Raw genomic sequence first — 913880 nt, forward strand, 5'->3', positions numbered from 1 at the left:
TGTCGTGCGCGCAGAGTCGGGGCAGTCCGCGCTCGACGCCCTGCGTGAGCTGAAGCTGCGCGGCGATCTGGTGGCCGTGATCCTGGCCGACTACCGCATGCCGCAGATGAACGGCATCGAGTTCCTGGAGCAGGCCCTCGACGTATACCCGGGAGCCCGCCGCGTGCTCCTGACCGCCTACGCGGACACCAACGCGGCCATCGACGCGATCAACGTCGTCGACCTCGATCACTACCTCCTCAAGCCCTGGGATCCGCCCGAGGAGAAGCTCTACCCCGTCCTGGACGACCTGCTGGAGACCTGGCGGCACACGGACCACCGGGCGGTGCCCATCACCAAGGTCGTCGGCCACCGCTGGTCGGCGCGCTCGTCGGAGGTACGGGAGTTCCTGGCACGCAACCAGGTGCCGTACCGCTGGTACTCGTCCGACGAGCCGGAAGGACGACGGCTGCTCTCCGCCGCCGGCGCGGACGGTCTGCGGCTCCCGCTCGTGATCACTCCGGACGGTACGCCGCTCACCGAGCCCGGGGACCAGGACCTCGCCGCCCAGGTCGGCCTGGCGACGACGCCGGCGGCCGACCTCTACGACCTCGTCATCATCGGCGGCGGGCCCGCCGGGCTGGGAGCCGCCGTGTACGGGGCGTCGGAGGGCCTGCGCACCGTCCTCGTGGAGCGCTCGGCGACCGGCGGCCAGGCGGGCCAGAGCTCCCGGATCGAGAACTACCTCGGCTTCCCGGACGGAGTGTCCGGGGCGCAGCTCACGGACCGGGCCCGGCGCCAGGCGGCGAAGTTCGGCGCGGAGATTCTGACCGCGCGCGAGGTCACCGCACTGGAGGTCAACGGAGGGTCACGCACCGTACGGTTCTCGGACGGCTCCGCGATCGCCGCGCACTCCGTGATCCTCGCGACGGGTGTGTCGTACCGGCAGCTGGACGCGCCCGGCGTGGCCGAGCTGACCGGATGCGGGGTGTTCTACGGCTCGTCACTGACCGAGGCCCCCGCATGCCAGGGCCATGACGTGTACATCGTCGGCGGCGCGAACTCCGCAGGACAGGCCGCCATGTACCTGGCCCGCGGCGCCAAGTCGGTCACCATCCTGGTGCGCGGGTCTTCCCTGACCGCTTCGATGTCGCACTACCTCGTACAGCAGGTCATGGACGCACCCACGATCTCAGTGCGCACCACCACGGTCGTCGAGGCAGCCCACGGCTCGGACCACCTGGAGCAGCTGACCCTGCGCGACACGACGACCGGGCACACCGAACTCGTCGACGCCCAGTGGCTGTTCGTGTTCATCGGCGCGGCCCCACTGACCGACTGGCTGGACGGCACGGTGCTCAGGGACTCCCGCGGCTTCATCCTGACCGGTCCAGATCTGACCCCCGACGGGCAGTCGCCGGTGGGCTGGGAGCTGGACCGGCTGCCGTACCACCTGGAGACGAACGTCCCCGGCGTGTTCGTGGCGGGCGACGCACGCGCCGAGTCCGCCAAGCGCGTCGCTTCCGCCGTCGGAGAGGGAGCCATGGCCGTCATGCTGGTGCACCGGTATCTGGAGCAGTCGTGAACGGGCAGCCGCTGCCGTGTAGCCAGGAGGAGCTCGGCTCCCTGTTCCTGTTCGAGAAACTGGCCCCGGACCAGCTCGCGCGGCTGTGCCGGGAAGGCCGCGTGGAGCGGTTCGAGCCCGGGCCCGTGTACACAGAAGGCGACCCGGCGACCTGCTTCTACGTACTGCTCCAGGGCACGGTCGTCCTCTCGCGCCGTGTCAGGTCCTACGACGTGGAGACCGGCCGGACCTCCACCCGCGGCGTGTACTCCGGGGCCTTCCAGGCATACCTCGGCGACCGGGTGCCGCAGGTGTACAACAGCTCCATGCGCGTCACCGAGCCCTCGCGGTTCTTCGTGCTGCCCGCGGACACGTTCGCCGCCGTCATGCGCGAATGGTTCCCCATGGCCGTACACCTGCTGGAAGGGCTCTTCTTCGGCACCAAGAACTCCCAGGAGGCCATCGGACAGCGAGAACGGCTCCTTGCTCTCGGCTCGCTCTCCGCCGGCCTGACCCATGAGCTGAACAATCCTGCCGCCGCGGCGGTGCGGGCCACGTCGGCGTTGCGGGAGCGGGTCGCCCACATGCGCCAGAAGCTCCGCGCCATCGCGAGCGGCCCGTATCAGCGAGCCAGCCTGGAAACGCTCATCGAGGTCCAGGAACGCACCGCCGAGCGGGTCGCCAAGACCAATACCCTCAGCCCGCTCGAGGCCTCGGACCGGGAGGACGCCATCTCCGACTGGCTGGACGACCACGGCATCGCGGGCGGATGGCAGCTCGCCCCGACGTTCGTCCAGGGTGGCCTCGACACCGACTGGCTTGACCAGGTCGCGGCAACCGTGGACGAGGGCACCCTCGAAGGCGCCGTGCGGTGGCTGAACTACACCGTCGAGACCGAGCTCCTCATGAACGAGATCGAGGACTCGACCACCCGCGTCTCCAGTCTCGTCAACGCGGCCAAGCAGTACTCCCAGCTCGACCGGGCGCCCTACCAGGTCGCCAACGTTCATGAACTGCTCGACAGCACCCTGCTGATGCTCTCCGGCAAGATCGGCCCCGATATCACCGTCGTCAGGGACTACGACTGCAACCTCCCCAAGATCCCGGCCTACCCCGGCGAGCTCAACCAGGTGTGGACAAACCTGATCGACAACGCGGTCTCCGCAATGCACAGCACGGACACCGACGCCCAAGGAACACTGACTGTCCGTACCGCACTCGATGGCGACCACGTCCTGGTGGAATTCGGGGACACCGGACCCGGTGTGCCCGAGGAGATCCGCGACCGCATCTTCGACCCGTTCTTCACCACCAAGCCGGTGGGCGAGGGCACCGGGCTCGGCCTGGACATCTCCTGGCGCATCGTCGTCAACAAACACAACGGAGACCTCCGGTTCGAGTCCGTCCCCGGCGACACCCGTTTCCAGGTACGCCTGCCCCTGACCACCGGGGGCCCCGACGCCCCACAGGAGCCCTCATGAGCACCCCATACGGAATCGACCCCTACGCCCCGCCGAGCGGCACCGGATGCGCCGAGTGCGAAGCCTCCGGTGGATGGTGGTTCCACCTGCGGCGATGCGCGCAGTGCGGCCACATCGGCTGCTGCGACTCCTCGCCGGCGAAGCATGCGACCGCCCATTTCCGGGCCACCGGACACCCGATGATCCGCAGCTTCGAACCGGGCGAAGGCTGGTTCTGGAACTACGAGACCTCCGAGATGTACGAATCCGGTCCGGAGTTGGCTCCGCCCGAATGCCACCCTGCCGATCAGCCCGCACCCGGCCCCGAGGGACGCGTACCGGCAAACTGGGCCGACAGTCTGGACTAGCCGCCACGCTCGTCCGACGGATCTGGCGCCGACGAGCACCGACGCGGATCAGGGCCTATAAGGGATCTGGATCTATGAGGACGGTCGGATCACGACCTATGAGGACAGTCGCGATCAGGACCCCTGAGGACGGCAGCGCGTCAGGAGTCGTCGGCACGTTTGCGGCGCATCCACCTGAGCAGGCCTCTCGACTGCTTGGCATCGGGCAGATCGCCCAGCGCTTCGCAGGCCGGACTCGCCCGCTGCTCCGGCGCTCGTGGAACAGGGATGCCTCCCCCTGACGCCGGCCGCGGCGCGGGCCGGTCCTCCCGGGCTTCGGCCAGGGCCCGTGAAAGGTTCGCACGCACCCACAGGATCTCGTCCGGGTCGTCCGCCGTCATGATCCGCTCGGTCAGCTGCGCCGCCGGGGAATCGGGCGCGCCGTGTCCCGGTGCTTGGGGCCGCAGACGGTTGAGGTAGGAGCGTTCGTAGGGATCCGGGACGATCTCGGCGATCTGGACCGGGTCGAGCAGCGAGGCCACGACCGCGGCACGCTCCCATGTGTCCTCTGTCCGGCGCAGGAACAATCCGGTGTAGCGGCCTCGCCAGTTGCGGGCGCGCACGTCGACGCCCTCCGCGAGCTGTTCCCGCAGCGCGGTGGACACACGGCCTCCGAGCAACGGGGCGTTGGCCTCTTCCCCTGCGAACTGCTCCAACTCCTGGGCGAGATACAGCCAGACGACCGCGCGATAGCGGTTGAGGTAGAACCTCACCGGCACCAGCAGCCCCAGGCGGGCCAGCTTGGTGAACCTGGCCGAGCTGATACCCATCAGCTCAGCCCCCTCGGTCGTGCCCACGACCCTGATCTGCTGCCGCAGTGAGTCGGGAAACCCTTCGGCGGTGCGCACGCGCTCGAGCTCCTCCACGGTGACGCGGCGGCGCCCGCCGGCTTCGTCCGGCACGGTGCGGATACGCCCCAGCAGTACTGCCAGGTCGAACTCGCTCCTCTTCAAGCCGAGTTCGCGGGCCGCGCGACTCTGCGCAACCGGCGGCCGGTCACTGTGCGCAGGGCCCTGAGCGCCCGCGGCCGTCGTCAGCGTGTTGCCTGTCATGTCGGTTCTCCCCCGTGAGACGTGGCTGGTGACTGCTTCCGGGGAAAACCGTAGCCCGACGCCCGCACTCTGCGCCGATCCTGTGGATAACTCTGACGGCAAGCACGTATGCCCAGGTCAGAGGCCGTTTCCAGGGGAGCCATCCGGGCGCCGTTCGTCCACGCCGAGGTGCTCTCCGACGCGGCTCACGAGCAGCGTCATCTCGTAGGCGACCTGGCCGATGTCGGCCTCAGCGGATGTCAGCACGCACAGGCAGCTGCCGTCACCGGCCGCCGTGACGAAGAGCACCGCCTCATCGAACTCGATCATCGTCTGGCGCACGCCTCCCGCCCCGAAGTGGCGGCCCGACCCCTTGGCCAGACTGTGCAACCCCGATGAGACAGCCGCCAGATGCTCGGCGTCCTCCCGCCGGAGGCCGGTGCTCGAACCCGTGACGAGCCCGTCGCTGGAGAGCACCAGCGCATGGTGTACCGAGTCGACCCGGTTGGTCAGGTCGTCGAGCAGCCAGGCGAGTTCCCCGTTCCGCGCCATGATCCGTCTCCCCGTTCCCGATGCGGTCGCCTCCGGTCCGGAGGATCCGAATCGTCAGCCTTCCCCACCGCCGGGTCCCGGGCAAGCAGGATGGAGGCATGGCACAGAAGATGACCGATGATGAATGGCGGGCCTTCGTCTCGCAGGGCACCCGCACAGGCAAACTGTCGACCGTCCGGGCCGACGGCGGTCCGCACGTGACGCCGATCTGGTTTCTGCTGGACGGAGACGATCTGGTGTTCAACACCGGGCGGGAGTCGGTGAAGGGACGGAATCTGGCACGCGACGGAAGGGTGGCGCTGTGCGTGGACGACGACCGTCCGCCGTACGCCTTCGTCATACTGCGCGGACATGCGGAACTGTCCGAGGACCTCGACGAGGTGCGTCACTGGGCGACGCGGATCGGCGCGCGCTACATGGGGGAGGACAGGGCCGAGGAGTTCGGAGCGCGCAACGGCGTGCCGGGCGAGCTTCTGGTACGGATGAGGATCCATCAGGTCGTCGCCCTGGCCGGGGTCGCCGACTGATCAGTCCCGACGTCAGGATCCCTGGACGCCAGGATCAATCACTCACCTCACGGTCGGCCGTCGTCACCCGACCGAGTCGAGCAGCCGGGCGGTGTGCATCCGCCCGGCGTACTCGACCAGCCGGATCAGCACCTCCTTTCCGGAGTCGCGGTCGCGGGCGTCGCACAGCACCACCGGCGTGCCCCGGTCGAGGTCGAGGGCGCGTGACACGTCCGTGGCACCGTAGGTGCGCGCGCCCGGGAAGCAGTTCACTGCCACCACGAACGGGATGCGCCGGTGCTCGAAGTAGTCGACGGCGGGGAAGCAGTCCTCGAGCCGCCGGGTGTCCGCCAGCACGACAGCGCCGAGCGAGCCCTGCGACAACTCGTCCCACAGGAACCAGAAGCGGTCCTGACCCGGTGTGCCGAAGAGGTAGAGCGACAGGCCCGACCTGATGGTGATACGGCCGAAGTCCATGGCGACGGTCGTCGTGGTCTTCTGGTCCACGCCCTCGGTGTCGTCGACCGACTGGCCGGCCTCGCTCAGCTGTTCCTCGGTACGCAGCGGACGTATCTCGCTGACCGCGCCGACCAGGGTGGTCTTGCCCACCCCGAATCCGCCCGCGACCAGAATCTTCAACGCCATCGGGGCCGTCGTGCCGCCACCCGCGGACTCAGAGCGCTCGGAGCCCATTGATTACCTCCCTGAGGATCTTTTCGTCGGGGAGCTGGGCGGGCGGCACGGGTCGGCTGACCGTGACGCAGCCCAGCTCCAGGAGGTCGCCGAGCAGCACCCTGACCACGCCCACGGGCAGATCGGCACCGGCGGCCAGTTCCGCGACCGACTGGGTGTCGATGCGGCACAGTTCGATCAGCGCACGGTGCTCCGGCCCGAGAGCCGTTTCGTCATAGCGCGGCGCGTTCTCGTCGAGCGTGATGAGCGCGATGAGGTCGAAGTACGCCCCTGCCGGGCCCGGCTGGGTCCGGCCGCCCGTCATCGCGTACGGGCGGACGAGAGGCCCCGCCTCGTTGTCGTACCACCGGCCGCCCGGCATCCCCGGGCCGACGGGCCTGTCCTCGGTCATGTGCGTCGCCGCCCTCGGTCATCCGCCGGCCGGCGGGCGCGCGGGCACGCGCGCGGGAGTGTGCAGATGCTCGCCCACCCGCTTCACCAGCCGGGCCATCTCGTACGCCACGAGACCGATGTCGGCCGTCGCGGCGGTGAGAACGGCGAGGCAGGAGCCGCTGCCCGCGGCGGCGACGAACAGGAAGCCGTCGTCCATCTCCACCATGGTCTGGCGTACTCCGCCGATGCCGAACTGGCGGCCCGCGCCCTTGGCGAGGCTGTGGAAGCCCGAGGCCACGGCGGCCAGATGCTCGGCGTCCTCGCGGGTGAGGGCGCTCGAGGCGCCGACGGCCAGCCCGTCGTTCGACAGCACCACGGCATGCCGGACTTCGGCGGCGCGAAGCACCAAGTCGTCAAGCAGCCAGTCCAGTTCACCGGATCGCTGGGCGGCCCCCGTGCTCGGGTCCTGGATCATGCGTGGTCTCCTTCGCTGCTGTCTGCGCCCGGCCCGGAGCCGGGTCTGCGGGGAGCGGAGCCGGTGCCGGGCGGCCGGCCGCCGCCGCGCGCCCAGCCGTCGCGGTACGCCGCCATGCGCTGACGCACCTGCTCCGGACTGCGCTCGTGGTTGTCCTGGGGGCTCGTGGCCGGTGCCGGTTCCTCGGCGCGGTGTTCGCGCAGCTGGGGGGCGAGGCTCGCCTGGCGTATGCGGCGAGGCAGCCCGTCCGACCCGTGTGCGTCCGAGTCGTCCCCAGAGGGCTGCCGATGGAGGCGGAGGGTTGCGACGCCCGGTGGAGGCGCCGGTTCTGAGGGGATGTCGGACGCCTCCACGGCGGCCTGCACCGGTGCGACGAGCGCGGGGCGGCGCGCGCGGTCGCCTGGGACGGAGCTGTGGTCGCCATGCTGCAGGCCCGGCTGTTCCTGCACGCGCGCGTAGTGCCGCTCCTCGCCCGCCGCCGTGTCCGCCGTGAGGGCTGTGGGTGGTTCGGCCGCGCCGGTGTGCAGCAGTGCCGTGGGCAGCAGAACGACCGCGGTGGTGCCTCCGTACGGAGACGTACGCAGGTGCACTTTGATGCCGTGGCGGGCCGAGAGCCTGCTGACGACGAAGAGCCCGAGCCGGTCGCTGTCGAACAGGTCGAGCGCCTCGGACTGTGCGATGCGCTGGTTGGCCTGGTCGAGGGTCTCCTTGCCCATGCCGAGCCCGCGGTCCTCGATCTCCAGGGCGTAGCCGTTGCCGACGGGCTCGCCGTTGATCCGCACCTTGGTGTGGGGCGGCGAGAACTGGGCGGCGTTCTCCACGAGTTCGGCGAGGAGATGGGTGAGGTCGGCGACCGCGGAACCGATCACGGAGGCGTCGGGGAGGTGTCGTACCTCCACGCGCGCGTAGTCCTCGATTTCGGAGACCGCCGCGCGCACCACGTTCGTCAGCGAGACGGGCATCCGCCAGGCGCGGCCGGGTGCGGATCCCGAGAGGATGATCAGGCTCTCCGCGTGCCGCCGCATACGGGTGGTCAGGTGATCGAGGCGGAAAAGGTCACTCAGCTCGTTCGGGTCCTCGGCCCTGCGCTCCATGCTGTCGAGGAGGTTGAGCTGGCGGTGGACGAGGACCTGGCTCCGGCGGGCGAGGTTGACGAAAACACCGGAGATGCCGCTGGCGAGTTCCGCGCGTTCGACCGCGGCGCGCAGTGCGGCCCGGTGCACCGTGCTGAGGGCTTCGGAGACCTGACCGACCTCGTCCTCGGCGGGCGGCCCCGGCGGGGCCTCGGCGCGGATGTCGATCTCCTCGCCGGAGCGGAGCCGCCGCATGGCGTGCGGGAGTTTGCGGCGGGCGATCTCCAGCGCGCTGTTGCGCAGGCTGACGAGTTCGACGACGAGGCCGCGTCCGATGCGTACGGAGATCACGAGGGAGGCTGCCACCGCTGCGAGCCCGAGGAGGACGGCGGCGCCTGCCGACGTGAGCAGGCCACGGGTGAACGGATCGGCCCTGTCCGCGGCCCAGCCCGCCGCATCCGACTGGATGGTGAGCAGCTCGCCCTGCACGGTCGCGTGCGCCGGATCCCACGCTGCCGCCGGGGCGGCTTCTGCCGCCTTGCGGCCGGCCGGCGCACGAAGGACCTTGTCCTCGACGGCGGTCATCGCGGCGTAGGCGCTGCCGTCCGCAAGGTCGCGCCAAGCGGCCCGGTCGGGTCCGCGCAGATCCGCGGCCGCCGAGTCGGTCAGGGTCCGCCTGGTGTCGACAGCGCCGGTGAACAGCCGCAGCCGCTCACCGTCGAGGGAGCCGGTGAGACGCGCGCTGGACAGCAGCGCGTCCTCGCGTGCCAGCATCTCGCCGGCCTGGGAGAACTCGAGCAGCACGCGTGCGTCGGAGCCCAGTTCTGCGTCCTGGATTCCGGTGAGGGAGCCGCCGACCCCGAAGGCGTTGGAGATGGTCTCTGTGTACTGCTCGTACGTCTCAGCCCAGCCCGCCCTGCGCTCCACCACCGCGGTGCGCAGGGTGCGCAGGCGCTCGGCGCCGTCGACAAAGCTGCTGAGACGTTCCGCCACACCGGTGGGCAGGTCGGCGCCGTCGGCGACTGTGTGCCCTTTGCCGAGTCGGAGCTTCGCCACGGCTCGGTCTGTCCGTCCGGCGAGTTTCCTCAGCTCGACCTCGCGTCCGGCGGAGGGTTGGGTTGCGTACCGGGCAGCAGCGGATCGTTCCACCTGGAGGGCGGCGACCGCGTCGGCGACCGGGGCACGGACCTCGGCGTCGACGCGCTGCAACTGGCGCAGTCGCGCGACGTCCTGGGCGGTGCTGACGGTGGCGTGTGCCCACAGGGCCAGCAGGGACATGACCGGCACCATGAGCAGGCAGACGATCTTCGCTCGTACTGTGCGGGGCCGCATCCGCCATCCCGCGCGCGCGGGAGGCGAGGGGGCCTGAGGTGATGCCTCGACGCCCGCGTTCATGTCGGGGTGCTCGTCTGCGGGTGGTCCGGCGTGGGCGCGGCGGCCCCGGGCCGGGGGCGCGGAACGGGGCGGTGCGCCGGTCGTCTGGTTCCTTCGGGGTGTGCGCATGGCCTCCTCGCTCGTCAGGGTTCGGGGCGTGCCTGCCGGACCGTCGCCGGCCCGGACCGCCGCTATCGGGCGAGGCTCTCGACCGGCCGCTGGGCCGACGCGGAGGCCTCGCGCTCCCCCGCGGTGGGAGACAGCGCGACAAACGCCGAGGTCAGGAACAGGTAGGAACCGAGGCCCACGGCGAGGGGGAAGATGAACTGCATGACCGTGGCCCCGGGCAGTGCGGAGCTGGAGGGGGCGACCTGCACGCTCACCGCCATCATTCCGGTGTAGTGCATGCTGCTCACGGCCCCGCCCATGACGAGGGAGGCCACGGCGACTGCGATGGGCGACTTGATGTTGAGCGCCGCCCAGAGTGCCGCGGTCGCCGCGACGACGGCGATCGCGACGGAGAGCCCGACGAGCAGCGGGTCGTAGTTCACATCGCCGTGCAGCCGCAGGGCCGCCATGCCGAGGTAGTGCATGCTCGCGACGCCGAGTCCGGTCGTCAGGCCGCCCAGTACGAGCGCCCGGCCACGGTCACGGCTGTATCCGACGGCGAAGACGCCCGCGCCGACGACGATCATCGCGACGATCAGGCTGAGGATGGTCAGCGGCACGTTGTAGCGGATCTCCGTGCCGCTGACGCTGAAGCCGAGCATCGCCACGAAGTGCATCGTCCAGATCCCGGTACCGATGGCAGATGCGGCGGTGATGAGCCAGTTGCGGCGTGAGCGTCCGGTGGCGGCGAGCGCGCGAACGGTGCAGCGCAGCCCGAGGGCGGCGCCGATACACGCCATCACGTATGACAGCACGGGGGTAAGCCAGCCGAAGGCGGCGTGGTCCAGGTGTCCCATGACCCAGGGACGCTAGCCCCGGCCCGGGCGCACAACGGGCGCACAGTTCGAAAGGTGTTGGAATATGACAGAGAGATGTACCTGAACGATCGCGTCACGCTCGAACATGTGCATGGTCCAGGCGTGCGCGGCGGTGGAGGATCATGGGTGCATGAGCGATGACCACACACGCGTTCAGGAGTTCTTCACGGCCCGCGCGGCCGACTGGGACGCGCGTTTCCCCGACGACGGTCCCGCCTATCGCGCCGCCGTCGGAGAACTCGGACTGCGCCCGGGTGACCGTGTTCTCGACGCGGGATGCGGCACAGGACGCGCACTGCCCGCGCTCCGGGACGCCGTGGGGCCGACCGGGGTGGTGCTCGGCGCCGACGTGACTCCGGCCATGCTGGAGGCCGCCGTACGGGCAGGCCGGGACCGTGCCGGGCGCCTTCTCCTCGCCGACGTCGCACGGCTGCCCCTGAAGGCGGAGTCGCTCGACGCCGTGTTCGCGGCCGGCCTGATCGCGCATCTGCCGGAACCGGCCGAGAATCTCCGGGAGTTGGCGCGGGTGGTGCGCCCCGGCGGTCTGCTCGCGCTTTTCCACCCCATCGGGCGGGCGGCTCTGGCCGCGCGGCAGGGCCGCCGGATCACGCCGGACGACCTGCGGGCCGAGAACAATCTCCGCCCGCTGCTGGCCGGCTCGGGCTGGCACATGACGTCGTACGCCGACGAGGACGCCCGCTTCCTGGCGCTGGCCGTGCGCAGGGCGTGAGAGCGCGAGGACAGAAACCCCCGGCCCGTCGGCCGAGCGCCGAGCGTCTGCGATGATCGCGCGGATCGGCAGCCTGGACCTCTTCTGCCGCCCGGCTGCGGCCTTTACGTTGAGCAGCACATATGAGCGACCTATGGTGGCGGTCCGACAGGGGGAAGGTGGCCACATGTTTGACAGGCTCCGGAAGTTCTTACGCGGCCAGGCGGCAGAACCGGTGCAGAAACGTACGCACAACGTCTTCGAAGCGGCGGCCGTCTACGTCTCGGCATGTGCCGAGGACGATCAGGACCAGATCGACGAGGCGGCTGCCTGGGTGTCGCCGGAGGCCCTGTCCTTCGGCGTCAGAGAACTCGCGTGCCGCGCGGTCATCGCGCTCGCCCGGGAGCGTGACGAATCCCCTGAGGCCGTCGCTCGTACGCTCCTCGGCCTGCCTGCCGCCTGACATCGGTGTGGGTGGGGTCCGGGCACACCAGAGCGGCACTCACGGAGATGCCCGTCTCGGCGGCGTGCGCGAGCCGTTCACGCACCTCGCGAACAGTGCGCGGACGGTAGCCCGGGCCGCAGCCGCAGCAGGACTGGCGGAAGCGGACACCTGATATGAGGACGGCAGTCAGGGCTCGCCATGCCCCGGTGTCCCGGCGCTTGGGCACGGCGAGCGCCGTACCCGCGTTCAGCAACTGGCCGCCGCACCGCGGGCAGATGTCGACCCGCACGCGCGCGTGGTCGGGCGCCTTCTTGAAGGACACGCGGCACGGCAGGCAGACGAAGTGCGTACGGGATCCGGACATGTCCGTGATCGTAGGCGCCGACTGGCGTCGACCACGATCGAATTCCTGTCCATAGGCCCTCGACGAGTTCCTCGGCGAATGGTTAGGGTGCGCCGACGAACGAAGCGATGGGGAGGCTGGGATGGCCGGGACGGACGAGGCCGTCGCCGCTGCCGGGGACGACGCGCTGTACGTGCTGACCGCGGTGCTGCTCACGCCCGCTCAGTTCCCGAGCGTGCTGGGCGACGACTACCCGGAGGCGTGCGGGGCACTGGGCCTCGCGCCACTCGCCGACGGCTACGGCCTGGTGCTCGGTCAGGACGGCGAGGGTGCGCGCTGGACGGTGGTCGTCGACGACGTGTCCCTGGTCGCCGTCGCGATCGCGTCCTGGGACTGCGGCATGGAGTACGACCTGTCCCCCGACGAGCGCTCCGTGGTGGCGGCTCTGCCGGGCTGGCCCCTCGCGGTCGCGGTCGCCGCGCCCGGCGTGCCCGCTCCGCACGATCCCGAGCCGGACCCCGGACTGGCCGACCGGCCGCCGCTCTCACCGCCCGACACCAGCACCTGGGGTCCGGCGCAACGACGGCTCGGAGCGGACGAGATAGCGCTCCAATGGGCGGCCTGGCGGGAGCAGATCGACGACGCCGACTTCGCGCCACCCAGCGCGCCGGTCGGCGACGACGACAGCGACGAGGCGCCTGCCGGGGCAGACGGCCAGGAGGACGGCGCGCACAAGGCACACAGCGGCATCCGGCGGGTCCTCGCGGAGGCGCGTGCCTACGTGGACACTCCGCCGCCCCTGGGACGCGTGCGTTCCTCCTTCGCGTCAGGCGATGCGCGCACGCTGCGTGCCGACGGCCCGGGCTGGTCCTTGGTCGCCCGGACCGACGACATCGCCTTCGTACTGCTCGACGACGAGCCCGGAGAGGTGCTTCCGGTCGGCCGCGGACCTGAGCTTCCCGGACTTCTCGAGGCGCTCGACAAGATGGCGGTACGTCCCTCCTGAGGCACACCGGGATACGCGTCCCACACATAACGCCCCTGGCCTATAGAGCCCGAACCCATAGCTGCCCTCTGACGACGACAGCACGATGAGGCCGCCCACCCGCTGCTTCTTCATGCCGTGCCACGGAGGCTCTCATGCGTGTGTCCAGAGGTGTTCCGCTGCTCGCCGCCGCTCTGCTGGCGGTGGTCGCCACGGGCCCGGCCGCCGCCGGGTCAGCGGCCGACCGCCCGTCGGATCCCGGCGGTGCTCACTGCGACAGGCAGGAACACGTCCGGGTCCCGGGCGCCGAACACCAGCAGCTCGCCTGCCTGCCGGACCTGACGACGGCCGCCCTCGCCGGAACCCCGTACACGGACACGGCAGACCAGGCCGGCCTCACCGCGGCGGGCACCCGCAACCCGTCCGGGGTGCCCGGTCTGCAGATCGACGGGTACTTCCCCGACACCTCGCACTCCAACGCAACGCACGGCTGGCAGCACGACGCGCAGTTCGTGATCCGCCTCCCCGACCGCTGGAACGGGGGTCTCGTGGTGACGGGCGCGCCCGGCACCCGCAAGCAGTACGCGACCGACAAGGCCGTCTCCGACCATGTGCTGTCCCTGGGATACGCATACGCCGCCACCGACAAGGGCAACAGCGGGCCCGACTTCTACCGCGACGGCAGCCGCCCGGGCGACGCCGTCGCCGAATGGAACACACGCACCACCCAGCTCACGCGCGCCGCACGGCAGGCGGTGGCGAAGCGCTACGGGCAGGCCCCGCGGCGCACCTATATGACCGGGATCTCCAACGGCGGCTACCTGACGCGCTGGCAGCTCGAGAACCACCCGGAGCTGTACGACGGCGGCATCGACTGGGAGGGCGCACTCTGGACGGCGGACGGCCCCAATCTGCTCACCTCGCTGCCCACGACGGTGGCCCGGAGCCTCGGGAAGGCGGGGGACGAGGATCTGTACGCCGTGGGCTTCTCGCGCGGTTCCGAGTTTCTGTGGCCGTATCACGAGAAGGCGTACTGGGGGGTGACGCAGAAGATCTACCGTGCCGAGTTCGACCCGGCGTACGACCCTGAGTGCCCGGGCTCCTCGGCCGGTTCGACACCGCAGGAGATCCTGGCGCCGTGCGCCTCCGACGCGGCGTACGACTACGCGTCGCGCCCCGCTTCCGTCCACCGTGCCGTCGCCCGCGTGGCGCTGACCGGCCGGATCGGCAAGCCTCTGATCACGCTGCACGGCGATCTCGACGCGCTGCTGCCGAAAGCCGCCGACTCCGACGTCTACGCCCGGATGATCGACAAGAGCGGCCGTGACGGTCTGCACCGCTACTACACCGTCGAAGGCGGCACGCACACCGACGGCCTGTACGACACGTATCCGGACCGGCTGCGGCCCATCCTGCCGTGCTACCGGGCGGCCTTCGGCGCGCTCACCGCGTGGGTCGAGGACGGCTCCACGCCGCCCGCGGACCGTACCGTCGGCAGGCCCGCGAGCGGCGATGTCGTCAACTCCTGCGATCTGTAGGCCGGTCCTGCGATGTGCAGGGCAGTTCGACCGGCAGCGGCCGTGTCAGCGGCCGAGCTCCTTGCGTGTGACACGGCGCAGCCTGCGCCGCTGCGAGGGGTCGAGGGCCAGATACGCCGCTGCCGGCACCCCGAGCATGATCAGGAAGGCGGCCCACCAGGGCAGCCAGATCAGCAGGATGAGCCCGGCCGCCACACCTCCTGCGGCGATCTTCGCGTTCTTCGACATGTGTCGCCTCCTTCGCGGCTGCTGCCGCTCTCTGCCTTGAGAACGGCCTGGTGCTCCCGGCGGTTCCAGGTCACCACCCTGATACGACCCTGACGTGCATCCCCTACTCGATCCTGAGGGGCTCCCCCACCTCGTGCATGTGGGCCAGCGCCTGGCGGTAGGAGTCGACGAGCCCGGTCTCGGTGTAGGGGATGCCGAGGTCACGGCAGTGGGCTCGCACCAGGGGCTGGGCGAGCCGCAGGTGGGGCCGCGGCATGCTGGGGAAGAGGTGGTGCTCGATCTGGTAGTTGAGCCCGCCCAGGAACCAGTCGGTCACCGGGCCTCCGCGGATGTTGCGCGAGGTGAGCACCTGGCGGCGCAGGTGGCCCCAGCGCTCGTCCGCGTCCGGGTCGGGCATGTCCATGCCCTTGTGGTTGGGCGCGAAGGCCAGGCCCAGGTGCAGTCCGAACAGGGCCTGGTGCAGCGCCGCGAAGGCGACGGCCTTGCCCGGGGACATCGTGGTGAGGAGCAGGGTCGCGTAGCCCGTGACATGCGCCAGGAGGAGGAGTCCCTCGACGGCTCGCTCGCGCGGCGGTTGCCGGCGCAGGTCCCGGAAGCCGTAGATCTTCAGGGCCAGGCCTTCGAGAAGCGTCAGCGGAAAGAAGAGCCAGGCCTGGTTGCGCGTGAGCCACCGGCGGAAACCGGCCCTGGTGCGTGCCTGGTCACTGGTGAAGACCAGGACGTCGGCGGCAACGTCCGGGTCCTTGTCGATGTGGTTGGGGTTGGCGTGGTGGCGGTTGTGCTTGTCGTTCCACCAGGCGTAGCTCATCCCCAGGAGCAGATTGCCGTGGACGAGGCCGATGGCCCGGCTCAGGGACCGGTTGGCGGTGATCTGCGCATGGCCGGCGTCGTGGCCGATGAACGCCGTGCGTGCCGAAAGGACGGCGAGCAGCGGCGCCAGGAGGAGCGTCCACCAGCAGTCACCCAGCAGCACGACGGCGGTGACCGCGGCGCCCAGCGCGAGTGCATTGACCGCGATGCCCAGCGTGTACCAGCCGGTGCGGCGGTCGAGCAGCCCCTGGCCCCGGACCGTGCGCAGAAGGGGCGCGAACTCACTTCCGGCGGGCGGTTTCCCGGCAGCGTCCGGGAAGCGCTCCGCAGTGGCTGCGGCAGCCTGGATCATGGCAGGTCTCCGGTCTCTCGCTGGTCGTCTGACCTCATGAAACGTACGGATCGGTGACCTACGGCGACCATGGAGCCACCACCCGTGCTGAGCCTGGGGCAGGCCCGCATGACATGGGGTGCTGACCACACCCCGGGGGTGGGGCAGTCCGGACGGCCGCGGCGAACGCCCTCCTCGGGGTCCGCGAGTGAGGTACCCTCGACGACTCCGGTCTCAGTAGTCAAATTTGAGGAATGTGGCATCGCTGTGCATGAGCCGCCCGCAGCAACACCCTCCGAGATCTCAGAACTGTCCCGCTGTTCCGTCGTCTTCGTACCCGCCGATCCCGCGCGTGGCGGCAGCGTCGCCTTCTGGCACGCCGACCAAAGCGCGCCGCCGAGTGCGGCCGGGGGCTCGGTCGAGCATCTGACCGTCGCCCTGCCCGGTGATGACGGCATCGAGCTCGTGGGCGTACCCACCCTGGTGATGCCCGTGCGGCAGGCCCTGCCTGTGCTCACACGCGCGCGTGCCCATGCGCAGGCGCATCCGGCGGCAGCCTTCTGGGGAGCGGCAACGGTGCTGGCGCTGCAACTCGTCGCACGCGGGCTGCTGTTGCCCGGGCTGACGCCGGCCGACCACGACGCCTGGCGTGCGGGTCCGCTGCGGCCGGAGGACCTTCAGCGGCTACGCGACCTCGCCGCCTCCATGCCCCCGGGAGCCCACGCGGTCCCGATCGACGGCGCCGGGCCGCCGCGGCTGCCGGACCCCGAGCACCTGCTGCGCGCCTTCCTCGACGCCGTGGCCGACTCGCTGCCGCGCTCCCCCGCCGCTCCGCTCGCGGCGGGCGGTCCGGCCTTCGCGGCGCAGTGGCCGCAGCACATCCCCGAGCACCGTGCCTGGGCCGCCGATGTGGCCGCGGGGCACGACGCGGGCGTACGGATCTCGCTGCGCGTCGAGGTGCCGGGCCTCGCGTCGGCGGCCTCGGACGACACCGCACTCGCGTTCCGGGCCGTGCTGCAGATACACAGCGTCAGCGATCCCACGCTCGTCGCGGATGCGGCCGAGGTGTGGACCGCCACGGGCGCATCAGCGCGTTCGTTCGGGCCCCGCGCGCGGATGGACGCCCTGCTCGCGCTGCGCCGCGCGGCCCGCGCCTGGCCGCCGCTTGCTCCTCTGCTGTCGGCCACCGTGCCCGACGCCGTCGAGCTCGCCGACGACGAGGTCACCGAGCTGCTCGGTGAGGGCGCCCGGCATCTCGCGGCCGCGGGCGTGGAGGTGCGCTGGCCCCGGGAGCTGGCGCACAAGCTGACCACACTCGCCGTCATCGGCCCTCCGGACGACGGCGGCACGTACAACACCGGACGAACGGACGCCGGTCGAACGGGCAGCCGCGCGAGAAACGATGATCGAGGCGACGACCGGACGGCCCGGAGCACCTCCCTCTCCGACGCGCCGTCGTTCCTGTCGGCGGACGCCCTGCTCGCCTTCAACTGGTCGTTCGCACTGGGCGACCAGCAGCTGACCCGTCAGGAGCTGGACCGTCTCGCCGAGGCGAGCCGTCCCGTGGTGCGGCTGCGCGACCAGTGGGTGCTCATCGACCCGGAGGAGGTCCGGCGCGCCCGGGAGCAGCAGGACCGCAAGGTCACCCCGATCGACGCTCTGGGCGCCGTCCTGACGGGTTCCACCGAGGTCGACGGGCGGCGTGTCGAGGTACGGCCTACGGGCTGGCTGGCGACCTTGCGCGAACGGCTGGCCGACCCGGAGGGCATGGAGCCGGTGGGGCAGCCGGCCGCCCTCGATGCGACGCTGCGCGACTACCAGCTGCGCGGCCTGAACTGGCTGGCCCGCATGACCTCACTCGGTCTGGGCGCCTGCCTGGCCGACGACATGGGCCTCGGCAAGACGATCACGCTCATCGCCCTGCATCTGCACCGGCAGACCGATGAGGCATCGGCCGGCCCGACTCTCGTCGTCTGTCCGACGTCACTGATGGGCAACTGGCAGCGGGAGATCGAGAAGTTCGCGCCCGGCTGCCCTGTGCGCCGTTTCCACGGCGGGCGCCGCAGCCTGGAGAGCCTGGCCGACGGCGAGTTCGTGCTCACCACGTACGGCACGATGCGGCTCGACGCCGAGCAGCTCGCCGGTACGCGGTGGGGGATGGTCGTCGCCGACGAGGCGCAGCACGTCAAGAATCCCTACTCCGCCACCGCCAGGCAGCTGCGGACGATCGGCGGGCACGCGCGCGTGGCGCTCACCGGCACACCCGTGGAGAACAACCTCTCCGAGCTGTGGGCCATTCTCGACTGGACCACACCCGGACTGCTCGGCCGGCTCGGCACGTTCCGCAGCCGCTATGCGCAGGCGGTCGAGGGCGGCCAGGACCCGGCCGCCGCAGAGCGGCTCGCCAAGCTCGTCCGCCCGTTCCTGCTCCGCCGCCGCAAGTCGGATCCGGGCATCGCCCCCGAACTGCCGCCCAAGACCGAGACCGACCGGGCCGTGTCCCTCACCACGGAGCAGACCGGACTGTACGAGGCCGTGGTGCGCGAGACGCTCGCCGAGATCTCGGGTGCCGAGGGTTTCGCGCGCCGCGGGCTCATCGTCAAACTGCTCACCGGGCTCAAGCAGATCTGCAACCACCCGGCGCAGTTCCTCAAGGAGGATGATCCAAGGATCGCGGGCCGTTCCGGAAAGCTGGAACTGCTCGACGAGCTGCTCGACACCATCCTCGCCGAGGACGCGAGCGTGCTCGTCTTCACCCAGTACGTCCGGATGGCCCGGCTCATCGAGCAGCATCTGGCGTCGCGCGGTGTGCCCTCGCAGTTCCTGCACGGCGGCACGCCCGTGGCCGAACGCGAGGCCATGGTGAACCGCTTCCAGGAGGGTGAAGTGCCGGTGTTCCTCCTGTCGTTGAAGGCGGCCGGCACGGGGCTGAATCTGACCCGCGCCGGTCATGTCGTGCACTACGACCGCTGGTGGAACCCGGCCGTCGAGGCTCAGGCGACGGACCGCGCGTACCGCATCGGGCAGACCCAGCCCGTGCAGGTGCACCGGATCGTCGCCGAAGGCACGATCGAGGACCGCATCGCCGACATGCTGCTGCGCAAACGCGCACTGGCGGACGCCGTGCTCGGCTCCGGCGAAGCCGCCCTGACCGAACTGACCGATGCCGAGCTGGCCGATCTGGTGGAACTGCGAGGGGGCGACCGATGAGCCGCAGGTACGAAGAAAGCAGCAGCGCGGACGACGAGTACGGCCACACGCACGACCATGCCGGCGAAACCCTGAACGAGCCCACCCTTGAACGCACCTTCGCCGCGCTGCCACCCGCGCGCGGGCGTGGCTTCGCAGTGACCTGGTGGGGCCAGGCCTGGCTGAGGGCGCTGGAGGACACGGCTCTCGACACCGAGCAGGTGAAGTCGGGCCGCAGGCTCGCGCGCATGGGCGCGGTGGGCGCGGTGTCGGTGCGCCCCGGCCGTATCACCGCGGTCGTCCAGGACCGGGACCGCACCCAGCACCGCTCGGACGTACTGCTGCAGCAGTTGAGCGACGTGGAGTGGGACCGCTTCCTGGACATGGCCGTCGAGCGTGCCGGGCACATCGCGGCCCTCCTCGACCGCGAGATGCCACCGCATCTGGTCGAGGACGCGGCGGCCGCGGGCGTGGAGCTCCTTCCGGGCATCGGCGATCTCGAGCCGGAGTGCGACTGCGGGACGTGGGACCACTGCGCGCACACCGCGGCACTCTGCTACCAGCTGGCGCGACTCCTGGACCAGGATCCGTTCGTTCTGCTGCTGATGCGCGGCCGCGGGGAGCGCGAGCTGCTGGACGAGTTGCAGGGCCGCAGTGTCGCGCAGGCCTCCGCGACGGCGGCTCCCGAGGAGGCACAGGAGGAGGCTCCCGAAGGCGTCGACGCCCAGGAGGCGTACTCCGCCGGGCAGATCCTGCCGCCCCTGCCCGCACCGCCACCCGCACCGCAGGAGCCCGGGGTTCCGCCCTCCCTCGACACGGAGGCGGAGCCCGCGCCCGGTCTTGATGTGCTCGGCCTGGAGTTCCTGGCGGCGCAGGCGGCTGCCGAGGCGCACCGGCTGCTGACCGACGCCCTCGCCGCCGGGCACGAACACCAGCCTCTCGCATCCGACCTGACAGTGGATCAGGATGCCGTCCGACTGGCTGCCGATGCCCCCGGGACAGAGATCACGGCACGGCTCGCGTCCGCATCGGGCCGGGGCCGGGACGGCCTCGCCCTCGCCGTGCGTGCCTGGCGGTACGGCGGGGCCGCAGCGCTCCCGGTGCTCGACGAGGAGTGGGCGCCCGAGGGGGAGGGGGAAGCACTGGCACGCGCGCGTGCCGCCCTGGAGTCGGCGTGGGAGGACGACGAACGGCCCGAGCTGCGTGGCGTACGCAACGCCTGGACCGTGGTCGGCACGCAGGCGGTCGGCGCGCAGGCGCAGCTGCGTCTCGGGCGCGACGGCCGCTGGTGGCCGTACCGCAAGGAGCGCGGTCGCTGGGCCCCGGCGGGCCCTCCCGCACACGACCCGGCGACGGCTCTGGCGGTGGCGACCGGCGGCGAGTGAACCGGCGGGCCTGGACGACCACGCCCCTCAGACCAGCGGCTTGGTCAGCTTCCGGTCGCTCGTCCCGTCGTCCGCCGCGAGGCTGCAGGCGACTTTGTCGATGCCCAGCTTGTATCCCGTGGTGTCCGGGTACTGCACGAGGGTGCCGCGTACCGAGCCCGCGGGCTGCTTCTTCGCCTTGGCTGCGAGGGGCTCATCGCAGAGCTCCGTGGCCGCCTTCTTGAGGGCGGCATCGGTCGCGTACGTGCCGTTGATTTCCGCCACCTTCACGACCTCTGCATCGTGCGGCCGGCGGCAGGAGCGCTTCGCCGCCTGGCCGGGCTTGCTGTCGTCGGCGTCGAAGCAGTCCCCGGCGCTCAGCATGTAGTACGGCACGTCGTCGCCCACGGCAGACGGGAGCAGCGACTCGATGTCGCTGGGGAAGTCCGAGGGCGGGGAGGGCACTTCGGTGGGTACCTGGGTGGGGAGCTCGGACGGAACACTCAGTGACGGGGTGGGGGTGCGTGCCGTGCTGCTCTCCGCCGGTGTCTTCCTGTCCGGCGAGTCGTCTCCGCTGCCTGCCAACAGGACCACGGCTGCGACGATCCCGAGGGCCACGATCACCACCAGCGCGATGAACAGGCCGCCCTTCCGCCGGCCCGGCTCTCCTGGCGGTCCGGGAGGCGGCGATGGCGGCCAGCCGCCGCCTGAGGGAGGCAGGCCGCCGCCACCAGGAGGCCAGCCGCCCCCGGAGGGAGGCTGCCCACCGCCCTGGGACGGTGGGCCGTATCCGCCGGAAGGCGGACCGTAGCCACCAGCAGGCGAGCCATACCCTCCGGGATGCGTGCCTCCAGGCGGCGGCCCGAAGCCGCCGCCCCCAGAAGGCGGTGTGTCACTCGGCGGATTGGGAGGCTGAGGCGGTACCGGCGGTATGGCCATACCGTCAAGAGTCGCCTCGAACCGGTCAAGACGCGACCCCGGGGCGGAAGTTGGCGCGCATGGCACGCATACCGGTCACGGTGCGACCGATTCCGGGCTCTTCCGCCCAGACCTCGCGGCCTCCCCTCCCCCGGACAGACGTTCAGCCCCGCGCGCCCAGCAGGTGGTCCATCGCCAGCTGGTCGAGGTGCTCGAAGGCCATGGAGCGGGCGGCGGCCGCCTCCACGTCGAACTCCTCGAACGAGGCGCGGTCGGCGAGCAGCGCGGACAGGCCGTCCTCGGCGGTGGGCTTGGCCAGCTCGTCGAGGCGCGACGCGCGCAGGGCCTCCTGGACTTCCGGGTCGGCGCGGAAGGCGGCCGCGCGCTCCTTGAGGATCAGGTAGTTGCGCATGCAGCCCGCGGCCGACGCCCACACACCGTCGAAGCCCTCGGTGCGCGGCGGCTTGAAGTCGAAGTGCTTCGGGCCCGCGTAGCCGGCGGACTCGAGCAGGTCGACCAGCCAGAACGCCTGCCGCAGGTCACCCGCGCCGAAGCGGAAGTCCTGGTCGTACTTGATGCCGGACTGGCCGTTGAGGTCGATGTGGTACAGCTTGCCCGCCCACAGGGCCTGGGCGATGCCGTGCGGGAAGTTGAGCCCCGCCATCTGCTCGTGGCCCACCTCGGGGTTGACGCCGACCAGCTCGGGCCGCTCCAGGCGCTCGATGAAGGCGAGAGCGTGGCCGATCGTGGGCAGCAGGATGTCGCCGCGCGGCTCATTCGGCTTCGGCTCGATGGCGAAGCGCAGGTCGTAGCCCTGGGTGGTCACGTACTCACCGAGGAGGTCGAAGGCCTCCTTCATCCGGTCGAGCGCGACGCGTACGTCCTTCGCCGCACCGGACTCGGCACCCTCGCGACCGCCCCAGGCGACATACGTGGTGGCGCCCAGCTCGACGGCCAGGTCGATGTTGCGGATCGTCTTGCGGAGCGCGTAACGGCGCACGTCGCGGTCGTTCGCGGTGAACGCGCCGTCCTTGAAGACCGGGTGCGTGAAGAGGTTGGTCGTGGCCATCGGCACCTTCATGCCGGTGGCGTCGAGCGCCTGACGGAAGCGCTTGATGACCGCCTCGCGCTCGGTGTCGCTGGACCCGAACGGGATCAGGTCGTCGTCGTGGAAGGTCACACCGTGCGCGCCGAGCTCGGCCAGGCGCTGGACGGTCTCGACCGGGTCCAGGGCCGGCCGGGTGGCGTCACCGAAGGGGTCCCTGCCCTGCCAGCCGACGGTCCACAGACCGAAGGTGAACTTGTCCTCAGGGGTGGGCTGGTAGCTCATGCCGCGGCTCCTTGCTCGCTCCGACTATTTCGTCATGGCGCTTTACAAATTAGTATGCCAGGGCATCTCTGGGAAGACGGGCCTCGGCAAGACCGGCGGATTCGGTCAGAAAACGGGAACCCCGGGACTCGTCAGGGATGCGCAGAGTCCCCCAGAAACAGCGTCGGCCCCCGGTGGGCCCGGCGCGAGCCGCAGAAACGGAGAGCCCGATGTCAGCAGCGGAGGGACCGCTCGTTGTCGGAGTGGACAGCTCGACGCAGTCCACCAAGGCCCTGGTCGTGGACGCCGCCACCGGGCAGATCGTGGCGAGCGGGCAGGCCCCGCACACCGTCACGTCGGGCGCCGGCCGCGAGAGCGACCCCGAGCAGTGGTGGAGCGCCCTGTGCGAGGCGCTGCGCCAGTGCGGCGACGCCGCCCACGAGGCCGCGGCGGTGTCGATCGGCGGTCAGCAGCACGGGCTGGTCACGCTTGACGCGCAGGGCAAGCCGGTGCGCCCCGCGATGCTGTGGAACGACGTGCGGTCGGCGCCGCAGGCCCAGCGGCTGATCGAGGAGCTGGGCGGGCCCAAGGCGTGGGCCGACCGATTCGGCAGCGTGCCGGGGGCGTCCTTCACGGTCACCAAGTGGGCGTGGCTCGCCGAGCACGAGCCTGAGGCCGTCCGCGCCACGGCCGCCGTCCGGCTGCCGCACGACTACCTCACCGAGCGCCTGACCGGCGAGGGCACCACCGACCGCGGCGACGCCTCGGGCACCGGCTGGTGGGCGTCGGCCGGCGAGTCGTACGACGAGGAGATCCTCGGCCGCGTCGGCCTCGACCCGGCTCTGCTCCCCCGCGTCGTACGCCCCGGAGAGGTCGCCGGAACCGTGCGCGGCGGTGACCTGCCCTTCGCCAAGGGCACGCTGGTCGCCCCCGGCACCGGCGACAACGCGGCCGCCGCCCTCGGGCTCGGGCTGCGTCCCGGCACGCCTGTGCTCAGCCTGGGCACGTCCGGCACCGTCTACGCGGTGTCGCAGCGGCGGCCCGCCGACCCGTCCGGCACCGTGGCCGGCTTCGCCGACGCGCGCGGCGACTGGCTCCCCCTGGCGTGCACCCTCAACTGCACGCTCGCCGTCGACCGCATGGCCACGCTGCTCGGCATCGACCGGCAGGCCGTGGAGCCCGGCGGCAGCGTCACGCTCCTGCCCTACCTGGACGGCGAGCGCACGCCGAACCTGCCGAACGCCTCCGGCCTGCTGCACGGGCTGCGCCACGACACGACGCCCGGCCAGCTGCTGCAGGCGGCGTACGACGGCGCGGTGCACTCGCTGCTCGGCGCCCTCGAGCTGGTGCTCGACGAGGACGCGGACCCGACCGCTCCGCTGCTGCTCATCGGCGGCGGCGCCCGCGGCACGGCCTGGCAGCAGACCGTACGGCGGCTGTCCGGCCGGGCGGTGCAGGTGCCGGAGGCCAAGGAGCTGGTGGCTCTCGGCGCGGCCGCGCAGGCCGCCGGGCTGCTCACCGGCGAGGATCCGGCCGCCGTCGCACGGCGCTGGGGCACCGCACAGGGCCCCGTCCTGGACCCGGTCGAACGCGACGAGGCGGTGCTCGGCAGAATCGGCCGGGTACTGTCCGACGCCGCTCCGCTGCTGGACAGGCGCCCGGACGGGTCCTGATCCGGGGCCGCGGCCCCAACCGGGACCGCGACCGGCCGCGACCGCGGGCCCGGGCCCTGGACCCGCCTCGGCCCGGCCGGCCCCCGGAAGGCGAACCGCCCGCCCCCGGATGCGAAACGACGACAACTGAGGGAGACGAGGACTGAGCGAGGCATGACGGCACCACTGCACGACGCCCGCCGGGGCACGCCCGACACCCAGCAGGGCATGCGTCGCCGCAATCTCTCCCGGGTGATGCACACCGTCGCCGCGGAGGGCCCGCTGTCGCGCGCCGCGGTCGCCTCCCGGATCGGGCTGACACGCGCCGCCGTCTCGACGCTGGTGGACGAGCTGATCAGGGCGGGGCTGCTCGACGAGCTGGGACCGGAGCGCCCCGGCCGCGTGGGCCGAGGCCGTCCCGGCTCGGCGCTCGCGGTGAGCGGCCGGGGCCCGGCAGGCATCGGTGCCGAGGTGGGTGTCGACCATCTCGCGGTGTGCGCGGTCGATCTGCGCGGCGAGGTACGCGCGCGTGCCGTGCAGTGGAGCGACAACCGGGGCCGGGCCCCGAAACCCGTGATCGAGGAGCTGGCCGCGCTGGTCCGTCAGGTGACCGGCGAGGCGCAGAGCGTCGGCCTGCGCCCGGCCGGGCTGGCGGTCGCCGTCCCCGGCCTGGTGGAACGCGGCACCGGGCTGGTCGTCCGGGCACCGAACCTCGACTGGCACGACACCGACCTCGGCGAGCTCCTCGCAGGGGAACTGCCCGTGACGGTGGACAACGAGGCGAACTTCGGCGCGCTGGCGGAACTGTGGCTGGGCGACGGAACTCCCCCGGACTTCGTGCATGTGTCGGCGGAGATCGGTATCGGTGCCGCGGTGGTCGTCGACGGCCGGTTGCTACGCGGCACACGCGGGTTCGCGGGCGAGCTGGGCCATGTTCCGGTGCGCCCCGAGGGCCCGAAGTGCCGGTGTGGCGGGCGCGGTTGCCTCGAGCAGTACGCGGGTGAGGAGGCCGTCCTGCGTGCGGCGGGCCTCGGCCCGGGCGAAGGCCGCGTCGGGCTGCTCGCCGAGCGTGCCGCCCAGGGCGACAAGGACGTACGGCGGGCGCTGCGCGGCGCCGGCACGGCGCTGGGCATCGCCTTGACCGGTGCCGTCAATCTCCTCGACCCGCACACCGTGGTCCTGGGCGGGGCGCTGTCCCGGCTCGCACCCTGGCTGCTCCCTTCGCTGGAGCGTGAGCTCGGGAGCCGTACCGCGAGTCTCGCCTGCGGCGTCGCCGTGTCCCGCCTCGGTCCGGAGGGCCCTCTGCTGGGCGCGGCACACTCGGTCGTACGGGCGGTGCTGGACGATCCGGCCATGGTGGCCAACGGGGTCTGAGGAGCCCCGCTGCGCCTGGACGTTCGGCGGGGCACCACCTGTGGCGCGCAGTGCTCCGGGCACCTTCTGCCGGTCGGAGCCCGCGTACGCTGGAAGGGGACGTTACCTGGAGCTGATCCGGGGAGGCCGCGATGCGCAGCCATTTCCGCTTTCATCTGGATCAAGACGGTCACTCTGTCACCGTCGAGGTCGCACGGCCGTCCGGGACGTCGGAGGTCCTGGTCGACGGAAAGGTGGTCGCCCACCACCGCGGCGGCGGTCACGGTCCGACTGTGCTGGAAGCGGAGCTGCCCGGTGACCCGCCCCAGCCGATCAGTATCACCATCGGTGATCCCCCGGACCGCGACGCTGCCCCTCTGTGCGTGATGGACATCGCCGGCGTGCGGTACTTCATGCCCCTCACACCGCTGACCGGCGCGCACCCCAGCCCACCCGCCCGCACGGCTGGACGGGCGAGGCGGCTTCGCCGCCTGCGCCGGCATGCGCGCCGTATCGTGGCGCGGCTGGGCGCGTAAGACGCCCTGGGGCTGTTGGGCAAGTCCAGCGCGATGACGCCGACCGCCCGGGCCGCTCACGGATCGAGGTGGCTGACGATCTCCGCCGTCGCCGAGAGGCCCTCATAGATGGTCGGCGCCATGCTCGTGCTCGCGAGATAGAACCCGAGCAGGATGCACACCAAGGCATGCGAGACCTTCAGCGAGCCGTTACGCATAAAGACCACCGCCAGGATCAGCAGCAGTAGCACCGCAGAAATTGAAACAGCCATCGCCCGGTCTCCTCCGCCACGTCGACACCCGTGGCCTCCGGCCGCAAGTCTGGCGTAGCGGAGGGACCCTCCCGGCGACTGGCGTGTCCCCCGAAAGTGTGTTGACTCGCTGTGATGGCAAAGCCCTGAACTGGGGGACCGCTCAATTACGCCTTGTCGTGAGCGTCCAGGAACGCCTCGAGGCCCGCCAGGTCGTCCGTGTTCAGGTGGTCGACGTCGGCGGCGACCAGCTCGCTCCACACCGCGTCGCGTGCGGGCCCTGCCAGGTCGGGAGTGGCCCAGAAGCGCACGCGCTGCCCGCGCGCGTGGGCGGTGGAGACGATGCCCCGCAGCTTGTCGCGCTCCGCCGCTGGGAACGGACCGACTCCCTGCCAGGTGAAGTTGTTGTTCCAGTTGTCGCTGATCAGCGGGATGAAAGAGGCGGGCGCCGACGATCCGAGGTCGGCCAGCCGGCCGTCGTAGAACGCGCGGCGCACCTGCTGCGCCTCCATCGGGACACGGGCCGCCCGGTCCCCGGAGATCACGGCGGTCACCGCCTTCTGGTGCACGGTGCCGTGCGCGTACGAGGTGAAGATCTGCCGGTAGCGCTGGAGGCGGCGGTCGAGTTCGAGGTACGTCGAGGCGCCTTCGGTCTTGATGTCGATGAGGAGCTGCAGGGGCGCGCGATAACCGCGGTACACGGAGCCGTTGTTCGCCCGGATGCGGGCCAGCAGTGGGTCCAGGTACAGCGATTCGAGCGTGCGGGACGGGTCGAGGTCCACCGGGTCGTGCGCGACGAGCAGTTGGTCGCCGACGAGGTAGATGTCGGCCTCCACGCTCGTGAAGCGGTGGTCCAGTGCGTCGAACAGGGGCCGGGGGTGCTCGTAGTCGTTGTGCGCGTGGGCGCGCCGGAGCGGTCGCGGCCCGCGCTCTCGCTCACTCGCGCGGGCATGCGCGGCGGGAGCGGCGACGCTGCCCGCGAGGGCGGCGCCGAGGGTGATGAGGGCTCTGCGGCGGGTGGTAAGGGCCATACTCAGCCTCCCGGAAGTGCGGTACGGGACACCGGCGAGTATGGGGGCCCGGGATGCGCAACCGGCATGACTGCGCACTGAGTTGGCTGGACTGCCGCCCTGCGTTCACTTCGCGACGGAGCCGCACCTCGCGTTCACCCGGCGAGCATGGCGAGCGGCAGCGAGGGCACGGCGTACTCGTGGCGGTTCGCCGACAACCGGCTCAACCACCGCCGCTGCTGCGGGGCCGACTGGTTACCGGCGGGGGCGATCCCAAATTCGCGTGGTCCAGGTCTTCCGTGCCTAGGGGTCCGCCTTCGAACGACGGATCTTGCCCAGAGCAGAACGATGCGCGGGCGACCTTGACCTTCTCCGGGCCGCCCGCGACGCCGATGACGGTGGCGCCCGCCGCGGCGCCGTGCTCGTGGCGCTGCTCGGGCTCGCGGTGGTCCTGGCGCCGGGTGAGGCCGTCGCGCCGGGCATCGTCCTCCTGGTCTGCGGGGTTTCCGTGGCGGTCCTGGGGGTGGCGCTCATCGTGCTCGTGCTGCGGATGCTGCTCGCTCAGGCCGTCGCGCGCGACATCGAAGCGGCGCAGATGCAGGCCGAGCTGGCAGAGGTGATCTGATGCCGATCGCCGTCGACATCGACGTGATGCTGGCCAAGCGGAAGATGTCCGTGGGCGAGCTCGCGGACCGCGTCGGGATCACGCCCGCCAACCTGGCAGTACTCAAGAACGGCCGCGCCAAGGCGGTGCGCTTCTCGACGCTCGCGGCGCTCTGCGAGGTGCTCGAGTGCCAGCCGGGAGACCTGCTGCGCTGGGAGAACGAAGACGTCGCCGACGGGTGACGTCAGCGGCATGGCGCGGGCTGTGCCCGTCGCGCAGGGGGGTCCTGCGCGACGGCACGGTGTGGCTGCCCCCGTCAGGCGATCGCCGCTCCCCCAAGGCCCGGGACGACGGCGATACGACCGGTCGTGACGCCGTCGGCGACGCGCTGCACGGCCTCCGCCGCGCCCTCCAGCGGCACACGGTCGCTGACGAGGGGCTTGATCGCGCCCTTCGCGGCGAGCTCGGTCAGCTGCTCGTGGCAGTGCAGGACCGCCTGCGGGTCCTTCGTGTTGTACAGGCCCCAGTGCAGGCCGAGGATCGAATAGTTCTTCACCAGCGCGTGGTTGAGCGCGGGCGTCGGAATCGTGCCGCTCGTGAACCCGACGACGACGATCCGACCCTCGAACGCCACGCACTTCGCCGACTGCGCGTACGCGTTGCCGCCCACCGGGTCGTAGATCACGTCCGCGCCCCGGCCGCCGGTGGCCTCCTTGACCGCGGCGACGACGTCGTCCGTGCGCCGGTCGAGCACGAGATCGCAGCCGAGCTCTCGGGCGACCCTCACCTTCTCCGGGCCGCCCGCGACACCGATGACGGTGGCACCCGCCGCCTTCCCGAGCTGCACGGCCGCGCTGCCGACGCCGCCCGCGGCCGCGTGCACGAGCAGCGTCTCGCCCGCCTGGATACGGGCGCGGCGGTGCAGGCCGAACCAGCCCGTCTGGTAGCCGATGTGCAGCGCCGCCGCCTCGGCGTCGTCCAGCGCGTCGGGCGCGGGCAGCAGGGCGGCCGCATCGGCGACGGCGTACTCGGCGAAGCCTCCGTACGGGAGCGCGGGGTTCGCGATGACGCGGCGGCCGTCCTCGGTCTCGCCGCAGATCTCCACGCCGGGCGTGAACGGCAGCGAGGGCCGGATCTGGTACTGCCCGCGGCACAACAGGGCGTCGGGGAAGTTGACGTTCGCGGCCCGCACCCTGAGGAGGACCTGCCCGTCGCCGGGTACCGGCTCGGCCGTCTCCTCGAGGCGCATCGCCTCCCTCGGCTCGCCGTTCTCGTGCACCTGCCATGCCTGCATTGCGGGGCCTCCACGGGACTGTTCGTAGAACCAGGCTCGGACACGCATACTAAGCGGTCGCTTGGACATGTGGGAACAGTCGCGTCCATCACTGTCCGCGTGAGTTCCCCTGCGCGCGTCGCGCGTCCCGTCGGCCTCAGCGGCCGAAGACCTCGAACGCCACCGCGGGCTTTCCGCCGAACCGCCGACCCGTGGCCTCGGCGTTGTCGAAGAGGAAGGTGCGGCAGTACGTCTCCGGATCCTCGTCTGTGAGCGCCTCGATGTAGGTGCGGTGTTCCAGCAGGGAGCGGACCGACCGCTCAAGACCCGGGGTGGCGTCCACGGCGTGGGTCGGCTGTGCGGATCCGGCGACGGCGACCCAGCGCACCCCGTTCCACGGCTCGAGGCCCTCGTCGGCGAGCTCCGGGAAGATCCAGCGGTTGCCGGCGTCCGCCGCTGCGTCGAGGGTGGCGCGGCCGACGGCGACATGATCCGGTGTGTTCCAGGCGACGCCGCCCCAGGTGTCGCGGTGGTTGAGGGTGATGACCAACTCGGGCCGGTGGCGCCGGATCGCCGCGGCGATGTCCCGGCGCAGCCGGAGTCCGTACTCGATCACGCCGTCCTTGTGGTCGAGGAACTCCACACTCGTCACCCCGACGACGGCGGCGCTCGCCCGCTGTTCCTGTTCCCGCAGGGGGCCGCACTTGGCGGGCTCCAACGTGTCGATGCCCGCCTCTCCGCGGGTGGCCAGGACGTATGCGACCTCGCGGCCGGCGTCGGTCCATGCGGCAACCGCGGCCGAGCAGCCGTACTCGAGATCGTCGGGGTGGGCCACGACGGCGAGGGCGCGCTGCCAGTCGGTGGGCATGGGTTCGAGTTGCGGCTCGGTCGTCGGGTCGGTCTGCGGGTCGGTCATGAACGGGAGCCTATGCGTCGCGGCCTGGTCTGGAGTATCTCCCGGCTCCGGGTAACATCCGCCTCCGCGTAGCCTGAACATGGGAGGAAGTCGGTGGCACCGCACTCGGAACCCGGCGTGCTTGCCCGGATGGCCGATCTGCTCGGTGAGACGCCCCCGGAACAGGGCGGAGCACTGTGGCGGCTGGCTGCCCGGGAACGGCAGTTGGACGCGAACGTGGTGCGTCTGACGCCTGGGGCCGATGTCGCCGCGCACACGGAGCCGGATCTCGACGTACTGCTGTACGTGACCGACGGCGGCGGGCAACTCGACGCGGAGGGCAGACGGCACACGCTCGAGCCGGGAAGCCTGACGTGGCTGCCGCACGGCACCCGCCGGTCGCTGTCGGCGGGCCCGGACGGCATGGCCTATGTCACGGTGCACCGCCGCAGGCCCGGCCTCACGATCCGCTCGGCCGCACCTGGGCGCGAGCCGCAGAGGGGGAGCGAGAGCGAGCCGCAGGCGGAGGCCGCGCCACAGCCCCCGCGCCGGCCACACCCGAGCGAGCCCGTGGCACAGCCGGAAGGCGGCGATGCCGCCTGTCTCCTGCACCGTGTCTGCCCCGACTGCGGGCGTCTCGCGTCGGAGCGCGACGCCCTGTACTGCAGCCGGTGCGGCACCCGCCTCCCGTCGGAGGAGTGACCGCCCTTCCGACGTCGGCCCGACGTCAGCGCGTGGCCAGGCTCGAGCGGCGCACCACGAGCTCCGGCTGGAGCACGACCCGCTTGTGCTCGTGCGGCGCCGACGCGGTCTCGGCCTCCGTCTCCTCCAGGAGGAGCTCGGCGGCGAGCGCGCCCATGGTCACCGCGGGCTGACGCACCGAGGTGAGTGGCACGGCCGCGGCGGCCGCGAACTCGATGTCGTCGTACCCGACGATCGCCAGGTCGTCCGGCACGCTCACCCCGGCCGCGAACATGGCCTGCAGGACGCCGAGCGCGAGCAGATCGTTGGCGCAGAACACCGCCGTCGGGCGCTCGGCCAGCCCGAGCAGCCGGGCCCCGGCGTCACGGCCCGCGGCCACATCGAGCCGCTCGGTCGGCAGTTCGCGCAGCGCATCGGGCCCGAGCCCCGCCTCGGCGAGCGCATTGAGGGCTCCCGTCCGGCGGTCCCGGACCTGGTTCAGCCCGGGCGGCCCGCTCACATACGCGATGGAGCGGTGCCCGGCGTCGACGAGATGCCGTACGGCCAGCGCGCCGCCCACCACGTCGTCGACCGAGACCGAGCACTCGGTGGTGCCCTCGGCGACCCGGTCGACGAGCACGAACGGGATGCCGTGGCGGCGGAACGTCGCGATGTTGCGTCCCGTCGCGTCGGCGGGCGTCAACAGCACACCGCGCACCCGCTGCTCGGCGAAGAGCGACAGGTACTCGGCCTCCTCGCCCGCGCTCTGCGCGCTGTTGCAGACCATGACACCAAGACCGGCCTGGCGCGCGGCCCGCTCGGCGCCGCGCGCCACGTCCACGAAGAAGGGGTTGCCCATGTCGAGGACGAGCAGACCCATGATCCGGCTACGGCCGGCCCGCAGTTGTCGTGCGGACTCGCTGCGGACGTAGCCGAGCCGGTCGATCGCGGACAGCACCCGGGCGCGGGTCTCGGTGGCCACCGTGTCCGGACGGTTGATGACGTTCGAGACCGTGCCCACGGAGACTCCGGCAGCGCGGGCGACGTCCTTGATACCCACCGACTGGGCCATCAGGCTGGGACCTCCTGGGGGACGAGAAGCGGCGGGCATGCCCTCACATTATCCGTGCACGCGCCGAATGCGCCGGTCACGAGGGAAGCCGGAAGTCGACGACATGGAGCGGCGAGGGGGTCGTACCGCTGGACTTCTCCTGGTACATGACCGACAGGACCCCGTCCTGCGCGACCCTCGGCTCGTCGATCACGACCTCACCGAAGGCGTTCAGGCCGCTGCCGTCGTACAGCAGCTTCCAGTCCGTGTATCCGGAGGACTTGGAAGCGCCGGCGATCCTGCCGAACGGGAAGATCGCGTACGCGTTGTCGTACTTGTCGAGGATCAGCTTGGTGCGCTGACTGGAGTTCAGTACGACCGGGATCTCGGTCTTCTGCCAGGTGCCTGACGAGTTCTTGCGGACGTGGAAGGCGCGGCCGTTGTTCGTCCGGTCGGTGACGTAGTTGGTGGTGCACTGGCCGAAGCGGCCTGGCACATAGCTGATGATCGCGTGGGGCAGTCCGGCCGAGTCGGTGAACTGGCTCTCCTGGTTCATCAGCGAGTGGTCGGGGTTGAGGGGGTCGACGACGAGTCCGGCGTCGGTGACGGCGACCTTGTCGGAGCCGCCGGTGGTGCCGACGACGGTGCCCGCGTTGTTCCGCCAGGTGCGGCCACGGTCGTCCGAGTAGACGTAGCCGGTGTCGTGGTTGGTGATGCCGCCGCTGTTGCACATCACGGAATTCGACTGTTCGCGCCAGGTGAAGAAGGAGTGCAGTCGGCCGTTCTTGTCGTAGTCGATGCCGTGCAGGTACATGTTGCGGGCGGTGCTGGAGCCGTGCTCGCTGGCGTACGTGCCGGTGGAGCTGCTCCACTCCCCCAGCGCGGTCCACTTGGTTCCGTCGTACTCGGCGAGTGCGTTGCGGCCGTTGCCCGAGATCCCGACGCGGTAGCTGAGCTGGAGCCTGCCCTCGGGCGTCGAGACGAACTGCGGATACGTGAACTGCGAGGTGAGCGCGAGTCCGTCGAGGGTGGACTGCGGCGCGCCGAAGCGGCTCGCGGTCCAGCTCAGTCCGGCCGGGTTGTCGAGGAGGCCCGCCACCGACTTGACGTAGGTGAAGCCGTCGCTGTGGGAGTCCATGTTGAGGTGCAGCCGGCCGTCGGTCTTCGACACCCCCATGGAGATGACGTTGTGGGAGTCGTTGTAGCGGAGCGTGTGGCCGACCTTGACGGTCGACCAGGTGCTCGCGCCGAGCGCGCGGCGGCCGACGACGGCGTTGCGGTCGGCGGTGTACCAGGCGGCGTACTGGTAGCCCTTGTACGTGAACAGCCCGTTCTTCTGGAACGAGTTGTTGTTGACCAGGCCGTCGTAGGAGACGAAGAAGATCGCTTGGGAGTCGAGGGTGGTGTTGCCGGTCAGGGTGACCGAGGGGCCGGGATCGGCGGCGCGGGCCGTGCTAGTGACTGCCACGGCGCTCAGTCCCGAGGCGAGGGCGGTGGCCAGCAACGTGCGTCTTCTCATGTCCGCATGCTCCTGAGATGGGGGGTGTGTCAGGCAAGATGGAACACTTCGGTGAGGGGTTTCATGGCCTCGTCGGGCCGGGCGCCGTCCAACGACTCGAAGAACGGCGCCATCTCCGCCTGCCAGCGGGCGTTGACGTCGGTGGCCTCCATGCCGGCCTGGGCGGCCGCGAAGTCCTCGGTCTCCAGATAGCCGACCAGCAGGCCGTCCTCGCGCAGGAACAGCGAGTAGTTGTGCCAGCCGGTGGCCGAGAGCGCTTCGAGCATCTCGGGCCACACGGCGGCGTGCCGCTCGCGGTACTCGTCGAGGCGGTCCGCACGGACCTTCAGCAGAAAGCACACGCGCTGCATCAACGACCTCCAGGTACTAGAAGTTGAACTGGTCGATGTTCTTCTTGTCGAACACGGTCGGCTTGCCGAGGCTGATCACGCCGTCCTTGCCGATGGTGTAGGTGCCCATGTCGCCGGCCTTGAAGGTCTCACCCTCCTTGCCGGTGATCTGCCCGGAGACCAGGGCGACGGAGGTACGCGCGGCGAGCTCGCCGAGCTTGGCCGGGTCCCACAGCTCGAACGCCTCGACGGTGCCGTTCTTGACGTACTTGCGCATGTCGTTGGGGGTGCCGAGGCCCGTCAGCTTGACCTTGCCCTTGTACTTGGAGCCGGACAGGTACTGGGCCGCGGCCTTGATGCCGACCGTGGTCGGGGAGATGATCCCCTTCAGGTTCGGGTACTCCTGGAGCAGGCCCTGGGTCTGCTGGAAGGACTGCTGGGCGTCGTCGTTGCCGTAGGCGACCTTCACCAGCTTCACGTCCTTGTACTTGGGATCCTTGAGCTCGTCCTTCATGAACTCGATCCAGGTGTTCTGGTTGGTCGCGGTCTGCGCTGCGGACAGGATCGCGATCTCGCCCTTGTAGCCGATCTGCTCGGCGAGCAGCTGCACCTCGGTGCGGCCCAGGTCCTCGGCGCTGGCCTGCGACACGAAGGCGTTGCGGCAGTCGGCCTTGGTGTCCGAGTCGTACGTGACGACCTTGATGCCGTTCTTCATGGCCTGCTTGAGAGCGGTGCACAGGGCGCCCGGGTCCTGCGCCGAGACGGCCATCGCGTCGACCTGCTGCTGGGTGAGCGTGTTGACGTAACTGACCTGGCTGGAGGTGTCGGTGGCGCTGCTCGGACCGACCTCCTTGTAGCTGGAGCCCAGCTCCTTCAGGGCGGCCTCGCCGCCCTTGTCGGCGGAGGTGAAGTACGGGTTGTTGACCTGCTTGGGCAGGAAGCCGACGGTCAGGCCCTTCTTGAGTTGCGCGTTCGGGTCGGCCTTGCCGGCCGAGGCGGAGGATCCGCCCTCGTCCTTGACGTCGTTCTTGGTGGTGCCGCCGCACGCGGTGGCGGCCAGGGCGAGCGAGGTGACGGCGGCGAGGGCCGCGCAGGTGCGGCGGATCGAAGACTTGCGCATGACGGGGTCCTTTACGGGTGAGTGGGTGCGCCCCAAAGGGGCGCGGGGCTGTATCGATATGCGGCTCCGCCGCGATGGGGGTCCCCCCTGTTCTGGGGGTCCCCCCTGCTCGAGCGAAGTCGAGAGCTTGGGGGAGAAGCCGAGAACTTGGGGGAGCGACCAGCCACAGACGGCCCGCAGCTTTCAAACGGCCTATCCAGCGGAGCGTGCGGCCCTCGCGACCGAGATCTGGCGCCCGACCCGGGGGCCGAGCACCGAGACGACGAGCAGGACGCCGGTGACGACGATCTGTGACTGGGCGGAGACGTTGACGAGGCTCATCACGTTCTGCAGTGCGCCGAGCAGGAAGACTCCCGCGATCGCGCCGCCGAGCGTGCCCTTGCCGCCGTCGAAGTCGATGCCGCCGAGCAGCACCGCGGCGATGACGGCCAGTTCGAGGCCGGTGGCGTTGTCGTAGCGGGCGCTGGCGTAGTGCAGCGCCCAGAAGACGCCGGTGAGCGCGGCCATCAGACCGGTCACGGTGAACAGGATCAGCTTCTGCCGCTTGACGCGGATGCCCGCGAACCGGGCGGCCTCCTCGCTGGCGCCGATGGCGAACAGCGAGCGGCCGAACGGCGTGGCGTGCAGCACGACCACGGCGATCGCCAGCAGCACCAGGAAGGGCAGGAGGGCGTACGGGACGAAGGTGTCGCCGATGCGTCCCGCCGCGAAGTCCAGATACTGCGTGGGGAAGTCGGTCACGGCGTCCGAGCCGAGGATGATCTGGGCGATGCCTCGGTAAGCGGCGAGCGTACCGATCGTGACGGCGAGAGACGGCAGCCCAAGCCGGGTGACGAGCAGGCCGTTGACGAGCCCGCACACCGCGCCGAGCAGCAGGCACAGCGGGATGATCATCTCGATAGTCATGCCCTGGTTCCACAGCGCGCCCATCACCGCACCCGACAGACCCGCCGTGGAGGCGACCGACAGGTCGATTTCGCCGGACACCACGAGCAGGGTCATCGGCAGGGCGATCAGCGCGATCGGCAGCGTGTTGCCGATCAGGAAGGACAGGTTGAGAGCGTTCCCGAAGCCGTCGACGAAGCCGAAGGACAGCAGGAGTACGACGATGAGGAGGGCGCCGACGACCGTGTCCCAGCGGACGGCGCGCGCGAGGGGCGAGTCAGCCATGGCGGGCGTTCCTCTTCTTCAGGGCGGACGCCACCCGCAGTGCGACCACGCGGTCCACGGCAATGGCGAGGATGAGCAGGATGCCGTTGATGGCGAGCACCCACACGGAGCTGACGCCGAGGGCGGGCAGCACGCTGTTGATGGAGGTCAGGAGCAGTGCGCCGAGCGCCGCGCCGTAGACGCTGCCGGAGCCGCCGGTGAAGACGACGCCGCCGACCACGACCGCGCTGACCACGGTGAGTTCGTAACCGTTGCCCGTGCCGGAGTCCACGTTGCCGAACCGGGCGAGGTACATCGCGCCCGCGAGACCGGCCAGGCCGCCGCAGAAGGTGTACGCGGCCAGGATCCGCTTGCGGACGGGGATGCCGGCGAGCCGCGCGGCCTCCGGGTTGGAGCCGAGCGCGTAGAGCTCACGCCCGCTGCCGAAGTGCTTGAGGTAGTAGGCGGTGGCCACGAGCACGGCCAGCGCGATCAGCGCCAGATACGGCACCGCCGAGATGCCGCCGGAGCCGAAGTCGACGAATCCGCCGGGGAGATCGGCCGCGGTGATCTGCCGTGAGCCGACCCAGATCGAGTCGATGCCGCGGATGATGTAGAGCGTGCCGAGGGTGACGACGAGAGCGGGCACCTGGCCGAGGCTGACGAGCAGGCCGTTCAGGAGGCCGAAGCCGACGCCGAGCAGCACCGCCAGGGCGATCGCCACGACGGAGTTCCCGCCGCCCTGCAGATAAGTCCCGGCCGCGAAGGCGCTGATGCCGAGCGTCGAGCCGACCGACAGGTCGACGTTCCGGGTGATCACGACCAGCGACTGGCCCGTGGCGACCAGCACCAGGATGGTCGCGTTCAGCAGCAGGTCCTTGATGCCCTGCTCGGAGAGGAACTCGCTGTTGCCCGCCTGAGTGATCGCGATCATCACCAGGAAGACGACCAGGATGGCGAGTTCGCGCATCTTGAAGACCCGGTCGACCAGGCGGGTGCCGCTCGACTTGGGTATCTCGGCTGCGGGTGCGGGGTTGGGAGCGGTCACCGTCATGCCGCCCTCCCGGTTGCTGCGGCCATCACGGATTCCTCGGTGGCTTCGGAGCGTGGGATCTCGGCGGTGAGCCTGCCCTCGTGCATCACGAGCACGCGGTCGGCCATGCCGAGGATCTCGGGCAGGTCGGAGGAGATCATCAGGACGGCGACCCCGTCGGCGGCCAGCTGGCTGAGCAGCCGGTGGACCTCCGCCTTCGTACCGACGTCGATGCCGCGGGTCGGCTCGTCGACGATCAGCACCTTGGGGGCGGTGGCGAGCCACTTGGCGAGGACGACCTTCTGCTGGTTGCCGCCGGACAGCGTGTTCACGGTGTCGGCGATCCGGGCGTACTTCACCTGGAGCTTGACCGCCCAGTCGAGGGAGCGGCTGCGCTCGGCGCCGCGGTCCATCAGGCCGGCCTTCACGGTCGTACGCAGGCCGGTGAGGCCGATGTTCCGCTCGATGGACATGTCCATCACCAGGCCTTGGGCGCGCCGGTCCTCGGGGACGAGGGCGAGCCCGGCGGCCATGGCGGTGGACGGTGCGCCGTTCGTCAGCGCCTTGCCGTCGACCTCCACCTCACCGGCGTCCCAGCGGTCGACGCCGAAGACGGCCCTGGCGACCTCGGTGCGGCCGGCGCCGACGAGGCCGGCGAGGCCGACGATCTCGCCGCGCCGCACCTCGAAGGAGACGTCGGTGAACACGCCCTCGCGAGTCAGGCGCCGCACACTCATCGCCACCTCGCCCGGCTGCACCTCCTGCTTGGGGTACAGCTCGTCGAGATCGCGCCCGACCATCCGTCGTACGAGATCGTCCTCGGTCATGCCGTCCAGCGGCTCGCTGGAGATCAAGGCGCCGTCCCGCAGAGTCGTGACCCGCTGGCAGATCTGGAAGATCTCCTCCAGGCGGTGCGAGATGAAGAGCACCGCGGCGCCCTGCTCGCGCAGGGTGCGGACGACGCCGAACAGGCGCGCCACCTCGCTGCCGGTCAGGGCGGCGGTGGGCTCGTCCATGATCAGGACGCGTGCGTCGAAGGAGAGCGCTTTCGCGATCTCGACGATCTGCTGGTCGGCGATGGACAGGCCGCGCGCGGGGCGGTCGGGGTCGAGTTCCACGCCGAGGCGCTGCATCAGGGCGGCGGTCGCCTCATGCGTGGCCTTGTGGTCGATGCGGCCGAGGGCGCGCCGGGGCTGGCGGCCCATGAAGATGTTCTCGGCGATCGACAGGTCGGGGAAGAGCGTGGGCTCCTGGTAGATCACGGCGATGCCCGCATCCCGGGCGTCGGCCGGACCGTGGAAGACGGTGGGCTCGCCGTCCAGCAGCACTTGACCGGCGTCCGGTCGGTGCACCCCGGCGAGCGTCTTGATGAGGGTCGACTTGCCCGCGCCGTTCTCGCCGGCGAGTGCGTGCACTTCGCCGGGGAACAGTTCCAGGGATACGTCCCGCAGGGCGCGTACGGCGCCGAAGGACTTGGAGATGTCCTTCAGCGCCAGCACGGGGGCCGGACCCGTGTCGGACCGGTGGGTCATGGGGGCTCCTCAACGACGCGGGCAGAGCCGCCTCACGACGTCGTGAAAGGTTTCAACTAGGTTGCCGGGACGTTAGGCATGCCACGCAGGTCGCGTCAATGGGTCCGTGTCGAAATTTTCGACGCCAAATAGTCACGACAGGGTCACGGCGGTCAGTCTTTGTCCGAAGGGTTGACAGCCCTTCGGACGGCTCATAGCTTCGCTCTCTGAATCGATTCAGAATCTTTCAGTACGCGTCTTTCAGACCCGATGTCACAGGAGCCCCGAAGTGACCGAGCTCGCCGCGGTGAAGGCCGCGCTCAAGACCCAGGCCGTCGAGACGCCGTCGTGGGCGTACGGGAACTCAGGGACCCGCTTCAAGGTGTTCGCCCAGCCCGGGGTCCCGCGGAATCCACGCGAGAAGCTGGACGACGCGTCGAAGGTGCACGAGTTCACCGGGGTCGCACCGACCGTCGCCCTGCACATTCCCTGGGACAAGGTCGACGACTACGCGGCTCTTGCGAAGCACGCGGAGGAGCGCGGCCTGAAGCTGGGCGCGATCAACTCCAACACCTTCCAGGACGACGACTACAAGCTCGGCAGCATCTGCCACCCGGACGCGGCCGTGCGCCGCAAGGCAGTGGACCACCTCCTCGAGTGCGTCGACATCATGGACGCGACCGGTTCGAAGGACCTGAAGCTGTGGTTCGCGGACGGCACGAACTACCCCGGCCAGGACGACATCCGCGAGCGCCAGGACCGCCTCGCGGAGGGCCTGGCCGAGGTCTACGAGCGGCTCGGCGACGACCAGCGGATGCTGCTCGAGTACAAGTTCTTCGAGCCGGCCTTCTACACCACGGACGTCCCCGACTGGGGCACGGCGTACGCACACTGCCTGAAGCTGGGCGAGAAGGCGCAGGTCGTGGTCGACACCGGGCACCACGCGCCCGGCACCAACATCGAGTTCATCGTCGCCACGCTGCTGCGCGAGGGGAAGCTCGGCGCCTTCGACTTCAACTCGCGCTTCTACGCGGACGACGACCTGATGGTGGGCGCCGCCGACCCCTTCCAGCTGTTCCGGATCATGTACGAGGTGATCCGCGGCGGCGGCTTCACCCCGGATGTCGCCTTCATGCTCGACCAGTGCCACAACATCGAGGCGAAGATCCCGGCGATCATCCGCTCGGTGATGAACGTGCAGGAGGCGACGGCCAAGGCTCTGCTCGTCGATCGCGACGCGCTCGCCGCGGCCCAGCGGTCTGGTGACGTGCTGGGCGCCAACGCTGTCCTCATGGACGCGTACAACACCGATGTACGGCCCCTGCTGCGTGAGGTGCGCGAGGAGATGGGGCTGGACCCCGACCCGATCGCTGCGTATCACGCCTCCGGCTGGGCGGAGAGGATCGCCGAGGAGCGGGTCGGCGGGCAGCAGGCGGGCTGGGGAGCCTGATTTTCGTCTGCCGGGTCCGGTCGGCTGCAGTCTGCGGGCCGTGTCTGGCTGGTCGCGCAGTTCCCCGCGCCCCTTCAGGGGCGCCAGCGCCCCCTCAGGGCGCATCTGAGCACACGTACCCACGTTTCATGAAGGACTGATCACACCATGGCACCCCACCCCGAAGCCGCCGCCCTGCTGGCGCGATCTCACCGGCTCGGCGCCGACCCCCGCAACACCAACTACGCAGGTGGCAACGCCTCCGCGAAAGGCACCGACACCGATCCCGTGACCGGCGGCGACGTCGAGCTCATGTGGGTGAAGGGCTCGGGCGGCGATCTCGGTACGCTCACCGAGGCGGGACTGGCCGTCCTGCGCCTCGACCGGCTGCGGGCTCTCACGGACGTCTACCCGGGCGTGGAGCGCGAGGACGAGATGGTCGCCGCGTTCGACTACTGCCTGCACGGCAAGGGCGGTGCGGCGCCGTCCATCGACACCGCGATGCACGGTCTGGTGGACGCGCCGCACGTCGACCACCTCCACCCCGACTCCGGCATCGCGCTGGCCTGCGCGGCCGACGGCGAGAAGCTGACCGCCGAATGCTTCGGCGACAGCGTGGTGTGGGTGCCGTGGCGCCGGCCCGGCTTCCAGCTCGGCCTGGACATCGCAGCGGTCAAGGAGGCCAACCCGCAGGCGATCGGCTGCATCCTCGGCGGGCACGGCATCACGGCGTGGGGCGCCACGGCCGACGAGTGCGAGCGCAACTCGCTGCACATCATCCGCACCGCCGAGACGTTCCTCGCCGAGCGCGGGAAGGCGGAGCCCTTCGGGCCGGTCATCGGGGGGTACGAGGCGCTGCCGGAACACGAGCGCCGTGAGCGGGCCGCAGCCCTGGCGCCGTACATCCGGGGCATCGCATCCCAGGACCGCCCGCAGGTCGGCCACTTCACCGACGCCGACGTCGTCCTCGACTTCCTCACGCGCGCCGAGCACCCGCGCCTCGCGGCCCTCGGCACCTCGTGCCCGGACCACTTCCTCCGTACGAAGGTCAGGCCGCTCGTGCTCGACCTGCCGCCGACCGCTCCGCTCGATGAGGCGGTCGCGCGTCTGAAGGAGCTGCACGCCGAGTACCGCGAGGAGTACGCGGCCTACTACGAGCGGCACGCCGAGCCCGAATCCCCCGCGATGCGGGGCGCGGACCCGGCGATCGTGCTGGTCCCGGGCGTGGGCATGTTCTCGTTCGGCAAGGACAAGCAGACGGCCCGCGTGGCCGGCGAGTTCTACGTCAACGCGATCAACGTGATGCGGGGCGCCGAGTCCGTCTCGACGTACGCGCCGATCGAGGAGTCGGAGAAGTTCCGCATCGAGTACTGGGCGCTGGAGGAGGCCAAGCTCCAGCGGATGCCGAAGCCCAAGCCGCTCGCCACGCGCGTGGCGCTGGTGACGGGGGCGGGCAGCGGTATCGGCAAGGCGATCGCGCACCGGCTGATCGCGGAGGGCGCGTGCGTGGTGGTCGCCGACCTGAACGCGGAGAACGCGGCAGCCGTGGCCGAGGAGCTGGGCGGTCCCGACAAGGCCGTCGCCGTCACCGTCGACGTGACCAGCGAGGAGCAGATCGCCGGGGCCTTCAAGGCCGCGCTGCTCGCCTTCGGCGGCGTCGACCTCGTCGTCAACAACGCCGGTATCTCCATCTCCAAGCCGCTCCTCGAGACCACGGCCAACGACTGGGACCTGCAGCACGACATCATGGCGCGCGGTTCGTTCCTGGTCTCCCGCGAGGCGGCGCGCGTCATGCGGGACCAGGGCCTCGGCGGCGACATCGTCTACATCGCCTCCAAGAACGCCGTGTTCGCCGGGCCGAACAACATCGCCTACTCCGCGACCAAGGCCGACCAGGCCCACCAGGTGCGCCTCCTTGCGGCCGAGCTGGGCGAGCACGGCATCCGCGTCAACGGCGTCAACCCCGACGGTGTGGTGCGCGGCTCCGGCATCTTCGCCGGCGGCTGGGGCGCGCAGCGCGCGGCGACGTACGGCATCGAGGAGGAGAAGCTCGGCGAGTTCTACGCCCAGCGCACCATCCTCAAGCGGGAGGTGCTTCCGGAGCACGTCGCGAACGCCGTGTTTGCGCTGACCGGCGGCGATCTGACGCACACGACCGGGCTGCACATCCCCGTGGACGCGGGTGTCGCGGCCGCCTTCCTCCGATGAGCGCGGGGACGGCCGGCTCGTTCGCCGCGGTCGACCTCGGCGCGTCCAGCGGACGCGTCATGGTCGGCCGCGTCGGCCCCGGCACCCTGGACCTGACGGAGGTCCACCGCTTCCCCAACCGGCCGGTGCGCCTGACCGAGGGCCTCCGGTGGGACATCCTCGCCCTGTACGCGGGGGTGCTGGACGGGCTGCGGGCGGCCGGGCAGGTCGACTCGGTCGGCGTCGACAGCTGGGCCGTGGACTACGGACTGCTGGACGCGGACGGCGCGCTGCTCGGCAACCCGGTGCACTACCGCGACTCCCGTACCGAGGGCGTCGCGGAGAAGGTGTGGGCGACGGTCCCGGCCGAGGAGCTGTACGCGGCGACAGGGCTTCAGTACGCGCCCTTCAACACGCTGTACCAGCTGGTGGCGGCCCGGGACACCGCTCAACTCGCCGCTGCCGAGCGCCTGTTGCTGATCCCGGACCTGATCTCGTACTGGCTGACCGGCGAGGCGGGTACCGAGCTCACCAACGCCTCCACCACCCAGCTGATCGATCCACGCACGCGTGACTGGTCGTACGACACCGCGGCCCGGCTCGGTATCGACCTCAGCCTCTTCGCGCCTCTGCGGGACCCGGGGGACCCGGCGGGCCGTCTGCTCCCGCACGTCCTGGAGGAGACGGGGCTGACCGGACCCGTGCCGGTGACCGCGGTCGGCTCGCATGACACGGCCTCCGCCGTCGCCGCGGTCCCTGCGACGACCGAGCGGTTCGCCTACATCTGCACCGGCACCTGGTCGCTGGCCGGTCTGGAGCTCGACGCTCCGGTGCTGAGCGAGGCGAGCCGTACGGCCAACTTCACCAATGAGCTGGGCCTCGACGGCACGGTCCGCTATCTGCGCAACATCATGGGCCTGTGGCTGCTGCAGGAGTGCCTGCGGTCGTGGGGCGACCCGGATCTGGCCGCGCTGTTGCGGGATGCGGCCGAGGTGGAGCCGCTGCGGGCGGTCGTGGACGCGGGTGACGCCGCGTTCCTCGCGCCGGGCCGGATGCCGGAGCGGATCGCCGACGCCTGCCGGGCGACCGGCCAGCCGGTGCCCGGCTCCCCCGCCGAAACGACTCGCTGCATCCTCGACTCGCTCGCCCTCGCCCACCGCCGGGCGATCACCGAGGCCCAGCAGCTCGCCGACCGTTCCGTCGATGTCGTGCACATCGTCGGCGGCGGCGCACACAACGAGCTGCTGTGCCAGCTGACGGCCGACGCGTGCGGGCTGCCGGTGGTGGCGGGACCCGCGGAGGCCGCCGCCCTCGGGAACGTGCTGGTCCAGGCGCGGGCCCGGGGCCTCGTCGGCGACCGCGCGTCTATGCGTGAGCTCCTGGCGCGGACACAGCCGTTGCGGCGCTACGAGCCGGCCGGCGATACCGCCGCATGGCGTGCGGCGGAGGCCAGGATCACCGCACCGTGACCCGGGGAACAGGAGGGGACGGCGGGAGGGTGTTGCGGGGCGTCTCCCCGGGCACCCTCCCGCCGCGTACTCTGCACTCATCCGATGATCCAATACGAAGGAACGCGAAGGAGCCGCAATGCGTGTCGCACTGTTCCTGACCTGTGTCAACGACACGCTCTATCCGGACACGGGCCGCGCCGTGGTGAATCTGCTGACCAGGTTGGGTGTCGAAGTCGACTTCCCGATGGCGCAGACCTGCTGCGGGCAGGCGCACTACAACACCGGGTACCGGCACGAGGCCGAGCCGCTCGCCCGGCATTTCTCCGATGTCTTTCGTGACTACGACGCGATCGTGACGCCGTCCGGCTCGTGCGGGGCGATGGTGCGTGAGCTGTATCCGCGGATGGGTGAGCGGGCGCGCGCGGAGGGCCGCGGCGACGGACTCGCGACCGCACTGGCACCCGTGGTCCCCAAGACGTACGAGCTCACCGAGTTCCTGGTGGACGTGCTGAAGGTGACGGACGTCGGCGCGTACTACCCGCACAAGGTCACGTACCACCCGACCTGCCATGGCCTGCGCGGCCTCGGCCTCGGCGACCGCCCCCGCCGGCTCCTTCAAGCGGTCAAGGGCCTCGAGCTGGTGGAGCTGCCGGGCGCCGAAGAGTGCTGCGGCTTCGGCGGCACCTTCGCCCTGAAGAACGCCGACGTCTCGGCGGCCATGGGCGCCGACAAGGTGCGCAACGCCGAATCGACGGGTGCCGAGGTGCTGTGCGCGGCGGACAACTCGTGCCTCATGCATATCGGCGGCACGATGGGACGGCTGCGTACCGCCATGCGTCCCGTCCACATCGCGGAGATCCTGGCGAGCACGGAAGAGGAGCCCCTGGCATGAGCGGGACGTTCGTGGGCATGCCCGCGTTTCCGAAGGCCGCGCACGACGCCGTGCGCAACAAGACCCTGCGCGGCAATCTGCGGCACGCGACGCACACCATCCGCGACAAGCGCGCCCGCGCCGTGACGGAGCTGGAGGACTGGGGGCGGCTGCGCGAGGCGGGCAAGCAGATCAAGGACCATACGCTGCGCCATCTCGACCGCTATCTCGTGCAGTTGGAGGAGGCGGTCACCGCGGCGGGCGGCACCGTCCACTGGGCGGCCGACGCCGACGAGGCCAATCGCATCGTCACGTATCTGGTGAAGACCACGGGCGAGACCGAGGTCGTCAAGGTCAAGTCGATGGCCACGCAGGAGATCGGTCTGAACGAGGCCCTGGAGGCCGAGGGCATCCACGCCTACGAGACCGATCTGGCCGAACTCATCGTGCAGCTCGGCAAGGACCGCCCCTCCCACATCCTCGTCCCCGCCATTCACCGCAACCGGGGTGAGATCCGGGACATCTTCAAGCGCGAGATGGGCGAGTGGGGCCGACCGGCGCCGGAGGGACTCACCGACACGCCCGCCGAACTCGCCGAAGCGGCCCGTCTCCATCTCCGCGAGAAGTTCCTGCGCGCGAAGGTCGGTGTCTCGGGCGCGAACTTCATGGTCGCGGAGACCGGCACCCTGGTCGTCGTCGAGTCGGAGGGCAACGGCCGGATGTGCCTGACCCTCCCCGAGACGCTGATCTCGGTCGTCGGCATCGAGAAGATCGTGCCCACCTGGCGGGACCTGGAGGTCTTCCTCCAGACACTCCCCCGCTCGTCGACGGCCGAGCGCATGAACCCGTACACGTCCATGTGGACCGGCACCACGGACGAGGACGGCCCTCAGACGTTCCACCTGGTCCTGATCGACAACGGCCGCACCGACACGCTCGCCGACGAGGTCGGCCGCCAGGCGCTGCGCTGCATCCGCTGCTCGGCGTGCCTCAACGTCTGCCCGGTGTACGAGCGGGCGGGCGGCCATGCGTACGGCTCGGTGTATCCCGGCCCGATCGGAGCGATCCTGAGCCCGCAACTGCGCGGCACGGAGAGCGAGATCGACGCCTCGCTGCCGTACGCCTCGTCCCTGTGCGGCGCCTGCTACGAGGTGTGCCCTGTGGCGATCGACATCCCGGAGGTGCTGGTGCATCTGCGGGAGCGCGTGGTCGAGGGCGGCCCGGTCACGCGTCAGGGCGCGAAGGTGGTGCTGAAGCCCGCGAAGGGGCATGCCGCCGAGCGGGCGGCGATGCGTGCGGCACGTTGGGCGTTCAGCCACCCGGGGGCGCTGCGCACGGGCCAGCGGCTGGCGTCACGCACCCGCCGGCTCCATCCGCGGTCGCTGCCAGGCCCGGGCCAGGCGTGGTCCGCGAGCCGGGACATGCCGGCGGTACCGGCGGAGCCGTTCCGCGACTGGTGGCAGCGTACGCACGGTGGAAAGGACGCCCGGTGAGCAGCAGCAGGGACCTGATTCTGGGCCGAGTGCGTCGCGCGCTGGCCGACGTACCGCAGGACGACATGCCGTACGAGCAGGCCGTGGACCGCACGTATCTGCGCGAGCACGGCGACCGTACGACGGAACAAACCGTCGACCTGCTCGCCGAGAATCTCGCCGACTACCGGGCGATCGTGCACCGCACGGACGCCGACGGCCTCTCCGGTGTGATCGCGCGGCTGCTCGCCGAGCGCGGCTCGCGGACCGTCCTGGTGCCGGAGGGCCTGCCCCCGCAGTGGCTGGCCGAGGCGACCCGCCTCCCCGACCGGGCCGCGAGCACCCCGCACGAGCTGGACGAGATCGACAGCGTGGTCACGGGCTGCGCGGTGGCCATCGCGGAGACCGGCACGATCGTCCTCGACGGAGGCCCCGACCAGGGCCGCCGCCGCATCACCCTGGTCCCCGACCACCACATCTGCGTCGTACGCGTCCCGGACCAGGTCGTCGCGTCGGTCCCCCAGGCGCTCGAACGCCTCGACCCGACGCGCCCGCTCACCTGGATCTCCGGTCCGTCCGCGACCAGCGACATCGAGCTGGACCGCGTGGAGGGCGTGCACGGTCCGCGGACGCTGGAGGTCGTGCTCGTCAGCGGGGAGTGACGACGCCGCCCACCGCGACGTCCCGGCAGCCGACGGTGATGTTGCCCAGCGACCACCTCCGCGAGGGGCAGTGCGGCGCCGGCCCGCTTCGCGGTTGAGGTACACGCCCTGCTAGACCCGGCAGGGTGTGTACGCAATACCGGCGCGACCGAATGTGCCACTCTGGTGTGTAGGTGCCCTACCAGTCTGGACGGCTAGTCCACCAGTGCAGGATTCCCTCACCGTCACCGTGTGTGTCCGGCTCTAGCTGCCGATACTTACGGCATCGGACGGGAGGCAGATGGGATGTGTCCAACCCTCTCTCTCACCGCGGACCCACAGCGAGTCGCCGTGAGCGCCATCTCGGCGTGCGCCTGCCCGGCCGCTGAGCGATGCGGGGGTCCTTGACATGAGGACCCGCAGATTGAACGCCATCGCCGTCGTGACCGCGGGACTCATGGTCACAGCCCTGGCAGGCTGCGGTGGGAACGGTGGGAACGGTGGGGCGGGCGGTGACAGCTTCACGATCGGCCTGCTGCTTCCGAGCTACGGGCGCCCTCGTTTCGATCACTTCGACAGGCCCCTGATCGAGAAGAGGCTGAAGGAACTGTGCGCCCATTGCAAGTTCGAGTACGCCAACGCCGGTGACGATGCGGCGGTCCAGCGGCGCCAGCTCGACACCATGATCACCAAAGGGGCGAGCGTCCTGATCCTTGACGTCGTCGACCCGAAGGCGCTCCGTTCCTCGGTCGAGGCGGCCCGCAAGTCGGGGATCCCGGTCGTCGCCTATGACCGGCTCGCCCAAGGCCCCATCTCGGGCTTTGTCACCTTCGACGGTGCGCAAGTCGGCAGGCTGCAGGGTGAGGCTCTGCTCAAGGCCCTCGGTGACAAGGCGGACCGCAGCCAGATCGTCATGATGAACGGCGATCCGAGCGGCCCCAACGCGGAGTGGTTCAAGAGAGGCGCACTGTCCGTCCTCCAGGGCAAGGTGAAGATCGGCAAGTCCTACGACACGGTCGACTGGCAGGCGGAGAACGCCCACGCAAACATGTCCGGCGCCATCGCATCCCTGGGCCCGGGCGGGATCGACGGCGTCCTGGCGGCCAACGACGCCATCGCCACCGGCGTCATCGCCGCTCTCAAGGGCGCCCGCCTCACACCGATGCCGCCCGTCACCGGTCAGGACGCCGACCTGGATGCTGTGCGGCGCCTCGTCAACGGTGACCAGTACATGACCGTCTACAAGCCCTTCAGGGACCAGGCGGGTGCCGCAGCTGCCATGGCCGTCGCCCTGGGGCGCGGGGAGGACGTGGGCGGCATCGCCACAGGCACCATCGACAGCGCCACCACCGAAGACATCCCGACCGTACTGCTCACCCCCGTCTCCGTGACCGTCCGCAACATCAAGGACACCCTCGTCAAGGACGGCGTGTACACGATCGACCAGATCTGCATCCCGAAGCTCCGCTCCGCCTGTGACAAGGCCGGGCTCACCTGACGCCGGGCTCATCCACGTGAGACCGGTCGGCACCGGTCTCGTCGCCATCGGGGTGGTCTTCGTGCTGATGATCGGCGAGATCGATCTGTCGGTCGGCTCCGTCAGCGCGGCCGCGGCGAAGTACCGCGCCGGCTGACGGGAGGCCGCAGACGCTGGCAGGCAGGCGGAATCACGACGCCGTGCCGGCCGCGGGGTCAGACGCCGGGGTTCAGGCGGCTCCTTGCCAGCCAAGGGCCGGGCCGAGCTTGGTGGCGAGGTCGGTGAGGATCTGCACGTAGTCGTCGTGCTCGAAGGTGAACGGCAAGGCGAACGCGACCTCGTCGATCTCCCGGAACGCGGCATGGGCGTAGAGCCGCTCGGCGATCTCCGCGGACGTTCCGACGAGATCGGGCGCGAACATCATGCGCGCCGGGCCCTGGGGCGTGGCGGTGCGCGGCAGCCGCTTCTCGGCGTAGGCCTCGTACTTCGCGCGCTGCTCCGGCGTGGCGGAGTCGGTGGGGATGACGACGAGTCCCTGGGAGACGCGGGCCCGGTCGCCGTCGGGGTGGTGGGCGCGGAAGGTCCGGATGTGCGACAGCTGGGTCTCGGCGAAGTCCTCGGACTCCTCCGCCTTCACGACGCTGCTGGTCAGGAGGTTCATGCCGTGCTCACCGGCCCACTGGGCCGACCGGAGACTGCCGCCGCCGTACCACATACGGCGGCCCAAGCCGACGGCCTGGGGCTGGACGCGGTCCGAGAACACCTCGAAGCCCTCGATACCGCTGAAGTCGGTGGCCGACTTGCCGCGCACGAAGTCCAGCAGCCGCTGCACACGGTCGTAGCTGAAGTCCTCGGCCTCGGCGGTGTCGGGGTAGAGCGCGTGCTTGACCTGGTCGTAGTGCATCGGCGGGCCCACGCTGACGCCCGGATTGAGGCGGCCCCCGGACAGGATGTCGACCGTCGCCAGGTCCTCGGCAAGGCGCAGCGGGTTCTCCCAGCCCAGCGGGATGACCGCTGTGCCGAGCTCGATGCGGCTGGTGCGCTGTGAGGCGGCCGCCAGGACGGCGACGGGCGAGGAGATGCCGTACTGCAGGTGACGGTGGCGCAGCCAGGCGCTGTCGAAGCCCAGCCGCTCACCCAGTTCGATGATCTCGAGCGTCGACTCGTGGCCGCGGCGAGGGTCGGCCTCGTCGAACAGCCCGATGGTCAAGAAGCCCAGCTTTCGCAATGGTTCCGAGGTCAGCGGCACGGGCTCCTCCATCGTCCGCGGCATGTTCTGCCGTACACCAGTGCTGGCCCGATTCTCCCAGGCCCTCCCCACGGGGACCCGCGTGGGATGCCCAAGCATCTGTTCTATTTCATGCAATGCATGGTTATGCGTGTCGCGGTGGTGCATCTCCGGGCGCGGTCGTAGCGTCGACACAGGAGCCAAGCTGTGGAGGGGAGCCGACATGCAGAGACAGAAGCTGAGGACAGCGCTCACGGTCTGTGCCGCTGCAGCGCTCGCAGCAGTGGTACCGGCATCCACCTCCGCAGGGGCATCGTCACCATCGCCCGAGCCCGACCCGGTCGTCGTCGACTGCTTCTTCGACCCGCAGGTCCGCCCCGACGACTTCATCCTGGCCTGCGGTGACGGGAACAACCGGCTCGTCGATCTCCGGTGGACCTCCTGGGGACCGACGTTCGCCGAGGCCCGCGGGACCGATCTCGTGAACGACTGCCAGCCCTACTGCGCCGTGGGCAAGTTCCACGCCTACCCGGTCACCGTGAAGCTCGACCGCCCCAAGCCCTGGAAGAAGGATCCGAACCAGGATCACTACACCCGGATGCGCCTCGTCTACAGCCACGACAAGCCGGCGCAGGCGCAGCAGGAAGAGTCGTTCAAACTCTGGGACTGACGCACGTCTGGGACTGACGCGGTACAAGGACGGGCGGTCAGGGTGAGCCCGGGGTCGAGACTGCGCGCTGTGCGGCCGCGGCACGGTGGCGGAAGACATGGCGGTACGCCTGCGGCGAGATGGTCGTGAGGCGCCCGAAGTGGTGCCGCAGGTTGGCGGCTGTGCCGAAGCCGGTGCGCCGTGCGATGTTCTCCACCGGGTCGTCCGTGGTCTCAAGAAGTTCCTGGGCGAGCCGTACCCGCTCCTGCAGGATCCACTGCAGCGGGGTTGTGCCGAGCGCCTCGCGGAAGCGGCGGGCGAAAGTGCGCTCGCTGAGATGGGCGGCGCGGGCGAGCAGGGCGACGGTCAGCGGCTCGTGCAGGCGCTCGCGTGCCCATTCCAGTACGGGGGCGAGGGTGTCGTTCTTGCGTTCGCGGGCCGGCGGCTTGGCGTACTGGGTCTGCCCTCCCTCGCGGTGCGGTGGCACGACCATGCGGCGGGCGACCTCGTTGGCGACCGCCGAACCGTGGTCGAGCCGGACCAGATGGAGGCAGAGGTCGATGACGGCGCCGGTGCCTGCCGAGGTGTAGACGGTGCCGTCCTCGATGTAGAGCGCGGTCGGGTCGTACTGCACGTCGGGAAAGCGGTGGCCGAAGTCGACGGCGTTCATCCAGTGGGTGGTCGCCCGACGGCCCGTGAGCAGCCCGGCGGCGGCGAGCACGTAGGCGCCGCTGCACAGGGACACGATGCGCCGGCCTCGCTCGTGTGCCGTGCGGACCGCGTCCACCAGCGGCTGCGGTGGGGCCGTCTGTACGCGGCGGGAGCAGGCGGCCACGACGACGGTGTCGGCTTCCACAAGGTCGTCGACGCTGTACGGGCTGTCCAGGCTCAGTCCGGCCGTGGTGCGCAGCGGGCCCGGTTCTGCGGCGCACAGCCGCAGGTCGTACCACGGGTCGGTGATGTCGCTGCGGTCGACGCCGAAGACCTCGTAGGGCACGGCGAGTTCGAAGGTGGGGGCGGCGTCGGTCACCGCGACGGCCACGACGTGCCGGTCGGCGCTCACGGCAGGGACGTTCACGGCAGGGGCGTTCATGGCAGGAATTTAGCGCATGTGGGCGTTTCTGCCGATGGCCGGTGGGGGCGGCGCCCGCGAGGCTGATCGGCATGCAGAACAAAACGATCAGTGCCGCGCGGGGGCGGCTCACCGCGGTCCAGGGCACCGCGCTCTACGTCGGCGCGGTGCTCGGGACCGGTGTCATCGCTCTGCCCGCGCTCGCCGCCGAGGTCGCCGGTCCGGCCTCGCTGCTGGCCTGGCTCGGCCTCGTCGTCCTCTCCGCGCCGCTTGCCGCGGCCTTCGCCGCCCTGGGGGCGCGCCATCCGGACGCTGGAGGCGTGTCGACGTACGCCCGGCTGGCGTTCGGTGAGCGGACCGCCGCCGTGGTCGGCTGGTGCTTCTACCTGGCGATACCTCCGGGCGCGACGGCCGCGGCTCTCTTCGGCGGGTCCTATGTGGCCGCGGCTCTGGGCGGCGGGACGGCGACAACAGCGGTCACGGCGGGCGTGCTGATGACCACCGTCACGGCGATCAACATGTCGGGGCTGCGGATGACCGGCCGCCTGCAGTCCGTGCTCTTCGGACTGCTGGTCACCCTGCTGGCGGCCGCCGTCGTACTCTCCCTGCCGCACGCGAAGGCGGAGAACCTCCAGCCGTTCGCGCCGCACGGCTGGGCGGCCGTCGGGCCCGCCGCGGTCCTGCTGGTGTTCAGCTTCGCCGGATGGGAGGCGATCACGCATCTGGCCGGGGAGTTCCGCGACCCGGCCCGCGATCTGCCGCGTGCCACGGCCTTCGCGGTCGTGATCGTGGGCGTGCTGTATCTGGCCGTGGCGTTCGCCGTGATCGCGGTGCTCGGCAGCGGCGCTGCCCGGTCCGACGCACCGCTCGGGGACCTCATGGCCGGTGGCCTGGGCGGCGGCGCCCGTCCGCTCGCCGCGCTGGCCGCCGTACTGCTCACCCTCGGCACCATGAACGCCTACTACGCCAGTGCCGCCAAACTCGGCGCGGCTCTCGGCCGGGACGGCGTGCTGCCCGGCTGGTTCGCGCGCGGCAGCACGGCGGGCGAGACGCCGCGCCGCAGCCTCGGCTTCATCTCCGCCCTCGCTATGCTCGCCCTGCTCACGGTGACGGTGACGGGTGTGGGCGCCCGGCCGGTGGTGCTGCTGTCGACGGGGTCGTTCGTCGCGGTGTACGCGATCGGCGTGGCCGCCGCGATCCGCCTGCTGCCACGGGGCAGTGCGGGGCGCGCGGCGGCCTGGGCCGCTCTCGCCGCCGTGGCTCTGTTGCTGGCCCTGTCGGGCGTCTATCTGATCTGGCCGCTCCTGGTGACGGTCGCCGCACTGCTGTCCCTGCGCCTGAACCGCAGCAGGCGGCGCCCGCTTGTCGACGCCAGCGCCGACGTCCTGCCCTGCGCCGACGGGACAGTTGGCAGCGGTCCGCCGGAGAGCGTCAGGCCTTTTGGTAGAGATTGACGATGTTGCCGTCGGGATCACGCAGCCAGACCGATCGGCGTCCCCAAGGCTGGGTTGTCGGCGGCTTCAGGATCTCAACTCCCTGTCCCCGCAGTTCTTCATGGCGCTCGTCGACGTCAGTGACCTCGAATTCCACGGTGAAGTTCCCGCTCGCAGCGGTGGACATCGCTTCCGGCACCATCGACTCCATTGCCCGGGCCGAGAAGAACGACAGGACGGCGCCAGGAACGGACACCGTGGCGAAGGGGTCTGCGCCCTGGACCTCTGCGTCCAGGACAACAGCGTAGAAGGCGGCGAGTGATGGAACGTCGTCGGTGAGCAGACAGGTGCCGGTGAAGTGTGGCTGCATCCCGGCATCGTAGGCAGGGTCCAAGAGCGTGGGCTCACCGTTCCGCCGGGCTGAGCCCACGCTTCTTCCGCAAGCTGGTGACCGCGCTTCGGCGGCACGATGCTGACGACGTGCGCCGGGGGCGCCCGTGGAGCCTGCGACTAGAGGACCGGGTACTGCGGTTGCCTCGTAGTGGCGCACAGCGCGGCAGCCGGCGTTGGGAGTCGCGTTCGGCGGCGTCTTTGCGGAACTGCGCGGCCAGGTCGGCGGCGACGGCGAGGGCTTCGACATCGTCGCCGATCACGGCCGCGGTGGGGCGCGCGGTGGCGGTCCCACCCGTGGGTTCGGCGCTCACCCGGCGGCCGCCAGCAGGGGCGTACGCGACGGGCGGCCGCCGAGGACGACGGAGAAGCGGTCCACGACCTGCTCCAGGGCGTCGGCCGACCCCGGGGCGATGGCCAGGGAACCGTCGTCGCCGACCGTGATGTCCTTGTCGAGCGTGAACCAGCCCTGGACGATGTGCCCGGCGCCCATGGAGTTGAGCACGGGCCGCAGCGCGTAGTCGATGGCCAGGACGTGGGCCGTCGTACCGCCGGTGGCCAGCGGCAGGACGGTCTTGCCCTCCAGGGCGTACTGCGGGAGTAGGTCAAGGAGGGACTTCAGCAGGCCAGAGTAGGCGGCCTTGTAGACGGGGGTGCCGACCACCACGCCGTCCGCCTGCGCGAACAGGTTCGTGGCCTCGACGATCGCGGGGTGCTTGAAGTCGGCGCCCAGCAGCGCCTCGGCAGGCAGCGTGCGGACGTCCAGCGGGATCACCTCATGTCCCTGGGCCCTGAGCCGGGCGTCCAGGTGGCGCAGCAGGCGGGCCGTGCGGGAGGTCGCGGAGGGGCTTCCGGAGACGGAGAGGATGGTGGCCATGAGGGTTCCTTCGGGTTGAGACGTGTATGCCCACGCTGTGTGTGACCAGCCGTCAGATAGTCACCGGCACGGACTCGCGGGGCCGGATCGGACTCGCTGGCCGTATCGCGGCCGTGCAACGTGATCTGAATTCCCGTACGTCGGCGAAACGACCGGTCGATCCGGGTGATCGACATCGATGGGTCGCAAGAATTCAGATGCGCTGCACTACGGCAGTGAGCGGAGGAATCGAAGAATCACGGCGCCGGAATTCGACCGCTACCGGATTTCATGAAGGTGGACGACCTGCGGCCCGTACGATCGACGGCTCGGGAGGCGTCCGACGTATGCAGCGAGTTGGAGGGTTTCCCTCAAGTCCGCTCAGGCGCGACAGCAACAGAAGGCGCTGGAAACACGCGCAAGGTCGACGTGCCGTCGCCGCGTGAGATCCTGTCGCTTCATGTCACCGATCCAACCAGTGGGAAGTCCAGCCGGTCAAGAAGGCCTTGATGTGATTCCACATCCCGGACACGGGTTGTGCTGCGGAAATACCGTGCACCCATAGGCGGGATCACCGGCGATGTCTGCCGAACGACGAGTCGGTATTCGCGAGGTCGTGATAGCTGCCCTTGAACACGGCGGACGCCCGACCCTGTCGGCCGCTCGGCTTGCAAACTGAGGCGGGATCAGGCAGGCAGGCGCGGCACGCTCTCCACCAGACGACGGGTGTACGAATGGGCAGGAGCGCCCAGCACCTGGGCGGTGTCGCCCTGTTCGACGATGCGGCCGCTTTCGAGGACCGCGGTGCGTTCGCACAGCGAGGCGACCACCGACAAGTCGTGGGACACCATGACGAGTGTCAGGCCACGCTCTTGCTTCAACTCGCTGAGCAAATCGACGACTTTGACACGGGTCGTGACATCGAGTGCGCTGACGGGTTCGTCGGCGAGCAGCACCCGAGGGTCGCAGACGGTCGCGCGGGCGATCGCGATGCGCTGGCGCTGGCCGCCGGAGAACTCGTGCGGATAGCGCTCGGCGGCGTCGGCGGGCAGCCCGACCCGCTCCAGGGCGTCGGCCACCTTGGGCATGGCCGCCCGCCGGCTGTCGATGCCGAGGGAACGCAGTGGTTCGGACACGATGCTGCCCACGCGCTGACGCGGGTCGAGCGACGAGTACGGATCCTGGAAGACGCACTGCACGCTGCGCCGGAAACGGCGCATCTGCTCGCGGTGGCGCAGGTTCAGCTGGTCGCCGTCGAAGCGGACGGCGCCCGAGGTGGGGCGGGCGAGCCCGAGCAGCAGCCGGAGCAGTGTCGTCTTGCCCGCGCCCGACTCGCCGACGAGGGCGAGGCTGTGCCCGGCTTCGACGCCGAGGGAGATGTCCTCGACGACGGGTGCCGCGTGCCCCCGGTAGGCGAAGGACGCTCCGTCCAGCTCCAGTACGGGCGTCATCGCGCGCTCCTCAGGTCAAGAGCCGATTCCAGCTGCCGCGCGCTGGCCACCAGCGCCCGGGTGTACTCCTCGCGGGGGGCCCGCACGATCTCGCGCACGTCGCCCTCCTCCACGGGACGGCCGTCCTTCATCACGAGAACGCGATCGGTGACCTTCGAGACGACCGCGAGATCGTGGCTGACGAAGAGGACCGCCATGTCCCGTTCCCGTACGAGGGTGTCGAGCAGCTCGAGCATCTCGGACTGCACGGTGACGTCGAGCGCCGTGGTCGGCTCGTCCGCGATGAGCAGGTTCGGGTCGCAGGCCAGCGCCATGGCCAGCGCGACCCGCTGCCGCTGGCCTCCGGAGATCTCGTGCGGGAAGGCGCGGGCGATACGGTCGGGCTCGGGCAGCCGCACCTGCTCCAGCGCTTCCGCGACGGCCCGCTTCAGCGCGGCGCCCTTCAACGCCCGCCTCCTGGCCAGCGGTTGGGCGATCTGCTTGCCGACGCGCATCAGCGGGTCGAGTGCGGAGAGCGGCTCCTGGAAGACGATGGCCGCGTCCCGGCCGCGTACGCCGGTGAGCTGTTTCTCGCTCGCGCCGACGATCTGGGTGCCGGCGAGTTCGACGCTGCCGGTGGCCGTCATTCCGTCGGGCAGCAGGCCGAGCACGGCGAGCGTGGTCAGCGACTTGCCGGAACCGGACTCGCCGATGAGGCCGAGTCGTTCGCCGGGCGCGATGCTCAGTGAGAGGCCGTCGACGAGGACGCGCCGGTCGGCCGTACGGATCGTGAGGTCGCGTACGTCGAGGATGTTCACGCGCGCCTCCGCCGGGCCGCCGGGTCGAGGGTGTCGCGCAGGCCGTCGGCGATGAGGTTCACGCCGATGACGAGCAGGACGAGCAGGATGCCGGGGGCCAGCGCTCCCGCCGGGGCCGTGGTGAAGGTGGCCTGTGCCTCCTGGAGCATGCGGCCCCACGATGCGTTGGGCGGCGGCGCTCCCAGACCCAGATACGACAGGCCGGCCTCTGCCAGCACGGCGAGCCCGAACTGGAGCGCGAGGTTCACCACCAGCGTCGGCCAGATGTTGGATAGCACATGCCTGCTGACGATGCGCGGCCAGGACGTACCCGAGGTGCGGGCGGCCGTGATGTAGTCCTGCGCCAGGACCCGCTTGACCAGGATGCGTACGAGCCGCGCCACGACTGCGCTCTGTGCGAGGCCGATGGCCAGCACGGCGGAGCCGAGCGTCGCCGAGCGGGCGGCGACGATGAGCATCGCCAGCAGGAGCGTCGGGAAGGCGATAAGGATGTCGAGGAACGCGGAGAGCGTGTCGTCGAGCCAGCCCTGTGCGAACGCGGCCAGCACGCCCAGCGTGACGCCGACGGCGGCAGCGATGAGCACCGATCCCAGGCCCGCCTCGAAGGCGATCCGGGAGCCGGTCATCAGCTGGGTGAACAGATCGCGGCCGAGCTTGTCGGTGCCCAGAAGATGGTCTCCGTCAGGGCCCGTGAGCCGGCCGCCGGACGTGTCGTCGGGGGCGTACGGGAGCCAGACGACCGAGACCAGCGCGAGCAGGGCGATCAGTCCGGTCAGTACGCAGCCGACGATCAGCGTGTAGGAACGCCTGGCCGAATGCTTCGGCTGCGGCGTCTGCTTAGTCGGCTCTGTCTGTTCCATTTGCTCTGTTTGCGTCATCGGGCGCCTCCCGACAGCCTGCCCCGCAGCCGCGGGTCGATGATCCGCTGGACGAGGTCGGCCGCGAAGCCGATGAGCAGCACCGCGAGCGTGGACACGAACAACACACCCTGGATGACGGGGTAGTCGTGCTGGGCGATGCCGGTCGCGAGCATGGAGCCGAGGCCCGGCAGCGCGTACACGGACTCCACGACGACCGCGCCGAGCAGCGTGGACGCCAGCTCGATGCCGAGGATGGAGATGACCGGCACCGATGCGTTGCGCAGCCCGTGCCGCCACATGGCGCGCCCGAACGACGAGCCCAGCGCGCGGGCGGTGCGCAGATAGTCGCTGTCCAGGACATCGAGCGTGGCCGACCGCACGTAGCGGATGAGTGAGGCGCTCATCACGAGCGCGATCGTGACGACGGGCAGGACGAGCGAGCGGACGGCCTCGGCGGGCTGCGCCCAGCCGTCCGGCGGGAAGCCGCCCGCGGGGAGCCATCCCGCGTTCAGCGCGAATACGGCGATGAGGATCATGCCGAGCCAGAACACGGGCACGGCGATGCCCAACTGGGACACCCCGCTGAGCAGCGCGCCGTACCAGGTCCGTCGCTTGTACGCGGCGACGAAGCCGGCCGGTACGGCGATGAGGACGGCCAGCACGAACGCGGCGAGCGTGAGCGGGACCGTGACGTTCAGCCGCGAGCCCACCTCCGGTCCGACCGGCAGCGAGCTGACGAACGACGTGCCGAGGTCACCGGTCGCCAGCTGCCCGATCCAGTGCGTGAACTGCTCGGGCAGCGGCTTGTCGGAGCCGATGGAGTGCCGCGCCGCCGCGATCTGCTCGGGGCTGGCGCCCACCGACGTCAGCGCGTTGGCGGGGTCGCCCGGCAGCATGCGCAGCAGCACGAACAGCACGACGCTCGCGAGCGCCAGCGACACCAGCAGGAAGGCGAGGCGGCGCAGGAGATACCGCGCCATCAGCCCTTCTTCTTGATGTCGTAGGCGAAGAACTGCGAGTTGAGGCCGTTGACCGGGTAGCCGGACAGCTTGCTGCTGGCGACGACGATCTGCGGGTACAGGTACAGCCAGTCGCTGGCCGCGTCCTCGGCGGTCTGGCGGTTGACCTTCTTCAGCAGCTCGGTCTGCTCGGCGGTGGAGGACGCCTCCTCGGCCTGCTCGACCCACTTGGTGACCTGCTTGTCGTCGTAGCCCCAGTAGAAGTCGGGGTTGCCGTACCAGACCAGGTCGCGGTCGTTGACGTGCTCCTGGAGCGTGGCCGTGAAGTCGTGGTTCTTGTAGACCTTCGTGTACCACTCGTCGGGCGTGATCGTGTTGATCTCGACGGTGATGCCGACCTTGGCGAGCTGCGACTTGATGAAGGTCGCGGCGGTCGGGTGCGGGTCGTAGTTCGGGGTGTCCAGGGTGAAGCTGAAACCGTCCTCGTAGCCGGCCTCGGCGAGCAGCTTCTTGGCCTTCGCGGTGTCGTACGCGTCGACGCCGGTGAGGTCCTCGTACCACGGGTCGGTAGGCGGCACCATGGACCCGATGAGCTTGCCGTAGCCGCCCCAGACGGACTCCAGCAGCTTCTTGTCGTCGATGGCGGCGGAGACGGCCTGGCGGACCTTGACGTCCGTGAACGGCTTGGCCTTGTCGTTGAAGGCCAGCAGCAGCTTGGTCGTCGAGTTGCCGTCAGTGACCTTGTAGTTCTGGTTGTTCTTGAACTGCTCGAGGGCGTCGGGCGACTGCTCGCTCGTGACCACGTCCACCGCGTTGGTCAGCAGCGCGTTGTTCAGCGCCGTGGCGTCCTTGTAGTAGTGGAAGACGACCTGCTTGCTGGCGGCCGCGTCACCCCAGTAGCCCGAGAACCGGTCGAGGCTGAGGGCGGAGCCGCGGGTCCACTTGTTCAGCTTGTACGGGCCGGTGCCGTCCTCGCTCGTCTTCAGGTCCTTGGCCTCGGAGTTGATGATCCAGACGTAGGAGAGGTTGTAGACGAAGGAGATCGACTTCTTCGACAGCGTGATCTTCACGGTCTTCGCGTCGGGGGTGGCGACGTCCTTGATGACCTCGAGGTTGCTCTTGCGCGCGGACTGCGAGTCCTCCGCGATCACCTTCTCCAGGCTGTACTTGACGTCGTCGCTGGTGAGCGCCTTGCCGCTGTGGAACTTCACGCCGTCGCGCAGGGTGAAGGTGTACGTGAGCCCGTCGCCGCTGACCTTGTAGTTCTGGGCGAGCAGCTTCTCGACCTCGCCGTCGTCGGTGAGCTTGAACAGCCCCTCGTAGACGTTGCCGTTGAGCGCCTCGGTGACGCCCTGGCCGCCGCCCGCGGTGTTGTCGAGGTTCTGCGGCTCGTAGAGCGAGCCGATGTTGATCGTGGCGTTCTTGTCGTACGTCCCACCGGAGGCGCTGCTGCCGTTGGACCCCCCGCCGCAGGCGGTGAGGGCCAGGGCGAGGGCGGCGGCCGTGGCGGTGCCGTACACGGAAGTCTTCTTGATGCTCATGGAGGAATACGCGCTTTCGTGCTGCGAAGAGTGCTGCGGGAAGGTGAGGAACCGGGGGTGAGCCGGGATGATCAGTGCTGCGCGAGGAAGCCGTCGTGGAAGACGGGGCGCTTCTCGCCGGCCTCGACGGGCAGGTGGAAGCGGTTCTGCCGCCGCGGCATCGGACAGTTGTACTGGTCGGAGAATCCGCAGGGCGGCACGAAGGCCCGGTTGAAGTCGAGGAGGACGCGCCCCTCGCCGGTGCGCGTGACGAAGAGGAAGCGCCCGGCACCGTAGGTGGTGTCGCCGTTCGTGGGGTCGCCGAAGACGAGCAGCAGGGTGCCGTCGTCGTCGAAGGCGCTCAGCGTGTAGTCGCGGCCGTCCACGGTGAGCGAGATGTCGCCGGGCACGACGAGGTCGCGGGTACCCCCGTTGTCCCGGATGTGCTCGAAGGCGACGCGCCGGGCACCCGGCACCGGGGTGTAGGCGGCTTCCAGAACCCATGCCGGGTTGTACGGGAAGCCGTCGATGCGCTCGAAGTTCTTGATCGCCGCCGACTGAGCGTCCCAGAAGCGCAGGCCGTACTCGGGCTCGCCGGTGACCAGGTCGATGCGCTCGACTGTGGTGACGGTCACGGTCTCCGGCTGGCCGGCACGGGCGGCGTCGAGGTCGGGACGCTCGCCGGCCGGGAACCAGCGGGTCTCGACGAGGGCGAGGTTCCCGGTGGGTGAGGTGACCGAGCGCAGCCGCTCTGCGCACCACGACTGCCACTCCCCTGCGGGGTCTGTGAGCTGGTCCGGGGCGGCGGGGTGGGACACGGTTTCACTCATTCACGTAGTCGTTCGTCGGCGGTCACGCACGACTGTCACGCTGCGTGAATCGATGCCCAAAGCACCTTCTTTATCTTCCATAAGGCGAGCTAATGTCAAATCAAGTACACCGAGTACGACGACCTCCACACCGCATGCCGCCCGCCCGGACACCGCCACCCGGGCGGGCGACCTGACCCCCCAGGAACCGCCATGCCCTCCTGCTGCGCCCCCGGCCACGGCCACGACCCGGTCGCTCTCACGATGACTGGGCCCTCGGCCCCCGCCCGGAGTCCGGCAGCGCTCAGGGCCGCCGCGCAGCTCCTCGGCCTCCCCGGTGGCCGCTTCCTCATGGGGACCGACGACCCGGACGGCTTTCCCGCGGACGGCGAGGGTCCCGTCCGTGAAGTGACCGTCGGGGCCTTCAACATCGCGCCGACGACGGTGACGAACGCCCAGTTCGCCTCCTTCGTGAAGGACACGGGCTACGTCACCGAAGCAGAGGAGTTCGGCTTCTCCTACGTCGTCGACATCTATCTGCCCGCCCATGTCGCGAACGTCTCCGCGGCCGTACCGGGAACTCCCTGGTGGCGAGCGGTGTCCGGCGCGAACTGGCGCCGCCCGACAGGCCCCGGCTCATCGTTCGCGGACCGGCAGAACCATCCCGTGGTCCACGTCTCCTGGAACGACGCACAGGCCTACTGCGCCTGGTCCGGAACCCGGCTGCCCACCGAGGCCGAGTGGGAGTACGCGGCCCGCGGCGGGCTGGAGCAGGCCCGCTACCCGTGGGGGGACGAACTGACCCCTGACGGGCGGGACATGTGCACCATCTGGCAGGGCGACTTCCCCGTACGCAACACCGGGCCGCACGCCCGGACAGGCACCGCACCAGCCAAGTCGTACCGGCCCAACGGCTACGGCCTGTACAACACGGTGGGCAACGTCTGGGAATGGTGCGCCGACTGGTTCAGCCCCGACTTCCACCGGACCGGACCGCGCCAGGATCCGGCCGGCCCGGCCACCGGCACCGCCCGCGTCATGCGCGGCGGCTCCCACATGTGCCACGACTCCTACTGCAACCGCTATCGCGTCGCGGCCCGGAGCTCCAATACGCCCGACAGCTCGACCGGGAACATCGGGTTCCGTGTGGCGGCGGACGCCGTCGACGGCCCGCACAGCTGAACCCTGCCCCCTGGTCGTCATGCATGTGCACGTGGTTTTCGGGACCGAGTACCGGCACAAGGTGCTCAAGGATGCTCACCTTCGACGCAGGACTTCACGACGCCGCCCGCTCACCCGGCACGTCGGCGTCAGGGTGGGCCAGGCCGAGGTGGTCGCGCAGGGTCGTGCCCTCGTACTCCGTGCGGAAGACGCCACGCTCCTGCAGGAGCGGGACGACCTTGTCGGCGAAGACGTCGAGGCCGCCGGGGGTGATGTGCGGGACGAGGATGAAGCCGTCGCTGGCGTCGGCCTGGACGAAGTCGTTGATGCTTTCGGCGACCGTGGCCGGCGAGCCGATGAAGGCCTGGCGGTTGCCGGTCTCGATGACCAGGTCGCGGATCGACCACTTGTTGGCGGCCGCGAGCTCCCGCCACTCCCGGGCGATGGCCAGCGGGTCGCGGTACATGCGCACCTGGGCGCGGCCGCGGGCGATGGTGTGCTCGCCGAGGTCCGGGTCGATGTCGGGGAGCGGGCCGTCGGGGTCGTACGCGGACAGGTCCCGGTTCCAGACGAACTCCAGGTGCTTGATCGCGGTGGCACCGCTGACCTGCTGGCGTCGTACCTCGCGGGCCAGCTCCGCCGCCTCGGTGTCCGTGTCACCGAGGACGAAGGTCGCGGCGGGCAGGATCAGCAGCTGGTCGTGGGTGCGGCCGTACTTGGCGAGGCGGCCCTTGACGTCCGTGTAGAACTCCTGTCCCGCCTCGAGGGTGCTGTACCGGCTGAAGATCGCGTCGGCGTCGGATGCGGCGAACTCCCGTCCCTCGTCGGAGTCGCCCGCCTGGAAGATCACCGGGCGGCCTTGCGGACTCCGTGGAACGTTGAACTGGCCCTCGATGTCGAAGTGTTGGCCCTTGTGCACGAAGGCACCGGCCTTCGCATCCCGTAGGAAGGTGCCGGTCCCCTGGTCGGCGACGATCTCGTCGCCGCGCCACGAGTCGAACAGTTCGTTCGCGGTGGCCAGGAACTCCTTGGCCCTGGAGTACCGCTCCTCCTGCGGGAGGAAGCCACCGCGGCGGAAGTTCTCGCCGGTGAAGGCGTCCCAGGAGGTGACGACGTTCCAGGCGGCGCGTCCGCCCGAGAGGTGGTCGAGACTGGCGAACTGGCGTGCCACCTCGTAGGGCTCGTTGAAGGTGGAGTTGATGGTGCCGGTCAGGCCGAGGTGTTCGGTGACGGCGGCGAGGGCGGTCAGGACGGTGAAGGTGTCGGGGCGACCCACCACGTCCAGGTCGTAGATCTTCCCGCCCTGTTCGCGCAGCCGCAGCCCCTCGGCGAGGAACAGGAAGTCGAACTTGGCGCGTTCGGCGGTCCGGGCGAAGTGGGCGAAGGAGCTGAACTCGATGTGGCTGCCTGCCTCGGGGTCGCTCCACACGGTGGTGTTGTTGACGCCGGGGAAGTGGGCGGCCAGATGGATCTGCTTCAGCGGCTTGCTCATGGTCGTACGGTCCCTCCGGCTCAGGCTGTGGCGGTGGCGGTGGCAGCTGGGGGTGCCCCCTGCTCGAGCGAAGCCGAGAGCTTGGGGGAGTAGCGGTTGGCGGGGCGGGAGAGTCCGAGCAGCCCGCGCAGGGTGTCGGCCTCGTAGGTACGCCGGAAGGCGCCGCGGCGCTGCAGTTCGGGCACCAGACCGCGGGTGATCGCCTCGAGGTCGTGGCCGATCACGGCGGGGCGCAGCCGGAATCCGGTCAGTCCGGCCTGCTGCCACTGAAGGAGCAGGCCGGCCAGTTGCGCGGGCGTGCCCGTGAACACCTTCGCGTCGCTGGTGTACGCATGACCCGCGAGGCCGTCCAGGCGGTCTCGGCGGGCCGCCGCCGCCTCGGGGGTGTCATCCAGGAACACCACCAGATCGCCGAAGATGTGCAGGGGCGCCTCCGCACGCCCCGCCGCGGCCTGTTCGGTGCGGATCTCTTCGACGATGGCGCGGGCGTGGTCGGTGTCGTGCGGGGTGACGTATCCGATGTCGGCGGAGCGGGCGACCAGTTGGTAGGGCACTGTCTGGTGTGCCAGGGCGCTGACGACCGGCTGTCCCTGCGGTGGCCGGGGTGTGATCGAGGGGCCCTTGACACTGAAGTGCCGGCCCTGGAAGTCGATGTAGTGCAGCTTGTCGCGGTCGATGAAGCGGCCGCTGGCGACGTCCCGGATCTCGGCGTCGTCCTCCCAGCTGTCCCACAGGCGGCGGACCACCTCGACGTAGTCGGCGGCCTCGTCGAAGAGTTCGGTGACCAACTCCCGTACGCCCGGGTCGTCCAGATCTCCGATGCCGAACTGCGGGAACTCACGGCGGCCGAAGTGAGCCGCCTCGTTCTGCCGCGCCGACACCTGGATGCGCAGGCCCGCGCGCCCGGTGCTGACATAGTCGAGGGTGGCTATGGCCTTGGAGATATGGAACGGCTCTGTGTGGGTGGCCACCACGGTCGGTATGAGGCCTATGTGCCGGGTCAGCGGGGCCACGCGCGCGGCGATGAGTACCGCGTCGAGCCGCCCGCGCACCTGGTCGGTACGACCGTCCGGCTCCGCGAAGTGTGAGGACTGGAGCCCGAGGCCGTCCTCGAAGGTCACGAAGTCGAGCAGGCCGTGCTCGGCCTCCTTGACGAGGTCGGCCCAGTATCCGGCGGTGAACAGGTCCCGCGGGCGGGCCTCCTGTTCGCGCCATGCGGCCGGATGCCAGCCCGCGCCGTCGAGCGCGACGGCGAGGTGCAACGGAGCGGAAGAAAGGGGTGAAGGAGGGGGTGAAGCGGGCAGCGAAGAAGCTGAGGACACGGGCAGGTGCCTTCCTGATCGACCGTATGAGGGAGCCGAACGACATCGGAGGTTCGGCTTCGAGACAACAGGTCAGGAGCAACAGAGCGCGCCGGCCACGCGCTGAAGGTCGATGTGGGGCCGCGAGTACAGGCGGACACGGCGGCGCGGGGCGAGAACCATGACACGCGTCCGGGACAGGGGTGCCATGACTGTCACCTCCGCCCTTCCGACTCGTGGGCCCGAGGCCGCCGCCGCGCCGACATCGCCCATGCGCAACCGGGGTCCGGCGAGCGGAAACCCGGCGACCGGCACCATGGTGCCGTGACGTACAACGCTTCGGCTACGCCGCCTATTCCGCCTGCTCGATCCAGGGGCGTACGCGTTACGGGTGCGACGGAGCACGGCTGCCTTCCGGGCCGGCCGGGCGGCCGCCCGGGGCACGGACCAGCAGGAAGTCGGTGTAACGGCGCAGCGTGAAGCCGATCGACTCGTAGAGCCGGATCGCCCCCGTGTTCGCGGCCGAGGCGTGCAGGAACGGGGTGTCTCCGCGTTCCCTGATGCCCGCCGCGACCGCGCGGACCAGTCGGGTGGCCAGGCCCCGGCCGCGGTGCGCCGGATCGGTGCAGACCGCGCTGATCTCCGTCCAGCCCGGCGGGCGCAGCCGCTCGCCGGCCATGGCGATCAGCCGGCCGTCGTGCCGTATGCCGAGGTAGGTGCCGAGTTCGACGGTGCGGGGCAGGAAGGGCCCCGGCTGGGTCCGGGCGATCAGCTCCAGGATCTCCGGTACGTCGGCCGGGCCGAGCCGCACCGCTTCCGGTGCGGACTCGGCACGCAGCGACGTGTCGACCAGCTGCACACCCTTGATCCCGTCCACGAGCTCCCACCCGTCGGGCGGCGCCGTCACTCCTGGGACCGCCGTCTCGCCTCCCGGACCCACCAGCGCGGCCAGGTCGTCCCAGGCACGCGGGTCCGCCGGATCGGCGAGGGCCGTGAACGGTGAGACGTCCGCGGGGTAGCGGGCGGCGCGGCCGACGCGCTCGGCGAACCGGGCGTGCGGGCCGGTCAGCGCGGCCCAGGCCGGATTGTCCAGGATGTGCGGAGCCGCTGGGCTCTGCGGCTGGGGCTCGTGGACACTGGTCGACATGTCGGTTCGGGATCTCCGTCCGTGATCAGGAGTTGTTCTCGGGCAGCCCGGGCGGGTTGACCTCCGCGGTGCTGACGGCCTCGTTGGACAGGTTCCAGGCTGCCAGCCACTTCGCGTACTGACCGTTCTTGATCAGGTAATTGACAGCGTCCGCGACGGGCTTCGCTATTCCGCTGTCCTTCTTCGTGGTCGCCGCGATCAGGCCCTGGAGCGTGGCGCCGGCGCCGGAGTAGGTGCCCGCGCTGCGCGTCGGGTCCGGGGACTTGGCGGTCTGCGTGACGTGGTACGCGACACCGGGGTTGGCGGCGAAGTAGGCGTCGATCTTCCCGCCGGTCAGCGCCAGGTAGGTGCTGTTCTTGCTCGCGAAGTGCTTGACGGTGAGCTGCTTGCCCTCCTCCTTCAGCTTGGACTGCCACTCGAGGAGGATCTTCTCCTGGTTGGTGCCGTTGTCGACGGCGACGGTCTTCCCGGCGAGGTTCTGGTAGTCGCCGTCGAAGTTCCACGTGCTCTCCTTCAGCACCTCGAAGCCGACGTTGTCCTTGCGGTAGGAGGCGAAGTCGTACTTCTTCTTGCGCTCCTCGGTGTCGGTGATGTTGGAGAAGGCGACGTCGACCTTGCTGCTGTCGATGCCGACGAACATGTTCTCCCACGTCGAGTTCTTCAGCTCCGGCTGCAGGCCGAGGACCGCGGCGACCAGGCGGCCGAAGTCGGGTTCCGCGCCGGTGAGGGTCTTCTGGTCGGAGCCGACGTACGCGAGGGGCGGGAAGCCGTCGGGCAGGGCGCCGACACCGATCACCAGCTTGCCGCTCTTGCGGACGGACTCGGGCAGCCCGGCGCTGATCGACTTCACCTCAGAGACCTTGAGCTCGGTCTCCTTGGCGGCTCCGTTGGACAGCCGGCCCACGGTGACCGTGCCCTGGGCGTCGGCCTTGGCGGTGGCGGCGTCGCTGTCGCCTCCGCAGGCGGCGAGTCCGGTGGCGAGGGTGGCGACGGCAGTACCTGCCGTGAGAGTGCGGATGAGTCTGTTACGGAGGCGGAGGGTACGCATGGCCGTCCTTGTTCTCGGTGTGCGGAGGTGGCGGTTTCTTTGGGGGGAGTTTCGAAGGGGAAGTCAGAGCACCTTGCTCAGGAACTCCCTGGTCCGCTCGTGTTGCGGGTTGTCCAGCACCTCGGACGGCGGCCCCTGCTCGACGATCCGGCCGCCGTCGAGGAAGACGATCCGGTCGGCGACCTCGCGGGCGAAGCCGATCTCGTGGGTGACGATGACGAGGGTGGTGCCGCTGGTGGCCAGGTCCTTGATGACGGCCAGCACCTCGCCGACCAGTTCCGGGTCCAGCGCGGAGGTGGGTTCGTCGAAGAGGATGACGCCTGGCCGCAGCGCGAGCGCGCGGGCGATGGCGACCCGCTGCTGCTGGCCTCCCGACAACTGCCGCGGGTAGGCGGCGGTCTTGTCGCCGAGACCCACCCGGGTGAGCAGCGAGCGCGCCAGCTCCTGGGCCTCGGGCTTCCGCAGCAGACCGGTCGCCACCGGAGCAGCGGCCACGTTGTCCAGCACGGTCAGATGCGGGAAGAGGTTGAAGTTCTGGAAGACGAAGCCGATCCGGCTGCGCTGGGCGAGGATCGCGCGTTCGCTCAGCTCCTTGAGCCTCCCCCAGCCTTCGGCCGGGGGGATCCCCATCTCGCTGCGCTCACCGTGCCGGCGTACGCCGATCAGCTCGCCGTTCAGGCTGACGTAGCCGATCTCGGGCTTCTCCAGGTGGTTGATCACCCGAAGCAGGGTGGACTTGCCGGAGCCGGACGGTCCGAGGATCACCGTGACCTCACCGGGCCGTACGGTCAGGTCCACGCCGTCCAGAACCCGGTGGGTGCCATACCACTTGTGCACGTCGTGGACCTCGACCGCGGCGGGCAGCGCCTGGGAGACGGTGGTGCTCTCCGTGGTGGTCATATCGCCGCCTCCCTCTGGACGCGGGCCCGCAGATCGCGCACGCCGGCCCGCACCTTCTGCAACGGAGTCGGCGGGAGGGTGCGCACCGCACCACGCGAGTAGTACCGCTCGACGTAGAACTGGATGACGGAGACGATGCTGGTGAGGATCAGGTACCAGATGGTGGCGACCAGCAGCAGCGGCACGATGTCGCCCGGATAGGTGCTGCCCATGCTCTGCACCGAGCCGAACAGGTCGAGGAGCGAGACGTAGAAGACCAGCGAGGTGCTCTTGATCAGGCCGATCAGCTGGTTGACGTAGTTCGGCGTGATGGCCCGCAGGGCCTGCGGGAAGACGATCCGGGCGAACTGGTAGCGCTTGGGCAGACCGAGCGCCGATGCCGCCTCGTGCTGACCCTGGTCGACCGACAGGATGCCGCCCCGCACCACCTCGGCCGCGTAGGCGGCTTCGTTGAGGCTCAGTCCGACGACCGCCACGACGATGTCGGTGGCGAGCCGCGACTCGTCGAAGGTGAAGAAGGCGGGCCCGAACGGCACGCCGATGCTCAACGTCTTGTACAGCGCACTGAAGTTGTACAGGAACAGCAGAACGACGATCAGCGGCACCGAGCGGAACAGCCAGATGTAGACCCAGCTGACCGCCCGCAGCACCGGGCTCCTGGAGAGCCTGCCGAGGGCGAGCAGGATGCCGCCTAGGAGACCCAACACGGCGCTGTAGGCCGCCACTTCGAGGGTGATGACCAGACCGTCGAGGATCACCGGGCGTACGAACCAGTACGCGAAGCGGTCCCACTGGTAGAAGGGGTTCGTCACCAGCCCGTGGGCGATCTGGGCGACCAGGACGAGGACGACCGCGGTGGCGATCCACCGTCCGGGGCGGCGGAGCGGAAGCACTCGTTGCGCCGAGAGCGGCCGCGGTGCGGAGTCGCTGTCGGATCGCTTGGAGCCTTCGTCGGGTCCTTCGATCGGCTTTCGGGAGCGTACGGAAACCGGCACGGCCTGGGAGGCCGGGGAAGGTTCGGGGCGGGGAATCGCCTGGGCAGGGGGTGCTGAGCCGGAGGACACAGCAGAGCCGGGCGGTTCACTCATGGAGGACTCCAGCAGAATCGGGCACCCGGCCGCGCAGGCGACGAGGTCGCAGCAGAGCGGGAACAGCTCTGAGGGACGAAGCGCACTGGAGCGGGCGGAACGGGGTGAGGCGGGAGAGAGAACGCCGACGACGGCGGCGAACCTCAGGGATTCAGAAAGCCGTCAGCCTCGACGGGATGGAGAAAAGCCGTCAGCCCTGACAGAGGGCGCGGCAAGAGACGCAACACAGTGCACTGTTGACCCGGAGCAGATCGACGGGACGGTTCGCACACGTCGTGACGCGACCGTGGCGCCGCCATGCGGCCATCCCCGGAGCTGCGTACATCGCCGTCACCGTTACCGTTCCGCCCCCGCGGGGCCTCGCGCTTACCGAAAACCAAGATCCGGTCCGGTCGTCACCTGGGGCACCCCACCGCGGTGCGAGGGTTGCCGGCCAGCGAGCCAGGGCTTGTCGCTGACACTCATGACCGTTCTGCGCCGTAAGGTAGGCAGCCAGCGGCGGGAATGTCAATGCGCGCCAACCGGCTTCGTACGGCCCGGCGTCGTCGCCGCGTCCGGGACACATCCGGCATGGTGGCCGCCCGATGCGGCCGACTCAGCGGTACACAGCGCGAATGGCCAACTTCCAAGGAAATGGCGCCATTCGGGATGAGATATCTTTCTCGTGCCAGCCGTCGGATTCGTCATGGAGCGGCGCTCACGCCAGCTGCTTGACAGGGACACGTATCTCTTGGTTTTCTTCCCGGCATGTATCCGGGAGTCTTTCTGACGGCGCGGCGCCATGTCGACTTGGTTCGCCTGTCCGCCAGCCTGTGTCGACCCCGGATGGCCTGCGTCGACGCCGCGCGCACGTCCAAGTCCCGCGCCTGACCAGACCTTTTCCCGCCGCGTGACTGCCCGCGACTGTCCAGGTAATTCTCAGTCGTGGGCTGAGCGATCTTTTTGCCACCGCACCGCATCACGGCACGTAATTCGCCGGGCAATTTCCACAGTTCTCCTCTTCTGCCGACAAGTGTGCCTTACGGCAGTCGGACGGGACGTTGCCCGGAGCCGCCATGCCGCCATGCCGCCATGCCGCCATATCCCGACTTCCCCTTCCAGGAGACCAGTTGTCCTCCGCCCTTCACTCCCGTTCCCGGCTGCGCACAGTGCTGGCGACCGCCCTCACCGCGGCGGTGGTCTCCGTCGCCGCGTCGGCGGCCCCCGCGAGTGCCACCGGCTCGGTGTTCACGCCGGTGCCCCCGCACAACCCCTACGCCGGCCCGGACGGCACAGCCACCATGCACGGAGACACCGGCTCCTCCGACACCACACCGCTGGCCGGGCCGGGATCCGGCACCCTCACCTCGAAGCGGGTGGCGCTGGCGTCGGCCTGCCCGACCGTTCTCGTCGGGTCCGACGGCTATCCGGTGGTGCTGTGCACGCCCATCTTCGGGCAGGTCCCCACGGTCCATCTGCTCGACCCGGACGACGGCAGCTCCATCGCCGAACTCGCCCTGACCAAGGGCTCGTTGCTGGGCGGCGTGTACGCGTACATCGATCAGGAGGACCGGCTGGTCGTGATCGACGGCAGCAGGTCACTGCTGCGGGTCGGCCATCACCAGGACGCGGACGGCGACTGGAAGCTGACGATCGACAGGAGTCTGTCGCTGACCTCAGTGATACCCGAGGACGACGCGGTGACCGGACTGTCCCCGGACTGGCGGGGACGGGTGTGGTTCGCAACCGGCAACGGGCTGGTGGGCACCGCCGACGACCGCACCGGCACCGTACGCACCCTGCGACTGCCCGACGGCGAGAAGGTGGCGAACAGCATCTCCACCGCGCCCCAGGGCACCCTCGTCACCACCACCCAGGCCACCTACCTACTGACCGCGACCGCGGACGGCACCCCGCGCATCTCCTGGCGCCAGGAGTACGACCGCGGTTCGGCCCGCAAGCCGGGCCAGCTCAGCTGGGGCAGCGGCTCCACGCCCACCTTCTTCGGGCCGGGTGACGGCACCGACTACGTGGCCATCGTGGACAACGCGGACAGCCAGGTGAAGCTCCAGGTGTACGAGACGGCGACCGGCCGCCGGATCTGCTCGACACCGGTGCTCGTGTCCGGTGGCGCGGGCAGCGAGAACTCCCCCATCGGCGCGGGCCGCAGCGTCTTCGTGGCCAGTACGTACGGCTACCCGTATCCGGCCGTGCCGGCCGACGCCGGGGACAGTGTTCCCGCATCGGCGGACTTCAAGGGCGGTCTGACCCGGGTGGACGTGCGGGCCGACGGCACCGGCTGCGATCTGGTGTGGGACAACACACTGCGGTCGGCGGCGGTGCCCAAGCTGTCCCTGGCGGACGGCAAGCTGCACACCGTCCTGCGGGATCCCCTCATCGCGGGCACGTACGGCACGAGCCTCCTCGACCCGTACCGCTACGCCGAGATCGACCCGGACACCGGGAAGGTCGTCCGCAGCTTCCAGGTCGGCGTCGGCTCCCTGTACGACTCGCTCCAGATGGCGGGTACGGCGGCACCGGGCGGCGTCTACTACCAGGGGACGGTGACCGGCGTTCTGCGGATCACCACCAAGTGACGGGCTCCTGAGGGCCCGGCGGCTGCGCGCCGCCGGGCCCTCTGAGCTGCGGTCAGAGGGCCGCCATGTCACAGGACCTTGGAGAGGAAGGCGCGGGTGCGCTCATGACGGGGAGCGTCCAGGACGTCCGAGGGCGGCCCCTGCTCCACCACCACTCCCCCGTCCATGAACACCACGGTGTCGGCGACCTCGCGGGCGAAGCCGATCTCATGGGTCACCACGATCATGGTGGTTCCGGTGCGGGCCAAGTCCTTGATGACGTCGAGGACTTCGCCGACCAGTTCCGGGTCGAGCGCGGAGGTGGGCTCGTCGAACAGCAGCACCTTGGGTTCGAGGGCGAGCGCGCGGGCGATGGCGACGCGCTGCTGCTGGCCGCCGGACAGTTGGCGCGGGTAGGCGTCGGCCTTGTCGGCGAGACCGACCCGCTCCAGCAGCCGCCCGGCCGCCGCCACGGCGTCCTTGCGCGGACGTCGCAGCGCTGACACCGGCGCCTCGACAAGGTTCTCGAGCACGGTGAGGTGCGGGAAGAGGTTGAAGTTCTGGAAGACGAACCCGATGTGGGTGCGCTGCTTCAGAACCTCCTTCTCCTTCAGTTCGTGCAGTTTGCCGCCGGACCGGCGGTAGCCGATCAGCTCCCCGTCGATGCTGATCCAGCCGCGGTTCAGCTTCTCCAGGTGGTTGATGGTGCGCAGCAGCGTGGACTTGCCGGAGCCGGACGGGCCGAGGATCACGGTGACCTCGCCCGCCCGGACCTGCAGGTCGACGCCGCGCAGCACCTCGAGCGGCCCGAAGCTCTTGTGGACGCCGTGCACGTCCACCATGACGTCGCTCATCGGCCGCCTCTACTTCTGCTCGGGTGGGTTGATCCGCGACTCCTCTATCGCGGAGGCGCCGGTGCCCCACTTCTTGAGAATGCGGGCGTACGTGCCGTCTTCGATCAGCTTGTTGACGGCGGCCTGGAAGGCGGGGGTGAGTTCGGAACCCTTCTTGAAGGCGAAGCCGACGTCGAGCCGGTGGAACTCACCGAGGAAGGTGGTGCCGGCGGCGGGCTGGGCGGCCTGGTAGCGCAGGCCGTTGATGGTGGACATGATCACGTCGATGCGGCCCTGCTGGAGCGCGGTGAGCGTCGCCCCGTTCTCCGAGAAGACCTTCACGTCGTACGGCTTCTTGCCGGCCTTGGCGCACACGCCCTTCTGCGCCTCGAGGGTCGCCTCGAACGTGGTGCCGGCGCCGGTGCCGATGGTCAGCCCGCACAGCTGCGTCAGTTCGGTGACCTTGGTCCCGAGCTTCGTGTTGCCCTTCTTCACGGCGAAGCCCTGGCCGTCGTTGATGTAGGTGACGAAGTCGATGGTTTTCAGGCGTTCGGTGGTGACGCCGAAGTTGCCGGTCCCGAAGTCGTACTTGCCGCTGCCGAGGGCAGGCAGGATCGTCTCGAACGAGGCGTCCTGGCGTTCCAGCTTGACGCCGAGGACCTTCGCCACAGCGTCCGCGAGGTCGATGTCCTGGCCGGCGGGCGGCTTGCCGGTCCCGTTCGGGTAGTACGCCCCGGGCGGGAACCCGATGGAGCTGCCGACGCGCAGGGTGCCCGCCTTGCGTACGTCGGCGGGCAGCAGGGCGGCGACGGAGTCCACCTTCTGTATGGAGGCGACCGGGTTGTCGCTCGGCGCGGGTGAGGCCTTGGCGCCCACGGGAGCGCTGTCGTCGGCCGTGCCGGAGCCGCACGCGGTGAGTGCCAGGAGGGGCAGCAGCGCGACGGAGGCGGCGGCGAGACGCAGACGGGTTCTGATGCCTGGGAGGTTCACGGGCCGAGGCCTTTCAGGTGCGTATGTCGGTGGCGAAGTGGGCGGAGAGGTGCTTCTCGAAGGGCAGGGGGCCGATGGTCTCCGGGTCGGCGTCCGTGTCGAAGAGGGGTGTGTAGCCGGTGACCAGATACAGGCCGCGGACCTCGCGCCGGCGTGGTCCTGTGGTGAGGTGGATCCGCCGGTGGCCCCCGGGCGCGGGCCTCCCGCTCGTCCTCAAGTCCTCAAGTCCTCAAGTCCTCAAGGGATGGTGAGCCGCACGCGGGCACGGCGGAGCAGCCCCTGTCACGTTCGTATGTGACGGTTCTTCAGCTGAACGCGCGGGTGCGGCATCAAGAAAGGGTGATGAGTGATGACGCCAGTGGCATGAGGCCTCGGGCGGGAGGGGGGCGGCGGCAGCGTGCGTCCGGGCTCGCAGAACCGCCGGTACGCCTGTCAGCGCACGTGTACGGCGATGGTGCGAGGGTGGAACTCGGCCCGCGACGGGTTCAACCGAGGGAGGGAAGGGCCGGTCAGACAGCCCGCTGCCGGGTCAGGCGCAACACGCTGCGGACCACACCCGACCGAAGTCGATGTGATCGCGCGTGACCAGACGCTGACCGGCATTCATGCGGTCAATTGAGCAGTACATTCGTTATTCCGTCAACCAGTGCCCGGATGCCGGACGGGTGTTGGCCGGTTCCCGGGCCCTGTTGACACATCCGGGCCGGTGGCACATACGATCGATGGCGGACCGGCTCCCCTCGTGCGGAGCCTCTCCGGCCGCGTTGAGGGACGCGGCGAACGTGATGACGCCAGGACCCGGCCGCACACCGTGCGCGGGCAGTGTCGCCCGCACCGTATCCGCGCAGTGTCCGACTGCTCCGATGTCGGCTCCGCACCCGCGCGATGCCTGCGTACGTGTGCCGCCCGAACGGTCACCCACGCCCCGCAACTCCCTCTTCCGGAGAGCCTCCCGATGGTCTCGCCTTCCGAAGTCACCACTCCTCAGGCCGGATTCGTCCCGCCCGACAAAGAACCGGCCGACAAAGAACCGGCCGCCAAAGACGTTGCCGCCGAAGACCTGCCGGCCATCGGTTCCGGTCGCGACGACCTGCCGCGCATAGTGCCGCGCCGCCGCGTCGGCCGCTGGCTGGCGGCCGCCGCGGCGCTGCTGGTCTTCGCGATGGTGCTGAATTCCGTCGTCCGCAACCCCGCCTTCCAGTGGGGTGTGGTGGGCCGGTACTTCACCACGAGTGCCGTGCTCGACGGGCTGCTGCTGACGCTCTGGCTGACCGCTGCGGTGATGGTGCTCGGCTTTCTGCTCGGCACGCCGCTGGCGGTGATGCGGCTGTCCGGCAACCCCGTGCTGCGTACGCTCAGTTGGGGCTATGTGTGGATCTTCCGCTCCACTCCGCTGCTCGTGCAGCTGCTGTTCTGGTTCAACATCGGCGCCCTCTACCCGACGCTCGGCCTGGGCATCCCCTTCGGCCCGGAGTTCGTCACCGTCAAGACGGTCAATCTGTTGGGCCCCGCCCTCACAGCCGTGATCGGGCTGACGCTGCACGAGGCCGCGTACGCCGCGGAGGTGGTGCGCGGCGGCATCCTCTCCGTGGAATCCGGCCAGACCGAGGCCGCGCAGGCCCTCGGTCTGAGCAGAACGCGCACACTGCGCCGAATCGTGATCCCGCAGGCGATGCGGTCCATCGTGCCGACGGCCGGGAACATGCTGATCGGCACGCTCAAGGGCACCAGCATCGTCAGCGTGCTCGCGGTGCACGACCTGCTGTACTCGGTGCAGTTGGTCTACAACCAGACGTACCAGGTCATCCCGCTGCTGATGGTGGCCACGCTCTGGTACATCGCCGTCACGACCGTGCTGAGCGCGGGTCAGTTCTACGTCGAGCGGTACTACGCGCGCGGCAACGCCCGGGAACTGCCGCCCACCCCGCTGCAACGGCTGCGCGGGCAGTCCGCCGCCGTACGCGCCCGGCTGCGTGCGGCGACTGCCGCCGACGCCCGGCCCGCAACCGGCGGTGACCGGTGACCGACGCACCGGTGATCAACGCACCGACGACCACCGCACCCGCTGCTGTCCTGGCCGTCGTCGGAGCGGGTCCGCGCGCCACGGGCGTACTGGAACGCATCGCGGCCAACGCGTCCGAACTGTGGGACGGCCGACCGCTGCACATCCATCTGATCGATCCTCACCCGCCGGGGCCCGGCAGAGTGTGGCGGCATGAACAGTCGCCACTGCTGCGGATGAACTCCATGGCCGAGGACGTCACCATGTTCACGGACGAGTCCTCGGTGATCGAAGGTCCGGTACGGCCAGGCCCCACGCTGGCCGAGTGGGCCGCCCAGTTCTCCGGTGGCGAGGTGCGTTTCGCGCCATACGCGGAGCCGGCCGACCCGGACGTGCTCACCGAGCTGCGCGAGCTCGAAGGGTCCGACTTCGCCACCCGACGTGCCCAAAGCGCCTACCTGGACTGGGTGTTCCGCAGAACGCTGACCGAACTGCCCTCGCACGTCACGGTCGAGTGGCACCCCACCACGGCGACCGCCGTCACCGGCCCGCCGGACGGGCCGCAGCAGGTGCACCTGGCCGACCGGGCCACGCCGCTCACGGCCGACCTTGTGCTTCTCACCCAGGGGCATCTGGACACCGTGCCCGGGGCAGGGCACCGCGAACTGTCCCGGTTCGCCCGCCGCCACGGGCGCTTTCACCTTCCGCCTGCGTTCTCTTCCGACGTCGACCTGTCGGGCCTCCGGCCGGGCGAGCATGTCATCCTGCGCGGCTTCGGGCTGGCCTTCGTCGACCTGATGGTGCTGCTGACCGAGGGGCGGGGCGGCACGTACCGCTCCGAGGCGGACGGCAGCCTCACGTACATGCCGTCGGGGCGTGAGCCCGTCCTGTACGTCGGGTCGCGCCGTGGCGTCCCGTACCACTCCAAGACCCGCTACCAGCTCCAGGGCCCGCGGCCGCCGCTCCCGCGCCACTTCGGGCCCGCGGCGGTGGACGCCCTGCTCGCCGAGGGCCGGCCGCTCGACCTGCGGCACGACGTGTGGCCACTGATGGCCAAGGAGATCGGCTTCGCCCACTACCACGAGTTGTTCCACGCCGACCCGGAGCGCACCGCCCTGCCGTGGCGGGACTTCCTCGCCGCCTACGACCGCCTCGGCTGGTACTCCGACGAGATGACGGCCCTGGTCGCGGGGGCCGTGCCCGATCCGGCTGACCGGCTGGGCTTCGAGGCACTGGACCGCCCGCTGGACGGCCTGGCCTTCCCCGCGCCGGACGCTTTCCAGGAGCATCTGCGCGACTACATCGCCCAGGACGTCGCCCGACGCGAGGACCCCGCCCACAGTGCCGACCTCGGCGCCTTCCTCGCCCTGCTCTCCGTCTACGGCCAACTGCCCCGCCTCGTCGCCTCGGGACGGCTGACCGCCCGTTCCGTCGCCGACGGGCTCGACGGCTGGTGGCACGGCTTCTTCAGCTTCCTTGCCTCCGGCCCGCCCGGCTTCCGGCTGCGCGAGCTGCTCGCCCTGTCCCGGGCGGGGATCGTGCGCTTCCTCGGCGCCGAGCTGCGGGTCGGCACCGACGAAGACAGCGGCACGTTCACCGCGTCCAGCCCCACGGTCCCCGGGCACGCCGTCACGGCGACCGCGCTGATCGAGGCGTACCTTCCGGGCGCGTCCCTGGGCCGTACCGAGGACCCGCTGCTGCGGGGCCTGCACGGCGCGGGTGCCCTGAGCGAGGAGGTCATCAGCGACCCCACGCACACTCACCGTTCCGGTCTGCTGACGGTGACGACGGACGGCGCGAGCCACGTCGTCGACCCCACGCTCGGCGGCCCGCACCCCCGGCGGATCGCACTCGGTGCCCCGACGAACGTCCGCGGTGTCGCGGCCTTCGCCCGCCCCCGCACCAACGCCCCCGCCTTCCGCCAGAACGACGCCGTGGCCCGCGCGTTGCTCAGGACGCTGGACGCGGCAGTCGGCGGAGAGGCGCCGGCCTCGCGTCCGCCCTCCGGAAGCGTGGGGAGCGGACGCTGAGGCGGATCCCACGGACGGATCAACGTACGGATCACAGGTCTCAATGAACGGATCACACGTCTCAACCTACGGATCACACGTCGGCCAGCAGGATCTCCGGGCGTTCCACGCAGTCGGCCACGAAGCGCAGGAATCCGCCCGCCACACCGCCGTCGCAGACCTGGTGGTCGAAGCTGAGGGAGAGCTGCATGACCTTGCGGACGGCGAGTTGGCCGTCCACCACACCCCGTAATTGTTGAGGGTGAAGGTCCCGCCGGTCAGTGACTGCGGCGGCAGGCGGTCGGAGACGTCCAGCAGGTCGTCGCTCACCGCGCGGACCGTACGGTCCTCGACACGCAGATGACGGCGCCGCCGCAGTCCCATCGGGTGGACGGACGTCGCCGCGTAGAAGGGCCGCGCCGCGTCCGCGCGCCAGTCGACGCGCAGCGGCAGGTCGCGGTCGTCCGTGTGCAGGCCGAGCCGTCCGATCCCAGCCGCCCCGCTGGCCGGGAGCCACTGCAGAATCGGCTACCAGGCACGCCCAGATGGTCAGACGCCCTTATTGGACTTTGATGAGAGTGACCTTCATGGATGGTCTGTAGGTCAATCCATCATCGGTGCGCTCGTGCAGGACGGTCTGGACGCGGTGGTTGTCACTGAACTCCACGGTGGAACGAGTGGTGTCGCCTTGGTAGGTCCACGTGTCGCCACGCGCGACCAGGCTGCTGACGGTCACGTTGCCCTGGCTGTCGAAGAAGTGTGACCTGTAGTCGCCACTCGTCTCGTCGTACCCGATGATCTCCACGCCGCCGACATCGAACTCTCCGATGCGCCCGTATGCCGAATGGACGACGAAGAACCCACCAGGAGCCCACTCGTACACGTCAGAGGTTGTGATCGCCGCCCCAGGGCTTCCGTCATCGTTGATCATGTGGCCTTCGTTGATCCACCTTCCCACCCAGGCGTCGAGCGCATCGTGCTGGGGTCCCCGTCTGGATCCCTGACTGTCGGCGTACTCTGCGCCTCGGTTGACTGCCACTACTCGTGGTGTCGTCTCCTCCGTCATGCTTGCTCCCCTTACGGTCGTCCCCCGTCGCACTTCGTCCTTCGTGTAGATACACCGAAGGGGTGAACTGCACTCGGCTGGGTTACTCAGGTCCGGCTGCGATGCGCCACAGCGGCGGCGTGTACTGCTCCGGACGCCTGCTGATCAGAAGGCGGCGCAGGTCCTCGCGCAGGGAACCGCTGAGGTTCAACGCCTCGGTGATACGGGCGAACGTCGAGTGGGTGACTCCGCGGTTCCGGGCCTCGGCCTCGAACTGGTCGAGCCGGAGCAGCACGGGCTCAGGGTCGAGCCTGACCGGTGGCTGCTCCTCGAGCCGTGCGGCCTGGTCGCGTTCGTCGTCGATCTCCGAGTGGCCGCAGACTTCGCGGCTGTGCGCCTCCACCTCGTTCAGAGTGGTGGTCGCCATGATGGCGCGGGCCAGCTGGTTGCGGCTCAGCGCCTCGTCCAGGTCGACTTCATGGACTGTCGGGCCTTCGTCGGTGAGGGGAACGGCGGGCCCGGCGCCTCGTACCTCGCAGGTGCCGCGTACTCCTCGGGCCGTTGCCGCCAGCATCCCGGCTGCCTCGGACGGGTGCCACTCCAGGACCGAGTTGATCGGCTCCACGTCCTTCGCAAGGAAAGGGTGGACAACACGGCCGAGGATGCCGCGCAGGTCGTCCGGCGAGAGTTCACCGTCGAGACCAGGGCCTGCGACCAGGAGTCGGATGGGCGCGTTCACCTGGCAGCACGCGGAGAGCGTGAGGGCGTCTGCAAGCGGGCTCTTCAGCGTCGGTTCGTCGCCACGCGCAACGATGTCGCCACCCACGTCGAGGAGATCGATCGACGTCGGTGACAAGCGGCTCACGAGCTCTTCGAGTTGGCGCGTGATGCCCTCAGCCCCGTGATGCGGGTCGATCAGCGCGAACGTGTGCGGGAGCTCTGCCGCGAGTCGGGGGAGGGTGGAACGTGCCGGAGCGATCGTGCGGGCCTCGGGCGGCACTGCCCAGACTGCTGGGGTGAGCTGTTCGAGGCCGGTGAAGTTGTCCGGCCCTCTGGGGCCGGGCACTGGGTCGACCAGGAGGCGATCCCACGCGTACGTGAGGATCACCGCCTGGTCCTCGTCGCCGTAGAGGGCGTCGTGAAGCATTGCGGCGGCGACTGCGTCGCCCCCTCCCCCAGCCGCGACGATCAACCGCGTCATGCGCTCAGCCTACGGGATCGACGATTGACCGCTCACGCTCAGTGTTCGCTGTGACGTGCCGAATCTGAGCCCGGCGAGATCGGGCAGACGCCCTGCGGCTCACGCCGGAGTGGCGTCTGTGCGGTGCTGGATCGGGGTGTCGTTCGACGGGGCAAGGCACCAGTCGAGGAGTGAGGGCCAGGATCCGTAACCGGCTTCCAGGTCGAGGTGGGCCGCGCCGGGCAGGACGTCGGCAGGGAGGCCGAGACGTTCGCCGTACACGGAAGCGGCACTTTCCGGGAAGTAGGGATCGTTGTCGCTGGCGACGAGTCGGGTGTACTTGGCGGCGGAGGAGAGTTGCCCGGCCGTCACCGGCGGCGGGGTGAACTCCGCGACCTCCGCGTACTGTTCCAGCACGCCCGCAGATGGCGGGGCGACGAGGAGGACCCGGTCGACGGGGACCGGCACGGCGTTGCGGGCCACGGCGTGCAGCCACAGCAGGCAGGCCAGGCTGTGGCAGATGACCGTGCGTTGCTGTCCGCGCAACTCACCAAGGCGGGTGCGGAGTTCAGTCAGCCACTGTTCCAGATCGGGGTCGTCCGGATCGGGCAGCTGGGGATAGTCGACAGCGTGCCCGAGACCTGTGAGCCGGTCCGCCAGCCAGTGCTGCCAGTGTCCGGCGGGGCGGTGGTTCTGCCAGCCGTGGAGCACCAGGAAGCCGCGTTCGATCGTGGTTTCGGTCATGGTCTCTCGCATTCAGAGGGGACGACGCGGCCGCAAGGCCGGGAAGCTCGAAGAGATTGTGGGCGTGGCTGATCATGCAGGTCTTGCCTGGGAGGAGGGACGCCGCAGCGCAGTGACCATCGAGGCCGTCCCCGGCCCCTCTCGGACACAACTGAACCCGCCGTCGAGGTTCACGCCGAAAGTGCCTGATCATCGCAGTCGCTGTCCTGCACGCAGGCAGCAGCCAATGCGTCCAGGGACACCTCCAGCGCTGCGGCCAAGGCCGCCACGGTGAAAAACGCGGGGGTCGGCGCCCGACCGGTCTCGATCTTGCGCAGCGTCTCCGCCGACACTCCCGCCGCCGCGGCGATCTCCACCATGCTGCGATCGCCGCGTGCCTGACGCAGCAGCGCGCCGAACCGCTCTCCGCGCCGCCGTTCCCATGGAGTCAAAGGAGTTCTCACCATGCCCGTGATACTAATACCGGTATAAGAATTGGATGCCCGCGACTGAGAAGGGGATCGCTGGACATGGTGGAGATCAAGACCGACGCGGCGCTGGACGCGATGCGGGAGGCCGGGCGTGTCGTGGCCCACGCCCTCGCCGCCGTCAGGGAGGCCGCGGGCATCGGGGTGTCCCTGCTGGAACTGGACGAAGCGGCCCGCACCGTCCTGATGGAGGCCGGGGCCCGCTCGCCCTTCCTCGGCTACCGGCCGCCCTTCGCCCCTGTCCCCTTCCCAGCGGTGATCTGCACATCGGTCAACGACGCCGTCGTCCACGGCATCCCCACCGGCTACCGCCTGCGCGACGGCGACCTGGTCAGCGTCGACTGCGGCGCGGAGCTCGACGGCTGGACCGGCGACGCCGCCATCAGCTTCACCGTCGGCACCCCACGGCCCGCCGACGTGGATCTCATCGCCGCCACCCAGCGCGCTCTCGACGCCGGCATCGCCGCAGCCAACCCCGGGAACCGGATCGGCGACATCTCCCACGCCATCGGCACCGTCGCGCAATCGGCGCGCTGCGGCATGCCCGCCGACTTCGGCGGCCACGGCATCGGCCGCCGCATGCACGAAGACCCCCACGTCCCCAACCGAGGACGCCCGCGCCGCGGCTTCCCCCTACGCCCCGGCCTGACCCTCGCCATCGAGCCCATGCTCATGGCGGGCGGACGCGACGACTACCGCACCGGCAGCGACGGCTGGACCCTGCACACCATTGACGGCAGCCGAGCAGCCCACATCGAGCACACTGTCGCCATCACCGAAGAAGGCCCCCGCATTCTGACGCTGCCTTGACCATTCGCGGCCTTCGCACCCCCGATATCACCCGCGCGTTCGCCACGAACCCACCAGTCCACACTCGGAACCAGCGGCATCGGACCCTCAGATTTTACTGACCAGCGTTCAGTTTTCGCGTACTCGCGGGGATCCAGGCCCTGGACTGCCAGCGCTCCCCCGAGAGGCGAAGTAACGTTCGGCACAGACGCCCGGCGGTCACGCGCCGGGGCCAGCCTGGGCCGCGGAGGCGGCCTCGGCCATCTCGCTGCGGCGACGGCGCCCACCCGGGCAGGCGAGCGGATGCCCAAGGCTCGCCCCTCATGGGGGCGGATATCGACGGCGTGATCTCGTCCGTTCGCCGCCCGACCGTGGCGTGCTGCAGGCGACACCCTGTACTCCACGAGGTCGGCTTGGCGCAGCGGCCCCACAGCACCAGTCGTCGATGGCCGGTTACGCTCGCCCAGGGCGCAGACGCAGAGGCGAGGAGACGAACACCATGAGCGCGCGGGTCACGGCTGTCAGCTGCAATGGGACGTACTCCTTCAGCAAGCCGAACCGGGCAAGCATCACTCTGCTCACCGGGCTCGGCGTCGAGGGCGACGTCCACGCCGGCGAGACCGTCAAGCACCGCTTCCGCATGAAGCATGAGCCGCAGCAGCCCAATCTGCGCCAAGTGCATCTCATGCACGAAGAGCTCTTCGACGAGCTCGCCGAGAAGGGTTTCAGTGTCGCCGCGGGTGAGCTCGGTGAGAACATCTCCACGCGTGGGATCGACCTGCTCGGCCTGCCCACCGGCGCGTTGCTGCACATCGGTGCGGAGGCGATCGTGGAGGTCACAGGCCTGCGTAATCCATGCTCGCAGATCGATGCGTTCCAGAAGGGCCTCCTGAAGGAGGTCTTCGAACTGGACCCGGACACCGGTGACTTCACCTTCAAGTCCGGAGTCATGAGCGTGGTCCGGCAGGGCGGGGTGGTGCGTCCTGGCGATCCGATCAAGGTCGAACTTCCCACCGGCCCGCACCGGCCGCTGGAGCGCGTCTAGGCAACGTGGCGCCTCACGGGCGAGCCGGGCCCCGACCAGGCAGCCCGGCCCTCGACGCGGGATCCCTCAGGACGACAGATCAGCCGGAGAACCCGTACGAGAGGCGATGACGGCGGGCTCGGGCTCGGGCTCGGCGCCAGTGCGTACCGGAACGCCGCGCCGTCCGGCCAGCCGGCACCCGAGGCAGCCCACGTGCCCCTCTGGCGCGGCACGGTCCCGGACCCGGAGGCCCCACTGGTCGGCAGACCGTGGGCCAGGCGGTTTGCCCCAGCCCGCGAGGTGCAGGCCCCATGTGACCAGCACCGCTAACGCCATGACACCGAGCCCCAACCAGATCCCCGGGCCCCAGCCGCAGATGCCCACGCCGGTGACCGCGGCCCCGGCCGTGGCAACAGCGCAACCGACCCATCCGGCGACGGTGTGGCCCTCGTCGTGTTGTCCGCTCACGTGCCTGCCTCCTCGCGCCGCCGGGCCGGTGCCGCGGCATGCCGCGGCCTCCACCGGCGCCGGACTACGATGCCTTAGCAAGTGAGGAATTTATCTTACGCACTAAGGAAATTCAATGGAGGGCAAACCCCGCCCGGCCGCATCGCCCTCGGACGCGATCAGCGCGATGGACGACCTCATCGCGACGAGCATGGTCGGCCAGCAGGAATTCGCCCGGAACCTGGGGCTGAGCGTCACGGACCTCATCTGTTTCGCGTACGTCCTGGAGGCCGGGGACTCGCCGGTGACCGCCGGCGACCTGGCCGCCCGCGCACACGTCACGACGGGGGCGGTGACCGGCATCCTCAACCGGCTGGAGCGCGGCGGCTTCGTGACCCGAGAGCCTGACCCCGCCGACCGGCGCCGGGTGCGCGTCGCCGCCGTCCCGGCCGCCGCCGAGCGGGTGCGGACCGTCTACGAGCCGTACTACGCGCGCCTCGCGGAGCTCTTCGCGGACTACACACCGGATGAGATCGCCGTACTCGCCGACTGGTTCACGCGTGCCGGTGCGCTGGCGCGCGCTTACCTGGACGAGTCGTGCGAGACATGATCTTCCGGCGGCTGAGGACGAGGGGCATGGAACATCGACCGGCACCCGCGGTCACCGTCACCCTGGCCAAGGGCCGTGGAGGGATCCGGACCGACCGACTCCATTCGACTTCCCGACGATGGGTCGTATCAACCGATTACGCAGCGTTTATTGGGGTAGGCGCAGTTCAGTAAAGCATCATTTGGAGGCCGCCATGATCGTGCTCGGCGTCATCCTGCTCGTGATCGGGCTCATTACCGGGATCAGCATTCTGTGGACCATCGGAATCATCCTGGCAGCCGTCGGCGTCGTCCTGTGGCTGCTGGGCACAATGGGCCACGCAGTAGGCGGCCGCCCCCACTACTGGTGACTGGTGATCTCCGTTCCGATCAGCGCGACTGCCGGTGATCAGCTGCACATGGCGCTACAGCGTCGAGCCAGGTCAGCTCCTGTGCGGGACGGGCACGCAAACCTCCGGCGAGTCAGAACCCCGGCCTCCTGCGAGGCCGGGGTTCACTGTCGTGGCGGGCACAGCTGACGTGTCATGCCCGCCGGTCGCCCGTCAGCCATGGCTGGTGTCGATGACACAGAAACGGTTGCCCTCGGGATCGGCGAGCACGACGAAGTCGGCGTCGTCCGGATAGAGGTCCCAGTCGACGCGCTGAGCACCCAGGGACACCAGCCGCTCGACCTCAGCGGCCTGGTCGGCAGCGTCCCCGGCGTACAGGTCCAGGTGGATCCGGGGATGCTCCTGGACCGGCGTCTCGCTCAAGCCGAGCGACAGCTGGACCCCGACCCCTTCCGCCGGCACGAGCACCACCCAGTCGTCTTCCATTTCCTCGCGCGGGACGTATCCCAGGGCCTCCATCCAGAATGCGGCTGCTCGAGGCACATCCGAGACGCCCAGCACAACGGATCCGATTCGCAGCATGCGCCGATTCTGGCGGATAGCAGAGACCCACATGGTCTCGCCACCGGCCGTTTGCAAAACCCTGCCAGTCGTTTGGTAGCGGACTGCTCAACAACCCTTCAGATGCGGAACATCGCCACTTCGCCGCCCACGGAGAACGTCTGCCGGTCACCCCCATCCGACACAAAGGATCCGCATCTCACACGAGTTACGAGAGTTCCGGCCACATCTCCCGGAGAACCGTCATCGCCGGCGCAGCCACGACTGCCGCGGCCCTGACGGTTCCGTTGGCGGCGGGGTCCGCGCAGGCCGCCACCACGACCACTGGTGCCGGCCCGGTCGTGGTCGTCTCCCCGTGCGGGCGTGTTCGAGTGACACTGCGTCTGGCCTCCGGCACCCCGACGTACTCCGTTTCCGTGGACGGCGTTGAGGTCGTCCCGCCCAGCCCGCTCGGGCTCACTCTGGAGGACGCGGACTTCACGTCGCGTCTCACGCTGACCGACCGGGGCCGTCCGAGGAGGGTGAAGGTCGACTACGGTCGTGAACCGCTCGTCGGGACTCTCACCAGGTGTCACCTACCGGTTCGCCCGCCAGGCGGTGAAGCCCAGCAACGCCTCACGGCAGTTTCCCGGACGGCTTGACGCGCTGGCCACCCCGAGGGTCAGCCCTGGCGACACCACCGTGAAACCGTCCAGGCAAATGCGTAGCCGAATCCGTTGACGGCCCAGTGCAGCGCCGCGGGTGCCAGGAGACTGCCCGTGCGGCGCCGCACCTCGCAGAGGACCACCCCGGCGGCGACCGTGGCGGCGATGGCTGCCGCAACGGTCGGCGCCACACTGGCCGACCCGCTTCCCAGAGCCGACTGGACGGCGGTGTTGGAGCGGTTGAGCCCCCGTGAGGGCAGCAGATGCCAGAGCCCGAAGAGCAGTGACGACACCGCGGTGGCCCACCTGGTTCCCCGCCGACGCCTGATCATGGCCCACAGGACGCCACGGAAGGCGGCTTCCTCCAGCAGCACGGTGCCCAGCGGCACACGTACCAGCACCCTCCACAGCAACTGCTGTACGGACAGGCCTGCGGCCCGGGCGTCACGGAAGGCCTCCCTGCCCGCCGGTACGGCCAGGACGAGGAGGAAGACGACGAGGACGGCACCGACCAGGACCGCCGCCCACCGCAGTCCCCGGCGCAGAGCCACCGCGTCGAGCCCCACGTCGGCCGGGGTGAGGCCGTCCCGGCGGGCGATCAGGAGCAGCACGGCGGCGGCGATCCCACACGTGAGCACGTAGGCGCCCGGCGCGAGCCAGTTGTTGAGCAGGTTCGCGGCAACCAGGACGACGACGACAGACAGGATCCACATCCTTCTTCCAGGATCCCCCGTCACCGCCCGAGCGCGAGACCCGCGACCCCGCAGCCCTGCGGCGCCGCGAGGACGGCGGGGTACCGGCGCCCCGCAGTCCCACGTCTCACGTCCCGCAGTGCCGCGCCCGCCGTCCCGCGCTCCGCGCCCCCGCGCCCCCGCGCCCCCGCGCCCCCGCGCCCCCGCGAGGAGCATCCGCCGATCACAACCGGACGATGATCAAGGCGGTGTCGTCGCGGCCGCCGCCCGCCAGGCCCAGTCGGGTCAGCAGGGTGTCGGCCAGGTGCTCGGAGTCCAGCCGGCAGCACTGGCCGAGGATGTCGGTCAGCCGGGTCAGGCCGGCGTCGAGGTCTTCGCCGCGGCGTTCGATCAGGCCGTCGGTGTAGAGGACGAGGGTGTCGCCGGGGCCGTAGGTCGCACTGGCCTGGGGGCGGGGGACATGCTGCGGCCGAACCGCGAGGGGCGGGTCGGTGGCCCGGTCCAGCAGCTCGCAGGAGCCGTCGGCGTGCACCAGGACCGGGGGCGGGTGGCCGGCGTTGCTGTAGATGATCAGGCAGCTCACAGGGTCCACCAGCGCCTGGACAGCGGTGGTGTTCAGCGCGCCCTCGACCGAGCGGGCGTACAGGCCCAGCACCTCGAGCGCCTGCGCGGGCCGCTCCAGGGCGCGGATGGCGGCGCTCAGCGCGCTGCGGAGCATCCCCATCACGGCGGCGGCCTCCAGGCCGTGGCCGACGACGTCGCCGACGGCCACGGCGAAGCGGCCGTCGGCCAGATCGACCATGTCGTACCAGTCGCCGCATACGTTCAGCGATCCGGTGGCGGGCAGGTAGCGCACGGCGACGCCCTGGTGCCGAGCCAGGTCCGGGACCTGCAGCATGGCCTCCTGCAGGGCGACGGCCACTTGGCGCTCGCGAGTGTGGGCCTGCCGCAGTTCCTCGTTCAGCAGCTGCAGCTCCCGGGCCCGCGCGTACAGCTCGGCCTCCAGGACCTCACGCTCGACGACCGGCCCGGTCGGCGGTTGGGCGCGGGAGGCGCGGGTCTTGACGAATGCGGTGACGTCCTCCACCCGGTGGATGATCCAGGCCACCGACCCGTCCGGACCGAGAACCGGAGTGTTGATGGGCGACCACCACCGCTCCTCGAACACATCCAGCCGTCCCATGACCGGGATGTCGTACTTCTGCAGCGCCATCGTGTCGGCCTGCCTCAAGGCCAGGACCCGCTGCAGCGAGGTGTTCAGGTTCCGCACCCCGTCGGCCTCCGGGTCGGCCGGATTATCGGGGAAGGCATCGAAGATGTGCTGCCCGATCAGGTCTTCCCTGGTCCGCCCGGTCGCGTCCAGGTAGGCCTGGTTGACCTCCACGATCACCAGGTCCGGGCCCAGCACCAGATAAGGGCTCGGCGTGGCGGCGAACAGCGCCGCGTAGTCGATCCCGGACACGGCCACCGTCCTCCCCCTCCCTTCCGTCTTGTCCCCTTTGCGGACCCGCCCCTCCTCTCACGCTAGGGTCCGCCCAGCTCACGCGCCCGTTACGACAGCGCCGGTCGCTTCATTCCTCCTCGGCGACTCGGTGGGCTCTGCTGCTTCAACGGTCCTGGGACAGGGCCAGAAGCTCCGCGAACAGGCCGCCGGCGTGGACCAGGTCGTCGTACCGCCCCTGCTCGGTAACGCGGCCCTGCTGCATCACAACGATCCGGTCGGCGATCTTCGTGTTCTCCAGGCGATGCGTCACCACGATCGTGATGCGGTCCGCCGAGATGGCTTTGATCTCCTCGAAGATGTCGTGCTCACCGCGCGGGTCCATCTGCGAGGTCGGCTCGTCCAGGATCAGCAGCGGAGGCCGCCGGTACAGGGCACGCGAGCAGGCAAGGCGCTGCCACTGCCCGCCGGACAACTCCGTGCCGCCGAACCACTCCCGCGCCAGCAGCGTGTCCAGGCCGTCCGGCAGCTCCTCGACGGCCTGCCGCATGCCGACCGCGTCGACCGCCTCCCACACGGGTCCGTCGTCGTAGGTGCGGGGCTGCCCCAGCGTCACGTTCTCGCGAACCCGCAGCGGCCACTGCGCGAACAGCTGCGGCACCAGCCCGGTGCACGCCCACACGCTCGCCGGGTCGACGGCCGCGAGGTCGGCGCCGTTCCACGTCACCCTGCCCTTGTCCGCCAGGTAGATGCCGGTGAGCAGGCGGGTCAGCGTCGACTTGCCCGAGCCGTTCTCCCCGACGATGGCGAGGATCTCGCCCCGGCGCAGCCTCAGGGAGACACCATCGACAGCCGGCTTGTCCTTGCCCGGGTACTGGTACGCCACCTCGTCAAGACGAATCTCCTCGATCGGCGCGGCCACCCTCACCTCACCGCGCTTGGGCGCCTTCTGTCCGGCGTCGTCGAGGAACCTCTGCATGTCGGTCAGGTACAGGCTGGTGTGGAAGACGGCGGCCCCGTTGATGACGACCTGGCCCAGTGCACTCAGTGTGGTCTGCACGGCGACGACCGCGGTGGCGGCGATCGCCACGTCGAGCCGGCCGGTCGCGGCCAGCCATGCGAGCGCCGCCCAGACGACGATGAGGAAGAACCCACCCACCAGCGAGGCGACCAAGGTGATGACCAGCATCCGCGGTGCCGCCCTCAGCGTGCGCCGGTCGATGCGTTCGGACAGCGACCGGTACCAGAACAGCAGATAGCCGGTCATGCCGTTCGCGCGCACCTCGTCGGCGAACTTCGCGTTGGTCGCCCACCAGCGCATCATGTGCCGGATGTTGCGGTCCCCGACGTTGCCGTAGTGGACCTCGTAGTCCACGCGGGCCGACAGCACAGCCCCGACGCCGGCGGGCAGCACCGCCAGGATCAGCAGCGGCAGCATCAGCGGTTGAAGGACCGACAGCACGCCGCTGGCCGCGACCATCCGGACGAGGGCGGACATGAAGCGCTGCGCGTCGCTGACCATCACGTGGGTACGCACCACGCCCATCTCCGCCGCTTCCTGACGGTCCGCGAACCCGTCCGCCGCGTACGCCGAGGCCTCCACCCGGCAGACGGCTTCCACCAGCGCCGAATCCGCCTGAGTCGTCAGCGGAGGAGTGATCCGCCCGTCCGCGTACGAGGACAGCGCACCCGCGATCCGCACCAGAGCGGCCGCACCGCCCACCACCAGCAGCGCGGGCAGCGCCTCGTGGAGCCGGTCGGAGACCACGCCGCCGCCGAGGATCGACTGCATCGCCCGTGCCGTGGCCGCCAGCAGTACGGCAGAGGCCACTCCGGTGACCAACTGGCATCCCACGAGCAGCATGACCGCGCTACGGTCGATGGCCCACGCCATCCCGGCGATGCGGCGCAGCACGGACGGCAACCTCGAACAGAGGCGCCTGAACGACGCCTCGCCCAGCGGGTTGGTGGAGTACTGGCCGCTGTAGGTGAACTCCGCAGGCGGCGGGGGTGGGGGCGATCCGGCGCTCTCATCGATGGCATCTACGGACGACAACTGGGCTCCTCCGACAGGTCGTTCGCGAACGGGTTGGATGACGCCCCGGTCAACGACGGGCCCGCCGATATCGAACACACGTATTTGAGACGGACCAGAATCCGTGCGTCCTCACGGCACACGCACCGTGTGCGATACATCCACCCGCACAGCACGAGGCCTCACCGGCACCCACGGATGGCCGAAACGCCGCGCGCGGATACGCATGTGGCAGATGGGATCGAAGCCATCTCGAACGAAGTCGACCTCCACTCCGTCGGTACTCATGAGACCGGACACATCTTCGAGCTGAAGGTCCTGGCAAGGGCGATGTTCTCGGCTTCCGCAGGATCAACCGAGCCGGAGCTGAGGCTCCGGGAAGAGGGGTAACGATGTCAGCTGTACTCCCGGTCGGCCGGAGCGGGCACGTGTGGGCGCTGCTGGCGGCGGCCACCGTCGCGATGTCCGCCTCCTGCGCGTCGCCGAGTGGTGGCGGCGGATCCGCGTCGTCCTGTGCGTTCCTGGTCGAGTACGAGAACCGTACGTACTCGGGCATGGCCAACGTCGACTTCACAGTCGGGGACAAGCTCGGCTCCGCCACCCTTCCGCCGTGCGACGACACACCGAACGACGATGACGACGGCAGGACGGCGCCTGCTTCGACGACTGCCTACGCGGTCGAGGGACTGGACCCCAGCATCGCCATCGCGGTGGGGGAGATATCCAATGATGTCCTCCTCGTCGCCGTCGACTCCGGCAAGGAGCTTCCTCCTGAGGTCAAGAGGCTGATCGACGGCTCGTGACACCGAATGCGGGCGCCACGGCCGAGGTGGCGCTGATACCCCCGCTCTGGGCCCGGTGCAGGCATGGCCGCCATGCCCGGCACGCGGCCGCTGCTCGGCTGGGAGCGTGAGACATCTATGTCTCACGTGGGATAGCATTGTCTCATGCCTGTAGATCGCGAACTCGTGCTGCGCAGCGCCGCGGCCCTGCTGACCCGCAAGGCGACCGCCACCATGGACGAGGTCGCCAAAACGGCCGGCATCAGCCGCGCCACGCTGCACCGCCTCTTCGCCGGGCGCGACGCCCTCGTACGAGCGCTCGAAGGGCTCGGTATCGAGGAGTGCGAGGCGGCGCTCGACGCCGCGCGACTCGATGACGGCACCGCGCAGGAGGCGCTGCGAAGACTGGTGAAGGAGATCGAACCGGCGGCCGGCCTCCTCTCCTTCCTCGTCACGGAGAACCAGCTCTTCGAGGGCGACGAGCAGAACGAGGGCTGGGCCCGGCTCGACGCCCGTATCGCCGCACTGTTCCGGCGCGGCCAGGAGAGCGGCGAGTTCCGTATCGACCTGACGCCCGCCTGGCTCACCGACGCGCTCTACGGGCTGATCAGCTCGGGCGCCTGGGCCGTCATGGACGGCCGCGTGGCCGCCAAGGACTTCCCATTCATGATCGTCGAGCTCCTGCTCGGCGGCACACTACGGAGAGTGGAACCATGACCGGCACCAAGCAGCGGACGGCCGTGACGGAGGTGGTGGAGCCGCGCCCCGGACGCTGGCTCGCCCTCTCCGTCCTCGTCCTCGCAGTGCTGCTGGTGGCCGTCGACGCGACCGTCCTCGGTCTCGCGACCCCCTACATCAGCGAGGACCTGAACCCCTCGGGCACCCAGCTGCTCTGGATAGGGGACGTCTATTCGTTCGTCATCGCCGGACTGCTGGTCTCCATGGGCAGCCTCGGCGATCGCATCGGACGCAAGAAGCTGCTGCTCGTCGGCGCCACGGCGTTCGGCTTGATATCCGTCTTCAACGCCTATGCCACGACACCGGAATCGATGATCCTGGCGCGGGCGCTGCTCGGCGTCGCGGGTGCGACCCTGATGCCCTCCACCCTCGCCCTCATCCGCAATCTCTTCCACGACCGGCGCGAGCGCAGCATCGCCATCGGCATCTGGGGTGCCGCCGCCTCGGCGGGTGCGGCGGTCGGCCCGATCGTCGGAGGCTTCCTGCTCGAGCACTTCTGGTGGGGCTCGGTCTTCCTGATCAACCTTCCCGTGATGGCGGTCCTCGTCGTCGTCGGCATCAAGCTGCTGCCCGAGTCGCGGAATCCGGATCCCGGCCCGTGGGACCTGATCAGTGTCGGGCTCTCGCTCGTCGGCATGATCGGCATCGTGTACGCGGTGAAGGAGGCCGCGTCGCACGGGCCGACCGGGGAAGCCCTGGCCGCAGGGCTGCTGGGCGCCGCCGCGCTCTACGGCTTCATACGACGTCAGCTCTCCATGACCAGGCCGCTGCTGGACATGCGGCTGTTCCGCGACCGCGGGTTCTCCGCGGCCGTCGTCGCGGATCTCCTGACCGTCCTGGGCATGTCCGGTCTGGTCTTCTTCCTCTCGCAGTACCTGCAACTCGTGCAGGGCAGGCGGCCGCTCGAGGCAGGGCTCGCCGAACTGCCCGCCGCCATCGGCGCGGTGGCGGCCGGTCTGGTCGCGGGCGCCGCCGCACGCCGGTACTCGGTCCGTGCCGTGGTCTCCGGAGGCCTCGCCGCGGTCGGCCTGGCACTCGCCGCGCTCACCGTGCTGAGCCAGTCCACCGGCTATCCGCTGCTCGGGGCGGCGCTGCTGGTCGTCGGCGTGGGCGCGGGCCTCTCGTTCACCGTGACCGCCGACGTGATCCTCGCCAGCGTGCCCAAGGAGCAGGCGGGCGCGGCCTCCGCGGTCTCCGAGACGGCGTACGAACTCGGCGCCGCCCTCGGCATCGCGCTGCTCGGCTCGGTGGTCACCGGTGTCTACCGGAACTTCACGGGACCGGCTGGCACCCCGGCCGAGGCCCGCGAGTCCCTGGGCGGCGCCGTCGAGTCGGCGGCCGGGCTGCCCGCGGACACCGGGGACGCCCTGCTCGCCGCGGCCCGCGAAGCCTTCGTCGACGGGCTCACGCTCGCGGCGGGCGCCGGCGCGGCGGTGCTCCTCGCCACGGCGGTGGCGGCCTGGTTCCTGCTGCGGGGCCAGAAACTGGAGGCGTAGGCGTACGAGCTGAAGACGGTAGGCGTACGAGGGAGGAGGCGCCCGGCCGGCACTACTGCCGGAGCGGAGCAGGAGGTGGCACGGGAGCTGCACTTGGCGCTACCCACGGTCAAGACGCACGTGTCACGCATCCTGACCCGCCTGGATCTCGACAACCGAGTCCGGATCGCACTCGTAGGAATTCCGCCATGCCGAAAGGGTGGATCTGGAAGCTGGTCCACGACGCGACCACCTCGGAGGACGCCTGAGGCAGGCCCAGGCGTCCACTTCCTGCCCGCGCCGCGACCGATAAGGCCGTCGTCACTGCCCGGGGTGGGACAGGTGGGCCTTGGCGTCGTCATAGGTGGCGTCGCCGGTCGACTCGGCTGGGGCATAGACCAGGTTCAGCACCCCGGTTGTCACCTTCTCGGCCGTGAACGACCGAGCTTGTCTGCCCGGTTGTTCGCACCTCGTCGCGCTCCCGACTGCCCTCTACGACAGGACGGTTACGGGTCGCATCTCCCCACTGTTCCGGGCCTGTTCAGGCCAGGGCGGGGACGGGCATGGTGACGAATGCCCACGCCGAGCGTGCACGGTCGCGCACGTTGACCCCGGCGACGACATCGGCGGGCCCAGCGAGGCCGCACCGACGACAGGAAAAGTGGTCCCGATCGGGCCGGTTGGTCTTCTCGGTATGGCCGCAGCGCGGGCAGCGCTGCGAGGTGTAGGCCGCATCCACCTCCAAGAACGCCACCCCAGCCTGTCTCGCTTTGTAGGCGAGGTGCTGCCCGAGCTGGTGGAAGGGCCAGGAGGAGAGGGTGCCCCGCTGGTCGCGTCGAAGCCGTACCCGCTCCCGGATGCCGTCGAGTACCTCGACGGCTACTCCGCGACCGGTGCGTTGCGCAACGGACACAATCTCCTTGCTGATGCGGTGATTTACGTCGGTGGCATGGCGCTGTTCCTTCTTGGTGCGGCGGGCCAGGCGGCGGGTGGCCGAGCGGCTCTGCTTCTTCTGCAACTCCGCGCGCTTGCGGGCACACCAGTTGCGGTAGCGGGCCAGACCCCGGCCCTGGTAGTTCGTGCCGTCAGAGGTGGTGGCGAGATTGACGATGCCGCGGTCCACACCGATCCAGTCGACCGACTCGGAAACCTCCGGTTCGGGAATCTCGCAGGTGGCGCTAAGGAACCACTTCCCGCCCCGCTGCACGAGATCGGATTCGCCCCTGCGGTACTCGGCCAGCACCTTCAACTGATCGGCGGCGCCGGTGTAGCGGACGCCACGCATCCGGCCATCCACCGTCCAGATCGACACGGTGCGGGCATCGGTCTGCCAGGACAGGCACCGGTCGTCGAACGGCTGCACCGCCTCCGGCCGGAAGGAGACCGGACTGCCCATCGCCTTGCTGTAGCGCTTGGCGGTGGTCTTACCCCAAAGCCCGGCCTTGGCCTGCGCGGCCAGCGTGCTGTAGGCATCCACGACCTTTTTGACCACCCGCACCGCGGGCTGCGCCGACAGCCCGAACGTGGCTTTCACGTCCGTGTACAGGAGTTTCTGCAGCCCGTTACGGTCCTTCACGCCCCGCTCGAAGGCGATCGTCGACACATAGGTGGCGGCCCGGTTGCAGGCGCGCAGGGTCGCCTCCAGCGCCGCCGCCTGCTCGGGCGACGGTAGCAGCTTGATCTGCACCACCAGCTTCACAACACCGACCGTAGGCATCCCCGCTCACACGCGTGCACGGTTCTCGCGCACCCGTACGCGAACCAGTGACAGCCTGGACGGGTGTTCGCATTGGCCCGGCTTCGCCGGGCTGGCAGTGGCGGGCGCTCTCCGCGCCCCGGCTGGTGCGGGATGCGGCGACGCTCCGCGTCGCCAGGACGGGAGACGATTCCTCCCCGGCGCGAACGCCGGGGCCTCCTCGCCAGAAACAGGTGAACTCTGCGTGCTTGTCAGACTCCGGGAGCCGGAGGAACTCATCGGCGGCGTCCAGAAGGCGCGGCGTAACCGGCGGGGCTTCTGTTACACGGTGTGCCGGACATGGACGGCGTGTGGCGCAGGCTCCACGGCGAGCCTGGATGAGCTGAGTACGGGTACTCACGACACTGCCGCGGTTCCACGCCGACCATGGAGGCAACAACGACCCGGGGGAAGAACCGATGAAATCTCGCCTGATACCCAATCTCGTACGCCTGATGTTCGCCAACCCCGCCTCGGCGGTGTATCTCGGTCTGGTCGGCATCTCCGTCGTGATCGCCGCGACCGAACCGCTGTGGTCCGACCACGGGGGCGAGTCGTTGATCTGGGTGTGGCCGGCGTTCTTCACCAGCCCCACCTTCTTCTTCGTCGTACCGGTCGCCGAGGCGGTGTGGGGCCTTGATCTGCCTGCATGGTCCCTCATCGGCGGGATCATCGTCTCCGCCCTGATCCAGTCCCTGGTCCTCGGACTGCTACTGGAGGCCCTGCGCGGGTGGCGCCGGCGGCACGCCCATCCGTACGGCGGCTGAACCGCTCCGGCCCCATCGCCGGACGGAGTGGTCGATCGGCAGCAACTGCCATCAGGAATGACATCAACAGGTCGGCGGATGACGTCAACAGGTCCGCGGCCGACGCAGGCTGGACGGGCGCCGCTCCCGGCGCGGCGAGGCCGTCCCGGTAAAAGCGGTTGCCCGCAGGACGGACTGCTGACGATCATCGCCAATGGATGGCTGGTGATCTTTCTTCTGCGGGGTCTGCGGTGACGATGGTGACGAGGGCTGACGGCTTCGATCCGGCTTGTCTGGAGGAGGCCGTTTCAAGTGTGGCGGAACGAAAGGGGTTCTCCGGCACGGTCCGTGTCACGTGGCACGGGGAGCCGGTGTTCACCCGCGCGTTCGGGATGGCGTCACGGCGATGGTCCGTACCGAACACGTGCGGAACGCGCTTCCGTGTGGCGTCGGTGTCCAAGGCGTTCACGGCGGTGGCCGTCCTGCAGCTCGTCGAGCGGGAGCAGGTCCGCCTGGACGACGCTCTGGTGGGCTTCGTGAATGACCACATGCCCCAGCTCGATCCGCGTGTCACGGTCCGCCACGCCCTGACGATGACGTCGGGCATCGGCGACTGGTTCGAGGAGGCCGGCGACGACTGGGAGGCCGAATGGGCCGCATTGACCTCCTCCCACCCCCTGTACCTGCTGCGGAGCAACAAGGACTACCTGCCGCTGTTCGCCGGCAAACAGCCCCACTTCCCTCCCGGGGGGCGTCATCTCTACAACGGTGCCGGCTACATCCTGCTGGGCCTGCTCATCGAATCGGTGACCGGCCGCGCTTTTGAGGAGGTCATCGCCGAAGACGTCTTCGCCCGTGCCGGTATGAGAGGGGCGGGATTCCCGGCCCTGGACGACCTGGGCCCGGACATCGCCGAGGGATACCTCACCACCGCCGAGGGCCCCACCCCGTACCGGACCAACCACTACGCGACCACCCCCGGCGCCGCCGCCGACGGTGGGGCTACCTGTACCGCCGCCGATCTGACGGCCTTCGCCCGCGCACTGCGCCACGGGCGGCTGCTGAACGAGGAGACCACGCGCCTGGCGCTGACGCCGCAGGTCGACGAGCGTGAGGAGAAGGTCCGCGGCTACCGGTGGATGTACGGCTTCGGCCTCACCCACATCCTCGACGACGAAGGAACCATCGTCCGCTGGGGCCACACGGGCGAGGAGGACGGGGTCAGTGCCCGCCTCTACCACTACCCGCAGCAGGACCTGGACGTCGCCGTGCTCGGCAACATCAGCTGGTGTGCCGGCGACATGGGATGGGCCGTCCACGACGCCCTCGTCTGAGACAGCCGTGTGCCGCGACGGCGCTCGGGCAACTGCCTCACCCCGCTTCCTGGAAGGTCCGTGCCGTGCTCGGTCCTGGCGACCGCCCGAGCAGACGGCCGAGACGGTGAGTTCGCCGTCCCAACCAGTTCGCGCATCCCTCTTGACACGCTCGCCACACATTGGGAGCTTTTATCGATACAAACGCGCGGGGGCGGCGGCTGCCGTGGTGGCGGTTATGGAGGCGACGAAGTCGCCCACTGCCGCCTCATCTGCCGGTGGCCCACGTCCGTACCAACCGCACCCGTCGCCGCTCAAGCACCCACCCAAGCCACGCTGGAGTACCGCCGTGCCCAACGCCACCGCGATCATCAATCTCGACATCGACGGTCCGAAGATCAGTCGCCACCTGTACGGGCACTTCGCCGAGCATCTGGGCCGATGCATCTACGGCGGTTTCTGGGTCGGAGATGACTCGCCGATACCCAACGAGGGCGGCATCCGCCTGGACGTCGTACAGGCCCTGCGCGCCCTGAACATCCCCAACCTGCGCTGGCCCGGCGGCTGTTTCGCCGACGAGTACCACTGGATGGACGGCATCGGCCCCAGGGACCAGCGTCCCACGATGGTCAACACCCACTGGGGCAACGTGGAGGAGAACAACCACTTCGGCACCCACGAGTTCATGGCGCTGTGCGAACTGCTCGGCGCCGAGCCGTACATCAGCGGCAACGTGGGCAGCGGTACCGTCCGGGAGATGAGCGAGTGGGTCGAGTACCTGACCCGTGACGGCGACAGCCCCATGGTGCGGCTGCGCAAGGCCAACGGCCGCGAGGAGCCCTGGCGCGTGAAGTTCTGGGGCATCGGCAACGAGACGTGGGGCTGCGGCGGCAACATGCGCGCCGAGTACTCCGCCGATCTGGCCCGCCAGTACGCCACGTACTGCCGCGACCACGGCGACAACAAGCTATACCGCATCGCCTCGGGCGCGTCCGACGCGGACTACAAGTGGACCGAGACGCTGATGCAGCAGATCAACTGCTTCGGCTGCGAGGCCACCCCGCGCACCTTCTTCCAGGGCATCTCGGTCCACTACTACACGCTGGCCGGCCCGTGGGAGGCGAAGGGCAGCGCCACCGGTTTCGACACGGACGACTACTACCGGACGATGGTCTCCGCCCGGAAGATCGACCGCATCCTCACCGGCCACTCGACGGTCATGGACTGCTACGACCCCGGCCGGAAGGTGGGTCTGGTCCTGGACGAGTGGGGCACCTGGTGGGACGTCGAGCCGGGCACCAACCCGGGCTTCCTGTACCAGCAGAACACCCTGCGCGACGCGCTCGTGGCCAGCACGCACTTCGACATCTTCCACAAGCACGCCGAGCGCCTGTACATGGCCAACATCGCCCAGACCGTCAACGTCCTGCAGGCGATGGTCCTCACCGACGGCGACGCATTGGTCCTGACCCCGACCTACCACGTGTTCGAGATGAACAAGGGCCACCAGGACGCCGCCTCGCTCGCCGTCCACCTGCGCACCGACAACGCCCGCCGCGCGGTGGGGGACGCAGAGCTGGACACCCTGTCCGCCTCGGCCAGCGTCAAGGACGGAACGGTTCTGATCTCGCTGTCCAACCTAGACGCCGAGGAGCCCGCCGAGGTGACGCTCGACCTGCGCGGCGGCTCCCTCGGCGAGGCGACCGCCCGCATCTTGACGGCCGACCGGCTCCAGGCCCACAACACCGTCGACACGCCGGGAGCAGTCAGCCCGCGCACCTTCGACGGCCTGAAGGTCACCGACCAGGGCCTGTCACTGACGCTGCCACCCCACTCGTTCCTCACCGTCCAGGCCCCGCTGGCCTGACCGGCCGTCGCCGTCCGGCTCCCGGCGTAGGACGGGCCGTCCACGGCGTCCGCCGGCGGACCGTCCTCGCCGCGCCTCCAGGAGCCACCAGCCGGTTCGGGCCCGCCCCGGCCGCCCCCGTCAAGGACCGGCTGTCCGGGCCGGTCCGCGACATCCCGCCGTACGCCTTCACCGTTCTCCGCGTCCACCCGTCCCGTACAGGAAACGATCAACCATGACCCGACCCGCACGTCCGCTCCCCGAACGCCACCTGCGTCCGCCGATGGGCTGGAACAGCTGGGACTGCTACGGCACCACCGTCACCGAGGATGAGGTCCTCGCCAACGCGACGTTCATGCGGGACCGCATGCTCGCGCACGGCTGGGACACCGTGGTCGTGGACATCCAGTGGTACGAGCCAACGGCCCGCGCCCACGGCTACAACCCGGACGCCCCGGTGCTCCTCGACGACCACGGCCGCCAACTGCCGGCGCCGAACCGGTTCCCCTCGGCGGCGGACGGTGCGGGATTCGGGCCGCTGGCCGACCAGGTGCACCAACTCGGGCTGCGTTTCGGCCTGCACATCATGCGCGGCATCCCGCGCCGCGCCGTCGCCGCCCGCCTCCCCGTGGCGGGCACCGACTGGACGGCCGACGAGATCGCCGACACCGGCTCGGTGTGCCCCTGGAACAGCGACAACTACGGCCTGAACCACGACCACCCGGGCGCCCAGGCGTACTACGACGCGCAGGTCGCCCAGTTCGCCCGGTGGGGCGTGGACTTCATCAAGGCCGACGACATGCTCTTCCCGTACCACGAGCGGGAGATCGCCGCCTACGCCCAAGCCATCGCCCGCAGCGGCCGGCCCATCGAGCTGAGCCTCTCCCCCGGCACCGACGTCTCCCTCACCCATCTCGACCACCTGCGGGACAACGCCACCATGTGGCGCGTCTGCGACGACCTCTGGGATCGGTGGGAAGACGTCGAAGCGCAGTTCGGCCGCATGGCCCGGTGGGCACCGTGGCAGAGCGAACGCGGCTGGGCGGACGCCGACATGCTGCCCCTGGGCCGTGTCGGTATCCGGGCCGAGAGGGGCGACGACCGCCTGTGCGCCCTCACCCGCCCCGAGCAGATCAGCCTGCTGACACTGTGGCTGATCTCGCGCTCCCCGCTGATGATGGGCGGCGACCTGCCCACCAGCCCGGCGGAGACGATCGAGCTGCTCACCAACGACGAGGCACTCGAGGTCCTGTGGCACAGCAGGGACAACCGCGAGGTCCTCCGCGAGCGGGACCTCGTCCTGTGGATCGCCGGCGACACCGACGGACGTACCCGCTACGCCGCCGTGTTCTCCCTGGCCGACACCCCCGCCCGCGTCACCGTCCCGCTCGGCTCCATCGGCGCCCGCCCCGACGACCGCATCCGGGAGCTGTGGACGCACACCGACACCCCGCACGACGGCCACCACCTGCGCGTCGACCTGCCCGCCCACGGCGCGGCCCTCTACCGGCTCACCCCCTGAGGTGTACGAGACCGGTGCCGCCGCCGGTGCCGTGCCGCAGCCGGCCGGCACCGGGGGCGGCACGACATACGTGGGCAGGGACGCGAGACATACCATGATGCCGGGTGAGTCCTGAGACCGCAGACCGCAGACCGGGGGGCGAACGTGGCAACGATCCAGGACGTGGCGAAGGCGGCCGGAGTCTCACCGATGACCGTCTCGAACGTCATCAACGATCACCCGAACGTGCGCCCGGCGACGCGCGAGAAGGTTCTCGAGGCGATGGCCCGGCTCGACTACCGCGTCAACGTGGCGGCCCGCAATCTGCGCACGGGCCGGACCGGTACCGTCGGGCTCGCGGTCCCCGAGGTGAACAGCCACTACTACGGCCGGCTGGCCACGGCCATCATCACCGCGGCCCAGCGGCACCACCTCCGCGTGAGCATCGAGCAGACCGGCGCTTCACGGGAGAACGAACTCGACGCGCTGTCGCTGTCGCGCAACCGGCTCTACGACGGGCTCATCCTCAGCACCGTCGGCATGGGCCCGGCCGACGCCGAGCTGCTCAAGGTGGACTACCCGGTGGTCATCCTGGGCGAGCGGATCTTCGGTGGTCCCGTGGACCACGTCGCCATGCCCAACGTCGAAGCGTCGCAGGCGGCCACCCGCCATCTGATCGAGCGGGGCTGCCGACGTATCGCGATCCTGTGCGGGATGCTGGGCGAGGAGACCGACGTGTCCAGCCTCCGCCTCATCGGCTACCGGCAGGCGCTGCAGAGCGCCGGCCTGCCCGAGGACCCCGGCCTCGTACAGAGCGTGGAGACGCTCACCATGCACGCGGGTGCGCGACGTGCCCGGGAGATGGTGGAGAGCGGGCTCGACTTCGACGGCGTCTTCTGCGTGACCGACACGGCGGCCATGGGCGCGCTGCGCGGCCTGGCCGATGCGGGGGTAAAGGTGCCGGAGCAGGTCAAGGTGATCGGCTTCGACAACGTCCAGGAGAGCGAGTTCCTCATCCCGTCGCTGTCCACCATCGACCCGGACCACGACATGATGGCGCAGCGGGCGGTCGACCTGCTGGCCAGGCGGATCCAGCAGACCGAGCCCGGGGCAGACCGCGAGGAGTTCGTCAGCCACTTCTCCGTGGTGGTCCGGGAGTCCACGGGCGGCTGACCGTACGCGCGCCACGCTGACAGGGGTCCAAGGGGCCTTGACATCGTTCAGGCGACAGACGCGCTCCCCGCCGCGGCATCACAAGAACATGTGGCTGACCTCCGGCGGGCCAGAACCCCGGCCGCCAGCGAGGCCGGGGTTCATCATGCCCCTGTGCCGCCGCAGCCTCCGGTCAGCAGAGAGATCCGACGTCGATGACTTCGAGCACGTTGCCACGGGCCATGTACTCGACCCAGCACTGCTCACTGAACGCTGCTGCCCTCACCCCCGCTCCCGGGGCCGGCGCCTGGGCCACGGCGACAAGGATCATGATGATCTCCTTGCGCGCGTCGGCAGGGACGTCCCACAGCACGTCGGCGGCGCGTCTGATCATTTCCACTCGCATTGCACACCCCTTGGCAGGAGCAGCGTCGTACGGCGGAGAGCCCAGGATCCCGGATGGACCTGCGGGCCACGGGCCCCTACGACAAGGGTCGCTCGCACCCTCAGGACATGTACAGAGACACAGCCAGGCGATCGGCGCACGCCCGCTCGGGCCTGACCCGATGATCAGGTGTCGGTGACATCGATCCAATTGGATCAGGGCATCGTGGGTGAATGGGTGCTCTTCTCGCACTGGCATCAGCAGCCTGCTACGGGATCGTCGACTTTGCCGGCGGACTGCTGTCCCGTCGAGCTCACTTCGCCGTGGTCACCTTCCTCGGGCAGGTCGGCGGACTGCTCTTCACACTTGCGGCTGTGGCCCTGATGCCTGCCGAGGCTGTCCGATCCACAGACCTGATGTGGGGAGCGTTGTCCGGGCTCGGAAGCGGGAGCGCCATGCACTTCCTCAACCGCGGCCTGAGCCGCGGGGCCATGAGCATCGTGGTACCGGTGAGCGCCGTCACCGGGGTTGCGCTGTCCGTGCTGTGCGGCGTGCTCTTCATGGGTGACCAGCCCGCGCTGTCAGCCTGGCTGGGAATCTGCATCACCCTGCCCGCGCTGTGGCTCATCTCGAGTGGCGCAAGGCCAGGCCGCGGCGGGGGGCAGGCACGGGAGCGGCAGGCGTCGGTGGACGGCCTGATCGCCAGCCTGGGGGTGGCCCTGCAGTACATCGGTCTCGCTCAGGCGGACCCCGCCAGCGGCCTGTGGCCCGTGACCGCCGGTCGCCTCGCCGCTGTCCTCCTTCTGCTGCCGAGCGCCTGGCGGCATGTTCCCCGCTTCCAGCAACCCGCAAGGCTGCTGGGCGAAGCGGCCCTGGTCGGCGCGGGCGCGGCCTTTGCTCTCATCCTCTATCGCTGGGCTGCCCAGGAGCAGATGCTGGCCATCGCTGTGGTACTGGCGTCCCTGTACCCGGCGGTCCCGGTCATCCTCGGGCTTGCGGTACTCCGCGAGAAGGTGACCCGGACACAGATGACCGGCCTGGTGAGCGCGGCCGCCGCGATCGTTCTGCTGACCCTGGGATGAACAGTCGACCCCGTTGACGCTGCGGCGGCCCGGCCTCGGTGGCTGTCAGGTGCCCGCTGGCGTGGCCGTGGACGGTCAGCGGCCAGGTGAAGGGCATGGTGGCGGGGCTGCTGAAGGCGTAGCGGACGATCGAGGCCGTGGGTGCCGCGGCCTCGGCGAGGGCGGGCAGACCGGGACGGCCGATCGGGGCGAAGAACAGCTCGCCGCCCTTGCCGCCGGTCAGCCGCCTGACCTCCTAGAGTCACCTCCTCCTGCGTGGCGATGACGTGGGCCGCCCCCGCGGCCAGGAGTGCTTCCCGTTGGCGCCGGTACGGGTGACGGCGATGGGGACGGGGCCGGCGCGGGCTGCGATCTGGAGGGCAGCGGTTCCCACTCCGCCGGAGGGCGGCCGTGATCAGGACGTGGCCGCCGGGGGCGAGCCCGCCTGCCTCCAGCAGTCCGCCGTAGGCGATGGAGTGGGCCACCCAGGCGGCCGCACCGGTCACCGCGTCGGTCGCCTCCGGGCGCGCCACCACCGATGCCTGGACTCATGAAAGATGTGAGCTGACGGCCTCACGCCCGCCCAAGAGGACGGCACCCTCACCGTCGAGGTGGAGGAGAACACACCGTCGTCGCGCGGCTCTGTGCGCGTCAGCCGGCCTCGCGCCACAAGGAGAGGGCCAGGCCCAGACCCGCCAGGGCGATGGCGATTCGCAGCGGCTTCTCGGGGATCCGCCGCACGACGACCGGCCCGACCCGGCTCCCGACCAGGCATCCGAGGCTGAGCGCCGCCGCGGCTCCCCAGTCGACGGGCGCGAGGAAGGCGTAGGCGATCGCCGCGGTGACGTTGGCCGCTCCGGTCGCGATGTTCTTCACGGCATTGGTCACCCGCAGCGGCTCGTTCGCCGACAGCGACAGCACCGCCAGCATGAGGACGCCCGCCGCGGCGCCGAAGTAGCCGCCGTAGAGGCCGACCAGAAGCACCGCGCAGGTCAACGGCAGTCTCGCCCGCAGTCCGCTGCCCCGCTGCGGGCGGTTCTCGGCCAGTCGGCGGAGCGGTTCGCGGACCAGGATCAGCACCGACCCCAGGGCGATCAGCCAGGGCACGACGCGTTCGAAGGCCGAGGTCGGGGTACCGAGCAGCAGTGCCGCGCCGACCGTACCCCCCGCGGCCGCGAGGAGCGCGAGCCGCATCAGACGACGGCGTTGGCCGCGAAGCTCCTCCCGTGAACCGGCCGCGGTACCTACCGTGTTGGAGAACAGCGCCACGGTGTTGGTCACATTGGCGGCCACCGGGGGGAGGCCGGCAGCCAGCAGTGCGGGGTAGCTGAACAGCGAGGCCAGACCGGCGATCGACCCGGCCAGGCCGGATGCGACGCCCGCCGCGGCGAGCAGGAGTACGGAGTCGGCCCCCACGCGGCCTTCCTTTCTGACTTTCTGAGCGAGGAAGCCACATCTTCCTATGCCGCTGTCCCGTATGAAAAACCGTGTCTATATATGGAGACAGCAGAGGGGGCAAAGAAGAGCTAGTCGGACACATCCTGGTAGCGGCTCGTGTCGGACTCGTTCGTGCGCCGCAGATGGATGCCCGGCACGCTGAGGGTGACGTCCTGCGAGAGAGTGGGCATCGCTGAGGAGGTCCAGGAGCGGGGCCACGATGGATTGCTCGTAGTTGACCTCGTGGGCGGGCAGCCGCTTGCCCATTCGTACGAACTGCCTGGCGCCCTCGACCAGTTGGGCCTGTAGGGCTTGGGCGCGGTCGGTCTGCCCGGTGGCGTCCAGGCTGTCGCAGATGGCCAGCGTCGTCGGGGAGAGGCCGATGGACAGGTGCATGGCGCCGCCGAGTTCAAAGCTGCGCTCGATGATGCGAGCCGCCTGGTCGAGGTCGGCTTCGCGGCCGTGGGCACGGTGACGGTCGTGGAAGAACTGGGCCAGCCACGGGGTGTCGTACAGCCGGATGTGGTTGTCCTGGGAGCCGCGTCGCGGGGCGTTGCTCTCGTCGAGCAGATGGCGGCGGGCGAACTGGGACCAGCCGTCCAGCAGGGGGTCGATCTCGTCGGGGTCCGCGAGGCCGCGGGCGGCCGCGGCCTGGAGCAGCAGCGGCATCGCGATCCGCTCGGCTCTGTCCGTCCAGTCCTGCCAGCCGTTGGTCGACTGGGTCAGGCCGGTCCGGGTGTCCACCGGCACGAAGGCATGCGCGAGCAGACCGGGCCGCTCCCGGGCCCGCTGGTGCTGCGGCGGGCGCGTGCCAGCGGGCCCCGCCCCGGTCCGTGACCAGGTGCCCCGACCCCCACTGGTGCTCCACCGAGTGCCACACGGTGACATCAGTGTCGAGCAGGTACCGGCGGGCCTGATCCTGCTCATCCACGAACTGCACAGGGGCACCCGTGACCGGGTCGAGCGCCGCACAACCGGAGCCGAAGACGAGGGGCATCCGGAACTTGCACACCAGGTTGCAAGGGACTTGATCTTCTATGCGAAGTACGAGTGTTCGTTGTGGGGGGCGCTGTGGGGGTCGCTGTGGGAGTCGCTACGGAGGACCGCCGCGCCGTACGGTGGAAGGCGCAGTTGGCCGGTGGCGGCTGCCGGGGTGTCAGGGTTCAGGAGGTCGACGGGGTGGGACATGTCGGGGCCGAGGTCGACGGTCACCTCGTCCGTGGTGTGGTTGAGCAGGAAAAGGTGGTTGGTGCCGTCGGCGGCGCGGCGGCGGACGGCTTCGACGCCCCCGGGGGTGCCCATGACGGGCGTGACTTCGGCGTGGGTGACACAGTCCAGGACGAGGCGGCGCATGGTGTCCTGGTCGGGTGAGGTGCCGAGGTAGGTGGCGGTGCCGGTGCCGAAGCTGTGCCGGGTGGCGGCCGGCCGGCCCTTCAGTTCGCCGTCGGTGTAGGTGACCAGTGGCTCGGCACCGTCCAGTTCGATGACGTCCTGCCAGTCGACGGCGGTGCCGGTGTGTCCGGCGTGGTGCAGCGTGAGGGTGGCCCCCGGCTGGAGGGGGTTGAACTCGTCGATGTCGATGCCGAGCAGCTCACGGAAGGCGCCGGGGTGGCCGCCGGGCCGTATCCGGTCGTGCTCGTCGACGATGCCGGAGAAGTACGACATCAACAGGTGACCGCCGGCGTGCACATAACTGGTGATGTTGTCGGCGCCGGCGTCGTCCACCAGGTACAGGTTGGGCACGACAACCAGGCGGTAGGCGCTGAGATCGCTGTGCGGGTGGACGAAGTCGACGGGGACGTTGGCGCTCCACAGCGGCCGGTAGTGGTCGAGGACGCGGGTGGCGAAGTGCACGTCGCTGGAGGGGTGGTCGGGACCCTCCAGCGCCCACCAGTTCTCCCAGTCCCACACCACGGCCACCTCCGCCGGGTCGCAGGCCCCACCCGTCAACTCCGCCAGCCGCGTCACGTCCTCGCCCAGGGCGACCACCTCGCGCCAGGTACGGGTACGAGTGCCTCCGTGGGGCACCATGGCCGAGTGGAACCGCTCGGCACCTGCCCGGGAGGCGCGCCACTGGAAGAACATCACCGCATCCGAACCCCGGGCCACCGCCTGCAGCGCACGCACGCGCAACTGACCGGCTGGGCGGGCGGAATTGCGGCCCCCTGTGAGGTTGTTGCCGGTGGCCGACTCCAGCATCAGCCACGGCCTTCCACCGCGTAGCGAACGCATGAGGTCGAAGTTGTACGCGGCGAGCAACTGCCCCTCCGGGTCCCACGGCTTGGGGTAGATGTCGATGGAGACGACGTCTTCCTCTGCCGCCCAGCGCCAGTAGTCCAGGTTCTTGAAGGACCCCATGAAGTTGGTGGTGACCGGCAGGTCGGGAGTGTGGCGGCGGACGATGTCACGTTCGGCTGTGAAGCACTCCAGCGACGCGGCGTCGGAGAAGCGGGCGAAGTCCAGCAACTGGCCGGGGTTGGGGCCCGATATCAGCCGGCTCCGGGGAGCAGGGGTGGGGATGTGGTCGAAGGAGTCGTAGCGCTGGCCCCAGAAGGCGGTGCCCCACGCGTCGTTGAGGGAGTCGATGCTGCCGTAGCGGTCGGCAAGCCAGCGGCGGAAATGCGTGACGGAGACGGGACAGTGGCAGCCGAACCCGATGTACTCGTTGCCGATGTGCCACATCGCGAGTGCGGGATGACCGGCGTAGCGCTCGGCCAGCCGCTCGGTGATCCGTGCCGCGTAGTGCCGGTAGACCGGTGAGGACGGGCAGTAGTGGAGGCGGGCGCCGAAGGCGAACGTGCGGCCCTCGCCGTCCACGGGCAGCATCTCGGGATGCTCGTGGGCGAGCCAGGAGGGCGGCGCGGCGGTGGGTGTGGCCAGGTCGACGCTCACCTTTGCCTCGGCCAGGAGGTCCATGACCTCGTCCAGCCAGCCGAACTCGAAGACGCCGGGCCGGGGTTCCAGCAGGCCCCAGGAGAACACGCCCACGGTGACCAGATTGACCCCGGCCTCGCGCATCAGGCGGATGTCCTCGCGCCAGGTGTCGGCCGGCCACTGCTCGGGGTTGTAGTCACCGCCGTACGCCAGGCCCTGCAGTCGCTGCCGGAGGCCGGCCAGGCGTTCGTCGGCGGGATCGGGACGGGACACGGATACTCCTTCAGGTGATGATGAGGTCGTTTTTGGTGGCGGTGCCGACCTGGAAACTGAGACCGTCGACGGCTGTGTGGTCACCCAGCCGCTGTGGTCACCCAGCCGCTTGACCAGATCGCGCACCTCAAGACCAGGCATCCGAAAACCTCCGTCACACCGCCAACGATCGAGCTCTGGGGCGGCAAGGTACGCGACGCCCGGCCCGACCGGGAAGAGCTATGACAAATACGAAAATTTCGCTCGCTGTCCGGGTGGGCGGCGGTGCCCGTGCATGCGGATTGCCGGCGAGCCCGGCCGGGAGCGAAGGCACCGGTCATGCGCCGCACCCGGACCAGTCCGCGCTCGGCGTCCACGGCCGCCTCGGCGAACTGGTCGCCGAAGGTCATCATCGCGTACCCGGGGTCTCCGGCCGGCGGACTCCACGCACCGGACGCCTCGGCGTCCGGCTGGAAGTTGCGCCGCAACAGGCCGTGCAGGGTGCTGCGACGCTGGCTTTACCCGGAGGCGCAGGGGCGTATCGCCGCCTGCGACGGTATTGGCGCAGTTGTCGCTCCCTTGCTGCGCTCGTTGGTCGACGAGAGCGGGGACCGCCGCCGGACGTACGCCAGTTCGCCGACCGAGCCAAGGGCACGATCATCCGGGGGACATTTCCGGGCCCGCAGCGATGTGTCGTGCCCGTGACGCGTAGGCCTTCGCCGCTTCCGGGCGCCCTCCAAATGGCGGCACGAGTGAGATTTGCGTGCTTTCCAACTTGCTCTCTGACAAAGTGCACTACTGCTTGGTCATTTCGAGCGAAAAGGAAAGCAGTCATGGGGAAGCCGACGGGTCTCACTGCGCTGTATGCCGTGGGCGTATTGTCATACGTGACGTTTGTGTCCACGCTTCTTTCGGGGCCTGCCGTCTCTGTTCCGCGGGATTCAGAAAGGGAATCGGAGCAGAAATCAGCCAGGATCCCCTTCACGCAGCGCTATCACTCGGTACAGCACGGCGGGATTGTCCGGGCCGCCAACTCCGCCATCACCTGTCAGACCGCGTCTCATCCTGCGGCCGCCTCGTGCGCGAAGGTCCAGCGAGGCGCACAGGGGGGCGTCAACGGCGACTTCGACATGCTCTACACCGATGTCGACGACGACCCCAACACCTACAACTCGAGCCGCGCCGAGCTGGCCCTGCCGGCCCACTCTCGGGTCAGCTACGCCCGGCTGTACTGGGGCGGCAATCTGCGGGTCGGCGAGCAGAAGCCGCCCAGGGACAACGGGCGGGTGCTCTTCGCCGAGCCGGGCGGGGAGTACAAGGCGGTGCTGGCGGACACCCCTGTCGCCCACCGCACAGCCGATGGCAGCGATGCATTCCAGGCCTCTGCCGATGTCACTTCGCTGGTACGCCAGAGCGGGGCAGGCCAGTACACCGTGGCCCAGATCAATGTCGCCAAGGGGCAGTCGGCGGTCGGCGCCTGGGGCGGCTGGACGCTCGTCGTCGCCTATGAGAACGAGCAACAGCCGCTGCGGAACCTCGCCATCTGGGACGGATTCGAAACGCTCGGCGCGGCCCGCAGGACTCAGTCCCTGAAGCTGGCCGGTCTTGACATCCCCGCCGGGGCAACCGGTCGGGCCGGCGTCGTCTCGTACGACGGGGACCGCTCCATGAAGGGCGACGCGCTGAGGGTCACCGCAGGTCGGTTCGGATCGGTCAGCCTCAGAAACTCTGCAAATCCGGCGAACAATGTGATGAATTCGACCATCACAGATTTCGGTCGCTCTGCGTTCAAACGGCAGCCTCATTATGTGAATACCCTCGGATATGACTCCGACGTATTCGACCTGAAGCCTGCTCTCTCCCATGGCGGGGACAGCTTGAACTTCCACTTCTCCGCCGGAAGCGGCGAGTACTTTCTCGGCGCACTCTTCGTGCAGGCGGATTCGCGACGCTGAAACGTTTCTCCTCGCGCTCCTCGGTGCCCGATCGCCGGGCCAGGTACAAAGAAAGCCGCACTTGTTGCCAAGAACCAGAACCGCGAACCACCGGCTGACGGTTTTTCACCTCGTTCAGCCGGTGGAAGGGGGAGTCGCTCGCGTGGTCACCGACCTCGTAGAGGCTCAAGTCCTGGAAGGAATCAGGGTCGTTGCGGCCTGTCCGCCGGGCACCGGTCTTTCATCGGCGCTCGCCGATGCGGGCGCTGAGGTCCACGCATGGCAGGCCGGCCGCGCCCCGGGCCCCGGACTGCCCGGGGAGACGGTGTCCGCCTCCCGCCTGATCCGCGCGAGCCGGCCCGATGTGGTTCATGCGCACAGCTCCAAGGCCGGTCTCGCCGCGCGGCTCGCCGTGCGCGGGCGTATCCCGACGGTGTTCCAGCCCCACGCCTGGTCCTTCGATGCGGTGGGCGGCACGACAGCGCGCGTTGCGCTGGCCTGGGAGCGGTACGCCGCCCGGTGGGCGGAGCGCATCCTGTGCGTCAGCGAGGCCGAACGCAGAACCGGCGAAGCTGCCGGAATCGCCGCCCGCTGGGCGGTGATCCGCAACGGTGTCGACGTGCGTTGGTTCGGTACCGATGACACCACGGCGCCCCCTTTAGAAGAAACGATTCTGCTGCTGTCCCGCACCCCCGCGCAGGGCCCCGTGGTCGTCTGTGTCGGCCGCCTGTGCCCGCAGAAGGGCCAGGACGTACTCCTACGGGCATGGCCCGAGATCACCCGTGCGGTTCCCGACGCCCGTCTGGTGCTGGTCGGCGACGGCCCCGACCGCGAGCGACTGCGGACACTCGCCTCCTCAGGAGTCCTGTTCACCGGAGCGGTCGACGGCACTCGTGACTGGATGAGGGCCGCCGACGTCGTCGTCCAGCCCTCCCGCTGGGAAGGCATGGCCCTGGCCCCGCTCGAAGCCATGGCCTGTGGCCGCCCTGTCGTCCTCACCGACGTCAGCGGGGCCAGGGAGAGCCTGCCACCGGGCCATGACCGCCACTGCCTCGTACCGCCGGACGATCCCGGGGCGCTGGCGGATGCCGTCGGCCGGCTGCTGGAGAACCCTCAGCTGCGGGACTCTCTGGGCCGCCAGGCCCGCTCCCATGCACGGGCGAATTTCGATGTGCAGGACACGGTCACCGCGGTCTCGGAGCTGTACCGGCAGCTCCTTGGCCTGCCCCAACCCACGACGACGGAGCGCATCACCCGATGACGATGGACAGCACACGTGCTCCCCATGCAGGCCAGGTCGGTGGTCAGGCAACTCCGGTACGGCGCCTGACACCCTCGGTACACCCGCCGCGCAGATCCTCCGACAACCGGCTGCCCGAGCCCCTGAGACGCAGACGGCTGCGGCATCGCCGCACTGCCTTCCCTCTTTTCGCCGTCGACGCACTCGCGCTGGTCCTCACCGTCGCTGTGATGCCAGGGCCGCAGCGGCCGGCGGCCGTGCTCGTACCGCTGCTGATGCTGCATGTGGCGCTGCACACCCGCCGAGGTCTCTACCGGCGACGGCTGTCGCCGTCGGCGCTTCCGGAACTTCCCGCGCTGCTCAGCCTTGCGCTGATCCTGTGGTGCACCGCGGCAGCGGGCCTCGCGGCTGTGGGACCTCAGCACGTGCTGGGCTGGGAGGCGCTGGCCGCCGCAGTGACCGCGCAGACGCTCATCGGCTGCGCGGGCCGGAGCGTTGTCCACCAGTTCCAGCGCTGGGCGGACGCCCGGCACAACCGGTCCACGCTGATCGTCGACGGTGGAGCCACCGCCCAACAGATCAGCTCACTCCTGCGCGCACTCGACGGATACGGGATGCGCCCGGTGGGCCTGGTGGGATCCGGCCCGGCCGCCGCCGGCAGCGAGGCCTCGGTACTGCCCGTCCTGGCCACCTATGAGGACATCGGCAGGGCCGTCATCCAGACCACCGTGCGTCACGTCCTCTTCGTGCGGCCCGCCCACGCCGAGCCCGAAGACCCCGCCCTCGTCCAGCTCTTCAACGAGCACGGAGTGCAGATGTGGCTTGTCGACACGGCTCTCCCCGCACAGCCGGCCGCGCTGCCGGACCACCTGTGGGGCTTCTCCGTACGGCCCCTGCAAGCACGCCGCCACCACCCCGCGGCCCGCTGGAGCAAGCGCGCACTCGACATCTGTCTGGCCGTCCTCGCCCTGCTCGCGACCGCGCCCGTGATGGCGCTCTGCGCCCTTGCCGTCCGCATCTCCGACGGGCCCGGCGTCATCTTCCGGCAGGAGCGGACCGGGCAGGACGGTCGCGCCTTCACGCTGCTGAAGTTCCGCACCCTGCGCCCTGCGGACGAGTACGAGTCCGCCACCCGCTGGAGTGTCGCCATGGACCACCGGATGAGCTACGTCGGCAATCTGCTGCGGCGGCTCTCCCTCGATGAACTGCCGCAGCTGTGGAACGTACTGCGCGGGGACATGAGCCTGGTCGGACCCCGGCCGGAACGCCCGTACTTCGTCTCGAAGTTCTCCCGCACCTATCCGGGCTACCGGGCCCGGCACCGTATGCCCGTCGGCATCACCGGTCTCGCCCAGGTCAACGGTTTGCGCGGCGACACCTCCATCGAGGACCGTGCGCGCTTCGACAACCACTACATCGACACGTGGTCGCTCTGGCATGACGTCTGCATCCTGCTCCGCACCGCGGGCTCCCTCTTCCGGCCGGGGGGAAGCTGACCGTGGCCATCGTGTCGACCGCTACGCCGCTATCGGGGCAGCGGATGTCCTCCCTCTCGCGCTGGTGGCCGCTCGCACCCGCGATCGCCCCCGTGCTCCTGTTGGCCGTACCCGTCGAGTACGGGAACGGATCGAGCACGTCCGCCCATGTCTCCGTCGCCGATGTGGCGTCGGCGTTCCTGGTGCTGTTCTGCGCGGTACGTCTCCTGCGCCACCGGGCCCGCCCGCTGACGCCCGTCGCCGCCGCTGTCCTGGGCATCCCGGCGGTCGGCTTCGCCGTCGCCACCATCACCGCCGCCGATCCGGTCGCCGCCCTCCCGGGCTTCGTCCGCTACCTCCAGGTCTTCGTGGTGGTACCGGCCGCCGTCGTACTTCTGCTCAGGGACGCCAGGGACTTCCGGGTGGTGGCGGGATCCTTCGTCGTACTCGCCCTGATCCAGGGGACCTTGGGCGTCCACCAGTACGTGACCGGCACCGGCGCCTCCTACATGGGCTCGGACATCCGGGCGGTGGGCACCTTCGGGCCCACCGACGTCATGGGTATGGCGACGGTCGTCGCCTATGGCCTGGTGATCGCCACCGGTCTTGCGCTCCGCCCCGCGCAGGGCGCGCCCCGCTGGCTGCGCCCCGCAGCCGCCTCCACCGCCGTGGCCCTCGCCCTCCCCCTTGTGCTCTCCTTCAGCCGGGGAGCGTGGATCGCGACGCTGCTCGGGAGCGTCGCGGTCATGCTGCTCGCCGGCCTGCGCCAGGCGGCGCGCGCGCTGGCGGCGGTGGTCGCCGTAGCGGTCGTACTCGTCGGCGGCTTCGGTGTCGGCTCCCAGGCCGTCTCGGCGCGGTTCAGCAGCATCACGCAGGTCACCGACGCTCCCGACCAGTCGGTCACCGACCGGTACACCATGTGGGCCGCCGCAGTGAGCATGTGGCGCGAGGAGCCCGCGACCGGAGTGGGCCTCAAAGGGTTTCCCGCGCACCGCGACGGCCATTCCTCGCTCGGGCTCTCCTCGGGCAGCGACACCGCGGGAGCGGGCCGGGCCTTCCAGCGCCAGCCCCTGCTCTCGCCGCACAGCATGTATCTGCTCGTCCTCAGCGAGCAGGGCCTCATCGGCGCCACCGCGCTGTTCGGCAGCTGGGCCGCACTGCTGGTGGGAGGGGTACGCCGGCTGACCGGAGCCCGTAGGGCCGAGGTGGACTGCGGACTGATGGCCATGGGGCTGATGATCTGGCAGACCGTCGACTTCCTGTACGCGGACATCGGCGGTCCTTCGACCGCCCTCACCGGCATCGTGTTCGGGCTCGTCGCATGGTGGGCGCTGGCTGAGCCCGAGACGTCGAGCAGCGTATGAACGAAGCGACAGCGGGCATCGGCCCGGGCGCCGACATCCGTCTGACAGTGCCGCCCCCGGCCGTCGTGCTCTACCCGTCGAAGGGCCGGCAGGAGCCGCAGGGCCCCCAGGGGCCGCCACGACTGGGACGGGTGCTGGCCAGGGCCGCCGCGGTCACCGCCGCTCTCACGGTGGCCGGATCGCTGCTGGGCCTGGTCCGCGACCAGACGATCGCGCACCTCTTCGGCGCGGGCAGCGACAGCGACGCGTTCCTGGTCGCCTGGACCGTGCCGGAGATGGCGTCGACGCTGCTTATCGAGGACGCGATGGCGCTGGTGCTGGTTCCGGCCTTCAGCCATGCGCTCGCCAGGCGTGCGGCGGGGGCCTCCCCGGACCCCGTACGCAGCCTGGTGTCCGCCACGCTGCCACGGCTGTTCGTGCTCCTGTCGTGCGCCGCCGGAGCGCTGATCCTGGGTGCGCAGGTGGTCGTGGAGATCCTGACGCCGGGGCTCGCCAGTCCCGAACTGGCCGTGAGCTGTACCCGGTTGACGGCCGTCACCGTGCTCACCTTCGGAATCAGCGGCTATCTCAGTGCGGCGCTGCGGGCTCACCGCAGCTATCTGCCGCCGGCCGCGATCTACCTCGCGTACAACGTCGGCATCATCGTGACCATGGTGGTGCTGCACTCCCTGTGGGGTGTGCGAGCCGCGGCGGCCGGAGTCGCCGCAGGCAGCATGCTGATGGTTCTGGTCCAGCTGCCTGCCTTCGTGCGGCATGTGAGGGTGAAGCGCCGCCGGAGAAAGTCCCGCCCCCATGGTGGCGGTGCCCCGGTCCGTACCGCGCGTCCTGCCCTCCTCGGTCTCGGCGTCCTCGCGCCCGTCGTCCTCTTCGCGGTCTGCCGCCAGTCCCAGGTCCTGATCGAGCGCTTCCTCGCGTCCTCGCTCCCGGCCGGAGCCATCTCGCATCTGAACTACGCACAGAAGGTCGCGCAGATGCCCATGGTGCTGTCCTTGATGATCTGTACGGTGACCTTCCCCATGGTCGCCCAGGCAATGGCCGACGGGGACGAGGACCGGGCCCGCCGCCGGGTCGAGCAGGATCTGGTACTGGCCGCAGTCGTGGTGCTCGTGGGCACCGCCCTCGTCGTCGGCTATGCGCCCCAGCTGATCGAAGTGCTCTTCCAGCGTGGTGCGTTCGGTGCCCAGGACGTCGCCACCACCGCCTCGGTCATGCGTGTCTACGCACTCGGACTGCTGGGCCACTGCCTCGTCGGCGCGCTGGTCAGGCCCTTCTTCTCCGCGTCGCGTCCCATCTGGTACCCGGCCGCCGTGATGGCCGCCGGACTGCTGATCACCACCGTCGTCGGTGCCTTCGCGGTCCAGCCCTGGGGTGTGTACGGCATCGCCGCAGCGAACGCCGTCGGCATCACCATGACGGCAGTGCTCCTCCTGAGCGGTCTCGGCTCGCGCGTGGTCTCCATCCGTGTGCGCGGGGTCACCGCGGCCCTCGGCCGGCTGACCGTCGCGGCCACCGCGGCCGGCGCCATCGGCTGGTTGCTCGCGCCGCTGGTGCCGGGCCCGCTGCTGAGCCTGGGCCTCGGGTGCCTGCTGGTGCCCGGCGTCTTCGCCGTCAGCGTGCTCGTCCTGCGCGGCCCGAACGTCGCCGAACTGCTCGACCTCACCAAACAAAGGTTCCGCCATGCCCGTTGACACCGCGTCGCGCGACGCCGCCCCGCTCGCACCGGCTCCCCGCGCCCCGCACCCACAGCCCTGGATCCTGCTGTACCACTCGGTGGGCGACCCGACCGACGACCCGTATGGCATCACCGTCGCCCCGGAGCGCCTCGAGCATCAACTGCGCTGGCTGCGCCGCAGCGGACTGACCGGCGTCGACGTCGGCACCCTGATGCGCGCCCGCGCGGCCGGCCGCGCCCGGGGTCTGGTCGGGCTGACCTTCGACGACGGCTACACCGACTTCATCGACCATGCGCTGCCGCTGCTGCAACGCCATGACTTCACCGCGACCGTGTTCGTCCTGCCCGGCAGGCTCGGCGGCGACAACGCCTGGGACCCGCTGGGCCCGCGCAGGCCGCTGCTGACCGCGGCGGGAATCCGCGCCGTGGCCGCCGCGGGCATGGAGATCGGCTCGCACGGCCGGTACCACCTGGATCTCACCGCGGCCACCGTGGACGAACTGCGCAAGGAGACGCGCGGGAGCCTTGAACGGCTCCGCCAGATCACCGGCGTCGCCCCGCAGGGCTTCTGCTACCCGTACGGCGCCGTCAACCAGCGGGCCGTGGAGGCCGTACGCGACGCCGGTTACGCCTATGCCTGCGCCATCACCCCGGGCCCGCTCGGCAGCGACCACGCCCTGCCGCGGACCCACATCAGCCACGCGGACCGCGGCCTGCGGCTGCGCACCAAGCGGCTGCGGCACCGCTTCCGGCAGCTGACCCGCGGTGACCTCCGGTGAAGGCCCTGCACATCATCACCGGGCTGGGCGTCGGCGGCGCCGAACAGCAACTGCGCCTGCTGCTGCGCCATCTGCCGGTCCACTGCGACGTGGTGACGCTCACCAACCCGGGACCCGTCGCCGAAGGGCTGCGTGCCGACGGTGTGTCCGTCACGCACCTGGCGATGAACGGCAACCGCGACCTCGCCGCGCTGCCCAGGCTGGCCGGGCTCATCAGACGGGGAAGGTACGACCTGGTCCACACCCACCTCTACCGCGCCTGTGTGTACGGGCGGATCGCAGCCCGTATGGCCGGCGTCCGCACCACGATCGCCACCGAACACTCCCTGGGCGAGCGGCAGATCGAAGGGCGGCCCCTCACCCGGGGGATCCGCGCCCTGTATCTGAGGACGGAGAAGCTCGGCTCGGCGACCGTGGCCGTCTCGGCGACCATCGCCGACCGGCTGCGCACCTGGGGGGTGCCCGCCCAGCGCATCCACCTCGTACCGAACGGGATCGACGCGGAGAGTCTCCGCTTCGACCAGGGAACCAGGCTCGCCACCCGCGCACAGCTCTCCATCCCGGCAGGCGCCTTCGTCGTGGGAGGCGTGGGCAGGCTCGTGCCCGGCAAGCGCTTCGAGCTGCTGGTACGGGCGGTCGCCGCCATCCCCGATGCCCGCCTGGTGCTGGCGGGGGACGGACCGGAGCGGACCGCGCTGCGTACCCTCGCCCGGCGGCTCGGCGCTGCCGACCGTATCCGGTTCCTCGGCGAATGCGATGCGCTCGCGGACGCCCCCGATCGCGGCGTCCCCGCAATCCCCGCCGTGCTCAGCGCACTTGACGTCTTCGTCTCCGCCTCTGAGGAGGAGTCGTTCGGGCTCGCCGCCGTCGAGGCCCTCGCCGCCGGACTGCCGGTCCTACACGTCTCCTGCCCCGCCATCGAGGATCTGCCCGCAGCACTGACGCCCGGTGCCGTCCGGGTCGCAGGCCGTGCCGACGCGCTGGAGGCGGCGCTGCGGATCCAGATGTCCACGGAAGCGCGCCGCCTTCAGCCGCCCCCCGTTGTCAGCCACTACGACATCGCGCGCAGCGCCAGAAGCCTCCTGGACGTGTACGCGCGCGCCGTCGCCTCCGCCCCGTCCACCGACCCGACGAAGAAGTGAGCACCACCATGGCCGAGTTGTCCCAGGAAAAGCCCCCCCTTCCCCGGCGGTCCAGCCCGCGCCGGAGGAAGTTCATGTTCCTGCCCGCCTGGTGGCCGCTGGTCCTGTTCATCCTCATCGGGGTGGCGGGAGGTGCCTCCTACAGCGTGCGCGCAGCGCCGGAGTACGCGGCCACCACCTATGTCGTCGTGGTGCCCGCCAAGGGTTCCGACCCCGCCACCGCCCTCGGCTTCGCCCAGGCCTACGGCCGCATCTCCACCAGCTCATCCATCCTCGCCTATGCCCAGACCGCGGACGGCGTACCGGACAAGCTGCCCGCCCGGCAGGTCCAGGCCCAGACCTCGCCGGATTCACCGGTGATCGAGATCACCGGGACCTCCACCAGCCGGGACGAGGCCGCCAATATCGCCAACGCGGTCGCCGACTCCCTCATGAACAGCGGCAACGCGGCAGCGAAGGACACCGGCGTCCGGCTGGTGGACTTCTCGGCGGCCATCGCGCCCGCCAAGCCCGTCTCCCCGTCGCTTCCTGTCGACATCGCCGTCGGCGGCTGTGCGGGCGGCGTCATCGGCGCTCTCGTACTGCTCGTGCGGCCCCGGCGCGAGCAGTGGACCGCGAGGACCCCGGTCCCCGCTCCTGCCCGGTCGGGAGAGGCCGCCGCCAAGGCGAAGGAACACATCTGATGGCCACGGCGACCGAAGCCGGAACGGGCTATGCCGCGACGCTGTGCCGCGACGACCGGCAGTTCGCGGAGCTGGAGGAGGAGTGGGGCAGGCTGCACCGCCGCGGCGCAGCGGCCACCCCGTTCCAGAGCCACTCCTGGTTGCACTCCTGGTGGCTCTCGTACGGCACACCGGGCCGGCTGCGTGTCGTCCTCGTACGGCGCGGCGGGACACTGGTCGGGGCCGCTCCCCTGATGCTCGTACACCGTCCGCTGCCGCTGCTGGTTCCGCTGGGCGGAGGTATCTCCGATTTCTCCGACATCCTCGTCGACGACTCACACGCGCCCGGCGTGCTGAACGCGCTGGCCGATGGACTGCGCCGCACCGGGCGCCATGCGGTGATCGATCTGCGTGAGGTACGTCCCGGAGCTGCGGCGGAGCAGCTGTTCGACGTCTGGCCGGGGGCGCGGCGCAGGCTCAGCGACTCGGTCTGTCTGGAGCTGCCCGCCCAGCCCATCGAAGAGCTGATGAAGCGGCTCGCATCCTCGAGGGCCCAGCGCGTACGGGCCAAGTTGCGCAAGGTCGATGCGCTGCGCATCGAGGAGCACGCCGTTGCCGAGCACGAAGTCCCGTCCACCATCCGCGAGTTGCTGCGCCTTCATGAGCTGCAGTGGCGCGGGCGGGGTATCACCCCCGAGCACCTCCAGCCCCGTTTCGCCGAGCATCTGACGCGCGCCACCCGGCGCATGGTCAGGGACGGGGACGCGGCGCTGACGGAGTACCGGCTGGACGGCGCGGTGGTGGCGGCCAATGTGACGCTCCAGTCCGCGCACCTCACCGGCGGCTATCTGTACGGCGCAGACCCGGAACTCCGTACCAGGAAGGTCGACGTCGCGACCATGCTGCTGCGGCGCGACGCACAGCATGCGGTGGAGACGGGCCGGAGCGTCATCAGCCTGCTGCGCGGCACGGAACCGTACAAGACCCATTGGCGTCCGGCCACCGTCACCAACCAGCGGCTGCTTCTGGCCCCGTCCGCGCTGGCGCCGATGCTGAGCCTGTACGCGGCGCAGCTGGCCGGCCGCGACCGGGCGACCGAGGTACTGCGCTCGCTCGTCCCCGCGGTGCGGGAGTGGCGCGTCAAGCTCAACAACGTGCGGGCGGGTGGCGGGCGGTGACCCACAACCAGGCGCAGTGCGCCGCCTCCTCAGCCGTCCCGCCGACGGACGCGCCAACACATCGTGCGGGGCTTCGCCCGCCTCCCGGCCCAGTCATCCAGATCGACCGGTACGCACCCCACGGTCGTATTGACGTCCGACGCTGCAGGGTCCTTGCCCGGCACCGGCTCGGGCTTGGCCGACTCGGACATCTTGGCGCGGTAGACCCTCGAGGCGTCGGGGTTCTCGTCGCACTGCCACACACCGTGCGGGCAGTAGTCCGTGATCGACTGGTAGAGCGGCTTGTGTGCGTCGAACCATTCGAGCATCCCGCGCATGTACACGGCATTGTCACCGTTGCGGAAGAGACCCCATTCGGGATAGGAGATCTCCTTCTTGTGCGCGGCCGCGAAGTCGATCTGCGCCTGCAGCCCGTACGGTCCTTTGACGTGCTCCTCGAAGGTTTCGGCCGGGGGCTGGTCGTACGAGTCCATCCCGATGATGTCGACCGTGTCGTCACCCGGATAACACCGGGTCCAGGCGATCGCGTCCGTTCCGCGGCTGGGTGCGAAGTCGAATGTGAGTTTCTGCCCCGGGACGGAGCGCATCGCGTTGACGATGCGATTCCAGTACGCCTTCCAGGACTCCGGGTCCGGGCCGCAGCGATGCGTATAGGTGGTCCCGTTCATCTCCCAGCCCAGGACGACGATCGTGTCGGGTACTCCCAGACGCACCAGCCGTATGGCGAGCTTGCGGAAGTGGTCGTCGAAGTCTCCCCGCGCGCCCTGCCTGAGGAGCGAGCGGACCTCGTCGTCGGAGAGGCCCTCCTCATTGCGCTCGAGCATGGGCACATTGAGCACGAACATCCGGTCGTCCTGGGCCCGCCGCCAGCGCGCCCAGGCCTGCAGATAGCCCGGCCGGCCCTCGATGTTGGACCAGACGTCACCCGGCAGGTAGGTGTGGCCGACCCGCAGGTTCGCTCCCCCCAGCCAGCGGGACAGCTCGCCCATACGCTCCACACCGGCCGGGCCGTAGTCCAGGTACGCACCCACGGCGGGCTCCGAAGCCCGCGACGGGGCCGGCTTCGGAACGGGGGCGGACTCCGCGGGCGGCGGGACGGGTGGCGCCGGATCTCCGAGCCCCACTCGGACGATGAGAAGACCGGCGGCCACGGTCCCGATGCAGGTGACCATCAACCGACGGCGTTGGTGAAGCATTGACTTCTCCCCCTGAAGGCCGGCGAATCAGCGGATTCATGAGCCTTTTCTCAAACAATCCTATTAATGGGCGGCTTGGGCACTCTGCGGAGCCCATTGGCGACTTTTATACCCCGTCCCATTCCATCCAGGTGAAAGACGTGACGTGAATGCCACCGTTCTGCGCCGGGGTACCCACCCTGCTCCTTCGACTGGACCGGAATCCCCTGCACCACGGCACCCTTGGAGCGGTCAGGTCACTGGGCCGCGCAGGAGTGGAAGTCCATGCCGTTGTCGAATCGGCGGACAGCCCGGTCACCAGGTCCCGATATCTGCACCGGTCGCACCCCAGGCCGGAAGGCGCCATCACGCCGGACCTCTTTCACCGGACGCTGCTTCAGATCTCCGATGAGATCGGGAGACCAGCGGTGCTGATCGCGATGGATGACATCAGCGCCATCCATATCGCGGCACTCGCTCCGCGTCTCACCGGGCGCTATCTCCTTCCGGAGCAGCCGCCGGACCTGCCGGGGCGCCTTGCCGACAAGGAGGAACTCGCCGGGCTGTGCAAGCGTCTGGGGATCCCGCATCCGGCCATGGTCATCCCTGCCAGCGCTGCCGAGGCCGCGGCGGCGCCCTGGGAGCTGGGGCTTCCCATGGTGGCGAAGTGGAGCCGCCCTTGGCTGCTCACCGCCGGATCAGGGCTGCGCAGCACGACCCTGGTGCACACGGCGGCCGACGCGGCGCGGCTGCACGAACAGGGCGATGCGGCGGGCAGCCGCCTGCTGCTCCAGCGCTATCTGCCGTACAGGCCGGACAGCGACTGGTTCTTCCACGGCTACTTCGGGGACCAGGACCGCTGTCTGGTGGGCGGCACGGGCCGGAAGGTGCTCTCCTGGCCGCTCCGTACCGGACTGACGGCGCTGGGCAGATGGCAGCCCAACCCGGAGGTGGAGAAGGCCGCCCTGCGGCTCGCGGCCCATGTCGGGTACCGCGGAATCCTCGATCTCGACTTCCGTTGGGACGAATCCAGCGGCACCTTCCACCTGCTGGACTTCAATCCGCGCCTGGGCGCCCAGTTCCGTCTCTTCACCGACCGGGACGGCCTCGATGTCGTACGGGCCCAGTACCTGGACCTGACGGGTCGTCCCGTGCCCAGGCCCCGCAGCAGGCCGGGACGGGTCTTCGTCGCCGAGAACTACGCCCTGCTCTCGCTGTTGGCCTCCGGGGGCCGCGCTCGACCCTTCAGGACCGCGGGGCCGGACAACAGCCGGTCCGCCGGGTGCCCGCCTGACGGCGCCGGCACAGCCAGCAGGCGCGGCGGCACCGAGAGCGCCTGGTTCGCGGCCGATGACATCGCCCCCTTCCTGTCCATGGCAGCGGTGTGGTTCGGCAGGGGACTGCGCAAAGGCAGGAACCGGCTGCGAAGACCGGGCGTACGGACTCCCCGCCGACGCGGCAGGGCCATGCCCGTCCCCCGTGCCGCGCCCGACGGCGGCTCCGCGTCACACCCCGACAGCGCGTCCATGCCACGATGAGAAAGGCGAGATCGAATCATGTACGACCTGGCAGTCATTGGGGCCGGCCCTTACGGGCTGTCCATCGCTTCGCACGCGGCCGCGGCCGGACTGAGGACCCGGGTGCTCGGCAGACCGATGGCGTCGTGGCGCGATCACATGCCGCGGGGCATGTTCCTCAAGTCGGAACCCTGGTCGTCCAATCTGTCCGACCCCTCGGGCAGCCACACCCTCGATGCCTACTGCGCCGCCCGCGAGTTGCGGCCGAGCCACGGCAAGCCACTGGCCATCAGCACCTTCACCGAGTACGGCATGTGGTTCGCCGAGCGGGCGGCGCCACCGGTCGAGGAGCGCACCGTGACGCGGGTGTCCCCTGGCCGCTCCGGATTCCGTGTCGAGACGGCCGAGGGCGAGCGGTTCTCCGCGCGCACCGTGGCCCTCGCGGTGGGGGTCATGCCGTTCCTCAACATCCCCGAGCAGCTGAAGGGCCTTCCCGCCGACCGCTACTCCCACAGCAGCAGCCACCGGGACCTGAGCCGCTTCAGCGGCAAGGAGGTCACCGTCGTCGGAGCCGGCCAGGCGGCGCTGGAGACCGCGGCCCTGCTGGCCGAGCACGGCGCGCGGCCGCGGCTCGTCGCCCGTGCGGGCCAACTCAACTGGAACACCCCGCCGCAGCCGCTTCGCCGCGGACTGCTGCGCTCGCTCCGCGAGCCGCACAGCGGGCTGGGGACAGGCTGGACCAGCTGGGTCTGGTCCGAGATCCCCGCATTCGTACGGCACCTTCCGGGCGACGCCCGTGCCCATATCGCCGCCACGGCGCTCGGGCCCGCGGGCGCCTGGTGGCTGCGCGACCGATTCGAGCAGCAGGTGCCCGTAGAGCTGGGGCAGGAACTGCTCGGGGCCACCGAGGCGGGGGATCGTATCCGGCTGACGCTCATCGCTCCCGGTCGCGCGGGCATCCGCACTGTCGAGACGGACCATGTCATCGCGGCCACTGGCTTCACGCCCGACCTCGGCAGGCTGGAATTGCTCGACGACCGCCTGCGGCGCTTGCTCGGCACTGTCGGCCGCAGCAGGTCACCGGAGTTGAATGCGGGATTCGAGTCCTCGTATCCCGGGCTGTTCTTCGCGGGACTTCTTGCCGCGCCGTCGTTCGGCCCTTCCATGCGCTTTGTGTACGGGGCCACCTTCACGGCTGGACGGCTGGTACGCGGGGTGCAGCGCCGCCTGACGTCGTCCCGGCCACTCCGCTGGAGTCGGCGGAGCTGCGGCCAAGGACGGAACTGAAGGCGAGCATGGGGCGACGCCGCCGCCCCATCCGTACCCGGCGAAGGGCACAGTCGCCGAGGGTTCACTTCAAACCCGGGGTTACTTCAAGCCCGGGGTCACTTCAAGCTCGGCCGTAATTCCGGTCGGCGATGGGCGACTTGAAGGATCTGACGGCCAGAGATCCTCGAAGCGCAAAGAAAAGATTGCCGAGTCGGTGCCGTTTCCTGCTGACGGCATGAAATAACGTTTCTCCCGTCGCAAGCAGTCTCTGTGAGGTTCAGGTCGTATGAATGAATTCTCCGGCACCCCGCAATCGAGCCTGCCTGTCAGGCGGAGGTGGGGAATCCCAGGCTGGACCGTTGCCGTCACCGTGCTCACTTCGGTGCTCGCGCTGGGCGCATTCCAGACAGACGACGTGATGTCGTCGGCAAAACAGCCTGCCCCGAAGAGCCGCGCGATGAATGTGCTGCTTGTGGGAACTGACAACCGGGACACCGTCACGCAGGAGGAGAAGAAGCGGTACCGCCTCGGCAGTATCGGCTGCGGGTGCACGGACACCATGATGCTGGTCCATATCGCGCAGGACCGGAAGAGGGTCAGTGTCATCAGCCTTCCCCGCGACTCCCTCGCGCGGATTCCTGCATACACCGACCGTACGGGGAAGAAGCACAAGAGTCACCTTGCAAAAATCAACGCGGCATACGCGGAAGGCGGCCCGGGCCTTAGCATGCGTACAGTCGAGAACATGACGGGCGTAAAGATCGACCGGTTCCTGGCCGTCGACTTCTCCCGCTTCATGAAGACCGTCGATGAACTGGGCGGACTCGATATCTGCACCGACCGCAGGCTCAAGGATCCGGCGACCGCTCTCGACCTCCCTGTGGGCACGCACCACCTGGGCGGCGGCGAGGCGCTGCAATACGCACGCTCCCGCAAGGTGGACAATCTTGCCGACTTCGGCCGTATCCAGCGACAGCAGAAATTCCTCGTCTCCTTCATCAAGGAGATCTCGAGCGATGGAACGCTGCAGAATCCGGTCCGGCTGGCGAAGCTGGGTTCGGTGCTGCTGCCCGCCACCCGGACGGAGCGGGCCTTCACGGTGAAGGACATTCTGTCGCTGGCCAGGGAACTGCGGAACATCGGCCTCAGCTCGCTCGAATTCGCCACCGTTCCCATCAAGGGATACGCCGACATCAAGGGCGTCGGCTCCACCCTCACGTGGGACGAGGCGAAATCCGCGGCCGTGTTCAAGGCCGTGCGTGCGGGCAGGTCACTGGCGACGGCCAAGGCCGCACTCCCTGCCGGAATTCACACCACCCCGAGCATGGGCGAGTTCGTCCCCGTCAAGGGAACCCGACTCGCCTGCAGTTGACGGCGACTGTCGGCGCGCCGCTGGGACAAGGCTCGCCTGGCCGCAGCGATAACACTCGTTCGGCCGTCGGGCGAATGCCCTCTCCCATCTGCGGGAGCTTCTCCTCCAGAGGGAGGACAAGCTGCGAGCGGTCGCACACCAGGCGTCATTCCGGCTGCCTGAACGCCGGAACTACGAGAGGTAGCTGGTCATGAGGGTCCCGGCGCAGACGGCCGAGCGACGCACGCCACAGCCGCACGAGGTGAATCTCGCCCACCCGTCATTCTGGCAACTCCCGCAGGCCGCACGCTTGGACGCCTTCGCGGCGCTCAGACGCCTCGAGCAGCCGGCGTACTTCATGGAGCGTCCCGCCTCGTGGCGCCGACCGGAGCGGGGCTTCTACGCGCTGGTGAAACACGCCGATGTGGTGCGGGCCAGCCGGCTTCCCAAGGTGTTCGCCAGCGCTCCGGCCGTCACCACCCCGGAGCCCGCCAGGTGGGTCAGATTCCTGTTCGGCGAATCCATGGTCAACCTGGACGACCCGCACCACGCCCAGCTGCGGCGGGTGGTCTCGCGCGCCTTCACCCCGCGGCTGCTCGCTGCCGCGGAGGAGGACATCTGCCGAGTCGCGGGCCGCATCGTGGACGACATGATCGCGCAGCGGCCCGGCGAGTTCGTGTCGTCGGTGGCTTCCCGTATGCCGTTCGAGGTCATCTGCAATCTCATGGGCATCCCGGAGCACTACCGGCCCGAGATCGCAGGGCAGATCAATCACGCGTCCGAGAACGTGGGCGTCAAGCGCACCCTCGGCGCCAGGCTGCGGATGCCGGGACGGGGCCTGCGGGCGCTGGCCCGCATGCACCTGATGATGGCGGCGCTGGGCCGCGAACGCCGCCGTCAGCCCACGGAGGACCTCATCTCCGCCCTGGTGTCCGCAGACGTCGACGGCCAGAAGCTGAATGCACGTCAGCTCGGCGCGTTCTTCTCCCTGCTGATGGTGGCAGGCGTGGAGACCACACGTAACGCCATCGCCCATGCGCTGACGCTGCTGACCTGGAACCCTGAACAACGGGCCCTGCTCACCTCCGACTTCGACCGGTACGCGGATGGGGCGGTTGAGGAGGTCGTACGTCACTCGACGCCGATCATTCAGTTCCGCAGGACGGTGACCGCGGAGTACTCGCTGGGCGGGCGTACCTTCCGCCCCGGCGACAAAGTGGTCCTCTACTACGCATCCGCCAACCGCGACGAGGCGGTCTTCACCGACCCTGACGCCTTCGACATCACCCGCACCCCCAACCCGCATCTGGGATACGGCGGCGGTGGCCCGCACTTCTGCCTGGGCGCACATCTGGCGCGCCTCGAGATCAAGGGCCTGTTCCGCGAGCTGCTGAGCCGACCGCGGGCGCTGCGCGCCGTGGGCATCCCCGAACTGGCCGGCTCGAACTTCGACAACCGGGTGCGCGCCCTGCGCTTCACCTTCGACCCGCCGGTCGCCTGACAGCGCGTCCCGCACACCCGCTCATCAGGTCGGCGACCAACAGTGCGCAGGGGGTGGCGCCCGTTGCCCGCGTGGGTGGCGAGGAGGTCGGTCAGGGCAGGGGCAGTCGTCGGTGATCCGGGCGCGGCCCACGAGGCGGCGCCGCACCGATCAGGACGACGTCGTGGTGATCGCCGAGCACCTGAGGTAGAGCGCTCTACGTAGCCGATTCGCTGAGCAAGATAGAGCGCTCTAGGCTCCGCGTCAATGGCAAAAATAGAGCGCTCCAGGAGGCAATCTCGCCTGCCTCTCCTAGAGCGCTCTAGATCCACCGGCACAGCGTCCCTGACCTGCGGAAACTCCATCTCCTTTCAGCCGGGGCGAGATATCCACGCGCGCTCGGGGCTTGGATGCCCTACTCATTCGGCGCTCCGTTACCCGCTTGTTGGGAACGATGTGCGGACATTCTATTGACACCTCCCTTCAGGTGGGCGTTACATCTGCGCCACAAGGTCGGCCACCGCGCCGGCCCGAGGCCCAGGCCACATCCATCCCACACCGCTCGAGGACTCCTCGGCTGATTCCGCATGCCCCAATGCGGGTCTGCGGTGCCCTCGAAGGAGAGGTAAGACCGTGCCGCACTCCACGCCTTCGCCCCGTAGAGCCCGCCGGGTCACCGGCTGGCGCGCCTTCGCTCTCGTCCCCGCTCTCACACTGCTCGCGGTCGGCTGCTCCGCCGGCTCCGGCGACGACTCGTCCTCGGGGTCCTCGAAGGGGACCTCGCTGAAGTCCGGTCTCGGCAGCGAGGCCAAGGACCGCAAGGTGACGTTCCTGCTGGCTCAGGACCCGGGGGATCCGTTCTGGACCACCATCGCGCAAGGCGCCAAGGATGCCGCGCAGTTGCTCGATCTCGACCTGAACATGCAGACCAGTTCGGGTGACCAGAGCAAGTACAACGACCTGATCGGCAGCGCCGTCGCCGACAAGCCGGCCGCGCTGGCCGTCGTGCTCGACGACCCCAACAAGTACACCGAGAACGTCTGTGCGGCCCAGAAGGCCGGCATCCCGGTGATGGCCTACAACATCACCCAGAGCGGCAAGGTCGGCAAGTGCACGCTCGGCTTCGTCGGCCAGGACTTCGAGGCGGTCGGCTATCTGCTCGGCAAGCGCCTGCTCGCCGACCATCCCGACATCGGCAAGGGCGACACCGTCCTCACACCGGTCGAGTTCCCGGACCAGGTCTACGCGGTGCAGCGTCATGCCGGTGTGCAGCGCGCGCTCGACGAGGTCGGCGCGAAGTCGGACATCCTCGGCACGGGGATCGAGGACTCGGCCGCGCTGGACAAGATCACGCAGTACCTGCTCGGCCACAAGAAGACGGCCGCGATCGTCCCCCTGGGCGGCACTCCGCACCGCAACCTGCCCAAGGCCATGGAGGACTCCGGTGTGAAGGTCCCCGTCGTGGGCTTCGACCTGGCTCCGCAGATCGTCAACGGCATCAAGTCCGGCGCCATTGACGCCGCGGCCGACCAGCAGGGCTACGTCCAGGGCTTCCAGACCGTCATACAGCTCGGCCTGCTCCTGGACTTCGGCCTGAGTCCGGCCAGCATCAACTCCGGTGGCAGTGGTCTGGTCGACAAGTCCAACGTCGGCGTCGCCGAGAAGCTCGCGGGCAAGGTCCGCTGACGCTCCCCCCACTCACGTCAGCCCACGACCAGTTCGGGGCGGTCTGCCGCAGCAACGGAAGACCGCCCCACCCCACCGAAGGAAAGGCAGTACGAGCATGAGTGAGCGGAGCGGTCAGGTGACCGCCGAGAGCACGGCGGCGGAAGCCGCCATCGTCGCCGTGGAGGGCGATCCGGCCGTAGACGGCGCCGCCGTCCACAAGCGCAACCTGGCGGACTCGGCCCCCACCAGCACCACGGGGCGGCTGACCGAGCGGCTGCGCCAGATGCGCGGGCGCGGGGCGATGGAGATCGGCGTCATCTTCGTCCTGCTGCAGATCGGCTGCGTCGTCTACTACCTGGTGAACCCGCAGGGCTTCCCCTACCTGGAGAAGGCGAACTTCAACGTCCTCAGCCAGAGCATCCCCGTACTGGCGATCCTGGCCATCGGTGCCGGCATCCTCATCATCGCCGGAGAGTTCGACCTGTCCCTCGGCGCCAACTTCACCTTCTGCGCGCTGGTGTTCACCCGGTGGTACTCCGACGGTGCGAGCCCCTGGACCGCCACCGGCATGGCCCTCATCACCGGTATCAGCATCGCCCTGCTGAACGGCATCCTCACCACCAAGGCGAAGATCCCCTCATTCATCGTGACGCTGGGCATGATGCTCTTCTGGGAAGGCGCCGCGCTCTTCTACAACGGCACCACGGCCACCCTGATGGTCCCGAGCGAGACCATGAAGGCCATCTTCGCCGGTGACCTCGGCTTCTTCCGGGGCCAGGTGATCTGGCTCCTCGTGCTCGGCGGCCTGTTCTGGCTCATGGTGCACCGGCACCGGCTGGGCAACCACATCTTCGCCGTCGGCGGCAACCCCGCCGCGGCCCGCGCCATCTCCATCAACCCGGCCCGGGTCAAGATCATCGCGTTCTGCATCCTCGGTCTGTGCGTGGCGATCGCCGCCATCCTCACCGCCGTCCGCACGGGATCCGTGCAGCCCGGCAGCGGTCGCGGTCTGGAACTGCGGGCGATCGCGGCGGCCGTCGTCGGCGGCGTCTCCCTGTCCGGCGGCCGGGGCAGCGTCCTCGGCATGGTCCTCGGCGCGGCCCTCATCCTCACCGTGCAGGACATCCTGCTGCTCGGCGGTGCTCCGGGCTTCTATCTGGACCTGTTCGTCGGCCTGATCATCGTCGCCGCGGCCTTCTTCAACCGCATGATCGAGGGGAAGGCCGAATGAGCGCCACCGCACCCTCCGCCGAGCCCGCCGGAAACGGAGCAACCACCATGTCCCCCACCGCCACCCAAGAACGTACGGGCGAGGTCCTGCTGGAACTGTCCGGCATCACCAAGCGGTACGGGCCGAACACCGTGCTGGACGACCTCAGCTTCACGATCCACCAGGGCGAGGTCGTCGGACTGCTCGGCGACAACGGCGCCGGCAAATCGACGCTGGTCAAGACGATGTCCGGCGTCGTACTCGCCGACGAGGGCGAGTACCTCTGGCGCGGCGAGAAGCTGGGCACGATCAATCGCCAGGAGACCGAGAAGCGCGGCGTCGAGACGATCTTCCAGGACTCCGCTCTGGTGCCGTCGATGACGATCACCCGCAACATCTTCATGGGCCGTGAGATCACCAACCCGATCGGCCTGATGAAGATCAAGAAAATGAACGAGATCGCCGCGCAGATCCTCGACAGCGTGGTCACCATCGAGGGCATCAAAAGCCCGAACCAGCTGGTCGGTTCGCTCTCCGGCGGCCAGCAGCAAGCAGTGGCGATCGCCCGCGCGGTGCACTTCAAGCACAGTCTGCTGATCCTCGACGAGCCGACCAGCGCCCTGGCCGTGCGCGCGACCGAGGCGCTGCTCAACTACCTTCTGCAGCTGAAGAAGGAGGGCGTCAGCTCGGTGCTCGTCACCCACAATCTGCACCACGCCTTCCAGGTCTGCGACCGGCACATCGTGATGAACCACGGCCGCAAGATCCTTGACGTACGCCGTGAGGACACCAGCGTCGAGGAACTCACCGCGGCGGTGGTGGAGGGGCCTGAGGGACTGCGCCGACACCGCGAAGGCATGCCGCTGGCCTGAGGCGATCCACTCCGTCCTGCCCGGGACCGCGTACGGCCGGGCCCGCCCCTCCCCTGCCCTGGCGGGCTCGGCAGCGGACCTGCTCTCATGGGGACGCACCCTGCGCCGGCCGAGCGTGCGGGGACTGGTCGTCGGCCGCGCGTTGCTGTACGAGATGTCCTTTCCCCTCGGCTCATTCGCTCCGGGGCGGCCCGCTCGTCTCACGTACCACCAGCTTTGGATCCAGCACCGCCTCACGCGGCTCCGACTCGCCGCTCTCCAGCCGTTCCACAACGAACCGCACCGCGTACTCGGCGATAAGGACGGCGTCCTGACGAACCGTCGTCAGCCCGATCGGCATCACATGCGAGAGATGACTGTCGTCGTAGCCGACGACCGACACCTCGCCGGGGACGTCCACGCCCGCCCGGGTGAGGGTCATCAACAGGCCCATCGCACAACGGTCGTTGCCCGCGAGGACCGCGGTGGGCAGGGAAAGTCCCCGGTCGCGCTCGGCGAGCAGCAGGCGGCCGGCTTCGATGCCCGCGTCCTCGTCATGGGCGCCCGGGATCACCCGGATCTCCTCGGCCAGGCCGTGCCGACGCATCGCGTCGCGGTAGGCGCGGCGTCGCTCCACCGAGCCGGACTGCCTGCCGCCGTCGACGTGCACGATGCGCTTGTGGCCCAGTTCGACGAGGTGGTCCATGGCCTGCCGAACGCCCTTGTTCTCGGCCGAGTGGACGCTGTCGACATGCGCGCCCGGCACCCTCCGACCGACCGAAACGGTTGGCGTGCGGCGCCCCAGGGCGTCCAGGTCCGCGGCGTCGGACGCCGGGCCCAGCAGGATCAGCGCCCCGCAACGGTGGCTGAGGAGTGCCTCGATCGCCTTGGCCTCGTCGCGGCCGGGTGCGTTGGCGGAGAGCAGGACCTCGTAGCCGAGGCGCTCGGCCTCCGGGTAGATGCCCTCGACGAGGTCCGCCTGAAAAGGCTGGTGCACGGTGAGCATCACACCGAGCGTGCGGCTACGGCCCCGCGCAAGCAGCCGGGCAGCGCTGTCCGGGCGGTAGCCGATCTCGTCGGCGACGCGCAGCACCCGCTCGCGGGTCTCCTGGCTCGCCCCCGGCTGGTTGCGGAAGACGAGGGAGACCAGCGCCCTCGACACCCCCGCCCTCACGGCGACGTCCATCATCGTGGGCCGCTGCCTACCCGTTGAGTCCACCTGCGAACCATCCTCCCGACCCACTGGCACCTGGTCGACGCCCTCTCCAGGAAGTCTGCCGCACCAGCTACCAGCGGCCTACGAAATCTCCCAGCAACAACCTATTGACATGACATTTGAACCAGGGTCATCGTACTCCTACTAGAGCGCGCTAGTAGAGCGCGACAGAGACCCGGGATCATCCCCGTTTCCGCCCCCCATCCCGATGAGGCCGGGAGAGTGAAGGGACGAATACTGATATGTCGTTCGATGTGTTGACCATCGGCCGTGTCGGAGTGGATGTGTATCCGCTCCAGACGGGCGTGGGGCTGGCGGAGGTCACCTCGTTCGGCAAGTACCTCGGCGGCAGCCCGACCAACGTGGCCGTCGCCGCCGCCCGGTACGGGCGCACCGCGAGTGTGATCACCAAGACGGGCCGGGACCCGTTCGGGGACTTCGTCCGCACGGCCCTGGACGGCTACGGCGTCGACACCCGCTTCGTCGGTACGTCGGACATCGCGCCCACCCCGGTGACGTTCTGCGAGATCTTCCCGCCGGACGACTTCCCGCTGTACTTCTACCGGCTGCCGAAGGCACCCGACCTGGACATCCGGCCCGGTGATCTGGATCTGGGTGCGGTGCGTGACGCGCGGATCTTCTGGATGACGGGCACCGGCTTGAGCGAGGAGCCGAGCCGCTCGGCCACCCTCGGGGCCCTGGAGCACCGGGCGAAGGCGGGGACGACGGTCTTCGATCTGGACTGGCGGCCGATGTTCTGGCAGGACCCGTCGGCGGCGCGTGCGTACTACGCCGAGGCCCTCCGGTTCACCACGGTCGCCGTCGGCAATCTCGACGAGTGCGAGGTGGCGACCGGAGAGCGCGAGCCGTACGCCGCAGGCAAGGCGCTACTCGCCGCCGGTGTCGAGCTGGCAGTGGTGAAGCAGGGGCCCAAGGGCGTGCTGGCGATGGACCGAGGCGGCGCCACGGCCGAGATCCCGCCCGTCGCGGTCGACGTGGTGAACGGTCTCGGCGCCGGTGACGCCTTCGGTGGCGCGCTCTGCCACGGTCTGCTGTCCGGCTGGGACACCCGCCGCACGGTCGCCTTCGCCAACGCTGCGGGCGCTCTGGTCGCCGGCGAGCTGGCCTGCTCGGACGCCATGCCGACGGAGGCCGAGGTGGAGGCGAAGCTCGCCACCTCGAACGCCCCGCATCACGGCGAAACCCCCCACAACGAATCAACCCGAGAGGTGTGAGGCAGTGCTGTCCGACAAGGTGAGCCGGATCGTGGACGCCAGGGTCAAGGATCCCGGTGCCATTGCGGCGGCAGCCGCCCGGCGCGTCAGGGCCGCCTCGCCCCTCGGCGAGCACGGCAAGGCGATGATCATCGCCGCCGATCATCCGGCGCGCGGCGCCAACGCGGTGGGCGACGATCCGTCCGCGATGGCCGACCGCTTCGAGCTGCTCGAAAGGATGTGTGTCGCCCTGGAGCGGCCGGGTGTGACGGGTGTCCTCGGCACCGCCGACATCCTGGAGGACCTCCTGCTGCTCGGTGTACTCGACGGCAAGAGCGTCTTCGGCTCGATGAACCGCGCCGGACTCGCCGGCTCGGTCTTCGAGATCGACGACCGGTTCACCGGTTACGACGCCGAGACGATCGCCGCGATGGGCTTCGACGGCGGCAAGATGCTCATCCGTATCGCGCTGGACGACCCGGCGACGCCGTCCGCCCTGGAGAACACCGCCCGCGCCGTCGACGCACTCAACGACCGCCAACTCATTGCGATGGTCGAGCCGTTCATGTCGGTCTGGCGGGACGGCAGGGTCCGCAACGACCTCTCCTCCGACGCCGTCGTCAAGTCCATCACCATCGCCTCCGGGCTGGGCCGCCGTACGGCCTATACGTGGCTGAAGCTGCCGGTCGTCGACGGCATGGAGCGCGTGCTCGCCTCCTCCACTCTGCCCGCGCTGCTGCTCGGCGGCGAAGTCACGGACCCGGATGCCGCGTTCGCCTCCTGGGGCAAGGCCCTCAAGCTCCCGACCGCGCAGGGTCTGGTCGTGGGCCGTTCCCTGCTCTACCCGTCGGACGGCGATGTCGCCGGCGCGGTGGACCGGGCGGTGAGCCTGCTGTGAGTGACACGAGCAAGTACCACCTCCCCAAGGGCCAGGCGGCAGAGGGCCCGTACGACCTCGTCATCACGCCCGAGTCGGCCGGCTGGGGTTACTCGGGTCTGCGGATCGTCACCCTCTCGCCCGGCGAGACGCACGCCTTCGGAACGGACGACTGCGAGTTTCTGGTGCTGCCCCTGAACGGGTCGTGCACCGTCACCGTCGCGGGCGAGGAGTTCCAGCTCGTCGGCCGTACAGGCGTGTTCGACTCCACCACCGACTTCGTATATCTGCCGCGGGAGTCGGAGGCCGTCATCAGCAGCGCGCAGGGGGGACGGTTCGCGCTGCCTTCTGCCCGTACCGAGCGGGGCGGCCTTCCCGCCCGGTACGGGCGCAAGGAGGACGTGCCCGTCGAGCTGCGCGGCGCCGGGGCCTGTTCCCGGCAGGTCAACAACTACTGCCTGCCCGGGACGTTTGAAGCCGAGCAGTTGCTGGTGTGTGAGGTGCTCACGCCTGGCGGCAACTGGTCGTCGTACCCGCCGCACAAGCACGACGAGGCACGCCCCGGCGAGGAGTCCGAACTGGAGGAGATCTACTACTTCCAGGTCGCGGGCGAGGGCGGCTTCGGCTACCAGCGCGTCTACGGAACGGCAGAGCGGCCGATCGACGTGCTCGCCGAGGTCCGCTCCGGCGACACCGTCCTCATCCCGCACGGCTGGCACGGCCCGTCCATCGCCGCACCCGGCTACGACCTCTACTACCTCAACGTCATGGCGGGCCCCGGCCAGGACCGCGCCTGGCTGATCTGCGACGACCCCGCCCACGGGTGGGTCCGCGGCACCTGGGAGACCCAGGACATCGACGACCGGCTTCCCTTCGAAGGGCTCAACGAACGATGAAGACCGTCCGACTCACCACGGCCCAGGCGCTCGTACGTTTCCTCGCGAACCAGTACAGCGAGCTTGACGGGCAGGAGCAGCGGCTGATCCCCGGGGTGTGGGGGATCTTCGGGCACGGCAATGTGGCCGGGATCGGGCAGGCGCTTCTCCAGGCCGCGGTCACAGGGGAGGCGGATCTGCCGTACTACTTGGCCCGTAACGAGCAGGGCATGGTGCACGCGTCGGTGGCGTACGCGAAGATGCGCGACCGGCTGGCGACGTTCGCCTGCACGGCATCCACCGGGCCCGGCTCGACGAACATGATCACCGGTGCGGCGCTCGCGACCACCAACCGGCTGCCGGGGCTGCTGTTGCCCAGCGACATGTTCGCCACCCGCGCCGCCGACCCCGTGCTGCAGCAGCTGGAGGACACCCGCGGCGGAGACGTCACCGTCAACGACGCCTTCCGCGCCGTGTCGAAGTACTTCGACCGCATCTCGCGCCCGGAGCAGCTGATCCCGGCGGCGCTGGCCGCGATGCGGGTGCTGACCGACCCGGTGGAGACCGGCGCCGTCACCCTGGCGCTGCCGCAGGACGTGCAGGCGGAAGCCTACGACTGGCCCGTCTCCTTCTTCCGGCGCCGGGTGTGGCACGTGGGACGTCCGGTGCCGGAACCCGCCGCCGTCGAACGGGCCGCCCGACTGCTCCGCAATGCGAAAAAGCCGCTGATCGTGGCCGGTGGCGGCACCGTCTACTCCGGTGCCGAGACGCAGGTGCGTGCCTTCGCCGAGGCCACCGGCATCCCGGTCGCGGACACGCACGCCGGCAAGGGCGCCGTCCCGTGGGACCACCCCTGCGCGGTCGGAGGCATCGGCTCCACCGGCTCGTTCGCGGCGAACGAGCTGGCGAAGGAGGCCGACGTCGTCCTGGGCATCGGCACCCGCTACAGCGATTTCACCACCGCCAGTCACACCGTCTTCGGCAACCCCGATGTCGCGTTCGTCAACCTCAACGTGGCCCGCCTCGACGCCGTCAAGCACTCCGCCGAGCCACTGGTGGCCGACGCCCGGCTCGGCATCCAGGCCCTTGCCGCAGCGCTGGTGGACTGGGAGGTCGACCCGTCCCACCGTGCCCGCACCCGCGAACTGATCGCTCACACACGGGAGATCGAGGAGGCGTGCTGTGCGCCCGACCGCAACACCGGCGACCTCCCCGCCCAGACCCAGATCCTCGGCGCACTGAACGATGTCCTCGGTGACCGCGACGTGGTGATCAACGCGGCCGGCTCCATGCCCGGCGACCTGCAGCAACTGTGGCGGGCGCGGGATCCGAAGGCCTACCACGTCGAGTACGCCTACTCCTGCATGGGCTACGAGGTCGCCGCCGGTGTCGGCGTGAAGATGGCCGACCCCTCGCGCGAGGTCGTCGTCCTCGTCGGCGACGGCTCGTATCTGATGATGGCTCAGGAGATCGTGACCATGGTCTCCGAAGGCCTGAAGGTCATCATCGTCCTCGTCCAGAACCACGGCTTCGCCTCCATCGGCTCACTGTCCGAGTCGCTCGGTTCGCAGCGCTTCGGCACCAGGTACCGCTTCCGCGACGGCGATTCCGGTCTCCTCGACGGCGATGTGCTCCCGGTCGACCTGGCCGCTAACGCCTCCTCCCTCGGTGCGGACGTCCTGCACGCCTCCTCCGTGGAGGAGTTCCGTACGGCGATGGAGAAGGCCAAGGCCGCGAGCCGCACCACCGTCGTGCACGTCGAGACCGACCTGTGCGGGCCGAACCCGCCCGGACACGGCTGGTGGGACGTGCCGGTCAGCCAGACCTCCGCCCTGGACTCCACCCGAGCCGCCTACGAGACCTACGCCGCCCACAAGCGCCACCAGCGGCACTACCTGTAAGGACACCCTCACGTGAAGACCATCCAGCACTGGATCAACGGCTCACCCGCCGCCGGCACGAACCCGCAGACCGCACCCGTGTTCAACCCCGCCACCGGCCAGGAACAGGCTCAGGTCGCCCTGGGCTCAGCCGCCGATGTCGACGCCGCCGTCGCGGCCGCATCCCGCGCCTTCGAGACCTGGTCCGAGTCCTCGCTCACCCAGCGCACCCAGGTGATGTTCGCCTTCCGCCAGCTCCTCGTCGACCACGAGGAAGAACTGGCCCGGATCATCTCCGCCGAGCACGGCAAGACCGTCGACGACGCACGCGGCGAGATCGTACGCGGCCGCGAGGTCGTGGAATTCGCCTGCGGCCTCGGCGACATCCTCAAGGGCGGCTTCTCCGACCAGGTCTCCCGCGGCGTCGACGTGCACAACTTCCGCCAGCCCCTCGGCGTCGTCGCGGGCATCACGCCGTTCAACTTCCCCGCCATGGTGCCCCTGTGGATGCACCCGATCGCCGTCGCGACCGGCAACACCTTCATCCTCAAGCCCAGCGAACGCGACCCCTCCGCCGCCAACTTCGTCGCCGACCTGTACAAGAGGGCCGGCCTGCCCGACGGCGTCTTCAACGTCGTCCACGGCGGCAAGCCGGCCGTCGACGCCATCCTCACCCACCCCGGCATCGAAGCCGTCTCCTTCGTCGGCTCCACACCGATCGCCAAGTACGTCCACGAGCAGGCCACCGCCCACGGCAAGCGCGTCCAGGCCCTCGGCGGCGCCAAGAACCACGCTGTCGTCCTCCCCGACGCCGACCTCGACTTCGCCGCCAACCACATCACCGCCGGCGCCTACGGCTCCGCAGGCGAACGCTGCATGGCGGTCTCGGTGGCCGTCGCGGTCGGTGACGCCGCCGACGGGCTGGTCAAGGTGCTGGAGCGCAAGGCCCGCGAGGTGAAGGTAGGCCCCGGTGACGCCCCCGGCACCGATATGGGCCCCCTCGTCACCAGGGCCGCCCAGGAACGCATCGAAAGCGCCGTCACCACCGCCGCCACCCAGGGCGCCACCATCGTCGTCGACGGCCGCGGTCTGAAGGTCGACGGTCACGAGGAGGGCTTCTTCACCGGCCCGTCCCTCCTCGACCACGTCACGGCCGAGATGGACGCCTACAAGGAGGAGCTCTTCGGCCCGGTGCTGGCGATCGTCCGTGCCGAGTCCCTCGACGAGGCAATCGCGTTGATCAACGCCAACCCCTACGGCAACGGCACCGCCCTCTTCACGGCCTCCGGCGAAGCCGCCCGCCGCTTCCAGCGCAAGATCAACGTCGGCATGATCGGCGTCAACGTCCCCGTGCCCGTGCCGATGTCGTACTACTCCTTCGGCGGCTGGAAGGACTCCCTCATCGGCGACTCCCCCATCCACGGCCCCGAAGGCATCCGCTTCTACACCCGTCCCAAGGTCGTCACCACCCGCTGGCCCCAGCCCACCCAGCAGACGACCGCCGGTTTCAACTTCCCCACCTCCAGCTGAGCGAAAAAGGCACCTCCGTCCCCCATCTCAGAAGGATTCCGACCATGGCAACGGCGCCATCCCCACTCCGCACCACCGCGGGCAACCTGTGCCTCGGCTCCGCCCCCGACTCCTGGGGCGTCTGGTTCCCCGAGGACGAGCACCAGGTCCCGTACACCCGCTTCCTCGACGAGCTGGCAGGGGCCGGCTACGAGTGGCTGGAGCTCGGCCCCTACGGCTATCTCCCCACCGACCCGCAGCGCCTCAAAGAGGAGCTGGACGCCCGAGGGCTCCAGGTCTCCGGCGGCACCGCGTTCGGCGCGCTGCACCGCCCCGAGGCGTGGGACGAGATGCTCGCCCACGTCCGGCAGGTGGCCACGCTGACTGCCGCCGCAGGCGCCCACCACCTCGTCCTCATCCCGCCCATGTACCGGGACGAGAAGACCGGCGCGTTCACCGAGTCACCCGAGCTGACCGCCGAGCAGTGGGCGGGCTTCGGCCGGGCCGCGGACCGGCTCGGCAAGCTGCTCGTCGACGAGTACGACGTGCGGCTCATCATCCACCCGCACGCCGACAGCCACATCCAGACCCAGCCGGAGATCGAGCGGCTGCTGGGCGAGTCCGACAGCCGCTACACGAACCTCTGCCTGGACACCGGGCACGTCGCCTACGGCGGCGGAGACAACCTCGACCTGATCCGCCGCTTCGGCGAGCGCGTCGGCTACGTCCACATCAAGCAGATGGACCCGGAGATCCTCGCCCAGGTCGCCGCCGAGGACCTGTCCTTCGGCGAGGCCGTCAAGCGCGGCGTGTGCGTCTCCCCGCCCGCGGGGGTGCCCAGCCCGGCCGACGTGGTCGACGAACTCTCCAAGCTGGACGCCGAGTTGTTCGTGATCGTCGAGCAGGACCTGTATCCCTGCGCCCCCGAGGTGCCGCTGCCCATCGCCGTCAGCACGCGTGAGCACCTGGCCGGCTGCGGCCTGACCGGAACCCGACGCCCGAACAACAACCGTTAGGAGGCGGCCATGGACGTCAGGGACGACGCGCATCAGGCTCCCACCGCACCCTCCGCGCTCATCGACGACGCCCCGCCGGCGGTCTCCCGGCGGCTGCGGCTCATCACGATCATCGCCACCTTCGGCGGACTGCTCTTCGGCTACGACACCGGAGTCATCAACGGCGCGCTGCCGTACATGACCGACGACCTGGGCCTGACCCCCTTCACGGAGGGCATGGTCACCAGCTCGCTGCTCCTCGGCGCCGCGCTCGGGGCGGTAGTCGGCGGCCGGCTGTCGGACGCGCGCGGCAGGCGGCGCAACATCCTCCTGCTGGCCGTGCTGTTCTTCGTCGGCGCGCTCGGCTGCACGCTCGCCCCGACCACCGCGGTGATGGTGGTGGCGCGGTTCGTGCTCGGCCTCGCGGTCGGCGGCGCCTCGGTGACCGTTCCGGTCTACCTCGCGGAGATCTCGCCCGCCGAACGGCGCGGCGCACTGGTCACCCGCAACGAACTCATGATCGTCAGCGGTCAGTTGCTGGCCTTCACCTCCAACGCGATCATCGCGCAGGTGGGCGGCGAGTCCGGCGGCATCTGGCGCTGGATGCTCGTGATCGCGACGATCCCGGCCGTCGTCCTCTGGTTCGGCATGCTGGTGATGCCGGAGAGCCCGCGCTGGCTGGCCTCCAAGAGCCGCTTCAGCGAGGCCCTGGAGGTGCTGAAGCAGGTCCGGTCACAGCAGCGGGCCGAGGCCGAGCTGCGCGAGGTCACCGCGCTCGCCGTCAAGGACGAGCAGGAGAAGCTCGGCGGCTGGCGGGACATGAAGTCCGTACCGTGGGTGCGCAGGCTGATGTTCGTCGGCTTCGGTATCGCGATCGTGCAGCAGATCACGGGCGTCAACACGATCATGTACTACGGCACGCAGATCCTCACCGACGCCGGGTTCGCCGCGGACAGCGCGTTGACGGCGAACATCGCCAACGGTGTGATCTCCGTCCTCGCCACCTTCGTCGGCATCTGGCTGCTCGGCCGGGTCAACCGCCGACCGATGCTGATGACCGGCCAGGTCGGCACGACCGGCGCGCTGCTGTTGATCGGAGTCTTCTCGCTGGTGCTGCCCTCGGGTGACGGCCGGGCCTACGCCGTGCTCGCCATGACGGTCACGTTCCTCGCCTTCCAGCAGGGCGCGATCTCGCCGGTGACCTGGCTGATGCTCTCGGAGATCTTCCCGATGCGGATGCGTGCCTTCGGCATGGGGGTCGCGGCGGTGGTCCTGTGGCTGACCAACTTCGCCATCGGTCTGGTCTTCCCCTCGCTGGTCTCCGGCATCGGGATCTCCGCGACCTTCTTCCTGTTCGTGGTGGCGGGTGTCCTGTCCATCACCTTCGTCAAGCTGTACGTCCCCGAGACGCGCGGCCGCACGCTGGAGGACCTGGAGACGGAGCTCCGGTCCCGCTACTCCTGAACCCCCTTCTCGGCAAGGTCTGCAAGGTCTTCGAACACCCCCTCTGCTTCCGTGCCACGCCAGGGCCCGGGAGCCGTAGAAAGGAATACCCATGACTGTGCGCGTGGGAGTCATCGGCGCCGGCTGGATCGGCCAGGAACACATCCGGCGCCTCACCGACGTCGTCACCGGCGCCGCGGTCACCGCGGTCACCGACATCGACGCCGCGCGCGCCGAGGAGGCGGCGGCCCGGGTCGGCGCACGGGTGTACGGCACCGGCGCCGAGCTGATCGCGGCGGACGAGGTCGACGCCGTGCTCGTCACCTCGTGGGGGCCGACGCATGCCGAGCACGTGCTGAACGCGATAGCCGCGGGGAAGCCGGTGTTCTGCGAGAAGCCCCTGGCCACCACGGCCGAGGACTGCCTCAGGATCGTCGAGGCCGAGATGGCGCACGGCCGCCGCCTCGTGCAGGTCGGCTTCATGCGCCGCTACGACCAGGGCTACCGGCAGATGAAGGAGGTCATCGCGTCCGGCCGGATCGGCGAGCCGCTGGTGGTGCACTGCGCCCACCGCAATCCGACCGTGCCCGAGTCGTACACCTCCGAGATGGCCGCGCTCGACACGGCGGTTCACGAGGTCGACGTACTGCGCTGGCTGCTCGACGACGAGATCGTCTCGGCCCAGGTCGTCACGCCGCGCGCCACGAGCAAGCGGTTCGCGCACCTGAAGGACCCCCAGATCATGCTCTTCGAGACCGTGAAGGGTGTCCGGATCGACCTCGAGGTCTTCGTCAACTGCCAGTACGGCTACGACATCCAGTGCGAGGCGGTCGGCGAGGAGGGTCTCGTACGGCTGCCCGACCCGTCCTCGGTCGCCGTGCGCACGGCGGGACAGCACAGCGCGACCGTGCTCACCGACTGGGTGGGCCGCTTCGTGGACGCCTTCGACACCGAGTTCCGCGAGTGGATCGCGAGCCTTGCGGCAGGCAACGAGCCCACTGGCCCCTCCTCGTGGGACGGCTACGCCGCGACCGTCATCACCAGCGCCACCGTCGAGGCCCTCGATTCGGGCCGCATCGTCGGTACGGACATGAAGCCCCGCCCCGCCTTCTACGGAGGTGCCGTATGAAGATCGCTCTTGATCCCTACATGTTCCGCGCGCTGCCCATCGACGACATGGTGCGCACGGTCGCCGAACTCGGATACGAGTACATCGAGTTGTCGCCGCGCGAGGACTTCATGCCGTTCTTCCTGCACCCGCGGGCGGACGACGAACGCATTGCCGCGCTGAAGGAGTCCCTGCGCACGCACGGTGTCCAGCTGTCCTCCGTGCTCCCGCTCTACAAGTGGTCCTCACCGGACGAGACCGAGCGGCAGGCGGCCGTCCGCTACTGGAAGCGGATGATCGAGATCACCGCGGACCTCGAATGCCCGCTGATGAACTCGGAGTTCAACGGCCGCCCGGAGCGCGCCGCCGAGAGCGAGGCCGCGTTCTGGCGTTCGCTGGAGGAGCTGCTGCCGCTGTTCGAGCGGGAGGGCATCGCGCTGAACCTGGAGGCGCACCCGGACGACTTCTGCGAGGAGAACACGCCCGCGGTCGATCTGGTCCGCGCGATCAACAAGCCCTGGGTGAACTACCTCTACTGCGCCCCGCACACCTTCCACCTCTCGGGCGCGGCGCAGGTCGGCGCGGACATCGCGTCGATGATGCGCTATGCGGGCGACAAGCTCCGGCACGTGCACATCGCCGATTCCTTCAACCACAAGGGCTCCAGCGGGCTTCGCTACATCCTCAACCCGCCCGGCACCACGGCCCGTATCCATCAGCACCTGGACGTCGGCCAGGGTGAGGTCGACTGGGACGCCTTCTTCGGCACCCTGCGCGAGCTGAACTTCGACGGTGTCGCCACGGCCTGCGTCTTCGCCTGGGAGGAACGGGCCAAGGAATCCTCCGCGTTCATGCTGGACCGCATCACCAAGGAACTCTCACGATGATCCTGACCACCCGTCCCAGGTAACGGAAAAGGCCGGCTCGACGCCGTTGGCGCCGAGCCGGCCTTCCGGTGGTGCGTCCCCTTGAGGGCCGGCCCTTCCGCCCGACTGGGCTGGTCAGTCCGTGCCGGACTCCATCGCGGCGCGGTCCAGCATCTCGTCGTCGGCGGAGATCTCGCCGCGGGAGGCGATGGCCTCGGCTCCGCCCTCCGGCATGGCCGGCATGGTGCCGATCAGGCCGGTGGCGGCCGCCTGGGCGGCACCGATGGCGGGGCTGCCGGTGCCGATCAGGCCGAGCCCGGCGTACTGCTCCAGCTTGGCGCGCGAGTCGGCGATGTCGAGGTTGCGCATGGTGAGCTGGCCGATCCGGTCCACCGGACCGAACGCGGAGTCCTCGGTGCGCTCCATCGACAGCTTGTCCGGGTGGTAGCTGAACGCCGGGCCTGTGGTGTCGAGGATCGAGTAGTCCTCACCGCGCCGCAGCCGCAGGGTGACCTCGCCGGTGATGGCCGAGCCGACCCAGCGCTGCAGCGACTCCCGGATCATCAGCGCCTGCGGGTCGAGCCAGCGGCCCTCGTACATCAGCCGGCCCAGGCGCCGTCCCTCGGTGTGGTACTGGGCGAGGGTGTCCTCGTTGTGGATCGCGTTGACCAGGCGCTCGTACGCCGCGTGCAGCAGGGCCATACCGGGCGCCTCGTAGATGCCGCGGCTCTTGGCCTCGATGATCCGGTTCTCGATCTGGTCCGACATGCCTATGCCGTGGCGGCCGCCGATGGCGTTGGCCTCCATCACCAGGTCGACGGGGGAGGCGAACTCCTTGCCGTTGATCGTCACCGGGCGGCCCTGGTCGAAGCCGATCGTCACGTCCTCGGTGGCGATCTCGACCTCGGGGTCCCAGAACCGTACGCCCATGATCGGCTCCACGGTCTCCACGCCGGTGTCCAGGTGCTCCAGAGTCTTGGCCTCGTGGGTGGCGCCCCAGATGTTGGCGTCGGTGGAGTACGCCTTCTCGGTGCTGTCGCGGTAGGGCAGGCCGTGGGCGAGAAGCCACTCCGACATCTCCTTGCGGCCGCCGAGCTCGGTCACGAAGTCCGCGTCCAGCCAGGGCTTGTAGATCCGCAGGTGCGGGTTGGCGAGCAGGCCGTACCGGTAGAACCGCTCGATGTCGTTGCCCTTGAAGGTCGAGCCGTCGCCCCAGATCTGGACGTTGTCCTCGAGCATCGCCCGGACCAGGAGGGTGCCCGTCACGGCGCGGCCGAGCGGCGTGGTGTTGAAGTAGGCACGCCCGCCCGAGCGGATGTGGAAGGCCCCGCAGGTAAGCGCGGCCAGGCCCTCCTCGACCAGTGCCGCGCGGCAGTCGACCAGGCGCGCGATCTCGGCACCGTAGGTCTTCGCACGGCCGGGCACCGAGGCGATGTCGGGCTCATCGTACTGGCCGATGTCGGCGGTGTAGGTGCACGGGACGGCGCCCTTGTCGCGCATCCACGCGACCGCGACCGAGGTGTCGAGGCCGCCCGAGAAGGCGATGCCGACGCGCTCGCCGGCGGGGAGGGAGGTGAGGACCTTGGACATAGGAAGATTATGCATGGATTCGCATGATCATGCAAAGGCGGTCCTACGTCACGCCTCCCTTGGTTGTCGGCAAGGTGACGTGCAGGGGCATTCACGCCGCAGCGATCCCGGGCCGGCTCCGTACGGCCACCCACGCCCTCGCCCGGCTCGACCCATCTCCTGCCGAGCCGCTTTCCCACGTCGGCCGTGCGGATGTCTGCCCGCCACGGCCGCCGCGGCGATCTTGAAGTTGGTGGGACGGTGCACCGAAAGGTGCTCTACATGCGGTGTACCTGTTCTGCCTGGGGTCCTTTGGGCCCCTGGGTGACCTCGTACTCGACTTTGTCGCCCTCGTGCAGTTCCTTGAAACCAGTGGTCTGGATGGCGGAGAAGTGGACGAACACGTCAGGCCCGCCGTCGTCCTGCTGGATGAAGCCGAAGCCCTTATCGGCGTTGAACCACTTCACAGTGCCAGTTGCCATCGTCCGGATCCCCTTTCGCGCCGTGACACAGCGCCTCCTCGCCGAGCAGACCTGTAGCGGCCGCGACTCCGAACCTTGCCATCCCGCTTTGGCTTCTGTCAGTGAACGCACCGCCTGAGTCGCCCGGGCAGCCGGTTGGCCAACGGGGCATCATCAATTCGGACGTGCGCCTCTTCAGCCATGTGGTCTGCGGCAGCAGCGCACGGTGGCGGTTCGGAAACAAGAATCCGCATATCGCTGCTCGGCGGGAACCGGCAATGGCCCGGCGTGCTCACAGCTCTGTTTGCGTGCAGCTGTTACAGCGGCCGTCAGAGGTCGAAGATCCGTCGCGCGTTTCCGTGCAGGAACAGCTCGAGCGTCTCGTCGTCCAGGCCCAGGTCGTCGAGGTGTTCCAAGGCCTGGGCGGGCGTGATCATCGGGTAGTTGGTGCCGAACAGTACCTTGCGCCTTCCCCTGCCCCGCAGATAGTCGACGAGCTCGCGGGGGTAACGGTGAGCGGCGTAGGCACTGGTGTCGATGTATACGTTGGCGTGCTTGTCCGCCACCGCGATCATTTCCGTCGTCCACGGGTAGCCGATGTGCCCGCAGATGATCGTCAGGTCAGGGAAGTCGAGCGCGACCTGATCGATGTAGGGAATGGGACGGCCCGTCTCGGAAGGGCGCAGAGGGCCGGTGTGTCCGACCTGCGTGCAGAAGGGGATGCCGAGATCGACGCAGGCGGCGTACAGCGGGTAGTACAGCCGGTCGGTGGGCGGCAGCTGCCACAGCCACGGAACGATCCTGAGGGCCACGAAACCGAGTTCCTGCACCGCACGGCGCAGTTCCCGTACGGCCTGGACCGGTCTGGTGAGGTCCACGCCGGCAACCCCGCGCAGCCGCCCGTCGGACTGGGCGACGAACTCCGCCACCTCGTCGTTGGTGATCAGCGGCCCCTGTGGCCCGTACCAGGCCGCGGAGAGGCCGATCTCCACATCGGCCACGGCCATCGCGGCCAATGTGGCCTTGACCGGCAGCGCCTCCTCGAGAAGCCCCTGCCCGGTCCAGCGGCGCAGCGAATCGAAGATCTCGTGGTTGGAGTGACGGAGCGTGGGGTGCTGCATCCACGCGTCTACGACCGGCACGTGTCCTCTGCCTCTCTGTTCCTGCCGCCGGCTTCTTGCTCAGCGACGAAGGCCTAAGCGATCGCTTACCCCGGCAGCGTAGCGGTCCATGCTCGACGGCACCACCGTGGAAACAGGCCGGCTCTGAGCACCAAGCACAGTCGACACGGGCGCTCCGACCCTGGGCGTCCGGCGGTTCAGGCCGTCAGCACCATCACGCTCATCAGCGGCACCATGACAGGTCCGCCCAGCCGGACGAGGCGTGCCCTCCAGGGGTCCCGGTCTGTCGTACGGGACGGGGGCGGCAGGGTGCCGGCGAAAAGCGCCGCGCGTGTGCCCGCCCAGGCCAGCGTGACAGCGACGGTGGCCGCCACGGCGGCGCCGGGCAGGGTGGCGTGGCCTGTGGGGCCGGCGGGCGCAGATGCTGCCCAGGCGGTCAGGGTGAGCAGCACAGCGCAAGCCATCAGGTCGGCGCAGGTGTACCAGCTGACGGTGGCCGGGCGGGTGGCCGGCCAGGCCGACCACACCGCCACCGCGGCCAGCGCCGCCGCGCCCGCCCAAGGCACGACGGCACCGGCGTTCGGCAGGCAGGCAGCGGCCATGACCGTCCCCATTGCAAGATGGGGCAGCCAGCACCGGGCGGTGTTGCCGCACCGCCCGGACCACAGTGCGGCCAGGGCGCAGACCGCACCCAGTAGGGCCATGACCGCCATCAGCACGGTGTGCAGCGCTGATCCGTGCCCCACGACCGGTCCGTGGACCGTCGAACTGTGACCCGCTGCCCCATGCATCGCCGCCCCGTGCAGCGCGGCGTGCGTCAGTGGCACGTCGACTCCTGCCCGCCCCCGTGGCAGTGCCCGCTGTTGCTGCTGCGCGGCACGTCGAGAGTGGGGTTGCGGTCGAAGAAGCCGACCGGCTTGAGGGCGAAGCCCGCGTAGTCGACCGGCATGACCGGCCAGTCCTCGGGACGCGGGAAGTGGGTGAGGCCGAAGGTGTGCCACAGCACGATGTCCTCGCCGTCGACGCTCCGGTCGGCGGCCGTCCAGGCGGGCAGTCCCGCGCCGCCCGGGTGCTGGTTGACCAGGTCGCCCGCCGGGTAGCGCTCGTCGTCTGCGTGGCGGGTGACCCACAGGTGGCGAGTGGCGAAGGCCGCCCGGGAGGTGACGGACGCCGAGTCGTCGGCGAGCAGTGTCGGCAGTCCCTCGGGGACGAGGGCGTAACCGACGGGTTGCCCGAGCCGGTTCGTCACCTCCGGGTTGACCACGTGCCAGACCCTGCCCCGGCTGCCGTCGGCCTGCCGCTGCGCCTCCTGCTCGCTGCGCAGGCGGGTGACCTGCCGTCCGAAGGCGTTGCCGTGCGGGTTCTTGTCGCTCACGGGCACGCGTACGGCATCGATCTCGTCGACGGCGTTGAACTGCCCGTCGACGGCCATGTCCAGCCGGGCGGAGAAGAGGTGCTGGTGGAAGGGTGCGCCCAGGCCGGGGGCGATCTCGGTCGCGAACTCCCGTCCCTGCTCCGGATATCCGGAGGTGAAGACGACGCCGGTGGCCTTGGACTCGCACTCGATGGTGCCGTCCAGATAGAGGTACCAGTAGAAGCCGTAGTCGTAGTTGCCGACGGTGGTGAAGAACGAAATCACCAAGCGGCGCTGGCGGCGGGTCTCGTTCGAGCCCGCGAAGAGGTCGGAGTGCTTCCACAGCACGCCGTAGTCCTCCTCGTGCATGCAGATCGCGTTCCGGATGGTCCGCGGCTCGCCGTTCTCGTCGGCGACGACGACGTCCGTGTAGTGGATCTCTCCGAGGCAGTCGCAGCCGAGCTCCAGGGAATTGGTATAGCGGCCGAAGAGGTACTCGCCCTGGTCGAAGTAGTTCTGCCAGAACCGCACCGGGGACGGATCGGCGTAGGGGACCACCATTTCCGCGATCGAGGCGCGGTGCACGACGGACCGTTCGCGGCCCATCTCGCGGTCGTGGAAGCTGATGTGGTGCAGCGTCAGGCCCTCGCGGACGTTGAAGCCGAGCCTCAGGGTCCAGTTCTCCCAGCGGACGACCCCGTCGTCGACGGTGAAGCTGACGCCCTCGGGCTGTGTGATCTCGATGGGCTTGAGGGTGGTGCGGGCCGGTCCGGTGTACGCGGGGTCCTGGAAGTTGCCAGGCTCCTCGGGCACAGGGACCAGCTCGTCGTCGATGACCTGCACGACGGTACGTGCCGTCAGGTCGACGTACGCCACCAGGCCGTCGACCGGGTGGGCCCAGGGGTGGTCCTGCTCGTGATCCTGATGGAATCCGAAGCTCCGGACGATACGGCGGCCGGCCTCGCCCTCATAGCCGTAGTGGCCGGCGGAGAGCGGGACCGCCCGTACGGTCGAGACGTCCAGCCCCCGGCGGGCCAGCGACCTGCGCCAGGTGTCGTTGGCGTCGAGGATCTCCTGAACGGTCTCGAACTCCTCGTCCAGGATCGGAAGTTGCCCGGACACCGCGGTGTCGATCTTTTCGAAGTGGTCCACGGCGCCGCGCGTGACGGAGACGATCGTGTCGTACGAGGCGCCGTTCGCCCGGTCAAGAAGCAGAACCCGCAGCCGCCGGTCCACAAGGCCGCCAGGGGAGAAGGCGAGCAGCTCGGCCTTGGCCGGCTCCTCAGGGACCATGGAGACGAAACGCACGTCATCGCCGAGGTGCCCGGCCGCGTCCAGGACGGCGCGGGCGGCGCGGATCTCGTCGGCGGTGAGCATGGCGAGAGGGTGCGCGGGCGGGGGCACGGTGAGGCCCGCTGCAGCAGCCTCGGGGACGGCACCGTCGGTCACGGTCATGTGTGTACTCCTGGATCTCGGGTGGTGCAGGTGGTCAGGGACGGAGGAACGGGGAGGGCGGCGCTTTCAGGCAGCCATGGCAACCGCATCGCCACGGCGTCGGCGTTCTCGTACGACACCGACGAGGAAGGACGCGGCCGGCACACCGAGCAGCACTGCGGCCAGGACGGTGGAACCGCCGATCAACAGCGGGAAGTTGAGGACGGTGAGGGTCAGCAGTACGGCCAGCCCGACGCCGCCGAGGGCAGGCGCCCACCGGGTGTGCCACGCCCGGGTGTCGCTGCCCGTGCGGCGGAAGAACACCAGCACCGCGACACACGTGAGCAGCATCAGGACATCGACGCCCGCGGTGGCCACGCCCGCCATCCACGTGAAGATCTGGGTGATGGGATCCATCCCGGCGAGCGTGAACACGGCGATCAGTGCGGCGGCGCTCGCCGTCTGCACCACGGACGCCGCGTACGGCGAGTGGTGGCGCGGGTGGGCTCGGCCGAGCTGTGCCGGCAGGGCCTCGCGCTGGGCGAGCGAGTGCAGATAGCGGGCGATGACGTGGTGGAAGGAGAGCACACAGGCGAAGAGGCTCGTCACGAACAGTGCCTGGGCGAGGTGTTCGGCGAACGGCCCGAGGTAGCGGCTCACGGTCGCCATGAGCATGCCCTCGGGGTCGCGTCCGGCAGCAGCCACCGCCTGTTCATCGCCCCAGGCGGACACCAGGGCCCAACTGGAGAGCGTGTAGAAACCGCCCACGAGAGCGAGGGCCAGATACGTGGCCCGGGGAATGGTCCGGTCGGGGTCGCGGGCCTCACTGCGGAAGACGGCCGTGGCCTCGAAACCGATGAACGCGGCGATGGCGAAGGTGACCGCGAGGCCCGGCGATCCGGAGGTGAGCTGCGAGGGAGTGACCAGCGCGGTGGACAGACCGTGGTCGCCGCCGGTGCCGACCACGGCCGCGTCCAGCGCGAGGACGATGCCGACCTCGCCGATCAGCAGTGCACCGAGCACCTTGCCGCTGAGGTCGACGTGCCGGTAGCCGAGCACGCCGACCAGGGCGATCATGGCACCGGTCCACGCCCACCACGGGATGTGCGGCCCGCCGTAGGACTGGACGAGGCCGTCGAGGGCGACACCGATGTACCCGTACACCGATACCTGAATCGCGGTGTAGGTGACCAGCGCGAGGAACGCGGAGCCGAGTCCGGCGCGTGGGCCGAGACCCTTGTCGACGTATGCGTAGAACGCTCCGGCTTGACCCACGTGTCGCGCCATCGCGCAGAAGCCGACTGCGAAGAGCAGCAGCACCACGCAGCAGACGGCGAAAGCGGCCGGATACGCAGGGCCGTTGCCCAAGGCGATGCCCAGGGGGACGGCTCCGCCCACGACGGTCAGCGGGGCGGCGGCCGCCAGGACCATCAGGACGATCGAAGCGGTGCCGAGGGAGCCGCGCAGACCCGGGCGCGTTGCGGCACCCTCGCCGGGCTCGGTAGCGGATTCTGGCGGTGAACTCGCCGTACTGCTCACGGTGGCCTCCAGATGATCGGTGGAAGTTGGCCTGCGCGGCAGTCTCAACGCCTGGAGTTGCCGGTCCGTCACACCGGAGTCACTGTCAGCGGCACGCCGAACGGGAACGTCGGCTGCGGGCTTTCCCGTTTGCGAACACTCCCGTGTGACCTGGTGATCATCTGGCGGAAACGTGCCGCCCCTACCGTGCCGCACGGCACCACCGGCACCAGGTCTTGTCCGAGCGATCAGGGTCGGACAAGACTCAGGAGGACTGCGATGAGCGCCACCAGCACGTCGGCACAAGCCTCTTCAGCCCAGGCGCTGCGCGGCCGCTCTCCCGTCGCGGGCCTCGACAGGCGCTCACTCGGCCCGCTGCCTGTGCTGGCCCAGTCCGTCTCGGCCGTTGCCCCTGCAGCCGCGATGGCCACCACCCCCGCCCTGGTCACCGTACAAGCGGGCACGTCGGCACTGTGGTCAGTGGCGCTCGCCGCACTGCTCGCACTGCTGGTCTCCGCCTGCGTACGCACCTTCTCGATCCGGATGGCCGCGCCCGGCGCCCTGTACAGCTTCACCGCAAAGGGGCTGGGTCCGGCCGCGGCCTTCGCCTGCGGATGCGCCCTGCTGATCGGCTACGGCGTGCTGGCGATGGGGGCACTGACCGGCGCCGGACTGTATGCAGGGCTGCTCTGCGCCCGGCTGGGTCTGACGGCTGAGCTTCCCGGACTGCCCGGACTACCCGGACTGCCGGTCGTGCTGACGCTGTCGGCTGCGGGCGCCCTCACCGCCTACTTCCTCGTGCGGGGCGTGCGGCTGTCCGCCGGCCTCGCTCTCTGCCTGGAGGTCGCGTCCATCGTGCTGGCCCTGGCGTTCTTCGCCGTGCTCCTCGTACGCCAGGGGCCCCATCCCGACATGCGACAACTGGCGCCGCCCGAGGCGAATCCCGAGGCGCTCGCGTCGGTCGCCGCGGGGGCGCTGCCCGCGTTCGGAGCGTTCATCGGGTTCGAAAGTGCCACCGTGCTGGGGGCGGAGGCACGCCGCCCGTTCCTCGTAGTGGGACGGGCCGTGCGCTGGACCGTCGTATGCTCCGCCGCCCTGTATCTGCTGGCGACCTATACCCAGGTGCTGCCAACGGGCGGTGACGGCGTCCCGTCCCCGCTCGACGACCCAGGTCGCCATCCCGCCGTACGGCTGCCCGTCCTGCTCGACCTCGGTATCGCCATCTCCTTCTTCGCCTGCGCAGTCGCCTCCGGTACTGCTCTGGTGCGTCTGCTGTTCTCCATGGGCCGCGAACGCATGACACCCCGCCGACTGGGCAGCACGCACCCCAACCACGGCACGCCATACATCGCGGTCCGCCTGGTGCTGCCCTTCCTGGTACTGGCCCCGCTCGGTCTGCTCGCCGCGGGCCTCGAACTGCGCACGGTCTTCACCCTGTTGCTGAGCCTGTGCACCTACGGGTTCCTCACCGCATACGCCCTGGTGTGCCTGGCGGCACCCGTCTTTCTGCACCGCATCGGCGAGCTGACCCGCGGGGCCGTGGCCACGGCAGCGGTGTGCGTCCCTTTCCTGCTGCTCGTCCTCGCTGCTCACGCCCGGCTCAACCTGTCCGACGGCAATGCGCTTGTGCCCGGCCTCTTCACGCTGCTGATGGGGGCGGGAACGGTCTGGTTCGTGATCGCCCGGCGACGCGACCCGGAGCGTATCGGGAGGATCGGGGTGTACGACGAGACGAGCGCGGCCGACGTCCTGCACAGTGCGAGTGCCACCCTCCTGCACCTGCCGGTCGATACCGCGCACCAGCAGACCGGACCACCAGCCCGGCAGGCACGGTGAGCGGTGACACGGTCGCCCTGAGCGGGCGCCAGCCACGCGCCATACGCAGCGCACTGGCCGTGCTGCGGCATGTGGCGGCAGCCGGGCCGGGCGTCACCGCCAAAGGGATCTCCGCAGCCCTGGGGTTGGCGCCCGCGACAACGTACCGGCTCCTCAATCTGCTGGTCGAGGAGGAATACCTGGTGCGGATGCCCGATCTCCGCGGCTTCGCCCTAGGGCGCAGGGTCGCCGAGCTGACCGGGCCCCGCCCGGTCCCCGCCGTGCCGGCTGCCGCGCATTCCGCGGTCTCGCGGCTGCGTGACCAGCTACGGTTCGGGGTGCATCTGGCCGGATACGCCGACGGCCGCATCGACTTCACCGATCCGGATCCGGATCACCCGCCCACGGACGCCGCCTTCCTGACCCGCCACCCACACGCCTCGGCTCTGGGCAAACTCCTCCTCGCAGACGCACACACCATGCCCTCCCACCTAGCCGCGTTGACAAGGCACACCATCACCACGCACGAAGCCCTCGCTGCCGAACTCGTCCGCGTCCGTACCGACGGCGTCGCCATGCAACAGTGTGAGCTCGATCCACTCCAGGCCTGCCTGGCCGTACCCGTCCACAGCGAGACCACGGGCCGCCTGGCAGCCGGGCTCGCGGTCTGCGGCACGCCCGATCGGATCGGCACCGTCGCCCGCCCCGGGGAGCAGAGTGCCCTGATCGGCCAACTGCGGGAATGCGCACGGCAGCTGGCGCCATTGGTGGTCTGAGCCGGCGAGTACCTCGCCTCCCCGTACCAGCCCACCTGCCGGAAGATCTTTCCGCCGCCATGCAGCCCGGCAACTTCGAGAAGAACGTCGAGGCCGTCAACCGGCTCAGCGACCTGGCCGCGTCCAAGGGCATCACCGTCTCCCAGCTGGCCCTGGCCTGGCTGCTCACCCGCGGCGAGCACGCCGTGCCCATCCCCGGCACCCGCAGCCCGAAGCGCATCGAGGAGAACGCCGGCGCCGCCGATGTCACCCTGACCGGGGCCGACCTGGCCGCCATCGACGAGATCCTGCCCCACGGCGGCTTCGGCGCCCGCTACGCCGAAGGTTACGAACCCACCTGGATCTGACCCCCTCGGGCGGGAACCGCCCACGCCTCGCACGAACACCGCCGGGCCCTTGTCCGGAGGGCCCCGGCAGCACCTCACAACGGGCGTCCACCTGAAGGGCGAGGCGGTATGAGTCGGCGCCGGTCTCAATGATGTTGCCGCCAACAGCATGACTACCAAGTGGGCCCACGAACTCCTAGCAACGCCAGGCAGTCGAGGACTGCGGATCGACGAGGAGGCCTTCGAGGACTGCCCCGCGCTTGAGGTGCGCTACGCCTACGGACCCCCGGCTGCTGCAGGAAGGCCACGTGCAGAGGGCGAGGAAGCGAACCGTCATCGTGCTGTCCTCCCGTACCGGGCGAGGACGGCGGCGCCGGCCCGCTCGGCCGACCGGCACTCCAGGTACGCGGGCGGCCCGCCGGCGGGAAAGAGCCGCTCGCCGGTGCCGAGGATGGTGGGGAAAGTCAGCAGCCGGTACTCGTCGATCAGGTCCTCCGCCATCAGCGTGTGCACGACGCTCAGGCTGCCGGTGGTGATCACGTCGCGCTGCTCGTGCTTGACGGCGTCGACGAGGTCGCCGTCGATGACCCGCGAGTTCACCCATGCCGAGACATCGGTCAGCGTATGGGAGGCGACCAGTTTCGGCACGGCGTTCATCCGCGCGGAGAACGGGTCGTCGCGTCGCGGCCACAGCCGCGAGAAGAGCTGCCAGGTCTTGCGCCCCAGCAGCATGACCCCCTCGTCCAGCACGCTCCCGAGCAGGAACTTGTCCCCGGCGACGGTCTCGGGGCCGTGCCGGAACGCCCAGCCGCCGGTCGGGGTGCCGCCGGATCCGTCCGGATCGGACACGATCCCGTCCAGGGTGATGAACTCGATGACGATGACGCTCACGATGGGTGTCCCTTCAGCCGATGCTCACCGGTACATACCGGCGGCATCGAGCCGACTCATCGCGGCCGGCGATACTCGTGGAGAGAAATCTGCTGGGGCAGGTCGAATGCCTCGAACGCGCGTGGATCGGCGAACACGACGTTGCTGGCGACCCGGCCGCCGGTGACTGTGAGGACCTGGAGCGTGTGCAGCCGATGTCCGCCGCCGGGCTCCGGCGCGTATGCGGCGAGCGCGGGCTGCCCGTTGGCGGTGAGCTGCCTGAGACGCCAGCCCGTCCCGCGCATCTCGAAAACGCGGTCCATGAACCGGCCGTAGTCGCCGCTGCCCCGGTACCACAGCGGCACCGGCGGCATCTCCAGGACCGCCTCGTCGGTGAGCAGCCGCACGAGCGCTGGAACGTCTGCCGCCTCGAAGGCCCGCACGTAGCGTTGGATCACCGCGCGTGTCCCGGGATCGTCCGGCTCGGCGACCTCGCCCGCATCGCCCAAGTCCGCGAGGGCGGCGCGGGCCCGCTGCAGTGCGCTGTTGACGGCCGGGACAGTGGTCCCGAGTTGTGCGGCCACCTCGGCGGCACTGAACTCCAGTACCTCACGGAGCACGAGCACGGCCCGCTGACGTGCCGGCAGGACCTGCATGGCCGCCACCAGCGCGAGCCGCATATCCGCCCGCACCCCCGTGTCGAACCGCGCATCGGGAAACGGCTGCAGCCAGGGGATGTCGAACGCCGGTGTGAGCGGCGTCCCGGGATCGTCGCTCGGCGCGCCCAGCCCTGACGGCAACGGACGCCGGGCACGCCCCTCCAACGCAGTCAGACATGCGTTGGTCGCGATCCGGTAGAGCCAAGTCCGTACGGACGCGCGCGTGCGGTCGTACCGGTCGCGGGCCTTCCACGCGCGCAGCATCGTCTCCTGCACCAGGTCCTCGGCCTCATGAAACGAGCCCATGATCCGGTAGCAGTACGCCACCAGTTCACCCCGGTACGGTTCGAAGTCCACCGAACCATCATGACGTGCGACGGCTGCGGACGGCCCCTGGTGACGTTACCCAGGGCGATCCAGGTCGGACGATGGGCTGTACCGATGTTCCCTAAGGCGGGAACATTTTCACTGGCGACTCGTCGTACGTGCGACGTTCTGGGGGAAACATGAAGCGCAACGCGAAGAGACGACGGCTGTTGCTTCTGGCCCTTCCCGGTCTGCTGGCCATCGGCTGCGCAGGCATCGGCGGAGGGCGGGCGTGCACCGAGATCGGCGGAGAGTCAGGGGTCGCCGTGGGCTGGGAGCCGGCTGACTTCTCCGACTCGTTGACAGGGGGTTCGGACACGGACTCGGGCTCGGGCTCGCTCGTCGCTCGGCTCTGCGTACAGGAGGACTGCGAGAGCAGGACCGTGGCGAACAGTGACGATCCGGCACCTCTTACGGACGTGGTGCTCGACGAGGACATCGGCGAGGTGACAGTGCCCGTGCGGTTCACGGTCACCTCGCGAGACGACGGCAAGCGCATCCTTTTCGACGAGCGCACGGATGTCGAGTTGCGCAGGTTCCAGCCCAACGGGGAGGGCTGCGCCCCGACACTCTTCCGGGCCACGCTCACGGCCGACCTGGAGCGGGGACAGCTCCGGCCAGGTTGAAGGTCAGGTGACGAGAGACAAGCTCCTCAAGCGGGCTGGATACGGCCGAGCCGAACTTGATCTCCTCCTCCAGCCCACATCCGTTGTGGAGCGCACGGTCAGCGTGGGATCAGCGAGCCCTCTGCCGTGACCTTCAGGCGCGCCTGGTGGCCGCCTGGCGAGCAGTTGCGGCCGTTGGGATAGGTGGGCTGCGGGGTGATGGTTATCTGTCGGTCGAGCACGGTGGCGCCCCGCTGGTTCTTGAATACCAGCGTGACGTGTACCGGCTTTCTTGGGAGGTCACGCACGACCGCGAAGCCAGGCCAGAGATAGGGCGCGGGGGTTGGGCGGGTTCGCGCTGCCGGGGTTTCTGTGGCGGTAGCGGATTCCGTGGTCATCACGGGGTTCCCTGGGGTCGCCGGTTCTTCCGACCAGGTCCCCCGCAGTGGGCGCTTCCGGCATGTGCCGTCCCAGCAGGCCGTAAGGGTCGCGTCGGCCACCCTCTTCGCCAGGTCCGGGTGGACCTCGACCTGGATCCCGGCGGGCGCGTACGTCAGGGTGCAGGGATGGGTGCCTCCCGCGGAACCCCCGCACGCGGTCAGCAGCGCCAGAGCCGCCAGGGGCACGGCCATTCCGACGTTGTGTCTCACGCTGGCTCCTCGGCAACCGTCTGCGTCTTGATCATGGCCGACCGTCTACCGCGTCCATGTCCTTTGGGCGCTCCTCAGGCCTGCTGCAGTGCACGGGCGAAGACCCCGTCGAGCGCGCAGCGGCGGAAGCGGCTGTACACCGTCTTCCACGGCCCGTAGGATTCCGGGAGGTCACGCCAGGAGATCCCGGTACGGATCTTGCGGACCATGCCGTTGATGACCTGCCGGTCCTCGTTGCGCGGCCGTCCCGTCAAGGCCCGCGGTATCAGCGGAGCGAGTAACTTCCACTCGTGATCGGTGAGTTCGTGGCGGCATATTACCCCACCATGATCGGCATCCCACACGGGCCGATGAAGCGCCGGGGCTCGGGCGGACGGCCGGGCAAGGGGAATTGACGGCGATGCGCCCCGGGCCCATCACCGCAGTTCAGCGCACCCTTCCCCCGTGGTTTCAGCGCCACAGGCGGCAGTTCGGGAGCAGGCAGCCGCCGCCGTCGTACCCCTTCACCTCGCCGAAGCGGCTGCCCGTCATCCAGTCCGAGCGGGCCTGTTCGCTGGTGCTGCCACGGTGCCGGTGGTGAAGCTCTCCGGTATGCCGAACAGGTCTGGTGGCTGCGCCAGCGCGCCGGCCCCCGCGTCGATCGGCGGCGGCGCACCGTCCGGCCAAGCTGTGCGCTCCAGTCGTCCCCCTCGTCGTTCACGTTCCATACCCTGACCGCGATGTCCACCACTGCAGGAGCTGCCGTGGGGGCTCAGCCCGGGAACGGGAACCCGTGGGTCCCCAGGAAAATGCCTGGTCATGCGCACATCCGTGGACCGTCGACCGGAGTAGAGTGAGTGGCACCGGGAGTACTTCGCGCACCGGCTCCAATACTGGTGTCGTTCTCGGCGAACAGACACCGGGACGTCGAAGACGAGCCTGGGGACGGGTCCGCGTCATGACCGCGACCATCGAACGTACGATCATCAATGAGTGCCTGCCGTCGCAGCCGGTCCGCCTGTCCCTCACCCCGGCGGGGTCGGTTCCAGGTCTCCTCGACGGTGCCTGGTGGCCTCGCTCACGCGATCTCTCCCATGAACTCCGTGCCCTCACGGACGTATTGGACGCGCGCTGGGGCCGGATCACTCGCGTCACAGTCAACCCGGCACACTGGCCTGTGATCCCACGCAAGGTGCCAGTGACCGGTCACACGGTGCACGTGGGCTGGTTCGCCGACGAGCAGGACCCGAACAAGTTGATCCTCCTCTCCTACAACTCGGGCCGCTGGGACCTCCTGGTGGTCCCGCCGGAGACGGGAGCGGCTGCCGCCGCGCGGCTGATGTCGGCCGCAGCCACCCCTGGGGCCCTTCTCACCGCCAGCAGTCTGATGGCGAGCGAGGACACAACCCGTGACGCGAGGGATGCGCTGAGCAGGGAAGAGGAGTGGGAGACCGACGGCGGCGCCGCCTCGGCGGCCGGGAACCCTGTTGGACTCCTGAACACCGCCCGAGGGATGTGAGGACGTGGAGACCGTCATCACCCTGGCCGCGATCACTCGATGATCCTCATAGGAATGCTGCTGATCCATCTGCTCAATGGCCGGCACGACGAACGGATCGCAGCATTCCACTACAGCGAGCCATACCGGGAATCGGCCGACAGAGCCGGAAGAGCCGACGGCCGGCAGGGCCTGCCGGATCGCCCGTCGTCACCACCCACCGCGAGAACGGCGACCGGGGGCCGCAGGTGACGCCGACTTGCCCTGGCTGGGGCGGTGGGTGTGGCGCGACGGTGTCACACCCACCGAACACGACGTCCCGGATGAGCGAGGTCACCATGAAGCCGACGGAACTGCCCCCGGCTTGGCGCGCGGACGTGCGCATCGTCGCCGCGTCACCCGAGGCCGCCCGCCAGGTCGCAGAGGCTCTCCGTCGTTGCTTCGCCTCCACCGAACAGCGCAGCTACCCCGCAACCGGTGAAGGCGGAACCCGCCTCCACCTCACCGTGGACACCACGCGTGTTGCAGGGCCGGCTCAGTCCTGGCTCGTCACCAGTCAATCCTCCGGCGAGGATCGCACGCAGATGGACGAAGTCTGAAGCGATACCCCTCGACGGGGCGGCGGGCGTCGCCACCCCGGTCCCCATGGGCTCCGAGTCGATGCCCGGCACGAGTGGGCGGCAATCATGGCAACACTGCACGAACGGAAGCACTTCCGCGAGGCGATCATGAAGGCTCTGTACGAGGCCACGGAAGGCAATCGTCTCCTTGGCGTCACCGGAGCGAAGCTACGCGACGACCTCCAGGTCCCGGAGCAGGATCTGGCCGCCGCTTGCGCATATCTGATGGGCGAGGGGCTCATCACAGTCGACTGGTCACGAGGAAACACACCCGCGATGGTCACGCTGACGCACCAGGGAATCCGGCTCATGGAGGCCGAAGAGGAGGATCGAGCCTGACGCGACATCGGGGTCGTTGGCGGGCCCCGATGGGCCGTATGGCATAAAAACATCACTAATGCCAGAAAAGCGCCTTAGGCATACCATGAGAAGTGGGTCGCCGCACTCTCACGTGCAACGACCCGGAAGGGCGGCCCCGGTGTGTATACGCCGGGGCCGTTGTGCCACCATCGCCGCGCCCACAGGGAGCAAGGCATGATCCATTCAGCCGACATCCGCGAGTGGCGCAACCACGACGTCGTCGACCGTAAGGGACACAAGATCGGCGCGCTGGAAGCGATCTACGTGGACACGACCACCGACGAACCGGCCATGGCCACCGTCCGCACCGGCCTGCCAACCCGCCAGCGTCTGATCTTCGTCCCCCTCGACGAGGCGATTCTGGGACCGGACTACGTCAAGGTCGCGTACTCCAAGGGACTGGTGAAGAAAGTCCCGTCAATCGGCACGGACGACATCCTGCCCGCCGAGCAGGAAGAAGCGATCTTCAAGCACTACGACATGGCCTACCAGCCGGGCGCAGGCGGCGAACGAAAACTCGCCCGCCGTTGACCACCCGAGCCTCGCGCCAGAGGGGTGTTCTTCGCATGGCGATCTTCCTGTTCCTGCTGCTCGTGGCCGTCGTCCTGGGAATCATCGGCGCACTGGCGGAGGGCCTTTTCTATCTCTTGATCATCGGCATCGTGCTCGTCGTGGCCGACGTGGCCTTCATCGCCGTGCGATCGACCCGGCGCTCGCGTCGGCACCCCCTCCGATGAAACAACCGCGCCTCGCCCGCGGGCGTCCTCGGACGCGGTCGACGGTGGCCACGACCGGCACTGGACGCAAGCGCCGTCGCCGTAAGCGTCGTTGGCCCTGCCGTGCAGGCTCAGCGCACCGCCCGTCTGCTCCACGCCTCCAACTCGGGTTGGCCACCCGCGGGCGGTCCATCCTGTCCCGCCCCAGCCCCTGGACTCGTACACGGCCCCGGCCGCCGCGTTCGGCGACCAGAGGGTGTCGATGAGCGGCTGCGCATCACCGCGGGCCTGCTGCAACGGGCCGAGTGCACTGAGCACCAGGTCGGCCATGGCCTGCCGGTCGCGGGTGAGGACCGGGTAGACGAGCAGGTCGGCAGCGCGCAGCACAGGGGCTTCGAGTTCCAGCCGTTCGGCCAGGTCGAGTGCGTTGAGTGCTTCCTCGTACGACTGGACGACACCGCCCGCGCCGGGCTGTGCGCGGCCGATGGCGACCCGCCCGCCGTTGGTGGCGGCATACGCCTGCTTGGCGAAGAAGGCCAGGACCTCGTCCTGGTCGCCGGGGCCGATGCACACCAGGCGCCCGTCCTTGGTGGTGAGCAGGATGCTGCGGTCGCCGAACCGGCCTATCAGTGCGCGTTCCACAGCGCGGGGGACGGCATCCCCTTCCTCGTACGCGGCGTTTCCCTGGGCCACTGCGACGGCGTGGGCGTGCGACAGTCGGAGTCCGAACCGTTCGGCGCGCTCGGCGAGCCGGCCCAGGTCGCTGCGCCCGTAGAGCAGGTCGTCGATGAACTCGCGTCGCCGCTTCTTCCTGGCGTACGGCGAGGCGCTGGGCCCGCTCGTAGCCCTCGGCGAATGCGTCGACGGCCTGCTGGACCGCGGCGAGCACGCTATCCGTGGCAGCGGGGTCCTTGGTCGGCCAGTGGGGCGCGGGTCGCGGCCAGGTGAGCGCCGACCAGCGCACGCAGTCCGTGTCCCGCGTCTGCGGCCTGCTCCCCAAGGGCTCGGCGGGAGGCGAGTTCGTCGCGGGTCAGCCTGCGACGCGTGGCGGCGGCGTCGGCGAGGATGCGGGCGTATCCGTCGAGGTACTCCTCAGATCCGTCCCGCCCAGCCATGCGTGCCCCCAGTCCACGAAATCGACGACGCCTTTGTAACGCATGCCAAGGGGATCCATGCCACTGGGGCCCGTACGTGCTGCCGGAATCCGGCAATCCGAACGGACGACCGGGCGAGGGCGACGCCATCATGGACGCGCCGCGTGACGGGCAGCCGGGTTGGCGAGGGCGTGGCGAGGGTCGGTGGCGCGGGTGATGGCGGATTCGACGGCGGCCACACGGTCGGCGAGCAGGCCGAGGGCTGCCACGATGGGGGTCCCCCCTGCTCGAGCGAAGCCGAGAGCTCGGGGGAGGGTGACCGGGTCGTCCTCCGGGCCGCCGCGCGCCTGCGTGCGGACGTACGCAGACTTGATCTCCGCCCAGCGTGCGGTCTGCTCGGGTGTGAGCATGCCGCGCAGCTCGGCCAGTTGCAGAAGATTGGCCTCGGTGCCGGTGGTGAGGGTCTGGGCCTCGCCCGTGAGCTGCGGGGCCAGCTCGAGGTCGGTCATCGCCAGTACCGCGTACGAGTCCACACCAGATGGAAGGCCCGGCTCGGGACATCGCCGGGCAGCGCAGGCCGGGAACGGATCTCCTCGGGGAGATCAGAACCGTCGGCCGCGGCCAGGAGCACGCGGCCAACGCCGCCCTGAAGTAGATACGGGAGCACTGCGCCAGCAACGGCCTGGAGCTCCTTCGAGTGCAGAACTTCAACGACCGGTACCCGGAAGATCAACGGCCGTGCTTCTCACTCGTCCGCTTCATGATCGCCCGATCTGAGGCTCCGGGCGTCGACGGATGGGAGCTTCGGCAGGGCCTGCCCTCCGGCGCGCGAGGGGGCGCCCGCCGAGGTCGTGGATCACGCCGTGCCCGGAATCGAAGATGGTCCCGCCGAGACCGATAGAGGGTGTGGCGCCACGCCCCACCCGGCGGCAAACGCGAGGCACGCGGGCCGTAGGGGGACGTCCGCCCCGAGGAACCACTCACCTATATTCCCCCAGGTCAGCGCACCCTTCCGCGCGGTTTCAGCGGCACCGGCGGGAGTTCGGGAGCGGGCAGCCGACCCCCGTCGTACCCCTTCACCTCGCCGAACCGCGTACCTGTCATCCAGTCCGAACTGGCCTGCTCGATCTCCTCCTGCGTACGGCCGATGAAGTTCCACCACATGTCAAGCAGTTTGACTGTCTCCGCAGGTCAGACGCATGAATGCCCATCGAGGGTCAGCAAATGGTCAGCATCGGAGTCAGATGGTTCCCGCCGAAACATCGCACCGCTGCACGCCTCTGCATCTCATCCGTCCAGCCCCACACCAGCGCGGCCAGCGAGAGGCGGACCGTGCCGGCGGCGGCGACGTGGACGACGGGGGTATGCCCCGCTTTCCCCAGGTGCGGCCCTTGGGCGGCCTCAGCCCTTGCCCGGCTTCGTCTTCGAAGCAGAGCCAGGCGCCCAGGTCCGCTGCCTTCTTTTTATGGTGGGCCACTGCTCGGCCTTCCACTCGGCGATCTTCTCCTCGTTCCGCTCGGTGGCCCGCTGGGAGGGGACCTGCACGCTCCAGCCGAGGCGGTGCAGCAACAAGTCCACCCCGGCCAGGGTGTACGTGGCCCGGAAGCGCTGGTGGATCAGCTCCGAGATCCGCGCCAGGGTCCAGCGCTGGTCCTCTGTCCAGCCGTGCGCGGCCGGACCTGCCTGCAGCAGAGCTTCCAACTCGCGTAGGGCGGTGGTGTGCTTGCATGTCGCGCCGCCCGGCCCCTTGGAGGCCAGGGCCTCTCGGCCCCCGGCCTTGAACGCGCGATGCCATCGGTTCACCGACATCCGCGAGACACGTAAGCGCTGGGCCACTTCCCGCTCGGACGCACCGGCAGCGAACAGGTCGGCGGCCTCGAACCGCACCCGCTCCCGCCGAGCCCGTTCCTCGGCGGTCAGACCGCCCCTCATGCTTCCGGCATAGCCAACAAGACGTCAGATCAGCGGCGCAACCCGGCGCATAACCCCAGCACTTGAAGCTCTCTAGTCTGCGGGGCATGGATCTGGTGGAGCGGCTGGTGCCGGACGAGTTATGGGAGCTGTTCCAGCATTTCACTCGGCATCTCCGGCGCCAACCTGCACGACAGTCAGGCCCTCCAGCCGTTGGTGAAGGGCATACCGCCGATCCGCTCCCGGCGCGGACCGCAGCACGCCGTCGGCGCCCCGCCAAGCTGCATGCGGACAAAGGCTACGACTACGACAACCTACGCCGCTGGCTGCGCCAACGCGGCATCACCCACCGCATCGCCCGCAAGGGCATCGAGTCCTCGCAACGGCTGGGCCGCCACCGTTGGACGGTAGAGCGCACAGTGGCCTGGCTGGCAGGGTGTCGCCGACTGCACCGCCGCTACGAGCGCAAGGCCCAGCACTTCCTCGCCATCAAGGGACAGCAGCTCCAGGCGAACACGCGGGCCAGACAGGACGAATGGGCGCAATGGAAGCACCCGATGAGTGTGCCACCAGCCGCCTCGGGACGAGTTGACCACACCAAGTCCCCGAGGTCACCGCCCCTGCCCCAAATGAGACGACCTCTTAGCTGGCCCGAGCAGTCCTCCCTGAAGAGAAGCAGCAACTCGCATCACGTCAGCGCGTTCGGTCAACCAGCTTCGGGAGCCTTCGCGGTGGACCTAGGTGTTGCGGGTCATGACGTTGTTGACGTGGCGTCGGTCAGCGGCTTCTGGGGGTAGGCGCGGAGCACGAGGGATGTGGTGACAGGGCCGTAACGGGCAAGTGCGTCGACAACTTCTTCGAGTCGTCCTGCCTGCTGGCAGTAGACGTCGAAGATGAGGCAGTCTTCCCCCGTGACTCTGAGGGTGGAGGCGATCTCGGGGGTCCGGGAGGCGAAGTCCAGGGCGCGTGAGAGCTGGGCGTGCGTGGTGCGCAGCCGGATGACCGCGTGAATGTTCAGACCAAGGGCTGCCGGGTCGACCACGGCTCGGTAGCCGGTGATGACGCCGTTCTTCTCCAGCCGTTGGATGCGCGCGCTGGCCGCGGGCTGCGAGAGTCCGACGCGGCGCCCTACCTCCGCGCCGGTCAACCGGCCGTCGGTCTGGAGCAGGGCGAGGATGTCTCGGTCTATCCGGTCGAGTGATTCCATCGTTGTCCGCACCACTTTCTTTGAGATCACTTGCGTCACCGCCGCTGCTCTGATGCATCCAACAGAATCTGCGCCAGGCGCTCCCGTGATCGTAGGGAGCGACGAGTGAAACGGTGGTGGGCAGTGGTCGCGTACGTCATCATCCCGGGTATCGACGGCTCGGACGGGCAGCACTGGCAGACCTTGTGGGAGCGGCAGTGGGGCACCTCAGCGGTGAGGATCTCCCCTGCCTCGTGGTCCGCCCCCGATCTGGATGACTGGGTCGACGCTGTCCAGGAGGCGTACGACGACGCTTCCCAGCAGGACAGCCACGTGGTGCTGGTGGCCCACAGCCTGGGCTGCTGGGCTGCGTCCACCTGGCTGAACAAGAACCCCTCACGCCCGATGGGCGGCGCATTCCTGGTCGCGCCGCCCGACCCGCACGGGCCGGCCTTCCCACGCCAGGCGGCCGCGACGTTCATCGAGGTGTCCGCACAACCCTTGCCGTGCCCGGCCCTGGTGGTGGGCAGCGCCAACGACCCGTACTGCACCCCCGAGGCAGCCGCCGACTTCGCGGCGCGATGGGAGGCGCGATGGCACCTGGCGGGCGCGTGCGGACACATCAACTCCGACAGCGGCCTGGGCTCGTGGCAGCACGGCCATGAACTCCTGGACTCGCTGACCCAGCAGTGATCAAGCACCGCATGGGACGTATAGCCACCTGGTACCGCCCTGCGGTTCCCCTTCGAGCAAGGAAGTCTGCCCGTTGACGCACAAGAATGCGCCGCTGTCCGTCGAAGGTCGCCGTCGGCTCATCGAACGGTGCCGGACGCGGCCCATCGCACACGTGGCAGCCGAGATGGGCATCTCTCGAACGTGCGCGTCCAAGTGGGTCAACCGCTACCGACGCCACGGTGACCTCGGCCTACTCGATCGTTCTTCGGCGCCGCATCGTCAGCCGACGACCACGGCTGCCGAAACCCTCGCCCGCATCGAGGAACTCCGACGCACTCACAAGTGGTCTGCAGCCAGGATCGCCTTCGAGCTCACTCAGGCCGGCATCCCGATCAGCCGCAGAACAGTGAGCAGGCACCTCGCTGCGGTCGGCCTGAATAGACGGCGATTCCTCGACCCCACCGGCGAGGTCAACCGCACTCCTCAGCGGATCCAGGCCCGCCGCCCAGGGCACATGGTCCACGTCGATGTGAAGAAAGTCGGCCGCATCCCCGACGGCGGCGGCTGGCGGGCACACGGGCGCGGCAGTGAGCAGTCCAAGGCCGTCAACCGTCGCAAGAAGAAGACCGAGCGCGGCGGTTACGTCTACCTCCACTCGGCGATCGACGGCTACAGCCGACTGGCCTACACCGAAGCACTCCCCGACGAGAAGGCCGCCACCGCGATCGCTTTCCTACACCGAGCCCGAGTCTGGTTCGCTACGCATGGGATCAACCACATCGAGCGGATCGTGACGGACAACGGAGCCTGTTACCGCGCCGACGCCTTCGCCCGAGCGTTGCTCGGAGCACGGCACCAGCGCATAACGCCGTACACACCCCGGCACAACGGCAAGGTCGAGAGGTACAACCGGATCCTGGCCGAAGAGTTCCTCTACGCCCGTACGTGGACATCCGAATCTGACCGCGCTGGCGCCCTACGCCAGTGGAACATCCATTACAACTACCACCGGCCCCACTCCTCTGCCGATGACCAGCCGCCCGCGTCTCGGCTGCGGACCGGTGTCACCAACGTCATGGCCTCCTACACCTAGGCGTCCTCGGCGGCCAGGTCGGTGGCGTGCTTGAGCTTACTGCGGGCATCCGCCCGCTCGGCGGGAGCGATCTCGGCCCACAACGCGTCGGTGACGATCTTCTCCGCCAGCTCCCGCTCGCGCATCCGCAGCCCCTGGACGGTCTGCTGCTCGTCCTCGCTCCAGCCCGGCGAGACCGATTGGCCTCAGCATCGGCTCGACGCGACCTCGCCACCGACACCGTCTCGCAGGGCCCGAGTTGTTGCCGTGTCGCGGGCGCCTTCTCAGGATCCCTGGCGCGATGTTCCTGGGGAACGGAGCGGGCTTAGATCGCGGAAGTGATCGAACTGTGTTCGCAGCCAACGGTGCTCGAGGTCGCGGTCGTTCGAGGGATGCCACCAGAACGCCAGGACCATCGGGGTGAGCGGAAACGGTGGTGGCACCACACGCAAACCTTGTCCACTGCCGATCGCTCGAAAGAGTCGCTCTGGGATGAGCGCGATCCGCGGCGTCGCGCGCACGAGCAGCGGCATCTCGGAAAACCTGTCGGTGACCACGGCAACCCGCTGCGCGATCGATGCCCACTCGCTTCGCTGGAACGAAGCAGGGGTAACCCGTGCGGTGTCGAAGGTCGTGACCCAGGGAATCTCACTCAACTGCTGCACGGTGGGCGGAGAGCTGAGCCTGTCGTTCGCGGCATCGGCGATGATCACCCAGCGGTCCGCGATGACGTCGACGTGCGGCATGTCTTCCGGAAAGAGCCCGTGTGGGGCCAAGACCCCGTCGACGTCCCGCGTTCGGACTTCGTAGGGCGTCAGGTCGTCGACCGCGAACGATCGAAAGACGAGGCGAACACTCGGTGCGCGTCTGGATACGTGCGCACTCCAACGCGCACCGAGAGCACCGATCCCGTAGTCGGAGGCGGCGATCACGAACCGTCGCGACGAGGTGGCGGGGTCGATGGATCGGTGTGCGGAGAAGACCTCCTCCGCAGAACCAAGAGCCTCAGCGACCAACGGCCGGAGTCGCAGCGCCAGCGGAGTGAGCTCCATGTCCTTACCGGTCCGGCGCAGGAGCTCGTCATCGAAGTGCTTCCGAAGACGCGCGAGCGACTGCGAGAGGGTTGGCTGAGTGAGGTTGAGGCGTTCCGCAGCCCGAGTCACATTCGCTTCGCGGAGCAGGGCATCGAGCGACAGCATCAGGTTCAGGTCGAGTCCACCGACGTTCACCCGACCATTCTCTCTCCGGATTGGCGGATCGGCGAACGGCTGGTGGGACCCCGCGACGACGACCAGCTCGGAGCGGCCCTTTGTACGGACGTCGCTACTACCGATACGGGCCAGAGAATGACGCCCGCAGGGCAGAGCCTGGCGGACCTGCGGAGACGCTGTATGGGCTGATCTTGCTGCGGGTCGAAGTGTGAACGGCCTTCGACTCCGCCGGGGCGAGAATGCCGTGTTTGTGCGCCGCCGACAGTGGGGTTACGGGTGGGCTCGCCAGCCGCGACAGGACGCGAGGTCTTGGCGTTGAGATGCCTGTCGAGATGTAGGCACGTATCGGGGAGCGGCCGGCGCCGCGGGCTCAGCGGAGCAAGAACAGCGTGACCGATCTGGTGGCAGCGAGGGTCAGGGCGACCTCGGGTCGGATCGGCGCGTAGCGGCTGCTGCCGAACGAGCGACCGGGCACGAGGGATCGGACCGCAACCTCCGCCGCCTGGTGGCTGATGCGAAGCGGGACTGGCGCACGGTCAGGCCTGTGCCGGTGGCCGCCATCCGAGGCCGTCACCGGCCCTCGGGTGCACGTGTTCTGTGCGGCGCCGGCCTGGTCGCGGTTCCGGTTCGTCCGGTTCGCCGACGACGCCCGGGCGCTGCGTGTTGTCGAGCCGGTCACCGGCGAGGTGCACACCGAACACGTCCTGGGCGCCCCGGGCGAAGTCAGCATCGACGATGCCCACTACGTCCGGGCCCGGCCGAGCACACCCGGTCGGGTCGGACCGCCGAAGACCGAGGTGGAGCGGGAGTTCCTGGCGTCGGGTCCGGTCGCCGAGCGGTTCCTCACCGGTGCTGCCGCGGCCGGAGTCACCACGCTCAACAGCGAGATCGGCGACCCGCTCACGCCGGCTGCGGCCCACGGCGGCCAGGAACTCCTCGCCGCGTTGGAACGGGCGTCGCCTTCGGCGGGTGGCGCGCTGATGAGGTCCGCTCGCTCCTGGGCACCGACGGCATCGCCCCGCACCCGCGGCAGGCCTCCGGACATTCGCCCGGCACCGGCCTGCATGACACGTGGGGAGCAGCGACGGAGCAAGTCCGACCAGTCCGACATCCTGGTCGGGGCTCTGATCGCGTCGGCGCATTGGTCATTGAAGAGGCCGATAGGCCACATTGCGTGCACGAATCCCCGATGCGCCTCGCCGATGACGACCGTCACAATCATCGACGGCTCGGGGAGATCGAACGTCCCGTCAGTTTCTGGCACATCCAACACCGCATCGGGCGCTCCCCGGTTGCTCCGAAATCCAAGACTGAAGCCTGAGAGGTACACCGATGGCACATCCCGTTACTCAACCGGGGCGAGGGTGGCGGTCTGCCGCCGTCGCCATGAGCGGAGCCCTGACACTCCTGGCCGGATGCTCGTCGGAGGGGGCGTCGACCGACGCGGTGACGAGTATCAGCCTGGTGACGTCTTTCTCCGGCGAGGGAAAGTCCCCGGCTCAACAGATGGCCCAGGCCTACGAAAAGGAGACGGGTGTCCACATCGAGGTCAGAAACGTGCCTCCGGATTCGTACGACCAGGTCGTTCGCACCGAGCTCCAGGGGGGCTCCGGCGCCGACATCATCGGGGCGACACCGGGTGCGCTGTTCCCCACATCCGTCGGTCCGCTCGTGGAGGCCGGCATGCTCGCGCCCATCACCGACCCTGCCGTCGCAAAAGCCATTCTTCCGGGCTCGGAACACCTCTACACCTATGACGGCAAGGTGTACGCCGCGCCGTCGAGCATTGTCGCCACCGGGCTGGTCGTCAACGACCAGGCGTTGCGGTCCGCCGGAGTCACGTCGGTCCCCACGACGTTCGAAGGATTGCTGGACAGTTGCGAGTCATCGACCGGAGACACCGCAGTTGTAGGGATCGCGGGTTCAAATCCTTCCAGCACCGCCGTGCCGGTCGCGGAACTGGCCGCGAACTACGTCTATGCCAAGGATCGTGACTGGAACCAGAAGCGGGCCGCGGGCGAAGTGACCTTCGCTGACAGCGAGGGTTGGCAGCACGTCTTCGAGGCGATCGAGGACATGGTGTCCGCCGGATGCTTCCAGGACGGCGCCGCGGGCGTCGGATTCGACCAGCTCGTGAAGGACCTGGTCTCGGGCAGCACGGCCACCGTTCCCATCCCGTCGCTCGCTGCGGCTTCGATCAGGCGGGCCGCACCCGACGTCGACGTCTCGGTTCATGCCTTCCCGCCGGCGGAAGAGAGCGCCGGCCTCCTCATCGCGGGTCCCAGCTTCGGCTACGCCATCAACGCCAAGGCGAAGCCGAGCCACCAGAAGGCAGCTCAGGAGTTCGCCAGCTGGCTCGCCGACCCGGCGAATGCCGAGATTGTCGCCGAATCCGAAGGTGGAGTACCGCTCTCGGTGGTCAACGGCGATGCGTCGGAGGTACCGGACTACTACGCGCCCATCGCTAAGGCCGTCGTCGCTGGGGACATGATGTACATGCCCAGCTACGACTGGGACAACCCCGAGGTCGCCACTGCGATGGGAACCGGGGTTCAGTCACTGCTGACCGGCCAGGGCACGGTCAAGGAAGCGCTCCAGGCCATGGACGCAGCTTGGCGCGGGGCCGAATGAGTGTGGACGAGACAACCATCCCTTCGAGCAAGGCGCGATGGAGGCGGCATCGGCCGCCAGCGGCGGAGACAGGAAAGCGGCTGATGGTGCGGAGACGGTCACGCCCTCGGCGGCCGGTGGGCCACGTCGGTGGCAACGGCGGCCAACTGATCCGATTCGGCTACTGGTGGTGGGCACTCCCGGCCATCATCGCCATGGCCACCGCGCACTACGGCGCCACCGCGGTCGGCGGATTCTTCGCCTTCACCGACTGGAAAGGCCTCGGAGGTTTCAACTTCGTCGGCCTCGACAACTTCCATCGCGTCTTCGACGACCCCAAGATGGTCACGGCACTTGTCAACACTCTCGTTTTGGCAGCGGGCTTCGTCATCGGCACGAACTGCATGGGACTTCTTCTCGCGCTCGGGCTGAATCGGGGCGTCAAGTCGCGGTATCTGTTGCGCACGCTGCTCTTCATGCCGGTGGTGCTCAGCCCGCTCGCGGTGTCCTACCTCTGGCGATTCATTTTCGACTTCCACGGCCCACTGAACAGCTTCCTCAAAACCATTGGCCAGGAGGATCTGCAGCGCATCTGGCTGGCCGACCCGACATTCTCCCTCTGGGTGGTGATGTTCGTCATGGTCTGGCAGGGAGCCGGTATCGCGATGGTCGTCTACCTTGCCGGGCTCACTGCCGTTTCAATTGAGGTCGAGGAAGCGGCGGTCCTGGATGGAGCGGGTACGTGGACGCGATTCCGGCACGTCGTTCTTCCGGCGATCCGCCCCGCCGTCACCATCTCACTCACCCTGACCACCATTCAGGGTTTGCGAGCCTTCGACCAGATCTTCGCGCTCACGGGAGGCGGCCCAGCGGGGGCGACGGAAACCATGGCAACACAGGTGTACAAACAAGCCTTCACCCTGGGCAACTTCGGGTTCGGCGCTGCCATGGCCCTGCTCCTGACTCTTGTCATCCTTGCGTTCGCGATCATTCAACAGAGCGCCTTGCGCCGAAGCAACGAGTAGGGAAGCCGATGCTCACATACACGAAGGCGACGGCCGTGCGGGAGGCGGTCCTCTGGTGCGTCACCGCTCTGTGGCTCTTTCCTTTCTACCTCCTCGTCCTGACAGCCATGAAGTCCAATGACGAGGTACTCGAAACCAGTGCCGTCGCCCCTCCGTCCAGCCTCGACTTCTCGTCCTTCACGGACGTGCTGACCTCGGACAACAATCTCGGGCGGGCGCTGATGAACAGTGCGATCGTCACCGTCGGTTCGATCGCCGGTCTGGTGCTCCTCGGCTCGCTCTGTGCATACGTCATTGCGCGGCGGACCAGCACGTGGAGCCGTGTGACGTTCTACGCGGTCCTCGTCGCCATCCTCCTACCGACCCAACTTGGCACGCTGCCCCTCTATGTGGGCGCCCGATCGCTCGGACTCGTCGGATCGGTCTGGGGTCTGACGATCCTCTGGATCGGACTGCTTCTTCCCTTCTCGGTATTCCTCTACTCAGTGTTCCTGCGTGGCCTCGGGACGGAGCTGGAAGAGGCTGCGGCGCTTGATGGCGCGTCACCCACACAAGCATTCTTCCGAATAGTTCTGCCTCTTATGAGACCCTCGACAGGCGCTGTCGCGATCCTCACCGGAATGATCATATGGAACGACTTCTTCACCTCCCTCATCTTTCTCAGCGGGTCAGGCGCACAGACGATTCCGGTGTCGATGTACTACTACGTCGGCGGCACCGTCACCGAGTGGAACAAGATTTTCGCGATCGTGATCGTCTCCATGCTGCCTATTCTCGTCCTGTACGTATTCACCCAGAAGCTTTTCATGGCGAGCTACACAGGCGGACTCAAAGGGTAGTACTGAACGGCCACCCGGCACCTCTTCACGGCCCCATAGAAGCAACCAATGACGGCCATTCAAAGCTTCGATCTTGCTTCGCCCGACCGGAATCAGTTGGTACGAATAGACCAACGCACCGTTAATACGGGCAGTTCATGGGTCGCCGCTACGGCGGAATGGGCAGGATCCCCGAGGTAAAGGAGCACATAGATGGCATGCGTTTCGAGCGGACTCATCGTGGGAGGGGGAATCGCCGGCCTGGCGTCAGCCATCGCCCTGCAACAGATCGGGGTCGACTGCGAGCTGGTCGAGATCGGCGACCTGCGTCCCGTCGGGGCGGGTATCGGGATAGCCGGTCGCGGACCCAACGCGCTCGTCGAGTTGGGCGTCTACGACGAGGTCGTCGCGACGGGGTCGATCCTCGGAGCACCCGCGCTGTACGACGCGGCGGGCTCGCTGACGGCCGCGCCGCCTCCGGAGAAGGAGATTCCGAACGGCAAGCCGGCGTTCGGGGCCTACCGGCCGGCCATCGCCGAGATCCTCAAGCAGAGGGCCCTCGAACTCGGCGCCCGCATCCACACCGGTACGTCGATCGAGTCGATCGAGGACAGCGACGACGGAGCGGTCGTCCTCCTGACCAACGGCGAGCAGCGGAATTACGACCTGGTCATCGGGGCGGACGGGATCGACTCCCGGACGCGGTCGATCGTCTTCCCCGAAGCGCCCGAACCGCGGTACGCGGGCCAGATGAGCATCCGTTGGATGATCCCCGGCGGACCGATCGACGGGGAAGGCTGGTACAACGCGGGCGAGTTCGGGCGGATGGGGTTCTTCCACCAGCCGTACCCCGACCTGATCTACGCGCCGATGAACATCAACATGCCAAGGGAGCGGCTGTCGCAGCAGGGGGCGTACGAAGTCGTCAAGCGCCTGACCGACATGTACACGGCGCCCGCCATTGTGAAGCTGCGTGAGTTCCTGACCCCGGAGTCGATCCTGATTCCTCGGCCGTACGACTGGTTGCTGCTGGAGCAGCCCTGGTACCGGGGCCGGACCTTGCTGATCGGGGACGCGGCACACGCGACGACCGCCCACATGGGGATGGGGGGTGTGATGGCGCTCGAGGACGCCGTCGTGCTCGGGCAGTGCCTCGCGGACGCCTCGTCGCTCGCGGAGGCCTACGAGAGGTTCATGGTCCGCCGGTTCGAGCGCGTGCGGACGGTGGTCGAAACCAGCGTCGCGCTGTCCGCGCGCGAGCAGGCGAACGTCCCGCCCGGCCCCGAGTCGGCGAGGCTGATGGCCGGTGCGATGGCTGCGCTGGCGGATCCCTACTGAGCACGAACGGAGCACATTGCGTTGAGCGAACATGACACGTTGATCGGCGAGCTCGCCGACCGCCTGGCGATTCAAGACCTCGTCGTCCAATACGCCAAGGCGCGCGACACCACCGATCCTGATCTCTACCGGCAGATCTTCACCGAAGACGCAGTCGTACAGCTCGAGAACGGGCTGGTGCTGTCGAACGGCCTGGAAGACATCTTGGCCAAGGTCGCCAGCGACCAAAAACGCTTCAACCCGGACAAGGCGCGAGGCGTGAACAGCTACGCGATCATGCGCCACGAGGTAGGGAACGTCACCATCACCGTGTCCGGCGACTCGGCCGGCAGCGACTACTACATCAACACGCTCGCGTACAACGAGGCGGCCAAGCGGCCCGAGATCCTCGCCTGCGGGCGCAACGAGGACGAATACATCCGGCGGGGCGGCCGCTGGTGGATCAGCCGGAGCACCTTGTTCTTCGGATGGGACAACGAGGAGCTGGGCAAGGCCCTCCAAGTGGGCCCGTACTCCCCTCCCGAGTACCTGCCGCCGATCGCCGGTATTCCGACGGCACCGACTGACCAGGAGGGCGTATGAAGATCGACGGGACCTGGCACATCACGGTCCAGACGATTGACGGCGACGTGCACAACCAGCTCGTGGCCACCAGCGACGGACTCGGGTTTGCCGGCACGCTGACCGGACCCGGCGACGAAACGCAACCGATCTACGACGGCACCTTCGACGGCAATGCAGTCAGCTGGGCGGCATCCATCACGAAGCCGGCTTCTCTGACGGTCACCTTCACGGGAACGGTCGACGGCGACCAGATGACCGGGAAGGTGCAGACCGGCACCTTCCCGGAGGCGCCTTTCACGGCCTCGCGCGAGGCCCACTCGTGACAGCGCCTGCAGAACACGGTGCAACGTCGACATACGAGAGCGAGAGGACATGGTGATGACGCAGCCACAACAGCCGGCAGAGCCCGGTGAGGTAGCCAAGAGCGAGCTGGCCCGCACGGCCCAGACCGTCTTCCTGCGGCTCGGCTTCGCCGCCGCGTCGCTGGACGAGGTCGCCGAGGAGGCCGGCTGCAGCAGGGACGAGCTGGAGAAGAGTTTCGCCGACAAGTACGACCTGTTTCTGGCCGCATTCGCCGAGCGTTTCCGCGAGCGGATGGATGGGTATGGCGAGGCGATCTTCGCCCACGAGGACATCGAGGACAGCTTCCGGGCCCTCGCGCGATTCTGGCGCGAGGGCGCCGAGCGCGACCCCGAGTGGTCGCGGATCCTGATCGAACTCCTCCTCCACGGCTCCCGCGACATGTCGATCGGCGCCCCGATGCAGGCGAAGCGCGAGATAGGCATGCAGGGACTTGCCGCGGTGTTCGACACGCTCGCGGCCAAGCACGGCATCGAGTACACGCGACCCACCGTCGAGATAGCGCTCGTCACTGGAGCGCTGGGCCGCGGCCTGGTGATCGAGCAGTTGCTCAACCCCGATTTGCCGGGCGATCTGGTCGAGGAGGCGTACGTCGCGTACCTGCGCGGGCTGACCAAGCGGTCCTGAGGCGCGACGACTGCAGAACGGTCGCTGACAGGGTCGCGGCCAAGGGCGACATCAAGAGAGAGGAAAGGCAGTTATGGGCGATTCACGAACTCCGGATGAGGTGTTCGAGGCATACGTGGCAGGTGTCAACAGCGGAGACATCGACGCGGTGATGGAACTCTTCGACGACGAGGTCACGGCTGCGGAAATGACCCGCGCCATTTGGGGAAAAGCCGGCGACAGCATGAAGGACGTGCTCCGCAATTACATCAACTCGGCGGTCATTCAGTCCGATGGATCGATCAAAGTCCTCGGAGTGGTGACGGCCGACGCATGGGTGTACGGCGTACTCGAGCTCCGGAGTCAGTTCGTGTCGTCGCTCGGTATCGAGCGCATCCGTGGGATCGACGAACTACAGGTGCAGAACGGGCTGATCACGGCATTCCAGTTCATCCCAAGCGTGAACGACGAGCAGACGATGGTGTTCAGCCGCGCCGCCGGAGGTGGTGACATCCCTGGCCCTCCCGCGGAGGGCCAGGCATAGCGCACGGCCGTCGTATTCGGGTTCTGCTACATGACAGAGACCAGATCCTTGTGACGGCTGCTACGGCGAGGTGAGTCGTCACGGTGTTGATGCCGCACCTGATCGAGTGATTCGGGTGCTCTGTTTTCGCGGGCGATGTCGAGGCGGTGGCGGTGACGCCGCGGCCGGCCTGCGTCGGCTCTTTCCACTGTGTCCTGGTGGCGGCGTCGCCGGCTGGGTGGTCAGGTCGTGATCGCGTCCGGTGCGCCTGGGAGGTCGCCCAGAGCGACCTCCCAGGCGAGAGCTCACGGACAGTGCTGTGCAAGGTGCAGCACCAGCCGTCGGCCGGTGGTAGCGATCCGGCGGGAAGGTTGATGGTCGGCGTGTGCACGGTCGCCCGCCGGGCGGTTCTCATTGCGGCGGCCACCGCGGTGGCACGGGCAGAGGTTGACCCGCGGAACCATCGCGCCCGTCACGCTGGCCGGTCATGGGTCGCAGTGCGTTGTCGGCGGACCTGTGGCAGTGGTAATCCGATCCCCTGGCCATGACCTGTCCGGTCGCCCCGGATGCGCGGGCGGTGGCGACCGCTTGCGCGAGCAGCCGGCCGTCACCGGTGTTCGAGGCGGTCTTGCCGTGCAGTGGCAGGCACGCGTGATCGCCAGTGCTGCAGTCGGCCTGTCACCTGGCGCGAAGGCGTGTACGACGAGGCGATCCGCTAGAGGCCCTCGGTGCCGTCGCGGCTACCGAGTGCACCGTGGCGGCGTACAGGCCATGGAGAGACGGCCAGGCATGTTGCGCACACCAGTCCGCATCGGCGTCAGCACGCCGAGCGCCCATACCGCCTGCCGAAAATCGCTCTGACCTCGGATGGCGGGCCATTTTCAATCAAGGGAAAAATATGTTCGCCGGTGCCGATGTCCGCCGATGCGGAGATGTCCTGGATAAGAGCAGTTGGATTGCGTCGGCCACCTTCCTGCCCATGCACCGCGCTTATGCGGCGGATCACCAGGTTGGGGTTCCCTGATCGTGACGGGCACCACAATCATGGGCTGCGTTCTCAGTAATCAGATCGGGAGTTTGCCGTGCCTGCTGTCCAGTCCGTGTTGGTCATCGGTGCCGGTTCGGCCGGATGTGCCGCTGCCATCGCACTCGCCGAAGCCGGCGTATCAGTCAATCTGATCGAGGCCCAACCAGAGGTCAATGCTCTGGGGTCCGGCATCACGCTTCAGGGCAACGCGCTGAGGGTGCTGCGACAGTTGGGCGTGTGGGAGGACGTACGGGCCGCCGGCTACGTGTTCGACACGCTCGGCCTGCGAGCTCCCGACGAGGCCGGGACACTGCTGGTCGAGCTGGATGACATCCGGATCGGTGGCCCTGACCTTCCGGCCACGATGGGCATGTACCGCCCGACGCTCGCCCGCATCCTGGTCGACCGGGCCGTCGCCGTCGGGGCCAAGGTCCGCTTCGGCACCCGATGCCAGAGCTTCGCCCAGGACGACGACGGCGTCGACGTGATCTTCACGGACGGCTCCGTGGAGCGCTACGACCTCGTGATCGGTGCGGACGGCATCCGGTCGCAGACCCGTCGCGCGATCGGCATCGACGTCGAGCCGGAGGCCATCGGCATGGGCATCTGGCGGGCGTTCGTCCCACGGCCCGCCAACGTGAACAGATCCGAGCTGTACTACGGCGGCCCGGCCCTCATGGCGGGCTACACGCCGACCGGAGAGAACTCCCTGTACGCGTTCATAGTCGAACCGCTCCAGGACCGCTCGGCCCTGACGCACACCGAGCGAGCCGCGGTGATGCACACGCTGGCGCAGGGCTATCACGGCCCGTGGGACGAGATCCGCGACCATGTCGCGATCGCCGACTCCGTCAACTACACGGCGTATGAAAGCCACTTCGTCCCGCTGCCCTGGAACCGGGGCCGCGTCGTCATCATCGGTGACGCCGCCCACAGCTGTCCGCCCAGCCTTGCCCAGGGTGCCGCGATGGCGCTGGAGGACGCCTCCGTGCTCGCCGAACTGCTCACTTCCGCCTCGAATCTGCACGAGGTGTGGCCGGCCTTCAGCCTCCGCCGGGAGGAACGCGCCCGCACCGTCGTACAAGGGTCGGTCCAGATCGCCCAGTGGCTGCGCGACCAGGAGCAGGGTGACGTACCGGCCCTGATGGCCCGCGTGGCCGGCCTGCTCTCCCAGCCCGCCTGACCAGAAAGTTCCCTGCGATATGACTCTTCTTCTCGACGACAACGCGGTGCGCGAGGTCTTTGACTGGAACACGGCCGTCGAGGCACTGCGCGCGGCCTACGCTTCGCCGCCCGGCGAACAGCGGTTTCCCGGTCGGTCGATGGCTCGAGGCGACCGCGCCTGGCTCAGGACGCTGAGTGGCGCACCCGGTGACTCCGGCCTGATGGGTGTGAAGTCCATCGCGGTGGCGCTCGACGTGCGGCGGGCCAGCTACCTGATCTCGCTGTTCGACCAGTCGACCGCGGAGCTGGTCGCGTTGCTCGACGGCCATTCGGTCACGGGCTTCCGGACGGCGGCGACATCGGCGTTGGCCGCAGACATCCTGGCGGTGCCGGGTGCGCTCACCGTGGGGGTGATCGGGTCCGGCTTCGAGGCGCAGAACCACCTACGCGCGATCGCGGCGGTCAGGAGCATCCAGGAGGTCCGGGTCTTCAGCCCACGGGCGGAGAGCCGCGCGAGGTTCGTCGAGTCGCTGTCCGACCTCAACCTGCGGCTGGAGGCCGTGGACACGGCACGCGTCGCCGTGAGCGAGGCGTCACTTGTCGTCTGTGCGGCCCGATCCCGCGACGAGTCCCCGACGCTCCAGGGCGACTGGCTCGCCCCGGGTGCCACCGTCGTCTCGATCGGGTCGACCCTCCCCGAGCAGCGTGAAGTCGACCCCGAGGTGATCCGCCGTGCGGACCTCCTGGTGGCCGACGAACTGCGCGAGGTCCTCGACGAGACCGGCGACGCGATCGCCGCACGCGCCGCCGGGATCGATGTCGAGGCGAAGTCGGTCTCTCTCGGCGATCTCGTGTCCGGGCGGGTCGGAGGCCGGGTGAAGGACGACCAGATCCTGCTCTACAAGTCGGTCGGCTCGGCGGTGCAGGACCTCGCCGTGGCCGCCATGTGCGTGACGCGCGCCGGCGAGCTGGGACTCGGATGTCCGCTGCCCATCGAAGTCCACCCCGTTCAGAAGTGACAGAAGTGAGAAGTGATGACGCTCCAAGCTGCCCAGCCGGATGCCACCGCACATGCTGCTGCTCCGCGGCACGAGCCGTACGTGAACGGGGCGTGGGTCAGCGTCGGTGACGCGGGCACCTACGACGTCGACAATCCCGCCACGGGCGAGGTGATCGCGGTCGTCCCGGCACTGAGCCGGACACAGGTTCGCGACGCGATCGTCGCCGCGGACCGGGCGCTGCCGGGCTGGCGCTCGCTTTCCGGCAAGGAGCGCTCGCGGATCCTGCGCGCATGGTTCGACCTGGTGACCGAGAGCGCTGACGATCTGGCCCGGCTGATCGTCCTCGAAGAAGGGAAGCCGCTCGCGGAGGCCCGCGCCGAGGTGGCATACGCCGCCTCCTTCATCGAGTGGTTCGCCGAGGAGGCCAAGCGTGTCAGCGGCGAGGTGTTCATGGCCCCGCAGGCGGGGGGCCGCATCGTCGTCCTCAAAGAGCCGGTCGGCGTCTGCACGGCTATCACGCCCTGGAACTTCCCCGCTGCGATGATCACCCGCAAGGCCGCGCCCGCGCTGGCCGCGGGTTGCACGATGGTGGTCAAGCCGGCGGAGCAGACCCCGCTGACAGCCTTCGCCCTGGCCGAGCTCGCCGAACACGCCGGCATCCCGGCTGGCGTGTTCAACGTCGTGACGGGACCGGCTCGCGAGATCGGTCCCGAACTGACCACGAACGAACTGGTCCGCAAGATCAGCTTCACCGGCTCGACGGAAGTCGGCCGGCTCCTGCTCGCTCAAGCCGCGGACACCGTCAAGAAGGCGTCGATGGAACTGGGCGGCAACGCCCCGATCATCGTCTTCGACGACGCGGACCTGGAGACGGCGCTCGACGGTGTCATGACCGCCAAGTTCCGCAACTCCGGGGAGTCCTGCATCGGAGGCAACCGGGTCTACGTCCAGGCCGGCATCTACGAGGAATTTGCCGCCGCTCTCGCCGAGCGGACGGCCGCCCTCCAGGTCGGCGCCGGTCTCGACGAGGGCGTCCGGATCGGCCCTCTGATCGACAAGGCCGCCGTCGCGAAGGTCGCCGAGCACATCGCCGACGCGGTCGAAGGCGGGGCCCGCGTGCTGACCGGTGGCGGCGCACATGCCCGCGGAGGCCTCTTCTTCGAGCCGACCGTGCTGGCCGACGTGCGGCCGGGCATGCTCGTGACCCGCGAGGAGACGTTCGGGCCGGTTCTGCCGCTCCTCGAGTTCCACGACGAGGCCGAGGTCGTCCGGTGGGCCAACGACACGGAGTTCGGTCTCGCCGCGTACCTCTTCACCAAGGACGCCGAGCGGACATGGCGCGTCGCCGGCGCCCTGGAGACCGGGATGGTCGGCATCAACACCGGCCTGATCTCCAACGAGATGGCCCCGTTCGGAGGCATCAAGCAGTCCGGGCTGGGCCGCGAGGGCTCTGTCCACGGCATCGACGAATACCTCGAACTCAAGTACCTCGCCTGGAACAACGCCCGGACATCGCCCGGCGCCCACTGAAAGCACCGTCCACCCACCGAACGCCCCGTCCGCCCACCGAGGAGTCGCCATGCCCGTCTACACCCGAACAGAGGCCCGCGAGTGGGCCCGCGAGAAGCTCGTCGGCGCGGTGAACTGCACCATCCCGTCGTTCACCTCGGATCTGCGCCACGTCAACGAGAAGGCGATCCGCCACGACGTCAGGCTGGCGCAGCGGCACGGATTCCTCGGCACCCTCGGAGTGTCGGAGATCAGCATCACGCTGCCGGAGTACCTGGAGTTCCTGGGCATCGTCAGGGACGAGGCCGCGGACGACTTCGTCGTCGTCCACCACGGGAGCTGGAGCAACCTCGAACAGAACCTCGAAGCGGTCAAGGGCGCCGAGAACGCCGGTGCCGACCTGGTGCTGCTGTCGTATCCGCCGAACTTCTACCCCGAGTCGGAGGAGGAGATCTACCAGTACACCAAGGCGTTCTGCGACGCGACCGACCTGGCGGTCATCCTCTTCCCGATGTACCTGTGGGGCTTCAGCCCGCGGATCCATCCCTCCGACATCCCCGCCGGGCTGATCCGCCGGCTGCTCGACGACTGCCCCAACATCGCGGTCATCAAGGCCGAGGGCGGTTTCCCGTACATCCAGGGCATCGTCGAGTGCCACCGGCTCTTCGGCGACGAGGTCGTGATCTCGGTGCCGATCGAGGGCGACCTCGTCCCGCTCGGTCAGCTGATGCCGATCCAGCTCTCGGCGACCAGTGATCACGAGTACTACGGCGCCACGGTCCCGCGCATGATGGAGCTGCTCCGCGACGAGAAGTACGACGCCGCCGGCCAGCTGTTCTGGCAGGTCCACCCGGCGCGCAAGGCCAAGGCCGCGTTGGCGCCGTCGATGCACGGCGGGGCCTTCATCAACCGTCAGATGTGGAAGTTCCAGGGCTGGTTGCAGGGCTACAACGGCGGCCCGCTCCGGATGCCGACGCAGCGCATCCACGATCCCCAGATGGCCGCCTTGCGCAAGGGCCTCATCGACGCCGGGCTCGAGCCGAGCATGGACCCCTTCCGCGACTTCTTCATCGGTCGCAACCCCGCCTGACCGGTCCGCTCCCGCAACCTCCCTGTTAACTAGTCAGAAAGGACAACATGTCGGATCTCAGAGACGGCGACGCCCAGGGTTACGACGGACTCACGAATGACCTTGTCGGCCGCTCCTCCAAGGACGTCCCCGAATCGGGGATCACCTCGGTCGACCGCCTCCCGGCGTTTTCCCGGCGCCTCGACGAAGCGCGACGCCGCCTCGTCGAGGCGCTCGGCGACGACGCCGTGCTCACCGAGCCAAGCGCGGTTCGGGAGTACAACGACCCGTACGCCGCCATGAGCGACACCCGATTCCGCCCGTCGTTCGTCGTCCAGCCGTCGGACGTCGACGGCGTACGCGCCGTCGTCACGATCGCGAATGATCTCGACGTGCCGATCTGGACCTCGTCGCAGGGTCGGAACTACGGCTACGGCGGTTCGGCGCCGGTCGTGGGCGGCTCGATCGTTCTGAACCTTCGGAGGATGAACCGCGTCCTGGAGCTTGACGAAGCCGCCGGCTACGCCCTCGTCGAGCCGGGGGTGTCATTCCTCGACCTTTACGAGGAGATCCGCCGACGCGGGCTGAAGCTGATGATGTCGGTCCCGGACCTCGGCTGGGGCAGTCCCGTCGGCAATGCACTTGAACACGGGTTCGGCTATACGCCGTTCGGCGAGCACGCGACAGCGGTGTGCGGAATGGAGGTCGTCCTTCCGAGCGGCGATGTCGTTCGCACCGGCCTCGGCGCGATCCCCGGCAGTCCGCTATGGCAGCGTCACAAGCGAGGCTACGGGCCGTCGATCGACAGCCTGTTCATGCAGTCGAACTTCGGCATCGTCACGAAGATGGGCCTCTGGCTGCTGCCGGAGCCCGAAGTGATCTGCACCGGCTCGATCGTCGTTCCGACCGCGGCCGACCTTCCGATTCTTATTGACACGCTCCGCCCCCTCATGCTCGAAGGCACGATCCATGGATTCCCGCTGATCGCGAACACCCCGCTACGCCCCGGAGCGTGGTCCGCGCGGATCGGCCTCTGCGGGCCGGCCGCGCTTGTCGATGCTCGTGAGAGCGTCGTCCGGCAGGCTTTCGCCGGTGTACGCGGCACTGAGATCGAGCTGCGGCGCTACCCGGGCGGGGTCGACCCGTCCCAGGTCCGACCGGAGGACCTCGTGCCCGCCGGAATCCCGAACATGGTCCTGCTCGACGTCATCAGACGGGTCTGGGGCGAGAACTTCGGGCATCTCGACATCGCGCCGATCACCCCGTTCGACGGAGAATCCGCCGCCTGGCTTGCCGAGGCGTACGCACGCGTGCTCGCGGAAGAGGGGCTGCGTCCAACGCCATGCGCATGGATCGCGACTTCGCGCTCGCTCGTCGCGGCGAACATGGTCGCCTTCGACACGACGAACGAAGAGGAGGTCGCCGCGGCCGAGCGCGCGGTTGCGCGACTCAGCGACCTCTTCCTCGATCGAGGCTGGAGCGACTATCGCTCGCATCCGGCGTTCGCGGATCGGATCACCGACCGATACTCCTTCGGCGATCACTCATTGCACCGCCTGTACTCGACCATCAAAGACGCGGTCGACCCGCGCGGGGTGCTGTCACCGGGCAATCACGGCATCTGGCCATCGGCCGCCGCTCGGTAACGGAGGATTCAGCCCCAGATGCCGCGGAGACGCGGAGCAGGCGGGGTCTCGTCACGACCCCTTCCGCGATTTCTTCATCGGTCGCAACGCCGCCTGACCGGTCCGCTCCCGCAACCGCACCACGCACCGATCCCCGGTGGTGCGTTCACGACCCACGTGCGTCAGCGGACACCCGCGCGGCCGCTTCCTTGAGCGCCTCCCGGAGCCACGCATGGGCCGGGTCCGAACGGTGGCTGGGATGCCACCAGAACGCCTCAAGGAGTGGCACGACTTGCCAAGGACACGTCAGTACACGCACGCCGGCCGCGTCGGCCAGCCGCATGGCGACCAGCCTGGGCAGCACGGCGATGCGCCGAGTGCCCGCCACGAGGAACGGCACAGAAAGGAAGGTTTCCACGACCACGTGGATTTCCGGCTCGACACCGATCATCGTCAGTTGCCTCGCCGCGAGTGTGAACGCCGTCGGCTGGTGGTGCGTGACCACCCACGGCAGCTCGGCGATCTGATCGAGGGTGGCGACCTCGCCGATGTCTTCGTTGTCGCGAGAGGCGACGAGCACCCAGTCGTCCCTGTAGAGATCGAGTACCGGCGTCTCCGACAGGAATCCATGAGGGAGAACCATGCCGTCGACGTGCCGCAATGACTCCGGCGCGTTGTCGACTGCCGTGTACGTCTGGGCTTCCAGACGTAGTCGTGCGCCCGGCGCCCGCTCCGCCATCACCGTGGCCACATGGTCTCCGAACACCGTCGCCGCGTAGTCCGACACGATCAGGGTGAATTCGCGGCTGGAGGTGCGCGGGTCGAAATCGGGCGCGGCCTCGAAGACCCGCTTCACCCCGACGAGGGCACCAGTTGTGCGTTCGCGCAGGCTCTCGGCGAGTGGGGTGAGCTCGTATCGGTTGCCGGTACGCGCGAGCAGTTCGTCCCCGAAGTGCCGACGCAGCCGGCGCAAGGCCGCCGACACGGCGGGCTGACTCACACCGAGTCGGGCCGCCGCGCGCGTCACGCTGCGCTCATTGATCAGTGCGTCGAGCGTCACCAGCAGGTTGAGGTCGAGGTTGCGCAATGGGTTCCCAGCCACCTCGGCACCATAACTGCTACGGATACTCGGCCAAAGCAATCTTGAAGACAGTGAAGGGACAGCCCCTCCCGTCGCGCCGCTCGCGACGGGGGCGCCCCAAGCAACTGGGAGAGGCGATGGCGAAGGTGCGCGTAGCAGTGAACCCCATGCGACAGATACCGCCCCCACATTACTGAGCCTTATGACCGCTATAGAGAACCCGCTCTTCCGTGATGGGTCGGCAGCGCTGCACAGTGGTCGTCGTCACACCCGCCGGGACTCGGAGGTCGCGATGCCCGCCGCTACTGGCCAGCACGCTGGCGTCTCCCAGGGCCTGCGCCGCGCCATGGGCGAGGGTCGACAGAAAGCTGTGGCGGTGTGGCGCGTCCCGGTCTCATCCTGATCAAGGAACGCGCCGTGCTCGGCGTGAAGGATCGCGGCGGCCGTGTCGGCGGCTCCTGCGCGAACGACAAGTACGGAACCGTGGGCACCTCCCACAGGATCACCGGAGCGGGCCAGATTGCGCTGACGGCGTGCCCACCCACGCCTTCTCACCAAGGAGAACCATGACCGAGATCGTCAACGACGCGCCGGCCTCGGAGCGGCTGATCACCCATCTCCGGCACATCGACCTGGCAGTCCCCGACTACCAGCGGCAGTTGGGGTTCTACACCGATGTGTGGGGCCTCAACCCCGAGACGACCGACGAGGGGATTGCCTTCCTCGCCGCCGAAGGATCCCCGGAGCAGTACTCCGTCCGGCTACGGAAAGCCGAAGAGAAGCGCATCGACCTGATCGCGTTCGGTGCGGCGAGCCCGGCCGACGTCGATGCGCTCGCCGAACGGCTGGGCCGCGACGGTGTCCACATTGTCAACGAACCGCACAAGCTGCAGACCCCTGGCGGTGGCTATGGGTTCCGGTTCTTCGACAACGACGGGCGCACCGTCGAGGTCTCTTCCGATGTCGCCGTCCGCCGGCACCGCAAGATCCAGGAGGGTGAGTCCGTCCCGGTCAAGCTGTCCCACGTCGTGGTGAACTCGCCGAATCCGGAGGCGACAGTCGCCTTCTATCGCAAGCACCTTGCCTTCGCCCTGTCCGACACTCTGACCCACCACCAGATGGGTGACGTCATGTGGTTCCTGCGCACCAACGTGTTCCACCACAGCCTCGCCATCGCCAAGGGTCCGCATGTCGCCTTGCACCACGCGTCGTTCGAGATGCGTGGGATCGACGAGTACATGAGGGGCACCGGTCGGCTGCTGCGCGGCGGCGTGGAGAAGGTGTGGGGTCCCGGTCGTCACATGGCCGGCAACAACACCTTCAGCTACTTCCTCGACCCGCACGGCAACACCGTCGAGTACACGACTGAGTTGGAACAGCTGGACGAGGACAACTGGCATCCCCACCTGTACGACTTCAGCGACCCGAGCGTGTCCGACCAGTGGGGCACGGCGAACCCGATGGACGAGTTCGTCGCGGCAAAGTCGTTCAACGACCCGGACCGCGGCTGCTTCGTCGCCCCGCCGGTCTGATGCGGCCGGCCACGTTCGTCGACCCCGGCTCGGGCGAGCCCCGGCTCGGGCGAGCCCCGGGTCGGGGTGGTCGAGAGTTGCCGGGTTCACGCGTTCCCGGCAACCCTCGACATGCGCCACTGGTTGGCGCGCGACGTGCAGGGACGCGAGATACACGTCATCCTCGGCCTGCCGGCCCCACCTGGCGGGCCAAGTGGGGCACTGCAGGGCCACTACCCGGCCGCCGCCCACACCGCCGGCAAGCGGTCGCTGCGCGGCCTGACCCATGCCGCGGCGCTCGAACTCGCGCCTCGCGGCATCAGGGTGAATGCCGTGCACCCGGGCTACGTCGATACGCCGATGACGGCGTCCGCAAGGGCAGCGTTCCGTAACACGTCGATCGCCGTCACGCCGAAGAGGTGCCCGTCGACGGCGGCGCCGGCCCTCACGGGGAGCCACGGCGTCCGATGCGCTCCGTCCCCAGTACGTTTCACCGGCCGGCTGACACCGGCCGCCAGTTGTGACATGAGGAGCGTGATGTTCGAGTACTTCCCCGCGAACGTCCGGAACCCGGGCGTCGCCATGCTCAACTCGGGCGGCCTGCCAGACAGGGCCGACCACACCGACCTGACGCTCAAGTCGCGTGAGCTTCCCGCCCCGCGGGCCACGAAGGCCGGCCACCGGCCGTCACCAGCGGTCCGCGACCTGACCGGAGGGCCGATCAAGTGAGGCCGGACGAGCTGGACCGCACCGACCCCGAGGGCGCCATCGCCGCGACGGCGAAGCGGGTCTCCAACTGGGGCCGATGGGGCCACGACGACGTCCGGGGCACGATCAACTTCCTCAGCGAAGCAGATCGCCGTGAGGCGGCCGCGCTGATCCGCAGCGGCCGGTCCTACTCCCTCTCGCAGCGCTTCGATATGAACGGCCCGCAGAAGGGCTGGCGGCGGCGCACCAACCCCGTCCACACCATGCTCGACACCGGCACCGACGCCGCGGCGGGCAACCAGGGGTTTCCTCACGGCATCGGCGGCGCCGACGACGTGATCGCCATGCCGCTGCAGTGCTCGACGCAGTGGGACGGGCTCGGTCACATCTTCGACCACGGCGTCGCTTGGAACGGGCGACGGGCGGAGAAGGTTGTCACCTCCGACGGCGACCTCGTCACCGGCATCGAGCACATGGCCCCGCACGTCGCCGGCCGCGGCGTACTCCTCGACGTGGGCCAAGTGATCGGCACCGACGGCGAGTTGCCCGACGGCTTCGCCATCACCGAGGAACACCTGGAGCAGACCGCCCAGGCCCACGGCGTGAGCGTCGGCCGCGGCGACATCGTCGCCGTACGCACCGGACGGCTGGCCCGCGCCCGCCGCGAGGGGTGGGGCGAGTACGCCGGCGGCGACTCCCCCGGCCTCTCGTTCACCACGGCCGCCTGGCTGCACCGCACCGAGATCGCCGCGATCGCCACCGACACCTGGGGCTTCGAGGTCAGGCCGAACGAGTTCGAGCACGCCTTCCAGCCGCTGCACCAGGTCGCCATCCCCCACATCGGCCTCCTCATCGGCGAGATGTGGGATCTGGACGCGCTCGCCGCCGACTGCGCGCGCGACGGCGTGTACGAGTTCTGGCTCACCGCCGCACCCCTGCCCATCACCGGAGCCGTCGGCTCCCCGGTCAACCCGATCGCCGTCAAGTAACCGGCGGAACAAGGGAGTTCCCCATGAGCAATCCCCGCACAGTCCTCGTCTTGAACGAACTGATCGCCAAGGAGTCCTTCAACGACGTCGACCGCGGCGTGTTCGTCGCCCCGCCGGTCTGATCCTTCGAGTTCCGGGGGCGCGGTGACCCTGTCAACTGCCTTGACTCCTATCGCCGCGCCCCCGGTCCGTCTCTCCCCGACATCGTCGGAGCTGGAGCCGCACATGCGTTTCGCCACCTACGAACACCAGCACCAACGCCGGGTTGCCGTCGTCGATGAGGACGGCACCATCCATCCCGTCCCGGGCACGCGTTCGCTCACCGATGTGATCCGGACCTGCGACGGCCTCGACGCGCTGCTCGACGTGGGCGCCGCCACCCTCGACGTCCCGGCAGGACCTCACCTCTCCGAGGTGCGGCTTCTCCCGCCTCTACAGCCCCCCACCGTGCGGGACTTCGTCACCTTCGAGGAACACGTCGAGGGCGTACGGCGGTCCGTGGACGGCGTCGGCGGGGTGCCCGAGGCCTGGTACGACGCCCCGACCTTCTACTTCACCAACCCCTACGCGATCGTCGGCCCCTACGACGACGTGCCCGTGCCGCCGGGCAGCGACGTCCTCGACTTCGAACTTGAAGTCGCCGCCGTCATCGGCCGCGAGGGCCGCGACCTCACCCCCGAGCAGGCCCACGACCACATCATCGGCTACACCGTCTTCAACGACTGGTCCGCACGCGACCTCCAGTCCCGCGAGATGAAGGTCAACCTCGGCCCCTGCAAGGGCAAGGACACCGCCGCCACCCTCGGCCCGTACCTCGTCACCGCCGACGAACTGAACGGCTACCGCGATGCCGACGGCTTCCTGCGCCTCGCCCTCACCGCGTCGGTGAACGGCGAGGTGGTCGGCAAGGACCTGCTGTCCAACATGAGCTGGACCTTCGAAGAGATGGTCGCCTACGCCGCGCGCGGCACCGTCGTCCGCCCCGGCGACGTGCTCGGCTCGGGCACCTGCGGCAACGGCGGCTGCCTGGCGGAGCTCTGGGGCGTACGCGGTGAACCGACCCCGCCACCACTCAGGCCCGGCGACACCGTCACCCTCACCGTCGAAGGCATCGGCACCACCTCCAACACCGTGGTCGAGGGCGCCGATCCGATACCGCTGCCCACCGCCCGCCGCCGTACCCGGGAGCGGCCGTGACCGACCCGCACCCCAAGAGGCTCCTCGGCAAGGTCGTCGTCGTCACCGGCGCCGCCCGCGGTCAGGGCGCCGCCGAGGCCGAAGCACTGACCCGCGAGGGCGCCCGCGTCATCGCCACCGACATCCAGCCGGCAGACGGCTGCCGCCGCCTCGACGTCACCAGCGACCAGGAATGGACGGAACTCGCCGCGGAACTCAGGGAGTCGTACGGCGCGGTCCACGGCCTGGTCAACAACGCGGGCATCACGTGGCGCGCCCGCGTCGGCGACGTACGGCCCGAGGACTTCGCCCGCGTCCACGCGGTCAACGTCACCGGCCCGCTGCTGGGCATCCAGCGTCTCGCCCCGCTGATGCCGCCCGGTTCCTCGATCGTCAACGTGGGCTCGTCGGCGGCGCTCACCGGCCACTACCCGGTCGCCTACACCGCGAGCAAATGGGCGTTGCGCGGCCTGTCGAAGACCACCGCGACCGAGCTCGGCCCACGCGGCATCCGCGTGAACACCGTCCACCCCGGCTTCATCGAGACGGAGATGACCGCCTCCGCGCACCCCGCCTTCCGCGAGGCCAACATCCGCGAGACCCCGCTCGGCCGCACCGGAACCGTCGACGAGGTCGCCCCGCTCGTGGTCTTCCTCCTCTCCGACGAGTCGTCCTTCATCACCGGCGCCGAGATCCCGGTCGACGGTGGGCTCACCGCGCACGGCGGCGTCAAGTCCCTCTCGGACGCACTGCTTTCGGGGGCGTCATGAGGCGGCTGGAAGGCAAGGTGGCCCTCATCTCGGGTACGGCCCGCGGCCAGGGCCGTGCGGCGGCGCTGCGCTTCGCCGCCGAGGGCGCGATCGTCGTGGGCGGCGACCTGCTGCACAAGGCTGCCCTGGAGACCCAGCGGCTGATCGCACAGGAAGGCGGCACGGCCCTCACGCCCGGCCCGCTGGACGTCACGGACGAGGACTCGGTCCGCGCCTGGACCGAGGAGGCGGTGGACGCCTTCGGCACGATCGACATCCTCTACGCCAACGCCGGCGCCGTCCGCTTCGGGGCCGTGGACACCCAGCCGTACGAGGACTTCGCCTTCACGATGCGCGCCGAGCTGGACTCGGTGTGGCTCGCCGCGCACGTCGCCTGGCCACACCTGGTCGCGAGTCGCGGCTGCGTCCTCACGGTCGGCTCCACGGCCGGCCTCACCGGCTCCCTCACCAACCGGCGCACCGCCCACTCGGCGTCCAAGGGCGCGGTGATCGCGCTGACGCGTCAACTCGCCGCCGAGGGAGCCCCATACGGCATCCGCGCCAACTGCATCAGCCCCGGAATGATCGACACCGAGGGCTCCCGCGGGGACCTGCTGGCCGACGACCACCCCATGCGCACAATCGCCCGTCACATCCCGCTCGGCCGCGTCGGCCTGCCCGACGAGGTGGTCAACGCAGCCGTGTTCCTGGCCTCCGACGAGGCCTCGTACATCACCGGCGCCAATCTCGTCGTCGACGGCGGCTGGTCGTCCGTACTCCCCGGCTGAAGGGCCCCTTCGTGAACAAGGTCTGCGCGAGCGCCACGGACGCGGTCGCCGACATCCCCGACGGCGCGTCGCTCTCGGTCGGCGGTTTCGGCCGCGGCGGCGTGCCCGAGATCCAGGACTGCCTCGACGGGAAGGGCATCAACCGGCGCGGGTACAACCCCGGATTCGGCTTCCTCGACCACCGCCATCGCGTTCTGGCCGCCATCCTGAGCCGCCGCAACACCGTCACACTCACCCTGGCTTGACCCCCAGCATCGTCCAGCGCCCCCGACCGGGCGTGCGTGATGTCGGTCAAAGGTGACGACGACCTCCACGGCGGCGCCGGAGGTGATCGCCGTTCTGCGGGAGCGGTACGGGAAGGTGGCGATGGCCCGGTGAACGTCGCTTCCGCGGGGGCCGCCGCCATTGCCTGGCAGCGGCCCCCGCAGGCGGATCCGGTCAGCCGGTGTAGGCGTCGGCGGGGCGCCGCCCCCCGCTCCAGGATCCTTCCGGCTCCGCGGCCGGAGTCACCCCGACGCCGTCGCCGGAGCCATCGCCTCCGCTTCCGGAGTCGCCGTGCCCGCCACCGCTCTCGCCACGGCCGTCACGGCCACCTCCCAGGGCTGCCGTCCGCTTGTCCCGGCGGGCCATGAAGGCGTCGATGACCACGTTGAGGACCAGTCCCGCGGCGCCCCAGACACCGATCGTGAGCAGGTCGCGGCCGATGCCGACGCCGTCGAAGTAGAGCGTGCCGCGCAGGGCGTCGACGGCGGCCGACAGCGGCAGTACCTCGTTAAGGCCCCGGAAGGCTTCCGGAACCATGTACAGCGACATGCCGCCGCCCGAGGCGGGCACTCCGGCGAGCATCAGGACCAGCATCACCGGGACGATGCCCGGTATGCCGATGGTGCGGGTGAGCACGCCGGTGACGAGCGCCATGCAGAAAATGGTGAGCACGCCGATGCCGATCACCGTCCAGGCGTGCCCGGTGATCGCGCCGATGAGGACGTCGAAGAGGAACCACAGCCACACCGCCATGCCCACAGCCCAGCCGACCAGCTTGGGCAGGAACTGACGCAGCCGCCGCACCTCGGGCGCACCGCCCCGCAGCACCGTCATGATCATGAAGCCGGCCATGATCCACGCCATCGCGACGTACATGGCGGTGGTGCCCATGGTGTCGTCGTCGGTGAGCGGTGCGATGTCGGTGGTCTTCAGGTCGGTGTCCGAACCCGCGGCGACCTTCTGGAAGATCGTCTGCACGGCGGTCTGCTGGCTCACGCCGGCGGCGGAGGAGGTGTAGAGGACGGCCTCGCCGTCGGCCGTCGTCGGCAGCTGGTAGACGGCCACGACGGTCCGGTCCATGATCCGGTCGGTGGCCCGGTCGAGGTCGGTTCCGGCCCGCAGGTCGAGCACGTCGCCCAGGCTCTTGTCGAGGCCGTCGACGGCCTGTTCGGCCTGGGCCGCAGTCGCGCCGACCACGACGACGGGCATGTCGCTGACGGTGGGCTTGTGCATGGCCGAGCCCATCAGGCCGACCATGCACACCAGGATCGCGAGCGGGAACAGCGGGACCACGACGTACCGGTACCACTTGGAGCGGGCCGGGCCGCCGGGGAACGCGGGCAGCGCGGCGTCACCGTCGGTGACCTGCGGCGCCGCCGGGATCGCGGTGCCGGACCTGCGCTCCTTGAGCAGGCACAGCGCCAGCCCCGCCACCAGCCACGCGGCGAGCGTCAGCAGGTGGCCGCCGAGGCCGCGGCCGTCGAAGTAGAGCAGGGAGCGCAGCGCCTCGCCCGCGGCCGGCAGCGGCAGTACGTCATGCAGGAAGCGGAAGAAGCCCGGCATGGTGTGGATGGACAGGGCGAGGTTGGACGCGGGCGTGCCGAAGGCCATCCACAGCACGATCCCGATCAGCACCGCCAGCGGCCCCACCAGTTTGGTGAACAGCAGCTGCGCCGCAGCCACGGCGCAGGTCGCGAGCATGCCGACGCCGAGGAACTGCAGGTAGTGTCCGTCGACCGCGCCGACGACGGGCCCGAGGATGGTCCAGATGATCGTGCTGGTCAGTGCCGACCAGCCGATCATCAGCGGGACGAACCGCTTGAGGGCGAGCAGGAACGGCAGGCTCATCGTCATCAGGCTGAGCGGGACGTAGCCCGCGAGCAGCATGCCGAGGGCGGCGAACATCGCCGCGATGCCCGCCGAGTCGCCGGCCGGGAGCGGCGCCACGTCCTGGGTGTCGACACTCCAGTGCTGCGCGGTGGCGGCCGGGGCCATCAGCTGCTGGACGGTGGCGGCCTGGGAGGCGCCGCCGGCCGAGGCGGTGTAGAGCGTGGCCGTGTCCCTGCCGTCGGCGGGGAGCGCCAGGGCCCCGGCGATGTCCTGGTCCTGGAGCAGGTCGGTGGCCTCCTGCACGGTGCCGACCACCCGGACGTCCAGCGCGCCGTCCGCGGACGACTCCAGCCCGTCCGCCAGCTGCTCGGCCGCCGCCCCCGACCCGACGACCGCGACCGGCATGTCGTGCGGGGTGGGCGCATGCATGGCCCCGACGTACGTCGCGTACATCGCTGTGACCATCAGGAACGGCATCGCGAAGAGCGCGATCCAGCCGATGATCCGCGCCTTCTTCGCCTGCTCGGGCCGGGGGACGCCGGCGGCACCGGAATCCGGGGCGGACGCAGGAGTGGGGTCGGGTGCAGGGGGGTGTTTCACGAGGGAGCTCCTGGTCAGGGTACGGGGCGTCCGCGGGGCGCCGTGTGACGGGGGGACGGTCCGGGCGCGCCGACACGGCACTGGATCGGTGCACCGACCATCCACCCTCCCCACCATAAGTCATGTGTCTTACGAACTGCCGACCAGTTCCCGCCCCCGGTGCGGGGTGGGTTAGGTTTCTGCTGGTGACAGGGGCCGTCACCACGCAGGCTCCGACAGAGGGAACACGGCAGCAGATGACCAGAGCGGACAAGGCCCGCGAGAAGCTCCTCGACGCGGCGGAACGCCTCTTCGCCGAGGAGGGCCTGGCCCAGGTATCCAACCGGAAGATCGCCGAGGCGGCGGGGAACAGCAACCACTCCGCCGTTGCCTACCACTTCGGCAGCCGGGAGGACCTGCTGCGGGCACTCCTGACCCGGCACCTGGCCGCGGTCGACGAACCGGCCGCCGCCCTACTCGAGTCCTCCGACTCCCTGCTCGGCGACGTCCGCAGCCTCGTCCTGCCCACCACCCAACTCCTGGCGGAGCTGCCGCAACCGACCTACCGCGCCCGCTTCCTCAGCGCCGCGCTGCACGATCCAGCCGGGATGGCGGTGGCACGCGAGGTCTCCGCCTCGACGCCCTACAACGCCCGGGCCATGCGCTCCGTGCTCAGCAGGCTCGACCACATCCCGCCGGACATCGCGCGGGGGCGCGCGGCGCTGATGACGCATGTCCAGCTGTCGGCGAACGCGGAGAACGAGGAGCGCGCCGCCAGACTGGGCCACGATCCCAACTGGATCTCGATGGGCTACTTCCTCGCCGACTCCATCGCCGGCCTGCTCACCGCCCCGGTCAGTCCGGACGGCGCCGGCGAGCCGGGCCGGCTCGCCGAACCCTGGGGGCCCTCCTCAGCGGGCTGAGCCTGACATGCCCGCATGGCCGGCTTCGCCGCCTTGGCTCGGCGCACGGCCCACAGGGGGTGAGCGGAAGTCGGTCACCGTCACGTCATTCGCCCACGAGAGAGGGTTGCACACCGATGTGACAGTAGGGCAACATTTGTTCAAGTGTCTAGCGGCCCGAAAAGGATCACGGCACAATCATGCAGACAGGGCCCATTCCCGCAGCCGACGAACTACTCCACGAGCGCGAAAGGCCAGAAAATGAGCGACGGGTTCGACGGGTTGCGGAGAGCAGCCGATCCGCTGAGGTCCGCCAGAAAGTCATCCGGAAACGGCACCTTCGACAAGGCCACCGAGGAACGCATCCTCGAGGCCGCCGGCGATCTGCTGAGCCGGCTCGGCAGGAACAAGGTGAGCATGTCCGACGTCGCGCGCACCGCCGGCGTCGCACGCGGAACCCTGTACCGGTACTTCGATTCCCGTGACGTTCTTCTGGACGCACTGTCCAAACGCAATGCCGATCACTTCTTCGACGATCTGGCGCGCGCCATGAAAGACCATGAGCTGCTCTCGGACCAACTCGGCGAATTCTCCGAGCGCATCATTCGCTCGATCCAGCCGAGCGACGATTTCCCCTCGTCGAACAACCACATCGCCATGCTGCACATGCTGGCCACCCAGAGCAGTCTCGCGCTGCTCCGCACGGCGAAGTTCCTGCGCCCGTACATCGAGTCGGCGCGCGAACGCGGCGAGGTCCGCGCAGACATCGACGTCGACGACGCGAGCGAGTGGCTGGCGCGGGTCCTCCTGTCCTTCACCGTTTTCCAGGCGTCCGTCTCGCGCGACACGGACACTCCCCAGTCCGTCAGCTCCTTTGTCCAGCGTTATGCGATCGACGGGCTGGCCTGAGCGGACAGCGCACCGGCGCCGTCCGGTGCCGGTGCATGCCTTTCACGCAGGCTCGTCGGTGACGTCCGCCGGTGGTTCTGGTTCTTCCGGCCGGTAGCACAGAGCCAGCAGCGCAGCAGCCGCTACGCCTCCCACGCCTGCGGCGGCCAGTGCCTGTGCCGTGCCGCCGGAAGGGCGACGGAGCAGACCGTCGAGCGAGTACCGGCCGTGGCCGAGAGCGGAGAGGGCCACGGCGGCGCCGGCCACGACAGCCGTGTACTCCCAGCCCCCCTTGAAGACGAAGAAGCCCTTGCCCCGGTGGTCGGTGCGGGCGGCCACCGCCATCAGCCCGACGGTCGCCGCGGCCGGGAGGGGGTTCGCCGCGCCCAGGACGAGTCCCGCTCCGGCGGCCATCTCGGTGGCGGCGGCCATCCTGGCGTGCACCGCTGCCGGCTTGAGGCCCAGGGACCGGAACCATCCGGTGGTGCCCTCGAGTCCACCTGGTCCGCAGACCTTGTTCCAGCCGTGCGCGAACAGCATCGGCCCCACGGTGGCACGCAGCATCAGCGCCGCGGCGTCGCGGCTGCCGCCAGAGTTGAGCACGGGGCGTCGGGTGGATGTCGGCATGCTTCTCCTTCGTAGGGGATGGGTCACCGCGCCTGTGACACGAGGGCCGAGCCCTGCACTACCCCATGTCACGGGCGCGGTGGCGGGTCCGGCAGCGTCAGCGAACCGTGTTCGGGCCCGGTTCGCGCACGTCGACGAAGCCACGCCGGGGTCGACGTGCGGCGAGCCGCAGGGCGGTCCGCTCGGCCTCGGCCCGCAGTGCGCCGAGGGGGACCACGGTGTCGACGAGGCCCGACTCGAGCGCCTGGGCCGCGGTCGACGCCCTGCTCAGCTGGGGGCGCGCCGCGTTGATCGGCTGCTGGTCTGCCACGCTGTCCAGCGGCGGGTGTGCCGCAGGCCGTGCGCTGATGAAGCGCGCGTGCGCGGCCGCGACCACCGCGTCGGCGGCGCGCACCAGGTCGAGTGCCGCACCGCAGGCCATCCCGTTGACGGCAACCACCAGCGGGATGTCCAGCGGCGGCGGTGTGAAGCTGCCTCGGGGAGCGGGGACAGCGCCCGGGGCGTGGTCGATCCCGGTGGAGAACGCCTCGGCCCCGGCGCCGATCACCACCACCGCGGCGAGATCCGGGGTCTCCGACACACGTGACCACGCCTGGTGCAGAGCGGCTGCCGTCGAGTGATCGAGGGCGTTGAGCGCACGGCTTCTGTTGAGGGTGATCCACGCGCAGCTTCCCGCCACGTCGAAGAGAACGGTGCGGTTCATGCCCATGGTGACGGTCTCCTCCATCTCGTACATCCGGCTCCCTCCGCTACCGAGTTGACGCCGTTGAGGGGTGACCATCACCCCGGGAGGTACGTCATCGGAGGTCGTCATCAGGCGGGCGAGGCGGTCAGCAGGCGGGAGGAACTGCCGATGTGCCGGCACACCGGCAGTCGGGCCTCGTCGACGACCGCCCGGAACGGCTTCACACGCGGAGAGTCCGGTGACGTCCCGCACGCTCCTCCCCCGCACCAGCCCGCTGATCAGCGGGCCTCGAGTCGAGATCGGCTCAGTGGTCGATACCGAGCAGGTCCAGGACGTTGGTGCGCATGACCTGGTCGGTCTCGGACTCGGTGAAGCCCTTGAGCTCGTGCTTGAAGTCCGTCGGTTCGGCCAGGCCCTCACCGTGCGGCCAGTCGGAGCCGAACAGGACGCGGTCCGAGCCGACGGTGTCGGCCAGCTTGCGGATGTCCTCCTCGTAGTAAGGGGTGACCCACAGGTGCTTGTGGATCGTCTCGGCCGGGTCCTCGGCGAACACCTGCGGGGACTGGTTGGCCTGCTTGCGCAGCCGCTTGATCAGCAAATGGACCCAGTCGGAGCCGTTCTCGATGCTCGCGACCCGCAGTGTGGGGTGGCGGGTGAAGACGCCGTCGATGATGAGGCTGGCCATCGTGTCGTGGATGGCACGGTCGGCCACCAGGACCTGGTTCAGCGGGCTCGGGTTGCGGAACGGGACGAACCGTTCGGGCCCGCCCCAGGCGGCGCCGAACGTGTTGTAGCCGCTGTCGCTCAGGTGGAAGCCGACCGGGATGTCGTGCTCGGCGAGCTTGGCCCACACCTTGTCGTAGTCCGGGTGGCCGAACGACCGGGACCGGCCGTGGCCCATCGGCACGGGGGCCGGGCGCACCGACACGATCCGCACATTGCGCGCGACCAGCCTGTCGATCTCCTTGACGGCCTCGTCGGGATCGGCGAACGACAGCATCGGCGCGGCCATGATGCGGTCCTGGTACGAGTAACCCCAGTCCTCGTCCAGCCACTTGTTGAAGGCGGTGAGGCTCGCCATCGTCGCTCCGACGTCGTCGCGCAGGGCCTCCTCGACACCGCAGCCCAGCGTCGGGAACAGCAGGACGCCGGACATCCCCTGCTCGTCGACCATCTGCAGGCGCAGGTCGCGATTCTGGTAGGCGGGGTTGAGCGGCTCGACCTTCATCAGGCTGCGCGGGTCGACGCCCTCGGGGATCTGACCGCGGAACAGCAGGTCCTGGCAGCCGGGGACGATGACCGGGTCGAAGGTCGGGTTCGGCACGAACTCCAGGAGCCGGCCACCGGCGAGCAGCTGGGTGTGCTTGCCCTTCTGAATGACCTGGATGCCGCGGTGCTTGAAGGCCGGGTCGAGGTGCCGGGTGAAGGCGTCGATCTTCTCGTAGTAGTGGTTGTCGCTGTCGAAGGGCAGCGTGTACTTGCCCTTGACGGTCTGCTGTTCCGAAGCGGTGATGGTCACTTGTTTTCGCCTCCGTTGAAGAAGAAGCGCTCGGCGTTGCCGTACAGGTAGTCGTCGAGCACCTCGGGGTCGAGGTCGAGCTGCGAGGCCTCGGTGAGGGTGCGGGTCATGGACAACACCGGGGAGTCCGAACCGAAGATGATCTTCTTCTTGCCGCGGGTCCGCATGTAGTGCAGGAGCGACTCGGGCAGATATTTCGGCGACCACGCCGAGGTCATCAGGTGCAGATTCCGGTACTTGCCCATCAGCCGGATCGCCATGTCCCACCACGGGTCCGCGCCGTGGATCATGCACAGCTTGAGCTCGGGGAAGCGCTGGCACACCCGGTCGAGGTGGATCGGGTTCTGCGCGTCGCCCGGCAGCGGCGGCCCCGGCAGGCCGGTGTTCACAGCGACGGGCAGTTCCAGCTCACACGCCTTGGTGTAGAGCGGGTAGTACACGGCGTCGCTCGGCGGGTAGTTGCCGTCCCCCCAGAAGCTGGGCCCCACGGCCACATAGGAGACCGGGGCGTTGGCCACGGTCTCGGTCAGGATCCGCAGGCTGCGCATGGGGCGCAGCAGGTCGAGCCCGCCGATGCCGAGCGAGAAGCGCTCCGGCGCCTTCTCCACGAACTCACGGGCCTTGGACGAGGCTCCGGTCCGCACGTCGTCCATGAGGATCGCCCGCCGGACGCCGAGCCGGTCCATCTCATCGACGAGCTGGTCGAAGTCGGCGTCCGCCAGGAACGACTCCCCGCCCTTGAAGTAGTCCTCCTTCACCCGCACCAGCCAGTCGGGCGGGTCGTCGCCGGTCACCATGCTCACGTTCACCAGGCAGTCGATCGCCCTGTTCGCCATCGTCATGCGTGTCCTCTCCGGTTCCGCTCCGGTCTCGCTCGGGCCGCACCCGGGCCGCCGGTGCACGGCATACAGGGGGAGCCGGTCGCCGTCGCATCCTTCGTCGGCGGCGACCGCTCACCCCCCGGTAGGACAGTAGGGCAGGATCTGTTCAAGTGTCTAGCCGCTCGACAGGGAACACCTCGCCGGGAAGCGAGCGCACGCCGGCGTTCAACTCACCCTCCCCGCTTCGCAGTACGCAAGGCGGCGACCCAGGTGACGGATGTCGACGCCATCCCTTGCCGGAACCAGAATCGGACTTTAATATCAGCCGCCGGACCGCCGGTGCGGCCCACCTGGATCGTGATCGTCCGTACCGGCGGAGAGAGAAAGCGGCGGCCGCGCAGACCACGCACGTACCTGCCGGAAGGCGTGCGGTTCAGGGCCAAGGACCCGGCGAACTGTCGGTCGCCGGCCGAGGCGCTCGGCCGCACCCGCCCGCATGCACCGCAGCACGTCACGTCCCCCACTCCGCCGTATCGGGACCAGGACGGCACACCGCCCGGTCGCGGATCGGGCGACGGAACACCACGCACCGCAAGCTGCCCCGACAGAGGCGAAAGCCGGATCCGGCCCGCGACCGAGCACGGCACGGGCCGGACGACGAGCAAGGAGGCAACAAGGATGAGCGACACCCTGATCGAGCGGTTCGACGGCGTCGTGCGCGTCACCTTCAACCGACCGGAGAAGAAGAACGCGCTGACCGCCGACAACTGGCTCGCCCTGGAACGTGTCCTGGACGAGGTCGCCAAAAATCCGTCCGACCGGGCCGTGATCCTGACCGGGGCGGGTGGATGCTTCTCCGCCGGCGCCGATCTGTCGGGCGGCCTGGACGACTCCCGCAACGGAGAGCAGCGCGGCCTGACCGGCGGGCCGGTGCAGTCGACCCTGCACGAGATGCGCGCCGTCAACGAGATCATCGGCCGGCTCAAGAGGTTGCCCAAGCCGACGCTCGCGGTCGTGGACGGTGTCGCCGTCGGGGTGGCACTGGGACTGGTCCTCGCCTCCGACCTCATCCTGGCCAGCGACCGGGCGCGGTTCTCGGAGGTCTTCGTCAAGCGCGGGCTCGCCCTGGACGGCGGAAGCTCCTGGACGCTGCCCCGGGCCGTGGGCATCCGGCGCGCGAAGCAGATGGCGTTCTTCGGCGACATGATCGGCGCCGACCAGGCTCTGAACTGGGGCCTCGTCAACGAGGTCGTGCCCGCCGACGACCTCCAGGAGGAGGGCGCCCGGTGGGGCCGCCGCCTCGCGGCCTCACCCACCACGGCGGTGAGCCTGATCAAGCGCCTCCTCGACAACAGCTCCGAGACGAGTTTCGAGCAGGCCATGGAGGACGAAGCCCGCTCCCAGCACATCGCGTTCACCACCAACGACATGCACGAGGGCGTCGCCGCATTCCTGGAGCGCAGGGAGCCGCGCTTCACCGGAGTCTAGGGCGCCGTCCCCACTCACCAGCGATTCAGCAGACCAGGAGACCAGGAGCCATGAGCATCGACCTGTTTCCGAAACCCACCGACGAGCAACGGATGATGCTCGACGCGACCACCCGGATCCTCGATTCGGACAGTCCACTGGACGCCGTGCGAGCGGCCGCTGAACGGTCCGAGCCCGGCAGCCCGGCCCTCAGGCGCAAGCTGGGCGACGTCGGCTGCTTCGGCCTCCTGGTCGACGAAGCCCAGGGCGGCGGCAGCGCCTCGGACAACGGCGTGGTGGACGCCGTACTCATCGCGGCCGAACGCGGTGCCAGGCTGCAGCCCGGTCCGTTCACGGGAACGAGCGTGACCGCCCACACCCTGTCCTTGCTCAACCCGCCGGCGCACCAGGATGTGCTGAAGTCGCTCGTCTCGGGGGAGGCGGCGGCGACTTGGGCCGCAGACGGGCTGATGGGCCGGCCGGCCGGTCTGACGGTCCGCACCTCGGAAGACCAGGTGGTCCTGACCGGCGTGCTCGAAGCCGTCCAGGACGTTGACGAATGCGAACACCTGCTTCTCAGCGCGCCGTTGGCGGCCGGCGTGGTCCACGTCCTCCTTGCCCTGTCCGACCCCCGCATCCGGACGGTCCGGCGCGGCGGTCTCGACATCACCCGACGCTTCCACGACGTGCACCTGGACGACGTCGCCATCCCCCTCGACGACGTACTCGCCGAGGGCGAGGCGGGGCGTGCCCTGCTGGAGCGGCAGACTGCCGTCGCCGCCATCCTCAGTGCGTCGGAGTCGATCGGAGCCATGGACAGCGATCTCCAGCTGGCCGTCGAGTACGCGAAGACGCGCATCGCCTTCGGGCGTCCCATCGGCTCCTTCCAAGCGGTGAAACACCTGCTCGCCAATACCGCTCTCCTCCTGGAAATGGCGAAGAGCCTGGTCGTCGAAGCGGCGGTCGCGGTCGGCCGGGAGACGGACGACTCCGCCGTACTCGCCGGCGCGGCGAAGTCCTTCACCGGCGAGAAGTCCATCGAGCTCGCCCACAACTGCTTCCAGGTCTTCGGCGGAATCGGTTACACCTGGGAACACGATCAGCACCTTTTCCTGCGCCGGCTGACCTCCGAGGCTCATCAGTTCGGTTCGCCCGCATGGCATCAACGCCGCATCTGGGAGCAGGCGTCCAACAACCGCAGTGACCGGAGGACACATGTCTGAGGACCTTCCCGAGATTGCGGACTACCGCCGCAATGCCCGCAGGTGGCTCGAGTCCCACCTCGAAAAGAGGACGAAACCGGCGCAGCGCAGCCGGATCACCGACAGCGGCGACATCTCCGAAGCCCACCTCGCCGAACAGCGCGCACTGCAGCGGAAACTCTTCGACGCGGGCTACGCCGGCATTTCCTGGCCGGCGGAGTACGGCGGACAGGGCCTGCCGAAATCCTACGAGCGTGCCTTCGAAGAGGAATCGCGCGATTTTGTGATGCCGGACTTCGGCATCGCGGGTGGCACCACGTTCGGCGTCTGCGCGATGACCATGCTCGCGCACGGATCGCCGGAATTCCTGAAGCACCACATTCCCAAGATCCTCGCCGGGGAGCGGCTCGTCGTCCAGTTCTTCTCCGACCCCGAAGCCGGATCCGACCTCGCGGGGGTGCGCACGCGGGCGGTCCGCGACGGTGACCGGTGGATCCTGAACGGGTCGAAGATCTGGAGCAGCGGCGCCTACTACGCCGACTACGGAATGTGCCTGGCACGGACCGACTGGGACGTGCCCAAGCACCGCGGGCTCACCTGGTTCGCCGTACCGATCGGCGCCGACGGCGTAACGGTGCAGCGCATCAAGCAGATCAACGGCGACGCGGAGTTCTGCCAGGAGTTCTTCGACGACGTCGTGCTCTCCGACGCCGACGTCATCGGCTCGGTGGACGACGGCTGGACGGTCGCCCAGACGATGCTCTTCTTCGAGCGCGGCGGCGCTGCGAACGAGACGGCTCCCGAGACCGCCCCCGATGCCCGGCTGCTCGCCCCCGATCTCGTCGCCCTCGCCGACAAGGTGGACCGCCTGGACGACCCGAGGGCCCAGGAATCCATCGTGCGCGCCCACATGGACGACCTCGCCCGGCGGGCCCTGAACAGCCGCATCGGAACCCTGATGAGCGTGGACCCGCTGCGCGCGAGTTCGTTCGCCTCCTACAGCAAACTCGCGTCCGGAACGTACGACCCGATCCGCGCGAACATCGCGCTGGAAATCGCCGAGAGCGCGGCCACCACATGGCCCGAATCCGAGACCCCCGACCAGGTCGCACTCGACCTGTTGAACAGCCGGTTCATGTCCATTGCCGGCGGTACGAACGAGGTACAGCGCAACAGCATCGGCGAGCGCGTCCTGGGGCTTCCACGAGAGCCGTCGTTCGACACCCAGAAGCCTTTCCGAGAAGTGATCCGGGCATCGCAGAACTGGTCGGGAAAGGTCGGCTGACCGCGCTGACCGCGCCCACCGGCACCTGTTCAGGAGAAGCACGGAACCCGCGGAGGCGAATTCGATGGCTGGCACGGATGCGGAGAGGGTCGAGGCCCAACTCACCGGCCCTGGTTCGAAGTTCGAGATAGGAAAGGAGGTAGTACGGGGCAACCAGATCACAGTTTTCAAGAACCGTCTGCACTCGCTTCGCGAGCTGGTTGAAACGAGTCGCCGGTTCGACGACCGGACCTTCGTGATCGAGGAAGAGCAGCGGATCTCGTACGCGCGGCACCTCGACCATGTGGATGCCCTCGCCGCAGCGCTGCAGGAGGAATTCTCGATCGGCCCGGGCGATCGGGTCGGCATTTACGCCGCGAACCGCTGGGAATGGATCGTCTCCTTCTGGGCGGTCGCCAGCATCGGTGCCATCTCCTGCGGGATGAACGGCTGGTGGACGCCGGAGGAGTTCGCACACGCCGCCGACATCGTCGAGCCCAAGCTCGTCATCGGGGACACCCAACGCCTCGCCCGGCTGCACGGCCGGCACTGGGACTTCCCCCTGCTCGACCTGAACGAGGACGTCACTCCCCTCCTCCGCCGGCACGAAGGTGCGGCCCCCGTGATCCCGGCGGTCGCCGAGGACGACGTGGCACTCATCCTCTTCACCAGCGGCACGACCGGGCGGCCGAAGGCGGTCTCGCTCTCCCACCGCTCCGTCATCGGGTTCACGCAAGTGAACGCGTACACGACCGCGGCGGCGATGGCGGCCATGGGAGTGCCGGTGCCAGGACGGGACGAGCTGCCGCCGCCCTCCGACGAGGTCGCCCTGATCACCTCACCGCTCTTCCACGTGTCGATGCTCCAAGGCGCCATGATCCCGGCCCTCGCCAAGGGCGGCACCATCGTCCTGCTGCCGGGCCGGTTCGACCCCGAACGCGTCCTGCGCACGATCGAGCAGGAGCGGGTAACGGCCTGGTCCGCGCTGGGCAGCGCGGCGCCCAGGACAGCGGCCTCTCCGGCGCTCGGCCGCTACGACACAAGCAGCATCGTCAGCCTCGGCCTGGGCGGGGCCCCCGTCAGCCCGGCGGTGCAGCAGCGCTTCCTCGGCGCCTTCCCGAGCGCCCTGAGCCTCGGCATGGGCTACAGCAGCACCGAGGGTGGCAGCGTCATCGCCTCGATCAGCGGTCCGGACTTCGCCCAACGGCCGACCTCGACGGGCCGGCCCTGCATGACGGTCGAGGTCGAGCTCAGGGACCCGTCCGGCCGGCGCGTCCCGGACGGGGAGTACGGGGAGGTCCACATACGCAGCCCCTACATCATGACGGGCTACTGGAACGACCCCGATGCCTCGGCCGCGGTCCTGAAGGAGGACGGCTGGCTGGCCATGGGCGACATCGCGCGCCTGGACGACGGCTACCTCCACATCGACGCACGGGCACGCGACCTGATCCTCGTCAACGCCGAGAACGTGTCGCCGGTCGAGGTCGAGTTCGTCCTCGACTCCCACCCCGAGGTGGACGAGGCGGCCGTCTTCGCCGTCGACGACGAGGCCACAGGAGACGCGGTCTGCGCCGTGGTCATCCTGAAGCAGGGAGCCGAGACGGCGTCGCGGGACCTCGAGACGTGGTGCCGCAGCAGCCTCGCCCACTACAAGGTGCCCACCCGGTGGTACCTGGGCAAGGATCCCCTCCCCCGGACGCCGACGGGCAAGGTCATGAAGAACGAGATCCGCTCGCGGATCGAAGCCGCACTCCGCAAGCCACCGGACGGCCCGGCCCGCCCCTGAACCGGCTGTGGCGCCGGCGGGCTCCTGCCTCAGGCGCCCGCCGGCGCACCTGCTTCCTGGAAGATCACGGCGACGGCGTCGTCGATGTACCCCAGGACACGCCGCATGGACAGGTTCCCCGTCGACCACTTGCGCAGCAGTCCGCCGAGCAGCGAGGTGGCCAGCAGTACGAGGACTTCCCGGTCCCGCTCGGCGGTCTCGACGAACAACTCGCCCAGCGTGCGCTCGAAGCTCTGTGTGTAGCCCGCGAAGACCTCGCGCGCGGCGACGTCCGTGGTGACTTCCAGGAGCATCGTCAACTTGTAGAAGTTCGGGTACCGCCCGAAGGCGCGCACGATCCGGCGGAGCAGGGCCCGGAGGCGCTGCGCGTCGCTGCTGAGATCACTGTTCGGACCGCGGACCCTGCTGTCGAACGTCTCGCCCCAGGTGACGAGGGCGTAGGCGTACAGCAGTTCCTTCGACGGGAAGTAGCGGTACACGGTCGCCAGGGCGACGTCCGCGTTCTCGGCTACTTCGCGGATCTGGATCTGCTCGTACTCGCGTTCTTCGAGGAGCTGGACCGCAGCCTTGAGGATGCCGTCCCGGCGCGCGCGCTGAGACGAGGTACGGGCCTCGGCCGCCACGGCCACCTGCCCCTCGGCTTGCGCCGCACGATTCCTGACGCTGGACAGATCGTCCTCCCCGTACGCGAACGAGGTGGCACGGTCCGCCGCCGCGAAGGGCAGGCGCCGCACACACCGCCATTTCCAGAACCGAACTCTAGCATCCGCGACTCGAACGCCCGATAGCCCGCCGGAGGGGGATCCGGCGGGCTGTCAGGCTGCGGGCCCCGGGCTGCGGGCCCCGGGCTCCGGGCTGCGGGCCCCGGGCTCCGGGCTCCGGGCTCCGGGCTCCGGGCCCTTATAGGGTCCGGGCTCCTGCGAGCCCCAGGTTGCAAAGTGAGTGCCGCGCTATGACGCTCCGGCGCTCTTCGCGGCGATCCGGCGTTTCGCGGCCGTGAAGGGAGGCTGTGCGAAGCGCAGCGCGTCGAGGAAGAACCCCTTGCGCAGCACCGGTTTGCGGTGGCTGAAGATGGTGACGGAGTACTGGCCGTGGTAGGCGCCCATGCCGCTTGCGCCGACGCCGCCGAAGGGCAGGCTGGGCGCGCCGGCCTGCAGGAGGGCGACGTCCAGCCCGACGCCTCCCGACGACGTCCCGTCCACGAAGAGCTCGCGGGTCGCCGCTGACGCGGTGAAGACGTACAGCGCCAGGGGCTTCTCGCGCGCGGCGATGTAGTCGACCGCGGCATGCGAGGAGGCGACCGGGACGATGGGCAGGATGGGTCCGAAAATCTCCTCCTCCATGACCGCGGGGCCCTCCCCGACCGCGTCCGGCCCGTCGACGTGCAGGATCGTGGGGGCGACATAGCGGGTCGCCGCGTCGTACCGGCCGCCGAACGCGACGGTGCCGTCGGCGAGGTATCCCACGAGACGGGCGTGGTGACGCTCGTTGACGATCCGGCCGTAGTCGGGGCTCTCGGCGGCGTCCTCGCCCCACATCTCGGTGACGGCGGCGGCGATCGCCTCCGTCAGCGGGGCCACGCGGTCGGGCGTGGTCAGGATGTAGTCCGGGGCGATGCAGGTCTGGCCGGCGTTGGTGAACTTGCCCCAGGCGAGGCGGCGGGCGACCTCGGCGAGGTGGGCGTCGTCGTCGAACCACACGGGGCTCTTGCCGCCCAGTTCGAGGGTGACCGGCGTCAGATGCTCCGCCGCCGCCCGCAAGATGACCTTGGCGACCTGTCCGTTGCCCGTGTAGAAGATGTGGTCGAACCGCTGGCTCAGCAGCTCCGTCGTCTCATCGACGCCGCCCTCCACGACCCGCACGACTCGCGGATCGAGGTACTTCGGGACGAGCTCCGCCAACGTCGAGGAGACGTTCGGGGCAAGTTCGCTCGGCTTCAGTACGACGGTGTTGCCGGCCGCGATCGCTCCGACCAGGGGCGCCAGCAGGAGCTGTACGGGGTAGTTCCACGGGGCGATGATCAGGACGACCCCGAGCGGTTCGGTGACCAGCCGGGCGCTCGCCGGGGCCAGGCCCAGCGGGAGCCGTGCCCGCCGGGGCCGGGTCCAGCGCTTGAGGTGGCGCTTGGTGTGCGCGATCTCGGAGAGGACGACGCCGAGCTCGGTGAGCTGGGCTTCCGTCGCGCTCTTGTGGAGGTCCTGCCAGAGGGCGTGCTCGATGGCCCCGCGGTTCTGCGTGAGCAGGGCGGCGAGAGCGTCGAGCTGCGTGGTGCGCCAGGCGAGCTCGCGGGTGGCACCGGAGCGGAAGTACTCCCGGGCGTCGGCGACGGTCGCGGCGATGTCGGTGCCACCCAGGGCGGTGATGGCAGTCGGCATGTCGTACTCCCCGTGCCTCAGTGCCCGGTGACCGGGCAGCCGACGGGCCGGCCGGCCGCCGGATTGTTCTTGTCGGGGCCGAGGTCGTCGACGGTCCAGCCGTGCGGGTAGACGCGCTTGGCGAGGACGTCCAGCGGGTGCTCCTCGCCCGTGGCGGGGTCCGGCATCGGCTTGGAGCCCATCTTCTTCATCATGGCGTTGGACAAGGCCATCCGGAACTTCCCCGGCAGCTTGAGGCCACAGGCCTTGAGCTGGCGCGGGTCCACCTGCGCGACCAGCAGCCAGACGATCAGCTTGCCGATCCGCGGCGGCATCATGCTGGGCATCCAGGCCAGGAAGGCCTTCGCGACCTGCTCGTTGTAGGGGTAGTAGTAGACCTTCTCCTCGAGGTACTTCTCGTAGAACTCCTCGACCTCGGCGAGCGAGTCCGGCAGCGGCTTGTGGGAACCGAACAGCCGCGCCTCCTTGCTCTGCTGGATGCGGTACGCCTCGCGCTCCTTGTCGGTGACCTTGCGCCAGCCGAACTTGTCCGCGATGCGGACCGGGGTGAGGGTGTTGTCCGCCGCGACGGCCAGGTAGTCCTCCTGGACGATGTCGTACTGGCGGTGCATCTCGTTGACCTTCTTCGCCGCCACGCGCGAGGGCCCGGGGCCAAAGCCGTTCTGGTGGACGACATGATGCATCAGCGCGGTGTCGATGCTGCGCTTCTCGGTGTTGCGCTCCACCTCGCGGGCCACCTCGTGGACCTTCGACATGCTCGGCGCGGCGAAGGTGATCATATTGCCGGTGATCATCTGGATCGCCAGCAGGGCACCGAAGTCCTGGCGGAACAGGTCCGTGATCCGCTGGTGGTCGGTCTCGGGATCGAGCGTCTCGATCTCACGGACCCGGCGGTACCGGTCGTCTTCCTGGCGTGTGCGCCGTCCCATCTCTGGCCTCTCGATCTTCCACAGGGGTAAGGAGTGCGGCGGCCCGGAGGACCCCCGCCCGCAAAACAGTACGGCGTTCTATTTTTGCTGGCAAGGGTTCGGCGACGGTTAGGGTGAGGCCATGCCACCAGGTCGGAAGTACGCGAAGGGCGCTGCCAAGCGCGAGGAAGTCCTCGACGCGGCGCTCGAGCTCATCACGCAACGCGGCTGGGACGCGGTGACGATCCGGGAGCTGGCCTCGATCGTCGGGCTGAGCCCGACCGCCCTGGTGCACCACATCGGCAGCAAGGACGAACTACTCCTCGAACTGCTCCGTCGCCGTGACCGGCCGGGCGGTCAGTCATACGAGGAACTCGACGCCGACGAGGGCTTCCGCCTCACTCTCTCCGGGCTCCGGGAAAACCGGCGGGTGTCCGGTCTGCGCGAGCTCTACATCCGCCTGTCGGCCGAAGCCACCGCACCGGACCACCTCGCCCACGAGTTCTTCCGGGACCGGTACCGCGCACTGGAGAAGGCCGGGGCGCAGGCATTCGCAGAGGTCAAGGACGTCGGACGCCTCCCGGACGGCATCGACCCCGAGACGGCCGCACTCATGGTGATCGGGGTTATCGACGGCCTGGAACTCCAGTCCTTCTTCCGGCCCGACATCGACGTCGTCACCCAGGTCCAGGCCGTCCTGCGGCTCCTCGGAGTCGACGTGGACCGGCTGCTGGACGATGACTCCTCCGCCGAGGAGGCGGACGTGGCCTCGGCCGATGCCGGCCCAGAGGCGCGACCGGAGTAGGCCGGACACGGCCCGCCCCTCACGGCCGGGGCACACCGGATCCTCCCGGCCGCTTCCGGCCATGCCGCCGCCGGGGCCATCGCGCCGGGAAGGCCGCAGTCTGTCCGGGCCCCGGGTATGACGTCTACGGCTGTCCACCGCCCTGCCCCAGGCAGTCGGCCACCAGCTCAGCTCCGTCCCCCAGTTCGGCCGCACCACCCTCCGCCACGACGCGCCCCGCGAGCACCACCATCCCTCGGTCGGCGACCGGCAGCCCGACGGCGGTGTTCTGTTCCACCAACAACACCGGCATCTGCCGCCGGACCTGCGCGAGCGCCTCATGGACGGCCGTGACGACCACAGGCGCAAGCCCGAGCGAGGGCTCGACGAGCATGAGCAGGCGCGGGGAGGCGAGGAGGGCGCGGCCGATGGCGACCATCTGCTGTTCACCGCCGGAGAGCGCCCAGCCGAGGCGTCGGCGCAGCGGAACGAGGGCCGGGAAGAGGTCATAGACGTCGGTGCGGGTGAAGAGTGCGGGGCGGCGGCCGCGGGCGGTGGCGCCGACGCGGAGGTTGTCGTCGACGGTGAGGGTGCCGAAGACGTGGCGGCCTTCGGGAGCGTGGACGAGGCCGCGGCGGGCGATGGCGTCCGGGGCCATGCCGGTGAGTTCAGTTCCGTCGAAGCGGATGGAGCCGGTGCACGGCACGAGGCCGGACAGGGCTCGTCGACGCCTCGCCCGCTCCGTTGGCGCCGAGCAGGACGAGGGTCTCGGCGTCGGCGACGTAGAACGTCACGAGCCTCGGTCAGGACACTTCCATAACCAGAACCCAGTTCTGTAAAGTCCGGACCCGGGGCAAGGATCCGATCCGAGCCCCGCCGATTCGAGGAGCAGGAGGCCGCCGCATGTCCATCGCGCTCACCGCGGAACAGCAGGAACTCGCCAGGTCCGCACGGCAGTTCGCCACTCGGCACGCGCCGGTGGGGTCGACCCGCCAGGCCTTCGGAGCCCTCGCGGCCGGGGAGCTGCCGGCCTACTGGCCCGCACTGGTGAAGCAGGGCCTGCACGCCGTCCACCTGGCGGAGGAACACGGCGGTCAGGGCGGCGGGCTCATCGACCTCGCCGTCGTGGTCGAGGCGGCAGGCCGTGGCCTGCTGCCCGGCCCGTTCGTGTCCACGGTGACAGCGAGCGCCGTGGTCTCCCTGGCGGCACCCGGCCCGGCCCGGCCGGCGGTGTTGCGCGATCTGGCCGACGGCGCCACGGCCGTCGTGGTCCCGCCGGGATCCGGCCTTGCCGGCACGGCCGGGGACGACGGCTGGACCCTCACGGGCACAACCGGTCCGCTGATCGGACTGCTGTCCGCGGAGCTCATCGTCGCCGGGGTCGACACCGCCGCCGGGACCGTGTGGCTGCGGATCGACCCGGCAGCCGCCGGCGTGCGCCGGATCTCCCTGGAGAGTGTGGACCTCAGCCGGGACGCCGGACGCCTGGAGGCCGATGGGCTCTTCATCGAGCGCACGGCGGAGATCGGTGCGCTCGACGCCGGCGCGGCCCGGTCCGTGCAGGTCGCGCTGCTGGCCGCCGAGGCCGCCGGCGTGATGGGCTGGTGCCTGGAGTCGACGGTCGCCTACGTGTCGGTCCGTGAGCAGTTCGGCAAGCCCGTCGGCTCCTTCCAGGCCGTGAAGCACAAGGCCGCGCGCCTGCTGGTGGAGGCCGAGCTCGCGTCCGCCGCGGCGTGGGACGCGGCGCGCAGCTTCGAGCAGGACGCCGCGCAACGCAGGCTCGCCGTCGCCGTCGCGGCGATCACGTCGCCGGGATCGGCGGTGGAGACCGCGGTCGAGGCCCTCAGCCTGTTCGGCGGGATCGGCGTCACCTGGGAGCACGACCTGCACCTGTACTGGCGGCGGGCGATGAGCATCGCGGCGCAGGCGGGCCCCGTCGGGAGCTGGCTCACCGAACTCGGCGGCGCCGCTCTGGACTGCGAGCGGGAGGCCGGGATCGAGCTCGATGACGCCGACGAGCGGTTCCGCAGCCGCATCGCCGCCGCGCTGGACAGGGCGGCGGCGCTGCCGCCGGACCCCCGTGACGGGGAGCGCACGGTGCGCGTCACCGGTCCGCGCCGCGATCTCCTCGCCGCGGAGGGCCTCATGGCGCCGCACTGGCCCCGCCCCTGGGGCCTGGACGCCACACCCGTCGAACAGCTCGTGATCTCCGAGGAGTTCGCCGCACGGAAGCTGGCCGCCCCGTCGATGGCGATCGGCGAGTGGATCATGCCGACGGTCCTGACCCACGGGACCGACGCCCAGCGCGAGCGGTTCGCCGGACCGTCGCTGCGCGGCCAGATCGTGTGGTGCCAGCTGTTCAGCGAGCCGGGGGCCGGCTCCGACCTGGCCTCGCTCACCACGAAGGCCGTGCGGGTCGACGGCGGCTGGCGGCTCACCGGACAGAAGGTCTGGACCTCGCTGGCGCACGAAGCAGACTGGGGGCTCTGCCTGGCCCGCACCGACACCGAGGCGCCCAAGCACCGGGGCCTCACCTGCTTCCTGGTCGACATGTCCGCCGAGGGCGTCGAGGTGCGCCCGCTGCGCCAGCCCAACGGCCACTCGGAGTTCAACGAGGTCTTCCTCCAGGACGTGTTCGTTCCGGACGACTGCCTGCTCGGCGACGTGAACAACGGGTGGCGGGTGGCCACCACCACCCTCTCCAACGAGCGGCTGTCGATCAGCGCCACGATGAGCGGCGGCCACAGCGAGCCGATCCGGGAACTCATCCGCACCGGCGCGCACGGCGGCAGCGCCGAGGACGCGCTGCGCGCCCTCGGCCGCGTCAACGCCAGGGAGACGGCGCTCGCCGCGCTCAACCTGCGCGAGACCCTGCGCCGGCTCGGCGGGCAGCAGCCGGGACCGGCGACCAGCATCGCCAAGGTCGCCTCAGCCGAGCTGCACCGGGACGCCGCGCACGCGCTGTTCGGGCTGCTCGGCCCCGAGGGCGCGGTGCGCCACGGCGCCGACGATGCCGCCGAGCGGGAGCTGTCCGTCCCGACGCATCTCATCGGCGGCGGCACGGTCGAGATCCAGCTGAACGTGATCGCCGAGCGGATCCTCCGGCTGCCGCGCGGCCAGTGACCTGGCTCGGAGCTTCGCTCGCCGCCACACGACCGGCGGCGCCCAGCCGAACCGTCCACACGGCCGCCCCACTTCGCCGCCCCACCTCGCCGCGCCTGCTGGGCGGCGACCCATCGACCCCGACAAGGAAGCGAATATGTCTGAGATTTATATCTTTGATCACGTGCGCACACCGCGTGGGCGCGGGAAGCCCGGCGGCAGCCTGCACGAGATCACTCCGGTCCAGCTGGCCGCCCAGACCCTCGGCGCGCTCAAGGAGCGCACCGCCCTGCCGGCGGACGGCGTGGACGAGGTCGTGCTCGGCGTGGTCAGTGCCGTCGGCGAGCAGGGGCCTTCGCTCGTCCGGATGGCGCCGATCATGGCCGGCTTCGCGGACCGGGTTCCCGGACTCCAGGTCAACCGGTTCTGCGCCTCGGGCCTGGAGGCCGTGGCCATCGGGGCCGGGAAGATCGCGCTGGGCTCCTGCGACATGGTGATCGCGGGCGGTGTGGAGAGCATGTCGCGGGTGCCGGCCGGCTCCGACGGGAGCGGCCCGTGGGGCATCGACCCTGCGCTGACGGCGGACCACCCGATGGTCATGCAGGGCATCGGCGCCGACCTGCTGGCCACCCTCCTCGGGCTGAGCCGCAAGGACCTGGACGCCTACGGGCTGGCCAGCCAGCAGCGCGCCGCCGAGGCATGGGCCGAGGGCCGCTTCGACCGGTCGATCGTCCCGGTCCGCGACATGCTCGGCACGGTCGTCCTGGAACGTGACGAGCACCTGCGCCCCGACACCACCGCGGAGGGGCTGGAGGCGCTCAAGCCCGCGTTCGAGTTCTACGGCACCCAGCTCGGCCACGACTCGGTCGCCGTCCAGCGCTACCCGCAGATCGAGAAGGTCGAGCACCTGCACACCGCCGGCACGAGCTCGGGCATCGTCGACGGCGCCGCCGCGGTGCTGGTCGGCACCGCCGAGGCGGGCGCACGCCACGGGCTTTCCCCGCGCGCCCGGATCCGGTCCACCGTCTCGCTCGGCTCCGAGCCGCTGCTCTTCCTCGACGCCCCTCCCGCCACCTGCCGCCGCGCGCTGGACAAGGCCGGCATGGCGGTCGGCGACATCGATCTGTGGGAACTCAACGAGGCGTTCGCCGCCGTCCCGCTCCACCTGATGCAGGAACTGGACATCCCGCACGAGCGCCTGAACGTCAACGGCGGTGCGATCGCGCTCGGCCACCCCCTCGGCGCCACCGGCGCGATGATCCTCGGCACCGTGCTCGACGAGCTTGAACGCCGCGATCTCGGCACGGGTGTCGCCGCCCTGTGCGCGGCGGGCGGCCAGGGCATCGCCATGGTCATCGAACGCATCTGAGAACGCCTCTCAGAACGCATCCGAGAGCACATCCGAGAACCCATCTGAGAACGTCTCTGATTACGGAGAAGCTGTGGACGAGTGCGTGACCAGCGTCATCGACGCTGACGGAGTCTGTACGTTGACCCTGGATCTGCCCGGCCGCCCGATGAACGTGATCGGCGTCGAGCTCCAGGCAGCGCTGGCGGCCGCGATCGAGCGGGCCGCGGCCGACCCGGAGGTGGCGGGCATCGTCATCGCTTCGGGCAAGCCCACTTTCGTCGCCGGCGGCGACCTCAAGGAGATCGGCGGCGGCACCGATACCGGGCAGTCCCCTGCCGAGCGCGTCGCGGGGGTGATGTCCCTGTCGCTGGACCTCCGCAAGCTGGAGACCTGCGGAAAGCCGGTCGCGTGCGCGATCAACGGGACGGCGCTCGGCGGCGGCCTCGAGATCGCCCTCGCCTGCCACTACCGTGTCGTCGCCGACGACCCGGCGATCCAGCTCGGGCTGCCGGAGGGCAAGCTCGGGCTGATGCCGGGCGCCGGCGGCACCCAGCGGCTGCCCCGCCTGATCGGCATCGAGGCGGCACTGCCTCTGCTGATGCAGGGGGCCACCATGGGCCCCGCCAAGGCGCTCGAGACCGGCATCGTGCATGCCGTCGTCCCCGCCGGGGACCTGCTGGCCGAGGCCAGGCGCTGGGTCCGGGAGGAGGGCGATCCCGTCGCCCCCTGGGACCGCAAGGGCTACCGGATCCCCGGCGGCGCCGGGGCGCTCGTCCCCGAGATCCGCAACTTCTTCAGCGCGACGAACAGCGTCGCGCGCGGCAGCAGCTTCGGCAACCACCCCGCCACGGGCATCGTCGCCGCAGCCGTGTACGAGGGCACACAGCTCCCCATGGACGCGGCGCTGCGTGTGGAGGCGAAGTACTTCGTCACCCTGCTCGACAGCCCGGTCTCGCAGGCGATGATCAAGACGCTGTTCATCGGCAAGGGCAAGGCGGACAAGCTGGCCGCCCGGCCCGCCGGGGTGGAGAAGGCGCGCTACGCCAGGATCGGGGTGATCGGCGCGGGCGTCATGGGCGCCGGACTCGCGCTCACCGCGGCCAAGGCCGGGATCGAGGTCGTGCTGCTGGACCGCGACCTCGCCACGGCGGAGAAGGGCAGGGCCTACGCCGAGTCCCGGCTCGGACGCGACGTGGCGAAGGGGCGCAGCAGCGCCGAGAAGGCCGCGCGGACCCTCGCCCGCATCCAGCCCGCCGACTCATACGAATCCCTCGCTGACCTGCAGATCGTCATCGAGGCGGTGTACGAGGACCCGCAGGTCAAGCGGGAGGTGATCGGCCGGCTCGACGCGGTGCTGCCCGCCGGGGCGGTCATCGCCTCCAACACCTCGGCGCTGCCGATCACCGACCTCGCGTCCTTCGGGAACCGTCCCGATGACTTCATCGGCATGCACTTCTTCTCCCCCGTGGAGCGGATGGGCCTGGTCGAGATCATCCGCGGCGACCGGACCTCGGACGAGACCCTCGCCAAGGCCCTCGACCTGGCGCAGGCGCTACGCAAGACGCCCATCGTGGTCAATGACAGCCCCGGCTTCTTCACCTCGCGTTTCATCGGCTCCTTCATCAGCGCCGGTATGGACATGGTCAACGAGGGGGTCACCCCGAGCCTGGTGGAGAACGCGTCCCGGATCCTCGGCATGCCGATGGGTCCGATGACCGTCTCCGACTCCGTCGGGCTCGATCTGGGCGTTCGTGCCGGTCTGGCCCGCGCGAAGGAACAGGGGCTGCCCGCACCCGACATGGGGATCTCTGGCCGGCTGGTGCTGGACCACGACCGCCTGGGGCGCAAGAACGGCAAGGGCTTCTACGACTACACCCCCGACGGCGGAAGGTCCCTCTGGCCCGGCCTGGCCGGCCTGCTGCCCACCCTCGACGCGCAGCCGCCCGTCGAGGAGGTGAAGGCCCGCATCCTCTACGCGCAACTGGCCGAGGGAGCCCGCTGCTTCGCCGAGGGAGTACTGCCGTCGGCGCTGGACGGAGACCTCGGCGCCGTCCTAGGCGTCGGCTTCCCTGCCTACCTGGGGGGTCCGTTCACGGCGATCGACACCATCGGGCTGCCTGCCTTCGTCGAGGAGTGCGACCGGCTCGCCGCGGCGTACGGAGAGCGGTACGCCGTGCCGCAGCTTCTGCGGGACATGGCCGCACAGCGCCTGACCTTCCACGGTGCGCGGGCCGTCGACTCGCCGGGCGAGAAGACCGCCGTCCCCGCCGCCTGACCTTCGCCGTCGGCCCGCGCGCTCGCCTCGCCCGGGGAGCAGGCGGGCCGCCCCAGGCCTTCCCGCAGAACGGCCTCCATTCCGATCAGCCGCTCCATCCAGTCAGAGAGGCGAACCGATGCCTTCGGTCGATCAACCCGGCGACGCACCACTCCCGCTCGGCGCCTACGCCATCGCGGCCACCCACCCGAAGCGGATCGCGATCATCACCCCCGACGGCGAGGAGATCACCTTCGGCGCCCTCGGTGAGACGGCGAACCGTGTCGCCAACGGGCTCCGGGCGCTGGGCCTGCGCCACGGCGATGTCGTCGCCACGTTGCTGCACAACTCAGCCGAGCATGTCGAAGTCACCCTGGCCGCCCACCAGATCGGCCTCTACCTCGTCCAGGTGAACGTCCATCTGACGGCCGAGGAGATCGCCTACATTCTGGCCGACTCCGGAGCCGGGGCCGTCATCGCGCACGGCGACCTCGCCGGCGCACTCGATCCCGACGGAAAGAAGGGGGACGGTCTGCCCGAGCACCGCTTCACCGTGGGCGAGCGGGTCGCGGGCTGGGCGGACTACACCCGCTGGCAGCGGCAGCACCCGTCCGATCCGCCGCCGGACCGGCGGACGGGCCTGACCATGGGGTACACCTCTGGCAGCACGGGACGGCCGAAGGGCGTGCTGCGCCCCCTGCCGCCGGTCTCCCCGGAGGACCTGATCGCCGGATCGGCGGCCTCCGTCGAGGTCTACGGTCTCAGGAGCGGACCCGGAGTGCACCTGGTCTGCGCGCCGCTCTACCACACGGCCCCCTCGGTGTTCTCGCTCAACACCCTGAACCTCGGCCACACGCTCGTGGTGCTGCGCCGGTTCGAGGCGGAGACGGTGCTCCAGGCCATCGAGCGGTACCGGGTCACCAACAGCCAGATGGTGCCCACGCACGTCCACCGCCTGCTCCGGCTGCCCGAGGACGTCCGCGCGCGGTACGACCTGAGCAGCCTTGAAGTGCTCCTGGTCGCCGGCGCCCCGTTCCCGCCGGACACCAAGAGCGCCGCGCTCGCCTGGCTCGGGCCGGTGGTCTGGGAGTATCTGGCGGCGACGGAGGGGATGGTGAGCTTCGTCAGCCCGGCCGAGGCACTGGAGCGGCCGGGCACCGTCGGCAAGCCGGCCGATGTGCTGATCCTGGACGAGGCGGGCGAGCCGGTTCCACAGGGGGAGTCCGGCACCATCTACTTCCCCATCGGACCGCTGCCCTTCACATATCACAACGCACCCGAGAAGACCGCCTCCGCGCTCGGCCCGGACGGGTACGCCACCGCGGGCGACCTCGGGCGGCTCGACGAGGACGGCTACCTCTACCTGCTCGACCGTCGGGACGATCTGATCATCTCCGGCGGAGTGAACATCTACCCCGCCGAGATCGAGCAGCGTCTGTCCGGCCACCCCGACGTCGCCGACGCCGCGGTGATCGGCGTGCCCGACCCGGACTGGGGCAAGCGGGTCGTCGCCGTCGTCCAGCCGGCCCCCGGCGTGGTCGGCGACGACCGGCTCGCCGTCGCCCTGGACGCCCACTGCCGGGCGGGGCTCGCCGCGCTCAAGTGCCCACGCCACTACGAGTTCCGCGACGATTTCCCGCGGACCCCCTCGGGCAAGCTGCTACGCCGGGTGCTCCGCGAAGAACTGGGCGGCTGACCGGCCGCGTCCGGCTTCGCGCGGAGGCGCGGGACTGCTTCTTCTCCCTGTCCGCGACGCAGTACTGACCCGCCTGTACGACCAGGTCGGCCGGTCTCAGCCGGCCTGCCGCACCGTGCCGTCGAGCATTCGCTTGCGCAGGACGAACGCCGGCCGGACGTGATCGGCGCGGACGCCGACGCCTTCCGCAAAGCCGCCGGGTTCGCGGGGGCGCTCGGCGCCTTCACCGACCACGTGTTCACCGGCCCTGGCCGCCTGGCCGACATCCCGGTCAGCGTCGTGTGGGGTGCCAGGGACCGGCTCCTGCCCGCCGCCACCCAGGCGCGCCGGGCCCGCCTCGCCCTGCCCGACGCCCACCATGCCGTACTGCCCGGCTGCGGCCATGTCCCCTTCCACGACGACCCGTTGGCCTGCCTGATGCTCCTGCTGCACACCTGGCACGAACCGCACCACACCCCCACCCCCACTCCACGGAGGACTCCATGAGCACAACCGCGCCACCGCGGTCCCCAAGCGTCGTCGTCATCGGCGCGGGGTTCGGCGGCATGTCCGTCGCCCTGCGCATCGGCCGCACCGGCCACGCCGTCGACGTCCGACGCGACGTGCACGACACCTTCAACGCCGAGCTGCGCGACCGGCTGCCCAAGACGGTGTTCTCCACCGGCTGCCCGGGCTGGTACGCCACCGCGGACGGCAAGCTGACGACGGTGTGGGTCGGCTCCCACACCCGCGGGTTCCTCGTCAACGGCGTGGACCCGTCCGCCGCCGACGGGGACGGGTCGGACCGCCCCCTCGCTCTGGCGGAGGGACGGTGACCGGGCCCCTGACGGGCGTCCGCGTCGTCGAACTCGCCGGCATCGGCCCCGCCCCGTTCGCCGCGATGCTCCTCGCCGACCTCGGCGCCGACGTGGTGCGCGTCGAGCGCCCCGGGCCGCCCGGCCTCGTCGACGGACCCGGCCGCGACCTGCTGACCCGCGGCCGGCGCAGCATCACCGTCGACCTCGCCGACCCGGCCGGGCGGGACATCGTCCTGCGCCTCGTCGAAGGCTCCGACATCCTCCTGGAGGGCTTCCGGCCCGGGGTGACCGAGCGCCTGGGCCTTGGCCCGGACGACTGCCATCGCGTCCGCTCCCAGCTCGTGTACGGGCGGATGACCGGCTGGGGCCAGGACGGCCCGCTCGCCACCGCCGCCGGACACGACATCGACTACATCGGCGTGACGGGGGCGCTCTGGGCGATGGGCCGCCCGGACGCGCCCCCGGCCCCGCCGCTCAACCTCGTCGGCGACTTCGGCGGGGGCGCCATGTTCCTCGCCCTCGGAGTCGTCAGCGCCGTCCTGGAAGCCCGTACGAGCGGGCGCGGTCAAGTCGTCGACGCCGCCATGGTCGACGGCACGGCCCTGCTCACCACAATGTTCTGGTCGATGCGCGCGGGCGGCCTGTGGAACGACCACCGCGGGGCCAACGTCCTGGACGGGGCCGCACCGTTCTACGACGTCTACGCGTGCCAGGACGGCAAGTACCTGGCCGTGGGCGCGATCGAGCCGCAGTTCTACCACGAGCTGGTCGAGCGCACCGGCTTCGACGAGGACGGCGCATCGCAGTGGGACGTGGCGAGTTGGCCCGCGCAGAAGGAACGATGGGCGGCGCTCTTCGCGACCCGCCCCCGCGACGAATGGGCCGCACTCCTGGAAGGCACCGACGCGTGCGCCGCCCCCGTGCTCGACTGGCAGGAGGCGCCTGAACACCCGCATGTGAAGGCTCGGGGCACCTTCGTCGACGTGGACGGGGTACGGCAGCCCGCCCCGGCACCCCGATTCAGCCGCAGCGGAACCCGGCCCGTGACCCCACCCCCGGAGCCCGGCGAACACACCCGCCAGGTGCTCGCGGAACTAGGGCTGACGGAACCGGAGATCGAATCCCTGTTGTCCCGGGGCGTCATCAAGACGCGCCGCCCCGACCAGCGAAAGGCAAGGTGAAGGCCGGTGTCCCGGCAGCGAGTCATCGTGGTGGCCGGCGGTCACAACGGGCTGGTCGCGGAGTGCTACCTCAGGTCCGGCCCACCTTCCACGGATCCGAGATGCGAAGCCGCTTCTTCCTCGACCAGGCCCAACTCCTCGACCTGCCCGCCCACTCCCTCCCCGGCCGCGGCGCCCCCTGCTCACCGCCAAACCCGCCCGCACACTCGGCGACGCCGCGGTCCCGCGCATCGCCGCCAAGGCCCTGGGCCCCACCTTCGGCCCCGACCTGCTCTACCACTGCGCAGCCGAAATGAACCACCTCGCCTCCTTCCTCCCAGCCCTCCACGAGGAGTTCGAAGGCACCCCCTGAACCGACGACGAGCAGTCGTCAGCCGGGCGTGGACCACATGCAGCGGGCGGGGGCGCTGACCCGGCCACTCGCCGGCGCCCCGGTGTGACGACCGTGCTCGTACGCGAGAACGTGATCACCGCAGTGCGCCGCGCCTCCACCACCCTCGCCCCGGTGGCGGCGACCGTCGCCTTCGCCGTATTGATCTTGCGGGGCTTCAGTTGACACGGCCTGCTTGCCAGGCGGTCCCGTACTTTCGGTGAGGTGCGGCCCTCCGGCCATCGGCTGGGGGAGCAGCGGTCATGCGCGGTCGGACGGTGCGGCATCCGGGGCGCGGTCCGGCGCGCTGCGCCGGAAGAGGAGGCCGCAGACGACCATTCCGGCGGCATAGAAGGCGGCCGACCAGCCGAAGGCGGTGGAGTAGCTGTGCAGGGCGGACTGGGCGAGCGCCTCCTCGGTGGCCCTGTGGTCCGCGAGGTAGCCGGCGGCGGCGCCGGCGGCCAGGGTGCTGAGAAGGGCTGTGCCGATGGACCCGCCGACCTGCTGCATGGTGGTGACGGCGGCGGAGCCGACACCGGAGTCGCCCGGGTCGACACCGGTGGTGGCGGTGCTCATCGCCGTACTGATGGTCAGTCCCGTGCCGATGCCGAAGAGGACGAGCGGCGGCAGGATTCCGGTGGCGTAGCCGGAGTCGGCCTGCAGGGCGGTCAGCCAGACGAGGGCGGCAGCGGACAGGGTCATGCCGCACGGCACGATCAGTTTCGGACTGCACCGCGGTACGAAGCTGGAGAAGGCCGTGGAGGTCAGCATGATCGAGCAGGTCATCGGCAGGAACGCCAGGCCGGTCTGGACGGGTGAGTAGCCGAGCGTCTGCTGCAGGTAGTACGTGAGGAACAGATTGAGGCCGAACATCCCGATGGAGGAGGTGAAGATCGTGATGAGGGCGGCTCCGCGGTTGCGGTCCAGCAGGATCCGCAGGGGCAGCAGCGGGTGTGCCCCGCGGGCCTGCAGCCAGGCGAACACCGCGATCAGCGCCGCACCTGCCGTCAGGAAGACCCAGGTGCCCGCCGCGCCCCAGCCGAGCGTCTCGGCGTTGGCGCACCCGTAGACCAGGGCGAACAGGCCGGCCGTCACGGTGACCGCGCCGGGGAAGTCGATCTTCACGCCCTTGGTGCGGCCCTGGCGCGGCAGCAGCACCGCGGCTCCGACGAGGGCGACCGCGGCGAAGACGAGGTTGATGTACATGCACCAGCGCCAGTCGAGGTACTCGGTGAGTGCGCCGCCCAGGATCAGGCCCACGCCCGCACCTGCACCGGCCACCGCGCCGAAGACGCCGAACGCCCTCGCCCGCTCTTTGGCGTCGGTGAACGTCGTGGTGAGCAGGGCCAGCACGCTGGGCGCCAGCAGTGCGCCGAAGACGCCCTGGAGCGCCCGTCCGACGACCAGGACCTCGAAGTTCGGTGCGGCGCCGCCGAGCGCGGAGGCGCAGGCGAAGCCCGTGAGGCCGATCAGGAGGGTGGTCTTACGGCCGACGAGGTCGCCGATGCGACCGCCGAGCAGCAGCAAGCCGCCGAAGGCCAGCGAGTACGCGGTGACGATCCACTGCCGGCTGTCGGTGGAGAAACCCAGGTCCTGCTGGGCCGACGGCAGCGAGATGTTCACGACCGTCGTGTCGAGGGTCAGCATCAGCTGCGATATCGCGATGACCGCGAGGATCAACGTGCGGCGGGTGCGCTCCCCGGCCGCGGCCTGTCGCGCCTTCGGCGGGCCGGCGTCGTGGGCGGTGGTGGTACTCAAGGCTCTCTCCGTGGGTTCCGGCTCGGCTGCTGTGTGCATACGTCTGTGGGTCGGGCGGCTGCGGGTGACTGCGTGGTGACTACGGGGACGCGCCGTGCCGTCAGTGCGCCGCCGCCTCTGGCTCGGCGAGGCGGCGGAAGCGGCTGCCGTGGAAGACGAGCGGGGCGGTGTCGGGGTCTGCGTACGCGGTGTGCACGGCGAGCACCACGATGAGGTGGTCCCCGGCCGGCACCTCCTCCTGGACGGAGCAGTCCAGCCAGGCCGTCGAGCCCTCGATGAACACGGCGCAGCCGTCGGAGATCTGCCAGTCCACCCCCGCGAACCGGTCCCCGCTCTTCTGCGAGAGGCTCCGGCAGACCAGGTCGTGGGCCTCCCCGAGGACGCTCACCCCCAGGCGTGCCCCGGCCCTCAGCCTCGGCCACGTCCTGGAGGTGTTCTGCACGCAGAGGGATACGAGCGGTGGATCGAGCGAGACCGAGGTGAAGGAGCTCGCGGCCATGCCCTCGGGGCGGCCGTCGACGAGGCCGCAGATCGCGGTGACGCCGGACGGGAAGCAGCCGAAGGCCTGCCGCAGCCGTGTGGGGTCGTCCAGTGGAATGGTCTCGAGAACCATCGGTTCCTCCCTGGTCGTGGGCGGCGCCGAGCGGGCGGCGCTGTCGGTGGAAGCCCGGGCCCGAATGCCGAAGGTCGCGTGCACGGGCACGGGGCCGGATGCGGGCACGGTGGGGACCGGTGGTGCCCTCGGGCATGGAAGACCGGCGGATCGGCGGGGAAACGGGGAGCACGCGCCGTCCGCCGTACCGCCTCGGGCACGGTCGGTACTCACCGTAGTGGGGGCCCCGGGGCGCGGTCTGTCCGCTTGGCGCCGGGGGCATCCGCCGTGCGCCACATCTTGCCGCCCCGCGTCACCTGCGGGGAACCGCGGGCTCGGGGACTTCCGGGGCTCCCCCCGGCGGACGGGAGAAACGGTTGCGTTTCTCCCGTCCGCATGCCAGGATCAAATGAAACGGTACCGTTTTTCCGGAGGGAAGCATGGCTGATTCCGAGCACGCAAACGACTCCCGCGTCATCAGGCGCCCGCGTATGACCCCGGAGCGGGAGACCGAGCTGCTGCATGCGGCGCTCGACGTGCTGCGCGAGGCCGGCTACGAGGGGGTGTCGATGGAGTTGGTAGCCGCCCGGGCAGGCTGCAGCAAGGCCACCCTCTACCGGCAGTGGCAGTCCAAGGCGGGACTGATCGCGGCCGCGCTCCGCGCCTGCCTGCCGGTCGCGGACCTGGCCATCGACACGGGCTCGCTGCGCGGAGACCTGCTGGCGATCACGGAGCAGCAGCTGAGCGACAGGGCGGACGCCCTCCTCCTCGCGGCCGTGCACCACGCCGTCCTGACCGACGAGGACATGGCCACAGCGATGCGGACCGCGCTCCGCGCACCTGTCGCCGCGTCCCTGGAGCGGTTCGTCGACCGAGCCGTCGAACGAGGTGAGCTGGCAAGCCGGCCCGCCTCCGCCGACTTCCTGCCCCAACTGCTGTTCAGCCTGGTGATGGCCGGTCCCGTCGACGGTGTCACGGTCGACGCCGCGTTCCTCGCCCGCTTCGTCGACACCGTGCTGCTGCCTGTGCTGCAGCACGGCGGCAAGTGACCGCGACCCGCCCCGCGCAATCTGCCCCCGGACCGGCCATCACCGGTCCTGCCGACCGACGAAGAGGTGAAACAGTGGACGTACACGAGGCACTGGTGCCTCCGCTGGGCCGACGTTTCGAGGTGCTCCGCTCCTCCAAGCCCGAAGAGGTCCGCGCCTGCGTCGCTCACTGGCTGGCCCCGCACCGGGTCACGCCGGTGCACGGCGCGACGGAGGTGACGGCCGAGGTCTCGGCGGTCCGGCTGGGCCCGGTCTCGCTCGTCCACCTGCGGCACGACGGCGACAGGCTGCGCGTGAGGCACACCGATGAGGTGCCGCACTACGATGTGGCCCTTCCGGTCGAGGGCGCAGCCCGGCTGGAGTGCGGCGGCGAAGAAGCGGACCTCGGCGAGCGGTCGGCCGCGGTCATCTCCCCTCAGACGCGCGCGGAGATGGAGCTCGCAGACGGCTACTCACAGCTCCACCTGCGGATCGACAGGACCGCGCTGGAGCGGCACCTGGAGGGAATGCTGGGCCGGCCCGTACCGGGTCCAGTGCGCTTCCGGGTGGGCATGGACCTGGCCGGACCGGCCCTGGCGTCGTGGGCCCGCACCGTCGGCGTACTGGTCAGGGATCTCAACGAACCCGGCGGGCTGAGCGCCCAGGGGGACGCCGCCGACCTGTGGACGGAGTTCCTCCTCTCCGGCCTCCTCCGCGCCCAGCCGCACAACTACAGCGAGGCGCTCGCCCGGCGCGACGCCACCCACTCGATCCCCGTGAGGGTGCGGCGGGCCGTCGACCTCATCGACGACGAGCCGGCCGCGGACTTCTCCCTTGCACGACTCGCGGAGGCGGCCGGCGTCGCCCCGCGCTCGCTCCAGCGGGACTTCCGGTCCTACCTGGGGGTCTCACCCCGGCAGTACGTGGAGCGCACCCGACTCGCCCGGGCCCGCGCGGACCTGGTCGCGGGGGCGGGAGCCACCGTGGCCGACATCGCCTACCGCTGGGGCTTCAGCCATGTGTCGCGGTTCGCCGGGGCCTACCGCAAGCAGTACGGCGAGACGCCGTCCCAGACGCTGCGCACCACGGCGGACACCGGCCGGGTACGGCTCGCGCGGGCGATGTAGCCCCCGTGCGCACTGCTGCAGGGGGCGGCGGCGCAGCTCGTGTCGCCAGCCGGACGGACTTGGCATTCGCCGGATCGGTGATCAGCCGGAGCACTCATAGCGTGGAGTTCGCGAGGCGCCGGAGAACGAAGGCGGGGCGCGCATCCGGCAATTCAGCCACCACCAAGGAAAGGTCAGACCGCAGCATGAGCGCGATCAGCAACGAGCCCGAGAAGCTCAAGTTCATCCACACCTACGGACCCGGGCTCCACTCGCACGAGCCGGACCCCGACGTGCACGACCCGAAGTGGCAGCAGCGCCAGATCGACGAGTTCGTGGAGTTCGCGGTGCTGGCCGAGGAACTCGGCTACGACGGCCTGACCGTCACCGAGCACCACCACCCGGCGATGACCTGCCCCTCGCCGCACCTGCTCCTGGCCGCTGCGGCGATGCGTACCAGCCGTATACGGCTGGGGACCGCGGTCACGGTGCTGCCGCTCCACGACCCCGTACGGGTGGCGGAGGAGGCCGGCACCCTGGACCTGCTGAGCGGGGGCCGCTTCGAGCTCGGCCTCGGCAAGGGTGCGCCCGGCGAGCGCTTCGTGTCCGTCGGCCGGGAGCTGACCCGCGACGAGGCGGGCCGGGCCTGGCTGGAGGCCGTCGAACTGGTGTGGCTGCTGCTGATCGAGAAGGACGTCACCTACGACGGCGAGTTCTTCACGGTCGAGGCTCCCAGGACGCTCTCGACCCGTCCCCTGCAGGACTCCCTGCCGGTGTGGCTGGCCGGGGCCAGCCACGAGACGATGCAGCTGGCCGGGCGCCACGGCTGGAACATCATGCGCAACCTCGGGAGCAACGCCGAGCACCGCAAGGGCCTGGACGTCTACCTCGAGACCGCCGCCGCACACGGGCACGACAGGACCGGCGCGAACCTGATCGTCGAGAAGTTCGTCTGCATCGGCAGGACCGAGGCCGAGGCCGCGGAGTCCATGGGCCGGTTCGCGACCTCCTTCAAGCGCTTCGCCGCCGCCTACATGGCCGGCGGCAAGCGCGAACTCCCCAAGACAGACGGAGAGTTCGCCTTCGACAAGAAGGACAAGGACAAGCCCGCGCTGGCCGTCTTCGGCACGGTCGACCAGATCATCGACAGCCTCCAGCAGACCATCGACGAGACGGGCGCCCGCCGCCTGCTCGTCGAGACGTTCTCCGAAGCCGAGTCGCGCCTGCTCGCCGAAGAGGTCATCCCGGTGCTGCGGGAACGCAACGACCCGAAGGGCACGCAGCCCCAGGCCTCCGCGCAGAACGGGGCGCAGGCATGAGCGACACCGCAGTGCACCTCGCGGACCAGGGCTGCTTCTGGGTCGGAGTGACCTACGAGGAGCGCCAGGGCCAGCACCTCGCCGACGGCACCCAGTTGTACGTCGAGTACCAGATCCCGGCCGAGCAGACCCAGCCGTACCCGGTCGTGCTCGTCCACGGGGGCGGCGGACAGGCGACGGACTGGATCAGCACCCCGGACGGGCGACCCGGCTGGCGGACCCTGCTGCTGCAGCGCGGGTACGCGGTCTACCTGGTCGACCGTCCCGGCCACGGCCGATCCCCCCGCCACCTGGCCGAGACCGGGGCACCGGCCGGCCCCGGGGCAGGTCCACTCCCGTCGGCGGAGGCTCTCGGGTCCCTGTTCGCCGGGCGCGATGACCCGCTCCACACCCAGTGGCCCGGCACCGGGGACCGCGATGACCCGGCACTGGCCCAGCTCCTCGCCTCCCAGCGGCAGACCCCGTACGATTTCGGGCCCCACCATGAGCTGATGCGCCGACGCGGCGCGGAGCTGCTCGACCGCATCGGGCCCGCCATCGTGATCACAAGCTCGGCCGGCGGCCCCGCCGGCTGGCTGATGGCCGACGAACGCCCGGGACAGGTGCGGGCGATCGTGGGTCTTGAGCCCATGGGCCCCAGCGGCCCCATGCCGATGGCCTGGGGGCTCGCCGCTTCCCCGCTCACCTACGACCCGCCCGTCGCCGAGACGGCAGAACTGGCCCTGGTGAAGGCGCCGGGCCCGGACGGCGCCATGGTGACGATGCAGGCCGACCCGCCGCGGCGGCTACCGAACCTCGCCGACGTACCGATCGCCATCGTCTCCGGCGAGCGCTCCTTCGTCCGGGCCGCTGATGCCGGCACCGTTGCCTACCTGCGCCAGGCGGGCTGCAGCCGGGCGGACCACCTGTCACTCGGCGAGCTCGGAATCCCAGGCAACGGGCACCTGATGATGCTCGAGCGCAACAACGAGGCAGTGCTCGACATCGTGACCGACTGGCTGGCCAAACAGGTCGGATAGGCGCATGGGATGTGCGCATGGGATGACCGCCCCCGCAGGGCGATTACGTCGACTCGACGTGCGCGCTTTCGTAAGAGTTGAATCAACTGGAGGATGCAAGACTATGAGTAAGAAAATGTCGCGGCGCATTTTCCTCGGAGCGACCGGAGCTGCCGCGACGGCGGCCGGACTCGGGACGTGGGCTGCTGAAGCGACCTCGGAGACGGAAGACGCGGCCGAGGGCCAGCTCTTCGCCTACGTGGGCAGGCAATGCAAGGAGGAGAACGGGGAAATTTCGGGGATCGGGTCAACAAAGGGCGGCGGCATCGACGTCTTCCGTGTGAACATGACCGACGGCTCGCTGAAGCTGGTCAGCTCGACCGGAAAGGAGTCCGCCGATCTGAACAGCGACGGCATCTGCGCCTCCGAGGATGGGAGTTTCGTCTACTGCGTCAACCGCACGTCGGCGCTCGGGCAGGTCCCTGGAACCGGAGGCGGGGTGTATGCCTTCGCCATCAACCGCGAAGACGGATCCCTGAAGCACCTGAATACCATCCCCTCGATGGGCTCCATGCCGGCCTCTGTCGGGATTGACAAGACCAACTCACGGGTCGTCGTCGGAAACCACGGTGCCACCTCCAGGGTGGCGCTGGTCAAGAAGAAAAATGGCGTACCCGTGATCGAGCGCCCGACAGACAGCGCTACGGTGGCGCTCTTTCCCGTGAACAAGGATGGCTCCCTCGAATCGGCCACGGACGCAGGTGTCTTTACCGATCCGCCTGCGCCGGGCGATGAGGACCTTGCCTCCCGCTCACTCTCGATGCCCCTGGGCCCGCAGGCGGGATTCCAGATCGGTCCCGCCTGCCACGGCATCGTCCTCGACCGCACGGAGCGTTGGGTCATCGCGACGGACAACGGATACGATCGCCTCTACGTCTACGGCTTCGACCCCGCCTCGCGTCAATTCAAGTCGGGCAAGTCGTACCCGTTGCCGCCTGGAAGGTCGCCGCGACACATCGTCGCGCATCCGCGCGTGCCGTACCTTTTCATGACAAACGAGAGCCAGCCGAGCGTCTCCGTATTCCACTTCGATTCCAGGACGGGTGTGCCGGAGCTCATCCAGACGGTCGCCACGATTCCGGGAGGCGATACGTCCGCGCCGCCCGCCAAGGCCCCAGGATCCGATTCTCCGGCAGGGCTCGGCAAGGAGGTATCGCCCACGGATATCCGCATCCACCCGAACGGGAAGTTCGTCTACAGCGCGAACCGCCACCTCAACGGTAAGGACACCATCGCCGTATTCGAAGTCGATGAGCGTACGGGGCGTCTGACGAGGGTGGATGTCGTGGAGACCGGCGGCAAGGGAAATAGGGAGTTCAATATCGAGCCCTCCGGTAAGTTTCTGTTCTCCTGCAATTCGGACTCCGACGACGTCATCTCGTACTCCGTGGATCCTAAGACGGGCAAGCTGACCCAGACGGCGAAGACCACCGTTCAACGTGTGTCTGTGATTACCTTCGCGATGATCTGAGGCCCATTCAGTACTCGAGAGCATCGGGCTGGGCCGGGCTCGTGACGGCTCAGCCCGAATCCACCGGAGGACGAGCATGGACTTCAATGTCGAGACCGCGACCGCGGCAGTCGTGGAGAGCTTCAGCGACGGAGTGGGAGGCCGCGACGCCGGGCAACGGACGCGGTCTCTTCCGCACCGACGACCAGGGCCGCTACTGGTTCCGTACCGTCCTCCCCTCCCACTACCCGATCCCCACCGACGGCCCGGCGATAAGGAGGACGCCGAGCGCTTCGGCACGACAACCCCCTTCGTCCACGCCGTCTTCGACATCGTCCTCGCCCCCGCCCCGGAGACAGCACCGTGACCGCACCGCCCTCGGTGCCCCCTCGCTCCCTGGCCGCCCTCGGCCTCACCGGGAGCGAACTCGCCCACGCAGCCGCCCAGGCGGAGCAGCAGCCCTGCGCCAACCCCCGCCCGGTCACCGGCGAAGCCGTCCACTCCCTGCTGGCAGAAGCCTTCGCCGGCACACTCACCCCCTGAAGAGATGAGGAAAGGCAGTCATGAACGTTTCGCGAACTCCGGTCGAGGTGTTCGAGGCATACGTGGCAGGTGTCAACAGCGGAGACATCGACGCGGTGATGGAACTCTTCGACGACGAGGTCACGGCTGCGGAAATGACCCGCGCCATTTGGGGAAAAGCCGGCGACAGCATGAAGGAAGTACTGCGCAATTACATCAACTCGGCGGTCATCCAGTCCGATGGATCGATCAAGGTCATCGGAGTGGTGACGGCCGACGAGTGGGTGTACGGCGTACTCGAGCTCCGGAGCCAGTTCGTGTCGTCGCTCGGTATCGAGCGCATCCGTGGGATCGACGAACTACAGGTGCAGAACGGGCTGATCACGGCGTTCCAGTTCATCCCAAGCGTGAACGACGAGCAGACGATGGTGTTCAGCCGCGCCGCCGGAGGTGGTGACATCCCTGGCCCTCCCGGGGAGGGCCAGGGATAGCGCACAGCCATGCGGGCGACCACCAGGCTCGGTGTGCCCATCGAGCCGACCCCGGCCTGTGCGGACAGGAGCAGCGGCCGTGGCTGATGGGCGCCGAGGTACGTCAGGCCGGGGCGCCGCCTGGTGGCACACCACCGCGTTCACCTGGTGGCGCAGTGCGCTGGTGGGTCGTTGGAATGGTGTGCGTGACGTCAACGAGCTTGTAGATGTGGTGATTTCGGGTCTGTCCCCGCTTGTCATCGAGCGAGTGGCCGACGAGGCGAGCTGATTGTGGTGCGGGCACGGACACCGCAGGACCCAGTGCCGTGCCCGGGCTGCGGGGTTGCGTCCGGGCGCGTGCACGGCTGTCACCTGCGGACGGTGGCCGATGTGTCGGTGGACGGTCGGCGGGTGGTGGTTCGTGTGCGGGTGCGGCGCCTGGTGTGTCGCACGCACGGCTGCCGTCACACCTTCCGCGAGCAAGTGCCCGGGGTGCTGGCGGGAACTCCTTCTCCTCCCTGTCCGCGACCCAGTACTGACCCGCCTGCACGACCAGGTCGGCCGGGATCAGCCGGCCTGCCGGACCGTGCCGTCGAGCAGTCGCTTGCGCAGGACGAACTTCTGCACCTTGCCGGAGGCGGTGCGCGGGAACTCGGCTGCCTCGTACAGGAATTCGGGCCACTTCTGCCGGGCGAGGCCGGCGGCCGCGAGGTGCCGGCGGATCTGGTCGAGGGTCGGGACGGGATGCCCGTCCAGCGGGCGCAGCACGGCTGCGGTGCGCTCGCCGAGCCGCTTGTCCGGGATACCGACGACACTCACCTCGGCGACCCCGTCGAGGGTGGCGACGAGCTCCTCTATCTCCTTGGCGCCGATGTTCTCGCCGCCGCGGATGATGATGTCGGAGACCCGGTCGGTGATGGTGAGGTAGCCGTCGTCGTCCAGAACGCCGATGTCGCCGGTGTGGTACCAGCCGTCGGCGTCCACAGCGGCGGCGGTCAGTTCGGGGTCGGTGTAGCCGAGGAACAGGTCGGGGCCGCGGCTGAGGATCTCGCCGTCGTCGGCGAGGCGGATCTCGTTGCCGGTGAGGGGGCGGCCGTCGGTGCCGAGCCGCTTCTCCTCCGGGTCGTCCAGGGAACAGCCGGTGATGGTGGGGTGTTCGGTGGAGCCGTACGCACGGAAGACGCCGACACCGAGGGCGGTGGCGCGGTCGGTGACGGCGCGCGGCACGGTGGAGCCGCCGAGCCCGGCGAACGGCATCAGCTTGACGTGCTCGGGAGTGAAGTCGGGGTGGTCGAGGAGGCTGGTGAGGAAGTAGGTGGAGCCGCCGTTGACGCCAAGGCCCTCGCCGGTCATCAGGCGCAGCACCTCACCGGGCTCCCACACGTCGATGAGGCTGATCGGCAGTCCGCGCCGCAACGGTACGACGAAGCCGTTGAGCAGGCCGGTGAAGTGGCCGACGGGGGCGCCGGTGAGCTGGGGCGGGCCGCCGTGCGGGTACATCTCATCGAGCTGGCGGGCCTCATGGCCGAGCGAGCGGTGGGTGTGCACGACGCCCTTGGGGTCGCGGGTCGTGCCGGAGGTGAAGCCGACGAGGGCGGGTGCGTCGGGGTCGACGGCAGCGGGCTCGGCGAGCGGATCCGCGTCGAGGAGATCAGCGAAGGGGGTGGCACCACGGGGCAGGGCGGCGGCCGGGGTGTCGCCGACGGTGAGCCAGAGGGGGCCGCCGTCGCCGGGCGCGGGCAGCAGCCGCCGGTACGTCTCCAGGTAGTCGACGCCGCGGAACCGTTCCGCCGTGACGACCAGGGACGGCCGGGTGGACCGCAGGATGTACCCAGCCTCCTTGGCACCGTAGAAGTGGACGATCGGGACGACGACGGCGCCGAGGTACGCGGCGGCGCAGAACGTCACGCCTGCCTCGGCCCAGTTGGGCAACTGGAGGACGATGACATCGCCGGGGCCGATGCCGCGGGCGCGCAGCGCTGCGGCCAGGCGGCGGGCGCTGTCGTCGATGTCGCGGCAGGTGCCGCGCCAGGGCCGGTGGGCCGAGTGCACGGTGAAGGGGGCGGACCGCATCCGGTGCATGCCGTCGGCGACGGTCCGCCCGAGCGTTACGCCGGTCCACCAGCCCTCGGCGCGGTAGCGGGCGGCGAGTTCGGCCGGTACGGTGCGCAGCTTCCACTCGTGTCCGGTCCGGCCGACGCCGTCGGAGGGTGCCATCACTTCCTGCCTTCCGGTGTGAGCGCGTTCCATGCCGCGACCTCGTCCAAGGGCCGTTCCGGGAGCGGGTAGCGGCCCACCAGGGTGCGCAGCAGCGTGCGGTCGCCGGTGGCGGGCAGCGCGTCGAGCTGGGTGGCGGAGCGGCGGCAGGCGAGCAGCCGGGTCAGCTCCCAGTCGTCGGCGAGCCGCACCTCCAGGGCGGTGGCCGGGCCACCGATGACGACGTCGCTCGTCGGCGTCCGCAGCCGTACCCCCGGGCCGTCGTCCCCGAACGGCCGGAGCCCGCTGACGTGATCGACGAGACACGGCAGGACGGCGGTCAGGCCGGAGCCGTGGTCGGTGGCGGCCGGGCCGACGGCGGCACGCAGGTCCTGCTCGTGTGTGACGGCGTCGACGACCAGGCCGGGGCCGACCCGGCCGCGCAGACGCTCGCGGAGCACGGGGAGCGTCAGCGCCCACTCCTCCCCCAGCTCGTGCCAGGAGTGCCGTTCGCGCTTGCGGACCTCCTCGTCGATCCAGCCCTGGATGTCCTTGGGCAGGGGCTGCGCGGAGGCGAGCCAGGACGCGGTCCCGACCACGTGCGCGACGAGGTTCCGGGCGGTCCAGGCGGGGCACGCCGGAACGGGCAGCGCGGGGTCGGCGCTCGTGCTGGCCAGGCGGAGCAGCCGAATGGCGGCGTGCTCGTACGCGCTGAACAGGGCCTGGCCGTCCGGCAATTCGGGGTCTGTCATGGGGGCCTGCTCCTTGTCGGTGCGGTGGCTGGGCGGGGGGCTCACGCGGCGGGCGGCCTCCTCGGGGACGACGGGGTGCGGTGTTCGACGACTCCTGCTGGCTTAATTTTCTAATCTTAGCTATCTATGACGTAGTTGCCATCGGCGTCAACCCTTCCGACGCCGCTGCATCGCCCCGTCCGACAACAGGAATTGAGGGACCGCCATGCGCTTCTACGTGGACCACCCCAACCCGGACGGCGACTGGGCCGATCCCGCCGTCATGGCCGCCTTCGCCCGGGCCGCAGAGGAGGCGGGCGTCGAGGCGATAGCCGTGAGCGATCACCCGGCCCCCTCGCGCAAGTGGCTCGACCACGGCGGCCACAGCACGTTCGACCCGTTCGCCGCCCTGTCCTTCCTCGCCGCCGCAACGTCCACCATCCAGCTGATGACCAACCTCACGGTGGTCCCGTACCGCAACCCGTTCCTGCTCGCGAAGTCGATGACCTCGCTGGACGTCCTCTCCGGCGGGCGAGCCCGGTTCATCCTGGGCACGGGCTATCTGCGCTCGGAGTTCGCGGCGCTCGGCGTCCCGTTCGAGGAGCGCAACGCACGGTTCGACGAGGGTGTGCAGGTGCTGCGCGGACTGTGGGCCTCGCCTTCGGAGTTCCACCACGACGGGTCGGACGTCACCGCGCGCGGGGTGACGCTCTCGCCGCCACCGGTGCAGCGGCCGCATCCGCCGCTGTGGGTGGGCGGCAACGCGCGGCTGTCGCGGCAGCGTGCGGCACGCTGGGCGAGCGGCTGGGCGCCGCTCACGAACGGCGGGGCCGCGGTGGCGACGACGGCGCGGACCGCCGTGATCACCTCGGACGCGCAACTCGCTGCCCAGATCGAGGAGATCAGGGGTTGGGTGGGCGAACAGGGCCGCGATCCGGACGCTTTCGACGTCGCCTCGTCGGGTGTGGCGGAGCCGCAGCCGGGCGCGAGTGCGGACGAGTGGCTGGACCACCTCGCCCGACTGGAGAAGCTGGGCGTCACATGGACGCCCGTCCCGGTCGACACGTCCTCGCCGGGCGCGGCCACGGACGGGCTGCGGGCGTTCGGCCGGGACGTGATCGCCCGGGCACGCTGACCCGGACGCAGGGACGCAGGCCGTCAGCGCCGGAATGCCGCCTGCCCGCCGCGCGCCTTCGCCAGCTCCACGAAGGCGCGGCCCTCGGTGCGCAGGACGGCGTCTGGATCGGACTCCAGGGCGTTGTCGCGGAACATGCCCTTGGTCAGGCGTACTTGGCGGGCCGGGAAGCCCGCGATGGTGTCGGCGATCCCGACTGCCGCCTCCAGCAGCTCGTCGTCGTCCACGACGGACGTCACCAGTCCGATCCGCTCGGCTTCCGCCGCGTCGACGGTGCGTGCCCGCAGGCAGAGGTCGACGGCCCGTCCCTGGCCGACGAGGCGCGGCAGCAGCGCGGAGCAGCCCAGCTCCGGCATGACGCCGAGCCGCAGGAAGGGGAAGGAGAAGGTCGCCGAGCGGGCCGCGATACGGATGTCGGCGGCGAGCAGGTGGGTGACACCGAGCCCGACGGCCGGGCCGTTGACCGCGGCGACCACCGGCTTCGACTCCCGCAGGAGATGCAGCCAACTGTCGCCGGGCGTCATGGCGAGGGAGCCTACGTTCGGGCGCCGGCCGCTCGCGTCCGGCGGCTCGGGCGGGGCTTTGACGTCGACGCCGGCGCTGTAGTGCGTACCGGTGGCGGTCAGCAGCAGCGCGCCAACCGTCTCGGCGGCGTTGGCACGGCGGACGGCGGCGACCACCTCCCGGTAGACGGGCACGCTCCAGGCGTTGCGGCGCTCGGGCCGGTCGACCGTGACGATCGCGACGCGGCCGCGCTCGGTGTAGCGGATGTGCTCGGGCTGGTGCGTGCCGGTGCTCATGTGCCCCCCGGGGTGCCTGCTCGATGGCCTCTTGCGGCGGCCACCAACATTAGTCCATCTTATCTATGATAGACATCATCGCCCTTTCGCGGGGATGCGAGCCCGCCGCGAGGCAGCCAGCTGGAGGAAGCCCGTGCCCGACCCCGACTTCGGCCGCATCACCGACGAGAAGATCGAGCGGCTGCGCAGCCGTATCGGCGTCGACCTCGACCCGGCGAACTTCGAACCGCCTGCGTCCGGTGAAATCCGTCCAGATCACACGGAGTTCACCGGCTTCAATCACCAGGTCACTGCGGACGGCGTCCGTCACTTCGTGCACGGCTACGGCGACGACAATCCGCTGTACTGCGAAACCGGCCACGCGGCGAAGACCTCCTGGGGCACCCTTATCGCCCCGCCCACCTTCGCCTGGACGATGTATCTGCCGCCCGCCGACACCGACGTCACCTACCGGGGTGGCGACGAACCACCCCGCCGACTCCGACCCGAGCTCCAGCCGCTCTTCGACGGCGACCCGCTGCGCGGCACGGGCGCGCTCCAGTCCCGCCTGGAGTACGAGTTCTACCGGCCGCTGCGTGAGGGCGACCGGCTGTTCGCCAAGCGATCCCTGCTCGCCGTCGAGGACAAGCGCAGCAGCTGGGGTGGCCGGGCCGTGCACGTCACCTGGGGCCTGGTGACCTGGAACCAGTACGGCGAGACCGTCCACCTGCAGCGCGGCACCTGGATCCGCGCGGAACGCCGGCCGGCTGGGTCGTCCGCCGGCCGCAAGTCCGTACAGCCCGCCGCCGAGCCCTACACCCAGGAGCAGCTCGACGCGATCGACGCCGCCTACGCGGCCGAGGCCGAGCGCGGGCGGCGCGGGGCGGTGCCCCGGTACTGGGAGGACATCGAGGTAGGCGAGGAACTTCCGCCCCTGGTCAAGGGGCCGCTGCGGCTCACCGACGTCATCCTGTGGCACGCCGGCTTCGGCCAGGCGTTCCCCACCTACGCCTTCCGCCGTGCCTGGGAGAAGCGGCGCCAGACGCCGGGCCTGTACACGCCGAACGAGTACAACGTCCCGGACATCGTGCAGCGGATGCACTGGGACGCGGACTGGGCGCGCAAGGTCGGCGCGGCCGAGCGCTACGACTACGGGGCGCTGCGCGAGACCTGGCTGTGCCAGCTGCTGGGCGACTGGGCGGGCGACGAGAGCTGGGTGAGCAGTCTGGACGTCGAGCACCGCAAGTTCAACTACATCGGCGACACGACCTGGGTGAAGGGCAGGGTCACCGGCAAGACGCGCACCAGCGCCGGGCTGCGCGTCCAGCTGGAGGTGTGGTGCGAGAACCAGCGCGGCGAGGTGACCTCCCCGGCCACCGCGGAACTCGCCCTGCCGTCCCGCACAGCACCGCTGAGGCTGCCGTCCCCGGGCCATGACGATCCCCTGGACCTCCTGCGCGCGGAGACCGAGCGGCTCGGCCCGGCCGGCCGGGGCGCGTGAGCGTGTGGTGTGCCGCGCCCCCAGGCGGCGCGGCACACCACAGCGGTCCCCTCGCCTGCCCCGTACCGCCCCTCGTCGTTTCGGGGGCCGCTCAGCCCAGCGGTGACGTCGCGAACGGGACGGGGTCCTCGCCGTGGGTGTCGGAGCGGAAGATGCGTTTCCTGAAGCGCCAGCCCTGCTCTGTCCTTACCAGGTAGTCCTCGTAGACGCCCGAGCCGGACACCTCCCAGGGCGCGTCGGCGTTCGCCCGGGACACCCAGAACATGTAGCCCGAGGCGAGGGCGCCCTCGTCGGTCCGCTGGATCACGTACGAGGTGTTGAAGTGGCGCATCCCCTTCGACTGGCTGTCGCGGAGTTTCTCGTAGAACCCGACGAGTTTCTCGCGCCCTTCGAGGGTGTAGTGGCCGATGATGTCGAAGACCGCGTCGTCGGTGAAGAGCCAGGACGCGTTGCGCGGCGAGCCGGGATCGACGTCGCGGGCGTAGAGGCCGTAGAGCTGGCTGATCTCGATGTAGTCGGCGGGCGGGAGGCCCGGGTCGCCGGATGCGGGCAGGGTGTCGATGGCCATCGCTGTCGTGGTCCTTCCTTCTGGGATCAGGATCAGCCGATCTCGCCGACGACGGTGCCCACCGGGTACGTCTCCTCCGGCTGGGCCTTGATCGTCAGAGTTCCGGCGACCGGTGCCTCGATCTCGGTCTCGGTCTTGTCGGTGGCGAGGACGTAGACGGCCTGGCCGGCCTGGACCGTCTCGCCGTCCTCGACCAGCCACTCGGTGAGTTCCCCCTCGGTCATGGCCACCCCGAGCTGGGGGATGGCTAGCTCCGTCGCCATGCACCGTTCCTTTCGGTCGACGTGCCGACAGGGCGGCCACAGCACGCCCTCGGCGCCTGGTTCTCCGGCTGCCGGGGCATGGCGACCCCCACTAGGTCAATGATATCTATGTTAGATATCACGAACTCTGACGCTCACCCTGATCGCTGTCAAGGACGGGGAACGGACCCGGAGTTGACCGCATCGACACCGGACGGAGGGCCTGATCCGCTTGAACGTGTACGAGCTGCGCCGCAACGATCCATCGCTGGACGAGGAACAGCAGGCGGTACGCGAGGTCTTCGCGGACTTCTTCGCCCGCGAGAGCCCCACCCCGGTGGTCCGCGCCGCCGAACCACTCGGCTTCAACCGCGGACTGTGGTCGAAGCTGCTGGGGCTGGGGGTGGCCGCCATGGGCCTGCCGGCCGAACTCGGCGGCGACGACGCCACCTTGGTGGACCTGGCGATCGTCGCCGAGGAGTGGGGCCGGCGCATCGCCCCGGTGCCGCTCGCCGGACACATCACCGCGACCCGCCTGCTGGGCCGCCTGGACGCACCGGCCGACGTGCTCGACGAGGCCCGGAGCGGACGTCGCATCACCACCCTGGCGCTGTCCCCGGTGTTTCCGGGCGGGCCGGCCCAGCTCGTCCCGGACGCGGCCGCAGCGCCCGACGTCATCGCGCTCGCCGGCGACGAACTCGCCCTGCACCGCGCGAGCGAGCCCGCCAAGCACGTCCCGAACCAGGGCTGCACACCACTCGGCCGCTGGTCGCCCGAGGATGCGCCGGACGGCCGGACCGTCCTGGCCGGCGGCCCCGCCGCGCACGCCGCACACGCGCGGGCCGTCGCCGAGTGGAAGCTGCTGACGGCCGCCGGGCTCGTCGGCCTCGCGGCCGAAGCCCTCGCGCTCGGCGTCGAGTTCGCCAAGACCCGCGAGACGATGGGCGTCCCGATCGGCACCCTGCAGGGCGTCGCCCACCCGCTCGCGGATACCGCCATCCAGATCACCGGCGCACGCACCCTCGTCCACAAGGCGGCCTGGCTCACCGAGAACGAGCCGGGCACCCACCCCGGCCTGCCCCTGATGGCCCACATCACCGCCCGCCGCGCCGCCACGCTCGCCACGACGACGTCCGTGCACGTCCAGGGCGGCCTCGGCTTCACGACGGAGGCGGACGTCAGCCTCTACTTTCTGCGGGCGAAGGGCTGGGGTGCCCTCGCCGGCGACCCGACGGCGGACTTGACGGGCATCGGAGCACGGCTCGTCGCGGCAGCGGCGCTGGGCGTCTGAGAGGAGACGGGCATGGACTTCGGAATCGTCGAACTGACCGAGGAACAGCTGGCGTTCGCGAGGGAGCTGCGGGCCTTCCTGGACGAGACCGTCACGGATCAGGTGCTCACCGAGGAGGCGGAGACCGGGGCCGGATTCAACGAGCAGGTCCATCTGGCGCTCGGCGCGCGTGGCTGGCTGATGCCCGAGCGGCCGCCGGCAGAGGGCGGTGCGGGGCTCGACCCGGTCTGCTGCCGCCTGCTCGAGCTCGAGCTGGAGCGCTACCGGGTACCGACCATCACGGCCGGGACGACCGGGCTGGTCTGGCAGGCCGTCGAACGGTACGCGCGGCCGGAACTGCGCGAGGCCCTGCGCCCGCGCGTCGCGGCCGGCGAGGTGCGCTTCTGCCTCGGTTACACGGAGCCGGACGGCGGCTCGGACATCGCAGCCGCCAAGCTCAGGGCCATCCGGGACGGCGACGACTGGATCCTCGACGGCTCGAAGATGTTCACCACCGGCGCCCAGAACTGCCAGTACACCTTCCTCCTCACGCGCACCGACCCGGACCGGCCCAAACACAAGGGCCTGACGATGTTCCTGGTCCCGCTCGACCTCCCGGGCATCGAGATCCAGGGCATCCGCGCCTTCAGCGGCGAGCGCACCAACCTCGTCTACTACGACGGCGTGCGCCTGCCCGACCGCTACCGGCTCGGCGAGGTCAACGAAGGCTGGACGGTGCTGCACGGCCCGCTCGACGCCGAACACGGCCAGGGCGCGCCGACCGGGCTCGGCGATCTGTCGCGCGGCGATCCCTTCCTCCGTGTCCTCGCCTGGGCACTCGACGACGCCGCCGCATGGGCCGCGCGTCCCGGCCCCGACGGGCGGCGCCCGGCCGACGACCCGACCGTACTGCTCCGCCTCGGCGAGGTGGCCACCGCCCTGGAGGCCGGCCTGTGCACGGCCGGCCCGGAGGGCCGGGTCAAGGGCTCGGAGGTCCTGATCGAAGCCTCCGCCGAGCTCATCGACCTGATCGGACCGGCCGCCCTGCTCCCACCAGGCACGGACGGCGCCCCTGGCGACGGCGCGATCGAACACGCCCACCGCTTCGCCCAGGGCACGGCCACCTACGGCGGCACGCTGGAGGTCTTCCGCAACGTCATCGCCCAGCACACCCTCGGCCTCCCCCGCCCGTCCTACCCCGGCAGCCGGCGCTTCCTCCCGGCCGGGCGCCGCGCGGAATGACGCCCGCCCCACGACGAAAAGGAGTCCTGGCCATGCCCCGTCTCTGGAGCAAGAACGGCCGCCCGCTGACGTTCGAGGGCAACGAGGTCTGCACACCGTCCGGCGCGCCGGTGGGCCACGTCAAGGGCGACCGGGTGTTCCGCCACGACGACGGGACGTACGTCGGCACGTTGGTCGGCGAGCGCCTCGTCTACCGCAGCTACGACGCCGACGGCCCAGACCGCCCCTACACCCGCACCGTCACCGAGCCCGCGACCGACCCCGCTCCCCCGTCCCGCACCTGGGGCGACGAGCCGATGCTGCCCGAGTGACATCGGGCCGAGGCAACGCCTCTCGCCCGCATGGACAGCACACGGATCGGCAGAACACGGATCGGCACAGCACCGGTCGCCGGCACACGTATTGACAGCACACCACCGCACTGCAAGATTGCAATCATAGATATCTTAGAGATCCTTGGAGGGGGCGATCGGGCATGGCTGAATCGACCGAGCGAGCGACCGGGACCGTGTCACCCGGGACGGAACCGGACACCTCGAAGGTGCCCTACCGGATCGAGGACGATCTGCTGATCCCGGCCGAGCGCTACTACGACCCGGTGTTCTTCGAGGCCGAGAAGAAGCTCTGGATGCACTCCTGGCAGCACGCCTGTCACGAGTCGGAGATCCCCGAGCCCGGCGACTTCACCGAGTACCGCATCCTCGATCAGTCGGTGATGCTCATCCGCCAACAGGACGGCAGCGTCAGGGCGTTCTACAACGCCTGTCGGCACCGCGGCACCGCGCTGGCCTGCGGCACCGGCACCTTCCAGGGCGACCAGGTGGTCTGCCCCTTCCACGGCTGGCGCTGGAACCTGGACGGCACCAACTCCTACGTCTACAGCCGCTCCGGGTTCCGCCCCGACACCGTCGAGCAGTCCGAGCTGGACCTGCCCGAGATCCGCACCGGCCTCAAGTGGGGCTTCGTCTGGATCAACTTCGACCCCGACGCGATCTCGCTGGAGGAGAACTTCGCGGGCGCCGACCAGGCCCTGGACCCGCACGGCTTCGAGAAGATGCACGTCAAGTGGTGGCACCAGATCGAGTTCCAGGCCAACTGGAAGATCGCCCACGAGGCGTTCCTCGAGGCGTACCACATCATGCAGGCCCACCCCGAGATGGCGCTGTTCCTGCGCGACGACGCCTACAACGCCTACCCGATGGCCCGTTACGGCGCGAACCCGGCCCGCGGCCACATGTGGACGGACCCCCGCAAGCCGCTGCTCGGGACGGAGCCGGAGCCGGACGGGCCGCAGCCCTCCCCCGCGCAGCACTTCGTCGCCCAGCTCCGGGTGCAGTGGCAGGGCGCGCGGTCGATGGCGACGGAGCAGCAGCTGGAGATCGCCGAGGAGCTCGTCGACAAGCTGTCGTCCGACGAATTCTTCGCGGAGTTCTTCAAGCGCGTGTACATGGACGCGGCCGCGCGCGGCATCCCGATGCCGCCGCGCACGGAGGAGATGACCGGGCACTGGGCGACGTTCCCGTCCTTCACCGGCGTCGTCGTGATCGGCACCGCGCTCGCTTACCGCGCCCGCCCGCACCCCACCGACCCCAACAAGTGCGTCTACGACTTCTGGGCGCTGGAGATCCCGCCGGAGGGCACCGAGGTCACCCGGCCGCAGATAGCCGCCGATGACGCTCCCAGCTGGGACGATCTGTGGTTCGTGCAGCAGGACGCGAGCAACATCGAGCGGATGCAGATCGGTATCCGGGCCAGGACACACACCCACAACCGGCTCGGCATCGACCTGGAACGCATGATCACCAACTGGCACCGGCACCTGGACCGGCTGCTGGCCGAGCACCTGTGAACCCGCAGCCGCGAACGGCCCGGCCCACCCACTCCGTGCGGGTGGAGCCGGCGGGTGTGACGGTCGAGGTCAGGCGCGGCGAGACTCTCTTCTCCGCCGCGCTGCGGGCGGGCTACGACTGGCCGTCCATCTGCCTCGGCCAGGCCACCTGCACGCACTGCCACGTCCGGCTGCTCGCGGGCGCGGAGCACGTCCGCGAGGGCGCCGACGACAACGAGCGGCGGGTGCTCCAGCGGGTGGCGCGCCGCCTCTACGGAGGAGAGGCGGACGGCGTCCGTCTCGCGTGCCGGCTGCGCACCGACGGCGACCTCGTCGTCGAACAGGCCACGTTCCGCGGGGAGAAGCGGACCGGCGGCTGAGCCACCGGACCACTCGCCACCGCAGGAAGCCCCCGATCGAAGCGACAGGGAGCACAGGCATGGCACACACGTCGGCCTCGTCCGGCTACGACGTCATCATCATGGGTTTCGGCGCGACGGGGGCCTGTGCGGCCATCGAGGCCGCCGACGCCGGGGCCCGCGTCCTCGTCCTGGACCGCGGCTACGGGGGCGGGGCGAGCGGGCTCTCCGGCGGGGTCGTCTACGCCGGCGGCGGCACCGCCCAGCAGCGGGCCGCCGGGCAGGACGACAGCCCGGAGAACATGTACCGCTATCTGCGGCAGGAGGTGCGCGACGTCGTGAAGGACGAGACGCTGCGCCGGTTCTGCGAGCAGAGCGCGCCGACCGTGACCTGGCTGGAGCGGCAGGGGGCGGAGTTCCGGGGCACGCTGTGCCCGTACAAGACCTCGTACCCGACCGACCGGCACTACCTCTACCACTCGGGCAACGAGAAGGCCTGGCCGTACACGGAGGAGGCGAAGCCCGCCGCGCGCGGCCACCGGCAGGTGGCTCCGGGGCTGGCCTCCGGCCAGTATCTGCTGCGGGCGCTGATGGGTTCGGCGCAGCGCAAGGGGGTGGAGTTCCGGCCGCAGAGCCGGGTGCACTCGCTGATCGTCGAGGACGGCCGGGTGGCGGGCGTGAGTTATCGCGGCGCGGACATCGGCGGCCGGTTCGGGGAGCGGCACCGGCAGCTCACCAAGTGGGCGGAAAAATTCGGGAATTGGTACCCGCCACTGGGCGCGAAGTTCGCGGCGCGGGCCGAAGCGCTGTGGCAGCGGGAGGCCACCGAGCGGGAGGCGCGCGGGCGGACGGTGATCCTGGCCGCCGGCGGTTTCGTCTTCAACCAGGAGATGCGGCGGGAACACGCGGGCGGCTACCGGGACATCCAGCCGCTCGGCACGGTCGGCGACGACGGCACCGGGATCCATCTGGGCCTCGACGCGGGCGGCAGCGTCGCCCACCTGGAGCGGATGACGGCCTGGCGGTTCCTGTCGCCGCCGAGCGCGATGCTGCAGGGCATCACGGTCGGGGTCTCCGGGCAGCGCATCGCCAACGAGGACCTCTACGGCGCGACGCACTCGCACATCATGGTCACCGAGCACGCCGCGCAGGGCCGCCTGATCCTGGACGCCCGGCAGTGGAAGCTGGTCCGCTCGCAGATCAGGGAACAGACGCTGAGCTTCCAGCGGGCGCAGACCATCTACCTGATGACCAAGGGCCATGTGAAGGCCGGCAGCATCGAGGCGCTGGCGGCGAAGACCGGCGTCGACGCCGCGGGCCTGCGCCGCAGCGTCGACGCGTACAACGACGGCATCACCTCCGGAAAGGGCGACCCGGCGCACAAGGCGCGCGAGCTCTGCTCCCCGATCGTCGAGGCGCCGTTCTACGCCATCGACATCTCGGTGAAGAACGCCCGCTTCTTCCCGGCCCCCGGGCTGACCCTGGGCGGGCTGCGGGTCGACGAGGAGAGCGGGGAGCTGCTGGACACGCAGGGCGGAACGGTGCCCGGCGTGTACGCGGCCGGGCGCACCGCCGTCGGCATCTGCTCCAACAGCTACATCAGCGGCCTGTCCCTCGCCGACTGCGTCTTCTCCGGCCGCCGCGCCGGGGTCCACGCGGCGGCCACCGCCCAGGCAGACAAGGCGGACAAGGGGGACGGGCAGTGAGCGAGGTGTCCTTCGGGCGCCGGTTGAGCCTGCTCGCAGCCGAGGCCCCGGACCGGGTGGCGGTGGTCTTCGCCGCCCGGAACGGCTCCGAGATCCCGGTGACGCTCAGCGAACTCGACCGGCGCTCCAACCAGGTGGCGCGCGCGCTCGCCGAGCACGGGGCCGGCCAGGACGACGTCGTGGCGGTGGGCCTCGGCAACAATCCGCTGCATCTGTTCACCACCTTCGGCGCCTGGAAGGCCGGCGCCTCCGTCCTCCCCCTCCGGCACGATCTGCCGGCCTGGGAGGCGGGACGCCTGCTGGACGCGGTCAAGCCGCGGGCGGTCGTGGCGGACTGGCCGGATCTCGGCGACCGCGCCCTGCCCTCCGGCTGGGTCACCGGCGCCACCATCACCCTCTCCGACGCCCCCGTACCGGACCGGACCCCGCACTGCGCCAGCATGATCGCGACATCCGGCTCGACCGGCCTTCCCAAGGTCGTCCAGGTCCCCAGCCCCGCCACCTACAGCGACGAGCCCGATCCCTCCGCGATGGTCCCGCCCGCCGGCTCCGTCTTCCTCACGGCCTGCCCGCTTTACCACGCCAACGGCTTCCGGTTCTGCTATCCGCCCATCCTGCGTGCCAACAAGGTCGTCCTGATGGAGAAGTTCGACGCGGAGCGCGCCATGCAGCTGACCGAGCGGCACGGCGCCACCCACACCACCATGGTGCCGACGATGCTGCAGCGCATCGTGCGCCTGAAGAACGCGCGCGACTTCGACCTGAGCAGCCTGCGCCAGCTCATCTACGGTGCCGCGCCGCTGCCCGACTGGATCGTCCACGAGCTGTTCGAACTGATCCCGCCGTCCGTCTTCGCTCTGGTCTACGGCTCCAGCGAGAACGTCGGCGTCGTCATGTGCGACGGCGACGCGTGGCTGGAGCGGCCGGGCACGACGGGCCGTCCCTTCGACTGCGAGCTGCGGATCACCGGCCCCGACGGCCGCGAGCTGCCGACCGGCGAGACGGGCGAGATCCGGCTGCGGCCGCACCGTCCCGGCACCCCCTTCACGTACCTGGGCGCCGAGACCCCGCCGCCTGACGCGGACGGCTACTGGACCCTGGGCGACCTCGGCCACGTGGACGAGGACGGCTACCTCTACATCGCCGACCGCCGCCACGACCTGATCATCAGCGGCGGTGCCAACGTCTACCCGGCGGAGGTCGAGGCCGCGCTCAGCGAGCATCCGGACGTCGCCGACACCGTGGCGATCGGGCTGCCCGACGCCGAGTGGGGTCGGCGCGTGCACGCGCTCGTGCAGCTCATCCCGGGCGCGAAGGCCGACGAGGAGGCCCTGCGGACGCACTGCCGCGAGCGGCTGGCCGCGTTCAAGGTGCCCAAGTCCTTCGAGGTGCTCGACGCCGTCCCGCGGACCAGCGCGGGCAAGATCAACCGTTCCGCGCTGGTGGCCCAGCGCACCCGGCCGACGCCGGACGACAGGCCAGGGAGCAGCCATGGTTGAGAGTTTCATCGATTACGAGGTGAGCGAGCGGATCGCCACCATCACGCTCGACCGCCCGCAGGCGGCCAACGCGCAGACACTCGGTCTCCTCGACGAACTGGACGCGGCCTGGCGCCGGGCGGCCGACGACCCGGACGTCCGCGTGATCGTCCTGCAGGCCAACGGCAAGCACTTCTCGGCCGGGCACGACATCAAGGAGGTCGGCGGCGCGGGCGAACGGCCCGAGTGGACCCTGGCGGGGATCTACGAGACGGAGGCCCGGCGCTTCCTGGAGTACTCGCTGCGCTGGCGCAACGTGCCGAAGCCGTCGATCGCGGCAGTGCAGGGCGTGTGCATCTCGGGCGGGCTGCTGCTGTGCTGGCCGTGCGACCTGATCGTCGCGGCCGAGAACGCGGTCTTCTCCGACCCGGTGGTCAACATGGGGATCGGCGGGGTGGAGTACCACGGGCACACCTGGGAGTGGGGTGCGCGCAAGGCGAAGGAGATGCTCTTCACCGCGCGCGGCATGGACGCCCGCGAGGCGGAACGGCTCGGGATGGTCAACCGCGTCGTGCCGCTGGCCGAGCTGCGCGCCGAGACCCGCGCCCTCGCCGCCGAGATCGCGACGAAACACCCCTTCGCGCTGCGCCAGGCCAAGCGCGCCGTCAACCAGACGCTGGACGTGCAGGGCTTCTACGCGGCCGTGCAGTCCGTCTTCGACATCCACCAGACCGGCCACGGCCACGCGCTGAGCGAGTCCGGTCTGCCGATCCTGATGCTGCTCGACGAGATGAAGGCCGGCATCTCGGCCACCACGAAGCACTGACCTATTCAGCCATAAACGCGGAGGAATGTGCACATGACGTCCGTCGACTTCCCGGTGTTCGACGCCGACAACCACCTCTACGAGACCGAGGACGCCTTCACCCGGAACCTCCCGTCCGCCCACAAGAACCTGTTCCGCTTCGTGGAGATCGGCGGGCGTAAGAAGCTCGTCGTCCGCGACCAGCTCACCGAGTTCATCCCGAACCCGACCTTCGAGGTGGTCGCCAAGCCCGGCGTGCACAAGGCCTTCTACTCGGGCGACAACCCGGAGGGCAAGTCGCTGCGCGAGCTGACGGGTGAACCGATGCGCTCGATCCCGGCGTTCCGCGCGCCCGGCCCGCGCCTGGAACTCCTCGACAAGCAGGGCGTGCACGCCAGCGTCATGATCCCCACCCTGGCGAGCCTGATCGAGGAGCGGCTGAAGGACGACCCGGCGCTGACGATGGTCGCGCTGCGCGCCTTCAACGACTGGCTGTACGAGGACTGGACGTACAACTACCAGGACCGGATCTTCCCCACGCCGATCATCACGCCGTGCGAGCTTGAGCAGGGCATCGCCGAGCTGAACCGGGTCCTGGAGCGGGGCGCGAAGGCGGTCCTGATGCGGCCGGGTCCGGTCGCCGGCCTGCGCGGCACCCGCTCCCCGTTCCTCCCGGAGTTCGACCCGTTCTGGGCGCGCGTCCAGGAAGCGGGCATACCGGTGCTGCTGCACGCCTCGGACAGCGGCTACCAGGACTACCTCAACACCTGGGAGGGCCGCACCGGCGAGTACGTCGCCTTCAAGCCGAAGACCTTCGCGTACGTCGCGGACGGCGGGCGCACCATCCAGGACACCTTCGCCTCGGCGATCTGCCACGGCATGCTGGACCGCTTCCCGGGCGTGCGCCTGGTGAGCGTGGAGAACGGCGGCAGTTGGGTACCCCAGTTCGTCAAGAACCTCGAAGCGGCCTGGAAGAAGATGCCGCGCGAGTTCGCCACGCACCCTGTCGAGCTCTTCCGCCGCAACGTATGGATCAACCCGTTCTGGGAGGAGTCCCTGGACGGCCTCATCGACCTGATGGGCGCCGACCGCGTCTGCTTCGGCTCCGACTACCCGCACCCCGAAGGGCTCGGCGAACCCCTGGAGTTCCTGGACGAGGCCGGCCACCTCGACAAGGCCGACCTCCAGAAGATCATGTCGGACAACATGTTCGAGCTGGTGGGCGTCGCGCGGCCTGCCCACTGAGCGACGCAGTCCGACCGGATTGCACGCGCCCTCGCACGCGCCCTCCTCTAACGGCCCAGGGTCGGCTCTTCTGCCGGCTCACGGCCGAACAGATGGCTCCCGACTATTTACAGACGGATTTCGTCCACAATACTGTCGGCGCCGGAGAGGAGCTCGCATGTCGATGAACCTCGGGGCCGTTGGGCAGGAGTGGGACGCTGGTGAGCGCAGATGGGCGTCGCGGGACGCGATCCTGTACGCCCTCGGAGTGGGCGCCGGAGCACCGGATCCGCGGGCCGAGCTGTCGTACGTCACCGAGAACGCGTGGCAGGTCGACCAGCAGGTACTGCCAACGTTCGCGGCGGTGCTCGGCCTGGTGGCCGGCGGCCCGCCGCTGGGCACCTTCGACCCGTCCCGGCTGAGCCGGGCGGCGCAGAAGGTCGAGCTGTCCGGACCGCTGCCCGCCCACGGCCGGGTACGGGTGACCGCACGCGTCGACGCGATCCACGACCTGGGCCGCGACGCGCTCGTCGTCACCCGCTCCACGCTCCGCGACGCCGGCTCGGGCCGGGTGGTGGCCACGGTGAGCGCGGGCGACACCGTCCGGGGCTGCGGAGGCTTCGGCGGCCCGCGTCCTGGCAGCTCACGTCCCGGCAGTCCGCGTCCCGGCAGCTCACGTCCCGGCGACAGGACGGACCCACACGCCGAGCGGTGCTCGCCCGCCGGCCCCGCCCCCACCCGCGCCCCCGACCACACCATCACCTGCCCGACCCGCCCCGACCAGGCCCTGCTCTACCGGCTCAGCGACGACCCCGACCCGCTCCACTGCGACCCGTGGTTCGCCAACCTGTCCGGCTACGAGCAGCCGATCCTGCACGAGCGGTGCACCTACGGCATCACCGGTCGCGTCCTGCTGCACACCCTGTGCGGCTCGGACCCGGCGCGCTTCGGCGCGATGTCCGCACGGTTCGCCGCGCCGGTCGTGCCGGGCGACGAACTGACCGTGCGGGTCTGGGAACTGGCCGACGGGGTCTGCCGGTTCACGACCGCGGCCGGCGAGACGACCGTCCTCGACCACGGCATCTTCACCAGGAGGTCCCCGTGACGCGACGCGGCCGCCCCCAAGACCCCGATCTCGAAGCCCGGGTCCATGCGGCGGCGCTCGATCTGTACGGCCAGGTCGGCTGGGCCGGGTTCACGCTCGACGCGGTGGCCCGCCAGGCGCAGGTGGGCAAGGCGGCGCTGTACGGGCGCTGGGGAAGCAAGGAGAAGCTGATCGCCGATGCCCTGTCGGCCGGTCTCCCCCGCCCCTCCGCGCTGCGCCTCGCGGGCAAGGAGCCCAGCACGATCCGCGACGACCTGCTCTGGCTGGCCCACCACATCCTGGACGGCTTCATCGACCGCCACGGGCTGGTCCTGCTGCGGGCGCAACTGGAGGCCCAGGTGTACCCCGAGTTGTTCGGCAAGGCGCTGGAGGAGCTCCAGCGCGAGCGCATCGAGAGCGGCCGGGTCGCCGTGCGCGCGGCGATCGAACGCGGGGAGCTGCCGCCCGGCACCTCCCCGGCGCTGCTCCTGGATGCCGTCACGGGCATTCTGACCAGCCGTGTCCTGGCGATGCCGGTGAGCAGGATGCCCGCGCTCGCCGAGGAGAAGGAGAAGTTCGCGACGGAGACCGTCGACTTCGTGCTCGCCGCCGTCGGCCACCACGGGCACCACGGACCGGGCGGAGGCGCCGCGTCATGAGGATCGACACCAACCTGAAGAGCCTCGGCGAGGCGGTCACGCAGGTCAGAGACGCCGAGACGGCCGGGTACGACACGGCCTGGGCGAGCGAGGTCGCGCAGGATCCGTTCCTGCCGATCGCGGCCGCGGCCGGGGCGTCGGAACGGATCGAGCTGGGCACGGCGGTGGCGGTGGCGTTCGCGCGCTCGCCGATGACCGTCGCCTACAGCGCGGACGCGCTCCAGCGGCACTCCGGCGGCCGGTTCCTGCTCGGGCTCGGCTCGCAGGTCAAGGCGCATGTGGAGCGGCGATTCTCGATGCCGTGGGACCGGCCGGCGGCCCGGATGCGTGAGTATGTGCTCGCGCTGCGGGCGATCTGGGAGTCCTGGCACGGCGGCACCCCGCTCGACTTCGACGGCGAGTTCTACCGCCACACCCTGATGCCGCCGGAGTTCGTCCCTCCGCCGCACGGGCACGGGCCGCCGAAGGTGCTGCTCGCCGGGGTCGGGGAGCGGATGACGCAGGTGGCGGGCGAGGTCGCCGACGGCTTCTTCTGCCACAGCTTCACCACCGGGCGCTGGCTGCGGGAGCGGACGCTGCCCGCCCTGCGCGCGGGCCGCGAACGCGCCGGCGGGACGCTCGCCGGCTTCGACATCGCGGCGGTGCCGGCCATCGTGACGGGCACCGCCGAGGAGATCGAGACTGCGCTGCCCGCCGTACGCGGACGCATCGCGTTCTACGCCTCGACGCCCGCCTACCGGGCCGTCCTCGACCTGCACGGCTGGGGGGACGTCGGCGAGGAGCTGACCGAGCTGTCCAGGTCGGGCCGCTGGGAGGCGATGGCCGGGCTGGTGACGGACGAGATGCTCGACGCCTTCGCGGTCGTCGCGAGCCCGCGGGAGCTCCCCGGAAGGATCACGGAGCGCTTCTCGGGGCTCGTCACCCGCATCTCTTTCACGCCGCCGGCGAGTCTCGGCCCGAAGGAGACGGCCGAGCTGGTCGCGCGGCTGCGGACCGCCTGCTGAACCGCGCCGGCCTGCTGACGGGGGCGGGCGGGCGGCCTCGGGAGCTCACAGCCAGTCGGCGTTGGGTGTGCGGCGCAGGTCGACCGCGCAGATCCAGATCCGGTTGATGGTGGCGGCCGCCCGGTCCGCGTCCAGCTCGGGGTGGGCGTCGGGTTCGGTGAACACCCAGGAGCAGACGTGGGAGGTCATCGAGATGAGGGCTGCGGCGGTGGATGGCGCGTCGACGGCCGGATCGGCGAACCCCTGCGCCTGCCAGCGGCGGATCAGCCCGGCCACGCGGGCGATGTGCCGCCGCCGGCGCTCGACGGAGGTGTGGCGCAGCTCCTCGTCGATGTGCCCGAGCTGCTCCAGCAGCGCGTGGACGCGGGCGTTGGCCCGGTACGTCTCGATGTAGCGCAGATTGGCGCGGGTCAGCTCCTCGACCGGGTCCAGGCGGGGTTCGCCCTCGGGACGGTTCCGGACGGAGGAGTCGACGAGCTCGGCGACCTCGGCCGTCACCGCGCGGAACACCTCCACCTTGGAGGCGAAGTAGGTGTAGAAGCTGCCGTGCGCGATGCCCGCCTCTTTGACGATGTCGGCGACGCCGACATCCAGGTAGCCGTCGCGTTCGAAGACCCGGCGGGCGGCGTCCATGATCTGCCTGCGCCGGCGTTCGCCGCGGGCGGTGACCCGCTCCGAGGGGATCGCCCGGCGCTCGGCAGCGGTGCCGGCCGGCGTCCAGCCGCCGCGCGTGCGCGGGCCGTCGCCGACCGCGGGGGTGCGGGCGGGGGTACGGCCGCGCGCGGACTTGCCCTGACCGGACTTGCCTTGCCCGGATCTGCTCTGATCGCCGGTCTCCCGCTGACGCTGCGACATGTCGACAAGCTTATCGATTGACCGCGGACGGCAGGAAGTACCACGTCATGACCACGGCCGCAGAGACACAGGCCGCACCGACACAGGCCGCACAGAGCCCGTCACCAGCCCAGATCCCGCTCGTCGACCACCTGGTGCCAGCGGGTACCCCGCACCCCGCCACCCAGGCGTGGGACAGCTGCGCGAGGAGGGTGGCGCCGTCGGCTCAGCCCAGCGTCCGCCAGAGCGCGGCGGTCTGGCTCACCGATCCGGCGAGCCGGCCGTCCTCACCCCACAGCCGCACCCAGCCGTGCCCGTAGCCGCCGGCGGACTGCTCGGGGACGCCGTCGACCAGCACCCACTCCGTCTCCGACGGGCCCCCGACCCGCACGGTGTTGTCCATGCTCGTCCCCCCGCCTGCCGTCCCCGCCTCGCTCATCACCATCGACGGCAGGCAGTCGCCGGCGAGCGCCAGCAGCGCGGGCCGGGTCGCCGGGCGGCCGGGAACCCGCATCCACCAGCGGTGCGGGTTCTCACGGCCGTCGGCGGAGAGGACGGGGCGAAGCTCGGCGATACCGAAGAAGCCCGGGGACATCCCGGGCCGCATCTCGGGCGGAGACATACGCGGACAGGCGTCGGGCGCGGGCACGTCCGGCATGACGGGCACGGTGTGGTCCGGGATGTCCGACTCCTGCTCCACCTCGCCCATAGCGGCGACGGCGTGCAGCATGAGCGCGCCGGCGGACCGCGCCTCGATGCGCACCTGCGAGGTGCGCCGGCCCGCAGCGAGGATTTCGGCCCGCAGCTCCAGGTGGTCTCCCTGGGTGCACGCGCCGACGAACTGCGTGGTCAGCCAGGTCAGCCGGCGTCCCGTGGCCGCTTCCGCCGCGGCCGAGACAAGCGCGGTGCCCACTCCCCCGTAGAGCCTGCCGAGCGGCGTGAGGTGCCGCTCGGCGATGTCGGCGCGCGCGTGCAGCCCCGTCGCGTCCACGTCGAGTCCGAGCCACTCCTGGTCGGCCCGCCGTTCCTTGGCCTCGACGCTCTCTCCGGCCTCGACAACCGCGATCTCGGACATCGGAATTCTCCCCTCGCTACTCCTCGCACTACTCGACATACATGTCGAGTTACTGACCAGTCTGCCCGATGCAGTCAGGCAACTCAACGGGAAGCGGAGGCCACTTCAGCCCCGGGCATACGGATCCAGCTGGACGAAGCCACCCACGTCGGCACGGTCGAGATCCGCCGCCCACGGCACACGCGCCCTGATGCTGTGCAGCGAGGGAGAGATTCTGCGCGGCAGGCGCGCGCGGCGCCCGCCGCGCCGGTTCGCCGCCGTCACACCCGCTCGAACACGGCGGCCAGTCCCTGCCCGCCGCCCAGGCACATCGTCTCCAGCCCGTAGCGCACCTCGCGGCGGGCCATCTCCCGCAGCAGGGTGGCGAGGATGCGGCCGCCGGTGGCGCCGACGGGGTGCCCGAGCGAGATGCCGGAGCCGTTGACGTTGAGCCGCTCGAAGTCGGTGTCGCCGAAGCCCCATTCACGGGTGCAGGCCAGCACCTGGGCGGCGAACGCCTCGTTGAGCTCGATCAGGTCCATATCGGCGAGTTTCAGCCCGGCGCGCTCCAGGGCACGGGCCGTGGCGGGGACCGGGCCGATGCCCATCGTCTCGGGCGGCACTCCGGCGACCGCCCAGGAGACGAGCCGGCCGAGCGGCCGCAGCCCGAGTTCGGCCGCGCGCTCCGGGTGTGTGACGACGCAGAGCGCGGCGCCGTCGTTCTGGCCGCTGGCGTTGCCGGCGGTGACCGTCGCCTCGGGGTCCTGCCGTCCGAGGACGGGGCGCAGCGCGGCGAGCGCGGCCGACGACGCGTCGGGGCGTGGGTGTTCGTCGGTGTCGACGATCGTCTCGCCCTTGCGGGTGGTAACCGTCACGGGGACGGTCTCGTCCGCGAACCGCCCTTCCCGCTGCGCCGCGACTGCCTTCTCGTGCGAGTGCAGGGCGAGCCGGTCCTGTTCCTCGCGCGGGATCCCGTAGGCGCGGCGCAGGTTCTCGGCGGTCTCCAGCATGCCGCCGGGGACGGGGTGGTGGATGCCGCCGGAGGTGACACGGCCGCGGGCCAGCCGGTCGTGGAGCGTGGTGCCCGCGCCGCGTACGCCCCAGCGGATGTCGGTGGAGTAGAACTCGGCCTGGCTCATGGACTCGACGCCGCCCGCGAGGACCAGGTCGCTCGCGCCGGTCTGTACCTGCATGGCGGCGTTGACGACGGCCTGGAGTCCGGAGCCGCAGCGACGGTCGATCTGCAGCCCGGGCACCTCGACAGGCAGCCCGGCGTCGAGGGCGGCGACACGGCCGATCGCCGGGGCTTCGCCGTTGGGGTAGCACTGGCCGAGCAGGACGTCGTCGACGGCCCGGGCCGGGATGCCGGTGCGGTCCAGGAGGGCGCGGACGAGGGTGGCGGCGAGCGTGGCTGCGGTGACGTCGCGGAAGGCGCCGCCGTAGCCGCCGACGGGGGTGCGGACGGGTTCGCAGATCACGGCCTCGCGCAGGGGGGCGGTCATCGTTCCTGCCTTTCCGGGAAACGGGAGCGGGAGCTGATGGAGTGTCACATGTGGCGGCCGCCGGTCGCCTCGATGACGGCACCGGTGAGGTAGCTCGCCATGCCGGATGCAAGGAAGAGGACGACCTGGGCGATCTCCTCCGGTTCACCGGCGCGGCCGAGCGGGATGTCGGCGAGCTTCGCGTCCCACACGGCCCGGGGCATGGCCTCGGTCATCGCGGTGCGTACGAGGCCGGGCTGGACGGCGTTGACACGGATGCCGTCGCGGGCGAGTTCGCGGGCGGATGCCTTGGTCAGGCCGATGATCCCGGCTTTGGCCGCGCTGTAGTTGGTCTGGCCGAAGTTGCCGGTCTTGCCGGCGATGGAGGAGACGTTGACGATGCTGCCGCCCTGCCCGTGGGCGCGCATCGCCTCGGCAGCGCGCCGGGTGCCGTGCCAGGCGCCGCCGAGGTGGACGTCGACGACGGCCCGGAAGTCGGCGGGGGTCATCTTGCGCATCGTCGCGTCGCGTGTGATGCCGGCGTTGTTGACCATGACGCCGAGCGGGCCGAACTCGGCCGTGCAATGCGCGACCAGGGCCGCGACCTCGTCCTCGTCGGTCACGTCGCAGCGCAGGGCGGCGGCTCGGACGCCTTCGCCGGCGAGCCGCTTGGCGGCCCGGTCGGCGGCGTCGCCGTCGATGTCGCCGAGGACGACGGCGGCTCCGGCGTCGCCCAGCGCGCGGGCGATCTCGTAGCCGATGCCCTGCGCCCCGCCGGTGATGACCGCGTTGCGATCGTCCAACAGGCCCATGCACACCTCCAGTTGACGGATCGGAGCCGTGCCCGAGGCGCGGCGATATGCAGGCTATCAACGTAAGCAGTTATATGATAGATAGAAAAGGCCGGTCGCTGAGAGATGGTCGGGCGGGCACGGCACAGAACATCCGGCAGAGGTGAGACCGCTTGTGGAGGTGGGGCCGTGCGGCCGCTGGAAGGTATCTCCGTCCTGGAGCTCGGCATGTGGGTGGCGGCCCCGGCCGCCGCCGCGATGCTCGCCGACTGGGGCGCGGACGTGGTGAAGGTGGAGGCGCCGACCGGCGACCCGAACCGGCACACCCTGCGCCATCTCGGCCAGGACACCGACAACGCTCCCCCGTTCGAGACCGACAACCGCGGCAAGCGCGGCGTCGCCCTCGACCTGCGCACCGACGCCGGCAAGCACGCCCTGGAGCAACTCCTCGACCGGGCCGACGTCTTCGTCACCAACCTCCGCCCCGGCGCACTCGAGCGCCTCGGCCTCGCCCCGGAGGCGCTGCGCACCCGCCACCCGCACCTCATCATCGGCACCCTGACCGGCTACGGCTGGGAGGGGCCCGACCGCGACCGCGCGGGCTACGACGTCTCCGCCTTCTGGGCGCGGACCGGGATCGCCGCGATGCTCAACCCGGCCGGCCAGCCGCCGCCCGGCATCCGTCCCGGTCTCGGCGACCGGATGGCCGCCGCGAACCTGGTGGCCGGGGTCCTCGCCGCGCTGCTCCGGCGCGAGCGCACGGGCGAGGGAACCGTCGTCGACGTCTCCCTGCTCCGTTCCGGGATCTACGCCAACGGCAACGACCTCGCCCTGCAGAACTTCTTCGGCAAGCGCGGCCGCACCCGCCCGCGCACCGAGCACGAGTCGCCGCTGTACAACTCCTACCGGGCGGCGGACGGCCGCTGGTTCTGGCTGGTCGGCCTGGAGGGCGACCGGCACTGGCCGGGGGTGGTCAAGGCGCTCGGCCGCGAGGACCTGACGGCAGACCCGCGCTTCGCCACCGCGCGCACCCGGCGCGCCCACACCCGCGAGCTGATCGCCGTCTTCGACGAGGAGTTCGCCCGCCGTCCGCTCGCCGAGTGGGCCGGACGGTTCGATGCGGAGGGGGTGTGGTGGGCGCCGGTGCAGAGCCTCGCGGAGGTCGCCGCGGATCCGCAGGCGGAGGCGGTGGGGGCGTTCGCCGAGCAGCCCGGCATGGGCGGCGCACCGCCGCTGCGCACGGTCGCCGGCCCGGTCCGCTTCTGGGACGTCGAGGACAAGCCGGCCCGCGGCGCGCCCCGGATCGGCGAGCACACCGCCGAGGTCCTGCGCGAACTCGGCCTCGGCTGACCCGTACCCCACTGACGATGCGGCCTGAGGAGTTGGAATGGACCCTGACGAGTTCGGCGCGGTGCTGGCCGAGGTGCGGCGCTTTGTGCGGCAGCGGGTGCTGCCGCTGGAGGCCGAGATCGAGGAGAAGGACGAGGTCCCGGCCGCCGTCCGGGAGGCCGCGGCCGCGATGGGCCTGTTCGGCTTCGCCCTGCCCGAGCGGTTCGGGGGGCTCGGGCTGTCCGCGCACGAGGAGGCCCGGCTGGTCTTCGAGCTCGGCTACACCACCCCCGCGCTGCGCTCGATGTTCGGCACCAACAACGGCATCGCCGGTCATGTGCTGATGGTCGGCGGGACGGAGGAACAGCAGGCGTGCTGGCTGCCTCGGCTCGCCTCGGGCGAGGTGCTGGCCTCGTTCGCGCTGACCGAGCCGGAGGCGGGCTCCGACCCTTCGACGTTGACCACGCGCGCGCGGCGGGACGGCGACGGATGGGTGATCGACGGCGCCAAGCGGTACATCACCAACGCCCCGGTCGCGGACGTCTTCATGGTCTTCGCCCGCACCGGCCCGGACGCCCCGCGCACCCGGGGCATCTCCGCGTTCCTCGTCCCGGCGGACACGGCCGGCCTGACGGTGGCCCCGCGCGATCACAAGATGGGCCAGTCCGGCGCCTGGACGGCCGACGTGCACTTCGACGGGGTCCGCGTGCCCTGCGACGCGCTGGTCGGCGGCGAGAGCGGGCTGAACAAGGGCTTCGCCACCGCCATGGGCTGCCTGGCACACGGCCGGATCCACATCGCGGCGCTCTGCGTCGGGATGGCCGAGCGGCTGGTGGACGAGTCGGTGGAGTACGCGCGCACCCGCCGCCAGTCCGGCCGGCCGATCGGCTCCTTCCAGCTCGTACAGGGCCTGATCGCCGACTCGATGACCGACTACTACGCGGGCCGCGCCACCGTCCTGGACGCCGCCCGACGCTTCGACTCCGGCGAGGACACCCGGACGGGGCCGTCGTGCGCCAAGTACTTCGCGAGCGAGATGGTCGCCCGGGTCGCGGACCGGGCCGTGCAGGTGCACGGCGGGGCCGGATACATGCGCGGAGTCGCCGTCGAGCGCTTCTACCGGGACGCCCGGCTGTTCCGCATCTATGAAGGGACCAGCCAGATCCAGCAGGTCATCATCGCAAAGTCCCTGCTCGGCGAGGCCGCGCGCGGTTGACCGCCCCGGCTGCCACCCCCTTCTGGAAGGCCACGATGACTGTCACCTGGGACGACCTGCTCGCCTGCCTCGACCTGCGTCCGGCGGACGGCGCCGCGTCGGCGTACAGCGCACCCAACCTCGCCTCGCCCGCCCTGTTCCGCCTGTTCGGTGGACAGTTGCTCGGCCAGGCGGTCCGCGCGGCCGAGCTCGCCTGCCCCGGCAAGCGCGTGAAATCCGTCCACCAGCAGTTCCTGCGGACGGGCCGCACCGGCGAGCCGGTCCGGTACGAGGCGGACGTCCTGCGCTCCGGGGCCACCTTCGCCACCTGCGCGGTGACCGCCCGCCAGGAGCAGGGCCCGTGCGCCTTCGCGTCTGTCACCCTGCACGCGGACGAGGGCGGGCCGGAGCGCCAGGACGTACCGCCCGTGCCGCCGCTGCCGGGGCCTGGCACGGAGGCCAAGATCCCCCTCCTGCCCTGGGAGTGCCGCCTCACCGCCGACCTGGACTCGCCCGAGGTGGGGCCGCCCGAGCTGGAGCTGTGGATGCGCCTCCCGGCCGGGGACCCGGCGCTCGCGCCCGCACTGATCGCGTACGCCACCGACCTCACCCTGGTGGGAACCGCGCTGCGGCCGGTGCCCGGGATCGGCCAGTCGACGGCGCACGCGGCGCTGTCCGCGGCGACCACCTCGCACACCGTCTGGTTCCATCGCGCCGTGCCGGCGGACCGCTGGCTGCTGCTGCGTCAGCATGCGCCGATCCATGCCCACGGCCGCTGCTTCGGCCGCGGTGACGTCCTCCGGGACGACGGAATGCTGCTCGCCTCGTACGCGCAGGAGGCGCTGCTGCGGTTCCCGTGACGCGGGCAGCCGCGGCAGCGCCTAGGCGGTCCAGCCGGCCGACAACTCCCGCTACGGCCTGTCCGGTTCCGTCTTCGCCGTCGACCAGGACCGGGCCCTGGCCGCCGCCCGCCGCATCCGCACCGGCAGCTTCGGCATCAACGGCGGCCGCTACTTCCACCCCGACGTCCCCTTCTGCGGCTACCGCCAGTCGGGCCTCGGCCGCGAGGGCGGCATCGCAGGCATGGAGGAGTACCTGGAGACGAAGACCTTCGGCGCACCGGCCTGACATCGCAGGAAAGGGGCCCCGCGGCTGGATCGCCGCGGGGCCCGTCCGTATCCGCCTCCGTCAGCCCCGCATCCCGATGCGCACGTTCTTGACCTGAAGAAACTCGTACAGCCCCTCGGCGCCGCCGGCCCGGCCCGAGCCGCTCTGTTTGTAGCCGCCGTAGGGGCTCTGCGGCTCGAGGTCGCTGTACTGGTTGATCCATACCGAGCCGGCCTGCAGGCCGCGGGCGAGCCGGTGCGCGCGGGTCAGGTCGCGGGTCTGCACGAAGGCGTTGAGTCCGTACGTGGTGTCGTTCGCGATCCGGACGGCCTCCTCCTCGTCGTGGAAGGGGAGGACCGAGACGACGGGGCCGAACGTCTCGGCCTGCGCCAGTGCGCTGCGGCTCGGCACGTCCCGGAAGACGGTCGGTTCGATGTAGTAGCCCTCGGCGAGGTCACCACCGACGCGGGCTCCCCCGGTGACCAGCTCGCCCGACTTCTCCTCGACGGCGCGCCGGATCACGTCGAGGATGCGGTCGGCGGCGGCCTGGCTCACAACGGGGCCGAAGGCGGTCCGGGGATCGAAGGGATCCCCGATCCGAGCCCGGCCGACGCAGTCGAGGAACGTGGTGAGGAATTCCTCGTAGACGGTGTCCTGGACGAGAATCCTGCTCGCGCAGGCGCAGCTCTGCCCGGACTGGGTGATCGGCCCCTGCTCCGCGGCGAGATGGGCGGCGGTGTCGAGGTCCGCGTCGGCGAAGACGAGGTAGGCGGACTTTCCGCCGAGTTCGGTGGCGACGGGGGTCAGGTGCCGGGCGGCACCGGTGAGGATCTTCCGTGCGGTGTCGCCTCCCCCCGTGAAGTGGATCTTGTCGATGCCGGAGTGCCCGACGAGCGCCTGGCCGCCTTCCGGCCCGGCCGGCAGGACGTTGACCAGCCCGGACGGCAGTCCGGCGGCCAGGCACAGCTCGCCGAACCGCAACGGCGCGAAGGGGGAGATCTCGGCCGGTTTCAGTACCACCGCGTTGCCCGCCGCGAGCGCCGGCGCCACGGCGAGCGCGATGACGACCAGCGGTCCGTTCCAGGGCGTGATGACCCCGACGGTCCCGTAGGGTTCCCGCTCGACCAGGTTCACGTCGAACGACCCCGCGACGGGCGTGCTCAGGCCGTGCGCCTTGTCGGCGTGACCCGCGTAGTAGCGCAGAAAACGCTCCAGGAGCGCGCCGTGGCCCGCCCGGGAGATGGGCACTCCGTAGTCGTGGACGTTGAGCCTGCTCAGCTCCTCCGCGTGCTCCGCGACCGCGTCGGCCAGCCCCAGCAGCAGGTCACGGCGTTTGTCGACGGGATACGAAGACCACTCGCGCTGCGCCTCGGCGCCCGCCCGCACAGCGGCGTCGACCTCGCGCTCGCCGGCCAGCGCGAGGCGGGCGTTGGGCCGGCCGGTGGCGGGCTGGATGTGGTCGATCGTGCCGCCGGAGGTGTGGGTGATCCGGTCGGTCCCGATCAGGGGTGCGCCGTCGGGCAGTTCGCTCGCCGTCTGCACGGTCATCCGCCTGCCCCCTATCGGATCGTGACGCCCGCGTCGATCTTGAACTGCATTCCTGTGACGTAGCGGGACTCGTCGGAGACGAGGTAGAGGACGGCGTGGCTGATGTCGAGGGAGTCCACGGCCGGGACGGGCAGGGCGTTCTGGTAGATCGCGCCGAGTTCGGGGCGGTCGCGGAGGATGGCATGCAGGGACGCGGGTTGCATGCCGGTCATCACGCCCGTCGGATGGACGGTGTTGACGCGGATACTCTTCTCCGCCAGCTCGTTGGCCAGGGAGAGGCTCATGCCGTAAATGGCATGCTTGGAGGCGGTGTAGGGGGTGGCGAGCGGGCTGCCCTTGATGCCGGCGGCAGAGCTGATGTTGATCAGGCTGCCGCCGTGTTCGAGCAGGTGCGGCAGAGCGGCGGTGCAGGTGTTCCAGGCGCCGAGCAGGTTCACGTCCAGGATGAGACGCCACTGCTCCTCGGTGGTGGCGTCCCAGGTGCCGACGGTGATGACGCCGGCGTTGGCGACGGCCGCGTCCAGGCCGCCGAGTTCCGCGGCGCCCTCGTCGACGGCCTGCTTCAGCGCGGCGGCGTCGCGTACGTCGGCGACGCGGGTGACGGCCCGCCGTCCGGTCTTCTCCACCAGCCGGGCGGTCTCCCGCAGCTCGGCCTCGGTGGCGAGCGGGTACTCCAGCTCGGGGAAGGACTGGCAGATGTCGACGAGGACGACGTCGGCCCCTTCCTCGGCGAGCCGTACGGCGTGACTGCGGCCTTGCCCGCGGGCGGCCCCGGTGATGAGGACCCGCTTGCCCTGGACCCGTCCGGTCATGGTCACGTTCTCCTGTCTGTCGGGGTGGCGAGCGGCTGCGCGCATCCCTGCTGGGCGGCCGCGGTCAGACCTTGTTGGCGAAGCCCGCGTCGACGGGGAGGGTCACGCCGGTGATCCACTGGGCTTCGTCGGAGGCGAGGAAGGCGACGGCCGCGCTGATGTCGCCGGGTTCGAGCATCTCGACGGGCATGGGATTCTGGAGGTGGTGCCCGCCGCTCGGGTTGCTCTCCAGCCACGCGGCCAGGGCGGGGTTGACGGCCATCGTGGTGCGCACAGCCGTCGGATGGATCGTGTTGACGCGGATGCGGTGCTCGGCGAGGGCATTGGCCAGGCTGCGCATGATGCCGACAAGCCCGTGCTTGGCCGCCGAGTAGCCGAGTCCGCCGCCCTCCGTCCCGCCGAAGCCGCGCAGACCGGCCGAGGAGCTGATGAGGATGACGGAACCGCCCCGCCCGCCCTCGACGAGGTGGGGGACGGCGGCGCGGGTGGTGTGGTACACCCCGGTGAGGTTGACGTCGACGACGTCCTGCCACTGCCGGAGTTCCTCGTCGGGGGTGAGCCCGGGACGCGACATCGGGGCGATGCCTGCGTTGGCGCAGACGATGTCGAGACGTCCGAACTCCGCTACGCCGGCTGCGACGGCCGCCTCGACCTGTGCGTGATCGCGTACGTCGGCGACCGTGCCGAGCATCCGCCTGCCGCGGGCTTTCACCAGGTCGACGGTTTCGGCGAGGTCCTCGGGGGTGGCGAGGGCGTAGCCGTTGGAGGGGATGTCGGCGCAGATGTCGATGCCGACGATGTCCGCGCCTTCCGCCGCGAGCCGCAGGGCGTGGCTGCGCCCCTGGCCGCGTGCCACGCCGGTGATGAAGGCGACCTTGCCGTCCAGTCGTGCCACGCGAGCCTCGCTCTCCACGGGTCCACCCCGCTGTCGCGATCCACTCTTTCTTTACAATGATTGAATCAGATCATGTATAGCGAAGTGCCGTCAAGACAACGGGAAGGCCCCGCCGGTCACCACTGGACCGGCGGGGCCTGCACAAATCGGCGCGCCTCGAGGGCGGACGGCCTCAGCCCGCCTCGCTCAGCCGGTTCGCCACGATCGTCTCCTGGCCGCCGGAGGTGAGGGTGTTGGTGTGGGCGGCGCTCAGGTGGGCCGAGGCGATGGAGGCGGCCTTGTCGGCGTCGCCCTTCTCGATGGCGTCGACGAGCCGCTCGTGGGCGCGGAGCGCGGCGCGTACCGTCTTGGAGGCCAGCGGGGACGACGGATCGTACTCGGCGTCGACGCCCTCGGCGGCGTCCTGCCAGACCTGCGACTCGTGGGCGGACCAGATGCTCTCCAGCGCGCCGATCACCACGATGAGCGGCTCGTTGCCGCACAGAGCGACTAGGCCGCTGTGGAACCGGCCGGAGTGCTGCAGGTAGGTGTCGATGTCGCCGATGGAGGCGCGCTGTTCCTCGATGAGCTCGCGCAGGGCGGGCACGACGGCCTCCTCGCGGTCCTCCCGCTCGGCGCAGAGCCGGGCGCAGATCGGCTCGATGTAGCGCAGCGCGACACTGACCGCGGACGGGGAGGCCGAGCGGTTCTGCAGCACCATCGCGATCATCTGGGCGGCGCGCTGCGGGGACGGAGCATGGACGACCGCGCCACCTACGTTGCCGCGGCGCACAGTGATGAGACCGTCGGTCTCCAGGATGCGCATCGCCTCGCGCAGGGCGGGGAGGCTGACCTGGTACTCGTTGAAGAGGGTCTCCTGGTTGCCGAGGAGATCACCCTCTTTGAGGCGTCCGCTCAGAATGTCCTCACGCAACCGTGACGCGACGATCTCTGCCAGCCTGGGTTGCCGCAACTGACGCATAAACGCCTCCGATTGAGCGCATTCGGGCCGTCACCGGCCCCCGGTGGGTCAGCGCCGCGCCATTCCTGTTGCCACGCCCGTCACCTCTCTTATCTTTTCTACCTTACTACGGAAAGGGGGTGTCATCAGGACTGCCGCCGACCGACCCGGGGCAGTCCGTCCCGGCTGCCCGCGACCGCCCGCGCCCTCGCCCTGCACAGCAGCCCGTCCGGTCCGGACAGCGCCGCCTCGAAGCTGATCTCGCGCCCGTCCGGGCGGCGTTCGACGGCGAAGTCGAGTTCCTCGCCTAGCGGGGTGGGCCGAAAATACCGCACGGAGATTTCCTTCGTCTTTCCGGCCGCGCCGGCCTCCGAACTGTGGTGGGCGATGACGGAGTCGAAGAAGACGGCGAGGAATCCGCCGTGGACGTATCCGGGCGGCCCTTCATGGACCGGCGAGAAACGCACCTTGCCCTCCGCCAGTTCCGCGTCGAGCCGGGTGATGTCGTAGACCGGGAAGGCCGGGTTGTACGCGCCGATATGGACCGAGTGGTCGAGGTAGGGGCGGAGCGCCGGGTCGTCGGCGTGCGGTCCGGTCCGTACGCGCGGGGTGACGGCGGTGTGCGCGCGCAGTTCGCGGTCGGCGTACCGGATCTCCGCCAGCAGACGGTCGAGGCGCGGGGACGGGGCGTCGAGCGCGAGCACGGCCTCCGTGAGCGAGCGCGCCGCCTCGGCGAACTCGACGGTCTGCGGGAGCGGGGCGAGGCCGAAGTCCCAGCGGCTGGGCCAGTGCCAGGCGGGCGCGGTGCCGTCCCGGTCGCGCACGGCGGTGAACAGGTCGCGGGCCGCGCGCAGGTCGACCTTGCCGGAGGCGGTGCGCGGGAGCTCGGGGACGAAGTACAGCTGGGTGGGCCGTTCGTAGCCGGCCAGCGTGGCGGCGACCTCGCGGCCTATGGCGGACGCGTCCGCCGCCACGCCCGGGCGGGGTTCGAGCAGGGCGACGGGCGCCTCCCCCAGGCGCGCGTCCGGAACCCCGAGAACGACGGCGCCGCGCACGTCCGGATGACGCTCCAGCGCCGCCCGGACGCGGTCGGGCAGCACCTTGAAGCCGCCGCGGTTGATGGCACCGTCGACCCGGCCGAGGATGTAGAGGAAACCGTCGGCGTCGATCCGGGCGAGGTCGTTGGTGTGCAGCCAGTCGCCGTCCGGGCCGTGGTGCGCGGGGCGTACCTCCAGCAGCCCTTGCGCGTCGGGCTCCGTCAGCTCCTTGCCGTCCTCGTCCACGATGCGCAGGGCGCACCCCGGCTGGGCGCGGCCCGCACTGCCGCGCTTGTCCCGCCAGTGCCGCTCCCAGTCGGGCAAGGTCCAGCCCGCGACGCCGCCCGCGAACTCGGTGGCGGCGTAGGAGGTGAGGACCGGGACGCCGAAGCGTGCGGTGAACTCGTCGGCGTCGTCCGGGGAGAGCGGGGCGGTGCCGGAGGTGACGGCGCGCAGGCTCGCGAGATCGGCGGGGTCGGGGTCGGCCTCCAGGACCATGCGCAAGGCGGCCGGGACGAGGCTCGCGGTCCGGGGCCGGTGGGTGCGCACGGCCCGCAGCCAGGCGTCGACCTCGAACTTGCGCAGGAAGACGAAGGGGCGCTGGGCCAGGACGTTCTGCAGGACGCGGTAGACGCCGCCGATGTGCGCGAGCGGGGAGTTGACGATCGCGGTCCCGCGCGCGGGCCGGCGGGGACGGCTGTCCCCGGACGGTCCCACGGTCGCCAGCAGGGCGTCGTAGGTGAGGCTGATGCGTTTGGGCGGGCCAGTGGTGCCGCTGGTGAGCATCCGGACGGCCACGCCGAGGAGGCCGCGCGGGTCGCCGGCCGGGCCGGTCGGGGCGCGGCGGAGCTCCGGTTCGGCGCCGAGCCTGTCGATCGCGCACAGGGCGGTGGGGCCGGGGACGTCGGCGAGCGGTGCCAGATCGTCGCCCGTGCCGAGGACGAGAGGCAGGCCCAGCCCGGCGATCTCCGCGCGGACGTCGTCCGCACCCCGCGCCGGGTTGATCACGACCAGGCAGCCGCCGCGCCGCACGACGGCGAGGAGGAGGGCGATGTGCACGGGGGTGTTGCGGACGAGTACGCCCACGCCGGAAGCATCCCCCGGGGCGAACCGGTCGATGACACCGTCGATCCCATCCATGGCAGCCGCGAGTTCCGCCCAGGTGTGCCAGACGCCGTCGAACTCGATGGCCCGGCGGCCTGGTTCGGCGGAGACGGCCTCGGCGACTCGTCGCGCGAGGGCATGACGGCCGGCACCCATCAGCGCACCGCCGGGTTCGCTACGTGCGGCGCGCGCCCGCCGACCTCGGCCTGCCCGATCGGGTTGCCGAGCCGGGTGTACATCAGGTTCTGGTCCATGGCGGCCCGGTAGGGGCGGTCGAGGGATTCCCAGATGGCGCGGACGGTGCCCTGCGTGGCGGCGGACGGCTTGGCCGCGATGAGGCTCGCGAGCTCGAAGGCCCGCTCCCAGAGCACGGCCCGGCCCACGACCTCGGTGACCAGGCCCATGGCGAGCGCGGTCGGGGCGGAGACGCGCTCGTCGTTGCCGAGGAGCGCCATCCGCAAGGTCTGCCCGAGCCCGATCTTGCGGATCAGGCCGACGGGTTCGATGGCGGAGACCATGCCGGCGCTGACGTGCGAGTCGAAGAAGGTGGCGTCCTCGGAGCAGATGACGATGTCGGACTCGTTGACGAAGTAGAAGGCGCCGGCGGTGCAGATGCCGTGCACGGCGCAGACGACTGGCTTCCAGAGCTTCTGCCACTTGGGGCTGATCAGCTCGCCGGGGTCGTCGTGGCTCCAGACGTCGTCGGGCTGGCCGTACTCCTTCTTGACGTCCAGTCCGGCGCTGAATGCCCGGTCACCGGCTGCCCGCAGGACGATCGCGTGGATCTTGGTGTCCTTGCGGAGCCGCTGCCAGGCGTCGGCGATCTCGTGACACATGGTGCGGTCGAACGCGTTGAGCGCGTCGGGGCGATTGAGGGTGACCGTGGCCACCTTGGCGAGATAGTCCGTGTCGTAGGTGATCGTCTCGTACGTGGCCACCGGTCCCCTCACCCTCCAGACTGTTAGCTATCTTCTATAAGATAGATAGCATTCTGGATGCGTGCAAGTACGCTTCCGCGCGGTCCTGTTCAGCGGCGGCGGAGCTGTGTCCCCTCGTCCGCGAGGCGCCGGCGCAGTGCCGCCAGGTCCGGCTTGTCCGAGGCCAGCCGGGGCACTTCGCCGGCCGACCGCAGGAGCAGCCAGCGCGTCGGGACCTTGAAGGAGCTCAGCCGGGCGCGGGCCTGCGCCGCAAGGCCAGTCGCCTCAAGGCCCTTGCCCACCACCACCGCCCCCACCTCCGGGTCCCCGCCGGCGTCGATGCCTGTCACATGGACGTCTTCGACACCCGGGCACGTTCGCAACGCGCGCTCCACCTCGGCCGGGTAGACGGTCGCGCCGCTCACCTTGAACATGTCGTCCAGCCGGCCCTCGTACCAGAGGAAGCCCTCGGCGTCGAGACGGCCCAGGTCGCCGGTGGGGTAGTAGCTGTCGGCGGTGAACACGTCGCAGCGTTCGCGGCCGGTGATGGCGCGCATGACGTTCGGCCCGCGCAATAGGATCTCGCCGCTGTGCCCGGCGGGCAGGCGGCGTCCGCTCGACGGGTCCGCGACGGCCACCTCCACCCCGGCGAACGGGCGGCCGCAGCTGCCGCGCGCCGAGCCCGGCAGGTCGGTGTCGAGGGGGTGGCCGCTGTACGGGCCGAAGGTCTCGCTCATCCCGAACAGGTTGGCGCGGGCGCCGGGTTCGGCGCGCAGGGCGGGCGGCAGGACGGCGTCCAGGCTGCCGGGCCGCAGCCCGGGCAGGCGGGCGGGGTCGTACGACGGATGCGCCGCGAGCCTGGTCCCCTGCTGCGGCCAGCCGCGGAACAGCGTCACCCGCTCACGTTCGAGAAAGGCGAGCGTCCGCTCGGGGCCGGGCGACTCCTCGGTGAGCAGGGTGGCGCCCGCGACCAGGGCGGTGAGCAGCCCGCCCGCAAGGCCGCCGGCCCAGAAGAAGGGCATCGGAATGTAGAGCCGCTCGCCGGGGCGGACACAGCGGGCACCGAGTCCGGCGGCGACGGCGCGCAGGGCGCTGCCGTGGGTGTGGACGGTGCCCTTCGGGGTGCCCCGGCTGCCGGAGGTGAACAGGACGACGAGGTCGTCGGCCGGGCGGACGGCCGGTTCCGGGTATGCGGGCCCCTGGCCGGGTTCGCCGTCCCAGAGCTGGATATGCCGCAACGACGGGATCCCAGGGTGGAGTTGCCCCGAGGCCACGCGTTCACGGACGCCGGGCAGGGCCTCCTCCAGGTCATCGAGGTAGCGGCGACCCCGGTAGCCGGGCACGGTGATGAGGGCACGGACGGCCGCCGTGCGCAGCTGGGCGAGGAGCTCCGGCGGGCGCAGCAGCGTGCTCAGCGGGACGAGGACGGCGCCGATGCGCGCGACGGCCATGGCGGCGGTGGCCCAGCCGGGCCCGTCCGGGAGCAGGAGCGCGACCCGGTCGCCCTTGCCGACCCCGGCCGCGAGCAGCCGCTGCGCGGCGGCGCGACTGTCCCGCTCCAGCTCGGACCAGGTGATGCGGTCGTCGTCGCGCACCAGGGCCGTCGCGTCGCCGGCCGTGCGCGCCCGCTCGGTGAGCAGCGCGGGGACGGTGAGCGGGGTGTCAGGCATCGTGGTCCTCTCCCTTGGCGAGGAGGGCGCGCAGGGCTGGGGCGTCGAGCTTCCCGCTGGACTTCAGCGGTACCTCGTCGGGCGCCAGGACCCGGATCCGCTTCGGGATCTTGTACGGGGAGAGCCGGCCGCCCAGCGCGCTGCGCAGGGCGCCGACGTCCGCAGGATCACCGTCCGGGCTGACCAGCGCGGCTGCGACGAGCTGGCCGCGCTCGGGGTCGTCGATGCCGAGGACGTGCGCGGTGAGCCCGGTCAGGTCGGCGATGGCTTCCGCCACCTCCTGCGGGGAGACGTTGGCGCCGCTCGTCTTGATCAGGTCACCGGCGCGGCCGTGGAAGTAGAGGAAGTCGTCCACGTCGCGGGAGAAGAGGTCGCCGGTGTTGAACCAGCCGTCCGGCTCGAAGACCTCGTGGCGTTCGCGGCCGTAGTAGCCCTCCATCAGGGACGGGCCGCGCAGCAGCAGCTCACCGGTCTCGCCCGGCGCGCACGGCCGTCCGGCGGCGGGGTCGCGGACAAGGGCCTCGAGGCCGGGGGCCGGGCGGCCGAAGGAACCCCGCCGCTGTTCGGGCTGGTCCGTCTCGTCGTCGCTGAGCAGACAGATGCTGCCGGTCTCCGTCATACCGAAGAGCTGGTGGCGCAGGCCGGGGTCTGCTGGGCGCACGGGCTCCGGCATGATCGGGTAGAGGTTGCCGCGCCGGATCGAGGAGAGGTCGCGGCCGGGGAAGCTGGGGTGCCGGGCGAGGGCGGCGGCGGACTGCGGGTAGCCGTTGAGCAGCGTCGGCCGCTCCCGCTCCAGCAGGTCGAGGGTATCGGCGGGGTCGCGGGCGGTGGAGCAGAGCAGGGTGGCGCCCGCCTCCAGGGTGGCGAGGAGGTTGGCCGCGTAGCCGCCGATCCAGAAGAACGGACTGTTGGAGAAGAGGACTTCGGACGCGTTGTAGCTGCGGATCCGGTTGATGTCGGCCAGGTGGCGCAGGAGCGGGCCGTGGCAGTGGATGACGCCCTTGGGGGCGCTGGTCGAGCCGGAGGTGTGAACGATGACGAGCCGGTCGGCGGGGCGTACCGCCTCCTCGGCGGCTGTCAGGACCTCGTCGGGCGCTGAACCGTCCAGCCCTGCATACACGTTCTGTTCTGCGAAATGGACCTGTCGCAGGGTCGGGACGGTCGGCGAGATCACGGCCTGCGTGGTGTGCGGGTCGGCCTCGGGAACGGCGGCCCGGACATCCGCGACGTAGTCGTGCGAGCGGTAGGACGCGGCGGCCAGCAGCGTGTGGACGTCGGCGTCACGCAGCAGCGAGCGCAGCTCGTGCGGGGTCGACAAGGTGCTGAGCGGCAGGGCCACCGCGCCGATCCGGGCGACCGCGAAGGCGGCGACGGCGAAGGCGGAGCCGTTGGCGTGGAGGAGCCCGACGTGGGTGCCGTGTCCGACGCCGGCGGCGAGCAGGGCGCGGGCGAGGCGGTGCGAGCGACGGTCGGCGTCCGCGTAGGTCAGGACGTCGTCGTCGCAGACCAGGAACTTCTTGGTGCCATGCTGCCGGGCGCGCAGGCGCAGCAGCTGCGGCAGGGTCGGCTCGGTGTCGTCGCCGGCGTCCGTCCGATCGGGTCCGTCCACAGGTCATCTCCACTTCAACAGGCCGGGGCGAGGCGGGGTGCGTCAGCGCGCCTTCCACTCCGGGTCACGTTTCTCCAGGAAGGCGCGGGGTCCCTCCTCGGCGTCCTCGGTGGCGGCGACGCGCAGCCGGTAGCTCTCGGCGAGCAGTTCCGCCTCGTAGACGGGCAGGGCGAGGCCCTTGCGGACGGCGAGCCGGGTGCCGCGGACGGCGAGCGGGGCATTGCGGTTGACGAGCTCGGCGATCTCCCAGGCGCGCTCCAACAGACCTTCGGCTGGGACGAGTTCACTGACCAGGCCGAGCTGGTAGGCGCGTTCGGCGCTGAGCCGTTCGTGCTTGCCGGTCAGGGCGACGCGCATCGCCACGCCCAGCGGCAGGAGGCGGGCCAGCCGGACGGCCTCCCGTCCGCTGGACACGCCGATGCTGACGTGCGGGTCGAAGAAGGTGGCGTGCTCGGCGGCGATGGCGATGTCGGCTGTCGTGATCAGGTCGAGTCCGGCACCGGCGGCGAGGCCGTTGACGGCGCAGATCATCGGCTTGGTCATGCGCAGGTACGGCGCGGTGGCCTCCTGCGGCGCGTCCCACTGCCAGAAGGAGCCGAGCAGGGCTTCACCGCGGGTGTCCTGGCCCGGGCGGCTGCTGTCGGGGATGACACCCACGTCCGCCCCGGCGCACAGGGCCCGATCGCCCGCACCGGTGACGATGTAGGTCCAGATGTCGGGGTCGTCCTCGATGGTGCGGTAGGCGTGGTCCAGCTCGTCGATCATCCGGTGGTTGATCGCGTTGAGCTTCTCCGGGCGGTCGAGCGTGACGCAGGCGGTGCGGCCACGCCGATCGAGGCGGATCGTCTCGTACTCCATCTCCGGTCCTCTCTGCCGCGAGTGTCAGGAAACGAGCGGACGGTGGTCACCATCAGCGCGGCGACGACGGTGACCCCGTGCTCGGCGACCGCGAGCGGGTTGATGCCCGTTCGCGGGTGCGGCTGCTGTGCAGGACGACGAATTCGCCAAACCGGACAGCGCACTTGACAGCCTGGTCCTCGGGGTAGGCGGGCAACCTCCCGATCCGCTCCCCCATGCCCCCTCTCCCCGTCTCCCCTCACCCGAAGAGCTTGCGCACCGTCGCCTCGATGGCCTCGCGGGACGGCATGTACGCGGCCTCCAGCGGTTTCGCGTACGGCACGGGGGTGTTGGCCGAGGCGACCCGGCGGACGGGGGCGACGAGCCGGCCGAACAGCTCCTCGTTGATGGTGGCGGCGAGCTCGGCGCCGTAGCCGCTGCGGCGGACAGCCTCGTGGACGATGACGGCGCGGCCGGTGCGGGCCACGGAGGAAAGCAGCGCCTCGGTGTCGAGCGGGACGAGGCTGCGCAGGTCGAGGACTTCGGCGCTGATGCCGTCGGCGGCCAGCGTCTCGGCGACGGCGAGGCAATCGTGCACCTGCCGGCCCCAGGAGACGAGCGTGACGTCGGTCCCTGAGCGGGCGGTGCGTGCCTTGCCGAGCGGGACGCGTACGTCGCCCTCGGGTACGTGGCCCTTGAGCGAGAAGTAGAGATGGTGCATCTCGACGAAGACGACCGGGTCGTCGTCGAAGATCGAGCTGAGCAGCAGCCCCTTGGCGTCGGCGGGCGTGGACGGGACCACGACCTTCAGTCCGGGGGTGTGGGTGAGCGGGCTCTCCAGCATGTCGGAGTGCTGGGCGCCGAAGCCGCCGCCTGCGCCGGTGACGGTGCGTACGGTGATCGGCACATTGGTCTGGCCACCTGACATGTAGCGCAGCTTGGCGGCGTGGTTGACGAGCTGGTCGGCGCAGACGGAGAGGAAGTTCATCAGCATGATCTCGGCGACGGGCCGCATCCCGGTGATCGCGGCGCCGATCGCCGTGCCCATGATGGCCTGCTCGGATATCGGGGTGGGACGGACGCGGTCCAGGCCGTGCCGGGTGCTGAGCCCCTTGTGGATACCGAAGCCGCCGCCGCCCGGGTCCTGGATGTCCTCGCCGAGCGCGAAGACTGTGTCGTCGAGGCTGAGGGCGGTGTCGAGGGCCTCGCGGATGGCCTCGAGCTGGGTCAGTGTACGCTCCGTCGGCTTGGCCGTGGCGTCGGCGGTCACAGGGCCACTCCCTCTGCGTAGACGTCGGTGGTGAGGTCGGACGGGTCGGGCAGGGGCTGGTCGAGGGCGTAGGCGAAGGCCTCGTCGATCTCGCGGCGCAGTTCGTCCTCGATGGCGGCGGCCCCCTCCTCGGTGAGGGTTCCGGCGGCGATCAGGTCGGCGCGGAGCCGGACGACGGGGTCGGCCTCGACGGCCTCGCGCAGCTCCTCCGCCGGGATGTAGGGCATGGAATCGCCGATGCTGTGGCCGTTGAAGCGGTACGTCATCGCCTCGATGAGCGTGGGTCCGCCGCCTTCGCGCGCGGCGTCGACGGCAGTGCGCGCGGCCGCGTACATCTCGGCCGGGTCGTTGCCGTCGACGTGCAGGGCGCGCATGGAGTAGGCGGCACCCCGGTCGGCGATCCGGTCGACGGAGGTGCCGAGGGCGTAGCGGGTGTACTCGGCGTACTGGTTGTTCTGGCAGACGAAGACGACCGGCAGGCTCCACAGCGAGGCGAGGTTGAGGGCCTCGTGGAAGGCGCCGATGTTGGACGCGCCGTCACCGAAGTTGACGACGGCGACCTGGCCGGTGCCGCGCATCTTCGCGGAGAGCGCGACCCCGGCGGCGATCGGCAGCCCGGAGCCGACGACGCCGGTCGTGAGGATGAGCCCGGCCGAGACGTCGGTGACGTGCATCGGCCCGCCCTTGCCCTTGCAGGTGCCGGTGGCCCGGCCGAAGAACTCGGCGGTCAGGTCCCTGAGCGGCACCCCCTTGGCGATCTGGTCGTGGACGCCCCGGTAGATCGTCAGCACGTAGTCGCTGGGCTCCAGCACGGCCGCGAACGAGGCCGGGATGATCTCCTGGCCGCGCGGCGAGTAGTACATGCCGCCGATCTTTCCGGCCTTCATGGTCGCCTGGTACGTCTCGTCATAGATCTTGATCTTCGAGGCGATGGTGAAGATCTCGACGAGCCTCCCGGCCTCGATCTCCGGGGCCACCCCGGCTTCCTTGCTCACCGCAGTCACGACACTCTCCGATCCCGATCGGTCCGCGTCTTGCCGAACATGCGTCAGTCGCTCACTCCGGCCGACAGTATCAGGCAAAGATATATATCAAAGCAAGGATTGAAGTACGGTGGGGCCATGCCCACACCACCGTCACCACTGCCCGCCGGCCTCCTCGACCCCGGCCACACAGCCGTCGTCACCCAGGAATGCCAAGGCGCCGTCATGGGACCCCAGGCGAGGCTGGCAGCGCTCGCCGACGAAGCCCGCCGGACGGCCGTCCCCGAGATCGCCAGGCTGCTGCCCGCAGCCCGCACCGCCGGCGCCCGCGTCCTCCACTGCCTCATGCACCGCAGGCCGGACGGTCTCGGCGGCAACACCAACGCCCGCCTCTTCAAGGTGTCACCGGCCCTCGACCTCGCCCCCGACAGTCCCGGCGGCTCGCTCCTCCCGGAATTCGGACCGGAGCCCGGCGACATCGTCCTGGGACGCCTGCACGGCGTCGGCCCGATGGGCGGGACCGAACTCGACGCCGTACTGCGGAACATGGGCGTACGCACGATCGTCCCGGTCGGCGTCTCCGTGAATGTCGCGATCACGAACCTGGTCATGGACGCGGTCAACGCCGGCTACCAGGTGGTCCTCCCCCGCGACGCCGTGGCCGGCTACCCGCGGGCCTACGCCGACGCGGTCATCGACAACACCCTGTCCCTGCTGGCGCGGGTCACGACGACGAACGAGGTCATCAGAGCGTGGCGGGCCGACGAGGGCTGAAGGGTCTGCTCACGCGGCGCGCCTTGGACCGGTGCACGATCGGCGAACGCTCCGCGGCCCGTTCCGCTCACGACGCCAGAGCACGCGTGCCGCTGGTCATGCTGGGGACAGCACAACCACCGGGATGGGCCGCTCCGTGCGCGTCTGGTACACGTCGTAGTTCGGCCACTGGCTGGTCATGATCTTCCACAGGCGTGGTTTCTCCGCCTCCGACGCTGTTCTGGCGAGAACCGGGATGTGGTCGCTCTTGACCTGGATCTCTGCCTCGGGGTGGGTCTGAAGGTTCAGATACCACAAGGGAGGCTTCGGCGCCCCGCCGTACGACGCCACGACAAGGTAGTCGTCGCCGTCCCGGCCGAAGATCAGTGCGGACGTCCGGGGCCGGCCGGTGCGTCGCCCGGTCGTGGTCAGCAGGAGCGCGGGAACACCGTTCCAGATGTAGCCGACCTCGCCGTCCGACTCCCGGTACGCGCGGATGTGCTCGTCGCCGACCAGGGCGAGGTCCGGTCGGGTGTAGTTCGGTTCGGACAAGGTGATCCCTCCCGGTGTCAGTCGAACAGGACGGGGATGTCGGTCGCGCCCCGCTCGTAGAAGCCGATGACGCGAGGCCGCTCGGCGTCCGGGTCGAGCCGGAGGTTCGGCAGCCGGTCGAGCAGCGCCCCGATCCCGACCGCCATCTCCGCGCGGGCCACATGCATGCCCAGGCAGACGTGGGGGCCTCCGCCGAAGGCCAGCGACCCCTTCAGCCGCCGTGTGATGTCGTACTCGTCGGGCCGCTCCCAGCGCTGCGGGTCGCGGTTGGCCGCGCCGACGCACAGGTGCAGTACGGCGCCCTTGGGCAGGTGCACGCCGTAGAAGTCGATGTCCTGGACGACGTGGCGGGAGAACATCGGGTCGGTGGGCGTCCAGCGCAGCGACTCCTCGATCGCCGGTCGCAGCAGCGACCGGTCGTCCCGCACCGCGCTCAGCACGTCCGGCCGTTGGAGGAGGGCGGTGAGAGTGATGCCCAGTTGCTTCCACGTCGTGCCCGACCCTGCCAGCAGCAGTAGCAGGGAGAAGGAGTAGATCTCGGCGTCGGTGAGCCGGTGGGTGACGCCGTCCTCGTCGGTGAGCTCGGCCTCCACCAGGACGCTGATCAGGTCGTCCGCGGGTTTCTCCCGCCGGGCGGCGACGATCGGCGCCAACATGCCGACGATCTTGGCCGGTTCGTGCAGGGCGGCCCGGATGTCCAGTGCCTGCTCGACAGGGACGCCGAAGCCGCCGGTGATGGTGAGCACCGGGATCGGGGCACAGAAGTCGACATTGAGCTCGGCCCGCCCGGCGGCGACGAACCCGTCGATCAGCAACTGGACCGTCTCCTCGATCCAGTTGCGGATCCACCACTCGGCCTTCGCCGGCACGAAGGAGGGTTGCACCAGGCCGCGGTAGCGCCGGTGCTGGGCGCCGTCCATGGACAGCATGCTGTTGTCCATGGCGGGCGCGCCGTACGCGTCGACCGCCACCGGGGAGGCGGCGAAGGCCTCCTGGTTGCGGAACGCGGCGGCGCAGGCCTCGTAGCCGAAGGCCGAGAAGTGCGGCCGGTCGGGAAACGGCAGCCCCTGGAAGAACAGCGGTTCGTCGATCCCGGTGAGCTCGTGCACGATGCCCTCGAGCACCGGCCCCCGCTCGCGCAGCTGGTGCCACAGCGGATAGGGGTCGTCCTCGAAGTTGCCTCCGGCGCGGGCGAGATAGGACCCGCGCAGGTCGAACAGTTCCCGGACGCGGTCACGGTCGAGCGTGGCGGCGCTGGCTGGACGGCTCATTGTGCGACGTACCCCCCATCGATGGGCAGCAGCGCACCGGTGACGTTGCCGGCGCGGTCGGACACCAGGTAGACGGCGGCCTCGGCACAGTCCTCGGCCGTGATCGGACGGCCGAGAGGATGATGGGCACCGACCTGCTCGACGAGCGTGGCCAAGGCCTCGGCCGACGTGTCGAGGCCGCCCGCGGTCATGAACCTGGTGAACGGCATGCCCGCCGGACAGAGGGCGTTGGCCCGGATCCCGTACGGTGCGCCCTCGATCGCCACCGCGCGGGTGAGCTGGTGCACCGCGCCCTTGGTGGCGCCGTAAAGGGCGCCACCCCAGCCGACGAGCCCTGCGACGGAGCCGGTGTTGAGAATGGCCCCGCCGCCCCCCTGCCTCCTGAACTGCAGCACCGCGTGCTTGCACCCGAAGAACACGCCGCCGAAGTTGACGGCGACAAGGCGCTGGAAATCCTCGACCGTGTGGTCCTCGAGGCGGGCGCCCGGGCGCGGCGTGGGAATGCCGACGTTGTTGAACACGATGTCGAGCCGGTCGAAGTGCGCGACGGCCGCCTCGATCATGGCGACGACCTCGTGCTCGCGTGACACGTCGGCACTCACGGCGACCGCGGTTCCACCGGCCGCCTCGATCTGCCGCACCGTCTCCTTGACCTGGTCGAAGTCGATATCGGCGCAGACGACGCGGGCGCCCTCCTCGGCGAAGCGCAGGGCGGACGCGCGACCGACACCGGACGCGGCGCCGGTGACCACGGCGGACTTGCCCTCGAGCAACGCGCCGATCACGCGCGCACCGGTGGCTTGGCGGGAGTGAAGCGGTAGAGCCGCTCGGCGTTGCCGCGCAGGATCTTGTACTGCGTCTGCTCGGGCAGGTGGCCGACGCGCCCCTTCACGACGTCGATGGAGTCGGGCCAGGTCGAGTCGGAGTGCGGGTAGTCGGTCTCGCACATGATGTTGTCCTCACCGATCTCGTCGATGCTGGCGATGCCGTGTGCGTCGTCGATGAAGCAACCGAAGATGTGGTCCCGGAAGGTGGCCCGGACGTCGAGCGTGTCGAGGTCGGCGCCGCTGTTGCCGGCGTGATCCTGGAACGTGGCGCCCCGCTGCACCCAGTACCGCTGCTTGTCGAGCACCTGCTCGGCCCGCTCGAGGAAGTAGGGGATCCAGCCGATCTCGCCCTCCGACAGCGCGATCTTCAGTTTGGGGAAGCGCTGGAACAGGCCGCTGAACAACCAGGACAGCATGGTGCCCGAGGTGCGCATGGCGCCCCAGGTGAGGTTGGCCATGAACGGCGCGTCGGGTGCGATCTTGGGCACCTGGGACGAGGAGCCGATATGCATGGACACGACCATCTCCAGGTCGTTGGCCGCTGCCATCACCGGATCCCAGTACCCGTCCTTGTCATGGATGGTCGGCAGGCCGAGCGGGGCCGGGTTCTCGGAGAACGCGAACGAGGTGACGCCCCTTGCCGCGGACCGTTCCAGCTCCTTGACCGCCAGCTGCGGATCCCACATCGGGATGAGGACGAGCGGGATGTACCGGCCCGGGGCGGCACCGCACCACTCCTCGATCACCCAGTCGTTGTAGGCCTTCAGGCAGACGAGGCCGAACTCGCGATCGCTGGCCTCCATGAACAACTGGCCGCAGAACCGCGTGACGGTCGGGAAGCAGAGGGAGGCGAGGATGCCGGCCCTGTCCATGTCCCCGAGCCGCTCACGGGCGTCGTAGCAGCCCGGACGCATCTCGCTGTAGGGCAGGGGGTCGGGGCTGAACTCCTCCTTGGACTTCCCTGCCACCGCGGACAGGCCCGAGCTGGGAATCCGCTTGCCGTCGTAGACCCAGGCCTCGATGCCGTCGTCGTCGGTCTCCATATGCGGGGCGCGGTCGCGGTCCTTGCGGGGGACGCGGTCGAGCCACAGGCGCGGCGGCTCGAGCACATGGTCGTCCACCGAGATCAGCCAGTCCAGGTTCACCGTCCCTGAGTCGGTCGTCTTCGCTGTCGGACGCAATGTCGGTGTGGTCATCGGGCCAGCTCTCCGATCGTCATGTGCTTGACCTCCTGGAACGCCCGGATACCGTCCGGGCCTCGCTCGCGGCCGAGGCCGCTCTGCTTGTAGCCGCCACCGGGCGCGTAGGCGCTGAACACTCCGGTGTTGACGTTGACGGCGCCTGTGCGCAACCGCCGGGCGAGCCCCACGGCGGTGGCCACGTCCGCGCCGTACACCTGGGCGGAAAGGCCGTAGACGCTGTCGTTGGCGATCGCCACGGCCTCGTCGGGATCGCGGTAGCCGAGCACCGCGATGACCGGGCCGAAGATCTCGTCCTGAGCTGCCGGGTTGGTGTTGTCGGGCAGGTCGAGCACGGTGGGCCGGACGTAGTAGCCGCGCTCAAGGCCGGCGGGACGACCGCCGCCGAAGGCGATCTTGCCGCCGTGCTCCTCGGCCAGGCCGACGTACCGCTCGCACCGGTCGCGCTGGGCGGCGCTGATCACCGGGCCCATCGTCGCGGCCGGATCGGTGGGCGCGCCGACGACGATCGAGGCGTACGCCGCGGTGACCGCCTCGAGGACCTCGTCCTTGCGGTCTAGCGGCACGAGCATCCGGGTCGCGGCGACGCAGGCCTGGCCCGCCGTGGCCGCGACCACCGCGACCGCGCCGGCGGCGGCACGGTGGACGGCGTCCGGCAGGTAGATCTGCGCCGACTTGCCGCCGAGTTCAAGGGCGACGCGCTTCACGGTCGGCGCCGCCTGGGCGAGGATCCGCCGGCCCACCGTGGTCGAGCCGGTGAACGACACCATGTCGACGGCCGGGTGAGTGGTGAGCAGCTCGGCCCCGGCCGATCCGGCCTCGACGACCACGCTCAGCACGCCCGGCGGCAGCCCGGCGGCGTCGGCCGCTGCACCGAAGACCAGGGACGAGACCGGCGTGAGCGGACTCGGGCGCAGAACCACCGAGTTGCCGGCCATCAGGGCGGGGATCAGCTTCTGGAACGCCATGATGAGCGCGCCGTTGTACGGGGTGATGGCGGCGACCACTCCGACGGGTTCGTGGCGGCGGATGCTCAGTGCGACCCGGCCGCGTACGAGATCGTCGACCGGGACCGGGTTGCTCTCCTCGTGCGCCATCGCCAGATAGAGGTCGATGGTCTGGCGGCCGAGGGCGATCCCGGCGTGGAACTGGGCCAGCTCGGCGAAGCTCCGGGGCTGGCCCGCCTCGGCGACGAGCGTGGGCACGAGCACGTCGTGGGCCGCCTCGATGTGGTCGAGAAGGGCGCGCAGCACCCGAGCCCGCTCGCCCACCGGCCGGTCGGCCCAGATGCCGTCGTCGAAGGCGCGGCGCGCCTCGGTGATGGCCCGCTCGATCTCGGGAAGGGGTGTCGCGGTCACCTCCGCGACGCGGCTCTCTTGCGCCGGGTTCTCGACGCCGACGAGCTCCTCGCCGGTCACCCAGCGGCCTGCGACGTAGCTGCGTCGTTCGGTGATGATGTCCACGCTGACCTCGTAACTCCACGTCGGCTCAGAAGGGTTGTGCGCTGTAGGCGACCGCCCCACCGAAGTGGGGAGAGGAATGGCAGGCGACGCCGATCGACACACCGTCCCGCTGCCGGTCGCCGGCGCGTCCGGAAAGCTGGAGGTAGCACTCGAGCATCTGGGGCACCCCGTGCATCCGCCCGTTGCCGAGCGCTCCCCCGCCGGAGAGGGCCGGGACCGCGCCCGGCCGGTCGCTGTCGATCCCACCGTCGGAGACAAAACGGTGTGCCTCGCCGATGGGACACAGGCCGAGTGCCTCCAGCCAGAACCAGACGAACGGCGAGAAGCCGTCATACACCTGCGGCAGGTCGACCTCGCTCGGCCCGATCCCGGCGTGCTCCCACAGCCGGCGCGTCGTCTCGACACCGCCCTCGACGATGTCGTCCAGCGGCCAGTGGGTGGGCAGGCGCCGCCTGGTGGGGGCGCCGTTGGCATAGCCGGCGACGTACACGGGAGGATGCGGCAGGTCCTTGGCCCGCTCGGCGGAGGTGAACACGAAGGTCGCCACCCCGTCGACCGGGATGTCGCAGTCGAAGCGGCAGACCGGGTCGAAGAGCATCGGCGCCGCCAGGTAGTCGTCAAGGGACAGTTGCTTGTCGTGCCAGTACGACCAGGGGATGCGGGCGCCGTTCTTGCGGGCCTCGACGACCACGTGTGCCATCGACTCGCGGCGGGCGCCGTAGCGCTGGAGGTATTCGTTGTAGGCCAGGGCGATCATGGCCAGCGGTCCGAAGTAGCCCTGGGGCGCCGTCCACTGCTCCGGTCCGCGCGCCTGCCGCATCGAGTTCTCGTGGTAGCGGCGGGCAGGGTTGTGCAGGGCCCGGTGCAGCAGCACGTAGTCTGCGCCGCCACTGGCCACCGCGTTGACGGCCACCCCGACCGAGCCGGTGAGCTGGCCGACGCCCTGGAAGCCGGCAGCGTAGCGCGGGTTGACACCGAGGTGTTCGGCGAGCCAGTTGGACGTCACGGTGCTGACGCCGTCCTCGACCTGGTGGCCGCCCGCGCTCGGGAGCAGCGAGGAGCCGACGAACCCGTCGACCTGGTCGACCCGCAGCCCCGCGTCGGCGATCGCCCGGCGGGCCGTGTCGACGGCGAGCGCGCCGAGCGTCTGGTCGGCATGGCGACGCGCCGGACTGTGCGCGTAGCCGACGAGGGCGACCTGATTGCTCGCCCGGAACCGGCCGCTCATGACGTGAGCTCGAACGCGGGCACGGCGACCCCTGGGGCAAGGTCCTCGAACGCGACGACGACGGGGGCGCCGGGCCACACCTGGGCCTTGGCTCCGTCCAGCAGCCTGCCGATCAACCGCAGTTCGCGCTGCTCGATGAGCTCCACGTCGACGAGCACGAACGGCAGGTCGCCTTGGAAACCGGGCAGGAACGACTGGCGCACGACCGTCCACGACCGAATGACGCCACGGCCGCTCACCGGCGTGAACGCGAACGCCGGGTCGGTGGACCCGCAGTGCGGGCACACCACGTCGATGGGCAGGGCGTACGCGCCGCATCGCGCGCACCGGGCGATCGTGAGGACGTGCTCGGCGGCAGCCGCCCAGAACGGCGCCGACTGCTCGTCGGGCACCGGCACCGGTCGCGTCGCGGTCCGGCTCACTGTTTCCTTCGCGGGCACGTTCGCGGTCCCGGCCGCGGATAAGTTCGCGGTCACAGAACGACCCCCGTGTCCTTGAGTTCGGCGATCCGGTCCCAGTCGTATCCGAGCTCAAGGAGCACATTCTCCGTGTGCTCGCCATGCTCGGGTCCGCGTCGCAACGGGGGCGGTTGCTCGTCGAACTGGACGGGCACCGCCGGCAGCCGGTACGACCCGCCGCCGTCGAGCCTGACGTCGCCGACGTAGCCGTTGGCGATCACCTGCGGGTCGTAGATCAGCTCCTGGACCGTCTGCACCGGGGCCCACGGCGCGTCGAACCCGGCAAGCAACTCCTTCCACTCAATGAGCGTGCGGCGCGCGAACTCGGCGTCGAGCGCGGCCACACACGCCGCGCTGTTCTCCCGCCGGGCGGCCAGGTCGGTGAAGCGCGGGTCGACGACCAGCTCCGGGCGGCCGATGCTTCGGCAGAAGTCGGGCCAGTACCGGTCGGCGTCGAGGAACACGAGCTGGATGTGCCGGTCGTCCTTGGTGCGGTAGACGCCGACGAGCGGATTCGGGTCCGCACCGCGGTCGCCCGCCCGGCACACCGCGCCACCGTTGAGCGCCGCGAGCACGTCGGAGGACAGCGTCCACATCGCGGTGGCAAGGAGCGACACATCGACGACCGAGCCGACTCCGGTGCGCGACCGCTTCAGCAGCGCGGACGAGATTCCGAACGCGAGCGCCATCGCGCCGTTGCGGTCGCCCATGGCGCCGCGCTGGCCGATCGGGTGGTCGCGCTCGGGCGGGCTGAGGATGTGGCCGAGTCCACCGCGCGCCCAGAACGCGGAGGCGTCGTAGCCGGGATGGTCCGCGTCCGGACCGCGCACGCCGAAACCGTGGCCCCGGGCGTAGACCAGGCTCGGGTACCGCTCGCGGAGCGTGTCGGCGTCGAGCCCGAGGCGGGCCAGGGCGCCGGGGCGCAGGCTGGTGAGGAAGACGTCTGCCGTGGAGAGCAGCTCGTGGAGCACGGCGAGTCCGTGCTCGTGCCGCAGGTCGAGGGCGATGGACCGCTTGCCCCGGTTGGCGAGGGCGACCGACAGGTTGACGTCGCCCGCGTCGGTGCCGATGCCCTGGGTGGCGAGGCCACGGTAGGGATCGCCGTCCAGTTTCTCGACGCGGACGACATCGGCGCCCCAGTCGGCGAGCAGCGCGCCGGCCACCGGCACGAACACCCACTGCGCCAGTTCCACGACGCGTACTCCGTCGAACGCGCCTTGCTCCATCTTGGCCACCACCGAACCCCTCAATGAGGCAAAGATATCTATGATTGTCCAATAATCCACTCGAGGGAATCCCTGTCAAGGCATCGCACACACCCCGGGCGGCAGCCCCCGGGTGACGCCTCGGTCTCGCCGGGATGCCACACACGATCCCGGGGCCGGATCGCACACCGGGATCGGAACCGAGCTCTTGCCAATGTGAAACGGCGTTCTAGAATGACCCCTCGCAACACCCCGAGGAGACGCCGCCACATCACCGAAGTTCAGGCGGTGGACCAGCAGTTGAGGGGTTCGACGGCGTGAGTGCGGCCGAGCATGCGGCCGTTGACAGCCGGTCCGGTGGACGTCGTGACGGATGCTCTCACGCACCCGAAGCGCCCACGCGCGGAAGCCGGACAGCGGAGTCACCCCGAGCGTGTGGGACAGCCGGGCCACGGAAGGTGCCGGTACCGAGGTTCAGTGGGCTTGTTCGCCGACGACGACGTGTCCGGCGCGACAAGATCCTGACGCGGCTGCCGAAACAGGCCGGCGTTCCGGAGCACGACATCACAGACAACGTCTGCCCCAAGCAAGCCATAGGCGCCGTCACCGGCGCACGACACACGACCACACAAGGATGCGGGGCCCACTATGGTCACGAGTGCCGACGGAGCCCACCGGGCCGACCCGACGACAACACGCGTTCCCGAGACCTTGGAGGAGTTGCTCTCGCCGGCCTGGCTCACGTCGGCACTGGAGCCCTCGTACCCCGGGATCAGGGTCACGGACGTCACGGCCGGTCCCGTCATCAGCCGGATGTCGACGAACGCGCGCTTCCACATCGAGTGCGCGGGGGGCGTACCCGAGGGGCTGTCACCGGATCTGTGCGCCAAGGGCTACTTCGCGAACCCATCGCTGTGGTACGTGGGAGAGCAGGAGGCGCATTTCTACCGTGACCTCGTCCCGTCCACGGGGATACGGACGCTGCGCAGCGTCTACACCGGCATCGACCCGGAGCTGAGCCGCGGAGTGATCATCACCGAGGACGTGATCGCCCAGGGCGCGACATTCCTCGACGCGCTCAGCGCCTACTCCCCCGACCAGACCGCACAGAGCCTGGAACAGCTCGCGAAGCTGCACGCGGCGACCTGGCAGAACGCCTCCCTGGCCGACGCCACCTGGCTGGAGCCCCGGTTGACGAGTTACACGCAGGTCCGCGGCGTCGCCGAGATCAGGAACAACTTCGAGGGGCCGAACGCCAGTGGTGTACCGGCCCCCGTGCGCGACGCGCAGCGCCTCTACGACGCTTACTGCGCGCTGACCGCCGAGACGCCGACGGTTGCGCCGTGGTCGGTGATCCACGGAGACACCCATGTCGGGAACCTGTACCTGGACGCCGCCGGACGACCGGCGCTCGCCGACTGGCAGCTCGCCCAGCGCGGTCCCTGGTACCTCGATGTCGGCTACCACATCGCGTCCACGCTCACCGTCGAGGACCGCCGCCGGACGGAAGACGACCTCCTACGCCACTACCTCGACCGGCTCGCGGCCGGCGGCGTCGACGCCCCCTCGTGGGACGAGGCTCGGCGCGGGATCCGTCGCGGAATGCTCCACGGGTTCTACCTCTGGGGGATCACGTACGTGGTCACCCCCGCGATCATCACGCGACTCCTGGAGCGCCTGGGAACGGCCGTCGACGACCACGACGCCTTCGCGGCGGTCGGGTTCTGAGTTCCGCGCCCACCGCGAGTCACGTCGGCCCGGGGCGGGCCGGGGCGGGTGGGCCGGGGCGGGGCGCGAGCAGCCAGGCGGCCCGCGGTCTCGCGCTCTCACTATCTCCGAATCTCTATCATTGCTATGATTGAAGTGACAGCTCGTCACTTCTTTCGATGGAGCCGCCATGAAGAAGTCCCTCACCTGGCTGACCGGCGGAGCACTGCTTCTCGCGGCCGCGGCCTGCGCGCCCGGTTCGGGCGACGAGTCGGCCGGCGAGGACGGGCCCATTCGCATCGCCTACATGGGCATCCTCTCGGGCCCGACGGCGTCGGAGGAAGGCAAGAACGCGGTCGAGCTCACCGTCAAGCTGGTCAACAAGGACGGCGGCATCGACGGACGCAAGGTCGAGTACAAGGCGTTCGACGCCGGCATCACGCCCGAGAGCGTCTCCAGGGCCACCACCCTTGCCCTCCGCTACAAGCCGGACGTGATCGTCGGCTACGGGGTCTCGGCGGGACTGAAGGCGTCGATCGGCAGCATCAAGTCCGCCGGCGTCCCGGTCATCCACGGCACCACGAGCGCGATCACCGCGGCGGACGAGCTCGGTTACGACCGGCTGTTCCGGATGGCCGCCACCACGACCCAGACCGTCCTTGCCGGCGACAGCTACCTGCTCGACGACCTGGGAGTGAGGTCGCTGGTCGTGATCCACACCGAGGACGCCGCACCGAGCGAGAGCGCCAAGCTGATCCAGGAGGACGTCGGCGAGAAGGGCGTGAAGGCCGAGGCCCGCTCCGTGTCCCCCACGGCGACGGATCTGACCGAGCCCGTTCTGGCGGCGAAGGGCGCCGACGCGATCTGGAACCTGGGCTACCCGAGCACCGACGCGCTGGTGATCAAACAGGCCGCCCAGAACGGCGTCGACGTACCGATCATGACCTTCTCGGGCGGACGGGCCGTGGCGAACAAGCTGATCCCGGCCAACCTGGCGACCGACAAGATCCTCAACGTCGCCCTCTGCGGGGCCCCGGTACTCGACACCCCCGCGGCGAAGAAGTACATCGCCGGGTACACCGAGGCCTTCGGCACCCCGCCGAAGGACAACGTGACCGGGAGCTACTACGACGCGATCATCCTGGCCAAGGCGGCCATCGAGAAGGCCGGCACCACCGACGGCGAGGCGGTCGCCGAGGCGATCAGGAACATCACGCTCGAGGGCGCCTGCGGCGAGATCAAGGCCGACAAGTTCCAGAACCTCTATCGCGACGTCCCGATCCTCGCCTATCCGAACGGCAAGCCGAAGCTCCTCAAGATCATCGAAGACGTGCCCGCCGACTTCTGAAGGAGTACCGGACCGAGATGGACCGATTCGTCGCGATCGTGGCCAGCGGTGTCGTACTGGGGGCGATCTACGCACTGGTGGCCCTCGGGATCGTCCTGCTGCAGAACGCCACCGGTGTGGTCAACTTCGCTCAGGGCGACCTGATGACCCTGGGCGCCTACGTCGGCTTCTGGTGGGTCGTCGCCGAAGGGCACGGGCACGCCTCGATGTTCGTGGTCATGCTGGTGGTGCTGTTCGTCGTCGGGGTGCTCCTGGAACGCCTCGGCTACGCTCCGATCCGCGGGCGCAGTCCCCTGGCGATCGTCATCTCGACGTTCGCCCTGGGGCTCGCCATTCGCGCGCTGATCATCCTCTGGATGGACACCGATCCGCGCAATCTCCCCTCGCCCTGGGGGAACAGGACCGCCGCCGTCCTCGGTGCGCGGATCCCCTACCAGGTGTTCCTGACGGTGGTGGTGGCGCTGGTCGTCGGGGTCGCGCTCTACCTGCTCTTCCAGCGTTCGGCGGTCGGTCGGCAGGTGCGGGCCCTGGCCGCCGACCGCGAGGCCGCGCTGCTCCAGGGCATCCGCGTCAACCGCCTTTCGCCGCTGGTCTTCGGGCTCTCCGCCGCCCTGGCGGGACTGGCGGGCGTGCTCATCGCGCCGAGCATCTCGGTGACTCCGAACCTCGGGTTCGGGTTGCTGCTCAGCGCCTTCGCCGCGGTCATCCTGGGCGGGGAGCGCCTCGGCGGAGCGGCCCTGGCGGCGGTCGCCATCGCGCTGGCGCAGGCGCTCCTGGGTGCCTACGTCTCGCCGGACTGGACGGACGCCTACCCGTTCCTGTTCCTCGTCGTGGTCCTGGCGATCCGACCGAACGGCCTGGTCAGGATGGTGTCCGGTGTCCGCTACTAAGCCCGATTCCGAAGTCACCAGGCGGCCGTCCGATCCCGGGCGCCTCGCGTCCCTGCTGGCCCCGCCGGTCTACCGGCAGCACCACTTCCGCACGCTGGCGGCCGTCGCCGTACTCGGGCTGCTCGCACCGTACGTCCTCGGCGGCGACGCGTACGCGGACGGCGTGATGGCGAGCGCGCTGACCTACGCGATCCTCACGCTCGGCCTCTACTGGTGTCTCTCCCTGGGCGGCTCGTTCACGTTCGCCGTCTACGGCATGTACGCCGCAGGCGCCTACGTCTCGATCTGGGTCGCCGACCACGCCGGCGGCTTCTGGTCCGGATTCGTCGCGGCGGTCCTGTGCTGCGCCGCCCTCGGCGCGGGCATGCGGCTGCTGTTCGGCCGATGCTCCATGATCTTCTTCGCGATCGCGACGATGGCCTGCGGCGGACTCCTCATCATCGTGTTCCGCGAGTGGACCGGCTTCACCGGTGGTTTCGGGGGCATCGGCGACATCGCCGTGCCGAGCGTCTTCGGCACCGCCCTGGACACGCCGGGCCGGCGCTACTACCTGATGCTCGCCGTGCTGCTCCTGTTCCTGCAGGCCACCCTTCTGTTCCTGCGCTCCCCGGCCTACCGGGACCTGCAACTCGCCCGGGACAACGGGGCGGTGGCAGCGGTGGTCGGACTGCGGCCCAGGCTGCTCCAACTGGTCGCGTTCACCGTGGGCTCGGGTATGCAGGGCGCGGCCGGCTCGCTGTACGCCCACAACGCGGGGTACGTCGCGCTCGAGGCGTTCCAGGTCGACGTCGCCCTGCTCGTACTGCTGATGCTGTTGCTCGGCGGCAGCGGATCGGTCTACGGGCCGCTCATCGGCGCCGCCGTTCTGATCTACCTGCCTGAGTACCTCCGTGGGATCCAGGGGTACGCCGACCTCATCTACGCGGCCGCGGTGCTCTTCATCGTCGTTGCGTTCCCCCGCGGGATCGCCGGGTTGCGCGGGACTGTCCAGCGGAGGTGGTCGAGCCGTGCTCGAGGCGACTGACATCGGGGTCCGCTTCGGCGGCGTGGTCGCGGTCGACGGCGTGAGCCTGACGATCGAGGACCACGAGGTGGTCGGCCTGATCGGGCCCAACGGTTCGGGCAAGTCGACCTTCATCAACGCCCTCACGGGGCTGGTGCCCGCCACCGGCACCCTGAGCGTCGACGGGCGGCGCGTCCGCATGGGCACCGCGGGGCAACTGTCCCGGCTCGGGGTGTTGCGCACCTTCCAGACGCCCCAGGTCCACGACCAGCTGACCTGTCTGGAGAACGTGCTCACCGGACTCCAGGACTGGAGCCTGCGCACCCTCGCGCCGGCCTGGTCCCGGCGCCGTGCCATGCTCCGCAAAGAGCGGCGGAACTGGGAACTCGCCTATGACGCGCTCGCCTTCGCCGGCCTCGCGGACCAGGCCGACCTGCCGGCCGGCGCGTTGGCGTACGGCCGGCGCCGCCTCCTCGAGCTGGCCCGGGCGTACGCCGGACGGCCGACCACCCTGCTGCTCGACGAGCCGGCCTCCGGCCTCAACCAGGTCGAGACCCAGGAGCTGGCGGCTCTCCTGAGGAGCTGGCGCGATCAGGAGGGCCCCGCCCTCCTGATCGTGGAGCACAAGACCGACTTCCTCGACGGGGTCTGCGACCGTCTGACGGTGCTGGAGCTCGGCCGGCAGATCGCGTCGGGTACGCCCGCGCAGGTGTGGGCCGACCCTCGGGTGATGGACGCCTATCTGGGACAGGTGACGCTCGATGCTTGAGGTCAAGGACCTACGGGTCTGCTACGGCTCGACCACGGCGGTCGACGGGGCGACATTCTCGGTCGGCGCCGGTGAGACGCTGGTCCTGCTCGGCGCCAACGGCGCGGGCAAGACCTCGACGCTGCGCGCCGTCTCCCGGCTGGTGCCGAGCTCGGGTGAGATTCGCTTCGACGGGGTCGACATCACCTCGCTGCCACCGGACGAGGTGGCCCGGCGGGGTCTCATCCACGTCCCCGAGGGGCGGCACGTGTTCGGCACCCTCACCGTCCACGACAACCTGCTGGTCGGTACGACCGCGCGGGCCAAGCGCGCACCCACCTTCACCCACGACGACATCTACGACCTGTTTCCGGCGCTGGTCCCCCTCCGGCCCCGGCTCGGCTGGGCCCTGTCCGGCGGTGAGCAGCAGATGGTCGCGATCGGCCGGGCGCTGCTCGCCGCCCCGCGTGTCCTGATGCTCGACGAGCCGTCCCTCGGCCTCGCCCCGGTGGTGGTCAAGGCCGTCTACGAGGCGCTCTCGCACGTCAAACACCAGATGCCGGTCCTGCTCGTGGAGCAGAACGCCGCCGTTGGACTGCCCGTGAGCGACCGCGCCGTCGTCCTGCTCTCCGGCCGCGTCGTCGTCGAGGGCACGGCCCCCGAACTCGGCGACCGGACCTCGCTCATGGAGAGCTACCTCGGCCATGCCGCGGGGCACCGGCCGGGCGGCGACGACGCGACGGACGCCTCGGTCTGACCCAATCCGCAGGTGGCGGCCGGTCGCGCTGAGATGTCTGGTCGGCTGCCACCGGCCGCCGACGGGCGCGCCGGCCTCGGGCACGTAGCCGCCGCCGACGACCAGGTCGACCCGGCCCCGGCTCAGGTGGTCCAAGGACGGCCAACCGGGGCCGGAGCTCAGCCGATGGTGAGTGTCCGCCGGGTGACCTTCCATCCGTCGCGCGTCCGGCGGAAGGTGTCGAGGTACCGCCCGGCCGCGGAGAGGACCGGCTTGGCCCCGCCGCTGACGAACATCCAGTTCGACTCGGCGGTGGCGGTGTCGCCGCCGACGTCCACGGCGGTGGTTCCGACGATGTGGCGGCTGCCGGTGCCGGGCCCGAGGAGCCCGGCGGCGTACCCGGCGACGTTGCCTGCGCGGATCTCGTCGTGACCGGTCCGCCGCTGTCCCGGCATCTCCCAGACCGCGTCCTTCGCGAACAACTCGACAAAGGCGTCGACCTCGCCGCCATCGGTGTACAGGGACAGCCTGGCCACGATGGTGCGGACGGCCAGCTCGTCGGCGGTCCGCCTGATCTCCTCGTCCCGGTCCACGGCTCAGTCGCTCCTGCTCCCGCTCCAGCCGGAGGCCAGCGACTTCTCGAAGTGGTCCATGACGGTCTGCAGCGCGTGGGCGGGGTTGAGCTCGATGACCTCGCTGGCCTCCTCGTAGACGATGCTGTGGCCTGCGTCGAAGAAGTACGCCTCGCCGGCGACGGCGACCTCGTCGGGCCGGTCGGAGCCGATGTAGACGCAGCGGACCGTGCCCTTGAGTACATAGCCGTAGTGCGGGCAGGGGCACACGCCGCCCGGCAGGCCCTTGTATCCGGTGGTGGCGTCGACGGGTCCGGGGACTTCGGTGAAACCGATCTCCATGTCACCCCACTGCACGGAGCGGAAGTCGGTGTTCGGCCAGCGGCCACCGCCGTGCTGCGGAATCTCCTGCGGCTTGATGACGGGCATGGTGCCCTCCCTGGAGTGAGTGGCGGGTGAGTGGTGGAAGCAACCGGCGGCTGCCGGCCTCACCTTCCCCTAGTATCGCTATCTTTGCACTGATAGCAATATTAGGGACAACGGATGACGCCGGCCCGGAGCTCGGGAGGAGGTGCGGGACGTAGGCCAGACGCCACAGCCAGTGGCGGACAGGACTTACAAGCCTCGGGCTTCAGCCCGAGGTAGTTGACGGACGATCACTTTCACCGCCGCACACTGACCCGGCTGCCACGCCCGTCCGCGTCCTCCCGCCAGGCGACGCGTCACTCGCCGACGAACCGCGCCACGGCCTGCACCGCCGCGGCCGACCGCGGATCGTCCGGAGCCACCACCGGCCACACGTGCGGCAGATCGGGAACGAGGTGCGTCTCGACGGGCACCTGCGCGCCGGCCGCCCGGCGGGCGAAGACGGCGGCGTCGTCGAGCAGCACCTCGCCGGTACTGGCGAAAAGCAGCACCGGTGGCAGGCCGGTCGGATCTGCCTCCTGCGGCGACGCCAGCGGCTGGGTCGCCGCCGCAAGGCCCTGCAGGTACCCGTCGGCGGCGGCCTGGGCCGACTCACGGGAGAACAGCGCGTCGCTCTTCGCGTTGAACTCGAAGGAGGCAGAGGCCGCGGTCAGGTCCAGCCACGGGGAGAACAGCACAAGGCGCCTCGGTGGCGCCACGGGGGCGCTGCGCGCGCACAGGGCCAGCGCCACCGCGAGTCCGCCGCCCGCCGAGTCGCCGGAGAGCAGCGGCCCGTCCTCCTCCTTCGGGGCCAGCGCCTGCCAGACCGCGGCCGCGTCGTGCAGGGCCGCCGGGAAGGGGTGCTCCGGCGCGAGCCGGTAGTCCGGGACGACGACGCGGCATCCGGTGGCGCGGGCGAGGAGGTGCGCGAACGCGACCCACATCGCGGTCACGCCGAAGCGGTAGCCGCCGCCGTGCAGGTGTACAAGGACCGGCGGCCGCGCCCCGCCCGCCGAGCCGCGCACCGCCCCGTGCCCGGGTCCTGGCTCGACCACCATGCAGGGGACGCCGCCGATGGTGTCGCGGTGCCAGGGGACGCCGTCCGGGACGGCGACAGCGGCCTCGGCCGCCCGGCGCATCTCGACCAGGTCGGCCGGAGCCGGGTGGCCTTCCCGCAGCGCGGGCAGCCCCCAGGCGGTCAGGTCGCTCGGGGTGGTGTCGCCGTCCATGTCCTCGGGTGACTCCTTCATCAGGGGTTCCGCGCAAGCTGGTTCACAGGCCGGCTCACAAGTCAGCTCACAGGCCGGCTCACTTGACGGCGATCGGGTTGACCGGAGTGCCGCTTCCGCCGACGAAGGGCTCCGGGGACGCCTCGATGAAGAACTCGTACACGCCGTCGGCGGCACAGTCCTCGGACAGCCCCGGGCATCTCCGCCTACGCGATGTCCAAGGCCGCGGTGAAGCCGGGGGCGACGCAGTTGACCCGCACCCCGTAGCGGCCGAGCTCAGTGGCGAGGCTGCGGGTCAGCATCAGCCGCATCAACCCGCTGCACACCATGACCCTCATCAACTACGAGGTCTTCGGACCGGGAATGGTCGCCAGCACCGACACGCCGATGGTCCAGCACAACTTCGCCCGCCCCGACGGTTCTGTGGACCGCGAGGCCCGCGAGGCGGGGTTCGCCGCGCGCGCCGCGCAGTCGCCGCTCGGCATCACCGGCGAGCCCTGGGACGGGCATGTCGGCGCCGGCCGAGGCCGCGTTGACGATGACGCCGGAGCGCTGCGCGCTCATGACGCGCGCCGCGGCCGCGCAGCCGAGGAAGGTGCCCTTGAGGTTGACGCCGAGGACCCGGTCGAGCTCCTCCTCGGAGACGTCGGCGACCAGTCCGGTGTGCATGACACCGGCGATGTTGGCCCAGACGTCCAGACTGCCGTAGCGGGCCGCGGCGTCCTGCGCGAGCGCCTCGACTGCGCTGCGGTCCCGCACGTCGAGGACGACGGCGAGCGGGTCCTGCGCACCGAGCCCGACCAGCTCCTGACGGGTCTTCTCCAATCCCGCCTCGTCGACGTCGCAGATCACCGGTCTTGCGCCGGCCCGGGTCAGGACGAGCGCGCACTCGCGTCCGATGCCGGACGCCGCTCCGGTGACGACGGCGGTACGGCCGGTCAGGCTCAGCGCGGCGAGGTCGGGCGACACACTCTCAGTGGCGGGCATGGGTCCTCCTGCGGTGGAACCGGGTCGGCCGACACGGACTCAGTGCGGGGCGGCGTCCGTGTCGGGCACGGTGTAGGGGAACTTGGCGCTGACCCCGCCGTCGACGGTGAGCACCTGGCCGGTGACGTAGCGGGCGAGGTCGCTGGTGAGGAAGAGCAGCACGGCGGCGATGTCGGACGGCAGGGCCACGGAGCGCAGGGGCACGTTGTCCGCATTGGCCCGGTGGCCCTGGGCACCGAGGTAGCCGGAGACACGCGGGGTCCAGACGACGCCGGGTGCGACGGCGTTGACCCGGATGCTCTGGGGGCCCAGTTCGACGGACGCGGAGCGGACCAGGGCCATCAGTCCCGCCTTGGCCGCTCCATAGGCGGCGTGCAGGGGCGCTCCGGTCTGGCCGGATACGGAGGCGACGAAGGTCAGGGTTCCGCCCCCGTGGGCGGCCATGTGCCGGCCGCCGTACTGGATGGCCAGCAGGGCATGCCGGAGCACGATGTTCTGATGCCAGTCCCACTCCTCGTCGGTCGTGGTGAGGAGGTCCTTGTAACGGCTCATGCCGATGATGTCGACGACGGAGTGGACGCGCCCGAGGCGCTCCTCGGCGTCGTGCCACAGCCGCTCGGCATCGTCGCGAGAGGTCGCGTCGCCGGACCAGGCGATCGCGCCGGTCTCCTTGGCGACCTGCTCGGCGCGGCCCTCTTCGAGGTCGACGGCCAACACCCGGGCCCCGCACTGGGTCAGCGCATGGGTCACCTGCCGGCCGATGCCCTGGCCCGCACCCAGCACGACGACGCCGCGGCCGTCGAGCCGCAGCGCGCCAGGGTAGTCCAGGACAGCGTCGCCGTCTGGCAGTCCGGCGGTCTCCGTGTGTTGCGACATGGTTCCTCCAGAGTGGGCAGCGACCCGGGGATTGGGAGGCGTGCGGCGGAACGGTGTGCGGCTGCGTGCGTACGCACATGTCGTACGGCTCGTACGGAGCGTTCAGGTCGCACCGGCTGTCGGGCCGTCAGAACAGGCGTGGCCGCCTCGCAGGCAGGACCTCAGGATGGTGCGCGCCCGCCTCGCGGGCCAGTCCGCGGTTTCGGCATTTCGAAACAGGCTTCGGAAGTCCTGAGGATTGTGGGCGAGGAGCCACAGTGCCGCAAGACCCGGGCACAGCACGAGTTGACGCGACTCCCCGTCCCCATCTCCGCGCCCACAGGGCGTGCCCATGCCGCCCCCGCCCCGGTCGCCCCGAACCGGTCAGCGCAACGCCTGGTCGAACGCCAGGGTCGGGACACGTCCCCCCGTCTGCTTGGTGATCCCACGCGCGATCGCGGCCAGGGACTCGCCGATCCGCTGCACCCGACGGCCCGTCACCTCACGCAGTCCGTTGACCGTCAGTGCCAGGGCAACCGAGCCTGTGGCGTCGTGCACAGCGGCCACCAGGGCCGCAATGTGGTACAGCCCGTCGGGCTCGACGTCGACCAGCTCATACTCCTCCTCACTGAGGGCGGTGGCGAGCGCGTGGAGGCGGTCGTGCAGGGCATCGGCCTGCGCGGGGTTGTCAGCCAGGCGCGCCAGTACGGTGCCGATCTCGACGCGCGTGGGGCTCTCCACGGCGATCGAGTAGCCGCGCTGCCGGACGGCTGCGAGCGCGGCCGGCATGTGGATCCGGACCACGGGCTGGACGCGGGGGGCGAGGCGCTGCAGCCAGGCCTCGACCCGGCCCTCGGGCGACCAAGCGTAGAAGACCTGACCCAGGGGCGGGATGAGCGGGACCCGCTGGCCCGGACGGACGTCGTTCGAGGCGATCAGCGGGGTCCCCTCGGTCGCCAGAACGACGACGTGGTCGCCGACGGCCGCCGATATCACCGTCTCGGTGCCTATCTCCTTTGCCAGGGTCGCCATCTGACCGCGCGCCAAGTCCACTGCCGGGTTTCCGCGCAGCGCGGCATCCCCCAACGCGACGGGGAACGGCCCGAGTTCGTAGGTCTTGCGACGGGGGTGGCGCACCAGATATCCGGCGTCCTCGAGTGCTTGGAGCACCGACAGCGCGGAGGCCAGGTTGATCCCGAGTGCCGAGGAGAGCTCGGAGAGGGTGAAGGATCCACCGGGGTGCGCGGCGAAGAAGCTGAGGATCGCTACGGCGCGGGTGGCCGCGAGCGCGGGACGGACCATGTCTCCTCCGTTCTGACGCCTCTTGGCAGGACATCTGTGCCAACAAGGCTGTCGACTGCGGTGCAGAGGTCTTGCGACGACCGGGAGGCTACCCCACAATCCTTCCGCACTCCGAAGCCGTTTTCGAAATGTCAAAAACCGGAGGCGACATGAAGCTGGATGTGCTCTACGAGGTAGATGTCCCGCGACCCTGGAACGGCCCTCACCCCCATGGACAGCGCCGCGAGGAGCAGCGCGCCTACCGTGAGGCAGTGGAACAGATCCGGCTGGCAGACCGAATGGGCTTCCACACCGTATGGGCGGTGGAGCACCACTTTCGCGAGGGCCGCTCGCACATGCCGGCCTCGGAGGTGTTCCTCGGTCACCTCGCCGGACTGACGGAACAGATCCGGCTGGGTTTCGGCGTCACGCTCACGCCGTTCGGCTTCACCCCGCCGCAACGCATCGCCGAGAAGGTCGCCACCGTCGACATCCTGTCAGGAGGTCGCGTGGAGTGGGGAACCGGCCGCTCCACACCGATGGAACAGACCGCATTCGGCGTCGACATCGCCAAGTCCCGCGACGACTGGCGCGAGGCCATCGAGATCGTATGCGGGATGTGGCGCGCGGAGTACTTCGAGTACGAGTCGGAGCGTTTCAGCTTCCCGCGGCGGATGGTCACACCCAAGCCGTTCCAGGACCCGCACCCGCCGGCCTGGATGGCCGCGACCTCCAACGGCTCCGCCGAGGTGGCCGGGGCCAACGGCCTGGGCCTGCTGTCGTTCTCCATCATGCAGCCCCTGGAGGTGATGGCCGCCCAGGTCGCCGCGTACCGCGCGGCCGCGGCCGACGCGACGCCGCTGACCGACGTCACCACCGACAGGGTCGCCGCTTACACTCTCGTGCACTGTCCGGGAGCCAAGAAGGTCGACCGCAAAGTCTGGGACTCCGTGGCCTGGTGGTACAAGAACCTGGCCATGTTCACCCTCGAATGGGAACTCCCGCACCTGTCGGAAGAGGAGCGGGACAAGACATTCCCCTTGCTCAAGCCCCTGTTCGAGGGCGACGTTCCGGTGGATACCTTCGACGCCGCCGACATGATCGTCATCGGCGACACCGAAACCTGTGTCCAGAAGATGAAGCGCTACGCAGACCTCGGCGTCGACGAGCTCATCTGCTACGTCCAGTGGGGCTACCTGGAGCACCGGGACATTCTGCGCACCATCGAGATCCTCGGCAAGGAAGTCATCCCCGAGCTCGCCGCCTACACCCCCAAGGCCCAACCGCCCACTGCTGGTTGATCCCCGCGGCAGCGCCGCGACCGTCCGGCCGGACGGTCCGCACGTCCCGCTCGCCGCCACCGAGCTTCCGACCTGTGAGGTGCACATGCCCTCTGCCCCGTCCCGCATGGACACGCCGCCCCGGCCCGCCCGTACCGTCGATCCCTCCGAATTCCGCCGCGTCCTCGGGCACTTCTGCAGCGGTGTCACGGTCATCACGTCGATCCACGACGGCGCGCCCGTCGGCTTTGCCTGCCAGTCCTTCCAGTCGCTGTCCCAGGACCCGGTGCTGGTCGCCTTCTCCGTCGCCCGCACCTCGACCACATGGCCCCGCATCGCGGCATCCGGCCGCTTCTGTGTGAACATCCTGGGCGTCGGGCAGGAGCTGCTGTGCCGCTCCTTCGCCTTCAGCGGCGGCGACAAATTCCAGGGTGTCGGCTGGCAGCCGGCCCCCTCCGGGCTGCCCTGCCTGGACCGCTCGCTCGCGTGGATCGACTGCCTCATCGACTCGGTCCACGAGGGCGGCGACCACCAGATCGTCATCGGCCGCGTAGAGGCCCTGGACACCCTGTATGAAGGGGACCCACTGCTGTTCTTCCGGGGCGGCTTCGGCCTCTTCGACACCTGAACGGACGTGGGGTCCCGCCGGCCCCGCCGGGCGGGACCGTGCCGCGTCACCTACCGCTCTCCACAAGGGAACCGGCACGTCGGCATTCAAGGACGGGAAGGGGAGTCGTCGTCCCCGTCGGTCGGCGGCAGCGGTTCGGCCGTGCGGGCACGGACCGGCAGCTCGGCCGTGGACAGGACCGGACGATCGAGCCCTTCCACAGAAGGCCGATAACGGTCGTCCACGATAAGCAGCGGGGCTTCCAACTTGCCGATGAGCGTTTTCAGTTGCCCCGCGCCCAGGCGGTAGTTCAGCGGTGTGAAGGGCACACCTGCCGCAGCCGCCGCGAACAAGGCCAGCGGAAACGAGGGTCCGTTCACCCCGAGAAACCCGATCGCGCGGCATCCGGACTCGCTCAGCAGCCGAGCCGCTCGGGCCACGGCTCGGGCGAACGCCTCGCTGGTCGTGCCACTGCGCCGGTCGCCCAGGACGACCCGGTCCGGCGCTGCAGAGCTCGCCATCTCCAGCAGCATCGAAATACTCACCCCCTCCTCGGCAGCCTGGACCGGCGTCTGCCCCACCTGCCACCACGACATCCCCACGCCAACCCGACGAAGCCCTACTTGTGACGCTCAAGGCCCTCACGGCTCACGGGACGCCCGACCAGTGCCTCTCGCAACCGCTGGTTTGCGCTGGTGCACGCCTCGAGGTACTCGCGCCCGCACAGCGTTCCGACGTTGTAGATGATCGTGTCGGTGACCCCCATGTCGAGCCACGGTTGCACCCGCTCGATCACTTCGTCGGAGGTGCCGACGAAGTTGACGGCCCGCACCGCTTCGTCAGGTACGCGGCCCACGACGTCGTAGAACTCATCCCTCGTGTACCACTCCGGAACGACATCCTTCATGTAGTTCCACGTACCGCCGTAGGGATGCGGCAACCCGAGGCGGCTCCACACCGGAGCGGGCGCTGCCAGCAGGGTGCGCCACTTGGTGGCCGGGTGGGTCACGGCCTGCTCGAGCAGTTCCCGGTCGTCCATCATGAGCACACTCAGCCAGAGCATGATCCGGGTACGGTCCGGGTCCCTGCCCGTGGAGACGGCGTGCTCGCGGATGGTCTTGATCCGCTGGGCGAAGACCGCGGGGTCCCCGTCGAACGACCCGGGGGCAACCTCGTTCCAGCCATCCGCGTATTTCCCGACGAGCTCCAGCGTCTCGTCACCCGAGCCGGCGAGATACATCAGCGGAGGCTCCCCATTCGCATACGGCGGGGTCGCGAGCGCACCACGATCGAACTTCCACACACGGCCACGGAACGGGAATGGCTCCTGCTGATGTGTCAGCTTCTGGATGATCTGGACGCCATCCCAGAACTTGTCCTTGGCGCCGATCCGCGAGAGGCCGGTCTGTCGCATGTGGTCGATTTGACCATGTCCCAGGATGTAGGCGAACCGGCCGCGAGTCGCATGCTGCAGTGTCAGGACCATCTGCGCGATGTTGATGGGCGCCCGCCGCACGAGATCAACCGGCCCCCAAAGGAACCTGATGTCATTCGTCAACGCGCTGGCGGCCGCGATGATCGGTTCACACGTGAAGACATCGTTCGGGTCGGGAGCACCCTCCAGGAGGTCCGAGAGCTCCCCGTTCCAGACAGCGCTCGGCATGTAGAAGTCCGTCACATCGCCGAACATCACCCAGTCGGCTCCGTTGCGCTCGGCGACGACCGCGGAGCGCACGCACGTGTCGAACGGAGACACCCGCTCAGCCTCGTCGGGGACTTGATAGTGACCGCGCGTACCCGTCAGCCCGGGCGGGGGCACCCACTGCAATCCGAACTCGACGATCTGCAACTCCTGCGGGAACAATGCGCCCTCTCCCCTTCTTGATCGAGATACGTCAGCGGGTCGGGTTGCTGACGTAGCCGCCTGGCGCCCGTCACGTCCTCTGCCGGCCAGCGAGTGGCCGTCGCCTGTCACTGCGGGGCACCGGGCTCCGTGTCTCCCGGGGTAGTGCTGGGTCTGCTCCTTCCCGGCGTTCACAGATGCGGGGCCCGGCTATCAGGCCCTGTGCGCTCGCTGTCGGGGATGCATTGCCGCATCCCCGCCCCTCCTCAGATCCGGGCGAGCGGGTTTTCCCCGCACCTCGGTTCAAGCGCGCGCCTCGGGCTGGATCGGCGACGTCACCCGAGCCGCACTCGTCCTCAACGAGGTATGGGGATAAGCGTCGTTGAGAAGACCTCACGGGTAGTGGGGCTAGCTGCGAGGGGCCGCCGGCCGGGCGTACAAGTGGTTGTCGGCGTCGAACACCGGGAATCCGAGTGATCCCATCCTTTAATCATAGTAAGAATAGAAGTCATTGGCTAGCCTCGATCCTCCCTCGGGTCTCCCCGATGCCTGATGGTCCAGCGGTTCACATCGGCGAGGGGTGACCGCTGTATGGGGCGCCAGCGGGCTGAGCACGGATCGTTGGGGAGGGCCATGGAGTTGAGCGCTGCCCGAGCTCGTCCACGCCGCCGACGTCGCCGTCACCCGGCTCTCCTTCCCGCACCCGGTGCCGCGCCACGCGATGCCCACCGGCGCAGATGCCTGTCAAGACATCAAGTACGCCGACCAGCGGAACGTCCAGCGGCGGCGGTGTGAAGCTGCCTCGGGGAGCGGGACAGCGCCCGGGGCGTGGTCGATCCCGGTGGAGAACGCCTCGGCCCCGGCGCCGATCACCACCACCGCGGCGAGATCCGGGGTCTGCGACACACGTGACCATGCCTGGCGCAAAGCAACTGCCGTCGAGTAGTCGAGGGCGTTGAGCGCACGGCTTCTGTTGCGGGTGATCCACGCGGGGCTCTCCGTCACGTCGCAGAGAACGGTTGGGTGCACGCCCATGGTGATGGCTACCGCCCTCTTGTGTGTCCGGCTCCCTCCGCTCCTGACTGTCACACGCAGGTGCGGGCCGGACGGGAACCCGGAACAGGTCGGTTGCTCAAGTCCGTCCGTGGGGCCGCCGCACCTACGGGTCGGCGTTTACATGCTCGGCAGTGAGTTCGACGACGCCGTGGTCACGGTCGGCCAGGTCGCGGGCCCGGTGGCCGGCGCGCACTACAGCACGTCCCCCGCTGCTTTGAGCCGCAGGATGGCGTCCCAGCCGTGGCCGAGCTCCAGCAGAATCTCGTCGCCCTGCTCGCCGTGCTCGGGCGCGCGGGAGAGACTCGGCGGGGCGTTGTCGAACTGCGCCGGGCTGGCGACGAGGGGATAGGGGCCGGCCGGTCCCTGGACTTGGGTGACGTACTGATTGGCCGCCACCTGTGGGTCCTCGCCTGCCTCGCGGGCGGACTGCACGACGGACCACGGGACGGTGAGGCCGGCCAGTGCCTTGGTCCACTCGGCGAGATCACGCTCGGCGAAGACGGCGTCGAGGACCGCGACGCATTCAGCGGCGTTGGCCAGTCGGGCCGCACCGCTGTCGAAGCGGGGATCCGCGGCCAACTCCGGGCGGCCGACGGCCTCGCAGAACATCTCGAAGCTGCCTTCGGTGAGAATGCCGGAGATGTTGATGTAGCGTCCGTCGCGGGTGCGGTAGGCACTGACAGTTGGGTTGGGCGATTGAGCATGCCGAAAACGCGGGATGCCCTCGACGCCGTACAACTGGGCGGCCACGACGCCCGGGGACAGCACCCACAGCCCCGATGACAGCAGCGAGACGTCGACCACCCCGCCCCGCCCCGTGCGTTCGCGGCGGAACAGGGCCGCGGCGATGGCTCCGGCCAGGAAGGTTCCGGAGGTGAGGTCGCCCAGGGCCGGGGAGATCAGCGGCACGAACTCGTCGGCGACCTGGCTTGCGGCGTGGCCGATGCCGGTCCGGCTCCAGAAGTCGGTCATGTCGTAGCCACCACGATCGCGTTCGGGCCCGCGGTCGCCGTGGCCGGTGGCGCGAGCGTAGACCAGGCGGTCGTTGACGGCGCGCAGGTCGTCCAGGTCGATTCCGAAGCGTTCGCGGGCGCCGGGCAACAGGTTGGTGATGAAGACATCGGCCTCGCGGACGAGGTCGTACAGGACCTCCCGGCCTCCGTCGGTGGAGACGTCCAGGCCCAGGCAGCGCTTGCCGCGGTTGAGGATCTCCCACATGAACTTCACCCCGACGTCCCTGTCCGGCAGGGCGGCCACAGGGTTGCCGTTCATCGGGTCGGCGGTGCCGGGGGGCACGATCTTGATCACATCGGCGCCCCAGTCGGCGAGCACCGCGCCGGCCGAGGGGGCGAAGGCGTACATCGCCACCTCGACCACCTTGACGCCCTGCAGTACGTCGTAGCTCATATCCCCAGTAGTCCGCTCAGGTTGGTTTCGGCGATCTTGACGGCGTCGGTGTCGGACACGTCAGCGAGGGCCTCGGACAATTTCGGCTGACCAATCGTCATGTCCGGGCCGGGTCCCTGTGATGTAGGTGAGCTGGTCCTCGTACAGCCACGCCTGACGGCCGCCCTTCTCGACCACGCGCGGGGGGCGGTCGCGGTAGGTGGCCGGGACCCGGTCCACCCACAGGTGCGGCGGCTCGATCACATGGTCGTCGGCGGAGAGGAGTTCGGTGTCGGGAGGCAGCATCGGCTTTCCTTTCGTCCGACTCTCATTCACAGCGCGAGCAGGAGGGAAGATGTGAAGTTCTCTGCGCCGCTGGAGACCACGGCGACCTGCGGGCGGCGATGCACCTGGCCGACAAGAGCGACCCCCCTCAACTGCAGGCACGCCTCGTACAGCGCGCCATAGCCGTGCAGACGTCCGCGGAGAGCTGTCCGGCCGCCGGTATCGAGTGGCAGCTCCCCGTCCAGGGCGATGCGTTCGCCGCCTCCGACACGAATCACTATCTTTATATAGATAGCAGTGAATTGACTTTAGCATGGACAGGCGTCCGCCGACACAGGCCGCGGACGAGGAAGGCAAGACCGTCCAGGCGGTCGGCCACCACAGAGTCGACAGCCCCGGTCTGGCCCTGGCCGCGGTGTTGGATACACAGGCAGGGTGTCCAGTTCACGGTTGGGGCTGGGTGAGGTTCGCCGGTCGAGGGCAGCGGCGATCACGGGAGGGATTGGGAGAAGCCGCAGTGTGCCGGGCGGCATCAGCTGGTCGATGACCGCGAGAGTTGCGGCGAGCCCCGGATCGAAGGGCGACGCCGGCCCGACCGGTCCCGCGGCGGCCGGGTCGGGGGCGGTGGTCGTCATCGTCGACTCCCAGCGTTCGGTGTGGCAGGTGGATCCCATCGTCGGAGGTCGCCCCGATCGCGGATCAGCAGCCCCCGGCGGATTTTTCCCCCGCCACCTGGCGGGGTGACCCCTGTCCAGTGCCGACGTGCTCGCGAACTGCCGCGTTTCCCGGCGGTTACAGATTTAGGAAACTAACGGTTTCCCTATTGACCTGTACGGATGGGCGCCCGGAGTATGTCCACGTCGCCGCGCTCCGCCAACTGCGGAGCGGCCTCACCGTCTCCGTCCCCTGCCCGTACGGGCTGTTCGGCGTGCCCGGAACGGTGGCGCGCGGCCGACAGTGACGGACCCACCTGCAAGGAGACCCACGTGCACGACGTGCTTCAGTACTGGAATGCCGAACTCGCCGAGGAGCTGGCCGAGTTCTACCGAGATCTGCACCGCCATCCCGAACTGTCCTTCCAGGAGCACCGCACGGCCGGACAGGTGGTCAAAGCCCTTGAGCCGCTGGGCTGCGAGGTGGCGACCGGTGTCGGCGGCACCGGTGTGGTGGCGGTGCTGCGCAACGGAGACGGTCCGGTGGTGATGCTCCGTGCGGACATGGACGCCCTGCCCGTGGAGGAGAACACCGGTCTGCCCTATGCGAGCACCGCGCGCGCCGTGGATGCGGCGGGCAACGAGGTGCCGGTGATGCACGCCTGCGGCCACGACATGCACACCGCCTGCCTGGTGGGAGCCCTGACGCTGCTGTCCGAGGGCCGCAGCTTCTGGTCCGGCACTGTCCTGGCCGTGTTCCAGCCCGCCGAGGAGGTGGTCGGCGGCGCGGCCGCGATGGTCGCTGACAGCCTGTTCGACCGCTTCCCCGTCCCGGAGGTCGTCCTTGGCCAGCACGTGTGTCCGACGCCCGTCGGCACGATCGGCCACGGCAGCGGACCCTTCATGGCCGCCTCTGACTCCGCGCATGTCACCCTGTTCGGGCGCGGCGGCCACGGCTCCGCACCGGAGCACACCATTGACCCCGTCCTCATGGCCGCCTCCACCGTCGTACGGCTGCAGGGAGTCGTCGCCCGCGAGGTGTCCATGAACGACCAGGCCGTCGTCACGGTCGGCCGCCTGCAGGCAGGCACGAAGGACAACGTCATTCCCGAGACGGCGGAGCTCGGCATCAACATCCGCACGTACTCGCCGCAGATCCGTGGGCAGGTGCGCGCCGCCGTCGAGCGTGTCGTCCGTGCCGAGGCCGCCGCGGCGGGTGCGGAGAAGGAGCCCGAGTTCGACTGGACGCACGGCACCCCGGTCCTGGTGAACGACCCGGCCGCGACCGCGGCCACGGTAGAGGCCTTCACGGCGCACTTCGGGCCGGAGCGGCTGATGGCGTTCCCAGCGACGGGCTCCAGCGAGGACGTCGGCGTCTTCGGTGAGGCAATCGGTGCACCGACCGTCTACTGGTTCTGGGGCGGTGCCGACCCCGAGGAGTTCTCGGCGGCGCTCGCCGAGGGCCGGACACCTCCCCTCAACCACAACCCCGACTACGCGCCTGTCCTAGAGCCCACCCTCGCCGCGGGGGTGGAGACCATGACCGTGGCAGCCCTGGCGTGGCTGGCGACCGGGTGACCGTATGCTGGCCCGGCAACCGGCCCACTCCACGACAGCCGAGGATCCGTAGTCATGACCGCCGAGCAGCCTCCCGCGCGCCGCGGTCGCCCCCTGGATCTCGAGGCCCGCCGTCGCACCTTGGAACTCGCCGGTCAGCTGCTCCAGGACGGCGGATACCCGGCCCTGACCATGGACGCGCTCGCCCGGCTGGCCGGGGTGTCCAAGAAGTCGCTGTACCGGTGGTGGCCCAACAAAGCCGCCATCGCCGCAGAAGCGCTCGCCGCCGCGGCAGAGGTCCTGCCCCTGCCCGACCTCGGCGACAGCAGGGCCGAACTGCTCGTCCTGTTCGACAACGCTCGCATCTACGCCAGCGCCGACGAGCTGCCTCTGGGCCTGATGGCCCAGCAGTCGGAAGCCGACCGGACCGCAGTCGCCCGTGCCTACCTGGATCGCCTCGTGCACCCGCGCCGGGAAGCCGGCCGCGCTCTGGTCCGGCGCTGCATCGCCCGGGGCGACCTGCCGGCCGACACCGACATCGACGCCTTCATCGACCTGTGGAGCGGTATGGCCGTCTACCGATGGTCCATCCGCAGGGTCCCGCTGTCCGACCATCTGATCGAGCAGCTGGTCGACATGGCTCTGGACGGCAACGTCCCCCGCCTCGCCTGACACCCCCTGCCTCGACGAACACAGCGCCACAGCCCCCTTGCGCCGCGCCCCGGCGCAAGTGCGTCACCCTGCGCTTCTCCTTATTCCTTGTGCTGTCCGGCACGGCCCGCCCTGTGCCGGACCCTTCCCGTGGAGTCCCCATGCCTGAAAAACCCTCGACCGCCGATACCGCCTCCCGCTCCGCGCTGGCCGTCATCGGCTTCCTCGTCTTCGTGGAACTGTGCAGCGGCATCCTGCAGGGCTCCGTGCCCACGCTGGTCCCGCTGATCGGCCAGCAGATGCACATCAGCTCGGGCGACCTGAGCTGGGTCAACACCCTGCCGCTGCTCGTCTCCGGGATCTCCGTTCCCCTGGTCTCGAAGCTCGGCGACATCTACGGCCACCGCCGGCTGATCCTGATCACCATGGTCGCCGTCGCCATCGGCTCGGTCATCGCCGCCACCGCCGACAGCTTCGCCGTGCTTCTGGTCGGACGCGCCCTTCAGGGACTGTTCGCGGCCTGGCTCCCGCTGGACTTCGCCATCGTCCGCGACCGCGTCCAGGGCAGGAAGGCCGGCGCCGCCATCGGCCTGCTCGTCGGCGCCGTCACGCTCGGCGGCACCCTGGGGGTCGTCGGCACCGGCCTGCTGTCCGAACACGTGAGCACCGCCAAGACACTCCTGTGGTTCCCCGCCATCGCCATCCTGCTGTGCCTGCCCATTGTCCTGTTCCTCATCCCCGAGTCGGTCACCCGCCACCGCAGCCGCATCGACTGGTCCGGCGCGGCCCTCCTCAGCACCGGCCTGGGCTGCGGCCTCCTGGCTCTGGGGCGCGGCGAGGCCTGGGGCTGGGGCTCGGCATCCGTGATCACCCTGATCGTGCTCGCCCTGCTGGCCCTCACCGGCTTCGTCCTGGCCGAACTGCGGATCACCCAGCCGCTCATCGACGTCCGCATGGTCGCCGACCGCAAGCTGGCACCCCTGTACCTCCTCAGCTTCGTCCTCGGCATCGCCATGTTCGGCGCCCAGACCGCGAACAGCACGTTCATGGCCACCCCGACCCAGCTCGGCTTCGGCTTCGGCTACGACACCCTCGCGCTGTCCCTGATGGCACTGCCCCTCACCGTCTCCGGATTCGCCGCCGCCGGCCTCGCCGACCGGCTGATCCGTAACTTCGGGGCCCGGGCGGCCGTCGGCGCCGGATTCCTCGCCTTCACGGCCTCCTACGGACTGCTCGCCGCGGCCCACGACCACCCGTGGCAGTTCGTCGTCTCCGGCATCCTCGCCGGCTTCGGTATCGGCCTGGTCGCCGGCGCCCTCCCCGTCCTGATCATGGGACATCTCCCGGCCGACCAGACGGGCATCGGCACCGGTCTCTACAACACCCTCAAGGCCCTCGCCGGCTCCATCTCCGGTGCCGCCTTCGCCGCCGTCCTCAACCGCCACCTCCTGCCGCTCCCCATCCCCGGCGTCAAGCTCTCCGACGAGCGCGGCTACACCATCGTCTGGGTCAGCTGCGCCGTCATCTGCCTCATCGGCCTCGCACTCTGCCTGACCCTGCGCGCAGCCAGGAGCAGCAGTCCCGATTCCACCGACGCCCAGGCGCCGCAGCCGGCCCCTCTCGTCGACTGACCGGCGGTCCGACCACTGCTCGGTGTGGGGCTGCACCACTACGGCGCACGGCTCCACACCGCCTGGAAAGCCGCACGTCAGTAGGGAAGCCGATGGCCGTCCACCCCTGGCGCGGGGTGGACGGCCGTGCGGCGTGTCATCAGTGGGGTGCGTCGTCCAGCGGCGGCCGCCGCCGGTACCCGCTGCCGGGCCGGTGCCCAGCAGCGCACAGGGTCTGAACCGGATGGTCCCGGTCGAGCGCCACCTGCGCCATAGCCAGCTCCGAGAGTTTAATGATAGCTATGTTTGATACCACTCTCGTGGCTCCCTCCATGGCCCGTTTCAAGGATGGCGAGGGGGGTGAGTGCCAACGCTTCGTGCACGTACAAGGACGGAGGACCTGATCCGCGTGACCACGTACGCGCTCCGACGCAACGACCCGTCTCTCGATGAGGACCAAGAGACCGTGCGGGAAATCTTCGCCGGATTCTTCGCCAATGAGTGCCCGCCTCCGGTCGTCCGTGCCGCTGAGCCACTGGGCTTCGACAGCGCGCTGTGGTCGCGATTGTTGGAGATGGGGGTCGGTGCGATGGGACTGCCCTCCACACTCGGGGGAGACGACACCACACTGGTCCATCTCGCGCGCGGTTCCCTTCACGACGCAGCGCACAAGCCCGAGAGCGAGATCGGCACAGTGACAGAAGCCGGCCCCATGACTCACGCGAAGGGCGCCTGACCTTGAGCATCATCGTTACCGGAACGCTCCAGCGGCAGGCGTGGGTCGACCGAGTGCTCCCGCCGGTCGAAATGGTGCGACCAGGGCTGTGGTCGATCCCGACCGTGTTCCCGAACAATCCGCTGCGTTACGTCCTGACGTACGCGATCGAGTACGCCGGAGGCGTCGCCGTCGTCGACACGGGCTGGCCCTGCCAGGCGGTGTGGGAAGGACTCGAGTCCGGGCTGAACGAGGCAGGTTGGACCCTGGACGACGTCAAGGCGGTGCTCGTCACCCATGGGCATGCCGACCACATGGGCCTCGCGAGTCGCATCAGGGAGCGCACCGGCGCCTGGGTCGCCATGCACGAGGCCGACGCCGCCGATGCCGCGCGGGAGATGAATCCGGTCGTGCAGCGGGAGTACGACGTATGGCTCGCCCAACGCGGCGGCAACAGCGAGGAGATCCGCCGCGAGATGGACAACGCACCCCGGACGGAGATCTTCGGCGACTTCGGCGTCGTCCCCGACCGGTTCCTCGAAGACGGCGGGCGGCCACTGGGCCCGGGCACCGATCTCATCTCGGTCTGGACGCCGGGGCACACCCCGGGGCACACCTGCTTCTTCGACAGTGGACGCAACCTCATGCTCACCGGGGACCACGTCCTGCCGCGCATCACACCCAATATCAGCCCGTCGCCCTTCGAGACGGCGGACGTCCTCGGCGACTACCTGGCCTCGCTCTCCCGCCTCTCCGGCTACGACCCCGCAGAGGTGCTTCCCGCGCACGAGTACCGCTTCGCAGGCCTGGCCGATCGCGTGCACGACATTCGCGAGCACCATCAGGAGCGCCTCAGCGAGGTGCTTGCGGTGCTGTACGGCCGGCCCGGGGCGAGCACCGCGGACGTGGCCGCCGGGCTGCACTGGAGCCGCCCATGGGATCAGATGCAGGGACTCCAGCGCCGCTTCGCGATCGGCGAGGCGTACGCACACCTGGTCCACCTGGAACGGACGGCATACGTGACGAACAAGGGCTCGGACGTGGACGCGTGGTGCGCCACCCGAGACTCCGGGCCGAAGCTGGTCTGACCGACTGCGTTCCGGCCACCCCTCCCCTGCCGATCGGAGATCGGCGTCGGGGTACCGGCCGGCCTGGGGCCTGGGCTCGGCGCGCGGAGAACCCGGAGCGGTATGCGGAGGACATCGGCATCCCGTACAACACGCTGAAGGTCTACCATCACACCGCCAGGCGGTGGCCCGCACAGCACGCGGCGCCCCGCGGCCGGCACGGCCGAGGAGGTCGCGGAGAAGCTCGCGGCGTTCGTCGATACGGGCGTCCGGCACCTAGTCCTCGTCCTCGTGCCGGCCCCAGGCGCCCTGGCCACCACGACCGACACGGACAGCTTGATGCAGCGGCTGAGCGAGGACGTCATCCCGGCAGTTCGGGAGTACTCGGCGGCGCGAGCGAAAGGGCCTGACCCCCGGAGCACCCCATACCGGCGAAGACGAAGCCCGTCGCCCGGACCCTCGCCAGGCCGGGCGCACGTCCGGCCATCGCTCCTGGGTGCTGCACCGCGCCGCCGCACGGCGACCGGCCGAGCTGTGCCTCCAGCCACGGGCGCCCCCATGGGGGCGTTCTGTCACATCACGGTGCGGCGGGCTTGCCGTCGTGCCCCCCAGGCCAGTACCGCGGCACGTCGAGTGGCCCGAGCAGGCCGGGCCGAGCCGCGCAGATGGCCGGGATGGCGTTGACGGGCGGCATGGCAGACGCCTTGAGGCCATTGGCGAAGTCCATGTTCATCTCGATGGTGAACGACGGGTCGCCCTCGATCTCGATGCGATAGGACAGGTCCTCAGGGCCGAAGGGCTGCGGCCACTGCGAACCGACGTTGCGTGCCACGCAGTCGGTGTGCTCGACGATGGCGAACGGTTTGCCCTCAGACAGCGCACGGAGCTCGAAGTGCACGACGACGTTCTTACCGGCCTCGATCACGCCGAATCCGACCTCGGTATCGACGTCGGTGACGTCGCTCTCGTAGGTCAGCTCGAAGCGCTCCACCTCGCGGCCGAGGACCTCAGCCAACTGGTGCAGCGTCGGCGCCCAGAACTGCTCCATGAAGCCACCGGTGACGAGTAAGGGCTGGAACCCGGGATCCTCACCGAAACCGAAGTACTCCCGCATCGAATGCTCGGACGTGTAGCTCCCCCACCAGCCAAGCTCCATCACTCGGATGCAGTCGACACGATCGGCGGCGGCGAGGGCGGTGATGGCGAGGTCCGTTGTGGCCCAGCCGGGATCGATGCCGGTGAAGTAGCAGGTGCTGCTGCCCTTCTCGCACGCCGCCGTGACGGCCGTGCGCAGGTCCTCCGGGGTCCTCGGCGGGTAGGCCAGCGCGAACCCCGAGAACGTCACGACGTTCGTCCCTCGCTCCAGGAACGGCACCAGGTCGAGGATCGCCTCCCGTTCGCGCCCCATCGCGTCACCGAAGTAGGAGAGGCAGTCGGCCTCGAGGTCCAGCAGCTCGTCCCAGCTCCCGGTGGCGAGCACTCCGGCCGGAGGCTCACCGATCAGCTCCCCGGAGTCCCGGCCGACCTTCTCGGGCGAGCTGACGTAGTGCCCGACCAGTTCGAGATCCGGTCGCCCGAGAATCGCACGCAGCGCCTCCTTCCCGACAGCGCCGGTACCGGCGTGTACCACTCGCACGGCCATGAGTTCCTCCCAATGAGACGAGATAGACGTCCGGACCTCGGCGCCGCGGTACCCGATCTTCTCCCCGGAAACTGCCGACGTGGGCTGAGCGGCGGCGCGGACGTCGCCGCTGATCTGCCATCGACAGCTCGCGCAGGCACGCAGAGGGAGCCGCTCGGCCCAGATCACTGCGGCATGTAGAAGGTGTCCAGCATCGGTTGTCAGTAGGTGCCCGCGAACTTGTGGTCGCCACCGACCTGCTTCGACCACCTCGGAACCCGTGGGCCGGGTCTGCCGGTTTCCGCTACAGGCGAAGGAATTCACCACGCGGTCAGTCGGAGGCGGGCAGCGGCTTGGCCGACTGCACCACCACCTCCTTGTCGTTGACAGCGACCGGATGCTCTCCGGCCTTGACGCAGAGGAGTTCGACGTCCACACCGTCGACGGTGTAGCGCTTGCCCAGAAGGGTTCCCGCACCGGTGACCGAGGCCGGGCTCCTGCGCTCCACTTCGCCGCGCGGCGCCATGTCGCGTCCTCCACAGGTCACCGTCACCTCCTGGTCGGGACAGCGGATGATGATCAGCACCGTCGCGTCGACGACGCTCTCCAGGGCCTGTCCCGCTTTCAGCTGCATGTGCCGTTTCCCTCCATGCCGTGCGACGCCGTCCGTTGTCATGAATCGTTCCTGAGCAGCATCACGCCGCTGGGTGTCAGTCCTCCGCTGCTCACCACGGCGACGCGCGCGTCCGCGACCTGCCGCGGCCCGGCGTCGCCGCGCAGCTGCACGATCGCCTCGTGCAGCAGCGCCATGCCGTGGGTACGGCCGTGGGAGAGCTGTCCGCCATGGGTGTTGAGCGGCAGGACGCCGTCGCGGGCGATGTTCTTGCCACCGGCCAGGAAGTCCTTGGCCTCACCGATGCCGCAGAACCCGAGCGCTTCGATCCAGGACAGACAGTTGAGCGTGAATCCGTCGTAGAGCTGCGCGACGTCGACATCGGCGGGGCGCAGCGAGGTACGGGTCCACAGATGTGCCGCGGGACCCATCACCTGCGGTTCGTGCGTCGAGGTGCTCTGGTCCCACTCGACCCGCTCGACCATGCGGGTGCCCACCGCCTCCACCCGTACCGGGCGTACCCGGAGGTCGGCCGCGGTGTCCGCGGCCGAGACGACGACGGCGACCGAGGCGTCGCAGGGGACGTCGCAGTCGTAGAGCCCGAACGGCGTGGTGATCATCCGCGCGCTCAAGTAGTCGTCCATGGTGAGCGGTTCGCGGTACACCGCGGTCGGGTTGAGCGCCGCGTTCGCCCGCTGGTTCAGCGCGATCCAGCCGAGGGTCTCGCGCGTGGCGCCGTAGCGGTGGAAGTAGCGTTGCGCGGTCTGGGCCAGGGGGTGCGCGGCGGACGAGGCCCCGAACGGCATGCCCCATCCCAGGTCGCCGCCGATCCGGCCGTCGCCGGTACGCAGGCGCCCTTCCCTCAGCAGCTGGTCGTGGGTGGACTGCCACACGGTCCTGAAGCACAGCACGTGCCGGGCCAGGCCTGCGGAGACCGCCAGCATCGCCGCGATGACCGAGCCGCCGGGGCCGGGCGTCTCCGCTCCCCCGTTGAACCATGCCGGGCGGACGCGCAGCACGGCCTCCAGGGCGGTGACGCCGCCCTCACCGAAGCCGATGTCGAATCCCCCGCCCGGATATGTGGACAGGCCGTCGATGTCGTCCATCGTCAGACCCGCGTCTGCCACGGCCGCCCGGCAGGCCTCGGCCGTCAGCGCGATCGGGTCGCGCATCAGCCGGCGCCCGACCGTCGACTGCCCCACTCCGGACAGTACGGCGTCGTTCTCGAATTTCGGTGCACTCCACGGGAGTTGTGGCGACAGGCGGCGCACCAGAGCGCGAGCTTCCTCTGCGGGCAGTTCGTCCTCTGGAAGCGGTGTCGGTTCATCGGGCTGCCTGACGGCCGGCCGGAAGAGCGGCAGCCAGACGTCCTCGACCTGTTCGAAGGCGACTTCCATCCGCATGCCGAGCCGGAGTTCGTCCTCGGTGCAGTCGATCAGGCGGGTGGTCAGTTTCACCCGTGGATCCTCGTCCAGCGCCACCTGAGCGACGATGACGGGTGACGGCAGCCCCGGCAGCCCGAACCGGTGGCTGACGGTGAAGCCGAAAAGGGTGCCGGAGCCGGAGACGGTGCGTGGCTCGACCTCCGTACCCCGGCAGTGCGGGCACACCGGTTTCGGCGGGTGCACGAGCCCCGAGCACGACGCGCACTCCTGCACCCTCAGCCGTCCCTGCGCACCTGCCGTCCAGTAGAACTCGTTCCAGGGTGTGACCAGCGGCAGCGGCCGACCCGGCTCAGTCATGGGACCCCTCCTTCACCGGGAGCCTCTTCACCGGGTCCGGGTCCGGCAGGCTGCCAGGCACCACACCCGACGCACCGCCCGGCGCCCCGGCCGTGGCGAAGAACATCGCGTTGATCTCCGTGAACGAGCTCCACCGTTCGGGGAGGTCGTCCACGTAATAGATCGCTTCGGCCGGGCAGACGGGCTCGCAGGCGCCGCAGTCGACGCACTCGTCGGGCTGTATGTAGACCATCCGCTCGCCCGGATAGATGCAGTCGATCGGGCACTCGTCGATGCAAGCCTTGTCGAGGACATCCACGCAAGGCGCGGCCACCACATAGGTCACGACGGACTCCAATGGGTCATGGAACAGGGGAAACACCGGGAATCCCGGGACGCCGCAGACCTCGGATCAGCCCTCCAGCCGGGCGGCTTCCTTGCGGATGGTGACGGGTTCGGCGAGACACTGCTCGTCGCAGATCCGCTGGATCCTGGCGATCGTCTCCTCCAGCCCGGCACCCAGCCGTTTTCCGGGCGTGAAGGTGGCCGGCAGGTGATTCATCCCGTTGATGATCGCGATGGTGTCGTAATGGACGGCACCACCCTTGTCGCACACATAGTCCGGAATGCGGTCCAGGACCGCGGTCAGCATCGTCTTGAACGTGGCGCGCGCCACGTTCGATCCGATGCACCGGTGGATACCGAGGCCGAACGCGCTGTGGCGGTTGCCGGTGCGGTCGAGGCGGATGTCGTGCGGCTCGGGGAAGACCTTCTCGTCCCGGTTGGCCATCGCCCAGGAAAGCCAGATCCGGTCGCCCTCCGCGAACCGGGTGCCGTTCACCTCGCAGTCCTGGCTGATGGTGCGTCCGTCTCCCTGTGCGGGAGTGAAGTAGCGCAGGAACTCCTCGGTGGCGCTGTCGAGCAGCGTCTCCCGCTGCGCGCTCAGCCTCTCCCGCTCGTCCGGGTGCTCGCCGAGCCACTCCAGGGAGTGCGCGGTGAGAGCGGTGGTGGTGTCGAACCCGCCCGTGATGAGCAGGCTCAGCACGCCCATGATCTCCCGGTCGTCAGGGCGGCGGCCGCCGATGTCGGCGGTGACCAGTTCGTGGATCATGCCTGGGCGGGAGCTCCTGCGGATCTCGTGGACACTCTCCAGCATCCGTTCGCTCATGCGCTGCTGAAGCCGCGCGACCCTGGGGAAGTCCGGGGAGTCCATCGGGGTGTAGACGAACGCGTGGGTGGGCTCGACGTAGATTTCCCAGTCCTTCAGCGGCAGGCCGAGGATGGCGAGCGTGAGCACCGCGGGCACGATGTTCGCCAGGTCGTCGACGAAGTCGAGCCGGCCTGTCTCGATCACCTCGTCGAGGCAGGCTCGGGTCAGTTCCTCGATGACCGGCTTCCACCGCGCGACCGCCGCCGGCGAGAGGTACGGGTTGAGGGCCTGTCGGTAGTAGCGCTGGTCCGGCGGGTCCATCTCCAGGAAGCCGCCCTGAAGGCGGTATTCCTCTGGCATGGACGGGATGTTGATGCCGAGGTAGCCGCGCCGGACGTTCTCCACATCGTGGTCGTTGGAGAGCAGGTCGGCGCGCCGGGCGATGTCGAACAGCTCCTTGTTGCCGCTGGCGAACCAGTGCCCCCCGTGGGTCTCGTTCCACGCCATCGGGCAGCGTGCGTGGAGGTCGTCGGCGAGCTCGGCGAAGTGCACGCGGTATTCCGTCGAGGTCCGGTCCAGGTGGATGACGGGGCACTTGCGGTCCGCGTCATCCGTGACCGGTGTTTCGTCGTGCGTCATGGCACACCTCTCCAGCCTGGTCAGAGTCGTCGGTGCATCAGAAAAGGACGATCGCCTGCTCGGGGCAGGACCTGGCTGCCTGCCGGGCCTTCGTCTCCAGCTCGGCCGGCACTTCTTCCTCCAGGACGTACGCATGACCGTCCTCGTCTCGCAGGTCGAAGAGCTCGGGCGCGGTCATCGAGCACAGGGTGTGGCCCTGGCACAGCTGGCGGTCGATGCGGATCTTCATACGTGCCTCCTTGCCTGTCGGATGTCTCGGGCGCATCGGAAGTGGGGTTTCTGGGAGCCTGCCGGGGTACGGGTGGGCACACGGTGGAGGACCGGTGACGCGGAACCCGTTCGGCCCGCGACGGCAGCTGTACGGGGCTGCGCGTTGTGTGCGCGATCAGTGCCGGGCGGCTCCCAGGGCACCGAGCACGGCGTCGGCGGCGTCCAGAACCGCTCCCGCCTTGACTCCGGCGATGTCGGCCACGTCGGCCACCAGGCGGGCGTCCTTCTGCAGCAGCCCGGCGACATGGCCGCGCAGGGACTGCGCCGAGCATCCCATCGCGGCCAGTGTGCCGGCGGCGAAACTCGCGGCCGAGCCGTGGGCGAGGACGCGCGCCAGCTGATCCGGGGCGATGCCCAGGCCGCGGCCCAGCTCGTAGGCGCTGTCGGCTACCGCGATGTTCGCCGTGAACAGCACGTTGTTGATGAGCTTCGCCCGCTGTCCGGCGCCGACCGGACCCAGGTGCACCACCGGGTCGCCGTATGTCTCGAACACCGGCCGGGCACGTTCCACGGCATCGTCGTCGCCACCGGCCATCACCAGCAGCCGGTGTTCGGCGGCCGCCTCTCGGCCGCCGCTGACCGGCGCGTCGAGGAGCGTGACGTGCCGTTCGGCGGCCTGCTCCGCGAGGCGCCGGCAGGTCTCGGGGTGCACGGTGCTGTGGATCGCGATGATGCCGCCCGGCCGCATGGTCTCCAGGAGGCCGCCCTCTCCGGCGACCACCTGCTCGACCCCGGCGTCGTCGACCACGCAGACACCGACCAGGTCGGAGCTTGCGCCGAGTTCGGCGATCGAGCCGGCGACCTCGGCCGCGGTGTCCGCGAAGGCCTCTGTCGTCTCGCGCCGCCGCGCCCACAGCGTGGTGGGGTAGCCGGCCTCGACGATGCGGCGGGCCATGGGGCCGCCCTGGTCGCCGAGTCCGATGAAGCCGACGCGTCGCACAGCTGTCCCGCTCATGTCACCGCACCCGCGATCTTCAGGTCGAGGAGCTCTTCGTCGGCGAGGCCGAGTTCACGCAGGATCTCGTCGGTGTGCTCGGCGAACAGCGGCCCGCGCGTGAGCGGCACTGCCTCACGGTTGAACTGCACAGGGCTGCCGATGAGTTGACGTGCGTTTCCCTCCGCGTCGGTCACCTCGGCGATCAGGCCGGTGGCCCGCAGGGAGACGTCCTGGCCGACCTCGTAGGTGTTCTGGACGACCGCCCACTGGCCTTCCATACCGTCGAAGGCCGCCACCCACTCGTCCTTCGTGCGGGAGGCGAGAGCAGCGCTGATGATCTCCGCTGCCTCGGCGGCGTTGGCCATCAGCTTCTCGGCCGAGTCGAAGCGGGGGTCGGAGGCGAGCTCGGGCCGGCCCATCCGTTCGGTGAACTCCGGCCAGTAGCGGCCGGGCTGGAGCATCGAGAGGGAGATCCACCGGTCGTCAGCGGTCCGGTACACACCGGTCAGCGGGTTGCTCGCGCGGGCGGTCAGCTGGTCGACCTTCGGCAGCGGGCCGCCGTTCATCATCGCCAGGTTGACGTTCATCTGGGTCGCCCACGCCCCGACCCCTAGCAGGGACACGTCCACGGTCGGCGCGACGCCGGTCCGCTCACGGGCGAGCAGCGCCGCCGCGATGCCTCCCGCGATGGTCATCCCGCCCATGTTGTCGCCGTACGCGCCGACCGGCTGGGCGGTCAGGAACTCCGCGCCGGGCGGGGTGGCGGAGTCGGCGCTGCCACCGCGTGCCCAGAAGGCGGTGGAGTCGTAGCCGCCCTTGTCGGCCTCGGGGCCGCTGTGGCCGAAGCCGGTACCGAGCGCGTAGACGATGTCCGGGTTGATCGCGCGGACGTCCTCGACGTCGATGCCGAGCTTGGCGCGGGCGCCGGGCAGGAAGTTGGTGAGGAAGACGTCGCTGGTGCGGATCAGCTCGTGCAGGACCTGCTTGGCCTCGGGCTTCTCCAGGGCGAGGCCGATGCTGCGCTTGCCGCGGTTGGGGCCGTCCATCATCGGGGAGAAGGTGGACCCTTCTTCGCCGACGTTCTGGCTGAAGACCTTGACGATGCCGCGCTGCGCGTCGCCCTTCTCCGCGTGCTCGACCTTGATCACATCCGCGCCCCAGTCGGCGAGAACGGCGCCGGCTGCCGGCACGTAGGTGAACTGGGCGACCTCCAGGATCCGGACGCCTTCCATGGGTTTGATCACTGCGGGGACCTCGGTTTCCTTCTCGCTGAACCGGACGGGTGAGGGCGCTGCGGAGTCAGATACCGAAGCGGAGTGCCCCGTCGATCCGGATCACTTCGCCGTTGAGATAGTCGTTGCCCGCGATGTGCAGGGCGAGCTCCGCGTACTCGTCCGCGCGGCCCATCCGCCTGGGGTTGGGCACCGTCTTCCCCCACCTGACCTGCACCTCGTCCTCGGCCATGCCATAGGCGGGGGTGAAGAAGATGCCGGGCGCGATGCCCACGACGCGGATGCCGGCAGGGGCGAGATCGCGGGCGCCGGCGAGGGTGAGGCTGATGACGCCGCCCTTGGCCGCCGCGTAGTCCGACTGCCCGACCTGCGCCTCGAACCCGGCGATCGACGCCGTGACGATCACGACCCCGCGCTGCCCGGACTCCAGCGGCTCGTTCCGGCTCATCGCGGCAGCCGCATGGGCCAGGACGTTGTACGTACCGCCGAGGAAGATCTCCGTGGTCCGCATGAACGTCTTCAGCGGGTAGAACTCGCCGTCCCGGTTCACGATCCGCCGGGCCGCCGCCGGACCGCCGTGCACGGCGACCGCGACACGCAGCGTGCCCAGTTCACCGGCCGCGCGCACGGCCTCACCCATCGACTCCTCACTGGTGACATCGGTGCGCAGGAAGCGCACGCGGTCCCCGCCGAGATCGGCCTCCAGGGCCTTGCCCTTGTCCTCGGCCAGGTCCGCGACGAGCACCTTGGCACCCGCGCCGGCCAGCCGTCGCACCGTCGCCTCGCCGAAACCGCCGGCCCCGCCGACGACCACCGCTGAGGCACCTTCGAGATCCATGTCTTCCTCCGTACGTCGATAAGTGGCCCGGCGGGTCAGACGGACACGGTGTCGCCCTCGGGAATCAGGCCGACGAGGTTGCGGCGCAGCACCTTGCCGGTCGGGGTCGTCGGGAACTCCCCGACGAACAGCACGTAGTCGGGGGTCTTGGAGCTGCGCAGCCGCTCCCGCGCCCAGGTGCGCAGCTCTTCGGCCTCGACACGGGCCTCGGGCCGCAGCAGCACGAAGGCGCCGATGCGCTGTCCCCATTCGGCATCCGGCACACCGGCCACGACGCACTCCTGGACGGCCGGGTGCCCGCTCAGGACGTCCTCGATTTCGGCGGGTGCGATGTTCTCCCCGCCCCTGATGATCGTGTCGTCGGCCCGTCCGTGCACGAAGAGATAGCCGTCCGCATCGAGGCAGCCGCGGTCCCGTGTGGGGAACCAGCCGTCGTCCCGCAGGACGCTGCCGGCCTCCAGGTACTCCCCGGCCACCTGCGGACCGCGGACGAAGATGTCGCCCACCGCGCCGACGGGGCACACCCGCCCGTCGTCGTCCCGCACCTCGAGCTCCACCGAGGGCAGTACCCGTCCCGCGGACCCGAGTCGGGCGCGGATGTCCGGGTCGGTGCTCGCGGCGGCCTCGCGGTGGGCGTCGGGTCCGAGCACGGTGATCGACGAGGCAGTCTCGGTCAGTCCGTAGGCGTTCACGAACCCGGTGTCCGGGAAGAGACGCAGGGCTTCCTCGATCACCGCTGGAGCCATCTTGGAACCTCCGTACGCCAGCGACCTCAGGGACGCGGGCCCCTGGACACCCCGTTCGCGCAACTCGGCGACGATGCGGGCGAGCATGGTCGGCACCACCATGGCGTGGGTGACCTGCTGCTGTTCCACGGCGTCCAGCCAGCCGCCCGGAGTGAAGGTGTCCAGATGGACGACGCGACGTCCGTTGTAGAGGTTCGAGAGGACGTTGGCGACCGCGGCGATGTGGTACGGGGGGACGCTGACCAGAACGGCCTCGGTGTCGGACGCCGAACCGAACTCGACCGAACCGAAGAGGTAGGACGCCAGGTTGCGGTGCCTCAGTACGGCGCTCTTCGGCGCGGCCGTGGTCCCGCTCGTCATGAGCAGCACCGCTGTGGAGTCCGGATCGACGGTCTCGGCCGCGTCCGGTGTGCCGCATACCGCGGGGAGTGTCAGGAGCTCATCGGTGCTGAGGGTCCCCGCGCTCCGCGTACCCGAGATGCGCTCCGGGGTGTCGGTCACCACGAACGGATCTTCCTGGCGGCACATCACGTCATCGAGCTGTTCTGCGCCCAGGCGGTAGTTGAGAGGGAGGAAGGGGATGCCGGCGTAGGCGGACGCGAACAACGCCACGGTGAACGCGGGCCCGTTGGAACCGAGGTACACCATCCGGCGCGCTCCGGCGGCACGCACCCTCGCCGCACCGGCCAGAGCTCGCGAGCGCAGGTCCGCAGCGGTCATGCCGATTCCGCGGTCACCGATCAGAACGCGGTCGGGCATGCCGCCGACCACCATGTCGAGAACCATCGCGAGATTCATGACCACTCCAGCACACGTCGTCGGGAAGCCGGGGAGGGAACACGAGCACGGTCAGCGTTCGGTGCCGCGCGGGCATCCGGCCAGTCCGCACGACCCGAGGTCTCGCCGGCCGGCTCGCATCCGCACAACTGCGTCTTGGCGCCGAGCTGTTCCTCCGAGAGAACACCGAAGCCGCTTATCTTGTCAATGTATGGAATCATTAAATCCTTACGGCCCTTCACGGGCCTTCGGACGATCCCGGCCCCCGGCACCCCACCGGGAACACAGGTCAAGTGAGGTGGTATCCCATGCCCGAAGCTGTGATCACCAGCGCGGTACGGACCCCGATCGGAACCGCTTTCAAGGGCACGCTCGCCGACACTCCCGCCGAACGGCTCGCCCTCCACGTCCTGCGCGAGGCCGTCCGCCGCTCCGGCCTGGCCGCCGAACGCTTCGACGACGTCGTCCTCGGCGAGTCGCTGTACGGCGGCGGCGACCTCGCCCGGCATGCCGCGGTCGCCGCCGGGATGACCCGTGTCCCCGGCGTGGCACTCAACCGGCACTGCGCCAGCGGCCTCACCGCGATCGGCACCGCGGCCGCGAGCATCCGGGCCGGCATGGACCGTGCGGTGGTGGCCGGGGGCGTGCAGTCCTTCTCCACCGCCCCGGAGCTGACCTGGCGGATCCCGCCGGGCGACGCAACCGAGAACCGGATGCCGCCGACCTTTCCCCACACCGGGGAGGCCACCGACGACGTGACGCTGAGCGTCGGCTGGAACACGGCCGTCAGGTTCGGCATCACCCGTGAGCAGATGGACGCCTGGGCGGTGCGCTCGCACCGGCGGGCGGTCGCCGCGAGCGAGAAGGGCGTCTTCGCGGACGAGATCGCGCCGATCACCGTGACCCGGCGCGACGGCTCCACGGTCGTGTTCGCCGTGGACGAGCACCCCCGCCCCACGACGTCCGAGGAGAAGCTGGCCCTCCTCAAACCGTTGCACCCGGAGATCGACGGCTTCTCCGTCACCGCGGGCAACGCCGCCGGGGTCAATGACGCCGCGGCCGCCCTCGCCGTCCTCTCCGACGACCTCGCCCGCGCGGAGGGGGCACCCGTGCTCGCGACCGTGCGTGCCTGGGCCGCGGTCGGCGTCGACCCGAGGTTCACCGGAGTCGGTGCCCTGGAGGCCGCGGTGAAAGTGCTCGGCCGGGCCGGCATGTCAGCCTCCGACATCGACCTGTGGGAGATCAACGAGGCGTTCGCCTCCGTGCCCGTGGCGGTCTGTCACGAGCTCGGGCTCGACGAGGACCGGGTGAACGTCCACGGCAGCGGCTGCAGTCTCGGTCACCCGGTCGCGGCGAGCGGGGCCCGCATGGTGACGACGCTCGTCCACGAGCTGCGCCGCCGGGGCGGCGGCACGGGACTGGCCGCCATGTGCGCCGGCGGCGGCCAGGGCGGCGCCGTCGTCATCGAAGTGCCCTGACCGCTCCGCGGGCTGTTCCTCCCGGTGTCCTCGGCGGGATACCGGGAGGAACGGCCGCGCCTCGCGCCGGTCTCAGGCCGGGAACCGGAAGATCTTCCGAGCGTTGAGTTCGACGATCTTGCGCGCCTCGTCGTCGGGGACGTCGGCCAGTGACTTGGCCAGCGCCTGGCGTGTGTGCGGCCAGTTGCAGTCGGAGTGCGGGTAGTCGCTCTCGAAGAGGATCTGGTCCACGCCGATCCGGTGCCGGGCCTCGATCCCTGCGTCGTCCGCGATGAAGCAGCCGTAGATGTGGTCCTTGAACAGCTCCGACGGCTTCACCTCGGCGTTGATGTCGCACCAGTACTTGTGCCGGCCCCAGGAGTAGTCGGTGCGTTCCAGGATGTAGGGGATCCAGCCGATTCCCCCCTCGGACAGCACGAACTTCAGGTTCGGGAACTTGTGGAACACCGGCGACATGAGCAGGTCCACGGTCGCGGCCATGGAGTTCAGTCCGAACAGTGCTATGCCGATGAAGAAGTCGGCGTCCTCGGCCAGTCCCGGAGGCATCCCGCCGGAGCCGAAGTGTACCGAGATCGGCAGTTCGGCCTCCTCGCAGACGCGTAGGAAGGGGTCCCAGTGGCCGGTGTGGTACGAGGGCAGGCCGAGCCGGTGGGGCGCCTCGAGGAAGGTCACCGACCGCGCGCCCTTGGCCGCGGTGCGCTGCACCTCCTTCACCGATGCCTCGACGTCCCAGAACGGGACCATGACCAGCGGGATCTGACGCTGAGGCGCGTAGGCGCACCACTCGTCGAGGATGAAGTCGTTGTAGGCCCGGATGCAGGCGGCCGCGAGCTCCTTGTCCTTGGCCGCGTAGAAGGTGCTCCCGGCGAACCCGCCGAAGTTGGGGAAGCACAGCTGCGCCCAGACGCCCTCGGTGTCCATGTCCTTGATCCTGGCCGCGATGTCGTGGCAGCCGTCCCGCATGTCGGAGTAGCTGCGGGGGTCCATGCCGAACTCGCGCGGGTGCTTGCCGGCCACCGCGTTGAGCGCGAAGTTACCCGCCTCGGCCCCTTCGTAGATCCAGACGTCGTTGCCGTCGGGCAGCTTCTCGATGCGGGGGGCGGCCTCGGCGTACTTCGACGGCAGCCGGTCGATCCACACACGCGGGTGCTCGATCACGTGGTCGTCGACGGAGATGACCTGGGCATCGCTCGGCATCATCGGGGATTCCTCCGATCACTCGGTTGTTTGAATCTTTTTAATCATCTACACAGCAGGGTAGCCATGCTCGTCGCGACCGGAAGAGGGCTTGGGGCCGCCGGTCGGCCAGCGGCCCCAGCCAGGGTCCCGCTCCTTCCCCGCCCGGTCAGGCGGCCGGCACGCCGATGGTCTTGATCTCCAGGTACTCCTCGAACCCGTGAGTTCCGTTGCGGCGGCCCAGTCCGCTCTGCCCGTAACCGCCGAGCGGGCTGGTCAGGCCGAAGTACGAACCACCGTTGACCGAGACCGTCCCCGTCCGCACCCTCGAGGCCACCCGCAGCGCCCTCTCCTGGTCGGCGCCGGAGACTTCGCCGGACAGGCCGTAGACCGTGTTGTTCGCGATGGCCACGGCCTCGTCCTCGGTGTCGTACACCGACACCGTGATCACAGGGCCGAAGATCTCCTCCTGGGCGATCCGCGACTCGGGGTCCACTCCGGACAGCAGGGTCGGCTCGACGAAGTACCCCCGCGGCAGGTGGCCGGGAACGCCGCCGCCGGCGACCAGCGTGGCCCCGGAGGCGCGACCCGCCTCGATCAGCCCCAGCACCTTCTGCCGCTGGCCCTCGCTGATCTGCGGCCCCTGGAAGACCTTCGGGTCCCACGGATCGCCGTACGGGAAGGCTTTCACCGTCGCCTCGAGGATCTCGAGTCCTTCGGCACAGCGTGAGCGCGGCAGCAGGATGCGGCCGGCCAGCGTGCAGGTCTGCCCCGCGTGCGCGCACACCCCGGCGACGGCCATCGGCAGGCAGGCAGACAGGTCCGCGTCGTCCAGCACGATGTGGCTGGACTTTCCGCCCAGTTCCAGGAGCGTCCTTTTCACCGTGGGCGCGCCGGCCTCGAGCACTTTGCGGCCGGTAGCCGTCGACCCGGTGAAGCTGATCATGTCCACACGTGCGTCGGAGGTCAGCGCGGCACCGACCTCATTGCTGTTGGACAGCACGACGTTGAAGATGCCGGGCGGTATGTCGGTCCGCTCCGCCACGATCCGGCCCAGTTCACTGCCGGACCACGGTGTGAGCTGGGCCGGCTTGAGCACCACCGCGTTGCCGGCCATGAGAGCCGGTACGGACTCGGCGATGTTGAGGTAGAGCGGACAGTTCCACGGTGTGATCGCGCCGACCACACCGACCGGCTCGTACTGCAGGAAACGGCGGCCCGGGGCCGGGATGCCGTCGTGCACGCCGGAGTCGCGCCAGTACTCGAAGGTGCGGCCGTACTCCGCCCAGTGCCCCACTTCCTGGAGAGGGAACTCGAGTTGTATCGATTCCGTGGTGGCGATCGGCGCGCCGGCCTCCGTCACCACGATCCGGCGCAGCCGCTCCTTCTCCTCCACCAGCGCGTCCCGCAGCTGGGTGAGGCAGTGATGGCGGAACCCGGCGTCGCGCGACCAGTCGGTGGTGTCGAACGCGCGGCGCGCGGCGCCGACGGCGTGCTCCATGTCCGCGACCGTTCCGTCGGTGGCCTGTCCGGCCACTTCCCCGGTCGCGGGATGCACCACGTCGAACAGCGCGCCGCTCGCGGTGTGCCGCAGTTCGCCGTCTATCAGCATCCGCTGCTCCCCCGCGAGCACCCCGGTCTCCGAGGGGGCATGTCCCTGGCTCATGTCACTCTCCCGTTCGTCGCGGTCCGGGCGGCGGGGGACGGGATCCGTGGCCGTTCCGTCCCCGGCACTCGGCCGATGTGAAGATCACGCTCTTGCGTCACACGTTGCGGACAGCTGACCGCTGTCAGCCGTGTCCGGAGCGGGTCTGATCCTTGCGGTGCCGGTTCGCCCGAACCGGTCGGCACAGCGCCTAATCCACGACGGGTGTCCTGCCGCCCCGGACAGCCTCGACCGTGCCCGCGAGATGCTGCTCGCTGCGGAGCGAGACCGCGGTGAAGCCGATCACGCACACCGCGAGGATCCAGATGGCCGGACCGATCCAGGAACCGGTGGCAGCGACGAGCACCCCGGCGACCAACGGGGCGATACCACTGCCGAGAACCGTGCCGATGTTCTGACCGAAGTTCGATGCCGTATAGCGGATTCGGGTGGGGAACAGTTCGGCGATGAGTGTGAAGGCGGGCGGCTGGATCAGGGTGACCAGCACTCCCTGGTAGACGACAACGGCGATCAGCACCACCAGGAAGTTCGTCGCGGTGCCGAGCACCCACAGCACCGGCACCGCGGCGACCGCGTAGCCGATCAGCACCATGACGATCATGCGCCGCTGGCCGTACCGGTCACTCAGCAGGCCGGCGAACGGGGCCGTCACGGCACCGACCAGTGACCCGAGCGTCAGCGCCAGGAAGACCTGGGTGACCGGCAGGCCCCGGTTTCCTGCCAGGTACGTGGCGAACCACGCGGCGAGTCCCGCGGTCCCGTTGGCCGCGATGGCGATGCCGCCGGCCACGAGCATGTTGCGGCGGTGCTCCTTGAACGCCTCCCGCAGCGGTGCGCGGACGACCCCGTGCTGTGCCCGCTCGGAGGCGAACTCGGGCGACTCGCTCAGCTTCCGCCGGACCAGCAGCGCGGCCACCGCCAGTGGCGCGGCGATGAGGAAGCCGATCCGCCAGCCGTAGTCGGCCATCTGCTGGCTGGACATCGATGCCGCCAGCACAGCGACCAGCAGGTTGCTGAAGCCACCGCCGGCCACGAGGCCCAGCGGTGTGGCCGAGGCGAGAAGGATCCGGCGCCTGCGCGGCACCGATTCGAGCACGTAGGAGATCGAACCGAGGGTCTCCGCACCGGCGGAGAGGCCCTGGCCGAGCCGGAGCAGCACGAGCAGGACCGGTGCGGCGAGCCCGATCGTCTCGTACGTGGGCAGGATTCCGACCAGGCCGGTGCAGACACCCATCAAGGTGACCGTCGCGATGAGCGCGTAGCGGCGTCCGCGCCGGTCGCCGATCCGGCCGAACACGATGGCTCCCAGCGGCCGGGTGACGAACCCGGCGCCGAAGACCGCGAGCGAGCTCAGCAGAGACGTGGCGGGGGTGTCGGCGGGGAAGAAGAGGGGCGCGAAGAACACCGTCAGCACGCCATAGAGGGCGAAGTCGTAGGACTCGATGAACGTGCCTGCGAATCCCGCTGCGACGACCCTCCTGGCCTCTGGCGACAGCCGTCCATCGGAGGTGCCGGGCTCAGCCGGCTTGCCCGTCACGTCGTCGCCCTCGGAATGGTGGGCTGGTAGCCGGTGGCACCGCCGTCGACGGTGATCTGAGTACCCGTCACGTACTTGGACTCGTCCGAGGCGAGGTAGACGGCGGCGGCCGCGATGTCGGCGGGTTCGCCGAGCCGGGGCAGCACCAGCATGCCGCGGATCACCCGCATGTACTCCTCGTCGGCAAGCAGTTGCCGCATGCCGCTGCCCTCGGTCCGGATGAAGCCGACGATGATCGCGTTGGACCTGATGTCGTCCGCGCCGTAGTCCGCGGCCATCTGCCGGGTGAGCGCGTTGATCCCGCCCTTGGATGCCTGGTAGGCAGGCCGGCTCCGCAGTGCCCGGATGCTGGAGGACGCCGAGATGTTGACGATCGACCCGCCGCCCGCACGGCGCATGTGCGGGATGGAGTACTTGCACGCCCACTGGACGCCGTAGAGCGCCGTCCGGATGACACGGTCCCAGACCTCGGCGTCGATCTCGTCGACATGGCTGTCGGCGCCGCTCGCGGTCACATCGGTGGCGGCGGCGCTGTTCACCAGTGCCGTCACCGGGCCGAACGCGTCGACGGTGGTCTCCACCGCATGGGCGACATCGGCCTCCACGCTGCTGTCGGCCTGGATGTAGCGCACGGTGTGGCCCGTGTCGGCCAGCCGCTTCTCCAGCGCGTTCCCGGTCTCCGCCGAGCGCCCGATGAACGCCACCGAAGCCCCTTGCTCGGCGAACATCTCGACGATCCCGGCCCCGATGCCCGCCGTCCCGCCGGTCACCAGAGCAACCTTGTCCCGCAGCCGCATGTCCTTCACCTCCTGAGTCCTTCGTCTGCCGCATCTCTTGCTGCTGTCATGGAACGGTCACGCCGACGTTGTCGATCAGCGGCGTCGTCCCGAACGTCGTCGACGCGAGGAGCCGCACCTCCCCGCCGAGCGTGTCCAGCGGCCGCAGGGTGTCGGCCTCGATCGCGACGACGTAATCGGGGGACGACACCTCCCGCAGCCGGCCGAGGACGAATTCCGTCACCTTCCGGGCGCTGCGTTCCCCGCCGCGGATCGCCTCCGCCGCGGCGGTCAGCGCCCGGTACAGCTCGGGCGCCCGTTCCCGGTCGGCGGCGCTCAGCCGGGCGTTGCGGCCGGACATGGCCACTCCGTCGGATTCGCGCACCGAGGGCACCCCGACGATCCGGGACGGCAGCAGAAGGTCCTCTGCCATCCGCCGCACCATCACCAGCTGCGGCCAGTCCTTCTCCCCGAAGTAGGCGGTGCACGGCCCCGCGATGTTGAGCAGCGTGAGCACCATGGTGACCACCAGGTCGATGTGGCGGCCTTCCGGCATGTCGCGCAGGTGCGTGGAAAGCTCGGGCATGTCGATGGACGTGGCGGAGGGCCGCCGGTAGAAATCGTCCTGGCGGGTCACGAAGAGCAGGTCCACACCGGCCTCTTCGAACAGCTTCGCGTCCCGGTCGAAGTCGCGTGCGTAGACCTGGGCCGAGTCCGGGGCCCAGTCCAGACGCATGGCGCCGTTCCAGAACACCGTGACGATGTCGTGCTCGCGGCGCGCGGCCCTCGCCAGCGACAGATGGCCGTCATGCGTGCCACCGCTGGTGCCGACGAAACCGATAGTCCTGCCCGCGGCACGGTGCTCGTCGAGGATCCGCCGTGCCTCGTCCCGCCGTTCGACAACGATCACCGCAGCCCCTCGCCGAGGGTGGCCGCGCGGGGCGCCGCGATGTCCAGCACCGTGCGGTATCCGGGCGCGGCCTCCACGAGGCGGGGGATGAAGTTCACCGCGCGAGCCGCGTTGAGCGCGGAGACCGGGTCACGCGTGTCGGCGTTGTGTCCGTGCGGCAGGTTGAACTCGCACACGATGTCCGGCTCACCGGTGATCTCGACGCGCCAGTTGGGCTCCTCAGCGCTCTGCCGCCACCCCGCGGCCAGCCCCAGCGCGACGGTGTGCTCGGTGACGAGCTCGAAGAACGGCTTCTCGCCGTGGTAGGCGACGTGGGTCCAGCGCGCTCCGGCCACTGCCCCCTTGCCGATCTTCATGCCGCTGGCCGGGAGGATGAGGTCCTCCCGTGCGAGCGCGATGTCCTTGGCGGTCCGCCTGACGTCCGTCACCTCCAGGCCCAGCCCCGCCCCGATCAGGGCTGCCGACTGGCCCGCGCCCCACATCCATCCCTCGTCGACCGCCGTCGTGTCCGCGTCCGGCTCCCGGCCGATGCCGAGCCCGAGGTCCAGCTGAAGTGGCGAGGGATAGTGCGGGACGTGGTCGCGCTGGACAGCGCGGATGTACCGCACCTGGCCCGAGTACCCGGAGGCGAACAGCGGGAGTACGTCGCTGATCAGGCCGGGAATGTTGCCACCGGCGGCGAAGGTGCTGTCTCCGCTCTCGCAGGCGGCCACGATCCGGCCGTACTCCGGCAGTTCCTGGAGCCACCATCCACCCATACCGGAGTAGACGTTCGTCCCGGCGGCCAGGAAGTCCGCGACGATGCCGGGCTCCCAGGTCAGGCCGTGCCAGGTCATGCAGTCCGCGCGGAGCGCGACGAGCGCGGCGACGTCCCTGGTCGCGGCGACTCCGATCGGCCCGATGCCGGCCAGTTCGCCGACGTCACGGCCGTCCTTCTCCGCGTGATGGACGAGTACGCCGACGATCTCGTACCCCGGGTCCGCGGCGAGCAAGCGGATGACTTGCTTCCCAACTCCCCCGGTGTAACAGACGACAACACGAGTGACCATCGATAACCTCCTGGAAAGTAGAGACGCTTGTTGCGCGGCTTACTCGCCCGCAGGCCTTCCGGGGGGCTTGCCGCTCGATGCCCTCGAACCGGGCAGGCAGCTTTCCGCGGGCGTCCATGTCCACGTCCACGTGCCGGGTGGCCGGAGCGGGGCCGGTGGAGTGCTGTCAGTGCGGACGCCGGGCCCCCGCGTACCTCTCCGAAGCACACCGGCACCGGGGACGGAACGGCCGTGCGCCGTGCGCCCCCACCGCTCGGCGGGATGCCGCCGGCGCGAGGGGCACGCGACCGGGCTCGCCACTGGCGAAACGTCAGAGCCTGCGGAAGGTCAGCGGTGCCAGTCGTTCCACTTGAGGTAGGTGCCGGCGTCGACGCGCAGCTGCTGGCCGGTGACGTAACGGGACTCGTCGGAGGCGAGGAAGAGCACCGCGCTGCTGATGTCGGACGGCTCCACGTAGGGAACAGGGATTGACTGCTGGTTGACGAAGGAGGGCTCGGCGTCCTCGCGGGTGGGCGCTTCGAGATCGGGCCGGAACGCCTTGTACATCGCCTGGTTGTGCAGCATCTGCGTGTTGCAGTTCGTCGGGTGCACGATATTGGCCCGGATCATCTGGGGGGCCACGTTCTTGGCGAGCTCGTGGATGTACTCGGACAGGGCGCGCTTGGCGTACGCGTACCCGGTGCCTCCGGGGTCGGCGCCGGGCGCGACGGGGATGACCGCGGCGACCGAACCGGTGGCGATCACCGAGCCCCCTTCGGCCAGGTGCGGTAGCGCGACCTGCACCGCGTTGATGGCGCCGACGAGGTTCACGTTGACGACATCGCTCCAGGCCTGCATCGGCGGGGTCCCGTCGAGCGGGGCGATACCGGCCTGCGCCACCACGATGTCCAGGCGGCCCAGCTCGGCGAGGCCGCTCTCCAGGGCCTCCTTCAGTTGCACGCGGTCGCTCACGTCGGCCTGCACGGCCACGATGCGCCGTCCCCGCTCCTCGACCAGCCGGACGGTCTCCTTGAGGTCGTCAGGGGTCGCCATCGGGTAACCGGTCGACGCGTAGTCACGGCAGCGGTCGACCGCGATGATGTCCGCTCCCTCTTCGGACAGCCGGACGGCATGGCTGCGTCCCTGACCACGTGCCGCACCGGTGATGAAGGCGACTTTGCCCTGTACCCGTCCCATGCGTGACTCCCTTGTCATGGTGTTGTTCGGGGTGGTGTCGTGCCTGGTGCTCTGGATGGCGTGAAACAGTCGGCCGTTCGCGCGCCTCGCTATAGTCTTAAGATATATATCAAAGCAAGGAAAGTGACCAGGGTCTGCGGAGCACGGATCGAGCACTGTGCCGCGATCACCGGGCCGCCGCGTACCACGGAGATCAGCCCGCCCCGCCACCCAAACCGGGCCAGAAGCTCCTCCTACACCCTCGCCGCGGCGGCCCTCGTCTTCGCCGTCACCGCCCCGGAGGCCGCCGCATACGCGCGTGGGCGGCGAACAGCTCGATCACCAGGCTCCCCGACACAACATCCGGCCGTATCCCCTTCACCGAGGCGACCGTCACCGGGGACCGGGACGCCAGGGACCGGGACGCCGGGGACATACAAGATCGCCTGGAAAGCGCCGGGGGCACGCCAAGTCACCATCAAGGCCGGGCACAAGCCTGTGGCGACCGGCGGCGCGACCGGCGAGGTCACCGTCACCGGGCTGCCGGAGAACGCCGACCGGCAGTGGTTCGACCTGGTCCCCGACCACAGCGAGGGCCTGCACCTCGCCGACCGGCACATCCAGATTGACGGCGCCGACAACTTCCGTGACATCGGCGGCTACCGCACCAAGGACGGCCACTGGGTCAGGATGGGCCAGGATGGGCCAGGTCCACCGCTCGGATGCCCTGGCCGAACTCACCCTCCGCCTGTCCGGGATCACCGACGACATCGCCTCGTCCGGGGCCCTGTTCCACTGCACCTCGGGCAAGGACCGCACCGACTGGGCCGCCGCCTCGCTGCTCACCGCGCTGGGCGTGCCGCGCCAGACCGTGAGGGCCGATTACCTCTCCTCCAATGACGACTTGGCGGAGTACAAGGCCACCGCCCCCGCCTCCATGCCCCCGGAACAGGCGAAGATCCACAATCCTCTCCTCGATGTCCGGCCCGAGTACCTCAACGCCGGATTCGACGAGGTGCAGGAGGAGTTCGGCTCGTTCCGGACCTACGAGAAGCAGGCCCTCGGACTCGACGCGGAGCAGATGAAGGAGCTGAAGGAGCAGCTGCTCGCCTGAAGCCGGCGTACTAGGGCCTGTGTCGGAAGTGGCGCCTGCCTCGCGACGCCTGGCACGCACGCTCGCCGCGTTGCCGGATTGCCCTAGTAGCTCCGCTACGAGGACATTCCGGCGCCTTGCGATCGCACGCACCAGACGCCGCGAGGCCCGCCCTTCGGGCGAACGACGCCACTTCCGACACAGGCCCTAGTACTCCAGCAGTCCGCTCACTCCACTGGCCGTGATGGTCAGGCCGAGGAGGGTCACGACGGCCGCGGAGACCATCGGCAGCCACCGGATCAGCGGGCTCCGCCTGTCCGGGCGCTGGAACCTTTCCAGCCTCGTACGGGCGCTGACCAGGATCAGCCCGAGTCCGACCAGCACCCCGGCCAGCCCGACACTGAACGCGACGATCATGGCCAGGCCCAGCGCCGTGCGGTTGAGCCCGATGGCGAGCAGGAGCACGCCCAGGGCCTCGGGGCAGGGGATGATCCCCCCGGAGACGCCCATGGCGGCGAGACCGCGGAAGGTGGTGGGGACGGTCAGGGGCGCGTGATGGTGGTGGTGACGACCCTCCCCGTGACTGTGGCCCTCCCCGTGACTGTGGCCGTGGCTGTGACTGTGGTCGTGGCTGTGTTCATGTCCATGACTGTGCCCGTCGCGCTGGTGCCAGCGCCGCAGTAGCAGTCGCGCGCCGAGGACCAGTACGACCGCCCCAGCGGTGATCTCCAGTACCGGCACCAGGACTTCGGGTACGACGAACCGGCCCGCGAAGAGCACCAGCGTGCCGAGTGCGATCACGGAGGCGGTGTGGGTGACGGTGATGACCGCGCCGAGGGCGACCGCCTGCCGGGGGGTGCTGTTGGCGCCGACCAGGTAGGAGGCGAGGAGGGCCTTGCCGTGGCCGGGTGTCAGGGCGTGCAAGGCGCCGAGCAGGGCGCAGGTGCCGATCAGCAGGAGCAGTGCCCAGGGGGAGGTCAGCGGGGCGCGCAGGGCACCGAGCATCGCCCCCTCCCCCTCCCCCGCGTCGGCGGAGCTCGGAACGGCGGTTACCGCCCCCTCCCCGAACGTCAGCGTCATGGCCCGCCCCTCGTCCCCTCGCTCGAATCCGCTGGGGCGCACCGCGTCCGTCGCCGCGACCAGCACGTCCGCCTGGACCGTCGTACGGACGCCAGGGTCGTACTCGTTGGTGAAGACGACCTGGCCGAGGCTGCCGGGCGATGGCAGTCCGGCCGTCAGGTTGACGCGTACCGCGCCGCCGGCCGCGGCCAGCAGCGCGTACTCGGCGTACTCGCTCCCCGTCACGGTCAGCTTCACCTCCCGGCCGTCCACGCGCAGCGCGAGGGCCGAGGTCACAAGGTCGAGGTGGGCGGCCCTCTCGCGGGCGTCGAACTCCTCGTCGCCGTCGGTGTCGACGGACTCGGCGAAGGCCGGCGCCACCAACACCCCTGGTGTGATGGTGAGTTCGGCGTCGAGGCGGGTGGTGGTGGGCGTCAGGTATGCCTGTTGCACCACCTCGTCACTGGGGTGCGCCGCGGCGGGTGCGGCGGCGAGGCCAGACCCGGCGGCGACCAGCGCGAGGGCCGCCGTCCACCGGGCCAGGCGACGGGTGAGGGGCGAGGTCACGGACGTCAGTCCTCGGCGCCGTAGTCGTTGCCGTTCTCGCGGTAGATGGAGTGGATGTGGGTGACCCCACCGGCGTTGGCGCCCTGGCCCTGCTGGTGGGCGAACTCGATCGTGAACGACGGGCTCTGCACCCGGTAGTAGATCGGCTGGTCGCTCTCGGTTGAGCCGTACCAGGCGAAGTACGTGCTCTTGAGGTTCTTCTCGGCGTCCGTCAGCTTGGCCTCCGCCTGCTCGTCGTTGAGGGGGGTGATCCACTCGTCGATCAGGTCGAGCAGCAGCTTCCGCTGGTTCGCGTCGAGGTCGGATGCCTTGACGCCCTCGCTCTCCAGGGTCTTCCCGTCCTGCCCGGCGCCCAGCACGATCTCGGTGACCGCGCTGTCCAGCTCGGCCGTGTCGAACTGCTCGTCGTCCAGCGACTCCACGACCTTGAACGCCTTCTCGGTCTCGCCCTTCAGCGGCTCGACCTCGTTCCCGTCCTTGTCGTAGTACGCGGGCTGGGCGGCCCACAGGGTCGGGCCGAGCGTCATGGTGTCGCCGGTCAGGGTGACATTGACGGCGAGGTGGTGGCCGCCGTACTGGAGCGTCCACTGCTCGGTCTCGGACGGGGTACCGAGGACGCGGATCCAGTAGTGGTCCGCGCCGAAGTCGAGGTCCATGCCGCCCTGTTCCTTCAGGACGCCGTCGCCGTACGTGATTCCGGTGACCTGCTCATAGCCGTCCTCGCTGAGCGCCGCCTTGAGGATGGCGAGCACCGCGGCCTGCTGCTCGTCGTCGAGGGAGTCCATCCTGAGGCCCGCGCGCTCGAAAAGCTGGTCGGGCAGGTTGGACCACTGCGACAGGTTGGCCTGGGTGCGCTCGGCCTGCACGGACGACTTCTGCGAGTCGTCCAGGGTGGCCAGGAACGCCTTGGTCGCGGTCAGGACCTGGGTGGCCGCCTTGCCGCCGCCGGAGCCGGACGACGTGGTGGCGGACGCGGAGGCCGAGGCGTCCGTGGACGTCGACGACGACTCGGAGTCACCTGACCCGCAGGCGGTCGCGAACAGGAGCACGGCGGCAACACCGGCCGCGAGACGGTATTCGGACACGGCAGTTCTCCAATGGACGGGGGAGTGGGGGGAGCGGGAGGGGACGTCCTAGGCGGTGATCATGGAGAACACTGATGGAAGTGTCAAATACGATGTATGCCTCATCACCTTGGCAAGTGGCAGTCGAAAACCCTGTATATGCGGATAAGGGATGCGCTCGACCAGCGTGATCACTGACGAAACTGCTAACGAAATGACAGGTTCGGCCGCCTGTCCACGCGCATTTAAGTCGCGGATCTGCTTCTTCTGCGACACCGGGCTGTCACCGGCACCGCAGGCGATGAAGTCGGTGTGGGAACTGGCCGGTACGCAGCACATCCTGTTCGCCACCGACTGGCCGTTCACCAACACCCTGCAAGTCCGCGTTCACGAACGGGCCTGTCCGTCTCCCTGATCGCCGTGGTCGCGGGCGTCCTCGCCGCCGCCATCGGCCGTCTCTTCCGCGCTCCGAAGACACCGCCCACGGTGGACTGACCTTGCTGTCTGTGGCGGCAGGCTCCCGCCAAGTCTCGGCTCGCGCGCGGTCCTGGCGGGAGCGGGCGGTCGTGGCATGGCCCGCGGCCAGGAGGACCTGACCGCCGCCGGCCCGCGTCCGTCTCAAGGATGTGTGGCGAAGTACCGGGCGATGCCCGCGATTCCGTCGCTGACGGCCCGCTCGACGATGGGCGCCAGGCCCTCCGGAAGGATCTCCTGGCTGTAGACCACGCGTGAGCCGTCTCCGTCGGGGAGCACGTCGATGGTGCCGAGATGGAAGTCGATGGGCAGGGGCAGGCCCTCGACGAACCGGTACTGGAAACGCCGCAGGTCGTCGTTCTTCGTCACAACGAGGGCCTTCAGCATCCCCTCGGGCGTGCGCAGGTGGCGGTGTACGCCGTCGAAGTGTGCCTCCTGCACGGCCGGGAACCACTCCGGAATCGTGCTCACGTCGGTGAGCACGGCCCAGACGCTGTCAGGGTCCTGCTTGACCTTGGTGTCGAAACGAAGGGTTGCCACATGACCTCCTTGGGTCGCGACGGTGTCACGAGGATCGAAGAAGCTACGGCGTCTTGCCGGAGCGCGGTTGGGCAGGGCTTGCGGTGCTCACGGCCGCGGGGAAGCGGCCGCAGGGCTCGATGTCACACCCCCTGGACGCGGACCGTGACGAACCGCCAGCCGTCAGAGGGCGGCGCAGGATGCAGTCGTACCAGCCAGCCGGCGCCGTCGGCGCGCCGTAGGTGTCGCGGGGTGGACATGCTCCGGACTCTCTGCGAACGGGTTGAGTGGCTGCTCATGGCGACCAGGTGGGCCAGGTCACGGCTGCGGACTCTCCGCCACGGCCACCGTCCCGCGAAGGGCGAGCCACAGGCCCGCCGCCACCACCGCCGTGGCGAGGCCGAGGAGGCCGACGGCTGCGGCGAGGCTTCCGACGACGGATGCGATGGCGATGAGGACGAGCGGGCAGACGAACTGTCCGAAGAAGAACGCCGCCGTCCACAGGCCAGTGCCGCGGCCGCGGTCGGCGTACTTCAGCTTGGACATCCCCCAGGTGAGCAGCGAGGGCAGCAGGAGGCCGGTGCCGATGCAGTTGAGGACCGCGCCGGCGATGAGGACCGCGGGGGTGCCGGCCAGCGCCATCACCGCGAATCCGGCCGCGCACAGGGCGAAGATCGCGGGCAGCCTGCGCTCCGGTCGGCCGGACAGCTTGGCGAAGACGATGCAGCCGGCCACGGTGGCGGCGCTGGCGAGCGCGGTCGCCAGACCGATGACACCGCTCGACTCCACGCCCAGGTCGTCCAGAAGGTACGCCGTCTCCACCGGGACCGTGTAGAAGACGATGCCGCCGAACACCGACAGCGTGCAGATGCCCGCCATCTTCCGCACGGGGAACGGTCGTGCTTCGCCGCGGAGCGTCTCATCCGACTCGGGGGCGTCGGCCGGCCTGGGCCGGGGCAGGAACGCGGCCATCGCAGGTGCCAGGAGCAGGCCGACGGCGTAGAGCCAGAAGGGGGCCCGCCAACCCGCCGAGCCGATCGCACCACCGACCACGAAGAAGGCGGTCGCGGAGGCGGAGGCGCACACGGTCTGCAGGGCGAGGTAGCGGTCTCGGGTCCGGCCCGTGAAGTAATCACCTATCAACGTGGTGCAGCACGTCATGATGGCGGCCTCGCAGACACCGACGAGGGCGCGGCTCGCCACGATGGCACCGAGCGAGTCCAGCCACAGCGGTGCAGTGCCGAACAGCGAGTACAGCACGGCGGCGACGACCAGCAGGCGTTTGCGTCCCAGCCGGTCGATGATGACTCCCGCGAAGGGCGCCAGCAGGGCGAGCGCGAGCGCCGGAATCGACAGGACGACCGGGACCAGCGCCTTGGCCCCGGCCACCCCCTCGAAGTGGTCCTGCATCTTCGGCAGCACCGGAGCCAGCAGGACGGCGCCGAGGATCGGCAGACAGCTGCCGGCCATCAGCAGTGTCACCAGCAAGGGACCCGCGCCTTCGGGAACGGTCTTGGTACTCACGGCCGCGCCACCCGTGGGCGCGGACGACGGCGGGGAAACGTATCCGGGCAAGCGGAGCCTCCACGAGGGCGGTGGCAGGGTGCGCGACCGTGCCGCCGTCGTGGCCGTGCCACGTCGGGGGCATCGCTGCACCCGGGGGAATGAGCCCGAAGTAGCGGGCGTCAGGTAACTGGCACGACTATGAGCCGGGGCCCTCCCGGTGCCTAGCCCTCGCGTGAACGAAGTCTCCGATCGCGTTCATCCATCCTGTGGATCGTCCGAGGCACGTGACCTGCCCGGGCACCTGGGGCGTCTTCGTGATCCGTACGGGACTCCCCGACCTGTGGGTTCCCCAGCGCGTGCCCGTCTTCGCCTCGCGTTCCGAAGGGTGAGCCCTCAGGCCGCGCCCGGCCGGGTTTGACCCCGCACGTCCTCCGTGGGGAGTGGACGGTCGGTGACGATTGAGAGCTAACGCCGGACTGTCGAATCACCTGGTTCGCCATGCCCCTGCCAGGGCCGGGCGAGACCTACGAGGGCAAGCCCCGCCCCGGCCACGGCGATCAGCATGATCAGCGCCATCGGCAGGGAGCTGTCCTCGCCGAACAGTCCCACCAGCGGTGAGGCGAGGGCCCCGAAGAAGAACTGCAGGCCGCCCAGGAGCGCGGACGCCGCACCCGGAGCCACACGGCCCACCGCCTGGCCGATGCTCATGCCTCCGGGGAAGACCAGGCCGATACCACTGACGGTCACGAACAGCGTGATCCAGGTGCCCGCGAGGCTCTCGCCCACGACCATGACCAGCAGGGCCTGCGCCAGTGCACCCAGCAAGGAGATGCCGACGCCGGCTGTGAGGAGCGTGTTCAGGCGTACACCCCGGCCGGCCAGGCGAGAGAAGACCGCCCCGGCGATCAGCATGCCGACGGCGTTGGTGGCGAAGATGAGGGAGTACGTCGTCGAGGAGACCCCGTGGAGGTTTTCGAAGACGAAGCTGGAGCCGCTGATGTAGGAGAACAAGGCGGCCGAGACGAGGGCGACGACGAGGACGTACCCCATGAACGTGCGGCTGGCGAGCAGCGAGCCCATCGCGCGGAAAGTGCTCGCGACCCCGCCGCCCTGGCGCCGCTCGGGTGGCAGCGACTCGGGCACCGCGCGTAGTACGGCGAGCAGGAGCAGCACGCCCAGAACGGCCAGCACGGCGAACACCGCTCGCCAGGTGGCCACGGACAGGATCACCCCGCCGAGCACCGGCGCGGCGATCGGTGCCACACCCATGACCTGGGAAAGCACCGCGAAGTAGCGCGGCAGTTCGGCCCCGCGGAAACGGTCGGTGAGCACGGCACGGGCCAGCACCATGCCTGCCGCGCCGGCCAGGCCCTGCAGGAAGCGGGCGCCGGTCAGGACGGTGACGTTCGGGGCGACGGCGCAGGCGAGTGAGAAGAGGACGAACCCGGCCGACCCGGATATCAGCAGCCGACGCCGGCCGAGCCCGTCGCTGAGCGGACCGATGATCAGCTGGCCGACGACGAGCCCGGCCAGGAACGCGGTCATCGTCAGCTGCACGGCCGAACTGCTCGCCCCGAGCGCGTCCCCCATCGTGGGGAAGCCGGGGACGTACATGTCGGTCGCCAGCGGGGCGACTGCGGTCAGGGCTCCGAGTACGGCGACGAGGGCGGCGACCGTACGCCCGGAAGGAGCGGGGCCGCCAGGGTCCGGCACGACGGCGGTACGGGAGGGGGACGCGGTTACCATGGCCATAAAGATAGCCGATAGTTCACTAGCTAACAAATATTTTATTGAGAAGGCGAGCCGCATGCCCTCCTCCCCCGCCTCCGCCGCGGACGTCCGCGCTCAGTGGGCCACCCACAACCCCGGCCTGGACACCTCCCCCATGGAGCTTGTCGGCCTGCTCAAGCGCGCCACGGGCCTGCTCAACCGTGCTGTGGAGCCCCTCTACGCGGGCGCTCCCCTCACCGCGCCCGAGGTCGACATGCTCATCCCCCTCCGCCACGCAACCGACCCGGTCATCGCCCGCAGCCTCGCCGAGCGGCTGGGCCTGTCCCGGGCGGGCGTGAGCAAGACTCTCGGCAAACTGGAGAAGCGCGGCTTCATCGCCCGCACCCCCAACCCCGCCGACCGCCGTGCCGCCCTGGTCACCATTACCGAGGCCGGCGCCCAGGCCGTCGACGACTTCTTCCCCCGCCAACTCGCCGCCGAGGTCGACCTGTTGGCGGGTCTTGGAGAGGACCGGGAGTGGGTGCGCAAGGCGCTGGGACGGCTGGTGGAGGCCATGGAGACGCGCGTGGCCCACGACTGACGCGCGGACACACAGCCTTCTTCCGGGCCGTCATCGCCGCTGCGCGGCCAGGCGGACGGGAGCGTTGGCGGCACCGTAGCCGCCGTAGCCGCCGGTGCGTTGGACGATCTCGAAGAAGACGCGGCCCACGGTGGCCGTGTAGCAGTGGCGGAACTCGGCTCCGCGTTCGTCGCGGTCGTAGAGGATGCCGAGTTCCCGGTACGTCTGCAGCTCGCCGGGGGCGAACTCGTAGCGGGCGTCGAGATCCTCGTAGTAGTTGGCGGGGATCTTCAGCAGTTCCGCGCCGGCGGCACGGATGCGGCGGGCGGCCTCGGCGATGTCGTCGGTGGCGAGGGCGATGTGCTGGGCCCGGGTGCGGGTGCGGCTCTCCGCCGCCGGGCTGGGCGCCAGGTTGAGGACGAGCCGGAGGCCGCGTGTGCCTTCCGGGCCGTCTGTGCTGCCGGAGAGGGCGCGGCTGCGGAAGAGCCCGTAGGGGTCGGCCAGATCGACGCTCTCGTGCGGGCGCAGGCCCAGGACGGTGCGGTGGAAGAGGACGGCTTCGTCGAAGTGGTGCCAGGGCTGGGTCAGGGCAACGTGGTCGACGCCGGTGATGCTTCCGCCTGCTGAGTCGGCCTGCTGGGGGTGGGCGGCGGTCGTGAAGTCGCCTGTCCAGTCGGCGTGTTCGGGGCGGCGGGTGGCGCAGAAGAACAGTTCGGTGCCGTCGGGGGCGGCGACCGCGTCCAGCGGGACGTCCTCCCCGCTACGGCGTCGGGGCAGGACGGGGGCGAGCAGGGACTCGGCACGGTGGGCGGCGGCGCGGGGGTCGGGGGTCTCCAGGCCGATGGCGGTGAGGGCCGTGCCTTCGCCGCGGGTGCCGGTGCCATGGTTCAGCAGGATGCGGGCGTCGCCCTGTTCCCACAGTTCCACCGGTTTTCCGGTGTGCCGTCCGGTGCGCCGGAAGCCGAGTCCGGCCAGCAGTTCGGTCACGGGCTGCGGGTCGGCGGTGGCGAGTTCGACGAAGGCGATGCCGGACGGGACGACCGGCGCCGGGAGCGGGGAGATGCCCGCGCTCTCCTCCAGGGCGATCAAGGAGCGCAGCGCGTCGACGGCGGTGCTGCCCGCGTCCGCCTGGCGGAACACGTCGTTGAAGACTTCCAGGGAGAGCGGGCCCCGGTACCCGGCGTTCACGACGTGGCGGACGAGGGAGGTCACGTCGAGGCCGCCCTGGCCGGGGAAGCAGCGGTAGTGGCGGCTCCACTGGAGGACGTCCATGGCCATCAGTGGGGCGTCGGCGAGCTGCAGGAAGAAGATCTTCTCGCCGGGGATGTCCTCGATGCCCTTGGGGGCCGAGTCACGGGAGAGGATGTGGAAGCTGTCCAGGCAGACGCCGAGCGCGGGGTGGTCGGCCTGGTCGACGATGCGCCAGGCGTGGTCGTACGTGCTGACGTGCCGTCCCCAGGCGAGCGCCTCGTAGGCGACCCGGATGTCGAACTCCTGGGCAAGCTCGGCCAGTCGGACGAGTTGCCCGGCGGCGAGCGCATCGTCGTCCACGGCGTGCGGGGAGACGTTGGAGCACACCAGGAGCGTGTCGACCCCGAGCCTGCGCATGACGTCGAACTTGCGCTCCGCCCGGCGCAGTTGGCGTACGAACTCTTCCTCGGGCACGGCCTCGACGTCCCGCATCGGCTGGTAGAGGTCGATCGTGAGCCCGAGGTCGGCGGTGCGGGCGCGGATCTCCTCCGGAGGCAGCGGGCTGGCGAGGAGGTCGCTTTCGAAGATCTCGACTCCGTCGAAGCCCGCGCGGGCGGCCGCGGTCAGCTTCTCGGTCAGTGAACCGCTGAGGCAGACGGTCGCGATGGACTTACGCATGCACACCTCCGTCGGAGTCCCGGATGCTGATCCAGGTCTTTCCGGCACGTTCGGCGGCGCCGGCGAACGCCTGTTGGGCCTGGTCGAGCGGGAAGCGGGCCTCGATGACGGCACCGGGCCGAGCCTCGGGCAGCTCGGCGATCGCGGTCGTGAAGTCGTCAGGGTGGTCGTAGATCATCGACCCGCGGAGCACCAGTTGGCGGCGGACCACGTCGTCGGTGGTGAGCGGCAGTTGGTGGGGGTTGAGGCCGATCAGGACGACGGTGGCGCCGGGGGCGGCGCGGTCCACGGCCGGGCGCAGGGCCGGTGCGTGGCCGGAGGTCTCGAAGACGTACGTGAACCCGGTGCGGCCGTCGTCGGGTGTCGCGCCCAACCGTTCGGCGTGGGCGAGCCGTTGCGGGTGAGGCTCGGTGACGACCGGTTCGATGCCGAGGCGGGACAGGATCAGGCAGACCAGCAGCCCCTGCGCCCCGGCACCGACGACCAGACAGCGGTCGGCGGCCGTGACGCCGCTGCGCCGCACGGCGGCCCGAGCCACGGTGTAGGGCTCGGTGGCGGCGAGGTCGGCGCCGGTGAGGCCATCTGGGACCTCCGGGACGGGGTGGGCGAAGTGCGCGGGGAGGGCGACGCGTTCGGCGAGGACGCCCGGGGCGTTCAGGCCGACGATGGCGCGGTGCGGGCAGGCCGAGGTGAGGCCGGTGAGGCAGTCGACGCACTTCAGGCAGGCGTAGTTGGGTTCGATGACCACCCTCTGGCCCACTTGGCGGCCCCGTACGTCGCTGCCGATGGCGGCGATCCGTCCGAAGCCCTCATGCCCCATGACCCACGGGATCGCGGGCGTCAGGCGCTTGCCGTAGAAGACGGCGAGGTCGGTGCCGCACAGGCCGACGCCCTCCATCTCCACGACGACGTCGTGCGGACCACAGACGGGCTCCGCCCAGTCATCGATGGTCTCGATCCGGCCCGGCGCCGTGAGGACAGCTGCTTTCACCAGAACTCCTAGCGGTCCATCCAGCGGAACAATCAGTCCGCTGTACGGTCAGAATAGGGCGTAGGGGTGCCCTCAACAAGACCGGAGGTGCCGCCGACGAGTGCAGGAGTCGGCGGCACCCCCGGGAAGAGAGCGCAGGAATTCAGGCAGTCGCGCCTTCCGCCGCCGCGCTGTGCTGCCGTGCCGTCTCCGGGGCCCCGGCCACCTCGTCGTCGCCATTCATGCGCAGCGCGACGAGGAAGGAGACGGCGCAGCCGAGGGCGAGGTAGGCCGCCACCAGGCTCCAGCCGCCGCCTGCCCAGATCACCAGGGAGCTGGCGATGAACGGGGTGAAGCCGCCGCCGATCGCGCTGGCGAGCTGGTAGCCGACACCGGCGCCGCTGTAGCGGTACTCGGGGCCGAACATGTCGGTGAACAGGGACTGCTGGACGGAGACCGCCATGTCGTGCGCGACGTTCACCAGCAGCACGGCGCAGGCGATGATCAGCACCAGCGAGCCGGATTCCATGGCCCAGAAGTACGGCGCCGCGCTCGCGACGCCGATGAGGGCGCCCCAGCAGTAGACCTTGCGGCGGCCGAAGCGGTCGGCGAGGTAGGCGAAGGCCGGAATGGTGAGGACGGCGAGTCCGCCGACGACCAGGTTGACGTTGAGCAGGCTGTCGCGGTCCAGGCCGAGTTCGTCGGTGCCGTAGGCGAGGCCGAAGGTCGTCACGCCGTAGAAGGTGAAGAGCTCCACGAAGCGCAGCCCGATGATGGCGAAGAAGCCCTTCGGGTTGGACTTCACGGCGGCGATCAGCGGCACCCGCGGCCTGGCCTCCTCGCTCATCGCGGCGACCTTCTTGGTGAAGACCTCGGACTCCTCGACCTTGGCCCGGATGATGAGGCCGACGATCACCAAGGCGGCGCTGACCAGGAACGGAATCCGCCAGCCCCAGGAGCGGAAGGCCGCGTCCGAGGTGGTGCCCGACATGATCTTGGTGATCAGGGTGGCGAGCAGCAGACCGACCGAGGCACCGACCTGCACGCCGCTGCTGTAGAGGGAGCGCCACTTGGCGGGGGCGTTCTCCACCGCCATCAGCGCGGCGCCGCCCCACTCGCCGCCGACCGCGAAGCCCTGGGCGGCCCGCAGCACGACCAGCAGCACGGGGGCCCAGATCCCGGCCTGCGCGTAGGTGGGCAGTACGCCTATCAGCGTGCTGGCCACGCCCATGATCAGCATGGTGAGGACGAGCATCCGTTTGCGGCCCAGCCGGTCGCCGAAGTGGCCGAAGACGATGCCGCCGAGCGGGCGGAAGAGGAAGCCGACACCGAAGGTGGCCCAGGCGGCCAGGGTGCCCACGGCCGGTGAGGCGCCCGGGAAGAACAGATCGCCGAACAGCAGACCGGCGACGATGCCGTAGAGGAAGAAGTCGTACCAGTCGACCACGGCTCCCATGAAGCTCGCGATCGCTGCTCTCCTCGCCACGCCGGCACCTCCGGCGCCTCCGGCCGCGGCCGGCTGCTGCGTACTGCTGCTCATCTCACATACTCCCTTGGGTGCTGCGACTCCCGTGGCCCGGTCGTGCCGTGCGAGCGGTGCGCGGCACGCCGGGGTCGGGACACAGATGGCTACGGTGGGGACAGATGCCGGGGGCGCGGCGGGCGCTCCGCGGGTGTGGAGCGGGCCGTCAGCGGCAAACCGGGCCATCGCCACAACGGTGCGGGGCGGCGACCCTCAAGCGAGGTCCATTGCGTGGACCGATCGAACCGAGTAGCGGAAACATACGATGCGCGATTCCCGCCATCAAGGGTTACGTCAAGATTTCTTAGGCTTTACGGTTCCGTTGGTCCGCCTGGTGGACTACCGTCACGGATAAGCGCGGTGGCGGACAGGGCGGGTGCCGCGCAGAGCCGACCAGTATGGGGAGGGATCCGTGGACGACAGGGACGCTCAGGCCGAGGCGGTCAGGGAGCAGCACGGTACGGGTGTACGCAGCGTGCGGCGCGCCGTGGACATCCTCGGCCTGCTGAGCGAGGACCGTCCCGTCATCACCCTGCGCGAGATCACCGAGGCGACCGGACTGGCCAAGACCACCGTCCTGCGCCTGGTCCAGACCCTGGAGGAGTGCGGCCTGCTGTGGTCGCACCCGGTCGGCTACACGGCCGGACCCGGCCTGTGGCGCTGGGCCTATCTGGCCCGCAGCCAGTGGGAGGTGCCGCGCGAGACCCGCAAGGTCATGCGCGATCTCGCCGACCGGTTGGGCGATACGGTCAACATCTTCGTCGCCCGCGACGTGAGCCGCGTCTGCGTCGCGCACGAGGAGAGCCCGCACCCGCTTCGCCATGTCGTCGACGTCGGCGACGAACAGCCCCTGTGGGCCGGCGCCTCCTCCAAGATCCTCCTGCGCGAAGCCTCCGAGACCCTGCTGCGTCGGGTCGCCGCGTCCTCCCCCCACGGCGAAGCGCACGCCGACCAACTGCGCACCTGGGCACAAGAAGCCGCGCACCGCGGCTACGCGGTAAGCAGCAGCGAGTGGGACGAGGGCCTGGCTGCAGTCGCCGTCCCGGTGACCAGCCGCTCGGGCAAGGTCATCGCCTCCCTCTCCCTCAGCGGACCCAGCCACCGCTTCCCCTACGAGGCCGTCGAACGCTTCGCCACCGACCTGGCGGAGGCCGCCGCGCTCATCTCCGACCAGGGCTTCAGCCACCCGCTCAGCCAAGGCCGCTGAACCTGGTGTCGGCCCGCATGGGTGAGAGCGCGCTCAGGTCGGTGACCAGATGGATCTTCATGTCCGGGAACTGCTGGGTGAAGGCGGAGGACAGCGAGTCCCACTGGCCGGGCGCGTCACCGCCGATGTAGACGGTGACCTTGCCGCCCTCCGCCTTGGCCGCCTGCTGGATCCGTACTTCGCGGGTGACTGAATCGGCTGGTTCGGGGCCTGTGGGGGTGTCTGATGGAGTCGTGGCCGCGTTGGTGGGGTGTGACGAAGTCTTCCCGGTCCCCGCGGCCACGGACGGTGCGTCCACGCATGGAATGTGTGGTCAGCGCCGTGGTGGCGAAGCGTCTGGTCGCTCTGCCTGTTGCTGCCGAGTTTCTGCGCCGGCTGGATGTGGCCGGGACCGTCGGCCGGTTGTGCCTGGGCCGTGACACCGCTCATCTGACACATGGGCAGGTCATCGAGGCTCTGGTGGCCAACCGGCTGATCGCGCCCGCCCCGCTGTGGCGGGTGGATGACTGGGCGCGTGAGTGGGCGGTGGAGGAGGTCTTCGGTATCGAGCCGGAGCTGCTCAACGATGACTGCCGGGGCCGGGCGCTGGACGCGATCGCCCCGCACCTGACGGACCTCACCGACAGCATCGGGGCCCGCGCGATCGGCGAGTTCGGCATCGATGTGTCGATGTGCCACTGGGACATGACCTCCATGTCCCTGCACAGCGCCCACCCGGCCATCAAAGGCCCCCTGGCCGTCACCCCCGTCTTCGTGGAGGACAACAAACGGGTCGCCTCACTGGTAGCGGTCGTCTGCCTGGCCCTGCTCGCGTTCTGCCTGATCGAACGCCAGCTCCGCCAGGCCCTCGGACGTGATCAGAAGATGCCCGGCCTGTATCCCGGCAACCCAGATGGTCCGCCCACCGGCCCGATGATCCTCTACCACCTCTCCGGCCTGCGACTGCCAGTCGGTCATGCCACCGACCCACCCACCATCGTCATCAGCCGAGGCGTCCAGCTCCATCTCCTCGACCTCCTCTGCCTTGAACCAACGCATCCCCGCTGGCCAGAGACCTGAACGAGCCACCCGCGAAGTACGGATCTAGACGACCCCCTGGGCCGTCATCGCTTCGGCGACGCGGAGGAAGCCTGCGGAGTTGGCGCCGAGGATGTAGTCCTCGGCGTCACCGCCGTAGGCGTCTGCGGTGGCACGGCACCGGGCGTGCACCTGCCGCATGATGGTGGCGAGCTGGGTCTCCGTCCGCTCGAAGGTCCAGCTCTCGCGGGAGGCGTTCTGCTGCATTTCCAGTGCGGAGGTCGCAACCCCGCCGGCGTTGGCCGCCTTGCCCGGGCCGAAGAGGATGCGCGCGCTGCGGAACACCTCGACCGCTTCGGGTGTGCAGGGCATGTTCGCGCCCTCGGCCACGGCGAGCACTCCGTTCTTCACCAGCGCGACGGCGTCCTGCTCGCGCAGCTCGTTCTGGGTCGCGCACGGCAGGGCGATGTCGCACGCCACGTCGAACACCGATCCCCGGGCGGAGAACCGGGCGGTGGGCTTCGCGTCGGCGTAGGCGGAGATCCGGGCGCGGCGCACCTCCTTGATGTCCTTGAGCAGGTCCAGGTCGATGCCGTTCTCGTCGACCAGATAGCCGGAGGAGTCGGAGCAAGCGACCACGCGGCCGCCCAGGGCGTGGACCTTCTCGATGGCGTAGACGGCGACGTTTCCGGACCCGGAGACCACGGCTCGGCGCCCGTCGAAGCTGTGGCCGCGAGTGGACAGCATTTCCTGGGCGAAGTAGACCGCGCCGTAGCCGGTGGCCTCGGTGCGGGCGTGCGAGCCGCCCCAGGCGACCGGCTTGCCGGTGAGGACTCCCGCCTCGTAGCGGTTGGTGATGCGCTTGTACTGGCCGAAGAGATAGCCGATCTCCCGGGTGCCCACGCCGATGTCCCCGGCCGGCACGTCGGTGTGCTCGCCCAGGTGGCGATACAGCTCGGTCATGAACGCCTGGCAGAACCGCATGACCTCGCCGTCCGAACGGCCCTTGGGCTCGAAGTCCGCCCCGCCCTTGCCGCCGCCGATCGACATGCCGGTCAGCGCGTTCTTGAAGATCTGCTCGAAGCCGAGGAACTTGATGATCCCGAGGTCGACGCTCGGGTGGAACCGCAGGCCGCCCTTGTACGGTCCGAGGGCGCTGTTGAACTCCACGCGGAACCCTCGGTTGACTTGTATCGTGCCCAGGTCGTCGACCCAGGGGACCCGGAAGATCACCTGTCGCTCGGGCTCGCACAGCCGCTCCACAATGCGGGCGTCCGCGTATTCCGGGTGCGCCCGGAGCACTGGGGCTATGGAGTGCAGGACTTCGTGGGCCGCCTGGTGGAACTCCGTCTCTCCGGGGTCCCGGCGGCGGATGTCCTCGTAGACGGCGTCGATGTAGGTGCCGACGTCCATGACTGATGTCTCTCTGTTCAGGGTGGGCCGGCCGGACGTGCCGACGGACGGTGCGATCTCCGCCGACGACGGAGCTACGAGCGGGGTGGGGATCCGGGGGATCACGGAGCCGCCGCGGCGCGGGCGGACTCCTGCGAACGCGGGGCGACCCGGCCGGTGACCGCAGCGGTGACGTGGCGTCACATGGCACAAGCCGGCCCGGTCGCCACTGCGCCGTTCAGAGCGAGGGAAAGAAACAGGGCACAGAGAGCTGCGACGGGAAGAAGCAAGCGGCCGGGCGAAGAACACGCCGTGCGCACGAACATGCGCCCGTCCGTGCGTCGGGATACCCGCCGCGGCGGGCCGCTCTCAGTCGCCGTGCTGCCGCTGCTCCGCAGTGGCCCAGCCGATCAGGGCTCCGCGCAGAGCTGCCACCAGGCCGGTGGCGGCCTCGTCCTCGGTGCGTCCGCCCTTGATGAGGTCGAGGATGTCCCGTGGGTCGAACAGGGCGTTCCACAGGTACAGGGCTTCGTCCCCGAGATCTCCGAGGCCCAGTTCCTCGGTGGTCTGCCGCAATGGCTCGGTGAGCGCCTCGGCCTGTGGGGCGAGATAGCCGGTTTCCTCCCGCAGTCGTTCGAGATAGCCACGGTGCGAGCGCATCTGTGCCATCGCACCGCCGTGTTCCAGGACAAGCGACACCCAGTGCCGCGACACCGCGTCGAGTCTCTCCATGCCCCGGGTGGTCTGCCGTGCGCTGAAGTCACGCAGCTCGGAGCCTACTTGGGCCCGGAAGGCGTGCAGGATCTCCTCGACGGAGGAGAAGTGGCGGTAGGCCGTCGCGGTGGACACCTCGGCGTGTTTGGCGATCTCCGCGAGACTGACCGGCGTCGGCGAGTTCTCGAAGAGGCGTGCGGCTGCCTTGATGAGGTGCCGGCGGTTGCGCTCGGTGTCACTGCGCATGGGGCGACTCCTCGTTGCCTGCTGGACGGGGTTCACCGCAGGGCCGCGAGGCCGTCGGCCAGCCGGTGGACACCCTCGGTGATGGACTCCGGGCTGGCAGCGTACGACAGCCGAAGGTGCCCCTCACCCTGGGCTCCGAACTCGCTTCCGGGCCGGACGGCGACGCCGTGCGAGCGCAGCGCCGCGACGACCTCGACGGAGGGCAGGTCGATGTCGTACCGCGGGAATTGGTAGAAGGCGCCTTCCGGCTCGCTCAGGGTGAGGCCGGGGATCGCGGCCAGTTCCTTGCACATGATCTCGCCGCGCCGCTCGTACGCGGCACGCATCCGGGCGACGTCCTCGGCGCAGCTTTGCACCGCGACGAGCGCGGCGTCCTGGATGAAGGTGTTCACGGAGCCGTTGAAGGTGTTGTGGATGCGGGCGGCCGCCTGGATGAGCGGTGACGGGCCCCAGAGGTAGCCGACGCGCCAGCCGGTCATGGCGTAGCTCTTGGAGAAGGTCTGGCAGTAGACGGTGCGGTCGCGCAGGCCGTCAAGTGAGATCGCCGAGGTGAACGGCCGTCCGGTGTAGTCGAGGTCGGAGTACGCCTCGTCGGAGATGACGATCGTGGAGGTGCCGTCGAGCAGGTCGGCGAGCGCGTCGAGTTCCTCGCGGCTGTGGACGATGCCGGTCGGGTTGACAGGGTTGCAGAAGACGAAGAGCTTGGCGCCCGTCAGGGCGTCGGCGAGCCGGTCGAGGTCCCAGTGGAGGTTGGGCGCGAGCGGGACGGGCACGACGGTGCCTCCGGCCATGCTGACCAGGTCGGCGTAGAGGGAGTAGGTGGGGTCGGGGATGACCACCTTGTCTCCGGGGTCGACGATGCCGAGGATCGAGGCGGCGAGGCCGGCGGTTCCGCCCTGGGTGATCAGGATGTCGGCGGCGGAGAGCGGTGCCCCGGCGATGCCGGCGAGCTTCTCGGCGAGCGCTTCGCGCAGTGCCGGTTCACCGAGCAGCGGTGAGTAGTGGGTCCGTCCGGCGCGCAGTGAGGCATGGGCGGCCTCGGTGACCAGGTGGGGTGTGTCGAAGTCGGGTTCGCCCATGGCGAGGGAGACGAGGTCGGCCCGGGACTGCGGTTGCTGCGTCCGGCGGGAGGCGGCTGCGATCCGGGCGACGGCCTCGGCGGTGGCGAACCGGGGCGGCTGCGTGGTGATGGTGGGCGGCATGCGCTCCTCCTGGTAGCGGGGTGGTCAGGCCTGCGGTGCGGCGTCGGCGGGGGCGCCCGCCCAACGGCTGACTTCGAGGTCGGCGGAGGTGTCGCGCTGCCGGGTGGGGGCGACGACGATCTCCTGGAGGACGACGCGCTGGGGAAGGGTGACGGCCAGGCGGATGGCCTCGGCCACGTCCTCGGGCTGCACCATGCCGGCGCGTTCCTCCGGCGCCGGGGGCCGGGCGCGGTTGTCGAGGATGGGGGTGTCCGCCTCGCCGGGCAGCACGGTGATCGCCCGTAGCCCCTGGTTGCGGAAGGTGTTGTGCAGGAAGGTCATGAAGTTGCGGACGCCGGCCTTGGCCGCGCCGTAGGCGGCACCGCCCAGCAGGTTGGGGTTGACGGCGGCGAGCGAGGAGACGGTGACGATCGTCCCGGTGCCGCGGCCGAGCATGTCGGGCAGGACGGCCTGGGTGAGCTGGAAGACCGCGGTGAGGTTGACGTCGAGGACCTGGCGCCACTCGTCGTGCGGGAGCCATTGCGGGTTCAGCACCGACGAGGCGCTGCCCGCGTTGTTGACCAGGACGTCGACCGGGCCGAGTTCGGCGTGGACCCGGTCGAGGACCCAGGTGACGTCCTGCGACCGGGTGACGTCCGCCGCGAGGGCCAGGGCGGTCCCGCCCTCGGCGCGGATCGTGTCCGCGACGTCGTCGAGCGTCTTCTGCCTGCGGCCGGTCAGCACGACGGTGGCGCCGTCGCGGGCGAGCAGCCGTGCGGTCTCACGTCCCATCCCGCTGCCCGCTCCTGTGATGAGCGCGGTCCTGCCTGCCGACGTCGTCACCGTTCCTCCTCCATCACCGACCTGCGATTTCAACTTCAACTGAGAATATCTTCTCATTTACTGCGGGACAAGGGTGCGGTGAATCCGAGGGCGCCGAACGCCTCGGCGACGGCGTGTCCCAGCGCGCGCACCTCGGCCTCGTGCCTTGCGAACCGGCGCAGCGAGGTCTCACGGTCGGTCCAGCGGAACCGCAGTTCCCGACCCGGACCGGCCTGCCCCAGCAAGGGCAGGGAGGCCCGTGAGGCGACGCCGACGATCGGATAGCCCGCCGTCAGGCTCCGGTAGCGGCCGAGAACGATCAGCTCGTCCGCGTGCGGGATCTGCAGCGCCCCGATGGGCACCCCGTGCGACACGATCTCGGTGTCGGTGTCCGGGTGGAGCACCGGCCCGTCGAGCCGGAGCCCGACGTGGTTGGAGCGGGCGGTGACGACGTACGTCGCCTCCTCGATCACCTCGCGGATACCGGGGATCGTGTGAATCCCGTGGCTCGCCACGACGTCGACGACCCAGGGCCCGTCGTCGAAGCGCGGAACGGGGACGGGAAGCCGGAACAGCGGCGGTTCGAACAACCGGCGGCCGAACCCCCCGAACTCCGTGTCCAGCAGGACGCGCGAACCGCGGGTGACGGCCTGCCCGAACCCCATCCGGGCGTCCGGCGCCGCACTCCCCAACAGGGTCTGCGCGGTGAGCGCGCCGTTCACGGCCACATAGGTACGGGTCCCTCGGTTCATGTCCCCACGTACCTGTACCTCGTGCCCCGCCGGCACCACCCGCGGCGACCAGCTCTCGACGGGCGCGCCACCGACGGTGACCCGGGCGGGGGCGCCGGTCACGGCGAGCAGGACGTCGGCGTCGGGCACGAACGCCAGCTCGCCCCCGAGATTCTCGAGCAGGGTCGCGCCTCGGGGGTTGCCCACGAGCAGGTTCGCGACGCTCGCCGAGTGCTGGTCGGCCGCGCCGCCGGTGGGGACTCCACGCCGCTCCGTGTCGTGGCGGCCGAGGTCCTGGAACGTGGTGACCCATCCGGTGCCGGTGATCTCCAGCGCCACGGTCTTCATACGGGCTCCTCCGCCGGCAGCAGGAAACCGGCGTCCAGCGCCTGCGCTTCATCCCGCGTGACGGGGACAAAGCGCACGATGTCGCCGGGGCCGAACGAGACGGGGTCCGGACGGGAGACGTCGACGATGGTGTGCGGCGTGCGCCCGACCACGCGCCAGCCGGTCGGGCCGGGGAACGGCTGGATGATCGCGTTGGTCCCGGCGATCATGATGGCGCCCGGGGCGACGTCCGTCCGCGGCTCGGCACGCCGGCGCACGGGCCTGGGCATCTTGAGCCCGTCCATCATCGGGGCCATCGCCGCTCCGAGGAGGCAGATCGTGAAGGTGGACTCCACGATCGCCTCGACGACCTCGCCGGGGGCCAGGCCCAGTTCTTCGGCGACGGACGCCAGATCGGGGCCGTTCTCGTCGTCGAAGACGACCGGGATGGTGAATGTCCGCACCACCCGCGGGCCGGCCGGACCGTCCGACGACGACGGTGCCCATTGCGCCACCAGGCGGGCCGCGTACTCCACGTGCTGGAGCGCGGTCTGCAGCGGGTCGAACTCGATGAGCAGGGATTCGAGACCGGAGACGACGTCGAGCACGCCGTGCGGGCGGTGCGCCAGGAACCGGTCGCGGAAGGCGACGATCCCGGACCTACGGATGGCCTGGTCGGTGTGGGGGATGGTCACCATCACCGCCGAGTCCCCGAAAGGCTCGACGGTGACGGCGCCGTACTGTGCTGTGGTCATCGCCTGATCGTGCGCTCGGCCCTCAACGGGCGAGCGCGGCCTCCGCCTTCTCCGCCTTCTCGGCCTTTTCCGCAAGGACGTCCCGCAGGCCCGTGACGCGGATGCCCTCGGCGTCGAGCGCGGCACGCAGCGCGATGCCGTTCGCGAGGACGGACGGGTGGTCGCCGTGCAGGAGCAGGACGTCGGCGTCGTGGCCGAGCGGCACCACGTTGCCGTTGACCGAGCGCACGGTACCCTCCCGCACGACCTGGGCGGAGCGCCGGCCGATGAATTCGGGGTCGTGGATCAGACCCCCTTCGTGCGAGCGGGGGACAGGCATGCCGTCGTCACCGTATCCGCGGTCGGCCAGGAACACATAGCCGACCTCGAGGCCGCGCTTGCGGGACTCCTCGGCGAGCAGACCGCGCTGACAGATGACGATGTAGTCGGTGTTGTACGCGGCGATCGCGTCGGTGATGGCCCGGGCGTGCTTGGCGTCGGTCTGCGCGATCGAGCCCATGCGGCCGTGCGGGGCGACGTGGCTGATGGTGCCGCCGTGCACCCGTGCGAAGGCGTCGAGCGCACCGAGCTGGTAGAGGACGTCGGTGCGGATCTCCTCCTCGGTCGCCTCGATGAGCCGGCGGCCGAAGCCGACGAGGTCGGGGTAGCCGGGGTGGGCCCCCAGTTCGATACCGCGCTCGACGCAGTCGGCGACGGTCTGGTCCATGATGCGCGGGTCGCCGGCGTGGAAGCCGCAGGCGATGTTCGACGAGGTGACGAGTCCGAGCAGGGCGCTGTCGTCACCGATCGTGTAGTTGCCGAAGCTCTCGCCGAGGTCGGCGACGACGGCTACGGAGTTGATTCCCATGCTGTCTCCTGGTGTGTGGGGGTGTGCGGTTCAGCTGGCTACGAGGGGTCGGCCCTTGGTCTCGCGCAGGAAGGCTATGGTGACCAGGGTGATCAGGGCGGTGATGATGGCGGCGAAGGCCGGGACGAGGTTGGAGCCGGTCGACTCGATCAGTTCGGTCATCAGCAGCGGGGCGCTGCCGCCGAAGATGATCGTCGAGACGCTGAACCCGATGCTGTAGGCGGAGTAGCGCACGGTCGTCGGGAACATCTCGGCGAGCACGGTGTGAACGACGGCTGCGTGGCCGGAGAAGGCGATCGCCAGGACGATGGTGCCGATGCAGGCCAGGCCGAACTCTCCGGTGGTGATGAGGCGGAACATCGGGTACGAGACGGCAGCCATCGCCAGGGCGGAGATGGTGAGGACGGGCTTGCGGCCGATCCGGTCCGACAGCCGGGCCATGAGCGGGATACAGATCACGATGGCGACCAGGCTGAACGCAGTGACCGTGAGTGCCCGCAGCATGGAGAAGTTGTGCTCGCCGAGCGAGGTCTTCAGATAGGTGGGCATGTAGACGAACAGCAGGTAGTAGCCGGGGCCGTTGAGCGCGGGGAGGAAGATCGTGAGTGCTATCGCCTTCAGGTGGCGCGGGGAGGTCAGGGCCTCCCTCAGCGGGTTGCGCGCGACGGTGTTCTGCGCGCGCAGCGCCTCGAAGTGCGGGGTCTCCTCCAGCTGGCGGCGGATGTAGAAGCCGACGTAGCCGAGGGGGACGGCGAGGAGGAAGGGAACTCGCCAGGCCCAGGAGGTCATCGCGTCGTCGCCGAGTGTCGTGATAAGGACGGCGGAGAAGGCGCTGCCGAACATCAGGGCGATGAATGAGCCGACGGCGATGAAGCTCATCATGTAGTTGCGGCGTGCGTCCGGGGCGTACTCGCCGACGAAGGACATGGCGCCGGCCACCTCGCCGCCGGCCGAGAAGCCCTGCAGCACACGGAGCAGGACGAGAAGGGCGGGCGCGGCAACACCGATGACGGCGTGGGAGGGGATGAGGCCGATGGCCGCGGTCGCGGCGGAGATCAGCACCAGGAGGGTGGCGAGGAGGGCTTTGCGCCCGAGCCGGTCCCCGAGGTATCCGCAGATCACGCTGCCGAACGGGCGGGCGATGAAACTGACCAGGAAGCCGACGTTGGTGAGGAAGAGGCCTCCGGCCTCGGCCTCTCCCATGATGTTGATCGCGAGGTAGGTGACGAGCAGGCCGTAGATGCCGTAGTCGTACCACTCGACGAACGATCCGACCGCGCCCGCGACGGTGGCCTTGCGGACGACCTTCCCGTCGGCGGAGACGACGTCGACCGTTGCCGCGTCGGGCTTCTCCGACGCGGCCTCGTGACGATCTGATGTGGTGTCGAGCCGATCTGACGTTGTCATTCGCGTTCACTTTCGGTGTCGCGGACGCCGGGAACGGTGTCCTGAGAAACGTGCGCTGAATGTGGTCGCTGCCGGCGGTCGCTCCAGTGCCGAGGCGCACCCATACGTTGTGGGTCCTGTGTGGGGAAGGCGGCGGCGCCTCGGGGGAGTTGTGTGGCTTCGGTGCCGTTCGGCAACCCGTCCGCCCCGGGGCCCGCGGTGACTCGTGCCGAACTACCGCGGTGACGGGCTCGTCGTGCACCTGCTGTGCGAGGTAGCACGACGCTCTCTACGGGTCGGCCCGGGCCGTCTCCGCTCGCCCGAGTGAGGCCGGGCGGAGACGTCGCGGGCCGAAGAACAACGCCGAGGCCGAGTTGCGACTTCAATCGCGAATGAGAATAGATTCGCATTCTGAGGCGGTCAAGGATCTGCGTTGCCCCCAAGTTAACGTTCCGCTTCCATCGCGCTACCGGCCCGGCTGCCGGAGTGCCGGCGGTGCCGCCGAGTCACTTTCACCTGTGACCGACGGCTGGTGAGCCGACCCTCCCAAGGAGGTCGGAGCCCGGATCCATCCCCGTGGGGCCTCGCCCTGTCGCCCGTTTCACCAGGTCGACGCCCCGCCCGGCCAGCACATCGCATGCCGCCCCTTGCCTTGCGGCACGGATGGATGCACACTAACTCCGACAAAACGCGAAAGCTTTCTCGTTTTCTAGACGGGACGGGATGACCCATGGCCCCCACCCACCAGAGCTCCGGCGTCGCCGGTCCCGGCTTCACCGATCGACCCACCCGACGGATTCCACCCCCCTGTCGGCATGGGGCGAAGCGAGCACACATAGCCGCTTCGTAGGCGGCGGCCCTCGGGCGACGGAATGTCGGCCGACCCCGCCGGGACAGACACGACGACCGCGCGAGCCACCGGCAGGATCCTGTCGAACCGCTCACGCGGAAAAGACGGGCGGTCAACGCCTCCCAGTGCTCGTGCCCACGGCCAGGTCCCACCCCGAGGCCGGCCGAGCCGGACCCCGTTCGGCAGAGCGGCGCGGACACCGAGCGGCACGGGGCTTCGGCCCCCCGGCTCCGGCCGGTGACCACAACCAGAGCGGACCTACGGTCGCGCGACAGCCGACACCAGACGACCTCCGTGCCTTCCTCTCCCTCACCGAAATCCCCCTCAAGGAGACCGCGATGACCCGCGACAACGTGCGCGTGAACACCTCATGGGAACGCGTCGACGAGAAAGTGCTCGATCGGTTCCGCGCGCACTCCGTGGCCAACCTCGGTGACGCCCTCGACCGGCTGAACATCGTCGACGGGGGCATCTCGCCCGTCTGGAGCGGCGCGAGGGCCGTCGGCAGGGCGCTCCCGGTCCTGACCGTCGCGGGCGACAACAAGGCCGTAATCGCCGCGCTCGAGCACATCCGCCCTGGTGACATCCTCGTCATCAACGCTTTCGGCTACGACGGCCGCGCGGTCATCGGCGACAACCTCGCCCAGCGGTTCGCCGTGTACGGCGCCGTCGGCGCGGTCGTCGACGGATACGTACGCGACGCTGCGATCATCGAGGAGCTCGGCGTGCCCGTCTTCGCCCGCGGGCTGACCCCGGCCGGCCCCTTCAAGAACGGGCCGGGCACGATCGGCGAACCCGTCGCCATCGGTGGTGTCGTGGTGAACCCCGGTGACATCGTCGCCGCCGACGGGGACGGTGTCATCGTCATCCCGCCGCACCGCGCCGACGAAGCACTCGGCGCGGTCGAGGAAATCGTCGCCCGTGAGGCCGCGCTCGACGCGGAGGTCGAAGCGCTGCGCGACAAGGCCTCCCGATGACCGTCCGGGACCGGCTGACCAGCCGCTTGCGCGTCGCGGTCGCCGCACCGCTGTCCGTGGAGAACTGCGCGCGCGTCCAGGAACTGGAGCCGCGGATCGACCTCGTCGTCGACCATTCCCTCCTTCCTCCGATGCGCTGGCCGGCCGACTTCGCGGGCGATCCCGACTGGCGTCGGACCCCCGCGCAGCAGCGCGCCTACGAGGCCGCCCTCGAGTCGGCCGATGCCCTGTACGGGATTCCCGATGTGGACCCGGCCGCCCTGGCGCGAGCGGTCCGGGCCAATCCGCGCCTGCGCTGGGTGCATACGATGGCCGCGGGCGGAGGCGCCCAGGTCAAGGCCGCCCGGCTCGGCGCCGACGACCTCGACCGGGTCCTGTTCACCACCTCGGCCGGAGTGCATGCACGCCCTCTCGCCGAGTTCGCCGTCTTCGGCGTGCTCGCGGGAGCCAAGGACCTGCCCCGCCTGCACCGTCAGCAGCGCGACCACGAGTGGAGCGGCCGCTGGACCATGGGACAGGTCAGCCGGCAGACCGTTCTCGTGCTCGGCCTCGGCGGGATCGGCCGGGCCGTCGCCGCGGCACTCCACGCGCTGGGCGCGACAGTGATCGGCACGAGCAGGAGCGTTGTCGACGCCCCCGGCGTCGCCACCGTGGTGCACCCCGACCGCATCACCGAGGTGGCGCCCGCGGTGGACGCGGTCGTGAACACGCTCCCCGGCACCGAGGCGACCGAGCACCTCGTCGGCAAGCGGTTCTTCAACGCCCTCAGGCCCGGGGCCGCCCTCGTCAACGTAGGCCGTGGCAGCGTCGTCGACGAGGCCGCCCTGGTCGACGCACTCGACTCCGGCCGCGTCGGCTTCGCCGCGCTGGACGTCTTCGAGACCGAACCGCTGCCGGCCCACAGCCCGCTCTGGGACCACGACCGCGTGCTGGTGAGTCCGCACACCGCCGCGCTCGACGCGGCCGAGGACCGCCTCATCGCCGAACTCTTCGCGGCCAACGCCACCCGGCTCCTCGACGGACACCAGCTGATCAACCGTGTGAACACCGTCGAGTTCTACTGACCAGGAAGACCACCACGCACATGACCTCCGCTTTCGACCTCACCGGCAAAGTCGCCCTGATCACCGGATCGAGCCGCGGCATCGGACTCGGCATCGCCACGGGACTCGCGGACGCCGGAGCCACCCTCGTCCTCAACGGCATCGACCCCGGCCGCCTCGAAGCAACGCGCACGGCACTCGCCCGCCGGTTCGGCGACGACCGTGTCGCGGCCCGCGCCTTCGACATCGTCGACGAGGACGCCGTGGCGGAGGCCATCGCGTCGATCGAGTCCGAAGTCGGCGCCATCGACGTCCTGGTGAACAACGCCGGCGTCCAGCACCGCGAACCCCTCGTCGAAGTGAGCCTGGAGAACTGGCGGCGGATCGTCGACACCGACCTCACCGGCGCCTTCGTCGTGGGCCGCCATGTCGCCCGCCGGATGCTGCCGCGCCGCACCGGCAAGATCATCAACATCTGCTCGGTCCAGACCGACCTCGCCCGCCCGACCATCGGCGCCTACACGGCGGCCAAGGGCGCCCTGCGCAACCTCACCCGGGCCATGACGGCGGAATGGGCAGGTGAAGGACTGCAGATCAACGGAATCGCGCCCGGATACATCCACACCGAGATGACGCAGAACCTCGTGGACGACGACGAGTTCAACGCATGGATCCTCGGCCGTACCCCGGCACGGCGCTGGGGGACGGTGGCCGACGTGGTCGGCCCCACCGTGTGGCTCGCCTCCAGCGCGTCCGACTACGTCAACGGCCAGGTCGTCTTCGTCGACGGCGGCATGACGGTCGTCGTCTGAGAAGGGAACGTCCATGACCCCCAGCACCACCACCGCGGTCGTCGCCCATGGCGCCGACGACGTCCGGATCGAGCAAGTCGCCCTACGCTCCCCCGAGCCCGGCGAGGCGGTCGTCGCCATCGCCTACGGCGGCATCTGCGGCTCCGACCTGCACTACTGGCGCCACGGGGCCGTAGGGCAATCGGTCCTGCGGGCCCCGATGGTCCTCGGACACGAGGTGGTCGGAACCGTCGTACGCGCGGCGGCCGACGGCACCGGCCCGGCCGCCGGCACCCCGGTCTCGGTCCATCCGGCGACGCACGAGCACACCGACGTCCGCTTCCCCCACGACCGGCCCAACCTCTCGCCCGGAGTGCGCTACCTCGGCTCGGCCGCGCGCTTCCCCCACACTGATGGTGCCTTCGCCCGCGAGGTCGTGCTGCCCTCGGCGATGCTGCGCGAACTGCCCGCCGGAATCGACCTGCGCGTCGCGGCCCTCGCCGAACCGGCCGCCGTCGCCTGGCACGCCGTGTCGCAGGCGGGCGACATCCGGGGCAAGCGCGTCCTGGTCGTCGGGAGCGGCCCCATCGGCGCCCTCGCCGTCGCGGTGGCGGCACGGGCCGGTGCCGCGGAGATCGTGGCGGTCGACCTGCACGCGAAGCCGCGCGAGATCGCCCGCGCGGTCGGAGCGACGCGGACACTCGACGCGAGCGACACCGAAGCGATCGCCGCCGTGGACGCGGACGTGGTGATCGAGTCCTCCGGTAACCACCGGGGTCTCGCGTCCGCCATCAAGGGCGCCACCAGGGGCGGAACAGTGGTCATGGTCGGCCTCCTGCCGGGCGGCGACCAGCCCGCGCCGATCGCACACGCCATCACCCGGGAACTGCGTCTGGTCGGCTCGTTCCGCTTCAACGACGAGATCGACGAGGTGATCGCGGCGATCGCCGACGGCTCCCTGGCCGTCGGCCCGGTCATCACCCACGCCTTCCCCGTGGACGAGGCGTTGGAAGCCCTCGCGGTCGCCTCCGACGCCTCGGTCTCGGGCAAGGTCCTCCTCGCGTTCTGACCGGGACGGCACCTGCCCGCACGTCCCTGCACACCACCCCCCGTATCACTGCCGCCCCGGTCCCCGGGGTGGCACACCCAACGTGGGCACAGTGATCCGGCGGCTCGGCCAGGAGGCGCTGCCTGCGCTCGAGGTCCGCGGGCTCCAGGCCCAGGAAGCTCTCGCCGGCATCGAAACGAGCGCCAGGAAGGCACCTCGCGTACCCACCGATCGAAAGAGGTCCAGATGAAGACCAGCGCAACGGCCAACATCGGCGTCGTCGGACTGGCGGTGACGGGATCGAACCTGGCTCGCAACCTCGCCTCCCGCGAGGGCAACACGGTCCCCGCCCACAACCGCACCTACGCTCGCACGAAGGAACTCGTCACCGAGCACCCCGAGGCCGGATTCATCGCCAGTGAGTCGATCGACGACTTCGTCGCGTCGCTGGCGAGGCCGCGTAAGTCATCTGCCTGGCCCTGCTCGCGTTCTGCCTGATCGAACGCCAGCTCCGCCAGGCCCTCGGACGTGATCAGAAGATGCCCGGCCTGTATCCCGGCAACCCAGATGGTCCGCCCACCGGCCCGATGATCCTCTACCACCTCTCCGGCCTGCGACTGCCAGTCGGTCATGCCACCGACCCCACCACACCATCGTCATCAGCCGAGGAGGCGTCGAGCTCCAGACCGCGGCGAACGCCACGCCCGCGGCGACGGCCACACCGAGTTTCTTCTTCTTGCCGATCTTCATGTGCGACGTGCTGCCTTCGTGCATCCACCGGCCGTTTGATGTTTCAAACAATCAGTGGAACGCACGCCCTCGCAGCCGACTCACCCACGCGGTGACCTGCCTCCAGCAGGCCGGGTACGTGGACCGACAGGAGGACCCCGTCAACCGGCGCAACCAGCTCGCCGTCCTCACCGAGCAGGGGCGGCAGCTCCTGGAGCGGGCGGCCGCGGGGCACGTCGAGGCCCTACGCCGGGCGGTCTTCGATGTATGACACCCCGAGCAGGTGCGCCAGCTCGCAGAGATCGGCGAAGCGATCAACGCGGCTCTGCAACGAGCGGACACCTCAGCGGCCGATCCCGAGGCACTGCCCTGGGGGCGCCGGTAGCCGCCGCCCCAGGTCGACAGCTTCCCCGAGCGATCAGAAGGGGTAGTGCGCCTGCTCGGTGGAGAGGGTGACCCAGCGGGTGTTGGAGAAAGATTCGACGCCCCAGCGTCCGCCGAAGCGGCCGTAGCCAGAGGCCGCGAAGCCGCCGAAGGGAGCCTGAGGCTCGTCCGCCACGGACTGGTCGCCCACGTGCACGATGCCGGTTCGGATGCGGCGTGCCACCTGCAGGCCGTGGGTGGCGTTCTCGGTGAGGATGCCGCAACTGAGCCCGTGCTCGGTGTCGTTGGCCAGCGCCACGGCCTCGTCGTCGTCCGAGAAGGCCCTGATGGCGACGACGGGTCCGAAGGCTTCGGTGTGGTGCAGTGACGCCTCCTCGGGAAGGTCGGTCAGCACGGTCGCCGGGTGCAGAGCTCCCTCCGGAGCGCCGCCGCCGGTGAGCACGCGCGCACCCTTCCGCACCGCGTCCGTGACCAGGGTGGCGACCCGCCGGGCGGCGGCCTCGTCGACCAGCGGGCCGATGACGGTGGTGGGCAGGCTCGGGTCGCCGCCTGGCAGGTCGGCGATCTTCGCGGTGAACCGCCGGGTGAACTCGTCGACCAGTGAGGCATGCACCAGGATGCGGTCGGCACACATGCAGATCTGGCCGGCGTTCATGAACGCGGCAAACGCTGCGGCGTTCACGGCGTGGTCGAGGTCGGCGTCCTCCAGCACGATCACGGAGTTCTTGCCGCCGAGTTCGAGTACGGCCGGCTTGAGGTGCTGGGCGGCGAGGGTGCCAATGACCTGCCCGATGCCGGTCGAGCCGGTGAAGTTGACCGCACGGACGCGCGGGTCCGCGATCAGTGTCTGCGCGATGGCGGCGGCGTCCGCCTTGTCGTTGGTGATGACGTTGAGGACTCCGTCGGGCAGTCCGGCGTCGCGCAGTACGTCGGCGACGAACAGGCCGCACGCAAGAGGGGCGTCCTCGCTCGCCTTGACCACGACGGTGTTGCCCGCCGCGAGCGCGGCGGCCACCGCGCGGGTGCCCAGGATGACCGGTGCGTTCCACGGCGCGAACGCGGCGACGACGCCGAAGGGTTCGCGGACGGCCAGACTCAGACCGCCAGGTTCCTGGGTGGCGAGCACGTCCCCGCGCGTGGCGGTGACCACGGCGGCGGCCTCGCGCAGCATGTTCGCGGCCAGCGCGACGTTGAACAGGGCCCATCCCCGGGTCCCGCCCGCCTCCCCCGCCATCAACTCCACGGCGTTCTCGCCGCGCTGCTCCATGAGGTCCGCCGCGTCCAGGAAGATCTTCCGTCGGGCGAAGGGCGCGAGCGCGGACCACTTCGCGAATGCTGCGTCCGCGGCGTCCACCGCGGCTCGCACGTCCTCCGGTCCGGCGGCGGCGACCGTGGCGTACGGCTCGCCGGTCCACGGGTTGATGTCGGCCGTGGTCCGGCCCGAGGCGGCGGGAATCTCCTTGCCGCCGATGAGGAGGTTCCGGTGAAGTGGCATGGGGTCGTTTCCCTTTGTGCTCGGTCCGGTTGGCTGCGGGTCAGGCGCCGATCATGTTGAAGCCGCCGTCGGCGTTGAGGTAGACGCCGGTCATGTGGGAGGCGTCATCGGTGGCCAGGAAGAGGGCCGTGCCGGCGAGTTCGGCCGGGCCCGGGATGCGGCCCAGCGGGGTCTTGGCGATCAGCTCCTCGCGGCGGCCGGACTTCCAGTCCTCACGGGTGAGGAGCCGCTCGGTCTCGATGAAACCGGGCGCGAAGGTGTTGACCCGCACGGTGGGCGCGAATGCCTGGGCGTAGGACTTGGTGATGCCGAGGAGGCCGTACTTGGCGGCGGCGTACTGCGGAGCCCGGGCGCTGCCGCGCACGATCACGGTGGAGCCGATGTTGACGATCGAGCCGTGGCCCTGCTCCAGCATCCGGGAGCCGAACTCGTGCACGCAGAGCATGGTGCCCTTGATGTCCACGGCGAGCACGTGGTCGATGGACTCCTCGGTGACATCGCGCCAGGACATCTGGTCGGCCGCCACATCGCCGACGTTGTTCACCAGGACGTCCAGGCCGCCGAAACGACTGAAGACTGCCTCGGCCATGCGGATGACGTCCTGGTGTACGGCGATGTCGGCCTGGACGGTGAAGGCCTCGCCGCCTACGTCCTTGATGCGGGCGACGGTCTTGTCGGCTCCGGCGGCGGAGCTGCGGTAGTGGACGGCGACGCGGGCGCCCTCCTGGGCGGCGCGGACGGCGATCTCGGCGCCGTAGCCGGTACCGGCACCGGTGACCAGAACAGTGCGGCCTTCGAAGCGGCGGGGCAGCGGAGGGGTGGGTGGGGTGTGCTCGGACATGACAGGAGTCCTTTCCGTGGAGGGCGATCAGGTCGCGGGTGCCGCGAAGTACTGGCGGATCTCGCCGATTCCCTGGATCCGGCTGACCAGTTCGTCGCCCTCGGCGAGGTAGCGGGGAGGGGTGCGGCGGTTGCCGACTCCGGCCGGGGTGCCCGTGAAGATCAGGTCTCCGGGGAGGAGGGGCACGACAGCCGAGAGCCGGGCTATGAGCTCGGGGACGGGGAAGATCATGGACTTGGTGCGGTCGTGCTGGACGACCTCGCCATTCAGCAACCCGGTTATCTCCAGGTCGTCGGGGTCGTCGAGCTCGTCCGGTGTGACGAGGACCGGGCCGGTCGGCCCGAAGCCGGGAAAGGATTTTCCGAGGCTGAACTGCGCTGGTTTTCCCTGGAGTTGGGAGACCCGCTCCGACAGGTCCTGTCCGACGGTGAGCCCGGCGACCGTCTCCCAGGCACGGCCGGCGGACACTCGGTGAACCGGCCGGCCGATCACCGCCACCAGCTCGACCTCCCAGTCGACTTTGCCTGCGGGGAGCTCGACCGTGGTGCGGGGGCCCGTGACGCAGGTCGGGAACTTGGTGAACACCAGCGGCTCGTCGGGCGGGGTGAACCCGGCTTCGGCGGCATGCGGGGGGTAGTTGAGGGCGACGGCGAAGACCTGCCGTGGCCGGGGAACCGGGGCCTGGAGGGCGGCCGGGTCCACTTCGATGTCGTACGCCTCGTCGGGCACGTCGGCGGCCCAGTCGCGGACCTGTTGCCACTGCTCCAGCAGGTCCATCGGGTCGGTGGGCAGGCGGCCCTGTGAGGCCCAGCGGACGTCCGCGGCCCGGTCGCCGCGGACCAGGACGGCACGGCCGTCCAGCACTCCTAGTCTCACCAGTCCACCTTCTGCGGTACGGGGGTGCCGTGGCCCTCTTCCCAGCTGACGATGGGCGTGCGCAGGACGCCGAGGTGCTCGACCTCGGCCTCGACGACATCACCGGGCTTGAGGTACATGTCCGGGTCGCCGCTGAAGCCCGCGACGCCCTGGACGGTCCCGGTGGTGATCAGGTCGCCCGCGCTGTAGCCCTGCGGGGAGTGGTAGGCGACCAGGTGCGGGATGGAGACCGACATGCGGCTGGTGTTGGACTTCTGCCGGACCACGCCGTTGACCCGCAGCTCCATGTCGAGCTTCTGGGGGTCGGGGATCTCGTCGGCGGTCACGATGTACGGACCGAGCGGGCAGAAGGTGTCGATGGCCTTGCAGAAGGAGAAGACCCCGGACTCCATCTCCCGGCGCTGGATGTCGCGGGCGGTGATGTCGTTGAAGACGACGTAGCCGGCGATGTGGTCGGGCGCGTCGTCCACGCCGAAGAACTTGCCGGGCTTGCCGATGACGACGGCGATCTCCAGCTCGTAGTCCAGCTCGCTGGTGAGGTGCTCCGGGTAGATCACCGGCTCCTCAGGGCCGACGATCGCGTCGACGTTCTGGAAGAAGACGATGCCCTTGTGCATGGGGTGGGACCAGTCGACGTTCTTCGACTCGTCCTCGTGCTCGCGGAAGTTTCCGGAGGTGTGGAAGAACTTCTTCGGCGCGATCGGGGCGCGCAGCCGTACGTCGTCCAGGGCCAGGCGCTCCCCCGTCTCCGCGACCCGGCCGTCGCGCTCGAAGTACTCGCGCGTCGAGCCGACCTCCAGGGGAAGAACGAGCCGTTCCTCCAGCTCCAGTCTGCCGACGCGTCCGTCGTCGAAGGTGATCAGCTTCATGATGTCCCACTTTCTGGTTCGAGGGTGTGATGGGTGAGGGTGAAGTGGTCCTCTGCGGAGGGCAGCCCTTCTCCGGCGAAGACGCGCAACTGGAGGGCGAGCAGGGCGTAGTAGCCGACCAGGGTGGTGAGTTCGAACAGGCCTCGCTCTCCCCACGCCGCCACCGTGTCGTAGTACTCCTGGTCGCTCAGCGCGCCGCAGCGGGTCAGTGCGACGCTCGCCTGCAGGGCGGCCCGCTCGGCCGGGTCCGGGAGGTCCGGCAGTCCGCCGGCGCGCAGTGTGCCCAGCTCGGGTTCGGTGAGGCCGCACGTCCGGCCCACCGCCTCATGGGCCTCCCTCTCGAAGGTGCTTCCCCACTCGGCGGCGACGACCAGGATGGCCATCTCGCGCACGCGGTCGGTCAAAACCGACTCGTAGCGCACGGCCGCCCCGACCGCCTGAACGGCGAGCCCGACGGGCGGGCTGAGCAGCATGGCGTTGAACGGGCCACGCAGTCGGCCCTCCTCGTCGGAGAGGGCGAACGCCTGCGGTCCGGACGCTCGTGGTCCGCCGGTGATGGCGCGGTAGACCTCGGTCTGCTGCTCGTCCAGTTCGCCGGGCAGCAGTCCGGCGAGGCGTGCGGTCATGCGCGCTCCCTTCGAGGTGGTCGGTGGGTCAGACGAGGGTGCGGCCGCCGTCGACGTAGAGCACCTGCCCGGTGACGAACGACGCGCGGGTCGAGGCGAGGAACAGCACGGCACCGACGACGTCCTCCGGTGTCCCCAGACGCCCGGCGGGGACCAGGCTCGTCATCTCCTCGCGCATGCCGGGCTTGGCCAGGTACGCGCGGGTCAGCTCGGTCTCCGTGTAGCCGGGGGCCACGGCGTTGACGGTGACGCCGTCGGCGGCCCATTCGCGGGCCATCACCTTCACCAGCTGGTCCAGGCCGCCCTTCGACGCCGCGTACGGGGCGTGGTGGCGGTGCGCGAGCCGGGAGGAGACGGAGGAGAAGAACACCATGCTTGCGTGGCCCGACTCGCGCATCAGTCGGCCCGCGGCGCGTCCAGTCCAGAACGCGCTCGACAGGTTCAGAGTCACGATGCGGTCCCACACCTCGTCGGGTGTGTCCAGCACGGGGCGGCGGTCGTTCGTTCCCACGGCGTGCACCAGCACGTCAAGTCCGCCCAGTTCGCGGGCTGCCGTCGTGACCGCCCGCTCGCACGCGTCGGACGACGTCAGGTCCGCGGTGAGGGTCCGCACGTCGGCGGCCGCGAGGACCGGATCGTCGCGCAGGGCCTTGAGCCTGGTCTCGTCCGCGTCGACGACCGCCAGCCGTGCTCCGGCCTCCGCCAGGGCCCGGGCACACGCGGTGCCCAGTCCTCCGGCCCCGATGACGAGCGCGCGGCGCTCCTCCAGCCCCAGCCATCCCATTGCGGGCCTCCGAATTTCTGTGGAAGGAACCATCAGGCGAGATCCATTCCGGCTCCGGCCGCCGTCCGCCGGTAGCCGGTCCCGGAGTCTCGTACGCCCGCGTCGAGCAGGCCGTCCACCAGAGCGTTTCCGCCCTCGTTGAGACCTCCGTCGTGGATCGCCAGAGCAAGCTGGGGTTTGACCGCGCGGATGTAGTCGATGACTTCGCCGGTCTTGGACCACGGGCCGTGGACCGGCACGAGGAGTGTGTCCACCGGGCGCGTGGGCACCGTAAACGCGTCGCCCGGGTGGAAGACCGCGCCGTCCGTGTCCCCCACGAGGAAGCCGACGTTGGTGACCCGCGGCAGGTCCGGATGGGTCGGGGCGTGCAGTTCGCCGTGCACCTCGACGCCGATGCCCTCGATGTCGAAGGCGTCCCCGTCACCGACCACGGCGACCCGGCCGCCGAGCCCGTCGAGCCGGGCCGCCACGGAGCGGTCGGCCCAGATCCGCAGGGCGGGATCGGCCTCGGCCGCCGCGCGCAGTACGGGCTCGGCGAAATGGTCCACGTGTTCATGGGTCACGAGCACCGCGTCGGCACCGTCGAGCGCCCGAGGGTCGGAGTAGACGCCGGGATCGATGAGGATGACGATGCCGTCCTGCTCCAGCCGTACGCAGGCATGCCCGTACTTGGTGAGTCGCATCGGCCGTCTCACTTCCGCAGCTCGCTGTCGGGCACCCAGGTGCCGTGGAAGCCGTACCGGAGCCGGAATGGGATCTTCACGGTGGCGATGGGGCCGGCGGCGATGTCGAGGGCGTCGAGGATGACCATGTCGTGCCGGTTCTGGTCACGTCGGCCGATCAGTGCCAGCAGGTAGCCCTCGCCCTCGTCGGCGTCCGCCGACTTCGGGACGAACACCGGCTCCTCCGGCGCGGCGTGCTCGCCGGGGGCCCAGAAGGTCGTCTCACCGGTGCTGTCGTCGCGGTGGATGAGGGAGTTGAAGGGCGGGCCCATCGGTCCGACCTCGCACTTCGGCACGTCGGGGTGCATGCCGCCGATCCATGCGTGCCGGTTCCGCTCCATCAGCACCCGGGGGTCGACCCGGGGCATGTCGCCGGGCGAGGCGATGAGCTGCTCGCTGCGGTAGGTGTCGATGGCGTCCTCCCAGTGGGCGGCGCCCTTGGTGAGGTCGAACGTCCAGCGGTGCAGGAACGGGGGCTTCTCGGGCAGAAGGCCGCGGGTCGTCTTCGGGAACTGGGAGAACCAGCCGGACTTGGTGGTGAAGTGGTCGGCGATCAGCGTGTCGCCGGACGTCCAGGCGTTGAGGGAGTGCGTCTCCATGAGCAGTTCGCTGCGGTACCACCGGATGCCGCTCACGCCCTGCTCGCGGGGGATGATCGCGACGTAGGTCTCCTGGTTCGGGTCCCAGACGAAGTACTGCTCCTCCCTCTTCAGCTGCTTCTGGTCGGCGACCATGGGCGAGATGGTGAAGACGAAGTGGTCCCGGGTGACCAGCCAGTCGTGCACCATCGAGGAGTAGGGGACCTCGAAGGTCTGGGAGCGGGTGACCTTGCCGGAGGCGGAGATCTCGTAGATGTGGATCTGCTTGTCCGGCAGACCGGTGGCGTTGTACGCGAAGGCGATCAGTTCGCCGGTGAGCGGGTCGTGTTTGGGGTGGGCGGTGAAGGTACGCCCGGGGATCTGGCCGGAGAAGTCGTAGATGCCCCGGGTCTCCAGGGTCACCGGGTCCAGCTCGTACGGGAGGGCCGCCTCCTTGAGCGCGAGCAGCTTGCCGGCATGCCAGATGATCGAGGTGTTGGCGTTGCCGTCGTCGATGCCGAGGACGGACGGGTCGTCGGTGTAGGGGTTGCGGTAGGCCCCGAAGAGGGCCTGTCGCGCCTGGCGTTCGAGCTCGAACCGCTTGGTGCGCACATAACGGGTCCGCAGATCCGCGTGCCCGTTCTCGAACCGCACCATGTGGATCATGCCGTCGCCGTTGATGTAGACGTCGTTCGCGAACCGCGGTGGGTACTGGGTGTCCGCGGCGGCGCGGTAGAAGGCGCCGGAGAGCTCGGGGGGTATGCGGCCCTCGACCTCCAGGTCGTAGACGTCCGCCTCGATCCGCGACGGGGCGAAGAACCCACGGAACTTGGGGGTGTCCGGCCACTGCATGGTCTGCGGGGGCGGCTGTGTCCCCACCTGCTGGGGCGTCTGGTTCGGCTGCGTGGGAACGGCCATGGCTTCCTCCTGCGGGGCATGGCTGATCAAGCGAAGAATCGGATTGGTGTCTGCCGTCGACGGCTTCCGGGCAGATGGCGGCGGCTGAGCAATGACGCCTGTAATGCGGCCCGAGATCTGGCGTTCATCCACCTGTAACAGCGATGATGCTGGCGGGACGGCGGCGCGTCCAACAGGGGAACGCGCAAGCAACGATCGGAGAGTCCGATGGATCTTCGGCAGATGGAGTACGCGGTGGCGGTCGCCGACGAGCTCAACTTCACCCGGGCCGCCGCACGCTGCCATATCGGGCAGTCCGGCCTGAGCCACCAGATCGCCGAGCTGGAACGAGAGGTCGGGGCTCGGCTGTTCGACCGGACGAGCCGCAGTGTCCGGCTGACCCCCGCGGGCCAGACGTTCGTCGCCGGCGCACGACGCGTGTTGAGAACCGTGCAGGAGATGAGCGCCGCGATCTCCTCCATCGACGGACACGTACAGGGACAGCTGCTCCTCGGAGCGATGACGCTCACGGCCGGGGACATCGACGTGCTGGGCCTGCTGCGGGAGTTCCAGGAGTCCTATCCGGCGGTCGAGGTCATCGTGTCCGACGCCGCCAGCGCGGCGGCAACCGCACAGCTGCTCACCGGTGAGCTGGAGGTGGCCGTCCTCGCGCTCCACGAGCGGCAGCTGCCTCCCGGGATCGCTCACCACCTGCTCCGTCTGCACCCGCTCGTGGCCGTCGTTGGACGCCGGCATCGGCTGCGCGGCGCCGGTGCCACGGGCTTGGAGGCGCTGGCCGACGACCGCTTCCTCGACTGCACACCGGAGACGGGCCTGCGCGCACAGGTGGACGCCGCGTTCAGCCGCGTACGGGCACGCCGCCGGAGCGCGTGCGCGCTGCGCAGCGCGGGCGATCTCGCCTCGCTGGCCTTGGAGGGGATCGGGGTGACCGTCGTGCCCCGCCCGGTGGCGGAGGCGATCGTTCCGGCTGAGTACGCCGACTGTGTGCTGCGGCTCGACGACCCGCAGGCGCTTCTGCCGCTGGCACTCGCCCACCGGGATCCCGCTCCTGCTTCACCCGCGGCGCAGGCGTTCCTGCGGCTCGCGCTCGCCCGCCTGACCTCGGACGCAGCCGTCGGCATCGACACCGCCGCAAGCCCGGGTGAAGTCGCTGGGCGCAGAGCCTGATCGGCAGCCTCTTTCCGCGGGTCGTAGGGGTCGTGTGCTTCAGACATGAACTGGATGGACGCCTCCGCCGGGGTTCGCGAACCGCCGCACCCCGGACTACGGCTACAACGACGGCGTCGCGTTCGGCTTCCGCGTCGACGACATCGAGGCCGCATCCGCCGAACTGGCCGCAGCGGGCGACGAGTTGCTCGGCGAGATCAACCGCCTGGACACCGGATAGGCCTACCGCCACTTCCGTGGCCCGGACGGCAAGGTCTACCGCCTCAACGAGGACCCGCAGGACAGCCACACCCTGAACTGAGCCCGGCAGGAACAACCCACGGGCTCGATCCGGCGCGGCCCACATCTGGCTGCGCGAGACCGCCGCCCGCGTGGGAGCGGAGCTGACCGCGTCCACGCCCGGCCGTATCGCCACCGGAGCACAGACGGGGCAGATGCCCCGCTGACGGGGTAGACGCCCCGCTCCAGCCCCCGCGGCATCCAAGACATGCATGATTCGCATCTTCGATCTCGATCGGACGGAGGCTAGGCAGGACCTGCCCGGTACCCCATAGTCGTCTCAACCCGGCGCCGGAGCCGCACCACCAGCCGCTGCCGGGACTGCGCAGGCGCCCGGCAAGCCGGCCCTTCGCGACCCCACAGCAGTCATCGGTGCCCCACGCTCCGACCCTGCCCCGTGCTCCGGGCGGCCTCACCAAAGTGGCCGCACCTCCCCTTTCCCTTCCGATACGCCACGTGGAGTTCCCGCATGCCTGCACCCGTGCCCCCGCTCCCGTCCCCACCGCCCGCAACTGTCGAGGACGGCCCGTCCGAGGAGACCGTGTCCGGTTCCGGCCACCGGCTTCGCATCACGCTGCTGATGGCGGGCAGTTGCCTGCCGATCCTGGGCGCCGTGCTCATCGCCCCCGTCCTGCCGCAGATGCACGACCACTTCGCCGACGTGCCGGGCGTCGACGCGCTGGTCCCGATGGCTCTGACGATCCCCGCACTCTCCCTGGCACTGCTGGCCCCCTTCGCCGGCGTCATCGTCGACCGACTCGGCCGCAAACGCCTGCTCGTCATCGCCACCGTGCTGTACGCGATCCTCGGCACCGCCCCGCTGTGGCTGGACTCCCTCGGCGCGATCGTCGCCAGCCGCGCCCTCGTCGGCGTCGTCGAAGCCGCCATCATGACCTGCTGCACCACGCTGATCGGCGACTACTACTCCGGCCGGCAACGCGACCGCTACCTCGCCCTGCAGACGATGTGCGCCTCGATCTCCGCGACGGCCTTCTTCGCCCTGGGCGGCGCGGCAGGATCGGCCGGCTGGCGCACACCGTTCTGGGCCTACGCCGTGAGCCTGCTGCTCGCCCCCGCCTTCGCCGCCTTCCTGTCCCGGCCCCGACCGGCCGACCAGACCCCCACCCCCTCCCCCACCGTCACCGCCTCGGAGCCGGTCAAGCGGCCCTTCCCCTGGCGGCCGCTGGCCGGGACGTGCGCTCTGACCGTCTTCGGTGCCGTCCTCTTCTACACCGTCCAGGTGGAGATGGCCTTCCTCCTGGACGACATGGGCGTGACCGACCCCGGCATGATCGGGCTGGCCATCGCCGCCTCCAGCGTCGCGACCGTGATCGGCGCCGGTGTCTTCGCCAAGCTCGGTCGCAACCCGGCCGCCTGGATGCCCGCCGTCTTCGCCGTCTGCGCCCTCGGCTTCGCCGTGATCTGCCTCGCCCCCAACCCCGTCGCACTGACCGTCGGCGCCGTGATCAACTGCTTCGGTGGCGGCATCATGCTGCCGAGCCTGCTCACCCTCGCCATGTCCAAGCTCGACTACGCGGACCGCGGTCGCGGCACCGGCCTGTGGACGGGTTCCTTCTTCATCGGCCAGTTCATCTGCCCGCTCGTGGTGCTCGCGCTCACCTCAGCCGTCGGCAGCCTGACAGGCGCCCTGGGCGTACTCGCGGTCGCCGGGTCGGTCGCCGCCGTCGGACTCGGGCTCTTCGCCCGTCGGCGCCGGACAGTGGCCGCTCCGGAACCGGTCGAGCAGTTGGCAGGCTGAACGGCCGCGGCGCCGTTCCACGAGAACCACGAGATCCACGTACCCATCGAGATCGGCATCGCGGATGTTCACCGCGATGCCGATCGCCTCTCTTACCGCTGGAGAACCATGCTGAATCTGATCGCCGCCATCCGCCGCAAGCCGGGAATGACGCACCAGGCGTTTCTGCACTACTTGCAGCACGTGCACGGATCTCTGGCCGCCGCGAATCCTCTTCACATTCGACGCTACGTCCAGAACTACGTGTTCGATTCGTCATTCGGCAGCGAGGAGGACCCGACGTACCTGACCGACTTCGGCCGGGACTCCGTCACCGAACTGCACTTCGAGAGCATGGAGGCGCTGGCCGCCACGATGGCCGACCCGTACTCGCGCGAGGTCGTCGGCCCCGACGGCGCCCATTTCAACGACATGCCCAGTGCCTTGGCCCTGTTGGCCCGCCCCGCGGTACTCATGCCTCCGCCGGCGGCCGAGGACGAGGGCCGGGTGAAGGTGCTGCACTTCACCCGCATGCCGGAAGGGCTGGACCTCGACAGCTTCACCGAGCGGTGGCAGGCCGCGCACGAGAAGGTACTGGAACAGGAAGAGCCACAGGCCAAGGCGTTGCGCGGTTACGTCCAGCACCGGCAGGTACCGGGGGCCGAGAAGGCACTGCGCCATTTCGGCGGTCGGGACAAGCACGTGTACGAAGGAGTCGCCGCCCTGTACTACGACTCCCCGGACGACGCGCTGACGCACTTCCCTTCCTACGAGCGGTCCCTGCGGGAGCACTCCGCCGAGACCGGCGGCTTCTACGACCCCTCACGCTCGTTCGCCCTCTACAGCCGTGAGGTGACCATTTTCCAAGGCGGCTGAGACCAGCGTTACGTTGGCTTGACGTTTCAGGGGCGTCGTCGCGCCGGGTCATGAGACGGCTGTGCGGACGGCGTCGTGTCGGCGCGTCGCTCCTCGAACGTCCGGCCGCCCTTCATCTTGTCGCTCCATTTCGCCTCGATGATCTGCACCGTGACGGCGTCTGCGGCGCAGTCCAGGTTCTTCACCAGGGCATGCGTGATGTCGGTCATCATGTGCTTCTTCTGCTCGTCCGTTTTTCCCTGGGCCATGAACACGTGGACTTCGGGCATCCTGGTCCCTCCTGATGGGTCGTTGCTGTCAGGGGTTGTGCACCCGCTCAATGAGCGTGGGAACCATCCCGCAGGTGCGTGAGCACCTCGGCGAGTGGCAGCTCGTACTGGTCCTTGTCCTTCTCCCACCGCTGCATCACCGCTGCCGCGGCTTCGGCCATCTGAGGCGGCAGCCCGGAGGCGCGCAGGGTCTCGGCGACTTCATGCATTTCAGGAGCCCAACGCCACGCTCGGGCGGCGACGCCGGACAGGTCGCGGGGGTTGGAGAGGAAGTCCGAGGGCATGCGCTGGGCCTCGGCGGTGAGAAGATCGCCGACTCCGTGGCTGTCCGCGAGGGCGTGCGACACGGCGGCCAGCGTGCGGGCGGCTTTCTGGAAGGCCGCGAAGGACATCTTCAGAACCGATGCGGCACCGACCTGGTCCCCTGCGGCTTCCACCTGGACACGGGAGCCCTCGAAGATGCAGCGGACGCGACCCACCGCTTGCGCATCCCCCGCCAGGTAGAGGCGACACGTGCGCTGGTCGCCGGGCGGCGGGCCGATGACGGCAGCATCGATTACCGAGGAAGCGGGCCGGATCTCGTTCGCGATGCGTTCCATGCGCTGGGGGCTGATGGCGTTGGCCTCGACGTACAGACCCGTGAACCCGTGCTGGGCGACGGATACGGCGACGTCCTCAGCCGCATGCGGAGGACAGAGGGACAGCACGACCTCGCTGGCGCCGAGAGCCTCCGTGAGGGACGGGCAGGCTGTGAGTCCGGCCTTCCGCGCACGTTCCTGCGTCGCCGAACTTCGATGAGCCGGTACCCAGAGGACCTGATGACCCGACCCGGACGCCTGAGTGGCTACGGCCGCCCCCATGGCGCCGGGGTGCAGAACGGTCAGCGTGGTCACTGCGTACCTCCTGGTGGAACGGTGAAAGCTCGGTGTCGCTGCCTGCCGGGTGCGCAGCGAGAGTGTCCCGTATGCCGATCAATTCTCCGTGGCCGGCCGGGCAGCGACGGCGGGGACGGCATCCTGTCCGGCCTCAGACCGCGCCTTCCCCGGGGGCGGCGCCGGTGGTGAGCGACGAGAGCGACCACGGGGAGCACAGGGCATCGAGACGACCACCGGCATGTCACCGCCGCCGATGGAGGCGACCAGATGCGCGCCGAGGGCGAGCGCGACCACGGTGACCGCGATGAGCAGTCCCATGTAGGGGCGCTGCGCGAGATGCGCGGGACGGCGTCCATGGCGAGTACGGTGATCGGCCGCCGCGCCAACTCCTCGACCAGCTCCGGGTTGAGCGCGGGTTGGATAAGCGCGATCAGCGTCGCTCCGTCGCGCAGCCGGCCGATCTCCTCGCTCGAGGGGCCGTTGACCTTCAGTACGATCTCGGCCGGCCAGGGGTCGCCGAGACGGGCTCCCGCCTCCTCGTAGGCCGCGTCAGAGAAGCGGGACGATTCTCCCGCTCCTGGTTCGACGACCAATTGGTACCCCAGCGCGACAAGTCGGCCCACGGTGGCCGGTGTTGCCGCAACCCTGGTCTCGCCCGCAGTGGACTCGGCGGGTATGCCGATCCGCTGAGGTTCCGGTGGCACCATCGTCTTCCTCTCTCGTCGTGAGCGTCGTGGTATCGGGCCTGTCCGCCCGGCGCTTGGTGTGCGTGTCCATCCATCGGTGCCCGGATCCTTCGCGTTCGACTCTGCGGTTCCTGTCCGACTTGCTGATCAATGGGCAGCGCGAACACCGCCCGCGGTCGCGCCGGTGCCGAGGGGGCGACGAGACCTGCGAGGTATGGCTACGGGATGGGAGGCGGGAAGTGCCTCAGTCGCTGGTCGGGAAGCCGAGGTTGATTCCCCCGTGCGACGGGTCGAGCCAGCGCTGGGTGATGGCCTTGCTGCGGGTGAAGAACTTCACCCCGTCCTCACCGTAGGCGTGGGTGTCGCCGAACAGCGACGCCTTCCAGCCGCCGAAGGAGTAGTAGGCGACCGGCACCGGAATGGGCACGTTGATGCCGACCATGCCCACCTCGACCTCGTGCTGGAAGCGGCGGGCGGCGCCGCCGTCGTTGGTGAACAGTGCCGTGCCGTTGCCGTACGGATTGGCGTTGATCAGTTCCAGGCCCTCGTCGTACGAGCCCACCCGGACCACCGACAGCACCGGGCCGAAGATCTCGTCGTCGTAGACGGACATGCCGGGCTTGACGTGGTCGAAGAGCGTGGGGCCGAGCCAGAAGCCGCCGGCGGTGCTCCGGGCGTCCGGGGTTTCGCCCGCGATCAGATGCTCGCGGCCGTCCACCGCCAACTCGGCGCCGTCGGCCACGCCCGCTTCCAGGTACGAAACCACACGGTCCCGGTGCGCGCCGGTGACCAGCGGGCCCATCTCGGAGGCAGGCGCGCAGCCGGGGCCGACCTTCAGTCCGGCCATACGCTCCTTGATCTTCGCGACCAGTTCGTCGCCGACCGGATCGACGGCCACCAGGACGGACACGGCCATGCAGCGCTCGCCGGCCGCGCCGAAGCCGGCGTTGACGGCGGCGTCGGCGGCCAGGTCGAGGTCCGCGTCCGGGAGGACCAGCATGTGGTTCTTGGCGCCGCCGAGGGCCTGCACCCGCTTGCCGTGCCGGGCCCCCGTCTCGTAGACGTACTGGGCGATGGGGGTGGAGCCGACGAAGGACACGGACTTGATGCCGGGATGTTCCAGCATCCGGTCGACGGCCGGCTTGTCGCCGTGCACGACGTTGAACACACCGTCCGGCAGCCCGGCCTCCTTCCACAGCGCGGCCAGCCAGTTCGCGGCCGACGGGTCCTTCTCCGACGGCTTGAGGACGACGGTGTTACCAGCGGCGATCGCAAGGGGGAAGAACCACATCGGCACCATGACGGGGAAGTTGAACGGTGAGATGACCGCGACCGGGCCGAGCGGCTGTCGGACGGAGTGGACGTCGACACCGGTGGACGCCTGCTCGGTGAAGCCGCCCTTGAGCAACTGCGGGATGCCGCAGGCGTACTCGACGACTTCGATGCCGCGGGCCACCTCGGCGAGCGCGTCGGAGTGCACCTTGCCGTGCTCGGCAACGATGATCGCGGCCAGCTCGTCGCGGCGCGCGTTGAGCAGCTCGCGGAACGCGAACAGCACCTGCACGCGCTTCGCCACCGATGTCCGGCGCCAGTCCCTGAACGCGCCGGCAGCGGCGGCCACGGCCTGATCGACGTCGTCGGCCGACGCGAAGTCCACCCGGCCGGTGATCCTGCCGGTCGCCGGGTCGTGGATGTCCCCGCCCCGCTCGGTGGCACCGCTCCACGGCTGTCCGTCGATCCAGTGCGTGATGTGGGCGACCATGATGTGTCCTTGTCAGTCGAGTGGGGGACGCCGGGCCCGCTCGGTGGGGCGGGCACTCGGCGTCGGTGAGAGTGAGCGTGCGTTCCGCGACCTACGCGGTCGGCAGCGACGTGGACTGCCGTCAGGGGTTTGCGGCAGGTGTCGGCGACCGCGCATGCCTGGTCGGGGATGGCGAGGCCTTGGGTGCGTTCGCCTCGCTGAACGGGGTGCGGGGGACGAGCGGTTGACGGCTCGTACGATCCTTGTCGGGGTCGCTGCCTGGTGAACCGTTCGATGAAGGTCTCGTGGCCTGGCCGACCGCGGTGATGGATTACGGCCTCGGAAGGGGCCGGTCCCATGGGCGACGAGCCGGGACCCGAGCACCAAAAGCGCGATCTGTGGTTGAAGCAAGGATCGTGGAGAGGTGTGACACGGCCGTCTTCACGCGGTTGAGGAGTTGCTGGGTGATGGGCTTGCGTTGCTGGGGGATGGGCTTGCGGGCGCCGCATCGACACCCGGCTTGAGGTCCATGCCCTTTGTCTCCGGAAGCAGCAGGGTGATCACGATCGCGACGCTGTAACCGAGCAGCGCGATCAGCCCGATGGCCTCGGCCAAGGTGATCCACTGGGCGAGGATGCCGATGCAGGTGACCGCGAGGGCGCCGGCCGCCTTGCCGAAGTTGTAGGCGAAGCTCTGCCCGCTGCCACGGACCGCTGTGGGGAACAGTTCCGTGAAGAACGGGCCCAGCGTCGCGTAGTTGCCGATCGTGAAGAAGCCGAACGGCACACCCATGAGGACCAGCCCCCACCCCGACAACGGCAGGAACATGTAGCCGATGGTCACCAGCCACGAGCAGAACAGGAACAGCTGGAACGTCCGTCGTCGGCCGAGGACGTCGGCCAGATAGGCGCTCGCCAGGAACCCGAAGAAGGAACCGCCGGTCACCAGGAACAGGTAGTACCCCGAGGCGCTGGGTGACAGCTCCCGGACCGTTTTCATGAACGTGGGCAGCCAGTTGACGATCGCCCCGCCGACGCCGACCACGCCGAACGCCAGCAGTGACGCCTTGATGGTCACTCCCCGCACGCCCGGCTTGAAGATCGCCCCGAGGCCGGGGCCGCGGCCTTCGGCCGCTATGGCGGCGCGCGTCTGCTTGTACAGCTCCGGCTCCTCGATGGTGCGTCGCAACCACAGCACCAGCAGACCGGGGAGCACCCCGATCATCAGCAGCACGCGCCAGTTGTACTCCGCCGGTACGTGGGCGAGGACCACGCCGGCCACCAGCGACGCCGCGCTCCAGCCGATGCCGAAGCCGCTTTGGACGGAACCCACCGCCTTGCCGCGATGGGCGGGCCGGATGATCTCACCCATCAGCACCGCGCCGGCGGCCCACTCGCCGCCGAAGCCCAGTCCTTGCAGCACGCGCACGATGATGAGTTGCTCGAAGTTCTGCGTGAAGCCCGCGATGAACGTGAACACCGCGAACCAGAGAATGGTGAACTGCATGACGCGGGCGCGGCCGAAGCGGTCCGCCAGAAAACCACACGCCCAGCCACCGATGGCCGCCGACAGGAGCGTCGCCGTGGCCAGATAGCCTGCCTGGGCCGTCGTCAACCCCCAGGTTGCGATGAGCACGGGGAGTACGAAGCTGAACAGCTGCGCATCCATTGCGTCGACCGCCCACCCTGCGAAACATCCCCAGAACGTGTTGCGCTCGCGCTTCGTCAGCTCGCGATACCAGTGGAACACCGTTGTTCCTCCAAGTGTTTTTGGTTCTGTTTTCGGCTCAGCCGTTCACACGACGAGCGGCGTCAGCGCGCCGTCCATCGTCAGCGACGCGCCGGTCACGTAGGACGCCCGGGCGCTGGCGAGGTACAGGGCCGCGTCGGCGACCTCCTCCGGGGTGGCGTATCGCCCGAGCGGGATGCGTTCCTGATTGCGGCGCAGCAGCTCCTCCGGCGACTTGCCGGTCATGCGCGACTCCGCGTCCAGGGACATCTGCACCCGGCCGGTCATGGTCGCCCCGGGGTTGATGACATTGACGCGGACGCCGGCGTGGCCCCAGGCCGCGGCCAGACCTGCGGAAGCCAGCATCAGAGCAGCGTTCGCCGCACCGCCGGGAAGGTGGATCGGCGAGGCGATCTTCCCGCCGGTGCCGATGATGTTGACGATCGAGCCGGACTCCCTCGCCACCATCCGAGGCAGCAGGTGGTCCATGACGTTCATGTAGGTGAAGAACTTCGCGTCCATCGCCACGCGCCACTTGTCCGGCGCCAGCTCCCCCGGGGGCACACGCTTGGCGCCGCCGGCAGAATTGATCAGCACGTCGACGGGCCCGACCTGCTCCTCGGCTGCGGCCACCGCCTCCTCGGCCGCCGTGCCGTCCGACAGGTCGGCCGCGAGCGTCGTGACGGTCACGCCGTCCTCCGCCAGGGCTTCCTGGGCGGCGGACAGGTTGTCCTTGCCACGTGACACGATGACGACGCGGGCGCCTTCGTTGCCGAAGGCCCGGGCACAGGCCAGGCCGATGCCCTTACTGCCTCCTGTGACCAGCACGACTTTTCCGTCGAGCTCCAGATTCATTGCGTGTCCTTTCTCAGCGCATCTCTCAGCGCATCCGTGTTGTGGACGTTGATCGGGTCGCCCTCGGCGAAGGCCACGATCTGGTCGAAGGCGTTGCCGTAGGCGAACTCGTAGTTGTCGCGCTCGACGAAGCCGATGTGCGGCGTGCACAGGGCGTTCGGCAACCGCAGCAGGGGGTCGTCCGGGTCGGTCAGCGGCTCGTACTCGAACACGTCGACCGCCGCCTTGCCGGGCCGGCCTGCCCGCAGTGCCTCGACGAGCGCCCCGGGCTGGATCAGCTCCGCCCTGCTGGTGTTCACCAGCAGGGCCGTCGGCTTCATCAGGACCAGGTCGTCGGGGCCGATCAGCCCGGTCGTGGCATCGTTCAGGCGCAGATGCAGACTGAGCACGTCCGACTGCTCGAACAGGGCCTGTCTGCTCTCGGCGACCGGGAAGCCCGCTTCCCTCGCCCGGTCCAGTGAGCCCTGCCGCCCCCAGACCAGCAGCTCCATGCCGAACGCCACACCGATCTGCGCCACCATCGAGCCGAGCCGGCCGAAGCCGTAGATCCCCAGCGTCCGGCCGCGCAGTCCCAGCCCGACGGTGCTCTGCCAGCGGCCCTCACGCAGCGCGGCGCTCTCGAGCGGGATGTTGCGCAACGCGGCGAGGATCAGGCCCCAAGTGAGCTCCACGGTGGGGTATGACGGGCGGGCGGTAAGGGCCGAGGAGGCGATCACGCCGTGCCGTGTGCACGCGTCGAGGTCTATGTGCGGTATGTGGCCGTTCTGGCTGATCAGTTGGAGGTTCGGCAGGCGGCTGAGTAGTGCTTCGTCGACCTTGGTGCGCTCGCGCAGCAGCACCAGCACGTCGGCGTCGGCCAAACGCTTGGCCAGCACGTCCACGTCGGACACGGAGTCGTTCCAGATCGTGACGTCATGGCCGTGCAGTTTGCTGAAGCAGTCGAGCGTGCGGACGACGTCCTGGTAGTCGTCGAGGATGGAGACACGCAGTCTCCGCGGGGAATCGGTCATGACCTCACGCATTCGTCGGGAGATCGGCTACGGCGGTGCCGGCGTCGATCGCGGCACACTTCTGTTCCTCGAAGGCCGCCTTCACCAGGGCCTGTTCCAGCACCTCGGCCGCCCTGGCGAGCGGGATGAAGCACACGCCGGTCTCGTCCGCCACGACGATGTCGCCGGGCGAGACGCGGACACCGGAAATCTGGATGTCGCCGTTGATCTCCACCGTCTCGATGCGCCACTTTCCCGTGACCGGGGTGATTTCGGTGGCCCAAACCGCATAGCCCACCCGCCGGGAATGGCCGACATCGCGGATTCCGCCGGAAATGATGGCGCCGGCTTCGCCCTGCCGCTTGCCCGTCTGCGCCGAGATCCCGCCCATGTTGGAGATGCCGGCGACACCGTCGATCACGATGACGTCGCCGGGCAGGGCCAGGTTGTGTGCCTCGAACTCCGCCATGCGATTGACGTGGTCGCGCGCCGTTTCATGAACCGGCTCACGCTGCACGATGTTGCGCACCGTGAGCGCCGGTCCGACCATGTTCGCTGACGGCAAGGTCGGCTTGAGGACCGAGGCGCCGATGACCCCGGTGATTCCCAGCTCGTCCATGATGTCGGAGACGACGCTGGTCGCGTCGGTGATGCGCTTGAACCCCTCGATCAGGTCCTGCGGCGGCCGTGGGGTGCGCATCAGACGAATCCGTTCTGGACTGATCTTTCCGGTCAGCTTCGGTAGCACGTCTCCGACAGGAGCGTCTATCATCGCGGCGAATATCCTTTCCACGTCTTGCATCTCGGACGTCAGTCACCGACTGCAATCCGGCGGGTCACAGCCCGGCACGCCGGGTGCGTTCGTGCTGATAGCGTTGCCCAAAGCTCCGAACGGGTCCAATTCACAGTCTGGGGGTATCGCCATAACCCAGGTGAATAACGTGCGGCTTGATCTCAACCTGCTCCTGGTCATCGAAGCCGTCATGCTCGAGCGGAACGTGACACGCGCCGCGACCAGCCTGTCGATGAGCCAGCCTGCCGTCAGCAACGCACTGCGGCGTGCTCGAAAGCTGATGCAGGACCAGTTGTTCCTCAGGGTCGCCGACGGCGTTCAGCCGACGTCGCGGATGCTGGCCATCTGGCCGGAGCTTCACCGTTCACTGGCGACGATCCGGTCCTCGATCGCGCCCCAGCACTTCGATCCCCGTACGGATCCGACCGGTTTCCGTCTCTCGGTCACGGACAGCCTCGCGGCCGAAGCGGTGTGCGGCATCACGCTGAAGCTGAGGGAGACGTCGCCCTATGCCCGCATCGCTTTCTCGTTCCACACCAATGCCAGGTCTCTGGACGGAATCGAGCGCGGCACATTGGACTGCGCGGTCGGCATGTTTCCCGCGCTTCCTCGCGACATCCACGTGCGGGTCCTTCACACAGAGCACTACGTGTGCGTGATGCGCCGCGGACACCCGTTGACGCGAGAGATGACTCTGGATCAGTTCGCGGCGGCTGACCACGTCTTGGTGACCCCATCAGGTGTGGATCTGGGTGTGATTGACGGCTGGCTCGGCTTGCAGGGTCGCACACGGACGATCGTGGCCGTCGTCAATCACTTTGTCGACGCATTGCGGATCGTTGCGGAAAGCGATCTGTTGACGTGCGTGCCGAGTGGTTTCATCGACGGGCACGGTCAAACGCTCATCGCACAGCAAGAGTTGGCGGTCCGCCCGTTGCCCTTCGAAAGCGAGAAGCTGACCTACAAACTCATTTGGCACGAACGGCTGCACAACCACCCCGCTCATCAATGGTTCCGCTCGCTCGTCGGTGATGTGTGCGGACCGCCGACCGACACGGCGGGGCCACCGTAATTCCGCCCCATATCCGCCCCCGGGCCGCACCCACCATCATCACCTAGGGAAACCGGGTCTTGGAAAGTTGAGAAGTGGACCCCTTTTGCCGGTGCTGCCTGCATGGCCTTCGCCGCGAGGATGTGACACTTCAGCACCGAGTGCCACATTCTCCCGGTCACTGCTGGGGCTCCGGTGCTCCTCGCGCACCGCTCAACTTCGAAGACCGGGGAACCCCTGCCAGCAGCCCACGCCCCTCCCCCGTGTTGGAGCGCCGGTGATCGCTCGGGTGGAAACTCGCCGAGGCCCTGGCCGTCGTGTCCTTTGCTCCGGCACTGAAGATGTCACCAAGCCGCAGCCAGGCGTTAGCCCGGAGTGGGGCTGGCCTGGTGGCGAAGCGCGAAGCAGGCACCACGCGCTGCCGGGTCAAGTGATCATGGTTCTCAGGCCTGTTGCTGCCCAGCAACCGTGAGCCACAGAAGCCCACCCCCACGAACTACCCATGTGGATCCCGGAGAGACGCCCGACCTGCCAGACACCGAAGTGGCAAGACTTCTCACGCGCCGCCACGTGGTTCCGCGGACGAATCACGGATGGCAGCTGACACTTCATCAGGAAAGCTGGCGGGCGAGACTGCCACAGCCACATCCGGGCTTGGGGCGCGTGACCGAGACCGCGGGCAGGGTCTCGATGCGGCGTACCGGGGGTGCCGGGCTGACGGTGAGCCGGTCGTGACGGGGCGAGGGGTTACCGGTTGCCGCGCCGAAGCGCCGTCGGCGTCTGCCCGAACCAGCGCCTGCAAGCACGCGTCAGGGCCGACTGTTCGGAGAAGCCCAGGGCGAGCGCCACATGCGACATCGAAAGGGAGGACTCCGTGAGGTACTGGTGCGCGAGTTCCCTCAGCCCTTCGTCGCGCAATTGGTCGAAACCGGTTCCCTCCTCGGCCAGGCGACGCTGCAGCGTCCTGGGATGGAGTGCCAGCAACCTCGCCACCTGCTCCAGGCTCGCTCCCGCCCGCCCGCCGGGAGTGCGCGCCATCGCGGTGCGCAGGAGACCGGCCGTGGACGAGCCGGGGGCCGGGTAGTTCGCATCGAGGTAGCTGGTCGCGATCCGGCGGATCGTCTCGTCAACGTCCTGGAGAGGGACGTCCATCAGCTGCTCGTCGATGATCAGGGCGCCGTGCGCACGTTCCGCTCGCACTTCGGCCCCGAAGAACCGCACGTAGCATGACAATGGGGCGGCGGGCGAGTGCGGCAGCAGCACGGCCCGGGGCCGGTATCCACTCCTGACGACGAGGCCGAGGAGTCGGTGGGCCGTGGCGAGGCCGAGGTCCATCGCCTGACGGGCGGGCGGGCGCGGGTCGAGCACCATGTCGAACCGCATCGCGACGTGACCGGGGAACTCCTGCCCCGCGGGAATCAGCGCCAGCGTGAGCGACGGGCTGTGCACGAACAGGTACTGCGCCGCGGTCTGGATCATGTCACGCACGGTCGGTGTGTTCTGCAGGACCAGGGCCAGCGGTCCGAGTGCGGTCGGGTCCTGCGCATGCGCCATCCGCAGACCGAAGTCCGGGCAGCGGAGACCTACCGCCGATGCCTCCAGCAGGTGCATCGCGGCACGCGCGGGAACCAGGGCGTCCTCGTCCTCCAGTGCGTGCCTGGACAGGCGCGCCGACGCGAGCAGGACGTCCGGGTCCCCGCCGAGTTCGCGGACCAGAATCGCCCAGCCCCGCAGGGTTGCGGCCCGCACCAGTGGCTCCATGTCGCGCAAGGTAAAAATTCTGTCGCCTGGTGTCAAGCAAACCTGGGTGTGCCGCGCCACACTCTCTGATGGCGTCAGTTGCTTCAGGTAGCGGACATGCCTCTGCGAGCCCCGGGGACAGGCTCGCCAGCCAGCGGGGTCACAGCCAGGTCCGGCCGCCGGGACGCGTCACGGACAGGGCAGGGTGATCGCCCAAGTTCAGTCGGGCTGCTGTCCTGAGCCGACCCGCCATTCGACGTGCGGCCCCGTCCGCACCCATAGGAAGGCATGGAGCCGCGTGAACGCATTCGCAGACAGGGTCGCCGTCATCACCGGAGCGGGCTCCGGCATCGGCCGGGCGCTGGCCGTCGCACTCGCGTCCGAGGGGGCCAGGCTGGCCCTGTCCGACGTCGACACCGCGGGTCTCACCGCGACAGTACGGCGAGTCGAGGCGTTCAACGCCGACGTCGAGGCAGCGCGGATCGACGTCACCGAGCGTGAGGCTGTCTTCCGGTACGCCGGTGAGGTCGTCGGTCGCTTCGGGCGTGTCCATCAGCTCTACAACAACGCCGGCATCGAGTACCACGGCGCGTTCGAGCGATCCGATCTCGAGGACGTCGAGCGGATCATGAACGTCGATTTCTGGGGCGTGGTGAACTTCAGCAAGGCATTCCTGCCGCACCTGATCGCGTCGGGCGACGGGCACCTGGTCAACGTCTCGAGCCTGTTCGGCCTGTTGTCGGTGCCGGGGCAGAGTGCCTACAGCTCGGCGAAGTTCGCGGTGCGTGGCTTCACCGAGTCACTGCGCCAGGAGATGCTGGCAGCCGGCCACCCCGTCAAGGTCACGTGCGTACACCCGAGCAGCGTCAAGACGGCCATCGCACGCAATGCGCGCGTGGCGGCCGGCGACGAGCGAACCGCGGTCGTGGACCTCTTCGACCGCAAGCTGGCCCGCATCTCCCCCGACGACGCGGCGCGTACGATCCTGCGCGGCGTGCGCAGGAACAAGGCACGCGTACTCGTCGGCGCCGACGCGAAGGTCCTCGACGCCTTCGTCCGCATCGCAGGGCCTTCCTACCAGCGCGTCATCGCGGCCGCCGCGGCACGAGCGCTTCCCAACCGCTAGCGACCGGCCGTCGTGAACGACTCGGACACGAGGCGCCCGAACATCACAGCATCCATGAGGTAGAGGAGAGCTGCCGATGCCCACCCCTCCGACCAGCCCGCTCCTGCGTCCCTTGCAGATCGGCACGCTCACCGTGCCGGGGCGGCTCTACAAGTCAGCGACCAGCGAGACCCGTGCCACCGACGACGGCTATGTGACGGACGAGCTGCTCGAGTTCTACGAGCCCATGGCGCGGGCCGGGACCCCGCTCATCGTGACCGGCAACCTCTACGTCTCACTGCAGTCCAAGTCCGCGGGACGTCAGGCCGGCATCGACGACGACGACAAGAAGGCCGGACTGCGGGACTGGGTCGACCTGGCGCACAGCGGCGGCAGCCTCCTGATCGCCCAGCTCAACCACGGCGGCCGCCAGATGGTCAGGTCGGCCGACCCGGGCAAGGCACCGGTGTCCGCGTCAACGGTGCGCGAGCCTCTGTACGGAACGAAACCGCGGCCCCTGCGCCGGGACGAGATCCCGGCAGTGGTGGAGACCTTCGCGGCCGCCGCGGAGCGGGCCCAGGACGTGGGATTCGACGGTGTGCAGATCCACGCCGCCCACGGCTACCTGCTCAGCCAGTTCCTCACCCCGCACACCAACCGCCGCACCGACGAGTACGGCGGCAGCCTCGACAACCGGATGCGCCTGCTGCGCGAGGTGTTCCGCGCGATACGCACCCGCGTCGGCGACGACTTCCCCGTACTGCTCAAGCTGAACGGCACGGACATGCTCCCGCTGCGCAGGGGCGCGACGACCGCCGAGCTCCTGCGCGTCGCCAAGGTGCTGGAGGGCGAAGGCATCGACGCGGTGGAGATCTCCAGGGCGCACTACGAGTCGTGGCCGGGCATGATCCTGGGACATTACAAGGGCTTCATCCGCGGACAGATCACCGAGGGCTCAGGGATGTCGATGACGCGTCGGCGACGCCTGGCGATGCTCGCCGCGGCCCCCGTCATCGAACGCGCCGCAGAACGTCTCGCCCCCGGCAGCGAGGGCTTCAACCTCCCCCAGGCCGAGCAGTTCACCGCGCAGCTGGACATCCCGGTGATCTGCGTCGGTGGGTTCCACACGAGGAAAGGGATGGAGTCGGCCATCGACAGCGGACGCTGCGACGCCGTCTCGGCGGCCCGAGCCATGATCGCCGACCCCTTCCTGTTCAAGAACATGCAGGACCCCGTTCCGGGCCGGCCAGTGTGCGAGTACCGCAACGGATGCATCGCCCGTTTCGGCGGCAAGGCGATCGACTGCTACGTCGAGCCGATCCGCATCCAGAAGAACCACATGCTGCGACAGACGGAGCAAGCGTGAACCCCACACCGAGCAGCAACGAACCCCTGGGTACCGGCCTGGGCAGCACGACCACCGGGAGTACGACCGCTCCGGCACCCGCCACCTCGGGAATCTTCCCGGTGTGGCTCCGCGAGGACCTGCCGAGAGACACCGCCCTTGAGTACTGGAAAGGACCTCACGCGCAGATCGTCGCGCGGCTGCCCATCGCCGAGTACCTTCAGCATCACTTCTCCCCCACCGATCACGGCTACTGGCCCTCGTCTCCCACGGTGGGCACCGTCGTACCCCCGAGTTGGCGCTGCGACGGCATCGCCGAGGTCCGGATGGTGAGCACGGCCGCCATGCTCACCCTCCCGGTCCACATGCGTGAGGTGTACCTCGACGAGCAGAATGTCTTCGAACGGGTTCTCGGAAACCTGACCGGCCCACGAGGAGGCCGCTGGTGGACCGGAGGCCACGACGACGGCGTCGGCCACCGCACCGTCCTCCTGCTGCGCCGGCGCCGCGGAGTGAGCCGCCGCGCGTTCCGCAGGTACGTGCACGACCGCATCGGTCGCGCGCTCCATGAGGCCGGCGCGCGCGACCTCCGCACGTACTGCCGTGGACCTCGCTTTCGCATCCCACGCCCGGCATCTCGCACGACAATCCGACCTTCCGCCGCTACCACGGATGTGTCGTGCTCGGAGCCGACAGCCGTGCCGCCATGGACGAGATCCTGGCGTCCGAGCAGGTCGCCGACCTCGTCGCTGATCAGCACACGGTCATGACAGCCGTGCACGCATTCACCGTCGAGCACACCGAGCCGGTCATCAGGACGGGCCTTCCGGTCCGATGGCTGATGTGAGGCAGCAGCGGCGTGAGCAGGGCACGCGCGGCCGGGTTGCGCAGTACGCGAGCGCGGGCGCTGGGGGCCAGGGCATGGGCGGGCAGGTCGAGGAGTTCGGGATGGTTGATGAAGAACCGGCTGCGCATCTCCGAGCCCTGGTCGGTCGGACGGACCTGGTGGATGAGCCAGCCGGCGGCTACTGGTAGGTCGCTGTAGGTGGTGCGGGCGCAGATCGTGGTGGTGCCGGGAGTCGGCTCGAAGCCGAGGGCAGCAGGGTCGAGGAAGCGGATCGCCAGGCGCATGGAGACGCCTCCGATGTATTCGTCGACGTAGGAGACGTTTCCGATGTACCGCTGCCGGTCGGTGAGGGAGCGGCCGGCGCTGCGGTCCTCACCCAGGGAGCTGTACTGGTGGCCGTCGGGGTACCAGAGTTTGTAGCGGGCAGTGTCGGTGCTGTGCCAGCCGAACCACCAGTCCCACATCGGCGCTGTGACACCGGGCATGTCGGTGAGCGCGGCGATGTAGGTGACGCCGCCGGGAAGCCGTGTCCAGCCGGTCTCGGCCTTGTGGTACCCGGACTTCTGCAGGATGCGGGCCGCGTCGTGGATGTCGTAGCCGTACTCGGCCGGTCCCATCCCGGCGAGCAGGGCGTCGCGCACATGGCCTTGGACCGGGAGCGTGTCGTCGCGGAAGAAGTGCGCAAACGGACGGCTGCGCTCGTCGTCGCCGTGGCAGAGGTGACGGGACTGGCTGGAGTACGAAGCCGGTAGCGGCGCGCGGTCGGCGGCGGTGGGCCGGTAGGCGGTCATCAAGGCTCCTGATGGTCGGTGCTGCCTGGGACGACATGGCACACGCAAGGACGTGGTGGGCCAGGCGGCCGTCAGTGTGCTGGCCGAGCACGGCGGCCGGGGACTGACCCATCGGGCCGTCGACCGACGCGCCGGGCTGCCAGAAGGAACCACCAGCCGTTACGCCCGCACACGCGCCGCGCTCCTCGCCCTGGCGGCCGAGGCACTGTTCGCCCAGGACAGCCAGGCTGCCGCGCAGGCACTCGCTGGCGACGGCACACGGGTCGCCACCGTCTCCGACGTCATCGACGTGCTGATCCGGACGATCAGGGCACTGCTGGAAGCACCGGATCGGTACCGGGCACGCCTCGAGTTGCAACTCGAAGCCCTGCGCACGCCCGAGTCGCAGCACCATTTCCACACCTCGCGCGCGGCGTTCGTCGACGCCCTGACCGACATGCTTGCAGACGTGGGCCAACTCGATGCGCAGCACCGCGCGGAGATTCTGGTCATCCTCATCGACGGCCTCCTGCACCGCCGGCTTCTGCTCGCTCAGTCCGCGCTGAACGAAGGGCAGTTGCGCGATTTGCTGCACCGCCAGTTCTGTCAGTGAACGCCCTCACGGCCGATCCGGATCTTTACGGCACCCGTCCAACCCCTCACCCACCGACGGGTTTCAGACCGTCCGGCAGAGGCGCGCCGCATCCAGCATCGCGGCATGAACATTCCTGCTTGCCACGGCGTCCCCGATGCGGAACAGCTGGAACGTACCGTGTTCATTGCGCACCACCGACTGGGGCTTGCGAGCCAGCAGTTCCGCCACATCGACGGCCCCCAGATTGCTCGAGGAATCAAGCAGGTCGTCGTAGAGCTCCTGGACCGGATCGGTGCCCATCTCGGCCACGACGGCATCGAACGTGCGGTGCTCACGGAACTCGGAGCCGTCCACGCCGAGTTCCGCCTCCAAGCCTTTCGGAGTCTTGGTGACGCCGTGCAGCCGCCGCAGGACTGTGACCGCGACACGGTTCTCCGCGAGTGAGTTGAAGTAACCGGACGCCGTGAGCGAGCCGACATCGGGTGAGAGCGATCGCTCAGGCGTGACGATCTCCACGGTGGCGCCTCCTCGGACAAGGGCTTCCACCGCATCGAGTGCTTGGTTGCCGCCGTGGTCGTCGTAGACCATCACACGGCCGCGAAGTCGTCGTGCCCCAGCAAGAACGTCCCAGGTGTCGTGGACCAGGTCGCCCCCGGGAATGCGGGGTGCTGCGGGAGTGCCGCCAGTCGCGACGATCACGACGTCCCAGGACTGCTCCAGGAGCGTCCGGCCGTCGACGTAGGTGTTCAGCGAGATCGGAACGCCCAGGCGGGCGAGCTCGTCGGTTCTCCAGTCGATGATTCCGCGAAGATCGCGTCGGCGAGGGGCCATCGAGGCCAGCAGCAGCTGTCCGCCCACCTTGTCGCCCGCCTCGAAGAGATGCACGTCGTGACCGCGCTCCGCGAGGACCCGGGACGCTTCCAGACCGGCAGGTCCGGCTCCGACCACCGCCACGCGCTTCGTCGTGCTCGCAAGGTCGATCCGCTGGGGTACCTCGAGCTCGCGGCCGGTGGACGGGTTGTGCATGCAGTACGCCGCGCCGGAGCTGTAGATGCCGTCGATGCACATGTTGGCGCCGACGCACGGACGGATCCGGTCCGTGCGACCGTCGCGGATCTTGTTGGGCAGCTCGGGGTCGGCCATCAACGCCCTGGTCATGCCGACCAGATCGAGCAGTCCCTCTGCGATGGCGTATCGCGCGGTGGCGACATCGCTGATCCGGGCGGCGTGCATGACCGGTACGGAGAGCTTCTGCTTGATCCGCCCGGCGAACTCCAGGTGGGGAGAGGCCGGGGTGGACATCGGTGGAATGGTGCGGGCCAGGTCGGCGTCGGTGCCGATCGACCCCTTGATCAGACTGATGAAGTCGATCCCGGCTTCGGTGATGTCTTCGGCAACGCGCAATGCCTCGTGCGTCTCGAGGCCGCCTTCGCGCTCTTCATCGAAGGTCATGCGTGCGCCGATGATGAAGTCCGGGCCGACCGCTTGGCGGACGGCGCGGATGACCTGCAGTGGATACCGCATCCGGTTTTCGTAGGAGCCGCCGTACTCGTCGTCACGGTGATTCCAGAAGGGCGTCCAGAACGAGTCCAGGAAGTGCCCCCAGGCCATGAGTTCGATGCCGTCGAGACCCGCGGACCGGCAGCGCTGTGCAACGTCGACGAAGTCCTGCAGCACTCGGTCGAGGTCCCATTGCTCGGCCGCCTTGGCGAACGCGCGGTGTGCGGGCTCGCGGACATTGCTTGCCGAGATCGCCGGGAGCCAGTTGTCGGTGTAATTGCTGGTGCGGTGACCGAGGTGTGTGAGCTGAGTCATCACGGTGGCGCCCTGCTCGTGGACCTCGTCGGCGAGTCGACGCAGCAAAGGCTCCGCTTCGTCCTTCCAGAGCTGCAGATTTCCGAATGCGGGTGCGCTGTCGCGGCTGACCAGAGCGCTGCCGCCGATCATGGTCAACCCGACGCCTCCACGGGCCTTCTCGACGTGGTAGGCGCGGTAGCGGTCCTTGGGCAGGCCGTCCTCGCTGTAGGCCGGCTCGTGGGACGTGCTGACGATCCTGTTGCGCAGAGTCAGGTTCTTGAGGACGAACGGAGTCATCAGGGGGTCGTCGACGGTCACCCGCACCTCCATGGATTCACTGTTCGCGGGCCCGGGCACCGCACGCGGCCGTTGCCGGCCGGGGCTGGGTCTTCTCCTTCCCCGGCCGGGACGGGCGTTCGGAGGGATGGACGGGATCAGCGCCCGTGGTTGTGCATGACGTGCTTGGTACGCGAGTAGTCGTCCAGGGCGTAGATCGACAGGTCGCGTCCGTAGCCGGATCCCTTGAATCCACCCCAGGGGACTTCGCCGGCCAGTACGAGATGTGAGTTGACCCAGACGGTTCCGAAGTCAAGACGCGCGGCGATGTCGTGGCTGCGGCGAGCGTTCTCGGTCCACACCGATGCCGACAGACCCAAAGGGACGTCGTTGGCTCGCCGTACCGCTTCCTCTTCGTCGGCGAAGGTCTCGACCGAGATCACAGGGCCGAAGATCTCCTCGCGGGCGACTTCGGCCCCTTCGGGGACGTCGACCAGCACGGTCGGGGCGACGAAGTAACCGGGCCCGTCGATGGCCCCGCCTCCTGTCGCCACTCGGACGCCTTCGTTCTTCGCACGCTCCAAGTAGCCCGTGACCCGGTCGAAGTGTGCCTTGGAGACCATCGGGCCGACCTCGACGTCGTCGCCGGAGCCCGGCTCACCGACGACCAGGGACCGGACCTCGCTGACGAGTTGCTCGACGAACCGCTCGGCGATGGACTCGTGTACGAGTACGCGGCAGGCGGCCCCGCATTCCTGGCCCGAGTTCCAGAAGCCGGCGGTGCGCAGTGACGATGCGGCAGCCGCGAGATCGGCGTCCGGGAAGATCACGACCGGGGCCTTGCCGCCGAGTTCGAGGTGCACACGCTTGAGGGTGTCGGCAGCAGCCCGGGCGACGGCGCGACCGCTGGGGACCGAACCGGTCAAGGCGATCATGTCCACGTCCGGATGTTCGGCAAGGCGGGCACCGGCGACCGCGCCGTATCCGGTGACGACGTTCACCACTCCGGGCGGCAGGAGATCGGCGACGAGTTCGGCGAACTTCAGGGTGGTCAGCGGAGTCTGCTCGGACGGCTTGATGACCAGGGTGTTGCCGGCGGCGAGGATGGGCGCGATCTTCCAGGCCGCCATGAGCAGGGGATAGTTCCACGGGGTGATCACGCCGATCACGCCGAGCGGTTCGCGCAGAATGACCGAGAGATGGTTCTCGGCGTAGTCACCGGCGGCCATGGAGGTGGTCGCGCGCAGCGCACCGGCCATGAAGCGGAAGGTGTCGATGGTCATGTCGACGTCGTCCCATGACACCGCAAGCGGCTTACCGGTGTTCGCCGACTCCAGCTTGGCGAGGAGCTCGGTGTTCTCGGCCAGGCGGTCGGCGATGGCGTGCAGCACTTCCGAGCGGTCCTTGGGGACCCGCCGCGCCCACTGGTCCTTGGCGGCGACCGCGGCGGCGACCGCCCGGTCGATGTCCTCGGGGGTTCCCTCGGGAATCCGGGCGATGACGCTCTCCGTGCTCGGGTCGACCACGTCGATGACGCGCTCGGTCGATCCGTCGAGGAATTTCCCGTCGACGAAGTGGCGGGCCGGAGGAAGGTCGGCCTCGGTGATCAGTGGCGATGCGCCTGCTGCGCGTCGCACCGTGGGCGTCGTCAGACCGGCGGCAGTGGTCATGATCAGTGGCTCCTTGAGTGGGGTCGTGTGGAACAGCCGGGTGCGGGTGGGCCGTGGTCGGGTGGGGTGGGGGCCGGCCAGTCGGCACTCCGGCCGATGCCGAGTGCTTCGGCCTGCTGGTGGACGCTCCAGGCCGCTGCCGCGTCCTGTACGCCGAGACCGGCGCTGATGTACGTCACGATGTCGTCGTCGCTGCCACGACCGGCCGCGTCGCCGGTCAGAACACGGCCGAGTTCGAGGACTTCCAGCTCCGCTGCATCGGCCTGCGCCCGGGCGGCGACGATCGGACCGCAGTTCTGTCGCGCCGTCGGTTCGTGATCGACGACGACGCGGTGGCTGGCGTGGAGTGTGTCGGGCCCGATCTCGCAGCGGTGCCGCTCGAAGGATCCGATCGCGACGACGGTGGCACCGGGCGGGATCTCACGCGCGGAGAACAGCGGTTCGGTGGCCAACGTGGCGCAGACGATGACGTCGGCCTCGGCGATCGCGTCGCCCAGGGACTCCACCGGTTCAACGTCGAAGCCCTGCTCGGCCAGGCCGTTGACGGAGGCGTCGAGCGAGGATCGGCGCGGCGACCACATTCCGGTCCAGGCATAGGCCCTGTTCCGCTGCAGTGCCGCGACGTGCGCCTGCCCCTGCACGCCGGACCCCAGTACGAGGAGTCTGGCTGCCTCCTTCCTGACCAGTGCCTTGACCGCGACCGCGCTCGCGGCGGCTGTGCGCAGCGTGGTGAGCGCTGTGCCGTCCATGAAGGCCAGGGGGACGCCGGTGTGCGGGTCGAGCACGGCGACCACGGCGTTGACGGTCGGCCGGTCTGTTCCCGCGTTTCCGGGGTTGATGCTCCCGAACTTGCACACCGGGCCGCTCGTGCGGTCGAGGCGAGAGGCGTAGCAGAAGACGGTGTCGGGATCGGCGGCGTGGCTGCCAATGATCTTCTCCGGCTGCCACGCCTCTCCCCGCGCGAGAGCGATGAACGCCGTCCGTTGCGAGGCGATCGCGGTGTCGATGTCGAACACGGAACGGACGTCGTGTTCGTCGAGGAATCTCACGACCGACGGCCTTCCGTCACCGTGCCGCGGACAGCTGCGGAAGCGCCTCGACCAGGGAAGAGATCCTGGCGGTTGTGGCGGCATCGAGGCCGAGCAACGGCTCACGGGGCTCTCCGACGGGGATTCCGGCCGCGTTCAGGGCGGCCTTGATGGCTGGAATGAACGGAGCGGACATGATCGCGTCCATCAGTGGGTAGATCCGCTCCCACTCGGCCCGCGCGCGTGCGAGGTCGCCGTCGAGCAACGCACGGTGGATCGAGACGAGTTCGGTCGGCATGACGTTCGCGGTTCCGGCCATGACACCGGCGGCGCCCTCGGAGATGGCCTGCAGAAGGAGGCTGTCCCAGCCGATGAAGGTGGAGATGACGTCGCCGTAGCGGTGGATCAGCTGCCCGGCCTGTGCCATGTCGGCGCTGGTGTCCTTGATGTACTGGATGTTCTCGACCTCACGGGCGAGCTGTCCGACGGTCTCCGGCGAGAGATTGACACCGGTGGCCGCAGGCAGGTTGTAGAGCATGATCGGAATGTCCACGGCGTCGGCGACGGTGCGCAGGTAGTGCAGCGTCTCGTCGAGCGTGAGCGGCTCGTAGTACGGGGTGACCACCATCAGGACCGAAGCCCCGGCATCCTGTGCGTGGCGGGACAGTTCGATCGCTTCCCTGGTGCTCACCGCACCGGTCTGGGCGACGACCGGTACACGTCCGGCTGCCTGGTCGATGACGGTCTCGACCACCTGGCGCCGTTCCGCTGCGCTCATCGCCGCGAACTCACCGGTGGATCCGCAGGCGACGACGCCGTCGACCCCGCCGTCGATGCTGCGGTCGACCAGGCGGCGCAGTGTCTTCTCGTCGATCTGCCCGTCCGACGCGAACGGTGAGGCGAGTGCGGTGAGGACACCGCTCAGCTGTGACGACATTCTTGAGTCTCCTCGGGTGAAGCTGGGGGCAGGCATCTGCCGGGGCGCGGATGCCTGGCTCATGGGTTCGGCGCACCGAAGCCGTATGGGGCTCCGGACAGGACGGTTGGACCTACGTCGCGGCTGGCACCGGCGCCAGGCCGTGCGGGGTGGTCTGCCGGTCGGTGGCCAGCAGGCTCTGGGCCTCCTGCGCGGCGGACAGGCCGGTCTGGATCGCGGTCTCGGTGTAGAGGGTGCCGAGGTAGTCACCGGCCAGGAGCACCCGTCCGGTGCGGCGGGTCAGCGTCTGCTGGAGCTTGCCGCGGCCGGGGAAGCAGTAGGGGGCGCCCGTGGGCCAGCGCTGGATCTCGGCTTCGACGACGTTTTCGGTGAAGCCGGGCAGGACCTGGTCCAGGTCGTCGAGGTAGATCCGACGGATCTTGTCGTCGTCGTGCTCCATCAGTTCGCGCGCCAGACTGCCCGGCGAGAAGGTCATGAGGCTGCTGCCGGGCCGGCGTTCCGCCTCGTAACCGCGCACGACGTTCGACATGTTCAGCGCGACGTTGAAGGACCGCTTCGGCGTCGCGATGGCGTAGGCGTCGTCCCAGACCTGGCGCTCGGTCTCGTTGGTGAGGAACGCCGCGCTCACGTAGGGGCCGTAGACGATCTTCGACAGGGCCTCGCGGACATCGCGGTCGAGGTCGACGGCGACCCGATGGCTGACGGTCGCGGGAGTGGCCAGGACCACGCAGCGCGCCTCGACCTCCTTCCCGACTCCGTCCTGCCGGTAACGGACCACAACCGAGTCGTGCTTGTGGACGATCTCGTCGACGGTCGCGTTCAACCGCACCCGGTCCGACAGGGCCGCGGCGATGCTCTCGGTGAGGGTGGACGGGCCGCCGAGGATGCTCTCCGAGAGGCCGGCACCGATGTTCCACACCAGGCTGAAGTAGCCGACGCCCGCGCCGGCCGACAACTGGTCGATGTCGGCGGCGGAGCGGGTCACCGTGGGCTTGAACAGGGCCTCGGCGTCCTCGGGCAGGTCGCCGATGAAGTCCTTGAAGGAACGGTCGTTCATGAAGTTGTAGATCCGCTGCTGGCGTTGGGCCTCGGTCTCGCCCCGCCGCCGCTGCACGATACGGGCGTAACGGGCCACCTGCAGCGCGACTTTGGCGCCCGCCTTGACCATGCCGACGCGTGCCGACATCGGCATCGGAATACGGAACGGGTAGCTCTCCACCCGGCCCTTGAGCAGCAGTTTGCCGTTCATCGACAGCCCGGCCAGAGAGCCGGGCACCGGCACCGAATCGACACCAGTGCTGTTCAGCAGCCACGACGTCGCCGAGTTCCCGCCGGCGTAGACGTGCCCGCCCCAGTTGAGCCAGTACGGTCCGCGGCGCTCCGACCGGATGCGTCCGCCGACCCGTCCCTCCGACTCGAGCAGGAGTGTGTCCCAGTGCCGCAGTCGCCAGCCCGCGGCGAGTCCCGCGATGCCGCCTCCAACGATCACTACGTCTTTCATCGGTACCCTCCTGCATGTTCTGCGGGTGAAGATTTCGGCTGTTGGAAGAGGTGCGCCGCGCGCTTGTTCCGTGGACATGCCGGCCGATACGACAACCAGGACTGCGCTGTTGGGGCCACCCGGGCCCCCACGGTTCGTGAGGGCCCGTGCGGACGGTCAGACGCTCGCGGGGCGGCCGGCAGGTGCGGTCTTCACGGTCCGAGGTGTCAGCGCGGCGGACTCGTGCAGGGCCATACCGCGTGTCTCGGGTGCCCAGAAGACGGAGACGACGGCGCCGATGAGGCTGATGGCGGCGGCCGCGAGCATGGTGCCGCCGACGCCCCAGCCGGTCAGGGCCAGGGGGACGAGGTAGGTGCCGACGGCGGCGCCGATACGGCTGGCGGAGGAGGCCAGGCCGACAGCGGAGCCGCGTACCTCTGTCGGGAACAGCTCGTTCGGGTAGATCCACTGCAGGATCTGAGTGCCGCCGATGATGACCGCGTACAGGGCGAAGAGGGTCATGATCACGCCTGACGGGGCGTCGGGGAAGATGCCGAGCAGCAGCAGGGCCAGGCCCGACCAGATGAAGCTGTGGATGACCAGAGGGCGCCGGCCCATGCGGTTCACGCAGAGCAGGGCGATCACACAGCCGATGAGGAACATGACGGTGATCATGGCCTCGCCGATGTTGGCGAGGCCGCCCTCGAGCTGGAGCGCGTCCAGGATCTTCGGACCGAAGGCGTAGATGGCGAAGAGCGGGATGATGGAGCAGGTCCAGAAGACGGAGATGTAGAGCATCCGTCCGCCGTAGCCGGAGCGCATGATCGCCTTGAGGTCGACGTTCTCGCGCTCTTCCGCCGGCAGGTCGGCGATCGTCGCGTCGGGACCGAAGACCTGCTTGAGGACGGCCTCGGCCTCTTCGGTGCGGCCCTTGTTCACCAGCCAGCGCGGGGACTCGGGTGTGCCCAGCCGCAGTAGCACGATGATCGTGGCGGGCAGTGCGGCGCTGGCGAGCATCCACCGCCACCCGTCGTCACCGACCGTCAGAAGCACCTCACCGACGATGTACGCCACCGCGGCGCCCACGAACCACATGACGACCAGGCCGCCCAGCAGCGGCCCTCGGTAGCGACGCGGTGTGAACTCGGCCAGCAGCGAGGTGGCGATGGGGTAGTCCGCGCCGACCGCCATGCCGATCAGCAGACGCAGGATGAACAGCCACACCGGATCGGTGGCCCAGAACTGCGCGACGGAGCAAACGATGATGGCGATCAGGTCGATGGTGTACAGGACCTGCCGGCCGAACTTGTCGGTCAGGTAGCCGCCCACGAACGCACCGAGGAAGATCCCGATGAGTGCGGACGCGCCGATGAAGCCCTGGGCGGAGTCGGACAGGTTCAGCTGCGGCGTGATCTGCACCATGGCGACGCCGATGACGCTCAGGACGTAGCCGTCGAGGAACGGGCCCCCCGAGGAGTAGAGCGCGAGTTTCTTGTGGAAGCGCGACAGGGGCGCGTCATCCAATCGGTTTCCTGCGTTTGCGGTCATCACAGCCTCCGGGAGCGGTTCCCGGACTCACCGTTCAAGGCTAGGTCCGGGCCAGGTGGGAGTTGATGTCTTGTTGTCGGTGCCGGACGCCCGGTCCTGACATGACCTACGTGCCAGCGTGTCGACCAGGCGGGGGACGTCGTCACGCGATGCGGGAGGGAGCTCTGGTCTCGCCTCGGCTGTCCGCCACCCTAAGATGTGATCACAGATCACACAATGGGTTGGAGTGGAGTTCAGGTGGAGTTTTCGAACGCGGTTCCCCCTGGGGCGGCGCAGCCAAGGGTGTGCCGGGCGTGAGCATTCGTCGAACCCCTGCCGCCGACCAGGCTGTTTATGATTCAGTCGTGCGTATGTCCAAGCGTGTCGAGCCGGCGCCCTCCATGACCGACCAGGTGTACGCGGTGCTGCACGAGGCCATCACGAGCGGCGAGTATCCGGCGGGCTACCGCCTGCGTATCCGCGATATCGCCGCCGAAGTCGGAACCAGCGTGATGCCGGTACGGGAGGCCATCCGACGCCTGGAGGAGGCCGGCTTCGCCGAACGCGTTCCGCACAAGGGCTCGGTGGTAAAGGGCCAGCACCTCGCCGAGCTGCTCCACATCTACGACACGCGGCAGATCCTGGAGGTCGAGGCCGCGCGCCGCGGTGCCGCACAGATCGGCGAGGCGGACGTCGCCCGCATGCGTGAGGAATTCGAGCAGATGCGGCGTGCGATCACCGAGGGTGCCGTCGTCCCCTACCTCGACCACGACGAGGCCCTGCTCACGATCCTGTACGAGGCCTCCGGCAACCCCGTGCTCCTGAACACCATCCGCACCCTGTGGCAGCACTGTCGCGCCTACAAGATCGTCGGCGCCCGCGCGTCCCTCGACACACTTGACGACGATGCGCTGTGGCGATACCAGGAGCAACTGCTCAAGGCCGCCCACGCGCACGACGCCGAGGCAGCGGCCGCCATCAACACCGAGTCGCTGGCCAACGCCACCGACCGGATCAAGGCACAGCTGGTTTCTCGGTAGAAGCCTCGGCGGGCTGAGCAAGCCCCCCGGTCACCGAGCCACCTGTCAGGCCGGGCTGTGTACCTCGGCGGCATCCGCCTTCCTTTCCCAGCCGCTCCTGAGTGACGCACTCTCGCTCAGGAGCAGACTTCGGGTCTTCGTCGCCCCGGCGACCGATGCCACCGTGCCGACGACGGTTGCCGCAGCCGTGATCAGCAGCGTCGCGCCCACACCCCGGCCCGAGTGCGGGTGAACGGGAACATCGACTTCTTCTGCTCGACCGAGGTCGGCATCGACGTGTGACTGGCCATATTCAGCCCCACTGATTACCAATCGGTTGCCGATTTGCTACGAATCGCGATGTCCCGCTTGGCCGGATGGGCGGGGGTGCGATCGAGGTGGGCCGCCATGCCCTTGCTCGCCGGTTCCTCATCAGGATCGTGGCGATCGCCCCCCGCGCCCGCTCCTCAAAATTCGTTGCCGGGAAGATTTCCCAGGTCAGAGCCAGTTTCGCAAACAACGAAGCAAAAAAGATCTGTGATCACATCTTGTCAGACCTCGGTGAAGGTGCGAAGTTACCTGCCATCGCCGAACCCTGCGCCATTCCGAAACAGGGTCAATGTCGGTATTAATCCGCTCAGGCATTTCAGCCACAGGGAGAGTCATGAAGCGTCTACGCGATTCACGTCTGGTTCGCTTCGGGGCGATCGTCGGGTCCGTTGCCCTGATCGGGTCGACGGCCGCGTGCGGGTCGTCCACCACCGGTTCGTCCACCACCGCGTCGGACAACGGGGCGAAGAAGGTCGACTCGATCGCCGCAATGGTCCCCAAGTCCATCGCCCAGAAGGGGACCTTGACGATCGCCGCCGCCACCTATCCGCCCGCGGTGATCGAGTCCGCCGACGGCGCGACTCCCACTGGCTGGGACATCGAGAACGTGCGCCGGATCGCCGCGGTCCTGGGCCTCAAAGTCCAGATCAAGATCGTCCCGTTCAACGGCGTCATCACCGGACTGCAGGCAGGCCGTTACGACGCCGCGACCGGGGAGATCTACGCGACGTCCGAGCGCACGGCGACAGTCACGTTCGTGACCAATCACTTGTCGAGCGACGCCCTCATGGTGCCTGCCGGCAGCAAGATAACCAGCGCCGCCGCTGAAACAGATCTCTGCGGTCACACGCTGGCCGCACTGCTCGGTTCTGCCGAGGCTGCGCTGGCCGACAAGCTCGCGGGCAAGTGCAGGAGCGCGGGCAAGGACCCGATCACTGTCAAGACCTTCGAGTCACAGGCCAACGTCAACCTCGCCCTGCGTGGCGGTCGGGTCGAGGCGGCGGTGAGCAGCGCGAGCCAGGTGGCCTATGTGATGAGCCAGGCCAAGAACCAGTTCAAGCTGATCGAATTGCCCTGGGCCCCCAAGTACAAGACCGGCTTCGTGCTGGCGCGCAACAGTGACACCGAGAAGTTCGCAAAGGCGGTTCAGGCGGCCACCGACCACCTGATCGAGAACGGTGAGCTGCAGAAGATCCTCGACAAGTTCAACGCCGGCCAGGGGCTGATCAAGAAGGCCGAGATCCTTCCGTCCACGGGGGGCAACTGATGAAAACAGCCACCGTCATGGACTCCACACGCGTGGACCCTTCAGTCACCCCGCCCTCGGAACTTGTGCCGATGCGGTATCCCGGTCGGCGCCTCGCCGCCCTGCTCGTTCTCCTCGTCGCGGCAAATCTCGGCTACTCCGTGATGACCAACGACAACTTCGAGTGGCCGATCGTCTGGGACTACCTGTTCCACCCCGAGATCATGGCGGGCCTTCGCACCACACTGGTCCTCACCGGGGTGTCCATGACTCTGGGCATCATCCTCGGCATCGTTCTGGCTGCCTGCCGGATGTCGGAGAACCGGGTGCTCTCATCGCTTTCGGGCGCCTATCTGTGGTTCTTCCGAGGTACGCCGCTCCTCGTCCAGCTGATCTTCTGGTTCAACCTTTCGGCCCTCTACCCCCGGTTGTCGCTCAGCGTGCCGTTCGGCGGTCCTGAAATCGTCGGCGCAGCCACCAACGGTGTGCTGAACTTGTGGGCCGTCGCCATCATCGGCCTGACCCTGAACGAATCGGCCTACATGGCCGAGATCGTGCGTGGTGGCCTTCTCGCGGTGCCCAAACACCAGAGCGAGGCGGCCATTGCGCTCGGGATGAACCGGTGGCTGACCTTCCGCAGGGTGGTCCTGCCCCAGGCCCTGCGGGTGATTGTCCCGCCCACCGGCAATCAGGTCATCGGCATGCTGAAGCACTCCTCGCTCGTGAGCATCATCGCTCTCGCCGACCTGCTGTACTCGGCGCAACTGATCTACTCGCAGAACTTCCGCACGATCCCGCTGCTCGTCGTGATCTCGATCTGGTATCTGGTGTGCACCACGGTGCTGTCCTACGCCCAGAGCCACATCGAGCGTCACTACGGGCGCGGCGTCCACGTCGGCGCGCACCGGCCCGGCGGACTTGCGAAGCTCCGCTCGCTCGGCTCCCGGCTCTCACAGCGGTCTCAGTCGACCGACAACCCGACTCCGGCGTAACGAAAGGACCGGTGAAGATCCGATGAGCGCACCAACATCCGCGCCCGGCGGCACTGACACCTCGATGGCCGATCCCATCGTTCGGATCATCGACCTCCACAAGAGCTTCGGACCGGTCGAGGTCCTCAAGGGCGTCGACCTGGAGGTGCACCGCGGCCAGGTGGTCGTCATCCTCGGGCGGTCCGGCTCGGGCAAGAGCACCATGCTGCGGTGTGTCAATCACCTCGAGCGCCCGTCCAGCGGCACCGTCGTCGTGGACGGCGAGGTGATCGGTTACCGCGTCAAGGGTGACAAGCTGCACGAACTGCCGTCGGCGGCCATCGCGAGGCAGCGCACCAAGACCGGCATGGTCTTCCAGGCCTACAACCTCTTTCCGCACATGACGGTGCTGGAGAACCTCATCGAAGCGCCGCGCCGCGTCAAAGGCGTGAACAAGGCCGAGGCCGTGGAAGACGCACTGCAGGCGTTGGAGGAGGTCGGCATGGCCCACAAGGCCGATGTCTACCCCAGCACCTTGTCCGGCGGCCAGCAGCAGCGCGTGGCGATCGCGCGTGCCCTGGTCATGAAGCCCAGCGTCATGCTTTTCGACGAGCCGACCTCAGCCCTGGACCCCGAGCTGGTCGGTGAGGTGCTGAATGTCATGAAGCGGCTGGCGACCAGCGGTATGACGATGATCGTGGTCACCCATGAGATCGGCTTCGCCCGTGGCGTCGCCGACGAAGTGGTCTTCATGTCCGAGGGCCGGCTCGTCGAGAAGGGCCCACCGTCCCAGGTCATCGACGCACCCGTCCACGAGTCCACGCGCACCTTCATCGACAGCATCCTTTGAATCCTCCCCTCCCTGAAGGAGATTCCTCAACCTCCAGGGCTGATCGGGGATTTCTAGCTCACGCTGCCAGGTGGGGCAGCGCCCGACCTGGTGTTACGCGATCAGCACTAGCCGGGTTGAGACCTGCCCGGGCCAGCATCACGTGTGCGGAGTTCTTGTCCCGGGGGGACACGGCTCCACACGCGGTGCAGGCATACGTTCGCTCCGAGAGAGGCAGTGCGTGCTTGGTTCTCGCTCCGCACTGTGCGCAGTCCATCGTGGTGTGCGCGGGGTGTACCAGGTGGACGATGCGGCCGTGCTTGCGGCCCATCTCGATCAGGGCCTGCTTGGTGGCGCCGATCGCCGCGTCGGCGGCCTTGCGCGCCATGGTGGTCTTGGCCAGGAACTTCGGCCGGAAGTCCTCCACGGCGATGGCGTCGTGGTCGCGGACTACGGCCTTGGCCCACTTGCGGCCGGTGTCCTGCCGCTGCCGGGCCACCTTCTTGCATGCCTTGGAGCGCAGCTTCTTCGCCTCGCGGTAGCCCTTCGATCCGGCCTGCCCCTGCTTCGGCTTGCGCCGGGCCATCATCCGGTCGTACCGGGTCAGCTTCGTCTGGGCCTTCTTCCCGTGCTCGGCGTGGGGCAGGTCGTGCGCGTCGCTGGTGGTGGTCGCAGTCTCCTTCACGCCCCAGTCGATGGCGATCACCGCGCCCGTTTCGCGCAGCGGCTCGACCTCGGCAGGGACGACGAAGCTGACGTGCCAGTGCCCGACGCTGTCCTGATAGACACGGACGCTGGACGGTTCAGCCGGGAGCTCCCGCGACCACACGGGCATCAGCACGATCCCGCCCGCGAGGTGCAACTTGCCATCCTTGAGACGGAAGCCGCGCTTGGTGTAGTTGAGCGTGGGCAGCGCCTCGCGCTTCTTCTTCCACTTCGGCATCCCGGCCCGGCGGTGCATGGGCAGCCGTTCCTTGATGTCCTTCTGCGCCTTGGCCTTGGACCTGCCGAAGTCGCGGATCAACTGCTGCTGCGAAACGCTGGATCCTTCACGCAGCCACGCGTTCGCCTTCCGGGCTTCGGTCAGCATTTTGTCCAGCTGAGCCGGACCGCAGGTCTGCTTGTCCACGCCTTCAGGCCGGTTCTTGTTCCAGAGGTGCGTCTGCTTCGACTTCGCGCAGCACTCGTTCCAGATCCACCGGCACCGGTCCCACTCCGCCATCAGCGCGGTGCGGGCGGTGGACGACACACGCACACGGAAAGTGTACCGAGCGTGCCCCGCTCCGTCGGCCCCAGCCGCTTCCGCCACGCCCTCACCGCCGTCCACGTTCCGGCCCCCCGAGCCCTGCCGGATGACCATACGTGCGAGGTCCGCACACCCACGCCCCTCTCCCGCCACAGTCACCCCCATCGGCGAACACGGGCACACACGTTCGCCTACACCCCGGCTCCGCCGGACAAGCCTCAGCGGCGCTTCGCGCCCGGAAAGCAGGATGCGGCGACGCCCCGCGTCGCTGTCACGGGTTGCGGAGCCATGGCCCTCGCCGGATGCGGAACCCTGGCCGGGTCAAGGCATGCTCCTCGCCGCTGATGCTCGGCTCCCCCACGAGGCCGTATGCCCCATGTGCCCAGCCTGCGCCCTGGGGCTCCTCGGGGCACCGCGCGCTGACGGTGACGCCTCCATGGCGCCGAGCACATCGCGCAGCCCACGGCCCCCGAAGCTCCACACGCTTCAACACCGGTTGGGAATCCCCCTGGTGGGGCCGCTCGAGTATGCGTCCACGCCGCACCGCCGACTGACAGACGACCGTCCTCCCGGGCCAGGCTCGCTTCCCGTCACCGGGCATCGAAACCAAAGCCCACTAAGGCCCCATCACTCACTGACGCATCCTCGGCCGTCGTAGAAACAAGGCCAACAGCCATTACCACGTCACCAGCCCCGCTCCTTCAAGGAGAGGGGCTGGTGACGTCTGATTACCCGCACACGCCTTCCGGGCGCGGGGCACTCACATGGAAGTCAGCCCACCGTCGATCGGCAGCAACTGCCCGGTGATGTAGCGGGCCCAGTCGGAGGCCAGGAATACGACGGAAGGAGCGATGTCCTCGGCCGTTCCCTGTCGGCCCAGGGGGATCTGCTGCTGGACGAGCCGGTCCAGTTCGGTCGGGCTGAGATGGCCGAGGAGAGGATCGTTGAAGCCGGTCTCGATCCATCCCGGGCAGACGCAGTTGACGCGGACGCCGTGCTGGGCGTAGTCGATCGCGAGCTGTCGGGTCAGGTTGATCAGCGCGCCCTTGGACGAGTTGTAGGCGACCGCGGTGGGTTCGCCGATCATGCCCGAGACGGACGCGGTGATGACGATGGCACCGCTCCGCTGGTTGACCATGTGGGGGAGGGCGGCGCGGGCGGTGAGGAAGGTTCCGCGCACATTGACCTCGTAGGTCCTGTCCCACTCCTCGAACGTCTGGGTGAGTGCCGTACCGGCGACGAGGACCCCGGCGTTCGCGTGCACGATGTCCAGACGGCCGTGGGTGGCGACGATCTCGTCCACGGAGCGTTGCAGGCCAGGCCAGTCGGTGACGTCGGCGGTGACGGCGGACCCCGTTCCGCCGGCGTCCTTGATGAGGTGTGCGGTCTCGGCCGCGCCGTCGGGATCGATGTCGGCGGCGACGACGGTGGCGCCCGACTCGGCCAGCGCGAGGGCACTCGCCCTGCCGATGCCGTGACCGGCGCCGGTCACGAGCGCCACCTGTCCGGACAGGGAGATCTGACTCATCGTCACCGCACACCTCCGGGGGTCTCGGTTTCGGTTTCGGATTCCGGTTCTGTCGCGGTCTTCGTCGTCGTGGACAGCGGGGTACGGAGATCAGGGATGGCGGCGCCGCGGAAGCCGTAGTAGATGAAGCCGGCCAGGACCACGACCGCCAGTACGGTCCAGTCGACGGGTATCTGGTTCAGCACGCTCAGGCCGAGGTCGAGCGCGCCGTCCGTCTGGTCCGGCGTCGGGTTGGTGACGGCGCGCGGCCAGAAGAGGTTGACCAGCATGAGCAGTTCGAAGGCGATGGCGACGACGGTCACCGGCAGGCCCCAGCCGCGCAGCCGGAACGGAGCGGGCGCACTCGGCCAGCCCTTGGTCCTGGCCCGCAGGAGGGCGAGGTTCGCCATCAGGTAGGCGACGTAGGTGACCGCGGTGGCCGCGATCGCGACGACCGCGGCGGACTTGTACTGGAGCAGGAAGATCCCTGCCAGCACAGCGGCCACGACGCAGGCTCCCACGGGCGTGCCGAGCTTCGGATGCACGCTGGAGTACCTGGTGGAGAGCGGCAGTTGCTTGTCCCGGGCCATGCCGAACAGCAGACGGCTGAAGGACATCATGATGGCCAGGCAGGTCACGAACACGGCCACGTTGACGATGACGAGATACGCGGTCGCCAGAGCCGGCGACAGGTTCTGCTCGATGATCTGGACAGGGCCGGTCCCCGAGTCCATGGCCTCGGCGATGCTGCCCGGGACGGTGATGAGCAGCGCCAGCAGGAAGATGCCGCCCGTGACGAACGCGCCGACGAGCGAGACGATGACCGCGCGCGGAGCCAGTGTGCGGGGGCTGTGCGACTCCTCGGCCAGGGTCGAGGCGGTGTCCATTCCGTAGAGGACCCACAGGCCGACGAACAGGGCCACCCCCAGCCCGCCCAGGGAGAAGCCGTGACCTCCGGTGTCGGTGACGACACTGACCGAGTGATGGGGGTGGAAGACGACCAGGACGGCGGCGAACACCACCAGGGCGAGCAACTCGACCGCGACACCGATGTTGTTGATCGCGGCCGCGATCTTCACGCCGAACACGTTGAGCAGCAGACAGAGCACGAGAGTGAGGCCGGCGATGGCCTGCTGCTGGCCGAGCGTTCCCTCGATGTTCCACCCCAGCTGCCGCAGCAGCGGTACGAGAACCGCCGGCATCGTCGCGATGACCGCGGCGGTCGTCAGCGCGCCGGCCCAGACGTAGATCCAGCCGGCGAACCAGGCGTAGCGCTTGCTCGGGCTGAGGAACTTGGTCCACTGGAAGACGGAGCCCGCGAGGGGGTAGTGGCTCGCCATCTCGGCGAAGGCGAGCGCCACGAACAACTGCCCGACGAAGACGATCGGCCACGACCAGAACACCGCGCCGCCGAGGGCGCTGAACCCGATGACGAACACTCCGAAGATGCCGGTGGTCGGGGACATGTAGCTGAACGCCGCGGAGAAGGTGCTGGCGAAGCCGAGACCCCGACGGAGTTGCTGGTCGTAGCCGAACTGTTCGAGATCCTGGTCCTCGTTCCCCTGAGGTTCGTGCTCGGAGAACTCGGCCCGGCCCGGTGGATTCTGCATGCTCCGCCCCACTCCTTGTGGATGATCCCGGATCTCGGATTGCGAATCACAGATCACATCCGCCGAGATGGCTCTGCCTGAAGATTGATATATCAGGAGTAGGGGTCAGATATTTCAGAGCCATGTCAAACATGTCAATGCCCGGCGCCACTGCCCCGCGCCACTCCCGGCGCTACTGCCCCGCGCTGCCGCCCCGCGGTTCAGATGGCGGCGCGAATCGCCTGTTCGAAGCCCTCGACGTGGCTGCGGGCGAGCAGAGCCGCCCGGTCGGGGTCGCCGGCGACGATCGCCTCGATCAGCGGTCCGTGTTCCTCGACATGGCCGGCCATGCCGGGCAGGCGGTCGATGAACAGGCACCAGATGCGGGTGGCGAGGTTGTCGTGGCGGACGAGGGTGTCCTCCAGGTACGGGTTGTGCGTGGCGGCGTAGGTGGCGCGGTGTACCCGGAGGTCCAGGCGCATCAGCTCGGCGGCGTCGGGCCGACGGGATTCCACGCTCTCCAGGTCCCGCAGTACGGCCGTCAGGGTCGCCCGGTCCGTGGCCGTGGCGCGTCGCGCGGCCTGGGCGGCGGCCAGGGGTTCCAGCTCCTGGCGCACCTCGGAGATGTGGGCCAGGTCGGTGATGTTGACGTCGGTGGCGAAGGTGCCGCGCCGGGGGTACGTCGTGATCAGCCGCTCGTACTGGAGCCGCTTGAGCGCCTCGCGCACCGGGGTCCGTCCGACGCCGAGGGACTGGGCCAGCTGGTCCTCGTTGATCGGCGCGCCGGGTCGGATGTCGAGCATCACGAGCTGGTCGCGGATGGCGCGGTAGGCGCGCTCGGCGAGGGAGAGTTCCTCGCCGCTCCCGAGCTCGGTCGCCACGTTCTGCATGAGGCCCCCTTGACCTGTCGAGCAAGCTCCCATACGTTACCGCACAGACTGATATATCAATTGCTCATTAGTTGACTCCCAGGATGGTGCACAGATGGCAACGGCCCCGTCGACCACCACGGTCACCACCGCGGTCACCTCCTCGCTCTCCCTCCCGCTCAGCGAGCTCGACCCGGATGTCGCCATCGCCGTCGACGCCGAACTCCACCGCCAGCAGTCCACCCTCGAAATGATCGCCTCCGAGAACTTCGCCCCGGCCGCGGTCATGGAGGCCCAGGGTTCGGTCCTGACCAACAAGTACGCCGAGGGCTACCCGGGCCGCCGCTACTACGGCGGCTGCGAACACGTCGACGTCATCGAGCAGTTGGCCATCGACCGGGTGAAGGAACTGTTCGGCGCCGAGGCCGCGAACGTGCAGCCCCACTCGGGCGCCCAGGCCAACGCGGCCGCGATGTTCGCGCTGCTCCAGCCCGGCGACACGATCCTCGGCCTCGACCTGGCGCACGGCGGTCATCTGACCCACGGCATGCGCATCAACTACTCCGGCAAGTTGTACAACGTCGTGCCGTACCACGTGCGCGAGTCCGATCTGCGCATCGACATGGACGAGGTCGAGCAGCTCGCTCGCGAGCACCGGCCCAAGATGATCGTTGCCGGTTGGTCGGCCTACCCCCGCCGCCTTGACTTCGCCGCGTTCCGGCGGATCGCCGACGAGGTGGGCGCGTATCTGATGGTGGACATGGCGCACTTCGCCGGGCTGGTGGCCGCGGGCCTCCACCCGAACCCGGTGCCGTACGCCGACGTCGTGACGACCACCACGCACAAGACCCTCGGCGGCCCGCGCGGCGGTGTGATCCTCAGCCGTGCCGACCTGGCCAAGAAGATCAACTCCGCGGTGTTCCCGGGCCAGCAGGGCGGCCCGTTGGAGCACGTCATCGCGGCGAAAGCGGTGGCCTTCAAGGTCGCGGCCGGAGAGGAGTTCAAGGAGCGTCAGCAGCGCACCCTGGACGGCGCCCGCATCCTCGCCGGCCGACTGCTGGCCGACGATGTCGCCGAGGCCGGGATCACGGTGCTGACCGGCGGCACCGAAGTCCACCTGGTCCTCGTCGACCTGCGGAACTCCGCGCTCGACGGGCAGCAGGCCGAGGACCGGCTGCACCGCATCGGCATCACCGTCAACCGCAACGCGGTGCCGTTCGACCCCCGCCCGCCGATGGTCTCCTCGGGGCTGCGGATCGGAACCCCGGCCCTGGCCACCCGGGGCTTCGGCGAGGCGGAGTTCCGGGAGGTCGCCGACATCATCGCCCAGGCCCTGAAGGACGAGCAGCTCGGCGACGAGCGCGCGGGCCTGCTGCGCGACCGGGTCGAAAAGCTCGCCGGCGCGTTCCCCCTCTACCCCCACCTGAACGGAGACGCGGCATGACCAGCACGCCGCTGCCGGAGCACCCGGACTGGCTCTGGCGCAATCCCGAGCCGCGCTCCTCGTACGACGTCGTCATCGTCGGCGCGGGAGGCCACGGCCTGGCCACCGCCTACTACCTCGCCAAGAACCACGGCATCACCAACGTCGCCGTCCTGGAGAAGGGCTGGCTGGCCGGCGGCAACATGGCACGCAACACCACGATCATCCGCTCGAACTACCTGTGGGACGAGAGCGCGGCGATCTACGAGTACGCGCTCAAGCTGTGGGAGCAGCTCCCGGAGGAGCTGGACTACGACTTCCTGTTCAGCCAGCGTGGCGTCCTCAACCTCGCGCACACCCTCCAGGACGTCCGCGAGGGCGTGCGCCGCGTCAACGCCAACCGCCTCAACGGAGTCGACGCCCAGTGGCTCGAACCGGACGAGATCGCCGAGGTCTGCCCCATCCTCAACATCTCTCCCCACACCCGGTATCCGGTCCTCGGTGGCACTTTCCAGCCGCGGGCCGGCATCGCCAAGCACGACCACGTCGCCTGGGCGCTGGCCCGCCGAGCCGACGAGATGGGCGTGGACCTGATCCAGGGGTGCGAGGTCACCGGCTTCCTCAAGGACGGCGACCGGGTCGTGGGCGTCGAGACCAGCCGCGGGCGCATCCTCGCCGGCCGGGTCGGCCTCGCGGCCGCCGGGCACAGCAGCGTGCTGGCCGAGCGGGCCGGCGTCCGGTTGCCGGTGCAGTCGCATCCGTTGCAGGCGCTGGTCTCCGAGCTGCACGAGCCGGTGCACCCCACCGTGGTGATGTCGAACCACGTGCACGTCTACGTCTCCCAGGCCCACAAGGGCGAGCTGGTGATGGGCGCGGGCGTCGACGCCTACAACGGCTACGGGCAGCGCGGCTCCTTCCACGTGATCGAGCAGCAGATGGCCGCCGCCGTCGAACTGTTCCCCGTCTTCGCCCGCGCCCACGTGCTGCGGACCTGGGGCGGCATCGTCGACGTCACCCCGGACGCCTCCCCGATCATCGGCACCACCCCCGTCGAGAACCTCTACGTCAACTGCGGCTGGGGCACCGGCGGATTCAAGGCCACCCCGGCCGCCGGCTGGACATTCGCGCACACCATCGCCACGGGCGAGCCGCATCCGCTGAACGCCCCCTTCGCCCTCGAACGTTTCGCGACGGGCGCACTGATCGACGAACACGGCGCCGCGGCCGTGGCCCACTGAGGAGGACACCGTGCTGCTGATCACCTGCCCATGGTGCGGGCCGCGGGACGAGAGCGAGTACCACTACGGAGGACAGGCCCATGTGCCCTACCCCGAGAAGCCTGCGGACCTCACCGACGAGCAGTGGGCCGAGTACGTCTTCTACCGCGACAACCCCAAGGGCCGCTTCGCCGAGCGGTGGATGCACAGCATCGGCTGCCGCCGCTGGTTCAACGTCCTGCGCGACACCGCCACCCACGAGGTACTGACCTCCTACCGGCTCGACGAGCCCCGCCCCGAACTGCCCCAGGCCGGAGGGAACCGATGACCGACCAGCAATGCCGGCTCCGCCAAGGGGGCCGCATCGACCGCGGCACCGTATTGCGGTTCACCGTCGACGGGCGGGAACTGACCGGCCACCCCGGAGACACCGTCGCTTCGGCGATGCTCGCGAACGGACTCGTCGAGGTCGCTCCCTCGCTCTACCGCGGCCGCCCGCGCGGCATCGTCGCCGCGGGTGTCGAGGAGCCCAACGCCCTGCTGCAGATCGACGGCCCGTACGCGGAGGGCATGCTCCCGGCCACGACCGTAGAGCTGTACGACGGCCTGTCCGCCACCACGCTGTCCGGGATGGGCCGGCTCGACCCGGGCTCCGATCCCGCCGTCTACGACAAGAAGTACGTCCACACCGACGTCCTGGTCGTCGGCGCCGGACCGGCCGGACTCGCGGCCGCCGCCGCTGCCGCCGGCTCCGGCGCCCGCGTGATCCTCGTCGACGACCAGCCCGAGCCCGGCGGTTCACTGCTCTCCGGGCGCACCGAGAGGGTCGGCGCGCAGAGCGCCCTCGAGTGGGTCGCCGAAGTCCGCGCGGCACTCGACGCCGCGCCCGAGGTCGTCGTCCTGCAGCGCACCACGGCCTTCGGGTCATACGACGACAACTATGTGCTGGCCCTGCAGCGGCGCACCGACCATCTCGGAGCCGACGCCCCCGAACCGTCCGCAGGTGTCTCGCGCCAGCGGCTGTGGCACATACGGGCCCGTCAGATGGTCGTGGCGACCGGTGCCCACGAGCGTCCGCTGGTCTTCGCCGGCAACGACCGCCCCGGGGTGATGCTCGCCGGGGCCGTACGCTCGTACCTCAACCGATACGCCGTGGCCCCGGGCTCGCGGGCCGTGGTGGGCACGACCAACGACAGCGCCTATGACACGGTCGCCGATCTCCACGCCGCCGGGATCGACATCGCCGCCGTCGTGGACGCGCGCCCCGAGTTGTCCCACCGGGCCGCCGAGGTCGCTGTGGCGACCGGGGTGCGGGTGCTGACGGGCAGTGCTGTGGTCGATACGGCGGGCGAAGGCCGGCTCACCGGCGTCACCGTCCAGCCTCTCGACGAGAGCGGTCAACTCGCCGGTGAACCACGATCGTTCGACTGTGATCTGCTCGCCGTCTCGGGCGGATGGAGCCCGGTGGTGCACCTGCACAGCCAGCGCCAGGGCCGGCTGCGCTGGGACGAGGACCTGGTCGCCTTCGTCCCCGACGGCACCGTACGGGACCAGCAGGTCGTGGGTGCGGCCCGTGGGACGTACGACCTCGACGGCTGTCTGGCCGAAGGGGCGCGAGCCGGTGCGCGCGCCGCGACGGACGCCGGGTTCCCGGTTCCCGTACCGTCGCCCGGCGATGCGCGGTCCGGAGCCGGCCCGACGCGTGCACTGTGGCTGGTGCCCGCCCCCGACGGCGAACCCGGCAGCTGGGACACCCACTTCGTCGACCTGCAGCGCGACGTCACCGTCGCCGACGTCTGGCGGTCCACCGGCGCGGGCATGCGCGGTGTCGAACACGTCAAGCGCTACACCTCGCTCGGCACGGCGGGCGACCAGGGCAAGACGTCCGGCGTCAACGCGATCGGTGTGATCGCCGAGGCCCTCGGCGCGGGTGCGTCGCCCGGAGAGATCGGCACCACGGCCTACCGGGCGCCGTACACGCCGGTGGGCTTCGCCGCCCTGGCCGGTCGTGAGCGCGGCGAGCTGTTCGACCCTGAGCGCACTACATCCATCCACGGCTGGCATGTGGCCCACGGAGCGGTGTTCGAGGACGTCGGGCAGTGGAAGCGTCCCTGGTACTTCCCCCGGCCCGGTGAGGACATGGACACGGCCGTGGCCCGCGAATGCCGCGCGGCCCGTGAGGGGGTGGCGTTCATGGATGCCTCCACCCTCGGCAAGATCGAGATCTGGGGCGCGGACGCGGGCGAGTTCCTCAACCGCATCTATACCAACGCCTTCAAGAAGCTCAAGCCCGGGCTCGCCCGCTACGGCGTGATGTGCAAGCCCGACGGCATGATCTTCGACGACGGTGTGACGCTGCGCCTCGAGGAGAACCGCTACTTCATGACCACCACGACCGGCGGCGCCGCCGCGGTCCTGGACTGGCTGGAGGAGTGGCTGCAGACCGAGTGGCCCGAACTCGACGTCCACTGCACCTCGGTGACCGAGCAGTGGTCGACGATCGCCGTCGTCGGCCCGCAGTCGCGCCAGGTCGTCGCTCAGCTCGCCCCCGACGTCGACCTGTCCGCCGAGGGGTTCCCCTTCATGGCCTTCCGCGAAACGACGCTGGCCTCCGGCATCCCGGCCCGCATCTGCCGGATCTCCTTCTCCGGCGAACTCGCCTACGAGATCAACGTCTCCGCGTGGTACGGCCTGGCCGTCTGGGAGCAGGTGTACGAGGCCGGGCAGCCGTACGGCATCACCCCGTACGGCACCGAGACCATGCACGTCCTGCGGGCCGAAAAGGGCTACATCATCGTCGGCCAGGACACCGACGGCACCGTCACCCCGCAGGACGCGGGCATGTCCTGGGTGGTCTCGAAGCAGAAGGACTTCATCGGCAAGCGCTCCTTCTCCCGCGCCGACACCTCCCGCACCGACCGCAAGCAGCTGGTCGGCCTGCTGTCGGCCGACCGCACGACCCGGCTGCCCGAGGGCACCCAACTCGTCGCACCCGACGTACCCATCACCCCCGAGGCCGGGCCGGTGCCGATGCTCGGCCACGTCACCTCCAGCTACCACAGCCCGGCCCTCGGCCGCCCCTTCGCCCTCGCCCTCGTCGCCGACGGGCGGGCAAGGATCGGCGAGATGCTGCTCGCCCCGGTGGGCGAGGACCTGGTGCCCGTCGAGGTGGCCGACTTCGTCCTCTACGACCCCGAAGGGACCAAGCGAGATGGCTGAGCCGACGAGCGACACAGGAGCAGGCCCGGTGGCCCTCCGCACCAGCTCCCTGGCACATCTGGAGGAGCGGATGCGTGCCGCCACCGTCACCGGCGCCCGCGGCGTCGCGCTGACCGAGTGGCCGTTCATCACCATGGTGAACCTGCGCGTCGACCCCACTTCCGAAGCGGCCGACCACATCGAGAAGGCCCTGGGGGCACCACTCCCCCGGCAGTGCGGCCACACCACCGCGTCCGCCCCCCACACGGTCGTCTGGCTCGGCCCCGACGAATGGCTCGTACTGTCCCAGGCCGAAGAGACCGCTGTGGCCGCCGAGTTGCGGGAAGCACTCGCAGGAGCCCCGGGCTCGGTCGTGGACGTCTCGGCGAACCGCACCACGCTGGAGCTGAGCGGCCCGGCCGCCCGGCAGGTACTGGAGAAAGGCTGTCCACTGGACCTGCATCCCCGGGCCTTCGGTCCCGGCCAGGCGGTGTCGACCACGGTGGGCCCTGTTGCGGTCCTGCTCTGGCAGGTCGACGACACCCCGACGTACCGGCTCTTCCCGCGGTCCTCGTTCGCCGACTACCTGGCCCGCTGGCTCATCGACGCGATGAGCGAGTACCGCGGCCCGGAGATCCCCTGATGGCGTTGAGCGCGTTCGATCTGTACTCGGTCGGCATCGGCCCTTCCTCCTCCCACACAGTGGGTCCGATGCGGGCGGCCCGACGCTTCGTCAGGCTCCTCGACGGTGAGGGGCTGCTGCCCTCCGTCAGCCGAGTGCGGGCCGATCTGTTCGGGTCGCTCGGCACGACCTGGCCACGGCACGGCTCGGACAACGCAGTTGCGCCCGGCGTACAAGGAAACCGCCCGCGGCGGCCTCGCCGTCAACGTCATCGAATGCTGACACAATGACTGATTCCCTGGCTTCCGCCACCTCCCCCGCCCACTCGCCGACCGACGGCGCCGCGGCACCGGTCGAGCACGTTCTCACCATCGACTGCCCCGAGGCTCCCGGCATCGTCCATGCCGTCTCGCGGTTCCTGGTCGAGCACGGCAGCGACATCATCGACAACCAGCAGTTCGGCGACCGCCGCGACGGCCACTTCTTCATGCGGGTGCACTTCGCCACCCTCGGCAGCGAGAACACCACGCAGACCCTGCGCCGGGACTTCGCCGCCGTGGCGCCACCCTTCGCCATGCGGTGGCACCTCGAACCGGTCAGCACCCGGCGCCGCGTGCTGGTCATGGTGTCCCGCTACGGCCACTGCCTCAACGACCTGCTCTTCCGCACCCGCAGCGGTGACCTGCCCATCGATGTGGTCGCCGTGGTCTCCAACCACCGCGACCACGAGGCGCTCGTCGCCTGGCATGACATCCCGTTCTTCCACCTGCCGGTCACCGCCGCGACCAAACCCGAGGCCGAAGCCCGACTCCAGGAGATCATCGACTCGTTCGACGTCGACCTGGTCGTGCTGGCGCGCTACATGCAGGTGCTCTCCGACGACCTGTGCACCCGCCTGGCCGGCCGGATGATCAACATCCACCACTCGTTCCTGCCCAGCTTCAAGGGCGCCAAGCCCTACCACCAGGCGCACGACCGCGGCGTCAAGCTCGTCGGCGCGACAGCCCACTACGTCACCGCCGACCTCGACGAAGGCCCGATCATCGCCCAGGAGGTCATCGACGTCGACCACAGCCACACCCCCGACGACCTGGCCGCCATCGGCCGCGACGCGGAGTCGGCAGCCCTGGCCCGGGCGGTCCGGTGGCACTGCGAAGGCCGGGTATTCGTCCAGGGCAGGCGCACGGTGGTCCTGCGCTGACAGTCGGACACCTCCATCAGAGCGCACGCCTTGTAGCGCGGTCGGCGCAGGGCTAGACCGCTCTGTTCGAGCACGACTGCTGGTCATGCGGCAACGGCGAGGTTGTGCATGTGAGCGACGGGTTGAACGGCGTGATAGAGGCCGTCGCCGTGCTGCCGGCAGTCCCGGAGGATCTTGCGGTTCTTTATGCGGCCGATCACGTGCTCGACGCTGGCGCGGGCCTTTGGGTGCCGCGTCGGGATCGGTGGCCGGTACGCCGCGCCGGTGGAGGAGGGCGCCGCGTCGAGGCGGCTCCGGTCGCCGTCGCAGCGGCCTCCCTGTCAGGGCGCGAGGGATCCGTGCAGGGCGTCGGTGAGGAGGGCGCGGAGGGTTTCTTCGGTGACCGGCCGTGGGTTGGCGTAGGGACGGGTCTGTGCCTGGGCGGTGATCTCGTCGATGTCGCGGTCGGTGAGGCCGAGTTCGGCCAGTGAGCGCGGGGCGCCGAGGTCGGTGGATGCTCGTGCGAGGTACTTGGGTACGTCGTCCGTGGCCAGAGCGCGGCGCAGGGCTTGCTCCGCCGCGGGTGCCGCGGAGAGGTTGACGGCGGTGACGTAGGGGAGCAGGACGGTGTGCGTGGCGGCGTGGGGCAGGTCGAAGGTGCCGCCGAGGATGTGACAGAGCTTGTGGTGCAGGGACATGGTCGTGGCGCCGAGGCACGCCCCGCACAGCCAGGCCCCGCGCAGTGCGTCCGACCGGGCCTCGATGTCCAGGGGGTCGGCGGCGATCACCGGCAGCGCGGCGGCCAGGGAACGTACGCCCTCCTCCGCCATCAGGGACACGATCGGCGAGGTGTCGGGCGCGTACAGGGCCTCCACAGCGTGGGCGATGGCGTTGAAGCCGCTCGTCACCGACACGTCGACGGGGAGGCGGAGGGTGAGGCCGGGGTCGTAGAGCACGCTGCGTGGCAGGACGGCCCGGTCGCGGCCGGTGCGTTTGCGGCCGTGCTCGGTAAGGCCCCAGACAGGGGTCATCTCCGAGCCGGCGTAGGTCGTCGGCACGCTGATCACCGGCAGTCCGGAGGTCAGGGCGATGGCCTTGCCCAGGCCGATGGTGGAGCCGCCGCCGATGGCCAGGCAGCCGTCCGCGCCGACGCCGTGTGCGGCCGCGCGGGCCGCGTCGGCGACCTCGACCGGCACATGCATCCGGGCCTCGGTGAACAGTCCGGCGCACGCATCGCCGAGGAGGCCCGCGGCCTGCTCGGCGAGTGCCCGCTGACCGGGCGTGGACAGCACCAGCAGCCGCCGCAGGCCCAACCTCTCTGCTTCCTCGGCCAGTTGGTGCAGGCTTCCGGCGCCGAAGACCACGCGCATGGGCAGGGCTTCGTACGTGAAAGTCATCGCGTCGCCGCCGATTCCGCAGCGAGGACGATGTCGAACACGGCCTGCGTGAAGGGCACGGTCGCGCCGAAGCGCTCGGCCTCATGCTCGTCGTACGACTCCGCGAAATCGGTGATCAGGCCCCGTTTGACCGCGAAGACGGCGTCGGAGTCGATGTACGGGCTGTCGGCGACGAAGGTGTGGGTGGTGACCGGCCGGTGGGCCTCGGCGCTCGCGATGAAGTGGATGTGGGCGGGCCGGTAGGGGTGCCTGCCGGTGGCGCGCAGCAGGGCTCCCACCGGCCCGTCCGTGGGGATCGGGTAGTGGGAGGGGACGACCGTGCGGAACCAGTAGCGGCCCTCGTCGTCCGTACGGAACAGCCCGCGCCCGTTGCCCGGAGGCTGTATGCCGGGTTGCTGCACGTCGTAGAAGCCTTCCTCGTTGCACTGCCACACGTCGAGTCGGGCGCCCGGCAGCGGGGTGCCGTCGGTGGCGAGCACCCGACCGGAGACCACACAGGGGCGGCCGGTGCCGAGGAGGTCGATGCTGTCGCCGAGGTCTCGGCGGGGGGACTCGGTCATGTGGAACGGGCCGAGGACGGTGCTCTCGGTTCCCTCCCCCACTCCGTTGAGGGTCTCGACGAGCATGGAGACGCCCAGGACGTCGGAGAGCAGGACGAACTCCTGCCGGGTGTCGTCGCACTTCTGCCCGACCTCGGTGAGGAAGCCGATCGCGGCCTCCCACTCCTCCATCGTGGGCTCGACGTCCCGAACGAAGGCATGGAGGTGGCGGGTCAGACTCTGCAGCACCTCCCGCAGACGCTGGTCCTTGGTGTCCCGGAAGCTCTCCACAACCGCGTCGGTGGCGGTCTCGACGGTGAAGTCCATTGCTCTTCCTAGCTGTTCGGGTTGTTCCGGCCGATGAGGTGGTCGGCGAGGCGCAGGGAGGGTTCCTGGTCGAGGGCGTCGGTTCGCGGCGAGCGCGAATATGTGAACCGTAACCCACATTCCAAGGCGAGCAGAGGCTCACATATCGACACCGTGGACGTCAAGATCCTGATCGATGCGCTCGCGCGGGGGCTTGACGGGCCACATCCCATCTGCAAGCTTGAGCTCGTCATCTATGTAAACATAGATTCACCTTTTTGCTTCGCTCTCGACGAACACTGATGAGCTGCGCACCGCCCTGGCCTGGTCGCCCAGCCAGTCGGCGGTTGTACCGCGGTCTTCGGACCCGGCCGTCGCCGCCCTGCACCGGGCGATGCCCTACACACGACTGGTCGACTGCGGCATGAACCCCGCCGACGCCCGCACCCTGCTGGCCGACACGGCGAGTGGCCGGTCCTTGATCGCGGTCGCCGAGGAATTGGCCACCCGCCGTGCCCGTGCTGCCGAGACCGCGCTGGCCTCGGGCCACCGGCTCACCGCTGTCCAGTCCTTCCGAAGTCCGCCATGGACGACGGAACCGCGTACGGCCGCCGTCCCGGAACATCGCTGCTGGAGCTTGCGCAGGTCGGGCCCGGAACGCCCTAAGGCGAGGTGCTGCGCCGCTACTGGCAACCGGTCGAGCTGTCAGCCCCGCCCTGAGCATGCGACCGGTCATTCAGGCGCCGGTCGGCACCGGCGCGGGCGGCATGGCGGCTGGCGATCGCAGCTGCTCGATCACGTCCTCCAGGTGTGCGGCTGCTGCCCGTGCCGCTGCTGTGGCGTCACCGCTGACGACCGCATCGATGATGTCCAGATGCTGCTGTAGGGACTGGGCGGGACGTCCGGGGCGCAGCGCCAGCCGGAACTGGAAGCGCACCATTGGTCCGTTGAGCCGGTCGAGCTGACGCCTGGCCACCTCCTGGCCGCTGGCCTCGACCACGAGCTCGTGCAGGCGCCGGTTGAGTTCGGAGTAGGTGTGCACCGCTCCGCCTGCGACGGCCTGCTGCATCTCTGCGCCGATCCGGCGCAGCTCCGTGCGCTGTGCCTGGCTCGCCTGCGTGGCCGCCTTCATGGCGCACAGCTGCTCCAGCGCGGAGCGGCACTCGGTGATCTGGATGGCCTCGTCGACGGACACCACCCGGACGCGGGCTCCGCGGTGAGGGAGGATCTCGACGACCTCTTCGGCGGCGAGGTCCTGCAGCGCCTCGCGGACGGCGCTGCGGGTCGCCCCGTAGGCCTCGGCCAGGTCGTTCTCCACAAGCCGCTGCCCGGGCGCCAGGTCCCCGGAGCGCAAGGCGCGCCTGACGGCCTCGGCCACGTGCCGGCGTCCAGCTACACCCGTCAACTTGTCCGTCACTCGTTCAACCCCTCCCGCCAGCAGCTCTGCGATGGGCAAAGCCTAGTGGCGCACGGTCGTCGGCACTGATGTCGAGAACTCCATCGGCAGTTTCTTCAATCATCTTGTCAACAATCTAGTCGATGATCTAGTTTCCCCTGCACACCCCCAACTCACGAATGGAGTGGCCATGCCCGCCGAAGTAGCCGCCCGGGTCCGTGGGATCCGCCGCCGCGGCTCTCAGACTGCGATTCCGTGCCTGTTCATGCGGGGCGGCACCTCGCGGGGGCCGTTCTTCGACGCGCGGCTGCTACCCGAGGACACCGGGATCCGGGACGACGTGCTGCTGGCCGCGCTGGGGTCGCCCGACCCGCGCCAGCTCGACGGCATCGGCGGCGCGCACCCGCTGACCAGCAAGGTCGGACTCGTGCGTCCGGGGACGGAACCCGGCGTCGACGTGGAGTGGACCTTTGCCCAGGTGCAGCCCGGCGGGGACGCCGTCGACACCACGGCCAACTGCGGCAACATGCTCGCCGCCGTACTGCCGTTCGCCATCGAGACCGGCATGGTCGTCCCCACCGCCGACCGCACCACCGCCCGCGTACTCACCCGCAACACCGGCATGGTCGCCGAGATCACCGTCGCGACCCCGGCAGGCCCCGACGGGGCGCGGCATGTCGCCTACGAGGGCCAGGCCCGCATCGACGGGGTCCCCGGCACCGCCGCTCCGGTCGAGATCGGCTTCCTCGACACCGCCGGCTCCGTCGCCGGCTCCCTGCTCCCCACCGGGAACACGCGCGACACCGTCGAGCTCCCCGGTGTCGGCGCCGTCGACGTCACCCTGATCGACAACGGCCAGCCCCTGGTGATCGTGGCAGCCGAGCGCCTGGGCTCGACCGGCTACGAGACACCGGCGGAGATCGACGCCGACGACGAGCTCAAGGCCCGCGTGGAGGCACTGCGCCTGGTCTGCGGCGAAGCCATGGGCCTGGGCGACGTCACGGAGAAGAACTACCCGAAGATGACGCTGGTAGCGCCGCCGCGTCAGGGCGGCACCCTCTCCACGCGCAGCCTCATCCCCCGGGTCTGCCACCAGTCCATCGGCGTGCTGGCCGCTGTCACGGCCGCCACCGCCTGCGTGCTCGAAGGCAGCGTCGCCCGCGACGTCGCCGCTGACGTGTCCGGCACGGAGGCCACCGTCTCCGTCGAGCACCCCTCCGGAGAGTTCAGCGTCACCCTCGGTCTCGACCCGGACGCCCCCCAGCAGGTCGCACGCTCCGCGCTGCTGCGCACCGCCCGCCTCCTCATGGCCGGCGACCTGCTCGTCCCCCGTTCCGTCTGGGACCCCACCACCCCCACCACGCAGGAGATCACCGCGTGATCATCGACATCCACGGCCACTACACGACCGCGCCGGCTCCCCTGGGGGAGTGGCGCGATGCCCAGGTCGCCGCGCTCACCGACCCGGCGCAGGCGCCCGACCCTGCCGGGCCCGCCATCAGCGACGACCAGATCCGCGAGTCGATCGAAGCCAACCAGCTGCGCCTGATGGACCAGCGCGGCATCGACGTCACCGTCTTCTCCCCCCGCGCCTCGTTCATGGCCCACCACATCGGCCACTTCGCGACCTCCTCCGCCTGGGCCCGCATCTGCAACGACCTGTGCCACCGTGTCGCCGAGCTGTACCCCGGGCGCTTCGCCCCCGGGGCGATGCTGCCGCAGTCACCGGGGGTCGATCCGGCCACCGTCATCCCCGAGCTAGAGCGCGCCGTGCTGGAGCTGGGCGCCGTCACCGTCAACGTCAACCCGGACCCCTCCGGCGGCCACTGGACCGCTCCGCCGCTGACCGACCGGTCCTGGTACCCGGTGTGGGAGAAGCTCGTCGAGCTGGACGTGCCGGCCATGGTGCACGTCTCCACCAGCTGCAATCCGGCCTTCCACACCACCGGGGCGCACTACCTCAACGCCGACACCACGGCGTTCATGCAGTTGCTGACCGGAGACCTGTTCGCCGACTTCCCCGAGCTGCGCCTGGTCATCCCGCATGGCGGCGGCGCCGCGCCGTACCACTGGGGCCGATTCCGGGGCCTCGCACAGGCGCTGGGCAAGCCGGAGCCGGAGGAGTCGCTGCTGCGCAACGTCTTCTTCGACACCTGCGTCTACCACCAGCCCGGCATCGATCTGCTGCTGGACGTGATCCCGCACGCCAACGTCCTGTTCGCCTCCGAGATGATCGGCGCCGTACGCGGCATCGACCCGCGCACCGGCCATCACTTCGACGACACCCGCCGCTACGTAGAGAACGCCGGCCTCTCCAACGAGGACCTGGCGGCCGTCGAGGAGCGGAACGCCAGGCGTGTCTACCCACGCCTGGACGCCCGCCTGACCGCCCAGGGCCGCTGAGCCCCGCAACCCCGCGCCGGCCATCCCCCGGTCAGCCACGCAGCCACGCGAGCGCAAGGAGCCGCACCATGCACGAACTCGGAGTCGTCCACCGGCACATCGAACGCGCCGACCGCACGGCAGTAGAGGCCCTGTCACAGTTCGGGGTCGCCACCGTCCACGAGGCCATGGGCCGCCTCGGCCTGATGCGCCCGTACCTCCGGCCCGTCTACGAGGGCGCGCAGCTCTGCGGCACCGCCGTCACCGTGCTGCTGCAGCCCGGCGACAACTGGATGCTGCACGTGGCCGCCGAGCAGGTGCAAGAGGGCGACGTCGTCGTCGCCGCCTGCACCACCGAGAGCGAGGACGGCTTCTTCGGCGAGCTGCTCGCCACCTCCCTCCGCGCCCGCGGCGCCAGGGGCCTGGTCATCGACGGCGGCTGCCGCGACATCGACGAGCTGCGGCGGATGGACTTCCCCGTCTTCTCCCGCGCCATCAACGCCAAGGGCACCGTCAAGGCCACGCTCGGCTCGGTCAACGTTCCCGTCGTCGTCGCCAACGCACTGGTCAACCCGGGCGACGTGATCGTCGCGGACACCGACGGCATCGTCGTCGTCCCCGCCGCCAAGGCCGCCACCGTCGCCGAGGCCACCGCGGAGCGCGAGGCCGGCGAGGAGAGCAAGCGGGAGCGGTTCAAGGCCGGGGAGCTCGGCCTGGACATGTACGGAATGCGAGGCCCCCTGGCCGAGCTCGGCCTGACCTACGTCGACTGACCACCCGAGGAGCAGCTCTGATGACCGACGAGACCTCCGCCGTCACCCCCGGCTGGCTCGACTGGCACCGCCTCCCCAGCAAGCCCGCCTTCACCCTGCCCGAGGGAGCCGTAGACGCCCACTGCCACGTGTTCGGCCCCGCCGCCGAGTTCCCGTACGCGCCCGAGCGCAAGTACACGCCCGTCGACGCCGGCAAGCACGACCTGTTCGCGCTCCGCGACCACCTCGGCATCTCCCGCAACGTCATCGTGCAGGCCACCTGCCACGGCGCCGACAACAGCGCCCTGGTGGACGCCCTGCGCGCCGCCGACGGCCGGGCCCGCGGCGTGGCCACCGTACGTCCCGACGTCAGCCAGGAGGAACTGCAGCGCCTGCACGACGCCGGAGTGCGGGGAGTTCGCTTCAACTTCGTCCGACGCCTCGTGGACACCGCCCCCACCGAGGCACTGAAGACCATAGCCCGCAGGATCGCACCGCTGGGGTGGCACGTCGTCCTCTACTTCGAGGCTCCCGACCTGCCCGACCTGGCGCCGTTCTTCGCCTCCCTGCCGGTACCGCTGGTCGTCGACCACATGGGCCGCCCCGACGTGACCAAGGACCTGGACGGGCCCGAGTTCGCACGCTTCCTGCGCTTCGTCGAGGCCAACGACGTCTGGGTCAAGGTCTCCTGCCCCGAGCGCCTCACCGTCACCGGCCCGCGCGCCCTGGACGGCGAGCGCCACGCCTACCGGGACGTCGTGCCGTTCGCCCGCAAGGTCGTCGACGAGTTCACCGACCGGGCCCTGTGGGGCACCGACTGGCCCCACCCCAACCTCAAGGACCACATGCCTGACGACGGTCTCCTCGTCGACCACATCCCGCATGTCGCCACGACCCCGGCCAAGCAGCATGCCCTGCTGGTCGACAACCCCATGCGCCTCTACTGGCCCGAAAAGGGCGACTGACCTACACATCTGACACGGCGACGGCGCCGCGTCCCCATCCCAGGAGCGTGCAGTGCAGCACATTCCCACCACCAACGCGGCCAACCGGCTCGACCGGTTGCCCATCTCGAAGTTCCACAAAACCACCCTCGTCGCGGTGGCGTTCGCCTATTTCTTCGAGTTTGCGGACATCAACACCTTCGCCATCACAGCCCCGGTGGTGCGTGAGCAGTGGGGCGCCGACGTCAACCAGATCGCCTATGTGACCTCGTTGTCCTTCGTGGGCATGTTCATCGGCTCCATCGTGGCCGGCGGACTGGCCGACCGGCTGGGCCGCAAGCGCACGCTCACCCTGACCACGCTCTGGTTCGCCCTGTGGTCGTTCGCATGCATCTTCGCCTGGGACATCTGGTCCCTGGGCGTCTTCCGCGTGCTGACCTCAGCGGGACTGTCCGCGATGACCGTCGTCGCCGTCGTCTACATCAGCGAGCTCTACCCCCGCGCCATGCGCGGCAAGTTCCAGGCGTACGCCATCGTCATCGGCATCTGCGGCACCCCCGCCACCAACCTCATCGCCTCCATGGTGGTGCCGATCTCCGACTGGTCCTGGCGCCTGGTCTATCTGTGGGGCTCCCTGGGCGTGCTGTTCCTGCTCTTCGTGCGCAAGCTCGAGGAGTCCCCGCAGTGGCTCGAGTCCCGCGGCCGCCACGGGGAAGCCGAGGCCGTCCTCGCGCGCATCGAGGCGAGCGCGGCAGCCGAGCACGGCCAGCTGCCCGCCGCACAGGACCCGCAACCGCAGGGCCCGGTCACCAAGTCCGGCCTGGGCATGCTCAAGGACAGGAAGTTCCTGCTCCCCACGATCCTGCTGTCGGTCCTGTGGATAACCCAGACCATCGGCTTCTTCGGTTACTCCAGCTGGGCGCCGACGCTGCTGGCCTCCGAGGGCGTCAGCGTGGAGGACTCAATCTTCTACGTCGCCCTGACCACGGTCGGCGCACCGCTCGGCTCCTTCCTCGCCGCGATGGTCACCGACCGGTTCGAGCGCAAGTGGTGCCTGGTGATCTTCGCGCTGATCATCGCCGCGTCCGGCCTGATGTACGGACTGACCTTCACCCCGCTGCTCATCGTCGCCTTCGGCTTCCTGGTCAACCTCTTCGAGCGCGGCTACACCGCCCTGGCCTACGCGTACTCACCAGAGCTCTACGACACCAAGGGCCGCTCGCTCGGCACCAGCATCTCCTACGGCCTGGGACGGCTGTCGAACGCAGTCGGCCCGCTGATGATCGCCGGGATCTACAACGGAATCGGCTATCAGGCAGTCTTCATGTTCATCGCCGGGACCTGGACCGTCGGTGCCGTCGTGCTGGCCATCTTCGGGCCGGCCACGCGCCGGCAGCGGCTGGCGATGGAGGCCGCGGCGAAGCACCAGCAGGAGGCGATGCCGGCGACGTCCTGAACGCCGACGTCGCGGTGGTCGCACACGGGGCCCGACGCTCCCGGCGAGCGGTGCGGACCCCGTGTGCCATGCCTAAGGCCTGTCCGGCAGATCTTGCCGGACAGGCCCCTGGTCCCGGGGAGAGCTCAGCGCCAGGCGCAGGACCAGGGCGCGATCGAGTCAACGGCGCGCGGACGGATTTGTTGCCGCCGTGGTTGGAGACGGAGATGCCGGACACCCCGGCGTCGACGGCCCGCTTGGCGTCGTCGACCCGCGACACGCCCTTGAGCAAGAACGGACCGCCCCACTCCTCGCGCATCCACTTGACGTCGTCCCACGTGGGCGGCGTCGTCTGCATCCACTCGCCGTACGCGCCGAAGAACCCGGGGGCCTCGCCGCCCGGAGGCCGGAGGTTGGGGACCGACAGGTCGGGGATCCGCCGGGATTTGGCGAACGCCCAGAGCCAGCGCGGGTGAGGCAGCACGTCGGGCGCGAACCTGACCACCGTCCTGAGGCCGATCTTCTCCGGAATGGGCGGGCTGCCCCAGTCGCGCCCGTGGGAGAAGGACCAGTCGAGCGTGGCGATCAGGGCCTTCGCGCCCGCGGCCCGCGCGCGCTCCATGTGCTGCACCATCGAGTCGCGGGTGCCTATCCAGTACATCTGGTAGAAGGTGTTCGGGTTGCCCTCGGTGACCTCTTCCACCGGCTTGCTCGCGAACGAGCTCAGCGACGATGGTGATACGCAGCACGCCGAGGCGTTCGCATGGTCTGCGGCTCCAGCTCCCAGTCGTGCTGCTCCCCCAGCCCCCACAGCACGACATCATCCGTGGCCCCGCTCAGTGCACTCGGGATCCCGGCAAACACGAACACCCCGCCGCCCAGACGACTCCGCGCGAAGTTGCGGCCCTCGGCGAACCACTCCTCGTCCGGCCGCAAGTCATGCACACAACCGTCCCATCACGGAACCGGGAAAGGAAACACCGTCTGCGGCGGGGAACGTACCGCGTCCGAAAGTCATGCGAACGCCTTCCCTCAATGCCGCCGACCCCGCTTGCCGTTTCCCCGCCCGGCCATCGACAGAGGGCACGTGCGGTCAGATGAGGGTCTGGGTGATGGCGTCGGCGGTCGAGTGGAGCGTCGTGGCGAGCGCGCCGGCACGGCCCACGGTCAGGCGGCCGCCGGGCGCCGCGATGGCGAGTGCCGCGATCGGCTGACGGGAGCGATCACGGATGGCGACGGCGACGCCGTGCAGGCCGATCTCGCTCTCGCCGAAGCTCGTGGCGTAGCCGCGGCGTCGGATCTCGTTGAGTTCGGTGGTGAGCAGGTCCCAGTCGGTGATCGTGGCGGTGGTGACGCTCGGCAGCCCGGCCGGAAAGAGCGCGCCGACAGCGTCGGGCGCCATGGCGGCGAGGAGGATCTTGCCCGCGGCCGTGGCATTGGCCGGGAGAGTGATGCCGACACGTGAGGTGACCCTGACGGTCTGGCGGCTTTCGATGCTGTCCACGACGCGGGTGTGATTGCCTTCGAGGACATGCAGGCTCGTCGTCTCACCGAGTGTGTCGCGAAGTTGCTCCATCGGGAGGCGGGACTTGCGGCGCACATCGAGATCGCCCGCCGCGGCCAGCCCCAGGTCGAACAGGGCGGGTCCGACGCGGTAGCCGCGCTTGACCCGGTCCCGCTGGACGAAACCCTCTTCTTCGAGGGTGGTCAGCAACCGGTGTGCGGTGGACTTCCCGAGCTCCAGGACCTCTGCCGCTTCGCTGACGCCGATGCTGGTGCGCTCACGCAGGAGCAACAGGAGGCGCATCGCGTTCCGCACCGAGTTCAGCCCGTAGGGATTCGCTCCCTGGGACGTTCTGTCTCGCATAGAAGAACATACTAACAGTCCCGGCTTTGGTGATTGCCTCGCTACCTGCACCTTCTATTAATGTCGAGGTCGTCGAGGGAGCTCTCGGGCGATATCCGTCCCGCATGAAGGAACAGCATCGATGGTTCTGCTGGGGCTCCGCCCGACGGGAGAGGAGATCGAAATGGTGCCGAAGCCTGTGACCCCTGTGGACCTGCTCGCCCGCGCGGCGGCGGATTCCGACGGGGGCTACGACTTCGCGGGCGAGTGGCTGGGATTCGCCGAGCTCGTCGACCGTGCGGCCCGGTTCGCCGGATATCTCGCGTCACTGGGAGTACGTCGCGGCGACCGGGTCGCGGCGCTGTTGGACAGCGGTGCCGACTTTTTGGTCAGCTGGTTCGGTACCGGCGTCGCCGGAGCGGTCTGGGTTCCGGTGAACACCGCTTACAAGGACGAGTGGCTGCGGCATCATCTCGTGGACTGTGACCCGGCGGTCGTGCTCACGGAGAGCTCGTACGCGGACCGGCTCACGGATGTGCGCGCGGAGCTGCCGAACCTGCGGGCCGTGGTCGTCCACGGCGAAGGTCCCCGCGACGCGGATATCGGGCACGTCGACCAGGCGTTCAGCGACTACGAGCGTCATGATCCCTTCACGGCGGGACCGCCCCCAGGGCCTGCGGATCTGGGCATGCTCCTCTACACCTCGGGGACCACGGGGCGTTCCAAAGGGTGCGAGATGAGCCACGGGTACCTGGCGAACTACGCGCGGCTGGGGCTGCAGAACATCCCCAGGGATCCCGGCGAGGTGCTCTGGACCCCGCTGCCGTTGTTCCACCTGGCGGGCATGGGCCACACGCTGCAGACGTTGATCGTCGGTGGACGCATGAGCATCGCCCGTCGGTTCTCGGTCTCCGGCTTCTGGCCGGAGATCGAGCGGTCGGCGGCCCGCTGGGCCGCTCTCATGTCCTCGATGCTGCCCCGGTTGGCCACCGCCGCTGATACGGAGGTCTCCCGTCGATGCCACGGCCAGCTGCACACCGTGACCGGTGAACCGTTTCCGGAGGAGCTGCAGCAGGTGTGGCGGGAGAGGTTCGGGGTGCGGCACACCGGGACGGCGGCGCTCGGGCAGACCGAGGCGGCGTTCCTGACCACGTTGCGCGGAAAGCCGTACCGCCCCGGCACCTGCGGACTGGAGACGGACTCGTTCGCCCTGCGGGTGGTGACGAGCGGCGGTCAGGACGTCCCGGACGGAACGGTCGGGGAGCTGGTCTTCCAGCCCAAGGGGGAGCACGTGATGTTCTCCGGCTACTGGCGCAACGCGGAGGCGACGGCCGCCAAGCGGTGGGGCGCATGGTGGCGGACCGGCGACTACGTCCGTCGCGACGAGGACGGTTACGTCTACTTCGTCGACCGGGGTGACGACCGGCTGCGCCGTGGCGGGGAGAACGTCTCCTCCTTCGAACTGGAGCAGGTCCTGTCGGCTCATCCCGATGTGGCACAGGTGGCCGTGCACTCCGTGCCCGCAGAGGACGGCGAGGACGAGATCAAGGTCACCGCCGTGGCGCGCCCCGGTGCCGAGCTCACCGCCCAGTCGCTGTGGGACTGGGCGGCCGACAGGCTGCCGAGGTTCGCCGTACCGCGGTATGTGGAGTTGCGTGCTGACCTGCCGCGCAACGCCACCGGAAAGATCATCAAGCACATGTTGCGTACTGACGGCGTCACGGCGGACACCTGGGACCGGGGGCGTGCCGGGCAGGACGTGCCGCGGTGAGACGCCACCCGGGCGGCGAACGGGATCTGCCGCGCAGGACAGTCCGTCGGTCCGCACAGGACCACTACGAGCTCGCCGATCGAAAAAGAGCGTGATGAGGGATGAGCATGACGGAGGAAGCGATTGTGGTGGTCGGCGCGGGTCCGGTGGGCCTGACTGCCGCGCTGGCGCTGGGCCGTGCCGGACACCGCGTCGAGGTGCTGGAGGCTGACAGCAGCCCCAACACCGAGTGGCGGGCGTCGACCTTCCACGCACCGACGTTGGAGATCTGCGAGGAGCTGGGCATCGTCGATGACATGCTCGCACGCGGCCTGAGCGCTCCGACGTATCAGATCCGGGACCGGCGCGAAGGGCTGATCGCCGAGTTCGACTTCGGGGTCCTGGACGCCGACACGCGCTATCCGTTCCGGCTTCAACTGGAGCAGTACAAGTACGCGGATATCCTGCGCAGCCACATTGAGCCGCTGACCTGCGTGACATTGCGCAGCGGAGCACCGGTGACCAAGCTGGGCAACACCCCGGACGGCCCGTGGCTCTGGGTGGACGGGCGCAGACGTCGGGCCGAGTGGGTCATAGGCGCGGATGGCGCGCGCAGCACGATCCGTAAGGAACTGGGCGCCTCGTTCGACGGCCTTACCTACGAGCACCGGTATCTTCTGCTCAGCATCGACGCCCCGCTGGAGGACTACCTCCCCGGCATCTGCCATGTGAACTACGTGGCCGACCCGCAGGAGCATCTGATGCTGCTGCGCGTTCCGGATCTGTGGCGGGTGATGTTCGAGGTCCCGGTCGAGGTGACCGATGAGACGGCCCTCTCCGCCACCTACGTCGCCGAACGGCTACGGCCCCTGGGCGTCGACCCGGCCGCCCTGCGGATCCCGCAGCGGCAGCTCTACCGGGTCCACCAGCGGGTGGCCGAGAGCTTCCGGTACGGCAGGACGGTGCTCATCGGTGACGCCGCGCACGTCAACAGCCCGCTCGGCGGCATGGGACTGAACAGCGGCATTCACGACGCCTATGATCTCGCAGGAACCCTCGGCCGGGTGCTGTCGGGCCAGGAACCGGAGTCGGCCGTGACCGACTGGGCCAAACGGCGCCGGCGGGTCGCCGCCCAGGAGATCCAGCGGATCACCCACCGCAACACCGTCCAGCTCTCCGAGGTCGCGGAAGCCACCAGGCGGCGCAACCACGATGAACTGGCCGCGATCGCCGGGGATGCGGGGCGCTCCAGGGAGTTCCTGCTGGAAGCATCGATGATCGCCAACGTCCGCAAGAATCCCATCCCCGGATCCCGCGCGGGCGGCGGCCCCGAGGGGCTCGACGCGACAGCGAACATCAGCGCGTAGAAAGAGCGGATCGCAGAAGGAGCGGATGTGACATTCCAGCGATCCGACAGCCGAGCGGTCGTCCTCGGCGACGCAGAACGGGGCCGGCCCACAGGCCCCACGCGCCGGTGACTCAGCCGGCCGCCCAGCACCAGCGATGCGCCGACGCGATCCGCACCCCCGCCGGTACGACCGTCGGCTTCGCGCGCGGATACCTCACGCATGTCCGACTTCCCCCCAACCTCATGAAAGAGACCGTATGCACCCCGACAACCCGCGACTGACCGGCAGCCGCGATCCCGCGACGGGCCAGCTGTTCTACCCACCGCGCGCGCTGTCCGTCGACGGTGCCCTGCGCGCGTGCGAGCCCGTCGAGCTGGCCACGTCAGGTGTGCTGCACGCCTGGACCGAGTACCAGGGCGTGTACTACGGCCAAGTCGACCTCCCGGGAGGCGTCCGGGTGCAGACCGAGTTGTCCGGCGGCCCGCATCGACTCGGCGGCCGCTACGAGATCGAGGCACACCCTGACCCGGAACACCGGCAGGGATGGAGGTTCCGCCGTGCGTGAGGTGTACCTGGCCGGCACCGGCATAACGGCCTTCGGCAAACTGCCGCCCGGCAGCGGCCGGGAGCACGCCCGGCATGCCGCCGTCGCCGCGCTGCGTGACGCGGGATGCGACTTCGCCATGGTCGATGGCTTCTACGGGGGTGTCGCCCTGGGGGCGAGCCCACGCGCCGTCTTCGTCGCCAAGGAGCTGGGCCTGACCGGCCTTCCCGTCCAGCAGGTCGTCAACGCATCCGCCAGCGGGCTCGCCGCGATGCACGAGGCGCGGCTGGCGATCGAGTCCGGCCGCCACGACTGCGTCCTGGTCGTCGGCTACGACGTGCCCGAGCACGCGACGTCGGCCGAAGAGGCCATCCGTGCTCAGGGCCATCAGCCGCCAGTCACCCTGTTCGCGATGTGGGCGCAACGGCGCGCGGTCGAGGTCGGCACCACGGATCGACATCTCGCCCTGGTCGCCGCCAAGAACTGGAACTACGCCCGGCACAACCCCTACGCGATCCGCCGCGCCCAGCAGCAGGTCACGCCCGAAAAAGTGCTGGCCAGCCGGGTGATCGCGCCGCCGCTCACATCGATGATGTGCACCCCCTGGGGGGACGGCGCCGCGGCCGCCGTCCTGGTCTCGCGCCGTGGGCTGCAACGGCTCGCCCCGTCCGGACCGGTCGCCAGGATCGAGGCTTCCGTCCTGCGCAGCGAGGTGTACGAAGCGCATCACATCTTCGAGGGAGCCGTCGTCGGCCCTCCGGAGATGACCCGCTCGACCGCGGCGCTGGCCTACGAGCAGGCGGGCGTGCGTCCGCGGGACATCGACGTCGTCCAGGTCCACGACGCCTTCGCCATCGAGGAGATCGAATACTGCGAACTGCTCGGCTTCACCGAGCCGGGCCACACCGAGAAGCTCCTGGAACAGGGGGCCTTCGGACCTGGATCGCGGCGCCGTTTCGGCCTGCCGGAGTTGTCCACCGACGGTGGTCTGCTGGCCCGCGGCCACGCCAGCGGAGCCAGCGGGGTGGCCCAGATCCACGAGACGCTGCGCCGGTTCCGCCAGGAGCCCGACGACACCCTCGGCCTGTGCCACCTGATGGGTGCCGGTTCGGTCTGCGCCGTGCAGATCCTCCGACGCGTCGACGACCCACTGGGAAACAGCGCCGGCTCCTCCTGACAGGCTCACTGCCTACGGCGACCGGTGAGCGTACGCCGGACGCACCGGTCCACCCGCTGTCCGCCGATGACCAGGAGCCCGCGGCGCCGGGGGGCGGCGATGTCGGCGGGCACCTCGGCAGCACCCGGCTCTGCGCCGGTGATGACGCGGTCGGCGAGGCCCTCCCGGAGGACAGGCTCGAAACAATCGTTGACGGTGCCGTCGGGGATGACGGGGCGGGTTCGTATCGCGTTCGATGCCTTTGATGCCCTCATGCGCGGGGCCGGTCGCCCACGGTAGGGGCGGGCGCCGGCCGGCGGTGTGGACGGGGTGGTGTCAGGCGGGGTTGCGGCCGACGAAGAACGCCTCGTCGGGATCGCTGGTCGGGTTGAGACCGGACGCCTCCTGGCCGCGGCGCAGTGCGGTCATCTGGCGGGCGTGTACCCGTCCGGTGGGGTGACAGAGCGGACCGCCGTTGTAGCCCTGCAGCCAGGGCTGGTGGGGCAGGGAGGCGGCGTCAACCGCGCAATGTGGAAGGTGCAGTTCTGCGGCACCAACTTCTCGGCCCCCGCTGGAGTGGGAGTTCGTGCCGCTGTCGCGGCTCCAAAAACCGCGAGATCGAGGCCACCAACCGCTCCACGCCGCCCGATCGACCTGGTCCGCGCGACCGAAGCTATGGATCACCTTCGCCCTCGGCACGCCCGTGTCCGGGTGCCGCTCGCTGTGTGCGAGCTGAAGGTAGCGCACCACCGACCCGTCCTTGTTGCTAGCTCGCGTCCAGCAACACGCCCAAAAACGTGTGCCTACACGAATCCGAGCTTCCAGCACCAGTGCAACCCGCTCACCAGCACAAACAGAATCGATCAAGGCCAAGAACGCCTACGATCTTCGGAAGTCCGGACGGGGTCGGTTTTCAGGCGTCGCCGACAAGTGCAACACCGCCAACCTGATCGAGGTGTTGCAGATGGCTCGTCCGCCCTGGCCGCGATCGGGCGATGCGATGCGGGCCGTCGATGGCTCGTATCACGAACAATCATTCGACCGGGCCAAGCAGCTCGTGCCAGAATCGAGCCAACCATGATCAAAGCGGATCATGATGGACAGAGAGACGAGCGATGACAACAGCCACCGGAACCCCATGGTTCGAGGCAGAGCTGGACTATGTCGAGGCAGAGCTGAACTACTTGGCGCCCGAATCGCCCTCGCTGCTGCGCCGCTTCGCCGTGCCAGGTCAAGGCGTCGTCAATACCGGTACCTACCGCGCCTACTTGGCGCGGGTCCACAATGGACGAGCGATCGCAGACCAGTTCACGTTCGACCACAACGGGTTCGCGCTCGTCGACCACCGGAGCGCGGTGAGGGACTTCACGAACCGCGATGAGGTCAACCGGGTCTATGTGCCGGAGGTGGCCGAATTCGTCAAGTCCTACACCGGTGCCGATCGGGTCGCCACGGGCGACTGGGTCGTGCGCCGCGCCGGGGCCCCCGCCGATCACGCCACGCAACCCGAGGCCGCGCTGGTCCACGGCGACTTCTCCGTCGTGGGCGGGCGCGAGGCCGCCGAGCGGGCCTACCGCAGGTCCTTCCCGGACGGACCTGGTTTTCGACGGGCGCTCATCACCAGCCTGTGGCGCGTGTTCAGTCCGCCCCCACAGAACTGGCCGCTGGCCATCTGCGACTACACGAGCGTTGACCCAGACGAAGGCCTCGACAACCGGCTGTACTTCGTGGACGAGCTCCCCGACGACCTGTACACCGAGGTGCCGGACGACGTCTTTGGCGTCGGCGGTTTCGAGTTCAACCACAACCCGGAGCACCGGTGGTGGTACTTCCCTGACATGACCCGCGACGAGATCCTCTTCTTCAAGCTCAACGACAGCGACCAGTCGGGCGCCTGGCGGGTCCCGCACACCGCCTTCCACGATTGGACTGCGGCGGCGACAGAAACGCGCCACAGCATCGAGTTCCGCACCTTCGCGTTCTTCGAGTAGGGCTCTCTCCGCCTCGGAAGGCCACGAGGCGCTGCCTGAGGCGGTGGATGACGGCTCGGTGGCGTGTGACGAACCGCAGAGCTTGGGAGACTGGTGGGAAAGCGGCTCTCCCCCACCATGGCTGTGGGTACGTTCGGGGCGCTGAGGCGCGGCAGGGCGCTGTCAGGGTAGGGGTCCTGGCGGCCCGGAATCGGTGTCGCAGGACGCGCACGGGGCATGGCTCCAGGTTCGGAGGGTCCTACCAAGGACTCACCGGCGATGGTGTCCCGCCGAGTGGTGTAGCAGCGATCTCCGCATAACCCCTGGTCAAGGGGTAGCCATCGCGCTCGCGCAGCTCCTGTGCGGAGGAGAAGTAGTGCGCGGTCTGCGAGATGGTGATTTTCTGCGCGTCGATGAGTGTGCGGGTCTCGCCGATGACTTGGCCGATCGTGACTGCGTTGATGGCGAGAAGGTCGACCAGGACCTTCTGGGAGCAGACGCGGCGCAGGTAGATCACCGTGATGAGAATGCGATCGGTGTTCGAGAGCAGGGGATTGCCGTGTGCTCCGGGGGCCTTCAGACGTCGTCCGCCGCGCTGCTGGAACTTGCGTTGTTCGGCCTGAGCGGCTTGCGCGGGGGCCAGTTGGGCGCACAGTGCCTCCAGCTCCGATGAGGTCATGTCGCTCAGACGCGGGTCGGCGAGCATCGCCAAGACCTGCGACCTGCTCTGGTCCCGATCGCTCGTGTTGATCGCGCAGTTGCCGACGGCGCCGGCCGGGGCGATCGTGTAGTTCCAGGATCCGTGCTGGTCATGGGGTGTGATCGGCAGTGAGCGCAGGTGTTCGCGGCTGACGGAAATTCCCACCGGGTAGGTCCCGGTGTCCAGCTCGGCGTGAACACGCAGGCCGGTGCGGGTGCGGGTCGCGGCGATGCTGTTGACCACGACTTCGTGGCTGGCCAGGGGCCTGCCACGCCAGTTCATGGTGATGTGGGAGAACAGCCGGTGCTCGATCTTGTTCCATTTCGAGGTGCCCGGCGGAAAGTGGCAGACAGTCACCGTGAGGCCCATCTGGGCGGCGAACGCGGCGAGTTCAGCCTTCCATAACCGGTAGCGGTAGCTGTTGGACCCTCCGCAGTCCGCGGTGATCAACAGTCTGTCGGCATCCGGGTAGTCCATCCGCCCACGGGCCTGCCACCAGCGGCGGATCGACTCGACGGCGAACACGGAGGTGTCGTGATCGGTGCCGACGTTCACCCAGCCGCTGTCGTGGGCCAGATCGTAGATGCCGAAGGGTATCGCCACGTCGACGTCGGGGCCGATGAAGTAGAAGCTGTGGTCCTCCACCTGTACCGGATCGCCGGCGGGGCGCCATTGCCGCCCGGGGTTCGGCAGTTGCCCCAGCTGTTCCTTCTTCTTGGCATCGATGCTGATGACCGGCTGACCGCCGGACTGGTGCTCCTTGACGTGCTCGTTGATGTAGCGGAACTGCGCGTCCCGGTTGGGGTGTTGCTTGCCCTCGAGCGTCTTGGCGCTGGCCTGCAGGCTGAAGCCCTGCCCTTTCAGAAGCCGGCCGACGGTCGGAGCGGAGACCGGGTGGCCCTGCCGGGTCAGCTCCTCTGCGAGATTACGCAAGGACTTGGTGGTCCAGCGCAGCGGCGACACCGGATCACCCCGTTCGTCCGGTTCCACCAGCTTCAGCAACGCCGGAATCAGGGAAGGATCTTGTTCCTCGGCGGGCTTGCGGCCACCCCCGGGACGCCGGACGCAGCCGTCCGGCAGCGGGTCTCCACCGGCCTCCAGCTCGAACACCCCGTTGCGGACCGTGCTCTCGCTCACCCCGGCCACCCGCGCAACGGCCCGTACCCCACCGTGTCCGAGCAGTCGCGCCTCCTGGGCCAGCATCAGACGCCGCTGACGCTCGTTCAGATGCGGCAAGACGACCTGGAACCGCAGCGCAAGCTGATCCAGAACGTCGGCGGCGAAGCCCATACCAGAGCAACGATCTTGTCCTATGAAAGCAACGAGTTGATTCTTTACGGCTTCATTTCCTGCGCAACGTCTTTGCGGTGATCCCCAAGGACGCCGCGGAGATGGTGGCCGCGACCATCCGCACGATCTTCGCCCAGCCCACCACCGAGGCCATCCGCGCCCAGCTCGACACCGTCGCCGACATGCTCGGACGGCAGTTCCCCAAGGTCAGGGCCATGCTTCTGGAGGCCAAGGTCGACCTCACCGCCTTCGCCGACTTCCCGGAGCGACATTGGAAGAAGATCCAGTCGACCAACCCCTGGAGCGGGTCAACAGGGAGATCAAGCGCCGCGTCGACGTCGTCCAGATCTTCCCCAACCCCGACGCCCTCGAACGCCTCACCACCGCCGTGCTCATCGAGATGCACGACGAATGGATCGCCTTCCCCCGCCGCTACCTCCCCGAAGGCAGCATGGACAAGATCTATCCAGCCGAAGATCAACCCGACGCGGTTACACCACTACAGGGGACATGACCGATGCGGGCGAACAGTTTGCGCAGGTTCGACGCTTCAGGCGCCCGGTCAAGCCCGAGTGCAACCAGCGATTCAGGCGGCAGCGCACCCGCTCACCACTCACCGATCGCGACGAACGACTTCGCGCACGTCGAGGCGGGGACCGATCTGGAACACTGATCGAGAACTACGCACCCGGCATGACCGGCCACCAATCTGCGTACTCACTCACCATGCGCGACCTCGTGTCGCACAGAATGCCCTGCACTGGGTGCGCGACGTCACCTACGACGAAGACCGCTCCCAGGTCCGCACCGCCCACGCACCCCACGTCATGGCCTCCCTACGCAACACCGCGATCGGGCTCCTCCGCCTCGCAGGCTGGGACAACATCGCCGCAGCTTTACGACACCACGCCCGCAGCCCGGCACGAACCGTGACATGGCTCCTCACCTGCTGAAACCCGACTTTCCGCGGCCCTGCGGTGCTGCCCATGTGGCAGAGGGCGATCAGCATCGAGTGCTGGACCGCGATGTTGGTCTTCGGTCCTCGGACGAGGCAGTCGCGCACGCGGGTGATCGCCCCCTCGTGAACGACCTCACCCGACGCCACCAGGACCCGGAGCAACGGCGACCTCACCGCCGGGACCGGCCATGTCCGCAGCGCGGCGTCGATCGGCCCGCAACGTCGGCCAGCCGCGCCGTGATCCATCGAGTCAGATGATCGTATGCCCGCCGTCGATCACGAGATTGTGGCCGGTGATGAACGCGGCATCGTCGGAGGCTAGGAAGAGCGCTCCTGAGGCTATGTCTGCCGGGAGCCCCAACCGCTGAATGACCTGACTTTTCAGATGCCGGTCCTGCGCCTCTGGGCCGGCCAAAAAGGCCTCGGTCGCCGGTGTGAGGATGGCACCGGGGCTGATCGCGTTGACGCGGATCCCGTGCGGACCGCCTTCGGCGGCCAGCTCACGTGTCATGCCAATGATGCCGTGCTTGGTCGCGCCGTGTGCAGAGCCGCCGGGCGCACCCGTGCTAGCGACTATTCCCGCCACCGACGCCGTGTTGACGATCGAGCCACCTCCTCGCGCGATCAGGTGCGGCCACACCCCACGGCAGGCGAAGAAGACCAGGTCGAGCTCATTGCGGATGGTGAAGCGCCACTGCTCGTCGGTCATCTCGTCAATCGGCGCGAAGGCGGGCGCGGAGGCGTTGTTATAGAGAACATCGATGCCGCCGTGCTTCTCTGCCGCCTCGTCGATCCACGTGCGCACGGCGTCGGGGTCACCAAGGTCGAGTGGCTGCGTTGACGCCATAGCGCCGCCCTGAGCACGAACGAGCTCGACCGTCTCAAGGGCACCGTCGACCTTCAGATCACCCCCGACCACTGTTGCTCCCTCGGCAGCAAAGAGAAGTGCGGCCTCGCGTCCCTGGCCCCCTCCGGTACCGGTGACGAGCACGACCTTTCCCTCGAAGCGTCCAGGCATTTGAATCCTCCAAAGTGATGACTTGCGAACCGTTCGCGAACAGCGATACCTCCGCCCGCCGCGAAGTGGACCGGCCCTTGTCCGGTCACGGGCGAGCGAACAACGCAACAGAGTCGGCGCGGGCTCCTCGTGCACATCACCGACCAGGGCCGACCGCACCGCGCAGTCGTGGGCGCGCGTGGTGAAGGCGATGTCCCTCCTCGGCTCAGGACGCGGACAGGCTGGCCAGTTCGGAGGCCATCGGCTCCGCCGCGCCCAGAGGGAAGTGACACGCGACGTGTTGGCCGGGGCGGATCTCGCGCACCTCCGGCTCCTCTGCGGCACACCGGTCCTGCGCGAGTGGGCATCGGGTTCGGAACCTGCAGCCTGAAGGGGGTGCCAGCGGTGAGGGAATATCGCCCTGGATCGCCGGACCGGCGAACCGCTGATCGGGATCGACCAGTGGCACGGAGTCGAGCAGTGCCCGCGTGTAGGGGTGGGCCGGTGCGGCGTAGACCCCATCAGAGTCGCCGAACTCGCACACTTTGCCCAGGTACATGACCATAACCTTGTCACTGATCGTCCGGACTACCCCGAGGTCGTGAGCGATGAACAGCACCGTGAGGTCGTACTCGGATTTGAGATCGTTGAGCAGGTTGATGATCTGCGCCTGGACTGACACGTCCAGTGCTGAGACGGGCTCATCGCACAACAGCAGACGAGGGTTCACGGCGAGTGCCCGGGCGATGGCCACGCGTTGGGCCTGGCCGCCGGAGAGTTGGCGCGGCAACATGGTGAGGAACCGGTCACCGCTCAGGCCGACCTTCCGGAGCACATCGGAGGCCACCTTCGCACGCTCAGCCGCCGAGATTCCGGCGACGACCAAGCCTTCTACGACGATGTCCTTGACTTCGCGGCGGGGGTTCAGGGAGGCCACGGGATCCTGGAAGATCATCTGCATGTCCCGCCGGAGCAGGCGCAAGCGCCGCTCCGTCGCCTTGTCGACGCGCTCATGACCGAAACGGATTTGGCCCGCCGTGATTCGGTCCAACCTCAGCAGCGCGCGGCCGGTCGTCGACTTGCCGCAACCCGATTCACCCACGATGCCCAGGGTCTCCCCCGCCAGGACATCGAAGCTCACCTCAGACACCGCCTGCACGGTACCCGACTTCACCGGGTACTCGACGACGAGGTCCTCCACGCTCAGGAGCGCATCGTCTCCGCGCAAATGGGCCTTTCCCTTACCGGCCACCTCTGCCACCTCCCACCGCGGTCGGCGCCTGGTCGCCCGCCGGATTGAAGCATGCTGCTGCGCGGTCCCGACCCATGGGTGTCATGACTGGCTCCGCAGCGTTGCATTCGTCCGTGGCGAAGAGGCACCGAGCGGCGAACCGACAGCCGACAGGTAGATCAGTTGGATCGGGTAGTGCCCCTGGGATAACCCGCAGTCGCTCTCCCGGAGGGTGCTCGACCGAGGGTGTCGCATCTAGCAGCGCTTCGGTGTATCGGTGGCCGGGGGCTTCAAAGACTTCGCGAGTATCCCCGTACTCGGCAAGCCGGCCCGCATACATCACGGCGATTCTGTTGGTCTGACCAGCGACCACCGCCAGATCATGGCTGATCAGCATCATCGACATATGCCGTTCCTGTTGGACGCGTCGGAGAAGGTCGAGCACTTGCCTCTGTATGGTCACGTCGAGGGCAGTGGTCGGCTCGTCGGCGATCAGGAGCTCAGGCTCGCAGGCGAGCGCGATGGCAATCATCACTCGCTGCCGCATACCTCCGGACAGTTCGTGCGGGTAGTTCCGTAACCGCTGTTCGGGGGCCGGCACGCCCACTTCAGTCAAGAGATCGACCGCTCGGCTGCGGGCGTCGGATCTGCTGATACCGAGGTGGCGGCGCATCCCTTCCGTGAGCTGCCGCTCGACCCGCACGACCGGGTTTAGCGACCGTGAGGGGTCCTGGAAAACCATGGCGATCTGCTTTCCCCAGATCTCCTCCTTGTCCTTGCGTGACAACGCGAGCATGTCTCGGCCCCGAAAGGTGATCTCACCGGAGCACTCGGCGTGCGGCGGGAGCAAGCCCGTAATGGCCCGAGCCATCACCGACTTGCCCGATCCGGATTCGCCGACGACCCCTAGTGACTGTGCACGATCTACGTCGAGCGAGACATCGTCCACCGCCCGAACCGCGCCGCGCGCGGTCCCGATGTATACACGAAGATCGCGAACCTGGAGCAAAGCCTCAGCACTCATAGTCTGACGATCGCTTCCGCTAGTCTGAAACAGTACTTAGTTGGAGATCCAGAGCTCCGCTGGAAGCAACGACCCATTCCCTGAGTGAACGACGCCGTGCACCCCGCTTCGAACGGCCGCGAACGTTGCTGGCCGCCTGGTGAATATGGTGGGAGTCAGCTCCGCGAGCCGCTTCTGGACCACCTCATAGGCATCCTTTCGCGCCTCGACGTCGCTCGACGACCTGCCTTGCCTCAGCGCAGCGTCCAGCTCCGGGTCGCTGATCCCCGCCAAGTTGGAGGCGGAACCAGTGGCGAAATGCAGGGCAAGTTGGGGCTCCGGATCCGCGAAGTCAGCCGGGCTGGCAGCCATGTCGAACTCGCGTGCGGTATAGAGCTGCGGGGCCTCGGCGAACTCGATGGTGCGAACCTGCACGTCGACGTTCTCGAACGCTGAGAGTTGGGCTTGAACTGCTTCGGCGAGCAGACGATCCGACGGCGATGCGAAGGCGCTGAAGGTGAAGGAGAGTGGATTGCCCTCAGCAGCGAGCTCGTCGAGCAAGCTCTGCGCTTCCTCAGGGTCGTGAGGGTTGAGAAGTACGTCGGCGTAGTACGGCGACTCCTCATGGAACAGCGTGTCCACCATCTCGGCCTTGCCGTTCTCGACCGCCGCGTTCAGCGCATCTGTATCCAGGGCATAGGCGACCGCCTTGCGGGCTCGGACGTCATCGAAGGGCGCCCTGTCCATGTTCATCGCGAGGTAGTAGCCGCCGGAGAGGGCAGGAGCCTCGACCTCGATTTCCGCGTCGCGCGCCATCGCCAAGCCAGTCCACGTCCGGCCAACCGCAACGTCGGCCTCCGCGCTGATCAGCGCATTCATCCGCTGGCTTTCATCCGGGACCACGCGCACCGTGAGGCCGTCGAGATAGGGCTTCGGAGCATCCCAGTAGTCAGGGTTCCTCATCAGCTCGAGCCGGTCCTGTCGAACCCAGGACTCCAGGACGAACGGTCCTGCCCCGGTGGGGTTCGTGCTGAATGCCTCCTGGCCGGCGTCCAGCGCCGTCGGCGATGCGATCCAGGTCAGCGAGGTCGTGGCGATGGTCCGGGGGAAGCCAGGGTTTGGCTCCACCAGGGTCAAATTCAAGGTGACGTCGTCGACGACCTCCGATGACTCGATCATCCGCGCGAAGAGCGCGCTCCGCGATCCGAGCGAGGGATCAGTGAGCCGCTCCCAGTTGAACTTCACCGCCGCTGCATCGAACGGTGTTCCATCGGAGAAGGTCAGACCTTCGCGGAGCTTCAGCTCGAACGTGGTCCCGTCATCACTGGTCGTGAATGATTCTGCAAGTCCGTACTCGATGTCACCGGTGGCGGGATCGCTGGTCACCAACGTTCCGTACAGAGCGTTGCCCAGGGCCGCGTGCAGAGAGGTCTGCGTGAGGACGGCGGGATCCAGAGTGCGGGGTTCCTCGATCATGAGGACGCGAGCAGTACCGCCCTGCACGGGGTCGCCCGCGGGCTCGTCGCCCGCGTCTGCGCCGCTACCGCACGCCGTGAGCGCTAGCGCGGCAGCACATAGTGCCGCCACGATCGGTGACCTGGTTCGAGGGAGTTTCATGGGTGACCTTTCCGGTGGAGATGGACAGCACCTGCAACAGCGGGCTGGACTGTCGCCGGCATCTCGGGCAGAACGATCAGTGATGCTGGGTGCGGTCGAAGCGGGACCGCAGGTGGTCCCCTACTTGGTTGAGAGAAAAGACCGTCATGAATATGACGAGGGCAGGCAAATACACGAGATGCAGGGAATCGGCGAGGGAGTTCTTGCCCTCAGCGATCATTCCGCCCCAGCTCGGTTGCGGGGGTGGGATGCCGAGTCCGAGGAAGCTCAACGAGCCTTCGGCGATAATGAGGACGGCCATCACGATGGGAAGAAAGGCGCCTATCGACGGGAGCACGTTGGGCAGGATCTCCTTTATGAGAATCCGGCCATGGCCGCCGCCCATGTTTCGTGCCGCCGTCACGAATTCCCGCGCCGCCCACGTCAAGGTGTTGGCGCGGGCCAAACGGATGAAGGTCGGGACAACTGCCACCGTCAGGCTGATCGTCAAAGTGCGAAGGCTGGGCGTCAGGATCGCGACCAGTGCGAGCAACAGGATCAACGGTGGGAAGGCGAGCATGGTGTCGGTGAGAAGTTTGACCAGGCTGTCGAGCCGACCACCCAGGTAGCCTCCGAGCATTCCCAGGACACAGCCGATGAGAAAGCCGCCAACGGCGGCGACGCTGGCCGCCAGGAGCGAGACCTGCGTGCCGTGGAGCAGTCGCGCAAGGATCGATCGGCCCAACGAATCGGTGCCTAACAGGGTGTCCAGAGATCCGAGTCGCGGCGTCTGGCGCGGGATGTCGACCGGGGTGGCCTGCGACGCGATCGGCAGGAAGTCTGCGAACAGAGCCAAGGCGATCAGAGTCACGAGCCACGCGTAGCAGACGTAGGCAAGGAGCGCGGAGGGCTTGCGCACTCGTCCGACGGCCGTCGTCGCCAAGGCTGCGCTCTCGCTCCTGGGTCCGACGCCGGGCGCTGTGACCTGGGTCATGCCGCCACCTTTCCGATCCGAGGGTCGAGCCACCGATAGCTCAGATCGATGACGGTGTTGATGGCGACGTAGGCGATGGCGATGAACGCGACGACCCCTTGCACGGTAATCACGTCGCGGGCAATGATCGATGAGTAGAGCAACTGGCCGAGGCCCGGCAGCGCGAAGAGGCTCTCAACGATGACCGTCCCACCGATGAGCCGCCCGAGGTTGATACCGGCCAGCGTGATGAGTGAGAGAGATGACGGTCGCAAGACGTGCCTGAACATTACGTATACAGGTTTCAATCCCTTAGCCCTTGCCGCGCCGACGTAGTCCTCGCCCAGAGTGGAGATCACGTCGGACCGGAGCACTCGATAGAACACGGCGATCTCGGTGAGCGCGATGGACAACGCAGGCAGCAGCGCGGACCTCAGATTGGCGCCGAGACCCTCGCTGAGCCAGTTCCAGCCGATGACGGGAAACCAACCCAGTTCAATCGCAAAGATGTAGATGAGGACGGGACCTGCGATGAACGCCGGGATTGAGAGCAGCGCTGCTGAGAGGCCGCTGATCACCCGGTCAAGGAGGCTTCCCGGCCTGGTCGCGGTTGCCACCGCGAGTGGTATCGCAACCACCAAGGCCAGGACGAGCGCCATGACCGCCAACTGGAGCGTCACCGGGAGTCGTTGGGCAACCGCAGACATCACAGGCTGATTGGTCACGGGCGACTGGCCCAAGTCACCTTGGACCGCACTGCCGAGCCAACTCACGTACTGAATCCAGACGGGCTGGTCCAGGCCAAGGCTGGCATTGAGCGCGGCCACGGCTTCGGGTGTCGCAGCGTCGCCCAAGATCAACTCAGCGACCGAGCCCGGAGCCAGGCCCAGCATCAGAACGGTCACCAAGGTCACGAGCAGCACGACCAGGAAGCCGCGACCGACCTTCGCCATCAACTGACCCACGTGATCACTCCTTGGTCCCGCCGTAGATTGAGCGCTTTCCAGCCGCGCCAGATGTCGTGCGTTCTGTGGTTCCAGCGAACGTGTCCGAAGGCCTGGCCGAGACCAAGACCCCGGCCCGTACCCTACGAGGCCACTGTGACCGTCCTCACACAGTGCAGTCGCGCTAGCCTCTCCCCCCAGCGGCCGAACAGCTTCTGATACGCCTCGATCGCCCCCATGAGCTCGGGTGCGCCGCCCTCGGCCTTGATCGCCACCACATTGGGGCAGTCGTCGATGAGCCGGCGCAGCAACGGCACGGGCAGGTCGACCGGATCGAACCGGGAGAAGCCCCACGTCGGCACGGGGAACAGCATGACCGCCATGTTCGTCGCGTCACAGAAGGCCTTGGTGTACTCGTACACGTCCTCCAGCGACTACGGATAGAAGAACGGCGGGTACCCCGGGAGCACGAGTTCGGCGCCGGCGGCCTCCGCCCGTCGCGCGTTCTCGATGTTGTCCTCCAGCGAGTTGAAGATCGCGTGGTGCACGACGAAGGTCCGGCCCTTCGCCTGGTCGACCATGATCTCGACCAGCCGGCCGTACTCCTCGGGCGTGATCGCCACCTCGGAACAGGCCAGCGTGCCCACGAAACCGTGCTCGACCGTCTTCTCGACGTCGTGCCGGATCGCTGTTTCGTTCAGATGCCTGAAATCCGACGTCATGGTGGGAATGGTGACGTTCGCCACGCCCACCATCTTCTCCCGGGCCCAGTCCCGGGCATCCTTACGGCTGTAGCTGACCATCTGTCATCTCCTAACGGGTGCGCTTCGGGCGCTTGGTGTCGAACTCGACCGGGAGGTACGTCACTTGGTCGGCTTCCAGTGCTTGGGTGAGGATGACCTCGGCGACGAGCACGTCCTGGACGCCGCTGCCGACCGACTTGAACATGGGCAAGGCCGCGGACCGGAGATGCTGATCGAGGTCTCCCGCGAGCAACGCGTTCATCGAGAAGGACTTGTCGCGAAACGCGATACCGGCCTCTTCGGCCGCCAGCATGTCGCCGGTCTCCTCCAGGACTTCCTCGAGCACGTCGCAGACGATCAGATCGGTGCGCTCGACGACACTGACGTCGATCTCGCGTTGCCCGGGCACGGTGGAGCCGATGGACACGACGGTCATGCCTGGCCGGAGCCAGTCACCGAACAGGATCGGCTTCTCGCCCTTCGACCGTGCGGCGGCCAGGACGATGTCCGCGCCTTCCACTGCTTCCTCGGGCTTGTCCACGGCACGGACGGGCACGCCCAGTTCCTCGGAGATCTGCCGCGCGAAGGCTTGGCGCCGTCCTGGTGTCGGGCTGAACACCACGACTTCGCTCAGGGAGCGGACGGCCGCGAACGCGCGGGTGTGCATGGACGCTTCCAGTCCGCTACCCAGCACCCCGAGCCGCGCCGGCCGCTGTGGTGCGAGCTTGTCGAGAGCAGCGGCGGATGTGGCCGCCGTGCGCAGACCGGTGACAAGGTTGCCGTCGACGAAGGCCGCGATCCGGCCCGTCTCCCGGTCGAAGAGCACGATCACGTATTCGCACCCGGGCGTTGCCCCGGCCATGGTCATGCCCATCACCTTGGCGCCGAAGTAGCGCGCACCCGGCGGGATCGCCGGAAGGGTCCGCAGCGCGGCGCCGCCTCCCGTCGCCACGGTGCGCGGCGGCGTGGACGCCGCGTCGAACGGCCGGGCGTAGCCGGCCTGAAGCGCGGACACCGCGTCCTTCCACTGGAACACGGCCCTCGCGGCGGCGCCGGACACGAAGACGGGACTGGAGAGGGAAGCGGTCGTCATGCAGCGGCCTTCCGATGCGTTGGGGTGGACATGAAGGTCACGGTTCACGCCTGCGCCCTCTGCCGGTGACGGCAGTTGGACGGGGCGGGGACATCGCGGCCAATGGCTCCGTCGGACGCTGGCAGCCTCCGCGCCACGGGCGACTGGACGGGAGTCCCGAGAGACGGGCGCGACCGTCGTCCGCCAGACGATCCTGCGCGCGCCGCGGGGCGGCGGGCAAGACACGCTTTTGACTACCTGATATTTGTGGATTCAATGAGTGCGACGGGTGCATGTGCCACTTCGTACGCCGGAATTGCATGAGATGCGACCCGTAGTGCCATGCAGAGTAATGATGCGTGGCATAGGAAAACGTCGTGACCCCGATCTTCCCGGCAAGCCCCACGGTGGGCGAAGGTCATGTGCTGTTCAGAGGCAGATAAGGCATCCGCCGGTCGGCATCCCGACGGGGACTGCGCAGCACGAACCGTTGGTCATCGGGACTGGACAGCGGAACGAGCGGAGGGCACAACGCGTGAGCGCACCGGAGATCCGGCGTGTGGTGACCGGGCACGACAGCGAGGGAAAGGCGGTGATCGTCAGCAACGAGGTGCGCGGCGGCAACGGCCCCGGCTCGTTCGCCGCTCTCTTGTGGACGACCGACTCGAGTCCTGCTGACAACACGCAGGAGACCGACGGGGCACAGCGATCGGTCGGGGTGACGCTGGAGGGCGGCACGGTGTTCCGGATCGCCGAGTTCGAACCCGGGCACCGCTCCCCGATGCATCGCACCCTCTCCGTCGACTACGCCCTCGTGCTCGACGGAGAGCTGGTGCTGGAACTAGACGGAGGAGACACGACGCGGCTCGAAGCCGGTGACGTGGTGATCCAGCGCGGCACCAACCACGTCTGGGCCAACGAATCGGACAAGCCGTGCACGATCGCCTTCATTCTCATCGACGCCAAGCCGGTGACGGTCAATGGGCAAGCGCTGGAGCCGACGCCCATCGAATTACCGGTACGAGGTCGTGTCTGACCCGGAAACCTGAGCGAAGCGTCTGCGATCAGCTTTCTCACACCGCTCAGCGCATTGCCATTCGCTATGGCCGTGTACCCCCCATATCACTCGTGGCGACGTATTTCGTTTCGCGCGAGTCGCGTAGTCGGCCTATTCATCCCGCCATACCAGGCCAGGTCTGAATTTCCGCGCGCATCAAAGTGCCGACCCAGGAGTAGAACGAGGTGTTCTGCCCGGGCCTCACCCCATTCGTAATTTCTGGAGTCAAAGATGCCATCCGATTCCGTTCTTCCCACCACCGACGCGTCACCCGTTCAGGACGGCCCCAAGCCGCTGGTCGGCGCACGATTCACGATCCCCGTCGCGGTCGCCTATCTCGGCCCGTTTGTTGCCTTTCTGGCGCCCATGGTGCTGACCCTGCAAGTGCGGGTGTCCGAGCTGGCTCCCGGCAGCCGTACCTCCAGTCTGTCCCTCGTCCTCGGCATGTCCGCAGTCCTGTCGCTGCTGGCCATGCCGGTCGTGGGCCGGTTGTCCGACCGAACTCTCTCCCGGTGGGGCATGCGAAGGCCCTGGCTGCTGGGCGGGGCGCTGCTCGGGCTCGCCGGGTTGGCACTGGTGGCGTTCGCCAAGTCGATCCTGGTGTTGCTGGTGGGCTGGTGCATCGCGAAGATCGTGTTCAGCTCGATGATCTCGATCGTCTACTCGCTGGTGCCCGATCATGTCCCCGCTGAAGCCCGGGGGAAGATCTCCGGGGTCCTCGGTGTCGTGAACGCCGTGGGCGCGGTCGTGAGCACCTCCATCGCCGGCGCGATGGCGGCGGTCTCCACCGCCGCGGGGGTCCTGGTGCCCGGCGTCATCGGCATGCTGTGCACCGTGCTGGCGTGCCCTTTCATCAAGGACCGCGTCCTGGACCCGCAGAACCGTCCTCCGTTCAGTGCCGAGCAGCTCGTCCGCAGCTATACGTTCAACCCGCGGCGGCACCCGGACTTCGGCTGGGCGTGGCTGAGCCGGTTCACGATCTTCATGGCGCTCGCGTGGGCGCAGACCTACCAGCTCTTCTACCTCACCGGACAGGTCGGCCTGTCACAATCCAAGGCCACGGCGCTGGTTTCCGTCGCGGTGGTCGTGCAGACGGCGTGCATGGTGATCGGCAGCATGGTGTTCGGCCCGCTCTCGGACCGCCTGCGCCGGCGGAAGGTGTTCGTGCTCGCCTCGGCGGCGACGGTGGCGGCTGGATCGCTGGTGCTCGCGTTCGCCAACGCCGTGCCGACCTTCTTCCTGGCCACGGTGCTGGTGGGGATCGGCCAGGGCATCTACCTCGCCGTCGACCTCGCCCTGGTGACGGACGTGCTGCCCGATCGCGAGACCGACGCGGCCAAGAACCTGGGCGTGTTCGCCGTCGCCAGCAACCTGCCGCAGTCGCTGGCCCCCGCGGTCGCGCCGGCCTTCCTCGGCATCGGCTTCGCCTCGCTCGCGGCCGTGCCCGGCAACAACTACCTCATGCTCTTCCTCGTCGGAACCGTGTTCGCCGCGATCAGCGCGGTAACCGTCCTGCCCATCCGTTCCGTTCGCTGAACGGGAAGCCATACGCGTCTCGTGTTCCGGGGACCGACACCTCTGGCGAAGGGCGGGAGCAGCTTCGGCCGAGTTCTGCCCGGGCCGCTTCCGCCCTCGCGATGCCAAGTCCCTGGCCGCGGCCAGCGCCGCGGTGGTGGTCAACGAACTCGACCTCGAACTCGCCGAACAGACGGTGAAGGCCATCGGCGCCGGCGGCGACCGGGTCGCCATCTGGTCTCACCCGGCTGAGGCGGCAGTCGAGGTACGGGAAGGCGGCTGGAGCGCCGACGCACTCGCGGAAGCCTTCCCGACCCGGCTCGCACCCCATCTGCAGCCGTTCAAGCCGGCTGTCATCGAAGGGAAGTGACCATCATGCACGACATGGACCTGGACGCGATCGACGTCCACGCCCAGGAGCCCGCGGCGCCGGGGGCCGGCGATGTCGGCGGGCACCTCGGCAGCACCCAGCTCTCCGCCGGTGATGACGCGGTCGGCGAGGCCCTCCCGAGGACAGGCTCGAAACAATCGTCGACGGTGCCGTCGCACCGGTGAAGGTCACGGGCGTGGTCACCAAGATGACGCTGTGCCCGTGTCCCACGGGCATGTCGATGATGCCGAGCTGGGACCGAGTGCCGGGCCGAACCAGTGCGGCATCCGGTATGCACCGGGATGACCGGGCGGGTTCGTATCGCGTTCGATGCCTTTGATGCCCTCATGCGCGGGGCCGGTCGCCCACGGTAGGGGCGGGCGCCGGCCGGCGGTGTGGACGGGGTGGTGTCAGGCGGGGTTGCGGCCGACGAAGAACGCCTCGTCGGGATCGCTGGTCGGGTTGAGACCGGACGCCTCCTGGCCGCGGCGCAGTGCGGTCATCTGGCGGGCGTGTACCCGTCCGGTGGGGTGACGGAGCGGACCGCCGTTGTAGCCCTGCAGCCAGGACTGGTACTTCCACATCGCGCGGTTGACGCCGCCTCCCTGCCCCACCGTGTTGAAGGCGCTGCGGGCGGACTGAAGCTGGTAAAAGATCTCGGTGGCCTTGTCGTGGTCGCCCTTCTGGATCAGGTCGAAGATACGGGGCAGCCAGGGCCCGTAATAGGCCGAGAAGTTGGTGCCGCAGAACTGCACCGGGATCAGCCGCGACAGCGGCACGAACTCCCACTCCAGCGGGTAGGAGATGACGACTTCCTCATGGAAGGCCTGATACGCCTCGATCGCCCCCATGAGCACGGGTGCGCCGCCCTCGGCCTTGATCGCCACCACATTGGGGCAGTCGTCGATGAGCCGGCGCAGCAACGGCACGGGCAGGTCGACCGGATCGAACCGGGAGAAGCCCCACGTCGGCACGGGGAACAGCATGACCGCCATGTTCGTCGCGTCACAGAAGGCCTTGGTGTACTCGTACACGTCCTCCAGCGACTGCGGATAGAAAAACGGCGGGTACCCCAGGAGCACGAGTTCGGCGCCGGCGGCCTCCGCCCGTCGCGCGTTCTCGATGTTGTCTTCCAGCGAGTTGAAGATCGCGTGGTGCACGACGAAGGTCCGGCCCTTCGCCTGGTCGACCATGATCTCGACCAGCCGGCCGTACTCCTCGGGCGTGATCGCCACCTCGGAACAGGCCAGCGTGCCCACGAAACCGTGCTCGACCGTCTTCTCGACGTCGTGCCGGATCGCTGTTTCGTTCAGATGCCTGAAATCCGACGTCATGGTGGGAATGGTGACGTTCGCCACGCCCACCATCTTCTCCCGGGCCCAGTCCCGGGCATCCTTACGGCTGTAGCTGACCATCTGTCATCTCCTAACGGGTGCGCTTCGGGCGCTTGGTGTCGAACTCGACCGGGTGTGTACCGCTCCCGCGATGAGCCCGTACACCGCTGCCGACCGGCTCCGCGGCGTGGACGCCGCGTCGAACGGCTGGGCGTATCCGGTCTGGAGTGCGGACACCGCCTCCTTCCGCTGGAACACGCCCTTAACGGCGGCGCCCGACACCAGGACAGGAGTGGGCAGGGAAGCGGTCGTCAAGAGGCGTCCCTCCGATGCGTCACGGCGGACATGGAGCTCACGGCTCGCACCTCCGCCTTCCGCTGGCGACGGTGGTCGGGCAGGCCGGAGCCTACGTGGCCAGGTGCTCCCGTCGGACGGTAGAAGCGTCCACACCGCGGGGGACGGGACACATCCCGACGTGGGCGCAGTCGTCCTCCGCTAGCGATGATGCGGGCGCCACAGGGTGACGGGCAAGACACGCTTTTGACTACCTGCCATTTGCGGCTTTCATGACTGCCGGAGACAGTGCGTTTCCAGGGCCGCGAATATTGGGTGCCGCGTCCCGAGACCTGAAGCATTGTCGACCAAGGGCCGACTGAGGCTATTGCTTTTCTCTGCCGCCAGGGTGACGTTCGGCATTCCGCGCACGGCAGCCCACATCCAAGCCCCCGCCGCGCCCATGAAAGGTGTTCATGGGTGTCATATGAAATGCGATTACCTCGATCTCACGGACAAGCCGCAAAATAGACACCAGTCATGTGCTGTTCGGAGGAGAACACGGTATGCACCGTCCGCTCTCGCAGTTGGCTCACATCCCGAGACCGACGTGGCCGAGCACCTGGGCGGGTCGACGTCGCCGGCCTAGGGCCGCAGACTCCGGCGGCCGTGTCCTGCGAAAGACCGTCTCATAAGCCGCCCTCGTCGGCGTCGTGTCCGCCGCGATCAGCACGGAAACCGTCCCGCCGATCCGTTCTGCCTGAACGGCCTCCGCCTGTGCGATCGGTTCCCGATATGCCCGTGTTCGAAGGGAGCGGCCGGTTCGTGAATTTTCACGGGCGCGGTCGCTGGAAAGGAATGTCATGCAGCTGTCCGGGAAGGTCGCGGTAGTCACCGGGGCCGGGCGCGGCCTCGGCCAGGCTTATGCCAAGGCCCTGGCCGCGGTCGGCGCCGCTGTCGTGGTCAACGACCTCGATGTCGAGCTCGCTGAGGAGACGGTGAAGGCGATCCGGGCCGCGGGCGGTTCCGCCGTGGCTGAGGGCTCCGCGGTCGGCTCCACCGAGGCCGCCGACAAGCTGGTCGCCACGGCGGTCGACAACTTCGGCCGGCTGGACATCATGGTCACCAACGCGGGCGTGCTGCGGGACCGCACCCTGGTGAAGATGGAGGACGCCGACTTCGACCTCGTCGTCCAGACCCACCTGCGCGCCACCTTCACCTGCGGCCGCGCCGCCGCCCGCCGCTTCAAGGAGCAGGGCGGCAACGGACGCCTCATCCTCATCGGCTCGCCGGCGGGCCAGCGAGCCAGCTTCGGACAGACCGGCTACACCGCGAGCAAGGCCGGCATCGTGGGCCTGGTACGCACCTGGGCCGCTGAGCTGGAACGCTCCGGCACCACGGTCAACGCCGTCATCCCGGTCGCACTGACCCGCATGGTCGCCACCATCCCCAGGCTGGCCGAGCTCGTGGAAAGGGCCGACCGGGGCGAGCCGATCCCCGCCGAGGTCCGCGCAGGCGGTACGGGCACCGCCGACGACGTCGCCCCGCTCGTGGTCTTCCTCGCCTCCGACGAGGCCGCCGGGGTGACCGGCCAGGCCATCGGTATCGGCGGCGACCGGATCGCCATCTGGTCCCACCCGGCCGAGGCGGCAGTCGAGGTACGGGAGGGCGGCTGGAGCGCCGACGCGCTCGCCGAAGCTTTCCCCACCCGGCTCGCACCCCACCTCCAGCCGTACAAGCCGCACACCGCCGAAGGGAAGTGACCATCGTGCCGGAGATCGACCTGGACGCCATCGATGCGATCGACGTCCACGCCCACGTGCACAAGTCGGTGCGGGGAACCGCGCACGTCCCCAAGACCGGGGACATGGGCGAGTACTTCGGCATCGGGACCATGCCGCGGTACTCGCTGCCGGAGCTGGCCGACTACTACCGCGAACGCCGGATGGCCGCGGTCGCGTTCGGTGTCGACAGCATCTCGCAGACCGGCCAGGAACCGGTGCCATCCAACGAGGAGGTCGCCGAACTCGCCGCCGAACACAGCGACGTGATCATCCCGTTCGCCAGCATCGACCCGCACCGGGGCGCCGCCGGCGTACGCGCGGCGCGGCGGCTGGTCACCGAACACGGCGTCCGGGGCTTCAAGTTCCACCCCAACACCCAGGCCTTCTTCCCCAACGACCGGCTGACCTACCCGCTGTACGAGGTCATCGCCGAACACAACCTGATCGCCCTGTTCCACACCGGCCAGACCGGCGTCGGCGCCGGCCAACACGGCGGTGGCGGCATCCGGCTGAAGTACTCCAACCCCATGTACATCGACGACGTCGCCGTCGACTTCCCCGACATGCCGATCATCCTGGCTCACCCGTCGTTCCCCTGGCAGGACGAGGCACTGTCGGTGGCCACGCACAAGCCGCAGGTGTACATCGACCTGTCCGGCTGGTCGCCGAAGTACTTCCCGCCGCAGCTGGTGCAGTACGCCAACACGCTGCTCAAGGACAAGGTGCTCTTCGGCTCCGACTTCCCCCTCATCACCCCCGAACGATGGATGCGGGACTTCGCAGGCATCGCGATCAAGGACGAAGTACGCCCGAAGATCCTCAAGGAGAACGCGGCACGCCTGTTCGGACTGAAGGGTACGGCCAGGGCATGAACGAGAACTTCGCGACGGTCCTGGAGACGGTGGCGGATCTGCGCCGGGATCGGCTCGCGATCACCCACGGCCACCGGACGCGGACGTGGGCCGAGTTCGACGACCGGGCCTCCCGCCTGGCGGCAGTCCTGGCCGCCCGGGGCATCGGCCAGGAGTCACGGGTCGCAATCGCCCTCTACAACGGCATCGAATACCTCGAAACCGTCTTCGCCACACTCAAGCTCCGCGCCGTACCCGTCAACGTCAACTACCGCTACCGCAGCGACGAACTCGTCCACCTGCTCAGCGACGCCCAGGCCGAGGCGGTGGTCTTCGACGCCTCCCTGGCCGAGCGGTTCAACGAGGCCAGGACACAACTGCCCCGATTGACCACGCTCGTACAAGTCGGGGACAGCGAACTGCCGGGGTGGGCAGTCGGCTTCGAGCAGGAGGTCACGGCGGCCGAGCCCGCACCGCGGATCGAGCGCAGCAGCGACGACCACTGGCTGACCTACACCGGCGGAACCACCGGCAAACCCAAAGGCGTGCTGGTACGTAACGCCCGGCTGTTCCGGCTCGCCTGGAACTGCCACAGCGATTTCCTGGGCGAGACTCCGTCGCACCTGGGCGAGCTGCGGGACGCGTTGACGACGTCCGGGCTGGACCGGGACAACATGGTCTGCCTGCCGGTGCCTCCGTTCATGCACGCCACGGGCATGTACTCGGCGTTGGGGGCGCTGGTGGGCGGCGGCAGGGTGATCCTGCTGCCGTCGAAGTCCTACGACGCCGACGAGCTGGCCGCCACGATCGAGGACGAGGGCGTGGACGCCGTCGCGATCGTCGGCGACGTCTTCGCGCGGCCGCTGGCCGACGCGCTGGACGCAGCCGAGGCGGCCGGCCGGCCGTACGACCTGAGCAGTCTGCAGCGGATGATCAGTGTCGGCCTGATCTGGAGCGCGGACGTCAAGGCGCGGCTGCTGCGGCACGCCGACATGCTGTGCCGCGACAAGGTGGCAGCGTCCGAGGGCGGCCCCTTCGCCGTGCAGGACACGCGGCGCGGAGAATCCGCGACGACGGCCCGATTCCGGCTGTGGCCCGGCGCACGGGTCATCGACGACAAGGGCGAGGACGTCGTTCCCGGTTCCGGCCAGATCGGAGTCCTCGCCGCGCCCGCCTACGAGTACGTCCGCTACCAGGGCGACGAGGCGGCGACCGCGAGCACGTTCTACGAACTCGACGGACAGCGCTGGGTGGTCCCCGGCGACATGGCCAGCCTCGAGACCGACGGCACCCTGACCTTCCACGGCCGCGGCAGCCGGGTCATCAACACCGGCGGCGAGAAGGTCTATGCCGAGGAGGTCGAGGAGGCCCTGCTCACCCACCCGTCCGTCCAGGACGCGGTCGTCGTGGGTGCCCCCGACCCACGCTGGGGCTCGCGGATCGTTGCCGTCGTCGCCCTTCGCCCCGGCACCACACTCACCGACCAGGAGGCTCGCGCGCACGTGGGCGAGCAGCTGGCCGACCACAAGCGCCCGCGCGGGCTGGTCGTGGTCGACGAGCTCAAGCGCAGCCCCTCCGGCAAAGCCGACCTCAACTGGGCACGCGAGACCGCCCAGTCCACACACCAGAACCCCCAGCGACAGGAGACAACCATGGCCACCCCCACAGTCAACGGCGTCGAGGGCGTCAAGGATCTCGTGGGCAAGGAGCTCGGCCCCACCGAGTGGGTCGAGATCACCCAGGACATGGTGAACCTCTTCGCCGACGCCACCGGCGACCACCAGTGGATCCACGTCGACGTCGAACGAGCCCGGAAGGAAAGCCCCTTCGGCGGCCCGATCGCCCACGGCTACCTCACCCTTTCCCTCATCCCCCGGTTCCTGCCACAACTGGCGCGCTACACCGGCTTCGCCATGGGCGTGAACTACGGCGCCGAGAAAGTCCGCTTCCCCGCACCCGTGCCGGTGGGCGCCAAGCTGCGGGCCAGGAGCCTGGTCGACGAGGTCACTGACGTCGAGGGCGGCATCCAGATCCGCCAGACCGTCACCTTCGACATCGAGGGCGGCACCAAGCCGGCCTGCGTCGCGACCATCGTCACCCGCCAGTACACCTGACCTCGTGCCTCGATCGCGTAAATGACCTGCTGGAAACCCAGGGCTACAACCGACTGGGCGGGACCCGGCGCCACGCCTGCGCGTCATGAGGAGAGAGACTTGCCGTACTACCACCGGGCGGGCGCCATTCCGCCGAAACGTCACACACAGCACCGTGACCCGGACGGGAACCTCTACTACGAGGAGCTGATGGGCGAGGAGGGGTTCTCCTCGGACTCCTCGCTGCTCTATCACCGGCACATCCCGTCGGCGGTGCGGGAGTACCGCGCCTGGGATCTGGGAGACCAGTCGCTGGAGCCCAATCACCCGCTGGTGCCGCGTCACTTGTCCACGCACGAGCTGTTCTCGGAGGGCGATCCGGGCGTCGACGCGGTGACCGGGCGCCGACTGCTGCTGGGCAACGAGGACGTGCGGCTGGCGTATGTCGTGGCGGACACGGTGAGCCCGTACTACCGCAACGCGATCGGCGACGAGTGCCTCTACGTCGAGGCCGGGCAGGCGAGCGTGGAGACGGTCTTCGGCGACCTGGAGGTCGGTGACGGGGACTATGTGATCGTCCCGCGGGCGACCACGTACCGGGTCGTGCCCGACGGGGCCGTGCGGATCTATGTGATCGAGGCGAACTCGCACATCGGGCCCGCGCGGCGCTATCTGTCCAAGCATGGCCAGCTTCTGGAGCACGCGCCGTACTGCGAGCGCGACTTCCGTCTCCCGGACGGGCCGAAGCTCGTCGAGGGCGAGAACGTCGATGTGTACATCAAGCACCGCGGGCCGGACGGCGTCGTAGGGACCGTCCACACGGTGCCGAACCATCCCTTCGACGTCGTCGGCTGGGACGGCTGCCTCTACCCGTACGTGTTCAGCATCCGTGACTTCGAGCCGATCACGGGCCGGGTCCACCAGCCGCCGCCGGCCCACCAGGTCTTCGAGGGACACAACTTCGTGATCTGCAACTTCGTTCCGCGCAAGGTGGACTACCACCCGCTGTCCGTTCCGGTGCCGTACTACCACTCCAACGTCGACTCCGACGAGGTGATGTTCTACTGCGGCGGAGACTACGAGGCGCGCAAGGGCTCCGGGATCGGACAGGGCTCGATCTCCCCGCACCCGGGCGGCCATCCCCACGGTCCCCAGCCGGGTGCGATGGAGCGGTCGATCGGGGTGGAGTTCTTCGACGAGCTCGCGGTCATGGTCGACACCTTCCGTCCCCTTCTGCTCGGTGAAGCCGCTCGCGCGACCGACGACGGGACGTACGTCTACTCCTGGGAGCCGAAGCGATGTGCGAGCCACTGACACCGGAGATCCCGCAGGTGTTCGCCGGCCTGTTCGACGACGCGGCGGTCTTCCCGCCCGGCAGCCTGCCGATCGAGGAGGCCGTCCCGGCGCATCTGGAGCACACCCGCGGCGCCCACGCCGGGCTGGTCGGTCCGTTCGTCCTCGCCTCCAAGGACATCGACCGGCTCGCCGAGCTGACCGCCGGCCTCCCCGAGGGGTCGCTCGACCTCTCGGTGACCGTGTCACTGCCGGGTGTCCCGGATGCCCTCGCCGCGACGGACCGTATCCCGGCCGTGCGACTGGTCGGACTGGAGATCACCATCCCGGCCCAGACCACCGCCGAGACGGTCGTACCCGCCCTGGCCGAGGCGATCGGCCAGGACTGCACCGTCACCGCTTACGTCGAGGTGCCGCGCGACGCCCGGCGCGACACGCTGCTCGCCGCGCTCACAGGGACCCCCTATCTGGCCAAGTTCCGGACCGGAGGCGTAGGCGCCGATCTCTACCCCGACGAGCGCGAACTCGCGGCGTCCATCCTGGCCGCGGCGCGGGCCGGGGTGGCGTTCAAGGCGACCGCGGGGCTGCACCACGCGCTGCACAACACCGACCCGAAGACCGGATTCGAGCAACACGGCTTCCTCAACCTGCTCGTGGCCACCGACGCGGCCCTCCGGGGCGCCGAGGAAGCGGAGCTGGTCCGGCTCCTGGCCGACCGCGACGGCGACCGGGTGGCCGAGCGGGTGCGCGCCCTGTCGCCTCAAGTCCGTGATCTGTTCCGCTCCTTCGGCACCTGCTCCATCGCCGAACCCGCCGCCGAGTCGGTCGCCCTGGGGCTGCTGCCCGTCACGACCATCGCCGACCTGACCGAGGTGTCCGCATGACCCGCACCATCCAGGTGAACGTCCCTGCCGACTCGCTGTTCGGCCTGGCCAACCTGCCCTACGGCGTCTACTCGGCGCCCGGTGGGGAGCCGCGGGTGGGGACCCGCTACGGCGGCCACGTCATCGATCTGGCCGTGCTGCTGGACGACGAGGTCTTCGCCCGGCCGAGCCTCAACGCCTTCATGGCGCAGGGCCACGCCCGCTGGGTCGAGGTCCGGGCCGAGATCACCGAGCGGCTCCGGGGCCAGATCCGCGAGGAAGCGATCCACGACCTGGGCGCGGTGACGCTGCACCTGCCGTTCGAGGTCGCCGACTACGTCGACTTCTACGCCTCCGAGCATCACGCCTCGAACCTGGGCAGGCTGTTCCGGCCCGAGAACCCGGACCCGCTGATGCCGAACTGGAAGCACCTGCCAGTCGGCTACCACGGCAGGGCGGCTTCCGTCGTCGTCTCGGGCACCGACATCGTCCGCCCTTCGGGGCAGCGCAAGGGCCCCCAGGACCCGGCACCGGTGTTCGGGCCCTCGACCCGGCTCGACATCGAGGCCGAGCTCGGCTTCGTCCTCGGGACCGGCAGCGCCATGGGCGAGTCCATCGGCGCCGATGACGCGGAACGGCACATCTTCGGGGTGGTGCTCTTCAACGACTGGTCCGCGCGCGACATCCAGTCTTGGGAGTACGTCCCGCTCGGCCCGAACCTGGGCAAGTCGTTCGCCTCCACCATCTCGCCGTGGGTGGTGCCGCTGCTCGCCCTGGACGCCGCCCGGGTCCCGGTCCCGCCCCAGGAGCCGGCCGTCCTGCCGTACCTGCGGATGGCACGGCCGTGGGGCCTCGACGTCGACCTCGCGGTCGAGTGGAACGGCCAGGTGGTCTCCCGGCCGCCGTACGCCGCGATGTACTGGTCCCCGGCCCAGATGCTGGCCCACCAGACCGTCAACGGCGCTCCCTCACGCACCGGCGACCTGTTCGCCTCCGGCACCATCTCCGGACCGGAGAAGGAACAGTGCGGTGCCTTCATCGAACTGACCTTGGGCGGCCGGGAACCCGTCATCGTCAACGGTCAGCGGCGGACCTTCCTGGAGGACGGGGATGAGGTCGTCCTCACCGCGACGGCCCCTGGAGCCGACGGCACCCGAATCGGCTTCGGCGAGGCCCGCGGCCGGATCATCAGCGGCAAGCGGGAGGATTGAACAAGACGGTGGCCTCGGCCAAAGCCGACGGGGCACGGTGCCCTTGTCCCCCGATGTCTCCGGTGATGAGGACCTGGACGCCGGTGATGCGGGCAGCGGACGAGGGCACACTCGTCCGCTGCCCGCTGTGCACGTCGTGCTGCCGGTGATCAGACCGGCGGGGCGATGAAGGCGCTGCGGTCGGGATCGTTGAAGCCTGTCGCACCGAGGTCCTCCTCCACCGGGTTGTTGGCGGTGCCCCACTGGTCCCCGACGTTTTCCTTGGTCGGGTCGTAGACGTGCGGGTGCCAGGTGTCTTCGTCCAGCAGCTCCAGCTCGGTCGTGTACTCGACCATGTTCCCCTGCGGGTCGACGAAGTAGCTGAACGTGTTGTCGCCGGCGACATGGCGGCCCGGTCCCCAGAACTTGCGGATTCCGGCCTTCATGACCCGCCCCGTGCCGCGCATGTACTCGTCGATGCCGCGCATCTCGAACGAGATGTGATGCAGAGACAGATGCGGCCCATTGGCGATGGCCATCGAGTGATGCTGCGCGTTGATCCGCATGAAGTGCATCCCACTGTCGCTGCGCGGGTGCTGGATGGTGTCGGAGAGCCGGAAGCCGAGGTGCTGCGCGTACCAGTCCCGAGCGCGGTTGGAATCGGTGGAGTTGACCACCACGTGCGACAGACGCACCGGGATGGACTCGCGCTCCTCGATCCTGCGGTGCGGGCGGGGGGCCACGTCGGCGGAGACCTCGATGGTCCGGCCGTCGACGTCGAAGAACCGGAAGCCGTAGCCACCACCCGGCGTGTCCAGCCGCCCCGGCTCGCTGATCAGCCGAACGCCGCCGACGATCAGCTGCTCGGCGAGCGCGTCCACGTCCACCGTGGTCGCCGCACCGTAGGAGATCAGGTCCAGCCGCTTCTCCTCCGCCCTGCGCAGCCGCACCACATACTGCTCCGGACTACCCTCCGCGGCCAAGAACGAGATACCGGAATCCTCGGCGACCTTGGTCAGACCCCAGACCCCGGAATAGAAGTCGAGCTCCTTGTCGTAATCGGGCACGGCGATGTCCACATGCCGCAGGTGGGTGAGGAGGCGCTCGGTCATGATCGTCCTTCGCTGATCGACGGCTTAGGTGTCGTGACGTCGGTGGTGCCGACGGGTGCGTACTACGGTGCTGGAGTCAGTCGATACGGTTGTGGACACACTGTTCCATCCGGAATGCGGGTTCAGAAATGAAATTTCTGAATACCGCATATGGACAGCCTTTGTGATTCGCCGTCGGTCACGGACGCCGGTCGCCGCCGCTGGCGTTCAGTGGCGTCCGTGCAGGTGCTGCCTCGTATTTCAGGAACATATCCCAGGTATCACAGACCGTCAGTACCGTCGGGTCGTTATCGCGCATACGGTGGGCGCCCACGAGGTAATCCATGGTCAAGGAGGGCCCAATGCGCTGCCGTTTTCCTTTCGAGTCAGGGGTACTCCATGTCTGAGCAGACGGTGGACGCGCGCCCGGGCACGCTGACGGCTGAGGAGCTGATCGCCCGCGCCGAGGAGCTGGTCCCGGTCCTGGCGGAGCGGGCGGCGCGCACCGAGCAGGAGCGCCGCGTCCCGGACGAGACGGTCCACGATCTCATCGACGCCGGACTGATGCGCGTCGCGACGCCCGCAACCTACGGCGGCCACGGCGTGGACATCGACACCCTCTTCGAGGTCGGCTGGCGCCTCGGGCAGGGCTGCGGAGCGACCGCCTGGTTCTACGCCGTCTCCCAGAGCCACAACTGGCTCATGGGTACGACGACGAAGGAGGCCCAGGACGAGTACTTCCAATCCCCCGACGTCATCTCCTCGTCCGCCTACGCCCCGACCGGCAAGACCGAGAGTGCCAAGGGCGGCTGGCTGATCTCCGGCCGGTGGCCGTTCTCCAGCGGCGTCGACCACGCCCAGTGGGTCTTCCTGGGCGCCGTCGACCCCGAGAGCGGGCGTGCCGTCTGGCTGATGGTGCCGCGCAGCGACATCACGGTCGTCGACGACTGGCACCCCGCCGGCCTGAAGGGGACCGGCAGCAAGAGCATCGTCATCGACGACCCGGTGTTCGTACCGGAGTACCGGGCCACCTGGCCGACAGCAGGCGCCAGCCCTGAAGCCCGCGACCGCCACGGCCGCGCCTCCTACGGTGTGCCCCAGGCCCAGATCATGCCGTTCGTACTCGCCATGCCGCTCATCGGACTCGCCCAGGGGGCGGTCGAGGAGTACGCGCGGCTGGCGAAGAACCGGGTCCGCGTTGCCGGACCTGTTCGGTCGACGACGGCCGAGTCCCCGGGCGCGCAGTTCCGAATCACCGAATCCGCCGCCGAAGCGGACGCGGCCGTCGCCCTGCTCCGCGCCGACCTGCGCGAGCTGATGGAACTCGGCGCCCGCGACGAACCCCTGAGCCACATCGACCGCGCCCGCTTCCGGCGCAACCACTGCTACACCGCCAAGCTGGCCGCCAGCGCGGTCAACCGTGTCTATGAGGCGGCGGGAGCGAAAGCCATCCTCGACCCGAGTCCCCTGGCGCGAATGCACCGCGATGTCAACGCGGGCTCCCACCAAGCGGCCCTCCAATGGGACAACGTCTCAGAGCTCTACGGGAAGATCCGGCTCGGGGTCGAACCGCCGGGCGGCATGTGGTGAGTCGCAGGAGCGTGGGTGGCCGCGCCGGCTGTCGCGTCCACCCACCCTTCGACGGCATGCGATCAGTGACGACACAACGACTGTGAGGAGGGCTCTGTGCCTTCGGCGGAGATCAACGGTGGACGGGTCGTGTACGAGGTCCTCGGTGAGGACAGCGGGATCCCCGTCGTCCTCACCCCCGGAGGACGAGCACCCCGCGAGTCCATGCGCTCGCTCGGCGAACGGGTGGCCGCCGCGGGCATGAAGGTGCTGATCTGGGACCGGCCCAACGCCGGTGAGTCGGACATCCAGTTCTCCGACCGCTGGCCGTCCGAGTCCCACCTGCACGCGGACACACTTCAGCAGCTCATCAAGCACCTCGGCTTGGGCCCGACCGTGCTCGCCGGCGGCTCCTCGGGCTCACGGCTCTCCCTCATCACCGCCCTGAAGTACCCGGAGGTGACCCGCGGACTGGTGGTCTGGCACATCGTGGGCGGGGTGTACGCCACCATGTCTCTGGCCGACACCTACGTCCTGAAGAACATCACGGCGGCCCGGCGCGGCGGCATGGAGGCGGTGATCGCGCTTCCGGAGTGGAGGCAGCGGATCGAGCAGAACCCGCGCAACCTGGAGCGCTTCCAGTCGCTCTCCCGCGAGGAGTTCATCAGGATCCTCCGGCAGTGGCTGACCGCCTTCGTACCCACTCCCGGGCAGGTCATCCCCGGTGTGGGGGACGACGACATCGCCCGGATCACGGTACCCACCACCATCATCCGAAGCGGCGAGAACGACGACGAGCACCCGCTGAAGACCGGCTACGAGATCCACGCCCTGATCAAGGGATCCAAGCTGGTGGACGCACCATGGCCGGAGGACGCCTGGGAGAAGGCATTCGCCGACAGCCTCAAGACCGGCAGTTCACAACTGTTCGACCTCACGGCGGAGGCCGCGCCGGTGATCATCGACTTCTGCCGGTCGGAAGCTGTCACCGGCCAGTCGAGAGACAGGCTCTGATGGCCGTCTGCGAGGGTGTGGCCGCTGCCGACGGCAACGCTCCGGCTACACGGCCATGCCGGGCGGAGGTGGCTCTCCATTGCCTCGTCGCGCTGGACGGCGCCGACGACAGCAAAGGGGAGGGCGGGTTGGAAAGGTCTCGGGGATCCTCGGTGTGATGCAGTCGGTCTCCATCGTCGTGGGCGTCGGCGTCGGTGGTGCGCTCGCCGACGTCTCCGTCGCGGGAGCGATGCTCGTACCGGCGGCCTTCGGCCTACTGTGCACCGCGGTGGCGAGCCTGCTCATGAAGGACCGGATCCTGGATCCGCGTGACCGGCCCGCGTTCGGGCTCGGACAGCTCGCCCGTAGCTACACCTTCAATCCGCGCCGCCATCCGGACTTCGCCTGGGCCTGGGCGAGCCGCTTTGCGCTCTTCATGGCCCTGGGGTCGGTACAGACGTACCTGGTCTTCTACCTCACCGATCAGTTGCAGCTCTCGAAGACCACAGCCACAAGTCTGGTGTCTGTGGCGACGGTTGTGCAGGTGGCGGCCATGGTCGTCGGCAGCCTCACCTTCGGCCCGCTCTCCGACCGGCTGCAACGGCGCAAGGTCTTCGTGCTCGGCTCGGCGGTCATAGTCGTCTGCGGCGCCCTGGCGCTCGCCTTCGCCACCACCGTGCCCGTCTTCATCGTGGGCATGGTGCTCGTCGGAACGGGACAGGGAATCTACAACGCCGTCGACCTGGCGCTCGTGACGGACGTCCTGCCGAACCGCAAGGATGACGCGGCCAAGGACCTCGGCATCTTCAGCATCGCCAACCTGCTGCCGCAGTCGCTCTCGCCGGCCATCGCGCCGGCTCTGCTCGGCATCGGCATCGGCTCGCTCGTGACGGCTCCGGACAGCAACTACGTCATGTTCTACCTCTTCAGCGCGGTGTTCGCCGTGATCAGCGCGGTGACCGTACTGCCCATCCGTGCGGCTCGCTGACCGGCAGTCGCACACTGGTACGGAATCAAGCCACATCCCACGGGGTTGCCCGTCGGCCGCGCCCACCGCTCGGGGCGCGGCCGACGGCATGGAAGAAAATACCGGTCCATTTCACCGGGCGTCCATGAACCGCCTTCCTCATGAACAACGCACATATGTGGCATAACCAATCCGATTACCTCGATCCTGCAGCCCGGCCGCAAAATGGGCGACAGAAGTCAGCTGCCCCGACGATCGAATCGACCCTCGCTCAGCGCGCCGTTTCGAGAAATGCAAGGAAGCGCATCTCTTGTCTCGCATCGGACGCTCGGCGCGAACTCACTACCGACGCATTCGACCTGACCGACATGAACCCCAACCGCACAGAAAGGTGTTTACCTGCCATGTACTCACCGGAGATCCGCCGCGTGGTGACCGGACACGACGACAAGGGACGAGCGGTGATCGTCAGTGACAAGGTGGACACCGGACCGAGTCCGCTCGCGAACCTGGTGTGGACGACCGCCACGTCACCCGCCGACAACATGGACGACACCGACGGCGCGCTGCGCGATGTGGGCGTGACCCTGGCGGCCGGAACGGTGTTCAGGATCAGCCGGTTCGAGCCGGGGGACCGCTCGCCGATGCACCGGACCCTCTCGATCGACTACGGCCTCGTCCTCGACGGCAAGGTGGTCCTCGAACTCGACGGCGGCGACCGGGTCGAGCTCACGGCCGGCGACGTCGTCGTCCAGCGCGGCACGAACCACATCTGGGCCAACGAGGCCGACGAGGCGTGCACCGTCGCGTTCGTCCTCATCCACGCCAAGCCGGTCGTCGTCGACGGCAAGGAACTCGAACCCACCCCCCTCAAACTGCCCAAGCCCAACCAGTCCTGACGTTGCACGGCCCACTCCGAGAGAGGACCCGACGATGGCACGGGTGAAGTACCTCGACAGCGAGGACATGAAAACACCGGACGCAAAGGCCGCCTGGGAACGCCTGGAGACCGAGCGGCCGAAGCACGTACACGCCGTCTTCCGGCTCACCGCCCACTCCCCCGCGGTGCTCGCCGCCTCCCTGACGTACGGGCAGGCGCTGCGCACCGAAACCGAGATCGACGGCAAGCTGCGCGAGCTGGCGATCCTGACGGTCGCCCACGCCACCGGCGTGAAGTACATGTTCGCCCGCCACTCCGGTCCCGCCTACCGGAGCGGCGTGACAAAGGAGCAGATCGCGCACGTCCCGGACTTCGAGACGTCGGACGCCTTCGACGACCGCGAGCGCGCCGTGATGCGCCTGGCGTACGAGTCGACGGTCAAGGTCCTGGTCCCGGAGGCCGTGTGGAACGCGGCCGCCGCGTTCCTCGGCGACAGGGAGATGGTCGAGCTGGTGCACACCGTCGCCTACTACAACAACGGCGCCCGCATCATGGGCGCACTCGACGTCGAACTCGAGGAGTCGTACGCCGTCGACCCGGTCGGCCAGTTCCTGAAGGACACGGGCCAGGGCACGACGTCGTGACGGTGGCGGCCGCGGCCCAACTCGGGCGGACAGCGCGATCACTGCCGGTCATCGCCGAACCAACGCCTGAGGCCCCGGCGTTGCGGGGCGCACCGGACGAGACAGCAGGTGAGCTGATCGATGCGGGTCTCATCCGCGTGGGCGATCCGGCCCGCCATGGAGACTCGGCGGTGGCGAAGGTGTCCGTCTGCGCCGTCAACCGACACCTCCGGCGCGGGCGCCTGGTTCGCGTCGGGCGCCCTGGCGCGGATGCGCAGGGACGTCGAAACCGGATCGCACGCGGCCGTCCAGCGGGACGCGCCCGCCGCACGGTACGGCCAGGTCCGCCTGGCAGTCGAAGCAACTCGGAGCTGTGATAACCATGTACTTCGTTTCTCATGAGGCCGCTGAGGCGGTCCTGTCCATGCCCGACGCGGTCCGCACCCTGCAGGCCGCCTACGCCAAGCCGATCAACAAGGGCAACGCCCCGCGCCGTACTCTCGTCCAGGGCGAGGAGTGCGGCTTCCGGGTCCTGCCGGCCGCACCGCCCGGCTCGCGCTACTTCGGCGCGAAGCTGATGGGCGCCTCCATGGCCACGGGAGCCTTCCGCGGCATGGGCTACGTGATCGTCCTCTTCGACCGTGAGGCCTGCGACCTCGCCGCGTTCGTCGACGCCAAGTACATCACCGGCTTCCGCACCGCGGCCACGTCCGCGGCCGCCCTCGACCGCCTGGCACCCGCCGGCCCGGCCCGCCTCGGCGTCCTGGGCAGCGGCTTCGAAGCCTCCATGCACGTCCGCGCGTTCGCGGCGGTGCGGCAACTGGAGGAAGTCGTCGTCTTCAGCCCGACACCGGACAAGCGGGCCGCCTTCGCCAGGACCGTGACCGCGACCCTGGGCGTCCCCGCCCGTCCGGCCGACAGCGCCGAGCAAGCCGCCGAGTACTTCCGTACCTCGGCGGATGTCGTGCTGTGCGCCGCACGCTCACGCGGGGAGAAGCCCATCCTCTTCGGCGACGACCTGCGGCCGGGGACCACCGTCGTCTCGATCGGCTCCACCGTGCCCTCGCAGCGCGAGATCGACGCCGGCGTTGTGGACCGCTGCGACCTCATCGTCTGCGACGACGTCGGCGAGGTAACCGACGAGACCGGCGACATGATCGCCGCGACGGAAGCGGGACTGTCCTTCCGCGACCGGTGCGTCTCCCTGCATGAACTCATCAGCGGAGCGGCGGACGACGCCGTGAAGGGCTCCGACATCCGCATGTTCAAATCCGTCGGCGGCGGCCTGCAGGACGTGATCATCGCCGGCCTCGTCCTGGACAAGGCCATCGAGTCCGGCCTCGCGACACCCCTACCCGTGGCCCTGGCCCGCTGAGAACAGGCAACGACATGATCAAGCCAGACGCGTGACGAGGATCGTGACCGGGCCCGTCATCGCGTCAAGCGTGGCTGATCGAATCGAGCTGTCACGGGCCGTTCACGGCCGCGTTCTACTCGATCTCGCGGGCGACACGCGCCATGGACTCCCGCAGCCAGATGTGTGCGGGGTCGTTCTCCCACACCGGGCTCCAGTACATCGTCGACTCGAGCGCCGGGAGCGGGACCGGTGGTTCCAGCACCCTGAGGTCGGCCGCGTCACTGAACTGGTTCGCGAGGCGCTCGGGCAGGACTCCCACCAGACGGGTTCCGCTGACGAGGAAGGGGGCCACCAGGAAGTTCTTCGTGGTCGTCTCGGCGCGTTGACGCTCGTCCGCCTCCGTCGGCTGAACATCGATCAGTTCTGCGAGGCCGCTGGAGCTGTCCCTGAGGATCTGCGACGTGGTGACGCTTCGCGCCCGTGGTCGCGGCAACGGGCGTTGCCGCCATGCGACGTTGAGACGGGGCAGGGTCGCGAACTGCTCCTCCGTGAGCTGGTCGCCGACGTCCGGATGGTGGGCGCAGACCACGCACACATACCGTTCGGAGAGCAGCTTCTGGGAACGGATGCCCTCCACGTCCAGCGTCGGTCCCACGACGAGGTCGATGCCATCCTGGGTCAGCATCCTATCGATCGGGTTATTGAACGAATACGTCGTGACCCCGATTCCGGGGGCCTCCTTGGCCGCATGCTGCAACAGCGGGCGCAACAGCACCAGCTCCGCGTATTCGGTCATCACGATGGAAAAGTGGCGTGACTCGGTGCTGGGATCGAATTTCGGCTGGTATTCGAGCGCGTGCTCAACCCGGGCCAGGATTTCGGCGAGGGGCTCCCTCAGGTCTTCTGCCAGGGTCGTCAGCGCGTTCTCGCGGCCGCTCCTCACGAGCAGTTCGTCGCGGAACATTCTCCGCAGGCGGCGGAGCTCGTTGCTCATGGCTGATTGCGTCACCGACAGCAACTCGGCCGCCCTGGTCACATTGCGGGTTCGTACCAGGGCATCCAGTGCCACAAGCAGGTTGAGATCGTACTTCCGGAGATTGCCGCGCGGCATTGAGCGGTCCATTTCGGGTCGATTGAGCCAGTCAGAGGCTATCTGATGAGTATTACTCGCAGGTCAGCCGATGGGAAGTGGTGGGACAGCGGTAGGTGCCCAGGCGCATCCGCATGCCAGGTATTCACAACAATCCTTGGACAGGAGACGGGGCGCCTCCCGACCATATGGAGGCGGAGGAAACAGGCAAGGGGCGGCCGATCTCCCGTCACGACTTCCTGATCGCGGCGCAGGAGCCGGCCCCGCCGCTGACGAGACCGCGGTGACGGTTCACCGCACATGACCGCGGAGAAAGTCCGCTGGAAGAGTGAGGGAGAGCATGACCGGTGTCATCAGCCAGGAACAGCCACTGCTGATCGGCGGAGCGTGGGTGAAGGCCTCCGACGGCCGTACCTACGACAAAGCCGACCCGTTCACCGGCGAGACGGTCACCCAGGCCGCCGCCGCATCGGTCACCGACGCGCGGCGCGCCGCCGACGCCGCCCACGACGCGTTCCGGACTTGGGCGGCGACACCTGCCGAGGAGCGCGCCCGACTGCTGCGTACGGCCGCCGACCTGCTCGACAAACGGGCCCCGGAGATCGCAGCGGTCATGACCGCCGAGTGCGGGGCGACGTTCGGCTGGGGCATGTTCAACTGCACCCTGGCCGCCGAGGTCTTCCGGCACGCCGCCACCCTCGCCGGCGAGACCGGCAAGGAAACACCCATTGACTCCCACGTCCCAGGCCTCAACGCCAGAGCGATCCGCCGCCCGGCCGGCGTCGTGACCGGCATCGCCCCCTGGAACGCACCCGTCATCCTCGCCGCCCGCGCCGTCGCCACCCCCCTCGCCCTCGGCAACACAGTCATCCTCAAAGCCTCCGAGAAATGCCCCCGCACCCACGCCGCCATCGCCGCCGCACTCCACGACGGCGGCGTCCCCCACGGCGTGATCAACCTCATCACCAACCAGCCCGAGGACGCGCCCGGGGTCGTCGAAGCCCTCATCGCCCACCCGGCCGTGGCCCGCGTCAACTTCACAGGCTCCACCCGCGTCGGCACCCTCATCGCCCGCGCCGCCGCCACCTACCTCAAACGCACCCTCCTCGAACTCGGTGGCAAAGCCCCCTTCATCGTCCTGGCCGACGCCGACCTGGACGAGGCCACCGCCGCAGCCAACTTCGGCGCCTTCATGAACTCCGGCCAGATCTGCATGAGCACCGAACGCATCGTCGTCGACCGCAGTATCGCCGCCACGTTTGAAGCCAAGCTCACCGCCAAGGCCGAGGCCCTCACCGTCGGCGACCCCCGCGACCCCAACACCCGGATCGGACCGGTGATCAACGAGGCAGCGGCCCGCCGTATACGAGAGCTCATCGCCGACGCCGAGGCCAAGGGCGCGCGCGTGCTGACCGGCGGCACCGCCAAGGGACTGCTCGTGGAGCCGACCATCGTCGCCGACGTCACACCCGACATGCGCCTGTACGCCGAGGAGTCCTTCGGCCCGGTCGTCACCTTGATCGCCGTCGACGGCCCCGACGAGGCCGTCCGCGTCGCGAACGACACCGAATACGGCCTGTCCGCGGCCGTCTTCGGACGCGACCTCACAACCGCCGAGAACGTGGCCCGCCGCATCAACTCCGGCATCTGCCACATCAACGGCGCCACCGTCCACGACGAACCCACCATGCCCTTCGGCGGCGTCAAGCACTCCGGCTGGGGCCGCTTCGGCAGCACCGCCGCCATCGACGAATTCACCGACCTGCGCTGGCTCACCACCCAACACGGCACCCGTCAATACCCCATCTAGCGCATCCCGATGCCGGTGACTCAACACACACTCTGATGCCCTGACGTGCGAAGGCGCCGTCCGCACGGGCCTGCGACCGCCATTGAGTCACCGGCATCACATCCAGGCCCCGACGCGGTGCCGCGCTCTCCGAACGGAAGGCCGGAACACACCCCGGCCGGAATGGATCCTGAACAAAATGACTGCCGACCCGCCCAACCTGGACACCCGTGAGTTCCGCCGCGTCCTCGGACACCTGCCCACCGGCGTCACGGTCATCACCGCCTACGCGGCCGGCGGAACCCTGGCCGGCATGGCCGCCAACTCCCTCACCTCCGTCTCCCTCGACCCCCCACTCATCCTCATCTGCCCCGCCAAGACCTCCACCACCTGGCCCGCCATCCGCGAGGCCGGCACCTTCTGCGTCAACGTCATGGCCGGCCACCACGAACCCCTCTGCCGCCGCTTCGCCCAGCGCCACACCGACCGCTTCGCAGACGTCGCCTGGCACGCCCGCACCACCGGCCCCGCCCTCGACGACGCACTCGCCTGGCTGGAATGCGAGATCGTCGAGGAATACGAAGCCGGCGACCACACCATCGCCATCGCCGCCGTCACCGCCATCGAAGCAGCCACACCGCAGGCCCCACTGGTCTTCTTCAAGGGACAGTACGGCACCTTCACCACCGAGAGCGCAGACGAACCGCACCGGGCACACTCCATACCTCGCGCGTCCTGACCCCGCAAGCCACATTGAGACCAGGAGCTTGTCCATGTCCGTAACCGACACATCCATGGCAAAGGACGCGCGCGCGAGCGCTCCCGCCGAACAAGCCGTCCTGCGCGCCGTACCCAAGCAGTTGTACATAGGCGGCAAGTGGCTCGATGCGGCCGGCGGTGGCACACTCCCCGTGGAGGACCCGGCGACCGGCCAGACGCTTGCCGAGGTCTCCGATGCGACGGTGGACGACGCGCTGGCCGCACTGTCCGCCGCCGACCAGGCGTTCCCCGCGTTCCGAACGGTCGCGCCGCGCGAGCGAGGAGACATCCTCCGCCGTGCGTACGAGGCGATGGTGGACCGCACCGAGGAACTGGCACTTCTGATGACGCTGGAGATGGGAAAGCCGCTGGCCGAGGCCCGCGCCGAAGTCTCCTACGCGGCGGCCTTCTTCCGCTGGTACGCCGAAGAAGCGGTGCGGGTCAGCGGCCGCTACACGGCCAGCGAGTCGGGCACCGGCCGGGTGCTGACGATGAAGCAGCCGGTCGGCCCGTGCCTGTTCATCACACCGTGGAACTTTCCTCTGGCCATGGGCACGCGCAAGATCGGCCCCGCGATCGCGGCGGGCTGCGCGATGGTGATCAAACCGGCCGAGCAGACGCCGCTGTCGATGCTGATGCTGGGCCGGATTCTCGAGGAAGCGGGTCTGCCCGCCGGCGTGCTCAACATCGTCACGACGTCGGCGGCGGGCCCCGTCATGGAGCCGCTGATCCGGGACCCGCGGCTGCGCAAAATTTCCTTCACCGGTTCGACCGAGGTCGGGCGCCTGCTCATCGCGCAGTCCGCGGAGCAGGTCCTCAAGGTATCGATGGAACTCGGTGGCAACGCCCCGTTCCTGGTGTTCGAGGACGCCGATGTGGACGCGGCGGTGGAGGGAGCCCTCATCGCCAAGATGCGCAACGGCGGCGAGGCATGCGTGGCGGCCAACCGCTTCTACGTCCACGAGGGCGTCGCCGAGGAGTTCGCGACCAAACTGGCCGAGCGGATGGGCGCGTTCAGGGTCGGCCGCGGCACGGAAGAGAGCGTGCAACTGGGCCCGCTCATCGACGAGGCACAACGCACCAAGGTCGCCGATCTCGTCGCGGACGCCGTGGCCAAGGGGGCGCAGGTGCTGTGCGGCGGGTCACGCGTCGACGGACCCGGCTACTTCTACGAACCCACCGTGCTCGGACGACTCGCCGCGGACAGCGACCTCCTCACGGACGAGATCTTCGGGCCGGTCGCACCCGTACTCGCCTTCACGAGCGATGACGAGGCGATCACGGCCGCCAACGGCACCCAGTACGGTCTGGCCTCTTACGTCTATACGCGCGACCTCGCCCGCGCCTTCCGCGTGATGGAGTCCCTGGAGACCGGCATGATCGGGCTCAACCAGGGGATGGTCTCCAACGCCGGTGCCCCCTTCGGCGGGGTGAAACACTCGGGCCTCGGCCGCGAAGGAGGCCCGGAGGGCATCGACGACTATCTGGAGACCAAGTACGTGGCCATGGGCATCTGAGCTTGGCATCCGAGGGCCAAGCCAGCTCGACGGCGTCGCCGCGGACTTCCCCGGTCTGCGGACCGTGATGGCGCACCCCGCGGTGCCGTGGATCGACACACAGATCTCTGTCGCACCACCCACAAGGCCGACGTGTTCATCGACCTGTCGGGATGGTTACCCACGCACTTCCCGCACCAGCTGGTCCGGCAGCTCGGCGGCCCCCTGCTCCACAAGGTCCTGTTCGGCTCCGACTTCCCGGTCGTCACGCCGGACCGCTGGTTCGCGGATTTCAGCAAACTCGAGGTGAAGGAGGAGGTCAAGCCGTTGATCTTCAAGGAGAACGCGCTGGACCTGCTCGGTCTAGGAGGTATGGCATGAGTGAGGCTGCGCATGGACTGGGAGACGACCACGCCGAGCTGCGTGCGGTCGTGCGGAAGCTGTGCGAGGACCAGGTCGCGCCGCACGCGGCCGAGGTGGACGAGAACGGCGCCTTTCCCGAGGCGTCGCTGAAGGCGCTGGTCGAGGCACGGATGCATTGCGTCACGCTCCCGGAGGCCTACGGCGGCGAAGGAGGCGACTACCTGGCAGGTGTGGTGGTGGCGGAAGAGGTCGCCCGCGCGTGCACCACCACTCAGCAGGTCATGGGCTCCAGCAAACTCTTCTCCCTTCCGCTGCTCCTCGGCGGAACCGAGGAGATCAAACAGCGGTATCTGCCGCGGATCGCGTCAGGACACTTGATGGCCGCGTTCGCGCTGTCCGAGCCCGAGGCCGGCTCGGACGCCGCGGCGATCTCCACACGAGCGACGGCGGTCGACGGCGGCTGGGTGCTCAGGGGCACCAAGCGGTGGATCACCAACGCGGGCCGGGCGGACGTCTACGTCGTGTTCGCCTCCGTGGATCCCGCGAAGGGCGCCCGCGGGCTCGCGGCCTTCGTCGTCGAGGCCACCGACTCGGGGCTGTCCTTCGGGGCGCCGGAGAAGAAGATGGGCCTGAAGGGCTCCCCCACCCGCGAGGTCTACCTCGACGACGTCTTCGTACCCGCCGACCGCATGGTGGGCGAGCCCGGCCAGGGCATGCGGCTGGCGCTGGGCACCCTGGACCGCAGCCGGGCGACCGTCGCCGCGCAGGCCGTCGGCATCGCCCAGGGCGCCCTGGACTGCGCGACCGCGTACCTCAAAGAACGCAAGCAGTTCGGCCGGCCCCTGGCGGAGTTCCAAGGTCTGCAGTTCATGGTGGCCGACATGGAGATGCAGGTCCGCGCCGCACGTCAGCTGACCTACGCCGCGGCCCGGGAACTCGACGCGCACGGCGGGGACATCAAAACCGCCGGCGCGGTGGCCAAGTGTTTTGCCTCGGACACGGCGATGAGAGTGACGACGGACGCGGTCCAACTGCTGGGCGGCTCCGGCTACGTCCGCGACTTCCCGGCCGAGCGCATGATGCGCGATGCGAAGGTCACCCAGATCTATGAGGGCACCAATCAGATCCAGCGCATCGTGATCGCCCGTGCGCTGCTGGGACGGTGAGACGGCCGACAGGCATCAGTCGGCCATGTACCTGACCCTGCGCGCCCGCCGGGGTTTCGGCGTCCGCAGCGCCCGGCTGATTTCCCGGGCACAGGCGCGCAGAACGGGAATGTGCTCGGCTCGGGAGCGCCCTTAAGAGGTGCTTACCACTCCGTGACGCGACCACGCGGTCGCCGAAACCGGTGACCGGAACCGCGATACCGAGCAACACGCGCGTCGACGTACCCGTCACACACCAACCAGCCCTCACGCCTGGCACCGACCCATATGCGGCGCAGGCTGGCTACCTCGGCAAGCGTTCTGCTGCCGTACCGGACCAGCGGACGGCCAGCACCTCTTCCTGGAGCGCGCGATCAGCGTGCGCCAGGAGGACCAGGCCGCCCGATCCTGTATGAGCCGGTATCCGCCTGCCCACGCCAGCGGAATGCCGTCGAGCGCCTGTCGTGCTCTGAGCTGTTCCACGACGAGGACGTCGGTACCGTCCAGCACCGCCAGCTGCGTGTGCGGTCGGGTCGCCGCGTGGATGTCCTCCAGGTGCAGCATCGCCGCCTCTCGGAGATCGCGGGCACGCGCTCCGAGAGGCGGCGAGTTCCCACAAGCGCATGCCGATCCGCACCCGGCCCGACGGCCCCGCTCCAGGAAGCCGACCTCGGTGAGCTGACGGACCAGACGGAGGGCGGTCGCGACGGGAATGCCGGCCTTGCGGGCGATCTCCGCGACGGTGAACACGGGACGGTCGTGCTCGAAGGCATCCAGAAACCAGTGCCGCAGCGCGATCACGGACTCATGAGCGTCCGGACGTGCCTCCTCACCAGAAACAGTGAGCGGGCCCGGGGCTGTGCCGGAGTCCCCACAGGCCGTCGATGCTTTCACCCCGCATGTATGCGGTGTCGTGTCGGACCTGGTCCGCCAGGCCGGCGAACGGGCGGCGGCACACCAGCGTGTCTGTTGACTACCTCTGGTCGTCAGCCGTGGTTGGGCGCAGCGAACTGTGCCGAGTCGAAGATCACCACTTCACGGCAGAGCAGGAAGAAGGAGAGCGAGGGCTGGGAGAACGTGCCGTGCTTCTCCTGATGCTCGGCGATGCCCTCGGCATAGCGACGGAACAGCGACAGGGCCTCCGTCTCGTCGAACCACAGGGCGGAGTACGCCACGTACTCCGGCAGTTCGGAACCGCCGAAGTACTCGGTCATGGCCTGTCCGGGGATGACCGTGTTCCATTCGTAGCCGCGCAGCGCGGCGGCGAGCTCGGGGTCGCCGTCGAGTACCTCGCGGTGCGCCCGCTGCCAGCGGTCCTGTACCTCTTCCGCCGGCAGGCCCTCGGCCGCGCCGAGGAAGTGCAGGATCTTCACGTCGCTGTCACGCGGCTCGGTCCGCCCCGTCCGGGTCTCGTTCACCAGGAGGCTGACGGCGGCGGGCAGGTCGCTGAAATTGGCGCCGTCGGGCCCGACGACGTCCCGGGTGAACGGCTGCTCGAAGTTCTTCCGCATGGACTCGACGTCGCTGAAGCCGAGCTCGGTCACGGAGTCCCGCGGGAAGGTGACCTGGTAGGCGTTGTCCCCGGTCGCGCCGTAGGCACTGTCGAAGACGTGGTTCTGGATGTACTTGCCCGTGGGCGGCGGGCCTGCCGGTGCGGCGGGTGCCTGGTCACCCTCCGGCATCGGGGGTGCGAGCTTGGCGTGGACGTTGACGATGTAGTCGATGTACTCGGCGTGCGTCATGTCGGGCCGACGACGGAGAACGGCGACGAGCTTTACCATCATTGATCCCCTTCGGAAATGAGAGATACCGGATTCCGGCGTGGCCAGGCAGCGACCGTTCGTCGCTCCGCGATGTCCGGCTGTGCTGAGCCAGCCTGTCGCGGCGCTGTCTCGGCCGCACCCGCGCGCGGCCGCGGCGGGCGCGACGCGCACCGACCGGCGCGACCGTCGGGCAGGTCCTGGAGCGGGCCGAGATCGCGGATGGGGGGGGACGGCGGGTGCTTCGTGGAGCTGCGGCGACGTGCGGACGCCGTGGTCGATGGCGTCCATGGCGTCGGGCCGGTGCTTCCGGATGGTAACGGGGAATCCGATCGTCCGGGGCCAGACCGTCACACTACGCAACAGTTCCTCCTCGCAGCCGTTCATCCACACGTGGACAGTCGGACGTCGTATTGCGCAGCACACCTTCCACGTCAGCACTGGCCGCACGGCACACCCCGTGGCGGCTTCCGCATGTGTCCCCTGCGAAGGCCGGAAAAGCAAGTACCGGCGTTCACAAACCACGACCCGATGGTCCGGCTGCCCGAAAATCGAGGCCGCGACCGGATCCGTCGGGCGTAGCCCGCGAGAGCGAGATCGAAACATTCGTGCACGCAGAGGACCCTTCGCGCGGATGATCGCCGCACTGCGGCGGCGGACAAGCGGCCCGCCGGAGACACTTACCCAATGTGAACTATGATTTACATTGAATTACGCGCTTGTCAAGCGCGAGGGACCAGTCGGTCTCACACCGCGTCGGACCGGGACGCGTCGGCCGGGCCCAGCAGACAGCCCGTGATCGTCCGCCGGAGCTGCTCGGTCAGGTCGGTCCAGGGCAGCGCTCGCCGGGGCTCGAGATGCTCGCCGAGCACGAGGCGATGCGCGCAGGCGGCGTAGATCAGCCGGTGGGCGAAGTCGATCGCCGCCTCAACATCCTGATGGTGTCGGAGAGCCGGTGCGGCCAGCATTACCAGGGCGCGAAAAACCCGGCCGCCTTCGACGTTGATGTTCGTGCCGCGCTCGAGTACGACAGGACTACTGAGGCCCAACAGCAGGAACACGCGCAGCAGCGGGGCATGCACCCGAAAGCTCTCGACCATGCCGGTGACCGCCACGCCGATCACCCCGGCCGGCGCAGTGGTCGCCGACAGGCCGCTCTCGCCCTATTACTCATGAAAATCGACGCTGAACTGCTCGGCGAAGCGGGCCTGTACAGCAAGCAGCAGCCGCTCCTTGTCGCCGAAGCGTCGGTGGACGCTGTCTACCGAGACCTCTGCTCCCGCGGCGACGGCCGCCATCGTCAGCGCCTCAGGCCTACCCTCCTCCAGCAGCCAACCCCGTGGCGAAGATGCGTTCCCGGGTCTCGCGGCTGCGTTTCTGGAGGGCGCGTGGTTCAGAGGATGAGTCGATGGTCACGCGGATCAGCGTACGGCGTTGACACAAGAGGACGAAAAGTAAATGATAGTTCGCATTCACTCCCCGGGCGGCCTGTCCCGCGTTCCGGATCTCGGCTTCGGCATCAACCACAGGCACCCGGAGGTCTGACAACCGAAACGACTCGGTTCTATCGGAGAGGCTCGTGAAGGCACGCTCGAAACACACACCCGAACGCGAGGGTGAGATCTACGGGACCGTGTTTCGCCTGGTCGGCGAGCATGGCCATGAGGGGTTGACGGTGCAGCAGATCGCCACCGCGGCCCGTGCCGGTAAGGCGACGCTCTACCGGCGCTGCGATAGCAAGCCCCGTCTGGTCATCGAGGCGCTGCGGCACGCCACGCCGCTGCCGCCGGTCGGCATCGATCGCCAGCCGGCTCACCGACTCGCTCTCCGGCCTCGGCGGGAGCCTGCCAGGATCGAGCACCGACTCTCTGACGCCCGCGCTCGTCCATTCGCTGCCTGACGCGATCCGCGACCAGGTTGTCCACGCCTACGCGGACTCGCTACTGCCGATCTTCGCCAGCCTGGCCGCGGTCGCTGTCGCTGCCTTCGTCCTCGCGCTGTTCCTGCCCAATCGCAAGCTGGGCGAGAACGAATCAGCGCCACGTGCGAGAAGCGACCAAGCGACGCCGCAGACCTCTGCGGCCAACTGAGGAAACGATCCCTTCACACCATTTGCCCCCATATCAACATCCACCAGGAGGTACCAGCGATGGCGCAACCAGAACTCAGGTTCCTGTTCGACATGACCGTCACCATGGGCGAGGGTGTCGAGATCGGCGAAACACCCTACGGTCGGATCGCGTTCCAGCACGCGGTGGGCGGAACCGTCTCGGGGCCACGTCTCGAAGGGGAAATCCTCCCCATCGGCGGCGACAAGGTGGTGGGCCGCACCGACGGTGCACAGGAACTCAATGTCCAGGCCATCATCAAAACCACGGACGGGCACCACATCCTCATGTCCTACCGTGGGCTGATCCGGCCGACCCCGGCCACCGAGGGAGCGGACGGGATCCCTGAGGTGTACTGGCGCACCGCGCCGTTCTTCGAAACAGCGGCGGAGCCCTACCTCTGGCTCAATGGCGTGCTCGCCGTGGGCTATGGCACCTTCAGCGACGGCAAGGTGAGCTACAAGGTCCACGAGGTCCTCTGAGTAGGACCACCCGAGCTGGGCTGACCAGTCCGCGACCGCCGCGAGGCCGTACATCGACATCGACAAAACCCTGTGGGAGCCGTCCATCAGTGACGGCTCCCACGGCGCGTTGCAGATCATCACCCTGGCCGCCAGGGCCGGGACTTCGTCGGAGACCTCTGCGGCCCAGCCGACGAGAGGCACGGGGCGTCTCCCGGCCAGCCCTCCCATTCACACGCAGGGCCACCCGCCCGCCTGGTACCGGAGAAGATCACCAGCTGACCTGCTCCTCCCCTGCGTGGGCCACCGCAAGGTCCCGCTGCTGCGCTGACGGCGGGAGGTGAGCAGCCGCGCATCAAGAGGGCTACTCAAGACGGATAATGCGAACTAGCATTTCCATCATTCGCTTGAGATTGTCAACCTGTTCGCTAGACTTTTGCGGTGAGTAGCGACGCACCCCCGACACCGGCTGCCCGCCAGGCGCGCAGCCGCGAAACCCAGAACCGCATCTTCGACGCCGGCATGCGCCTCCTGGAGGAGGGCGGACCGGGGGCGCTGGCCATGGCCGCGGTCGCCGAGGCCGCCGGGGTCTCGGTGGGCAGCGTCTACCGACGCTTCGGCGACAAGGAGCGACTGCTGCTGGCCATCCAGAAGCAGTTCACGGACGAGTTGGGCGCGGAGTTCTTCCGAAGCCTGGCCGACCTCGACATCTCGACGGCGACACCCGCCTCCGAGGTAATCGCGGCCGCGGTGGAGGGCGCCACGGGAGCCTTGCATACCCACGCCAAGCTGATGCGCGTGTTCATGCTGCTGGGCACCGAGAACGAGGCGGTTTTCGAGCATGGTTCGGCCGTCAGCACCCAGGGTAATCGGGCCTTTCGTGACATGGTCATGCTTGCTGCGCCCGCGCTGCGACATCATGCGGACGTCGAGGCGGCCATCGACTTCGCCTTCCGACTGATCTACGCGACCTGCGCCCACCGGATCATCCACGGCGAGTACCTGGAATCGCGCCGCCCCCTGCCCTGGCCCGACCTGGTCGACCAGCTGCGGCGCGCTGTCACGGCCTACTTGCTGGACCCCGCTTTGGAAGCGCCCGCCGACGGCCACTGACAACCGCACGCCTCACATTGACAGAAGCCCGCGTGAGTGTGAACCTGACTTCACACTTAACGCGAACATGGGTTTACATTCCAGGGGGGGGCGAAAGGTGCGGAGCGTGGACAAGATTTTCGACGTCGCAATCGTGGGTTACGGCCCTACCGGCATGGTGGCGGCTTCCCTGCTCGGGCAGTTGGGTCATGACGTCGTGGTGTGCGAGCGGTGGACCTCGCTGTACGGGCTGCCCCGGGCGACGCACATCGACGACAACACCGCGCGCGCGGTGCAGGCCGCCGGCGACGTGGACGAGGCGCTGCGCGATGCGTCGCCCACCAGGTATCAGTGGGTCAACGGCAAGGACGAGCAGCTGATGCTGAGCCCGGAGCCGGTGGTCGGGCCGCACGGCTTCCGCACCCAGAACTCGATCTACCAGCCCGACGTGGAGGACGCGATCGACCACCGCGTCCGGACTCTGTCCAACGTGGAGGTCCGGCAGGGCTGGACCGTCAACGGGCTGCGCGAGGACGGGGAGAGCGTCGAGCTGACGCTCACCCCGTGGCGAGCCGCCGACGGCGACGGTACGGAGCAGCGGGTGCGCGCCCGCTATGTCATCGCCGCGGACGGCAGCAAGAGCGACATCCGGCGGATCCTCGGCATCGAGCGTGACGACTTCGGTTTCAACGAGCAGTGGCTCAACGTCGACGTCGAGTGGCTGCGTCCGGCGCCGGCGAGGTTCGCCAGCGCCAAGCAGTACTGCGACCCCGCCCGCGGGCACATGTACATCAACATCGGCGAGAAGCGGCAGCGCTTCGAGTTCGCCCTGCTGGAAGGGGAGACGCAGGAGGAGTTCGAGCGGCCGGAGACCGCCTGGCGCCTGCTGGAGGAGAAGCACGGGCTCGGACCCGAGGACGTCCGGTTCATGCGGCAGATCGTCTACACCTTCGAAGCGCGCGAAGCCCAGCGCTGGCGCACCCAGCGGGTCTTCCTCACCGGCGACGCCGCCCACACGATGCCGCCGTACGCCGGCCAGGGAGCCTGCTCCGGCATCCGCGACGCGGTCAACCTCAGTTGGAAGCTCGACCTCGTCCTGCGCGGCCTGGCCGAGGACTCCCTCCTGGACACCTACGAGCAGGAGCGCCGACCCCACACCCATGGCATCACCCAGATGTCGTTGATGATGGGTGCGGTTGCCAACATGCACGACCCGGTGGCCGCCGCGGAACGCGACGAGATGTTCAAGAAGGGCGGCCCGCCACCGATCGAACCCGGGCCCATGGTCGCCGAGGGCATCCTCCACCACGAGCCGGACGGCACCGTCCAACGGCCTGTCGGCTTCCTCGTCCCTCAGGGCCGCGTCAGCGTCGGCGGGCTGACCGGGCGGTTCGACGATGTCGTCGGACGCGGATTCGTCCTCGTCTGCAACACCGACGTCACCAAGGCCCTGGCGCCGGAGCAGCTGGCCTTCCTCGAGCAGCTCGGCAGTCGCGTCGTACGAATCGGCCGCGACTTCGTCGACGAGGACGGCGTGTACGAGGCGTACCTGCGCGAACTCGGCGCGGTCGCCTTCCTCGCCCGCCCGGACTTCGTGCTCTTCGGCGCCGCCACGGACGACAAGGACCTGCCCGCGCTCGTCGACGAGCTGCGCACCGGCCTGGCCTGGTCGCCTGCCCAGGCGGAAGCCGTAGCCAAGTCACCGGACCCGGTCGTCGAGGCCCTGCACCGGGCGATGCCCTACACCCGGCTGGTCGACTGCGGCATGAACCCCGCCGACGCCCGCACCCTGCTGGCCGACACGGTAAACGGCCGCTCGTGGATCGCCGTCGCCGACGAGCTGGCCGGCCGCCGCGCCCGCGCGGCGGAGACCGCGCTGGCCGCGGGACACCCGCTCACCGCTCGCCAGTCCTACCGGTGGGCCGTCGGCGCGGCCCTGTTCGCGCAGATGGCGGAAGACACCGACACGCCCCTCAAGAAGGACCTCTACCGCCGCTACACCCAGCTGGTCGGTAAGGTCGCCGAGCTCAGCGAGCCGGCCATCGAACGTGTCGAAGTGCCCTACCGCGACGGCCAATTGGTCGGCTGGCTCAGCCTGCCGCCGTCCGGGACGGCGGAGGCGACGGTCGTTCTGTGGGGCGGGCTGAGCGGCTGGGGTGCCAACTATCTGCGCGCCGCCGACGCCTTGAACGCGCGTGGTCTGGCCTGCCTGCTCGCCGAGGGGCCGGGTCAGGGCGAGGCACGGCTGGAGCATGAGCTGTTCATCGACGAGGACGCCGTGGACGGCTTCGCCCGGTTCCTCGACATCGTCGCAGCCGACCCCCGCCTCGGCGACGCCATCGGCGTGCAGGGCAACAGCTTCGGCGGACTGTTCGCCGCGCACCTTGCGGCACGCGACGCGCGGGTCAGCGCCTGCGTGGTCAACTGCACTCCCACCGGCTCCCGACCGGCGCAGCCGCCGACGCAGCCGCCAGCCCAGGCCGGGCCGCCCGCCTTCGCCCAGATGACCGCCGCGATCGGCGCACAGGACGGTGCCCGGCTCGCCGCCGTCCTGGGCACCTTGCAGTTCGACCCGGCCGTCCACCGGATCGGCTGCCCCGTCCTGGCCCTGCACGGAGGGGCCGACCCCTTCATTCCGGACGCCGCGGCCCTGGCCCCCTTCGCCGAAGCGGCCGGCTCGCGCGGGGAGCTGCGCACCTGGCCCGACGGCGAGCACACGCTCTACAACCGCGCCGAGGAGCGCGACGCGCTGGTCGCCGACTGGTTCGCCGAACATCTCGCACCGGTCTCCGAGGCCTGAGCACCGGTCACCACATCGGTAGGGAGTTCGCCCGCCAGGTACTGGCGGGCGAACTCCTTGTTCGCGCCGATGTAGGAACCGGTGACCCGGGCGATCCTGCCGGCCGCCAGCAGCACGGCCAGGCCCGAGTCGAGTGCTCCGCCATTGTTGGAGACCACTCCCAGGCCGGTCGCCCCCTGCTCGTACAGCGCCTGGATGAGTAGGTTCGGCACGCCGCTGAGCCCGAATCCGCCGACGGCGAGCGAGGCGCCGTCCGGGATGTCCGCCACGGCGTCGGCAGCGGACGGGATGACTTTGTCCATGTCGGGTGAGACTCCGTACGTTCCGGTGATGACGACGGTGCGATCGCGGACGGTGCCGCGCGCGATGTCAGGCGGTGGGCGGTTCCCCGGCCCAGGCGGCGCACAGCAGCTGGGTGAGACCCTCGGCAGTGACCTCACGCGGATTGGCGTACGGATGGGCCAAGGCGAGCTCGACGATCCGGTCGATGTCGCCTTCCGCCATGCCGAGTTCGCGCAGCGACCGTGGGGCGCCGAGACGTCCGGCGAGTTCCCACAGGGAGGTCGCCGGGTCGGCGCTGCCGCCCAGGGCCCGGCCGAGTGCGGCGGCGGCTTCGGGGGCTGCCTGCTGGTTGTAGGCGAGGGCGTGGGGAAGCACGACGGTGTGGGTGGGTGCGTGCGGCAGGTCGAGAGTGCCGCCGAGGGTGTGGCACAGCTTGTGGTGCAGCGACATGGTGGTGGCGCCCAGGCAGGCGCCGCACAGCCAGGCACCGTACTGAGCCCGGGCGCGCGCCGCGAGGTCGGTGCCGTCGGCGACGACGGCCGGCAGGGCGGAGGCGAGGGCACGGACACCCTCCTCGGCCATCAGGCTGATGACGGGTGAGGCGTCCGGCGCGTAGAGGGCCTCGACGGCGTGCGCCAGGGCATTCATGCCGCTGGTGGCGGAGGCCGCCGGCGGAAGGCTCACGGTCAGCTCGGGGTCGTACAGGACACTGACCGGCAGGACCCGGGGGTCCCTCCCGGTGCGCTTGCGGCCGTTCTCGGTCAGTCCCCACACCGGGGTCATCTCGGAGCCCGCGTACGTCGTCGGTACGGCGATGATCGGCAGGCCGTGCTCCAACGCGATGGCCTTGCCCAGGCCGATCGCCGAGCCGCCGCCCACCGCGACGCAGCCGTCGGCGCCGAGCTCCGCAGCGCGGTCGCGGGCTGCGGCGGCAGACTCGACGGGGACGTGCATCCGGGCGTGCGGATGGACGCCCGCTGCCCGGTCGCCGAGCAGACCGGCGATGGTCTCGCCGAGTTCCTGCTGCTCGGGGGAGCACAGGACGAGGACCCGTTTGAAGCCGGCCTTGTCGATCTCATCGGCGAGCTGGGCGACCACACCAGGGCCCATGACCACACGCATCGGCAGCGCCTGGTAGCTGAAGCGGAGCGGGGTGTTCATGCGGAGGTCTCCTGGCGGTTCTCGCGGAGCAAGGTGATGTCGAAGTGGGCGGCGCGATAGGGGTTGTCGAAACCCAGCTCGGCCGCGCGGACCGGGTTGTCGACCGGCGCGAAGTCGCGTACGAGGCTCTCCTTGACGCCGAAGACGACATCGGAGGCGATGTACGGGCAGTCCCTGACGAACAGGTGGGTGACAAGCGGCCGGTGTCCCTCGGCGGTCACCAGGAAGTGGACGTGTGCGGGCCGGTTCGGGTGGCGGCCGGTGGCTTTGAGGAGTTCGCCGACCGGGCCGTCGGCGGGGACCGGGTAGTGGCGCGGCACGATGGAGCGGAACCAGAACTCCCCGTTGTCGTCCGTGGTGAACAGCCCGCGCAGATTGCGCTCCGGCTGGATGCCAGGCTGCTGCACGTCGTAGTAGCCCTCGGCGTTCGCCTGCCAGACGTCCACCGAGGCGTGTGCGAGCGGTGTGCCGTCCTGGTCGGTGACGCGGCCGGTGACCAGGCACTGCTCGCCCTTGCCGTCCAGGGCGATGCGGTCGCCGTTCTCGCGGGCCGGGGATTCGACCATGTGGAAGGGGCCCAGGACGGTGGACTCGGTGGCCAGGTCCAGAGAGCGGTTGTTGATGGTCTCCACCAGCATGGAAACCCCCAGCACGTCGGAGAGCAGGATGAACTCCTGGCGTACGTCGGTACACGCCTGGCCGGTCCGGGTGAGGAAGTCGATGGCGACTTCCCATTCCTCGTTCGTCAGCTCGACGTCCTTGATGAAGCCGTGCAGGTGCCGCACGAGCGACGAGAGCACCTGCTTCAGCCTCGGGTCGGTCTGTGCCCCGAGGCTGGCGATGACGGTTTCAGCGGACTTTCCCTCACTGAACAGGGACGGGTCGTTCATCTCCCCACTCCTCCTTCTGGGTTGTATGTGTAGGTATGTCTCAAGGTGTACGTACCTCTCGGGGGTGCACGTATGTCTCGGGGTGTGTACGTACGTGACGGCCAGGCAGGAGCCGGCCGCCTGCCGGTGCCACGTCTGGTGTCACGTCTCCTGCATCACGCATCGTTCACCGAACGGGGAGATCCCGGCCGGTGACAGCGACTGCTCCAGCTCGTCGACGAGCTCCCCGAGGTCGATGGCCTCCGAGCGGCCCCCGAAGGCGTAGGAGTCGGGCCGAACCACGACCACCTGAGTGTTTCTTTCACGCAGATACGCGAGACAGCCACCGGTGGTGTCGACCACCGCGTCAGGGCCGGCGTCCTGGCCGACCGGCACGACATGCATCACGGCCGCTCCCACGTCCTCCAGGAACCGCCTCTGCCGCGGCGACAGCAGGGCTGCGGGGTCCGCTGTGGACAGGACGGCGAACCCGGAGCCGACGACGTCGTCGAAGAGCCCGGTCCGGCCGGCGTGGGAGACCCGGAACTGGGGGAACAGGTGCCCCGCCAGCTGGTTTCCGCCGGACCCGGACGCGGAGAGCGCACCCGGGCCGAGCACGGCCGGCGGCGCCGGCGGCAGCGCCCGTGCCGGGTCACCTCCGGCGGAGATCATGTTCCGGTCGCGTGCTGCCGCGGCCTCGGGGTCGGCGACGCAGATGACCTGCCCGAGAGCGACCGACGTCTGGATCGCGTGCTGCACGTGCTGTCTGCGTTCCGAGGTGTAGGTGTCCAGGAGCTCGTCTCCGGCCCGGCCGCTGAGCACGAGGTCCAGCTTCCATGCGAGGTTGGCCGCGTCCCGCAGTCCCGAGCACAGCCCCTGGCCAGCGAACGGCGGCATCAGGTGCGCCGCGTCGCCCGCCAGCAGCACGCGCCCCCGGCGCCACTGCTCGGCCCAGCGCGCCTGGAAGGTGTAGACGGTGTGACGCTCGAGCGTGGCGTTGGCCGGGGTCAGTCCCCACGGCTCGAGCAGCCGCCACGCGGTGTCCGCCCTGTTCAACTCGTCGACCGTCTCGCCGGGCAGCCTCATGAACTCCCACCGGCGCCTGCCCGGACCGCCCGCGACGATCGTGTGCGGCCGCGCCGGGTCGCACACCTGCAGGTTCATAGGGGACCACGTGCGGGGCCGGCGCTCAATGACGTCGAGGATCAGCCAGTCGAAGAAGAAGCCCAGATCGGTGATCGGCACGCCCATGCGGTCGCGCACGAAGCTGTTGGCTCCGTCCGCGCCCACGACGTAGCGGGCACTGACCGTGCGGTGCCCGGCGGTCGCGCCGGTGAGCGTCAGCTCGACGTCCTCCGCGGTCTGCTGCATCCCGACGGCTTCCAGACCGCGGCACACCGAGACCGTGGGCAGACCGGCGACCGCGTCCTCGAGCACCGCCTCGACTTCGGGCTGGGAGTAGAAGCTCATCTCCGGCCAGCCGGACAGGCCGTCGCCCCACCACTTGATCTTCACGAGGGTCTCGCCGTGCTGGTTACGCCACTCGTACCAGTCCGGTACGGGGGCGGAGATCCGGGCGATCTCGTCGGCGAGACCGGCGTTCTGGTAGATGCGGCGCGCCTCGTGGTCGCACACCACCGCGCGAGGCAGCGGATAGCGTTCGGGGTACTTGTCGACGATGACCACGTCGTGTCCCGCCCTGCCAAGCAGCAGGGCGAGCATGAGTCCGACGGGACCACAACCGACAATCGCTACGTCATGACGCCGTTGGGGCACGATACCTCCTTGGATCGAGCAGACAGGCACAGCACGGCACGGCACGCACAGCGCCTACGGATGGCCGGCAAACGGCCCGGCCCGGCCTGCGGGCGTCAAAGTTATGAGCCGACAGCCCGGCAGGACATCCGCTTGGCGCGGGCCGGGAGCCGGATTGCGCGGTGAAGTTTTCGATCGCGCGAATCCGAGGCGATCCGTGCTGGTGGTACACGACGTCCGCGAGGGGCACGGGCGTCCACGGCGAGAGGCGGGCGCCACGGTGCGTCGGCATAGGGTCCTCGACACGCTCACCGCCACCGCCGGGTACGGTCGCGTCACACCCGACGACGACGCCGACACGGTGGGGCGGCCATTGGTGACCGATCAAGGTCGAAGCGCCGGTATGCGCGGCCCTGAGCTGCACCATCAGCCTTGTCGGCCGGCCGACAACGCTGCAACAATGCCGAAATGAGCCCCTCTCCCTTGACGCGGCACCTGTTGTGCCGCAATTCCGGATTCGAGGACTTCCGCGAGGGTCTCAACGCCCTGTTCTACCCGGCGGATGTCGCCGTCCTGCCCGGCTCCGGCTCCGGCGGAGCAGGAGGAGAGCTGCGTGGAGCTCGCACGGAGCACGTCACGGTCGGCTTGATGAGGTTCGGCCAGCCCACCCGCGTCGACCCCGGCTTCACGTCGTCCCACTACCACGTCAACGTCGTCCTCGACGGTACGATCGCGGCAGCCTCCGGCCCCCAGGAGACCGTGGCCGCAGCCGGCAGCGCGATGGTCTTCACACCCACACAGCACCACCGGCTCCTGAGCTGCGACACAGGCGCGAAGCAGCTCGGCATCAAAATCGACCGGCGCCTCGTCGACGCCGAGCTCGAAGCGCTGCTAGGCCGCCCGCTCCAGGCTCCGCTGGAATTCACGTTCGACTTCGACCTGACCTCCACACCCGGCCGCAGCTGGCGCAAGGTCCTGAACCTCCTGCTGACCGAACTGGACGGCACCGGTGGACTGATCGACGAGCACGCCGCCCGGCTCTATTACGAACGCCTGCTGGTGAGCGGTCTGCTACTCGCCCACACCCACAACTACACCGATGCGCTGCGGCGACCCGGCCCTCCCGCCTACCCGCGCACCGTGCGGCGCGTCGTCAACCTGATCGAGGCCCACCCGGAAAACCCGTACACGATGGGCGACCTCACCCGCGTGGCGGGAGTGAGCGCACGCCGCCTCCAGGAGGGGTTCCAGGAGCACATCGGCGTCTCACCCATGACGTACCTGCGCAATGTGCGCCTCGACCGTGTCCGTGCCGACTTGTCGGCGGGCACCTCGGGGGTCACCGAGTCGGCGCAGCGTTGGGGGTTCACCCACCTGAGCAGGTTCTCCGCCGCCTACCGGAAGCGGTTCGGATATGCCCCCTCCGAGACGCTGTCCAAAGTGCTCTTCAGAGGGCGTTTGATCTAGGCCGATCGCCCCTTATGTCCGAGCCAGTCGCGCGGCTCTACATGTGACGAGCGACAGTTCCGCGCCGTGCTCAGCCACTTTTGTTCCGGCTTGACGGCAAAAGGAAAAGCTCGGCAAGGCCGACTTCCAAGTCCGCCACGACCTGCGATTCGCCGCCACCAGGCCTTGGTCACCCGTGCGTTCTCGCTCTGCTGGAACACGTGGTTCGTCCCGCCGGGTCCCCTTCCCGAAACCAGCCCGTCACAACGCGTTTCTCATTGGATGGAGTCGCTCTGGAAGCGCTCCTGCGGCCGAAGTCATAGTCCTCGTGAGCGGTGCCGCCGTTGAGTTTCGGGCATCCGGCGCCCGCGCTTGCGACAGCTCAGACACGACGAAGTGCCGGAGGCGCCATGACTACTCACTCACCACCCGCGCTGGGCGACGACCGTGAAGGCGGAGAGTCCGGGTCCCTGCTGTCGGGGTACCTCAGCATCGCCCTCGTGACCGCGGTGCTCGGGCTGGTGCCCAACTTCAACGGAGACATCGCCGTCCGCTTGGGTATCAGTGGGGCCGACCTCACCTGGGCCGGCGACTGTGCCTTTGTGGGCGCGGCCGGCCCTGGGCGTCCTGCACTCGGACGTCGCGGCCAAGGCACCGGACGCGGCACGGGCGGCTGCCGGGGCGCTGAGCTCGGGTCTCGACAGCGCAGCCCAGGTCGTGGCGTGGGTGTGTGTCGCGATGGCGCTGTTCAGCGCCGTCGCCCTGTGGCCGAGGGCCCCGCGTGGCAAAGCGCGGGCCACGGGCGCCGGAGAAGAGCTGACCGGCGCCTCTGTTGAGGCCGAGCAGGCTCTGAACTGACCCTGCCCGGGTGGGCGGGGACCAGTCGTCGGTTCCGCGAGAAGAGCAAGTGCGTAAGTAAGTCCAGCAACCGGCGCCGGCCACGATCGGCCCGGTGCCGGTGCGGACCGCCGTCGGTCTCGGCGGCGGTGAGAGAGGGGACGGCGGCATGACGGAAACAGTGACGGGCAGTAACTCTGCCGACTTGACCATGCTGAGCGGGACCGGCTACGAACAGAAGTCCGAGTCCACGCAGATGGAGCTGGTTCAGGTCGGCCGGGGCACCCCCTACGGGGAGGTCCTGCGCCGCTACTGGCAGCCTGTCGCTCTCGCGAGCAGCGCCACGACCACACCGACCTCCATAAAGATCCTGGGTGAGGACCTCATCCTCTTCCGCACCCGCCGCGGCGTCCCGGCACTGATGTCGCCGCGCTGTGCGCACCGCGGAGCCTCGCTGTTCTACGGAGGTGTCGAGGACGACGGCATCCGCTGCTGCTACCACGGCTGGGTCTTCGACCCCCAGGGACGGTGCATCGAGCAGCCGTGCGAGCCGGAGGGCGGTCGGCATCGAGACCGGTTCCGCCAGCCCTGGTACCCCCTGCGGGAATACCACGGTCTGCTGTTCGCGTACATGGGTCCGCCGGATGCCGTGCCGGACTTCATCAAGTGGGACGTGCTGGAGGAGGATCTCGGCGAAGGCGAGATGATCATTGCCGATGACAACAGCTTCAGCGGCGGCGGTCCCAAGGAGCTGGACTTCAACTGGCTCAACCACTACGAGAACGTCCTCGACCCGTTCCACGTGCCGATCCTGCACGCCCGGTTCAGCGGCATCCAGTTCATCCCCGAGATGGGCGTCCTGCCCGAGTGCCGCTTCGCGTACACGGACACCGGCGTCGGCTGCTACTCGGTGCGCGATACGGACAGCGGCCGGAAGCTGTACCGGCTGACCGAGGCGGTCTTCCCCAACGTGCGCGTGGTCGCGAGTCCGCGTATGAGCTCGATGGGCCCCTCCCGGCTTCTGGGCTGGGTGGTTCCGCGTGACGACACCCACTTCGTCATCTTCACGCTGGCCCGTGTCACCGAGCCGGACGCCCTGGCCAAGGAGAGGACGCTGCAGGGCGGCAAGCCGTGGGCCGAGCTGACTCCCGAGGAGCACCAGCGGTTCCCCGGCGACTACGAGGCGCAGGGCAGCCAGGGCGCGCTCCCGGTGCACTCCCGGGAGACCCTGACCACCACCGACCAGGGCATCACGATGATCCGCCGCCTGATGGGCAAGCAGATCAAGGCGGTGCGCGAGGGACGGGACCCGATCGGCGTCACCCGTACCGGCGCGGACGTCACGCTCGAGGTCAAGGGCGGCACCTGGTGGGACGACGCCCCGTGGCGGACTGACGAGATGCGGCAGAAGGGAACCTTCTGATGGCACCCGACAGGCAGGTGCTGGTCCGGTCGATGACCTGCGAGAGCGCGGGCGTGCTGTCCCTCGAACTCGTGGACCCGGCCGGCGACGCCCTTCCCGGCTGGGAGCCGGGCGCCCATGTCGACCTGCACGTGGGCGGCCAGGTCCGCCAGTACTCCCTCTGCGGCGACCCCGGGGACACCCGCAGGTACCGGGTCGCGGTGCTGCATGAGGCCTCGAGCCGTGGCGGGTCGGACTTCGTCCACACCCGCCTGCGGCCGGGCGACGTGATCGGCCTGGCTGGCCCGCGCAACACGTTCCCCCTGGTCGACAGCCCCCGATACGTCTTCGTCGCCGGCGGCATCGGGATCACCCCGATCCTGCCTATGGTGGCCGCCGCCGAGGAACGGGGCCGCTCCTGGCGGCTGGTGTACGGGGGCCGTCGCCGCGCGTCCATGGCCTTCCTGGGCGAACTCGAACGCTACGGCTCGAAGGTCACCGTCCGCCCCGAGGACGAGTCCGGGCTGCTCGACCTGGAGCGTGAGCTGGTCCGGGAGCCTGACACGGTGGTCTACTGCTGCGGCCCGGAGCCGCTGCTGCGGGCGGTGGAGGGGCACTGCGCCGCCTGGCCCTCCGGCTCGGGGTCGCTCAAGGTCGAGCGGTTCGCTCCGCGCGAGCTGACGGCCGAGGAGATCGCCGAACGCGCCGCAATGGACGGCGCCTTCGAGGTCGTGCTCGCCCGCAGCGGCCGGGAGTTCGAGGTCCCTGTCGGCTGCTCCATCCTGGAGATGCTGGAGAAGAACGGGATCTGCCCGGACTCCTCCTGCGTGGAAGGCACGTGCGGGACGTGTGAGACCGCGGTGCTCGAGGGCGTACCGCACCACCGGGACAGCATCCTCGACGACGACGAGCGAGCGGCGGGCAAGACGATGATGATCTGCGTCTCGCGCTCCCGCTCACCGAGGCTGGTGCTGGACCTGTGACCCGAACACTGACAGAGCATTCCGTTCGCCCGGTGGCCGCCCTCGACGTGGACGGCGTAGTCGTGCTGGAGCACCCAGAAGTCCCGGTGGTCCAACACTCGGTCAGTGCCTACGGCCGCTGGCGTCGCGATGTGCTCGTGCCTCAGGTGGCTCCGGCCAGGCTGGCCCGGCTGTCCGCGTTCTTCGACTGCGTGTGGGTCAGCGCCTGGTCGCACACCGCCCATCCGGCGCTGAGCGAGGCACTGGGCCTGCCGGAGGAGGAATGGCCGTGGCTGGGGGCGCAGTTCGACAAACTGCCCGCCATCCGTGACTTCGCCGCGGGACGGCCGTGGGTGTGGATCGACGACGGCATCGACGATCTTGGTGTCCGGCCCGATCCGCCGGACGGTCTCCTGGTCCGGGTCCGGTCCGGTCATGGCCTTGCCGACGTCGACCCGGAGGAGCTGTTCGAGAAGCTCCGGTCGTGGCCGTTCACCGAGGCGGCGCGCGCGGGGTCGTTGCCGTCCTGATTCCGTGAAACGCCCGCACAGCGCGGTGTTCACGGCTGATGAGGACCGGGACACGGGGCGGGTTCGTCTCAGCGTGAGTGAATCGGCCCCGGTCGTGGTCCGCCGGTCGGCCCCACTCCGAGAAGTGGGGCGTGTCCGCGGCATGGCGGGTGAGCAACCCGAGTGCCTCATCGTCCACGAGCACTGAGCCGTGGGGAGACACGGCTGAGAAAAGATCAAGTTTCCTTACGATTGGATCAGTGTGGATGCATCGACCTGGGACCTTCCCGCCTCGCTGCGACTGGATCAGCGGGGTGCGGTTGCGGTCCTGACGCTCTGCCGGCCGCAGAAGCGCAACGCGATTGACGACGCGACCATCCAGGGCATCGGCCGTTTCTTCGACGCCGTGCCCGAGTGGGCCAAGGTGGTGGTGATCGCGGCCGAGGGCGACCACTTCTCGGCCGGTCTCGATCTCGGCGAGATGAGCGAGCGGGACGCGGTCGCCGGCGTTCACCACTCCCGCATGTGGCACGCCGCCTTCGCCAAGCTGGAGGGCGGCCGCGTCCCCGTCATCGCCGTGCTCAAGGGCGCGGTCGTGGGAGGCGGGCTTGAGTTTGCCACCGCCACCCATATGAGGGTCGCCGAGCGGTCCGCCTTCTTCGCCCTCCCCGAGGGCGCCCGGGGCCTGTTCGTGGGCGGCGGCGCGTCGGTGCGCGTCTCCCGCCTGGTCGGCGTGCAGCGCATGACCGACATGATGCTCACCGGCCGCGTCCTGGACGCCGAGGAGGGCCTGCGCGACGGCCTGGCGGACTACCTCGTCGACGAGGGCCAGGGCCTCGGCAAGGCTCTGAAGCTGGCCGAGCAGATCGCCGCCAACTCGCCGGTCACCAACTACGCGATCCTGCACGCCTTGCCGCGCATCGCCGAGACCGACCCCGAAACCGGTCTGCTGATGGAGTCGCTGATGGCGGCCGTCGCACAGAGCAGCCCCGAAGCCAAGCAACGAATGAACGACTTCCTGGCCGGCAAGGCCGCGAAGGTGGTGCGGTGATGAGCGAGATGACCCTCCCGGCCGTCCCCGAGGTGCTCTACGAGCCGAACGCGGAGGCTGTCGAGAAGGCCCATGTGACGGACTTCCTGCGCTGGCTGCGCGAGGAGCGCGGGCACGACTTCACCTCCTGGGACGCGCTGCGTCGCTGGTCGGTCGACAGCCTCGAGGATTTCTGGCAGAGCGTGTGGGACTACTTCGGCGTGCGTGCGCACACCCCGGCCACATCGGTGCTCGCGGACCGCACCATGCCCGGCGCGCGCTGGTTCCCCGGCGCCACGCTCAACTACGCCGAGCACTGCTTCGGTAATTCTGAGGACGCCGACACCCTCGCGGTCATCGGCGTATCGCAGACCCGAGACCGGGTCGAGCTCACCTTCGCCGAGTTGGCCGAGCAGGTGCGCCGCGTGCGCGCGGGGCTGAGGCGCCTCGGCGTCGGTCGGGGTGACCGGGTGGCGGCCTATCTGCCGAACGTGCCGGAGACGCTGGTGGCGTTCCTCGCCACCGCGAGCCTCGGTGCCATCTGGTCGGCTTGCGCCCCGGAGTTCGGCGCGCGCAGCGTCATCGACCGGTTTGAGCAGATCGAGCCCAAGGTACTGCTCACCGTCGCCGGCTACACCTACGGCGAGAAGAGGATCGACAAGCGGGCCGAGGTCGCCGAGCTACGGGCCGCGCTGCCCACCGCCGAGCAGGTCGTGCATGTCCCCTACGGCCCCCTGACCGTCGAGGACGCCCTGCCCTGGACGGACCTCCTGGCGGACACTGACGAGCCCCTCACCTTCGAGCCCGTACCGTTCGACCACCCGCTCTACATTCTGTTCTCCTCCGGTACCACAGGAAAGCCCAAGGCCATCGTCCACCGCCACGGCGGCATCCTCCTGGAGCACCTCAAGAACCACGCCTTCCAGTGGGACCTCGGCCCGGGCGACCGGCTGCTGTGGTTCACCACCACCGCCTGGATGATGTGGAACAAGCAGGTGTCGGCACTGCTGGTCCGCAGCGGCATCGTGATGATCGACGGCAACCCGCTCCACCCCGACCTGCGGTTCCAGTGGAAGCTGGCCGCCGAGACCGGCGCGACCCTCATGGGCGCCAGCCCCGGCTACCTCACGTCCTGCCGCAAGGAAGACGTGCGGCCCGCCAAGGAGTTCGACCTCTCCCGGCTGCGGCAGCTCGGCGTGGCCGGCAGCCCCTTCGCGCCCGAGGGCTTCCGGTGGGTGTACGAGCAGTTCGGCGACCGCGTGCTGCTCAACGTGGGTTCGGGCGGCACCGACGTGTGCACCGGCCTGGTGCAGGCATCTCCGCTGCAGCCGATCTACGTCGGTGAGATGTCCGGCCCCAGCCTGGGCGTGGACGCCAAGGCCTTCGACGAGAAGGGCAACGTCGTCGTCGGCGAACTCGGCGAGCTGGTGATCACTTCGCCAATGCCGTCCATGCCGGTCGGCTTCTGGGGCGACGAGGACGGCAGCCGGCTCCGCGGGGCCTATTTCGAGGACTTCCCCGGCTTCTTCCGGTTCGGTGACTGGTGCCGGTTCACCGAGGTGGGCTCGTGCGCTATTACCGGCCGCTCGGACGCGACCCTCAACCGGGGCGGTGTCCGGCTGGGCACCGGTGAGTTCTACCGGGTGCTTGAGGATGTGCCGCTGGTGAGCGACGCCGTCGTGGTTCACCTCGAGGATCCGCAGGGCGGCATGGGCGAACTCATCCTCTTCGTGGTGCCGGCTCCCGGCGTGAGTGTCGACGACACCGTGAAGGCGCAGCTGGCCAAGCAGATACGTACGGCGCTGTCTCCGCGGCACGTGCCGGACCGCATTGTGCCGGTCGCCGCCGTGCCGTACAGCAGGACCGGCAAGAAGCTGGAGGTGCCGATCAAGAAAATCCTCCGTGGCGCAGCTCCCGACGAGGTCGCCTCGCCGGGAGCGTTGATGGACCCGAGCGCCCTCGACGCCTACGTCACCTACGCGCGCTCACGCGAGGAGGACCGATGAGCCGCATCACGGTCGTCGGCACCGGAGTCATCGGTGCGAGCTGGGCGGCACTCTTCCTGGCGAACGGCCACGACGTCGTCGCCCACGACCCAGGAGAAGGAGCCGAACAGCGCCTGCGGGAGACCGTCGCCCAGGCCTGGCCGACCCTCGAGCGGGTCGGCCTGACCGACGGAGCGTCACCGGAGCGGCTCACGTTCACCGACGACCTGACCGCGGCCGCCACCGGAACGGAGTTCGTGCAGGAGAGCGGCCCGGAGCGGATCGATCTCAAGCAGAAGCTGTTCGCCGATCTCGACGCCGCGACACCGGCAGAGGTGGTCATCGCCAGCAGTTCCTCCGGCCTGATGCCGAGCCAGCTACAGGAGATGTGCGGCCACGCCCCGGAACGGGTGCTCGTCGGTCACCCCTTCCACCCGGCACACCTGATCCCGCTGGTCGAGGTCGTCCCGGGCGCCAGGACAGGCGCCGGCGCGGTCCAGCGCGCCATGGACTTCTACGCGAGCCTCGGCAAGCGCCCGATCCATGTGCGCCGGGAACTGCCCGGCCATGTCACCAACCGCCTGCAAGCCGCGCTGTGGCAGGAGGCATACTCGCTCGTCGAGCGCGGGGTGGTCAGTGTCGCGGACGTGGATGCCGCGATCTCCCACGGCCCGGGGCTGCGCTGGGCGCTGCTAGGACCGCTGGTCAACCAGCACCTGTCGGGCGGCACAGGCGGCATGGCCCACACCCTGGAGCACCTCGGGCCGCCAGCCGAGGAGTGGATGAAGGACCTCCGCCCCGCGCGCCTCTCACCGAGGCTGGTCTCCCTCCTCGCGAACGGCGTCGACGACGAACTCGCCGGAGTGGACCAGGCCGAGATGGTCGCCCAGCGCGACGAACTCCTCGTGGCCCTCCTGCAGCACAAGCGCGGCCGCCGCGCGCTGCCCTAGAAAGCCGATGGGAACCATGACTGTCTACACACCCCGCATCGACACCGACGCCATCGTCGCCGTCGACTTCCACACCCATGTCGAGTCCGACGGGCACGGCCACTTCTCCCTCGACCAGGAACTGATGGACGCCTCCGCGGCGTACTTCCGCGGCGACCACAACCGCACGCCCACGGTCGCCGACCTCGCTGCCCACTTCCGTGAGCGGCGCATGGCGGCCGTCGTCTTCACCGTCGATGCCGGCCGCGGACTCGGCCACCAGCCGTTGTCCAGCGAGCACATCGCCGAACAGGCTGCCGAGCACGCCGACGTACTGATCCCGTTCGGATCGGTGGACCCCCAGCGCGGTGACGACGCGGTCAAGCAGGCACGGCGTCTGGCGGAGGAGTATGGCGTTCGCGGATTCAAGTTCCATCCGGGACTGCAGGCCTTCGCGCCCAACGACCCCGCGCATGCCCCGCTGTGGGCGTCCCTGGAGGAACTGGGCACCATCGCCCTCTTCCACACCGGCCAGACCGGCATCGGCGCAGGACTACCGGGCGGGCGAGGCATCCGTCTGCGTTACTCCGACCCGCTGCTCCTCGACGACGTAGCCGCCGACTTTCCCGGCCTGCGGATCGTCATGGCGCACCCCGCGGTGCCCTGGGTCGACACGCAGATCTCCATCGCCACGCACAAGGCCAACGTGTTCATCGACCTGTCCGGCTGGTCACCGAAGTACTTTCCGCCCCAGCTGGTCCGGCAGCTCGGCGGTCCGCTGCGCCACAAGGTGCTCTACGGCTCCGACTTCCCGGTCATCACCCCGGACCGCTGGTTCGCCGACTTCGCCAAGCTCGATGTGAAGGAGGAGGTCAAGCCGCTGGTCCTCAAGGAGAACGCGCTCGGACTGCTCGGTCTGGGAAGTGCGGCATGAGCCTTGCGAAGCAACTTCCGACCCGCCTTCCGACGCACGGACTGGCAGACGGCCACGTCGAGTTGCGTACGGTCGTCCGGGAACTCTGTGAGGACCAGGTCGCTCCCCACGCATCCGAGGTCGACGAGCAAGGCGCCTTCCCTGAGACCTCACTGAAGGCACTCGTGGAGGCGCGGATGCACTGCGTCACCCTCCCGGAGGCCTACGGCGGCGAGGGCGGCGACCATCTGGCCGGCGTGGTGGTGGCGGAGGAGGTCGCCCGAGCATGCGCCACCACCCAGCAGGTGATGGGCTCCAACGAGCTCTTCTCCCTCCCTCTGCTCATCGGCGGATCGGAGGAGATCAGGCAGCGGTATCTGCCGCGGATCGCCTCGGGGGAGTGGCTGGGCGCCTTCGCCCTGTCGGAACCCGAGGCGGGCTCGGACGTCGCCTCTGTCTCCACGCGGGCGAGGGCGGTAGACGGTGGCTGGGGGCTCAGCGGCACCAAGCGGTGGATCACCAACGCGGGCCGGGCCGATGCCTACGTCGTGTTCGCCTCCGTCGATCCGGCGAAAGGTGCACGCGGGCTGACGGCATTCGTCGTCGAGGCGACCGACAGCGGGCTGACCTTCGGGGCACCGGAGAAGAAGATGGGCCTGAAGGGGTCGCCCACCAGGGAGATCTACCTCGACGACGTGTTCGTCCCCGCCGAGCGGATGGTGGGTGAACCAGGTCGGGGCATGAGGCTGGCGCTCGGCACCCTGGACCGCACACGCGCCACCGTCGCCGCGCAGGCCGTCGGCATCGCCCAGGGCGCGCTGGACTGCGCGACCTCGTATCTCAAGGAACGTAAGCAGTTCGGAAAACCGCTGGCGGAGTTCCAGGGACTGCAGTTCATGGTGGCCGACATGGAGACGCAGATCCGAGCAGCGCGCCAGCTGACCTACGCCGCGGCCCGGCAACTCGACGCGCACAGCGGGGACATCACCACCGCTGGTGCAGTGGCCAAGTGTTTCGCCTCGGACACGGCCATGAAGGTGACGACCGACGCGGTCCAGCTCCTTGGCGGCTCCGGCTACGTCCATGACTTCCCGGTCGAGCGCATGATGCGCGACGCCAAGGTCACCCAGATCTACGAGGGGACCAACCAGATCCAGCGCATCGTGATCGCACGTTCGCTCATGTGACGTCACGGAAAGGACGACAGCGGTACGGCCACCGGAGTCCTGGCTCCGGTGGCCGTACCGCTGTCAGAACTGAGTTTCCGTAAGTTCCGCACCGCGGCCCGTGCGGGTCATTCGGCGAGATACTTCGCCATACGCGTCCGCGCAGGCCGGGGCGCCCGCAGTGCCCGCGCGATCCCCCGGGCACCCGCCAGCAGAACAGGGATGTGCGCACCCGGGACCGCTCCCTCCGACGGAATGACCACCCCCAGCGACGCGACCACCTGGCCGTCGGGCCCGGTGACCGGGACAGCGATGCCGAGTGCGTGCGGTTCGACATACCCGTCGCACACCAGCCACCCCTGCTGCCGCGCGCCGGCCCAGATCCGGCGCAGCGTCGCGGCGTCGGCTGGCGTCCTGCTGTTGTACCGGACCAGCGGACCATCCAGCAGCTCCTCCTGGAGCGCGCGGTCCGCGTGGGCGAGCAGTATCAGGCCCCCCGAAGCGGTGTGAGCCGGCAACCGCCGGCCGACGGCCAGCAGGAGATCCATCGCCTGGTGTCCCCTGAGCTGCTCCACGACAAGCACGTCGGTGCCTTCAAGCACCATCAGCTGCGTGTGCTGCTGCGTCGCCGCGTGAATGTCCTCCAGGTGCGGCATCGCCGCCTCCCGGAGATCGCGTGCCCGCGCCCCGAGCGACGCCAGCTCCCACAGGTGCATTCCGATCCTTACCCGTCCCGGCTCGGCCCGCTCGAGGAATCCCACCTCGACGAGCTGGTTGACGAGACGGTGCGCGGTTGGGACGGGGATGCCCGCCTTACGAGCGATCTCCGAGACGGTCAGCAGCCGACGGTCGTACTCGAAGGCATCGAGAACACGTGCCGCGCGTGCAATCACGGACTCGTGGGCGTCCGAACGCGCCATTACAGCGTCACCGCGCACAGGGACCACAGCCCGGTCCATATCAGAGTTCCCCACATACGGTGGATGGTTTCACGGTACACAGACGACACACCAGGGGTGAGCTCGCGGAATGTCCTGGCAGTGAGGCAGCCAGGGCAGTCGTCGGACCACCAGCCGTCCGCCACTGTGAGCACCGTTGCGACGTCCGATGCGATCGCGGTAGTGACGAACAGGACGTCCTCGCCACGGAAGCCCTGGAGGACGTGCAACAAGAGACCGCGGGGTACCTCGGTACCCGGTTTTGCCTCCGGCTTCCTCCAGCCCCCTCCTCACGGAGACGCCCTTGCCGCTCGGCTAATGAGTTAGTCTCACCTCTCCTCATCGGGACTTTCACCCTTTAGCTGCTGCCCGCGTCGGGCGAACTGAAGTGCTCTCCTCCCTTCGCAAGCTCAGGAAGGAGATTCCGACCTACCTTGCGGCGGCAGGCTTGACGCGTTCCGCGCCTGACGACTGCACCTTCCGGCAGCCGGGATCGCCACGAGGCCGATCCGGTATAGGTGCAGGATGTTCCGGGCTGCGTTCCAGTCGGCGTTCGCCTCGATTATCTCTAGTTGTTTGAAGTCTTCGCAGGTCGAAGACCTAGGTTCAAGTCGGGGACGTGAGGGACGTTGCCGCGAGGGCACCACGAGCCGGGCTCCCTCGCGGCTCATGTCAGGTCCCGTTGCGCATCATCTTCCGCAGGCTCTGCCGCGATGCTGTGAGATCGTCCTCCAGCTCGGTGACGCGCTCGCGGAGGATCTGGTTGTCGGCCTTGGCATGGTCGAGCTGGCGGGAGAGGGCGTCTCGTTCTCGGGACAGCTCGTCGATCGTCGCGACCAGGGCCGAGCTGTCTTGCTGCTCCAGTTCGGTGCCGAGCTGGAGCCGGAGCCGTTCCCGCAGCTTGTCCCGCTCCGTCCGCAGTTCCTTGATCTGTTGCCGGGCTAGAGCGAGATCGGTCTTGAGGCTGTCGGCGCTCACCTTGGACTGCGGGGGGACGGCCGCAGGCGGGGTCTCGATGCCGTGCTCGATCTGGTCCTGGCGGGCCGCCTCGATGTACTCGCGGACGCCTTCGGCGTAGACGAGCCAGGTGGAGACGCCCGCAGCCTTCGCGACGGCCGCGAACGTGACCTTCACTCCGTCGCGCTGCATCCTCGCCAGCACGTCTAGGACCCGCGCTCGCTTCTCCTCACTGTCCTTGTTCCGTGTCGCCTTCAAAGCGGCTGCACGGGGATTCTCGGGGGCGGTCACGGCCTCTCCTTCTGATTGACCACGGTCAGCGGAAGGAGCTTGTGGGCGGCTCCTGCGGTCCGGTGTACGCGGGGTCCTGGCCCGCAGATGGCCGGCGTCCAGCGCGATCACGGCGGACGACATCGCGCGCGTGACCCGCGCCCACGCCGAGGCGGCCCGTATCGGCCAGCCCCGCCGTCGACGACCGTCACGTCACCCTGGAGACCATCCTCCAGCGCTGGGGAGTTCCCGCCCTCGCACGCGCGCCTGGTCCGGTGGATTTTTCATGATCCGGCGTCGGCGGCGCTGCCGCGCACCCGGTCGGCGAACGCGAGGAACGCCGAGCCGAGGGGGACGGCGCGGTGCGGACCAACGAGACTGTGCACCCTTCGTTTGGTGCTCGATGATTCGGATCGCTGAGCCAGGGTGCTGCGACGACCCACGGGGGCGCGGCCGACCCCGCCCACGTCGCCTGCCGCGCCCCAGGCGCCGGCCAAGTCGCCTGCCGCCACCCAGATGACCGCCGCGATCGGCACCGACCGCGGAGACCGGGTGGCCGCTGTTCTGGGTGCGTTGCGGTTCGACCCGGTCCGCCATCGGATCGACCGCCCGCTGCTGGCCCTGCACGGAGGGGCCGATCCGTTCGCCCCCGACCCGGCGGCCCTGGCGCCCTTCGCCGAAGCGGCCGGCTACCGCGGAGAGCTGCGCACCTGGCCCGACGGCGAGCACACGCTCTACAACCACGCCGCCGAGCGCGATGCACTGGTCGCCGACGCATGACGTGGAAGCCGAGGACGTCCTGTCACTCGAACTCACCGACCCGGCGGGCGGTGAGCTACAGGCGTGGGAGCCAGGCGCGCACATCGACGTCCGACTGCCCACCGGTGCCGAGCGACAGTACTCGCGGTGCGGTCCGCCCGGTCGGCAGCCGTGGACAGTGGCCGTACTGCACGAGCCCGTCGGCCCTGGGCGGTTCGAGGTTCGTACACACCGAGCTCCGACCCGGTGCCGTACTCACGGTCAGCGACCCGAAGAACAACCTCCCCCTGGTCGACGCGGCCGAGTACCTGTTCATCGCGGGCGGCATCGGTATCACCCCGATCCTCCCGATGATCAGCGAGGTCCAGCGGCGCGGAAAGCCGTGGCGGCTACGCTACGGCGGTCGGCGGCGTGCGTCGATGGCCCGCCTCGACCACCTCGCCGACCTCGCACGCCAGGAGCCGGGCCGGATCTCGGCCCGGCCCGAGGACGAGACCAGCCTGCTCGAACTCGACACCGTTCTCGGTGAGTTGGGCGACGGCGGAGTCATCTACGCGTGCGGCCCCGAACCTGTGGGGCTCGTTTATTCATCGTTACTGGTCGAGAGCTTCCGGCTCCAGCCCGCCGTTCTGGGATCAACTTGACGCGAAGAAACTCGCCGCGGCCTTCAAGATTTCGTTCGCCCGCTTGAGCTCGGCAACTTCCTTCTTCAGCGCATTGACCTGCGGATTCCTCCGTCGTTGTCCCCGGCCGGTCCCGCTGTCGATCTCGCGGGGGAGCGCTCAGCCTTCCGTGTCCTCGGAAGCATCCTCCGTAAGGCCGTGCTGGAGAACAGGTCCGGTCCTGGCGGACCCACTTGCGCAGCGTCTCGGTCGTCCCCGATCCCGACCTTGGACGCGACGGCCTTCATCGCGGCCCACTCGGTATCGTACTCGGGCCGCACCTCGGCGACCATGCGGACAGCGCGTTTGCGCAGCTCAGCGGGGTAGGGGGGGAGGGGCGTGACATGACTCAATCCTCTCAGAGAATCGAGCCTCCATTCGACCCGGGGCGATTCAATGGCGTGGTGGGTGAATTACTCGTCGGAGTGGTGGAGTTCGATGTCGAAGCCGTCCGCTCCCGGGCCGTTGATGTGCAGGGCGCTCGCCACGGGCGGGTAGCCGCCGGCGATGACCGAGTAGTCGCCGGAGTCCAGGTCGGTGAAGGCGTACACGCCGTCCTCGCCGGTGGTGGAGGTGGCGACCACATTGCCTGCCGCGTCCACCAGCGTGACCCGCGCGTCCGGCAGTGGCCTGGCACCGGCGCCCGCCCGGACCACTCCCTGTACCCGGGAGCCCGCGGCGAGCTCGATCTCGGTCCGGGTCACCCCGTTCCCGTCCACCTCGACCGGCCGTGCCGTGGGCCGGAAGCCCGGGGCGTTGACGGCGAGCGTGAAGGTACCGGTCATCAGCTCATCGAAGCCGAAGTCACCGCTCTCGCCGGTCTTGGAGGTGGCCAGCACCTCGCCCCGCACATCGGTGACCAGGACCATCGCTCCCGGCACCGGCTGACCGTCCACACCACTGCGGATCAGGCCCGCCAGTCGGCTGGTGCCCGACAGCAGAATGTTGTGACTGAGCGCCTCCTCACCGACGACGACGGTGGACGCCTGCGGCTGGTGGCCGTCGGCCGCCGCGATCAGCACGTAGCTGCCCGGCCCGGGCGCGTCCAGCGCGTACGCACCATCCGCATGCGCCACCGAACGCCCCAACTGCCGCCCATTCAACGAGATCAGCGTCACCGCCGCACGCGCCACCCCGACCCCATCAGCGTTGCGAACCGTGCCGTGTATGCCATAGCCGTGCGGCCCGTACGGGCGCGAACCAGCCGCCGTCAACGGCATGGGCTGCGCATCATCGGAGGTGGCCGCACCCACGGCCACGAGCTCCGGCACGGCCACGGGCTCGGTCGCAGGCTCGGGCGCGGTGAGGGCCGGCTCGGGGCCTTCGTCGGCCGGAGTCCCTCCCGCCACGGGGGAGTTGGTGTCGGAGAGCTTCTTCTCCGGCAGGAAGAAGGCCAGGACGAGGCCGACCAGAAAGAGCACCACCAGGTAGCCGAAGATCGGGGTCAGGGCGTGTTGGTAGGCGGATATCACGGCGTCCTGGACGGGGCCGGGCAGCGAGTGGACGAGTGCTGGGGTGAGGGATTCGGTGTCGCCGACGGTTTCGGCCGCGCCGGCCGGGATCCGCTCGGCGAGCTGGTCGGCGAGCCGGTCGGTGAACACCGCGCCCACCGCGGCGACGCCGAGGGTGGCACCGATCTCGCGGAAGAAGTTGTTCGCGGAGGTGGCCGTGCCCACCTCAGAGGCCGGGAAGGCGTTCTGCACCGCGAGCACGAGGTTCTGAATCATCAGTCCCATGCCGGCGCCGAGCAGGAAGATGTACAGGCACAGCTGGACCAGCGGGGTGTCGGTCTGCAGGGTCGACATCAGCAGGACCGCGACCGCGACGACGGCGGTGCCGATGATCGGATAGATCTTGTACCGGCCGGTGCGGCTGATGATCTGGCCGGAGGGGATCGTGGTGCTCATGAGACCGACGACCATCGGGATGAGCAGCAGTCCGGACTCGGTGGCGCTCTTGCCGTACACCATCTGCAGGTAGGTCGGCATATAGCCGATGACCGCGAACATGCCGACCCCGATGACGATCAGGCCGAGCAGTGTGGCGATGTTGAAGATCTTGCTGCGGAAGAGGTGCAGCGGAAGGATGGGCTCGGTGGCACGGCTCTGGGAGAAGAAGAACAGCACCCAGGCCAGCGCGCCGCCGCCCGCGAGAGCGAGGACGAGCGGGTCGGTCCAGGCGTAGTCGGTGCCGCCGAAGTCGGCGACCAGCACGGTGCACGTCACGGCGGCGGCCATCAGTACGAAGCCGAGCCAGTCGAAGGACACCTTGGCCGCAGGGCGCGGCAGCCGGAGCGCGAAGACGCAGACGGCGAACGCGATGACGCCGAGCGGCAGATTGATCCAGAAAGCCCAGCGCCAGTCGGCGTGGTCGGTGAACCAGCCGCCGAGCAGCGGGCCGGCGACGGACGACAGGCCGAAGACGGCGCCCATCGGAGCCATGTACTTCGCGCGCTGCTTCGGCGGCACCAGGTCCGCGATGATCGCCTGAGCGGTGATCATCAGGCCTCCGCCGCCGAGTCCCTGGATGGCCCGGCCGGCGATCAAGGTGGCCATGTCCGGCGCGATGCCGGCGACCGCAGAGCCGACGATGAAGATGGCGATGGCTGCCAGGAACAGGTTTCTACGGCCGACCAGATCGCCGAGTCGGCCGTAGACGGGCATGGCGATGGTGGCGGCGAGGACGTACGCGGTGGTCACCCAGGCCATCTGGCTGACGCCGTTCAGCTCACCGACGATGGTCGGCAGCGCGGTGCTGACGATCGTCTGGTCGAGCGAGGCCAGCAGCATGGACACCATCAGACCTGCGTAGATCAGGCCGAAGTGGCGGGGCACGGTACGGGATGGGGCCTCTGCGGCCGCCGCCGTGCTGGCGTGGTTGTTCATCGGTAGCAGCTACTCCACAACTGACAGGGTTCGGGCAGGCACAGGGTCCGGCAGGCCGCAGCGGCGGCGGCCCCTAACACCGGGCGTGCGCGGGGGTTACGGGGCGAGCAGGGTGCGCAGCAGATCCATGGAGCGCTCGATGTACGGCACCGGGGAGTCCTCGCTGTCGGCCGGTTCAGCATGCGACCAGCGCTCCATCGCCGTACGTACGGCCGTCATCGCGAGGGCGGCGATCAGGTTTGGCACCTCGTCGTCCTCTGCGACGCCCAGCCGCTGGGCGGCCGCTGCGGCCACCGCGCGCTGGAATTCCTCCATAGTCGTCAGGAAGGCGGCGAGCAGGACCGGGCTTTCGTGCGTGAGCTCGAAAACGGCGTGCATCTCCTGGCGTTCCGGACGGTGCACCGCAAGCTCGGTCACCAGCAACTCCGCCAGGTCCGCGAGCACCTGGCGCGGATGCGCAGGGCCGGCGGCGGCGAACGCGGCAACGGCGCCGGAACGCAGCGGCTGCGGACCATGGACGACAGCGGTCTCCTTGTTCGGGAAGTAGTTGAAGAAGGTCCGCGCCGATACGCCGGCCTCCTCGCTGATCATCTCGACGGTGACCTTCTCGAAGCCGTGCTCCCTGGACAGCCGCAGCGCGGCGGCATGGATCTCCTGCCGCGTCTCACGCCGCCTGCGCTCCCGCAGAGTCTCAGTCGCTCTCGTCATAACCCCGACTATTGCACACTGTGCAGGGTTTTCATAACACGCAATAAGTGCCCACCGTGCATGGACCTTCGCTGGCGCCTCTGCCATTCCGCATGGGACCTGGCCCTCACCCCTGGGGGTGGGTGCGCGGGAGCTGAGGGGAAACCCAGGCAGGCGGCCGCATGCATGACGGCTCCGGGCTCACAGTCCAGAACCATGGCGGGCGCACGGGCGATGGTTTCCCGTCCATGCGCCCGCCTCCGATTCGCCCGCCTCCGATGCGGGGTGCGTCCGGTCCACGCTGAATGGGGCGAACGACCGCGTTGTTCACCGCCGGGTGCGACGGCACGCAGCCCATCCTGGGGACTTGCGCATCGCGTCGGCCAGACCCGCTTTGGCCATGGCGTACTGGGCGAGGCGGTCCACCCACTCCCGCCGGGCCTGGTCCGGTGTGCGGGTCTGGAGCAGCCGGGCCGCGGTGTCGGCGACCAGCTACACCTCGTGGCGGTAGACCTGACGACGGGCTGGGCAACCAGCGCTGCAGTGTGTCCCCAACGCGTCCAGTTCCAGCGTCATATGGCGGGGCTGTATAGCTGGCGAGGCGCATTGCCTGCGACAGCTGGTCAACGAGAACAGATCAGATGAGTCTCGTTGCATCGTGTCTGGCGCTTGCGGTGTCCTTCGGGCCCAGACAAAGGAAGCGTTGAACCCCTCCGAGGAGGTATGCCGTGAGCGTTGCCCACACCCTCACGAGCCAGGAACAACTGCCACGCGGGCTTGCCCGTCTCGGCCGACTGCAACGCGGCGAGCCGGTCCAAAGCCTCGCGGATCCCTGCCGCAACTGCGCCCAGGATCCAGCCACGCTCACCAGGCTTGCGCTCGCGCCACCCGTCGAGCGCCCGTCCGGCGGCCTCGACGGCGGTATCCACGTCAACTGCCGTTCCGGCGGCGATTTCACACACCGCGGTGTCCGCGCCGCCCGGGTGTGTCGACGTCAGGTACCGACCGTCCCCAGGTGCCACTTCCCGTCCGCCGATCCAGTGCCCGTACCGCTTCACAACACGTTCGCCTCCAGTGCACCGGTCGAGCCGACCGGTGTCTCGTCAGAGCATTGCGGCTCCCCCGACTCCCCGCGTGCGCAGGGCCGTTGGCATGAGAGCGGTGCGAACTGGAATCAAGGAGGTACGCGCCGGCCCCGCAGCCGACTCGCCGACCGCCTGCTCAGCACCGCACCTCCGGCCAGGAAGATCCAGGTGCCCGCCGAGCTCCAGCCGTACGTCTCGGCGTCGGCGAACCCGTAGACCAGAGCGAACAGGCCGGCTGTCGCGGCGACCGTGCCGGGGACGTCGATCTTCACGCCCTTGCTCCGGCGGTGGCGCGGCAGCAGCACCGCCGCTCCGGCGAGGGCGACCGCGGCGAAGATGAGGTTGACGTACAGGCACCAGCGCCAGTCGAGGTACTCGGTGAGCACGCCGCCGCCCAGCGGGCCGATTCCGCCGCATGCACCGGCCACCGCGCCGAAGATCCCGAACGCCCTCGCGCGCTCCTTGGTGTCGGTGAACGTCGAGGTGAGCAGGGACAGCGCGGTGGGCACCAGCAGCGGACCGAAGGCGCCCTGAAGCGCCCGTCCGGCGAACGAGGACCTCGAAGCTCGTGGCGGCGCCGGCCAGCACGGACGCGTCGGCGAAACCCGTGAGGCCGATCAGGAGGTTGACCTTGTGGCCGATGAGGTCGGCGATGCGCCCGCCGATCAACATCAGTCCCCCAACGCACGCGAGTACTCGGTGACGATCCACTGACGGTTGTCGTTGGAGAAACCCAGGTCCTGCTGGGTGAACTGGCCAGCAGGGTCCATCACGGGGAAGCCTCGTCTCGTCCCGCCAGGGACGGCTGAGCGCTGGAGTGGTACGTCTCGTTGAGTGAAGTGCTGAAGCGCATCTACGGACACCAGTTGTTCATTCTTGAGCCACCTGAAGTACTCCCGCAATCAACCCACGATTCTCATCGGCTTCTCATGTGCCATTGGTTGCGTTCCTCTCGCCGGCCGATCCGGCACGTACGAAGAGGAGGCGCATGGTGTCGCAAGCCGCAGGAGCAGAGGGGGACGAGCAGCCGCTGCATGTGGCCAGCAGGCTGCACGCGTTCAACCGGTTCGAGTTGAAGTACCTCGTGCCGGTCGAGCAAGCCGCCGAGATCCGGGACGAGCTGGGCGAGCGGATGGACCGTGACCTCAACAGCCCGGTGGGTGGCTACGGCGTGTGGAGCCTGTATTACGACACCCCTCAGCTCCGGTTCTACTGGGAGAAGATCGAGGGGCTGAAGTTCCGGCGCAAGCTGCGGATACGTCACTATGGCGATCTCGACGGGGTCACCGACGAGTCTCCGGTGTGCGTGGAGATCAAGCAGCGCGTCAACCGCGTCACGCAGAAGCGGCGTATCACGCTCCCCTACGGCATCGCGCGGCAGTTGTGCGACGGCCGGGAGATGGTCGACCACTCGCCGAGGGAGAGCGCCTTCATCCAGGAGGTGCTCGAACTGATCGTGCGGCTGAATCTGCAGCCCACCGCGATCACCGGCTACCAGCGCGAAGCCCTCGTGGGCCGCCACGCCGACACCGGCCTGCGCGTCACCTTCGACCGGCGTATCCGGGGCCGGGACCGGGACTTCCACTTCGGCACCCCCACGCCGGAGAACCGGTTCACCATCCCACCGCACATGTCGGTGATGGAGATCAAGGTCAACGAGCGCACTCCGTACTGGATCACCGACCTTGCCGCACGGCGGAACCTCAACCTGGTCCGGATCTCCAAGTACGTGCAGTCCATCGAGGCGTTCGGTCTGGCGCCGCGCTCGGTCTTCCACATCAACGAGGCGGACTACCCGCCGCCCACCCCCACACCTATCGAGCAGCAGCCGCAGCACGCGCTGCTGAAAGCAGGAGCACAGTGAACTTCGATCTGCAGGAACTCAGCGGGACGTTCAGCGTCGCCGATGTCGTGGCGGCCATGGCGCTGTCGTTCATCCTGAGCACGATGATCGGCTACACCTACCGGTACACGCACCGCAACGTCTCCTACAGCCAGTCCTACGTCCAGACCCTCGTGATCGTCGGCATGATCGTCGCGCTGATCATGCTGGTCGTCGGGTCCAATCTGGCACGGGCGTTCTCCCTGGTCGGTGCGTTGTCCGTGGTCCGCTTCCGTAACGCGGTCAAGGAGACACGGGACGTCGGTTTCATCTTCCTGGCCATGGCGATCGGCATGGCCTGCGGCGCCCGCTTCTACACGCTGGCCGCGGTAGGCGCCGTGGTGATCTGCGTCGTCGTCCTCGTCATGTTCAAGTTCAACTGGTTCGCCCTGAACGTGCAGCGCCAGGTCGTCAAGGTTCAGGTGCCCGCCGGTGAGGACTACGGGCCCGCGATCAGCGATGTACTGATCAAGTACACCAGCGAGTTCGAGCTGGTGAGCACCGAGACGATCCGCGGCGGGGCGCTGACCGAGGTGTTCTACACCGTGCGCATGAAGAAGGGCGCTGAGCCCAGCGACCTGGTGTCCGCGCTGCAGGAGCGCACGTCCGGACAGCGGGTGACGGTCCTGACCGGTTACGACACCACCGACCTGTGATGTCCGGCGACGAGCGGCAGCCGACAGCCCGCCCCGCGCCCCGACGGCGCCTGAAAGACCGGCTGCCGGTGCGACTGCGGCACCACTGGAAGCCGGCCGGTGCACTGTGCGCGGGGCTCGCGGTGGCGGTGTACTTCTTCGGCGACGCACGCGTGTCGCCGTATGTGACCTCCTCCTCGCAGGTGGAGGCGGACGCCATCACGCAGAACGTCGAGGGCGCCGTGGATCTCTACGACGCCTCGGCGTCCCACTCGATCCAACTCGGCTATGACCAGACCGACTTCGACAAGATGATGAAGGAGTACCGGGAGGACGGCACGAAGGACTACATCTCGGCCGACCTGACCATCGACGGCGTCTACCTGGAGGACGTCGGAATCCGGCTCAAGGGGAACTCCACGTTGATGTCCCTGCGCGGCAACGGCCAGGGCATGCCCGGTGGCGGCCGGACCATGCCCGGTGCAGCCGGCGCCGGACAGGGCGCTCCGTCGGCTTCCGAAGAGGACGCAGGCGGGGGCCGGGACCGCGGCCAGAGCACCGGCGGCGGTCCCGGCGCCACTGGCCGGCAACCCGGGCAGAACGCCGGAGACAGCAAGGCCGTCGGCCAGGAAGGAACCGGCGGGGCCGGCGGAGGCATGGGCGGCGCCGTCGGCGGGCTCACGCTGTACAACCTGTCCGCGGACAAGCCCGAGGAACTGCCCTGGCTCATCAAGATCGACGAGTACATCGAGGGGCGCGCCTACCAGGGCGAGCGGGAGATTTCGCTGCGTCCAGGCAGCAACGCGCAGGTGCCGCTGAACGAGGCGCTCTCGCTGTCGCTGACGAAGTCCTCGGGCCAGCCCGCCGAGGCGTACAGCTTCACCTCGGTGAAGATCAACGACCGGCCCGCGGCGACCCGGCTGATGGTCGACAACCCTGATACCGAGTACGCCGAGGCCGTCGACGACGGCAACGGGGTGCTGTACAAGGCGCGGGCCGGCGGCAGCTTCGCCTACCGCGGCGACGACCCCTCCGACTACGAGACATCCTTCCGCCAGCTCAACAAGGTCGGCAGCCAGGATCTGGAGCCGGTCATGAAGCTCATCAAGTGGGTGGACGAGGCGTCCGACAAGGAATTCGAGGAGGACCTGGACCAGTACGTGGACGTCGACTCGCTCGCCACGTACATCGCCACACAGAACCTGCTGCTGAACTTCGACGACATGGCCGGGCCGGGCAAGAACTACCTGCTCTGGTACGACCTGGACAACAAGAAGTTCTCCGTCCTGGGGTGGGACTACAACCTCACGTTCACCGGGGACGCGTCCACCGGCCCGGACGACGAGATCGGCATGGGCGACGTCTTCGGTGGCGGCCAGGGCGGCAAGGGCCTGCCGGAGGGAATCCCGGATGACATCGCCAAGAACCTGCCAGAGGGAATGCCCGAAGGCGGGCTGTCGAAGATGAGTGGTCATGCCCTCAAGGACCGGTTCCTGGGTTCCGATGCCTTCGACTCGGTCTATGAGAAGGCGTACAAGGAGGTGTACGCGAAGCTCTACGGTTCCGGCACGGCGACCAAGGCTCTGGACCGGATCGCAGGCCAGGCCCACGACGCCGCAGGCTCCTCGAAGGAACTGGACGCGGCCGTCACGAAGCTGCGTACGACGGTGACCGAGCGCGCCGCAGCGCTCGCGAAGAACAAGCAGGTCACCGGATGACCCCGGGGCCCGGGCGGATGCCCCCGTCACCGCCCGGGCCCCGGCCTTCCCGCACACCGGCCTTCTCTCACAGCTGGTGCCGTTACCCTCGCACGGCACCACCCTCTGCCCAGTGAGCCGCACATGCCCCACCCGACCTCCGGGCCGTCCTCGGCCCGGTCCACCATCCTCGTGGTCGAGGACGATCCCAGCATCCGCACCCTTCTCACCTCCGCCCTGAGCGCCGCCGGATACGCCGTCGCCGCGGCCGTCACCGGCCAGGAGGCGATGTTCGAGGCAGGCAGCCGCCGCCCCGACCTGATCGTCCTGGACGTGATGCTGCCCGACACCGACGGCTTCGCACTCACCCGTGAACTGCGCGCGCAGGGCGTCTACACACCCGTCCTGTTCCTCACCGCCCGCACCGAGGTCGAGGACCGCATCATCGGCCTCAGCTCCGGCGGAGACGACTACGTCACCAAGCCCTTCCACGTCCAGGAGGTGCTGCTGCGCATCCGAGCGATCCTGCGCCGCGCCGCGGCCCCGGCCTCCGTCGCCCCCGGGCGCCCGCCCCTGCGCTACGCCGACCTCACCCTCGACGAGGACACCCATACCGTGCAGCGCGCGGGCAGCCCCCTGAAGCTGTCCCCGACCGAGTTCCGACTGCTGGCGTGCCTGATGGCGCGGGCCGAGCGGGTGCTGGAGAAGCAGGAGATCCTTCAGGAGGTGTGGCAGTACGACTTCGCGGGCGACACCCGCATCGTCGACACCTACATCAAGAACCTGCGCCGCAAGATCGACCACACCCCACCCGCGATGATCCACACCGTCCGCGGCGTCGGCTACTGCCTGCGCCTGCCGGACGACGACGCCGGCACGGCCGTCCCGTGATGTGGCGCCCACGGCGGCCGCGCTCACTCCGTACCCGGCTCGTGCTCATCGCCACAGTCCTGGCGACCTCCGCAGTGCTGCTGTGCCAGGCCGCAGGACTGAGCGTGCTGCGCTCCTGGCTCACCGGCCAGGTCGACGAACGACTCACCGGCTTCCGCCCGCCGCCCCACGTCTACCAGGACATCGCCGACGACGGCAGACTGCGCCTGCCCAAGAGCGACGACGTCCTGCCCTCCGACTACCGCGTCTACTTCTACGATTCCGACGGCCGCCTGATGCACGACTCCCTGGGCCGCGGCAGCGACTCAGGTCCTCAACTCCCCGGCAACAGCCCAGCGTTGAGCCTCACCAACGGCGAACCCGCCACCTTGCCGGCCAGCGACGGCAACGGCAGCTGGCGCGTGGTGGCCGACTCCGGCCCCGATCACACGCGCGCCGTGGTCGCCCTGCCCCTGGACACGGTCGACGGCGCCACCACCAAGCTGTTCTGGTTCAGTGTGCTGCTCGGCGTGATCGTCGCCGTCGGCGTCGTCCTGCTCGGCAACGCCGCCGTACGCCTGGGCCTGCGCCCCCTCTCCCGCGTCGAGCGCACCGCCCAGCACATCACCGACGGCGAGCTCGAACTGCGCGTCCCCGACACCGACCCCGCCACCGAGGTCGGCCGACTGGGCCACGCCCTGAACACCATGCTCGACCGGCTGCGCAACGCCCTGCACCGCACCGAGGCGTCCGAGCGGCAGCTTCGCCGCTTCATGGCCGACGCCGGCCACGAACTGCGCACTCCCCTCACCGCGATCCAGGGCTTCGCCGAACTCCTCCACGACGACGACCCCCGCATGCCCGAGCACCGCCGAGCCGAGGCCCACGCGCTGATCGCCTCCAACGCCGACCGCATGAGCCGCCTGGTCGACGACCTCTTCCTCCTCGCCAAACTCGGCCACGCCCCCGACCCCCACCACGACCCCGTCGACCTGCTGTCGCTCGCCGCGGACAGCATCACCAGCACCGCCGTACGCCACCCCGAGCGCACCATCACCCTCGAACCGCTCCGCACCGGACACGCGGACGCGGGCGGTCAGGAACTCGACGTCATCGAAGCCCTCGGCGACACCGACCAACTCGCCCAAGTGGTCACCAATCTGCTGACCAACGCCTGCACCCACACCCCCGGCACGGCACGCATCCACGTACGCGTGGGCACCGTCCACACCAGCGCCGCCGCCGGAGGCGTCGACCGGCCTGGCCGCACCAGCCCCACCCCCGCCCTGCCACCCGGCACCGTCGCATCCGTGATCGAGGTGTCCGACACCGGCCCCGGCCTCACCCCCGACGACGCCCGCCACGTCTTCGACCGCTTCTACCGCGCCAAACCAGGCGCCGACGCCACCGAGCCCGGCACCGGCCTCGGTCTCGCCATCGCCTCCGCCATCGCCGAAGCCCACCAAGGCCGCGTCGAACTCGACACCCGACCAGCAGCCGGATCCACCTTCCGCCTACTCCTGCCCGCGCACTGAGGGAGCCCACCGATGAGGCTGACCACCGTCCGCATCACCAGCGACCGCACCGCAGCCGCACGCCTGGACAAACACCACATCGTCCTCCTTCCGTTCCCCGACGTCGGCGCCGCCATCGCCACCGGCGAACGATGGAAGGGGCACGCCGCCGCCCCCGGAGAACCCCTCGCCCACCAGTACGCCCCCGCCGACACCGCCCCCCTCGCAACCGGGCTCGCCACCCTCACCCAGGTAGCCGTCAACTACGCGGCACGCGCCAAGGAGCTGGACGCCCCGCGGCCGGACATACCCGAGTTGCTGACCACCCCCATCGACCATCTCGTGGGCCACCGGGATGCCATCCGCATCCCCCAGGCGTCGCACATCCGCTGGGGCGTCGAACTCTGCGTGGTGATAGGCCGGGAAACCTCCCACGTCCCGACGGACAAGGCCCTGCGCCACGTCGCCGGCTACACCGCCGTCAACACCATCGCCGCCCCCGGCCGGCCAGCCGTCGTCTCCATCGGCCCGCAGCTAGTCACCCCCGACGAACTGCCCCCAGGCGCCCGCGGACTGACCCTGACCGCAACCATCGACGGCCGCGTGAGACAGAAAGCCAACACCTCCGAGCTGCTCTTCGACGTGGCAACCGTCATCGCCCACACCAGCACCCGCACCACCTTGATGCCCGGCGACCTGATCACCATGGGCACGCCCGCGGGAACCACCGTCGACCAACTCCAGGACGGCAGCCAACTCACCACCGCGATCAAGGGAATCGGCGAACTGCACAACACCATCACCTTCAGCCTCTGAGAGGGCGGAGCTGGTTCAACCCTTTGCTGGGGCGCTGAGCCCGCTTCGCCCCCGCCATCTGCTCGAGGAAAGCGCCGCCCCGCGGGCCGTGGCTGGCAGACCTGGCACACCGGGCCCGGCTCCACGACACCCGTGGCCGGCCCGCTTCTTCAACGACCGTAACCGCGCCCACGGTCGACAGGACGACCTCGACCTCGCCGCCCACATCCTCGATCGCAGCTCACAAGTGCACGGCGGGTGCCGCGTCGGGGCTGGTGGCCGGTACGCCGCGCCGGAAGAGCAGGCAGCAGATGATCATTCCGGCGGCGAAGAAGGCGGCCGACCACCAGTAGGCGGTGGAGTAGCTCTGCAGGGCGGACTGGGCGAGCGCGTCCGGGGTGGCCTTTCGGCCTGCGAGGTAGTCGGTGGCGGCGCTTGCGGCCAGGGAGCTGAGCAGGGCGGTGCCGATGGATCCGCCGATCTGCTGCATGGTGTTGACACTGGCGGAGCCGACACCGGAGTCGGCCGGGGCGATGCCGGAGGTGGCGGCGCTCATGGCCGGCGCCATGATCAGGCCCAGGCCGAACCCGAAGACGATGAGCGGCGGCAGGATGTGGGCGGCGTAGCTGGAGTCGGTCCCCAGGTCGGTCAGCCAGATCAGGCCGGCGGCGGCCAGAGCCATGCCGATGGGCACGATGAGCTTCGGGCCGAAGTGTGGCGCCAGGACGCTGGTGCACAGCATGGAGGTCACCATGATCGCGCCGATCATCGGCAGGAACGCCAGGCCCGTCTCGACCGGCGAGTAGCCGAGCGTCTGCTGCAGGTAGTACGTGAGGAACAGGTTGACACCGAACATGCCGGCAGCCGAGATGAAGACCGCGATGGAGGCGGCGCCACGGTTGCGGTCGAGCAGAATCCGCAGGGGCAGCAGCGGGTGCGCGACGCGGGTCTGCAGCCGTGCGAACACCGCGATCAGCACCGCACCGGCTGCCAGGCAGCCCCAGGTGCCCGCCGCACTCCAGCCGTTCGTCTCGGCGTTGGCGAACCCGTAGACCAGAGCGAACAGGCCGGCCGTCACGGTGACCATGCCGGGGACGTCGATCTTCACATCCTTGTCGCGGCGGTGACGCGGCAGCAGTACCAGAGCCCCGACGAGGGCGACCGCGGCGAAGATGAGGTTGACGTACAGGCACCAGCGCCAGTCGAGGTGCTCGGTGAGCACGCCGCCCAGCAGCAGGCCGACGCCGCCGCCCGCACCGGCCACCGCGCCGAATATGCCGAACGCCTTCGCGCGCTCCTTGGCATCGGTGAACGTCGTGGTGAGCAGGGCCAGCGCGGTGGGCGCCAGCAGCGCACCGAAGACGCCCTGAAGCGCCCGTCCGGCGACCAGGACCTCGAAGTTCGTCGCAGCGCCGGCCAGCGCGGACGCGCCGGCGAAACCGGTGAGGCCGATCAGGAGGGTGGCCTTGCGACCGATGAGGTCGGCGATGCGCCCACCGATCAGCATCAGACCACCGAACGCCAGCGAGTACGCGGTGACGATCCACTGACGGTTGTCGTTGGAGAAACCCAGGTCCTGCTGGGCTGACGGCAGCGCGATGTTCACGATCGTGGCGTCGAGGACCACCATCAGCTGAGCGATCGCGATGACCGCGAGGATCAGCCAGCGGCGACCGCGCTGCCCGTCTGCGGCCCGCCCCGCCCCCGGCCGGCTTGTTTCGTGGGTAACGGTGCTCATACGTCTCTCCGTACGCAAGGAGTCAACTGGAGATGACATCTCCGCTTACGGAGCAACCGTAACACCAAATCGGAGACACTATCTCCGGATAGCGGCTAGAGTGGTCCCATGAGCCGCCGCACAACCCACAGCCCACCCCCCGACGAGGCCTCGGCGCGTCCTTTGCGGGCGGACGCAGAACGCAACCGGCAGCGCATCGTCGCAGCCGCTCAGGAAGTCTTCGCCCAAAGAGGGCTGGACGTCACGCTCGACTCCATCGCCCACCACGCAGGAGTCGGTGTCGGCACCGTCTACCGGCGCTTCGCCGACCGGGAGCAGCTGATCGAGGCCGTTTTCGAGGCCGATGTTCAACGCCTGGTCACGCTGGCGGAAGAGGCCCTCACCCATGAGGATCCCTGGGACGGGTTCGTGCGGTTCCTCCTGGCCACTACCCAGGACATGGCCGACGACCGGGGCCTGAGAGAAGTGCTTCTGGAAGGCGCACACGGCAAGGACCGGGTCAGCGCCGCACGGGCCCGACTCGTCCCCGCGGTCAGCGCTGTCATCGAACGCGCGCAACAGGCCGGCCAGCTCCGCGACGACATCGAACCAACCGATTTCCCGCTCATCCAGCTCATGCTCGGAACCGTCAGCGAGCACAGCCGAACCGTGGCGCCCGACCTGTGGAAGCGCTACCTCGCCCTGATGCTGGACGGACTGCGCCCGCACCGGGACATCCCGTCCCCCCTGCCCCACAGCGCCCTCACCCACGACGAGCTCGAGCAGGCCGTATTCTGAAGCCCGTTTCACAAGCGAACGGGCCGGCAAGCAGGGAATGGCATCCGGCAACGCCACGCCGTGGTCAACGTGCCTGGGCCCTTCCCCGGCGGGCAGGTGGCGCCGAAGCGTTAGACCGTGTCTCGCTCCCGTTTCCGGCGGTGCGCCTCGCCCGTTCAGGTCACCGCCGTCGAACCCGGCAGCACCCACGACGTCACTGCCGGCCGCATCCCTGTTGCGACTGGCATTGAAGTGGACGGCGTACGCCGGATCGACTCCCGTCTCGGCGTCCCCACGCAGACGGGCTGCACGGTGTAGTCCGCGCCCTCGGGCGACGGCAGGCCGACGCGCGCGTTGGGCAGGCATAGAGGTCTTGTCCGCCTCGTCCGCTGTGGGAACGGGGCGGGCCGGACCGGTTCGGAGCCCGGCCCGGCCAGGCGGTCAGCCGTCGGGTATGCCTGCGCCGCTGAGCGCGGGGACGGTGTCCTCCGGGCGGGTGAGGGATCGGGCGCCGGTCCTGAACTGGTCGAGTTTGTCGATGATGGTCTGGCCGACGGGGGTGTGGCCCCAGATGCTGATGCCCTGGTGGGTGGTGGGTTGCCAGGTGTTCTCGTCGATGACGATGGGGTTCCAGCCGACCTCCCACTCGAAGCCCGATGGGGTGCGGGCGTAGTACGACAGCTCCTTGTCGTTGGTGTGCTGCCCCACGGACAGGGCCATGTCGAAGCCGAGTTCGTGCACGCGCTGGTAGCTCTGGGCGACGTCGTCGAGGGTGGCGGCTTGGATGTTGAGGTGCTGGACGCGGGTGCGGATGGGGTCGATGGGCAGGCCTTGGGTGGCGGCGATGGCGATGGAGTGGTGGCGTTCGTTGACGCGCAGGAAACGGATCTTGAGTTTGACGCCGCTGATGGTCTCGTCGATGTAGTCGGTCAGGCGGGCGTCGAAGACGGTGTTGAAGTAGCCGCGGAGCTGCGTCGGTTTAGTGGAGGTGATGGCTACGTGGCCCATGCCGGAGTCGCCGGTGACGAAGCCGGAGGCGAGCATGCGCAGTGGCTCGGCCGACTTCACGGGGGTGGTGTAGATCTCCTGTGTGATGCCCTTGGGGCCGGGGAAGCGCAGGAGGCGTTCGACGCCGCGCAGAGCCGCTTCCTCGGCGGTGCCGTGTGTGACGGGTACGCCATGAGCCCGTATGCGGGCCTCGATCTGTTCGAAGGTGGTGTGGTCGTCGATGTGCCAGCCGGTGGCGACGACGTCCTCGGCCGGGCCTCGCTGCAACAGGAAGCGGCATTCCTGGTCGTCGAGGCGGAAGCGCATCAGGCCGGTGTCGAGGGCGTCATGGTGCATGCCGATGGCGTCGGCGCCGAAGCGTCGCCAGTCTGTGAAGCGGTTGGTCTCGATGACGATGTAGCCGAGGTGGACAGCGCCGAAGACGGACGGGTCGTCAGGCGTGTTCATCGGCGGCCAGCCAGGAAGTCGGCACACAGGCGGTTGAAGAGCTCGGCGCGTTCGAACTGCACCCAGTGGCCGGTGTTGGCGACCACGTACAGATCGCAGTTGGGCAGTCGGTCGGCCAGCATCCGGCCGCCGCTGGGCCGGTTGACCTTGTCCTCGGCGCCCCACAGCACCAGGGTGGGCACCGGCAGGCGGGCAAGGCGCTGGTCGCGGGTGAAGTCCATCTTCCAGACGGTGCGCAGTGCGTTCGGGCCGGAGGGGCGGCGCAGCGGCGGGTCGGCGACGACCTCCGGGTCGATGCTGTCCCGGTAGCGCGCATCGATGACCTCGTCGGGCACGTCGGCAGCGTTGAACACGAGGTACTGGCGGATGAACTTCTCCAGTTTCAGCCGGGAAGGCCCGTCCCCGGAGTAGTACTTCAGCAGGCTGTTGAGACCCGGCGTGGGCAGCGAGCGTGTTGTACCGATGCCGCCGGGGCCCATGAGCACCATGCGTCCGACCCGATCAGGGGCGTCCAGGGCCAGCCGCAGGGCGCAGGCGCCACCGTAGGAGTTGCCGACCAAGTGGGCGCGCTCCAGGCCGAGTACGTCCAACAGGCCGCGGATATTGTGGGCGAGGTAACCGAAGGGATCGGCGCCGTCGACGCCCTTGGTGCTGCGCCCGTAGCCGGGCAGGTCGGGCACGATGACCCGGTACTCCTTGGCCAGGGCGGCGATGTTCCGGGCGTAGTTGGAGACGCCGGAGGCGCCGGGGCCGCCGCCGTGCAGAAGCAGCACGGGCGGGCCGTCGCCGGTCTCGGCGACGAAGATCTTCTTGCTTCCGACGTCGTACAGCTTCTCCTGCATCGACGGCAGGCCGGTCTGTGTGGTCATGGTGGTCCTCACGGGGCGGTGGTGGCGGTCGGGTGCGGCGCCGGAGCGAATCCGGATGCGGGCGGCGGGAGTTGGGATCCCGCGGGCGCGGCGGCGTACACGTAGGCGTCCGGGCGCAGGACGAGGGTGGCCGCGCGGTGCTCGGCCAGCCAGGACAGCAGCACACCGTCGCTGTCGACGAGCGCGCCCTCGGCCGGGCGGGATCCGGCGGGCGTGACGGTGAGCGAGGGGACGCCGAGGCGGTCCCACGCGGGCTGGGGTGTGACCGATCGGGCGTGCAGGAGCAGCCAGCGGCTGCCGAGCGCGTCGTCCAGGCGGACGCGCGCTCCGTCCGGACCCGTCACCCAGGGCTGGGGAATCTGACACCCGGACGCACGCGTGCGCGGGCGGGCCTGCAGACCAGCGGCGTAGCGAGCGACGGGTATCCAGTTCGAGTCCTGCAGCCAGTCGCCGAAGCCCGGCACGCGGTTCAGGATCCGCAGTGCGGAGTTGCGAACCGCCGACACCGGCCGGCGCCGTTCGGTGATGATCCGCCCGACGAACACCGCCCGCTTGGTGACCTCCTTGACGTGCGGTTTGCGCTCCGCCTCGTAGGTGTCGAGCACCGTCTCGGGCAGCTCGCCGCGCAGCACGGCGTCGAGCTTCCAGCACAGGTTGGCCACATCCCGCACTCCGGCGGCCATGCCCTGGCCGATCCACGGCGGCATGGCGTGGGCGGCGTCCCCGGCCAGGAAGACCCGGCCCGCCCGGAAGCGGGAGGCGAAGCGCACGTGGTGGCTGTAGACGGTGGCCCGCAAGATCCTGATGCTGTCCCTGCTGATCCCGTACCGGGACACCAGCTCGTACACCGCGTCGTCGGTGGTCAGGTACTTCTCGTCGTCGCCCGGCAGGATCGGGAACTCCCAGCGGTGGTGGCCGAGCGGGGTCGGGCAGTCCACGGCGGGCCGGGCCGGGTCGCAGCGGAAGCGCAGCCGGTCGTGGTCCGGCCACGGCTTGAGCATCTCGGTGTCGATGACCACCCAGCGGTCCTCGTACGTACGGCCCTCGTAGCCGACGTTGAGCTGCGCGCGGGTGGGGCTGGAACCGCCGTCGGCCGCGATCACGTACGAGGCGCGCAGCCGGTGGACGGAGTCGTCGGCCGTGCCCACCACCGTCAGCTCCACGCCGGCCCCGTCTGCGTACTGGCGCAGCCGCAGGCACTCGTGCCGCAGCAGCACCTCCACGTTCGGATAGCGGGCGACCCCGTCACGCAGCACCTGCTCCAGCGCCGGCTGGTAGATGAACATCTGCGGCGGATGACCGTGGCCCCGCGGGGTCGGGTGCGCGCTGATGAAGGCACGGCCGCGCGCATCGACGAAGTCGAGCGGCCGCTCGGCCAGCATGTCCTGCTTCAGCCGCTCGGCCAGGCCGATGCGCTGCCAGACCCGCATGACCTCCTCGTCGGTGGAGATGGCCCGGGCCCGGGAGAACACCTCGGCGTCGCGTTCCAGCACGACGACCCGCAGGCCCATCGCCCCCAGCAGGTTCGCCGCGGTCACACCCGTCGGCCCATAGCCGATCACCGCCACGTCATAGGCACTGTCTTCGGCTCTGTCCTTGGCGCTGATCTCGCTCACCAGGCCACCTCACTGTCGTCCCTGTCGCAGCCGGCTCTTGCTGTAGTGGTTATTCCAATTGGAATGCACGATACGGTAAGGTGAGTGCCGGAGACGGTCAAGTGCTGGGCGCGACAGGAAGGGCACCTCTCATGACCAGTCCGCAGTCGGCGCGCAAGATGCGTGCGAACGGGGTGGAGTCGCGGCAGCGCATCCTCGACGCCGCGGTGGAGATCGCGGGCGAGCGCGGGTACGAGGGCACGTCCATCGCGGCGGTCAGGGCCAAGTGCGGGCTGCCCGCCAGCTCGATCTACTGGCACTTCAAGGACAAGGACGACCTGATCGCCGCGGTCATCGAGCGCAGCTTCGAGACCTGGCTGACGGCCGTCGAGTTGCCGGCGGAAGAGACGGGCACGCCGCTGGAGCGGGTCACCGCCATGGCGGCGAACGTGGCGAAGTCGCTGGTCGACGCCCCGGACTTCCTGCGCCTGGGCCTCATGCTCGCCCTGGAGCGGCGCCCCACGGAGCCCCGGGGCCGCACGGTGTTCCTCCAGGTCCGTGACATCGCCCGTCAGAAGATCACCGCAGTGATCGAGACACTGCTCCCGGACCTGGACGAGGACGCTGTACGCACCCTCACCACCTACGCCGTCGCCGGCGCCGACGGCCTTTTCGTGCAGCGGGAGATCAGCGGCGACGCCGTCGATCTGGTAGCGATGTTCGAGCTGCACGCGCAGCTGGTCTACGACGCGGCGACCCGCATGGCATCGAGGAGCAAGGGGTGACGCTGACCATCCGGCAGCGTACGGAAGGCGGCCGACCGCTGCGGGAGGCCGAGCATCACGTGGCGCCGATCGACCCGCTGTCGGCCCTGCTGCCCGGCTCGGACCTGGGCGACGCCTACGCCTTCCAGCGGGACAGACAACATCGCCTGGCGCCTGGCCGACGGGGCCACTGTCGTCGCTCACAAGGTCGGCCTGGCTGCGTCCGCGATGCAAACTCCGTCCGTCCCTCCCGCCGACACAGCCGAGTCGCTACGCCACTCGGCGGCCGCCGGCCTCCACGTCGCCGACCGCCTCTGCGCCCAGGGCGCAGCGCTCGCCGACGGCGTCAACATCTTGCTCCACACCGGGACCTCGCCTACACAGAGGCCCATGTCATGGACCCGGCAGACTCGCTCAGCTCGGCCCAGACCGTCTTACCGTGTCGGGCGTGGCGCGTTCCCCAGCGCTCGGCGAGTTGGGCGACCAGGAGCAGGCCGCGCCCGCCCTCGTCGAAGACACGGGCCCGGCGCAGGTGCGGGGAGGTGCTGCTGGCGTCGGAGACCTCGCACATGAGGGCGCGGTCGTGAATCAGGCGCAGCCGGATGGGGGGCCGACCGTAGCGGATGGCGTTGGTGACGAGTTCGCTGACGACTAGTTCGGTGGTGAAGGTCAACTCCTCCAGTCCCCAGATACTCAACTGCTTGGAGACACTCGACCGGGTCTGGGCGACTGCGGTGGGGTCGGCGTCCAGGTCCCAGCCGGCGACCTGACGGACCCCGAGAGCGCGGGTGCGGGCCAGGAGCAGGGCGACGTCGTCGTGTGGACGAGCGGGAAGCAGGGTTTCGAGCACGGTGTCGCAGATGGCCTCCAGGGAGGGAGCGGGCTGGGCGAGCGTGTGGCGCAGCAGGGTGAGGCCCGTCTCGATGTCGTGGTCGCGGGCTTCGATCAGGCCGTCGGTGTAGAGGGCGATGAGGCTCCCTTCGGGCAGGTCGACCTCCGCCGCTTCGAACGGCAGGCCGCCCAGGCCCAGCGGCGGGCCGGCGGGCAGGTCGAGGATGTCGACGTTCCCGTTCCGGGTCACCACGGCGGGCAGTACGTGCCCTGCGCGGGCGAGGGTGCAACGGCGGGACACGGGGTCGTAGACGGCGTACAGGCAGGTGGCGCCGATGTCCCCGGCGGCTTCGGTGTCGGGGTCGGTGGAGGCTTCGGCGGACAGGCGGATGACGACGTCGTCCAGGTGCGTGAGGAGTTCGTCGGGCGGCAGGTCGATGTCGGCCAGGGTGCGTACCGCGGTCCGCAGCCTGCCCATGGTGGCGGCGGCGTGGATGCCGCGGCCGACCACGTCGCCCACCACGAGGGCGACGCGGGCTCCGGACAGCGGGATGACGTCGTACCAGTCGCCGCCGACGCCGCCCTGGCCGCCGGCGGGCAGGTAGCGGCAGGCGACCTCCACCGCGGAATGCCGCGGCGCATGCTGCGGGAGCAGGCTGCGCTGCAGGGTGAGGGCGGTGGCGCGCGCGTGCGTGTAGCGGCGGGCGTTGTCGACGGCCACCGCTGCCCTGGCGGCGATCTCCTGGGCGAGGAGGAGATCCTCGTCGTCGAAGTGGTCGGGGCTGCGGTGCCGGAAGAACTGCACCACGCCCAAGGTGGTGCCACGGGCGCGCAGCGGGACCACCAACGTCGAGTGGAATCCACGGGCATCGGTGACGAGGCCCCGATCCGGCTTCGCCGCCGACCAGTCCGGGAGGCGGGATGCGTCGAGGTGGTGCCGGGAGGGCTGCCCGGTGGCGAGGGCGCGAGCGGGCGGCGATCCGTCCGGATAGGTGTGGAGCCGTTGCGGCGCGACCGTCGATTCCGGGCAGCCCCCTGCCGCTGACCGCTGGGCGACCCGGCGCAGCCCGAGCGGGCCCGCCACGGGAGTGGCTGCCACCGGAGTGTCCTGTCCGCGGAGCGCGGAGTCGAGCAGGTCGACAGTGACCTGGTCGGCGAAGTGCTCGGTGGCGACGTCCGCCAGCTCCTGGGTGGTGCGGTCGATGTCCAGGGTGGTCCCGATGCGCTTGCTCGCCTCGTTCACCACCGACAGACGCCGCTGCAGTCGGCGCTCCCGCTCCTCCTGGAACGCCGCGACACCCCGCTCCGACGTGCGGTCCACGTACTCGGTCCCCATCGCGCTCAGCTTGCGCGCCGCCGCGCTGACCAGCTCGGCATCGCTCGTGAGCCGGGGCATCAGCTCAAGCAACCTGTCGAAGACGATGCCCTGCCCGAGCCGGAATGCCCGCAGCATTGTGCTGATGGGCGTCCCGCGCCGAGCCAACCGACGCGCGCGCTCCACGTCGGCGACCGGCGGCTCGATCTGGCTCGGCTCGATACCGTGCTCAAGGCCGAACAACGCGGCGACAACGTGCTCGGCGACGTTCGCCGACGTCATGTCGGCGATGTCCGGGTCTTCCCATAGTTCGGGAACTTCACGCCGCAAGCACCGCTGCACCTCGTCGATCAGCTGGTCCGCTCTCGGGCTGAGCTCACGCGCGGCACGGGACACGAGACTGTCGACAGCGAAGTCCACAATCAAGACGTTACGCCGTCCAGGCGCGCACGCATCGCCGCTCTGGCGCTTGCAGCCCGGCCGCCCCGCCGGAAGGCCGTGGGAGACGGGGCACGCTGGATGGGGTCGGCGGCCGTAGAGCCCACATCACGGGACGGCCTGGGACGTCCTGTTTCGGTCCCTGCAGGTGGCGTGGCCGGTCGCCGTCGCGGCCGTGGCCCGGCCGGTTCTCAGAACCGGCCGGTCCGGGCACCCTGGAGTCAACCGGCCGCCGCCACACCTGCCGCCGCAGCCACCAGGGCCAGCACGACGGCCGGCAGGGCCCGCACCGGCGGGTCGCCGTGGCGCAGGTGAACCACTGCCGCTCCGGCCATCAGCAACGCCAGCCCGATCGCGGCGGCTGCGCCGAGCGGGGCGGAAGCCAGTCCCACCAGCAGCCCGACGGCTCCGGCCACCTCCAGGGCGCCGACGATGCGGTAAAGGCCCGTCGACTTGCCGAGATGGGCTGCCGCCTGCCGCATGACCGGAACCGCGGCCATCTTCGCCAGGCCCAGCGGAAGGAAGATCAAGGCCAGCGCGACTGCGAGAGCGATCTGCGCCGTTCTCATGCTTCTCCGCCGTCCCCCGAGGAGCGGCCGGGCACGGTGTTCCTCCGCTCGCGGCGGTCGGCGCCCAGGCGGGCGTAGTGGTCGATGAGCTCGGGGGCGTCCACGGCGGCGGCGTTGACGACCTGCTCGGCGGGGGCGCCCTGGAGGAGGCGTTTGACGGGGACTTCCAGTTTCTTGCCGGTGCGGGTGTGCGGGATGGCGGGGACTTCGATGATCTCGTCGGGGACGTGACGGGGTGAGGCGCCAGTGCGGATGGCGTCGCGGATCTTGTCGCGGAGGGCGTCGTCCAGGGTCACCCCGGCTGCGAGGACGACAAACAGGGGCATCCAGTAGCCGCCGTCCGGTTCCTCCGCGCCGATGACCAGCGCCTCGGTGATCTCCGGGAGCCGTTCGACGACGTCGTGGATGTCGGCGCTGCCGAGCCGTACGCCGTTGCGGTTGAGGGTGGAGTCGGAGCGGCCGTGGACGATCACCGAGCCATGGGAGGTGAGCGTGATCCAGTCGCCGTGGCGCCACGCACCGGGATACTCCGAGAAGTAGGCGTCGTGGTAGCGGGTGCCGTCGGGGTCGTTCCAGAAGTACAGCGGCATGGACGGCATGGGCCGGGTGACGACCAGCTCGCCGACCTGGTCGACGACCGGGTGTCCCTCGGCGTCGTACGCGGCCAGGGCCACGCCCAGGTGGGGCGCGGACAGCTCCCCCGCCCAGACCGGGGTCGTCGGCGCTCCACCCGCGAAACCGGACACGACGTCCGTGCCGCCGCTGATGGAGGCGAGCAGGACGCGGTCGCCGACGTGGTCGCGTACCCAGGGGTAGGCGGAGGCCGGCAGGGTGGAGCCGGTGCAGCCGATGACCCGGATCGCGGACAGGTCGTGCACGGACGGGTCGATGCCGAACTTGGCCATGCCCAGGAGGTATTGAGGGCTGGTGCCGAAGAGAGTGACGCGGTGCCGGGCGGCCAGCTCCCAGAGGATGTCCGGCTGGGCGAAAGGCGCCGGGCTGCCGTCATACGTGCAGGTCGTGGCGCCCGTCAGCAGGGTGGAGACCACAAGGTTCCACATCATCCAGTGAGTGGTGGTGTACCAGAGGAGACGGTCGCCGGGGCCGAGGTCGGACTGGAGGCCGAGGGTCTTGAGGTGTTCGAGCAGGACGCCGCCGTGGCCGTGGACGATGCCCTTGGGCAGGCCGGTGGTGCCGGAGGAGAAGACGACCCAGAGGGGGTGGTCGAACGGCACGGGTGTGCAGGTGAGTTGCTCGCTGCGGGTGGACGCGTCCTCCCAGGGGATGGTGAGTGACGAGTAGGTGGCGTCGGGCCAGGGCAGGCCCACGTGGTCCACGAGCACCGTGGCCTTCAAGGTGGGCAGGGCGCGGGCCAGATCGAGGACGGCCTCGCGGCGGTCGTGCGTGGTGCCGTTGAAGAGGTAGCCGTCGGCTGCGATCAGGACGGTGGGTTCGAGCTGGGCGAAGCGGTCGGCTGCGGCCTTGGGGGCGTAGTCCTGGCCGCACACCGACCAGACCGCGCCGAGGCTGGCGGCGGCGAGGAAGGCGACGATGGCGTGCGGGGTGTTGGGCAGGTAGCCGACGACCCGGTCGCCCATGCCCACGCCCAGGTCGCGCAAGGTGGCGGCGACGGAGGCCACCTGTGCGCGCAGCCGGTCCCCGGTCACTTCGTAGCCGGAGCCCGTCTCGTCCAGGGCGATGATCGCCGGGTCGTCGGACGCGAGGTTGCGCAGCGCGTGGTGGGTGTAGTTGAGGGTGGCGCCGGGGAACCAGCGGGCGTCGGGCATCCTCTCCTCGGCCAGGACCCGCTCATGGGGTGTGTACGCCTCGATGTCGAAGTACTCCCAGACCGCGCCCCAGAACCCTTCGAGGTCGGTGACGGACCAGCGGTGCAGGGCTGCGTAGTCGGAGTGGTCGTAGCCGGCTTCGACGCCCCGGTGCGGGGCGAGCCAGCGGCCGAAGTCCGCGATGCGGCTCGCCGCGGCGGAATCCCGGTCGGGGGTCCAGAAGGGTTCTGCGTACGGCGTGGTCATCGCGTGGTGCTCCTCAACGCGGATGCGGGGGCAGGCTGGTCGCTGGGGACGACGGGACGGCGGGTGGTGCACAGCAGGGGTGCCCAGGCGGCGGTGTCCGTGAAGTCGCTGCCGCCGGTCGGGGCGACGTCCAGGACGACGCGGTCGGGGCGCAGCAGGACCGCGTCCGCCCGGCCGCCGCGCAGCCAGGCGGCGAGGGTGCCGTCGTCGCCGATCTCCTGCACGTGGACGATCGGCGCGCCGAGCCCATCCGCGACGGCTCGCAGAGAGGGCGAGGGCGGTACGGCGGTCAGGACGGCGAAGGAGTCGCCGAGTAGGTCGTCGAGACGGGTGCGTCTGCCGTCGGCGGTCACCCAGGGCTGCGGGCAGTAGGTGCCTCCGAGGCGGCTGCGGCGGGTCAGCGGGCCCGGGGTCAGGGCTCGGCTGAGGTTGCGGACGCCCGCCGTCGTCACGCCGGGGATACGGCAGACCGCGCTCACGGCGATCCGGCGCAGCGCGGCCGCGCCGTCCTGGCCGCCGGTCATGGCCCAGCCCGTCGCGACCGCGAGGCGGATCACATGGCGGGCGTGTGGTTTGCGTTCACTCTCGTAGGTGTCCAACAGGCGCTCTTCGGCGCCCTGTTGGAGGACCCGGGCGAGTTTCCAGGTGAGGTTGTAGGCGTCGCGCATCCCGGCGCACAGTCCCTGTCCGACGAAGGGCGGGGTGAGGTGGGCGGCGTCGCCGAGCAGGAAGACGCGGCCCTGGCGCCACCGGTCGGCGATGCGGGCCCGGAAGGTGTACTGCGCCTGCCGGATCACGTGGAAGTCGTCGCCGTAGGAGATGTCCGCCCAGGGGGCGATCAGTTCACGCAGGAGATCTCGCCCGTCCGGGCCGTCGAGACTCTCGCCGTCCCGCAGCCGGAACTCCCAGCGGTAGCGGTCCTCGCCGATCCGCATGAAGGTCGCCGGCCGGTGCGGGTCGCAGACCTGGTCGACGCCCTCCCAGCAGCGAACCGGGGCGCTGGTGCGTACGTCGATGACGGTCCAGTGCTCCTCGAAGCGAAGATCCTCCCATACGGCGCCGATGGCGTCGCGGGTGAGGCTGCCCGCGCCGTCGCAGCCGAGGACCGCCTCCGCCCGCAGACAATGCTCACCGTCGTCATCGCGGAACGTCACGCGGACCGGCCCGTCGGCGTCCTCCTCCACGGCGGTCACCTCGACCCCGCCCCGCAGCTCGCACTCCGGGCGCCGGGCCAGAGCTGCGCGCAACAGCCGCTCCAAGTCGGGCTGGTCGAACATGCTGGTCTGCGGGAAGCCGTGGTAGCCGTGCGGGGACCGCCGGAACTCGGCGATCCGGCGGTGCCGGGCGTCCAGCAGCCGAAGCCCCTTGGCGGGACGGGCGACGGCCGCGAACTCCTCATGGATACCGGCGGCTTGGAGAATCCTGCGCACCTCGTCGTCCGTGGCGACAGCACGCGGCAGGGGGTAGACGTCCCGGTGGCGTTCCAGGACGACGGTCCGGACGCCGCGCCGGGCGAGCAGGAGCGCGGCCGTGACGCCCACGGGTCCGGCTCCGACGATCACGACGGGTACATGTGCCGGTCTGGGCGCGGCGTCCCGCGGTCCGGCCTGGTCGGCGGTCATGTGCGGCTCACCTCGGGTTCTACTTCGCGTCCGCGACGGGCGTGCGCTGCTCGCCGAGGTCGATCCGCCCGTCCGCGGTGGCGATGGTCGCGGCCACCGCGTCGCCCTCGCGCAGGTAGTGCGGGTTCCTGGCCTGGCTCTTGAAGAACGCCTTCCACTTCATGGCGGGCGGCAGCAGCGCGCCGATCTTCTCGACCGGCTTCGGCGGGGCCTTCAGGGCCGTGCCGCCGGGGGTGCCGGTCAGCAGCAGGTCGCCGGGGTCCAGGGTCTGGAACCGGGCCAGCAGCGTCAGCGCCTGCGCCGGGCGGACGATCATGTCGGCCAGGGTGCGGTCCTGACGCAGCTCGCCGTTGACGGACAGCTTCAGCCGAAGGTCGAGGAGATGGGCGAAGTCCTCCGGCTCCAGCAGAGTCAGGTACGGACCCGTCGGCGTGAAGGTCGGGTACGACTTGCTCTCGTAGAACTGGGTCTTGGTCAGCTGCACGTCACGGGCGCTGACGTCGTTGGTGATCACGAGCCCGGCGACGTACGACGGCAGGTCCTTCTCCGCGACCACGGTGCCCACCGGCAGCGGTGCTCCCATGACGAGGCCGAGTTCGACCTCGTAGTCCAGGAACTTCACGTGCGCGGGCCGGACGATGGCCTCGTGCGGTCCGCTGACCGAGCCGGAGGCCTTGCGGAAGAAGGTGGGCGGGATGTCACCGGTGAAGCCCGAATCGCGGGCGTGGCTGCGGTAGTTGACCATCTGGGCGACCACACGGCAGGGGGTGGTGACGGGGGAGAGTGCCACCAGGTCGGCGACGGGCGTCCCGGCGTCGCCGGAGGCCACGGCCTCGCGTACGGCGGCGCGGTCGGCGAGCAGGTCGGCGGTGGTGACGGCCTTGGTCTCGATGCGGACGGCGCGGTCGTCGCGGACGACCCACCAGCCGTCGGCGGTGCGCAGAACGTTGGTGCTCATGTGACTACCTTCATCAGGGGGTTGAGGGGGTCAGGAGTTCGCGGCCTTGAGCAGGCCCAGCAGGCGGGCGGGGTCGAGTTCGTTGTCGCCTCGCAGGGCCGTGAGGACCTCGCGGAGCCTTGTGGGGGAAGGACTGGCGCCGAGGAAGTCGCGGGTGGCCGGTGGGCCCCACTGGGCGAGTCCGCTCGTCGACATGGGAGCCCACCCGGGCTCGACGTCGCAGGAGAACAGGTCGCCGTCGGCGAAGTGCTCCAGCATGAAGTGGTCGGGGTCGCGCCAGTAGTCGAAGAGCTGGCTGCCCTGGATGTGCCGGCCGATGCCCCAGCTGCGCTGGTAGCCGCGCTCGGCCAGGTACTCGCCGCCGGCGGCGATCGCGTCGAGGTCGGTGATCTGGTAGGCGGAGTGGACGTAGCCGGTGCCGGGGCCCAGGTGCATCGCAAGGGTGTGGTGGTCGACGGCCAGGCTGCCCTGGTCGCAGCGGATGAACGCCATGGTCGGGCCGCGCCCGCGCTGCCCGTCCAGGAACAGGAAGTCGCTGACGATCATGCCGAGCGTGTCCAGGTACCAGTCCAGGGCACGGGCGAACACCCGCGTCTCCAGCACCACATGCCCCAGGCGCTGGATACGGGACGGCTCGCGCGGCGGGCGCTGCGTTGCGTTCGTACGCCGGTGCTCGGTGCCGAAGTTGAGGAGTAGCGGCCGCTGTCCGGGCAGCTCGGGCAGTTCCTCGGCGCAGTGCACGACACGGACCGGGAAGCCCGAGGGATCGAGCAGGTCGACCACCTTGCCGCCGCCGGGGACGTCCGCGTCCCGTACGGCGGAGCCGGTGGCGCGGGCCAGCCGGCCCAGGTCCGCACGCTCGGCCGCGCGGAACGCCGGGCCGATGAAGCGGGACGTACGCCCCTTGCGGATCACCATGCAGGGTGAGCCGGCGAAGGTGCCGCGCAGCCACAGCTCGCGCTCTGTGCGGGCGGCGACGGCGAACCCGAAGTCGCGGGCGAAGACCTCGGCCCGGCCCAGGTCGGGCTTCTCGAACTCCAGCCAGGCCAGGTCGGCCACCTTGATCACGGGGTTCCGTGACCGTCCCGGGTGCTCGCCGCGTAGGGCGCCCTCCTCGCTGTGGAGGTCCTGGTGGGCCGTGTTGACGTCGTGGACGCCGTGGGCGCCGTGGGCGTCTTTGGCGTCGGCCGGGGTCAGGCGGGTTTCAGACATGGTGCCCTCCGAGCAACATTGCCGTAATGAGGAGATCATCAAGTTTGACAGTCTCGTCGTCAAGAGGTGGGCCGCAGAAAGTGAAGGATCCATCAGAACTGCCACCCTCATCGTCGCCGCCGCTAGACTCTGCGTATGCCTACGTCAGCCCCACCCAGCAACCGGTTCGAACGGCGCCGTGCCGAGACCCGTCAGGCGCTCGTCCGCGCGGCCCGGCAGATCCTCGCCAAGACCGGCGACACCAGCGCGAGCATCCAGGCCATCGCGGAGCGCGCGGACGTCGGCTTCGGCTCCTTCTACAACCACTTCGAGTCGAAGACGGAGCTGTTCGACGCGGCGGTGGTGGACGCACTGGAGGAGTTCGGCCGGACCTTCGACGAGCACCTGCACGGGATCGACGACCCGGCGGAACTCGTGGCGGCGGGCTTCCGGCTCAGCGCCCGGATGGCCGAGTCCCACCCCGAGCTCATGCAGGTCCTGCGCCGCCGCGGACTCGGCTACCTCCACTCCGACCAGGGACTCGCGCCCCGCGCCCTGCGCGACTTGGAGGTCGGCGTCGCCTCCGGCCGCTTCTCCCCCGTCGAGCCGACCGTCGCCCTGTCCGCACTGGGCGGAACGCTGCTGTCCCTGGTGGAGCTGAGGTTCGCTCGCCCCGACCTGGACGGTGACGAGGCTGCGGCGAACCTGGCCGAGATGGCCCTGCGCATGCTGGGTGTCCCGCCGGACGACGCCCGCGAGGTCGCCCGGCGCCCGCTGCCCGTTCTCGGCTGACGACGCCAGGCGGGGTTCCTAGACGGAGTCGCTGTACTCCTCGTCCCGAACTTCCGCGGCTGCCGCCGACTCCTCTTGCCGGTGCTTTCCGGCATCCCGGCAGCCGGGCAGGACAGCGAGGACGATCAACGCGCCGGCGGCCATGATGATCCCGCCGACGAGGCTGGTCTGGGCGACACCGTGAGCGAAGGCTTCGTGGACGGCGTCCACCACGGCCTGAGCCTGCTGCGGTCCGCCGGACGGGTCCTGGGCGATCCGCTCGGCGACCGCCAGACCGCCGCCCACCGAGTCCTTGGCCGTCTCGATAGCCGCGGCGGCCAGCCGGTTGCCGACCAGATCGGTCAACTCGTCCCGATAGGCCGTCCCGAGCAGCGAGCCCAGCACCGCGATACCGAGGGAGCCGCCGAGTTCCAGCGCGGTGTCGTTGGCACCGCCACCGACGCCCAGCTCCGACTCGGGGAAGGAATCCATGATGGTGTCCGTGGCCGGGGACACGCTCAGACCGATCGCGAAGCCGAGCAGCATCATCGGCGTCAGGAAATCCGTGTACGTCGAGCCCTTGTCGACCTGCGTGAGCAGGAAGACTCCGACGGTGCCGATCACCATGCCCGCCACCACCATCGCCTTCATGCCCAGCTTCGGGGTCAGGCGCCCGGTCACCGCGGCGCCGACGAAGACGGCACCGGCCAGCGGCAGCAGTCGTACGCCGGTCTCCAGCGGGCCGTAGCCGAGGACGAACTGCAGGAACTGCGTGGAGTAGTAGATCGCCCCGAAGGTGCCGAAGAAGAAGAACAGCACCGCGAGCATGGAGCCACTGAAGGGCCGCAGCGCGAACTTGCGCACGTCCAGCATGGGGTGCGGGTGCCGCAACTCCCAGGCCACGAAGGACAGCAGGCCCACGCCCGCGACGGCTGCGGCGGCGATCGGGCCGGTACCCCAGCCGAAGTGCGGGCCCTCGATGGTCGCGTAGACCAAGGAGCCGACGGAGACGATCGAGAGCAGACCACCCACGTAGTCGATGCGGCCCATGCCCTCTGCCTTCGACGGCGGCACGAGGGCCAGCGCGCCGACGACGGCAACGACCGCGATAGGGACGTTGATCAGGAAGGTCGAGCCCCAGGCGTGGTCCTCCAGCAGCCATCCGGCGACCAGAGGGCCGGCGGCGATGGCGAGACCGGAGGTGGCGGTCCAGGCCGTGATGGCCCGGGCGCGCTCGGCCCTCGGGAAGATCGCGACCAGCAGTGACAGCGTGGCCGGCATGACGACGGCGGCGCCGACGCCCATGATCGCGCGAGCCGTGATGACCAGCTCGGTCTCGTCGACCAGACTGCCCATCACCGACCCGCCCGCGAAGACCACCAAGCCCACGATCAGCGCACCGCGGCGGCTGTACTTGTCGCCGATCGAACCCAGCACGAGCATCAGCGCGGCGTACGGAACGGTGTAGCCGTCGATGACCCACTGCAGGTCGCTGCTGCTCAGGCCCAGATCCGTCGTCATGTCCGGCGCGGCCACGATCAGCGACGTGTTCGCCATGACCACGATCAGCAGGCTCAGACACAGCACCAGCAGGGCCCACCAGCGCCGTGAGTACGGCCCGGTCATCTTCTCGACAGGTGTGTTCGCGAGGAGGGGCATAGAAGGCTCCTAGAGGACGAGTTAATTGCCCATCGATGTGCAGGCTAGTTTCTTGCCCATCAATGTGCAAATATCGCGGTGGCCGTTCACGCTCCCCAAGGCACCGAGGTATCGATGTGACCCGCCAACCAGCGCCACACGGACCACAACGCCGTACGGCGCCCATCACGCGCACCCGCATCCTTGAGGCGGCCCGTCGGGAACTGGGCCGCAAAACCCCGACAGCGGCCTCGCCGACATCGCCGAGGCCGCCGACGTGGCGCGTCGCACCGTCACGTCCTCCCCCACGCTCTCGGCTGCGCTCGAACAGGGGGACCCCCATCGCCGGCCGGGCCGCGCTCGTCGAGGGACTCGCCGCGGACGCTGCGGAAGCGGTACGCCCCGCGGTCGCCGTCAACCGCACTCCAACCCCGGCCGCCGCGACCGCCCTGGCACGCTTCGTCCTCACCCTGTGGCCGGTCGGCGACCGCTACCGCACACTCATCGGACTCGCCCGCCAGGACCCAGGGCCCGACCGGGTGAGCGAACTTCTCGCCCCGGCCGGCGACACGGTCGCCGGGATCCTGACCCGCGGCCAGCGGCAGGGCGTCTTCCACACGAGCGTGCCGTCCGGCCCCGCTCAGCAGAGCCCTCGAAGCGCACCTGCTGGCGCTCCTGGACAGCGTCAACTCCGGGATCTGGGCCGACGAAGGCACGGGCGTCGCCACTGCGGCCCTGATCGCCGCGGGAGTCAACAGGGACGTCGCGGCCTCCAAGGTTCACCGTCTGCACGGCACCGGGCAGGCACCATCACCCCGCTGAAGGAGAACTAATGCACCAGCCCCAGTACGGGTACGGCGATGACGTCATGTACCAGTCAGACGAGCGGTACGAGTGGCACGAACCGTACGAGCCGTACGAGCCCCGGAAGCGCCGACGACCGGGCGTCATCGCCACCGCCGCCCTGCTCACGCTGATCTTCGTCCCCGTCGCGGTCGACCGCGTCGCGGCAGCGCGTGTGGAGGCGCGTACGGCCAAGGCGTTCCAGGAAGGCATGAACACTCCCCTGCCGCCCGAGGTCCACGTCCGCGGTTTTCCCGTTCTTACGCAGTTGGCCTCCGGCACCCTGCGGCACGTGGACATCACCGCGCACGACATACCCGCCTACGGGTCCACCCGCCCGCTGCCGGTCACCGAACTCGCCCTCGAGCTGGACGGACTACGGAAGTCCGATGACGACTCCGAGGCATGGGCCCGCTCGGCGGAGGCGACCGCCTATCTGTCGTACACGGACGTGTCCAACGCCCTCGGCCTGGAGGTGTCACAAGGCTCCCGCCCCGGCCAGATCAGAGCGAGCATCCTGCTGCCGTTCGGCGACGAGGTCACCGTGACGACGACCGTCTCGGCGACCTCGGGCAACCGCATCAAGTTCGGGAACTTCCAGGTCACGGGCGGTGCACTGCCTGCCGCTGGGCAAGCGGTGCTCGACAAGGTCTTCGAGAAGCCGATCCAGTTGCAGAACATCCCCGAGGGCCTGCACCTGCGCTCGGTCACCACCACGGCGAACGGACTCAGCGCCCGTTTCTCGGGCGAGTCGGTGACCTTCCGCCCGGACGGCGCGTCTCAGAACCGGTCGACGCAGGACGACTCGTCGTATCGGAACGCGTAAGAACCATCGCGAGCCCTCAGCCGTCCGCAGGCGGCTGAGGGCTCCGTGATGTCCGGCTTCGGCCCGGTCTCACGAACCGCTCGTCGTCGAAGACGGCGCAGTCGCCGTGTCGTCATCAGTCCCCGACACGTCGTCCGACGACCGGTCACTTGCGTCCTCCGTGACGACGATCACGGTGCTTCCCGCCGCGACCTCGCTGCCCGCCTCCGGGGTACTCGACGTCACCACGGCGTCGGACGCCTGGGAATATCCGGAGGCGACGGCGACCTGAAGGCCCAGGGAGCCCAGTTCGCCCTGGACCTCGGCGAGTGTCCTGCCGACGATGTCGGTGGGAATCTGGACGGTCTCCACCGCCTTGGCGACCTGGACGTCGACCGCGGTGCCGGTCTCGACTTCCTCGCCCTCTGCGACGCTCTGTCCGACCACGGTCCCGGACTCGGCGCCGCTGTCGACTTCGGTTGTGTCACCCAGTTTCAGGTCGTGCGCGGCCAGCAGTTTCCGGGCCTCGCTCAGGGTGCTGCCGGTGAGGTCCGGGACCGTGGCCTTCTCGGGCTCCTTGGCGACCGTGAGGGTGACTTCGGTGCTCTTCTCGACCTTTTCTCCGCCGTCCGGGTCCTGCTTGAGGACGGTTCCGGCGTCTTCCGTGGACTCGACGTGCCGGGCCTTCACCTTGAAGCCCTTGTCCTCCAGGATCCGGACCGCGTCGTCCTCGTCCTTGTCCGTGACATCGGGCACCTCCAGCTTCGGTGCACCGGTCGAGACGGTGACCGAGACGGCTTCCCCCGTGGCGAGTTCGCCGTCCGTCGGACTTTGCTCGCAGACGTGGTCCTTCGGCTGGTCGTCACAGGGTTCCCGCTTGTCGACGGTGACCGTGAGGCCCACGTTGTCCGCCGTACGCCGGGCCTCTTCGAGGGTCTGGCCGACCAGGTCCGGAACGTCCGCCTTGCCGTCGTCGGCCGTGCCACGGCCGAACATGAACCAGCCGAGCACAAGCGCCATGACGGCGACGGCAACGCCCGCCGTGATCAGCGCGATGGCTCCCTTGCGGCTGCCGCTCCCGGTCTCCTCGTCACCGTCGCCGTACGAGTCGTCGGCCCCCGCCACCTGAGGCTCGGCGACCGCCACGGGTACCCCCGTCCCGAGGTACGCCTCGACGTCGGCGAGCATCTCCTCGGCGGACTGGTAGCGGTACGCGGGGTCCTTCGCCAGAGCGCGCAGGACGATCGCGTCCACCTCGGGCCCGACCTCGGGGTTGTACAGGCCAGGCGGTCGCGGGGCCTCCTGGATGTGCTGGTACATCACCGCCATCGGCGAGTCGCCGGCGAACGGCGGCCGATAGGTGAGCAGTTCGTAGAGCAGACAGCCCACGGAGTAGAGGTCGGACCGGGCGTCGATGTCATGTCCCAGCGCCTGTTCCGGCGAGAGGTACTGGGCGGTGCCGATGACGACGGACGTCTGCGTCATGCCGACGTCCCGCGCATCGCGGGCGATCCCGAAATCCATGACCTTGACCTGGCCGGTCCGGGTCAGCATGACGTTGGCCGGCTTGATGTCCCGGTGCACGATGCCGTGGTGGTGGGAGTGGGCGAGGGCTTGCAGGACACCGGCCACCATCTCCAGGGCACGCCGGATGGTCAACGGCGGCCCGGAGTGCAGAGCCTCGCGCAGGGTCATCCCGTCGACGTACTCCATCACGAGATAGGGCAGCGGAGTTCCGGCGCCCGGCCACGCGCCGCCGTACGCCGTGTACTCGTCCTCGCCCGTGTCGTACACCGCGGCGATGGCGGGATGGTTGAGAGACGCCGTGGACTGGGCCTCCCGGCGGAACCTCGCCTGGAAGGTCGGGTCCTGGGCGCGGTCGGCTCGCAGGGTCTTCATGGCGACGGTGCGGTCGAGCCGAGTGTCGTATGCGAGGTGCACCTCGGCCATGCCGCCGGAGCCGAGTCGCGTGCGCAACTCGTACCGGCCGCCGAGGACGGGCGCCGGACTCGGCTGCGCGGTGTACCCGTCCTGGGCGTACCCCGGATGCGAGAAGGTCAGATCGTTTGGTCCGCCGAGGTTCACTCGCTTCTCCACAAAGGGTCGGAAGTCTGGGCCGGGGGCACGGTTCGACAACGCGCCACCTCACGAAGCCAGGAGCACGAACAGATAATTGCACATCGACGGGCACTTATCTTCAGTGTCGAAGACAGATGACTGAGAGGCTGCTCACGGGCTCGCGGTCCGACCGCTGCACCACCGCAACGGCACAACAAGACCGGACAACTCTGCCCCGGCGCTCCACGCCGGGGCAGTCGAAGCCGTATGGAAGGCCGTGCAACGGCTCAGTCGTCGGCAGCAGCCTCCGCGACCACCGTCGACGCGACGTCGTCGACCACGACACGTGCCTGCTTCTCCGGCACCCCGGCCGCGATGAGCGTGGCGACGGCGACCCGGGTTCCGTCGTCCTGCAGTGCCCCTGTATTGACCGTCTCCAGCAGAGCGACCGTCATCGCTTCCAGTCCGGCACTCAGCACAGCGGGCGGAAGATGGGTGTGGAAGACGCCGTCCCGCTGTCCTCGCTCCAGGATGGCCGTGGTCTCGTCGCGGGCCGGTGCCAGGATCCCGGCCACCCGTTCGGCGCCCAGGTCCCGCTGGGCCAGCGCCAGGAGCATCCGGTAGCGATCCCCTACGGGCCACATGGAGAACACGAAGTGCGCGAGCGCCCGCTCGGCCGGCTCCGTCGGCTTCGCTCCGGCTGCCACCGCGCTCTGGAGGGTCTCTGAGGCTTCCTCAGCAAGAGCCTCCAGCAGCGCCGCGCGTCCGGGGAAGTGACCGAAAAGGGTGCGCCGTACGACACCGGAGGCTCGCGCCAGTTCCTCCAGGGTGATGTCCGGGTTCCGCCCGAGCTCACGGCGGGCCGTGGCCAGGATGCGAGCCCGGTTGGAGCGCGAATTGCGTCGCAGCGGCTCGCGGGCCACGGGCTTGGTCACGGAAAACCTCGGTGGATCGGTGCGGAAATCGACGGAGCAGGACGAACGGCGTCATCCATTCTGACACGCACAACCTCAGCGCGATCTGGAGCCGGATCTCGTCCGGGTCAGTGACTGCGGAGACTGCCTACGGGTTCATGATCGTGCCGATGCGGCCCTCGGCACCAGGGACCACTGGGCCCATCGGAAATCCACCGCCACTCCCTGCCGCCACGCCGAGGGGCATCCCATTCCCACCCCCGGCCCCGACTTCGTACGGCAGCCGGTCCCGCTCAGGGCCAGCACGGACGACCCTCAACACGCGATCCGAGTCGCGCCCGACAGGCGTTGGGGCAGAGCAACAGAGCCACACGCCTGATCGATCTGACGATGCGTCGGCTGGTGTGCAGGGTCCGCGACCGTCCTCGGCAGACGTTCCGCGAGCAGGTGCCCGATCCGCAGGACGGGGTGATCTTTCGGATGACGAGTGGGCTCGGCTGGAACCGGATCTGCCTGAGAACCGCGGTCGGGGCGGGCATTGGCAATGTCACCGCCGTGTGATCAACGGGCGCATTCGACTTACGTCACTCACACTTCACCGGCCACCGATATTCCACGCATATGCAGATGCAGCGGCGGAACCCGTGGAGGGCAGCCGACATGGGAGGCCCGGCGCCTCTCAGACGGCACTCGAGGCATCTGATGACTCGTCAATAGAGTCAGCAAAGGGTCAGCAAGTGTCTGATCAGACCTGGTCACAGACGCCAACACCTGCAAGTCACGCCCCCGCACCCAAGCCGATCACCACCAAGCGCCACGCTCCCCTCGGCCGGTCCGGCCGGGGGGACGCAGAAGGCATCTTGCAGCGATGCATCCAGGACGCATCGCCCCAGGTCAGCGCACCCGACCCCGTGGTTTCAGCGGCACCGGCGGCAGTTGGGGAGCAGGCAGTCGACCCCCGTCATAGCCCTTCACCTCACCGAAGCGGGAGCCCTCCATCCAGTCTCTCCGGGCCGCTTCGATCTCCTCCTGCGTCCGGCCGATGAAGTTCCACCACATGATGAGCTCCTCCTCGAACGGCTCGCCGCCGAGCAGCATCAGACCCGCGTCCGACTCGGCGCGCAGGGGCAGTTCACTGCGGCCGCAGCCCAGGTACAGCATCGAGCCGGGCAGGACGGGGACGCCGTCCACGTGTGCCTCGCCGGACATGGACAGCACCGCGTACTCGAAGTCGGGCTCCAGCGGAAGGCGTACGTCGGTGCCGCTTGTGAGGGCGAGGTCGGCGCCGACGATCGGGGTGTAGGTCGAGCCCGGTGAGGTGGCGCCGTCGAGGGAGCCGAGGATGAGCGTGGCGGTGAGGCCCGGGGCCGTGACGGTGGGGAGGTCCGGGTGGTACTCGAACCGCGGGGTGATGTGCCGGTGGGTGTCGGGCAGGGCCACCCACAGTTGTGCACCGTGCAGGAACCGTGGATGCCGCCCCGGGCTCTCCTCCGAGTGGCTGATCGCCCGTCCGGAGGTCATCAGGCCCAGTTCGCGCGGGCGGATCGTCTGGAGGCTGCCGGTCGAGTCGCGATGAAGCACCTCGCCGTCGTGCAGCCAGCTGACCGTCTGCAGGCCCATGTGCGGGTGCGGCGGGACCTGCATGCCCGGTTCGTCGGCGATGTCGTCGGGGCCGTAGTGATCGACGAAGGCCCAGGCGCCGACCATGCGGCGGCCCAGGTTGGGCAGCAGACGGCGTACCTCGGTGGACTCGCCGAGCTTGACCCGCCGGGGGCTGAGGAGTTCGCGCACCGGCTCGGCGACGACGAATCCTCGGCCACCGCAGAGGGCGGGAACCGCCTCGCGGTCGAGATTGCTCATGGCGCCAACCTAGACCTGCCGGGCGCCCCGCGTCAGTTCGCGCCGATGGTGGAATTTTCAACTGTCAGCAGTGGTTACGGACGGTCGAGGAGGTCGAAAGCCGACATGGAGAACGTGGAGTACACGGAGTATTACGGGCACGGGACGGCCGCGGAGCGCTGGGAGCGTGCGCGGATGTTCTTCGACGCCAAGGAGTTCGCGGCTGCCGCACGGGTCCTCGACGGCCTGGTCGCCGAGGTCCCGGAGCAGGTCGCCCCGCGACTGCTGCTGGCCCGCGCGTACTACCACTCGGCCCAGCTGCGCCGCGCGGAGACAGAGCTGCGGGCGGTCCTGGAGCGCGATCCGGTCGAGACCTACGCGCGGCTGATGCTGGGCCGGACGCTGGAGCGACAGGGTCGCGACGCCGATGCTGCGCCGCATCTGCGGATGGCCGCGGCGCTGTCGGGAGACTTCGCGCCGGAGTAGCCGGAACAGGCACGAGTAGACGGCGGCGGAGTCACAGATGGCACGGGCCCACACCGGGCCCGTGCCGTCGCGTGCTTCCTCCGCTTCGCTGCTTGCAAGTCCTTGTCGCCGCCCTTGTCGTAGGTCACCCATTCGCCGGTCTTCGTGCCGGCGTTGCACGGCCCCTCGGTCCAGCAGGTTCCCGTTGTCATGCCAACGGCGCCAGGGGCCGTGCTGTCGGCCGTCCACAAGAGCGCCCTGCTGCAGAAAGCCGCGCCCCTCGCGCCACCACACCCATGCGCCGTCGGGCACACCGGCCTTGTAGCTGCCCTTGGCCTTGACCCGGCTATTGCGGAAGCAGAACGTCCACGGGCCGGTGCGCCAGCCGTCCGCGTATGCGCCCTCGCCCCGACAAGGTCCCGTACTTGAAGTGCTCCTGCGCCATGGGGACAGCATGGAAACGGGCGGCTACGCGTCCCGGTAGGCCTCCAGCAGTCGCAGCCACACCTCGCTGATCGTCGGATACGACGGGACCGCGTGCCACAGGCGGTCGATCGGGACCTCGCCGGCGACCGCGATGGTCGCCGAGTGCACGAGTTCGCCGACGCCCGGGCCCACGAACGTGGCGCCGAGCAGTACCTCGCGATCGAGGTCGACGACCATGCGGGCGCGGCCCCGGTAGCCGTCGACGTAGAGGCCGGCGCCCGCCACGGCGGCGATGTCCTGGTCGACCGCGCGTACGCGGTGGCCGGCGCGTTCCGCCTCGGCGAGGCTGAGGCCCACCGCGGCCGCTTCCGGGTCGGTGAAGACGACCTGCGGGACGGCGGCATGGTCTGCGGTGGCCGCGTGCGCGCCCCAGCGGTCCGTCTCGAGCAGCGGCACGCCCTGCGCCCGCGCGGCGATCGCCGCGCCCGCGATCCGCGCCTGGTACTTGCCCTGGTGGGTCAGCAGTGCGCGGTGGTTGACGTCCCCGACCCCGTACAGCCAGGAGCTGCCCTCGACGCGGCAGCTGTCGTCGACGGTCAGCCACGACCCGGGCTCCAGGCCGACGGTCTCAAGGCCCAGGTCGTCGGTGCGCGGCGCGCGACCGGTGGCGAAGAGGATCTCGTCGGCCTCGATGCGGTCGCCCCCGGACACCTCGACGGTGATCGTGGACCCGTCCCGGGTCACCGCGGTCACGGACGTGCCGGTGCGTACGTCCGCACCGGCCTCCTTGAGCGCCTCCGCGACGAGCTCACCGGCGAAGGGCTCCATACGCGGCAGCAGCCCCACGCCGCGTACGAGCACCGTGACCTGGGAACCGAGCGCCTGCCAGGCCGTGGCCATCTCGACGCCGACGACTCCCCCACCGACCACCACGAGCCGGCCCGGCACATGGTCCGCGCTCGTGGCTTCGCGGCTCGTCCAGGGGCGCACCTTGTCCAGGCCGGGCAGGTCCGGGAGGACCGCGCGGCTGCCGGTGCAGACCGCCACGGCGTGCCGGGCGGTGAGCAGCTGCTCCGTGCCGTCGGGGGCGGTGACGGCGACGCGGCGAGGGCCGTCGAGACGGCCGCGGCCGCGGTAGAACTGCGCTCCGATGCCGTCCAGCCAGGCGACCTGCCCGTCGTCCTTCCAGTGGGCGGCCTCCTCGTCCCGGTGCGCGAGAACGGCCGGTGTGTCGAGCGGGCCCTGCACGGCCCCCCGCAGCCCCGGCGTGCGCCGGGCGTCCGCGCGGGCGATGACCGGCCGCAGCAGGGCCTTGCTGGGCATGCACGCCCAGAACGAGCACTCGCCGCCGACGAGCTCGCTCTCCACGACCGCGGTGCTGAGCCCCGCCGCGCGCGTTCGGTCCGCGACGTTCTCCCCCGTCGGCCCCGCACCCAGCACTACGACGTCATACGCGATGGCTTCCGTCATACGGGCCAGTCTGGTGCCAGGTGTGCCGCCTGGCCACATGGGTACGTGCGCGGAACACGCGGAATACGCCATCTACGCGCGCGGTTGTGGACAGCCGTATACGCCCGGTAGTCGACAGCGGCTTCCCCTCGACCGGAAAGCCGCCGGCCACGAACCCCCGCGGCCACGAACCCCCACCAGCCACGAACCCCCACCAGGAAGAGGGAACAACCCATGAGCAGCAGCACCGTGGAGCTGACGAAGGACAACTTCGACCAGATGGTCACGGACAACGACTTCGTGCTGATCGACTTCTGGGCGTCCTGGTGCGGGCCGTGCCGGCAGTTCGCCCCGGTCTACGAGAAGGCCGCTGAGGGCAATCCCGACCTGGTCTTCGGCAAGGTCGACACGGAGGCCCAGCCGGAGCTGGCCGCGGCCTTCGGTATCCAGTCCATCCCGACCCTCATGATCGTCCGGGACCAGGTCGCGGTGTTCGCCCAGCCCGGGGCGCTGCCCGAGGCCGCACTGGACGACGTCATCGGGCAGGCCCGCCGCCTGGACATGGACGCGGTCCGCAAGTCGATCGCCGAGGCGGAGCAGCAGGAGCAGCAGGGCTGAGCGCCCGAGTCACCCGCCGTTGTGGCGCCGGTCGACGCCACAACGGCAGGTGACAGCTACGCCGGAACAGGCCGCGCCATCAGAACGGATAGCCCGCCACATCCCCGCGCACCGTCGTCCAGCGCACGTCGGTGAAGGCCTCCAGGTTGGCCTCGCCGCCGAATCGGGCGCCGGTGCCGGAGGCCGCGATGCCGCCGAAGGGCGCCACCGCCTCGTCGTTGACGGTCTGGTCGTTGATGTGGGCGATACCGGTCGGAATGCGCTCGGCGAGGTCGAGACCGCGCGCGGTGTCGCGGGTGACGATGCCGAGCGACAGGCCGTACGGGGTCGCGGAGGCGAGCGCCGCCGCCTCGTCGGCCGTCGTGAAGGACCGCACCGGCGCGACCGGGCCGAAGACCTCCTCCGCGTAGGCGGGCGTGTCGTCGTCGACTGCGGCGAGGACGGTGGGCCGGTAGAAGAGCTCCTGGTGCGTGCCGCCCGCGGCGAGCTTGGCTCCGCGCGCCGTGCTGGCCTCCACCAGGCCGTGGATCTTGGCGAGCTGGCCCTGGTCGATGATCGGGCCGAGGTGGACCTGCTCGCGGTGGGGGTCGCCGACGGCGAGTGAGTCGGCCTTGGCGGCGAGCCGCTCCACGTACTCCTCGTACAGCGAGGCGTGCACGAGGTGGCGGCCCGTCGTCATGCAGATCTGGCCCTGGTGGAAGAAGGAGCCCCAGGCGGCGGTGGAGATCACCGCGTCGATGTCGGCGTCCTCGAGGACGACGAGCGCCGAGTTGCCGCCCAGCTCCAGGTGGACGCGCTTGAGGTGGCGTCCCGCGGCCTCGCCGACCGCACGGCCCGCGGCGGTGGAGCCGGTGAAGGAGATGACCGGCACGTTCGGGTCGGCGACGAGCGCCTGACCCGCCTCGGGACCGCCGGGCAGCACGTGCAGCAGATCCTCGGGCAGCCCTGCCTCGGCGAAGACGGCAGCGAGCGCCAGGCCACCGCACACGGCGGTCCGCGGATCCGGCTTGAGCACGACGGCGTTGCCGAGCGCGAGGGCCGGGGCGACCGAGCGGATGGACAGGATCAGCGGCGCGTTGAACGGAGAGATGACGCCGACCACGCCCACCGGGACACGGCGCGTGTACGACAGCCGGGGCGCCTCGGTCGGCAGCACCTGACCCGTCGGGCGCGACGCCAGGGCGGCGGCCTCGTAGCACTCCTGGGCGGCCACGTGCAGTTCGAAGTCGGCCTTGCCCGGGATGGAGCCGGACTCGCGCACGATCCATTCGCGCAGTTCGTCGGCGTGCGCGGCGAACAGGTCGCCGGCGCGGCGCAGCACCGCGGCGCGCTGGAAGTGCGGGGTGCGGGCCCAGGCGGTCTGGGCGGCACGTGCGCTGACCGCGGCCGCCGTGACGTCCTCGGCGGAGGCGAGCGTGACGGAGGCCAGGGTGTCGCCTGTGGCGGGCTCGGTGACGGCGTACTCACCTCCCGACAGAGGCCGGGACTGCCAGGTGTTCGGGTCGAGCAGGGCCATGACGGCTCTCCGATCGGTCACAGGTCGTCGAGGGGAAGCCCGTTCGCACATCGGAAGTCCCGTGTGGCTCGGGGCCGGTTCGGCGGTTGCGAGGCGGGATGCCGCGATACGCCGCGGGCGCGCGAAACATACGCGGTGCTCTCAGGCATCCCCCCTGGTTGAGCATGCAACATGTTAGTCATCCCGTTCGAAAAGCGTGTCGCCTGCCACACTCTCCGCCGGCGTAATTCGCGGTAACAGCCGAGGAGTTCCGGCGAACCGGACGATGATGCACGTACGTGCCGCGCACCACGGCCTCCGGCCGCGTCGTGGCACCTGGGTGCACGCTCACGTCGAGTCGCGCTGCGCGGCGGTTCACGCCGACTCGATGTGCACGGCGTTCACGCCGACTCGCGGTGCACCGCGGTCACGTCGAGCACCTTGTGGACCTCGGGCGGCGCGCCGGGGTCGCGGACGGCGCGGTCGACGATCTCCGCCAGCTCCCTTCCGGAGGGCAGCTCGATCCGTACGGTGCTCAGCCGGGGACGCAGCAGCCTGCCGAGCATGAGGTCGTCGGCACCCATCACTGCCGTGTCGTCCGGCACGCCGATCCCCTCGTCCTGCAGGGCACGCATCAGCAGCATCGCGTACTCGTCGTTGTACGCGAACACGCCGTCGAGGGCGAGGCGCCGCCATCGCCCTGCGAGCCGGGCAGCCGACGCCTCGTCGTAGGCGAGCGGCAACTCGGTGACCTCCGCGCCCGTGCCCTGTGCGGCACGGCGTACGCCTTCCAGACGCGGCAGCGAGTAGGCCTCCAGGCCCGGCTCCTCAGGAACGACGACCCCGATGCGGCGCCGGCCGCGTGCCAGGAGATGCTCGCCGGCACAGCGGCCGACCGTGCGCTGGTCCATGAGGACCGCGTGGGCACCCTCGGTGGGCTCCTGGGCCAGGGTGATGACGGCCCGCACGCCGGAGCGCTTCAGGACGTCGACGCCCAGGGGCCCGAGGCGCGCGCTGAACGTGCTGAACATCAGCACGGCGGCCGGCCGCAGCTCCGCCCAGGCCCGGGCGGCCTGGTCGCCGCTCTGCCCGGCACTGCCGAACTGCACGACGGTGTAGTCGAGACGGCTCAGCGCCCAGTGGAGTTCGTGGAAGAGCCCGCTGTACAGAGGGCCGACGGCCACCTCCGGGGCCGGCAACAGCACCATGCGGGTGTGCCCGGCCCGCAGACTGCGGGCCGCCGCATGCGGCACGTAGCCGAGCTCCCTGGCAGCCTCGTGGACCCGTCGCCGGGTGGGCTCACTGATCCGCACGGAGCTGGTGTTGTTCAGTACGTACGACACGGTGGCCCGTGAGACCCCGGCAAGCCGCGCCACATCGGCACTTGTCGGGACGGCCCGCTGCACGACCCGACGGGGAGCGGACCGCTGCGCGGTGCCCGGGCCGTCCGCGGCACGTGGGGCCGACCGCTGCGCGGTGCCCGGGTCGTCCGCGGCACGTGGGGCCGACCGCTGGGCCGTTCCGGAGCCGTGGGCGCTGCGCGGGGCGGTTGGCTGGGCATGTGCGGAGCCGGGCACGGACGGAGGCGGCGCGGGCGGCCGCATGGTCCGGGGTGGCGTGGGCGGCCCCCCGGCGTGGCGCGACTCGGCCTGGGGGCGTGACGAGGGGGGAGCCTGCACGGCGTGGTGCCGGGCAGGGCTCGGTGCGGAATCGGGCGATTCCACGTCGTCATCCGGCGTAGCGCCGAATGGCTGCTGTGGTACGGACTGCTCAGGTATCTGCACCATGACGCGAGGCATCTTTCCATGCCCGAAGCCGGACTTGAGCCCCATACCGAAGGCGGACTTGAGCCCCCATGCCGAAGGCGGACTTGAACCCCATGCGACGGGCGGACTTGAGCCCCATGCCACGGGCGGCCTTACGCGCCAAGCCCCAAGCCGGGGCTTGCCCCGCGACGCCGCCCCCCATTTGCCGGTCGGTTCTAAGGCCCGCGGACAGGTGAGGAGTTGACATCAGGCAGCGGGGCCGGCGTACGACGAGTGCGCCGACCCCGTCGTCGAGGACCCGGTCTTCGTGCCCAACGGGTCAGGTTCTAACGTGACCCGCGTGACTGACTCCACCGCAGACCCGCGCATCGACGACACCCCGGGCCGCACCGGCCCGACCGCGACGACCGAGGCCGAGCCGCGCCGGGTGGGCCGGGTGCGCACCGAGTACTCGCCCGCCCACGACGGCGACCCGGATCCCGGTGAGATCGTGTGGACCTGGGTGCCGTTCGAGGAGAACGACGGACGCGGCAAGGACCGCCCCGTCCTGGTCGTAGCCCGTGAGGCGGCCGGCACGCTGCTCGCCGTACAACTGTCGAGCAAGCGCCACGACCACGACCGGGAGTGGGTGCCGATCGGCAAGGGGCCGTGGGACCGCGAGGGCCGCGACTCGTGGGTGAACATCGACCGAGTGCTGCGGGTGCACGAGCACGGGATGCGGCGCGAGGCCTGCGCGCTGGACCGGATGCGTTTCAACCTGGTGGTGCACCGGCTGCGGGAGCGTTACGGCTGGCGCTGACCTCTTCCGTACGACCTGTCCCCACGGGCGAGGCCTCTCCGTACGACCGGGTCCCTCGGGCCAGCTCCCTCCGGGCGACCGGCGCTGCGGACGCGTTACGGCCGCCGCACCGGCCCGGCGCACGAGAAGGCCCGCTCGAAGGCGGCACGGGTGGCCGTGCCCCGTGTGCGGTCCAGGACGGCGAAGACGACGTGCTCGAAGTACCCCGCGAACCGGCCGCCCTCTCCCCCGTCCAGGAGCGCGCGGAACGCCCCGGCCACCTGTACCGGGTCGTTCCGGAACACGCCGCACCCCCAAGCGCCGAGCACCAGCCGCCGGTAGCCGCATGCCACGGCGGTCTCGAGCACCCTTTCCGCGCGTCCGGCCAGGGCGCGCGGTATCTCGGCGGCCCGCTCCGGGGCCCGCCGCAGAACGACCCCGGCGTTCGGCGCGGGCGATGTCAGAAAGCCCACGCGGTATGCCGTGTCCAGCAGCTGCCCGCGGTCGTCGCGGAAGACGGGGACGCCAGGCGAGTGGATGACGCGGTCGCTGTAGAAGGGGTCGCGGTCGGCGCGGTGGTGGTCGTAGAACGCCCGGGCCCGCAGCAGACACGCGTACAGCGCAGACGCCCTGCACAGCGCCTCCTCCTGGGCCTGCGCGCCGTTGAGATAGCCGCCGCCGGGATTGCGGGCGGACGCGAAGTTCAGCACGGCGACCGGCCCGTCTCCGCAGGTCGTGAGCCGTCGCGCCGCCTCCAGGCTGCTCTCCCCTGTGACCTCGATTACCGTGGTGGGAGCGGTGACCGTCACAACGGCAGGGTCCATCGGTACCGGACCCGGCCCGTATACCCGTGTGCCGTCCCGGGCGGCCGCCACCGCTGCGGCGATCGACACCTCGCGGCCCGCCGGTCCGAAGTACGAACCGGCCGCGACGATCTCCTCGGTGTGCTGTGCGATGCCGCGCAGCCGGGCACTCACGCCCGGTCCCCCGTGTCCCCCGACTTCTTCATGAACGCATCGTGAGCGCCTCATGACCCCCCGCGCAACAGACTTTCTCCGTACCAATCCGACTCTGGGGGCACTCTTGTGCGATCCGCTCAGGGGGATTTGGGTAGGACGAGCGCTGCCGTTCCGGCCCACCCATGGCCGGAGCGGCTGCATGGTTCCCGACCGGGGAACCAGGCCGACCTGAAGATCAGGAGGATCCCGGCATGTCCGAGGGAGACTGTACGGGGGTCGCCCCGATGGTCACCGAGGCCGAGGTGGAGGCGCTGGTCCACGGCATCTGTTTCAAGACCGGCCCGCCTCGTTCCATCGGTGTCGAACTGGAGTGGCTCGTCCACGACGTCCATGGCTTCGACAATGCCGGTGGCTACACGCCACGGCAGCCCGTATCACCCGCCCGCCTCGAAGCGGCCTACGCCGTACTGCGGGCCCTGCCCCTGCACTCCCCCCTCACGGTCGAACCCGGCGGTCAGCTGGAGCTCAGCTCGCTGCCCGCCGCGTCCCTGATGGAGTGCGTCACCGCCGTGTCGGCCGATCTGTCGGCGGTGCGGACGGCACTCCGCCCCCTCGGTCTGGCCCTCACCGGGCTCGGCACCGACCCGTGGTGCCCGCCGTCCCGGCTGCTGCACGAGCCCCGCTACGACGCGATGGAGAAGTATCTCGACCGTGCGGGGACCGCGGGCCGTCACATGATGTGCTCCTCGGCATCCGTGCAGGTCTGCCTGGACGCCGGATACGAGGAGCCGGGCCCGCTCGGCCACGGCCGGCGCTGGCGGCTGGCGCATCTGCTGGGGCCCGTGCTGGTCGCCGCGTTCGCCAACTCGCCGCTGAGCGAGGGACGTCTGACCGGGTGGCGGTCGACCCGGCAGGTGCTGTGGGCCGACATCGAACCCGGGCGGTCGGCGGCCCCGCCGCTGGACGGGGATCCGCGGACCGCGTGGACCAGACATGTGCTGGACGCGCCCGTGATGTGCATTCGGGCGGACGACGGGCCGTGGACCGTGCCGAAGGGCCTGAGCCTGCGGGCGTGGACGCGCTCGGGCAAGCCGCGCCCGCCGACCCGCGAGGACGTCGACTACCACCTGACGACGCTGTTCCCGCCGGTACGGCCGCGCGGTCATCTGGAACTGCGCATGATCGACGCCCAGCCCGGTGACCACGGCTGGATCGTTCCGCTCGCCGTGACGACCGCGCTGTTCGACGATCCCGAGGCGGCCGAGACCGCGTACCGAACCGTCAAACCACTGGCCGAACGGGCGGGCCCGGGGCCCGCGCCGCGCAACGAGCTGTGGCTGAGCGCCGCGCGGCAGGCCCTCCACGACCCGGAGCTGCACGAGGCCGCCGTCACCTGCTTCGCCGCCGCCCAGGAGGCGCTGCCCCGCCTCGGTGCCGACGAGGCCGTACGGGACGCCGTGGCCGCCTTCAACGACCGCTACGTCGCCCGGGGCCGCTGCCCCGCCGACGATCTGCTCGACATGCCCGACCTGCCCGACCCGCTCGACCGCTGTCACGTGCACGGGAAGGACGCCCGCCCATGACCGAGACCGTCGCGACCCACGACCAGGATCCCGAGGCGCTGCGGAAGCGCGCCGTCTCCGCGCTGCTCACCGCACGCGAGCGCACCACGCTGCTCACCGGGTGCGTCGAGGACCCCGATCTGACCGCGCAGCACTCACCGCTGATGTCCCCGCTGGTGTGGGATCTCGCCCATATCGGCAACCAGGAGGAGCAGTGGCTGCTGAGGGCCGTCGCCGGGCAGGAGGCGATGCGGCCCGAGATCGACCCGCTGTACGACGCGTTCGAGCACTCGCGCGCGGAGCGGCCCTCGCTGCCGCTGCTGCCGCCCGCCGAGGCCCGTCGCTATGCGGCGGATGTGCGCGGCCGGGCGCTGGACGTCCTCGAGCGCACGCCCTTCGAGGGTTCCGCACTGACCGATGCGGGCTTCGCGTTCGGGATGATCGCGCAGCACGAGCAGCAGCACGACGAGACGATGCTGATCACGCATCAGCTGCGCAAGGGCCCGGCCGTCCTGTCGGCGCCCGACCCGGAGCCCCTGTCATCGCCGTACACCGGACCGGCCGAAGTCCTCGTCCCCGGTGGCCCGTTCACCATGGGCACCTCTACCGAGCCGTGGGCACTGGACAACGAGCGTCCCGGTCATGTCCGGCTCGTCCCGCCGTTGTTCATCGACACGACTCCCGTGACGAACGCCGCGTACCAGGCCTTCATCGAGGACGGCGGCTACGACGACCCCCGCTGGTGGGCGCCGGAGGGCTGGGCGCACATCAAGGCCCGTTCCATCTCCGCGCCGCTGTTCTGGCTCCGCGAGGGCGGGCAGTGGCTGCGGCGGCGCTTCGGGGTGACCGAGGCCGTGCCACCGGACGAGCCGGTGCTGCACGTCGGCTGGTACGAGGCCGACGCGTACGCGCGATGGGCGGGGCGGCGGCTGCCCACCGAGGCCGAGTGGGAGAAGGCCGCCCGTCACGACCCCGCGTCCGGACGTTCCATGCGCTACCCGTGGGGCGACGCCGATCCGACGCCGGACCGCGCCAACCTGGGCCAGCGCCATCTGCGTCCTGCCCCCGCGGGCAGCTACGCGCTCGGTGAGTCCCCGCTCGGCGTACGGCAGTTGATCGGCGATGTGTGGGAGTGGACAGCGAGCGACTTCCTGCCCTATCCGGGGTTCGCGGTGTTCCCGTACCGGGAGTACTCGGAGGTGTTCTTCGGGTCCGAGCACAAGGTGCTGCGCGGCGGTTCGTTCGCCGTCGACGCGGTGGTCTGCCGCGGCACGTTCCGGAACTGGGACTATCCGATCCGGCGGCAGATCTTCTCGGGCTTCCGCACCGCCCGGGACGTCACGCCCGCGGACGGGGTCGCGGACGACCTGGTGGGCGGCCGGATGGACGGCCGCGCGGAAGGCGCCGCGAACGGCCCGTCGGGAGGTGCCTGATGTGCCGACATCTGGCGTATCTGGGGCCGCCCGTGCCGTTCGGCGATCTCGTCGTGGCGCCGCCGCACGGACTGTACCGCCAGTCGTGGGCGCCACGGCAGCAGCGGCACGGCACCGTCAACGCCGACGGGTTCGGAGTCGGCTGGTACGCGGAAGGGGATCCGGTGCCCGCGCGTTACCGCCGGGCCGGGCCGGTCTGGGGCGACCTGCCGTTCGCGGACCTCGCGCGGGTCGTGCGCACCGGGGCGCTGCTCGCGGCGGTACGGGACGCGACCGTGGCGAGCGCCGACGCGGAGGCCGCGGCAGCGCCGTTCGCCGAGGGCCCCTGGCTGTTCAGCCACAACGGCGCGGTGACCGGCTGGCCGCGCTCCCTCGCCGTACTCGCCGGGGAGCTGCCGCCCGCCGAACTGCTCGCGCTGGAGGCCCGCAACGACTCCGCGCTGGTGTGGGCGCTGGTCCTGCACCGGCTGCGGAACGGTGACGAGGCGGGCCAGGCGCTGGCCGAGACAGTCCTCGAGGTGGCGGCCGCCGCGCCCGGCTCGCGCCTCAACCTCCTGCTGACCAACGGCGAGGCGATCGCCGCGACCGCCTGGGGCGACACGCTCTGGTATCTCGCCGAGCCGGGCCGCCGCACGGTCGTGGCCTCCGAGCCGTACGACGACGACCCCTACTGGCGCGAGGTGCCCGACCGGACGCTGCTCGCCGCAAGCCGCACCGACGTCCTGCTGACGCCGCTGAAGGAGCCGCAGGAGCCGGAGTACCCGCAAGAGCATCACCAGGTACCCCCGGGGACCGATCTTCACGAACCCCTGAAGACCGAGGAGCCGACCGCGTGAGCCCGTTCCAACTCACCCGCACCCTGCCCGAGGACGCCACGGACGCGGCCCTGCGCGCCGACGTCCTGCACGGCCTCACCCGTACCCCCAAGACGCTGCCGCCCAAGTGGTTCTACGACGCGCGGGGCAGCGAGCTGTTCGAGGAGATCACCGAGCTGCCGGAGTACTACCCGACGCGCGCCGAGCGGGAGATCCTGCTCGCCCGTTCCGCGGAGATCGCCGGGGCCACCGGGGCCCGCACACTCGTCGAGCTCGGCTCCGGCTCGTCCGACAAGACGCGCCATCTGCTCGACGAGCTCCCGGACCTGCACACGTACGTTCCGGTGGACGTCAGCGAGAGCGCTCTCAAACAGGCCGGTCAGGCGCTCCTCGCCGAGCGGCCGGAGCTGAACGTCCATGCCCTGATCGCCGACTTCACGCGCGGCCTCACGCTGCCGGACACGCCCGGACCGCGGCTCGTCGCGTTCCTCGGCGGCACCATCGGCAATCTGCTGCCCGCCGAACGCGCCGAGTTCCTCGCCTCCGTACGCTCGCTGCTGGCGCCCGGCGACGCACTGCTGCTGGGTACGGACCTGGTCAAGGACGAGTCCGTTCTCGTGGCCGCGTACGACGACGCGGCCGGGGTGACGGCGGCGTTCAACAAGAACGTCCTGGCCGTCGTCAACCGGGAACTGGGCGCCGACTTCGACCCGTCCGCCTTCGCCCACGTCGCCCTGTGGGACCGCGACAAGGAGTGGATCGAGATGCGCCTGCGCGCTCTGCAACCGCTCTCCGTGAAGATCCCCACGCTGGATCTGGCGGTCGATTTCGAGCAGGACGAGGAGCTGCGCACGGAGATCTCGGCGAAGTTCCGCAAGGACGGCGTCCGGGCGGAACTGGCCGCCGCCGGGCTGGAGCTGGCCCGCTGGTGGACGGATACGGCGGGACGGTTCGCGTTGTCGCTGAGTCTGGCGCGGTGAGAGTCCCGGAGCCTGCGCGGTAAGAGTCCCGAAGTCCGGCGCGGTAAGAGTCCCGAAGTCTGGCGCGGTGAGAGTCCCGAAGTCTGGCGCGGTGAGAGTCCCAGCCGGCGACGGATGTGCCGCGGCCATGGCCGCCGAGCCGGTCCCGCTACAGGGGAGACGCACGTCACATTCCTCCGTGTCACATCTCGCCGAGTTGTTCCGTCGGACGTGTGTAACCACCAGCCACGGCAGAGGAGCTCATCATGGATGCTCGCTTGAACCTCTTCGGCAACCCGGACACAGCCAAGGTCCTGAAGCACATCAACTCGGCGGGCAAGGTCGTGTCGGACTCGGGGTTGCCGGCCGCGACGCAGGAACTGGTGAAGATCCGCGCCAGCCAGATCAACGGCTGCGGTTTCTGCACCGACATGCACACCAAGGACGCCACGCACGCCGGGGAGACCGTGCAGCGCCTCCACCTGGTCGCGGCCTGGCGGGAGGCCACGGTGTTCACCGACGCCGAGCGCGCCGCCCTGGAGCTGACGGAGCAGGGGACCCGTATCGCCGACGCGGCCGGCGGAGTCACCGACGAGGCATGGGCGAATGCCGCCAAGCACTATGACGAGGGCCAGCTCGCCGCACTGGTGTTCCTCATCGCCCTCATCAACGCCTACAACCGCGTGAACGTCATCGTCCAGCAGCCCGCCGGCGACTACCAGCCCGGCCAGTTCGGATAACGAGAAGTACCTGGCCGGGACCGCCTGTGCCGTCTCGCGCCAGCAGCAGCACACGCCCCGGGCACCCCTCGCGGGGACCCGGGGCGTTGTTCTGGTATGCCGGGCGGTCCGAGTTCTGGTACGCCGGGCGGTCCGGCTGATCCAAACGAGTGGGCCCGGCTGTGTCAGCGTCCAGGGGCCCGCTTCTCCACCCGGGCCATGTCGGCGGCGAGGGCCTCGGCGGGGCAGCCTTTGGCCGCGTTGTCCCGGTGCCGGGGAGACAGGTACCGCGTTGCGCCGCGTTGGCCGTTACGCGATCGGGCTCGCGTGCCCGCCTCGCGCACCGGAGCCCGGTGGGGCACGGTGGAGTGAACCGGCCCGGGAGCCGGCCGAGAGGAGCAAGCCCCATGACGAACCACACCTATCGGGTCACCGAGATCGTCGGCACCTCCCCGGAGGGTGTCAACCAGGCCATCCGCAACGGCATCGCCCGGGCCAACGAGACGCTGCGCCACCTCGACTGGTTCGAGGTGACCCAGGTCCGCGGCCAGATCGAGAACGGCGAGATCCAGCACTACCAGGTGGGCCTCAAGGTGGGCTTCCGCCTGGAGGACGGCGAGTGACGACTGCCCGCAACACGACCCCACGGGTCAGGTACGTCCCTCGCGTTCCTGCGCGTCCTTCAGGTCCTCGGACGGGGTGGCCCAGCGTGCCTGTACGACGGTGAAGCCGGCGCGCCGGGCCTCCTCGCAGACCAGTTCGTCGTCGTCCACGAGCACGCGGACCTTCCGGTCACGGGAGATCCTCCGGAGGATCGCCAGCTTGGTGAAGCGGGCGGGGCGGCGGTCGTCGTTGCGGCGCATCCAGATCCGGCCCTCGGGCAGTCCCTGGGCGGCGAGCCAGTCCGCCGTGTCCCGGCGGCACCGTTCCGGGCGGCCGGTCAGATAGACGATCTCGCACTCCTCGGCGCTCTTCAGCGCCAGCTCCACGCCCCCGGCCAGCGGAGGGTCCTGCGGGGCCGCCGCGAAGAAGGCGTCCCAGTCCCGCGGCCTGCGCTCCAGGAACCGCTGCCGGTGCGCGGTGTCCGCGAGGGTGTTGTCCAGGTCGAACACGGCGAGTGGCCTGCTGCTGTCCCTGCTGTTGTCCGTCACGGGGCCAGCGTAGGGACTACGTCACGGGAACACCGGCATGGCCCCCGGCTGCGGGAATCCTGGCGCGACGTCGGCGTTGAACAGATGCGTGAGCTCAGTGATCGCATCGACCCGGTTCTCCGTCCTGGACCGTTCACGCATCCGCGAGGGGCACGACGGCCCCGCGGCGCTGCGTGACACGGTCGGTTTCGCCCAGCAGGCGGAGGAGCTCGGCTATCACCGCTTCTGGGTCGCGGAACACCACGGGGTTCCCGGCGTCGCGGGCTCCGCGCCCACGGTTCTGGCGGCCGCCGTCGCCGCGGCCACCCGTCGCATCCGGGTCGGCACCGGCGGCGTCATGTTGCCGAACCACCAATCCCTTGTGGTCGCCGAGCAGTTCGGGGTGCTGGAGTCCCTGTTCCCCGGGCGGATCGACATGGGACTCGGGCGCTCGGTCGGCTTCACGGACGGTGTGCGCAGGGCACTGGGACGGGACAAGGACGATGCCGGCGACTTCGCGGCGCACCTCGCCGAGCTGCTTGCCTGGTTCCGCGGCACCTCGCCGACCGGGGTGCACGCCCGCCCCGCGGAGGGCCTCACGGTACCGGCGTATGTACTGGCGACCGGCGAGGGCGCAACGATCGCCGCCGATGCCGGACTGCCGCTCGTCATCGGCGACATCAAGGGACGCGAGCGGCTGCTCGCCGCGATCGACCGCTACCGGGACGCGTTCAGGCCCTCGCCCTGGGCACAGGAGTCCCCCACCCCGCGCCCCTTCCCGTAACCAGGGGCGCTGTCCCTGGACCCTGCTTGGGGCTTCGCCCCCAGACCCCCTATCGCCCCAGCAGGCTCGTCCTCAAGCGCCGGACAGTCCGATTCGGGTCCTCGGCGACATGCGAGCCGGTGCCCGCCGCGCACGGGGCGGACTCCCGGCTGACGCCCTGCCCCGTCGCCGACTCCGCCGCTAGGGCGAGGCTTCGCCGGTTCGGATGGGTGCCCGGCTCGAGGGGCGGGAGTACGTCCACCTCGGCGACGAGGCCGCGTGCCGAGGCGACGCGCCACAGGGAGGCGCCGAGCGTGTCGTCCCCGACGAAGGCGGGCGCCGTGCTCGTGGTCTCGCCGTGCCGGCGGTAGCGGATGCGGACCGGCTGGACGGGTACGCCCGCGTCCAGGGCGGCCTGGAAGACGGCGCGCCGGAAGCTGCCCCGGGCGCGGCCGCACCAGGTACTCCCCTCGGGGAAGGCGACGACCGCGGCGCCGTCGCGCAGGACGGCGGCGATACGGGCGACCGTCTCCGGCAGCGCACGCAACCGGTCGCGTTCGATGAAGAGGGTGCCGCCACGGGCGACCATCGCCCCCGCCACGGGCCAGTCCCGGATCTCGGACTTGGCCAGCATCCGGGCGGGCCGGACGGCGGCGAGCAGGGGGATGTCGAGCCAGGAGATGTGGTTCGCCACCAGCAGTACGCCACCCTTGGGCGCCTCGCCGCCCGTGGTGCGCACGCGCACCCCCGCGGCACGGACGACCATCCGGCACCACCACCGCACGAGCCGGTCGCGCCGCGCGGGCGACAGCCGTGCGGCCAGCGGCGTCAGGGCGAACCCGGTGACCGTGACGACCGCGACCGCGACGAGGCGGAGGACGGCGCGCGGCGCGGCCGCCGCGGATCTCGCGGAGTCCACGCACGCCCCCGGGGTGCAGGGCGCGGTGGGCAGCCAGGCGCTCATCACGCCGGTGTTCTGGATGCTCCTCCGGCCGGTGTTCTGGATGCTCCTCCGGCCGGTGTTCTGGATGCTCATCAGGCCGGTTCTCGGGGTGCTCACCAGGCCGGCGCGAGCGAGAGGAAGTGCCGCAGGTAGCGCGGGTTGACGCGGCTCATCGACAACAGCACGTAGAGGTCGGCCACGCCGAAGTCCGGGTCGTGGGCGGGCTCGCCGCAGACCCACGCGCCGAGTCGGAGGTAGCCGCGCAGGAGCGGCGGCAGGTCGGCGTTCGCGGGCCGCGCGGTGGTCTCGCCGTTGCTCTTGGGGATCCAGGGCAGCAGCGGCCGCACCCGGTACTCCTCGGGCGCGAGGTGCCTGTCCCGGACGCGGTCCCAGGTGGCCGCGGCCAGCGCGCCGCCGTCGGCGAGCGGTACGGAGCAGCAGCCGGCCAGCCACTCGTGCCCGCCCTTGACCATGTAGCGGGCTATGCCGGCCCAGATGAGGCCGATGACGGTGCCGTCACGGTGGTCGGGGTGGACACAGGAGCGGCCGACCTCGACGAGCCCCGAGCGGATCCCGGCGAGCGGTCCGAGGTCGAACTCGCTCTCGGAGTAGAGCCGTCCGGCGATCGCGGCGCGGTCGGGCGGCAGCAGTCGGTACGTGCCGACGAACTGCCCCGTGACGTTGTCGCGCACCAGCAGGTGGTCGCAGTACGCGTCGAAGGCGTCGATGTCGAGTCCGGGCTCGGGAGTCGCCAGGAGGGCGCCCATCTCAATGGCGAAGACGTCGTGCCGCAGTCGCTGCGCGGCCCGTACCTCGGCCTCGTTGCGGGCGAGCGTGACGGTGTAGCGGACGTCGCCTTGGGCGGGCGCCGGTGCGGGCTTTTCGAGGGCGGGGACGGCGGTCATGGCTCTCTCCTGGTCACGGGCCTGGCCGTCAGGGCAAGGCAGCAGCAGGGCGGCAGCAGGCCTGCGCGTTCCGGCCTGCGTACTCCTGTTGTCCCGGCGTCTGCTGGCGCGGACATGACCTGCGGCAGGAGAGAGAGTGTGCGGTTGTTGAATGGCTGGCGGGGCGGTGGCCGAATCCGGCATGACGAGCGCCTTGGTGGGGTGGTCGCCGATGTCGGCATTGCCGGCGCCCTGGCAGCGCACTGGCAGAGTGCGGCCGTATGCGGCCCGGAAAATGCCTGGCGGGACCGGGTCTGAGCACCAACCCCGGTCCCGCCCGTCCACCCCTTGGTGGGCGAACGACTAACGACTACCGCTTGCCCGCCTTACGGGTCGCGCGCAGCCACTCCTTGTTCATACTCGTGATGGACATCAGCGGGATGCCCTTCGGGCATGCGGTGGCGCACTCTCCGGTGAGGGTGCAGCCGCCGAAGCCCTCGTCGTCCATCTGGGCCACCATGTCCAGCACGCGGGACTCGCGCTCGGGCGCGCCCTGCGGCAGGACGTTGAGGTGGTTGATCTTGGCCGAGGTGAAGAGCATCGCCGCACCGTTCGGGCAGGCCGCGACGCACGCGCCGCAGCCGATGCACTCGGCGTGCTCGAACGCGAAGTCGGCGTCCGGCTTGGGCACGGGCGTGGCGTGCGCCTCGGGCGCGGTACCGGTCGGCGCGGTGATGTAGCCGCCCGCCTGGATGATCCGGTCGAACGCCGACCGGTCCACCACCAGGTCCTTGACGACCGGGAAGGCCGAGGCGCGCCACGGCTCGATGTCGATCGTGTCGCCGTCCTTGAAGGACCGCATGTGGAGCTGGCAGGTGGTGGTGCGCTCCGGCCCGTGCGCGTCGCCGTTGATGACGAGCGAGCACGCGCCGCAGATGCCCTCACGGCAGTCGTGGTCGAAGGCGACGGGGTCCTCGCCCTTGAGGATGAGCTCCTCGTTGAGCGTGTCGAGCATCTCCAGGAAGGACATGTCGGAGGAGATTCCGTCCACCTCGTACGTGGACATGGCGCCGTCGGCGTCGGCGTTCTTCTGCCGCCAGACGCGCAGGGTGAGCTTCATGCGTAGCTCCGCTGAGTGGGGTGGACGTACTCGAAGACCAGGTCTTCCTTGTGCAGAGTGGGAGCCGCGCCCGTACCGGTGAACTCCCAGGCGGCCGCGTAGGAGAACTCGTCGTCCTTGCGGGCGGCCTCGCCGTCCGGGGTCTGGGACTCCTCGCGGAAGTGGCCGCCGCAGGACTCGGCCCGGTGCAGCGCGTCGAGGCACATGAGCTCGGCGAGCTCGAGGTAGTCGACGATGCGGTTGGCCTTCTCCAGCGACTGGTTGAACTCCTCGCCGGTGCCCGGCACCTTGATGCGGCGCCAGAACTCCTCGCGGATCTCGGGGATCCGCTCGAGCGCCTTGTGCAGGCCCTCCTCGGTACGGGCCATGCCGCAGAACTCCCACATGAGCTCGCCGATCTCACGGTGGAAGGAGTCGGGGGTGCGGTCGCCGTCGACGGCGAGCAGCTTCGCCAGCCGGTCCTCGGTCTCGCGGACGGCCTCGACGGCCGCGGGGTGCGTGGCGTCGACCTCGTCCTTGTGCGGATTGCGGGCGAGGTAGTCGTTGATGGTGGACGGCAGTACGAAGTAGCCGTCGGCCAGGCCCTGCATCAGCGCGGACGCGCCGAGGCGGTTGGCGCCGTGGTCGGAGAAGTTGGCCTCGCCGATCGCGAACAGGCCGGGGACCGTGGTCTGCAGGTCGTAGTCGACCCACAGGCCGCCCATCGTGTAGTGCACGGCGGGATAGATGCGCATCGGCACCTCGTACGGATCCTCGTCGGTGATCCGCTGGTACATGTCGAAGAGGTTGCCGTACTTCGCCTCGACGGCCTTGCGGCCCATGCGCTGGATGGCCTCGGCGAAGTCCAGGTACACGCCCTGGCCGCCGGGACCGACGCCGCGGCCCTCGTCGCACACGTTCTTCGCGGCGCGCGAGGCGATGTCGCGGGGCACGAGGTTGCCGAAGGACGGGTAGATGCGCTCCAGGTAGTAGTCGCGCTCATCCTCGGGGATCTGGTTCGGCGGCCGGTCGTCGCCCTTGGCCTTCGGCACCCAGATGCGGCCGTCGTTGCGCAGCGACTCGCTCATCAGCGTCAGCTTCGACTGGTGGTCGCCGGTGCGCGGGATGCAGGTCGGGTGGATCTGCGTGAAGCAGGGGTTGGCGAAGTACGCGCCCTTGCGGTGCGCCCGCCAGATCGCGGTCGCGTTGGAGTTCATCGCGTTCGTCGACAGGTAGAAGACATTGCCGTAGCCACCCGACGCGAGCACCACAGCGTCCGCGAAGTAGGTGTCGATCTTCCCGGTGACCAGGTCGCGGGCGACGATGCCGCGGGCCTTGCCGTCCACGATGACCAGGTCGAGCATCTCGGTGCGCGGGTGCAGCTCGATGTTGCCGGCCGCGACCTGCCGCGACAGCGCCTGGTAGGCGCCGAGCAGGAGCTGCTGTCCCGTCTGGCCGCGGGCGTAGAAGGTACGGGAGACCTGGACGCCGCCGAAGGAGCGGTTGTCGAGCAGACCGCCGTACTCGCGGGCGAACGGCACACCCTGGGCGACGCACTGGTCGATGATCTCGACGGAGATCTGCGCGAGCCGGTGGACGTTGGACTCGCGGGCGCGGAAGTCGCCGCCCTTGACCGTGTCGTAGAAGAGGCGGTGGATGGAGTCGCCGTCGTTGCGGTAGTTCTTCGCCGCGTTGATGCCGCCCTGCGCGGCGACCGAGTGGGCGCGGCGCGGGGAGTCCTGGAAGCAGAACTGCACGACGTGGTAGCCCTGTTCGGCGAGCGTGGCGCCCGCCGAACCGCCCGCGAGGCCGGTGCCGACGACGATGATCGTGTGCTTGCGCCGGTTGGCCGGGTTGACCAGCTTGGCCTCGAAGCGGCGGGTGTCCCACCGCTCGTTGACGGGGCCCTTGGGGGCCTTGGTGTCGACGACCGGTTCCCCGGTCGCGTACTCGCTGTAGGAACTCATGTCAGCTCACCAATCCGGTCATGACGCCGACGGGTACGGAGATGAAGCCCACCGTCAGCACCAGCGCGAGGACGTTGGCGATGGTCTTGAGGGCACGGTCGCGGGTGCGGCTGCCCGCGCCGAGCGTCTGCGCGGCGCTCCAGAAGCCGTGCCGGATGTGCAGGCCGAGGGCGAGCATCGCGACGATGTAGATGAGGTTGCCGTACCAGGTGGAGAAGGTGTCCACGACGTTCTGGTACGGGCGTCCGGACTCGAAGCCCGGGTGCACGGTGCCCGTCGTCAGGTCGAGGATGTGCCAGACGATGAACAGACCGAGGATGATGCCGCCCCAGCGCATGGTGCGCGTCGCATAGCTCGCGCGCGGCCGCTTGTGGACGTACTTGCTCGGGCGCGCCTTGATGTCACGGCGGCTCAGCTGGTACGCGGACGTGGCGTGGGCGACGACGGCGGCGAGCAGAACGACGCGGATGATCCACAGCGCCCACTCGTAGTGCAGGAACGGCTCGCCGATGGTGCGGAGCCAGTGGGCGTAGTGGTTGAACTCGCCCGACCCAAAGAAGATCTTGAGGTTGCCCAGCATGTGGACGACCAGGTAGAGCAGCATGATCAGGCCGCTCACGGCCATCACTGTCTTCTTGCCGACGGACGAGTCCCAGATGGTGCGCGTCATGGACGGCCGTCGGTCCGTCCGCGTTGCCAGAGCCATGAGTCAGCACGCTAGGGCCGAAGGGCCCGATCGGTCCAAGACATGGTGCGGCTCATTTCCATAGGCAGTGCCTATGCAGGCGTATCGTGGACGGTATGCAGTTCCAGCAGCTCCAGTACTTCGTCGCGGTGGCGGAGACCCGGCACTTCACCCGGGCCGCCGAGCTCGTGCATGTCGCACAGCCGTCGCTGTCCCAGCAGATCAGGGCGCTGGAGCGGGAGTTGGGGGCGGATCTGTTCCTGCGGGCGCGGGGCAACATCTCCCTCACCGACGCCGGCGAGGCGCTGCTGCCGCTCGCGCGCCGGATCCTCGCGGACGCGGACACCGCCCGGCAGGAGGTCCAGGAGCTGGCCCAGCTGCGGCGCGGCCGGCTGCGGCTGGGAGCGACACCCAGCCTGTGCACGGGCCTGCTGCCGGACGTGCTGCGCGAGTACCACGAGCGGTATCCCGGGATCCGGCTGATGATCGAGGAGAGCGGCTCCCACGACCTCGTACGGGAACTCGCGCGCGGCGCGCTGGACCTGGCGCTGATCGTGCTGCCGCTGCCCACGCCGTCGCCCGCGCTGACGACGGTGGAGGTCCTGCGCGAGGATCTCGTCGTGGTGTCGTCACCGGACGCGCCCGCGCCCGGGCGGGGAGGGCGGGTGCGGATCGCCGATCTCGAGGGTGAGCGGCTCGTCATGTTCCGGCACGGGTACGACCTGCGGGAGCTGACGGTCGCTGCCTGCCGGGCCGAAGGGTTCGAGCCGGACTTCGCGGTCGAGGGCGGGGAGATGGATGCGGTGCTGGGCTTCGTGCGGGCAGGCTTGGGGGTCGCTGTCGTGCCCCACATGGTTGCCGAGCGGTCCGGGCGGGGGCTTCGGGTGACACCGCTGGCCCGGCCGGGACTGCATCGCACGATCGCGTTGGCGCATCGCAGCGATGTGGCTCCGCCTCGGGCGGCTCGGGAGCTGCAGCGGATGCTTCTGCTGTGACCGCAGGGCCCGCCACCAGCTGTGGGCAGGCGTTCCGCAGGGCGATGGGGGTCCGCGAAGCCGAGAGCTTGGGGGAGGGTGGGCACAACCCAACCCGTACGGCGCCCCGGCGTACAACGCTCAGCTCGCCGCGTCCACAAGCGCCAACTCGTGCAGCCGGTCCGGCGGACCCGGCCGGGCGTAGTACCAGCCCTGAGCCGTGTCGCAGCCCAGGATGCGGAGCTGTTCCGCCTGAGCGCCCGTCTCGACGCCCTCGACCGTGACGGTGAGGTTCAGGCTGTGGGCGAGTGCGACGATGCCTTCGACGATCTTCAGGTCGACCGGGTCGGCAGGGAACCGCTGCATGCTCTGGGTGAAGGACCGGTCGAGCTTCAGAACGCTCACGGGCAGGCGGCGCAGATTGGCCAGGTTCGAGTAGCCCGTGCCGAAGTCGTCGAGCGCGATGTCGACGCCCATCTCGGCGAGCCGCCGCAGCGGCTTGAGCAGATCGTCGTCGGCGCCGATCAGCGCGGACTCGGTCACCTCCAGGCAGAGCGCGTTCGCTGCGAGTCCGGCGGCCTCCAGTATGGCGACGGTGTCGGACACCAGTCCCGGGTGGGTGAGCTGGCACGGCGAGAGGTTCACGTTGATCCGCAGCGGTCCCGCGTCGGCGTGCCGCTCCTGCCAGCGGCGGGCCTGCTTCACGGACTGCTCCAGCACCCAGCGGCCCAGCGGAACGATCAACCCGGTGTGCTCGGCGAGCGGGATGAACCGGTCCGGGCCGAGCACACCGTGCTGCGGATGCAGCCAGCGCACCAGCGCCTCCGCGCCGCGCACACTGCCGTCGCCGAGGTGCACGAGCGGCTGGTACTCGATGAAGAACTCGCCCCGGTCCAGGGCCGAGGGCAGCGCCGTGGTGAGCCCGTGCCGGGTGATGGCCAGCGCCTCGGCCTCCGCGTCGGCCGTCTCGTAGCGGTTGCCGCCCGCGGCCTTGGCCCGGTACATCGTGATGTCGGCGCTGCGCAGCACCTCCGCGGAGCCGCGCTCGCCCGCCGGCCCCTCGACGACGCCCATGCTGCCGCGCACCGTGAGCTCACGGCCGTCGACGCTGATCGGGGCGGCCAGGGCGTTCATGATGCGTGCGGCGAGCTCCTCCACCTCGGCCTGGGTGCCCGGTCCCGTGGTGAGCGCCACGAACTCGTCGCCGCCGAGCCGTGCGACCATCTCGCCCGGCGCGGTGGCGCAGGCCCCCAGCCGGTCGGCGACCTCGACGAGGAGCCGGTCGCCGGCCGCGTGTCCGAGGCTGTCGTTGATGGTCTTGAAGCCGTCCAGGTCGAGGTAGCAGAGCCCGAAGCGCTGCCCTTCGCCCGCGGACAGCGCCTTCTCCAGGCGTTCGAAGAACAGGGTGCGGTTGGGCAGGCCGGTCAGCGCGTCGTGCGTGGCCTCGTAGCGCAGCCTCAGATTGAGCAGCCGGCGCTCGGTGGTGTCCTCCATGAGCGCGAGCTGGTACTGGGGCCTGCCCTCGGCGTCGCGCAGCAGCGAGACCGTCAGGTTGGTCCACAGGACGGTGCCGTCGGGGCGGCTGAAGGGCTTCTCCACGCGGTAGTGGTCACGCTCACCGCGCACCAGTTCGTCGTAGAGCCGCCATACCTGCGGGGCGTCTTCGGGATGGTGCCAGTCCATGACGTTGTAGCCGCGCATCGCCTGCCCGGAGATGCCGAACATGCGGATCAGCGCATCGTTGACCTCCAGGATCGAGCCGTCGAGGTCGGCGATCCCGACTCCTATGGCGGCTTCCTGGAACACCGCGCGGAAGCGTGCCTCGCTGTTGTGCAGCGCCGCCGCGACGGCGGCGCGGGCCTCGAGGGCGGCCCGGTAGATGGCCTCCTGCTCGGTGAGGGTGCGCTCGCGCAGCGCCTGGGCGAAGCCGGCTGCGGCGGCATGCTGCAGCCGTGCCGAGCGCACCCGCTGCTCCTCCTGGGCGCCTTCCGTGCCGCAGTACAGCACTAGATAGGCGTCCACGACGTCGAGCGTGCGGCTCAGCGCCTCGGGTTCCGTGCAGTGCGTGTCGACGAGCCTCGCGCCCACGGCCTTTCCGGCCGCCGCGTCGAAGGTGCGGGCCCGCAGTGCATCGCGCAGCCGGCGGGCGAGCGGCAGCAGCTGCTGCTCGAACTCCGGCCGGGTCAGCGACGTCGCCGTCACCGGGAAGATCGCCCGGCTCCAGATCGTCGCGAACCGGCGCAGTCTGTCCTCCGGTCCGTCGGGCGTCCCGGTCACGCGATACGCCCCACGCCGGCGAACCCTGAGAAGGCGTAGGGATCCTCGTCCTCGGGCGAGGTGTCGGGCCGCCAGAGAGGCATGTCCACGAGCCCCGGTTCCACCATGTCGAATCCCTCGAAGAACCGCGCGATCTCGTCACGCGAGCGCATGATCAGCGGATTGCGGATGTCCTTGTAGACGCCGACGGCACCGCCCGCCTGCTCGGGCCGGAGCGGAATGCCTTCGTACGAGGCGTGCGTGGCGACGAGGAGGCTGCCGGGTGCGAGGGCGTCCCGCAGTTCGGCGACCGCACGGTACGGCTCGTCGGCGTCCTCCAGGAAGTGCAGCACCGCGACGAGCAGCAGCGCCACCGGACGTTCCAGTTCGAGGAGCCGGTTCACCTCCGAACCGGCCAGGATGTCCTGGGGCTTGCGCAGGTCGGCGGCGACGATGCCCGCGTTCTCGTTGCCCTCGAGGACGGCCCGGCTGTGCGCGACGGCGACGGGGTCGTGGTCGACGTACACGACGCGTGCGCCCGGGCAGGCGTTCTGGGCGACCTCGTGCACATTGCCGAAGGTGGGTATGCCGGAGCCTATGTCGAGGAACTGAGTGATGCCCTGCTCGACGGCGTAACGCACGGCCCGGCGCATGAAGGCACGATTCGCCTGCATGATCTTGGGGAGTCCCGGCATGAACTCCATCGCCTTGCGTGCCGCTTCCCGGTCGACCTCGAAGTTGTGCGAACCGCCCAAGTAGTAGTCGTAGATGCGGGACACACTCGGCACCGAAATGTCGATGCCCTGCGGGGCCCAGGCGGGACGCTCCATCTAAGTCTCCAAGGCGTTGGCGATCCGGTGTTCGAGCTGAGGCTACTGATCGCCCGCCAACTCGGCGAGTCAAAACGGAAATTGCCGATCCGTTCTCGGACACTGACTCGGGCAAGTGCCGACGGAATGTCACCCGAAAACATCCCGAAGCATTCCGAACGGATCTCAAGCGATCCGGTGGAGATACGGAGGGCTCCGGAGACTCCGAGAGCGAGGGTACGCCGGAGAGCGCTCCGGAGAACGGCAAAAAGAGCCGGCCCGTTCCCTCCGTGCGGTGCGGAAGGAACGGACCGGCAGGCCGGGCGTGCCGCGCTGATCTCCTTGTGGCGTCCAACTCCCTTGTTTCTCGGTGACCTACTTGGACACGCCGACCGGCTTTCCCTCGGGCGACACGGCGTACCACGTGCCGCCCACGCCCTGACCGTTGGTGTCTCCCGGCTGCTTGTCGCCGGAGAAGGTGTACAGCGGCCAGCAGTCGATGGTCTGCTGCTCGAGACCGTCGGGCCGGTTGAAGGTGACGAAGCCCTTCTTCAGAATCCCCTTGGTGTCGTCCTTGGCGACCGGCTCGACGACGGGCCACTTCTCGAGGCACGCGCCGGTACAGGCGGTCTTCATCGGCCAGGCCGAGTCCTTCATGAACCGGTAGACCGTCATGCCGTTCTTGTCGACCACGATCTCGCCGAGCTCCGGGTCCTCACGGGTGGACATGCCAGGCAGATCGGCGGCGCCGGCCCCGGCTCCGCTGCCCTCCGCGGACGCCTTCTTGCCGTCGGGCGCGGAGGCGAACCATGTGCCGCCGACCCCCTGGCCCTTGGCCTCACCGGGCTTGGTGTCCTTGGCGTACCGGTACATCGGCCAGCCGTCGATCGTCAGCTGCTTGGTGCCGTCGCTGCGGGTCACCTCGCCCAGAAGTGACTCGTCGACACCGGGCGGGGCCGTGGCACCCGAGGCCGGCACGGGGGGCCACGCGGTCGCACAGTCGCCGTCACAGGCCGACTTGGGCGGCTCGGCGGTGTCCTGGTCGAACCGGTAGAGAGTGAATCCCGCGCTGTCGGTGACGACCTCGCCGAGCTTCTTGCTGTCCCAGACGGCAAGTCGGCCGGCCTCCTGCGCCTTGCTCTGCGACGCCTGCTCGTCCTTGGCGCCCGCGCCGGACCCGTAGCCGTCACTCGAGCCGTATCCGCCCTCGGCCGCCGGGGCCGCGGCGCCCACGGCCCCGGCGGGTGCCTGATCGCCCTTCTCCTGACCGCACGCCGTCGTCAGCGCCAGCACGGCCGCAGCTGTCGCTACGAGCGAGGCGCTCCGCCAGGTATTCATTGCCAACTCCCGTTGTCTGTTCGCGTGTTGCGACGCCGGGATGCGCCGCGCATGGCCCTAGGTACGGGCGGAGGTGGCGGATGTGTTCAACCGGCTCCGAAAAATCTGCCGGCAGTGGCCCGCCCCTGCCGGTCGCAGCAGGCGAATTCGTCAGCGGCCGGCGGCAAACCTTGTGGCACCCATTCCCCACGTTCGGGCCAATCGGCGCCCGCATCGGCGTACCTGGCCCGAAGGCCGATCATGCTCTCCGCCGTGTACGGATCACTCTGGGCGCGGTCCGCCCGTCTCGTAAGCGGGCTGGCGCTGTGCACTCTGGGCACGCTCGCCCTGTTGTTGGGCTCCTCGACGGTGGTGGCGGTGGCCGCGATGCCGGCCGATGCCTGTGCGTACGCCTACGTCGGCGGGGACGGCGGCGGGCAGGGCGGCGGCGTGGTGGCGCTCGCCGGGGACGACGTCGACTGCCCGGAGAGCCCGACGCCAAGCCCGCCGGAACCCCCGCCTCCGCCCACCCCGCCGCCCCCTCCGCCGACCTGCTCCCCGTCTCCCGAGCCGCCCACGCCGACACCGACCGCCACGCCGACTCCGGCGCCGCCGTCTCCGCCCAGCCCGGAGCCCACGGCCCCGGCGCCACCGCCGCCGTCACCACGTCCTCCGGCGCCGGCTCCGGCTCCCAGGCCTCCGGTCACGTCACCGCCCAGCGTCCGCCCAGAGCCGTCACCGTCCCCCACCCCGTCACAGGTGCATTTTCCGCCGTACCGCCGCCCTCAGGTGCAACAGCAGCAGCCCCGGAGCGGCCCGTCGCTGGTGTCCCTGACCCTGCTCGTCACCGCGCCCGCGGTGCTCGCCGTGGCCGCGCTGCGGCCTCGCTGATCCGCTGGAGGTCCTCCTATGCCGGAATGGCTTGTTCTCGCCCTCGCGATGGCGGCCGCGTGCTCCGTCGTCCTCATCATCACGGTCATCCGGCACCGCCGGATCGGGGATGACGACGATCCGTCCGAGACACCGGATGTCATCGAGTACATCACCATGATGATCGGCGTCGTCTACGCCATCGTGCTGGGCCTCGCCATCGCCGGTGTCTGGGAGGCCCGCGGCGCCGCCCAGGACCATGTCCGCGCCGAGGCCCAGGCGCTGCACGAGATCTCCGAGCGCGTCCGCGTCTATCCGGACGATGTCCGCGACCGGATCCGCGCCGACGTCGACGCGTATGTCGGCCATGTCGTGACCACCGAGTGGGACACGATGGCCGGCAGCGGAGAGCTCACCGCCCGGGGCACCGCACTCCTCGACCGCCTCCGCCACGATGTCACCGACCACGAACCCGCGAACGACTTCGAGGCGCAGGCCTATCAGCCGCTGCTCGACCAGGTCACCGCCGCCGACAACGCGCGGGGCGCGCGCGCCGACTCCGCCGGCGCCACGATGCCCGGCGTCGTGTGGTTCGGCCTGATCACCGGCGGAGTCGTGACCATCGGCATGGTCTTCGCCCTCCAGATCCGCCGCTCACCGCGCGAACTGATCCTCGCGGGCCTCTTCTCCGCCCTGATCGCCTTCCTGCTCTTCCTGATCTGGGACTTCGACGCCCCCTACGGCCGTGGCATCCCGGCCACGGCGGAGCCCTTCCACGCGCTGTTCCCCCACGTCGGGAGCTGAGCGAGGCCGACACGACAGTGCGCCGGGCACGGCTGTGCGCCGGGCCGGGCACCGGCGCACTCTGGTGGTATGGCCTGGAAAGCACCCATCGTCGTGCACCCGCCCGCCGCCGGGGGCGGGCGCCAGGTCAGCGTGCGGGGGCACGCCGTGGGCATCGCGCACAGCGACCGGGAGCTGGTCGGGCTTCTGCGGCGGGTGGGGCTGAGCGAGGCCGACATGGCGCTCGACGACCCGCATCTCGTCGAGTGGCGGGGCGGCCGGCCGCACGTCTGGCGCGCCGACGAGGCGACGGCGCCCTGACCGTTCACGCCCGCGCCCAGACTCGACACGCCGCCCATGTCCCCCTCCCGTACGCGCCACATCCCCCGTACGGCCCACAAGGTTGCCCCGTATGGCCGACCCCGATCGCGCCAACTCCCGGCCCTCCCTAGCGTTTCCGGCATCGAGGTGCATTTCGTCATCGAGCGGACGACGGTCCGCGGCTGCTCCTCGAGGACCGGAGGAACCACCTTGCATGCGATACGCGTGGCCTCGGCCGCCCCGCACGGCATAACCCACCAGGGCATAACCGTGCTCACCGCCTGCACCGCCGCGCACGCGGCAACGCGCGTGACGACGCGCCCGAGGGCCTCTCGCCGAACAGCCCGAACAGCCCTTCGCCCCGGGTCCGGACCTCATCGGGTACCGGCCGGGGTGAAGGGCTGTCGTGTGCGGTCTTTCTCCATGGGGCTGCGCCGGCCGTCAGCCTCTCTTCTCGGCCCGTCGGCGCAGCCAGAACACACCACCGATCACAGCCGAGGCAGCCACCAGTCCGCCGCCGATGGCCATGTCGGGGGCGGTCGCACCGGAGAGGCTGCCACCGAGGCCGCCGGCCACCGGTCCCGGGAGCCCGTTGTTATCGCGGTTACCACCGGACCCGAGTCCGTTGCCATCGCGGTCACCACCGAAACCGAGTCCGTTGCCACCGAACCTGTTGCCATGGCCGATGACAGCGAGCTCGTTCTCGCCGTTGTCATCGAAGGTCGTGCCCCCGCACCGTGCGCGGACGCCGTACAGGCCGGGCTTGGCGTCCCGGTTGATGTTGACGGAGGCAACCGCGGTGTTACCGCTGCCGGGACGCAGCCGGGTGGTCTGAAAGGCGCCCGACTCGACCCTGCTGCCTGCGAGCTGGCACGCGACACCCGCCACGTTGCCCTGGACGGTGACGATCACATTGTGCTGGCCCGGCCGTACGACACTGGGCGCCACGGAGATGTTGTCCCCGAAGCCGCCGTCGCCGCCAAGCCCGTTGCCCGGGAACCCTGGGAACCCGTCGCCGCCAAGCCCGTTGCCCGGGAACCCTGGGAACCCGTTACCGCCGAGCCCGTTGCCCGGGAATCCGCCGCGGCCGTTGTCCCTGCCGTTGCCGTTGCCGCCCAGGCCGAGATTGCCGTTGGGGCCGAAGCCGTTTCCGTTACCACCAAAGCCGTTATTGCCGAACCCGTTGCCATCAAAGCCGTTATTGCCGTTGCCACCGAAACCATCGCCGTTGCGGTTGCCATTGCCACCAGGGCCACCGCCGTCGCGGTCGCCGTTGCCACCAGGGCCACCGCCGTTGCGGTTGCCGTTGCCGTTGCCGTTGCCACCAGGGCCATCGCCACCGATGCCGTTGCGGGAGCCGTTGCCGTTGTTCGGTTCGTCCCCGGCCACGGCCGACGGTGCAGCGAGCCCGAGCGCGACGACCGCGGCGGCTGAGACCGCCAGGGCGCGTGTAGTACGCATGTGAGTCCTCCGGGGAAGGCGCCCCGGGGAACCTTCCCCAGGAAGATCGGCAAGAACGCCCTCCAGACCGACCCTCAGACGCCCAGCTCAGAGCCGCATTTCGAGACTCGTCCGTCCTGGTGAGGAGACACGCCGGTGGAATTGCGATCAACCTGATATTGCCGCAGGTCACGCACCGTCAGAAATTTCCGGCCGACTGCGACTCGGATGGCGCAGAAGATTTTCGCCGCCACCCGTTCGCCTTTCCCCGGTCGCCGGTCGCGTGCGGCCGACTTAACGTTCACGTACACGCAACGGACGCGGCGGGCCCAGCCGTGCCTGGGGGCACCTCCCAGAGCCTTGAGGCACTGGAGGAGGGCCGCCGTGTCAAGAGGGGATGAGAATGCCTTCGTTTCAGCTGGCCGAAGAGGAGGAGGTGAGACGGAGGAAGCGCGCGCCGTGGGGCGTTATCGCGCTTGTTCTGCTGACCGGCCTCGCTTTGATGCGGAATGGCTCAGGGGAATTCAACGAGGGTCCTCCGCAGCCCGCCGCCGCGGCGGCCGCGGACGGCCGCGCCTCCACCGGGACGACCCTGCCCAAGGGGACACGCGATCCGCTGCCGTTCTCGATGGTGGAGCGGGTGCGGCTCCCCGCGATCAATGTCGACGCACCCGTCACGGCCGTGGGGCTCGACTCCGAAGGCTGGGTGCAGGCACCGCCACCTGAGGACTCGAATCTCGCCGGTTGGTTCACCGGTGCCGTGGCCCCCGGCGAGAAGGGAACCGCCGTGATCGTCGGCCACGTGGACAACAGCAAGGGCCCGGCCGTCTTCTACGGGCTCGGCTCGCTCAAGAAGGGAAACCGCGTCGAGGTCAAGCGTGCGGACCAGAAGACTGCGGTTTTCGAGATCTACGGCGTCGAGGTGTTCTCGAAGACCAACTTCCCCGGACAGCGCGTCTACGGGAACACCGGACAGGCCGAACTGCGCGTGATCACCTGCGGTGGCGGATTCACCAAGCAGTTCGGGTACGACGGCAACGTCGTGGTTTTCGCCCGCCTGGTCGAAGTTCGCTGAACGTTCCGGCCGGGCGGGCGAAAGCCCGCTTTTTTGTGCCCTGTGCCCCGCCTTCCTGCCCCGCTGTACTGCTCCGCTTTCGTACCCGCTCAGACGCGCCTTCTCTGCGGCACGGTGATGCGGTAGCCCTCGTCCAGCAGGTCCGGGAGATAACTCCGCAGCGCCGCGACGCTCTGGGAACGGTCGCCGCCCGCGTCGTGCGAGAGCACGACCACGCCGGGCGCCGCGCCGTCGATGACACGGGTGACGATGGTGCCGGTGCCCGGGGTGGTCCAGTCGAGGGTGTCGACGGTCCAGGCGAGGGGCTCCATTCCGAGTTCGGCGCCGAGTTGGAAGGCCGTACGGTTCCAGGCCCCGTAAGGAGCGCGGAACCAGAGCGGCCGCTCGCCCACCGTGTCCTCGATGAGATCGCTGGTTCTCTCCATCTCGTCGCGCACCCCCGACCGCGAGAGTGACGTGAGCAGCGGGTGGGACCACGTGTGGTTGCCGATCACATGCCCGTCGTCGACGATCCGGCGCAGCAGATCCTTGTTGCCGGCGGCCATCCCGCCGCAGACGAAGAACATCGCTCGCACGTCGTGTTTGCGGAGGGTGCTCAGGATTCCGGGCGTGTAGCGCGGGTCGGGGCCGTCGTCGAAGGTGAGCACCATCCTGCGGCCGATGCCGGACAGCCGCAGGATCGGCGCCCGCCGCACCGGTGTGCGGAGGGGGGCCCTGCGTGGCGGGCCGTAGCCGGTGAGGGGCTGGAGCCGGTAGGTGGACGCCTTGACAGGACGGCGGGCCGGGGGTCCGGCGGCGCCGGTCGCCGCCGGCGCTCCCGGGGCGGGGGCGGGTTTGCGCGGGGCGCCCCGGATGACGGTCGGCTCCACGGTGAAGAGGCCGGCTTGGCCGGCAGCCGCCAGGGCGACGGCACCTGCCAGCAACGCCCGGCGCCGCGAGAGCATCTGATCCTTATTCATGACTAATTGGTCACCCGCCCGGCGGCCGCTGCCGCCGATCAGTACCGGTACGGGCGAACGGGAGCACTCATTGGGGCCAGCGCCACCTGCCGGCCGCTGGACGCCCTCCCCCGGCCCGCCCGGCAGGACGGGCGCTACGACGCCTGCGCGCCGGCAGCGCGGCCGCTGCCGCCGCTGACCCTCATCTGACCCGCACCAGGCCCACGACCTGCGAGTTCCGCTAGCCTCGCGACTGTGACCGATCAGCAGCCGACACAGTTCGAGCGGGGCACGGACGGCCCCAAGGTGATCGTGGCGGGGGTCGACGGCTCCGACTCCTCGCTGCGTGCGGCGGCGTACGCGGCAGGTCTGGCCCGCCGGCAGCGAGCGCTTCTCGCCATCGTCTATGTGCAGCCCGTGATGGCCACGGGCGCCGCGCTCGGTGTCCCGGTGGCGGAGACGACCGACGAGATCGCCGAGGGGCTCATCACCGAGATCCGCGAGGCCGCCGAGCGGGTGAAGGACATATTCGAGGTGCGCTGGGAGTTCCATACCTTCCGCGGAGACCCGTACAACGGCCTGGTCAGCGCCGCGGACGAGCTCAAGGCGGACGCCGTGGTGGTCGGCGCCTCGGAGCAGGCGGGTCACCGCATCATCGGTTCCGTGGCGGTACGTCTGGTGAAGGCGGGGCGGTGGCCTGTGACGGTGGTTCCGTAAGGGAAAAGCGGGAACCCCTCCTACGTGTGAGGGGCGTGGCACTTTCCGTCACCCCTTCTCCTGGACCGTTCCGACCGGCCCGTCAGTCGGCTGTCGTCCGCGAAGAGGTGAGGCTCATGGCTCGGTTCCGCATGGGTGAGGGCGTGCTGCGCCGCAAACCCATCGAACACATCGAGGAGGCCGACGCGGGCCTCGAGAGCGAGAGACTCACTCGCACGCTGGGCCTGTGGCAGCTGACCGCGATCGGGGTGGGCGGCATCATCGGCGCCGGCATCTTCACGCTCGCGGGCACGGTCGCCAACGGCACGGCAGGCCCGGCCGTGCTCGTGTCCTTCCTCGTAGCCGGTGTCGCGAGCGCCGCCGCAGCGCTGTCGTACGCGGAGTTCGCGGGCCTCATCCCCCGGGCGGGATCGGCGTACACGTACGGCTATGCGGTGCTCGGCGAGCTCGCGGGATGGTTCATCGGCTGGGACCTGCTCCTTGAGTACACCGCGATCGTCGCGGTGGTCGCGATCGGCATCTCGGGCTACTTCAGCTTTCTGCTGGGCGAGACCGGAGTGGACCTTCCGGCCTGGATGCTGGGCGCGCCCGGCACCGGAGAGGGACACCGGGTCGATCTGTTCGCCGCGTTGCTGTGTCTGCTGATCGCGTATCTGCTGAATCTCGGCATCAAGAACGCCGCACGGTTCGAGACGTCCGTGGTGGTCCTCAAGGTGCTGGTCGTGCTGCTGGTGATCGGTGTCGGGGTGTTCCATATCAACACCGCCAACTACAGCCCGTTCTTCCCGTACGGGCTCGGTGGTGCCTTCACCGGTGCGGCGACGGTGTTCTTCGCGGTCTTCGGGTACGACGCCATGTCGACCGCCGCCGAGGAGTCCAAGGACGCGCAGCGCCACATGCCGAAGGCCATCATCTACTCGCTCGCGATCTCGATGGTGCTGTACGTGGCGGCCTGCCTCGTGCTGACCGGTATGCAGCACTACACGGAGATCGACAAGGAGAGCGGGTTCTCCACCGCCTTCAAGTCGGTCGGTCTCACCGGGCTCGCGGACATCATCGCGGTCGGCGCGATCATCGGCATCCTCACCGTGATGTTCACGTTCATGCTGGGCGTCACGCGCGTGTGGTTCGCGATGAGCCGCGACGGGCTGCTGCCCAAGTGGTTCGCGAAGACGCATCCGACGCGGCATGTGCCCACGCGCGTGACATGGATCGTCGGTTTCGCGTCGGCCGCCATCGCCGGGTTCCTGCCGATCGGCGAGGCGGCCGAACTGACGAACATCGGGATCCTGCTGGCGTTCGTGGTGGTGTGTACCGCGGTGATCGTGCTGCGCTACCGGAGGCCGGACCTGCCGCGCACGTTCCGCACTCCGTTGATGCCCTTCGTGCCCGCCCTCGGAATCGTGTTCTCCATCTGGCTGATCACGTTCCTGCAGTCGCAGACCTGGTTGCGGTTCGCCGTGTGGTTCGCGGTCGGTCTCGTCATCTACTTCGGGTACTCGTACCGCAAGTCGGAGATGGCGAAGGCCGAGCCGGTGCCTGGCGGCGGTACGGCGCCGTAGCCGACCGGGCTACTCCGCCATGACCAGTCCGTCCTCGGCCGCCCCTCGGCTGAGGACGATCCGGCGGATCCGGTCGCGTACGTCCGCGAGACCAGGGTCCGTGGCGGCGCCGAGATGGACGACCCGGCCGGTGTCGGGGTCGAACCACTGCGGGATGAACTCGGCCTTGTCCACCGTCCACCGGCCGCCGGGCCGGGCTGGCGGCGCGAAGGTGAAGCGGGCGATGCTGCTCTGGTTGCCGCGGGGGTCGTGCGCGCCGCCGTGGTTGTACATGTGGCCGGCGACCTGGTCTCCCATGCCGTAGACGATCCAGGTGCCGTTGACCTTCTCGTACGCCTGGGGGATGTGCGCGTGCGTGCCGAGGATCAGGTCGATGTCCGGGCGACTGCCGGTCTTCGACGCCGTGAGCTGCCGCCCGAGCGACAGCTGGCGCCGGTCGGGCTCGTCCTGCCACTCCGTGCCCCAGTGCAACGAGACCACCACCACGTCGGCTCCCGCCCGGCGGGCGGCACGGGCGCCCGCGACGATGGTGCCGCGGTCGATGAGATCGACGGCCCACGGCTTGCCTGCGGGCCGCGGGATGCCGTTGGTTCCGTACGTGTACGCGAGGTGCGCGACCTTGGCCGTGCCCGCACGCAGCCATGCCGGTCCCTTCGCCTCGGCGGCCGTGCGGGCCGAGCCGGCGTGCTCGACGCCCGCCGCGTCGAGGGCGTCCAGGGTGCGGCGGATGCCGTCGATGCCGGCGTCGAGGGTGTGGTTGGAGGCGGTGGAGCAGGCGTCGTAGCCGGTCTCGGCGAGGCCTTCGGCCACCTCGGGCGGCGACTTGAACATGGGGTAGCCGCTGTAGTGGCCGTCCGCGCCGTAGACCGTCTCCATGTGGCAGATCGCGAGGTCGGCCTTGGCGACGACGGGCCTGACGGCGGCGAGCATGGGCCGGAAGTCGTGGCCGGTGCCGCCCGCGTCGGTGTGCGCGCGGCGGATGACGGAGGCATGCGGCAGGACGTCCCCGGAGGCGACGAGAGTGAAGCCGTGCTCCGCGCGGCCGCCGGCGCCCGCGGCGGGCGGGAGCGGGTGCTGCTGCAGGGTCCGGCGCGGCGGAGCCGCGTCCGGCGGCGGGTCTGCCGCCGTGCAGCCCCCGGCGGTTCCGATCAGCAGCACCGCCCCGGCCGTCGTATCCCGGCACATGCGTCGTGTGCGCTGTGTCATCGCGGCCCGGCCTCCACCTCAAGGGGATGTTTCCTACGTAAGTTCATGTACGAGGCAAACAGGGTCAATTACCCATACCGACTCAGTACCTGAAACGGGGCTGCTTCCCACACCACGGATGAGCCCGGCCGGGCCGCACCGGTGGACCGTTCACCGCACCGCTCGTCGACCGCATCGACCGCCCGTCGCAGAGCCGTGTCCGTGATCTGTCCGTACGCGGCGTGCTGCGCTGCCATACGCCCATGACCGGCACGACCACAATGACGAGGACGACCGGCGAGCGGGAACTGGCCGAGCTGCAGCGCGAGCACGGCGGACCCCTCTTCGCCCTGCTGCTGAGGCTCTCCGACGGGGACCGGCAACGTGCCGAGGACCTCGTGCAGGAGACGTTCGTCCGCGCCTGGCAGCACCCCGAGGCGCTGCGCGCCGACGACTACGACTCCGTACGCCCCTGGCTGTTCACGGTCGGCAGGCGGCTCGCCATCGACGCGCGCCGGGCCCAGCAGGCCCGGCCCGCCGAGGTCGGGGACGCCGTCCTGGAGAACGCCCGCGTGTGCGCCGATCACGCGGAGCGGGCGGCTGCCACGCTGGACGTGCGGGAGGCTGTGAAGACTCTCACTCCGGAACACCGGGCGGTTCTGTTGCAGGTGTACTTCCGCGGGGCGAGTGTGGCGGAAGCCGCCGAAGCCCTGGGGATTCCGCCCGGTACTGTGAAGTCCCGTGCGTACTACGCGCTGCGCGCACTGCGCCGGGTTCTGCCGGAATATGCAACCGACCTGCAATGAAACGGCAGGCCGGGTCAAACCTCTGTAAAGCGCCTTGCTCGGAGCCCCGGTTGAGTAATCGGCTGTCCTCATCCGTGTTCCGGAATGAGGGCTCGGGGCCCGAGACGCGCATGGACCGGAGGAGGCAGAACAGGATGCTGCACAGAAGCAAGGGCAGTGCCGGCGGCACCGGCGGTGGCGAACTGACCGTGCCGATGGCCTGGTTGTACGCCGAGTACATCGCGGACGAACTGCTGCGCACCGGCGATCTCATGCCGCCCACGTCCTTCGAGTTCCGTGCCGGGCGCGACGCCCTGGCGCTGACGATCTTCCTTTCCGACACGGGCGGGGAGCTGCCCGGTATCCGGGTGGTCACCCAGCTGGAGACCTGGCTGTCCCTGACGGCGCACGACCAGCCGTGGCACGAGTGGGTGCGCGAGCACATGGACCGGCTGACGGCACAGGTGCGGGAGACCGGCGACCCCGCGCCCGATCTGGAGCTGGCGGTCGCGGCGTGGCGCTGGCTCGAGGAGACCGAGTTGCTGGCGCCCGACCTGGACGCCGTCCCCGGCGGCGGGACCGTCCCCGGCGAGGACGACGCGCCCAAGGTGTGGACACCGGCCTGGCAGCTGGGGCTGCCGCTGGGGCATCTGGCGATCCACCTGTTCTGAACTGTCCTGTGTCCTCTCCCGTGCCCTCCGGCATCCCCCTCACGCCGGGTCGTGCTCGGGCGGTGACGAGTGCACGCCCGCGCGGTACTTGGGGATCCGTACCGTGATCTTCATGCCCGCGCCCACGCCGGTCTCGATGACAAGCCCGTAGTCGTCGCCGAAGACCTGACGCAGCCGTTCGTCCACGTTCGACAGCCCGATACCGGCCGAAGGGCCGCCCTCGCCGCGCAGGATCCGCCGCAGCGCCTCCGGCTCCATGCCGACCCCGTCGTCCTCGATGACGACCTCCGCCTCCGCCCCCGCGTCCTGGGCGCTGATCGTGATGCGGCTGCGCGTGACGGCGCCCTCCAGGCCGTGCTTGACGGCGTTCTCCACCAGCGGCTGCAGGCACAGGAACGGCAGCGAAACCGGCAGCACCTCGGGTGCGATCTGCAGCGTGACCGCGAGCCGCTCGCCGAAGCGGGCCCGTACCAGCGCCAGGTACTGGTCGATGGAGTGCAGCTCGTCGGCGAGCGTCGTGAACTCGCCGTGCCGCCGGAACGAGTAACGGGTGAAGTCGGCGAACTCCAGCAGCAGTTCGCGGGCCCGTTCGGGGTCGGTGCGGACGAACGACGCGATGGCCGCGAGCGAGTTGAAGATGAAGTGCGGCGATATCTGTGCGCGCAGCGCCTTGATCTCGGCCTCGATCACGCGGGTGCGGGACCGGTCGAGCTCGGCCAGCTCCAGCTGGACGGAGACCCAGCGGGCCACCTCGTCGGCGGCCCTGGCCAGTACGGCGGAGTCGCGGGGCGCGTACGCGACGAGGGCGCCGAGCACCCGCTGGTCCACGACGATCGGTGCGGCCACGGCCCAGCGCAGCGGGCAGTCGACGTCGTCGCATCCGCAGTCGAAGGCGGCGCTGCGGCCGGTGGGGAGCAGCCCGGCGAGCCGCTCCATGACCAGCTTTGCGTGGTGTTCGCCGGCGCCGTCCCAGGCCAGCACCGTGGACCGGTTGGTGAGGCACAGCGCGTCGGTGCCCAGCAGCGTGCGCAGTCGCCGGGCCGACTTGCGGGCCGTGTCCTCCGTCAGGCCCGCGCGCAGCGGGGGCGCCGCGAGTGACGCGGTGTGCAGGGTCTCGAAGGTGGCGTGCTCGACGGGCGAGCCGACGTCGCTGCGCCCGGCGGGATGGGCCGTGCGACGCCCGAGCAGGAACCCTCCGGCGAGCAGCAGTGGGCAGAGCGCGAGCAGCACGGCGGCTGCGGTCCCGGTCACCGTCCCTCCCGGGCGCTCGTGCTACCGGGGAAGCTCAGGCCGCTGGGGGTGCTCTTGGTGCCGGGCGGGCTCGTGCTGCCGCCCTCCGCCGCCGCGGCCGTCTGGCGGACGGTCAGCGACTCCGGCAGGTGCAGCCGCGTCATCGTGGCGCTGGTGTGCGGCGGGATGCTGCCCGGCGTCGCGAGGGAGACCAGGATCATGGCCAGGAAGCCGACGGGCACCGACCACACGGCGGGCCAGGCGAGCAGGGTGTGCAGCCAGCCGGACCGCACCACCTCGGCGAACGTGAGCGTCACCGCGGCGAGGGCCGAGCCGCCGCCGAGGAGCAGTCCGGCGAGCGCGCCGGGCGGGGTGAGCCGCCGCCACCAGATGCCGAGCACGAGCAGCGGGCAGAACGAGGACGCGGACACCGCGAACGCCATCCCGACCGCGTCCGCCACCGGCACCGCACTGACCAGCAGCGTCCCGCCGAGCGGCACGGTCATCGCCAGGACGGTCGCCAGCCGGAAGTGCCGTACGCCGCGCGCGGGCAGCACATCCTGGCTGAGCACCCCCGCCACGGCCATGGTGAGACCCGACGCGGTCGACAGGAACGCCGCGAACGCCCCGCCCGCGACGAGCGCGCCCAGCAGGTCGCCGCCGAGCCCGCCGACGGCCCGCCCCGGCAGCAGCAGGACGGCGGCGTCCGCGTCCGGGGTATGGGTGAGCTCGGGCGCGTACAGCCGGCCGAGCCAGCCGTACAGCGGGGGCAGCAGATAGAAGAACCCGATCAGGGCGAGCACGAAGACGGTGGTGCGGCGGGCGGCGCGCCCGTTGGGACTGGTGTAGAAGCGCACCACGACATGCGGCAGTCCCATGGTGCCCAGGAACGTGGCGACGATCAGGCCGTACGTCGCGTACAGCGGGTGGTCCGCGCGGCTGGTGGCGATCGGCTGCCCGGCGCCCGCACCGGAGGCCGGCAGGTCCGGTACCGCCGGGAACGCGGGCGGCGCACCGCCGTCGCGGTGCCAGGCGAGCAGCAGGAAGAAGGCCGGGACCAGCAGCGCGGTGAGCTTGAGCCAGTACTGGAAGGCCTGCACGAAGGTGATGCTGCGCATGCCGCCTGCGGCGACGGCGAGCACCACGACAGCCGCGACGAGCGCCCCGCCGAGCCAGCGCGGCGCGCCGGTGAGGATCTGCAGCGTGAGCCCCGCGCCCTGGAGCTGGGGCACGAGATACAGCCAGCCCACGCCCACCACGAGGACGCTGACGACGGTGCGCACCTGACGCGACTCGAGTCGTCCCTCGGCGAAGTCGGGCAGGGTGTAGGCCCCGGAGCGGCGCAGCGGGGCGGCCACGAAGACGAGCAGGACGAGGTACCCGGCGGTGTAGCCGACGGGGTACCAGAGCATGTCCGGGCCGTACACCAGGACCAGTCCGGCGACGCCCAGGAAGGACGCGGCGGAGAGGTACTCGCCGCTGATCGCGGCCGCGTTCAGGGACGGGCCCACGGTGCGCGACGCGACGTAGAAGTCGGATGTCGTGCGGGAGATGCGCAGCCCGAAGCCGCCGATGAGGACGGTGACGAGGACGACGGCTGCGACCGCCGGTATCGCATAGGCCTCGTTCACGGCGTCCCCGGGGGATCGGTGCCGCGGACGAGGCGGGCGAAGTCGCGTTCGTTGCGCTCGGCCCGCCGCACGTACCACCAGGCGATGAGGACGAGCAGCGGATAGCAGCCGAAGCCGAGGACCACCCAGACGACGGTGGCGTTGCGCAGGGCGGCGAAGAACAGCGGCAGGGTGACGACGGGCAGGGCGAGCACGGCGAACGCGGCGATCCCGGCGCGCAGCTGGCTGCGCATGAGGGAGCGGACGTAGGCCGCGCCGAGCGTCGTCTGCTCGTCGATCTCCCACTGGGTACGGTGCCGAGGCAGCCGGTGCACCCTGCGGGGCTCGCCCGTCACGACCTCGCGGCGGGGTGCTGGCTCAGCGCTGGCGGACACGGCGTGGAGTGTAGGCAGCGCTCCGGCCTCTACGGAAGGGGCAGCTCAGACCAGGTCACTGACGGCCGTCAGAAGCCGCCTGGGGGCTGCCGCGCCCGGTGCGGGGAAGCCGGCCTGCCTCCGCCCGGTGGTCAGGAACCCGCCTGCCGCATCAGCAGCTCGCGCACCCGGCTCGCGTGCCGCCGGCTGACGGCGAGGACGGCCTCGCCGATCCGGACGCTCATGCCGCCCCCGTCGAGCCGCAGTTCGTCGATACGGTGCAGTGCGACGAGGTGCCGCCTGTGTATCCGTACGAAACCGTGCGGCTGCCAGCGTTCCTCGAGCGTGGAGAGCGGGATGCGGACGAGGTGGCTGCCGTCGCCGGTGTGCAGACGTGCGTAGTCGCCCTGTGCCTCGGCGTACGTGATGTCGGCGATGTTCACAAGGCGGGTGACGCCGCCGAGTTCGACCGGGATGCGGTCGGCGGACCGCTCGATGGCGGGGGGCCGGGCGACCGCGGCCTGTTCGGCGACCCGGCGCACCGCCTCCGCGAGGCGCTCCCTGCGGACGGGCTTGAGGACGTAGTCGACGGCCTTGAGATCGAACGCCTGTACGGCGAAGTCCTCGTGGGCGGTGACGAACACGATCAGCGGGGGCCGCGCGAAGCCCGCGATGAGGCGCGCGACGTCGAGCCCGGTGAGACCGGCCATCTGGATGTCGAGGAACAGCACGTCGATCGCGTCGCCGCCGTCGGGGCCCGCGTCGAGGGCGCGGCCGATCCGGCGCAGCGCGTCGGTCGCGTCGGTGGCACCCTCCGCGCTGCGCACCCGCGGGTCGGCCCGCAGCAGGTAGAGCAGCTCGGCGAGCGCGGGTTCCTCGTCGTCGACGGCCAGTACGCGCAGCATGCGGCTGGAGTCTAGGTGGTCACTCGGGCGGGGCCAATCCGGCCGGCGCGTGAGTGATTCGGCGACCTGCTGCGTACGGGAGGACGAACAACCCCGTCACGGACGAACAAGGCCGCCACGGGCGAGCAGCACCGCCCCCGGCCATCGGGGCCGTGACCCCCTGACCCAGCACCACCGGCACGAGGATTCGGCATGAGGTCCCTTGAACGCCATCGCGACGCGGGCGCCTACGCGCTGGGCGTCCTGGATGCGACGGACGCCTTCCGCTTCGAGGAGCATCTCATGGAGTGCCCCGGTTGTGTGGCACAAGTGAGTGAATTCGGCCCTGCCGTACGGCAGTTGATGCTCTACGCGAGGTCGACGCCGCGCGGCGTCGCACCGCTGGCGGTGCCACGCGCACGGCTCCTGGACCGGCTGCTTGCCGAGGTGGCGGTGGCCCGCCGGGTGCGGCGCCGGCGGGGGCTGTGCGCGGTGGCCGCAGCGGTGGTACTCGCCGTGGCGGGACCTGCGACGGCGATCGTCGCCGGGTCCGTCGCGGATACGGCACGGGTGAGCGCACGCGACGGACGGACCGGTGTGGCGGCGACGCTGACGACTCAGAACCACACCTGGGGAACGCAGGTCGGTCTGGCGGTGTGGGATGCGGTCGGCCCGCGGGTGTGCGAACTGGTGGCCGTCGGCACGGACGGCACGGAACAGAAAGTGACGAGCTGGACCGCCACGGGCGGGACCGACACGCCGATGACACCGGAGGCGGGCACGGCCCTGCACCCGGACGAGATCGACCACTTCGAGATACGCACGGCGGATGGAGAGCTGTTGGTCGATTTCAGCCGGTCCGGCGCTTGAGGACGAGCCCGTTAGGGCGATAGGGGGTCTGGGGCGCAGCCCCAGCGGGGTCCAGGGGCTGGCCCCTGGTTACGGGAAGGGGCGGGGTGGGGAAAAGTCAGCCGTTCACTTCAGCAGCCGCGACATCCTCCGATCCGCCAGCGGCTTACCGCCCGTCTGGCACGTCGCGCAGTACTGCAGCGACGAGTCGCTGAACGACACCTCGCGAACGGTGTCGCCGCACACCGGGCACGGCTCGCCGGTACGCCCATGCACCCGCAGCCCACTCTTCTTCTCAGCCTTCAACCGCCCCGCGGCAAGCCCGCGCGACCGTTCGACGGCCTCGGCGAGCGTGGTGCGCAGCGCCTCGTAGAGCCGATGGGTCTCCTCGTCCGTCAAGCTGGACGCGAGCTTGAACGGCGACATCTTCGCGACGTGCAGGATCTCGTCGCTGTAGGCGTTGCCGACCCCGGCGATCAGGCTCTGGTCGCGCAGGGCCCCCTTGAGCTGCCGCCGTTCGCCCTCGAGGAGCTTGGCGAAGCGCTGCTCGTCGAAGTCCGCGGCGAGCGGGTCGGGACCGAGCCGGGCGACGCCGGGGACCTCGGACGGATCGCGGACGACGTATACGGCGAGCCGCTTCTGCGTCCCGGCCTCGGTCAGGTCGAACCCCTCCCCCGTCTCCAGCGCGACACGCAGGGCCAGCGGGCCTTTCCCGGGGCGCGGAGGGCCGTCGGGGAGGCGGTCCTTCCACTGCAGCCAGCCGGCGCGGGCGAGATGGACGACGAAGTGGAGCCCGTCCGCGTCGACGTCCAGGAACTTGCCGCGCCGGGCCACGGCCGTGACGGCGCGTCCTTCGAGGGCGCTGAGCGGAGGGTCGTACGTCTTGAGGACGCTCACCGCGACGGGCAGCACCCGCACGATCTCGCGCCCGGCGAGATGGTCGGTGAGGAAGTCCTTGAGCGCTTCGACCTCGGGGAGTTCCGGCATGGAACCAGAGTGCCACCCGGCGCCTCTGCCGGGCAGGCGCGGCAAGGCGGCGAAGAGGAATCAGGTGCGGGCCGGCACGATGAACTCGCACCACACGAGCTTGCCGCCGCCGCGTGCCTCCACGCCCCACACGTCGGTGAGGCGGTCCACGAGGAAGAGGCCGCGCCCGGACAGACCGTTGGTACCGGCCTCGCGGCGGTGCGGCAGGGCACTGGTGGAGTCCTCCACCTCGACGCGCAGCCGTCGTTCGGATCCGCTGAGGACCCGCAGGGTGACGATCGCGGCGCCCTCGGTGTGCACGAGCGAGTTGGTGATCAGCTCGCCGGCGATGAGTTCGATGTCGTCGGCGCGGTCGTGGGCGCCCCAGGCCCGTACCGCCGCGCGGATCATGTGCCGGGACTCGGCGAGCGCCTCCGGGTCGCCCAGCGGGACGTGCTGCTGGAGGCGTCCGCCGGACTGCGGGGCGTCCGTGCTGCGCCGGCGCAGGAGCAGAAGGGCGACGTCGTCCTCGCCGTTGCGCTCGTCGACTGCCCCGCACAGCAGATCGGCGAGGTCCGAGAGGTCGGCGGGACCGGAGCGGACGAGATCCGCGAGCGCCAGCATGCCGTCGTCGAGATCGGCGCCCGGCTGTTCGACGAGGCCGTCGGTGCAGAGGAGGAGCGTCTGACCGGGGTCCAGCTCCACGGTCGTCACGGGGTATTCCAGCTGCCCGAAGTCGGCGGAGAGGCCGAGCGGCAGCCCGCCATCGACGGGCAGCCGGCGGCAGCTGCCGTCGGGCTGCCGCACCACGGGGTCGAGATGTCCGGCCCGGACCAGCTGGACGACGCCCGTGGTCAGGTCGGCGTCCGCGTAGAGGCAGGTGGCCATGCGTTCGGTGTCGAGTTCGTTCAGGAAGACGGAGGCGCGGGCCATGACCGTGGGCGGGGTGTGGCCCTCGGCGGCATAGGCGCGCAGCACGATGCGCAGCTGGCCCATCACGGCGGCGGCGTGGGCGTCATGGCCCTGGACGTCGCCGATGACGGCTCCGACCCGGCCGCCCGGCAGCGGGATCACGTCGTACCAGTCGCCGCCGATGTCCCTGCCGAGCGCGGCGGAGCGGTAGCGGACCGCGATGTCGGCGCCCTGAACGCCCGGGATGGTGCGCGGCAGCATGGCCTGCTGAAGGCTCTTGGCGACGTCCTTCTCCTGCTCGTAGAACATGGCGCGCTGCAGGCTCTGCGCGATGCTGCTGCCGAGCGCGACGAGGACGTTGCGCTCCTCGTCCGTGAAGCCCGACTTGTCCTGGTAGAGCAGGCCGAGCGCACCGATGGGCCTGGCCTGTGCGATGAGCGGCAGATACGCGGCGGCCGTGATGCCGAGATGCGTGATGTGCGGCCACAGGATCGGGTACGAGGTCGCGAACTCCTCCGGCGACTCGATGAACCGCGGCGCCATCGTGCGGACGACCTCGCTCATCGGGTAGGGCTCGTCGATGCGCGTGATGCGCGTGCCGGTGACGTAGCTGTCCTTGGGGCCCTCGGCGACGAGCCGGATCCGCCCGGACTCGACCAGGCCCATGACCAGGCTGGTCGCGCCGAGGTGGGTGAGGCCGTGGCTGTCCTGGAGTACGTCGATGACGTCCTGCACGGTGCGTGCGTGAGCGAGCGCGGCGGTCGTGCTCTGCACGATGCTGGTCTGTCGGCGACGTGCCACTTCCTCGTCGGCGAGAATCCGCCGTGCCGTGATGTCGCTCAGCTCCTGCGTGGCGTCACGGACGACGCCCACGATGCGTCTCGGGCGGCCCGAAGGGTCACGCCGGATGCAGCCCTGGGTGTGGGTCCAGCGCATGGAGCCGTCGCGGCAGCGGACGCGGAAGTACGCGCCGTAGTCCTCGCTTCCGTCCTTGAGGGCATGGGAGACGGTCTCGTCCAGACGGTGGGCCTCGAACGGAGGGACGCGGACGGCGAGGGACTCGGGCCGGCCGTCGTATTCGCCGGGGAGCAGGTCGAAGACGTCGAGGGCGTGTGCGTCCATGTGCATGAGACCGCTGCCCAGGTCCCAGTCGAAGCAGCCTGTGCGGTTGAGAGCGAGGATAGGGTCCGGGTCTGCAGGCCAGTCGTCCGGGAGTGACAGGCCACCCGCTCCGCGGTCAGCCATGGTGCCACCTTGCCACCACTCGGCTGAATCTTCGACTTCTCGGTGCACTGCCTGAGCGGGTGCTCAGCTGTCGACGGTGGCCGGTCGGTCCGGGCGGCGCTCCGGTCGGCCGTCCGGTCGGCTCTCGGGCAGCGCGTCCATCCGGTCCTCGGGCAGGAGAGGCTCGAGGGGGACCACGCCACCGTCCGGCACGTCCTGGGTGCCCCGGGCGGGGGGCGGCTCGGGCCGGGGCTCCAGCTCGGTCGGGCCGTCCGGCAGATCCTCCGGGGGCGATGCGGTGTCGTCATCCGGAGAGGGGCGGTCCGTGTCGGGCGGGGACTCCTCCGGGGAGCCCGTCGGAGGACTGGGCGGGGAGGGCGGCGATGCGGGCGGGGAGCCCGTCGGCGATGAGGTGTCGTCGGGGCTCGGCGTGGTGGGACTCGGTGTCTCCGGGCGGGGGGTGGTGGTCGGGCTGGGGCTCTCCGGGCTCGGAGTGGTGGGGCTGGGGCTCTCCGGGCTCGGAGTGGTGGGGCTGGGGGTGCCCGGGCTGCGGGTGGCGGGCGGCGGGACGGTGCGGTCGCGGTCGCCGTCGTCCCCGGCCTTCCGCTCGATCCATGTGTTGTTGACGATGTTCACGATCGTGATGTTGACGATGATCTTGGGTGCGGGGGTCACGACCACGACCTGCGCCGGCCGGTAGCCCTGCCACCGTTGCCCCTTCACGACGGGGTCGGTCCGCGTCGCGACCGGCGGCTTGAGCGGATTGCCGCAGGCGCAGCGCACGCGCGGCAGGCCGCGGTCGTCGACGAGGACGGCGGTGCCGGCCTGGAGGACGGCCTGGAAGCCGTTGGCCTGTCCGTCGCGGAAGCCGTGGTTGGTGACGCGGGTGTCGGTCCGCAGCACGACGGGGGTCAGGCCACGCAGATACGTGGCGACGTCGGCCTGGGCGACGCCCACCACCCGGGCGAAGGCGCGGGCCTTGGCCTGGTCGGTGGTGAGGAAGCGGACCTGCTTCTCGACGTCACAGCTGCTCTCGGAGAGCGTGCCGCCGTACAGCCCAGGCGTGGAGCCGTCGACGGACCGGAGCCCCTCCACATCGGCCGTCGCGGTGCCGGAGGGTGTGGGCGGCTCCGGCGAGCGGGTGGCGGGCGACGGCGTCGGGGTGGACGTGGCGGTGGAGTCGGTGAACGGGTCGGGCCCCGCTTCCGCCACGGGCTGAAGACGGAGTTCGTCCTCACCGTCCACGGCTCTCGCGCTGCCGGTGGCCGTGCAGCCGGTGAGGCCTGCTCCGCCGGCGACGAGCAGGGCCGCGGATATCGCGAAGGCCGCGGCATGGCTCCTGATGGGTGAGCGCACCGTGTTGTCCCGCCTCTCGCTCGCGCAATTTGTCACCCATTGTCTGTTTCACCCCCAGTCATCTCGCAAGCCGAACGAGTCAGCCCTGCACGCGTCGGCGCCAACCGTGAAACCGAAGAACACCCCAACCATCACGTGAGAAACCCATACGGCGAGCAACCAGGTCCGCGAGAGCCGCGCCGGTTCAGGCGCAAAAATAGGGTTCGTGGAGTGGTTCACCGCACCCGACTACTGGCTGAGCCGGCTGATCTTCCAGCGGGCCCTCGCCGCCGTGTATCTGGTCGCGTTCCTGACCGCCGCCCTCCAGTTCCGCCCCCTGCTCGGAGAGCGCGGCATGCTGCCGGTGCCCCGCTATGTGGCGCGGGTGCCGTTCCGCGACGCGCCGAGCGTGTTCCAACTGCACTATTCCGACAGGTTCTTCGCGCTCTGCTCGTGGTCGGGGTGCCTGCTCGCGGCCGCTCTGCTGGCCGGCGTCGACGGCCTCCTCCCCCTGTGGGCCGCGATGCTGCTGTGGCTGGTCCCCTGGCTGCTGTATCTGTCGATCGTCAACGTCGGCCAGACCTGGTACGGCTTCGGCTGGGAGTCCCTGCTCCTCGAGATCGGCTTCCTCGCCGTGTTCCTCGGCAACGACCGCACGGCCCCGCCCGTCCTGGTGCTGTTCCTGCTGCGGTGGGTGCTGTTCCGCGTCGAGTTCGGCGCCGGGCTGATCAAGCTGCGCGGGGACCCCTGCTGGCGGAAGCTGACCTGCCTGGACTACCACCATGAGACCCAGCCGATGCCGGGCCCGCTGAGCTGGTTCTTCCACCATCTCCCGAAGCCCCTGCACAAGGTCGAGGTGGCGGCGAACCACTTCACCCAACTCGTCGTGCCCGTGCTCCTGTTCACCCCGCAGCCGATCGCATCGGCGGCGGCCTGCCTGATGATCCTCACCCAGCTGTGGCTGGTGCTGTCGGGCAATTTCTCCTGGCTGAACTGGATCACGATCGTCGTGGCCCTGTCCGCCGTGGACTTCTCCCCCGTCGCCGCGCCCCCGGTCCTGCCTCCCGCCCCACTCTGGTACGAGATCGTCGTGCTCGCCGTCACGGCTCTGGTGCTGGTCCTCAGCTACCGCCCCACGCGCAATCTGATCTCGCGCGGGCAGATCATGAACTACTCCTTCGACCCGTTCCATCTCGTCAACACCTACGGCGCCTTCGGCAGCATCAACCGCATCCGGCAGGAGGTGGTGATCGAGGGCACGGCGGACGAGGTGCCGCGAGAGGACTCCGACTGGCGGGAGTACGAGTTCAAGGGCAAGCCGGGCGATCCCCGTCGCTGGCCGCGCCAGTACGCGCCGTACCATCTGCGGCTCGACTGGATGATGTGGTTCGCCGGTATCTCCCCCGGGTACGCAGGATCCTGGTTCGGGCCGCTGGTGGAGCGGCTGCTGGAGAACGACCGGGACACGCTGCGGCTGCTGCGCCGCTCGCCGTTCCCGCCGGACAGCCCGCCGCGGTACATCCGGGCCCGCCTGTACCAGTACCGCTTCACGACGTGGCAGGAGCTGCGCGCGACGGGTGCGTGCTGGCATCGCACGTACATCCGTGAGTTCCTGCCGCCGACGCGGCTCGACGTGGTGGCTCAGGGCGGTAGAGCTCACAGGCGGTAGAGCCCACACCGAGGTCAGAGGCAGTAGACGCGGGTGGCGGTCCCCGCGAAGACCTCGGCTCGCTCGTCCGCGCCGAGCGTCCCGGTCAGCGCATCGGCCGCACGGGTGACCTCGGCGTACGAGGCGGCGAGGGTGCAGACGGGCCAGTCCGAGCCGAACATCAGCCGCTCGGGCCCGAAGGCGTCCAGCACGGTGTCCGCGTAGGGCCTCAGGTCCTCGACCGTCCAGGCCCGCCAGTCCGCCTCGGTCACCATCCCGGAGAGCTTGCAGACGGTGTTCGGGAGCGCCGCGAGGGCACGCACATGGCTCGCCCAGGGTTCGAGCTCCCCCGAGGCGATGGGCGGTTTGCCGAGGTGGTCGAGGACGACGGTGAGACCGGGGTGGTCGGCGGCCGCCTTGACGCAGGCGGGCAGCTGGTGGGGCAGGACCACGAGGTCGTAGACGAGACCCGCCTCGGCGACCGCGGCCAGACCCCGGCGTACGTCGGGGCGCAGCAGCCACTCCGGGTCCGGCTCGCCCTGGACCTGGTGCCGGATTCCGGCCAGGTACCGCCCGCCCCGGAGTTCCCGCAGGGCGGCGAGCGCCTCGGCGACATCGGGACGGGTGAGGTCGGTCCAGCCGACGACTCCGGCGATGAGAGCGCTCTCCGCCGCGAGCGCCAGGAACTCCGGGGTCTCCTCGGCGACAGTGATCGTCTGTACCAGGACGGTGGCCTGGACGCCGAGCGGGCGCGCTTGCGGTTCGAGATCAGGCACGCCGAAGTCGCGCCGGAGCGGGGCCAGGTCCGGTCCGGTGATCCAGTCCTGGTCCCGTACCGACAGGTCCCACACGTGGTGGTGAGCGTCGACGATCGGATCCGTCACGGTTCCCCCTCACAACTCCCATACGACGGGCAGGCCCGCGTCGGCGCCCTCGGCCGAGTAGTCGTGGACGACGTCCAGGAGCTCGGCCATGCGCGCCTGCCAGGCGATGTTGACCGGGAGTTTCTCCAGCTCGGCGAGCATGCGCCCGTAGTCCTCGCACTCCAGGACGTGGAAGAGGTCGGTGCCGCTGCGCCAGATCGTCCAGGAGGTGGCACCGGCGGCGCGTATCGCGGCGGTGAGCTCCGGCGGGACCTCGCGGTGTGCGGCCTCGTACTCCTCGATGCGGTCGGCGCGGACCTTGGTGTGCAGGGCGATCCTCATGACGGCTCGTCTCCGTGTAGGGGCCTTTCGGTTGCGGTGGCGGCGTCTCCGGGCACGGGGGCGTCATCGGGCAGCAGCCCCTCGGCCCGCAGCTCCGCCCAGAAGGCCGCGGGCACAGCGTCCGCGAACTGCTCTGCCGCGTCCTGGACTTCGGCGGCCGAACGCGTGCCGACCAGCACGCTGGTGACCGCCGGATGCGCCAGGGGGAAGGCGAGGGCGGCAGCGCGCAGGGTGGTGCCGTGCCGCTCGGCCAGGCCCTTCAGCCGGAGCGCGCGGTCAAGGATGTCGCGGGGCGCGGCGGCGTAGTCGTACGTGGCGCCGGGGCGCGGGTCCGCGAGCAGGCCGGAGTTGAAGACGCCGCCGACGACCACGGATGTGCCGCGCGCGGCGGCGGCCGGGAGCAGTGCGGTGAGCGCTCTCTGATCGAGGAGCGTGTAGCGGCCGGCGCACAGGACGGCGTCGATGTCCGTGTCGACCACGAACCGGGTCAGCATCTCGGCCTGGTTCATCCCGGCCCCGATCGCGCCGACCACGCCTTCGGAACGGAGCTTCTCGAGCGCCGGGTAACCCTCGCGGAAGGCCTGTTCGTCGTGGTCGTCGGGGTCGTGCAGATAGACGACGTCCACGCGGTCCATGCCGAGCCGGGTGAGGCTGTCCTCCAGCGAGCGGCGGACGCCGTCGGCGCTGAAGTCCCAGACGCGGCGGTGGGTCGCGGGCACGGCGAAGCCGTTCGCGAGGTCGTCCCCGCCGCCGTCCCCGGGTTCGAGGAGCCGGCCGACCTTGGTGGACACGGTGTACGCCGCGCGAGGGCGCTCGCGCAGGGCCTCGCCGAGGCGGCGTTCGGACAGGCCGAGGCCGTAGTGCGGCGCCGTGTCGAAGTACCGGACGCCCGCGTCCCAGGCGGCCTCGACGGCGGTGTACGCCTGTTCGTCGTCGACCGCCGCGTACAGGTTGCCGATGCCCGCGGCGCCGAACGACAGCTCCGTCACCGCGACGGTGCCCCGGCCGAGCGTGCGGGTACGCATGGCGGTCACTGTCCCACGGGCCGCAGCCGCAGCCCCTGCACGCCGCCGTCGACGGCGAGGGCGGTGCCCGTGGTGGCGCCGGAGAGGGGGCTCGCCAAGTAGGCGATGGCGCCCGCGACTTCGTCCGCCGACACCAGGCGCCCGGTGGGCTGGCGCGCCTCCAGGGCCGCCCGCTCGGCCGTCGGATCGTCCGCGGCGTCCAGCAGGCGGCCGATCCAGGGGGTGTCGGCGGTGCCGGGGTTCACGCAGTTGACGCGGATGCCCTCGCGTATGTGGTCGGCGGCCATGGCCAGGGTCAGCGAGTACACCGCGCCCTTCGTGGCCGAGTACAGGGCGCGCTGCGGCAGTCCTGCGGTGGCGGCGATCGAGCAGGTGTTGACGATCGCTGCGTGGTCGGAGGCGCGCAAGTGCGGCAGCGCGGCGCGGGCGGCGCGGACCATGCCGACGACGTTGACGTCCAGCACGCGGTGCCACTCGTCGTCGTCGTTGTCCTCGACGGTGCCCTGGGCGCCGATGCCCGCGTTGTTCACCAGGACGTCCAGGCCGCCCAGCTCCGCGACTGCGGCGGTGACGGCCTCGCGTACGGAGGCGTCGTCGGTGACGTCGGCCCGGTACGCGATGAGGGGCTTGTCCCCGTCTTTCACAGCCTCCGGGTTCAGGTCGAGCACGGCCACACGGGCGCCGCGGGCGGCCAGCAGCTCGGCCGTCGCCCGGCCGATGCCCGAGGCGCCGCCGGTGACGAGGGCCTTGAGACCACCGAAGTCGTGGGCGTGCGTCATGCCGCTGCTTCCTTCCGCTGCGTGAGGTCGGCGGCCCAGAAGGCGCCGCCCGGGTACGTGTACTCCGCGATGGACTCGGGCCGCATGGTGGCCGAGAAGCCCGGCGCCGTGGGCGCCTGGTAGTGACCTTCTCGGATCACCACCGGTTCGAGGAAGTGCTCGTGCAGATGGTCGACGTACTCGATGACGCGGTCCTCGGTGGTGCCGGACAACGCGACGTAGTCGAACATCGACAGGTGCTGGACGAGTTCGCACAGGCCGACGCCGCCGGCGTGCGGGCAGACGGGCACGCCGAACTTGGCCGCGAGCAGCAGGATCGCCAGGTTCTCGTTGACGCCGCCGACCCGGGCCGCGTCGATCTGCAGGACGTCGATCGCGCCGGCCTGCAGCAGCTGCTTGAAGACGATGCGGTTCTGGACGTGCTCGCCGGTGGCGACCTTGACCGGCGCGACGGCCCTCCGGATCGCCGCATGGCCGAGCACGTCGTCGGGGCTGGTGGGTTCCTCGATCCAGTACGGGTCGAACTCGGCGAGCGCCCGTGTCCAGGTGATCGCCTCGTTCACGTCCCAGCGCTGGTTGGCGTCGATGGCCATGCGCACATCGGGGCCGACGACGGAGCGGGCGACGCGGCAGCGCCGGGCATCGTCGGCGAGATCGGCGCCTACTTTGAGCTTGATCTGCGTGAAGCCGTCGGCGACGGCCTGCGTGGCGAGCCTGGTCAGCTTCTCGTCGCTGTAGCCGAGCCAGCCGGGTGACGTGGTGTACGCGGGGAAGCCGCGCCGCAGCAGGTTCGCGGCGCGCGCGTGGGAGCCGTCCCGGCCACGGCGCAGAAGCTCCAGCGCCTCGTCGGGCGTGAGCGCGTCCGTGAGGTAGCGGAAGTCGACCTGCGAGACGAGCCACTCGGGCTCCGCGTCCGCGAGGAACTGCCAGAGCGGTTTGTGTGCACGCTTCGCGGCGAGGTCCCACGCGGCGTTGACGACGGCGCCGATCGCCATGTGCATCACGCCCTTCTCCGGGCCGAGCCAGCGCAGCTGACTGTCCCCGACCAGGTCCCGGCTGAGCACTCCGGGATCGGCGCACAGCTCCTCGACGTCCCGCCCGAGGACATGCGGCCGCAGGGCGTCGATCGCGGCCACCTGGACATCGTTGCCCCGCCCGATGGTGAAGGTGAAGCCGTGCCCCTCGTGCCCGTCCCCGGCGTCGGTGTGCAGGACCACGTACGCCGCCGAGTAGTCGGGGTCGGGGTTCATGGCATCCGAGCCGTCGAGTTCCCGGGACGTCGGGAAGCGGATGTCGTAGGTGTCGACCGCGGTGATGCGGGCGGGAGTCGCGGACACAGGTGGCCTTTCGGTGTTCCGGTACGGGGTTCGGCCGCAGGGTCGGTCCTGGGCGCGGCCTGTCGTCACACGGGCGACCATCGGGCGGTCCGGGATCGCCGGTCCCCTTCCAGCCGCGACGCATATTTATCAGACCACTTAGGGGTCACGACAGTGCCTGGCGCCCACTTTCCCCTGCTTGGCCTGTATTCACCGCCATAGTGGTCCGACCACATCCACCATTAGACTCGGCGCCCGAGGCGACGGAAGGACGTGCCGTGGACGAGACGGCCCCGCAGAAGGGCACCGTGACGCAGCGCGCCATAGAGCAGATCAAGGCGATGATCGGCGAGGGTCGGCTGGAGCCCGGCCAGCGGCTTCCGACCGAGCGTGATCTGGCCACTCGGCTCGGTATCTCGCGCAGCTCGATGCGCGAGGCGATCCGCGCCCTCACCGTGCTCGGCGTGCTGGAGGCACGGCACGGCTCCGGCATCTACGTCACGCAGCTCGAGGCCGGGGACCTGCTGGAGACCTTCGGTGTCGTCGCCGATCTCTCCCGCGGCCCGCGGCTGGTCGAGCTGCTGGAGGTGCGGCGCATCCTGGAGTCGACGGCGACCGCGCTGGCGGCGGCGCGGATCACCGTCGAGCAGCTCGCCGATGTGGAGAAGCACCTGGAGGCGATGAACGCGACCGAGGATCCGGAGGAGATCCTCTTCCACGATCTGGCGTTCCACCGGGCGATCATTGCGGCCGCCGGGAACGAGGCGATGGCCGCGATCCTGGAAGGGCTGTCCTCACGCACCTTCCGGGCCCGGGTCTGGCGCGGCTACCAGGAAGAGGGCGCGTTCGAGCGCACCCGCCGCGAGCACGCCCGAATCCATCGCGCCCTTGTGGACCACGACCCGGAGGCGGCGCGGGCGGCCGCCGCCGCGCATGTCGGGGAGGTCGAGGCGTGGCTTCGCAGCCAGATGGAAGTGCGCAACGGGGTGGAGCGAAGCGGCACTTGAGGCACAGCTTCCTCTGACCGTGTGGAGGATTCGGCGTGGTGACAGCGACGCGGGGCGGCGGCCGGCACTGTGGCCGTCGCCCACGCAGCGCCACCACACCGAAGCGGAGTGTGCTGTCAGGCTGGACGGCCTCCGCCATAGGGGGCGCCGGCACCGCGGCGGCGGTCCACCTCACGGGCGGCCCCGCTGGCGGCGAGCGCCACAGCCAGAGCAATCACACCGACGATGACGTTGTTGACGATCGTCCTGGCGGTGCTCACGTCACCCGCCACGGCCCAGGGCGAAATGATCGTCCACACACCGAGGGCACATGCGGCCCACGCCATGCTGTGCGTGCGCTCGTAGGCGCGGCCGAAGCCGCCGCTCAGGAGCACCGCGTACGCGATGCCGACGATCAGGTTGTTGATCGCCAGGGTCGAGAGACCGTTGAATCCCGCGATCCAGGGAGAAGCGGCAAGGTAGAGGCCCGTAAGGAGGGCCGCCGTCTCGATGGTCTGCGCGCGCGGGGTGGTCGCGGCACGCTCGGCCATATCGTGACGGTGCCGCATAGCGAGTATGTCGGGATGCGTTTCCATGTCCGACCGGGGCGAAGTCGTCACGGCCATCACCTCCGAATTGTCTTGCCGGTTTTACACCTCGGGCCGGGTACCCCAACGGCGCCGTATAACCATCAGCTGCCCCGCTGGTCTGCATGGCATCGACCGCACCGCGGGACGCCGGACCTGCCGAGTTCGTGACCCACCGTGTGATCCGCCCCATACTGGACGTGCCGCGGGACTCTCCGGCACACGAACCGGCACACGACCAGTACGGCCTGCACGACCCGCTCTGACCTGCACAAACCAGGGTGGAAGCCACTGTTGCAAACGCACTGAGGAGGTACCGATGAAGATGCTGATCAACGTGGCCGAGACGGTGGTCGCGGACGCGCTGCGGGGTCTGGCGGTCGCGCACCCCGAGCTGACGGTCGACGTCGAGAACCGCGTGATCGTACGGCGGGACGCGCCGGTGGAGGGGAAGGTCGGCCTGGTCTCCGGCGGCGGGTCGGGGCACGAGCCGCTGCACGGCGGGTTCGTGGGACTCGGCATGCTGTCGGCCGCCTGTCCCGGCGAGGTGTTCACCTCGCCCGTACCCGACCAGATGGTGCGGGCCGCGGCCGCGGTGGACAGCGGCGCGGGCGTGCTGTTCATCGTGAAGAACTACACCGGTGACGTGCTGAACTTCGACATGGCGGCCGAGCTCGCCGAGGACGAGGGCATTCAGGTCGCGAAGGTGCTGGTCAACGATGACGTGGCGGTCACCGACAGCCTGTACACGGCGGGACGCCGCGGCACGGGCGCGACCCTGTTCGTCGAGAAGATCGCGGGCGCGGCGGCCGAGGAGGGCCAGCCGCTGGGGCGGGTCCAGTCGATCGCCCGCCAGGTCAACGAGAGCGCGCGCAGCTTCGGCGTCGCGCTGAGCGCCTGCACCACCCCCGCCAAGGGCAGCCCCACCTTCGACCTGCCCACGGGACAGCTGGAGCTCGGCATCGGCATCCACGGCGAGCCGGGCCGCGAGCGGCGCGCGATGATGACCTCGCGGGAGATCGCCGACTTCGCGGTGGACGCGATCCTGCAGGACATGCCGCCGAAGAATCCGGTGCTGCTCCTCGTCAACGGCATGGGCGCGACCCCGCTGCTGGAGCTGTACGGCTTCAACGCCGAGGTGCACCGGGTGCTGGCCGAGCGGAACGTGGCCGTGGCCCGCACACTGGTGGGCAACTACGTCACCTCCCTGGACATGGCGGGAGCATCCGTGACGCTATGTCAGATCGACGAGGAGATGCTGCGGTTGTGGGACGCCCCCGTCCGTACGCCCGGACTGCGCTGGGGCATCTGAGGGGTCGTCCGAGGAGCCGCCCGCACGCGTCAACGTACCGACCACCCAAGGAGATTCTGTGCTCGACGCCGACTTCTTCCGCCGCTGGATGACGGCGGCCGCCGCAGCCGTCGACCGGGAGGCGGAGCGGCTCACCGCGCTGGACTCGCCGATCGGCGACGCCGACCACGGCACCAATATGCAGCGCGGGTTCAGGGCGGTGGTCGCGACGCTGGAGAAGGAGGCCCCGGAGACTCCGGGTGCCGTCCTCACGCTCTCGGGACGGCAGTTGATCTCCACGGTCGGCGGCGCTTCCGGGCCGCTCTACGGCACGCTGCTCCGCCGTACGGGCAAAGCGCTCGGCGACGCGGCCGAGGTCAGCGAGGCCGAGCTGGCCGCCGCGCTGCGTACGGGAGTGGAGGCCGTGGCCACGCTGGGCGGGGCCGCACCCGGCGACAAGACCATGCTGGACGCGCTGTTCCCGGCGGTCGACGCGCTGGCCGAGTCCTTCGCCGCGGCACGCGACGCCGCCGAGAAGGGCGCGGTCGCGACGACGCCGCTGCTTGCCCGCAAGGGCCGGGCGAGCTATCTGGGCGAGCGCAGCATCGGGCACCAGGATCCGGGAGCCACGTCGTCGGCCCTGCTGTTCGCGACGCTCGCGGAGGCGGCGGGTGAGTGAGGAGACTCCGGTGACTGAGGGCACGGTGAGCGGCAGTGGGCCCGCCGGCGGCGGCCAGGGTGATGCCGGCGGTCAGAACAAGCTCGTGGGCGTCGTGCTGGTATCGCACAGCGCCGCGGTCGCGGCCTCCGTCGCCGAGCTGGCGGCCGGTCTCGCGGGCGGCGGCACGACCGCTCCTGTGGCGGCCGCGGGCGGCACCGAGGACGGCGGGCTGGGTACGAGCTCGGAGCTGATCGCCGCGGCGGCCGCCGGCGTCGACCGGGGCGCCGGCGTGGCGTTGCTGGCCGACCTGGGCAGCGCCGTTCTGACCGTGAAGGCCCTGCTCGCCGAGGGCGACGAACTGCCCGACGGCGCCCGTCTCGTGGACGCACCGTTCGTCGAGGGCGCCGTGGCGGCGGTCGTCACGGCGTCCGCGGGCGCGGACCTCGATGCGGTGGAGGCGGCGGCCGTGGAGGCGTACACGTACCGGAAGGTGTGACCTCTCAGAGAGCCTTGCCTCTTGATGTGTTCCCGTCACTCATGGGATACAGGTCTGGACCAATGCCCTCGAGGGGAAGGCATCACCGTGCGACGCACTCCCGGGCCTGCTCTGCTGACCGCAGCTGCCTGCACTGCCGCCCTCATGACGACGGTTTCCTGCGGCGGGCCTGCTCGGGGCGGCCGGCCCCCTTCGGCTCCGACGGGTGTCACCGCACAGGCGGGCAGCGCCACCTCGGTCCACGTCATGTGGAACCAGGCGAACGACGACTCCGGCGTCATCGCCTACGAGGTGTATCGCGGCACCACCAAGGTCAAGGAGGTACCGGGTGAGCAGCACATGGTGGACATCACAGGGCTGAAGCCCTCGGTCGGCTATGCGTTCGCCGTCCGGGCCCGGGACGCCGAAGGGAACACCGGGCCGCTGAGCAAGAAGGTGCCCGTCACCACGCCGGCCGCCGTCGAGAAGGACCGCGAGCCGCCGACCCGCCCGCGGCAGGTGCGTGGGCAGGTCGCCGGAGGCCGGGCCGTCTCGCTGTCCTGGAGCCGCGCGACGGACGACCGGGGCGTGGCGTCGTACGACATCTACCAGGGCACCTCGAAGATCCACAGCACCCGCGGCGGCGAGACGTCGGCGCTGATCACCGGGCTGCGTCCCGGCACGACGTACGCGTTCACCGTCAGGGCGCGGGACGCGGCGGACAACACGTCCTCCGCGAGTCGCACAGTCCGGCTCACCACCGCGGCGGGCGGCGACGACGGGCGCGGCACGGCGCCCACCGGCTTCCGCGCGACGACGCACCGCGAGGACGGTGCGCACTACATCGACCTCTCCTGGACACCGCCGCGCACGGGCGGTGCGGTGACGGAGTACCGGATCCATCTCGACGGACGGCTCGCCACCACCCTCGTCTGGGGCAGCGCGGCACCGCAGGACAAGGCCGAGCACAGCTTCTTCGTGACGCGCGAGAGCGGCGTGACCTATCGCGTACGGATCCGGGCGAAGCTCCCCGACGGCACGTGGGGCGGCCTCTCCGCCGAGCGGACGGTGACGACGGGGGCGGACGGGTAGCCCCGCGGACGGTGACGACGGGGGCGGACGGATAGCCTCGCGGGCGGCGCGCCTGCCGGATGTCGGCCGGGGAGCGCCGAACCCGCGGCTCCCCGTCCGGCGGGCAGCCGTACGAAGGACGCTTCACCTGCCCGGATGCCGTCCGCATGCGGCCGGGGCCCATGAGCTCTTGACTCGACGTCAGGCAGCACGGGCGTTCCCAATCCTCGGCGGCGCATGGGATGTACCGCCAACCGTGCCGCCGGAGGGCAGAGACATGCGTACCAACACTCAGATATTCGTCCGCTCCGGCCTGATCGCAGCCGCCGCCGCGCTTCCTCTGACGGTGGCCGCTCCGTCGGCCGTCGCGGACAACGGGATCACCGTGACCAGCACCGGGTCCACCGTCTCGGTGAACACCGCCGCCTGCCCGGGCGGCGGCAACGCCTCACTCCTGTCTAGCGGCCTGACCACCTTCACCCAGGGCAGGCAGGCGGCGCTGGCGGTGGGCGCCACCAATCAGACGGCCGCCTGGTCGAACGTCAGCCCAGGCGCGTACACCGTGATCGTGAACTGCAACGACGGCCGGAACGTGGGCAGCCAGCCCGTCACCGTCACCACGACGCCCACCCTGTCGACGACGAACTCGCCGGCGCTCGGCGTGAGGGGCGGCATCGGAGGCGGCATAAAGGACTACGGCACCCTGACGATGGTCGGCGGTGGAGTCCTGGTGGCCGCGGCCCTGGGCGGCGGAGCGTGGTACCTCCGCCGACGCAACATGCATCACAGGACCTGACCGGGTCCACGATCGCCCGCGCCGTCCGCCCGGTGTCCCCTCGGGCGGACGGCAACGGTCATCCGTGCTCCGGTGCGCACGGCAACGGTCATCCGGGATCTGGTGCGGACGGTGTGGTCCGCGTCGAAGCGTTCCCTGCGGGCGGCGTCGGGCCATCCGCTGCGGGCCTCGTGGGGTCATCCGCTGCGGGCTGCTTGGGGCCATCCCCTGCGGCCGGCGTCGAAGCGTCCGCTGCGGCCGACGTGGCCGGCTCCAGATCTGCCAGCGTGCGGCTGAGCCACCGCGTCCAGAAGGTCTCCAGGTCGATGCCGGCGCGCAGGACGGCATGGCGCAGCCGGTCCTCGACCGTGTCCCGGCCTGGCGGGAAGTCACGCTTCTCGATCTCGAGATACTCGCTCAACTGCCGTTCGTGCAGATCCAGATGGCGACGCAGTTCCGTGTCGATCCCCTGCGCACCGACGACTCCGGCGGCACGCAGCCTCAGCAGAAGCGGATCGCGGATGGGCTTCGGGTCCTGGGACTCGGCCGTCCAGCGTGCCAGTTCCGCACGGCCCGCCGGCAGGACCTCGTACTCCTTCTTCTGGCCCCGGGTCGGCTGCGCCGACGGCAGGGCGCGGATGTGGCCCTCGTGCTCCAGTTTTCCCAGCTCGCGATAGATCTGCTGATGCGTGGCCGACCAGAAGTAGCCGATGGACATGTCGAACCGCCGGGTCAGCTCAAGCCCGGACGACGGCTTCTCGAGCAGGGCGGTGAGGATCGCGTGCGGGAGTGACATGGGGGCATCCTAGGGACGGGGTGTGACAGCCACGGATCGCGCCGTCACAGCTCCGCCGCCAGCTCCGTCCCCTGTCGGATGGCCCGCTTGGCGTCCAGCTCGGCGGCGACGTCGGCGCCCCCGATCAGGTGCACGCTGCGTCCCGCGGCGCGCAGCTCCTCGTACAGGTCGCGGTGCGGCTCCTGGCCGGTGCACAGGACGATCGTGTCGACCGCGAGGGTCTCGCTGCGCCCGTCGACGGTGAGATGCAGCCCGGCGTCGTCGATCATGTCGTAGCGTGCGCCCGCGACCATCGTGACCCCGCGGTGGCGCAGCTCCGTGCGGTGGATCCAGCCGGTGGTCTTGCCAAGACCGGCGCCGACCTTGGAGTCCTTGCGCTGCAGGAGGTGGACGGTGCGGGGCGGCACAGGCCGCTCGGGGCGGCCGAGGCCGCCCGCCGCGCGGTAGTCCATGTCGACGCCCCACTGCCGGAAGTACGCCGCCGGGTCCTCGCTCGTCTTTTCGCCGGAGTCCGTCAGATACGCGGCGACGTCGAAGCCGATGCCGCCCGCCCCGATGATCGCGACCCGGTCGCCGACGGGCGCGCCGTCGCGCAGCACGTCGAGGTAGCCGAGCACGCTCGGGTGGTCGCTGCCGGGGATCTCCGGCGTACGGGGCGTGACGCCGGTGGCGACGACGATCTCGTCATACTCCCCGTCGTCGAGCTGGCCGGCGGTGACGCGGGTGTTCAGCCGGATGTCCACGCCGTGCTGCTCGAGCTGGGTGCGGTAGTAGCGCAGCGTCTCGTCGAACTCCTGCTTGCCGGGTACCCGGCGGGCTACGTTCAGCTGGCCGCCGATCTCGTGGGCGGCGTCGAACAGCGTCACCTGGTGCCCGCGTTCGGCGGCGGAGACGGAGCAGGCGAGCCCGGCCGGGCCGGCGCCGACGACCGCGACGCGCTTGCGCAGCCGGGTGGGCTGCAGCACGAGTTCGGTCTCGTGGCACGCGCGCGGATTGACCAGGCAGGAGGTGATCTTCCCGCTGAAGGTGTGGTCCAGGCACGCCTGGTTGCAGCCGATGCAGGTGTTGATGGCCTGGGGCCTGCCGGCCTCGGCCTTGGCGACGAAGTCGGGGTCGGCGAGCAGCGGACGGGCCAGCGAGACCATGTCCGCGTAGCCGTCGGCGAGCAACTGCTCCCCCAGTTCGGGGGTGTTGATGCGATTCGTGGTGACCAGCGGGACGGACACCGCGCCCATGACCTTCTTGGTCACCCAGGCGTAGGCGCCGCGCGGCACGGACGTCGCGATGGTGGGGATACGCGCCTCGTGCCAGCCGATACCGGTGTTGATGATGGTCGCGCCGGCCGCCTCGACCGCCTTCGCCAGCGTGATGACCTCGTCGAGGGTGGAGCCGCCCGGGACCAGGTCCAGCATCGAGAGCCGGTAGATGATGATGAAGTCCGTGCCGACGCGTTCGCGTACGCGGCGGACGATCTCGACGGGGAAGCGCATCCGGTTCTCGTACGAGCCGCCCCAGCGGTCGTCGCGGTGGTTGGTCGCGGCCGCGATGAACTCGTTGATCAGATAGCCCTCGGAGCCCATGATCTCGACGCCGTCGTAGCCCGCGCGCTGCGCCAGCTCAGCCGCCCGCGCGAAGTCCTCGATCGTCTCCTCGACCTCGTCGTCGCTGAGAGCGCGGGGCACGAACGGGCTGATCGGCGCCTGGAGGGCGCTCGGCGCGACCAGGTCCGGGTGGTAGGCGTACCGCCCGAAGTGCAGGATCTGCATGGCGATCCGGCCGCCCGCGCGGTGCACCGCCTCCGTCACGCGCGCGTGCTGCTCGGCCTCCGCCTCGGTGGTCAGCTTGGCGCCGCCCTCGCCGGGGCGGCCCGCGTCGTTGGGCGCGATGCCGCCGGTGACCATGAGCCCGACGCCGCCACGCGCGCGTGCGGCGTAGAACTCCGCCATGCGCTCGAAACCGCGCTCGGCCTCCTCGAGCCCCACGTGCATGGATCCCATCAGCACCCGGTTGGGCAGCGTGGTGAAGCCCAGGTCGAGAGGGCTGAGGAGATGCGGGTAGCGGGTCATGCGGGCCTCCGTGCGCGAGTCGCGGTGCTCGTGCGGTGTACGCGGTGTCGTCCCGACTGTTGTAGACGACCTGGCGCGGTTGTGCAACTAGTTGCACAAACCGTTCCGGTCCCCCGACGCACCCGCCTCGGGAGGCAGGCAGCGCCCGGCGGGCCTAGCGTCGTGACATGAGGCCAGCCCCGACCCGCTACACCGTCGCCCTCAAGCCCCAGCTCGCCGACGAGGAGGGGCATCCCGTACACGGCGCCCCGATACGCACCGCGGTCGTGGAGGCCACCGGGGACACGGGCGCCAGCGGCTACCCGCGCTACGTCGGCCACGGCCTGCAAGCAGACATCGACCCCGCGACACATCACGTGGAGGCCATCACGGTCGACGGACGGGAACTCCCGTACGGCTGGGTGGCCCAGGTCGTCGACGTCGGCCACCCAGGCCACCCAGGCCGCGACCGGTTCGACTGAACGGAGCCTCATCCGTTCCAGGAGGCCGGCGCTGCCCCATATCCACGGCGCGGATGCATACCTCCTGCCCATGGGCCCGACGCCTCCGCGCCCGACGCTGCCTCACCTCCGCGGGGAGTCACGGCGACAGCCCGGCCTGAGCACCGCGAGCGGAGCGAAGGCCGCACGCAGGCCGGGCTGACCGGGCGCGATACCCTTGCAGCGCTCGGCGCCCGGTCCGTGGCCGCCATGCGGTTCGCGCCCGCGAGCGTCCGCGACTCGCACGCCGTCCACGACTCGGCAGGGGCTCCCGGGCAGCCGGGCAGCCGGGCACGGTCGTAGGGGAACCAACCGCCGTCGCCTCTTCCCGTCAGCCCCCACTTTCCGGAAGACTTCCGCAAAGTGTCGAGGAACGAGGAGCAGACCATGGCAACCGAGGACGCGCCGGGCGATACCCCGAAGCGCAAGGTGACGATCACGGCCATCGCGCAGGAGGCGGGGGTCTCGGTACCGACCGTGTCGCGCGTCGTGAACGGACGTTCCGATGTGTCCGCCGCGACCCGCGCCCGTGTCGAGGAGCTGTTGCGCCGGCACGGATACCGGCGGCGGCCCCATGCCCCCGGTGAGCGGGCCTCGCTCCTCGATCTTGTCTTCAACGACATCGACAGCCCCTGGGCCGTGGAGATCATCCGCGGCGTGGAGGAGGTGGCGCACGCGGCAGGCATCGGCACCGTGGTGTCGGCGATACACAACCGCGCGGGCTCCGCCCGGCAGTGGATGCAGAACCTGCGGGCCCGCGCCTCGGACGGGGTCATCCTGGTCACGTCCGTCCTGGAGCCGGGCCTGCACGAGGAGTTGCACCGCCTCGGCGTACCACTGGTGGTCGTCGACCCGGCCGGTTCCCCGGCCTTCGAGGTGCCGACTGTCGGCGCCACCAACTGGGCCGGCGGCATGGCGGCGACCGAGCATCTGATCTCCCTCGGCCACCGCCGGATCGGCCTGATCGCGGGGCCTCCCCGGCTGCTGTGCAGCAGGGCCCGGCTGGACGGCTACCGGGCGGCGATGGAGGCGGCGGGTCTTCCGTACGACGAGAAGTACGTCGTGCCGGGCGACTTCCACCACGCGTCCGGATTCAGCGGCTGCAACGCGTTGCTCGACCTCGCCGAGCCGCCCACCGCGCTCTTCGCCTCCAGCGACCAGATGGCGCTGGGCGCGATCGAGGCGCTGCGCCGCCGCGGACTTCGGGTGCCCGAGGACATGAGCGTCGTGGGTTTCGACGATCTCCCCGAGGTCCGCTGGTCCGCTCCCCCGCTCACCACGGTGCGCCAGCCTCTCGCCGACATGGGCAAGTCGGCGGCGAGAACCGTCCTGCGGCTGGCGCACGGCGAGGAGATCGACTCACTGCGCGTGGAACTGGCCACGGAGCTCGTCGTACGGGCGAGCACGGCTGCCGTGGAGGGCGCCGCCGTACTCTGAGTTGCACTGTGAATTGCACCGCGAGTTGCACGGTGAGTTGCCGGCAAGCCGATCCGATAGTTTTCGATCCGATTCCGGAATCTGCCCTACGGCGCCCCGGCGCCGGGGCGCCGGGCCTCGGGGGCCCTAGGCCCTGTCGTCCACGGGCTCGGCGGAACCGCCAGGAAGCTTCTTGGAGTCGTTCGCGTCCTTGAGCGCACACATGAGGAACCGAAAGCCGCCGTTCCATCTGTCCGCGTCCCCCGTGTACCAGCCGACGATCTCCCGTGGTGTGCCGCGCACCCACGCCTGCTCGTACTTCCGCTGGCAGAGCCGTGGATTCTCCTCCCGGAACTCGTCGTACGACATCCCGGCCGGCGCCTTCGCCCAGCCGACGGCCTGCTGGGCATGCGGTTTGTCGCAGGTGGTCAGGATCCACTGGTTCCGGTCGTCGACGTTGAAGCAGTCGCCTGTTCCGGCGTTGGTGACAGCGAGACGCTCGCCCGCTGTGCGGAACTCGCCGAGTGGGCCGTATATCTCGTCGGTGCCGCGCTGGAAGACCAGGCAGGCGAGCGTGGAGCCGTCGGCGGACGGCAGCATGGGGTAGGCCACGGGCGCGGCGAGGGTCTTGCGGAGTTCGGCGGTGCGTTCCTCACAGGTGCGCCTGGCCTCCGTCTCGCTCAGGCTCTCGGGATCGGCGACCGGCTCCACGGCGATCACCTGGCCGGCCGGCGAGGAGACGCGACAGTCCGCCGGCCACATCTGCACCTCACCGGTGTACGGCTTCTTCGGGTTCTTCCAGACGGCGTTGACGCATTCGCCGGGGACCAGTTCCTGGTCGAGGGTGGTGCTGTTCCGGTACGGGCGGTACGACCGGCTGTCGGAGGCCTCGGACACGGAACCGGACGGGCTGTCACCGGCTTCGTCTCCGATCCCGTTGCCCAGCGCGGCCCCACCCCAGACGGCCCCCGCCACGGCGGTCACCACCGCGATCGCCGCTATGACGAACTGATACGCCCGCGCCCGCCGCCTCCTGTGCGGCGTGGCTCCTGCCGGAGGCGGGACGAGGGGAGAGGGTGCCGTCGGGGCGGCCATCGGCCGGTTGGACAGGTCAAGGGTCCCCTGATGCCCGAAGCCGCCGCCTCCCGCCCCGGCGGACCCCGACGACTCTGCCGACCCCGCCGAGACCGCCTCGCGCAGCAGACGCTCGGCCTCCGGCACCGTGATACGCCGCTCCGGGTCCTTCTCCAGCAGGCCGAGCATCGCGGTGGCCAGCGGCACGGATGCCCGCCGCGGCGGCGGCGGATCCTCGAAGAGCAGGGCCGTGAGCGTGGAGAGATCGGAGTCGCGGGCGAACGGGCCCTCGCCCTCCACCAGGCGGTACAGCGTCGCGCCGAGCGAGAAGAGATCGCCGGCCTCCGTCGGTTCCCCTCCCCTGGCCCGCTCCGGCGAAAGATAGCCCGGCGTACCGATGACCCCGCCGGCAGCCGTCAGCCGGGGATCGCCGGAGGAGGGGCGCAGCGAGATGCCGTAGTCCGTGAGCAGCACCCGCTCGAACCCCGCCCCCGCACCGGCAGCCGGAGCATCGGACGTGTGGGGTCGTGCATCCGAAGTGCGCGGTGGCGCATCGGAAGCGCGTGGCCCATCCGAAGTGCGGGGCGCCAGAAGGATGTTGGCCGGTTTGACGTCCCGGTGCAGGATGCCGAGCCGATGCCCCGAGACGAGCGCGTCAAGGATCGCGATGCCGATGCGGGCCGTATCGGATGACGACATCGTGCCGCCGGCCCGGACCAGCGCGTCCGCGTCGGTGGCCCCCGGCACGTACTCCATGACGATCCACGGCAGCCCGTCGTGCCGGACCACGTCGTAGACGGTCGCCACATGCGGATGGCTGCGCAGCCGTGCCGCGTTACGGGCCTCCGCGCGGGCCCGCGCCACCCGGGCTGCCATCTCCCGGTCCAGGTCGCCGTCGCCGCCCGCGTGCCAGGAAAGGCCCGGCTCCGGCACGGCGATCTCCTTGAGGGCGACCTCGCTGGCCAGCTCCTCGTCGTAGGCGAGCCACACCATCGCCATGCCGCCGGTCCCGAGCCGCCGCACCAGCCGGTAGCGGCCCCCGACCAGCCCCCTGCCGTCCTGATCCTGGTTCTGACTCCGGCCGTGGCCGGCCGTCTCCCCCGTCATGGCCTTCCCCCTGAGACCCTCGCCCAGCGCTGAAAGCTTTCCTGTGACAGTTACCCGCGCGACCGCCGCCCGAAAGAGCCCTCGAGCGGGCAAATAGCGTCACAGCAGGCGCTCTTGTCCCCCTTCACGCTCTAGTCCCCCTTTTACCTCAGGGAGTACGGCCGCCGGGTCCCTCAGGGAGTACGGCCGCCGGCTCCCTCAAGGAGTACGGCCCAGCTGCCGCACCTGCTGTGACCGCCGGGCACGAGGGCCCGCCGCGTTGCAGGATGGCTGCATGCTGTTCGCCCGGCTCGTACGTGTGTCCAAGGAAGTCGCCGCCACCTCGGCGCGATCACGGAAGATCTCTCTGCTGGCCGAGCTGTTCCGGGCCGCGGAACCGGAGGACGTGCCGATCGTCATCCCCTATCTGGCGGGGCGCATCCCGCAGGGGCGGCTCGGCGTCGGCTGGAGCGTGCTGCGCGAGCCCGTCGCTCCCGCCGCCGAGCCGATGCTCACCGTGCGCGAGGTCGACGCGGCGCTGACGGGTCTGGGGGCGGTGTCCGGCGCGGGCTCGGCTGCCGAACGCAAGCGGCTCGTCGGACAGTTGCTGAGCGCGGCCACGGCGGACGAGCAGCGGTTCCTCTTCGGACTCCTCACCGGCGAGGTGCGCCAAGGGGCGCTGGACGCGCTCGCGGTCGAGGGGCTCGCCGAGGCGACCGATCTGCCCGCGTCGGACGTGCGGCGCGCGGTGATGCTGGCCGGATCGCTGCAGAGCGTCGCCGAGGCCCTGCTCACCCGCGGCCCGCAGGCGCTGGCGGATTTCCGGCTCACCGTCGGCCGGCCGGTCCTGCCGATGCTCGCGCACACCGCGTCGTCCGTAGGGGAAGCCGTCGACAAGCTCGGGCCGTGCGCGGTCGAGGAGAAGCTCGACGGTATCCGCGTACAGGTGCACCGCACCGGCGACGACATCCGCGTCTACACCCGCACACTCGACGACATCACTGATCGACTCCCCGAACTCACTTCTGTATCACGGGAGTTGAGGGGCGAGCGCTTCATCCTCGACGGCGAGGTGATCGCGCTGGACGCCGAGGGCCGGCCGCGGTCGTTCCAGGAGATCGCGGGACGCGTCGGCTCACGTGTCGACGTGGCGACCGCGGCGGCCGCTGTGCCTCTCTCCCCCGTCTTCTTCGACGCGCTGTCCGTCGACGACCGCGACCTGCTCGACCTGCCGTTCGCCGAGCGCCACACCGAACTGGCGCGGCTGGTACCCGAGCCGATGCGTGTACGGCGCACCGTCGTGGACGATCCCGCGGACGACGCGGCCCGCAGCGCCGCCGAGGAGTTCCTGACCGCGACGCTGCGCCGCGGCCACGAGGGCGTCGTGGTCAAGGGGCTCGCCGCGCCCTACAGCGCGGGACGGCGCGGTGCCTCCTGGCTGAAGGTGAAGCCCGTGCACACCCTGGATCTGGTGGTGCTGGCGGCCGAGTGGGGCCACGGCCGGCGTACCGGAAAGCTGTCCAACCTCCATCTGGGCGCGCGCCGCCCCGACGGCTCCTTCGCCATGCTCGGCAAGACCTTCAAGGGGATGACGGACAAGATGCTCGCCTGGCAGACCGAGCGCCTGCGGGAGCTCGCGGTCAGCGACGACGGGTACGCCGTCACGGTGCGGCCCGAACTCGTCGTGGAGATCGCGTACGACGGGCTGCAGAAGTCCACGCGGTATCCGGCGGGCGTCACGCTCCGGTTCGCGCGTGTGGTGCGGTACCGGGAGGACAAGTCGCCCGCGGATGCGGACACCGTGGAGACGGTGCTTGCCGCCCACGCCCGATAACCACCGCCGCTTCGGGTGGCGACGCGTCGCTGTCAGGTTCGCACCTCGGCACCCGGTACCGTCCTCGCACCGACCTCAGGTAAAGCGCCGAGGGACACCTCCACCGTCTGGCGGGTGGACCAGCCGGTCTTCAGGAATGTGGCGAGACCCGCGTACTGCAGCACAGTGCAGACGTACAGGTTCAACAGCGTGGAGAACGGCGCCATCGCGAAGATCATCAGCTGCTGCAGGCGGGTCTGGTCGGGGCGCCGGAGGGTGAAGTACCGCAGGGAGCGGACGTAGGACAGCAACGCCACATATCCGAGGAACGGCAGCGCGAGCCGGCCGGCCTCGGACAAGTGGACGATCAGCACCACGGGAAACGCGTAGGAGTTCAGGACGAACCCGGCGAACTGCCACAGCACCAGCCACCACCCGGGCTTGGACACCGGGCACGTCCGGATGAGCCAGCCGCCTCCCCAGAAGAACGACCGCCACCACCGGAGGCGTTGCCGGGTCAGATGGGACAGGTTGTCCGGCAGCAGCGTGTAGGCGACCGACCTCTCCTGAATCACCGTCCGCCCCTCCAGCAGGGAGTAGCCCGTCAGCATCCGGTCGTCTCCCGAGGAGACAGGCCGGCCACACACGGTCTGCGTGATGTAGGCATGCTGGTACTTCCGCACGACGTCGGCGCGGTAGAACGCCAGCCCCCCGCAGTTCACCACCACGGAGCCGAGGCGGGAGAGGGAGGAGCGGCCGTTGAGGAACGACATCACATACGACAGGTCGACCAGTCGTGTCAGCAGGTTCTGGGCCTGGTTGAGCCCCAGAAGCACTCCGGCCACGCTGGTGGTGTCTGCGCGGGAGAAGGGAGCGATGCCCTCGCGAATGGCGTGCGGGTCCAGGACGGTGTCGGAGTCCACCGTGCAGAAGATGTCCGCCTCCGGATCGGCGTCGAAGGCCACCGCCTGTGCCCGGCGCTTGCCCACCCGACCGGTGGCGTCGTACCGCACCTCCAGGCCCGCGGGCGCGGTCCGGACCCAGTCGTCGAACACGACCCGGCAGTCGCTGTCGGTGGAGCCGTTGTCGACGACGTGGAGGCGCTGCGGGAGCCGCGACTGACAGGCCACGCTCTCCAGGAGCGCGCGGAACGTCTTCGGGTCCTCGTTGAAGACCGGTACCACCACCGTGACGCGGCGGTCGTCCAGCTGCCGGGCCTGCCCGCCCGTGAGCCTGACGTCGCGATGCGTGTGCGCCGCGATCAGGGTGAAGGCCAGCCAGCAGAATGCGAGAGCGTCGATCGCTACCAGACGCGACGGCTCGTGCACGATCCTGGTGAGGTGATGGTGGGCGTACGCGGTCAGGGCCGCGGCGCTGACCAGTGAGACTGCCAGACAGCGCCGACGGCCGGTCTGAGCGACACAAACCAAACGATTCTTCATCGATGCGCGCGAAACGTTTCTTCAGCTGCTCCGCGGCAGGCGACTGGAGAGACGAACGCCGATGGCGCCGACAAGGACGACGCCGACGCCGATCACCATCTGCCACAGCGGTGTGAAGGTGACCCCGCCGATGACGAGAGCTGCAGGCCCAGTGCGGGCGAGTCCGGATCCGTACATGCGATTCCTTCAGGGTGTCCGTGCTACATGGGTCGCTGCGGGCGCCCGGACGGCTCGCCGTCGGGCCCGGCAACCGTCACAGGATGAGCAGGGCTGCCTCGGCCATCACAGGGACACGCCCGTTCCCCTGAGCGGACTATGGGATTTTCCTTCGGATGGATGTCTGGCCTCACTCTGCGATGCGGCTGCTTGCCCGCGGCTCGGCCTCACTCTGCGATGCGACTGCTTGCCCGCGGGTCGGCCTCACGCCGTGCGGACACCCACAGCTCGGCACACTGGTTCCATGGCCGTGAACCGCAGCGCAGGGCTCCTCCTGTACCGACGCGTGCCCGAGGGTGTCGAGGTCCTGCTGGGACACATGGGTGGCCCCTTCTGGGCGAGGCGCGAGGCCGGGGCGTGGACCGTGCCGAAAGGCGAGCACGACCCCGATGAGCCGGCCTGGGACGCGGCCCGGCGCGAGTTCACGGAGGAGCTCGGGCTGCCGCCGCCGGACGGCGAAGCCGTACCGCTGGGCGAGGTCCGGCAGAGGGGCGGCAAGACCGTGACGGTGTGGGCCGTCGAGGGCGACCTCGATCCGGCCGACGTGGTGCCGGGGACCTTCACGCTGGAGTGGCCCCGCGGATCGGGACGTATGACCACCTTCCCGGAGCTGGACCGGGTGGCCTGGCTCTCCCTCGACCGGGCCCGCGAGGCGGTCGTGTCCGCGCAGACGACGTTCCTGGACAGGCTGGCCGAGCACCTCGACGCGGTGCACGACTGAGGCCTCGCGGCACTGTGGGACCGCCCAATGGTGGGGCTTCCGGTGGGTAGGGCCTCCGGGCGCTCGGGCCTCGCAGAGCCGAGGGCTCCCGCCCACTCGAACGCTGCCGCACCGGGCCACCCGGTTGCTCGGACCCGCAGCGGGCGGGCCCCGCGGTGCTGGGTGCCTCCAGCTCTGGAGCCCCGCAGCGCCGATGCCTCGCTGCGTGCGACGCGCGGCGGGCTGGGCGTGCTGCTCCCTGGCGCGCGGCGTCGGGCCGCTGAGGGCCGAGGGCGCCGCCAAGGAGGCATGACGGCCGCGCCCACGGGTACGCGGCGTTTCCCGGCGCTCCCGCCGTCTTGCGGCGCTGTACGCGCCGGGCCAAGGTCGAAGCACCGAGCACAAGGAGGTGCCCGCCATGCCCATCGCGACGGTGAATCCGGCGGACGGCGAGACGCTCAAGACGTACGACGCCTTGAGCGCCGAGGAGACCGAGCGGCGGATCGCGAAGGCCGCCGAGGCCTTCGACAGGTATCGCACCACCTCGTTCGCCGATCGGGCGCGACTGCTGCACCGCGCCGCGGACCTGCTCGAGGAGGACCAGCAGGACATCGCGCGCACCATGACGACCGAGATGGGCAAGCCGATCACGCAGGCGCGCGCGGAGGCCGCGAAGTGCGTGAAGGCGATGCGCTGGTACGCCGATCACGCGGAGGGCCTGCTCGCCGACGAGCATCCGGCGGGCATGGACGTGAAGGACTCCGGTGCCGTGCGCGCCCGCGTCCGCTACCGCCCGCTCGGCGTGATCCTCGCGGTGATGCCGTGGAACTTCCCGCTGTGGCAGGTGATCCGGTTCGCCGCGCCCGCGCTCATGGCGGGCAACGCGGGCCTCCTCAAGCACGCGTCGAACGTGCCGGGGACCGCCCTGTACCTGGAGGACCTCTTCCGCAGGGCGGGCTACCCCGAGGGCTGCTTCCAGACGCTGCTCATCGGATCCGGAGCCGTCGAGGGCATCCTGCGTGACCCTCGGGTGGCCGCGGCGACGCTCACCGGCAGCGAGCCGGCGGGCCGCTCCGTCGCCTCGATCGCCGGCGACGAGGTGAAGAAGACGGTGCTGGAGCTCGGCGGCAGCGATCCGTTCGTCGTCATGCCCTCGGCGGACATCGAGGAGGCCGCGAAGACGGCGGTGCGGGCGCGGGCGCAGAACACCGGGCAGTCCTGCATCGCCGCCAAGCGGTTCATCGTCCACGCGGATGTGTACGACGCGTTCGCAGGCCGCTTCGCCGCGGGAATGCGCGCCCTGAAGGTGGGCGATCCGCTGGACGAGTCCACCGAGGTGGGACCGCTCTCCAGCGAGCAGGGGCGCAAGGACCTCGAAGAGCTCGTCGACGACGCGGTGCGCCGCGGCGCGACGCTGCTGTGCGGCGGCCACCGCCCGGAAGGGCTCGCCGAGCGCGGCTGGTACTACTCGCCCACGGTGATCGCCGACATCACGCCCGGGATGCGCATCCACCGGGAGGAGACGTTCGGCCCTGTCGCCGCGCTCTACCGGGTCCCCGATCTGGAGGCGGCCGTGGAGCTCGCCAATGACACGCCGTTCGGGCTGAGTTCGAACCTCTGGACGCGCGACGACGCGGAAGTGGACCGCTTCGTACGGGACATCGAGGCAGGCGGTGTGTACGTGAACGGCATGACGGCCTCTCATCCGGCGTTCCCGTTCGGCGGAGTCAAGCGTTCGGGCTACGGGCGCGAGTTGTCCGGGCACGGCATCCGGGAGTTCTGCAACATCACCACGGTGTGGCAGGGCGCCTGAGCACCGCGTCCGACACGCGTGACACGGGGCCTTCGGCAGGCCGCCGCGGCCACGATCCCTCCGTCCGGCCAAGGCTCCGGTTACGATCCACAGAAGGTCGCCGAGGCGGGCCGGCCGTGTTCCCGGCAGCCGGACGACTGCCTGGTCCAGCCGTACGCCCTATCTGTGGGAGCCCCAGTGGGTCGTGAAGTGACACTGCCTCTGATCGTCGACAGGCAGGGCGGACTGCATGTGTCCGCCGCCGACGTGAGCAAACTGCTGCGCACGGTGGGCGGTCAGTGGCTGCGCATGGTGCATGCCGGCCACGAGACGCTCGACGAGGACACGGTGGCGGCGCTCACGATCGAACTGGCCAAGCTCGCCGACCGCATCGACGTGGCGTGCATCGCACACAGCAGTTCGGCCCCCGAGGCCCCGGGCGCCCGGCGCCCGCACCCCTGAGGACTCCCGCACCCCCGAGGACTCCCGCACCCCTCTGGCAGTGGCACTGCGTGCCTGCACCCGTACAAACGCGTCTGACCTGCGAAAACATGACCGTCGAAGTCGGCCCGTGGCCAACCGACCGTGCCCTGCGCGTCCCCGATCTGGAGTAATCCCGCGCGAGATCCACGCCCGTCCGGGCCATCGTGGGATGAGCCGCCCTCAGCCGGGTGGCCCAATCCTCAGCCGGGGGGCGAGAGAAGGCGCAGGCTCATGGCGACTTTGTGCAGGCCCGCTGTGTCCGTTCCGGAACATGTCATCACCATGGAGGAGACGCTTGATCTGGCACGATCCCGCCACGCGGACCACCCTCAGCTTCCGCTGGCACTCAGGCTCATCGAGAACACCGGTGTGCGTACCCGCCACCTGGTGCAGCCGATCGAGGAGACGCTGAAGCATCCCGGGTTCGAGGAGCGCAACAAGCTCTACCAGACCGAGGCGAAGGCGCGGGTGCCCGCGGTCGTACGGCAGGCGCTGGACGACGCCGAGTTGAAGCCCGTGGACATCGACGTGATCATCTATGTGTCCTGCACCGGCTTCATGATGCCGTCGCTGACGGCGTGGATGATCAACACCATGGGGTTTTCCAGCGACACCCGGCAGATACCCATAGCCCAGCTGGGCTGCGCCGCCGGCGGCGCGGCCATCAACCGGGCGCACGACTTCTGCACGGCGTATCCCGAGGCGAACGCCCTCATCGTCGCCTGCGAGTTCTGCTCGCTGTGCTACCAGCCGACCGACCTCGGCGTCGGCTCACTGCTGTCGAACGGACTCTTCGGCGACGGCCTGGCCGCTGCCGTGGTGCGCGGCCGCGGCGGCACCGGGGTCCGGCTCGAGCGCAACGGCTCGTACCTCATCCCTGAGACGGAGGAGTGGATCGCCTACGACGTGCGCGCCACCGGCTTCCACTTCCTGCTGGACAAGCGGGTGCCCACCACCATGGAGCCGCTCGCCCCCGCCCTCAAGGCGCTCGCGACAGCGCACGACTGGGACGCCTCCGACCTGGACTTCTACATCATCCACGCGGGCGGTCCGAGGATCCTCGACGACCTGTGCAAGTTCCTGCAGGTCCCGCCGGAGGCCTTCCGGTTCAGCCGCGCGACGCTCACGGAGTACGGGAACATCGCCAGCGCGGTCGTCCTGGACGCCCTGCGCAGGCTGTTCGACGACGGCGGCGCGGACCACAGCGCCCGCGGACTGCTCGCCGGCTTCGGTCCGGGTATCACGGCCGAGATGTCGCTCGGCCGCTGGTCCGTGGGCGACCGTGAACCGGCGTTGGAAGCGGCTGCCGTACGCATGACGTAGGACGACTGCCGCTCGACGCGGGATACGACAAGTGCCCTGGCGCCGCGGCGCTCTGATCCGCGGCCGGGAAGCCCTGCCGGTCGCCTGGTGAGGCATCGCTCCCAAGGAGTCCCATGTCAACGCTCACCCAGCCCGAAGGACACATCCCGGCCGAGGACGGGGACGGGTCCCATCCGTCCGACGACATGCCGACGCCGCGTGCCGAAGGCCTGCTGGTGCCGCCAGGGCACGGCCGCACGGTGCACACCCCCGCCCACCATGTGACGTTCAAGGTGACAGGGGCGCACTCCCGCATGGCCTCCAGCTTCGAAGTGGTGGTGCCTCCGGGTTTCGACGTCGGCGCGCATGTCCACACGCGCAGCGAGGAGCTCTTCTATGTGCTGGAAGGCGAGCTGGACGTGCTCGCCTTCGAGCCGCTCGTACGGACTCCCGACAACTGGCAGCGCTGGCAGTCCGCTTCGGGCAACCGGGTGGTGCGGGCCACGCCGGGCACGGTGATCGTCGTCCCGCCCGGCTGCCCGCACGCCTTCGCCAATCCCACCGACGCCCCGGCGAAGATGTTCTTCCAGGCATCTCCGCCGCCTGACCACGAGCGGTACTTCGAGGAGCTGCTCGAGATCTTCGCCTCCGGCGGACCACCGGACCGCGCCGCGATCACCGAGCTGCGCGCCCGCTACGACATCGAGCAGCTCACACCGCTGCGACACAGCCCTTGAAGCCACAGCGCAAGGCAGCGGCCCAACGGGCTACGCCGAGTTCAGTGACGCGGCGCGGTCGCCGACCTGTCGGATCGGCCTATCGGATAGGCATGCCCGACAGCGTCCGCGCGATCACCAGACGCTGGATCTCGCTCGTGCCCTCGAAGATCGTGTAGATCGCCGCGTCGCGGTGCATGCGCTCGACCGGGTACTCGCGGGTGAAGCCGTTGCCGCCGAGGATCTGGACGGCCTGAGCGGTGACCTTCTTGGCCGTCTCGCTGGCGAACAGCTTCGACATCGAGCCCTCGGCCGCCGTGAACGGCTTGCCGTTCACCGCCATCCAGGACGCCCGCCACACCAGCAGCCGGGCGGCGTCGATCTGCGTACGCATGTCGGCGAGCTGGAAGGCGACGCCCTGGTTGTCGATGATCGGCCGGCCGAACTGCTCACGCGTCTTGGCGTACTCCAGCGCCTCCTCGTACGCGGCGCGGGCCGTGCCGACCGCCATGGCGCCGACGGCCGGGCGGGACGCCTCGAAGGTGGCCATGGCGGCGTTCTTCACGCGCTCGCCACCGCTCTTCGCTCGCTCACGCGCGCGTGCCAGGCGCTCGTCCAGCTTCTCCTTGCCGCCGAGGAGGCAGGAGCCGGGGACGCGGACGTCCTCGAGGACGACCTCGGCGGTGTGCGAGGCGCGGATGCCGTGCTTCTTGAACTTCTGGCCCTGGGACAGGCCGGGCGTGTTCGGCGGGATGATGAAGGACGCGTGGCCCTTGGACCCGAGCTCGGGGTCGACGACCGCGACCACGACATGGACGTTGGCGATGCCGCCGTTGGTCGCCCAGGTCTTGGTGCCGTTGATGACCCACTCGTCCTTGGCCTCGTCGTAGACGGCACGGGTGCGCATCGAGGCGACGTCGGAGCCGGCGTCCGGCTCGGACGAACAGAAGGCGGCGACCTTCACATCGTCGGCGTCGCCGTACATCTGCGGTATCCAGGTGCCTATCTGCTCCTCGGTGCCGTTGGCGAGGACGCCGACGGCGGCCAGACCGGTACCGACGATGGACAGGGCGATACCGGCATCGCCCCAGAAGAGTTCCTCCATGGCCATCGGGATACCGAGGCCCGTGGGGTCGAAATACTGCTGGGCGTAGAAGTCGAGGGAGTAGATGCCGACCTTGGCGGCCTCCTGGATGACCGGCCACGGGGTCTCTTCACGCTCGTCCCATTCGGCGGCCGCGGGGCGGATCACATCGGCTGCGAAACCGTGCAGCCAGTCCCGGACCTCCTTCTGTTCGTCGTTGAGCTCCATGGTGAACTCGGCCATGACCCCTCCAGCAGCGTTCTCAGCATGTGTTACTTACGGTAACTCGAGTCTGTTACCCGCCGGTAGGGGATGTCAACTCCCGGCAGCCCGTTCGATGCGGGCAGCACTTCGAGTGTTACTTTGCGCGTGCGCGACCGATCACACGGGCGGGGAGAGGCGATATGGAGACCACACAGCGGACCGAACAGCAGCGCTCTGCCGACCGGCGGCGGCGCGAGCTGCTGGAGGCGGCCGACCGCGTGGTGCTCCGCGACGGTCCCGGCGCCTCGATGAACGCCATCGCGGCGGAGGCGGGCATCACCAAGCCGATCCTCTACCGGCACTTCGGCGACAAGGGCGGCCTGTACGCGGCGCTCGCCAAGCGCCACACCGACGCGCTTCTGGACTCTTTGCGCGCCGCGCTGGACGCCCCCGCGGAGCGCCGGGAGCGCGTGGAGGCGACGCTCGACACCTATCTCGCGGCGATCGAGGCGCGCCCCCAGGTGTACCGCTTCCTGATGCACCCCGCCGAGGGCGGCACATCGGGCGAGGGCTTCGACGTGGGCCGCCACTCCGCTCCCCTGCTGCGCCGGCTCGGCGAGGAGCTGGCCACGGTCATCGCCGAACGGGTCGACATCGGCCCCGAAAGCCAGCAGCTGGCGCGCGTCTGGGGCCACGGGATCGTCGGCATGATGCACGCCGCGGGCGACTGGTGGCTCGGCGAACGCCCCTGCACCCGCGCCGAGCTGGTACGCAGCCTGGCGGACCTCCTCTGGGGCCGCCTGGCCGCGGTCGCGGACCGCGTGGGCGGCCCGGGTTTCTGAGCTGCACGAACCGTTGTGGGGCAGGCGTTCCGCAGGGCTGGGGGCACCTCCTGGGGGCACCTCCCGGACGGAGTCCGGGGGAGGTAGCCGGGGGGAGGTTGGGCACAACCCACGACGGCCTGAGCCGTGCGACGTACCTACCGCCCCCAGGGCGCCCGCGCCGCAGCCCGCAGCACGCGCCGCCGACGCCACCCCGTGACGCGATCGGTGTAGACACGCCCGTCAAGGTGATCGCACTCGTGTTGCAGGCAACGGGCGAAGAACCCGGTGCCATGCACCCGCACCGGCTCCCCGCGCATCGTGAAGCCCTCGACCACGGCGTGATCAAAGCGCGGCGTCCCCGCTTCGAGCCCCGGCAGCGACAGACACCCCTCGGGCCCGCGTACGACGACGCCGTCCGCCTCGACCAGGCGCGGGTTCACCACATGCCCCAGATGACGCTGGTCCTCGTCGTCCGGGCAGTCGTACACGAAGACCCGCAGCGCCTCGCCGACCTGGTTCGCGGCAAGGCCGACGCCCCGGGCAGCGTACATTGTCGCGTACATGTCCTCGATCAGCGTCTCCAGCGCGGGGCCGAAGTCGGCGACCTCCTGGCTCGACGCGTGCAGCACGGGGTCGCCGAGCAGGGTGAGGGGCCGTACGCGTCCGGTGGCGCCCGGGATCTTGCCGTGTCGCATGGCCGCAAGGGTACGTTCCGTGCACGGCGTGAACGCCGCGGGGAGACCGAACGGACCGCCGGTCCTGATCGGGTACGTTCCGTGCACGGCGTGAACGGCTGTGCGGGGATGCACTCCGTGAACGGCGGTTCGGAGGTGCCGCCGTTCGGGGCGGAGAGCCGAGGTCGATAGGCTGAGGCCCACACTCTGCCCGGGGCAACGCGCGGCGCAGTACGCAAGGAGGATCCAGAACGATGGCAGGCAACTCGGACCCGCTGTCACCGCGGGCCAAGCTGGCCGTGACGGCGGGCAAGGCTGTCGCGGCGGCATCGCGCGCCGCGGGGCGCGGCAGCGGTTCGGTGATCGGCGGCCGAGTGGCGCTCAAACTGGACCCCGACCTGCTCGGGGAGCTCGCCCAGCACCTGGATGTGGTCCTGGTGTCGGGCACCAACGGCAAGACGACCACCACCCGGCTCATCGCGGAGTCCCTGCGCGCCGCCGGTCCCGTGGTGTCGAACGCCCTGGGCGCGAACATGCCTGCCGGCATCACCTCGGCCCTCGCCGAGGGAGCGGAGTCCCGCTTCGGTGTCATCGAGGTCGACGAGAAGTACCTCGCCGCGGTCGCCCGCGACGTCGAGCCCAAGGCCATCGCACTGCTGAACCTCTCGCGCGACCAGCTGGACCGCGCCGCCGAGACCCGCATGCTCGCCGAGCACTGGCGCGAGAGCCTGGCCGGTACGAAGGCCGTGGTCATCGCCAACGCCGACGACCCGCTGGTCGTGTGGGCCGCGTCCTCCTCGCCCAACGTGGTGTGGGTGGCCGCCGGGCAGATGTGGAAGGACGACGCCTGGTCCTGCCCGGCCTGCGGCGGCGTGATGCAGCGCCCCGGCGACGACTGGTTCTGCGGCCAGTGCGGTTTCCGCCGTCCCACGCCGAGCTGGGCCCTGTCGGGTGACCACGTCCTGGACCCGCACGGTTCCGCGTGGCCCATCCACCTCCAGCTGCCGGGCCGCGCCAACAAGGCGAACGCCACCACGTCGGCCGCGGTCGGCGCGGTCTTCGGCGTGCCGCCGCAGGTCGCGCTGGAGCGCATGTACCAGGTGCAGGCGGTGGCCGGCCGGTACGACGTCGTGCAGTTCATGGGCCGCGAGCTCAGGCTCCTGCTGGCGAAGAACCCGGCAGGCTGGCTCGAGACGTTCTCGCTGATCGAGCAGCCCCCGACCCCGGTGATCCTGGCCGTCAACGCCCGCGCCGCCGACGGCACCGACACGTCCTGGCTGTGGGACGTCGACTACACCCGTCTCACCGGGCACCCGCTCTTCGTCGTCGGCGACCGCAGGCTCGACCTCGCCGTACGCCTCGAGGTGGCCGGCCAGACCTTCCAGGTCTGCGAGTCCCTCGACGAGGCAGTGCAGTTGGCACCGGCCGGGCGGATCGAGACGATCGCCAACTACACCGCCTTCCAGGACCTGCGCCGCCGCGTCGGCAACTGACCCCGCGTAAGGACGAATTAGCATGAGCGACAACAGCCTGCGTCTCGTGTGGGTCTACCCGGACCTGCTCAGCACCTACGGCGACCAGGGCAACGCGCTGGTCGTGGAGCGCCGGGCCCGGCAGCGCGGCCTGGACGTGACCCGCATCGACGTACGCAGCGACCAGCCGATCCCCACCTCCGGCGACATCTACCTCATCGGCGGCGGCGAGGACCGGCCGCAGCGGCTCGCGGCCGAGCGGCTGCGCCGTGACGGCGGTCTGCACCGCGCGGTGGGCAACGGCGCGATCGTCTTCTCGGTGTGCGCCGGCTACCAGATCCTCGGCCACGAGTTCATCAACGACCTCGGGGAGCGCGAGCCCGGTCTCGGCCTGCTCGACGTCGTGTCGACCCGTGGCGAGGGCGCGCGCTGCGTCGGTGACGTACTGGCGGACATCGACGCGCGGCTCGGTCTGCCGCAGCTGACCGGGTTCGAGAACCACCAGGGCATCACCCATCTCGGCCCGAACGCACGGCCGTTGGCGCAGGTCCGGCTCGGCAACGGCAACGGCACGGGCGACGGCTCTGAGGGCGCGTACAACGACACGGTCTTCGGCACGTACATGCACGGCCCGGTGCTCGCCCGCAACCCACAGATCGCCGACCTGCTGCTGAAGCTCGCGCTGGATGTGAACGCACTGCCGCCGACCGACGACCGGTGGTACGAGGCGCTTCGCGCCGAGCGCATCGCCGCCGCGCAGCAGCCCGCCTGACCGGCCCGGCACAGCGGCGGCACAGTAGGCCACACGAGTGAGCGGACAGCCCGACTGACGGGCTGTCCGCTCACTTGTGCAGGGGCGTCCAGCAGTCGGACGCACGGTTCGGCCGCACCCCCTCCCGCCGGTAGGGTGGCGGGGACACAGCCGGACAGTGTGGTCCGGTCCTCGGCCCACGTAGTAAAGGTATTTCGGGCAAATGCGAATTGGTGTCCTCACCTCCGGCGGCGACTGCCCCGGTCTGAACGCCGTCATCAGGTCCGTCGTGCACCGTGCCGTCGTCGACCACGGCGACGAGGTCATCGGCTTCCGCGACGGCTGGAAGGGCCTGCTCGAGTGCGACTACCTCAAGCTGGACCTGGACGCGGTCAGCGGCATCCTCGCGCGCGGCGGCACGATCCTCGGCTCGTCCCGCGTGCGCCCCGAGCATCTGCGCGACGGCGTGGAGCGGGCGAAGGGCCATGTCGCGGAGCTGGGTCTTGACGCGATCATCCCGATCGGCGGCGAGGGCACGCTGAAGGCCGCCCGCCTCCTGTCGGACAACGGCCTGCCCATCGTCGGCGTGCCGAAGACCATCGACAACGACATCGCGGCCACGGACGTCACCTTCGGCTTCGACACCGCCGTGGGAGTCGCCACCGAGGCGCTCGACCGGCTCAAGACCACCGCCGAGTCCCACCAGCGCGTCCTGATCGTCGAGGTCATGGGCCGGCACACCGGCTGGATCGCCCTGAACTCGGGCATGGCCGCCGGCGCGCACGCCATCGTCGTACCGGAGCGCCCCTTCGACATCGAGGAGCTGGCGCAGAAGGTCGGCGAGCGGTTCTCCGCGGGCAAGCGGTTCGCGATCGTCGTCGCCGCCGAGGGTGCCAAGCCGCGCCCGGGCAGCATGGAGTTCGACGAGGGCGGCAAGGACGTCTACGGCCACGAGCGGTTCGCGGGCATCGCCCGGCAGCTCTCCATCGAGCTCGAGGAGCGCCTCGGCAAGGAGGCCCGCCCGGTGATTCTCGGCCACGTCCAGCGCGGCGGCACCCCCACCGCGTACGACCGCGTGCTGGCCACCCGTTTCGGCTGGCACGCGGTGGAGGCGGTGCACCGCGGCGAGTTCGGCATGATGACGGCGCTGCGCGGGACCGACATCACGATGGTGTCCCTCGCCGAGGCGGTCGAGACGCTGAAGACCGTGCCGGCGCACCGGTACGACGAGGCGGAGTGCGTGCTGTAGCACACCCGGGTCGTGTCCAGACGGCGACCCCCGTACATCCCGGGAACTGCCCCCGGCCGCGGAGACGGCCGGGGGCAGTTCTACTCTGGTGCGGACAGACAGCGCAAAACCCTCCCCCGGTTCCTGACGGGCAAGGGGAGGCCCCCCACGAATCAGGAGCCGTTGGATGGATCACAGCGGGCACGGCACGACGATGGATCTGCCGCCGTTCACGCTGGGCCGAGGCCTCGAGTGGTCCGCGGACCCGTTCTTCCTCATCGGCTGCCTCGTGGCGCTCGCCCTGTACGGCTGGGGTGTGGCGCGGCTGCTCCGGCGCGGTGACGGCTGGCCGGTGGGCCGGACCGTGGCGTTCACCGTCGGTGTGCTGAGCGTGCTGCTCATGACGTGCACCAAGCTCAACGACTACGGCATGGTCATGTTCAGCGTGCACATGGTCCAGCACATGGTGATCAGCATGCTGGCGCCGATCATCCTGCTGCTCGGTGCGCCGATCACGCTGGCGCTGCGGGCGCTGCCGGTCGCGGGACGCGGCCGCAAGGGACCGCGCGAGCTGCTGCTGATGCTGCTGCACAGCTGGTACATGCGGATCATCACGCACCCGGCGTTCACGATCCCGCTGTTCATCGCGAGCCTGTACGCGCTGTACTTCACGCCCGTCTTCGACTTCCTGATGGGCTCCAAGCCGGGGCACATCGCGATGATGGTCCACTTCCTCATGGTCGGCCTGGTGTTCTTCTGGCCGATCATGGGTGTCGACCCCGGGCCGCACCGTCCCGGCTACGTGATGCGCATGCTGGAGCTGTTCGCGGGCATGCCGTTCCACGCGTTCTTCGGTATCGCCCTGATGATGGCGTCCACCCCGATGATCGGCACGTACGCGAACCCGCCCGCCTCGCTGGGGATCGACGCGCTCAGCGACCAGACAGCGGCGGGCGGCATCGCATGGGCGTTCAGCGAGATCCCGTCCGTGCTTGTGCTGATCGCGCTGCTGTTCCAGTGGCAGCGCTCCGAGGCACGGCAGGCACGCCGCAAGGACCGGGCTGCGGACCGTGACGGTGACAAGGAGCTCGAGGAGTACAACGCCTATCTGGCGTCCCTCAGCGCGCGCGGCCGCTGACGGCCGGGACCTTCTGCTTGCGGCACGTGTGCCGTAATGGGCCCTCCGCGCCGGGACGACGGCACTATGGAGACGCAAGAACCGTTGACCGGCCGACTCTGGCGGACAGCGCCCGGCCGGGCGAGGATGGCCCAAGGCCCCGGCCCGCGTCGGGGCCCGCCACGAGGAGGGTGTTGCGATGCCCGGTTCCACGAAGGTCATGGGGGTGCTCACCGTCGGAGGTCTGGTCGTCGTGACTGCCTACACGGTGGCTTTGGGAAGCAGCGGCTGGCTGTGGTTCGGCTGGGTCGTGATCGGTCTGATCACCTTGGCGATGGTGGTGTCGCGCAGCACCTGACGGAGACCTGGTGCTGCGCGACTGTACGGGCCGCGGGCCTGGGAAGCACGGCCCGCCGGCCTGGGAAGTACGGGCTGCGGGCCTCAGAAGCGGAAGACGTACCCGGTGGCGGCCTCCATCGCGCACGTGTTGGCGAACGTCTTCTTCCAGGTCAGGATGCGGCCCTGGTAGAGGCCGGTGGCCGACACGGTGACGGGCGAGTACCGGTGGGTGCAGATGCGCCTCTCGACGGGCAGCGCGCCGAGATCGCCGTGCGCGGCGTCGAGGGCGGCACAGGCCTCGGCCGCGTGCGGATGGTGACCGCTCATCACTCTGGGGGCGCAGCGCAGCAGCACTCCGCGGATCCAGGTGTCCTGGTCCCCGGAGACGGTCAGGAACAGGCGGCTCTGCGCTTTGGGCGGTGTGCCGGGGGTGGGCACGGGGGCGGCCGTGGCAGGAGCGGCCGATGCGAGCGCGATCAGGGCCGTGGCGGCGATGGCGAGGGGGCGCATGAGGACCTCCTGGGGCGGTGAGGGCACGTGGCCGTCACAGGTTTCTGCTTGTGCAGGAGGCCAAGAGCACCGCCCGCCGCCGCCGAGGCCAAGGGAACACGCCGGGCGTGTCGCCCAGGAGGGGTCCTCATCGACGCCGAACGGCTCTCCGGCGGTGTCCGGGGCAGGCTTCCGTGAGGTTCCTGTGCATCCGTCAGCCGGGGCACTTCGCACGGCCGCGGCACCGTACACGTCGGCGAACATATTCGCTCAACCGGTCTGCATCTTTCCGATCAAAGACGCGTCGCACCGCCCTACACTGGCTCGCGAGACGACCACTCCCCAGATGCCGGTGGACCTGGCGCTTCGTGGTCCCTGGAGCCGACCCCGCCGAGCGAGGAGCCGCGCCGTGTTCTATTACGTTCTCAAGTACGTGCTTCTGGGGCCTCTGCTGCGGCTGCTGTTCCGGCCGCGGATCGAGGGGCTCGAGCATGTGCCGGAGTCCGGCGCGGCGATCATCGCGGGAAACCATCTGTCGTTCTCGGATCACTTTCTGATGCCCGCGATCCTCAGACGGCGCATCACCTTCCTCGCGAAGGCCGAGTACTTCACGGGGCCCGGTATCAAGGGGCGGCTGACCGCGGCGTTCTTCCGCAGTGCCGGGCAGATCCCCGTGGACCGCTCCGGCAAGGAGGCCGGCCAGGCCGCGATCCGGGAGGGGCTCGGGGTACTGAGCAAGGGCGAACTGCTCGGCATCTACCCGGAGGGCACCCGCTCGCACGACGGGCGGCTGTACAAGGGCAAGGTCGGGGTCGCCGCGATGGCGCTGAAGGCGCGTGTGCCGGTGATCCCGTGCGCGATGATCGGCACGTTCGAGGCCCAGCCGCCCGGTCAGGTGGTCCCGAGCCTCAGGCCCGTGACGATCCGCTTCGGCGAGCCCCTGGAGTTCTCCCGCTACAGCGGCATGGAGGACGAGAAGGCGGTGCTGCGTGCCGTGACGGACGAGATCATGTACGCGATCCTCGGCCTGTCCGGTCAGGAGTACGTCGACAAGTACGCAGCCGTGGTCAAGGCCGAGGAGGCCGAGAAGGCGAAGCAGGCCGCGGACGGTCGCGAGGGGCAGAAGGGTCCGGAGGGCAGGAAGTTCCCGCGCATGCCGCTCAGCTGACGCGGGCGGTGCGCGGGGGACGAGCGGCGACCCGCCTCTCCTCAGCCGAGCGCCCGCACCGCTTCGTCGAGTACGCGGCGCAGATGGCGGGCGTCGGGGGCGACGGCCGTGACCAGGACGGCGGGTCCGGCAAGCGGAGTAAGGGCGGCGAATTCGCCGAGCAGTGCCGCATGAGGCATCTCGTGTACGAACTCGGGCCGTACGACGATGAGTTGTCCGACGGCGCGATGCCCGCCGAGCACGGCCGGACCGTCCCAGCCGCCGGGCGCACCGGGGCCGCACGCCAGCTCCTGGTCGAGCAGCGGCCGCCCGGCGCGACGCACCGTCAGCCGACTGGTGAGCCGGCCGGGGGCCTCTCCGGCACGGCCGAGCACCTGCTCCTCGCGCAGCACGAGGCGCGCGCCCGCGGCCAGCTCGGCGCGCGTTCTGACCTGCAGTTCGCTGTCGCACGCGGAGATCAGCTGCTCGGGCAGCCAGTGCAGTTCGGCGTCATTGGCAACGGTGAGCCTGACGTCGTAACGCGCCGGGCCCTTGGCCTGCCCGGGCAGGGCGATGGTTGCGGCGGCCGAACCGACGTGCAGCCGCGCGCCCTCGTGTGCGCTCGCCTCGACGGTGAAGTGGTCCCCACCGAGCGGACCGCTCATCGCACCGACGAGCATGACGCGCGCCTCGGACCCTGCGGCACGGGTGCGGCGCAGGGCGAGCGGGCCCTCGCCGTCGAGTACGGGCAGGGCGGTGCCGCCCCGGCCGTCCGCGGTGGCGGCGATCCGGGCGGTGGCCCGGACGCCGGCCGAGGTCATCATGCCGCCGTCCAGGCGGCGAGCTGCGCGCGCACCCAGTCGGCGACGGCCGCGACGCCCTTGTCGTCCCTCAAGGACTGGAAGACGACGGGCAGTTCGGCCCGCTGCGCCTTGGCGTCGGCTGCCATCCGGGCCAGGTCGGAGCCGACGTACGGCGCGAGGTCGGTCTTGTTGACGACGAGCAGGTCGGCCGTGGTGACCCCCGGCCCGCCCTTGCGCGGGATGTCGTCGCCGCCCGCCACGTCGATGACGAAGATCTGCGCGTCGACGAGCCCCTTGGAGAACGTGGCCGTCAGATTGTCCCCGCCGGACTCGACGAGGATGAGATCCAGCGGGCCGACCTCGTCCTCGAGATCCTCGACGGCCTCGAGGTTGGCGGAGATGTCGTCACGGATCGCGGTGTGCGGGCAGGCCCCGGTCTCCACGGCGGTGATCCGCTCGGGCGGCAGCACGGCCTCCCGCAGCAGGAACTCGGCGTCCTCGCGCGTGTAGATGTCGTTGGTGACGACGGCGAGCGACAGCTCGTCGCGCAGGGCATGGCACAGCGCGGCGACGGTGGCGGTCTTCCCGGATCCGACGGGCCCGCCAAGGCCGATGCGGATCGCGCGGCGCGAGCCGTCGGGCCGGTGCGCGTCGGCGCTGAGGGCGGAGGGTCCGTCGTGGGTGTGGTCGAGGTGCATGGGGCGGCTCCAAATCTCAGCCCGTCCGGCGTTTGAGGACGAGCCCGTCAGGGCGACAGGGGGGTCTGGGGGCGAAGCCCCCAGCGGGGTCCAGGGGCAGCGCCCCTGCCACGCGGCGGCAGCCGCATATCGGATGCAGCGGGAAGGGGCGGGGTGGGGGAAGAAAACCAGCAACCCACCCCCTACGAAGCAAAGAGCCGCACAGCCCAAGCGGCATGCGCCTCCGCACTGATCTCCAGCAACGGCGCAGACCCCGCAGGCAACGCATCAACCCCGTCCTCGACCGCCCGCCGCGCCGCATCGACCGCATCCCGGGCGACAAGGTCCATCGCGGGCGCGAGCCGAGCCAGAACCCCCGTCGCATCAAAGGGATCAAGACTCAGCAACCGCACCGTCGCGGTGGCCGCCCCACTGACACTCTCGTACAGAGAGCAGTACGCGGCATCGTCCGCCCCCAGCCCGGCAGCCCGAGCGGCCACCCCCAGCACAACAGGCTGATGGGTGCCCTTGGGAAACAACCGCGCCACCGTGTCCAACTCGGGATGCGGCCACGTCGCCCGCGCGGCCCGCATCATCTGCCGCCCCAGCCGCCGGGCAGCGGTACGGAGTGCGGCCGAAGGCGTACGGGCATCCGCGGCCTCGTCCAGCTCCACCGGATCGAGACCGAGCGCGGCGGCCGCGGCAAGAGAGGCGGACACGAGCCCGGAGGTGTGCAGCCGCCCGCGGCAGAACTCCTCCAGGCTCGCGGCGCCGGTGATGCGCCCGGCCTTGACGGCCGCCTCGGCCCCGCCGGAGTGGGCGTGCCCACCAGCGGGGAAGCGGCCGTCGGCCAGGACAAGAAGTGCAGCTCTGGACATGATCCGGCTCAGAACAGGAAGTAGCGCTGAGCCATGGGCAGTTCAGCGGCCGGGGTGGCCTCGACGAGCTCTCCGTCGATGTGGACGGCGAAGCTGTCGGGGTCGACCTGGACGCGCGGCATGGCGTCGTTCTCGCGCATGTCCGCCTTGGTCACGCCCCGGGTGCTCTCGATGGCCACGAACTTCTTGCCGAGAGCGAGCCGCTCGGGCAACCCGTCCTCGATCGCACAGGGCGCCACGAAGTTCAGCGAGTTGGAGGCCGGAGCGCGCCCGATCGCGCCGTACATCGGACGCGGCAGGATCGGCTGCGGAGTCGGGATCGACGCGTTCGCGTCGCCCATCTGCGCATACGCGATCTGGCCGCCCTTGACGACGAGATGCGGCTTGACCCCGAAGAACGCCGGCTCCCACAGGACCAGGTCGGCGAGCTTGCCGGTCTCGACGGAGCCGACCTCGCGGGCCAGGCCCTGCGCGACCGCCGGGTTGATCGTGTACTTGGCGACATAGCGACGAACCCGGTGGTTGTCCGCGCGTCCGTCCCCCGGCAGTGCACCGCGCCGCCGCTTCATCACATGCGCGGTCTGCCACGTACGCATGATCACCTCGCCGACACGCCCCATCGCCTGGGAGTCGGACGAGATGATCGAGATCGCGCCCAGGTCGTGGAGGATGTCCTCGGCCCCGATGGTGGAGGGCCGGATCCGGGACTCGGCGAAGGCCAGGTCCTCCGGCACGGCCGCGTTGAGGTGGTGGCACACCATCAGCATGTCGAGGTGTTCCTCGGCGGTGTTGACGGTGTAGGGCCGGGTCGGGTTGGTGGAGCTCGGCAGCACGTACGGCTCGGAGACGACCGTCATGATGTCGGGTGCGTGCCCGCCGCCCGCGCCCTCGGTGTGGTACGCGTGAATGGTCCGCCCCGCGATCGCGGCGAGCGTGTCACCCACGAAACCGGCCTCGTTGAGGGTGTCGGTGTGGATGGCGATCTGGGCGCCGGTCTGGTCGGCGACGGTCAGCGCGGCGTCGATGACGGCAGGGGTGGATCCCCAGTCCTCGTGGAGCTTCAGCCCGAGAGCGCCCCCGCGCAGCTGCGACAGCATCGCCTCGTGCGAGACGGTGTTGCCCTTGCCGAGCAAACCGAAGTTGAGCGGGTACGCCTCCATCGCCTCCAGCATCCGGGCGAGGTGCCAGGGGCCGGGCGTGACGGTGGTCGCCTTGGAGCCCTCGGCGGGTCCCGTACCGCCGCCGACGAGCGTGGTGATGCCGGAGGCGAGCGCCTCGTCGGCGATCTGCGGGCAGATCAGATGGACGTGGGCGTCGATGGCGCCCGCGGTCACGATGCGGCCGTTGCCCGCGATGATCTCGGTCTCCGGGCCGATGACCAGGTCGGGGTGCACCCCGTCCATCGTGTCCGGGTTGCCCGCCTTGCCGATGCCGGTGATACGGCCGTCGCGGATGCCGATGTCCGCCTTGACGATGCCCCAGTGGTCGACGATCACGGCGCCGGTGATGACGGTGTCGGGCGTGCCCTCCGCGCGGGTCGCGCGGGACTGGCCCATCGACTCGCGGATGACCTTGCCGCCGCCGAACACGGCCTCGTCACCGGCGAGCCCGGGCCCGCCGGAACGATCCTCTTCGATCTCGATCAGCAGATCGGTGTCGGCGAGCCGAATACGGTCGCCGGCAGTAGGCCCGAAGAGATCGGCGTACGCGGCACGAGAGATCTCAGGCATCGAGGGCACCTCCGGTCTCGCCGCGCAGCCCCGGCACCACGCGGGCGCCGGTGAGCGGGACGAGTTCGACGTCGACGGGGATTCCGGGCTCGAAGCGCACGGCGGTGCCGGCGGCGATGTTGAGCCGCTTGCCGCGCGCGGCCGCGCGGTCGAACTCCAGACCGGGGTTGGCCTCGGCGAAGTGGTAGTGGGAGCCGACCTGCACGGGCCGGTCGGCGGCGTTGAGGACGGTGAGCTGCGTGACCTCGCGGCCCTCGTTGACGACGACGGGCTCGTCCGCGAAGAGGATCTCTCCAGGAATCATCCGGGCCCCCTCAGACGATCGGGTCGTGGACGGTGACGAGCTTGGTGCCGTCCGGGAAGGTGGCCTCGACCTGTACGTCGTGGATCATCTCGGGGATGCCCTCCATGACGTCGTCGCGGGTGAGCAGCTTGCGTCCGGAGGACATCAGTTCCGCGACCGTTCGGCCGTCGCGCGCCCCTTCGAGGATGTGCGAGGTGATGAGGGCGACCGCCTCGGGATGGTTCAGCTTGAGCCCGCGGGCGCGGCGCTTCTCGGCCACGTCGGCGGCCACATGGATGAGCAGTCGCTCCTGCTCGTGCGGCGTCAGTTGCACGCGTCCCACCTCACAGTCTCGAGCCGGACCGTGCGGGGTCCGGCTGCCGCGGTCACCACGACGGGGCTGGATGTCGTACACGGCCCAGACACGCGATCCTGCGCACCTCCGACCGTGAAACCCCTGGTGACATGGTGGTGCAGGCTAGTTCGACGGAGTTTCAGGGACGTTAACCGGCTTCCGGGTCCTTCATGCCCATCGATCGCACCCCGTCGGGAGCGGGCGTACCGCAGGGAGCAGGCGGACTTCAACGAGGCTGCTGCCCCATACTCATCAGCCCCCGCAGCCCGTTCTGAAGCACCTCGACCGGCACCGCCCCGAACAGTGCCTGCTGAGCGCAGAACCCCTGCGCCACTCCGATCATGGTCCGGGCGACATGCTCGGGCGGGATGTCCGTGCGCATCATCCCGGCCGTCTGGTAGGCCTCGACGACCTTGCACCATGCAGCACGCACGGTGTCGTAGCCCTCCCTGAGCTGGGCCGACAACTCGTCGTTGCGCAGGGTCTCCGTCCAGACCTGCACCAGCAGCCGGGGAAAACCCGACTCGTCCTCGTACGACAGTCCCTTCCGCCTGCCCAGGACCTCCTTCATGACATGTCCCACGAGCTCGTCGGGCGGTGGTGGCGGGCTCTGCACGGCGGCCGCTTCGAAGGCGCCACGGAGTTCGCCCAGCACCTCGGTGACGATGGCCCGGATCAGGTCCTCCTTGCCGGTGAAGTACCGATAGACGGCGCCGGCCGAGAGGTCGACCTCCTTGAGGACGTCCTGCATCGACGTGGCGTGGAAGCCGTTGCGGGCGAAGCATCGCGCCGCGCCGTCGAGGATCTGACGTCGGCGAGCGTCGAGGTGTTCCTGAGATACGCGAGCCATGTCCCCCAATCTAAAACGAACATTCCTTCTTGACAATCAACCGGCACGGAAGGACAGTTGGGCCAGGAAATAAAACGAACGATCATTCTCTTTGGTCGCCGATGCGTTCGCGCGGGACCTCCCGACAGGCCGAATCAGCCGAACCAATGGAGGAGCACGATGTCCACGTCATCCGCAACGGCGGCGCCGACTCCGATGCAGCGGCCATCCGAGGCCGCTTCCACCGCCCGGCGCCGTATCGCCGCCGTCGTCGTTCTGATCCCGGTCGTGGTGGCCCTCGCACTGTGGGCCTTCGCCTGGCCGGCCGCCCGCACCGCACCACGTGACCTGCCCCTCGGCGTCGCCGGTCCCGCGGCCGCCACGGCCCCGCTGCAGCGCCAACTCGAGCAGCGGGACGGCGCCTTCGAGATCCACCGTTACGCGGACGAGGCGGCGGCCCGCGGTGCCATCGAGGACCGGACCGTATACGGAGCGGTCGTCGCCACGGAGCAGGGACCGAAACTGCTCACTGCCTCGGCCGCGAGCCCGGTGGTCGCCCAGCTCCTCCAGCAGGCGGTGGCCGAGCAGGCCCCGTCGGGAGTCGCCGTCGAGACCGTCGACGTCGTTCCGGCCCCGGCGACGGACCCGCGCGGCGCGGCGCTGGGCGCGAGCGTGCTGCCGATGGCGCTGGCCGGCGTGGCCGCCGGGGGCGCGGTCACCGTGCTCGGTCTGCGCGGCATACGCGCCGTCGCCGCACTGGTCGCATCCGCCGTACTGGTCGGCGTCGCCGCGGTCTCCATCGCGGACAGCTGGCTGGGCGTGCTCTCCGGCGACTGGTGGACGGAGGTCGGGGCGCTGGGGCTGTCGACCCTGGCAGTGAGCGCCGCAGTCGCCGGTCTCGCCTCGCTGCTGGGACCGGCGGGCATGGGGGTCGGCGCCTTCGTGGTCGTGCTGCTCGGCAATCCGTTCTCGGGCGCGAGTTCGGCCCCTCAGATGCTGCCCGAGCCGGTAGGCATGATCGGCCAGTGGCTGCCGCCGGGCGCCGGGGCATCTCTGCTGCGGTCGGTCTCCTTCTTCGACGGCGCCGCCGCGACGGGCCCCGCCCTCGTGCTTACCGGGTGGGCCGTACTCGGGCTCGGCACCGTCCTCCTCGGGGCCGCACTGAAGCGCCGCCCGACGGTCACCGAGCCCCCGGCCGAGCGGGAACGGGCCCTCGCGCACTGACCACACGGGGATCAACAGGTCCCGACTCCGCGCGGATGCCGAACACCCACGCAGAAAAACCACCGTGCGCCCCCGCAGTATCTGCCGGGGCGCACGGTCTTTTACGTGGTCGTCGGGGCAGCTTCCATGGCGCGTCCAGGCGCGTCCAGGCGCGTCCGCCTGAACGACCCCCGCGCTACGTCGGTTTGGGCCCCCGGTGCTCGGCGGCGATGCCGAACCGCTGGCGTTCGCCCGGAGCGGACGGCATGGAGCGGACGGTGGAGACCGAGCTGATCACCTGCTCCTCTCCTGCACCCTCCGTCTCCTCGAGACGTTGCAGGTCAGCGGCCGAGACAAGGGCGACGAGGGGCTTCCCGTGGCGGGTGACGACCACGCGCTCGCCGCCGTACACGACGCGGTTGATCAGGTCGGCTAGCTCGGCCCGGGCTTGCGTCACCGGAATCTCATAGGCCATGGTTCCATCATAACGTCATGTACGTCCTGTACATTTTTTACAGAGCTGGTTCTGCTGCACAGGCCTGCGTACGGGACCGCATGGCCACCACATGAACGTCGTGATCAACGTCGCGGCGAGACCTCCGCCGAGGCCCCGCCATGAGGAGGCGCCTGCCATGAACCGACCGACCGGTACCGGCCCGACGGCCCGCTATGTCCTGCCCGAGTTCACCGAGCGCACGACGGCGGGCCATCGGACCCTCGATCCGTACTCGAAGCTCCTGGAGGAGCGGATCGTCTTCCTCGGGACGCCGATCGACGACACGTCCGCGAACGACGTGATGGCGCAGTTCATGCACCTCGAGTACACGGCGCCGGACCGCGACATCTCGCTGTACATCAATTCGCCCGGCGGCTCGTTCAGCGCGATGACGGCGCTCTACGACACGATGCAGTACGTCAGCTGCGACGTGGAGACCATCTGCCTGGGCCAGGCCGCATCCGCGGCCGCGGTACTGCTGGCCGCCGGCACGCCCGGCAAGCGGTTCGCGCTGCCCGGCGCGCGCGTGCTGATCCACCAGCCGTCGCTCTCGGAGCCCGTGCAGGGGCAGGCGGACGACCTGGCGATCCAGGCGCGCGAGATGATGCGCACGCGTGAGCTGCTGGAGGAGATGCTGCAGCGCCACACCGGGCAGAGCCTGGAGCGCATCCGCTCGGACATCGAGCGGGACAAGATCCTCGACGCGCGGGACGCCGTCGAGTACGGGCTCGTGGACCGGATCATCCCCAGCCGCAAGGCGTCGCTGGCGCCACACGGCGCGAGGTGAGCCGCCGATGCTGCCACCCGAACTGCCGCCCTTGCCCGCGCTGACCCGCGCCGAGGGCGAACTGATCGACCGTTACCTCGAAGTGGTCGACCTGCTGGGCCGGATCAACCCGGCGCGCGCCCACGACACCTACGGCGGGCTGCGTGCGGCTCAGGCGCTGGTGGGCGCGGCGGCGGCGCTCCGGGACGCGTTGGCACTGATGCATCAGCGGGGAGAGACCGAGGTGCATACGCCGACGCTTGCGCGTGCCCTGCGGGTGCTGGACGGGGAACGCCGCGCGGCGCGGGTCACCGTGCCGCCGCCCAGGAGCGATTGATTCCGGCACGGGACCGGATCACGTCGATTCGAGATGGTTTGACGACCGGTCAGGGCCGATCGCGTACCGCGTCAGGGCCGATCACGGACCGCGTGAGGGCCGGACAAGCCCGACCAGGGACCGCACTGTGCCCCACAGCGGATCCCGACCGGTGACCGCACGATGCCCGACAGGACACCCCACCGGTGACCGCACGATGCCCGGCAGGGACCCCCCAGTGGCCCCGACGAGCCCTCACCATCCCATCGACCGCGCCGTGATGCTTCGCGGGACCGTCCGGACCGGATTTGAAACGGCCCAGTCGGGCTACCCTCGATCGGCGTAGAAAGCGATAGACATTTTCGGTCGGCAAACTTGCGCAACATGCGTACGCGACGATCGGAATGTTGCCTTTCGGTGCTGGTCCGGCGTTCGTCGGGCCCTTCGCCGGTCATTCGCAAACTCGCCTGTCCACCCGAACGGGTGCGTGGTGAGGAGCTTCACACATCGCCGGTTCGACTCGGATTTCAGGCCATGTGTGCGTGAAGATCCCTTCCGACGACAAGCCCCCGCCGCCGCGGCGGGGCGGTCCGGGCGGACGCCGAGTCCTGCCGCCGTCCGGATGCCAGGTCGACATCGGTGGATCGGCAGGAGTGGAGGACCCAGCACGGCGGGCAGCCCGGACACGCTCCGGGAGGCCCTTGGGGTGAAGCCGCACCACGCGGCCGGGCATCTTCGCCTGTCCGAACCCGACAGGTCATCCTTCACAGGCGGCTGACGAAGGGCTGCGCATGACTGCGCTCAATCGTTTTCCGTCTCTGATGGCCCGCGCCGGCACCGCATCGGCGCTCACACTCGCCGCATTGGGCGGAACCGTCGTGGTTCCGGGCATCGCCTCCGAGGCGGAGGCCGCAACGGTCGCAAACAAGGCACTCAAGATCGCGGCTTCCAAGAAGGGCTCCCCGTACCGGTGGGGAGCCACCGGGCCGCGCCGGTTCGACTGCTCCGGACTCACGCTCTACTCGTTCAAGAAGGCGGGCAAGAAGCTGCCGCGTACCGCGGCCCAGCAGTACAACAAGACCCATCACCTGTCCGCGAAACAAGCGCGCCCCGGAGACCTGGTCTTCTTCCACTCCGGCAAGTACGTGTACCACGTCGGCATCTACGCCGGTAAGGGACGCATCTGGCACTCACCCAAGTCCGGGGACGTGGTGCGCCTGCAGAAGATCTGGACGAAGAGCGTCTGGTACGGCAGGGTGCGCTGATCCCGCGGCCGGAGCGCTCATGGCGTACTCCCGGCCGGGCGGGCGGCGGCCGACCGGCTTCGGCCGCCGCCCGCCGGGTGCGTGAGAAGCGCCGAGGAGGTCACTCGTCAGGTATGGCTGAGGACCGTTCCGGACAGCCGGCGCGCCGCGAGACCCGCTTCGAGCGCGCCGACCGCAACTTCAGCGAGCTGCTGCAGGAGCTGAGGGTCACGCAGACGGGCGTGCAGATCCTCTTCGCGTTCCTGCTGACACTCGCGTTCACGCCCCGCTTCCCGTCGCTCGACACGCTGCAGCGCGTCACCTACGTGACCACGCTGCTGCTGGCCGTACTGGCCGCCGCCCTGTTCACGGCGCCGGCCGCGCTGCACCGATCGCTGTTCCAGCAGCACGCCAAACCGCAGATCGTGCGGTGGTCCTCGGACCTCGCACGGGCCGGCATGGTGGTGCTGGCTCTCGCACTGACCGGGTCGGTCCTGCTCGTGGTGGATGTGACGCTCGGCCGGGTCGGCGGCTTCCTGGCGGGCGCGGGCACACTGCTGGTGTGCGTGGGGCTGTGGGGCGCACTGCCGCGGGTGGTCCGTCGCGAGCTGGTACCTGCGCGCGCGGCGGCGTCGGCGGTGAACATGCCGAAGGACGCGGACGACGACGAGGGCACGGACGACGACGAGGACGAGGACATCGGGCGATCAGAGGACGTCAGGCCGGCGGAGCGCCGAGGGCCGTCGGCAGACATCGGGGCATCGGAGGGTGTCAGGTCATCAGCGGAGCGGCGAGAAGGCTGATCCCCAGGGCGGTCAGCGCGGTGCCCGTGACCGCCGCGACGGCGCGCGCCGCACGCGGTCTGCGCAGCCATCGGCCGAGCCGGTCCACCAGGAGCGCGACCATCGGAAACCAGAGCAGGCCGAGGACGACGACGATCAGCGCGAGCAGCAGAGTCCGCGGCATCGCGGGGCTGCCCGCGGGCACGAACTGGGGTAGCAGGCTGAAGAAGGTGATCGGCGCCTTCGGGTTGAGCGCATTGGTGAGGAACCCCTGACGCAGACCCCCGCCCGCGGTGGCCTTCTCCTCCCCGGCGTCCTCCGCAGGGCTCGGCCGCGCAACGGACTGCAGGGTACGGACGCCCAGGTACAGCACATAGGCGCCGCCCATGAGCTGGAGCACGCGGAAGAGCGCGGGCACGGCCGCCAGGACCGCCGCGACTCCGGCGACGGCGAGCGCGGTGTGGAACAGCAGTCCGCCCGCGATGCCCAGCGCACACGCCACTCCCATGCGGCGTGACACCAGGGCATTGCGCACCACGACGGTGAAGTCGGCCCCGGCATGGCGACCATGCCGGCGGCGACACCGGTGAAGGCGAGCAGTTGGGCATCCATGACGACCAGCCTGCCGCCTCCCAGCCTTCAGTAGGTATGCAGACTTTCCTCAGCTAGCCTTAAGGAGCCCTTTAGCCTCGCTCGTCCACGCCGCTCAGTCACGCGCACTCGGCCGCGTGTCCGCGAGGCTGGCCACCTCGGGAGGTGCAGCGTGTACGACCCCACACGGCTCGCGGCACTCGTGGCCGTCTCGGAGGCCGGTTCCATCACCCGGGCCGCGGAACGGCTGGGATACACGGTGCCGGCGCTGTCCCAGCAGCTCGCCAAGCTGGAGCGCGAGGCGGGCGCGGCGCTGCTGGTGCGCCACCACCGCGGGACGCGACTGACCGGCGCGGGAGAGCTGCTGGTGGCGCGGGCGCGGCGGGTGCTGGACGAAATGGACCGGGCCCGCCACGAACTGGCGCAGCTGTCGGGCCTGTCCGGCGGCCGACTGCGAGTGGGCACCTTCACCACGGCCGGCATCCATCTGCTGCCTCCGGTACTCAGCGCGTTCCGCCGGGCCCATCCGGACGTCGAGCTGGCCGTCTCGCAGTACGAGCCTCCGGAGGGCGTCACGGCGGTCGCGGCCGGGCGTGCCGACCTGGCGCTGACGCACGCCTACGAGCCGGCGGAGCCGGTACAGCTGCCCGCCACCGTGGCGGCGGAGCCGGTGCTCGTCGAGGAGTTGGTGCTGGTGACCGCGCCCGGGCACGCGCTGGCCGCCGGCTCGGCGCGCCTACCGCTGGCCGAGCTGGCGGGGCAGCCGCTGATCAGCATGGCGCCGACGCTTCCGCCGCGACGCGGGGTCGAGGCCGCGCTGGCACAGGCCGGCGCGACGCCCGCGGTGCTGGTCGAGAATCCGGGTTACGCCCTGGTCTGCGCACTGGTCAGTGCGGGGCTCGGGGTCGCCGTGGTGCCCGAGATGGTGGCCCGCACGGCGACCACGCCGGTGGGGATGCGGCTGCTGGAGCCGGGGAGTCTGCGCCGGACGATCTCGGTCGTGTACCGGACGGGCGAGACGGCGCCCGCGGCGGACACGTTCCGGGCGTTGCTGCGCGGCGCGTTCGGCCGCTCAGCGGCCTGATCGGCCTGAGCGGACTGTCGCGTCGGCCCGGCTCCCCGCGCTTCACAGCCTGACCGCACCACTACCCGCGTTGGCGGTTGGCCGGGCGCCCGCCACCGGCAGTCTTCACAGCTGGACCGGCACCACCACCGGCGGTCTTCACTGCTGGACCGTGACCGCCACCGGCGGTCTTCACTGCTGGACCGTGACCGCCACCGGTGGTCTTCACAGCTGGACCGTGACCGCCACCGGTGGTCTTCACTGCTGGACCGTGACCGCCACCGGTGGTCTTCCCAGCTGGACCGTGACCGCCACCGGCAGTCTTCACAGCTGGACCGGCACCGCCACCGGCAGTCTTCACTGCTGGACCGTGGCCTCCCACGGCAGTTCGATCCACACGGTCTTGCCGCCCTCCGCGGTGCGGCTGACCGAGAGCCGGCCGCCGCATTCGGCCGTGAGCCATCGGATGATGACCAGGCCCCGGCCGTTGTCCTGCTGGACGGCGGCGGGCAGTCGCCTCGGCAGGCGCGGGTGGCTGTCGGTGACGCCGATGCGCAGCTGCTCGTCGCGCTCCAGCTCGACGTCGACCGTGAACGTGGGTGATTGTCCGAAGGTGTGCTGAACCGCGTTGGTGGCGAGTTCGGACACGATGAGCCGGACCGAATCGGCGACCTCCGCATCGCCCGGCAGTCCCCATTCCGCGAGGACTTCGATGACGTACTTGCGCGCCGCGGGGACCGAGGCGGGATCGCTCGGCAGAGTGACGGATGCTTCCTGATGGTCTGCCATGGCGGCGTCGTCCCTTTCCCACCGGGGCCGGACTCCGACGCGTCGCGGATGGTTCGGGGACGGTCCCGGTCCGGTGCTGCGCGACAGCCTGCCACTCCTGGAGGGTCACAGGCGGCGATCCCCCTGGATATGCATATATCTGTCGCTCGAAGCGGTGAACTCTGCTAGAGACAACCGTATTTGGAGCCGGAGCCGCACTCCTCTACCGTCGGCGCATGCATCGGCTGGTACCGCCGGTCGGGAGGAGACGGGTATGCCATACGGTACCGCGGTCCGCCGCCGCAAACTCGGCGCGGAACTGCGCGCCCTGCGCAGCCGGGCGGGGCTCACCAGCTGCGAGGCCGCCCGCCTCGTCGGCTGGCACCAGTCGAAGGTCAGCCGCATCGAGACGGGCCGCAGCAGAGTCAAGGCGTCGGACGTGAGGCTGCTGCTCGACGCGTACAGCGTCCGGGATCCCGCGCTGCGGGACCTGCTCGTCGCAATGGCGGGCCCGGGAGGCGGTGATGGACGCACGCACTGGTGGCAGGCCTACGGGGATCTGCTGCCGCCCGAATACCGGGACTTCATCCGCTTGGAGTCGCAGGCCGATCGCATGCGCACCCTGGAGACCACCGTGGTGCCGGGGCTGTTCCAGACGCCGGATTACGCGCGGGCCGTGACGCGGGCGGCGCTGGTCGGCCTGCCGGATGCCCAGGTGGACGCGCTCGTCGAGGTGCGGTTGGCTCGGCAGGAGGTCCTGCGCAGGGATCCGCCGCTGCAGGTGAGCGCCGTACTGGACGAGGCAGTGCTGCGGCGGGCCGTGGGCGGGCCGGGCGTGATGGAGCGGCAGCTCTACCGGTTACTGGAGGCTGCCCGGCTGCCCCATGTGCGCGTTCAAGTGCTGCCGTTCGCCGCCGGTGAGCACATAGGGGTCACCGGCCCTTTCGTTATCTTGTCATTTTCGAACATTTCCGATCTCGATGTTGTCGTTCTCGACCACTTGACGAGTAGCCTCTACCTCGAAGGGACACAGGACCTGAAGGCGTACGCCAATGCCTTCAACTCGCTTCAGAGAGTGGCCCTTTCGCCCGAGGACTCATTGGAATTCATCGCCGGGACATGTGACGGCGCCTAGGAGGGCACCATGTCTGCTCTGCCTCGGTACATACCTTCCAGCACCTCGCTGCACAGCGGCCCATGGCGGCGCAGCAGCTTCAGCACGGGAATGAACAACTGCGTGGAGACCGCCGAGATCGGCGCCGGCCCGCTGGCCGGGCTGCTCGCCGTGCGCGACTCCAAGCAGCCGGCCGGACCCGCTCTGCTGTTCTCCGCAGCCACCTGGAACGACTTCCTGGACACGCTTCAGCCCACCGGCACCTGACCTGAGCGGTCACCCACCTGACCGCGGTGTCGAACACCCGCCCAATGCGCCAGGGACACGCGACCTCTGTGTCACTCACCCGCTGCCGGGGGTGCGGTGCGGCTGATCACCCGTACCGCTTCGGCGATCTGCTCCTCGGTCAGGTCCGCACGGGCGGTCAGCCTCAGACGCGAGATGCCGTCCGGCACGGACGGGGGCCGGAAGCAGCCCACCGCGAGACCTGCGCCGCGGCAGTCCGCGGCCCACTGCACGGCCAGTTCGGGCGACGGGGCACGTACGGAGACGACGGCCGCGTCCGGGCGTACCGCCTGCAGGCCTTCGGCCGTGAGCCGGTCGTGCAGGGTGGTCGCGACCTCGTGGGCGCGCGCGCCGCGCTCCGGTTCCCGGCGAAGCAGACGCAGCGCGGCGAGCGCGGCTCCGGCGGCGGCGGGGGCCAGGCCCGTGTCGAAGATGAAGGTACGGGCGGCGTTGACGAGGTGGTCGATGACCTTGGCGGGGCCGAGGACGGCGCCGCCCTGGCTGCCGAGGGACTTGGATAGGGTGACGGTCACGACGACGTCCGCCGCCCCCGCGAGGCCGGCCGCATGCGGCGCACCCCGGCCGCCGTCGCCCAGTACGCCCAGTCCGTGCGCGTCGTCGACGATCAGCCCGGACCCGAACTCCCGGCAGACTTCGGCGAGTTGGGCCAGCGGCGCCGCGTCGCCGTCCACGGAGAACACCGAGTCGGACACGGCGATCGCGGGACCCTGGTGGGCGTCGAGCGCCTTGCGTACGGCCTCGGTGTCCCCGTGCGGCACAACCTGTACCGATCCGCGAGCGAGTCGGCAGCCGTCGATCAGTGAGGCGTGGTTGCCCGCGTCCGACACGATCAGCGAGCCATGCGGGGCGAGCGCGGTGACCGCGGCGAGGTTGGCGGCGTATCCGGACGACAGCACGAGAGCGGACTCGAACCCGCAGAAGTCGGCGAGTTCGTGCTCGAGTTCGGCATGCAGCTCGGTGGAGCCGGTGACCAGCCGGGAGCCGGTGGCGCCCCCGCCCCAGCGGCGGGCCGCGGCGGCCGCTGCCTCGGTGATCTCCGGGTGGCGGGCGAGTCCCAGGTAGTCGTTGCTCGCCAGATCGAGGAGCGGCGAGTCGGCCGGGCGCGGCCGCAGGGTGCGTACCAGTCCGGCACGGCGGCGGACGTCCGCCTGCTCGTCCAGCCAGTCGAACGGCGTTCTCGCCATGGAGGTCCTCCGGCGCCATGTCGTTTTGTAGGCAGTGCACAGACACTAGCGGTGCGACCACGAGGTCAGGGTGTGGCAATACCCACACCTCGAACGGTCTCTGTTGTACGGAACCTCCTTGGCCGGAGCGGCGGCTTACGTCAGGATCAGCGCCATGGACCTGCTGAACACGCTGGTGGACAAGGGGCTTCGGCGCGAGCTGCCGACCCGCGACGAGGCGCTGGCCGTGCTGGCCACCTCCGACGACGAACTCCTCGACGTAGTGGCCGCGGCCGGCAAGGTGCGCCGGCACTGGTTCGGGCGGCGGGTGAAACTCAACTATCTGGTCAACCTCAAGTCGGGCCTCTGCCCTGAGGACTGCTCGTACTGCTCGCAGCGGCTCGGCTCCAAGGCGGACATCCTCAAGTACACCTGGCTGAAGCCCGACGAGGCGTCACAGGCGGCGGCCGCAGGAGTCGCTGGCGGCGCCAAGCGCGTGTGTCTGGTGGCGAGCGGCCGGGGGCCGACGGACCGGGACGTCGACCGCGTGTCGAAGACCATCGAGACGATCAAGGAACAGAACGAGGGCGTCGAGGTGTGCGCCTGCCTCGGGCTGCTCTCCCAGGGCCAGGCGGAGCGGCTGCGCGCGGCGGGTGCCGACGCCTACAACCACAACCTGAACACGTCCGAGGGGACGTACGGCGAGATCACCACGACGCACACGTACGCCGACCGGGTGGACACGGTGCAGCAGGCCCAGTCGGCCGGGCTCTCGGCCTGCTCGGGGTTGATCGCGGGCATGGGCGAGTCGGACGAGGACCTGGTGGACGTGGTCTTCTCGCTGCGCGAGCTCGACGCCGACTCGGTCCCCGTGAACTTCCTGATCCCCTTCGAGGGCACGCCGCTCGCGAAGGAGTGGAACCTCACGCCCCAGCGCTGTCTGCGCATCCTCGCCATGGTCCGGTTCGTCTGCCCGGATGTGGAGGTGCGTATCGCGGGCGGCCGTGAGGTCCATCTGCGCACGATGCAGCCGCTCGCGCTGCACCTGGCCAACTCCATCTTCCTCGGCGACTATCTGACGAGCGAGGGCCAGGCCGGCAAGGCGGACCTGGAGATGATCGAGGACGCCGGTTTCGAGGTCGAGGGCACGGACACGGTGACGCTGCCGGAGCACCGGGCCGCGGCCACTGGCTGCGGCTCCCACGAGGGCGGCGGGTGCGCGCCGTGCGGCGGGCCGACTCTCGAGGAGGCGTCGGCTCCCGAGGCGTCGGTTCCCGAGGCGCGTACGGATCTGGTGGCGGTACGCCGCCGGGGCGCCGGAACGGATCTCGCGCCCAATGCCTGAGCGTCGCCCCATGCCTGAGCGTCGCCCCATGCCGGAGCTGCCTGTGCGCGATCTGCTGGAACTCGACCGGCGGCACGTCTGGCACCCCTACGGGCCCATGCCGGGCCGCGCGGAACCGCTCGTCGTGGAGTCGGCGAGCGGGGTCCGGCTCAGGATGGCGGACGGTTCGGGCGAGCTGGTGGACGGGATGTCGTCCTGGTGGTCCGCTGTCCATGGCTACAACCACCCCGTGCTCAACGAGGCCGTACGCGATCAGCTGGGGCGGATGAGCCATGTCATGTTCGGCGGGCTGACCCACGAGCCCGCCGTGCGGCTGGCCAAACGACTTGTCGATATGTCACCGGACGGCCTCGAGCATGTCTTCCTCGCCGACTCCGGCTCCGTGTCGGTCGAGGTCGCCGTCAAGATGTGCCTGCAGTACTGGCGTTCGCTGGGTCAGCCGGCCAAGCAGCGGCTGCTGACGTGGCGCGGCGGGTACCACGGAGACACGTGGCAGCCGATGTCGGTGTGCGACCCCGAGGGCGGGATGCACGAGCTGTGGTCGGGCGTGCTGCCGCGCCAGGTCTTCGCGGACGCGCCGCCGGTCGCGTACGAGGAGTCGTACGCCGATCACCTCCACGAGCTGATCGAGCGACACGCCGACGAGCTCGCCGCGGTGATCGTGGAGCCGGTGGTGCAGGGCGCGGGCGGGATGCGCTTCCACTCCCCCGCGTATCTGCGCGTGCTGCGCGAGGCGTGCGACGCCCACGGTGTGCTGCTGGTGTTCGACGAGATCGCGACCGGCTTCGGGCGCACGGGCACGCTGTTCGCTGCGGACCAGGCCGGGGTCACCCCGGACGTGATGTGCGTGGGGAAGGCGCTGACCGGCGGATACATGACGATGGCGGCGACGCTGTGCACCTCCCGTGTGGCGGACGGGATTTCGCGCGGTGAGGTGCCGGTGCTCGCCCACGGTCCGACGTTCATGGGCAACCCGCTCGCGTCCGCGGTGGCCTGCGCCTCGATCGACCTGCTCCTCGGGCAGGACTGGGCGACCGAGGTGAAGCGCATCGAGACGGGCCTGAGCGAAGGCCTGGCGGCGGCCGCGGACCTGCCGGGCGTACGGGACGTACGTGTCCTGGGCGCGATCGGCGTCGTACAGCTCGACCACGAGGTGGACATGGCAGCCGCGACCCGCGCGGCGGTGGCGGAGGGGGTATGGCTGCGGCCTTTCCGGGATCTCGTCTACACGATGCCGCCGTACATCACGGGCGACGACGATCTCGCGCGGATCGGGCGGGGCGTGTGCGCGGCCGTGGGGGCGGGGGCGGAGTGAGGGGCCTTCGGCCCCGCCCTGGCCGCTTGGCCCGTCAGCCCCGCCCGCCGACGCGGGTCGGCACGACAAGGCGGCGCTGAGGGCCGCCTGCGGGTGCATGCCCGAGGCGGGCGGGCGGGGGCAGGGCTCGTACGAACGAAGAAAGGTGCGGAGGAACGACATGGCGGTTCTGGTGGTGACCGGGACGGGCACCGAGGTCGGCAAGACCGTGACGACGGCCGCGGTGGCGGCTGCCGCGTTGGCCGCCGGGCGGTCCGTCGCCGTGCTCAAGCCCGCGCAGACGGGCGTGGCGCCCGGTGAGCCGGGCGATGTCGACGAGGTGGTGCGCCTGGCGGGCGACGTCACGGCGGCCGAACTTGCCCGGTACCCGGAGCCGTTGGCCCCGGACACCGCGGCACGGCGGTCCGGCCTGCCGCCGGTACGGGTTGCCGACATCGCCGAGGCCGCGGAGAAGCTGGCGGCCGAGCACGACCTGGTGCTGGTCGAGGGGGCGGGCGGGCTGCTCGTACGCCTTGACGGCTCGGGCTCGACGCTGGCGGATGCGGCACGGCTGCTGGACGCGCCGGTGCTGGTGGTCGCGGCCGCGGGACTCGGCACGCTCAACACGACGGCGCTGACGGCCGAGGCGCTGCGCGCGCGGGACCTGACGTGCGCCGGGGTGGTCGTCGGCTCCTGGCCGCGCTGCCCTGACCTCGCCGCGCGGTGCAACCTCGCGGATCTCCTCGCCGTGGCGGGGTCCCCGCTGCTGGGTGCGGTACCGGCCGGGGCAGCGGCCCGTCCGGCCGCCGAGTTCCGCGCGGCGGCGCGGACGTGGCTGGCGCCACGGCTGGGCGGCACCTGGGATGCGCGGGCCTTCACGGCGCAGGAAGCACCGGGGCTGCCTACGCTGTCGGGCGCATCGACGCGATAGCCGACCCCACCCGCGCCGCCGCCTGGCAACACGGGCCGGCCGCCGGGCCGCGGCCCCGCTAGGCCCTGTCGACAAACTCCCGCCGTCCGCCCGAAGGGCAGGCGGGAGTTTGACGGCAGGGCCTAGGACCGGCCGCCGTCCTCCACCGCCGGACTGCCGCGCATTGGCACCGCCGAACAGCGCCGCCGGACTGCCGTGCATCGGCACCGCCAACCAGCACCGCCGGGCACCGGCGCGAGCCGGAATCCCATCAGGCCGTGCAGCACCCCCACCCAGGAGATGCGACCCCCGGCGACCAACCCGACCGACAGAGCCCGCCACGGCACGGCGCCAAGCGCTCAACCAAGGGGCACAATCGGCGTAACGGCCCGTCCGCGCGAGGAGGTCTCCATGCCGCAGCGTTCCGCCAAGGCGTCGAAGGATGCCGTGCACCATCCCCTCTTCGCCCGTTTCTACGCCAAGATCAGCGTGGCGGCCGAGGCCTCGGTCGGGCCGCACCGGGACGAGCTGCTCGCCGGGCTGAGCGGCCGGGTCATCGAGATCGGCGCGGGCAACGGCCTCAACTTCGCGCGGTATCCGCACACCGTGTCCGAGATCGTGGCCATCGAACCGGAGCGTGTGCTGCGGCAGTTGGCGATGACCGCGGCCCGGCGCGCCGACGTACCGGTGGACGTGGTGCCCGGCGCGGCGGAGGCGCTGCCCGTCAAGAGCGAGGCGTACGACGCGGCCGTCGTCTCGCTCGTACTGTGCAGCGTGCGGGACGTACCGCGGGCGCTCGCCGAGATCCGCAGGGTGCTGCGGCCCGGCGGTGAACTGAGGTTCTTCGAGCACGGGCGGGGCGGCGGCAGGGTGATGGCGGCCACCCAGCGCACCCTGGACCGCACCGTGTGGCCGGCGCTGTTCGGCGGCTGCCATGTCGGCCGGGACCCGATCGGCTCTCTGCGGGCGGCGGGCTTCGAACTCGGCCCGTACCGCCGGGTGCTGGTGCCGGCCAAGGGCCCGCGGCTGCCGAGCTCGTACTGCGTCCTGGGGAGCGCACGCCGCCCGGTCCTCGACGACGAGGATTAGGCGGCGCCTTCCGTCAGCGGCGATGTCCGGTGCGGTACCGCGCCCCGTAAGGGGCGCGGGGAACTGCGCGACCAGCCCCCACCGGCCCGCGGGTTGATCACCGTGCTTCCAGCGGAGCGCTAGAGGCTCCACTGCCGCAGTTCGGCCGCGATGTCGTGCACGGTCGCGTCACCGTTCTTCACCAGCTGGGCCAGTTCGCGGACCTGCTCGGGCGAGGTGACGACCTTGAGGCCGCTGGCGACGAGATAGGCGTACGCGACGGCCGACGCGAACATCGCGTTGGAGCGTTCGAGCGCCGGGATGTGCAGCAGGAGCTGGAGCAGCGAGGCGGCTCGAGCGTGCGGGTCGTCGTAGACGGGAATGCCGAAGATCTCCGCCTCGTGCCGGCTGACGGCGGCGACGAGGGCTCCCCAGTCGGTGACCTGGGGATCTCCGGGAGTCTTCTGTTCGGCGATCATGAGGAGCCAGGCAAGATCGATCTTCGCGTTCAACGGCTCAGCGACGACCTTCACGCTCCGAGCCGAACTCCTCCGCGAAGACGGATTCGTACTGCTTCATGAAGTCGGCCGCGGCCTCCACGAAGGTGTGCCCGACCTCGCCGGTGTCCTGTTTGACCAGTTCTTCGATGTAGCGGTTCACGCTCATCCCGCGCGCCAGGGCGCGTTCGCGCGCGGCCCGTGCGGTGCCCTCGTCCACGCGTACGTTCAACTGCGTCTTGGCCATACCCCGAAGCTAGCGCGTGTGCGCTAGCACCCGCAAGGGCACATAAAGGTGCCCCTTACATGCGCCTCGGGGACACCGACCTCGGACGGATACCGAACGTTCACCACATCCCATTACGCTCGGCGGACATACGGAAACGGACGGTCACGACAGGAGGCGGCCTTGTCCACACCGGTTGCAGACACGGCCCCGGACCGCGCGGAGGCCAACGGAGTCGCGGCCCGCGCCCGCGGCCTGACCAAGGCGTACGGATCCGGCGAGACGACGGTGCTCGCCCTCGACTCGGTCGACGTCGACATCGCACGCGGCCGCTTCACGGCGGTCATGGGCCCCTCCGGCTCCGGAAAGTCGACGCTGATGCACTGCCTGGCGGGGCTCGACACGGTCTCGGCGGGCCAGGTGTGGCTCGGCGACACCGAGATCACCGGCCTCAGGGAGCGGGAGCTGACGCGGCTGCGCCGGGACCGGATCGGCTTCATCTTCCAGTCGTTCAACCTCATCCCGACCCTCAACGCGGCCGAGAACATCACGCTGCCGATGGACATCGCGGGCCGCGCGCCCGACCGTGCGTGGCTCGACAAGGTCATCGACACGCTGGGCCTGCGCGACCGCCTCAAGCACCGCCCCGCACAGCTGTCCGGCGGACAGCAGCAGCGCGTGGCGTGCGCGCGGGCGCTCGCCTCCCGCCCCGAACTGATCTTCGCGGACGAGCCCACCGGCAACCTCGACTCGCGGTCGGGCCTGGAGGTGCTGGGCTTTCTGCGCGAGGCGGTCGACGAACTCGGGCAGACCGTGGTGATGGTGACCCACGATCCCGGCGCGGCCGCCCACTCCGATCTGGTGCTGTTCCTCGGCGACGGCAGGATCGTCGACGAGATGCCGGAGCCCACTGCGGAGGCCGTACTGGAGCGCATGCGCCTCTTTTCCGGGGGAACCCCCCAGCCGTCGGAGTCAGACGCCGACGCGATCCGGGCCGCTGCTCCGCGTAAGGGCGGCTCGAGCGACGTACTCGATCCGCTGCGCAAGGACTGAGGCGGACAGCCGTGCTGAAGGCGACGCTCAGGAGTTTCCTCGCGCACAAGGGGCGGCTGGTGCTGTCGGCACTGGCCATCGTGCTGTCGGTGGCGTTCGTCGCGGGCAGCCTGATCTTCTCGGACACGGTGACCCGCACGTTCGACCGGCTCTTCGCCTCCACCGCGGCGGATGTGAAGGTCGGCCCGAAGGAGGGCCTGGACGAGGCCGTGCCCTCGGGGAACATCCCGACGGTGCCGGCGGATCTCGTGGACCGGGTGGCCAAGATCGACGGTGTAGCCGCCGCCCATGTCGACGCGGCCGTCGAGAACATCACGGTCGTCGACGACAAGAACGAGCCCGTGGGCCCGACCACGGGCGCGCCCACCATCGCCACCAACTGGTACGTGACCGAGCGCAGTCCGGTGGAACTGACCTCGGGTCAGGCACCGGAGGGTCCTGGTGAGGCGCTGCTCGACGCGGACACCGCGGACGCCAAGCACGTGCGGATCGGCGACACGCTCACCGTGCTCGCCGCGCCCGGTTCGTTCAAGGTCGAGGTCGTCGGCATCGCCACGTTCACGACCACCAACCCGGGCGCCGCCCTGGTGTTCCTCGACACGCCGACCGCGCAGACCAAGCTGCTGGGCAGCGAGGATGCGGCCACAAGCATCTCCGTGGACGCGGCCCCGGGAGTGAGCGACGCGCAGCTCAAGGCGCGCATCGGCGACGCGCTGGGGTCGGCGTACGAACTGAGGACCGCAGGCGAGCAGGCCGAGTCCGATGCCGCCCAACTGGGCGGATTCCTCGACGTCATCAAGTTCGTCATGCTCGGCTTCGCCGGCATCGCCGTCCTCGTCGGGGTGTTCCTGATCGTGAACACCTTCTCGATGCTGATCGCTCAGCGCACTCGTGAGCTGGGGCTGCTGCGTGCGCTGGGCGCCGACCGACGGCAGGTGCGCCGGTCCGTGCTCACCGAGGCGCTGCTGCTGGGACTCGTCAGTTCGACGATCGGCCTGGCCGTCGGCATCGGGCTTGCCTTCGGGCTGATCGCGCTGATGGGACGGCTCGGCATGAACCTGAAGTCCACCGAGATGGTCGTCGGCTGGGGCACCCCTGTTGCCGCATACGTCGTCGGGGTCGGCGTCACCTTCGTCGCGGCGTACCTTCCGGCGCGCCGGGCCGCGCGGGTGTCGCCGATGGCGGCCCTGGCCGATGCCGAAATCGCCGGTGTGGGACGGCCGCTGAGGCTGCGTGCGGTGCTGGGTTCGGTGTTCGCGGTGGCCGGCGGCGCCGCGCTCGTGGGATGCGCGACGGCGGAGGAGACCGGTCAGGCCGCGCCGCTGCTCGGGCTCGGCGTCGTGCTCACGCTCATCGCCACCGTGATCGCCGGCCCCTTGCTCGTGCGTCCGCTGATCCGTGTGCTCGGCGGCGCGTTCCCCGCGCTGTTCGGACCGGTCGGCCGGATGAGCCAGCGCAACGCGCTGCGCAACCCGCGCCGCACGGGGGCCACGGCGGCTGCGCTGATGGTGGGGCTCGCCCTGGTGGGCGGCATGTCCGTGGCGAGCGCGTCCATGACCAAGTCCTTCGACCAGCAGATCGACAAGACGCTGGGCGCCGACTTCATCGTGCAGAACAGCAACTTCACTCCGTTCCCGCAGGAGATCACCGACAAGGTGCGCGCCACCGACGGGGCCGGCCTGGTCGTGCGCCAGCGCTTCGCGCCCCTCGCGTTGCGGCTTCCGGACGGCAAACGGGTCGAGTCCACGGCGGCGGGCTACGATGCGCGGCTCGACGACGTCGCCCACGTCACGTACGCCGAAGGGAACACGGCCGCCGCCCTGGCGACCGGGAGCATCGCCATGGACCGGGGCTTCGCCGAGGAGCACGGGGTGATTGTCGGCGCCACACTGCCGGTGGAGTTCCCGGCCGGGCGGACGGCGGACCTGAAGGTCGGAGCCCTCACGGACCAGGAAGGCTCGGACAGCTTCGGCATGGAAGGCGGGATCTTCCTCGGCCTCGGCACTCTCGAGAAGTACGTCCCCGGCGGCCAGGAATCCGCGCTCTACGTGAACGCCGCTCCGGGCACGGACCCCGGCACCCTGCGCGACCGGCTCGACCAGACCCTCGACCCGTATCCGCAGGTGCAGGTCCGTGACCAGGCCGACTACAAGGCGCTGATCCGCGACCAGATCGCCGTGATGCTGTACCTCGTGTACGCGCTGCTCGGTCTGGCGATCATCATCGCGGTGCTCGGGGTGGTCAACACCCTTGCGCTCTCGGTCGTCGAGCGCACCCGCGAGATCGGACTGCTGCGCGCCATCGGCCTTGGCCGCCGCCAGCTGCGCCGGATGATCCGGCTGGAGTCGGTGGTGATCGCGGTGTTCGGCGCTGTGCTGGGACTTGGGCTCGGGCTGGTGTGGGGTGTCGCCATTCAGCAGGTGCTGGCCCTCGAGGGCATGACGGCGTTCGCGATCCCCTGGGGCACGATCGTCGCGGTCGTGGTGGGTTCGGCGGTGGTCGGCATCGTGGCGGCCCTCCTGCCGGCGCTGCGTGCCTCGCGCATGAATGTGCTGGCGGCCATCGCACACGAGTGATGTACTCACGACACGTACGCCCGAGTAGCCCCTCAACCCTCAAGTCACCTACGAGTGAGGAGAGTTCATGGCGCGGCCGTTCCGTTTCGGCGTCAACCTACTCAGTTCCGCCTCCGGGGACGAATGGCGCAAGAAGTGCCGCCGGGCCGAGGAGCTCGGATACGACGTGATCCTGGTCCCCGACCATCTGGGCATGCCGGCGCCGTTCCCCGCGCTGGTCGCGGCCGCCGAGGCCACCGAGCGGCCGCACGTCGGCACGTTCGTGCTGAACGCGGGCTTCTGGAACCCCGCGTTGCTGGCCCGTGAGGTGGCCACCACGGATGCCCTGACCGGCGGCCGGCTCGAACTGGGGCTCGGCACCGGATACGTCCAGGCGGAGCACGACACCGCGGGGCTGCCGTACGGTTCGCCGGGGCAGCGCGTCGACCATCTGCGGCACACCGTCGAGGAACTGGACCGGCTGCTGGGCTCCCGTGATCTCACGAGCGGGGAGACCCCTACGAGCGGGGGGACCCCCATGCCGCAGCCGGTGCAGAAGCTCCGCGTGCCGCTGCTGATCGGTGCCAACGGCGACCGGATGCTGAAGCTCGCGGCCGAACACGCGGACATCGCGGCGTTCACCGGCGCCCGTTCGGTGCCGGGGAGCACCACCGGGACCCTCGCCGCGATCAACGCGGAGGAGCTCGACGAGCGTGTGGCGAGGTACCTGCAGCTGGCCGGCGGCCGCGCCGAACAGGCCGAGCTGAACCTGCTCCTGCAGATCGTCGCCCTCACCGAGGACCGGCGGGCCGCGGTGCAGGACGCCCTGCCTCATCTACCGCATCTCACCGAGGAACAGGTGCTCGATCTGCCGATCGTGGCGGTCGGCACGCTGGAACAGATCACCGCACAGCTGCGAACACAACGCGAGCGGTACGGCTTCTCGTACCTGACCGTTCTGGAGCCGTACATGGAGGCGTTCGGCCCGGTGATCGAGCGGTTGCGCGGGGAGTGATCCGCGTGGGTCCTGTCCCGCGGCCGTGGGGCGGTGCCCGTCCGCGTGCCGTGGTCAGGCCCCGAGCGGCACAGGCAGCGGGCGAGCGGGGCGTCCAGGCTGACCATGCCGGTGAGGTCCCCGGCGCCGTCGCGGACCGTGACACGGGCCGACAAGGCCATGGCGCCACGTGAGTTGCCGCGGTAAGCACACCGTAGTGGGCCCTCACACGGGTGGCGTCGCCGGACACCACCAGCGGCCGGACGAAGCCCCGTGCGGGAGCCCCGTCCGGCCGCCGGGAGCGGACTCAGCGGTAGACGATGTCCGAGCCGGAGTAGAGGCAGTTCGTGCTGTCGGGGCCCGTCCCGACTGCGGTGTTGTTGTTGTACTTCTGGCAGGGGATGACCTTGCGGCTCGCGTCGTTGAGGATCGTGATGTTGCGGAGCGTGGCCACGTCGTTGCGGTTGACGTTGATGCCGACGATCCGCGCGGTGGTGCCCGTCCCGGTCACCTCGATGGTGTTGAGGTTGACCTTGCGCGTGTACTGCGTGGAGCAGTCACCGCAGGAGCGGTAGAGCGTCTTGAACTCCTGCACCGCGAAGTTCGAGATGTTGACCGTCCCGCCGCCGTTGTGCTGGAAGACCTTGTCCGCGGCCTTCTTCGCACCTCCGCCGATCACGTGATACGTGGCACCGGTGCCGCCCCGGAAGGTGGCGGCGTCCTCGCCGACGTCCTCCCACCAGACGTTCTGCAGGGTGCAACTGCCCATGCAGTGGATGCCGTCGGCAGCCGGGGCGCCGAGGATGACGTTCTTGAGCACCGCGCCGTCCGAGAGCCGGAGGATCGGGTCCTGGCCCTCCTCCTGGCCGTCACCGGCCAGGTCTCCGGTGCCGTAGAGGCGCTTCATCCCGTAGTCCTTGGTGCCGGAGACCGGGATGGTGGAGGAGACGGCCTCGCTGCCGTTGGGGCTCGGCCAGGTGGCAGCGCTCGCCGAGGAGGCATGAGTGGTCATGATCATGCCAAGCCCAAGGGCGGCCACCGCGCCGGTCAGTGCGCGCCTGCGGGCGCGCTGTGGCGTTGCAGAAGTCATGTCCCGATTCCTTCTGTCGTGGTGTGGGGGTGTCAGAGATTTCCGGCGCCCGCGCCGGACGTCACCGAGGCGACGACGGACGAGCCCGGCTCCGCCGTATTGCTGCAGGGCGGGTTGATGACGGTGCCGACCCGCGAGATCCCGGTGGCGGCTCCACCGAGATCGTTGCCGCGCGGGTTGGCGTGACCGTCGAGGTCACCGCTGCGGTTCGTGGTGATCGTGGTCTTCCTCGAGCGGAAGACGTTGTTCTCGACGAGCGTCTGGGCAGCCACGCGCACGTGGCCGACGGTGTCGGCGCCGTACACGTAGTCGTTGCGGCGCGGTGGCGTTTCCGCCGCCGGTCGTCCCGGCGCCGAATCCGACCAGCGTGGTGTCGGCAGCCCCGGCCGACCGCGGCACGGCGAGGCGGCGGCTGCCGCTAGGGCAGCCGGTGCGGCCGCCAGGGCTGGTCTTTGCGCTTGTGTACGTGGGGGGTCGGTACGCATGCGGGTGTGTCCCTTCAGCAGGACTGATGGGCCATCTATGTGAATGACGTACGCCTTGCTGATCGTTGTGCGCGGGCAGCATGACCCGAGTCGGAGGCCTGGGTGCGCCCAGGACGTGCACTTCCGCAGGTTTCCCCAGACAGCGAAGGCTCCGGTGGCCGCCATGCCCTGTGCACCATGGTCGGTCGGTTCACACTGCTGAACGGACCGTAGAAGGCAAGCGCTTTCTAGTCAACGCTTTACGCAGACGACATTCGGCCGCATTCGGATGGCCTCCAAGGACGCCTCGCGACCGCGCACTGTCGCGGACGGCCGCCGTGCTGGAACCCTATGTTTCCCGAGGACGCAGCCGGCTTCGCCTCATGACTGTGACGATCGAGACGGCTGTCTATCCGTGGTCTGGACTCGGTGGGGCGGTGTCGTTTGAGGTCGTTTCAGGTTTGCTGTGGAGGACTTCGCGGGCCTGATCGGCGGCGCGGGTGATGCTTTCGCTCATGAAGTCGAGGAAGCGGGCGATGTTCTCCAGGCGGGTGGCGGCCGGGGTGTGGGGGCCGAGGATGGCGACGCCTTGGCGTGCGGTTTCGACGAGCTGGTCGTTGGATCGGGCGCTGGCGATCGTCGCCTGGTAGAAGAGTTCGTCGTCGACGACGTAGCGGTCGCGGCGGCGTTCGTCGCGTTCTCGGCGAACGAGGCTCTGGCTCTCCAGGAAGGCGATCGCTTTGGAGATGGACGCCGGGCTGACCTGGAGGCGCTGGGCGAGTTCGGACGCGGTGAGGCTGCCCGCGTCGGTGGTGAACAGGCAGGTCAGCACCCGGGCCGGCATCTTGGCCAGGCCCGAAGCCATGAGGACGGTGGTGAACGTCTCCTCGTACTCGACGACGGCCTCGGCGTCGCGTCCGTGCGGCTGGGGGACCGACTCCGGTCCTCGGGAGGAGGCGGGCCTTCGCCGGTGGGCGCGGCGTTCGGTGGCGCGATGGGCCAGGTCGGCGCGGTAGGCGGTGGGGCCGCCGTTGCGCATCACCTCACGCGTGATCGTCGACGTCGGACGGTCGAGGCGTCGGGCGATCTCGGCGTAGGGGAGGCTGTCGGCCAACCCCAGCGCGATCTGCTGACGTTCCTGCTGGGTGAGCCTGCCTCCCGGCATCGCGATCTCCTTGGTGATCCTTCACGGCGGTCCCTGGTCCACCCACTATAGCGTTCACATCTCACCCATTGCAATGATCAGAGCGGTTGACGTTGCGTTACCTTCAAGACTGTTGCAACAGTTTCTGGGTCGCCATCTGCGAAGATGCCGATTATATGCAACAAGCATGTTGCCGGTTTCTGGAAAGCAACGTAGCGTTTCCGGTGTCAGAAACAACGAGCGAGCACGGGAGAGCACGATGCAGAAGTTCGACACCCCCGCCCCGATCTCCGCCGTCCTGGACATCCCCGCGGGACGCATCCAGTTCATCGCCGCAGACCGCGCCGACACCACCGTCGAGGTCCTGCCCGCCGACCCCTCCAAGAGCCGCGACACCAAGGCCGCTGAGCAGACCACCGTCGCCTACGCCGACGGCGTCCTGCGGATCACGGCCTCGACTCCCGACAACCGGCTCTTCGGCCCCTCCGGATCCCTGGAGGTCACCGTCCAACTGCCCGCCGGCTCCCGCATCGAGGGCAAGGCCGCCAGCGCCGAGCTCCGGGGCGTCGGACGCCTCGGCGACGTCGCCTTCGAAGGCGCGTACCGCCAGATCAAGATCGATGAGGCCGCTAGCGTCCGGCTCACTGCGATCGACGGCGACGTCGAGGTCGGCCGGCTGGGCGGCCCCGCGGAGATCAGCACCGCAAGGGGCGACATCCGGATCACCGAGGCCGTGCGCGGCACGGTCGTGCTCCGCACCCAGTCCGGCGACATTTCGGTCGCCGCCGCCGCCGGCGTCTCGGCCACCCTGGACGCCGGCACCGACTACGGCCGCATCAGCAACGCCCTCAAGAACGATGGCACCGCGGAACTCGACATCCGCGCCACCACCTCCCACGGCGACATCACCGCCCGCAGCCTCTAAAGACCGACCGGCAAATGGGGGTGGGAGAAGGAGCAGAACCAGGACTGTCCGGCCGGGCCCACCGCGATCGAGATCCTGTCGGTCGTCGCCGAGGGCGCGGCCGGCCGTCCCGAGGGGCCTGCGATCCAGGTGCAGGGCCTGGAGAAGTCGTACAAGACGCTCTCACGCGACCAGGGGGAACACATGGCGAAGAACAGCACTTCCTCGACCAGTTCGAAGTGGACCGGCATGGTGCCGGTTGACGATACGGCCCTGGCCGTCACCGACACCGGCGGTCCCGGTGTCCCCGTGGTCTACCTCAACGGCCAGTTCGCCACCCAGGGGTACTGGCGGCGGGTCATCGCCGAACTGGGGACGGGGTGGCGGCACATCACCTACGACGAGCGGGCCCGCGGCAAATCGAAGCGTTCGGCGGACTATTCCTTCGAGGCAGCCGTCCGGGACGTCGATGCCGTTCTCGCGGCCAGGGGTGTGGACCGGGCGCTGGTGGTGGGCTGGTCCTACGGGGCGTTCGTCGGGGCGCACTGGGCCGGCCGGAATCCGGACCGTGCCTTGGGCGCGGTCCTGGTCGACGGCGCGTTCCCGTACGACTGGCTCGACGAGGCCATGGAACAGCCGATCCGGAAGCTGTTCCGGCGGTTGGGCTGGTTCCTGCCGCTGCTGCGCCCGACGGGCCTGGCCCCGCGGATGACCGCCGAACAGCAGGCGAACAGCAACATCGAGCTCGGCAAGCTCTCCCGCGAGCGCGAGCTGGGCCCCGTGCTGGAGAACATCACCGTCCCGGTGCGGTATGTGGTCGCTTCGGGGACGTCCTTCGGAAGCCGCGGTGATGAGCAGGAACGGATACGCACCAGCCTCGATGCGGTGACCGCCCACAACCCGAACATCCAGATCAGCGCGAAGGTCGCCAGCAACCACGGTGCGATCCTCAAGAAGGACTCGCCGGCCATCGCCAAGGCCGTACACGAGGTCGATGCCCTCGACCGCGGGAGGCGCTGAAGACACGACCAGCGGACTGACGACACCTACACGTCCTCGCCACCGTCGCGTCCATTGTCATCATCGTCCAGCTCGACCGCGTCCGTCCCGCGCAGGGGCCGCAGTCCTTCGCGCGGGACGGACGCGGTGATGCTGCAGCGGCCGAGCACGCTGAGGTTGCGGTGCACCGCAGTACCGATGTCCCCCAAGGCCCGGCAGGCCGTGAGAAGGAGCGCGGCAACTGCGAGGTCTGGCTGCGTCACCACTGATAGGGGAGGAACTTTCCGTCGAGGACCACCACGACGCGGTCTCCGGCGGGGTCGGGGACACGCTGTACGTCGAGACGGAAGTTGATGGCGCTCATGATGCCGTCGCCGCACTGCTCGTGGATGAGCTCCTTGATGGTCGGCCCATAGACCTGCAGCACCTCGTAGAACCGGTAGATCGTGGGATCCACCGGGACGGCGGCGTCCAGCGCACCACGGGTGGGTTGGAGCTGGAAAGCGTCGACGGCGTCCTTCCCGAGGTCGAGGAGTGACGCCGCGGCCTCGGCCTCCGCCGGACTCATCGGGTGCTGGCCAAGGAGGGCGGCCGTGGTCCACGCGACGGGCCGGCCGACCGCCTCGGCCAGCTGGGCCCAGGTCACCCCGAGCCGCACCTTGGCCGCACGGACCGCCTCCGCGGCTTCCTGCTTGGTAGTGATCATTTGCTGCTCCTCGTGTCGGTGATCCCGAGCGCCTCTGAGGCGCTGGGTGACATGGCGCCCACGACGCGCCAGCCCTCGGGAAAACCATGCCCGCGACGGCCGGGCCACGCCCGTTACCACTTCGCAAGTGAACGTCGTGCCGACGACGGCGAACCGGTCCCCGAAGGTGACGATCTTGGTGCGGCCCAGCGTATGGTCCAGACCGCGCAGGGAGCGGGAACGCCGGAACGCACCGCCGGACTCCGCCGGCTGGACTCTGCTGTGGTCGCACAGCATCTCGGCGGGCGCCTGGAACACCTACGCCGTGGGCATCCACACCTCGAGCACGGCATCCTGCGGCTGGGTCGAGCTCCACTTCAACGGCGACCGGCAAATCTGCTGCCTCGGTTCCTCGGCACGGAAACCGCTCGCCAGACAGGCCGGCGCTCTGCTTGGCTCGACCCATGAGTGATCTTCACATCCGCTGCGCCACCCTCTCCGACATCGACACCGTGTTGCAGTTCTGGCGCGAAGCCGCGGAAGGAACGAGCATCAGCGACGACTACGACGGAGTGGCCCGACTCATCACAAGAGACCCCGAAGCCCTGCTCCTCGCAGAGCGCGACGGCGTCCTCACAGGGACCGTGATAGCCGGGTTCGACGGATGGCGATGCTCCGCCTACCGACTCGCCGTACGCCCGGACTGCCGACGGCAAGGCATCGCCACCGCCCTGCTGGAAGCGGCAGAACAACGATTCATCGCCCTGGGCGGTCGACGGGTCGACGCCATGGTCCTGGAAGCCAACGAACGGGCACACCACACGTGGGCTGCGGCTGGCTACCACCGCGAGGACCACTGGCGGCGCTGGGTCAAGCCGCTGGCCTGAGCCGGCCCGGCCCCGGCCGCACTCCGGACCGCCGCACCGGCCTGCTCTCGCGAGCACCGGCCGGACCATCCAGGTAAGCCCGCCAAGGGGACACGCGCATCACTTTGCTGATCCTTTACCATGGGTGGAACATTCGAACCTCAGGAAAGGTGTGAGCGTCCGCCCATGGGCGAGCCTCCCAGTACCAGACATCGTGCACTGCCCCCGGCCCTGCCTGACCATGGGACGGAGGTGACCCGATGACCGAACTGCTCCTGCTCGCCGTGGCCGTCCTGCTCTCGCTGGCCTGCGGTGCGTTCGTCGCAGCGGAGTTCTCGCTCACCACCGTGGAGCGCGGCGAACTCGAGCGCGCCGTGGAGCGAGGCGAGCGCGGCGCCGCCGGTGCCCTGAAGGCCGCGCGGAACCTCACCTTCCAGCTGTCCGGCGCACAGCTCGGCATCACCGTCACCAACCTGGTCGTCGGCATGCTCGCCGAGCCGTCCATCGCCAAGCTGATCGCCGGCCCGCTCCAGTCCCTCGGCATCTCCCGAAGCGTCGCCTCGTCGACGGCCCTGGTCATCGGCACTGCCCTGTCGACCGTCTTCCTGATGGTCGTCGGCGAGCTGGTGCCCAAGAACTGGGCGATCTCCAAGCCGCTCGGGGTCGCCAAGGTCGTGGCCAATCCGCAGCGCTGGTTCAGCGCCGCGTTCCGCCCGTTCATCGCGCATCTGAACAACACCGCGAACCATGCGGTGCGCCGCCTCGGCATGGAGCCCGCCGAGGAACTCGCCTCCGCCCGCGGGCCTCAGGAGCTCGTGGCCCTCGCCCGGCACTCCGCCAAGGAGGGCGCGCTGGAGGCCGACACCGCGGAGCTCTTCGTACGCACGCTCAACCTCGCGGATCTGACCGCGGAGAACGTGATGACGCCGCGTGTGCAGGTCATCGCGCTCGAGGCGCAGGCGACCTGCGAGGACGTCGCCAATGCGACCCGCGCGACCGGCCTGTCCCGCTTCCCGGTCTACCGCGGCAGCCTCGACTCGGTCATCGGGATCGTCCACATCAAGGACGTGCTGTCCGTGCCGGCCGAGCGCCGCGCACGTACTCGCGTCACCGAAGTGATGCGCGAGCCCCTGTTCGTCCCCGAGTCGCTGACCGTGGACCGGCTGCTGGACCGGTTGTCCGGCAAGCGCACGATGGCCGTGGTCATCGACGAGTACGGCGGCACGGCCGGCGTCGCCACCCTGGAGGACATCGTCGAGGAGGTCGTCGGCGAGGTGCGCGACGAGCACGACCCGCACGAGACGCCCGACCTGGCCTCGGCTGGGACGGACGAAGACGGCCGGCCGCTGTACTCGGCCGACGGGGCCGCCCGTACCGACCAGCTCGTACGCGTCGGGCTGCACGCGCCCGAGGGGCCGTACGAGACGCTCGCCGGGCTGGTCGCCACCGAGCTCGGCCGTATCCCGCAGGTCGGGGACCGTGTCGACGTCGACGGCTGGCGCCTCGACGTGGTCGACGCCTCGGGCCGACGGGCCGCCCGCGTCCTGCTGCACGCACCGACGACCATCGATGACACGGAGGAGGGGCGATGACCGCCGTCCAGCTGCTGATCGCCCTGGCGACACTGGTCGTCAACGCCTTCTTCGTGGGCGCCGAGTTCGCGCTGATCTCGGTCCGCCGCAGCCAGATCGAGGAGTACGCGGAGCGGGGCGCGCGGCGCGAGCAGCACAGTCTGCGCGCGCGCAGCGTGCTGTGGGGACTGGAGCATGTGTCGGCGCTGATGGCGGCCGCGCAGCTCGGCATCACGCTGTGCACGCTGGTGCTGGGTGTGGTCGCGGAGCCCGCGATCGCGCATCTGCTGGAGCCGGTGTTCGACGCGGTCGGCGTGCCGCACGGCCTGGTCCACCCGATCTCGTTCGTGATCGCGCTTGTCGTCGCGACGTATCTGCACATGCTGCTCGGCGAGATGATCCCGAAGAACGTCGCGCTGGCCGAGCCGGTGCGCACCGCGCTGCTGCTCGGCCCACCGCTGGTGACGCTGGCGCGGGCGCTGCGCCCGGTGATCTTCACGATCAACGCCTTCGCGAACGCCCTGCTGAAGCTGCTCCGCGTGGAGACGAAGGACGAGGTGGCGGCGACGTTCTCGGACGACGAGCTCGCCCGCCTGGTCCGGGACTCCGGTGAGGCGGGGCTGATCGACGAGCGCGCCCGGGAGCGGCTGCACGACGCGCTGGAGCTGGGCCGACGTCCCGTACGCGACGTCGTCCTGCCGCTCGAGCGGCTGGTCTATGTGCACGTGGGCGTCACCCCCGAGCAGCTGGAGCGGCTCGCGGCGGAGTCGGGATTCTCCCGGTTCCCCGTGGTCGACGCCGGCCGCCGGATCGTCGGCTATCTGCACGTCAAGGACGCCCTCGATGTGACGCCGCGCGATCTGCCCTTCCAGATCAGCGACATGCGTTCCATCGCCCGGGTGCGCGAGACGACGCCGCTGGACGACGTACTGACCGCCTTGCGCGGCAGCCGCACGCACCTCGCGGCGGTCATCGGCTCGGACGGCCGCCTCGCGGGCCTGGTGACCATGGAGGACGTCCTGCGGGAACTGTTCGGCCAGCCGGTCTGACCGCGCTCCATCTGCCACCGGGTGTCTTCGCCACCCGGTGGCGTGGGAGGACGTACGGTGCCTCGCGTACAGCCTGTGCAGAGGTCCGGGAGGGGCGCACCCAGGCGCCGGGCACCCGCCCGCAGCGCGATAACATCGCTCCGCCATGGAGATCAATGCAAACTACACCAGTCTCGTCGCGATAGGCGACAGCTTCACCGAGGGCATGTCGGACCTCCTGCCCGACGGCTCGTACCGCGGCTGGGCCGATCTCCTAGCGGGAAGGATGGCGGCGCGGACGCCAGGCTTCCGGTACGCCAATCTCGCGGTGCGCGGCAAGCTCATCGGCCAGATCGTCGACGAGCAGGTGGACGCGGCCGCCGCGATGCAGGCGGACGTCGTCACCCTGGTGGGCGGGCTCAACGACACGCTGCGCCCCAAGTGCGACATGGGCATGGTGCGCGGGCTGCTGGAGGAGGCGGTGGAGCGCCTCGCCCCGAACTGCAAGCAGCTGGTGCTGATGCGCAGCCCGGGCCGGACCGGCCCGGTGCTGGAGCGGTTCCGTCCCCGCATGGAAGAGCTGTTCGACTGCGTCGACACGCTCGCGGCGCGACACGGTGCGGTCGTGGTCGATCTGTTCGGCGTGGCCGCCCTCTCCGATCAGCGGATGTGGGACGTGGACCGCCTGCATCTGACGCCCGAAGGACACCGCAGGGTGGCCGAGGCGGTCTGGCAGGCGCTCGGGTACGAGCCCGATGACGACTGGCGGGCGCCGCTGCCGGCCCCCGTGCCGCCGAACTGGGCGACGCAGCGGATCGCCGACGTGCGGTTCGCCCGTCAGTACCTCCTGCCGTGGATCGGCCGCCGCCTCACGGGCCGCTCCTCCGGCGACGGACGCCCCCCGAAGCGGCCGGAGCTGCTGCCGTACGAGGGCCCGATCGCGTAGGCCCCAGGGGCGCTCGTGCGGACGGGCGCCCCGGAGGCGATGCCTCTTCAGTCGGCGCAACGGACGCCCCGCACCCCTCTCGTAGCTTCCGACGAATCGGGCCCCGGCACTGGCCTGCAGGAATCGCCAGTAGAATTCCTCCACGTGACTGCGTCTGCGAAGCCCCGCATCCCGAACGTCCTGGCCGGCCGCTATGCCTCGGCCGAGCTCGCCACTCTGTGGTCCCCCGAGCAGAAGGTGAAGCTGGAGCGCCAGCTCTGGCTCGCCGTGCTGCGCGCCCAGAAGGACCTCGGGATCGAGGTGCCGGACGGCATCATCGCCGACTACGAGCTGGTGCTCGACCAGGTCGACCTCGGCTCGATCGCGGAGCGCGAGAAGGTCACGCGGCATGACGTGAAGGCGCGGATCGAGGAGTTCAACGCCCTCGCCGGCCACGAGCACGTGCACAAGGGCATGACCTCGCGCGATCTGACGGAGAACGTCGAGCAGCTGCAGATCCGGCTCTCCCTGGAGCTCATGCGCGACCGTACGGTTGCCGTGCTTGCGCGTCTCGGCAAGCTCGCCGGTGAGTACGGCGAGCTGGTCATGGCGGGCCGCTCGCACAACGTCGCCGCGCAGGCGACCACCCTCGGCAAGCGCTTCGCGTCGGCCGCCGACGAGCTGCTGGTGGCGTACGGCCGGGTCGAGGAGCTGCTGACCCGCTACCCGCTGCGCGGTATCAAGGGCCCCGTCGGCACCGCACAGGACATGCTCGACCTGCTGGGCGGCGACGCCGGGAAGCTCGCCGACCTGGAGCAGCGCATCGCGCACCACCTCGGCTTCTCGCAGGCCTTCACCTCGGTCGGCCAGGTCTACCCGCGCTCCCTCGACTACGAGGTCGTGACGGCGCTGGTCCAGCTGGCCGCGGGCCCGTCGTCGCTCGCCAAGACGATCCGGCTGATGGCCGGGCACGAGCTGGTGACCGAGGGCTTCAAGCCGGGCCAGGTCGGCTCGTCGGCGATGCCGCACAAGATGAACACCCGCTCGTGCGAGCGCGTCAACGGCCTCATGGTCATCCTGCGCGGCTACGCCTCGATGACGGGCGAGCTCGCCGGCGACCAGTGGAACGAGGGCGATGTCTCCTGCTCGGTGGTACGCCGGGTCGCGCTGCCCGACGCGTTCTTCGCGCTCGACGGTCTGCTGGAGACGTTCCTGACGGTGCTCGACGAGTTCGGTGCGTTCCCCGCGGTCGTCGCGCGTGAGCTGGACCGTTACCTGCCCTTCCTCGCGACGACGAAGGTGCTGATGGGCGCGGTGCGGGCGGGCGTCGGCCGGGAGCTCGCACACGAGGCGATCAAGGAGAACGCGGTGGCTTCGGCGCTCGCGATGCGCGAGCAGGGCGCCGAGCGCAACGAACTGCTGGACAAGCTCGCCGCAGACGCGCGCATCCCGCTGGACCGGGCCCAGCTCGACGCACTGATGGCCGACAAGCTGTCCTTCACCGGCGCCGCGGGCGACCAGGTGGCGGCGGTGGTCGCGCGTATCGAGGAAATCGTGAAGGCGCGCCCGGAGGCAGCCGGCTACACGCCGGGGGCGATCCTCTGACGCGGAGGAGTAATGGGCAGACGCGGCTGACTGCCGCGGATCTCGAGGCCGCCCGTGACCGCATCGTGCCCGATGTGGTCACGGGCGGCCTGCGCGTGCTCTTCTGCGGCATCAACCCCGGCCTGATGACGGCCGCGACCGGCCATCACTTCGCCCGCCCTGGCAACCGCTTCTGGCCCGTGCTGCATCTGTCGGGGTTCACGCCCCGGCTGCTGAAGCCGGCCGAGCAGGAGGAGCTCCTCACCTACGGCCTCGGCATCACGAACGTGGTGGCCCGTGCCACTGCCCGCGCCGACGAGCTGACCGCGGAGGAGTACCGCGAGGGCGGCCGCATCCTGGCCGGCAAGGTGGAGCGGCTGCGGCCACGGTGGCTCGCCGTGGTGGGCGTGACCGCCTATCGTGCGGCGTTCGGTGAGCGCCGGGCCGGGATCGGACCGCAGGAACGGACGATCGGCGGCAGCCGGGTATGGGTGCTGCCCAACCCGAGCGGGCTCAACGCGCACTGGACGGCGGCGACGATGGCGGAGGAGTTCGGCCGCCTGCGCGCCGCCTCCCAGACGGACATCCCTCAGGGCCTCGGCTGACGATCAGGGCTTCCGCGCTTCCGCAGACACCCAGGCTCCCGCCAACACTCAGGGCTTCCGCGCGACCACCCCGAACTGAGCGACCACCGGCGCCTCCTCAGCCGCGGCGTCCGGGCGCCAGCGGGCGCACGAGACGATGCCGGGTTCCAGGAGCTCCAGGCCTTCGAGGAAGCTCTCGACCTCGGCCTTGCTGCGGGCGGTGATCGGCGGCGTGGCGTTCTCGTTCCAGAACTTCATCGCCTCGGCATTGCCTTCGCCGCCCAGCTCCAGTGTGGGGTGGGTGATCACGAGATAGCTGCCGGAGGGCACGGCGTCCATGAGGCGCCGGACGATGGCGCGGGCCTCGTCGGTGTCCAGGATGAAGTTCAGGATGCCCAGCATCATCACCGCGACGGGACGGTCGAAATCGAGGGTCGCGGCCGCGGCCCGCAGGATCGCGTCGGGTTCGTGGGCGTCCGCGTCGACGTAGCTGGTGGCTCCCTCGGGCGAGCTGGTGAGCAGCGCGCGGGCGTGCGTCAGCACGATGGGGTCGTTGTCGACGTAGACGATGCGGGCGTCGGGGGCGATGCGCTGGGCCACCTCGTGCGTGTTCTCCACGGTGGGCAGTCCGGTACCGATGTCGAGGAACTGGCGGATCTCAGCCTCCCCTGCCAGGAGGCTCACCACCCTCCCCAGAAAGGCCCGGTCGGCACGCGCCACCTCGCCGATGCTGGGGTACATCGACGTCACCTGGTCGCCGACCTGCTCGTCCACCGGATAGTGGTCCTTGCCGCCCAGCCAGTAGTTCCACACACGGGCGTTGTGCGCGATGTGGCTGGCGATGCGCTCCTCCGGCGCCTGCCCGGTGCTGTCGCTCACGTTCGCTGCTCCTCCGTACGGGCCCTGACGGCCGCTTCCGTACCGGCTTGACGGTCGTTGCTTACTGGCCTGCCGACAGCCGCCGTACTGGCTGCTCGACTGCTCCAAGGACCAATGGTGGCACGGGAGTTGCACCCCGGGCCGCGTAGGTCATGGCGGGTCGACCTCGGTCACGGCGGCAAGAAGGTGAAAGGGCGACTCCTCACCCCATGGGGAGCCACCGAGCACAACCCAGCGCTCGTCGCTCCGCCACACCTGCACGTCCTGCACGCGTGTGCTGAGCATGTGCCACGGCTCCGGTATGTCCTCCCCGTCGGCCATGGCGCGATGCAGCACGCTGTAGAGGCTGACCGGAACGGGCGGCCCCCAGCGATGTGACAACCGCTCGGACAGCGCGACGCACTCGGCCTCGTACTGCTCCCGTGCCTCGAGCAGCTGAGAGCCGCCGCCGCCCCGGAATCCGTCCACAACGACTAATTCGGCTATGTGATACCCGGGACCGCAGAAGCCACCGTGCCACCTGCCGTGCTCGGCCGGGAACTCCCGGGAGCACAGCAGGAGGACGGTGTCCAGGTGCTGTGCGGTGCTCATGGTGTCCAGTAAACCGGCACGCACCGACAATTGGTCGAGGGGCAGTGGATCTCTTCCACCCCAACCGGGCTGACTTCAGGCGTCCCTCCGGCGTACGGCCCACCAACCCGCCAGCACCGCAGCCCCCGCCCAGACCGCCGTGACGGCGAGGCCGCTCCAGGGGCCGAGGCTGCCCACCGGATCCTGGTGGAGCACCTGTTGGCCGGCCCGGTCCGGCAGATACTCGGCGGCACCCTCCGCCACGTCACCGACCACGAACGAGACGATCAGGATGAAGGGGATGAGAATGCTCAGTACGGCGACGGCGCTGCGCAGCAGGACGGTCAGCCCGGCGGCGAAGAGTGCCATGAGGGCGAGATAGATCCCACCCCCGATGCAGGCGCGCAGGGCCCCCGGATGGCTCAGTCCGATGGTGTACTCGCCCATGAAGGCCTGGCCCACCAGGAACGTCGCATGGCTGGTGACGAGGCCGGCGATGAGCGCGGCCGCGCCCACGATCGCCGTCTTGGCGGCGTAGAACAGGCCTCGGTGCGGCACGGCGGCGAGGGAGATGCGCAGCGCGCCGTTCAGGTACTCGGACGAGACGGCGGTCGCTCCGAAGCTGATGGCCGCGATCTGGGCGAAGTTCAGCGCGTAGAACGCGTCGAAGAGCGGCTCGGCGCCCGGGTTGTCGGCCTCGGCCTGGCCCACGGTGGGGAAAACCATCAAGGTGATGGCGAGAGTGACCGCGAAGATCGCGATGAGCGACCCGAAACTGGCCCGCACCGACCTGATCTTGATCCATTCGGAGTGGAGAACGGCCGTGGTCGACATGGTTTCAGACCTCCTGAGGGGTCGTCGGGGACGCGGCTGTGAACTCCGTGTCGTCAGCGGTGAGGGCGAGGTAGGCCTGCTCCAAGGAGGCCTGTTCGTCGGTGAGTTCCAGAATGGGGATGCCTTCGCCGGCGGCAAGCGCGCCGATCTCCTCGGCCTTGGCGCCGTCGACGAGCCACCGGCCGTCGTCGCTCTGCGCGACCTCGTACCCCTTGCGTACGAGGGTGGCGCGCAGCCGTGCCGGATCAGTCGTACGCACCCGCACGCGCGCATGGCTGTGTGCGTCGAGGAAGTCCTGCATCGGGGTGTCCGCGAGCAGCCTGCCCCGGCCGAGGACGACGAGGTGGTCGGCGAAGCTCGCGGTCTCGCTCATCAGATGGCTCGAGACGAGCACCGTGCGGCCTTCGCGGGCGAGGCGGCGCAGCAGCTCGCGGATCCAGATGATGCCTTCGGGGTCGAGGCCGTTGGACGGCTCGTCCAGCAGGACGACCTGCGGATCGCCGAGGAGGGCGGCCGCGATGCCGAGGCGCTGGCGCATGCCGAGCGAGAAGGTCTTGATGCGGCGGCCGGCCACGGAGGCGAGTCCGGCTTCTTCCAGCACCTCGTCGACGCGACGTGCCGGGATGCGGTTGCTGACGGCGAGGGCGCGCAGATGGTTCCGGGCGGTGCGGGAGCCGTGCGCTGCCTGGGCGTCGAGGAGTGCCCCGACGTGGCGCAGCGGTTCGTCGATCGTGGCGTAGGGCCGTCCGCCGATGGTGGCGGTGCCGGATGTGGGCCTGTCGAGGCCGAGGACGAGGCGCATCGTTGTGGACTTGCCCGCGCCGTTGGGGCCGAGGAATCCCGTGACCCGGCCCGGTTCGACGGTGAAGGTCAGCCGGTCCACGGCCCGGGTGGTTCCGTACTCCTTGGTCAGGTCTTTGACGTCGATGCTGGTCATGGAATCAGCGTCGCGGCCGGGGCGGGGGCCGGGCCTCCCCCGCGGGTGGCTTCCGTCTCCCCCTGACGGGGGAGCCGTCGCGTGACGCCCCCTGGCACGATGACGGCATGCCCCGGCTGCCCCGCCCTCTGCGACCGCTGACCCGTGCCGTCACGTACACCCGCTGGCTGCACATGCTCGTGGGCGCGTTCATCGCGTTCGTCTGCGGCCTGGTCTATCCGGGGTTCGTCGATCTGTCGTTGGCGGAGTGGGCGCTGGTTCCCCTCATTCCCGTCCCCCTGCTCGTGGCGGCGGCCATGGTGCCCGCGATGCGGCGGGCCGAGGGGCTGCAGGCACAGCTGATGCTGTTTCCCGGGCCGCACGCGCGCGTGAAGGACGGCAGCGGGGATCCCGGTATCTCCGCGGCGCCGTCCACCTCGTGGAGCGACAGGGGCAGGACCGCGGTGTGGATGGTGCTGCGACTGGAGGTCGGCTGTGTCATCGCGTTTCTGTCAGGCCAGTTCATGGCCCTGTCCCTCTCACTGGTCGGCGCGGCCGCGGGCATCAGCGACGACGCGAACACCCTGATTCCGGTCACCGGGCAGCACTGGGCGTACGCGCTGCTCGTCCCCGTTCCACCTCTGGTCCTGGTGCTGGTGGTGGCGGCGGTCGGGCCCGTGGTGACCGCGGCAGCCCGCCGCCTGCTCGGGCCGTCTCCGAAGGAGCGGCTGGCCGCGCTGGAGGAGCGCACCGAGCAGCTCCTTGAACGCAACCGGATCGCCCGGGAGTTGCACGACTCGATCGGGCATGCGCTGACCGTCGCCGTCGTCCAGGCGGGAGCCGCACGCGCCGCAGCCGACCCCGAGTTCACCGACCGGGCGCTGGACGCCATCGAGGAGACGGGACGGACGGCCCTGGAGGACCTGGAGCGTGTCCTGCTCGTGCTGCGTGAGGCGGAGCAGCCCGCGAGCAGCCGGCCCGGACTCAGCGAGGCGGACCGCCTGTTCGACTCGGCGCGCGCCTCCGGCGCGAAGGTCGACGCCGAGGTGACCGGCCCCCTGGACCAGGTGCCGGGGCCGGTGTCCCGGGAGGGGTACCGGATGCTTCAGGAGGGCCTCACCAATGTGCTGCGGCATGCGGGACCGGTGCCGGTCCACGTCCGCATCACCGTGGACCACGCGTGCCTGCGGATGGACATACGCAATCCCCTGCCCACCACGTGCGGGCCTGTCACGGGCGGTGGCAGCGGGAGCGGTCTGCGCGGGATGCGCGAGCGCGCCGCACTCCTCGGCGGACAGACACGGGCGGGCCAGACGGACGGCGAGTGGCAGGTGCACGTCGAACTGCCGCTGTACTGATCTAGGCTGACCACGTGCCGCTCACCGTGCTGCTGGTCGACGACGAACCCCTCGTACGCGCGGGGCTGCGCGCCGTTCTCGAGGCGCAGCCGGACATCGAGGTGGTCGGTGAGGCCGCTGACGGGGCTGCCGTGATCCCCCTGGTGCGCCGGCTGCGTCCGGACGTCGTCGCCATGGACGTACGGATGCCGCTGATGGACGGGATCGAGGCCACACGCGCGGTGCTGCGCTCCGTTCCGGAGCCGCCGAAGATCCTTGTGGTCACGACGTTCGAGAACGACGAGTACGTGTACGGGGCGCTGCGCGCAGGCGCGGACGGATTTCTGCTGAAGCGCGCGCGGCCCGCCGAGATCGTGCACGCCGTGCGACTGGTCGCCGAGGGCGACTCCCTGCTGTTCCCGGCGGCGGTACGGCAGTTGGCGGCCGAGTACGGCAAGGACAACGGCAACGCGGCAGCCCGCGCGGCGATGGAGCGCGCCGCGCTGACCGACCGCGAGGCCGACGTACTCCGCCTGATGGCCCGCGGCCTCAACAACGCGGAGATCGCCGAGCGCCTCCTGATCGGCACGGAAACGGTCAAGTCCCACGTCAGTGCCGTACTGGCGAAGCTGGGGGCACGGGACCGCACGCAGGCCGTCATCGCGGCGTACGAGTCGGGGTTCGTCTCACCAGGGTGAACGACCGGGCGGAGCCACTCGTCCCTCACCGACCACCGGATCACATGTCAGTCACTAATTCTCCATTTCTTCTTCACACTTGTGGTCGCGGCCCTACCGTCATCCCCACTCGCACCATCCCAGGGGGACGGCATGACCAACCCGTACACGCCACAATCCGGCATCCCACCGCGCGTCGCGCCGAAATGGGCCCGTAAGCGCTTCGTGCTTCCGGCCCTCGCGATCGCGTTCTTCATCGGCCTCGGCGCCACAGGAGGCGGCGACACCGGCGGCGACGCGCAGACGGCAGCCGACCAGCCGCAGCCCACCGCCACCGTCACGACCACCGCGACCGCCACGGAGACCGCCGAGCCGGAGCCGGCCGCCACGGTGACCGTCCATGCCACCAGGACCGTGAAGGCGACGGTCACCGCCCAGCCCGCCGACGGCTCCGGCGGCAGCAGTGCGGGCGACGAGTCGGTGTACTACGGCAACTGCAGCGAAGCCCGCGCCGCCGGGGCCGCCCCGGTGCACCGCGGCGAGCCCGGCTACGGCAGCCACCTCGACCGTGACGGGGACGGCGTCGGCTGCGACATCTGACAGCCGGGTCGACCAGGGGCGAGGGAGCCACGGGGAGTCCCACGGGTCCCTTCAGCCCCACCGGTACGGCCCGGCCGCCGACCAGGCGGCCCTGTCTCACCACTGTTCCACAGCGGCGGGTACCATCCGCCCCACACGCGCACGAGCTGGAAGGACGGACGTTGGGGCTGCTGACCGGCGGGGATCCCTCTCTGCTGCGGCGTATCAATTCCGCCGTGGTGCTGCATGCGCTGCGCGCCGCGGATCCTGCCACGCTCACCGAGATCACCAGGGTGACCGGGCTGTCCCGGCCGACCGTCGAGGGCGTCGTCGAGGGGCTCGTCGAGGCCGGCCTCGTGGTCGAGACGGCCGCCGACGAGGGGGCGACCAGGAAGCAGGGGCGGCCCGCCCGGCGGTTCCGGTTCCGGGCGGAGGCCGGTCATCTGCTCGGCCTGGAGATCGGGCCGCACCGCGTGGCCGCCGTCCTGGCCGATCTGGAGGGCCGGATGCTCGGCACGGCGTCGAAGGACGTCGACGAGACCGCGCCGGCCGACGAGCGGCTGGAGCGGTTGCGTACCGCGGTCGCCGACCTGCTGCGTAAGGCCGGCGTCGCACGCAGTTCCCTGCGGGCCGTCGGCGTGGGCACACCCGGCATCGTGGAAGCCGACGGCACCATACGCCTGGGTACGGCCCTTCCCGAATGGACGGGACTGCAGCTGGGCGAGCGGCTCCGGCGCTCCTTCAAATGCCCGGTGCTCGTGGAGAACGACGCCAACGCAGCCGCCGTCGCGGAGCACTGGAAGGGCGCGGCGACCGAGTCCGACGACATGGTGTTCGTGATGGCGGGGCTGAGTCCCGGCGCCGGCTCACTGATCGGCGGGCGGCTGCACCGGGGGTACGGCGGGGCGGCCGGGGAGATCGGCGCACTGCACCTGCTGGGCCGTGAGGCCACCCCGGAGACACTCCTGTCGACGACGGACGAGCCGCTGCATCCGCTGGACGAGCAGGCGGTCGCCGAGGTCTTCGCACAGGCCCGCGGAGGAGACGAGCGGGCCCTGGCGGCCGTCGACCGCTTCATCCAGCGACTCGTGCACGACGTCGCGGCGCTCGTGCTGGCGCTCGATCCCGAGCTCGTCGTGGTCGGCGGCTGGGCAGCCGGTCTGGACGGCGTGCTGGAGCCACTGCGCCGCGAGCTGTCCCGTTACTGCCTGCGGCCGCCGCGGGTCGCTCTGTCGATGCTCGGCGAGGCGGCCGTGGCGACGGGCGCACTACGGCTTGCCCTCGACCATGTCGAGGAACAGCTGTTCGCGGTGGAGGGGACGGTCACGGCGCGGCGGTGAGGGGCCGCCGGTCACGGCGCGGCGATGAGGGTCCGCCGACTACGCGAGAGCCCGTTGCCGACGGTGCAGGGCCGCCTACCACGCGAGACCCCGTCGGCCTGTGGGGCCACAAGTGCCGTACGCCTTACGGGACTCCAAGGAGCACGGCGTGCGGGACTCCAACGAGCCCGGCTCGCGGAGTCCACGGGCGCGTGGCTCGCGGGAATGCAAGAGGCACGGCAGCGGGGCGCCACGTGCCCCGTCGCGTCCGGGGTCCCCGTCAGGAGGCGCGGCGCTCCGGATCGTGGTGGATCTCGACGCCGCCGGAGTCACCGAAGGTGAGACGGCAGGTGTCGGCGCGGTACGTGGCCACGGACACCGCGGCGGTACGGCCCTCGGCAAGGAAACGGGTCGTGACGACGAGCACCGGCGCGCCGGGCAGCCGGTCGAGCGCCTTGGCGTCGTCCGCGCGGGCCGAGCCGAGTTCGACGGCACTGTCCTGGCTTTCGAGCGCGAGCCGCTGCAGCTCGCGCAGCACGGCACGCGCGCGTGCCGGACCGGAGGGCGCCGCGATCGCGGAGAGGTCGGGCACCGACGAAGCGGGGATGTAGAGCAGCTCGGCGGCGACCGGCTGGCCGTGCGTCACGCGCATACGGCGCACCGTGTGCACCGTCTCGTCGGCCCCGGTCTCCAGGATGCGGGCCACGGCCGCGGGCGGAACCGACCGGGTGCAGTCCGCCGGCTGCCAGACGTCACCGACGGCGCCCGGCCACACGTGCTCGGCGGCCCCCACGGCCACACCCATGCGCGGCGGCGCGACGGTGGTACCGACTCCGCGACGGCGCTGCAGGCGTCCCTCCAGCTCCAGCTGCTCGAGTGCCTGCCGGAGCGTGGCGCGGGCGACCCCGAACCGGGCGGCCAGATCGCGCTCGTTCGGAAGGATCTCCCCCACCGAGAACTCGGCGTCGAGTGCCTCACTGAGCACGGTCTTGAGGTGCCAGTACTTCGGCTCCGGCACCGTTTCCAGCTGAGTGGTCCCCACCCTGTCCTCCGCAATCGCCGTGTCCCCGGCGGCGTTTCAGCGCCTTGTTTATTAAAGGTCCTTGCACTATGCCTGCGACGATAAGCCGGGCCCCACCCTTGGTCAAGACCAATCCTCGATCCGCATCAGGCATGCAAGTCAGATCGACGGGAGAGTTCACGGACTGTTCGTGATCGGCACGCGCGCGTGGAGCGGGTCTGCGGGAGCACGGAACGGCGACGCCACGAAGGGCATGGGCACGCCACGACACGCTGATCAGGCGCTAGTCGAGGCAGGCAGACGATCAGCGCGAGGCGAGGGGGACGAGCTTGTCCGGGTTGCGCACCACGTAGACACGCTGGATCCGCCCGTCGGCCACCTCCAGCTGGAAGACCGTGTCGGGCTTGCCGCCCGACAGGACAAGCGCCGCCGGGCCGCCGTTGATCTCCAGGAAGCGGATCTCCAGATCCGGGATCCCCTCGCGGCCCACCGCGGCGAGGAAGCGGCCCACCTTGTCGGCCGACTCGATGACGCGCAGGGGCGCCTTGGACTTGCCGCCGCTGTCGCCCACCAGCTGTACGCCGGGTGCCAGCAGGGACATCAGCCCCTCCAGGTCGCCACCCGCCGCCGCGGCGAGGAACCGCTCGGTGAGGTCGCGCCGCTCGCCGGGGTCCACGTCGTAGCGCGGCCTGCGTTCGTCGACGTGCCTGCGCGCCCGGGCCGCCAGCTGCCGCACCGCGGACTCGTTACGGTCGAGAGTGGCGGCGATCTCGGCGAACGGGAATCCGAAGGCCTCCCGCAGGACGAACACCGCGCGCTCCAGAGGTGACAACGACTCCAGGACGACGAGGACGGCGAACGACACGGAGTCGGCGAGCACGGCCTGTTCCGCGGTGTCCGCGACGGTCGGGCCGAAGTCCGTCACCAGGGGCTCGGGCAGCCAGGGCCCCACGTACGTCTCGCGCCGGGACCGGACTTGGCGCAGCCGGTCGAGAGCTAGGCGCGTGGTGATCCGCACCAGATAACTGCGTGGCTCGCGCACGTCCGTCCGATCGTCGGAGGACCAGCGCAGCCATGCCTCCTGGACGACGTCCTCCGCGTCGGCCACGCGGCCGAGCATGCGGTAGGCGACTCCCATCAGCACGGGCCGGTGTTCTACGAAGGCATCGGTCGCGGTGTCGGTTGCCACGCCCCCATCCCAGCGGACGGGTCCGGTCCTGTCCAGCAACGCGTTCTCCTTGCAGCGGCATCCCGCCACAAATCCTGGAACGAGGACTACCCGCCAGTAGCCTTTGCTGACAAGCTGTCTACGCGTCGGCGCTTCACGCGGCCCCAACGGGCCGATGACGCCTGGGCACACGAGATCCCGGTGCGTCCCCAGACGAGGAGTCAGCAATATGGCCGAAACGGTCTCCTTCCCGGTCGAATCCCCCCAAGGCCCCCAAACGGTGTCCCTCGCCTACACACGCGTGGGCGCGGGTGAGCCACTCCTCCTCCTGCACGGCATCGGCCACCACCGCCAGGCGTGGGACCCGGTGATCGACATCCTGGCGACCGAGCGCGACGTCATAGCGGTCGACCTGCCCGGATTCGGCGAGTCCCCCGCGCTGCCCGACGGGCTGGCCTACGACCTGTCGACGGTGGTGCCCGCACTCGCCTCGCTCTGCGAGGCGCTGGAGATCGAGCGCCCGCATGTCGCGGGCAATTCGCTGGGCGGGCTGCTGGCCCTCGAGTTGGGCCGCGAGAAGCTCGTACGGTCCGTCACGGCGCTGGCGCCCGCGGGGTTCTGGACGGAGGCCGAGCGCCGGTACGCCTTCAGCACGCTGCTGGCGATGCGGCAGGGGGCACGGCTGCTGCCGGTGCCGCTGATCGAACGGCTCTCGCGCACGGCGGCCGGGCGTGCCGCCCTGACCAGCACCATCTACGCGCGCCCGGGCCGCCGTTCGGCCGAGGCCGTGGTCGCCGAGACCCTGGCGCTGCGCAACGCGACCGGGTTCGCGCCGACGCTCACGGCGGGGCGGCAGGTGCTCTTCAAGGACGACGTTCCAGGAGTCCCGGTCACCGTCGCCTGGGGTACCCGGGACCGCCTGCTGCTGCACCGCCAGGGGGTCCGCGCCAAGCGCGTCATCCCCGGCGCGCGGCTGGTGCGGCTGCCCGGGTGCGGACACGTCCCGATGAACGACGACCCCGCGCTCGTGGCCCGGATCGTCCTCGACACGAGCCGCTGAGCCCTTCGGGCTCGTCTCCCACCTCGCTAAGCCGCGAAGTGCCCCTGGACGGGCTGGATTTTCCAGCCCGTCCGGTGTTTGACCGGCGCGCGTCGATCCCCGCGTGTCCGGTTCCCCTATGCCTGCGGCCAGTTGTTCACTTGGGGTTTGTGTGTGCGCTGCGGCGCACGAGTAGTTGTGGCATCGCATCTTGGTCCGACCCGTCACTGGAGGCCATCCATGTCCCACAACCCGTCCCCCGGCCGGCGCTCCGTACTGCGCGGCTCCCTCGCGGCGTCCGCCGCGCTGGCCCTGCCCACCGCGGGCGCCCTGGCGGCCGCGGCCCCCGCCCAGGCGCTGTCGGGCCGACCGCGTGCCGCATGGGGCGTGCAGGCGGGCGATGTGACCACATCCTCGGGCCTGGTGTGGGTGCGTTCCGACCGGCCCGCGCGGATGATCGTGGAGACCGCCGCCACCGAGTCCTTCCGTAATCCGCACAGATGGCAGGGGCCTCTCCTCGGCCCGGACACGGACTTCACGGGTACGGTCCCGCTTCGCGGCCTGCCGCCCGGCGAGCAGATCCACTACCGGGTCACGCTGGCCGACCCCGAGGACTACCGCCGCACCGGTGAGCCGGTCCTCGGCACCTTCCGCACCGCGCCCGCCAAGCGGCGCGAGGGAGTGCGGTTCCTGTGGTCGGGCGACATCGTGGGGCAGGGCTGGGGCATCAACCCGGACATCGGCGGCCTCTACGCGTACGAGGAGATGCGCAAGCTCAACCCGGACTTCTTCCTGTGCAGCGGTGACTCCATCTACGCGGACGGGCCGCTGTCGTCGACGGTGACGCTGCCCGACGGCCGCACCTGGCGGAACGTCACCACCGAGGAGAAGTCCAAGGTCGCGGAGACGCTCGCCGAGTACCGGGGCAACTTCCGCTACCCGCTCCTCGACGAGAACGTGCGCCGGTTCAACGCGCAGGTGCCGACGATCGCCCAGTGGGACGACCACGAGGTCGTCAACAACTGGTACCCGGGCGAGATCCTCACCGACAGCCGCTACACGGTGAAGGACGTCGACACGCTGGCCACCCGCGCCCGCCAGGCCTTCAGCGAGTACTTCCCGATCTCCACGCTGCCCTCGACGGGCGAGGACGGCCGGGTCCACCGGGTCGTCCACCACGGTCCGCTGCTGGACGTCTTCGTCCTGGACATGCGTACCTACCGCAACGCCAACTCGCCCGGCCGGCAGACCGACGACACCACGGGCATCCTGGGCGCGGAGCAGCTGGCCTGGCTGAAGCAGGAGCTGTCGCGTTCGCGCGCGGTGTGGAAGGTGATCGCCGCCGACATGCCGCTCGGCCTGGTCGTGCCCGACGGCGCGACGGACATCGAGGCCGTCGCGCAGGGCGACCCGGGCGCGCCGCTCGGCCGTGAGCTGCAGATCGCCGAGCTGCTGCGGTTCATCAAATACCGCCGGATCACGGGCACGGTGTGGCTGACGGCGGATGTGCACTACACGTCGGCGCAGCACTACGACCCGTCGCGTGCGGCCTTCCAGGACTTCGAGCCGTTCTGGGAGTTCGTCTCCGGTCCGCTGGCGGCGGGCGGCTTCCCCGCGAACGCGCTGGACAACACCTTCGGGCCCGACCGGGTCTTCGTGCAGGCGCCCACGAAGGCGAACGTGTCGCCGATGGAGTCGCCGCAGTACTTCGGCGAGGTCGACATCGACGGTGAGAGCGGCGAGTTGACGGTCCGGCTGCGGGCCACGGGGGGTTCGGTGCTGTTCACCAAGGTGCTGCAGCCGGGTCGTGTGGGTCAGTAGTCCGTCGTAACCGGTTCGCGCCGAGGAGACTCGCGCGTTCCAACCGACGCGTGCGGCGGGACGTCCCCCTCGGGGCGCCCGCCGCCGCTGTTCCGTCCGGCTGACGGTCCGGCACCCTCGCCGACCAGATTCGCGAGCCTCACAGTACGAGGCTCACACTGCCCCACACTGTCCTGACCTGGGCCTTTGCTGCACTGGCGATTGAACGTGAAATTACTGCAAAAAGGACAGTTACCGCTTTACCCGTCAGTCACAATTCGTTCGTGATCACGCAACACCTCTCCTTCACAGTGGATGCATGAAGCGAGAGATGTCTGACGTAACCCGTGCCAAGCACGGTCGTCCCGTACACCACTGGCGGCGGGACGTGGTCGAACTGGCGGCACTGTTCACGGCCGTCGCGGTGGCCGACGCCGTGGCGAACCTGGTCGGGCACGGGCCCGACGGCCCCGCCCTGCTCGCGGTCTCGGCCGTGGCGCTGATCGCCACGGCGGCGTTCCACACATGGTGGTCACGACGCCACGGTCACGCTCCGCCCACGAGCGATACCGGCGCCCCGCCGCTCGTCGCCGCCGAGCAGGCCGGGCCGTCAGCAGCCGGAGCGGCGGCCGCCACGGGGCTGTCCACCGCCGCGGCACCGTCCGCCGACGCGACGACGCTGTGGCGGATGCGGACCACCGTCCGTGACGAGCCCGGTTCGCTGGCCGCGCTGTGCACCGCGCTCGCCCACCACCAGGTCGACATCCTGAGCCTGCAGACGCATCCGCTGGCCGAGGGCACCGTCGACGAGTTCCTGCTGCGCGCCCCCGCCGAGCTGCCCGCGGGCGAGGTCACCCGCGCCATCTCCCACGCGGGCGGCACCGGCATCTGGATCGAACGGGCGGACGCCCACGACCTGGTGGACGCGCCGACACGCGTCCTGAGCCTGGCCACGCGCACCGCACTGGACGGCGCCGAACTGCCGCTGGCACTGCGCCAGTTGCTCGGCCGGTGCACGATCCGCTCACTGCCCGCGGCCCCGGACGACCGCGGCGGCGAGAACAACGCTCCTGTCGAGGGCGCTCTCGAGGACACGGTGATGCGGCTGCGGGCGCCCGAAGGCGGTGTGATCACGGTGGAGCGGCCGTATCTGCCCTTCACGCCGACCGAGTTCGCGCGCGCCCGTGCGCTCGTCGAGCTGGACACCCGGCTGGGCCCGCGCGTGCCGCGCAGCAAGGACGTGCTGACGCTGCCGCAGGGCAGCGCCATAACGGTACGCAGGGCGGACACCGCCGATCTGGAGGCCGCCAAGGACATGCACGAGCGGTGCTCCAAGCGCACCCTGAGCATGCGGTACCACGGCCCTGTCCCCGACGCCGACCGCTACCTGGGCCACCTGCTCAGCCCGCGCTTCGGCCGCACCCTCGCCGTCCAGACCGACACCGGCCGCATCGTCGCCCTCGGCCATCTCCTGTGGGACGGCGACGAGACGGAGGTCGCGCTGCTCGTCGAGGACGAGTGGCAGCGCCACGGCATCGGCAGTGAACTCCTCGGCCGTCTGGTCACGATGGCCGTCGAGGCGGGTGCCGAGAGCGTGTACGCGGTGACGCAGGCCTCCAACACGGGGATGGTCGCCGCCATGCGCGGCCTCGGTCTGCCCCTCGACTACCAGATCGAGGAGGGCACGCTGGTGATCACGGCCCGCCTCGACGCGACGCCGGTGCGTTCGCGTCTGCCGTACGACCACCAAAGCGGTGCCGGTCAGGACCGCCAGTTCGCACGGGACCGGCAGGACTGACGGGACCGGCGCGACCAGGAGCGACCGCTGGACCACTGGGCGGGGCGGCCGGACGAGGCCGCCCCGCCCAGCCGTTCACGCGCCCCGGGCCCCGTTCAGCGCATGATCCAGGTCGTGCCACAGGTCGTCGACGTCCTCGAGGCCGACCGACAGGCGCAGCAGCCGGTCGCTGACTCCGCACGACCGGCGGTCATCGCCAGCCACGATCCGATGGCTGATGGACGCGGGGTGCTGGATGAGCGTGTCGACGCTGCCCAGGCTGACGGCTGGGGTGATCAGCCGTACCCCGGCGATCACCTCGTGCGGGTCGTCCCGTACCTCGAAGGCGACCATGGCACCGCCAAGGCGGGGGTAGTGGACACGCGCGACGCGCGGGTCGGCGGCGAGCCTGCGCGCGAGTTCTGACGCTGTCGCCGATGCCGCACGCACGCGTACCGGCAGGGTCGCGAGCCCCCGCAGCAGCAGGTAGCCGGCCAGCGGATGCAGTACGCCGCCGGTGGCGAACCGCACCTGCCGCAGGCGGCGCCCGAACTCCTCGTCGCAGGCCACCACTCCGCCGAGTACGTCCCCGTGCCCGCCCAGATACTTGGTGGCGCTGTGCAGCACCAGCCGGGCCCCGGACTCGGCAGGCCGCTGCAGCACCGGTGTGGCGAACGTGTTGTCGGCGAGCAGCGGCACGGAGCCGCAGTCGTGCGCGACGGCACGCAGATCGATCTCGGCCAGCGTCGGGTTCGCGGGTGACTCGACGAGTACGAGCCCGGTGTCCGGCCGCAGGGCGTCCGCGATTCCGGCCGGGTCGGTCCAGGTGACCTCCGAGCCCAGGAGCCCGGCCGACAGCAGGTGGTCGCTGCAGCCGTACAGCGGGCGCACGGCGACCACATGGCGAAGGCCGACGGAGTTGCGTACGAGCAGCACCGCGGTGAGGGCGGCCATGCCGCTGGCGAAGGCGACCGCGCTCTCGGTGCCCTCCAGCCGTGCGAGTGCCGTCTCGAAGCGGGCCACGGTCGGATTGCCGAGACGCCCGTAGACCGGCGTACCGGACGGCTCGGTGCCGTCGGCGGCGAACGCGTCGATGCGGGCGGCCTCGCCACGGCTGTCGTACGACGGGTAGGTGGTGGACAGATCGATCGGGGGCGCGTGCAGGCCGAGCCCGGCGAGGTCGTCGCGGCCCGCGTGGACGGCTTCGGTGGCCAGCGCTCGGTAGGCCCTGGGCCCGGTCGCCGGGGCCCTACGTACGGTGTCGTCGTCGATGTCGGTGTCCATGGGCGACAGGGTGAACAAGGGCCGGAGTGATGACGCCGCAGTCCGTGCTACGTTCGGCGGATGCCCGAATCCGTCGTACTTGATCCGGTTGACCTGCACATTCTGCGGCTTCTGCAGAACGACGCACGCACCACGTACCGCGACCTCGCCGCGCAGGTAGGCGTCGCGCCCTCGACATGCCTGGACCGGGTGGCGCGGCTGCGCCGCTCCGGGGTGATCCTGGGCCACCGCCTCCGTCTGGACCCGGCGAAACTGGGGCGCGGGCTTGAGGCACTGCTCTCGGTCCAGGTGCGCCCGCACCGGCGGGAGCTCGTAGGGCCGTTCGTGGAGCGGATCCGGTCGCTGCCGGAGGCGCGCACCGTCTTCCATCTCACGGGCCCGGACGACTACCTCGTCCATGTCGCCGTGGCCGACGCGGCCGACCTGCAGCGGCTGGTGCTGGACGAGTTCACGGCGCGCCGCGAAGTCGCGCGGGTCGAGACGCGGTTGATCTTCCAGCAGTGGGAGTGCGGCCCGCTGCTCCCGCCGGAAGCCGCGTGACCCCGAACCATCGTCACCCCCGGACGCCGTGAGGCCTGAATCCCCGTGACGCGGCCCGCTTCCCCGTACAAGGATGGCCGTATGTCAGAGACCACGAGCCCGAGCCAGAGCCAGAGCCCGCTGCCCCGCGAAGTCGCCGACGCCTACGTCGACGAGCTCATCGCCCTCGACCCCGTGACCGGTACGTATCTCGGTGTGAAGGAGAGTTCCAGCAAGCTGCCCGACTTCTCCCCCGCGGGCCAGGAGGCGCTCGCGGAGCTCGCCCGGCGCACCCTCGCCCGGCTCGACGAAGCAGAGCGCCGTCCTGGCGCCGACAGCGGCATCGAGCGCCGCTGCGGGAAGCTGCTGCGCGAGCGGCTCACCGCCGAGCTGGCCGTGCACGACGCCGACGAAGGCCTGCGTGCCGTCAGCAATCTGTCCTCGCCCGCGCACTCGGTGCGTACGGTGTTCACCGTGACGCCCGCGGCGACGGAGGAGGACTGGGCCGCCATCGCGGAGCGGCTGAGGGGCGTCCCGGCCGCCCTGGAGGGCTACCGTGACTCGCTCGCGGTCGGTCTGGAACGGAAGTTGTACGCCGGTCCGCGCCCGACCGCGACCTTCATCGAGCAGCTGTCGGAGTGGGCGGACACGGACGGCTCCGGTCGCGGCTGGTTCGAGGACTTCGCCTCCGCAGGGCCGGATGAGCTGCGGACCGAGCTGGACGAGGCCGCGGGCAAGGCCACCGCGTCCGTCGTCGCCCTGCGCGACTGGATGCGCGACGTGTACGCGCCGACGATCGAGGGCGCACCGAACACGGTGGGCCGCGAGCGGTACGCCCGCTGGTCCCGCTACTACAACGGCACGGACCTCGATCTGGACGAGGCGTACGCGTACGGCTGGTCCGAGTACCACCGCCTTCTCGGCGAGATGAAGACCGAGGCCGAGAAGATCCTTCCCGGTGCGGCCACGCCGTGGGTGGCGCTGGCCCATCTCGACGAGCACGGCACGCACATCGAGGGCGTCGACGAGGTGCAGCGCTGGCTCCAGGGCCTCATGGACGAGGCGATCGAGGCGCTGGACGGCATGCACTTCGAGCTGGCCGAGCGGGTACGGAGGGTGGAGTCCCGTATCGCCCCGCCGGGGAGCGCCGCGGCTCCGTACTACACGCCCCCGTCGGAGGACTTCTCCCGCCCCGGGTGCACCTGGCTGCCGACGATGGGGCAGACGCGCTTCCCGGTCTACGACCTGGTGTCGACCTGGTACCACGAGGGCGTGCCCGGCCACCACCTGCAACTGGCGCAGTGGACGCACGTCCGGGAGGACCTGTCCCGCTACCAGGCGAGCGTCGGCGGCGTGAGCGCCAACTGCGAGGGCTGGGCGCTGTATGCCGAGCGGCTCATGGACGAGCTCGGCTTCCTCACCGACGCGGAGCGGCGCCTCGGCTACCTCGACGCGCAGATGATGCGTGCCGCGCGCGTCATCGTCGACATCGGCATGCACCTGGAGCTGGAGATTCCGGCGGACTCGCCGTTCCACCCCGGCGAGCGCTGGACTCCGGAGCTGGCACAGGAGTTCTTCGCGGCGCACAGCAGCCGCCCTGCGGACTTCGTCGAGAGCGAGCTGACCCGCTATCTGTCCATCCCGGGCCAGGCCATCGGCTACAAGCTCGGCGAACGCGCGTGGCTGCTCGGCCGCGAGAACGCGCAGAAGCGGCACGGTGACGCCTTCGACGCGAAGGCCTGGCACATGGCGGCGCTGTCGCAGGGGTCGCTGGGACTCGACGACCTGGTGGACGAGCTGTCGAAGCTCTGAGCCGGTTGCTCTTCGGCGGCGGCCGACGCGGTCCGCGGACGCGGACGCGGCGGCCGCCGCCGGGTGCAGGGGGCCACGCGCCGCGCTCGGGGTCGAACGCGCGGGAGGCGCGGTGGAGTTCCGCGCGGGAAGCGCGGCGCAGGTCCGCGCGCGAGCTGCGGCGCAGTGCCGCGCGGGAAGCGCGGTGTGGCTCGGCCAAGGAACCGGCACCGGCACCGGCACCGGCACCGGCCTCAACGGCGGAAGCCTCCCTCCGAGTTGATGACCTGGCCCGTGATCCACTCGGCCTCGTCCGTCGCCAGCCAGGCGATGAGGCGGGCCGGGTCGTCGGGCATGCCCCACCGGCCCGCCGGGAACATGCCGGCGACGCTCTCGTAAGCCTCGCCTGACAGGTAATCCGTGTCCACCGGGCCGGGGTTGACCGTGTTCACGGTGATCGCGTGCTCGGCGAGCGTCGTCGCGAGGGAACGTGTGACGGACGCCAGGGCGCCCTTCTGCAGCCCGTACGCGATCTCGCCCGGCATACCGCCCGCGATGTCCTGTCCCGAGGTCATCATCACCACCCGCCCGCCGGGCGTACGGGGCGGTGGCTCGGCGCGCAGCCGGGCGAAGGCCTGGACGAGCAGGATCACGGAGCGCGTGTCGATCGCCCAGTGTGCGTCCAGCATCCGGGCGTCGATGGTGTCGAGGGTGCCGTCGTCACCGCTGAGCGCGTGGTTGGCGACGAGGATGTCGAGCCGGCCGCCCAGCGCCTCGGTGGCGGTACGGACGAGCTCGGCCGGGGCCGCGGGGTCGGACAGATCCCCAGGCCCGTCGAGAACCCGTGCGCCGGGGTCGGCCCGAGCCTCCCGCACCCCGGTGACGACGTCCTCCGGCCAGTCGGCGCCCCAGGGATGGGCTGCGTCGTGCGGCACGTGGTGGTGCAGATACACGCTCGCCCCGTACGCGACGAGGCGGCGGGCCACGGCGTAACCGATGCCGCCGCGGCGGCTCGCACCGGTGACGAGCGCGGTACGCCCGCGCAACGGAAGCGGGTTACGGCGCAGCTGTGCGGCGGTGGGGTGCGGAAGTCGGGGCATGACAGATCATGATGCGCTCCGGTACCGCCGTCGGGCACGCGATTTTCGCCCGCCGCCATCGTTCTGCGACGGCCGACGTGGGCACGCGCCGCTGGGGGCACGCGCCGCTGGGGGCACGCACGCCCCTGAGGGCCCGCACGCCGCTGGCTGCCCGCCCCGGCGCGCCCTCAGCACCCGCAGTCGTCCCCGTCCACCGGCGCCGTCAGCGGGTCGGCCGGGCGCTGGTCGGGGCCCTCCCAGGTCTCGTACGCGAAGCCCTCGCGCACCCAGTACTCGAAGCCGCCGAGCATCTCCTTGACCTGGAAGCCGAGTTCGGCGAGGGCCAGGGCGGCGCGCGTCGCGCCGTTGCAGCCGGGGCCCCAGCAGTAGGTGACGACCGGCACGGACCGGTCGAGCAGTTGCTCCGCCTGCTGCGGTATGAGGGCGGTCGGCAGGTGGACGGCGCCTGGCACATGGCCCTGGTCCCAGGCCTCGGTGGACCGGGAGTCGACGACGACGAAGCCGGGATCGCCGTCGCCGGCGAGCGCGGCGGCCACGTCGGACACGTCGGCGTGGAAGGCGAGGCTCGCGCCGAAGTAGGCGGCGGCAGCGGCCGGAGAGGCCGGGGGGACCCGCAGGACGGGGTTGGCGGCGGCCGGGCTGATGCCGGGGGTGGGGCTGGTCGCGGTCATGGTCTCGGTCCTCGCAAGGTCTGGCGCTGGTGCTGGTGTCAGAAAATCTACGGGCCATGATCGTCGCGCTGAAGGCACGATCCCCGGCATCCACCTTGATCAGCCGGGGATTCCCCTGGTATCTCTCGGCCATGACCGGTTATTCCACGGACGCCACCGACTGGGGCATCCTCGAGGCCCTGCAGCGCGACGGGCGCGCGAGTTACGCGGAGCTGGCGCGGGCCGTCTCCATGTCCGCGAGCGCCGTCACCGAACGGGTGCGCCGGCTCGAGGAGGCGGGCGTCATCCAGGGCTACGCGGCCGTGGTCGACCCGGATCGGCTCGGGCTGCCCATCCTCGCGTTCGTCCGGCTGCGCTACCCGAACGGCAACTACAAGCCGTTCCACGACATGGTCGACGCGACACCCGAGATCCTCGAGGCCCACCACGTCACGGGCGACGACTGCTTCGTGATCAAGGTCGCCGCACGCTCTATGCGCCATCTCGAGGAGATCTCGGGCAAGATCGGCACCCTGGGGTCGGTCACCACGAGCGTCGTCTACTCCTCGCCGTTGCCGCGCCGCCCGCTGACCCGCTGACCCGCTGACCCGCTGACCCGCTGACCCGGATCGTCCCGCACCGCCCCCTGATTCGCTGACCCGGTCCCCCTGACTGGCTGACCCGGGTCGCCCCCTGACTCGCCGACCCGGGTAGCCCCGAGCCGCCCCCTACTCGCCGCCCCGGGTCGTCCCGCGCTGCCGCACCACCGACCCGGACCTGCCCTTGACGACCTCCAGCTGCGCATGGACACGGCGGCGCAGGTCCGCGACATGGCTGACGATGCCGACGCTGCGGTCGCGCTCCCGGAGGGAGTCGAGGACGTCCAGGACCTCGTCGAGCGTCTGGTCGTCGAGGCTGCCGAAGCCCTCGTCGATGAAGAGCGTGTCGAGCCGGACCCCGCCCGCCTCGTCGGTCACGACGTCGGCGAGGCCCAGCGCGAGCGCGAGCGACGCGAAGAACGTCTCGCCGCCGGAGAGCGTCGTGGTGTCGCGCTCGCGCCCCGTCCAGGCGTCGACGACGTGCAGGCCGAGGCCCGAACGGCCGCGCCCCGTACGGTCGTCGGAGTGCACCAGCGTGTACCGGCCGGACGACATGCGCTGCAGCCGCACGGTCGCGGCGGCCGCGACCTGTTCGAGGCGTGCGGCGAGCACATAGGACTCCAGGCGCATCTTGCGCTCGTTGTCCGCGGAGGTGCCCGCCGCGAGCCCGGCGAGGCGGGCCACGCGGTCGTACTCCTCACGCAGCGGGGCGAGTCGGCGGACCGATGCCGCACATCTCGCGGACAACCGGTCCAGTTCGGCGCACCGCCGCGCGGCCGCGTCCCGCGCGGACGCGGCGTCGCGCACCCGCCGGTCGGCGAGGTCGGCGGCATGTTCGGCGGCCCGGACGTCCGCGGGCGGCAGCTGCGCGGCCGCGGCCGTGTCGCGCTCCGCGAGGACCGCACGTACCGCCGCCTCCTCCTGCTGCCAGGCGTCGATCCGGTGCTGGAGCTCGCGGTGCCCCGCGTCGTCGAGCAGGGCGGCCGCCGCGGCTTCCGGCGTGTCGAACCCGGCCCGGAAGGCGGCGTCGGCGAGTCGCGCGTCGGCGTCCTTGCGCCGCTGGGCCGTGTCCTCGGCGATCCTGGCGGCATCGGCGGCCTCGGTCAGCATCGCCGCCTGCCGTTCCAGCTGGGCGGCCCGGGCCGCGACGCTGACCGCGGCACCCCGCGCCTGCGCCAACTCCTCCTCCAACGAGGCCCTTTCACGATCGAGGAGCTCACGCCGGGAGGCACGCGACGCGGCACGCTGCCCGGCCTCCTGACGGGCCCCGAGCCTTCGCTCGTGCTCGCGCTCGGCCTGGTCGAGTGCCTCGCGGGCCGCGTGCAGCCCGGACGCGAGGTCACGCGCCTCGGTGTGCTGTCGCTGCACGTCCTCGTAAATCTCGGCGAGTTGGGTGGTGGGCGCCTCGCCGGCGGCCTCCGTGGCGGCGGCGAGCTGTGCCCGTACGACACTCAGCCGCTGCTCGGCTTCGGCGCGCGCCTCGTCGGCGTGGCGGTGGGCGGCCAGTGCGGCGTCCTCGGCCTGCTGGTCGACGTGGCCGGCGGCCTTCGGGGCGGGCGCCGGGTGTTCGGTGGCGCCGCAGACGGCACACGGCGCACCCTCGGTGAGGTTCGCGGCGAGCTCGGCTGCGATGTTCTGAAGGCGCTGTTCCTTGAGCGTCAACCAGTTCTCATGGGCGGCCGTGGCACGCTCGCGTGCGGTCATCGACCGCTCGTATGCCTCTGTGGCCTCGGCGGAGAGCTGGTCGCGGCGCCGGGCGGCGGCCAGCCTGTCCCGAGCCGGCTCGAGCCGCCCGGCGAAGTGCTCGGCGCGCGTTGCGGCTTCCTGGGCGGAGTCGATACGTGCCTGGAGGGCGGTGCGTGTCTCCTCCCATGCGGCAAGCCAGCCCGCCGCGTCCTGGAGGAAGTCCTCGTCGGCGCGCTCCTGGCGGTCCAGTTCGGCGCGCTCGGTGGCCAGTTCGGCGAGTCGGCGCTCGGCTCGACGGGCCGATTCGAGGCCGCCCAGCTCCTCGGCGGCCTTGCGGGCTGCGGCCGCGAGCCCCGACGCACTGGTGTCCGCGAACGTCTCGGGCAGTGCGCCACGCGCGCGTGCCTCTTCCACAGCGGCCCGACGGTGCTCGCGCTCGGCGGCCTCGCGCAGGTCCAGGGCGGGAGCCACGGACTCGGCCTTGCGGGCACGCTCCATCCGGGTCCGGTGCATGCGGTACTCGTCGGCACGCGCGTCGAGCCGCTCGGAGCGTTCGCGCGCCTCGGCGAGCCGTCGCTGCAGCCGGGCCACTTCCCGGGCGTCGGCGAGCTGCCTCTGCGCCGCGCCCCCCGCCGACTCGGCGGCGGACAGGGCGGCGTGCGCGATGGTGAGCCGCTCGCGGGCGCCGGCGCGGGCGACGGCGGCCCAGGCGAGTACGGCCTCGGCGAGGCCCGGATCGCCGGGCGTGAGGTCGGGCAGCGGCAGCTCCACGGTGTCTCCCGCGGCCTGCTGCATACGGTGGGCGTCGGCCAGCAACTGCGTGTCGCCTTCGCGTACTTCGGCCTCAGCACCGCGCCGCCGCTCGGCCAGGCGCTGCTCGACCGCGGCGAACCTGCCGGTGTCGAAGAGCCGCCCGAGCAGCTTGCCGCGCGCCTCCGCGTCGGCCCTCAGAAAGCGTGCGAAGTCACCCTGCGGCAACAGCACGACCTGGCAGAACTGCTCCTTGCTCATACCGAGGAGCTGGCTGATCTCCTCGCCGATCTCCTGGTGGGAGCGGCTGAGGTCCTTCCAGGAGCCCGCCACGGCGTCGTACTCGCGCAGCCAGCTCTGGGCCTTCTCGGTGGTGGTGCCGGTGCCGCGCTTCTTCGGGCGCTCCCACGGGGGCTGCCGGGTGATCTCCAGCCGGCGCCCGGCGACGGTGAGTTCGAGGCAGACCTCGGTGCGGGTGGCGGGCGACGCATGGTCGCTGCGCAGGTTCGTCCCCTGGCCGGCGCTTTGCCGGGCGCCCGGTACCGAGCCGTACAGCCCGTAGCACACGGCGTCCAGAACGGACGTCTTCCCCGCGCCGGTCGGTCCGTGCAGCAGGAACAGCCCGGCGGTCGACAGGTCGTCGAAGTCGACCTGCTGAGTGGTACCGAAGGGCCCGAAGGCCGTCATACGCAGCCGATGCAGCCTCACCGGGCGACCTCACGCAGGTTTTTGCCCCTGCCGTGGTCATCCTGGCGCCCGCGCACGCCCTCCTGCAGGACCGCGTCCTCGGCGCGCACGGCGTCGAACGCGTCCTGCAGCACCTCGCGTTCCCGCTCGTCCGGTCCCGCGCCGCGCACATGGGCCACGAAGTCCTCCGCGATCTGCTGGTCGCTGCGCCCCTTGAGGCGCTGCCCGTATGACACGTCCGGGTCCTCGGGGGCCCGGTCGGGCTCGAAGACCAGGCTGAGGGTGTGGGGGAAGCGTTCGGTGAGCCGGCCCATGGGCTCGGCCGGGCGCACGGCGTCGGTGAGGGTGGCCTCGACCCACGCCTCCTCGTAGCGCGCGAGCCGCGGGTCCTCGAGCAACTCCTCCAGCGGCCCCCGGATGCGGGCGAGCGCCCGTGGCACCGGGCAGTCGATGCGCTCGGCGTCCAGCTCACCGTCCGGCCCGAGGTCGACGAGCCACATGCTCTTGCGGTGGTCGGCCTCCGAGAAGGAGTACGGAAGGGGGGACCCGGAGTAGCGCACGCGCTCGGTGATGGTCTGGCTGCCGTGCAGATGCCCGAGCGCCACATAGTCGACGCCGTCGAAGACCCCGGACGGTACGGCGGCGACACCCCCGACGGTGATGTCGCGCTCGCTGTCGCTGGCCTCGCCGCCGGTGACGAAGGCATGTGCGAGGACGACGGACCGGGTGCCGTGCGCACGGCTGGCGAGATCAGCGCGCACCCGGTCCATGGCGGCCGCCAGCACCGCTTCATGACCGGGCCTCTCCACCCCGAACTCGTCCTTGACCAGCGCTGGTTCGAGATACGGCAGTCCGTAGAACGCCACGTCCCCGTGGTCGTCGCCGAGGACCACGGGAGTGCCGACGGCGGCGGGCTCGGTGCGCAGATGGATACCGGCACGGCCGATGAGCCCGGCACCGACACCGAGGCGGCGCGCGGAGTCATGGTTGCCGGAGATCATCACGGTGGGCACGCCCAGCTCCGCGAGCCGGTGCAGTGCGTCGTCGAACAGCTCGACGGCGGCAAGCGGCGGCACCGCCCGGTCGTACACATCTCCCGACACGACCACCGCGTCCACGTCGCGCTCACGGACAGTGGCGACGAGGTGACCTATGAACTCGGCCTGGGCACCGAGCATGCTCACGCGGTGGAACGCCCGGCCGAGGTGCCAGTCGGAGGTGTGCAGGATTCTCACAGCACCGCTCCGACCTGCATGTTTACCGCTCCTCAGCCCCGTAACCGGCACGAACCAGCAGGGGGCACCCTTGTCGGCACCGACCACGCCAGTGCCGGCGGACACCGCGTCCACCACGGACCTTAGTTTGCCACCCGCGTGGGGAGTCGGATGACGGTTCAGCGCGGCATCCTGCCGTCCATCAAGAGGGCGTCCCGGGCGGGGCGGCAGACGCCCGGGATGGCGATGGCGTCGGGCAGGCCACGTCATCGCCGTCGGTCGCGGCGCGCAGCTCCGGCAGCGTCGGCGGCTCAGCGCCGAAGCGCGTGCACGTGATGGCGGCCGCGGTCGCCGCCAGGTCGAGGAGCCGGGTTACGTCCTCGCGGCCGATGCCGTGCAGAGCGGCGCGGCGATCGCCCCCGAGGAGCCCGGCGTCGTACAGCCGGTGCAACATGGCGGCGGTGAAGGAGTCGCCCGCCCCGACGGTGTCCGCGACGCTGACGGCGGGGGCGGGGCGGCGGACGATGCCGTCACGGGTGACGGCCAGGCTGCCGGCGGCACCGAGGGTCACCACGACCAGGGCGGGACCGGTGCGCTGCCAGGATGTGGCGATCTCCTCCGGTGCGCGCCCGGGGTACATCCACGCGAGATCCTCTTCGCTGACCTTGACGATGTCGGCGAGGCCGACCTGGAACTCGGTGCGGAAGCGTGCCTGCTCCCGCGAGGGCAGCAGTACAGGGCGGACATTGGGATCGAGACTGATGGTGACGGCACCCTCGGCCCGCTGCCGGGCCAGCAGTTTCTCGACGACTCCGGCGCCCGGGTCCAGTGAGGTGGCGAGCGACCCTGTGTGCAGACATCTGGTCCCGGCCGCCGGTTCGGGCGGCTCCGGCAGGTCCCAGGTGAGCCGGAAGGCGTAGTGCGCAGCGCCATGCTCGTCGAGGGCAGCGGTCGCCGTGCTGGTGCGGGGGCTGCCGGGCACCCGTCGCACCGACACTCCGGAGCCGGTCAGATGCTCGTGGAGCAGTTGACCGTGGTCGTCCTCACCGAAGTGGGTGAACAGGGTGACCGGTGTGCCCAGCCGGGCGAGGCCGACGGAGACATTGGCCGGGGAGCCGCCGGGGTGTGCGCTGCGGTCCCGGGTGGCGCCGGCGGGGCGTACCAGATCGACGAGGCTCTCTCCGACAACAGTGATCATCTGTTCTCCGTGGCAGCGGTGTAGACGTGGGCCGGGCCGACCTGGGCTCCGCGCCTCCGTGGGGTCGGCTCACCATAGGTTCCCGAGAAATATCTCGCAAGAAGTGTTAACAGAGCGGACTGCTTCTGCTAACAATTCTCCCCGTCGGCTTCGCGCCTGCCTCTCCCGAGGACAGATGCCGCATGGCTGTATGCCGCCGGTGCGGCGGCATACAGCGGCGCACATCGGGTGCGTGTTCTCCACCTATCGCTCCGTACCGCTTATCCCCCCAGTACCCCTCGGTACCGCTCAGAGAAAGAGGACCTCGCCATGCCATCGACCAGACAGACCCTCATCGCGGGCATAGCAGTTGTCGGCGTCCTGGCCACCGGTTGCGCCGGGGCAGGGGGCGGAGGTGGCAGCGGCACGGGCGAGAGCATCAACGTGCTGATGGTCGGCAATCCGCAGATGGAGGACATCGCGAAGCTGACGAAGGACACGTTCACCAAGGACACCGGCATCAAGGTGAACTTCACGATCCTTCCCGAGAACGAGCTGCGCGACAAAGTCACCCAGGACATCGCCACCCAGGCCGGCCAGTACGACGTCGCCACCATCGGTGCCTACGAAGTGCCCATCTGGAACAAGAACGGCTGGCTGCACGAGCTGGGGTCCTACGCCGACAAGGACTCCAGCTTCGACCAGAACGACCTGCTCAAGCCGATGGTGCAGTCCCTGTCCGGCGACGACGGCAAGCTCTACGCTCTCCCGTTCTACGGTGAGTCCTCCTTCCTCATGTACAACAAGGAGGTCATGGCGGAGAAGGGCATCACCATGCCCGAGCGGCCTACCTGGCAGCAGGTCGCCGACATCGCCGCCAAGGTCGACGGCGCCCGCCCCGGGATGAAGGGCATCTGTCTGCGCGGCCTGCCCGGCTGGGGTGAGCTCGGGGCGCCGCTGACGTCCGTGGTCAACACCTTCGGCGGCACCTGGTTCACCAAGGACTGGAAGGCTCAGGTCAACAGCCCTGAGTTCAAGACGGCGACGAACTTCTATGTCGACCTGGTCAAGAAGCACGGTGAGGCGGGTGCCCCGCAGGCCGGGTTCACCGAGTGCCTGAACGCCATGAGCCAGGGCAAGGTCGCGATGTGGTACGACGCGACCAGTGCCGCCGGGTCGTTGGAGGACGCCAAGTCCAGCAAGGTGGCCGGCAAGGTCGGTTACGCGTACGCGCCTGTGGCGAAGACGAAGAGCAGCGGCTGGCTGTGGGCCTGGGCGTGGGCGATGCCGAAGACCACGAAGAAGGCCGACGCCGCCTCGAAGTTCATGCTCTGGGCGTCCAGCAAGAAGTACGAGAAGTTGGTCGGCGAGGAGCTCGGCTGGGCGCGCGTTCCCGCCGGCAAGCGGGCCAGCACCTACGAGATCCCCGAGTACAAGAAGGCCGCCTCGGCATTCGGTGACATCACCCTGAAGTCCATCGAGCAGGCCGACCCGACCAACCCGGGCGTCCAGCCCAGGCCGACCGTCGGCATCCAGTTCGTGGCCATCCCCGAATTCCAGGACCTGGGAACCAAGGTGACCCAGGAGATCTCCGCGGCCATCGCCGGCAAGACCAGCGTGGACAAGGCGCTGAACGACGGCCAGAAGCTCGCCGAGGAAGTCGCGAAGAAGCACAAGTGACCTTCAATGCCCGGCCGGCCTCGGCAGCCGACCGGGCACCGCTCCACCGGCCCCGGCCTCCCCCAGTGCCTTAAGGGCCTGGGAGGTACCCCCATCCGGCAGAGGAAAGTTCATGACCACGCTCACCGTTGAACCCAAGACAGCACCGCCGCCCGTCCGCCCGCGGACGCGCACGGGCACAGCCAAGTGGAAGCGGCGCATTCCGCTGCTGCCGGCGCTGATCTTCACCATCGTCGTCACGCAGCTGCCGTTCGTGGCCACGCTCGTCATCTCCACCTTCCAGTGGAACATCCTCGAGCCGGGAGACCGGCACTTCACCGGTCTGTCCAACTACTCGTTCGTCTTCACCGACGAGCGGCTGCGCACTGCGGTGCTCAACACCGTCGTGCTCACCGCGTCGGTGGTGCTCATCAGCGTGGTTCTCGGACTCGGTCTGGCAATGCTGCTCGACCGCCGGTTCGCCGGCCGGGGGCTGGCGCGCACCCTGCTCATAGCCCCGTTCCTCGTCATGCCGGTCGCATCTGCCCTGCTGTGGAAGCACGCCATCTACAACCCCGACTACGGACTGCTCAACGGCACACTCAACGCCGTCTACCAGTTCTTCGGAGCCGCCCACGGCCCCACCGTCGACTGGGTGTCCTCCTACCCCATGCCGGCCGTGGTGATCTCGCTGGTCTGGCAGTGGACCCCGTTCATGATGCTGATCCTCCTGGCCGGCCTGCAGGCGCAGCCCGGTGACGTTCTGGAGGCGGCAAAGGTCGACGGGGCATCGCCGCTGGCGACCTTCCGCTTCATCACCCTGCCGCACCTGCGGCAGTACCTCGAGCTGGGCATCCTGCTCGGCACGATCTACGTGGTGCAGACCTTCGACGCGGTCTACACCATCACCCAGGGCGGCCCCGGCTCGGAAACGACCAACCTGCCCTACGAGGTCTACCTGACCATGTTCCGCAAGTACGAGTACGGCGAGGCGGCCGCCGCCGGTGTCGTCGTCGTGCTCGGCTCGATCGTGATCGCGACCTTCGCGCTGCGCACCATCGCGTCACTGTTCCGCGAGGAGGTATCCCGATGACCGCTCACGCAGCAGTCGACGCCCCCGGGGCGAGGCTCAAGAAGCTCCTGCGCCGTCAGGACGACCAAGGCGGTGCGCCGCGACTGTCACCGCTGTGGACCTTTGTCGCCTGGCTTGCCACGCTGGCTTTCTTCGCGCCGGTGGCATGGATGGTGCTCACCTCCTTCCACCAGGAGGCGGACGCGGCGACCAACCCGCCGACCCCCTTCGCCCCGTTCACCTTCGAGCAGTACGAAACACTGTTCAGCCGGGACATCACCCCCTTCCTCCTCAACTCGGCCATGGCCAGCGTCCTTTCGACGCTGCTGGTGCTCGCCCTGGCGGTGCCGACGGCCTATGCGCTGTCCATCAAGCCGGTCGAGAAGTGGACCGACGTGATGTTCTTCTTCCTGTCCACCAAGTTCCTCCCGGCCATAGCGGCTCTGCTGCCGGTGTACATGATCGTCAAGCAGGTCGGGATGCTGGACAACGTGTGGACGCTGGTCGTCCTCTACACCGCGATGAACCTCCCGATCGCGGTGTGGATGATGCGCTCGTTCCTCGCCGAGGTCCCCAAGGAGATCCTGGAGGCGGCCGAGGTCGACGGCGCCAACCTGCTCACCGTCCTGTGGCGGGTCGTCGCGCCGGTCGCCATGCCCGGACTCGCCGCCACCTCACTGATCTGCTTCATCTTCAGCTGGAACGAGTTCATGTTCGCCGTCAACCTCACCGCGACGCAGGCGTCGACCGCGCCGGTGTTCCTGGTCGGCTTCATCACCAACGAGGGCCTGTTCCTGGCCCGGCTGTGCGCGGCGGCCACGCTGGTGTCGCTGCCCGTCCTCATCGCCGGTTTCGCCGCCCAGGACAAGCTGGTCCGCGGCCTCTCCCTGGGAGCGGTGAAGTGAAAGCGGCCGTCATCACCCGGCCCGGGAGCATCGAGATCACCACCGTCGACGATCCGGCCCCCGGCCCGCGGGAGGTTGTCATCGAGGTGTCGGCCTGCGGACTGTGCGGCACCGATCACGGCAAGGGCGGCACGTACCTGCAGTTCGGCGTGGCCGACTACGCCACCCGGGCCACCGTCGAGCCGTACAGGATCTACAACCAGGAGATCACGATCACCGGCTCCATGGCCGTCCTGCACAGCTTCGAGCGCGCCGCCGATCTCTTCGCCACCGGCCTCATCGACCCGGACGTCTTCATCAGTGACCGCCTCCCGCCGGCGTCGTTCCCCGACGCGATCAACCGCTTCCAGGCAGATGTCGGACGCAAGATCCAGATCCAGCCCGGCCTTCTGGACGCATAGGCACCGCTCTACGCCTCTCGTACGCGGCTTCCGTCCCCGCCCCGCCTCGCCCGACCACACCCGAACGGAGCACCACCCCATGTCCCAGCAGATCCGGCGCGTACTCGTCCGGTCCATCGACGACATCACCGTCGAGCAGATACCCGCGCCAGTGGCCGGCGACGGCGAACTCCTCGTCCGCACCACCGTGGTGGGCGTCTGCGGCTCCGACACCCACGCCGCCCTCGGCCACCATCCGTTCATGCCCCTGCCCTACCGCCCCGGGCACGAGGCGGTAGGCGTCGTCGCCGCCGCGGGCCCGAACGCCGATGGGTTCGCCCCGGGCGACAGGGTGATCATCGAGCCGAACCTCTACTGCGGGCAGTGCCCCCAGTGCCGCTCCGGCCGCTACAACATCTGCCAGGAGCTGAAGGTGTTCGGCTGCCAGACCCCCGGCGCCATGACGGACCTGTTCACCATTCCCGCCGACCGCGTCCACCGCATCCCCGAGGGCATGACCGACATCGAGGCCGCTCTCGTCGAGCCGCTGGCCACCCCGGTGCACGCCGTGGCCAAGGCCGGCGACCTCACCGGGCGCAGGGTGGTCGTCCTCGGCGCCGGACCCATCGGCCTGCTCGTCCTCGCCGCCGCCAGACATGCGGGCGCCGCGAAGATCGCCCTCACAGACCTGCTGCCGGGCAAGCGGGACCGCGCCCTGCGCCTCGGCGCCGACGCCGCCCTGCCCGCCGACGCCCCCGACCTCACCGACCGTGCCCGGGAGGCGCTCGGCGGACCGGCCGACGTGGTCTTCGACTGCGTGGCACGCGAGCAGTCGATGGCGCAGGCCACCGAGCTGGTCACCAAGGGCGGCACGATCATCGTCGTCGGCGTGGGCGCCGCCGGAACCACCCCGATCCGCCTCGACCTGGTCCAGGACCGCGAGATCCGTATCGAGGGCACGCTGATGTACACGGCCGACGACTACCGCACCGCCGTCGCCCTGCTCGCCTCCGGCGCCGTCGACACCGACGAGATCGTCACCGCCACCTTCCCCCTGGACGAGGCGGCCAAGGCCTTCGCCGCATCGATCGCGCCGGACCACGTCAAGGTCCTGGTCACGGTGGAAGCGCCATAGCGCCCCCCGACGGGGAGAGTGGCGTAGCCTGCCGGGCCGGGTGAAGGCCGGTCGCCATGGACGGACGACGACTCCCGACGCCTCCCGGCCCGTATGCGAGACTTCGAGGTCGAAGCCTCGGCCGTCAGTACAGGACCGAGAGGTTGTCACAGCACGGCCCGCCCCCAGCCGCGCGACACAGAGGACACGGAGACAAGGGAGAGCCGCAGTGCCCGCCAGGACACGGTCGTCGCAGGCCGCTGTGGAGGAACGGCGTCAGGCCGTCATGCGACATGTCGTCGAACACGGCGAGACCCGCATCGACGATCTCGCCGACCTCTTCGGCGTCAGCCTGATGACGATGCACCGCGACCTCGACGACCTCGCCCAGCGTTCGCTGCTCCGCAAGGAACGCGGCCGGGCCGTCGCTTTCCCCGCGGTCACCATGGAAACAGCGACCCGCTTCCGTGAGAGCACCGCCATCTCTGCGAAGGCCGCTGTGTGTCACGCGGCGATCGGCCGTATCAGGCCCGGCAGCACGGTGCTCATGGACGACTCCACCACCCTCTTCCCCCTGGCCCCCGCTCTCGCACAGCTCGACCAGATCAGCGTCATCACCAACTCGGTCGGCCTGGCGCAGCGTCTGGGGTCGGCCCAGGGCGTGGACGTCACCCTGCTCGGCGGGCGTTACCACGGCGACTTCAACTCCTGCACGGGCCCCCAGGTCACCCGCACCCTCTCCCGCATCCGCGCCGATCTCGCCCTCATGTCCGCCACCGCTGTCCTTTCGGGCCAGCTCTTCCATCCCTTGAGCGAGTACGTCGAGGTCAAGCTGGCCATGCTTGCCTCCGCCGACCAGGCCCTGCTCCTCGTGGACCATTCGAAATTCGGCAAGACCGCCACCCACGCGTACGGCACCGTGGCCGACTACGACGCGGTCATCACCGACACCAGCACCCCCGACGCGGAGATCGCGGCCATCCGCGGTTTCGGTATACCCGTGGAAGCAGTCGACCCCGGAGACCACTCCCCGTGATACATGCCCTGTTCGAAACCCCCAGCGCCTACCGCCCCACCGCCGCGGAGATGGCCGCTCCGGTACCGCGGGTCGAAGCCGTACTGTTCGACTTCAGCAACACGATCTTCCAAATGATCGACCTGGAGACGTGGCTGCGGCGGGTCGGCGGCGCCTGCGACCGTAGGGCCATGCTGGAGGAGGACGGCGCCGTGGCCGAGATCTCGCGGCAGTTGCGGGACGCCTTCCGGCTGCCCGCCGTCGCCGCGCTGCAGGAGGGCCGCGACCTGTCTCCCGAACGGCATCGCCTCGCCATGCGGGGATGGTGGGGGCACGTGGACTTCCTGCGAGGCGTCGAGGAGATGGCCTACCGGGAACTCACCGCACCCGACGCCTGGCTGCCCTACCCCGACACCGAACCCACGCTGCGCGCATTGCGCGCCCGCGGCCTGCGCATCGGGATCGTGAGCGACTTCGCCTGGGACCTGCGGGTCCACCTGGCCCGCTCCGGGCTGGAGGACCTGGTCGACGCGTGCGTGATCTCCTGTGAGGTGGGCCGGGAGAAGCCCGACCCCCAACTGTTCCTCAAGGCGTGCGCGGACCTCGGCGCCGATCCCCGTGCCACGCTCATGGTCGGGGACAACCCGTCACGGGACGGCGGCGCCACCGCCTGCGGCCTGCGCGCCTACATCCTCCCGGCCGAACAGCGCACCGGTGAGCGGGGCCTGGCCGAAGTCCTCCGGCTCGTGACCTGACACACCACCCTCCGTGGCCGAAGGCGAGGGCACAACGCCGGGCGAGCTCGAGGGTGGTCGCCTCGCCAGACGGTCTCGTACGGCGGAAAGTCGTGCGGCAGGTACTCCCACGGGATCCCGGTGCTCACGGGATCCCGGAGCTGACGTACAGGATCGCGTTCACGATCTTCCGCGGGTAGATGTCACGGGCTCAGGCGGGCTCGGCTGTGGTGCCGCGTACGACAAGGTGCGGGGTGAGGACGACCTCGCGGGGTTCGGTGCGGCCTTGGTCGAGGCGTTCGACGGCGGCGGCCACCGCATGTCGGGCCTGCTCCCGGGCGCCCTGGCTGACGGTGGTCAGGTTGAAGCAGCTGAGCCGGGAGAGGGTGTCGTCGTCGTAGCCGACCACGGACACCCGGCCCGGGACGGCGATGCCGGCGCGTGAAAGGGCGGCCAGGACCCCGATGGCGCACTGGTCGTTGAACGCGACGACGGCGGTGGGCAGGCCCTGGCCGTCGAGGAGGTGGCGGGCGGCGCGTTCGCCGGCCGCTTCAGTGTTGTCGCCGTGCAGGACCCGGATGTACTCGTCCAGGCCGTGGCGGCGCATGGCCGTGCGGTAGCCGCGACGCCGGTCGGTGGCGATGACGCCCTTGCCGCCGTCGACGTAGACGATCTCGCGGTGACCGAGGCCGACCAGGTGGTCGACGATCTGGCCCACGCCGTCATCGTCCGCGGTGCGGACGACGTCCAGGCCGGTGCCGGCGATCCGGCGGCCGACGGTGATCACGGGGGCCTTGCGGTCCAGGGCGGCGAGCGTGTCGGCGGGGGCGGTCGGGCCCAGCAGGATCAGCGCCTCGCTACGGAAGGCCAGCAGTGTCTCGACGGCACTGTGCTCGTCGCGGGTGCGGGTCTGGGTGCTGAGGACGAGGTCGTAGCCGACCTGCTCGGCGGCCGTATGCAGATGCTCGACGAGTTCGGCGTGGAAGGGGCTGTGGATGTCCACCATGACGCCGAGCAGCCGGGTGCGCCTGCTGGCCAGCATGCTGGCGGTACGGTCGACCTGGTAGCCGAGCTCGGCGGCGGCTTTCAGGACACTCTGCCGGGTGCGCTCGCTGGGACCGGGAACACCGCGCAGCACCAGGGAGACCGACGCGGTGGACACGCCCACGCGGGCGGCCACGTCCTCGAGCCGCGGGCGTTTGCTGGTGCCGTTCCGGCGACGCTCGGCACTGTCGTCGTCCACGTGCACCTCCCGGCAGATCTCCTCGCGCAACACCCTTGACACGCTCACGAAACGAGCCGATAGTACCAGAACTTAAAGCGCTTTAAATTGTCCTGTTGTTCCAACGAAGCCAGCTCGGGGAGTGCGACGGACACCTTGCGACTCGCGCTCTCCGACTCCCCTGCCAGAGCGCCTTGTGCGCCGGAGAGGAGCCTCAGTGAGGACGCAGTCGATCGGGGTCGGCGTCATCGGCGGCGGCATGTCCGGCCGCGCACACCTGAGCGGCTGCCGAGCCACCGCGCCCACCTGCGCCGCCACCCGCTTCTGAGACCGGCAGAACCGCATTCAGCCTGCTCAGGAACGTGCCGCGACCCTGACCGCGGCCGTCGCGACCGCTCCGGCCCACCCAGCGGCCGCCGACCCACTTCCCCCTCCCAGTCGCACAGTGCCGATCCGCTTCCCCCTCCCAGTCGCACAGTGAGGTGCACAAAGCCATGAAGCACACACCCCGTCCCCGTTCCCGCAGAATCGCCCCCGTCGTGGCCGTGGCCGCGGCGGCCGCCCTGACCCTCGCGGGCTGCTCCAGCGACTCCGGCGGCAAGAAGGCCGAGGAGGCCGCGGACAACGTCTCCGCCGGCAAAGCCGACACCCCGCGCATGACGATCGCGATGGTCACGCACGCGCCCTCCGGCGACACCTTCTGGGACATCATCCGCAAGGGCGCCCAGGCCGCCGCGGCCAAGGACAACGTCAAGCTGATCTACTCCAACGACGAGAGCGCGGGCGGCCAGGCCAACCTGATCCAGAACGCCATCGACCAGAAGGTCGACGGCATCGCGGTCACCCTCGCCAAGCCGGACGCCCTGAAGGACGCCATCGCCAAGGCGCACAAGGCGGGCATCCCCGTCGTGGGCTTCAACTCCGGCATGGACCAGTGGAAGGACCAGGGGCTGCTGGAGTTCTTCGGGCAGGACGAGTCCGTCGCCGGCGAGGCCTTCGGCGAGAAGCTCAACGAGACCGGGGCGAAGAACGCGATCTGTGTCGTCCAGGTCCAGGGGCACGTCGGCCTGGAGGCGCGCTGCGCCGGTGTGAAGAAGACCTTCAAGGGCAAGGTGGAGAACCTCTACGTCAACGGCAACGACATGCCGGCCACCAAGTCCACCATCACCGCCAAGCTCAAGCAGGACTCCTCCATCGACCAGGTGGTCACGCTGGGCGCGCCCTTCGCACTGACGGCCGTCGAGTCGGCGTCGGACGCCGGCAGCAAGGCGAAGGTCGCCACCTTCGACCTCAACAAGGACCTGGTGAGCGCCATCAAGGACGGCGACATCGAGTTCGCGGTGGACCAGCAGCCCTACCTGCAGGGCTACCTGGCGGTCGACTCCCTGTGGCTCTACAAGAACAACGGCAACTACATGGGCGGCGGCGAGGCCCCCGTCTTCACCGGTCCGGCGTTCGTCGACAAGAGCAACGTCGACGCCGTCGCCGAGTTCGCCACGCAGGGCACCCGGTGATGACGATGACCCAAGCAACGGCACCGGCGACGAGTTCCTCGTCGCCGGTCTCGCCGGCCTCACCCAAGGACGGCCGCACCGCCCAGCGGTCCCTGGGCCGCAGACTGCCGGCCCGCGGCCGGCGACAGTGCGTCGCCATCGCCCGCGCCGTCTACTTCGGCGCCCGCGTTCTCATCCTCGACGAGCCCACTGCCGCCCTCAAACACGAACTGGCACAGGTCCGCGGCGTCGGGGTCGAGGGGCTCCCCGAGGAGGAGGACCTCACGGCCCCCGTAGCGGCGCCCTCGGAAGGCGCCTCCTGACACCGGCGAACGCATCAGCCACCCGCATCCCCTGGACACACCGGAAGGCACCCCCTCGTGAAGATCGCCCTCGACCCGTACATGATCCGCAATGTTCCGTTGCTCGAACTGCCCGCGGTGGTCGCCGAGTTGGGCTACGAGTGGATCGAACTGTCACCCCGGGAGGACTTCATCCCGTTCTTCCGGCACCCGCGCGTCGACGACGCCACCGTACGGAAGTTCCGCAAGGCCCTGGACGCGGCGGGCGTCGGCATCTCCTCTCTCCTGCCTCTGTTCCGCTGGTCCGGCCCCGACGAGGACGCCCGGCAGGCCGCCGTACGGTACTGGAAGCGCGCCATCCAGATAGCTGCCGACCTCGGGGTGGACAGCATGATCTCCGAGTTCAACGGCCGGCCCGAGGAGCCCGACAGCAGCGAGGCCCAGTTCTGGAAGTCCCTGGACGAACTGCTGCCGCTGTTCGAGCGCGAGGGCATCCGCCTCGCCCTGGAACCGCACCCGGACGACTTCATCGAGAACGGCTACGACGCGGTCAACCTCATCCGGGGCATCAACCACCCCAACGTCAGCTTCCTGTACTGCGCCCCGCACACCTTCCACATCGGCAACGACGCCCCCGGCATCATCAAGTACGCGGGCGACCTGCTGACCCACGTCCACCTGGCCGACGCGTTCGACCACACCGCGTCCTCCGGCAACCGTTACATCCTGAACCCGCCCGGTACCCCGGCCCGCATCCACCAGCACCTCGACATCGGCCAGGGCGAGGTCGACTTCGACGAGCTCTTCCGCGAACTGCGCGCGAACGGCTTCGACGGCACGCTGACCGCCTGCGTCTTCGCGTGGGAGGAACGAGCCAAGGAGTCCTCGGTGTTCATGCGCGAGAAGATCAACGAGTACCTGTCCAGCTGGTCCTGACGGGGCGCGGCCACCCCGGCACGTACCTCGCCGGCGTGGCCGTTCACCGGTCCGCGACATCCAGTACTGACAACCCATTGGCAACGCCCGCCCCCAAGGTCGTCACCACGCGCTTGCCCAGCCCACCCCACCAGACGACCGCCCGCTTCAACTTCCCCACCCCAGCTGACATTGCCGTCCGCTCCCCGAAGGGCACACCCATGACCACGTCAAGCAAGCCCATCTCCGTCGCGGTGATCGGAGCCGGTATGGCCGGCCGCAGCCACGCCGCCGGCTACCGCAACGTGAACACGGTCTTCGGTGCCGGCCTGCCGCCGGTCCGCCTGGCCGCGATAGCCGACGCCAACGTCGAACTCGGCGAGGACGCGGCCCGCCGCTACGGCTACGAGAAGGCACTCCCGAGCTGGGAGGCCGTCGTCGAGGACCCGACGATCGACGCCGTCAGCATCGTCGTAGGCAACGCGTTGCACCGCCCGATCGCGGAGGCGCTGGTCGCCGCGGGCAAGCACGTGCTGTGCGAGAAGCCGCTGGCAGGATCGCTCGAGGACGCCCGCGCGATGGCCGAGCTCGAGCACACCGCCGACGTCGTGACCGCCGTCGGGTACACCTTCCGCCGTTCCCCCGCCATCGCCGCGATCCGCGGCCACGTCCAGCGCGGCGAGCTGGGCGACCTCACGCTGTTCAGCGGCCGGTACTGGTGCGACTACGCGACCGACCCGAACGGCCCGCTGAGCTGGCGGTTCAAGGGCGGCCCCGGCTCCGGCGCGCTCGGGGACGTCGGCTCGCACATCATCGACGCCGCCGAGTACGTCGCCGGGCCCATCGCCATGGTCTCCGGTGCCACGCTGTCGACGCAGATCCCCAAGCGGCCCCTGCCGCTGGGCGCGGTCGTCGGACACAACGCGGCCCCCGTCTCGGACGAGGTCGGCGAGGTCGAGAACGAGGACACCGCGTCCTTCACCGCCCGCTTCGAGTCCGGTCTCGTCGGCACCTTCTCGGTGACGCGCACCGGCTTCGGCCTGCCCAACGGGCTCTCCTTCGACGTCCTGGGCCTCGGCGGCCGGGCCGCGTTCGACCAGCACCGGCCCGCCGAGTACCTCTTCGACGACGCCCAGCCCGAGGCCCGTACGCGCGGCGCCCGTCAGATCATCGCCGGCCCGCAGCTGCCGTACTTCGCGGGTGGGGTCCCGATGGAGGCGCCGGGTGTGGGCGCCAGCAACGCCGACAACTTCACCTACCAGGCCCGCGCCTTCCTCGACCAGATCGCGGGCGTCGCCGACCCGCTGCCGGCCTGCGCCACGTTCGCCGACGCGCTGCGAACCATGGAGATCATCCAGGCAGTCGTCGACTCGTCCCGCAACAACGGCGCGCTCACCCCGGTTCCGTCCGCCGCCTGACCACCCGCACCCAAGGAGTACGCACATGGCCCTCAAGCTCGGCGCCTACACCGCCTGCCTGCACGACCGGCCCCTCACCGAGGCCCTCGACATCCTGAAGGAGAACGGTCTGACCTCGGTGGAGGTCAACACAGGCGGCTTCATCCCTTCCCCGCACTGCCCGGTCGATCTCCTGCTGTCCTCGGCCACCGCGCGCGAGGAGTACCTGGCCACCTTCGCCGACCGCGGTATGGAACTGACCGGGCTGAACTGCAACGGCAACCCGCTCAACCCGCTCCCCGGAGTCGGCCCGAAGCACGCCGACGACCTGCGCCGCACCATCCGCCTCGCCGGCCTGCTCGGTGTGAAGCACGTCGTCACCATGTCCGGCACCCCCGGCTCCGACCCCGGCGCCAGGTACCCCTCATGGGTCGTGAACCCGTGGGACGGCGTCTACATGGACGTCCTGGACTACCAGTGGGGCGTGGCCGTCGCGTTCTGGAAGGAGATCGACGCGCTGGCCCGGGAGAACGACGTCCGGGTCGCCATCGAGATGCACCCGCACAACGTGGTGTTCTCCCCGGTCACCCTGAAGCGCCTCGTCGACGAGGTCGGCGCCACGAACATCGGCGCCGAGATGGACCCCTCCCACCTGATGTGGCAGGGCATGGACGTCGTCGCCTCCATCAAGTGGCTGGGCCCACTGGTGTTCCATGCCGCCGCGAAGGACGCGGCGCTCTGCCCCGGCGCCGACATCCGCGGCGTGCTGGACACGTCGTTCAAGCGCGTGCCCGCCGACGCGCCCGGCAAGGTACCCACCGGCTACGGGTTCTGGTGCAACGCCTGGCCGGAGAATCCGGCGTGGAAGTTCGTCGCCGTCGGCCTCGGCAACGACGTCCCCTTCTGGACCGAGTTCCTGCGCGCCCTCGCCGAGATCGACCCGGACATGGCCGTGAACATCGAGCACGAGGACTCCGCCTACTCCCAGACCGAAGGACTCGCCCTGGCCGCCAAGAACCTGCACAGCGCCGCGGCAGCCCTCTGACCCACCCGCACTACCCGGCCCCGCGCCCGCCGACGGGGGCGCGGGGCCACGGCTGTACCCCCGGGGACCACGACCGTCTGCGCGTGGGCTCCCTCGACGGTGCTCTGCCCCGAACGATCCCCCGATCGGTGACTGAGAGAGGTTCTCCCAACGCTCATCTTCCGTTGGGAAACGGACGAAGAGTTCGCTCCTAGTGTGACTCGCGCCGCCCCCCGGCTCGCTGCATCGAGAGGACTCCCATGACAGGCACGTCCGCCGGCAGACCCACCGGTCCCGGTTTCGAACGACGTACCCTCCTGCGCGGGGCTGCCGTGGCCGCGGCCGCGTCCGTTCCCTTCCAGGCCCTCGCCGCGCGGACGGCGGCAGCCGCGCCGGTCAAGCGTGAATTCGACGCCGGGTACGGCCCGCTGAGCCCGGTCAAGGACCAGACGACCGGCCTGGAGCTGCTGCAGCTGCCGCGCGGGTTCGAGTACATCTCCTACGGCTGGACGAACGACCTCATGGACGACGGGGTGCGCACCCCGGGCGCCCATGACGGCATGGCGGCCTTCCGCTACGGGGACCGGGTCCACCTCGTCCGCAACCACGAGCGCGGCGAAGGAACGGCCTTCACCGCCCCGGCCTACAACCCCGCGGCCGGCGGCGGGACCACCACCATGGTCTTCGACCCGGACGCCGGCCAGTGGCTGGAGTCCTACGGCAGCCTCGGCGGCACCATCCGCAACTGCGCCGGTGGGCCCACCCCGTGGAACACCTGGCTGACCTGCGAGGAGACCTTCTCCACGACTGCCGGCAAGCGCCACGGCTACATCTTCGAGGTGGCCTCGGAGGGCAAGGGCAACCCCGAGCCCTACACGGCCATGGGCCGGTTCAACCACGAGGCCATCGCCGTCGACCCGGCGACCAGCTACGTCTACGAGACCGAGGACCGCGGCGACGCATCGCTGTACCGGTTCGTTCCGGCGGTGCAGGGCGACCTGACCAAGGGCGGCCGGCTCGAGGCCCTGCGCATCGGCACCACCAAGTACGACACCCGCCTCGACGGGGAGAAGGCGTACGGCACCGTCTCCTGGGTGCCCGTGGACGACGTCGACCCGGCGACGGACACGGTGCGGCTCCAGGCACAGGCGAACGGCGCCGCGGTGTTCAGCCGCCTCGAGGGCGCCTGGTACGGCAACGACCGCATCTACGTGATCACGACCGACGGTGGCCCCGCCCGCCAGGGCCAGGTCTTCGAACTCGACCCGGCCACCGACGAGTTCCGGGTCCTCTTCGCCTCCCCCGGCTCCGACGTGCTCAACGCACCGGACAACATGTGCGTCAGCCCCCGCGGCGGCCTGGTGCTGTGCGAGGACGGCGGCGGCACGGAGTACGTCCACGGGCTGACCACGGACGGCGAGATCTTCCGCTTCGCCACCAACAACGTCGACCTGCGCGGCGGGACCGCGGGCAAGGACGTCCCGGCCGCGGACCACAGGGGCTCCGAGTGGGCCGGCTCCGTGTTCGAGCCGAAGAACGGCAACTGGCTTTTCGTGAACATCCAGACCCCCGGCATCACGTTCGCGATCACCGGACCGTGGGCTCAGGGAGCGCTCTGATCCGCCCGCTGGGCACTGCCCAGGCGGTCGGCCGGTCCCGGGAACACTGCCTCGGTCGGCCGGTCCGCCGGGCAGTACCCCGCCGGCCGGTCCGCCGGTCACCGCTTCAGGCGTCCCCGTACGCCTCTCCGCCCAGCTCGAAGCCCGCTGTGCCCGCCGTCGCATCGGCGAGCCAGGCCCGGAAGGCCTCGACATCGGCGTCCGGCAGCCCGATCTCGATGGTGACCGCATCGCCGTAGTGGACGTCCCGCACCTCGCGTCCCGTCGCGCGCAGATCGTTCTGGACCTTGCCGGCGCGCTGGTGGTCGACCGTCACGGTGGCCAGCCGGAACCTGCGGCGGGTGATCGTGCCGAGGGCGTCCAGGGCCTCGCCGACCGCTCCCCCGTACGCCCGGATGAGCCCGCCCGCGCCGAGCTTGACCCCGCCGTAGTAGCGGGTGACGACGGCGACGACGTAACGCATGTCGCGGCGCATCAGCATCTGCAGCATGGGTACGCCCGCGGTGCCGCCCGGCTCGCCGTCGTCGCTCGCCTTCTGCACGGCCGCGTCGGCGCCGATGACGTACGCGTAGCAGTTGTGCGTGGCGTCCGCGTGGTCCTTGCGGACGCGGGCGATGAAGTCCTGAGCCTCCTGCTCGGTGGCCGCGGGCGCGAGCGCGCACAGGAAGCGCGAGCGGTTGATCTCGGTCTCGTGCACGCCCTCGCGGGCCACTGTGCGGTACTCGTCCTGCATCAGGCCAGGGTATGCGGTGCCCGGACCGGAGCCGGCACCACGATGACGGCACGCGCGCGTGGCCGATGGGGGGTCGCCACGCGCGCGTGCCGCGACCAGCACCTGCCCCGGGGGTCAGGGCAGGGTCCGGGGCGTCACTTCGCGTACATCAGCGTGCCGAAGCCGGTCTGGTCGAAGCCGCCGCTGGTCGAGCCGTAGTCCCCGCCGCCGCCCTCGGGGTAGACCTGAGCCGCCATGCGGGAGATGTACGGCACGGACCGGTTGCGGCGCCTGGCGTAGTGGTAGTGGAGGATCTCCCACACCGGCCGGAGCTGCCCGCGGCTCGCGGACGAGATCACGGTGTGCTCGCTGTACGCGCAGTTCTGGCCGGTGCCCCAGGTGTACTTGGTGAACGGCACGTCCTCACCGAGGTTGTACTTCGCGACGTACTGGGCCGCTTTCTCGAAGCGGCGGTTGTCGTAGTCGTACAGGTCCTCGCCCTGGTTCCACGCCATCTCGCAGAACGCGCCCATCTGTCCGATGCCCATGACGGTGTGGCCCTGGTCGCGCCCGGACTCCTGCCACTGGGCGAGCCACTGGCTGTCGTAGACGAAGGGGATGGCGTTCCTGATGGCGCCGTTGCCCGCGCCGTTCTTGAAGTAGTTGACGGCCTGGTCGTACTTGGCGCCGTCGTCGCACAGGATCCCGATGGCCAGGATCGAGTTCATGTTGCACAGGTCCCAGTTCGCCCAGTAGTTGGTGATGCAGGCGTCGTTGTGCTCGCGGAGGAACCGGTCGTTGAGCGGGTAGAAGACGTTGAGCATCATGCGCTTGAAGCGCTCCAGGTCGAACCCGGAGTAGCCGCGCATCAGCTCGGCCGCGTTGGCGAACTGGTAGCCGTAGAGGCCGGCGGCGAGGTACCGGTCGGCGTTCCCGGTGACCTCGGTCAGCGTGGCCGACCAGGCGTTGAGGATGTTCCTGGCGCAGTCGCCGTGTGCGGTGGAACCGGTGACCCACCACCGCAGCGCGTTCTGGTAGGCGGCGTGGATGTCGTTGTAGAGGATCCCGTAGTTCTGGCCGGTGCCGCCGCGGATGATGGTGGCCTGCGGGTTGGGCGTCCAGCTCGACTGGGAGTGGGAGTTGGCGGTCAGCCGGTTCCAGCCGGAGAGCCAGGGATCGTCCCCTGCGGCCACCCGTACCTTCGCCCGGTTGAGGTCGCCCCAGATGTGCAGCATGCCGGGGTGCGTGAAGGTGGCCGGGGCGGCGCCGGCGGTGCCGGTGGTGAGGGCTGTGGCGGTGGCACCCGCCGCTCCGGCGAGTGCGAGCCCACCGGCGGCCTTCAGCATCCCGCGTCGGCTGATACCGCTGGCTGATTGCGTTCTGTGCTTGTTCGTGCGGCTCACGTGTCTCTCCTGTCTGGTGGGGGTCGGACGTTCGGAGACGTACGTGCCGTGGGGGGGGCCACCCCGGTGCGAAGCGCAAGATCACACCGGGGTGGCCGGTCCTTGCCGCGCGCTGCGGCCGCCAGACGATCAGGGCAGGCGCGCCACGTGGCGGAGGCCGCCGAGGAGATGGGCGCGGAAGTCGGGATCGTCGTAGGCCTCGGCGGTGTGGCCGAGCGCGGTGTAGAACACCCGGGCGCCGCGGTACTCGTGACACCAGACGAGCGGATGGTCGTCCCCCATCCCCCCGCCCTCGTACGAGGACTCGTCGGCGGAGGCCAGCACGCGCACGGCACCGCGCGGGCTGGCCCGGAAGTCGTACCACTCGTCGGTGAACGCCCAGGTGGCGCCCAGGTGGCAAGTGGCCGGGTGCTCCTTGTCCTCGATGGTGAGGACGCCTGGCTGCAGTTCGGGGTGGCGTGCGAAGCGTGCGCCGAGCAGCTCCCCGTAGAACGGCCAGTCGTACTCGGTGCAGGCGGCCGCGTGCACACCCATGAAGCCGCCGCCCGAGGCGCAGTATCCCTTCAGCTCCTCCCTCCCCCGCGGTGTGAGGACGTCACCGCTGGTGGAGAGGAACACCACAGCCGCGTACCGGTCGAGTCCGCCGTCCAACGCCTCCGGCTCCTCCGTCGCATGGACGTCGAAACCGTTTTCCGTACCGAGATCCCGGAAGGCGCGGATGCCGTCCGGGATGGAGTCGTGCCGGTAGGCGGTGGTACGGGAGTAGACCAGGACCTGGGGCCGGCGGTGCGGCATGGTGATGCTCCAGAGATGCAAGCGTCAGAGGGAAACCGGTGTCCATCATGGCGGCCCCTCACGCAACCGGCACCCTCCCGTACCGCACCGAAAATTTCGGCCCGTGCGGACAGGGGCCACCGTGCCTGGTCTGCTTCACTTCCCTCGGCGCCGGGTCGATCCCCTGACGACGATGTGGGTGCCCAGCACCTGGTGCTGGCTGTCGGGGAGCTCGTCGCGGTGAAGTGCGAGGCGCACGGCGGTACGGCCCAGCTCCTCGTGCGGCACGCTCACCGTGGTGAGCTGGGGATACATGTCGAGCGCCACCGGGATGTCGTCGTACCCGGCCACCGAGACATCCTCGGGCACCCGCACACCGCCCTCGCGCAGCGCCTGCAGCACGCCTGCGGCGACCATGTCCGTGGCGGCGAAGATCGCGCTGAAGTCGGCCTTGGAGGCGAGGAGTTCCCGGGTGGCCTGGTATCCGTAGCTGCGCGAGAAGACGCCGTCCTTGATCAGCCGGGGGTCGGGGCTGAGGCCCAGCATCTCGTGGGCACTGGTGAAGCCCTGAAGGCGCTCTCTGCTGGTGGACAGGAGGGGGATCCGGCCCAGATAGGCGATCCGCCGGTGGCCCTGGCTCAGCAGATGCGTGGTCATGGCGAAGGCGCCGCCCTCGTTGTCGTACTCGACGACCGTCGCGGGCACCCCATCCCCCAGCGGCGGCCGGCCGACAAGACCCAGCCGTGAGCCCACCCGGTCCAGGGCGTGCGCGAAGTGCGTCATCCGGTCCTGGTAGGCCTTGTCCTCCCAGGCGCCGCCCACGACGATCACGCAGTCGGCACGCTGCTCACGCATCAACTCCACGACGGCCAGGACGCGTTGGGGGTCGCCGTGTGTCGTGCAGAGCATGCACAGCCGGCCCTCGGCCGATGCCTGCTCCTCCACTCCACGTGCGATATGGGCGTAGAAGGGGCCGGTCACGTCGTCGACGACGAAGGCGACCGTCTTGTTCGTGGAGCCGCCCAGCGCACGGGCATGGGCGTTGACCACGTAGTCGAGCTCGCGCATGGCCTTGAGGACCTTGGCGCGGGTCGCCGTGGCCACCGGATACGTACCGCCCAGGACCCGGGAGACCGTCGACGGGGACACTCCGGCGCGCTTGGCGACATCGCGCACCGTCGAGGCCTCACCGCCGGACACGCCCCCTGTTTTTCCGGCTGTCCCTTCCACGTCCGTCTCCTCGCCCCTGAGCCGCCTCATCCCCGTCGGCGCTCACGATAGTGCAGCTCGGGCGTGGTGCAGCCGGAGAAGTACCGCCGAGTACGGTTCGGGCAGGGACACCCGCACCCGCGAGCCCGTGTGGTTGAGTTCCGCCGTCGCCGATGCGCCGTGGAGCAGCGTCACGGCGCTCGTTTACAGGGGGGACGGCGAGCAGCTCCCCGCGTCTCGTTCGTCCCCGCCGCGCCGCCACATCGCGAGCAGCGCGGACGTACCTGTGTCGAGGGCGAACGCGAGACATTCGTCCTGTCGGCCGGGCAGGCCCAGCGGCCAGAACGGCACTTCGGCCATGGCGGCCGGGGCGCCGTCCGGCTCGTCGGGCTTCGGCCCCGCAGACGCCGAGATCGCCTCCACCATGGTGACCGCGATGCTCGGCTCCATCCACCTCAGCGGCCGGCTCGACCTGCTGAGCGCCCGGCAGCTCGGGCTGGTCGCGGCCGCCGTCGCCGTGTACCGCACCTACCGTCGCACCCTCGTGGACTCAGTGCAGGGTGAGGGCGTCGTGCCCCCACCGTCCGATCAAGGGTTCCGTGGCGGAGATCGTCATGCGGCGCGTCCGAGCGCGGCAGGGTCGACCTGGTGGGACAGCGGCCTCCCGGCGAGCAGTCGCTCCAGTTCCTCGACGACGCACAGGCCCAGGCGCTGCACCTCGTTGCCCTGGGAACCGGCCAGGTGGGGCGTGATGAAGGCGCCCGGTAGGTCGAACAGCGGGGAGTCCGCCGGGAGCGGCTCCGGATCGGTGACGTCGAGTACGGCCTTGAGGCGCCCCGTCCGCAGCTCGGCGACCAGGGCGTCCGTGTCGACGAGGCTGCCGCGGGCCGTGTTGATCAGCACGGATCCGTCCGGCATCAGCGCGAGCTCCGCCGCGCCGATGAGATGGCGGGTCTCGTCGGTGGCCGGCGCGTGGACCGAGACGATGTCGCTGCCCGCGAGCAGTTCACCGAGCGGCCGCAGCCGCACCCCGAGCGCGGCCGCCTCCGCCTCGTCCACATACGGGTCGGCGAGGCTCACGTCGAAGTCGAAGGGCCGCAGGAGTTCGATGACCCTGCGCCCGATGCGGGAGGCCCCCACGATGCCGATCCGCCGTCGGAAGTTGCCGATGCCCGGCACGATCTCCGCGAGCGGGAACGTCCGCAGGGTGCGGTAGCGCTCCCGTGCCGTGAACAGGTCCTTGCCGACGAGCATGATCATGCCGAGGGTGTACTCGGCGACGGGCAGGGCGTTGGCGTCCGCGGCGGACGAGACCACCAGCCCGCGGTCCCACAAGCCGGGCGCGATCGTCGACTTCACCGAGCCGGCGGCGTGCAGCACGGCCCGCAGTTTCGGGGCCGCGTCCAGCACAGAGGCATCGATAGGGGGGCATCCCCAACCCGTGATCAGCACTTCGGCCTCGGCCAGGACCGTGCGTACCGCCGGATCGTCAAAGCCGCCGTCAGCGATCAGCCCAGGGTCGATGTCCACGGAGGCGCGAAGCCGGGCCAGCACGTCGGGCGGAAAGGCGTGCGGCAGGGTCTCGGCACTCATCGCGAACAGTGCCAGCGGGCGCTCGGGCAAGGCAATGGCCTCCGGCTCGGGATCAAGGACGGCGGAAGTCGTAGAGGTATAGCAACCGGTCTCTACGCTAGGTGCGAGCTCAACAGAGGGTCAATGGGCTTGCATGCGGCAAACAGCGGATCGACAAGGGGGAACCGGGGCACATTCAGGCAGTTCAGCCGCAAAGGCGGACAGCGATCGGTTTCCACGCGATCGGTATCCATGCGATCGGTTTCCATGGCCCACAAGAGAGGGTGGGCAGCAGATCGCTGCCCACCCTCTCCCGACAGAGACGAGGAAACCCGCCTGGACTAGCCCAACAGCTCGTCCAGCTGGGCGACTTCATCGTCCTCGAAGGGCGGTACGTCCAGCACACCCAGGTTCTGGTCCAGCTGCGCGACGCTGCTCGCCCCGATGAGCACCGAGGTGACGCGCGGATCGCGGAGCACCCAGGCCAGCGCGAGCTGCGCGAGCGTGTGCCCGCGGTCGCCCGCGAACTTGTTGAGCGCGTGCAGCAGACCGAGCTTCTCCTCGGTGAGGGCGTCCCGCTTGAGGAAGTGGCCGATGGCCATCCGCGAGTCGTCGGGCACACCGTCGAGATAGCGGTCGGTCAACTGGCCCTGCGCGAGCGGCGAGAAGGCGATGACACCGGCGCCCACCTCGGCGGACGCGGCGATCAGGCCGCTGCGCTCGATGCCGCGGTCCAGCATGCTGTACGGGTGCTGGTTGATCAGCAGCGGCGTCCCGAGCTCCTTCAGCACTGCTGCGGCCCGCACCATCTGCTCGGGGCTGTAGTTGGACAGGCCCGCGTACAGCGCCTTGCCCTGGCGCACCGCGGTGTCCAGGGCGCCCACGGTCTCCTCGATGGGGGTGTCGGGGTCCGGGCGGTGCGAGTAGAAGACGTCGACGTAGTCGAGGCCCATCCGCCCCAGCGACTGGTCCAGGCTCGCGAGCAGGTACTTGCGCGAACCCCACTCCCCGTACGGCCCGGGCCACATGTCGTAACCCGCCTTGGTGGCGATGAACAGCTCGTCCCGGTACGGGCGGAAGTCCTGCGCGAAGATCGTCCCGAAGTTGGCCTCCGCGCTGCCGTACGGCGGGCCGTAGTTGTTGGCGAGGTCGAAGTGGGTGACGCCGCGGTCGAAGGCACGCCGCAGCACGGCGCGCTGGGTCTCCAGCGGCGTGGTGTCACCGAAGTTGTGCCACAGACCGAGCGAGACCTTGGGCAGCAGCACCCCGCTGCGGCCGCAGCGCTGGTACTGCATGCCGGAGTAGCGGTCGTCCGCGGCGAGGTAAGGGGCGGGTTTCACGGGACTCTCCTGTCGTGCTCCGAGCGGCGCTCGGAGCGGGTGTACGGCATGGGCCGGCGGGCCGACCCGGGGTGCGGGGTACATCCTGCGTCCAAACGACGGGTGAAGGAAACCGGTTTCGCCGACCCGATCGGTGCTGAGTGGTTCGGAATCGAGACAGTCAGTCAGTGAGGGAGCGATCCGAAGACGGCGTCGACCTCATGCTGGAAGGCGTCTGCGCCCGGTGAGAACTCCTGTGGTGCGAGGGCGCGAGCGAGATCCGACGCGGGCGCGTCGAGGTGCGCGGCGAGCTGACGGGCCGCCTCCGCCTCGCCGCCGGGGGTCACACCGGTCCGGACAGCCGCAGCGGCAATCGCGGACCAGGTCGCCGGTTCGTCGAGCACGTCGCGGACGGTGACTGGGGTGCTCGGCTCGGGTGAGAGCGGGAACGGGTCGGGCACCTCCCAGCGATGCTCGCCGTGCGCGACGGTCTCGTGCGCCTCGGCGCCGGGCAGCCATACCTGCGCGGTGGCCCCGACGGGAACTCGCACCTCCAGGCGGAAACGGCCGTCGGCGCGTGTCCAGGCCACGCGGGCTTCGCCGTACGGAGTGAGGTGGCGGGCCGAGGCGGAGGTCAGCGAGGCGGACGGCACGGGGTGGATGGTGATCACGCGGTAGCCGGGCGCGGCGGGGGCGAGGCCGGCGACCCGCCGGTGCAGCCAGTCCGCGACCGCGCCGAGCGCGTAGTGGTTGAAGGAGGTCATCTCGCCGGGGTTGATGGTGCCGTCGGGCAGCATGCTGTCCCAGCGCTCCCAGATCGTGGTCGCGCCCATGGTCACCGGGTAGAGCCACGAGGGGCAGCCCGTCTGCAGCAGCAGGCGGTAGGCGACGTCGGCATGTCCGGTCGAGGTCAGTGCGTCGGTCACCAGCGGGGTGCCCACAAACCCGGTGCCGATGCGGAAGCCGCCGGTGCGTACGAGGTCCGCCAGCCGTCGGCCGGCCTCCTTGCGCTGCTCCTCGCCGGGCAGCAGTGCCCACTCGATGGCCAGGGCGTAGACGGTCTGCGCATCGGACAGGACACGGCCGGCGGGCGTGACGAATGCACGGGTGAAAGCCTCGCGGACCTCGGCCGCCAGGGCTGCGTGGTGGTTCGCCACCTCGCTCCGTCCCACCACTCGAGCCGCCTCGGCCACGATCTCGGCCGAGCGGGCCAGATGTGCGGTGGCGACCACGTCGGGATCGGCCTTGGCCCGGTAGGGGTCCTCGGGCGGTGCGGTCGGGTCCAGCCAGTCGCCGAACTGGAAGCCGCCCGTCCACAGCCGGTCGGGGCCGGCGAGTTCGGTCATCCGGTTCACCCAGGCGCACATGCTCGGCAGCTGCCGCTCCAATACGCCGCGGTCCCCGGTGCGTTGGTACAGCACCCACGGCACCACCGTCGCGGTTTTCCGCCAGTACCCGCACGAGATCTCCGGTGGCATGGCACAGCGCGTACACGCCGGTCTCAACGAACCGCACGACGCGAAGGTGCAGCGCGGCACGATCGACCCTGCCGCACCGAACTGCGGCCCGATCTCCTGAACCTGCCGCAGCCGGGGTCCGCAGGCCCGGCCATGGTCCGCGTTCGCCAAGTCCAGGGGGCTCGCCGGTGTCGTACCTATCGCGGTGCGAGTGCTGCGAAGGCCTCGTCGAGGAGGTCATCGAGGTCGAGGCGGCCGTCGGAAGCGGTCCAGTGGTTGACGGCGATGTTCAGGCAGTCCACCGCGGCGGCAGCACGCACCAGCGGACCCAACGCCGTGGGCCGCGAGGGACCGCCGCGTTCGGCAAGTGCCTGGGCGATGGCCGGGCGCCAGCCGTTCTGCTTCTCCTGGCTGCGCGCGCACAGCGCGGGTGTCCGCATGATCAGCTGGGACATCGCGAGGGCGCCGTCCGGGTCCTGGCGGTGCTCCTCGATGACGGTGCCCAGTGCGTGCCGCAGCGCCGTCCAGTCGTCCTCGTCGGCGGGCCGGGCACGTACGGCGTCGGCGACCTGCTGGCCCTGCCCGTCGACGGCGCCCAGGACGGCGTCCTCCTTGGTGCCGAAATAGCGCAGGAAGGTGCTGCGGGACACGCCGGCGGCCGCGGCCAGGTCGTTGACGGTGACCTTCTCGAAGCCCTCGCGGCGGAACAGGTCGAAGGCCACCTTGGCGAGCTCGGACTGGATGGCCGCCCGCGCGATGTCTCTTGTGTTCGTTCGTGTCGCTCCGTTCACGCCGCGATCCTACCTCTCGCTCGGTTCCGGCTCCCACTCTTAGGATACAGTCGCTGACGTGACACTCAGTTTCATATTAGAGTCACACGCTCGTATCTGGTCATAGAGTCCAGCGGGAGGAGAGAACCATGCGGGGTCTGCAGGGCAAGAGGATCGTGGTCGCCGGCGGCGCGACCGGAATCGGCGCCGCCACCGCTGAGCGGCTCGCCGAGGAGGGTGCCTCGGTCGTTGTGGGCGACATCAACCTGTCGGGGGCGGAGGCGACCGCCAAGGGCATATCCGAGGCGGGTGGTACAGCGATCGCCGTCGAGTTCGACCTCGCCGACGAGCCCTCGGTACAGGCGCTGGTCGACCGGACCGTCACCGAGTTCGGCGGGGTAGACGGCCTCTTCAACGTCGGCGCCGACCTCTCCGGCGACACCCTGGGCCGTGACAGCGACCTGTTGGAGATGGACCCGGCGGTGTGGCGGCGCACCCACGACGTGAACCTGCTCGGCTACGCCCTCACCTGCCGGGCGGTCCTGCCACACCTGCTCGTCCAGGGGGGCGGCGTCATCGTCAACACCTCCTCCGGAGCCGCGTGGGGCGGCGAACCCACCCGCCCCGCGTACGCCGCGTCCAAGGCGGGGATCAACGCACTGACCCGCCACATCGCCTCCCGCTGGGGCAAGGAGGGCATCCGCTGCAACGTGGTCGCCCCCGGCCTGGTCATGGGCGAGACCCAGCAGGGGCAGAACGACCAGCAGTTGCAGGCCATGGCATTGCAGTACGCCCGCAGCCCGCGCCTCGGCGAGCCCGCCGACCTGGCCGCCGCCGTCGCCTTCCTCTTCTCCGATGACGCGGCCTGGATCAGCGGCCAGGCCTGGTCGATCGACGGCGGCATGAGCCTGCGCGGCTGAGACCGCCACCCCGTTTTCCCACCGATTCACCTTCTGAAATGGAGACATGACGCCATGACCAAAACCCTCGGACTCATCGGCGCCGGTAACATCGGCAGCGCGCTGGCCCGTCTCGCCGTCGCCGCCGGACTGGACGTCGTACTGAGCAACTCCCGCGGCCCCGAGACCCTCGCCGACCTCGTCGCCGAACTTGGTGAGCGCGCGCGTGCGGCCACGCCCGCCGAGGCCGCGCAGGCCGGCGATCTGGTGGTGGCGACCGTCCCGCTGAGCACCTATCAGCAGCTCCCCGCCGCCGCCCTGGCGGGCAAGGCCGTCATCGACACCATGAACTACTACCCCGAGCGCGACGACCGGATTGCCGAGCTGGACGCGGGCGAGCAGACCTCCAGCTCCCTGGTGCAGCGGCACCTTGCCGACTCCCAGGTGGTCAAGGCCTTCAACAACATAGACTTCGTGCGCCTGTTCACCGCCGCCCGAACCGCCGGCGCCGACGACCGCAGTGCCCTGCCCATCGCCGGTGACGACACGGCCGCCAAGGCACAGGTAACGGAACTGCTGGACGCGCTGGGCTACGACGCGGTGGACATCGGCACGCTGGCCGACAGCTGGCGCAGCGAGCCGGGCACCTTGGTCTACGTCCAGCCATACCTGTCGGCGCAGCCCGAGGGGCTGACCACCGACCAGGAGAAATGGCGCTGGTTCTCCGAGGCCCCCAGCATCCCGGTGCCCGCCGACAAGGTGCGGGAACTGACCGACACGGCCGTCCGGCGCTCCGCGGGCGACGCCCGCGCGACCCTTTAGGACTCGACGAGGAGGCGGGCTCTGCCGAGGACGGTCGCGGACCTGGCCTGAACACCCTCGTGCCCCCGGTCGGCGGAATCAGACGCATGCGCAAGCGTGGCCTGCGGCCGACGGTCAGCTGGATGCTTCGGCCCTGATCCGTGCCAGAGCGTCGTTGAAGCCCTTCGGGGTACCGCTGTTCCCTGGGCAGCACGAGCCGATCGAACCGGCTGCCAGCACCGGCTTACGGCCCACGATGTCCGCCAGCAGCCCGAACAGCGGGATCACCGCGCAGGCCACCAGCAGCGTGGCGACAGTCGACCAGAAGGCGTTGTCCGCCGGCAGCCCGATGGTCTTCTGCAGATGGATGGGAATGTAGACGAACGAGATGTAGTAGCCGGAGAAGGTCGCCGTGGACAGCCCGACGGCCGTGAGCAGCGGCAGCGGGTAGCGCTGCACGACCTCCCTGATGGGTGCCTTCGCGACCTCCCCGCGGTCGGCGATCCGGTTGAACTGGTCTGTGTCCTCCAGCTTCGTGCGGATGTAGATCCCGACCAGGCCGAGCGGCAGCGCGAGGAGGAAGGGCACACGCCAACCCCAGGAGTGCATCTGCCCGGTGGTGAGGGTGTGCGTGAGCAGCGCGACCGTCAGCGAGGCGAGCAGGGCGCCCGCGTGTGAGCCGAGCAGGGCGAAGCTGGTCAGCAGGCCTCGGCGGTGGTCGGGCGCGGCCTCGACCAGGTACGAGCCGGCGCCGGCCATCTCGCCGCCCGCCGCGATCCCCTGGGCGCACCTGGCCAGGACGAGCATGGCGGTGGCACCGGTGCCGATGGCCGCGTAGGTGGGCAGCACGCCTATGGCGAAGCTGGCCACCGCCATCATGATCACCGTGGCGGCAAGCACCTTCTTACGACCGATACGGTCGCCGAAGTGACCGAAGATCATGCCGCCCGCGGGCCGGAGGACGAACGCGGCGGCGAAGGTGGCCAGCGTCGCCAGCAGGGCCGAGGTCGGGTCGTCGCCGGAGAAGAACACCGTGGCCGTGATCGTGGCCAGATAGCCATAGGCGCTGAAGTCGTAGTACTCGACGAGCGATCCGATCGCGGAGGCGAGCACGATACGGGGGTCGGTGCGGGTGGGGGCGATGTCGGCAGGGATAGACGTGCTGTCCGGAGTCGGGTCGGCCGTGTCCGCGGTGCTGGGTACATCCATGGCGATCTCCCTGTGGCGATCGTGCTGGTTGGTGTACTCGTGCGGCTCGCGCGGGGGCGTGCCTGGGGGTCCCGGCCGGGCCTTCCGTGCCCGGCCGGGGTGTTCGGGCGCGGTCAGCGCCTGCCGAGAGCGGCGGCCAGGTGGTTGCCGGTGATCCAGCCGAAGCCGAGGGCTGTCAGCAGGCCGTTGCCGGACATGTAGCCCTCCGAGGTGGGGCCCGAGACGCCGGCTGCTGAGCCGCCGCCCGCGTACAGGCCGGGGATCGGGTGGCCGGAGTGGTGCTGGACGCGGCCGAGGGTGTCGACCAGCAGGCCGCCCTGGGTGGTGAGGACGCCGCGGGTGACCCACCCCGCGTACAGCGGGAAGTGGAGCGGGCCGTGGTCGATGCCGGACGGGTCATCCACCACCGAGACCGATCGGAAGCCGGCCAGCGTCTCGGCGAGGCGGGAATCGGGGAGGCCGGTGGCGGTGGCCAGGGCGGCCAGGGTTTCGTGACGGCGGAAGGCCCCGGCAGCGGCGGATTCGCGCATCAGCTCGGAGTGCATCGCGGCCTTGTGGGCGCGTTCGTCCCAGATGAGCAGGGCGCGGCCGCCGGGCTGCTCGGCGATGATGCGGCCCAGCTTGGAGTAGCCCTGGGCTTTCTCGTCGACGAACCGCCGGCCGTCGGTGCCTATCAGCAGTGCGCCCAGGAACGGCAGCACTGGGTTGAGCCGGGTGCCGTGGCCGGGGACCACCAGGCCGTGCCCGAGGAAGCCGCCCATGTTGCGGGTGGCGGCACCCAGTTCGAGGCCCCAGCGGATGGCGTCGCCCGTGCTGGTGCTGACTCCGCCGTAGAAGGCGCCGGCCGCGTCCGGGCAGAACTCCGCCATCATGTTCGGGTTCGCCGCGAAGCCGTCGGCGGCCAGTACCACCGCTCGGGCACCGGCGCGGCGCGGCTCCCCGCCGTCGAGCACCTCCACCCCGGTCACGGAGCCGTCCTCGGCGGTCAGCAGCCCGGTGCCCGACGCGTTGTCGACGAAGACGATGTTGTCGCGGGCCTCGACGGCGCGCCGCAGCGTGGCGATCAGCCGCGCTCCCCCGGCACGGCCCGTGTCTGTGTGCAGCCGGGGCACGCTCTGGCCTGATCGGGCCATGTCCACGCCCAGTTCGACCGGGTGGCCCAGCTCGTCGGCCAGCCACTCCACGTAGCGGGGTGCCACCCGGCACAGGGCGGTGACGATCGGCTCGGCGTCCGGGTCGCCGTTGACGGCGAGGATGTCACGGGCGTGCTGCTCGGGTGAGTCGGCGATGCCGGCGGCCCGTTGGTAGCGGGTGCCCCCGGCGGCCAGACTGCCGCTGGAGAATTGGGAGTTGCAGCCTTCTTTGGTGCTCTTCTCGAACACGGCGACGAGGAGGTCGGGGTTGCGGGCAGCGCGCAAGGCGGCGACAAGGCCGCACGCCCCGCCGCCGACCACCGCGACGTCCACCTCGTAGTCGGCGTCAGACGTCATGTCCGGCTCCGGATGAGGCTTCTGTTCCGGCTCCAGCTCCTGGCCCGTAGTAGAACTCCCGGGCCGACTTGATCAGCGCCGCGTCCGGCCGCGAGAAGTACAGGCCGGTCCGGGCCGGGTGCAGCCCGGTGCGGTGCCAGGCCTCGGCGCGGACCTCGGCAAGCGCCAGGCCGGTGCCCAGCGAGTCGATGACCGGGACGTCGTCGACTCGCGACACGCCCTGGTCGGCGAGGAAGACATTGAGCGGCCCCTCCCCCGGCACGATCACCTCGGCGCCCTGCGCGATCGCTTTCCTGGCCGCCGTCCGGAACGCCTCGAGCAGCCGCCCCGGGTCGGCGTACGCGGCCATCACGTCGGTGAACTCCCGCTCCACCTGGACGATCGGGCCGACGAGCCGGTCGAATCCGTACGTCGCCATGTTCCGCCGCAGCTGCGGCTCGAGTTCCGCGATGAAGTTGACGATGCCGATGCGGCTGCCCAGCGTGGCCGCGTACGCAACCGAGGCGTTGCCGAAGGCGACGACCGGGATGTCGACGAGGGTGCGGATCTCCTCGAAGCCGGTGTCGGGGATGGTGGCGATGAAGAAGGCGTCGTAGCCCTGCTCCTCGGCGGTCAGGGCGGCCCTGACGAACTGCTCTTTGTGCAGGTTGGTGAGGTAGAGGTGCCTGATGTGGGTGCCCGGATAGGCGCTCGGGTAGGTGCCCGGTGCCATGCCGTGCAGCTCCACGGTGGTGCCCGGCCGGGCGACGGCCTGCAGGTGGCGGGCGAGCGCGTCCCGGTAGTGCGGGACGTCGTCCAGGACGGTGAAGCTCTGGTGCCAGATTCGCATGTCCGCTCCTCAGCTCCCCGCCGAATTCACGGGACCCGCCGTCGCGGCGAGGCCGCCGGCGATGCGGCCGAAGACCGCGCCGCGCAGCACCGAGGTCGAGCCGGTGTAGTTGGTGTAGTACATGCCGGTCAGCTCTCCGGCCGCGTACAGGCCGGGGATCGGGTTGCCGTCGAGGTCCAGCACCTCGGCCCGCTCGTTGCTCTTCAGGCCGCCGAAGGTGAAGACGTTCGAGGCGATGATCGGGTACGCGTGGTAGGGGGCGGCGTCGACCGGCCGGGCCCAGTTGGACTTGGGCGGGACGAGCCCGTCGGTGGCCAGCCCGTCCGTCTCCAGCGGCCGGAACTCGCCGCCGGGACACGCCTTGTTGTACTCGGCGATGGTGTCGGCCAGCGCCCGCGCGGGGATCTCCAGCTTGGCCGCCAGCTCCTCCAGGGTCGCCGCGGTGATGGCGGGCTGGTCGCTGCGCACGGCCGCGGCCAGCCCCGGCACGTCCGCGCTGCGGGCGTCGAAGACCGCGTAGGCGATGCCGTCGGTCTGGGCGTGGATGCGCCGGGCGACCCGCTCGTACCAGGCGTCGATGGGGCCGGGCGCCTCGTCGGTGAACCGGCGGCCCTCCTTGTTGACGAGGATGCCGTACGGGAACGAGAAGACGGCAGCCTCCGCGATGCCCGAGCGCGGGTCGACCGGCTCGGCGTGGAAGAGGCTGAAGTCGCCGGCGGTGGCCGCCCCGACGGCCAGGCCCATCAGCAGGCCGTCGCCCTTGTTGTAGTGGCCGCCGCGGGCGACCGGGCGGGTGTGCCGGCCTCCGCGCCCGTGGTAGCGGGCCATCAGCTCGGCGTTGCCCTCGTATCCGCCGCAGGCGAGCACGACCCGGCCGCGCAGTTCCCGGACGGTACCGCCGGAGGCCGCCCGTACGCCGGTGACCGTGCCGTCGGCGTCCTGCACGAGCGAGCGCGCGGTGGTCTCGTACGAGAACGTCACCCCGGCCGCCTCCGCGGCTGCGGTGAGCGCCTCCACCAGGGCCAGACCGCCGCCGACCGGCATGAGCCGGGTGGTGGAGGTGGTCAGGAACGGGGTCGGCAGGGACTCGAACCGCACCCCGTGGGTGGCGATCCAGCGCAGCGTCGGGCCCGCGGACTCGGCCAGTGCACCGACGACCTCCGGGCTCGCGGTGCTCAGCGACTTCAGCGGCGCAGACCAGGAGGCGGGCGCGCGCAGCGACTCCACCATCAGGGATGGGTCCGGGTAGCCAGTGAAGTCGCCGAGCAGCCGCTCCTCGAAGTCGTCGGAGACCTCGTCCAGCGACTTCATGCGCAGGAACGCCTCGGTGTGGCGGGTGTTGCCGCCCGCGTCGTGGCGCGGAGCCCGCTCCACCACGGCGACCCGGACTCCGGCCTCGGCGGCGGCGAGCGCGGCGGTCAGTCCGGCGATGCCGGAGCCGACGACAACGACGTCGTACTCGGTCTCGGGCGCGGTCATGCGGTCCTCCCGCTCAGCTCGGCGATGATCTCGTCGGCCGTACGCACGGCCGCGAACATCGGCAGGATTCGGGTCATCGCGATGTCATGCAGTTCGGGGTCGAATGAGGCGCACATGTCCTCGACGACGGTCACCTGCAGTCCGCTGTCCACGGCGTACCGGGCGGTCGACTCGACCACCAGGTTGGTGGCGACGCCGCCCAGCACGACATGGCGTACTCCGGCGCCCAGCAGCATCTGCAGCAGCGGGGTGCCGTTGAAGGCGCCCACCCCGCCCTTGTCCACCACTGGCTCGGCGGGCAGCGGGGCGAGAGAGCTGACGATCTGGGCGCCCGGCGCGGTGGCCAGCATGGCGCGCTCGCGCGGGTAGGCGTCGAAGCGCACGGAGCGGTTGGTACGCAGTTCGTAGGAGGGGTCGAAGGCGAGCCGGACGTGCACCACGTAGGCGTTGGCGTCGCGGGCGGCGGTCAGCACCTTCTCGGCGGTGGCCAGCACGCCGCGCTCGGCAACCTGTTCGGCGAGGGCGGGCATCCGCAGGTGCTCGCCCTGCTCGCACAGGGCAACCTGGTAGTCCAGCATCAGCAGGGCCGTGCGGCCCGGCGGGGTCTCGGTCATCTCGGGACTCTTTTCGTTTCGTGCGGAGTACGGGTACGGGTACGGGCACGGGTTCGGGTCACCATGCGGACCAGCCGCCGTCGACGTAGACGATCTGGCCCGTCATGTAGCGGCCGGCATCGGAGGCGAGCAGCAGGAGCGGGCCGTCGAGGTCCTCGCCGGGTACGCCGAGCCGGCCGAGCATGGTGCGCTCCGAGAACCAGGCCAGCCGTTCGGGGTCGTCGCCCAGGGCGGCGGTCATCTCGGTGGGGTAGAACACGGCCGGGGCCAGGCAGTTGACCCGCACTCCCTGCCGGCCGAGCTCGGCGGCCATGGAGCGGGTGAGATTGCCGATGCCGGCCTTCGAGGCGTAGTACGCGGACTCGGGCACGGGCCCGACCCGCTCGGCGTACACCGTTGAGAAGTTGACGATCGTGCCATGCCTCCGCCCGGCCATCAGCCGGCCCGCTGCCCGGTTGAGCAGCCAGGTTCCGGTGAGGTTGACGTCGAGCACGCGCCGCCACTCGTCGAGGGAGGTCTCGAAGACCTCCTTGCGGAGCATCACTCCGGCGGCGTTGACCAGGATGTCGAGGCGCCCGTCGGGGTCGGCGGCGTGCGCGACCAGGGTCTCCACCTGGTCCTCGCGGGTGACGTCCACGCGCAGCGCGCGGGCCTTCGCTCCGGCCGCGAGGAGGGTGCCGACGGTGGCGTCCAGGTCGGCGCCGCGCGACGGCAGGTCGGCGACCACCACCTCGGCGCCCTGCCGGGCCAGGGCGAGTGCGGCGTACGCGCCGAGACCGCCCTTCGCCGCGCCGGTGACCAGCGCCCGCCGCCCGGTCAGATCGAACAGGTCGCCGCTCATGCGGACTTCAACTCCTCGCTCGCCGACAGCCCGGCGATCCGGCCGAAGATCGCGGCCTTGCCGATGGAGGTGCCGGTGACATAGCCGGCGCCGTGCAGTCCGCCGGTGATCTCTCCCGCCGCGTACAGACCGGGGATGACCTCGCCGTACACGTCCAGCACGCGCGCGTGGGGGTCGATGGTCAGGCCGCAGTAGGTGGCCAGTACGACGGTGGTGGACGGGTGAGCGTAGAAGGGCGCGGTGGCGATGGGGGTCGGCCTCCCGACCCCGCCCGACAGGGTTCGCCTGCCGAGGGGGTCGGGGGTGCCTTGCTCGATCGCGGTGTTGTACTCCGTGACCGTGGCGGTGAGCGCCTCCGCCGGGATCTCCAGCTGCTTCGCCAGCTCGTCCAGGGTGTCGGCCTGTAGCAGCAGGCCGTTGTCCAGCCGGGCGGCGAAGTCGTAGATCGGCACGCTTGGGTCGCCGTGCGCCATCACGCGGTCGTCGAAGATCTGGTGGGCGATGCCGCCGTCCTGGGCCAAGCAGGCGTCGCCGATCACCTTGTACGGCAGCGACTCGTCGATGAACCTCCGTCCGTCGCCGTTGACCGCGATCGCGCCCTTGTAGACGGCGAGGATGCCGGTACCGCCCTCGGCGCCGCCGGGCTCGGGGTGGATGCCGAACGTGCCCTTGATGTACGGGGTGTCCGTCACCCCGGCGCCCGCCTTCCAGGCCATCAGCAGCCCGTCACCGGTGCTGCCCGCGCCGCCGCCGCGCAGCGCCCGCTCCATCTGAGGGGCGAACCGGGCGAGCAGCTCGGGGCTCCGGGAGAAGCCGCCGGAGGCGAGGACCACCGCCCGGGCGGCCAGCTTCCCGCCATCCGTGACGACCCCGGCCACCCCGCCGTCCTCAACCAGCAGCCGCCGCACCCGGGTCTCGGGCAGGAAGTCGGCGCCGCGTTCCAGTGCCCGGTCCAGCAGGGTCCGGACCAGTACCCGCGTGTCGGTGGGGTGAGAGCGCGGCACGCTCTGCCCCGACGCGGCGTGCACCTCTCCGTACGCGATGCCCATGCCGCGAAGCCACCGGTAGGTGGTCAGCTGTTCGGCGCAGTATGTGTCGACCAGGGCCGGGTCGTTGCGGTGCTGCCCGGTCTCCAGTAGGTCGCGGCGGAGTAGCTCGGCATCGTCGACGACGCTCTCGGTGGCCTGCTCTTCGGTGCCGGCGAAGGCGGACAGGCCCGCGCTGAGCACCGTGCTGCCGCCGATCTCGGGTTGCTTCTCGCAGATCACGACACGGGCCCCGGTCTCCGCTGCGGCCACGGCCGCGGCAAGTCCGGCCAGTCCGGCACCGACCACCACCACATCAGCCATCGCGGAACCTCCTCTCCAGCGCGGTGTATTCGGGGAGTCCGAAGAGGGACTGCCGGTCGGCCCACGGCAGCAGATGCGGCGTACGGCTGCTGGTCTCCCCCGCCGTGCGCAGGTGAGCGAGTGCCTCACGGCCGGACTGCAGCATGCTGCGCATCAGGTAGTTGGCGAAGAGTGCGACGGAGAAGCCGAGTTCGGCGAGCTCGGCGGCGGTCAGCTCCGGGGTCTTGCCGCCCTCGACGATGTTGGCCACCAGCGGCACGCCCGCCAGTTCGGTGCCGATGGTGCGCATCTCCTCGACGCTGCGCGGCGCCTCTATGAAGATCACGTCGGCGCCGGCCTCGACATAGAGGTGGGCACGCTTGATCGCCTCGTCCAGGCCGAGCACCCCGCGGGCGTCGGTCCGCGCGACGATGACAAGCTCCGAGTCGCCACGAGCGGCGACGGCGGCCTGGATTTTGGCCCGCATCTCATCGGCGCTGACCAGCTGGTGCTCGTCGAAGTGGCCGCAGCGCTTGGCGAGCACCTGGTCCTCCAGCTGCACCGCGGCGGCCCCGGCGGCCTCCAGCAGGCGGACCGTGCGCATCACCGACAGCGGTCCGCCGTAGCCGGTGTCGGCGTCGACGATCAGTGGCAGGCCGGTCGCGGCGGACAGTCGGGCGACGTGGTCCACGACCTCGCGCTGCGAGACCAGCCCGATGTCGGGCAGCCCGTACTGGGCGTTGGCGAGACCCGCCCCGGTCACGTACGCGGTGGCGAAACCCGCCTCCTCGACCAGCCGTAGCCCGGCGGCGTCCGTCACCCCGGGGGTGATCAGGGGCTCGCCCGCAGTCAGCAGACGGCGCAGCTCGCGGCGGCGCTGCTCGGCAGAGAGGCCAGGGAGAGTCGCATGGGTGGTCACAGGTGGACCCCCGGCCGGTCCTCGGCGCCCAGGTGCAGGGCGCTGAAGGCCTGGCCCAGCGGGTCGGCGAGCAGGAAGGCATGGCCGACCGCGGCGGTGACGTCCTGGAAGCGGCGGTGCAGCGGGTGGTCGAGGTAGGCGACCCGGCCGCTGGAGGCGCGCATCAGGCGGGTGATGGCGGCGCCTGCCTCCTGGGCGGCGCGGGCGACGTCGTACCGGTAGAAGGCGCGAGCCTCGCGGCTGGGCCACTCGCCGGACTCGGCGACGGCCGTGAGTTCGACGGCGGCGCGGCGCAGCTTGAGCCGCCCGGCATCGACGGCGTAGAGGTTCTCGGCCAGATGGTTCTGGATGAGTGCGTCGTCACGGAGCATGCCGCCGTAGTTGGAGCGGCGGGTGCGGGTGGCCTTCACCCACTCGTCGACGAAGCCCTGTGCCGCGCCCAGCGCGCCGGCGGCGATGATGAGGTTGAAGACGACGGCCCACGGCAGCCGGTACAGCGCACCGGAGTTGAGCTCGCGTCCGGGCAGCGGGGCACCCAGGTGGTACGTGTAGTCGACGTGGGACTGGCCCCGGTGCTCGGGCACGAACAGCTCGTCCACCACGATGTCGTTGCTGCCGGTGGCGGCCAGGCCCGCGGTGTGCCAGGTGTCCTCGATCCGGTACTGGTCGCGGTCCAGGATCACCGAGGTGAAGTCGGCGACATCGTGGCCGTTCCACTCCCGGGTGCCGGCGATGCCGCCGAGGATCACCCCGTCGCAGTGCAGGCTGCCGGAGGAGAACGACCAGCGGCCGGAGACCCGGTAGCCGCCGTCGACCCGCTCGATCCTGCCGGTGGGGGTGTAGGAGGAGGCGATCGCCCGGTCGGGGTTCTCACCCCAGATCTCCTGCTGGGTCCGCTCCGGGAAGAGCGCGATCTGCCAGGGGTGCACGCCGACCACGGCGGTGACCCAGCCGGCGGCCGGGTTGGCGCGGCCGACCTCGACAACAGCGTCGAGGAACTCGGCCAGGGGCACTTCGCCCCCGCCCCAGCGGGCGGGCTGCAATGCGCGCAGCACGCCGGTTTCGTTCAGCTGTTTCCAGGCGACGTCGGTGAGGCGCCGCTGCCCGGCCCCGGCCGCGTCCTCGGCGGCCAGGGCGGGCGCGGCGGCGCGCACCGCTTCAACGATGGACATGTGTTCCTGCCTCAAGAGCGATAGGAGCGAACGAGCAACGCATGTATGGATGGAGCGTTCGCTACAGCGAAAGTGGCGCAGTGGCCCCTTGGCCGTACGGCATGGGGATCAGAACGCAGACGGCATATCTGGTCAGGACGCGAGCTGCGCCCGGTAACCGCCGTAGTTCCCGCGGTAGAAGATGAGCGGGCCGCCCGCCTGCTCCGCGCCCAGGTCGAGGACCCGCCCCAGCGCGAGGAAGTGGTCGCCGGCCTCGTGCACGCGCTCCAGCCGGCAATCGATCCAGGAGATGGCGTCGTCCAGCACCGGGGCACCCGAGGCGCCCGGCTCCCAGCCCAGGGAGCCGAACTTGTCGGCGCCACGGGTGGCGAAGAGCCGGCAGACGTCCTGGTGGTCCTCGCCCAGGACGTTGACGCAGAAGGCGCCCGCCTCCCTGATGCGCGGCCAGGTGGTCGAGGTCGAGTCGGGGAAGAAGCCGACCAGCGCGGGGCTCAGCGACACCGAGGTGAAGGAGCCGACGGCCATGCCGACCGGCTCGCCCTCGTGCATCGCGGTGACCACGACAACGCCGGTCGGGTAGTTGCCGAGCACCCGCCGGAAGTGTGCAGGGTCGATCTCGCCGGCCAGGCGCGTGCCGCGATCCTGGCTGATCGGCGTCGGAGGCTGCAGGGTTTCGGGCATTTACGATTCCCTTCAGGAGATGTCGGGAGATGTGTGCGGCCGGAGTGTGCGGCCGGCCCCGTCAGAAGGTGCCCTGGACGAAGCCGGAGACCAGGTTGGCGAACATCTCCGGGTACTCGATCTGGCTCCAGTGCCCGCACTTGGGGACGATGTGCAGTCGCGCGTTGGGGATGTGCTGGGCGAGGTAGTGGCTGCACTCGACCGGCACGATCTTGTCCTCGCGGGCCGCGATGACGAGCACGCCCTGCTCGATCTTCGCCAGCTCCTCCGGCTGCCAGCCGATCTTCGGTCCGGCGGTGAAGTCGAAGGTGGCCAGGTGTGAGCGCTTGACCTCCTCACGGGTGGCGCGGGGGACGCGGACCGCGGCGATCTCGTTCAGCCGGTCGCCGAAGGAGGCGGGGTCGTAGACGAACAGAGAGAGCAGCTCTGCCATCGCCTCCTCGGTCGGGTCGTCGTAGAAGTTGATCAGCTTCGCCAGGCCGGGCAGCGGCTTGAGGCCGGGCATGCCTCCACTGCCCATGAGGATCACCTTGTTGATCCGCTCCGGACGCTCCAGCACCATGGCCAGCGACATCTGGCCGCCGTAGGAGTTGCCGACGAGGGTGACCTTCTCGACGCCCAGCTTGTCCAGCAGCTGCCAGGTGGCCGCGAGCCGGAGCTCCGTGAAGGCGGCCATGCCCCGCGGCGGCGGGTTGGGGTGGTCGGAGTCACCGAAGCCGAGCGTGTCCGGGGCGATGCAGTAGTAGCGGTCCCCCAGGTCGCCGATGAGCTGCTCCCAGTTGGACAGGCCGGTGACGCCCGGGCCGGAGCCGTGCAGGAAGAGCAGCGCCTCCGCCGAGGGGTCGCCTGCGGTGCTCACGTGGAGGGTGTAGTCGCCGACCGGGATGTCGGTGGTGGTGATGGGGGCGTTCATTCCGCGTTCCTCTCAGGGGAGTTGGGCTCAGGCGAGTTCGGCTTGTTGAACAGGGCGAAGGGCAGCTCGTCGCGGTGCTTGGTGCCCTGGTGGCCCCAGATCTTGGTCTGGGTGTAGGTGGCCGGCTCCCAGAGGCTGTCGTCGACCTGCAGGCCGCCGTGCCCGTACTCCAGGTGGAAGCCCGCCGGCGTGTAGAGGTAGAAGGACGTCATCAGGTCGTTGGTGTGCCGGCCGAGCGTCAGCACGATCGGCACGTCGCGCTCCTCGCACAGGTCGTACGCGGTGCCGACGTCGTCGAGCGAGGCGACCTCGACCATCAGGTGCTGGAAGCCGCTGGCGCCCGGCACCTCGGCGATGGCCAGCGAGTGGTGGCGGCCGTTGACGTGGTAGAACTGCGCGTTCAGCGGCGGGTCGATGATCCGGTCGGACAGCTTGAAGCCGAGCACGTCGGTGAAGAAGTCATTAGCCTGCTGCAGGTCGGGGACGACCAGAACCGCGTGGCCGAGGCCCTGTTCACCGGTGACGAAGCCCGAGATCGCCCGGCCCGGGCGGAAGCTCGCCGGATGGCGTGACTGGCCCCATGTCAGCTCGTGGCGGTTGCCGAACGGATCGATGAACCAGGCCAGACCCGCGACCGCCCGCTCCTGCAGCAGGTCCGGCTTGCCCTCGTGCACCTCGATGCCGAAATCGGTCAGGCGGCGCACCAGCGCGTGGAGGTTGTCCGGCGTACGGACATTCCAGCCGAGGTATTCGTTGGCGTGCTCCTCGCCGGGGTGGATGGCGAGCCGGTAGTCGGCATCGTCGACCTTCAGGCGCACCGCACCGTCGGGGCCGCGCCCGGCCACCTGCATGCCGAGCACCTCGGGGCCGAACGTCAGCCACTCCTCGTAGCCGGGAGAGGAGAAGCCGATGTAGCTGAGGGAGTGGATCACAGTTGCACCTCCGGAGGAGTCGCGCCCAGCGCGCGGGCGGCATAGGCGAGGCCGACCGCGTCCGGGACGAGGAACGCGTGGCCGAGAGCGGTGACGATGTCCTGGTAGCGGCGGTGGAGCGGGTGGTCGAGGTAGGCGACCCGGCCGCTCGAGTTGCGGTACAGATCGGCGATCGCGTCACCGACCAGCTCGCAACCGCGGGTGATGTCCCAGCGGTAGCGGGCCCGTACGTCCTTGCCGATGTGGATCCCGGCCTCTGCGGCCTCGCTGATCTCGATGGCGGCGCGGCGCATCTTCATGATCGCGGCGTCCAGCGTCCAGTAGGCCTGCGCGAGATGGCGCTGCGTCAGCGGGTCGTCGCGGTAGAAGCCGCCCCAGTTGCCCCGCCGAGTCCTGTTGATCTCCGTCCACTCATCCAGGAAGCCCTGGGCCATGCCCAGCGTCGGGGCCACCAGCACGAGGTTGAACAGCGTCGCCCAGGGCAGGGCGTAGCGCGGGCCGGGGTTGGTCTCCTGACCCGGTGCACGGACCCCCGGTACGTACTCGTAGCGGATGTGGGAGAGGAACCGGCGGGCGGGGACGAAGGCGTCCTCGACCACGATGTCCTTGCTGCCCGTGGCCTTGAGTCCTGCGGTGTGCCAGTTGTCGTCGATGCGGTACTGGTCCCGCAGCAGGATGATCGAGCCGTAGTCCGGGACCCGGACGCCGTCCGCTATCTCGGTCTCACCGGCCACGCCGCCGAGGATCACGCCGTGTCCGTGGTCGCAGCCCGAGGAGAACGACCAGCGGCCGCTCACCCGGTATCCGCCCTCGACCGGGACGACCTTCCCCGTCGGCGCGTAGGACGAGGACACCATGCGGGCGGCGTCCTCGCCCCACAGCTCCTGCTGGGTCTCCTCCGGGAAGAGTGCGCTCTGCCAGGGGTGGGACCCGACGACCCCGGAGACCCAGCCGGCCGCGGGTGCGACCCGGGCGACCTCGAAGACCGCGTCGAGGAACTCGATCAGCGGCAGCTCTCCGCCGCCCCAGCGGGCGGGCTGGAGGGCGCGCAGCACCCCGGTCTCCTGGAGGTGCTTCCAGGTCGTATCGGTGAGGCGCCGTTCTTCCGAGCCCAGCGCCTCTTCGGCAGCCAACTCCGCGGAGAGCTGCCGGACCTTCTCGACGATCGTCACAGACGACCCCTTTCACCACGTCGCTGTAGTGAGAGACGTTTCCCTGTAGCGATCGCTACAGGGAGTTCACGAGCCGGAAACCTAGACCCGCTCGGAGTGCTTGGCAAGGGGGCCGGCGGAAGGACCTGCACGGAAACTCCCCGAAGGCCGCTCCGACGAGGCCACGGCAGAGCGCCGGAGGGCCGCTCGACCAGGGACCCACGTGATAGAAGAAGCACGTGGCCAGGAAGACGGAGCGCACCCACCGGCAGGGCGACGAGTCACGCAAGCGGATACTCGAGGCGACCCTGGAGATCGCCGCCGAACGCGGTTACGACGGCACGTCCGTCGCACTCGTCACCGAGCGGACCGGCCTGCCCGCGAGCTCGATCTACTGGCACTTCGGCAACAAGGACGGGCTGATCGCGGCGGTCCTTGAGCACAGCTACCGCGCGTGGCGCGAGCACGCGCCGGACTGGGACTCCGCCGCGGCGCCGGAGCGGCGCGGCGAGACCCTGCAGGCCCTGCTGCGCCAGGTCGACCAGGCGTTCATCGACAAGCCGGAGTTCTGGCGGCTCGGGCTGATGCTGGCTCTCGGCAAGTACGCCAAGGAGCCTGCCGCCAGGGCGCGGTTCCTGCAGGTCCGTGGCGAGAGCCTGGAGCGGGTGGCCGGCTGGTGGGCCAGGGTGCTGCCCGCAGAAGTACTCGACGACGCCCCGGCGATTCCGCGCATCCTCGCACAGCTCAACGTCGCGACCACCGACGGCTTCTTCCTCGCCACCCGGGCCCACGGCGACTGGGACTTCACGCGGCTGCTGCACATGTTCGCGGTGGGACTGGACGCCGCGGCCGGCCTGCTCGTGGAGCGTGTGCGGGGCGGCGCCGCACCCCCGGCCGGGTCCGCCGGGGGCCCGGGCAGGAGCGCCCCAGCCTCGCCCACGACTGCAGCCTCGCCCACGACCTGGTCGCCATCGGAGGGGGACAACTCCCGGCTGCGCATCCTTTCCGCGGCCGCCGAGATCGCCGCCGAACGGGGCTACGAGGGGACGAGCATCGCGCGCGTCTGCAAGCGTTCGGGACTGCCGGTTTCCTCCCTGTACTGGCACTTCAAGGACAAGGACGAGCTGTTCGCCTCGGTCCTTGAGCACAGCTTCGAGCAGTGGTCGGCGGGGCAGGCCACGTGGGAGCCGGTCGTCGAACCGGCCGGACGGGCGGCGGGTCTGCGCGCGACCCTCACCCGGTCCCTGAGCAGCCTCGCCGCGGCGCCGGACTTCATGCGGATCGGCCACATGCTGACGCTGGAGCAGCGCGCGACCGAACCGACCGCCCGCGTGCTGTTCCTCGACATCCGGCGCCGCGTCCTGGAGTCGATGGGCGAATGGTTCTCCGCGAACCTCGGCGAGGAGACATCGGCCCGCGACCCCGAACTGCCTTCGCGGCTGGCGATGTTGCTGATGGCCGTCTCGGACGGCCTGTTCATCGCGGAGCAGGTCGGGGACTCCTGGGACCTCGAGACCTTCGTCCACGTCATCGTCGACATGATCGAGGCAATCATCGCCGACGCAGCGGCGCCGTCTGCGGCGGGGTGAGAATTCAGCTCGTCCGGCGCGATCAGGCCCCCGTCCGCAGCACCCGCGAAAGCCCAGCGCAGCGGTCCGTTCCGCTGGCGCGAGCTGCGCAGGTACCGGGCCGGGGTACGGCGACGAGAGTTCGGAGACGGCGACGGCTCCGGCGGCGATGCGGCCGACGCCGACGGCTGCCGCTTGCTCTTCGTACGCAACGCGGGCGGCACCTCCCAGGGGATATGCCGCCCGCAACCGGGGTCACTCCGGCAAGGGGAGCACGATAGGCCTCACGCAGTGTCAGGACCGTGACGAGCGTTATCAGGGCGCAGATGGCGATGTACCACAGCCCGTCGCGTCCGGTGCTGTGCAGCCAGGTGCCGACCGTGGGGGCCGTGCCGCCGAAGACGGCCATGGCCAGCGAGTACGGGAAGCGGATGCCGGTGCCCCGGACGCGCTTGGAGTACAGCTCGACGGAGGTGCGGAGAAGATCGCGGTGTAGCCGGTCAGCACCAGCATGCCGGCGCACTGCACCAGTAGCAGCCCCCAGAAGCCGGTGCCGTGGCCGAGGGTGCCCAACAGCGGGACTGTGGTGAGGATGGAGCCGGCTGCGAAGAAGAGCAGGAGCGGTTTGCGGCCGATCCGGTCCGAGAGCCAGCCGCCGAGGGGCTGGATCAGGGCGAAGAAGACGAGGGCGACAGTGCCGACGGCCAGCGCCCGGGACTGGTCGAAACCCGCGGTGACGACGGCGTAGGTGGGCAGGAAGGCTGTCCAGAGGTAGATGCAGACGGCGGGGCCGACGCAGAGACCGAAGACCTGGACGGCCTTGCCCGGGTGGCGCTGAAGAAACTCGAACAGACGCGGGCGCGTTGCGCGGCCGTCCTTGATGTCCCGGGCCACATCATGCGTCTCCACGACGCACCCACGAACCGGCCAGTGCCCCGAACACGCCGATCAGAAACGGGACGCGCCAGCCGTAGTCCCGCATCGCCTCATCACCGAGTGCGGCGGAGAAGGCGGCGATGAGCGCCAGGCAACGGATCTTGCCGGTGCTGGAGCTGAGGTACCAGAAGCTGGAAAACAGGCCGCGGCGGCGTGGCGGCGCCGACTCGGTCAACAGGGTCGCGGAGGCTGCGTACTCGCCACCGGTGGACAGGCCCTGAGCCAGGCGGGCAACGACCAGCAGGGCCGGTGCGAGGACGCCGATCTACGAGTAGGAGGGGCAGAGAGCGATGAACAGGCTGCCCGCGTCGAACCTGCGTACGAGAGAGGGTTGGATCCCCTCTTCTCACGCGCTGGGAACCGCCGGGAATGGCGCGCAGCCGACGGTCGTTCCCTCCTGCGGCGAACAACCGGCCCATGGGAGGCACAGCGTGCACAGCGAGACAGACACCGTCCGCAAGATCCTCACCGAACTCGGCGACACCTGGGCAATCGTCGGCCTCTCCTCGAATCAGCGGCGGGCCGCGTACGGAGTCGCAGACGTACTGCAGCGCTACGGCAAGCGGATCGTCCCCGTACACCCGAAAGCCGAGACCGTCCACGGGGAGCAGGGCTATCCGTCCCTTGAAGCCATTCCCTTCGAAGTCGACGTTGTGGACGTCTTCGTCAACAGCGAGCTCGCCGGCGCGGTCGCCGATGAAGCCGTGGCCAAGGGCGCCAAGGCGGTGTGGTTCCAACTCGGGGTGATCGACGAGGCCGCGTACGAACGGACCCGCGCCGCGGGCCTCGACATGGTCATGGACCGCTGCCCGGCGATTGAACTTAACTCCCTACGCTAGCGGATGGCGGGTTCATCGCGGACGTCAACACCCGTGCTCGGCCCCCATGCTGGCATAACGGAGATCTCTGGCCTCTTGTAGGTGACGAAAATCCCGTGCGAGGTTGTGAACTCCTCTCGCCTGAGTCTGAGCTCACAGGGGCTGTGGGTGCCGGAAGCCTGCATGACGGTGATTAGTGACGGAATCGATGCAGCGAGATCCCACGAAGAGGACAGCAGTACGAAGGAGCCCAGGTCGATTGCGTCTGCCAGCCGAAAGGCGATGGTGATTTCGGGAGTCGGCCCACGACCCGCCCTTGCAGCAGCCTTGCGCTCCATCAAGCTGGGAGCGCAGCCACATGGCCTGCCACGGACGTTGTCGGGCGACAGCAACGTGGAGCCATCACAGACGCGCAAGGAGCTGTCGCCATTGTGCAGGACCATGCGCAGCGAGATGTCATCGGGCGTGCCGATGGCGATCGCCACGTCGTCTCGCTCTGTCACCACATCAACACTGTGGGCTTGCGGATGGGGAGTACCTCCAAGGGCATCCGCTACCCGTCGGGCAACCACGTGGTCCTTCAGAATGACTCGCCATCCGGGCAGGACTACCGGACGGCCGTCAAACTGAGCAACGGCGGAGAATCTTCCAACGAATCGCTCCGAGATACTCCCTGGCAGATACTTCACGCCGTCTCTGGAGGCAGGGCGCTCCGTCCCTCTCATCGTCGATGCCCGGAATTGAGGAGCTGCGGCGACGTCGGCACTACCGGCCGACGTGCAACCAGGGTGTCCTCGTGAGCGATGACCGACAGGGGGATGCCCGTGCGGCGAGCGTCGCGGATGTTCTTCAGCTGGAAGAACGAGAGGCGGGCGACGAGGCGGTCGTCGCGGATGCCGGCGAGAAGGGCCACGCAGCGCTCGACGGGAACGAGGCCAGCGGCCTCTGCGGCGGCGAGGACAGCGGAAGGCAGGTCGACGAGCTCGCCGCGTTCGCGCCAGGGGCGAGTTGTGATCACGGCGTGGCCGCCGGGGCGGAGCATGTGGCGGCACTGGATCAGGATCTCCGTGAAGGCTTGCAGAAGCTGCTCCAGGCCGACGTGAGCTAGGTTTCCGGGATCTCGGCTGTAGCGGTAGTCCTTCTTGACCACGCCGGGCTCGCCTGTCTCGCGGGAGGAGCGGACCTGGCCATGGACGCTGCCACCGTACGGGGGTGAGGTGACCACCAGGTCGACCAAGCCGTGGAACTCCGCCGGTACCAGGGCGGACAGGTTTCGGGCGTCGCCGCAGTAGACGGACCCCGTACCGGTGGCTCCCTGGGCGTCGGCATGGCGGAGATTCTGCTCGGCGAGGTAGGCCCATTGGGGCTCGTACTCCGTGCCCAGCGCGTGGCGGCCGAGGTGGACGGCTTCGACGAGGGTGGTGCCGATGCCGCACATCGGGTCGAGGACGAGATCGCCGGGCTCGGTGTAGGTGGCGATGGCGTGGGCGGCGATGGCCGGGAGCATCTTGGCGGGGTGGGCGGCGGAGCGGCGTACGTAGCGGTCGGCGCGCTGAGCGGGGGCGGAGGTGGGTGCGGTGTTCCACACGGAGACGGGGTGCCTGTTCACAGATGGCTCCGTTCTGTGCTCAGGACGAGAAGGTCGGAGTGGATGAGGCCGGCCGGTGCGTCGTCCGGCGGGGCGGGCACGATCCGGTCTTCGACCGCGTGACCGTGGACGATCACGATGTGCTGGAGGTACCGGAACCCGGCGGTGCGGGCTGATGCGATGAGCAGGCCGAGCGGATCGGTGAGGTGGTCGGCGTCGCGGCGCTGACGGGTGGCCAGCAGCAGGAGGCCGTTGCCGCGGAGGAGGCGATGGGCTCGGTGGAAGAAGCCGGGCCAGCCGTCGTCGATGGCACCTTGCTCGTCGATGCCGTAGTGGCTGCGCGGTGCGGTGGAGGGGAGGGTGTCGGGGTGGAGTTCCGCGAGGATCAACGACGTGCTGCGCGAGTCGGCGTGCGCGTCCGGTGCATGGTCCGTGGCGCATGGAGTGCGGGCGTCCATGCCGGAGTCCGTGTCGCTGATGGTCAGCCGCAGCATGCGGGCGGGAAGGCGACCGGGACGGTGTGCGAACTCGGTGCGGATCTTGTCGATAGCCCAGGCGGGCAGGACGGATGGGGCGGACGACGAGGGCTCGGTATCGCGGGGGCCGGGCAGCCAGATGGTGGTGGGCAGCGGCGACGAGTTCGCCGTCGTAAGGGGCTTGTTCACGGGTGGGCGCGCTGAGCGGGCCGGGCGCCGAGTGGTGCTGACGCCTATCTAAGGAGATTTCCGGGGGCCGATCGTGCCGGCGGTCGGGGTGATTTCTTCGTGTGGCGCATGCCCGACGCCCAAGAAGGGCCTGGTCAGCGCGCGATCTGCCACGCGGGCCGGGAGGGCCGTGTCGGCACACCGAGAAGCCGGTCGGCATTCGGCGGCAGGTTCGATGCGCGCCCGTGCAAGCGGGGGTTGAGAACTTTTTCGGCGGATTTCTCCTGCCCCCCGTTCACGGCGAAGGTGCTGGTCAGCGGCAGATCTGCCAAAGCATGGCGGGGCTGCGGCAGGGCCATGGCGGGCCTCTGCCGGGGGCGTGGATGGATGGCGGCGGGCCCGCGGCAGGGGCGGTTGGCGCGATGGGCGACGTCCGATTCGCCACGCATCAAGGCAAGGAGCCCGCTATGCGCCCAACGTCCATCCGCCCCGCCCGCCCGGCCCTGTCCCTCTCGCCTCTGGAGGAGGTCGAGTCGGCGTTCCTCGCGCTGGCGGCCGCGCCGTGGCCGCTGACCTTGCCAGCATCGCTGCTCACCGAAAAGGCGGCAGCCGGGTCGCTGTCGGTGGCGCAGGTCCGGTCGCAGATGGTGCACCCCAGCTGCACCCGCCAGGCCCGTGCCCGGGTGTGGGGTGAGGTCTTGCGCCGCCGTGCCGTGCATGGGGAGCCGTGGGGCACCGTCGCGGTCGGGTTCGCCATTCCCGGACTGCGGCGCACGCTGGCGCGCTTGCCGCGGCTCGCAGAGGTCGAGGCGTGTGAGCTGGAGCAGGAGGTGCTCGCCGCGGTGACCGCCGAGCTGACGATTCTTCCGGTGGAGGAACCTGAGGTCGGGCTGCGGCTGCTGCGGGCCGGGGACCGTGCTGCACATCGGCTGTTGTATGCGGCCCAGCGCGCGCGGCGCACCAACCGCGTGCCGCTGGACGAGAACGCCGTCCCGCAGCCTCTTCCTGTCGGTGGTGAGGCGGAGGTGTACGCGGTGCTGGAGCGGGGCGTCGATGCCGGGATCCTCGCCATGGAGGAGGCCGAACTCATCGCGCAGACACGGCTGGAACGACAGGTCATGGCCGAGGCCGCGAACGCGGTCGGGATGAGTGTGCGCTCCGCGTTCCGGCGCCGGGCCGCGGCCGAACAGCGTCTAGCCGCCGCACTGGGGCGGCAGGAGTTCTGACAGGAGCGGTGGCACGATCAGGCCCCGTCTTTCTCCTTAGGAGAGTGAGAGCAGCCGCGGCACCCGCAGTGCCGTAGCAGCCCTCGTGTCTCAATCGTCCCTGGGGTTCGGGCACGGCGTCTCGTGCTGACACCCGAATCCGCCCCACTCCCGCTCCAGCGGTTCCCCTTCGACGTGAAGGAGGTGAAGCGCTGCCGCGGGCCAGCCCGACCCCAGGGACGAAGCAGTCTCTCGCTCGTCTTCTCCTCGTCCTCTTGTTCCTCCCGCTGTCTGCCACGCCCGTAGGAGGTGTGTGTCCGTGTTCGCGTTTCTGTGCCGGTTGCGGGCAGGGGCCCGCCGACCTGTTCTGCGTCGCGCGGGCCGTATCGCGGCCCGGGTGCTGTTCGTGGGAGCTTTCGCATCGGCCGTGCTCCTGTCGGACCCGCCGATCTCGTGGGCGGTGGCGACCGTCCCGCAGGTGATCGAGAACCTGCGGAACTGGATCGTCGGCTTGCTCACCGGGCTGGCAACCCTGTTCCTCACCTTCGGCGGGCTGCGCTATCTGATGGCAGGCGGCGACCCAGGTGAAGTCGAAGCCGCCAAACGGGCGTTGAAAGCCGCGGCGATCGGCTACGGGCTGGCGATCCTCGCCCCGGTCCTCGTCACGATTCTCCAGGGCATCGTCGGTTCGGGCGGCGACGGCGGAGGCGGGCAGTGACCGCCCCCGTGCGCCGCACCGCGTCGCTGTTCGGCTTCGCCGTCATCCTCGCCGTCGCCGTCGGTCCCTTGACCGCCGCGTCGGCCGACGCCGTGCCGCAGGCGCTTGTCACCCTGGCAGTGCCCGCGGATCCAGAGCCGCAGCCTGGTCCCGGTCCGAGCGCCCCCTCGCCGGAGACGGGGCCGCCCCGGCCGGAACCCGCGCCCGGGCCTACCCCAGCACCCGGACCGCCTTCGCCCGCGCCGGAACGGCCCAGCCCTTCGGAGCCCGCCCCGGGACCGACCCCTCCGGCGTGCGAGGCGACCGGCACAGAGTGCGACAAGGGCACCACATGGGGCTGGGGTGCCCTCGTCGACATCCCCGGGATGATCGTGAACGCGATCACCACGTTCCTCGGCATGCTCGTCGAGCAGATCATGCAACCGGTCCGCGAACTCCTGGCCGACACCCTGCTGTCCACGCCGGACGTCACCCGGCAAGCGGACATCAAACGGCTCTGGACCGGCTCCTTGGAGATCGCGGCCGGGATCTACGTGCTGTTCGTGACCGCGGGCGGCGTCACCCTCATGGGCTACGAGACCGTCCAGACCCGCTACGCCCTCAAGCAGATCGCCCCACGGCTGCTGATCGGCATGATCGCGGCAGCGATGTCCCTGACGGTCATGGGTAAAGCGATCAGCTTTGCGAATGCTCTGTCCCACGCGGTGATGGGCACCGACATGTCGGACGCGGGCAAGGGCCTGGTGGAGCGGGTCATCCCGTTCGCGTTGTTCGGCGTCGCCGGGCTGAAGTTGTACCTGCTGCTGATCGCCATCGTCATGGTCGTCCTCGTCCTGGCGGTCCTCATCGGCTACATCGTGCGCGTCGCGGTCATCGCGCTCCTTGCCGTCTCCGCTCCGTTGGCACTCTCCTGCCACGCCCACCCCGTCACCGACCCGCTGGCGCGCATGTGGTGGCGCGCGCTCACGGGCTGCCTGACGATCCAGGTCGCCCAGTCCATGACGTTCATCGTCTCGCTGAAGATGTTCTTCGCGCCCGGCGCCACCCTGCTCGGCTTTCCCAAGCCCAGCCAGCTCGGCACGATGCTCGCCGGTCTGGCCCTGTTCTGGATCCTGTTCAAAATCCCCGGCTGGTGCCTGCAGTTCGTCTTCCGTTCCACTCCCGTGAGCATGCGTGCTCCCGCCCCGCTGCGGATGCTCCAGTCCGTCGCCATGTGGCGGCTGATGAACACCTGTCTGCCCGGCCCGGTGATAGTGCGGCGTCCCGGTGGTGGTGCCGGCGGTGGAACGCCTGGCGGTCTCGGAACCGGCGGCGGAGGGCCCAGGGGTGGACCTCCCGGCGGCGGCCGAGGAGGCGGAGGCCGCGGTGGCGGGGGCGGCCGACCGACGCCGGGCGGTCTCGGCGGGTTCGCGATCCGCCGTGGCAGAGCCCTTCTGGCCCAAGGCCGCGCCGCCATCGGCAGACCAGCCACGCCACCGCCCGCCCAGGGCACACCAGGCCCGGCAGGAGGTCCGGCCCTATTGGCAGGTCCAAGGCCTCGTGGGCCGCAGCCCAATGGCCGCTCCGGCACTGCCGCTCCACAAGTCCGCTCGCCGGGAGGTCCTCGCACTGTGATCCATCCCGCTCAGGCCCGCCGCCGACGGCAGTTGGCCCTGCCGGTTCCCGCGAGTCGCGTCCCTGCACGCTCGGGACGGCCGGTCCAGCAGGGGCTGCCCATCGCCGCCCAGCGCGTCCCCCGCGCAAAGCGGGCCACACCTGGCACCTCGCCCTCCCCGGTCACCGCGGCGAGCAGCCCGACACCCCCGAGGGCTCGGCAGTTGGCGCTGCCCATCGCCGCCGCCCGCGTACGCAGACGCCCCGCCCGACCTGTCCAGTTGCGCCTCCCGCTCGAACCACCCGCTCCCCCAGTCCACTCCCGGAGGTGAACCCATGGCCGACCTGGATGACGAGTACGTCGCCTCGGCCCGTATCCCGGCCGACGTGAGCAAGTCCGATCTGATCCTCGGTCCGCTCACGGCGCGGCAGACGGCCGTCCTGGCTGTCGGGGGGCTGGTGTTGTACGGCGGGTACTGGCTGACGCGCCCGTTCATGGCCCCGCTCGCGTACCTGGCGCTCGCCGCCCCGGTTGCCGTCGTCGTGACCGTGGTCGCGGTGGGGCGGCGGGACGGAATCGGCATGGATCAGCTGCTGCTGGCAGCCGTTCGCTTCCACCGCTCCCCGAAACGCCGCGTACCCGCACCCGACGGTGTCCTGCCGCTTCCGGATCTCGTCCCCGCGCCCTGGCGGGCACAAGCCCAGCCTGCCCCCGCGGCGCTGCACCTGCCGTGCCGTACGGTCACCGACACCGGTGTGCTGGACCTCGGGCGGGAGGGTAGAGCGGCGCTGGCGGTGTGCAGCACAGTCAACTTCCATCTGCGTACCGGTGGCGAACAACAAGCGTTGACCGAGGCGTTCGCCCGCTGGCTCAACTCCCTCACTGGACCTACCCAGATTCTCGTGCGTGCCCACCGCCTGGATGTCGCCCCGCTCGTCCTCGAACTCACCCAGGACGCGCCCTCGCTCCCGCATCCGGCACTGGCCCAGACCGCGCTGGACCACGCCGACTTCCTCGACCAGCTGGCCGCAGAGCGGGACCTGCTCACCCGCCAGGTCCTGCTCGTCGCCCGCGAACCGTCCCCCTCCGGCTCCGCTGAAGCGCGGGCCGGCCACCGCATCACGGAGGCCGCCCGTGCGCTGGAGGGCACCGAGATCACCGTCACGGCGCTGGAGACCGGAACAGCCACCCACGTGCTCCGCCTCGCCGCCGACCCCGATGCCACGCCCCTGGGAGGAGTGTGATGCTCCGTATCCTGCGCCGCTCGACGGCATCCCACGAACCGGTCGACGCCCACGACGCCCTGGCCCAGCTCGGCCCCGACGCCGTAGAGGTGCACGCCCGCACTCTCGCCATCGGCGGCCATCTCGCCGCCACGCTCGTAGTGACCGGTTATCCGGCCGAGGTGGTGCCCGGCTGGCTCGATCCCCTGCTCACCTATCCCGGTCGACTGGACGTCGCCCTCCACATCGAACCCGTCGCCGGCGCGCTGGCCGCGCAGCAGCTCAAGAAGCAACGCGCCCGTCTGGAATCCTCCCGCCGCACCGGCTGGGACCGCGGCCGTCTCGACGACCCGGACACCGAGGCCGCCGCGCAGGACGCGGCCGAGCTGGCGTACCGGCTCGCGCGAGGCGAGGGGAGACTCTTCCGGCTCGGCCTGTACATGACCGTCTACGGAGAGAGCGAAGAGCACCTCGCGGACGAAGTGGCCTGCGTCCGCTCCATCGCCGAATCCCTCCTGGTGACCACCGCCCCGGCGACGTACCGGGCACTGCCGGGCTGGCTGGCCACCCTCCCGCTCGGCATCGACACGTTGAATATGCGGCGCACCTTCGACACCGAGGCACTGGCCGCCTGCTTCCCCTTCGCCTCCCCCGACCTGCCCGCCGACGCGGCGATGGCCCCGGGCGGAGTGCTCTACGGCATCAACACCACCAGCGGCTCACTGGTGCTGTGGGACCGCTTCGCGCAGGACAACTACAACTCCGTCCTCCTGGCCCGTTCGGGTGCCGGCAAGTCCTATCTGACCAAACTGGAGCTGCTGCGGCAGCTGTTCACCGGCACCCAAGCCATGGTCATCGACCCCGAGGACGAGTACGTCCGCTTGGCCGAGGCCGTCGGCGGAACCGTCATCCGCCTCGGCGACCCCCACGTGCGGCTCAACCCCTTCGACCTGCCCTACGAGACCAGCGAAGACTCCGACGCCCTCACCCGCCGGGTGCTGTTCCTGCACACCTTCCTGACCGTCCTACTCGGAGGAGAACTCTCCGCGGCCGAACGCGCCGTCCTGGACAAGGCCGTCCTGGCCACTTACCACCAGGCCGGGATCACCACCGATCCCGCCACCTGGTCACGCCCCGCGTCGCTGCTGAGTGATCTCTCCGCCCAGCTGACCGGCACGGAGGACAAGACCGCGGGCGATCTGGCCGCCCGCCTGGACCCGTACGTGCACGGCTCCCACCAGCAGATGTTCGCAGGCCCGACCACCACCCGCCCCTCCGGACACCTGGTGGTCTTCTCGCTGCGCGAGATCCCCGAAGAGCTGAAGACCGTGAGCATGCTGCTGGCCCTGGACGCCGTCTGGCGCCAGGTAGCCCACACCGGCAACATGCGCCGGCGTCTGGTCGTAGTGGACGAGGCATGGCTGCTGATGCGCGAGTCGCACGGGGCCCGCTTCCTGTTCCGCATGGCCAAGGCGGCCCGCAAGTACTGGACCGGACTCGCCGTCGTCACGCAGGACGCCGACGACGTCCTCGCCTCCGACCTCGGCCGGGCCATCGTCGCCAATGCCGCCACCCAGCTGCTGATGCGACAGGCTCCGCAGTCCATCGACCAGATCGCCGCCGCCTTCCGCCTCTCCCGCGGCGAACGGCACCACCTGCTGGCCGCCCCCAGAGGCTGCGCCCTCCTGCTGTCGGGCCGCACCAAGATCTCCTTCAGCCCGGTCGCCTCCGAGACCGAGCACGACCTGATCACCACAGATCCCGTCGAACTCCAGGCGTCTGAAGAGGCCGAGGAGGACAAAGCAAGCGACCCATACGGGCTGCCTGACTTGACGGGCATCGAGCTGTGAGCCGCGCCCAGCCGGGCGGGCTGCTCGGCGCGTTCCTGACCGACCCAGGCCGCTGGTTCCACACCGTGCTGGGCGACGGCGCGCGCTTCCTCGCCGATGCGTGGCCGTGGCTCGCTCCCGCCGCGGCCGCGTCTGGCGTCGGCGCCCACGTCCTGCGTACCGCCCTTCGAAGGAGACAGCAGAAGGCACTCACCGACGGCGCCCGGCTGGTCACCGTCCTGGCGCCGCCCACGGTGCCCGACAAGGGCGGCGAAGTGCTCTGGGCGCAGCTTGCGGGCCTGCTGCGCCCGTGGCATCAGCGGCTGCGGCACGGCCAACCCCACGTAGGGTTCGAATACGCCTGGGACGGCGGCGGGCTGACGGTGCGGCTGTGGCTGCCCGGCTCCGTACCCACCGCTCTCGTACGCCGCGCGGTGGAGGCGGCCTGGCCGGGCGCTCACACCGCCGTCACCGACGCCCAACCGCTCTTTCCTGCCGCGCACGTGTGCACAGCCGGACGCCTAAGCCTGGCCCGTCCCGAGGTCCTGCCACTGCGTACGGACCACAAGAGCGATCCGCTGCGCGCCCTGCTCCAGGCCGCCACCGGCATGGCCGACGGCGAGCACGCCCTCGTACAGATCCTCGCCCGGCCTGCGACCGGAGCGCGGCTGCGCCGCGCCAAGCGCACCGCACGCCGCCTGAAGGCGGGTCAAACCGCGCCCCGCCTCTCAGCGCTCTTCCGGCTGTTCTCCCACGCACCGCAGCGCACCACCGCCACCTCTCTGGACCCCTCCCATGGGGCCGAGGTCCGCCAGAGCGTCGGCAAACTCACCGGTCCCCAGTGGGACGTCCACATCCGCTACGCCGTCGCACTCCCGCCGAAGGCAGAGGCAGCAGAGGACCGGCTGCGCGGCCGAGCCCACGCCCTCGCCTCCGCCTTCTCGCTCTATGCGGCCCGCAACTGGCTCGCCCGCCACCGCCTGCGCGACCCGCACCCCACGCTCACCGCACGTTGTTTCCCGCACCGCGGCGACCTGCTCTGCGTGCCCGAAATCGCCGCGCTCGCGCACCTGCCCGCCGACGCGGACGCCCCCGGCCTGGCCCGCGCCGGGGCCCGCTCCGTGGCACCCCCGCCCGCCGTCCCGCTTCCCGGCGACGGGGTCAAGCCGCTCGGGGCAGCGGACACCGGCATCCGCCGCGGCGTCGGAATCGCCGTCCCCGACGCCTGTCATCACCTGCACCTCATGGGCGCCACCGGCTCCGGCAAGTCCACCCTGATCGCGCAACTCGTGCTCGAGGATGTGCGCGAAAAGCGCGGCGCTGTCGTCATCGACCCCAAGGGCGACCTGGTCACCGACCTCCTGCACCGCCTGCCGCTCTCATGCGCCGACCGACTGGTCGTCATCGACCCCGACGACACCCACGTCCCGCCGTGCCTCAACGTCCTGGACGGCGCGGACATCGACGTCGTCGTCGACAACATCACCGGCATCTTCCGCCGGATCTTCACCGCCTTCTGGGGCCCCAGGACCGACGACGTCATGCGCGCCGCCTGCCTCACCCTCCTACGCCACGCCCAGACCACCCACCGGCTGGTCACCCTCGCCGACATCCCCCGCCTGCTGGGCGAGTCCGCCTACCGCCTCCGCGTGATCCCCGCCATCAAGGACCCGGTCCTCAAGGGGTTCTGGAGCTGGTACGAGTCGCTGTCCGAACCGTCCCGCGCCGCGGTCGTCGGCACGGTGATGAACAAGCTGCGCGCCTTCCTGCTGCGCTCCTTCGCCCGCCAGGCCATCGCCTCGGGCGAGTCCACCTTCCACCTCGGTGACGTCCTCGACGGCGGCATCCTGCTCGCCCGCCTCCCAAAAGGCGCCCTCGGCGAGGAGACCTGCCGGCTGCTGGGCTCGTTCATCGTCGCCAAGACCTGGCAGGCCGCAGCCGCCCGCGCCCGCATCCCCGAACGCGACCGCATCGACGCCGGCCTGTACGTCGACGAGGCGCACAACTTCCTCACTCTCCCCTACCCGCTGGAGGACATGCTCGCCGAGGCCCGCGGCTATCGCCTGTCCATGGTCCTCGCGCACCAGCACCTCGCCCAGCTCCCCCGCGACCTGCGCGAAGGCATCTCCGCCAACGCGCGCAACAAGGTCTTCTTCAACGCGTCCCCCGAAGACGCCACCGCTCTGGAGCGCCACACCCTGCCCACGCTCGCCGCGCACGACCTGGCCCATCTCGGCCCCTACCAGGCCGCCGCCCGTCTCCTCGTTTCCGGCGCCGAGACCGCCGCCTTCACCCTGACCACCCGCTCGCTCCCGCCGGCGACGCCGGGCCGCTCGACCGAGCTGCGGGCCGCGGCAGCCGCCCGCGTCGGCGGCACCACCAGCCGCTCCGCCCACCTGCCTCTCTGAACCAGGAGGACATGGTCATGCCCACGCCCACCACAGGCTCCAACCCCGGCTACGTCCCCCGCGCCGCCGTACGCCGTCGCCGCCCCGCTCAACCCAACCGGGCCCGCACCGACCTGGCCCAGCTCGCCGCCCGGCTCACCCCACGCGATGTGTGGCTGGTCGAGATGCTCCACGAGCACAAGGTGCTCACCTCGCACCACATCACCGCGCTCGCCTTCACCGGTCATCGCACCGCCAACCGCCGCCTGCGCGAGCTGTACATGATGGGCGTCGTCGACTCCTTCCGCCCCCTGCGGCAGTCCGGCTCCGCACCCGAGCACTACACGCTCGGCAAAGCCGGCGCCGAACTCCTCGCCGCCCGTGCCGGCGTCGACCTTGCCGCCACCGGCTGGCGCAAGGACGCCTGCGCCCGGATCGCCTTCTCCCCCACCCTGGACCACGCGCTCGGCGTCAACACCCTCCTGGTCCGCCTCGCCACCGATGCCCACCTTCCCGTATGGCTCTCGGAACGCTCCGCCACCCGCCTGTGGGGCGACTGGATCCGCCCCGACGCATACGCCCACCACGGCCACGACGACCACCTGCTGCCGTTCTTCCTGGAGTACGACACCGGCTCGTACAACCTCGCCCGCCTCGAGGCCAAACTCCCCGGCTACGCCGCCCTGGCCACCACCACCGGCACCCGCACCCCGCTGCTCATCCACACGTCAACCGCGCGCCGCGAAGCCGCCCTGCGCCACCGCCTGGCCGACACCGCCGAACGGCTCGAGATTCCCATCGCCACCGGCAACGCCCAACTCGCCGCCCCGACGGGACCTGCCTGGCTCCCGCTCAGTCCTTCCCTCGCCTCCAGTGCCGTAGCGGGACGGCTCGCTTTCTCCCAACTCGCCACCCGCTGGCCTGGCCTCACGCCCGCGCTCACCCCGGAGACGATCATGCCGCCACCCGGGCAGCACACCTCTCTGCCCTGGCGGCCGACACCGCCGCGGCCTTCAGCTTCCGGATCATGAGCCTGCTCGCGAAGGCAGCCGTCGGGACAGGCTGCGCGGTTCTCGCGCTGCCCATGTTCGCCGTACTCGCCGTGGTCGCGCTGGTTTCCGCAGTGCTGCCGGGCGAAGGTGCGTCGGCATCTCCCAGCAAGCACGCTCTCTCCGATATCCCGCCGTACATGCTCGGCCTCTACCAGCGGGCGGCATCGGAGTGCCCCGGCCTGTCATGGACGATCCTGGCCGCGATCGGGAAGGTCGAGTCCGATCACGCACGACACCCGACGATGGTGTCAACAGCGGGCGCGGTCGGGCCCATGCAGTTCATCCCGTCCACGTTCAAGGCGTACGCGCATCCGGTACCGCCCGGCGGGAAGAAGCCGCCCACCCCCTGGGACCCAGTCGACGCCGTCTACGCCGCGGCACGACTCCTCTGCGCGAACGGCGCGAAGAACGGCCGCAACGTGCGCCGCGCCATCTGGCACTACAACCACAGCGACACGTATGTGGAGCAGGTCCTGAAGGTCGCCGACGAGTACGCGGCTGTCGCCCCGGCTCCGACGGCTGCCGCGGCCAGGGCAGTTGCCTTCGCCCGTGCCCAGCTCGGCACTCCCTACGTGTGGGGCGGCGACGGACCCGCCGACGGCGGTTTCGACTGCTCCGGCCTGACCCAGGCCGCCTACCGGGCGGTCGGCATCAGGCTGCCTCGCGTCGCTCAGGCCCAATACGACGCAGGCCCTCGCATCCCGGCCGACTCACCGCTCGCGCCGGGAGACTTGCTGTTCTTCGGTACCAGCCCGCGTGCCATCACCCATGTCGGCATCTACAGCGCACCGGGTCGCATGATCGACGCACCCCGCCCCGGCGCGGTGGTCCGAGAACGCGCCATCGAACTCGCCCGACGTGCCGACTTCCAGGGCGCAACCCGCCCCGCACTGGGGCAAGGAGGTGAACTCCGATGAGGAAGCGGCGGCGGCATCCTGGGCCTCACGGCCGGGCACCAGCAGGACCAGAGTGCTGCGGGCCTCACGCCTGCGGGCGGGATCGCGCGCGAAGGCCGAGACGAGCGCCAACAGCGCAACGGTCGCTACGTAGATCCCCCCGGCGACCGTGGTCGCCAGTCCGAGACCCATCGGGCACGCACCTTCCACCCCCGGCTCGTGGGATGCCCGGTCCTCGATGCCGGGCGGCGCTCCGCACGCTCATCGTACGCAACACGCCGCTCCACGTACACAGGAGCCATCCCATGCCCAGACCTACAACGCCCAGTTCCACCAGGGAAGTTCGATGCCAAGCTCAGTCGTTGCTGCTGCCCTCGGCGGCGAGAACGATCTCCACCGCCGCGGGAACGAGCACGACCTGCTGCGGCGTCCAGCAGTCCGAGCGTTCCGTGGCGATATCCGCCTGACACCAACGGCAGACCAAGTTCGGTCCATCACAACCGTCCAGCCCGCAGCACCCGTTCAGCCGACCGTGCTTGGAGGTGTACTCGACATGCCGGACGTCGGCACGCGCCAGCACGATGCCCTCCAGGTCGGCGTAAGCAGGAAAGACGACCGGTTCCCAGTCCGATGTGGGGAGGGCGCGCTGCGCGGTTTCGGAGGGCGGGTCGAAGGCGAAAGTGCCCGGCAGCATCCGCGGCGGACACTCCTCGCCCTCCTTCATCTCGTACGGAACAGGAGCGCAGTCAGGATCGGGCAGCGGCACCTCACGCACGGCGCCCGTCACCTCTCCGTGACAGCGGCGGCAGCGAAAGACCATCACCCGCCCATCATGGCTTCCCACGCCCAGGCCGCCCACCGGTTTTCCGGCCCGTCTGCCCTTCCGAGCCGCTCATGACCCCGCCTGCTCCTGCCGAGGCCCGGGCCCTGCTGTCGGCGCTCACGCGCGCCCTGGCCTGTGTGGGTGGGCTCGCGCTCGTTTTCACGGCGGTCAACGTGACGCTCTTCGCAGTGGAGCAAGGCGTCTTTCCAGGGATCGCGATCCTGCTGGATCCCATGGTGGCGTTGGCCCTCGCCACGGTTCTGTACGCCGACGCACGTCTGGCCGCCTGGGGGCTCCGCCCGCCCATGTGGTCGGCGGCGCTGCGCTGGTTTGCGGGGATCGCCGCCACGCTGATGAACACGTGGACGTCGATCTGGCCCGACGGACAGATCGGATGGCCGATCCGCGCCGACCTGGCCGGCGTAATCCTGCATGGCGTGCCGACCGTGCTCCTGATCCTGCTCACCGAGACCATCGCCGCCTACAGGCGCACCGTGACGCCGCTCCTCGCCAGGACGGGACGCATCGACCGCGACTCCCTCCCAGACGCAACCACACCACGGACCGACGGATCCGCCCGATCGCTCGACCTGACTGCGGGTTCGGGCGAATGGGCGGCACCGGCACCCGTGTTACCGGGTCGCAGCGGGGCCGCTGGACCCACGTCGACAGCCGACTGCGCGCCCGTCGCACCCGTGATGGCCGACCAGAGGGTCGGGGGCGACAGCGGCCCGGACGCCCCGGTAGGGCGCGACGTGTGGGATCGGGCGATCAGGCTCGACGACGCGGCCCGATCGGCAACCGGTCGGCCTGTGAGCATCTGGCGGCTGCGCAAGGATCTGCACATCGGTCCGGACCGAGCCCGGCAGATCCGCACCCAGCTCATCGCCCGCCGCCGCGCCAGCCCACATCCACACCCGTGACCAGCGCCGATACCCCTGCAGCGATCGAGCGGATCGCAATCGCCGGGTCGCTTGACTTGTCACCCGCTCGCGAGCGTCCATGGTCCACGAGCCCGATCGGGATACCCGCGATGCGCACGCGCCCGACGAGCACCCGCGACCGCTCTGAGCGGTCGTGCCCCGGCCGGGGGCCTTACTCCTCCGCTCTCGTAGAAGGAATCGAGGACCCCACCATGTCCGACGACACCACCCCCGTCCTGCCCCTGCCCAACACGCCCACGTCCGAGCCCGAGCCGCCGACAGAGCTGACCGGTGCGCCTGCCGCGATCTACACCCAACTGACCGGCCTCACCGGAGGCGTCACGGTCGCCGAACTCGCCCTGGCCGCCGGGATCGGCCGATCCACCACTGCAAAGGCCCTGGTCGCCCTTGAGGAGCGAGGGCTGACCGTGCGCGAGCCCGGCGGACACGACGGAGCGCGACGCATCCCCGACCGCTGGTTCCGCAACCCCTCCGGCAGCGTCTGCGATTCCAGCACGACGGAATCCACAGCTGTGGACAGCGTAAGGACGAAGGACACGGAGGCCTCGACCGACCAGCCCTCGCCGGAAGAGTCGGCGACCATCGAAGCGAACGACAAGCTTGAGGCCCCCGGCGCGTCAGAGCAGGCCCAGCCGCAGGCCGCGGCGGCGCCGCCCACGCCCCCCGCTCCTGCCCACAGGGGGCGGCTCGCGCCCGGCGCACTGCGGGAGATGGTCATCGGGCACCTTCGGGCGCACCCCGGCGAGGCGTTCACGGCCACGCGCATCAGCCGCGTGATCGAGAGGAGCTCGGGAGCCATCGCGAACGCCCTGGTCACCCTCACCAAGCAGAAGATCGCCGAGCAGGTCAGTGATCGTCCCCGCACCTACCGGCTGACCGCGTCCACTCCCGCCGGGTAGCACCGCGCGCACCCGGCCGGGCCGGTCCCGCACCACGCGGGACCGGCCCGGCCCGTCTTCGTACCGGCGACGGCGCATGGCCGTGAAGTGCCCGACCGCGCTCAACATCCCTATCCGGTCGGCCGGTTGACGGCCCGTCGACGCAGCGGCCGGGCACGGCGGCACAAGCCGGGTCGACCCGTGTAGTGAACGGCGGCAGAGACCTGGGCGCCGGCGCTCCCCGACGTTCGGCGCTAGTGACAGGTACACGCAAACAGGCTTACAGTCGGCCTCGATTGCCCGGCTAGAGGAATAACGGGGGACTTGTGCGCAAGCATTACTTCAGACGGAGCCTGCGTGCCGCGGCTCTGGCTCTTTCGCTCGTGGTGCCGATCGGGTTAGTGAACCTGCCGGCCGACGAGGCGGCCGCCGACGAGCCGGCGCCGGTGCCCGCCGCGTGTGCCGGTATGACACCGCCCTCGGAGGACGGCAACGGGGGTGGGAACGAGAACCACGCGTCCATCCGCCTCGACCAGCCCGCGGACGGAACGGAGCTCGCGGTCGACGAGCGCGGCGAGATCACGGTCAGCGGCGTACTGCACAAACAGGCCACCATGGTCGACGTCTCCGTGGGCTCGAAGACCACCACCGCCTTCACGGTGGGCCCGCCGCCGGAGGGAGAGGCGGCGTGGGCGTCGTCCTGGCAGACCGCTCTGCGCCCGCCGGAGCTCGGCGAGAACCTGCTGTGCACCCGCGCCGAGCGGGATCCGAAGCGGTACGCGCGGATCCTGGGCACCATCAAGGTGATCGACCTGCTGCCGCCGAGCGACGTGCCGGGCCTGGCCGTCGACGCGGTCACCGACACCACCGCGAAGGTCAGTTGGGGCGAGGCCACCGACAACTACGGACTCGCCGGATACGACATCAGTATCGACGGCGGTCAGCCGCAGCGCACCACCGTCGGCACCCGCTCGCACACCATCACAGGCCTCGAGCCGGAGAGCAGTCACACCGTCTCCGTGGTCGCCGTCGATCTGGCCGGCAACGTCTCCAAGAAGCCGGCCACGGTGTCCTTCACCACCGAGGCCGCCCCGGAGCCGCCAGACCCAGAAGGCGAGTTGAAGATCGCGCCGGAGCAGGGCGCGGCCACCGCCACGTGGAGCCCGCAAAGCGTCGCGGAGGGCACCCGTTACCGCGTCTCGCTCGACGGCGAGGAGATGGAGGAGTTCGAGCTGGGGCAGTACTGCGAGGACGCCGAGGGTGAGCCGGCCGACCCGTGCACCGCGGACTCCACGGTCAGCTATCCGGTGCTGTCGCTGGAGGACTCCACCTCGTACATCCTCGAAGTGGAAGAGGTGGCCGCCGACGGTTCCGTGGCGCGCACCCTCACCGCCGAGTTCACCACCACTACGGTCACGCCCGAGGTGAGCCCCGCCGCCACGGAGCGGACCGCCAGCGAGAGTTCGCAGTGTGCCGGGCAGGGCGGCGACTTCTACATCACGGCCGGCGGGCGCGGCAGCGTGACGGTACCCGCGGGCAGCACCGAGCTCTTCGCCGGCTGCTACACCGCAGCGGACAGCGACTGTGTCGACGGTCACCTACCGCCGTCCGGCAACGAGGTGTTCACCTGCTCGGACGACGTCACAGAGCTGCTCCGCAGCGTGGCACCGTCCGGCGGCGGCCCGGTGATCGCCTCGGCGGACGACAACGCCAAGGTCCAGCCGTATGCCTGGTGCGTGCAGGGTGCCTGCGCGGTGGTGATCACGCCGGTACGGGAAGCGGCGCCCACGATCGCCAAGCAGGTCGTCTCCAGATCCTTCGTCTACTGGCTCGTCGTGACCGTGGGGAGCGCCTCGGGCGCGACCATCGGCATCGGCGTGGCGCTGGGATCGCTGCTGGCCCTCCTCTTCCCCGACACGATCGCCGTCGGCGGCCTCCTCGAGTACCCGATCGACTACCTCACGGACTTCGAGGCCTATGACAACTGGGGGCTGAGCGACGGCGAGTGGTTCACCAGCCTGCAGATATACGGCGAAGTGATCGATTCCACGCTGGACTTCTCGATCCGGCACGACCTCCTCTACGGCTGGGACGGTGCCCGTGACTCGGAGCTCAAGGCCACGATCGACCACGCCTGCGCCGCCCAGCAGGGCAACGTGGGCGGGCTCGCCGGATGCGACGAAGGCATCGCCGTGTACGTGCCCGGGGCCAAGGCCTACAACAACAAGCCGATGCCGGAGACCGGGCAGCACATCGTGGACGCCATGACCAACCTCGACGGCCGTCCGTACCCGGGCCTGCAGCGCGAGGTCTGGCACGCCCCGAAGTACTCCCAAGGCGGCAAAATCGCCGACGAGGCGGGATTCAAGCACGGCTGGTACTACAGCCCTGTCAAGAATCCGGGCAGCCAATGTCTGGGGCGCAAGACGGGGGACCCGACAGTCTGCGACGAGTTCCCCTTCCACTCGACGGACCAGGCGGGCGACCTCTCGGGCACGATGGCCGACACCAAGCTGGTGCCGAAGGACGAGGGGTCGGTGCAGGGCAACGACATCCAGCAGTTCCTCAACAACTGTGGGATTGAGGACGGGGACCAGTACATCGTGCTGCCGCTCAAGCACTGGGTCGAGGCCGACGGCCCGAGCTTCGGGTTCAAGACCAGCGGCAGTGGCACCAGCCTGTGTATGACGCCGCAGTCACCCTGACCGACACCCCCACGGAGATCACCGCCGCGGCGCGCACCCACCGCGCCGCGGCGGACCCCCGCCGAGCCGGGTCGGACACCCGACAGCTCGGTCAAATCTCAACGCCGCAGGGACACTTCCGGACGGCGCACCGGCTGCGACACCGCATCGGTACGCGCACAACCGTACGGTGCCGGTGCGCGGGGTCGGCGACGTCCACGTGCGGCTCATTGCCTTCGGCCTCTACGGCGTCGTCACTCCCAGGCTCCACTGCGGGCCCTCCGAGGCTCGACTGCGACGTACGGCCATGACCCGGTAGGGGAGCGCCGTTCATCGCCTTCCTCCGCACCCGGCATGTCCGCAGCCCCCGCAGGAGCCACCGTTGTTGCAGGCACACGGGCAGGGCTCGGCCTGCCGACGGCCCGGCATGCCTTCTGACAGCAGGCGGGACTGCGCCGTAGCGCGCTGTTTGGGGATTCGTGCGGTGCGGCTCGCGGCCGGGCTGTCGGGGTCGGTGAGCCGTACGGCGACTGCCAGGAGGCGCAGTCGGGCGGCACGAGTGTGCTGGCTGAGGCGGGCCAGCTGTTGCGGCAGAGCGGGATCGGTCAGCCCGGTGGTGTGCCCTCCGGCGACTGTGATGAGGTGCGAGGCGGCCTCGGCCTCGAGCCATGCGGCGTGGTGCGCCGATAGCCAACTGGCGTGCTGGTCGCAGATGCTCTCGGTCGCGAGGGTCAGGAGCTCGGCCAGGGGCCGACAGGTGTCGTCCTTTTCGTGCTCCAGCAGAAACCGGCTGTGGACGAGGATCTGGTGGACGAAGGCACGGTGGTCGTGCAGGTCCGGCGTTGCCATGGTGGGGGTCCTATCTTTCGAAGGGTGCGTGGCACCGGCGGCCGTAGGTGGCCTGCTCGTACGGGCAAGTGGGCGAGGGCGGCGTGTGGCCTGGGCCGAGTGGAGGCTGCGCGCCCTCGCACCGGGAGCCGGGGCAGGTGCTATGCGATGCCGCCGTAGCGGCAGTGAGCTGTGTGGCCTTCGTCGTCGGCGAAGGTGTCGGGGTAGCTGTCCGGCATCCGGGCCTCCTCGCCGAGCGGGGTGGGGCCTTGGGCGAGGTAGCTGCCGAGGTCGGCCAGGTGCCGGATGGAGGCGAGCGGGACCTGGCCCGCGCATTCGGGGCAGCGCCCGAGAAGTTCGAAGGCCTCGTCGTCGTAGATGGGGAAGCGGGCGAGGAAGGTGTATTTCTCACCGGTGTCGGGGCAGGTGGCGGTGGCCAGGACCGGCTCGCCCGGGGTGGTGCGACGTCGCAGCCAGTCCGGGGCGGTGGTGATCTGGTCCAGGCCGAGTCCGAGGGCGGCGGCCAGGCGTACGGCGATGCGGGCGTGTTCCTCGCCCCGGTAGATGCCGTGCGGGCTGGTGGCGGTGGTGTGACGGATGAACACGGCGGAGGCGTGGGCGCGTTCGGCGAGCGATGCCATGGTGGTCGGCTCCTTCTCAGGGTGAGGGTCAGCGGGGTTGGGGAGCGGTGGCGGTCTGGTAGGCGATGAGGAGGCGGCGCAGGAAGGTGGTGGTCAGGTTGCGGGCGGCGCAGGCTGATTCCAGGCGGTGTGCGAGCGAGTGGGCGGATTCCGCGTCGTTGTAGGGCCCGTCGGTGTACCGGCTGCCGTGTTCGGCGCGATGGACGAGCTGCTGGCGGAGCTGTTCGGCTTGCTCATCGAGCGCGTCCAGTTCGGCGATCGTGGTGATGGTGATGTGCGCGAGCTTGAGGAGCGGGTCGTCGCGGCTCTCGTGTGCGTGGAGCAGGTGGCTGTACGGCTCGGGGATGTCGAGGAGTTCGCGGGCCAGCCGGGTGCCCAGCCAGTCGTCGGGGGCGTAGGACCTGCTGCTCATGGCGGTGCCGCCTTTCGCGAGTCGGGGGCGGGTGTGGATGCTCATGGCCGGTGTTGGGGCGGTGGTTGCCGCTGCGGCCCCGTGGTGCCGGGCGGCATCCGATTCGCGATCAGCAGGTGGTGATGAGATGGCGGACCTGGCGCGGAAGGATCTGCGGCTCGCGCCAGATCGGGCCCGGGTCGGCGAGCGCGGTGGTGAAGGCGGCGATCAGGTGGGCCGGGGTGGCGGCGTGGAACTCCGCCCACCACCACGGCGTTCCGCCGCTGCCGCTGATGTGGACCTCGATCACCCAGGCCTGCTCACGCATCACGGCCAGCCGGTAGCCGGGCTGCGGTGGGATGTAGGCAACCGACGCCCGTTGGTCGGGAGCGGTCGCACGGGCGCCGAAGCCGTCCCCCTTCACCTCCCAACCGGCGGCGCTCAGGGGCCTCCACACCGCGTCCGGGTGGTCGTTGCGATGGAGGTACGGCGGCCGGTCGCCGCCGATGTCCGCATCCGCGGCCAGGGCGGTGGTGAAGGCGGCGATGATCTCGGGTGGGACGTGATCGCTCATCGCCGCGGTCCAGGCGGGCGGTGCGCAGCGGTAGGGGCGGGCCTCGATGTGCCACAACCCTCGCGGCTGAATGAACTCGCAGAACTCCGGTACGAAACCCACATACAGGCGGCCCGCTTCGGCGGAGGCGTGGTAGTTCCCGTACTCGTCGTCCCCGGTGTGCCAGGCTGGTGCGGTTAGCGGGGCGAAGGCGGCGTCGCCGCACCAGTTGCTTCCGGCCAGATAGCGCGGGTGCACCGGGATCTCAGCCGTGGTGGGGGCGGTGGAGCGGGCGGTTTCGGGCATGGCGCAGCACTCCTTTCAGTGAATAAGGAGAATTCGGGAGGGGGTTCGTGCCACGAGGCCCCGAGCCGAGCTCGGCCGCCCCGTCGTGTCAGGGGGTCTCAGCGGCGAGCGGACCATGCCTCGGGAAGGGCTCCGCCGCGGGTGATCCAGCCGTCCAAGGCTTCGAACCCTTCGAGTGCCTCGATCAGTTCGTCGTACCAGTCGGCGTCCGGACTGGCGTAGATCTCGTCGATACGGGCGATGAGGGCGCGCAGTGCACGCAGCACGATGTTCGGATCCATGGCAAGCCCCTATCTCGGTGCAGGCGCTGCAAGAGCAGGCCGTGGTAGGTGGGGTGTGGTGTGGTGGCATGGCGGCGGCCCCGGGGAGAGTGCCGCGGGCCGTGGGGCGATCAGTCGAGATCGGTCAGGGTGACCGTGCGGTGCGCGCCGAGAACCGAGACGATCTCGGTGCACTGACGGGTGGCAGGGGCGGTTGCCTTCACCCTGACCCGAGACCATGCGCGACCCGCGGTCATGCCGTTCTCGACCCCCATCAGCGTCCCGGCAATTTTCACCGGGTTCCCGAATTCACCGAATCCGAGATCCACCCATTCCTCGCGACACACCGTTTCAAATTCGATCCAGTTCAGCGCGTCATCCTGGCGCAGCTCTACTGCATTCAGTACGCGGCTACACACGTCGACGCCTCTCCTTTCGAACGTGTCACCATTCGCGCCTTCCATTCCCACCTTTCGGGAACAATTTAAATATAGCTCGCATCGCTAAGGTCGAGAAGCGGAATTGCGGCTTGATAATGCTGGAATTCTCGCGAATTGACGACGTGAATTCAGAGGATTCTGGGAATGCTCGACGCTTTGTATCGTGCGAGGTGCGGACCACGACGTTTCGCAAGGCATGTCGGTCGTTGGGCGCGCCGGTACCGCTTGGCGGCCCCCGGCGCGGCCCCCGGCGCGGCCCCCGGCGCGGCCCCCGGCGCGGCCCCCGGCGCGGCCCCCGGCGCGGCCCCCGGCGCGGCCCCCGGCGCGGCCCCCGGCGCGGCCCCCGGCGCGGCCCCCGGCGCGGCCCCCGGCGCGGCCCCCGGCGCGGCCCCCGGCGCGGCCCCCGGCGCGGCCCCCGGCGCGGCCCCCGGCGCGGCCCCCGGCGCGGCCCCCGGCGCGGCCCCCGGCGCGGCGGCACCCTCGGCTGCGCCGAGGCGCACGCCGCGCCTCACTCGTGAACGCATGACAACGCGCCTGGCAGGGCCCGCTGCCACGGGGGTGAAGGCTTGTCGAAAGGAAGGGTCTACAAGACGGACACGCCACGGGCTGAGGATCACCACGCACGTTCCGGTAGGCGAGGTGGACGGGGCCGGCCGCTGCGGTGAGCAGATCGGGACACGGGCATGTACCGATATGCAGGCCGGCCCGGTCTGCAGTGGCAGATCGGGCCATGACCTGCACCTATGTGGGGGGGGTGGGTGCTCTCGTGCAAGCAGGACGGTGGGGCGGATCCCCGTGGCTGGACGGCAGTTGGGACGGGTGGGAGGCACTCTGATGAGGATCTCTGGAAGTCCCCACAGCCGCGGCCCGTTCCCCGGCGACCGGAACCGGAACAGCACCTTCCCGAACGGCCTGCCAGTCAGCTCGGGCAGTTCCGGGGGCGGCTCGTCCAGCGAGGGCGACTGGAACTGCCCCCGTCCGTTGGTGCTGACGAAGCGCCCTGCCCGGCGCAGCCGGAACGTGGCGGAGCCCGGGAGTCATATCCAGCTCCCGGGCCCCTGGGGATGCCACCCAATTGCGCACGCCGGCGGCGTTTAAGAGGACGGATCAGTCATCATGCCGTCGTGTTCTTCCTTTGAACTACCGCACCGCGCAAGAGGTGCAGGCGAGAGTCGAACTCGCATCCGACGGCGTTCGTCCGGCCTCGGTCGATCCGGCGATCGGCGGCAATGCTGAGACTGGAGCGAGAGTCTGAGATTGATCGCGGCTGCCTCTGCCATGTTGGGCTACCCCGGCCCGGATGGGGTGTCGTGATGCCGGGGGAAGGACTCAAACCTTCACTGTCACCGCTTCTTCAGGCTGAACTTCAGTGTCAGCTTGCGCTCATCGCGCGAACCGGTCCTCAATCCGGCCCGCGCCTGTTGCGCACCCCCGCGCTCGCACGCGGGGGCGATCGTGGATGCTACCCGTGGCCGGCGTCAGCCAAACAGATAGCCGAACACCCCGTCGCCGACCTGCTGGTCGGTGACCTCTGCACCGTTGGCCTCCTCGCGGGCGAACTTCACGGCCTGCTGGAGCTTCTCGACCCGCTCCACCAGTTCATTGACCCGCCGCGCCGGAAGCGCCCCGGAGAACTTCACGGTCGTCCAATACCCGATGGGCACGTCCTCGTAGTACACCTCGACCTGCGCCGGGTGCTTGTCGGTCGCCTCCGCCTTGACGTGGTTGCGCGGGACCTTCTTCGTGCGGATCGTGCGGACCGGGTCCGTCTTCCACCAGTCCGTGGACGGGTCGTGGGACCAGGACTCGGCAGCATCGTAGATCGGCCGCCGCGCTCTCGGGCGAGGGCTCTTGGGCGTACAGCGTGAAGTACCCGAGCCGGCTCTCCAGCGCGTCGTGCACGCCGCCGAACCCGCGCTGCGCGAGCTGGCACGCCATGACCCCGTTGAACGCGGCCATGGCACCGGGCAGCTTGAAGGAGTGGACCCCGTCCCAGATGCCCTGGAACGAGCCGGCCATCAGGTTGAGCAGGATGCCGAACGCGTTCTTCAGTGTCGCCCGGTCCAGGCCCATGAGCCGACCCGCGACCGCGGTGGCGCCGAAGGCGTTGGAGGTGCCGCACACCTCGAAGTTCTTGTCGAAATCAAAGCGGTTCGACACCGAGATCCGGGCGGCCACGTCGCCCCCGAGGATGACGGCCGCGAGCCCGCCGCGACTACGGCGTCGAGCTGCACGGCCCGCTTCAGGCGGTCAACAGTGTCCAGTCCGCGCGTGGTGACGGCGCCTGGGGCCAGGACGCCGCCTTCACCATCGACCGGGACAACCAGCACGCCACCTGCCCGAACGGCCGGACCAGCAAAGCCTGGGCCGTGCACAGCTCACAGCGACGCATGCCCGTCATCCGGGTCGCCTTCTCGGTGCTGGATTGTCGTCCCTGTCCACGCCGGAGCGACTGCCTCAGCACGCCGACGGCCCAGCGTCGACAGCTCACCCTGCGGCCACGCGACGAGTACGACACCCTCCAGCAGACTCGTGGCCTCCAGAAGACCGACGAGTGGAAAGAGCGCTACAAGATCCGAGCTGGCGTCGACGGCACCATCGCCCAAGGCGTCCAACGCTGCGGCCTGCGCAGATCCCGCTACCGCGGCCTGGCCAAGACGAGCCTCCAGCACCAGCTCACGGGCGCCGCGATCAACCTCGCCCGTATCTACGCCCACCTCACCCAAGCGCCCCGTGCCCGCACCCGCGTCTCACGCTTCGCGGCAATTCTGCCGATCGGGCAGTGAGGCACGCTCATCCGGCCCGACAGGCCCGAGGGCGCGAACAGGGCAGCCGATATCGGACGGCCAACTGGGCCTGACAAGCGCCACGAAGTCCGCGAAGTCCTCCCGCAGATACCGCGGATGGGACGGCTTCAGCCGGACCTGCTGACGGCCATCCGCCCACCAGACCTCGAAATCAGCGACCGTGCCTTCAACGGGCCAGCGCTTTTCCTGCTCCGGCAACAGCAGGACGTCAACGAAGCCGCCGACGTCCAATCCGATGTCCACGAAGAACCCGATTGTCCCAGGTCTGGGCACCTTCACGACGGTGCCCCGGAAGACCTGCCCGAAGCGCAGATTCCCCCGGATTGCCTCCCACTCTGCATCCGTAACCACGAAGCGCATCTTCGCAGCCCCGCACGTGCCTGAAGCAGCCCGATCTCGGAGTGAGCGTGGGCTCACACCAAGATCGGACTCAATTCGCCAACAGCATCTTCTGGGCCGGGGCGCGGGGCGTGGTGGTTGCGCGGAGCGGGGCGGCTGTGCCGCCGGAGCTGTTCGCTTGGCGCGTCAGCCCCTTGTGATGTCCGCTCCAGGACCGAGCGGCAGGTCGAGGCCGTAGAAGAGGGCCAGGGCGATCAGCCAGGCGAGCAGGAACGGGACGACGAAGATGGACAGGCGGGAGAGGACCGTGCCCAGGCGGGCGTCTGGTTCGTAGCGGCGGAGGATGGTCAGCATCAGGAAGACGTAGGGGTTCAGCGGCGTGATCATCTGGGTGGCCGAGTCGCCGATGCGGAAAGCGGCCTGCGTCACAGCCGGTTCGAGGCCGAGGAGCATGAACGCGGGGACGAAGACCGGGGCGACCAGCGACCACAGGGCCGAGCCCGACGTCACGAACAGGTTCAGGACGCAGACCAGCAGGACGAAGACGGTCAGGCCGACGAAGCCGGTCAGGCCCGCCGATTCCAGGAGCGCGGCGCCCTTCACCGCCAGCAGCGTGCCGACGTTCGACCAGTCGAAGACTCCGATGACCTGGGCGATCACCAGGATCAGCACGATGTACGAGGACATGCCCGTGATCGATTCGGCCATCATCGCCGGCACGTCCCCGGCCTGCCGTACGGCTCCCGTGACCCGCCCGTAGACGATGCCCGCGAGCAGGAAGGCGACGAACAGGAGCGGGACGATGCCGCTCAGCACGGGGGACGGGACCAGGGCGCCGCCCTCGCCGCGCAGCACGGAACCGGGCAGCAGCCAGCAGGCGACGACCACGGCCGCGTACACCGCTACCGTCAGGCCGGCGAGTAGCAGGCCCTTGCGCTGGATGGGCGTGACCTCCAGCGTGGGCTGGTATGCGCCGTCGGTTGTGGCGCCGTCGCCGTGTGCCGCCGTGTCCACCGGCGTCGGCATGCGAGGCTCCAGCACCCGTGCGATCAGGAAGCCGCCGATGAGGGCGAGGATGACGCTCGCGGTGGCTGTGTAGAAGTAGTTGATGAGAATGTGTGTGGGGGCGTCCTCGCCGCCGGGCAGTACGGCAGCGGCCTTCTCCGTGATGCCCGTGTACAGCGCGTCGAGGGCGCCGATCGAGAAGCCGGCCGCGTAGCCCGCGCACACGCAGGCGAAGCCGCCGACGAGACCCGCGATGGGGTTGCGGCCCGCCCCCTTGAAGACGAGAGCCGCCAGCGGCGGGATGATGAGGATCGCGACGTCGCTCATCATGTGCCCCTGGGCGGCGACGAAAGCCACCAGGTAGGGCAGCAACGCCTTCGGGGCCCGGCCGATCGAGGCGCGGACCGCCGTCTCCAGCAGGCCCGTGCGCTCGGCGACACCGACCGCCGCCATCATCAGCAGGACGGTGCCGAGCGAGGGGAAGCCGGTGAAGTTCGGGATGAAGTTCTCCAGCAGCCAGGTCACGCCCTCGCCGGTGAACAGCCCCTTGACGGGCAAGACTTCGTCGTCGCCGGGCACGGTCACCGTGACGTCGGCCGCGGCCAGCACGGTGGAGACGGCGCCGAGGACGGCGAAGAGGCCGAGGAACAGCAGGACCGGGTGCGGGAGCTTGTTGCCCGCGCGTTCGATGCCGCCCAGCACCTTGTCGAGCAGGGTGGTGCCGCCGAGCTCGCCTGCGTCGGTTCTCGTGTCCGTGCTCACTTGTCCGCCCCCAGTCCGAGAGAGTCCTTGCGCACCGCTCCGCGCTGCGCCACGAGTACGACGTTCGCCGGGTCCGCGAGCACGGAGATGTCGGCGAGCGGGTCGCCGTCGCACACCACCAGGTCGGCGTGCTTGCCAGCCTCGAGGGTGCCGATCTCCCCGTCCAGGCCGAGGAGTTCGGCGGAGGTGCGGGTGCCCGCGGTGATCGCCTGCAGCGGGGTCATGCCCAGCGTCGTCAGGTGCACCAGCTCGCGCAGGTTGCGGCCGTGCGGGACCATCGCCGAGTCGGTGCCCATGGCGATCCGGAGGCCGTCGGCGATGGCCGCGGAGATGTTCGTGCGGGTGATGTCCGACCAGCGGAGCTTCTTCTCGTAGTGGAAGGGCTCCATGGTCGCCTTGTCGATGCCGTCGAACAGCGTGGACAGCGTCGGTACGAGGAACACCCCGCGCTCCCCGGCCAGTTCGCGGGCCTGGGAGGTCATCCCGTAGCCGTGCTCGACGCTGGTGACGCCGCCCTCGATCGCGTTGAGGATCCCCGCAGCGCCCTGGGCGTGCGCGGCGACCGGGCGACCGCCGTGCCGGTCCACCTCCTCGACGACGGCGCGGATCTCGTCGACCGTCAAGCCCTCGTCGTCGGGCTGGTCGTACGGGCTGGACATGCCGCCCGTCGCACACACCTTGATGACGTCGGCACCCGCCCGCAGCAGCCGCCGCACCGCTGTGCGCACCTCGTCCGGCGTGTCGGCGACCTCGCCCACCCCGGCAGTGGGATCGAAACCGCAGTCGGTGTGGAAGTCGGCGTGCCCGCCGGTGTGGCTGAGGATCCGCACCGCCGTGTGCAGCCGCGGACCCGCGGTCAGGCCGTGTGCGACGGCCTCGCGGAAACCGGACGGCAGCCCGCCGAGGTCCCGGGCAGTGGTGACACCGGCATCGAGGGTGGCGCGCAGCCGGCCCGCCGAGCGGAACACCTCCAGCGTCGAATCCTCGGCATAGCGGCGCACCATGTGCCGCGGGGACTCGACACCGAGATGGACATGCGCGTCGACGAAGCCGGGCAGCACGGTACGGCCCGCGACGTCGACGGTGCGGACGCGGGCGGGCGCTGGGGGCGCGGCGGCGGCCGGGCCTGCGTAGACGATCAAACCGCGGTCGTCGACGTCGATCACCGCGTCCGCCACCGGCGCGGCACCCGTTCCGTCGATCAGCCGGGCGCCGACCAGCCGGAGCGAGGCGGAGGCGGGCAGAGGGGCCACAGGAGGCAGTACAGGGTTCATGGCCGAGGACCTTCGAGATCCGCGATTACACCGCCGTAAAATCGCCGGAATCAATCGTGCCAAGCCAAAGATTGCAGGATTCCGACACCCTCATGGAGACGCAGGAAACGCCCCACCCCGACGAGCTGGATCTAGCCATCGTGCACGCACTGCAGATACAGCCCCGCGTGCCCTGGTCCCGGCTCGGCGAGGTCCTCGGTATCGACCCGGTCACCGCCGCCCGCCGCTGGGCCCGCCTGCAGCGCGCCGGCACCGCCTGGGTCGACGGCTACCTCTCACCGGGCCGCGACGACGGCGTCTACGCCCAGGTCGAGATCGACATGGGCGGCCTCATGCGCGAGGACACCCTGGACCGACTGGCCCGCGACAGCCGCATCCTGAGCCTGAAGCACACCTCAGGGAGCCGGGACCTGCTCGCCATCGTCGGCGCCGCCGACCTCGACGACCTCTCTCGCCTGGTCGGCGCACGCATGTCCCGCCTCCCCGGCATCCGCACCACCCGCGTCCACGTGATCACCGCTGCGCCCTTCGAGGGCGCCCAGTGGAGGCTGGCAAACCTCAACCGGGCCCAGCGGGAGGCCCTCACCGCACCCCGCGAGGACGCCCCCGACGAACCACTGCGGCCCGTAGACCGCAGGCTCGCACTCGCGCTCGGACGGGACGGGCGGATGCCGCTTGGTGAACTCGCCGCCGAAGCCGGCACCAGCCCAGCCACCGCGCGCCGCCGGCTGAAGGCCCTCCTCGGCAACCGACGCCTCTCTCTACGCTGCGCACTGGCCCGGCCGCTCACCGGCTTCCCCGTATCCGTGGTCTGCTTCGCCTCCGTGCCCGCCCGCCACCTCGACGACACCGTCGCCGCCCTGCGCACCCTCCCCGAGCTGCGCATGTGCAGCGTGACCTCGGGCCCGAACAACCTCATCCTCGACCTGTGGCTACGCACCCTCGCAGACGTGCACGCTCTGGAGGCCCACCTGGAGAGCCAGCTTGCCCGCCACCAACTGCGCATCACGGAACGGGCGATCGTGCTGCGAACCGTCAAGCACGTCGGCCGGATCCTCGACCGCAGCGGCCGGAGCGTCGGCGTCGCACCCCTCAACTACTGGGACTGACCACAGTCATGCGCGCTGAGCAACGCGGCGGCTGCGCCACGGGGATCAACAGTGTCCCGGCCCCGGTCGTGAACCCCCGGCTCTCGTGATTGGAGGCTGCGCTGCTGGTGAGCGCCGCCCCGGACGACGGAACGCGTACTGAACGCAAACTGCGGCCCGCGGGCCCGAACTCCGCCCACATCAGTTGATGCAGGTTCACGGTAGATCCCGAGCCCCGGCACTGCCCTATCCCGTAGCCGGAACTCGCAATCACCAGCAGCGCGGACGCGTGACAACCTGCCGATCCGAACGCGCCGTGCACCACAACCCCGCGCGTTGTGTTTCAGGGCTCAGATGCACAGCCGCTCGCAGCCAGACCGCCTAAACGTTGATTCGGCTTCAGGTCCGGGTCGTTCCAAAACCGCCGACGCGAATCCGAAGTCAGTCATGCTCAGCCTCCACCCAGTCGAACTCGAGCCGGTCCAGCATCGGCGTGCGGTCGCCCTGGCACTTGGCCTGGATCAGCGTCACCTTGTTGAGCGCGCAGCGCAGCAGCATGCGCCTGTCCGCGAGCGGCGCGCCCTGCCACGCTTCGCTTAGGAGTTCGCCATCGAGCAGTGGCGTCAGGTCCGACTGGCGATTGAGCTCCGTCAACTCTGCTCGCATTGCACGTGTCTGGTCCATCAGTGCAGCCGAAAGCCGTTCGTACCGATCGGCCTTCATTCGACCGTGTACGTAGTAGGCGTCGTCGAGAGCGGAGGCTCTGCGCTCGGCGTCTTCCAGTGCCGCCGACACCTGGCGTCGTCTCTCGTCCTGTTCCGGATCCTGGTAGCGGAGCCATCGGCGAGCGATCTCATGCAGAACCGGGGTATCCGGCTCCATGGCGGACACGCGCCGGATCCAAGCACCCGCCACTACTTGGTCGACTCGATCAACCTTCGTACGTACGCCGAGGCATGCGGCAGTACCGCCCTCCATTCGGGTCCTGCACCGATACGACTCGCCTCCGGACACCATGCCCACCATGCAGCGAGGGCAGCGCAGGATGCCCGTCAAGAGCTTGCCTGGGAGTTTCGCGCCGTGGCCACCTCGCATGCCCTGGACCGTGCGAGAAGCGAATCGGCTTCGAATCGCGTACCACTCGGTGAGGGAGACGACGCCGGTGCCGCAGGAGACCGGGTGGCCATCCGACCCGATCAATGGCTCTGCCTTCCAGACCCACTTCTCGATCGGGTTGCCGAACTCATCGGTCTTCCGCTCCCGGTGGGGCACGATGCCGGCCCACAGAGGAGACTGTGCCATGCGGCTGATCGCGTTCGCGGACCAGTGACGCCCGGTGCGCGTCGTGAGCCCTTCATCTGTCAGGCGGTGCGCCAATGTGGTGCAGGCCTCCCCTTTCAGAAGCGCATCGGCGATGCGACGGGCAGTCGGGTACTCATGGGGATCAGGGCCGACCTTGCCATCACCCAGGCTCTTGACCCCGAAGGGAGGTCGTCCGCCGGGTGCGCGGCCAAGGATGCGGTGCGAGTCCAGCCCGATCTGGACTCGTTCCGCGATGTCCTTCGCCTCGTCACGGGCACGCTCAGAGAGGAAGGCGAAGACGATTCGCCCACCCTTGGAGCTGTCCAGTCCCTCCGAAACGGAAACGAGACGGGAGCGGCGAAGGTCCAGGGCGTCGAGCAGGGACCCGACAGCGCCCATGCCGCGCCGGTCCAGTCGATCGGTCTTCCAAACCGCGAGGGTCCTGGACCGACCAGACAGGACTGCTTCCTTCGCCTTCTCGAACTCGTCCCGGCGCACATGAATCTTGCTCGCGCTGCGTTGTTCGAACCACACGTGCCGAAGTGCGAGCCCCTTCGGTGCGGCACCAGCGCACGATGTCCCTCAGGTGGGCCCGGAGAGTCGTCAGGTCTTCTCGCTTCTTGGAACGACGGATGTAGGCGTCGACGAGGCGGTCCGGATCCCCACCCACCGGGCGATCCAGTTCCAGTTCGACGAGTTCTTCATTTTCGAATCCCAGAGCCTTGAGAGCTGTCAGGTCTGCCCGCTTCATCCACCGGCCCTTACCGTTCGTGGTCTCTGCACGCTAAGCGACATGGGGATATATACCCGCACTGCCCCGCCATCGAGATTCCACGGCTCGGCTGACGTCCTCGCCAGGCTGACGTCGCGGCCCTGCTCAGGTCGCGGCCCGGCCGAGGACCGCCCGTTCTGCCACTCGGGGCTCAGCCGACGCCGAGGCCCTCGAGCACCACCGCGCCCGGAAGCTCAGCGAACACCTTGCCCGGCACGATGAGCTTGCCGCGGCGGCTGCCGCTGCCGATGAGGACGTGCGGCAGGTCCACGACCGCCGCGTCGACCAGAAGCGGCCAGTCGGCGGGCAGGCCGATCGGGGTGATGCCGCCGTACTCCATGCCCGTCTCGCCGGTCGCGGTCTCCATGGGTGCGAAGGATGCCTTGCGGGCGCCGAGTTGGCGGCGCACGGCGCCGTTGACGTCGACGCGGGTGCGGGAGAGTACGAGACAGGCGGCAAGGCTGGTCTCGCCCGCGCGCTTGCCGGCCACCACCACGCAGTTCGCCGACGTCTCCAGCAGGTCGGGGCCGTAGTGCTCGACGAAAACGGCCGTGTCGGCGACGGCCGGGTCGCTGTCGACGTAGAGCAGTTGTTCTGCGGGCACGGTGCCGCGCCAGTGGCGTACGGCCTCTGCGACGGGTGCGGTCAGCAGGTCCAGGCAGTCGGGAGCGGTCCGGACGTCGTCGAAGTTTCCGATGGGTGCACGCATAGCCGCACGCTAACAGCCGCAGCCGCGGCGGCGACCGACGCCGAAGCAGTGCCTCGAAGCGAACCCGCAACCGCCTCAGCGCACAGGCGGCACCGAGACCGTCATGGTCATCTCCAGGGGCTCCCCTCCGTCGTTGCGGTACGCGTGCGGGGTGCTCGCCTCGAAGGACGCGCTGGTGCCCGCCGGTACGGGGTACTCCGTGCCGTCCACGACGAGGGTGAGCTCACCCGCCGTCACATGGATCAGCTCGACGGTGCCGACCGGGTGCGGATCGGAGCTGCTGGCATCCCCCGGCATCAGCCGCCACTGCCACATCTCCAGCGGACCCGGCGCTTCCATACCGGCCAGCAGCCGGTTGAAGCTGCCCGCCTCGGTGTGCCACATCCGCACCGCCTGCTCGGGCGGGACGATCCGCACCTTGGGTCCCTGCTCGTAGTCGAGGAGGGTGGTGATGCTCACCCCGAGGGCGTCCCCGATCTTGACGACGGTGCCGAGGCTGGGGTTGGTGCGGGCCTGCTCGATCTGGATGAGCATGCCGCGGCTGACTCCGGCGCGGGCGGCGAGGGCATCGAGGGTGAAGCCGCGCTCGCTGCGACAGCGCTTGACGTTGCGCGCCAGTGACTGAGTCAGCAGGTCGAGATCCGACACGTTCCGTCCAATATCCTGGATGACAGAGTTCAATCTAATGAACTACGGTGTGGTGCACCCGATGTTCACTGCACTGTACTGCGAGGTCGACCATGACAGCACTCTTCGCCCTGGCCACAAGCCTCCTGTGGGGGCTGGCCGACTTCGGCGGCGGGCTGCTGACGCGACGCCTCCCGGCCCTCACGGTGGTCGTCGCCTCGCAGACGATCGCCACGGTCGTCCTCGGTGTGATCGTGATCGCGACCGGCGGCTGGAGCGAGGCGGGTCCTCAGCTGTGGTTCGCCGTGGGCGCGGGCCTGGTCGGCCCGGTCGCCATGCTCTCCTTCTACAAGGCGCTCGCTCTGGGGCCGATGGGCGTCGTCTCGCCGCTCGGGACCCTGGGTGTCGCCGTCCCGGTGGGAATCGGCCTGGTCCTCGGCGAACGGCCCGGAGTCCTGCAGTACGCGGGCATCGCCGTGGCCGTGTCCGGCGTCGTGCTCGCCGGCGGGCCCCAGTGGCGCGGGGCGCCGGTGCAGCGGCAGGCGATCGCACTGACCCTGGTCGCGGCCTTCGGCTTCGGCGGGGTGATGGTGCTGATCGCCGAGGCGTCGACGACTCTCACCGGTCTCTTCCTGGCACTGTTCGTGCAGCGCCTGACCAATGTGATCGCGGGCGGTGCGGCCCTGTACGTCTCCGTGCGGCGCGGCGGCAAGGCGCTCCCGGAGGGAGCCGGATGGGGAGCCGTGTGGTCGGCGGTCCCGGCGCTCGCCTTCGTCGGTCTGGCGGATGTCGCGGCCAACGGCACGTACTCCCTCGCGGCTCAGAACGGCCCGGTCACCGTCGCCGCGGTCCTCGCCTCGCTCTATCCGGTCGTCACCGCTCTCGCCGCGCGTGGCGTCCTCAGCGAACGTCTCCGCGGCGTGCAGGCGGCGGGGGCGGGCCTGGCACTGGTCGGTACGGTCCTGCTGGCGAGCGGCTGATTCGTGGTCCTGCCGGCGAGCGGATCATGCGGCCGATGGCGCCGCGCTACCGGCGCCCCACCGTCCGGCCCTCAAGCCGACGGTGCGCCACCTGACTCCGCGGCCGGCGCACTGCCGGCCGGTCGCGGTTCCCGTGGAGCGTCGGTCGGCCGGGCCTCCGGGACACCACCGCCGAGCCCCGCCGCCTCAGACGACCGGTGCTCCGCCGCCTCAGACGACCGGTGCTCCGCCGCCTCCGACGCCCGGTGCTCCGCTGCCACCTCGGACGAGCCGCCCTCCAGCCCAGGCTCCAGCTCCGCCAACGCCAGCAGCTGCTCCGGAGTGACCCCCTCCGGAATCGGCACCGGGGCCGGGGTGCGCAACGGCGGCTGCCAGCCCCGTTCCGGGTCCCAGCGGCGTACGACACGAGCCGGTGCGCCGGCCACGACCGCGTGGTCGGGGACGGACCCGCGTACGACCGCGCCTGCCGCTACCACGACATTGCGGCCGATCCTCGCGCCCGGCAGGATCACCGCGCCGGTCCCGATCCAGCAGCCGGGACCGATGTCGACCGGTTCCATACGCGGCCACTGCTTGCCGATGGGCTCGTGCGGGTCGTCGTACGAGTGGTTCGTGGACGTGACGTACACGTAGGGCCCGAAGTAGCAGTCCGAGCCGATGGTCACCGTCGTGTCGGCGATCACGTGGCTGCCGCGGCCGAGCACCACTCCGTTGCCTATGCGCAGGATCGGGTCGGGCCCGAGATCGAGGTCGGGCATCATCCCGGCCGTCAGGGTGACCTGTTCGCCGATGATGCAGTGGTCGCCGAGATGGATCCAGGGCTCTCCGAAGACGGTTCCCTGGGGGAAGGCGAGCCTCGTGCCGTGCCCGAGCGCGCCGAAGCGGAGCCTGCCGGGGCGCTCGGCGGTGACGGCCCCCGTCCTCTGCACCCACGCCCATCCCGCGTGGACGGCGCGCTGGGCGACGCGGCGCCGCCACGCGGTCAGGGACGAGAACATGTTCTTGCTTTTCGGCACCCGCACACGGTACTCAGCGCGGGGTACGGCCCAGTGGGAGATCGGCTGTGATCTTCACCCCACGACGCGCGTCCTCACCGCCTTCTTCACCGGGCGGCGAGGCGGCGTGCAGCGACTCAGCCGTCATCGTGCAGCGCAGGCACTCAGCCCTCGTCGTGCAGCGCAGGGACTCAGCCCTCGTCCTCCGAGAACGCCTCGCGGTGCCGCTTCGCCAACTCCACGTACACCGCGGCGTTCAGCTTGATGCCCTCGCGCTCCTCGTCGGTGAGGCTGCGCTTGACCTTCGCGGGCACGCCCGCGACCAGCGACCCGGGCGGCACCTGCATGCCCTGCGATACGAGCGCCTGCGCGGCGACCAGCGAACCCGTGCCGATGTGCGCACCGTTCAGCACCGTAGCGCCCATGCCGATGAGGACGTCGTCCTCGACCGTGCAGCCATGCAGGACCGCGTTGTGCCCGACGGACACGCGCTCCCCGATCGTGACCGGGAAGCCCGGGTCCACGTGCACGGTCGAATTGTCCTGGATGTTGCTGTCCGCCCCGAGGACGATGGGGCCACCGTCGCCTCGGAGCACGGCCTGGTACCAGACGCTCGAGCCCGCGGCCATGACGACGTCGCCGATCACGACGGACGTGGGAGCGGCGAACGCGTCCGCGGCGACCTTCGGCTCCTGCCCGCCGACTCCGCGAATCAGCGCCTGCTGGTGCTGCGCCGCTCGGCCCGCCTGGCCTGCCTGCCCTGTCATTTCCGACTCCTCACCGCTGGTACGCCACGCCGAGAGCACCGTATGGGACGCGTGCCGGTACGGGCGTCTGCTGGGGCGAAGATCACAACGGGCAGGTGAGGCGCGGTCAGTCCCGGTGACGCGGTCAGTCGCCGGCGGGGACGGGCTGCGGCTCGTGGGACTCCGGTGCCCGCACCGTCTCGGCCGCGGCCTTCTTCGTCTTCCTCTTGAGGATCAGCATCGACGTAAGACCGATGCCCACGGCGAGGACGAGACCGAGCCACGAGAACCGCTTCAGCCACGACTCGGCGACGACACCCACGTAGTAGATCACCGCGGTGGTGCCGCCGGCCCAGAGAATGCCGCCGAACACGTTGGCGATCAGGAACTTCCAGTACGGCATGCGCAGGACGCCCGCGAGCGGGCCGGCGAAGATGCGCAGCAGGGCGACGAAGCGGCCGAAGAACACGGCCCACATGCCCCACTTCTCGAAGGACCGCTCGGCGGTCGCGACGTTGGCCTCGCTGAAGTGCTTCGGGAACCTGCGGCCGAGCCAGGTCAGCAGGGGACGTCCGCCCTTGCGGCCGATCGCGTAGCCGATGGAGTCACCGATGATCGCTCCCGCGGTGGCGCAGGCGCCGAGGACGACGGGGTCGATGTCACCGTGCTGGGAGGCGAGCAGCGCGGACGAGACGAGGATGATCTCGCCTGGCAGCGGGATGCCCAGGCTCTCCAGACCGATGACGACGCCCACCAGGGCATAAATGCTGACCGCCGGTACGGTCTCGAGCCACTCCTGGACGTGCAACGCCGGTCCCTCCCGTTCTCTGCGTCGACCCGGCTTGCGCTCCCGCTTTCGGGCGCGCGTGCGGGCAGCCTACCTGCTGGCTTCGGTCACTCGACCGCGGCGCAGTCCCGGGAGGTACCTGGCACCCCTGCGTCGCCGCGACCTCACCCGTTGGGGCGGAGGGTCCACACGACGGTCATCTCGCCCGTGACGGCGCCGTCCTCGCGCTGGATGGCGATCGCCACCGGGAACTCGGGCCGCTGCCCGGCGTCGAGTTCGGCGATCACGTCGGCGGCCGGACGGCCGAGGGTCGCCGTGGCGGTCACGCGGCCCATCGCGAGCTTCTTGTACGCGATGTCGGCGCTGACGGCGAGGGGCACCGCCCGTGTGAGCTGGTCCCCGAAGGCGGCGAGCACGATCGCCCCGCTGGCGGACTCACCCAGCGTGAACATCGCGCCGGCGTGCGGGCCGCCGACGTGGTTGTGGTAGTCGCTCTGGTCCGGCAGGGCCACCACGGCCTTCTCCGGCGTGGTCTCGAGGAACTCGAGGTTCAGCGTGCGGGCCATCGGCACCGTGGCGGCGAGCATCTCGCCGATCGACATCTGGTCTGCGCTCATGAAGCCGAATGTTACCCACGGGTAGGGTTTTTTGACCAGGGACTAAGCGGTGCCGGGGAAGTGCGGGTGCGTTCCCGCGTCGTTCGGTGCGTGCTCTCGGCGTGCCGGACGAAGGTCCTCGATGGGGGTCCCTCCCATGCCCTTAAGGCAATGGGGGAGGAGCTACTTGAGCCTTTGGTCGGTGCGGCGAGTGGGGGCACCTCCCACGCCCTTAAGGCAGTGGGGGAGCGTGCCGGGCGGCGTGGGGGCGTGCCTGAACTTCCCCGGGGCCGCTTAGCCCAGGGACGGTTCACTCGACGGTATCCGGCGTTGTCTGCCGGGCCCGGCCGGCGAGATTCTCCGGCCGTGCCTCCGTATCGGCGCAAAATCGGTTTGGCAAGTCGGCCGGGAGGCGGCGATAGTCCCCCGGTGAAGACTGCCGCCGCCTCCGCCTCCCCGAGACGCTTCCGCCGCCGCCCCGACTGGGCGGGCCGTAACTACACCCTCCTGACAGCCGCAGCGGTCGTGACGAACCTGGGCAGTCAAGGCGCGCTGATCGCGGCGGCCTTCGCGGTCCTCGACACGGGTGGCGACGGCGGCGACGTGGGTCTGGTGGCGGCGGCCCGCACCCTCCCCCTCGTGGTGTTCCTGCTGATCGGCGGGGCCGTCGCAGACCGGCTGCCGCGGCACCGGGTGATGGTCGCCGCCAACGCCCTCAACTTCGTGTCGCAGGGCGCCTTCGCGGTACTCGTCCTCGCCGGGGACCCGCAGCTGTGGCACATGATGCTCCTGAGCGGGCTCGGCGGCGTCGGCCAGGCCTTCTTCAATCCGGCAGCCGAGGGCATGCTGATGTCGTCGGTCAGCGGGGAGCAGGCCGGCCGGGCGTTCGCCCTCTTCCGCATGGCGATGCAGGGGGCCGGCCTGGGCGGCGCTGCGCTCGGCGGCGCGATGGTCGCGGTCGTCGGGCCGGGCTGGGTGCTCATGGTGGACGCGGCGGCGTTCGCCGTGGCCGGCGCACTGCGGTCGTTCCTGGACGTGAGCCACATCCCGCCGCGCGAGCCCGGTGGGGGCATGCTGGCGGATCTGCGGGACGGCTGGCGGGAGTTCATCGGACGGCCCTGGCTGTGGTCGATCGTCGCCCAGTTCTCGGTCGTGGTGGCGGTCGTGGGTGCCGCCGAGTCGGTCTTCGGACCGCTGGTCGCCCGGGACGAGTTGGGCGGGGCGGGCCCGTGGGGCCTGGCGCTCGGCGCGTTCGGGGCGGGCACGGTCGCGGGTGCGCTGCTGATGATGCGGTGGAAGCCGCGGCGGCTTCTGCTCGCCGGCACGCTGTGCGTGTTCCCGCTCGCCGCGCCGTCCGCGGCGCTCGCGGTGCCGCTGCCCGTGGCGGGGCTGGCCATGGTGATGTTCCTCAGCGGCGTGGCCATCGAGGTGTTCGGCGTGTCCTGGATGACGGCCCTGCACCAGGAGATCCCCGAGGAGAAGCTGTCCCGCGTCTCGGCCTACGACTGGTTCGGCTCGATCGCCATGGTTCCCCTGGCCACGGCCCTGGCGGGCCCGGCGGAGAGCGCCTTCGGCCGTACGGCTTCCCTGTGGGGCTGCGCGGCTCTGGTGGTCCTGGTCACGGCGGCGGTGCTGTTCGTACCGGACGTACGGAATCTGAGGCGGCGTACGGAGGAGGTCGTACAGGTGGGCGGCCCCGGGACCGTGGCCGACGGCCGGGCCGAGGCTGCCGGCGGGGCTTCGGAGGACGTGTCCGAGGCGCGGCTCAACCCACGCGCTTCGGAAGACGTGTCCAAGGCACGGCTCAACCCACGCGCTTCGGAGGACGTATCGGAAGCGCGGCTCAGCCCACGCGCTTCGGAAGACGCGTCCGAGGCGCGGCTCAACCCACGCTGAAGGCGCCTGACGGTGGTTCGGGCGACGCCACCGCGTCCTCGTCGTGCACCGGCGTCGCATCCCCGATGAAGGCGCGCAGTGCGGGCCCGTGTTCGACTCGTGCGGGGAAGGCGTCGGCGGCGGCGCGCCGGGACAGTGCCGCGATGTCGATCGGCTCGTGCGACGCGACGAGCACGGCGTTGCCGAAGCGGCGGCCGCGCAGGACGGCCGGCTCGGCGATCATCACGAGCTCCTCGAAGACCGCGGAGAACGTGGCGAGTTGGGAGCGGAGGAAGGCGAAGGGAGCGCCGTCGGCGAGGTTCGCCGCGTAGAGGCCACCGGGCCGCAGCACCCGCTCGGCGGCGCGCGCGTAGGCGACCGAGGTGAGGTGCGCCGGGACGCGAGACCCGCCGAACACGTCCCCGACCAGAATGTCCACGGAGTTGGGCGGGGCGCTTTCCAGCCATGCGCGGGCGTCCGCGCCGTGCACCGTGATGTCCGCGCCGTCGGGGAGGGGAAGGTGCTCGGTGACGAACGAGAGCAGCCCGCGATCGGCTTCCACGACGTGCTGACGTGAGCCGGGCCGGGTGGCGGCGAGATAGCGGGGCAGGGTGAGCGCGCCGCCGCCGAGATGCAGTACGTCGAGGGGGCGGCCCGGTTCCTCGGCAGTGTCCAGAACGTGCCCGAGCCGCTGTGCGTACTCGAACTCCAGGTGCTCCGGCTCGTCGAGATCCACGTACGACTGAGGCGCGCCGTCGACCGTCAGCAGCCATGCCCGCTCCCGGTCCACGTCGGGCATCAGCTTGGCGACACCGTGGTCGACGGAGCGGGTGACGGGTATCGGCTCTTCCACGGCTCCATTGTGCGCGCGCCGGCTCCCGCCGCTGTCTCCTACGGCACGCCGTCTCGGCGGTCCGGCGCACGGACGGGTGGGGCGCCGCCTCGTCCTCGGGGCGCGCAGCCCATCACGCCGGCGCGACCAGGTCGAGAACGACCAGCTCGTCGCCACCGGCGAGGGCGCCACGCGCGACGAGGCGATTCAGGCCGCGAGACCCGCCAACGGGCTGTCGACTCCCGACTGCCGAGGTCGACTCCGCCCCGCCGGACTGTCGACTTCCGCCCGCCGGACCGTCGGCCCCTGCCACCTGCCGGACCGTCGGCCCCCGTCACCCGCCGGACCCTCGGCCCCCGCCACCCGTCACCCGTCACCCGTCACCCGTCACCCGTCACCCGCCGGACCGTCGGATCCCCGGCATCCGCCGTCAGACCGCCTCCGGTGCGGCCGCGACCGTGTCCGCGTCGCCGACCGTCGTGACCGTCCCGGCTCCGACCGTGCGTCCGCCCTCGCGGATGGCGAAGCCGAGGCCCGGCTCGAGGGGGATATCGCGGCCCAGCTCGACCGTCATGGTGACGGTGTCGCCGGGGCGTGCGACCGCTGTCTCGCCGAGGTCGACGTCGCCGACCACGTCCGCGGTGCGGATGTAGAACTGCGGCCGGTAGCCGGTCGTGACAGGCGTCGTACGGCCGCCCTCGCGCGCCGACAGGACATACACCTGCGCGGTGAAGCGACGGCTCGGCGTGACACTGCCCGGCGCGGCGACGACGTGGCCGCGGCGCACGGCGTCGCGCGGCACACCGCGCAGCAGCAGCGCCACGTTGTCCCCGGCCTGAGCCTCCGTCATGGGCTTGCCGAAGGTCTCGAGGCCGGTCACCACGGTCTCGGTGTCCGCGCCGAGCACCTGCACGCGGTCGCCGACCCGCACCGTGCCCCGCTCGACGGCGCCGGTGACGACCGTGCCGCGGCCCGTGATGGTGAGGACGTTCTCCACGGGCAGCAGGAACGGCGCGTCCACGTACCGCTCGGGCATCGGGACATATGTGTCCACGGCGTCGAGCAACGCCTCGATCGCCGCCGTCCACTGCGGGTCGCCCTCCAGGGCACGCAGGCCGGACACGCGCACGACGGGCACGGACTCGCCGCCGTATCCGTGCGCGGAAAGCAGCTCGCGGACCTCCAGCTCGACCAGGTCGGTGAGCTCGGGGTCGCCCGCGTCGGCCTTGTTGAGGGCGACGACGATGTGGTCGACGCCGACCTGGCGGGCCAGCAGTACGTGCTCCGCGGTCTGCGGCATGATCCCGTCGAGCGCGGAGACGACGAGGATGGCCCCGTCCAGCTGGGCCGCTCCGGTGACCATGTTCTTGACGTAGTCGGCGTGGCCGGGCATGTCGACATGCGCGTAGTGGCGGGTGTCGGTCTCGTACTCGACGTGCGCGATGTTGATGGTGATGCCGCGCTGCGCCTCCTCGGGCGCGCGGTCGATGCGGTCGAAGGGCACGAAGGTGCCGGTGCCGCGCTCGGCCAGCACCTTGGTGATGGCAGCGGTCAGGGTGGTCTTGCCATGGTCGACATGGCCCATGGTGCCGATGTTGAGGTGCGGTTTGGTGCGTACGTATGCCGTCTTGGACATGGCTGGCTGTGGTTCCTCTCCGGAACGCGAAGCGGTGGCCCCGACTCGGCGCGTTGTGCGCGGGTTGGGACATGGACCCCAGGGCCTCGCCGACCCTCCCCCTGCGGGGTCCGCCGGACTGTCCGGGAAGGGTCAGCTTCGGGCGCCGTCGAGGGGCGCTGCGGCAGCTGCGACTGCGACGACGGCAGCTGCGGCTGCTGCTGTGACAACGGCCGCCGCGGCAACGGCCGCCGCGACTGCGGCAGTTGCCGAGGCGGTGGCGACGAGGGCAGCCTTCGGCGCGTCCGCGACTGCGGACGGCGCTGCGAGGAAGGCGTGCCGGAACATGTCGCCGATCATCGCTCAGGCGCTAGCGGCACGTCGACCGAATTTCCGCGGGCGCGTGCCCGCGCCACGCTTCCTGTTCACCGGCGACCGCCATGTGAGTGCCTGCTGCAAGGATCGGGTCCACTGCCGGGCACGGCGATGCGCGTTCCCGATCCTGTGGCGCACATGAGACGTACCATACGGCGTTTGCTCACTTTGGTCGGTTAGTCTCCCCGGATGCTCGACCCCGACCCCGCAGCCGACCGACCAGCCGGCCTCGCCACCGCCCGCCACGCGGGCGGGGCCGCCGGTGATCCCGTACGACTGGAGACCGACAGCGCGTCGAGCCTGCCCGGCTCGGGCCCGGTGGACCTCGCCGCCGCCCAGCCGATCGCCGTCACCAGCACCCCACCCGACACCTGGCCCGACCCCACGGCTCCGGCAGACCGCGCCGACCCCCGGCCCGACCCCACGGCTCCGGCAGACCGCGCCGAGGCCCAGCCCGCCGCTCTCGCCGCCACTCACGCCGCGGCCTCCGCCGCGGTGGGCTCCGGGGACTCCCGGGACGGGACCCCACGACGTACGGCCCTCGACGCCGCCGGGCCCGTCGGCCCGACCCGGCCCACGGCCCTGGCCGCACCCGGCCCCGTGGCCCTCACCACGCGCTGCGTCAGGGTGTTGCTGTCCCCGTGGTCGCGGCTGTCCCTGCTCGTGGTGCTGCTCGCGGCCGCGGGGACGACTGTGCTGCTGTTCGAGCCGCACCGGTTGCTGGCCGACGGCTGGCCGCCGAAGGTGAACGGCGCGGCCGCGGTCGTCGTCTTCGCGGTGGCGTACGGCGTGTGCACCATCGCCTTCGTCCCGCGGCCGCTGCTCAACCTCGCGGCGGGCGCGCTGTTCGGCTCCGAGCTGGGGCTCGGCGCCGCGCTCGTGGGAACGGTGATCGGCGCCGGCGCCGCCTTCGGGCTCGGGCGTGTGCTGGGGCAGGACGCGCTGCGACCGCTGCTCAGGGCCCGCTGGCTGAAGGCCGCCGACGGTCAGCTGAGCAGGCACGGCTTCCGGTCGATGCTGGCCGCTCGGCTCTTCCCCGGCATCCCGTTCTGGGCCGCGAACTACTGCGCGGCCGTGTCCCGCATGGGCTGGACACCGTTTCTCCTCGCCACGGCGCTCGGATCGATCCCGAACACGGCTGCGTACGTCGTGGCGGGCGCCCGCGCCTCCACGCCGACGTCGCCCGTCTTCCTGATCGCGATGGGGTTCATCGCGGTGACGGGCCTGGCCGGGGCCGTGGTGGCGTGGTGCAAGCGCCATCGCCTGCGCGGGCGCTGAATGCGGCGTTGCCCTGGCGGGCCCTGAGCCGCAGCAGGTCAATAGGCCCTGAGCCGCAGCAAGGCCCTGAGCCGCGGGAAGGCCTTGACCGCAGACGGCCCTGAGCCGCAGGAAAGGATGGCGCGCCGCCGAGGCGTCCCGAGTGGCGCCCGCGCCGCCGAGGCCCCCCGAGTCGCGCCCGCACCGCCATGAACCCGCCGCCGCGAACGCCCCGCCGCTGACCCGCCGCCGCACGAACCCATCGCCGCGGACCCACCGCAGCCCCACCAACCCACGAACCCATCGCCGCGGACCCACCGCAGCCCCACCAACCCACGAACCCATCGCCGCGGACCCACCGCAGCCCCACCAACCCACGAACCCATCGCCGCGAACCCACCGCAGAGCCACCAACCCACGAACGGACGAGCGAACCCACACCGCCGAATCCCCGCACCCGCAGATCCGGGATTCAGCGACGACCTGCAGGTCCACGCCCCGGAGCCCGCAGGTCGTCCCCGAACCCCGGGACCACCGGAGGTTCCCCCTTCGTCCCCGCACAGCGCATAGTGATCCTGTGGTCATCGCGAGCCCGGAAGAGCGCCGGTCACATGACTGAGAACCGGCCCCTGGGATCTCCGCAGGCTCCGGCGCGGACGGCGACGGAGTTGCCGGAGGCCGCCCGGATGCGGGTGCTCACGCAACTCGGCGACGAGCACACCGGCGTCGAGGTGCTGAGGCTGGTGCTGCACCATGCCGTGGCCGATCTCGGTGGGCTGGGCGGCATGGTCCATCTGCAGCGGGTTCCCGGCGAGAGTGACCGACTGGACCTGGTGACGGTGACCGGGTTGCCCCGCGAGGTCACGAAGGCATGGGAGATCGTCACCCGGCAGGACCAGACCGTCCCGGCGCGAGCCCTGCGCGAGGGCACTTTCGTCTGGCTTCCGGCGCTCCGCGCCGCGGAGGACGCCGACCCCTTCCCCGGCGGTACGGGGATGGCGGCCGTGCCGCTGCCGGCGCCGGGCGGCCCGTTCGGAGTCCTGTCGGTCGTCACCACCGCGCCCGGCCCCCCTTCGGCCGTACAACGTGCGTTCCTGGAAGCGGTCGCCGGGTGGGTGTCCGAGCGGCTGCGGAATCCCGGCCCGGCCACGGCGCGCACGGTGGACCCGGCCTGGTCCGGCGACGAGAAGGAGTGGACACATCCGCGGTTCCAGCAGGCGCTGAGGACGGCCCAGGTCGGTACCTGGGACCTGGATCTGCGTACCGGGCGGCTGAACTGGGACGAGATGACGATGCAGCTCTTCGGCTTCGACCCGGAGACCTTCCACGGGCAGCTGGACACCTTCATCGAGCTGCTGCACCCGGACGACCTGGCGCGGGTGCAGGGTGACCTCCGGGAAGCCATCGAGAAGCGCGGCTACTCGGTCACGGAGTACCGGGTCTGCCGCCCCGACGGCACCATCCGCTGGGTGGAGGCGCGCGGCCAGGTGCTGCTCGGCGAGGACGGCGAGCCGGCGGTCATGGCCGGCACGCTCTGGGACACCACCGACAAGCGGATCGCGATGGACTCCGTGGGGCGCGCACTGCGGCACATGAGCGACGGGTTCCTGGCGATGGGCGACGACCTGCGCATCGTGTATGTGAACTTGCAGGCCGAGCGGCTGCTCGGCCCTTGGCAGAGCCTCATCGGGAAGCTGCTGTGGGCGCTCCCGGGCATTCCGGTCACATGGCTGGAGGAACGCTGCCGGCAGGCCGTCGCCGACAGGGTCCCGACCGGGTTCGACGTCCTGTGGCCGACCGACCATCGCTGGTATCACATGCGCCTGGTTCCGGTGCCGGACGGCCTGACGGTCTACTTCACCGACGTGACCGACAAGCGGCTGGCGGAGGAGCGGCGCATGGCGGCCGAGCGCGCTGCCGCCGAGCGCACCGCACGCGTCGGGCAGCTCAACGCCGCGCTCGCCCAAGCGGTCAGCGTGCAGGATGTGGTGACGGCCGTCGCGGAGCGGGTGCTGCCCCCGTTCCGCGCCGACGGGCTGGTCGTCCAAATGGTGGAGGGCGACTCCCTGCGGGTCGTGGGAGGCGTCGGATACGGCAGGGAGTTCCTGTTCAAAGTCCCCGACCGGATCCGTCTCAGGGAGACGACGCCGAACAATGACGCCATCCTTGCCGGCGCTCCGCAGTACATCTCCTCCAGGGCGGAGATGCGCCATCGCTATCCGCACTTCGCCGAGGCCGCCTTCGAGGGCGGGAAGCACGCGTGGGCCTTCCTGCCCCTGATCGTCTCCGGGCAGCCCATCGGCTGCTGTGTGATCTCCTTTCCCCAGCCGCGCCGGTTCGGCGACGAGGACAGAGCCCTGCTGACCGCGCTCAGCGGACTCGTCGCCCAGGCGCTGGAGCGGGCCAGGCTGTACGACGCGGAGCACGTCCGCGCGCAGGAGCTGCAGCGCGGTCTGCTGCCCCAGGAGCTGCCCTCGCTGCCCGCCGTCACGGTGGCCGCACGCTATCTCCCGGCCACCGCGGGGCTGGACGTGGGCGGCGACTGGTACGACGTGATACCGCTGTCGGCCGACCGGGTCTGCCTGGTGATCGGCGACGTGATGGGCCACGGGTTGTCCGAGGCCGCCACCATGGGGCGGCTGCGGACCGCCGTCCACACCCTGGCCGGTCTCGAGCTGCCCCCCGACGAGGTGCTGTCCCACCTCAACGACGTGGTCAGCGATCTGGGCGTCGACTTCTACGCCACTTGTCTGTACGTCGTCTACGACCCCGTCAGCCGCGTCTGCACCTTCGGCTGCGCGGGACACCCGCCCCCGGCCCTCGTCCATCCGGACGGCAGTGTGCACTTCCCCGCACTGGCGACGGACCCGCCGCTCGGCGCGGCGACGCCGCCCTTCGAGACGACCGAGGTGACGGTGCCGGACGGGAGTTTGCTGGTCATGTACACCGACGGTCTCGTGGAGTCCGCGCACCGCGACATCGACAGCGGCATGAGCCACCTCTCCCGCGTCCTCGCCACCGCCACCGCCGCCCCGCCCCCCGAAGGCTTCGACCGGACCGCCGTACACCCGTCACGCGAGGCGCTGCACCTTGAGCAGCTGTGCGACACGCTCACCTCGGCTCTCGTCCCCGCCCAGGAGCAGACCAGCGACGACACCGCCCTGCTGGTGGCCCGCACGCATGCCCTGCCGGAGGGTGACGTGGCGTCGTGGTGGCTGCCGGAGGGCCCGATAGCCGCCGGCCAGGCGAGGGACCATGTCCGGCGGCAGCTCACCGACTGGCGCCTCGACGGCCTTGTCGACACCACGGAACTGCTCGCCAGCGAACTGGTCGGCAACGTGGTCCGGCATGCGAGAGGCCCCATCCAGCTGCGGCTGCTGAAGAGCCGTTCCCTGATCTGCGAGGTCACCGACGGCAGTCCGACCACGCCCCGTATCCGCCGCGCCCGGGACACCGACGAGGGCGGCCGCGGCCTGCAACTGATCGCGGCGCTCTCACAGCGCTGGGGCACCCGCTATTTCGCGAAGGGCAAGAGCATCTGGACGGAACAGCCTCTGCCGTGACTGCCGGTCAGCCCTGCCTGTGGCCGGTCTTGCCTCCGGGCCAGTCCTACGTGCTGCCGGCCAGTCCTACGTGCCTGCCGGCCAGTCCTATACGTGCTGCCAGCCAGTCCTACGTGCCTGTCGGGCAGTCCTACGTGCCTGTCGGGCAGTCTCCTACGTGCCCGTCGGGCAGTCTCCTACGTGCCCGTCGGAGGTAGTGCGTGCCTGTGCGGCCGCCCGTCCGTTGGTCAGTCCTGTTCGCCGGGGGTCTCCGCCGGTGTCTTGCCCTCCATCACCTGCTGCAGTCGCTGACTGCCCAGTTTCGCGGCCTGTTCGGTGGCGTTCCGCTCCGCGCCCTGCAGCCCGCCGTTGGTGAAGGTGATGCCGTTCGGGCCCATAAGCACGGCCGCGGAGTCGAGGGTGAGGGTGGCGTCGACGCCCTCCACCTTCGTGGTCAGCGTCGTGTGCAGGCCGATGTGGTCGTCCCCGGCGTCCGGCAGCGCGAACTCGGTGACCTGCACGGTGGCGTCCGTGTCGTCGGCGCCCACCTTGGCCGTGAACTGGTCGCAGGTCTGGGGCAGCTTCTTCAGCCAGTCCATCTCCTTCTGTACGTCGGCCGCGTTCTCGTACGCCGCGACCTTGTAGTCCAGGTACGACTCGTTCGCGTTGTCGTAGAACACACGGGAGGCGTCCGTCGAGGTCTCCTCGCCCAGCAGATCGCCGTCCTCCAGCCGGTCGAGGAACTTCTGGCAGTCCTCGCTGCCCTCCGCCTCGCCCTCGAGCAGCCCGTCGTGGGCGGCGTCCTCGTCCGTCTGCTCCCACGGCGACCCGAGGTCGGAGGCGCCGATCAGGGCGGTCTCCGCCTGGGCCTCAGTGAGCGGGGAGGCCGTCGGGGTCGGTGCGGCCACAACCGAGGCCTCACTCGCGCCCGAGCACGCCGCCGTCGCCATCAGGGCTGTTGTGGCCAGCGCCGCCGCCAGGCCACGGGATACGCGGGCTGCGTGGGTCATCTCGGGTGCCTCCTCCGTGCGCGGTGTCTGGTCCCAACCCACCACCGGCTGCCGGTGCCCACCACCGCGCGGGTCCGTACGAGTGGTGGCCGTGCCCGCCCGATCGGGTGGCAGCCGCCGGTCAGGAGGCGCGCCTCGTGCGGTGCACCGAGCCCCGTACCGCAGGATCCCGGGCATGTTGCCCGGGTTCCTCGCCAAGGTGGTCGAGTCGCTGCTCGGCCGGGAAGGCCGCTCGCTCCATCTCAAGGCGGCGGGCGGTGCGACCGTGGTGCTGGCCGTCACCATGCTCATGGGCTCCTGGGCTGTGGTCGCCGCCGAGCGGGGCGCTCCGGGGGCCGGCATCACGACGTATCCGAAAGCCCTGTGGTGGTCCGTGGAGACGGCGACGACCGTGGGTTACGGCGACCTGTATCCGGTGACCCTGGGGGGCCGGATCGTCGCCACCGTGGTCATGGCCGTCGGCATCACGACGTACGGGATGGTGACTGCCGCGATCGCCACCTGGTTCGTGGGACGGGAGCAGAAGCGGCAGGGTCACCTCACGGCGGCGGCCGAGGCCGCCGAACGCGCCGCACACCGCATGTGCGACGAGACCGCCCTGGCCCTGCACGAGCGCTTCGACCGCCTGGAACGCGCACTCGCCCGGCATGACGGCGGCCGGGGCGGGCACGGCTGAGGCCTGGGCACCAATGCGTCCGCAGCGGGGGCGGGCACGGCGGAGACCTGGCCACCAATGCCCTCCACAGCAGGGATGGGCCCCGACTGAGGCCTGGGCACGAACGCCCTCCACAGCAGGGACGAGCCCGGCCGAGACCTGGCCACCAACGCCCTCCACAGCAGGGGTGGGCACCGCCACGAACGCCTCCGGGGCTGGTTACTCCTCCTGCCGCGGCCCTGCTCCGCTTGTCGGCAGCTGTGTCTGCTCCGCCTCCCCGAACCGCGCCAGCGCCAGAGCGCCCGCGATGGAGACCACGAATCCCGCCACGCCCAGCGGCGCGAAACCCGGCCGCGTCGTGTCACCGAGCCACACCACGCCGAACACCCCCGGCCACACCGTCTCACCGATCACCATCGCCCCCGTCGCCGCCGTGACCGATCCGGACCTCAGTGCCTCGATCAGCAGCAGATACCCGCCGAGCCCGGAGACGACCACCGCATACGCCGTCGGCGCGGCCAGCACCCCCGTCACCGTGATGTCGTCGGGCAGAAGTCGCACCCCGATCCCCGTGAGCCCGAAGCTCAGCCCCGCGATGCCTCCGAGCACCGCGGCCCGTGCGCGGTGGACGCGGCGGTTCACCACCCATCCCAGCAGCACCAGCCCCACGGAGGTGGCCAGCGTCACCCAGCGCAGTCGCGCATCGCCGTCGCTCGTGCCCTCGTGCCCGGCGGCGACAGCCAGTACCGCGAGACCGCAGCACACCGCGACCACGGCGCCCCACTCCGCCGACCGCAGCCGCACGCGCAGCACGGCGGCCGCCACAGCCGCGGTGACCGCCAACGACGACGCGAGGGCCGCCTCCACCAGGAACAGCGGCACCGAACGCAGCGCCACCACCTCGGCCACGAATCCCAGGGCGTCCACACCGACACCGACCAGGAACGGCCACTGGAACATCGCCCGCACAGGCCCGCCGGCAGTCTCCCGGCGCGCCCCCAGGGCCTGCAGCACCGTCGCCACGCCCATGAGAACCGCAGCGCAGAGCGCCAGGAGCACGCCGAATGCCATGTACGCACCGTAATCGTCCGGCGAGCCGGCGCCCCTTTGCTCTCACGGTGTGTCACTGCGGGCCCTTGTCACGCCAGACCTGACACCGATCCGCTCATCTACACAGTGACTGCGGTTGTAAAGAACCGATACGTTCCCAGGCGTGACGACTGACGAGGCACCGGGATACGGGCGATGACCACGACTTCACCCGGTCAGGCGGCGCCGGGACGGCAGATGTGGCCCCTGTACGCCGCCGGCTTCACCACCGCGTTCGGCGCGCACGGCATCGCCGCGAACCTCGGCGGCTTCTCCGACGACGCGGTGACGTCCCTCCTCGTACTGGGCGGGCTGCTCGCCCTGTACGACGGTGCGGAGGTGCTGCTCAAGCCGCTGTTCGGGATGCTCGCCGACCGGATCGGTGCGCGGCCGGTCCTGCTGGGCGGGCTCGTGGCGTTCGCCGCCGCGTCCGCCGCGTACGTGGTGGCCGACTCCCCCGGCTGGCTGTGGGCGGCCCGTCTCGGCCAGGGCGCCGCCGCCTCCGCGTTCTCGCCGTCCGCGTCAGCCCTGGTGGCACGGTTGAACCCGGCGGCCAGGCACGGGCGGGCGTTCGGCAGTTACGGCTTCTACAAGTCGATCGGCTACACGCTCGGCCCGCTGCTCGGCGGCGTGCTGGTGTGGGCCGGAGGTCTGCGCCTGCTGTTCGCGGTGCTGGCCGTGCTGGGGGCGGCGGTCGCCGTGTGGGCGGCACTGTGCGTGCCGCATGTACCGCCGCTGGCCAAGGCCCGGCAGACGGTGCTCGACCTGGCCCGGCGGCTCGCCGATCCGGTGTTCCTGGGGCCGACGGCCGCACTGGCCGGGGCGACGGCCGCGCTGTCCGTGGGCGTGGGGTTCCTGCCGGTGTCGGGCGCGGCGGCGGGACTGGGCACCGTGGCCACCGGTGCCGCCGTGTCGGTGCTCGCTGCCTCCGCCGCGTTCGTCCAGCCCAAGGCGGGCCGCGCGCTGGACGAAGGACGGCTGACCGTGCGCTGCGGCCTCACAGCGGGCCTGCTGATCACGGCCGCGGGCCTGGGCTGCGCGATGCTGCCCGGGCTGGTGGGCGTACTGAGCGGCGCCGTCCTGATCGGGGCCGGCACTGGGCTGATCACGCCACTCGGCTTCGCCGCCCTGGCCGCCTCCACACCCGCCGAACGGCTGGGACAGACCATGGGCTCCGCCGAACTCGGCCGGGAGCTCGGTGACGCGGGCGGCCCGCTGCTGGTCGCCGCCGTCGCCACGCTGGCCACACTCACCTACGGCTACGCGACCCTCGCACTGCTGCTCGCAGTCGGCCCGCTGCTGGCTCTCGCGGCGCACCGCTGGACCGAGCGGAGCCAGGCCCGGGCGCGCCGCGGAGTGAGGGGCGCGGATGTTCGCGAGGCCGACAGTGATGGGCGCGGACGTTAGCGAGGCCGACATGGAGTGAGAGGAAGCCCGCGTACGACCCGCCCAGCCGACCTCCACGTGCCGTACCACGAGGCCTCACAGGCCTCACCCGGTCGCAGCTCTGTCACCCAGGGACGCTACGCTGCCCCACGGCGAGCGCTGCTCAGCGCGTGACCAGCGCGAGCGCGCGCATCGCCGCCGCCACAGTCCTCCCACCAGTCGCCCACCACCGACCAGCACTGTCACGCCTGCCGCACACCCGCCCCTGACCTGCGAGTCCGCGAGTCAGCCCCTGATCAGTCTTGGATCACGCACTTCATGTCTTGGTTTGAATCCTTCATCCTCGGACTCGTCCAGGGGCTGACCGAGTTCCTCCCCATCTCCTCGAGCGCCCATCTGCGGCTGACCGCGGCCTTCGCGGGCTGGCACGACCCCGGGGCGGCTTTCACGGCCATCACCCAGATCGGCACGGAGACGGCCGTGCTGATCTACTTCCGCAAGGACATCGCCCGGATCATCTCGGCGTGGTTCCGCTCACTCTCCGACAAGACCATGCGCGGCGACCACGACGCGCAGATGGGCTGGCTGGTGATCGTGGGTTCGCTGCCGATCGGTGTGCTGGGGGTCACGTTCAAGGACCAGATCGAGGGTCCGTTCCGCGACCTTCGCCTGATCGCCACCACGCTCATCGTGATGGGCGTCATCCTCGGCATAGCCGACCGTCTCGCGGCACGCGACGAGATCGGCGGCAGGCACCGCGCGGTGAAGGAGCGCAAGACACTCCAGGAGCTGGGCGTACGGGACGGCCTGATCTACGGCATCTGCCAGGCGATGGCACTGGTGCCCGGCGTCTCCCGGTCCGGGGCGACGATCAGCGGCGGCCTCCTCATGGGCTACAAGCGCGAGGCGGCGGCCCGCTACTCGTTCCTTCTGGCCATCCCCGCGGTGCTCGCCTCCGGACTCTTCGAACTCAAGGACGCGGGCGAGAGCGGTCATGTCTCCTGGGGTCCGACGATCTTCGCCACGCTCATCGCCTTCGCGGTGGGATATGCGGTGATCGCGTGGTTCATGAAGTTCATCTCGACCAAGAGCTTCATGCCGTTCGTGTACTACCGGATACTGCTGGGCGTCGTGCTGTTCGCCCTGGTGGCGATGGGGGTCCTCAGCCCGCACGCGGGCGAGTCGGCCGGCTGAGGTCAGTCCTCAGCCTGCACGCGGGCGAGTCGCCAGGCTGAGGCGAATAATTCGGACACCCTTCAGGGAGCGACGATCGAGTCGGGCACCCTTCAGGGAGCCACGATCTCGGCCAGCGCCCCGAGGCCGTCGATCCGCCAGTCCGCCGCCTCCACGACGGCGGGGTCGTCGGCCCAGAAGTGCCCCCACGGTCCTCGGCGGATATGGGCCACGCGCAGCCCCGCCTCCTTGGCGGGGAAGACGTCGTTGGCCGGATGGTCGCCGACGTACAGGGTCTCGTGGGGCGCGGCCTGGGCCACTTCCAGGACGCGTTCGTAGAACTCCGGGGCCGGCTTCGCCACGCCCCAGTCGCCCGAGGTCACGATGAGATGGACGGGCAGGTCGAGGTCGCGCAGCAGTTCCGCGAAGCGAGAGGTCTGGTTCCCGGCGACGATGAGGCGCATGCCGAGTTTCAGCAGCTCGGCGAGGGCGGGCCGGGCATCCGGGTACAGGTCGGACTCGTCGAGGTTCTCGCCCTGCCCTGCCGCCTCCCGGGCGTAGTACTCGGCGTCCACGTCGATACCGGATCGCACCAGCCGCAGCGCCTCCGCACTGTCACCACCCCGCGAGACGACAGCTCCCACGAGGGCCGAGAGCGTGTGGCGCGGCACGTCGAGCCAGTCGGCCCACGAAGCCCAGTAGCGGTCGTCCTTGGTCAGGGTTTCGCCCACATCGAGCACGACGGTGTGAATCATCGCTGGGATCCTACGGCCGCGACGTCTGGAGGGCGCGCCGGCCACGACCGAAGGCCTTGGACGGCTGCCACCAAGGACCTGGCCGCTGTCGGGTGCTGCCCGGCGTCGGGTCACTGCCACCCATGTGCGCGGCACGGGACCGTGCCGCCCCCTGCATGCCCCTTGGCTCCGCCGGTCGTGTGCTCAAGACTGTGGCGATGACGCAGCGCATGGAACTCGCGACCGTGATGGACCGGCTCGCCATCGATGCACTGATCACCGACTACGCGGTGGCCGTCGACGACGGTGACTGGGCGGCGTACAGAGAGCTGTTCACCTCCGACGGCCGTGCGGACTACCGTTCGGCCGGCGGCATCGAGGGAGACGTCGCGCAGGTTGCCGGGTGGCTGGCCGGCGCGATGGAGCTCTTCCCGATGCGGCAGCATCTGATCGTCAACCGCCGACTGCGGTTCGGGATCCTGGACCACGACACCGGCGACGCCGCCCGTGTACAGGCGGACTACGTCAATCCGATGCGGTTCGCGGGAGGCGACGGGGGGTCCACGGCTCAGGCTCCGGATTTCGTCTGCGGCGGCCGTTACGCGTTCTCGCTCCTGCGTACGGACAGCGGCTGGCGGCTGCGCCGGGTCGTCGTGGAGGAGAAGTGGCGCCGGACCCCGCAGGCACAGGATGCACCCGCCGCCACCGCTCCTGAACCGCCTCCTGAACCGACCGCCGTCTGAACTGCGCCCTGTCCGAGATCGTCCAGGTCGCGCACACTGGACACAGGCACCGGGCTGCGGCGATCTCGGGGGCGGCGCCGGGCTGCAGGGGAGCTGGGAGGCGCGGCATGGATGTGCTCGGCGCACGCCACCTCGGCGCACGCCACCTCGGCGCACGCCACCTCGGCGCACGCCACCTCGACGTACGACGACTCGACGCCCGGCTCCGCGGCCGGCTCGGCGGCAGGGACACGTGGCGCGAGCGTCTCCGCTCCCCCTGGTGGCGCGGCGCGGCAGCCCTCGGGGCGGGTGCACTGCCCGCGCTGGCGTTCCCCGCGCCGTCGTTGTGGTGGTTCGCCTACGTCGCGCTCGTGCCCTGGATCCTGCTGGCGCGCTCGGCCGGTACGGAGCGCCGGGCGGTGCTCGACGGATGGCTGGGCGGCCTTGGCTTCATGCTGGCCGTGCACCACTGGCTACTGCCCAACCTTCACGTGTTCACGTTCCTGCTCGCGGCTCTGCTAGGCCTGCTGTGGGCGCCATGGGGCTGGCTGGTGCGGCATGTGCTGGGCGGCTGGCCGTCGCCGGGACGGGTCCTGGCCGCGCTGGTCGTCGTGCCGTCGGGCTGGCTGATGATCGAGCTGGTGCGGTCCTGGCAGGGACTGGGCGGCCCCTGGGGGCTGCTCGGCTCCAGCCAGTGGGAGGTCACGCCCGTGCTGCGGCTCGCCTCGCTGGGCGGGGTGTGGCTGATCAGTCTGGTGGTCGTCGCCGTCAACACCGCGGTCGCGGCGCTCGTTTCGGTGCGCGCCGCACGGGTTCCGGCCGTGGCCGGTCTGGTCGCCGCGGCGACCGCCGGCGCCGCGGCCTGGATGTGGGTGCCGCGCCCGGAGCCGGACGGGGGCGCCCGTATCGCCGTCGTGCAGCCGGGCGTCATCAACGGCGTCGGCGGCCCCGAGAAACGCTTCGCACGGGAGGAGGCCCTGACCCGGGCTCTGGCCGGCCAGGAGCTGGATCTCGTCGTCTGGGGCGAGAGCAGTGTGGGCTACGACCTGTCCGCCCGACCCGACCTGGCGGACCGAATAGCGGCCCTGTCCCGGGAGGTCGGCGCCGACATCCTGGTGAATGTCGACGCCCGCCGCTCCGACCGGCCCGGCATCTACAAGAGCTCGGTCCTCGTCGGACCGGACGGCCCGACCGGCGCGCGCTACGACAAGATGCGGCTCGTCCCCTTCGGCGAGTACATACCGGCCCGTTCCCTCCTGGGCTGGGCCACGTCCGTGGGCGAGGCCGCGGGCGAGGACCGTATGCGCGGCACCCGCCAGTTGGTGATGCCCGTGAGGGGCGGGCCCACGGTCGGGCCGCTGGTCTGCTTCGAGTCGGCCTTCCCCGACATGAGCCGCGCCCTCACCCGCGACGGTGCGCAGGTGCTGCTCGCCCAGTCCGCGACGTCCACCTTCCAGGAGAGCTGGGCGCCGCAGCAGCACGCGTCACTGGCGGCGGTCCGGGCCGCCGAGACCGGCCGCCCGATGGTGCACGCCACGCTCACCGGCGTCTCCGCCGTTTACGGTCCTGGCGGCGAGCGGATCGGCGCCCCGCTCGGCACAAGCGCGAGCACCACCGCGGTCTACGACGTGCCGCTGGCGCGGGGCACGACACCCTATGTCCGGTTGGGCGACTGGCCCGTGCACACGGCCCTCGGCGTACTGATCGCGCTGTGCGCGGCCGAGGTCGTACTCGTCCTCAGGCGCCCTGTTCCTCGACCGCACGTACGACCCGCTCACACAGCTCATGGGTCGCCAGCGCATCCCGCGCGCTGAGCACCTTGCCCGCGCGCACGGCGTCGAGGAAGGCGAGTACGGCCTGCTCGATGCCGCGCTGCCGGGCCACCGGCACCCAGTCCCCGCGCCGCCGGACGGTCGGCTGCCCCTTGTGGTCGATGACCTCGGCGAGGTTGAGCACCTGCCGTTTGGTGTCCTGCCCGGACACCTCGAGGATCTCCTCCGTGGAACCGCTGAGCCGGTTCATGATGCCGATCGCTGTGAATGCGTCCCCGCCCAGCTGCAGGACGACGTGGTGGAGCAGCCCCTTCTCGAGGCGTGCCCGCACCCCGAAGTGGTCGATGGGGCCGGGCGCGAGGAAGCGCAGGGTGTCGACGACATGGATGAAGTCGTCGAGCACGACCGTGCGCGGGCGCCCCGGCAGACCGATGCGGTTCTTCTGCATCACGATCAGATCGCGTGGATGCTCGATGCACTGGGCGTAGCCGGGCGCGTAGCGCCGGTTGAAGCCCACGGCGAGGCTGGTGTTCCGCTCTTCCGCGAGGCCGACGAGCCGCTCGGAGTCAGCGAGGTCGTACGCGAGCGGCTTGTCGACATAGGTCGCCACGCCAGCCTCGAGCAGGCGCGCGGCGATCTCGGGATGCACCTCGGTCGGTGCGTGCACGAAGGCCGCGTCGAGGTCCTGGGCGAGCAGGGCGTCCAGGTCGGTGTGGCAGCGCTCGGCGGGGATGTGGTGGATGCCGGCGACCCGCTCGAGCGTCGCAGGCGTACGCGTCTGCAGATGCAGCTCGACGCCCGGCTGCGTGGTGAGGACCGGCAGATACGCCTTCTGCGCGATGTCACCGAGTCCGATGCAGCCGACCTTCACAGATGTACTCCCAGCGTGTTCACCGATGTCGTCTTCACCGATGCTCGTGTTCACGGATGTTCGTGTTGTTTACAGATGTTCGGCTCGCCCTGCGGTGGGGGACGCCCCCGTGCGGGCCCGCTCATGTGTTCCGGAAGCATACGGCTGCGGCGGCCGCCAGTCGGCGATGCCGTCGAAGGTGCGCAGGACGAGCCCGGGTCCGAGCCGGGGGACGGCGGACATGAGTGCCGTACGCATCGCCGCACCCGCGCGGCTCTCGACGGCTTGCAGCCGCGCGACCTGTGCGGCCTTGCGGACGATCGTGGAGGTGCGCGGCAGCCGCTCGGCGCTGTAGGCGGCCAGACCGGCGCCCAGCTCACCGCCGGGTACGGCGTGGTGGGCGAGCACGATGCCGTCCTCGATCGCCTGGTTGCCGCCCTGGCCGAGGGTGGGCGCCATGGCGTGCGCGGCGTCGCCGATGAGGGCGGTCCTGCCCCGGTGGAAGGCGGGCAGCGGCGTGGCCATGTGGTGGATGTCGTTGCGCAGCACCGGTCCGCCGGCCGCAGTGGCGATGATCGCCGGGATCGGGTCGTGCCAGTCGCCGAACCGGCGCAGCAGCTCGGCCTGTTCGCCGTCCGGCGCGTGATCGCCCGCTGGCGCTGTGGCGGCGGCGTAGGCGTAGATCCGGCCGTCCTTGAGCGGCTGTGTGCCCCAGAGCGCGCCGCGGCCCCAGGTCTCGTGCGGTTCGAAGGGCTGGTCGGGGGCGTCCTCGGCCGGGGTGAGCACCCGCCATGCGGTGAGTCCGGTGTACGACGGTCCCGGGTGGGACGGGAAGAGGGCGCCGCGTACGGCCGAGTTGATGCCGTCGGCGGCGACGACGAGGTCCGCCTCCAGGTCCCCGTCCGGCGTGGCGACGACGGCGCGGCGGCCGCCCGCGACACCGGGCTCGCTCAGTTCGGCCGGGGTGCCTGTGCGGATGACGCCTTCCGGCAGCCGGGAGGCGATGCGTTCGACGAGGGTCGCCCGGTGGAGCAGGACGATCGGGCCGCCGAAACGTTCCCGAGCGGCCTCGGCGCTCGTACGGGAGATCCAGCGGCCGTCGGGTGTGCGCATGCCGCCGTCGCCCTGCCAGGCGGCGAGTGCGCGGATCTCGTCACCGAGGCCGATGACGTCCAGGGCACGCTGGGCGTTCGGGGCGAGGGCGATCCCGGCGCCGACCGGCTCCAGCGAGGCCGCCCGCTCCAGCACGGTGACCTGCCAGCCGCGCTGGTACAGGGCGACCGCGGCGGTGAGCCCGCCGATACCGCTGCCGATGACGACGGCGTGGGACGTGGTCATGTCTCCTCCAGAGTGCTCGGCCGGCCGCGCTAACTACACTTGTAGTGACTTGCCTCGACCGTACTACATCCGTAGTGAGCGCGATAGGTTGAGCCCATGCCCGCACGCACCGCCCCCGGCTCCTCTCGCGCCGAACTGATCGCCGACACCGCCCTCGCGCTGCTTGCCGAGCGCGGTCTGCGCGGCCTCACGCACCGTGCGGTGGACGAGGCGGCCGGGCTCCCCCAGGGTTCGACGTCCAATCACGCCCGCACCCGCCAGGCGCTGCTGGAAGTGGCCGTACGACGCCAGGCGGAGCGTGAGGCGCAGGTCCTGACGCCGGACGAGTTGCCCGACCCGGCGGCAGGACTACAGTCAATGACCGACGGACTGGCACTGGCGCTGCACCGCTATCTGACGCGCGACCGTGATCTGCTGGTCTCCCGGTACGAGCTGGCGCTGGAGGCCACCCGCAGGCCCGAGCTGCGCGCGTTCTACGACGCGACGGGCCGGCAGTTCCGGGAGCCGGTCACCGCGCTCCTGCGGGCGGCGGGTTCACCGGATCCGGAGCGCCACACACTGTCGCTGGTGGCGTGGTGCGACGGACTGCTGTTCGCGTGCGTGGCGGGGTCGTTCCATGCGTCGGTGCCGAGCCTGGAGGAGCTGCGGGCGGGATTCCGGGAACTGCTGAAGGGGATGCTGGACGTATAACTGCTGGTGGCCGAAGGGTCGTTCGGCAAGGATGACGCCCATGACGACACAGTCCACGCACCGCACCAAGACGCCCACGACCGCAGGTGAGCGCGCCATGCTCGAGTCATGGCTGGAGTTCCACCGCACCACCCTCGCGATGAAGTGCGAGGGGCTCGATGACGAGCAGCTGCGGCAGGCCTCCGTGCCGCCGTCCGACCTGTCACTGCTCGGGCTTGTCCGGCACATGGCCGAGGTCGAACGAGCCTGGTTCCGCAGGGTCATGGCCAGCGAGGACGCCCCGCCGATCTACTACACCGACGCCGACCCGGACGGCGACTTCCATGTCACCGAGTCCGACACCGGCGAGGCGGCGTTCACGGTCTGGCAGGCGGAGATCGAGGCGGCGCGCGCCCTGGCGGCGCAGTACGACCTGGACGATCTGGCCACCGGCAAGCACCGCAGCGGCGAACCCTTCAACCTCCGGTGGATCTATGTGCACATGATCGAGGAGTACGCCCGCCACAACGGCCACGCGGACCTGCTGCGCGAATGCATCGACGGGACGACGGGCGACTGAGACCCACGGGCTGAGGCCGCGACGGCGGCGGGCGGCGGCGGGGCGGCGGGGCGGCCCAGGTCACAGGCCATCACCCATGCGGGGCAACCTCCGCTCGTCCGCTCCCGAAGAGAGGGCGGACACAGCAGAGTTGCCCAAGTGCATCGAACGACGACTACAGCGCTGCTGATGATGATGGCGGCCTCAACGGCCTCGGCGGTCTCCGGCTGCGTGACCGTGAACCACCCCTCCACCCCCCGCCTGCAGCCCGCGACGGCCCCCTCGCCGGTTTCCTCGCCGCTGTCGGGGACCGACGGAAAGGCCGAGCCGCAGATCGTGCAGGCGCCGGCCCGTGAAGCGCTGGAACTCATCGAGCCGTCCCACCGCGCCTCGCCGTCCCCCGGCCCGCGCACCCCCGCCCCCGTCTCCCCGGAATCGGCGCCCCGCCGCTCCCACCCCGCACGGCCGGAACGCCCCGAAGCCCCTCGTATGCTGCCCTGGTCCGGGCACCCCCTGCCGCTGCCGGACCGCCACTCCGGCAAGGACGTCTGCGATCTGGGCAGGGAGTACGGCCGCTGGCAACCGAACAGCCTGGAGGATGCGGTCTGCCGGGACATGTACGGCCGTTGATCTGCTCCGCTAAGGCGACTCCTGGCGCGGCGGCCCCAGCGGCCCTTCCCGCGAAGGCCCCGCGCCCCCCTCTGGCCCTTCCCCTCCGGCTTCGCCTGCGTCCAGCTTGACCTCCAGCCTCCCGATGGCGGCCCTGATACCCGCCCCATAGCTGTCGTCCGCCAGCGCAGCCACCGCGCCCCGCGCCCGGCTCAGATGGGTGCGCGCCGCCTCCGACCGCCCGAGCTTGAAGTAGTCGGCCGCCAGGTTGAGATGCAGCGACGGATACAGGGCGCGCACCGCAAGGGACTGCTGGTGCTGGGCCAGCCGCCCGTCCGTCAGCTCCTCGGCCGCCGACAGTGCGCGCAGGTCCCAGGCCAGTTCGTCCGCCGGGTCGTCCTGGGTGTCCGCCATGTAGTGGGCCAGCGTGCACCGGTGGAGCGGATCGCCGTCCTCACCGATCTCCGACCAGAGGCCGAGGAACCGGTCACGGGCCTCCGCACGGTCGCCTCCCCGATGCAGCATGATCACCTGGCCGATGCGGGTCATCATGGCGTCGTCCGCCGCCTGCTCCTGCTGCTCCGCCACCGCGTCCTCCACGCCCGTACGACGATCGTTCCCATGCATCGCGACGGTATCGGCCGACACCCCCGATCCCGGTCAGGCGCGGCGCCTCGGCGGGCGTCGAGCCGGGCCGGTGACGGCCCGGCCCCGCCGTCGGCCTCAGCCGAGATCCGGAATCCGCCAGTCGATCGGGGCGTGTCCCTGCGCGGCCACCGCTTCGTTTATCTGCGTGAAGGGACGTGAGCCGAAGAACTTCCGTGCGGAGAGCGGTGACGGATGCGCGCCCTTCACCACCACATGCCGGGTCTCGTCGATCAGTGGGAGCTTCTTCTGCGCATAGTTCCCCCACAGCACGAAGACAGCCGGGTCGGGCCGGTCGGCCACGGCGCGGATCACCGCGTCCGTGAACTTCTCCCAGCCCTTGCCCTTGTGCGAGTTGGCCTCACCGGCGCGGACCGTGAGCACCGCGTTGAGCAGCAGCACGCCCTGCTGCGCCCACGGCATGAGGTATCCGTTGTCGGGAACGGGGTGGCCGAGCTCCTCCTGCATCTCCTTGTAGATGTTGCGCAGCGACGGAGGCGTCCGCACGCCGGGCCGGACGGAGAAGCACAGCCCGTGGCCCTGCCCGTCGCCGTGATATGGGTCCTGGCCGAGGATCAGCACCTTGACCTGGTCGTACGGCGTCGCGTCCAGCGCGGCGAAGACCTCTTCACGCGGCGGGTAGACGGGACCCTTCGCACGCTCCTCCTCGACGAAGTCGGCGAGCTCCTTGAAGTAGGGCTTCTGGAGCTCCTCGCCGAGAACGCCGCGCCAGGACTCGGGCAGCATGGCGGTGTCGGTCACGTCAACATCCTCCGTAAAGCGGTCAGTTCGCAGCCGCATGACGTACGGCCGCTTCCACACCGCAGAACCTACCTGCGACCACTGACATCGAGGGCGCCGCTCATGATCACGGGTATATGCACACGGGAGCTCGTGACCATCACCTCATGATCACGAGCTCCCGGTCAACAGCGGCCGCCAGGAGCAGCGCGCTCCCGGCCCTCGGCTACCAGCTCGTCTTGCGCTGCAGCTCCCACATCATCATGATCGTCGACGGGTCCAGGGCGCGCTCGGCGCCGGCGATCTCCTCGCTGGCCGCCACGTACTGCTTGCCCTGCCACAGCGGAAGCAGCCGCGCGTCGTCGACGAGGATCTCCTGGGCCCGTTCGAACTGCTTGACGACCGCGCCGCGGTCGCTCTCCCTGCGCGACTCGGGCAGCAGCTCACCGGTGATCTCCGGAGCCGGGTAGGGCGTGCCGAGCGCGTTCTCCTCACCGACGAAGGGCGCGATGAAGTTCTCCGCGTCGGGGAAGTCCGGGAACCAGCCGCGGCCGAACACCGGGTACTCGCCCTGGCTGTACCCCTCCACGTAGGTCTTCCAGGGGCGGCCCTTGATCGTGACGTCGAACAGGCCGGAGTCGTTCAGCTGCCGCTTGATCTCCTCGAACTCCGGCGCGGTGGCGGAGCCGTAGCGGTCGGTGGTGTACCAGAGGGTCAGCGGAACCTTCTGGGTGATCCCTGCCGCGGTCAGGATCTCCCCGGCCTTCTTGACGTCGGGCTCGCCGAAGCGGTCGAAGAAGCCGGTCGTGTGTCCGGCAAGACCGCGGGGCACCATCGAGTACAGCGGTTCTACGGTGTTCTTGTAGATCTTGTTCGCGATCGCGCCGCGGTCGATCAGCTGCGCGATGGCCTTACGGACGGCCGGCTTCCGCGCCCAGGGGTCCTTGGGGTTGAAGACGAGGTAGCTGATCTCCATGCCGGCACCCTCGACGAGCTGGAGGTCCTCCTGCGTGGCGTTGCCCTGGAGTTCGACGACGTCCTTGGCCGCGAGACCGCGCAGGATCACATCGATCTGCTTCTTCTTGAGGGCGTCGAACATCTTGCTCGAGTCCTGGAAGTAGCGGATGGTGACGGCGCTGTTCTTCCGGTCGGCCAGCCCCTTGTACTTCGGGTTCTTGGCCAGCGCAGCCTCCTTGCCGTCCTCGTACGCCTCGAGGGTGTACGGACCGGATCCGGTGACCTGGCCGTCCTTGCGGAGCGCGCTCTCCGGGTACTCGGCGGGGTCGACGATCGACATGGCAGGGGTGGCCAGCACGAACGGGAAGGTGGTGTCCGGCTTGTTGAGCTGGAAGATGACGTCCCGGTCCCCCTTCGTCTCGACCTTGTCCAGGCTGCCCAGGAGACCGGCCGGGCCACCCGCCAGATCGATCTTCACGATCCGGTCGATGGAGTGCTTGACGGCCTTGGCGTCGAGGGCGTCTCCGTTGGAGAACTGCATGCCGTCACGGAGAGTGCAGCGGTACGTGCGGTTGGAGGAGTCGGTGAACTCGCAACTCTCGGCGGCGTCGGGCTCGGGCTCCGACGCTCCGGACGGGTAGCTCAGAAGAGTTTGATAAATGTTCCTGAAGAGTTCCCACGAACCGTCCCAGGAGGCGGCGGGATCCAGCGTGCTGGGGGCACTGGTCGTTCCCACGACGATCTTCTGCTCGTCCTCGTCGCCGCCGGAGGACACCAGACCACACCCGGCGAGCAGGGATATGGAGGCACAAGCCGCCACATACCGCAGACATTGGATCCGGTTGAACACGCGCACGCTCCTCGATCAGCCATGCCATGGGTCGGCAGACCATACCGCAGTGCCCCGCCGGGCCATCTGGGCGTCCCAGCGGGGCACGAGGGGGCGACGTCACCTCTGATGCGTCGCTCCGTTATACGGGCTCCGTGATGCGGTTGTGTTACGCGGTCCTCATCAGCCGACGCCCGCGTTCAGGAAGATTCCGCCGTCGACCACGAGGGTCTGTCCGGTCACCCAGCCCGACTGGTCGGAGGTGAGGAACGCGGCCACGCCGCCGATGTCCTCGGGCACCCCGAGGCGGCCAAGCGGGTAGGCGGCGGCCGCCTCGGCCTCGCGCCCCTCGTACAGGGCCGTGGCGAACTTGGTCTTCACCACGGCCGGAGCGATCGCGTTGACCCTCACCGTCGGCGCGAACTCGTGCGCCAGCTGCAGGGTCAGGTTGATCATGGCGGCCTTGCTCATGCCGTATGCGCCGATGAAGGGGGACGCCGAGACGCCGGCCACGGAGGCGATGTTGACGATCGCGCCGCCGTTGTCCTTCTGCCAGGCCTTCCAGGTCTGCTGGGCGAAGCCGAGCGCCGAGATGACGTTGGTTTCGTATACCTTGCGCGCCACGTCGAGGTCGAGTTCGGCCATCGGCCCGAACACCGGGTTCGTACCGGCGTTGTTCACCAGGAAGTCGACCCGGCCGAACGCCTCCATGGTGCGCTCCACGGCGGCGGCCTGGTGGGCCACGTCGTGGGCCTTGCCCGCGACGCCGATGACGCGGTCGGCGCCGAGCTTCTCGACGGCCTCCTTCAGCGCCTCCTCGCCCCGACCGGTGATGCACACCCGGTCGCCGCGGGCGACGAGGGCCTCGGCGATTCCGTAGCCGATGCCGCGGCTGGCGCCCGTGATGAGGGCGACCTTGCCGCTGTCCTGCACAGTCATGATGTCGCGAGCCTTCCGGTCAGTTGAGCGGGCCGCCGGCCACGTACAGGACCTGGCCGGAGACGAAACCTGCCGCCTCGCCCGTGAAGAACGCGATGGCGTTGGCGATGTCCTCGGGCTTGCCCACGCGCTGCACCGGGATCTGGGTGGCGGCCGCGGCCTGGAAGTCCTCGAAGCCCATGCCGACGCGCTCGGCGGTGGCCTTGGTCATCTCGGTGACGATGAAGCCGGGGGCGACGGCGTTGGCGGTGATGCCGAACTTGCCGAGCTCCTTGGCGAGCGTCTTGGTGAAGCCCTGCAGGCCCGCCTTGGCGGTCGCGTAGTTGGCCTGGCCGCGGTTGCCGAGAGCGGAGGAGGAGGACAGGTTGACGATACGGCCGAAGCCCGCGTCCACCATGTGCTTCTGGCAGGCCTTCGCCATCAGGAAGGCGCCCTTCAGGTGCACGTTCATGACGGTGTCCCAGTCGGAGGCGCTCATCTTGAAGAGCAGGTTGTCGCGGAGCACGCCCGCGTTGTTCACCAGGATCGTCGGGGCGCCCAGCTCCTCGGCGATGCGCGCGACGGCGGCCTCCACCTGGGCCTCGTCGGAGACGTCGCAGCCGACCGCGATGGCCTTGCCGCCGGCGGCGGTGATCTGCTCCACGGTGTCCTTGCACGCGGCCTCGTCGAGGTCGATCACGGCGACGGCGCGGCCCTCGGCGGCCAGTCGTACGGCGGTCGCGGCGCCGATGCCGCGCGCGGCCCCGGTGACTACGGCGACACGCTGCTCGGTGGTGGACATGCTTGGTTCTCCTCGCCCTTGGAAAGCCTTGAGGCCTGGGAGCCCGGAGGCTCGAATGCCTGAACAACGCTGGTTGCGGCTCCTGCGGTACGCCCTTTGGGTGAGCAACCGCTTAGTACCTTCAGCAGACGTGACGCTAGAAGCCCTGGCACTCGGTGTCAACGGCGCCCCGGCCTCCTGTGACCGATTACCTCGCGGCCCCGGTGCCGATGGGCAGCGATCAGCGCACCAGCAGGTCGAGCAGCCGCTCCACCTCGCCCTCGGGGTCCGCGGTGAGCCCGGTGTGCACCGGGCCCGGCTGGACGACGGTGGAGCGCGGCGCGATCAGCCAGCGGAAGCGCCGTCCGGCGTCGTCGCCCGCGGCCTGGCCCGCGGCCTCGCCTCCCCGGCAGACACTCTCCACGGCGCGCAGCGCGGCCCGTACGCCGGTGACGTCCGCGTCCGGGTCCAGCACCGCCAGCTTCCGCTCGTCGAGATGGGTGCGGGCAGCCACGAAGGACTTGGCGCGGCAGTAGACCACGACCCCCGCGTTGAACTGCTCTCCGCGCTCCACGCGCGGCACGACACGCAGCACCGCGTACTCGAACACCTCCCGGCCGGACACGTCCGTCATGCCGCCTCCCCCTTCCCTGAGCATGCGTTCCGCGAGGATCCATCGGCGGTCACCCAGCCTGGAGCCATCGCGCTCGGGCGCGCGGCAGGTGCACCGAGGGTGATCCGCTCATGGACCGAGGCGGCACGCGGCAGCAGGGCGGACACATACGCGCGGCGCACATCGTCCGGGCTGTCGAAGCCGGCCTCGCCGGTGAGCCACACGTCGGGGACGTCGGCGACCACCTCGGTGAGGAGCTCTTCGGTGACGCGCGGGGCGAGTTCGGCGGCCGCGGCCGCGATGTCGGGCCCGAAGGGCGCGAGGGCGTGGTCTGACGCGTCGTACGCCCTGGCGGCGCCGGCCTTGGCCGTCGGCCAGTTGTGGTGCCAGATCATGGTCGCGCCGTGGTCGATGAGCCACAGGTTTCCGCGCCACACCAGGAGGTTGGGGTTGCGCCAGGAGCGGTCGACGTTGCCCACCAGCGCGTCGAACCACACGATGCGCCCGGCTTCGAGCGGATCCACCTGGTACGCCAGCGAGTCGAAGCCGATGGCGCCCGGCAGATAGTCCATGCCGAGGTTGAGGCCGCCGCTCGACTTCAGCAGCTCCTGCACCTCCGGGTCGGGCTCGCCCAGGCCGAGCACGGGGTCGAGCCGGATGCCCACGAGCGGTGGCACGCGCAGTCCCAGCCGTCGGGCGAGCGCTCCGCAGATCACTTCGGCGACGAGCGTCTTGCGGCCCTGCCCGGCGCCGGTGAACTTGATCACGTACGTGCCGAAGGTGCCGCGGCGGTCGGCCTCGACGAGGCCGGGGAGCGAGCCGCCTTCCCGCAAGGGAGTGATATATCGAGTTGCTGTCACTTCTGTGAGCATTGCCCCAGGCTACTGCCGGGCGCATACGCTGCGATCAGCCTTCTCGCGCCACGTCCGCCGTGGGTGCTCTGTGCCCGGAGAGTCTGGTGAAACAGTTGAACCACGTGCCGCACCGGCGCGTATAGAGATCACAGAATCCCCCAGCACCACCATGGAAGGAACCGAGCAATGACCGTTTCGCAGGGGTCCGTCCCCAAGCCGTCCCGCCGGACCGTCGTCACCGCGGTGGGCGCAGCCGGACTGACCGCCGCGCTGGCCGCATGTGGCAGCTCGGACGATTCCGGGAGCACGGGGTCCGCCGAGTCGACGGCGGCCACGGAGCCGTCCGAAGCTTCCGAGGCTGCCGGCGGGGGTGCGGGGGCGGCGGTCCTCGCCAAGACCTCCGACATTCCGGTGGGCGGCGGCAAGATCTTCAAGGACGAGAAGGTCGTGGTGACCCAGCCGGCCGAAGGCCAGTTCAAGGCCTTCTCGAGCCTCTGCACCCACCAGCAGTGCCCTGTGACGAGCGTCGAGGGCGGCACCATCAACTGTCCCTGCCACAACAGCAAGTTCTCCATCGAGGACGGCAGCGTCAAGAAGGCCCCTGCCACGCAGCCGCTGGCCGCGATGGAGATCGAGGTGACGGGCGACGAGATCAAGCTGGCGTAGGGGGAACAGTCGGTCACCGGGCGCGGCGGGCGCGACTCCAGCAGCCGAGGATGTCGCCGGTCGTCGTGATCGTGGCGACCAGGGCGAGCGTGTTGCGGACCATCGCGGGGGTGTAGTCGGAGGGCACCCCCGCGATGGCGTCTGCCGGCACGACGGCCGTGTAGCCCAGGTTGACCGCGTCGAAGACCGCGTTGGGGATCGCCACGTTCGCCGAGACGCCCGTCACGACCAGGGTGCGGCAGCGGAGGTTGCGCAGCAGCGCGTCCACGTCGGTGCCCGCGAGGGGCGACAGGCCGTGCAGCCGTCGTACGACCAGGTCCGCCTCGGCGACCTGGATGGGCTCCGCGACACGAACCGCGCTCGTGCCCGGGAGCTGCTGTACGGGCAGCCGCTCCGCCGCGCGGAAGAGCCGGGCGTTGCTGTTGGCGCCCCGTCCGTCGGGGCGCCGCTCGGCGATGGCGTGCATCACCTGTACGCCGCTCTCGTGGGCGGCGGCGACGAGGCGCCCGATGTTGGCGAGGGCCCCGGATGTACGCGCCTCCTCGGCCAGTTCGGGCAGCGCACTGTCCGCGCCCACGACGCCCTGCTGGCACTCGACCGTGAGCAGCACGGTGGTCGCCGGGGCGAGGAGTGCGCTGAGCTCTGCGTACGACGGCATGGGCTTCCTGTCGGGGGGCGGCGTCCGGGCGGGCGAGAGTAGCCACCATTGCGTCGGGACGGAAGACGGCACATGCTTCTTTGGCGCGATGTCAGGGTTGTTGTTGCCGAGTCGATTCGGACACTTCGCTCGAGTCGACGCCGCAGAAGAGGGAGTCACATGGCCGTCACACAGCGCCGGGGCCGCAGGATCATGATGACACCGGCCGAGCTCGACGAGTTCCTGTCCACACAGCGCACCTGCCGGGTGGCCACCGTCTCGCCGGACGGCGCCCCGCATGTGAGCCCGCTCTTTTTCGCCTGGGACGGCACGTCACTGTGGCTGTACTCGATAACGCGCAGCAAGCGCTGGGCGGACCTCCGGCGCGATCCGCGGATAGCCGTCGTCGTCGACGCGGGAGAGGAGTACGGCGAGCTGCGCGGCGTCGAACTGACGGGCAGCGTGGAGTTCGTCGGCGAGGCGCCCCGCACCGGCGAGGAGGCGTTCCCCGAACTGGAGGCACCCGAGAGGCTCTTCGCGCAGAAGAACTTCGGCATGGATCAGATGCCGCACGACGGCAGGCACGCGTGGCTCCGGCTGACACCGAAGGCGGTCGCGTCCTGGGACTTCCGCAAACTGGCAACGCTCTAGCCGGATCGGGCGCGGGGCGGAGGGGAATCGCCCCGCGCCGGACAGCCACCGCCGCACACCGAACGAGCACCGCCACGCCGGACAGCCACCACCGCGCACCGAACGAGCACCGCCACGCCGGACAGCCACCACCGCGCACCGAACGAGCACCGCCACGCCGGACAGCCACCACCGCGCACCGAACGAGCACCGCCACGCCGGACAGCCACCGCCGCGCCCCGGACGAGCACCGCCACGCCGGGCGGCCACCGCCGCGCCCCGGACGGTCACCGCCGCGCCGGGCGGCCAAGCTCGCTCACGGCGACCGGTGTTGCCCCTGCCAGACATTGAGCCCTCTCACGGCGCCACCGAGCGCGCCGGACGGCGACGGCGACGGCGCCTGTATCCCGGCCGATGCAACGTCATCCGACCGCCGCCCCCGCGGCCTGCAAGGCCTTCACCGACGCCCGGATCGACGGGCGGCGGTCGGCGTCGGCGCGCCACACGGCGTAGACATGCCGTCGCACGCGCTGGCGGACCGGCACCATCCTCACGCCTTCGGGCACCGGGTCGCGGCCCAGCCGAGGTGCGACGCACACACCCAGACCTGCCGCCACGAGCGCCAGCTGCGTGTGGTGCTCCTCGGCTCGATGGGCGATGTGCGGCTCGATGCCCTTGGCACGCAGGGTGAACATCAACCACTCGTGACAGAACTCCCCTTCCGCCCAGGTGATCCACTCGTCGTCGGCGAACTCCTCGAGGTCCACTTCGCGGCGGTCGGCGAGAGGATGCGAGACGGGCACCGCGACGTCGGCCGGGTCGTCGAGGAGCGATGCCTTCACGAGCCCGTCGGGCAGCGGCAGCGGCTTGTTGTACCAGTCGAGGACGACCGCCATGTCGACGTCGCCCCGGACCACGCCCGCCACCCCTTGCTCGGGCTCCAGCTCCTGCGTACGCACACGCAGTCCGGGATGCTCGGCGCGCAGCGCCGCGACGGCCGCGGGAAAGAGGCCCCGCGCGGCCGTCGGAAACGCCGATATCCGCAGCTCCCCCACGACCTGCCCGCGCTGCGCCTCCAGGTCGGACTGGGCCAGCTCCACCTGCGAGAGGATGCGCGCCGCATGGTCGGCGAGCAGGCGGCCGGCGTCGGTGAGGCGCACACCCCTGCCGTTCTTGGCGAGGAGCTGCTGCCCTACCTCCCGTTCGAGCTTGGACATCTGCTGGGAGACGGCCGAGGTCGTGACGTGCAGCCCCGCTGCGGCGCCACTGACCGAGCCGTGCCGGGCCAGGGCGTCGAGAGTGCGCAGGCGCTCCAAGTTCAACATGTAAGCAATGCTACGCGATACCCGGAAAGAAATCTCGCTTGTACTAAGAGGTTCTCCTGCGACATCGTGGCGGCCATGAGCACCGTCACTCCCTCTCCCAGGTCCGGCGCGGCCTCGGCACCCAGCGCTGCCCCGCCTGCCACCGCCCCACCCCAGGAGTCCACAGCGCCCGCTGCCCGGCCTCGCCGCGGTGGACTCGACTGGCGGATCCGGTTCGGCGTTCTGTCACTCGTCTGGGGCTTCAGCTTCCTACTGATCAAGGTGGGCACGCACGGGTACGGACCGCTCCAGGTGACGTTGGGGCGGCTGCTCTTCGGGACCGCCGTGCTCGCGGTCGCGCTCATCGCCAAGCGGGAGCGGCTGCCGCGCGGAGCGCGCACATGGGGGCATCTCATGGTGGCGGCGTTCCTGCTCAACGCCCTGCCGTTCTCCCTGTTCGCGTTCTCCGAGCTGACCATTCCGTCGACGCTCGCCGGGATATGCAACGCGACGACACCGCTGTGGGGCATGGCGCTGTCGCTGGTCGCGCTCTCCGAGGACCGCCCGACACGGCGCCGGGTCGCCGGGCTCGGGATCGGCTTCATCGGAGTGCTGACGGTGCTCGGCGCCTGGCAGGGCTTCGGCGGTCTGGACTTCGCCGGCACGGCGATGGCACTTGCGGCGTCGCTGAGCTACGCGATCGGCTGGATCTATGTGCGCCGCACTCTCGCCGGGTCGGGCTACTCCAACCTGTCCCTGACCGGCGCGCAACTCCTGCTCGCGACCGTCCAACTGGCCGTGGTGACCCCTGCCTTCACGACACTGCCGACGCATGTCGCGGTGGTGCCGCTGCTCGCGATCGCGGCACTCGGCATCCTCGGCACCGGCCTCGCCTTCCTCATCCAGTACGGCCTGGTCGCCGAGGTCGGCCCTACGACGGCCCAGATGGTGACGTACTTCGTTCCCGTCATCGCCACGGCGGCAGGCGTCGCCGTGCTCGGGGAATCCCTGTCGTGGTCGACACCCGTCGGGGCGCTCATCATCCTGGCGGGCGCGGCACTGACACAGCCGAGGGCTCGCATGCGGAGGACCCGCATACGGAGGGCTCGCATACGGACCTAGTGGCGCGACAGCCGGGCACAACGACTCGGCCATGCGCACCGTAGCGGGACGGCGCACGCAGCACTGCGGGCGCCGCCCACACAGGGACCGCCGACCCGCGCCCGGACCGCCCCTCAGTCGTAGCGCCGCGCCGGCGCAGGACCCACGGCCGATGCGACGGCGTCGGCCACCAACCCCATGTCCTCCTCGGCGAGCGCCGAGACGGTGATACGCACCCCCGGCGGCGCGCTCATCCGGAAGCGCGCCCCCGGGGCAACGGCCCACCCGGCGTGCAGCAGGCGCGCCACCACCCCCGTCTCGTCCGGCACCGGCACCCATACGTTCATGCCGCTGCGCCCATGCGCCTCGATGCCGCGCTCGGCCAGTGCGGCGATCAACGCGTCACGACGCCGCCCGTAGGCGGCGGCCACCGCTGCCTCGTCGACCGCTCCCCCGGTCCACAAGTGCACGACGGCGCGCTGCAGCAGATGGCTCACCCAGCCGGGCCCGAGCCGCTGTCTGCCGCGTACGCGGTCGACGGTGACGGGGTCTCCGGTGAGCACGGCGAGGCGCAGATCCGGCCCGTACGCCTTGGCGGTGGAGCGGACGAACGCCCAGCTGTGCGTGGCACCGGCCAGGGGGTGCAGCGGCAGATCGACGATGGCGTGCCCGTGGTCGTCCTCGATGAGCAGTACCTCTCGGTGCGCGGCGAGGACTTTGCGAAGGGCACGCGCGCGTGCGGCACTCACCGCGGCGCCGGTCGGATTCTGCGCACGGGCCGTGACGACGACAGCGCGCGCACCGCCGCGCAGCGCCTGCTGTACCTCCTCGGGCAGCGGCCCCTCGTCGTCGACACCCACGGGGACCGTACGCAGTCCGAGTGCGGGGACGAGATCGAGCATGCTGCCCCAGCCCGGATCCTCCACGGCGACCGCGTCCCCGGGTTTGAGGTGCGCCGCGAGCACCCGTTCGACGGCGTCGAGCGCCCCGGAGGTGACGGCGAGAGGACCGTCTGGCACGCCGTCCACATCGAAGGCCACGCGCGCGTGGCGGGCGAGTTCCGGATCGACGGCGTCCTGCCCGTAGAGCACAGGTTTCTCGTCCCCCTGCGCTGCTGCCGCCGCGAACGCCTCGGCGAGCGGCGGCAGCAGCGCGCGGTCCGGGTTGCCGTTGGACGCATCCCGCACCCCTGGCGGCACGACGACACGGGCTCGCCCGCGCGCGGTGGTGGCCGGCTTGGGGCGGATACGACTACCGCGCCGCCCCGCCGTCTCGATGACACCGCGTTCGCGCAGCGTGCGATAAGCGGCCGCCACGGTATTGGGATTGACCCCCAGCTGCTGCGCCAACTCCCGCATCGGCGGGAGGAGTTGACCCGGTTCCAGGTCACCGGAACCTACCGCGCGCTCGACACTGCCCGCGATCTCAGCTGCGCGCCGGCCCGTGATCCGATACTCTCCTAGCACAAAGCCGAGTATGCACTAGAGCAATCGGCATGACAAGCCCGTTCGCAAGCCCATTCACCGACCAGCCGGCACCGAAGCCCGCAGGCCTCAGCCCAGCCCGCAGCCCGCAGCCCGCAGCCCGCAGCCCGCAAGGAGACGAGCCATGCCCGACCAGACCGCCTACGCCCCCACCGAGCGCACCCTCCCCACCCGGGGCCGCAAGCGCGCGTCGTACGACCGCGCGCTGGTGCACTCGATACTCGACGAGGCCTACGTCTGCCATCTCGGCTTCGTACGCGACGGAGCTCCGGTCGTCCTGCCGACCCTGTACGGCCGGGTGGGCGAGAGTCTGTACGTGCACGGTTCGACGGGCTCGCGGCCGCTGCGGATGGCCGGTCAGACCGATCCCGGACTTCCCGTGTGCCTCACCGTGACCCATGTCGACGGACTGGTCCTGGCACGGTCGGCGTTCCACCACTCGATCAACTACCGCTCCGTGGTGGTGCACGGCGTGGCGCACCAGGTGACCGACCCCGAGGAGCTGCGTACCGCCCTGGACGCGCTCGTCGACCACGTCGTGCCCGGTCGCGCAGCCGACTCGCGCCCCGCCGACGCGAAGGAGCTCGCGGCGACCGCGGTACTGCGCCTCGACCTCGAGGAGGTCTCCGCGAAGGTACGCACCGGCGGCCCCAACGACGAGCCGGAGGACATGGACCTTCCCCACTGGGCGGGCGTGGTCCCGCTGCGCAAGGGCTACGACGCGCTCATTCCCTCGGAGGACCTGGCCCCTTCCGTGAAGATCCCCGGCTACCTGGCCGGTCTGTGACGCCGCCCCCCGGTCCATCCGGGGGCGGACACCACCGCCGGCAGGATCGTCTCCTTATGCGCCGCCCCCGCGTGCCGACAGTCCAGTCGGCACGTCGCCGGTAGGCGCGTCCTGTTCGCCCGGCTCGCCTTGCTCGCCCGGCCTGCCCTCCTCGGCCGAGGCCCCCTCCGCACCCGGCAGGGCTCCCGCGACCGGTTCCGCCGAGGACTTCGCCGGGGCCGACGACTGTGCGATGAGCGCGCCCACCAGGACCACGGCCCCGCCGAGGATCTGGGGCGCCGACAGGTGTTCGCCGAGCATGACCCAGGCCAAGAGGGTCGCGACGACCGCCTCGAGGCAGGCCACGACGCCCGCCACCTGCGGGGAGAGCCTGCGCACGGACAGCACCCCCGTGACGTAGGCGACGACGGTCGCGACGAGGACGAGCCAGCCGAGCAGCAGTCCAGCGGCGACGGGTGAACCGTCCATGTGCGCCGTTCCGGCCAGCACGGACCAGTCCATGCCCCAGGGGCGCGCGACGACCGTCAACAGGGCGGCGCCGACGAGCAGTCCGTACGCGATGACGCCGAGCGGGTCGGGCGCCTCGTCGCCCGCGTCGCTGCCCTGGTCGGACAGGACGAAGTAGCCGACCTGGCAGCAGGCCGCTCCCAGCGCGAGCAGCAGGCCGATCGCGTCGAAGCCCAGACCCGACCAGACCTCGACGACGCACGCGAGACCTCCGACGGCGAGGACGACACCGAGCGCGGCGGCCCGAGTCACCGGCCGTCGCTGCACGAAGCGCACCCAGGCGAGGAGGAGCGCCGGGGCGAGATACTCGACGAGCAGGGCGACTCCGACAGGGATACGGGAGATCGCGGCGAAGTAGCAGGCCTGCACACCGGCGACGCCCAGCAGGCCGAACCCGGCCAGCAGAGCGGGGCGTCGGCGCACCAGTGAACGGTGCCGCCAGGCGACGGGCAGCATGACGAGCGCGGCACCAGCCGCCCTGAGCCAGACCACATGAAGTGGGTCGAGGCCCGCTTCGATCAGGGGTTTTGCCGCGACCCCCGACCCGCCGAAGGCGAGCGCCGATACGAGGGCGAGGCCCAGGCCGACGCCCCTTCCCTGATTGACCTGACTCCCCTGAGACGCATGCACCGGCACATCATGACAGGCGCCGTCATGACCGTCACCCCCATTGACCCCTGTCTCAAACGGTGGACCCGGCTCGCGCAACGCCCACTCTCAGCCTCTACAGCGCACGCTCTCGGCGCCTTCAGCGCCCACTCTCAGCGCCGCCGACACACTCGGATCCGGCCTCGATGCGCAGGAGCAACCGCCCGGCATCGACCCCGGCCCGTCCCAGCACCTCGACCGCGCGGCACTCGGAATCCGCAGCCAGCGCGGCCAGGAGATCGACGCAGCGCGTGCCCGACTCACCGCGGAGCCGGGCGCGTTCGTACGCCTTGTCCATGGCGATGGCCGCGGCGGGCGACCAGTCGGCACCCGCCACCACGGGCAGGGCGCCCGAATCCTCGACGGTGCTCTGCCACCTCAGCCCGTACCCGATGCTGCGCTGCACGAGATACCCCAGCAGCCGCGCGACCTGCGCATCTCCTTCGAAGACGTCCCGTACGTCCGGGCCGGACTCCAGCAGGGAGTGCAGGAGATGCGCGGTGTCGATCTGCCGGTCCCCGTCCCGCACCGCCCGTCGCCGCGCGCCGGCGACCACGGTGGCCAGCTCCGCGCTCAGTCCGACGCCGGGTTCCGCACGGTTCGAGCCGCCGTCCACGGCCTGCCGGGGGATTCGAGGTTGCACATCTCCCACCTCATCAGCCCCTGCGGCCGATGGCATCCACGGCGGGAAGCATCTTCGCGTCCGACACAGGTTGGGCAAGCCTGAGCGGGTTCTCCTCCTTGCGGATGAGATCACGCCCTTTCTCCCGGATGGGGGCGCGCCGCGTTGCCCTGACCCGACGGGCAACACCGCTTCCACGCCTCCGCACTTTCTGACGGTTCATCAGTATTGAATGTTCAAGGCCCTGCGGCTACGTTCCGCGACACCGTTGCTGCGCCCGGCGCAGCGCACGACGAGATGGGGTGGTCGCATGGCCGAAGTCAGCGCGGAAGCACGCATCGAGGCGCCTGCCGAGAAAGTCTGGGCGCAGCTCACCGACTTCTCCTCGTACGGCGAGTGGAACGCCACGCACACGAGCTTCCCGAAGGGAGGCCCGGCCGCCCTGGAGGTGGGCGGCACGTTCGAGGAGAACATGAAGCTGATGGGCTTCCCCGCCGAGGTGCTCTGGACCATCGAGGAGCTGGAGACCGCCCGCACCCTGGCCATCCGCGGCAAGGGACCAATGGCGGTCAACGTCGCCACCCGCTACTCGCTGACGCCCGACGGCGACGCCACGAAGGTCCGCATCGACGGTGAGTTCACCGGCGCGGCCGTGTCGCTGATGGCAGGCAAACTCAAGGACTCGGCAACCGCCGCGCTGAACGAGTCACTGCGCAAGCTGGGCGGGCTCGTGGCCTGAGCCGAACCGACACCGAACGGCTCGCACGAAGGCGCCCCGCACTGCGAAGTGCGGGGCGCCGTCACGCCGTACAGTCCGTCAGCCGTCGACATCAGTGGACCTTCAGTGTTCGTCGGCCAGGATCAGGTACAGCTTCTTGCGGGCGTCGTTGATCACGGAGAGCGCCTTCTCGCGCTGCTCTTTGCTGCCGGTCTTCCAGACCTGACCGAACGCCTCCATCAGGCCGAAGCCGGCCTGCCGGATCTCGTTCAGCGACTCCCAGTCGACTCCGCGCCCGGCCTCTTCCCAGGGCGCCTCGGGCCCCTCGTCGGCCGCGACGCGACCCGGCTCGGTGAGCGAGAACAACTTCTTGCCACCCTCGCTCGTACTGGCGATCAGGCCTTCGTCCTCGAGCAGCTGGAGCGTCGGGTACACCGACCCGGGGCTGGGCTTCCACGCCCCTCCGCTCCGCTCGTCGATCTCCCGGATCATCTCGTAGCCGTGCATCGGACGGTCCTTGAGCAGGGCGAGGATCGACGCGCGTACGTCACCGCGCCGCGCCCTTCCCTTCGGGCCTCCTCGGCCACCGCGCCCGCCCCAGGGTCCACCTGGGCCGAAGCCGGGTCCGAAACCACCCGGCCCGAACGGGCCGAAGGCGGCACGACGCCCGTCGAAGCCGCCCCGACCGTGAGCGCCGGGCCCGCCCGGCCCGCGTCCATGTCCGTGTTCGTATCCATGGGAACGCATCGCAATCACTCCTTCTATCTTTGATCGGTCGCGATGCGTCAACGATATATCGGAAACACTCGGATGGCAATGCCCTTCCAGAGCGAGCTTCGGCCGGCACACAAGGAGAGCCATCACAGGGCGAGCCATCGCAAGGAGCCAAGTTCCCGCGATTGGCCTTGGCGCCCGGCTCCAGGACGCCCCTAACGTCGCCTCCATGCGGATTCGAATCGTCGATGCCTTCACCGACCGCCCCTTCGGCGGCAACCCAGCGGGAGTCGTGCTCCTGGAGGAGTTCCCGGACGCCGAGTGGCTCCAGCAGGTGGCCGCCGAGGTCAACCACGCCGAGACCGCGTTCGCCCACCCGCTGCCCGAGGGCGGCGAGGCCGACTGGGCGCTGCGCTGGTTCACGCCCGCCACCGAGGTCGATCTGTGCGGCCATGCCACGCTGGCCACCGCCCATGTCCTGCACACCACCGGCGCTGCGGGCGGCCCGGTGCGCTTCTCCACCCGCAGCGGCGTCCTCACCGCGACCACGCACGACGACGGCAGCATCACACTGGACTTCCCGACCGCCCCGCTCACCCCGATCGACGTACCGGAAGCGCTGGCCGCGGCCCTGGGTGCGGGGCCCCTCTCGGCGCACGACACCGGGCCCCAGACAGGCGATATGCTCGTCGAACTCGCCGACGAGAAGGCGGTCCTCGCACTCGCCCCGGACCTGAAAGGCCTGGTCGAACACTCGGAACGCGGCATCATCGCGACCGCCCGCGCCGAAGACCCGGCCCGTGGCTACGACTTCGTCTCGCGCTGCTTCTTCCCGCGCGTCGGCATCGACGAGGACCCGGTCACAGGCAGTGCGCACACCGCACTCGCACCCTTCTGGTCCGAGCGCCTGGGCCGTACCGAGCTGACGGGCCTGCAGGCGTCGGCCCGCTCGGGCCTGGTCCGCACCGAAGTACGCGGCGACCGCACCCTGCTGTCCGGCCGCGCGGTCACGGTCATCGACGGGGAACTTCTCGCAGCGCCCCACAGCACCTGACAGCACTGTGGGGGGCGTACGAGCAATTCCGTACGCCCCCCACCCAGCACGTCACCGTCACGCGGTCACGCCGTAGGCAGCCATCCCACCTTCCCGGCCAGCAGCGCGTACCCGACGAACGCCCCGATGTCGAGCAGTGAGTGGGCGACAACCAGCGGTCCCACCCGGCCCCACCGCCGGTACAGCAACACGAAGACGACGCCCATCGCCATGTTGCCGACGAACCCGCCGATCCCCTGGTAGAGGTGGTACGAGCCGCGCAGCACCGAACTGCCCGCCAGCGCGGCGACCGGCGTCCATCCCAACTGGCCCATCCGGCGCAGCAGATAGCCGACCACGATCACTTCCTCCAGCACGGCGTTCTGTATCGCCGCCAGGATCAGCACGGGGTACTTCCACCACACCTCGGGCAGCGCCTCCGGCACCACCGTCAGGTTGAACCCGAGGCCGCGTGCCACCAGGTAGAAGGCGATGCCCGTGCTGCCGATCACCGCGGCGATCATGGCGCCGCGCCCCAGATCGGTCCAGGGCCGGGTGCGGTCGAAGCCGATCGTGCGCAGGCCCGCGCCCTCCCGCAGCAGGAAGTGCGCGACCAGCGCGACGGGCACCAGGGCGGTCGTGATGCCGAACAGCTGCCATGCGAGATCAAGCCACGGACGGCCCGGGGCCGCCGAGGCGTTCATCGTGGCCGCCTGGTCCTTCAGACCCCCCGGCTTCGTGACCGAGCCGACAAAGCTGATCAGTGCGGACACGCCGCTGGCACCGAGCGAGAGCGCCAGCACGAGAAGCGTCTCGTCCCGGAAAATCCGCCGTGAGAGCCGCTCCGCCGGGAAGGAACCGGCCACCGGACCCGTCTCCGCCTGCACTCCTGCCTCCAATTGACTAATCCGGTCTCATCCCCACCGTCGTCCCGCTAGGGTCCTCGAAAGCAGGTACGAAGATCGTGCGCGACCGGCCGGGGGGACGGACGCTGTGGAGGCGTACCTCCCCCTTTCCTTGCTCTACCGCTCAAGGCTTATCAAGGAGGGGCACCACCGCCATGGGACGTCACAGCTTGCCCGACGAGTATGGGACAGCCGACATCGAGTCCCCTCCTCGCACCCGCCGCCGTGCCGTGCTCATCGCCACGGTCCTGGTGCTGGGGGTTGCCGCGGGCACGGCGGGAGCGGTGCGCGGCGGTCTGCTCTCGTTCGGCAGCTCGTGCGACGACAACAGGGTGCGCCTCAACGTGGTCGCCTCTCCTGATGTGGCCCCGGCCCTGCGCGCCGCTGCCACGTACGCCCGCGACAAGGACGTCATCTCCGACGGGAACTGCATGGACGTCCGCGTGACCGCGCGCGAGGCGTACGAGGTCTCCGCCGTCCTGAAGTCGGGCAAGGACCAGCCGGACTACCAGGTGTGGGTTCCGGACTCGGACCTGTGGGTGCAGCGGGCCGCCGACAGCGGGGGCACGTCCGTCACGACGGTCGGCAACATCGCCTCGTCGCCGATCGGGGTCGCCATGGTCCCGTCGGCCGCCGAGTCCCTGGGCTTCCCGAAGAAGACGTACACGTGGGCGGAGCTGACGGGTGCGGCGATGCAGAACGACAAACTGCGGCTCGGTGCCGCGGACCCGGCGCGCAGCGCGACCGGCCTGCTCGCGCTGACGAAGCTGGGCGCGTCCGCGAAGAAGGCCGGCCCGGACGGGGACACCGAGGTGGCCGCCATGGCGAAGGTGCTCTCCCAGCGCACGTCCGACAGCGACTCGCAGGTCCTGGAAACACTGGCCCGCGACTCCTCGGGCACCGAGGAGGGCAACCCGCGCCGCAACCAGGCGCTGTTCCTCTCCGAACAGGCCGCGTTCGCGTACAACTCCGCGGCCGACGGCGGGGACGGCCTCGACCTCTTCTACCCCGAGGACGGATCGCCGCAGCTCGACTACCCGTTCACGATGGTCGACGAGACACGGCTGAGCACGGACGAGAGCCGCGCGGCGCTGCGCTTCATGACCCTGCTCGGCGAGGACCCCGGGCAGCGGATCCTCTCCGAACGCGGGTTCCGCACGGATGACGACGAGGCCTCGGAGGAGCTCGTCACGCAGGCCGGCGGCCGCTCCCCGCAGCCCTACGCCGAGGCGGCGTCCGAAGCGCCCGATGAGAAGGATCTCCAGCAGGCGCTGGGGATGTGGACGATCACGGTCCAGAGCGCCCGGCTCACCACCGTCGTCGACGCCTCGGGCTCGATGGCGGAGATCGTCCCGGGGCGCGGCCAGTCCCGCATGGAGGTGACGAAGGCGTCGCTTCTGCAGGCTCTCGCGCAGTTCACGCCGGAGGACGAGATCGGCCTGTGGGAGTTCTCCACGCTCCTCGACGGGGACCGCGACTACCGTGAGCTGGTGCCGACCGAACGCCTCGGCGACAGCAAGGGCAAGGGCACGCAGCGGGACGAACTGTCCGCCGCCTTCTCCGCCCTGCAGCCGGTGCAGGGCGGTGCGACGGGCTTGTACGACACCACGCTCGCCGCGTACAAGGCGGCCGCGTCCTCCTATGTCTCGGGCAAGTTCAACGCGCTCGTGCTTCTCACCGACGGAGTGAACCAGGACCCCGGGAGCATCTCCCGCTCCCAGCTGATCACGCGGCTGCAGCAGCTCACCGACCCGAAGCATCCCGTGCCGCTCATCGCGATCGCCGTGGGTCCCGAAGCGGACGAGAAGGAGCTGCAGGCGATCGCGAAGGCCACCGGCGGATCGGGCCACCGGGTCACCGATCCGTCGCAGATCCACGCGGTCATCCTGAAGGCGATCATGGAGGCGGGCGCCGGGGGCTGACGTGGACGGGCTGTGCCGGGCAGGCACATTCGAGCCCGCACGCCAACCGTTATGGGCAAGCGTTCCGCAGGGCTGGGGGCACCTCCCAGCAGTAGCTGGGGAGGGTGGGCGCAACCCACGACGGCGGGTGCCCTCACCCCGTAGGGACCGCCGCGGGCAACCCCACCGGCCAGGTGTGCACCGGCTCGCCGGCGCGCATCAGCTCGCAGTAGCGCTGCGTGGTGGCGACGAGTGCGGCGTCCCGGTCGAGGCCGCTCTCCAGGGCGCGGTGGAACGTGGCCGCCTGCCAGCTCGCGCCGTTGACCCGCCTGCGGCACCGCTCCTCGATCACACCGAGGTAGAAGTCCCGGTCGGCGGCCTCGACACCCCACGCGTCGAGGCCCGCGGCGGCGAGCGGCAGCAGCTCGTCGCGTACGAGGGTCACTGCGGGCACCTTGGCCGTCCCGCCACGCAGACCGGGGCGCGGCCACTCCAGCTGCGCCTCGATGCCATGACGGCATGCGGCCTCGAAGTTGGCGGCCGCGGCCTCGAACGGCATCCGCGTCCACACGGGCCGCGCGTCCGAGGCGAGCGCCCGTACGACGCCGTAGTAGAAGGCGGCATTGGCGATGACGTCGGTGACCGTGGGCCCCGCAGGCAGTACGCGGTTCTCCACCCGCAGATGCGGGACGCCGTCCGCGACCCCGTAGACCGGCCGGTTCCAGCGGTAGACGGTGCCGTTGTGCAGCACGAGCTCGGCCAGCCGCGGCACCCCGCCCTCGTCCAGGACGCTCAGCGGGTCCTCGTCGTCGGGGAGGGGGAGCAGGGCGGGGAAGTACTTCAGGTTCTCCTCGAAGAGCTCGTACGCGTCGTCGATCCACCGCTCCCCGAACCAGGTGCGCGGCCGTACCCCCTGCGCCTGGAGCTCGGGCGGGCGGGTGTCGGTGGACTGCAGGAACAGCGGGATCCGGGACTCCCGCCACAGCTCACGGCCGAACAGGAACGGTGAGTTCGCACCCACGGCGATCTGCGCCGCCGCCACCGCCTGCGCCGCGTTCCACACGTCCGCGAACCGCGAGGGCGTGACCTGCAGATGCAGCTGCACGGATGTGCAGGCCGCTTCCGGGGCTATGGACGCCGAGGTGCAGACGAGGTGTTCCACGCCCTCGATGTCGAGGGTGAAGTCCTCTCCGCGGGCCGCCACGATCTGCTGGTTGAGCAGCATGTACCGATCGACGTCGGAGAGGTTTCCGGAGACCAGGTGATGGCGCCCGAGGGTCGGCAGAATGCCGATCAGCGCGATCCCGGCATCGACTTCGTTCGCTTTGCGGTCGGCATATGCGAGTGCGGTCCGCAGCTCCTCGCCCAGCCGGTCGAGAACGCGGCTCTCCAATCGGTGCGGCGCTATGTTCACTTCCAGGTTGAACATTCCCAGCTCGGTCTGGAAATCTCGGCTGGCGATGCGCTCGAGCACTTCCGCATTCATCATTCTCGGCAGACCGTCGGATCCGACGAGATTCAACTCGATCTCCAGGCCCATCAGGTTCTTTGGGCGGTCGAACCGCTTCTCCTCCAGGAGGCGCGCCAGCCCCGCCAGGCACTGCCGGAGCTTCCTCCGGTACGCCTGCCGATCGGCCAGGTCGAACGCGGCTGCCTCGACCTTCTCCCCCATCGAAGCGTCCCTCCTCGGACGGGCAGCCGAAGGACCGGCCGCGGTGTCACCGGGGATGATGCCCAGGCAATTGATCGATAACGCTCCCCGACCGGCCCATGACCCGGTACGCTCGGCGCGGATGTCACGCGGGCACATTCACGGGGCATGTCACACTCTGCAGATTCCCCTCGTAGTTGTCTGGTGAAATAGCCGACGAGATTCAGCCGTCCGCTTCCGCCGGAGAATCCGAGGTCACGGACTCGACTACCCAGAGAATCGGGACGAACACCTCATCAAAGCGGCCGAATACCGCCTTGCCCGCAATGCGCGTGACGGCTAGGCGAAACACTGCGTGAACAACTGTCGTATAAACTCCGCTCACGAGGCAGAGAGTTGGCGCTCACGGTCGATACCCGCCCCCTCTGACCCCGCGAGCTCACAACGCCGTTTGCAACCCCCCTGGCTCAGCCTTGCCTGTCGAATGAGAGGCGACCCACCATGCCGCTGCACGTTCCCCCGGCTCCCGCGCCCGCGCTTCGCAGCGTCCTCACGGCACTCGGTTCCCCCACCGCCGTCCGTGAGGCCCACACCCCGTCCCTGCGCTCCGTCCAGGGACCCGTCACCCCCGAACTTCCCCTGCCCGTACACGTACTGGACCGGGACACCCCGGCCGGTCACTCGCCCACCACCACGCTCACCGGCTGGCGGTTTCTGATCCGCGCGGGCGACCGCGCGGTGGCCGCGGCCGAGACGAGGCTGACACCCGACGGATGGGCCTTCTCGCACTTCTTCGAGGGCCCCTACATCGCGGCCACCGAACTGGCCCTGCGCCAGGCCGAGGTCATGACCACGCCATACCAGCCCCGTCTGCTGTCCGTACCCGAGCTGTACATGCTCACCCTGTGGCTGCACGGCAACTGCACCGCGGACGGCGCCGAGGGCCGGCCCGCCGCCACGGACGTACTGGTCCCGATCGCGCCCGCACCGCCCGGCATCGCCGCGCACCGCCCGCACCTCGTGGCGGATCTGCTGCCCGTCCTGAGCCACCGGCTCACCCGGGCTCCTCTGCTCGGCCAGCCCGCCCAGCCCACCGAGCCCGCCCAGCCCGCCGCCTGAAGAGCATCCGCCTTCCGCACCCCGCCGCCGTCGTAGTCCGGCCGCGGGGCGCGCGCGTGCCTACCGGCCCTTCCGGACTAGTCCCGTCGGGCCACCCCGAACCCCCCGAAGTGACAGTGCAGTTGGGGTGAACCGTCCGCACGGGTGATGCGTCATGAACCTGTGAGGAGAGGTGCTGCCAAATCCCTGCGGATTCACGCCCGTGGGGCAACACTGGTTCCGGACCGAACTGAAAACGGGGGGCGGCCATGAACAACGCATCGAGCCGCAGGACAGACATCACATCGCAGCGAAAGATCCCATCCATGTGCCAGCACCAGCCCACGTGCCCGACAGCAGACTCCGCCGACCGCGAGGCCGCGGTCCTCGTGGCGCACCACCCGGAACAGGGGTGGAGCCTGCTCTGCAACGGCGTCCTTCTCTTCGAGGACACCGGTGAGCTGCTGCCGGACGGGCGGATCATCGCCCCGCACCGGCCGCTGGGCACGGTTCGGGTGGTGACGGCCGCCTGAGCGGCACGCACACGGTTGAGGACGGCCGTTCGAGCCGTCCGGACACATGAGGGGCCGGCCCGGAGACAGATATCTCCGAACCGGCCCCGACGCATGTCGCACGGCTGTTCCCGGCGCTGCGGTGCAGCCGCCTCGGACGTGTCAGTCCTCGTACGCGTCCAGCGGCGGGCAGGAGCACACCAGGTTCCGGTCGCCGTACGCCTGGTCGATGCGGCGCACCGGCGGCCAGTACTTGTCGGCGGCCGAGACGCCCGCCGGGAAGACGGCCTCCTGGCGGGAGTACGCGTGGTCCCAGGCTCCGCCGACGGCGGCCGCGGTGTGCGGTGCGTTGCGCAGCGGGTTGTCGTCCCCGGGCCATTCGCCCGAGCCGACCTTCTCGATCTCCGCGCGGATGGCGATCATCGCCTCGCAGAACCGGTCGAGTTCGCCGAGGTCCTCGCTCTCGGTGGGCTCGATCATCAGCGTCCCGGCCACCGGGAACGACATCGTCGGCGCGTGGAAGCCGTAGTCGATGAGGCGCTTGGCGACGTCGTCGACGCTCACGCCGGTCGCCTTGGTCAGCGGCCGCAGATCGATGATGCACTCGTGTGCGACGAGACCGCCGGGGCCCGTGTAGAGCACCGGGTAGTGCGGCTCGAGCCGCTTGGCGATGTAGTTGGCGGACAGCACGGCGACCTGCGTCGCGCGCTTCAGGCCCTCGCCGCCCATGAGTCGCACATACGCCCAGGAGATGGGCAGGATCCCGGCGGAGCCCCACGGGGCCGCGGAGATCGGGCCGACGCCGGTGGCGGGGCCGGCCGCGGGCTGCAGCGGGTGGTTCGGCAGATACGGGGCGAGGTGCGCGCGGACGCCGACCGGGCCGACGCCGGGGCCGCCGCCGCCGTGCGGGATGCAGAACGTCTTGTGCAGGTTCAGGTGCGACACGTCACCGCCGAAGTGGCCCGGCTTCGCCAGCCCCACCAGGGCGTTGAGGTTCGCACCATCCACGTACACCTGGCCGCCCGCGTCGTGCACGGCCGCGCAGATGTCGGCGACGTGCTCCTCGAACACGCCGTGCGTCGACGGGTACGTGATCATCAGTACGGAGAGCTCGTCGCGGTACTGCTCGATCTTGGCGCGCAGGTCCTCGACGTCGATCTCGCCGTCGTCCGCGGTCTTCACGACCACGACCTTCATGCCGGCCATGACCGCGCTGGCGGCGTTGGTGCCGTGCGCCGAGGACGGGATGAGGCAGACGGTGCGCTGTTCGTCGCCGTTGGCCCGGTGGTAGCCGCGTACGGCCAGCAGACCGGCCAGCTCGCCCTGCGAACCGGCGTTCGGCTGGAGCGACACCTTGTCGTAGCCGGTGACCTCGGCGAGCCGCTCCTCCAGCTCCGTGATGAGCGTGAGGTAGCCCTGCGCCTGGTCGGCCGGGACGAAGGGGTGCAGCTGGCCGAACTCGGGCCAGGTGACCGGCTCCATCTCGGTGGTCGCGTTGAGCTTCATGGTGCAGGAGCCCAGCGGGATCATGCCGCGGTCGAGCGCGTAGTCGCGGTCGGCGAGCCTGCGCAGGTAGCGCAGCATCGCGGTCTCGGAACGGTGCTGGTGGAAGACCGGGTGCGCGAGGAAGTCGTCGGTGCGCAGCAGCGACTCCGGCAGCGCCTCGGCGGCCGTCTCGTCGAGCGCCTCGATGTCGGCCTCCACGCCGAACGCGGTCCAGACGGCGCCCAGCTGCGCGCGCTTGGTGGTCTCGTCGCAGGCGATGCCCACGTGGTCCGCGTCGACCAGTCGCAGGTTGACCCCGCGCTCACGGGCCGCGGAGACGATCTCGGCGGCCTTGCCGGGCACCCGCGCGGTCAGCGTGTCGAAGTACGCGCCGTGCACGACCTCGACACCGCCGACACGCAGGCCCTCGGCGAGGATCGTGGCGTACCGGTGGGTGCGCTGCGCGATCGCCTTGAGGCCGTCCGGGCCGTGGTAGACGGCGTACATGCCCGCCATCACGGCGAGCAGCACCTGCGCCGTGCAGATGTTGCTGGTGGCCTTCTCGCGGCGGATGTGCTGCTCGCGGGTCTGCAGGGCGAGGCGGTACGCCTTGTTGCCGTCGGCGTCGACGGAGACACCGACCAGACGGCCGGGCAGGCTGCGGGCGAACTTCTCGCGGACTGCCATATAGCCGGCGTGCGGCCCGCCGAAGCCCATCGGCACACCGAAGCGCTGCGTGGTGCCGACGGCGATGTCGGCCCCGAGCTCACCCGGCGAGGTCAGCAGCGTGAGGGCCAGCAGATCGGCGGCGACGGTGACGATCGCGCCGAGCTCGTGCGCCTGGTCGATGACGGGCTTCAGGTCGCGCACGGCACCCGAGGCGCCTGGGTACTGCAGCAGAACACCCACGACCCCGCGCTCGGCGACGTGGGCCGGGATGCCCTCGGACAGATCGGCGACGACCACCTCGACACCGGTCGGCTCCGCGCGCGTCTCGATCACGGCGATGGTCTGCGGCAGCGTGTCGGCGTCGATGAGGAAGACGCCGTTCTTGACCTTGCCGACGCGGCGCGAGAGCGCCATGGCCTCGGCCGCCGCCGTGCCCTCGTCGAGCAGGGAGGCACCCGAGGTGGGCAGTCCCGTCAGCTCGGCGACCATCGTCTGGAAGTTCAGCAGCGCCTCGAGCCGGCCCTGCGAGATCTCCGGCTGGTACGGCGTGTAGGCGGTGTACCAGGCGGGGTTCTCCATGACGTTCCGCAGGATGACCGGCGGGGTGAACGTGCCGTAGTAGCCCAGCCCGATCATCGAGTCGAGGACCTGGTTGCGGTCGGCGAGCGAGCGCAGCTCGGCCAGCACCTCGGCCTCGGTCCGCGCACCCGGCAGCTCCAGCGCATCGGCGCTCTTGATCACATCGGGTACGGCGGCGGCCGTGAGCTCGTCCAGCGAGCCGTACCCGACCTGGGCGAGCATCTTGGCCCGCTCCCCGGCGTCGGGGCCGATGTGCCGCTGCTCGAACGGGATGCCCTGCTCCAGATGGGAGAGCGGAATGCGGTTGGCGGTCATTGTGCGGAGGCCTCCTGGTCTGACACGACCTTCGTGGGCACCACGCGCGGGTGCCCGGACGGCCTCCCCCTCTGTCATCTCAACCTGAGAGTTTCACCGGGTACACACATGTCGCCCGGCTTTCACCGTCGGTGAGAGCGGAAGCCGTCGACGCCCGCCCTGCTTTCCAGAGTGACCTCGTCCGTGCGGTACAGGGGCCTGAGAGATTCCGGGGAGGATTTGCTCCTTCGGCGCCTCCGATCGGGGATCGGAGGACTCTCCCGCACGGGGTCAGCAGCCGATGTCAGCCTACCAGCGAGGGCTTCGCCCGGGACCTGGGCCGAGGCTTCGAGTGGCCGCCTTGCCCAATGTGCTCTTTCGTAGTGCTTACGGATGAGTTGCGAGGAGCTGGAGGGCCCGTGCAGACCGACATCGATCCGCGCACTTTGATAGGCCGCAAGGCATTTGATCGCAACGGTCACAAGATCGGCACCGTCGACGAGGTCTATCTCGACGACGCGACCGGCGTCCCCGAGTGGGCGGCCATCCGCACGGGCCTGTTCAGCCGGGACGCCTTCGTGCCCCTGGAGCCGAGCGAGCTGGTCGAGGGCAGCCTGCGGGTCCCCTTCGAACGCGCCCTCATCAAGGACGCCCCCGACTTCGGCGTGGGCCGCCATCTCTCCCCCGAGCAGGAACTGCAGCTCTACCACCACTACGGCCTGGACGTCTCGGACCCGGGCGCCGCCGCCCTGCCCCCGGACCGCGACTTCGGCCGCCTCGCGGACTCGGACGACACCTGACTCTCCCCGCCCGCTGGTCCAACTCGCCGGCTCTCGCGCCCGGACCCCGCCCCTTCCCCGGCGGGGTCCGCCTGACTGTCCGGAGCAGGATCCGGCCCAGCGGGTTCGCGGCGCACTCCGCCTCCGCCCCCGTCGTACTCCCTGCCTCCGCCCCCGCCGTACTCCATGCCCCCGGACCTGTCCGCACCGAGGGCGACGACGCCGCCGCCATCGACGCCGTGCACGCCGTCTTCCCCCCGCGTGCAGGCACCGCCATCGATGCTGTCCCCGCCGCCGCTGTGCTCGCCCTCGTCCTCGCGGTCGGCGGGCAGCCCGGTCTCTTCGCCCTGCTGGACGCGGCCACGGCCGTCCTCCGCCTTCCCCCTGCCGCCTCCCGTCCCGTCTGGCTCCCCACCATCCGGCCCAGTGCCCGGTTCCGGGGACTGACCGCCGACGATGGGCACAAGCGGCAGCGGCTCGGCCGGCTCCAGATCCGGATCGTCGGTCCTGAACGTGCGTACACGGCCGGGCGGGGAGCCCGGTGTCTCGAACCGCACGGTCACCCGTCCGAGACCGCTCCCCTGCACCCACCCGGCGCCGTACTCGGCATGCCGCACGTCGCGGCCCGCCAGCCAGTGCCGCTCGGCCGGCGCCGGCTCCTCCCCCTCCGGCTGCTGCCCCTCCTCGTGCTCCGCTTCCTCCGATCGGTCCCCGGCCGCCTGGGCGAACAGGTCCTCCTGTGTGAAATCGGCGAGCCCGCTCACGCCGACTCCGAGCAGCCGCACCCCACCGGTGGTGTCCACGGCTTCGAGCAGCCGCCCCGCGGCCTCCCGGACCACGGCGGGGTCGTCGGTGGGTCCGCGGAGCGTCTCTGACCGGGTCAGCGTCGAGAAGTCGTACCTCCGCACCTTGAGGACCACCGTCCTCCCGGATCGCCCCGCGCCCCGCAGCCGCTGCACGCACCGGTCCGCGAGCCGCTGCACCTCCAGCCGGATCCGCACGCGGTCATGGATGTCCACGTCGTACGTGTCCTCGACCGAGACCGACTTGGCGTCCCGCTCGGCCACCACGGGCCGGTCGTCCTGCGCCAGCGCCATCGCGTACAGGGCGGTCCCGTGCGCCTTGCCCAGCAGCCGTACGAGCTCGTCCACACCCGCCTCGGCGATCTCCTCGACCGTGGTGATCCCCGTCCGCCGCAGATGATCTCCGGTGGCCGGACCGACGCCCGGCAGCACGCGCACCGACATCGGGCCCAGCAGCGCGCGCTCCGTGCCGGGCTGTATCAGCACGAGGCCGTCGGGCTTGGCCTGCTCGGAGGCGATCTTGGCGAGCATCTTGGACGCCGCCAGCCCCACCGACCCGGTCAGCCCGGTGAGCGCCTTGATGTCCGCACGCAACCGTTCGCCGGTGGCCCGCGCCGAGGCCTCGTCCCAGCCCGTGCCCCCGGCCTCCAGGTCCACGAAGGCCTCATCCAGGCTGAGCGGCTCGACCAACGGCGACAGGCGGTGCAGCAGGCCCATGACCTGCTCGCTGATCTCCCGGTAGAGCCCGAAGCGGGGCACCAGATACGCGGCATTCGGCGCGAGCCTGCGCGCCTGCGCCATGGGCATCGCGGAGTGCACCCCGAACACACGGGCTTCGTACGAGGCGGTGGCGACCACTCCGCGCGGCCCCAGCCCGCCCACCACCACGGCCTTTCCGCGCAGACTGGGCTTCGCCGCCTGCTCCGCGGAGGCGTAGAAGGCATCCATGTCCAGATGCAGGATGGTGGGCGCGGTTCTCACACCACCGATGCTGCCTCACGCCACTGACAATGCCCGATGATGCCGCGGCCGCGCGTGACAGCCGCGAGCGCGTTGAGCCGGCCCTCGCCACTGACCGCCGCGAGCGCGTTGAACCGGCCTCGCCTGGACAAAACGACCCCGCATGGACCCTGACCGCTGCGGCCATGCGCTCATACAGCGCGGTTGCGGCGCCTCGCCAGCTCATCGGCGGGGTGGTGTCCGACCAGCGTCTCCCCGGTGTCGATGCGCTCCCCCTGCAGCTGCGACAGGGCACTCTCGACGTCCCGCCAGACCACGCCCACGGCGATGCCGAAGATGCCCTGCCCGCCCTGCAGCAGATCGTGGACCTCGTCGGGCGACGAGCATTCGTAGACCGTCGCACCGTCACTCATCAGCGTCATGCGCTCCAGATCCCGGAACCCGCGCTCCCGCAGATGCTGCACCGCGGTGCGGATGTTCTGCAGGGACACACCCGTGTCGAGGAACCGCTTGACGATCTTCAGGACGACGACGTCCCGGAAGCTGTAGAGGCGCTGGCTGCCCGAGCCGTACGCCGGTCGCACACTCGGCTCGACAAGTCCCGTGCGCGCCCAGTAGTCGAGCTGCCGATAGGTGATGCCGGCCGCCGCGCAGGCCGTTGGACCGCGATAGCCAATTTGTTCGACTGCTGCGCCGCCGTTACCCAGCGCCGCTTCACGCCGTTGCGGAGTGTGGTGGGCCGCGCTGCCGTGGAGCGGGTACGCCTCCGCCGGACCCCGTCCGGGGCCACCCCCAGCCGTACCGTCGCCGCTGCTTTTCACGCCGACCTCCGTCCTTGACCTGCCTTCTCGACGGTAGGCAGTCACCAGGGGTGCGTCAACGATCGCCACACTCGGCACGCCGAGTGATAATCACCCTACGAGTGGTTTCCCGCACCTCACCGTGGGGAAAGGCTAGCCGAATGCACGGACAGCGGCCGCCGACCACCCACCGACCGTGGCGTCTCCAACTGCGGCCCTGAGCAGGGCCCGAACGGCTCCGGCCCCGGCCCCGGCGGGCGAGTGCCCTCATCGGCTTCACTGGCTGTTGGTGCCGAAGTCCTCGGGCGAGATCTGGTCGAGGAACTCGCGGAACTTCTCCACCTCGTCCTCCTGCTCGTCCGGGATCGCGATCCCCGCGTCGTCCAGCACCCCGTCGCTGCCGTAGATCGGCGTCCCCGTGCGCAGCGCCAGCGCTATCGCGTCGGAGGGCCGGGCACTGACCTCGACTCCGCTCGCGAACACCAGCTCCGCGTAGAAGACGCCCTCGCGCAGGTCCGTGATGCGCACTTCGCTGAGTTCCTGGCCGACCGCGTCGAGCACATCCTTGAACAGATCGTGGGTCAGCGGTCGCGCGGGCGCCATGCCCTGCTGGGCGAAGGCGATCGCCGTCGCCTCCCCGGGCCCGATCCAGATGGGGAGGTAACGATCGCCTCCCACTTCACGCAGCAGCACGATCGGTTGGTTGGAGGGCATTTCGACCCGGACACCTACGACGTCGAGCTCGTTCACACAGCAACCCTAGGCCGTGCCCGGCACCTTTGGGTAGTCGAGCACTCCACGTGCACCGTTCGACCATGTACGAAATCAGTGGAGGCGCACACCCAGCGCGGTCTGCACGAGCGCCGCATGCAGCTTCACCGTCAGCCCCGCAAGCTCCTTCGCACGCGCCTCCGCATGGGCCCTGGTCTGCGGATTACGGTGTCGCCGCAACGGAGCCACGACCTGGTCGACCAGGCCCGCGTCCCGGTCCGCGGCGGCCTTCATCGCCCGCAGATGGCGCGGCTCGATCCCGAAACGGCCGAGTTCCACCATGAGAGACGCGACCGTAACCGCCTCGGCGTCGTATCCACCGTCGGGCAGCGGAGCGATGAGGCCGTAGGACTCCCACTCCGCCAGCTGCTCCTCGTCGATCTCTGCCGCCGCCAGGAGCTCGGCCCGGCCCACGCGGGCAGCAGTCGGTCCCTGGACTCCCGCCTGGAGCTCGTCGTCGCCGCCCTCACGCGGCCTACCCACAGAGGGCAGCTGCAGCGGCTCACCGCGCTCCAGGGCGTCCAGATGCTCACGGATCACCCGCAGCGGCAGATAGTGGTCCCGCTGCATCCGTAGTACGTGACCGAGCCGCTCGACGTCCTCGGGGCTGAACTTCCGGTAGCCCGACGGGGTCCGCTGCGGCTCGATGAGGCCCTCGGATTCCAGAAAGCGGATCTTGGAGATCGTGACTTCGGGGAACTCCTCGCGCAGGGCGTTCAGCACGGTGCCGATGCTCATCAGCCGACTTTCCGCTGCGGCGGTGCCACTCCCGGCACCGCCGCTCGGTGTTTGCAGCATGGACCTTCCTGACAGGTCAGATGCCCCGCTGGCTCGCGTAGAAGACCAGCCGGTACTTGCCGATCTGGACCTCGTCGCCGTTCGACAGGACGACCGAGTCGATCCGCTCCCGGTTGACGTACGTGCCGTTGAGGCTGCCCACGTCGGCGACCGTGAACGAGCCGTCCGCTCCACGGCGGAACTCCACATGGCGGCGCGACACGGTCACGTCGTCCAGGAAGATGTCGCTCTGCGGATGCCGGCCGGCCGTCGTGAGATCACCGTCCAGCAAGAAGCGGCTGCCCGAGTTCGGTCCCCGCCGGACGACCAGCAGCGCCGAGCCGAGCGGAAGCGCGTCGACCGCCGCCTGTGCCTCGGGAGACAGGGCCGGCGACGGAGTCTGGCCGGTGACCTCCGCGTCATAGGCCTCGATTCCGGAGATGGAAATCGTCGAGGTCGTCTCGGACGGACGCTCACCCGCACCGGCCCGCAGTGGGGCGCCGCAGTTCGAGCAGAATCGGCTTGCCTCGGCGTTCCGGTTCCCGCACCTCGTACATACCAAGGCCGACATGGACGGATCCTCCTGCCGCGGCTGGCCCGCAGGGGCATGGGGTGCGTACGGACCGGGGGTAAACCCTCCACCCGTACTCGAGGGTGACGGTTCCCCGAAACCTATGCGGCCCGATGCGCCAGGGTCAACAGAAGACGCGCCCTGACCGCCCGAAATGTCACCACCCGGACCAGCGACCTGGTCGCGGAACAGCGGGCGCTCGGCGCCCTGCTCCGGAACTTCCCCATGGCTCGGTGCGCGATGCCGGGCGGTGGCACTGCCACCCTCCTCGCGCGCGCTCTTGCCGAACAACTTCGCAAACAACTTCACGGGCGATTCCCCTTGAACGAAACAGACCCGCCCGTGGGGCAGGACGAACGCTGACTGCACACACCGGCCGACCCGGACATCCTCACAACGTCCGTATCCACCAGACAGTTTCCACCACGCACCACCCATCCGGTGCGCCGACCCCCCGCAACCTCCTGCCCTGGCGCGGCACCCCCCATGCACCTTGGATTCACCGGGAGGACGACCGAGCGTAGTCAGGCTGCTTCGCGGGCCGCAAGGCGTCCACGATGATCTTCGCGGCGCGCGTCACCGTCGCGGTGGCCTGCTCTTTCTCCAGCGTCTGCACCACGCCTCCGGGGATGTTGAGCGCCGGCTCGAGGTCCTGCGGCTTGCCGATGACCTTGAAACGATAGGGGTGGCTGATCTTGTTCCCGTCGACGCTCACACCACCGCCTTCCGCATCGGCGAGATACGTGCTGGCGACCACCCGGACATCGTTGATCTGGATGGCCTCGGCCCCGGCCGCGCGCAGTTCCTGGATGGCGTCGAGCAGCATGTCGGCCTCGACCGTCCCCTTCTCGTCGCCGATGGTCAACGTGATGCCGGGGCCCTGCGCCGCCACCGTGCCCGCCAGAATGCCGAGTTGCCGTTCCTTCTCAACGGTCTGTTTGCGGGCCTCCTCGGCCTGGTCCGAGCTGGTCTCCAGTTCGGTGCGCTGGTCCTCGAGACGCTGCTTCTCCTCCTCAAGACGCTGCGTACGGTCGTCGAGTTCATCGAGGATGCGTACGAGATCTTCCTGGCGTGCTCCGCGCAGCGCGCTGTTGTCGCTGTTGGAGCGGACCTGGATGGCCAGTCCGAGACCGAGCACGAACAGCAGCAGGGCGACGATGAGTTGGGCACGGCTTACGCGCGGTGGCCACAGGCTCTGCGCCAGCCGCTGCCGACCGGTCGGCGACGGCTCCGGCGTGTCGTCCTCTGCGGATGCCTCCTCGGGTCGAGCCGAGGGGTCCGTAGAGACTTGGGGGTTTTGAGGTGCTCGTGCGGCCTCAGGGTTCTGAGGTGCTTGTGCGACAAAAGACTTCTCTGGGGCGACGGAGTTCTGCTGGGCGCCGGTACTGCTCCGGTGGCCGTTCGGAGTGCCGGAGGCCGTCTCACTTGCCTCCCTGGCCTCGGAAGCCTCCACAGCCTCACCACGAAGTTCCTTGCGCAGCTGGTTCTCCGGCGTCTTGTCCGCGCTCATCGGCCTCACGCCCGGAACACGTGCCGGCGGATCGCGGCAGCGTTGGAGAAGATACGGATGCCGAGGACCACCACGACGCCGGTGGAGAGCTGCGAGCCGACGCCCAACTTGTCGCCGAGGAACACGATCAGCGCGGCGACCACGACGTTCGACAGGAACGACACCACGAAGACCTTGTCGTCGAAGATCCCGTCGAGCATCGCCCGCAGGCCTCCGAACACGGCGTCGAGCGCCGCGACCACGGCGATCGGAAGATACGGCTCGACCACCGCCGGAACCTCGGGGCGGACCAACAGTCCGACCACGACTCCCACGACGAGGCCCAGTACGGCGATCACGATGTGCCCTTCCCTGCCTTCGGCTCTGCTGTTCTTACGATCACACTCGGTGCGGCGGGCAGCCGGACGTCGTCCTCGACGGAGATACTGGTCCGGATCCCGAAGTTCTCCTGCAGGGCGTGCAGATACTGGCCGTCGGCGCTGTTCTGGAACCGGGTGCTCAACTTTCTGCCGTCCCCGACCACGAACAGCGTGTACGGCGGCGCCAGCGGCTTGTTGTCGACCAGGATCGCGTCACCCGCGGCCCGGATCGCGGACAGCGCCGTGAGCCGCTGCCCGTTGATCGCGACGGCCTCCGCGCCCGACTGCCACAGGCCGTTGACGACCCGCTGCATGTCCCGGTCGCGTACCCGTCCGGTGTCGGAGAAGCCCGAGGTCTGGCGCGGCCCGCCCCCTGCCGATGTCTCTGCTTCCTTGGCGTCGTCGACCACCAGCTTCACGCCGGGGCCGTGCACCGCGGTCGCCCCCGAGAGGAGCCCGACCAGTTCGCCCTTGTCGCCACCCTGCGTCCGCAGCGCTTCCCTCTGCCGTCGGCTCACGTCGTCGCGGAGCGTGTCGACGCTGCTCTCGAGCTTGTCGGCCGCAGCCGTCTCCTGCTCGATACGGTCGATGAGCTCCTCGCGTTCCTTCGCCGCGGCCGGAGCCGCCACCCTGGCCTGTGCCGCGCCCACGGTCACTACGAGCGCGGCGAGCACCAGCCCCAGAGCGAGTCCGAGTCTTGCCCGCAAGGTGCGCGGAATGTGGCTGTCACCCGTCGCGTTCTTCCGGGCCGCCGCCTCGGCGTAGCCGTCGTCGAGGCTGTGGTCCATGACGTTGGTGAGCAGCGACATGGAGGCGTCCGGACGCGAGGGGCGCGCGGGTGTGCTCCGAATGGGGGGCTGCTGCGGCATGCCGCACATCGTCGCACGTCGGCGCCGCTACCTCCGAACGGGCCCACCGGTGTGCCGGACAGCACTCCGTACGAGAGCTGTCCGGCACATGCGTCGGTCAGCGGCCGGCGCTGTCCACGACGGCCGACCACTCGTCGAGAAGCGCCTGCGCGGACGCGTCGTCGGGCCCTTCCGCCCACAGGTGGGTGACGGCCTCGGCGGGGTCGGGAAGCACCATCACCCAGCGGCCGTCCGGTTCGACGACGCGTACACCGTCGGTCGTGTCCACGGACCGGTCACCGGCCTCCTCCACCACGCGCCGCATGACCAGGCCCTTGACGGCCCAGGGCGTGGCCAGGTCGCGCCGCAGCACGTGGGCGCGCGGAATCCGCGCGTCGATCTGGCTGAGCGTGAGCTGCGTACGTGCCACGAGCCCGATCAGCCGTACGAACGCGGCCGTGCCGTCGAAGACACTGCTGAACTCCGGCACGATGAAGCCGCCGCGTCCATCACCGCCGAAGATCGTGCCGTCCTCGGCCCCGACGCGGGTCAGATCGTCCGGCGACGTCGTGGTCCACGCGACCTGCGTCCCGTGGTACGCCGCCACCTGCTCCGCGATCCGCGTGGTCGTCACCGGCAGCGCGACCCGCCCACTCCGCCGTTCCGCCGCGACCAGATCCAGCATGACGAGCAGCGCCCGGTCGTCCTCGACGATCCGGCCCTTCTCGTCGACGAGCGACAGCCGCTCACCCACCGGGTCGAACCGCACGCCGAAGGCGGCACGCGCCGAGGCGACGATCTCCCCGAGCCGGACCATCCCGGACCTCCGCGCCTCCGCGGACTCGGTCGGCCTGGACTCGTCGAGCCCGGGATTGATGGTCAGCGAGTCGACGCCCAGCTTTCCCAGGAGGCTCGGCAGAACAAGACCGGCGCTGCCGTTCGACGCGTCGACGACGACCTTCAACCCTGATTCGGCGATCCCGGTGGTGTCGACATTCCGGAGCAGCGAGCCCGTGTACGAGTCGAACACACTCGACGGAAAGTGCAGGTCCCCGATCTCCCCGGGGAACGCACGCCGGTACTCCTGGCGCGCGAACACCCTGTCCAGCTTCCGCTGGCCCCCCGCCGACAGGTCGGCCCCACGCTCGTCGAAGAACATGATGTCGACGGAGTCCGGCACACCGGGCGTGGTCCTGATCATGATGCCGCCCGCACTGCCCCGCGCCGTCTGCTGCCGGGCCACGGGCAGCGGTACGTTCTCCAGGTCCCGTACCTCGATGGCGCTGGCCTGCAGTGCGGAGATGACCGCCCTCTTGAGCGCTCGGGCGCCTCGGGAGTGGTCGCGGGCGGTGGTGACCGTGGAGCCCTTCTTGAGGGTCGTCGCATACGCTCCGGCGAGCCGCACGGCGAGCTCGGGGGTGATCTCCACATTGAGGATGCCTGAGACACCTCGCGCCCCGAACAGATGGGCCTGCCCGCGGGACTCCCAGATCACCGAGGTGTTGACGAACGCGCCGGCCTCGATGGTCTTGAACGGGTAGACCCGCACATTGCCCTGCACGATCGATTCCTCACCGATGAGGCACTCGTCGCCGATGACAGCGCCGTCCTCGATCCGCGCGGCACGCATGATGTCGGTGTTCTTGCCGATCACACAGCCCCGTAGATTGCTGTGCTGGCCGATGTAGACGTTGTCGTGGACGACGGCCCGGTGCAGGAATGCACCGCTCTTCACGACGACGTTCGAGCCCACGACGGTGTGCTCGCGGATCTCGGCACCGGCCTCGACCTTGGCGTAGTCGCCGATGTACAGCGGCCCGCGCAACACGGCGTCGGGGTGCACTTCGGCGCCCTCGGCCACCCATACCCCAGGTGAGATCTCGAAGCCGTCGATATCGACGTCGACCTTGCCCTCGAGCACGTCGGCCTGCGCCTTGACGTAGCTTTCGTGCGTGCCGACGTCCTCCCAGTACCCCTCCGCGACATACCCGTAGACCGGTTTCCCCTCCTTCATGAGCTGGGGGAAGACATCGCCTGACCAGTCGACCGGTACGTCCGCCTCGACGTAGTCGAACACCTCCGGTTCCATGACGTAAATGCCTGTGTTCACCGTGTCCGAGAAGACCTGGCCCCAGGTCGGCTTCTCGAGGAAGCGCTCGACCTTACCGTTCTCGTCGAGAATGGTGATGCCGAACTCCAGCGGGTTCGGAACGCGCGTCAGGCATACGGTGACGAGCGCACCCTTTTCCTTGTGGAAATTGACGAGCTCGGTGAGGTCGAAGTCGGTCAGCGCATCACCGGAAATAACAAGGAACGCGTCGTCCTTCAGCGCCTCCTCGGCGTTCTTCACGCTCCCGGCTGTACCGAGTGGCTTCTCCTCATTCGCATAGGTGAGCTCCATGCCGAGCTCTTCACCGTCTCCGAAATAGTTCTTGACGAGCGACGCCAAGAACTGCACCGTAACCACGGTCTCGGTGAGCCCATGCTTCTTTAGCAGCCGAAGCACATGCTCCATGATCGGGCGATTTGCCACAGGCAGGAGCGGCTTGGGCATGCTCGAGGTCATGGGGCGAAGGCGTGTGCCTTCGCCTCCGGCCATCACGACGGCCTTCATGTCGGAAGCGTCCTCCTTGAAGAGACGACGGTCTAGCCGACTGCACCCGTCCGTATTGGCCCGCATATGTCAGGTACGGGCCATCAAGCCTCTACGGCCGCCTTGCAGGCGAGCTCAATCGGCTACGGCGTCCGCCCTGATTAGTCGGCGGACCTGAACCACATAGAGGATCCCTGCCCACCAGTAGAGCGTTGTACCCCACCCTGCGAACGCCCATCCGAAAATAGCAGCGAGTGAGGAGATCCAGCTACTTCCGTCACTGAGAAGAAGTAGCGGGAAGGCATACATCAGGTTGAAGGTTGCTGCCTTCCCCAGGAAGTTGACCTGCGGTGGCGGATAGCCGTGGCGCCTGAGGATGCCCACCATCACCAGCAGAACCAGCTCTCGCGCCAGAAGTACAGCGGTCAACCAGATCGGAAGAATCTCCCGCCAGGTAAGACCGACCAGCGTCGACAGAATGTATAGACGATCGGCCGCGGGATCGAGTAGCCGGCCGAGACTGCTGATCTGATTCCAGCGTCGCGCGAGCTTGCCGTCGAGATAGTCGCTGACACCGCTGAACGCCAGGACGAGCAACGCCCAGCCGTCGCTCTTGGGCCCGCCGAACTCCGGCCTGAGGATCAGCCACAGGAAGAGGGGCACGCCGGCGAGACGCGCCATGCTGAGGATGTTCGGGATGGTGAGGACCCGGTCTGTCTGGACGCGGGTCTCCTGGACCTCCACCCGGGGGCCTCCTGTGGGAACGTGCCTACGATGCCTCCTGACCTTACCGTCACCCTCCGTCCGGCTGTGCAGAGGGGTATCGAACAGCCCGAACGCGGAAGTGCATGAGGCGTGCGGAAATACAGAAAGCCCCCGCACCAGGAATTTCTTCCCGGTACGGGGGCTTTCTCAAGAATTGTTCGGCGGCGTCCTACTCTCCCACAGGGTCCCCCCTGCAGTACCATCGGCGCTGTGAGGCTTAGCTTCCGGGTTCGGAATGTAACCGGGCGTTTCCCTCACGCTATGACCACCGAAACACTATGAAACTGTCAACCGCACCACGCTGCGGCAAGGCAACGCGGGGTTGTTCGTGGTTTCAGAACCAACACAGTGGACGCGAGCAACTGAGGACAAGCCCTCGGCCTATTAGTACCAGTCAACTCCACCCATTACTGGGCTTCCATATCTGGCCTATCAACCCAGTCGTCTACTGGGAGCCTTACCCCATCAAGTGGGTGGGAGTCCTCATCTCGAAGCAGGCTTCCCGCTTAGATGCTTTCAGCGGTTATCCCTCCCGAACGTAGCCAACCAGCCATGCCCTTGGCAGAACAACTGGCACACCAGAGGTTCGTCCGTCCCGGTCCTCTCGTACTAGGGACAGCCCTTCTCAAGACTCCTACGCGCACAGCGGATAGGGACCGAACTGTCTCACGACGTTCTAAACCCAGCTCGCGTACCGCTTTAATGGGCGAACAGCCCAACCCTTGGGACCGACTCCAGCCCCAGGATGCGACGAGCCGACATCGAGGTGCCAAACCATCCCGTCGATATGGACTCTTGGGGAAGATCAGCCTGTTATCCCCGGGGTACCTTTTATCCGTTGAGCGACGGCGCTTCCACAAGCCACCGCCGGATCACTAGTCCCGACTTTCGTCCCTGCTCGACCCGTCGGTCTCACAGTCAAGCTCCCTTGTGCACTTACACTCAACACCTGATTGCCAACCAGGCTGAGGGAACCTTTGGGCGCCTCCGTTACTCTTTAGGAGGCAACCGCCCCAGTTAAACTACCCATCAGACACTGTCCCTGATCCGGATCACGGACCCAGGTTAGACATCCAGCACGACCAGACTGGTATTTCAACGACGACTCCACCCGAACTGGCGTCCGAGTATCAAAGTCTCCCAGCTATCCTACACAAGCCGAACCGAACACCAATATCAAACTGTAGTAAAGGTCCCGGGGTCTTTCCGTCCTGCTGCGCGAAACGAGCATCTTTACTCGTAGTGCAATTTCACCGGGCCTATGGTTGAGACAGTCGAGAAGTCGTTACGCCATTCGTGCAGGTCGGAACTTACCCGACAAGGAATTTCGCTACCTTAGGATGGTTATAGTTACCACCGCCGTTTACTGGCGCTTAAGTTCTCAGCTTCGCCATGACGAATCATGACTAACCGGTCCCCTTAACGTTCCAGCACCGGGCAGGCGTCAGTCCGTATACATCGCCTTACGGCTTCGCACGGACCTGTGTTTTTAGTAAACAGTCGCTTCTCGCTGGTCTCTGCGGCCACCCCCAGCTCACCAAGTAAATTGGATCACCAAGTGTGGCCCCCCTTCTCCCGAAGTTACGGGGGCATTTTGCCGAGTTCCTTAACCATAGTTCACCCGAACGCCTCGGTATTCTCTACCTGACCACCTGAGTCGGTTTAGGGTACGGGCCGCCATGAAACTCGCTAGAGGCTTTTCTCGACAGCATAGGATCATCCACTTCACCACAATCGGCTCGGCATCAGGTCTCAGCCTTGATGAGCGGCGGATTTACCTACCACTCGGCCTACACCCTTACCCCGGGACAACCACCGCCCGGGATGGACTACCTTCCTGCGTCACCCCATCACTCACCTACTACCAGCTCGGGTCACCGGCTCCACCACTCCCCTCAACTCCGAAGAGATCAGGGCGGCTTCACGGGCTTAGCATCACTGGATTCGATGTTTGACGCTTCACAGCGGGTACCGGAATATCAACCGGTTATCCATCGACTACGCCTGTCGGCCTCGCCTTAGGTCCCGACTTACCCTGGGCAGATCAGCTTGACCCAGGAACCCTTAGTCAATCGGCGCACACGTTTCCCACGTGTGTATCGCTACTCATGCCTGCATTCTCACTCGTGAACCGTCCACCACTGCCTTCCGGCGCGGCTTCACCCGGCACACGACGCTCCCCTACCCATCACAGTCCCCGTTGGGGGTATGTACTGCAATGACACGACTTCGGCGGTACGCTTGAGCCCCGCTACATTGTCGGCGCGGAATCACTAGACCAGTGAGCTATTACGCACTCTTTCAAGGGTGGCTGCTTCTAAGCCAACCTCCTGGTTGTCTCTGCGACTCCACATCCTTTCCCACTTAGCGTACGCTTAGGGGCCTTAGTCGATGCTCTGGGCTGTTTCCCTCTCGACCATGGAGCTTATCCCCCACAGTCTCACTGCCGCGCTCTCACTTACCGGCATTCGGAGTTTGGCTAAGGTCAGTAACCCGGTAGGGCCCATCGCCTATCCAGTGCTCTACCTCCGGCAAGAAACACACGACGCTGCACCTAAATGCATTTCGGGGAGAACCAGCTATCACGGAGTTTGATTGGCCTTTCACCCCTAACCACAGGTCATCCCCCAGGTTTTCAACCCTGGTGGGTTCGGTCCTCCACGACCTCTTACAGCCGCTTCAACCTGCCCATGGCTAGATCACTCCGCTTCGGGTCTTGAGCGCGCTACTAAATCGCCCTATTCGGACTCGCTTTCGCTACGGCTTCCCCACACGGGTTAACCTCGCAACACACCGCAAACTCGCAGGCTCATTCTTCAAAAGGCACGCAGTCACGAGACAAGCACAAGTGCTTGTCCGACGCTCCCACGGCTTGTAGGCACACGGTTTCAGGTACTATTTCACTCCCCTCCCGGGGTACTTTTCACCATTCCCTCACGGTACTATCCGCTATCGGTCACCAGGGAATATTTAGGCTTAGCGGGTGGTCCCGCCAGATTCACACGGGATTTCTCGGGCCCCGTGCTACTTGGGTGTCTCTCAAACGAGCCGCTGATGTTTCGACTACGGGGGTCTTACCCTCTACGCCGGACCTTTCGCATGTCCTTCGCCTACATCAACGGTTTCTGACTCGTCCCACGGCCGGCAGACCGTAGAAAAGAGATCCCACAACCCCCCAAGCGCAACCCCTGCCGGGTCTCACACGCTTGAGGTTTAGCCTCATCCAGTTTCGCTCGCCACTACTCCCGGAATCACGGTTGTTTTCTCTTCCTGCGGGTACTGAGATGTTTCACTTCCCCGCGTTCCCTCCACATGCCCTATGTGTTCAGGCATGGGTGACAGCCCATGACGACTGCCGGGTTTCCCCATTCGGAAACCCCCGGATCAAAGTCTGGTTGACGACTCCCCGGGGACTATCGTGGCCTCCCACGTCCTTCATCGGTTCCTGGTGCCAAGGCATCCACCGTGCGCCCTTAAAAACTTGGCCACAGATGCTCGCGTCCACTGTGCAGTTCTCAAACAACGACCAACCACCCATCACCCCACTGGAGATCCAGTGAGTGCACTGGGGTCGGCATCGAAGGCTTCCCGGCCATACGGCCGCACCTTCAGACACCCAACAGCGTGCCCGACACACTCCCCGGCTCCCCTCAACGTTCCACGCTCAAAAGAGCAGTACTGGAAGGAGAAGACGATCAAGTGTGCCGAATAATCAACGTTCCACCCATGAGCTAACCACCGTCGATCGTTCGCCGACGTAGTGGCTCTGGACCACCAAGCAAGCTTGGCGGCCTAGATGCTCCTTAGAAAGGAGGTGATCCAGCCGCACCTTCCGGTACGGCTACCTTGTTACGACTTCGTCCCAATCGCCAGTCCCACCTTCGACAGCTCCCTCCCACAAGGGGTTGGGCCACCGGCTTCGGGTGTTACCGACTTTCGTGACGTGACGGGCGGTGTGTACAAGGCCCGGGAACGTATTCACCGCAGCAATGCTGATCTGCGATTACTAGCAACTCCGACTTCATGGGGTCGAGTTGCAGACCCCAATCCGAACTGAGACAGGCTTTTTGAGATTCGCTCCACCTCGCGGTTTCGCAGCTCATTGTACCTGCCATTGTAGCACGTGTGCAGCCCAAGACATAAGGGGCATGATGACTTGACGTCGTCCCCACCTTCCTCCGAGTTGACCCCGGCAGTCTCCTGTGAGTCCCCATCACCCCGAAGGGCATGCTGGCAACACAGAACAAGGGTTGCGCTCGTTGCGGGACTTAACCCAACATCTCACGACACGAGCTGACGACAGCCATGCACCACCTGTATACCGACCACAAGGGGGCGACCATCTCTGGCCGTTTCCGGTATATGTCAAGCCTTGGTAAGGTTCTTCGCGTTGCGTCGAATTAAGCCACATGCTCCGCTGCTTGTGCGGGCCCCCGTCAATTCCTTTGAGTTTTAGCCTTGCGGCCGTACTCCCCAGGCGGGGAACTTAATGCGTTAGCTGCGGCACCGACGACGTGGAATGTCGCCAACACCTAGTTCCCACCGTTTACGGCGTGGACTACCAGGGTATCTAATCCTGTTCGCTCCCCACGCTTTCGCTCCTCAGCGTCAGTAATGGCCCAGAGATCCGCCTTCGCCACCGGTGTTCCTCCTGATATCTGCGCATTTCACCGCTACACCAGGAATTCCGATCTCCCCTACCACACTCTAGTCTGCCCGTATCGAATGCAGACCCGGGGTTAAGCCCCGGGCTTTCACATCCGACGTGACAGACCGCCTACGAGCTCTTTACGCCCAATAATTCCGGACAACGCTTGCGCCCTACGTATTACCGCGGCTGCTGGCACGTAGTTAGCCGGCGCTTCTTCTGCAGGTACCGTCACTCTCGCTTCTTCCCTGCTGAAAGAGGTTTACAACCCGAAGGCCGTCATCCCTCACGCGGCGTCGCTGCATCAGGCTTTCGCCCATTGTGCAATATTCCCCACTGCTGCCTCCCGTAGGAGTCTGGGCCGTGTCTCAGTCCCAGTGTGGCCGGTCGCCCTCTCAGGCCGGCTACCCGTCGTCGCCTTGGTGAGCCACTACCTCACCAACAAGCTGATAGGCCGCGGGCTCATCCTGCACCGCCGGAGCTTTCAACCCTCACAGATGCCCGTGAGAGTGTTATCCGGTATTAGACCCCGTTTCCAGGGCTTGTCCCAGAGTGCAGGGCAGATTGCCCACGTGTTACTCACCCGTTCGCCACTAATCCACCCCGAAGGGCTTCATCGTTCGACTTGCATGTGTTAAGCACGCCGCCAGCGTTCGTCCTGAGCCAGGATCAAACTCTCCGTGAATGTTTTCCCGACTGCGCCTAATTAAAGGCTGCGGGCCGACACCATGAGAGCGGAACAGCCAGGCGGAATAAGCCCGGCCGTTCACAGCGTCCTCGCTGTGTTTATTTCAAAGGAACCTCGCCCCAGCCGAACCGGCCGGAGACGGGGTATCAACATATCTGGCGTTGATTTTTGGCACGCTGTTGAGTTCTCAAGGAACGGACGCTTCCTTTGTACTCACCCGAGAGACTCTCTCAGGCTTTCCTCCGGGCGCTTCCCTTCGGTCTTGCGTTTCCGACTCTATCAGATCGTTTTCCGATCCGATTTCCTCGGTGCTTTCCGGGTTCTCGCTTTCGCGTTTCCCTTTCGGCTTTTTGACTCTATCAGGTCTTTTTCGACTCGCTGACCACAGTCACTCATGGACATGCAGAACCGGATCCAATTAACTGGATCTGACGCTGTAGAGGCTGCCGGGCCCCGGACGTTCGGCACGTCCTCTCGCCCCGGCGGTCTACGACTGTACCTCCGTGTGCGGAGCACATGCAAACCGATTGGGGCCTTGCCCAGGCCCGGCAACCGAGGCCTCTCGTGCGGAACCGGCACTTCTTATGACCTACCCTGCTGAACAGTGTGCCGCCCGGGACAGACCAGTGGCGGCGCGGTTGACTCTCCACCCCTGGGAGGCTTGCCCATGACCAGCGTGACGTCCCCTCTTGCCGGACGCGTCATAGGACTCTCCGCCGTGCCGGATCCTGTGTTCTCAGGCGCGATGGTGGGCCCGGGCACTGCCATCGATCCCGTACGTGAGCCCTCCGAGGCTGTGGCGCCTGTCGACGGCATCGTCGTCTCGCTGCACCCGCATGCCTTCGTCGTTGTCGACGACCAGGGCCATGGTGTGCTGATCCACCTCGGTATAGACACCGTTCAGCTCAATGGCGAGGGCTTCGAGCTCCTCGTCAGCAAAGGTGACACTGTGCAGCGCGGTCAGGCCGTGGTGCGATGGGATCCGGCCGCCGTCGAGGCCGCCGGCAAGTCCCCGGTGTCCCCGGTCGTGGCGCTCGAAGCCACGACAGAGTCTCTCTCCGACGTAGTAGAGGACGGCGACGTAAAGGCCGGCCAGCCCCTCTTCAGCTGGAAGTGACGTCTGCTCCGGCTGGGAGCGGCGTCTGCGCCCTCGTAGGCGCCAGACAGAACAACCACCGCGGCGGGGCAGAGCACCGCCGCTCTATCGGAGACGGTGACATGGAGACAACGCTGCGAGGCGTCGGCGTCAGCCACGGTGTAGCTGTCGGCGAGGTTCGACACATGGGGACGGCGGTGCTCGAACCGCCCGCCAAGCAGATTCCCGCGGAGGAGGCGGCGCGCGAGCAGGGGCGCGCCCGTCAGGCCGTGGAAGCTGTGGCAGCCGACCTCATCGCTCGCGGCAATCTGGCCGGCGGCGAGGCTCAGGCCGTACTCGAGGCGCAGGCCATGATGGCCCAGGACCCGGAGCTCATGGCCGACGTGGAGCGGCGCATCGCGGTCGGCAGTACGGCCGAGCGCGCGGTCTACGACGCGTTCGCCGCTTATCGGGCGTTGCTGGCCGGGGCCGGCGAGTACCTCGCCGGGCGTGTGGCGGACCTGGACGATGTGCGGAACCGTATCGTCGCGCGGCTGCTCGGTGTTCCGATGCCGGGTGTGCCGGACAGTGACGAGCCGTATGTGCTGATAGCCCGGGACCTCGCCCCGGCTGACACGGCGCTGCTCGACCCGACGCTGGTGCTCGGTTTTGTGACCGAGGAGGGCGGGCCGACCAGCCACAGTGCGATTCTTGCGCGGGCGCTCGGAGTTCCGGCTGTCGTTGCTCTTCCGGGGGCCGGTGAGCTGGCTGAGGGCACTCTGATCGCCGTGGACGGCAGCACCGGAGAGATATTCGTCGAGCCGAGCGCGGAGAAGCGGGCGGCGCTGGAGGCAGCAGCAGCCGAGCGGAAGGCGGCGCTCGCCGCGTCGAGCGGCCCGGGTGCGACCTCCGACGGACACAAGGTGCCGCTGCTGGCCAACGTGGGCGGCGCGGCGGATGTACCGGCTGCCGTAGAGGCCGGTGCGGAGGGTGTCGGTCTTTTCCGTACCGAGTTCCTCTTCCTCGACGACAGCAAGAATGCGCCGTCAGAGCAGAAGCAGATCGAGGCGTACCGCCAGGTGCTCGAGGCGTTTCCCGAGGGCCGTGTCGTGGTGCGCGTGCTGGATGCCGGCGCCGACAAGCCGCTGGACTTCCTCACTCCGGCCGACGAGCCGAACCCGGCGCTGGGCGTGCGCGGTCTGCGCACGCTGCTCGACCACCCCGAGGTACTGCGTACGCAGCTGACCGCGCTGGCCAAGGCCGCGGAGGGGCTGCCGGTGTACCTGGAGGTCATGGCGCCGATGGTCGCGGACCGCACCGATGCCAAGGCGTTCGCGGACGCGTGCCGGGAGGCGGGGCTGCAGGCGAAGTTCGGCGCGATGGTGGAGATTCCCTCGGCCGCCCTGCGGGCGCGGTCGATTCTCCAGGAGGTCGAGTTCCTGTCGCTGGGCACCAACGACCTCGCGCAGTACACCTTCGCCGCGGACCGTCAGGTGGGTGCGGTGTCGCGTCTGCAGGACCCGTGGCAGCCCGCGCTGCTCGACCTGGTGGCGCTGGCGGCCGAGGCGGCGAAGGCCGAGGGCAAGAGCTGTGGTGTCTGCGGTGAGGCGGCGTCGGACCCGCTGCTCGCTTGTGTGCTGACCGGTCTGGGGGTCACCTCGCTCTCGATGGGTGCGGCGTCCATTCCCTATGTGCGCGCGACGCTGGCCAAGTACACGCTGGCGCAGTGCGAGCGGGCCGCGGCGGCCGCGCGTGCTGCGGACAGCGCGGACGAGGCCCGCAACGCGGCTCAGGCGGTGCTGTCCGGCGAGTAGTCGAACAGAGCCGCCGGACGGCCGTTGCGAGGGGCGCTCCACCTGCTGGCCCGGGTGGGGCGCCCCTCGCCGTTCAGTGCCGGTGGGCGGTTCCGGGATCCTGCTCTCCGAGATCCGGAGGTGCGCAGTAGTCCACTCCCGATTCAGGGCCGATCAGGTCTCCGGATTCGATGTCGGTGCAGTAGGCGTCGAAGACCTCGGCCTCGGTGAGCGGCTGCAGGCCGCCTGCTTGCAGGCGCCAGCCGTAGACCTTGTCGATGGTGCCGTTTCCACTGGTGCGCATCACCAGTCCCCCGGGGCTGTCCGTGGCGATGCCGGCCGCGAGGACCGTGGTGAACTCCAGGGCTTCGGTCTCGTCCAGCCGTGTAGTGCCGTCGGTGTCTCCTTCCGTGCTCAGTACGGCGAGGAGGGGTTCCGTGTCGGTGGCGACGCTGCATACGAGGTGCCGGGCGCCGGGCGCAGCTGTGTCGAGCACCCGAACGAGCAGCTCAGAGGCGCGTACGAAAGCCGCCCGCCCGATGTCCTCTCCGCAGGAGGCGCAGGCGCCGATCCCGGCGAGCAACGTCGTCGCGTACTCCCATGTGGTCTGTCGTACGGCCTCGTCGACGAGGTCCGGAACCAGGTCGGCGAGGGGCTGGCCGTCGTACGGGACGGTCGCGCCGGTGGACGCGAGTGCTGCGGTGAAGCGGGAGCGGCTTGCGGGTGTGTCGGGTTCCAGGCCGGTCTCGGCGCAGAAGCTCGCGTACTCCTCGGGGTCGAAGAGGGCGACGGTGGTGTGCCGGCCCTGGCCTGCGAGTGTTCTGAGGAGGGCCTCGACCTGCTTGAGGTAGGTCTCGTGGTCGTCGAAGGTGAAGGTGCGATAGCGCCGCATCGCGGTGAAGTCGTGCTCATCGGTCAACAGGCCGATGGTGCCGGCGATTTCGCGGTTCAGACCGTGCCGCTTGCCGGCGTGCTGGGTGCGCCCCATGGTTCCCCCTGTGTGCGGTGAATCAATGCTCACTCAACGTAACCGGCGGCACTGACAATGCCGGTCGGGGATACCGGTCGCCTGGGCGATCACGACGGTCGGCCTCCGGCTCTCGGCTCCGCGCCGGGTGAGTCGGAGGCCGGCATCGTGCGGTGATCAGCCGCGCCTGCGGGCCAGGTCCTCGTAGAAGCGGAGCAGGTCGATGCTGTCCACGGAGCCCGGGTTGACGGCCTTCTCCAGGGGCGCGCCCTGGAGAAGGCGCTTGACGGGGACCTCGATGCGCTTGCCGGTGAGGGTGTGCGGGACGCCGGGGACCTCGATGATCTCGTCGGGGACATGGCGCGGGGAGAGCTGCGCGCGGATGGTCTGCTTGATGCGCGCCCTGAGGTCGTCGTCGAGGGTGGCGCCGGGTGCCAGGTGTACGAAGAGGGGCATCCAGTAGCCGCCGTCGGTCTGTTCGATTCCGATGACCAGGGACTCGCGGATCTCGGGGAGGCGTTCGACGGCTTCGTAGATGTCGGCCGACCCCATGCGTACCCCCTGGCGGTTGAGGGTGGAGTCGGAGCGTCCGTGGATGATCACCGAGCCTCGGGAGGTGACGGTGGTCCAGTCGCCGTGGCGCCAGACGCCCGGGTAGGTGTCGAAGTAGCTGTCATGGTAGCGGCTGCCGTCGGGGTCGTTCCAGAAGTGGATCGGCATGGACGGCATGGGGTTGGTGACCACAAGCTCACCGACTTCGTCGGTGAGCGGTTTGCCGTCCGGGTCCCAGGCCTGCAGATCGGTGCCGAGGCAGGGTGCCTGGAGTTCGCCGATGTAGACAGGCAGCGTGGGGACTGCTCCGGCGAAGCAGGAGCAGACGTCCGTGCCGCCGCTGACGGAGGCGATCCACAGGTCGTCGCGCACCTCGTCGTGCAGCCAGCGGAAGCCGTCGGGCGGCAGCGGGGAGCCGGTGGTGGCGACGCAGGTGATGCCGGAGAGGTCGAAGTCGCGGGAGGGATGGACGCCGGCCTTGCGGCAGGCCATGACGTACGCGGCGGAGGTGCCGAAGAGCGTGGCTCCGGTGCGTTCGGCGACGCGCCACTGGGCGGCGGTGTCGGGATGGCCCGGGCTGCCGTCGTACAGGACGATCGTGGTGCCCGTGAGCAGGCCGGAGACGAGGAAGTTCCACATCATCCAGCCGGTGGACGTGTACCAGAAGAACCGGTCGCCGGGGCCCAGGTCGCAGTGCAGGCCGAGCTGCTTGTAATGCTCAAGGAGGATGCCGCCCTGGGACTGGACGATGGCCTTGGGGAGCCCCGTGGTGCCGGACGAGTAGAGGACCCACAGGGGGTGGTCGAACGGGACCTGCTCGTACTCGGGTGCCGTGTCGGCGCTGGTGAGCGCCGACCATTCGAGGGCGCCTTCGGGGGCCTCCGTGCCCAGCAGTGGGATGTGGACGACCGCGCGCAGGGTGGGCAGCTCGCGGCGCAGCTCGGTGACCGTGTCGCGGCGGTCGTGCTCCTTGCCCCCGTAGCGGTAGCCGTCGACCGTGAAGAGGACGACGGGCTCGACCTGCTGGAAGCGGTCGAGGACGCTGCGGGCGCCGAAGTCGGGGGCGCAGGAGGTCCAGACGGCGCCGACGGCCGCGGTGGCGAGCAGGGCGACGGCGGCCTGCGGAATGTTGGGCAGGTAGCCGCTGACGCGGTCGCCCGGGCGTACGCCCAGGTCGCGGAGTTCGGCGGCCAGCGAACCGACCTGGCGGCGCAGCTCTGCCCAGCTGACGGGACGCGCATCGTGGGTCTCGTCCACGGCGAGGATGGCCGGCTCGTCCGGGCGCGTGTCGGCGGCCCGGAGGGCGTGCTCGGCGTAGTTGAGGGTGGCTCCGGGGAACCATTGGGCTCCGGGCATGGAGCGGTCGCCCAGCACGCGCGCGTAGGGGGTCGAGAAGCGGATGCCGAACCACTCGGCGACGGCCTTCCAGAACGTCTCCAGGTCGTCGACGGACCAGCGGTGCAGCGCGGCGTAGCCGCCCTCGGCGGGTGCTCCGTGGTGCTCGGCCGCCCAGGCCTGGAACCGGGTGATCTGCGCCGAGGCGATGAACTCCTGGTCGGGCTGCCAGAGTGGTGTGGGGTTCGCTGAGGACATGGGGCGGCTCCCAAGCTGTGCGCGTCGTGTGCGTCTGTCGCGCACGGGCGGTGGTGCGCGTCACGCGGCTGCTACGGACGATGCCATGTGATCGACTTCCGCACCAGGGCTCGGCCCACATAGTCGTGATGGTGAAGATGTGCTGTCACCACGGGTGAACGGGACTCCCTCCGCACCAGGGCTCGTCCCGCTTGGTCCTGATCGTGAAGAAGTACTGTCACCACGGGTGAACGGGAGTTGAACGCCTCACGCGCGCGTGCGTCGCGGTGGCAGGGTGATCACCATGGACGGTCGTGGCCTCGTGCGTTCGGTGAAGGCGGTCGGTGTGGTGGGCGCGGCGCAGGGGGTGCGCGCGGTGCGGGCGGCGTGGCGAAGGCGGCGTACCGACGCGGCAGGCCTGCCGGCACGCGGGGCCGAGCGGGCGCGTGTTCCCGGGCCCGTGACAAGCGCCGATCCGGGGCCGGGCGGAGGGGTGATCCACTTCGAGCGCTCCGAGCTGCAGGTGATGGTCACAGCGGCCGGTGCGGTGTTCTGGGGCTGGGAGGGGGCCGGTCCCGAGCCGTCGTACGCGCTGGCGGGCCGCTGTCCGGAGCCTGACACGCGGGCCGTCCTGGAGCCGGACAAGGACGGCGGCTGGCGGGTGGTCGCGGAGCGCGTCACGGTGGCCGTCTCGCGGCACGGTGCCGTCGAGGTGCGCACCCCCGGCGGCGTGGTGCTGCGCCGGGACCTGCCGCCCCGCTGGTGGGAACCCCGCGAGGGAGGCGGCGCACGCTGGGTGCAGCGGTCCGAAGTGGCGGCGGACGCGCGGTTCTTCGGGCTCGGCGGGCGCGCTTCGGGGCCGCGGCTGCGGGACGGGACGTACCGGCTGTGGAACACCGATCCCGGCCGGGCGTTCGGGCCTGCTGAGGATCCGCTGTACATCACCATGCCGGTGCAGATGGTGGTGGCAGACGCCGGCACGCACCTGGCCTTCCACGACTCCACGTGGGACGGAACCGTGGTGCTGCACGAAGGCGAGGACGGTGCGGGGTCCGGGCACGACCGGGCCGGTTCGTGCGAGCTGCGGATGGACGGTGGTCCGCTGCGGTGCTGGGTCGTCGTGGGCTCTCCCGCGCGCGTACTGCACGTCTGGACGCTGCTCACGGGTGCGCCCGCGGTGCCGCCCGCGTGGGCACTCGGCCACCACCATGCGCGCTGGGGCTTCGGCAGCGAGCAGGAGGTGCGGCGGATCGTCGCCGGATACAAGGAGCGAGGGCTTCCGCTCGACGCCGTCCATCTGGACATCGACCACTACGACGGCCACCGGGTGTTCACCGTCGACCGGGAGCGGTTCCCGACGCTTCCGGTGCTCGCCGAGGAGTTGCGCAGGGACGGCGTCCGGCTCGTGTCCATCGTCGACCCGGCGGTGAAGGCCGAGCCCGGCAACGCCCTGTACGACGCCGGGACGGCTGCGGACGCGTTCGTGCGGGACGCCTCGGAGCGGCCCGTGCTGGGCGTCGTATGGCCCGGGGAGGCGGTGTATCCGGACTTCACGGATCCGCGGGTGCGCGAGTGGTGGGGCGGGCTGTACGAGGAGCGGCTGCGACAGGGGTTCGCGGGCTTCTGGCACGACATGAACGAACCGGTGTCGTTCGCCGCCTTCGGGGAGGCGACTCTGCCGCGCTCGGCACGGCATGCGCTGGACGGCCGCGGCGGGGACCATCGCGAGGCGCACAACGTGTACGGCCTGTGCATGGCCCGCGCGGGATACGAGGGGGTGAGCGCACTGCGGCCCCAGGAGCGGCCGTTCCTCTTCTCGCGCTCGGGGTGGGCGGGGATGCAGCGCTACGGAGGCACCTGGTCCGGGGACGTGGCCACGGGTTGGCCGGGGCTGCGGGCCTCGCTGTCGCTCGTGCTGGGGCTCGGGCTGTGCGGAGTGCCGTATTCGGGGCCCGACGTGGGCGGGTTCGACGGCAACCCCTCACCCGAGCTGTATCTGCGGTGGTTCCAGCTGGCCGCGTATCTGCCGCTGTTCCGTACCCATGCGGCTCTGCGGGCCGGGCGCAGGGAACCGTGGGAGTTCGGTGCCGAGGTGCTGGAGCACGCGCGCGTGGTGCTCGCCGAGCGCCGGCGGCTGCTGCCGTACTTCGTGACGCTGGCGCATCTGGCGCGGCGCACCGGTGCGCCCTATGTGCGGCCCCTGTGGTGGGGTGCACCCGAGGACAGAGCGCTGCGCAACTGTGAGGACGCGTTCCTGCTCGGCGACTGTCTTCTGGTTGCGCCGGTGCTGGAGCGGGGTGCGGAGCGGGTGGCGGTGCGGCTGCCGCACGGCCGGTGGTACGACACGGTCACCGAGGAGGCGTACGAGGGTCCCGGGCAGGTCCTGCTCGAAGCTCCGTTGTCGCGTATTCCGGTGCTGGCGCGGGCGGGTGCGGTGCTGCCGGTACGCGGTGACGACGGCGGGCTGGAACTGGAGGTCTGGGCCCCCGCCCCGGGCCGTAAGGGACGCGGTCTCGTGGTGCCCGATGCGGGTGACGGCCGGGGGGAGCCGGAGTCCGAGCGGTACACGGCTCGCTGGAAGCGCGGCCGCGTCGTGGTCGAGCGTGAGGGGGACGCCGGCAGGCGTGAGCCCTCGTACCCGGTGCGAGTGCGAGGGCTCGGACCGGCCTGAGTCCTGGGACCGGCGGTTCGTCAGACGTAGCGTCCCTCGAACCATGCCCGGACAACCAGCGTGTGCAGAGGGAAGGCGAGTTCGACAGGCCTGCGCAGCAGGTGCCAGCCCTCCGTTTCGGCCGTCGGAGCGGACGGGGGCAGCTCCTGGGCCGGGCGCTCGGGCAGCAGACCGAACAGCAGCAGGTGTCCGTCGGGCGAGCTCATCGCGTCGGCCAGACGCACGTCGCGGCTCGCCGCGTCGATGCCCGTCTCCTCCTTGAGCTCGCGGACGACGGCGTGCCGCCAGTCCTCCCGGTGGTCGAGGAAACCGCCGGGCAACGCCACACCCCCGCGCGCCGGGGCGATGGTGCGCGTGATGACGACCAGGCCGGTGCCGGACGCGTCGTACGCGGGCTGAAGAGCGACGGCCACCGGCAGCGGGCTGCGGTAGGCAACGGCACCGCATCCAGGACAGGTGCGCGGCCAGCCGGACACGGCCTCCCCGTACGGAGTGCCGCAGCTTGAACAGTGCGAGTCCGGCGTGGTGTTGGAGGAAGAGTGCTGGGATTCGGACACGCCGCGGACTGTATCCGATCGCCTGGCGCAGCATTCTGTCCGGTTCACGTCCCTGATGGCTCGAAGCAGCCGCGCAGCGGGCGGTGTCTTCGCGGGCCCTGCCGGGATCCCGTCAGGCATGGCACACTTCTGACGGTTCGTCAGATCAGCTGCCGAGGAGGCGCCTTGTCGCGCAAACGCACACCTGTGGTGGTGGGTTGGTTCACGGAGGAGAGTGCCGGCGGAGACCGAGAGGGCGGCTTCCGGCTGCTGGGTACGCGGTGTTCCTCGTGTGCCTCGGTCTTCTTCCCCCGCGAGGACGTCTTCTGCCGCAACCCCGGCTGCCCCGGCGGTGAGCTGACCGAGGTGCCTCTCTCCCCGCGGGGCCGGATCTGGTCGTACACCGATAGCCGGTACCGACCGCCCGCGCCGTACGTCTCGGACCCGGAACTCGAGTGGGAGCCGCGCACGTTGATCGCTGTGGAACTGGAAGCCGAGCGCATGGTGGTGCTCGGGCAGGGGGCTCCGGGCGTCTCCCTCGCCGATCTGGCCATCGGGATGGAGGTGGAGGTCGTCCCCGGTGTCCTCAACGAGGACGCGGACACGACCTGGACGACGTGGCATTGGCGTCCCACAGAGACAAGGGGGCCGGCGGAAAAGACGGCGGACGCCACGGGGGCGACGGGGGTGAAGGCATGACGGCGGACGTGGCGGTGCTCGGCGCGGGCATGCACCCGTGGGGCAAGTGGGGCCGCAGCTTCGTCGAGTACGGCACGGCGGCCGCGCGCGCGGCACTTGCGGACGCCGGAGTCGAGTGGCGGGACATAGGTTCGATCGTCGGCGCGGACACGGTGCGCGGCGGCTATCCGGGATATGTGGCGGGGGCGACGTTCGCGAAGGCGCTGGGCTGGCAGGGGGCGCGCGTGGCGAGCGTCTACGCGGCGTGCGCCTCGGGCGCTCAGGCGATCGCCACGGCGCGCGCGCAGATTCTTTCCGGTCTCGCGGACGTCGTCCTGGTCGTCGGCGCCGACGCTGCGCCGAAGGGCTTCTTCCGCCCGGCGGGCGGCGATCGGCCCGACGATCCTGACTGGCTGCGGTTCCGGGTGCTGGGCGCGACCAATCCGGCGTACTTCGGCCTGTACGCGCGCCGCCGAATGGCCGTGCACGGCGACACACTGGAGGACTTCGCCCAGGTCAAGGTGAAGAACGCGGCGGCGGGGGCGCTCAATCCACTGGCCCGCTACCGCAAGCGGGTGACCGCCGAGGAGGTCGCCGCGTCCGCGGTCGTCGCCGACCCCCTGCGGCTGCTCGACATCTGTGCGACCTCGGACGGAGGAGCGGCGCTGGTGCTGTCCAGCATGGAGTTCGCACGGCGGCACGGCGCACCGGATCCTGTGCGCATCCGCGCGGTGTCCACTGTCACGCCGCGCTTTCCGAACACAGTGCTCGATCTTCCCGATATCGCGACGGACTCCGCGGCGGCGGTGGCCCCGCCCGCCGAGCCCTTCCGGCCGTCCATCGCGCGCGCGGCGTATGAGGAGGCGGGCATAGGCCCGGAGGACCTGTCGCTCGCCGAGGTGTACGACCTGTCCACGGCCCTGGAGCTGCAGTGGTACGAGGACCTGGGACTGTGCGAGGAGAGTGAGGCGGCGAAGCTGCTGCGCGAGGGTGCCACCGCTCCCGGAGGCCGCATACCCGTCAATCCGAGTGGAGGCCTTGCGTCGTTCGGGGAAGCTGTGCCCGCGCAGGCCATTGCCCAGGTGTGCGAGCTGACCTGGCAGTTGCGTGGCACGGCAGGTGAGCGGCAGGTGGCGGACGCGCGCGTGGGCATCACCGCGAACCAGGGGCTGTTCGGGCACGGGTCCTCGGTGATAGCCGTGCGGTGAGGCGGGCGCCTTGCCGTACGGGAGATGCCCCGCACCGGGGGCCGCTCACGCACGGCCGTAAGGGAGACGCCCACACCGGTCGAGCGGCCGACGCACGGCCATGCGGGAGACGCCCACACCGGTCGAGCGGCCGACGCACGGCCCCGGAGGCTCCCCACCGGTTGCCTGCCGTTCGCGCCACCGTCCAATGGTTCGCGTCCACAACCTTGACGCCCCCTCACCGCCGGTGAACACTTCCGGGTGTCAGTCGGCATCGCCGCACATCGGCTGCCCGGCCGCGCACGGCCCTGCCAGGCTCGGCTACCCCATTGCCACAGGCCCGGGCCATCTCCACTGGCGCCACGGGCGATTCGGCTGCGAGGGCACGCTCATCACAGAGGCCGGGCGGGGAACGGGACTCCCTGCACTGGGCTCACACAGGCACGGGAAACGCACCCTGCACAGAGCACCGGGGCGGAGAACCCGCCGCGGGCCAGTCCGAGGAGCCGCCATGAGCAATGGAGACATCTTCTTAGGTGAACTGATCGGCACCGCGATCCTGATCCTCTTCGGCGCCGGCGTGTGCGCCGCCGTCACCCTCAACCACTCCAAGGCGAAGGCGTCGGGGTGGACCGTCATCGCCTTCGGATGGGGCTTCGGCGTACTGGCGGGCGCGTACACCGCCGCCCCGCTCTCCGGCGGCCAGCTCAACCCTGCCGTCACGATCGGCATCGCCGTCGACACCGGCAAGTGGGACAAGGTCTGGGTCTATCTGCTCGGCCAGATGGTCGGCGCCATGCTGGGAGCCGTCCTCGCCTACCTTGTGTACCTGGCGCAGTTCCAGGCCAACGTCCGCACGTCGGGGACGACGAAGGGAACGGCGGACGAGCCGACACCGACGCTGGGCATCTTCTCCACCATCCCGGAGATCCGGAACCCGGTCGCCAACCTCATCACCGAGATCATCGCGACGATCGGCCTGGTTCTGCCGATCCTCGCCTTCGGGCTGACGAAGGGGCTCGGCGAGTCCGGCACACTCGTGCTGATCGTCTCCCTGCTGGTCGTCGGCATCGGCCTCTCCCTCGGCGGACCCACGGGTTACGCCATCAACCCGGCCCGTGACCTGGGCCCGCGCATCGTGCATTCGTTCCTGCCGATACCGAACAAGGGCACGTCCGACTGGAGTTACGCCTGGATTCCGGTGGTCGGGCCGCTCATCGGCGGAGCCCTGTCGGGACTGATCTACAACGCAGCCTTCTGACGAAGGGGACGTCATGACGGACAAGTTCGTCGCCGCAATCGACCAGGGAACGACCTCCAGCCGCTGCATCATCTTCAACCAGGACGGCGCGATCGTCGCCGTCGACCAGCGCGAGCACCGCCAGATCTTCCCCAAGCCCGGCTGGGTGGAGCACGACGCCACCGAGATCTGGTCCAAGGTGCAGGCCGTCGTCGCGGGGGCGATCGCCAAGGCCGGGTTGCGCGCCGACCAGATCAGCGCGCTCGGAATCACCAACCAGCGTGAGACGACGGTGCTCTGGGACCGCGCCACGGGCAAGCCCGTGCACAACGCCATCGTGTGGCAGGACACGCGTACGTCCGCCCTCTGCACCGAGCTGGGCGGCTCGGACGGTCAGGACCGTTTCCGTGAGCAGACCGGGCTGCCGCTGGCCAGCTATTTCTCCGGGCCCAAGGCGGCCTGGCTGCTTGACAACGTGCCGGGCCTGCGGGCGCGTGCCGAGCGCGGCGAGATCGCCTTCGGAACGATCGACTCCTGGCTGATCTGGAACCTCACGGGCGGCACGGAGGGCGGGGTGCACGTCACGGATGTGACCAACGCCGGCCGCACGATGCTGATGAACCTCCAGACTCTGCAGTGGGACCAGTCGATCCTGTCGGCGATGAACGTGCCAGAGGCGGTCCTGCCGGAGATCAGGTCCTCGGCCGAGGTGTACGGCACGGCCGTGGGCCAGCTCGAGGGCGTTCCGGTCGCTTCGGCGCTCGGCGACCAGCAGGCCGCCGTGTTCGGCCAGGCCTGCTACGACACGGGGACGGCGAAGAACACCTACGGCACGGGCAGCTTCCTGCTGCTCAACACCGGGAACCGTCCGGTGCCTTCGAAGAACGGGCTGCTGACGACGATGGGCTACAAGATCGGCAGCGAGGCCCCCGTCTACTGCCTCGAAGGAGCCATCGCGATCACCGGTGCCCTGGTGCAGTGGTTCCGCGACCAGCTCGGGATCATCCGCACGGCCGACGAGATCGAGTCCCTCGCGTCGAGCGTGGATGACAACGGCGGTGCGTACGTCGTACCTGCGTTCTCGGGCCTGTTCGCGCCGTACTGGCGCTCGGACGCGCGCGGTGTCATCACAGGGCTCACCCGGTATGTCACCAAGGCACATCTGGCGCGTGCCGTGCTGGAGGCGACGAGCTGGCAGACGCGAGAAGTCGTCGACGCCATGTTCCAGGACTCGGGTGTGCAGATCACCACCCTCAAGGTGGACGGCGGCATGACCAAGAACAATCTGCTGATGCAGCACCAGGCGGATGTCCTGGGCGTGCCCGTGATCAGGCCCCGGGTCTCGGAGACCACCTGCCTGGGCGCGGCCTACGCCGCTGGTCTGGCGACGGGTGTGTGGAACGACCTGGACGAGCTCAAGGCGCACTGGCAGAGGGACGCCGAGTGGACACCGGCCATGGAGACGCAGGTACGGGACCGCGAGTACGACAACTGGCGCAAGGCGGTGGAGAAGAGCTTCGGCTGGCACGAGGAGAGTGCGGGGTGACCGTCTCCCGCTGAATCGCGCCGCACGCGCGCGTGGACCGCGGCCCGTACCCCGGTCGGTGGGGGTACGGGCCGCCTCACGTGGTGACGGCCTGGCGGCGGTCCGCAGCCACCGTCATGGCGTGCTCGACGACGTGGATCAGCACTTCCTTGACGGACTGCCGGTCGCGCGCGTCGCACAGGACGACGGGCACCCCGGGGTCGAGGTCGAGCGCCTGCTGGACCTGGTCCGCCGGATGACGTTCAGCTCCTTCGAAGCAGTTGACGGCGACGACGAACGGGATGGAGCGCCGCTCGAAGTAGTCGACGGCGGCGAAGCAGTCCTCCAGTCGCCGGGTGTCGGCCAGCACGACGGCCCCGAGGGCGCCGGTGGCGAGTTCGTCCCAGAGGAACCAGAAGCGGTCCTGCCCCGGTGTGCCGAAGAGATACAGCACAAGGTCCTCACGGAGCGTGATGCGCCCGAAGTCCATGGCCACCGTGGTGGTGTGCTTGCCCTCCACCCCGCTGGTGTCGTCGAGCGGCCGGCCGGCCTCGGTGAGCATCTCCTCGGTGCGCAGCGGTCTGATCTCGCTGACCGCGCCGACGAGGGTCGTCTTGCCCACGCCGAAGCCGCCGGCCACGAGGATCTTGAGCGTGACGGGCTCGACGGGGGTCTTGCCGCGCGCGGAGCGCCCGAGGATCATCGGTCTCTTCTCCTGACTCACTGTTCACTGGGGTCGTGCGCCGGTGGACCATAGCCGCCGCCGCCCGGGGTTTCGATCACGAGTACGTCGCCGGGGCGCACCTCCGCGGAGTCGCTGCCCCGCAGCCGGGTGACCGTGCCGTCGGCGCGCTCGACGCGGTTGGCGCCGAGGGCTCCGGGCTCCCCGCCCGCCATGCCGTACGGCGGCACCCTGCGGTGCTGGGAGAGTGTGGACACCGTCATGGGTTCGCGGAAGCGGATGCGGCGTACGGCCCCGTCGCCACCGCGCCACCGGCCGCCCCCGCCGCTGCCGCGCCGCACCGCGAACTCGTCGAGCAGGACGGGCAGGCGCCACTCCAGGACCTCGGGGTCGGTGAGGCGTGAGTTGGTCATATGGGTCTGCACGACGGGTGCGCCGGGGAAGCCGTCGCCCGCGCCTGAGCCCGAGGCCACGGTCTCGTAGTACTGGTACCGCTCGTTGCCGAAGGTGACGTTGTTCATGGTGCCGGAGCCCTCGGCCTGGACGCCCAGGGCGGCGTAGAGGGCGCCGGTGATGGCCTGCGAGGTCTCCACGTTTCCGGCGACGACGGCGGCCGGGGGCCCCGGTGCCAGCATGGAGCCCGGCGGCACGATGATGCGCAGGGGCCGCAGACAGCCGTCGTTGAGCGGGATGTCGGCGGCCACCAGTGTGCGGAAGACGTACAGGACGGCGGCGTTGACGACGGAGAACGGGGCGTTGAAATTGGTGTCGAGCTGGGGCGACGTGCCGGTGAAGTCGAGGGTGGCGGACCGGTTGTGACGGTCGACTCGGATGCGGACGCGGATTACCGCCCCGGAGTCGGTCTCGTAGGCGTATTCACCGTCCTCCAGGGCGTCGATGACGCGGCGTACCGCTTCCTCGGCGTTGTCCTGGACGTGCTTCATGTATGCCTGGACGACATCGAGGCCGAAGTTCTCGATCATGCGGGCGACTTCGTCGACGCCCTTCTGGTTGGCGGCGATCTGGGCGCGCAGGTCGGCGAGGTTGGTCGCCGGGTTGCGGGACGGGTAGGGCGCCTCGGTGAGCAGCCGGCGCGTCTCCTCCTCGCGGAAACGGCCTCTTTCGACGAGCAGCCAGTTGTCGAAGAGGACGCCCTCTTCCTCGATGGTCCGGCTGTTCGCGGGCATGGAGCCGGGTGCGATGCCGCCGATCTCGGCGTGGTGGCCGCGCGAGGCGACGTAGAAGAGGATCCGCTCCCCCGCCGTGTCGAACACCGGGGTGACCACGGTGACGTCGGGGAGGTGGGTGCCGCCGTGGTACGGGTCGTTGATGGCGTAGGCGTCGCCGGGGCGCATGGTGTCGCGGCGCCGCCGGATGACCTCCTTGACGCTGGTGCCCATCGATCCGAGGTGTACGGGGATGTGCGGGGCGTTGGCGACGAGGTTGCCGTCGGGGTCGAAGAGGGCGCAGGAGAAGTCGAGTCGTTCCTTGATGTTGACGGACTGGGCGGTCGACTCCAGGCGGGCGCCCATCTGTTCGGCGATCGACATGAAGAGGTTGTTGAAGACCTCGAGGAGGACTGGATCGGCTTCTGTGCCGACGCGGGAACTCTCCGTAACCGCCGCCCGTTTCATGACCAGGTGACCGTCGGGGTTCATCGCCGCCTGCCAGCCGTCGTCCACGACCGTCGTGGAGCCGGACTCGGCGATGATCGCCGGCCCGGCGACGGGGTGGCCGGGAGGCAGTTCCTCGCGCCGGTGCAGGGGTACGTCGCACCAGGCGCCGCCCGTGTGCAGCCTGACGGTCTCCGGGGTGCCGGCGGAGGGGGTCCGCTCGGCGAGTGCGGACAGATCGGGGGGTTCGGTGAGGCCGGTGGCTTCCACGGAGAGGGCTTCGACGACGACCGGACGGTCGAGGGTGAAGGAGTAGGTGGCGCGATGGCGGTCCTCGAAGGCGCGCGTCATGGTGTCGGGGTCGGAGAGTTCCACGGTGAGCGTGGTGTCCGTGCCGTCATAGCGCAGCTGGGCGCGGCGGGTGACGCGGATGCGGTCCTCGGACACGTCCTCGGCGCGCAGTTCGTCGCGCGCCGCGCTCTCCAGGTCGTCGGCGGTCTTGCGGATGGCGGGCATCGCGGAGGCCTCGAGGCGGGCCTCGACGGACTGCTCGCGCATGGCCGTCGTGTCGGCGAGGCCGATGCCCAGCGCGGAGAGTACGCCGGCCATGGGCGGGACCAGGACGGTGCGGATGCCGAGCGAGTCGGCGACCTTGCAGGCGTGCTGGCCGCCCGCGCCCCCGAAGGTGGTGAGGGCGTAGCGGGTGATGTCATGACCCTTCTGGACCGAGATCCGCTTCACGGCGTTGGCGATGTTGGCCACGGCGATCTGCAGATAGCCCTCGGCGACCTGCTCGGGGGTGCGGTCGTCGCCGGTCTGGTCCCTGATGTCGTGTGCCAGGGCGGCGAAGCGTTCGTGGACGAGCTCGGCGTCGAGCGGCTGGTCGCCGTCGGGGCCGAACACGTGGGGGAAGTGGGCGGGTTGGATGCGTCCGAGGGCGACGTTGGCATCGGTGACGGTGAGCGGTCCGCCGTTCCGGTAGCAGGCGGGTCCGGGGTCGGCGCCCGCCGAGTCGGGGCCCACGCGATAGCGGCTGCCGTCGAAGTGGAGCACGGAGCCCCCGCCTGCGGCGACGGTGTGGATGTCCAGCATGGGCGCGCGCAGCCGCACCCCGGCGATCTGCGTCGTGAAGACCCGTTCGTACTCGCCCGCGAAGTGCGACACGTCCGTGGATGTGCCGCCCATGTCGAAGCCGATGACGCGGTGGAATCCGGCGAGCTGCGACATGCGGGCCATGCCGACGATGCCGCCGGCGGGCCCGGACAGGATGGCGTCCTTGCCGCGGAACTGGCCAGCTTCGGTGAGCCCGCCGTTGGACTGCATGAACATCAGCCGTACGCCTTCGAGTTGGTCGGCGACGTGCCGCACATACCGGCGCAGCACCGGCGACAGATACGCGTCGACGACGGCCGTGTCCCCGCGCGGCACCAGCTTCATCAGCGGGCTGACCTCACTGGAGAGTGAGATCTGCGGGAAGCCGATGCGGGCGGCGAGTTCGCCGATCGCGCGCTCGTGCGCGGGGTGGAGATGGCTGTGCATGCAGACGACTGCGACGGCGCGGATGCCGTCGTCGTAGGCCTCCTGGAGCGGGCCTTCCAGGCTCTCCAGGTCCGGGGGGCGCAGCACCTCGCCGTCGGCCGCGATGCGCTCGTCGGCCTCGACGACCCGCTCGTACAGCAGCTCGGGGAGCACGATCTCGCGGGCGAAGATGCGGGGGCGGTTCTGGTAGGCGATGCGCAGGGCGTCGCGGAAGCCGCGGGTGATGACGAGGAGGGTGCGCTCGCCCTTGCGTTCCAGGAGGGCGTTGGTGGCGACGGTGGTGCCCATGCGGACGACGTCGATCGTCGCGTCGTCGGGATCACGCTGCTGCGTGGTGCCGTCTTGGGCGTCGCCGTGCTGCGTCGTGCCCTCTTGGGCGTCGCTGTGCTGCGTGGTGTTGTCACCCTGCTCCGTGTCGCCGCCCTGGCCATCCGCGACGCGGGCGCCTCCCTGGCGGTCGGCGGTGCGGAGACCGTCCTGGCCGTCGGCGCCGCGGAGGAGTTCGCGGATGCCGGCGACGGCGGCATCGGCGTAGCGCGGGGTGTCCGACAGGAGCTTGTGGGTGAGCAGGCGGCCGTCCGGGGCCCTGGCGACGACATCGGTGAACGTGCCGCCCCGGTCGACCCAGAACTGCCAGCCTGTCACTTGTCTCACCCTCCCCCATTGCCTTAAGTGCATGGGAGGTACCCCCATCGCCCTGCTCAGAGCGCCCGGAGCCCGTTGATCACATCGCGCAGAATACTCTCGTCCGGCAGCTCTGCGGGGGGCACGGGACGCGACACGTGCACCAGGCCCTCATCGGCGAGATCACCGATGAGGACCCGTACGACGCCGATGGGCAGGTTGAGCCCGGCCGCGAGTTCGGCGACCGACTGGGGAGCTTCACGGCACAGGGCGACGATGTCGACGTGCTCCGGAGACAGCGCGTGGTCGGTCTCCGGGTCGAGTGTCGGTTCCTCGGCGACGACGAGGGCGATCAGGTCGAGGCGGTGCTGCGCGGCGCTCTTGGTACGGCCCCGCGTCATGGCGTACGGACGCACCACCGGTCCGGCGTCGTCGTCGAACCAGTGGGCCGTGCCCTGCGTCCCCTCATCGTCTGCGCTCATGTCATCCCACTACCCACCGGGGTGAAGATCGCTACGCGGTGCCGTGCCCAGATGCACACCGACCCTCTTGACCAGCAGCGTCATCTCATACGCGACCTGGCCGATGTCGGAGTCGCTGTCGGAGAGCACGGCGAGGCAGCTGCCGTCACCGGCGGCGGTGACGAAGAGGAAGGCCTCGTCGAGCTCGACCACCGTCTGCCGGACGCTGCCCGCCTCGAAGTGGCGGCCGACGCCCTTGGCGAGGCTGTGGAACCCGGAGGCAACTGCGGCCAGGTGCTCGGCGTCCTCCCTGGTCAGGTCTGCCGAGACGCCCGTGGCGAGACCGTCGCCGGACAGCACGATCGCCTTGCGGATGCTGGCGACGCGCTGGACCAGTTCGTCGAGCAGCCAGTTCAGCTCGCCCGAGACCCCGGGCGTCGCGGTGTGGCTGGTGGCCTTCGGTGCGGTCATCGACCGTCCCCCTCAGATGTCGTTCCCTGTGCTGTGCCGTCGGGGGCGTCGTCGCCCACGGCGTTTTCCTCACGGCCGCGCTGCCAGCCCCGCTGGAGCGAGGCCATACGGCTGCGTACCTCTTCGGCGTCGCGTGTCTCGGGTCCGGGGGCGTCGCGAGCGGCTTCCCGCTCAGCACGGCGCTCCGGCTCGTTCTTGAGCTGCGGGGCCAGGCTGGCCTGGCGTACGCGGCGGGGCAGCCCACCGCCGCCGCTTGACCCCGGTCCAGCGCGGCCGCTGCCCTTCGGTCCGGCGCCGTTCGGCGTCGGCCCGTCGGCGTTCCCTGTCGATGTGTCGCCGTGCCCGCTCGAGCGCGTCTCGGGGCGGGCTGCCGCCTCGGCCCACTGACGGCGCCGGGGGAGCTCAGGCGCGGCGTCGGCGCCTCCGGCCTGCGGTGCCTTTGCGGGTCCGGGCAGCGGTGGCTGCGGAGGGCGGTCCGCCTGGGGCTCCGTGTCGCGCTGCCGCAGCTCCCCGACACGGCGGCCGTGCGAGCTCACGAGCTTGGGCGTCCTGCGCCGCGGCAGCGGCACGGGAGCACCGGGGCGGTCCTCGTCGCCCGGGCGTGCGGGGCCGAACCGGTCCTCATGCTCGTCGAGCGCCTGCTGGTGCTGTTCTCCCTGGGGCGCGGCGATGGAGCGACGGGGCCGGAAGATGCCGCCCCGCTCGCTGTCCTCGTCGCCGAGCGCGCCCGGGAAGTCGTCGAGGCCCTCCCCGACCGGCGCCTCCAGTTCCACCGGACCGTCCAGGACCGCGGGTGACATCTCCGGCATCGGTATGGGCAGGGCGGTGAGTCCCGCCGTGCGGTCGCCGGGTGCGTCACGGGGGGCGATCTCCTTGGCCTGCGGGCGGTCGAGGCGGAAGCCGACGCCGTTGGTGTCGGGCACGTCGTCGGTGAGCAGGGCGTCCGGGATGAAGACGATCGCGGTGGTTCCGCCGTAGGGGGACGGCTGCAGCGAGACGCGCACGTTCTGCCGCTGCGCGAGCCTGCTGACCACGAAGAGGCCGAGCCGGTCGGTGGCGGACAGCTCGAACTCCTGGCTCTCGGCGAGCCGTAGATTGGCGTCGAGGAGCGCATCGGCGGGCATGCCCAGGCCCCGGTCGTGGATCTCCAGCGTGAACCCGTTGGCGACACGCTGGCCCAGGACCTGCACGGCGGTGTGCGGCGGTGAGAACACCGTGGCGTTCTCGATGAGTTCGGCCGTCAGATGGGTGAGGTCGGCCACGGCGGGGCCGGTGACGGCGACGCGCGGCAGGCGGCGTACCTCGATGCGTTCGTAGCCCTCGACCTCGGCGACGGCCGCGCGTACCACGTCCATGAGCTGGACGGGTTTGCGCCACTGGCGGGAGGCGGCGGCGCCGGAGAGGATCACCAGGCCCTCGGCGTGCCGCCGCATGCGGGTGGTCAGGTGGTCGAGGCGGAAGAGGTCGGCGAGTTCCTCGGCGTCCTCGGTGCGGCGCTCCATGGCGTCGAGCAGCGTGAGTTGCTTGTGCAGCAGCACCTGGCTGCGGCGGGCGAGATTGACGAACACCTCGGAGACGCCATGGCGCAGTTCGGCCTGTTTCACGGCCGCTTCGACGGCTGCCCGCTGAAGGGTGTTGAGAGCCTGTCCGACCTGGCCGATCTCGTTCTTGTCGTACTCGAGTCGGGGCGCCTCGGTCTCCACGTCGACCTCTTCGCCTGCGGCGAGGCGGCGCATCACGCTGGGCAGCCGGACACCGGACGACTCGTGGGCCTCCTGGCTCAGCCGGCGCAGATCGCGGTGGAGGCTCCGGCCGATGCGTACGGAGAGAACCAGCGAGACGAGCAGGGCGAGCAGGCCGAGTACGCCCGCGATACCGGCCTTCAGGAGGACGCCGATGGCGGCGGGCCTGACGCGGTCCTGGTAGCGCTCGTCGGCCGCGGTGTTGTACGCGGCGAGATCAGCGAGCGTGTGGCCGGCCGCGCTGTTCCAGGTGGTGAAGGTGACACCACGGGGCATGCCGGGCGTGGAGGTGATGACGGACTGCTCGGCCACCCGGAGCGGGGCCGATGCGGCGCTGCTCCAGAAGCGCTGGAAGCGGTCGCGGTCCTCGGCTGGCAACAGCGGCAGATTGACGTCGTACAGCAGGGTGCGCTGTGCCACGAGGTCGGAGATGTCCCGGACCTCTGCGCGGGTGATGCGCTGTGCGACCAGGGCGGAGCCGAGCAGGGCGTCCTCGCGGGACAGCAGCTCACGCGCGCGTGCCAGATTGACGAGCGCGCGGGCCTGCTTGTCCAGCTCCACGTTGTCGATGCCGTGCAGGTTCGCCAGGAACGTGTAGCAGGGATCGATCAGGTGGTTGTAGAGCCCGAGCGCCTCGGAGCGGGTGACGGTGCCCGTCGCGATGCCTCGGCGCAGGGAGTCGAGCCCGGCGAGCGCGTCCAGGACGGAGGTGAGCTGTCTCCTGTTGTCGGACGTGAGTTCGTCGCGCAGCCCCGCGTCTGTTCCGTTCTTGCGGACCTTCGCCAGGACCTTGTCCGTCTGCGCGCGGGTGCGGCGCAAGGCGGTGAGTGCGTCGGAATCGCGGGGGTCGGCCAGGTGGACCAGGGTCTGCCGGCGCTCCTGCTGGACGACCCGCACGGCGTCCTCGACCGGATAGCCGATCTTCTCGACGACCGTGCCGACCCTGAGCAGATCACTGGCCTCGCGCCCCGTGAGTACCGTCGCGAAGCCCCAGATGGCCGTCAGGGAAACCAGCGGTACGAGGAGCAACGCCACGATCTTCCGGCGGATGGACTTCCCGCGAAAGCGCATGGCCTCCCCCAGATCAACCCCCTGCGCAGGGGGTGCACATGTGCGTCAACAAACGGCGTGAGCCTACTACCGTCACGTGAACAACTCGAAGACCTGTCCGGATACCTTCACATGACTCCTGCAGGTCGGTGGCTCCGGGAGTCCGGTATGAGTGGAGTCCGGGAGTCCGTATGAGAGGAGTCCGGGAGTCCGCAATGTGAGGAGACCGCATCCCGTAGTGCAGGGGATACCGCGCAATGTCCGCACACGGGACGACGCGCGACCTCATCGGACCATGGCGGGCGGCATGGCGGGCGGTCAGTTGGCTGGATTCTCACGTCAGTTGGGAATCTTCTTCACTCCCCGCTCGTCCTTACGTATGGGAATTGCGGGCGGAATGGGCCGCATGGGGTGCCGGGCGCATCCGGCGGCGTAAGGCAGTGCAAACCGGGCAGCCAATGAGGAGCCGGATCGGACCAGCGCAGCGTCGAGAGGCATGCGGGGCCGATGGGCATGCGGGCCGAGGGGAGTGACGAGTCGATGGGCACGGCAGAGCGGCGCACGGCGTCCGAAGACGGCGCCGCGGCCGGATCCACGCACGGATCCGGGGAAGTGGCGGCAGCGCTCGGAAGGCAGAAGGGGGCCGAATCCTCGGTGGCGCATCAGCGGAAGTCCGGCTCGGCGTCTCCGGAGAGGGCCGAGTTCGGGCATCGGGAGAACGCCGGGGCCGCGAACGCGGAGCGTGCCTCGCCGGACGCGCATGCCGCCGGGCGCGGGAAACCGCTCTGGGTGGAGGAGCCCGCTCGGCGCCCGCGCATGCCCGACCCTGTGCGTACGTCGGCCGTCCGAGCCGTGCTGATAGTGGCCCTGACGCTCATTCAGGCGATGGTCGCCTTCCTGTGCACGCTCGCCGGCTCCTGGCTGGCCTTCCCCATGGTGCTCTCCAGCGTGGCCAGCACGGTCGTGGCGACCTGGGGCGTGCTGGACGTGTGGGTCACCCGTCAGGTGTGGAACCAGCGGCACGGCGTCGTGTCGACGCCGAGCAGCACGGCTCGCCGGCTGCGCCGTGAGCGCCGCCGCGCTCGAAGGCAGGCCCGGGCGGTGGCCCGGGAGCAGGAGCGGATACGGAGGCGCGGCGGCCGGGGGCAGTTGTCGCACACGTAGTCCGGCTGTCGCACACGTAGTCCGGCGGCACGCAGCATGTTCTGAGGACGGCCGGCAGGTGCGCGGGCCGGTCCCCACTGCGTGAGTGCTGCAGACGCTGAGCCGGTCACCACTGCGTGAGTGCCGCGGGCGCGGAGCCGGTCACCCCTGGGCGGGTGCCGCGGGCGCAAGAGCCGGTCACCCCTGGGCGGGTGCCGCGGGCGCAAGAGCCGGTCACCCCTGGGCGGGTGCGGGCCGCTTGAACATCCGCGTCGCTGTGATCTCGCCGTGCAGCGTCTCCCCCGCGGGGGCCTGCCGGGGCAGTCCCGGCCTGAGGTGTTCCTCCACGCTGATGTACTTGAGTCCGGCCCGCAGGTCCGCGTCGTTGCGCAGCCGGATCACCAGAGGGAACTCGGCGAGCGCCGTCGTATCGAACAGGCCCGTGGTGTAGAGCAGTTGCACACCGAGCGCGTCCGACACGGCCCGCTGGAGTTCCAGGAGATACGTCGCGTTGGCGCGGCCGATCGGGTTGTCGAGGAACAGCGTGCCCGCGTGCCGGTGCTTGTCGCGGCCCCGGTCGTTCGAGCGCAGCGCGGCCATGGTGCAGTACAGGGCGATGGCGGCGGTGAGCAGCTGGCCGCCGGAGAACACGTCGCCCATCTGTCCGACGGGGACCCGCTCGGCGCGCAGCACGGCGTCCGGCTTGAGGATCTCGACGGCGACGCCCTTCGGCTGGAGCGCCGCGCCGACGCCGCGGAGCAGCAGGGACATGCCGTCACGGCGCAGGTCGGAGTTCTTTTTCACCGCGGCGCGGGTGGCCTCGTCGATGACCTCGCCCAGCCGCTCGGTGAGCACGGCCTGGTCGGGCTCATCGAAGCGGATGCGCAGGAACTCCTGGCCGGACCATTCACCGAGGCCCTCGGGAAGGCGGGACAGCCGCTGGGCGGAGCGGAGGGTGGCGAGGGCGGATTCCACGAGTCCCCGGAGCCGGTCCACGATCGAGTCCCGGTTGCGCTCCAGCTGCTCCAGCTCGTCGGTGAGGACGCGGAGGCGAGGCGCGAAGGCGTCGGCCCATTTCTGCGCGTGCTCCGGCAGAGCGGAGGCGGGCAGTTCGCGGATCTGCTGGCGGGCGGGGGTGCGGACCTGTTCGTAGCGCGTGGAGTTGGCGTGGCGCACGAGGACGTCGCTGGCCTCGCGTACCGCCGCTTCGGCGGTGGACAGATCAGCGGCGCAGCCGCGCAGGGAGCGGCGTGCCTCCGCCGCGGCGTGCCGGGCCTCCTGCAGGCTGCCGGGGTACGGCTCCGGCTCCTCCGAGTCGTCGCCGAAGTGCTCGCGGAGCAGGTCGCGCAGCTGGGCGGCCGTCTCGTCGAAGCCTCCGGCCGCGTCCTCAGCGGCGCGATGGGCGGCGAGCAGTTCGGCGTGGGTGTCCCTGGCCTCGCTCAACGCCTCTGTGCGGGCGGCGAGTTCGGCGGTGGCCGTGCGCAGCAGCGCCTGAGCCTGCTCGGTGTCGGCGGGGACCAGGTCGTCGGGCAGGTCGGTGTGTGCCTCGCCGTCCTCGGGCGCGTGCCGCTCGGCCTCGGCCCGGAGCCTGCCGAGCTGCTCGCTGGCCGATGAGGCGCGGGTCTCGAGAAGCTGGACGAGCTCCTCGGCACGGGCGGCGGCGGCCTGCCGGGACGGGCCGTCGGCGCCGTCCGGCGACTCCAGGAGCTGGGCCGCGCGCGTGCGCACCTTGTTGCTGAGCCGGTCGAGTTCGGCGAGGGCCGCGCTCTCGTCGCTCTCGGCGCGGGCCTGCTCGGCGCGCAGGTCGGCGCCGACGCCGACCTTCTCGTACACCTGGGAGGCCGCGCGGTATGCCTCGCGCAACGCGGGCAGCGACGCCTTGGGCGCCTTGCCGTGCCGGCTCTGGCCGCCCGAGGACTTGTCGCCCGCGGTTTCGCCACCCGAGGTGTCGTCTTCCGGTACGTCGTCGGGGGCGCCGGCGATGTCGGCGCGCTCCGCGCGGAGAGCGCGGGCGGTACGGCGGGCGTCGTCGGCGGCGCGCTGGGCCGCTCGGCGGTCCTCGTCGGCGGCGCGGGCACGCTCGAGACAGACCTGGGCGCGGGCCTCCGACTCGACGGAGTCGTCGGCGAGTTCACGCAGTTTCACCTGCCATCCCGCACGCTCGCGCAGCCGGAACGCCAGCCCGGCGAGCGCATCGGCGGCGCGGCGGGCGCGCTGCGCGGCTTCCTGCCGCTCGTCGCGTACGCGTGCTGCCTCGGCCGCGGCCTCGTCGGCCTCGGCCCGGGCGGTGCGCGCCTCGGCGAGCTCGGCTTCGGCCTCCTCGGCGAACGCCTGGGCGTCGCGTGCGGCGGCGGCGTGTTCGGCGAGACGGCCCGTCGGACAGCCGGCCCGCCAGGAGGCGAGCCGCGCGCCGAGCTCGCGGTCCTTGGCGAGGCGGGCGGCGAGCTCCCGGATGTCCTCGTCCCGCCGGGTGGCACGGGTGCGCAGGGCCTCGCGCTCCTCGTCGGCGGCCTGCTCGTCGTGCATGGCCGGGTTCGGCGGTACGAGGAACACGTCGCTGTCGCCCGCGCCGGGGGCCGGTGTGGGGGCGAGCAGGGCGGCGGCGGTGCCCACGGCGACGGTGGAGCGGGGAAGCAGCGCGGCGTTACTCAGGGTCTCGCGGGCCCGGGTGTGGGTGTCGGGGTCGGTGATGACGACGCCGTCGACGAGTTCGGGCCGGGCTGCCAGCACACGCGCGTGGTCGGCAGGGTCGACGGCCTGGGCGAGGTAGCGCCAGCCTGGCAGCGCCGGGATGCCGTGCTCGCCGAGGTACTCGACCGTGGCGAGTACGTCCGGGCCCGGCGGCAGCAGCCCGCCGTCACCGAGCGCCCCGAGGATCCGCGCGTCGTCGGCGGCGGCGGTCCGCAGCTCGAAGAGCTGCCGCTCGGCGGAGGCGACCGCGTCGTCGAGCAGCTCTCGCAGCTCGTCTGCGTAGCGATCCAGCACTTCGGCGGTCAGGGGGCGTTCGGCCGTCTCGGCCACGCCGTCACCGGCCGCGCCCGACCGCTGTCCGACGGCCGCCGCCTCCGCCACACGTCCGGAACCACCAGGCCCGGCGGCGTCGACGCCCGGCACATCCCCGGCGCCACCTGGCTGGACAGCGGCCGCCCCACCACCGGCAGCTCCGGTGCCGGGACCTCCAATGCCGGGGCCCCCAGTGCCGGGACGCCCAGTGGCAAAAGCTCCCGCGCCCGGCTCGCCCGAGGCGCCGGAGTCCGAGGCACCCGTTCCCTGCCTGCCTGACGCGTCCCCGCGCCCCACCACGTCGGAGCCCGACTCCCCCGCCACCGCACCCGCGACCGCGTTACCCCGCTCCGGCTGCCCGGAGCCACCCGGCACCCCGGCTACGCCCGCACCCCCACGCTGCCGCGGCACCCCCGCTCCGGCCGAGGCGGCGGACCCGCCGGGCAGGCTCAGCAGTTCCGCCAGCCGTTCCTCGCCCGCGAGGGACGAGGCAGTGCGCCGCTCCGCCTCGTACGCGCGCTCGGCTGCCGTCGCAGCATCCGCGGCGCGGGCTGCCGTCAGTTCGGCGCGCGACTCCGCGGACGCGGCCTCCCGGGCCTGGTCGGCGGCGCGGCGGGACGCCTCGCGCGCGGTGTCCCAGGCGGCCACGGCGGTCTTCTCGGCGTCGCTGGCGGCGAGCGCCGCGCGCGCCGGGTCGGCGTCCGGCGCGGTGTCGTCGAGCCACCCGGCCCGTACGGCCTCGGCGGTCTCCTGCTCGACCTCCGTGAGCCGCTGGCGCAGATGGCCGGCCTCGCTGCGGGCGCGCTGCGCCTCGGTCGCGGCGGCCGTCGCGTCACGATGCGCGGCCTCCCCGGCCTCCTGAAGGGCCGCGGACCGCTCCTCCCCCTCGTTCGCCAGCCGCTCTGCGTCCCCGGCGGCACCCTGCAGGGCTCGTACGAGATCGGCGGCTGCCCTGGCGCGCGCGGCCAGAGCGGGGGCGGCGTCCCGTTCGGCCTCGCGGATGGCGGCGGCCACGCGCGCGGAGCGGTCGGCGGCCGCACGGTGGCGGAGCACGGCTTCCGCGGCCTGCCAGGCGGAGTGCAGGGTACGTGCGTCGGCCAGCTCGCGCTTCTGGGCGGCGGCGGCCTTCTCGGCGCCGGCGAGCGCCAAGGAGGCGTGCCGGTAGGCCAGTTCGGCGGCGATCAGCCCACTCCGGCCGCGCGCCCGCTCGGTCTCGGTGACGGTGTGCGCTGCGGCGGTGACCTGCTGGGCGAGGTCGGCGGAGCGCCCGCGCTCCTGGGCGGCGCGCGCCGAGAGGCGACGGGCGAGGGTGCGGGTGCGCCGCTCCGCGCCCGCATGGATGTCACGCGCGCGTGCCCGCGCGTCGGCGGCTTCGACGATCCTGCCGAGGAGGTCGACGGAGCCCGCGGTGAAGTCCCGCTCGGCGATGAGTTCTCCGCGCCGTCCCAGTTTGTTGCCGAAGCCGCTGACCAGGTCGGCAAGCCCGTCGGTGTCACGGGTGTCGGTGACGGCGCGCAGCAGCAGATCGGTGAAGTCGGAGTCCTTCTTCACCGCGAACAGGCCGGCCGCCTCGCCCTCGTCGGCGTTCATCTCCCGCTGGTAGCGGAAGAGTTCGGGGTCGAGGCCCAGCTCGCCGAGGTGCTCGGTCCAACGCTCGTGGATCTCCTCCCAGTGCACCTCCAGATGCGGGTACGCCTTTCCCGCCTCGGTCAGCGCGTCCCGGAAGCCCTTCATGGTGCGGCGCCGCCCCTGCGCGCCAGACGCTCCCTCGACGGGCGGCCGCACCCCGGTGGACTCGGCGACCGGCAGGTTGTCCAGGCTCAGTCCGGGGCCCGGCCGGAACGAGTACCAGGCCTCGGCGAACTTCCGCGGGTCGTTGGAGACCTGCCGCCCGCGCCACTCGCTGACCTTGCCGACGACGACGCACTCACCGGTCAGCGTGTGCTGCCACTCCAGCGCGACATGCCCGCAGTCGTCCGCGAGCAGGAACTTCCGCAGGACGCCGGAGCTGGCGCCACCGAGGGTGTTCCGGTGGCCCGGCAGCATCACCGAGAAGATCAGCTTCAGCAGCACGGACTTGCCGCCGCCGTTCTCCAGGAAGAGCACCCCCGCGGGCGCGGGCCGTCGCGGCGGTCCGACGGGCTCCACCTCGAAGAACTCCGCCTGGGTGGGCGCGGGGTGCGGCACGGGCTCGCCGACACCCCGCAGGTCCAGCACGGTGTCGGCGTAGCGCGCACCGGCAGGCCCGATGGAGTAGAGGCGGACCCGGGACAACTCGTACATTGCGGCGGACTCTCGTAGTCGTGAAAGAGGTCGTGAAAGGGAGGTCGTGAACGAGGTTCAGGCGGTCAGGAAGAGGTTCAGGCGGTCAGGCGTGGAACGGCAGCCCCGCGTCGGCCACCAGCTCCAGGTCGTCGGTGTCCTCGGGCGGCAGCAGGCTCGCCGTCCCGTCGGTCACTGGCACGATGCCCAGCTCCAGCAGCTCGGCCATGGCGGCGTCGCCGGCCATGTCTCTCACCTGCAGCTGGTAGCGGGCGGTCGTGCGGTACGTCCCTCCTGAGTCGTCCCCCGTGCGCTGCAGGAATCCCGAATCGGTGAGGAACGCGACAGCCTTGGCGACGATGCCGGTGGTCGAGCCGGCGAGCCGGCGGGCGTCCTTGGTGGCCCCGGTCGCACTCCGCCGCGCCCAGATCCGCCAGGCGGCCTCGAGCCCGGGCGCGTCGCTGGCCGGGTCGGTGTTCTCGCCCTGTTCGGCGGCCCGTTCCTCCAGGCGGCGGCAGGCCTGGCGTACGAACGCGTCGACGCCGTTGACCGTCACACGGCCGATGTAGCCGTCGTCGGCGAGGTCTTCCGGGCGCGGGAACGCCATGGCGGCGACGGCCAGGTGGGCGAGGCCGTGCAGGAAGCGGTCGCCGGCGTCGGCCGAGGCGCGGCGCGCGTAGTCGCCCATGCGGACGGCGAAGACGGAGTCCTCGGCTGCTGTCACGGCCATCCCGGCGCGCGGGGACACCTCGAGGACGACCAGCCCAAGACCGGCGGCGACGGCGTCCGCGAGCCGCGCGAACGGGGGGTCATCCCGGTAACGGCGCAGCAGTTCCGTGTACTCCTGGTCGCGCGCGGGCTGCAGCTTGGGCTGCAGCCCGAAGGCGACGAGGCGTGCCGCGTCGGCGGCGTCGGCAGGCGTCACGGCGGCCTTGGCCCCGGCCGGGGCCGCCCCGGAATCCGGCTCGCCCCACGCGGTCCCGTCTGCGTGGTCGTCGGTCACGGCTGGTGCTCCTTGCTGGGGTGGTGCATGTGCTTGTCGGTCGTGGTCATGCCGCCTCCGTCCGGCCGGCCGCCATGCCCGCGGCGTCGAGCAGGGCCGTCCCGACTATCAGGTCGGCGCCGCCGAACTCGGGATCGTCGAGTTCGGTGCCGTCGTCCACGGCGAACAGCAGCTTTTCCTCGCCCTGGCGGTAGGCGGTCCCGACCGGGGGGCTGGCCGCGTGCACGGCCAGCAGGGCGACCAGATAGGGCAGTTCGGGATCGCGTCGGCGCGCCTCGGCGAGCAGGCCGGAGAGCCGGCGCGGTGCGTCGGATGGCAGGTCGAGCAGCTCCATGGCGCTCGCGAGCTGTTCGTCGCTGAATCTGCTGTCGTCGGGCGTCGCGATCAGATCGGGCTCGGGCATCTCCGCGCCGAGGTGCTCTCGCTCCATCGGCGGCGTGAGCAGTATGCCGACGAGGTCGGCGACCCGCACGGACACGGGCGTACGCAGGCCGGTTCCGCGGGCGAAGTAGGCATCCGTCACGCGGTGCGCCTGCTCGAGAGGGAGCGGCAGGACCGGTGCGACGAGCTGGCCGTAGAGATCGAGCCCCGCGCGCGCGGAGGGTGCGGCGAAGGCCTGCCGGTCCTGTTCGGCGCGGAACAGCGGCCCCGCCTCCAGGAGCCGCGACTGCAGCTGGGTGTGGCGGCGGATACAGTCCTTGACGATGTCGACGAGCTCCGCGGCACGGCGCTTGTGCTCCGGGTCCTCGGACTCGTCGCGTGCCCTGCGGATGTTCGTGAGGATCGCGTTCTCGTGGCGGTAGCGGTCGGCGACGTGGTCGAGGGCCTCGGCGATCATGTCGGGGACGGCGCCCAGCCAGTCCACCGCGCGTACGTTGCGCCGGGTGGCCTCGAGGGCCCTGCGGAGCGTTTCCGAGTACTGCACGGTGCGGTAGCGGGCCTGTTCGGCGGCGAGCTGGGCGTCGGCGAGCCGGCCGCGGTTGATCAGCACCTCCAGCTTGACCTCGGCGGCGATCTGGGCGCTGGTGACATCGGTGTCGAGGGCGCCGACCAGGACGTTGACGGCCTCGTCCGTCGTACGGAGATACACGGCGCCCCCGTGCCCCGGGACCTCCTCGATCAGCTTGAAGTCGTAGTCCCGGCGCACATAGCTGCCGTCGGGCGCGAAGGTGCCGTACACGGCGCGGAAGCCGCGGTCGACGCTGCCGACGTTGATCAGGTTCTCCAGGACCCAGCGGGCGACGCGCTCGTGCTCGGCGGTGGGGCGCCCCGGGGCCTGGGCGGCGATGCGCGGGATCAGCCTGGCCACTATCTGCTCGTGGTCGGCGCCCGTGTCGAAGTCCATGTTCAGTGTGACGAGGTCGATGGCGGCGAGGGCCACCTCCGCCATCCCGTACACCGAGTACTCACCGGCCAGGTTTGCCTTGCGCGCGTCGAGGTCGTGCAGCGGCGCGGTGCAGGCGAGCGCGCGCAGCCGCCGCGCCAGGCCCTCGTCCGCGGCCGGGCCCGGGGCGGGCCGCGACGCCGCGCTGAGCTGCGGCGGAACGGTGTACGTCGATGCTGGCAAAGTCACGGTGCACAGACTAGGTCCTCAGTCTGACAACAGCCCAAACGGCGCAGATACGACCCAGGTCGCCGCCGCACCGGCCGCTCAAGCCGCCGTGCCTCGTGGCACCTCTCGGCCGGCCGCAGCCGACGGGGGCCGGCACGCGCCGGTCACTCGTCCGTCCGGCCGCCGTCGTCCTCCCCCGCACCCACCCGCTGCCCGTACACCTCGACCAGCCCCCGGCGCGAGTCGTCGAGGTACTCGGCGAGCAGGGCCTCCGCCTTGTCACGGTCACCCGCCTGGAGTGTCTCCAGGATCTGGCGATTGCGTGCCAGGTACGGCTCGTGCAGCCGCCGAGGGTCGTCCACCACATGGAAGGCGAGGCGCAGTTCGGCGAAGACGCTGCGCATCACCTCGTCGGTGCGTTCGCTGCCGGCCAGGGCGACGAGTTCCCGGTGGAAGTGGATGTTGGCCGTCCCCACGCCCTTCCAGTCGCGCTCCCGCGCCGACCGCCGCCCCTCGGCGACGGCTGCGGCGACCGCCTCCAGCTCGTACGGGGGCTTGCCCAGGCCGCGCACGACCGCGCACTCCACAAGGCGCCGCGTGCGGTAGATGTCCTCGACGTCCTCGACGGTGAGGACTCGTACGAAGACGCCGCGGTTGAGCTGGTGGACGAGCAGCCGCTCATGGGTGAGCAGCCGGAAGGCCTCGCGCAGCGTGTTTCGCGAAACGCCGAGCGCTCCGCCGATGCTGTCCTCGGACAGCCGTGTGCCGGGACGGAAATAGCCGTCGGCGATGCGGCTCCTGAGGATGTCCGCCACTCGCTCCGCCGTGCTCGTACGGCCCAGCAGCGCACGATCGTCGGCCAGCCCTGCCGGCTCTCCGGCCGAAGTTCCGGGGCTCCCGCCCCGGGAAGACACAGCACCCATGCCGGAATTCAACCCCAGATACAAGAACGAAACAACACGGGTATTGAGGGATCGTTCAACGATCCTCTACCTTACGGACAGGGCGCCGACGGCACCGCACCGACGCCCACCGCTTTTCCGCACTCCCCGGCACGGCACAACACCCCGGCTCGACTCGCTCTCGCACGGCACGACACCCGACTCGACTCAGCTCCCGCACGGCGCAGCCCAGTTCGCATGCAACATTTGCCCCCTTATGCGAGGTGCCCATGAGTACGACCCCTCCGACAAAGGCCCTGACGACCGACGCGCAACCCGGCGCGGCTGAACACTCAGAGGACAGCGGCGCGTTCGCCTGGCTGCGCGCCCTCGGGCCGCGTGGCCGACGCGCCTTCGCGGGCGCCTTCGGCGGCTACGCGCTCGACTCCTACGACTACTTCACGCTGCCGCTGAGCATGGTGGCGCTCGCGGCGTACTTCGGACTCAACAGCGGTCAGACCGGGCTGTTCACGACCGTCACGCTGGTCGTCTCGGCGGTCGGCGGCGCCCTCGCCGGTGTGCTCGCGGACCGGATCGGACGGGTCAAGGCCCTGATGATCACGGTGATCACCTACGCCGTGTTCACCGTGGCCTGCGGCTTCGCGCCCAACTACGAGACGCTTCTGGTCTTCCGCGCCCTTCAGGGCCTCGGCTTCGGCGGCGAGTGGGCGGTCGGTGCGATCCTGGTCGCCGAGTACGCGAGCGCCAAGCACCGCGGCCGCACCCTCGGAGCCATCCAGAGCTCGTGGGCCGTCGGCTGGGGACTCGCCGTCGTCGTCTACACGCTGGTGTTCCAGTTCCTCGACGACGACGTGGCGTGGCGCGTGATGTTCTGGACCGGGGCACTGCCCGCCCTGCTCGTCGTATACGTACGGCGCAGTGTGCACGACGCCCCCGAGGCCGCCGAGCGCCGGCAGAAGAGCGCCGAGAAGGGCTCGTTCGCCGCGATCTTCAAGCCCGGCACGGCGGACCGGCCGGGCCTGCTGCGCACCACGTTCTTCGCCGTGCTGCTCTCCACCGGCGTCCAGGGCGGCTACTACACGCTGGCCACCTGGGTGCCCACCTACCTCAAGACGGAGCGCAACCTCTCCGTCGTCGGCACCGGCGGCTATCTGACCTTCCTCATCTCCGGCGCCTTCCTCGGCTACCTCACCGGTGGCTATCTCACGGACAAACTGGGCCGCAAGCGGAACATCGCGCTCTTCGCCTTCCTGTCGGCGGCCGCTATCCTCGCCTACACCAACATCCCCAGCGGCGCGAACACCCTGGTGCTCGTCCTCGGTTTCCCGCTCGGGTTCTGCATGTCGGCCATCTTCAGCGGCTTCGGTTCGTTCCTCAGTGAGCTCTACCCGGCGGCGGTACGCGGCACGGGACAGGGCTTCACGTACAACACCGGCCGCGCGGTGGGCGCCGTCTTCCCGACGCTGGTCGGGTTCCTGGCCGACAGCTGGGGCGTGGGCGGCGCGCTGATCTTCGGAGCGGTGGGGTACGGCCTCGCCGTCCTGGCACTGTTCGGTCTGCCCGAGACCCGTGGACGGGAGCTGCTGTGAACCGTACGAAGGACCGCCCCGAAAGTCGTACCGAGGACCACGCCGAAGGCCGTACACCGGACCGCCCCGTGGAGCATGTCAGTGCGCGCACGCGCGCGTGGAGCCCCGAAAAGGCCCGGGCGCACTTCCGTTCGGGCGCCGCAGGGCCGACCGCCGGCTGGTCCGCCGGGCACACCCAGGCCAATCTGATCTCGGTGCCCGCAGACTGGGCGTACGACATGATGCTGTTCTGTCAGCGCAACCCCAAGCCCTGTCCAGTGCTGGACGTCACCGACGCCGGCTCCTGGAGCACACCGCTCGCCCCGGGCGCCGACCTGCGCACCGATCTGCCGCGCTACCGCGTGTGGGAGCACGGCGAACTCGTCGACGAACCCACCGATGTCGTCGGGCATTGGCGCGGCGACCTGGTGTCGTTCCTGATCGGCTGCAGCTTCACCTTCGAGTGGGCGCTCTCCGAGGCTGGCGTGCCGATGCGCCATGTCGAACAGGGCCGCAACGTCCCCATGTACGTCACGGGCCGCCACTGCCGCCCCGCCGGGCGCTTGCACGGTCCCATGGTGGTGTCGATGCGCCCCGTCCCGCCGGAGCACCTGGCGGCGGCTATCCGGGAGAGTTCGCTGATGCCCGCGGTGCACGGCAGTCCGGTGCACTGCGGCGAGGCGGACGTGCTGGACATCCAGGACCTGGCACGGCCCGACTTCGGCGATCCGGTGGACGCCGAGCCGGGCGACATCCCGGTGTTCTGGGCGTGCGGGGTGACACCCCAGGCGGCGGTGATGGCCTCGCGCCCGCCGTTCGCCATCACGCATGCACCTGGTCAGATGTTCATCACCGACGCCCGGGACGAGCAGTACCGGGTGGCCTGACCCCGGAGATCGCCGGGCTCAGGGTCGGCGCTGAACAGCAGAAACAGCAGCAAAGGAGAAGAAGAGATACATGGCCTCCGTCTCGATCGATCTGAACGCCGACCTCGGAGAGGGCTTCGGGCGCTGGCAGCTGACCGACGACGAACAGCTGCTGTCCGTCGTCACCAGCGCCAACGTCGCCTGCGGCTTCCACGCCGGGGACGCGGCCACCATGCGGCGCGTGTGCGCGATGGCAGCCGAACGCGACGTACGGATCGGCGCCCAGGTCTCCTACCGCGACCTGGCGGGCTTCGGGCGGCGCGCGATGGACGTGCCGCCCGACGAGCTGGCGGCCGAAGTGGCGTACCAGATCGGGGCGTTGGAGGTCTTCGCGCGCGCGGCGGGCACGCGCGTGTCGTATGTGAAGCCGCATGGCGCGCTCTACAACCGGGTCGTGCACGACGAGGACCAGGCGCGGGCGGTTGTCGACGGTGTGCTGCTCGCCGACGGCACGCTTCCCGTGCTCGGACTGCCGGGATCGCGCCTGCTGGAGGCGGCGGAGAAGGCCGGACTGCCGGTCGTCACCGAGGCGTTCGCGGACCGCGCCTACACCGCCCAGGGCACGCTGGTGCCGCGCCGTCAGGACGGTGCCGTGGTCACGGATCCGGAGGCCGTCGTCGAGCGCTCGGTGCGGCTGGCACGGTCGGGGATCGTCAGGTCCCACACGGGCGAGGAGATCGCGGTGCATGCCCGATCGCTCTGCCTGCACGGGGACACGCCCGGCGCGGTGGGCCTCGCCCGGCGCGTGCGCGCCCAGTTGGAGTCGGCCGGCGTCCGGCTGGAGGCTTTCGCATGAGGGCGCTGCCGGTCGGCGAGCAGGCTCTGCTCGTCGAGCTGGAGAGCGGCGCCGAGGCACAGGCGCTCCACGCGGAGCTTCTTCGGCGCCGCGCTGCGGGCTCGTTGTCCGTACGGGAGATCGTGCCCGCGGCCCGCACGGTGCTGCTCGACGGGCTCGACGACCCGGCCCGGCTGGCCGCACAGCTCCCGGCCTGGGATGTCCCGCCCCTCTCCGCGCGCGCGGAGGACGTGATCGAGCTGCCCGTGCGCTACGACGGCCCTGACCTCGCGGATGTCGCGGCGCTGTGGGGCGTCGAGGAACAGGAGGTCGAACGGATTCACGCGGCGGCCGAATTCCGCGTCGCCTTCTGCGGGTTCGCACCCGGCTTCGGCTATCTGACGGGACTGCCCGAGCGCTACGACGTGCCGCGCAGGGCCACGCCCCGTACGGCCGTTCCTGCCGGTGCCGTCGCTCTCGCGGGCCCGTATACCGGCGTGTATCCCCGCTCGTCGCCCGGCGGCTGGCAGCTGATCGGCACGACGGACGCCGTACTGTGGGACCACGCGCGCGTGCCTGCCGCGCTGCTCGCGCCCGGTGCACGGGTGCGGTTCGTACCGGAGGGGACGCGGTGACCGACCGTGCCGTCGCCGTCGTCCGGGCCGGTGCGCTGACCACTGTCCAGGACCGGGGCCGTCATGGCCACGCACACCTGGGCGTACCCCGCTCCGGGGCACTCGACCTTCCCGCCGCGGCCCTCGTCAACCGGCTCGTGGGCAACGCACCGGACGCGGCGGTCCTGGAGACGACCCTCAACGGCTGTGCGGTACGGCCGCGTTGCGACGTCGATGTGGCGGTGGGCGGCGCACCCTGCACGGTGACCGTCGACGGCCGTCCGGTGCCATGGAGCGCCCCGGTCCGCGTCCCCGCGGGGGCGGTGCTGGACATCGGGGCGGCAGTCTCCGGCGTGCGCAGCTATGTGGCGTTCGCCGGCGGGGTGGCCGTGGAGCCGGTGCTCGGCAGCCGGTCGACGGATCTGCTGTCGGGCCTCGGCCCGGCGCCGCTCGCCGATGGAAACGTCCTGCCCTTGGGCAACCCGGTTGCCGCACGCGCGCGTGCCGATCTCGCTCCGCAGCCGGGGCCCCCGCGCGAACTGGTGCTGCGGGTGACCCTCGGCCCTCGCCACGACTGGTTCACCGATGCGGCACTGCGGACGCTGACCACGCGCGCGTACCTGGTGTCCTCGGCGAGCAACCGCATCGGACTGCGCACCGACGGGCCCCCGCTTCAGCGGGCGGTGGACGGTGAACTGCCCAGCGAAGGCATGGTGCTTGGCGCGGTCCAGGTGCCCCCGGACGGCCGGCCGGTGGTGTTCCTCGCCGACCACCCGACCACGGGCGGGTACCCGGTGATCGCGGTGGTCAGGGAACCGGACCTGGCGGCCGCGGCCCAGGCGACGCCGGGGACACCGGTACGGTTCGTGGCGGTCCGCAGACGCTGAGCCTGCCGCGCTCGTCCCGCCGAAGGTAATCGCTCATCCGAGGCCGACTCCCCCGGCTGACGCCAGGGATGCTCACGCGGCATCCGCCGCCTCCGCGGTCGACAGCGCCGCCAGCGCGGCCGCCACCGCATGGGAGGCCCGCAGATCCAGCCGGGCACTCGTGCCTCGCGCCCGGTGCCGCACCTCGTCGGCGGCCAGCCTGAGGAGCTGCGGCAGCAGATCCGTGCACCGGCGCGCCACCCAGCCTGTCCCCGCGGTGGCCAGCCACAGCAGACTGGCGGACCGCGTGGGCGGCGGGAATTCAGGCTCGACCGAGGGCTGACGACCGACGGCGACTCCGTTGGCAGCGAGCGCCGCGTGGAAACGCGTGGCAAGCACCCGGTGACCGCGCTCGCCGGGATGCAGCCGGTCCGCGCTCCACATCGCACGGTCGGTGATCCAGTCGCCTTCCGCGGCATGCAGATGGACGGCGCCGTAGCGCTCGGACAGCGCGTGCACGACCGCATTGACCGCACGCTGACGGCGGGCGAGCGGGTGGGCGAGCACGCCGGGCAGGCCGAGCATCGCGCCGGGGTCGGGCAGGCAGGCGGTGAGCACCACCGCCTTCTGGGCCGCGAAGGCCGCGTAGACCTGGTCGAGGCGCGTGGCGACCGCGTGGATGTCGAAGGTGCAGCGCAGGGTGTCGTTGACGCCGACCAGGACGGAAACGATGTCCGGCCGCAGAGCGAGTGCGGCTGGGGTCTGGCGTTCGAGGACGTCCAAAGTCTGCGCACCGCTGACCGCGAAGTTCCGGAATTCCACCGGGGCTCCGTCGGGGCCGAGCCCGTCGGCGAGCAGCGCGGCCCAGCCCCGCCACCCGTCCTTCACCCGGTCGCCCACTCCTTCGGTGAGCGAGTCCCCGAGCGCGGCGAAGCGGACCCGTCTCATGCCATGCCTCCCACGCGCTCACCGGCCCGCGGTACCCGGACCGGTGCGTCGTGCGCCGTGAGGAACGCCCGGACAGCGATGTCCCATCCGAAGCACTCGGCACGCGCGCGTGCCGCCTCGCGGCGCTCGGTCTCCGGGCGCTCCAGGAGGCCCTGCACGGCGTCCGCGAAGGCCGCTCCCGTGTCCGCCGCCGTGGCGCCGGCCGCGCCGACGATCTCCGGGAGGGCGGACGTCGCGCTGGCCACGACCGGGGTGCCGCAGGCCATCGCCTCCAGTGCCGCGAGCCCGAACGTCTCGGCGGGCCCGGGCGCCAGGCACACGTCCGCGGAGGCCTGCAGGGCCCCGAGAGCCGTGCGGTCCCCGACGTGGCCCAGGAAGGTCACCGGCAACCGGCGCTCACGGGCCCGCTGTTCGAGCCGGGCGCGCAGCGGGCCTTCGCCCGCCACGACGAGCACCGCCCGCTGGCCCCTGCCGAGCAGGACCTCCAGGGCGTCCAGCGCCGTGCCCGGCCGCTTCTCCACGGACAGCCGCGAGCACATCACGATCAGTGCCTCACCCGCGCGCGCGTGCCGCTCGCGCAGCTGCGGATCCAGCAGACCGGGATGGCAGCGCTCCAGGTCCACGCCGAGCGGGGCGCGTACGACGTTGCGCGCGCCGATGCGTATGAACTCGCGCTCAGCCCATTCCGTGGTGCACACGACACGCGTGTACGCGCGCGCGGTGCGGAGGTTGAGGGCGTCGGCGGCTCGCCGCGCCGCTCCCTCCGACAGGCCCCAGGTGCGCAGCACGCCGTGCGCGGTCTCGTGGGAGACCATCATGGCGGGAACGCGGGCGCGGCGCGCCCACTCTCCCGTCCAGCGCAGGGTCGTCCGGTCGGACACCTCGAGCCGGTCGGGGGCGAGCTGTTCGAGGAGCCGGGTGAGTCGCCTGCGGTCGGTGATCACCCGGTAGCCGCCGGTGCCGGGCAGCAGGGGCCCCGGCACGGTGATGACACGTCCCTGGTCGGTGTCGCGGTCGTCGGTCCGGTCGCCGGGCACGATCAGCACGGGCTCGTGCCCGGCGGCGTGGTAGCCGGTGCCCAGCTCCCGCAGTGCCGTCCGCAGCCCGCCCGAGGAGGGTGCGACGAAGTTCGCCAGGCGCACGATGCGCAGGGGCGATGCCGAGGCCGTCATGCCGCCACCGCCGTCCGTGCCTGGAGCACGTCGGTGTAGTGGTCTATGAGCTGATCGCCGACGGCCGCCCAGGTGCGGCCCTCGACCGTGGCGCGGCCCGCGGCCCCGTACGCCGCGCGCCGCTCGGGGTCGGCGGCCAGGGACCACACCGCGTCGCGCACGGCGGCCTCGTCGCGCGGCGGCACGAGTATCCCGGTCCGCCCGTGGTCGACGAGGTCGAGGGGTCCGCCCGCCGCGGGGGCGATGACGGGGACACCACTCGCCATGGCCTCCTGCACGGTCTGGCAGAAGGTTTCGAACGGTCCGGTGTGCACGAACACGTCCAGCGAAGCGAAGATCCGCGCCAGTTCGTCGCCGGTGCGGCGACCGAGGAAGACGGCGTTCGGCATGGCCTCGCGCAGTGTGGTCTCGCTGGGCCCGTCGCCCACGACGACGACCCGCACACCGCCGAGCCGGGAGGCCGCAGCGAGCAGTTCGACCTGCTTCTCGGGGGCGAGCCGTCCCACGTATCCGACGATCAGTTCGCCACCGGGAGCCAGCTCCCTGCGCAGCGCCTCGTCGCGCAGCGACGGCTGGAAGCGCTCGGTGTCCACGCCGCGGGCCCACAGCCGCACCCGGGGAATTCCGTGCTCCTCGAGGTCGCGCAGGGCGGCCGTGGAGGGCGCGAGGGTGCGGTCGGCCGCGGCGTGGACGCTGCGTATGCGCCGCCAGGCGGCGGCCTCGCCGGCGCCCATGTAGGTGCGCGCGTACCCGGCGAGATCCGTCTGGTAGACGGCGACGGCGGGGATCCCCAGGCGCCCGGCGGCGGCCATGCCGCGCACACCCAGCACGAAGGGGCTGGCCAGGTGGACTACGTCGGCCCGGTGGGAGATCAGCGCCGCGGCCACCCGACGGCTCGGCAGCGCCACCCTGACCTGCGGATACCCAGGAAGCGGAAGGGACGGGACCCGAATGACGGGGCACGGCGCGAAGGCGTCGGGCCCGGTGCCGGCCCCGGTGGCCGGGGCGACGACGATCGGGTCATGACCGCGTGCGGCGAGGTGCCGGGCGGTCTGCAGGGCGCAGTGGGCCACGCCGTTGACATCGGGCGGGAAGGACTCGGTGACGATGACGACACGCATACCCGTGTTCTCCACGCGCGGGGCGTGGTCACGTCAACGTGGATCTTTCCTGCCGGGGAACGTCCCATGAGCGTTCGCCTGCACCGCTGCGGGAACGCCGGGCACTTGGGACAGTTGGTGCGTCGGCGCCACACGGCCGGGGGCGCGGCACGGGCGGTGACATTGCACGCGCGGTGACAGTGCACGGGCGGTGACAGTGCACGGCTGGCGACGGTGCAGCCGTGGCGCATCGCGGGCGGTGGCGTGACGGTGGGGCCGACGGCGGTGCACGGCCGGTGACGGTGCGGCCGTGGCGCATCGCGGGCGGTGGCGGTGCCGTGACGGCGCGACCGGTGGGCGCAACACGGACGGTGACGGTGCGCGACACGGTCGGTGACGGTGCGGCCGTGGCGCATCGCGGGCGGTGGCGGTGCCGTGACGGCGCGACCGGTGGGCGCAACACGGACGGTGACGGTGCACGGCACGGCCGGTGACGGTGCGGCCGTGGCGCATCGCGGGCGGTGGCGGTGCCGCGAAGGTGCGACCGGTGGCCCAACACGGATGGTGACGGTGCACGACCGGTGCCCGTGCGGCTGGTGGCGCAACACGAGCGATGGCGGTGGCGTGACCGTGCGGTCGGCGGCGCAACACAAGCCGTGGCGGTGCCGTGACCGTGCGGCCTGCGGCGCTACGCGGCCCGAGCGACCGGCCCACAGCCGGTGGGGCTACAAGGCCGGTGGTGCCATGCGGCCGGAGCGCCGGCCCACAGCCGGTGGAGCTACACGGCCGGCGTGTCCGGCCCGATCCTGCTGCGCACGGCGGTCTGTACCTCCGCCTCCTCGGCCGGGTCGGAGGCGAGCCTCCTGAGCTGGTCGACGACGCGCGCGTCGCCGGTCGCGGCGTGCCGGGCGGCGAGTTCGCGGGTGGATTCCTCGCAGTCCCAGAGGCACTCGACGGCGAAGCCCGCGGCGAAGGACGGGTCGGTGGCGGCCAGCGCACGGGCGGCGCGGCCGCGGAGATGGGACGAGGCGGTTTCGCGGTAGATGTGCCGCAGGACGGGGGCTGCGCAGGCGATGCCGAGCCGTCCGGTCCCGTCGATGAGGCTGCCGAGCGTGGGGGCGTCCGGGCCGTCGCCGCGCACTGCCTCCCGGAGCGCGCCGAGCACCAGGTGGCCGTCCTCCATGCCGCCCCGGCAGGCGAGCATCCGCCCGGCGGCCGCTCCCAGGATGTCCGGGCGGCCCGCCCAGCGCCTGGCCCGCTCCACCGCGGCGACGCTGCGCATTCGTTCGAAGGCATCGACGGCCGCGTCCACCACGAGCCGCGACGGGCTGTCCACGGCCGCCTCGATCAGGTCGAGCGCCGCGGGATCCTGGGCGGAGGCCAGATAGCGCAGGGCCGTGCAGCGTGCTCCGTCGTTTCCGCTGCGCGCGGCCTCGATGATCGCCGGCCGGTCGTCGGGGCCGGCGACGGCGGTGAGGCAGCGCGCGGCCGGGACGTGCAGCATCGAGCCGCGCTCGATGCCCTGCTGGGCCCAGTCGAAGACCGCCTGCACGCTCCAGCCGGGGCGCGGTCCGGTCGGCGTCAGCTGCCGCTGCCAGCGGTCGAACGAACCCTTCTCCCCCGCCGCCCGCACCCGGGCTGCGATCGCTTCCCGCGGGTCGTCGGCCCACAGCCGCCACGGCCGCGGTTCGAAGGCGTCCCGGACCGCGGTGGCGAGTTCGGCATCACCCTCGGGGGTCGCTGGGAAGCGGGCGAGGACGGGCAGGGCGAGGGCGCGCAGCCCGGCGTCGTCGTCGCGCAGCGCGAGTTCGTCCAGCGCCCAGGCCCAGTTGGTGCCGCAGGCCGCGTACCGCCGCAGCAGTGCGAGCGCGTCACGCCTGCCGTACGAGGCGAGGTGACCGAGCACCGCCAGCGAGAGCCCGGTGCGTGACTCGTCCGTCTCGAGGACGTCGTCCGCGGCGAAGAGGTGCCGCTCGATCTCGTCGAGCTCGCCACGGAGGTCGAGGAAGAGGCGGGCGTAGTACAGGGAGCGGTTCTCCACCTGCCAGTCGTGGCGGGGGTCATTCAGCACGCAGTGGTTCAGCGCCGCGAGCGCCTCGGCGCGCGGGGCGGTGAGTGCGTGGAGCGTGCCGTCGCCGCGGCCCCGCTGGAGCAGGCCGAGCAGCGTACCGCTGGGCGCTATGACCGGATCGAACATGGAAGGAGCCTCACATCAAGCGTCGACGCAACCGGGGATACCGCACTACCTGGCTGCGCGACAACACGTCGGGGCGCCCGCCGTCTCTTGCTTGCTGTAGACCATCTTCCTCTGCCTCTCGTCGGTGGCCCGCCGGGAGCGGGGCCGCTCACGGTCCGCGCGGTGCGGCAACACCTGCCCAGTCGTCGCGTCCGTGAACCACGACGTCATGATGACCCAGCGGTTATGCCGCCCGCGACCACATTTCCGACGGCTCGGTGTGCCCTGATCACTCCGATCATGCGGCTGAGTGCGCCCCGATCACTCCGAGAAGGCGCCTCAGTGCGCCCCGAACAGTTCGAGCAGGTCCGTCTTGCCGAACATGCGGGCTGTGTCGACAGCCGAGGGCGTGCCGGCGGCGGGGTCGGCGCCGGCGTCCAGCAGCACCCGGATCACCGCCTCCTCGCCCTTGAAGACGGCGCCCGCGAGCGGCGTCTGCCCGCGGTCGTTGGCCTGGTTGGGTTCGGCGCCTCGCTCGATCAGGACACGGACCGCGTCCGCGTGGCCGTGGTAGGCGGCCAGCATCACGAGGGTGTCGCCCTTGTCGTTGGTGAGGTTGGCCGGGACGCCCGCGTCGACGTATGCGGCGAGCGCCTCGGTCCGGCCCTGGCGCGCCAGATCGAAGATCTTCGTCGCCAGCTCCACGACCTCCGGGTCGGGGACAGGCGATCCGGGGGTTGCTCCGGGGGAGGATTCAGCGCTCATCGGCCGGGACCACCTTTCGGCTGCGTGTGCGTTGTCAGGATGTGCAAGGTCGTCAGGGTGCAAGCTTCCTGATGCCCGTGCGAACGCGCGCTTCAGGGGTGCGCGCCTCGAGTGCACGGAGGATGTACGGCCGGGCACTCGTACGGATGAATCGCCAGCGTACTGCCCCTTCGGGCACATGCCCGGCCCGGACCGAGGCAAAGATCATCCAAGGGCCGCTCGCATCCCGAGGCCCGCCCGGGTGGCGCAGCCCGACCCTGCCAACCGATGGAAATCAACGGAATTTCACCCAGTTGCACCTTTTATCGTATGGATACATGCTGTGAGCCTGGAAGTACTCATGGTGACTGTCCTGACTGTCCCCACTGACCAGGAGACCTCTCATGATCCTCTCCATCTCGGGCGTCGTACTGCTCGGCATCATCGTCGTCCTCTTCTGCCGCAAGGACGGGCTCAAGGGCACGCACGCGGTCGTCTGCGGCCTCTTCGGCTTCTACCTCGCCAGCACGGCCATCGCCCCCAGCATCAAGGCCGGTGGTGCGAGCCTGGCGAGCCTGCTGGGCGGGATCAAGTTCTGACGGTCCCGCCCGGTACGCACCCTCTCGAACGCACCCTCAGGAGACAGACGTGTCCCGGCGCGTACTCCCTCGCATGCTGAGCAGCGGCAGCGCCCACTTCGTCCGAGGCCGGGAGCTGGCACGGTCGGCGGCCCGCGGGGTCGGCGACGTCCTCCACCCGCTGATCACGGTCACCCGTGGGCTGCGCCGGCTGGCCGCGGCAGGGCGTCGCAAGTGGGCTGCGACGCCGAAGGACCGTCGCGGGCCGCTCGTGTTCCTGGTGAGTTCTCTTCTCCTCGTCGTCGCGCTGATCCCCTACGGTCCGCTGCTGACGGGTGTCGTTCTGCTGGCAGCGGCGGCCTGGACGGGCCGGGACCGCGCCGGCCAGGCATCCGCGAACGGCCCGGGCGCACCGCAGCTGAAGCGGCTCACCTCGCTGTACGACGCGCTCGTCCCGTACTTCTCGGTCCCCGAGGACCCGAGCCCGCTCTACGCGCACGGCGGCGAGTGGAACAAGGCCTTCGGCTCGTACGAGTTCGACGAGGCAGGCCGTCTCTCGCGGCTCGAGATCCGCTACCCGGCGTACTTCACGGACGGCGAGGCCGAGTCCCGCGCGCGGATCGAGCACCTGGTGCACGCGAAGTCGGGCCGTGGCCGCGAGTACCGCTTCGACTGGGACGAGGAGGGCAACCAGCTGACCGTGTCGGTGCTGCCGCCGCTGCCGACGCACATCGCGGCTCAGCGCTTCGTCACGACGCCTGGTGAGACGGTGCTCGGCTTCACCGACCCGTCGGGGGTACCGCGGACGCTTCCCGTGGCGGTCGGGGACAAGCAGCGCGACGTGCCGCCGGTCGTCTGGCGCACCGGCATCCGCTCCACCGAGCCGCATCTGCTGGCCGTCGGCCAGCCCGGCAGCGGCACGACGACCCTGCTGCGCTCGATCGCTCTGCAAGCCCTGCAACACGGTGACGTGCTGATCGTGGAGGGCACCGGCACGGGCGAGTACGCCTGTCTGACCGGACGCCGCGGCGTCCTGGCCGTCGAGTGCGGGCTCGCCGGGGCGTCCGCGAGCCTGGAATGGGCTGCACACGAGACGGAGCGGCGCCTGATCGCCGCCAATCGGGCACGCCAGGCGGGTCAGCCGGCCCCGGCCGACACGAAGCGCCCGCTGTGGATCCTCCTCGACCGGCCGAGCATCCTCGGTCACCTCGCGGCCGCCGACGGCCGCAGGGATCCGCAGAGCCTGCTCCACGTGCCCCTCCGGCACGGGCGGGCGGCCAACGTGACGGTCGTCGTCGCGGACCAGTTCGACAGTCTCGACGCCCTGAGCGAGCCGGTACGCCAGCACACGCGCGCGCGGGTCGTCCTCGGCCCCGCCACACCGGACCAGATCGAGGGCGTCCTCGGAGTGCCGCCGCACACCACCCCGACGACGGACATGGCCCCGGGCCGCGGCTACGCCCGGCTGGGCGCAGGCTCGGTACACCGCCTGCAGGTCCCTGCCACACCCGACCCGTACGACGACGCGACCAGCGAGTCCCACCGGAGGGCGGTGATGGATCTGCTGCCGCAGCGCGTCGGAGGGGACGACGCGCGGGCGGACGACGCGGGGGCGGACGAGGCGGGGGCGGACGAGGCGGGGGCGGCCACGCCCGAAACAGCCGCTGGAGGGGTGGAGCCTGTCGGGGTGGGGGCAGTCGTGGCGGAGGAGGCGTTCGCGTCAGCCCTCGCGGAGACGGCTGCCGGAGAGCGCGCGGGAGACACTGTGCCCGTCGGGGCAGCCGCCACAGCCATCCAGGTGCGGGAGGGAACGGCCGAGGAGCCCGTGCCGGTCGCCGCTGCAGCAGCCGCCCCTAGCCGCGTCACAGGAACAGCGGCCAGGGATACGGCCCGGGCCGGGTCGGCCGTCCCCGCCACGCAGATTCGTGGCCCGGCGGCTGAGGAGCCCAGGCCGGTCGCCGCAGCCGCAGCCGCAGCCGAGAACCGGATCACAGAGGCTGGGACCACGGATACCGGCCCGGCGGGGCCGGCCCCCACCAGGGCGGCCGCAGGACAGGGCAACGTCAGGGAGACGGCGGCCGGAAATCCGGTGGCCGGGGGGCGATCCCCGGTCGCCGGATCGCCGACCGAGTCACCAGTGTCCGGCTCGCCCGTATCCGGATCCCAGGTCTCCGGACTGCCGGCCACCGAACCGGTGTTCAACGAACCGGTGGGCGCCGACGCCCCGGTCAGCGAATCCGCCATCGCCGAAACGGCCGTCAACGATCCCGCGATCGGCAATTCGGCCGTCGCCACGGCACCCGTCGCTGAGGCAGCAGGAGCCGAGCGCTGAGGACGCTGCGACCCAAGCGTCCACACGCCTCAGTCCAGATCGCCGCGCCTCGCTCGAAAGGGCGCGTCCGACCGACCCGTCTCCCAGCGATGCCGCGATCACCGATCCAAGGGCCGGGCAGCCTCCCGTCACAGGCCAGCCGGCGCCCGAGCACCAAGCCGAGCCCGCCCGGGCTCAGGCCACGAACGTTCGCGGTGCCTCCGTCCCGGTCGTCGCGCCGCTCTCGACCAGGCGCGCCGCTGCCGCCAGTCGCGTGGCCGCCTCGTCGGCCACGGCGCCGCCGACGGTGAACGGCAGCCGTACGTAGCCCTCGAAGGCGCCGTCGACGCCGAAGCGGGGCCCGGAAGGTACGCGTACCCCCACCCGCTCGCCCACCTCGGCGAGTCGCGACCCCGACAGGCCGCCCGCGCGCACCCACAGCGTGAGTCCGCCGGACGGGATCTCGAATTCCCAGCCGGGCAGTTCGCGGCGCACGGCGGCGACAAGGGCGTCACGGTTCTCCCGGGCCTGGCCGCGCCGGAGGTCGACGGCCTCCTGCCAGCCGCCGGTGCTGAGCAGCCAGTTCACGGCCAGCTGCTCCAGTACGGGGGTGCCCAGGTCCGCGTAGGCGCGGGCCGCCACCAGACTGCGGATCACATCGGGTGCGGCGCGCACCCATCCGATGCGCAGGCCGGCCCAGAACGCCTTGCTGGCCGAGCCGACGGTGATCACCGTCGAGCCCGCAGGGTCGAACGCGCAGACGGGACGCGGCATCTCGAGCCCTGGGTCGAGGTGGAGCTCGCTCATGGTCTCGTCGGCGACGAGCACGGTGCCCGCCGCGCGCGCCGCGTCGACGAGGCGTCGCCGCTGGTCCTCGCCGGCCAGGGCGCCCGTCGGATTGTGGAAGTCGGCGACGACGTAGGCGAGCCGGGGCGCGGCATCGCGGAACACCTGGCGCCAGCGGTCCATGTCCCAGCCGGCGAGCCCTTCGGCCATGGCGACCGGGACGAGGCGGGCGCCGGCCTCCCGCATCAGCTGGAGGATGTTGGCGTAGCTGGGCGACTCCACGGCGATGCGCTCGCCGCGGCCCGCGAAGAGATGGCAGATCGCGTCGATCGCTCCCATCGCCCCGGTGGTGACCATGATCTGTTCGGGCATGGTCGGAATGCCGCGGGCGGTGTACCGGTCGGCGAGCATCTCGCGCAGTGCGGGCAGACCCGCCGGGTAGTCGCCGTGCGTGTGCGCGTACGGCGGCAGCTCTTCCAGCGCGCCCTGGACGGCCCGGGTGAGCCACGGCTCGGGTGCGGGCAGCGCGGCGCAGCCGAGGTCGATCATGGAGCCGAGCGCCTCGGGGGGCAGGGGTTCGAGCCCGCGCGCGGGCAGAGGGTTCCCGGCCGGTACGGCGGTCCAGCTGCCCGCCCCCCTGCGGGACTCCAGGAACCCTTCGTTGCGCAGCTCCTCGTAGGCCGCGGCCACCGTGGTGCGGCTGACGGCCAGCGCGAGGGCCAGCTCTCGCTCCGCGGGCAGGCGCGCGGCGACCGGAACGCGCCCTTCGAGGACCAGCACCCGGATGCCGTCGGCGAGTGCACGGTAAGCGGGCGGCCTGCGGGTGCCGGGGCCCGCAGGACGGGCCTGCTGGGAGGTGAGCAGCCGGGCGAGCTGCACCGACCCCACTGCGGAAGTCCAGTGCGCCATGATTTCCAGTCCACCTTCCCCGAATTGGCCATGGATGGCATGCGTTTCCAAGCCACAGAGTGTCACGGACCGGTCCACTACTACCAGCAGGGGGGCATGTTTTGTCCACGACGTCAGCACGCGGGAGCTCTGAGAGCCCTCAGGGCCCCGAGAGCTCCGAGGGGCCCGGCCCCACCGATCCGGCTCCGGCAACGGATCTCACGCCGAAGCCGCGGCATCTCCTACGAAGGCTGCTCCAGCTCTACGTCGGTCTCGCGCTGTACGGCGTGAGCTCGGCGCTCCTTGTGGAGTCCGGTCTCGGCTTGGAGCCGTGGGGCGTGCTGCACCAGGGCCTGGCCGAGCTCACGGGGCTGACGATCGGCGTCGTGTCGATCATCGTGGGCGCCGCAGTTCTGCTGCTCTGGATTCCGCTGCGGCAGCGCCCGGGCCTCGGCACCGTGTCGAACGTGTTCGTGATCGGCATCGCGATGGACGGAACCCTCGCGCTGGTACCCGACGCGCACAGCCTGACGGTACGGATTCCGCTGCTCGTGGCAGGGATCGTGCTCAACGGAGTCGCGACCGGCCTCTACATCGCGGCGAAGTTCGGCCCCGGCCCGCGGGACGGCCTGATGACGGGCCTGCACCGGCGTACCGGCCGCTCGATCCGCCTGGTCCGCACCGCCATCGAGGTCGCGGTCGTGGCGACAGGCTTCGTCCTCGGCGGCACGGTGGGCGTGGGAACGGTCCTGTACGCGCTGTCGATCGGCCCTCTCGCCCAGGTGTTCCTGCGCGTCTTTGCCGTCCCCACGGCACCGGCGGGCAGCACAGTCGTTGCCGGTTCGCCACCGAACGGAGCGATACTCCATCAGTGACCACAGCCACACGCCACCCCTATCTCGACCATCCGGGGCCCATAGCCTTCGCCCACCGCGGCGGAGCAGCCGGCGGTCTGGAGAACACCGTGGCCGCCTTCCGGCACGCGGTCGAACTGGGCTACCGCTACATGGAGACGGATGTGCACGCCACATCCGACGGCAGGCTCGTGGCCTTCCACGACGCGACGCTGGACCGGGTGACGGACGCGGGCGGCCGCATCGCCGACCTCCCGTGGAGCGAGGTACAGCACGCGCGCGTGGCGGGCACCGAACCGGTCCCCCTCTTCGAGGAACTGCTCGAGACCTTCCCCGACGTGCGCTGGAACGTCGATATGAAGGCGGACCCCGCACTGCTCCCGCTGGTGGACCTGATCGAGCGCACGCGCGCGTGGGACCGCATCTGCGTCGGCTCGTTCTCGGAGGCGCGGGTGGCTCGGGCGCAGCGCATCGCGGGCCCGCGTCTTGCGACGTCGTACGGCACACGGGGTGTGCTGGGGCTGCGCCTGCGGTCGATCGGCGTCCCGGCCGCGGTGCGCCGCTCCGCGGTGTGCGCTCAGGTCCCTGAGACACAGTCCGGTGTGCGCGTCGTCGACCACCGGTTCGTGCGCGAGGCCCACGCGCGCGGGCTGCAGGTCCATGTCTGGACCATCAACGAGGCGAAGCGGATGCGCGCGCTCCTGGACCTGGGCGTGGATGGCATCATGACCGATCACATCGAGACGCTGCGCGACGTGATGAAGGACCGCGGGATCTGGGTCTGAGCGGCCCAGGTCTGACGGTTCCCCGCGCGCCCGGCGTCCGCGTACGGGGAGACCGAGGGCGAAGCGAGGGCACGGGTGGGGACACGACCGGGAGCCGACGCCGTGCAGACGGCGGGGAACGGCGACGACGAGAGAGCCGCACGGCGGCGCGAGCAGCGCGGCTGGTACGTCTACGACTGGGCGTGCTCGGTCTACTCGACGAGCGTCCTCACCGTGTTCCTCGGCCCCTATCTCACCGAGGTCGCCAAGTCGGCCGCGGACACGGACGGCTTCGTGCATCCGCTGGGCATCCCGGTCCGCGCCGGCTCCTTCTTCGCGTACTCCGTGTCCGCATCCGTGATCCTGTCGATCCTTCTGATGCCGCTGGCGGGCGCCGCCGCCGACCGTACGGGCCGTAAGAAGCCACTGCTCGCGGCCGCCGCCTACGTGGGCGCGGCGGCGACGGCGGGCATGTTCTTCCTGGCCGGCGACCGCTATCTGCTCGGTGGGGCGCTGCTGATCGTCGCCAACGCCTCGCTGGCGGTCTCGATGGTGCTCTACAACTCGTATCTGCCGCAGATCGCCACGCCCGAGGAGCGCGACGCCGTGTCCTCACGCGGCTGGGCCTTCGGTTACGCCTCCGGCGCACTCGTCCTGGTCGCCAATCTGGTGCTCTTCTCGGCCCATGACAGCTTCGGGGTGTCCGAGGGGATGGCGGTACGCATCTGTCTGGCCTCGGCGGGCGTGTGGTGGGGCGCCTTCACGCTGATCCCGTTGCGGCGGCTGCGCGACCGCCGGGCGCCGGCCACCCAGGCGTCCACCCACGGCTGGCGGCAGTTGGCCGCGACCGTACGCCATATGCGCCGGCATCCCCGCACGCTCGCCTTTCTTCTGGCGTATCTCGTCTACAACGACGGAATCCAGACCGTGATCTCGCAGGCGTCGGTCTACGGCTCCCAGGAGCTCCGGCTCGGCCAGTCGACGCTGATCGTCGCGGTGCTGCTGGTGCAGGTGCTGGCCGTGGCGGGCGCGCTCGGCATGGGCCGGCTGGCCCAGCGGTACGGCGCCAAGCGGACGATCCTCGGCTCGCTGGTCGCCTGGACCGTCACCATCGGCGCCGGTTACTTCCTGCCCGCGCGCACGCCCGCCTGGTTCTTCGTGCTCGCGGCGGGCATCGGCCTGGTCCTCGGCGGCAGCCAGGCGCTGTCACGGTCGCTTTTCTCACATCTCGTGCCGCGCGGAAAGGAGGCCGAGTACTTCTCCGCGTACGAGATGAGCGACCGCGGGATGTCCTGGCTCGGCCCTCTGCTGTTCGGGCTCACGTACCAGCTGACCGGCAGTTATCGGGACGCGATCATCTCGCTGGTGCTCTTCTTCGTGCTCGGTTTCGTGCTGCTCGCGCGGGTTCCCGTGCGGCAGGCGATCCAGGATGTCGGCAACCCCGTTCCCGAGCGGATTTAGCACCGGGCGGCAAAGGGCGGTAGTGTACGCGTTTGGCCTGCCAGGCGGACCGTTACTGCGCGACAAAGCTTGATGAGCGCTGGGTGACATCTGCTGCCAGATGTGACAAACCGGGCGTCGGTGGGTACAAAAAGGGGCGGCTACGACGGCGACGCATGACCCAGATCGGGAATCTTTACCGCCGACCGGACGTTGACCGGATGACGACGACAGCGACACCTGTCCTGTGGGCGACAAGCCCGGGAGGCACGATTCATGAGTGAGCGAGCTCTTCGCGGCACGCGCCTCGTGGTGACCAGCTACGAGACGGACCGCGGCATCGACCTGGCCCCGCGCCAGGCCGTGGAGTACGCATGCGAGAAGGGACACCGCTTTGAGATGCCCTTCTCGGTCGAGGCGGAGATCCCGCCGGAGTGGGAGTGCAAGGTCTGCGGGACCACGGCACTCCTGGTGGATGGCGACGGCCCTGAGGAGAAGAAGGCGAAGCCTGCGCGTACGCACTGGGACATGCTGATGGAGCGGCGCACTCGCGAGGAGCTGGAAGAGGTTCTCGAGGAGCGGCTTGCCGTTCTCCGCTCCGGCGCCATGAACATCGCCGTGCACCCGCGGGACAGCCGCAAGTCCGCCTGACCCGAAGGGGGCCAGGCGACCGCCGAAGGCACACAGCCGCGGCGGCCACACCTTGGTGTGGCCGCCGCGGCTTCTGTCTGCCCGACCTCGGGCACGGTGTCAGCCGAGGTCGCGGACCTGCGTCCTTACCGGCTGCGGTAAGGACGCCGGCGGCGCTGGCGGGCCGACGCCCGGGCCGCGCTGCGGTCAGGGCGCCAGCGGCAGCCGCGGGCCGGCGTTCGGGCCGCGCTGCGGTCAGGGCGTCAAGGGCGGCCTGGGGCCGGCGTCCGGGTGAGACGTGGGCGGTGCGTCGTCGCGGATGACCTCGCCCTGGACGACCTTGCCGTCCGGCCGGCGCATACGGGCCTGCTGGAAGGCGTCTCCCAGGCTGCCGGGCGGGGCAGCCCGCAGCCGCCGCTCGAAGGTCCGCTCCGCGCGCCGGCTCAGCGCCTTCTGGACCGGCGGCAGCAGGCAGAGCAGGCCCAGGGCGTCGGAGATCAGGCCGGGCATGATCAGCAGGAGCCCGCCGAGCATCGTCAGCGCATTGCCGCTGCCGCGCCGGTCACCCGCAGGGACGGCACCCGTCTGCTGTTGCTGCTGCAGCGCCTCGCTCAGCCGCCGGAAGGCCCGGCGTCCGGCGCGCTTGATGAGCAAGGATCCCAGCACGATCCCGGCGATCAGCAACAGGAAGACGGTGAACCCGCTTGCCGCGTCCGCCACGACGGTCAGCAGCCAGATCTCCAGCACAAGCCACGCGGCGATGCCGAGCGGCAGATAGGAACGCGGCCGGGGGGAGCGGCGGGGCTGAGCGGGGTTCGTGGGAGGCGGTGCGCCAGTCGTCATGCCCCCCAGTGTGCCGGTGCCGGGCTCAGACCCGCGTAAGAGGCCGGTCGACGGGAGCGACCGGCCGACCGCACGAGGCGCCGAGGCCCCGCCGGGACACGGTGATGCAGAGGCTCAGGCGTGTTTACGGCTCAGCAGGCGGCCGACCCGCTCCCCCACGCCCCACGCCGTGACCCGCCACAGCGCCTCGACGACGATGTCCCGGCTCATCTTGGAGTCCCCGAGCTCGCGCTCGACGAAGGTGATGGGCACCTCGACGACGTGGTAACCGGCCTTGACCGCACGACGTGCCAAGTCGACCTGGAAGCAGTAGCCCTGCGAGGCGACCTCGCGAAGGCCGAGGCCCTCGAGGGTCTCGCGGCGGAAGGCACGGTAGCCGCCGGTGACGTCCCGGATGGGGATGTCGAGCAGCAGCCGCGAGTACGTACTGCCGCCACGGGAGAGGAACTCGCGAGAGCGAGGCCAGTTCACGACGCGGCCGCCGGGCACCCAGCGGGAGCCGAGCACCAGGTCTGCGCCCTTGAGCGCGGTGAGCAGCCGGGGCAGCTCCTCGGGCTGGTGGGAGCCGTCGGCGTCCATCTCGATCAGTACGCCATAGCCGTGCTCGAGACCCCAGCGGAAGCCGGCGAGGTAGGCCGCGCCGAGACCTTCCTTGCCCTTGCGGTGCAGCACCTGGACGTGGTCGTCACCGGCGGCGATCTCGTCGGCGAGCTCACCGGTTCCGTCGGGGCTGCTGTCGTCGGCGACGAGGACGTGCGCCTCGGGCACGGCGGCTCGCACCCGATCGACGATCGACTTGATGTTCTCCGCCTCGTTGTACGTCGGGATGATCACCAAGGCCGTGCCGAGGGGACCGAACTTCCGGCCCTGCGCCGCCACGCGTGCGCTCTCATCACCGTCGTTCACTGCTGCCCCTTCACATCTGTACGCAGAGCACCACCATAGTGGCCACTGCCTGCGCCGTCGTGGTCAGCGGGCCGTTGTGGGGGTGTCGATACGACAAGAACCAGGGAAGAGAACAAGAACCAGGAAAGAGAACGGCAAATCCCCGGTAGGGCCCCGCTGCGGATCGGGGCCCGGCGCCCTTCGGGCCGACCTGGGACCCGCTGGCTGCGGATCTACCGAAAGCCGTTGTCTACTGAGCATCCGGGCCCCACCCGGGTCGCACCTTCCCCCAGGCTCTGGAGGAGCAGGGAGGGACCCCCATCCGGCAGGAACGTTCCCTCGCCCCCGAGGCGCGGGCGCTGGGACTGGCTCCCAGTGGTGGTGCGCCGGTGCGGCACACCACCCCATGACCCAGCCGCGTTCGACGACTGCGTGGAGGTTCCCCGTCGGACGTCCAGTGGTGGACCCGGCAGAACCTACCGGCCGACCGCAGCTCTCTGTCAACAGCCGTGCGAGCTGCGTAGATTCCCCGAATTAGCAGGTCAATGGCGAGGATACGCAGGTCGCACAACGGGACGGCGCTCCAAGATCGACCGCGGGCCTTCCGCGTACATCACTCGTCCGGCCGTACGAAGACCGTCTGACCGAACACCACCGTGCGCAGGCAGACGGGCAGTTCGGCGCCCGGGGAGAGATCCGGCAGGCCAGGGGTGCCGGAGCGAGGATCGGTGGACCAGCGTGCAACGCGGTCGTCGGGCGCCTGGACGACCAGATCGCCGGTGCGCCACACGGCGTAGTCCGCGGGAGCGCCCGGCACCAGGACCCCCGCGTCGTCCCGGCCGATGGCCCGCCAGCCGCCTCTCGTATGGGCGGTGAACGCGGCGCGCACCGAGACCCGGTGCTCCGGCGTGTGGTGGAAGGCCGCGGCGCGGACGGTGCCCCACGGGTCGAGTGGCGTCACGGGGCTGTCGGAGCCGAAGGCCAGCGGGACACCCGTGCGCAGGAGGGCCGCGAACGGATTGAGGGTACGCGCGCGTGCGGCGCCGAGGCGCTGTGCGTACATCCCGTCCTCGCCGCCCCACAACGCGTCGAAGGCAGGCTGGACGGAGGCTGTGAGGCCGAGTTCGGCGAAGGCCGCGATGGTCTCGGGGGTGAGCATCTCGGCGTGCTCCACGCGGTGACGGGCTGCACGGATACGGGCGAGTCCGACCTTGTCGGCGGCGGCGCGCACGCCCTCGACGACCGCGGTGACGGCGGCGTCGCCGATGGCGTGGAAGCCCGCCTGCAGCCCGGCCTCGGTACAGGCGGTGACGTGGTCGGCGACGGCCGCGGCGTCCAGGTATGCGGCGCCGGTGTGGCCGGCGTCGGCGTACGGCTCGTGCAGGCACGCGGTGTGCGAGCCGAGGGCGCCGTCGACGAACAGGTCGCCCGCGGCGCCGATCGCGCCCAGTTCCCTGACCTTCCCGGCGTCCCGCGCGTCCGCGACCCGCTCGGCCCAATAGCCCACGACGCGCGGCCCGGGCTCTTCGGCTGCCAGCCGCAGCAGTCCGGTGAAGTCGTCCTCACTGGAGATGTCGGGGCCACCGCACTCGTGTACGGAGCCGATGCCGAGCGACGCGGCGTGCCGCAGGGCCGCGCGCTGGGCCTCCCTGCGCTGTTCGGGGGTGACCGCGGCGTGGGCGGCGGCGCGCACGGCGTGGTGGGCGTCGCGCGTGAGCGGCGCGTCGGGCTCGTATCCGGCCCGCTCGGCGATACCGGGCACGAGGTCGAGCAGCGCCGTGCTGACGACCGCCGAGTGGACGTCGATGCGGGAGAGGTAGAGCGGGCGGCCACCGGTCGCCTCGTCGAGCTCGGCGCGGGACGGCGGGCGTCCGCCCGGCCAGCGGGCGGCGTCCCAGCCGTGGCCGAGGAGGACCCGGTCGTGTGGACGTGCGGCGGCGTGCTCCCGTACGAGTGCGAGCGCCTCGTCGAGGGTGCGGGCACCGGTCAGGTCGAGGCCGGTGAGGGTGAGCCCGGTCGCTGTCGTGTGTACGTGGGCGTCGGTGAACGCCGGGGTGACCAGGGCGCCGTCGAGGTCGATCACCTCGTCGACGCCGTCCGAGAAGGCGTCGGCGGCCCCTTCGGAGCCGACCCAGGCGACGTGTCCGCGCTCGACGACCATCGCGGTGGCGAAGGGGTCGGCAGGGGTGTGGATGTCGCCGCGGCGCAGCAGCACGGTGCGATGGTCTCTGCGACTGGTGGGGCTCTTGCTCATGGGGACAGTCTCTCCCCCTGTGCCCCCGGCCCCTTCGTCGGGTTGCACGTCGGGGCGCCCTACGACGTGGCGGTTGTGCCCACCCTCCCCCACTGCCTTAAGGGCGTGGGAGGCGCCCCCAGCCAAGCGGAACGACTGCCCACAACAGTGCGACGGTGTCCGGTCAGATTCTGGGGGGTCTTGCCTCGTACGGGGTGGAGAGGACCACCGTCGTGCGGGTTGAGACGCCGGCCAGGGAGCGGATGCGGGTGAGGAGGTGTTCCAGTTCGAGCGGGGTGGCCACGCGCACCTTGAGGATGTAGTTCTCGTCGCCCGCGACGCTGTGGCAGGCCTCGATCTCCGGGACGCCCGCGAGCCGGTCTGCGATGTCGTCCGGCGCGCTGGGGTCGAACGGCTTCACCGAGATGAAGGCCGTGAGCGGCAGTCCGACGGCCTCCGGGTCGACGACCGCGGCATAGCCGCGGATGACGCCGCGCTGCTCCAGCCGGCGCACCCGCTGGTGCACGGCCGACGTGGAAAGACCAGTGGCCTTGCCCAGGTCGGTGTAGCTCATCCGCCCGTCCTTGACGAGCAGCTGCACAATCTGACGGTCCAGCTCCTCCATGGCGCAAAAGCTACAGTGCGCATGATCCCCCGGGATACATGCGCGGCTATGCGGAGGATGGCCCAACCACCGGACCATCCCCCCGTTTTTCCCCCGGTTTCCGGGCTCCCGGCCGCCCATGGCACCTCGCGGCGTTCGAGGTTTCGGCATCTGCAACCGGCATGTGACGAATACCACAGCACTGTGACCGTGTCCGAGGGTTGGGCGCGATTACCCATACGACCAGGCGGGAAGTGCTTGCTGTGGTCCAGGCCGCAGCGCCTTGCCGGCCCACCCGAGGGGGAGTTCATGCAGAGTCTGAAGCGTCCCGGTCGCCCTGCCCGCAGCAGGCAGCAGCCGGTCATCGAGCCCGCACCGGAGGGCGTCGAACCGGTCGAGGACGAGCTCGACACCTACGACACTCTGGAGATGTACCGGGTGATCTGCCCGGACTGCGCCCAGCCGATCGCCCTGCTGGCGGACGAGGACGTCCTGCCCGAGCATGCGCTGTGCGCCTCTCCGTGGAACCCGTTCGGACTCACGGTCTGCGCCGGCACCGGGCGCTGGGCGTCCGACGCGCGGCCCGCCGACGAGTCGATGGAGGCTCAGGAACAGGAGACCGGCCTCCTCCTGACGCTCCCTCAGGGGCTGAACTGGCGGACGCAGCCGTTCTCGCACGTCGGCGGCCCGGGCTCGCGCCCGATCCGGATGCCGGCGATCCGCCGCCCTGCCGCGTAGGCGCGGTCCCGCGGCCCGCGCCCGCCGGTGGTCGCCTGATCCGGCCTCAACAGCGGCCCGTTTCAGTACCTGATCAGTTCGCCCAGCCGATCGGCCCTGTAGCCGATCGGCCCCCGTAGCTGTCCTGCGCCATCGCAGTGACCCTGCCGTGGTGCAGGATCAGTGTGTCCGGACCCCTGGGCACGGCCACTTCGCCATGGCTGCATGTGGCGGTAGGCGACGCTCAGCATCACGGACGATGAGGGTCCAGTGCCACAGCTCGGCCGGCCCGACGCGGGCAGGACCTGAACGGAGAGTCGATTCCTCCCGCCGGTGACCTGTCCGCCCGTCCGGGCGTTGGCCCGGTATGACCCCTCCCCATTCCGCGACAGGCCGCCGTCGCCGCCTTGTGGTCCCCGCGCTCGCAGAATCGGTTCCCCGGCCGCCCCAGCCGCAGGACCCGCCCATCTATCGCGCCCTGCTGACGTCCTGGGCCAACCGGGGCAAGACGCTGCCGGGGCGCCACGACCCGGAGTGGGTACGGCTCGCGGCGCCCCTGGTCAGGGCCGGACAGTTCAACGGGACTCGGGTCCCGCGAGGTGACGCGCGATGACCATGCGCTGGATCTGGTTGGTGCCCTCGACGATCTGCAGCACCTTCGCCTCGCGCATGTAGCGCTCGACGGGGAAGTCGGTGGTGTAGCCGTAGCCGCCGAGCACCTGGACGGCGTCCGTGGTGACCTGCATCGCGGTGTCGGTGCACAGCAGCTTCGCCATGGCGGCCTGCTTGGAGAAGGGCTTGCCCGCATCGCGCAGACGGGCCGCCGCGAGGTAGAGGGCCCGGCCCGCCTCGATGTGCGTGGCCATGTCGGCCAGCATGAACCGCAGCCCCTGGAAGTCGGCGATGGGGCGGCCGAACTGCCGGCGCTCGGTGGCGTAGGCCAGCGCTGCCTCCAGTGCCGCCTGAGCCACACCGATCGCGCAGGCCGCGATGCCGAGCCGCCCCGAGTCGAGTGCGGACAGGGCGATCGCGAAGCCCTGACCCTCCTCGCCGATGCGGCGGGTGTCCGGCACGCGCACGCCGTCGAAGTGCAGCTGAGCGGTGGGCGAGCCCTTCATGCCCATCTTCTTCTCAGGTGCCGCGGCGCTCAGGCCCTCGGCGTCCCCGGGCACCAGGAACGCCGTGATGCCGTGCCTGCCCTCGGCGCCGGTGCGGGCGAACACCGTGTAGAAGTCGGCGACACCACCGTGCGTGATCCAGGCCTTGGTGCCGGTGAGCACCCAGTCCCCGCCGTCCCGTACCGCCTTCGTCCGCAGGGACGCCGCATCGGAACCGGAGGCGGGCTCGGACAGGCAGTACGCACCGAGCAGACCGCCGCCGAGCATCGCGGGCAGATGCTCGTTCTGCTGCTCCTTGGAGCCGTAGCCCGCGAGCGCATGGCAGGAGAGGGAATGGACGCTGACGCCGAGGCCGACCGTCAGGCGCGCGGCGGCAAGCTCTTCGAGGACCTGGAGATAGACCTCGTACGGCTGGTCACCGCCGCCGTACTCGGAGTCGTAGGGCAGTCCGAGCAGTCCTGACTCGGAGAGAAGGGTGAAGACTCCGCGCGGAAAGCGCCCGGCGTCCTCCTCCTCGGCCGCCGTCGGGGCGATCTCGCGCTGTACGAGATCACGTACGAGCGAGAACAGATCCCGGGCCTCGTCCGTGGGCAGTTGACGGTCCACCGGCTGCGGGGCGCGGTCGTGCATGGCGACGCTCTCCTCCCTGTCGGGCACTGCGGCGGACGCGCGCACGGGGTGTGGCGGCGCCGCCGACGGGTCCGGGTCCGACGGCGGCAGCCGCCGGGTCACCGGCCCCGGAAGACTCAGCACGCCTCAGCCGATGCTGCCCTCCCGGGTCGCGGAACGGGCTGATCAGCGGCTGTGGCGCGTTGAGTATGCCCGATCGGAGGCAGCACGTCACGGGGTGAACGGATCTCGGCCGGACGACCCGGAATCAGGCGGGGCCGTCGAGCCCAGACGCCTCTCCAGTCACAGAAGTCACAGCAGTCACATGAGCCCGGCCTGCGTGACGAACATCGCGAGAACCACGACCAGGGTCCAGCCCAGGATGTGTTCCAGGATCTTGGGTCCGTCGTCGGGGCCGCCGGTACGGGTGCGGGTCCGGGCGCGGCCGGCGGTGGCGGAGGTCGAGGTCATGGCATCTCGCTTGACGTCGTACGGCAGTGGACTCCCCCCACTGATCCGTCCACTTTGCCACCGAAAAGTCCTCCCCAAGGGCCCTCACGGCCGAGACATCGGTCACGCACGCCGAGACAGGTCCCGCACCAGCAGCCGTGGCGCTCAGCGCACGCCCACCGCGGCCAGTGCCCTCGCCTGCTGCGGGGTCAGCCGGGCAGGGAAGTACAGGTAGCAGACACCGCCGGTACCGGAGACCACCTTTCCGGTGGAGTTGTACCGCTTGGTCCTCAACCAGATCGTCTCCCACTCGCGCCTGTCGTAGACGCGCCGTACCGCCTCGTTGCCCGGCGACGCCGGGTCATTCGCGATCACGTCGCCGTCGGCGGTGAAGCCGATCACCGTCATCAGATGCCCCGACGTGCCGTAACCGGCCCCCGTGAGCTCCTCCTTGAGGAACGACTGCGAGGTGATCGCCGGGATCCCCGCGCCGATCAGCGTCTCCAGGTCGGTCAGCGAGCCGAGACGGGTGACGACGCCCTGCAGATCCTTGTACGTCGCCGCGTAGGCGGCGTTGAACGGCCAGTTGCCGCAGCCCTCGTACTGGTAGTCGTACGTGAATCGCGCCGCATGGCACACCTGCGGGTCGGCGTAGGAGGGGTCGACCCAGGCCAGGTCCTCGGCCGTCGGCTTCCGGCCCCAGTACTCGATGATCATCTGCGAGGAGGTGGGGCTGCACCACGCCTCGCCGCCGTTGTCGTACTCCGGGTACTGGCCGACGTGGATGTTCTGCGAGTAGCGCGGAACGGTCAGTTCCCTGGCGAGGCCCGGGGTGGACTCCGGGACCGCGAAGCGGTCAGGGATGTCGGAGCCCATCGCGCCGAGCCGCCACACCGTGGGCGTGGCCTTGCTGCCGGGCTTGCGGTACAGCGTGAGGCGCAGCCGGTACGAGACGAGGCGCAGCCCGGACTGCGGGGCGTCGATCGCGAAGGTGTCCGTCCAGATGCTGCTCTTGTCGTCGGTCTGGTCGTCTACCGAGGTGCGCTTGATGTCCTGGTCACCGGCGGCCCAGCGGCCCATCACGTACCAAGGGGTGTCCGTGCCGTCGGTGTAGGTGCCTTTCAGTTCGACCTGGAGCCAGGTGCCGGCCGGAGTGTGCGCGTTCCAGGACGCGATGGCCTCGGTCGAGGGCACGGAGAGACGGTGGACGGGCGAGGTCCACTCGGCGTACTCCCAGATCCCGGTGGTCCCGGTGTGCGGGTCCGTATAGTCGGTGGTGCCCGTGGCCCGGCCGATCACCACGCCGGGACGGACCCCCGCGACCACGCGGGTGCCGGCGAAGGTGCCGCTGCACCAGTCCGCGTACGAGGTCCAGGCGCGGTTGTCGACCAGGGATGCGGTGGCCGTGGCCTGCGCGGCACCGGCGGAGGCGGACGCGCTGCCGACGGCCGATGCGCTGCCTGTGCCCCCGGCCGCCGCGGCGGCGACGGCGGCGGCGGCGGCGAGCACGGTCCTACGGGACATCGAGTGGGATCTGGTCATGGACAGGGGCCCCCAGTGGACGGCGGATCCGGAAGAGGTAGGTCAGGTTCACGACACGACAGGTGGCCAACTATGGCGGGTGCCAAGCTCGTTCTGCCAGCACCTCGGAGGCCGCCACGCCCACCAATATTGGCCTTGACCTCTGAATATTCCGGCGCCTGCGCGCCCGTACGCTGGAGGCGATGACCATGCGATCGCCACTCCCCCTGCTCGCCCGCACCCTGCGGGCGCTGCCCCCTTCGTGCGGTCCCGTCCGGGTGGTCGGCGTGGACGGGCACGCGGGATCCGGTAAGTCCACGTTCGCCGCGCGGCTGTCCGAGGCGCTGGGCGGAGCCCCGGTGCTCCGCCTCGACGACATCGCGACACACGAAGAGCTGTTCAGCTGGACGGAGCGGCTGGGCGAGCAGGTGATCGAGCCGCTGTCGCGCGGCGAGACCGCGCGCTATCTCCCCTACGACTGGCACGCCCGCCGGTTCGGAGTCGCACGCGTCCTCGAGCCCGCTCCGGTGGTCCTGGTCGAGGGCGTCGGTGCGGGCCGCCGGGCACTGCGGCCGCGGCTGGCACTTCTGCTGTGGATGGAGCACCCGGCGGACGAGTCATGGGACAGAGGCCGCCGACGCGACGGTCCCGAGCAGAGTGAGTTCTGGGAAGGATGGGTTGCCGCCGAGCGGAAGCACTTCGCCGAAGACCCCTCCCGGCCCTTCGCCGACCTTCTGGTACGCCAGTGCCTGGAGGGATATGAGGTGCTGCCGGGACCCGCCCCGGCCGCGGAGACACCTCGCGCCGTCACGCTTCGTGATGACCCGTCTGCGGTGCGCTGAAGCCGCGGAGAACCGCTTCCTCGACTTTCGGAGAGTGTCCTCAACTCGGCTTGACCGACACGTCGTACAGGACTTACGTTCTTTGTGCAGCCTTCAGAGGCTGCACCACAGACGCGAAGCCCCCGGTTGTTCCCCCGTGATCGGGGGCTTCGTTCTGCCCTTTTCACCTTTCGGCGCCTGCGCGGCGCGGTGATTCGCTCACCCTCGGTCACCATTCGGGTGTGCGCCCTCTCTGCTCCCACCTGCCCGATCCCGCGTTGCGCCGCCCTTCGGCCGACGATCCCCCGCAGGTACGATGCCTCTCGGTGCGACCTTCGGACGGCTGCTCATCGCACCGGGTCAACTCCCGTCCACGGCAATGCGGTTCGACGAGGGCTGTCGGCGGGCACCGGCCCGGCGGCACCACGGGGGCACGGGCACGGTATGTGGGGGACGTGATGGACTTCGGCACGCAGGGGGCACCGGGACCGGCGGACCTCGCCTGGCTGCGCGGCGTCGATGCCTACACGATGGGCGCGTATCCGCAGGCGGAGGAGGAGTTCCGGGACGCCGTACGGATGGACCCGGGCATGGCCGACGGCTGGCTCGGACTGCATGCGCTGCGCATCGAGACGACGACGGCGCTGCTGCGGATGTTCCGGCACCGGGACCGCTTCGGCGAACAGCGCGCCAGGCACCGCCGGGCGCTCAACTCCTGGTACTGGCTGGGATGGTGGGTACAGCCCGTCCTGGAGTCCCCGCGCGACCTGCTGCTCGCGCACGCCTCGCACTGGCTCGACGGCCGCCATGTACCCGAGCTGGACCGGGCCCTGGCCGGGCTGCCGCCGGTCGACGCAGATCCGCAGGTACGGTTCCTGCACGCGTGCCGTGCCTATCTGGTCAAGGACTGGGACCAACTCGTCCGCCACACCGATCCGTTGATCGACGACCCCGTCCTGGGTATCGAGGCGGGCCTGTTCGCCGGCATGGCGCGGGTCCGCCTCGAGACGTACGCCCAGGCCGAACCGCTGCTGGCCGCCGCGCTGATGCGGTGTCGCAGCGAGCAGCCGCAGCGCAAGGAGCTGCGCTACTGGCTGGCGCGGGCGCACGAGGGCACGGGGCGCAGCGCGGCGGCGCTGCCGCTGTACCGGGCGGTGCACCGGGTCGACCCCGCATTCATGGACACCTCGGCGCGGCTCGCGGCGATAGCGGAGGGGGACGGCTACGACGAGACGGCCGACCTCGCGTCGATCACCCTCACCGGGATCGGTCAGGACACCGTGGACGGGCTCGACGGCACCGATCCGCTGGCCGGCACGGAAGGTCGCGACCTCAGGGTGGGCGAACCCGATCTGCCGCCGCCTGCCGGGGCGGTGCCGGCGCCCGGCACGGTGCAGGACGACACCGACGCGGTGCGCGAGAAGGCCGTGGTGCCGGTGCAGCCGGGGCCCCCGCAACTGCCGACCGGGCCCGCCGACGCCGCGCTGCTCGAGGAAGCCCTCGCCGAGCTGGAGCGCATGGTGGGGCTCGAGCCCGTGAAGCGCCAGGTGAAGGCACTCTCGGCCCAGTTGAACATGGCGCGGCTGCGTGCCGGACAGGGCCTGCCGGTCCAGCCGCCGAAACGGCACTTCGTCTTCTCGGGCCCCTCTGGCACCGGCAAGACCACGGTGGCCCGCATCTTAGGCAGGGTCTTCTACGCGCTCGGGCTGCTCGGCGGTGACCATCTGGTCGAGGCCCAGCGCGCCGATCTCGTCGGCGAATACCTGGGCCAGACCGCCGTCAAGGCCAACGAGCTGATCGACTCGGCGATCGGCGGCGTCCTCTTCGTCGACGAGGCGTACGCCCTGTCCAACTCGGGCTACGGCAAGGGCGACGCCTACGGCGACGAGGCCCTGCAGGTGCTCCTCAAGCGGGCGGAGGACAACCGCGACCACCTCGTCGTGATCCTCGCGGGCTATCCCGAGGGCATGGACCGTCTGCTCGCCGCCAATCCAGGGCTGAGCTCCCGCTTCACCACCCGCGTGGACTTCCCGTCGTACCGCCCGCTCGAACTGACATCGATCGGCGAGGTGCTGGCCGCCGAGAACGGCGACGCCTGGGACGAGGAGGCACTGGAGGAGCTGCGCTCCATCAGCGGCCATGTCGTCGACCAGGGCTGGATCGACGAGCTCGGCAACGGCCGCTTCCTGCGCACCCTCTACGAGAAGAGCTGCGCGTACCGGGATCTGCGGCTGTCGGGGTACGCGGCGACGCCTACCCGCGACGACCTGGCGACATTGCGGCTGCCGGATCTTATGCAGGCGTATGGGGAGGTTCTGTCGGGGCGGGGGCCCGGGGGGCCGACGGGCGTGTGAGCAGGTGGCCTGTTTGTGGGCAGTCGTTCCGCAGGGGCGGAACGGGTGGGCACAAACAGGCCACCGGCCGGCAGACGAGCACGTACGTCAGCCCGCCAGCGCCCCTTCAGGAGCCCCGGTCGTCCGCGGCTCCGTGACCCGGGGCGGCGCGGGCGCCGCCTCCGCGGCAGCCCGGTGTGCAGGATCCCGCACCTCGCCCACCAGCAACTCCAGTACGTCCTCGAGCGCCACGAGCCCCAGCACCCGCCCCGACGCGTCGGCGACCTGCGCAAGGTGCGTCGCGGCGCGCCGCATCAGGGTCAGCGCGTCGTCGAGCGGCAGCTCGGCCCGAAGCGTCGTCATGGGCCGCCAGATGTGCTGCGGCACGGCGCGGTCGCTGTCCTCCAGATCCAGTACGTCCTTCACGTGGAGGTAGCCCATGAAGGCGCCCCGCTCCGCGCACACCGGGAAACGGGAGTACCCGGTGGAGGCGGTGAGTGCGACGACCTGGCCGGGGGTGACCGAGGGTCCCACGGTCACCAGCGAGGCGCGGTCCAGCAGAACGTCCGTCACCGGGCGGGAGCCCAGCTCCAGGGCGTCCTCCAGGCGCTCCTGCTCCTCGGGGTCGAGCAGGCCGGCCTGGCCGGCGTCCTCCACGAGCCGGTTGAGCTGCTCGCTGGTGAAGACCGCCTCGACCTCGTCCTTGGGTTCGACCTGGAAGAGTTTGAGGACCAACCGTGCACAGGCTCCGAGACCCACGGTGACCGGCCGGCACAGCCGGGCGAAGGCGACCAGGCCGGGGCTCAGCCACAGCGCGGTCTTCTCGGGGGCCGCCATGGCGAGGTTCTTCGGGACCATCTCGCCGATGACGAGATGCAGGAAGACGACCACGGCGAGCGCGATCACATAGCCGAGCGGGTGGATCATGCCCTCGGGCAGATGAATCGCGTGGAAGGCCGGTTCCAGCAGATGCGCCACGGTGGGCTCGGCGACGGCGCCCAGCGTCAGCGAGCAGACGGTGATGCCGAACTGGGCGGCCGCCATCATCTGCGGCAGATTCTCCAGGCCGTAGAGGACCTGGCGGGCCCGTGCGGACCCAAGGGGCTCGATCTGGCTGCGGCGCACGGAGACCAGTGCGAACTCCGCGCCGACGAAGAAGCCGTTGGCGAGCACGAGCAGAACGGCGAAGAGCAGTTGGAGCAGGCTCATCGGACGGCCTCCACCGCGGGCTGCTCCACTGCCTCGGTGGCATCGGAGGTACCGTCGGCGTCCGCTGTCCGGACGATGCGGACCCGCTCCGCACGGTAGTGCCCGACCTGGCGCACCGACAGCCGCCAGCCCGGTAGTTCGGCGCGGTCGCCGGGCACGGGGATCCGGCCGAGCAGATCGGCGACGAGTCCGGCGACGGTCTCGTACGGGCCCTCCGGCACGTCGAGTCCTATGCGCCGCAGGGTGTCGACTCGGCAGCTGCCGTCGGCGTCCCAGGCGGGGCGGCCGTCCTCGGGCGGCGCGGCGGCGAGTTCGGGCAGGTCGTGTCCGTCGTGCTCGTCGCGCACCTCGCCGACGAGCTCCTCGATGATGTCCTCGAGCGTGACGACGCCGGCCGTGCCGCCGTACTCGTCGACGACTATGGCTATCGGCTGCTCACTGCGCAGACGTTCGAGCAGGGGTTGTACGGGCAGGGTCTCAGGGACGAGCAGCGGCGCCTGCGCGATGCTGACCACGGGCGTGCGCAGCCGGTCGGCGGAGGGCACGGCGAGGGCGTCCTTGAGGTGGACCATGCCGATGATCTCGTCGATGCGCTCCCGGTAGACGGGGAAGCGGGACAGGCCCGTGGCCCGGGTGAGGTTGACGACGTCCTGGGCGGTGGCGGAGGACTGCAGTGCACTGACCTTCACACGGGGCGTCATCACGTGCTGGGCGGTCAGGTCGGCGAGGGAGAGGGTGCGTACGAACAGGTCGGCGGTGTCCTGTTCGAGCGCGCCGGCCTGTGCGGAGTGCCGGGCGAGGGACACCAGTTCCTCCGGGGTGCGGGCGGAGGCCAGCTCGTCGGCGGGCTCGACGCCCAGGGCGCGTACGAGCCGGTTGGCGACCGCGTTCAGCCCGGCGATCACCGGCCTGAACAGTTGCGAGAAGACGTGCTGCGGGCCGGCGACGAACCGCGCGACCTGCAGGGGACGTGACACCGCCCAGTTCTTCGGCACGAGTTCGCCGATCACCATCTGCACGGCGGAGGCCAGCAGCATGCCGACGACCACGGACACACCGGAGACGGCGCCTTCGGGCACACCGACGGCCGTGAACGGGCCGGAGAGGAGCTCCGCCATGGCCGGTTCGGCGAGCATGCCGACGACCAGTGAGGTGATGGTGATGCCGAGCTGGGTGCCGGAGAGCTGGAAGGAGAGCTCCCGGAGGGCGTTCACGACGCTGCGGGCCCGTCGGTCGCCGGCGGCCGCTGCCTGCTCGGCGTCCGGCCGCTCGACGGTGACGAGGCCGAATTCGGCCGCGACGAAGAATCCGTTGGCGAGAATCAGGAGAAAGGCCGCCGCAAGGAGCAGCAGGGGGATGGTCATGCCACCGCCTCCGGACCGACGCGGAGGGGGTCCGCGGGGGGTCGGTAGGGGGCGGCGCAGGTACTACAGGACGAACCGTCCATCGCCGGAGAGGGTCACTCCTCTGATAGCAGGAGCCCCCCGCGCGGCCGGGCGGCCGACGGAGGGGCGAGGCGGCATGAGGCGCACCTCGTCAACAGATTAATCAAGACAAGCCCCGGAACGTCAGGGTGAACGCCCGAAGTCGGCACTGATGTTCCTCACGTCGGCTGTTCCCATGTCAGCCGGGGTGTGATTTGCGCCACTTGTCCGGATTGCGACTTCGAGCTGTTCGGCTACCGCTCGGGATTGCCGATGGCCCGCGTCTCCACGAGCGCGCGCAGGGCGCGGGCGTCACGGATCGCGTGCTCCTTGGCGATACCCGGCTGGATGCCGAGGGCCGGCAGGCTGGTGCCGTCGCTGAGGTCGATGAACACCCAGGGGTCGCCCACCCGGAGGTTGACGTGCAGGATCTCCGCCCAGTCGAGGCGCCGCCGGGTGACGATGTTGACGACGGTGACGCCGGACTCGTCGGCGACGACCTTGGGCCTGCTGAGCAGGACGAGGACACCGGAGAGCAGTGCGGCGATGAGGACGAAACTGAGCCGCTCCCCCGTGCCGAGCTTCGGCAGCATCACCGCGATCACCGTGATGACCACGAAGATCGCGACTGCGGCGGCCAGCAGGACGGCCCGGGTGCGGGACGGGCGGAAGGTGACGGGCAGCGCGGGCACGGCAGGCACATCTGGCATAGCCGACATATCCCGCATTTCTGTCATCGCTATCGAATCCTTCAGAGACGGCAGGCGTGGATGGCCGTCGTCAGAATGGCCCGCGCCCCGAGTGCGTACAGATCGTCCATGATCCGCTGCGCCTCCTTGGCGGGGACCATGGCGCGGACGGCGACCCAGCCCTCGTTGTGCAGCGGGGAGATCGTCGGCGACTCGAGACCGGGGGTGAGGGCTACGGCCTTCTCCAGGTGCTCGGCGCGGCAGTCGTAGTCCATCATCACGTACGTCCGTGCGACCAGGACGCCCTGGAGGCGGCGCAGGAACTGCTGGACCTTCGGGTCGTCGGCGTCCGCGCCGGTGCGGCGGATGACCACGGCCTCCGACTTCATGATCGGCTCACCGATCACGGTGAGGCCGGCGTTGCGCAGCGACGTCCCGGTCTCCACGACATCGGCGATGACCTGCGCGACGCCGAGCTCGATGGCCGTCTCGACGGCGCCGTCCAGGTGGACCACCGAGGCGTCCACGCCGTTGTCCGCGAGGTGCTTGGCTACGATGCCCTCGTACGAGGTGGCGATCGTCATGCCGCCCAGGTCCTCGACGCCCTTCGCCGTGCCCGGCTTGGTGGCGAAGCGGAAGGTGGAGCGGGCGAAGCCGAGCGGCAGGATCTCCTCGGCGTTGGCGCCGGAGTCGATCAGCAGGTCGCGGCCGGTGATGCCGATGTCGAGGCGGCCGGACGACACGTAGATCGCGATGTCGCGCGGGCGCAGATAGAAGAACTCGACCTCGTTGTCCGGGTCGACGATCACCAGCTCCTTGGATTCCCTGCGCTGCTGGTATCCGGCCTCATGCAGCATCTCCGCCGCAGGGCCGGACAGTGAACCCTTGTTGGGGACGGCGATGCGCAGCATGAGGTCGGATTCCTTTGGTGCGAAGGGGCGTTCGGTACGGAGCTGGGTGCGGGTCTGCTGGTTCTGCGTGTCTGCGGGCTACAGGTGGGCGTAGACGTCGTCGAGGGAGATGCCGCGGGCGACCATCATCACCTGCACGTGGTAGAGGAGCTGCGAGATCTCCTCGGCGGCCGCCTCCTTGCCCTCGTACTCGGCGGCCATCCACACTTCGGCGGCCTCCTCGACGACCTTCTTGCCGATGGCATGGACACCCTTGCCGACCAGCTCGGCGGTGCGGGACGTGGCGGGGTCGCCGTTTGCGGCCTTGTGCTGGAGCTCGGTGAAGAGCTCCTCGAACGTCTTCTTGGACATGGTGGTGCCTACTCTACGCGGCCGCCCGCTCCCGCTAGCGCCAGGGCTCGGAGACGGTACGCAGCGTCATCGCCGTGGCGACGGCCGCCGTGACCGCCTCGTGGCCCTTGTCCTCGTTGGAGCCCTCGAGGCCCGCGCGGTCGAGCGCCTGCTCCTCGGTGTCGCAGGTCAGCACGCCGAAGCCGACGGGCACGCCGGTGTCGATCGACACCTGCGTGAGGCCCTGGGTGACGCCCTGGCACACGTACTCGAAGTGCGGGGTGCCGCCGCGGATGACCACGCCGAGCGCGACGACCGCGTCGTAGCCACGGCCCGCGAGGACCTTGGCGACGACCGGAAGCTCGAAGCTGCCCGGCACGCGCAGCACGGTGGGCTCGTCGATGCCGAGCTCGTGCAGGGCGCGCAGGGCGCCGTCGACGAGTCCGTCCATGACCTTCTCGTGCCACTGGGCGGCGATGACCGCGACCCGCAGGTCGCTGCAGTTCTTCACGCTCAGTTCCGGTGCGCCCTTGCCGCTCACGCGCTGCTCCTCGTAGGTGTCGTAAGTGTCGATGTGGGTGTGACTCGGTGGTGCGGGATCACTGGCTGCCGCAGGGCGACGACGCCTTGGCGGCGTCGAGCCAGGGCAGGTCGTGGCCCATGCGGTCGCGCTTGGTGCGCAGATAGCGGAGGTTGTGCTCGCCGGCCTGGACGGGCATCGGCTCGCGGCCGGTGACCTTGAGCCCGTGGCGGACGAGCGCGTCGGTCTTGTCGGGGTTGTTGGTCATCAGCCGCAGGCCCCGTACACCGAGGTCCTCGAGGATCTGTGCGCTCGCGCCGTAGTCGCGGGCGTCCGCGGGGAGGCCCAGCTCCAGGTTGGCGTCGAGCGTGTCACGGCCGCGCTCCTGGAGTTCGTAGGCGCGCAGCTTGGACATCAGGCCGATGCCGCGGCCCTCGTGGCCGCGCAGATAGACGACGACACCGCGGCCTTCGTCGGTGATGCGCTGCATGGACGCCTGCAGCTGGGGGCCGCAGTCGCAGCGCAGCGAGTGGAAGACGTCGCCGGTGAGGCACTCGGAGTGGACGCGGACGAGGACGTTCTCGCCGTCGCCGATGTCACCGTGGACGAGGGCGATGTGTTCGACGCCGTCGACCGTGGAGCGGTAGCCGTACGCCGTGAAGTCGCCGTAGGCGGTGGGGAGCTGGACCTCCGCCTCGCGGCGGACGGTCGGCTCGGAGGAGCGGCGGTAGGCGATCAGGTCCTCGATGGAGATGATCGACAGGCCGTGCTTGCGGGCGAACGGGATCAGTTCGGGCAGGCGCAGCATGGTGCCGTCCTCACCCGCGATCTCGACGATCGCTCCGGCGGGGCGCAGTCCGGCGAGGCGCGCGAGGTCGACGGCCGCCTCGGTGTGGCCGTTGCGGACGAGGACGCCGCCCGGCTTGGCGCGCAGCGGGAAGACGTGCCCGGGGCGCACGAAGTCGGCGGGGCCGGCCTCGCCGCCCGCCAGCAGCTGGAGGGTGGTGGCGCGGTCCGCGGCGGAGATGCCGGTGGAGACGCCGTGCGCGGCGGACGCGTCGACGGAGACGGTGAAGGCCGTCCGCATCGACTCGGTGTTGTGCTGCACCATCTGCGGCAGCTCCAGGCGGTCCAGCTCATCGCCCTCCATGGGGGCGCAGATCAGGCCGCGGCACTCGCTCATCATGAACGCGACGATCTCGGGCGTGGCCTTCTCGGCCGCGATCACGAGGTCGCCCTCGTTCTCGCGGTCCTCGTCGTCCACGACGACGACCGGGCGGCCTGCCGCGATGTCCGCGATGGCCTGCTCGACCGGGTCGAGGGTGAAGTCCTCGACCTTGTCGGTTCCGTACCAGAGAGTCGATGTCATGCCGGAGCTCCTTCCGGGATGGGCCGGCCGGCCTGACGGGAGCGCAGCCACCAGTCGCGCATGCCCCACAGGACGAGGGCGCCGTAGACGATGTAGACGAAGCCGGAGAAGGCGAAGCCGTTGGCGAAGTTGAGCGGCACGCCCACGATGTCGACGAGCAGCCAGGCGAACCAGAACTCGACCATGCCGCGCGCCTGGGCGTACATGGCGACGATCGTGCCGACGAAGATGTACGCGTCGGGCCAGGGGTCCCACGACAGCGTCGGGAAGGCGGTGAACAGGCCGCCGACCGCGAGCGTGCCGAGGGCGGCGCCGCCGACCAGGTACCCGCGCTCGCGCCAGGTGGCGAACCGTACGGCGATCGAACCGTCCTGCGCCTGCTTACCGCGGTTCCACTGCAGCCAGCCGAACACGGCCACCACGATGACGACCAGCTGCTTGCCGGCGCTTCCCGAGAGGTGGGCGGTCGCGAAGGCCGCGAGGAGGATGACGCCGGACAGGAGCTGGGCGGGCCAGGTCCATATCGAGCGGCGCCAGCCGAGCGCCAGGGCGATCAGGCCGATGGTGTTGCCGATCATGTCGGACCACCGGATGTGCTGGCCGAGGACGGTGAACGCCTCGGAGTTCAGCCAGTTCACTGAGCGCTCTCCTTGCTCTCGGCGTTCTCGGCGTCCTTGGCGGCCAGCAGCCGCTCGACATACTTGGCGATGACGTCCACCTCGAGGTTGACGGGGTCGCCGGGCTGCTTGATGCCGAGCGTCGTCAGGGCGAGCGTGGTGGGGATGAGGCTGATGGTGAAGTAGTCGTGGCCCGCGTCGACGACGGTGAGGCTCACGCCGTCGACGGTGATGGAGCCCTTCTCGACGACGTACCGGGAGAGGTCGGCGGGCAGCGAGATCTTGATGATCTCCCAGTTGTCGGAGGGCTTGCGCTCGATGATCTCCCCCGTGCCGTCGACGTGGCCCTGCACGATGTGCCCGCCGAGGCGCGTGCCGACCGCGGTCGGCCGCTCCAGGTTGACCCGGGAGCCGACGGCGAGGGCACCGAGGCTGGACCGGTTCAGCGTCTCCGCCATCACGTCCGCGGTGAACTCGTCGCCCTCGTGCTCCACGACCGTCAGACAGACGCCGTTGACGGCGATGGAGTCGCCATGCTTGGCGCCTTCGGTGACGGCGGGGCCGCGCAGCCGGAAGCGGGAGGCGTCGCCGAGGTTCTCGACGGCGGTGATCTCTCCCAGCTCTTCGACGATTCCGGTGAACACGTTCAGTGCTCCTTCGTTGCGAGGGTGGCGGTGATGCGCAGATCGGGCCCGATACGCACGGTCTCGGTGACGTCGAGCCGCAACGCGTCGGTGATGGTGGTGATTCCGGCGGCGCCGAGGGCACCGGGGCCCGCGCCGAGCAGGACGGGTGCGAGATAGCCGATGACGCGGTCGACGGCGCCCGCGGCGACGAAGGCTCCGGCGAGGGTCGGGCCGCCTTCGAGCAGTACGGACCGGACGCCGCGCAGGTGCAGGTGCGTGAGCAGGTCGTGCACGCCGATGCGGCCGTCGTGCAGGGGCAGCCGGAGCAGTTCGACGCCCGGCAGATGGCGCGTGTCGGCGTCCTCGGCGACGACGACCAGCGTGGGCGCCGCGTCGTCGAGGACGCGGGCGGTCGGCAGGATCGTGGCGTGGGTGTCGAGGACGACGCGCAGCGGCTGTATGACGCCGTCGATGCCGCGGACCGCGAGGTGCGGGTCGTCGGTGCGGGCCGTGCCGGAGCCGACGACGACCGCGTCGCACTCGGCGCGCAGCCGGTGCACGTCGGCGCGGGACTCGGCGGAGGTGATCCAGCGGCTGGTGCCGTCGGCGGCGGCGATCCGGCCGTCGAGCGTCGCCGCGTACTTCCAGGTGACATGGGGACGGCCGAGGCGTACGGAGGTGAGCCAGGCGATGTTGCCCGCCTCGGCCTCATCGGCGAGGAGGCCGCCTTCGACGTCGATGCCGGCGCGGCGCAGGGTCTCCGCGCCGCCCGTCGCCGAGGGGTTGGGGTCGCCGACCGCGTAGACGACCCGGGCGATCCCGGCGTCGATGAGGGCCTGGGCGCAGGGGCCCGTACGACCGGTGTGGTTGCAGGGTTCGAGGGTGACCAGGGCGGTGCCGCCGCGGGCCCTGTCCCCGGCCGCGCGCAGGGCGTGGACCTCGGCGTGCGGGCCGCCGGCGCGCTGGTGGAAGCCCTCGCCGACGGTCTCGCCCGAGGCGTCGAGGATGACGCAGCCGACGACCGGGTTGGGGCTGGTCGAGCCGAGTCCGCGCGCGGCGAGCGCGATGGCGCGACGCATCGCTGCTGCTTCGGCTGCTCCGGTGGCCACCGGGTCCTCCTGCCTCTTCGGGCACGGACTCCGGGGCTGTCGATGACGACAGAATGTACGAGCGGGACTCCACGGGTAACGCCGGACGGCGGCCGTCCTCGGTGGACGGACCGACGGCGGCGTACACATGAGTGTCCGCCCGCCGCGCACTGCCTCCCATCCGGACTTTAACCGTCGGTCCAGGAATTTCACCTGGTCAACCGGCCACTGGATGCGGCCGGGTCGCGGACTGTAACCGCCGGTTCGGACTTTCACCGACCCCGGAGTGCGCTGCTTCTGGTACAGGGACAGTGTGCCACGCCTGATCGCGTGCCATGCGGGCGATTCCTGTGGGCCTGCTCACAGCACCCCATCGCTCTACTCGCTGCACCCCATCGATGGACTTGCCCGGCGGTGTGTCCTGAGCAACTGCCCGGCACCTTGCGGCAGATGCATCCAGTCCCGGCGCTCTGGCACCCTGGGCACGTGACGCCAGGGGTGAGTTCGTGCTTTCACGCCTGCGGTGCGAACAGTGGGAAGAGTTCGTCCTGTGCCGCGTCGCGGGCCGTGAAGAGCGCGCCACGCAGGACCGCCCCGCCACCCAGTGCGCCGGCCCGTACCTCTGTGTGGAGCGGCGACATCGTGGTCAGGCGGTCCTGTACCAGTGAGGCCAGGGCCGCCCCGCCCGCCTGTCCGATCTCGCCGCCGAGGACGACGCATCCGGGGTCGAGTACGGCCGTCACCGACGCCACCCCGATGGCGAGCCGGTCGGCGAGGGCATTGAGAAAGGCCGCAGCGGCGCGGGCGTCCGTGGCATCGCGGTCAGGGGCCGTGTCTGGGGCCGATCCGGCGCGTGCCTCGCTCCCTTCGGCCGGCGTGCCGCCCATCGCCGCCACCGCTGCCCGCACGACCGTCGCGGCCGGCGGCTCGTGCGAGTGGGGCTCGGCGGGTGGCACCAGGCCGTGCCGCGCGGCGAGTTCGGTGATCGCCGCCGCACCGGCCAGCGAGTGGAAGCCACCCTCGCACCCGGTCGCCGACGGGAGCCCGTCCGTGCCGGGGACCGGCAGGAAGCCGATCTCGCCGGTGCCGCCCGAGGCCCCCCGGCGCAGGGCGCCGTCGAGCACGACGGCGGCCCCGACGCCATGGCCGAGCCACAGCAGGACGAAGGTGTCGCGGTCGACGGCGACACCGTCGCGCTGTTCGGCGAGGGCGGCGAGGTTGGTCTCGTTCTCGACGAGCACACGTGCCGCGAGCCGTTCCTGGAGGGCGCCGGCCAGGCGCCGGTGCCAGGCGGGCAGCCCACTGGAGTCGCGGAGTTCGCCGGTCGCCGGGTCGATCAGCCCGGGCGCGCCGACACCGACGCTGTGCAGCCGCTCCGCGCCGGCCTCCTTGGCGGTGCGCTCGACGAGGGCGACGGCCTGCTCGACGGCAGGCCCGGTGCCGGTGTCCCCGCCGATCGGTACGGACGCCTCGGAGAGCACCGTGCCGAGCAGGTCGGCGACGACGACGGTGAGGCCGTCGGTGCGTACGTCGAGGGCGGCGAGATGCGCGCGGTCGGCGACGATCCCGTAGAGGCGAGCGTTCGGCCCCCTGCGCTCCGCGCCCGCCTCGCCGACCACCGTGATCAGTCCGGCGCTCTGGAGCCGCTCGACGAGGTCGGCGACGGTGGGCCTGGACAGCCCGGTCAGCTGTTTCAACTGGCCTGCCGTCAGGGGTCCTTGCCGCTGCAGCAGTCGGAGGGCGAGCCGGTCGTTGATGGCCCGGGCAGTGCTCGGTGATGCGGGCATGCCGGGATCCTTCCAGATCACTGTTGCCTGTGGCGGGGCATGAGGCTTCCCCTCCCCGCAATTATCAGGCAGGGTCCCTGATAGTTCTGCTAGCTTACGGCGCGCGAGGCAGCGGCCCGAAACGGGAATCGGGACATCAGGGCATCGGGGAGGAACCACCGCATGAGTGAAGTGGTCTACGACAAACGCGAAGTGAGTCGCGCCCGGTACGCCGTGGCCGCCGTCTTCGCCGTGCACGGCGCGGTCACCGGCTCTTTCGCGACCCGTGTGCCGTGGATCCAGGACCATGCGTCGGTGAGCGCGGGCCAGCTCGGCGTTGCCCTCGCCTTCCCCGCATTCGGCGCCGCCGTGGCGATGCCCGTGGCCGGCTGGGTGAGCCACCGCTTCGGCGCCCGTACCGCGCTGCGCGGCCTGCTCGCCCTCTGGACGCTCGCGCTCGTGCTGCCCTCGCTCGCGCCCAACCTGGTCGCGCTGTGTGTGGCGCTCTTCGTGTACGGCGCGACGGCCGGCATGGCGGATGTCGCGATGAACGCGCTGGGCGTCGAGATCGAGAACCGGCTCGGCAAGTCGATCATGTCCGGGCTGCACGGCATGTGGAGCGCGGGCGCCCTGATCGGCTCCGCGGCGGGCACGCTCGCCGCCCACCTGGGCTCCGACGCCCGCCTCCACCACCTGCTGGCCGCGGCGGTCCTCACGGTCGCGGGGCTGACCGCGTGCCAGGGCGTACTGGACCTGCGGCCCAGCGACGACGAGGAGCCGCCGCCGCGGTTCGCCCTGCCGCCGAGGTCGGCGCTGCTGATCGGCGCGGTCGGGTTCTGCGCGGTGTTCGCGGAGGGCGCGAGCCTCGACTGGTCCGCGGTCTATCTGCGCGACGTCCTCGACACGTCGGCGGGCCTGGCGGCCGCGTCCACCACGGGCTTCACGCTCACCATGGCGATCGCCCGGATCGCGGGCGACGCGGTGGTGGACCGGTTCGGCGCCGTACGCACCGTGCGCGTGGGCGGGGTGCTGGCCACACTCGGCGGTCTGCTCGTCGTGACCGCCTCACACCCCGCTGCGGCGATGGCCGGGTTCGCGCTGCTGGGCCTCGGCATCGCGGTCGTCGTACCGCTGGCCTTCGCCGCGGCCGGGCGCAGCGGGCCCAATCCGAGCCAGGCCATCGCGGGCGTCGCCACCATCACGTACACCTCGGGTCTGATCGCGCCCTCGGCGATCGGCTCGCTCGCCCAGGCGACCAGCCTGATCGTGTCCTTCGGGCTGGTGACGGTGCTGGCGTTCGGCCTGGTCGTCTTCGCGGGCGTGCTGCGCACGGGAGGCAGGGAGAGTGCCCGGGCCGGTGCACCGACGAGCGCGACGACGGCCGATCCGCGACCCTGAGCGGACGCGGCCGCGTCGCCTTGGACGGCCGCTCCGCCACTTGCCGACGACCCGACGAGAGGCTGTCGTGGCCGCGCACGGTGGGGCTCGGCGCCCAGCACGTGGTCTCCATGTTCGGCGCGTCCTTCGTGGCTCGGAACTAACATCACCGGCATTGCATAACCCCGCTCCGATCCGCCTCCGCCCCACCGTTCCGGCTCCCTCCTCCCGCGTCGCGGCCCCCGTCGAGCCCCAGCCTCCCGAGCAACGCCCCAAGCGAGGCGTCATCTACGTCCGGGTCTCTCATGAGCGGCCGGACATGATCAACCCGGAACTCCAGGTGGAGCACGCCCATAAGCCGGCGGAACGCGAGGGCATCGAGGTCGTACCCGATCCGGTCGTCGGCATCGGCAAGTCCGGCCGTGCCTTCGACAACCGCAGCATCGCCGAGATCATCGCGCTGGCCCGTGGGCGTGAGTTCGATGTACTGATCCTCTGGATCTGGTCCCGGTTCGTCTCATGACCGCCTACTCGGGGCACCTGCAGCAGTGGCTCGACGACGGCGACCTGGAGCTGACGCTGCTGTACAACCTGGACAGCACGCCCTCACTCAACGCCCACCCACTGGTGCGCGAGCGGCTGTGGGCGGTCACCCCCCGGTCGGCCGGCCTCCCCGCCGACCATCCCGTTCCGTTCACGGAGGCGGCGAAGCACCCGCTCGTCATGCCCGCCTCGGGGCATGCACTGCGGCGGCTGATCGACGCGGCGGCGGGGCGATCCGGGGCCGCCATGGACGTCATCGTGCAGACCAACTCGATGCGCGTGCAGAAGCAACTCGTCCAGGCAGGGCACGGCTGGACCGTCCTGCCCGGCGTGGGCATCGCCGACGATGTCGCGCGAGGCACGCTGAGCGCCGCGCCGCTGAGCGAGCCCAACGTGTGGCGCTCGGTCGTTCTCGGCACACCGCGCTCCGGGCGTACACCTCCCGCCGTGGAGGTCGTCGCACGCGAGCTGGTCCGCCAGATCAACTCCGCGGTGGCTCAGGGCAGATGGCCCTCGTCCCAGGTCCAGGGAGACGACACCCACACCGAGGGTGAGTGACTCGCCCGCCGCAACGCCCAAGAACGACGTCCAACACCGACACCCGAGAACACCGCCCTAGAAACCTGTGGGAACACCCATGACTAACACCGGTCACCAGCTCGACGCCGTCGCCCGTGCCCAGGACGGCACGGCGCTGGCCTGCCAGCAGCGGGGAGACGGGTATCCGCTGATCCTCCTTGCCGGACAGGCGAACAACCATCACTGGTGGGACCACATACGAGAGGACTTCCACGCCACGCACTCCACCATCACCCTCGACTACCGGGGCACCGGCGCCAGCGACAAACCCCAAGCGCCCTATTCGACACAGCAGTTCGCGGAGGACGTGATCGTCGTCCTCGACCACCTGGGCATCGAGCACGCCGATGTCTACGGAACGTCCATGGGCGGCCGGGTCGCTCAGTGGATCGCCGCCCGCCAGCCGGACCGGGTCCGACGCCTCGTCCTGGGCTGCACCTCCCCCGGCGGACCGCACGCCGTGGAGCGCGACGCCTCGGTACGGCGCGCCTTGGCGCAGGCCGACCCGGATGCCGCCCGCGAGGCGCTGATCGACCTGATGTACTCCCCCGACTGGCTCGCCGCCCACCCCGGCCCCTACACCACGCTCGGCGACCCCAACATGCCCCCGCACGCCCGCCGCGGCCACCTGCTCGCCAGCAACGGGCACGACGCCTGGGACGCCCTTCCCCTCATCACCGCGCCCACGCTGATCCTGCACGGCGACCAGGACCGGCTCACCCCGCCGGACAACCTCCCGCTGCTCGGCGCCCGCATCCCCGACACCCGCACCCACGTGTTCCCCGGCGCCCGGCACGCGTACTTCGAGGAATGCCGCACCGAGGCCACTGCTCTCGTCGCGGCGTTCCTCAACGAGGACTCGTAGCCGACCCCAGATCGCAGGGCTGCAACCGCTCGACATGCGCGCGACGTATACGGGCATCACGCCTTTCTATTGTTCAACCTCGCTCATCAGCGCTCATGATGCTGGGTACCTTGAGCCGACCGAGCACGGAGTCGCTACGGATGAGTCAGACACATGCCCCAGCCCCTGCATGGCAGGAGGACGTGTTCGCCGCGTTGAAGAAGCGCGGCGTCCAGCAGATCGCCTACGTCCCGGACTCCGGCCACTCCCACACCATCCGTGAGGCGCAGCGCGACCCCGCCATCCACGACGTGGTGCTCACCACCGAGGAGGAGGGCGTCGCCGTCGTCAGCGGGGCCTGGCTGGGCGGGCAGAAGGCGGTGCTGCTCATGCAGAGCAGCGGCGTCGGCAACTGCGTCAACATGTTCTCCCTGCTGCAGATGTGCCAGTTCCCCTTCCTCACGCTGGTGACGATGCGCGGCGAGTACGCCGAGTTCAACCCGTGGCAGAGCCCCATGGGCCGCACCACCCAGCAGGCCCTGGAACTCATGGGCATCACCGTCCTGCGCGCCGACCTCCCCGAGGACGTCGAGGAGACCGTCGAGGCGGCTCTGGACTCGGTGTTCGAGGCGGGCGAGCGCGTCGCCGTGCTGCTCGGACAGAAGCTGATAGGCCGCAAGAAGTGGGAGCGCAACTGATGACCGCCACGCAACTGATGACCGCCACCGACACCCTGCCCCGCCTCGACCGGCGCCACTTCGTCGCCGACCTGATTTCCCGCCTCCCCGAGGACGCACTGCTGGTTACCGGCCTCGGGTCACCGAGCTACGACGTGTTCGCCGCCGACGACCGCCCAGGCACCTTCTACCTCTGGGGCGCGATGGGCGCCGCCGCCCCGCTCGCCCTCGGCCTCGCCCTGGCCCAGCCGGACCGTCCGGTCGTGGCCATCACCGGCGACGGCGAACACCTCATGGGCATCGGCACGCTGGCCACCATCGGCGCCCAACTCCCGCCCAACCTCACCCTCGTCGTCCTGGACAACGCCCACTTCGGCGAGACCGGCATGCAGCCCAGCCACACCGGCCTGGGAACCGACCTCGTCGCCGTCGCCCAGGGCTTCGGCATCCAGGACGCGGTGCGCATCACCGACCTCGCCCAGGCCGAGGACCTCGCCGCCCGTATCCGCGCGCGCTCGGCGACGACGTACGCCCAGGTCCTGATCGACACCACCGAGCCGCCGCGCGCCCTGCCGCCACGTGACGGCGTCGCCAACAAGAACTCCTTCCGCGCCGCGCTCGGTCTGAGCACCTTCTAGCCGACGGGATCCCCTTCCATGCACCGCTACGAGTTGTTCATCGACGGGGAGAGCCGCAAGGCCGCTGGCGGTGAATGGTTCCCCACCGACAACCCCTACCTCGGCACCCCGTGGGCCGAGATCGCCAAGGGCACCGGGCAGGACGTAGACGACGCCGTCCGCGCCGCCCACCGCGCCATGCACACCGGCCCCTGGGCCGAACTCACCGCCAGCGCACGCGGCGCCCTGCTGCACCGGCTCGGCGACACGATCGCCGCCCACGCCCGTGAGCGGGCTGAGCTCGAAGTCCGCGACAACGGCAAGCTGTTCACCGAGATGCACGGCCAAGTCGCCTACATCCCCCAGTGGTTCCACTACTACGGCGGGCTCGCCGACAAGATCGAGGGCACCGTTCCGCCGCTGGACAAGAAGGGCTACTTCGCCTACACGAAGCCGTCATCGGCTTCGCGGCCCTGTTCGTCTACATGCTGCTGCAACCGGTCGCGGGCGCCCTGTCCGACCGATACGGCCGTCGCCCGGTCATGTTCGCCTTCTCCGTCTGCGGCATGTTCCTGACGGTTCCGATCATGACCGTGCTCGGGCGCACCGACAGTCCCTGGCTCGCGTTCCTCCTCATGACGCTCGCCCTGACCTTCCTCAGCGGGTACTCGGCGCTGGCCGCGATCATCAAGGCCGAGATGTTCCCCACCAAGGTCCGGGCCCTGGGCGTGGGCCTGCCGCACGCCCTGGTCACCGCCACCTTCGGCGGACTGACGGAACCGATCGCGCTGGCCCTGAAGAAAGGCGGCCACGAGACCACCTTCTTCTGGTACGTCACCGGATGCATCGCCCTGACCTTCCTGGCCACCCTCGTCGTACGCGAACCGTCCCGCACCTCCCTTCTGGAGGCCGGGGCGACCAGCGCGACGCCTGCCCCGTCAACGACCGCCCCGCTGACCTGACCACCCCACGAGGACACGACATGCCCGCCTCCCTCTCCTCCCACGTCGAGTCATGGCATCCCGAACCGACCACCGACAAGGACGCCCTGCCGCCCGACCCGGCGGCGGCCCTGTCGGCACTGCTGAACCTGCCCGACGCCGCCGCGAAGACCGGCGACCCGCTGCCACCCCTGTGGCAGTGGCTGTACTTCCTGCACTGGGCACCCCAACGGGCCCTCGGCCCGGACGGACACCTGCGTGACGCCCGCTTCCTGCCGCCCATCCCCAACCGTCGACGGATGTTCGCCGGCGGACGGTGCGAGATCACCGAGCCCCTGCGGCTCGGCGTGCCGGCCGAGCGCGTAAGCAGCCTGGCCGCCATCACCCCCAAGCAGGGGCGCAGCGGTGAGCTGCTGTTCGTCACCGAGCGGCAGGAATTCCGGCAGAACGGCCGCACCTGCCTGATCGAGGAGCAGGACATCGTCTACCGGTCGGGCGACGGCTCCGCACCGCGGCACCCGGCCGCTCTCGCCGACTCGGCCGTCCCGAAGGCGGAAGGCCCGTGGCAACTGCGTCTGCAACCAGAGGAGACCCTGCTCTTCCGGTTCAGCGCGCTCACCGCCAACGCCCACCGCATCCACTACGACACGCCGTACGTACGCGATGTGGAGGGCTACCCAGGTCTCGTCGTCCACGGCCCGCTGCTGGCCCTGCTCATGCTGGAACTGGTCCGCAGCAACGCCCCCGAGCGGCAGATCCGCTCCCTGACCTACCGGCTGCACCGGCCGGCGTTCGTGGGCGAGCACCTCCTCGCCGACGGCGCGCCCACCGACGACCATGCCCGGCTGCACATCGCCACCCACCGCGAAGCCCGGCACGCCACCGCCGAGGCGACCTTCGCATGAGCCACCCGGACAGCGACCGTATCGCCGCCGCACGGACCCTGCTCTTCGTCCCCGGTGACCGGCCCGACCGCTTCGCCAAGGCAGCGTCCTCCGGCGCCGGCCTCGTCATCATCGACCTGGAGGACGCCGTCGCCCCCGGCGACAAGGACAGCGCCCGCGACAACGCCGCCGCCTGGCTGGCCCTCGGCAACAGGGCCGTCGTACGGATCAACCCGCCCGGCACTCCCTGGTTCGAGGCGGACCTGGCACGGGCGGCCGACCACGGCTGCCCCCTCATGGTGCCCAAGGCTGAGGACCCGTACGCCCTCGCGGAAATCGCCGCCCGCACGGCCGGGCGCTGCCCGCTGATCCCGCTGGTCGAAACGGCCCTCGGCATCGAGCGAGCGGGCGAGGTGTGCGCCGTCCCCGGAGTCGTCCGCGCGGCCTTCGGCAACGTGGACCTGGCCGCGCAGCTGGGCGTCGCCCACGACGACCATCTCGCCCTCGCCCATGCTCGCTCCCGGCTGGTCCTCGCCTCCGCCGCGGCGGGCGCCCACCCTCCCGTCGACGGCGTCACCACCGCCGTACGAGATCTGGATGCGCTCGACGCCGACGTCGCGCACGCCCGGCGCCTCGGATTCACCGGCAAGCTCTGCGTCCATCCGGCTCAAGTGCCGACCGTCACCGACGGGTTCACCCCCACACCGGACGAACTGCGCTGGGCCCGCCGCATCCTCGACGCCGGAGAGTCGGTCACCACGGTCGACGGGCAGATGGTCGACCGGCCCGTGCTGGAACGCGCGCGGGGCGTCCTGGCCCGGGCGGAGGAGCCGCACACCGCAGGCTGACGCCGCCCGCCGAGACCGGATCCGCACCCCGGCTCGGCGGGACCCGTGCGGTGTGTGAAGGGGGGCGGGCGCTGATTGAGGGCACCGCCCGCCCCCTACGTGCCTAGATCGTCTCCTGCCGGTGGGCCGATGCGTGGAGCAGGAACTCCTCCACCATCGGCTCGTGCGCGCCGGCCCGGGAGACCAGGGACAGTTCGACGATGTCTGCGGAGTCGGTGAGGGGCCGGTAGGCGATGGGTCCCTGGATCGAGCGGACCGCCACGTTCGGTACGAGCGTGACCCCGAGGCCGCAGGCCACCATTGCCAGCTGGGTCAGGATCGAGTTGGCGATGTGACGTGCCTCGGGGGTGAACCCGGCTCGGCGGCAGGTCGCCATGAGCTGGTCGTGGTAGTCGGGGGACGCCTCGCGCCGCAGCCATACCCAGGGCTCGTCCGTGAACCGCGCGAGCTCGACCGGCTCTGCGGTGTCCCCGGCGAGGGAATGCCGTTCCGGCAGCGCAATGACGAATTGGTCGTGGCGCCAGGGCTGCACGCGCAGGCCGCGCACCGGCGCGCTGGGCCGGATGACGGCGAGGTCGATCTCGTGCCGGGCGACGGCTTCCTGGCCCTCCCCGGTGTCGACCTCCGTGAGATGCAGGTCGACACGGGGACGGGCGTCCCGGAAAGCGGACAGCGTGCCCAACAAGGGCTCGCTGAGGGCCGAGGTCACCACCCCGATCCGCAGCATGCCCACCAGGCCGGCCTCGGCCTGGGCCGCCACCTCATGGGCGTGCCGGGCGGCCGCCACCAGCTTGCGGCACTCCTCGGCGAACGCCCGGCCGGTCTCGGTCAGCCTGACCCGCCGTTCACTGCGGTCGAACAGCCGCACGCCCAGCTGACGTTCCAGCTGGAGGATCGCCTGACTCAGCGGCGGCTGCGACATCCGCAGCTGCTCCGCGGCCCGGCCGAAGTGGAGGGTCTCGGCGACGGCGAGGAAGTAGCGGGCCTGGCGAACCTCGATCATCAGTCGCTCCGCATATCAGTGAGAGATGAAACCAGACCTTCAGTATATGAAGCTGCGTTGCTTGACTGCGTGACATGACAGCTGGAGATTCCTTGTTGACGCGGTTCGCGGCGCTGGACAGCGCGACCGTGTCCGATGCCCTCGACGCCTGCGGACTCCCGCCGGGACAGGGCGGGCTGCGTCCGATGTGGGGCACGCCCAAGGTGGCCGGGTTCGCGCGGACCGTCGAGCTCGAACCTCTGACCGGCGAGCACGGCGGTGCCCACATCCTCACGAGCGCGATCGCCGGGGCCGGTCCCGAGGACGTCGTCGTGGTGGCGGGCGGCGGCCGCACGGACGTGTCGTCGTGGGGCGGCATCGTCAGCGTCGGCGCCTCGGTGCGCCGCGTCCGCGGTGTCGTCACGGACGGTGCCTGCCGGGACGTGGCACAGGCACGCGAACTCGGCTTTCCCGTGTTCGCGCGCGCCCAGGTGCCGGTGACCGCGCGAGGCCGGCTGCGGCAGAAGTCGGCCGGTGAGCCGGTGTCGCTGGGTGAGGTGACCGTCAACCCGGGTGACGTGGTGCTGGCGGACGAGGACGGGGTCGTGGTCGTGCCCCGCGACCGCGCCGACGAGGTCCTTCGGGCCGCCCGGCGGCTCGCCGACCGGGAGGCGGCCATCGAGGCCGAAGTGCGGGCCGGGGCGCCACTACCGGAGGCGATGCGGGACGCCCGCCTGGCCGGAACGGAGGCAAAGTGATGAGTGACCTCGTGGCACGCCTGCGCGCGCTGCCCACCGCCGCGATCTCCGACGCCCTCGACCGAACCGGCATCGAGGGCGCGCTGCACGGCCTCGCCCCGCTGTCGAACGACTTCCGCGCGGTGGGCCCGGCCTTCACCGTCCGCTACGCCCCCGTCGACAACACCGCCGGCGGCACGGTCGGCGACTTCCTCGACGACGTCCCGCCCGGGTCGGTCGTCGTCATCGACAACGGCGGCCGCACCGACGTCACCGTCTGGGGCGGCATCATGACCGAGGTCGCCGCCCACCGAGGCATCGCCGGCACCGTGATCAACGGCGTCTGCCGCGACGTGTCGGCGTCGTTGGCGCAGAACTACCCGCTGTTCAGCCGAGGCCGGTTCATGCGGACCGGCAAGGACCGGGTGCGCCTGGTGGCCGTCGGCGAGCCGGTGCCCGTGAACGGCATCGAGGTCCGCCCCGGCACTCTCATCTGCGCCGACGCCGACGGCGTGGTCGCCGTGCCCGCCGCCGAGGCAGACCGGATCGCCGAAACCGCCGAGCGGATCGAGCGGGTCGAGGCGGACATCGTCGCGGCCGCGCGCGCCGGCGGCACCCTGCGCGCGGCCCGGGAGACGTTCGGCTACCACACCCTCCAGACAAGGACCCAGGCATGACGGACGCGGCCCGCGGTCACAGCACGGCCACCCTCCACGAGGCATCCGCCTCCCGAGCGCACGCCGTCGACCCGTCCCTGCGCGCCGCCTGGGCGGGGGCGCGCGTGGCGGGGCCGGCGTTCACGGTGCAGGGCATCGGCGGCGACAACCTCGCCCTGCACCGCGCGGTGGCCACGGCCCCCGCCGGCAGCGTCCTCGTCGTCGACCTTCAGGGCGCCCGGCACGGGCACTGGGGCGAGATCCTCGCCGTCGCCGCCCAGCAGCGCGGCATTCTCGGCCTGGTCGTGGACGGCGGCGTACGGGACACGGCGGAGCAGGCGGAGCTGGGCTTCCCCCTCTTCGCCCGGCACGTCACCGTGGTCGGCACCGGCAAGGACCACCCCGGCCACTTCGGCGTCCCCGTACGCGTGGGGGATGTCGTCGTACGACCCGGCGACCTCGTCGTCGGCGACGCGGACGGCGTGGTGGTCGTCCCCGCGGAAGCGGTCGACGAGACCCTCGATGGGGCCGACGCCCGGGTCACCGCCGAGCAGCGAGCCCTGGAAGCCATCCGCACGGGCGTGACGACACTCGAGTACTACGGCCTGCCGGCAGGCTGAACCGACGGCGATCCGCCGTCACCGAGCGCGGCGTGCCACCGGAGCACCACAGGCTCACGGGCGGCACGCCGCGCCTTTGACTTCCTGGCGTCGGGCTGTGCTTTCGGGATCTTCAGCGCTGGGTGCGGGCGTGGAAGTCGGCGATCCGTTCCCAAAATGCGACGGGATTGGAGTACATCGGCCAGTGGCCGCTGTGCGGGATCTGAGCCAACTCGACGCCGTTCGCGGCGAGTTTCGTCAGGTACGACAGGGAGGAGTTCTGCTCGCCGTACAGGAACATGCGCGGGACGGGCAGCGCGAGGAACTTCGTCATCAGGTCGCCGTGATCGGACAGGTCGACCATCGACTCGAAGACGCCGCGGACCGCGCCGGGACGGACCTTGTGACGCAGGCTCGCCGCGTACAGGGCGCTGGAGAACTGCGGTGAGCGGCGTACCCGAACCGCGAAGTCGGCCAGGAAGTGCTCGGGGTCGTCCGCCGGGTGCGTGACGATCTGCCGGCTCAGGAAGCAGTCCTCGGAGGCCAGGTTGCCTTCGACGTCGACGAAACTGAGGACGCGGTCGGGCTCCTGATGAGCCAGCAGCAGGGCGGTCAGACCTCCCATGGAGTGCCCGACCAGGTGGAACCGCATGATCCCCGCCCGTGCCAGAACCGCCTGGGCGGTTCGCACCAGGAACGGAATCGAGATCGCGGACAGATCCTCACACGCGGTCTCTCCACAGCCCGGCGCGTCGTAGGCGAGGAACGGGCGTCCGGCGAACGCGGAGTGCAGGGCGATGTCGGCGTAGTCCTCCTTGGTGGAGCCGAACCCGTGCAGAAGGACGACGGGGGTACCGTTGCCGTCTCGGCGGACCGCGGCGACGGCGAGATCCACGCCGTCGACCCGCAGGTCGAGGCGTTCGTTCATCACTGCCATGACTTCGAGTCCATCAGACGCTGTCCATAGACTCCAAGTCTGATTGTGACTGCTGACGATATGGACAGCGTCCTGAGGTGGCTCAGCCGGACAGGGCCCGGCGGTAGACCGCCGGATCGACGTTGCCGCCCGACGCCACGAGCGCCACGACCTTCCCCCGCACGTCCATCTTCCCGGACAACAGCACCGCCAGGGACGCGGCGGCGCCCGGCTCCAGCACAATCTTCAGGAGGCGGTGGGCCACGCCCATGGCGGCCAGGGCTTCCTCGTCGGTGACGGTCAGGCCGCTCACGTCGTAGCCGCTGAGGACGGCCAGAGGGCGCGCGCCGGCCACCGGGCCGGAGATCGCGTCCATCACCCCGCCCGGCGGCCGCGGGTTGGAGCAGACGCGGCCGGTCGCCAGGGACCGGGCCATCTTGTCGAAGCCGGACGGTTCGACGATGTGGTTCGACAGGCCCTCGAACGCGTGGTTGAGAGCGGTGATCACGCCGGAGGACAGGCCGCCGCCGCTGCAGTTCACCAGGACCGCGTCCGGTGTCAGGCCCAGCTCGCGCGCCTGCTCGGCGATCTCCAGGCCGACGGTGCCCTGCCCCGCCATGACCCTGACGTCGTCGAAGGGTGGGATCAGCGTCATCCCGCGTTCCTGAAGGATCTTCCCCGCAACCTCGCCCCGGTCCTCGGTCTCCGGGTCGTAGAAGACGGTCTCGGCGCCCCACCAACGGCAGTTGTCGACCTTGATGCGGGGCGCGTTGCGCGGCATGACGATGACGGCAGGGCAGCCTGCGAGCCGGGCCGCGGCAGCCACGCCCTGGCCGTGATTGCCCGCGGAGTAGGTGACGATCCCGGCGCGGCGCACGTCCTCGTCCACGGTGAGCACGGCGTTGAGCGCTCCGCGTACCTTGAACGAGCCGGTCAGCTGCAGGCATTCGGCCTTTACCAGGACACGGCCGCCGACAAGCTTGTCAAGCATCGGGGAGTTCAACAGGGGGGTCCGCACGACGTGGCCGGCCAGGCGCTTCGCGGCCTCGCAGATGGCATCGATGCCGAAGCCGGGCACCATGTCGTCGGTCACTGTTCCACCTCGAAAAGCGTCTCGATCTCGACCGGCGCCCGCCGCGGCAGGGCCGCCGCCCCGACCGCGGCGCGGACGTGGCGGCCCCGTTCGCCCAGGACCAGGACCAGCAGGTCGGAGGCACCGTTCATGACGAGCGGCTGGTCGGCGAAATCACCGGCGCACCGGACGTATCCCGTCAGCTTCAGTACGCGGAGGCGGTCGAAGTCGCCGTCGCAGGCGAGGCCGGCCGTTTCACACGGACGGACCGCCAGCTCCGGAGACGGGAACGGGCAGGAGCGGGGGCCGTTGAGAGCCCCGCTCACGCGCGTGCGTGCCCGTGAGCGCGTTGGCCCGCTACGACGTCTTCTGGTCGTCGTACTCCGTCAGTCCTCCGTCCAGGAGCGCTGGCTCGTGCGTGCCGGCGGCCTTGGAGAGCCAGTGAAGGGCATGGTAACCGGTCAGTACCAGGAGGGTGCCGAGGGCGATGCCGTTGAGCTCGAAGTTGTCGGTGAACTTCAGGCTCACGCCACCGATCCCGACGATGACGCCGGCGGCGGCCGGGATCAGGTTGAGCGGCTGGCCGAAGTCGACCTTGTTCCGGACCCAGATCTGGGCGCCGAGCAGGCCGATCATGCCGTAGAGGATGACGGTGATGCCGCCGAGGACGCCGCCCGGGATCGCCACGACGAACGCGCCGAACTTCGGACAGAGACCGAAGAGCAGGGCGAAGAACGCGGCGCACATGTAGGCGGCGGTCGAGTAGACGCGAGTGGCGGCCATGACCCCGATGTTCTCGGCGTACGTGGTGGTCGCCGGGCCACCGGCGACAGTGGAGACCATGGTGGCCGCGCCGTCCGCCGCGATGGCTGTACCGAGCTTGTCGTCCAGCGAGTCGCCGGTCATCTCGCCGACGGCCTTGATGTGGCCGGTGTTCTCGGCGACCAGGGCGATCAGGACCGGGAGGGCCACGACGATCGCCGACGCGCTGAAGGAAGGGCCGTGCATGTCGGGGAAGCCAATCCAGTCGGCTTCCTTGACCGGGGTCAGGTCGAGGCGCCAGTGGTCGACGACCTTGCCGGTGCCGTCAGCGGAGTGGATCTTGCCCAGGGTGGCGTCGAGGATCCAGGAGAGCACGTAGCCGAAGACCAGGCCCAGGAAGATCGCGATACGCGACCAGAAACCACGCAGGACGACCAGCGCCAAGCCGGTGAACAACATCGTGGCAAGCGCGGTCCACTGGTCCTGCGGCCAGTAGGTGCCCGCAGCCACCGGAGCGAGGTTGAAGCCGATCAGCATGACGACGGCGCCCGTGACCGCCGGCGGGAGCACCGCATGGATGATCTTGGCACCCACGCGCTGCACCAAGAGGCCGACGACGGTGAGGGCGAGACCCACCACGAACAGCGCACCGGTCACCTCGGCCGGGCCGCCGCCCTGGCTGCCGATCACCGCGGCGACGCCGACGAAAGAGAGCGACGAACCCAGGTAGCTGGGCACCCGTCCGCGCGTGATCACCAGGAACAGCAGGGTGGCGACACCCGAGGCCATAAGGCCGAGGCTCGGGTTCAGACCCATGAGCACAGGGGCGACAAAACAGGCGCCGATCATCGAGACGACATGCTGGGCGCCGAGCCCAATCGTCCGGGTCCAGGTAAGTCGCTCGTCCGGCCGGACGACCTCACCTGGTCTCAGGTGTCGGCCATCTCCGTGCAGCTTCCAACCAAAACCCGCCATTTAGCACTCTCCGTTCGTGTACTTACCGAACGGAAAGTACAAGATGAGCAGTCAACCGTTCGCACCAACCCGGGCTAGCCCCCAGCCGGTCCGCCATCCGCGTGACCTGGCCCGCTTGCCGGGGATCTACCGGGTTCCACGTCGACAATGGTACGGGGGCTCGTTCGCACCCCCATTCAGTGATGCAAACAGGTTGCAACATTCGTTGCGCCGGCCCTGATGGGTCTCGACCCGAACCTCGCGATCATGATGTCGGGCCTCGCGACGGTCATCTTCCTGCTGGCCACGCGCGGCCGGGTGCCCAGCTACCTGGGCTGTTCACTGTCCTTCGTGGGCGTGGCGGCGGTGATCAGGGCGCAGGGCGGTTCGAGCGCCGTGGTGACCGGTGCCGTGTTCGTGGTCGGCATCGCGCTGTTCCTCGCCGGGCTCGCGGTGCAGCGGTTCGGGGCGCGGATCATCCACGCCACCATGCCGCCGATCGTCACCGGCGCGGTGGTCATGCTGATCGGCTTCAACCTGGCGCCTGTCACGTCCGCGACGTACTGGCCGCAGGACCAGTGGACGGCGCTGCTGACCATGCTGTTCACCGGTTTGGCCGTGGTGTGCCTGCGCGGTTTCTGGTCGCGCATCGCGATCTTCCTGGGGCTGATCTTCGGTTACGCTTCCTGGGGCTGATCTTCGGTTACGGCATCTCGTGGGTCTTCGACCGCGTCTTTCGGCAAGATCCACTCGGTGAGCGGCGGTACCGAGGCCGTCGACCACTGGCGTCTGGACTGAAGTTCACCGACAACTTCGAGCTGAGCGGCATCGCCCTCGGCACGCTCGTCGTCATCAGCGGCTACCACGCGCTCCGCGCCATGGCCCCCGCCCACCTCAAGACGCAGGAGCCGCTGCTCGACGCCGGCACCTCGACGTACGACAAGGACGCCGAGAAGGATGGGCCGGCCAGGAGACGGCCGGGCAGGAAGCGGCTGGGCAGCAGGCGGGCGACGACGCGTCGAAGGGTCAGCCGCCCGTCACCAGGTCGTAGGCGTAGCCCGGGGTGAAGGTGCCCGGCGTGCCCTTGCAGCCGTCGGACTCCCCGGGCAGCTTGACCCAGAGGTAGGCGTCGATACGGGACTGTCCGGTACGTAACGTCGGCACCTGTCCGAGCTTGCGGCCCGCCGGGTCGCACCACTCGCCCTCGGGTGGGGCACCGTTCCCGTTCCGGCTGGTGTCGATGACGGCGCCCAGGCTCGACGGGCCGCCCAGCGCCGACAGGATCTGGCGGGCGTAGGCCGCCTCCTCGGCGGTGCGGTGGAAGTTCGAGACGTTGGTGAAGACGCCGTCGGACGAGGCGGCCGACGCCGCGCCCGCCTGCCGCAGCCGGGCCGCCTGCGTGGCTGCCGCGTTCCAGCCGGAGTGGCCCGCGTCGTAGTAGACCCTGGCCCTCGGGTTGGCCGCCTTGAGGACGCGGCCCGCGCGGGCCAGCGACGCGTACCGCCGCGCCCGGTCGCCCGCCGACAGGCAGTCGATCAGGGCGAGGGAGTCGGGTTCCAGGACCACGATGACCTCACCGGAGCCGAGCCCGGCGGCGAACTTGTCGATCCACCCGTCGTACGCGCCGAGGTCGGGCGCCCCGCCCTGGGACGCGCCCCCGCAGTCGCGGTTCGGAATCGCGTACGGCACGACGACCGGCACCCGGCCGCTCGCCGCGGCCGTCGAGGTGACCGCACGCACGCGTGAGGTGATCGTCGACGGCGTGTAGTCGGCGAACCACACCGCGGCCGGCTGGTCGGCGATCCGCGACTCGATGAGCGGCCGCCGCGGATCGCTGCGGTTGGCCCGGACCCAGTCGAGTACCTGCGAGTCGTTGTGCCGGTACAGGCGGGCCGACACGGCGGGTGCGGCGGCCGCGGTCGTCTTGGGCGCCTTCGGGGTGGCCTTGGCCTTGGGTGAGGGCTTGGACGAGGACTTGGAGGGCGACGGTGAGGCCGAGGTGGTGGACGGGGACGCGCTGGGCACCGCGGGCAGCGGCTGGAGGCTCGGCGACCGCGTCACCGTCGGCCGCGCCTCGTCCGTTCCGCCGCCCTGGTCGAGGGCGTTGACCAAGCCTGTGACCGTGCCGACGGCGACCACGACCGAGGCTGCCGCGGCCATGGCACCGCGGCCGGTGCGCCCGCGCCGCTTCCTGCGTTCCGCCAGGCGCTGCGCGCGTGGGCCTGACACGTGCTGTTCCCCCTCTTCTCCGTGACGCTCCCCTGCGCCACAGTCGTTGTCTGCCGGTGCCGGTGGCGTTCCCCCGTTCTGGGGAAGCCCGTGGCCCGGCGGCACGCGCGTCAGCCTATGGCTGGGACCCTGCCCCCATGGCGCAGTTGGAACAGTTCACACATTCGCCCCACGGGGTCGACGCGGTGGTGGCGCGGATGCGCGCGCTCGGCGCGGCCTGGCCGGACCATGACGGCGTAGCGGTCTTCAACCGCGTCTACTTGGCCGTCACACTGGAGGTCGACCGGCTCATCGACACAGGGCAGTTCCCCGATCCGCGAGCCGCCGCCACGCTGGACGTTCGGTTCGCCGAGCGCTATCTCGCGGCGGTCGACGCGGTGGCCGGGGAACGCCGCCCGCCCGCGTGCTGGCGGCCGCTGTTCCAGTACCGGCGCCATCCCGGAGTACGTCCGATGCAGTTCGCACTCGCGGGCATCAATGCGCACATCGGGCACGATCTGGCGCTCGCGGTCGTGGACACCTGTCGTACGCTCGGCTGCGAACCGTCCGAGATGGAGGACGAGTTCGACCGTGTGGGCGATCTCCTCGTGTCGCTGGAGGAGCGCATCCGCGAAGATCTGATGCCCGGTCCCGATCTCCTGCAGATCGCCGATCCGCTGACGCATCTGCTCGGCTCCTGGAGCCTGGAACGAGCGCGGGACGGCGCATGGGCGGCGGCCCGGGCACTCTGGGCACTGCGGGAACTCCCGGAGGTCGTCGAGGAGTTCACCCAGCGGCTCGACGCAGGCGTGGGGCTGGTCGGCCGCATGCTGCTCACCCCGCTCCCGGACTGACCGGGATCGCGGCCCTCTCCGCAGGAGCGCGGTTGTACTGATCCCGCCATGACGGGTCGTCAACGCCTGGAATTCCTGTGCGTCCGCTGTACGTTGACGAGCTGGACCTGATGCGGACCACAACCGCGCCGGGCAGCGGCCCGGCGTACACGGCGCGCGGCGCCGCGACCGGACCCGATGCGAAGGAGCACAGGCATGGCGATTCCCCTCGGACTGGCACTCCCGCAGCTGAAGCAGTACGACCTTGGACGCGACGTGCCCGCGGTGGCGAAGGCCGCCGAGGACATCGGATACCAAAGCCTGTGGGTGTTCGAGCGGATCCTGTTCCCCGAGCCTGCGACGCAGGGCCTCTACGGCATCCCGGGCCTGGCCTGGCCCGACGAGTACCGCTCGGTGGCCGACCCGCTGGTGACGCTGACACTGGCCGCGGCCGTCACCGAGCGGGCGCGGCTGGGCACCAGCGTGCTGATCGCCCCGCTGCACGTGCCCTTCCAGCTGGCCCGTTCACTCGCCACGCTGGACGCCGCGAGCGGCGGCCGGGTGGTGGCCGGGTTCGGCACGGGCTGGTCCCTCGACGAGTACGCGGCCGCGTCGGTGGCGCCCTTCGAGCAGCGCGGCAAGGTCCTGGACGAGCTGCTCGACGTGTGCCGGGCGGTCTGGGGCCCGGACCCCGTGGCGTACGAGGGATCGCTGACCAGGATCGCGCCGTCGGAGGTGGGCCCCAAGCCCGCCCGGCCGATTCCGGTCCTGCTCCCGGCGAACAGCCCCCGTGCCCTGCGCCGGCTCGTGGAGCGCGCCGACGGCTGGATGCCGGTCGGCATGGGCGCCGAGCGGCTGGCCGCCGACTGGCGGAAGGTCCAGGACCTGGCCGCGGAGAAGGGCCGCACGGAGCCGGTGCAGAGCGTCCTCCGGGTCAACGCGCAGTACTCCGCGAAGGCGTACGAGGGCGAGGACCGTGCCCCCTTCCAGGGGAACGCCGAGCAGATCTCCGAGGATCTCGTGGCGCACGCCGAGGTCGGTCTCGACGAGATCTTCCTCGAGCTCAGTGGCTCAGCGCGGGATGCGGAGGAGCTCAAGGACGTGGCGGCCGAGGTGTACGAGACGGCGCGGGCGGCCGGGGTCTGAGCCGCCGGACCGGTCGGCGGCACTCCGACCGGTGACCGGGGCGGGAACCCAGGAGCCCGTAGGTGCCTCAGGCTCCGCGGCATCCGCGGCATCCGCGGGTTTCCCGCCCGCCCGCTTCCCGTCAGTCCTCGGGCAGTTCGACCGGCGCGATCTCGTCGTACACGTCGCCTGGCCCCGGGTTCGTCGGGTCGGTCGCCCCGCCCAGCTGGTGCATGACGGCCCACACGGCGTTGAGCGCGGTCTGCACGGCGCCCTCGGCCCAGCCCGCCGTCCAGGAGATGTCGTCACCGGCGAGGAAGATGCCGCGCTTGTCCTCGGGGAGGCGGTCCTGCATGAAGTGGGTGAACAGGCGCCGCTGGTAGCGGTAGTGGCCCGGCAGGTTGGCCTTGAACGCGCCCATGAAGTACGGCTCGTTCTCCCAGGACACGGTCACCGGGTTGCCGATGATGTGCTTCCGGATGTCGACCTTCGGATAGATCTCGCCGAGCGACTTGAGCATGACCTCCATGCGCTCGTTCGCCGACAGCGGCAGCCACTTCAGGCTGTCGTCGCACCAGGTGTAGGACAGGCAGATGACGGCGGGCTGGTCGGGCCCGTTGTCGAGCAGGTAGGTCCCGCGCGTCATTCGGTCGGTGAGCGTCATCGACATGACGTCCCGCCCCGTCTCCTCGTCCTTGTCGAGCCAGAAGGGCCGGTCGACGGGCACGAAGAGCTTGCTGGACTCCATGTAGTGGGTGCGCTCGATCGCCGTCCAGTGGTCGATCGGGAAGAGCTCGTCGTCGCACGCGATCTTGGACAGCAGCATCCAGGACTGGGCGGTGAAGATCACGGCTCGGTAGGAGCGGATGTCACCGGAGGCGTCCGTGACGGTGATGCGGTTGCCGGCGGTGCGGTGCAGCCGCGTCACGGCCGGACGGGGCTCGCCGTTCACGTGCAGGGACTTGAGCGAGGTGCCGTAGGGCCAGTGGACGATCTTCTCGGGCTCGCGCTCCCACAGCCGCAGCGGAAGCTGCTGGCTGCCGCCGACGATGCCGCGGTGGTGGTCGTCCGCCTCGGTGTAGACGACGCGGAGGATCTCCAGGATGGAGTTGGGGAAGTCGGTGTCCCAGCCGCCGGTGCCGAAGCCGACCTGGCCGAAGATCTCGCGGTGCCGGAAGGACTTGAAGGCCTCCGAGTCGCAGAGGAAGCCGTAGAAGGTCTGGTTGTCGAGCTTCTCGACGAGCCGGGACCAGATCTCACGGATACGCGGGACGTCGCGCTCCCGCAGGGCCCGGTTCATGTCGGAGAAGTCGGCGCCCTCCTCCAGGCAGGCGTTCCAGGCGTTCGCCACGTCTCGGTAGACCTGCGGAAGATCGTCGAGGGTCTCGGCGTAGTGCGACTCGCCCTTGAGATCGACGACCGTGGACGGTGTGGCCTCGGCGAGCGGGTTCGGGAAGGCCCGGGTCTCCAGGCCCACCAGGTCGATGTAGTGCTGGAGCGCCGTCGAGGACGGCGGGAAGCGCATCGCGCCCATCTCGGCGGTGAGCGAGGGGTCGCAGCCGTCGAAGCCGACGGTCCGCAGCCGCCCGCCGATCCGGTCGGCCTCGTAGACGACCGGCTTGAGGCCCATCTTCATGAGCTCGTACGCGGCCACGATGCCCGACAGCCCGCCGCCGACGACGGCGACCTCGGTGCCGTGCTCGGTCGCGGGTATCTGGCCCAGCCCCGCGGGGTGCGCGAGGAAGTCGTCGTACGCGTACGGGAAGTCCGGCCCGAACATGGTGATCGGCGGCTGCGCGTCGTCTGCGTGCTGGACGGCGTTGGGCACCGTGGACGTCATGGGGTACGGACTCCTTGCGTGAAGACTCTCGGGGGCGGGCGGCGCGCAGGCGGGCGTGCTGGTGGTTCAGACGGCGCTTGGTTCTGACGGCGCTTGGAACAGACGGGGCTTGGTTCAGAGGGGACTTGGTTCAGATGAGGGACCCGTAGAGGCCGGGGCGCCGGTCCTTCAGATACGGGTTCACCTCGCGTGAGGCCGCGAGAAAAGCGGGGTCGGCGTCGGCGAAGACCAGTTCCTCACCGCGTCCCGCGCGTGTGCGGGCGACCCCGTCCGGCCCGGCCAGCGTGGAGAGCCCGACGAAGTCGAACTCCCCTTCCTGGCCGACGCGGTTGACGTACGCCACGTACATCTGGTTCTCGAAGGCCCGCACCGGGACCACGCACTCGGCGACGAACTGGAACGGGTGCATCTGGGCCGTGGGCACCAGCAGCAGGTCCGTGGCCGCGAGGGCGTGGGCACGGACGTTCTCCGGGAACTCGACGTCGTAGCAGATCATCAGGCCGACGCGGAGACCGTTCAGCTCCGCCTGCACCACCGGTTCGTCGCCCGGCGTGAAGTGGTCCCGTTCGAAGCAGCCGAAGAGGTGGGTCTTGCGGTAGTTGGCGAGGCGGGTGCCGTCGGCCGCGATGAGCTGGGCGGAGTTGAAGACCAGGTCCCCTGAGCGCTCGGGGTAGCCGTAGGCGATCGCGAGGCCGTGCCGTCCGGCGATCCCCGCGATCGCGTCGGCGGACTCTCCGTCGGCGGGCTCGGCGAGCCGGGCGATGTCTTCACCGATCGCATACCCGGTCAGGAACATCTCCGGCGCCACCAGCAGCCCCGCCCCAGCGGCCCCTGCCCGGCCCGCGGCCTCGTCGAGGACCTTGAGGTTCTCGACGACCGAACCGGGTCGGCCGGAGCTCTGGAGCAGGGCGGTGCGCATGCGTGTTCCTCACCGTGGGACGGGGATTCGGGGGCCTCAAAGACGGTACGGTCCGGCATCCGGGCCGACAAGGCGGAGCCGTTGCGCACCGGAGCACGAATCGTTGCGTCCCACCCGGGGTCGGCAGCGATTCGTTGCGCGCCCGGCCGGCGGGGGCCCTTTCCACCAGAGGCGCAGGTCAGGGCCCCTTTCGGCTAGAGGCCAAGGTCCCGGGAACGCGGGTAGGGGCGGCGCGGGTTCCCAGGAGCGCGTGCCGGGCGCGGGCGGCCTCACCCCGGTGCCGTGGGAGCCGAGGTGTCGGCTGTGCGAGCCGTCCGGGCTGAAGTCCTCCTGGTGGCCAGGATCAGCGCCGTCACCAGATAGGGCACCGCGAACAGGGCGAAGACGGTGCCGTGCGCGGCCGTCGAGCCGATCACCGCGTACCCGCCGTACACCGCGACCGTGGTCAGGTCGGTGCCCACACCGGCCACCGAGGTCAGGGTGGCCCGGCCGGTCCCCTCGATGCGCTGCTGGAGCCGGGCGTCGGCCAGGACGCTCGCCAGCTGGAAACCGCCGAAGGCGATCGCCACCAGCGCGATGCCGGCCGGGGTCCGCGCCACCGCACCCGCGGCCAGGGCCAGCGCGGAGCCCGCCAGCAGCCCGGCAAGTCCACCCGTGCCCAGCCGCTGTCCCGCGCCGGCCAGCAGACCGCCGACCGTCGCCGCTGCCCAGACCAGCAACAGCAACTGCGGTACGGCGCCTTCCGGTACGCCGGTGTCGCGCACCAGCAGCGGCGTGTACTCATCGAGCGCGCCCCACACGGCGGTGACGGCGGGGACGAGCAGCAGGGCACCGCGTACTGACCGGTTGCCGCGGGCTTCGGCGAGTCCGGCCCGCAGGGTCCGGGCCCACCCGTCGCCGGGCTCGTCAGCCGAGGGCTTGTCGCTCGAGGGCTCCTCAGCCAACGGCTCGTCGGTCGAGGGCTCCTCAGCCGAGGGCGCGTCGGTCGAGGGTTTGTCCACGGCGGCAGTCGGCGCCGTCCGCTGCTCCGGGAACCGGGACGCGGCGACCGCGGCCAGCAGACATGCCAGCACGCTGGCGAGCCCCACGGCCGGATAGCCGCCGGCCGCGAACACCGGCCCGGCCAGCCCCATCGCCGCCATCACGCCCACCAGCCCGGCCGCCCGGGCCCGGCCCATCGCGTGCGCGTACCGGTCGGCCGAACCGAGCCGGTCGAGTTCCTCGTACACCAGTGCTTCCAAGGCACCGGAACTCAGCGCTCCCTTGGCGCCCCAGAGCACGAAGCCGAGGGCGAACGCCCAGTACGACGGGGTGAGCACCCACAGGACGAAGCCGGTGGCGGTGAGCAGCGGCCCGAACCACAGCAGCACGCGCCGCGAGGCGCCGTCGGCCCAGGCACCGGAGGGGATCTCCAGCAGGACACCGGTCAGCGACCACAGGGCGAACAGCGAGGAGATCTGCAAGACCGTGAGACCGGTGTCGCGGAACAGCAGCGCGTACACCGGGTAGAGCAGGACGAAGTCGTCGAGGAACGCGTAGCCGTACAGCGTGGCCGTCAGCCGCCGGACACCGGTGCCGGGCACACGCACGGATGAAAGAGTCATGAGGCCTTCCCGCAGGGACAGTTCGGACGCCGGAGATACGGCGCCCGAGGCGGCCCTCGGGAGGCACGGCTGGTGGATCAATGTCGCCAGGTCATGGGACCGATGTTAGACGGGCTCCCCCGTCCGGCCCAGATGGCGCCCTGCGGAGAGGGCCCTAGGTCGGCGAACCCGACGAGAACCGGCGCACCAGCGGCGACAGCACCAGCACGGACTTGGTGCGCTCCACGAACGGCTCCCCGGCGATCCGCTCCAGGACCCGCTCGAAGTGCCGCATGTCGGAGGCGAAGACCTGCACGACGGCGTCGGCGTCACCGGTGACGGTGGAAGCGGCCACGACCTCCTGGTAGCGCTCGAGACCGCGTTGGATGGTCTCGGGCGAGGTGTTGCGCCGGCAGTAGATCTCGACGAACCCCTCGGTCTCCCAGCCGAGCGCGGCCGGATCCACGCGGACCGTGAAACCGGTGATGGCGCCGGTGGCGCGCAGCCGGTCCACGCGCCGCTTGACGGCCGGCGCGGACAGGCCGACCAGCTGGCCGATGTCGGCATAGGACCGGCGGGCGTCCTCGGCGAGGGCGTGCACGATGCGTTCGTCGAGATCGTTCAGCACTGCGGGTGGATCACTTTTCCGGGAGAGGGCTCAGGCGGCCGGGTCGGTCGCAAGACGGGGTGGAGAGCGGCGGTGGCCGTACAGGAAGTCAAGTAGAACACGGCCCGACGGCCCCCACGGCCGGGCCGTGGGGGCCGTCGCGGCATGTGTGCCCTGGGGGCCGTCGCAGCGTGTCGCCGGCTCAGTTCCAGCTGGCGTGCAGCGGCTTGCCCTCCGCGTAGCCTGCCGCGCTCTGAATGCCGACGATCGCCTTCTCGGCGAACTCCTCGAGCGAGTTGGCGCCCGCGTAGGTGCAGGAGGAGCGGACGCCCGCGATGATCGCGTCGATCAGGTCCTCGACGCCCGGGCGGTGCGGGTCGAGGAACATCCGGGACGTCGAGATGCCCTCCTCGAACAGCGCCTTGCGGGCGCGGTCGTACGCGGACTCCTCGCTCGTACGGTTGCGGACGGCGCGCGAGGACGCCATGCCGAAGGACTCCTTGTAGAGCCGTCCGTCGGCGTCCTGCTGCAGATCGCCGGGCGACTCGTAGGTGCCCGCGAACCACGAGCCGATCATCACGTTCGACGCGCCGGCGGCCAGCGCCATGGCGACGTCACGCGGGTGCCGCACACCGCCGTCGGCCCACACGTGCTTGCCGTACTTCCTGGCCTCCGCGGCGCACTCGAGGACGGCCGAGAACTGCGGGCGGCCGACACCGGTCATCATGCGCGTGGTGCACATGGCGCCCGGGCCGACGCCGACCTTGACGATGTCCGCGCCGGCCTCGATCAGGTCCCTGACGCCCTCGGCCGCGACGACGTTGCCCGCGACGACCGGCACCTGCGGGTCGAGCGCCCGCACGGCCTTCAGCGCGGTGATCATCGATTCCTGGTGGCCGTGCGCGGTGTCGACGACGAGTGCGTCCACGCCCGCGTCGAGCAGCTGCTTTGCCTTGCCCGCCACATCGCCGTTGATGCCCACGGCAGCGGCGATGCGCAGCCGGCCCCGGTTGTCCACGGCGGGCTTGTAGAGGGTCGCGCGGAGGGCGCCCTTACGGGTCAGGATGCCGGCGAGGCGGCCGTCGCCGTCCACGGCGGGCGCGTACCGGCGGTTGGCGCCGTCGAGCGTGGTGAAGGCCTGACGCGGCTCGATGTCCGAGTCGAGGAGGAACAGGTCCTTCGACATGACCTCGGTCAGCTGCGTGAAGCGGTCGACGCCGCTGAGGTCGGCGTCGGTCACCACACCGATGGGCTTGTGGTTCTCGTCCACCACAACGCCTGCGTTGTGCGCCCGCTTGTGCAGCAGGGACATCGCATCGGCGACTGTCTGGTGCGGGGCCAGCACGATGGGGGTGTCCAGCACGAGATCGCGCTGCTTGACCCAGGAAACGACCTCGGCGACGACCTCGATCGGGATGTCCTGCGGGATGACGACGAGACCGCCGCGCCGGGCCACGGTCTCGGCCATCCGGCGGCCCGCGATGGCGGTCATGTTGGCGACGACCAGCGGGATCGTCGTGCCGGAGCCGTCCAGGGACGCAAGGTCGACGTCCTGCCGCGAGCCGACCGCGGAGCGGCTGGGCACCATGAAGACGTCGTCGTACGTCAGGTCGTACGGGGGCTGGATGTCGTTGAGGAAACGCACGTGCTGCACATCCCAGTCGATCAGAGGTGGCCCCCGGGCAGGTCAGCCGAGGGGAAGAAGCACGTACTTCATTGTCCCATGGGAGGGCTGTACAGCGGGCGGGACAATCATCCAGTCATGTCGGTGAAGGGCTGGTCGGATCCTCCGAGCGCCAGCATCACCGAGAGCGCCGGGCCTCGTTCCCGCATGCGCTCCACGGCCTCCGCGAACACCTCCTGGGCGACGGCCCACTCCCCCGGCTGCGCCGTGGCGTACCCCTGCCAGCCGGTGACGACGACCAGCAGGCCGCGATCCCGGCGCTCGGCGGCGGACGACGGCCATACGGAGACATCGGTGAGGCTGTCCGCGAGCGCGTCCCAGTTCCGCCCGAACCACTCCGGGAGCTCCAGCGCCCGCGCGCAGCGGTCCATGAACGCCGCCTTGTCCTCGGCCCCGGTGAGGTCGAGGAGGACGGTGGCCCAACCGTGCTCGGTCATCTCAGCACCGCCTTGGTCGTCCTTCCCCCACCCCGCCCCTTCCCGTAACCAGGGGGCCAGCCCCCTGGACCGCCGGTCCTCAATCTCCCCCAGCTAACGCTGGGAGGTGCCCCCAGACGGGCTGAAATTTGCCCGTCCGGCGATTGAGGACGAGCCCGTCAGGGCGATGAGGGGGGCTGGGGGCGGAGCCCACAGTTACGGGAAGGGGCGGGGTGGGGGAATTCCAAAGGGTCACGGCCCGTCCGGGTCCGCCCGGTCCAGGGCCGGCCGCGGCGTCGGCCCCGCGGCCATCAGAAAGTCCGCGGCCGAGGTGTCCGTGACAAGGCTGGTGACCAGCCCCGACCGCAGCACCGCATCGATCGCCGCAGCCTTCCGCTGACCACCCGCGATGGCGACGACCTCGGGGATCCGCCGCAGCCGGTCGGCCTCGACGGTGATGCACCGCTCGCCCAGGTCCCGCCCCACCCGGCGCCCCTCGGCGTCGAAGAGGTGCGCCGACATCTCGGCGGCGACACCGAGCGACGCGTAATGCGCGCGCTCCTCGTCGCTGAGCATGTCGTGAACCGTGGAGATGCCCGGCTCCCAGGAGCCGATGGACACGCAGGCCACGGTCACCTTGTCGAAGTACTCGAAGGCTCGGGCGATACCGGTCTGGTTGCGCAGCGCCGCGGCCGTGGCCGCGTCGGGCAGCAGCATCGGCGCGTAGATCGGGTGCGCGTCCCCGCCGGACACCTGCGCGGCGCGCCGGACCGCCTCGACCGAGCCGCGCTCGGCGGTCCCGGCGTCGTACACGCCCGTGAGCTGCACGACGGTGCAGGGCGGCAGCCGGTCGAGCGCCGCCGCCATGTGGATCGTCGAGCGGCCCCACGCGAGGCCGAGGACATCGCCCTCGTGGACGAGCTCGCCGAGGAGGTCCGCCGCGACCTCGCCGAGGTTCTCGGGGTCGGGCGACTCCTCGGCATCCGCCGGGGACTCGACGACCACGGCGTGCCGCAGGCCGTACCGGGAGCGCAGCGCGTCGGAGCGGTCGGCGTCCAGCTCGGCCGGCACCCGGATCTCGATGCGTACGAGGTCGCGCTCGAGTGCCGTCTCCAGAACCCGCGCCACCTTGAACCGGCTGACGCCGAACTCCTCAGCGATCTGGATCTTCGACTTGCCCTCGAGGTAGAAGCGACGGGCCATGGCCGCCGCCTGCACCAGCTCAGCGGGTCCCATCCGCAGGGCTGGCCGTCCCGCCGACATGCCAGTCACGGCGCTCTCCTCACTGCTGTTCACACTCTTGGATACGCCGCTCATCCTTGCAGATCCGGCGTATTTGATCAGCCCTGATGGGCGGCGTTCACGTACTCGTCGGTCAGTGGTTGCACGCCCACCCGGCGGTGGCGGTCGTCGCCTCGGCCTGGGTGCGCAGTGCACGTACCGCCTCGGCCGGGTCGTCGGCTCCGTACACCGCGGAACCGGCGACGAAGACGTCCGCGCCGGCCTCGGCGCAGCGCTCGATGGTGGAGGCCGAGACACCGCCGTCGACCTGCAGCCACAGCTCCAGACCGTGCTTGCTGATCAGCTCACGGGTACGGCGGATCTTCGGAAGCATGATGTCGAGGAACGCCTGCCCGCCGAAGCCCGGCTCGACGGTCATGATCAGCAGCATGTCCAGCTCGGGGAGCAGGTCCTCGTACGGCTCGATGGGCGTGGCCGGCTTGAGTGCCATGGAGGCCCGGGCGCCTTTCGCACGGATCTCGCGCGCAAGACGCACGGGTGCGGCCGCCGCCTCCACATGGAAGGTGACCGAACCGGCACCCGCTTCGACGTACTGCGGGGCCCAGCGGTCGGGGTCCTCGATCATCAGATGGCAGTCCAGCGGGGTGTCCGTCGCACGGCTGAGGGACTCCACGACCGGCACGCCGAGCGTGAGGTTCGGGACGAAGTGGTTGTCCATCACGTCGACATGGAGCCAGTCGGCGCCTTCGACGGCCCGGGCCTCCTCGGCGAGGCGGGCGAAGTCGGCGGACAGGATGCTGGGGTTGATCTGCACGGCCATGCCCCAAGCCTGCCATGCCCGAGGCTGGTTGCTCCCCCCGGCGTACCTGAGTACGACGCCCGAGTACGACGAGGGCCGGATCAGGCCGCCGCGGCGCCGTGACGTGCACGGCCCGCCGGCCCTCGCCCTGCCGTCAGCCGGTGCGCCGCAGCAGTGCCAGATACATCGCGTCCGTGCCGTGCAGATGCGGCCACAGCTGTACGTCCGGTCCCTCGCCCAGCGCCGGTACGCCGGGCAGGAGCGGGCGTGCGTCGATGAGCTCGGCGCCGCCGTCGTGCTTGAGCACGTCGTCGACGACGGCGCGGGTCTCGGCGAGATGCGGCGAGCAGGTCGCGTAGCCGACGACACCGCCGACGCGGACCGAGGCGAGCGCCGTGCGCAGTAGCCCTCGCTGCAGCGGCGCGAAGCCCTCCAGGTCGTCCGGGCGGCGCCGCCACCGAGCCTCCGGCCGGCGGCGCAGGGCACCGAGCCCGGTGCAGGGCACGTCCATCAGGACGCGGTCGAACGTGTCAGGCCGCCACGGCGGGCGCGTGCCGTCCGCGGCGATGACCTGGTACGGGCCGGGGTTGCCGGCGAGCGCCTTGGCGACGAGTCCGGCGCGGTGCGGCTGCTTCTCGGAGGCGAGGAGCACGGCACCGCGCTGCGCGGCGAGCCCTGCGAGCATCGCGGCCTTGCCGCCGGGGCCCGCGCACCCGTCGAGCCATGCCCGGTCGGGCCCCTCGAGGGGCGCGTTCGCGAGGGCGAGCGCCACCAGCTGGCTGCCCTCGTCCTGGACGCCCACGCGCCCCTCGCGCACGGCGTCGAGCGAACCGGGATCGCCGCCCTCGGTGAGCCGTACCGCATAGGGCGACCAGCGGCCGGGCAGCGCCGCCTCCTCACCCAGGCCGCCGAGCAGCTCCTCGGCGGTCGAGCGGCCCGGCCGGGCGACGAGCGTCACCTCGGGCCGCTCGTTGTCGGCCTCCAGCAGATCCTCGATCCCGGCCCGGCCCCCGCCGAGCGCGTCCCAGAGCGCCGAGACGATCCACCGCGGATGCGAGTGGACGACGGCGAGATGGTCCTCGGGGTCCTCGTCGTAGGGCGGTGCGACCCGCTCCAGCCAGCCGTCAAGATCGTGCTGGGCGACCTTGCGCAGTACGGCGTTGACGAACTTGGCGCGCCCGTCGCCGAGGACGACCCGCGCAAGCTCCACGGTCGCGGAGACCGCCGCGTGCGACGGGATACGCGTGCCGAGCAGCTGGTGCACGCCGAGGCTCAGCACATCCAGGACCGGCGGGTCCACCTCGCGCAGCGGCCGGTCGATGCAGGCCGCGATGATCGCGTCGTAGGTGCCCTGCCGGCGCAGCGTCCCGTACACGAGCTCGGTGGCGAGCGCCGCGTCCCGCCCGTCGAAGCCGTCCTTCTCGCGGGCCTTCCGCAGCAGCGGGGGCAGGACGAGGTTGGCGTACGCATCGCGCTCGTCGACGGCGCGCAGCGCCTCGAAGGCGAGTATGCGTACGGGGTCCTTCTGGGGACGGCGATACGGCTTGCCCTGCGGACGGGGACGACGACGAGACGACTCGCTCACGAAAAAGGTGCTCCGGATCCTGGATGACGTACCCGTCAAGCGTACGTGGCCCGCGTCGGGGGTCGCGGCGGGGCGGGCTCCGCAGCCACTGCACGCCCGGCGCCGCGCACCGAGGGGCACCGCAAGGCCGGGCACGCCCACGCCCTCCCCCGAGCCCTGCCTCGAACTCGTCCTACCGCGAGCCCTGTCCCCCGAGCCGCTCGCCGGTGGCGATCCTGACGCCGCGGGCCCAGTCCGCCGCCCGCATCGGCTTCTTGCCCTGG

823 protein-coding genes, 3 rRNA genes, 39 pseudogenes and 4 riboswitches (2 of these 869 cut by a window edge) are annotated in these 913880 nt (G+C 70.1%); of the genes and pseudogenes, 412 read left to right on the forward strand and 453 right to left on the reverse strand.

Annotated elements, in window-relative coordinates:
• The 3 genes in view from ACSMXV_RS04865 to ACSMXV_RS04875 are tightly spaced (each overlapping or abutting the next) and all read left to right on the forward strand, a layout consistent with a single transcriptional unit that may run on beyond the window.
• Positions 1–1564 carry the 3' portion of an NAD(P)/FAD-dependent oxidoreductase gene (locus ACSMXV_RS04865; protein WP_473176466.1) on the forward strand. It extends 113 nt beyond the left edge of the window, so the window shows 1564 of its 1677 coding nt (coding positions 114–1677); its start codon lies beyond the left edge, outside the window; it ends in the stop codon at positions 1562–1564.
• Positions 1561–3024 (forward strand): ATP-binding protein, encoded by a 1464-nt coding sequence (locus tag ACSMXV_RS04870; RefSeq protein ID WP_473176467.1) that lies wholly within the window; start codon positions 1561–1563, stop codon positions 3022–3024. Before ACSMXV_RS04865 ends, ACSMXV_RS04870 begins: the two co-directional genes overlap by 4 nt.
• Positions 3021–3371, forward strand: coding sequence for a UBP-type zinc finger domain-containing protein (locus ACSMXV_RS04875; protein ID WP_181864157.1), 351 nt, complete (start codon positions 3021–3023; stop codon positions 3369–3371). The genes ACSMXV_RS04870 and ACSMXV_RS04875 overlap by 4 nt, the downstream gene beginning before the upstream one ends.
• A gap of 140 nt (positions 3372–3511) precedes the next feature.
• Here ACSMXV_RS04875 and ACSMXV_RS04880 read toward each other — a convergent pair whose 3' ends face one another.
• Together ACSMXV_RS04880 and ACSMXV_RS04885 are read right to left on the reverse strand one after the other, a co-directional pair.
• Complete coding sequence (locus ACSMXV_RS04880; protein WP_473176468.1) at positions 3512–4462, reverse strand: DUF6397 family protein; 951 nt, start codon at positions 4460–4462, stop codon at positions 3512–3514.
• A gap of 117 nt (positions 4463–4579) precedes the next feature.
• Positions 4580–4993 (reverse strand): roadblock/LC7 domain-containing protein, encoded by a 414-nt coding sequence (locus tag ACSMXV_RS04885; RefSeq protein ID WP_473176469.1) that lies wholly within the window; start codon positions 4991–4993, stop codon positions 4580–4582.
• Between the two features lie 98 nt (positions 4994–5091).
• Here ACSMXV_RS04885 and ACSMXV_RS04890 point away from each other — a divergent pair, with 98 nt between their 5' ends.
• Complete coding sequence (locus tag ACSMXV_RS04890; RefSeq protein WP_473176470.1) at positions 5092–5520, forward strand: PPOX class F420-dependent oxidoreductase; 429 nt, start codon at positions 5092–5094, stop codon at positions 5518–5520.
• A gap of 63 nt (positions 5521–5583) precedes the next feature.
• On the opposite strand, the gene ACSMXV_RS04895 is transcribed toward ACSMXV_RS04890, so the two are convergent.
• From ACSMXV_RS04895 to ACSMXV_RS04915, 5 genes are all read right to left on the reverse strand, one after another.
• Positions 5584–6192, reverse strand: coding sequence for a GTP-binding protein (locus tag ACSMXV_RS04895; protein WP_473176471.1), 609 nt, complete (start codon positions 6190–6192; stop codon positions 5584–5586).
• Positions 6173–6583, reverse strand: coding sequence for a DUF742 domain-containing protein (locus tag ACSMXV_RS04900; RefSeq protein WP_473176472.1), 411 nt, complete (start codon positions 6581–6583; stop codon positions 6173–6175). The genes ACSMXV_RS04895 and ACSMXV_RS04900 overlap by 20 nt, the downstream gene beginning before the upstream one ends.
• Before the next feature lie 18 nt (positions 6584–6601).
• Positions 6602–7039, reverse strand: a complete 438-nt coding sequence (locus tag ACSMXV_RS04905; protein ID WP_473176473.1) for a roadblock/LC7 domain-containing protein — start codon at positions 7037–7039, stop codon at positions 6602–6604.
• Complete coding sequence (locus ACSMXV_RS04910; protein WP_473176474.1) at positions 7036–9615, reverse strand: sensor histidine kinase; 2580 nt, start codon at positions 9613–9615, stop codon at positions 7036–7038. Before ACSMXV_RS04910 ends, ACSMXV_RS04905 begins: the two co-directional genes overlap by 4 nt.
• Before the next feature lie 62 nt (positions 9616–9677).
• Positions 9678–10451 (reverse strand): MHYT domain-containing protein, encoded by a 774-nt coding sequence (locus ACSMXV_RS04915; protein WP_473176475.1) that lies wholly within the window; start codon positions 10449–10451, stop codon positions 9678–9680.
• 151 nt (positions 10452–10602) lie between these two features.
• Here ACSMXV_RS04915 and ACSMXV_RS04920 point away from each other — a divergent pair, with 151 nt between their 5' ends.
• The 4 genes from ACSMXV_RS04920 to ACSMXV_RS04935 all read left to right on the forward strand — a co-directional run bounded on the left by ACSMXV_RS04920 (position 10603) and on the right by ACSMXV_RS04935 (position 14492).
• Positions 10603–11202 carry a class I SAM-dependent methyltransferase gene (locus tag ACSMXV_RS04920; RefSeq protein WP_473176476.1) on the forward strand — a complete coding sequence of 200 codons (600 nt, stop codon included), beginning with the start codon at positions 10603–10605 and terminating at the stop codon, positions 11200–11202.
• A 166-nt stretch (positions 11203–11368) separates the two neighbouring features.
• On the forward strand, positions 11369–11644 hold the full coding sequence (locus tag ACSMXV_RS04925; RefSeq protein ID WP_473176477.1) for a hypothetical protein: 276 nt from the start codon (positions 11369–11371) through the stop codon (positions 11642–11644).
• A gap of 467 nt (positions 11645–12111) precedes the next feature.
• Positions 12112–12975, forward strand: coding sequence for a hypothetical protein (locus ACSMXV_RS04930; protein WP_473176478.1), 864 nt, complete (start codon positions 12112–12114; stop codon positions 12973–12975).
• A 134-nt stretch (positions 12976–13109) separates the two neighbouring features.
• Positions 13110–14492 carry a tannase/feruloyl esterase family alpha/beta hydrolase gene (locus ACSMXV_RS04935; protein ID WP_473176479.1) on the forward strand — a complete coding sequence of 461 codons (1383 nt, stop codon included), beginning with the start codon at positions 13110–13112 and terminating at the stop codon, positions 14490–14492.
• Between the two features lie 45 nt (positions 14493–14537).
• Here the strand turns inward: ACSMXV_RS04935 and ACSMXV_RS04940 are convergent, their stop codons facing one another.
• Positions 14538–14720, reverse strand: a complete 183-nt coding sequence (locus tag ACSMXV_RS04940; RefSeq protein WP_473176480.1) for a hypothetical protein — start codon at positions 14718–14720, stop codon at positions 14538–14540.
• A gap of 103 nt (positions 14721–14823) precedes the next feature.
• The gene (locus ACSMXV_RS04945) at positions 14824–15882 is read right to left on the reverse strand and encodes an acyl-CoA desaturase (protein WP_473176481.1); all 1059 of its coding nucleotides are present in this window, start codon (positions 15880–15882) and stop codon (positions 14824–14826) included.
• Positions 15883–16128: 246 nt separating this feature from the next.
• On the opposite strand from ACSMXV_RS04945, the gene ACSMXV_RS04950 reads away from it, so the two are divergent.
• On the forward strand, positions 16129–19071 hold the full coding sequence (locus ACSMXV_RS04950) for a DEAD/DEAH box helicase (protein WP_473176482.1): 2943 nt from the start codon (positions 16129–16131) through the stop codon (positions 19069–19071).
• Positions 19068–20435, forward strand: coding sequence for an SWIM zinc finger family protein (locus ACSMXV_RS04955; protein WP_473176483.1), 1368 nt, complete (start codon positions 19068–19070; stop codon positions 20433–20435). Before ACSMXV_RS04950 ends, ACSMXV_RS04955 begins: the two co-directional genes overlap by 4 nt.
• Before the next feature lie 27 nt (positions 20436–20462).
• Here ACSMXV_RS04955 and ACSMXV_RS04960 read toward each other — a convergent pair whose 3' ends face one another.
• Both ACSMXV_RS04960 and xylA read right to left on the reverse strand, forming a co-directional pair.
• Positions 20463–21041 (reverse strand): hypothetical protein, encoded by a 579-nt coding sequence (locus ACSMXV_RS04960; protein WP_473176484.1) that lies wholly within the window; start codon positions 21039–21041, stop codon positions 20463–20465.
• A 454-nt stretch (positions 21042–21495) separates the two neighbouring features.
• Positions 21496–22662: a xylose isomerase gene (xylA, locus tag ACSMXV_RS04965; protein WP_473176485.1), complete on the reverse strand. Its 1167-nt coding sequence runs from the start codon at positions 22660–22662 to the stop codon at positions 21496–21498.
• A 209-nt stretch (positions 22663–22871) separates the two neighbouring features.
• Here xylA and xylB point away from each other — a divergent pair, with 209 nt between their 5' ends.
• The 3 genes from xylB (at position 22872) to ACSMXV_RS04980 (ending at position 26182) form a co-directional block, all read left to right on the forward strand.
• Positions 22872–24314, forward strand: coding sequence for a xylulokinase (xylB, locus tag ACSMXV_RS04970; RefSeq protein ID WP_473176486.1), 1443 nt, complete (start codon positions 22872–22874; stop codon positions 24312–24314).
• 153 nt (positions 24315–24467) lie between these two features.
• The gene (locus ACSMXV_RS04975; RefSeq protein ID WP_473176487.1) at positions 24468–25667 is read left to right on the forward strand and encodes an ROK family protein; all 1200 of its coding nucleotides are present in this window, start codon (positions 24468–24470) and stop codon (positions 25665–25667) included.
• A gap of 131 nt (positions 25668–25798) precedes the next feature.
• A complete protein-coding gene (locus tag ACSMXV_RS04980; protein ID WP_473176488.1) occupies positions 25799–26182 on the forward strand; it encodes a hypothetical protein in 384 nt (127 codons plus the stop codon).
• A 56-nt stretch (positions 26183–26238) separates the two neighbouring features.
• Here ACSMXV_RS04980 and ACSMXV_RS04985 read toward each other — a convergent pair whose 3' ends face one another.
• Entirely contained in the window at positions 26239–26433 is a 195-nt protein-coding gene (locus ACSMXV_RS04985) for a hypothetical protein (protein ID WP_473176489.1), read from the reverse strand.
• Positions 26434–26579: 146 nt separating this feature from the next.
• A complete protein-coding gene (locus ACSMXV_RS04990) occupies positions 26580–27443 on the reverse strand; it encodes a phosphatidylinositol-specific phospholipase C/glycerophosphodiester phosphodiesterase family protein (protein ID WP_473176490.1) in 864 nt (287 codons plus the stop codon).
• Between the two features lie 391 nt (positions 27444–27834).
• Between ACSMXV_RS04990 and ACSMXV_RS04995 the strand changes: the two are divergent.
• Both ACSMXV_RS04995 and ACSMXV_RS05000 read left to right on the forward strand, forming a co-directional pair.
• Positions 27835–28047 (forward strand): annotated as a pseudogene (locus ACSMXV_RS04995) (DUF2975 domain-containing protein); the annotation flags it as partial.
• Complete coding sequence (locus ACSMXV_RS05000) at positions 28047–28268, forward strand: helix-turn-helix domain-containing protein (protein ID WP_181864135.1); 222 nt, start codon at positions 28047–28049, stop codon at positions 28266–28268. The pseudogene ACSMXV_RS04995 and the gene ACSMXV_RS05000, both read left to right, overlap by 1 nt.
• A 74-nt stretch (positions 28269–28342) precedes the next feature.
• Here the strand turns inward: ACSMXV_RS05000 and ACSMXV_RS05005 are convergent, their stop codons facing one another.
• Both ACSMXV_RS05005 and ACSMXV_RS05010 read right to left on the reverse strand, forming a co-directional pair.
• A complete protein-coding gene (locus tag ACSMXV_RS05005) occupies positions 28343–29320 on the reverse strand; it encodes an NADPH:quinone oxidoreductase family protein (RefSeq protein ID WP_473176491.1) in 978 nt (325 codons plus the stop codon).
• 136 nt (positions 29321–29456) lie between these two features.
• Positions 29457–30215, reverse strand: coding sequence for a PIG-L deacetylase family protein (locus tag ACSMXV_RS05010; protein WP_473176492.1), 759 nt, complete (start codon positions 30213–30215; stop codon positions 29457–29459).
• Between the two features lie 93 nt (positions 30216–30308).
• Here ACSMXV_RS05010 and ACSMXV_RS05015 point away from each other — a divergent pair, with 93 nt between their 5' ends.
• The gene (locus ACSMXV_RS05015) at positions 30309–30896 is read left to right on the forward strand and encodes an AraC family ligand binding domain-containing protein (RefSeq protein WP_473176493.1); all 588 of its coding nucleotides are present in this window, start codon (positions 30309–30311) and stop codon (positions 30894–30896) included.
• Positions 30897–30921: 25 nt separating this feature from the next.
• Here the strand turns inward: ACSMXV_RS05015 and ACSMXV_RS05020 are convergent, their stop codons facing one another.
• From ACSMXV_RS05020 to ACSMXV_RS05050, 7 genes are all read right to left on the reverse strand, one after another.
• Entirely contained in the window at positions 30922–31947 is a 1026-nt protein-coding gene (locus ACSMXV_RS05020) for a LacI family DNA-binding transcriptional regulator (protein ID WP_473176494.1), read from the reverse strand.
• Between the two features lie 76 nt (positions 31948–32023).
• Positions 32024–33445 (reverse strand): BNR repeat-containing protein, encoded by a 1422-nt coding sequence (locus ACSMXV_RS05025; protein WP_473176495.1) that lies wholly within the window; start codon positions 33443–33445, stop codon positions 32024–32026.
• Between the two features lie 29 nt (positions 33446–33474).
• Positions 33475–33795 (reverse strand): L-rhamnose mutarotase, encoded by a 321-nt coding sequence (locus ACSMXV_RS05030; RefSeq protein ID WP_067280349.1) that lies wholly within the window; start codon positions 33793–33795, stop codon positions 33475–33477.
• Between the two features lie 16 nt (positions 33796–33811).
• Positions 33812–34894: a rhamnose ABC transporter substrate-binding protein gene (gene rhaS, locus ACSMXV_RS05035; RefSeq protein ID WP_473176496.1), complete on the reverse strand. Its 1083-nt coding sequence runs from the start codon at positions 34892–34894 to the stop codon at positions 33812–33814.
• 192 nt (positions 34895–35086) lie between these two features.
• The gene (locus tag ACSMXV_RS05040; protein WP_473176497.1) at positions 35087–36064 is read right to left on the reverse strand and encodes an ABC transporter permease; all 978 of its coding nucleotides are present in this window, start codon (positions 36062–36064) and stop codon (positions 35087–35089) included.
• Positions 36057–37097: an ABC transporter permease gene (locus tag ACSMXV_RS05045; protein WP_181864128.1), complete on the reverse strand. Its 1041-nt coding sequence runs from the start codon at positions 37095–37097 to the stop codon at positions 36057–36059. The genes ACSMXV_RS05040 and ACSMXV_RS05045 overlap by 8 nt, the downstream gene beginning before the upstream one ends.
• Positions 37094–38608 (reverse strand): sugar ABC transporter ATP-binding protein, encoded by a 1515-nt coding sequence (locus tag ACSMXV_RS05050; RefSeq protein ID WP_473176498.1) that lies wholly within the window; start codon positions 38606–38608, stop codon positions 37094–37096. Before ACSMXV_RS05050 ends, ACSMXV_RS05045 begins: the two co-directional genes overlap by 4 nt.
• Positions 38609–38876: 268 nt before the next feature.
• On the opposite strand from ACSMXV_RS05050, the gene rhaI reads away from it, so the two are divergent.
• From rhaI to ACSMXV_RS05085, 7 genes are all read left to right on the forward strand, one after another.
• Positions 38877–40037, forward strand: coding sequence for an L-rhamnose isomerase (gene rhaI, locus ACSMXV_RS05055; protein ID WP_473176499.1), 1161 nt, complete (start codon positions 38877–38879; stop codon positions 40035–40037).
• Positions 40038–40184: 147 nt separating this feature from the next.
• Positions 40185–42224: a bifunctional aldolase/short-chain dehydrogenase gene (locus tag ACSMXV_RS05060; RefSeq protein WP_473176500.1), complete on the forward strand. Its 2040-nt coding sequence runs from the start codon at positions 40185–40187 to the stop codon at positions 42222–42224.
• Positions 42221–43672, forward strand: coding sequence for a rhamnulokinase (locus tag ACSMXV_RS05065; RefSeq protein ID WP_473176501.1), 1452 nt, complete (start codon positions 42221–42223; stop codon positions 43670–43672). The genes ACSMXV_RS05060 and ACSMXV_RS05065 overlap by 4 nt, the downstream gene beginning before the upstream one ends.
• A 118-nt stretch (positions 43673–43790) precedes the next feature.
• Positions 43791–44546, forward strand: a complete 756-nt coding sequence (locus ACSMXV_RS05070; protein ID WP_181864123.1) for a (Fe-S)-binding protein — start codon at positions 43791–43793, stop codon at positions 44544–44546.
• Positions 44543–46018, forward strand: a complete 1476-nt coding sequence (locus ACSMXV_RS05075) for a LutB/LldF family L-lactate oxidation iron-sulfur protein (protein ID WP_473176502.1) — start codon at positions 44543–44545, stop codon at positions 46016–46018. The genes ACSMXV_RS05070 and ACSMXV_RS05075 overlap by 4 nt, the downstream gene beginning before the upstream one ends.
• A complete protein-coding gene (locus ACSMXV_RS05080) occupies positions 46015–46659 on the forward strand; it encodes a LutC/YkgG family protein (RefSeq protein WP_473176503.1) in 645 nt (214 codons plus the stop codon). Before ACSMXV_RS05075 ends, ACSMXV_RS05080 begins: the two co-directional genes overlap by 4 nt.
• A gap of 388 nt (positions 46660–47047) precedes the next feature.
• On the forward strand, positions 47048–48136 hold the full coding sequence (locus ACSMXV_RS05085; RefSeq protein WP_473176504.1) for a sugar ABC transporter substrate-binding protein: 1089 nt from the start codon (positions 47048–47050) through the stop codon (positions 48134–48136).
• Between the two features lie 208 nt (positions 48137–48344).
• Here the strand turns inward: ACSMXV_RS05085 and ACSMXV_RS05090 are convergent, their stop codons facing one another.
• Entirely contained in the window at positions 48345–49364 is a 1020-nt protein-coding gene (locus ACSMXV_RS05090; protein WP_473176505.1) for an LLM class flavin-dependent oxidoreductase, read from the reverse strand.
• Positions 49365–49566: 202 nt separating this feature from the next.
• On the opposite strand from ACSMXV_RS05090, the gene ACSMXV_RS05095 reads away from it, so the two are divergent.
• On the forward strand, positions 49567–50013 hold the full coding sequence (locus ACSMXV_RS05095) for a hypothetical protein (protein ID WP_473176506.1): 447 nt from the start codon (positions 49567–49569) through the stop codon (positions 50011–50013).
• 37 nt (positions 50014–50050) lie between these two features.
• On the opposite strand, the gene ACSMXV_RS05100 is transcribed toward ACSMXV_RS05095, so the two are convergent.
• Positions 50051–51085: a helix-turn-helix domain-containing protein gene (locus ACSMXV_RS05100; RefSeq protein WP_473176507.1), complete on the reverse strand. Its 1035-nt coding sequence runs from the start codon at positions 51083–51085 to the stop codon at positions 50051–50053.
• Between the two features lie 71 nt (positions 51086–51156).
• On the opposite strand from ACSMXV_RS05100, the gene ACSMXV_RS05105 reads away from it, so the two are divergent.
• Complete coding sequence (locus tag ACSMXV_RS05105) at positions 51157–52518, forward strand: APC family permease (RefSeq protein WP_473176508.1); 1362 nt, start codon at positions 51157–51159, stop codon at positions 52516–52518.
• Here ACSMXV_RS05105 and ACSMXV_RS05110 read toward each other — a convergent pair.
• The 9 genes from ACSMXV_RS05110 to ACSMXV_RS05150 form a co-directional block, all read right to left on the reverse strand.
• Positions 52496–52867, reverse strand: coding sequence for a VOC family protein (locus tag ACSMXV_RS05110; RefSeq protein ID WP_473176509.1), 372 nt, complete (start codon positions 52865–52867; stop codon positions 52496–52498). The two genes, ACSMXV_RS05105 and ACSMXV_RS05110, sit on opposite strands and share 23 nt — an antisense overlap.
• Positions 52868–53197: 330 nt before the next feature.
• Positions 53198–53764 carry an NADPH-dependent FMN reductase gene (gene ssuE / locus ACSMXV_RS05115; RefSeq protein WP_473176510.1) on the reverse strand — a complete coding sequence of 189 codons (567 nt, stop codon included), beginning with the start codon at positions 53762–53764 and terminating at the stop codon, positions 53198–53200.
• A 360-nt stretch (positions 53765–54124) separates the two neighbouring features.
• On the reverse strand, positions 54125–54205 hold the full coding sequence (locus ACSMXV_RS05120) for a putative leader peptide (protein ID WP_351291306.1): 81 nt from the start codon (positions 54203–54205) through the stop codon (positions 54125–54127).
• A gap of 224 nt (positions 54206–54429) precedes the next feature.
• Positions 54430–55194, reverse strand: a complete 765-nt coding sequence (locus tag ACSMXV_RS05125; RefSeq protein ID WP_473176511.1) for an ABC transporter ATP-binding protein — start codon at positions 55192–55194, stop codon at positions 54430–54432.
• Positions 55191–55991 carry an ATP-binding cassette domain-containing protein gene (locus ACSMXV_RS05130; RefSeq protein WP_473176512.1) on the reverse strand — a complete coding sequence of 267 codons (801 nt, stop codon included), beginning with the start codon at positions 55989–55991 and terminating at the stop codon, positions 55191–55193. The genes ACSMXV_RS05125 and ACSMXV_RS05130 overlap by 4 nt, the downstream gene beginning before the upstream one ends.
• Positions 55988–56851 carry an ABC transporter permease gene (locus tag ACSMXV_RS05135; RefSeq protein ID WP_473176513.1) on the reverse strand — a complete coding sequence of 288 codons (864 nt, stop codon included), beginning with the start codon at positions 56849–56851 and terminating at the stop codon, positions 55988–55990. The genes ACSMXV_RS05130 and ACSMXV_RS05135 overlap by 4 nt, the downstream gene beginning before the upstream one ends.
• A gap of 14 nt (positions 56852–56865) precedes the next feature.
• Complete coding sequence (locus tag ACSMXV_RS05140) at positions 56866–57831, reverse strand: ABC transporter permease (protein WP_473176514.1); 966 nt, start codon at positions 57829–57831, stop codon at positions 56866–56868.
• Entirely contained in the window at positions 57831–59351 is a 1521-nt protein-coding gene (locus ACSMXV_RS05145; RefSeq protein ID WP_473176515.1) for an ABC transporter substrate-binding protein, read from the reverse strand. The genes ACSMXV_RS05140 and ACSMXV_RS05145 overlap by 1 nt, the downstream gene beginning before the upstream one ends.
• Before the next feature lie 71 nt (positions 59352–59422).
• On the reverse strand, positions 59423–60160 hold the full coding sequence (locus ACSMXV_RS05150; protein ID WP_473176516.1) for a DUF1684 domain-containing protein: 738 nt from the start codon (positions 60158–60160) through the stop codon (positions 59423–59425).
• A 192-nt stretch (positions 60161–60352) separates the two neighbouring features.
• Between ACSMXV_RS05150 and ACSMXV_RS05155 the strand changes: the two genes are divergently transcribed.
• Positions 60353–61321: a formylglycine-generating enzyme family protein gene (locus ACSMXV_RS05155; protein ID WP_473176517.1), complete on the forward strand. Its 969-nt coding sequence runs from the start codon at positions 60353–60355 to the stop codon at positions 61319–61321.
• A gap of 94 nt (positions 61322–61415) precedes the next feature.
• Here the strand turns inward: ACSMXV_RS05155 and ACSMXV_RS05160 are convergent, their stop codons facing one another.
• From ACSMXV_RS05160 to ACSMXV_RS05190, 7 genes are all read right to left on the reverse strand, one after another.
• Positions 61416–62792, reverse strand: coding sequence for an NtaA/DmoA family FMN-dependent monooxygenase (locus ACSMXV_RS05160; protein ID WP_473176518.1), 1377 nt, complete (start codon positions 62790–62792; stop codon positions 61416–61418).
• Positions 62793–62812: 20 nt separating this feature from the next.
• On the reverse strand, positions 62813–64114 hold the full coding sequence (locus tag ACSMXV_RS05165) for an LLM class flavin-dependent oxidoreductase (protein ID WP_473176519.1): 1302 nt from the start codon (positions 64112–64114) through the stop codon (positions 62813–62815).
• A gap of 72 nt (positions 64115–64186) precedes the next feature.
• Entirely contained in the window at positions 64187–64411 is a 225-nt protein-coding gene (locus ACSMXV_RS05170) for a putative leader peptide (RefSeq protein WP_473176520.1), read from the reverse strand.
• Positions 64412–64478: 67 nt separating this feature from the next.
• Positions 64479–65240 carry a GNAT family N-acetyltransferase gene (locus ACSMXV_RS05175; RefSeq protein WP_473176521.1) on the reverse strand — a complete coding sequence of 254 codons (762 nt, stop codon included), beginning with the start codon at positions 65238–65240 and terminating at the stop codon, positions 64479–64481.
• Between the two features lie 25 nt (positions 65241–65265).
• The gene (locus ACSMXV_RS05180) at positions 65266–66288 is read right to left on the reverse strand and encodes a transporter substrate-binding domain-containing protein (RefSeq protein WP_473176522.1); all 1023 of its coding nucleotides are present in this window, start codon (positions 66286–66288) and stop codon (positions 65266–65268) included.
• Between the two features lie 63 nt (positions 66289–66351).
• Positions 66352–67188, reverse strand: a complete 837-nt coding sequence (locus ACSMXV_RS05185) for an amino acid ABC transporter ATP-binding protein (RefSeq protein WP_473176523.1) — start codon at positions 67186–67188, stop codon at positions 66352–66354.
• Positions 67185–68276, reverse strand: a complete 1092-nt coding sequence (locus ACSMXV_RS05190; protein ID WP_473176524.1) for an amino acid ABC transporter permease — start codon at positions 68274–68276, stop codon at positions 67185–67187. The genes ACSMXV_RS05185 and ACSMXV_RS05190 overlap by 4 nt, the downstream gene beginning before the upstream one ends.
• A gap of 357 nt (positions 68277–68633) precedes the next feature.
• Positions 68634–68745, reverse strand: a riboswitch (SAM riboswitch).
• Between the two features lie 278 nt (positions 68746–69023).
• Between ACSMXV_RS05190 and ACSMXV_RS05195 the strand changes: the two genes are divergently transcribed.
• Positions 69024–69146, forward strand: a complete 123-nt coding sequence (locus ACSMXV_RS05195) for a putative leader peptide (protein WP_309484567.1) — start codon at positions 69024–69026, stop codon at positions 69144–69146.
• 239 nt (positions 69147–69385) lie between these two features.
• A complete protein-coding gene (locus ACSMXV_RS05200; RefSeq protein WP_473176525.1) occupies positions 69386–70852 on the forward strand; it encodes a hypothetical protein in 1467 nt (488 codons plus the stop codon).
• A gap of 68 nt (positions 70853–70920) precedes the next feature.
• Here ACSMXV_RS05200 and ACSMXV_RS05205 read toward each other — a convergent pair whose 3' ends face one another.
• The 3 genes and pseudogenes from ACSMXV_RS05205 to ACSMXV_RS05215 all read right to left on the reverse strand — a co-directional run.
• Positions 70921–71685 (reverse strand): amino acid ABC transporter ATP-binding protein, encoded by a 765-nt coding sequence (locus tag ACSMXV_RS05205; protein WP_473176526.1) that lies wholly within the window; start codon positions 71683–71685, stop codon positions 70921–70923.
• 9 nt (positions 71686–71694) lie between these two features.
• Positions 71695–72654 (reverse strand): ABC transporter substrate-binding protein, encoded by a 960-nt coding sequence (locus tag ACSMXV_RS05210; protein WP_473176527.1) that lies wholly within the window; start codon positions 72652–72654, stop codon positions 71695–71697.
• Positions 72655–72667: 13 nt separating this feature from the next.
• A pseudogene (locus ACSMXV_RS05215) lies at positions 72668–72869 on the reverse strand (GNAT family N-acetyltransferase); the annotation flags it as partial.
• 740 nt (positions 72870–73609) lie between these two features.
• On the opposite strand from ACSMXV_RS05215, the gene ACSMXV_RS05220 reads away from it, so the two are divergent.
• Positions 73610–74677, forward strand: a complete 1068-nt coding sequence (locus ACSMXV_RS05220) for an amino acid ABC transporter permease (protein ID WP_473176528.1) — start codon at positions 73610–73612, stop codon at positions 74675–74677.
• Positions 74674–76686 (forward strand): FAD/NAD(P)-binding protein, encoded by a 2013-nt coding sequence (locus tag ACSMXV_RS05225; protein ID WP_473176529.1) that lies wholly within the window; start codon positions 74674–74676, stop codon positions 76684–76686. The genes ACSMXV_RS05220 and ACSMXV_RS05225 overlap by 4 nt, the downstream gene beginning before the upstream one ends.
• 73 nt (positions 76687–76759) lie before the next feature.
• On the opposite strand, the pseudogene ACSMXV_RS05230 reads toward ACSMXV_RS05225, so the two are convergent.
• The 6 genes and pseudogenes from ACSMXV_RS05230 to ACSMXV_RS05255 all read right to left on the reverse strand — a co-directional run.
• A pseudogene (locus ACSMXV_RS05230) lies at positions 76760–76962 on the reverse strand (2-oxo acid dehydrogenase subunit E2); the annotation flags it as partial.
• Positions 76963–76974: 12 nt separating this feature from the next.
• Positions 76975–77163, reverse strand: a pseudogene (locus tag ACSMXV_RS05235) (hypothetical protein); the annotation flags it as partial.
• Positions 77164–77224: 61 nt separating this feature from the next.
• Entirely contained in the window at positions 77225–77731 is a 507-nt protein-coding gene (locus ACSMXV_RS05240; RefSeq protein ID WP_473176530.1) for a DUF1579 family protein, read from the reverse strand.
• An 82-nt stretch (positions 77732–77813) separates the two neighbouring features.
• Positions 77814–78911, reverse strand: coding sequence for a DUF1152 domain-containing protein (locus ACSMXV_RS05245; RefSeq protein WP_473176531.1), 1098 nt, complete (start codon positions 78909–78911; stop codon positions 77814–77816).
• A gap of 99 nt (positions 78912–79010) precedes the next feature.
• Complete coding sequence (locus tag ACSMXV_RS05250; RefSeq protein WP_473176532.1) at positions 79011–79634, reverse strand: alpha/beta hydrolase; 624 nt, start codon at positions 79632–79634, stop codon at positions 79011–79013.
• A gap of 170 nt (positions 79635–79804) precedes the next feature.
• Positions 79805–80080: a helix-turn-helix domain-containing protein gene (locus tag ACSMXV_RS05255; protein ID WP_473176533.1), complete on the reverse strand. Its 276-nt coding sequence runs from the start codon at positions 80078–80080 to the stop codon at positions 79805–79807.
• A 63-nt stretch (positions 80081–80143) separates the two neighbouring features.
• Between ACSMXV_RS05255 and map the strand changes: the two genes are divergently transcribed.
• Positions 80144–80911, forward strand: a complete 768-nt coding sequence (gene map / locus ACSMXV_RS05260) for a type I methionyl aminopeptidase (RefSeq protein WP_473176534.1) — start codon at positions 80144–80146, stop codon at positions 80909–80911.
• A 478-nt stretch (positions 80912–81389) separates the two neighbouring features.
• Complete coding sequence (locus tag ACSMXV_RS05265; protein ID WP_473176535.1) at positions 81390–81935, forward strand: MOSC domain-containing protein; 546 nt, start codon at positions 81390–81392, stop codon at positions 81933–81935.
• Positions 81936–82001: 66 nt separating this feature from the next.
• Here the strand turns inward: ACSMXV_RS05265 and ACSMXV_RS05270 are convergent, their stop codons facing one another.
• Entirely contained in the window at positions 82002–82382 is a 381-nt protein-coding gene (locus ACSMXV_RS05270) for an HGxxPAAW family protein (RefSeq protein WP_473176536.1), read from the reverse strand.
• A gap of 115 nt (positions 82383–82497) precedes the next feature.
• On the opposite strand from ACSMXV_RS05270, the gene ACSMXV_RS05275 reads away from it, so the two are divergent.
• Both ACSMXV_RS05275 and ACSMXV_RS05280 read left to right on the forward strand, forming a co-directional pair.
• On the forward strand, positions 82498–82971 hold the full coding sequence (locus ACSMXV_RS05275) for a MarR family winged helix-turn-helix transcriptional regulator (RefSeq protein ID WP_181864098.1): 474 nt from the start codon (positions 82498–82500) through the stop codon (positions 82969–82971).
• A 193-nt stretch (positions 82972–83164) separates the two neighbouring features.
• Positions 83165–83320: a DUF6131 family protein gene (locus tag ACSMXV_RS05280; RefSeq protein WP_473176537.1), complete on the forward strand. Its 156-nt coding sequence runs from the start codon at positions 83165–83167 to the stop codon at positions 83318–83320.
• A gap of 192 nt (positions 83321–83512) precedes the next feature.
• On the opposite strand, the gene ACSMXV_RS05285 is transcribed toward ACSMXV_RS05280, so the two are convergent.
• Positions 83513–83881: a VOC family protein gene (locus ACSMXV_RS05285; RefSeq protein ID WP_473176538.1), complete on the reverse strand. Its 369-nt coding sequence runs from the start codon at positions 83879–83881 to the stop codon at positions 83513–83515.
• A gap of 320 nt (positions 83882–84201) precedes the next feature.
• Between ACSMXV_RS05285 and ACSMXV_RS05290 the strand changes: the two genes are divergently transcribed.
• Positions 84202–84501 (forward strand): glycoside hydrolase family 97 N-terminal domain-containing protein, encoded by a 300-nt coding sequence (locus ACSMXV_RS05290; protein ID WP_473176539.1) that lies wholly within the window; start codon positions 84202–84204, stop codon positions 84499–84501.
• Between the two features lie 20 nt (positions 84502–84521).
• On the opposite strand, the gene ACSMXV_RS05295 is transcribed toward ACSMXV_RS05290, so the two are convergent.
• From ACSMXV_RS05295 to ACSMXV_RS05305, 3 genes are all read right to left on the reverse strand, one after another.
• A complete protein-coding gene (locus ACSMXV_RS05295) occupies positions 84522–85217 on the reverse strand; it encodes a lysostaphin resistance A-like protein (protein ID WP_473176540.1) in 696 nt (231 codons plus the stop codon).
• Between the two features lie 202 nt (positions 85218–85419).
• A complete protein-coding gene (locus tag ACSMXV_RS05300; protein ID WP_473176541.1) occupies positions 85420–86664 on the reverse strand; it encodes a SpoIIE family protein phosphatase in 1245 nt (414 codons plus the stop codon).
• Positions 86665–86803: 139 nt separating this feature from the next.
• Positions 86804–88531, reverse strand: a complete 1728-nt coding sequence (locus tag ACSMXV_RS05305; protein WP_473178834.1) for an ABC transporter ATP-binding protein — start codon at positions 88529–88531, stop codon at positions 86804–86806.
• A gap of 533 nt (positions 88532–89064) precedes the next feature.
• On the opposite strand from ACSMXV_RS05305, the gene ACSMXV_RS05310 reads away from it, so the two are divergent.
• From ACSMXV_RS05310 to ACSMXV_RS05325, 4 genes and pseudogenes are all read left to right on the forward strand, one after another.
• Complete coding sequence (locus ACSMXV_RS05310; RefSeq protein ID WP_473176542.1) at positions 89065–89475, forward strand: DUF6281 family protein; 411 nt, start codon at positions 89065–89067, stop codon at positions 89473–89475.
• 144 nt (positions 89476–89619) lie between these two features.
• Entirely contained in the window at positions 89620–90171 is a 552-nt protein-coding gene (locus ACSMXV_RS05315; RefSeq protein ID WP_473176543.1) for a TetR/AcrR family transcriptional regulator, read from the forward strand.
• On the forward strand, positions 90168–91688 hold the full coding sequence (locus ACSMXV_RS05320) for an MFS transporter (RefSeq protein WP_473176544.1): 1521 nt from the start codon (positions 90168–90170) through the stop codon (positions 91686–91688). Before ACSMXV_RS05315 ends, ACSMXV_RS05320 begins: the two co-directional genes overlap by 4 nt.
• 75 nt (positions 91689–91763) lie before the next feature.
• A pseudogene (locus ACSMXV_RS05325) lies at positions 91764–91814 on the forward strand (hypothetical protein); the annotation flags it as partial.
• A 394-nt stretch (positions 91815–92208) separates the two neighbouring features.
• Here ACSMXV_RS05325 and ACSMXV_RS05330 read toward each other — a convergent pair.
• Positions 92209–93366 carry an RNA-guided endonuclease InsQ/TnpB family protein gene (locus ACSMXV_RS05330; protein WP_473176545.1) on the reverse strand — a complete coding sequence of 386 codons (1158 nt, stop codon included), beginning with the start codon at positions 93364–93366 and terminating at the stop codon, positions 92209–92211.
• A 455-nt stretch (positions 93367–93821) separates the two neighbouring features.
• Between ACSMXV_RS05330 and ACSMXV_RS05335 the strand changes: the two genes are divergently transcribed.
• From ACSMXV_RS05335 to ACSMXV_RS05355, 5 genes are all read left to right on the forward strand, one after another.
• Entirely contained in the window at positions 93822–94169 is a 348-nt protein-coding gene (locus ACSMXV_RS05335) for an SCO4225 family membrane protein (protein WP_473176546.1), read from the forward strand.
• A gap of 293 nt (positions 94170–94462) precedes the next feature.
• Entirely contained in the window at positions 94463–95482 is a 1020-nt protein-coding gene (locus ACSMXV_RS05340; protein ID WP_473176547.1) for a serine hydrolase domain-containing protein, read from the forward strand.
• Between the two features lie 328 nt (positions 95483–95810).
• Positions 95811–97328, forward strand: a complete 1518-nt coding sequence (locus ACSMXV_RS05345) for an alpha-N-arabinofuranosidase (RefSeq protein WP_473176548.1) — start codon at positions 95811–95813, stop codon at positions 97326–97328.
• 214 nt (positions 97329–97542) lie between these two features.
• Complete coding sequence (locus ACSMXV_RS05350; RefSeq protein WP_473176549.1) at positions 97543–98829, forward strand: glycoside hydrolase family 27 protein; 1287 nt, start codon at positions 97543–97545, stop codon at positions 98827–98829.
• Positions 98830–98973: 144 nt separating this feature from the next.
• Positions 98974–99981 carry a LacI family DNA-binding transcriptional regulator gene (locus ACSMXV_RS05355; protein ID WP_473176550.1) on the forward strand — a complete coding sequence of 336 codons (1008 nt, stop codon included), beginning with the start codon at positions 98974–98976 and terminating at the stop codon, positions 99979–99981.
• Between the two features lie 172 nt (positions 99982–100153).
• Here the strand turns inward: ACSMXV_RS05355 and ACSMXV_RS05360 are convergent, their stop codons facing one another.
• Entirely contained in the window at positions 100154–100354 is a 201-nt protein-coding gene (locus tag ACSMXV_RS05360; protein WP_473176551.1) for a hypothetical protein, read from the reverse strand.
• 224 nt (positions 100355–100578) lie between these two features.
• Between ACSMXV_RS05360 and ACSMXV_RS05365 the strand changes: the two genes are divergently transcribed.
• Positions 100579–101427: an EamA family transporter gene (locus ACSMXV_RS05365; RefSeq protein WP_473176552.1), complete on the forward strand. Its 849-nt coding sequence runs from the start codon at positions 100579–100581 to the stop codon at positions 101425–101427.
• A 630-nt stretch (positions 101428–102057) separates the two neighbouring features.
• On the opposite strand, the gene ACSMXV_RS05370 is transcribed toward ACSMXV_RS05365, so the two are convergent.
• From ACSMXV_RS05370 to ACSMXV_RS05380, 3 genes are all read right to left on the reverse strand, one after another.
• On the reverse strand, positions 102058–102822 hold the full coding sequence (locus tag ACSMXV_RS05370) for a sulfite exporter TauE/SafE family protein (RefSeq protein WP_473176553.1): 765 nt from the start codon (positions 102820–102822) through the stop codon (positions 102058–102060).
• A gap of 75 nt (positions 102823–102897) precedes the next feature.
• Positions 102898–103587 carry a hypothetical protein gene (locus ACSMXV_RS05375; protein WP_473176554.1) on the reverse strand — a complete coding sequence of 230 codons (690 nt, stop codon included), beginning with the start codon at positions 103585–103587 and terminating at the stop codon, positions 102898–102900.
• Positions 103588–103878: 291 nt separating this feature from the next.
• Positions 103879–105990, reverse strand: a complete 2112-nt coding sequence (locus ACSMXV_RS05380; protein ID WP_473176555.1) for a beta-galactosidase — start codon at positions 105988–105990, stop codon at positions 103879–103881.
• A gap of 812 nt (positions 105991–106802) precedes the next feature.
• Between ACSMXV_RS05380 and ACSMXV_RS05385 the strand changes: the two genes are divergently transcribed.
• The 9 genes from ACSMXV_RS05385 (at position 106803) to ACSMXV_RS05425 (ending at position 117415) form a co-directional block, all read left to right on the forward strand.
• The gene (locus ACSMXV_RS05385; protein ID WP_473176556.1) at positions 106803–107924 is read left to right on the forward strand and encodes a DUF3344 domain-containing protein; all 1122 of its coding nucleotides are present in this window, start codon (positions 106803–106805) and stop codon (positions 107922–107924) included.
• Between the two features lie 61 nt (positions 107925–107985).
• On the forward strand, positions 107986–109164 hold the full coding sequence (locus ACSMXV_RS05390; RefSeq protein WP_473176557.1) for a glycosyltransferase: 1179 nt from the start codon (positions 107986–107988) through the stop codon (positions 109162–109164).
• The gene (locus ACSMXV_RS05395) at positions 109161–110639 is read left to right on the forward strand and encodes a sugar transferase (protein ID WP_473176558.1); all 1479 of its coding nucleotides are present in this window, start codon (positions 109161–109163) and stop codon (positions 110637–110639) included. The genes ACSMXV_RS05390 and ACSMXV_RS05395 overlap by 4 nt, the downstream gene beginning before the upstream one ends.
• Before the next feature lie 44 nt (positions 110640–110683).
• A complete protein-coding gene (locus ACSMXV_RS05400) occupies positions 110684–111982 on the forward strand; it encodes an O-antigen ligase family protein (RefSeq protein WP_473178835.1) in 1299 nt (432 codons plus the stop codon).
• Entirely contained in the window at positions 111979–113670 is a 1692-nt protein-coding gene (gene murJ / locus ACSMXV_RS05405) for a murein biosynthesis integral membrane protein MurJ (RefSeq protein WP_473176559.1), read from the forward strand. Before ACSMXV_RS05400 ends, murJ begins: the two co-directional genes overlap by 4 nt.
• Positions 113660–114433: a polysaccharide deacetylase family protein gene (locus ACSMXV_RS05410; RefSeq protein ID WP_473176560.1), complete on the forward strand. Its 774-nt coding sequence runs from the start codon at positions 113660–113662 to the stop codon at positions 114431–114433. The genes murJ and ACSMXV_RS05410 overlap by 11 nt, the downstream gene beginning before the upstream one ends.
• Positions 114430–115575 carry a glycosyltransferase gene (locus ACSMXV_RS05415; protein ID WP_473176561.1) on the forward strand — a complete coding sequence of 382 codons (1146 nt, stop codon included), beginning with the start codon at positions 114430–114432 and terminating at the stop codon, positions 115573–115575. The genes ACSMXV_RS05410 and ACSMXV_RS05415 overlap by 4 nt, the downstream gene beginning before the upstream one ends.
• A gap of 74 nt (positions 115576–115649) precedes the next feature.
• Positions 115650–116258, forward strand: a complete 609-nt coding sequence (locus tag ACSMXV_RS05420; RefSeq protein WP_473176562.1) for a YveK family protein — start codon at positions 115650–115652, stop codon at positions 116256–116258.
• Positions 116258–117415 carry a GNAT family N-acetyltransferase gene (locus ACSMXV_RS05425; RefSeq protein ID WP_473176563.1) on the forward strand — a complete coding sequence of 386 codons (1158 nt, stop codon included), beginning with the start codon at positions 116258–116260 and terminating at the stop codon, positions 117413–117415. Before ACSMXV_RS05420 ends, ACSMXV_RS05425 begins: the two co-directional genes overlap by 1 nt.
• Positions 117416–117444: 29 nt before the next feature.
• Here the strand turns inward: ACSMXV_RS05425 and ACSMXV_RS05430 are convergent, their stop codons facing one another.
• Positions 117445–118611 carry a glycoside hydrolase family 26 protein gene (locus tag ACSMXV_RS05430; protein WP_473176564.1) on the reverse strand — a complete coding sequence of 389 codons (1167 nt, stop codon included), beginning with the start codon at positions 118609–118611 and terminating at the stop codon, positions 117445–117447.
• A 407-nt stretch (positions 118612–119018) separates the two neighbouring features.
• On the opposite strand from ACSMXV_RS05430, the gene ACSMXV_RS05435 reads away from it, so the two are divergent.
• The 7 genes from ACSMXV_RS05435 to ACSMXV_RS05465 all read left to right on the forward strand — a co-directional run bounded on the left by ACSMXV_RS05435 (position 119019) and on the right by ACSMXV_RS05465 (position 127957).
• Positions 119019–120128: an ATP-grasp domain-containing protein gene (locus tag ACSMXV_RS05435; protein WP_473176565.1), complete on the forward strand. Its 1110-nt coding sequence runs from the start codon at positions 119019–119021 to the stop codon at positions 120126–120128.
• Between the two features lie 18 nt (positions 120129–120146).
• Complete coding sequence (locus ACSMXV_RS05440) at positions 120147–121394, forward strand: NAD(P)-binding domain-containing protein (protein WP_473176566.1); 1248 nt, start codon at positions 120147–120149, stop codon at positions 121392–121394.
• A gap of 454 nt (positions 121395–121848) precedes the next feature.
• A complete protein-coding gene (locus ACSMXV_RS05445; protein WP_473176567.1) occupies positions 121849–122748 on the forward strand; it encodes an LCP family protein in 900 nt (299 codons plus the stop codon).
• A 190-nt stretch (positions 122749–122938) separates the two neighbouring features.
• Entirely contained in the window at positions 122939–124228 is a 1290-nt protein-coding gene (locus tag ACSMXV_RS05450) for a cytochrome P450 (protein ID WP_473176568.1), read from the forward strand.
• A 612-nt stretch (positions 124229–124840) separates the two neighbouring features.
• Positions 124841–125893 carry a sugar ABC transporter substrate-binding protein gene (locus ACSMXV_RS05455; RefSeq protein WP_473176569.1) on the forward strand — a complete coding sequence of 351 codons (1053 nt, stop codon included), beginning with the start codon at positions 124841–124843 and terminating at the stop codon, positions 125891–125893.
• Between the two features lie 97 nt (positions 125894–125990).
• Positions 125991–127106, forward strand: a complete 1116-nt coding sequence (locus ACSMXV_RS05460; protein ID WP_473176570.1) for an ABC transporter permease — start codon at positions 125991–125993, stop codon at positions 127104–127106.
• Complete coding sequence (locus ACSMXV_RS05465; RefSeq protein ID WP_473176571.1) at positions 127103–127957, forward strand: ATP-binding cassette domain-containing protein; 855 nt, start codon at positions 127103–127105, stop codon at positions 127955–127957. The genes ACSMXV_RS05460 and ACSMXV_RS05465 overlap by 4 nt, the downstream gene beginning before the upstream one ends.
• Before the next feature lie 172 nt (positions 127958–128129).
• Here ACSMXV_RS05465 and ACSMXV_RS05470 read toward each other — a convergent pair whose 3' ends face one another.
• Entirely contained in the window at positions 128130–129125 is a 996-nt protein-coding gene (locus ACSMXV_RS05470) for a LacI family DNA-binding transcriptional regulator (RefSeq protein ID WP_473178836.1), read from the reverse strand.
• A 269-nt stretch (positions 129126–129394) separates the two neighbouring features.
• Between ACSMXV_RS05470 and iolC the strand changes: the two genes are divergently transcribed.
• The 9 genes from iolC (at position 129395) to ACSMXV_RS05515 (ending at position 139940) form a co-directional block, all read left to right on the forward strand.
• The gene (gene iolC / locus ACSMXV_RS05475; RefSeq protein ID WP_473176572.1) at positions 129395–130387 is read left to right on the forward strand and encodes a 5-dehydro-2-deoxygluconokinase; all 993 of its coding nucleotides are present in this window, start codon (positions 129395–129397) and stop codon (positions 130385–130387) included.
• A gap of 7 nt (positions 130388–130394) precedes the next feature.
• Positions 130395–131264, forward strand: a complete 870-nt coding sequence (locus tag ACSMXV_RS05480) for a Cgl0159 family (beta/alpha)8-fold protein (RefSeq protein WP_473178837.1) — start codon at positions 130395–130397, stop codon at positions 131262–131264.
• On the forward strand, positions 131261–132139 hold the full coding sequence (gene iolB, locus ACSMXV_RS05485; RefSeq protein ID WP_473176573.1) for a 5-deoxy-glucuronate isomerase: 879 nt from the start codon (positions 131261–131263) through the stop codon (positions 132137–132139). Before ACSMXV_RS05480 ends, iolB begins: the two co-directional genes overlap by 4 nt.
• The gene (iolD, locus tag ACSMXV_RS05490) at positions 132136–134019 is read left to right on the forward strand and encodes a 3D-(3,5/4)-trihydroxycyclohexane-1,2-dione acylhydrolase (decyclizing) (RefSeq protein ID WP_473176574.1); all 1884 of its coding nucleotides are present in this window, start codon (positions 132136–132138) and stop codon (positions 134017–134019) included. Before iolB ends, iolD begins: the two co-directional genes overlap by 4 nt.
• A 12-nt stretch (positions 134020–134031) precedes the next feature.
• A complete protein-coding gene (locus ACSMXV_RS05495; protein ID WP_473176575.1) occupies positions 134032–135528 on the forward strand; it encodes a CoA-acylating methylmalonate-semialdehyde dehydrogenase in 1497 nt (498 codons plus the stop codon).
• 44 nt (positions 135529–135572) lie between these two features.
• Positions 135573–136523: a TIM barrel protein gene (locus ACSMXV_RS05500; protein WP_473176576.1), complete on the forward strand. Its 951-nt coding sequence runs from the start codon at positions 135573–135575 to the stop codon at positions 136521–136523.
• Between the two features lie 9 nt (positions 136524–136532).
• Positions 136533–137966: a sugar porter family MFS transporter gene (locus ACSMXV_RS05505; protein ID WP_473176577.1), complete on the forward strand. Its 1434-nt coding sequence runs from the start codon at positions 136533–136535 to the stop codon at positions 137964–137966.
• A 91-nt stretch (positions 137967–138057) separates the two neighbouring features.
• On the forward strand, positions 138058–139074 hold the full coding sequence (locus tag ACSMXV_RS05510) for a Gfo/Idh/MocA family protein (protein WP_473176578.1): 1017 nt from the start codon (positions 138058–138060) through the stop codon (positions 139072–139074).
• Positions 139071–139940 carry a sugar phosphate isomerase/epimerase family protein gene (locus ACSMXV_RS05515; protein ID WP_473176579.1) on the forward strand — a complete coding sequence of 290 codons (870 nt, stop codon included), beginning with the start codon at positions 139071–139073 and terminating at the stop codon, positions 139938–139940. Before ACSMXV_RS05510 ends, ACSMXV_RS05515 begins: the two co-directional genes overlap by 4 nt.
• Positions 139941–140054: 114 nt before the next feature.
• Here the strand turns inward: ACSMXV_RS05515 and argG are convergent, their stop codons facing one another.
• The 6 genes from argG to ACSMXV_RS05545 all read right to left on the reverse strand — a co-directional run bounded on the left by argG (position 140055) and on the right by ACSMXV_RS05545 (position 147397).
• Positions 140055–141509, reverse strand: coding sequence for an argininosuccinate synthase (gene argG / locus ACSMXV_RS05520; RefSeq protein ID WP_473176580.1), 1455 nt, complete (start codon positions 141507–141509; stop codon positions 140055–140057).
• A gap of 257 nt (positions 141510–141766) precedes the next feature.
• Entirely contained in the window at positions 141767–141970 is a 204-nt protein-coding gene (locus ACSMXV_RS05525) for a cold-shock protein (protein WP_181658015.1), read from the reverse strand.
• A 308-nt stretch (positions 141971–142278) separates the two neighbouring features.
• Positions 142279–143091, reverse strand: coding sequence for an amidohydrolase family protein (locus tag ACSMXV_RS05530; protein WP_473176581.1), 813 nt, complete (start codon positions 143089–143091; stop codon positions 142279–142281).
• A gap of 176 nt (positions 143092–143267) precedes the next feature.
• Positions 143268–143897, reverse strand: coding sequence for a hypothetical protein (locus ACSMXV_RS05535; protein ID WP_473176582.1), 630 nt, complete (start codon positions 143895–143897; stop codon positions 143268–143270).
• Positions 143888–145879, reverse strand: coding sequence for a primary-amine oxidase (locus tag ACSMXV_RS05540; RefSeq protein ID WP_473176583.1), 1992 nt, complete (start codon positions 145877–145879; stop codon positions 143888–143890). The genes ACSMXV_RS05535 and ACSMXV_RS05540 overlap by 10 nt, the downstream gene beginning before the upstream one ends.
• A 66-nt stretch (positions 145880–145945) precedes the next feature.
• Positions 145946–147397 (reverse strand): APC family permease, encoded by a 1452-nt coding sequence (locus ACSMXV_RS05545; protein ID WP_473176584.1) that lies wholly within the window; start codon positions 147395–147397, stop codon positions 145946–145948.
• Between the two features lie 258 nt (positions 147398–147655).
• Between ACSMXV_RS05545 and ACSMXV_RS05550 the strand changes: the two genes are divergently transcribed.
• Genes ACSMXV_RS05550 through ACSMXV_RS05560 form a run of 3 tightly spaced genes read left to right on the forward strand, consistent with a single transcriptional unit; the run spans position 147656 to position 150314 of the window.
• The gene (locus ACSMXV_RS05550) at positions 147656–149212 is read left to right on the forward strand and encodes an APC family permease (RefSeq protein ID WP_473176585.1); all 1557 of its coding nucleotides are present in this window, start codon (positions 147656–147658) and stop codon (positions 149210–149212) included.
• A complete protein-coding gene (locus tag ACSMXV_RS05555; protein WP_473176586.1) occupies positions 149209–149967 on the forward strand; it encodes an IclR family transcriptional regulator in 759 nt (252 codons plus the stop codon). The genes ACSMXV_RS05550 and ACSMXV_RS05555 overlap by 4 nt, the downstream gene beginning before the upstream one ends.
• A gap of 59 nt (positions 149968–150026) precedes the next feature.
• Positions 150027–150314: an aldo/keto reductase gene (locus tag ACSMXV_RS05560; protein WP_473176587.1), complete on the forward strand. Its 288-nt coding sequence runs from the start codon at positions 150027–150029 to the stop codon at positions 150312–150314.
• 312 nt (positions 150315–150626) lie between these two features.
• On the opposite strand, the gene ACSMXV_RS05565 is transcribed toward ACSMXV_RS05560, so the two are convergent.
• On the reverse strand, positions 150627–151184 hold the full coding sequence (locus ACSMXV_RS05565) for a dihydrofolate reductase family protein (protein WP_473176588.1): 558 nt from the start codon (positions 151182–151184) through the stop codon (positions 150627–150629).
• A gap of 56 nt (positions 151185–151240) precedes the next feature.
• Positions 151241–152194, reverse strand: a pseudogene (locus ACSMXV_RS05570) (RNA polymerase subunit sigma-70); the annotation flags it as partial.
• A gap of 134 nt (positions 152195–152328) precedes the next feature.
• Here ACSMXV_RS05570 and ACSMXV_RS05575 point away from each other — a divergent pair.
• On the forward strand, positions 152329–152814 hold the full coding sequence (locus tag ACSMXV_RS05575) for a hypothetical protein (RefSeq protein ID WP_473176589.1): 486 nt from the start codon (positions 152329–152331) through the stop codon (positions 152812–152814).
• 98 nt (positions 152815–152912) lie between these two features.
• Here the strand turns inward: ACSMXV_RS05575 and ACSMXV_RS05580 are convergent, their stop codons facing one another.
• The 3 genes and pseudogenes from ACSMXV_RS05580 to ACSMXV_RS05590 all read right to left on the reverse strand — a co-directional run.
• Entirely contained in the window at positions 152913–153191 is a 279-nt protein-coding gene (locus ACSMXV_RS05580; RefSeq protein WP_473176590.1) for a hypothetical protein, read from the reverse strand.
• Positions 153192–153517: 326 nt separating this feature from the next.
• Entirely contained in the window at positions 153518–153787 is a 270-nt protein-coding gene (locus ACSMXV_RS05585) for a transposase (RefSeq protein WP_473176591.1), read from the reverse strand.
• Positions 153788–153879: 92 nt separating this feature from the next.
• Positions 153880–153995 (reverse strand): annotated as a pseudogene (locus tag ACSMXV_RS05590) (pirin family protein); the annotation flags it as partial.
• Positions 153996–154380: 385 nt separating this feature from the next.
• Between ACSMXV_RS05590 and ACSMXV_RS05595 the strand changes: the two are divergent.
• The 4 genes from ACSMXV_RS05595 to ACSMXV_RS05610 all read left to right on the forward strand — a co-directional run bounded on the left by ACSMXV_RS05595 (position 154381) and on the right by ACSMXV_RS05610 (position 156431).
• Positions 154381–154941 carry a DUF5994 family protein gene (locus tag ACSMXV_RS05595; protein ID WP_473176592.1) on the forward strand — a complete coding sequence of 187 codons (561 nt, stop codon included), beginning with the start codon at positions 154381–154383 and terminating at the stop codon, positions 154939–154941.
• A gap of 317 nt (positions 154942–155258) precedes the next feature.
• Positions 155259–155519, forward strand: a complete 261-nt coding sequence (locus ACSMXV_RS05600; RefSeq protein ID WP_181865739.1) for a hypothetical protein — start codon at positions 155259–155261, stop codon at positions 155517–155519.
• 87 nt (positions 155520–155606) lie between these two features.
• Positions 155607–155879, forward strand: a complete 273-nt coding sequence (locus ACSMXV_RS05605; RefSeq protein ID WP_473176593.1) for a hypothetical protein — start codon at positions 155607–155609, stop codon at positions 155877–155879.
• Between the two features lie 195 nt (positions 155880–156074).
• Positions 156075–156431, forward strand: coding sequence for a PRC-barrel domain-containing protein (locus ACSMXV_RS05610; protein WP_181658005.1), 357 nt, complete (start codon positions 156075–156077; stop codon positions 156429–156431).
• A 437-nt stretch (positions 156432–156868) separates the two neighbouring features.
• Here ACSMXV_RS05610 and ACSMXV_RS05615 read toward each other — a convergent pair.
• The 4 pseudogenes from ACSMXV_RS05615 to ACSMXV_RS05630 form a co-directional block, all read right to left on the reverse strand.
• Positions 156869–157731: pseudogene (locus ACSMXV_RS05615) on the reverse strand (PucR family transcriptional regulator); the annotation flags it as partial.
• Positions 157732–157859: 128 nt separating this feature from the next.
• A pseudogene (locus ACSMXV_RS05620) lies at positions 157860–158219 on the reverse strand (hypothetical protein); the annotation flags it as partial.
• Between the two features lie 490 nt (positions 158220–158709).
• A pseudogene (locus ACSMXV_RS05625) lies at positions 158710–158880 on the reverse strand (pirin family protein); the annotation flags it as partial.
• A 134-nt stretch (positions 158881–159014) separates the two neighbouring features.
• Positions 159015–159642: pseudogene (locus ACSMXV_RS05630) on the reverse strand (winged helix-turn-helix domain-containing protein); the annotation flags it as partial.
• A gap of 138 nt (positions 159643–159780) precedes the next feature.
• Here ACSMXV_RS05630 and ACSMXV_RS05635 point away from each other — a divergent pair.
• Positions 159781–160109: pseudogene (locus tag ACSMXV_RS05635) on the forward strand (transposase); the annotation flags it as partial.
• Between the two features lie 263 nt (positions 160110–160372).
• Here ACSMXV_RS05635 and ACSMXV_RS05640 read toward each other — a convergent pair.
• Complete coding sequence (locus ACSMXV_RS05640; RefSeq protein ID WP_473176594.1) at positions 160373–160828, reverse strand: Lrp/AsnC family transcriptional regulator; 456 nt, start codon at positions 160826–160828, stop codon at positions 160373–160375.
• Positions 160829–160933: 105 nt separating this feature from the next.
• Here ACSMXV_RS05640 and ACSMXV_RS05645 point away from each other — a divergent pair, with 105 nt between their 5' ends.
• Positions 160934–161500, forward strand: a complete 567-nt coding sequence (locus ACSMXV_RS05645) for an RBBP9/YdeN family alpha/beta hydrolase (RefSeq protein WP_473176595.1) — start codon at positions 160934–160936, stop codon at positions 161498–161500.
• A gap of 73 nt (positions 161501–161573) precedes the next feature.
• A complete protein-coding gene (locus ACSMXV_RS05650) occupies positions 161574–162575 on the forward strand; it encodes an IS481 family transposase (RefSeq protein WP_473176596.1) in 1002 nt (333 codons plus the stop codon).
• On the opposite strand, the gene ACSMXV_RS05655 is transcribed toward ACSMXV_RS05650, so the two are convergent.
• The 3 genes from ACSMXV_RS05655 to ACSMXV_RS05665 form a co-directional block, all read right to left on the reverse strand.
• A complete protein-coding gene (locus ACSMXV_RS05655; RefSeq protein ID WP_473176597.1) occupies positions 162572–162700 on the reverse strand; it encodes a hypothetical protein in 129 nt (42 codons plus the stop codon). The genes ACSMXV_RS05650 and ACSMXV_RS05655 overlap by 4 nt on opposite strands.
• A gap of 138 nt (positions 162701–162838) precedes the next feature.
• Positions 162839–163783 carry a LysR family transcriptional regulator gene (locus ACSMXV_RS05660; protein WP_473176598.1) on the reverse strand — a complete coding sequence of 315 codons (945 nt, stop codon included), beginning with the start codon at positions 163781–163783 and terminating at the stop codon, positions 162839–162841.
• A 518-nt stretch (positions 163784–164301) separates the two neighbouring features.
• Positions 164302–164685, reverse strand: a complete 384-nt coding sequence (locus ACSMXV_RS05665) for a hypothetical protein (protein ID WP_473176599.1) — start codon at positions 164683–164685, stop codon at positions 164302–164304.
• A 466-nt stretch (positions 164686–165151) separates the two neighbouring features.
• Here ACSMXV_RS05665 and ACSMXV_RS05670 point away from each other — a divergent pair, with 466 nt between their 5' ends.
• The 13 genes from ACSMXV_RS05670 to ACSMXV_RS05730 all read left to right on the forward strand — a co-directional run bounded on the left by ACSMXV_RS05670 (position 165152) and on the right by ACSMXV_RS05730 (position 179025).
• On the forward strand, positions 165152–166396 hold the full coding sequence (locus ACSMXV_RS05670; RefSeq protein ID WP_473176600.1) for an extracellular solute-binding protein: 1245 nt from the start codon (positions 165152–165154) through the stop codon (positions 166394–166396).
• A 116-nt stretch (positions 166397–166512) separates the two neighbouring features.
• Positions 166513–167400: a carbohydrate ABC transporter permease gene (locus tag ACSMXV_RS05675; protein WP_473176601.1), complete on the forward strand. Its 888-nt coding sequence runs from the start codon at positions 166513–166515 to the stop codon at positions 167398–167400.
• An 8-nt stretch (positions 167401–167408) separates the two neighbouring features.
• Positions 167409–168239, forward strand: a complete 831-nt coding sequence (locus tag ACSMXV_RS05680; protein ID WP_473176602.1) for a carbohydrate ABC transporter permease — start codon at positions 167409–167411, stop codon at positions 168237–168239.
• Positions 168240–168431: 192 nt separating this feature from the next.
• On the forward strand, positions 168432–169556 hold the full coding sequence (locus ACSMXV_RS05685; RefSeq protein ID WP_473176603.1) for an FAD-dependent monooxygenase: 1125 nt from the start codon (positions 168432–168434) through the stop codon (positions 169554–169556).
• Between the two features lie 39 nt (positions 169557–169595).
• Positions 169596–170138 carry a nuclear transport factor 2 family protein gene (locus ACSMXV_RS05690; RefSeq protein WP_473176604.1) on the forward strand — a complete coding sequence of 181 codons (543 nt, stop codon included), beginning with the start codon at positions 169596–169598 and terminating at the stop codon, positions 170136–170138.
• Positions 170135–170443, forward strand: a complete 309-nt coding sequence (locus ACSMXV_RS05695) for a hypothetical protein (RefSeq protein WP_473176605.1) — start codon at positions 170135–170137, stop codon at positions 170441–170443. Before ACSMXV_RS05690 ends, ACSMXV_RS05695 begins: the two co-directional genes overlap by 4 nt.
• A 55-nt stretch (positions 170444–170498) precedes the next feature.
• Positions 170499–171107, forward strand: a complete 609-nt coding sequence (locus tag ACSMXV_RS05700) for a TetR/AcrR family transcriptional regulator (protein ID WP_473176606.1) — start codon at positions 170499–170501, stop codon at positions 171105–171107.
• Positions 171108–171180: 73 nt separating this feature from the next.
• Positions 171181–171630 (forward strand): nuclear transport factor 2 family protein, encoded by a 450-nt coding sequence (locus ACSMXV_RS05705; protein ID WP_473176607.1) that lies wholly within the window; start codon positions 171181–171183, stop codon positions 171628–171630.
• Between the two features lie 1061 nt (positions 171631–172691).
• Positions 172692–173819 carry an FAD-dependent monooxygenase gene (locus tag ACSMXV_RS05710; protein ID WP_473176608.1) on the forward strand — a complete coding sequence of 376 codons (1128 nt, stop codon included), beginning with the start codon at positions 172692–172694 and terminating at the stop codon, positions 173817–173819.
• 19 nt (positions 173820–173838) lie between these two features.
• Complete coding sequence (locus ACSMXV_RS05715; protein ID WP_473176609.1) at positions 173839–174819, forward strand: ornithine cyclodeaminase family protein; 981 nt, start codon at positions 173839–173841, stop codon at positions 174817–174819.
• A gap of 15 nt (positions 174820–174834) precedes the next feature.
• Positions 174835–176331: an NAD-dependent succinate-semialdehyde dehydrogenase gene (locus tag ACSMXV_RS05720; RefSeq protein WP_473176610.1), complete on the forward strand. Its 1497-nt coding sequence runs from the start codon at positions 174835–174837 to the stop codon at positions 176329–176331.
• 49 nt (positions 176332–176380) lie between these two features.
• Positions 176381–177400, forward strand: a complete 1020-nt coding sequence (locus tag ACSMXV_RS05725) for a dihydrodipicolinate synthase family protein (RefSeq protein ID WP_473176611.1) — start codon at positions 176381–176383, stop codon at positions 177398–177400.
• 227 nt (positions 177401–177627) lie between these two features.
• Positions 177628–179025 (forward strand): FAD-binding oxidoreductase, encoded by a 1398-nt coding sequence (locus tag ACSMXV_RS05730; protein ID WP_473176612.1) that lies wholly within the window; start codon positions 177628–177630, stop codon positions 179023–179025.
• Between the two features lie 145 nt (positions 179026–179170).
• On the opposite strand, the gene ACSMXV_RS05735 is transcribed toward ACSMXV_RS05730, so the two are convergent.
• Positions 179171–180091, reverse strand: a complete 921-nt coding sequence (locus tag ACSMXV_RS05735) for a LysR family transcriptional regulator (protein WP_473176613.1) — start codon at positions 180089–180091, stop codon at positions 179171–179173.
• Positions 180092–180651: 560 nt separating this feature from the next.
• Here ACSMXV_RS05735 and ACSMXV_RS05740 point away from each other — a divergent pair.
• From ACSMXV_RS05740 to ACSMXV_RS05770, 7 genes are all read left to right on the forward strand, one after another.
• Positions 180652–181617 carry a VOC family protein gene (locus tag ACSMXV_RS05740; protein WP_473176614.1) on the forward strand — a complete coding sequence of 322 codons (966 nt, stop codon included), beginning with the start codon at positions 180652–180654 and terminating at the stop codon, positions 181615–181617.
• Between the two features lie 111 nt (positions 181618–181728).
• On the forward strand, positions 181729–182325 hold the full coding sequence (locus ACSMXV_RS05745; protein ID WP_473176615.1) for an SDR family oxidoreductase: 597 nt from the start codon (positions 181729–181731) through the stop codon (positions 182323–182325).
• Positions 182322–183293: a cyclase family protein gene (locus ACSMXV_RS05750; RefSeq protein ID WP_473176616.1), complete on the forward strand. Its 972-nt coding sequence runs from the start codon at positions 182322–182324 to the stop codon at positions 183291–183293. Before ACSMXV_RS05745 ends, ACSMXV_RS05750 begins: the two co-directional genes overlap by 4 nt.
• A gap of 225 nt (positions 183294–183518) precedes the next feature.
• Positions 183519–184490 carry a fumarylacetoacetate hydrolase family protein gene (locus ACSMXV_RS05755; protein ID WP_473176617.1) on the forward strand — a complete coding sequence of 324 codons (972 nt, stop codon included), beginning with the start codon at positions 183519–183521 and terminating at the stop codon, positions 184488–184490.
• On the forward strand, positions 184487–185239 hold the full coding sequence (locus tag ACSMXV_RS05760) for an SDR family NAD(P)-dependent oxidoreductase (protein WP_473176618.1): 753 nt from the start codon (positions 184487–184489) through the stop codon (positions 185237–185239). The genes ACSMXV_RS05755 and ACSMXV_RS05760 overlap by 4 nt, the downstream gene beginning before the upstream one ends.
• Positions 185236–186006: an SDR family NAD(P)-dependent oxidoreductase gene (locus tag ACSMXV_RS05765; protein ID WP_473176619.1), complete on the forward strand. Its 771-nt coding sequence runs from the start codon at positions 185236–185238 to the stop codon at positions 186004–186006. The genes ACSMXV_RS05760 and ACSMXV_RS05765 overlap by 4 nt, the downstream gene beginning before the upstream one ends.
• A gap of 11 nt (positions 186007–186017) precedes the next feature.
• On the forward strand, positions 186018–186251 hold the full coding sequence (locus ACSMXV_RS05770; RefSeq protein WP_473179254.1) for a hypothetical protein: 234 nt from the start codon (positions 186018–186020) through the stop codon (positions 186249–186251).
• 193 nt (positions 186252–186444) lie between these two features.
• Here ACSMXV_RS05770 and ACSMXV_RS05775 read toward each other — a convergent pair whose 3' ends face one another.
• Complete coding sequence (locus ACSMXV_RS05775) at positions 186445–188700, reverse strand: ABC transporter permease (RefSeq protein WP_473176620.1); 2256 nt, start codon at positions 188698–188700, stop codon at positions 186445–186447.
• Positions 188701–188936: 236 nt separating this feature from the next.
• Here ACSMXV_RS05775 and ACSMXV_RS05780 point away from each other — a divergent pair, with 236 nt between their 5' ends.
• Positions 188937–189602: a TetR/AcrR family transcriptional regulator gene (locus tag ACSMXV_RS05780; RefSeq protein WP_473176621.1), complete on the forward strand. Its 666-nt coding sequence runs from the start codon at positions 188937–188939 to the stop codon at positions 189600–189602.
• A gap of 144 nt (positions 189603–189746) precedes the next feature.
• On the forward strand, positions 189747–190490 hold the full coding sequence (locus tag ACSMXV_RS05785; RefSeq protein WP_473176622.1) for a TetR/AcrR family transcriptional regulator: 744 nt from the start codon (positions 189747–189749) through the stop codon (positions 190488–190490).
• A 42-nt stretch (positions 190491–190532) separates the two neighbouring features.
• On the opposite strand, the gene ACSMXV_RS05790 is transcribed toward ACSMXV_RS05785, so the two are convergent.
• The 4 genes from ACSMXV_RS05790 to ACSMXV_RS05805 all read right to left on the reverse strand — a co-directional run bounded on the left by ACSMXV_RS05790 (position 190533) and on the right by ACSMXV_RS05805 (position 194142).
• Positions 190533–191096, reverse strand: a complete 564-nt coding sequence (locus ACSMXV_RS05790; protein WP_473176623.1) for a DoxX family protein — start codon at positions 191094–191096, stop codon at positions 190533–190535.
• A 97-nt stretch (positions 191097–191193) separates the two neighbouring features.
• The gene (locus ACSMXV_RS05795) at positions 191194–191832 is read right to left on the reverse strand and encodes an enoyl-CoA hydratase-related protein (protein ID WP_473176624.1); all 639 of its coding nucleotides are present in this window, start codon (positions 191830–191832) and stop codon (positions 191194–191196) included.
• A gap of 253 nt (positions 191833–192085) precedes the next feature.
• Positions 192086–193300, reverse strand: coding sequence for an amidohydrolase family protein (locus ACSMXV_RS05800; protein ID WP_473176625.1), 1215 nt, complete (start codon positions 193298–193300; stop codon positions 192086–192088).
• Complete coding sequence (locus tag ACSMXV_RS05805) at positions 193297–194142, reverse strand: amidohydrolase family protein (RefSeq protein ID WP_473176626.1); 846 nt, start codon at positions 194140–194142, stop codon at positions 193297–193299. Before ACSMXV_RS05805 ends, ACSMXV_RS05800 begins: the two co-directional genes overlap by 4 nt.
• A gap of 657 nt (positions 194143–194799) precedes the next feature.
• Between ACSMXV_RS05805 and ACSMXV_RS05810 the strand changes: the two genes are divergently transcribed.
• From ACSMXV_RS05810 to ACSMXV_RS05825, 4 genes are all read left to right on the forward strand, one after another.
• Complete coding sequence (locus ACSMXV_RS05810) at positions 194800–195609, forward strand: enoyl-CoA hydratase/isomerase family protein (RefSeq protein ID WP_473176627.1); 810 nt, start codon at positions 194800–194802, stop codon at positions 195607–195609.
• 50 nt (positions 195610–195659) lie between these two features.
• Positions 195660–196811, forward strand: a complete 1152-nt coding sequence (locus ACSMXV_RS05815) for an acyl-CoA dehydrogenase family protein (RefSeq protein WP_473176628.1) — start codon at positions 195660–195662, stop codon at positions 196809–196811.
• Positions 196804–198075, forward strand: coding sequence for an acyl-CoA dehydrogenase family protein (locus ACSMXV_RS05820; protein ID WP_473176629.1), 1272 nt, complete (start codon positions 196804–196806; stop codon positions 198073–198075). The genes ACSMXV_RS05815 and ACSMXV_RS05820 overlap by 8 nt, the downstream gene beginning before the upstream one ends.
• 64 nt (positions 198076–198139) lie before the next feature.
• On the forward strand, positions 198140–199843 hold the full coding sequence (locus tag ACSMXV_RS05825; protein ID WP_473176630.1) for a class I adenylate-forming enzyme family protein: 1704 nt from the start codon (positions 198140–198142) through the stop codon (positions 199841–199843).
• A 29-nt stretch (positions 199844–199872) separates the two neighbouring features.
• Here the strand turns inward: ACSMXV_RS05825 and ACSMXV_RS05830 are convergent, their stop codons facing one another.
• The 3 genes from ACSMXV_RS05830 to ACSMXV_RS05840 all read right to left on the reverse strand — a co-directional run bounded on the left by ACSMXV_RS05830 (position 199873) and on the right by ACSMXV_RS05840 (position 203147).
• The gene (locus tag ACSMXV_RS05830; protein WP_473176631.1) at positions 199873–200577 is read right to left on the reverse strand and encodes a TetR/AcrR family transcriptional regulator; all 705 of its coding nucleotides are present in this window, start codon (positions 200575–200577) and stop codon (positions 199873–199875) included.
• 216 nt (positions 200578–200793) lie between these two features.
• Positions 200794–202218 (reverse strand): aldehyde dehydrogenase family protein, encoded by a 1425-nt coding sequence (locus ACSMXV_RS05835; RefSeq protein WP_473176632.1) that lies wholly within the window; start codon positions 202216–202218, stop codon positions 200794–200796.
• 17 nt (positions 202219–202235) lie between these two features.
• Positions 202236–203147, reverse strand: coding sequence for an oxygenase MpaB family protein (locus ACSMXV_RS05840; protein WP_473176633.1), 912 nt, complete (start codon positions 203145–203147; stop codon positions 202236–202238).
• A gap of 121 nt (positions 203148–203268) precedes the next feature.
• Here ACSMXV_RS05840 and ACSMXV_RS05845 point away from each other — a divergent pair, with 121 nt between their 5' ends.
• Positions 203269–203931 carry a TetR/AcrR family transcriptional regulator gene (locus ACSMXV_RS05845; RefSeq protein WP_473176634.1) on the forward strand — a complete coding sequence of 221 codons (663 nt, stop codon included), beginning with the start codon at positions 203269–203271 and terminating at the stop codon, positions 203929–203931.
• Positions 203932–204055: 124 nt separating this feature from the next.
• Here ACSMXV_RS05845 and ACSMXV_RS05850 read toward each other — a convergent pair whose 3' ends face one another.
• Positions 204056–204628, reverse strand: a complete 573-nt coding sequence (locus ACSMXV_RS05850; protein WP_473178838.1) for an ABC transporter ATP-binding protein — start codon at positions 204626–204628, stop codon at positions 204056–204058.
• Positions 204629–204813: 185 nt separating this feature from the next.
• Here ACSMXV_RS05850 and ACSMXV_RS05855 point away from each other — a divergent pair, with 185 nt between their 5' ends.
• The 7 genes and pseudogenes from ACSMXV_RS05855 (at position 204814) to ACSMXV_RS05885 (ending at position 214291) form a co-directional block, all read left to right on the forward strand.
• Complete coding sequence (locus ACSMXV_RS05855; RefSeq protein ID WP_473176635.1) at positions 204814–207033, forward strand: acyl-CoA dehydrogenase; 2220 nt, start codon at positions 204814–204816, stop codon at positions 207031–207033.
• A gap of 136 nt (positions 207034–207169) precedes the next feature.
• Positions 207170–208381 (forward strand): acetyl-CoA C-acetyltransferase, encoded by a 1212-nt coding sequence (locus ACSMXV_RS05860; protein WP_473176636.1) that lies wholly within the window; start codon positions 207170–207172, stop codon positions 208379–208381.
• Between the two features lie 85 nt (positions 208382–208466).
• Entirely contained in the window at positions 208467–210638 is a 2172-nt protein-coding gene (locus ACSMXV_RS05865; RefSeq protein WP_473176637.1) for a 3-hydroxyacyl-CoA dehydrogenase NAD-binding domain-containing protein, read from the forward strand.
• Positions 210639–210756: 118 nt separating this feature from the next.
• Positions 210757–212313, forward strand: a complete 1557-nt coding sequence (locus ACSMXV_RS05870) for an AMP-binding protein (RefSeq protein ID WP_473176638.1) — start codon at positions 210757–210759, stop codon at positions 212311–212313.
• Between the two features lie 81 nt (positions 212314–212394).
• Positions 212395–212799 (forward strand): annotated as a pseudogene (locus tag ACSMXV_RS05875) (alpha/beta fold hydrolase); the annotation flags it as partial.
• Entirely contained in the window at positions 212796–213128 is a 333-nt protein-coding gene (locus tag ACSMXV_RS05880) for a hypothetical protein (RefSeq protein WP_473176639.1), read from the forward strand. The pseudogene ACSMXV_RS05875 and the gene ACSMXV_RS05880, both read left to right, overlap by 4 nt.
• Positions 213125–214291: a CaiB/BaiF CoA transferase family protein gene (locus ACSMXV_RS05885; RefSeq protein ID WP_473176640.1), complete on the forward strand. Its 1167-nt coding sequence runs from the start codon at positions 213125–213127 to the stop codon at positions 214289–214291. Before ACSMXV_RS05880 ends, ACSMXV_RS05885 begins: the two co-directional genes overlap by 4 nt.
• Before the next feature lie 631 nt (positions 214292–214922).
• On the opposite strand, the gene ACSMXV_RS05890 is transcribed toward ACSMXV_RS05885, so the two are convergent.
• Positions 214923–216458 (reverse strand): MFS transporter, encoded by a 1536-nt coding sequence (locus ACSMXV_RS05890; RefSeq protein ID WP_473176641.1) that lies wholly within the window; start codon positions 216456–216458, stop codon positions 214923–214925.
• Between the two features lie 61 nt (positions 216459–216519).
• A complete protein-coding gene (locus ACSMXV_RS05895) occupies positions 216520–217032 on the reverse strand; it encodes a flavin reductase family protein (protein WP_473176642.1) in 513 nt (170 codons plus the stop codon).
• A 419-nt stretch (positions 217033–217451) separates the two neighbouring features.
• Between ACSMXV_RS05895 and ACSMXV_RS05900 the strand changes: the two genes are divergently transcribed.
• The 9 genes and pseudogenes from ACSMXV_RS05900 to ACSMXV_RS05940 form a co-directional block, all read left to right on the forward strand.
• Positions 217452–218060 carry a TetR/AcrR family transcriptional regulator gene (locus tag ACSMXV_RS05900; protein ID WP_473176643.1) on the forward strand — a complete coding sequence of 203 codons (609 nt, stop codon included), beginning with the start codon at positions 217452–217454 and terminating at the stop codon, positions 218058–218060.
• A gap of 74 nt (positions 218061–218134) precedes the next feature.
• Positions 218135–219166, forward strand: coding sequence for an AraC family transcriptional regulator (locus ACSMXV_RS05905; RefSeq protein ID WP_473176644.1), 1032 nt, complete (start codon positions 218135–218137; stop codon positions 219164–219166).
• A gap of 185 nt (positions 219167–219351) precedes the next feature.
• Positions 219352–220464: an LLM class flavin-dependent oxidoreductase gene (locus tag ACSMXV_RS05910; RefSeq protein WP_473176645.1), complete on the forward strand. Its 1113-nt coding sequence runs from the start codon at positions 219352–219354 to the stop codon at positions 220462–220464.
• Complete coding sequence (locus ACSMXV_RS05915) at positions 220461–221483, forward strand: alpha/beta fold hydrolase (protein WP_473176646.1); 1023 nt, start codon at positions 220461–220463, stop codon at positions 221481–221483. Before ACSMXV_RS05910 ends, ACSMXV_RS05915 begins: the two co-directional genes overlap by 4 nt.
• 103 nt (positions 221484–221586) lie before the next feature.
• The gene (locus tag ACSMXV_RS05920; RefSeq protein WP_473176647.1) at positions 221587–222993 is read left to right on the forward strand and encodes a lactonase family protein; all 1407 of its coding nucleotides are present in this window, start codon (positions 221587–221589) and stop codon (positions 222991–222993) included.
• A gap of 76 nt (positions 222994–223069) precedes the next feature.
• Positions 223070–223339 (forward strand): hypothetical protein, encoded by a 270-nt coding sequence (locus ACSMXV_RS05925; RefSeq protein WP_473176648.1) that lies wholly within the window; start codon positions 223070–223072, stop codon positions 223337–223339.
• Entirely contained in the window at positions 223336–223515 is a 180-nt protein-coding gene (locus tag ACSMXV_RS05930; protein ID WP_473176649.1) for a hypothetical protein, read from the forward strand. Before ACSMXV_RS05925 ends, ACSMXV_RS05930 begins: the two co-directional genes overlap by 4 nt.
• 20 nt (positions 223516–223535) lie before the next feature.
• Positions 223536–223985, forward strand: coding sequence for a nuclear transport factor 2 family protein (locus ACSMXV_RS05935; RefSeq protein WP_473176650.1), 450 nt, complete (start codon positions 223536–223538; stop codon positions 223983–223985).
• Positions 223986–224166: 181 nt separating this feature from the next.
• Positions 224167–224462: pseudogene (locus ACSMXV_RS05940) on the forward strand (transposase family protein); the annotation flags it as partial.
• Positions 224463–224531: 69 nt separating this feature from the next.
• Here ACSMXV_RS05940 and ACSMXV_RS05945 read toward each other — a convergent pair.
• Together ACSMXV_RS05945 and ACSMXV_RS05950 are read right to left on the reverse strand one after the other, a co-directional pair.
• Positions 224532–226181 carry an AMP-binding protein gene (locus ACSMXV_RS05945; protein WP_473176651.1) on the reverse strand — a complete coding sequence of 550 codons (1650 nt, stop codon included), beginning with the start codon at positions 226179–226181 and terminating at the stop codon, positions 224532–224534.
• The gene (locus ACSMXV_RS05950; protein ID WP_473176652.1) at positions 226181–226912 is read right to left on the reverse strand and encodes a maleylpyruvate isomerase N-terminal domain-containing protein; all 732 of its coding nucleotides are present in this window, start codon (positions 226910–226912) and stop codon (positions 226181–226183) included. The genes ACSMXV_RS05945 and ACSMXV_RS05950 overlap by 1 nt, the downstream gene beginning before the upstream one ends.
• A 205-nt stretch (positions 226913–227117) precedes the next feature.
• Here ACSMXV_RS05950 and ACSMXV_RS05955 point away from each other — a divergent pair, with 205 nt between their 5' ends.
• Complete coding sequence (locus ACSMXV_RS05955; protein WP_473176653.1) at positions 227118–228026, forward strand: TIGR03619 family F420-dependent LLM class oxidoreductase; 909 nt, start codon at positions 227118–227120, stop codon at positions 228024–228026.
• 23 nt (positions 228027–228049) lie between these two features.
• Here the strand turns inward: ACSMXV_RS05955 and ACSMXV_RS05960 are convergent, their stop codons facing one another.
• Positions 228050–228826, reverse strand: coding sequence for an enoyl-CoA hydratase/isomerase family protein (locus ACSMXV_RS05960; RefSeq protein ID WP_473176654.1), 777 nt, complete (start codon positions 228824–228826; stop codon positions 228050–228052).
• Positions 228827–228959: 133 nt separating this feature from the next.
• Here ACSMXV_RS05960 and ACSMXV_RS05965 point away from each other — a divergent pair, with 133 nt between their 5' ends.
• Positions 228960–230306: an FAS1-like dehydratase domain-containing protein gene (locus tag ACSMXV_RS05965; protein ID WP_473176655.1), complete on the forward strand. Its 1347-nt coding sequence runs from the start codon at positions 228960–228962 to the stop codon at positions 230304–230306.
• 91 nt (positions 230307–230397) lie between these two features.
• Here the strand turns inward: ACSMXV_RS05965 and ACSMXV_RS05970 are convergent, their stop codons facing one another.
• Together ACSMXV_RS05970 and ACSMXV_RS05975 are read right to left on the reverse strand one after the other, a co-directional pair.
• On the reverse strand, positions 230398–230874 hold the full coding sequence (locus ACSMXV_RS05970) for a nuclear transport factor 2 family protein (RefSeq protein ID WP_473176656.1): 477 nt from the start codon (positions 230872–230874) through the stop codon (positions 230398–230400).
• Between the two features lie 32 nt (positions 230875–230906).
• Positions 230907–231137 (reverse strand): biotin/lipoyl-containing protein, encoded by a 231-nt coding sequence (locus ACSMXV_RS05975; protein ID WP_473176657.1) that lies wholly within the window; start codon positions 231135–231137, stop codon positions 230907–230909.
• Between the two features lie 217 nt (positions 231138–231354).
• On the opposite strand from ACSMXV_RS05975, the gene ACSMXV_RS05980 reads away from it, so the two are divergent.
• From ACSMXV_RS05980 to ACSMXV_RS06035, 12 genes are all read left to right on the forward strand, one after another.
• Complete coding sequence (locus tag ACSMXV_RS05980) at positions 231355–232407, forward strand: acyl-CoA dehydrogenase family protein (RefSeq protein ID WP_473178839.1); 1053 nt, start codon at positions 231355–231357, stop codon at positions 232405–232407.
• Between the two features lie 12 nt (positions 232408–232419).
• On the forward strand, positions 232420–233628 hold the full coding sequence (locus tag ACSMXV_RS05985; protein WP_473176658.1) for an acyl-CoA dehydrogenase family protein: 1209 nt from the start codon (positions 232420–232422) through the stop codon (positions 233626–233628).
• A 32-nt stretch (positions 233629–233660) separates the two neighbouring features.
• On the forward strand, positions 233661–233939 hold the full coding sequence (locus ACSMXV_RS05990) for a hypothetical protein (protein WP_473176659.1): 279 nt from the start codon (positions 233661–233663) through the stop codon (positions 233937–233939).
• Positions 233940–234103: 164 nt separating this feature from the next.
• Complete coding sequence (locus ACSMXV_RS05995) at positions 234104–235477, forward strand: aromatic ring-hydroxylating oxygenase subunit alpha (RefSeq protein ID WP_473176660.1); 1374 nt, start codon at positions 234104–234106, stop codon at positions 235475–235477.
• 41 nt (positions 235478–235518) lie between these two features.
• Positions 235519–235836 carry a 2Fe-2S iron-sulfur cluster-binding protein gene (locus tag ACSMXV_RS06000; RefSeq protein WP_473178840.1) on the forward strand — a complete coding sequence of 106 codons (318 nt, stop codon included), beginning with the start codon at positions 235519–235521 and terminating at the stop codon, positions 235834–235836.
• Between the two features lie 59 nt (positions 235837–235895).
• A complete protein-coding gene (locus ACSMXV_RS06005) occupies positions 235896–237521 on the forward strand; it encodes an FAD-binding protein (protein ID WP_473176661.1) in 1626 nt (541 codons plus the stop codon).
• Positions 237518–239020, forward strand: coding sequence for a class I adenylate-forming enzyme family protein (locus ACSMXV_RS06010; RefSeq protein WP_473176662.1), 1503 nt, complete (start codon positions 237518–237520; stop codon positions 239018–239020). Before ACSMXV_RS06005 ends, ACSMXV_RS06010 begins: the two co-directional genes overlap by 4 nt.
• Positions 239013–239825 carry an enoyl-CoA hydratase gene (locus tag ACSMXV_RS06015; protein ID WP_473176663.1) on the forward strand — a complete coding sequence of 271 codons (813 nt, stop codon included), beginning with the start codon at positions 239013–239015 and terminating at the stop codon, positions 239823–239825. The genes ACSMXV_RS06010 and ACSMXV_RS06015 overlap by 8 nt, the downstream gene beginning before the upstream one ends.
• Before the next feature lie 33 nt (positions 239826–239858).
• Entirely contained in the window at positions 239859–241049 is a 1191-nt protein-coding gene (locus ACSMXV_RS06020; protein WP_473176664.1) for an amidohydrolase family protein, read from the forward strand.
• 157 nt (positions 241050–241206) lie between these two features.
• Positions 241207–242133, forward strand: a complete 927-nt coding sequence (locus tag ACSMXV_RS06025) for a MaoC/PaaZ C-terminal domain-containing protein (protein WP_473176665.1) — start codon at positions 241207–241209, stop codon at positions 242131–242133.
• Entirely contained in the window at positions 242130–242771 is a 642-nt protein-coding gene (locus tag ACSMXV_RS06030; RefSeq protein WP_473176666.1) for a TetR/AcrR family transcriptional regulator, read from the forward strand. Before ACSMXV_RS06025 ends, ACSMXV_RS06030 begins: the two co-directional genes overlap by 4 nt.
• Entirely contained in the window at positions 242768–243775 is a 1008-nt protein-coding gene (locus tag ACSMXV_RS06035) for a TIGR03617 family F420-dependent LLM class oxidoreductase (RefSeq protein ID WP_473176667.1), read from the forward strand. Before ACSMXV_RS06030 ends, ACSMXV_RS06035 begins: the two co-directional genes overlap by 4 nt.
• 45 nt (positions 243776–243820) lie before the next feature.
• Here ACSMXV_RS06035 and ACSMXV_RS06040 read toward each other — a convergent pair whose 3' ends face one another.
• The 4 genes from ACSMXV_RS06040 to fabG (ACSMXV_RS06055) all read right to left on the reverse strand — a co-directional run bounded on the left by ACSMXV_RS06040 (position 243821) and on the right by fabG (ACSMXV_RS06055) (position 247956).
• On the reverse strand, positions 243821–244630 hold the full coding sequence (locus tag ACSMXV_RS06040; RefSeq protein WP_473176668.1) for a TetR/AcrR family transcriptional regulator: 810 nt from the start codon (positions 244628–244630) through the stop codon (positions 243821–243823).
• A gap of 205 nt (positions 244631–244835) precedes the next feature.
• Positions 244836–245684 carry an acyl-CoA thioesterase gene (locus ACSMXV_RS06045; protein WP_473176669.1) on the reverse strand — a complete coding sequence of 283 codons (849 nt, stop codon included), beginning with the start codon at positions 245682–245684 and terminating at the stop codon, positions 244836–244838.
• 260 nt (positions 245685–245944) lie between these two features.
• Entirely contained in the window at positions 245945–247165 is a 1221-nt protein-coding gene (locus ACSMXV_RS06050) for an acetyl-CoA C-acetyltransferase (RefSeq protein WP_473176670.1), read from the reverse strand.
• A 44-nt stretch (positions 247166–247209) separates the two neighbouring features.
• Positions 247210–247956: a 3-oxoacyl-ACP reductase FabG gene (fabG, locus tag ACSMXV_RS06055; RefSeq protein WP_473176671.1), complete on the reverse strand. Its 747-nt coding sequence runs from the start codon at positions 247954–247956 to the stop codon at positions 247210–247212.
• Between the two features lie 168 nt (positions 247957–248124).
• Between fabG (ACSMXV_RS06055) and ACSMXV_RS06060 the strand changes: the two genes are divergently transcribed.
• The 4 genes and pseudogenes from ACSMXV_RS06060 to ACSMXV_RS06075 all read left to right on the forward strand — a co-directional run.
• Positions 248125–249285, forward strand: coding sequence for a CaiB/BaiF CoA transferase family protein (locus tag ACSMXV_RS06060; RefSeq protein WP_473176672.1), 1161 nt, complete (start codon positions 248125–248127; stop codon positions 249283–249285).
• A gap of 37 nt (positions 249286–249322) precedes the next feature.
• Entirely contained in the window at positions 249323–250480 is a 1158-nt protein-coding gene (locus ACSMXV_RS06065) for an acyl-CoA dehydrogenase family protein (RefSeq protein WP_473176673.1), read from the forward strand.
• A 35-nt stretch (positions 250481–250515) separates the two neighbouring features.
• Positions 250516–251319, forward strand: a complete 804-nt coding sequence (locus tag ACSMXV_RS06070) for an acyl-CoA thioesterase (RefSeq protein ID WP_473176674.1) — start codon at positions 250516–250518, stop codon at positions 251317–251319.
• Between the two features lie 37 nt (positions 251320–251356).
• A pseudogene (locus tag ACSMXV_RS06075) lies at positions 251357–251587 on the forward strand (aldehyde dehydrogenase family protein); the annotation flags it as partial.
• 60 nt (positions 251588–251647) lie between these two features.
• Here ACSMXV_RS06075 and ACSMXV_RS06080 read toward each other — a convergent pair.
• The 11 genes from ACSMXV_RS06080 to ACSMXV_RS06130 all read right to left on the reverse strand — a co-directional run bounded on the left by ACSMXV_RS06080 (position 251648) and on the right by ACSMXV_RS06130 (position 265209).
• On the reverse strand, positions 251648–253114 hold the full coding sequence (locus tag ACSMXV_RS06080; RefSeq protein ID WP_473176675.1) for an aldehyde dehydrogenase family protein: 1467 nt from the start codon (positions 253112–253114) through the stop codon (positions 251648–251650).
• An 11-nt stretch (positions 253115–253125) separates the two neighbouring features.
• The gene (locus tag ACSMXV_RS06085; protein WP_473176676.1) at positions 253126–253926 is read right to left on the reverse strand and encodes a mycofactocin-coupled SDR family oxidoreductase; all 801 of its coding nucleotides are present in this window, start codon (positions 253924–253926) and stop codon (positions 253126–253128) included.
• Positions 253927–253990: 64 nt separating this feature from the next.
• Positions 253991–254821 (reverse strand): mycofactocin-coupled SDR family oxidoreductase, encoded by an 831-nt coding sequence (locus ACSMXV_RS06090; RefSeq protein ID WP_473176677.1) that lies wholly within the window; start codon positions 254819–254821, stop codon positions 253991–253993.
• A gap of 172 nt (positions 254822–254993) precedes the next feature.
• Positions 254994–255782 (reverse strand): FadR/GntR family transcriptional regulator, encoded by a 789-nt coding sequence (locus ACSMXV_RS06095; RefSeq protein ID WP_473176678.1) that lies wholly within the window; start codon positions 255780–255782, stop codon positions 254994–254996.
• Between the two features lie 125 nt (positions 255783–255907).
• The gene (locus ACSMXV_RS06100; RefSeq protein WP_473176679.1) at positions 255908–258058 is read right to left on the reverse strand and encodes an AMP-binding protein; all 2151 of its coding nucleotides are present in this window, start codon (positions 258056–258058) and stop codon (positions 255908–255910) included.
• Positions 258058–258852, reverse strand: a complete 795-nt coding sequence (locus tag ACSMXV_RS06105; protein WP_473176680.1) for an enoyl-CoA hydratase/isomerase family protein — start codon at positions 258850–258852, stop codon at positions 258058–258060. The genes ACSMXV_RS06100 and ACSMXV_RS06105 overlap by 1 nt, the downstream gene beginning before the upstream one ends.
• Positions 258853–258929: 77 nt before the next feature.
• Positions 258930–260489, reverse strand: a complete 1560-nt coding sequence (locus tag ACSMXV_RS06110; protein WP_473176681.1) for a class I adenylate-forming enzyme family protein — start codon at positions 260487–260489, stop codon at positions 258930–258932.
• Positions 260482–262098, reverse strand: a complete 1617-nt coding sequence (locus tag ACSMXV_RS06115; protein WP_473176682.1) for a class I adenylate-forming enzyme family protein — start codon at positions 262096–262098, stop codon at positions 260482–260484. Before ACSMXV_RS06115 ends, ACSMXV_RS06110 begins: the two co-directional genes overlap by 8 nt.
• Before the next feature lie 42 nt (positions 262099–262140).
• Positions 262141–262956, reverse strand: coding sequence for an enoyl-CoA hydratase/isomerase family protein (locus ACSMXV_RS06120; protein ID WP_473176683.1), 816 nt, complete (start codon positions 262954–262956; stop codon positions 262141–262143).
• Positions 262957–263194: 238 nt separating this feature from the next.
• Positions 263195–264205, reverse strand: coding sequence for an alpha-ketoacid dehydrogenase subunit beta (locus tag ACSMXV_RS06125; protein WP_473176684.1), 1011 nt, complete (start codon positions 264203–264205; stop codon positions 263195–263197).
• Complete coding sequence (locus ACSMXV_RS06130; RefSeq protein WP_473176685.1) at positions 264202–265209, reverse strand: thiamine pyrophosphate-dependent dehydrogenase E1 component subunit alpha; 1008 nt, start codon at positions 265207–265209, stop codon at positions 264202–264204. Before ACSMXV_RS06130 ends, ACSMXV_RS06125 begins: the two co-directional genes overlap by 4 nt.
• 117 nt (positions 265210–265326) lie before the next feature.
• Between ACSMXV_RS06130 and ACSMXV_RS06135 the strand changes: the two genes are divergently transcribed.
• Positions 265327–265962 (forward strand): cysteine hydrolase family protein, encoded by a 636-nt coding sequence (locus ACSMXV_RS06135; protein WP_473176686.1) that lies wholly within the window; start codon positions 265327–265329, stop codon positions 265960–265962.
• 96 nt (positions 265963–266058) lie between these two features.
• Here ACSMXV_RS06135 and ACSMXV_RS06140 read toward each other — a convergent pair whose 3' ends face one another.
• Genes ACSMXV_RS06140 through ACSMXV_RS06175 form a run of 8 tightly spaced genes read right to left on the reverse strand, consistent with a single transcriptional unit; the run spans position 266059 to position 274165 of the window.
• Positions 266059–266493 (reverse strand): nitroreductase family deazaflavin-dependent oxidoreductase, encoded by a 435-nt coding sequence (locus tag ACSMXV_RS06140; protein ID WP_473176687.1) that lies wholly within the window; start codon positions 266491–266493, stop codon positions 266059–266061.
• A gap of 17 nt (positions 266494–266510) precedes the next feature.
• On the reverse strand, positions 266511–267764 hold the full coding sequence (locus tag ACSMXV_RS06145) for a cytochrome P450 (protein ID WP_473176688.1): 1254 nt from the start codon (positions 267762–267764) through the stop codon (positions 266511–266513).
• Positions 267761–268549, reverse strand: coding sequence for an SDR family NAD(P)-dependent oxidoreductase (locus tag ACSMXV_RS06150; RefSeq protein ID WP_473176689.1), 789 nt, complete (start codon positions 268547–268549; stop codon positions 267761–267763). Before ACSMXV_RS06150 ends, ACSMXV_RS06145 begins: the two co-directional genes overlap by 4 nt.
• Positions 268546–269787 carry an amidohydrolase family protein gene (locus ACSMXV_RS06155; protein WP_473176690.1) on the reverse strand — a complete coding sequence of 414 codons (1242 nt, stop codon included), beginning with the start codon at positions 269785–269787 and terminating at the stop codon, positions 268546–268548. The genes ACSMXV_RS06150 and ACSMXV_RS06155 overlap by 4 nt, the downstream gene beginning before the upstream one ends.
• Positions 269784–271253 carry an aldehyde dehydrogenase family protein gene (locus tag ACSMXV_RS06160; RefSeq protein WP_473176691.1) on the reverse strand — a complete coding sequence of 490 codons (1470 nt, stop codon included), beginning with the start codon at positions 271251–271253 and terminating at the stop codon, positions 269784–269786. The genes ACSMXV_RS06155 and ACSMXV_RS06160 overlap by 4 nt, the downstream gene beginning before the upstream one ends.
• Before the next feature lie 25 nt (positions 271254–271278).
• On the reverse strand, positions 271279–272481 hold the full coding sequence (locus tag ACSMXV_RS06165) for a thiolase family protein (protein ID WP_473176692.1): 1203 nt from the start codon (positions 272479–272481) through the stop codon (positions 271279–271281).
• Positions 272478–272957, reverse strand: coding sequence for a Zn-ribbon domain-containing OB-fold protein (locus ACSMXV_RS06170; protein WP_473176693.1), 480 nt, complete (start codon positions 272955–272957; stop codon positions 272478–272480). Before ACSMXV_RS06170 ends, ACSMXV_RS06165 begins: the two co-directional genes overlap by 4 nt.
• The gene (locus ACSMXV_RS06175; protein ID WP_473178841.1) at positions 272954–274165 is read right to left on the reverse strand and encodes a CaiB/BaiF CoA transferase family protein; all 1212 of its coding nucleotides are present in this window, start codon (positions 274163–274165) and stop codon (positions 272954–272956) included. Before ACSMXV_RS06175 ends, ACSMXV_RS06170 begins: the two co-directional genes overlap by 4 nt.
• Before the next feature lie 627 nt (positions 274166–274792).
• Between ACSMXV_RS06175 and ACSMXV_RS06180 the strand changes: the two genes are divergently transcribed.
• From ACSMXV_RS06180 to ACSMXV_RS06205, 6 genes are all read left to right on the forward strand, one after another.
• Entirely contained in the window at positions 274793–275872 is a 1080-nt protein-coding gene (locus ACSMXV_RS06180; protein ID WP_473176694.1) for a phosphotransferase, read from the forward strand.
• Positions 275873–276041: 169 nt separating this feature from the next.
• Positions 276042–277199: an ABC transporter substrate-binding protein gene (locus tag ACSMXV_RS06185; RefSeq protein ID WP_473176695.1), complete on the forward strand. Its 1158-nt coding sequence runs from the start codon at positions 276042–276044 to the stop codon at positions 277197–277199.
• A 17-nt stretch (positions 277200–277216) separates the two neighbouring features.
• The gene (locus ACSMXV_RS06190; protein ID WP_473176696.1) at positions 277217–278089 is read left to right on the forward strand and encodes a branched-chain amino acid ABC transporter permease; all 873 of its coding nucleotides are present in this window, start codon (positions 277217–277219) and stop codon (positions 278087–278089) included.
• Positions 278076–279113, forward strand: a complete 1038-nt coding sequence (locus ACSMXV_RS06195; protein ID WP_473176697.1) for a branched-chain amino acid ABC transporter permease — start codon at positions 278076–278078, stop codon at positions 279111–279113. Before ACSMXV_RS06190 ends, ACSMXV_RS06195 begins: the two co-directional genes overlap by 14 nt.
• Positions 279097–279861, forward strand: a complete 765-nt coding sequence (locus tag ACSMXV_RS06200) for an ABC transporter ATP-binding protein (RefSeq protein ID WP_473176698.1) — start codon at positions 279097–279099, stop codon at positions 279859–279861. Before ACSMXV_RS06195 ends, ACSMXV_RS06200 begins: the two co-directional genes overlap by 17 nt.
• On the forward strand, positions 279854–280597 hold the full coding sequence (locus ACSMXV_RS06205; protein ID WP_473176699.1) for an ABC transporter ATP-binding protein: 744 nt from the start codon (positions 279854–279856) through the stop codon (positions 280595–280597). The genes ACSMXV_RS06200 and ACSMXV_RS06205 overlap by 8 nt, the downstream gene beginning before the upstream one ends.
• A gap of 158 nt (positions 280598–280755) precedes the next feature.
• Here ACSMXV_RS06205 and ACSMXV_RS06210 read toward each other — a convergent pair whose 3' ends face one another.
• The 8 genes and pseudogenes from ACSMXV_RS06210 to ACSMXV_RS06245 all read right to left on the reverse strand — a co-directional run bounded on the left by ACSMXV_RS06210 (position 280756) and on the right by ACSMXV_RS06245 (position 285926).
• Positions 280756–281169, reverse strand: a complete 414-nt coding sequence (locus ACSMXV_RS06210) for a nuclear transport factor 2 family protein (RefSeq protein WP_473176700.1) — start codon at positions 281167–281169, stop codon at positions 280756–280758.
• Positions 281170–281172: 3 nt separating this feature from the next.
• Positions 281173–281577: a hypothetical protein gene (locus ACSMXV_RS06215; protein WP_473176701.1), complete on the reverse strand. Its 405-nt coding sequence runs from the start codon at positions 281575–281577 to the stop codon at positions 281173–281175.
• Positions 281578–281870: 293 nt separating this feature from the next.
• Positions 281871–282803, reverse strand: coding sequence for an alpha/beta hydrolase (locus ACSMXV_RS06220; RefSeq protein WP_473176702.1), 933 nt, complete (start codon positions 282801–282803; stop codon positions 281871–281873).
• Positions 282804–282861: 58 nt separating this feature from the next.
• Positions 282862–282972 (reverse strand): annotated as a pseudogene (locus tag ACSMXV_RS06225) (cyclase family protein); the annotation flags it as partial.
• Between the two features lie 16 nt (positions 282973–282988).
• On the reverse strand, positions 282989–283084 hold the full coding sequence (locus ACSMXV_RS06230) for an SDR family oxidoreductase (protein ID WP_473176703.1): 96 nt from the start codon (positions 283082–283084) through the stop codon (positions 282989–282991).
• A complete protein-coding gene (locus ACSMXV_RS06235) occupies positions 283059–283769 on the reverse strand; it encodes an SDR family NAD(P)-dependent oxidoreductase (RefSeq protein WP_473176704.1) in 711 nt (236 codons plus the stop codon). Before ACSMXV_RS06235 ends, ACSMXV_RS06230 begins: the two co-directional genes overlap by 26 nt.
• A 39-nt stretch (positions 283770–283808) precedes the next feature.
• Positions 283809–284645 carry an SDR family NAD(P)-dependent oxidoreductase gene (locus ACSMXV_RS06240; RefSeq protein ID WP_473176705.1) on the reverse strand — a complete coding sequence of 279 codons (837 nt, stop codon included), beginning with the start codon at positions 284643–284645 and terminating at the stop codon, positions 283809–283811.
• A 363-nt stretch (positions 284646–285008) separates the two neighbouring features.
• On the reverse strand, positions 285009–285926 hold the full coding sequence (locus ACSMXV_RS06245) for an IclR family transcriptional regulator (RefSeq protein WP_473176706.1): 918 nt from the start codon (positions 285924–285926) through the stop codon (positions 285009–285011).
• 149 nt (positions 285927–286075) lie between these two features.
• Between ACSMXV_RS06245 and ACSMXV_RS06250 the strand changes: the two genes are divergently transcribed.
• Positions 286076–287206, forward strand: a complete 1131-nt coding sequence (locus ACSMXV_RS06250) for an LLM class flavin-dependent oxidoreductase (protein ID WP_473176707.1) — start codon at positions 286076–286078, stop codon at positions 287204–287206.
• A gap of 85 nt (positions 287207–287291) precedes the next feature.
• Positions 287292–287813, forward strand: a complete 522-nt coding sequence (locus tag ACSMXV_RS06255) for a flavin reductase family protein (RefSeq protein ID WP_473176708.1) — start codon at positions 287292–287294, stop codon at positions 287811–287813.
• A gap of 86 nt (positions 287814–287899) precedes the next feature.
• Here the strand turns inward: ACSMXV_RS06255 and ACSMXV_RS06260 are convergent, their stop codons facing one another.
• The 6 genes from ACSMXV_RS06260 to ACSMXV_RS06285 all read right to left on the reverse strand — a co-directional run bounded on the left by ACSMXV_RS06260 (position 287900) and on the right by ACSMXV_RS06285 (position 292640).
• Positions 287900–288325: an AMP-binding protein gene (locus tag ACSMXV_RS06260; protein WP_473176709.1), complete on the reverse strand. Its 426-nt coding sequence runs from the start codon at positions 288323–288325 to the stop codon at positions 287900–287902.
• 86 nt (positions 288326–288411) lie between these two features.
• Positions 288412–289656 (reverse strand): LLM class flavin-dependent oxidoreductase, encoded by a 1245-nt coding sequence (locus ACSMXV_RS06265; protein WP_473176710.1) that lies wholly within the window; start codon positions 289654–289656, stop codon positions 288412–288414.
• Positions 289657–290379: 723 nt separating this feature from the next.
• Entirely contained in the window at positions 290380–290640 is a 261-nt protein-coding gene (locus ACSMXV_RS06270; protein ID WP_473176711.1) for an enoyl-CoA hydratase/isomerase family protein, read from the reverse strand.
• Positions 290641–290883: 243 nt separating this feature from the next.
• Positions 290884–292098: a CaiB/BaiF CoA transferase family protein gene (locus tag ACSMXV_RS06275; RefSeq protein WP_473176712.1), complete on the reverse strand. Its 1215-nt coding sequence runs from the start codon at positions 292096–292098 to the stop codon at positions 290884–290886.
• Positions 292099–292158: 60 nt separating this feature from the next.
• On the reverse strand, positions 292159–292383 hold the full coding sequence (locus tag ACSMXV_RS06280; protein ID WP_473176713.1) for a hypothetical protein: 225 nt from the start codon (positions 292381–292383) through the stop codon (positions 292159–292161).
• Between the two features lie 26 nt (positions 292384–292409).
• A complete protein-coding gene (locus tag ACSMXV_RS06285) occupies positions 292410–292640 on the reverse strand; it encodes a hypothetical protein (RefSeq protein WP_473176714.1) in 231 nt (76 codons plus the stop codon).
• Between the two features lie 708 nt (positions 292641–293348).
• On the opposite strand from ACSMXV_RS06285, the gene ACSMXV_RS06290 reads away from it, so the two are divergent.
• The 5 genes from ACSMXV_RS06290 to ACSMXV_RS06310 all read left to right on the forward strand — a co-directional run bounded on the left by ACSMXV_RS06290 (position 293349) and on the right by ACSMXV_RS06310 (position 298636).
• Positions 293349–294593 carry an amidohydrolase gene (locus ACSMXV_RS06290; protein ID WP_473176715.1) on the forward strand — a complete coding sequence of 415 codons (1245 nt, stop codon included), beginning with the start codon at positions 293349–293351 and terminating at the stop codon, positions 294591–294593.
• Positions 294594–294647: 54 nt separating this feature from the next.
• Positions 294648–295244: a TetR/AcrR family transcriptional regulator gene (locus tag ACSMXV_RS06295; RefSeq protein WP_473176716.1), complete on the forward strand. Its 597-nt coding sequence runs from the start codon at positions 294648–294650 to the stop codon at positions 295242–295244.
• Positions 295245–295384: 140 nt separating this feature from the next.
• The gene (locus tag ACSMXV_RS06300) at positions 295385–296854 is read left to right on the forward strand and encodes an MFS transporter (RefSeq protein WP_473176717.1); all 1470 of its coding nucleotides are present in this window, start codon (positions 295385–295387) and stop codon (positions 296852–296854) included.
• 388 nt (positions 296855–297242) lie between these two features.
• A complete protein-coding gene (locus tag ACSMXV_RS06305; RefSeq protein ID WP_473176718.1) occupies positions 297243–297569 on the forward strand; it encodes an acyl-CoA dehydrogenase family protein in 327 nt (108 codons plus the stop codon).
• A 2-nt stretch (positions 297570–297571) separates the two neighbouring features.
• Positions 297572–298636, forward strand: a complete 1065-nt coding sequence (locus ACSMXV_RS06310) for an MBL fold metallo-hydrolase (RefSeq protein ID WP_473176719.1) — start codon at positions 297572–297574, stop codon at positions 298634–298636.
• Positions 298637–299192: 556 nt separating this feature from the next.
• On the opposite strand, the gene ACSMXV_RS06315 is transcribed toward ACSMXV_RS06310, so the two are convergent.
• The 10 genes from ACSMXV_RS06315 to ACSMXV_RS06360 form a co-directional block, all read right to left on the reverse strand.
• Entirely contained in the window at positions 299193–300257 is a 1065-nt protein-coding gene (locus ACSMXV_RS06315; protein ID WP_473176720.1) for an NAD(P)H-dependent amine dehydrogenase family protein, read from the reverse strand.
• A 310-nt stretch (positions 300258–300567) separates the two neighbouring features.
• Positions 300568–300870 carry a hypothetical protein gene (locus ACSMXV_RS06320; protein WP_473176721.1) on the reverse strand — a complete coding sequence of 101 codons (303 nt, stop codon included), beginning with the start codon at positions 300868–300870 and terminating at the stop codon, positions 300568–300570.
• A 38-nt stretch (positions 300871–300908) separates the two neighbouring features.
• The gene (locus tag ACSMXV_RS06325) at positions 300909–302591 is read right to left on the reverse strand and encodes a thiolase C-terminal domain-containing protein (RefSeq protein WP_473176722.1); all 1683 of its coding nucleotides are present in this window, start codon (positions 302589–302591) and stop codon (positions 300909–300911) included.
• Positions 302584–302916, reverse strand: a complete 333-nt coding sequence (gene fdxA / locus ACSMXV_RS06330; RefSeq protein WP_473176723.1) for a ferredoxin — start codon at positions 302914–302916, stop codon at positions 302584–302586. Before fdxA ends, ACSMXV_RS06325 begins: the two co-directional genes overlap by 8 nt.
• 66 nt (positions 302917–302982) lie before the next feature.
• Positions 302983–304359: a cytochrome P450 gene (locus ACSMXV_RS06335; RefSeq protein WP_473176724.1), complete on the reverse strand. Its 1377-nt coding sequence runs from the start codon at positions 304357–304359 to the stop codon at positions 302983–302985.
• 37 nt (positions 304360–304396) lie between these two features.
• Positions 304397–304588: a ferredoxin gene (locus ACSMXV_RS06340; RefSeq protein ID WP_473176725.1), complete on the reverse strand. Its 192-nt coding sequence runs from the start codon at positions 304586–304588 to the stop codon at positions 304397–304399.
• Positions 304589–304744: 156 nt separating this feature from the next.
• Complete coding sequence (locus ACSMXV_RS06345) at positions 304745–305584, reverse strand: NAD(P)-dependent oxidoreductase (protein ID WP_473176726.1); 840 nt, start codon at positions 305582–305584, stop codon at positions 304745–304747.
• Positions 305581–306810 (reverse strand): CaiB/BaiF CoA transferase family protein, encoded by a 1230-nt coding sequence (locus ACSMXV_RS06350; RefSeq protein ID WP_473176727.1) that lies wholly within the window; start codon positions 306808–306810, stop codon positions 305581–305583. The genes ACSMXV_RS06345 and ACSMXV_RS06350 overlap by 4 nt, the downstream gene beginning before the upstream one ends.
• 55 nt (positions 306811–306865) lie before the next feature.
• A complete protein-coding gene (locus ACSMXV_RS06355) occupies positions 306866–307636 on the reverse strand; it encodes an SDR family NAD(P)-dependent oxidoreductase (protein ID WP_473176728.1) in 771 nt (256 codons plus the stop codon).
• Positions 307637–307671: 35 nt separating this feature from the next.
• Complete coding sequence (locus tag ACSMXV_RS06360; RefSeq protein ID WP_473176729.1) at positions 307672–309180, reverse strand: class I adenylate-forming enzyme family protein; 1509 nt, start codon at positions 309178–309180, stop codon at positions 307672–307674.
• A 287-nt stretch (positions 309181–309467) separates the two neighbouring features.
• Here ACSMXV_RS06360 and ACSMXV_RS06365 point away from each other — a divergent pair, with 287 nt between their 5' ends.
• On the forward strand, positions 309468–310637 hold the full coding sequence (locus ACSMXV_RS06365; RefSeq protein ID WP_473176730.1) for a thiolase family protein: 1170 nt from the start codon (positions 309468–309470) through the stop codon (positions 310635–310637).
• 72 nt (positions 310638–310709) lie between these two features.
• Here the strand turns inward: ACSMXV_RS06365 and ACSMXV_RS06370 are convergent, their stop codons facing one another.
• From ACSMXV_RS06370 to ACSMXV_RS06400, 7 genes are all read right to left on the reverse strand, one after another.
• A complete protein-coding gene (locus ACSMXV_RS06370; RefSeq protein WP_473176731.1) occupies positions 310710–311837 on the reverse strand; it encodes an amidohydrolase family protein in 1128 nt (375 codons plus the stop codon).
• A gap of 145 nt (positions 311838–311982) precedes the next feature.
• On the reverse strand, positions 311983–313479 hold the full coding sequence (locus ACSMXV_RS06375) for an aldehyde dehydrogenase family protein (protein ID WP_473176732.1): 1497 nt from the start codon (positions 313477–313479) through the stop codon (positions 311983–311985).
• A gap of 190 nt (positions 313480–313669) precedes the next feature.
• On the reverse strand, positions 313670–315016 hold the full coding sequence (locus ACSMXV_RS06380) for an MFS transporter (protein WP_473176733.1): 1347 nt from the start codon (positions 315014–315016) through the stop codon (positions 313670–313672).
• Complete coding sequence (locus ACSMXV_RS06385) at positions 315013–315813, reverse strand: SDR family NAD(P)-dependent oxidoreductase (RefSeq protein ID WP_473178842.1); 801 nt, start codon at positions 315811–315813, stop codon at positions 315013–315015. Before ACSMXV_RS06385 ends, ACSMXV_RS06380 begins: the two co-directional genes overlap by 4 nt.
• 46 nt (positions 315814–315859) lie before the next feature.
• Positions 315860–316702, reverse strand: a complete 843-nt coding sequence (locus ACSMXV_RS06390) for a 4-phosphopantoate--beta-alanine ligase (RefSeq protein WP_473176734.1) — start codon at positions 316700–316702, stop codon at positions 315860–315862.
• The gene (locus ACSMXV_RS06395) at positions 316699–317751 is read right to left on the reverse strand and encodes a dihydrodipicolinate reductase (RefSeq protein WP_473176735.1); all 1053 of its coding nucleotides are present in this window, start codon (positions 317749–317751) and stop codon (positions 316699–316701) included. The genes ACSMXV_RS06390 and ACSMXV_RS06395 overlap by 4 nt, the downstream gene beginning before the upstream one ends.
• A gap of 327 nt (positions 317752–318078) precedes the next feature.
• Positions 318079–318927, reverse strand: a complete 849-nt coding sequence (locus ACSMXV_RS06400) for a mycofactocin-coupled SDR family oxidoreductase (protein WP_473176736.1) — start codon at positions 318925–318927, stop codon at positions 318079–318081.
• A gap of 477 nt (positions 318928–319404) precedes the next feature.
• Here ACSMXV_RS06400 and ACSMXV_RS06405 point away from each other — a divergent pair.
• Together ACSMXV_RS06405 and ACSMXV_RS06410 are read left to right on the forward strand one after the other, a co-directional pair.
• A pseudogene (locus ACSMXV_RS06405) lies at positions 319405–319564 on the forward strand (tyrosine-protein phosphatase); the annotation flags it as partial.
• 42 nt (positions 319565–319606) lie between these two features.
• Positions 319607–320020 carry a tyrosine-protein phosphatase gene (locus tag ACSMXV_RS06410; protein WP_473176737.1) on the forward strand — a complete coding sequence of 138 codons (414 nt, stop codon included), beginning with the start codon at positions 319607–319609 and terminating at the stop codon, positions 320018–320020.
• Between the two features lie 186 nt (positions 320021–320206).
• On the opposite strand, the gene ACSMXV_RS06415 is transcribed toward ACSMXV_RS06410, so the two are convergent.
• Complete coding sequence (locus tag ACSMXV_RS06415; RefSeq protein WP_473176738.1) at positions 320207–321625, reverse strand: nickel/cobalt transporter; 1419 nt, start codon at positions 321623–321625, stop codon at positions 320207–320209.
• 5 nt (positions 321626–321630) lie between these two features.
• Positions 321631–322710, reverse strand: a complete 1080-nt coding sequence (locus tag ACSMXV_RS06420) for a DUF3500 domain-containing protein (protein ID WP_473176739.1) — start codon at positions 322708–322710, stop codon at positions 321631–321633.
• A 151-nt stretch (positions 322711–322861) separates the two neighbouring features.
• Between ACSMXV_RS06420 and ACSMXV_RS06425 the strand changes: the two genes are divergently transcribed.
• Positions 322862–323104, forward strand: a complete 243-nt coding sequence (locus ACSMXV_RS06425) for a hypothetical protein (protein WP_473176740.1) — start codon at positions 322862–322864, stop codon at positions 323102–323104.
• Between the two features lie 203 nt (positions 323105–323307).
• On the opposite strand, the gene ACSMXV_RS06430 is transcribed toward ACSMXV_RS06425, so the two are convergent.
• From ACSMXV_RS06430 to ACSMXV_RS06440, 3 genes are all read right to left on the reverse strand, one after another.
• Positions 323308–323703 carry an SRPBCC family protein gene (locus tag ACSMXV_RS06430; RefSeq protein WP_473176741.1) on the reverse strand — a complete coding sequence of 132 codons (396 nt, stop codon included), beginning with the start codon at positions 323701–323703 and terminating at the stop codon, positions 323308–323310.
• A gap of 297 nt (positions 323704–324000) precedes the next feature.
• Positions 324001–325257, reverse strand: coding sequence for an MFS transporter (locus tag ACSMXV_RS06435; RefSeq protein WP_473176742.1), 1257 nt, complete (start codon positions 325255–325257; stop codon positions 324001–324003).
• A gap of 396 nt (positions 325258–325653) precedes the next feature.
• On the reverse strand, positions 325654–326934 hold the full coding sequence (locus ACSMXV_RS06440) for a multidrug effflux MFS transporter (RefSeq protein ID WP_473176743.1): 1281 nt from the start codon (positions 326932–326934) through the stop codon (positions 325654–325656).
• Positions 326935–326995: 61 nt separating this feature from the next.
• Between ACSMXV_RS06440 and ACSMXV_RS06445 the strand changes: the two genes are divergently transcribed.
• Positions 326996–327499 carry a MarR family winged helix-turn-helix transcriptional regulator gene (locus tag ACSMXV_RS06445; RefSeq protein ID WP_473176744.1) on the forward strand — a complete coding sequence of 168 codons (504 nt, stop codon included), beginning with the start codon at positions 326996–326998 and terminating at the stop codon, positions 327497–327499.
• A 30-nt stretch (positions 327500–327529) separates the two neighbouring features.
• On the opposite strand, the gene ACSMXV_RS06450 is transcribed toward ACSMXV_RS06445, so the two are convergent.
• The 3 genes from ACSMXV_RS06450 to shiA all read right to left on the reverse strand — a co-directional run bounded on the left by ACSMXV_RS06450 (position 327530) and on the right by shiA (position 331857).
• A complete protein-coding gene (locus ACSMXV_RS06450; RefSeq protein ID WP_473176745.1) occupies positions 327530–329347 on the reverse strand; it encodes a TIM barrel protein in 1818 nt (605 codons plus the stop codon).
• Positions 329340–330338, reverse strand: a complete 999-nt coding sequence (locus ACSMXV_RS06455) for a zinc-dependent alcohol dehydrogenase (protein ID WP_473176746.1) — start codon at positions 330336–330338, stop codon at positions 329340–329342. The genes ACSMXV_RS06450 and ACSMXV_RS06455 overlap by 8 nt, the downstream gene beginning before the upstream one ends.
• Before the next feature lie 142 nt (positions 330339–330480).
• Complete coding sequence (gene shiA / locus ACSMXV_RS06460; protein ID WP_473176747.1) at positions 330481–331857, reverse strand: shikimate transporter; 1377 nt, start codon at positions 331855–331857, stop codon at positions 330481–330483.
• A gap of 394 nt (positions 331858–332251) precedes the next feature.
• On the opposite strand from shiA, the gene ACSMXV_RS06465 reads away from it, so the two are divergent.
• On the forward strand, positions 332252–333046 hold the full coding sequence (locus ACSMXV_RS06465) for an IclR family transcriptional regulator (protein WP_473176748.1): 795 nt from the start codon (positions 332252–332254) through the stop codon (positions 333044–333046).
• On the opposite strand, the gene ACSMXV_RS06470 is transcribed toward ACSMXV_RS06465, so the two are convergent.
• Positions 333030–333344, reverse strand: coding sequence for a hypothetical protein (locus tag ACSMXV_RS06470; protein WP_473176749.1), 315 nt, complete (start codon positions 333342–333344; stop codon positions 333030–333032). The genes ACSMXV_RS06465 and ACSMXV_RS06470 overlap by 17 nt on opposite strands.
• A 2-nt stretch (positions 333345–333346) precedes the next feature.
• On the opposite strand from ACSMXV_RS06470, the gene ACSMXV_RS06475 reads away from it, so the two are divergent.
• Positions 333347–334105: a DUF4277 domain-containing protein gene (locus ACSMXV_RS06475; protein ID WP_473176750.1), complete on the forward strand. Its 759-nt coding sequence runs from the start codon at positions 333347–333349 to the stop codon at positions 334103–334105.
• A 24-nt stretch (positions 334106–334129) separates the two neighbouring features.
• Here the strand turns inward: ACSMXV_RS06475 and gdhA are convergent, their stop codons facing one another.
• The 8 genes from gdhA to ACSMXV_RS06515 all read right to left on the reverse strand — a co-directional run bounded on the left by gdhA (position 334130) and on the right by ACSMXV_RS06515 (position 342485).
• Positions 334130–335476, reverse strand: coding sequence for an NADP-specific glutamate dehydrogenase (gene gdhA / locus ACSMXV_RS06480; RefSeq protein WP_473176751.1), 1347 nt, complete (start codon positions 335474–335476; stop codon positions 334130–334132).
• A 348-nt stretch (positions 335477–335824) separates the two neighbouring features.
• Entirely contained in the window at positions 335825–336415 is a 591-nt protein-coding gene (locus ACSMXV_RS06485; RefSeq protein WP_473176752.1) for a TetR/AcrR family transcriptional regulator, read from the reverse strand.
• A 32-nt stretch (positions 336416–336447) separates the two neighbouring features.
• A complete protein-coding gene (locus ACSMXV_RS06490; RefSeq protein ID WP_473176753.1) occupies positions 336448–337617 on the reverse strand; it encodes a pyridoxal phosphate-dependent aminotransferase in 1170 nt (389 codons plus the stop codon).
• Between the two features lie 24 nt (positions 337618–337641).
• The gene (locus tag ACSMXV_RS06495) at positions 337642–338439 is read right to left on the reverse strand and encodes an SDR family oxidoreductase (protein ID WP_473176754.1); all 798 of its coding nucleotides are present in this window, start codon (positions 338437–338439) and stop codon (positions 337642–337644) included.
• A 53-nt stretch (positions 338440–338492) separates the two neighbouring features.
• Positions 338493–339497 carry a 5-oxoprolinase subunit C family protein gene (locus ACSMXV_RS06500; RefSeq protein WP_473176755.1) on the reverse strand — a complete coding sequence of 335 codons (1005 nt, stop codon included), beginning with the start codon at positions 339495–339497 and terminating at the stop codon, positions 338493–338495.
• Positions 339494–340231, reverse strand: a complete 738-nt coding sequence (locus ACSMXV_RS06505) for a 5-oxoprolinase subunit B family protein (RefSeq protein ID WP_473176756.1) — start codon at positions 340229–340231, stop codon at positions 339494–339496. Before ACSMXV_RS06505 ends, ACSMXV_RS06500 begins: the two co-directional genes overlap by 4 nt.
• Positions 340232–340253: 22 nt before the next feature.
• A complete protein-coding gene (locus ACSMXV_RS06510) occupies positions 340254–341078 on the reverse strand; it encodes a LamB/YcsF family protein (RefSeq protein ID WP_473176757.1) in 825 nt (274 codons plus the stop codon).
• Positions 341079–341108: 30 nt separating this feature from the next.
• Positions 341109–342485, reverse strand: a complete 1377-nt coding sequence (locus ACSMXV_RS06515; protein WP_473176758.1) for an MFS transporter — start codon at positions 342483–342485, stop codon at positions 341109–341111.
• Between the two features lie 1167 nt (positions 342486–343652).
• Here ACSMXV_RS06515 and ACSMXV_RS06520 point away from each other — a divergent pair.
• The 6 genes from ACSMXV_RS06520 (at position 343653) to ACSMXV_RS06545 (ending at position 348173) form a co-directional block, all read left to right on the forward strand.
• Positions 343653–344291: an RraA family protein gene (locus tag ACSMXV_RS06520; RefSeq protein WP_473176759.1), complete on the forward strand. Its 639-nt coding sequence runs from the start codon at positions 343653–343655 to the stop codon at positions 344289–344291.
• Positions 344288–345355 carry a D-2-hydroxyacid dehydrogenase gene (locus ACSMXV_RS06525; RefSeq protein WP_473176760.1) on the forward strand — a complete coding sequence of 356 codons (1068 nt, stop codon included), beginning with the start codon at positions 344288–344290 and terminating at the stop codon, positions 345353–345355. The genes ACSMXV_RS06520 and ACSMXV_RS06525 overlap by 4 nt, the downstream gene beginning before the upstream one ends.
• Positions 345356–345375: 20 nt before the next feature.
• Positions 345376–346146 carry an SDR family oxidoreductase gene (locus ACSMXV_RS06530; protein ID WP_473176761.1) on the forward strand — a complete coding sequence of 257 codons (771 nt, stop codon included), beginning with the start codon at positions 345376–345378 and terminating at the stop codon, positions 346144–346146.
• A 13-nt stretch (positions 346147–346159) separates the two neighbouring features.
• The gene (locus tag ACSMXV_RS06535; RefSeq protein ID WP_473176762.1) at positions 346160–347194 is read left to right on the forward strand and encodes a zinc-binding dehydrogenase; all 1035 of its coding nucleotides are present in this window, start codon (positions 346160–346162) and stop codon (positions 347192–347194) included.
• Between the two features lie 225 nt (positions 347195–347419).
• Entirely contained in the window at positions 347420–347671 is a 252-nt protein-coding gene (locus ACSMXV_RS06540) for an NAD(P)-binding domain-containing protein (protein WP_473176763.1), read from the forward strand.
• A gap of 370 nt (positions 347672–348041) precedes the next feature.
• Positions 348042–348173 (forward strand): hypothetical protein, encoded by a 132-nt coding sequence (locus tag ACSMXV_RS06545; RefSeq protein WP_473176764.1) that lies wholly within the window; start codon positions 348042–348044, stop codon positions 348171–348173.
• 147 nt (positions 348174–348320) lie between these two features.
• Here the strand turns inward: ACSMXV_RS06545 and ACSMXV_RS06550 are convergent, their stop codons facing one another.
• Genes ACSMXV_RS06550 through ACSMXV_RS06585 form a run of 8 tightly spaced genes read right to left on the reverse strand, consistent with a single transcriptional unit; the run spans position 348321 to position 355995 of the window.
• Positions 348321–349781 (reverse strand): aldehyde dehydrogenase family protein, encoded by a 1461-nt coding sequence (locus tag ACSMXV_RS06550; RefSeq protein WP_473176765.1) that lies wholly within the window; start codon positions 349779–349781, stop codon positions 348321–348323.
• 40 nt (positions 349782–349821) lie between these two features.
• Entirely contained in the window at positions 349822–350622 is an 801-nt protein-coding gene (locus ACSMXV_RS06555) for an SDR family NAD(P)-dependent oxidoreductase (RefSeq protein WP_473176766.1), read from the reverse strand.
• Between the two features lie 27 nt (positions 350623–350649).
• Positions 350650–351498: a fumarylacetoacetate hydrolase family protein gene (locus ACSMXV_RS06560; protein WP_473176767.1), complete on the reverse strand. Its 849-nt coding sequence runs from the start codon at positions 351496–351498 to the stop codon at positions 350650–350652.
• Positions 351495–352367 carry a fumarylacetoacetate hydrolase family protein gene (locus ACSMXV_RS06565; RefSeq protein ID WP_473176768.1) on the reverse strand — a complete coding sequence of 291 codons (873 nt, stop codon included), beginning with the start codon at positions 352365–352367 and terminating at the stop codon, positions 351495–351497. The genes ACSMXV_RS06560 and ACSMXV_RS06565 overlap by 4 nt, the downstream gene beginning before the upstream one ends.
• Positions 352364–352993 carry a carboxymuconolactone decarboxylase family protein gene (locus ACSMXV_RS06570; protein ID WP_473176769.1) on the reverse strand — a complete coding sequence of 210 codons (630 nt, stop codon included), beginning with the start codon at positions 352991–352993 and terminating at the stop codon, positions 352364–352366. Before ACSMXV_RS06570 ends, ACSMXV_RS06565 begins: the two co-directional genes overlap by 4 nt.
• Before the next feature lie 28 nt (positions 352994–353021).
• The gene (locus ACSMXV_RS06575; protein ID WP_473176770.1) at positions 353022–353777 is read right to left on the reverse strand and encodes an SDR family NAD(P)-dependent oxidoreductase; all 756 of its coding nucleotides are present in this window, start codon (positions 353775–353777) and stop codon (positions 353022–353024) included.
• Between the two features lie 32 nt (positions 353778–353809).
• A complete protein-coding gene (locus ACSMXV_RS06580) occupies positions 353810–354460 on the reverse strand; it encodes an MBL fold metallo-hydrolase (RefSeq protein WP_473176771.1) in 651 nt (216 codons plus the stop codon).
• Between the two features lie 8 nt (positions 354461–354468).
• Positions 354469–355995, reverse strand: coding sequence for a carotenoid oxygenase family protein (locus ACSMXV_RS06585; RefSeq protein WP_473176772.1), 1527 nt, complete (start codon positions 355993–355995; stop codon positions 354469–354471).
• A 207-nt stretch (positions 355996–356202) separates the two neighbouring features.
• Between ACSMXV_RS06585 and ACSMXV_RS06590 the strand changes: the two genes are divergently transcribed.
• From ACSMXV_RS06590 to ACSMXV_RS06600, 3 genes are all read left to right on the forward strand, one after another.
• The gene (locus ACSMXV_RS06590; protein WP_473176773.1) at positions 356203–357162 is read left to right on the forward strand and encodes a LysR family transcriptional regulator; all 960 of its coding nucleotides are present in this window, start codon (positions 356203–356205) and stop codon (positions 357160–357162) included.
• 748 nt (positions 357163–357910) lie between these two features.
• On the forward strand, positions 357911–359200 hold the full coding sequence (locus ACSMXV_RS06595; RefSeq protein WP_473176774.1) for an MFS transporter: 1290 nt from the start codon (positions 357911–357913) through the stop codon (positions 359198–359200).
• Between the two features lie 108 nt (positions 359201–359308).
• Entirely contained in the window at positions 359309–360055 is a 747-nt protein-coding gene (locus tag ACSMXV_RS06600) for an EthD domain-containing protein (protein WP_473176775.1), read from the forward strand.
• A gap of 26 nt (positions 360056–360081) precedes the next feature.
• Here ACSMXV_RS06600 and ACSMXV_RS06605 read toward each other — a convergent pair whose 3' ends face one another.
• The 9 genes and pseudogenes from ACSMXV_RS06605 to ACSMXV_RS06645 form a co-directional block, all read right to left on the reverse strand.
• Positions 360082–360324: a tautomerase family protein gene (locus ACSMXV_RS06605; protein WP_473176776.1), complete on the reverse strand. Its 243-nt coding sequence runs from the start codon at positions 360322–360324 to the stop codon at positions 360082–360084.
• A gap of 47 nt (positions 360325–360371) precedes the next feature.
• Entirely contained in the window at positions 360372–361217 is an 846-nt protein-coding gene (locus ACSMXV_RS06610) for an NAD(P)-dependent oxidoreductase (protein WP_473176777.1), read from the reverse strand.
• 201 nt (positions 361218–361418) lie between these two features.
• Positions 361419–361523 (reverse strand): annotated as a pseudogene (locus ACSMXV_RS06615) (hypothetical protein); the annotation flags it as partial.
• A 2-nt stretch (positions 361524–361525) separates the two neighbouring features.
• Positions 361526–361906 (reverse strand): annotated as a pseudogene (locus tag ACSMXV_RS06620) (Re/Si-specific NAD(P)(+) transhydrogenase subunit alpha); the annotation flags it as partial.
• A 223-nt stretch (positions 361907–362129) separates the two neighbouring features.
• A complete protein-coding gene (locus ACSMXV_RS06625) occupies positions 362130–363647 on the reverse strand; it encodes a CoA-acylating methylmalonate-semialdehyde dehydrogenase (protein WP_473176778.1) in 1518 nt (505 codons plus the stop codon).
• A gap of 420 nt (positions 363648–364067) precedes the next feature.
• On the reverse strand, positions 364068–365375 hold the full coding sequence (locus ACSMXV_RS06630; protein ID WP_473176779.1) for an MFS transporter: 1308 nt from the start codon (positions 365373–365375) through the stop codon (positions 364068–364070).
• A gap of 45 nt (positions 365376–365420) precedes the next feature.
• Complete coding sequence (locus tag ACSMXV_RS06635) at positions 365421–366209, reverse strand: SDR family oxidoreductase (protein WP_473176780.1); 789 nt, start codon at positions 366207–366209, stop codon at positions 365421–365423.
• Entirely contained in the window at positions 366206–367219 is a 1014-nt protein-coding gene (locus ACSMXV_RS06640; RefSeq protein WP_473176781.1) for a D-2-hydroxyacid dehydrogenase family protein, read from the reverse strand. The genes ACSMXV_RS06635 and ACSMXV_RS06640 overlap by 4 nt, the downstream gene beginning before the upstream one ends.
• Before the next feature lie 4 nt (positions 367220–367223).
• Positions 367224–367991, reverse strand: coding sequence for an RraA family protein (locus tag ACSMXV_RS06645; RefSeq protein ID WP_473176782.1), 768 nt, complete (start codon positions 367989–367991; stop codon positions 367224–367226).
• A gap of 148 nt (positions 367992–368139) precedes the next feature.
• Between ACSMXV_RS06645 and ACSMXV_RS06650 the strand changes: the two genes are divergently transcribed.
• Positions 368140–369063, forward strand: coding sequence for a LysR family transcriptional regulator (locus tag ACSMXV_RS06650; protein WP_473176783.1), 924 nt, complete (start codon positions 368140–368142; stop codon positions 369061–369063).
• Positions 369064–369789: 726 nt separating this feature from the next.
• Here the strand turns inward: ACSMXV_RS06650 and ACSMXV_RS06655 are convergent.
• Positions 369790–370803, reverse strand: coding sequence for an AraC family transcriptional regulator (locus tag ACSMXV_RS06655; protein ID WP_473176784.1), 1014 nt, complete (start codon positions 370801–370803; stop codon positions 369790–369792).
• 277 nt (positions 370804–371080) lie between these two features.
• Here ACSMXV_RS06655 and ACSMXV_RS06660 point away from each other — a divergent pair, with 277 nt between their 5' ends.
• Positions 371081–371908 (forward strand): SDR family NAD(P)-dependent oxidoreductase, encoded by an 828-nt coding sequence (locus tag ACSMXV_RS06660; RefSeq protein WP_473176785.1) that lies wholly within the window; start codon positions 371081–371083, stop codon positions 371906–371908.
• Positions 371909–371984: 76 nt separating this feature from the next.
• Positions 371985–373253, forward strand: coding sequence for an NADH:flavin oxidoreductase (locus tag ACSMXV_RS06665; protein ID WP_473176786.1), 1269 nt, complete (start codon positions 371985–371987; stop codon positions 373251–373253).
• A gap of 732 nt (positions 373254–373985) precedes the next feature.
• Here the strand turns inward: ACSMXV_RS06665 and ACSMXV_RS06670 are convergent.
• Positions 373986–374870: a DAPG hydrolase family protein gene (locus ACSMXV_RS06670; RefSeq protein WP_473176787.1), complete on the reverse strand. Its 885-nt coding sequence runs from the start codon at positions 374868–374870 to the stop codon at positions 373986–373988.
• A 55-nt stretch (positions 374871–374925) separates the two neighbouring features.
• Here ACSMXV_RS06670 and ACSMXV_RS06675 point away from each other — a divergent pair, with 55 nt between their 5' ends.
• Complete coding sequence (locus ACSMXV_RS06675) at positions 374926–375462, forward strand: TetR/AcrR family transcriptional regulator (RefSeq protein ID WP_473176788.1); 537 nt, start codon at positions 374926–374928, stop codon at positions 375460–375462.
• A 63-nt stretch (positions 375463–375525) separates the two neighbouring features.
• On the opposite strand, the gene ACSMXV_RS06680 is transcribed toward ACSMXV_RS06675, so the two are convergent.
• From ACSMXV_RS06680 to ACSMXV_RS06705, 6 genes are all read right to left on the reverse strand, one after another.
• Positions 375526–377571, reverse strand: coding sequence for an oxidoreductase (locus tag ACSMXV_RS06680; RefSeq protein WP_473176789.1), 2046 nt, complete (start codon positions 377569–377571; stop codon positions 375526–375528).
• A gap of 104 nt (positions 377572–377675) precedes the next feature.
• Positions 377676–379187 carry an aminobutyraldehyde dehydrogenase gene (locus ACSMXV_RS06685; protein ID WP_473176790.1) on the reverse strand — a complete coding sequence of 504 codons (1512 nt, stop codon included), beginning with the start codon at positions 379185–379187 and terminating at the stop codon, positions 377676–377678.
• 2 nt (positions 379188–379189) lie between these two features.
• The gene (locus ACSMXV_RS06690; protein ID WP_473176791.1) at positions 379190–380236 is read right to left on the reverse strand and encodes an ornithine cyclodeaminase family protein; all 1047 of its coding nucleotides are present in this window, start codon (positions 380234–380236) and stop codon (positions 379190–379192) included.
• Positions 380237–380252: 16 nt separating this feature from the next.
• The gene (gene dapA, locus ACSMXV_RS06695; protein ID WP_473176792.1) at positions 380253–381152 is read right to left on the reverse strand and encodes a 4-hydroxy-tetrahydrodipicolinate synthase; all 900 of its coding nucleotides are present in this window, start codon (positions 381150–381152) and stop codon (positions 380253–380255) included.
• A gap of 112 nt (positions 381153–381264) precedes the next feature.
• Positions 381265–382653, reverse strand: coding sequence for an NAD(P)/FAD-dependent oxidoreductase (locus tag ACSMXV_RS06700; protein ID WP_473176793.1), 1389 nt, complete (start codon positions 382651–382653; stop codon positions 381265–381267).
• 156 nt (positions 382654–382809) lie between these two features.
• Entirely contained in the window at positions 382810–384156 is a 1347-nt protein-coding gene (locus tag ACSMXV_RS06705) for an MFS transporter (protein ID WP_473176794.1), read from the reverse strand.
• 374 nt (positions 384157–384530) lie between these two features.
• Between ACSMXV_RS06705 and ACSMXV_RS06710 the strand changes: the two genes are divergently transcribed.
• From ACSMXV_RS06710 to ACSMXV_RS06725, 4 genes are all read left to right on the forward strand, one after another.
• Complete coding sequence (locus ACSMXV_RS06710) at positions 384531–385199, forward strand: GntR family transcriptional regulator (RefSeq protein ID WP_473178843.1); 669 nt, start codon at positions 384531–384533, stop codon at positions 385197–385199.
• A 598-nt stretch (positions 385200–385797) separates the two neighbouring features.
• Positions 385798–386775 carry a transporter substrate-binding domain-containing protein gene (locus ACSMXV_RS06715; RefSeq protein ID WP_473176795.1) on the forward strand — a complete coding sequence of 326 codons (978 nt, stop codon included), beginning with the start codon at positions 385798–385800 and terminating at the stop codon, positions 386773–386775.
• A complete protein-coding gene (locus ACSMXV_RS06720) occupies positions 386775–387746 on the forward strand; it encodes an amino acid ABC transporter permease (RefSeq protein ID WP_473176796.1) in 972 nt (323 codons plus the stop codon). The genes ACSMXV_RS06715 and ACSMXV_RS06720 overlap by 1 nt, the downstream gene beginning before the upstream one ends.
• Positions 387747–387768: 22 nt before the next feature.
• Entirely contained in the window at positions 387769–388575 is an 807-nt protein-coding gene (locus ACSMXV_RS06725; protein ID WP_473176797.1) for an amino acid ABC transporter ATP-binding protein, read from the forward strand.
• Positions 388576–388633: 58 nt separating this feature from the next.
• On the opposite strand, the gene ACSMXV_RS06730 is transcribed toward ACSMXV_RS06725, so the two are convergent.
• The 4 genes from ACSMXV_RS06730 to ACSMXV_RS06745 form a co-directional block, all read right to left on the reverse strand.
• Positions 388634–389863: an RNA-guided endonuclease InsQ/TnpB family protein gene (locus tag ACSMXV_RS06730; RefSeq protein WP_473178844.1), complete on the reverse strand. Its 1230-nt coding sequence runs from the start codon at positions 389861–389863 to the stop codon at positions 388634–388636.
• Positions 389864–390560: 697 nt separating this feature from the next.
• A complete protein-coding gene (locus tag ACSMXV_RS06735; RefSeq protein WP_473176798.1) occupies positions 390561–391328 on the reverse strand; it encodes an SDR family NAD(P)-dependent oxidoreductase in 768 nt (255 codons plus the stop codon).
• 2 nt (positions 391329–391330) lie between these two features.
• Positions 391331–392917 carry an APC family permease gene (locus ACSMXV_RS06740; RefSeq protein ID WP_473176799.1) on the reverse strand — a complete coding sequence of 529 codons (1587 nt, stop codon included), beginning with the start codon at positions 392915–392917 and terminating at the stop codon, positions 391331–391333.
• A gap of 200 nt (positions 392918–393117) precedes the next feature.
• The gene (locus ACSMXV_RS06745; RefSeq protein ID WP_473176800.1) at positions 393118–393786 is read right to left on the reverse strand and encodes a GntR family transcriptional regulator; all 669 of its coding nucleotides are present in this window, start codon (positions 393784–393786) and stop codon (positions 393118–393120) included.
• A gap of 94 nt (positions 393787–393880) precedes the next feature.
• Between ACSMXV_RS06745 and glyA the strand changes: the two genes are divergently transcribed.
• The 7 genes and pseudogenes from glyA (at position 393881) to purU (ending at position 401426) form a co-directional block, all read left to right on the forward strand.
• Positions 393881–395209 carry a serine hydroxymethyltransferase gene (glyA, locus tag ACSMXV_RS06750; protein WP_473176801.1) on the forward strand — a complete coding sequence of 443 codons (1329 nt, stop codon included), beginning with the start codon at positions 393881–393883 and terminating at the stop codon, positions 395207–395209.
• On the forward strand, positions 395206–396426 hold the full coding sequence (locus ACSMXV_RS06755; protein ID WP_473176802.1) for a sarcosine oxidase subunit beta family protein: 1221 nt from the start codon (positions 395206–395208) through the stop codon (positions 396424–396426). The genes glyA and ACSMXV_RS06755 overlap by 4 nt, the downstream gene beginning before the upstream one ends.
• 10 nt (positions 396427–396436) lie before the next feature.
• Entirely contained in the window at positions 396437–396733 is a 297-nt protein-coding gene (locus ACSMXV_RS06760) for a sarcosine oxidase subunit delta (RefSeq protein ID WP_473176803.1), read from the forward strand.
• Positions 396730–399624 (forward strand): sarcosine oxidase subunit alpha family protein, encoded by a 2895-nt coding sequence (locus tag ACSMXV_RS06765; RefSeq protein WP_473176804.1) that lies wholly within the window; start codon positions 396730–396732, stop codon positions 399622–399624. The genes ACSMXV_RS06760 and ACSMXV_RS06765 overlap by 4 nt, the downstream gene beginning before the upstream one ends.
• Positions 399617–400246, forward strand: a complete 630-nt coding sequence (locus tag ACSMXV_RS06770; protein WP_473176805.1) for a sarcosine oxidase subunit gamma — start codon at positions 399617–399619, stop codon at positions 400244–400246. Before ACSMXV_RS06765 ends, ACSMXV_RS06770 begins: the two co-directional genes overlap by 8 nt.
• A pseudogene (locus ACSMXV_RS06775) lies at positions 400246–400476 on the forward strand (serine dehydratase beta chain); the annotation flags it as partial. The gene ACSMXV_RS06770 and the pseudogene ACSMXV_RS06775, both read left to right, overlap by 1 nt.
• 35 nt (positions 400477–400511) lie before the next feature.
• Entirely contained in the window at positions 400512–401426 is a 915-nt protein-coding gene (purU, locus tag ACSMXV_RS06780; RefSeq protein ID WP_473176806.1) for a formyltetrahydrofolate deformylase, read from the forward strand.
• A gap of 83 nt (positions 401427–401509) precedes the next feature.
• Here the strand turns inward: purU and ACSMXV_RS06785 are convergent.
• From ACSMXV_RS06785 to ACSMXV_RS06800, 4 genes and pseudogenes are all read right to left on the reverse strand, one after another.
• Positions 401510–401656 (reverse strand): annotated as a pseudogene (locus ACSMXV_RS06785) (IS5/IS1182 family transposase); the annotation flags it as partial.
• A 90-nt stretch (positions 401657–401746) separates the two neighbouring features.
• On the reverse strand, positions 401747–402802 hold the full coding sequence (locus ACSMXV_RS06790) for a maleylacetate reductase (RefSeq protein ID WP_473176807.1): 1056 nt from the start codon (positions 402800–402802) through the stop codon (positions 401747–401749).
• Positions 402799–403668, reverse strand: coding sequence for a dioxygenase family protein (locus ACSMXV_RS06795; protein ID WP_473176808.1), 870 nt, complete (start codon positions 403666–403668; stop codon positions 402799–402801). The genes ACSMXV_RS06790 and ACSMXV_RS06795 overlap by 4 nt, the downstream gene beginning before the upstream one ends.
• Positions 403669–404383: 715 nt before the next feature.
• Positions 404384–405064 (reverse strand): GntR family transcriptional regulator, encoded by a 681-nt coding sequence (locus tag ACSMXV_RS06800; RefSeq protein WP_473176809.1) that lies wholly within the window; start codon positions 405062–405064, stop codon positions 404384–404386.
• Positions 405065–405233: 169 nt separating this feature from the next.
• Between ACSMXV_RS06800 and ACSMXV_RS06805 the strand changes: the two genes are divergently transcribed.
• From ACSMXV_RS06805 to ACSMXV_RS06825, 5 genes are all read left to right on the forward strand, one after another.
• Complete coding sequence (locus tag ACSMXV_RS06805) at positions 405234–406424, forward strand: 4-oxalomesaconate tautomerase (protein WP_473176810.1); 1191 nt, start codon at positions 405234–405236, stop codon at positions 406422–406424.
• Positions 406421–407446, forward strand: coding sequence for an amidohydrolase family protein (locus tag ACSMXV_RS06810; RefSeq protein WP_473176811.1), 1026 nt, complete (start codon positions 406421–406423; stop codon positions 407444–407446). The genes ACSMXV_RS06805 and ACSMXV_RS06810 overlap by 4 nt, the downstream gene beginning before the upstream one ends.
• Positions 407447–407514: 68 nt before the next feature.
• Positions 407515–408198: a 4-carboxy-4-hydroxy-2-oxoadipate aldolase/oxaloacetate decarboxylase gene (gene ligK / locus ACSMXV_RS06815; protein ID WP_473176812.1), complete on the forward strand. Its 684-nt coding sequence runs from the start codon at positions 407515–407517 to the stop codon at positions 408196–408198.
• 20 nt (positions 408199–408218) lie between these two features.
• The gene (locus tag ACSMXV_RS06820) at positions 408219–409142 is read left to right on the forward strand and encodes an amidohydrolase family protein (RefSeq protein WP_473176813.1); all 924 of its coding nucleotides are present in this window, start codon (positions 408219–408221) and stop codon (positions 409140–409142) included.
• A gap of 52 nt (positions 409143–409194) precedes the next feature.
• Positions 409195–410577, forward strand: coding sequence for an MFS transporter (locus ACSMXV_RS06825; protein ID WP_473176814.1), 1383 nt, complete (start codon positions 409195–409197; stop codon positions 410575–410577).
• Positions 410578–410812: 235 nt separating this feature from the next.
• Here ACSMXV_RS06825 and ACSMXV_RS06830 read toward each other — a convergent pair.
• Positions 410813–411367, reverse strand: a pseudogene (locus ACSMXV_RS06830) (alpha-hydroxy-acid oxidizing protein); the annotation flags it as partial.
• 282 nt (positions 411368–411649) lie between these two features.
• Positions 411650–412423 carry an IclR family transcriptional regulator gene (locus tag ACSMXV_RS06835; protein ID WP_473176815.1) on the reverse strand — a complete coding sequence of 258 codons (774 nt, stop codon included), beginning with the start codon at positions 412421–412423 and terminating at the stop codon, positions 411650–411652.
• A 163-nt stretch (positions 412424–412586) separates the two neighbouring features.
• Between ACSMXV_RS06835 and ACSMXV_RS06840 the strand changes: the two genes are divergently transcribed.
• The 4 genes from ACSMXV_RS06840 (at position 412587) to ACSMXV_RS06855 (ending at position 417222) form a co-directional block, all read left to right on the forward strand.
• Positions 412587–414173 (forward strand): AMP-binding protein, encoded by a 1587-nt coding sequence (locus ACSMXV_RS06840; protein WP_473176816.1) that lies wholly within the window; start codon positions 412587–412589, stop codon positions 414171–414173.
• Between the two features lie 107 nt (positions 414174–414280).
• Complete coding sequence (locus tag ACSMXV_RS06845) at positions 414281–415519, forward strand: FAD-dependent oxidoreductase (protein ID WP_473176817.1); 1239 nt, start codon at positions 414281–414283, stop codon at positions 415517–415519.
• Between the two features lie 238 nt (positions 415520–415757).
• On the forward strand, positions 415758–416066 hold the full coding sequence (locus ACSMXV_RS06850) for a PhlB family protein (protein ID WP_473176818.1): 309 nt from the start codon (positions 415758–415760) through the stop codon (positions 416064–416066).
• Positions 416059–417222 (forward strand): thiolase family protein, encoded by a 1164-nt coding sequence (locus ACSMXV_RS06855; protein WP_473176819.1) that lies wholly within the window; start codon positions 416059–416061, stop codon positions 417220–417222. The genes ACSMXV_RS06850 and ACSMXV_RS06855 overlap by 8 nt, the downstream gene beginning before the upstream one ends.
• A 5-nt stretch (positions 417223–417227) precedes the next feature.
• On the opposite strand, the gene ACSMXV_RS06860 is transcribed toward ACSMXV_RS06855, so the two are convergent.
• Positions 417228–417476, reverse strand: coding sequence for a hypothetical protein (locus ACSMXV_RS06860; RefSeq protein WP_473176820.1), 249 nt, complete (start codon positions 417474–417476; stop codon positions 417228–417230).
• Between the two features lie 840 nt (positions 417477–418316).
• Between ACSMXV_RS06860 and ACSMXV_RS06865 the strand changes: the two genes are divergently transcribed.
• Positions 418317–419192 carry a CmcJ/NvfI family oxidoreductase gene (locus ACSMXV_RS06865; protein WP_473176821.1) on the forward strand — a complete coding sequence of 292 codons (876 nt, stop codon included), beginning with the start codon at positions 418317–418319 and terminating at the stop codon, positions 419190–419192.
• 238 nt (positions 419193–419430) lie between these two features.
• Here ACSMXV_RS06865 and ACSMXV_RS06870 read toward each other — a convergent pair whose 3' ends face one another.
• Positions 419431–421161: an ISAzo13 family transposase gene (locus ACSMXV_RS06870; RefSeq protein ID WP_473176822.1), complete on the reverse strand. Its 1731-nt coding sequence runs from the start codon at positions 421159–421161 to the stop codon at positions 419431–419433.
• A 47-nt stretch (positions 421162–421208) separates the two neighbouring features.
• Between ACSMXV_RS06870 and ACSMXV_RS06875 the strand changes: the two are divergent.
• Both ACSMXV_RS06875 and ACSMXV_RS06880 read left to right on the forward strand, forming a co-directional pair.
• A pseudogene (locus tag ACSMXV_RS06875) lies at positions 421209–421675 on the forward strand (transposase); the annotation flags it as partial.
• Positions 421676–421925: 250 nt separating this feature from the next.
• Entirely contained in the window at positions 421926–422114 is a 189-nt protein-coding gene (locus ACSMXV_RS06880; RefSeq protein WP_473176823.1) for a hypothetical protein, read from the forward strand.
• A 255-nt stretch (positions 422115–422369) separates the two neighbouring features.
• On the opposite strand, the gene ACSMXV_RS06885 is transcribed toward ACSMXV_RS06880, so the two are convergent.
• The 9 genes from ACSMXV_RS06885 to ACSMXV_RS06925 all read right to left on the reverse strand — a co-directional run bounded on the left by ACSMXV_RS06885 (position 422370) and on the right by ACSMXV_RS06925 (position 430699).
• On the reverse strand, positions 422370–423137 hold the full coding sequence (locus ACSMXV_RS06885) for an SDR family NAD(P)-dependent oxidoreductase (protein WP_473176824.1): 768 nt from the start codon (positions 423135–423137) through the stop codon (positions 422370–422372).
• 205 nt (positions 423138–423342) lie between these two features.
• The gene (locus ACSMXV_RS06890) at positions 423343–424317 is read right to left on the reverse strand and encodes an ABC transporter ATP-binding protein (RefSeq protein ID WP_473176825.1); all 975 of its coding nucleotides are present in this window, start codon (positions 424315–424317) and stop codon (positions 423343–423345) included.
• Positions 424318–424357: 40 nt separating this feature from the next.
• Complete coding sequence (locus tag ACSMXV_RS06895) at positions 424358–425371, reverse strand: ABC transporter ATP-binding protein (RefSeq protein WP_473176826.1); 1014 nt, start codon at positions 425369–425371, stop codon at positions 424358–424360.
• Positions 425372–425407: 36 nt separating this feature from the next.
• Complete coding sequence (locus ACSMXV_RS06900) at positions 425408–426826, reverse strand: ABC transporter substrate-binding protein (RefSeq protein ID WP_473176827.1); 1419 nt, start codon at positions 426824–426826, stop codon at positions 425408–425410.
• A 217-nt stretch (positions 426827–427043) separates the two neighbouring features.
• The gene (locus tag ACSMXV_RS06905) at positions 427044–427940 is read right to left on the reverse strand and encodes an ABC transporter permease (protein ID WP_473176828.1); all 897 of its coding nucleotides are present in this window, start codon (positions 427938–427940) and stop codon (positions 427044–427046) included.
• On the reverse strand, positions 427937–428884 hold the full coding sequence (locus ACSMXV_RS06910) for an ABC transporter permease (protein WP_473176829.1): 948 nt from the start codon (positions 428882–428884) through the stop codon (positions 427937–427939). The genes ACSMXV_RS06905 and ACSMXV_RS06910 overlap by 4 nt, the downstream gene beginning before the upstream one ends.
• A 122-nt stretch (positions 428885–429006) precedes the next feature.
• Positions 429007–429285 carry a hypothetical protein gene (locus ACSMXV_RS06915; protein WP_473176830.1) on the reverse strand — a complete coding sequence of 93 codons (279 nt, stop codon included), beginning with the start codon at positions 429283–429285 and terminating at the stop codon, positions 429007–429009.
• Between the two features lie 12 nt (positions 429286–429297).
• A complete protein-coding gene (locus ACSMXV_RS06920) occupies positions 429298–429666 on the reverse strand; it encodes a hypothetical protein (protein WP_473176831.1) in 369 nt (122 codons plus the stop codon).
• A 10-nt stretch (positions 429667–429676) separates the two neighbouring features.
• Positions 429677–430699, reverse strand: coding sequence for an ornithine cyclodeaminase family protein (locus ACSMXV_RS06925; protein ID WP_473176832.1), 1023 nt, complete (start codon positions 430697–430699; stop codon positions 429677–429679).
• A 514-nt stretch (positions 430700–431213) separates the two neighbouring features.
• Between ACSMXV_RS06925 and ACSMXV_RS06930 the strand changes: the two genes are divergently transcribed.
• The 4 genes from ACSMXV_RS06930 (at position 431214) to ACSMXV_RS06945 (ending at position 433805) form a co-directional block, all read left to right on the forward strand.
• Positions 431214–431714 carry a cupin domain-containing protein gene (locus ACSMXV_RS06930; protein ID WP_473176833.1) on the forward strand — a complete coding sequence of 167 codons (501 nt, stop codon included), beginning with the start codon at positions 431214–431216 and terminating at the stop codon, positions 431712–431714.
• Positions 431715–431966: 252 nt separating this feature from the next.
• Positions 431967–433271: an MFS transporter gene (locus ACSMXV_RS06935; RefSeq protein ID WP_473176834.1), complete on the forward strand. Its 1305-nt coding sequence runs from the start codon at positions 431967–431969 to the stop codon at positions 433269–433271.
• A 136-nt stretch (positions 433272–433407) separates the two neighbouring features.
• Entirely contained in the window at positions 433408–433620 is a 213-nt protein-coding gene (locus ACSMXV_RS06940; protein WP_473176835.1) for a hypothetical protein, read from the forward strand.
• A gap of 5 nt (positions 433621–433625) precedes the next feature.
• On the forward strand, positions 433626–433805 hold the full coding sequence (locus ACSMXV_RS06945; protein ID WP_473176836.1) for a hypothetical protein: 180 nt from the start codon (positions 433626–433628) through the stop codon (positions 433803–433805).
• 225 nt (positions 433806–434030) lie between these two features.
• On the opposite strand, the gene ACSMXV_RS06950 is transcribed toward ACSMXV_RS06945, so the two are convergent.
• Positions 434031–435035 (reverse strand): dihydrodipicolinate synthase family protein, encoded by a 1005-nt coding sequence (locus ACSMXV_RS06950; RefSeq protein WP_473176837.1) that lies wholly within the window; start codon positions 435033–435035, stop codon positions 434031–434033.
• Positions 435036–436090: 1055 nt separating this feature from the next.
• Between ACSMXV_RS06950 and ACSMXV_RS06955 the strand changes: the two genes are divergently transcribed.
• From ACSMXV_RS06955 to fahA, 6 genes are all read left to right on the forward strand, one after another.
• The gene (locus ACSMXV_RS06955; RefSeq protein WP_473176838.1) at positions 436091–436990 is read left to right on the forward strand and encodes an SDR family NAD(P)-dependent oxidoreductase; all 900 of its coding nucleotides are present in this window, start codon (positions 436091–436093) and stop codon (positions 436988–436990) included.
• 5 nt (positions 436991–436995) lie between these two features.
• Positions 436996–437883, forward strand: a complete 888-nt coding sequence (locus tag ACSMXV_RS06960; RefSeq protein WP_473176839.1) for an amidohydrolase family protein — start codon at positions 436996–436998, stop codon at positions 437881–437883.
• Positions 437880–439976, forward strand: coding sequence for an AMP-binding protein (locus tag ACSMXV_RS06965; protein WP_473176840.1), 2097 nt, complete (start codon positions 437880–437882; stop codon positions 439974–439976). The genes ACSMXV_RS06960 and ACSMXV_RS06965 overlap by 4 nt, the downstream gene beginning before the upstream one ends.
• 99 nt (positions 439977–440075) lie before the next feature.
• Positions 440076–441269 carry a homogentisate 1,2-dioxygenase gene (locus ACSMXV_RS06970; RefSeq protein WP_473176841.1) on the forward strand — a complete coding sequence of 398 codons (1194 nt, stop codon included), beginning with the start codon at positions 440076–440078 and terminating at the stop codon, positions 441267–441269.
• Positions 441254–442132 (forward strand): hypothetical protein, encoded by an 879-nt coding sequence (locus ACSMXV_RS06975; RefSeq protein WP_473176842.1) that lies wholly within the window; start codon positions 441254–441256, stop codon positions 442130–442132. The genes ACSMXV_RS06970 and ACSMXV_RS06975 overlap by 16 nt, the downstream gene beginning before the upstream one ends.
• Entirely contained in the window at positions 442129–443322 is a 1194-nt protein-coding gene (gene fahA / locus ACSMXV_RS06980) for a fumarylacetoacetase (RefSeq protein ID WP_473176843.1), read from the forward strand. Before ACSMXV_RS06975 ends, fahA begins: the two co-directional genes overlap by 4 nt.
• 149 nt (positions 443323–443471) lie before the next feature.
• Here the strand turns inward: fahA and ACSMXV_RS06985 are convergent, their stop codons facing one another.
• Positions 443472–444413, reverse strand: a complete 942-nt coding sequence (locus ACSMXV_RS06985) for a VOC family protein (protein ID WP_473176844.1) — start codon at positions 444411–444413, stop codon at positions 443472–443474.
• Between the two features lie 378 nt (positions 444414–444791).
• Between ACSMXV_RS06985 and ACSMXV_RS06990 the strand changes: the two genes are divergently transcribed.
• The 6 genes from ACSMXV_RS06990 to ACSMXV_RS07015 all read left to right on the forward strand — a co-directional run bounded on the left by ACSMXV_RS06990 (position 444792) and on the right by ACSMXV_RS07015 (position 450799).
• On the forward strand, positions 444792–445982 hold the full coding sequence (locus ACSMXV_RS06990) for an acyl-CoA dehydrogenase family protein (RefSeq protein ID WP_473176845.1): 1191 nt from the start codon (positions 444792–444794) through the stop codon (positions 445980–445982).
• A 96-nt stretch (positions 445983–446078) separates the two neighbouring features.
• Positions 446079–446975 carry an alpha/beta fold hydrolase gene (locus ACSMXV_RS06995; RefSeq protein ID WP_473176846.1) on the forward strand — a complete coding sequence of 299 codons (897 nt, stop codon included), beginning with the start codon at positions 446079–446081 and terminating at the stop codon, positions 446973–446975.
• 55 nt (positions 446976–447030) lie between these two features.
• Positions 447031–447942 carry an MFS transporter gene (locus ACSMXV_RS07000; protein WP_473176847.1) on the forward strand — a complete coding sequence of 304 codons (912 nt, stop codon included), beginning with the start codon at positions 447031–447033 and terminating at the stop codon, positions 447940–447942.
• Between the two features lie 383 nt (positions 447943–448325).
• A complete protein-coding gene (locus ACSMXV_RS07005; RefSeq protein ID WP_473176848.1) occupies positions 448326–448820 on the forward strand; it encodes a cupin domain-containing protein in 495 nt (164 codons plus the stop codon).
• Positions 448821–448854: 34 nt separating this feature from the next.
• A complete protein-coding gene (locus ACSMXV_RS07010) occupies positions 448855–449445 on the forward strand; it encodes a carboxymuconolactone decarboxylase family protein (RefSeq protein WP_473176849.1) in 591 nt (196 codons plus the stop codon).
• Positions 449446–449806: 361 nt separating this feature from the next.
• Positions 449807–450799, forward strand: a complete 993-nt coding sequence (locus ACSMXV_RS07015) for an ornithine cyclodeaminase family protein (protein WP_473176850.1) — start codon at positions 449807–449809, stop codon at positions 450797–450799.
• Between the two features lie 115 nt (positions 450800–450914).
• On the opposite strand, the gene ACSMXV_RS07020 is transcribed toward ACSMXV_RS07015, so the two are convergent.
• Positions 450915–451892, reverse strand: a complete 978-nt coding sequence (locus tag ACSMXV_RS07020) for a LysR family transcriptional regulator (protein ID WP_473176851.1) — start codon at positions 451890–451892, stop codon at positions 450915–450917.
• A gap of 319 nt (positions 451893–452211) precedes the next feature.
• Between ACSMXV_RS07020 and ACSMXV_RS07025 the strand changes: the two genes are divergently transcribed.
• The 5 genes and pseudogenes from ACSMXV_RS07025 (at position 452212) to ACSMXV_RS07045 (ending at position 457444) form a co-directional block, all read left to right on the forward strand.
• A complete protein-coding gene (locus ACSMXV_RS07025) occupies positions 452212–453681 on the forward strand; it encodes an aldehyde dehydrogenase (protein ID WP_473176852.1) in 1470 nt (489 codons plus the stop codon).
• Between the two features lie 178 nt (positions 453682–453859).
• On the forward strand, positions 453860–454399 hold the full coding sequence (locus tag ACSMXV_RS07030) for a flavin reductase family protein (protein ID WP_473176853.1): 540 nt from the start codon (positions 453860–453862) through the stop codon (positions 454397–454399).
• A 55-nt stretch (positions 454400–454454) separates the two neighbouring features.
• A complete protein-coding gene (locus tag ACSMXV_RS07035; protein WP_473178845.1) occupies positions 454455–455936 on the forward strand; it encodes an NAD-dependent succinate-semialdehyde dehydrogenase in 1482 nt (493 codons plus the stop codon).
• A 16-nt stretch (positions 455937–455952) separates the two neighbouring features.
• Positions 455953–456296 (forward strand): annotated as a pseudogene (locus ACSMXV_RS07040) (amidohydrolase family protein); the annotation flags it as partial.
• Complete coding sequence (locus tag ACSMXV_RS07045; RefSeq protein ID WP_473176854.1) at positions 456293–457444, forward strand: acyl-CoA dehydrogenase family protein; 1152 nt, start codon at positions 456293–456295, stop codon at positions 457442–457444. The pseudogene ACSMXV_RS07040 and the gene ACSMXV_RS07045, both read left to right, overlap by 4 nt.
• A gap of 246 nt (positions 457445–457690) precedes the next feature.
• On the opposite strand, the gene ACSMXV_RS07050 is transcribed toward ACSMXV_RS07045, so the two are convergent.
• The 4 genes from ACSMXV_RS07050 to ACSMXV_RS07065 form a co-directional block, all read right to left on the reverse strand.
• Positions 457691–458224 carry a helix-turn-helix domain-containing protein gene (locus ACSMXV_RS07050; RefSeq protein ID WP_473176855.1) on the reverse strand — a complete coding sequence of 178 codons (534 nt, stop codon included), beginning with the start codon at positions 458222–458224 and terminating at the stop codon, positions 457691–457693.
• A gap of 185 nt (positions 458225–458409) precedes the next feature.
• Positions 458410–459207: an EthD domain-containing protein gene (locus ACSMXV_RS07055; protein ID WP_473176856.1), complete on the reverse strand. Its 798-nt coding sequence runs from the start codon at positions 459205–459207 to the stop codon at positions 458410–458412.
• A 722-nt stretch (positions 459208–459929) separates the two neighbouring features.
• Complete coding sequence (locus ACSMXV_RS07060) at positions 459930–460298, reverse strand: hypothetical protein (protein ID WP_473176857.1); 369 nt, start codon at positions 460296–460298, stop codon at positions 459930–459932.
• Positions 460299–460349: 51 nt separating this feature from the next.
• Positions 460350–460580 (reverse strand): TetR family transcriptional regulator, encoded by a 231-nt coding sequence (locus ACSMXV_RS07065; protein ID WP_473178846.1) that lies wholly within the window; start codon positions 460578–460580, stop codon positions 460350–460352.
• Positions 460581–460762: 182 nt separating this feature from the next.
• Here ACSMXV_RS07065 and ACSMXV_RS07070 point away from each other — a divergent pair, with 182 nt between their 5' ends.
• The 4 genes from ACSMXV_RS07070 (at position 460763) to ACSMXV_RS07085 (ending at position 465644) form a co-directional block, all read left to right on the forward strand.
• Positions 460763–461083 (forward strand): TetR family transcriptional regulator, encoded by a 321-nt coding sequence (locus ACSMXV_RS07070; protein ID WP_473176858.1) that lies wholly within the window; start codon positions 460763–460765, stop codon positions 461081–461083.
• Positions 461084–461332: 249 nt separating this feature from the next.
• A complete protein-coding gene (locus ACSMXV_RS07075; protein WP_473176859.1) occupies positions 461333–461773 on the forward strand; it encodes a DUF3237 domain-containing protein in 441 nt (146 codons plus the stop codon).
• 420 nt (positions 461774–462193) lie between these two features.
• The gene (locus ACSMXV_RS07080; RefSeq protein WP_473176860.1) at positions 462194–462865 is read left to right on the forward strand and encodes a TetR/AcrR family transcriptional regulator; all 672 of its coding nucleotides are present in this window, start codon (positions 462194–462196) and stop codon (positions 462863–462865) included.
• A gap of 67 nt (positions 462866–462932) precedes the next feature.
• Positions 462933–465644, forward strand: a complete 2712-nt coding sequence (locus tag ACSMXV_RS07085) for a bifunctional 3-(3-hydroxy-phenyl)propionate/3-hydroxycinnamic acid hydroxylase (protein ID WP_473176861.1) — start codon at positions 462933–462935, stop codon at positions 465642–465644.
• Here ACSMXV_RS07085 and ACSMXV_RS07090 read toward each other — a convergent pair.
• The 4 genes and pseudogenes from ACSMXV_RS07090 to mhpA (ACSMXV_RS07105) all read right to left on the reverse strand — a co-directional run.
• A pseudogene (locus ACSMXV_RS07090) lies at positions 465632–465946 on the reverse strand (CoA-transferase); the annotation flags it as partial. The gene ACSMXV_RS07085 and the pseudogene ACSMXV_RS07090 overlap by 13 nt on opposite strands.
• A gap of 67 nt (positions 465947–466013) precedes the next feature.
• Complete coding sequence (locus ACSMXV_RS07095) at positions 466014–467087, reverse strand: maleylacetate reductase (protein WP_473176862.1); 1074 nt, start codon at positions 467085–467087, stop codon at positions 466014–466016.
• A complete protein-coding gene (locus ACSMXV_RS07100) occupies positions 467084–467977 on the reverse strand; it encodes an intradiol ring-cleavage dioxygenase (protein WP_473176863.1) in 894 nt (297 codons plus the stop codon). Before ACSMXV_RS07100 ends, ACSMXV_RS07095 begins: the two co-directional genes overlap by 4 nt.
• 141 nt (positions 467978–468118) lie before the next feature.
• Positions 468119–469777: a bifunctional 3-(3-hydroxy-phenyl)propionate/3-hydroxycinnamic acid hydroxylase MhpA gene (gene mhpA, locus ACSMXV_RS07105; protein ID WP_473176864.1), complete on the reverse strand. Its 1659-nt coding sequence runs from the start codon at positions 469775–469777 to the stop codon at positions 468119–468121.
• Between the two features lie 402 nt (positions 469778–470179).
• On the opposite strand from mhpA (ACSMXV_RS07105), the gene ACSMXV_RS07110 reads away from it, so the two are divergent.
• From ACSMXV_RS07110 to ACSMXV_RS07155, 10 genes are all read left to right on the forward strand, one after another.
• Positions 470180–471178 (forward strand): helix-turn-helix transcriptional regulator, encoded by a 999-nt coding sequence (locus ACSMXV_RS07110; protein WP_473176865.1) that lies wholly within the window; start codon positions 470180–470182, stop codon positions 471176–471178.
• Positions 471179–471757: 579 nt separating this feature from the next.
• Positions 471758–472015 (forward strand): hypothetical protein, encoded by a 258-nt coding sequence (locus tag ACSMXV_RS07115; protein WP_473176866.1) that lies wholly within the window; start codon positions 471758–471760, stop codon positions 472013–472015.
• A gap of 148 nt (positions 472016–472163) precedes the next feature.
• Positions 472164–473417, forward strand: coding sequence for a Rieske 2Fe-2S domain-containing protein (locus tag ACSMXV_RS07120; RefSeq protein ID WP_473176867.1), 1254 nt, complete (start codon positions 472164–472166; stop codon positions 473415–473417).
• On the forward strand, positions 473417–474379 hold the full coding sequence (locus ACSMXV_RS07125) for a PDR/VanB family oxidoreductase (protein WP_473176868.1): 963 nt from the start codon (positions 473417–473419) through the stop codon (positions 474377–474379). Before ACSMXV_RS07120 ends, ACSMXV_RS07125 begins: the two co-directional genes overlap by 1 nt.
• A gap of 32 nt (positions 474380–474411) precedes the next feature.
• Positions 474412–474888 carry an HAD domain-containing protein gene (locus tag ACSMXV_RS07130; protein WP_473176869.1) on the forward strand — a complete coding sequence of 159 codons (477 nt, stop codon included), beginning with the start codon at positions 474412–474414 and terminating at the stop codon, positions 474886–474888.
• A gap of 241 nt (positions 474889–475129) precedes the next feature.
• Positions 475130–475918 carry a crotonase/enoyl-CoA hydratase family protein gene (locus tag ACSMXV_RS07135; RefSeq protein ID WP_473176870.1) on the forward strand — a complete coding sequence of 263 codons (789 nt, stop codon included), beginning with the start codon at positions 475130–475132 and terminating at the stop codon, positions 475916–475918.
• A complete protein-coding gene (locus tag ACSMXV_RS07140; RefSeq protein ID WP_473176871.1) occupies positions 475918–477903 on the forward strand; it encodes an acetoacetate--CoA ligase in 1986 nt (661 codons plus the stop codon). Before ACSMXV_RS07135 ends, ACSMXV_RS07140 begins: the two co-directional genes overlap by 1 nt.
• Entirely contained in the window at positions 477900–478832 is a 933-nt protein-coding gene (locus tag ACSMXV_RS07145; protein WP_473176872.1) for a 3-hydroxyacyl-CoA dehydrogenase NAD-binding domain-containing protein, read from the forward strand. Before ACSMXV_RS07140 ends, ACSMXV_RS07145 begins: the two co-directional genes overlap by 4 nt.
• A gap of 16 nt (positions 478833–478848) precedes the next feature.
• Entirely contained in the window at positions 478849–479745 is an 897-nt protein-coding gene (locus ACSMXV_RS07150; protein ID WP_473176873.1) for an amidohydrolase family protein, read from the forward strand.
• Positions 479742–480911: an acyl-CoA dehydrogenase family protein gene (locus ACSMXV_RS07155; protein WP_473176874.1), complete on the forward strand. Its 1170-nt coding sequence runs from the start codon at positions 479742–479744 to the stop codon at positions 480909–480911. Before ACSMXV_RS07150 ends, ACSMXV_RS07155 begins: the two co-directional genes overlap by 4 nt.
• 107 nt (positions 480912–481018) lie before the next feature.
• On the opposite strand, the gene ACSMXV_RS07160 is transcribed toward ACSMXV_RS07155, so the two are convergent.
• Positions 481019–481810 carry an IclR family transcriptional regulator gene (locus ACSMXV_RS07160; RefSeq protein ID WP_473176875.1) on the reverse strand — a complete coding sequence of 264 codons (792 nt, stop codon included), beginning with the start codon at positions 481808–481810 and terminating at the stop codon, positions 481019–481021.
• A 690-nt stretch (positions 481811–482500) separates the two neighbouring features.
• Complete coding sequence (locus tag ACSMXV_RS07165) at positions 482501–483076, reverse strand: DUF6262 family protein (protein ID WP_473176876.1); 576 nt, start codon at positions 483074–483076, stop codon at positions 482501–482503.
• Positions 483077–483571: 495 nt separating this feature from the next.
• Here ACSMXV_RS07165 and ACSMXV_RS07170 point away from each other — a divergent pair, with 495 nt between their 5' ends.
• Together ACSMXV_RS07170 and ACSMXV_RS07175 are read left to right on the forward strand one after the other, a co-directional pair.
• Positions 483572–483835: a hypothetical protein gene (locus ACSMXV_RS07170; protein ID WP_473176877.1), complete on the forward strand. Its 264-nt coding sequence runs from the start codon at positions 483572–483574 to the stop codon at positions 483833–483835.
• Between the two features lie 104 nt (positions 483836–483939).
• Positions 483940–484458 (forward strand): ferredoxin reductase domain-containing protein, encoded by a 519-nt coding sequence (locus ACSMXV_RS07175; protein WP_473176878.1) that lies wholly within the window; start codon positions 483940–483942, stop codon positions 484456–484458.
• A 6-nt stretch (positions 484459–484464) separates the two neighbouring features.
• Here ACSMXV_RS07175 and ACSMXV_RS07180 read toward each other — a convergent pair.
• The 6 genes and pseudogenes from ACSMXV_RS07180 to ACSMXV_RS07205 form a co-directional block, all read right to left on the reverse strand.
• A pseudogene (locus ACSMXV_RS07180) lies at positions 484465–484769 on the reverse strand (transposase); the annotation flags it as partial.
• A gap of 120 nt (positions 484770–484889) precedes the next feature.
• A complete protein-coding gene (locus ACSMXV_RS07185; protein WP_473176879.1) occupies positions 484890–487361 on the reverse strand; it encodes an MFS transporter in 2472 nt (823 codons plus the stop codon).
• Positions 487362–487457: 96 nt separating this feature from the next.
• A complete protein-coding gene (locus ACSMXV_RS07190) occupies positions 487458–488069 on the reverse strand; it encodes a TetR family transcriptional regulator (RefSeq protein ID WP_473176880.1) in 612 nt (203 codons plus the stop codon).
• 342 nt (positions 488070–488411) lie between these two features.
• A pseudogene (locus tag ACSMXV_RS07195) lies at positions 488412–488564 on the reverse strand (TetR/AcrR family transcriptional regulator); the annotation flags it as partial.
• A 107-nt stretch (positions 488565–488671) separates the two neighbouring features.
• Positions 488672–489106 carry an aldehyde dehydrogenase family protein gene (locus ACSMXV_RS07200; RefSeq protein ID WP_473176881.1) on the reverse strand — a complete coding sequence of 145 codons (435 nt, stop codon included), beginning with the start codon at positions 489104–489106 and terminating at the stop codon, positions 488672–488674.
• Between the two features lie 164 nt (positions 489107–489270).
• Positions 489271–489903, reverse strand: a pseudogene (locus ACSMXV_RS07205) (MFS transporter); the annotation flags it as partial.
• Positions 489904–490121: 218 nt separating this feature from the next.
• Between ACSMXV_RS07205 and ACSMXV_RS07210 the strand changes: the two are divergent.
• From ACSMXV_RS07210 to ACSMXV_RS07235, 6 genes are all read left to right on the forward strand, one after another.
• On the forward strand, positions 490122–490997 hold the full coding sequence (locus ACSMXV_RS07210; RefSeq protein ID WP_473176882.1) for a VTC domain-containing protein: 876 nt from the start codon (positions 490122–490124) through the stop codon (positions 490995–490997).
• Positions 490994–491671, forward strand: a complete 678-nt coding sequence (locus ACSMXV_RS07215) for a DUF4956 domain-containing protein (protein ID WP_473176883.1) — start codon at positions 490994–490996, stop codon at positions 491669–491671. Before ACSMXV_RS07210 ends, ACSMXV_RS07215 begins: the two co-directional genes overlap by 4 nt.
• Positions 491671–493368 carry a CotH kinase family protein gene (locus ACSMXV_RS07220; protein ID WP_473176884.1) on the forward strand — a complete coding sequence of 566 codons (1698 nt, stop codon included), beginning with the start codon at positions 491671–491673 and terminating at the stop codon, positions 493366–493368. Before ACSMXV_RS07215 ends, ACSMXV_RS07220 begins: the two co-directional genes overlap by 1 nt.
• A gap of 123 nt (positions 493369–493491) precedes the next feature.
• On the forward strand, positions 493492–494238 hold the full coding sequence (locus ACSMXV_RS07225; protein ID WP_473176885.1) for a response regulator transcription factor: 747 nt from the start codon (positions 493492–493494) through the stop codon (positions 494236–494238).
• Positions 494238–495752: a sensor histidine kinase gene (locus ACSMXV_RS07230; protein ID WP_473178847.1), complete on the forward strand. Its 1515-nt coding sequence runs from the start codon at positions 494238–494240 to the stop codon at positions 495750–495752. Before ACSMXV_RS07225 ends, ACSMXV_RS07230 begins: the two co-directional genes overlap by 1 nt.
• Before the next feature lie 12 nt (positions 495753–495764).
• Complete coding sequence (locus ACSMXV_RS07235; protein WP_473176886.1) at positions 495765–496547, forward strand: fumarylacetoacetate hydrolase family protein; 783 nt, start codon at positions 495765–495767, stop codon at positions 496545–496547.
• A 220-nt stretch (positions 496548–496767) separates the two neighbouring features.
• Here ACSMXV_RS07235 and ACSMXV_RS07240 read toward each other — a convergent pair whose 3' ends face one another.
• Complete coding sequence (locus tag ACSMXV_RS07240) at positions 496768–498264, reverse strand: MFS transporter (protein ID WP_473176887.1); 1497 nt, start codon at positions 498262–498264, stop codon at positions 496768–496770.
• 108 nt (positions 498265–498372) lie between these two features.
• Here ACSMXV_RS07240 and ACSMXV_RS07245 point away from each other — a divergent pair, with 108 nt between their 5' ends.
• Complete coding sequence (locus tag ACSMXV_RS07245) at positions 498373–499041, forward strand: TetR/AcrR family transcriptional regulator (protein ID WP_473176888.1); 669 nt, start codon at positions 498373–498375, stop codon at positions 499039–499041.
• 420 nt (positions 499042–499461) lie between these two features.
• Here ACSMXV_RS07245 and ACSMXV_RS07250 read toward each other — a convergent pair whose 3' ends face one another.
• The 3 genes from ACSMXV_RS07250 to ACSMXV_RS07260 are packed head-to-tail and all read right to left on the reverse strand — an operon-like array spanning position 499462 to position 502960.
• Positions 499462–500475, reverse strand: a complete 1014-nt coding sequence (locus ACSMXV_RS07250) for a VOC family protein (protein ID WP_473176889.1) — start codon at positions 500473–500475, stop codon at positions 499462–499464.
• Positions 500472–501344: an alpha/beta fold hydrolase gene (locus tag ACSMXV_RS07255; RefSeq protein ID WP_473176890.1), complete on the reverse strand. Its 873-nt coding sequence runs from the start codon at positions 501342–501344 to the stop codon at positions 500472–500474. The genes ACSMXV_RS07250 and ACSMXV_RS07255 overlap by 4 nt, the downstream gene beginning before the upstream one ends.
• Positions 501345–501352: 8 nt before the next feature.
• On the reverse strand, positions 501353–502960 hold the full coding sequence (locus ACSMXV_RS07260; protein ID WP_473176891.1) for a bifunctional 3-(3-hydroxy-phenyl)propionate/3-hydroxycinnamic acid hydroxylase: 1608 nt from the start codon (positions 502958–502960) through the stop codon (positions 501353–501355).
• Positions 502961–503091: 131 nt separating this feature from the next.
• Here ACSMXV_RS07260 and ACSMXV_RS07265 point away from each other — a divergent pair, with 131 nt between their 5' ends.
• Positions 503092–503724, forward strand: a complete 633-nt coding sequence (locus tag ACSMXV_RS07265; protein ID WP_473176892.1) for a TetR family transcriptional regulator — start codon at positions 503092–503094, stop codon at positions 503722–503724.
• A 355-nt stretch (positions 503725–504079) separates the two neighbouring features.
• On the opposite strand, the gene ACSMXV_RS07270 is transcribed toward ACSMXV_RS07265, so the two are convergent.
• The 6 genes from ACSMXV_RS07270 to ACSMXV_RS07295 form a co-directional block, all read right to left on the reverse strand.
• Positions 504080–506269 (reverse strand): ATP-binding SpoIIE family protein phosphatase, encoded by a 2190-nt coding sequence (locus tag ACSMXV_RS07270; RefSeq protein WP_473176893.1) that lies wholly within the window; start codon positions 506267–506269, stop codon positions 504080–504082.
• A gap of 239 nt (positions 506270–506508) precedes the next feature.
• Positions 506509–506856, reverse strand: a complete 348-nt coding sequence (locus tag ACSMXV_RS07275; RefSeq protein WP_473176894.1) for a DoxX family protein — start codon at positions 506854–506856, stop codon at positions 506509–506511.
• Positions 506853–508889 (reverse strand): acetoacetate--CoA ligase, encoded by a 2037-nt coding sequence (locus ACSMXV_RS07280; RefSeq protein WP_473176895.1) that lies wholly within the window; start codon positions 508887–508889, stop codon positions 506853–506855. The genes ACSMXV_RS07275 and ACSMXV_RS07280 overlap by 4 nt, the downstream gene beginning before the upstream one ends.
• Positions 508886–510511 carry a bifunctional 3-(3-hydroxy-phenyl)propionate/3-hydroxycinnamic acid hydroxylase MhpA gene (mhpA, locus tag ACSMXV_RS07285; RefSeq protein WP_473176896.1) on the reverse strand — a complete coding sequence of 542 codons (1626 nt, stop codon included), beginning with the start codon at positions 510509–510511 and terminating at the stop codon, positions 508886–508888. The genes ACSMXV_RS07280 and mhpA (ACSMXV_RS07285) overlap by 4 nt, the downstream gene beginning before the upstream one ends.
• Before the next feature lie 19 nt (positions 510512–510530).
• Positions 510531–511469: a fumarylacetoacetate hydrolase family protein gene (locus ACSMXV_RS07290; protein WP_473176897.1), complete on the reverse strand. Its 939-nt coding sequence runs from the start codon at positions 511467–511469 to the stop codon at positions 510531–510533.
• Between the two features lie 30 nt (positions 511470–511499).
• Positions 511500–512681 (reverse strand): VOC family protein, encoded by a 1182-nt coding sequence (locus ACSMXV_RS07295; RefSeq protein WP_473176898.1) that lies wholly within the window; start codon positions 512679–512681, stop codon positions 511500–511502.
• A gap of 135 nt (positions 512682–512816) precedes the next feature.
• Here ACSMXV_RS07295 and ACSMXV_RS07300 point away from each other — a divergent pair, with 135 nt between their 5' ends.
• A complete protein-coding gene (locus ACSMXV_RS07300; RefSeq protein WP_473176899.1) occupies positions 512817–513452 on the forward strand; it encodes a TetR/AcrR family transcriptional regulator in 636 nt (211 codons plus the stop codon).
• A gap of 18 nt (positions 513453–513470) precedes the next feature.
• Here the strand turns inward: ACSMXV_RS07300 and ACSMXV_RS07305 are convergent, their stop codons facing one another.
• Positions 513471–515090, reverse strand: coding sequence for an MFS transporter (locus ACSMXV_RS07305; RefSeq protein ID WP_473176900.1), 1620 nt, complete (start codon positions 515088–515090; stop codon positions 513471–513473).
• Between the two features lie 811 nt (positions 515091–515901).
• Here ACSMXV_RS07305 and ACSMXV_RS07310 point away from each other — a divergent pair.
• Entirely contained in the window at positions 515902–516738 is an 837-nt protein-coding gene (locus tag ACSMXV_RS07310; RefSeq protein WP_473176901.1) for an LmeA family phospholipid-binding protein, read from the forward strand.
• Between the two features lie 69 nt (positions 516739–516807).
• Here the strand turns inward: ACSMXV_RS07310 and ACSMXV_RS07315 are convergent, their stop codons facing one another.
• The 3 genes from ACSMXV_RS07315 to ACSMXV_RS07325 form a co-directional block, all read right to left on the reverse strand.
• The gene (locus ACSMXV_RS07315; RefSeq protein WP_473178848.1) at positions 516808–518694 is read right to left on the reverse strand and encodes a Stk1 family PASTA domain-containing Ser/Thr kinase; all 1887 of its coding nucleotides are present in this window, start codon (positions 518692–518694) and stop codon (positions 516808–516810) included.
• A 368-nt stretch (positions 518695–519062) separates the two neighbouring features.
• A complete protein-coding gene (locus ACSMXV_RS07320) occupies positions 519063–519710 on the reverse strand; it encodes a TetR/AcrR family transcriptional regulator (protein ID WP_473176902.1) in 648 nt (215 codons plus the stop codon).
• An 873-nt stretch (positions 519711–520583) separates the two neighbouring features.
• Positions 520584–521549 (reverse strand): pirin family protein, encoded by a 966-nt coding sequence (locus tag ACSMXV_RS07325; RefSeq protein WP_473176903.1) that lies wholly within the window; start codon positions 521547–521549, stop codon positions 520584–520586.
• Positions 521550–521654: 105 nt separating this feature from the next.
• Between ACSMXV_RS07325 and ACSMXV_RS07330 the strand changes: the two genes are divergently transcribed.
• Positions 521655–522014, forward strand: a complete 360-nt coding sequence (locus ACSMXV_RS07330) for a tetratricopeptide repeat protein (RefSeq protein WP_220136720.1) — start codon at positions 521655–521657, stop codon at positions 522012–522014.
• 447 nt (positions 522015–522461) lie between these two features.
• Here the strand turns inward: ACSMXV_RS07330 and ACSMXV_RS07335 are convergent, their stop codons facing one another.
• Positions 522462–523889: a dihydrolipoyl dehydrogenase family protein gene (locus ACSMXV_RS07335; protein WP_473176904.1), complete on the reverse strand. Its 1428-nt coding sequence runs from the start codon at positions 523887–523889 to the stop codon at positions 522462–522464.
• Positions 523890–524102: 213 nt separating this feature from the next.
• Between ACSMXV_RS07335 and trxA the strand changes: the two genes are divergently transcribed.
• Positions 524103–524486, forward strand: coding sequence for a thioredoxin (trxA, locus tag ACSMXV_RS07340; RefSeq protein WP_181865656.1), 384 nt, complete (start codon positions 524103–524105; stop codon positions 524484–524486).
• A 79-nt stretch (positions 524487–524565) separates the two neighbouring features.
• Here trxA and ACSMXV_RS07345 read toward each other — a convergent pair whose 3' ends face one another.
• Complete coding sequence (locus ACSMXV_RS07345) at positions 524566–526002, reverse strand: benzaldehyde dehydrogenase (RefSeq protein WP_181865740.1); 1437 nt, start codon at positions 526000–526002, stop codon at positions 524566–524568.
• A gap of 380 nt (positions 526003–526382) precedes the next feature.
• Positions 526383–527387 carry a LacI family DNA-binding transcriptional regulator gene (locus ACSMXV_RS07350; RefSeq protein WP_473178849.1) on the reverse strand — a complete coding sequence of 335 codons (1005 nt, stop codon included), beginning with the start codon at positions 527385–527387 and terminating at the stop codon, positions 526383–526385.
• A 691-nt stretch (positions 527388–528078) separates the two neighbouring features.
• Between ACSMXV_RS07350 and ACSMXV_RS07355 the strand changes: the two genes are divergently transcribed.
• Positions 528079–528546: a type II toxin-antitoxin system PemK/MazF family toxin gene (locus ACSMXV_RS07355; protein ID WP_473176905.1), complete on the forward strand. Its 468-nt coding sequence runs from the start codon at positions 528079–528081 to the stop codon at positions 528544–528546.
• A gap of 95 nt (positions 528547–528641) precedes the next feature.
• Here ACSMXV_RS07355 and ACSMXV_RS07360 read toward each other — a convergent pair whose 3' ends face one another.
• On the reverse strand, positions 528642–529502 hold the full coding sequence (locus tag ACSMXV_RS07360) for a TIGR02452 family protein (RefSeq protein WP_473176906.1): 861 nt from the start codon (positions 529500–529502) through the stop codon (positions 528642–528644).
• A 233-nt stretch (positions 529503–529735) separates the two neighbouring features.
• Between ACSMXV_RS07360 and egtA the strand changes: the two genes are divergently transcribed.
• The 6 genes from egtA (at position 529736) to ACSMXV_RS07390 (ending at position 535595) form a co-directional block, all read left to right on the forward strand.
• Positions 529736–531067, forward strand: a complete 1332-nt coding sequence (gene egtA / locus ACSMXV_RS07365; RefSeq protein WP_473176907.1) for an ergothioneine biosynthesis glutamate--cysteine ligase EgtA — start codon at positions 529736–529738, stop codon at positions 531065–531067.
• Complete coding sequence (gene egtB / locus ACSMXV_RS07370) at positions 531064–532479, forward strand: ergothioneine biosynthesis protein EgtB (RefSeq protein WP_473176908.1); 1416 nt, start codon at positions 531064–531066, stop codon at positions 532477–532479. Before egtA ends, egtB begins: the two co-directional genes overlap by 4 nt.
• Positions 532479–533315, forward strand: a complete 837-nt coding sequence (gene egtC, locus ACSMXV_RS07375; protein ID WP_473176909.1) for an ergothioneine biosynthesis protein EgtC — start codon at positions 532479–532481, stop codon at positions 533313–533315. Before egtB ends, egtC begins: the two co-directional genes overlap by 1 nt.
• A complete protein-coding gene (gene egtD, locus ACSMXV_RS07380) occupies positions 533312–534274 on the forward strand; it encodes an L-histidine N(alpha)-methyltransferase (protein WP_473176910.1) in 963 nt (320 codons plus the stop codon). The genes egtC and egtD overlap by 4 nt, the downstream gene beginning before the upstream one ends.
• Positions 534275–534519: 245 nt before the next feature.
• Entirely contained in the window at positions 534520–534993 is a 474-nt protein-coding gene (locus tag ACSMXV_RS07385) for a carboxymuconolactone decarboxylase family protein (RefSeq protein ID WP_473176911.1), read from the forward strand.
• Positions 534994–535379: 386 nt separating this feature from the next.
• Positions 535380–535595: a dodecin gene (locus ACSMXV_RS07390; RefSeq protein ID WP_181657992.1), complete on the forward strand. Its 216-nt coding sequence runs from the start codon at positions 535380–535382 to the stop codon at positions 535593–535595.
• Between the two features lie 27 nt (positions 535596–535622).
• On the opposite strand, the gene ACSMXV_RS07395 is transcribed toward ACSMXV_RS07390, so the two are convergent.
• Positions 535623–536123: a phosphatase domain-containing protein gene (locus ACSMXV_RS07395; RefSeq protein WP_473176912.1), complete on the reverse strand. Its 501-nt coding sequence runs from the start codon at positions 536121–536123 to the stop codon at positions 535623–535625.
• A gap of 88 nt (positions 536124–536211) precedes the next feature.
• Here ACSMXV_RS07395 and ACSMXV_RS07400 point away from each other — a divergent pair.
• Positions 536212–536859, forward strand: a pseudogene (locus ACSMXV_RS07400) (MsnO8 family LLM class oxidoreductase); the annotation flags it as partial.
• Positions 536860–536935: 76 nt separating this feature from the next.
• Here the strand turns inward: ACSMXV_RS07400 and ACSMXV_RS07405 are convergent.
• The 5 genes from ACSMXV_RS07405 to ACSMXV_RS07425 form a co-directional block, all read right to left on the reverse strand.
• Complete coding sequence (locus tag ACSMXV_RS07405; RefSeq protein ID WP_473178850.1) at positions 536936–537829, reverse strand: lysophospholipid acyltransferase family protein; 894 nt, start codon at positions 537827–537829, stop codon at positions 536936–536938.
• Positions 537830–537921: 92 nt separating this feature from the next.
• Positions 537922–538713, reverse strand: a complete 792-nt coding sequence (locus tag ACSMXV_RS07410; RefSeq protein WP_473176913.1) for a GNAT family N-acetyltransferase — start codon at positions 538711–538713, stop codon at positions 537922–537924.
• Between the two features lie 349 nt (positions 538714–539062).
• Entirely contained in the window at positions 539063–539812 is a 750-nt protein-coding gene (locus ACSMXV_RS07415; protein WP_473176914.1) for a succinate dehydrogenase/fumarate reductase iron-sulfur subunit, read from the reverse strand.
• Positions 539809–541758, reverse strand: coding sequence for a fumarate reductase/succinate dehydrogenase flavoprotein subunit (locus ACSMXV_RS07420; protein WP_473176915.1), 1950 nt, complete (start codon positions 541756–541758; stop codon positions 539809–539811). The genes ACSMXV_RS07415 and ACSMXV_RS07420 overlap by 4 nt, the downstream gene beginning before the upstream one ends.
• Position 541759: 1 nt before the next feature.
• Positions 541760–542428: a succinate dehydrogenase gene (locus ACSMXV_RS07425; protein WP_473176916.1), complete on the reverse strand. Its 669-nt coding sequence runs from the start codon at positions 542426–542428 to the stop codon at positions 541760–541762.
• 131 nt (positions 542429–542559) lie between these two features.
• Between ACSMXV_RS07425 and ACSMXV_RS07430 the strand changes: the two genes are divergently transcribed.
• The gene (locus tag ACSMXV_RS07430; protein WP_473176917.1) at positions 542560–543438 is read left to right on the forward strand and encodes a LysR family transcriptional regulator; all 879 of its coding nucleotides are present in this window, start codon (positions 542560–542562) and stop codon (positions 543436–543438) included.
• Between the two features lie 120 nt (positions 543439–543558).
• Here the strand turns inward: ACSMXV_RS07430 and ACSMXV_RS07435 are convergent, their stop codons facing one another.
• From ACSMXV_RS07435 to ACSMXV_RS07450, 4 genes are all read right to left on the reverse strand, one after another.
• Positions 543559–545694, reverse strand: coding sequence for a putative bifunctional diguanylate cyclase/phosphodiesterase (locus ACSMXV_RS07435; RefSeq protein WP_473176918.1), 2136 nt, complete (start codon positions 545692–545694; stop codon positions 543559–543561).
• Positions 545691–546503 carry an SAM-dependent methyltransferase gene (locus ACSMXV_RS07440; RefSeq protein ID WP_473176919.1) on the reverse strand — a complete coding sequence of 271 codons (813 nt, stop codon included), beginning with the start codon at positions 546501–546503 and terminating at the stop codon, positions 545691–545693. Before ACSMXV_RS07440 ends, ACSMXV_RS07435 begins: the two co-directional genes overlap by 4 nt.
• Before the next feature lie 354 nt (positions 546504–546857).
• A complete protein-coding gene (locus ACSMXV_RS07445) occupies positions 546858–547820 on the reverse strand; it encodes an SCO0930 family lipoprotein (protein ID WP_473176920.1) in 963 nt (320 codons plus the stop codon).
• A gap of 392 nt (positions 547821–548212) precedes the next feature.
• Complete coding sequence (locus tag ACSMXV_RS07450; RefSeq protein ID WP_473176921.1) at positions 548213–548506, reverse strand: hypothetical protein; 294 nt, start codon at positions 548504–548506, stop codon at positions 548213–548215.
• Between the two features lie 202 nt (positions 548507–548708).
• Between ACSMXV_RS07450 and ACSMXV_RS07455 the strand changes: the two genes are divergently transcribed.
• Both ACSMXV_RS07455 and ACSMXV_RS07460 read left to right on the forward strand, forming a co-directional pair.
• Positions 548709–549473, forward strand: coding sequence for a bestrophin-like domain (locus ACSMXV_RS07455; protein ID WP_473176922.1), 765 nt, complete (start codon positions 548709–548711; stop codon positions 549471–549473).
• A gap of 69 nt (positions 549474–549542) precedes the next feature.
• A complete protein-coding gene (locus ACSMXV_RS07460) occupies positions 549543–549773 on the forward strand; it encodes a hypothetical protein (protein WP_473176923.1) in 231 nt (76 codons plus the stop codon).
• Positions 549774–550214: 441 nt separating this feature from the next.
• Here the strand turns inward: ACSMXV_RS07460 and ACSMXV_RS07465 are convergent, their stop codons facing one another.
• A complete protein-coding gene (locus ACSMXV_RS07465; RefSeq protein WP_473176924.1) occupies positions 550215–551234 on the reverse strand; it encodes a hypothetical protein in 1020 nt (339 codons plus the stop codon).
• 382 nt (positions 551235–551616) lie between these two features.
• Between ACSMXV_RS07465 and ACSMXV_RS07470 the strand changes: the two genes are divergently transcribed.
• Positions 551617–552288, forward strand: coding sequence for a class F sortase (locus ACSMXV_RS07470; RefSeq protein ID WP_473176925.1), 672 nt, complete (start codon positions 551617–551619; stop codon positions 552286–552288).
• An 89-nt stretch (positions 552289–552377) separates the two neighbouring features.
• Here ACSMXV_RS07470 and ACSMXV_RS07475 read toward each other — a convergent pair whose 3' ends face one another.
• Positions 552378–553247 (reverse strand): polysaccharide deacetylase family protein, encoded by an 870-nt coding sequence (locus ACSMXV_RS07475; RefSeq protein ID WP_473176926.1) that lies wholly within the window; start codon positions 553245–553247, stop codon positions 552378–552380.
• Between the two features lie 234 nt (positions 553248–553481).
• Here ACSMXV_RS07475 and ACSMXV_RS07480 point away from each other — a divergent pair, with 234 nt between their 5' ends.
• Together ACSMXV_RS07480 and ACSMXV_RS07485 are read left to right on the forward strand one after the other, a co-directional pair.
• On the forward strand, positions 553482–553943 hold the full coding sequence (locus tag ACSMXV_RS07480; RefSeq protein ID WP_473176927.1) for a universal stress protein: 462 nt from the start codon (positions 553482–553484) through the stop codon (positions 553941–553943).
• A gap of 116 nt (positions 553944–554059) precedes the next feature.
• Positions 554060–555505 (forward strand): amino acid permease, encoded by a 1446-nt coding sequence (locus tag ACSMXV_RS07485; RefSeq protein WP_473176928.1) that lies wholly within the window; start codon positions 554060–554062, stop codon positions 555503–555505.
• 9 nt (positions 555506–555514) lie between these two features.
• Here the strand turns inward: ACSMXV_RS07485 and ACSMXV_RS07490 are convergent, their stop codons facing one another.
• Positions 555515–556711 carry a CapA family protein gene (locus tag ACSMXV_RS07490; protein WP_473176929.1) on the reverse strand — a complete coding sequence of 399 codons (1197 nt, stop codon included), beginning with the start codon at positions 556709–556711 and terminating at the stop codon, positions 555515–555517.
• A gap of 242 nt (positions 556712–556953) precedes the next feature.
• Here ACSMXV_RS07490 and ACSMXV_RS07495 point away from each other — a divergent pair, with 242 nt between their 5' ends.
• Together ACSMXV_RS07495 and ACSMXV_RS07500 are read left to right on the forward strand one after the other, a co-directional pair.
• Positions 556954–557496 (forward strand): sigma-70 family RNA polymerase sigma factor, encoded by a 543-nt coding sequence (locus ACSMXV_RS07495; protein WP_473176930.1) that lies wholly within the window; start codon positions 556954–556956, stop codon positions 557494–557496.
• 134 nt (positions 557497–557630) lie between these two features.
• A complete protein-coding gene (locus ACSMXV_RS07500) occupies positions 557631–558146 on the forward strand; it encodes a hypothetical protein (protein ID WP_473176931.1) in 516 nt (171 codons plus the stop codon).
• 39 nt (positions 558147–558185) lie between these two features.
• On the opposite strand, the gene ACSMXV_RS07505 is transcribed toward ACSMXV_RS07500, so the two are convergent.
• The 4 genes from ACSMXV_RS07505 to ACSMXV_RS07520 all read right to left on the reverse strand — a co-directional run bounded on the left by ACSMXV_RS07505 (position 558186) and on the right by ACSMXV_RS07520 (position 562265).
• Positions 558186–559397: a sensor histidine kinase gene (locus tag ACSMXV_RS07505; RefSeq protein WP_473176932.1), complete on the reverse strand. Its 1212-nt coding sequence runs from the start codon at positions 559395–559397 to the stop codon at positions 558186–558188.
• Complete coding sequence (locus ACSMXV_RS07510) at positions 559394–561007, reverse strand: sodium/solute symporter (protein ID WP_473176933.1); 1614 nt, start codon at positions 561005–561007, stop codon at positions 559394–559396. Before ACSMXV_RS07510 ends, ACSMXV_RS07505 begins: the two co-directional genes overlap by 4 nt.
• Positions 561004–561342 carry a hypothetical protein gene (locus ACSMXV_RS07515; RefSeq protein ID WP_181658044.1) on the reverse strand — a complete coding sequence of 113 codons (339 nt, stop codon included), beginning with the start codon at positions 561340–561342 and terminating at the stop codon, positions 561004–561006. Before ACSMXV_RS07515 ends, ACSMXV_RS07510 begins: the two co-directional genes overlap by 4 nt.
• Positions 561343–561512: 170 nt before the next feature.
• Positions 561513–562265 carry a LytR/AlgR family response regulator transcription factor gene (locus ACSMXV_RS07520; RefSeq protein ID WP_473176934.1) on the reverse strand — a complete coding sequence of 251 codons (753 nt, stop codon included), beginning with the start codon at positions 562263–562265 and terminating at the stop codon, positions 561513–561515.
• 192 nt (positions 562266–562457) lie between these two features.
• On the opposite strand from ACSMXV_RS07520, the gene ACSMXV_RS07525 reads away from it, so the two are divergent.
• Positions 562458–563114: a zf-HC2 domain-containing protein gene (locus ACSMXV_RS07525; protein ID WP_473176935.1), complete on the forward strand. Its 657-nt coding sequence runs from the start codon at positions 562458–562460 to the stop codon at positions 563112–563114.
• A gap of 105 nt (positions 563115–563219) precedes the next feature.
• Here ACSMXV_RS07525 and ACSMXV_RS07530 read toward each other — a convergent pair whose 3' ends face one another.
• From ACSMXV_RS07530 to ACSMXV_RS07540, 3 genes are all read right to left on the reverse strand, one after another.
• Complete coding sequence (locus ACSMXV_RS07530) at positions 563220–564080, reverse strand: Fpg/Nei family DNA glycosylase (protein ID WP_473176936.1); 861 nt, start codon at positions 564078–564080, stop codon at positions 563220–563222.
• Positions 564081–564140: 60 nt separating this feature from the next.
• A complete protein-coding gene (locus ACSMXV_RS07535; RefSeq protein ID WP_473176937.1) occupies positions 564141–566216 on the reverse strand; it encodes a SpoIIE family protein phosphatase in 2076 nt (691 codons plus the stop codon).
• Positions 566217–566279: 63 nt separating this feature from the next.
• Positions 566280–567551, reverse strand: coding sequence for a DUF6777 domain-containing protein (locus ACSMXV_RS07540; protein WP_473176938.1), 1272 nt, complete (start codon positions 567549–567551; stop codon positions 566280–566282).
• Positions 567552–567756: 205 nt separating this feature from the next.
• Between ACSMXV_RS07540 and ACSMXV_RS07545 the strand changes: the two genes are divergently transcribed.
• Positions 567757–569199: a lipase maturation factor family protein gene (locus ACSMXV_RS07545; RefSeq protein ID WP_473176939.1), complete on the forward strand. Its 1443-nt coding sequence runs from the start codon at positions 567757–567759 to the stop codon at positions 569197–569199.
• A gap of 14 nt (positions 569200–569213) precedes the next feature.
• Here ACSMXV_RS07545 and ACSMXV_RS07550 read toward each other — a convergent pair whose 3' ends face one another.
• The 5 genes from ACSMXV_RS07550 to ACSMXV_RS07570 are packed head-to-tail and all read right to left on the reverse strand — an operon-like array spanning position 569214 to position 573524.
• Positions 569214–570062: an amidohydrolase family protein gene (locus tag ACSMXV_RS07550; protein ID WP_473176940.1), complete on the reverse strand. Its 849-nt coding sequence runs from the start codon at positions 570060–570062 to the stop codon at positions 569214–569216.
• A gap of 9 nt (positions 570063–570071) precedes the next feature.
• Complete coding sequence (locus ACSMXV_RS07555) at positions 570072–570383, reverse strand: L-rhamnose mutarotase (RefSeq protein WP_181865690.1); 312 nt, start codon at positions 570381–570383, stop codon at positions 570072–570074.
• Positions 570380–571408: an aldo/keto reductase gene (locus tag ACSMXV_RS07560; RefSeq protein ID WP_473176941.1), complete on the reverse strand. Its 1029-nt coding sequence runs from the start codon at positions 571406–571408 to the stop codon at positions 570380–570382. Before ACSMXV_RS07560 ends, ACSMXV_RS07555 begins: the two co-directional genes overlap by 4 nt.
• 5 nt (positions 571409–571413) lie before the next feature.
• Positions 571414–572187: an SDR family NAD(P)-dependent oxidoreductase gene (locus ACSMXV_RS07565; protein ID WP_473176942.1), complete on the reverse strand. Its 774-nt coding sequence runs from the start codon at positions 572185–572187 to the stop codon at positions 571414–571416.
• Positions 572184–573524 carry an L-fuconate dehydratase gene (locus ACSMXV_RS07570; protein WP_473176943.1) on the reverse strand — a complete coding sequence of 447 codons (1341 nt, stop codon included), beginning with the start codon at positions 573522–573524 and terminating at the stop codon, positions 572184–572186. Before ACSMXV_RS07570 ends, ACSMXV_RS07565 begins: the two co-directional genes overlap by 4 nt.
• A 257-nt stretch (positions 573525–573781) precedes the next feature.
• Between ACSMXV_RS07570 and ACSMXV_RS07575 the strand changes: the two genes are divergently transcribed.
• Positions 573782–574510 (forward strand): FadR/GntR family transcriptional regulator, encoded by a 729-nt coding sequence (locus tag ACSMXV_RS07575; RefSeq protein WP_473176944.1) that lies wholly within the window; start codon positions 573782–573784, stop codon positions 574508–574510.
• Positions 574511–574626: 116 nt separating this feature from the next.
• On the opposite strand, the gene ACSMXV_RS07580 is transcribed toward ACSMXV_RS07575, so the two are convergent.
• Entirely contained in the window at positions 574627–575085 is a 459-nt protein-coding gene (locus tag ACSMXV_RS07580) for an SPW repeat protein (protein WP_473178851.1), read from the reverse strand.
• A gap of 116 nt (positions 575086–575201) precedes the next feature.
• Here ACSMXV_RS07580 and ACSMXV_RS07585 point away from each other — a divergent pair, with 116 nt between their 5' ends.
• The 6 genes from ACSMXV_RS07585 to ACSMXV_RS07610 all read left to right on the forward strand — a co-directional run bounded on the left by ACSMXV_RS07585 (position 575202) and on the right by ACSMXV_RS07610 (position 579370).
• Positions 575202–575342, forward strand: a complete 141-nt coding sequence (locus ACSMXV_RS07585; RefSeq protein WP_473176945.1) for a hypothetical protein — start codon at positions 575202–575204, stop codon at positions 575340–575342.
• A gap of 53 nt (positions 575343–575395) precedes the next feature.
• The gene (gene dhaK / locus ACSMXV_RS07590) at positions 575396–576388 is read left to right on the forward strand and encodes a dihydroxyacetone kinase subunit DhaK (protein ID WP_473176946.1); all 993 of its coding nucleotides are present in this window, start codon (positions 575396–575398) and stop codon (positions 576386–576388) included.
• Positions 576389–576446: 58 nt separating this feature from the next.
• Entirely contained in the window at positions 576447–577046 is a 600-nt protein-coding gene (gene dhaL, locus ACSMXV_RS07595) for a dihydroxyacetone kinase subunit DhaL (RefSeq protein WP_181866791.1), read from the forward strand.
• Positions 577047–577071: 25 nt separating this feature from the next.
• Positions 577072–577524, forward strand: coding sequence for a PTS-dependent dihydroxyacetone kinase phosphotransferase subunit DhaM (locus tag ACSMXV_RS07600; protein ID WP_473178852.1), 453 nt, complete (start codon positions 577072–577074; stop codon positions 577522–577524).
• A gap of 144 nt (positions 577525–577668) precedes the next feature.
• Positions 577669–578595, forward strand: coding sequence for a fibronectin type III domain-containing protein (locus ACSMXV_RS07605; RefSeq protein ID WP_473176947.1), 927 nt, complete (start codon positions 577669–577671; stop codon positions 578593–578595).
• 256 nt (positions 578596–578851) lie between these two features.
• Positions 578852–579370 carry a hypothetical protein gene (locus ACSMXV_RS07610; RefSeq protein ID WP_473176948.1) on the forward strand — a complete coding sequence of 173 codons (519 nt, stop codon included), beginning with the start codon at positions 578852–578854 and terminating at the stop codon, positions 579368–579370.
• A 256-nt stretch (positions 579371–579626) separates the two neighbouring features.
• On the opposite strand, the pseudogene ACSMXV_RS07615 reads toward ACSMXV_RS07610, so the two are convergent.
• Positions 579627–580145: pseudogene (locus ACSMXV_RS07615) on the reverse strand (PadR family transcriptional regulator); the annotation flags it as partial.
• A gap of 44 nt (positions 580146–580189) precedes the next feature.
• Complete coding sequence (locus tag ACSMXV_RS07620) at positions 580190–582211, reverse strand: NADPH-dependent 2,4-dienoyl-CoA reductase (protein ID WP_473176949.1); 2022 nt, start codon at positions 582209–582211, stop codon at positions 580190–580192.
• A 167-nt stretch (positions 582212–582378) separates the two neighbouring features.
• Between ACSMXV_RS07620 and ACSMXV_RS07625 the strand changes: the two genes are divergently transcribed.
• Positions 582379–582672 (forward strand): hypothetical protein, encoded by a 294-nt coding sequence (locus ACSMXV_RS07625; protein WP_181866786.1) that lies wholly within the window; start codon positions 582379–582381, stop codon positions 582670–582672.
• Positions 582673–583077: 405 nt separating this feature from the next.
• On the forward strand, positions 583078–584127 hold the full coding sequence (locus ACSMXV_RS07630; RefSeq protein WP_473176950.1) for a LacI family DNA-binding transcriptional regulator: 1050 nt from the start codon (positions 583078–583080) through the stop codon (positions 584125–584127).
• A 126-nt stretch (positions 584128–584253) separates the two neighbouring features.
• Here ACSMXV_RS07630 and ACSMXV_RS07635 read toward each other — a convergent pair whose 3' ends face one another.
• Positions 584254–586287, reverse strand: a complete 2034-nt coding sequence (locus ACSMXV_RS07635; protein WP_473176951.1) for a serine/threonine-protein kinase — start codon at positions 586285–586287, stop codon at positions 584254–584256.
• A 274-nt stretch (positions 586288–586561) separates the two neighbouring features.
• On the opposite strand from ACSMXV_RS07635, the gene ACSMXV_RS07640 reads away from it, so the two are divergent.
• On the forward strand, positions 586562–588100 hold the full coding sequence (locus ACSMXV_RS07640) for an ATP-dependent DNA ligase (RefSeq protein WP_473176952.1): 1539 nt from the start codon (positions 586562–586564) through the stop codon (positions 588098–588100).
• A gap of 32 nt (positions 588101–588132) precedes the next feature.
• Here ACSMXV_RS07640 and ACSMXV_RS07645 read toward each other — a convergent pair whose 3' ends face one another.
• Positions 588133–589509 carry a glycosyltransferase gene (locus tag ACSMXV_RS07645; RefSeq protein WP_473176953.1) on the reverse strand — a complete coding sequence of 459 codons (1377 nt, stop codon included), beginning with the start codon at positions 589507–589509 and terminating at the stop codon, positions 588133–588135.
• A 33-nt stretch (positions 589510–589542) separates the two neighbouring features.
• The gene (locus tag ACSMXV_RS07650; protein WP_473176954.1) at positions 589543–589698 is read right to left on the reverse strand and encodes a hypothetical protein; all 156 of its coding nucleotides are present in this window, start codon (positions 589696–589698) and stop codon (positions 589543–589545) included.
• 283 nt (positions 589699–589981) lie between these two features.
• On the opposite strand from ACSMXV_RS07650, the gene ACSMXV_RS07655 reads away from it, so the two are divergent.
• The 5 genes from ACSMXV_RS07655 (at position 589982) to ACSMXV_RS07675 (ending at position 594751) form a co-directional block, all read left to right on the forward strand.
• Positions 589982–590458 carry an NUDIX hydrolase gene (locus ACSMXV_RS07655; RefSeq protein ID WP_473176955.1) on the forward strand — a complete coding sequence of 159 codons (477 nt, stop codon included), beginning with the start codon at positions 589982–589984 and terminating at the stop codon, positions 590456–590458.
• A gap of 397 nt (positions 590459–590855) precedes the next feature.
• The gene (locus tag ACSMXV_RS07660; RefSeq protein ID WP_473176956.1) at positions 590856–592250 is read left to right on the forward strand and encodes an NADP-dependent succinic semialdehyde dehydrogenase; all 1395 of its coding nucleotides are present in this window, start codon (positions 590856–590858) and stop codon (positions 592248–592250) included.
• Between the two features lie 177 nt (positions 592251–592427).
• On the forward strand, positions 592428–592691 hold the full coding sequence (locus ACSMXV_RS07665; RefSeq protein ID WP_473176957.1) for a DUF6213 family protein: 264 nt from the start codon (positions 592428–592430) through the stop codon (positions 592689–592691).
• Positions 592692–592943: 252 nt separating this feature from the next.
• On the forward strand, positions 592944–594035 hold the full coding sequence (locus ACSMXV_RS07670) for a type III polyketide synthase (RefSeq protein WP_473176958.1): 1092 nt from the start codon (positions 592944–592946) through the stop codon (positions 594033–594035).
• 185 nt (positions 594036–594220) lie between these two features.
• The gene (locus tag ACSMXV_RS07675) at positions 594221–594751 is read left to right on the forward strand and encodes a cupin domain-containing protein (RefSeq protein ID WP_473178853.1); all 531 of its coding nucleotides are present in this window, start codon (positions 594221–594223) and stop codon (positions 594749–594751) included.
• 79 nt (positions 594752–594830) lie between these two features.
• Here ACSMXV_RS07675 and ACSMXV_RS07680 read toward each other — a convergent pair whose 3' ends face one another.
• Entirely contained in the window at positions 594831–596057 is a 1227-nt protein-coding gene (locus ACSMXV_RS07680) for an acyl-CoA dehydrogenase family protein (protein ID WP_473176959.1), read from the reverse strand.
• Positions 596058–596218: 161 nt separating this feature from the next.
• Here ACSMXV_RS07680 and ACSMXV_RS07685 point away from each other — a divergent pair, with 161 nt between their 5' ends.
• Positions 596219–596860: a TetR/AcrR family transcriptional regulator gene (locus tag ACSMXV_RS07685; protein ID WP_473176960.1), complete on the forward strand. Its 642-nt coding sequence runs from the start codon at positions 596219–596221 to the stop codon at positions 596858–596860.
• Between the two features lie 137 nt (positions 596861–596997).
• On the opposite strand, the gene def is transcribed toward ACSMXV_RS07685, so the two are convergent.
• Entirely contained in the window at positions 596998–597537 is a 540-nt protein-coding gene (def, locus tag ACSMXV_RS07690) for a peptide deformylase (RefSeq protein ID WP_473176961.1), read from the reverse strand.
• Positions 597538–597770: 233 nt separating this feature from the next.
• Between def and ACSMXV_RS07695 the strand changes: the two genes are divergently transcribed.
• The 5 genes from ACSMXV_RS07695 (at position 597771) to ACSMXV_RS07715 (ending at position 602442) form a co-directional block, all read left to right on the forward strand.
• A complete protein-coding gene (locus ACSMXV_RS07695; protein ID WP_473176962.1) occupies positions 597771–599009 on the forward strand; it encodes a MurT ligase domain-containing protein in 1239 nt (412 codons plus the stop codon).
• 22 nt (positions 599010–599031) lie between these two features.
• Complete coding sequence (locus tag ACSMXV_RS07700; RefSeq protein WP_473176963.1) at positions 599032–599760, forward strand: type 1 glutamine amidotransferase; 729 nt, start codon at positions 599032–599034, stop codon at positions 599758–599760.
• A 202-nt stretch (positions 599761–599962) separates the two neighbouring features.
• Positions 599963–600988, forward strand: coding sequence for a 6-phosphofructokinase (locus ACSMXV_RS07705; protein ID WP_181657909.1), 1026 nt, complete (start codon positions 599963–599965; stop codon positions 600986–600988).
• Positions 600989–601154: 166 nt separating this feature from the next.
• Positions 601155–602105, forward strand: a complete 951-nt coding sequence (locus ACSMXV_RS07710) for a cytochrome c oxidase assembly protein (protein WP_473176964.1) — start codon at positions 601155–601157, stop codon at positions 602103–602105.
• A gap of 178 nt (positions 602106–602283) precedes the next feature.
• On the forward strand, positions 602284–602442 hold the full coding sequence (locus ACSMXV_RS07715; protein ID WP_181657907.1) for a hypothetical protein: 159 nt from the start codon (positions 602284–602286) through the stop codon (positions 602440–602442).
• 83 nt (positions 602443–602525) lie between these two features.
• Here ACSMXV_RS07715 and ACSMXV_RS07720 read toward each other — a convergent pair whose 3' ends face one another.
• Entirely contained in the window at positions 602526–602933 is a 408-nt protein-coding gene (locus ACSMXV_RS07720) for an SSI family serine proteinase inhibitor (protein ID WP_473176965.1), read from the reverse strand.
• 388 nt (positions 602934–603321) lie between these two features.
• Between ACSMXV_RS07720 and ACSMXV_RS07725 the strand changes: the two genes are divergently transcribed.
• Positions 603322–604080 carry a lysophospholipid acyltransferase family protein gene (locus ACSMXV_RS07725; protein ID WP_473176966.1) on the forward strand — a complete coding sequence of 253 codons (759 nt, stop codon included), beginning with the start codon at positions 603322–603324 and terminating at the stop codon, positions 604078–604080.
• Positions 604081–604121: 41 nt separating this feature from the next.
• On the opposite strand, the gene ACSMXV_RS07730 is transcribed toward ACSMXV_RS07725, so the two are convergent.
• The 7 genes from ACSMXV_RS07730 to ACSMXV_RS07760 form a co-directional block, all read right to left on the reverse strand.
• Complete coding sequence (locus ACSMXV_RS07730) at positions 604122–604880, reverse strand: urease accessory protein UreD (protein WP_473178854.1); 759 nt, start codon at positions 604878–604880, stop codon at positions 604122–604124.
• Positions 604880–605560, reverse strand: coding sequence for an urease accessory protein UreG (gene ureG, locus ACSMXV_RS07735; protein ID WP_473176967.1), 681 nt, complete (start codon positions 605558–605560; stop codon positions 604880–604882). The genes ACSMXV_RS07730 and ureG overlap by 1 nt, the downstream gene beginning before the upstream one ends.
• 182 nt (positions 605561–605742) lie before the next feature.
• Positions 605743–606417 carry an urease accessory protein UreF gene (locus tag ACSMXV_RS07740; protein ID WP_473176968.1) on the reverse strand — a complete coding sequence of 225 codons (675 nt, stop codon included), beginning with the start codon at positions 606415–606417 and terminating at the stop codon, positions 605743–605745.
• An 8-nt stretch (positions 606418–606425) separates the two neighbouring features.
• Positions 606426–608147, reverse strand: coding sequence for an urease subunit alpha (locus ACSMXV_RS07745; protein ID WP_473176969.1), 1722 nt, complete (start codon positions 608145–608147; stop codon positions 606426–606428).
• Positions 608140–608451: an urease subunit beta gene (locus tag ACSMXV_RS07750; protein WP_181657901.1), complete on the reverse strand. Its 312-nt coding sequence runs from the start codon at positions 608449–608451 to the stop codon at positions 608140–608142. Before ACSMXV_RS07750 ends, ACSMXV_RS07745 begins: the two co-directional genes overlap by 8 nt.
• Positions 608452–608461: 10 nt before the next feature.
• On the reverse strand, positions 608462–608764 hold the full coding sequence (locus tag ACSMXV_RS07755) for an urease subunit gamma (RefSeq protein WP_010988499.1): 303 nt from the start codon (positions 608762–608764) through the stop codon (positions 608462–608464).
• 247 nt (positions 608765–609011) lie between these two features.
• Positions 609012–609635, reverse strand: a complete 624-nt coding sequence (locus ACSMXV_RS07760; RefSeq protein ID WP_473176970.1) for a TetR/AcrR family transcriptional regulator — start codon at positions 609633–609635, stop codon at positions 609012–609014.
• A 195-nt stretch (positions 609636–609830) separates the two neighbouring features.
• Here ACSMXV_RS07760 and ACSMXV_RS07765 point away from each other — a divergent pair, with 195 nt between their 5' ends.
• Positions 609831–610838, forward strand: coding sequence for an ABC transporter permease (locus ACSMXV_RS07765; RefSeq protein ID WP_473178855.1), 1008 nt, complete (start codon positions 609831–609833; stop codon positions 610836–610838).
• Positions 610839–611013: 175 nt separating this feature from the next.
• Here ACSMXV_RS07765 and ACSMXV_RS07770 read toward each other — a convergent pair whose 3' ends face one another.
• Positions 611014–611292, reverse strand: coding sequence for a type II toxin-antitoxin system Phd/YefM family antitoxin (locus tag ACSMXV_RS07770; RefSeq protein ID WP_181657899.1), 279 nt, complete (start codon positions 611290–611292; stop codon positions 611014–611016).
• A 157-nt stretch (positions 611293–611449) separates the two neighbouring features.
• On the opposite strand from ACSMXV_RS07770, the gene ACSMXV_RS07775 reads away from it, so the two are divergent.
• The 4 genes from ACSMXV_RS07775 to ACSMXV_RS07790 all read left to right on the forward strand — a co-directional run bounded on the left by ACSMXV_RS07775 (position 611450) and on the right by ACSMXV_RS07790 (position 614442).
• A complete protein-coding gene (locus tag ACSMXV_RS07775; RefSeq protein WP_473176971.1) occupies positions 611450–612100 on the forward strand; it encodes an ATP-dependent Clp protease proteolytic subunit in 651 nt (216 codons plus the stop codon).
• Between the two features lie 7 nt (positions 612101–612107).
• On the forward strand, positions 612108–612416 hold the full coding sequence (locus ACSMXV_RS07780; protein WP_181657897.1) for a hypothetical protein: 309 nt from the start codon (positions 612108–612110) through the stop codon (positions 612414–612416).
• A gap of 606 nt (positions 612417–613022) precedes the next feature.
• Positions 613023–613183: riboswitch (cyclic di-AMP (ydaO/yuaA leader) on the forward strand.
• Positions 613184–613186: 3 nt separating this feature from the next.
• Complete coding sequence (locus tag ACSMXV_RS07785; RefSeq protein ID WP_181866766.1) at positions 613187–613660, forward strand: C40 family peptidase; 474 nt, start codon at positions 613187–613189, stop codon at positions 613658–613660.
• A 113-nt stretch (positions 613661–613773) separates the two neighbouring features.
• Positions 613774–614442, forward strand: coding sequence for a DUF6328 family protein (locus ACSMXV_RS07790; RefSeq protein WP_473176972.1), 669 nt, complete (start codon positions 613774–613776; stop codon positions 614440–614442).
• Here the strand turns inward: ACSMXV_RS07790 and ACSMXV_RS07795 are convergent.
• A pseudogene (locus ACSMXV_RS07795) lies at positions 614411–615033 on the reverse strand (LysE family translocator). The gene ACSMXV_RS07790 and the pseudogene ACSMXV_RS07795 overlap by 32 nt on opposite strands.
• A 151-nt stretch (positions 615034–615184) precedes the next feature.
• Here ACSMXV_RS07795 and ACSMXV_RS07800 point away from each other — a divergent pair.
• Positions 615185–616096, forward strand: a complete 912-nt coding sequence (locus tag ACSMXV_RS07800; RefSeq protein WP_181657893.1) for a LysR family transcriptional regulator — start codon at positions 615185–615187, stop codon at positions 616094–616096.
• 336 nt (positions 616097–616432) lie between these two features.
• Here the strand turns inward: ACSMXV_RS07800 and ACSMXV_RS07805 are convergent, their stop codons facing one another.
• Positions 616433–616864, reverse strand: a complete 432-nt coding sequence (locus tag ACSMXV_RS07805) for an ATP-binding protein (protein ID WP_181657891.1) — start codon at positions 616862–616864, stop codon at positions 616433–616435.
• Between the two features lie 253 nt (positions 616865–617117).
• Here ACSMXV_RS07805 and ACSMXV_RS07810 point away from each other — a divergent pair, with 253 nt between their 5' ends.
• Together ACSMXV_RS07810 and ACSMXV_RS07815 are read left to right on the forward strand one after the other, a co-directional pair.
• On the forward strand, positions 617118–617978 hold the full coding sequence (locus ACSMXV_RS07810; protein WP_473176973.1) for a helix-turn-helix domain-containing protein: 861 nt from the start codon (positions 617118–617120) through the stop codon (positions 617976–617978).
• Between the two features lie 9 nt (positions 617979–617987).
• Complete coding sequence (locus ACSMXV_RS07815; RefSeq protein ID WP_473176974.1) at positions 617988–618224, forward strand: DUF397 domain-containing protein; 237 nt, start codon at positions 617988–617990, stop codon at positions 618222–618224.
• Between the two features lie 71 nt (positions 618225–618295).
• Here the strand turns inward: ACSMXV_RS07815 and ACSMXV_RS07820 are convergent, their stop codons facing one another.
• Complete coding sequence (locus ACSMXV_RS07820; protein WP_473176975.1) at positions 618296–619447, reverse strand: 8-amino-7-oxononanoate synthase; 1152 nt, start codon at positions 619445–619447, stop codon at positions 618296–618298.
• 154 nt (positions 619448–619601) lie between these two features.
• On the opposite strand from ACSMXV_RS07820, the gene bioB reads away from it, so the two are divergent.
• From bioB to ACSMXV_RS07840, 4 genes are all read left to right on the forward strand, one after another.
• A complete protein-coding gene (gene bioB / locus ACSMXV_RS07825) occupies positions 619602–620771 on the forward strand; it encodes a biotin synthase BioB (protein ID WP_473176976.1) in 1170 nt (389 codons plus the stop codon).
• A gap of 28 nt (positions 620772–620799) precedes the next feature.
• Positions 620800–622086 (forward strand): adenosylmethionine--8-amino-7-oxononanoate transaminase, encoded by a 1287-nt coding sequence (locus tag ACSMXV_RS07830; RefSeq protein ID WP_473176977.1) that lies wholly within the window; start codon positions 620800–620802, stop codon positions 622084–622086.
• A 160-nt stretch (positions 622087–622246) separates the two neighbouring features.
• The gene (bioD, locus tag ACSMXV_RS07835; protein WP_473176978.1) at positions 622247–622996 is read left to right on the forward strand and encodes a dethiobiotin synthase; all 750 of its coding nucleotides are present in this window, start codon (positions 622247–622249) and stop codon (positions 622994–622996) included.
• Between the two features lie 390 nt (positions 622997–623386).
• Complete coding sequence (locus ACSMXV_RS07840; protein WP_473176979.1) at positions 623387–624064, forward strand: class I SAM-dependent methyltransferase; 678 nt, start codon at positions 623387–623389, stop codon at positions 624062–624064.
• 119 nt (positions 624065–624183) lie between these two features.
• Here the strand turns inward: ACSMXV_RS07840 and ACSMXV_RS07845 are convergent, their stop codons facing one another.
• Together ACSMXV_RS07845 and ACSMXV_RS07850 are read right to left on the reverse strand one after the other, a co-directional pair.
• Entirely contained in the window at positions 624184–624522 is a 339-nt protein-coding gene (locus ACSMXV_RS07845; RefSeq protein WP_473178856.1) for a fic family toxin-antitoxin system, toxin component, read from the reverse strand.
• A gap of 37 nt (positions 624523–624559) precedes the next feature.
• A complete protein-coding gene (locus tag ACSMXV_RS07850) occupies positions 624560–624787 on the reverse strand; it encodes an antitoxin (RefSeq protein WP_181657880.1) in 228 nt (75 codons plus the stop codon).
• Positions 624788–624949: 162 nt separating this feature from the next.
• Between ACSMXV_RS07850 and ACSMXV_RS07855 the strand changes: the two genes are divergently transcribed.
• The 3 genes from ACSMXV_RS07855 to ACSMXV_RS07865 all read left to right on the forward strand — a co-directional run bounded on the left by ACSMXV_RS07855 (position 624950) and on the right by ACSMXV_RS07865 (position 629389).
• The gene (locus ACSMXV_RS07855) at positions 624950–625819 is read left to right on the forward strand and encodes an ABC transporter ATP-binding protein (protein WP_473176980.1); all 870 of its coding nucleotides are present in this window, start codon (positions 624950–624952) and stop codon (positions 625817–625819) included.
• A gap of 11 nt (positions 625820–625830) precedes the next feature.
• Positions 625831–628395: an ABC transporter permease gene (locus ACSMXV_RS07860; protein WP_473176981.1), complete on the forward strand. Its 2565-nt coding sequence runs from the start codon at positions 625831–625833 to the stop codon at positions 628393–628395.
• Positions 628396–628462: 67 nt separating this feature from the next.
• A complete protein-coding gene (locus ACSMXV_RS07865; protein ID WP_473176982.1) occupies positions 628463–629389 on the forward strand; it encodes an LLM class F420-dependent oxidoreductase in 927 nt (308 codons plus the stop codon).
• A gap of 286 nt (positions 629390–629675) precedes the next feature.
• On the opposite strand, the gene ACSMXV_RS07870 is transcribed toward ACSMXV_RS07865, so the two are convergent.
• The 3 genes and pseudogenes from ACSMXV_RS07870 to ACSMXV_RS07880 all read right to left on the reverse strand — a co-directional run bounded on the left by ACSMXV_RS07870 (position 629676) and on the right by ACSMXV_RS07880 (position 632087).
• Positions 629676–630458 carry a pectate lyase gene (locus ACSMXV_RS07870; RefSeq protein WP_473176983.1) on the reverse strand — a complete coding sequence of 261 codons (783 nt, stop codon included), beginning with the start codon at positions 630456–630458 and terminating at the stop codon, positions 629676–629678.
• 32 nt (positions 630459–630490) lie between these two features.
• A pseudogene (locus tag ACSMXV_RS07875) lies at positions 630491–630772 on the reverse strand (pectate lyase family protein); the annotation flags it as partial.
• 559 nt (positions 630773–631331) lie between these two features.
• Positions 631332–632087, reverse strand: coding sequence for a helix-turn-helix domain-containing protein (locus tag ACSMXV_RS07880; RefSeq protein ID WP_473176984.1), 756 nt, complete (start codon positions 632085–632087; stop codon positions 631332–631334).
• A 238-nt stretch (positions 632088–632325) separates the two neighbouring features.
• Between ACSMXV_RS07880 and ACSMXV_RS07885 the strand changes: the two genes are divergently transcribed.
• Positions 632326–632991, forward strand: a complete 666-nt coding sequence (locus tag ACSMXV_RS07885) for a DUF4097 family beta strand repeat-containing protein (protein WP_473176985.1) — start codon at positions 632326–632328, stop codon at positions 632989–632991.
• A gap of 183 nt (positions 632992–633174) precedes the next feature.
• Complete coding sequence (locus tag ACSMXV_RS07890; RefSeq protein ID WP_473176986.1) at positions 633175–633990, forward strand: alpha/beta fold hydrolase; 816 nt, start codon at positions 633175–633177, stop codon at positions 633988–633990.
• A gap of 26 nt (positions 633991–634016) precedes the next feature.
• On the opposite strand, the gene ACSMXV_RS07895 is transcribed toward ACSMXV_RS07890, so the two are convergent.
• Positions 634017–634232: a hypothetical protein gene (locus ACSMXV_RS07895; protein ID WP_473176987.1), complete on the reverse strand. Its 216-nt coding sequence runs from the start codon at positions 634230–634232 to the stop codon at positions 634017–634019.
• Complete coding sequence (cynS, locus tag ACSMXV_RS07900) at positions 634229–634675, reverse strand: cyanase (RefSeq protein ID WP_473176988.1); 447 nt, start codon at positions 634673–634675, stop codon at positions 634229–634231. The genes ACSMXV_RS07895 and cynS overlap by 4 nt, the downstream gene beginning before the upstream one ends.
• A gap of 443 nt (positions 634676–635118) precedes the next feature.
• Between cynS and ACSMXV_RS07905 the strand changes: the two genes are divergently transcribed.
• The 6 genes from ACSMXV_RS07905 (at position 635119) to mug (ending at position 641233) form a co-directional block, all read left to right on the forward strand.
• Positions 635119–635541 carry a GNAT family N-acetyltransferase gene (locus ACSMXV_RS07905; RefSeq protein ID WP_473176989.1) on the forward strand — a complete coding sequence of 141 codons (423 nt, stop codon included), beginning with the start codon at positions 635119–635121 and terminating at the stop codon, positions 635539–635541.
• Positions 635542–635780: 239 nt separating this feature from the next.
• Positions 635781–637112: a hemolysin family protein gene (locus tag ACSMXV_RS07910; RefSeq protein ID WP_473176990.1), complete on the forward strand. Its 1332-nt coding sequence runs from the start codon at positions 635781–635783 to the stop codon at positions 637110–637112.
• Positions 637109–638140, forward strand: coding sequence for a hemolysin family protein (locus tag ACSMXV_RS07915; RefSeq protein ID WP_473176991.1), 1032 nt, complete (start codon positions 637109–637111; stop codon positions 638138–638140). Before ACSMXV_RS07910 ends, ACSMXV_RS07915 begins: the two co-directional genes overlap by 4 nt.
• Before the next feature lie 145 nt (positions 638141–638285).
• Positions 638286–639065: an SGNH/GDSL hydrolase family protein gene (locus ACSMXV_RS07920; RefSeq protein ID WP_473176992.1), complete on the forward strand. Its 780-nt coding sequence runs from the start codon at positions 638286–638288 to the stop codon at positions 639063–639065.
• Positions 639066–639209: 144 nt separating this feature from the next.
• On the forward strand, positions 639210–640649 hold the full coding sequence (gene purB, locus ACSMXV_RS07925) for an adenylosuccinate lyase (RefSeq protein WP_473176993.1): 1440 nt from the start codon (positions 639210–639212) through the stop codon (positions 640647–640649).
• A gap of 65 nt (positions 640650–640714) precedes the next feature.
• Positions 640715–641233 (forward strand): G/U mismatch-specific DNA glycosylase, encoded by a 519-nt coding sequence (mug, locus tag ACSMXV_RS07930; RefSeq protein WP_473176994.1) that lies wholly within the window; start codon positions 640715–640717, stop codon positions 641231–641233.
• A gap of 48 nt (positions 641234–641281) precedes the next feature.
• Here the strand turns inward: mug and ACSMXV_RS07935 are convergent, their stop codons facing one another.
• From ACSMXV_RS07935 to ACSMXV_RS07950, 4 genes are all read right to left on the reverse strand, one after another.
• Entirely contained in the window at positions 641282–642091 is an 810-nt protein-coding gene (locus ACSMXV_RS07935) for an SAM-dependent methyltransferase (RefSeq protein WP_473176995.1), read from the reverse strand.
• Positions 642092–642241: 150 nt separating this feature from the next.
• Positions 642242–642682, reverse strand: coding sequence for a hypothetical protein (locus ACSMXV_RS07940; RefSeq protein WP_473176996.1), 441 nt, complete (start codon positions 642680–642682; stop codon positions 642242–642244).
• 75 nt (positions 642683–642757) lie between these two features.
• Positions 642758–643495, reverse strand: a complete 738-nt coding sequence (locus tag ACSMXV_RS07945; RefSeq protein WP_473176997.1) for an ABC transporter permease — start codon at positions 643493–643495, stop codon at positions 642758–642760.
• Between the two features lie 4 nt (positions 643496–643499).
• Positions 643500–644432, reverse strand: coding sequence for an ABC transporter ATP-binding protein (locus ACSMXV_RS07950; RefSeq protein ID WP_473176998.1), 933 nt, complete (start codon positions 644430–644432; stop codon positions 643500–643502).
• A 116-nt stretch (positions 644433–644548) separates the two neighbouring features.
• On the opposite strand from ACSMXV_RS07950, the gene ACSMXV_RS07955 reads away from it, so the two are divergent.
• The 4 genes from ACSMXV_RS07955 (at position 644549) to ACSMXV_RS07970 (ending at position 648344) form a co-directional block, all read left to right on the forward strand.
• Positions 644549–645769, forward strand: coding sequence for a sensor histidine kinase (locus tag ACSMXV_RS07955; RefSeq protein ID WP_473178857.1), 1221 nt, complete (start codon positions 644549–644551; stop codon positions 645767–645769).
• Between the two features lie 14 nt (positions 645770–645783).
• Positions 645784–646446 (forward strand): response regulator transcription factor, encoded by a 663-nt coding sequence (locus ACSMXV_RS07960; protein ID WP_181866745.1) that lies wholly within the window; start codon positions 645784–645786, stop codon positions 646444–646446.
• Positions 646447–646578: 132 nt separating this feature from the next.
• Positions 646579–647025 carry an excalibur calcium-binding domain-containing protein gene (locus ACSMXV_RS07965; protein ID WP_473176999.1) on the forward strand — a complete coding sequence of 149 codons (447 nt, stop codon included), beginning with the start codon at positions 646579–646581 and terminating at the stop codon, positions 647023–647025.
• 161 nt (positions 647026–647186) lie between these two features.
• On the forward strand, positions 647187–648344 hold the full coding sequence (locus tag ACSMXV_RS07970; protein WP_473177000.1) for an ROK family transcriptional regulator: 1158 nt from the start codon (positions 647187–647189) through the stop codon (positions 648342–648344).
• 259 nt (positions 648345–648603) lie between these two features.
• On the opposite strand, the gene ACSMXV_RS07975 is transcribed toward ACSMXV_RS07970, so the two are convergent.
• Positions 648604–649365, reverse strand: a complete 762-nt coding sequence (locus ACSMXV_RS07975) for a GntR family transcriptional regulator (protein ID WP_473177001.1) — start codon at positions 649363–649365, stop codon at positions 648604–648606.
• 283 nt (positions 649366–649648) lie between these two features.
• Positions 649649–650533, reverse strand: coding sequence for an RNA polymerase sigma factor SigJ (gene sigJ, locus ACSMXV_RS07980; protein WP_473177002.1), 885 nt, complete (start codon positions 650531–650533; stop codon positions 649649–649651).
• A 208-nt stretch (positions 650534–650741) separates the two neighbouring features.
• On the opposite strand from sigJ, the gene ACSMXV_RS07985 reads away from it, so the two are divergent.
• From ACSMXV_RS07985 to ACSMXV_RS07995, 3 genes are all read left to right on the forward strand, one after another.
• Positions 650742–651572, forward strand: a complete 831-nt coding sequence (locus ACSMXV_RS07985; protein ID WP_473177003.1) for an alpha/beta fold hydrolase — start codon at positions 650742–650744, stop codon at positions 651570–651572.
• 219 nt (positions 651573–651791) lie between these two features.
• Positions 651792–653372 carry an alkaline phosphatase D family protein gene (locus ACSMXV_RS07990; RefSeq protein ID WP_473177004.1) on the forward strand — a complete coding sequence of 527 codons (1581 nt, stop codon included), beginning with the start codon at positions 651792–651794 and terminating at the stop codon, positions 653370–653372.
• 310 nt (positions 653373–653682) lie between these two features.
• The gene (locus tag ACSMXV_RS07995; RefSeq protein WP_473177005.1) at positions 653683–655149 is read left to right on the forward strand and encodes a GNAT family N-acetyltransferase; all 1467 of its coding nucleotides are present in this window, start codon (positions 653683–653685) and stop codon (positions 655147–655149) included.
• Positions 655150–655224: 75 nt separating this feature from the next.
• Here ACSMXV_RS07995 and ACSMXV_RS08000 read toward each other — a convergent pair whose 3' ends face one another.
• The gene (locus ACSMXV_RS08000) at positions 655225–656412 is read right to left on the reverse strand and encodes a trans-sulfuration enzyme family protein (protein WP_473177006.1); all 1188 of its coding nucleotides are present in this window, start codon (positions 656410–656412) and stop codon (positions 655225–655227) included.
• A 60-nt stretch (positions 656413–656472) separates the two neighbouring features.
• Here ACSMXV_RS08000 and ACSMXV_RS08005 point away from each other — a divergent pair, with 60 nt between their 5' ends.
• Both ACSMXV_RS08005 and ACSMXV_RS08010 read left to right on the forward strand, forming a co-directional pair.
• Positions 656473–656952, forward strand: a complete 480-nt coding sequence (locus ACSMXV_RS08005; RefSeq protein ID WP_181657857.1) for an Lrp/AsnC family transcriptional regulator — start codon at positions 656473–656475, stop codon at positions 656950–656952.
• Positions 656953–657033: 81 nt separating this feature from the next.
• Positions 657034–658743 carry a DUF885 domain-containing protein gene (locus ACSMXV_RS08010; protein ID WP_473177007.1) on the forward strand — a complete coding sequence of 570 codons (1710 nt, stop codon included), beginning with the start codon at positions 657034–657036 and terminating at the stop codon, positions 658741–658743.
• Positions 658744–658976: 233 nt separating this feature from the next.
• Here ACSMXV_RS08010 and ACSMXV_RS08015 read toward each other — a convergent pair whose 3' ends face one another.
• Entirely contained in the window at positions 658977–659822 is an 846-nt protein-coding gene (locus tag ACSMXV_RS08015) for an SDR family oxidoreductase (protein ID WP_473177008.1), read from the reverse strand.
• A 167-nt stretch (positions 659823–659989) separates the two neighbouring features.
• The gene (locus ACSMXV_RS08020) at positions 659990–660493 is read right to left on the reverse strand and encodes a rhodanese-like domain-containing protein (protein ID WP_473177009.1); all 504 of its coding nucleotides are present in this window, start codon (positions 660491–660493) and stop codon (positions 659990–659992) included.
• A 131-nt stretch (positions 660494–660624) separates the two neighbouring features.
• On the opposite strand from ACSMXV_RS08020, the gene ACSMXV_RS08025 reads away from it, so the two are divergent.
• Entirely contained in the window at positions 660625–661071 is a 447-nt protein-coding gene (locus ACSMXV_RS08025; protein ID WP_473177010.1) for an Lrp/AsnC family transcriptional regulator, read from the forward strand.
• 129 nt (positions 661072–661200) lie between these two features.
• Here ACSMXV_RS08025 and ACSMXV_RS08030 read toward each other — a convergent pair whose 3' ends face one another.
• From ACSMXV_RS08030 to ACSMXV_RS08040, 3 genes are all read right to left on the reverse strand, one after another.
• Positions 661201–664215, reverse strand: coding sequence for an AAA family ATPase (locus ACSMXV_RS08030; RefSeq protein WP_473177011.1), 3015 nt, complete (start codon positions 664213–664215; stop codon positions 661201–661203).
• Positions 664212–665429, reverse strand: coding sequence for an exonuclease SbcCD subunit D (locus ACSMXV_RS08035; RefSeq protein ID WP_473177012.1), 1218 nt, complete (start codon positions 665427–665429; stop codon positions 664212–664214). The genes ACSMXV_RS08030 and ACSMXV_RS08035 overlap by 4 nt, the downstream gene beginning before the upstream one ends.
• A gap of 181 nt (positions 665430–665610) precedes the next feature.
• A complete protein-coding gene (locus tag ACSMXV_RS08040; protein ID WP_473177013.1) occupies positions 665611–666606 on the reverse strand; it encodes a carbohydrate kinase family protein in 996 nt (331 codons plus the stop codon).
• A 309-nt stretch (positions 666607–666915) separates the two neighbouring features.
• On the opposite strand from ACSMXV_RS08040, the gene ACSMXV_RS08045 reads away from it, so the two are divergent.
• From ACSMXV_RS08045 to ACSMXV_RS08075, 7 genes and pseudogenes are all read left to right on the forward strand, one after another.
• Entirely contained in the window at positions 666916–668265 is a 1350-nt protein-coding gene (locus ACSMXV_RS08045; RefSeq protein ID WP_473177014.1) for an ABC transporter substrate-binding protein, read from the forward strand.
• A gap of 112 nt (positions 668266–668377) precedes the next feature.
• A complete protein-coding gene (locus ACSMXV_RS08050) occupies positions 668378–669337 on the forward strand; it encodes a carbohydrate ABC transporter permease (RefSeq protein WP_473177015.1) in 960 nt (319 codons plus the stop codon).
• Entirely contained in the window at positions 669334–670221 is an 888-nt protein-coding gene (locus tag ACSMXV_RS08055) for a carbohydrate ABC transporter permease (RefSeq protein ID WP_473177016.1), read from the forward strand. The genes ACSMXV_RS08050 and ACSMXV_RS08055 overlap by 4 nt, the downstream gene beginning before the upstream one ends.
• 122 nt (positions 670222–670343) lie before the next feature.
• Positions 670344–670622, forward strand: a pseudogene (locus ACSMXV_RS08060) (alcohol dehydrogenase); the annotation flags it as partial.
• 79 nt (positions 670623–670701) lie between these two features.
• Positions 670702–671736: a zinc-dependent alcohol dehydrogenase gene (locus ACSMXV_RS08065; RefSeq protein ID WP_473177017.1), complete on the forward strand. Its 1035-nt coding sequence runs from the start codon at positions 670702–670704 to the stop codon at positions 671734–671736.
• 208 nt (positions 671737–671944) lie between these two features.
• A complete protein-coding gene (locus ACSMXV_RS08070; RefSeq protein ID WP_473177018.1) occupies positions 671945–672751 on the forward strand; it encodes a DeoR/GlpR family DNA-binding transcription regulator in 807 nt (268 codons plus the stop codon).
• Entirely contained in the window at positions 672748–673485 is a 738-nt protein-coding gene (locus ACSMXV_RS08075) for an HAD family hydrolase (RefSeq protein ID WP_473177019.1), read from the forward strand. Before ACSMXV_RS08070 ends, ACSMXV_RS08075 begins: the two co-directional genes overlap by 4 nt.
• A 190-nt stretch (positions 673486–673675) precedes the next feature.
• Here ACSMXV_RS08075 and ACSMXV_RS08080 read toward each other — a convergent pair whose 3' ends face one another.
• Entirely contained in the window at positions 673676–674707 is a 1032-nt protein-coding gene (locus tag ACSMXV_RS08080) for a LacI family DNA-binding transcriptional regulator (protein WP_473178858.1), read from the reverse strand.
• A gap of 473 nt (positions 674708–675180) precedes the next feature.
• Between ACSMXV_RS08080 and ACSMXV_RS08085 the strand changes: the two genes are divergently transcribed.
• The 6 genes and pseudogenes from ACSMXV_RS08085 to ACSMXV_RS08110 all read left to right on the forward strand — a co-directional run bounded on the left by ACSMXV_RS08085 (position 675181) and on the right by ACSMXV_RS08110 (position 681436).
• Entirely contained in the window at positions 675181–676200 is a 1020-nt protein-coding gene (locus tag ACSMXV_RS08085; protein WP_473177020.1) for a sugar ABC transporter substrate-binding protein, read from the forward strand.
• Positions 676201–676316: 116 nt separating this feature from the next.
• A pseudogene (locus tag ACSMXV_RS08090) lies at positions 676317–676502 on the forward strand (hypothetical protein); the annotation flags it as partial.
• 57 nt (positions 676503–676559) lie between these two features.
• Entirely contained in the window at positions 676560–677417 is an 858-nt protein-coding gene (locus tag ACSMXV_RS08095; RefSeq protein WP_473177021.1) for a sugar phosphate isomerase/epimerase family protein, read from the forward strand.
• A gap of 200 nt (positions 677418–677617) precedes the next feature.
• Entirely contained in the window at positions 677618–678814 is a 1197-nt protein-coding gene (locus ACSMXV_RS08100) for a Gfo/Idh/MocA family protein (protein WP_473177022.1), read from the forward strand.
• Between the two features lie 25 nt (positions 678815–678839).
• Positions 678840–679838, forward strand: coding sequence for a sugar phosphate isomerase/epimerase family protein (locus ACSMXV_RS08105; RefSeq protein WP_473177023.1), 999 nt, complete (start codon positions 678840–678842; stop codon positions 679836–679838).
• Between the two features lie 239 nt (positions 679839–680077).
• A complete protein-coding gene (locus tag ACSMXV_RS08110) occupies positions 680078–681436 on the forward strand; it encodes an alkaline phosphatase PhoX (protein WP_473177024.1) in 1359 nt (452 codons plus the stop codon).
• Positions 681437–681542: 106 nt separating this feature from the next.
• Here ACSMXV_RS08110 and ACSMXV_RS08115 read toward each other — a convergent pair whose 3' ends face one another.
• The 8 genes from ACSMXV_RS08115 to ACSMXV_RS08150 form a co-directional block, all read right to left on the reverse strand.
• Complete coding sequence (locus tag ACSMXV_RS08115; RefSeq protein WP_473177025.1) at positions 681543–682169, reverse strand: YigZ family protein; 627 nt, start codon at positions 682167–682169, stop codon at positions 681543–681545.
• A 134-nt stretch (positions 682170–682303) separates the two neighbouring features.
• Entirely contained in the window at positions 682304–683551 is a 1248-nt protein-coding gene (locus ACSMXV_RS08120; RefSeq protein WP_473177026.1) for an alginate lyase family protein, read from the reverse strand.
• 129 nt (positions 683552–683680) lie between these two features.
• A complete protein-coding gene (locus ACSMXV_RS08125) occupies positions 683681–684346 on the reverse strand; it encodes a ThuA domain-containing protein (RefSeq protein ID WP_473178859.1) in 666 nt (221 codons plus the stop codon).
• 135 nt (positions 684347–684481) lie between these two features.
• On the reverse strand, positions 684482–685555 hold the full coding sequence (locus tag ACSMXV_RS08130; RefSeq protein ID WP_473177027.1) for a LacI family DNA-binding transcriptional regulator: 1074 nt from the start codon (positions 685553–685555) through the stop codon (positions 684482–684484).
• 183 nt (positions 685556–685738) lie between these two features.
• Positions 685739–685984 carry a hypothetical protein gene (locus tag ACSMXV_RS08135; protein WP_473177028.1) on the reverse strand — a complete coding sequence of 82 codons (246 nt, stop codon included), beginning with the start codon at positions 685982–685984 and terminating at the stop codon, positions 685739–685741.
• A 162-nt stretch (positions 685985–686146) separates the two neighbouring features.
• A complete protein-coding gene (locus ACSMXV_RS08140; protein ID WP_473177029.1) occupies positions 686147–687157 on the reverse strand; it encodes a hydroxyacid dehydrogenase in 1011 nt (336 codons plus the stop codon).
• A 290-nt stretch (positions 687158–687447) separates the two neighbouring features.
• Positions 687448–688401 (reverse strand): aldo/keto reductase, encoded by a 954-nt coding sequence (locus tag ACSMXV_RS08145; RefSeq protein ID WP_473178860.1) that lies wholly within the window; start codon positions 688399–688401, stop codon positions 687448–687450.
• Between the two features lie 209 nt (positions 688402–688610).
• Positions 688611–689903, reverse strand: a complete 1293-nt coding sequence (locus ACSMXV_RS08150; protein ID WP_473177030.1) for an alpha-L-rhamnosidase-related protein — start codon at positions 689901–689903, stop codon at positions 688611–688613.
• Here ACSMXV_RS08150 and ACSMXV_RS08155 point away from each other — a divergent pair.
• Positions 689830–690003, forward strand: a complete 174-nt coding sequence (locus ACSMXV_RS08155; protein WP_473179255.1) for a hypothetical protein — start codon at positions 689830–689832, stop codon at positions 690001–690003. The genes ACSMXV_RS08150 and ACSMXV_RS08155 overlap by 74 nt on opposite strands.
• Positions 690004–690079: 76 nt before the next feature.
• Here ACSMXV_RS08155 and ACSMXV_RS08160 read toward each other — a convergent pair whose 3' ends face one another.
• On the reverse strand, positions 690080–690673 hold the full coding sequence (locus ACSMXV_RS08160; RefSeq protein ID WP_473177031.1) for a TetR/AcrR family transcriptional regulator: 594 nt from the start codon (positions 690671–690673) through the stop codon (positions 690080–690082).
• Positions 690674–690801: 128 nt separating this feature from the next.
• On the opposite strand from ACSMXV_RS08160, the gene ACSMXV_RS08165 reads away from it, so the two are divergent.
• Together ACSMXV_RS08165 and ACSMXV_RS08170 are read left to right on the forward strand one after the other, a co-directional pair.
• Positions 690802–691572, forward strand: a complete 771-nt coding sequence (locus ACSMXV_RS08165; protein ID WP_473177032.1) for an SDR family NAD(P)-dependent oxidoreductase — start codon at positions 690802–690804, stop codon at positions 691570–691572.
• Positions 691573–691626: 54 nt separating this feature from the next.
• Complete coding sequence (locus tag ACSMXV_RS08170) at positions 691627–692373, forward strand: NADPH-dependent F420 reductase (protein WP_473177033.1); 747 nt, start codon at positions 691627–691629, stop codon at positions 692371–692373.
• A 114-nt stretch (positions 692374–692487) separates the two neighbouring features.
• Here the strand turns inward: ACSMXV_RS08170 and ACSMXV_RS08175 are convergent, their stop codons facing one another.
• The 13 genes from ACSMXV_RS08175 to ACSMXV_RS08235 all read right to left on the reverse strand — a co-directional run bounded on the left by ACSMXV_RS08175 (position 692488) and on the right by ACSMXV_RS08235 (position 705931).
• On the reverse strand, positions 692488–693561 hold the full coding sequence (locus ACSMXV_RS08175; protein WP_473177034.1) for an MFS transporter: 1074 nt from the start codon (positions 693559–693561) through the stop codon (positions 692488–692490).
• 113 nt (positions 693562–693674) lie between these two features.
• Complete coding sequence (locus ACSMXV_RS08180; RefSeq protein ID WP_473177035.1) at positions 693675–695051, reverse strand: FAD-dependent oxidoreductase; 1377 nt, start codon at positions 695049–695051, stop codon at positions 693675–693677.
• On the reverse strand, positions 695041–695880 hold the full coding sequence (locus ACSMXV_RS08185) for an aspartate/glutamate racemase family protein (protein WP_473177036.1): 840 nt from the start codon (positions 695878–695880) through the stop codon (positions 695041–695043). Before ACSMXV_RS08185 ends, ACSMXV_RS08180 begins: the two co-directional genes overlap by 11 nt.
• A 9-nt stretch (positions 695881–695889) precedes the next feature.
• Entirely contained in the window at positions 695890–697359 is a 1470-nt protein-coding gene (locus ACSMXV_RS08190; RefSeq protein ID WP_473177037.1) for an FAD-dependent oxidoreductase, read from the reverse strand.
• On the reverse strand, positions 697356–697973 hold the full coding sequence (locus ACSMXV_RS08195; RefSeq protein WP_473177038.1) for a cysteine hydrolase family protein: 618 nt from the start codon (positions 697971–697973) through the stop codon (positions 697356–697358). The genes ACSMXV_RS08190 and ACSMXV_RS08195 overlap by 4 nt, the downstream gene beginning before the upstream one ends.
• A 58-nt stretch (positions 697974–698031) precedes the next feature.
• Positions 698032–698814, reverse strand: a complete 783-nt coding sequence (locus ACSMXV_RS08200; RefSeq protein ID WP_473177039.1) for an SDR family NAD(P)-dependent oxidoreductase — start codon at positions 698812–698814, stop codon at positions 698032–698034.
• Positions 698811–700163 (reverse strand): FAD-dependent oxidoreductase, encoded by a 1353-nt coding sequence (locus ACSMXV_RS08205; RefSeq protein ID WP_473177040.1) that lies wholly within the window; start codon positions 700161–700163, stop codon positions 698811–698813. The genes ACSMXV_RS08200 and ACSMXV_RS08205 overlap by 4 nt, the downstream gene beginning before the upstream one ends.
• A complete protein-coding gene (locus ACSMXV_RS08210; protein WP_473177041.1) occupies positions 700156–701061 on the reverse strand; it encodes an isocitrate lyase/PEP mutase family protein in 906 nt (301 codons plus the stop codon). The genes ACSMXV_RS08205 and ACSMXV_RS08210 overlap by 8 nt, the downstream gene beginning before the upstream one ends.
• The gene (locus ACSMXV_RS08215) at positions 701058–702233 is read right to left on the reverse strand and encodes an acyl-CoA dehydrogenase family protein (protein ID WP_473177042.1); all 1176 of its coding nucleotides are present in this window, start codon (positions 702231–702233) and stop codon (positions 701058–701060) included. The genes ACSMXV_RS08210 and ACSMXV_RS08215 overlap by 4 nt, the downstream gene beginning before the upstream one ends.
• 132 nt (positions 702234–702365) lie before the next feature.
• Positions 702366–702914, reverse strand: coding sequence for a flavin reductase family protein (locus ACSMXV_RS08220; protein ID WP_473177043.1), 549 nt, complete (start codon positions 702912–702914; stop codon positions 702366–702368).
• A gap of 61 nt (positions 702915–702975) precedes the next feature.
• The gene (locus ACSMXV_RS08225) at positions 702976–703827 is read right to left on the reverse strand and encodes an alpha/beta fold hydrolase (RefSeq protein WP_473177044.1); all 852 of its coding nucleotides are present in this window, start codon (positions 703825–703827) and stop codon (positions 702976–702978) included.
• Positions 703824–704759 (reverse strand): VOC family protein, encoded by a 936-nt coding sequence (locus tag ACSMXV_RS08230; protein WP_473177045.1) that lies wholly within the window; start codon positions 704757–704759, stop codon positions 703824–703826. The genes ACSMXV_RS08225 and ACSMXV_RS08230 overlap by 4 nt, the downstream gene beginning before the upstream one ends.
• On the reverse strand, positions 704756–705931 hold the full coding sequence (locus ACSMXV_RS08235) for an acyl-CoA dehydrogenase family protein (RefSeq protein WP_473177046.1): 1176 nt from the start codon (positions 705929–705931) through the stop codon (positions 704756–704758). The genes ACSMXV_RS08230 and ACSMXV_RS08235 overlap by 4 nt, the downstream gene beginning before the upstream one ends.
• 218 nt (positions 705932–706149) lie before the next feature.
• On the opposite strand from ACSMXV_RS08235, the gene ACSMXV_RS08240 reads away from it, so the two are divergent.
• A complete protein-coding gene (locus ACSMXV_RS08240) occupies positions 706150–707499 on the forward strand; it encodes a TetR/AcrR family transcriptional regulator (RefSeq protein WP_473177047.1) in 1350 nt (449 codons plus the stop codon).
• Between the two features lie 294 nt (positions 707500–707793).
• On the opposite strand, the gene ACSMXV_RS08245 is transcribed toward ACSMXV_RS08240, so the two are convergent.
• Both ACSMXV_RS08245 and ACSMXV_RS08250 read right to left on the reverse strand, forming a co-directional pair.
• A complete protein-coding gene (locus ACSMXV_RS08245; protein ID WP_473177048.1) occupies positions 707794–708387 on the reverse strand; it encodes an MFS transporter in 594 nt (197 codons plus the stop codon).
• Positions 708374–708679: an MFS transporter gene (locus ACSMXV_RS08250; protein ID WP_473178861.1), complete on the reverse strand. Its 306-nt coding sequence runs from the start codon at positions 708677–708679 to the stop codon at positions 708374–708376. Before ACSMXV_RS08250 ends, ACSMXV_RS08245 begins: the two co-directional genes overlap by 14 nt.
• A 166-nt stretch (positions 708680–708845) precedes the next feature.
• Between ACSMXV_RS08250 and ACSMXV_RS08255 the strand changes: the two genes are divergently transcribed.
• Positions 708846–709253, forward strand: a complete 408-nt coding sequence (locus ACSMXV_RS08255; protein WP_473177049.1) for a CoA-binding protein — start codon at positions 708846–708848, stop codon at positions 709251–709253.
• On the opposite strand, the gene ACSMXV_RS08260 is transcribed toward ACSMXV_RS08255, so the two are convergent.
• The 4 genes from ACSMXV_RS08260 to ACSMXV_RS08275 all read right to left on the reverse strand — a co-directional run bounded on the left by ACSMXV_RS08260 (position 709250) and on the right by ACSMXV_RS08275 (position 711823).
• Positions 709250–709957 carry a recombination directionality factor gene (locus ACSMXV_RS08260; protein WP_473177050.1) on the reverse strand — a complete coding sequence of 236 codons (708 nt, stop codon included), beginning with the start codon at positions 709955–709957 and terminating at the stop codon, positions 709250–709252. The genes ACSMXV_RS08255 and ACSMXV_RS08260 overlap by 4 nt on opposite strands.
• Positions 709954–710841, reverse strand: a complete 888-nt coding sequence (locus ACSMXV_RS08265; protein ID WP_473177051.1) for a TRM11 family SAM-dependent methyltransferase — start codon at positions 710839–710841, stop codon at positions 709954–709956. Before ACSMXV_RS08265 ends, ACSMXV_RS08260 begins: the two co-directional genes overlap by 4 nt.
• Positions 710838–711485: a hypothetical protein gene (locus ACSMXV_RS08270; RefSeq protein WP_473177052.1), complete on the reverse strand. Its 648-nt coding sequence runs from the start codon at positions 711483–711485 to the stop codon at positions 710838–710840. Before ACSMXV_RS08270 ends, ACSMXV_RS08265 begins: the two co-directional genes overlap by 4 nt.
• 134 nt (positions 711486–711619) lie before the next feature.
• Positions 711620–711823 carry a hypothetical protein gene (locus ACSMXV_RS08275; protein WP_473177053.1) on the reverse strand — a complete coding sequence of 68 codons (204 nt, stop codon included), beginning with the start codon at positions 711821–711823 and terminating at the stop codon, positions 711620–711622.
• Between the two features lie 108 nt (positions 711824–711931).
• On the opposite strand from ACSMXV_RS08275, the gene ACSMXV_RS08280 reads away from it, so the two are divergent.
• The 8 genes from ACSMXV_RS08280 to ACSMXV_RS08315 all read left to right on the forward strand — a co-directional run bounded on the left by ACSMXV_RS08280 (position 711932) and on the right by ACSMXV_RS08315 (position 722389).
• Complete coding sequence (locus ACSMXV_RS08280) at positions 711932–712690, forward strand: hypothetical protein (protein ID WP_473177054.1); 759 nt, start codon at positions 711932–711934, stop codon at positions 712688–712690.
• A 364-nt stretch (positions 712691–713054) separates the two neighbouring features.
• Positions 713055–713387, forward strand: coding sequence for a pilin (locus ACSMXV_RS08285; RefSeq protein WP_473178862.1), 333 nt, complete (start codon positions 713055–713057; stop codon positions 713385–713387).
• Positions 713384–715312, forward strand: coding sequence for a TrbL/VirB6 family protein (locus ACSMXV_RS08290; protein ID WP_473177055.1), 1929 nt, complete (start codon positions 713384–713386; stop codon positions 715310–715312). Before ACSMXV_RS08285 ends, ACSMXV_RS08290 begins: the two co-directional genes overlap by 4 nt.
• A gap of 4 nt (positions 715313–715316) precedes the next feature.
• Positions 715317–716225, forward strand: coding sequence for a PrgI family protein (locus ACSMXV_RS08295; protein WP_473177056.1), 909 nt, complete (start codon positions 715317–715319; stop codon positions 716223–716225).
• On the forward strand, positions 716225–718054 hold the full coding sequence (locus ACSMXV_RS08300) for a VirB4 family type IV secretion system protein (protein ID WP_473177057.1): 1830 nt from the start codon (positions 716225–716227) through the stop codon (positions 718052–718054). Before ACSMXV_RS08295 ends, ACSMXV_RS08300 begins: the two co-directional genes overlap by 1 nt.
• On the forward strand, positions 718051–720441 hold the full coding sequence (locus ACSMXV_RS08305) for a type IV secretory system conjugative DNA transfer family protein (RefSeq protein WP_473177058.1): 2391 nt from the start codon (positions 718051–718053) through the stop codon (positions 720439–720441). The genes ACSMXV_RS08300 and ACSMXV_RS08305 overlap by 4 nt, the downstream gene beginning before the upstream one ends.
• Before the next feature lie 17 nt (positions 720442–720458).
• Positions 720459–721451: a replication-relaxation family protein gene (locus tag ACSMXV_RS08310; protein ID WP_473177059.1), complete on the forward strand. Its 993-nt coding sequence runs from the start codon at positions 720459–720461 to the stop codon at positions 721449–721451.
• The gene (locus ACSMXV_RS08315; RefSeq protein WP_473177060.1) at positions 721448–722389 is read left to right on the forward strand and encodes a C40 family peptidase; all 942 of its coding nucleotides are present in this window, start codon (positions 721448–721450) and stop codon (positions 722387–722389) included. The genes ACSMXV_RS08310 and ACSMXV_RS08315 overlap by 4 nt, the downstream gene beginning before the upstream one ends.
• A gap of 334 nt (positions 722390–722723) precedes the next feature.
• Here ACSMXV_RS08315 and ACSMXV_RS08320 read toward each other — a convergent pair whose 3' ends face one another.
• Positions 722724–723227, reverse strand: coding sequence for a hypothetical protein (locus tag ACSMXV_RS08320; RefSeq protein WP_473177061.1), 504 nt, complete (start codon positions 723225–723227; stop codon positions 722724–722726).
• A gap of 101 nt (positions 723228–723328) precedes the next feature.
• On the opposite strand from ACSMXV_RS08320, the gene ACSMXV_RS08325 reads away from it, so the two are divergent.
• The 3 genes from ACSMXV_RS08325 (at position 723329) to ACSMXV_RS08335 (ending at position 727718) form a co-directional block, all read left to right on the forward strand.
• Positions 723329–724114, forward strand: a complete 786-nt coding sequence (locus ACSMXV_RS08325) for an extensin (RefSeq protein ID WP_473177062.1) — start codon at positions 723329–723331, stop codon at positions 724112–724114.
• A gap of 212 nt (positions 724115–724326) precedes the next feature.
• A complete protein-coding gene (locus ACSMXV_RS08330; protein WP_473177063.1) occupies positions 724327–725034 on the forward strand; it encodes a MarR family transcriptional regulator in 708 nt (235 codons plus the stop codon).
• A 380-nt stretch (positions 725035–725414) separates the two neighbouring features.
• Positions 725415–727718 (forward strand): NucA/NucB deoxyribonuclease domain-containing protein, encoded by a 2304-nt coding sequence (locus ACSMXV_RS08335; RefSeq protein ID WP_473177064.1) that lies wholly within the window; start codon positions 725415–725417, stop codon positions 727716–727718.
• Between the two features lie 309 nt (positions 727719–728027).
• Here the strand turns inward: ACSMXV_RS08335 and ACSMXV_RS08340 are convergent, their stop codons facing one another.
• The 8 genes and pseudogenes from ACSMXV_RS08340 to ACSMXV_RS08375 all read right to left on the reverse strand — a co-directional run.
• Complete coding sequence (locus tag ACSMXV_RS08340) at positions 728028–728546, reverse strand: hypothetical protein (RefSeq protein ID WP_473177065.1); 519 nt, start codon at positions 728544–728546, stop codon at positions 728028–728030.
• 140 nt (positions 728547–728686) lie between these two features.
• On the reverse strand, positions 728687–729166 hold the full coding sequence (locus ACSMXV_RS08345; protein WP_473177066.1) for a hypothetical protein: 480 nt from the start codon (positions 729164–729166) through the stop codon (positions 728687–728689).
• A gap of 28 nt (positions 729167–729194) precedes the next feature.
• Complete coding sequence (locus ACSMXV_RS08350) at positions 729195–729578, reverse strand: hypothetical protein (protein WP_473177067.1); 384 nt, start codon at positions 729576–729578, stop codon at positions 729195–729197.
• A 109-nt stretch (positions 729579–729687) separates the two neighbouring features.
• Complete coding sequence (locus ACSMXV_RS08355) at positions 729688–730416, reverse strand: SPDY domain-containing protein (protein ID WP_473177068.1); 729 nt, start codon at positions 730414–730416, stop codon at positions 729688–729690.
• Between the two features lie 98 nt (positions 730417–730514).
• On the reverse strand, positions 730515–730697 hold the full coding sequence (locus tag ACSMXV_RS08360; protein ID WP_473177069.1) for a hypothetical protein: 183 nt from the start codon (positions 730695–730697) through the stop codon (positions 730515–730517).
• A gap of 110 nt (positions 730698–730807) precedes the next feature.
• Positions 730808–731140: a hypothetical protein gene (locus tag ACSMXV_RS08365; protein ID WP_473177070.1), complete on the reverse strand. Its 333-nt coding sequence runs from the start codon at positions 731138–731140 to the stop codon at positions 730808–730810.
• 1454 nt (positions 731141–732594) lie between these two features.
• Positions 732595–732942, reverse strand: a pseudogene (locus ACSMXV_RS08370) (DUF7873 family protein); the annotation flags it as partial.
• 70 nt (positions 732943–733012) lie between these two features.
• A pseudogene (locus tag ACSMXV_RS08375) lies at positions 733013–733294 on the reverse strand (MmgE/PrpD family protein); the annotation flags it as partial.
• Between the two features lie 131 nt (positions 733295–733425).
• On the opposite strand from ACSMXV_RS08375, the gene ACSMXV_RS08380 reads away from it, so the two are divergent.
• Positions 733426–733902, forward strand: a complete 477-nt coding sequence (locus tag ACSMXV_RS08380) for a transposase (RefSeq protein ID WP_473178863.1) — start codon at positions 733426–733428, stop codon at positions 733900–733902.
• Here ACSMXV_RS08380 and ACSMXV_RS08385 read toward each other — a convergent pair.
• The 3 genes from ACSMXV_RS08385 to ACSMXV_RS08395 all read right to left on the reverse strand — a co-directional run bounded on the left by ACSMXV_RS08385 (position 733867) and on the right by ACSMXV_RS08395 (position 737303).
• Positions 733867–734283, reverse strand: a complete 417-nt coding sequence (locus ACSMXV_RS08385) for a hypothetical protein (RefSeq protein WP_473177071.1) — start codon at positions 734281–734283, stop codon at positions 733867–733869. The two genes, ACSMXV_RS08380 and ACSMXV_RS08385, sit on opposite strands and share 36 nt — an antisense overlap.
• A gap of 165 nt (positions 734284–734448) precedes the next feature.
• Positions 734449–736029, reverse strand: a complete 1581-nt coding sequence (locus tag ACSMXV_RS08390) for an AbgT family transporter (protein ID WP_473177072.1) — start codon at positions 736027–736029, stop codon at positions 734449–734451.
• Entirely contained in the window at positions 736026–737303 is a 1278-nt protein-coding gene (locus ACSMXV_RS08395; RefSeq protein WP_473177073.1) for a metal-dependent hydrolase family protein, read from the reverse strand. The genes ACSMXV_RS08390 and ACSMXV_RS08395 overlap by 4 nt, the downstream gene beginning before the upstream one ends.
• A 92-nt stretch (positions 737304–737395) precedes the next feature.
• On the opposite strand from ACSMXV_RS08395, the gene ACSMXV_RS08400 reads away from it, so the two are divergent.
• The gene (locus tag ACSMXV_RS08400; protein WP_473177074.1) at positions 737396–738412 is read left to right on the forward strand and encodes an Lrp/AsnC family transcriptional regulator; all 1017 of its coding nucleotides are present in this window, start codon (positions 737396–737398) and stop codon (positions 738410–738412) included.
• A gap of 420 nt (positions 738413–738832) precedes the next feature.
• Here ACSMXV_RS08400 and ACSMXV_RS08405 read toward each other — a convergent pair whose 3' ends face one another.
• From ACSMXV_RS08405 to ACSMXV_RS08415, 3 genes are all read right to left on the reverse strand, one after another.
• Positions 738833–740227: a recombinase family protein gene (locus tag ACSMXV_RS08405; protein WP_473177075.1), complete on the reverse strand. Its 1395-nt coding sequence runs from the start codon at positions 740225–740227 to the stop codon at positions 738833–738835.
• 389 nt (positions 740228–740616) lie between these two features.
• The gene (locus ACSMXV_RS08410) at positions 740617–741174 is read right to left on the reverse strand and encodes a YbaK/EbsC family protein (protein WP_473177076.1); all 558 of its coding nucleotides are present in this window, start codon (positions 741172–741174) and stop codon (positions 740617–740619) included.
• Between the two features lie 75 nt (positions 741175–741249).
• Positions 741250–741822 (reverse strand): helix-turn-helix domain-containing protein, encoded by a 573-nt coding sequence (locus ACSMXV_RS08415; protein WP_473177077.1) that lies wholly within the window; start codon positions 741820–741822, stop codon positions 741250–741252.
• Positions 741823–741914: 92 nt separating this feature from the next.
• Here ACSMXV_RS08415 and ACSMXV_RS08420 point away from each other — a divergent pair, with 92 nt between their 5' ends.
• A complete protein-coding gene (locus tag ACSMXV_RS08420; RefSeq protein ID WP_473177078.1) occupies positions 741915–742781 on the forward strand; it encodes an EamA family transporter in 867 nt (288 codons plus the stop codon).
• 71 nt (positions 742782–742852) lie between these two features.
• Here the strand turns inward: ACSMXV_RS08420 and ACSMXV_RS08425 are convergent, their stop codons facing one another.
• From ACSMXV_RS08425 to ACSMXV_RS08440, 4 genes are all read right to left on the reverse strand, one after another.
• Positions 742853–743797 carry an acyltransferase gene (locus tag ACSMXV_RS08425; RefSeq protein WP_473177079.1) on the reverse strand — a complete coding sequence of 315 codons (945 nt, stop codon included), beginning with the start codon at positions 743795–743797 and terminating at the stop codon, positions 742853–742855.
• A 170-nt stretch (positions 743798–743967) separates the two neighbouring features.
• Positions 743968–744543, reverse strand: coding sequence for a gamma carbonic anhydrase family protein (locus ACSMXV_RS08430; RefSeq protein WP_473177080.1), 576 nt, complete (start codon positions 744541–744543; stop codon positions 743968–743970).
• Between the two features lie 124 nt (positions 744544–744667).
• The gene (locus tag ACSMXV_RS08435) at positions 744668–745330 is read right to left on the reverse strand and encodes a DedA family protein (RefSeq protein ID WP_473177081.1); all 663 of its coding nucleotides are present in this window, start codon (positions 745328–745330) and stop codon (positions 744668–744670) included.
• Between the two features lie 143 nt (positions 745331–745473).
• Positions 745474–745926, reverse strand: a complete 453-nt coding sequence (locus tag ACSMXV_RS08440; RefSeq protein WP_181867666.1) for a DUF4442 domain-containing protein — start codon at positions 745924–745926, stop codon at positions 745474–745476.
• Positions 745927–746334: 408 nt separating this feature from the next.
• Between ACSMXV_RS08440 and ACSMXV_RS08445 the strand changes: the two genes are divergently transcribed.
• Positions 746335–747801, forward strand: coding sequence for an MFS transporter (locus ACSMXV_RS08445; RefSeq protein ID WP_473177082.1), 1467 nt, complete (start codon positions 746335–746337; stop codon positions 747799–747801).
• Here ACSMXV_RS08445 and ACSMXV_RS08450 read toward each other — a convergent pair.
• The 3 genes from ACSMXV_RS08450 to ACSMXV_RS08460 form a co-directional block, all read right to left on the reverse strand.
• Positions 747788–748633, reverse strand: coding sequence for a spermidine synthase (locus tag ACSMXV_RS08450; RefSeq protein ID WP_473177083.1), 846 nt, complete (start codon positions 748631–748633; stop codon positions 747788–747790). The genes ACSMXV_RS08445 and ACSMXV_RS08450 overlap by 14 nt on opposite strands.
• Before the next feature lie 409 nt (positions 748634–749042).
• Positions 749043–750248, reverse strand: a complete 1206-nt coding sequence (gene tuf, locus ACSMXV_RS08455; RefSeq protein WP_473177084.1) for an elongation factor Tu — start codon at positions 750246–750248, stop codon at positions 749043–749045.
• Positions 750249–750380: 132 nt separating this feature from the next.
• Positions 750381–750587, reverse strand: coding sequence for a hypothetical protein (locus ACSMXV_RS08460; RefSeq protein WP_473177085.1), 207 nt, complete (start codon positions 750585–750587; stop codon positions 750381–750383).
• Between the two features lie 510 nt (positions 750588–751097).
• On the opposite strand from ACSMXV_RS08460, the gene ACSMXV_RS08465 reads away from it, so the two are divergent.
• Together ACSMXV_RS08465 and ACSMXV_RS08470 are read left to right on the forward strand one after the other, a co-directional pair.
• A complete protein-coding gene (locus tag ACSMXV_RS08465) occupies positions 751098–751880 on the forward strand; it encodes a TVP38/TMEM64 family protein (RefSeq protein WP_473178864.1) in 783 nt (260 codons plus the stop codon).
• A 590-nt stretch (positions 751881–752470) separates the two neighbouring features.
• The gene (locus tag ACSMXV_RS08470) at positions 752471–755422 is read left to right on the forward strand and encodes a SpoIIE family protein phosphatase (RefSeq protein ID WP_473177086.1); all 2952 of its coding nucleotides are present in this window, start codon (positions 752471–752473) and stop codon (positions 755420–755422) included.
• Between the two features lie 227 nt (positions 755423–755649).
• On the opposite strand, the gene ACSMXV_RS08475 is transcribed toward ACSMXV_RS08470, so the two are convergent.
• Entirely contained in the window at positions 755650–756411 is a 762-nt protein-coding gene (locus tag ACSMXV_RS08475) for a hypothetical protein (protein ID WP_473177087.1), read from the reverse strand.
• Between the two features lie 175 nt (positions 756412–756586).
• Here ACSMXV_RS08475 and ACSMXV_RS08480 point away from each other — a divergent pair, with 175 nt between their 5' ends.
• Positions 756587–757087 carry a potassium channel family protein gene (locus ACSMXV_RS08480; RefSeq protein ID WP_473177088.1) on the forward strand — a complete coding sequence of 167 codons (501 nt, stop codon included), beginning with the start codon at positions 756587–756589 and terminating at the stop codon, positions 757085–757087.
• A gap of 198 nt (positions 757088–757285) precedes the next feature.
• Here ACSMXV_RS08480 and ACSMXV_RS08485 read toward each other — a convergent pair whose 3' ends face one another.
• Complete coding sequence (locus ACSMXV_RS08485; RefSeq protein ID WP_473177089.1) at positions 757286–758137, reverse strand: DMT family protein; 852 nt, start codon at positions 758135–758137, stop codon at positions 757286–757288.
• A gap of 174 nt (positions 758138–758311) precedes the next feature.
• Between ACSMXV_RS08485 and ACSMXV_RS08490 the strand changes: the two genes are divergently transcribed.
• Entirely contained in the window at positions 758312–759562 is a 1251-nt protein-coding gene (locus ACSMXV_RS08490; RefSeq protein ID WP_473177090.1) for an MFS transporter, read from the forward strand.
• 297 nt (positions 759563–759859) lie between these two features.
• Positions 759860–760735: an undecaprenyl-diphosphate phosphatase gene (locus tag ACSMXV_RS08495; protein ID WP_473177091.1), complete on the forward strand. Its 876-nt coding sequence runs from the start codon at positions 759860–759862 to the stop codon at positions 760733–760735.
• 92 nt (positions 760736–760827) lie between these two features.
• Here the strand turns inward: ACSMXV_RS08495 and ACSMXV_RS08500 are convergent, their stop codons facing one another.
• Positions 760828–761469, reverse strand: coding sequence for an HAD family hydrolase (locus ACSMXV_RS08500; RefSeq protein WP_473177092.1), 642 nt, complete (start codon positions 761467–761469; stop codon positions 760828–760830).
• A 197-nt stretch (positions 761470–761666) separates the two neighbouring features.
• Between ACSMXV_RS08500 and ACSMXV_RS08505 the strand changes: the two genes are divergently transcribed.
• Both ACSMXV_RS08505 and lnt read left to right on the forward strand, forming a co-directional pair.
• Positions 761667–762191 carry a nuclear transport factor 2 family protein gene (locus ACSMXV_RS08505; protein ID WP_473177093.1) on the forward strand — a complete coding sequence of 175 codons (525 nt, stop codon included), beginning with the start codon at positions 761667–761669 and terminating at the stop codon, positions 762189–762191.
• A gap of 107 nt (positions 762192–762298) precedes the next feature.
• Positions 762299–763984 carry an apolipoprotein N-acyltransferase gene (gene lnt / locus ACSMXV_RS08510; protein WP_473177094.1) on the forward strand — a complete coding sequence of 562 codons (1686 nt, stop codon included), beginning with the start codon at positions 762299–762301 and terminating at the stop codon, positions 763982–763984.
• On the opposite strand, the gene ACSMXV_RS08515 is transcribed toward lnt, so the two are convergent.
• Together ACSMXV_RS08515 and ACSMXV_RS08520 are read right to left on the reverse strand one after the other, a co-directional pair.
• A complete protein-coding gene (locus tag ACSMXV_RS08515; RefSeq protein ID WP_473177095.1) occupies positions 763908–764813 on the reverse strand; it encodes a Gfo/Idh/MocA family protein in 906 nt (301 codons plus the stop codon). The two genes, lnt and ACSMXV_RS08515, sit on opposite strands and share 77 nt — an antisense overlap.
• A 69-nt stretch (positions 764814–764882) precedes the next feature.
• On the reverse strand, positions 764883–766130 hold the full coding sequence (locus ACSMXV_RS08520) for an FAD-dependent monooxygenase (RefSeq protein ID WP_473177096.1): 1248 nt from the start codon (positions 766128–766130) through the stop codon (positions 764883–764885).
• A 96-nt stretch (positions 766131–766226) separates the two neighbouring features.
• Between ACSMXV_RS08520 and ACSMXV_RS08525 the strand changes: the two genes are divergently transcribed.
• The 3 genes from ACSMXV_RS08525 to ACSMXV_RS08535 all read left to right on the forward strand — a co-directional run bounded on the left by ACSMXV_RS08525 (position 766227) and on the right by ACSMXV_RS08535 (position 767988).
• Positions 766227–766820, forward strand: coding sequence for a TetR/AcrR family transcriptional regulator (locus tag ACSMXV_RS08525; RefSeq protein ID WP_473177097.1), 594 nt, complete (start codon positions 766227–766229; stop codon positions 766818–766820).
• Positions 766821–766860: 40 nt separating this feature from the next.
• Complete coding sequence (locus tag ACSMXV_RS08530; protein WP_473177098.1) at positions 766861–767379, forward strand: DinB family protein; 519 nt, start codon at positions 766861–766863, stop codon at positions 767377–767379.
• Positions 767380–767517: 138 nt separating this feature from the next.
• Entirely contained in the window at positions 767518–767988 is a 471-nt protein-coding gene (locus ACSMXV_RS08535) for a hypothetical protein (protein WP_473177099.1), read from the forward strand.
• Positions 767989–767997: 9 nt separating this feature from the next.
• On the opposite strand, the gene ACSMXV_RS08540 is transcribed toward ACSMXV_RS08535, so the two are convergent.
• From ACSMXV_RS08540 to ACSMXV_RS08570, 7 genes are all read right to left on the reverse strand, one after another.
• Entirely contained in the window at positions 767998–768594 is a 597-nt protein-coding gene (locus tag ACSMXV_RS08540) for a hypothetical protein (protein WP_473177100.1), read from the reverse strand.
• 96 nt (positions 768595–768690) lie between these two features.
• Positions 768691–769374, reverse strand: a complete 684-nt coding sequence (gene ung / locus ACSMXV_RS08545) for a uracil-DNA glycosylase (protein ID WP_473177101.1) — start codon at positions 769372–769374, stop codon at positions 768691–768693.
• Positions 769375–769579: 205 nt separating this feature from the next.
• On the reverse strand, positions 769580–771160 hold the full coding sequence (locus ACSMXV_RS08550; protein WP_473177102.1) for an ABC transporter substrate-binding protein: 1581 nt from the start codon (positions 771158–771160) through the stop codon (positions 769580–769582).
• 162 nt (positions 771161–771322) lie between these two features.
• Positions 771323–772078 carry an SDR family oxidoreductase gene (locus ACSMXV_RS08555; RefSeq protein ID WP_473177103.1) on the reverse strand — a complete coding sequence of 252 codons (756 nt, stop codon included), beginning with the start codon at positions 772076–772078 and terminating at the stop codon, positions 771323–771325.
• 19 nt (positions 772079–772097) lie between these two features.
• Positions 772098–772859, reverse strand: a complete 762-nt coding sequence (fabG, locus tag ACSMXV_RS08560) for a 3-oxoacyl-ACP reductase FabG (protein ID WP_181657737.1) — start codon at positions 772857–772859, stop codon at positions 772098–772100.
• Between the two features lie 220 nt (positions 772860–773079).
• A complete protein-coding gene (locus tag ACSMXV_RS08565) occupies positions 773080–773463 on the reverse strand; it encodes a DUF3037 domain-containing protein (protein WP_181658018.1) in 384 nt (127 codons plus the stop codon).
• A gap of 5 nt (positions 773464–773468) precedes the next feature.
• Entirely contained in the window at positions 773469–774323 is an 855-nt protein-coding gene (locus ACSMXV_RS08570; protein WP_473177104.1) for a HipA family kinase, read from the reverse strand.
• 168 nt (positions 774324–774491) lie between these two features.
• Between ACSMXV_RS08570 and ACSMXV_RS08575 the strand changes: the two genes are divergently transcribed.
• Positions 774492–774971: a Rieske (2Fe-2S) protein gene (locus tag ACSMXV_RS08575; protein ID WP_473177105.1), complete on the forward strand. Its 480-nt coding sequence runs from the start codon at positions 774492–774494 to the stop codon at positions 774969–774971.
• Between the two features lie 13 nt (positions 774972–774984).
• Here the strand turns inward: ACSMXV_RS08575 and ACSMXV_RS08580 are convergent, their stop codons facing one another.
• Positions 774985–775629, reverse strand: a complete 645-nt coding sequence (locus tag ACSMXV_RS08580) for a cysteine hydrolase family protein (protein WP_473177106.1) — start codon at positions 775627–775629, stop codon at positions 774985–774987.
• Positions 775630–775788: 159 nt separating this feature from the next.
• Here ACSMXV_RS08580 and ACSMXV_RS08585 point away from each other — a divergent pair, with 159 nt between their 5' ends.
• Positions 775789–776259 (forward strand): pyridoxamine 5'-phosphate oxidase family protein, encoded by a 471-nt coding sequence (locus tag ACSMXV_RS08585; RefSeq protein ID WP_473177107.1) that lies wholly within the window; start codon positions 775789–775791, stop codon positions 776257–776259.
• A 401-nt stretch (positions 776260–776660) separates the two neighbouring features.
• Here ACSMXV_RS08585 and ACSMXV_RS08590 read toward each other — a convergent pair whose 3' ends face one another.
• The gene (locus tag ACSMXV_RS08590; RefSeq protein WP_473177108.1) at positions 776661–777563 is read right to left on the reverse strand and encodes a LysR family transcriptional regulator; all 903 of its coding nucleotides are present in this window, start codon (positions 777561–777563) and stop codon (positions 776661–776663) included.
• Positions 777564–777638: 75 nt separating this feature from the next.
• Here ACSMXV_RS08590 and ACSMXV_RS08595 point away from each other — a divergent pair, with 75 nt between their 5' ends.
• Positions 777639–778664 (forward strand): DMT family transporter, encoded by a 1026-nt coding sequence (locus ACSMXV_RS08595; RefSeq protein ID WP_473177109.1) that lies wholly within the window; start codon positions 777639–777641, stop codon positions 778662–778664.
• A 113-nt stretch (positions 778665–778777) separates the two neighbouring features.
• On the opposite strand, the gene ACSMXV_RS08600 is transcribed toward ACSMXV_RS08595, so the two are convergent.
• Positions 778778–780109: an aminotransferase class I/II-fold pyridoxal phosphate-dependent enzyme gene (locus ACSMXV_RS08600; RefSeq protein ID WP_473177110.1), complete on the reverse strand. Its 1332-nt coding sequence runs from the start codon at positions 780107–780109 to the stop codon at positions 778778–778780.
• Positions 780110–780251: 142 nt separating this feature from the next.
• Here ACSMXV_RS08600 and ACSMXV_RS08605 point away from each other — a divergent pair, with 142 nt between their 5' ends.
• Positions 780252–780914, forward strand: coding sequence for a pyridoxamine 5'-phosphate oxidase family protein (locus tag ACSMXV_RS08605; protein ID WP_473177111.1), 663 nt, complete (start codon positions 780252–780254; stop codon positions 780912–780914).
• Positions 780915–780968: 54 nt separating this feature from the next.
• On the opposite strand, the gene ACSMXV_RS08610 is transcribed toward ACSMXV_RS08605, so the two are convergent.
• Together ACSMXV_RS08610 and ACSMXV_RS08615 are read right to left on the reverse strand one after the other, a co-directional pair.
• Positions 780969–782051, reverse strand: a complete 1083-nt coding sequence (locus ACSMXV_RS08610; protein WP_473177112.1) for an EamA family transporter — start codon at positions 782049–782051, stop codon at positions 780969–780971.
• A 118-nt stretch (positions 782052–782169) separates the two neighbouring features.
• The gene (locus ACSMXV_RS08615; protein ID WP_473177113.1) at positions 782170–782712 is read right to left on the reverse strand and encodes a peptidase; all 543 of its coding nucleotides are present in this window, start codon (positions 782710–782712) and stop codon (positions 782170–782172) included.
• Between the two features lie 289 nt (positions 782713–783001).
• Here ACSMXV_RS08615 and ACSMXV_RS08620 point away from each other — a divergent pair, with 289 nt between their 5' ends.
• Positions 783002–783430, forward strand: coding sequence for a type II toxin-antitoxin system Rv0910 family toxin (locus ACSMXV_RS08620; RefSeq protein ID WP_181657727.1), 429 nt, complete (start codon positions 783002–783004; stop codon positions 783428–783430).
• Positions 783431–783532: 102 nt separating this feature from the next.
• Here the strand turns inward: ACSMXV_RS08620 and ACSMXV_RS08625 are convergent, their stop codons facing one another.
• Positions 783533–784156 carry a PadR family transcriptional regulator gene (locus ACSMXV_RS08625; RefSeq protein ID WP_473177114.1) on the reverse strand — a complete coding sequence of 208 codons (624 nt, stop codon included), beginning with the start codon at positions 784154–784156 and terminating at the stop codon, positions 783533–783535.
• A 196-nt stretch (positions 784157–784352) separates the two neighbouring features.
• Here ACSMXV_RS08625 and ACSMXV_RS08630 point away from each other — a divergent pair, with 196 nt between their 5' ends.
• Complete coding sequence (locus tag ACSMXV_RS08630) at positions 784353–785177, forward strand: PhzF family phenazine biosynthesis protein (protein WP_473177115.1); 825 nt, start codon at positions 784353–784355, stop codon at positions 785175–785177.
• 65 nt (positions 785178–785242) lie between these two features.
• Here ACSMXV_RS08630 and ACSMXV_RS08635 read toward each other — a convergent pair whose 3' ends face one another.
• A complete protein-coding gene (locus tag ACSMXV_RS08635) occupies positions 785243–786043 on the reverse strand; it encodes a CPBP family intramembrane glutamic endopeptidase (protein WP_473177116.1) in 801 nt (266 codons plus the stop codon).
• A gap of 173 nt (positions 786044–786216) precedes the next feature.
• Between ACSMXV_RS08635 and ACSMXV_RS08640 the strand changes: the two genes are divergently transcribed.
• Entirely contained in the window at positions 786217–787983 is a 1767-nt protein-coding gene (locus ACSMXV_RS08640) for a substrate-binding and VWA domain-containing protein (protein WP_473177117.1), read from the forward strand.
• A gap of 133 nt (positions 787984–788116) precedes the next feature.
• On the opposite strand, the gene ACSMXV_RS08645 is transcribed toward ACSMXV_RS08640, so the two are convergent.
• Together ACSMXV_RS08645 and ACSMXV_RS08650 are read right to left on the reverse strand one after the other, a co-directional pair.
• Positions 788117–789634, reverse strand: a complete 1518-nt coding sequence (locus ACSMXV_RS08645) for a glutamate-cysteine ligase family protein (RefSeq protein ID WP_473177118.1) — start codon at positions 789632–789634, stop codon at positions 788117–788119.
• A gap of 202 nt (positions 789635–789836) precedes the next feature.
• Positions 789837–789998, reverse strand: a complete 162-nt coding sequence (locus tag ACSMXV_RS08650; protein WP_473177119.1) for a hypothetical protein — start codon at positions 789996–789998, stop codon at positions 789837–789839.
• A gap of 116 nt (positions 789999–790114) precedes the next feature.
• Between ACSMXV_RS08650 and ACSMXV_RS08655 the strand changes: the two genes are divergently transcribed.
• Both ACSMXV_RS08655 and ACSMXV_RS08660 read left to right on the forward strand, forming a co-directional pair.
• Positions 790115–790732, forward strand: coding sequence for a hypothetical protein (locus tag ACSMXV_RS08655; protein ID WP_473177120.1), 618 nt, complete (start codon positions 790115–790117; stop codon positions 790730–790732).
• Positions 790733–791037: 305 nt separating this feature from the next.
• Positions 791038–791244 (forward strand): DUF5999 family protein, encoded by a 207-nt coding sequence (locus ACSMXV_RS08660; RefSeq protein ID WP_473177121.1) that lies wholly within the window; start codon positions 791038–791040, stop codon positions 791242–791244.
• 141 nt (positions 791245–791385) lie between these two features.
• On the opposite strand, the gene gcvP is transcribed toward ACSMXV_RS08660, so the two are convergent.
• Complete coding sequence (gcvP, locus tag ACSMXV_RS08665; protein ID WP_473177122.1) at positions 791386–794271, reverse strand: aminomethyl-transferring glycine dehydrogenase; 2886 nt, start codon at positions 794269–794271, stop codon at positions 791386–791388.
• Positions 794272–794447: 176 nt separating this feature from the next.
• Positions 794448–794544: riboswitch (glycine riboswitch) on the reverse strand.
• Positions 794545–794669: 125 nt separating this feature from the next.
• On the opposite strand from gcvP, the gene ACSMXV_RS08670 reads away from it, so the two are divergent.
• Positions 794670–795050 carry a PRC-barrel domain-containing protein gene (locus ACSMXV_RS08670; protein ID WP_181657719.1) on the forward strand — a complete coding sequence of 127 codons (381 nt, stop codon included), beginning with the start codon at positions 794670–794672 and terminating at the stop codon, positions 795048–795050.
• 338 nt (positions 795051–795388) lie between these two features.
• On the opposite strand, the pseudogene ACSMXV_RS08675 reads toward ACSMXV_RS08670, so the two are convergent.
• The 13 genes and pseudogenes from ACSMXV_RS08675 to ACSMXV_RS08735 all read right to left on the reverse strand — a co-directional run.
• Positions 795389–796813 (reverse strand): annotated as a pseudogene (locus ACSMXV_RS08675) (DNA polymerase IV); the annotation flags it as partial.
• 170 nt (positions 796814–796983) lie between these two features.
• Positions 796984–797613, reverse strand: a complete 630-nt coding sequence (locus tag ACSMXV_RS08680; protein WP_473177123.1) for a MerR family transcriptional regulator — start codon at positions 797611–797613, stop codon at positions 796984–796986.
• Between the two features lie 255 nt (positions 797614–797868).
• Complete coding sequence (locus ACSMXV_RS08685; protein WP_067272821.1) at positions 797869–798342, reverse strand: bifunctional nuclease family protein; 474 nt, start codon at positions 798340–798342, stop codon at positions 797869–797871.
• 75 nt (positions 798343–798417) lie between these two features.
• The gene (gene ftsR / locus ACSMXV_RS08690) at positions 798418–799161 is read right to left on the reverse strand and encodes a transcriptional regulator FtsR (RefSeq protein ID WP_473177124.1); all 744 of its coding nucleotides are present in this window, start codon (positions 799159–799161) and stop codon (positions 798418–798420) included.
• A 16-nt stretch (positions 799162–799177) separates the two neighbouring features.
• Positions 799178–800149 (reverse strand): FHA domain-containing protein, encoded by a 972-nt coding sequence (locus ACSMXV_RS08695; protein WP_473177125.1) that lies wholly within the window; start codon positions 800147–800149, stop codon positions 799178–799180.
• A 61-nt stretch (positions 800150–800210) separates the two neighbouring features.
• Positions 800211–801221, reverse strand: coding sequence for a DUF881 domain-containing protein (locus tag ACSMXV_RS08700; RefSeq protein ID WP_473177126.1), 1011 nt, complete (start codon positions 801219–801221; stop codon positions 800211–800213).
• 5 nt (positions 801222–801226) lie between these two features.
• Entirely contained in the window at positions 801227–801559 is a 333-nt protein-coding gene (locus tag ACSMXV_RS08705) for a small basic family protein (RefSeq protein ID WP_067272827.1), read from the reverse strand.
• Positions 801556–802458 (reverse strand): DUF881 domain-containing protein, encoded by a 903-nt coding sequence (locus ACSMXV_RS08710; RefSeq protein WP_473177127.1) that lies wholly within the window; start codon positions 802456–802458, stop codon positions 801556–801558. The genes ACSMXV_RS08705 and ACSMXV_RS08710 overlap by 4 nt, the downstream gene beginning before the upstream one ends.
• 88 nt (positions 802459–802546) lie before the next feature.
• Positions 802547–805042, reverse strand: coding sequence for a mannose-1-phosphate guanyltransferase (locus ACSMXV_RS08715; protein ID WP_181657714.1), 2496 nt, complete (start codon positions 805040–805042; stop codon positions 802547–802549).
• 114 nt (positions 805043–805156) lie between these two features.
• A complete protein-coding gene (locus ACSMXV_RS08720; RefSeq protein WP_473177128.1) occupies positions 805157–805765 on the reverse strand; it encodes a CDP-alcohol phosphatidyltransferase family protein in 609 nt (202 codons plus the stop codon).
• A gap of 177 nt (positions 805766–805942) precedes the next feature.
• Positions 805943–806059 (reverse strand): 5S ribosomal RNA (gene rrf, locus ACSMXV_RS08725).
• 91 nt (positions 806060–806150) lie between these two features.
• Positions 806151–809273: ribosomal RNA gene (locus ACSMXV_RS08730) — 23S ribosomal RNA — on the reverse strand.
• 320 nt (positions 809274–809593) lie between these two features.
• Positions 809594–811119, reverse strand: a 16S ribosomal RNA gene (locus ACSMXV_RS08735).
• Together the 16S, 23S and 5S rRNA genes form the textbook arrangement of a ribosomal RNA operon.
• A gap of 670 nt (positions 811120–811789) precedes the next feature.
• On the opposite strand from ACSMXV_RS08735, the gene ACSMXV_RS08740 reads away from it, so the two are divergent.
• Both ACSMXV_RS08740 and ptsP read left to right on the forward strand, forming a co-directional pair.
• On the forward strand, positions 811790–812239 hold the full coding sequence (locus ACSMXV_RS08740; protein WP_473177129.1) for a PTS sugar transporter subunit IIA: 450 nt from the start codon (positions 811790–811792) through the stop codon (positions 812237–812239).
• 101 nt (positions 812240–812340) lie between these two features.
• A complete protein-coding gene (ptsP, locus tag ACSMXV_RS08745; protein ID WP_473177130.1) occupies positions 812341–814011 on the forward strand; it encodes a phosphoenolpyruvate--protein phosphotransferase in 1671 nt (556 codons plus the stop codon).
• Between the two features lie 73 nt (positions 814012–814084).
• Here ptsP and ACSMXV_RS08750 read toward each other — a convergent pair whose 3' ends face one another.
• Together ACSMXV_RS08750 and ACSMXV_RS08755 are read right to left on the reverse strand one after the other, a co-directional pair.
• Entirely contained in the window at positions 814085–814978 is an 894-nt protein-coding gene (locus ACSMXV_RS08750; protein WP_473177131.1) for a hypothetical protein, read from the reverse strand.
• Between the two features lie 156 nt (positions 814979–815134).
• Positions 815135–817102 carry an acetoacetate--CoA ligase gene (locus tag ACSMXV_RS08755; protein WP_473177132.1) on the reverse strand — a complete coding sequence of 656 codons (1968 nt, stop codon included), beginning with the start codon at positions 817100–817102 and terminating at the stop codon, positions 815135–815137.
• 283 nt (positions 817103–817385) lie between these two features.
• Here ACSMXV_RS08755 and ACSMXV_RS08760 point away from each other — a divergent pair, with 283 nt between their 5' ends.
• Positions 817386–819752 (forward strand): glycoside hydrolase family 31 protein, encoded by a 2367-nt coding sequence (locus ACSMXV_RS08760; protein WP_473177133.1) that lies wholly within the window; start codon positions 817386–817388, stop codon positions 819750–819752.
• 20 nt (positions 819753–819772) lie between these two features.
• Here ACSMXV_RS08760 and ACSMXV_RS08765 read toward each other — a convergent pair whose 3' ends face one another.
• Positions 819773–820309, reverse strand: a complete 537-nt coding sequence (locus ACSMXV_RS08765) for an NUDIX domain-containing protein (protein WP_473177134.1) — start codon at positions 820307–820309, stop codon at positions 819773–819775.
• Between the two features lie 165 nt (positions 820310–820474).
• On the opposite strand from ACSMXV_RS08765, the gene ACSMXV_RS08770 reads away from it, so the two are divergent.
• The 4 genes from ACSMXV_RS08770 (at position 820475) to glpK (ending at position 824939) form a co-directional block, all read left to right on the forward strand.
• The gene (locus ACSMXV_RS08770; RefSeq protein ID WP_473177135.1) at positions 820475–820987 is read left to right on the forward strand and encodes a Zn-ribbon domain-containing OB-fold protein; all 513 of its coding nucleotides are present in this window, start codon (positions 820475–820477) and stop codon (positions 820985–820987) included.
• Complete coding sequence (locus ACSMXV_RS08775; RefSeq protein WP_473177136.1) at positions 820984–822174, forward strand: lipid-transfer protein; 1191 nt, start codon at positions 820984–820986, stop codon at positions 822172–822174. Before ACSMXV_RS08770 ends, ACSMXV_RS08775 begins: the two co-directional genes overlap by 4 nt.
• A gap of 490 nt (positions 822175–822664) precedes the next feature.
• The gene (locus ACSMXV_RS08780; RefSeq protein WP_181657117.1) at positions 822665–823414 is read left to right on the forward strand and encodes an MIP/aquaporin family protein; all 750 of its coding nucleotides are present in this window, start codon (positions 822665–822667) and stop codon (positions 823412–823414) included.
• Between the two features lie 13 nt (positions 823415–823427).
• Complete coding sequence (gene glpK / locus ACSMXV_RS08785; RefSeq protein ID WP_473177137.1) at positions 823428–824939, forward strand: glycerol kinase GlpK; 1512 nt, start codon at positions 823428–823430, stop codon at positions 824937–824939.
• 76 nt (positions 824940–825015) lie between these two features.
• On the opposite strand, the gene ACSMXV_RS08790 is transcribed toward glpK, so the two are convergent.
• The 5 genes from ACSMXV_RS08790 to ACSMXV_RS08810 are packed head-to-tail and all read right to left on the reverse strand — an operon-like array spanning position 825016 to position 833121.
• On the reverse strand, positions 825016–825621 hold the full coding sequence (locus ACSMXV_RS08790) for a GTP-binding protein (RefSeq protein ID WP_473177138.1): 606 nt from the start codon (positions 825619–825621) through the stop codon (positions 825016–825018).
• A 17-nt stretch (positions 825622–825638) separates the two neighbouring features.
• A complete protein-coding gene (locus ACSMXV_RS08795; RefSeq protein WP_473177139.1) occupies positions 825639–829397 on the reverse strand; it encodes a hydantoinase B/oxoprolinase family protein in 3759 nt (1252 codons plus the stop codon).
• 56 nt (positions 829398–829453) lie between these two features.
• The gene (locus ACSMXV_RS08800) at positions 829454–829858 is read right to left on the reverse strand and encodes a DUF742 domain-containing protein (protein WP_473177140.1); all 405 of its coding nucleotides are present in this window, start codon (positions 829856–829858) and stop codon (positions 829454–829456) included.
• A 9-nt stretch (positions 829859–829867) separates the two neighbouring features.
• Complete coding sequence (locus tag ACSMXV_RS08805; RefSeq protein ID WP_473177141.1) at positions 829868–830308, reverse strand: roadblock/LC7 domain-containing protein; 441 nt, start codon at positions 830306–830308, stop codon at positions 829868–829870.
• Positions 830305–833121 carry a nitrate- and nitrite sensing domain-containing protein gene (locus tag ACSMXV_RS08810; RefSeq protein ID WP_473177142.1) on the reverse strand — a complete coding sequence of 939 codons (2817 nt, stop codon included), beginning with the start codon at positions 833119–833121 and terminating at the stop codon, positions 830305–830307. Before ACSMXV_RS08810 ends, ACSMXV_RS08805 begins: the two co-directional genes overlap by 4 nt.
• 519 nt (positions 833122–833640) lie before the next feature.
• On the opposite strand from ACSMXV_RS08810, the gene ACSMXV_RS08815 reads away from it, so the two are divergent.
• On the forward strand, positions 833641–834264 hold the full coding sequence (locus ACSMXV_RS08815; RefSeq protein ID WP_473177143.1) for a hypothetical protein: 624 nt from the start codon (positions 833641–833643) through the stop codon (positions 834262–834264).
• A gap of 213 nt (positions 834265–834477) precedes the next feature.
• On the opposite strand, the gene ACSMXV_RS08820 is transcribed toward ACSMXV_RS08815, so the two are convergent.
• The 4 genes from ACSMXV_RS08820 to ACSMXV_RS08835 form a co-directional block, all read right to left on the reverse strand.
• Positions 834478–839529 (reverse strand): hypothetical protein, encoded by a 5052-nt coding sequence (locus ACSMXV_RS08820; protein WP_473177144.1) that lies wholly within the window; start codon positions 839527–839529, stop codon positions 834478–834480.
• 85 nt (positions 839530–839614) lie between these two features.
• Complete coding sequence (locus ACSMXV_RS08825; protein ID WP_473177145.1) at positions 839615–840511, reverse strand: hypothetical protein; 897 nt, start codon at positions 840509–840511, stop codon at positions 839615–839617.
• A gap of 46 nt (positions 840512–840557) precedes the next feature.
• Positions 840558–842084: a hypothetical protein gene (locus tag ACSMXV_RS08830; protein ID WP_473177146.1), complete on the reverse strand. Its 1527-nt coding sequence runs from the start codon at positions 842082–842084 to the stop codon at positions 840558–840560.
• Between the two features lie 143 nt (positions 842085–842227).
• The gene (locus tag ACSMXV_RS08835; RefSeq protein ID WP_473177147.1) at positions 842228–842986 is read right to left on the reverse strand and encodes a GntR family transcriptional regulator; all 759 of its coding nucleotides are present in this window, start codon (positions 842984–842986) and stop codon (positions 842228–842230) included.
• Between the two features lie 248 nt (positions 842987–843234).
• On the opposite strand from ACSMXV_RS08835, the gene ACSMXV_RS08840 reads away from it, so the two are divergent.
• The 5 genes from ACSMXV_RS08840 (at position 843235) to ACSMXV_RS08860 (ending at position 847735) form a co-directional block, all read left to right on the forward strand.
• Positions 843235–844554 carry an MFS transporter gene (locus ACSMXV_RS08840; RefSeq protein ID WP_473177148.1) on the forward strand — a complete coding sequence of 440 codons (1320 nt, stop codon included), beginning with the start codon at positions 843235–843237 and terminating at the stop codon, positions 844552–844554.
• Entirely contained in the window at positions 844551–845420 is an 870-nt protein-coding gene (locus ACSMXV_RS08845; RefSeq protein WP_473177149.1) for a putative hydro-lyase, read from the forward strand. Before ACSMXV_RS08840 ends, ACSMXV_RS08845 begins: the two co-directional genes overlap by 4 nt.
• Positions 845421–845490: 70 nt before the next feature.
• Positions 845491–846255 (forward strand): LamB/YcsF family protein, encoded by a 765-nt coding sequence (locus tag ACSMXV_RS08850; protein WP_473177150.1) that lies wholly within the window; start codon positions 845491–845493, stop codon positions 846253–846255.
• The gene (locus ACSMXV_RS08855; RefSeq protein ID WP_473177151.1) at positions 846252–846869 is read left to right on the forward strand and encodes a 5-oxoprolinase subunit B family protein; all 618 of its coding nucleotides are present in this window, start codon (positions 846252–846254) and stop codon (positions 846867–846869) included. The genes ACSMXV_RS08850 and ACSMXV_RS08855 overlap by 4 nt, the downstream gene beginning before the upstream one ends.
• Complete coding sequence (locus tag ACSMXV_RS08860) at positions 846866–847735, forward strand: 5-oxoprolinase subunit C family protein (protein WP_473177152.1); 870 nt, start codon at positions 846866–846868, stop codon at positions 847733–847735. Before ACSMXV_RS08855 ends, ACSMXV_RS08860 begins: the two co-directional genes overlap by 4 nt.
• 72 nt (positions 847736–847807) lie before the next feature.
• Here the strand turns inward: ACSMXV_RS08860 and ACSMXV_RS08865 are convergent, their stop codons facing one another.
• From ACSMXV_RS08865 to ACSMXV_RS08885, 5 genes are all read right to left on the reverse strand, one after another.
• Positions 847808–848662, reverse strand: a complete 855-nt coding sequence (locus ACSMXV_RS08865; protein ID WP_473177153.1) for an SGNH/GDSL hydrolase family protein — start codon at positions 848660–848662, stop codon at positions 847808–847810.
• Positions 848659–849834 carry a glycosyltransferase gene (locus ACSMXV_RS08870; protein ID WP_473177154.1) on the reverse strand — a complete coding sequence of 392 codons (1176 nt, stop codon included), beginning with the start codon at positions 849832–849834 and terminating at the stop codon, positions 848659–848661. Before ACSMXV_RS08870 ends, ACSMXV_RS08865 begins: the two co-directional genes overlap by 4 nt.
• Positions 849831–850955: a glycosyltransferase family 4 protein gene (locus ACSMXV_RS08875; RefSeq protein ID WP_473177155.1), complete on the reverse strand. Its 1125-nt coding sequence runs from the start codon at positions 850953–850955 to the stop codon at positions 849831–849833. The genes ACSMXV_RS08870 and ACSMXV_RS08875 overlap by 4 nt, the downstream gene beginning before the upstream one ends.
• Before the next feature lie 757 nt (positions 850956–851712).
• Positions 851713–853131, reverse strand: a complete 1419-nt coding sequence (locus tag ACSMXV_RS08880) for a HEAT repeat domain-containing protein (protein WP_473177156.1) — start codon at positions 853129–853131, stop codon at positions 851713–851715.
• 318 nt (positions 853132–853449) lie between these two features.
• Positions 853450–853875: an ankyrin repeat domain-containing protein gene (locus tag ACSMXV_RS08885; RefSeq protein WP_473177157.1), complete on the reverse strand. Its 426-nt coding sequence runs from the start codon at positions 853873–853875 to the stop codon at positions 853450–853452.
• A 383-nt stretch (positions 853876–854258) separates the two neighbouring features.
• Between ACSMXV_RS08885 and ACSMXV_RS08890 the strand changes: the two genes are divergently transcribed.
• Positions 854259–854453 carry a hypothetical protein gene (locus ACSMXV_RS08890; protein WP_067283828.1) on the forward strand — a complete coding sequence of 65 codons (195 nt, stop codon included), beginning with the start codon at positions 854259–854261 and terminating at the stop codon, positions 854451–854453.
• Between the two features lie 49 nt (positions 854454–854502).
• A pseudogene (locus tag ACSMXV_RS08895) lies at positions 854503–856009 on the forward strand (hypothetical protein); the annotation flags it as partial.
• A gap of 929 nt (positions 856010–856938) precedes the next feature.
• On the opposite strand, the gene ACSMXV_RS08900 reads toward ACSMXV_RS08895, so the two are convergent.
• Positions 856939–858438 carry an SCO1417 family PLP biosynthesis transcription factor gene (locus ACSMXV_RS08900; protein WP_473177158.1) on the reverse strand — a complete coding sequence of 500 codons (1500 nt, stop codon included), beginning with the start codon at positions 858436–858438 and terminating at the stop codon, positions 856939–856941.
• Positions 858439–858668: 230 nt separating this feature from the next.
• Between ACSMXV_RS08900 and yczE the strand changes: the two genes are divergently transcribed.
• From yczE to ACSMXV_RS08920, 4 genes are all read left to right on the forward strand, one after another.
• Complete coding sequence (yczE, locus tag ACSMXV_RS08905) at positions 858669–859292, forward strand: membrane protein YczE (RefSeq protein WP_473178865.1); 624 nt, start codon at positions 858669–858671, stop codon at positions 859290–859292.
• A complete protein-coding gene (locus ACSMXV_RS08910; protein WP_473177159.1) occupies positions 859289–860056 on the forward strand; it encodes a glycerophosphodiester phosphodiesterase family protein in 768 nt (255 codons plus the stop codon). Before yczE ends, ACSMXV_RS08910 begins: the two co-directional genes overlap by 4 nt.
• Before the next feature lie 102 nt (positions 860057–860158).
• On the forward strand, positions 860159–861496 hold the full coding sequence (locus ACSMXV_RS08915) for an MFS transporter (protein WP_473177160.1): 1338 nt from the start codon (positions 860159–860161) through the stop codon (positions 861494–861496).
• A 255-nt stretch (positions 861497–861751) separates the two neighbouring features.
• Positions 861752–862126, forward strand: a complete 375-nt coding sequence (locus ACSMXV_RS08920; protein WP_067283835.1) for an RNA polymerase-binding protein RbpA — start codon at positions 861752–861754, stop codon at positions 862124–862126.
• A gap of 234 nt (positions 862127–862360) precedes the next feature.
• On the opposite strand, the gene fxsA is transcribed toward ACSMXV_RS08920, so the two are convergent.
• The 4 genes from fxsA to ACSMXV_RS08940 all read right to left on the reverse strand — a co-directional run bounded on the left by fxsA (position 862361) and on the right by ACSMXV_RS08940 (position 866691).
• Positions 862361–862948: an FxsA family membrane protein gene (gene fxsA / locus ACSMXV_RS08925; protein WP_473177161.1), complete on the reverse strand. Its 588-nt coding sequence runs from the start codon at positions 862946–862948 to the stop codon at positions 862361–862363.
• A 114-nt stretch (positions 862949–863062) separates the two neighbouring features.
• A complete protein-coding gene (locus ACSMXV_RS08930) occupies positions 863063–863854 on the reverse strand; it encodes a polyprenol monophosphomannose synthase (RefSeq protein ID WP_473177162.1) in 792 nt (263 codons plus the stop codon).
• 592 nt (positions 863855–864446) lie between these two features.
• On the reverse strand, positions 864447–866087 hold the full coding sequence (locus tag ACSMXV_RS08935; protein WP_473177163.1) for an amidohydrolase: 1641 nt from the start codon (positions 866085–866087) through the stop codon (positions 864447–864449).
• A 163-nt stretch (positions 866088–866250) separates the two neighbouring features.
• Entirely contained in the window at positions 866251–866691 is a 441-nt protein-coding gene (locus tag ACSMXV_RS08940) for an Lrp/AsnC family transcriptional regulator (protein WP_473177164.1), read from the reverse strand.
• A 288-nt stretch (positions 866692–866979) separates the two neighbouring features.
• On the opposite strand from ACSMXV_RS08940, the gene ACSMXV_RS08945 reads away from it, so the two are divergent.
• On the forward strand, positions 866980–867408 hold the full coding sequence (locus ACSMXV_RS08945) for a hypothetical protein (protein ID WP_181657145.1): 429 nt from the start codon (positions 866980–866982) through the stop codon (positions 867406–867408).
• Between the two features lie 554 nt (positions 867409–867962).
• On the opposite strand, the gene ACSMXV_RS08950 is transcribed toward ACSMXV_RS08945, so the two are convergent.
• The 3 genes from ACSMXV_RS08950 to ACSMXV_RS08960 form a co-directional block, all read right to left on the reverse strand.
• Entirely contained in the window at positions 867963–869135 is a 1173-nt protein-coding gene (locus ACSMXV_RS08950; protein ID WP_473177165.1) for an acyl-CoA dehydrogenase family protein, read from the reverse strand.
• Positions 869136–869435: 300 nt separating this feature from the next.
• Positions 869436–869585: an SCO1431 family membrane protein gene (locus ACSMXV_RS08955; protein ID WP_473177166.1), complete on the reverse strand. Its 150-nt coding sequence runs from the start codon at positions 869583–869585 to the stop codon at positions 869436–869438.
• A gap of 144 nt (positions 869586–869729) precedes the next feature.
• A complete protein-coding gene (locus tag ACSMXV_RS08960; protein WP_473177167.1) occupies positions 869730–871106 on the reverse strand; it encodes a peptidase C39 family protein in 1377 nt (458 codons plus the stop codon).
• Between the two features lie 182 nt (positions 871107–871288).
• On the opposite strand from ACSMXV_RS08960, the gene ACSMXV_RS08965 reads away from it, so the two are divergent.
• Together ACSMXV_RS08965 and ACSMXV_RS08970 are read left to right on the forward strand one after the other, a co-directional pair.
• Positions 871289–871927, forward strand: coding sequence for a uridine kinase family protein (locus ACSMXV_RS08965; protein WP_473177168.1), 639 nt, complete (start codon positions 871289–871291; stop codon positions 871925–871927).
• A gap of 437 nt (positions 871928–872364) precedes the next feature.
• Positions 872365–874260, forward strand: coding sequence for an AAA family ATPase (locus ACSMXV_RS08970; RefSeq protein WP_473177169.1), 1896 nt, complete (start codon positions 872365–872367; stop codon positions 874258–874260).
• 87 nt (positions 874261–874347) lie between these two features.
• On the opposite strand, the gene ACSMXV_RS08975 is transcribed toward ACSMXV_RS08970, so the two are convergent.
• The 11 genes from ACSMXV_RS08975 to ACSMXV_RS09025 all read right to left on the reverse strand — a co-directional run bounded on the left by ACSMXV_RS08975 (position 874348) and on the right by ACSMXV_RS09025 (position 884809).
• A complete protein-coding gene (locus tag ACSMXV_RS08975; protein WP_473177170.1) occupies positions 874348–875448 on the reverse strand; it encodes a hemolysin family protein in 1101 nt (366 codons plus the stop codon).
• Positions 875445–876812 carry a hemolysin family protein gene (locus ACSMXV_RS08980; protein WP_473177171.1) on the reverse strand — a complete coding sequence of 456 codons (1368 nt, stop codon included), beginning with the start codon at positions 876810–876812 and terminating at the stop codon, positions 875445–875447. Before ACSMXV_RS08980 ends, ACSMXV_RS08975 begins: the two co-directional genes overlap by 4 nt.
• A 314-nt stretch (positions 876813–877126) precedes the next feature.
• Positions 877127–877582, reverse strand: coding sequence for a PH domain-containing protein (locus ACSMXV_RS08985; RefSeq protein WP_473177172.1), 456 nt, complete (start codon positions 877580–877582; stop codon positions 877127–877129).
• Between the two features lie 41 nt (positions 877583–877623).
• Positions 877624–878472, reverse strand: coding sequence for an ATP phosphoribosyltransferase (gene hisG / locus ACSMXV_RS08990; RefSeq protein ID WP_181657152.1), 849 nt, complete (start codon positions 878470–878472; stop codon positions 877624–877626).
• Between the two features lie 78 nt (positions 878473–878550).
• Positions 878551–878823, reverse strand: a complete 273-nt coding sequence (locus ACSMXV_RS08995; protein ID WP_031486114.1) for a phosphoribosyl-ATP diphosphatase — start codon at positions 878821–878823, stop codon at positions 878551–878553.
• Between the two features lie 34 nt (positions 878824–878857).
• Positions 878858–879343 carry a 6,7-dimethyl-8-ribityllumazine synthase gene (ribH, locus tag ACSMXV_RS09000; protein ID WP_473177173.1) on the reverse strand — a complete coding sequence of 162 codons (486 nt, stop codon included), beginning with the start codon at positions 879341–879343 and terminating at the stop codon, positions 878858–878860.
• 58 nt (positions 879344–879401) lie between these two features.
• A complete protein-coding gene (locus ACSMXV_RS09005; RefSeq protein ID WP_473177174.1) occupies positions 879402–880691 on the reverse strand; it encodes a bifunctional 3,4-dihydroxy-2-butanone-4-phosphate synthase/GTP cyclohydrolase II in 1290 nt (429 codons plus the stop codon).
• Positions 880688–881329 carry a nicotinamide mononucleotide transporter family protein gene (locus tag ACSMXV_RS09010; RefSeq protein ID WP_473177175.1) on the reverse strand — a complete coding sequence of 214 codons (642 nt, stop codon included), beginning with the start codon at positions 881327–881329 and terminating at the stop codon, positions 880688–880690. The genes ACSMXV_RS09005 and ACSMXV_RS09010 overlap by 4 nt, the downstream gene beginning before the upstream one ends.
• Positions 881326–881952: a riboflavin synthase gene (locus ACSMXV_RS09015; protein WP_473177176.1), complete on the reverse strand. Its 627-nt coding sequence runs from the start codon at positions 881950–881952 to the stop codon at positions 881326–881328. The genes ACSMXV_RS09010 and ACSMXV_RS09015 overlap by 4 nt, the downstream gene beginning before the upstream one ends.
• A 2-nt stretch (positions 881953–881954) precedes the next feature.
• The gene (ribD, locus tag ACSMXV_RS09020; protein ID WP_473178866.1) at positions 881955–883013 is read right to left on the reverse strand and encodes a bifunctional diaminohydroxyphosphoribosylaminopyrimidine deaminase/5-amino-6-(5-phosphoribosylamino)uracil reductase RibD; all 1059 of its coding nucleotides are present in this window, start codon (positions 883011–883013) and stop codon (positions 881955–881957) included.
• Between the two features lie 172 nt (positions 883014–883185).
• Positions 883186–883316, reverse strand: a riboswitch (FMN riboswitch).
• A 218-nt stretch (positions 883317–883534) separates the two neighbouring features.
• Positions 883535–884809 carry an ROK family transcriptional regulator gene (locus ACSMXV_RS09025; RefSeq protein WP_473177177.1) on the reverse strand — a complete coding sequence of 425 codons (1275 nt, stop codon included), beginning with the start codon at positions 884807–884809 and terminating at the stop codon, positions 883535–883537.
• 162 nt (positions 884810–884971) lie between these two features.
• Here ACSMXV_RS09025 and ACSMXV_RS09030 point away from each other — a divergent pair, with 162 nt between their 5' ends.
• The 10 genes from ACSMXV_RS09030 to ACSMXV_RS09075 all read left to right on the forward strand — a co-directional run bounded on the left by ACSMXV_RS09030 (position 884972) and on the right by ACSMXV_RS09075 (position 892098).
• Entirely contained in the window at positions 884972–886186 is a 1215-nt protein-coding gene (locus tag ACSMXV_RS09030; protein ID WP_473177178.1) for an MFS transporter, read from the forward strand.
• Positions 886187–886340: 154 nt separating this feature from the next.
• Positions 886341–886688 (forward strand): recombinase family protein, encoded by a 348-nt coding sequence (locus tag ACSMXV_RS09035; RefSeq protein ID WP_473177179.1) that lies wholly within the window; start codon positions 886341–886343, stop codon positions 886686–886688.
• Positions 886685–887266: a LysR substrate-binding domain-containing protein gene (locus ACSMXV_RS09040; protein ID WP_473177180.1), complete on the forward strand. Its 582-nt coding sequence runs from the start codon at positions 886685–886687 to the stop codon at positions 887264–887266. Before ACSMXV_RS09035 ends, ACSMXV_RS09040 begins: the two co-directional genes overlap by 4 nt.
• A 79-nt stretch (positions 887267–887345) precedes the next feature.
• Entirely contained in the window at positions 887346–888152 is an 807-nt protein-coding gene (locus tag ACSMXV_RS09045; RefSeq protein WP_473177181.1) for an alpha/beta fold hydrolase, read from the forward strand.
• A 140-nt stretch (positions 888153–888292) separates the two neighbouring features.
• Complete coding sequence (locus ACSMXV_RS09050; protein ID WP_473177182.1) at positions 888293–888829, forward strand: phosphonopyruvate decarboxylase; 537 nt, start codon at positions 888293–888295, stop codon at positions 888827–888829.
• Positions 888829–889446, forward strand: a complete 618-nt coding sequence (locus ACSMXV_RS09055; RefSeq protein ID WP_473177183.1) for a thiamine pyrophosphate-dependent enzyme — start codon at positions 888829–888831, stop codon at positions 889444–889446. The genes ACSMXV_RS09050 and ACSMXV_RS09055 overlap by 1 nt, the downstream gene beginning before the upstream one ends.
• A gap of 18 nt (positions 889447–889464) precedes the next feature.
• The gene (locus ACSMXV_RS09060; protein WP_473177184.1) at positions 889465–890001 is read left to right on the forward strand and encodes an aldehyde dehydrogenase family protein; all 537 of its coding nucleotides are present in this window, start codon (positions 889465–889467) and stop codon (positions 889999–890001) included.
• The gene (locus ACSMXV_RS09065) at positions 889911–890387 is read left to right on the forward strand and encodes an MFS transporter (protein ID WP_473177185.1); all 477 of its coding nucleotides are present in this window, start codon (positions 889911–889913) and stop codon (positions 890385–890387) included. Before ACSMXV_RS09060 ends, ACSMXV_RS09065 begins: the two co-directional genes overlap by 91 nt.
• 20 nt (positions 890388–890407) lie before the next feature.
• Positions 890408–891271, forward strand: a complete 864-nt coding sequence (locus ACSMXV_RS09070; RefSeq protein ID WP_473177186.1) for an HTD2 family dehydratase — start codon at positions 890408–890410, stop codon at positions 891269–891271.
• Positions 891268–892098 carry an HpcH/HpaI aldolase/citrate lyase family protein gene (locus ACSMXV_RS09075; RefSeq protein ID WP_473177187.1) on the forward strand — a complete coding sequence of 277 codons (831 nt, stop codon included), beginning with the start codon at positions 891268–891270 and terminating at the stop codon, positions 892096–892098. Before ACSMXV_RS09070 ends, ACSMXV_RS09075 begins: the two co-directional genes overlap by 4 nt.
• Positions 892099–892201: 103 nt before the next feature.
• Here ACSMXV_RS09075 and ACSMXV_RS09080 read toward each other — a convergent pair whose 3' ends face one another.
• The gene (locus tag ACSMXV_RS09080) at positions 892202–893101 is read right to left on the reverse strand and encodes a LysR family transcriptional regulator (RefSeq protein WP_473177188.1); all 900 of its coding nucleotides are present in this window, start codon (positions 893099–893101) and stop codon (positions 892202–892204) included.
• 74 nt (positions 893102–893175) lie between these two features.
• On the opposite strand from ACSMXV_RS09080, the gene ACSMXV_RS09085 reads away from it, so the two are divergent.
• The 3 genes from ACSMXV_RS09085 to ACSMXV_RS09095 are packed head-to-tail and all read left to right on the forward strand — an operon-like array spanning position 893176 to position 895093.
• Entirely contained in the window at positions 893176–893838 is a 663-nt protein-coding gene (locus ACSMXV_RS09085) for an RraA family protein (protein ID WP_473177189.1), read from the forward strand.
• Positions 893838–894494: an RraA family protein gene (locus ACSMXV_RS09090; RefSeq protein WP_473177190.1), complete on the forward strand. Its 657-nt coding sequence runs from the start codon at positions 893838–893840 to the stop codon at positions 894492–894494. The genes ACSMXV_RS09085 and ACSMXV_RS09090 overlap by 1 nt, the downstream gene beginning before the upstream one ends.
• On the forward strand, positions 894491–895093 hold the full coding sequence (locus ACSMXV_RS09095) for an RraA family protein (RefSeq protein WP_473177191.1): 603 nt from the start codon (positions 894491–894493) through the stop codon (positions 895091–895093). Before ACSMXV_RS09090 ends, ACSMXV_RS09095 begins: the two co-directional genes overlap by 4 nt.
• 112 nt (positions 895094–895205) lie before the next feature.
• On the opposite strand, the gene ACSMXV_RS09100 is transcribed toward ACSMXV_RS09095, so the two are convergent.
• The 4 genes from ACSMXV_RS09100 to ACSMXV_RS09115 all read right to left on the reverse strand — a co-directional run bounded on the left by ACSMXV_RS09100 (position 895206) and on the right by ACSMXV_RS09115 (position 898797).
• Positions 895206–896009 (reverse strand): alpha/beta fold hydrolase, encoded by an 804-nt coding sequence (locus ACSMXV_RS09100; protein ID WP_473177192.1) that lies wholly within the window; start codon positions 896007–896009, stop codon positions 895206–895208.
• Positions 896010–896091: 82 nt separating this feature from the next.
• Complete coding sequence (locus ACSMXV_RS09105) at positions 896092–897081, reverse strand: threonine ammonia-lyase (protein WP_473177193.1); 990 nt, start codon at positions 897079–897081, stop codon at positions 896092–896094.
• The gene (locus tag ACSMXV_RS09110; RefSeq protein WP_473177194.1) at positions 897078–897386 is read right to left on the reverse strand and encodes a RidA family protein; all 309 of its coding nucleotides are present in this window, start codon (positions 897384–897386) and stop codon (positions 897078–897080) included. The genes ACSMXV_RS09105 and ACSMXV_RS09110 overlap by 4 nt, the downstream gene beginning before the upstream one ends.
• A 31-nt stretch (positions 897387–897417) precedes the next feature.
• Positions 897418–898797 (reverse strand): uracil-xanthine permease family protein, encoded by a 1380-nt coding sequence (locus ACSMXV_RS09115; RefSeq protein ID WP_473177195.1) that lies wholly within the window; start codon positions 898795–898797, stop codon positions 897418–897420.
• A 195-nt stretch (positions 898798–898992) separates the two neighbouring features.
• Here ACSMXV_RS09115 and ACSMXV_RS09120 point away from each other — a divergent pair.
• Positions 898993–899571, forward strand: a pseudogene (locus ACSMXV_RS09120) (solute carrier family 23 protein); the annotation flags it as partial.
• Positions 899572–899802: 231 nt separating this feature from the next.
• Here ACSMXV_RS09120 and ACSMXV_RS09125 read toward each other — a convergent pair.
• Positions 899803–900936 (reverse strand): glycoside hydrolase family 6 protein, encoded by a 1134-nt coding sequence (locus tag ACSMXV_RS09125; RefSeq protein ID WP_473178867.1) that lies wholly within the window; start codon positions 900934–900936, stop codon positions 899803–899805.
• 206 nt (positions 900937–901142) lie between these two features.
• Here ACSMXV_RS09125 and ACSMXV_RS09130 point away from each other — a divergent pair, with 206 nt between their 5' ends.
• Together ACSMXV_RS09130 and ACSMXV_RS09135 are read left to right on the forward strand one after the other, a co-directional pair.
• Positions 901143–901838 carry a DUF5995 family protein gene (locus ACSMXV_RS09130; RefSeq protein WP_473177196.1) on the forward strand — a complete coding sequence of 232 codons (696 nt, stop codon included), beginning with the start codon at positions 901143–901145 and terminating at the stop codon, positions 901836–901838.
• 195 nt (positions 901839–902033) lie between these two features.
• Entirely contained in the window at positions 902034–902963 is a 930-nt protein-coding gene (locus ACSMXV_RS09135; RefSeq protein WP_473177197.1) for an LLM class F420-dependent oxidoreductase, read from the forward strand.
• 121 nt (positions 902964–903084) lie between these two features.
• Here the strand turns inward: ACSMXV_RS09135 and ACSMXV_RS09140 are convergent, their stop codons facing one another.
• The 10 genes from ACSMXV_RS09140 to fmt all read right to left on the reverse strand — a co-directional run.
• Positions 903085–904782, reverse strand: a complete 1698-nt coding sequence (locus ACSMXV_RS09140) for a flavin monoamine oxidase family protein (protein WP_473177198.1) — start codon at positions 904780–904782, stop codon at positions 903085–903087.
• Between the two features lie 130 nt (positions 904783–904912).
• On the reverse strand, positions 904913–905701 hold the full coding sequence (locus ACSMXV_RS09145; protein WP_473177199.1) for a carbon-nitrogen hydrolase family protein: 789 nt from the start codon (positions 905699–905701) through the stop codon (positions 904913–904915).
• Positions 905702–905970: 269 nt separating this feature from the next.
• Entirely contained in the window at positions 905971–907305 is a 1335-nt protein-coding gene (locus ACSMXV_RS09150; protein ID WP_473177200.1) for an MFS transporter, read from the reverse strand.
• Positions 907306–907459: 154 nt separating this feature from the next.
• A complete protein-coding gene (locus ACSMXV_RS09155) occupies positions 907460–907912 on the reverse strand; it encodes an Lrp/AsnC family transcriptional regulator (RefSeq protein ID WP_181657164.1) in 453 nt (150 codons plus the stop codon).
• Between the two features lie 181 nt (positions 907913–908093).
• Positions 908094–909536, reverse strand: coding sequence for a GuaB1 family IMP dehydrogenase-related protein (locus tag ACSMXV_RS09160; RefSeq protein ID WP_473178868.1), 1443 nt, complete (start codon positions 909534–909536; stop codon positions 908094–908096).
• Between the two features lie 107 nt (positions 909537–909643).
• Positions 909644–910012 carry a barstar family protein gene (locus ACSMXV_RS09165; protein ID WP_473177201.1) on the reverse strand — a complete coding sequence of 123 codons (369 nt, stop codon included), beginning with the start codon at positions 910010–910012 and terminating at the stop codon, positions 909644–909646.
• A gap of 231 nt (positions 910013–910243) precedes the next feature.
• On the reverse strand, positions 910244–911287 hold the full coding sequence (locus ACSMXV_RS09170; RefSeq protein ID WP_181657392.1) for a sugar-binding transcriptional regulator: 1044 nt from the start codon (positions 911285–911287) through the stop codon (positions 910244–910246).
• A gap of 79 nt (positions 911288–911366) precedes the next feature.
• Entirely contained in the window at positions 911367–912053 is a 687-nt protein-coding gene (rpe, locus tag ACSMXV_RS09175) for a ribulose-phosphate 3-epimerase (RefSeq protein WP_181863988.1), read from the reverse strand.
• A 133-nt stretch (positions 912054–912186) separates the two neighbouring features.
• A complete protein-coding gene (locus ACSMXV_RS09180) occupies positions 912187–913617 on the reverse strand; it encodes an RsmB/NOP family class I SAM-dependent RNA methyltransferase (protein ID WP_473177202.1) in 1431 nt (476 codons plus the stop codon).
• A gap of 172 nt (positions 913618–913789) precedes the next feature.
• Positions 913790–913880, reverse strand: the end of a protein-coding gene (fmt, locus tag ACSMXV_RS09185; protein WP_473177203.1) for a methionyl-tRNA formyltransferase. 854 nt of this gene lie beyond the right edge of the window; 91 of the gene's 945 nt are visible here — the last part of the coding sequence; its start codon lies beyond the right edge, outside the window; the stop codon is at positions 913790–913792.

The organism is Streptomyces sp. DSM 42067 (assembly GCF_055792885.1).

Coding starts and splice junctions, on each gene's coding strand:
- ACSMXV_RS04875 (WP_181864157.1), top strand. CDS start 3,021: ATGAGCACCCCATACGGAATCGACCCCTACGCCCCGCCGAGCGGCACC.
- ACSMXV_RS04880 (WP_473176468.1), bottom strand. CDS start 4,462: ATGACAGGCAACACGCTGACGACGGCCGCGGGCGCTCAGGGCCCTGCG.
- ACSMXV_RS04885 (WP_473176469.1), bottom strand. CDS start 4,993: ATGGCGCGGAACGGGGAACTCGCCTGGCTGCTCGACGACCTGACCAAC.
- ACSMXV_RS04890 (WP_473176470.1), top strand. CDS start 5,092: ATGGCACAGAAGATGACCGATGATGAATGGCGGGCCTTCGTCTCGCAG.
- ACSMXV_RS04895 (WP_473176471.1), bottom strand. CDS start 6,192: ATGGGCTCCGAGCGCTCTGAGTCCGCGGGTGGCGGCACGACGGCCCCG.
- ACSMXV_RS04900 (WP_473176472.1), bottom strand. CDS start 6,583: ATGACCGAGGACAGGCCCGTCGGCCCGGGGATGCCGGGCGGCCGGTGG.
- ACSMXV_RS04905 (WP_473176473.1), bottom strand. CDS start 7,039: ATGATCCAGGACCCGAGCACGGGGGCCGCCCAGCGATCCGGTGAACTG.
- ACSMXV_RS04910 (WP_473176474.1), bottom strand. CDS start 9,615: ATGCGCACACCCCGAAGGAACCAGACGACCGGCGCACCGCCCCGTTCC.
- ACSMXV_RS04915 (WP_473176475.1), bottom strand. CDS start 10,451: ATGGGACACCTGGACCACGCCGCCTTCGGCTGGCTTACCCCCGTGCTG.
- ACSMXV_RS04920 (WP_473176476.1), top strand. CDS start 10,603: ATGAGCGATGACCACACACGCGTTCAGGAGTTCTTCACGGCCCGCGCG.
- ACSMXV_RS04925 (WP_473176477.1), top strand. CDS start 11,369: ATGTTTGACAGGCTCCGGAAGTTCTTACGCGGCCAGGCGGCAGAACCG.
- ACSMXV_RS04930 (WP_473176478.1), top strand. CDS start 12,112: ATGGCCGGGACGGACGAGGCCGTCGCCGCTGCCGGGGACGACGCGCTG.
- ACSMXV_RS04935 (WP_473176479.1), top strand. CDS start 13,110: ATGCGTGTGTCCAGAGGTGTTCCGCTGCTCGCCGCCGCTCTGCTGGCG.
- ACSMXV_RS04940 (WP_473176480.1), bottom strand. CDS start 14,720: ATGTCGAAGAACGCGAAGATCGCCGCAGGAGGTGTGGCGGCCGGGCTC.
- ACSMXV_RS04945 (WP_473176481.1), bottom strand. CDS start 15,882: ATGATCCAGGCTGCCGCAGCCACTGCGGAGCGCTTCCCGGACGCTGCC.
- ACSMXV_RS04955 (WP_473176483.1), top strand. CDS start 19,068: ATGAGCCGCAGGTACGAAGAAAGCAGCAGCGCGGACGACGAGTACGGC.
- xylA (WP_473176485.1), bottom strand. CDS start 22,662: ATGAGCTACCAGCCCACCCCTGAGGACAAGTTCACCTTCGGTCTGTGG.
- xylB (WP_473176486.1), top strand. CDS start 22,872: ATGTCAGCAGCGGAGGGACCGCTCGTTGTCGGAGTGGACAGCTCGACG.
- ACSMXV_RS04975 (WP_473176487.1), top strand. CDS start 24,468: ATGACGGCACCACTGCACGACGCCCGCCGGGGCACGCCCGACACCCAG.
- ACSMXV_RS04980 (WP_473176488.1), top strand. CDS start 25,799: ATGCGCAGCCATTTCCGCTTTCATCTGGATCAAGACGGTCACTCTGTC.
- ACSMXV_RS04985 (WP_473176489.1), bottom strand. CDS start 26,433: ATGGCTGTTTCAATTTCTGCGGTGCTACTGCTGCTGATCCTGGCGGTG.
- ACSMXV_RS04990 (WP_473176490.1), bottom strand. CDS start 27,443: ATGGCCCTTACCACCCGCCGCAGAGCCCTCATCACCCTCGGCGCCGCC.
- ACSMXV_RS05000 (WP_181864135.1), top strand. CDS start 28,047: ATGCCGATCGCCGTCGACATCGACGTGATGCTGGCCAAGCGGAAGATG.
- ACSMXV_RS05005 (WP_473176491.1), bottom strand. CDS start 29,320: ATGCAGGCATGGCAGGTGCACGAGAACGGCGAGCCGAGGGAGGCGATG.
- ACSMXV_RS05010 (WP_473176492.1), bottom strand. CDS start 30,215: ATGACCGACCCGCAGACCGACCCGACGACCGAGCCGCAACTCGAACCC.
- ACSMXV_RS05020 (WP_473176494.1), bottom strand. CDS start 31,947: ATGGCCCAGTCGGTGGGTATCAAGGACGTCGCCCGCGCTGCCGGAGTC.
- ACSMXV_RS05025 (WP_473176495.1), bottom strand. CDS start 33,445: ATGAGAAGACGCACGTTGCTGGCCACCGCCCTCGCCTCGGGACTGAGC.
- ACSMXV_RS05030 (WP_067280349.1), bottom strand. CDS start 33,795: ATGCAGCGCGTGTGCTTTCTGCTGAAGGTCCGTGCGGACCGCCTCGAC.
- rhaS (WP_473176496.1), bottom strand. CDS start 34,894: ATGCGCAAGTCTTCGATCCGCCGCACCTGCGCGGCCCTCGCCGCCGTC.
- ACSMXV_RS05040 (WP_473176497.1), bottom strand. CDS start 36,064: ATGGCTGACTCGCCCCTCGCGCGCGCCGTCCGCTGGGACACGGTCGTC.
- ACSMXV_RS05045 (WP_181864128.1), bottom strand. CDS start 37,097: ATGACGGTGACCGCTCCCAACCCCGCACCCGCAGCCGAGATACCCAAG.
- ACSMXV_RS05050 (WP_473176498.1), bottom strand. CDS start 38,608: ATGACCCACCGGTCCGACACGGGTCCGGCCCCCGTGCTGGCGCTGAAG.
- ACSMXV_RS05060 (WP_473176500.1), top strand. CDS start 40,185: ATGGCACCCCACCCCGAAGCCGCCGCCCTGCTGGCGCGATCTCACCGG.
- ACSMXV_RS05065 (WP_473176501.1), top strand. CDS start 42,221: ATGAGCGCGGGGACGGCCGGCTCGTTCGCCGCGGTCGACCTCGGCGCG.
- ACSMXV_RS05070 (WP_181864123.1), top strand. CDS start 43,791: ATGCGTGTCGCACTGTTCCTGACCTGTGTCAACGACACGCTCTATCCG.
- ACSMXV_RS05075 (WP_473176502.1), top strand. CDS start 44,543: ATGAGCGGGACGTTCGTGGGCATGCCCGCGTTTCCGAAGGCCGCGCAC.
- ACSMXV_RS05085 (WP_473176504.1), top strand. CDS start 47,048: ATGAGGACCCGCAGATTGAACGCCATCGCCGTCGTGACCGCGGGACTC.
- ACSMXV_RS05095 (WP_473176506.1), top strand. CDS start 49,567: ATGCAGAGACAGAAGCTGAGGACAGCGCTCACGGTCTGTGCCGCTGCA.
- ACSMXV_RS05100 (WP_473176507.1), bottom strand. CDS start 51,085: ATGAACGCCCCTGCCGTGAACGTCCCTGCCGTGAGCGCCGACCGGCAC.
- ACSMXV_RS05105 (WP_473176508.1), top strand. CDS start 51,157: ATGCAGAACAAAACGATCAGTGCCGCGCGGGGGCGGCTCACCGCGGTC.
- ACSMXV_RS05110 (WP_473176509.1), bottom strand. CDS start 52,867: ATGCAGCCACACTTCACCGGCACCTGTCTGCTCACCGACGACGTTCCA.
- ssuE (WP_473176510.1), bottom strand. CDS start 53,764: ATGGCCACCATCCTCTCCGTCTCCGGAAGCCCCTCCGCGACCTCCCGC.
- ACSMXV_RS05120 (WP_351291306.1), bottom strand. CDS start 54,205: ATGAAGCGACAGGATCTCACGCGGCGACGGCACGTCGACCTTGCGCGT.
- ACSMXV_RS05125 (WP_473176511.1), bottom strand. CDS start 55,194: ATGACGCCCGTACTGGAGCTGGACGGAGCGTCCTTCGCCTACCGGGGG.
- ACSMXV_RS05135 (WP_473176513.1), bottom strand. CDS start 56,851: ATGGAACAGACAGAGCCGACTAAGCAGACGCCGCAGCCGAAGCATTCG.
- ACSMXV_RS05140 (WP_473176514.1), bottom strand. CDS start 57,831: ATGGCGCGGTATCTCCTGCGCCGCCTCGCCTTCCTGCTGGTGTCGCTG.
- ACSMXV_RS05145 (WP_473176515.1), bottom strand. CDS start 59,351: ATGAGCATCAAGAAGACTTCCGTGTACGGCACCGCCACGGCCGCCGCC.
- ACSMXV_RS05150 (WP_473176516.1), bottom strand. CDS start 60,160: ATGAGTGAAACCGTGTCCCACCCCGCCGCCCCGGACCAGCTCACAGAC.
- ACSMXV_RS05155 (WP_473176517.1), top strand. CDS start 60,353: ATGCCCTCCTGCTGCGCCCCCGGCCACGGCCACGACCCGGTCGCTCTC.
- ACSMXV_RS05160 (WP_473176518.1), bottom strand. CDS start 62,792: ATGAGCAAGCCGCTGAAGCAGATCCATCTGGCCGCCCACTTCCCCGGC.
- ACSMXV_RS05170 (WP_473176520.1), bottom strand. CDS start 64,411: ATGGTGCCGGTCGCCGGGTTTCCGCTCGCCGGACCCCGGTTGCGCATG.
- ACSMXV_RS05175 (WP_473176521.1), bottom strand. CDS start 65,240: ATGTCGACCAGTGTCCACGAGCCCCAGCCGCAGAGCCCAGCGGCTCCG.
- ACSMXV_RS05180 (WP_473176522.1), bottom strand. CDS start 66,288: ATGCGTACCCTCCGCCTCCGTAACAGACTCATCCGCACTCTCACGGCA.
- ACSMXV_RS05185 (WP_473176523.1), bottom strand. CDS start 67,188: ATGACCACCACGGAGAGCACCACCGTCTCCCAGGCGCTGCCCGCCGCG.
- ACSMXV_RS05190 (WP_473176524.1), bottom strand. CDS start 68,276: ATGAGTGAACCGCCCGGCTCTGCTGTGTCCTCCGGCTCAGCACCCCCT.
- ACSMXV_RS05195 (WP_309484567.1), top strand. CDS start 69,024: ATGTATCCGGGAGTCTTTCTGACGGCGCGGCGCCATGTCGACTTGGTT.
- ACSMXV_RS05205 (WP_473176526.1), bottom strand. CDS start 71,685: ATGAGCGACGTCATGGTGGACGTGCACGGCGTCCACAAGAGCTTCGGG.
- ACSMXV_RS05220 (WP_473176528.1), top strand. CDS start 73,610: ATGGTCTCGCCTTCCGAAGTCACCACTCCTCAGGCCGGATTCGTCCCG.
- ACSMXV_RS05240 (WP_473176530.1), bottom strand. CDS start 77,731: ATGACGGAGGAGACGACACCACGAGTAGTGGCAGTCAACCGAGGCGCA.
- ACSMXV_RS05245 (WP_473176531.1), bottom strand. CDS start 78,911: ATGACGCGGTTGATCGTCGCGGCTGGGGGAGGGGGCGACGCAGTCGCC.
- ACSMXV_RS05250 (WP_473176532.1), bottom strand. CDS start 79,634: ATGACCGAAACCACGATCGAACGCGGCTTCCTGGTGCTCCACGGCTGG.
- ACSMXV_RS05255 (WP_473176533.1), bottom strand. CDS start 80,080: ATGGTGAGAACTCCTTTGACTCCATGGGAACGGCGGCGCGGAGAGCGG.
- map (WP_473176534.1), top strand. CDS start 80,144: ATGGTGGAGATCAAGACCGACGCGGCGCTGGACGCGATGCGGGAGGCC.
- ACSMXV_RS05265 (WP_473176535.1), top strand. CDS start 81,390: ATGAGCGCGCGGGTCACGGCTGTCAGCTGCAATGGGACGTACTCCTTC.
- ACSMXV_RS05275 (WP_181864098.1), top strand. CDS start 82,498: ATGGAGGGCAAACCCCGCCCGGCCGCATCGCCCTCGGACGCGATCAGC.
- ACSMXV_RS05280 (WP_473176537.1), top strand. CDS start 83,165: ATGATCGTGCTCGGCGTCATCCTGCTCGTGATCGGGCTCATTACCGGG.
- ACSMXV_RS05285 (WP_473176538.1), bottom strand. CDS start 83,881: ATGCTGCGAATCGGATCCGTTGTGCTGGGCGTCTCGGATGTGCCTCGA.
- ACSMXV_RS05295 (WP_473176540.1), bottom strand. CDS start 85,217: ATGTGGATCCTGTCTGTCGTCGTCGTCCTGGTTGCCGCGAACCTGCTC.
- ACSMXV_RS05305 (WP_473178834.1), bottom strand. CDS start 88,531: ATGGCGTGGGCCATCGACCGTAGCGCGGTCATGCTGCTCGTGGGATGC.
- ACSMXV_RS05310 (WP_473176542.1), top strand. CDS start 89,065: ATGTCAGCTGTACTCCCGGTCGGCCGGAGCGGGCACGTGTGGGCGCTG.
- ACSMXV_RS05315 (WP_473176543.1), top strand. CDS start 89,620: ATGCCTGTAGATCGCGAACTCGTGCTGCGCAGCGCCGCGGCCCTGCTG.
- ACSMXV_RS05320 (WP_473176544.1), top strand. CDS start 90,168: ATGACCGGCACCAAGCAGCGGACGGCCGTGACGGAGGTGGTGGAGCCG.
- ACSMXV_RS05335 (WP_473176546.1), top strand. CDS start 93,822: ATGAAATCTCGCCTGATACCCAATCTCGTACGCCTGATGTTCGCCAAC.
- ACSMXV_RS05350 (WP_473176549.1), top strand. CDS start 97,543: ATGACCCGACCCGCACGTCCGCTCCCCGAACGCCACCTGCGTCCGCCG.
- ACSMXV_RS05360 (WP_473176551.1), bottom strand. CDS start 100,354: ATGATCAGACGCGCCGCCGACGTGCTGTGGGACGTCCCTGCCGACGCG.
- ACSMXV_RS05365 (WP_473176552.1), top strand. CDS start 100,579: ATGGGTGCTCTTCTCGCACTGGCATCAGCAGCCTGCTACGGGATCGTC.
- ACSMXV_RS05385 (WP_473176556.1), top strand. CDS start 106,803: ATGGGGAAGCCGACGGGTCTCACTGCGCTGTATGCCGTGGGCGTATTG.
- ACSMXV_RS05395 (WP_473176558.1), top strand. CDS start 109,161: ATGACGATGGACAGCACACGTGCTCCCCATGCAGGCCAGGTCGGTGGT.
- ACSMXV_RS05400 (WP_473178835.1), top strand. CDS start 110,684: ATGTCCTCCCTCTCGCGCTGGTGGCCGCTCGCACCCGCGATCGCCCCC.
- murJ (WP_473176559.1), top strand. CDS start 111,979: ATGAACGAAGCGACAGCGGGCATCGGCCCGGGCGCCGACATCCGTCTG.
- ACSMXV_RS05410 (WP_473176560.1), top strand. CDS start 113,660: ATGCCCGTTGACACCGCGTCGCGCGACGCCGCCCCGCTCGCACCGGCT.
- ACSMXV_RS05420 (WP_473176562.1), top strand. CDS start 115,650: ATGTTCCTGCCCGCCTGGTGGCCGCTGGTCCTGTTCATCCTCATCGGG.
- ACSMXV_RS05425 (WP_473176563.1), top strand. CDS start 116,258: ATGGCCACGGCGACCGAAGCCGGAACGGGCTATGCCGCGACGCTGTGC.
- ACSMXV_RS05430 (WP_473176564.1), bottom strand. CDS start 118,611: ATGCTTCACCAACGCCGTCGGTTGATGGTCACCTGCATCGGGACCGTG.
- ACSMXV_RS05440 (WP_473176566.1), top strand. CDS start 120,147: ATGTACGACCTGGCAGTCATTGGGGCCGGCCCTTACGGGCTGTCCATC.
- ACSMXV_RS05450 (WP_473176568.1), top strand. CDS start 122,939: ATGAGGGTCCCGGCGCAGACGGCCGAGCGACGCACGCCACAGCCGCAC.
- ACSMXV_RS05460 (WP_473176570.1), top strand. CDS start 125,991: ATGAGTGAGCGGAGCGGTCAGGTGACCGCCGAGAGCACGGCGGCGGAA.
- ACSMXV_RS05465 (WP_473176571.1), top strand. CDS start 127,103: ATGAGCGCCACCGCACCCTCCGCCGAGCCCGCCGGAAACGGAGCAACC.
- ACSMXV_RS05470 (WP_473178836.1), bottom strand. CDS start 129,125: ATGATGGACGTCGCCGTGAGGGCGGGGGTGTCGAGGGCGCTGGTCTCC.
- iolC (WP_473176572.1), top strand. CDS start 129,395: ATGTCGTTCGATGTGTTGACCATCGGCCGTGTCGGAGTGGATGTGTAT.
- iolD (WP_473176574.1), top strand. CDS start 132,136: ATGAAGACCGTCCGACTCACCACGGCCCAGGCGCTCGTACGTTTCCTC.
- ACSMXV_RS05500 (WP_473176576.1), top strand. CDS start 135,573: ATGGCAACGGCGCCATCCCCACTCCGCACCACCGCGGGCAACCTGTGC.
- ACSMXV_RS05505 (WP_473176577.1), top strand. CDS start 136,533: ATGGACGTCAGGGACGACGCGCATCAGGCTCCCACCGCACCCTCCGCG.
- ACSMXV_RS05510 (WP_473176578.1), top strand. CDS start 138,058: ATGACTGTGCGCGTGGGAGTCATCGGCGCCGGCTGGATCGGCCAGGAA.
- ACSMXV_RS05515 (WP_473176579.1), top strand. CDS start 139,071: ATGAAGATCGCTCTTGATCCCTACATGTTCCGCGCGCTGCCCATCGAC.
- argG (WP_473176580.1), bottom strand. CDS start 141,509: ATGTCCAAGGTCCTCACCTCCCTCCCCGCCGGCGAGCGCGTCGGCATC.
- ACSMXV_RS05525 (WP_181658015.1), bottom strand. CDS start 141,970: ATGGCAACTGGCACTGTGAAGTGGTTCAACGCCGATAAGGGCTTCGGC.
- ACSMXV_RS05540 (WP_473176583.1), bottom strand. CDS start 145,879: ATGACCGTGACCGACGGTGCCGTCCCCGAGGCTGCTGCAGCGGGCCTC.
- ACSMXV_RS05550 (WP_473176585.1), top strand. CDS start 147,656: ATGAGCGCCACCAGCACGTCGGCACAAGCCTCTTCAGCCCAGGCGCTG.
- ACSMXV_RS05560 (WP_473176587.1), top strand. CDS start 150,027: ATGCAGCCCGGCAACTTCGAGAAGAACGTCGAGGCCGTCAACCGGCTC.
- ACSMXV_RS05575 (WP_473176589.1), top strand. CDS start 152,329: ATGAAGCGCAACGCGAAGAGACGACGGCTGTTGCTTCTGGCCCTTCCC.
- ACSMXV_RS05580 (WP_473176590.1), bottom strand. CDS start 153,191: ATGACCACGGAATCCGCTACCGCCACAGAAACCCCGGCAGCGCGAACC.
- ACSMXV_RS05595 (WP_473176592.1), top strand. CDS start 154,381: ATGACCGCGACCATCGAACGTACGATCATCAATGAGTGCCTGCCGTCG.
- ACSMXV_RS05600 (WP_181865739.1), top strand. CDS start 155,259: ATGAAGCCGACGGAACTGCCCCCGGCTTGGCGCGCGGACGTGCGCATC.
- ACSMXV_RS05605 (WP_473176593.1), top strand. CDS start 155,607: ATGGCAACACTGCACGAACGGAAGCACTTCCGCGAGGCGATCATGAAG.
- ACSMXV_RS05610 (WP_181658005.1), top strand. CDS start 156,075: ATGATCCATTCAGCCGACATCCGCGAGTGGCGCAACCACGACGTCGTC.
- ACSMXV_RS05640 (WP_473176594.1), bottom strand. CDS start 160,828: ATGGAATCACTCGACCGGATAGACCGAGACATCCTCGCCCTGCTCCAG.
- ACSMXV_RS05655 (WP_473176597.1), bottom strand. CDS start 162,700: ATGCGCGAGCGGGAGCTGGCGGAGAAGATCGTCACCGACGCGTTGTGG.
- ACSMXV_RS05670 (WP_473176600.1), top strand. CDS start 165,152: ATGAGCGGAGCCCTGACACTCCTGGCCGGATGCTCGTCGGAGGGGGCG.
- ACSMXV_RS05680 (WP_473176602.1), top strand. CDS start 167,409: ATGCTCACATACACGAAGGCGACGGCCGTGCGGGAGGCGGTCCTCTGG.
- ACSMXV_RS05685 (WP_473176603.1), top strand. CDS start 168,432: ATGGCATGCGTTTCGAGCGGACTCATCGTGGGAGGGGGAATCGCCGGC.
- ACSMXV_RS05695 (WP_473176605.1), top strand. CDS start 170,135: ATGAAGATCGACGGGACCTGGCACATCACGGTCCAGACGATTGACGGC.
- ACSMXV_RS05700 (WP_473176606.1), top strand. CDS start 170,499: ATGACGCAGCCACAACAGCCGGCAGAGCCCGGTGAGGTAGCCAAGAGC.
- ACSMXV_RS05705 (WP_473176607.1), top strand. CDS start 171,181: ATGGGCGATTCACGAACTCCGGATGAGGTGTTCGAGGCATACGTGGCA.
- ACSMXV_RS05715 (WP_473176609.1), top strand. CDS start 173,839: ATGACTCTTCTTCTCGACGACAACGCGGTGCGCGAGGTCTTTGACTGG.
- ACSMXV_RS05720 (WP_473176610.1), top strand. CDS start 174,835: ATGACGCTCCAAGCTGCCCAGCCGGATGCCACCGCACATGCTGCTGCT.
- ACSMXV_RS05725 (WP_473176611.1), top strand. CDS start 176,381: ATGCCCGTCTACACCCGAACAGAGGCCCGCGAGTGGGCCCGCGAGAAG.
- ACSMXV_RS05740 (WP_473176614.1), top strand. CDS start 180,652: ATGACCGAGATCGTCAACGACGCGCCGGCCTCGGAGCGGCTGATCACC.
- ACSMXV_RS05745 (WP_473176615.1), top strand. CDS start 181,729: ATGCGCCACTGGTTGGCGCGCGACGTGCAGGGACGCGAGATACACGTC.
- ACSMXV_RS05755 (WP_473176617.1), top strand. CDS start 183,519: ATGCGTTTCGCCACCTACGAACACCAGCACCAACGCCGGGTTGCCGTC.
- ACSMXV_RS05765 (WP_473176619.1), top strand. CDS start 185,236: ATGAGGCGGCTGGAAGGCAAGGTGGCCCTCATCTCGGGTACGGCCCGC.
- ACSMXV_RS05780 (WP_473176621.1), top strand. CDS start 188,937: ATGACCAGAGCGGACAAGGCCCGCGAGAAGCTCCTCGACGCGGCGGAA.
- ACSMXV_RS05790 (WP_473176623.1), bottom strand. CDS start 191,096: ATGCCGACATCCACCCGACGCCCCGTGCTCAACTCTGGCGGCAGCCGC.
- ACSMXV_RS05795 (WP_473176624.1), bottom strand. CDS start 191,832: ATGTACGAGATGGAGGAGACCGTCACCATGGGCATGAACCGCACCGTT.
- ACSMXV_RS05805 (WP_473176626.1), bottom strand. CDS start 194,142: ATGACGATGGCGAACAGGGCGATCGACTGCCTGGTGAACGTGAGCATG.
- ACSMXV_RS05810 (WP_473176627.1), top strand. CDS start 194,800: ATGAGCGACACCCTGATCGAGCGGTTCGACGGCGTCGTGCGCGTCACC.
- ACSMXV_RS05815 (WP_473176628.1), top strand. CDS start 195,660: ATGAGCATCGACCTGTTTCCGAAACCCACCGACGAGCAACGGATGATG.
- ACSMXV_RS05820 (WP_473176629.1), top strand. CDS start 196,804: ATGTCTGAGGACCTTCCCGAGATTGCGGACTACCGCCGCAATGCCCGC.
- ACSMXV_RS05825 (WP_473176630.1), top strand. CDS start 198,140: ATGGCTGGCACGGATGCGGAGAGGGTCGAGGCCCAACTCACCGGCCCT.
- ACSMXV_RS05835 (WP_473176632.1), bottom strand. CDS start 202,218: ATGCCGACTGCCATCACCGCCCTGGGTGGCACCGACATCGCCGCGACC.
- ACSMXV_RS05840 (WP_473176633.1), bottom strand. CDS start 203,147: ATGGGACGGCGCACACGCCAGGAAGACGACCGGTACCGCCGGGTCCGT.
- ACSMXV_RS05845 (WP_473176634.1), top strand. CDS start 203,269: ATGCCACCAGGTCGGAAGTACGCGAAGGGCGCTGCCAAGCGCGAGGAA.
- ACSMXV_RS05855 (WP_473176635.1), top strand. CDS start 204,814: ATGTCCATCGCGCTCACCGCGGAACAGCAGGAACTCGCCAGGTCCGCA.
- ACSMXV_RS05860 (WP_473176636.1), top strand. CDS start 207,170: ATGTCTGAGATTTATATCTTTGATCACGTGCGCACACCGCGTGGGCGC.
- ACSMXV_RS05870 (WP_473176638.1), top strand. CDS start 210,757: ATGCCTTCGGTCGATCAACCCGGCGACGCACCACTCCCGCTCGGCGCC.
- ACSMXV_RS05880 (WP_473176639.1), top strand. CDS start 212,796: ATGAGCACAACCGCGCCACCGCGGTCCCCAAGCGTCGTCGTCATCGGC.
- ACSMXV_RS05890 (WP_473176641.1), bottom strand. CDS start 216,458: ATGCACACAGCAGCCGAGCCGGAACCCACGGAGAGAGCCTTGAGTACC.
- ACSMXV_RS05895 (WP_473176642.1), bottom strand. CDS start 217,032: ATGGTTCTCGAGACCATTCCACTGGACGACCCCACACGGCTGCGGCAG.
- ACSMXV_RS05900 (WP_473176643.1), top strand. CDS start 217,452: ATGGCTGATTCCGAGCACGCAAACGACTCCCGCGTCATCAGGCGCCCG.
- ACSMXV_RS05910 (WP_473176645.1), top strand. CDS start 219,352: ATGAGCGCGATCAGCAACGAGCCCGAGAAGCTCAAGTTCATCCACACC.
- ACSMXV_RS05915 (WP_473176646.1), top strand. CDS start 220,461: ATGAGCGACACCGCAGTGCACCTCGCGGACCAGGGCTGCTTCTGGGTC.
- ACSMXV_RS05920 (WP_473176647.1), top strand. CDS start 221,587: ATGAGTAAGAAAATGTCGCGGCGCATTTTCCTCGGAGCGACCGGAGCT.
- ACSMXV_RS05925 (WP_473176648.1), top strand. CDS start 223,070: ATGGACTTCAATGTCGAGACCGCGACCGCGGCAGTCGTGGAGAGCTTC.
- ACSMXV_RS05935 (WP_473176650.1), top strand. CDS start 223,536: ATGAACGTTTCGCGAACTCCGGTCGAGGTGTTCGAGGCATACGTGGCA.
- ACSMXV_RS05945 (WP_473176651.1), bottom strand. CDS start 226,181: ATGGCACCCTCCGACGGCGTCGGCCGGACCGGACACGAGTGGAAGCTG.
- ACSMXV_RS05950 (WP_473176652.1), bottom strand. CDS start 226,912: ATGACAGACCCCGAATTGCCGGACGGCCAGGCCCTGTTCAGCGCGTAC.
- ACSMXV_RS05955 (WP_473176653.1), top strand. CDS start 227,118: ATGCGCTTCTACGTGGACCACCCCAACCCGGACGGCGACTGGGCCGAT.
- ACSMXV_RS05960 (WP_473176654.1), bottom strand. CDS start 228,826: ATGAGCACCGGCACGCACCAGCCCGAGCACATCCGCTACACCGAGCGC.
- ACSMXV_RS05970 (WP_473176656.1), bottom strand. CDS start 230,874: ATGGCCATCGACACCCTGCCCGCATCCGGCGACCCGGGCCTCCCGCCC.
- ACSMXV_RS05975 (WP_473176657.1), bottom strand. CDS start 231,137: ATGGCGACGGAGCTAGCCATCCCCCAGCTCGGGGTGGCCATGACCGAG.
- ACSMXV_RS05985 (WP_473176658.1), top strand. CDS start 232,420: ATGGACTTCGGAATCGTCGAACTGACCGAGGAACAGCTGGCGTTCGCG.
- ACSMXV_RS05990 (WP_473176659.1), top strand. CDS start 233,661: ATGCCCCGTCTCTGGAGCAAGAACGGCCGCCCGCTGACGTTCGAGGGC.
- ACSMXV_RS05995 (WP_473176660.1), top strand. CDS start 234,104: ATGGCTGAATCGACCGAGCGAGCGACCGGGACCGTGTCACCCGGGACG.
- ACSMXV_RS06005 (WP_473176661.1), top strand. CDS start 235,896: ATGGCACACACGTCGGCCTCGTCCGGCTACGACGTCATCATCATGGGT.
- ACSMXV_RS06015 (WP_473176663.1), top strand. CDS start 239,013: ATGGTTGAGAGTTTCATCGATTACGAGGTGAGCGAGCGGATCGCCACC.
- ACSMXV_RS06020 (WP_473176664.1), top strand. CDS start 239,859: ATGACGTCCGTCGACTTCCCGGTGTTCGACGCCGACAACCACCTCTAC.
- ACSMXV_RS06025 (WP_473176665.1), top strand. CDS start 241,207: ATGTCGATGAACCTCGGGGCCGTTGGGCAGGAGTGGGACGCTGGTGAG.
- ACSMXV_RS06035 (WP_473176667.1), top strand. CDS start 242,768: ATGAGGATCGACACCAACCTGAAGAGCCTCGGCGAGGCGGTCACGCAG.
- ACSMXV_RS06040 (WP_473176668.1), bottom strand. CDS start 244,630: ATGTCGCAGCGTCAGCGGGAGACCGGCGATCAGAGCAGATCCGGGCAA.
- ACSMXV_RS06045 (WP_473176669.1), bottom strand. CDS start 245,684: ATGTCCGAGATCGCGGTTGTCGAGGCCGGAGAGAGCGTCGAGGCCAAG.
- ACSMXV_RS06050 (WP_473176670.1), bottom strand. CDS start 247,165: ATGACCGCCCCCCTGCGCGAGGCCGTGATCTGCGAACCCGTCCGCACC.
- fabG (WP_473176671.1), bottom strand. CDS start 247,956: ATGGGCCTGTTGGACGATCGCAACGCGGTCATCACCGGCGGGGCGCAG.
- ACSMXV_RS06065 (WP_473176673.1), top strand. CDS start 249,323: ATGGACCCTGACGAGTTCGGCGCGGTGCTGGCCGAGGTGCGGCGCTTT.
- ACSMXV_RS06070 (WP_473176674.1), top strand. CDS start 250,516: ATGACTGTCACCTGGGACGACCTGCTCGCCTGCCTCGACCTGCGTCCG.
- ACSMXV_RS06080 (WP_473176675.1), bottom strand. CDS start 253,114: ATGACCGTGCAGACGGCGAGCGAACTGCCCGACGGCGCACCCCTGATC.
- ACSMXV_RS06085 (WP_473176676.1), bottom strand. CDS start 253,926: ATGACCGGACGGGTCCAGGGCAAGCGGGTCCTCATCACCGGGGCCGCC.
- ACSMXV_RS06095 (WP_473176678.1), bottom strand. CDS start 255,782: ATGCGTCAGTTGCGGCAACCCAGGCTGGCAGAGATCGTCGCGTCACGG.
- ACSMXV_RS06100 (WP_473176679.1), bottom strand. CDS start 258,058: ATGGGTGCCGGCCGTCATGCCCTCGCGCGACGAGTCGCCGAGGCCGTC.
- ACSMXV_RS06110 (WP_473176681.1), bottom strand. CDS start 260,489: ATGCCTGACACCCCGCTCACCGTCCCCGCGCTGCTCACCGAGCGGGCG.
- ACSMXV_RS06120 (WP_473176683.1), bottom strand. CDS start 262,956: ATGGAGTACGAGACGATCCGCCTCGATCGGCGTGGCCGCACCGCCTGC.
- ACSMXV_RS06135 (WP_473176686.1), top strand. CDS start 265,327: ATGCCCACACCACCGTCACCACTGCCCGCCGGCCTCCTCGACCCCGGC.
- ACSMXV_RS06145 (WP_473176688.1), bottom strand. CDS start 267,764: ATGAGCCGTCCAGCCAGCGCCGCCACGCTCGACCGTGACCGCGTCCGG.
- ACSMXV_RS06155 (WP_473176690.1), bottom strand. CDS start 269,787: ATGACCACACCGACATTGCGTCCGACAGCGAAGACGACCGACTCAGGG.
- ACSMXV_RS06165 (WP_473176692.1), bottom strand. CDS start 272,481: ATGAGCGGCCGGTTCCGGGCGAGCAATCAGGTCGCCCTCGTCGGCTAC.
- ACSMXV_RS06175 (WP_473178841.1), bottom strand. CDS start 274,165: ATGGAGCAAGGCGCGTTCGACGGAGTACGCGTCGTGGAACTGGCGCAG.
- ACSMXV_RS06180 (WP_473176694.1), top strand. CDS start 274,793: ATGGTCACGAGTGCCGACGGAGCCCACCGGGCCGACCCGACGACAACA.
- ACSMXV_RS06185 (WP_473176695.1), top strand. CDS start 276,042: ATGAAGAAGTCCCTCACCTGGCTGACCGGCGGAGCACTGCTTCTCGCG.
- ACSMXV_RS06190 (WP_473176696.1), top strand. CDS start 277,217: ATGGACCGATTCGTCGCGATCGTGGCCAGCGGTGTCGTACTGGGGGCG.
- ACSMXV_RS06205 (WP_473176699.1), top strand. CDS start 279,854: ATGCTTGAGGTCAAGGACCTACGGGTCTGCTACGGCTCGACCACGGCG.
- ACSMXV_RS06215 (WP_473176701.1), bottom strand. CDS start 281,577: ATGCCCGTCATCAAGCCGCAGGAGATTCCGCAGCACGGCGGTGGCCGC.
- ACSMXV_RS06220 (WP_473176702.1), bottom strand. CDS start 282,803: ATGAAGGAGTCACCCGAGGACATGGACGGCGACACCACCCCGAGCGAC.
- ACSMXV_RS06230 (WP_473176703.1), bottom strand. CDS start 283,084: ATGCTGACCCGCAGCCTCGCCACTGAGCTCGGCCGCTACGGGGTGCGG.
- ACSMXV_RS06235 (WP_473176704.1), bottom strand. CDS start 283,769: ATGCCCGCCACTGAGAGTGTGTCGCCCGACCTCGCCGCGCTGAGCCTG.
- ACSMXV_RS06240 (WP_473176705.1), bottom strand. CDS start 284,645: ATGTCGCAACACACGGAGACCGCCGGACTGCCAGACGGCGACGCTGTC.
- ACSMXV_RS06245 (WP_473176706.1), bottom strand. CDS start 285,926: ATGGTCCGTCCCGCGCTCGCGGCCACCCGCGCCGTAGCGATCCTCAGC.
- ACSMXV_RS06250 (WP_473176707.1), top strand. CDS start 286,076: ATGAAGCTGGATGTGCTCTACGAGGTAGATGTCCCGCGACCCTGGAAC.
- ACSMXV_RS06255 (WP_473176708.1), top strand. CDS start 287,292: ATGCCCTCTGCCCCGTCCCGCATGGACACGCCGCCCCGGCCCGCCCGT.
- ACSMXV_RS06260 (WP_473176709.1), bottom strand. CDS start 288,325: ATGCTGCTGGAGATGGCGAGCTCTGCAGCGCCGGACCGGGTCGTCCTG.
- ACSMXV_RS06275 (WP_473176712.1), bottom strand. CDS start 292,098: ATGAGCTACGACGTACTGCAGGGCGTCAAGGTGGTCGAGGTGGCGATG.
- ACSMXV_RS06280 (WP_473176713.1), bottom strand. CDS start 292,383: ATGCTGCCTCCCGACACCGAACTCCTCTCCGCCGACGACCATGTGATC.
- ACSMXV_RS06295 (WP_473176716.1), top strand. CDS start 294,648: ATGACCGCCGAGCAGCCTCCCGCGCGCCGCGGTCGCCCCCTGGATCTC.
- ACSMXV_RS06300 (WP_473176717.1), top strand. CDS start 295,385: ATGCCTGAAAAACCCTCGACCGCCGATACCGCCTCCCGCTCCGCGCTG.
- ACSMXV_RS06315 (WP_473176720.1), bottom strand. CDS start 300,257: ATGGCCGTGCGAGTGGTACACGCCGGTACCGGCGCTGTCGGGAAGGAG.
- ACSMXV_RS06320 (WP_473176721.1), bottom strand. CDS start 300,870: ATGCAGCTGAAAGCGGGACAGGCCCTGGAGAGCGTCGTCGACGCGACG.
- ACSMXV_RS06325 (WP_473176722.1), bottom strand. CDS start 302,591: ATGACTGAGCCGGGTCGGCCGCTGCCGCTGGTCACACCCTGGAACGAG.
- ACSMXV_RS06335 (WP_473176724.1), bottom strand. CDS start 304,359: ATGACGCACGACGAAACACCGGTCACGGATGACGCGGACCGCAAGTGC.
- ACSMXV_RS06340 (WP_473176725.1), bottom strand. CDS start 304,588: ATGAAGATCCGCATCGACCGCCAGCTGTGCCAGGGCCACACCCTGTGC.
- ACSMXV_RS06345 (WP_473176726.1), bottom strand. CDS start 305,584: ATGAGCGGGACAGCTGTGCGACGCGTCGGCTTCATCGGACTCGGCGAC.
- ACSMXV_RS06355 (WP_473176728.1), bottom strand. CDS start 307,636: ATGGATCTCGAAGGTGCCTCAGCGGTGGTCGTCGGCGGGGCCGGCGGT.
- ACSMXV_RS06360 (WP_473176729.1), bottom strand. CDS start 309,180: ATGAATCTCGCGATGGTTCTCGACATGGTGGTCGGCGGCATGCCCGAC.
- ACSMXV_RS06365 (WP_473176730.1), top strand. CDS start 309,468: ATGCCCGAAGCTGTGATCACCAGCGCGGTACGGACCCCGATCGGAACC.
- ACSMXV_RS06370 (WP_473176731.1), bottom strand. CDS start 311,837: ATGATGCCGAGCGATGCCCAGGTCATCTCCGTCGACGACCACGTGATC.
- ACSMXV_RS06375 (WP_473176732.1), bottom strand. CDS start 313,479: ATGAGCCAGGGACATGCCCCCTCGGAGACCGGGGTGCTCGCGGGGGAG.
- ACSMXV_RS06385 (WP_473178842.1), bottom strand. CDS start 315,813: ATGCGGCTGCGGGACAAGGTTGCTCTGGTGACCGGCGGGACGGCGGGC.
- ACSMXV_RS06395 (WP_473176735.1), bottom strand. CDS start 317,751: ATGGTCACTCGTGTTGTCGTCTGTTACACCGGGGGAGTTGGGAAGCAA.
- ACSMXV_RS06400 (WP_473176736.1), bottom strand. CDS start 318,927: ATGGGACGGGTACAGGGCAAAGTCGCCTTCATCACCGGTGCGGCACGT.
- ACSMXV_RS06410 (WP_473176737.1), top strand. CDS start 319,607: ATGGGCCAGGTCCACCGCTCGGATGCCCTGGCCGAACTCACCCTCCGC.
- ACSMXV_RS06425 (WP_473176740.1), top strand. CDS start 322,862: ATGCGCTCGACCAGCGTGATCACTGACGAAACTGCTAACGAAATGACA.
- ACSMXV_RS06440 (WP_473176743.1), bottom strand. CDS start 326,934: ATGGTAACCGCGTCCCCCTCCCGTACCGCCGTCGTGCCGGACCCTGGC.
- ACSMXV_RS06445 (WP_473176744.1), top strand. CDS start 326,996: ATGCCCTCCTCCCCCGCCTCCGCCGCGGACGTCCGCGCTCAGTGGGCC.
- ACSMXV_RS06450 (WP_473176745.1), bottom strand. CDS start 329,347: ATGCGTAAGTCCATCGCGACCGTCTGCCTCAGCGGTTCACTGACCGAG.
- shiA (WP_473176747.1), bottom strand. CDS start 331,857: ATGAGCAGCAGTACGCAGCAGCCGGCCGCGGCCGGAGGCGCCGGAGGT.
- ACSMXV_RS06475 (WP_473176750.1), top strand. CDS start 333,347: ATGGAATGTGTGGTCAGCGCCGTGGTGGCGAAGCGTCTGGTCGCTCTG.
- gdhA (WP_473176751.1), bottom strand. CDS start 335,476: ATGGACGTCGGCACCTACATCGACGCCGTCTACGAGGACATCCGCCGC.
- ACSMXV_RS06485 (WP_473176752.1), bottom strand. CDS start 336,415: ATGCGCAGTGACACCGAGCGCAACCGCCGGCACCTCATCAAGGCAGCC.
- ACSMXV_RS06490 (WP_473176753.1), bottom strand. CDS start 337,617: ATGCCGCCCACCATCACCACGCAGCCGCCCCGGTTCGCCACCGCCGAG.
- ACSMXV_RS06500 (WP_473176755.1), bottom strand. CDS start 339,497: ATGAAGACCGTGGCGCTGGAGATCACCGGCACCGGATGGGTCACCACG.
- ACSMXV_RS06505 (WP_473176756.1), bottom strand. CDS start 340,231: ATGACCACAGCACAGTACGGCGCCGTCACCGTCGAGCCTTTCGGGGAC.
- ACSMXV_RS06510 (WP_473176757.1), bottom strand. CDS start 341,078: ATGGGAATCAACTCCGTAGCCGTCGTCGCCGACCTCGGCGAGAGCTTC.
- ACSMXV_RS06515 (WP_473176758.1), bottom strand. CDS start 342,485: ATGACAACGTCAGATCGGCTCGACACCACATCAGATCGTCACGAGGCC.
- ACSMXV_RS06520 (WP_473176759.1), top strand. CDS start 343,653: ATGACCCGCGACAACGTGCGCGTGAACACCTCATGGGAACGCGTCGAC.
- ACSMXV_RS06525 (WP_473176760.1), top strand. CDS start 344,288: ATGACCGTCCGGGACCGGCTGACCAGCCGCTTGCGCGTCGCGGTCGCC.
- ACSMXV_RS06530 (WP_473176761.1), top strand. CDS start 345,376: ATGACCTCCGCTTTCGACCTCACCGGCAAAGTCGCCCTGATCACCGGA.
- ACSMXV_RS06535 (WP_473176762.1), top strand. CDS start 346,160: ATGACCCCCAGCACCACCACCGCGGTCGTCGCCCATGGCGCCGACGAC.
- ACSMXV_RS06540 (WP_473176763.1), top strand. CDS start 347,420: ATGAAGACCAGCGCAACGGCCAACATCGGCGTCGTCGGACTGGCGGTG.
- ACSMXV_RS06550 (WP_473176765.1), bottom strand. CDS start 349,781: ATGCCACTTCACCGGAACCTCCTCATCGGCGGCAAGGAGATTCCCGCC.
- ACSMXV_RS06555 (WP_473176766.1), bottom strand. CDS start 350,622: ATGTCCGAGCACACCCCACCCACCCCTCCGCTGCCCCGCCGCTTCGAA.
- ACSMXV_RS06565 (WP_473176768.1), bottom strand. CDS start 352,367: ATGAAGCTGATCACCTTCGACGACGGACGCGTCGGCAGACTGGAGCTG.
- ACSMXV_RS06570 (WP_473176769.1), bottom strand. CDS start 352,993: ATGACCGCACGCCTCGCCGGACTGCTGCCCGGCGAACTGGACGAGCAG.
- ACSMXV_RS06575 (WP_473176770.1), bottom strand. CDS start 353,777: ATGGGATGGCTGGGGCTGGAGGAGCGCCGCGCGCTCGTCATCGGGGCC.
- ACSMXV_RS06580 (WP_473176771.1), bottom strand. CDS start 354,460: ATGCGACTCACCAAGTACGGGCATGCCTGCGTACGGCTGGAGCAGGAC.
- ACSMXV_RS06585 (WP_473176772.1), bottom strand. CDS start 355,995: ATGGCCGTTCCCACGCAGCCGAACCAGACGCCCCAGCAGGTGGGGACA.
- ACSMXV_RS06590 (WP_473176773.1), top strand. CDS start 356,203: ATGGATCTTCGGCAGATGGAGTACGCGGTGGCGGTCGCCGACGAGCTC.
- ACSMXV_RS06595 (WP_473176774.1), top strand. CDS start 357,911: ATGCCTGCACCCGTGCCCCCGCTCCCGTCCCCACCGCCCGCAACTGTC.
- ACSMXV_RS06600 (WP_473176775.1), top strand. CDS start 359,309: ATGCTGAATCTGATCGCCGCCATCCGCCGCAAGCCGGGAATGACGCAC.
- ACSMXV_RS06605 (WP_473176776.1), bottom strand. CDS start 360,324: ATGCCCGAAGTCCACGTGTTCATGGCCCAGGGAAAAACGGACGAGCAG.
- ACSMXV_RS06625 (WP_473176778.1), bottom strand. CDS start 363,647: ATGGTCGCCCACATCACGCACTGGATCGACGGACAGCCGTGGAGCGGT.
- ACSMXV_RS06635 (WP_473176780.1), bottom strand. CDS start 366,209: ATGAATCTGGAGCTCGACGGAAAAGTCGTGCTGGTCACAGGAGGCAGT.
- ACSMXV_RS06640 (WP_473176781.1), bottom strand. CDS start 367,219: ATGACCGATTCCCCGCGGAGACTGCGTGTCTCCATCCTCGACGACTAC.
- ACSMXV_RS06655 (WP_473176784.1), bottom strand. CDS start 370,803: ATGGAGCCACTGGTGCGGGCCGCAACCCTGCGGGGCTGGGCGATTCTG.
- ACSMXV_RS06665 (WP_473176786.1), top strand. CDS start 371,985: ATGCCCACCCCTCCGACCAGCCCGCTCCTGCGTCCCTTGCAGATCGGC.
- ACSMXV_RS06670 (WP_473176787.1), bottom strand. CDS start 374,870: ATGACCGCCTACCGGCCCACCGCCGCCGACCGCGCGCCGCTACCGGCT.
- ACSMXV_RS06680 (WP_473176789.1), bottom strand. CDS start 377,571: ATGGAGGTGCGGGTGACCGTCGACGACCCCCTGATGACTCCGTTCGTC.
- ACSMXV_RS06685 (WP_473176790.1), bottom strand. CDS start 379,187: ATGACCACTGCCGCCGGTCTGACGACGCCCACGGTGCGACGCGCAGCA.
- dapA (WP_473176792.1), bottom strand. CDS start 381,152: ATGTCGTCACAGCTGAGCGGTGTCCTCACCGCACTCGCCTCACCGTTC.
- ACSMXV_RS06700 (WP_473176793.1), bottom strand. CDS start 382,653: ATGAAAGACGTAGTGATCGTTGGAGGCGGCATCGCGGGACTCGCCGCG.
- ACSMXV_RS06710 (WP_473178843.1), top strand. CDS start 384,531: ATGTCCAAGCGTGTCGAGCCGGCGCCCTCCATGACCGACCAGGTGTAC.
- ACSMXV_RS06715 (WP_473176795.1), top strand. CDS start 385,798: ATGTCGGTATTAATCCGCTCAGGCATTTCAGCCACAGGGAGAGTCATG.
- ACSMXV_RS06720 (WP_473176796.1), top strand. CDS start 386,775: ATGAAAACAGCCACCGTCATGGACTCCACACGCGTGGACCCTTCAGTC.
- ACSMXV_RS06725 (WP_473176797.1), top strand. CDS start 387,769: ATGAGCGCACCAACATCCGCGCCCGGCGGCACTGACACCTCGATGGCC.
- ACSMXV_RS06735 (WP_473176798.1), bottom strand. CDS start 391,328: ATGAGTCAGATCTCCCTGTCCGGACAGGTGGCGCTCGTGACCGGCGCC.
- ACSMXV_RS06740 (WP_473176799.1), bottom strand. CDS start 392,917: ATGCAGAATCCACCGGGCCGGGCCGAGTTCTCCGAGCACGAACCTCAG.
- ACSMXV_RS06745 (WP_473176800.1), bottom strand. CDS start 393,786: ATGCAGAACGTGGCGACCGAGCTCGGGAGCGGCGAGGAACTCTCCCTC.
- glyA (WP_473176801.1), top strand. CDS start 393,881: ATGGCAACGGCCCCGTCGACCACCACGGTCACCACCGCGGTCACCTCC.
- ACSMXV_RS06755 (WP_473176802.1), top strand. CDS start 395,206: ATGACCAGCACGCCGCTGCCGGAGCACCCGGACTGGCTCTGGCGCAAT.
- ACSMXV_RS06765 (WP_473176804.1), top strand. CDS start 396,730: ATGACCGACCAGCAATGCCGGCTCCGCCAAGGGGGCCGCATCGACCGC.
- ACSMXV_RS06770 (WP_473176805.1), top strand. CDS start 399,617: ATGGCTGAGCCGACGAGCGACACAGGAGCAGGCCCGGTGGCCCTCCGC.
- purU (WP_473176806.1), top strand. CDS start 400,512: ATGACTGATTCCCTGGCTTCCGCCACCTCCCCCGCCCACTCGCCGACC.
- ACSMXV_RS06790 (WP_473176807.1), bottom strand. CDS start 402,802: ATGACTTTCACGTACGAAGCCCTGCCCATGCGCGTGGTCTTCGGCGCC.
- ACSMXV_RS06795 (WP_473176808.1), bottom strand. CDS start 403,668: ATGGACTTCACCGTCGAGACCGCCACCGACGCGGTTGTGGAGAGCTTC.
- ACSMXV_RS06805 (WP_473176810.1), top strand. CDS start 405,234: ATGCCCGCCGAAGTAGCCGCCCGGGTCCGTGGGATCCGCCGCCGCGGC.
- ligK (WP_473176812.1), top strand. CDS start 407,515: ATGCACGAACTCGGAGTCGTCCACCGGCACATCGAACGCGCCGACCGC.
- ACSMXV_RS06820 (WP_473176813.1), top strand. CDS start 408,219: ATGACCGACGAGACCTCCGCCGTCACCCCCGGCTGGCTCGACTGGCAC.
- ACSMXV_RS06835 (WP_473176815.1), bottom strand. CDS start 412,423: ATGCGAGACAGAACGTCCCAGGGAGCGAATCCCTACGGGCTGAACTCG.
- ACSMXV_RS06840 (WP_473176816.1), top strand. CDS start 412,587: ATGGTGCCGAAGCCTGTGACCCCTGTGGACCTGCTCGCCCGCGCGGCG.
- ACSMXV_RS06845 (WP_473176817.1), top strand. CDS start 414,281: ATGACGGAGGAAGCGATTGTGGTGGTCGGCGCGGGTCCGGTGGGCCTG.
- ACSMXV_RS06850 (WP_473176818.1), top strand. CDS start 415,758: ATGCACCCCGACAACCCGCGACTGACCGGCAGCCGCGATCCCGCGACG.
- ACSMXV_RS06860 (WP_473176820.1), bottom strand. CDS start 417,476: ATGAGGGCATCAAAGGCATCGAACGCGATACGAACCCGCCCCGTCATC.
- ACSMXV_RS06865 (WP_473176821.1), top strand. CDS start 418,317: ATGACAACAGCCACCGGAACCCCATGGTTCGAGGCAGAGCTGGACTAT.
- ACSMXV_RS06870 (WP_473176822.1), bottom strand. CDS start 421,161: ATGGGCTTCGCCGCCGACGTTCTGGATCAGCTTGCGCTGCGGTTCCAG.
- ACSMXV_RS06885 (WP_473176824.1), bottom strand. CDS start 423,137: ATGCCTGGACGCTTCGAGGGAAAGGTCGTGCTCGTCACCGGTACCGGA.
- ACSMXV_RS06895 (WP_473176826.1), bottom strand. CDS start 425,371: ATGAGTGCTGAGGCTTTGCTCCAGGTTCGCGATCTTCGTGTATACATC.
- ACSMXV_RS06900 (WP_473176827.1), bottom strand. CDS start 426,826: ATGATCGAGGAACCCCGCACTCTGGATCCCGCCGTCCTCACGCAGACC.
- ACSMXV_RS06905 (WP_473176828.1), bottom strand. CDS start 427,940: ATGACCCAGGTCACAGCGCCCGGCGTCGGACCCAGGAGCGAGAGCGCA.
- ACSMXV_RS06920 (WP_473176831.1), bottom strand. CDS start 429,666: ATGGTCAGCTACAGCCGTAAGGATGCCCGGGACTGGGCCCGGGAGAAG.
- ACSMXV_RS06925 (WP_473176832.1), bottom strand. CDS start 430,699: ATGACGACCGCTTCCCTCTCCAGTCCCGTCTTCGTGTCCGGCGCCGCC.
- ACSMXV_RS06935 (WP_473176834.1), top strand. CDS start 431,967: ATGCCATCCGATTCCGTTCTTCCCACCACCGACGCGTCACCCGTTCAG.
- ACSMXV_RS06945 (WP_473176836.1), top strand. CDS start 433,626: ATGCACGACATGGACCTGGACGCGATCGACGTCCACGCCCAGGAGCCC.
- ACSMXV_RS06950 (WP_473176837.1), bottom strand. CDS start 435,035: ATGGTCAGCTACAGCCGTAAGGATGCCCGGGACTGGGCCCGGGAGAAG.
- ACSMXV_RS06955 (WP_473176838.1), top strand. CDS start 436,091: ATGCAGCTGTCCGGGAAGGTCGCGGTAGTCACCGGGGCCGGGCGCGGC.
- ACSMXV_RS06965 (WP_473176840.1), top strand. CDS start 437,880: ATGAACGAGAACTTCGCGACGGTCCTGGAGACGGTGGCGGATCTGCGC.
- ACSMXV_RS06975 (WP_473176842.1), top strand. CDS start 441,254: ATGTGCGAGCCACTGACACCGGAGATCCCGCAGGTGTTCGCCGGCCTG.
- fahA (WP_473176843.1), top strand. CDS start 442,129: ATGACCCGCACCATCCAGGTGAACGTCCCTGCCGACTCGCTGTTCGGC.
- ACSMXV_RS06985 (WP_473176844.1), bottom strand. CDS start 444,413: ATGACCGAGCGCCTCCTCACCCACCTGCGGCATGTGGACATCGCCGTG.
- ACSMXV_RS06990 (WP_473176845.1), top strand. CDS start 444,792: ATGTCTGAGCAGACGGTGGACGCGCGCCCGGGCACGCTGACGGCTGAG.
- ACSMXV_RS07000 (WP_473176847.1), top strand. CDS start 447,031: ATGCCGGGCGGAGGTGGCTCTCCATTGCCTCGTCGCGCTGGACGGCGC.
- ACSMXV_RS07005 (WP_473176848.1), top strand. CDS start 448,326: ATGTACTCACCGGAGATCCGCCGCGTGGTGACCGGACACGACGACAAG.
- ACSMXV_RS07010 (WP_473176849.1), top strand. CDS start 448,855: ATGGCACGGGTGAAGTACCTCGACAGCGAGGACATGAAAACACCGGAC.
- ACSMXV_RS07015 (WP_473176850.1), top strand. CDS start 449,807: ATGTACTTCGTTTCTCATGAGGCCGCTGAGGCGGTCCTGTCCATGCCC.
- ACSMXV_RS07020 (WP_473176851.1), bottom strand. CDS start 451,892: ATGCCGCGCGGCAATCTCCGGAAGTACGATCTCAACCTGCTTGTGGCA.
- ACSMXV_RS07025 (WP_473176852.1), top strand. CDS start 452,212: ATGACCGGTGTCATCAGCCAGGAACAGCCACTGCTGATCGGCGGAGCG.
- ACSMXV_RS07030 (WP_473176853.1), top strand. CDS start 453,860: ATGACTGCCGACCCGCCCAACCTGGACACCCGTGAGTTCCGCCGCGTC.
- ACSMXV_RS07035 (WP_473178845.1), top strand. CDS start 454,455: ATGGCAAAGGACGCGCGCGCGAGCGCTCCCGCCGAACAAGCCGTCCTG.
- ACSMXV_RS07045 (WP_473176854.1), top strand. CDS start 456,293: ATGAGTGAGGCTGCGCATGGACTGGGAGACGACCACGCCGAGCTGCGT.
- ACSMXV_RS07055 (WP_473176856.1), bottom strand. CDS start 459,207: ATGATGGTAAAGCTCGTCGCCGTTCTCCGTCGTCGGCCCGACATGACG.
- ACSMXV_RS07075 (WP_473176859.1), top strand. CDS start 461,333: ATGGCGCAACCAGAACTCAGGTTCCTGTTCGACATGACCGTCACCATG.
- ACSMXV_RS07085 (WP_473176861.1), top strand. CDS start 462,933: ATGGGTTTACATTCCAGGGGGGGGCGAAAGGTGCGGAGCGTGGACAAG.
- ACSMXV_RS07095 (WP_473176862.1), bottom strand. CDS start 467,087: ATGAACACCCCGCTCCGCTTCAGCTACCAGGCGCTGCCGATGCGTGTG.
- ACSMXV_RS07100 (WP_473176863.1), bottom strand. CDS start 467,977: ATGAACGACCCGTCCCTGTTCAGTGAGGGAAAGTCCGCTGAAACCGTC.
- ACSMXV_RS07110 (WP_473176865.1), top strand. CDS start 470,180: ATGAGCCCCTCTCCCTTGACGCGGCACCTGTTGTGCCGCAATTCCGGA.
- ACSMXV_RS07120 (WP_473176867.1), top strand. CDS start 472,164: ATGACGGAAACAGTGACGGGCAGTAACTCTGCCGACTTGACCATGCTG.
- ACSMXV_RS07125 (WP_473176868.1), top strand. CDS start 473,417: ATGGCACCCGACAGGCAGGTGCTGGTCCGGTCGATGACCTGCGAGAGC.
- ACSMXV_RS07140 (WP_473176871.1), top strand. CDS start 475,918: ATGAGCGAGATGACCCTCCCGGCCGTCCCCGAGGTGCTCTACGAGCCG.
- ACSMXV_RS07145 (WP_473176872.1), top strand. CDS start 477,900: ATGAGCCGCATCACGGTCGTCGGCACCGGAGTCATCGGTGCGAGCTGG.
- ACSMXV_RS07150 (WP_473176873.1), top strand. CDS start 478,849: ATGACTGTCTACACACCCCGCATCGACACCGACGCCATCGTCGCCGTC.
- ACSMXV_RS07155 (WP_473176874.1), top strand. CDS start 479,742: ATGAGCCTTGCGAAGCAACTTCCGACCCGCCTTCCGACGCACGGACTG.
- ACSMXV_RS07160 (WP_473176875.1), bottom strand. CDS start 481,810: ATGGCGCGTTCGGACGCCCACGAGTCCGTGATTGCACGCGCGGCACGT.
- ACSMXV_RS07170 (WP_473176877.1), top strand. CDS start 483,572: ATGACCGCCGCGATCGGCACCGACCGCGGAGACCGGGTGGCCGCTGTT.
- ACSMXV_RS07185 (WP_473176879.1), bottom strand. CDS start 487,361: ATGAACAACCACGCCAGCACGGCGGCGGCCGCAGAGGCCCCATCCCGT.
- ACSMXV_RS07190 (WP_473176880.1), bottom strand. CDS start 488,069: ATGACGAGAGCGACTGAGACTCTGCGGGAGCGCAGGCGGCGTGAGACG.
- ACSMXV_RS07210 (WP_473176882.1), top strand. CDS start 490,122: ATGGTGTCGCAAGCCGCAGGAGCAGAGGGGGACGAGCAGCCGCTGCAT.
- ACSMXV_RS07220 (WP_473176884.1), top strand. CDS start 491,671: ATGTCCGGCGACGAGCGGCAGCCGACAGCCCGCCCCGCGCCCCGACGG.
- ACSMXV_RS07225 (WP_473176885.1), top strand. CDS start 493,492: ATGCCCCACCCGACCTCCGGGCCGTCCTCGGCCCGGTCCACCATCCTC.
- ACSMXV_RS07230 (WP_473178847.1), top strand. CDS start 494,238: ATGTGGCGCCCACGGCGGCCGCGCTCACTCCGTACCCGGCTCGTGCTC.
- ACSMXV_RS07235 (WP_473176886.1), top strand. CDS start 495,765: ATGAGGCTGACCACCGTCCGCATCACCAGCGACCGCACCGCAGCCGCA.
- ACSMXV_RS07240 (WP_473176887.1), bottom strand. CDS start 498,264: ATGAGCACCGTTACCCACGAAACAAGCCGGCCGGGGGCGGGGCGGGCC.
- ACSMXV_RS07245 (WP_473176888.1), top strand. CDS start 498,373: ATGAGCCGCCGCACAACCCACAGCCCACCCCCCGACGAGGCCTCGGCG.
- ACSMXV_RS07250 (WP_473176889.1), bottom strand. CDS start 500,475: ATGAACACGCCTGACGACCCGTCCGTCTTCGGCGCTGTCCACCTCGGC.
- ACSMXV_RS07255 (WP_473176890.1), bottom strand. CDS start 501,344: ATGACCACACAGACCGGCCTGCCGTCGATGCAGGAGAAGCTGTACGAC.
- ACSMXV_RS07265 (WP_473176892.1), top strand. CDS start 503,092: ATGACCAGTCCGCAGTCGGCGCGCAAGATGCGTGCGAACGGGGTGGAG.
- ACSMXV_RS07275 (WP_473176894.1), bottom strand. CDS start 506,856: ATGAGAACGGCGCAGATCGCTCTCGCAGTCGCGCTGGCCTTGATCTTC.
- ACSMXV_RS07280 (WP_473176895.1), bottom strand. CDS start 508,889: ATGACCACGCCGTACGCAGAACCCTTCTGGACCCCCGACCGGGATTCC.
- mhpA (WP_473176896.1), bottom strand. CDS start 510,511: ATGACCGCCGACCAGGCCGGACCGCGGGACGCCGCGCCCAGACCGGCA.
- ACSMXV_RS07290 (WP_473176897.1), bottom strand. CDS start 511,469: ATGAGCACCAACGTTCTGCGCACCGCCGACGGCTGGTGGGTCGTCCGC.
- ACSMXV_RS07295 (WP_473176898.1), bottom strand. CDS start 512,681: ATGTCTGAAACCCGCCTGACCCCGGCCGACGCCAAAGACGCCCACGGC.
- ACSMXV_RS07300 (WP_473176899.1), top strand. CDS start 512,817: ATGCCTACGTCAGCCCCACCCAGCAACCGGTTCGAACGGCGCCGTGCC.
- ACSMXV_RS07305 (WP_473176900.1), bottom strand. CDS start 515,090: ATGCCCCTCCTCGCGAACACACCTGTCGAGAAGATGACCGGGCCGTAC.
- ACSMXV_RS07310 (WP_473176901.1), top strand. CDS start 515,902: ATGCACCAGCCCCAGTACGGGTACGGCGATGACGTCATGTACCAGTCA.
- ACSMXV_RS07325 (WP_473176903.1), bottom strand. CDS start 521,549: ATGAGCAATCTCGACCGCGAGGCGGTTCCCGCCCTCTGCGGTGGCCGA.
- ACSMXV_RS07330 (WP_220136720.1), top strand. CDS start 521,655: ATGGAGAACGTGGAGTACACGGAGTATTACGGGCACGGGACGGCCGCG.
- ACSMXV_RS07335 (WP_473176904.1), bottom strand. CDS start 523,889: ATGACGGAAGCCATCGCGTATGACGTCGTAGTGCTGGGTGCGGGGCCG.
- trxA (WP_181865656.1), top strand. CDS start 524,103: ATGAGCAGCAGCACCGTGGAGCTGACGAAGGACAACTTCGACCAGATG.
- ACSMXV_RS07345 (WP_181865740.1), bottom strand. CDS start 526,002: ATGGCCCTGCTCGACCCGAACACCTGGCAGTCCCGGCCTCTGTCGGGA.
- egtA (WP_473176907.1), top strand. CDS start 529,736: ATGTCCGAGGGAGACTGTACGGGGGTCGCCCCGATGGTCACCGAGGCC.
- egtB (WP_473176908.1), top strand. CDS start 531,064: ATGACCGAGACCGTCGCGACCCACGACCAGGATCCCGAGGCGCTGCGG.
- egtC (WP_473176909.1), top strand. CDS start 532,479: ATGTGCCGACATCTGGCGTATCTGGGGCCGCCCGTGCCGTTCGGCGAT.
- ACSMXV_RS07385 (WP_473176911.1), top strand. CDS start 534,520: ATGGATGCTCGCTTGAACCTCTTCGGCAACCCGGACACAGCCAAGGTC.
- ACSMXV_RS07390 (WP_181657992.1), top strand. CDS start 535,380: ATGACGAACCACACCTATCGGGTCACCGAGATCGTCGGCACCTCCCCG.
- ACSMXV_RS07405 (WP_473178850.1), bottom strand. CDS start 537,829: ATGAGCGCCTGGCTGCCCACCGCGCCCTGCACCCCGGGGGCGTGCGTG.
- ACSMXV_RS07410 (WP_473176913.1), bottom strand. CDS start 538,713: ATGACCGCCGTCCCCGCCCTCGAAAAGCCCGCACCGGCGCCCGCCCAA.
- ACSMXV_RS07415 (WP_473176914.1), bottom strand. CDS start 539,812: ATGAAGCTCACCCTGCGCGTCTGGCGGCAGAAGAACGCCGACGCCGAC.
- ACSMXV_RS07420 (WP_473176915.1), bottom strand. CDS start 541,758: ATGAGTTCCTACAGCGAGTACGCGACCGGGGAACCGGTCGTCGACACC.
- ACSMXV_RS07425 (WP_473176916.1), bottom strand. CDS start 542,428: ATGACGCGCACCATCTGGGACTCGTCCGTCGGCAAGAAGACAGTGATG.
- ACSMXV_RS07430 (WP_473176917.1), top strand. CDS start 542,560: ATGCAGTTCCAGCAGCTCCAGTACTTCGTCGCGGTGGCGGAGACCCGG.
- ACSMXV_RS07440 (WP_473176919.1), bottom strand. CDS start 546,503: ATGGAGCGTCCCGCCTGGGCCCCGCAGGGCATCGACATTTCGGTGCCG.
- ACSMXV_RS07445 (WP_473176920.1), bottom strand. CDS start 547,820: ATGAATACCTGGCGGAGCGCCTCGCTCGTAGCGACAGCTGCGGCCGTG.
- ACSMXV_RS07455 (WP_473176922.1), top strand. CDS start 548,709: ATGCCGGAATGGCTTGTTCTCGCCCTCGCGATGGCGGCCGCGTGCTCC.
- ACSMXV_RS07460 (WP_473176923.1), top strand. CDS start 549,543: ATGGCCTGGAAAGCACCCATCGTCGTGCACCCGCCCGCCGCCGGGGGC.
- ACSMXV_RS07465 (WP_473176924.1), bottom strand. CDS start 551,234: ATGCGTACTACACGCGCCCTGGCGGTCTCAGCCGCCGCGGTCGTCGCG.
- ACSMXV_RS07470 (WP_473176925.1), top strand. CDS start 551,617: ATGCCTTCGTTTCAGCTGGCCGAAGAGGAGGAGGTGAGACGGAGGAAG.
- ACSMXV_RS07475 (WP_473176926.1), bottom strand. CDS start 553,247: ATGAATAAGGATCAGATGCTCTCGCGGCGCCGGGCGTTGCTGGCAGGT.
- ACSMXV_RS07485 (WP_473176928.1), top strand. CDS start 554,060: ATGGCTCGGTTCCGCATGGGTGAGGGCGTGCTGCGCCGCAAACCCATC.
- ACSMXV_RS07490 (WP_473176929.1), bottom strand. CDS start 556,711: ATGACACAGCGCACACGACGCATGTGCCGGGATACGACGGCCGGGGCG.
- ACSMXV_RS07495 (WP_473176930.1), top strand. CDS start 556,954: ATGACCGGCACGACCACAATGACGAGGACGACCGGCGAGCGGGAACTG.
- ACSMXV_RS07500 (WP_473176931.1), top strand. CDS start 557,631: ATGCTGCACAGAAGCAAGGGCAGTGCCGGCGGCACCGGCGGTGGCGAA.
- ACSMXV_RS07520 (WP_473176934.1), bottom strand. CDS start 562,265: ATGCTGCGCGTACTGGCCGTCGACGACGAGGAACCCGCGCTCGCCGAG.
- ACSMXV_RS07525 (WP_473176935.1), top strand. CDS start 562,458: ATGAGGTCCCTTGAACGCCATCGCGACGCGGGCGCCTACGCGCTGGGC.
- ACSMXV_RS07530 (WP_473176936.1), bottom strand. CDS start 564,080: ATGCCGGAACTCCCCGAGGTCGAAGCGCTCAAGGACTTCCTCACCGAC.
- ACSMXV_RS07535 (WP_473176937.1), bottom strand. CDS start 566,216: ATGGCTGACCGCGGAGCGGGTGGCCTGTCACTCCCGGACGACTGGCCT.
- ACSMXV_RS07555 (WP_181865690.1), bottom strand. CDS start 570,383: ATGAGGATCGCCCTGCACACCAAGGTCCGCGCCGACCGCATCGAGGAG.
- ACSMXV_RS07560 (WP_473176941.1), bottom strand. CDS start 571,408: ATGCGTACCCGCACGCTCGGCCGGGGCACCGTCGCGGTGACGGAGCTG.
- ACSMXV_RS07565 (WP_473176942.1), bottom strand. CDS start 572,187: ATGACGCACGCCCACGACTTCGGTGGTCTCAAGGCCCTCGTCACCGGC.
- ACSMXV_RS07580 (WP_473178851.1), bottom strand. CDS start 575,085: ATGGAAACGCATCCCGACATACTCGCTATGCGGCACCGTCACGATATG.
- ACSMXV_RS07585 (WP_473176945.1), top strand. CDS start 575,202: ATGGCATCGACCGCACCGCGGGACGCCGGACCTGCCGAGTTCGTGACC.
- dhaK (WP_473176946.1), top strand. CDS start 575,396: ATGAAGATGCTGATCAACGTGGCCGAGACGGTGGTCGCGGACGCGCTG.
- ACSMXV_RS07605 (WP_473176947.1), top strand. CDS start 577,669: ATGACGACGGTTTCCTGCGGCGGGCCTGCTCGGGGCGGCCGGCCCCCT.
- ACSMXV_RS07610 (WP_473176948.1), top strand. CDS start 578,852: ATGCGTACCAACACTCAGATATTCGTCCGCTCCGGCCTGATCGCAGCC.
- ACSMXV_RS07620 (WP_473176949.1), bottom strand. CDS start 582,211: ATGACCCGCTACCCGCATCTCCTCAGCCCTCTCGACCTGGGCTTCACC.
- ACSMXV_RS07625 (WP_181866786.1), top strand. CDS start 582,379: ATGAGGCCAGCCCCGACCCGCTACACCGTCGCCCTCAAGCCCCAGCTC.
- ACSMXV_RS07630 (WP_473176950.1), top strand. CDS start 583,078: ATGGCAACCGAGGACGCGCCGGGCGATACCCCGAAGCGCAAGGTGACG.
- ACSMXV_RS07635 (WP_473176951.1), bottom strand. CDS start 586,287: ATGACGGGGGAGACGGCCGGCCACGGCCGGAGTCAGAACCAGGATCAG.
- ACSMXV_RS07640 (WP_473176952.1), top strand. CDS start 586,562: ATGCTGTTCGCCCGGCTCGTACGTGTGTCCAAGGAAGTCGCCGCCACC.
- ACSMXV_RS07650 (WP_473176954.1), bottom strand. CDS start 589,698: ATGTACGGATCCGGACTCGCCCGCACTGGGCCTGCAGCTCTCGTCATC.
- ACSMXV_RS07655 (WP_473176955.1), top strand. CDS start 589,982: ATGGCCGTGAACCGCAGCGCAGGGCTCCTCCTGTACCGACGCGTGCCC.
- ACSMXV_RS07660 (WP_473176956.1), top strand. CDS start 590,856: ATGCCCATCGCGACGGTGAATCCGGCGGACGGCGAGACGCTCAAGACG.
- ACSMXV_RS07670 (WP_473176958.1), top strand. CDS start 592,944: ATGGCGACTTTGTGCAGGCCCGCTGTGTCCGTTCCGGAACATGTCATC.
- ACSMXV_RS07675 (WP_473178853.1), top strand. CDS start 594,221: ATGCCGACGCCGCGTGCCGAAGGCCTGCTGGTGCCGCCAGGGCACGGC.
- ACSMXV_RS07680 (WP_473176959.1), bottom strand. CDS start 596,057: ATGGCCGAGTTCACCATGGAGCTCAACGACGAACAGAAGGAGGTCCGG.
- ACSMXV_RS07685 (WP_473176960.1), top strand. CDS start 596,219: ATGGAGACCACACAGCGGACCGAACAGCAGCGCTCTGCCGACCGGCGG.
- def (WP_473176961.1), bottom strand. CDS start 597,537: ATGCGACACGGCAAGATCCCGGGCGCCACCGGACGCGTACGGCCCCTC.
- ACSMXV_RS07695 (WP_473176962.1), top strand. CDS start 597,771: ATGGCAGGCAACTCGGACCCGCTGTCACCGCGGGCCAAGCTGGCCGTG.
- ACSMXV_RS07700 (WP_473176963.1), top strand. CDS start 599,032: ATGAGCGACAACAGCCTGCGTCTCGTGTGGGTCTACCCGGACCTGCTC.
- ACSMXV_RS07705 (WP_181657909.1), top strand. CDS start 599,963: ATGCGAATTGGTGTCCTCACCTCCGGCGGCGACTGCCCCGGTCTGAAC.
- ACSMXV_RS07710 (WP_473176964.1), top strand. CDS start 601,155: ATGGATCACAGCGGGCACGGCACGACGATGGATCTGCCGCCGTTCACG.
- ACSMXV_RS07715 (WP_181657907.1), top strand. CDS start 602,284: ATGCCCGGTTCCACGAAGGTCATGGGGGTGCTCACCGTCGGAGGTCTG.
- ACSMXV_RS07720 (WP_473176965.1), bottom strand. CDS start 602,933: ATGCGCCCCCTCGCCATCGCCGCCACGGCCCTGATCGCGCTCGCATCG.
- ACSMXV_RS07730 (WP_473178854.1), bottom strand. CDS start 604,880: ATGACCTCGGCCGGCGTCCGGGCCACCGCCCGGATCGCCGCCACCGCG.
- ureG (WP_473176967.1), bottom strand. CDS start 605,560: ATGCACCTCGACCACACCCACGACGGACCCTCCGCCCTCAGCGCCGAC.
- ACSMXV_RS07740 (WP_473176968.1), bottom strand. CDS start 606,417: ATGTCCAGAGCTGCACTTCTTGTCCTGGCCGACGGCCGCTTCCCCGCT.
- ACSMXV_RS07745 (WP_473176969.1), bottom strand. CDS start 608,147: ATGCCTGAGATCTCTCGTGCCGCGTACGCCGATCTCTTCGGGCCTACT.
- ACSMXV_RS07750 (WP_181657901.1), bottom strand. CDS start 608,451: ATGATTCCTGGAGAGATCCTCTTCGCGGACGAGCCCGTCGTCGTCAAC.
- ACSMXV_RS07760 (WP_473176970.1), bottom strand. CDS start 609,635: ATGGCTCGCGTATCTCAGGAACACCTCGACGCTCGCCGACGTCAGATC.
- ACSMXV_RS07765 (WP_473178855.1), top strand. CDS start 609,831: ATGCAGCGGCCATCCGAGGCCGCTTCCACCGCCCGGCGCCGTATCGCC.
- ACSMXV_RS07770 (WP_181657899.1), bottom strand. CDS start 611,292: ATGGCCTATGAGATTCCGGTGACGCAAGCCCGGGCCGAGCTAGCCGAC.
- ACSMXV_RS07775 (WP_473176971.1), top strand. CDS start 611,450: ATGAACCGACCGACCGGTACCGGCCCGACGGCCCGCTATGTCCTGCCC.
- ACSMXV_RS07780 (WP_181657897.1), top strand. CDS start 612,108: ATGCTGCCACCCGAACTGCCGCCCTTGCCCGCGCTGACCCGCGCCGAG.
- ACSMXV_RS07785 (WP_181866766.1), top strand. CDS start 613,187: ATGACTGCGCTCAATCGTTTTCCGTCTCTGATGGCCCGCGCCGGCACC.
- ACSMXV_RS07790 (WP_473176972.1), top strand. CDS start 613,774: ATGGCTGAGGACCGTTCCGGACAGCCGGCGCGCCGCGAGACCCGCTTC.
- ACSMXV_RS07805 (WP_181657891.1), bottom strand. CDS start 616,864: ATGGCAGACCATCAGGAAGCATCCGTCACTCTGCCGAGCGATCCCGCC.
- ACSMXV_RS07810 (WP_473176973.1), top strand. CDS start 617,118: ATGCCATACGGTACCGCGGTCCGCCGCCGCAAACTCGGCGCGGAACTG.
- ACSMXV_RS07815 (WP_473176974.1), top strand. CDS start 617,988: ATGTCTGCTCTGCCTCGGTACATACCTTCCAGCACCTCGCTGCACAGC.
- ACSMXV_RS07820 (WP_473176975.1), bottom strand. CDS start 619,447: ATGGCGAGAACGCCGTTCGACTGGCTGGACGAGCAGGCGGACGTCCGC.
- bioB (WP_473176976.1), top strand. CDS start 619,602: ATGGACCTGCTGAACACGCTGGTGGACAAGGGGCTTCGGCGCGAGCTG.
- ACSMXV_RS07830 (WP_473176977.1), top strand. CDS start 620,800: ATGCCGGAGCTGCCTGTGCGCGATCTGCTGGAACTCGACCGGCGGCAC.
- bioD (WP_473176978.1), top strand. CDS start 622,247: ATGGCGGTTCTGGTGGTGACCGGGACGGGCACCGAGGTCGGCAAGACC.
- ACSMXV_RS07840 (WP_473176979.1), top strand. CDS start 623,387: ATGCCGCAGCGTTCCGCCAAGGCGTCGAAGGATGCCGTGCACCATCCC.
- ACSMXV_RS07845 (WP_473178856.1), bottom strand. CDS start 624,522: ATGATCGCCGAACAGAAGACTCCCGGAGATCCCCAGGTCACCGACTGG.
- ACSMXV_RS07850 (WP_181657880.1), bottom strand. CDS start 624,787: ATGGCCAAGACGCAGTTGAACGTACGCGTGGACGAGGGCACCGCACGG.
- ACSMXV_RS07865 (WP_473176982.1), top strand. CDS start 628,463: ATGGCGCGGCCGTTCCGTTTCGGCGTCAACCTACTCAGTTCCGCCTCC.
- ACSMXV_RS07870 (WP_473176983.1), bottom strand. CDS start 630,458: ATGACTTCTGCAACGCCACAGCGCGCCCGCAGGCGCGCACTGACCGGC.
- ACSMXV_RS07880 (WP_473176984.1), bottom strand. CDS start 632,087: ATGCCGGGAGGCAGGCTCACCCAGCAGGAACGTCAGCAGATCGCGCTG.
- ACSMXV_RS07885 (WP_473176985.1), top strand. CDS start 632,326: ATGCAGAAGTTCGACACCCCCGCCCCGATCTCCGCCGTCCTGGACATC.
- ACSMXV_RS07890 (WP_473176986.1), top strand. CDS start 633,175: ATGGCGAAGAACAGCACTTCCTCGACCAGTTCGAAGTGGACCGGCATG.
- cynS (WP_473176988.1), bottom strand. CDS start 634,675: ATGATCACTACCAAGCAGGAAGCCGCGGAGGCGGTCCGTGCGGCCAAG.
- ACSMXV_RS07905 (WP_473176989.1), top strand. CDS start 635,119: ATGAGTGATCTTCACATCCGCTGCGCCACCCTCTCCGACATCGACACC.
- ACSMXV_RS07910 (WP_473176990.1), top strand. CDS start 635,781: ATGACCGAACTGCTCCTGCTCGCCGTGGCCGTCCTGCTCTCGCTGGCC.
- ACSMXV_RS07915 (WP_473176991.1), top strand. CDS start 637,109: ATGACCGCCGTCCAGCTGCTGATCGCCCTGGCGACACTGGTCGTCAAC.
- ACSMXV_RS07920 (WP_473176992.1), top strand. CDS start 638,286: ATGGAGATCAATGCAAACTACACCAGTCTCGTCGCGATAGGCGACAGC.
- ACSMXV_RS07940 (WP_473176996.1), bottom strand. CDS start 642,682: ATGAGCACCGCACAGCACCTGGACACCGTCCTCCTGCTGTGCTCCCGG.
- ACSMXV_RS07945 (WP_473176997.1), bottom strand. CDS start 643,495: ATGTCGACCACGGCCGTTCTCCACTCCGAATGGATCAAGATCAGGTCG.
- ACSMXV_RS07950 (WP_473176998.1), bottom strand. CDS start 644,432: ATGACCAGCATCGACGTCAAAGACCTGACCAAGGAGTACGGAACCACC.
- ACSMXV_RS07965 (WP_473176999.1), top strand. CDS start 646,579: ATGACCAACCCGTACACGCCACAATCCGGCATCCCACCGCGCGTCGCG.
- ACSMXV_RS07985 (WP_473177003.1), top strand. CDS start 650,742: ATGGCCGAAACGGTCTCCTTCCCGGTCGAATCCCCCCAAGGCCCCCAA.
- ACSMXV_RS07990 (WP_473177004.1), top strand. CDS start 651,792: ATGTCCCACAACCCGTCCCCCGGCCGGCGCTCCGTACTGCGCGGCTCC.
- ACSMXV_RS07995 (WP_473177005.1), top strand. CDS start 653,683: ATGTCTGACGTAACCCGTGCCAAGCACGGTCGTCCCGTACACCACTGG.
- ACSMXV_RS08000 (WP_473177006.1), bottom strand. CDS start 656,412: ATGGACACCGACATCGACGACGACACCGTACGTAGGGCCCCGGCGACC.
- ACSMXV_RS08005 (WP_181657857.1), top strand. CDS start 656,473: ATGCCCGAATCCGTCGTACTTGATCCGGTTGACCTGCACATTCTGCGG.
- ACSMXV_RS08010 (WP_473177007.1), top strand. CDS start 657,034: ATGTCAGAGACCACGAGCCCGAGCCAGAGCCAGAGCCCGCTGCCCCGC.
- ACSMXV_RS08015 (WP_473177008.1), bottom strand. CDS start 659,822: ATGCCCCGACTTCCGCACCCCACCGCCGCACAGCTGCGCCGTAACCCG.
- ACSMXV_RS08020 (WP_473177009.1), bottom strand. CDS start 660,493: ATGACCGCGACCAGCCCCACCCCCGGCATCAGCCCGGCCGCCGCCAAC.
- ACSMXV_RS08025 (WP_473177010.1), top strand. CDS start 660,625: ATGACCGGTTATTCCACGGACGCCACCGACTGGGGCATCCTCGAGGCC.
- ACSMXV_RS08040 (WP_473177013.1), bottom strand. CDS start 666,606: ATGATCACTGTTGTCGGAGAGAGCCTCGTCGATCTGGTACGCCCCGCC.
- ACSMXV_RS08045 (WP_473177014.1), top strand. CDS start 666,916: ATGCCATCGACCAGACAGACCCTCATCGCGGGCATAGCAGTTGTCGGC.
- ACSMXV_RS08050 (WP_473177015.1), top strand. CDS start 668,378: ATGACCACGCTCACCGTTGAACCCAAGACAGCACCGCCGCCCGTCCGC.
- ACSMXV_RS08055 (WP_473177016.1), top strand. CDS start 669,334: ATGACCGCTCACGCAGCAGTCGACGCCCCCGGGGCGAGGCTCAAGAAG.
- ACSMXV_RS08065 (WP_473177017.1), top strand. CDS start 670,702: ATGTCCCAGCAGATCCGGCGCGTACTCGTCCGGTCCATCGACGACATC.
- ACSMXV_RS08085 (WP_473177020.1), top strand. CDS start 675,181: ATGAAGCACACACCCCGTCCCCGTTCCCGCAGAATCGCCCCCGTCGTG.
- ACSMXV_RS08100 (WP_473177022.1), top strand. CDS start 677,618: ATGACCACGTCAAGCAAGCCCATCTCCGTCGCGGTGATCGGAGCCGGT.
- ACSMXV_RS08105 (WP_473177023.1), top strand. CDS start 678,840: ATGGCCCTCAAGCTCGGCGCCTACACCGCCTGCCTGCACGACCGGCCC.
- ACSMXV_RS08110 (WP_473177024.1), top strand. CDS start 680,078: ATGACAGGCACGTCCGCCGGCAGACCCACCGGTCCCGGTTTCGAACGA.
- ACSMXV_RS08115 (WP_473177025.1), bottom strand. CDS start 682,169: ATGCAGGACGAGTACCGCACAGTGGCCCGCGAGGGCGTGCACGAGACC.
- ACSMXV_RS08125 (WP_473178859.1), bottom strand. CDS start 684,346: ATGCCGCACCGCCGGCCCCAGGTCCTGGTCTACTCCCGTACCACCGCC.
- ACSMXV_RS08135 (WP_473177028.1), bottom strand. CDS start 685,984: ATGGAGCCGAGCATCGCGGTCACCATGGTGGAGGCGATCTCGGCGTCT.
- ACSMXV_RS08145 (WP_473178860.1), bottom strand. CDS start 688,401: ATGCAGTACCAGCGCTGCGGCCGCAGCGGGGTGCTGCTGCCCAAGGTC.
- ACSMXV_RS08150 (WP_473177030.1), bottom strand. CDS start 689,903: ATGCCACCGGAGATCTCGTGCGGGTACTGGCGGAAAACCGCGACGGTG.
- ACSMXV_RS08165 (WP_473177032.1), top strand. CDS start 690,802: ATGCGGGGTCTGCAGGGCAAGAGGATCGTGGTCGCCGGCGGCGCGACC.
- ACSMXV_RS08170 (WP_473177033.1), top strand. CDS start 691,627: ATGACCAAAACCCTCGGACTCATCGGCGCCGGTAACATCGGCAGCGCG.
- ACSMXV_RS08175 (WP_473177034.1), bottom strand. CDS start 693,561: ATGGATGTACCCAGCACCGCGGACACGGCCGACCCGACTCCGGACAGC.
- ACSMXV_RS08180 (WP_473177035.1), bottom strand. CDS start 695,051: ATGACGTCTGACGCCGACTACGAGGTGGACGTCGCGGTGGTCGGCGGC.
- ACSMXV_RS08185 (WP_473177036.1), bottom strand. CDS start 695,880: ATGCGAATCTGGCACCAGAGCTTCACCGTCCTGGACGACGTCCCGCAC.
- ACSMXV_RS08190 (WP_473177037.1), bottom strand. CDS start 697,359: ATGACCGCGCCCGAGACCGAGTACGACGTCGTTGTCGTCGGCTCCGGC.
- ACSMXV_RS08195 (WP_473177038.1), bottom strand. CDS start 697,973: ATGACCGAGACCCCGCCGGGCCGCACGGCCCTGCTGATGCTGGACTAC.
- ACSMXV_RS08200 (WP_473177039.1), bottom strand. CDS start 698,814: ATGAGCGGCGACCTGTTCGATCTGACCGGGCGGCGGGCGCTGGTCACC.
- ACSMXV_RS08205 (WP_473177040.1), bottom strand. CDS start 700,163: ATGGCTGATGTGGTGGTGGTCGGTGCCGGACTGGCCGGACTTGCCGCG.
- ACSMXV_RS08215 (WP_473177042.1), bottom strand. CDS start 702,233: ATGTCCATCGTTGAAGCGGTGCGCGCCGCCGCGCCCGCCCTGGCCGCC.
- ACSMXV_RS08220 (WP_473177043.1), bottom strand. CDS start 702,914: ATGCCCGAAACCCTGCAGCCTCCGACGCCGATCAGCCAGGATCGCGGC.
- ACSMXV_RS08225 (WP_473177044.1), bottom strand. CDS start 703,827: ATGAACGCCCCCATCACCACCACCGACATCCCGGTCGGCGACTACACC.
- ACSMXV_RS08260 (WP_473177050.1), bottom strand. CDS start 709,957: ATGAGAGGGACGGAGCGCCCTGCCTCCAGAGACGGCGTGAAGTATCTG.
- ACSMXV_RS08275 (WP_473177053.1), bottom strand. CDS start 711,823: ATGGCCCTGCCGCAGCCCCGCCATGCTTTGGCAGATCTGCCGCTGACC.
- ACSMXV_RS08280 (WP_473177054.1), top strand. CDS start 711,932: ATGCGCCCAACGTCCATCCGCCCCGCCCGCCCGGCCCTGTCCCTCTCG.
- ACSMXV_RS08295 (WP_473177056.1), top strand. CDS start 715,317: ATGGCCGACCTGGATGACGAGTACGTCGCCTCGGCCCGTATCCCGGCC.
- ACSMXV_RS08300 (WP_473177057.1), top strand. CDS start 716,225: ATGCTCCGTATCCTGCGCCGCTCGACGGCATCCCACGAACCGGTCGAC.
- ACSMXV_RS08310 (WP_473177059.1), top strand. CDS start 720,459: ATGCCCACGCCCACCACAGGCTCCAACCCCGGCTACGTCCCCCGCGCC.
- ACSMXV_RS08315 (WP_473177060.1), top strand. CDS start 721,448: ATGAGCCTGCTCGCGAAGGCAGCCGTCGGGACAGGCTGCGCGGTTCTC.
- ACSMXV_RS08330 (WP_473177063.1), top strand. CDS start 724,327: ATGTCCGACGACACCACCCCCGTCCTGCCCCTGCCCAACACGCCCACG.
- ACSMXV_RS08340 (WP_473177065.1), bottom strand. CDS start 728,546: ATGGCAACGCCGGACCTGCACGACCACCGTGCCTTCGTCCACCAGATC.
- ACSMXV_RS08345 (WP_473177066.1), bottom strand. CDS start 729,166: ATGGCATCGCTCGCCGAACGCGCCCACGCCTCCGCCGTGTTCATCCGT.
- ACSMXV_RS08350 (WP_473177067.1), bottom strand. CDS start 729,578: ATGAGCAGCAGGTCCTACGCCCCCGACGACTGGCTGGGCACCCGGCTG.
- ACSMXV_RS08355 (WP_473177068.1), bottom strand. CDS start 730,416: ATGCCCGAAACCGCCCGCTCCACCGCCCCCACCACGGCTGAGATCCCG.
- ACSMXV_RS08360 (WP_473177069.1), bottom strand. CDS start 730,697: ATGGATCCGAACATCGTGCTGCGTGCACTGCGCGCCCTCATCGCCCGT.
- ACSMXV_RS08365 (WP_473177070.1), bottom strand. CDS start 731,140: ATGGAAGGCGCGAATGGTGACACGTTCGAAAGGAGAGGCGTCGACGTG.
- ACSMXV_RS08385 (WP_473177071.1), bottom strand. CDS start 734,283: ATGCGCTTCGTGGTTACGGATGCAGAGTGGGAGGCAATCCGGGGGAAT.
- ACSMXV_RS08395 (WP_473177073.1), bottom strand. CDS start 737,303: ATGAACCCTGTACTGCCTCCTGTGGCCCCTCTGCCCGCCTCCGCCTCG.
- ACSMXV_RS08400 (WP_473177074.1), top strand. CDS start 737,396: ATGGAGACGCAGGAAACGCCCCACCCCGACGAGCTGGATCTAGCCATC.
- ACSMXV_RS08410 (WP_473177076.1), bottom strand. CDS start 741,174: ATGCGTGCACCCATCGGAAACTTCGACGACGTCCGGACCGCTCCCGAC.
- ACSMXV_RS08420 (WP_473177078.1), top strand. CDS start 741,915: ATGACAGCACTCTTCGCCCTGGCCACAAGCCTCCTGTGGGGGCTGGCC.
- ACSMXV_RS08430 (WP_473177080.1), bottom strand. CDS start 744,543: ATGACAGGGCAGGCAGGCCAGGCGGGCCGAGCGGCGCAGCACCAGCAG.
- ACSMXV_RS08440 (WP_181867666.1), bottom strand. CDS start 745,926: ATGAGCGCAGACCAGATGTCGATCGGCGAGATGCTCGCCGCCACGGTG.
- tuf (WP_473177084.1), bottom strand. CDS start 750,248: ATGTCCAAGACGGCATACGTACGCACCAAACCGCACCTCAACATCGGC.
- ACSMXV_RS08460 (WP_473177085.1), bottom strand. CDS start 750,587: ATGATCGGCGACATGTTCCGGCACGCCTTCCTCGCAGCGCCGTCCGCA.
- ACSMXV_RS08470 (WP_473177086.1), top strand. CDS start 752,471: ATGACTGAGAACCGGCCCCTGGGATCTCCGCAGGCTCCGGCGCGGACG.
- ACSMXV_RS08475 (WP_473177087.1), bottom strand. CDS start 756,411: ATGACCCACGCAGCCCGCGTATCCCGTGGCCTGGCGGCGGCGCTGGCC.
- ACSMXV_RS08480 (WP_473177088.1), top strand. CDS start 756,587: ATGTTGCCCGGGTTCCTCGCCAAGGTGGTCGAGTCGCTGCTCGGCCGG.
- ACSMXV_RS08485 (WP_473177089.1), bottom strand. CDS start 758,137: ATGGCATTCGGCGTGCTCCTGGCGCTCTGCGCTGCGGTTCTCATGGGC.
- ACSMXV_RS08490 (WP_473177090.1), top strand. CDS start 758,312: ATGACCACGACTTCACCCGGTCAGGCGGCGCCGGGACGGCAGATGTGG.
- ACSMXV_RS08495 (WP_473177091.1), top strand. CDS start 759,860: ATGTCTTGGTTTGAATCCTTCATCCTCGGACTCGTCCAGGGGCTGACC.
- ACSMXV_RS08500 (WP_473177092.1), bottom strand. CDS start 761,469: ATGATTCACACCGTCGTGCTCGATGTGGGCGAAACCCTGACCAAGGAC.
- ACSMXV_RS08505 (WP_473177093.1), top strand. CDS start 761,667: ATGACGCAGCGCATGGAACTCGCGACCGTGATGGACCGGCTCGCCATC.
- lnt (WP_473177094.1), top strand. CDS start 762,299: ATGGATGTGCTCGGCGCACGCCACCTCGGCGCACGCCACCTCGGCGCA.
- ACSMXV_RS08520 (WP_473177096.1), bottom strand. CDS start 766,130: ATGACCACGTCCCACGCCGTCGTCATCGGCAGCGGTATCGGCGGGCTC.
- ACSMXV_RS08525 (WP_473177097.1), top strand. CDS start 766,227: ATGCCCGCACGCACCGCCCCCGGCTCCTCTCGCGCCGAACTGATCGCC.
- ACSMXV_RS08530 (WP_473177098.1), top strand. CDS start 766,861: ATGACGACACAGTCCACGCACCGCACCAAGACGCCCACGACCGCAGGT.
- ACSMXV_RS08540 (WP_473177100.1), bottom strand. CDS start 768,594: ATGCATGGGAACGATCGTCGTACGGGCGTGGAGGACGCGGTGGCGGAG.
- ACSMXV_RS08555 (WP_473177103.1), bottom strand. CDS start 772,078: ATGACTGTGCAGGACAGCGGCAAGGTCGCCCTCATCACGGGCGCCAGC.
- fabG (WP_181657737.1), bottom strand. CDS start 772,859: ATGTCCACCACCGAGCAGCGTGTCGCCGTAGTCACCGGGGCCGCGCGC.
- ACSMXV_RS08570 (WP_473177104.1), bottom strand. CDS start 774,323: ATGCTCACAGAAGTGACAGCAACTCGATATATCACTCCCTTGCGGGAA.
- ACSMXV_RS08575 (WP_473177105.1), top strand. CDS start 774,492: ATGACCGTTTCGCAGGGGTCCGTCCCCAAGCCGTCCCGCCGGACCGTC.
- ACSMXV_RS08580 (WP_473177106.1), bottom strand. CDS start 775,629: ATGCCGTCGTACGCAGAGCTCAGCGCACTCCTCGCCCCGGCGACCACC.
- ACSMXV_RS08585 (WP_473177107.1), top strand. CDS start 775,789: ATGGCCGTCACACAGCGCCGGGGCCGCAGGATCATGATGACACCGGCC.
- ACSMXV_RS08590 (WP_473177108.1), bottom strand. CDS start 777,563: ATGTTGAACTTGGAGCGCCTGCGCACTCTCGACGCCCTGGCCCGGCAC.
- ACSMXV_RS08595 (WP_473177109.1), top strand. CDS start 777,639: ATGAGCACCGTCACTCCCTCTCCCAGGTCCGGCGCGGCCTCGGCACCC.
- ACSMXV_RS08605 (WP_473177111.1), top strand. CDS start 780,252: ATGCCCGACCAGACCGCCTACGCCCCCACCGAGCGCACCCTCCCCACC.
- ACSMXV_RS08620 (WP_181657727.1), top strand. CDS start 783,002: ATGGCCGAAGTCAGCGCGGAAGCACGCATCGAGGCGCCTGCCGAGAAA.
- ACSMXV_RS08625 (WP_473177114.1), bottom strand. CDS start 784,156: ATGCGTTCCCATGGATACGAACACGGACATGGACGCGGGCCGGGCGGG.
- ACSMXV_RS08630 (WP_473177115.1), top strand. CDS start 784,353: ATGCGGATTCGAATCGTCGATGCCTTCACCGACCGCCCCTTCGGCGGC.
- ACSMXV_RS08640 (WP_473177117.1), top strand. CDS start 786,217: ATGGGACGTCACAGCTTGCCCGACGAGTATGGGACAGCCGACATCGAG.
- ACSMXV_RS08645 (WP_473177118.1), bottom strand. CDS start 789,634: ATGGGGGAGAAGGTCGAGGCAGCCGCGTTCGACCTGGCCGATCGGCAG.
- ACSMXV_RS08655 (WP_473177120.1), top strand. CDS start 790,115: ATGCCGCTGCACGTTCCCCCGGCTCCCGCGCCCGCGCTTCGCAGCGTC.
- ACSMXV_RS08660 (WP_473177121.1), top strand. CDS start 791,038: ATGTGCCAGCACCAGCCCACGTGCCCGACAGCAGACTCCGCCGACCGC.
- gcvP (WP_473177122.1), bottom strand. CDS start 794,271: ATGACCGCCAACCGCATTCCGCTCTCCCATCTGGAGCAGGGCATCCCG.
- ftsR (WP_473177124.1), bottom strand. CDS start 799,161: ATGCTGCAAACACCGAGCGGCGGTGCCGGGAGTGGCACCGCCGCAGCG.
- ACSMXV_RS08695 (WP_473177125.1), bottom strand. CDS start 800,149: ATGGGTGGTGCGTGGTGGAAACTGTCTGGTGGATACGGACGTTGTGAG.
- ACSMXV_RS08700 (WP_473177126.1), bottom strand. CDS start 801,221: ATGAGCGCGGACAAGACGCCGGAGAACCAGCTGCGCAAGGAACTTCGT.
- ACSMXV_RS08710 (WP_473177127.1), bottom strand. CDS start 802,458: ATGTGCGGCATGCCGCAGCAGCCCCCCATTCGGAGCACACCCGCGCGC.
- ACSMXV_RS08715 (WP_181657714.1), bottom strand. CDS start 805,042: ATGAAGGCCGTCGTGATGGCCGGAGGCGAAGGCACACGCCTTCGCCCC.
- ACSMXV_RS08740 (WP_473177129.1), top strand. CDS start 811,790: ATGACCAGCGTGACGTCCCCTCTTGCCGGACGCGTCATAGGACTCTCC.
- ptsP (WP_473177130.1), top strand. CDS start 812,341: ATGGAGACAACGCTGCGAGGCGTCGGCGTCAGCCACGGTGTAGCTGTC.
- ACSMXV_RS08750 (WP_473177131.1), bottom strand. CDS start 814,978: ATGGGGCGCACCCAGCACGCCGGCAAGCGGCACGGTCTGAACCGCGAA.
- ACSMXV_RS08755 (WP_473177132.1), bottom strand. CDS start 817,102: ATGTCCTCAGCGAACCCCACACCACTCTGGCAGCCCGACCAGGAGTTC.
- ACSMXV_RS08760 (WP_473177133.1), top strand. CDS start 817,386: ATGGACGGTCGTGGCCTCGTGCGTTCGGTGAAGGCGGTCGGTGTGGTG.
- ACSMXV_RS08775 (WP_473177136.1), top strand. CDS start 820,984: ATGACGGCGGACGTGGCGGTGCTCGGCGCGGGCATGCACCCGTGGGGC.
- ACSMXV_RS08780 (WP_181657117.1), top strand. CDS start 822,665: ATGAGCAATGGAGACATCTTCTTAGGTGAACTGATCGGCACCGCGATC.
- glpK (WP_473177137.1), top strand. CDS start 823,428: ATGACGGACAAGTTCGTCGCCGCAATCGACCAGGGAACGACCTCCAGC.
- ACSMXV_RS08790 (WP_473177138.1), bottom strand. CDS start 825,621: ATGATCCTCGGGCGCTCCGCGCGCGGCAAGACCCCCGTCGAGCCCGTC.
- ACSMXV_RS08800 (WP_473177140.1), bottom strand. CDS start 829,858: ATGAGCGCAGACGATGAGGGGACGCAGGGCACGGCCCACTGGTTCGAC.
- ACSMXV_RS08805 (WP_473177141.1), bottom strand. CDS start 830,308: ATGACCGCACCGAAGGCCACCAGCCACACCGCGACGCCCGGGGTCTCG.
- ACSMXV_RS08810 (WP_473177142.1), bottom strand. CDS start 833,121: ATGCGCTTTCGCGGGAAGTCCATCCGCCGGAAGATCGTGGCGTTGCTC.
- ACSMXV_RS08815 (WP_473177143.1), top strand. CDS start 833,641: ATGGGCACGGCAGAGCGGCGCACGGCGTCCGAAGACGGCGCCGCGGCC.
- ACSMXV_RS08820 (WP_473177144.1), bottom strand. CDS start 839,529: ATGTACGAGTTGTCCCGGGTCCGCCTCTACTCCATCGGGCCTGCCGGT.
- ACSMXV_RS08835 (WP_473177147.1), bottom strand. CDS start 842,986: ATGGGTGCTGTGTCTTCCCGGGGCGGGAGCCCCGGAACTTCGGCCGGA.
- ACSMXV_RS08840 (WP_473177148.1), top strand. CDS start 843,235: ATGAGTACGACCCCTCCGACAAAGGCCCTGACGACCGACGCGCAACCC.
- ACSMXV_RS08850 (WP_473177150.1), top strand. CDS start 845,491: ATGGCCTCCGTCTCGATCGATCTGAACGCCGACCTCGGAGAGGGCTTC.
- ACSMXV_RS08855 (WP_473177151.1), top strand. CDS start 846,252: ATGAGGGCGCTGCCGGTCGGCGAGCAGGCTCTGCTCGTCGAGCTGGAG.
- ACSMXV_RS08865 (WP_473177153.1), bottom strand. CDS start 848,662: ATGAGACGGGTCCGCTTCGCCGCGCTCGGGGACTCGCTCACCGAAGGA.
- ACSMXV_RS08870 (WP_473177154.1), bottom strand. CDS start 849,834: ATGACGGCCTCGGCATCGCCCCTGCGCATCGTGCGCCTGGCGAACTTC.
- ACSMXV_RS08875 (WP_473177155.1), bottom strand. CDS start 850,955: ATGCGTGTCGTCATCGTCACCGAGTCCTTCCCGCCCGATGTCAACGGC.
- ACSMXV_RS08880 (WP_473177156.1), bottom strand. CDS start 853,131: ATGTTCGATCCGGTCATAGCGCCCAGCGGTACGCTGCTCGGCCTGCTC.
- ACSMXV_RS08885 (WP_473177157.1), bottom strand. CDS start 853,875: ATGAGCGCTGAATCCTCCCCCGGAGCAACCCCCGGATCGCCTGTCCCC.
- ACSMXV_RS08890 (WP_067283828.1), top strand. CDS start 854,259: ATGATCCTCTCCATCTCGGGCGTCGTACTGCTCGGCATCATCGTCGTC.
- ACSMXV_RS08900 (WP_473177158.1), bottom strand. CDS start 858,438: ATGGCGCACTGGACTTCCGCAGTGGGGTCGGTGCAGCTCGCCCGGCTG.
- ACSMXV_RS08920 (WP_067283835.1), top strand. CDS start 861,752: ATGAGTGAGCGAGCTCTTCGCGGCACGCGCCTCGTGGTGACCAGCTAC.
- fxsA (WP_473177161.1), bottom strand. CDS start 862,948: ATGACGACTGGCGCACCGCCTCCCACGAACCCCGCTCAGCCCCGCCGC.
- ACSMXV_RS08935 (WP_473177163.1), bottom strand. CDS start 866,087: ATGAGCAAGAGCCCCACCAGTCGCAGAGACCATCGCACCGTGCTGCTG.
- ACSMXV_RS08940 (WP_473177164.1), bottom strand. CDS start 866,691: ATGGAGGAGCTGGACCGTCAGATTGTGCAGCTGCTCGTCAAGGACGGG.
- ACSMXV_RS08945 (WP_181657145.1), top strand. CDS start 866,980: ATGCAGAGTCTGAAGCGTCCCGGTCGCCCTGCCCGCAGCAGGCAGCAG.
- ACSMXV_RS08950 (WP_473177165.1), bottom strand. CDS start 869,135: ATGCACGACCGCGCCCCGCAGCCGGTGGACCGTCAACTGCCCACGGAC.
- ACSMXV_RS08955 (WP_473177166.1), bottom strand. CDS start 869,585: ATGACCTCGACCTCCGCCACCGCCGGCCGCGCCCGGACCCGCACCCGT.
- ACSMXV_RS08960 (WP_473177167.1), bottom strand. CDS start 871,106: ATGACCAGATCCCACTCGATGTCCCGTAGGACCGTGCTCGCCGCCGCC.
- ACSMXV_RS08965 (WP_473177168.1), top strand. CDS start 871,289: ATGACCATGCGATCGCCACTCCCCCTGCTCGCCCGCACCCTGCGGGCG.
- ACSMXV_RS08970 (WP_473177169.1), top strand. CDS start 872,365: ATGGACTTCGGCACGCAGGGGGCACCGGGACCGGCGGACCTCGCCTGG.
- ACSMXV_RS08975 (WP_473177170.1), bottom strand. CDS start 875,448: ATGAGCCTGCTCCAACTGCTCTTCGCCGTTCTGCTCGTGCTCGCCAAC.
- ACSMXV_RS08980 (WP_473177171.1), bottom strand. CDS start 876,812: ATGACCATCCCCCTGCTGCTCCTTGCGGCGGCCTTTCTCCTGATTCTC.
- ACSMXV_RS08985 (WP_473177172.1), bottom strand. CDS start 877,582: ATGCCAGATGTGCCTGCCGTGCCCGCGCTGCCCGTCACCTTCCGCCCG.
- hisG (WP_181657152.1), bottom strand. CDS start 878,472: ATGCTGCGCATCGCCGTCCCCAACAAGGGTTCACTGTCCGGCCCTGCG.
- ACSMXV_RS08995 (WP_031486114.1), bottom strand. CDS start 878,823: ATGTCCAAGAAGACGTTCGAGGAGCTCTTCACCGAGCTCCAGCACAAG.
- ACSMXV_RS09005 (WP_473177174.1), bottom strand. CDS start 880,691: ATGACATCGACTCTCTGGTACGGAACCGACAAGGTCGAGGACTTCACC.
- ribD (WP_473178866.1), bottom strand. CDS start 883,013: ATGCGTCGCGCCATCGCGCTCGCCGCGCGCGGACTCGGCTCGACCAGC.
- ACSMXV_RS09025 (WP_473177177.1), bottom strand. CDS start 884,809: ATGCCCGCATCACCGAGCACTGCCCGGGCCATCAACGACCGGCTCGCC.
- ACSMXV_RS09030 (WP_473177178.1), top strand. CDS start 884,972: ATGAGTGAAGTGGTCTACGACAAACGCGAAGTGAGTCGCGCCCGGTAC.
- ACSMXV_RS09040 (WP_473177180.1), top strand. CDS start 886,685: ATGACCGCCTACTCGGGGCACCTGCAGCAGTGGCTCGACGACGGCGAC.
- ACSMXV_RS09045 (WP_473177181.1), top strand. CDS start 887,346: ATGACTAACACCGGTCACCAGCTCGACGCCGTCGCCCGTGCCCAGGAC.
- ACSMXV_RS09050 (WP_473177182.1), top strand. CDS start 888,293: ATGAGTCAGACACATGCCCCAGCCCCTGCATGGCAGGAGGACGTGTTC.
- ACSMXV_RS09055 (WP_473177183.1), top strand. CDS start 888,829: ATGACCGCCACGCAACTGATGACCGCCACCGACACCCTGCCCCGCCTC.
- ACSMXV_RS09060 (WP_473177184.1), top strand. CDS start 889,465: ATGCACCGCTACGAGTTGTTCATCGACGGGGAGAGCCGCAAGGCCGCT.
- ACSMXV_RS09065 (WP_473177185.1), top strand. CDS start 889,911: ATGCTGCTGCAACCGGTCGCGGGCGCCCTGTCCGACCGATACGGCCGT.
- ACSMXV_RS09070 (WP_473177186.1), top strand. CDS start 890,408: ATGCCCGCCTCCCTCTCCTCCCACGTCGAGTCATGGCATCCCGAACCG.
- ACSMXV_RS09075 (WP_473177187.1), top strand. CDS start 891,268: ATGAGCCACCCGGACAGCGACCGTATCGCCGCCGCACGGACCCTGCTC.
- ACSMXV_RS09080 (WP_473177188.1), bottom strand. CDS start 893,101: ATGATCGAGGTTCGCCAGGCCCGCTACTTCCTCGCCGTCGCCGAGACC.
- ACSMXV_RS09085 (WP_473177189.1), top strand. CDS start 893,176: ATGACAGCTGGAGATTCCTTGTTGACGCGGTTCGCGGCGCTGGACAGC.
- ACSMXV_RS09090 (WP_473177190.1), top strand. CDS start 893,838: ATGAGTGACCTCGTGGCACGCCTGCGCGCGCTGCCCACCGCCGCGATC.
- ACSMXV_RS09095 (WP_473177191.1), top strand. CDS start 894,491: ATGACGGACGCGGCCCGCGGTCACAGCACGGCCACCCTCCACGAGGCA.
- ACSMXV_RS09100 (WP_473177192.1), bottom strand. CDS start 896,009: ATGGCAGTGATGAACGAACGCCTCGACCTGCGGGTCGACGGCGTGGAT.
- ACSMXV_RS09115 (WP_473177195.1), bottom strand. CDS start 898,797: ATGGCGGGTTTTGGTTGGAAGCTGCACGGAGATGGCCGACACCTGAGA.
- ACSMXV_RS09125 (WP_473178867.1), bottom strand. CDS start 900,936: ATGGCCGCGGCAGCCTCGGTCGTGGTCGCCGTCGGCACGGTCACAGGC.
- ACSMXV_RS09130 (WP_473177196.1), top strand. CDS start 901,143: ATGGCGCAGTTGGAACAGTTCACACATTCGCCCCACGGGGTCGACGCG.
- ACSMXV_RS09135 (WP_473177197.1), top strand. CDS start 902,034: ATGGCGATTCCCCTCGGACTGGCACTCCCGCAGCTGAAGCAGTACGAC.
- ACSMXV_RS09140 (WP_473177198.1), bottom strand. CDS start 904,782: ATGACGTCCACGGTGCCCAACGCCGTCCAGCACGCAGACGACGCGCAG.
- ACSMXV_RS09145 (WP_473177199.1), bottom strand. CDS start 905,701: ATGCGCACCGCCCTGCTCCAGAGCTCCGGCCGACCCGGTTCGGTCGTC.
- ACSMXV_RS09150 (WP_473177200.1), bottom strand. CDS start 907,305: ATGACTCTTTCATCCGTGCGTGTGCCCGGCACCGGTGTCCGGCGGCTG.
- ACSMXV_RS09165 (WP_473177201.1), bottom strand. CDS start 910,012: ATGACCGAGCACGGTTGGGCCACCGTCCTCCTCGACCTCACCGGGGCC.
- rpe (WP_181863988.1), bottom strand. CDS start 912,053: ATGGCCGTGCAGATCAACCCCAGCATCCTGTCCGCCGACTTCGCCCGC.